Source organism: Paenibacillus sp. FSL H3-0286, assembly GCF_045040705.1.
In the GTDB taxonomy this organism is placed as follows: Bacteria; Bacillota; Bacilli; order Paenibacillales; family Paenibacillaceae; genus Paenibacillus_AQ; species Paenibacillus_AQ odorifer.
The window spans coordinates 4546659-5469404 of sequence record NZ_CP150285.1 but is presented as its reverse complement, the minus strand read 5'-3'; the positions used below and the strand labels follow the sequence as shown (position 1 = coordinate 5469404).

Genomic DNA, 922746 nt, shown 5'->3' with positions numbered 1-922746 from the left:
TCGGCATAAACAGGGTGGATATCGGGCGTTTTGAATCCAATAGTGACTATGGAGTCCGATAGCAAATCAAATGAGTGGAATTGATGCAAATAAGAGCGCTGGGGTCCGATACGAACCTCCAGAACTCCAGAACTCCAGAACTCCAGAACTCAGAACTCTAGAACTCCAGAACTCAGAACTCAGAACTCCAGAACTCAGAACTCTAGAACTCCAGAACTCAGAACTCTAAAACTCCAGAACTCAGAACTCAGAACTCCAGAATTCAGAACTCCAGAACTCCAGAACTCAGAACTCTAGAACTCCAGAACTCAGAACTCTAAAACTCCAGAACTCAGAACTCAGAACTCCAGAATTCAGAACTCCCGAACTCCCGAACTCCCGAACTCCCGAACTCTATGGTTATTTTGACGCCAGAATTAGATTAGTAGCTAGCAAACTGTAACAATGCGGAGCTTGGCTAATCTTCTGCGGGAAGATTGGAGTTAGTAACAAAATATCAATTGTAACCTCTGGCTGTAACTTCGCTGTGAAATCGGAGTTAATTGAGTGGTAGATGTGTTGAGTAACTAGAGGATAATTGGTGATGCGGAAAGCGAAATGTGGGAAATGGGACATATGACGTGCAAATTTGCTGAATGCGAAATGAGATGTGTAGAAATGCGAATGTGGAAATACGAAATAAGCTGTACAGAGGCGCTGAATAATGGCAATTCGAAATGTGAAGAGCAAAAATTGCTGAATGTGAAATGTGAAAATACGAAATGAGCTATGTAGTGCCACAAAAGTAAAAATACAAAAATGAGATTTGCAGAAATGCGTAAAGGTAATATTCTGCAAATACGCAAAAGTGAAAGCTCAAAAATCTGCTCACAAAAAACGGCTTCCCCGTCCAATAAAGGATGGAGAAGCCGTTTTATTTAGCCATTGTGGCTATTGATTACGAGCAGTTGTTCACGACCGAATGATGTTTTGATTTTGCTGCCATTGAACCAATGCTTTCTCTAGACGCTGGACAGCAACAGGAACTTGCTGTGGTGGCGTGTGTGTGAAGTTAAGGCGCATTTTGTTTTTGTGAGGCTCCGCTGAATAGAATACCTCTCCGGGTACGAACGCTACTCCGTTTTCCACTGCCAGCGGGAGTAATTCCTTAGTATTGATCTCTTCGGAAAGGGTAAGCCATAGGAACATGCCGCCTCTTGGCTCGAGGAAATGTGCTCCTTTCCAGTTATGTGATCTGAGTTCCGCGGACAGGAGCTTCATACGCGAATGATACTCTCTTGAGATGAGGCGGATATGCTGCTCAATATCAAAATGCAACAGCAGTTCATCTAAAGCACGCTGGTCGATGGTGCTGGAATGCAGATCAGCTGCTTGCTTTGCCTTGGCGATGGTCTTGATTAGTTCGGAATCGCCGATAATCCAGCCGGTGCGTAGGGCAGGGGCGACGATCTTGGAGAAGGTCCCTGTGTAGACTACACAATGATCCCCGCCGAAGCTTCTATCGATGGAGGCTAATGAGGGTGGATATAGAGTTTTATCTTCATCAAAGGTTATTTCTCCATAGGGATTGTCCTCTAGAATAAGAACACCGTAACGGCGGCAGATTTCAACCACCTTCTCGCGGCGTTCTTTACTCCATGTTGCTCCAGACGGATTGTTGAAGGTCGGAACTGCGTATAGCAGTTTTGGCCGATGTATCCGAATCTGCTCTTCCAACTGATCCGGCAGAATGCCATGTTCATCATTTGGTATCGAATGAATAGCAGCCCGGTAAGAACCGAGCACTTGTAGTGCTGCCAGATAGGTGGGCGCTTCCACAAAAACTGCATCGCCGGGATCCAGCAATATTTTGCATAACAGATCTATAGCTTGCTGTGAGCCTGTAGTCAATACCATCTCAGAGGCTGTAACCGGGATGCCTTGCCGGGTAAGCCTTTCAGCAATTTTGTCACGTAGTGGAGTAAAACCCTCGGTAAGCCCATATTGAAGCGCTGAGGTGTCGCTGGAGAGCACGCGATTATAGGCATCACGTACGGCCTCCAAGGGAAACAAATCCTCCCCAGGCAGCCCGCCTGCAAGTGAAATGATGTCATTGCCCTGTGTAACTTTTAGAATCTCCCGAACTGCTGATGATCCTAGATGATTGGCTGCCGTTGAGTATTTGATATCCATAAATTAGTTCTCCACCTTTCGATTTGATGCTATCATAATAGGAGTGCTGTATAACAGTAAAGCGTTGAATATAACAGTGGAGGTGAAGGGTTCATGCATATCGATTTGAATCGCAGCGGCAGTAAAACTCTGCCCCATCAAATCAGTGAAACCCTCAGTCAGCGGATCTCATCAGGACTGCTTCAGCAAGGTGTCCGGCTGCCCTCCGTTAGAAGTCTAGCTATAACATTGAACGTGAGTCAGGTTACAGTAAGCAAGGCTTACGATATGCTTGAGAAACGAGGACTTATATACTGCAGACAGGGCAAAGGCTGCTTTGTGGCCGATCCAACCCATAATAGACGTCAAGAAGAGGGTTGCTGGCAGGATTTATATGATGATTATTTGCCGAGGGCTCAGCTTTGGCGGAATTTTGATGTTTCAGAAGTGAAATATCCCTTTCATTTAGCCGCCATCCACAGTGAGCTGCTGCCACTTCAAGATATTGGTGACACCTACGCATCCTTGGTCAAAGAGCAACCGGAGCTTATGGCAACCTACGGGAATTTTCAGGGAGATCTTGAGCTGCGGAATGTCATGAGAGAACATTTGAAATCGCGTGGGATTTCGCTAACTTCTTCCGATTTGATGATAACCAGCGGGACCCAGCAAGGCATTGATCTGGTGGCTCGTACATTTGTTGGTCCTGGAGATACAGTCTATCTTGAGGCGCCTAGCTATACTGGTGCTATTGATGTTTTTGCGGGACGAGGTGCAGAGATGATTTTTGTGCCTACGGATAGTGAAGGGATGCGAGTGGATGTTCTTACAAAAATGTGTGATCAAAGACCTCCAAAGCTAATTTATACCATCCCTACTTTTCAAAATCCAAGCGGCGTAACTATGAGCATCACAAGAAGACAACGACTGCTGGAATTAGCGCGCAGCTACCGTTGCCTCATTGTTGAGGATGACCCATTTAGTGATTTATATTTCCATGCACCACCACCTAGGGCGATTAAATCAATGGATCCCGATGGACATGTAGTCTATATGAAAAGCTTTAGCAAAGTACTTGCACCTGGTTGCCGAATCGCCTGTGTGGCTGCAGAAGGAAATATTCTGTCCCGGCTGATCGCCGCTAAATCTGCGAGTGATCTAGGAAGTCCCTTGCTGACACAGAAGGCCGTATTACCCTTCATCGCTGAAAAATACGACGCCTACGCAGCACAGCTACGAATAACACTCCGTGGTCGTATGGAAAAGGCGGCGAAGCTTCTGAAGCTGTACGCTCCGCCTGGAGTGAACTATATTCTACCAGAGGGAGGACTTAATCTCTGGCTGGAGCTGCCCCCTTCTCCTGATATCGCAAGCCTGCATGACTTGGCGGAGCAGGAGAGCATTTCTTTTTTACCCGGTGATGTCTGTTACTCTGCGGAAACGCCTTCCCGCCACATCCGTCTTTGCTATTCGCAAATGAAGGAATCGGAAATGGAGGAAGGGTTACAGCGGTTTCTGCGCTTACTTGGCCGGTTTTTGCAATGACACGGTTATGGGGTGTTATTTGTTCTTTGTTTTAATTGATTCATTTGCTGGCGTACATGTTGAGGAAAAAGCTGCAATGGAACTTGATTGCCGCTTGCCGCTTGTAGCGTTTTATAAATATCGACCTGACCCCAGCCAAAGTATTTATCATGGCCGGAAGTTCCCAGATCAACAGCGTTTTTGGTCATAAGGTCCATAACTTCCTTATTCGTCAGATTAGGATTCAGTGAACGTACCAGACCCGCCAGCGCAGCGACATGGGGACTGGCCATCGACGTGCCGGATAAAGCGGCATACTGGCTGTCCGGATAGGTGCTTGCGATGCTTTCTCCGGGTGCAGCGACATCAATATAATCGCCGTAGTTGGAGAAGGAGGCTTTTTCCCCTGAAGCATTTGTAGCAGCCACTGCAATCACTTCGGGATAAGCTGCAGGGTATCCAGGCCGTTCTGTATTATCATTGCCTGCTGCAGACACAAGCACGATGTCCCGGTCATAGGCGTATTTAATCGCATCATGGAGGAACTGCGAGTCGGCATAATTCCCTAAACTTAAGTTAATAACCTTTGCGCCATTGTCAGCTGCCCATATGATACCTTCTGCTACGGAATAAGTCGTTCCGGCACCTGAGTTATCTAGCGCTTTTACAGGGAGGATCTTATTGTACCAGCTGATGCCAGCTACACCTTCCCCGTTGTTAACAAGTGCGCCAATGATTCCAGATACATGTGTACCGTGACCTACATCATCCTCGGGTGTGGAACCATTGGTAATGGCATTGTAACCAGTCAAAAGCTTACCTTGTAAATCAGGATGATTAATCTGTACTCCCGTATCGACTACGGCTACAACCACTTCTTTGCTGCCTTTGGAAAGATTCCAACCTAGCTCAGTTTCAATCGCCGGGAGGTTCCATTGGTAAGTGGAGAATAACATGTCGTTAGGTGTGACAGTTCCTTCAGCGTTTTTAGTGATGGTATCATTGGTTAAATACATATAGTGAGGTTCCGTATACTCGGGATGCCATTTGTTGGTGAAATAGGATTTCAGCTGATAATAGGTCATCTTCTCAGAGCGAAAGATATAGGCATATCCCAGCTTGCGTGGCTGCTTGCAGTGGATATCGGCGGTTATCGTCTGGAGCTGTCCCTGAGTCGGAGCATTTCCCTTAAAACGGACTACAATTTCATTCTCATAAAAATGGCTGGCATTTTCGTTATCATGGCCGGTCTTGACTGTAATGTCCTTTAAGTTATCGGTATGGACTGATTCCACATGGTATTTGCCTTCCTTAGGATACGGAATGAGACGCAGGTTCTTCAGCTGATGGTCTGCCACACGCCCAAGCACCTTTTGGTTAATAAGAGCAATAATCCCTACATTTTTCTCTTTGTTCCGCTGAGCGATAAAGTAATATTTTTCTTTACCGATTGTAAACGTTGGAGATTCATAGGATTGATGACCGTGGATTGCTGATTTTGCCGTATTGAGATATTTTAGAAGCTGTTTGTTCTCCTGTTCGGTTCCTTTTGGAAAAGACGACTTAAAGGTCTCAGTCTTTTGTGTGCGGAAATCGATCCACATCAGCATGGAGATAAACCCGTGGTCTTGCTGCAATCGTTTCGCATACACTGATTTATCATGAAGCGAAGACATCCCGTCTGTTTCAGACAGGAGTTTAGTTAAGTGTCTACTGACATCGACTCTATTCAGATGATCTGTCGCCTCCACATCCTGGCTTAAGGAGGTTTTCTTTAATGTTTTTTCCTGAGAGGGATTTGGAGGTGAATGCAAAGCTGAAGTTGGAGCCGGATTCTGAACAGCGACTTTTGCGACATCTCTGGTCGTCCCATTAGTGGCAGGGCGCAGGGCAAAGGTAAGTAACCCAACTGTAAAAGCTGCTGTAACCAAACCTGCAACTGTTAGATTTTTTCGTGACATGATTTCCGCTCCTCTATGCAATGTAATGTCTATAGGTTTAGAAGAGAGCGTATCTTTTATGCATCTTAGAAAAGGATACCTTCCTAACGTTTTTTATGATAATATCAGAGAGAATAAGTATCTCGAATTGTCTTCTTGATTTTGTAAGAGATACCTCATTAGATGTTGTTCTTAATAATTGTTCAGAAGGTTAGACTTCTCTGTGTTCACATCCTGATATTGCAAGAATAAAGAGATACGTCTTTAGGGCGGTTTCTTTCAGAGGATTAACTTTATTGACTACAAGAGCAGGGAATAATAAGGAGGAGCAACCGCTATGTCAGCAGCCAATGTGCAGAAATTATGTGAATCGACGAGAGATAAACTTAAAGTGGTAATCGACAAAATGGAAGTATTTCTAAATGAGCATGCATTGCCTCAGCTTGTAGTTGAGGGAGATGAGGAAACCGTACAATTTTACCAAGGTTTTCTGTCCGATCTTCGTCACCTATTAGTGTTCTCGGAAATGTCATATGAGAAATTAGGCGTTGCGCTGCGTCGTGCGACATTCGATGAATCTTTTGCACAGAAAGCGCTTTATAATGTATATCACTATGGTGTGAACAACTTCTTTTATCCGAAAAATGAAAGTTATTCTGAAGATGGCCGTTACGCCTATACAGGTCAGGATGCAATCCGTTTCCGCAAAAAGCCAGTACGTCCCGCACGTGATATCATCCTAGAAATCACCAAAACGTATGAAGATCTTCGCGATGATCTCATTTATTATGAGAACGACTATTTGACCGAGAAACGTATGCAAAATCAGGTTTAACTTCTAAATAGTGATCTAAAGGGATCAGCACTTTGTCATTTTTGTAATGACGATGAGCTGGTCCTTTTTTGCGTGGATTAAAAGCCTGTCTCGATACATCAACTGGAAACCACTCTGTCGAATAGCGGGTAAATGGAGCGGACATAATGAAGCCGAGGTGATAATTATGTCGAGTGAAAAACCACTAGTAAAATGTAGCGTGAGCAATTGTCATTATTGGGGCGAGCATAATTTATGCCGGGCTGAAGAAATTGTCATCGAGATCGATAAGCACGTAGGCAATGGTTATAAGGAAGAATATGCTGAAGAAATGACAAATGAAGGTCACTGCGATCATGCCAGTACATCATCTGCAACATGTTGTCTGACGTTTAAGCCGAACGCTTAGGAGGCCGCCAGAATGGACACAGAAAAGGATAATGAATCAAGCTCATCACGGGAACAATCCGGTCCGAGAAAAGTCATTCTTCGTCCGCGGAGAGTGGACTATCCTCGGCGGGACAGAGAGCATCGCGAAGAATACGCTGCTGAGGTAAATCCGGTTCCAATGCAGGTTCGGGATGCCCCGCGGATAGTGGAAGAACGCAAGGACAGTGAAGCGGAATATAGTGGAAGCCGGGTAATGGGGTATGTTGGACTGGGGATGGGGATCGCCTCATTGTTCATCTGGTCTTTTATTCTCGGACCCATCGCTGCCGTAGTTGGTTATTATTCCTATGTCAAAGAGCAAAAAACGCTTGGGGCATGGGCAATGGGCTTAGGGATTGTTGCGACACTAAGTTACTTCGTGATGATTCCCTTTGCGCGCTAAAAAGAACTGAATGGCTTTGATCTAAACAGGCTTTTAGACCTAAATATCAGGGTCTGAAGTCTGTTTTTTCATTCCAACATATAGCAATAATCTCAGATAAAATGTAAGATTAAGCCGTAATTCATCGAAATTTCAACGCGAAACCTTATATATGATTCGAGTAGGACAAAAAAGGAGTGCGCCAGCATGCAGATCAATCCCGCTGTAACCGACGGGTTAGGGCAGCTTAAATGGATCAACCTTAAGGCTACAACCGAAAAAACTAGCTCCGCGAATGGAAATGAACGGTCAACGGGAGTTTCAGCTTCTGGATTTGCGACAATGCTTCAGGCAATGTCAACGAGTAGTGAAAGTTCAAGCTATTTGACTTCTCTCCCGGATGCAACTTCAGTCAGCAGCTTGTTATGGCAGCAGATAGGCGGGACAACAGAAACCTTCAATAACATAATTTCCGGGGAAATAACGGGTTCCACACCTACGAGCTATGATGATCTCATCCAGAAGGCGAGTGCTAAATATGGCGTGCCGATTGATCTGATCAAAGCAGTGATTGATACTGAATCTTCGTTTAATCCTAATGTGGTCTCTTCGGCAGGGGCTAAAGGTTTAATGCAGCTTATGGATGGGACCGCGAGCGGTTTAGGGGTTACTGATTCGTTCGATCCGGCGCAAAACATTGATGGCGGCGTACGTTATTTATCTTATCAACTGAAACGCTTTGGCGGAGAGGAAAAGATGGCACTTGCAGCGTACAACGCAGGGCCGGGACGGGTAACAGATCTGGGAGTAACCAATGATCAGGAATTATTGGAGAAACTTAGCCTGCTTCCAAAAGAGACACAATCTTATATCTTTAAAATAGAACGCGCTCGCGCTCAATACGCGGTATAATAAAAAGGATCAAACGGGAAACACCGTTTGATCCTTTTTCGATAATAAGTTCACTCAACGAAGTAAAGGAGACATTTGACATATGCTTTACTGGGATTATGCCGCCGCTACACCGCCCTATGAAGAAGTGGTGCAGACGATGGAACAAATTATGAAGCTGCATTATGCGAACCCTTCCTCTTTGCACCGTGCGGGCAGTGAAGCGGGTAAGCTGATCAGACGGTCGCGTGAAGTATGCGCTGCTGCTTTATCTGTACAACCGCAGGAGATTCTATTTACTTCTGGTGCAACGGAAAGCAATAATTTGGCGATAAAAGGCGCTGCTCTGCAATATCAGACTAGAGGCCGCCATTTGGTAACTACAGAAATAGAGCATCCCTCTGTATATGAGAGTTTCCTGCAATTGCAGCGAATGGGCTGGGAGGTTACTTTTGTAGCACCCGATAGCACTGGGGTTGTTGATCCTGAGCGCGTAGCTGCTGCTGTCCGGCGCGATACAGTGCTTGTTAGTGTGATGCATGTCAATAACGAGATTGGAACGATACAACCGCTTAAAGAGATGGGGAAGCTGATTAAAGCTGTGAATCCGCGAACCTTATTTCATGTAGATGGTGTTCAGGGATATGGTAAGCTTGCAGTTGACTTAAAGGATTGGCAGGTGGATCTTTATAGCCTGTCTCCTCATAAGCTTCGAGGCCCACGTGGAGTGGGATTACTGTATATCAAAGAGGGAATTAAGCTATTCCCATTGCTTACAGGGGGCTCTCATGAAGAAGGACAACGCGCTGGAACTGAAAATGTACCTGCGATTGTCGCATCCTCCAAAGCTATCCGCATGAGTGGTGAGCAGCGCGAAACCTTCGTTGCCCAGTTGGTTCCACTCCGAGATCGATTATTACGCTTCTTGCGCACCGTTCCTGAATTTGTTATAAACAGCAGAGAGGATGGAGCTCCCCATATTGTGCATTTCTCTTACCCTGGCATGAAGGGAGAGGTATTCGCCCGCAAGCTAGAGGAACTGGGGATGGCTGTCTCCACCCGTTCGGCCTGCTCCTCACGACTGGCTGAGCCTAGTCGTGTATTATTGTCTATGGGTAAAGATGTCTCCAGTGCTTCAGGTGGGATTCGTATTAGCCTTGGCGACAGTCATACAGATGAGGGTGTCGCTGCGCTTGAGCAAGCATTAACCACTGCGGTACAAGCTTTAAAGATTGCTGAAGGAGGAATGAAGTAACAAATGAGCATGATGAACAAGGAATCTGCAGAAGGCAGAGCCCATAGTATAGAATACGCTGATATGCTGCTCCTGCGTTTTGGAGAGTTTACTTTAAAGGGCAAAAATCGTACCCGATTTGAAAAAACCGTACTGCGTCATGTGAAGGAATTGATTAAGCCTTATCCAAACGTAGTTCTGAGCAAGGAATTCGGAAGAATTTACGTGGAATTGAACGGGGAATCTGCGATTGAATTGGTACAAGCACTGAAGAATGTATTTGGCATTGCTTCAGTCAGTCCAGTGAAGGTTTCTAAGTCAGAGCTTGAGGATATTGTAGCGGTCAGCCGTCAATTTTTGGAGATAATCGCGCCTGCTCCGGGCACCAGATTTAAGGTTAATGCTCGGCGGGTATGGAAAGAGTTCCCTTACGGCTCCATTGAGATGAATAAACGGATCGCGACACCACTATTGCAAGGATATCCTGGCCTCACCGTAGACGTTAAATCGCCTGAATTAGAGCTGAGGGTCGAAATTCGTCAGGGACATACTTATATTTTCTGTGAAAATATTGCCGGTGTAGGTGGATTTCCATTAGGCACTAACGGAAAAGCGATGTTATTGCTGTCCGGTGGCATTGATAGTCCTGTAGCAGGCTGGTCATCCATGCGGCGCGGACTTGAAGTGGAGTGCGTGCACTTCTACAGTTATCCTTATACAAGCGAGCTTGCTAGACAAAAAGTTGTGGATCTTGCGCGGGTATTGTCACGTTATGCGGGTGTAATCAAGCTGCATCTGGTACCCTTTACTGAAGTGCAGACTTCCTTTACCGGCATCGGCCAGGATAATCTGATTATTACACTGATGCGGCGGGCAATGCTGAGAATTACTACCCAGCTTGCTGAGCGGGAAGGTGCATTGGCGATTGTAACCGGGGATAGTCTGGGACAAGTCGCTAGCCAGACCTTGCCAAGCATGAACGTGATTGGCCGTGCGACAACCCTCCCCCTTCTGCGTCCGCTGGTAATGATGGACAAAAGTGATATCGTGGACCTGTCGAAGAACATCGGTACCTATGATTTGTCTATCCTTCCTTATGAGGATTGCTGTACTTTATTTGTTCCAAAATCACCTACAACAAATCCGAATTTACGGATTGTGGATAAGATAGAGGCTACGCTTCCGGGATATTCTGAACTTCTGGAAGCGGCGATTGAAGCCACAGAGACCGTGTTAATCACTCCCTATGGAGATGAGAAGCCTAGTGATGTTGTAAGTGTCGAGGCTGGTTTACAGGAAGAATGGTTCTAAAGTAATAAACCAAAAAACTGCCTTGAAGCGTAGTGAAATCTACGTTCTGAGGCAGTTTTTTTGTGGTTTAGACGATTGTGCCCTCCTGAGGCTCTTCTGGTTTTGATTGGCGTTTCCAATGTCCCGCTGCCAAGATACCTATAATGATCACGATTATAAACAGATATTTGAGCAGCGGATGATGATTAAAAAATGGCGCAAGCTGATGTTCATCCGTAATCATACTTGAAGCAGTAAAACCTAAGACAGCAGAACCAATATAAATGATCCATGGATATTTGTTGATTAATTTAATAAAAAGGGTACTTCCCCACACAACGATGGGAACACTGATCAGCAGTCCTATGATAACCAGTGAGATATTATGCTTGGCAGCTCCGGCAATGGCGATCACATTATCAAGGCCCATGGCAGCATCAGCTAAAATGATTGTACCTACAGCGGACCACAAGCTTTGACCTGCCTTGATATCTGTTGAAGTGTTCTCACTGGTTAACAGCTTATAGGCAATCAGAATGAGTAAAATCCCTCCGGCAAGCAGTAACCAGGGGATTTTCAACAGCCATACGACCAGAATCGTTGCGAAGATCCGCAACACTACAGCACCTGCTGTTCCAAATACGATAGCCTTCTTTTGCGTGTCTGACGGTAAATTACGCGCCGCAAGACCGATCACAATGGCATTATCTCCCGCCAAAATAAGATCTAGAAAAATAATGTTGAGCAGCGATAATATAAACTCCCAGATGGATGTATTCAAAGCGAAGTCACTCCCAAGTTTGTTAGATTGAGCTTCAAAATATGCTTAGTTTTGTATACGCAAAAAAAGGAGCCAACATGCGTTCACGCTCAAAAAAAGTTGGACAGGAAGCATAGCTTGTCATTTCCGAACATACAAGTAGTTACATGTGACTCGGGGAGGTAAGTGCGAATGGATTCATTATTGCTCCTTGGTGAAATATTGATGATTAATCTGGTGCTGAGCGGAGATAATGCAATGGTTATCGCAATGGCCAGCAAGGATCTTTCGGCGAAGCACCGAAAGACTGCAGTATGGTGGGGCTCAGCAGGCGCAGTTGTTCTGCGGTGTTTGCTTACTTTTGTTGCGGTATTGCTATTAAAAATCCCTTATATTCAGGCTGGAGGGGGAATGCTGCTGCTATGGATAGCGTTCAAGCTGCTTTTGGAGGAAGAGGAGGATCTCAGAGTAAGGGAATCATCCTCAGTCTGGAAAGCAATCCGAACGATTCTTGTAGCAGACTTCATTATGAGCCTGGATAATGTACTAGCCATTGCAGGAGTAGCTAAAGGAGATTTGGCTTTAATTGTCATCGGGATTGCCCTTAGCATTCCGATAGTAGTGTGGGGAAGCGGCATTATTGTAGGCTGGCTGCACCGGTTTCCAGTGCTCGTATTTATCGGTGCTTATATATTGGCGTTTACAGCAGGGGATATGTTGCTTCAGGATGCAAAATTAGGGACGATGCTCTCCTTTTTGTTCCCTTCCTCACATTCCTATTTGCCCATTGCCTTAGGAATATTAGTTGTCGTTACGGGAGCAATAAAACGCAGAAAAACATCTGCAGGTTAATAAATTGCAATAAAAGGCAATACTAAACGGACATCTCCATAAATTGGAATTGTCCGTTTTTTTGCGTGATCAGAAGCGCTTATAGACACTGATTAATCACAGGGAGTGATGGCATTTTGTGTATGTTTGGGATAATATATGAGTAAGAATCCTGTCGCTTTCAGGCTATAAGGTGACGAGGAAATGAGGTAGACGTGAAATTGAAGGGATGGGTGAAGGATGTCTTCAAAGAAAGATATACAGCTAGGAATTTTTATTGTTGCTGCTGGCATCGTGATTTTATTAGGTAAGCTGGGCGTCTTCGGATTTTTGGGGCGCGCGCTTTGGCCTCTAGTGATTTTAATTCCAGGAATAGTACTACACATGTTATTTTTCAGCCGTCGTGCTTCGGCCTCGGTATTGGTTCCTGCCGGGATATTAACGGTGTATGGTTTGTTGTTTGGCCTCTGCAATATTTGGGGATGGGGGCTTATGAGAAACTTATGGCCTGTGCTGTTGCTTGGTCTTGCCGTGGGCTTGTATGAATACTCTATCTATGAACCAAGACGGACGGGTGGTCTGTCAGCAATTGCTGTAACATTAGGCTTACTAAGCCTTGCGCTTTGTATTTTCAGCCTTATGGGCACCGGCGCGATATACCTGATCGGGATTGTATTAATAGCTGTAGGAATTTGGCTGATTACCGGTCGAGGCAGAGCACGTGGCCGGAATAGATGGTATCGAAGCTAATTGCTGTAGGATCTTGTGAAAAAAAACGGAAATTGGTAACTGTTTTTTCATAAAAAGACTTGCTTTTCATGGTACTTTCACTATAATATTAATGTTATGTTGAAGCGTCGGCTTTCTGCCTGGCGCTTCTTTTGTGAGACTGCCGTGACATGCTATGAATTTTAACAGTTTTAATTTGATAAATGAGAGGATTTGGATACAAATCATGCATTCAAGAAAAGATATTCGCAACATTGCGATCATTGCCCACGTTGACCATGGCAAAACAACACTCGTCGATCAGCTCCTTCAACAATCGGGGATCTTCAGCGCCCATGAGCACTTGCAAGAACGTGCTATGGACTCTAATGATATCGAACGGGAACGTGGAATTACAATCCTAGCTAAAAATACAGCAATTACTTATAAAGAGTTTTTGATCAACATTGTGGATACACCTGGACATGCTGACTTTGGTGGCGAAGTAGAACGGATCATGAAAATGGTTGACGGTGTATTGCTGGTTGTTGATGCTTATGAAGGCTGCATGCCGCAAACGAAATTCGTTCTGCGTAAAGCATTGGAACAAAAACTTACACCGATCGTTGTCGTGAACAAGATTGACCGTCCAGCTGCTCGTCCTAAGGAAGTTATTGATGAAGTGCTCGATTTGTTCATCGAACTTGAAGCAAATGACGAACAATTGGAATTCCCTGTTGTTTATGCATCTGCTCTTAATGGTACATCAAGCATGGTTCCTGAGAAACAAGATGAAACGATGCTTTCGCTCTACGAAACCATTGTTGAACATATTCCAGCTCCAACCGAAAGTGTTGAAGAACCGCTTCAATTCCTCGTAACGTTGATGGATTATAACGAATACTTGGGTCGTATTGCAATTGGACGTGTTAACCGCGGTGTGATCAAACAAGGTCAATCTGTAACAGTTATTATGCGTGATGGTAAGAGCAAAACTGCACGTATCGAGAAATTGTTCGGCTTCCAAGGTTTGAAACGTATTGAAACAGAGCAAGCGGGCGCAGGGGATATCGTTGCTATTGCAGGGATCAAGGACATCAACATTGGTGAGACCATTGCTGATCCTGCAAACCCTGAAGCACTTCCGGTTCTGAAGATTGACGAGCCAACCATGCAAATGACATTCCTAGTGAATAACAGTCCTTTTGCTGGTAAAGAAGGTAAATGGGTAACTTCCCGTAAACTACGTGAGCGTCTATTTAAAGAACTTGAAACAGACGTGAGTTTGCGTGTGGAAGAAACTGATAGTCCTGATGCATTTATCGTTTCTGGACGCGGTGAGCTTCACCTTGGAATTCTGATCGAGAATATGCGTCGTGAAGGTTATGAAATGCAAGTTTCTAAACCACAAGTAATCATTAAAGAAATCGACGGTGTCAAAATGGAGCCGCTTGAGCGTCTAATGATTGATATTCCAGAAGAGAGCATGGGCTCTGTTATGGAGAGTCTGGGTACTCGTAAAGCCGAAATGGTCAATATGATTAACAACGGTACGGGTCAAGTACGTCTGGAGTTCCTGATTCCTGCACGTGGATTGATTGGTTACAACACTTACTTCTTGACTTTGACACGCGGTTACGGCGTTATGAACCATGCTTTTGACAGCTACGCTCCACTGGTTGCTGGTCAAGTTGGCGGACGTCATCAAGGTGTGCTTGTAGCAAGTGAGACTGGATCAACAACTCAATACGGAATCGTGGGTGTTGAGGATCGTGGTATTCTCTTCTTGGATGCAGGTACAGAAATTTATGAAGGTATGATCGTAGGCGAGCATACCCGTGATAACGATATTATCGTTAACATCTGTAAGGAAAAAGCACTTACCAACATGCGTACCTCAGGCAAAGATGATACTGTAAAAATGAAGACACCACGCACCTTCTCTTTGGAAGGCGCACTTGAATATTTGAACGATGATGAATATTGTGAAATTACACCTAAATCCATTCGTTTGCGTAAAAAGATTCTGAACAAAGGCGAACGCGAACGTGTAGAGAAACAACGTAAAACAGCACAAGCCAACGCGTAAACACATGCTTATGAATAAGACCGCCGGATTATTGCATCCGGCGGCTTTTTTTAATATAAGAAACAAAAAATTCCCCTACTGATGATATAATGTAAACGTATCTTAAATTTGGGAGGAGTGCGGTTATCTATGCAGGTGTGGTTCGCTGAGCATCCAATCGTCGCTTATATTGTTATCTTTATATTGCTTACTTTTGTTTATAATCAAGTCTTTCGTGTGAATCAAAAGTTATCGATTGGCAAGGAAATCATGCTCTACATAATGATGGCGGTTGGCTCTGGCATGCTCCTCATTTTCCAACATGATAAGCTTCCGATTATCCAATGTCTGTTGGTTGCTGTCGGATTAATGCTGATGGTACGGATACGTTATATAGTAGAAGCTCGACAGAAGAGAAAGGCTGCGGCAGCAGCGAAGAGATCGTAATCGCAACTTTTGTACCTTAAGGATCGTCTAATTAATGTAGCAATTCTAATTCTAAATGAAATGAAAAGGACTTTATTCTATTATGAGTACAAGAAACAGCGGTTTACCTCCAAGAGCAAACGGGCAACAACCTACTAATAGAAAACAGCCTGTGAAGGGTGCTTCTAAGAAAAAAACGAAAAAGAAAGTGAAAAAGAGAGGTTTTTTTGGCAGATTAGTTAGAGTATTGTTAACTTTGCTAATTATTGCGATCCTCGGCGTGCTGGGTTATGGCGGTTATCTGTATTGGAAGCTTGAGCATGGCGTATTTAATGCAGGGGTTGAGGGTACGGTTGCTCCAGGGCATTCCGCTTCAGAAAAACCACTGACAATGCTTATACTGGGAACGGATAACAGACCTAAACACGAGTCTTATTTGACTGACGTGATCATGGTTGCAGCACTTAATCCTAAGACTAAATCAGCGACTATTGTTTCACTTCCTCGTGATACCTATGTGGAGCTAAGCGGCTATAAGAAAACGAAAATTAATGAATTTTATGCTCGCTTCAAGGGTAAGGAGAAATCCTCTGGTCTACTGGCTGAAGATGAGATGAAGACGATGATGGGTAAGTATTTGGATATTGATGTAGATTATACAACGATTCTTGATTTTCAGGGCTTCCGTGATGTAGTGGACGAGCTTGGGGGAGTCGAAGTAAATATTAGTGAAAATATGTGTTATACAGACACTGTGGATGGCACGAATATCAATCTGAAAAAGGGTCCGGCAGAGCTGGATGGAAAAAATGCACTGGACTATGTGAGGTATCGTAAATCCAATTGCAAGCCTAAGACCAACGCATCAGATGATTTTGATCGCAACAAACGCCAGAACGAAGTTCTGAACAGTCTGGTGGATCAGATGCAATCGCTTGGTGGCGTATTAAAAATCGGCAAGGTGCTTGATGCAGTGGACAGTAACATGAAGACAGATATCGAAAATTCGCAAATCAAAGATATGATTGCGACGTATTGGAAGATTTCCAAAGAGAATATCGAATTCAAGCCGGTTACTGGAACGTGGCGAAGTCCATATGTATATATTAATGATGAGGAGTTTGAGGCCGCTAAGAAAAGCTTGCAGGATCGGATTGCAGGAATTTCCACGGGAGCTGATTCGACAGCTGCTGAGACGCCTTAAGGACCTTAATATCTTCCATAGCTAAAATTGAATGCAAGTTTCAGCCTGTGCTATAATATAATAAATCGAATGAATTAACGTCGCATAGGGGGCCAGTACTTATGTCCGAAGCCGTTGCTCAGCTGAATGAAACTTTGCTATCGATGCTGCAATCGGAAACCTTTGTTCTTCTAAACACAGTTGATGCGGAGACAGGCGGTCCTACATCCACAGCTATTTCGTGGCTTTATGCTGTTAGTCCTAGTACTGTGCGTTTGGCTATTGATCATCGTTCAAGACTTGTGAATAATATGAAGGTTAATCCATTAATAACTATAACTGTGTTTGGTGAAGGAACTGTCTATGCCATTAACGGTAGTGCTGCTGTAAGGCAGGACCCGCTAGAAGATGTTCCTTTTAAGATGTGCTGTTTTGATGTTGAAATTCAAGCGGTCCGCAACGCGCTTTTTTACGGCGCGCAGCTGGACTCCGCCCCAAGATATGCGAAAGTTTATGATGGACGTGCCGCTGAGAAGTTGGACGGACAAGTATTTGCTGCCATGAAAAAAGCCTAGTGAAAATATCACTGGGCTTTTTTTGAACTCAAAGAACATCTTTTGTTCTTAATCTCTACTGTGCATTTTTTTGCGGCTTGGTATCCTCTGGCAGCTGTGGCATGATTCGTCCGATAATATCGGCCAGCTCGGATGAGAATCCGGATATCGGATGTCCCTTGGAGATATGGCGGCTCATTTCCGCTAATCTGCTGGAGAGATCCATATCCGCAGTGACAAGCGCCCGTACACTTCTTGGGTCTTTGCGGATGGCTTCTGCTACAGAATATTTGATGCTTCCTACACGTGAACGGCCCAGAGAACCTTCTACATCAAGACCAACTATGGCAACTTTGTTCATGACTACACAGTGTGCGCCATTTACACCGGGAACTCTTTTGGCCAACTGTTCAAAATGATCCTTAAGTGCAATTTCACTTTCTCCATTAACATTGACGGCTTGACCAGCTTTTGAGGTGGCTTTAGGATTAGTCGCACCATCATTGGACAATTGCCGAACCTCATGGTTCCCCGTACCCTTTACAGCATTCGCAGATTGTTTATTCTGAGGAGAGGGTGATGTCTTTTTATTAGCGATACCGCAGCTTGTCAGTAGCAGCAGTACCAGCAACAGACATATTGATTTTCTCATATGTGATTACTCCTTTCAGCCAAAGAATCGTTTCTGTACCATATCTTTTCCCTTGGCGGAAAGAGTTATGTATGATCAATCAAACCAGGCGCTGTGGAGGGGATAATATGAACAAGATATTTGTGCTAGATACCAACGTGCTTTTGCACGACCCCAATTCAATTTTCTCTTTCAAGGAGCATGAGGTGGTTATTCCGGCTGTTGTGCTGGAAGAAATCGACTCCAAGAAGCGCAATGCTGACGAAATCGGTCGGAATGCCCGTACGGTATCCCGATTGCTTGATGGACTCCGGGAACTAGGTCATTTGCATAGTGGTGTGGAACTGGAGCATGGAGGCAAGCTGAAGGTAGAACTTAACCATCGCAGTTTTGTGAAGGTACAGGAAATGTTTGGTGAGGTGTCTAACGACAATCGGATTTTGGCTGTTGCTCTCAATTATTTAAATGAAGAGAATGAGAAGCCCGATCCGCGTCCCGTTGTGCTTGTGAGCAAGGATGTACTGGTTCGTATTAAAGCGGATGTACTGGGAATTACGCCAGAGGATTATTTGTCAGATCGTACTGGAGACTTAAATGAACTATACACTGGTTACCAATCTCTGCAGGTTCATCCCGCATTGATTGATGAATATTACAGTCACCGCTCTCTGACGGTAAAACAGCTTGCGTTGTCGTATCCGTTGTACCCTCATGAATTTGTGATTCTCAAGGATGAGATTGGCACTGGCAAATCAGCTCTTCTCAAAGTGAATAGTGATGCCACACGTCTGGAGCCACTCTATCTGGGCAATGATTCGGTTTGGGGGATTAGCGCCCGTAATGCTCAACAACGAATGGCACTGGAGCTGCTGCTAAATGATGAAATCCCACTCGTAACGATCACGGGTAAGGCTGGGACAGGGAAGACGTTATTGGCGCTTGCAGCCGGACTATTCAAAGTGGAGGATGAACATAAATACAAAAAATTGCTTATCGCCCGTCCGGTTGTTCCTATGGGTAAGGACATTGGTTACTTGCCCGGTGAGAAGGATGAGAAGCTTAGACCCTGGATGCAGCCTATTTATGATAATCTGGAATTCCTGTTCGATACCAAAAAAGCTGGCGATATCGATAAAATCTTAATGGGGTTAGGAAGTATACAGGTAGAAGCCTTAACCTATATTCGCGGCCGTTCAATCCCATCACAGTTCATTATTATTGATGAGGCGCAGAACCTTTCCCGTCATGAGGTGAAGACCATTGTCTCCAGAGCGGGAGAAGGAAGTAAAGTCATTCTAATGGGCGATCCGGAGCAAATCGATCATCCATATCTGGATGCTGCGAGCAACGGACTGAGCTATATCGTCGAGAAGTTTAAACAGCAAGGGATTAGCGGACATATTACTTTGGAAAAAGGTGAGCGTTCCCGCTTGGCGCAATTGGCCGCGGATCTACTCTAACGGTTCATCAATCCTATTTTCAGCCGGGAGAAGCAAACACTCCCGGCTTTTTCCTGCCCGCCCGGAAACGGCAGAGGAATTTAAAGTTGGTTGTGGTGATTAGAGCCATGGAAAGAAAGTCTGGAACTGTAGAAGCGAAGCGTTCGCCTTTATCCTCGGATTTTAACCGCATGATGCGGTAATTAGATCAGGAAATCTGAGGATAACAGCGATCGGAAGTCCAAAGCTTTCTTGTAATGGCGGTCAGATCACCTTCCTATTTTTAATGCCTCTGGCGTATCACCCATATAATAGAAAGAGAACGGTTTCACAAACTAAAGACAAGCACCGGAGGGTTTGGTAAAATAGGGGAGACCAATCAAAAGGGAAGGTGGGAAATCGTGCTGAAACGCAAAAATTATTGGCTGCTTTTTGCAATTTTACTACTATCGCTGACAAGCCTGTCGCCCAGTATGGAATTGAGTACCAGTAACGATCCACGTCCTATGAAAAGACCACAAAGTCAGTCGACCCATCCCTCTTCCGGAGATGAGGGAACTATAGATAGCTTACACATAAGAGTATCGTTAAATAGCGAAGAATTTAGTGAACTGGAGCTCCTTAGCAACCGTTATACCTTAGAAAGTGGAGTAAAGGTTATTTTAAGCAATGTGGATATGGAGGATGCCGATGAGGTATTGAAGCATGATTTAACGATCGGGGACAGCCCGGATATAGTCATGGCAGATGGACGAAGCATTCTGGACTGGGCCACACGTGGATATTTATTGCCGATGGATGTGTATCAGAGCGTTCCGGGGAGTGCACCGTTAACACAGTTGATCCCCTGGATGCAGTGGAATGGATATAATTGGGGAGTCCCGTTAGATATAGATCCTTACGTGCTTGTTTATTCCCCACAACGGCTGGCGGAGCTGGGTTTTAATGCATTACCCAAAAGCCTCGAAGAGTGGAATATCCTGCTTCAGAATGTGCTAAAAGAGCAAGGGAAATATTTACTTGCGATGGATACCCGCAATCCTTATGGATTGTCAGCGGTAATGGAGAGCATGAATAGCAGCTTGTTAGCAGATAACCAAGAGGTGTTGAATTGGATTCAGAATGCCCGCAGTTATTTTTATCTCACCAGCCGCTACAATAAAGATGTCTGGGATATGCTCCAAGGAGGTAGTGTCGCCGTTGCTTCATTACCGTTATCCGAGTGGCAGAAGCATGGAAATTCATCCCTTGCTGCTGTACCGGCCCTGACTGCTAATAATGGGGGTGGGTTTGAATCCTGTTACAGTCGATCTTTTGCCCTTCCAGCTCAATCTCAAAGTCCAAAGGAAGCTGTGAATTGGCTGACCTTTATCACCTCAGAGGATGCTCAGCTGGATTGGTTGGAGAATACGGGTAGCTTGCCGGCGCTTGATGTTCTTTATCGTTCGGAGCATGCTTTTAAATACAAGCTTCCTTTCGATGTTGAGCTATTGCTGACAGAAGAAACCGCCCCGGAGGATGAGTCACAGGGCGGCTGGAGTAAGGTTGTTGAAGCTGTATCGTTACTATTAACGGGGCAGATAGATGCGGAAGGCTACAAAGAATTTCTAAAAGAAGGCCTAAAATGAAATGGAAAGCTTAACATGCAAGACGCCCTCTTGGCTATCTACTGCCGTGGCACGAAGGAAAGATACTATTTTGCCTGGATAAAAGCCTAAGTCAAATTCTTCTTCCAACGTTTTTCTTGTTGTGTCAGGCAATTCAAGACCGTTAAATACAATATGATCGACTTGGAATATAAGGCCGTTGATCGGTTCTTCCTGAATGGTATAGTGACCGGTCAGTGAAAGGGCTAGCGCTCCGCTTTTTCCAGTGGCAGTAATCGATCCGTCATTGAAATGAAAGGCGAAGTCTTTAAACAGCGAATTCTGCGATTGCAAAAATTCATTCAGATCCTCTTCCTTCAGGTTTAGCTCATAAGTCATTCCTTTTCGAGTCAGTACACCCTCTCGATTCTGAACAAACTGTGGTAGTTTATTCATTGCGGAGGATAACGCCTTGAAATAAGTTTTTACCTCGTGCAGGCCGATATTCTCCCAATATAATGTGAATTCTTTAAGTAGAGTACTCATATTTTCAGGATCGCTGCTATTTTTAATCCCACCCTCAATATCCTTGTTGAGCGCGTTTACCCGAACTTGCTGTTCCTCCAGAGCCGTACGCAATCGGGCGAGCTCTTCCGAGTTTCGCTTCGCAGTCTGAAGGGTATCCTTCAAATCCTTATATTGTTCTTCATATTGTGAGAGAATATCGCGGTCATTTCCAATAATAATCTCATAATAATCGAACAGAGCCAGGAATCTGCTGATACTTTTTGCTGAAAAAAACGCGGCCAGAAGATTATCTCTATCCCCCATATAATAAGAACGCACAACTGCACCTGCCCGTTCCTGTTGGTCCGCAATGGCTGTTTTTTTCTGGGTAGCTTGTCTGTTCAGGCTTTCTACCTTTTGTTCAAGCGCTTTTTGTTCGGCTGTAATCTTGATGATTTCACGTTCAATTTCTGCAGAAGACAAGGTCTGTTCAAGTAGTTTACGGGTTTCTTCATTATCTGGTATAGCAGAGTTGAAAAAATCACCGCTAGGGTCGGCAGACAAGTACTTCACAGGTTGTAACGGAAACAAAGTACAGCAGAAGAGAATTAGTATGGTTGCAATCATGCGGCTTTGTAAATTGCGGGAGCGCACCACACCACCACCTTTTTTTTGAAATGATATATGTATGTACTAATAATATGTTTAACCCTTCTAAAATAGCATACAAACAAAAAAACGGAAGTGATCCTTATAAGATAAGGACCTCATCCGCTCCAAAAGAGTACTGCAATTTATAGTGGAAGACCCATTTGAAAGATCGTCCAATAACTAAATCCGGTGAAAGTCAGAATCATGTATGCCCAGAAGAGAAGAACATAAGTTTTTTCAGTAAATTTCATATAGCCAAGTATTACGAAAAATGCAGTTTGTAAAAAGAAAAGCAAGGCCATTTCTGTTAGACCTCCGGCGAAAGCCATCAATCCAATAGCTAATGTGAAAAAACCTAATACCCGAAACATGCGGTCCAAGAGAGAGTCCCCCTTCCAGTATGTATCTCACGAATATTCCTTCGATTTATTATACCCTCAACATAATTATGTGTAAACGAATTCATTGAAAAAAATGCACTAATCTTCAAAAAATGTGATTTTTATAATTGACCTGAGTGATTAGTGCTTTAAAAAAGAGAATTTATAGTTTTATGCGTATGATGTACGCAGATAATGGAAATACAAATTAGTATCAAATAGATTCTATGAACTCTATGAGAAGCATAGAAATGGAGTAAGCAGCTTTTATCCCTATTCACTACCCGGCAGAACTGCCGGTTATGGAGATGGTTATTTCATGACGTTGTTAGGAGGTTTGGCTTTATGACAGCCGTTAGACAGGACGCTTGGAGTGCAGAAGATGATCTAATATTGGCAGAAGTAACTTTGCGACACATTCGGGAGGGCAGCACACAGCTTGCCGCTTTTGAAGAGGTGGGTGAAAAAATCGGCAGAACTTCGGCCGCTTGCGGATTCCGCTGGAACAGTTGTGTTCGGAAAAGTTATGAAGGTGCAATCGGTATTGCTAAAGGGCAACGTCAAAAGCGTAGCTACCTGAAAAAGCAGCCGTCAGTAAGAGGAGCGCAAGTAGCTGGTCTCATTCTGGGTGATGTCGATGAGGAATTTGGGCGCGGTGAGGGATTAAGTGAAAACACATTATCCATTGATGCGGTCATTCGTTTCTTAAGACAATGGAAGGGTACGATCCAGGAAGCAGGACGTCAGCTGAAAATGCTGGAAAGAGACCTGCGCGAGAAGGAAGATGAATTAACAGAATTACGATCTGAGAATGAACGGTTGTCTAAAGAGGTTAATCTTGCTCAAAGCGACTACCGGGTAGTCAACGATGATTACAAAGCTTTAATTCAGATTATGGATCGTGCTCGCAGGCTTGCTTTCTTAAATGAAGAAGAAGAAGAAATGAAGACTCGTTTCAAAATGGATGGTAACGGAAATTTAGAACGCATTGAATAAACGATAGGTTAACTAACAATCCCGCAAGTGGTCTGCTTTTTAAGCACCACTTGCGGGGTTTTTGGTATACTTAGAAAAATTGTGCTTAAGATCAGCAGGAGGGTTATATGAAAATTGATATAATTGGTGCAGGTTCACTCGGTCTGCTGCTGGCAGGGAGACTGATCCAAGCCGGGAATGATGTGAGGCTGTGGTGCCGAGGGATAGAACAATGCCAACGATTAGGGCGTGATGGCTTAACGGTTACCTACGAGGATGAACGCGAGCCGATAACAATCTCGGAAGATCAGTTTGTATCCGCGCCAATAGGGGAGTTCGCTGGTGCTTATCTAGAAGAGCCGAGTGATTGGATCGTGGTGACGGTTAAACAGAATACTCTACATAATGATTTGCCTGAATTTCTATCCCTACTTAAGGAAGAGCGAGTACATATGATTTGTTTTCAGAATGGTACAGGACATATGGAGATGTTAGGAGGCATGTTGCCAAACGCCAATTTATATGTAGCTGTGACTACGGAGGCTGCGAAGCGCAAATCATTAACTGAAGTCATTCATGCAGGAGCAGGGGAGGTGTGGATAGGAAAATGGAGCTTAGGGGATGGACAAGCTCATAGCATACATAATGATTTAAAAGCGAATAATTTAATAGAAGTTCTCATAATGGCAGGATTCGCAGCCTTTTTGTCGAATGAAGTGGATACCATGATTTACCGGAAGCTCTTGATCAATGCCGTTATAAATCCACTCACGGCGATTTGGCGTATTCCAAATGGGGAGCTGTTGTCTTCAGAGCAACGCCTCCAATTAATGAAGGAAGTTTTTGAAGAAGCAATAATGGTGTATGATTTCTGTGAAATTACTTATGATAAGGATGCTTGGGATAACATCCTTCAGGTGTGCCGGTTAACGTCTGGCAATATTTCATCTATGCTGGCAGATGTACTTGCTTCAAGAACCACAGAAATTCGTTGGATCAATGGAAGTCTTGTAGAAATGGCAGAACGATCTGGAGTGTCGGCACCATTAAATCGCTGGCTCTGCCAATTAGTAGAAGGTATTGGGGTATGATCTCTGGGGAGAGGTGAAGCTATGGGACTGCTGATGGATTCGGTTATTACTTTAAGCGTTATTCCGATTGTGCCGTTTTTGATTGTTTTTTTCATTGGAAAGGGCTTAAAAAAAGATAAAAAGAAAACTTTTATGCTCGCTATGGACGTGACCACATTTTTTTTATTATTGTCGGTCTCCGCATTGTTTAATAACATCTTTAATTCCGGTTTTGGGTTTTACCTTATACTAATTATTGTATTAATATCCGCTGGACTGATTGGCGGAGCTCAAAATCGGATGAAAGGAAAGGTAGATGGGAAGCGGTTATTTCGGGCAGTTTGGAGACTTTCGTTCTTTTTTATGAGCTTCGGATATTTATTATTTATGTTTGTTGGGCTAATTACCTACATATCACAAGCGATGTAACGTTCCACTGCTTCGGTGAAGCGTCAACGTCACAAAAGTTTAAAGTTTTAAAAAAAAAATATTTTCTGAAAACATTGCACTAGATTTTTTTGACCACTGGTTGTATAATCATAAACCATATACCACATTCTATTTAGGGGGAACTGCTAGATGAAGAAGAGTAAAAGTCTATTGCTAATGATTGCATTAGTACTTGTTATCGGCACAGTGCTTGCTGGCTGCGGCGGAAACAATGCAAACAGCGGCAATAAAGGTAACAATGCTAACACTGGTAACACGGCAACTGGTAATGCAGCTACAGAAGAAAAATTGGCTGCTGACCAAACATTGAGAATTAACCTTAGTTCTGAGCCTCCAACATTTGACCCAGGATTGGCTCAAGATAGCCAAGCTCACACTGTCCTGACAACAATGTACGAAGGTCTGACTCGCATGAATGCTGAATCTGGTCAAGCTGAACCAGGTGTTGCTGAAAGCTGGGAAGTTTCCGCTGACGGTCTGGTATATACTTTCAAACTCCGTGATTCACAATGGAGTAATGGCGATCCTGTAACAACAGAAGACTTCGTTCGCGCTTGGAAACGCGTGCTCGATCCTGCTGCTGCATCCGCTGCACCTTACGCTTATCAATTGTACTACATCAAAAATGCTCAAAAGTTCTACAACAAGGAAATTACCGATTTCAGTCAAGTAGGTGTCAAAGCGGTTGATGAGAAAACTCTTGAAGTTACTCTTGAAGCCCCAACTCCTTACTTCCTTGGATTGCTTTCCTTCTACACTTATTACCCTGTACACAAATCCATTGAGAGTAATCCTAAATGGGCAACAAGCAAAGATACTATGATCGTTAACGGTGCTTTCACTCTTACTGAGTGGACTACAGGTCAAACACTTGTTGTAACTAAAAACGATAAATATTGGGATAAAGATTCCATTAAACTTAACAAAATCGACTTCTCCCTTGTAAACAGCGGTGCAACTGAGCTGCTCAGCTACAAGAACGGTGAATACGATCGTGCCGGTGGACCAACTGGTGAAATTCCATCAGAACAAATTCCAATCGTGCAAAAAGAACTTCCTAACGAATTCAGCCGTAAAGGTATTGCTTCCGTATACTACTACGAATTCAATATCACTGAAAAACCTTTCACAAACGCTAAAATCCGTAAGGCTCTTGCAATGTCCATTAACCGTCAAGCTTTGATTGACAATGTAGTACAAGGTGGACAATTCCCAGCATACGGTTATGTACCTCCGGGTATCGCTGGTGCTGATGGTGAATACCGTACAGCAGTTAAAGATAGCTACTTCACTGAAGATCTAGAACAAGCTAAAACATTGCTTGCTGAAGGTCTGAAAGAAGAAGGTATGGATAAACTGCCTACATTCTCCCTGACTTACAACACAAGTGAAGGTCACAAGAAAATCGCTTTGGCGATTGCTGATATGTGGAAAAACAATCTTGGTATCGACGTACAAACCGTTAACCAAGAGTGGGCTGTATTTATTGAAAACCGTCAAAACCTGAACTACCAAGTTGCTCGTGCTGGTTGGACTGCGGATTACAATGATCCAATGACTTTCCTTGATATGTGGGTAACAGGTGGCGGTAACAATGATACTGGTTACGCTAACCCTGAGTATGACAAATTGATCAGCGAAGCTAAAACAAGCACTGACTTGGCAGTACGTCAAGAAAAGTTTGCTGCAGCTGAGAAATTGCTCATTGAGCAAGATATGGTTCTGATTCCTTTGTACTACTACACTAACAACTCCCTGACTAAAGAGTACCTTAAAGGTGTTACTCTTGACTTTAGTGGTGCAATTGACTTGACTCGCGGATACTTGCTTGAGCACTAAGATATTGCTTTAGTAATTACAACAGAATAGTTAGTTGACTGAAGTTGCAGAATACTTCGGGATATATATGTGGAATTCCATATATATCCCTTTTTTTTGTATTCCTGTCTATTTGTTAATTAATGTTATTAATAACATATATAGAAAATAGACAAAAATCCGTTTTTTTCATAAAATCATTATTATGTGTATCAAAAATTGTCGGAGGAGGTGTGATGGGGATGGTTCGTTATGTCGCAAATAAGTTTTTCTATATGTTGGTTTCTCTATTTGTATTGATTTCAGCTACCTTTTTCTTGATGAAAGCTATTCCGGGGGATCCGTTTACTTCTGAAAAGAAGGTACCGCCAGAAATTAAAGCACGTCTGATGGAACAATATGGTCTGGACAAGCCGCTCTCTCATCAGTATTTTAAGTATTTAGGTGATATTATCCAAGGTGACCTAGGTGTCTCAATGAAACGCCTAAATCAAGATGTATCACATTTGATCAGTCAAACCTTTTCAGCGTCGCTGAAGCTGGGACTCGTCGCAATCGTTGTGGCGGTTATTGTCGGAGTATTTCTCGGCATGTTGGCGGCACTCTATCACAGAAAGTTTATTGACAGCGCAGCTATGGTGCTGGCAGTTCTGGGGATTGCGGTTCCGAGCTTTGTAGTCGCGTCATTACTGCAGTATGTATTTGCTTTCAAACTGGGTTGGGTACCGGTTTCAGGTTTTAAAGGGCCAATCTATTATTTCTTACCCGTGGCCGCGCTCTCGGCACAGCCGATCGCCTTTATCGCCCGCTTGACCCGTTCAAGTATGCTTGAAGTTTTGAATGCGGATTATATCAAAACGGCTAAAGCAAAGGGATTGAGCTGGATGGCTATTCTGAGCCGCCATGTACTTCGTAACGGAATTCTACCTGTTGTTACTTATATGGGTCCAATGACAGCTAACATCGTAACTGGTTCGGTTGTTATCGAGCAGATCTTTGGTGTTGGGGGTATTGGTAAACAGTTCGTGGAAGCGATTGGTGTCCGTGACTATACCGTTATTATGGGGATAACCATTTTCTATGGTGTATTACTCATGGTTGCCCGCTTTATTACGGATATTGCTTATGTATTAATTGACCCACGTATGAAATTAAGTGGAGGAAAGGAGGGCTAAATAGTGGCTACTGAAAATAACTTGCTAAATCTAAAACCGGAAGATTTTCAAAAAGTCGGTGTAGATGAAAAAGAAGCCGAAGTTATCCAGCGTGAGAGTCTCTCTGCTTGGAAAGACTCTTGGCAACGGTTGCGTCAAAATAAAATGGCGATGACTGCGCTCGGTATCCTGGGTTTGATTGTACTTGCAGCGATTTTTGCACCTTTTATCTCGAAATATAACTATTATTCTAATGATTTGATGAGCACCAATAAGCCCCCTTCCTCCGATCACTGGTTTGGAACGGATGATCTTGGTCGTGATATCTTTGTTCGTACTTGGTACGGTGCAAGGATTTCCTTGATCGTTGGTCTTGCTGCGGCAGCCATCGACTTGTTCATCGGTGTTATCTACGGAGGCATTATGGGCTTCTTCGGCGGCCGTGTAGATAATATTATGAATAAATTCTCTGAAATTTTGTATTCTATTCCTTATTTGCTGGTTGTAATCTTGCTCTTGGTCGTTCTTGAGCCGAGTCTTGGAACAATCATCCTAGCTCTAACCATTACAGGCTGGATTACGATGTCGTGGATTGTGCGTGGAGAAATTATGCAGCTCAAGAATCGTGAATTCGTATTGGCGTCCCGTTCCATGGGTGCTGGTTCTGCGAGACTGTTGTTCAAGCACCTTCTGCCGAATGCGGTTGGTCCGATTATCGTAACCATTACACTGTCTGTACCAAATGCTATCTTTGCTGAGGCCTTCCTAAGCTTCTTGGGTCTTGGTGTACAAGCTCCTGTTGCTTCACTTGGATCGATGATCAATGACTCACTCACCGGCTGGTTGTACTATCCATGGCGCTTCTTGTTCCCTGCGATCCTAATCAGCTTAACAATGCTTTCTTTCAACATTTTCGGTGATGGTCTTCGTGACGCGCTTGATCCTAAGCTGAAGAAATAGGAGGAATATGGATGGAACCTATTTTACAAGTCAAAGATTTGCATATTTCCTTTTTTGTTAAGGGCGGAGAAGTACAAGCTGTCCGTGGTATGAATTTTGAAATTGGCAAAGGCGAAACGGTTGCCATCGTCGGCGAGTCCGGCAGCGGTAAGAGTGTAACTGCTCAATCGATTATGCGGTTGATCCCTTCTCCACCTTCTAAAGTGAAAAAGGGAGAGATTATTTTTCAAGGACAGAATCTGCTAGACAAAAGCATGAAAGAAATGGAATCTATTCGCGGTAAAGATATTGGCATGATTTTTCAAGACCCGATGACTTCTCTGAACCCAACCATCAAAGTGGGCAAACAGATCACTGAAGTTTTGATTAAACATCAGAAAATGTCAGCGGCCGAAGCGAAAAAGCAAGGTATGGAGATGTTGAAATTAGTAGGCATCAAAAATGCGGAGGCTCGCTTTAACCAATATCCCCACGAATTCTCAGGCGGTATGCGCCAGCGTGTAATGATCGCAATCGCGTTAGCTTGCCGTCCGGCTTTGCTGATAGCAGATGAGCCTACAACAGCTCTAGATGTAACCATTCAGGCGCAGATCATGGAAGTTATGAGAGAGATGCAGCAAAAACTAGGTACCTCCATTATTCTGATTACACATGATCTGGGCGTAGTTGCTGGCATGTGTGATCGGGTGATTGTAATGTATGCAGGTGAGGTTGTGGAGACCGGAACAAGATGGGAAATCTTTAAAAATCCACAACATCCATACACCAAAGGTCTGCTGCGCTCAATGCCGCGTCTGGACCAAAAGAAAGGCGAGCCGCTTATTCCGATCATCGGCACACCGCCAGATCTGATCAAGCCGCCGATCGGCTGTCCGTTCACTGCTCGTTGTAATGAAGCGATGCATGTGTGCGAACAAATCGATCCCGGCGCCACAGAATTCAGCGAAACGCATATGGCGCGTTGCTGGAATCTGCATTCGATGGCCAAGGAGGTGCAGTACTCTTGAGTAAGAACCTAATAGAGGTAGAAGGTCTTAAGAAATATTTTAATGTAGGTAAAGGTAAGGTTCTTAAGGCTGTAGATAATATTAACTTCACGATCCGTGAGGGCGAGACACTTGGGATGGTAGGTGAGTCCGGTTGTGGTAAGACTACTGCTGGACGTACGATTCTTCGCTTGTATGAGCCTACTGCTGGAAGTGTGAAATATAATGGTACAGACATTTATAAATTGCCTGGAAATCAAATGAAGGCTATGCGCCGTGACATGCAAATGATTTTCCAAGATCCGTACGCATCGCTTAACCCGCGGTTTACGGTTTCTGATATCATCGGCGAGGCACTGGACATTCACGGAATGGCTGGCAGCCGTGCAGAACGTAAGAAACGGATTGAAGAACTGCTGGATATGGTTGGTCTTAACCATGACCATGCAACCCGTTATCCGCATGAATTCTCCGGTGGACAACGTCAACGTATCGGGATTGCCCGTTCGTTAGCGGTTAATCCTAAGTTCATCGTTTGTGATGAGCCGATTTCCGCACTTGACGTATCCATTCAAGCTCAGGTCGTTAACTTGCTTAAAGAATTGCAAGATCGTCTTGGATTGACTTATCTTTTCATCGCGCATGATCTGTCCATGGTTAAACATATCAGTGATCGCGTAGCAGTTATGTACTTGGGTAAAATGGTTGAGTTGGCGGAAAGTGAAGAGCTGTATGCAAATCCTATCCACCCTTATACTAAATCCCTATTGTCGGCTATTCCAGTTCCGGATCCGGAAATTGAAGTCAACAAAAAACGTATTCACTTGCATGATGAGCTTGGCAGCCCTATTTATTCTGCTAACGATAAGACCAATGACAGTGACTTTGAATTAGTAGAAGTATCTAAAGGCCACTTTGTCAGCAAAAAATTCGCATAATTTATACTTAGGTTTTCAAAGGCGGGAGCATTATGCTCTCGCCTCTTGTATGTATTTAGGATATTATTTAATGAATTTATAGTATAATTGAACAGTTGGCTGTACCTGTGTTGCTGATATCAAGACATGTTTTACTTTGACGCGGCTCCTGACTTTGGATACAATCATAGAGAGTTTTTACGAACTTGGATTTACATATAACTGCTTAGTAGAACTGGAGGCACTAGCAAATGAATATTGTAACGGAACCGCTCAAGGGTGGATCTGCACTCTCGCGCGACTATATAGATCATTTTGAAAAGGTTAGTCATTTGTACGGTGGGGATTTCCGCAATAAAGAAAGTAGAAGTAGAAGGGCAGAGTGGCTAGACGGCAGAGAAAGCCTTCGTGCCGACCGGACTCAGATTGCTGAGTGTCTACGTCAATATAATGAAAAGCATAACTCGCATGATGCGGTGATGGCTTCGCTGGCTCTCTTAGAGCAGCCGGGGACATTAGTGGTGACAGGTGGGCAGCAAAGCGGACTATTTACTGGACCCCTGTTAGTGGTATATAAAGCTGCAACTACCATTATGGCGGCAAAAGAAGCAGCTGAACAACTCGGCCGACCAGTAGTTCCTTTATTCTGGATTGCAGGTGAAGATCATGACTGGGATGAAGTGAATCATACGTATGTACTGAATCGTACGCAGGAGATTACTAAGATTAAGATAGAAAAGTCAGAAGAGAAACGCTCCTCAGTAAGTGATATTCGTGTAGAAGAGGAAAGCTGGCAGCAGGTAGTGGAACAGTTAGACGGTCTGCTTCAGGAAAGCGACTTTAAGCCGCAGATTATGGAATTCATTCGCACTTCTTCTTTTAGAGCAGATAGTATGACAGATGCATTTGCCAAGCTGATGGGTTCATTATTTGGTAAATTTGGTCTAATTCTGCTTGATTCTGCTGATCCCAACTTACGTAAGTTAGAACAGCCATTTTTCACTTCGCTAATTATGCAGAATGATGCACTGGAAACAGCGTATATGAATTCTGCTTCTGATATTGTGGGCGCCGGATATGAGCTTCAGGCTGATGTTACAGCTGGCAATGCCAACCTCTTTTATATTCATGAAGGTACACGGCTTCTGCTTCACAAGAAGGACGGAATCTTTACGGATCGCAAGGGTCAGGTATCCTTTTCCCGTGATGAATTACTTGAGGAGGTGCAGGCACATCCGGAACGCTTTAGCAATAATGTGCTGACACGTCCACTTATGCAGGATTATGTGTTGCCTGTTCTGGCAACGGTGCTGGGTCAAGGTGAGATTGCTTACTGGGCCATTCCGCGTCGTGCGTTTGAGACCATTGGGGGAGAAATGCCGTTAATTATCCCTAGAATGTCTTTTACTGTCGTAGAAGGTACGCTGCACAAGCATATGGATAAATATCAACTTAGCTTTGAGGATGTAAGACAAGGACTGGATCATAAAAGACATGAATGGCTGGCCGCACAGGATGAGCTGGGGATTGCACGTCGTTTTGAAGAAACCAAGACCTCATTCGCCGCCATGTACGAACCGCTTATTGAGCAGCTTGGAACGGTTCAGGCCGGTCTGCTTAAGCTGGGGAATAACAATAAAGAGAAGATTCTAGATCAAATTACTTTTTTACAGGCGAAAGCCCAAGATGCAATGGCAAAACAGAACGAAGCTGCAATCCGGCAATGGGAGCGAATCGAGCTGTCGTTAATGCCACTGGGTAAACTGCAGGAAAGAGTGTACAATATCATGTATTACTTGAACCGGTACGGACTTGCTTGGCTGGATGAGTTAATGACGGTTGAACCGGATTACAGTGGAACACATCGCATCATTTATATGTAATGGAAGTATCGCTTCATAAAACTAAGCTTATGCTTACGAAGTGAGTTTTGTACGAAGCAGATCACTGGAGTTATTTCCCACAAAACTTTTAGGAGGTTTCATAATGAGTTCATCTAAACAAAATAGTATCGTGGCTGATATGTCACTCGCACCGGAAGGGCATTTGAAAATCGACTGGGTTCGCCAGCATATGCCGGTACTGAACCGTATTCGTGAGCAGTTTGAAGCAGAACAGCCATTTAAAGGTCTGAAAGTATCGATCACATTGCATTTGGAAGCTAAAACCGCTTATTTGGCGAAGGTTGTCAAAGCTGGTGGTGCAGATGTAACCATTACAGGTTCGAATCCACTTTCTACACAGGATGATGTTTGTGCAGCGCTTGTGGAGGATGGAATCACAGTATTTGCTAAATACAATCCGTCTCCTGAAGAATTTAAAGCCCTTAATATCAAAGCACTGGAGAGCAAACCGGACTTGATTATTGATGACGGTGGGGATTTTGCTACATTGCTGCATTCGGAGCGTCCTGATCTGATGGAGAATATTCGCGGGGGTGCTGAAGAAACAACTACCGGGATTATTCGTCTAAAAGCTCTGCAAAAGCAAGGCGTATTGAAGTTCCCAATGGTCGCGGTTAATGATGCCTACTGCAAATATTTGTTTGATAACCGTTATGGCACTGGCCAATCGGCATGGGATGGAATTATTCGCACAACCAACCTTATCGTAGCGGGCAAAACAGTAGTTGTTGTCGGTTACGGCTGGTGTGGTAAAGGTGTTGCCATGCGCGCCAAAGGACTTGGAGCAAAAGTGGTTGTCACAGAAGTTGATGCGATTAAAGCCGTTGAAGCACATATGGACGGTTTTGAAGTAATGCCAATGCTGGAAGCAGCTAAGGTTGGTGATTTCTTCGTTACAGTAACTGGTAACCGTTATGTAATTCGCGGTGAACATTATGATGTGATGAAGGATGGAGCAATCATGTGCAACGCGGGCCATTTCGACGTTGAAGTGAATAAGCCTGAGCTGTCGGAAAGATCCGTATCCCAACGTACCGTTCGCAAAAATATCGAAGAGTACCAGCTTCGTGACGGACGTAAATTATATCTGCTTGCTGAAGGCAGACTTGTAAATCTGGGTGCTGCTGATGGTCACCCTGCTGAAATTATGGATACAACCTTTGCACTCCAGGCACTGTCGCTGAAATATGTAAATGATAATTATAAGAGCATTGGCGTAAAAGTTGAAAATGTTCCTTATGAGCTGGATGAGCAAGTAGCACGTTATAAGCTGGAAAGTCTGGGCATTAACATCGATAGCCTCACTCCGGCACAAGTGGATTATTTGGACAGCTGGAATTTGAACGATTAATAACTGAACGCATAACAATAAAGTGTATTAACCAGTGTACCTTGAACTGAAGCAACTTTTTTAACAAAGCCATGCAACGGACAAGATTCCGATTGTATGGCTTTTTTCTGTGGAGAAATGTTTTACGGGAAACGAGCTATCTGATTTAGGAAAAATTTCCTTGGCCAGAAAAAGGTTTTTGATTTTTAATGGCGAATCTATTATGCTTAAGTGGTGAAAAGTGGGGTAAAGTGGGGATTCGGGGATTAGGGGTGGGAAAAAGGATGTTCATGGGAGAGTATCAACACAGCATTGACGACAAAGGCCGAATCATTATTCCGGCTAAACTCCGTGAATTGCTCGGAACCTCCTTCGTGACGACCCGCGGCCTAGACTCCTGCCTGTTTGTTTATCCCATGGAAGAATGGGCAATCATGGAACAAAAGCTTAAAAGCCTTTCGCTGATGAAATCAGATGCCCGCGCATTTAGCCGCTTTTTTTTCTCAGGTGCAACTGAATGTGTTTGGGATAAGCAGGGAAGGGTAAATCTGCCGGCCAATTTACGGCAGTATGCCAAACTGGACAAAGACTGTGTCATTCTGGGCGTTTCGAACCGGGTGGAAATCTGGAACAAAGAGCTTTGGGAACAGTACTTCGAACAGTCCGAGGAATCGTTCAACGAAATCGCTGAGAAATTGGTGGATTTCAATTTTGATCTATAAAACACAATAACGAATACTGTCCTGGAGGGATGCAGCTTGTTTCACCACATCACGGTGCTTAAGGAAGAAGCGACAGAAGGGCTGCACATCAAAAAAGACGGAATCTATGTAGATTGCACTCTCGGTGGAGCGGGTCACAGCTCACTTATCGCTTCCAAACTTAGCGGCGAAGGCCGTTTAATCTGTTTGGATCAAGATGATTGGGCTTTGGAGAACGCCAAAGAAAGATTAGCGGAATACGGAGACAAGGTTGTGACTATTAAGACTAACTTCCGTGATCTGGAGAGTGTACTTAAGGATGTGCCCTTTGTGCCACAAACAGATGGTATTCCCCAAGTAGATGGAGTGCTCTTTGATCTTGGCGTATCCTCTCCCCAGTTTGACGAAGGGGAACGAGGCTTTAGTTACAATCATGATGCTCCGCTGGACATGCGCATGGATCAGTCAGCACTTTTGACGGCTGCTGAAATTGTGAATACATGGTCCGAGCAGGAGATTGCCCGTGTTCTTTTCCAATATGGAGAAGAGAAATTCTCGCGGAGAATCGCTAGAAAAATTGTAGACAGAAGAGAAGAAGCTCCTATTGAGACAACAGGAGAATTAGCAGAACTGATCAAGGAAGGTATCCCGGCAGCTGCTCGAAGAACAGGCGGGCATCCCGCTAAACGTAGCTTTCAAGGATTAAGGATTGCTGTGAATGACGAATTGGGTGCTTTTGAAGAAGGGCTACATAGTGCAGTACGTTGCCTTGCACCAGGAGGCAGAGTATCCGTCATCACCTTTCATTCGCTCGAAGACCGAATTTGCAAGCAAATTTTTAGCAGCTATTTAAGCAGATGTACATGCCCGCCTGACTTTCCATTTTGCGTATGCGGCGCGAAAGGCACGCTTAAGTTAATCAATCGTAAACCGCTTGTGCCTTCTGAAGAAGAGCTTGAGCTTAATACCCGAGCCCGCTCAGCTAAGCTGCGCATTGCAGAAAAATTGTAATTGACGATAAAGGAGAGTCAGAGATGGCCTATACCCGCGGCAATTTAGCAGTTCAGCCCAAAAGAAAAGAAGAGGTAAACCCCCTTTACCGCGAGAAGACAAAAGTAGTTACCAGACGAAGAGTACTTCCGCTGCAAGAGAAACTTTTGTATATGCTGACGCTAGGAGTATGCGTTCTGGTGGCGATCACCCTGATTTCACGTTACGTCCAAATTTATGATTTGAACTTGCAGGCTCAGAAATTAGATCAGGATATTGCAACAGCCAAGAAGCAGATTTCTACGTATCAGATGGAAAAGCAGAATCTAGAGCAGAAAGTCGCCCAAAAAGCACGGGATCTTGGTTATGTGTCCCCGGATGAGAATGCAACAATCTATATTCCGGCAAGCTCAGCAACGACTCCAGGTGATAATTAGTGAGCGATTGGCAAGATCGCAATAAAAAAAAGTTGTGAGGTTCGCTTATGCTGAAAAGAATAAAACTTCGCACGCTGTTTATAGGAGGGTGTATTACCCTCTTTTTTCTTGTTTTGATCGTTAGAGTATTCTGGATTCAAGTTATGCAAGGTGAGGAATGGCAGGAAAAGGCCGCCACACTTTGGGCGCATACCTCAACTATCAAAGCGGAGCGAGGTACGATTTCTGACCGTAACGGGAGTGTGCTTGCTAGCGATGTCCCTGCTTATACCGTGGTGGTGAATCCTGAAGTGATTCAACAACAAGGCATCGGGGAAGAGGTCATCACAGGATTACACGAATTGCTCGGCAAACCAGAGGATGAGCTGCGTAAGCTGGTTGAAGCCAAGGACGAAAAGACGGGTGCTTACCTCAAGAACCGTGAGATTCGTAATGAAGGCTGGAAGATTGATCAGGAGCTTGCCGATAAGGTGAAAGAATTTTATGTAGCCCTAGGTAAAGAACATAAAATTCAAGAGACCGGTATTGGGCTTGTTAGAGAGCAGAAACGATATTATCCAAAAGATGAATTAGCTGCACATATCTTAGGTTATACAGATAGGGACGGCAATGCTATCATGGGACTGGAAAAATACTTTGATACGGAGCTTAAGGGTGCCGATGGCAAGCTGCTTTATCAAAGTGACGGTCAAGGGGTAAAATTGCCGGATTCACAAGATACCTATAAGCCAGTAGTAAATGGAAGTAATTTCAAGCTTACAATCGATAGTACGATCCAGCATTATATAGAAGAGGCCATGCAAAAGGCGTATGCGCAATATAAGCCAAAAAGTATGAGTGTCATTGCTGCTGATCCGAACACGATGGAGATTTTGGGATTAGCCAATATGCCTACCTATAATCCAAATGAATTTTGGAAGACCGGGGCTGATGGGGCGGGATTCTATAATCATGCTATTAAATCTAAATACGAGCCTGGTTCCACTTTCAAAATTGTAACGCTTGCCGCCGCAGTAGAAGAAAAGCTTTTTGATCCTGTTGCGACATTTTTGTCCGGGTCCATCCGGATAAAGGGATATAGTAAGGCACTGCATGATATTAATCATGCTGGATGGGGGCAAATCAGTTTTCTTGAAGGTGTGAAACGTTCTAGTAACGTTCTATTCGTTAAGCTATATGAAATGCTCGGACAGGACAAGCTATTACAGTATATCAATGATTTTGGCTTCAATGAGAAAACGGGAATCGATCTGCCGGGAGAAGTAAGCGGGGTCGTTAACCCTAACCTTGGACGTCCTATAGAAATTGCGACACTCGCATATGGACACGGTAAAGTGCTAGTAACCCCACTTCAACAGCTAGTTGCCGTATCTGCTATAGCTAATGGGGGGAAGTTGATGACTCCGTATGTAGTTAAGGAGGTCACAAACCCTAACACTGGTGAGACAAAGGTTACTCAGCCTAGTGTAGTGCGTCAGGTGATTGATGAGGAAAGTGCCAAGAAAACGGGTGAATATTTGGAGCAGGTTGTTGCTGACCAAGTAAAAGGAACAGGCCGCAACGCTTATATTGACGGCTATCGCGTGGCAGGTAAGACAGGAACGGCTATCAAGGTTGAAGGTAAGGATTATGTGAAATCCAAAGTACTTGTCTCCTTTATTGGTTATGCTCCTGTTGATGATCCAAAGATCGCTGTTATTGTCATTATTGACGAACCGAACGTTGAGGTTGGCGGCGGTAAGGCAGCTGCTCCAGTATTTAAAGAGATTGTATCCCAGTCTCTGCAATACATGGGAGTACCTAAGCTGGCGTCTGAGGCTAGTGATAGCAGCAGTAAAAAGCCGGCTAAGACTGAAACAGTCGCACTTCGGACTACACCAGATCTAACAGACAAGACGATGAAGGAAGCAAGAGAAGCACTTTTGGATCAAGGCTTCGATTATGTAGTGGTCGGTGAAGGATCTACTGTAGAGAGTCAATATCCTGAGGCAGGTACTAAGCTTGCTACAGGGCAACGGATCTATTTATTAAGTCCGCAGGGGGCTCAGCCTACCATTCCAGATTTAAAAGGGGAATCCCTGCGTGATGCACTTGAAATTCTAACTCTACTAAAAGTAGAGATTGCGGTAGACGGTGAAGGTTACGTCTCAGAACAGATTGTAGGAACGCAAAATGGCAAGACCTTGGTCACTTTGAAAATGAAGCCATTAAATGATTATGGCGAAGATATTCCCGTGGCCCCGCCTGCTGATGAGGGGACAGATTCCGAGAGCGGAACATAGCTTGTTCTAACCCCTGTTTGTCCCGAATAGTCATGAAGATAAGAGCTCATGTCTATTGTTGAAAGTGGGGGAGAACGGAATGAAGGTTTCCAAAGTCGTAACACGGCGGAGAATGCTGTGGACATTGCTGGGACTGGCAGTGTTATTCGGTTCGCTGGTCGTGCGTCTTGCGTATGTGCAATTATCTCAAGGCGAGGAATTGACTGCGAAGGTAGAAGATTCCTTGCGCCGCAATATTCCTTTTACCGCTAAACGTGGTGAAATTATGGATCGTGAAGGTGTGCCGCTCGTTTCTAATATCACCACACCTACAGTGTATGCAGTACCGGTGCAGGTAAAAGAGAAGCAAAAGACAGCACAGCAATTAGCTCCACTGCTTGGGATGACTGAGGAGAAGCTGATGACATTGCTGTCCAAAAAAGAAATGTCGGTGAAACTTCAGCCCGGCGGCCGCAAAATTACGATGGATCTTGCCGCGAGCATCCGTGATTTGCAGCTGCCGGGCATCGTTGTCGCTGAGGATAGCAAAAGGTATTACCCTTACGGCGATTTAGCCGCGCATATTCTAGGCTTCACAGGTATAGATAACCAGGGCATTACAGGAGTAGAGAGTATATATGACAATCTGCTCAAAGGCATAGCCGGTAATATTTCTTATTTGTCTGATGCAGGTGGAAGACTTATGCCTGGCTCATCTGAGAAATATTCTGCCCCTCAAGACGGACTTAATCTGCAGCTGACGATTGATAAACAGATCCAGTCCATTATGGAACGTGAGCTTGATCAGGCTATGGTGAAATATCAGGCGCAGGGTGCTTGGGCTATAGCTATGAATCCGAAGAATGGTGAGATACTAGCCATGGCTAGCAGACCGGGGTATGAACCAGCATCATACAAGGAATATGATGCGCAGATTTACAACCGGAATCTGCCTATCTGGATGACCTATGAACCTGGTTCAACGTTCAAAATCATCACTCTGGCTGCTGCGCTGCAGGAAGGTAAAGTAGATCTTCAGAACGATCATTTCTATGATCCGGGTTTTATCGAGGTGGCGGGGGCAAAGCTGCGCTGCTGGAAAAAGGGCGGTCATGGTAGTCAAACCTTTCTACAGGTAGTTGAGAACTCTTGTAACCCTGGGTTTGTCGCCTTAGGGCAACGGCTGGGAAAAGAATCACTTTTCAAATATATTAGGGATTTTGGTTTTGGCAGCAAAACGGGAATTGATCTGAATGGGGAAGCTAATGGTATTCTGTTCAAGCTTAATCAAGTAGGTCCGGTAGAGCTTTCGACTACAGCCTTTGGTCAAGGGGTTTCGGTTACGCCTATTCAGCAGATTGCTGCGGTATCCGCGGCTATCAACGGCGGTAATCTCTATAAACCGCATGTAACAAAAGCATGGGTTAATCCGGTTACTGGAGAGACTGTATCAGAGGTGAAGCCAGAGCTTGTGCGGCAGGTCATTTCGGAGGAGACATCCAAGAAGGTGCGGGCAGCACTTGAGAGCGTGGTTGCCAAAGGCACAGGACGGCCGGCTTTTATTGACGGCTATCGTGTAGGTGGCAAGACGGGTACTGCACAGAAGGTTGTAAATGGACGTTATTCTCCAACAGAGCACATTGTTTCTTTTATTGGCTTTGCGCCAGCGGATGATCCTCAGATCGTTGTGTACACTGCCGTGGATAATCCGAAAGGGATTCAATTTGGGGGTGTGGTTGCAGCTCCAATCGTGCAAAATATTTTGGAAGACTCGCTGCACTATATGAAGGTTCCGGAGCGCAGTGATCAGCTTCCCAAAACTTATAAGTATGGCGAAACTCCGATAGTGACCGTACCTGATCTTACCGGAGCAACGGTGCAGGATATCTATGAGGATTTAAATATGAATTTTAATCTTGCACGTTCAGGCACAGGAAATACGGTCATCAATCAAGCTCCTAAGGCTGGGGCCAGAGTAGAACAGGGCTCAACCATCAGGATTTATATGGGAGCATCTAGTGAATAATGATTAAGGTATAAGGTTTCAGCTCGTATCCGAAAATGTAGAGTGAGGGATTACTATGAAAGTTAACGAATTATCTGCTTGTCTTGCTACTTCGCAACTATACGGGGATGGAGATGTGGAGATTACTGATCTTCAGACGGATTCCCGCCGTGTAGGCCCGGGAGATCTATTTATCTGTTTGCCTGGCCACACCGTGGACGGGCACAAATATGCGCCGCAAGCAGTAGCCTCCGGAGCGGCGGCTATTGTATGTGAGCACAAGCTGGAGCTTGATATCCCGCAGATTGTTGTAGATGACTGCCGGTTTGCGATGTCTGTCATGTCGAATGCATTCTTTGGCTCACCTAGCAGCCGGATGAGAATGATCGGGGTGACGGGCACAAACGGCAAAACAACAACGACTTATCTCATTGAGCGGATTATGCAGGATCAGAATATGAAGACAGGTCTGATTGGAACGATTCAAATGCGCTATGACGGCAAAAGCTACCCTATGTCAGGCACAACTCCAGAATCGCTAGATCTGCAGCGTTCCCTTCATGATATGGCTTCCAAAGGTGTGGAATGTTGCGTAATGGAAGTATCCTCTCACGCACTTCAGCAAGGACGTGTGAAGGGTGCGGACTTCCGTACGGCAATTTTTACGAACTTAACCCAAGATCATCTGGATTATCATCATACAATGGAGGAGTATCGGGCGGTTAAAGGGCTCTTTTTCTCCAGATTGGGAAATGTGATCTCTCCGTGGAAGGAAGAACGCAAATATGCGGTGTTGAACGCGGATGATGAAGCCAGTCAATATTTTGCAGCCCAAACTGCGGCGGAAGTGATTACATATGGCATTGATAACAACGCTAATGTCCGAGCTTCGCAAATATCGATCACTGCAAAAGGAACTTTTTTCCATGTAGATACGTTTAAGGGGAAGACGGACATTTCGCTCCGTATGGTTGGTAAGTTCAACGTCTACAATGCACTCGCGGCGATTACAGCTGCTTTATTGGAAGATGTCTCTCTGGCTGATATCAAGACTAGTCTTGAGGCAATCGATGGTGTAGCTGGACGGGTGGAGTCAGTGGACGAAGGTCAGGAATTTGCTGTTATCGTTGACTACGCACATACACCAGACGGGCTAGAGAATGTATTAAAAACGGTCTGCGAATTTGCTACCGGCAAAGTGCTTACAGTGTTTGGCTGTGGCGGTGACAGAGACCGGACGAAACGTCCATTAATGGGGAAGATCGCTGCACGATATAGCGACATGGTATTCGTAACTTCTGACAACCCCCGGACGGAGGACCCTCAACTAATCTTGAAGGATATAGAAGCAGGACTAGTAGAGGATGGAGTCACCTCTGACCGGTATCATATGATTGTTGATCGCCGAGAAGCTATCGGGAAGGCTATTGAAATGGCAAGCCCTGGCGATGTAGTATTGATTGCGGGGAAAGGTCATGAGACCTATCAACTGATTGGCGGAGTGGTTCATGATTTCGATGACCGCATCGTCGCTAAAGAAGTTATAAGGGGCCGAAACTATTGATTACAAGAACGCTTGAAAATATTGCTGCCATGTGCGCAGGGGAACCTGCTGCTGTCGAAGCTATGAATACAACCCTTACGGGAGTCGTTACCGACTCCCGTAAGATCACACCCGGCTGCCTGTTTGTGCCTCTATCTGGAGACAAATTCGATGGTCACCATTATGCTGCCGCAGCACTGGCTGCTGGTGCGGGTGCAACCTTGTGGCAACGCGATAAAGGACCGGTACCTGAAGGTGGCGGAGTTATTATTGTTGAAGATACGCTAGAGGCTCTTCAGAAGTTGTCCGCTGCTTATCTGAAGGAAGTGGCTCCGCAGGTTGTCGCTGTTACGGGCAGCAACGGGAAAACAACAACAAAAGATATCATTATGTCTCTGCTTGAAGTGCAGTTCAAAGTGCACAAAACAGCGGGGAATTTCAATAATCATATCGGTCTTCCGCTTACTATTTTATCCATGGCTGAGGATACAGAGATCGCTGTACTTGAAATGGGGATGAGCTCGCGGGGAGAAATTGCTCTGCTGGCTTCTTTGGCTGAACCAGACGTAGCGGTAATTACTAATGTAGGCGAGTCGCATTTACTGCAGCTGGGGTCACGTAAAGAAATAGCCCGCGCCAAGCTGGAGATTGCTGAAGGGCTGAAGCCGGGGGGATTGCTGATTTATAATGGTGACGAACCGCTGCTGACTGAGGTAATGCAAGAGTCCACTTTTAAGGCTCCAGAAGGGATGAGAACCTTCCGATTTGGTCTAAATGAGGATAATGATGATTATCCAACAGGGATGATGTCCCATACTGGTGGCATGACGTTCACGTCAAGCCGTCATAAGGAACATGCTTTTACATTACCGCTGCCAGGTCAGCATAACGTTGTTAACGCTCTGGCTGCACTAGCGGTTGCTCGTCATTTTGGGGTTACGGAGCAGAATATGAAGGACGGTCTGAGCAAGCTCAAGTTGACGGGCATGCGGATTGAAGTGATTCGGACTTCCTCCGGACTTACGCTTTTAAACGATGCTTATAATGCCAGCCCTACTTCTATGAAGGCGGCTATAGATGTCCTGCAATCTATGAAATGCAGTGGCAATAAAATCGCTGTGCTCGGGGACATGCTGGAACTTGGGCCGGAGGAAGTAGAATTTCATCAAGAAATAGGCTACTACCTTGACCCTTCCTTAACTGATTTTGTATGTACTTACGGACCATTGTCTGTTCATATTGCCAAAGCAGCAGAAGAGAAATTCGGCAAAGAGCGCGTCAAAGCTTTTACAGATAAAGCGGAACTAACCGCTGTCCTTCTAGAGAAATGCAGTGCTAAGGATATTGTTCTATTTAAAGGATCAAGAGGGATGAAGCTCGAGGAAGTGCTTCAGAGCCTAAATAAAGATATTCAACAGACCTAAATCATTGGAGGGGGTGTACCCATGGATTATCAACTATTGTTATTGACTATTGCTGTTTCCTTTATCCTTGCGGTCATTGCCGCTCCGCTCTTCATTCCGCTTCTGCGCAGGATGAAATTCGGACAGCAGGTGCGAGATGACGGACCGCAAACCCATTTGAAGAAAGCGGGAACGCCGACTATGGGCGGTATCGTGATTATCGTAGCTTTTACCTTGTCTTATCTGAAATTTTCTGTGGTGAATACAGATTTTTATGTACTGCTTGTAGCTACGCTTGGTTTTGGATTGATCGGATTTTTGGATGACTATATCAAAATTGTGTTTAAGCGTTCCTTAGGGCTCACAGCACGTCAAAAGTTATTTGGACAGCTGCTGGTTGGTGCTTTAATGTGCGGTCTTCTGATCTATGCCGGACACAGTACAAGTATCAGCGTTCCAGGTACTGATTTCAGCTTTGATTGGGGTGGCTGGTTCTATTATCCATTCATCATTATTATGATGATGGCAGTGACGAATGCCGTTAACTTTACAGATGGAGTCGATGGACTGTTGTCTGGGGTTAGCGCCATTGCTTTGGCAGCATACGCGGTGGTGGCAATGCAGGCTACGTCTATTGCGGCAGGTGTATGTGCTGCGGCAATGATTGGTGCTGTACTTGGCTTTCTTGTGTTTAATGCCCACCCTGCTAAAGTATTTATGGGGGATACGGGTTCGTTTGGTATTGGTGGCGCGATAGGTGCTATTGCTATTGTCACGAAGAGTGAGCTGCTGTTTCTCATCATTGGCGGTGTTTTTGTAATTGAAATGTTGTCCGTTGTGATTCAAGTCGTTTCATTTAAAACCCGTGGCAAACGTGTATTCAGAATGAGCCCGATTCACCATCATTTTGAGCTTGGTGGCTGGTCGGAGTGGCGTGTGGTAATTTCGTTCTGGGCGGTTAGCTTGGTGTTGGCTGCTGTGGGACTATTTATTAGCAAGGGGTTGTAGAGAATGAAACATCCAGATAAGTATCGTGGTGAAGAAGTTGTGGTTCTTGGGCTTGCTAAAAGCGGTGTCCAGGTGGCTAAAGTGCTGCATGAACGCGGCGCTGTAGTTACGGTGAACGATAAAAAGGAAAGAGATCAAAGTCCCGAAGCTTCCGAATTGGAATCTTTGGGAATTTGTGTTATATGCGGTGGGCATCCGGAAGGTCTTATTCATGAAGGTGTAAGTCTGGTAATCAAGAATCCAGGCATTCCTTATTCTGCGCCCCCTGTACAAAAGGCAATTGAGCTTGGAATTGAAGTGGTCACAGAGGTAGAGGTGGCTTATCGACTTTGTGCAGCGCCGGTGATCGGGATCACGGGTTCCAATGGTAAGACGACAACGACGACCTGGGTAGGCCATATGCTGGAAGCTGCGGGAATGAACCCTATAGTTGCGGGCAACATTGGTACGCCTCTCTGTCAGGCTGCACAAGAGGCTACAAAGGATGATTGGATGGTAGTTGAGCTTAGCAGCTTTCAACTTAAAGGTACGGAGACCTTCCGCCCTAAGATAGGCTGTCTGCTGAATATTGCAGAGACCCATCTGGATTATCATGGAAGCATGAAAGATTATGTGGATTCCAAAACCAAGCTGTTCGCTAATCAATTAGCTACGGATACAGCAGTGCTGAACTGGGATGATCCTGTCTGCCGGGAACTTGTACCCTATATGAAGGCTTCGATTCTTCCATTCTCCTTGTTTGAGGAGCTGCCTCATGGAGTATTTGTTAGCCCGTCCTACATTACGGGGCAAGATGATGAGCTGAAGCGCCACATTATCTATCGCGAATCTGCGGACAAGGAAACGATAATCGCGGATGTGGATTCCATCGCCCTTCCGGGTCGCTTTAATGTGGGGAATGCGCTGGCTGCCTGTGGAATTGCTATTGCCGCTGGAGCGGACCCCTCTCTATTAAGCGAAGTGCTTTCTTCTTTTCGCGGTGTGGAGCACCGCCTGGAGTATGTAGCTGATAAGGCTGGAGCCGCTTATTATAACAATTCCAAAGCAACGAACTCCAAAGCGACAATTACGGCTTTGACATCGTTTCAGCGGCCGGTGGTATTGATCGCTGGCGGATTAGACCGTGGCTCCGATTATATGGAGCTGCTGCCTGTCCTGAGCGGACGCGTCAAAGCTTTGGTGGCGTTAGGACAAACCAAGGACAAGCTAATAAATGTAGCACAGCTGGCAGGATTAAAGCAGATTATCTCCGTCGATAATGGGGAGAGCGCCGCCGCCGTGCTGCAAGCAGCTGTGCGGGAAGCTTCCGCTCTGGCGGAAGAAGGAGATATCGTTCTCCTGTCTCCTGCATGTGCTAGTTGGGATATGTTTACATCCTATGAAGAGCGCGGGTGTATTTTTAAAGAGGCGGTGCATAACCTTTAAGTAGGGGGGTGGATAAGCCCCTACTACGGATGCAAGAGGTGTGCTCCTGATGAACAAAACTCGTCATGCTCCCGATATTTGGTTGCTGATTCCCATTCTTTCTCTGCTGGTGATCGGCATGGTGATGGTATACAGCGCCGGATCTGTTTTAGGCTTCCGCAATTATGGAGATTCGTTTTACTTTGTAAAGAGGCAGCTTTTGTTTGCAGGACTGGGACTTGTTGCAATGTTTGTAACAGCGAATACAGACTACAAAGTGTTAAAAAAGCTGGCTAAGCCGGCACTGATTGTCTGCTTTATCCTGCTCGTTATGGTGCTTATTCCCGGCATTGGTGTAGTTCGCGGGGGAGCGCGCAGCTGGCTCGGAATCAGTTCCTTCGGGATTCAGCCCTCCGAGTTCATGAAGATGGGGATGATTCTATTTCTGGCGAATTGGCTGGGAAAAGAAGAGTATGATATCACCTCCTTCACTCGTGGCTTACTTCCACCGTTAGCGCTTATCGGGTCAGCTTTTGCACTGATTATGCTCCAGCCGGATCTGGGTACAGGTACCGTTATGTTTGGCGCAGCCTTGATGATGGTCTTTACAGCTGGGGCAAGAATGAAACATCTACTCTCACTAGGAGTAGCTGGGGTGGCTGGTTTTGTTGCTTTGGTTGCCGCAGCACCTTACCGGTTGCAGCGGATCACCGCTTTTCTTGATCCTTGGTCCGATCCCCTCGGTGCAGGCTACCAGATTATTCAGTCGCTATACGCGATTGGGCCTGGAGGGCTCGGGGGTCTCGGACTTGGAATGAGCCGGCAGAAGTACAGTTATGTACCTGAGCCGCAGACCGATTTTATTTTTTCTATATTGGCCGAGGAACTGGGGTTTATCGGTGGTTTGGCAGTGTTGATCCTGTTTCTTATTCTAATCTGGCGCGGAATGAAGGTGGCGATGAGTCTGCCTGACCGTTTTGGGAGCTATTTGGCCGTTGGCATCGTCTGTATGGTGGCTGTGCAAGTCATTATTAATATTGGTGTGGTCATTGGTCTGATGCCTGTAACAGGCATTACGCTTCCTCTGATTAGCTATGGAGGTTCTTCGCTTACACTGATGTTAACCTCCCTGGGCATTCTATTGAACTTATCCCGTTATGCGAGGTGAAAGACATGCGTATCGTATTAAGCGGCGGAGGCACGGGTGGTCATATCTATCCCGCAGTCGCTGTTGCTAGACAACTGGAATCAGAAGATAGTGAATCTACCTTCCTGTATATTGGTGGAACGCGTGGCTTAGAGAGCAAGCTTGTTCCCCAAGAGAATATCCCTTTCAAATCTATCGACATCACTGGCTTTCGGCGCAAGCTGTCCATGGACAACGTCAAGACGGTGATGCGTTTTTTAAAGGGTGTTAAGGCTTCCAAAGAAATGTTAAGAGAGTTTAAGCCTGATGTTGTAATTGGTACAGGCGGTTATGTATGTGGTCCAGTCGTTTACGCTGCATCCCGGCTGGGCATCCCAACCTTGATCCATGAGCAAAATGCTATCCCTGGTTTAACAAATCGTTTTCTAAGTCGTTACGCGAGTACAGTGGCCGTAAGCTTTGAAGGGACAGAATCTGCTTTTCCGGGGAGCAAGCACGTAATCTACACAGGTAATCCTCGGGCAACGACCGTTACTACGGCTAGTCCACAACGGGGGTTTGCCTCGCTGGGCATTCCGGATAACAGCATGGTTGTTTTGGTTGTTGGCGGCAGTCAAGGGGCTAAGGCTATTAATAAAGCCATGATTGAAATGGCCCCATTTGTGGGTAAGGGTAATGGTGTTCATTATGTTTACGTTACAGGTGAGCCTTATTTTGAGGATACCCGTGCTGAATTGCGTCAGAAGCTGGGTAGCACACCTAACTGGCTGCATGTCCTACCTTATGTTCACAATATGCCGGAGGTCTTGGCTTGTACCTCCTTAATCGTAAATCGGGCGGGGGCATCCTTTCTCGCTGAGATTACAGCGCTGGGCATTCCTTCTGTACTTATCCCTTCTCCTAATGTGACGAATAATCACCAAGAGGCGAATGCAAGACAGCTGGAACGCGAAGGGGCCGCTGTGGTGCTGCTTGAGAAGGATTTGAATGGTAAGGCGCTTTATGAAGCTGTGCAAGCAATCATTGGAACTGAAGCTGTACGCCAAAAAATGTCCGAGGCTTCCAAACGATTGGGCAAAAGGGATTCTGCTGCCATTGTCACTAACGAACTCCGAAGACTAGCCGGTAAACAGTCTTAAGCCATTAACCTTTGAGAGGTTTTTCCTTATTGGCAGCTCTCTGTCACACACTTGGAGGAACGAACATAGGATAATCCTATAATCGTGACAATCACCCAGGACACTTCCTAACCTGAAAGGTAGTGCAGGATAATCTTGTACATTTCATATGACCTTGTATCGGAAGTGTTTGTGGTGGGTGAGCGGTAATCTCGGAGGTGATACATTGGACAAATTGGTGATTGAGGGTGGAAGTCCCCTGTCAGGCACCATTCGTATCCATGGAGCAAAAAATGCGGCGCTGCCGATTCTAGCGGCAAGCCTGCTGGCCGAAGGAGTTCACTCACTGCATAATGTGCCGAAGCTGCTGGACATCGAGACTATGCTAGACATCTTGGATCGGCTGGGCTGCAGGTGCGTGCATCAAGAGGATACGGTGACGATAGATACGTCAGCCGTGGGGACATCTCATGTACCTGAGGATTTGATGCGGCAGATGAGATCTTCCATTTTTTTAATGGGACCGCTGTTATCCAGATTTGGTGAGGTAACGATCTATCAGCCTGGTGGCTGTGCGATCGGGGAGCGTAAAATCGATCTTCATTTGCAGGGTCTTAAAGCACTGGGGGCGGAGATCGAGGAAAGCAACGGACGAATATCCTGTCGGGGCTCAAAGCTTGTAGGGAGTGATATTCATCTCGACTATCCAAGTGTTGGAGCCACGGAGAATATTATGATGGCTGCCGCCAAGGCAGAGGGGACAACGACGATATCGGGAGCAGCAAGAGAGCCGGAAATACAGGATCTACAGCAATTTTTGAATAGTATGGGTGCTCAGATTATCGGTGCAGGCACGGATACCATTACGATCCAGGGTGTCAAAAACTTATATCCCTGTACGTACGAGGTAATCCCAGACCGGATAGTGGCTGGAACTGTAATGATTGCTGCGGCAGCTACACGTGGGAATGTGACCTTGACACATACGAACGCCGGGCATCTGACTTCGCTTATTCATGTGCTTAAGCGGGCTGGTGTTCAAATCACAGTATGCAATGATATAATTAATGTCAGTTGCATGGGGCGTCCGCGTGCGGTTGAGAGAATTGTAACCTCTCCTTATCCTTCTTTCCCGACGGATCTGCAATCTCAGGTCATGGTGCTGCTGTCGCTCGCCGATGGTTTTAGTGTGATCAAGGAGACGGTGTTTGAGGGACGGTTCAAACATGTGGAAGAAATGGCCCGGATGGGTGCTGACATTTCTATCGATTTGAATCGTGCGTTTATTCGCGGCGTTCAGAGATTGTATGGTGCTACTGTGGAAGCTACTGATTTGCGGGCGGGTGCAGCTCTGGTCATTGCCGGGCTTGCTGCACAAGGGACTACGGTCGTTGAGCAAGCGCATCACATTGACCGTGGTTATGATGGAATAGAGAAGCTGTTTCAGAAGCTTGGCGCGCGTATAAGCCGTAAGGTGCCTGTAACGGATCCACTTGATTTGGCCAATTAAAGCTCCCTGTCTCCTTCCAGATCTCCCAGAGAAGGAGACAGGGCCTTATTACGGAGAATATGAGAATGACTACAACCCGATTACCTCTTCTTAAAGAGGACAAGCCTAAGAAAAAAATGAGCCGTAAGATTACGGCGATCCTGCTGCTGCTGTTCACTGCGCTTCTTGCTGTGATTTTTTTTAGATCGTCTATTAGCCATATTACAGTGATAGATTTTCAAGGTAGTAAGTATTCTACTAGTGAAGAGCTACTCTCACAAAGTGGAATTAAAATAGGTGGGCAATTCTTTGCTGTATCAACGAAAGCTGTGGAAGAATCTCTGCTGAAGCTTAAGACGATTAAAGACGTCAGCGTGCAGAAGGATTTCCCCGGGGTGATCACAGTGAAGATTGAGGAATTTCCAGCGGTAGCCTATGAACTGGAACAGGGAGGCCTCTTGAAGGCAATTCTATCCAGTGGAGCTGCAGTCCCTGTTAATGAGACAGGAATTGCCGTTGAGAAACCCATATTAACGAACTGGGACCCGGAAGATCCGAATAAGGCTAAGCTATGTCAAGCATTAGCAAGCATTCCTAATGAATTGACAAGTGATATCTCTGAGATTGTTCCCTCGCCGACCTTGTCTTTTCCAGACCGGATCAAGCTCTATACTAGATCCCGTTTTGAGGTGATTACAGCCATCTCATTGCTAAAGAGCAAGGTGTCCTATTTGAATCAGATTATAGAGACTGAACAGCCTGGACTGATTAAAATGCTAGAAGCCGATTCATATGTTCCCTTTCAGGTTGTAAGCGATGAAGAAGATGTTGCGCAAGAGTAGTGTGGAGGTAAATAGTCCCTACTAATAGAGTTAAAAAAATGCTACAATCGGAGTTACGGGCAATAAGCTATATCCCTCTTTTTTCTTCGATTTTTTTGAGATATAGTACTATATTTGGTTGAAATGACCAATTAGGCCGATATTTCTTGTGATAATTGCTATTTTTACAATAACATATGAGTAACTATTCACATTTGGGGATGTTGGAATATTATTCCGTTCAAAAAATTTGTAGAAAAAAGAGGGAAAGGATTAGGTATGTTGAATATGTACAGAGAAGTTTCCCGGGACCGGGATAAGGTAATGCAATTAATTATGATTATAACAGGAGGTGCCATAGGACTTGAGCAACAATGACATCATTGTTAGTTTGGACATCGGTACATCCAAAGTTCGGGCAATAATTGGGGAAGTTACCAATGGAACCTTTAATATTATTGGCGTTGGATCTGCCGATTCGGAAGGAATACGTAAAGGCGCGATTGTAGATATCGACCAAACTGTGCAATCGATCAAAAGTGCTATAGATCATGCAGAGCAGATGGTGGGTATTCAAATATCAGAGGTTTATGTAGGCATTTCCGGTAATCATATTGGCCTGCAATCCAGCCACGGCGTTGTGGCCGTTCAGAATGAGGATCGTGAAATCGGCGATGATGATATCGATCGCGTAATTAAAGCTGCGGAAGTCATTGCTATGCCTCCGGAGCGTGAAGTGATTGATGTTGTTCCCAAACAATTTATCGTCGATGGTCTTGAAGGAATTCAAGACCCGCGCGGAATGATTGGTGTTCGTCTGGAAGTTGAGGCAACAATCATTACGGGTGCTAAGACGCCAATACATAATCTACTACGCTGTGTTGAGAAATCAGGGCTGAAGGTAAAGGATCTTGTGCTGATGTCTCTTGGAGCTGGTGGATTGGCGCTGTCCAAGGACGAGAAATCGATGGGATCTGTTCTGGTTGATATCGGTGCGGGCTCAACAACAATAGCCATATACGAAGAGGGTTCTCTTAGTGCAACCTCCACGATTCCGATCGGAGGAGAATTCGTAACCAATGATATTGCCTACGGACTTCGGACACTTACTGATCAAGCGGAGAAGGTAAAACTTAAATATGGTTGTGCTTGGATTGACGATGCAGCCTCAGACGTTGTCTTCAAGGTATTGCGCATTGGCAGTAACGTGGAGAAGGAATTTAACCAAGAGGATCTGGCGGCCATTATCGAGCCAAGGGTGCAAGAAATATTCCACCTGATTCGTCAAGAAGTTAAACGGCTTGGTTACAGTGAACTGCCTGGAGGTTATATACTAACAGGTGGGACTGTTTCGATGCCGGGTGTATTGAAGGCTGCTCAGACTGAGCTGGCTGCATCTGTACGCATCGCCGTGCCGGATTATATCGGTGTACGGGACCCTGGGTTTACCGGCGGTGTCGGTATTCTGCATAATGTTGTCCGTAGTTTCCGTGGAAGAAACAGTGGTGGAAGCAGCAACAAAAAGACGGTCAACCGGAGCAAGCAGAACGCCGCTCCGAGTCAGGAAACTGTTCAGAAGCCCGGATTTGTGGAGCGTCTAAAAAATATGTTTAGCGAGTTTATATAAGTGTAAGTCCAGATATACTTGGACCGGCCATCCAAGCACATTGAGGGGGAGATGGAACAATATGTTAGAATTTGATTTTGAAATGGAGAGCTTGGCGCAAATAAAAGTCATCGGCGTGGGCGGCGGAGGTAGTAATGCTGTCAACCGGATGATTGAAAACGGCGTTCAGGGTGTAGAATTTATTACGGTTAATACAGACGCCCAAGCGTTGCATATGGCCAAATCGGAGCACAAGCTGCAGATTGGGGACAAGCTGACCCGCGGTTTGGGTGCAGGCGCCAACCCAGAAGTCGGTAAGAAAGCAGCGGAGGAATCCCGTGATCTGATTTCGAATACCCTTAAAGGTGCAGATATGGTATTTGTTACTGCAGGAATGGGTGGCGGTACAGGTACAGGTGCGGCACCAGTTATAGCTGAAATTGCTAGAGAGTGTGGAGCCCTGACTGTGGGTGTAGTGACTCGCCCGTTCACTTTTGAAGGAAGAAAACGTTATAACCAGGCAATGCTTGGAATCGAAGCTTTGAAAGAAAAAGTCGACACGCTAATCGTCATTCCAAATGACCGTTTGCTTGAAATTGTTGATAAGAAAACACCGATGTTGGAAGCTTTCCGTGAAGCAGATAATGTTCTCCGGCAGGCTGTTCAAGGTATCTCTGACCTAATTAAGGTTCCTGGTCTGATTAACCTTGACTTTGCGGATGTAAAGACGATCATGACAGAGCGCGGTTCAGCCCTTATGGGTATTGGTATTGCAAATGGTGAGAACCGTGCGTCTGAAGCAGCACGTAAAGCCATCATGAGCCCACTCTTGGAAACGTCTATTGAAGGCGCCCGCGGCGTAATTATGAACATTACGGGAGGATCTAACCTCTCTCTATACGAAGTCAATGAAGCGGCTGAGATTGTTACATCCGCCTCTGATCCTGAAGTGAATATGATCTTTGGTGCGATAATTGATGAAGGCCTGAAGGATGATATCAAAGTAACAGTAATTGCTACTGGCTTTGAACATAAACCATCACCTGAAGCACCAGGACGCCGTCCGGTCTCGACGAATAACGAGCCAGCGGCAGCACCGGATAAGAACGCTGCTAATCTGCGTCCGTTCGGGAATCAGAATACGTCAGATCAATTAGATATTCCGACGTTCCTGCGTAACCGTAATCGTGGCAACAATGACTAATTAAATATTTTTATTAAAAGATATGAAGCACCGTATTCCCCAGCTAATAGAGCTAGGGCAATGCGGTGCTTTTTTTTATGTGAAATGTTGTTCAGTAGGAATAAAACCCTCCCGCGCTATAACTCGACAAAAAAACCTTAAGAATGCCCCCCAAGTTTAGACAGACTTTGAATGCGAGACTTTTTATACTAATCATATCGTCCAAAAAAACAGAGCCTGATCCATTTTGGCTACAGGATAGATTCCGCCATAGTAAGCAGGTGAATGCACTGGTTGTTTATATTGACTTGATATTCGCCGCCAATCTAGTGATCGACGGAATTCTTTTGTGGCTGACAGGCTGGATGGTCAAGCTGAGGATATCATGGTGGCGCTTAGTCCTCTCAGCTCTGGTTGGTGCGCTGTATGTGGTGATGATGTTTGTGCCGGAGTTGTCTTTCATGTATACCTTCCTCATTAAGTTTGGCTTGTCGGTGGTTATGCTATGGATTGCCTTTGGTTTTGGGAGTCTGCAAAGCTACCTTCGCACTATGGGAGCTTTTTATATTATCAATTTCGCAGCGGCTGGTGGGATTGTAGGTATTCACTATTTGCTGCAGAGCTCCGGTGATATTTGGAATGGTATTATGTTCACTGCTTCAGGAGGGCATGCTTACCGCCTAAAGATTGGCTTTTGGTTTGTAATTGCAGTATTTCCCCTGGTGTTAATCTGCTTCAAGGCAGTGCACTCCTCACGAATCAGAAGGGAGCAGCTTGAAACCTATATCGGTGAGGTGGTAGTAGAAATTGATGGAGTGACTGTTTCCTGTCCCGGCCTGCTAGACACAGGTAACCGGCTTTGTGATCCTTTGACCCGCATACCGGTGATGGTTATGGAATCTTCGCTCTGGGAGGGACATCTGCCTGAAACATGGAAAGGTAGACTCACTCAGGACGGAGCGGACAAACTTTTACTAGAAACGGACGGGCAGTCGTTTGCTTGGCAGGACAGGATGCGACTGGTGCCTTACAGGGGAGTTAACCGGGGGGCATCATTTATGCTCGCACTGAAGCCTGATCAGGTGACGATAAAGCTTGGTGAAGATATCTTTTATTGTAAAAGAGTCTTGATTGGGCTGGATGGTGGGACATTGTCGGGGGATGGAGCCTATCGGGCTGTAATACATCCTGATTTGACTCAAAAAGAGAGCGCTACTGTTGCAGCACTGCCTTCCTAATCTTTAAAGCTAGCTGAACCAAACTTCTGATGGCTGAAAGCGGGATTTGAAAGCTTCACACGCGAACCGTGCACTTCTTGGAGGAGGAACAAATAATGGTCAAATGGAAAATTGCTCTGCAGCTGCAATATTACCGCATGCTGTTTCTACTAGGGCTGAAGAGTCAGGAAATCTATTATATTGGCGGGAGTGAGGCACTTCCTCCACCGCTGACACGGGAAGAAGAAGAATATCTGCTTCAGCGGCTGTCTAGCGGCGATGCAGCTGTTCGTGCGATGTTGATTGAGCGCAATCTTCGCTTGGTAGTATATATCGCTCGTAAATTTGAGAATACCGGAATCAATATCGAGGATCTGGTTTCGATTGGCGCTATTGGCTTAATTAAGGCTGTGAACACTTTTGATCCTGAGAAAAAAATAAAACTGGCTACTTATGCATCCCGCTGCATAGAGAATGAAATCTTAATGTATCTGCGGCGGAACAGCAAGACACGGAGTGAGGTTTCTTTTGATGAGCCGCTTAATATTGATTGGGATGGCAATGAATTATTGCTTTCTGACGTATTAGGAACGGAAAATGATACCATTTATCGGAACATAGAAGAACAGGTTGATCGCAAGCTGCTGCAAAAGGCACTGGAAAAGCTGAGTGACCGGGAAAGACTCATTATGGAGCTGAGATTTGGCCTGCGCGGAGGCGAAGAAAAGACACAAAAAGATGTGGCTGATCTGCTCGGCATCTCCCAATCTTATATTTCGCGGCTGGAGAAAAGAATTATCAAGCGGCTGCGCAAGGAGTTTAACAAGATGGTGTAAGGTGAAATTAGCAAGGAATAAAATGGCGAGCCCGGGAGATAATGTACAGTAATGTTTCTCCTTGGGAGGTAAATCATCATGACCCGTAATAAAGTCGAGATTTGCGGTGTGGATACTGCTAAGCTGCCTGTTCTAACGAATGTGGAAATGCGGCAACTGTTCACTTCGCTGCAGCAGCAGGGCGAGCGATCCGCCAGAGAGAAATTGGTAAACGGTAATCTTAGACTTGTTCTAAGCGTTATCCAGAGGTTCAATAATAGGGGAGAATTTGTTGACGATTTGTTCCAGGTGGGTTGCATCGGTCTGATGAAAGCCATCGATAATTTCGATTTATCACAAAACGTTAAATTCTCCACATATGCAGTTCCGATGATTATCGGTGAGATTCGGCGTTACCTGCGTGATAACAACCCGATTCGGGTATCACGTTCTCTCAGAGATATCGCCTACAAGGCGCTCCAGGTACGTGATAGTCTGACCAATCAGAACTCGCGGGAACCGACGATATTTGAAATATCAGAAGCGCTGGGTGTGCCGAAGGAAGATGTTGTTTTTGCTCTTGATGCCATTCAGGATCCAGTGTCCTTATTCGAGCCGATCTATCATGACGGCGGCGATCCTATTTATGTAATGGACCAGATTAGCGACGATAAGAATAAGGATGTGTCGTGGATCGAAGAAATTGCATTACGTGAAGCGATGCGTAAGTTAGGACAAAGGGAGAAACGAATTTTATCCATGCGGTTTTTCGAAGGGAAAACACAGATGGAGGTCGCAGATGAGATTGGTATTTCACAGGCACAGGTCTCACGTCTGGAGAAATCTGCGATTCAGCAAATGCAAAAACACGTGAAATCTTAGAGCAGTAGCCATGAGGAGATATTCCAGAATCCGGGTTAAGGATTTTGGGTTGTCTCCTCTTTTTAATGCATGTTGACAAGCTTCCGGATCATATATTGGACTATAGGTCGGATTGTACAGGGGTGGTGAGATGAACGAGGATTATCAAGGGTCTGCCAAAAAAATGAAAATCTCTGATTTTCAGACGAAGGATGTTATCAACATTGTAGATGGCAAGCGGTTGGGGCAGATTAGTGATCTGGAGCTTGATTTGCGCCGTGGTGTCATTGATGCCATCGTTATACCCGGATACACTCGGTTTATGGGATTGTTCGGAGGCGGGACAGATCTGATTATTCCATGGCGGAATATAGTCAAGATCGGGTCCGATGTTGTGCTCGTGAAGATTGAAGAGTCGCGGATGTCTCCGGGACAGGAAGAGCGTGAAACGATGTATCTGGAACGGGGAGATCGCAGCGAACGGCGCACTTATTAATTAGGTGCGTTTTTTGTTTTTTTATTTAAGAATTTAGGCGATCTGGCTTAACCGTCACTTTGTACGGGTATTTACATGTGGTACACTAAGGCGGAGGTGAGGAAATGGAACCGTTTGTGCAGGGGAAAGAAATGCTTATGCTGCTCCATCTGGAGCCTTGGCGAGTGGAGCATAACGAAATTACAGCGGGGTTTACTGGTAGACAGGGAGGGGCTAGCAAGGCGCCCTATGACAGCCTGAATTGTGCGTTTCACGTTGGGGATGCTCCTGAAGATGTCCTGAGCAATCGGAGAGCGCTTGCCGAAGCTCTTGATTTCAAGCCGGAAGCATGGACCTGTGGAGAACAAACTCATGGGGCAGAGATAGCTGTAGTAAGGGAAGTAGACCGTGGGCGGGGACAACAGGACAGAGCATCGGCATTTCAAGCTACGGATGGTCTGCTGACGGATGTGCCTGGGGTTTTGTTGACTTCTTTTTATGCGGATTGTGTGCCCCTTTATTTTTATGATCCCGTGCGTAGAGTCGTCGGTCTTGCGCATGCAGGCTGGAAAGGAACGGTGGCTCAGATTGCCGCAGCTATGGTGAGTAAGCTGCAAACGGTATACGGCAGCCATCCACATGATATTGTGGCAGCGATCGGTCCATCCATTGGCGACTGCTGTTATGAGGTGGATGATTATGTGATGGAGCATGTTCGGCAGCTGGAGGGCAGCTTGAATGAGGGGATAGAAACTTTCGATGCTGTGGAGCTTTACAGAGCCTCAGAGACTGATCAGAGTAAATACTTGCTAAACTTGAAAGAAATGAATCGACGCATTATGATAAAAGCAGGAATATTGCCGACTCATATCGAATGTACAACATGGTGTACAAGCTGTAATCGTGATTTGTTTTTTTCTTATCGCAAAGAAAACGGTATTACAGGCAGAATGACGAGCTGGATCGGAATAAAGGAGAGTTGAAAGTTGTCTTTAACACTGCAGGAGAGAATTGCTGAGGTAGAGGAACGTGTAGCACGTGCCTGCGCGGCAAGCGGCCGGGATCGTAATGACGTCAAGGTAATTGCAGTGACGAAATATGTTTCTCTGGAAATGGTATCCTCCGTATTGGAGGCAGGCCTAGAGCATGTTGCTGAGAGTCGCTGGCAGGATGCTGAGCACAAATGGAAGGTTTTAGGGGACAAAGGGACATGGCATTTTATCGGGCATTTGCAAACCAATAAGGTTAAAGACGTTATTGGCAAATTTCAATATATACACTCTTTGGACCGGATGTCTCTGGCGCAAGAATTGCACAAAAAGGCGCTTGCCGCTGATCAGGAAGTGAATGTGTTTCTTCAAGTGAATATCTCTGGCGAAGATACGAAGTTTGGTCTGTCACCTGAGGCAGTACCTGGATTTTTACGTGAAATCGCTAGTTTGGACCGCGTTAAGGTAATTGGACTTATGACGATGGCACCTTTAGAAGGTGATCCGGAGCTTACCCGTCCTGTATTTCGCGGACTTCGTGAGCTGCGCGATGAGCTTAATCAACTTGCTTTGACACCTGAGCCGATTACGGAGCTGTCCATGGGAATGTCGAATGATTTTGAAGTGGCGATACAGGAAGGAGCCACCTGGGTACGCCTGGGTACGGTGTTAGTAGGCCATTAGGAGGGATCGTGATGAGCGTTATGAACCGATTTATGAGTTTTTTGGGCTTGCAGGAGGAAGAGGAAGTTGTGGAGCGGGAGCAAATCCACGAAGAGGATGAGTATGAGCCGGCCCCTGTAGAAACCCGCAAAAATCAGAGGGGCAACGTTGTCAGTATCCATTCGCAAAAAAATGTCAAGGTTGTATTATATGAACCACGTTCATATGATGAGGCACAGGAGATTGCTGATCATCTCCGTTCGCATCGGACGGTAGTAATTAACCTGCAGCGTGTTCGCAATGATCAAGCAATGCGAATTATTGATTTTCTCAGCGGAACTGTTTATGCCCTTGGGGGAGGAATCTCTAAAATTGGGGGCAATATATTTATGTGCACTCCAGATACTGTTGAAATTCAAGGCTCCATTACAGAAATCCTAGGTGACGATCAAGACTATAACAGAATGAGGTGAATGGGCTTTGCTTCAAATTGATTACATTATCGATATTTTGTTTAACATTTATTTTTACATGATTATTTTCTATGTGCTAATGTCCTGGTTACCCAACGTTCGTGATAACTTCATTGGAGAACTGCTAAGCAAACTCGTAGAGCCGTATTTAACACCTTTCAGACGGTTTATTCCACCGCTCTTCGGTACACTTGATATCTCTCCAATTATTGCATTACTTGTCTTGGAATTCGCTGCAGGCGGACTTAAATCTATCCTGCATTTGATTTTTTAGGCAATTGTGATGAAGAACGAAGTTTACGGGCATTTTCATCCCGATGAACGTCAATTTGTGGACAAGGCCTTCGAATGGGTTACCAACGCTGGAGAATATCATGAGACTAAATTAACTGAATTTCTCGATCCCCGCCAAGGTTTTATTTTGCAAACTTTAGTTAACCGCCATCCTGATGTGATTGTTAAATGGGAAGGTGGACATGCTGAGGCAGAGCGGAAGCGAGCGCTTGTCGCTCCTGATTATCGTGACCTGGATCAGGAAGACATGGAGCTGAAGGTGCTTGCAATAACCTCAGGGGAGCAGAAGTTTCTGGCTCTGGAGCATGGGGACTACATGGGTTCTATTCTGGGGCTGGGCGTTAAACGAGGCAAAATCGGTGATATTCATGTTCTGGACGATGGTTGTCATGTTGTAGTCGCTGCTGATATTGCAGATTATTTAGCTATGAATTTAACTGGAGTGCACCGGATACAGGTAAGTACGGAAGTATTACCCCTTTCCGCCTTGCGTAATAGTGAGGTTAAGCTGGAATTGATGGATTTGACTGTAGCATCCCTGCGATTGGATGGCATTGCCGCAGATGTAACACGGCTTAGCCGAAGCAAAATTCTTGCTCCCATCAAGGCTGGACGTGTTCGGGTAAACTGGAAAGTGGAGGAAGACCCATCCTGCGGTCTTAAGGATGGTGACATGGTATCTATTCAAGGCTTTGGTCGCTTCAAGGTTCTAGAGGTCGGCAGTTTGACGAAAAAGGGCCGATACCGTGTTCAGATTGGTAAATTTGTGTGAATCCCTTGCAGGAATACGGTCTTACTTGTCGAAATTGATTATTTCGAGGGAATCAAACATTTTTTAAGCTGGACGCCGATACTTTTAAGAAGAGGCGGACCATGAATGGCAGGCGGAACACAGGAACACCTTCTGCCTTTACTTGAAGTACAGTCTTTCTTCTTTGTCTGCCGCTTAGTTGCGATTTAGAGATAAAGAAGGTCCGAAATTTCTAGGAGGTGCACAGCATGCCATTAACACCGCTCGATATACATAACAAGGAGTTTTCTCGGAGACTTCGCGGTTATGATGAGGACGAGGTCAACGAATTTCTGGATCAAGTGATCAAGGATTACGAAAGCGTCATCCGTGAGAACAAGGAACTGCAGAATCAGCTTTTGTCTATTCAAGAGCGTCTGGATCATTTTGTGAATATTGAAGAAAGTTTATCGAAGACGATCTTAGTCGCTCAGGAAGCGGCGGATGATGTGAAGAACAACTCCAAGAAGGAATCCCAGCTCATTATCAAGGAAGCGGAGAAAAACGCCGATCGTATTATTAACGAAGCGTTATCCAAATCCCGTAAGGTTGCTATTGAGACTGAAGAATTGCGCAAGCAAGCTTCGATCTATCGCACTCGTTTCCGGACATTAGTGGAAGCTCAACTGGAGCTGTTATCACAGGATGACTGGAATGCCTTAGAGAGTCGTGAGGCGAGCGAGAACGTAGCTTTCAAGGATGATGTTCTTCATCGCATCTAAAGGTTTCAGACGATAATTGGCTAAATAGAGGGAGCTATTCCCTCTATTTTTATTTTCCGATAAAATAGACCATAATAAAGTGAACTCCATGCGCAAGTACGCTCATAATAGCTAGATTGGGTGAATGGTTGTTGACATTTAGATTCAAAAAGTCTATAAATAGAACATATCTGTATAATGTTTATATGTATTCGATGACGGGACAAGTACGACAAGGTAACGTTCTCCAGAGAGTCGGCGATTGCTGCGAGCCGATTGTTCGAACCCTGCCGGAAGATCTTCCCCTAGAAGTTAAGCTGAAGCGTTGATCGTGCGTAAGCCTAACCGTCTGCCGGACGTTACACCGGACCTGTGCACAAGATTTACGCGCAGGACTGAGATTGTGCTGAATACACTCCCCTTAAGGATGTGCTCATGCGCAGAATTAGGGTGGTATCGCGAGCGTCGTCTCGCCCCTTTGGGGGTGGGATGACGCTTATTTTGTTGTTCCGGGGCGGCCATCCCCCTAAATCCCCCTTTCTAAGGGGGACCCCAAGGGCTGCTGCCCTCTGGACACCCGCAAAGTAAAGCCTCGTGCAAACTAGGTACGGTGGTGGAAACGAACGGATTCATGTGGCTGAAGGAGCGGCCCTTCTTAGGCTCCCCTGGCGGGTTCGCCTGCGGGGCCTTTACGGCAAGAGCGGTGAGCGACCAGCTGCGCAAGGTCGCCCATTGGCGCCCCGAGCAATTGCTGCCCTACGGGATTGCGGCTCGGGAGCCAGGGCAAGAGCGGTGAGCGACCAGCTGCGCAAGGTCGCCCATTGGCCCCCCGAGCAATTGCTGCCCTGCGGGATCGCAGCTCGGGAGCCCGGGCAAGAGCGGTGAGCGACCAGCTGCGCAAGGTCGCGTATGGCGCCCCGAGCGATTGCTGCCCTGCGGGATCGCAGCTCGGGAGCCCGGGCAAGAGCGGTGAGCGACCAGCTGCGCAAGGTCGCGTATGGCGCCCCGAGCGATTGCTGCCCTGCGGGATCGCGGCTCGGGAGCCCGGGCAAGAGCGGTGAGCGCCCAGCTGCGCAAGGTCGCGTATGGCGCCCCGAGCGATTGCTGCCCTACGGGATCGCGGCTCGGGTGCCAGGGCAAGAGCGGTGCGACCAGCTGCGCAAGGTCGCGTATGGCGCCCCGAGCGATTGCTGCCCTGCGGGATCGCGGCTCGGGAGCCAGGGCAAGAGCGGTGAGCGACCAGCTGCGCAAGGATCGCCCAAAGATCGAAAAGAGCTTTATAGACTAATCCATGAAAGGATTGACCATCACATGCAAAAAGTAGATGTCAGAGAAAAGGCGCGGGCAAGAGATGTCCGCATATTAAAGAAATGGAGCGACGAAAATACGTTCCGCAAGTCCATGGAGAACCGTGAGGGACGTCCAAATTATGTATTCTATGAAGGTCCGCCTACAGCAAACGGTGCGCCGCATATCGGACACGTGCTGGGACGGGTAATCAAGGATTTCATCGGTCGTTACCAGACGATGAAAGGTTACCGCGTGGTACGTAAAGCGGGCTGGGATACACACGGTCTGCCAGTAGAACTAGGCGTACAAAAGAAGCTTGGCATCTCCGGCAAACAAGAGATCGAGGAATATGGCGTAGAAAAATTCATCCAGGAATGTAAAGACAGCGTCTTCGGTTATGAGAAGCAATGGCGTGAATTTACAGAAGCAATCGGATACTGGACAGATCTAGATAATCCTTACGTAACCTTGGATAACACCTATATCGAAAGTGTATGGAACATCTTGGCTACAGTGCATGAGAACGGGTTGCTTTACCGCGGACACCGCGTTAGCCCGTATTGCCCGAGCTGCCAGACTACATTAAGCTCGCATGAAGTTGCCCAAGGTTACAAAACCGTTAAGGATCTCAGTGCAACCGCGAAGTTCAAGCTGGATGACAGCGGAGACTACGTATTGGCTTGGACGACAACACCTTGGACCTTGCCAGCCCATATGGCGTTAGCTATGAACCCGGACATGGATTATGTACGTGTGCAACAAGAAGATGGTGTGTACATCGTTGCTAAAAACTTGGTCGAAGAAGTAATGAAAGGTGAGCACACAGTCCTTTCTACACATAAAGGTTCCGAGTTTATCGGTAAAACTTACGCACCTCCATTCGGATATATTAAGGCAGAGAAAAGCAATGTTATCGTAGGCGCTTCTTTCGTTACAGATTCCAGTGGTACAGGGATCGTACACATGGCACCAGCACATGGTGAGGATGACTACAAGACTTGCCGTGAGAATGGCATCAGCTTCGTAAATGTGGTTGATAATTCCGGTAAGTATACGGATGTAGTCTCTGATTTTGCGGGACGTTTTGTTAAGGATTGCGATCTGGATATCATTAAGGTTTTGTCTGAAAAAGGATTGCTTTACGGTAAAGAGAAATACGAGCACAGCTATCCGTTCTGCTGGCGTTGTGATACCCCACTTTTGTATTACGCAACAGACAGCTGGTTCATCAACACTACAGCGATCAAAGATCAGCTGATTGCTAACAACAACAGTGTAACTTGGTACCCTGAGCATGTACGAGAAGGCCGTTTCGGGAAGTTCTTGGATGAACTGGTTGACTGGAATATCAGCCGTAACCGTTATTGGGGTACACCCCTCAATGTCTGGGTATGTCAAGAAACGGGCAAAGAGTTTGCTCCACACAGCATTGAAGAGCTAAGAGCGATGGCGATTGGTGAGGTTCCTGAAGATATCGAACTGCATAAACCTTTCGTGGATAAGATCAAGCTGCGCAGTCCGTTTAGCGAAGGTGCAGAGATGGTTCGTACATCGGAAGTGATCGACGTATGGTTCGATAGTGGCTCGATGCCTTTTGCACAAAGCCATTATCCGTTTGAGAACGAGGATAAGCTGAATGATCAGTATCCGGCAGATATGATCTGTGAAGGGATCGACCAGACCCGTGGATGGTTCTACAGCTTGCTTGCAGTATCCACCTTGTTCAAGGGTAAAGCACCTTATAAAGCGGTAATTGCTACAGGTCATATCCTCGATGAGAATGGTCAAAAAATGTCCAAATCCAAGGGCAATGTTATTGATCCTTGGGAAATCATGAATGAGTATGGTACGGATGCTTTCCGTTGGGCTATTTTGTCCGACAGTGCACCTTGGAATAATAAACGTTTCTCGCGTGGTCTTGTAGGTGAGACGAAATCTAAAGTAGTGGATACGCTGGTAAATACACATGCTTTCTTGACGCTGTATGCGGGCATTGATGGTTACGATCCAGCCGATCATCCTTTTAAAGTATCAAAACATAAGCTGGACCGCTGGATTCTGTCCCGTCTGAACAGCTTGATTCTTTTGGTGGATAAAGGGCTTGCGGTAAATGACTTCGTGAATACGTCTAGAGCTATTGAGAACTTTGTGGATGAGTTGAGTAACTGGTATATCCGTCGTTCCCGTGACCGTTTCTGGGGGAGTGGCCTAGGTGAAGATAAACTGGATGCTTACCGTACGTTGACTCATGTGCTTTTGGCGACAGCAACTTTGATGGCTCCATTTACACCGATGTTGTCCGAAGATATCTTCACGAACCTTGGCGGCGGAGAAAGTGTGCATTTGGCAGACTACCCGGTTGCTGACGAGAACTTGATCGATAAAGAGCTGGAAGAGGATATGGAAAGTGCAAGACAGATCGTTGAGTTGGCGCGTAACGTACGTAACGAAACAGGCATTAAGAATCGTCAACCGCTGTCTGAACTGATCGTTTCGATGAACCGTGACTTCCATTTGGCTGAGTATGAAGAGATCATCAAAGATGAGATCAACATCAAGAACATCGTGCTGGAGAACAGTGACAGCGGATTTGTTGATTTCACACTCAAGCTGAATCTTAAGGTAGCCGGTAAAAAATACGGTAAAAATGTAGGCTTCCTGCAAGGTTTCCTGAAAAGCCTCGACAGTGATTCTACCCGCAAAGCGGTACAGGACGGTAAAATTACAATTGCGACACCTGAAGGTGAAGAGCTTGTAATCACTTCTGAAGAGCTGCTTGTTGAAAAACAAGCCAAAGCAGGTTTCGCCGCAGCTTCCGGATATGGAGTTACGGTTGCGCTCAATACCGAAATCACGCCTGAGCTTGAACAAGAAGGCTGGGTTCGTGAGATCATTCGTGCGGTTCAAGATTACCGTAAACGTCTGGATCTGCCGATCGAGAAACGGATCGCACTCACTTTGAAGTTAGACGATGAGCTAAAAGCAGCTGTTACAGCATTTGACAATGTATTGCGAGACAATGTTCTTGTGACTACGGTTGATTTTGATGGAGAACATGCTTTTGAGACGGTAGAAGTCGGTGACAAATCCATCGGTATCCATATCGAAGCATAATTCTGCATTACCTGTCCCAAAACAGCATATACTAGCGGCATAAGTGTAAACGGAGATCTTCCGTTTATGCGGGAAATATAGTCTTTATATTTCGGCGCAAAACTAACGAGTCCCGAGCTTAAGGAGATGAATTCTCTTTGGCCGGGCTCGTTTACTTTGTAGCGAAGGAAAGACATATGAGAGGAGCCGTAGCTGTGGAGGGAAATAAGAGGAGAATCTCCATTAAGACATCCGGCAATAAGAATAACCCAGACAAGGAAAAGGAGAATAAGGCTTTTCCTGAAGTTAATCCTGAGTATCTAACAGCAGATCCGCGTAATCCTGAGGATATTCCGCTGGAAGAAAAAATGAATACGATGTACCGTTTGACCTTTGAGTGGGCTCATATTTTGGAAAAATCCCGAATTTATCAATATACGGATCTGCTATATTCACCTTGGCGGTTGATTTGGAGAAATATTTTATTTGGAGCAGCTCGGGGAGTTGGGATTGCACTGGGTTTTACTTTTTTTGCGGCAACGATTATTTATATCCTTCAGGGACTAGGCGCGCTCAATCTACCGATCATTGGTGATTATATTGCGGATATTGTGCGGATCGTACAGCGTCAGCTAGAATTCAAATAGCCATCGAAACGTTAAGATTAAAAACAGCGAACCATTCCTCAAAACTGGAACAGTACGCTGTTTAAATGTTTTTGTGTTGGGGACATCTGTGTTTAGTCTTCGTCGAGAGGATCTAGGCTATGGGTTGCCTCGTCACTGTCCAAATAACGCTGGTAGCTCCGTCCCGGCACTACAATTAGAGTGTTGCCCGTGATATCAGTGGCGATAAAGTTCTCCCAAGGCTCTACGCAGCCTTCCAGCTCATCGGCTTCAATCTCCATATCATTATAAGAATCAATATTGTTGCCCTCCGCCATGGCGGGAGAATTCGAGGTACCCCAGCTTTCAACAATCTGCCAGGCATCCTCACCGTCAAAACCGTTTTGATCGTCGCGTTCATCCAGACTGGTTCGTCCAAAAGGTGGAGATAACAGCTCCTCTTCTACTGGTCGAGTGAAAGGTGCGTTTTGCCGCGGGTTGTGCTCTTTACAATAAAGTGTGGAAGGGATGGCAGATAAACGTTCAAAAGGGATCGGCTCACCACTAGCCTTGCATATCCCATAGGTGCCATTATCCATAGCGGATAAAGCAGCTTCAATATCGTCCAGCTCATGCTCGTCCCGCTCTAACAGTGAAATGTCCATGGAGCGATTATACAAATCGGTGGCTGCATCTCCTGGATGGTTGTCATTCTCGGAAAGTTCACCGGAGCCATCCCGCATGGATTCATCTAAGCCGTAATGTTCATTATTCTGAAGCCTGTGCTGAATCGTATCCCGATCTTTTTCCAATCGTGCGCGTAGCTCTGAGAGCTGCTGTACTGTCAGGTGCGTCATAATGAGAAAGCTCCTTTCTGTACCTTTTATAAGAATCATTCCGACTTGCCGGATAACACCGGATGGTTCTTCTGTTAGGTTGACCGGAGAGCAGGGATTTTAGCGCTGGAAAATAGTCCCCAAGATTGAACTTAGCGGATGTCCCGCAATAGACGATTCTTTAAGGGCTGTGCTACAATATACAAGTCTTTAAACAGTATTCGTACCGCATTTAGCGGGAAAAATAAGAACGGAGTGACAACTTCTGTGGTGTACTATTTGATTGCTCTTATTGTATTTTTGGTGGATCAAGGGACAAAGTATCTCATTGCTACACGTCTGGAGATCGGAGAACAGATTTCTGTTATCGGAGATTTTTTCCTGATTACCTCTCATCGCAATCGCGGGGCTGCTTTTGGGATTCTCGAAGGTCAGCAATGGTTCTTCTTTCTAGTTACGGTTGTAGTGGTTAGTGGTATCGTTTGGTATTTGAACAAGACTAGACACTCGCGGAAGCTGTTATCTGTTGCCCTAGGGCTTGTACTGGGTGGAGCTATCGGTAACTTCCTGGACCGGATAATCAATGGTGAGGTTGTTGATTTCCTTCTGTTCAATTTTGGGAGCTATAGCTTCCCGATTTTTAACGTGGCGGATTCTTGTATTGTCATTGGGGTTGGATTGATTCTTTTGGATTCTTTTCGTGACCTTAAGAATGGCGAAGAAATTACGGAAATAAAAGATGTGAAAGAAGCAAAGGAAGTAAGAGAAGGGAATGAATGATTTGAATAAAGACGTCAATCACCAAGCGGCATCTACGAGCGAAGAAGAGAGGGACGTCACGGAATGGACCGTTTCGGCAGAGAACGCGCGGGAGCGAATCGATAAATATATTACGGAATCATGGGAAGAAGAAATTTCCCGTTCTCAGGTGCAGCTGTGGATCAGCGGCGGTAACGTTACGGTTAATGGCAAGCCAGTGAAAGCCAACTATAAGTTATCGGAAGGCGACGTGGTTAGCGTTGTTGTCCCTGAAGCAGAAGTAACGGATTTGATCGCGGAGAACATTCCTCTTGAAGTTGTATATGAAGACAGCGATGTCATTGTGATTAATAAACCCCGGGGCATGGTTGTGCACCCAGCTGCGGGACATCCGTCAGGCACCTTAGTAAATGCGCTGATGTATCACTGTAAGGATCTGTCCGGCATTAACGGTGAGATTCGTCCAGGTATTGTACATCGGATCGATAAGGATACCTCTGGTCTTATCATGGTGGCTAAGAATGATGCCAGTCATGCCTCGCTTGCCGCACAGCTTAAAGAGCATAGTGTTACGCGCCGATATATTGCAGTCGTACACGGCAACTTGTCGCATGATAAGGGCACTGTTGACGCACCGATTGGCAGAGATCCACATGATCGCAAGCTATACACAGTAACCGAAAAGAACAGCAAGAAATCCGTAACCCATTTTACAGTAATGGAACGTTTCGGAGATTGTACACTGCTGGAGCTGCAGCTGGAGACTGGCCGCACGCATCAAATCAGGGTACATATGAAGTTCATTGGCCATCCACTTGTAGGTGATCCGATATATGGACGCAGCAAGGGCACTACGATGAATGGACAAGCGTTGCATGCGGCGGTGCTTGGATTTGTTCATCCTACCACAGGTGAATATAAAGAATTCAGCAGACCTATTCCAGAGGATATGGAAGAAGTGCTGTTCACACTACGCAGCAGATAAGTACAAATGAAGTGATAATTAGTCTATGGTATTGAACACTACTTTACGGCATATTTAAAAACATAAGGATAAAGAAAGGGTAATGCCTTATTCTTTATCCTTATTTTTATAATGAAACGGATATCTGGAAACATACGCCATCCAAGGGACGGCGAAGCCGTTTCTTTTAAAAGTAGAATAGATATTCAGGAGATGAGATGACAGTATGAGTATTGAACAATACCAAGATAGCTTCATTCAGACTAATTTTGCAGACCGCATCGGCGGTGCCAATTATGGCAAAGACACTTCGATTTATAAATTCGAGAAAATCAAACGTGCTAAAGCATCCGCAAAACAGGATTTTCCTAACATTGAACTAATTGATATGGGCGTAGGCGAGCCGGATGAGATGGCTGATGCGGGTATCGTAGCTAAGCTTGCTGAAGAAGCGGCGAAGGAAGAAAACCGCGGATATGCGGACAATGGAATTGCCGAATTCAAGACTGCTGCTGCTGAATATTTGCGGGAAGTTTTCCGGGTGGAAGGAATTGATCCAGACACGGAGGTAGTTCACTCCATCGGATCGAAGCCTGCGCTGGCTATGTTGCCATCTTGTTTCATCAATCCAGGTGATATCACGATTATGACCGTGCCGGGTTATCCAGTCTTGGGTACACATACTAAATATTTGGGTGGACAAGTATTTACAGTGGAGCTGAAGAAGGAGAACAAATTCCTTCCAGATCTGAATGAAATTCCGGAAGACATTGCTCGTAAAGCTAAGCTTCTTTATCTAAACTATCCAAACAATCCAACGGGCGCTAGTGCCACTCCTGAGTTTTTTGCTGAGGTCGTTGCATGGGCGAAAAAATACGATGTAGTGGTTATCCATGACGCACCATATGCTGCCTTGACCTATGACGGTTTGAAGCCACTTAGCTTCCTCTCCGTTCCAGGTGCAAAGGATGTGGGTGTAGAACTGCATTCTCTTTCTAAGTCTTACAATATGACGGGTTGGAGAATTGGTTTTGTGGCTGGTAATCCGCTAGTGGTTAAAGCCTTCAGCGATGTGAAGGATAATAACGATTCCGGCCAATTTATCGCGATTCAAAAAGCAGCGGCTTATGGTCTTGCTCATCCAGAGATTACTGAAGCGATTGCGGATAAATACTCCCGTCGTCACAACCTGCTGGTTGATGCACTGAACAGCCTCGGCTTTAAAGCTGAGAAGCCAAAAGGCTCCTTCTTCCTGTATGTCGCTGCACCTAAGGGAATCAAAGACGGCCGTCGCTTTGAATCCGGTGAAGATTTCTCCCAATTCCTCATTCGTGAGAAGCTGATCTCCACTGTGCCTTGGGACGATGCAGGTCCGTTTGTTCGTTTCTCCGTTACCTTTATTGCTAAAGGTGAAGAGGAAGAGAGACGTGTCATCTCTGAAATTCAAAGACGTCTTAGTGATGTGGAATTTGAGTTTTAAGCATTGTTATTGAATTAATGAGGCTGTCCCAAAAGTAGTGAATTCTACTTGGGGGCAGCTTCTTTTTTATGGAATAGGAAATGTTGTAGATGTTACTGTGCCCTATGACTATATGCCACGTGTTGTGTATTGTAGTGCATTTTAGTGTAGTGTTCTGTTATTCGGGTGGGTGGTGGTTGACTGCAATATTTGATTTTCGTACAGCTTGCAGTAGATGATTTGTGGTAGCTGTGACGGTGGAATTTGTGCAGTGGACTTTCTGCGGTGGGCTTGTGTGGTGAGCGATATGCGTTCTGTGTTTGTGCGAAGTAAAGAGTGGGTTATAAACTAATTAGGGAAAAAATCCCTGAAATTAGCCGATATTCGCTCTAAATGTACGAAATCAGGGAAAAACCCCCTAATAATTAGGTGGTTTTCTATATTAATCACTGAATCGGCCAACAATTAGGGAAGTTTTCCCTAATAACAAGTTTGATGAACAGAAATCACTGAATTTCAGGGAGAAATTCCTTAATTACTATATAAATACCTCACCGATTGCATCATTTTCAGCATTACTAGGTGCGCCTTTTGAATCATTTGGACATTAAGTAGTGTTAAGAACATAAACGAGGCTGTCCAAAAAGCGATGAAACGGCTATTTGGGACCAGCCTCGTTTTTTATGCAGATATACTGAGTACCGCCTCCCCCTTGTTGTTAATAGAAGTAAGGAAGAGAAGTGCAAAAGTTTAGGCAGAGAAAGTTGACATGAGGGGGTTGTTCTGTCATAATTCTTGTTAAATGAATAGCGCCTTTAATTCAGTCCTGTGAGGCTGGCAAGGTAACGTGAATCGAGGTTCGCGACTCTTAGAAAGGTATCCGTGTGTAAATACGGAACTGTCTTTTTATGCGCGCGGCCGTCATCTTCCTCATCTGCGGATTTCACTCCTTGCCTGTTATAGGCAAGGAGTTTTTTGATTTCCGGGAACTTGAATAGGCGAACAAGCTGGAGGGTGACAAGATTATGGTTACTGAGAAAAATGTCATTATGGATGAAACGGCGATCCGCCGGGCCTTATCCCGTATTGCTCATGAGATTTTGGAGAAGAACAAAGGTATCGAGAATTGTCTGCTGGTCGGCATTCGGACACGAGGTGTGTATCTGGCACAGCGTATCGCTGAGCGCATCAAGGAGATTGAAGGTGTCGAGATTCCATACGGTGAGCTGGATATCACACATTACCGGGATGACCGTGAAGTGGAAGGCAGTGAAGCAGTAGTGAAGAGCAACGTCGTTATTACTTCAGGAAGTGCTGGCATCCATGATCAGAAAGTCATTTTGTTCGATGATGTACTTTACACCGGACGCACCATCCGCGCGGCGATGGACGCTTTGATGGATTGCGGACGCCCACGAATGATTCAACTGGCAGTACTGGCTGACCGCGGACACCGCGAGCTGCCGATCCGGCCGGACTACATCGGTAAGAATGTACCTACCTCAAAGCACGAGCAGATTGAAGTGGCGCTGAAGGAATACGACGGCAAAGATGAGGTCTACATTATTTCAAACCGGGAGGAACGATAACATCATGACACTTACCAAGGTAAAGGAACGTAGTCTGCTGGGAATCAAAGAGCTTGACCGGTCGGAAATTATCCAACTGCTTGACAGAACAGCATTTTGGGACAATCAAAGTGAAAAGCTAACGCCCATCTTGAACTCCCATTTTATTTCTAACATGTTTTTTGAGAACAGCACACGCACACGCTTCTCTTTCGAGATGGCAGAGAAACGACTAGGTGCGCAAGTACTTAATTTTACGGCTGCAGCTTCTAGTGTAGAAAAAGGGGAGTCGATCTACGATACAGTGCGCACACTGGAATCGATGGGGATCGATGCCGGAGTTGTGCGTTTGAAGCCTGCAGGTGTGCTGCAGCAGTTAGCTGAGAAGGTGTCCATACCGCTTATCAATGCGGGCGACGGCAACAATGAACATCCTACGCAGGCGCTGCTTGATTTATACACCATGACCAAAACCTTTGGGGAACTAAAGGGTCTGACAGTCTCCATCATTGGGGACATTATGCATAGCCGCGTAGCGCGCTCTAATCTCTGGGGGCTTACGAAAATGGGAGCCAAGGTGCAGTTCTGCGCACCGGATAATATGAAGGCTCCTGAGCTTATGGAGTATGCGCCTTACGTAACTATGGAAGAAGCTCTTAAAGCGGATGTAGTAATGATGCTTCGAGTACAGCTTGAGCGCCATACTTCCGGCATTAAGCTGTCTGCTGAAGATTACCGTAGCCACTATGGTCTAACAGAAGAGCGGGCAGCTAAGCTGGCCAAAGACACAATCATTATGCATCCAGCTCCGGTTAACCGGAATCTAGAGATTGATGATGCAGTAGTTGAGTGCAGTCAATCGCGGATTTTCCCGCAAATGTCTAATGGCGTACCGGTCCGGATGGCGGTTCTCGAAAGAGCTTTACTATAAGCTTACAGAATGCTAACGTATAGAGACTAATAAATATACACAAATATGAATTTTTATTATATAATAACGAGAGGGCCCGCAGCTGTGATCTGAGGGTAAAGGTAGAATCATGACAGTGATTATTAGAAACGCCAGCGTATTGAATAAGGAAGGCTTGCTTGAGCGCAAACACATCGAACTTCAGGAGGGTGTGATCTCGGCTATAATCGACGGAAATGAAGCTATCGGAGAAGCCACGGAGATCATTGATGCTGAAGGTAAGCTGCTCATTCCGGGACTCATTGATATGCATGTGCACTTGCGTGAACCGGGATTTGAACACAAGGAAACAGTGGAAACCGGAAGTCGCTCAGCTGCTAAAGGCGGATTTACAACCATTGCATGTATGCCAAATACTCGTCCGGTGACAGATAGCCCGGAGATCGTGCAATTTGTGAAAGACAAGGCGCGTGAAGCAGGACTAGTTAAAGTGCTTCCTTATGCAGCCATTACGAAAAATGAGCTCGGACGTGAGTTGACGGATTTTGCGGCGCTCAAAGAAGCTGGAGCTATTGGTTATACAGACGACGGTGTGGGCGTACAAAGTGCTCAAATGATGAAAGATGCAATGAACATCGCAGCATCGCTCGATATGCCAGTCATTGCCCACTGCGAAGATAATTCGCTGGTTGAAGGCTGCTGTGTAGCTGAAGGTGAGTTCGCTAAGAAGCATGGCCTCAAAGGAATTCCGAATGAGTCAGAAGCGATCCATGTTGGACGCGATATTTTGCTGGCAGAAGCGACAGGCGTTCATTACCATGTATGCCATGTCAGTACTGAACAGTCGGTGCGGCTGATTCGCCAAGCAAAAGAGATCGGCATTAAAGTAACTGCTGAGATATGTCCGCATCACTTGCTTCTTGCTGAAGACGATATTCCAGGCCTGGATGCCAATTGGAAAATGAACCCGCCGCTGCGCTCCCGCCGCGATGTTGAGGCGTGTATCGAAGGGTTGCTTGATGGCACACTAGATATGATTGTTACAGATCATGCGCCACATAGTGAAGAAGAGAAGGCGAAGGGAATGCAGCTGGCACCTTTTGGTATCGTTGGATTCGAGACAGCTTTCCCACTCTTATACACAGCGTTTGTAGAAACAGGAAAATGGGATTTATCCTTACTAGTACAAAGAATGACTGCCGATCCTGCACGGGTATTCAGATTGAACACCGGGGTTATGGAGATCGGAGCTCCTGCAGATTTGACACTGATCGATCTGGAGCAGGAAAAAGAAGTAGATCCAAGTTCCTTCGCAAGCAAAGGACGTAACACTCCTTTTGGCGGCTGGAAGCTTAAGGGTTGGCCAGTAAAAACTTGGGTGGACGGCAAAGCCGTATGGACTGAGAAAAACTAGCGGACTGGTGAGGCGAAATTGCTGATCTTTACAGATCAGCAATTTGAGCGCGTACACTCCGGAAGGCATGCAAGGCATACGTATTAGACTACAGAACATGAAGGAGTGGAAGGGAATGCAGGCGAGATTGCTGCTTCAAGACGGAACTTTATTTACAGGTACCGCATTTGGCGCTGAAGGTGAAAAGACAGGCGAGGTTGTTTTTAACACAGGAATTACAGGATATCAAGAGGTGCTGTCTGACCCTTCATATTGCGGACAAATCGTTACCATGACGTACCCATTGATCGGGAACTACGGGATTACGCGGGATGATTTCGAATCTGTTCGACCTTTCGTACACGGTTTTGTAGTGCGTCGTCATGAAGAAGTTCCAAGTAACTGGCGCGCAGAATACAGTGTGGACGACCTGCTGAAAGAATATGATATTCCTGGAATCAGCGAGATTGATACCCGGATGTTGACGCGGATTATTCGCCACTACGGAACAATGAAGGCGATCCTGACTACCTCTAACAAACGTGTAGAGGAATTGATGGAAATGATGGGCGACACCTCAATTGAAGAATTGCGCAATCAGGTAGCTCGCACATCTACTCCAAGCATGTACAATAGCCCAGGAACTAAAGAACGCATCGTGCTTGTAGATTACGGTGCGAAGGCTGGTATCTTGCGCGAGTTGAACAATCGCGGTTGTGATGTTGTAGTTGTACCTCATGACGTAACCGCTGATGAGATTCGTCGCCTCAATCCAGATGGTATCCAGCTGTCCAACGGCCCTGGGGACCCGAAAGATGTTCCACACGCAGTGAAGACGATCTCGGAATTGCTTGGTGAATACCCAATCTTCGGCATCTGCTTAGGTCACCAGCTGTTTGCACTGGCTTGTGGCGCGGATACAGAGAAGCTGAAATTCGGGCACCGTGGCGGTAACCATCCGGTTAAAGAATTGGAGAGCGGACGTTGCTTCATTACTTCTCAGAACCATGGCTACACAGTGAATGAAGATTCTGTGAAGAGCACGGATCTAGAAGTTACTCACATTAATAATAATGATAAGACCGTTGAAGGACTTAAACATACCCGTTACCCTGCATTTTCAGTACAGTACCATCCAGAAGCAGCACCGGGACCTCATGACAGCAGCTATTTATTCGATCGTTTCTTACAGATGATCGCTGACCATAAAGCTAACACACCTGTAAGCTCGCGCCAGGCGCAGCTTGCGGCAAACGCCAGAATCACGGCGCCAAAACCTACAGTAAAACAGCTTGAAGCCGTGAAAGGAGCTCTATAACATGCCTAAGAATGAAAAGCTTAAAAAAATATTAGTAATTGGTTCTGGACCGATTGTTATCGGGCAAGCCGCAGAATTTGACTACGCCGGAACTCAGGCCTGTCAGGCCCTGAAAGAAGAAGGCGTGGAAGTTGTACTGATCAACAGTAACCCAGCGACTATCATGACTGACACCAATATGGCTGATAAAGTTTATATCGAACCGATTACCCTTGAATTCGTAACTGGCATCATCCGCCAGGAGCGCCCGGATGGCTTGTTGCCAACTTTGGGAGGACAGACAGGTCTTAATATGGCTGTAGAATTGGCTCGTGCAGGAGTACTAGAACAAGAGAATGTTAAGCTTCTAGGTACCCAGCTTGAATCCATTGAAAAAGCAGAGGATCGCGATTTGTTCCGCGATTTGATGCGCGAATTGGAACAGCCTGTACCAGAGAGCACTATTATTACCACAGTAGATGAAGCGATGAAATTCGCTGAGGAAATTGGTTTCCCACTGATTGTACGCCCAGCCTATACGCTTGGCGGCACCGGCGGCGGGATCTGCGACAACGAAGAAGAGCTGCTTGAGACTGTCAAAGCAGGTATTCGTTATAGTCCAATTGGACAATGTTTGGTGGAGAAAAGTATTGCCGGCATGAAGGAAGTTGAATACGAGGTTATGCGTGATGCGAATGACAACTGTATCGTTGTCTGCAACATGGAGAACTTTGACCCGGTAGGTGTGCATACGGGTGACAGTATCGTTGTGGCACCTAGCCAAACTTTATCCGACCGTGAATATCAAATGCTGCGCAGCGCTTCACTCAAAATCATTCGTGCGCTGAATATCGAGGGTGGCTGCAACGTGCAGTTCGCACTGGATCCGCAAAGCTATCAATATTATGTAATCGAAGTAAATCCACGTGTCAGCCGCTCTTCGGCTTTGGCTTCGAAAGCAACCGGTTATCCGATTGCCAAAATGGCTGCCAAAATCGCACTTGGTTACACACTCGATGAAATCGTCAATCCAGTTACTGGACAGACCTATGCTTGCTTCGAGCCTACACTTGACTATATCGTAAGCAAAATCCCACGCTGGCCGTTCGACAAGTTCATTCATGCGAACCGTAAGCTGGGCACACAAATGAAAGCAACTGGAGAAGTTATGGCCATCGGTCGTACCTTTGAAGAGTCCATTCATAAAGCAATTCGTTCCCTGGAAATCGGTGTACACCGTTTCCGTCTGCCGGGCGCTGAGGATCTGGAAGAAAGCGTCCTGCGTGAACGTCTGGCAAAACCTGATGATGAGCGGTTGTTCTTGATCGCTGAAGCTTTCCGCCGCGGATTTGGCTTGCAAGAGATTCAAGACATTACTAACGTAGACTGGTGGTTCCTGTCCAAAATCGAGGGACTGATCAACTTTGAAGAGGTCATCCGTGGGGATGAAAGCTTATCAGAAGAAACCTTGTATCAAGCTAAACGCAGAGGTTTTACAGACCGTGCGATTGCTGAGATACGTGCAGAAGGACAAGCGAACGGTAAATACACCAAAGAAGCTGATGTACGCGCGCTTCGTTTAGAGCGAGGATTAACGCCTGTATTCAAAATGGTAGATACCTGTGCAGCTGAGTTCGAAGCTTCTACACCTTACTACTACTCTACTTATGAGACTGAAAATGAGGTCATTCATTCCGATAAACAAAAGGTTATCGTGCTTGGATCGGGTCCAATCCGGATCGGCCAAGGGATTGAGTTCGATTACTCCACTGTGCATGCAGTGTGGGCGATTCAGAAGGCAGGTTATGAAGCAGTTATTATCAATAATAACCCTGAGACTGTATCTACGGATTTTAATACTTCGGACCGGTTGTATTTCGAACCGTTATTCTTTGAAGATGTAATGAACGTAATTGCGCAAGAGAATCCGATTGGGGTTATCGTACAGTTCGGAGGCCAAACAGCCATTAACCTTGCTGCACCACTAAGTGCGGCTGGCGTTAAGATTCTCGGAACTAGCCTAGACAGTATTGACGAAGCTGAAGACCGGAAGAAATTCGAAGCTTTGTTGGCTCGTCTGGATATTGCCCAACCAAAAGGGAAGACGGTTATCAACGTAGATCAAGCAGTAGAAACTGCACAATCGCTTGGATATCCGGTGCTGGTACGTCCTTCCTATGTACTAGGTGGACGCGCAATGGAAATTGTATATAATGATGCGGAATTGCTTAGCTACATGGTAGAAGCGGTTAAGGTAAATCCGGAGCATCCGGTATTGATTGACCGTTACATGTTAGGTAAAGAGGTTGAGGTAGACGCAATTTGTGACGGTGAGACGGTAGTTATTCCAGGGATCATGGAGCATGTTGAGCGTGCAGGCGTTCACTCCGGTGACTCCATCGCTGTATATCCTCCGCAATATCTAGATGAAGGTCTGAAAGCAAAAATTGCTGAGATCACAATCAAGATTGCTAAGGAATTGAAAACGATTGGTCTGGTCAACATCCAGTTCGTTATCTATCAGAATGAAGTGTACGTAATTGAAGTAAATCCACGTTCATCGCGTACGGTTCCATTCTTGAGTAAAGTAACTGGAATTCCAATGGCGCATCTGGCAACCAAAATCATTCTCGGCGGCAAGCTGAAAGATGACGGTTATACAGAAGGTCTATGGCCGGAAAGTGATTATGTATCGGTTAAAGTGCCGGTGTTCTCTTTTGCCAAGCTGCGTAGAGTAGAACCAACGCTCGGACCTGAAATGAAATCGACGGGTGAAGTTATGGGCCGCGATAAATTGTATGCAAAAGCTTTGTATAAAGGTCTAATCGGAGCAGGAATGAAAATTCCAGCAACCGGTGCTATCATCGTTACAGTGGCAGATAAAGATAAAGCAGAAGCTGTAGAGCTTATGAAAGGCTTCCACTCGCTGGGTTACAAGATCATTGCTACCGGAGGCACCGCTCAAGCGCTTGAAGAAGCAGGTCTCAACGTAATGAACGTAAACAAGCTGGATGAAGGTGCGCCGAACATTCTCGACTTGATTCGTGGTGGGCAAGCCAACTTCGTCTTTAATACACTGACTAAAGGGAAAACACCAGAGCGTGATGGATTCCGTATCCGTCGTGAAGCGGTTGAGAATGGCGTCGTATGTATGACATCACTCGATACAGTAACGGCACTGCTCAGAATGCTGCAGACGATCAACTTCTCGTCACAGTCCATGCCTGCTTTTGTCGGTCAATTAAACTAATCTCATAAAGATGTATAGGGCGGTTTGCGTTTACGCAGACCGTTCCGCTATGCCTAGGGGCTAATAAATGAAGAGTGTGGATTTAAGTCTGCACTGGATGGGAGAACGGTTATGGGACAGGGAGATGCAAAGTGGAATGAAATGGCGAATCGCTTGATGATCGCCTTAGATTACCCTGATGTTGCAGGGGCAAGAACCTTGATTGACAAGCTGGAAGGGATTCCTTGTTATATGAAAGTGGGAATGCAGCTTTTTTATGCAGCCGGACCGGAATTCATTAATGAACTGAAATCTCGGGGGTATTCTGTATTTGCAGATGTCAAAATGCATGATATTCCTAACACGGTAAAAGGCGGGGCAGAAAGCCTTACGAACCTCGGTGTGGATATGTTTAACGTACATGCCGCAGGAGGCTCAGCGATGATGGCTGCAGCCCGGGAAGGCGCTGCTTCAGTAGTTAATGCGAATGCTGCGCTTAAAATGCCTTTGATTATTGCAGTTACACAGCTGACCAGCACGAGCCAAGAAGTGATGAATAACGAAATTGGAATCGCAGGAGACGTAGCAGATACTGTAGTCAGATACGCTAAGCTGGCAGCCGCTGCAGGTCTGGATGGAGTGGTGGCTTCACCGCAAGAGTCTTCAGCGATCGCAGAGGCTTGTGGGCCCGCATTTTGTACAGTTACACCTGGTATCCGGCCAGCAGGTGCATCCCTAGGTGACCAGTCCCGGGTGATGACGCCGGGCAAAGCGATTCAGCAAGGCAGCCACTTTCTGGTGGTGGGCCGTCCTGTTACAACTGCGGCTGATCCACGTCAAGCAGCACTAAATATTATTGAGGAGATGACCCTAGCATGAGTACATTAAATAGAAGTGAACAAGTAGCAAGTTATCTGCTTACGATAGGAGCAGTGGCACTGCGTCCGCAGGAGCCTTTTACCTGGACCTCTGGTATTAAATCCCCGATCTATTGCGATAACCGTCTGACTATGGCTTACCCAGAGGTACGTAACTATATTGCTGATGCCTTCGCTGAGCTTATTAAAAGCCAGTATCCAGACGCAGAGGTGATCGCAGGTACAGCAACCGCAGGCATTCCTCACGCAGCTTGGGTAGCTGATAAACTTAATCTGCCAATGGCTTATATCCGCGATAAAGCTAAAGGTCACGGCAAGCAGAACCAGATCGAAGGACTGATTAAGCCGGTGCAAAAGGTAGTCGTTATCGAAGACCTGATCTCCACTGGCGGAAGCTCCATCAAAGCAGCTCAAGCTGTGCAAGAAGCAGGCGCAGAAGCGTTGGCTGTATTGGCAATCTTCAGCTACGAGCTGGACCGTGCGGTGGATGCTTTTGCCGCAGCTGAAATGCCATTACAAAGCTTATCCAACTACAGCACATTGATTGATGTGGCTCTTACACAAGGCAAGATCGCAGCTACAGATGTGGAACTGCTGAAATCTTGGAGAAAAGATCCTTCCGCATTTGGCGTTTAAACTAAATATCTGATTATAGTTTGGACGGGCCTCTCACTTTTTGGTGGGAGGCTTTTCTTTTTAACTACATTGAGTGTAATAAAAAGGAAAGCGTAAAGCGCACTCAGCTGTGTAGTTGCATGAAGTATGCTGCTATTTATTGCAAAAAGATGCAATGATCCAGCCGCGGCAGGTGTAAACTCTGGCATTCGGGATTCTGAAACTCTGCTGTTATGCGCTAACGCCCTATGCTCTGGCTCTGAACACTCTGATACTCTGCTGCTCTGCGCTAACGCTCTGCGCTCTGAACGCTCTGACACTCTGCTGCTATGCTGCTATGTGCTGTCGCTCTCCGCTCTGACACTCTGCTACTCTGCTGCTATGTGCTGTCGCTCTCCGCTCTGACACTCTGCTACTCTGCTGCTATGTGCTGTCGCTCTCCGCTCTGACACTCTGCTACTCTGCTGCTATGTGCTGTCGCTCTCCGCTCTGACACTCTGCTACTCTGCTGCTATGTGCTGTCGCTCTCCGCTCTGACACTCTGCTACTCTGCTGCTATGTGCTGTCGCTCTCCGCTCTGACACTCTGCTACTCTGCTGCTATGTGCTGTCGCTCTCCGCTCTGACACTCTGCTACTCTGCTGCTATGCGTTATCGCTCTCCGCTCTGAACGCTCTGACACTCTGGAATACTATACTCTGCCCCGGTGATTCCATCGCGCTGTCGTCTCAAACACCGAATAGTTGCAGTTTTTGCACTTAAACTAACCTTCCTTAAAGGATCTGGCGATATAGTTGCACTTTGTGCAATTACATCCACCAGATAATCGCCGAAAGCACCTAATAACGTTTTTTAACTGCACATAGTGCAATTAAAAGGAGAAGCACAACACACTCAGCTGTAATAGTTGCACAAAGTGCAATTATCCTGTCGCAGAAGGGGCAATTTGTGCCGGTCACATGAAATGTAGCAGGTTAGTCAGTAGGTTAGTTAGTATGGAAGGAAAATGCTGTATTGGTAAAAGGAAAAGTAGAGTGGAGAGTAGGGTTTTGGTGTTTGCATTCACATTTCACATCTACATTTACATTTATATTCACGTTCTGACACTTGGCTGACCTGTGCTCTGTCGCTCTGGTATATTGCGATCTGAAACTCGGGATTCTGAAACTCTGCTGCTATGCGCTGTCGCTCTATGCTCTGGCACTCTGCTACTCTGCTGTTATGCGCTGTCGCTCTACGCTCTGAACGCTCTGACACCCGGTGATTCCATTGCGCTGTCGTCTCAAACGCCGAATAGTTGCAGTTTGTGCACTTAAACTAACCTTCCTTAGAGGATCTGGCGATATAGTTGCACTTTGTGCAATTACATCCACCAGAGATCCGCCGAAAGCACCTAATAACGTTTTTTAACTGCACATAGTGCAATTAAAAGGAGAAGCACAACACACTCAGATGTAATAGTTGCACAAAGTGCAATTATCCTGTCGCAGAAGGGCATTTCTGTCTCCTCAGGAAACTCGCGGAACATTTTTTATAGAAATAATATGAAGAAATCGTAGCATAACTTTAAACAGCCTGTAACTTCCCCTCCTGAATAAAGCTATATACTGTTACTAGAATTATGGGTAATTATTCATAAGGTGGATGGATTGAGTATTTTATGGGAGGGTTCAAGAATGAATCATATAAATAATAATAGAAGGCTATGGCGGCGCTGGTTAAGCTTTGGAATATGTGCAGCACTCCTATTGCCTTTAATTTCTGAAAGCAGGCATACAGCTTGGGCGGAGGCTTCTAAGCCATCTGCAGAACAGCGCGTGTTACGTATTGGCAGCCTCTGGTCTGGAGAGGACGATTCTTCTTTTCGTCAGCAGTTTACAGATATGTATGAATTGCAGCATCCTGAAATCAAACTTGAGATTATTCCAGCCATTAATATGAATGAGCTTCGTTTTGACAGCACGTATCCAGAGGTTAACCCAGATAATCTGGAGAATATCCGAGCAATTATGGGCGGTGCACAGCCGGTTGATGTAATCGTCGGTGATAGTACATTGGTTAAGAGTTTGGTGGAACATAATCTGGTGCAATCGCTGGAGCCGCTTATCGTACGAGATCAATATGATTTAAGCAATATGGCGCCTACGATGCTAAGTGGAGTTCGTGAGCTGGGTGGAGGAAGTCTTTACGCGTTAGCGCCGACCTTTATGTCGAGTGCGTTATATTTTAACAAAGGTATTTTTGATGCTGCTGGTGTAGGTTATCCGACAGATGGAATGACTTGGGATGAAGTGTTCGCGCTGGCCGAAAAGGTGACCAAGAAATCGACAAATAAAGATAAGCGTATATATGGCTTTTCGATGAACCGTTATATGAGCGATCCTTTTTGGGATATGCAGACCTATGTCTCACCGCTGGAGCTTGCTATGTATGACAACAAGGGACATAAGATGGAGGTAAATCAAACACAGTGGAGTCAAGCTTGGACGACCTACAGCCAATTGGTGAAAAAGCAAATTACACCTGGGTTAAACGGTATGGATTTTATAGAAACAGAACGGAGCTCCTATAGTCCTGTCCAAGGGGATCTTTTCCTTACCGGAAAAGCTGCAATGGTAATTGGAGAATACGATTATCTTAATGAGCTTACAGGTGTGAGCCGCAATGCAGCAAAGATCAAAAATTATAATCCTGTCGATTGGGGTTTCGTTACCGTACCTACTTTTAAGGAGAAACCAGGAGTGGCTGTAGGTACTTGGGTAGGTAATATGATGGCTATCAACACTATGGCTGCTAATAAGGAAGATGCGTGGGATTTAATCAAGTTCGTCAACAGTAATGAAGTAGCCAAAATTAAAGCCCATACCCGCGGGGAACTAACTTCCCGTAAGGATTACATTACCACACAGGTACCTTCAGTAAATTTGGAGTCCTTCTATACGCTCAAACCATTACCAGCCAATGATCCTTTGATGAACGTCCTACAAACACAGAAGCCTGGAATTAGCCGTATTAACGATGTTGGGCGTCAACTGTTCACAGAAGTTTATCAGGGCAAGAGAACGGTCGAGAGTGCACTTAAAGCTTGGGAGAAGCAAGGGAATACGATGCTGGGTACGCTCGAAAAAGATCCCACATATTATTTTGACTCCATAGGGGATTGAGTTTTGGAATATGTAGCAGCCACCGGATTTCCGGTGGCTTATTTTGTGGAACTTGGGCATGATAAGTTCAGAGCAGCGTAAGATTAATTTGCGAAAAGGAGAAGAGGGCATCATGAATTGGATATACTTCGCGAAACTGTTCAGAACGAGATTTCAAGCAGGCTGTTTGGCAAAAAGACTGGAGCAAGATGGCTGGATTTATGGCTATCATGACCCAAGTTTTGTGGAGATTTATCGATCCCGCAAAGGAAGATATGGGGTTAGATTTTTGCCTTGAGAACTTTTACAAATTCATCCTTGACGTAGACCCAATTTGTACTGTATATTATTTAATGTCGCTGTTTGAATATTATTTCTGACGCGGGGTGGAGCAGCCCGGTAGCTCGTCGGGCTCATAACCCGAAGGTCGCAGGTTCAAATCCTGCCCCCGCAACCAATTTTATTACAACAGCAATTGTACATTCGGATATTTTTAGATCCGGGCCCTTAGCTCAGTTGGTTAGAGCGGTCGGCTCATAACCGATTGGTCGGGGGTTCGAGTCCCTCAGGGCCCACTTATCAAAAACCCTTACTTTGTAAGGGTTTTTTGCTGTCTGTAGGTTCCCTTGTAAGTAGAAGTGGAAGAGTTGGAAAAGCGACAAAATAGAAAATGATCACATTTTGGTCACGGCGTTATTAGATCCTCTGGTTTTATCACAGATCATCTGGAAAACGGTAAAAAGTATGTATTCTGTGGAATTGCCCTACTCTTGTAGAGGAAAGGGGACAGTCATGACATATAGACTATTAAGTAGCAAGCACCATACGCCGTAGATTTTGATTGAATTAAAAGCATGTCCAATACGCTGAAATTGATGATTTCTTTGAACAGGTTAATGCTGAATTTTGATAAGAAGCAATAGAGGATGCCGCATATTCGCTCGGCATCCTTTATTGAAGATGGAATACTAACTTAACAGCCTTTTAATTTATCATCAGAAGTTGATTAATAGCTTATTGATTATCCCCAAACCAGATGTTCTCAGTACCGGTCCGCGTGTCTGTCCATACGCTCACTAGACGGCCTGTTTGGGGGACGATGGCATTACCGATGTAGTCCCCAATTAGGGGGATGCCGGTGACGTCAAAGGAAGTTGTTGTTATCCGGGTGTTTGTATACGTCATACCGCCATCTCTAGAGGTTGCTAGATAAACATCAAGGTTGAGGGGGTTGACTCGATTAGTGTAATAGGTAACGAATATTGCACCATCCGCAGGGGATACGGTGATGGCTGGGAAAAAGTTTTGGGAGCCCACCGGACTACCTGTAATGGATATTGGTGCCCCCCAATCCACACCAAAATTGGTGGAAGTGGCAAGAAAAATATCGGAATAACCTTCTCGAAAATCTTGCCATACAGCATAGACATTCCCTCGCGTCGTCGGTGCATTAGAAATATCTGCTGCGAGGGAAGGGTATGTCAGACATCTAAATGTATATCCCGGCAATGGATCTGGTGGGACTACAACGCTGGCGACCATGGTTTCAGGAGTAAAAATGACCCCACCGTCTGAGGATGTGCGAATTTTAAGATCAGTATTACCGGGAGGCTGATTGATCCATCCCACGATAACAATCCCATTTAATGTAATTGCTATACCGGGGAATTCTTCGAATTCTTCGACCGAAGACAGCAGGGAGGGACTGGAATAGGTACTACCGTTATCTAGGGAACGATTGAAGAATATCGTATTTCCCGGTATGAATTGTGTGTTGTAATCATGCGTATAACCAGTATATACATTTCCAAAAAAGGGACTTGATCCAGCTTTGTCGGTGACAACGACCACCTGATCATCATTTACAAACTGCCCAAACCCTTGATTCACGATGACTGGAGGTCCGAATGAAGAGGCATTGTCGGCAGATGTATAGGAAACGATCGACCCGCTGAGACCGTCTGAATCGAAGGCGTGGGCTAATACTACGAAAGTGGTCGGGAAAATATAATCAATATGTGGTGCTTCGATGCCTGCAAATCCTGTCGGTAACGGCAATAACGTTGTTGTCCAAGTGGCACCTGCGTCAATAGATTTGTATAAACCTATATTAGGAGGGCCTAATCGAAGATCTACAGCTACGGCAACCATAACTGAAGGATTAAGCCAATTTACCGCGATGGTGGGCTCAAACTGAACGCTTGCGCTCGGCGAAATTTGAATATTAGCCATGCTAAGCTCCTTTCGTCAGAGAGTTTTCGGTACTTATGGGTTCAGCTGAGCTATGAAAGTAAGTTCGGATTGCAGCACTCTTTGATGGGGAATGACGTTTCCTGACGAATCCGTTCCGAATACCGTGATAATCGTGTCTGCCGGTGCGTTTCCAGTTACGAGAAATTGGACTTCATAAGCTGAATTGCCTGCGATATTAAAACCGAGAAACTGGCTGGTGTTAGCATTAACGTTTAATGAGTTGGAGTAGACTAAACCTTTACTAACCAAGGTATTCCATACGTAAACGTGATAGACTACGTTAGATGAAAAACTAAGGTTGTCATTATCGATATTAATGAGCACGTTGGATGCTGGGGTAGTCCCTGTGTTCGTAATGATGCCTGTTGTTGTTGCCATGAGCTTCACCTCTTTATTAGTTTGCTATATATATATGAATTGAGATTCATTGTGTTTGGACAAGGGAATCAGAAAAATCGCGGAAATGAATACTGAGAGGTCTAATTAGGTGGGGAAATACAAATAAATTTTCAGAAATCTGAAGATAACTTGATTATAAGTTGAACAGCAATTGACGATTTTTACGACTTCTCTGCCACTGCTGCTCTTGTAAGGCGCATGCAGGTAACTATTCGTTATCAGCGAGAATTTTAAGAATTTTAAATAGAAGGTCTGACATTCATTTTAAATAAATGTTATAATTATAATATCAGTGTGTAGAGATATTGGTCTTTTTTATTGGGCCAAAAATATATGTCTCATGATACGTCTGCCATCTGAAATATTATTCACGGAGATGACAAACATGCATGGAGACACAAGACTGCCCAGAAACGGAAAAGAAGGTATACTATTTTTACTCATTATTTCAATCATTTCAGTTAACACTATTGCCCCTATTATTGTGGGGTTGGAACGCGGCTTCAGTAAGGAAGTGTATATAGATACACTAAAGGTTATTCCGTTTATGTGGATGATCGTAGTTTTATCCGTAAGATTAGTTGCAGGACCGATTGTTGGAAAAGTGATGCCGAAATTCATGGGACAAACCGATGGATTTAATGCAAGGATTCTGTTGAATACTTTATTGAATGTCACAGTGTTATCTATTTTACTATCAATTATCGGCACATGGGTTGGGACGAAACAAATAAGCCTGGATCCACTTAAAAACTTCCTTCACATCTGGCCGAGAAACTTTGGAATAGCATTTTGGATTGAACTGTTGGTTGCGCAGCCGATCGCAAGATTTGCGATGAAAACATTACACGCAAGACAGGATCGTAAAACAGAAAGTGTAAATGCGTAACTAGCTAGAGTGTAGTAGACTAATAAGAAATTCAAGGAGCGTCCATGGTGGGCGTTCCTTTTTTGTAGCAATCGGAAGTGGAGAGAGACCCTGTGTTCTTTTGAAATTTGATTCGATAACAATTACGTGAACGATGCTTCTCCTGTCGGACACAGCTGACCCTTAAAGCGGTTTTTTTCCACATTTGCAATTCTAACGGACTCCATAGTCGCTATGGGCATAAAAAGTACCGCATGTGAGCCTCTTTCTAGGCATTAGCGTCCATGGAGTCCGAAACCATGCTCTTAAGGCTGAAAATCAGCAAATAGCGACATCTGGGTCCGATAGCTCGAGGTGGAGGAGGTTAGTTCGTTAATTCGTTAATTCGTTAGCTCGTTAGTGCCGTGCTCTTCATAGATTTAGTTGCAGAAATTACAATGAGAAGCAGCTTTTAAAGGAACAATCAGTAGTCTCACCTCTACAACCAGCATATCTAGTATGCGAGTTCATAAACCATTCAGTAAAGCATAAAACGGCACTGCTCCAAACCATGAAATGGTTTTGAAGCAGCGCCGTTTTTGTTAGCAGTCATCTAAATTGTCCAATGGAGAGCAGGGCGACCGAAACGAGGTTCTCAATTGCTTCCGATCGCAGCCCCAGTCGCAGTTCCGATCGCAGTCCCGATCGCAGTCCCGATCGCAGTTCTGATTGCAGTCCCGATCGAGTCCCGATCGCAGTCCCGATCGCAGTCCCGATCGCAGTCCCGATCGCAGTTCTGATTGCAGTCCCGATCGCAGTCCCGATCGCAGTCCCAACCGCTATCCCTGGGTTTCCACCAGCATTCCTAAAGTTTCATGCTGTTCCACAGCTGCTGGAATGCCCCGGATTCGACCTCGAAGAATACCGGTGCTTGACCGTAGCGTACAAGTCCTTGACCGAACAGCGTCAGCTCTACTCGGGCGTTGTCTTCCAGCTGTAAATAGATGATCTTGCGGTCTTCGCTGTCGTAGATGCCTTGCTCGATCAGCGGCTCTGCTGCCAGCGGTTTAGCCGCTTGGAGGGCTGTCAGGAAGCTATCAAGCGCCTCGCCATTGGCGAGTGGCGCCTGCTGCTGGAGGCCGTTGTTCCAACTGTTGAAGCTTTCCCATTGAGCTGAAGTAACTCGGCCTTCAAGATTCAGCTTGCCGAACAGGTCGGCGCCGCTGTTTATGGTGATGCCGTTCGTGTGCTCATACAGTTCGGCGAATACCTCGCCGTTGATTACCGAATAGGACATAATCAGAAAGCTGGAGTCATAGCCCTTCACGGAATAGAGATCCGTTTCGCCGATGTTCGAGGCTAACTCAATATATTCGTCGTTACCGCTCCATTCGTTGATGCCGCCTGTAGTGCGTCCCAACTTATCACCGCGCAGAGCAGCAGCATCGGCAGCGTCAATGCGAGTCGCTGACTGTGTATAAATATTATTTTTATACACGACCAAGGCGATCATATCTGCCTTCACGCCAGACTCCTTATCTGGCAGTTTCAGCTTGGGAATGACAATGCTGCCGGATGTAGCTGTGCCTGAATTGCCAGCATTGCTTGCTCCCGGAGTTACCTGGGCAACCTGCACTGGGGAGCTCTGACTGTTCAACTGCTGCCATATACTAGGCCCAGCCAGACCGATTCCTGCGGCGAGCACGACACTTGCTGCGATATAAACGGTTTTGCGCGGACGCTTCCGCTCCTGCCGCTGCTCTATTTTATTGAACAATTCTTTTTTCATCTCTTCACCTGGTTTCATCGAATCCACCGCTTTCTTATATGTTGTTCGAAACTGATCTTCCTTCACTGTGGTTCCGCTCCTTCCAGCTCCAGTTTTAACAGTTGCCGTCCCCGCTGAAGTCTCATCTTCACGGCAGACTGACTAATCTGCAGAATCTTGCTGATCTCCTGGATGGGATAGTCCTCGTAATAATAAAGATGGATTACGGTTTTATACTTCATGGGCATCGCCATAACTAACTGCAGCAGAGCCCAATCCTCGGGGCTGTCTGCCGCAATTGGCTCAGCGCTCTCCAGCTTAACCTCACGCTTGCGCCAGCCTCTGCCCAGTAGTGTTTTACAATGGTTGGTGATTACCCGGATCAGCCATGCCTTCTGATGTTCGGCATCTTTGAACTCCGGCGCTTTTTCTATTAGCTTGATGAAGGTATCCTGAGTGGCTTCTTCGGCATCTTGCCGGCTGCCTAGATGGACCAAAGCGATCCGGAAAAGCATATCTGCGTAGATTTCGTAACTCTTCATCACATGATTTCCCGGCCGGGTCATGGATCGCTGCATGATACTGTGCCCCCCTTTACCTATAACACCATTTAGGACGGCATTAGGTCACATTTTGTTCCTGAGAAAATTCCTTTGTGTTTGAGCGTAAAGAATGCCTATTCATAAATTATCTCCACAGGCTTACGGACTCAGAAGTCGTTATTTGCATATTTATAGGCTTTTGAGCAGGTTCGCGGACTCCAGTGACGCTATTCCTTAAAAAGGAGGTCTTATATGGTGTTTTTCATGCCAATAAAGGCTATGGGGTCCGCTACACTTTGAAATGGAGGGTTATACCGCGCATAAGATCAACTGTGTCCGATAGCTGCTAAGAACCACGCCAATGTTATCTGTAGTCAGTGGACCTAATGTATAAAAAGGGGCTTCGTTACAAGTTTCAAGTTGCTTATCCATATCCTCTTTAATCAAGTGCATCGGCGCATGTCCTGGACCCTCTACCATCACCTGTCTACGCAAACGATGTTTACCTATTTAGAGCAGGGAAGATCAAAAAAACGCGTTTGCCCAAGCAGCCATGATGCTGACTGCTGAACAAACGCGTCTTTTTAATAGGGCAACTCCTTCACGGGAGATTTTCCTCGATATGTTTATATGTATAGCTCGGATTATTACCTTTAACAGGAGCCCTGCTGTATTGAAAGATCCTTCCATTTTCTTTTCGATAAAAGTATCTTGCGTAGGGTTCGTCTGCAAAAATCACCGTGGTACTTACGAGGGGAGCTTTGGCAATCTGGGTGTATACTTTATCAAAATCTTCTTTCTTATAATTTCTCGTCTCTACTAGATAATGAATGACTTCTCTGTTCATATGATTTTGGAAGTAGTGGAAGGCTAAGGATGTTATTCCATAGATTAAAAGGATTAGAACGATGAAGATTAGTTTTGTTTTTTTCTTCATTAATTCCCTCCATATAAATAATTTGTATATAGTATAAGATAATATACTGAGACTGGTATGTCATTCATAGATATATGACGCAGGAGGAAGAGAAAATACTGGAGCTGGAGCAGCAAATTAAGATGCTGGAGGACCAGGCAAGTCCGAGGCTGCCGGGGGTGAAAATCTTTTAGTTTTTAATATGGGGTTTTGTAGGTGTATTCGTTATTCTAATTCTTATTGGTGTGATACAGTTTGTATTTGCATAACAGATTATACAAAAAGGCAGCAAATACTGATAGTAATCCAGGCGTAAGCGAAAGAAGAATTGCCGGGACATACTATATTTGCTGCCTTTTAACTTATGAAGAATAATGATTCTCTTTTAGTCCTCTTTGGGTTCTTGTAATAAAATGGAGAAGGTCCCCGTTTCGTGATCCACCTCAATCGTCTCAATGCCCACGAAATCCGGGATTTCGGGGTGTACTGCATCTACATTATAATCCGGATGAGTCAGTAATAATTCAATTACTTTAATGGCTTCCATGTCGTTCCCCCTCACGAGAAATTCCACCATAAATGAATATGCAGAGCACTATTGCAACCAAGCTTATTATCTCCGTGATCCGTTGCGAATATGTGTCAGTCGTTCTTCGTTTCTTCCCATCACGGCCAATAATTGCCCTTGGAACACACGTCTTTGGATCTGATCAATCCGCTGTAAGGCTAGCTCGGCAGGAACTTGAAATTCTGCTGCGAGATAGGAGATGGCATCCTCTCGTTGCTCAGGCAATGTCATGCGGGAGATCATGGAGTAAGGCATCGCCGCATACAAGATAAAACGCTCGGATTCATCCTCCTGTGCCCGCGTGAAATGCTCTGGCATCAAGGTCTGATTATCACTGCCATGGCGAAGGAGGTGACACAGTTCATGAAGAAACTCTAGCCGTTGAAGATTGGCTGGAAGGCGGTTGTCGATAAACAGGCTGTACATCCCTGCAGACGCTTCAATGCTCTTGCTTCTCACATCCAAATAATGAACCCAGATATTAAGCCGCTCTGCAATATACGATATTGAAATTTGTGAAGGCTGATGAAGATTTAATCGCTTGTATAAATCCTCCGTCCATTTCTCAAGCACAGTCATTTGATAATATGATTTCATGTTCTCCAACTTATTCACCTCGTTTAAAATCACTAATAAATCACTAATGGGATCGTATGTTCGCATAAATGCGCAAAAGAAAAGCCCGAAGGGCTATGTAGAGTAAAAAAAATGCTAAGGATACACAGGAACATTCGTTCTCATGTATCCTTAGCATAAAGCAATTACACACTAATATCAAGTGTTTTTCCCAAATTCGGAGCAACGCTTTTGCCCAGCATTTCCACCATGGTTTGGCTCTGGGTTTCAGCCTGATTCTTGGCAATATTCATGACCTGTATCCCAACATTTTGAGCTAAGGATGCTTGGCTCATTGCCATTGATAATGCAGCTATATCCATATTGCACCTCCTTTGTGTATATCCTGTTTATCGACTGTCCACCTTCAATTCATTAGGTGATTGGCATTTGTTTGCCAATTCGCCCAAACGGCTTATCTCCTTTTTACATATCTTGTGCTGTAGTCATTAATCATTAGGAGGAATTGAAAATGGGAATGGAACATGGTTGTGGTTGTAACGTAGGTCCGGTAGTAAGTCCAGCATCAGTAGGTCCGGTGTGTAGTCCTTGGACTTCAACAGGAGCAATTCTGGTACTTTTCATCTTGCTGGTTATCATCACTAAAGCTTGCTTATTCTAAGTTAGCTGATGTGCAGTGTAGCCCCATCTGGCGAATGCCAGGTGGGGCTATTCTGTTGCCTGGGGCTGGTCAGACAGACCGTTATTTAAACATAAATTCTACCCGGGTTCCGTCTGCATAATCCTCCAGCTGATTGCCAACCCAGCTTCCAGCCCCGCGGTTATCGCTTGGCGTTATGTATTCAATGTCGGCACCAACGCCGCCTTCCTTACACATAGCCATTGGCCATTCATCCCGGTCATACCCCTTTTTAGTGGGAATCCCTTTTAAGGACTCTTTACGGTTCTCTTCAGCCTGCTCTCGGTTAATCGTACATGTGGCGGATTCACCTTTCGCAATGGCATCCTGAATATGTTTGGCGGTCTCAGGATAGCGGTCTGATGGGAAGGTTAGCTGAACAACACTCGAATCGGATGGAGACGAGGGGTCTGTAGGCTCTCCGTTTTGTTCAAACCAGTAACTAGCCAAAGCAAGTAATGCAACAATGATGAGACTGGAGATCCATTTTCTTACTTTCAATTCTGCTCCTCCTTTTTTGGCACTTAAAATAGTATATCTTATATCATAATTCAGTGCGATTTAATATAATTAGGTAAAATAAAGGAGGACGGAACTGGATATGGAGTACATAATTACCATTGAGGATCAGACGCTTATTGCGGCTGCCGAAGATATAATTACCAGGCGTTATGAATGGGGACGGCACCATGTGGGTGCAGCGCTTCGTACTAAAACAGGAGAGATTTTTACAGCGGTACATGTGGAAGCCAGCATGGGGAGGATTACAGTCTGTGCAGAGGCGATGGTGATTGGCAAAGCGATATCCGAAGGTTATAAGGAATTTGATACGATTGTTGCGGTAAGGCATTCTGACCCAGACAGCGAGGAAAAAGAGATTAAAGTAGTCTCTCCCTGCGGCATGTGCCGAGAGTTAATTGCGGATTATGGAATAGACTGCAAGATAATTGTATCGGAGGATGACCGATTAGCTAAATATGAAATCACTGAACTATTGCCTTTAAGGTACACGAGATAAGAAAAAAAGTAATGAGGAGCCGCGGAGCTCCTTTTTTTGTTGAGCCGTGAATTTATTCAGCAGTTCCTTATATCGTCCCAACTTATTTTACAACTTCATGTCCATTCGCTGAGTTCATGTCATTATTGTCCCCATACTATAACTTAAAAAGATTTAAAAGGATGGTGAGAATAGATGGAGCAGCGGATTATTCGTCAGATGGTTGATTCAGCATCAAGGTTCGTGGGCGATGTGCAGTGGCAGATGGCTTTTCGCAGATTACAAATGGCTCCGGCGGATTCGGGGCTGTCGTCCTCGGCTCAGCTATTGCTGAATACCCTCTATTACTTGCAGGGAAAGGGTGTGATAAGCGGCCAACATGATTATTTGGAAAGTGCAGACGAGCTCATGGAGAAGCTTAAAAATACGAGTGGGCAATATGCTGCGCTTCATGGCTACGAGCTGGGCGCAATCAATAATCAGTCACAGGCTCTAATTGACAATCAACGGAATTGGGTCGTCAGCAGTGCGATACGCTGGTCTAGGGCCGGCGGGATCGTAACGATGTGTTATCACGCTGCATTACCGGGGACAGCGCCAACTTGGGGGAATGTAAATACGAGCCTAAGCAATGCTGATTTTGATAAATATATAACCCCAGGTACCACCCAGTATAATGCTCTGTTAGCTGATCTGGATAAGATAGCCTTGTCGCTGAAAAAGCTTAATGACGCAGGGGTTCCTGTACTTTGGCGGCCGTATCATGAAATGAATGGTGGATGGTTTTGGTGGGGGCAAAAGAGCAATTACGCTGCATTGTGGAGCCTTATGTTCGATCGTTTTACCAATTATCATAAGCTGCATAATTTATTGTGGGTTTGGAGTCCAAATGCAAAAAATCAGTGGTGTGATGAGCCGGCAGAATACTATCCGGGCAGTGATAAGGTAGATGTGCTGGCGCTCGACATTTATGACGCGGATTTCAAGATTAGTCATTATGATAATTTATGGGATCTGGGTCGTGGCAAGCTGATTGCGATTGGTGAGAATGGAGAGCTTCCGTCTGCTGAACTGTTGTCCAAAACACAGCCCAAATGGTCTTATCAGCTGACCTGGGGGAAACTCCTCTATGAGAAGAATACCGATGCTGTGATAAAAGCTTTTATGAACGATAAAATGGTATTCACACGAGAGGAGTATGCTGCTGAGGCCGCCGCTTTCGCTGCTATCGGGGATAGTGTGCTGGAGAGTGGATTATGTGGCCAATATTACAATAACATGACGCTCAGCGGCACGCCTGCACTGTTGCGTACGGATGCCAATATTAACTTTTCATGGAGACAAGGTTCGCCTGATCCTGCCATTCGTGTAGATGCGTTCTCTGTGCGGTGGAGTGGGAAGCTGACGGCTGCTTTTAGCGAGGTGTATACCATTTATTCCTACTCTGATGATGGGATACGGGTATGGATTGATGGCGGGCTAGTCATTGATAGTTGGGTGAATCAGAGCGGCCAGGAACGAAAAGGGAGTATAAACCTGATTGCAGGTAAGCCGTATGAAATAAAGGTGGAGTATTATGAGAATGCGGGCGACGCCCGGGTTGTTTTGCAGTGGGAGAGTCCGAGCCAGATCAAGGGGGTTATCCCAGCGGGGGCATTTTATCTTCCATAAAAAGAGTACTTCAAGTATGCAAGCGCAAGCAAAAAGCCCCGGTTTTCCGGGGCCTTTTTACGTATGAACGTCTTAAATTTGCTCGCGGTAGCTAATGTTGTTGGCGATCTTCTCGTCACGAACGGCTTTGCGCAGAACATCTTTGACGGTTTGGGCATCATGGATTTTTCGAAAAAGAAGCTGAGGCGCTGAGGCATCATCAGAAAATACAGTTAATGACCCAATGCCAAGCATCCGGTCCATGATAGACTGTTTTACGGATAAATCGCGTACGCGCAGCAATTCGATTTCTTCAACATTTTTACCGATAAGTCCGGTCTTTACCATAATACGCTGACTTGTAATGGTATATGAAGTTGTGTTAAGTCCTACGATTCCTTTGAGTCGATCCGAGATGCCGGCAGGTTTGCCTTTCCAGAGCACGACTTCTTGAATGACATGATTATCTACTGCGGGTCGATGAGCGGTTACTGGAGCAGTGCCGTCAAGGCTGGTTCCACATTCTCCACAAAATTTAGCGCCCTGCTTGTATTCCGCTCCACAGGTGGTGCAATAAGGCATAAATACTCTCCTTTCCTGATCACAATTAAAATAATTATAACATAACAGTCATTTTACATATATTTCATTTGCGCTTTACACAAACCGACATTATCCTGTTAAGTGGAGGGATAAATAATGAAAAAAGCTTTACTAATAGGAATGCTGATGATGACTGTCATCCTTAGCGCCTGCAGCAATAATTCAACTTCATCGGCACCTGCCACGGAGGAAGAAGTGCAGGAGACCGTGCAAAACTTCTACAATGAAATGTCTAAACTTGAAGAGTCAGGAAAAACTTCTTTAGCGGAGTTCAACGAAGCCATTGCTGGTTATTCAGCAGGAGAACTCACGGACAAGCAGTTGGAGAAGAAAATTAAGCAATTCCAGAGTACCGCAACTGATTTATCGAATCAAGCCGAGAAAGTAAAAATTTCCTCCAGCTTGCCTGAAGACATTCGTAAGTTGCTCGAAGAGTCTAAAGTTGCCTTTGAAAGTGCTTATTCTTTAAAAGAAGAGGCCTCTCAAGGCGCTGATTCCGCAAACGTTACGGCTGAGCAATTTAATGAATTGAATCAGAACGCTGATGTAGCGATGTTATTCGGTATTTCCAAGCTTAACGAGGCAAGAGAAGCAACAGGACTTATAGACTCCGAAGGTCAGGCTACCTCAGAGTCTGGGGACGTTGTTCAAGAATAAATCAAATCAGGCGCTGTGCAGTTTATCTGTCAGCGTCTTTTTGCTGCGAATTTTAGCTTGAATAGATATACATTAATATATATCTTTTGAATAAAGAGTGACCCTTAAAAAGGTATCTTTTTCCTGATTATTGATTAATATGCGAAGATGCGGATATAATACAAACATACGTTCGTGTTGAGAGGAATAGATATATAATTAAGGAGGGGTTACCATGGGCAAAAAGCTGGAGAAAAACGGGCTGTGGGAAAGCAGCCGCATGATGCTGCCGGAGCATAAGATACGAATTATAAGAGATGAACGGGAAACGCTGCGCCGCATCAAGCCTATTCTGGATGAGCAGAAGCTGGAGGAGATTGAATGTACACTGGCTTTGTCGTTGCGGAGTCATGTACGAGTGACAGTTGTTCTTTTTGACCCTTTTGAAAATACGATGTTAAGTGGTTTTGTGACTTCCATTCACACCCACTCGCGTGAGTTTAAGCTGCAGTGGGCGGAGGAATGGAAGTGGATCGATGTGGATGATATTGTCGAGGTCTACATCGTTTAATGCTGAGAACCGTTGCCTTCGCTTTTCTCATAAGCGATTAAGGTAACGGTAGGATTACCGGTCAGATGTGCAATGGAAGCTTCAGCATTCCGAATAATTTCCAGTGCTTCTTCCTGTTCACTAAGGGCTGCAACTTTATAGCTATCGCTATGAATATCCATATGTCTCCCACCTTTCGTTAAATATTTTGTCCTTTTTTGTGGAAATCATCCTAAAGGGGACAGGGGTACAGGCAAATAGGGCAGCGGCATCATTGAATATACCAAAGGGGTGATTCTATGCTGACTTTGGAGCAATTGAGGGAAAAATCCGCGGCGCGTCTGGTCGGGCTTCATCCTGTCTTGGCGGCAGGTGCGAATGTTTTGATTCAGCAAAGCCATGCGAGAGGAGTCCCTATCGTTATTACTCAGGGTCTACGGACCATTGCTGAGCAAAATGCTTTGTATGCGCAGGGTAGAAGCAAACCAGGACCGATAGTTACCAACGCTAAAGGCGGTACCAGCTATCATAATTATGGTCTTGCGTTTGATTTTGCGCTTTTGCTGCCGAATGGCACTAGCCTTTCTTGGGATATCAATCGTGATGGTGATAAGGATAAGACAGCGGATTGGCAAGAGGTTGTACAGGAGGCTAAGCGGCTTGGTTTAGAATGGGGCGGGGACTGGACCTCTTTTAAAGATTATTCACATCTGCAAATGACTTTCGGTTTAACTATAGATCAACTTCGGGCAGGTAAACGTCCAACGACGGACCAAGCCAAAGAGGCTTTAAAAAAGATTACCGGAGGGGATGATCAGGTGAACAAAGACGTTACAGTGACCATTAACCTAAACGGCCGCAAGCTTACCGATGGCGTTCTTGATACCGGAATAACCTATGTGCCCATACGTGCGCTGGCTGAGGCGCTTGGAGCAAAGGTTACTTATGATGCTGTGACTAAGACAGTTAATGTAGTAAAAGAGTAAAACCACCATGCATAGACAGTGCCGTCCAAGGGGAAATTATCAGTGATAACTAACCTTAAAGGGAGGCATAACACTGTGAACAAGCTGATAACAAGCCTTGCATGCGGTACTGTATTATCAATGAGTCTAATGGGAGCTAGCTATGCATCAAATGCCGTGGGATCAGCAGCATTGGGCGGTATCCCAGCCGCGAATACCGGGATGGATGGGACTGCGGAACACACTCGGATGATGAACACGGAAGGCAATCTAATGAACGGCACCACGGGAACGCTGAATCAGCATGAGAGCATTATGAAAGATAAGATCCGCATCGATGATAATTACAGACCTAACAACTACAACACCGATAACTACAATGACACCCGAAATAACTACAGAACCAACAGCACTGTCAACCCGGCAACCAACACCACACAGACCGGCAAATACCGTGCAACTAGTACAACAACGAATGCTGCAACTAACAAAGGATCTAACTGGGGCTGGCTCGGTCTGCTTGGACTTTTGGGTCTTGCCGGAATGAGAAGCAGAAGTGACGAGCGTAGATAATCCGCGTTTATAATAACCCGTATCGGTTCTGGCTGAACGGGTTATTTTTATTGTGAATAAATTTTTTTCGAAAAAGGATTGCGCGTTATCGATATTCATGATATTATATTTCTTGTCGCGTTATATGTGAACAACGTATGAAGCTTCAACACATAATATGCCGGGGTGGCGGAACAGGCAGACGCACAGGACTTAAAATCCTGCGGTACGTGAGTACCGTACGGGTTCGACCCCCGTCCTCGGCACTAGAAGAACAAGGGTTTCAGCTCATTAGAGCTGGAACCCTTGTTTGTTTTTAAGATGGTGTGCTAACATTTTGCTAACGGCGCCTCTTTTTTGGTGTAGATTCGAGGTTTCCGGTACGCTAGGAATGATGCTTGTATCAACTTCACGATGAGCAGTTCTTGTTCAAACTCTGCGTTCGAGAATTCTGTCACGTTCCATTCTCAGTCGCTGGATTTCTGCTCTAATGACTTCTTTACGACAAGATAAAGTATTCTTGTTGCTATGCTCCAAAGCAAGCTTTACGTGGAGTATGGCAATGTCCAGCAGCGCAGAATGGATTGCTGCATAATCTAATGCTCTCCAAGCTGTATGCTTCATTGAGCGGCTTCCTTTGCTTTTTTGGAGAATAGATCATTGATCTTTTGTGCTGTATCCTTTTTCGTTTCCATATCAATGTGAGTATAAGTATTGGCTGTAATGCTAATTGTAGAATGACCCAGCCATACCTGAATCTCTTTCAGACTTACGCCATTTTTAATCAAGTAGCTGGCTGTCGAGTGCCTGAGATCATGAAATCTGATGTGTGGCAATTCGTTCTTTGCGAGTATGTCCTTGAATTTGTGGTTCAGGTACTCTGTATTCAATGGGCTACCATCTGGCCAACAACATACAAGCCCGCTATCGATGTAATCTTTGCCGTACAGTAGTTTGTTTTTCTTCCACTGCATTTTTAGCCGCAATAAGTAATCCGCGATATCATCCATCAGAGGCAGAATGCGCTGGCTGCTCTCGCTTTTAGGTTTTTTTACAACAACTTCTTTGCCGTACTTCACGCGAACTTCTCTAATTGAGATTGTCTTTTCTTCGAAATTGATGCAATCCCACTTTAACCCAAGTACCTCGGAACGTCGAAGCCCATAATGAGCTGCGAGATATACTGCGGATTCTATCGGTGTACCCAAACATACGTCAAATAGCTTTTCGAGCTGTTCGACCGTATAATAACTGGCATTGAACTTTTCCTGCTTTGGAAGTACGATTCGATCAGCGGGATTAAATGGAATCAAGTTCATTCGCACTCCGAAATTCAATGCGCTTCTGATATTGGCGTGGTGTCTTCGTAATGTATTAGCGGATAACCCTTTTTTTTCAGTCAATTGATCATCTTTATACTTTGTCTCGTAATATTTTTGCAGATGCATGGGTTGTAATTCTTGTAGCAGTATATCATTCTTACTCATGAAGTATGGGATGATATGCTTTGTTACGATCATCTCATAACCTTCCCAAGTAGTTTCCTCAACCTCGCTTTTAATAACGTTATTAAGCCAATCCAGCATAAAATCAGTGAATTTGAGTTTTCGCTGTGGCTGAACAAAACTGTTGTTGTCCAACTTTGTAAGTGTTTCTCGCAGAAACTTTTCGGCATCTGATTTCTTCTCGCACTTGGTATTAATCCATTTTTGCTTCCGGTTCCCGGACTCGTCCTTTGTTTCAACAATGATGTACCAGTATTGATTTCGTTTACGTAAGCTGCCTTTCATGTGCTTCGACCTCCAATGATTTTTTGGAATATGAAAAAGACAGGAGCGTAATAGTCCCTGCCTGTAAACCGGGTATGAGTTGAATAGATTTGTGTTTAAAGGTCTCTTTCTCTGATTCTTTTTCAGCAATCTTTCTCTGTGAGAGACTTTTCGATGAATAGAATTAAATAGTTGTTAAGTGCGATGTTAAAAAGTACACAGGGAAAAATATGAAAATGCGATATAATACTGAATGCTATTCACATTTTCATATTATTTCGGAGGGGTTTATGAATAATACATATGAGATAACGCCAGAGTATCTATTATCCTTTTTTAATGAGATGTATGCCGATGATTTATTTTGTGTTGATGAATATGGAAATTTTAACGTGTTCACAAAAGGACAAATGACTCCTGCATACTATTTCATTTTGATTCCGGTTGAAAAAATAAATGTAGTAGACAAACAAGGGGGATTAATAGATACACTATACAAATTTTATGCTTTGAGAGAAGGAGCTGCACTTATCTTAGGGCCTAGAATCGTATCTGCTAAAAATCTTCACAATGAAACTTGGATTAAGCAATGGAATCCATTTGCTGTAATCGATCTGATAAGCAGAAAAACGTATCCGTGGATATTACAATTTTTAAGTCACATTGATCGGAAAATTCCCACAATCAACGAACTTGATCAAATTGGCTGGTATAAAGATGAGCTTGGTTGGTTTTTCTTGCATTCTGAGGGAAAGATCGGTGTCTCAAAGCAGGATTATAGAACAACATTTATAGACTTTAAGTTCCTGAAAGAAGATTCATTAAGCGAGGCACAGGCATTTAAAGAAACCATTGGAATGTTGAATATCTGTGATTACAGAGTTACGTATTCATTGTTAAGTTTAGTACTGCTATCACTTATAGTCACACCACTTATTGAAACCAAAGATTTGTCACCAAATTTCGCCATGTGGATTTATGGTAAGTCAGGATTGGGAAAAACAAGGTTATCAAGTTTGTTTACAAAAATTTACGATACTGAAAACATAGTACGTGTTGACGCCTATAAGAGGGATTTGAAATCAGCATACATCAAGTATAAAGACAGCGTTGTTGTAGTTGATGACTATGGAACTTCAAAGACTACGGAAAATGAATATCGTACAGACGAAAAAGTCGAAAATTTAATTCGATGGTTAGGAGATAGACAGCTTTCTTCAGTCTATGATGCTTTACCGACTGGAATGGCTCTATTCACTGGTGAGCGGTTCCTAAACAATAATGAGAAAAACAGTTCAACGATTGCTCGTACAATTAGAGTTGCAATGGATAATATTTTTAATCGTGATGAGCCTGATTTTGTTATAGAGAAGATGAAGAGATTTGAGAAGTATGAAAATTCTAATCCTTTGCCAACAAGTATTGTCTATTATCTGGAATGGTTATCTGGCAAGTTGAACTCACAAATGATTGATCACTATAGACGAGATTTCCAAAAACTTAGAATCAAATTTGAATCTAAACTTCATTCCAGAATAATAGATAGTGTCAGTCACTTATTCAACGCCTTTAACTTTTATATCTTATACGCCACAGAAAAAGAATTTATAACACCTCTGGAGTCTAAAGCAATGAGTCAAACAGCAATGGAAATCTTTATGAATCTGCTAGAAGATCAATCAAAACCAATCATAGATCCTAAAGTTACGCTCTTTTTGAATTTGCTCACTGAGGCAATTTCTGAAGGGACAATTAGAATTGCATTGAACGAAGACCTTTCCTATTCGAATGGGTTGATCAATCCTTCTAGTGGAACATTAGGAATCTATTATTCTAAGACAGAAGAATTAAAACTAATTTGGGAAAGTTCCTATGAAATTATTCGTGAAAAATCCCGCCTACAGAATGAGCCGCTTGCAGGAGTGAAAAAACTGGGGAAATTATTAGACGAGGCTAACTTGATAATTAAAGCTTCAAACGGAATCACATCACCTTTACAAACTTGGGGAGATCCTTATAGGTCAACAGCTTCTAGAGCCATCACGTTTGATGCTCGGAAAATAGGAAGCATCACGAAGTTAATAAAGGATATTAATGGAAAATTTAAACAAAATACAGCACTTCCTCCTGAAGAGCATGAACAAGAGATCGATGACTACGACAATGACTATGAAGAACATGAGGGCGAAGATCCTGATATTGATTTTATTGGGATGGATGATGACAATGAATAAATAGAAAGAAAGGATACTGTGTAGATACTGCACTGTATCCTTTTTAATTTGTCCATTAACAGTACTTTGACTTAAATAATAGTACCCCTCCGCCAATCATATGTCTTTGGCTAGGTATGATCGGTTGCTGGGGTAGCGGAGGTGCTGTTCAATGGTTGACATGCTGTACCTTAGTTATCGGATGACACGGTATGAATACAACATCGCTTTTAAAGATTTGCAATCATATCTGAAACAAAACTATTCAAAAAACCAACTACATAAAGACCAGAGAGACAGAAACTCCTACGTTACAAATGCCTTATCGAAGCACGGATTTCAGGAAATAAGGCTACGTAAACCTGCTTGGGGGTTCGGTTTCATAGAGATTAGATTTCGCCCTCAGTTAATTATAAATGAGTTGGGATATTACTCTTTGACGAACATATCAGAGTTTAAATCCATTAGCGAACAGTTCAATCGTGTTCTAAAGGACTTCCTTTCTCTGGACGTACCTGACTTTTTTGAATGGAAAGCTAAAAGAATTGAGGCTGCAATAGATCTAAGTATGAGTGAAGAGTTGATTCCTAAATACCTATTACTCTTTAAAAGAGGATACATTCCTGAATACTTTAGGGAGAATAAACAAACACAAAATTACTGGAGTTCTCACACAAACGTTTATTTAATGTCGAACAATAAAACGGTGAATTGGTATAACCGATATGAGACATTGTTAGACAAGCAAAGTAAATCAGAAAAGCAATATCAGGATTTTTCAGAAACCAGAGGCATTTTAAGATTTGAAACTCAAGTTAGAGATGGTAATGAACTTGTTGTTGATGTGTTAGATCAGGAACGTTTAAAAAAAGAGGTTATGAAATTTTATAAATTGATTGTAGGTAAAGGAGACTATTACACTTTGAATAAAGCCATGCTTTTGATTTCTCAAAATGAAAGTAATCAATATAAGCGTCAGGAGTTAGCCCATATGCTGAAACTTATAGATAGTTGTGGTGGAATAAATTCAGCTAAAATGATTTTCATCAAAGGGAGAGACAGCAAAAAAGCAGCTGACAAATTCGGGAAATTAATAAAAAAGTTAAGGGATTTGAATATAAATCCTGTTATTATTCCCGATGAATGGGGAATAGAGTCTCTTGAAAATCCTTATCACAGAATTAAAAAGGGCTTTGAACTCGATTAACCCGGTCATGACTCTTGAAAACTGGGGTATTGTTTTTATTGAAAACCCTTAATTTGAAGATTGAGTAAGAATTTGATAAAATGAAGCCCGCCATAAATTAACGGGCTTCAAGTAGCTAATTTTCGTTACTCTTCCTTATACTTATCGTACAAATCCTGTGCGGTTTCGACCATATCAAATTTATTCTCAATTGTTTGGCTTACTGCATCTACAGCAGACTCTACTACACGTTCCCAAAAATCACTCATCATTTTATTCCTCCAATAATTTTTGATTAATGTTTCCAAGCTTTAAGGCCGCTGATTGCTCCGTATCCAACACCAAATAAATAACCAATGGCTGTTCCTGCACCGGGGAATATTGCTGTGCCAAGTGCTGCTCCTGCTCCTCCTCCGATTAGTGTGCCCGCTGCGGTCAGCGCTGTCTTCCCGGCAGTTTCAATTACTTTATCCATGATTCTCACCTCCTCTCAGGGATTAACGCAAAATAAACGGGAAGAGCGCTGCTCTCCCCGTTGCATTGATGATTCTATTTTGTTTGCTGCTCAGTACTTGAGGGTGGATTAAACACTCGAATTAACTTAAAGAGATACCCGATTAAGTAAAACGGCGTTACTGCCCAGCCAACAAATACGGATAAGATGATTTTATAAACGATATAGTTAGAGAGCGTCGTAAATACGGTGACGTTACGTTGTAGCTTGCTTATGAATTTCCAACCAAATGGAATAGATAGCAGAACATAAAGTTCTATCATTTTGGCGTCCCCCTATAACAATTATGCACTAACCCTTATTCTTCTGTAGCATTGACTTGGATGTAACCGATCTTGTTGCCGCTTTCGACGCTCAAAACAACGGTTGTCGGGATTGCACCGCCATTATAGTTATAAGAATATTGAGTGGTATCTTGCACACCAGTAGATGTACTTATAGGCTCGCCAAACACTTGATTTGCTTTATCCAAGCTGTCAGAAGTTCGAATACCATGGATGTTGAAAATAGAATTTGAAGAAATAACAAGCTGTTTCACCAAATTATTTTCATCAACAAGTAATTCAAAGCCTTCTTCCAAGGCATACATTGTTTCTCCTTGAGAACTGCTTTTATCCTTAATTGTATAGAGTGACTTTAATTCGTCTTCAGTGGCCGTTAATCCAAGAAGACTTGAGAGGTCGAGTGAAAGAGACTCCATACTTGAATCATAAGCAGAATACTGAATGGTGCTGATCTTGTCAGCATCTGGTCTTGTGGAGAATACAAGCAGATAATCTTCTTCAGTCAGGTACATGACGCTTTTCTTGCCATCCTTTTCTTGAGTAAGATTTGGTTTACCCAAACGTGCAATATTATCAGCAAAGGACGAACCCAACGTTACATCGAAAATTTTGTATGTATCCTTTGAGCTTCCCTTAACAGCATCCTCTTGTAGTGTGATCTCGCTTGCCCCTTGCTTGTCACCACTAACCATAAACCCAGTATTATAAGCAATGGTATAACCGTCTGAATCATCTCGAATAACCTCATTTGGTTCTCCAAACTTCGTTATGATTTCTTCCTTAGTCATCGTTTGCATTTTTGATAACTCGTAAGCCGTTGATTCTCCTCCTGAAGAAAATATGCTAACAGCAATGATTACAACAAATAGAGCAAGAATCCAGAACCACCAACGCTTAAGAAGAGGCTTCTTCTTTGAATTCTTGATCTTGCCGGATTGTATAGCTTCAGTTGTAGACATGGTTAATTGCTCCCTTATTCTTCTTTTATATTCAGTGACTTTTGCTTATCGACAATCATGTTAGTATTGTCAATCAAAACTTCCAGCAAGCATTGCTTAATCTGTTCAGGGGTAAGAACCGCAGACGATTGACTGCAAAACGTTTTTGAACCTCCTCCCCTGGAATCCACCAGAAATAACAAGTCAATTAGAGCAATTCCCAATGCCCTAGATATTTTCTCCAAGGTTTTTATAGTAGGGTTCTTTTCTCCTCGCTCAATCTGACCGATGTAGGATGTGTTAACTCCTGCATTTAGTGCAAGTTGCTCCTGACTGAAACCATTTTTCAACCGTAAAATCCTTATGTTTTCCCCAATAGATTCGATGCTATTCATTTCCCTTCACCCCTAATCAAACGATAGAATTTTTTGGTAGGAGGCTCAACAGGATATAGTGCGGATTTCAATGCCTATAGTAGAGAATTGATACGCAGTGTGGTTAAACCGTGGATAAAAGCATTTAAGAGAAGGGTTTTTACATCTCATTATCTGAGGGACATACAAATAAAAGCTGTTTAGTGAAATTTAGAAATGACCATGCTCTTTCAAACTGTAGAAGCGATTGCCGCCAATGATTACATGATCAAGGACTTCTATTCCTATGATTTCCCCTGCGGCTATGAGTCGTTTTGTCAGATTCACATCCTCAATTGACGGCTCCGGGTCACCGCTCGGGTGGTTGTGAGCGCATATGAGTGAGGCGCTACAGCGTCTAATCGCTGCGTGGAATACTTCTCTGGGATGGACTATGGCGGCGTTTAGAGAGCCTACGGAGATGACTTCTTTGAAGATGAGACGGTTCTTGGTATTGAGGAAAAGGCAGATGAAGTGTTCTTTCTGTTCATAACGCAAGTCTGATTCAAGCAAGGTGAAAACGTCTTTGGGACTACGAATGATATGTTGATCCTGATCAGGTAAAGTCAGCACCTTTGCAAGTTTTAACATGGCTGTGATTTGCCGGGCTTTTCCTTTGCCGATTCCCTTGATAGATACTAACTGTTGCTCTGATACATCCATTAGCTCTGTAGCTGTAGGAAAGCGCTCGAAAAGCTCTTGGATTGTGTAGCTGTCATTGCTTTCCCTTAATGATTCCGATACTAATTGTTTCAAATCATTCTCTTTGATCTGTTGCATAATGTTTATCCTCCCAAGTGATTACTGATTATCATTTGTATAATATAGATTTCAGTCATGAGAAAAAACGGTAGTATTACTTTGAGATCAGACTGAACTTTGAAAAGGTATTGTAACTATTGGCGAATTATGTATATCGGATACAATACAATTATTGAGGGCAATAATGCAAATATCCCAAATTATACACAAGAATTTTAGAAATTTTGGTCCAAATGAAACAATAGTGGACTTTTCAAATATCACTACATTTTTAGGGAGCAATAGCGTGGGGGAATCTGCTTAAATTCAAGCTCTACAAAAATCGTTTGGCATGTCTCAAAGTGAACGTTCGATGAGAAAGGGGGATTTTCATACGCCAGTTATGAAGAAGTGCGTGAACAAAGAGAGCTTAAGATACTTCCACGTGTTGTTTGTATCATTGATGAGGAAGCGACTGTTATGGGACATAGTGACCCAAATATTCAGAAAACAAGTATTCAGAAACCAAGTATTCAGAAACCAAGTATTCAAAATACAGAGCTTTTACTATTACTACAGAAAGCCCGTGCATCAGGAATTCACATGATTCTAAGTACGCAACGTTCAGTTACTCTTTCTTTAGGCAGTACAGGAATAAGGGATAATATTACCGTGAAAATGTCCTCACACTTGAGTTCGCAAGCTTCAACGCTCATATATGGGGATGATCGTGCTAATCACCGTATTCCAGACCAAGAATATGCCGAAATTTTCATCGCCTCTGGTCTTGGTTCGGAGGCTGCATTCAGAGTGCCTTTTATAGAGGATAATGCTTTTTAAATTACTTGACAGCATGGCCCGATAATCCCGTATGCCAATTATCAGCTTGGTGGCAGTTTAATAAAACGAGAAGAGACAAATAATTCTGTTCAAACCAATTACAAAAGGGGTGGATATTTTCACATGCAATCCCAAATGGAGGAAAAATGTCGATTGAGATCGAATAGTGATATAAGTCTAAGGTATTAAGTATAGGGGGAGACATACATGTGGAAAGACAGTGAAACAGAGCTTGATTTCCTGGATTTCGATTATTTAATTCACATACTTAAAGATATTATTGCTGACGAGACATTGTTGCCGTCAAGTGTAGGAGTCTATGGCGATTGGGGTAGTGGAAAGTCTAGTTTAATTAAAATGAGTATGAAAAGTTTTGAAGGCGAAGAGGGTACTGTTTGTCTCGTATTTAATGGATGGCTTTTCGAAGGTTATGAAGATGCAAAGACTGCATTAATGGGAAGTATACTTGATGCTATTGAAAACCAAACAACACTTATCGGAAATGCTAAAAAGTGTATAGCTGGGTTATATAAAAGTGTTGATAAATTAAAGTTGTTGAAAAATGGTATTAAATACGGAGCGGATTTTATACTCACAGGTGGAATCGGAACGATTGCTGATATAACTATTAAAAGTTTAGTGTCAAAGGTTCAAGATAGAGTAGATGGTATCGAAGCTCCTGATGTTGTTACGGCAATACAAAATGAGTTAAGCAATAAAGAAATTAGGGAGGATATAAAGGAGTTTCAAAAGAATTTCTCTGAATTATTGGAAGAAACAGGTATAAAACGACTTGTGATTTTTATTGATGAACTAGACCGTTGTAGTCCTGACACAATTTTAGAGACTTTAGAGGCTATTAGACTGTTTCTATTTACAGGAAATTCAATTTTTATTATTGGGGCAGATGAAAGGCATATTTCTTATGCAGTTAAAAGAAAATTCGACAAGATAGAAGGACAACAAATTGATATTGGCAAGGAGTATCTCGAGAAAATCATTCAGTATCCGATAAGAATACCACGACTCAATTCAAAAGAAGTTGAGTTTTATATAACATGCCTCTTATTTGAGAAGGATCTGCGTGCTGATGAATTCAGGGATATGATGAGTTTTATAAATGAAGAAAGAAGTAAAAACATAATTAATTTCACATTAGATTATTCATTAATCCATGAAGACAAGCCCCATTTAGCTGAGAAAATCAAAGATAGTTTGATAATTGCAAAGCAACTTTCTTCTGTGTTGGCAATTGGACTAAATGGTAACCCAAGACACTGTAAGAGATTTTTAAACTCTTTAGTTATGAGAGAGAAAATGGCTGAATCTAAGTCTATTCAATTGGACAGAAAAATTCTGGCAAAAATAATGATGTTGGAGTATTTTAAAACACCTTTATTTAAAAAAATTGCACAGTTAGTCTCTGCTGAACAGGGGAAACCAAAGGAGCTAGAGTACTTAGAGACTAAACAACTACCTGACTTAAGTGAATTGAAATTGTGGAAAGATGATAAATGGCTACAAGATTGGTGTACAATTTCTCCATCTTTATCTAATGTGGATTTGAGGCCTTATTTTTATTTTTCAAGATCTGCTTTGGATGAAAGGTTTGATACTAGTGTTGTTAAGTTAAGTCCTACTGCTCAAAAAACACTTGAAAAATTATTAAGTAGGACAGCTGGGGGCTTAACAGAAGCGTTACAATCTGCATTAGAAATTAATGATTTTGAATCTAATGAAATTCTCCAATCTATTTTCAATAAAATTGTTTCTGATACCAATATTGATAACGACTTATTTAAGGCGTTTATATCTTGGGGACTGACAAAGGAGATTATGTATTCTAATGTTTTAAGTAATTTGTCTGGTTTGACAGGTGAGCGATTAAATCCTGTTTCGATGAGGCTTATAAAAGAATTTATGGATAAATCAAGTAAAAAAATAGAGGTATTAGACTTAGCAAAACGATGGTCTGAAGAGAACCCTTCTCTATCTGGCGTAATTCAAAGAATATTAGAAAGGTAGGGTGAAAAACATGGGAACGTCGAGCATATATGGTGGTCCAATTGATAAAAACCCACTTTTACCAGAAGGATTTGAAGACGAATATATAAATGATGATGCATTGGATACTGATAACCCTGATAATGAAACTGAGGAAAAGAAAGATAACGAGGAGGAGGAGGAAGGGGGGCGGAATATTCAGCCTCAAAATGGTTCTTGGCAAGAAACAAAAAGGGCCATGTCGCAATATATAACCGGAAATTCTAGTAACAAAGGAAGAGTTACTAGAAACTATGTTAAAGCTTCTGGTGGTTCTAGGGCTGCTTCTAATCAAGCTGTTTCAGGAAGAAGATCTACGGTTCAATTAGGGAATTTTCTTTCGAGTATTGCTCGTGTAGGTATTTATAAAACCCTTGAAAACTTACACATTGATTATATAGGTAAAAGTGTCGAAACATTATTATCTGAGATTGTAAATTTAATTTCACCTAACTCGAATACAAAAGAGGATGCGGTAGCAAGAAATGCAATAATTGAAGTTGAATGTAAAATGTACGAGTTTATCCTTGAAAATGGTATGGATATAGAATCATTAGATAATATAAATGAGGTAATATTTGATGAAATAATGAGCAGTTATGTAACGTCGTATATATTCGAACGAATGCTTAGTGATCTACAAAGTAGATTTGAAAAATATGCTAACAATGCTCAAGTTGCTTTGCAAAAAGAAAAAGAGTTTAGGGAGTTTATTCAAATCTCTGTTGAATTAAGGCTTAATGATGTCAAGCTAAGCAAACTAGACTATCAAGATAAAAGTATAGATGGGATTATTAGGGATTTGTACACTGAATGCTATAGAGTACTGGAGGCATATATATGAACATTATTTGTAAGTTAACTGAAGAAGATAATTTTGTTATTGATGCGGATTATACCGAGCATAATATAAATAGGAGTGATATTTTTACCTATACTTTTTGGAATAATGATTCAGTAAAAAAGTTTCTTAATTTGCCTAGTTTTTTTTCTTCAATAGGTTTAGACCTATTGTATATCTCATTGTTTGTTTTTGGTGCAGACAGAATCGCTTATAGAAACTTGGCTTATGATGCATGGACAAGAGACTTCACATTATACATTCCTGTACTGGACTTAGAAAAATGGAATAATAATAAACCCTTGCTTGAGAAAATGCTGAGTTATTTAAGTGGAGATAGATGGAACATAGAGTTCAGGAAGAGAGAGTTCACGAAAGCTGAACTAAAGACACAAGGTAAATTTAGTGCGAGAAGAAATCAAAATGGGTTAAGTGCCAAGAAAATTTGCATGTTCTCAGGTGGATTAGATTCTTTTATTGGAGCTATAGACGCTTTAGAAGATAAACAAGATGATGTGCTATTTATTAGTCATTACGGTGGAGGTAAGGGTGTTAAGGAATACCAAGACCAATTAAAGGGAAAACTATGTAAGGATTACAAAGTTAATGAAGATCAATTTTTCAGCTTCCATGCAGCGGCTAGAAATGGTTTAGAAGATACAACTAGAACCAGATCATTTATGTTTTTTTGTCATGCAGTGGCTATAGCTACTTGTATGAGTGAAAATGTTGAATTGCTAATTCCTGAAAATGGATTAATCTCTTTGAATATTCCCTTAACAAATTCAAGATTGGGTAGTAGTAGTACACGTACTACTCACCCGTTTTATTTGGAAATGTTCCAAACGCTTCTTCGAGATTTAGAGGTAGATATCAGTATTTTAAATCCATATCAGTTTAAAACCAAAGGTGAGATGATCTTATCTTGCAAAAATTTCGAATTTTTAAAGAAAAATATCTCTATTACAATGTCTTGTTCGCATCCTGACCAAGGGAGAATGATAGGGGAAACACAAACACGACACTGCGGGAATTGTTTTCCATGTGTAATAAGAAGGGCTTCCATAGTAAGAGCAGATATTACGGATTCTACTAGCTACAGAGATTCTGGGTTTGCTGACGGTGAGACAGCGAAAATAAATTACAAATCATATCTAATAGGTGCAAAAAAATTTGATGAGAAATATGCTTTTCTAAGCATACAAAAATCGGGACCTATAAAATCAGAAATAAATAAATATGCAGAACTTTATATAAGAGGCATGAAGGAATTGAGGAAGGTGTTAGAATAACCTAATGAACAATTTTAGATATGATACACATATGCATGTAGATTTGTATAAGAACATTAAACAAGTTATTGACTATATTGAAGAAAACAAATCTTATACAATTGCCGTGACAAATTTGCCTGTATTGTATGAAAAATACTCTAGAGAATATCAAAACTTGAAATATATTCGTTTTGCACTGGGCTTACATCCAGAACTTGCCTTCCAGTATAAGGAGCAGATTCCTCTAATGCTTGAATATATTAAGGCGGCCAAATATATTGGAGAAGTTGGATTGGATTATTGCACAACAAATATAGATAATCGAGAAACACAAAGGATTGCTTTTAGAGAATTGATAGAGCACTGTGACAAATATGGAGGTAAGATATTAAGTGTACACAGTAGAAGAGCGGCAAAAGACGTTCTTTCAATAATAGGGGATTCCTTTGACGGTAAGGTAATATTACACTGGTTTAGTGGAACCAAGAGAGAATTAATGATAGCTATCAAGCGGGGATGCTACTTCTCTATAAATTCTGACATGATTAACAGTAAAAATGGTATGGAATTAATAAGAAACATGCCATTGGATAGGATTTTACTTGAAAGTGATGCTCCGTTTACTAAAGATACCAAAGGCGCTTACAGTTTAGATTTCATATTAAAAGTTGAAGAAGGTCTTTCAAAAATTAAAGGTGTTAATACAGAGTCTGTAAATCAAATATTGAGAAAAAACTTTAAGTCACTTTTAGACGTTTAGATGGCGAAATTCATATTTTACTGGGGATTATTTTAAGAACAACTCGACCTTAAAAACTCAATTATTAGGGATTTTCGAATTTGATTAGTTAATATATAAAGGAATACAAGGGGAGAAGTAATTCATGGATTCTAAAAGTTTGTTTTCTCGTTTATTCAATAATAAAGATATATCGAAAAAAATAGTTATATTTGTAAATGAAATTAAAAATGAGTATTCATTAGAGGGCTCTGTTAATGTTTATCTTACTGAAAAATACTCAATTAAGAATGGTTTTTTTGAACCTAATGATAATGATTTTATAGTGAGGATAGGTACAAAAGAAAGCAGAGAACACAACAAACTTTCAAAAAGTGAATGGATAACATTAAAAAATACAATTGTTCATGAGCTAACCCATGTAAAAAATAGATTAGAGATGACACAAGATACGCGAGAAAAGTTAAATAATAATATGTACTCTCTAGCACATTTTGCGATGATGCTGGTTGATGAATATAACGCATATAAAACAGCGGATGATAGATTTAAGCAGTTTAGTATGGGATCAGAAGAATCGGAATTACAAATAACACTGCAACTATTTTGGGATAACAAACGATTTAAACAGGTCAACAAATTGGATGCTAATCGCCGATTTAACCATCTTTATGATGCTTGTACTGCAATTATTGTTCATAGTATTAGGAATAGAAAATTCCCATCTATTTCGGAAATGTATAGTGGGTATAATAATATGTGTGTAAGAATAATGGAGGTTCTTGGGCTTTATAATTCCAGGATGCCTTTAGATTATGCTACATATGAAGAAGTAGGTAAGGAATTGTGGATTGCGCTATTAATAATGGTACCACAAGATTCAATTAGAAATTTCAAAAAAAATGTAGGAATTAGATTATGATAGATGACATATTAATTGCTCGAGATTTCAGGGCAGTTAAGGTTTAGTCCAATGATTCTGGTGTTAAATATACCTTTTTAAGATTCAGGTTCTAGTGTATTTATACTGTAATTTTTACAGATGTGGTCACATTTTTTCATATCTATGCAGCACGGTGCATTCGAACCTAGATATGTAAGACTTTAAAATGACTTGCCCTCCAGACTTTACTTCGGTTTATCTCTAAATTACAAACCTCCTTCTTTCCACTGGTAGCAAAGAGTCCGCTTCCATACACAAAGGGCAATAATGTAATGCTCCTGCCCTTCATTCTGCTAACATTTTTGCTAACATGGCTGCATATCCAAATCTCTGAATGCAGAGAGTATGGAACCTCAAAAAGCACTCTTAACCCGCGTGGTTAAAGGATTTATGCTCGATCTTTCCGTGGCGTAGAAAATAGTCTACGAAGACCATTTCAGGACTTAAAATCCTGCGGTACGTGAGTACCGTACGGGTTCGACCCCCGTCCTCGGCATCACAGTGAAAACCTTGAGAAATCAAGGTTTTTTTTGTTTTTCTTGAGTAAAACTTCCGTCAAAAACTAAAGGTTCTGTGTGTCTTGGAATCACATCCGAGCTCACAGAATCAGGTTGATAACACTCCTTTTCAGTGCTTGTCTAATCGCAAGCTTTGGAGAGGAGTTTTTTTAATATGGAAGATTTCATGAACCGCCGTATATCAAACGGTACGCACAGTGGTATGAGAGATCCGAGCCCATTGATTACTGTCGAATAACATCTTAATTTGTTGTATTATTGATTAAGCTAGTTTTCAAGAACCAAGGAGGGTTAAAGTTTGCTTACACTAAGAAGAGCCGAGCCGCGTCAAAGTAAAAAGCTCAGTCTCACATCGCTGCTTACGGGCTTGGTCACGCTGGTGGTTCTACTAACCTCAAGTATTCTTCTGATTGGCTCTTACGAGTCCAAAAAACAGTCTTTGATGGAGACTACACTCCATCTGAATTACTACAACGCTGACCGAATGACCAAAACAATGGATTCCTTATTTCAGTCCATGCGCAGCAGTTTGGAATACAGTGCTGACACACTCTCCGATAACGAAACCTTAACGCCCAAGCAAGTGGATGATAATTTGGAACTGATGCGCAATAGTAGCAATTACTTCAATTCTATCGCCGTGCTCGATGCCGACGGGCTGATCCGCAATGTAGTACCGGCTAGTTTGGGGTCAGCAGGAAACCATATTACTTCTAAGGTCGGTTTGGAAGCTCTGGCGTTAAAAAAACCTTACATATCCTCCCCCTACATGACCCAAACCACAAAGAGACTAATCGTTTTTATGAGTCAGCCGATTTTTAGCAAGAATGGTACATATCGCGGTATTTTGAGCGGCACATTTTATCTGCAGGAGAACAATATTTTGTCTATGATTTTTGGCGACAATAACGTGGACGATTCTGGCTCCTATTATTATATTGTGGATTCAAGCGGGCATCTGTTGTACCACCCGGATAAGCAGCTCATTGGGGAGGATGTCAGCAATAACAAGGTTGTGCAGAAACTCATGAATGGGGAGAGTGGGGAACAGCAAGTGCGTAACACCCGTGACGTTGAAATGCTTGCCGGATACTCCAGCGTTCCAGCCAACGGATGGGGAATTGTGGTCGTTTCGCCGATTAGTGTCATCCATCATCAACTGATGGGGCACCTTCGGACCATTCTCTGGTATTCGTTGTTTCCGTTCATTATCCTCCTGATGGGCGTCATTCTCGTAGCACGCAAGCTGGCCCGGCCTTTTGTGTACCTGGCAAATCTGGTGAGCAGGATGGGCAAGGAAAAGATTGAATTGCCAGAAGCGAAGCCGCAATGGAGCCGAGAGGCAGATCTGCTGACCAAGGCTGTGTTGCTTGCCGTGACGGATATTCAGAAGCAGACGGATCAACTGACCCAAGAGGCTACGACGGATGCTCTGACCGGTTTAATGAACCGGAGATCGTTAGAGTATACGATGAGTCTGTGGATGGACTCAGGACAACCGTTTTCGCTCATTGTACTGGATGTAGACAAATTCAAACTCGTGAACGACACTTACGGTCATCTCATCGGCGACGAAGTGCTGAAACATGTAGCCAAAGTTATAGTTACCTCGGTTCGTCCAGACGATGTTTGCTACCGCTACGGCGGTGAAGAGTTCATCATCTTGCTAGCCCACACAAGACCTGAGGAAGCTTTCATCATAGCTGAAAGAGTCCGGCGGGCAATGGAACAAAGCAAGGGGCCAATCGAGACACAGGTTACAATCTCTCTAGGAATCGCCCATTATCCTTTTCATACATTGGAGCGGGAGGGGCTGCTGGAGAAGGCGGATCAGGCGTTATACTTGGCCAAGAGCAGGGGAAGAAACCAGACGATGGTCGCTGATGTTTGAAACAATGGCTACGCAGACCTGCCATATGTGGGCTGACCGAATGCTGCATATCAGCACGGGTGGCACGAAGTCAGCGGGCAGCAAAGGACGAAAGTGTAACCTTCCAAGCTGAACAAGGAAAATGTTATTCGCTATTATGAATGTTCGGAGCGGAAACAGTATTTCATCTTTGATGAAATACTGTTTTTTGTGCGGATGTTAATTATGTTCAACACGTTGCAATAATTCCTTTAAAGCTTTCATCTGCCGGCCTTGAAGTTCTCCCTCTACAATCGAATTCCGTATAGATTCTACATCCTGAGCCTTCACTTTACCCCCATGATGGAAACGATTGAATGCTTGATAATCTAGCGGCAGCATATCTTGTTCCATTTTGAGATGTATTTTTGCTGTCATGCGTGGCCCCATCACAAAACTCATAATCTTACCGATTAGACCATGCTTGGGTAGGGATGCTATTTCACCCTGAGCACGGCAAGCGAGCTGCCAAAGATCTTTATTTGCAATAACGGCTGAGAATTTAGGCCAACCTACGATATCACAAGCAGCGTATACAGGAAAACCTATACTTGAGTAAATATTGAACATCGCCGGACTTACTTGACCACAGCGTGAGACCCCAGAGTTATTGTACAGTGCGCTAAATTGTTTGGCAGCTGATTTATTATTGTTCTCGACCTGGAAACCGACCTTGTTCGCCGGATGTTTGTAACAGACAATGGCTTGGTTAATGAGTTTGGGGTCTGTTGGTGCATGCACAGGCAAATCAGCCTTGGATTGATGACTTAACGTACCCAGTATTCCTCTTAACAGCTGGTCTTCCGGAATTCTCATGTACTGAATGTAATGTTCACGAATCCCGCTTCCAAACGCACTCATAATCACCGTAGTTTTAGAATTACGAACGACATCTCCCAATTTGGATAACGTAGCTACGCCTTCTGGTGAACGGCTCACATTTCCGTCCAATGTAATAATAATAAATTGATACTGCTGAGGTTTTATTTCTTCTATATCTTCTATGACATTAAAGTTGCTAAAATCTTTCAATGTAGCATCGTCATAGCAATATAGTTTCTGAGGAGGAGCGAAGTCTGCTTTTCGTCCTTTTCGTACAAGAAAGGTAACATCGGTGCCTGATAAGTGTAGATGGTAACCTACAGAGAAACCTACTGCGCCTGCACCTACTATAAGAATGTTTGTTTTATCTGAAGTGATTGTCATTGTTAGTTCATCTCCTTGTATTATATAAAAATAGATTTTGGCTTATTAATTCCTCATTAAGTGGACATGTGTTGATTTAATGTCGTGTTGTCAGTATAATCTACACGTCTGAACAATCACAATAATCAATACCTTTGTAAATGTTATGAAGTAAACAGATTACATCTATTATGTTGAAAGGATAGAACAGGAGGAGCATATGGTTGGAACCAAGAATAATAGAAGAACTAAATATACGATTAATCTCATTAAAGAGAGCTTCCTGGTTTTATTAGAAACCAAAAAGTTACCTCAAATAACGGTCACTGAAATATGTAACTACGCTGATATCAACCGTGGCACCTTTTATTTGCACTACAAAGATCCTTTTGAATTATTTGAAGTGATGCAGAATGAATTTAATAAAGAATTGGTGGAAGCATTACAAGAAGGAGGCAGTCCTTGCACATCGGAAGAATCCATGGTCAAACTGTTAAACATTATTCAAGATAAGAAAACCATGTATCAGCTTCTAATTTCAGAGAGTGGAAAAAGTGAATTTTTAACACGAGTCTTACTTGAACAAAATTGGAACGAACCCTTTCTAAGGGACTATTCTTTCACTTACAAGGTTTATGGATCTATTGGAGTCATTAATCAGTGGCTCGAGTCCAATGGTGGAGAAAGTCCGCAAACCATTGCCAATATAATTTATTCTTTGGGTCATCAGAACAAATAGTTTGAAAAATACACACTAAGAGTGGCATTTTAGGAAGCTATATAATAATTACTGCAATAATGTACTATTTATCAACAACTTTAAGCTGTAATATTATCGTTACATTATCGGACCAGCATAAATCCTGTACAAAAAATGAGTATACGTAGAGGGGAATTATGTGATCTATAGGAGCGTGTTACTATTTCAAAATTCGTCGAAATTGGTTACCCAATTTATGAAGGAATGCCTATTTTTCCAGGATTACCAGAAGTGAAATTAGATCCTAGAGAGCGCTTGATTAAAGGAGATGAATGGAACGGAAGTGTGTTAAGCATTTATCTTCATGCTGGTACCCATGTCGATGCACCATGGCATCATTTGAATAACGGTAAGGGGATAGATGCTGTTCCTATAGAAGACTTCATCTACAGAAGCCCACTATTAATTGACTGCCCGCTTGGCCCAAACGGCTTTATCACAATCAACATGCTTGAGGAATATGAAGAACTTAATGAAGCGGATATTCTAATCTTCAACACGAGCTATTGGAAACACAGAGATACGGATTTCGAAAAATACGCCAATAATTTTCCTGCTGTCTCTTCGGAAGCTGCCGAATACATCCGGACGAAGCTCCCAAACTGCAAAGCAGTAGCTATTGATACCTTGAGCATTGAAAATTTGGCAGAAGCAAAAAGAAACGGCTATTTTGTCCATCATGCCTTTTTAGATCATGAGAAATATAAAGAGCCGACAATGCTCATTTATGAAGATATTAACCCAGCTCCATTAGTTGGCAAAAAACTCATTTCTGCCTTCGCAGCACCACTTCGTATTAAAGACCATGATGCTTCTATCATTAATGTAATCGTTGAAATAGAAGATTAAAGGCTATTCAGTAATAGTTGTTTCGCCTGTGATTATATCTGCAACATCATCTCGGACTGTTCCTGTACCGTAGGGGTTCTATCCCCGTCTTATCATCCTTGACCAGAAGATCGCATGACTCTCATGAAATATTGAGGTCATGCGATTTTTTTATTTTAAAAATCAGAGCATTACAGATCGTCGCTGCCGAAGATAATTTGGAGTTGAATTCTGAATAAATTAATAGTTGACAAGGAACCTATCATATCGTTCCTAAAATCAGTGAGCAAGGGGATTTGAGACAAGGATTTGCCCAAATTGCCAGTGCGCCGTTGGAGGGAATCATCAATGCTGCTGATGTCGTCGCCTTCGTCCTAATTGTAGGGGGAGCTTTTAGAATTATTCTGCAGACGGGGGCGATTGACCGGGCACTGATGGCTTTAGCCGGAAGACTCAAAAGTGATTCCGATAGCCATGGTGATTTTCAGCGGTATTCCAAAATGATATTCTAAACCGCCAACACTTCATCAAGGAGAACGATGGGATAGAAGTAAGTTTCTCGAATCGGGATAAATTAATTATTGGCGGCTTCATCTTTACTTTGGGGCTTATTGTCTGGGGAATACTGAGCAAAGGCTGGTATATGACTGAGATCGGAGCGCTTTTCTTTGCACTTGGTATTTTTTCGGGGATTGTAACCCGGGTGAGTCAAAAGGAAATTGCCGAGAATTTTGTTAAAGGTTGCGGAGAATTTATCTACGTGTGAGTTGTAATTCATCTTGTCAGCGTTTGTAACGATTTTTGGCACAAGTATCTTAGTCCTGATGGTCAAGAAACCCTTGATTTATCAGGGCTTTTTTAATGGTTTTCCTTGAGTATTATTAAAGATACTCTAAATGGCTAAAACTGATTTTAGGTTCAAAAGCTCGTGGATCAATTGTTGGCATAAATCGTAGTGTGGAGGTACAACTACGAAAAATACATAATCTTAATCAAACGGATTTTGCTAATAAAATCGGTGTTTCTCAAGGCAGCCTTAGTGATTTGGAATCTGGAAAAGGTAAGCCGGCAGTAGAGACGGTTTTCTCAATTTGCTCTGAGTTCGGTTGTTCTTATGAATGGCTTTTAACCGGGAAGGAGCATTCAACTATTGGTGAATTAAGTGGTACAGTAGTGGAGTTATTGCAGACTGTTAAGGGGCTTAACCCTAGAGAACAGCTAGAACTGTGACAGATCGCAAAAATTAAGCGTGATTTACTGTAAAGATGATCAAGCGGAAATAAAAACGTAAAATTGAAATTTTGACGTAGTTTTACATCTTCACATCCAGATGTCGAAGCAGCAAATGGAAGCAGTATATTGTTACCAGACCTATACATGGAATACCACATGAAGCAGACCAGATTGCCCGCCGCCATAATAAGTGAACACTGCGTTGCCGCCAGTATTCAGTTGGGGCAGGACTTCGCTCAACGTTCCCCCCATCTCTGTTTCATGCTTCATAGAATCGCCCTTGAAACCGTCAGTTTGGCTAATTGTATTATTTTTTACGTATGAGGCAACAAAATCAGTGAGCTCTGCTACTGTTGGATCGTTCAACATTTGCCGCAGAAAGGCATCAAACGGAATGGACTGACCGTCACAAGCATAATTACTCAATCGCGCAGCTTCCCGTCAACTTGAGCCATGATTAGTGAATCCGCACCATGTTATGCGGAGGGCCCCCTGCCTATTGATAATAAGGGACGGAATCCGCTAAATAATCATGCCCTGTCTTGACACCGGACTGGAGCAGCCATATGGTACAAGTGACAAGAACATACAAACATAGGGAGATACATGCTCAAGAAGGGGGAACTATGAATACATTCACAGCCTATGGCCGTAAGATCCGGCAGCAGATCGCCGGCAGGTATTACCGGATATCCATCAAACAGAGGATTCTGTTTTCGTTCATCGTGCTGATTACGCTGTCCATCGGTGCAATGGGCAGCTTTTCGTATTGGATTGCCGCGCAGGAGATCGAGGATAATGCCTACGCCGGCAGCCGGGAGACCGTAAGCAAGACGGCACAGCTGCTGGATTCCCGCCTGAATGATGTGGCGCTGTCTGTGCAGTCCCTGATGCTGAGCGATGCGTACCGCAAGATGATGCTCGATGTGTTCAGCCATGATGTGTCGAATTACTATGTCCATCTGTCGGATCTGCAATATGTGCTCTCCCAGGTAACGTTCAATCAGCCGATCATCGAAAACGTGCTGATCGTTACCCCGATTGGCGATTTCTATTCCACTACGCAGATCCGGGCGCAGGACAACTCGTTCTACGGCTCGGAATTATATGATCTGAGCAAGGAGCGGCCGGGCGGCTACTGGGCCAAAGGACATTATGACCGGTTGTTCACGGGCAGCCAGCGGGTGGTCTCCTTCGTAGTCCGGGGGATTTATGAATACCCTTACACGCCGATCAGCAATGTATTTATTGTGGTCAATATCAGGGAGAGCCGGATAGATGAGCTGCTGAATACAGGCGGAGAACAAGCAGGGAGAAATTATTATCTGGTGAGCGGGGAAGGAGAGGCGGTGGTGGAGTCCCGCTGGCCGTTCCGGGGCAGGTTCCCCTGGAAGCCGGTGCTTGCCGAAGCCGGGAAAGCGGCCGATCCGCAGGACCACTACTACAGCTATGGCGGCAAGGAGTATCTGGTTAATTATACAAGCTCAGCGGTATCACCCGACTGGATCATCTCCGGCATGCAGTCGCGGGACCAGCTGCTGGGCAAGCTGCAGCGGGTGCAGCGCATTACCCTCTATGTCATCGTTGTTTTCCTGCTGGCCACCTGGCTGATCTCCAACCAGCTGACATCTGTGCTGCTGAAGCCCCTGTTCAAGCTGCGGCGGCTGATGCGCAGAGTCGAAGAGAACCAGCTCAGCGTGGTGTATGAGAGCCGTTATGAGGACGAGGTTGCCCAGGTGGGCTTTCAGTTCAACCGGATGATGTCAGAGATTAAGACGCTGATCGCGGATGTGAAGGCCAAGGAGGAGGACAAGCGGCATGCAGAGATCCGCGCGCTTACGGCCCAGATGGAGCCGCACTTTCTGTACAATACACTCAATACCATCTATTGCAAATCGGTCATGGGGGAGAATGACGATGTAAATGAGATGATCCTGTCGTTGTCGCAGATGTTCCAGATCGGGCTCAGCGGCGGCAAGGATCTGATTACCCTTGCGGATGAGCTGTCCCACGTGCGGCAGTATTTCGCTATTCAGCAGAAATGCTATGAAGGTCTGTTCGAATACACGGTGACGGTAGAGGATGAGGCACTGCTTACCTGTCTGATGCCCAAGATTATCCTGCAGCCGGTGGTGGAGAACAGCATCCAGCATGGATTCAGCGACCGGACTATAGGAGGCAGGATAGACATCACGGTCAGCCGGGAGCAGGGGCTGCTGCATATTTGCATTACCGACAATGGACGGGGACTTGATGCTGTACGGGTCAAGCAGGGGATGCTCAGGGCTCCGCAGTCGAGGAAAGGTTATGCCCTGTTCAACATCAGGCACCGGCTGGCGCTGTATTACGGGGACGAAGCCCGTATGGATGTGGGCGGCGAACCAAGTAAGGGATCATGGACGGATCTGTGGATTCCCTCAGAAGAGGAGAGATGAAGGATGGACCGGAAGCTGGAGCTGGAAAAGTTCAAATTATGTGTAATCGACGATATTAAAAGTGTGGTGGAGATGGTCTCGAGCAAGCCGCCATGGCAGGAGCACGGTATTGAGGTAGTCGGTACAGCGCTGGACGGTGAAGCGGGGCTGCAGATTATCCGCGAGACCCGGCCGGACATTGTGCTGACTGATATCCGGATGCCAAGAATGGACGGTCTGCAGATGACCCGGGCGATTCTGGAGGAACTGCCGGACTGCAAGATTATTATCCTCAGCGCCTACTCGGAGTTTTCTTATGCCCAGGAAGCCATCCGACTAGGGGCGCTTGATTTCGTCAAGAAGCCCTTTTCCCTGGACGAGATTGTGCAGGCTGTGCTGAAGGCCAGGGAGTTGTGCCGGGAGGAGCGTCAGGAGACCACCAGACTTGCTGTGATGGAGGCCAAAATTAGAGAAAGTCTACCTATTCTCCGCCAGGAATATCTCATCTTCCTGCTGCACCACCAGACGACAGAATCGGATGCACGTTCTCGTTGGGCCTATCTCGATATCCCTCTGGACCAGCATGATTTCTTCGTATTTGTCGCCGAAATCGATCATTTCACGGAGAAGCTGAGCGGCCAGCCTGTGCAGGAGGTCGAGCTGCTGCGGTTCAGCCTGCATAATATTCTCGAAGAGACGATTTCCGCCTGGACCCGCGGCGTCATTATCCGGGAGGCGACAGACCGGTACGTCTGCATCATGAACGGCTCGGACCCGGATACGGCGGCGCTGGTTACGGAGACCTGCTGCACGAATGTAAGCCGATTCTCCAGGCATACGCTTTCCATTGGCGTGGGGCTGGGCGTAGCGGCGATCCAGGAGCTGGGTGTAGCGTACAGGCAGGCGATTAGCGCGCTGGGTTATCATTTCTACACCGGAGGAAACGGGGTCTACATTTACAGCAATATTGAGAATAAACCGCTCGCACTTCACAGCTACTCCGCCGCCGTCGAGCAGGAGCTGCTGTTCGCCCTGCGTTCCGGCAATTCTGCCAAAAGCCTGCAGATGCTCGATCAACTATTCGCGGAGCTGCTGGACAGCGGGCTTTTGCCTGAGCCGCGTTATGTGGAAAGCGTCGGCTATGAGCTGGGCTACAGGATCTGCCGGGTCCTGCTGGAGCAGTTCCCCTACGGGCAGGTGGAGCCGCTGGAGCGCAGGATTGCCGTCATGAAGAACCGGGTGCATCCTTCCCTGCAGGATATCCGGGACCTGCTGTCCGGGCTGTGCCGGGAGGCCTGTGCGCTGGTTACGGAGGTCCGTTCCCTGGAGTCCACACGGATTATCCGCCAGGCCGCCGCTTATATCGATAGCCATCTGGATACGGGGCTGTCGCTGGAGCAGGTGGCGAAGCAGATTAACCTCAGCCAGGGGTATTTCTCCAACCTGTTCAAGAAGGTGCAGGGGATTTCGTTTCAGCAGTATGTGATGCACGAGAAGATGGAGAAGGCTAAGGCGATGCTGATCAGCGGCCGGCAGGTTCAGGAGATCGCCCAGGATCTCGGGTATGAGCACAGGCGCTATTTCAGCGAGGTGTTCAAGAAATATACCGGAATGACCCCGTCCGAGTTCAAACTGCATTATCTTGGAAAAGAATAAAAATGCGCAGGGGAGGCATGTCCGCAGGGCGGAGGTGGCCTCCCTTCACTGTATAAAGCTCCTGCAGAAATCTGCCCTTAAAGTGGGCTTACCCGCCTTATCCGGATGCGCCAATCCGTCTATAATCAGGTTGTAAGCGAATACAACAGGGATATATAAGGGGGAACTACCAATGATGAAGCGTATGCTAATAACATCTCTGAGCCTGGTCCTGGCACTTGGCCTGACAGCCTGCGGCAACGGTAACGGTGGCAATACTGCAGAAGGTAAGGGAGACGGGAAGACAGGCGGCTCGGGGGACAAGACCAAAATCAGCTACTGGACCGGCGACCGTCATGATGCGGATTTCGTGAAGGACAAGGTAGCCGAGTTCAACGCAACCAATACTGACGGGATTGAGGTGGAGCTGGTCGTCAAGGGCGACGACTTCGATACCGCACTCGATCTGTCCTTCCAGACCTCCGATGCGCCGGATGTAATCCGGGTGAAGGAGAATACCATCCAGACCTTCTACAAAAAAGGCTTTCTCGCTCCCATTGACGAGTTTCTCACCGATGAGCTGAAGACGAAATTCCCGGTCATGCCGGATCTGAATGAATTTGACGGCAAGCGTTACAGTCTGCCGAATTATGGAACAACCATGCGTCTAGTATACAACAAGGATCTGTTCGCCAAAGCAGGCGTTGAGCATCCGCCAGCTACCCTGCAGGAGCTGGTGGATACCGCCAAAAAATTGACGGAAGCCGGTAAAGCGGACGGCGCTTACGGCTTCGCCCAGAACTTCAAAAGCCCCGGAAGCGCGTTTGCGCGTTCGGCGCGGGTGATTGCGGAGATGAGCGGCTACGGCGGTTTCGGGTATGATTTCAAGACGGCCCGCTACGATTTCAGCGGCTTCGAATCGATCATCAATGCCTTTAAGCAGATCCGGGACAACGGCAGCATGCTGCCGGGTGTGGAATCGCTGGATATTGATCCGCTGCGGGCGCAGTTTGCAGAGGGCAAAATCGGAATGTATATGTCCTACTCCTCGGAGCCGGGCGTCTACAAGAATCAGTTCCCGGCCAAGATTGACTGGGCAGCCGCTCCGGTTCCGACCATCGACGGCACCGTGAAGGGGGCTTCGGGCTTCCTCGGGGGCCAGTGGCTGGCGCTGAGTTCGAAGTCGGAGCACAAAGGAGCAGCCTGGAAGTTCATGGAGTTCATGTACGGCGATCAGGTGCTGACGGATTATCAGGAAAAAGGCTTTGGCATCTCCATGGTTCCATCCGTCAGCGCAGTAGCCAAGACACCGGATGTGAACGGCATTGAAGGCTTCCTGCCGAACAAGCACGATGGAGTGTGGCCGGTCTATCCGTCTGTAGCACCGGAAGGGATGAAATCGGATGACGCCTTCTTCAAGTATATGCTGAACGGCGGCGATCTGAAGGCAATTATCGCCGATCTGAACAAACGCTATAACACTGCACTGGACAGCGTGATTGCGAATGATGGCGTGAAGGCCGAGCCGGATGCCGGCTTTGACCCCGCCGCATTGGGCGGCAAGTTCGCCAAGTAGATGGAAGGTCAGGGATAGAGATATAGGCCAAAGCAGAGGGATGAGGAAGCAGCTTTCCCATCCCTCTGCTCTGGCCGCAAGGGAGAGGAGCCGGAAGAAACCAGATGAACAAAACAAAACAAGCCTTATTTTCATACAGCTTTATCTTTCCAAGTGCCTTGCTCACGTTGGTCCTCGGGATTTATCCGATTGCCTGGGCGTTCCGCTATATGTTCTATGATTACAAAGGGTTCGGAACGGCCCGGTTTACCGGGCTGGCCAATTTCAGCCGCATCCTGAAGGATACCCAGTTCTGGGATTCGGTGGTGAACACGTTTGTCTATGCAGGCGGCAAGCTGCTGATCACTATTCCGCTGGCTCTGCTGCTGGCCTCCATATTGAATCGGGGGCTGCGGGGCAGACAGCTGCTGCGGGGGATTTTCTTCATGCCGACCGTCATCAGTACCGCCGTAATGGCCGTAGTCTTCTTCACGATCTTTAACTCGTATAACGGGATTCTCAACCAGTTCCTGATCCGTTCGGGCCTTTCCGATTCCGGTGTGGACTGGCTGGGGCCGAAATATGCCATGCTCACCGTCATTTTGGTTGCGGCTTGGGGGGCGGTCGGCAATTACATGCTGCTCTTCCTCGCCGGTCTGCAGAATATCCCGGAGGATGTTTATGAAGCCTCTTCCCTGGACGGAGCAGGCAGACTCCAGCAGTTCCGCTATGTCACCCTGCCGATGCTCGGGCCTGTCATGCAGATGGTCATTATGCTGGCGATCATTACAGCTTTGAAGGGATACGAGAGCATTATGGTGCTGACCGAAGGCGGTCCTGTAGGCAAGACAGAGGTGATGTTCCTGTATTTGTACAAATTATTTTTCCCTGTCGGCGGAGGCAGCGCGGCGGTCCAGGTCCAAGAGTTCGGATACGGCAGTGCGGTCGCCTTCGTGTCTGCGGTCATCGTCGGGATCATATCGCTCATTTATTTCTACGCATCCAGACGTATGAATCAGACCGATTGAGGAGAGAGGCTATTATGAGAATAAGAACCATACTGGGCAATATCATCCTGTGGATTTTTTTGCTGGCATTTGCTTTTATCACCCTGATTCCGGTTGTTATCACCATTCTCGGCTCCTTCAAGACAAATGCCGAACTGACTGCGGGAGCCACCTTCCTGCCGGATAGCTGGCATTTCTCGAACTATGCCGAAGCCTGGGCACAGGCGAATTTCTCCAGATATACGCTGAACAGCCTGATTGTCTCTCTGGCGGCGGTGGTTGGCACGCTGCTGGTATCATCCATGGCGGCTTATGTGGTGGACCGGATGGATTTTGCAGGCAAGAAACTGTATATCGGCCTGCAATCCTTCACTATGTTCGTGGCAGTAGGGGCGGTCGTGCTGCGTCCGCAGTTTGATCTGATGGTCAAGCTTCATCTGCACAGCAGCCTGTGGGGGGTCATATTGATTCTGATCTCCGCCCATGCTTCGATCTTCTTCATTCTGTCCAGCTTCATGAAGGGGATTCCCCGTGAGCTGGATGAGGCGGCGCTGATGGACGGCAGCTCCCCCGGCCGCACCTTCTGGCGGATTATTCTGCCGCTGCTCGGACCTGGACTCGGCGTAGGTGCGCTGTTCACCTTCCGCGGCGCGTGGAATGAATATCTGCTGCCACTCGTGTTCACGATGACGAAGCCGGAGCTGCAGACGCTGACTGTCGGGCTGGCGAACCTGAAATACGGGATTTCGGCCGCTTCCCAGACCCACTATATGATGGCAGGCGCCTGCTTGTCCATTCTGCCGATTCTCGTAGCCTATCTGTTCGCCAACAAATCCTTCATGCAGATGACAGCCGGTTCCCTCAAAGGGTAGCGGTCCGGCCCTGCGCAACCCATATTCCATATTTGACATTCAAGGAGGTACACCCCATGACTCAACACGCTCCGGCAATTCTGCAATCTGCCCCGTTCATCCGGCGGTATCCGGGCAATCCTGTGCTGGATGCAACGAAGGTTCCTTACCCCACCGCACTGGTATTCAATGCCGGTGTAACGAAATTTAACGGCAAGTATGTGATGATCTTCCGTAATGATTACGGCTCACTGGTAGATCAGACGCTTGAGCCGCACCACACCACGGATCTCGGCATTGCTTACAGTGACGACGGGCTGAGCTGGACCGCCGGCCCGAAGCCAGTGTTCAAAATTCATGACGAGGAAATTATCCGCGCCTACGACCCGCGCCTGACCGTGATCGGCGGCCGTTGTTATATGTGTTTTGCCGTGGATACGCACCATGGCATCCGCGGCGGAATTGCCGTTACCGATGATCTGGAGCACTTCGAGGTGCTCAGCCTGTCTACACCGGACCTGCGCAATATGGTACTGTTTCCCGAGTTGATCGGCGGCAAGTATGTCCGGCTGGAGCGTCCCTTCACGGTATACAGCCGCGGCGGCCGGGACCGCTTCGATGCCTGGATCTCCGAGTCGCCGGACCTGAAGCATTGGGGCAACTCCAGCCTACTGCTCGCCGTCGAGCAGGTGCCGTTTGCCAATGACAAGGTTGGCCCGGCCGCACCTCCGGTCCGGACGGATAAGGGCTGGCTGACCACCTTCCATGCGGTGGATGTGGACCCGGCCAGAGGCAAGCAAGGTTGGGAGGACACCTGGAAGAAGCGCTATACCGCCGGAATTATGCTGCTGGATCTGGAGGACCCCCGCAGGGTGATCGGCATGAGCAGGCAGCCACTGCTGGCACCGGAGACAGACTATGAGATTGGCGGGGGCTTCCGCAATCATGTGATTTTTCCGGGAGGGATGATTCTGGAGGATGACGGCGAGGTCAAGATCTATTACGGCTCTGCGGATACGGTGGAATGTCTGGCAACGGCCCATGTGGACGATATGCTCCGGCTCTGTCTGGAGCCGGAGCATAGATAAGATTGGAAGCAGGCTGAGGGCGGAAATGCGGAGTAACAGTAGGGCCATATGCCATGATTGGAGCGGCTTGCGCGGAGATTGTGCATGAAGTGCAACAATGCTAAATCAATAGCAGCGACCGTGGGGAGATTGTGCATAAAATGCAACAATACAGCTCAGTAGTAGCGACCAACGCAGAAATTCTGCAAAAGGTGAACAAAACCGGGGCCGTATTTTAAAAGGAAACTTTGCTGATGCAGAAAAGGTTAGTATTACTCTGCCACTTCCGAAGCTGAACAGGAATATATCGACTTTATGAAAAGAGTAATAGAGCATCACTGGTGAAATCATTATTCACTGATGACAGAGTATTTTCTGAAGATATGAAAGAGGTGTTTATTTATGCTAAAAAGGTTAAAACTATTAAGTTTAATTGTTTGTATGCTCGCCAGTCTTTTAGCTGTCGTTCCTTTGACAGCAAGAGCGGCGGGCACAATTGTAAGCTATCCATTACCGTCGATCTATACCACGACCAGTCAATACACGGTAACAGCAGACTCTACAAATATACCGGTAATCGACACTTCGGCGGTATTTGTAAACTATAATTATTGTAATTTCTCTTTTTCAGGTACTACTACAATCACAATAACAGCAAGCGAGACAATCAATACCTATAATATTTCTCCCAAAGCTTTGGGAATCACTGCAACAAAGAGCGGAAATACACTTACATTTACACTTTCATCACCAACATATCTTATAGTTAAAATCAATAACCTGAAAGATCTGGTTATTGCGGCAGATGCTCTTGAAACCAATGTTCCGGCTTCATCCGGTACAGGTATATACAATGTTAAAACCGGGTACGGTGCCGACAGTACCGGTGCCGCTATGGCTACAACTGCAATACAAAACGCCATAAATGCGGCTAACGCAGCAGGTGGCGGTATAGTATACGTTCCAGCCGGTGTTTATAAGTGCGGAAACCTTGTTTTAAAAAGCAATGTTTCGGTTTATCTGGAGGGTGGTTCTGTTATAAGGGGTTCAGGAAATCCAAGCGATTACACTACCCATTTTCATAAGAATTCTCTGGGTAAGGATGGAACATGGTTTATTTATACTGAAACAAATGCAAACAATATTAAGATATACGGCAGGGGGACTATTGACGGCAATGGCCATTATATGAGAAATACAAACAATTATTTGAACAATATTCTTGTACCCTTGCAGTGCAGCAACTTCACGGTTGACGGCATAACAATAAGAGACAGCGGTGGCTGGGCTACAATAGTTACAAGATCTAATAACGTAACATTCCAGAATACAAAGCACTTCAACAACAATGAACTTGATTATGAAAATGATGCAATCGACATTCAAGAGAGCCAGAATGTACTCATAAAGCACACTGTAGCAGTATCGGAGGATGACACATACTCATTTAAGACATGGGATGTAGAAACTACGGATATAGCTGCAAACTGGCCTGGAAGTCCTGAAAGCCAGTCAAATGTAGTTGTGGATGATGCTTTGGCTTGGAGCAGATGTGGAGCATTTAAGGTTGGAGATGGAGTGAAACAGCTTCAGGATGGCATAGTTGTTAAAAACTCTTATGTATACCGGTGCTGGCGTGCTTTAGCAGTAGGTCATCTTTATGGAACTCCAGCAGCACAAAACATCATATTTGACAATATAGATGTAGAAGGCTTCTGGCCAAGATCCGGTGTTCACTCCAGATGGTTTGATCTTTCTGCGAAAACCGGTCCGATAAAAAATGTGGTCTATAATAATATAAATTTACGCGCTTTAGGTGAAGTTTCAATAATGAAGGGTTGGAGTGACACATCTACTGTCTCCGGAGTTACATTAAACAATGTTCGCGTCGGTGGAGTTGCGGCAACTACATTGGCAGAATTGAAAATAACAGATACTAACAGCTATGCTGCAGCTCCAAAATTCAACACATTGAAATTTGAAGCGGAAGGCTATAACCTTAGTTCAGGTGTTATTTCCTATGAGGCAAGCACTGATGGTGGGCTGGATGTTGGTGGAGGGAGTAATGGCGACTATATAGCATTTAAAAATGTAGATTTTGGTAGTACAGCTAAAACAAGTATTGATTTGAAGGTTGCATCCGCTAATTCCGGCGGAAGAATAGAATTCCACTTGGACAGTCCTACGGGCACTATGCTGGGTTATTGGACAGCAGAAAGCACAGGCGGATGGCAGACATGGTCAGTCAAGAATATCCCGCTTAATGCCGGGACCGCTGTAGGGACCCATACCGTATATGTAACTTTTGTTAAGTCAGATTCAACCACAGTTGCAAATTTAACCTGGTTCCAGTTCAAATAGAATGGAAACGGTTTGAGTTAATTGCAATAAGATGGATCTAGCTATTGTTGTGGCAGAATCGCCGAATTGAGGCCTTTTTAATGCCAAGATGAAATATAACTCACACTACGCTGCTGTGATCATCGGTTTGGCCCGGGGGATCCTCGTCGTTGCAGAGAACGGGATGATTATCGATACCATTTTGAATGGCCTGGCTACTATGCTTAAGGGTTTGCCGAATTACTTGTTCACCACCATCATGCTGGTCGTGCATAATATTATTACGTTCTTGGTTCCTTCTTCATCCGGAGAGGCGGCCTTGACGATGCCTGTGGAAGCGGTAGTAACCGCATACCAATTTGGAAATGGATTAACGAATCTCATTTCGCCAACAGGTGGTGTGCTGCTGGCAGGTTTGGCCATCGCCCGGATCAATTTTGGACAATGGTTAAAGGTAATACTCAAGCTGTTTCCGATTCTTTGGCTGGTGGCGGCAATCTTTGCTGCAGTTTCCTCAGCTGTGGGCATGTAGTGGATAACATATTGCAAAGCCATGCGGGATTTCCCGCAGAAGATAATCAAAATCCCAAGGTCATACTGACCTTGGGATTTTTGATTAGTAAAAGATACTTCTGGTTCCAACCTACATATTGATCCTATTCCCCTCACATCACACTCTCCTCGTTGTTGTATATTTCCTCCTGATTTGTGGCCACAAATAATGTATGCTAAGAATTTAATCCGTTATTTACCTATCCGTCAGTTTCTGCCGTTCCAAACAGCAGAATACAAACTGTTCAGAAGATAACGCTTCCACGTATGATGTATTCATAACCAGCTGAGTGCTTCATCCGATACTAGTATCACAAATGAGGGAATTTAAGGTGAGAGAATATACGATTGTTAATATTTTATATACCCGCAAGAGTCCTGTGCGCATGAGTGAGCTGATTGCCGAAGTGGGGTTGTCCGAACGGACTCTCCGTGACGTGATCCGTGCACTCGACAAAACAGGAGAGGCGAATGGTTTCGGTATCCGTATGATCCGCGGCCAGGGTTATCTACTGGAGATTGGCGATGAAGCCAAATTCAGTAGCTACCAGGAAAAAGGAATGCTGCAGCTGGATCAGGTGGATCTCGATAATAAGCAATCACGCCAGCAGTATTTACTATTCTATCTCTTGCAGAACGATAGCTATCAGTCTATGGATAACATGGCGGAAGAAATCGGCGTTAGCCGTTCTACTATTATTTCCGATCTGAAGGAAGTAGAGCAGCGACTTGCCGCTTTCCGGCTTAGCTTGAAACGTCGGGCTCATTATGGCATGAAAATCGAGGGGGAAGAGCAAGACTTCCGTAAAGCCTTTTCTTACTTTATCTTGCAATCGGGTCATACGCTGCAGCATACGGAGGATTTTCATGCTTTTAGTCAGGACTTCGATGCTGAGCAGCTTAAGGGATTTCTACTGCAAATCCTCAAGGAAAAAGAACTGAAGATCTCGGATGTGTTTCTGGATAATATCTTGACCCATCTGTTCATTCTTCTTTACCGGGTTTCCAAGCACAATTTCATTGTGGCTGGACAAGCCTTGCAGGGAACACCTGAGCCGCTGTATCAGGATATTGCCGGGAGTATTGCAGATTTCATCTCCTCTCAATACCAGATTAAGCTTCCGGCGGATGAGATTGATTATTTGGCGCTGCACATTTCTGGCAAGACCATTATGGAGCGGATGTCGGAAGAGACCAAATCGCATCTGCGGGAGGGAATCACGGCTATTCTGGAGCGCTTGGACCGCGAGTTCCTTACTGGATTCACGCAAGATCAAGAGCTGCGCGAAGCACTGCTATTGCATATGTTTCCGCTGCTAAACCGGTTGTATTACAATCTTCAGCTCGGCAACCCATTGGTGGAGGATGTTTACAGCCAGTATGCCAATGTGTTCGTCATTTCCTTCCGCTTCGCTGAGATTGTAGAGGAGCAGTACGGGTTTCGGATGTCGCGGGATGAGGCAGGGTATGTCGCGTTGCATTTTGCCACCCATCTGGAACGGATGCAGCAGCGCAATCTGGAGAAGTTCAAGCGGATTGCCGTGATCTGCTCGACAGGAGGGGGCAGTGCCCAGTTAATCCGGCTGAAGCTGGAAGCGGTATTCCCCAAAGCGTCGGTGATCACAGCCTCCATCACGGAGGTGGAGGAGATCAGCAGCAAGCCTGTGGATCTGATTCTCTCTACTGTACCGCTGGCAACAGAGATTAAGGAAAAACCGGTGATCCATATCAAACAGCTGCTGGATGATCAAGAGATTCAGCGGATCAAAGAGATATTGTCTTTGCAGATTAATCGCACAGAACCGTCCTACAAGCTGATGGATTTCAAGGATTTGTTCCGCAGGGAGCTGTTTCATCTGTCTGGTTCGGACGAAGATTACATGGAGCTGTTAAAGCAGCGCTGCCGGGAGATCGTGGGCAATCATTATGCAGCTGACGATTTTCCCGAACAAGTGCTGCTCAGAGAGCAGAAATTCACCACCATTTACAAAAATGGGGTGGCCGGCCCGCATCCGATGCGGATGAGCGCGATCCGCGACTGTATCAGTGTAACCGTGTTGAAGAAACCGCTGATCTATGAGGGGAAGCCGGTCCAATTGATTTTTCTGATCAATCTGGGTCCGGGGCAGTTGTTCCTGCACAAAGAGATCAGCAAGCTGCTACTGGTTCTAATGGAGAAGGAAGACAGTCGCAATCGGCTGCTAAACACGAATAGTTATGAGCAATTTATGAATGAGATAGAGAACCTACTATAAATAAAATGACGATACGGAGTGGAGAACCCATGGATTATGAACAAACGATTATGCAGATTATTGCCAGCAGCGGAGAGGCAAGAAGCCTTAGCTTAAAAGCGGTAAGAACCGCGCGCGCCGGAAACCTGGAAGAAGCGGGCGAGATGATTAAGAACGCCAAGACCAGCTTGACCAAAGCACATAAAGTACAAACGGGGCTGATCCAGGCTGAAGGCCGGGGCGAAAAGACAGAAATTACGCTGCTGATGATTCACGCGCAGGATCATTTGATGAATGCCCTGACGGTTAGAGAACTGGCTGTGGAACTGATCGAAGAAATCAAAGAACGCAAAGCGCTCGAACTAGAATTGAAAGGATCGGTGAACTAAGATGAAAAAAATATTGCTCGCCTGTGCAGGCGGATTCTCGACAAGTATGCTGGTGGAACGGATGAAAGAATCGGCACGGACACAAGGGGTTGAAGTGGTTATTGATGCGGTGGCGGAGAGTGACATCGCCGATCAAAAGCCTTTTGACATCATTATGCTTGGACCACAAATGGGACATGCCGAAGGCGATCTGGCCGCAGAATATCCGAACATTCCAGTAACTACGATCGATATGATGGACTATGGCATGATGGATGGGGACAAGGTGCTGGCTACAGCACTTGAACTGATGGAGAAGGGGGCTTAAGTCATGGCAGGCGGCGCAGAATGGAGAGCCAAGATCCAGAAAGTCAGCACGAAAATCCAAAAAAATACCTATATCAGCGCTATTTCCAACGGTCTGATGGCCTTGATGCCAATTTTGATTCTGGGCGCTATTTTTTCCCTGATTAATGCACTCAAGCTTGATCCTTATCAGAATTTCCTGGAAAGCACTGGACTCAAAACTTATACTTCGATTCCGGCAACTGTAACCACCGATTTGATCGCACTCTACGCGGTGTTCTCCATCGCTTACAATTTCGCTACCCAACATAAGCAGCAAGGCTTTTCGGCAGGGATTTTGGCGCTGATGAGTTTCTTGCTAGTTACACCAAAAGGACTGCTGGATGACGGTGTGACCAAAGCATTTGGTTACTCCTGGTTGGGCGCCAAAGGATTGTTCGTGGCAATCATCCTGGCACTGCTGGTAGGTAAGATCTATACCTTTGTATTGGAAAAGAAATTCTATATCAAAATGCCGAAGGGTGTTCCGCCCACGGTTGAGAAATCTTTTGCCGCGCTTACGCCTGGTTTTATCGTAGCGGTTCTGATGCTGGTGCTGACGGCGATTTTCGCCGCAACGAAATATGGCAATATGCACGAGTTTGTCTTCTCGATTATCCAGCTGCCACTGACTAGTCTGGGGGGTACCTGGTGGGCGATGCTGATCTGCATCTTCGTAATTCACCTGCTGTGGTTCTTTGGAGTTCACGGCACCTTGGTAGTCTATTCCGTTGTCGGCCCGATTTGGGTGGCTTTGGGACTTGAGAATCTGGACGCTTACCAAAGAGGTGTGGAAGGTACGCATATCATTGGTTCACCGTTCTTCCCGGTTTATGTACTGATCGGTGGTGCGGGGGCAACGTTAGGTCTCATTATTGCGATGTTGTTCGCCAAATCTACACGTTATAAGACACTTGGTAAACTGGCAATTATTCCAAGTCTGATCGGTGTCAATGAGCCGGTGATTTTCGGGATGCCATTGGTGCTGAATGTTCGGTTTATGATTCCGTTTATCCTGACTCCGCTGGTGAGTAGTGGTCTGGCGATTCTTCTGACGACGCTGGGTATCCTTCCTGTGCTGCACGGGATTCAGGTGCCGCTGGGCATTCCGGTGCTGGTTAATGGCTGGATGAACGGGGGCTGGCGCGTAAGTGCGTTCCAGCTGGTTATGATTGGTGCAAGCTTCATGATCTACTATCCATTCTTTAAAAAAGCCGATGCCGAAGCGCTGGAGCAAGAACAGCAGGCTGAAGCTAAGGCGGCAGCAACCGCTGCCACCCATTAATAAAAGGAGGCTCAACCGATGACTTATCCATTTCCGGAAAACTTCCTGTGGGGCGGTGCGGTAGCCGCCAATCAGGTCGAAGGCGCGTATAATGAGGGCGGCAAGGGTTTGTCCACTGCTGACGTAGTCAAATATTGTCCTCCTAAGGAACGGCAGAGCCTGGAACAGCTATTGTCCATGTCCGGTCCACAGCTAGAAGAGGCCATACAGGATGATAATCTGGGGAATTACCCCAAACGCAGAGGGATTGATTTCTACCACCGCTACAAAGAAGATATCGCCTTGTTCGCTGAGATGGGTTTTAAGGTATTCCGTATGTCCATCTCCTGGCCTCGTATTTATCCGAATGGCGATGAGCAGGTACCTAACGAGGCAGGACTGCGTTTCTACGACGATGTTTTTGATGAGTTGCGCAAATATAATATCGAGCCGCTGGTCACCATTTCCCATTATGAAATGCCGGTGCACCTAGTCACCAAATACAACGGCTGGGAATCCAGAGAACTGGTTGAACTGTTCGTCCGTTATGCGGAGACTGTGTTCACCCGTTACCGGGATAAGGTGAAGTATTGGCTGACTTTCAACGAAATCAACTGTACGCTCAAAGCGCCGTTTCTGGGCGCAGGGATTATTCTGGATGGCAAGTCAAATGAGAAGCAGATTGCTTTTCAGGCTTTGCATCACCAGTTCGTAGCCAGTGCGCTTGCGATTAAGCGGGGCCGGGAGATCAATCCGCAGTTCCAGATCGGCTGCATGCTGGCCCGCAAGCTGCTCTACCCATATTCCTGTCATCCCGGTGATGTGCTGAAAGCACAAGCTGAGAACCAAATGGCAATGTTCTGCTCCGATGTTCAGGTTAGAGGCTATTATCCTTCTTATATCCGCCGGCATTTGGAGCAGCATGGAGTGACAATAACCATGTTGCCGGGAGACGAAGCTTTGCTGCGGGACAATCTTGTGGATTTTCTTTCCTTTAGTTATTACATGTCCTCAGTAGTCAGTGTAGATGAGAATATCACGGCCACCACGGAAGGTAACCTGTCCTCAGGGCTGAAGAATCCCTTCCTGAAAACTTCCGATTGGGGCTGGCAGATCGATCCAAAGGGGCTGCGGTTTGTGCTCAAGGAGATGCATGACCGCTACCAGCTTCCTTTGTTCGTAGTAGAGAATGGTCTGGGTGCTGCAGATGTGCTCGAACTGGATGGCACGATCCGTGATCCATACCGGATAGAGTATCTGGCACAGCATATTGAGCAGATGGCGGAAGCCATTGCCGATGGCGTGGAGCTGATGGGCTACACCAGCTGGGGCTGTATTGATCTGATCTCGGCTTCCACCTCAGAGATGCGCAAGCGGTACGGCTTCATTTATGTTGATCAGGATGATGCAGGCAATGGAACGCTGCTGCGTCTGCGTAAGGACAGCTTTTACTGGTACAAAAAGGTCATAACCTCTAACGGTGCAGATTTAAGCTATTAGTGCGGGGTTATAGTTCTTGTTCATTTTTTACGAAAACCTTGAGAAATCAAGGTTTTTTTGTTTTTTTAATAGGGAATAGAGATCGTGTGTGCTTCTTCTTATAACGAAGTTTTATTAGGGAAGGCACTTAACTTATGGGCAAGCTGCCTTTTAGCTGACTATTTCTTTAAATATTCCGAGAAATTCTCCTGAAAATCCAGTGAATGAATATCTTCCCGGAGATGGTGGTGGATTAGCGGGCCGATTTTGGCGGTTTCTTTTTGCACCATAAGCTCAAGAATGGATTGGTGTTCGTTCCAGATTTCTTCCAGCTTGTCGGTCTTAAGCATGTGCAGTCTGCGGTACCTGAGGTAATGTACATTCGACTGCTGGATCAGAGTCCACAGATACTCACGTCCAGCAAGCCTGTACAAGGCCCGGTGAAACTCGTCGTCTAAATTAAGGAAAGAATCTACAGCATTCTCCTGCCCGATGACCTCTTTCTGTTTCTTAAGAATTTCTTTAAGCTCGTGCACTCCTGGTAGTAAAAGCTGTGCAGAAAGATCCTTGAGGATCTCCTTTTCCAGTGTGCAACGCAAGTATGTGATTTGTTCAACAGATTCAAGATCAATAAAGGAGACAATATTACCTTTTTTCGGATAGATATCGGTATAAGATTCCAGTGCAAGCTGTTTGAGAACATCACGCAACGGCGTACGTGAAATCTGAAACCGCTCAGACAAGGCTGTTTCACTCAGAATGGTGCCTGGCTTTAACGCCAGCGTGAGGATTTCTTGCTTCAGTGTGTTTAGAATTTCAGCTTTAATTGACATTTCTGTTCCTGCTTTCAATTGTTAATGACAGATACAGTACTAGTATACATGATAAGTTCGTTCATTAAAATCATTGGGATGAAAATAGGGTGGATATTCCTTGATTTCAGGATAAAATTCCTGATCAAATTGTGATTGACAAAGAATTGTTCTTATTCTATGATCAAGTAAATCTTGTATACAAGATAGTTGAAAACGAATTCACAGGAGGGTTTATCAATGAACATGACGTGGAGATGGTATGGCGAGGGCAATGACAATATCACGCTGGATCATATTCGGCAGATTCCGGGTGTTATGGGGATTGTCTGGTCTTTGCATGAGAAAGTAGCCGGAGAAGTGTGGGAAATGGAACGGATCCAAGAAGTGGCGGATCAAATCACCAGCAAGGGTTTCAGCACGGCTGTAGTAGAAAGCGTCAACGTTCATGATGATATCAAAATCGGCTTGCCGACCCGTGATAAATATATCGATATTTATATCGACACCATTCGTAAACTCGCCAAGGTTGGCGTTAAGGTGATCTGCTATAATTTTATGCCTGTTTTCGATTGGACCCGCACAGAGCTGTATAAAGAGTTGCCTGATGGCTCGAATGCTCTCTTTTATGAAAAGGCTGCCATTACCGATAATCCGCGTGAGATGGTGGACCGGATTCTGAAGGGAGCTGGAAAGTTCACGATGCCGGGCTGGGAGCCGGAGCGGCTGGCAAAGCTGGATGAGCTGTTTGCGGCTTATGCGGATGTGACGGAAGATAAACTGTTCGACAACCTCCAGTATTTCCTGGAACGCATTATTCCAGTATGTGAGGAAGTGGACATCAAGATGGCTATCCATCCCGATGATCCGGCTTGGCCGATCTTTGGACTGCCGCGTATTATCCGCAATCGGGATATGATCCGCCGCTTTCTGGATTTGGTGGACAGCCCGTACAACGGTTTGACGTTCTGCACAGGGTCACTCGGCACGAATCCGGATAACGATCTGCCAGCGATGATCCGCGAGTTCCATGATCGTATTCATTTTGCCCATATCCGCAATGTGAAGGTATTTGAGAACGGTGATTTCATTGAGGTGTCGCACCGTGGGCGTGACGGAAGTGTTGATGTGGCCGAGGTGGTCAAAGCCTATCATGAGAACGGATACATTGGTTATGTACGTCCGGATCACGGGCGGCATCTGTGGGGGGAAGAGAAGAACTGCAGACCGGGTTATGGCTTGTATGATAGAGCTATGGGCATCATGTATTTGCTTGGTGTTTGGGATAGCTTGGATAATGTCAAGGAGGCAAAATAAATGCTGCATCTGACCAGAGGCAGTATCCAAGGGGAAAAAGCAGCTTGGAAAGCTGCTGGTGTGGAGCTTCCACAGTTCGACTATGAGCAGGTAGCAAACAATACACAGCTTAAACCGGAATGGATTCATTTCGGTGCAGGTAATATTTTCAGGGGATTCGTGGCAAATGCTCATCAGAAGCTGCTGGATAGCAGGAAGTCGGATACAGGTATTATTGCGGTGGAAACCTTTGATTTCGAAATGATTGATAAAGTCTACAAGCCCTACGACAATCTGACCCTTTTAGTACTGATGAATGCTCGTGGTGATTTCCAAAAAAGAGTAGTCAGTAGTATTGTGGAGGGAATCGCAGCGGACAAAAACCGCGAAGCGGAGTACCGTCGATTGATCGAGGTGTTCGAGAATCCCAGCCTGCAAATGGCCAGCTTCACCATCACGGAGAAGGGATACTCGTTGACGGATCCGCACGATAAATATCTTGGCATTGTGGAAAAGGATATTGTGAGCGGACCGGAGCATCCTGTTCATGTCATGAGCATTGTAGCTTCGCTTGCTTATCGAAGATATCTGAAAGGCCAATATCCGATGACCTTTGTCAGCATGGACAACTGCTCACACAATGGCGACAAGCTGAAGAATGGTGTTGTGTCCATCGCTAAGGAATGGGCCCAAAGAGGACTTGTTATAGAAGACTTCGTGCGTTATCTGGAAGATGAACGAGTAATAACCTTTCCATTGTCCATGATCGATAAAATCACACCACGTCCTTCGGAGAGTGTACAGGCAGCGCTTCTGGAACAGGGAATTGGTGATATGGATGTGATCATTACCTCCAAAAACACATATACCGCTCCTTTCGTAAATGCTGAGATCAGCGAATATCTTGTAGTGGAGGATAACTTTACGAACGGACGTCCACCACTAGAGGAAGCCGGAATTATTTTTACGGACCGGGAGACAGTCAACAAGGTGGAGACGATGAAAGTAACGACCTGCCTTAATCCGCTGCATACGGCGCTTGCTGTTTCCGGTTGTCTGCTTGGCTACACCTTGATCGCGGATGAGATGAAGGACGATACTTTGCGGAGGTTTGTGGAGATAATCGGTTACAAAGAAGGCCTGCCCGTCGTAGTGGACCCGGGGATTCTCAGTCCAAAGCAGTTCCTGGACGAAGTCCTTACGGAGCGTTTTGCCAATCCATTTATCCCCGATACTCCGCAGCGGATTGCTACAGACACTTCGCAGAAGGTAGGTATACGGTTTGGTGAAACTATTAAATCCTATATTCGACGGGAGGATCTCGATCCAGCGCAGCTAACGGCGATTCCACTGGCTATTGCTGTATGGTGTCGTTACTTACTTGGAGTGAATGATGCTGGAGAGGTCTTCACATTGAGTTCAGATCCGTTACTAGAAACACTGCAAGGTTACCTGCAAGGAGTTTCACTTGGAGACCAAACCGCAAGTGTGCGCCCCATTCTTGAAGATGAGCGACTTTTTGGGGTTCCGTTGTACGAGATTGGTCTTGGCGATAAGATTGAGCTTATGTTCCGGGAAATGATGGCAGGTCCAGGAGCGGTACGGAGAACATTAGAGCACTATTTAAAGTGAAAGCTAGGCAATTAAGTAGATTTGAATTAATATAGAAGAAAATAAAGCGAAAAAAGTCCCGAGGCAATCAATCGGGGCTTTTTTTTGTATGATTTTAAAAAATCCAAACAAAGTGTGAAAAGAATCTTATGTAAAATGAGAAGGACGAAAGTTAAACTAAACACATGACGAATAACCGGTGTTCGTCAACTGAGCGACGAATTTTGAGGGGGTTCAACACCATGTTCAAAAGAAAAAAAAGCTGGGCACTTGTCATGGCTTCGGTCATGTTGGCTGGAGGCGTGTTAAGTGGTTGCGGAAGCAGTAACAATAACAACAACTCGTCGAATGCCAGTCCCCAGCCAAGCAGCTCGACTAGCGACAGTGGTACTGAAACGAAAGATTCCGGCAAGAAGACGACGCTTACGTTCTGGGCTGCGGCTACTACGCCGGACCGTGATGTATTCTGGCAAAAAGTTACGAAGGAGTTCATGGCTGAGCATCCGAATATTAAAATCGAATACTTGGGCGTGCCTGGAGATTTGAACGGTTATATACAAAAGCTGAATGTCGCTATTGCTGCTGGACAAGGGCCGGACCTGATCAATAACTTTACGTCCGACTTTATTGCACGCGATGTGCTTGAGCCAATCGATTCTTATTTCGATAGCTGGGAAGGAAAGGACAAGATCACAACGGGTTCGGTTACCTCAATGAGAGCAGCGGATCCGGTTGACAAGAAGTTATATGGATTGCCTTATGGCGTTCTGCCTTGGATGGAATGGATTCGTTCGGATTGGCTGAAGGAATCAAATCTACCGAATCCGGACACATGGGATCAATTCTTTGACAACGCACAGAAGTTGACTGACAAGTCCAAGGATCGTTACGGATACTCTATACGGGGTGGAGCCGGAAGTGCAACCTCGCTGGAATATCTTATGTATTCATACTCGGGAATTACGAACTATTTCACGCCAGAAGGCAAAGCCACGATCAACGATCCACTGAATGTAGAGTTTCTGGAGAAATATTTGAGCGGTTATAATGTCAATACACCTGAAGATGACTTGAACAAAGGTTGGACGGAATTGGCTGCTTCGTTCCAGTCCGGCAAGGTAGGTATGATTTTCCATAACCTTGGTTCCGCAAGCGCTCACAGTAAAGCATTCAATGACGATTTAACCAAGTTTACAGCTGTTCCATTCCCTATGGGTGCCAAAGGCTATCGCGTTCACCCCGGCGTTACACCATCGGTGATGATGATGACAAAGAACTCCGAGAATAAGGAAGCAGCATGGGAATTCATGACGTATTTCGTAACGCACAATGATAGTGAGTACGGAGAGCTCTATGGCGAAATTCCGACTTATCTTGATGCTTTGGATGCTGATTGGATTGTAAACGTGCCTTACGTGAAGACGGGCGCAGACCTGATGAGCTCACCGGACACGAAGTTTACCGATAATCCCGTTTATCTGCCGGGCTATAACAAGGTTCAGACGAATATGGAGCCTATGATCCAGAAGGTAATGGCCAAAAAGATGAGTGCCAAAGAACTATTGGATGAATGGGCAAAGCAGCTTGAAAAAGAAAAAGCAAGTTTTGACTCTTCGAAATAAAACAGTTAATATCCCCGAACAATAAATAATCTCAGCAGGCGGGCTCTTGACGATACTTGGGCCGCCTGTCTTTTGAATGACAACTCCCTAATGATTAATGCCACTAATTGACAGCGTTTTCATCACCTGCAAATGAACAGGAGGTAAGTTATGAAAAGAATTAAGAGTGTCCTTATTGCATTATGCGCTTTATTGCTCATCCCGATTGTACCTGAAATCGCCTTTGCCGGAGAAACCAACACGGCTTATGCCGCTGCGAACATTAATGATTCCTTATCGGCTAATATTTACTCCCCGACGGATTTACGAATGGCACCTGCCTCTAATACGGATACAACCGTAGTGTTAGCATGGGAGAAACCGCTATTTTATTCCAACATTACTAAGTACAATATTTATGACAGTGATGGAACCCGGGTTGGTTCGACGGACAAAACTTACTATAAGTTTTTAGGATTAACTCCAGAGAGGACATATACCTACACGGTACGAGCCCAGGATACATCTGGCAACGAATCTTTAGATAGCAATACGGTCCAAATCACAACTAAAAAGACGGGCATCAGGTTTAATGTTAAGGATTATGGAGCATCCGGAGATGGCAACACATTGGATACCGTGGCAATTCAAACCGCGATTGACGCGGTTACTCCAGGAGACACTTTATACTTTCCACCCGGGAAGTATGTGACTGGCGGATTGTTCCTGCACAGCAATATGACTGTATTTGTAGATGCAGGGGCTCAAGTGATGCCTAGTTCACACAAGGCTGACTTCTTGCCGTTCGTAACGGCCAGACACAGTATTGAGGAACCCGAGGCTTATCAAAGTTTATTTAACGCCGGAGTTATGGATCATGACAAGTACGATGATTATAGTGTAACTGATATTACATTCCTTGGACCCGGAACAATTGGTGACGAGGAGAGCGGCTTGAAGCTGCGTGAGGAATACGATAACGACAAGGTTGAAGTTGGAACAACCTACGGTGGTGGACATCTGCTATCTTTTAATAACGCACACAATGTCTATATCGATGGATTGAAAATCCGCAATGGAATGATGTGGACCGTAGTACCTGTATACAGCAAAGACATCACCGCCTATAACCTCGATATTAACACCACGCAACATAATGGAGACGGCTTTAATCCGAATTCTTCCGAGAGCGTTTACATTTTGAATTCTACCTTTCAAACCGGGGACGACGGCAGTGCAATTAAATCCGGGATCAATCAAGAAGGCCGGGATATCGGCAGACCCTCCAGATTTATTTATTATCGCGGAGATACCTTTAGTGGTGGACACGGCGGGGTCGTTATCGGAAGCGAGATGTCTGGCGGAATAAGCGATATCTACGTGGAAGACTGCAATCTGATTCCCCTCGACGTCAAGTCGAACACTGTGGCACCGGGCTTTAAGATCAAAACAAGCACATCCCGGGGCGGCTACATTCGGAACATTCAAGTGAGGGATTCGCTTATCAACAAGATTGATCTGAATTCCAACTATGACAAGCTTCCTGTTCCTGATATTTACCCACCGGACATGAGTAATTTCCGGTTTACCAACCTGCGGAACAACGATATCTCTGGAACGGATAACATTATTTCGTTGACAGGGGCAGCCTCCACTTCAACAGCTGATAACGCTTTGAAGAATTTGCAGTTCATTAATTGTGCTTTTGCTAAAGCTCAATTAGCCTACACGGAGAATATCTTTTTCACCAATAGCAGCTTGCCCAAAGGAATTAGCGCTACGAACAGTGCGAATATCGTTCAGGATGGTGTGGTCGTAGCTGATAAAGCCTTCCCGGTTCACGAGGATTTCACTGAATATAAAGCCGGGGATACGCCGGGCGGATATTGGAGTGCTTCGAGCTATGCCCCGGGTCTGATCACTATTGCGGCGGACGGAGATTTGAATCCGAACAGTATTTTCCTTAATGACCAGGATAGCGGTTATGTAAGTGTATCCCGTGGTTTTGGTTCGCAGACGGGAACCTTATCGGCAGAAGTGCATCTGAAGTTCCCGGCCCCTCCCAACTTAACGAACGGTGTGCCGAACGGTACTTATGCGAACAAACCTACCTCGAATAATCGGGTATTTCAGCTGCTCGGATCGAATGGTAAAGTAGCCGTCTGGTTAAACACTGAGAATTCGGGAGCATTAAGTTATGTCATCAACGGAAAAACATCTCCTATCATCATTCCTGCGATCCCGCTTGATAAGTGGTTTACAGTCAAGACTGTGGTAGATTTTCCAAACAAGCTTGTGGATGTTTATTACAACGGAACGAAGGTGTTAAGCAAACAGCCATTCTATGATTCAACCCTGGCGATGGCGGATATTAGCACCTTCAAATCCATAGGGCCTAATAATAATACGACAGTGGCATCTCAAGTTTACTTGGATAATCTGTACATTAGTGCTTCTGAGGAAGCTACCAGCGGTTATGGAATCCAGCTAACACACTCAGGTTCGACGAATTCAATCTCCGATAAAGGAGGGCGTTTAACCTTTAGTGCCACCAAAACTACGGGAGAAACTTCGCAGGTTACATGGGCTGTCTATAATAGTGATCTGACCCCTACAGATGTGGCTACAATCGACGAGAATGGAGTACTGACCGCTAATAGCAATGGTAAAGTCATCGTCGCAGCGACGATGAATGACGGAACAGCGATTATCGGATTGATGCCAATCACCATAACAGGACAAGAAACAGTTGTTGGCTATAAGTCCTTACAGGTAACGACCGCATTAGGCACGAAGCCTAATCTGCCGAATCAGATGCCGATTTTGAGAGAGGATGGAGCGGTAAGTTATGCTCCGGTAATCTGGGATTTAGTTCCGGCGTCTGAATATCAGCAGATAGGAGCATTCACTTTACAGGGTACAGTAACGGGATATTCAGCAAGAGCTGAAATTCAAGTGGAAGTGGTTTCGGCTGGCATGACCGGTTATCGGCCTGTCATCGCGACAACTGCGAAGGGCATCGCACCGAGTTTGCCAGATCACGTAACGGCGATCTTCAATGATCAAATGACCAAATCTCTGCCAGTGTCCTGGGAACCCATCTCTCCAGACTTGTATGCGGATACAAATATTGACGGGTTCAAGGTTATGGGTACGGTACAAGGGTCGGACCTACCGGTTACTGCGCATGTATATGTTCTGTCTGATATCGCTCCAGACGCGAAGGTTATCGTCGTTGCCGCAGATGGAAGCGGAGATTATAAAAGTATCCAAGCTGCTGTCGATGCAGTCCCGGACCAGAACCGCAATCGCATCATTATTTTTGTGAAAAACGGCTTGTATTATGAGAAAGTTCTTATTCCAGATACCAAGCCTTACATCTCTTTAATGGGTGAGAGCAAGGATGGAACGATTCTCACCTACGATGATAATCCGAAAAAAACGGCCCCGGATGGTACCTCGTTAGGTTTGGGCACTTATACGGATTATACGCTCATGATTAAAGGCCATGATTTCTATGCCAAGGATCTAACGGTCATTAATTCCTCGGGTTCCGGAGCAGGTCAATCCGTTGCCGTCGACGTATATGCGGATAAAGCTTTTTTCGAAAATTGCAACATCATCGGTTATCAGGATACACTGTTAACCCGCAATCTGACCGATAACGCGGATCCTAACAACTATGCCAATAATGCAACCATTCAATCCTATCGTTCCTACTTCAAGGATTGTTTCATCTCGGGTTCGGTAGACTTTATCTTTGGTCCGGGTATTGCTGTTTTTGATAACAGCGAGATTCATTCCAGATTGGCTGGGCATGTGACGGCAGCTTCCACTCCTGAGGGACAGGAGTATGGCTATGTATTCCTGAACAGCAAAGTGACCGGCGAAGCGTTGCTTTCGTCTATATCCGCTGTTGATTTGGGAAGACCATGGCGTCCATATGCGAAGACTGTATATCTGAACAGCTATATGGGAGATCACATTGCTCCAAGTGGCTGGAACAACTTCGGCAATTCAAAAAACGAAGCAACCGCATATTACGGTGAATATCAAAGCTTTGGTCCGGGAGCAAATCCGCAGGCTAGAATGAACTGGACCCATCAATTAACGGACATGGAAGCCGAAGCGTATACATTGCACAGTATTTTCAGCGCAACGAGTGCGATCAACGGGAAAGAGGATTGGGATCCTACCCAGCTCGCTTCCGACAATCCAATCGAATCGCTTCTGCCAGTTCATGTTGAGACACCAGTAGGTGTGGCTCCTATTTTGCCAACAGTTGTAGGCGCTGTTTATGCAGATGAAACAGTGAAGCAAGTGCCTGTCGTTTGGGAAGCTATCAACCCTGAGTTATATGCGGTAGAAGGGCGATTTACAGTTACGGGCGCTGTCTATGGCACGGAGTTAAAGGCCGAAGCCAAAGTTACTGTTCGATCGGGAAGTTTTTTAACCGGACCGGGCTCTGTGGAGAAGGGGCAGTCCTTTGAAGTCGTATATGGCATGTCTCGTGTTACAAGTGATGTATATGGCTTGGATTTGACGCTGAACTACGATCCTGAGCAAATTCAGTTCTTGGCAGCGGAATCCTTGCTGGATGGAATTCGTGTCATCGATTCCTTTGATAATGAGGGACAAACACGGATTCTCATGGCAAGCACAACCCCAGGGGTTGGCATGAGCGGCGATTTGCCGAGAATTCTTCAACTTCACTTCACTGCAAAAGATGTAACGGAAGCGACGGTTGCTTCATTAGAAGCGACCCGCATTATTATGAGCGATGGCGAAGGTAATGAATCTTCTGTGGAAGGCACTACTTATCAGGTTAACATTACTGTGACTGATACAGGTTCGGGAGATGTCATTAGAACAGCACTCCAGTCTATCCTTCACGAAGCCGCCAGCACTTTGGCGTCGGCATCGATGGGTACACTTTGGGGGCAATATTCGCAGTCAGCTATTGCTATCTTTAAGGATGCCATTGCGAACGCAACCGTTGTCTTAAACGACAGCGATGCTACACAAGAGGAAGTGAATCTAGCGGCTCAAGATTTGTCTACTGCACTTCAAAAGCTCGCTACAGCGATGAATCTCGAGGCCGGCATGGATGATCTTCTTCTTCTGAGCTCCAAATATGGCATCACTTCAAGTGATAACGGTTGGAGTGAGGTAAGTAGGTATGATCTGAATAAAGACCAGCAGATCGACATCGTCGATCTGGCTGGAATGGCCCGTAAAATCACTTCAAATTAAGTTTGCTAAATCTGGAGGGCGCTGACTCAACGGCAGCGGCGCTCTCTCCTATCTTGCTATTGAAAGGGTGGATGAATCGAAATGGCTAAACTCAGAATCGCGATGCTTATGCTCCTTGTCTTTTTTCTAGCGAGACCTGTGGTAACGCAGGCTAGTAGTGAACCCAACTTCCAAACTGTGTTATCAAAAGAAAGTCCTATCCTCAACAGTACCTTTACTGTTGAGATTGCAGCGAACCTAATGACGGATTTGTACGCGTACGAGTTGAATCTGACCTATGATCGCTCAAAGCTGGAGTTCGTGAGTTACACAGCAGGCGAGGGCGGCTTCAACATTGACGCCCTATTGACGAATAACGGCGTGCGGCTAGCGCATACAGAGCTTGAGAAGAAATCTGGCAAGAACGGAGATCTAAAACTGGCCACAGTTACTTTCAAAGCGCTTGAGAGTGGCGATGTCAAAATCGTTCTATCCCGTGTGAAGTTAGTAGATTCGCAACTGTCTGCGGTTAACTATACCCCTGATGCATCGGCGATCGCGCATATTGTTAGTATCGATGACAACAACGGAAACAACGGAAACAACGGAAACAACGGCAATAACGGTAATAATGGAAACAACAGTAACAACGGAGCGGAAGGAAACGGCAGTTCGATCCAGCCTACAACTCCGAGTAATGTCAACGGTTCTACGATCAAACCGGTGATTCGTTATGACGCAGCTGCACAATCGGTACAATCAACCGTGGATCTAGAATCACTGCAGAAAGCTCTTAACCAAACTACCGCCAACGACAAAGGAGTAAAAAAAGTAATCATTGAAGTCGAGTCGAAGCCCGGGGCAAAAGAGTACGTTCAGACGATTCCAACTTCGGCTATATCCAATGATGTCAAAAAGGCGGAAATTGAAATTGTAACACCACTGGCTAACCTCACTCTCCCTGATAATATGCTGCAAGCTGGGGTTACCTCCAATGAACAAATAAGTCTTCATATCACAAGTGTTGATCCTAAATCCTTGCAGCCGTCCGTGCAAAACCAAATCGGCAACCATCCCGTCATTCAATTAACTTTAACGTCGGGTGGCAAGATCATAACCTGGGATAATCGCCAAGCTCCGGTCACAGTCAGCATCCCCTACGTTCCTACTGCACAAGAGCTGCTTAATCCAGAGCATATAGTTGTGTGGTATGTAGACAGTCAAGGGAAACTTACTTCGGTTCCTAGTGGTAGATATGATGCGAAGTCCGGTCGCGTCAGCTTTAAGACTACACATTTCAGCATGTATGCAATTGGTTATACGAATAAATCCTTTAAGGATCTTGAGTCTGTGGCTTGGGCTAAAAATCCGATCGAGGTTATGGCTTCCAAGGGAATTATTAGTGGTGTGTCCGATACAGAATTCCGCCCATCTCAAGCTGTTACTAGAGCCGACTTTTTGGTATTGCTCGTTAGGACGCTAGAACTGAGCGGAAAAGCTGGAGATACCTTCGCGGACGTCCCATCCCAAGCTTATTATTACGAGGCCGTTGGCATTGCTCGGGCACTTGGCATTGCGGAAGGCTCAGGAGACAACTTGTTCAAACCGCTTGAGCCAATCACCCGTGAGGACATGATGGTCCTAACCGCCAGAGCCTTGAAGGCGTCAGGTCAACAGGTTACAGGTGGAGATACATCCGTGCTTCAACCGTTCAGCGATGTTGCGAAGATTTCTGCCTATGCGTCTGAATCTGTCGCAAGTCTAGTGAAAGCGGGTTTGATTCACGGGAATGGCCGCCAAATCGAGCCTAAGTCTACGACGACACGAGCGGAAGCAGCTGTGTTAATGTACAACATATATAACCTCTGATAGTATTCGTGCACTTCTATTCTAAGGAGGAAGAAGATATGAACAGGACCGCACCCTGGGGGCAAGAAGACACCATAAGCCGAAAAGTAACGGCTATAGCCATAATCGTGGCGATGATAATGAGTCTTTTATATGGTTATTCTCCGCGAACCGCTGCGGCCGCTGCTGCCAGCTGGCAGGCGAATACCACTTATACGATCAACGATTGGGTCATCTATAATGATCTGGAATATCAGTGTATACAAGCACACACCTCGGAGGAAGGGCTGAAACCTTCAATTGCGGTGGCGTATTGGGCGAAGAATGGCAAGCCGATTCCGGGCAAGCTTGAAGCCGAGAACTGGGACAGCATGCAAGGGGTTCAGAACGAGGCAACCACGGATACTGGAGCCGGTTTAGATGTGGGCAATATTGAAGCCGGAGATTGGCTGGAATACAAGGTAAATGTGGCTTCCGCAGGAATCTACACCGTAGATTTTCGTCTTGCTACGAAGTATTCAGATAAGGAGCTTCAATTGCAAGATAGCAGAGGAACTGTTCTGGCAGCGGTTTATGTGCCAAATACGACCGGTTGGCAAAAATGGACGACCGTAAGTGTGTCGGCAAATCTGAGTGCGGGTCCGCAAACCCTGCGCATCACGACGAATACCGGCAACTTCAATATTAACTGGATGATGTTCACTGATGTATTATCAGCCTCGATCCCGACAGGAGTAACCGGCAAGGCTGGTGATACACAAGCGATGCTTAATTGGCCGGCGGTTACCGGAGCGATTTCGTATAATGTGAAGCGTAGCGAAACAACTGGCGGGCCCTACGAGCTGATTAAGAACATGGATTCCAACCGGTATGTAGATAGCAAATTGATGAACGATAAAACCTATTATTATGTCGTCAGTGCAGTAACCGATTCCGGCGAAAGCCCAAATTCCATGGAAGTAGGCATCACGCCAATTCTGCTACCCGACATACCAGCTGCTCCGACAGGGTTGACGGGAATAGCAAGGGACAGCCAAGTGACCCTGAAATGGGAGTCTGTCGAAGGTGCGGAGCAATACCATTTGCTCAGAAGGGATGACGGAGGGGCTAAGTATTCGGTCATCGCGTCGGATTTGACGGCAACCCAATATAACGACGCCGGATTGACTGACGGAATGGTATATGAATACACCGTTCAAGCTCAAAATGCGGGTGGCTTAAGCGAAAATTCGGTCTCCGCTAAGATTTCTCCAGTTACCCCTTTAGCGAAACCAACTGGATTGATTGCTGTTCCTGGTGATGCCCGCGTGGATATAACATGGAACCCTGTGCCGGGAGCCTCCTCGTACTCAGTGAAGCGAAGTGTAATATCGGGGAGAACGTATTCGGTCGTGGCTAGCAACCTGACCGCTCCGGAATTTACTGATAGCACCGTACACAACGGAACGAATTATTATTATGTTGTATCTGCCTTAAGTGCTCAGACGGAAAGTATGAATTCCGATCAAGCACGCGTATCCCCGGTTCATTTCCAGCAGGGGGTACCTTCTTCGCCGAATGAAGTAACAGCACAAGCGGGAGTTAGCAAGGTTAACTTGCAGTGGACCGAGGTTGCTGAGGCTGATTCATACCTCGTTAAACGGGCGGCTTCGTTGGCGGGACCCTTTACAACGATCGCTAGCGTAACCCAAACAAACTATCTAGACAACAGCATAACAAACGGTCTGACCTATTATTATGTTGTATCTGCTGTTAATGCGAGGGGCTCGGGAGCAGATAGCCTGATCCAAATCGCCACTCCAGCTAAAGTAATTGTAGTTGCGAAGGATGGAACGGGAGATTATACGACCGTTACGGATGCTCTGAATTCGATTCCAACTGGGAATTCGACCCGGCGGGTGATCTATATCCAAGACGGTATCTATCATGAAAAGGTAGCCGTGCCGAATTCTAAGCCATTAGTTAGTTTAGTTGGTGAAAGCAGAGACGGAACGATTTTGACCTATGACGATTATGCTAATTCCGGAATAGGTACTGGAAACAGCCACACGTTGTTAGTTTCTGCCAGCGACTTTACGGCAGAAAATATGACGATTCGCAATACTTCGTTTGAGAGAGGAAATGTAGGTCCCGCAGTCGCACTTAACGTAACGGGCGACAGAGCAATTTTTACGAACGTTTATCTGGCAGGGTTCCAAGATACCTTGTACGCAAACGGCGGGCGACAGTACTTTAACCGATGCATAATTGAAGGGGACGTCGACTGGATCTTTGGGAATGCTGCGGCTTATTTCTACGATTCGGAGATTAAGTTCGTTGGTGGCTTTGGCGGTCATATGACGGCAGCCTCTACTGATGAGAAAGCTGAGTTTGGCTATGTTTTCATGAACTCGCGATTGACCCGCGGTACTTCTTCTTTGAAGGAATCGGTGACTCATGATCCTTGGAGACCGGAATGGGATATCGACACTAAGCTGGCTGCTACTAACGGTTCGCTAGATCTGGGTAGACCTTGGAGAGCTAACGCCAACGTGAAGTACATTAATACCTGGATGGATGCGCATATCAAAGCAGTAGGTTGGGATAATTGGGGAAATCCTTCTAACGAATCGACGGCGCGGTATGGTGAATACAACTCTTCGGGACCAGGTGCCAATGCGAAGGGCCGCTATCGCTGGTCGAGCCAATTGACATCTGACGAAGCCAATCAATACACCGTTCAGAATGTGCTGAAAGGAGCGGATGGGTGGGATCCTACGCTGTTCGGCACGCTTCCTGGGCATGAACAGAATGAACAGCAACCTGCTTCTCCAACCGGACTGAGTGTGACTTTCCCGAGCGGTGTTGATGCGACATTAGGCGATTCTCCCGTAGCTCTGTCGTGGAACACGGTTGAAGGAGCAAGTTCTTATCGTGTCTATCGCGGAAGCGAAGCGGGTGGTCCTTACTTGCCGATTGCATCCGATCTGATTCCGTCATCCACTTCCCCGCTGGCAACGATCCAAGGTGAGGATTGGACAGCGATGTACGGTGTCAAAACTCAGAATACGAGTGATGAAGGCGGAGGTCTAAATGTCAGTTATATCGATCCGGGAGATTGGATGGATTACGCGATACAGGTTCCTGCGGGTGGATTCTACACCTTGGATCTGCGCGTCTCTGCTCCGGACAGCGGTAAACAGCTTCAATTAAAGAGTGGGAATGGCAGCGTGCTGAGCACCGTAGATATTCCGCAAACCGGTGATTGGCAGAGCTGGACAACGGTCAGTGTGAATGTCAATCTTCCCGCTGGGAATCAAACTTTACGCCTTTATTCCGTAACGGGGAGCTACAACTTGAACTGGCTCCGCTTGACGGAGGGAGTGAAAGATAAGGTTCAATATTCGGATATGGTTGTGAACACAGGAGCTCCTTTTTATTATGTAGTAACTGCTGTGAATGCGAATGGAGAGAGCGTCTATTCAACTGAAGTATCTTTGTCTTCAGCTCCGGTGAAATTTGATCGTAATCATGTGAATCAAGCGAATCTGTCTGTATCCGTTAAACGCTCGGGAGACACAATGACGGGAATTATGCTCGGAACCCATGCACTGAATAAGGGGACCGATTACACTGCCAATGGAAGTATTTATACTCTTCGTGATGTCTTCTTGTCTCAGTTGCCGATTGGAAAAAATACACTAACTTTCACTTTCGCTTCCGGTACTAAAATTCTGTTAGCCATAGAAGTTGTGAATTCCACCATGCTGCCGGGACAGACCCTATCGAACATACCGGCACTGGAGCTTTATAGCCTTGAGGGGGTAGCTCCATTTTTGCCAAGCATCGTTCCCGTTCAATTTACGGATGGATCGGAGAAAGCATTGGCTGTCGTGTGGAGTTCAATCGATCCAGCTAAGTATGCATCTGTGGGGAACTTTACTGTGCAGGGAACTGTAACGGGCACCGATGTAAAGGCGACTGCGAAGGTTAGCGTCAAATCCGCGGATTCCGTGGGGGTTGTAACGGGCGGGGATGACTTGCAAACGTATCAAAAAGATCTGCCATTCGATATGCCAGCGATTACGCTTCCAACATTTCCAAACGTAGATTTTAATATTGAAGATTATGGCGCTGTTGGAGATGGTATAACCAAAAATACGGCGGCATTCGCAAAGGCAATTGAGGCGGCTACACTGGCAGGTGGAGGGCGTGTCGTCGTACCTGCTGGTGTATGGCTGACAGGAAGTATCCAAATGGCAAGTAATATTGATCTGCATGTAGAGGCTGGTGCACTCATTCAATTTAGTCCCGACTATGATGACTACAATTTGGTGAATGCAAAATATCAACCGATGCTGGCGGCATCGGGGCTCAGCAACATCGCGATCACAGGAAAAGGTGTTATCGATGGCAATGGGCAATATTGGCGTTATGTGAAGAAGGGCAAGGTCACAACCACGCAGTGGAATTATCTGTTGTCCTTGGGCGGAGTGTTGACCGATAACGGCAGTGTTTGGTATCCGTCTCAACAAGCTGTTGGGGTATATCGTCCTATCATGGTCGACATCTATAATAGCAGCAATGTGTTAGTTGATGGACCTACCTTTATGAATTCACCACAATTTGCGACTAGCTTTACGAAGATTCGGAATCTGGTGATCCGTAATTCAACGGTCAATAACGACGCTTGGTACCAGAACGGAGACGGTCTTGATGTCACTTCTTCGCAGAATGTTGTTTTATATCACAACACGGTGAATGCCGGAGATGATGGAATCGGGATGAAGGCCAGCTATGACCCGAGTCCGACAAACGCTTTGTCCGAAGTCGTAATTGCCGACAACATTGTTTTTCGTGGCCATGGCGGATTGTCTATCGGAAGTAACACATCCGGAGGCATTCATAACCTTGCGGTTCGCAACAATCAATATATCGGAACGGATAATGGGATCAATATTAAAAGCTTTGTTGGTGGTGGTGGTCCTATCGAGAATATCTATATCGATGGTCTCCATATGCAGAATATTGGTTATACGGCATTATCCATTAATGATTTCTATACGGGGCACAGCGAAGCAGTGGATAATGCGCAGCTGGGAGTCGATAACCGGGTTCCAGAGGTTAAAAATATCCAAATTCGTAACGTTACGGTGGACGGAGCTTCGGAAGCAGTGTCCATCGATGCACTGGCCAATGTGCCTTTGCGTAATGTGGAGTTGACCAATGTAAAAATGTCGACTCAAACTGGATTCGTGTCCAGTAATACGACTGATATTCATTTCAATCATGTTCAGATCGTTCCGGCGAACGGAACCCTCTATACCATGAACAATGCAGCCGATATTTTATTGAATGACGTTCTTTGTCCGCCTGGCACAAGCACCTTTATCCATTTGAAGGGATTCGCGAGTAATATCCTATTGCAGGATACGGATTTTTCGCAGGCGGGGATACCGTTTCACTTGGATTCAGGCATAAGTCCTTCAGTTATTACGGTCTCTAATCCGGGTTCCATTCAGATTCCTAAAGCACCCGCAAACGTAAGTGCAACTACGGGCAGGGCCGAAATCTTGCTACGCTGGGATGAGGTTGCCGGAGCTGATTATTATGCAGTGAAGCGAAGCGTAAATAGCTCAGAGGGGTATGTAACCATTGCCTCCAATGTCACGGACAGCACTTATTTGGACAATGCCGATCTTACTGCTGGTAATTATTATTATGTGATTACGGCAGTTAATGTTGGAGGTGAGAGCGATAACTCTAACGAGGTCAGCGCGGTTGTAAATGCTCCGTCCTTAAGTCTTCCCTATGCTACGGTTATGGGAGAAGGAACAACGTTTGCCGGCCAACAATTTGGTTTGGTTTATGGCTTAAATAATGATTACGTTACAGAAAGTGTCAGCACTGTTGTTTATGGTCAAGAGTTGACGTTTGAATATGACCCGGACCTAATTCTTTACGATTCGGTAGAATGCTTAGCGGATGAATGGGGAGTGGAATCCGTCGATAAGGATGAGGTGAATGGAAAAATCACAATCAAGCTCGCAAGCACTGGAGCTGGTATCCTTCCAAGCGGAGACATGCTCAAAATGCTCTGGCATTCATCAAACCTGAACTATGCCGGCGATAAGACGGCCTATCTTCATTTGCACCCCGTTTTGATTGCCGATGGGAGCCAAACGGTATCAAAGCTATCTAATACGATCTATGGCATGAAGATCATGATAGACAAAACGGTCCTGGCCAGCAGGGTTGATGTAGCGAAGAGCCTTACGGCAGATCAATACAATCCATCCACTTGGTTAATCTTGCAAACCTATCTAACCTCTGCGAAAGTGATTCTTGCTGGATCGCAAGCTACACAGAATCAGGTGAATGCAGCTGCCTCGAACTTGCAGTTGGCTATGGATGGGTTAGACGGCGCCTCGGACAAATCGGCTCTGGCATTAAAGATTGCTATAGCACAAGCAACATCCGATTACGCCACTATTGGCAGTAAATGGGGGCAATATACGAAGACGGTAGTGAATGAGCTTAATAATGCAATCGGTAAAGCTATGCAGGTCGTGAATAATCCGAACGCAACTAAGGTTTCTGTGGAGCAGGCAATCATTGATCTGGATGCGGCGCTGGCAACTTTCTTGAGCTCGGCCAATCCAGCAAGTATCGGTGATTTGGCTATTCTGTCCGCTCATTACGGTATAAGCTCCGCACATACGGATTGGATCCGATATCAGATTTATGATCTGAATAAAGATGGTCTTTTGGATATTGTGGATCTTGCGGCGTTAGCCCAGCTTATTCTACATCCATAAAGTAGCCAAAGACGAGTCCCAATCAGGGGCTCGTCTTTTTTTTGAGAAATTGAATAAAAACAAACAAGGTTTGATAAAAAACAAACCCATCTCTTCGAGCTAAGAGTTATTATAAGAGGAGAATCCGAAACGACTTCATTTGGGGGAAATACATGATCTCGTATCTTTCTAGAAGCCCAATCAAAATTAAGCTGCTTATCTATTTTTTGCCTATTCTTGTGTCATCCGTTGCGCTTACCGGTTTTTTTTCCTATTTCACTGCCGTTAAGCAGCTCGAACAAAACGCTTATTATTTGCTAAGCGATACGACCGAGCAAACGGGCTTTTTTCTTAACGACAAGCTTTATACGATCTTCGAACAGCTGGTGTCAATCGAGAACAATTCGGCTTTTCAATATATTTTATTAGATAATGGACAAGACGAAGGAGAACATCGCTACGATGATATCATCGATCTTCATAAACAGTTCGAGGAAGCCTACCGGAATCATTTGCAAGTCATCGATTCAATTTTTGTCACGTTTAATAATGGCCGGACCTTCAACATACAGAAGGACTTTATTCCCCGGCATGTCGGTGTGAATCTTAATGAATGGCTGGCCGAATACAACCAAAAGGATGCAGAAAGCAGTTATTACTGGTTGAATACGCATGAGGATCAAGTGTTTACTACTGTCACGAAACGTAATGTTGTAAGCGTATTTAAAATTATCGGAAATCTTGATTCCGAGGTCAGTGGCATGGCTCTCATTAATATGAAGGAATCCTATCTGCTCGACATTTTACAGAATGTCAATATTAGTCCCAATGGCTCGCTGGCTCTGATCAGTCCAGATGGGGTGATGTATTCCAAGCCGTTATCCAAAGAGTACGCTATCGGCGATGAGATCGTGAACGATATCCGTAATAACGCTAATCACCAGGGAGATTTAAGGGCGGCCAGCAAGTCGGACCAACGTATGATGATTCACTTTACAACGTTATCGCTGAACGGGTGGAAGCTCGCCGCCATCGTTCCTGAAAGCGATATCTTAGCCAAGGCAAGCCAGATTAAATCGATAACGCTTACAATCGTAGCTGTTATTCTCGTAGTTTTTATTATCATGGCAACCTATTTTGCCAGCAGCCTGACGAATCCCATCCGTTATTTGTCCAAACAAGTGAAGAGTTTTAGACAAGGGAACCTAAATGTTAACTTTCAGCTGAAAGAGCAAAATGAAATTGGTGTATTAGCCAGTGGGTTGGAGAATTTAGTCGATTCGGTTCGCCAATTGCTGGAGCAAGTTAAGGATGAACAGGAACAGAAGCGGCAAATGGAGTTATTAGCATTGCAGTCGCAAATTCAACCACATTTTCTATACAACACTCTCGGATCTATCAAACATATGATTGATTTGGGTGAGAAGGAAAAGGCATCGACTATGGTTAGTGCGCTGGCCCACTTTTTTCGGATCGGCATTAGCAGAGGGCGGGAGGTCATAACGCTTAGAGAAGAGATTGAGCATGTTCAAAGCTACTTGCAAATTCAAAATATCCGTTACCAGAAAGATTTTGAATTTGAGATTCAAGTTGAAGAGAGCATTATGCATCTTCCTATCATGAAACTGACCTTGCAGCCTATTGTCGAGAATGCCATCTATCATGGCATCAAAAACAAGAAGGGGAAAGGGATCATCAGAATAACAGGAAGGCCAAGCGGGGATGCAGCAATAATTGAAGTCTTCGACGATGGTGCAGGGATGGATGTAGAGAAGGTACAGGAGATGAATACTTCTATTCAAGCGCAGAATGTTCAAGAGGCTCCAGTGACATTCGGGCTGCGTAATGTTCACCGACGGCTGGCGCTGCAATTCGGCTACGGGTTCGGGATTCGGCTGGATAGTGAAGAAGGGGTTTATACCATAGTGACTGTAAGGATTCCATATACGAAAAATGAGGTGACGAATCGTGCATAAGCTGGTCATTGCAGACGATGATGAATGGATTAGGGAAGGGCTTCGCAGGAATATTCATTGGGATCAGGGAAACATTCAGGTGGCAGGAGTTGCAGTGGACGGGAAGGAAGCTTGGGAACTTATCCAAAGGGAGAAGCCGGATCTACTGCTCTCGGATATTCGCATGCCTTTTATGGATGGACTGAAGCTTGCCGCCCAAGTGAAGGAGAATGGCTTGGATTTGAAGATTGTCTTCTTAACGGGGTATGATGATTTTTCTTATGCTAAGGAGGCGCTACAGCTTCAAGCGTTTGATTACATATTAAAGTATGAAGATAACGATAAAATCCTGCGGACAATCATGAATGCGTCTGAGGCACTGGAGGAAGAGCGGAGAAAACGTGAGAAGGATATAAAAAGCCATGGTCTTATCGTGAACCAATTTTTTAGCGAGTTGATCTCTGGGTCGGGGAATGAGGAAGCGATTGATAGGGAGGCGAAGCTGCTCGATTTAACGTTTTGCGGCTCGGTGTTCGTGATGGCTGTTCTGAGCTTGGATGGTGTCGGAAGGTTTCTTAAACCCAATAAACCCGTCGATCTGGAGCTATTATTGTTCACTCTCAAAAACCTTTGCAATGAGGTGCTAGAATCTGCAATTTGCGACGGGGTTCAGGTGTATGCGATTCAATATAACCACCGGATCAATCTGTTGTTCAACTACCGAAACGAGGGTGTGGAGAAGCTGAAGCAGGATACCGAGCTTATTGCCCGCCGCTTAACAGTGATGATTGAGCAATATCTCAAAGTTCACGCCAAGATCGGTATAGGCAGTATTGGTGAAGGGTTTAAACATATTGGCGTCTCCTACGAGGAAGCATTGATTGCGACACAGATGAAGGATGTCCGGATGGATCAATCGATTATTTTCTATGATCAGGTCAAATATTCAAGCAATTCGCATCAAGCTATTCTTCGCACAATTATGGATTATATCGCAAATCATTATCAGAATGAGAATCTGGACTTAAAAGAAGTAGCGGAGACGGTCCACATTACACCATCGTACGTCAGTACTTTGTTTAAAAAGTATACGGATGTTAATTTTTGTGAGTATATTGTCCAAGTGCGAATAGATAAAGCTACTGAACTGCTTGTGCATACCGATTTAAAGGTATATGAGGTTGCTGAGAAAATTGGGTATGTGAATACCCAGTATTTTAGTGTTTTGTTCAAGCGGCATACAGGGTTTACCCCGATGGAGTATAGACAGCAGCATAGCTCGTAATAGTTGGAAAGCGTTCACAAACAGCCTTATTCCAGTCAATGATTGGGATGAGGTTGTTTTTTTGCTGCTATTTTTTATTTTCAAAAAAACAAACAAACTTTGCAAGATATATTATTTAGCTAGCTTTATGCATAGCCTATTATTCTTATTGAGGTGATTATTTCATGAAGGTGAAACAACAATTAGCAACAGGACAAGTGACGGGAACGTCCAAGAGAAAAAACAAGATGATCGGCAGCGACAGGATATTTCCTTACGTTCTGATCATCCCGACTGTCGTTCTCATGGCGGTCATTATGTTCTACCCTATTTTACAAGTCTTCCAACTAAGCTTTCAGAACTATGACTTGACTCGGCCGATGGATGACGGTTTTGCCGGGTGGAGTAACTTTAAGCAGATTTTATTCCATGACGATCTGTTCCCAAGCTCGCTATGGATAACCATCAAGTGGGTGGTTATTGAAGTCGTTCTTCAGCTCGTGTTCGGCTTAGGTGTGGCCCTGTTGCTTAATCAGGCCTTCCGGTTTAGAGGCGTTATACGTTCGCTCGTGCTGATTCCTTGGGCGGTATCAGGCGTTCTTACGACAATGCTGTGGTCGCTCATGTACAACCAGCATATCGGAGTCATTAACGATCTTTTGAAGAGGTTAGGGATTATTCACGAGAATATCGCTTGGCTGTCGAACACCCATACCGTATTCGGTTCGGTTGTACTGGCCGAGTTGTGGAGAGGGATCCCGTTCTTTGCAGTCGCACTGCTTGCTTCCTTGCAGTCTATTCCGAAAGAAGTCTACGAGTCCTGCGAAGTCGACGGTTGCGGAAAGGCAAGAAAGTTATTTTCCATTACCCTGCCTTATCTTAAGGAAAGTATTATTTTCACTACGATGCTAAGAGCCATCTGGGAGTTCAACTCTATCGATATGATCTTCACGATGACAAACGGCGGTCCAATGAATATGACAACCACTCTCCCGATTTATATGTTCCAGACGGCAATTTTGAACGGGAATTATGGCTATAGTTCGGCTATGGGGGTCCTTTCCTTCGCTGTTCTAATGATTTTCGTGGTCGTCTATATGAAATTAAGCAGAGGTGGCCAAAATGAGTAAGCTTAAACGTTTTTTAACCACTTTGTGTTTGTTCTATATTCCTATGACTGTTACGTTGTTGTTTGTCCTGCTGCCTTTTCTTTGGGACATCTCAACTTCCCTTAAACATGAGAATGATATTATCAGCTCCACGATTCGTTACCTTCCGCATCCAATTACGTTTGATAATTTCATAAAGGTGTGGAGTGTCAACAATTTTTCGAGATTTTTTGTAAACAGTCTTTTCATCTGTACGGTGTCGGTGATTTTTATTACATTGCTGTCGATTTTCAACGGCTATGCTTTGAGCAGATTTAAATTTGTTGGAAAAAATGCTTTTATGCTTATGATGCTGGGCACTCAGATGCTTCCGGTTATCTTATTCGTCATCCCGTTGTTCCTGATTTTTAAGAGCATGGGGATTATGAATACGCCTTTTGCGATCATATTGTTCTATATCGTTTCACAGGTTGCGTTCAACTCGCTGTTGATGCAAGGATTTGTATCTGGTATTCCGAAGGAAATTGACGAAGCGGCTATGGTCGACGGAGCAGGAAGATTCCGGGTCTTGTTCACGATCATTACGCCAGTGATTCTACCGGGGATCGTAGCGACTGCTCTGTTCGCCTTTATCGGCTGCTGGAATGAGTTCTTGGTTGCTTTCTCATTCCTGACAGATGCGTCCAAATTTACGATCCCAATCGGACTGAAGTATTTAATCGGCCAGTACAGTGTAGAGTATGGATCGCTCGCAGCAGGCAGCATTATTGGATTGATACCGCCTATTGTGCTCTTTATGTTTATTCAGCGTTATCTGATTCAAGGTCTGACAGGTGGTTCGGTCAAAGGATAAAAAGGAAAAGGACGTGGGGAGGATTACTACATGAATCTTGGAGAATACGCAGAGCCTTGGGTTTCAGATCAGGGAGACGGAACTTATATCAATCCAATCCTGCATGCGGACTATTCGGACCCGGACGTAATTCGCGTCGGTGATGACTTTTATATGACCGCTTCTAGCTTCGGGCACATTCCCGGATTGCCGATCCTGCATTCGAAGGACTTAGTCAATTGGGCAATCATCAATCATGCTGTGCTGGAGATGAACTTGGAGGGGTATGACCGTCCGCAGCATGGCAATGGCATCTGGGCACCTAGCCTAAGATTCCATGGCGGGAAGTTCTGGATCTTCTATGGCGATCCAGATGTCGGCATCATGATGACTTCGGCGGTGGACCCTGCCGGAGAATGGACGCCATTGCATCTGGTTCAGGCAGGCAAAGGCTTAATTGATGCTTGTCCCTTCTGGGATGAGGACGGACAGGCGTATTTGATTCATGCCTATGCGAAGAGCCGCAGCGGCATTAAGCACAAGCTGCGGCTGTGCCGAATGTCCGCTGACGGTAAAGGGCTGCTGGACAAAGGCCGGATTATTTATGATGGAACCGAAAATCATCCGACTCTGGAAGGACCAAAGTTATACCAGCGCAACGGATATTATTATATCCTTGCTCCGGCAGGGGGCGTGGCAACCGGATGGCAGACAGTGTTCCGTTCCCGAAACATCTGGGGTCCTTACGAGGACCGAATCGTTCTGCAACAAGGGCAGACCTCAGTAAACGGCCCGCATCAAGGCGGACTAGTGGAGCTGGATTCGGGCGAATCGTGGTTTATCCATTTCCAGGATAAAGGACCTTATGGCCGGGTCGTTCATTTGCAGCCGGTCAGCTGGGTAGATGACTGGCCTTTGATGGGAGAGCTTCAAGCAAGCGATGGAGCTGGAGTGCCAGTGATACGTTACCGAAAGCCTGAGGTCGGGAAGGCATACGCAGTGTCAGTGCCTGCAACTTCTGACGATTTCGAGTCTTCAACGCTTGGATTGCAGTGGCAGTGGCAGTCTAACCCCAAATCGTCTTGGTATAGTCTCGAGGCAAGAGAGAGCTATCTTCGGTTAAATGCTGAACATAAACCCGTAGACAACAAAGGGCTATACCATAGTCCGCAGCTCTTGCTGCAGAAATTCCCAGCACTTTCATTTACAGCAGCCTGCAAGGTTGACCCTTCGGGCTTGGGAATAGGGGAGTCCGGAGGTTTGATGATTTTTGGTTATCGTTATTGTTGCTTGGTGGTACGAAGATTAGAGGATCAAGAACTGAAGGGGACGCTAGCCCTATCGCTTATGCAAGGAGATGATACGGGAGAGACAGAAATGTGGTCATATCCTTTGATAGACACGGATAATCTCTTCTTGCGGGTCGAGGTATTAGAGGATGCGACTTGCCATTTCGGCTACAGCTTGGAGGGTACAGACTTCACTTCCGTACCTGTAGAGTCATTTCAAGCTATAGAAGGACATTGGGTGGGAGCTAAGACAGGTCTATTTGCCGTAGGTTCCGGCAATGGAGGATATCTTGATATCGATTGGTTCCGAATCACCAAGTAAGTGAATAACCAAGTAACCGAATAACCCCAAAACAAAGGAGAAGCTTATGCTAAATGTTTCGAAGCGAAATGAGCCTCTGGTAAAACATATTTACACTGCTGATCCGTCGGCTCATGTTTTTGAGGATAAACTATATATTTATGTGTCTCACGATCTTGAAATCAGCGTTCCCAACAACTTAGATGGAGATCATTATGCTATGGAGGATTACCATGTTCTAACTATGGATGATAGGTCAGCAGAATTCGTAGACGATGGTGAAATACTCCATATGAAGGATGTCCCGTGGGTATCCAAGCAAATGTGGGCTCCAGACGCTGGCTTCCGAAACGGCAAATATTATCTTTATTTTCCGGCGCGGGATCTCAGCGGGGTGTTTCGGATTGGTGTGGCGACAGCGGATTCACCGGCGGGACCTTTTACGCCGGAGGCGGATTACATGGAGGAAAGCTTCAGCATTGATCCGGCCGTATTCAACGACGATGACGACGAGGTTTATCTGATCTTAGGAGGGCTTCGCGGGGGGCAGCTGGAGAAGTGGAGTACGGATACCTACATGCCTGATGGCACAGGGCCGGCTCCACACGAACCTGCATTGGGACCTCGCGTGGCAAAGCTAAGCAAGGATATGTTGTCCTTTCAGGACAAATTAATGGAAATCTCCATCATTGATACTGAAGGACGTCCTATTCTGGCAGGCGATGAAGAAAGAAGATTTTTTGAAGGTCCTTGGATGCATAAATACGAGGGGAAATACTACCTCAGTTATTCTACAGGGAACACACATAAAATCGTCTACGCCATTGGAGACAATCCGCTGGGACCCTTTACGTTTCAAGGCACACTTCTGACCCCGGTGATCGGATGGACAACGCATCATTCCATCGTGAACTTTCGGGACAAATGGTATCTATTTTATCATGATAGTTCTTTGTCGGACGGTGTGAGCCATAAGCGCTGTGTGAAGGTTACTGAATTAAAGTATAATGCGGACGGAACGCTGCGAATGATCGATCCAAATTTAGTATAGATAGACTTGTATGGCAACAAGGAATGGTTTTGTAGGATTCCCCTCAGGTAGGCAGTGGAAACAGACCTCATGGTAGATGAGTCTAATCACAGTCAATCGGAGGGGATCTTTTTATATGATAATTGGATGCGCTTTCATTAAAGGGGGTGATCATTCAGGTAAGGTCGTTTCACTAAAATAAGTAGGAGGGATCGGATCAAATGATTAAAAAAGTGCTACGTAGTTTAATGCTGGGAAGTTTATTGGTGACTCTAACTTGTTCTAATCTAGCAGGCAAAGCAGAGGCGGCAGCGGTAAATACAATTCCTAACGCGTCTAAGGTTGAGCAGGGTTATGACAGCAGTTTTTTATCAGTTCCTGGTTTTGCATCATTAGGTGTAAAAGATAGAAGCAGTTATGCAGGTACCTCATATTATCGAACGGTCAGCAGTGGCCGAGAGTTTTTACAAGCAATCTTGGATGCAGGCAGTGGTGCTGTAAAAGTTATTGAAGTTACAGATAATCTAAACTTAGGGTGGACTGAATTAGCACTAAATTCTACTGAAATTTCAAAATATAGCTTTGTTACAAAATATCCTGATCCATCAAACGGATTCACGAACCCACTCTTAATAACCTCCGGTGTATCCAAATTAAGCATAGCCAATATTGATGGATTAACGATTTTTTCAGCTTCAGGTAAAACTATTAAACACGCAGAATTAAAATTGCAGAGCTCAGTGAACGATATTGTCATTAGAAATCTCAATTTTGATGAAATGTGGCAATGGGATGATACAGGTGAGCACAAAGAGGTAGGCTGGACTTTTATCAAGGTAAATGGCGCAAACAATGTATGGATAGACCACTGTAAGTTTTCGATAGCCGCGGATGGAATGATTGATATGGAAAATGGTTCAACGAATGTAACTTATTCTTGGAACGAATTTGGTCTAGCGGCAGCTCAAAATCTAGCGACTAGTAGCTCTATTTATAAGTCAATTGAATATATGGAGCAAAAATATGCAACAGGATCACTGAACTCCTCCACCAGCCTTTATTATAAAATGCGTAACGAAGGGGCTACCAAAAATCAAATTATGGCTTATGCCGCCTATCACTCCAAAGTTCATTTGGTAGGATCGGGTGACAAGGATTATACGAATTATGTGGGTTCTAACGGTGTGGAAATTAAAGATGGAAATCAAAGACTTCGCTTAACTTTAGCATACAATCGTTATACAAATGTTGGGTCGCGTCTGCCAATGATTCGTCAAGGAGTCGGGCATCTATTTAATAATTCTTTTGATAACTCTACACATCAGAATGTACTCGACAGCGTTACTGCAATCTCCAAATACGGCCATGATAAATTATCGCGTGGAATGAACGCCAGAAATGGAGCTTCTATAGCGGGGGACACCAATGTCTATAATGCTTTTAATGAACCGCTGATTGGTGCGGAGCGTCAAGGGGATGATACCGCCAATATGAATGCTCCTTTTGACGTATTGTTTAAGGATGCGATGAACCATAGTTTAATTGTAAATTCTACAGTAACAACTAGTAGCGGAACAACCTATACAGGCAGCAGTTGGGATAATAATGGCGTTAATGCCTTTACTAGCGGAATGAATTGGAATAACAAAGCAACCATTGGCCAGTGGGCTTGGTCATCATCAATAGTCGGAATTGAAAATATGAGTAAATCAAACCCGCCATCTACACCTTTTACATTCACTTATGGGTATAACGAGCAATTGCCTTATGCTTATAAAACAGTTCCTCTATCTGGCGTTGTCTCCACAGTAAATCAATATGCCGGGGTCTCAAAAGTTTCTTGGAACACTGCGGAGTGGTTAAAAACAAATTATTATGATGCCTATTCGACGATCGAAGCAGAACGTTATACCAGCATGTCTGGTGTGAAAAATGAAGCGAGTTCCGAAGGCGGTCAGAATGTCGGCTATATAGAGAATGGCGATTATATCGCGTTTAATAATGTTAACTTTGGAAGCGTCGGACCCACAAGTTTCGAAGCAAGAGTAGCGAGCGGTACATCGGGAGGAACTATCGAAATTAGACTGGACAGCTCAACTGGAACTCTGGTTGGAACTTGTCCGGTAGCGGGAACAGGCGGCTGGCAGACCTGGGTGACTAAAACATGTGCAATCAGCGGCGCCACCGGCACGCATAATGTATATCTAAAATTTACCGGTTCTAGCGGATATTTATTGAATCTTAATGGGTTCAAGTTTATTAAGTGATTTTATTAAGCGAGGTTCTGAGGGGGAGTGAAAAAACTTTATGCTGGGGCGGGCAGAGAGGTCTCGGCTGGAGCAGAAGCGGCGAAAAGGGAGCGGGAGTTATACCGTAGAATGTGGCGGATGGAGCGGAAGTGGCGAAAAGAGAGGCAAAAATGCCTTAGAATGAGGTGGATGGGGCGGATGTAGCGGAAAGAGAGGCAAAAATGCCTTAGAATGTGGCGGATCGAGCGGATGTGACGAAAAGAGAGGCAAAAATGCCTTAGAATGTGGGGGATGGAGTGGGAGTGGCGAAAAGAGAGGCAAAAATGCCTTAGAATGTGGCGGATCGAGCGGATGTGACGAAAAGAGAGGTAAAAATGCCTTAGAATGTGGCGGATGGAGTGGATGTGGTGAAAAAAGAGGCAAAAATGCCTTAGAATGAGGTGGGTGGAGCGGAAGTGGTGAAAAGAGAGGCATAAATGCCTTAGATTGTGGCGGATGGAGTGGATGTGGCGAAAAGAGAGGCATAAATGCCTTAGAATGTGGCGGATGGAGTGGAAGTGGTGAAAAGAGAGGCAAAAATGCCTTAGAATGTTGCGGATGGAGTGAATGCGGCGAAAAGAGAGGCATAAATGCCTTAGAATGTTGCGGATCGAGCGGAAGTGGTGAAAAGAGAGGCATAAATGCCTTAGATTGTGGCGGATGGAGCGGATGTGGCAAAAAGAGAGGCAAAAATGCCTTAGAATGTGGCGGATGGAGTGGATGTTACCGGATCGAGCAAAACGCGGAGAAATGAACGGTATAAATCCCGCAGAATGCAGCTGATCGAGCGAATGTGGCGAAAAGAACGGTATGAATCCCGCAGAATGCAGCTGATCGGGCGAATACGGAGAAATCTACGGTATAAATCCCGCAGAATGCGGCTGATCGGGCAAATGTGGTGAAATGAACGGTATAAATCCCGCAGAATGTAGCTGATCGGGCGAATACGGAGAAATCTACAGTATAAATCCCGCAGAATGTACCGGATCGAGTGAAGGTGGCGAAAAGAGAGGCATAAATGCCCTAGCATGTGGCGGATCGGGCGAATGTGGTGAAAAGAGAGGCATAAATACCTTAGAATGTGGCGGATCGAGCGAATGCAGGGAAAAGAGAGGCAAAAATGCCCTAGAATGTGGCGAATCGAGCGAATGTGGTGAAAAGAGAGGCAAAAATGCCCTAGAATGTGGCGAATCGAGCGAATGTGGGGAAAAGAGAGGCAAAAATGCCCTAGAATATGGCGGATCGAGCGAATGTCACCAGATCGAGCATATACGGTGAAATAAACGGTATAAATCCCGCAGAATGCAGCTGATCGAGCGAATGCGGTGAAATGAACGGTATAAATCCCGCAGAATGCAGCTGATCGAGCGTATGTGGCGAAATAAACGGTATAAATCCCGCAGAATGCAGCTGATCGGGCGGATGCGGGGAAATGAACGGTATAAATCCCGTAGAATGCAGTCGATCGGGCGAATACGGAGAAATGAACGGTATAAATCCCGCAGAATGCAGCTGATCGAGCGAATGTGGCGAAAGGAACGGGATAAATCCCGCAGAATGCACCGTATGGACCGGGACCAATACACCCTAAAGGAGTGATTCCCCCCATTAACCGGAGAACCACTCCTTTTTTATAACCAACTTTATAATCCGATCAACGACGACCTCCGTGATGCTTAACTGTGTATTTTGCTGAACTCGATTCGCGAGCTGAAGGACCTGGTAAACTCTTTTTCGATTATTGTTTTCATGATGTTGTGATGCACTTTGAGTTGTGATTGATCGGCGTGGTCTCTAAGGAGTTCAAAGAGCGCTGCTGATTTTTTGAAGCCTGTATCATCGTCTAGCTTGATGCTTAATAACAAGATTTCTAGAATAGTGTTGATTGTATCGTACATATTCTCTTGTTTATAGTAATACATCGCCAGCAAATAAATGTAATCCTCATGGTATTTGATATTCACAATAGTCTCATGTTCTCCTATGTCATCAACATTGATTTTGAATTCCTTCAGAATCCAATCAACGGAATAATCATGTATTATCGAAGATTCTAAGATTGTAATGAGTCCCGGCAATAATTCTTCATCATCACTTTTTCTAATAAACTCAACGTATTTATGTAGCACTCCCATTTTGCCTTCCAGCAGATCGATAACGTATGAATTGGCCTTTGCTATATTGCGGTAATATTCGACTTCATAAATGGCCTCTTCATCTAAACCTCCTATCCAGCCAAGGTCAGCATACTTCTGAATACATAGTTTTGCCTCGTCAAACTTACCGGACTTTTGTAGTGCTATACCTTTTGCGCATGAGCTATATCCAAAATAATAGGGGATACTCCGCTTCAGTTTAGGACCTCTTATGAGGTTACTATTGTTTTCATATATGATGGAAATTTGTTCGTGTAGCTTGTCTGCAATTTCAATCATGGCATCCCAATTCTCAAATGAAAATGATGCCTTAAGCATCTGAATCAAGGAATCCACATTCAACTCTTCCAAATCCAACTTCAATCCTATCTCCCTTTCTAGAGCATATCATGCATCGATTAAGATAATTGTATTTCATTTCTAAATTATTCATTTATTTTACATTAAATCATGTGATTTCCATCACGTTACATAAGGTCAAAAGGGTCTTTATTAATAATTTTCAAAATACATCCAGCTCACATTATCTTCCTTAAGTTTCTAGTGTTGGAGGAATAATGTTTGTTCCGTTGTTCATTTGTCCCCTTGTTTTTGGGTTATTTGTACGTAAAATGCGGAAATGTACCTATCGTGGAACTCGTTCTTCCTTTATGATCATCCCGTAAAGAAAGCGCTATCAAAGAAATTTTAACCACATTTCATGAGGGGGTAAGGATAATTTGAAGCGAATGGGAAAAAAGCTGGGAATGAGCCTGTTGGTATTTATAATTGCAGCAGCGCAGTTCGGTTTCACAGGAACGCAGGGCAATGTGGCACTAGCAGCTGAGAAAAGTATGGCGCAAAAGCCGTATATGGGCTGGAGCAGTTACAGCATGCAGGTGTACGACGGTGCAGGTAACTGGACTTCGGCCGAAAGCATTAAGAAACAATCGGATGTTATGCATGAGAAGTTGCAAGCCCATGGATATGAATACATCAATATTGATGCGGGCTGGAATGGCGACATGGATGAATACGGCAGACCGATTCCAAGTGAGACCTTATATCCTAACGGATTTCAAGAGGTCATCGACTATGTTCATAATAATGGACAGAAAATTGGAATCTATATGATTCCGGGGGTATCCATCGATGCCTATAATCGGAATCTTGAGATTTACGGGACTGGTGGCCAATGCCGCATACAGGACATTACAGCCAAGCCGCTTACCATTATGGATTATTGGAATTCCTACACTTATAAAATTGATTTCACGAATCCATGTGCCCAGAAGTATGTGGATTCTATTGCCGATATGATTGGCGAGTGGGGCATTGATTTCGTCAAATTTGACAGCGTGACTCCTGGCTCGGGGATTGATAACTTGAGCCGTGATGCGCGCGGCGATGTTGAGGCATGGTCTAAGGCTTTTGACAGAAATAACATCTGGTTTGAGCTGTCCTGGGCGCTCGATCACAATTACGTGGATTTCTGGAAAAAGTATGCCAACGGTTGGCGAATTGACTGGGATGTGGAAGCTTACGATGGCAGTGGGCTGACAGCCTGGCCGAGTATTTCCCGCTTGTTCCCCAAAGCAGCACTTTGGTGGAGGGATGCAGGTCCTGGGGGTTGGAATGATTTTGATTCGCTGAACGTTGGTAACGGATCTATGGATGGTCTGACCAAAGACGAGCGGAAATCCGCGATGACATTCTGGTCAATCTCTTCCGTACCACTGTATACAGGGAATGACATGACTAGGCTGGACAGCTATGGTCTAGAATTGCTTACCAATGATGAGGTAATTGCCGTAAATCAGGCAGGACGTCCAGGCCATCCGGTATCTATGGATACCCAGCAGCAGGTTTGGTATGCCAATAATGGAGATGGCACTTACAGCGTAGCTCTGTTCAATCTGGGCAGTCGGAGTGCGGAGGTGAAAGTCAAATGGAGTGATCTCGGCCTTGAAGGCCCGGCTTCCGTTCGCGATTTATGGAGTCACACTGAGCTGGGAGACTTTGAGAAGGAATTTAGCGGAGGGATACTTGAACCTCATGCGTCACGGATGCTTAAAGTTACAGCATTAGGTGGCACCTCTACAGTCAATGATGATGATACAGGTATGCGCTACAGCGGGGATTGGAAGCGTAATGGCGGCAAAGAGCTGCTAGAAGGAAAGCAAGATTTGAGCATTACGATCAAGGATTCCTCGTCTGCTCCGTCGATGGCTTCACAATCGGATGTTACGTACTATGGGACTGACCCGTCTGAGAATTCGTCTGCTGCGAACAAGGCAACGGTCACCAATGTAGTTTACATTAATGATAATGACAGCGGCATTAAATATAATGGCGCATGGCAGGTAAGCTCATCTCGAGGATTGGGTGATTATAGAGACGATGTGCATTATGCCGAGAAGAACGGGGATTCCTTTGAGTACACCTTTACGGGCACTGGCATTGACCTGCTGACCGAAAAGCATGAATCTCAGGGAGATATGATTATTACGCTGGACAATGAGGCTGCACAGACCGTTAGTGCTTATAAAACTGGATCAAGAGAGGTACAGCAAAATCTGTACAGTGTCTCAGGACTGGCTAACGGCTCTCACAGGCTTAAAGTGGTCAAAAGCTCAGGTGATTTTATGCTGCTTGACGCATTTAAGGTGACTACAGAAACTCCAGCAGGAGAACAGAATAGTACCATTACTCCGACATCTGCTCGATTCGACCAAGCAATAGAACAACAAGAGGATGTTACTGTCACTCTGAATTTGAATGGTAATACACTGAGCGGTATTGAAAATAATGGCGAGGCACTATCGGAAGACGATTTTACGGTGACGAATGATAAATTGACCATTCATAAGCAATACCTTGCGCAGCAGCCGGCAGGCACAACCGACTTGATTTTCATTTTTAACACTGGTGATCCACAGACCCTGTCGATACAAATTAGTGATTCTACAGGCATTCGTTATGTGATGATTAATAACGATGATTCAACAGTTAAGTACAATGGCACTTGGAACCGCAGCAGTGGCAGAGGATTGGGTGACTATAAAGACGATGTGCAATATACGGAGCAGAATGGTGATTCTTTTGAATATACCTTCAGAGGAACGGGGATTCAGCTGTTCACAGAGGTAGATGAGTCACAGGGTGATATGGATATATATGTTGACGATCAATTTAAGGAAACCGTCAGTGCCTATCATCATGGACAAATGTCACTTCAGAACCTTTACAGCATTTCTGGCTTACCGGATGGAATGCACACGCTCAAGGTTGTGAAGAAATCAGGCAGATTTATGCTCCTTGATATGCTTAAGGTAGAAATTCCGAATATGATTAATCCGATCGCTGCCAGCTTTGATAAAGCTGCTTCCGCTCAGGAAGATATTGAGGTGACATTGCTGCAGCAAGCGGAAAGCTTTGCCGGTATTACTAACGGATTATATGATCTGGTTCTCGGGACTGATTATTCAGTAGCAGGTAACCGTGTTACACTGAATAAATCTTATCTTGCTGCACAGCCAGTGGGGACGCTGAACCTTAAGTTTACTGTGGAGGGAGATTATCTTAACGATGTTCACTCCACATCAGTGGACGGTGATTTCTTTGAATATACCTTCAAGGGTACCGGAATCAGCCTGATCACACCTATGGGTCCAGAGCAAGGTGATATGGATATTTATGTGGATGGACAACGGGTCCAAACCGTGAATGCGTATAGTCAGAGCCGCCTGACCCGTCAGGGAATTTATAGTATTTCGGGATTGGAGGGCGGGATACACACGCTTAAAGCTGTGAAGAAATCTGGTGATTTCATGCTGACGGATCAATTGAAATTCACAGTTTCAACGAGTCCTGCTGTATCTCCGACACCAACGCCAAGTCCGACACCGACATCAACTTCTACACCGACACCAACACCAACATCAACGGATTCGGGTGGCTCATACATTCCAGCTCAGCCATCTTCTACACCTGCCCTGACTCCGACGCCAACTCCGGCAACTGGAAATGAGGATGGATCTGCAGGGAATGGCGGGCCTAATCCGATCCGTCATACCGCATATATCAAAGGTTATCCGGGTGGGTTCTTCCAGCCGGAGCACGAAATTACGCGTGCTGAGATGGCAACGATTCTTGCCAATGTTGCTGAGAAGGAGGCTACTGGAGCAGGGGTTGTGTTCAGTGATGTGCCTTCTGGTTACTGGGGTGCTGATGCCATAACCAAAGCAGCGAAGATGGGACTAATGAAGGGTTACAGCGATGGCACCTTTAAACCTAATCAACCATTGACGCGTGCAGAAATGGCCAGTCTGGTGACCCTGCTTAGAACGGATTCGACGCAGAAGGGCTCCGGTTTCTCTGACATCAATGGACATTGGGCACAGGCGGCGATTTTGCAAGCCCAAGGTACGGGCATTTTGACTGGTTATAATGACGGGACTTTCCGTCCTAATGCCAAGCTTACTCGTGCCGAAGCTGTTGTGGTTATGAATAGGGCTTTGGGCAGAGGTCCTCTAACCAATGTAACAAATCCACAGTGGGCAGATGTTCCGGCAACGCATTGGGCCTTCGGCGACATTGAAGAAGCTTCGACGGATCATGTCTTTACATCTGGATCAGAGGCCAGAGATCAGAAGAAGAACTAATTGTCTAGCCAAAGCATTGAAGAAGGGGGGCCGTTACTGGCCCCTTTTTTCTAAATGACAGGAGGGCCACGCACTATAGATAAAATATCGGAATTGCCGATAAAAGGCAGTGATAACGGCGTAGATCGCTGTTTTTTTCCATTTCTGAAGAGGTGCAGAAGGGTGAAGTGAGTTCAAACCCTTGACTATGAAGCAAAATGTTTTAATCTATGGTAATGATAGCGCTATCGAAATGTCATACTAAGGGAGGCTAACTACGCTGAAATATTCCAATATCTTTCGTAAATTTCTAATCTCTTATGTGGTCATTTTGGTCATACCCAGCATTGGCGGGTACATGTCCTATCTAACCTCGATCTCCGTGACACAGTCCATCTCGATTGAGAATGGAGTCACTCAGCTTCAGAAAAGTCAGGAGATATTGGAGCGCCGTATGGCGGAGGTTGAAGGCTTTACCAGGCAATTGGCGGTCAACCAGGAGCTAAATGTTCTTATGAATGAAAGTGAAAATGAGACGAATGTGTATGGGATTTGGAAAACGATGCGGAATGTTTTGACCTTCGGCCAGACTAATGATTTTTTGCAAAACTATTATATTTACCTAGCCAACTATAATCTTATCCTAACCCCAGGTTCGACCTATCGTCCGGAGCATTACTATTCTAATTTCAACTATAAGGATCTTTCGTTACAGGATTGGAGAAAAGAAGTGCTTGAGACAACCCACCGCAGCGAGATCAAGCCACTCAGTGATTTTGTCAGCAGGGGGATGCAAACCTCGGTCATTACCTATATGCAGTCACTCCCCTTGGATAGCTTTAATGATTCCTCGCCGGCTGTCGCAGTAGTGATTATTGATGAAAAAAATATTTCCAGCCTGCTTTCAGGCCTGACCGAGCGATATGGGGGTTGGGTGCATATTAGTGATGCTAAAGGGAATACGATTGTTCTGCAAGGAAGTGATGAGCAGAAAATGGTCAAAATGCTCGACGATCCAGCTTTTGATAAGAACAAGGTCAGTCAGTTTTATAAGGATGATCTGGTGATTACTACCCGTTCCGATTCCAATGGCTGGGTGTATCAGACCGGGATTCCTCAAGATATTTTGATGGAGAATGCTAACAAAATCAAGAGAATCTCCATACAAATTACGGGAGGCACTCTAATTATCGGTTTGATTGCCGGACTGATATTAGCTTACCGTAACAGCGCGCCAATCAACCGTATGCTCAGTGTCATGAAGGAGCAATTCGGCAAAGAAGAAGCCTCGGAGAGAAATGAATTTGACTTTTTGAGCGGCAATATAGCCGATATGATTACCAAAAATAAGCTGCTCGAGTCCGAGCTTAACCGCCAGCTTCCTCTGGTTCGAGATGCCTTCCTGAAACGGCTGATTGCCGGCGAATTCAAAACGCGGGATGAAATTATCTCTGCCGCCAAACAGGCGGATATCAGCATGAATCAGAATACTGGCTACGTAGGAATTGTTCAGATTAACGGTTATGCGGGTATGGACAGTGTTGAAATTCTGAACGAGCTGAGTGCTTCCCGGCTGCTGCTGAAACAGACCTTGGCTGATCTTGGCGTGGATGTCTTGATGACGGATATGGGCTCTGATAAAGTTGTAACGCTGTTCTTTTCTAGGGAAGACGGAGCTGACAAGGAACAGGAAGCAGCGAATATCACCCAGACGATGGAGGAGCTCGCTACAAATGTCTTTAATGAGTACCGCATTACCATTCTGGCGGGCTTCGGGGATCTATTCACAGAGGTAACAGAGGTTAGCCTTTCGTATGATCAAGCGAAGCAGGCACTGGAATATGCTGTTTATATGAATAAAAAAGGGATTATCTGGAGCAGTGAAGCTCAAATTGAGAATACAACTTATTATTATCCGCTGGATTCGGAGCAACGGTTAATCAGCACGATTCGAGCCGGAGAGCTTGAGGAAGCCAAACGGATTGTGCGTGCGATTATTGCTCAGAATATGGAGCAGCGAGAATTATCCATCGAAATGAAGCACCAGCTTGTCGGGGAAATGAAGGGGACTTTTCTCAAGCTATTGGATCAAAAGGCATTTACCGAATATTCAGATATCGAGAGTGTCAAACGGCGGGTCATAGACATTGGCTCATCAGAGTCGCTTGAGACGATCCAGAACGAATTTTTTGACATTATGGAAGAGCTGTGCGGACTCATTGCGAATAAAAAGAAAGATATTCATATTCAAATCATCAAGCAGATTAAGGACTACACAGCAAAAAACTATTCGGATACGGAACTAACCCTTTACCGGGTGGCGGAACAGGTGGAGCGGCCGGAAAAATACATTTCCCAGCTGTTTAAAGAGGTCACGGGTGTTAATTTCTCCGACCATTTGATAAAAGTCAGAATGGATCAGGCCATCATCCTGCTCAAAGAGAGCGGATTAACGGTGGATGAGATTGCCGTGCGGGTGGGCTACAACAGTTCACATTCCTTCAGACGCGCATTCAAAAGGTTGATGGGTGTCTCCCCGAGTGCCTATAGACAATCTGTGGATGAATAAAAAAATATGCCATAACATAAGGCTGCACTGTCCACTTTGGATGATGCAGTCTTTTTCTGATTTCAACCCGGCAATTCGGAAAAATGGCCGTTCTACTGCTATTTTGTGCTCCTCAGATAGGGCGATTTGTACGCTGAAGCACCCAAGTGTACCTTTCTTTTGGAGATAAAAGTCATCTATGATCAATCCGTAGAAAGCGCTATCACAAATCACAGACATCTGCTTAGGGGGAATTGTTCTGGAGAAAGAATTAGTACTACATCGCAAGTCGTTGCCGAAAAGCAAAGGCCCCGTATTCTTACAAAATGCTCGCAAAAGCATAAAAAAGCACTGGCAGTTACATCTGCTTGTGATTCCGCCTTTGCTGTTTTTTATCATCTTCAAGTATTATCCGATGCTGAACACTGTCCTAGCCTTTAAGGACTATAACGTCATAAAAGGGATATGGGGAAGTCCATGGGTCGGATTTAAAAACTTCCAGCTCTTCTTTGAGAATCCGCAGTTTTGGACACTGCTCAAGAATACTATTATGCTTAGTGGCTATCAGCTGCTGGCGGGTTTTCCAATCCCGATTATTCTTGCGCTCATGATTAATGAGGTACGGGGAGGAAGGTTTAAGAAATTCGTTCAGCTTGTATCGTTTGCCCCTTATTTCATCTCGACGGTTGTCATGGTGTCAATCGTTATGCTCTTTCTGGCCCCTCGGCTCGGTTTTGCCAACATTGCACTCAACTTCTTCGGACTGGATTCTATTAACTTCCTAGGTGAACCCGGCATGTTCCGTTCGATTTATGTGTGGTCTGATATTTGGCAGACAGCGGGCTACAGTGCAGTCGTATATTTGGCAGCGCTTGCAGGGATAGACCCAACACTTTATGAAGCTGCCAAAGTTGATGGAGCCTCGCGGTTTCAAAAAATCCGCCACGTCGATTTGCCAGGGATTGTGCCAACCATCGTTATCATTCTGATTCTGAATGTAGGGAATGTAATGGCGATTGGCTTTGAAAAAGTCTACCTGCTACAGAACCCGCTTAACCTCGTTAATTCTGAGATCATTGCCACGTATGTCTATCGGGTCGGCCTGTTGAATGCCAATTACAGCTTTGCAACTGCGGTGGGCCTGTTCAACTCCATCATCAACTTGGTTCTCTTATTTACAGTAAACGGTCTGGCGAAAAGAATCACTAAGAACAGCATCTGGTAGGAAAGGAGCTCATCTATGGCAGCAGCAGTTCAAAAAAAGATTAAAGAATCCGTCGGCGACAAAGCGTTCCTGATCACAATCTATATCGTGCTTACTCTTGTGGTAATCGCTGTACTTTATCCGCTTATTTTTATCATCAGCAGCTCAATCAGTAGTCCGGCAGCCGTGACCTCTGGTCGTGTCTGGCTCTGGCCTGTAGATATATCCTTCAAGGGTTTCAAAGTATTGCTGAATACGCCTGAGATTATCACTGGTTATGGAAACTCAATTTTCTACACCGCAGCGGGAACGCTGATTAGTATAACTTTAACGGTCATGATCGCTTACCCGCTGTCTCGAAAAGGTTTTTTCGGACGAAATACACTGATGATGATCATTACCTTCACCATGATCTTCAGTGGGGGGCTAATTCCCACCTATTTGGTAGTGAAGGAGATGCATCTGATCGACACTCGCTGGGCGCTGCTGATTCCGAACGCCATTTGGGTCTGGCAGGTCATTATTGCCCGCTCCTTCTTTCAATCCTCGATTCCGGAGGAGCTTTTGGAAGCTAGTGAAATCGACGGCTGTAGTGATATGAGATTCATCTGGAGCGTAGTGCTTCCCTTATCCAAGCCGATTCTCGCAGTGTTGGTGCTTATGTACGCGGTAGGTCAATGGAATGCCTATTTCGATGCGTTGATTTATCTGAAATCAGCAGATTTGTTCCCCTTACAGCTTGTCCTGCGAAGCATCATCATTCAGAACAACAGCGCTGGTGGGGCCATGGACGTGGGGAAACTGGTCGAGAAACAACAGCTTTCCGAGCTGCTGAAGTATTCCTTAATTGTGATTGCCACCTTGCCGGTACTTGTTATCTATCCTTTCGTACAGCGTTATTTTGTACAGGGGATGCTTGTTGGTTCCGTCAAGGGTTGATCTTAGGAGTCTCTTTTTTGGAAAGGAGGTATGCCCGGAGTACACACTTAAGGTATCATCGTATCACCTGCTAAATTACAAAAGGGAGTGATAATATTTGAAGAAGCAAAGCTTGATTACTTTACTAATTCTGGTCATGGCATTTACGGTTGTAATTAGCGGATGTGCAAATAAAAATACAGATAACGCATCCAGCACGCAGCAGGGTTCTGGTTCGGGTTCGTCTGGCAAGCCGGTTGAGATCAGCGTGTTCTCAGTTCAGGAATCCGGCATCGACCTTCCGACCAATAAATTCACAAAACATGTAGAAGAGAAATTTAATTTCAAATTCAACTGGCAGATCAACCCATCGGATGGTGCTCAGGAAAAACGCCAGATCTCACTGGCGAGTGGTGACTATCCGGATGCTTACCTGCTTACTCACTATATTGATCAATTCTCACAGGCCGATCTACTGAAATACGGTAAGCAAGGTGTACTCATTCCTCTAAATGATCTGATTGATAAATATGCTCCAAATATTAAAGCAGCCATGGAAAAGAACTCTGACCTAAGAACGCTTAATACTGCACCTGATGGCAACATTTACGGACTTGTAGCTTATACAGAATGTTTCCACTGTTCCTATCCTAGCAAAATGTGGCTGAATACTGAGTGGATGAAAAAGCTTAACTTGGAGATGCCGAAGACCACTGAGGATTTCAAAAATGTACTGAAAGCCTTTAAAACGCAAGACCCGAACGGCAATGGCAAAGCCGATGAAGTGCCGCTAAGCGGTTCCATCGAGGAGTTCGGCGTACGGATCGTACCTTTCTTGATGAACGCATTTGTTTATGATGATGATCGTAATTACCTGAACATGAAGGATGGAAAGGTGCAATCTGCTGCCATTACTCCGGAGTGGAAAGAAGGATTGACCTATATTAAATCCCTGTTTGACGAAGGGTTGATTGATCCGGGTGCCTTTACACAAAACGCGGAAGCTTTTAAGAAAATCGGTGAAAATGCTGATGCAGAAATTCTAGGTGCAGGTGCAGGTATGCACCCAGCGATCTTCGTAAACATCGACCCGGGGAATACCCGTTCAGCACATTACAACCCGCTGCCTCCGATTTCGGGACCTCAAGGAATTTCCTATGCGACTCATGATGGAGGCGGCGTAGTCCCGGGTGCAAAATTCGTGATCACAAACAAAGCAAGTGAAGAAGCACAAATTACACTGATCAAGATGGTGGATTATATGTTTACACCAGAAGGCCAAACGAATGGCGCAGCTGGCCTGAAGGGAACCGATTGGACAGATCCGGTTGAAGGCGATGTGGCGTTGGGTAAAGATGTTAAACCGATGATCAAACTAATTCCAGGTGAAGAAGGCGCAGCACCACGTAATGCAGGCTGGAGTGGTATGGCTCACTTCTATGAGCCTAAAGAATACCGTGATACTTACGTTCAAGGTACCGACATCTTTGCTTCTGATGGTTATGAACGTAGACTGTATGATGCGACTCTGCTATACGAAGGTCATGAGCCTAAAGAGTTATTCCCCATCTGGTCGATCTGGATTGATCCAAGTGAGATTGATGAAGCCAGCTTGCTGCAGACAAATTTGAAAAATTACATCGAACAAAATGAGCTGCAATTCATCACAGGCAACAAGGATCTGAACAAGGACTGGGACGCTTATGTAAAGGGATTGCAGAACTTGAAGCTTGACCGTTATCTCGAAATTTTACAAAAGGCTTATGATACTTCAAAAAAATAAATATTGAAATCAGAATCAGGTGCTGTATGATAGACCCCGCACCTGATTTCTTGATTTCAGGGGAAAATATGGGTTTTTGTGGATGGAGGTTGAGTTATGACAGACGAGAATCATTGCAATCATTCATTTGTAGTTCCGCGCCGTGGACTACCTCAAATTAACGGCAGGCTTACGGAAAAAGGGACTGTAACCGTTGCCTTTTTAGGCGGCTCAATTACGGAGGGGGCAGGTGCTTCCGAAGCAGACACATATAGCTGGAGAGCACTCACTGGTAAGTATCTTCAGGAGCGGTTTGCGGATCAGGAGTTCCGCTTCATCAACGCGGGAGTGGGGGGGACGAACTCAACTTTAGGTGCTCATCGATTACAGGAGCATGTCCTGCAGCAGGGCACAATTGATTTGTTATTCGTTGAATTTAGCGTCAATGACGGCAATGACCGGGAAGAATCCATTAGAGGGATGGAGGGCATTGTCCGCCAATGCAGGCGGTTGTCACCGGGCACTGATATTTGCTTTTTGTATACAGCAGCAGAGAAGAATCTCTCCGGGAGCAATCCCTTTAATATTGCTGTCCATGAAGAAGTAGCTGAACATTATCAGCTTCCCTCTGTTAATTTTGCAGCTAGAGTCTATGCGCAGCTAGAGGCGGAACAAATGGAGTGGACTAAGCTGGCACCGGATGGATATCATCCCAATGATGAAGGTCATGCGCTGTATGCCTCTTTTTTGCGAGAGTATCTGGAGACAGCGCTTGTTCCTAACAAGACGAATTTGAGTAGCGAAAGCTCTTTAGATATTCCACCTTTGGCGGAGCAAAATTATGAATACGGCAGCCTGCTTGATTTCCGTGCGGCTGATCTTGTGAACGGTTACGAACTTCGCGAACTGGCTGCAGGAGATCCGCTGATGAACTGGCGTTTTGGAACAGAGCATCTGTATACCCATAGCAAGGAGGCTGTTTTTTCTTTTACAGTGACCGGGCAAAGCGCAGGCTTGATGCTGCTCTACGGACCGGATAGCGGGATTTTTGAATATTCGCTAAATGGCAGTTCTTATAAAGCTGTGAACTTATTCGATGAATGGTGTCCGCTTGCCTTTCGGCCTATTATCGCCATGTTTCCGATCCAGGAACAACGTCAAGAATTGCATGTTTCAGTACGCATTACGGGGCTGAAGGATGAACAGAGTAAAGGCACCAGTCTGCGTATTCTGAAACTGCTGCACAATTGATTATTTTAAGCGGAGAGATTATACTGCCAAATATTAAGCGTTTACAAAAAAAGAAAGGCGGTGCCGATGATTACTTCTGCTGAGAATAACGCCTTAACTGCTCCTGCTGTAATCCGCCTGACGGATTATGGAGTGCTGCCGGATTCTGGTTTAGACGCGCAGCCAGCCATGGTTCGGGCTATACAGGCTGTCGCTGAAATTCCCGGTCCGGTACTACTGGATTGCCCGAAGGGCTGCTATCATTTCTATCCGGACGAGGCCATCCGCAAACCTTATTTTATCTCTAATACTGCCAGTGAAGAAGAGAACAGGGATGTCAATAAAACCATCGGTATTTTGCTGAAGGGACAATATAATTTAACGCTGGAGGGCAATGGTTCATTATTTATTTTTCACGGCAAGCAAACGATGCTCCTGCTGGATGGCTGCAAGAATGTGGAGATCCGTAATTTACATACCGACTATGCCCGGCCAACTGTGACGGAGATGACGATTACCGAAAGCGGTGACCATTCGTTCGATGTCCAAGTACATCCCGATTCACGTTATGAGATTAGGGAGGATAAGTTGGTCTGGATCGGTGAGGGCTGGAGCTTTTCTGAAGGCCCAATGCAGACTTATGATCCGCAGCGCAATACGACTTGGCGGATGGATAACTGGCTGGAGCAGGCAGACACTGTCGAGGAACTGGAGCCGATGAAGCTCCGTCTGCATTTTAATTTTCAGCCTGAGGTTATTCCGGGGCATGTTCTACAAAGCCGTGACGGCATCCGTGATCAGGTGGGCGTATTCATTACGGAAAGCTCGAACATCATCTTGAGCGATGTTGGGCTACATTTTCTGCATGGACTTGGCATCGTTGGCCAGTTCAGCGACAATCTCAGCTTCCGCCGTATGGATCTCTCATCGCGTCCGGAAACGGGACGAACGGTCACAGGCTTTGCGGACTTTATTCACATGTCTAGCTGCCGGGGAAAGGTGATCATTGCCGATAGTAATTTTTCCGGTTCACATGACGATCCCGTTAATGTCCATGGTACTTATCTGCGGATCGTAGAGCAGCCATCGGCGAATGTAGTAAAGGTCCGGTTCATGCATCATCAGACCTACGGATTCATGGCTTTCTATCCGGGGGACGAAATTGAATTTGTTCGCTCCGGTTCATTGACCACTTATGCGGCTAATGAAGTGGTCGAAGTGAAGCGGCTAAATCCACGCGAGCTTTTGTTGACGTTGGCTCATCCGGCTCCTGATGATATAGGCAGCCATGATGTTATAGAGAATGTTACCTGGACTCCAGAGGTTGAAGTCACTAATAATCACTTCGCGAGAGTACCCACCCGCGGTATTCTTGTGACAACCCGGCGCAAAGTGGAAATTAAGGGTAACATTTTTGAACGGATGCATATGAATGCCATTCTGATTGCAGTGGATGCTGAGTCCTGGTATGAATCCGGCAAGGTGGAGGATGTGATCATCAGCGGCAATCATTTTCTGGAATGTGGAAGTCAAAAGCATCCGGTTATCTTTATTTCGCCGGAGAATGTGGAGATAGATAAGCGTGCTCCCGTTCACCAGAGAATTGTCATCACGAATAACAAGTTTGAAAGTATTGATGTGTTGGCCCTTAGTGCCAAGAGCACCTGCGGACTGGTCTTTAAGTGCAATGGAATTCTGGCAGGCAGTGGTGAGGCGAGTCTTTCGAATCTTGATGATGCGATTGAATTAAATGCCTGCAGTGAGGTTGAAATTACTGATAATTTATTAAATGACAGATGGTGAGGAGAGCGCGTATGAAACTTCAATATGACAAGCCAGCAAATGTATGGACGGAAGGACTTCCAATTGGGAATGGACGTCTGGGCGGTATGATCTTCGGTGGTGTGGAACAGGAGAAAATTAGTCTAAACGAGGATACGCTTTGGTCAGGATACCCAAAAGAGGGTAACAATCCCGGTGCTAAGAACGTTCTGCCAAAGGTGCGACAGCTGATTCAAGAAGGCCGTTATGTTGAGGCGGACACGCTGACCAGAGAAATGATGGGGCCGTATACTCAATCTTATTTACCTTTTGGTGATCTATTGCTTCGTTTTGAACATGGCAACGTCTATCATTCTTATCATCGTACATTGGATGTGGAAAATGCGCTGCATCGCATTGAATATCAGATTGGCAATGTTACTTATACCCGTGAGATGTTCGCTTCTCATCCTGATCAGTTGCTTGTTCTTCGTTTGACCGCAAGTGTGCCAGGCGCATTGAATGTGCATGCCACGCTGGAAAGTCCACTCCGTCACAACCTTTATTCGCAAGGTGACAGCTATGTTCTATCGGGAACGGCACCGGAGCATGTAGATCCAAGCTATTTCGGGAGCGACAATCCCATCCGATACGGTGAATCAGGCAGCAGCAAGGGAATGGCTTTCGAAGGACAACTCTCCGTGACGGCGGATGACGGCCAAGTAACGGTTGATGGCAGTGGGATTCATTTGCTGGGTGCGACATCGGCAACCTTTTATTTCAGTGCGGCTACAGGTTTTAACGGGTATGACCTAATCCCGGGAATTGAAGGAAAAGATGCCTCCACCATTGCAGCCTCCTTCTTGGCAAGTGCTCAAGGCAAGTCTTACACCAGCCTGCTTCAAGCGCATATCACTGATTACCGGGCACTTTTCGATCGGGTGAAACTTCGGCTGGGCAAGCCGCTGGCACCGGAAGGAATGTCAACCGAGCAGCGGATTACGACTTACTCCGCGCAAGATCCGGGTCTAGTTGAGCTGCTGTTTCATTTCGGACGTTATTTGCTGATCGCAAGCTCGCGTCCCGGAACGCAGGCCGCCAATCTTCAGGGAATATGGAATGCCTCTACTCGTCCGCCTTGGAGCAGTAACTATACACTGAATATCAATACAGAAATGAACTATTGGCCCGCTGAGATTTGCAATCTGGCAGAGTGTCATGAGCCACTTTTGGATTTCGTCGGCAATCTGGCGAAGAGAGGGGCGGATACCGCTCGGACCAACTATGGCACCCGGGGCTGGGTAGCTCATCATAACTCGGATCTTTGGGCACACACTGCACCGGTAGGTGATTATGGCGATGGAGATCCAAGCTGGGCTTATTGGCCAATGGGCGGCATCTGGCTGACCCAGCATCTTTGGGAACATTTTGCTTTTGGCGGAGATACTGAATACTTGCGGACTTCGGCTTATCCTGTCATGAAGGAGGCGGCTCTGTTCGCATTGGATTGGCTGATTGACGACGGCAAGGGTAATCTTGTGACCTCCCCGTCCACTTCACCAGAGCATAAATTCCGGACAGCGGAGGGTGTGGCTGCGGTCAGCCCGGGTGCCACAATGGATATATCACTGATCTGGGAGTTGTTCACGAACTGTATCGAGGCATCAGTGATTCTTGGAACGGATGAGGCTTTGCGTGAAGAGCTGAAAAGTACCCGTGAGCGTCTATTGCCACTGCAGGTTGGCAAGTACGGGCAACTGCAGGAATGGTCCTCTGATTTTGAGGATGAGGACATGTACCACAGACATACCTCGCATCTGGTTGGAATTTATCCGGGCCGCCAGTTGTCAGAAGAAGAGACCCCTGAGCTATTTGCTGCGGCAAGAACCTCGCTGGAGCGGCGCGGGGATGAAAGCACAGGCTGGAGTCTGGGCTGGAGAGTCGCTTTATGGAGCCGCTTCCGGGATGGAAACCGTTCCTTGCGTCTGCTCTCCAACATGTTGCGGTTGGTGAAGGACGGGGAGTCGGAGCAATATAATCACGGCGGAGTTTATGCCAATCTGCTCGGCGCGCATCCGCCGTTCCAGATTGATGGCAACTTTGCAGCCTCCGCCGGGATTGCCGAAATGCTGCTACAATCTCACCGCGGCTATCTCGAACTACTGCCTGCATTGCCGAATGAATGGCAGGAGGGAAGAGTTGCAGGTTTACGTGCCCGCGGTGGCTTTGAAGTCAGCATTCAGTGGGACAACGGCAAGCTAGTGGAAGCGCAGATCACTTCCCTGCTGGGCACAGAATGTGTGATCCGCATGGATACCCCACTTAAGGTAACCTGTGGCAGTCAGGATATACAGTGTGAACGTTCCGCCGAAGGAAGGGTAAGTTTCGCTACAACCGCGGGACAATCCTACAAGCTTATCATTGGTGATCAGCAATAATCCGTTTTATAAGCGTATGAACAGCAGTAGGACCTGAACGTTTGGTCCTGCTGCTGTTTTTTGCATTTTCAGCATGAAGCTTCAGGACCAGCAGAGTTTAGGTAGGATGTGTTAGATCGCGGTATGGATCGGAAGATTGTTGTATAGAAAACGCTTTATCCGCTCTTTATAATGAGGTCATACTTGGGGGATACAGCTACTGAGACTGCGGCCTTCAAGGTCCAAAATGCAGCAACAAGGAGGCAAATTATGCTAACTGACAGTAATACAACCGTAAACGTGAATACAGACACAACGTCTCTTATCCGTGTAACCAATGGCCTGGTGAATCTGGAGATTGATCTCGGAACGGGTGAGTCATCCGTTGTCGGCGGGACTTCTGCACATGTAAAGGGGATTCGCAGCGCCTTTCGCTGGCAGGGCCGGGAATATAATACTGAACACTATCAGAGCCACGTGCTGAAGTTGCAGGAAGAGGTTGTTCGTGAAGGTTTTGGTAAAGGTGTCCATCTAGTGATTGTGCATGAAACATCCCTGCTGCCTCAGCTGGAGCAGCATTTTTATATTTATGAGTCCTCCTCATATGTGTTGATGCAAAGTGTGATCGCAAGCGATGAGGATATCAAAGCGAACCGCATGGCGGTCATTCAGAGCAAATCGGTATCCCTCGGCGGCGAGTCAGGTCAACCGGATGAACCAAGCATCCTGCGTGTGCCTTACGACAACGATAAATGGGTCAGATATACAGTGGTGAAGCCACCTATGGATACAGAGAGCTACGAGGTAACGGCAGTGTTCGCACCGGATAGCCGGCGAGGAATTATCATGGGTTCCATAACTCACAAGGTGTGGAAAACGGGTATTCGTATCAAAAGCGAGCGAAGCGGCCAGATCGAGGAGCTGGATCTTTACGGTGGGGCTGTGAGTGAATTAACCCGCGACTTTCAGCCGCACGGTTATGTAAAAGGCAAAAGAGTGGAGTCTCCGCTCGTATTCGTAGGTTTTTATGATGATTACAGAGAAGGTCTTGAAGCTTACGGCCGGGCCAATACATGGATTGAAGCTCCACTGGCTTGGGAGGGTGGCGTTCCTGTTGGCTGGAATAGCTGGTCTGCTGCAATGGCTGATCTGGATTATGATTTGTATACGTCGACCAGTGAGTTTTTGAAAAAAGAAGTGCAGCCGTTAGGATTCCAGAATGAGGATACGCTGTACATCAACTTTGACGCTTTTTGGGATAATTTCACAGCAGAAGAAATGAAAAATGCACTTGAGCTAGTGCGGAAGAATGGTCATAGACCGGGAACTTACTGGACCCCTTTCGCTTTCTGGGGAAGTCCTACTCAGTTTGGAGATGTCGTGGAAGGTACGAACGGTAAATACACCTATGGCGATATCCTGCTTCGGGACAGCGAAGGAGAGATTCTGCCGGATGTTGATGGAGGGCTAGCTATTGACCCCACACATCCGGGGAACCTGCAAAGAATAGATTGGTATACAAATAAATTCATCTCGGAAGGATTCGAGTATATCAAGCTGGATTTCCTGGCACATGGCGCACTGGAAGGGCAGCATCACAATCCGGAGATTACGACGGGCATTGCGGCGTATCACTATGGTATGTCCTACTTGCAGAACAAGCTGTCTCCAGAGGTAATTGGTCGACCGTTCTTTATTAATCTGTCCATCGCACCGTTGTTCCCTTATGCATTTGCACATAGCCGGCGTGTCTCTTGTGATGTTTTTGGCACGCTGCAGGATACAGAATATATGCTCAACTCTTTGACCCATGGCTGGTGGATGAGCGATTCATTGTACCGTTACAATGATCCCGACCATTCCGTACTGTACAAAAGCCATAACCAGGAAGCCACGGGCTGGCATGAAGGTCGCAGCCGGCTAACTGCTTCGGTGATCGCGGGAACGGTGCTGCTGCTAGGGGATGACTTCCGAAAAGAGGAAGCCGCCGCCCGGGCTAAAGCTTGGCTGAGCAATAAGGAAATTATGGATGTTGCTCGTCTTGGCAAAACCTTCAGACCGATAGAAGGGGACCTCGGCAAGCAATCCTGTGATACTTTTGTGCTCGAATCTTCAGAAGAAAATGCCTTTTATATAGCTGTCTTCAATTACGATGTCACGAAATCTGCTCCTAAATCCCTCTCATTAGAACGGGCAGGGCTGAATGCTCAAGCTGCTTACCAGCTGCTGGACCTATGGGAAGGTGTAGAAGGGGAAACCTCAGGAAAGCTGGAAGTTACGCTTGAACCCGCAGAATCTAAAATCTTCAAATTGACGGCAAAATAACAAAAGAATACGCGCCCTCTGCTTCTTGCGGATAGCGCGTATTCTTTTTTACAACCTATATTTGTTTTCGGCTTTGCGGATTAAGGCGGTATTGTGTGGGATTTATGCCGTAGCAGGCACTGAAATGTCTGGAAAAGGGATGGATCGAAGGATAGCCTAATTTCTCAGCAATGGCAGTAACACTTAGCTCGCTCTCCAGAAGCAGACCTGCCGCCCGCCGCATAACGAGATTATGATGATAAGCGCGCGGCGTCATTCCGGTTTCTCGCAGAAACAGCTCATGAAAATAGGTTCGCTTGAGTCCGCAGAGCTGTGCCCAGTCTTCGATAGATTTACCACGTTCGGGATGAGTGTTCAAATACTCCAACAGGCGCACAATCCGATAATCGCTTGGCTGATGCTGATGGAGGGCATTATACCAGCTTAATATCCAACCGTATAACAAGCTATGAACCGCTTCATTCCGGTAGAATATCGCTTCATTGTATATTTTGGCAATCATCACAAGACTATCGTATAGCTGTGGATATTTAGCTAGCGGGAAAACGCAGGGCAATTCTTTCAGCTCGGCACAGGGGACTTCGGTGGCCTTTTTCTCAAGCCTAAAGGGTTCAGGCGCATGGATAAAAGAAAGATTAGTAGACATAGGCGACTGCTTGTCCCACAAATCAAAATAGACATTGTAGGACGAGAGTGGATGAGAAGGGGAAATATGAAAGGCATGTGGCTGGCCGGGGCGCAGAAACACCAGTGTTCTACGCTCAATCGGATAACGAACTCCGTCGATTTCCATCTCACCGGGGCCATCGGTAAACAGATGAAAGGCGTAGGCATTGCCGACGCGCAGATGCTCATTGCTGCTTCCGTCGTACAGATAAGGCATGATTGCTCCAACATACGGTGTGATTTCAGATAGTTTGTTCATACTATACCCCTTTGCTAGCAGCATTTCTTAATTTTGGCCTGTAGTTAAATGTTTGGGATTACGGATAAATTGTCAAATGAATGAACGAGTCAACAAAGACTAGTAGTACTGATGATGTTACGATAAATGCGATAAATATACAATGTTAATAACAGAGAAAGCGGATTAATTAACAACAACTTTTGAAGGTCTATTACAGACAGGAGACGATCAAATGAGCGATTTTAAATTGTGGTATTCAACCCCTGCAACAAGCTGGTCGCAAGGGTTGCCGTTGGGTAACGGAAGAATAGGTGCTGTTGTAATGGCGGCGCCGCATCGTGAGGTGTGGAGCATGAGCGAGGTGACCTATTGGTCTGGGCAAACGGATCCCGACCCTGCTCCTGCCGGAGGTAGAACTGCGCTGGAAGAGATGCGAAGTCACTTTTTTGCCGGCGATTATGACAGCGGTGATCGTTTAGCCAAACAGTATTTACAGCCTAAAAAACAAAATTTCGGTACGAACCTGGGATTATGCGAGGTGGTTATTGATTTTGCCCAGGATGCGGATGTTAAATCAGGCGGTGTGTTTCGGCGGGAGCTGGAATTGACAAGTGCAGTGTCTGGGGCGGTCTATGAGAGCGGCGAAACAACAATCCGTCGAGAGGTCTTCGCTTCACATGCCGATGATCTGGTAGTTTCAAGAATTTGGAGCGATAGGCCTGGAGGTGTATCCTTTACGATTGCCATCGAAGGTGGGACAGAATCGTTTACGACTGAGGTTGTGGATGGCGACACTATTGAATTCAAGGGGCAAGCTACAGAAAAGGTGCACAGTAATGGTAAATGCGGGGTATGGGCAAAAGGGCAGCTCAAAATAAGTCTATCCGGCGGTACGATCTACAGGGGGGATGGCCGATTAAGAGTTTCCGGAGCTAATGAGGCCCGGATTTATTTTGGGGTCAGTACCGATTATCGCCGGAGCAATCAGGATTGGGAGACGGAGAGCTACAGCAACCTAAGGCAGGCATTAACCAAAGGTTATGCACAGTTAAAAGAAGATCATATTCAAGATTACCGTCAGGATTATGCAAAGGTGGATATTCAATTGGGTAGCTCCGGGAAAGAAGGTCTGCCTACCGATCAGCGGATTAGGTTACTGGCACAGGATCAGGCTGAGGACCCTCAGTTGTTCGCATTGTTCCTCCAGTATGGCCGCTACCTAACCATTGCCGGATCACGAGAAGATTCACCTCTTCCACTGCACTTGCAGGGAATCTGGAATGACGGTGAGGCTTGCCGTATGGGCTGGAGCTGCGACTATCATCTCGATATTAATACACAGATGAATTATTATCCGACAGAAGTCGTGAACCTTGCAGACAGCCACCTTCCATTGATGCGATATATTGAAGATTTATCTCAGGCGGGAAAATCAACTGCACGCGATTTATATGGCAGCAAAGGATGGGTAGCGCATGTATTCTCTAACGTCTGGGGGTTTACAGCTCCGGGCTGGGAAACCTCATGGGGGCTCAATGTCACAGGCGGATTATGGATTGCAACCCATCTGATGGAGCATTATGAATATAGTCAGGATCGTGTATTTCTAGAGCGCCAGGCATATCCTGTGCTAAAAGAAGCCGCAGAATTCTTCCTCGACTATATGACGATTCATCCGAAATATGGCTGGCTGGTGACGGGTCCTTCTAACTCGCCAGAGAACAGCTTCTATCCCGCAGATAGCAGCGAGGGTGCACAGCAGCTGTCTATGGGCTCGACCATGGATCAAGTGCTCGTGCAAGATCTTTTCGAGTTCTGCCTGAAGTCTGCGGTGTTGCTCGATACAGATTTGGAGCTTCAGCTGAAGCTAAAGGAAGCTATGGCTAAGTTACCCCCGCTACAGATTGGTAAAAGAGGTCAGCTGCAGGAGTGGCTTGAAGATTATGAAGAAGCGCAACCTGAGCATCGACACTTGGCTCATTTGTTCGCTTTGTATCCAAGCAACCAGATTACACCGGACAGAACACCGGAGTTAAGCGCGGCAGCAAGGGTAACGCTGGAGAACCGGATGGCTCAGGAAGAACTGGAGGATGTAGAGTTCACCGCCGCCTTATTCGGTCTTAGTTTTGCCAGACTATATGACGGGGAGAAGGCGTATAAGCATATCTCTCATTTAATTAGCGGACTGTGCTTCGATAATCTGTTCAGTTTCTCCAAATCAGGGATTGGTGGGGCAGAGTGCAATATCTTTGTCGTGGATGGCAACTTTGGCGGGACGGCTACCATTGCAGAGATGCTGCTGCAAAGCCACGCGGATGAAATTCATCTGTTGCCAGCGCTTCCGCAAGCCTGGAATACAGGATCGGTGTCTGGATTACGAGCCAAAGGAAAGGTAGAGGTAGACGTAGTTTGGGAGAAGGGGCAGTTGACGGAAGCTACGCTTCGCACCTACGCACCGGGAACGGTGACCCTTCGATGGGGAGATCAGAGAACTACCTTCCAAGCAGAAACAGGAGGAAGCTACTATTTCAACAGCCAATTGGAGCTGTTATAATGATTCGGCGGGGGCGATGAGCCTCCGTTTTCATTATGCGTCCGAATAATGATGAGTAGGTATCGAAGGGCTATCTGGTCTGCTTAAGACCCGATAGCCTTTTTACGAGCACGTTGGGATTAGATCTTACAAAGTAACGATTCATGCCTGAAAATGACTTACATTTATTTGGTCGATGATCGACTAAGGGGAAAAGAATATAATAGGAGCAAATACAGACAACAAGAAGGAGGGAACCTCAGGTGTATAGTATTTTTTTGGTAGATGATGAAGAAATGGGTCTTGAGATGATGAGAGATTATATCCGCTGGGAAGAGATGGGCATCTATGTAGTCGGAACAGCGAGCAATGGTAGAGAAGCTTTGGAGAAAATAGAGGCTTTTCAACCGGATATTATTCTTACAGATGTTCAGATGCCGATAATGAATGGAATTGAGTTGGCTAAAAAAATACATGAATGTTATGACCAGATGCAAATTATGTTCCTCACCGGACATGATGAATTCCACTATGTTAAATCGGCCCTTAATGTAGGAGCTGTTGGATATTTACTGAAGCCGCTAGATTTGACTGAAATTGAAAGCGTTATCGAAAAGGTTAAAGCACGCTGCGAAGAGGTTCAGATGAAACAACGTTCTATGGAGGCTGCTAAAACTAAGATTCTTAAGGAGCTTTCTTTTGAAAAAAATGCGGAGCAAGCCGCAGAGCTGGCAAATAACTTCAATAGGCTGACACGTCTCCCAGAGAGTAATCATTATACCATGGCACTGTTCAGCATCGATCCCAAAGAGGCGGAGGGTGAGCAGCAGAGTCTGGAAGAGTGTATGAGCCGGTTGATTTCTTATCTGGATCACTTTTTTAAGGCGAAAAATATAGAGGTTGTTTTTGTTCCTTACAAGGATGGCGAGACAGGTGTATTCATGGAAGCGACTCAACAGCCTGGCTATTATGCTTGGGAGGATTTAGCTGTGGCTATTCGTAGTGCGCTGGATTTTACGGTGACGGCAGCAGTCGGAGCGCAGGCCGCAGAATTAGCGCTGGTCCATAATCTGTATAAGCAGACGCGTGTGATTTTAAATGAACGTTTTTATAAAGGCACGGGCTTAATTATTCATGCCGCGGCTATTTCGAATCAGTTCGACAGTGAACATATGCCACCTTTTGAGAGAAAAGAGTGGTTTGAAGCTATCCATCAGCTGGACTTCGAGCAGGCCGCACAAAAGCTGCATCAATATTTCGTGGGATTGGCCACACTGAGAATCAAGAAAAAAATCATCTGTGATTGGGCGATTGATCTTGTTGATGAACTGCTAGAGCAGCTGCATCAGTCTGTTCCCGAGGGCTTTAAGCGGGCGGAGCTCTATCATTCCATCTATAATGCGCTGACTTTACATGAGATCGAGGATTTAATCCTGGGCACTGCGGGTGATGCCGTGAGCATGCTAGGTGAGCGACTTATGGATAAAAATACAAAGCTCGTCCACAAGGTTCGCACCGTGATTGAACAAAATTACGATCAGCCGATTACGATTAATAGTCTGTCTGATCAGGTTTATCTGTCACCGAACTACTTAAGATCTATTTTTAAGGATAAAACAGGCATCACGATCCACGATTATTTAACCCGTATTCGGCTTGATAAGGCCAAGGAGCTGCTCACAGACGGGTCACTGAAGATTCAAGATATTGCCCAGAGAGTGGGGTACGAAAGCACGTCTTATTTTATTTCTCTATTTCTGAAGAACCTTGGGGTCACACCTAACGAGTACAGGAAAAATATTTAACCTTCCGCACTTCTGCTTACTGAATAGAAAGAAAAGTCGCTTTCCTTTATGAATTGTAAACTTGCGATATGGAAAGATGCCCCTTTGCTTTTTACAATAAGCATGTATTACAACTCAGCACATGTGAGGGGCTTGATTCATTATTGCGATTAAAGGAAGCTTTTTTACACATCTAATTGCGATAGCGCTTTCAAGAAATCCAGACGGCAATAGTTGGATACAGCATTCTTGAGAGAGTAATCGGTACGGGCCGTACATTCCTTACATGACGTTACTTACAACAAGGAGAGGAGTTCTGAAGACGTTATTTGGAAAGAGGAACAACTGATGAATTGCAACCGGAAGGCTTTTCTTATATCAGAAAGTTAAATGGAGGGATTAAATGTTTGGACGTGTAATGAAAAGAGGGTTCTTGTTCTTTCTTATGATCAGCTTAGTGTTAGGCAGCGGTGGTCAGTTTGCCGGCAAGGTCTACGCCGAGGATATAAATAGCTATGAAGCTGAAGCGGATGGGAATATTCTGACGGGTAATGCGTCAATTTCTGACCACCCAGCGGCTTCCGGAGGGAAAAAAGTTGGCGGCATGTATCAAGGCAGCTCCTTGTTGTTCAATAATGTGACCGTAAGCGAGCCGGGGAATTATAAAATTACAGTGTATTATATTTCTGGCGATTCACGCCCGTTTAATATCAGTGCCAATGGCGGTGACAAGCAATTTGAAGAACCGTCCAAGACTGTGGACTGGGATACGGTAGGCACTTATGATGTGACGCTTCCGCTGAACGCGGGTGCTAATACCATCTTGATCGATGACAACAACTGGTATTCTCCGGACATCGATAAGATCGTAATCCGTGGATTGGACGACAGCGATCCAGGTGAAGGACCCGGAGGTGACTGGAAGGAGAAGCTGCATGGGGTGATCCTGGAAGCCGAGGCTACTGAGAATATGCTTACAGGCAACGCCAAAGTGGCGGGCAGCAGTGTGGGCTCTGGCGGTAAAATCGTAACGGATCTGAACAAAAACAGTTCCTTACAGTTCACAAATGTTGCAGTACCAGCAGCGGGAACGTATTTAATCCGCATCTCCTATATTTCCGGCGATCAACGTCCTGTCTATATGCAGGTTAACGATGGACTGGATGAAATGATTGACCTGCCAAAGACGGCAAGCTGGAGCACCGTGGGAACCTATGATGTGGAGGCCTCTTTGGTAGAGGGTTTGAATACTATCACCTTCTCAGATCATGATTGGTATTCTCCAGATTTCGACCGGATAGAAATTATTCCTTATACCCTCAGCTATGAAGCAGAATCTCCACTCAATGATTTGACAGGCGAGGCCCAAGTTTCCGCTAGCCCGAATGCTTCGGGTGGTCAGAAGGTAGGGTACTTGAATAACGGCAGTTCCATAACCTTCAACAAGATTACAGCCCCTATGACTGGTGATTACCGAATCACAGTCGCCTATATTTCAGGTGACCCACGCAGCTTCTACGTTAGTGCGAATGGTGGAGCAGAGCAGTATTATGAGCTGCCCAAGACACCGGACTGGGATACGGTTGGAATGTATGAACTTACACTGCCACTGAACGAAGGCGAGAATACAATCAAATTTACAGATGGCAACGGGTATGCGCCAGATCTGGACCGGATTATAGTTGAGCCAGCTATGGGTGTGGATCCTAATCCCCCAGTGGAGGAAGACGGTGATTTAGGAACACCGGGCGCTTCTAAGATCTACGGAGCTATCACAGTTACCGAATATACTTACGGACTGCTTGTATCAAATGGCCAATATGAAGTGTCCTATAATACCAAGTCCGGATATGTAAGCTATAACTGGGCTGACGGACAGAAGCTGCATGGGATCTATAGCAGTATCAAAATCGGCGATACGCTCGTTGAGACTACAAGCTATGAGAGTCATACAAGTGTTGGTGCTCCGGTAGACATTCAGGATGGTTTCGGCAAAGGCGTGGAGCTAACTTTTGTCCACACTTCCACAGGAAAACCGACGTTAAAGCAGGTCTACAAGTTTTATGACGATCAAAAGTATTTTCTGACCCGTTTGGATGTCGCCAGCGATACAGCAGTCAAGACCAACTATATGTCACCTATTACCGTAAAACGTACAGGTGGTGTGGATATCGGAGCTAGTGCGGATAATCGTGTGCTTACGGTTCCTTTTGACAACGATGCTTGGATTCGTTATAAATCTCAATCTATGAATCGTGCAGATACCAGCTATGAGATGACGACTGTGTTTAACAACTCGACACGCAGCGGCCTTGTGCTTGGCTCTGTAACTCATGATACCTGGAAGACAGGCATCGACTGGAAAGGTTCCTCCAATCGGCTGAATGAGCTGGTCGTATATGGGGGTGCAGCTAGTGATGTTACCCGGGATACCCAGCCTCATGGCAGCTTAAGTGGAACAAACTTGTCCTCACCTATGATCATGGTAGGGGCCTTCAGTGATTACCGTACAGGGCTTGAGGAGTATGGCAAAGCTAATGCGATCATTACACCTGCACTTGCGCTAAACCCCGAGCTGCCACATGGCGTACCGGTTGGTTTTAATAGCTGGGGAGCTTACGAGGGTACGCTTTCATATCAGGATGTAGTGGATGTCTCCAATTACTATAAAGAGAATCTGCAAAATTTCAATAATAACGGCAATGTATTTATTAACATGGATTCTTATTGGGATAATCTGAATGATAAGCAGCTGACTGACGCCGTATCGGTTATTAAAGGGAATGGCCAGCATGCGGGTATTTATTGGGCACCGTTTGTATACTGGGGCAACAATATGGACCAGATTGTAGAGGGAACTGACAATAAATATACTTACGGCGATATTGTCCTTAAGGATGCCGCGGGTCAACCGCTGCCGACTCTGGACGGGGCTTTTCCTTTGGATGTAACACATCCTGGTGCCCAATTACGCATGAACTATTTTTTGGACAAATTTAAAGCGCTGGGCTTCACCTTCATCAAATTGGATTTCTTAACGCATGGTTCGCTTGAGGGGCAACATTTCGATTCAACTATAACGACAGGAATCCAAGCTTATAATGAAGGAATGCGTTATGTGAAAGAACGTCTGGATGGAAAAATGTTCATTAGCGCATCAATTGCGCCAATTTTCCCGAGTCAATATGCGCATAGCCGGCGAATTTCCTGCGACACCTACGGCAAGATCAATGAAACCGAATATATGCTGAATTCATTAACCTATGGCTTTTGGCAAAATGGCACGATCTATACCTACACCGATCCTGATCATTTGGCATTGGCCCGTGCTACCAGCTTGACTGAAGCGCGTAGCCGTATGAACTCTGGCGTTATCGCTGGAACAGTACTGCTTGGCTCTGACAATGTTAACGATCCAAAAGCACAGGAGTACATGACCGCTTTGTTCAACAACAAAGATGTTCTCGATTTAGCTTTAAAAGGAAAAGTGTTCAAACCACTTGAAGGAAATACAAACGCCAATGCCGCCGATACTTTTGTTATGAAGGATGGCAATGATTATTATCTGGCTGTATTCAATTACAGTGCATCTGCTTCGGCAGATAAGCAAGTTGATCTTGGCCGCGCTGGACTGGATGCTGCAGAGATTTATACTACGCAAGATCTCTGGACAGGAGAAGTTTCCTCTGCCACAGGAACTATGAAATTGTCCTTGCAGCCGACAGAGTCGAAACTGGTAAAATTGACGGCTGCACCTAAGACAGTAACCGGTATAACACTGGATAAGACAGAGCTTTCGTTGACCGCTGGTGAAACCGGCAAGTTGACGGCTACAGTATCGCCGGATGATGCGACGGATAAAGCAGTACTTTGGACTTCGAGCGATACCTCTGTAGCTACCGTAGTGTACGGAACAGTAACCGCTGTAGAAGCTGGAAAGGCCACCATTACTGTGGAAACGGTAGACGGTGGCTTCAAAACATCGGCAGAAATCACAGTCAAAGAGGCCTCTACAGGAGAGCCGGGAAATCCAGGAGAACCGAGCGATCCGGGAAATCCGGGAGAGCCTAGTAATCCGGGAGAGCCGGGAAATCCGGGAGAGCCTAGTAATCCGGGAGAGCCGGGAAATCCGGGAAATCCGGGAGAGCCTAGTAATCCAGGAGAACCGGGAAATCCAGGAGAGCCTAGTAATCCTGGGAATCCAGGAAACAATAGCGGTACCTCTGACAGTACTTCGGGTCAAGAGAATGCTGCGGGCACTTTGATTCTCATGCCAGATATGCTGAAAGTGGACAGTGCTTCTGGTCAGGTAGTGGTTGAGATTAAAGGGGATATTCAGCAAGTTCAGTTATCCTCTGCTGTAGTCCGACAGTTGGCGAACCACACCCTAGTTTTGAATGCGGGTAAGCTCTCCTTGCAGGTACCAGCGGAGCTAATTCACCAGTTGCAAAACAAGCTGCCAGAGGGACAGCGGGAAGATAGCAAGATTGCCCTGAAGATGGTGAACCTCAGCAGCAAGGCCGATGAGTTAGTTGCTACAGTGGCTAGTTCTACTAATGCGGCTGTTGTACTCAAGGGAGACATCTATGAATTTAGTCTTTCTATTACCACCAAGTCAGGCATTACAGACACACTCGCTACATTTGATAAGCCAATAACACTCATCATGCCAGTGGCAGAAGGCTTCAATGCTAAACGAGGCGGTGTTTATTATATCGCGGACAATGGCAGTCTGGAATATATTCAAGCTGATTATGCTAACGGTGTATTAAAAGCTGAGGTCAGCCACTTCAGCAAATATGCTGTGCTGGAGTTGAACCGCATCTTTGTCGATGTTCCGGCCAATCACTGGGCTAACCCAGTAATCCAAGAGCTGGCGTCCAAGCTATATGTGCAGGGCACAAGCAAAGAAAAGTTTGAACCAAGCCGGGCAGTTACACGTGCCGAGTTCACCTCGATGCTTGTTCATGCCCTTGGACTGACCGCGACAGGAAAAGAAAGCTTTGCTGATGTTGCTCCATCCGCCTGGTATGCGAAGCCTATCTCAATCGCTTACAAGGCGGGAATCGTGAGTGGCAGAAGTGCGTCCAAGTTTGAGCCGGGCGCACAGATTACCCGTGAAGAAATCACGGTGATGCTAATGAAGGCTTACGAGCTGAACAACGGCGTAACAGCCAATGGTGCAACAACCAACGGTGCAACAACCATTGGTGCAACAACCAACGGCGTAACAACCATTGGTGCAACAACTAACGGCGCAACAATCAACGGTGCAACTGCCGCAGCGTTCACCGACATGAATCAGGTGTCTGCTTGGGCCGCTGCTTCTGTAAATGAAGCGGCCAGTCTAGGACTGATTCAAGGTCAAAGTCATGAACGGTTTGCACCAAAAGGAATCGCTTCGCGCGCAGAAGCGGCTCAAGTGATCTATAATTTGATTTTGAAGTAAGCTGAAATGACTACAAAAGAGCGACTCTCCATTAACCGGAGAGTCGCTCTTTTTGATAGATCAGTTAATGAAATTAGCTACTTTATCGAACTTTACTAATAGATACTACATTACTATTAGGTACATTGCTATTAGGTACATTACTGTTTGGCAGTTACTAATACCACACTTTACTATCTATCGGAACTTACTCCAGTAAAGTAGAATCCCGTGCAAAAGTCGAGCACACCCCAGCAAAGTAGAATCCCGTGTAAAAGTAGAACACACTCCAGCAAAGTAGAATCCCGTGTAAAAGTAGAACACACCCAGCAAAGTAGAATCCCGCGCAAAAGTAGAACACACCTCAGCAAAGCAGAATCCTGCCAAAAGTCGAACACACTACGGAAAAGTAGAATCCCGCGTAAAAGTAGAACACACTACGGCAAAGTAGATCATAGTTAGAACACATCGGACCGTATCGCAGCTATTTCGGCTATTTGAGCTATTCTACAAAGGTATCGGACTGTATAGCTCTTATTGCTATAAAAATGTCCAGAATTACTGTGCAAATGAGTCAATAGCTGCATCTGAGTCCGATAGCCGAGCAAAATGCCCTGATTCATCGAAATAGGGTCCCCTCGGTCCGATGCGTATGAGGAAGGAGTATAAGTAGAGCACACCTCAGCAAAGTAGAATCCCGCGCATAAGTTGAACACACCCCAGCAAAGTAGAATCCCGCACAAAAGTCGAACACACTACGGCAAAGTAGATCATAGTTAGAACACATCGGACCGTATCGCAGCTATTTTGGATATTTGAGTCATTTTACAAAGATTTCGGACTGTATAGCTCTTATTGCTATAAAAATGTCCAGAATTACTGTGCAAATGAGTCAATAGCTGCATCTGAGTCCGATAGCCGAGCAAAATGCCCTGATTCATCGAAATAGGGTCCCCTCGGTCCGATGCGTATGAGGAAGGAGTATAAGTAGAGCACACCTCAGCAAAGTAGAATCCCGCGCAAAAGTAGAGCATACCCAGCAAAGTAGAATCCCCCGCAAAAGTCGAACACACCCCGACAAAGTAGATCATAGTTAGAACACATCGGACCGTATCGCAGCTATTTCGGATATTTGAGCTATTCTACAAAGGCATCGGACTGTATAGCTCTTATTGCTATAAAAATGTCCAGAATTACTGTGCAAATGAGTCAATAGCTGCATCTGAGTCCGATAGCCGAGCAAAATGCCCTGATTCATCGAAATAGGGTCCCCTCGGTCCGATGCGTATGAGGAAGGAGTATAAGTAGAGCACACCTCAGCAAAGTAGAATCCCGCGCATAAGTTGAACACACCCCAGCAAAGTAGAATCCCGCACAAAAGTCGAACACACTACGGCAAAGTAGATCATAGTTAGAACACATCGGACCGTATCGCAGCTATTTTGGATATTTGAGTCATTTTACAAAGATTTCGGACTGTATAGCTCTTATTGCTATAAAAATGTCCAGAATTACTGTGCAAATGAGTCAATAGCTGCATCTGAGTCCGATAGTCGAGCAAAATGCCCCGAATCATCGAAATAAGGTCTCCTCGGTCCGATACGAATGAGCAGGGAGCAAATAGTACCGAGCGATCTAAACGATCCCATCGATCCCATCATATCCAAGGAGAAGCAAGCCAAACGATCCCCGCAATGGAGAATTCCCTCGTCACCGCTCCTACACCTCTTTTTGGGGTAAACGAATCTGCACAGTGGTGCCTATTCCTAGTCTGCTAAACACTTTAACGCCGTAGTGCTCACCAAATTTCAGTTTGATGCGGCGATCAACGTTAGTGATTCCGTACCCTCGTCCAGGCTTATCCTCAAGCAAAGAACTGAGCGTCTCGCGGCTCATCCCCATGCCATCATCGATTACTGACAAAATAATATCGTTCGCTTCCATGACACCTTTGATATGAATATTCAGCGGACTTTCTTGACTCCACACGGCATGCAGCACTGCATTCTCCACAAAAGGCTGTAAGGCAAGTTTGACTGTAGAGTAAGGCAGAATCGCTTCATCTACTTTGTAGGTAATGTTCAGTTGTCCTTTAAAGCGGATTAGCTGAATGGCGTTGTAGCTCTGGGTCAGCTTTAATTCCTCGTGGATGGTCAATATACTTTTCCCTTTATTCAGGGAGATTCGATAAAACTTGGCTAGATGAAGCACCAAATCTTGTATACGCGTATCTTGATGTTTTAGGGCAAGCGACGAGATGGAGCCCAGTGTGTTATACAGAAAATGAGGGTTGATCTGCGCTTGCAGCAGGTCAAGCTCGGCTTCCTTGCTCTGCAGCTCCTTCTGATACACCTCGGTAATGAGACTTTTGAGCCGGGTGGTCATTTGCTTGAAGGCAAAATGCAGCTGGCCAATCTCATCATTTCCCAAATGTTCTTCTGTACTATGATTGAAATCCCCCCGTTCCAGGCGGCGGATCATCCGGATTAAAGTACGGATACGCTTGCTGAATAGCGACGCCGTAATGTAAATCAGCAGGAGGGCCACGCCAATAAAGCCCAGTGAGATTTTGATAATCAGATCTGAGAGTGATTTAGCATCCTGAATAATGCTGTCATAAGGGAAGATGGACACGGTTTTCCATCCATTTTTGAGCGTGTTATAGACGGCGAAAGCCTTTACCCCTTTGTAAGTTGTGTCAAATCTGCCCGATGGCGATTCATCGAATTTCTGATCAAGCAATTCCGGCAGGCTCGTATTTAATAAGTGCTTGTCTGCTGCTGAGAGAATAAGCCCTTTGTCATTAATAATAAAAATATCTTTCCCGCCCGCTTCTTCCTCCATTAAAGAATAGATTACCGATTCGGAGATTCTGAATACCAGAATACCGTAGGGATATTGATTGCGGTTATTGTTCAAAAATCTTGCTAAGGTAAACATGGCCGGACTATCTTCGGTTTGCGGTGAGGACAGATGAATGATATTCCCGTGTGACTGCTGAAGCTGCTTGAACAGCTCGGTCTCTTTAACCTCAGCTGTTACCGGCTTGATATAATAATCATCTTTGGGAAGTGATTCATTGTCCGAATAAATGAAAACGTTATCAAAATCAGGATAGGCAGTCATTATCGTGTCCATGCGGTTGCCTATATATTGATAGACATCCAGATAAGAAGGATCATCCTGGTATTCACTCGTGAGGTAGCTGGCAAGTCTGTTATCCAGGTAGATGGAAGCTGAAATATGTTCATAGCTGTCCAGCTTGTTTTCCAAATTTTTATTAATCTGAGCTGTTGAATTCATCATATTGCTGTAAATCTGATCCGTTAATTTTGATTTTGTTAATTCGTAGGAAAGGTAGGCGAAAAGCATCATCGGAATAATGGTCACTAGCACAAATACGCTGAACAGCTTGGAACGAAAGCTCAAATCAATAAAAGGCATATAAATATATTTCCTATATATATGGCGCATAGAAGAAGTCCCTTCTTTACTGTAAATTCGCTGTTTGCCATGTTCATCATAGCAGACTAAATATCGAAATCCAATGCTCGAATCTGCCGAAACTCCTTTAAAAAGCGCTATCATTCGGAGGATTGAAGTATAGAAAGCCACCTGTTGCGGACTTAAGATGAATAGGAGAGAAGTTGAATCGAGATGTGGCTCGACATGCTGCACTAAATAAAAAGGGAGGGTATTTGATGCATAAAGCAAGCGCTATCAAAACAGTCAGAGGCAATAATCTGTGGTACAGATTAAAAGAGCAGAAATGGTTATTTTTGCTGATGCTGCCTGCCTTAATTGCGACATTGCTATTTTCTTATGGTCCTATGTTTGGGATGTATATGGCGTTTACGAATTATCAGCCGGGCGGAGGAACGTTTTTTCAACAATTTTTCCATGCAGAGTTTGTAGGCTTCAAGTGGTTTGAGTATTTCTTTACTACCGGAGATTTCTACCGTGTAATGCGTAATACGCTCGCTACAAGCTTGCTGACCTTGTTATTCGGATTTCCAGCGCCGATCATCCTCGCACTTGTACTGAATGAAGCTAGGCAGGGATTTTTCAAAAGATTTGTACAGACGGTTTCTTATCTGCCGCATTTTATCTCATGGGTTATCGCTGCAAACATCGTGATTACGCTGCTGGCTTCTGATGGGATGTTTAACAATTTACTGGTGACGTTGGGCATTGTTCAGGAACCGGTTGCTTTTCTACAAAATGGACCGCTATTCTGGTGGATTATCGCTTTGTCCAACATGTGGAAGGAAATGGGCTTCAGCGCCATTATGTATCTTGCTGCAATTTCCGCTATTAATCCAGAGCTCTACGAAGCAGCAAGAGTGGATGGAGCCAGTCGCTTCCGGCAAATGTGGCATATTACGTTGCCAGCCTTGCGTCCAACCATTGTTATTTTAGGGATTCTAGCCGTCGGAGGCATTTTGAATGCGGGCTTTGAACAACAATACCTGCTGCAAAATAATACCGTGCTTGAGTATTCAGAGGTTATCGATATTTATGCATATAAATACGGGCTACAAAACAGCATGTTCTCCTACGGAGCTGCCGTTGGGGTATTTAAATCCGTGATTGCCTTCATACTTGTTGTAATTGTGAATCGTATTTCTAGAAAAGTGAACGACCAAGCGTTGTTCTAAACACGAAAAAGAGAGGAGCGCTTGTGATGATTTCGAATAGATACGGGGATCATATTTTTAAATTTATAGTTTATTTCATTCTTATACTTGTGTTGCTAGTTACCTTTCTGCCTTTTTGGAATATTCTCGTTCTTTCATTAAATGCTGCTGAGGATACCGTACGTGGTGGCGTCTATTTATGGCCCAGAGTCCTCACCTTTGATAGCTACAGTCAAATCTTAAAAGATAGCGAGATTTTGAATGGCTTATGGGTTACTGTCAAACGTACCGTAATTGGAGCGCCGCTATCTGTCCTTGTCATTACGATGCTTGCTTATCCGCTAAGCCGCCGGAATTTGATGGGACGTAAAGGATGGAATCTATATTTTGTCTTCACGATGTATTTTGGAGGCGGACTGATTCCTTATTACATGGTGCTTAAAGCGCTGAATATGATTGACACGTTTTCCGTATTTATTTTGCCAGGGCTGATGAATGTCTTCTATATGATTATTGTCCGTACCTTTATGGAGGGGCTGCCTGGTGAGATCGAGGAGTCGGCGAAGGTAGACGGGGCGAATGACCTGACGATTTTCTTCCGGATTGTTCTACCTTTGACCACACCCGTGCTTGCGACTGTAGGACTTTTTCAGGCAATCTCACATTGGAATTCGTGGTTTGACTCCTATGCGTTTACCTATAGTTCTGACTTAAAGACCTTACAAGCCGTACTCGTAAAAATATTAAGCCAATTCCAAACCGGAGGCATGGTATCGCAATCGCAAATGCTAGCTAACTCGGCTAAGCGGAATGCGGTTTCAAGTGATACTATCCGGATGGCAGCGACGATGGTGGCAACATTGCCTATCGTACTGGTATACCCATTCCTGCAAAAGTACTTTGTTAAGGGTATGACTTTGGGAGCGGTTAAGAGTTAATATGATTAAATAAATGGCGGCCCTGAAGGGGGGTGAGCGGACAGACTTGCTTGGTTGCTTGATAGACTTATGAAGTAACTTACTTAATGGGAGGAATTAGGGTGTCTATGATAAAGAAAAACAAATGGTTGAACGTGAGTATTACTGCCGCATTAGCCGTTGGTGTATTAGCGGGTTGTGCTTCAAATGATGGAAAAAACAATACAAACCAAACGGCCGGAGACGATAAAAAACAAGAGCCGATTACATTGACCTGGTTTGATTCAAATACCAAGGGTGAGCCTTTCACTGATGCTATTGCGCAAGAAATCACCAAAAAAACGGGCATTTCGATCTCAATCCAGCAGCCAACGGGTAATCCTACGGAAAAGCTGAGCTTGATGCTAGCCAGCGGTGACTATCCAGATGTAGTTGTAATGAGCCGGGGTGATGCTTCTCTCGATAAATACATTACAAGTGGCGCATTTATAGCGCTCGATGATTTAATTGAGAAAAGTGGACCAGACATTAAAGAAATGTACGGCGACACATTGATCAAAACACGTTATAAAGATGGAAAAAACTATTACCTAGCTAACTGGTATGGCCTGGATAGTGATCCTGTCTTCGGTATGCTGATGAGAAAAAATCTGGTTGCTGACCTGGCTCCAGATAAGGCAGATGGCTCCACCCCACTCACAACGGATGAGTTTGAAGCACTTTTAAAGAATTTTAAAGAGAAAAACAAGACAATTGATGGAAAAGAAACTGTTCCAATGACGATGAACGGTGAAAATATGGGCGCCAACCTGGGTACATTTAAAGGGATGTGGGGTCTGAGAACCTACTACGATAATAATGGAACATTACAATATGATGTTAAGGATCCAAAGTATCGCGAGATGCTGCTTTATGTGAACAGTCTGTATAGAGAAGGTCTAATCGAAAAAGAATTTGCCATCAGCAAAACACAAACCTGGATTCAAAAGCTGGCTACCGGCACAGTGTTCTCCACACCAGGCGCATACTGGGACCCAGGTAACGCAAATGGTACTCTGAAGAAGGATGGCGGAGATGATAATCAGTTCTTCCCGTACAAGGTTGTAGCACCAGGCACAGAGACCTCCCAAACAACATTCGGACCAAGAAGCTCACTTGGATGGGATGCTATTGCCATTACGAAAAATAACAAACACCCTGAAGAAACTATTAAGCTGTTCAACTACCTAGCGAGTGACGAAGGACAACATTTGCTGCTATGGGGTAAGGAAGGCGAGCAGTACACCATGGTGGATGGAAAGAGACAACCAGACCCTGCATTCCTGCAAAGCTTCAAGGATAACTGGGACGATGCTGTGAAGAAGAGCGGTGTTCGTAAATGGTTGTGGTTTGTTAAAAATGGTCTGGATGCCAATGAACAGCCATACGATATGGCCGTTAAATACCAACGTAGTGAAATTGACGAAATGGCCATTAAGAGCCTTGGAGATTCCGTATGGGATACAGCAGAATTTGATAACTTAGGTCCTGACGGCGGAACGCCTGAAGCGCTGACCGCGCAAAAAGTAAAAGATATTATGGATCAAAGCATTACGAGAGTAATCATCGCTCCTTCTGAAGCCGAAGCCAATTCTACATTCGACAAGATGCTTGCGGATATGAAAAAAGCTGGGGATGAAAAAGTAGAAGAAATCTTCAATCAGAAGTATAGCGAACGTATGGAATTGTGGAACTCAAAATAATATATTTATCTATGTAAAAGCTTCCTCTCTGCATTTCAGCAGAGGGAAGCTTTTTGTTGTATAAAAAAGCTAAACCAGCCGATTAACATGTGCATTCCTGCGGAAATCAAGCGGGGCTTGATGATAGAATTTTTTGAATTGATGATAGAAATGACTGACATTCTCGAAGCCGGATTCCAAAGCGATATCGACCACACGCAGCTCGGTAGTGAGCAGTAGGTTGCGGGCTACATTGAGCTTTAGCTGGTTGATATATTCCGTAGGTGTCTGGTTCAAGTATTGCCGGAAGGCGCGGTTCACATGACCGGCGCTTCTCCCTGACAGCTCGTACAAGGCATGAAGTCCACGGTGCAAATTATCCTTTAAATGCATTTTGGTTATGGCATGCTCTAGCCAGAGCGGGAATTCTGGTTGAGCGACTGTCTCTGCGGAGAAAAAATGCTGGGTGAGTGTATCGACGAGCAGGCCTTTTAGAAAAATACGGGACTTAACCTTGTCTAGGGTTGATAGGATGCGAATGCGTTCCATAGAACGGACGAAACTAGCCATTTCCAGCTGAGATAACATGGCGATTCGAGGGAGGGGCGTGTTCAGCAAGCCGTGCAAAAACTCCTCTTCATTCAGATAAGCTAGAGCATCTTCAATGAGGCTTTTGCGGCAGGGAATGTTCAGGAAACGGCAATCGCTATCACCATCTGCTTCATATCTGTGGGTATCACTGGGCCGAATAAAGACAAGGCAGCCAGTCTGAAGCAGCTGCGCTGTCCCGTTAACAATATGCTGACATCTGCCTTCTGTGAGAATGAAAAATTCATAGAAATCATGCGTATGCTCTGGAGATACCTGACTTAAGGACTCCACCCAGAAAGGGTCTGCTAGTAGTTCAGGATTCATATGGCTTGCCTCGGTGTATTTGAGCATGTTCGTCCTCCAGGGTATTAGTGATGTTAAAATAGCACATGATTATCGAGAACACAACACAAGAAATATAAAGATATTATTGATAGACTTGATCTTTAAGAAGGCAAAATAGCACATTTTGGAGGCGGGAGAAAATGCATCTTGTAGATCTAAATGGAAAATGGAAAATGAGACGTCTGCATGAGCCGAGCTGGCTGGAGGCTAGTGTGCCAGGTTCTGTCTATCACGATTTATTGAATGCCGGAGAAATGCCGGATCCGTTCTATCGTGAGCAGGAATATGAGGTTCTGGAATTATCCAATGACGATTACGAATATCAGCGTTGCTTTCAAGTGGAAGCTGAAGTGTTACAGCATGACCGCGTATTTCTGCTGTGTGAGGGGCTGGATACATTATGCGAGCTTTTTGTGAATGGAACTAACATTCTGAACAGTGATAATATGCACCGGACGTATGAAGTGGACATTAAGTCAGTGTTGAAGCAAGGGGATAACACCATTCACGCGATTTTTCGTTCCCCAGTGGAATTTGCTCTGCGGAAGCAAGCGGAGCTGCCGCTTAGCAGTTGTGCTGATGCAGTGGAGGGAATATCCCATCTGCGCAAAGCACATTCCATGTTCGGCTGGGACTGGGGTCCGAAGCTGCCCGATCTTGGAATCTGGAGAAGTCTCTCCATTCAGGGGTATGACAGTGCCCGTGTTGACGATGTTTATATTACACAATTTCACGAGCCGGATATGGTTACTCTGGATGTTCGGGTAAGAATAGAGAGCTGGCAGGAGGTTGAACGGGAAATCGTAGTCAGAGTTCACACTCCAGCAGGTGTGGCCGTTGAACGTCGTGTGTTCGAAACTGCCGGAGAAGATCATCATATTACACTGGAAATTATCGAGCCAGAGCTGTGGTGGCCGAATAATCTGGGTGCACAACCCCTGTATAACGTCGAGGTTGTGCTGTTACAGAAGGGACAGGAGCTGGATCGTCGAGAACTGCGGATTGGATTAAGAACGATTTCTGTGAAGCAGGAAGAAGACCAGTGGGGACAATCATTCGCTTTTGAAGTCAACGGCGTGCTTATCTTTTCTACAGGTGCTGATTATATTCTGGAAGATAATCTTCTGCCTCGCGTGACTAAGGAGCGCACGGATCGCCTGCTCCAAAGCTGCGTGGCTGCTAACTTTAATACCATTCGCGTATGGGGTGGCGGTTATTATCCTGACGATTATTTTTATGATCTATGCGATGAATATGGGCTTATTGTCTGGCAGGATCATCTGTATGCCTGTGGAATCTATGCTCTGACAGAATCTTTTGAGGACAATATCACACATGAGACGATCGACAACATGAAGCGCCTGCGCCATCACGCATCGTTAGGCTTGTGGTGCGGCAACAACGAACAGGAGATGGCTTGGGTCGATTGGGATTGGGAGAATCATTATTCGCTCCAGCTAAAGGCCGACTATATCAAGCAATATGAAGTGCTTCTGCCGGCTATCGCTAAGGAAGTTGATCCCAATACCTTTTACTGGCGTGCCTCTCCTTCCTCTAAAGGAAGCTTTGATAAGCCGAATGACGAGAACTATGGAGACATGCATTACTGGGGAGTTTGGCATGGCAAGGAGCCTTTTACCGATTACCGGAAGCTCTATCCGCGTTATATGTCTGAGTTTGGCCTGCAATCCTTCCCAAGCTTAAAGACGATTGAATCCTTTACGCTGCCGGAGGATCGCAATATTTTCTCCTATGTCATGGAGTCCCACCAAAAGAACAATACCGGAAATGAGAAAATTCTCTATTATATCAGCGAGACCTACAAATATCCGAAGGATTTTGAATCTATTCTCTATGCGTCCCAGCTTATCCAAGCCGAAGGCATGCGCTGTGGCGTAGAGCATTGGCGTAGACATAGAGGGCGCTGCATGGGCGCATTGTATTGGCAGTTGAACGATTGTTGGCCGGTTGCTTCCTGGTCTAGCATCGATTATTATGGCCGGTGGAAAGCAATGCATTATACAGCTAGACGTTTTTTTGCTCCAGTTCTTGCTTCTGCACATGACGAAGGAACCGTAGTTTGCCTGCATGTCTCTAATGAGAGCCGAGAGAAAGTGAGCGGTGAATTAAGATGGAGACTGCTTACTCCGACATCAGAGGTTCTAATGGAAGGTGCGAAGTCGGTGAAGATTGAGGCTTTAAGCAGTGCCGAGTTCGATCGGCTTGATTTTGGTCATGTCTTGGATACAAAAGAGAAGAAACGTGAAGCCTATCTGGAATATGTATTTGAGGTAAAGGGGGAGACGATAAGCGGGGGAACCGTCTTGTTCGTTAAGCCGAAACACTTCAGCTTTGTTGATCCTGAGCTTGAAGCCGTAGTCACAGAGGAAGCAGAACAATTCGTTATTACTGTGAAGTCAAAAGCATATGCCCGTTTCGTTGGACTTGATTTCAAGGAAAGAGATGCGATCTTCAGTGATAACTATTTCGACCTGTCAGCTGGCATTTCAAGAATCGTTACGGTTGCCAAAAAAGATCTCGACAAACCAGCTACGGCTGAGGAACTGCGTGCCCAGCTTACTGTACGTTCCGTCTTTGATATTTAAGCAAAAGGTTATTTTCCTACTATATCCTAGGCTACCAATCTCCAAATGACAGTTTGATGATATATATTCTAGTGGTTTAGATCCTGTGTATAGATAGATCAATATTTTACTATAATAGGTATAGATATTAAGATTGTATACCCTTCCATTTCACTCTAAAATAGACTTCGAAGAAGCATTAACTACAAACAATAAACGTTCTATTGAGCTACCTTAAGGAGAGTGCAAACATATTATGGGTATTTATTATGACGACAACCGCAAGGTGTTTCATTTACAGTCAGAGAAATCCAGCTATATTATTGAAATGATCAAAGGTGTTATTCCAGCGCATGTCTACTGGGGCCCACAATTGGCAGGGAGAGAATTTCAACACCCGTTGAATTTGGTGGAACGTTGCTCTTTTAGCCCAACTTATTTGCAGGAGGATAAAAATATCTCCCTCGACACCTTGCCAAGCGAATTCCCTTCCTATGGAAACGGGGATTTCCGCGAACCGGCACTGGAGGTTCACCTAGTAGATGGCACGACCGTAACGGATTTCCGTTATAAGAGCTACACCATTAATAAAGGAAAACCTGCACTCAAAGGTCTGCCTGCTACTTATGTTGAAAGTGATGAAGAAGCAGAGACCTTGGAAATTATACTGCAAGATGATAAAACAGGATTGATCGCTGCCTTGAGCTATACCGTATTTAACGATCAGGATGTTATAACACGTTCCGTGCGGATTGAGAATCTGGGTAAGGACAATCTGGTTTTGAAAAGAGTATTAAGCGCGAATGTTGACTTCCATGATTCTGACTATGACATGCTGCAATTATCCGGTACTTGGACTAGAGAACGCCATATTCACAAAAGACCCCTCGTTCCTGGCATCCAGCGGATTGACAGCAAACGCGGCTCCAGCAGCCATCAGCAGAATCCTTTTATGGCCTTGCTTGCAAAAGATGCGACAGAGGACCATGGCGAAGTTTATGGATTCAGCCTTGTGTATAGCGGGAGTTTCCTCGCCCAAGCAGAAGTGGATCAATACGGAATTTCCAGAGTAGGGATCGGTATTCAACCTTTCAACTTTCAGTGGTTGCTTGAACCGGGCGAATCCTTTCAGGCACCTGAAGCAGTATTAGTAAGATCCAGTGAAGGGCTTGGCGGTTTATCGAGAACCTATCACCGTCTGTATCGGACCCGGTTATGCAGAGGTGAATTCCGCGATAGCAAGCGTCCTATTCTGATCAACAACTGGGAAGCGACTTATTTTAATTTTAATGCGGATAAAATCAAAGAAATTGCTAAAGCAGGAAAAGAGCTAGGCCTAGAGCTGTTTGTGCTGGATGACGGCTGGTTCGGCAAACGTGATAACGACGACAGCTCCCTGGGAGATTGGGTAGAGGATCGTCGCAAGCTGCCTGAAGGTCTTGGAAAGCTAGGCGAAGATATCACGGCAATGGGCATGGAATTCGGATTATGGTTCGAGCCAGAAATGGTATCGCCTGAAAGTGATCTTTACCGTGAACATCCAGACTGGTGTCTCCATGTACCTGGGCATAAAAGTTCATTAGCCCGCCAGCAGCTAGTGCTGGATTTATCCCGTAAGGATGTATGTGATTATATCGTCGAGTCAGTTAGCTCGGTATTATCATCCGCTCCGATTACTTATGTGAAATGGGATATGAACCGGAATATGACGGAGATTGGATCAGCGCTTCTTCCAGCCGAACGTCAACGTGAAACGGCACACCGTTATATCCTAGGACTTTATGATGTGCTGGAACGTATCGTTTCCCGTTTCCCTCATATTTTGTTCGAAAGCTGCTCCGGCGGGGGCGGACGATTTGACCCGGGAATGCTGTATTATATGCCACAGACCTGGACTAGCGATGATACGGATGCAGTGGAAAGATTGAAGATCCAATACGGAACAAGTATGGTGTATCCTGCGAGTTCAATGGGTGCCCATGTGTCGGCTGTTCCTAACCATCAGGTACATCGTATTACACCTTTGGAGACACGTGGTCATGTCGCGATGTCGGGTAATTTCGGCTACGAGCTGGATTTGACCAAGCTTACTGAAGCTGAGCGCGAGGATATCCGCAAGCAGGTTTCGGAGTACAAGGAACTGAGAATGCTGATTCAGTACGGTGATTTCTATCGACTGCTTAGTCCTTTTGAAGGAAACGAGACGGCATGGATGTTTGTTTCCGCTGATAAAAAAGAAGCCTTCGCCACCTACTTCCAAGTTCTGGCCGGGCCTAATCCACCGTTGCGCAGATTGCGTCTGAAAGGACTCGACCCTGCGAAATCGTATAAGCTTGAGTTTAACGGCGGAGTATACAGAGGGGATGAACTGATGCACTTCGGACTCACGCTTCCACAGCTCGAGGGCGATTTCAGAAGCCTACTTTTCGTGCTTAGAGAAGTTTAATCAAAAAAGGAGGGTGTCCCAAAAGCCATTGGCTGCTGGGCACCTTCCTTTTTTTCTCCTTTTTTGAGTTCTTTTGTGACTAGCTGCGCGCCCGAAGCTGTTATTGGATGGGGTGTTTAGCAGAATGTTTACCTAGCCTTAGCCGGGGATAGCGGGCTCGAATAAGGGTGTTTAGCAAGATGCTTTGCTAGCCAGGTGCTGCCGTACGCGAATTAGTGCACCTTGTAAGTAGCTTGACGCCACTGAAATTGAGTGTTTATAACTCGAAGTCGGCGGGCTCAAATTGGTGCACCATGTAAGTTGCTTCCCCAGCCAACACGGTGCTATCGGACTCAAATGCCGCTAATCGCAGTCTTTTCACACATTTGGAGTTTTATCGGACCGCATAGTCGCTATTGACTCTAAAAGTACCTAATATGCACCTCTTTCGGAGGAATAGCTGCACTGGAGTCCGAAACTGTGCTCAAAAGGCGGAAAATTGGCAAATAGCGTCATCTGAGTCCGAAAGCGGCGGGGGAAGGGGGACTCGGTGCTATAGGACTCAAATGCCGCTAACCGCAGTCTTTTCACACATTTGGAGTTTTATCGGACCGCATAGTCGCTATTGGCTCGAAAAGTACCTAATATGCACCTCTTTCGAAGGAATAGCTGCACTGGAGTCCGAAACTGTACTCAAAAGACGAAAAATTGGCAAATAGCGTCATCTGAGTCCGAAAGCGCGGTAGAGGGGGGTGACTCGGTGCTTTCGTATGCGAATTAAGGTGTTTAGCAGGATGTTTACCTAGGCGGGGGCTGCCGTACGCGAATTAGGGTGTTTAGCAAGTTTCTTCCCTAGCCGTGGGCTAGCGTACGCGAATTGGTGCACCATGTAAGTTGCTTCCCCAGCCAACACGGTGCTATCGGACTCAAATGCCGCTAATCGCTCGCTTTTCACACATTTGGAGTTTTATCGGACCGCATAGTCGCTATTGACTCTAAAAGTACCAAATATGCACCTCTTTCGAAGGAATAGCTGCACTGGAGTCCGAAACTGTACTCAAAAGACGAAAAATTGGCAAATAGCGTCATCTGAGTCCGAAAGCGGCGGTAGAGGGGGGTGACTCGGTGCTTTCGTATGCGAATTAAGGTGTTTAGCAGGATGTTTACCTAGGCGGGGGCTGCCGTACGCGAATTAGGGTGTTTAGCAAGTTGCTTCCTTAGCCGGGGACTGCTGGACGCGAATTAGTACGACATGCAAGTTGCTTACCCAGCCAACACGGTGCTATCGGACTCAAATGCCGCTAACCGCAGTCTTTTCACACATTTGGAGTTTTATCGGACCGCATAGTCGCTATTGGCTCGAAAAGTACCTAATATGCACCTCTTTCGGAGGAATAGCTGCACTGGAGTCCGAAACTGTGCTCAAAAGGCGAAAAATTGGCAAATAGCTTCATCTGGGTTCGAAAGCGGGGGAGGGTGCTTGTGAGTTGGCACCACCAGATCTGAATGGTTACTACTTGCATCCACCGGCCCCGAATTCGCCTGCCACGCCTGCCACTCAGCTCTATCGAAGCCGAATAGATATGCCTAGCAACATCAATTTTCAAAAAACACATGTTTGGACAGGAACTCTAGGTCCTGCTCGCGGTAAGTGGAGGGGCTAACTCCAAAGTAGGAACGAAAAACTTTGCCGAAATAGCTGGCATTGTCAAACCCGGTGTCCACAGCGATCTGGTAGATCGTCTGATCTGTTGTTTTCAGCATAGATGCTGCCAGCTCGATCCGTCTCCTTCTTAAATACTCAAAAGGCGAGAGATTGATGTTTTTTTGAAATAGCCTGCAAAGATGATGTTTAGAAATTCCAACATGTGCGGCGACATCGTCTAAGCTAAGGTTATTATTGTGCAGATCATTTTTCATGAATTGTATAGCGGCATGGAGTTTGTCATTTTTTATATAGGTGGTTAACAAACTTGGTTTCTTGAGGTATTTCTCCATGGACAATATCCACTGAAAGGCTTTCCCCGTTAGAAAATGCAAATCTCTTTCTTCATCAACCTGGATGTCCTTGAACATACTCCACAATAAATCCATCGGAACCGATTCCTGAGGGAGTTCTATAATAGGACCGCCATGTGCGATCAGCTGGTTCCAGAGTGAAATAGCTAGAGGTCCTCGTACATTCAGCCAAATGAATTCCCAGGGCTCTGTACCTTCCTCCGGATAATAATATCTGTGTATACTGGGGACAGTCACTAGGAAAGCTTTGCCCTTCGTTAATGGGTGAACAACCCCGTCTATTTCAATTCTACCCTCTCCAGATAAGGTGTACTGAAAAATAACACAACTTCTCTCCGTCCGGTTCTGGCCGTTGAATGAATATGCCGGAGTTTCGGCTTGTTCCCAGCCAATAGAATCAAACAGAAGCATAGAAGCTTGTTCTTCCGAGCGAATGGTGTAGGAGGAGCGCAACATTAGCAGGTTTCCTTTCCATGGTTCGTTACTTCATTCAAAGTGTAAACTTTTTTGTTGATCTGTTCAATTTTTGTTTCATTTAATCTGCTGTCTTCGATATTGATAAGGCGTAATGCCATACTGATCTTTGAACAGCTTAATGAAATATTGTGGCTTTTTGTAGCCGACTAGATGTGAAATATCGAGCACATGTAAGTTGGAATCGATTAATAACTTGGAGGCCTTTTCCAAGCGTTTAGAAGAAATGTAGCTCGATAAATTTTCACCCGTCTCCTGCTTATAAAATTTGGACAGGTAAACAGGATGTAGGTGAACAATTTTCCCTAAGTCCTCCAGGCTCAAGCAATCACTAATATGATTGGAGATATAGGCTTGAATGGTATGAACAATGTTTTGATTGGAAAATTTAGCGTTTCTATCTAATTGGGTGAGGCTCTGCAAGATGGATTGAAGAGCCGTATCTGGCTCTGATAATTGATTGAAAATCCAGTCTGCGACCTCAGCTGATTGGATTTTATCAGTTGTGGAATACAGCAAATTAATGAATTCGAGCAGGTAGAGGAGCTTTTGTTTTTTGACAGTGAGCTTGGCAAAGTTTTTTAAAATGTTTTTTCTGGTTTGTTCCCATTCTCCAAGCTCTAATTTAGGGAGAGCACTAGAGGCACTCAGCATAGTAAAGTCTCTGGCCCCAATATTTTCATTAAAAAAGAAATGATAAAAAATATCCCGAACAGCATGCTTTTGAGAAAATTCAAACGGCTCGGAAAAAGAAATGGAATCGACGCTGCTTGCCACAGTTTCGGTATTGGATTCTGGAATAATTCCAGTAATGGCTGATGGAGTGATCCAAATAAAGTCCCGTCCACCATTATGATCTTTTAACATCATTTCATCTTTCCCTCTAGCCTCTGAGGCGTGAAAAAAGCAAAAGTGCTCATTCCGTAAAGCAGTATCGAGTGTGCTGTGATCATAACGTAGTGGGGAAGGTCCGCTAATAACAGAAAGCAAGTAACCTAGCCCATCTATGTTTTTCTCTGCCACTGGGGTTTTTGGGGGTTTCTCAGCGATACTCTTAATAACTTGACTCATGGCTTTTTCCATATCCTCTTTATCAACCGGCTTGAGTAAATAATCGAGTGCACCCAGACGAATGGCTTGTTGTGCATAATCAAATTGAGAATAACCGGAAAGAAAAATCACCTTGGTTTTGAGCTTTTTTTCATGAACATGATGCAGTAAATCAATGCCGGATACCTCGGGCATACGAATATCTGTAATAAGGATATCTATATGATTCTGATTCAATAGCTCCTTGGCTTCAATAGAATTTGTTGTCGTCTCAATATGCTCAATTCCAAATTTGCTCCAATCCAGCAGGTGTTTTAAATATTCAACGATGTAATGCCCGTCATCAACTATCAATAATCGCATATTGTCCTCCTTCATCCAGCGAGAAATCTATGAATGCCAGCACGGATAAACCACCCCAGTCATTGATGAAGAACCGCAGTCCGCTTAATTCACCATACGCATTTTTGAGGCGATGATGAATGTTCCAAAGACCAATTCCTCTTGATCCTTCAGGTGGGGATTCATTCTCAAGTCTGGCCATTAGCTGGTGTATTTCCTCAGCAGTAAGCCCCTTACCGTCATCGGCAACAATAATTAATGCTCCAGTATCAAGTTCTTTTACATCTATAGTAACGCGATGAGCCCCTTGCTGTTCTTCAATCCCATGCTGAATTGCGTTCTCGACCATAGGCTGGATAATCAGTGGCATAATCAGATGCTCTCCCAGTTCAGGAGGCAGGTTGATTTCATAATTTATTTTTTTGGAAAGTGACATGATGGATAAAAAATGATCGGCAAGCTGCAATTCAGAAGCCAACGTAACATTATCTGAATTCATTTTTGTTAAATAACGATAGTACTCTGCTAAATGCTTGCTCATCTGCATTACGGCTTCCGGTGAAGTTTTTGCCACTGCCATAATAAAAAACAGATTATTGTAAAGAAAATGTGGATTGATCTGAGCCTGTAGCTGTTTCACTTCGGCGTTTCTGCGCAGCTCGGTTTCTATTTTTAATGAAGCGAATAAAGCCTGTATTTTGGCGACCATGTGGTTAAAGCTTTTAAATAGACTATAAAATTGATTGTCCGGGTTCTCACTAATTCTGGTGCTGTAATTCCCTTGTTCCACTTGGTAGAATTTCTTGTCGAGCAAATATACATTACGATAATAGTTTCGATAGAACATAAAAATCACGATAAGACCAATGATCAAGATCATTAAGATGCTGACAAAAAACACCTGTTTATTCCGGTTAAGCGGATTCAAAAAATCACTCATTCGCGTATAGGTAACTAGATACGTATCAATCGGCTCAATATACTTTGATAAAACATAATAATCGTCATCGTTGATATGATAGTCAAACTTTAGAATTTCATGTGCATTGGGTGTTATCGTCTCCTTGGCTTTTTCCTCGATTCGAATATCCACCGCTTTATTGCTAATCATTAAACTCTTGTTCACAAGTAAAAAGGCATTGGAGCTCTCGCCGCCACTCACTGCTTTTTCTAAAAGACTTGTTAAATACTCCTTTTTCAGCTTAACGCCCACGATGTACTGAATATTGGCAGGATTCTTAGGTTCATGAATATAAGGATAGATTGAAAAATAATACAAATTGTTATTAACAATCTGCCAGCCTCGCTGCGTGACTTTCTGAAAGGGCTGTTTGGCAAGCGAATCATGACCCGTAAAAATAAAAGTGCCGTCCGATTTCCAGTAGATACCGATAGATTCAATCGCCTGACTGGAAAGAAGTGGTGCTGATATGCGGTCATAGATATCGTTTTTTTTCATCTGGGCATCGTAATTGTTCATCTCTTGTATTTTGCTTTGATAGAAACGTACGGAGGTGTCGGCTGTATATTGGATGCCATACAAACTTGCCTCAGAGATGATGCCATCCAGAATGCTTTCCGTATAGGCTAGCTGATTTTTGGAGGAGTTAACCAAGCTCTCTTGAATGGTTTTGGAACCTAGGGAGTTCATTACGAAAAACAAACTTAAGGTAAGTAAAAGGAAAAAAACGAAAAAATATATGAATCGTTTCATATTTACTTTTTTAATCATAAGCATTACTCCTGTCGCTAGGACTCGTGTGAATTCATCATAAGCCATATATTCCAAAAGAAAAAGAGAAGAGCTCTCGCAAAATGAAAGCGTTTATAAAGATGTTTAGCGAGTGGTTATGATATTTAATTTGAGACATTTTCGAATGAAAGCGCTTTTGTTAACATTAAACCAGAAAGAAATTAGCAGCCAAGAATGTAAAAGGGGGTAAGCACAATAGCACAGATAATGAATACCCAGCTCAAATGGAGTGAGAAAGTCAACGTTAAAAAAAGCAGAAAGAATCCTTGGAAAAAGGAAATCAAAAAAAATTGGCCGTTGTATGTTTTATGTATCCCAGCTTTGGTATTCGTTCTAATTTTTGCCTACGGTCCTATGGTCGGATTAGTGATGGCCTTTCAGGATTACAAGCCCTGGCTTGGAATTACAGGTTCAACTTGGATTGGTTGGGATAACTTCGCAAGAATCTTTCAATATAAAGAGGCAACACAATCCATTATCAACACCCTTATTATTGCTGTAATCAAAATTATAGTCGGAATTATTGTTCCTATCTTTATGGCGATTCTGCTAAGCGAGATTAGAAACATGGGGATTAAAAAGAGTATTCAAACCTTGGTCTATTTACCGCATTTTCTCTCTTGGGTAACCGTTGCCGGAATCATGATTGATATCTTAGGTCTGGATGGGGGCATAAATCATTTTCTTACGAATTTCCTCGGACTGAAACCGATTTTCTTTTTGGGGGATCCTACGCTGTTCAGACCGACGATCATCATCAGTGATTTATGGAAAAACTTCGGATTTGGCATGATTGTCTACTTAGCGGTGATTACAGGGATCGATCCATCTTATTATGAGGCAGCTGAGATCGACGGCGCGTCACGCCGCCAACAAATAAGACATGTTACCTTACCGAGTATGATGCCGATGATCATCGTAATTGCAACGTTAAGCCTTGGAAATATCCTGGATGCAGGATTTGACCAAATCTTTAACTTATACAATCCACTCGTATATAGTACGGGGGATATCATCGATACTTATGTTTACCGGTCATCCTTATTGAATGGCCAATACGGTTTTGGTACCGCTGTTGGATTGTTTAAATCTGGCATCAGCTTCATATTAATCGTAATTTCCTATCGAATTGCTTACAAGGTAGCTAACTACAAAATATTTTAAGCCGAAGTTGTTAAGCTTACAAAACTGTTAGGAGGAATGGGAGTGTATTATAAATCCAAGGGTTATAGGATATTTTCGATTTTCAATCATATCCTCCTGATTCTAGTAGCCTTATCGTGTTTATTGCCTATGCTTCATTTGCTAGCACAATCATTTAGTAGTAAGACAGCGGTAAATGGGAATTTGGTATCCTTTTGGCCGGTGGACTTTAATATCGAAGCCTATGTGAAAACTTTTAAAAACACGAATTTTACAGGCTCCATGAGAATCTCAGTGGTCCGGACGGTACTGGGGACGTTAATCAGCATGTTCATTATTACAACGGCGGGGTATGCCTTGTCCAAAGATTTCCGAGGGCGTAATGCTTTAATGTGGATTTTTATATTCACGATGTTGTTTTCCGGTGGATTGATTCCTTCTTATATATTGGTTACGAAACTTGGGCTCAAGGACACGATCTGGTCGCTCGTGCTTCCCGGTGCCTTCGGAGCTTATAATTTGATTCTGATTATGAATTTCTTTAAAACAATCCCTAAGGCGCTTGAAGAGGCGGCATTTATCGATGGGGCTTCGTTCTTCGTCATTTTCCGGAAAATCTATCTTCCGCTTTCCCTTCCCGGTCTGGCAACCGTTGGTTTGTTTATCATGGTGGGGAGCTGGAACGCATGGTTTGATGGGATTTTGTATATGTCGAATACAACGGACTATCCGTTAGCTTCATTCTTACAGACTGTAGTGGTGCAAGGATCAGCGCAGAGTATGGCACTTAGTCAATCAGAAGCAGCCGCGTTGTCAGAACAGAGTATCAAAGCTGCGCAAATTTTTATTAGCACACTGCCCATTATCCTTGTGTACCCTTTTCTACAGAAGTATTTTGTCAAAGGCATCGTTCTGGGTGCTGTAAAAGAATAACGTGACCAACATATAAAACTTTAATTCAAAGGAGCTTATTGATGAAAAAAACAGGGGCCTTACTAACGACTACTGTATTGATGGCAGGATTGCTAGCGGGCTGCGGCTCAAACGGTAAAGAATCTACTGCGGCAGAAGCGGTTCTCAAAGACGGCAAATACGATCCTCCTATTACTATCAACATCGCCAAGCAACAAGATGAGAATGCCGGTAAATATATCAACGGGGAGAGCTTAAATGATAATGTGTTGACCCGCTGGGGTGTCGAGAATCTAGGGATTAACATCCAAACTACTCTTTTGGGCGGTGATGCCTCCCAATATAATACGAAACTTCGTTTAGCGCTCACTGGTTCCGAGAAGCTTCCGGATGTTTTGCCAGTGTATGATACCTCATTAGAAAATGATCTGATTCAATCTGGACTTGTAAAAGATATTGCGGAGGACATTAACAAATACATGCCTGAGCGTCTGAAAGAAATATATAAACAATATCCAACAACGTTCAACCCGGTTATCCAGGACGGCAAGGTTTATGGGATGGCGATCTCGCCCAATCTCACTGAAGGTGAGGTCATGCTTATCCGTCAAGATTGGTTAGATAAATTAAATTTAAAAGCGCCAACAAATATAGATGAATTTGAACAGGTAATCGCTGCTTTTACGAATGATGATCCGGATGGTAACGGAAAAAATGATACTTATGGATTTGATTTCTCGGGAAAAGATTCTTACAACACGGGCTGGGTAAGCGACTCTGTAATGATTTTTAGTGCTTATACAGGGAAGAGTCTCCCCGGCCAATGGTATAACGACAATGGAAAACTCACTTACGGTTCCGTCGCTGATGGGACAAAAGATGCGTTAGCTAAACTTCGCGATTGGTACTCCAAAGGGTATTTAAATAAGGAGTTGGCTACACAGGGTGCATGGGATGCACTGGCGGATTTCACTGAAGGTAAAGCAGGGATTATTATTGGCCGTCCTTGGCTGTACGGCAGTGTTAAAGATGTGGAAACTAACGTAAAAGGGGCTAAAATCAAAGCTTACCCAACAATTAACGGTGTAAGTGGGGATCGAACCTACCAATCCGGTCAACAGAACGATGGTGTCTTTATGTTTAATAAAGACTTTAACAATATGGAAGCTTTCTTCTTGTATTATGACAAGCTTTACGATGCAGCATTTGGTACCGGAGATTTCAAATATGGTTATGCTCAGGGATATGATTATGACATCGTTGGCGATGAAGTGGTATTCGATTCCAAGAAATTCAATACGCCTTTGGATGCCGCTCAAGGTGTAGGGAAAATGGCTTTTACCAAAAATACACCAAGTGTGGATGGCCCAGGTAAATCTTTTTATGATCTTTCCAAAGGTGCAAAAGCTGAGAATGGGGTCTTGATCAGATCGGCATCAAATGATGAAACAGCCAAAGAGGGATATGTGATTTCCTATGAGAATAGAGAGTCACTGCTTCCAAATGCATTTAACGGTCCACCTACCAAGACCATGCAGACAACTTGGGAGCAACTGAATACGATGGAAAAGGAAACCTTCACCAAAATTATTTACAGTAAAGAGCCGCTAACTGCGTACGATGACTTCGTGAAGCAATGGCATGACAAAGGCGGTACGAAAATTTCCGAAGAAATCAACGAATGGTATAACAATGCTAGCAAGGTGGATGTGATGTCTCAGATGGGATTGAAATAAGTTCGCAAGAACAGCAGGTTCAGTTAAGGTCATCCTTGGCCGGACCTGCTTTTTTGTCTAAAAATCTGATCCTCTGGAGGTTAATCATGGACGAAAATGCGAGTACAGTCACCCTACTAAATAGCGCTCCACTTCTGGATATGAGCGGAAATCCTGTACATGCACATGGTGGACATATGCTCTATACGGATGGATATTATTACTGGTTTGGTGAGAACCGGATGGATCGGCGGAGAGTGAGCTGCTACCGATCTGTGGATCTAGTGAATTGGGAATGGCGCAATGATGTGCTCACACTCGATTCACCGGTACAGCCGATTTATCATCGCACCACATTAGAGCTTGAACCCTTGGACAGGGAGGGGCGCCCAACGGGTGCGGTAATTGAGCGCCCAAAAGTACTCTACAACAAACTTACAGGGAGATTTGTTATGTGGATGCATTGGGAAAATGGACGCGACTACTCTGATGCGCGCTGCGCGATCGCTGATTGCGGGACGGTAGATGGGGATTATGTTTACCGGGGCAGCTTTAATCCGATAGGTAACATGTCTCGGGACTGCACCTTGTTCCAGGATGACGATGGGACGGCATATTTTATCTCCGCGGCAAGGGAAAATGCTGATCTTATTATGTATCGTCTGTCACCTGATTACCTCAGCATAGAAGAACAGGTCAAGACCTTGTGGCCCGGACAAGCGCGTGAAGCACCTGCATTAATGAAACGTCAGGGTGTATACTTCCTCATCTCGTCCGCCTGTACGGGCTGGTTGCCTAACCAAGGAACCTATGCCTGGTCCGAGGAATTATTTGGTCGTTGGTCACCCTTGCTGCCTTTGGGCGACATCACTACATACGACAGCCAGCCTGCTTTTATAGTTCCTATTGTAGGAACAGACAATGACCAGTGCTCTTACCTGTATGTTGGGGATCGCTGGGACCCTGCGGATTATTATGCCTCTTCCTATGTATTTCTGCCGCTCGGCTTTCCTTCTGACCGGGAAATGAAGCTTGACTGGGCAGAGCGAACGGTGATTGACCTAAGGAAGGGAATCGTAGCTGTGGAATGCGGCTCTGGTAGTGGTCTGTTCAGATTGAAAAGCTTAGGAATGGGGCTTTATCTGGCGGCGGGAAATCAATCCATTGAACATGAGGAGACCCTGAACGTCGAAGTCCGGACGCTTTCGTATGAAGATCAGCAGCAGAGATGGACGGTTGAATACGGGGAGAAGGGTAGGGCGAGAATTCGAAACAGTGAAAAGGCCTTATCTATTGGCCCGTTGAATTCCTTGCTGCTGGAGCCTATTCATGACAACGAAGATCAGTTTATATGGTTGCTTACAGAGACAGAAGCAGGTTCACTGACTATTGGGAGCAATGACGGAAGAGTTCTTACCGTAGCAGGAGAACAGCGTGGGGGCTGGGGTTGTGTGTTTCTTGAATCCAAACGCTGCCATGATCCCCGTCTAGGTGCAGACCCGCAGCTTTTTCAACTGATTTCAGTAAGGTAAACAGTTTAGAGAAAAGAGGTATACCGATGAGTTTATCAATCTCCTTCCCTATGGAATGGTTTAAAAGTGACCCCCATACACAACTTACTGCGACTTCCTCTGAGGCGTTTCAGTTCATCACTACACCAGAAGGTGGTGGATTTGAGCTTCAGTCAGGGCATCTGGAATCCGCCGCTTGGTGCGATTATGGTTTCGTTAATGCGGAGGTTTACCATGAAAGCCGTGACGTTCTGGTGCTGTTATTCAGTTTTTATGATCGGGATCATCGCGTCATTACTTATCATGTAGGAATTTTACCCGGTGTGCGCACGAAAATTTGTTTACCCTTGATTCATTTAAATGGTGAGAAGCTGTTCCTTCCCCGTTATCCGGGTGTGATGCAGACAGTACTGAGGGGAGATGCAGGCATCGATCGCAAGCATATCACCCGATTCTCTATCGCTACTCTCCCTTCAACAACAAGTAGAGCTGTGCAAATTAGTGGCTTGGCTCTAAGTCTAACTGAGCCCGTCTTTGAGTATGAACAGCAACCATATATAGATGATCTGGGCCAATTAAAGGGAAGGGATTGGCCAGGGAAAACGGTTGATGCAGAAGCGATGACGGATCGGCTGCGCACAGAGCGGAAACTTGCGGAACATGCTGATCACAATGGAGGTGACCTCAGCAGGTACGGAGGTTGGAAGGCGCTGAGATTCGCGGCAACTGGATATTTCCGCACGGAGTTTGACGGCAGCCGCTGGTGGTTCGTTGATCCAGAGGGTTATGCCCTGTTCAGTACGGGGATGGACTGTGTGGGTCCAGCTTGTTCTATGCATGTAACTGGCATGGAACACTTGATACCCTCATTGCCGGAGCGGGAAGGAATCTATCAAGAAGCTTGGTCACAGGATGGCGAGGAATTCAGCTTCGAGATTGCTAATCTGATCACTGCTTTTGGGGCGGAGTGGCGCTCTAACTGGGTGGCTATGACGGATTTTCGCTTACAACAATGGGGATTTAACACCATCGGCAACTGGTCTAATGATAGATTTATCAACGAATCCCAGCTTCCGTATGTTTATCCTCTAGTGGACTTTCCGCTGACGGAGCAAACTATTTTCCGGGATTTCCCGGATGTGTTTAGCCCGGAGTATGAGCGGAATGCCGGAAGCTTTGCGGAGCAGCTTCTTCCATTAAGGGAAGACCAGAGAATGGTCGGTTATTTCATGCGTAATGAGCCGCATTGGGCATTCGTGGATGGGTTGAATTTGACCGGGCAGATGCTGAAATCTCCGGTCCGTTATGCCAGTAAGAAGGAATTCATTCGCTGGCTTGCAGAAAAGTACAAAACAGTGGAACGATTAAACATGGCGTGGGATAGCGTTTTTGTAGAATTCGAGGATTTATACGATGTATCGAATGTGAATGTAACCGGGGATAATCTCACTTCTGCCCGAGAAGTGGATTATAACCAGTTTAACCGGATCATGATTCGACGGTATGTAGAAGTGCCAGCCCGTCTTTGCAAGCAGACGGATCCGAATCATCTGAATTTGGGAATGCGTTATGCCTGGGTTGGCAGTGATGAGGTGCTGGAGGGCTGCGAATGGTTTGATGTATTCTCTATGAACTGCTATCAGTTTAGTCCTGACAAGGAACAGATCGCCCAGATCAGCGGACGACTGAACAAACCAGTCATGATTGGGGAATATCATTTTGGTGCGGCTGAAGGCGGCATGTTGGCTTATGGGATCCGTGCGGTGGCAACCCAGAAGGAGCGCGGTGAGGCTTACCGTTATTATGTGGAGCAGGGGGCAGCCATCCCGCAGCTCATCGGAGTTCATTATTTTCAATGGAATGATCAGCCTGTGCTCGGACGTTATGACGGAGAAAACTATCAAATCGGTGTAGTGGATGTCTGCAACCGTCCATATGAACCTTTCGTGCACGCAGCGAGAAAGGCCCATGACCAGATGTATCAGGTGCGGACGGGTATGACAGCGCCCTATAATATTGTGCCAATGGAGATTCCGAAAACGGGATTCTGATTGCAAATCTTTACAACAAAAAGGCCCCCAGCCAATGGGGGGCCTTTTTTGTCCTCTCCTCTGCAATGTAGCCTCTTTACAAGCCAAGGCCGGAGGAGGGGAGTGAACCATCACGGGAATAGCGCTTGCGGTATTCGCCCGGAGTTATTCCGGCACAACGTTTGAACATACGGATGAAGGAATTTACGTTCTGATAACCGACCTGAAGCGCGATATCCTGAATCCGCAGTTCCAGATTCATTAGCAGCTCTTTGGCCCGCTCAATCCGCAGATTGTTCAGATATTCACTGAAGTTGATGTTTGTTTTCTCTTTAAAAATGCTGGACAGGTAACCTGGAGTTAAATTTAACTTGTCTGCTACTAGGTTGAGGTTGATGTCCTCGCCGTAATGTTTGTCTAAGTAATCCAGTACAAAGCTGATAATGGGGTCGCGCGACTCCGAGCGGCTACTGATGACCACGAGCACAGGACGAACCAGATCACGCAGCCATTCCTTGTATTGATCCATTGAGTGGAAAGCGTTAAATGGCTCTAGTCGCGGTGGTAAGAGACGCTCCGCTTCCGCTTGGGGCAGATTCAGCCTCGTCACCGTTTTGCTTGTCTGTTCCGCTGCTCCCAAGGCAAATGCCCGAAAATCCGCCGCCGCCGCGTCCTTGTGCTGCAGCTGCTCCAGCTGACGATCCAACCAAGCGAATACAGCCTCCTCATTGCCAGACTGCAGCAGATTGTGCAGCTCCTCTCCGTGTGTCACCTTTAAATGAAAGGATTTGGCGGATGAGGCTCTAGGTTCTACGATAATTTGTGTTTCCCCGTTCAATCTACGCTCATTTAACAACATCGATAGATTATTGTAGGCATCGGTAAATGAGGTTTCGCCTGAATATACCGGACTTACAGCAATAGTCAGATATAAGGATGTCTCCGAATCCAGCAGCTCCTTAAGGGTATCAAGAGCCTGCAGAAAACTGCTCTGCGGTCCGGGATTGAACAGGAGCAGCATGAGCTGATCATGTTCCGGCTGGAGTGCGACGCTTTCGCTTTCACCACCAGTGATCAAGTTTTGAACCAGCTTCCATAACATCAGTGTGTGTTTCTCCAATTCGTCCGGTAAGGTTTTGAAGCTGACCTTGAACAGAATGGAGGCATAGGGCTGTTCGGATTGCCTTACATCTTCAAGCTCCGCGAGGCTTTTACTCAGCGGGATATTTTTCACTTTATGAGTATAGGCATATTGGCGCACCAATGAGTTCTTATGATCAAGATCGGTCTGGATGAAGCGGTTACTCTCCAAAATGGAGCTCAGGCGGTCGCCGATAATGGCGAATTCCTTCACACTGCTCAATTTTTCAGGCCGGCTGCCTGCCTTACGGTCCAAGGCGGCAATCAGGCGCTGGAGCGGTTGGTTAAGCCGGTGGCTGAAGATTAGGGATGAGAGAACACTGATCAGTACTGCGGCAGAGAGTAATACAGCCAGCAATAGCTGCATCCCCCGCATTTCCGCAGCAATAGCCGCCACCTGGGTCACTCGGATATAGGTGAATCCAGTCTGTTTACCTTTTTCATAGAAGTAATATTGGTCTCCGACCCGCTCATGGGCATTGCCACTTTCCGGAAGCTGGCTTGTTTGCAGTTTACCCTCTGATGTAGAGAACAATAGATTCTTCTGCGCATCCAGGATATAGAACGGGGTATTGCCGGCATCTCCGTAGGCGGCCTGCATCAGCTGCGGATTCAGCATGACAATGCCGTACACTTCCTCATAAGGAATCGCTTTGACCAGCACTGGCATTAACCTTCCGAGCGTACGGGTGGAATGTATGGTTTTCTCGGTAAAGGTTACGGCGGGCATGACTTTTAAAAATTGATTGTCCATCGTTTGCCGGCTCCAGTACTCCGGAGGGTATTCTGCACTGAAGTAGTATTTACCGAACATATCTGCGGCGCTGCTTAGGCCCTCCCTCTCCAGTACATAATTTTCCTTTTTAAAATAAAGAATGAAATTTTCGATATGCAGAAAAGGATTAGCATACAGCGTTGAGAGATCCGATATCACTTCTGCCGGGATATCATATCGTCGGTTCTCTTTGAGGTGGCTTAGAATGCCTAGATTGGCAGTCCATGAATCGGATTGGGTGAGGGCAAGAATCATGTTCTGGGTCAACCGGAAATGATTTTCGTAGCCTTCGACCGTTTGTGCGAGGCCTAGCTCATTTTGCCGGATCATCTCCTTATAGATTTTGCCGCTTAAATACAGATGGGAGAACAGATTAAATGATGCCAAAATCAAGATGACACTGAGGAAGCTTAGCATCAGCTTAACGAACAGGGCATTCAGCGCAAATTTGCCTGTAACGGATCCCTTCATATGTATCCCCCTTTGGATGCACCCGTAAATGAATTGGATTAATTCTATCATAGCGGCAAAAAGCTAACACCAACAATATGCAATTTTGCTGATTTGTACGCTATTCTATGGAAATCCGCAGTTAAGGCGAAATGTTATATAACATGTAGATAGCGCTTTCCAAAGAAATGCAGCTATAATTCGGAGACAAATCCCAGGAAAAAGGGGGAAGTAATCTGACATCTATATGATTTATGATCATTTTAACAAGAGGAGACATGCATATGGCTCAAGCTAGCGTAGTGCAGGACAAAATGCGAAAGAAAGTGCACCGGCGACCCCAACGACCTCAACGCCACAAAGCGGGAATCCTTCGAACTTGGAATAAAAACAAGGCGCTCTGGCTGCTGTTCCTGCCGTGCCTGTTGTATTATTTGATCTTCCGCTATGCACCGATGTTTGGATTAGTTATCACTTTCAAGGATTACAATCTTTTTAAAGGGATTTGGGCCAGTGATTGGGTGGGACTCAAATATTACAGGATGTTTATAGAGAATCCCGATTTTTGGCCGCTGATGAAAAACACTTTTCTGCTTGGTTTATATAAGCTGTTTTTTGGCTTCCCGGCACCCATTCTACTGGCGATTCTGCTTAATGAGGTGCGCAAGGCTGCTTTCAAACGAGTTGTGCAGACCGTCAGCTATCTTCCACATTTTATCTCAAATGTCATTGTAGCCAGTATGGTGATCATGTTTTTATCCCCAACCGGAGGGCTGATTAATAATCTGCTTGGTGCCATAGGGATTGGACCGATCAATTTCATGAATGAACCTGGATTGTTCCGCGGTATTTATGTCCTGTCGGAGATCTGGCAGCATATCGGCTGGGAGACTATTATCTACTTGGCCGCGTTGACCGCTATCGACCCGCAGCTGTATGAAGCTGCTGATATGGACGGAGCCAGCCGCATGCGTAAAATATGGCATGTCACCTTGCCCGGCATTTCACCCGCCATCGTGATCACCTTGATTCTTAATATCGGTAAAGTACTCGAGATTGGCTTCGAGAAGGTGTTCCTGATGCAGAATCCGGCGATCTACGACACAGCGGATATTATCAGTACTTATGTCTATAGGGTGGGTATGGTGCAGGGGAACTTCAGCTATGGCGCTTCTATTGATCTTTTTATGGGCGTGATTAGCTTGATCTTCATCTATACAGCAAATTACATCAGCCGCCGTGTAAGCGAGACAAGTTTATGGTAGAAAAGAGGTGTGGTGATGAGATCACCCCGTTTATCCTGGTTTAATGTCGTGAGCACTTTTATCCTTCTCGTGGTTGTGGTGGTCACGCTTTATCCGTTCCTGCATATGCTCGCTGTCTCTCTCAGTAGTGATGTGCATGTCATGAAGAATACCGTTTCTTTTTGGCCTAAGGGATTTAACCTGAATATGTATAAGCTTGTACTCGGAGATTCGCAAATCTGGGTGGCTTACAAAAATACACTCATTTACACCGTGCTTGGCACCCTTATCTCGCTGGTGGTCACCTCCACGGGTGCCTATGCACTCTCACGCAGTGATATGGCGCTGCGCAAGAGCTTCACCCTGTTGATTGTGGTGACGATGTTTTTCAGCGGAGGAATGATTCCCACGTTCCTCGTGGTTCGCTCCCTGGATATGGTCGATACCGTTTGGGGCATGGTGCTGCCGGGTGCGGTCAGCACTTGGAATCTGATTCTGATGCGGACCTTTTTCGCCGGCATTCCTAAAGAGCTGGAGGAGTCTGGCCGCATCGACGGACTGAATGATATCGGCATATTTATCCGTATTATTGTTCCGCTTTCCAAGGCTTCCTTCGCCACCATAGCGCTCTTTTACGCGGTTGGCATGTGGAATAACTTTATTTACCCGCTGCTCTACCTGCGCTCACCGGATTTGTTCCCGCTGCAAGTACTGCTGCGCAATCTGGTGCTGGCTGGCAGTGCTAGCTCAGGGGATGTTACTAGCATTGGAGGTGACAACATGGTGATAGAAGAATCGCTGAAGTACGCGACGATTATGGTCTCGACGCTTCCGATTCTGATTGTGTATCCATTTGTACAGAAGTATTTCGTTAAGGGGGCCATGATTGGCGCGGTTAAGGGATAGGCGGGTGGAACCGTCAAAAATTCAGCATAAGGGAGAGATCGTAATGAATAAATGGAAATCTGTACTGCTGCCACTGATGATTGCAGCAACCGTAGTAACTGGCTGCAGCGGAGGGGGCAATGACACCTCGCCGCAGAGTAATACTCAGGGCAGCAGTACCGCTTCACCTGCTGATTCGTCCAAAACGGAAAAAACCTTCACTGCGCTCTTAGACAACAATGCTACGTTCCCTTATTCGAAAAGCTGGCCTATTTGGAGCTGGTTGAAGGAGAAAACCGGTGTCACACTCGAGGTACAGACCCCTTCCGGAAAGCTTGAAGAGAGCTTGAACCTGGCGATTGCCTCGAAGGCAATGCCGGATCTGATGTATATGCCTAACCGCAAAGAATCGAATAAATTCGGGCAACAGGGTGCGTTGGTGGATTTGATGGAGTATATGGACAAAATGCCGAATCTGACCGCCTGGGTAAAGCAGTATCCACAGGAAGCGAAGGCTGCACTGTCTGCTGATGGCAAAATGTATATGTTCCCGAATCAGGGCTTTGGCGAGACGAACCGCATGATCTGGTTATACCGTAAAGACATTTTTGACAAAGAAGGAATCCAGGCACCAGCCACATATGAGGAGCTGCATACAACTCTAAAAACCTTGAAGGCGAAATATCCGGACAGCTATCCGCTTTCGATCCGCTACGGACAAATTCCGGATGAAATGAATGCCAATATGACTGTGAATTACGGGACGGGTGAAGGGGCTTATTATGATTTTGATAAAAAAGAGTGGCTTTTTGGACCCACGGAAGATAGTTACAAGGAAATGGTTGGTATGTGGAAAATATTTTATGACGAAGGGCTGATTCCGCCCGACTTTCTATCTCTGCAAACTAAGCAATGGCAGGACATGGTATCCACGGGCAAATCGTTTGTGACCATTGATTACATCAGCCGGATCGATTTTTTTAACAATGCGATGCAGCAGGAAAATCCGGAGTTCAACATGCAGTTTATGGCTCCTCCAGCGGGCATTGCCGGCGGCAAGCAACTGAACCCGTATTTTCATTATATGGAAGGTGGCCTAACCGTGGCTTCAACCTCGAAGAACATCGATGATGTGATGAGTTATATGGACTTTTTCTATTCCGAAGAGGGACGTACGCTCAGCAGCTGGGGCGTGGAGGGTGAGACATATGTGAAGGAAGGCGACACGATCAAGTTCAAACCAGAGTACAACGATGTGATCGAAATGCGGAAGCAGACAGGACTTCAGACTAGCGGAACGTACACCTGGATCGACTTTGGTGCACATCTGTCGTTGTTCTCAGACAATTTGAAGTATGCCTTTGAAGAAGCGACGAAATATGATCCGTCCATGATGCAGCCGCGGCCTGCATTTACGGAGAAAGAGAATGAAATTATTGCGATAACCGGCCAGGCGATCCAAAAACACCGCGATGAAAGCTTTGCCAAGTTTGTTACCGGCTCCCGAAAGCTGGCCGACTGGGACAAATATGTGGAGGAGATGAACAATCTCGGCGTGGATAAGCTGCTGGCTACTTATAAGGAAGCTTACGACCGTGTTCAGAACATTCAGTTAAACGGGAATTAATCTGTCTGGTGCCAAGGACAATAGTTGCCCGGAAAGGATGAGCGGGATGAATGACATCATTAAGCCTTTAGAGACACACAGAGTGGAGCAGATGTCCGTTCAGGTTTATGAAGATCGTAACCTGATGGGCGCTGCGGCGGCATCGCAGGTTGCGCAGAAAATTAGAGCTTTGCTTCAAGATTCTGCGCGTCAGGTCCGAATTGTGTTTGCTGCCGCACCTTCGCAAAATGAACTGTACGAGGGGCTGGTGCGGGAGCAGGGGATGGATTGGTCCCGGGTCAATGCTTTTCATATGGATGAATACATCGGCCTTGCGGCTTCGGCTCCCCAGCGTTTCGGCCGTTTTTTGACAGATCGGCTATACAGTCGGGTTAACCCTGGCCGGGTAGAACTGCTGGATGGTCTCGCCGCTGATGTGGTGCAGGAATGCCAGAGATATTCGGCTTTGTTGAGCGAGGCGCCTATTGATATCGTTTGCCTCGGGATCGGGGAAAACGGGCATATCGCGTTTAATGATCCGCCAGTCGCTAATTTTACCGACCCGCAGCTGGTCAAAGCGGTCGAACTGGAGGAAGCCTGCCGCCGCCAGCAAGTGAATGACGGTTGTTTTACCTCGCTGGACGAGGTGCCAACCCATGCGCTGACGCTTACGGTACCAGCCTTGCTGGCTGGCCGTCACCTGTACGGAATTGTACCGGGAGTGTCCAAACGCAAGGCTTTACACGCGGCACTTCATGATTCGATCAGCACGGCATGTCCAGCTACTATTCTGCGTACCCATCCGGAGATCACGATGTTCACGGATCGGGCTGCCTTCGGCCTATGAACGCGCCAATTAAGGGAAAGCACTATAAAACTGGGCTGCCGGTTGAGGTAAGTGTCGAGCAGGGGCGAATCACTTCGGTCATCGAACTTGCGGAGAGTCCAGCCAGGGCCGATTGGCCCTGGCTGGCACCCGGGTTGGTGGATCTGCAAGTGAACGGGGGCTGGGGGCTGGATCTCAACACGCTGCCTTTACAGCCTGCCACGGTATTGGAACTGTCCCGACTTTTGCTAGGAAACGGGGTAACCAGCTATTGTCCAACTCTGATTACTAATGGCAAAGAAGCGCTGGCTCAAGCGGTCTCCGCCATTGCGGAAGCCGCTTCGCTGTATCCGGAAGATGCTGGGGGGATTGTAGGAATTCATTTGGAAGGCCCCTTTCTGTCACCAGAAGAGGGTCCGCGCGGCGCCCATCCAAGGGAACATATTGGTCCGCCGGATTGGGATATGTTATGCCGCTGGCAGGAAGCGGCTGAAGGGCTTATCCGTATCCTCACCGTCTCCCCGGAATGGCCAAACGCCGCTGCATTTATCGCCCGGTGCAGTGAATCAGGCATCCTTGTTTCTATAGGGCATACGGCAGCTTCCCCCGAGCAGATTAGGGAGGCGGTTGCCGCAGGAGCGGTGATGTCTACGCATCTCGGCAATGGCACACATCTGACGCTGCCCCGTCATCCCAACTATTTGTGGGAGCAGCTGGCGGCGGATGAACTATACGGCTGTATGATTGCAGATGGTCAACATTTACCACCCGCTCTGTTGAAAGTAATCCTACGGATGAAGCGCAGCCGCACCATCTTGGTCAGCGATGCTGTATCACTGAGCGGAATGCCGCCGGGAACTTATCACCTGCACATTGGTGGAGAGGTTGTATTAACAGCAGAAGGGCGGCTGCATCTGGCTGGCAATCAGCAGCTGCTTGCAGGTTCCGCCATGATGCTTCCAGATCAGGTGGCCTATCTTGCGGAGGCTGGATTAGCCCGGCTGGATGAAGCCTGGGATTGTGCTTCTGCTCATCCGGCCACACTGCTGGGGCTGGAACAGGCGGCAGGGCTTAGGGCTGGAGCGCCTGCCGATCTCGTGAGCTTCTGCTATGAAGACAGGACACTTACCGTGCTGGAATGCTGGAAAAAGGGTCATAGCAGGGCTTGCAGTAATTAATTACAGCAAAGATTAGGAGGAGAACGATGCAGAGCTTGATACCGCAACCGAAGCAGATCCAAGTGAAAGAGGGCGAAGCTTTTCAGTTCAGCGAAGATGTAAGCCTGAGCCTCTACATGGAGCGGCATGATCCGAGACTGGTGGTTCATTGCCGCCGCTCGTTTCCGGAGCTGGAATGTACACATGTTATCTCGGGAAAAGGATATTCACTTATTCTTCAGAGTCTCTCGCAGCCAGAAACGAAAGGAGCACAGCCAGATGAAGTGGATCTGAAATTGCTTAACGGCCGGGCGGAAGGGTACAGGCTGGAGGTGTCGGAGCGCCGGGTGGTAATCCGTGCACTGGATGCGCCGGGTCTGTTTTACGGGCTACAAACGTTACTACAACTGCGTAAGTCAGTAGGGGAAGTTCCTGCTGTGTCTATCACGGACTGGCCTGACACTACCTTGCGGGCGATGAACTTTGATCTTCGCCAGACATTTTCCAAGCCAGAGCTGCTGCTATCGTATTTGGCGGATTTTGCCCGGTATAAAACGAATGCAGTTCTGATTGAATACGAAGATAAATTTCCATTTCAAAAATTCCCGGAATTCGTGCATCCACAGCATTCGTTAAGCCTCACACAGCTAGAGGAGCTGAAACGCACAGCCCAAGAATATTTTATTCAGATCATTCCGCTGCAGCAGAGTTTTGGACATCTGGAGTATGTACTTCGCCACGACACCTGGCGGCACTTGCGCGAAACGGAGTTATCCCTCGGGGAGATCTGCCCGTCGCATCCGGAATCCTTCGAGCTGATTACCGATCTGTTACAGGAGATGATGGATGCCCATCCGGATTCCCGCTACATCCACCTCGGCTGTGACGAGGTATACAGCTTATGTGAATGCGAACGCTGTAAAACGTTGTTCGGAGGGGTACGGGAGCGGGCGTTTATCGCTTTTTTGAACACTTTGATTGAATTTACAGCCAGCCGTGGTAAAAAAGTGATTTTCTGGCATGACATGCTGGACAAATGCCCGCCGGAGGAACTGGCAAAGCTGGATAAGCGGAGTGCGGCGATGATCTGGATATACAACGGACGTAATATTGAAGCTGAGGTTTCTTCTCTAACGGATAAATTCAGGTCACTAGGCATCGAGGTTATGGGAGCCCCGGCGGTTCGCAGCTTTGACTGGGCTGAACATCAGAATTATCCGGTACTATTGAACCGGACGGATAATCTGCTCCAATGGGCGGAGACAGCGGATAAGCTGGACCTCGGGTGCATCGTCGCCACGAACTGGACAGGGCCGTTCAGCCTTGGTGTTCCTTATGGGATCTTTGAGACGACGTGGTATCCGATGCTGCTGCACGCCGATTTGGCCTGGAACCGTAAAGCGGACTCAGCAACATTTATCGATCGATTCATGGAGCAGTTCCATGGCATCGGTCCTAGAACAGGTCACGCACAGCTCGGGAATTATCAGCTGGAAGATTATTATGATGTTATCTGGAAGCTGTTGGACAAGGTGAAGGATCATAAGGATGAAGCAGAGCTGATTGCCATTATGCATGATTTTGAAGCGGCGACGGACCGTTCGCGGGCGATCCACAAATATGTCTACCGCTGGGAGCTCTATCCGGGAGACGAAGCGGAAAGGCACTCGCTGCTGAACAATTACATGCGAAATCGCCGCGGACGTGAGAACGTTTTGCCTCGCATGAAAGCGGCTTTGGAGCGTTACCAGCCATCCGATATGGCGGAGCATTTTGTGAAATCCCGCTTCTATCTTCACGATTATCTGGAGCGGACATTATACCGTGAGCTGGGGTTTGCTCAGGCTGAATAAGAGTTTTGAAAAGATCGTAGGGCTATCGTGTGAGCGGGTAGCAGTGCGGTCTTTTTTTAATTCATAGCTGGATGAAGCTACATATTACAACATATTCAGGAACAAAATCCCAGTTCGCTGCGTCTAACTTATAAAGTTCTAGCAAACTACATTGGAGGAGAATGAATATGAGAGCTACACCCATAAACCGGACTATAAGGAAGGTTACACTTACCGCATTATGTATTTTGCTTGTATTGCTGAGTGGCAGGGTAATGGCGGAGCCGTCTCCGGCACAAAAGACAACCGCGGTATTCACAGCGGAGATGCAGAGTGCCTTGGAAGGGGCACAGAATGTGCTGCTGACGATACAGCCATTCCCGGACGAAGCAGCCGTAGGTTTCTTCAAGAATGGGCGCAGTCTGCCCAAGGGATATCTGGAGCAGACTGCCGATAAGATTCTGGAACAGCGGGGCAAGTTCCCCAAGGTGGCAGAGCTAACTCGAACAGCGCTGGCTTACAGTGCTGCGGGGGGCAACATCAACAACATCGCTGGTATTGATCTTTATCCATTCCTGATGAATCATGCCGGAATTGATTCGGAAGGGGCAGCAGCGGTAGCAGCCGCCTATATTACCTCGAAGAATTCCATTTCAAATTCATTGGAGCGGACAAACCGTTACCCCGATTTGCTGTTTTATCAGTTGCTTGATATGCAGCTAGCGGATGGCAGCTGGCCGCTGGCCGGGCAGAAGCAAGGAGATCTGGTAGCTACTGCCTGGGTACTAACCGCACTTGCTTCGGAAGTGAGTTCAGAACAAACAGCGCAGCCGATCGAGAAGGCTTTGCAGTGGCTTAAGAGCAAGCAGCAGCTAGACGGAGGGTTCGATGGTAAAACTGCGACGACAGCGCAGGTGATTGTTGCTTTATCCTCGCAGGGGGTCGATGCAGCAGATTTCACCAAGGAAGGCGGAGCCTCGCTGCTGGACCATTTGCTGGCGCGGAAGCTTCCGGGTGGCGGCTTTACACAGACAGCAGGCGGAGGGAACGATAGTCCCGCAACTGTGCAAGCCTATCTTGCCCTGACTTCCTATAAGCTGCTGTCCAAGCAGGCTGGCATGCTGTATAGCGGACTGCATCATGCTGGACTTGACCGGGCAACGATTCAGGTCGAAGGACCCGGTGGCACCGTTGCCGGGGGGCATATTGTTGGCGGAGATGCTGTGAAGGCAGCGGCAGCTTTTTTACAGGCGAAGGGTCTGGCGTATAAGCTGAATGCGGATGCAGCTAAACCGGCCTTCACAGCTATCGAGGGGATTCAGAACGGGCGATACAATGGACGCGGAGAATGGAAGATTGCTGTATTCAGCGGGGGCAGTGCATGGATGTATCCTGAGAATAGCCCGTACAGACTGACGATAGGCAATGGGGATCAGCTGCTTGTTTACTACGCGGACGATACAGAACTGCTTGACCGGATGGAAGTGAAATGGAAAGATAAAAACGGCCAGGAAATGGGTGGATACGCAAGCGCCAATATGCCGTTTTCCCTCCATATCACCAAGTCAAACGGTCAGCTGGGCGGTCTTCCGGCTTTCGGCGCTACTGTGACACTTCAAGGAAAAAGCGTAGTGGCTGACAGCATGGGAAAGGTGTCATTTGCCGGCATGAAGCCCGGTGTCTATCCTGTGCAAGTCACCAAATACCGTAAAGATGCCGCTCCAGCACTTTCCAAACGGACGTTTGCGCTGCATGTCTCTTCCCCGGAATTGGCCAGCTTTACGGATGCCAATAAAGTCGCAGCTTGGGCACGTTTGGATATCGCAACAGCGCTCAGCAGCGGATATATTCAGGGCGTGAGTGCCAGCGGAAATGTGCTGGCTCCTAAGCAGAAGCTGACCCGGGCTGAATTTCTGACCCTGCTGCTGCGGCTATTGCATGAGTTCCCCGATGCCAAGGCCACTTCTAGCTTTAAGGATGTTCCGGCGGACAAATGGTACAGCCGTAACATCGCCAAGGCTGAGGAGCTGGGCATTATCAGCTCTCCAACCGGTAAGTTCGAGCCGGACCGCGGTATTACGCGGGAAGAAGCGGCGGTTATGGTAACCAAAGCCGCCCGGTTGTCTACGTACGGCAGCCCGGATCGTGTGAAGTTTGCCGATACTTCCAGTTTGTCAGAGGCGAGCCGCCAGGCGATTCAGGCCGTGAATGAACATGAAGTAATGACCGGCAGCGGGGGCCGTTTCGATCCTAAGCAGATTCTGGTGCGTGAGCAGGCAGCGGCAATTTTAGTCAGACTGCAGAAATTAATCCCGGAAGCCTTCTATTAATGGAATAAACGTCCAGGGATATGATAAGCTTCAGATAGAGTTATCACATCCAGTGCAGAGGAGGCAAATCTATGAGCCGCTTGATCACAGGCAACATATATTATGGATTTCAGGTCGTTAATGAGGAATTTATCCGGGAGATCGATTCCGCCGTATTCACGATGGAACATCTGAAGAGCGGCGCCAGGCTGCTTTTCGTGCAGAATCAGGATGACAACAAGGTATTCAGCGTAAGCTTCAGGACCCCGCCTGAAGATAGTACAGGGGTCTTTCATATTTTGGAGCATTCTGTATTATGTGGTTCGGAGAAATATCCGGTGAAGGAACCTTTTGTAGAATTGCTAAAGGGTTCGATGCAGACATTCCTGAATGCATTTACGTTTGGGGATAAGACGATGTATCCGGTGGCAAGCCGGAATGAGCAGGATTTCTCCAATCTGATGGAGGTCTACCTGGATAGTGTTTTTCAGCCGAATATTTATAAGCAAAAGGAGATTTTTGAGCAAGAGGGCTGGCATTACGAGCTTCAGCAAACAGAAGCTGAGCTGATCTATAAAGGCGTGGTTTACAACGAGATGAAGGGTTCCTATTCCTCGCCGTTTACGGTACTGATGGACAGGATCAAAAAGTCGTTGTATCCAGACACGATTTACCGTCATTCTTCAGGTGGAGATCCGCAGGAGATTCCTGCGCTTACGTATGAGCAATTCCTTGAGGCGCACAGCAATTATTATCATCCGTCCAACAGTTATTTTTATCTGTACGGAGACGTCTCTATTGAAGAGAAGCTGCAATTTATAGACCAGGAATACCTTAGCCGTTATGAAAAAAACAGCTTTGATACCTCCATTCCCCTACAACAGCCTACCGGAATGACGGAGCTGGTAGCGGATTATCCGATTCTGGAAGCAGAAACGGCCGACGACAAAACTTATTTGAGTCTGAACTATGTAATTGGAACCTCTACGGATCGGGAACTGAATCTGGCTTTTGATATTTTGAAAAGCATGCTGATGGACAGCAATGCAGCTCCGCTTAAGCAAGCCCTGCTGGAAAGCGGTCTGGGCAAAGATGCCTTTGCTTTTTATTCCGACAGTATGGTTCAGCCGCTGCTTGGCATTACTCTGACACATTCGAACGCTTCCGCCAAAGATGCCTTCGTGGAGCTGGTGAAGACCACATTAAGCAGCTTGGTTAAGAACGGGCTGGATGAGAAGCTGGTGCTGGCGGCGGTCAACAGCAAAGAATTTGAGCTGCGGGAAGCGGACTTTAGCCGATATCCAAAGGGACTTACTTACAATATCGAAGTGATGAAGTCCTGGCTCTATGACGGTCAGCCGTCTACTCATATGCTTTATGAAGAGGTATTCACTACCATTCGGGAAAAGATAACGGATCGTTATTTTGAGAAGCTGATTGAGGTCTACTTACTGAACAGTGATCATTGCAGTCTGGTGGTGCTGAACCCGTCCAAGACGATTGCAGCCGACAAGGAAGCGAGCACCCAGCGTCAATTAAGTGAATACAAATCATCACAGCAACCAGACCAGCTGGAGCAGCTTGTGCAGAGTACACAGCATCTTCTGGCGCGGCAAGGTCGTGCAGATGCAGCCGAGGATTTGCAGAAGCTGCCGAGTTTATCTCTACAGGACATTAACCGCAGTGCTGAACCTCAGGTGCCATCCCATGAATATAACCTTGAGGGTCTAAAGCTGATCCACCATGACGTATCTACTCAAAAGATTGCGTACTGCAAGTTTTATTGGGATACGAGTGTTGTGGCTCCTGAGCAAATTCCTTATCTTGTGCTGCTGGCAGAGGTATTGGGCCAAATGGAGACAGCTTCTTACAGCATTGAAGAGCTCACTAGTGAAATTGGGATCAAAACCGGAGGCATTCATTTCAAAAATGAGATCTTTGGCGCTGCAAAAGATACTGGGGCCAGTTATCAGCCTAAATTCACTGCGCAGGTTAAGGTGATGGCGGGGCATATTGGCGAATCGCTGGATCTGCTGCGTGAGATGCTCTATACCAGCGCGCTCGATAACTTGACGAAGCTACAGGAAATCGTCCGGCGGGAAGCCTCACAGATGGAATCCGTCCTGAATCAAAAAGGTAATGAAATCGCGGCCAGCCGCCTGATGTCTTATTTTTCGGACATGGGAGCGTATCAGGAACAACAGGGTGGCGTGGCCTATTACCGCTTTATCCGTGAGCTTGCCGAGAAGATCGATCAGCAGGGAGCTGAGGTGGCAGACACGCTGAAGGATATCTGTACGGTTTTATTCAATAAACAGAATTTAATCATCAGCGTGACGGGTACCCCTGATTTGTATGAAGAATTCGCCGCTAATGTAGCGAAGCTGGATATTCAGGATCGGCCAGTGGTGAATAAACCTAAGATTACGGCGCAGGGGCATGCGGATAATGAAGGTTTTATGTCTTCCAGCCAGGTGCAATATGTGGTTAAAGGCTACGACTTCAACAAGCTAGGATTTACGTATTCCGGCAAAATGCAGGTGCTCAAAAAAATCATGAGCCTCACCTATCTGTGGAATGCCGTGCGCGTGAAGGGCGGAGCTTATGGCGGCAGCCTGATGCTGCGCAGAGATGGGATATTGATGTTCACTTCCTACCGTGATCCCAATTTGCAGGAGACGCTGGAGGTTTATGATCAGGCGTACCGATTCACCGAAGGATATGAAGCGGATGCCGACGAGATGACCAAAGCAATTATCGGCACCCTGTCCATGTTGGACCAGCCGCTGAGCCCAAGCGCTCAGGGACGGCGGGCGGACCGGCATTATTTTGAACAGGTGACTGGGGCCGAGCTGCAGCAGGAACGGGATGAAATCTTGTCGACCACACCGGAAGACATCAGACAGTATGCCGATTTGCTTAAGGCTGTGACGGAACAAAATTATTTCACAGTTGTCGGCAATGAATCCAAGCTGAAATCAACAAAAGTCTTATTTGGAAACCTAGAAGAACTTGTGATGTAATTCTCTCTATAAACTCCTCTTCAGTACCTGTCTACTCGACAAGTGCTGGAGAGGAGTTTTTTGTATTTAGTTAGAACCTTGACAGTTAGAGTTCTATCTATTATGATAATGATGTTACTTAGAGTTCTAACTAATCCGCAAGAGGAGGAAATAACAATGAACAAACCCGTGGTAGACACACCATTTTCTAATTTAATACGAGAGATTGGGATAAAAATAAAAGGTACAGCTGACACCAGGTTAAATGAGTTAGGTCTGAACTCACAACAAGGCCGCATGATCGGCTATATTTTTGAGAATCAAGCAGAAGGGGTTATTCAGAAGGATTTAGCGGAGGTCTTTAACAGGAAGGGGGCGAGCATTACCAGTATGCTTCAGGGGTTGGAGAAGAAAGGGTATATCCAGCGTGTCACTCCTGAAAATGATGAACGTCAAAAGAGTATTTTTGTATTGGAAAAAGGTGCTCTTTTAGTGGAAGAGTTCAATGAGATTTTCTCTGAGGTAGAAGCAAGCATTACTAAGGCGCTTAGTCCGGAAGAAACTGCAACCCTAAAGTCTTTACTTCAAAAAGTTAGTTCAAGTTTATAAACGTTCGGAGGTTCACTTATGACAAATGAGTTCTCAAATCAATATTATTTAGAGTCGGCGCCCATGAAAAAAGCGATCGCTCATTTATCGATTCCCATGATGATTGGGATGTCTGTGGGTACTATTTATAATGTAATCAATGCTTACTTCATCGGCTTATTACACAATACCAGTATGCTGACCGCAATCACGCTGGGCCTGCCTATTTTTACCGTTTTAATGGCTTTTGGAAATGTGCTGGGGGTAGGCGGAGGAACATTTATAACTCGCTTGGCGGGGCAAAAAGAGACGGAAAAAGGGAAAAAGGTTGCCGGATATACTTTTTACGGGAGTATTGTAGTGGGGCTTCTTATCGCGCTCATCGCTTGGTTAGCTATAAATCCAATCACGCGAATGCTTGGTGCAGATGCTGCTACCTTAGACTTTACGAAGTCTTATGTGCTCACTCTTTTTGCAGGCGGATTTGCTGTTGTGCTTAATTTTGCTTTGGAACAACTGGTCCGTTCGGAAGGTGCCTCGAAGGAATCGATGTATGGTATTTTTATCAGTACGGCTTTAAGTTTGATTTTTGATCCTTTATTTATTCTCGTGCTGAATTGGCATGTTGCCGGAGCTGCTTTGGCTATGGTTTTAGCAAATTTGGGCTCTGCCATTTATTATATTTACTTTTTGGAAACGAAAAGTGAGCATTTAAGAGGATTTTTGAAGCATTTCAAGATATCTGTACGAGATCAGCTTGAGGTTTATAAAATAGGTACAGCCGAGCTATTGCAAGCCAGTTTTTTAATTGTCAGCACGCTTTTGTTAAATAACTATTCCATTCAATATGGGGAGAGTGTGGTCGCCGGATTTGGTGTGGCTTTAAGAATTGTGCAGATTCCAGAATTTTTATCGATGGGTTTATTTTTGGGATTGATTCCGTTATTTGCTTTTAACTTTGCTAGTAAAAATACGGAGAGACTTAAATCCAGCATCAAATACGCTTTTGCATATATAGGCAGCATTGCAGTTGTTTTTGTGAGTCTAGTATACGTGTTTAGAGGAACGATTCTTCATTGGTTCTCAGGCGATCCTTCTGTGTTAAGCATGGGAACTTATATTTTGGCAGCGATGCTGATCTCCGCTTTATTTAATGGATTTACCGGATTATTTATGAGCATTTTTCAAGCAACAGGGCAAGGCACACCCACTACTATTATGGCGATAAGCCAAGGTGTATTATTTATACCGATGATTATCGTATTGCATTCTATTTTTGGCCTGCATGGTGTGATTTGGTCGATGACTGTGACTGAGGTAATAACGAGTGTGATGGGTGTGGTTTTGTTTATGATTTTTCGGAAAAAGCTGAATAGTGCGGGCGTTGATGGAAAAGGTGCTGTAGAGGTTACGTCGGTATAACGCGATTGCTTTATGTAAAACTCAATATGGATTTTGTTTACTGCGGGAGCTTGGCTCGCGCTTTTTTTGCGTTGTGCAAAAGAATTCATAACTAAAGGATCGGTAAAATTCGTTCCAAAATGAACAATTCTAGTTCTTATGAAGACTGCTTACTTTTTCTACAATTATGGATAAGTAAAGGAGGAGAACTATGATACGCAAAAAAAGGTTTCATCTTAACATGGACACACGCGAAGCGATGGCGGGATATCTATTCGTTGCTCCGCTTATGCTTGGGCTGATCATCTTGACGTTGATCCCGGTGCTGGGCTCACTGCTGTTAAGCTTCACGGACTGGAACTTTGTGGCTGGGTTAGGGGGGATTAAGTTCGCGGGCGTGGATAATTTCATCAGGCTGTTTCATGATGATGCTTTTATGAAAAGCTTGCTGAACAATTTGCTCTTTATTATCACAGTACCGGTTACGATCATCGTTGCCCTGCTGCTGGCTATCCTGATTGATAAACAGGTTTTTCTGAAGGATTTGTTTAAAGTGATTTATTTCCTTCCGTACATTTCCAGTGTAGTTGCCATCGCTATGGTTTGGCAGGTTATGTTTCACCCTTCACTGGGACCCGTCAATCAATTCCTGATGTCACTGGGGTGGAACAACCCACCCAAATGGTTAGCGGATATCCATTATGCTCTGCCGTCACTGATGTTGATTCAAGTCTGGATTCAGCTCGGTTACAACATTATTATTTTTATTGCAGGTTTACAGAGTATTCCTAAGGATCTTTATGAAGCGGCTGATATTGATGGTGCCAACGTCTGGCGCAAATTCCGCAACATCACGGTTCCCTGCATTTCGCCAACTACCTTTTTCCTGCTGGTAACAGGGGTTATCGGCTCATTTAAAATCTTTGATCTGATACAAGTATTGACCCAGGGTGGGCCGGCTAACTCCACGACCGTTATCGTCTACGAGTTATATGATACAGCCTTCAATCAGCTGAAGACAGGTTACGCCTCTAGCATGGCACTCGTTCTGTTCCTTATTTGCCTGATCATTACAGCCTTGCAGATGTTGGCGCAAAAAAAATGGGTCAACTATTAAAGGCGGAAAGGAGAAATTACAGTGAAAAAAGAGCTTCTATCCAGAACCTTCTGGACCATCGCCATGGGACTGCTAGGTATCGCATTTCTTTTACCGTTCCTATGGATGTTATCCACTTCCTTTAAGCTGGAGAAAGATGTGTTTAACTTTCCGATTCAATGGTTGCCACAGCAGTGGAACCTCATTGAAAATTATAAACAGGTGTGGTCGGGTGACTTTGCTCGCTATTATGGAAATTCCATTTATATTACGCTGGCTACGACTATAATTAATGTGCTGATATGCGCACTTGCTGCTTATGGGTTCTCCAAGCTACGTTTTCCGGGCAGGGATGCGATGTTTATAGTTGTATTGGCACTTTATATGGTTCCTCCGCAGGCATCGTTGGTTCCACAGTTTCTACTGTTTAACTGGCTGAATTTGATTGACACACATTTGGGATTAATCCTGATTAACAGCTTTAGTATTATTGGAGCGTTTATGCTCAAGCAATTTTTTATGGGGGTAAACAACGAGTATCTTGAATCGGCGCGGATGGATGGAGCAGGGCATTTTCGCTCTTTTCTACAGATTGCCTTTCCGCTGATCCGTCCCGCTGTAGCTACTTATGCTATTTTGCGCTTTATTTGGACCTGGAACGACTATCAATATCCACTCATTTTTTTGAAATCCAAGGAGCTGTTTACGATTCAGCTGGGGATCCGGTTGTTCGGGGACCAATACGGGGATGTCTATTCACTCATGATGGCTGGTGCGGTATCTGCAATTCTGCCGTTGCTGATCATTTTTGCACTCGGACAGAAGCAGGTTATTGAGGGAATTGCCCTCGGAGGTGTGAAAGGATAATAAAAGTCAAAATAGTTTCTCTTCGGTAGAATATGAGAACTTTCCTCGTCAATCCTGCATGTTAGGATGTTCTTGTAAGCAGTTACATAGTCACTGGTTGTTAAGCAAGTGATGCCCAACACATTTATAGGAGGGTCTATATGAAAAAGAAATTATTATCTGCATTCATCATCACATCGATGGCGTTATCATTGGTCGCTTGCGGCGGAAATGCGAAAACCAATAATGCAGGAGCGACTAATGCACCCGATGCTGGTGGAAATTCAAAGCCTGCAGCAGAGAAGGTTACCCTGAAGCTGAGCACCTGGCAGACAGAAGCCAAAGCGAAATGGAGCACGATTATCGCGGAGTTTGAGAAGACGCATCCCGATATTCATGTGGAAGTAGATTTGCTGAACGAAAAAGGTGATTCGGTTGCCTCTATGCAGAAGCTGGATTTGATGGCGGCTGCGAGCGATCCGCTGGATATTGTCGAACTGCCTTATACCAACTATTCACAGCGTGCAGATATCGGTTTGTTGGAACCGATGGATGACTATATTCAGAAGGAAGGTTATAAACTCGCAGATGAATATCTGGTGGACACTACGGTCAATGGCAAAATCTATGCATTACCGTCTTCCATGCAGCGCTGGTTCGTGCTCCTTAACAAAGAAATGTTAGATGAGGCGGGCCTTCCGGTTCCGACCGACTGGACATGGGCGGATTTCGAAGAGTATGCCAAGAAATTGACCAAGGGTGAGGGCGCAACGAAACGTTTTGGTGCGTATCTGCATAATTGGCCGGATTATTTCCAGCTCCAGCTGATGAGCAAGTCTACGGATAATACTTTTCTAAAAGCTGATGGAACCTCCAATGCACTTGACCCGCAATTTAAGGCTAACCTGCAGATGATGAAGAAAATGATGTACGAAGATAAGAGTGCCACTCCTTATGAGGATATTATTTCGCAAAAACTAGCCTACCGGAATCAGTATTTTAACGGTTTAGCAGCGATGCTTCCGATGGGCGACTGGATGGTTGCGGAATCGGGTGGAACGGATGCCATTCCGGCAACCTTTGTTACCGCGTTTGCGCCGATCCCCCGTCTTGACAGTGAGAGCAAACATTACTCACCCGTACAGCCGACCTACATGGGAATAGCCGCTAAATCCAAGCATAAGGAGGCTGCCTATACCTTTGTGCGCTGGTATACCTCAGAAGGACTGGAAATCGGTGGACGCGTTTTCTCTGGCTGGGCCAAATCGGATACGAATAAATTAGTGGATACAATTGTGAGTGGTTCTAAGGATTCCTCTAAGATTGATGTAGATTCTCTGAAATATACTATGGAGAACTCGACACCTGGTGCAACGCAGGTTCCGGCTAAATATGCGGATGAAGCTAAGAACAACGTTATTCCAGAAGCGGAGATGTATCTCCTTGGCCAACAGGATCTGGATGTCACAGTTGCCAATATCGATAAAAAAATAACGGAAGTTGTTCAGAACAATAGCGGAAAGTAAGCGGAGGCTGATTGTACGCTTTTCAAAGGGGGCTTATAATGTGGGGGCAGGAAAGCATTTCTGTCTCCTGCTCCAAATTCAAACAGATGTGGGGCCTGTAATCCGTGTTTAGAAAGCATCAATCCCTCCGTAAGAAACTTGTCTGGTCATCGCTGATCTGCGTGCTGATCCCGCTTGTCTGCATTTACATGGTTACTGATTATTTGACCCGGGATCTCATTCTGGAGAAAGCGGTTGGTAGCGCAAGAGAATCTTTAAATGCAGCCAGCGCCAATATGAATGCCATATTTGAACAGACACTGGAACAGTCCAACTTTGTGCTCCAGAACAGCGAGATCAGGCAGATGATGTCTGCCGATTCAGAGTCGCTCCGTGCACCAAAGCAGATCATTCAGTATAACCGTATGTCGCGGATGCTGGATGATATGTTTGTTTTAACAGAATATTTGAAGGTGACGTTAATCGGAAAAAATGGTTTGATTTATACCAGCTATCCTTACAGTGACTTTAACCCGAAAAATTTCTACAACAAAAATTGGACATCGTTGCTGAAACAAATTCAACCCATTTCGACTTATTGGAGAGCGGAGCACGATACGTACTACAATTATTCTGATAAAGGCTCAGCTGATTGGGTAACCATTGCGAGGCCGATTCAATCGACCTCCAGCAGTACCATCGGATATTTAATTATTAATATCAATGAGCGTAAGCTCCGTCCTTATCTAAATAACGATAATGATAAAGAGATGATGCTTTTGGATGACAAGGGAACTGTAGTTTCCCATGCTGACAAGACCCGAATCGGAGAGACGATGACGTGGTTGAAAATGGATGGCGAGCTTGACACTGTGGAAATCGACGGAGAGAAGTTTTTATATGTTGATCAGGAGCTGAGCAGTAACAAATGGCGGATGGTCAGCATTATCCCGCTGAAGGCAGCCTTGTCGAAAAATAAGCAGATTTTATTTATCAGCCTGGCGGTGCAGATTCTTTTCTTTACCTTGTTTTCCGTTCTCTTAACCGTTCTAATCTCAAAGCTGACTCAGCCAATCGTAAAATTAAGCGCTTTTGTAAAGCGAATAGGTCGTGGTCAGTTGGATGAACGTTCGTTCATTCGAGGGAATAATGAGGCAGCACAGCTCGCCCGCACCATTGACCAGATGCTGGATCGGATCGAGTCTATGATTGAACAAATCACTTATGAACAGACGGGAAAAAGAAAAGCCGAACTAGAGATGCTGCAAGCGCAGATCAATCCACATTTTATGTTTAATCTGCTGAATTCGATTCGCTTAAATATCCTGATGCAAGGCGATCGGGAGAATGCTGAGTTGATTGGTTCGCTGTCGTCTTTGCTCCGGATGACCTTTAACAGGGACAATGAGTTTATCCCGCTTCGTGAGGAGACAGATACGATATCGCATTATGTCACTTTAATGAATTTCCGCCATGCCAATCAGGTCAGGCTGGAAATGAATTTAGCGGACGGTAGCGCTGAAGCACTGGTGCCTCGATTTATGATTCAACCCATGATCGAGAATGCCATCATCCATGGCTTCGAGCAGTTTGGTGGCGAGATTTTTATTGAAGCTCGTATTGTTGCAACTACGGGAAGCTTGGTTATCACCATTAAGGATAATGGGATCGGGATGTCGCCGGAAACTTTAACAAGACTTCGTGAAACCGCATACAGCAGCGAAAAAATTACAGAGGAGGACAGAAAAGGGTTCTCCGGCATAGGTTTACGCAATGTGGCCCAACGCCTCAGTATGATTTATGGCGCTTCTTTTAAGCTGAATATTCAAAGTGAACCTGATGTGGGCACAGAGATTTGTCTGGAGTTTCCTCTGGATTACGGAAAGGTGGGTGTGGAGAATGCTGACGGCAATATTGGTGGATGATGACTATCCGGTTATCCGTTATTTGTCGCAGGCCGTACCTTGGAGTGAGCTCGGTATTGAACTCATCGGATGTTATTATAGCGGTCTCGAGGCTTGGGAAAAAGCACAGCAGAGTCCACCAGATCTTATTATTACCGATATTGGCATGCCCAAGATGAACGGGCTGGAGATGCTGGAGCTATTCAGAGCTGTGCAGCCCGGAATCCGTGCGATTATTCTCTCCTGCCACAACGAATTCAAATACGCCCAGCAAGCGCTGAAATTAAACGTAGGAGAATATATTTTAAAAGAATCACTGGATATTGAGCAGTTACAGCAAGCGATTAGCACCCTTGTGGCGGAAGTGGGACTGAATAGGCAGCAGCATACAGAGATGCTGGTTTATAAGCAAAAGCAGTCTCAAAATCGCGCCGCGCTGAAGGAAAAGTTTCTAAAAGATACCTTGTATCAATCCTGGGATAAGGGGGCTTGGATCGAGCAGGCCCGATCAAACGGAATTATGATCCATGCCAAAAACTATATCCCGCTGGTTATTGTAATTGATCGTCCAGAGGAAGCTTCAAGGGTGCGCCGGATGAGTGAATATACGATTTCTTTTGCGGTTGAGAATATTATGCAGGAAGTGCTTGAGGCTGATCACAGTCTGTTTATTTCGAGATACAGCCATAAGGAGATCGTCATTCTCTTTTGCAGCGACCAGCCTTCTAAAGATCACCAGGCAATCTATCACTCCATTCAAAATGCAGCCTCTGCGGTTCAAAAATATCTTAAACTCTCTGTCTCTTGCTTATTTGGCGCTGAGGCGCGCAGTCCTGAGGAAATTCGCGGAACATTGCAGCGGATGCTGAGGGAGAAAATACAGCGCTTTTATCTCCCTGCGGCGGGAATCCACCGTTTTGAAGAAGTCTGCTTTTCCGGAGAAGATATTTATGCTGAATATGGAACCTTGTACGCTGTTATCAATGATGATATTGCCTTGAACAGGAACACGGAGCTTCGCGTTCATGTAAAGGAATGGAGGGAATGGGTGGCCTCGCAAAAATTCCATCCGAATGAAGTCAAGGAATGTGTGCTTCGCTTGCTGATGGACTTGCAGATGAAGACGAAACAGCTTCTGCAATCTCCATTGCCTATAACTGAAGAAAAGCTATTTAGCGTGGTTGGTGACATTGAAACTCTGGAGCATTTAGAACAATGGCTGGTGCAGTACTTGGAGGAATTAGCGCGGAAAATAAGTATGTTCTCCATCAAGTCTAAACGGAGTGAGGTCATCAAAGCCCAGCAGTTCGTGATTAGTCATGTGACGGAGAAAATAACGCTGGAGGACATGGCAGGCCGCCTTAACTTAAATGCCAGTTATTTCAGCCGCTTATTCAAACGGGAAACAAACCAGAACTTCATCGAATATGTAAATATGCTAAAGCTTCAGAAGGCAAAGGAGCTGCTTAACCAATCTGAAAAGACAGTGGAAGAGATCTCCGAGTATCTGGGATATGCCAACAAAAGTTATTTCATCAAGCTGTTTAAACGGGAAATGGGCATGAGGCCTAGTGAATATGCCGCTTGGCATTGAGTGTGGACAGGAGGAAACATTGCTGTGGGAATAAAGGGCACTAAAAATGAATTACAGATGTTCCTAAATGAACTATATACTCCACTGGAGCGCAGATTTACCTCTGGTTGTGCAGGAATTAATATGGGCGCTACAGGATCGATTTACAATGAAGCTACAGCGCTTATGGAAGCTTTCGCCCGTCCTCTATGGGGCCTTGTTCCCCATGCCAGCGGTGGAGGGGAAAGTGCACTCTGGCCGATGTTTCTGGAAGGGATCATCAACGGAACAGACCCGGAGCATGAAGAATATTGGGGGCAATTTACTACCAAAGATCAGCGTATGGTAGAGCAGGCCGTGTTGGGACTGGGGCTTGCTCTTGCACCACATAAAATGTGGGAGCCGCTGAGCGACACGCAGAAAATGAATGTATATAACTGGCTAAATCAGATTAATCATGTGGATCGTTCCAATCCGAATAACTGGCTGATGTTCACGGTTCTTGTGAATGTGGGCTTCAAGAAAGTCGGATTACCTTATGATCAGAGCATAATGGATGAATATCTAGCGCAGATCGATAATTACTATCTTGGTGACGGTTGGTATTCCGATGGATTGACCGATCAGAGGGACTATTATATTGCTTTTGCTATGCATTATTATACGCTGATATACGCTAAGCTGATGGCGGATGATGATCCTCAGAGAGCTGCTGTTTATCGGGAAAGATCCGCACGATTTGCCGAGGATTTCATTTATTGGTTCGCTGAGGACGGAAGCGCACTTCCTTTTGGTCGTAGCCTGACCTATCGTTTTGCACAGGTTTCATTCTGGAGTGCGCTGGTGTATGCAGATATGGTTCCTTTTTCATATGGCGTTCTTAAAGGAATCATTATGCGCCATTTTCGTTGGTGGTTTGAACAACCTATTATGGGATTAGACGGACTGCTTAGCATCGGATATGCTTATCCGAATCTAGTCATGACAGAGAACTACAACGCCCCCGGATCTCCGTATTGGGCCTTTAAAGCTATGCTTATTCTTGCCTTGCCAGATGATCATCCTTTTTGGCAGGCGGAGGAAGAGCCGTTGCCTATTTTGAAAGAGGTACGGGCTCTCCAAGAGGCGCGAATGCTTGTGAGTCGTCCGGAAGGAAACAGGCAGGTTATTGCCTATACCTCTGGCCAGATGGCTAACTTTGATATGGCCCATAGTGCAGCCAAATATTCTAAATTTGCATATTCCACTCTGTTTGGCTTTAGTGTCCCGAAAGCGGGTTACGGGTTGGTTCAAGGCGCTTACGATTCTACACTCGCACTATGCGAATGTGATGAACACTATCGGGTACGCAGATTCTGCGAGACCTGGGAAATCGGGGACAGCTATGTATATTCCCGCTGGCATCCCTGGAGTGATGTACATGTGGAGACATGGATTATTCCGGCAGGTCTATGGCATGTTCGTGTTCACAGCATTCATACTGCACGGCGGCTGGATGTAGCGGAGGGTGGATTTGCCATTGGCCAGTCAGCTGGCTTCTCGCACAGTGAACGGGAAATCATTAAGGTATCGAACACTGCTGTTTCGGTACAGCTGCCCTTGGGAATCAGTGCCATACATAGGCTAAGCGGCTTTGATCGGGGAGAGTGCGTATATCCCGAGCCAAATACCAATCTGCTGAAGCCGCGGACACTTCTTCCGAGCTTGTGCTCCAGACTGGAACCGGGAGATCAAGTATTGATATCTGCTGTCTTCGGAGCGACGAATACTCCGGAGAACCAGGCAAGTCTTGCTTCACCGCCGCTTATTCAATGGCACTCGGACGGAAGGGTTGCTGTATACGAACCTAGTAACGATACACTTTTGCATACTGTTGATTTAAGGGAAGGGAGAAACAAAGATGTGGAATAAGGCTATTGAGGATGCGATTCACAAAGTTGGGAGCAATATGGCTAACCATCCGGGCAAACTGCCTCATATCGCTGAGGGGCAACAGTACGAATGGGGAGACAACGGCGACTGGATAGAGGGTTTCTATGTTGGGATGATGTGGCTTGCTTATGAATATAGTAAGGATTCATGCTATAAGGAGGCGGCAGCCTCTTGGTTAGGGGACTTCAAGCATCGTCTGGATCAGCACATCGCCCTGGACCATCATGACATTGGTTTCTTGTATACACTGACCGCAGTAGCGGAGTGGAAAATAACGGGCAGCGAAGCGGCGCGAGCTGTCGGTCTGCAAGCTGCGGACACGCTGTGCAAGCGCTGGCGTGAACCAGCAGGGATTCTTCAGGCCTGGGGACTGGAGAGTGACCCGGAGAATGCGGGACGTATCATTATTGACTGCTTGATGAATTTACCTCTATTATTCTGGGCAGCTGAGGAAACAGGAGATAAGCGCTATTATGAAATAGCGCTCGAACATGCGTTTAAGAGCCGGAAATTTCTTGTGCGTGGGGATGCCTCCTCTTACCATACTTTTTATTTTGATCCGGCTACCGGAAATGCAATTCGTGGAGGAACACATCAAGGTTATGAGGACGGATCGACCTGGACACGTGGTCAAGCTTGGGGAATATACGGTTTTGCTCTGGCGTATCGCTATACGCAGAATGAGGATTTTCTTAAGACTTCTAAGAGCCTAGCGGATTATTTTATCAGCCATCTACCGGAGGATAGTGTGGCTTATTGGGATTTCGATGTGCCAGTGGGAGCGGAGACCCCTCGCGACAGCTCGGCTTCGGCGATTGCGGCAGCCGGTCTTTTGGAACTGCTCGATCACCTAGGCGTAGACGATCCGGACCGGGCCATTTATGAAGTTGCTTTACACCGTAGCATGAAATCTCTAGTGGAACATTATGCGACATCTGGAAATCCGGAAGCAGAGGGACTTCTAAAGCATGGTTCTTATCATGTGAGAGGTGGACGTGTGCCTGATGGTCATATGATTTGGGGAGATTATTATTATATGGAAGCGCTGATCCGCTTGCAGACCGGCATCCGAGGCTATTGGTAGTGGGATGTTAGGGTGGGGCAAGGTTTATTCTATAGAACAAGGAAACTGCTAAGACTAATCTCTTAGCGGTTTTTTTTGTGGACTACTATACAAGAGTTTTAAAACGTAGTTATTTACTTGGAATAGTATGAATAAAATCATATCACCACGCGTAAGGTTTAATGTAAGATTTTGATAATTATTAGAAATTAAGAAAAGGGGATCGGGTTACTCAGATATGAATTTAGACTGGGAGTTTATCTACGAGAGTTTGCCGCTTTATGGTGAGGCGATGTGGCTGACAGTGAAGCTAGCGTTGTTAGCTATTGTATTCTCACTCCTTATTGGATTACTGTTCAGTATCGTCTTGTACTATAAGGTCAAAATCGTCAGTGATGTTATTAAGATCTACATTGAGCTTTCACGGAACACCCCTTTACTTGTGCAGCTCTTTTTTCTTTACTATGGCTTACCTAAGATCGGAATTCACTTTAGTGAAATGACCTGTGCGATTGTAGGCATGACATTTTTGGGCGGGAGCTATATGACGGAGGCTTTTCGAAGTGGGTTCGAGGCAGTTAGCCAATCGCAGATTGAATCAGGTCAGAGCATTGGACTGTCTAAGCTGCAGCTGGTCAGATATGTTATTTTTCCCCAAGCCTTTGCGATAAGTATTCCTTCTTTAGGGGCAAATGCGATCTTTCTGCTGAAGGAGACCTCTATTGTAGGTGCCATTGCTTTAATGGATTTGATGAATGTGGCAAAAGACTTGATCGGCATGCATTACAAAACAGCGGAGTCTCTGCTCCTTCTGGTACTCGCCTATTTGGTGTTAGTCCTGCCCTTATCGCTTTTATTGACTTGGGTGGAAAGGAAGGTGAGATATGCAGAATTCGGGGATTGAGGTGCTTTTTGAAGGTTCTAATTTCGAACGATTATTAGGGGGCTTACTTGTAACGATTGAAATTTCATTTCTCTCTATTGGAATCGGTACGTTATTAGGGATCCTTATGGGATTGCTCCGGACGCTGGGATCGAGGCCATTAAGGTTTATATTACGTCTTTATTTGGAGACCTTTAGAATTATTCCGATTCTAGTGTGGCTGTATGTAGTACACTTCAGTTTCTCTCCATTACTTCATATCGATATCAGCGGGGAGGCTACCTCTATATTGGTGTTCAGCTTATGGGGAGCTGCGGAGATTGGCGATCTTGTTCGTGGAGCTTTGCAATCTATGCCAAAACATCAGGTGGAATCTGCCAGGGCGCTAGGTCTGAGCAGCAGTCAACTTTATCGGCATATTTTGATCCCGCAGGCTGTACGCAGAATGCTGCCGGGAATGATTAATCTTGCCACACGAATGATCAAGACAACATCACTGGTGGTGCTGATTGGAGTGATTGAGGTGGTAAAGATCGGGCAGCAGATCATTGAACTCGGCGTGATAAAAGCGCCCACCGCTTCATTCTGGGTATACGGCTTTATCTTTATATTATATTTTTCTGTATGTTTTCCGTTATCCAGACTTTCGAAAAAAGTTGAAAGCAGATGGCAAAATTAAGGCTTAGGAAGGAACGGTTGTAATGGCAGATTCCGGAGAACTCCTGCTGGAGGTTACACAATTACACAAATATTTTGGAGAGCGAAAGGTTCTGGACGGCATTGAATTGCAGGTGGAAAAAGGAGAAGTAATCGTTATTCTCGGTCCCTCTGGCTGTGGAAAAAGTACGTTCCTGCGTTGTCTTAACGGTTTGGAACCGGTTCAGGAAGGGGCGATGCAATATCGTGGGCAGAACCTCGCGGGGGCTGCTGTAGATTGGCGTGAAGTTAGGCAGCATATCGGAATGGTCTTTCAAAATTATGAGTTATTCCCGCATATGACGGTTATGGATAACATTCTTCTAGGCCCTCTGAAAGTACAAAAGAGAGAGCTTAAAGAAGCAACGCAGCAAGCGGAACAGCTCTTAGAGCGGGTAGGGCTGCTTGAGCGTAAACTGGACTATCCACGCCAGCTTTCCGGTGGACAAAAGCAGAGAATAGCTATAGTAAGAGCTTTATGTATGAATCCGGAGATTATGTTATTTGATGAAGTGACAGCATCCTTGGATCCGGAAATGGTTCGGGAAGTGCTTGATGTGATCTTAGGGCTTGCTCAGCAAGGAATGACGATGATCATCGTGACTCATGAAATGGGGTTTGCCAAATCGGTTGGGGATCGGATCGTGTTTATGGATCAAGGCAAGATATGTGAGATCGCTGCCCCGCAACAATTTTTTACCCACCCTGCGACAGAACGTGCCCAGCATTTTCTGGATATATTTCAGTACGAAAAATTATAGAAATAGGAGAGGAAGAGAAATGAAGAAAAGTTTGAAATGGCTAACGATGCTGGTAGGTGTAAGTATATTATTGATGGGATTGGCTGCTTGCGGAAATAGTTCGGATAACAACGGAAACTCAGCATCTTCTAAATTCACTTCTATTGAACAGCTAAAGAAGAAAGGGAAGATTAAGATCGGCGTATTTGCAGACAAACCACCTTTTGGTTATGTGGACGCTGAGGGTAAAAACCAAGGATTTGATGTGTATATTGCCAAACGCTTTGCCAAGGATCTGCTAGGGGATGACTCGAAGGTTGAATTTGTGTTAGTTGATGCTGCCAGCCGCGTGGCTTATCTTGAATCCGGTAAGGTTGATATCATTATGGCTAACTTTACGGTCACCGAGGAAAGAAAAGAAAAAGTGGATTTTGCTAATCCGTACATGAAATTATCCTTTGGGATCGTATCCCCAGACAGTGCTCCAATCACTTCCATTGATCAATTAAAAGGGAACAAGCAAAAGCTCATTGTAGCTAAAGGTACGACAGCGGAAACCTATTTTACCAAAGAATATCCGGATATTGAATTGCTCAAATTCGATCAGTACACCGAGATTTTTGCAGCGCTTAAAGATGGTCGGGGGGCGGCAATCGCTAACGATAATACAGAACTCATTGCTTGGGCTAAATCAAATCCTGGATTTACGGTCAGCATTCCTGCTTTCGGGGGTCAGGATACAATAGCTCCAGCAGTGGCAAAGGGGAATAAGGAATTGCTGGACTGGATTAATACAGAACTTGATACCCTTGGTAAAGAACAATTTATCCATCAAGCCTACAAAGAAACCTTAAATGAAATTTACGGTGAAGGATATACTGATGAGCTTGTCGTTGAAGGCGGGAAAATCCAGTAACGGATTGGGAATAACATTGGGGGGGCATCTGAGAAGATGCCTTTTCTACAGATAGACTATTGCAATTTCTATAATGCCGAGTATAATACTGGGTATACACAGAATAAGGAGTCGGTGAAAATGTCTGTCGATGATTATCTGGATCTTCTAAACTACGCCAAAGCAATTAACGATGGACAGTGGCAAGCTGACATCATAGACCGTTTGAATAAGCTGAGCAAGGCTTCTCATGCTGAGACAACAGAACAAAGTGTGAAAGAGCTGTGGATTCAATTCGACGATATAAATGCAATATTAATGGATTTATTTAATAAGCTGAGGGAAAGTGCGGATCCAGTAGAGCAGTACCGGTGGAAAGAGAAAGTCTGGGAGTTAAAGCAGGAACGGATTAATCTATCGAAGAAGATTCAGAGTAGATATATCAGGATATAATTTAAGCTCACATTGTAATAATAAATAGAAAATAAAAAAAGGCATGCAGTTAGTCTGCTCTGCCAAACTTACGATGGTCTATAGGCTACTTAGACATTTGCATTCCTTCGCGCATCATTGTCATACACATAGTCATCATTTCATCGCAGTCCTGCATTTTTTTCATCATCATATCCATGTTCATATCCATCATGCCCATTTCAGACATTTTTTCCATGCCCATCTTCATACAGTTCATCTTAGACATCATATCATCCATACACATGTTCATCATCATTTCCATACACATCTTGTCCATTTTTAATTCCTCCCTTCTTTTAAATTACCTTTCTTCCATAAAATACTATACAATTTAGGAACAATCAACGCTAGACTTGATATTTTACTAACTTATTTTTCTTATTTGTCTTAATTATGTATATCCTTACCATGCGGATGTTATTAATCAGAATACTTATTTGCGGATCGGTGACTATAGGCTAGATTGCCTCAGGTCAGCGTTTTTTTTTGCGTTCTACAGAGTGAGGAATTAATGAGCCGGATCATCACTCTGGGATAAACGAGAAGACACTGCCATAGGTCCCTGTAAATACGGGCTGACCAAATTTTTGTGTCCATTCCTTGAGTAGTTTATAGGAGACCTTTTTGCTCGTAATTACATAATCGGGCTGATCGTAATTAACGATCTCGGGAAGGTATTCAGAGAATCCGTGCATCGAGCGTTCAAAAGCAGTCCAACCCAATACGCCAAGAGAATCTTTTGTCACGAAGGGATCTTGTCTGCCATCACATAACACATCTCCCCCTCGAAACATGACATAGCCGGATGAACCGTAGTGTGCGAGAACTTTCGGACGTGTACCTTCAGATGTATGCTGCAGAATATAGTCCATTTCATCTATAGGATATTTTTTGGCGTCAATAACTGGTGGTACAAGGAATAGATAAGCAATGTTTAGCAGCAGGCCAACTGCCAGTAACCCTCGTAATGTACTTTGTCGGACTAGAATACCTGTTTTGGTGAACTCAGGAAGCGCATCAAAAAATACAGCCGCAAAATAGGGGATGAACAGCCACATAAATAGGTTTTGCTTGAAGTTTGATACACCGAGGTATAGAATCCCAAGCATAAGAAAAAAACGGAACGGTTTACGCTGGAGTGCAAAAGGAAGTGTGCAGGCAAAGAACAAAAGCAATAGTAAGATGGGCAAGTTCTCCAAGCTATTGAACCGAATCGGCTGCCATTCATTGATCAGCAGGTTAAAGTTCTTTTTCGTAACTGTCAAAATAAACAAGAGACTTTTTACGCCGCCTGGATTTAGAATGCCAACGAACCAGACGAGACTGAAGACTATGATTTTACGCCCATTCAGCGTTTTTTGGATCAAGGATTCAAGCAGAGCCATCCCTGTAAATACAGCAATTACAAGCCATACTCCTGCATGGAAATTGGCAATGGCAATAGAAAGAGCAATCATCGCAGCGGCATATTTCTTTTGAGAACTCATTTGATATTCACGTAAATATACGAAAAACCAGACAATCATAAACGAAGAGATCATCTGTGGACGGCCTTTGAAATAATTATAATAAATCCAGCAAGAAATTAGCAGCACAAAAGGGAGCAGGAGTACATGGTCTTCTTGAAGTCCCAGTTCTTTGCGTGAAACCTTACCCAGCCGAAGCAATCCGAGCACTAAAAAGAACAAGCATACAGCGGTCAAAATATACACACCCGGCCATCCAAAAGCTGCATAAAGCGGGGCAACGAGCAGTTGGAATCCGAATTCATGAGGGACGTAGGGCAGCTTATCTCCGTAAAAAGTATGTATGGCATGATGTAGAACTTGTCCGTGCCCGATCATATATTGTCCTAGCTCTATATGCCAGAAGGTATCGGGATCATTGTAAGAAAATTTAGGGAACATCAGCAAGATAGCGGCTATAACGAATATGCCATACAAAAATTTGTGTATATTGAATTTCATCATTATTTTGTTTTCCCCCCGTTTTTTGTTCAATTATAACGAGACTTTCTTAAGGAATAGTAAAATTTATGAAGCGGAGTGAACACTCATGCATCAACTATTTACGTGGATATCTGAATCCGCGCTTCACCTTGTTAATTCTATGGGTATTTGGGGCATATGGTTAGGGATGATTCTAGAGAGTGCCTGTATCCCCATTCCCAGTGAAGTGATTATGCTCAGCGGTGGCTGGCTGATTGCGCAAGGCTCGCTTACTTTTATGGAAGTTGCTGTCGCTGGGATATTCGGAAACCTACTGGGTTCCATCATTGCCTACTATATTGGTAAGGCAGGTGGACGCCGGTTATTAGAGAAATACGGAAAATATATTCTCTTGAATGAGCATCATTTGGAGCAATCGGAGCGTTGGTTCGAGCGTTATGGCGAGAGTACCGTATTTTTTACTCGTATGTTGCCCTTTATTCGTACTTTTATCTCATTGCCCGCAGGGGTTGCTGGAATGAAAGCTTGGAGATTCATAACATTTACAGCACTCGGCTGTATCCCGTGGAACTTAGCTTTGATCTATCTGGGATGCCGCTTAGGTGACAACTGGGGTATCGTTGAGCAATTTATTCGCCCAATCAGTTATACCATTTGCGGAATCGTGGTGCTTCTTGTGTTGAGGTGGTTAGTACGGAGATTTCGTAACCAGACTTAATGCCAGCTCTTCGGGTGTTTTCTGGTGTTTTCTGCTCGGTGAGCCTCCGCAGCTTAATATGGATAAATAAAGGTCAGGAACGTCGAGGCTAGAATTAACTGTTATATGTTGAATGCATTCTATATTCAAGGATAATCTACTTATGTCTGGGAGGTTTGAAATGAAGGTCAAACGAATCGTCGCCAATATAAACACGAAGGATCTCGCGGCAGCTAAATGCTTCTACGAGGATGTGCTCGGTCTTGATTTAATGATGGATCATGGTTGGATTAGAACTTATGGTTTAGACGAGGAGATGAGTATTCAGATTAGTTTTGCCTCACAGGGTGGCTCAGAAACGCCTACGCCTGATCTATCAATTGAAGTCGATGATGTCGATGCTACATTTGAAAGCATGAAGAAAGCTGGATTTCCGATAGAATATGGGCTTGTTGATGAGCCTTGGGGTGTTCGGCGATTCTATGTCCGCGACCCGTTTGGCAAACTTATCAACATCCTTGAGCATAGACATTAGAAGAGTGGTCACGGCGTGCAGAAATCTTGATTGTTAAACTATCGAATAGCGATAGCTAAATGATGACATAAGGCAGCCGATGAGTGGATCGGCTGTCTTTATTCAATTAACGGGCAGTTTTGCGTAAATACTAATTTTTCATTAATATATAAATATACCAATTTAGTGTTATATCTACCAAAACTCCGGAAGGGGAGTTCAAATGATGGAAAGTCGATGGATAATGCTAGCTGTGCTATGTCTGCTTCTGCTGTTAACCTCCTGCGACGACAACAAAGCGACAGAGACGCAGAACATAGCAATAGGACTGAATACGACTGAGGTGATCGAGTCAAGTGCTGCTCCGATAACCGTGTCAACGATTGAAGTGGACTCGCCTTCTTACGAAGCTGGGCTCACCTACGAATTAACCATGAAAGCTGCAAATGAGAAAGCCGATCTCCTTACGAAAGGTTACGATACTAACAGTGTACAGTACGCCCTTATCGATCATGGCAACATTGTTGTATCTGGCCAATCCGGCAGAAATGATGAGCAGGGACAGAAGACGCTCACGAAAGACACGATGTATGGGATCGCCTCGACGAGTAAAATGTTTACCACGGTTGCCGTTATGCAGTTGGTCGATCAAGGGAAAATCGATCTTGATACGCCGGTTGTCCATTATATCCCCGAGTTTACGATGAAGGATGCACGCTATAAGCAGATTACAGCGCGCATGCTGCTGAATCATTCTTCCGGTCTGAACGGATCATCGGTGATGAACGCCGATTTATTCGAAGATAACGACACCTATGCCCACGACACACTGCTGAAGCAACTGTCCGAGCAGACCTTGAAAGCAGACCCGGGCGCTTATTCGGTTTACTGCAATGACGGATTTACGCTGGCCGAGATTTTGGTCGAGCAGGTCAGCGGCATGGACTTTACCTCTTATATCCATCGATATATTACAGAACCTCTGGGTATGGCTAATACGGTGACGCCGCTCGATTCTCCGGACACGGCGAAGATGGCGGGACTCTATTATCATAACTATATAGGAGAACTTCCCAACCAGACGATTAACATGATAGGGACTGGAGGTATCTATTCCACGGCAGAGGATTTGGCTCGATTTTCAACGATTTTCACGGGGGAAGCGGAAGAAGTCTTATCAGGTAGATCGGTTGCGGCCATGGCGCAAAACGAGTACAAGATGCCTTTGTGGCCTGACGATGCGGACAACTCAATCGAATACGGTCTAGGCTGGGACAGCGTCAATCTGTATCCGTTCAGCGAATACGGAATAAAGGCATTGACCAAAGGCGGGGACGTCACTCTCTATCACGCGTCACTCGTTGTGCTTCCAGAGCAGGAGATGGCGGTAGCTGTTGTCTCTTCCGGTGGGAGCGGCACGTACGACCAGCTTTTGGCGAACGAAATCCTACTTCAGGCGCTGAAGGAGAAAGGTATAATTGCTGAAATCAAGCCTGAGAAGTCTTACGGCGTGCCGGTAAAGGCTGATATGCCAGAATCCATGCTGCAGTATTCGGGAATCTATGGTACGTATATAGGAACGTTTAACATCGATATTAACGAAGGCGGCGTCATGTCCATTACTTCGGAGCAGCCATCTGATAACCCGGTACAGATCTACGAGTATTCCGCGGACGGCACGTTTAAGAGTGCGGATGGGAAAGTGATGATCAGCTTTGTGACGAATAAGAATGGCCGCACTTACTTATGGATTCGTCAATACGTTTCGGTGCCAGCTCTTGGGCAGACGGCTCTGTCAGAGTACAACGCGGAAAAGCTCCAGCCTCAAGATCTTTCGACAAAGACAAAAAAAGCATGGATGCAGCGCGACGGCAAGAAGTATTATCTGCTGAATGGGAAGTATACGTCGATTTCTTATTTGACATCGGTAACCATCAACTTGAATGTGTCGAAACAGTTGCCTGGATACGTGTTTGATAAGCGAATAACCGGCCCGAATACGGCCATCTCCGAATTGCAAATACCGGGAATGAGCGGGCGAGATCTTTTAGGTCTTACGTTCTTTACACAAGACGGCGTTGAGTACCTAAAGATGGGTGAAATCCTCTTAGTGAACGAGGATGCCGTGAAGCCTTTTAACTTCACTAAGATGTCAACCGTTACAATTCTGCCTGACGGATACGCCCAATGGTATGCGATAAGCGAAAAGGACAGGGGGAAGATCGTTAAGGTGAGCATGTCCCCGAACACTTCCTTCGCTGTTTATAATGCCAGGGGAAAATGCATCTACTTCAGTGTCATCGGTGGCAAGGATCAGGTCGAACTGCCCGCGGGAGGATCTATTGTTTTCGCCGGAGATGCTGGTACGAAGTTCGAGATTACCACTCAGTAACTTCGCAGTAGGCATTTCATAACGAGTCAAGATATAGTCCTGCCTATATGAAAGTAGATTCCCTAAGAAAAGTTGGATAAACTAAAAAGATACATAAAAAGTGCCTTGATTCATTCTAATAGGAAACAATAGCTTAATCTAAAACGAAGGTAGCTGGCCTATATGAACGGCTACCTTCCTTGCGCTAAAGGACACATTTTCCCTTAATCTATATAGAATTAAAGATGAGATAGCAGGAAATCTTGCATCAGCTAGGGAATACCAAATTATGGATTTATAAATGTACATGAAAGGTTGATCCTAGTTTATGAATGACCATAATCTCATCTTCGTAGCAAAAGCGAAAATGATGCTTGTATACCCTTTGCTGCTTGCCCTGATCGTTATATTTGTGGTCAGTAGCCTTACTGCCTGCGATAATTCCACCGCAGGCAAGACAGCAAGTAAATCTGCGCAGCCGACTATAGTGACACCTGTGGTAGCGCAAGCATCGGGCAGCATTTATCTGTACGGTGAAGCACACGGCGTAGCCAAGATATTGGACAAGGAATATAAATTGTGGTCTCAATACTACCATAACGAGGGCATGAGGCACTTATTCGTCGAGCTGCCCTATTTTACCGCCGAATACTTGAATCTATGGATGCAGTCGGACAATGATGATATTTTAGAGGAGATTTATGATGATTGGGAACGGACACGTAGTCACAACCCTGATGTCAAAGAGTTCTACAAAAAAATAAAGAGCGAGTGTCCGGAGACGATTTTCCACGGCACAGACATGGGGCATCAATATGAAACTACCGGGAGCCGCTATTTATCTTATCTTGTGGCAAACGATCTGGGAGAATCGGAGAAGTATACTTTAACAATGGAAGCGATCCGGCAAGGCCGTGTTTTTTACAGCAAAGAAGACGGCGTATATCGGGAAGACACGATGACGGAAAACTTTATTCGCGAATTTGAGAAGTTGGGCAATGAGAGCGTTATGGGCATTTACGGCTCAGCGCATACCGGGCTTGATGAAATGGACTATAAGACCCAATCCATCCCTTGTATGGGCAATCAATTACAGGAGCATTATGGCGATAACATTTATTCTGAGAACCTAAGTTGGATTGCTAAAGATATTGAGCCATCCAGAGTAGATTACATCTCCTTACAGGGCAAGGAATATGCAGCATCTTATTTTGGTAAGCAGGATTTGAACGGGTTCAAGGATTACGCCTATCGAGAATTTTGGCGATTGGAGGACGCCTATGAAGATATCCAAGACCTTCCACTGGTGGACAATTATCTTCCTTACGATAACTATCTGATGCCGATAGAAGTAGGCCAGGTCTTTGTGGTCAAAAGCACCAAAACAGACGGTTCAGTGCAAAGAGATTACTATCTGTCTAGCGGCCAAGTTGTGGAGGGTGTGAACTCAACACAACAATTCACAGCAGAGTGACGATCAGTAATATGATGATTATCTCAAGTACAACACGCTTGCTCATGCATCGGGCGTTCATAAAAGCTAATTGGGAAAATTGTCACGTGCCGAAAATGAGTGCTCGGTTGATATAAGAGTGGCCCCAAAATTCACAGCTTCAACCAAAGCGGTGAACCGTAAGTAGGGGGAAGCTTTTTACTGATTGCATTACGCTAACGGGAGACGCTAGCTCAAATACGATTAGGCAGCCGTTAGTCAAAGCGATCAGCTGCCTTCATTCAACTACCGGGCAGTTTTGTACAAGAGAAAATGATGAAGTGGAATAAACACGTTCAGTACTGATGGATGAAAAAGGTGAATATATGGATTCAAATGAACTAAAACCTTTAATGAACAACACAAAATGGGAAGAAATAAGACAAGCAATGCTCAACTATGCCTTTCCAACCAAATGGAGGATTAAAGACATTGATACTGGCTATATCAGCCTTTGGGATGGAGATTGGTATTACCATTTTTCAGATGGTGGTTATAAATTTATTGAGTGGTTAGAAATTCATGCTGAAGATGACTCGATAAATGCTGATTTAATTCAAATCTTGAAAAAAATACATGTTCCAGGTGAAGTAACTACCGACTCCATCATAATTTATGGATATAACAAAACTAATGAATTCATTGATTATATATAATACGCTTCACCTCAATGCTTCCAAACACAAAGTACAGTTTGACCATTAAATGTATATCTGTATATAAAAGAAAAAACACTCCTGACAATGGAGTGTTTTATTATTATTCAAATTTATTTGAAGTCCATGTAGCAATTCCATTCATTGGACATGCAACAACTAGCCAGTTATCAGATTCTACTCCCACCTGCCAACATTCATACTTCTCATGAAAACCAATAACAAATAGTATGCTACCTGATTCAAAGCTTATAATTAAATGTGGAGTGCTGTCTCCCAATTGTATATCTATAATCTTTTCACGTCTCATCTTTATGATCTGACTGTATTTTTCTTCCTCAGAAACATCTGCAATTTGACTTTCATTACTAGGGTATTGAGAGGGAACTGAATCCAATATAGTCCACTTTGATTCAATGTTCAGGTACAGTTGACCAGCTAAATCATCGAAGCCTTCATACTTAGTTAAATAAACTTGAGTAGCACCACTTGATACTCCAAATCTAAGACCATCAATTTTTGCCCCAATACAAAGATGTTTAAGAACTCGTTCAGCGAAGTCCCTATTTTCTTTATTCATTCCGTTCCCCAGCTCTTTTCATCAACGTATAAGCCCGAATCATTACACCATATCTTGGATTTGTTGGTGTTGGCTTTTCGCTTCAAATTTCGCGTTTTGGCATTTTGCTCTCATCCATGTACAGCAGATTCCAGCGGTGACCGTCCAGGTCGGCAAATCCTGCGCCGTACATCCAGCCGTCAGTCTCACTTGGCTTGCCAAAGATGTTTCCTCCAGCAGCCTCTACTTTTTGGACAAAGGCATCTACTTCTTCTCTGCTTTCAGCACCAATGGAGAAGATTACTTCAGCGCTATGGGAAGTATCTGCGGTTTTTGAACCAGTAAATTTCTCAAACGCCGCATCCGGGAACAGCAGAATTGTTGTTTGACCTATAACAAGCTTAGCTCTCTCGTTACCAACACTCACCGCTTGGAATCCAATCTCATTGAAAAAGGCAGTTGACCTCTCAACATCTTTGACTGGCAGGTTAATCCAAATCTCCTGTGACATGGCTGTAGCCTCCTAATATATTTTCATTCCTACTATACTCTACTTCTGGCAGCAGAAGCGATCTCTTTCGCATCTCACCTTTAGTTGAAATACTCGATAGTTTTCTCAATAAATGCCTTGGCCGATTTTGTCAGAAAACGGTCGGACCGATGAATGATCTCAAAGTGACGATATGGCGGATCGTCTGTAATTCGGATGCAGCGTAGTGTTGGTTCATTCATTGCTTGGATCAAACGGTAAGGCAGCAATGTTCCTCCGACGTTGGCTTTCACCAAGCTAATAATGGAAGTTGCCGAACTGGTCTCCATGATCGTATTTAAGCTGAATCCATATTTTCGGCAATAGCCATCAACCAATTCTCTGCCTGTAAATCCTTCGGGGAACATCACAGTTTGGATATTACGCAGTTCCTGGATTACAATCGTGCTTCGTTCAGCCCAATCATGATTCTCAGAAACGACAAGTACATATTCTTCACTGCACAAGGGAATGCGTACAAGCCGATCATCTGGAGCAGAGGTGATCTCGATCCCGATGTCTACTTCATTATCCAGTACTTGATTCAAGACGTAGATCGAAGAGATAAGCTTCAGCTGCACCTTGGGGAATCGCGTATGAAAATTCACGAGCAATGGGGTGAGCCGATAGTCCAGATCGGAAGGGAGAACACCAATTACCAACCGACCTCGTTGATCATTGCGTAATTCAGCTAACGCATCCTGGGTATTCTGTAAATGCCGAATCATCTGTACACAGTGCTCCAAAAACAGATTTCCTGCTTGAGTCATCACAATCTTTTTGCCGACTCGGTCAAATAAGGGAACTCCGAGTTCATCCTCAAGCGCGCGTATTTGTTGACTCAACGTAGGCTGAGATATGCCAAGCTTCTCAGCTGCTCGTGTAAAATGAAGCTCCTCACACACAGCAATGAAGTTTTCCATCTGACGAATCTCCATATGAATGACCTCTAATCATTGGTTTTAGTAATCATTTTAATAGAAACAATAGTATTGTTCAATCATTCTAATGATTCTATACTTAATCGTGCACCGCCCAAAGATCTGTTATTAACAAAGGGTCATGGGAGAATGCAACGATACTACCATGAGGTGATTCATAATGAAACTTTTTTATATCGTCTTGGCGCTTATCCTGGCTTCACTGAATTTACGGCCACCCATTACATCCATTTCTCCTCTAATGAGCATCATTCAGAATGATCTGGGTATAAGCGGGATTACCGCCAGTTTGTTAACCACACTTCCGGTATTATGCATGGGCATATTTGCTCCGTTCTCCGTACGATTAAGCAGAAGGTGGGGAAATGAGGGCGCAATTGTTCTGGCTTTAATCCTCATTGGGTTAGGTACGGGATTACGATGGTTTGTTGGTACAACTCCTTTGATGATGTTCACTTCTTTTCTTTCCGGTGTAGGAATTGCATTGGCAGGGCCGCTGTTGTCCAGCTTCATTAAGCAGTATTTCCCTGACCGAGTGGCATCCATGGTGGGTATTTACTCTACAGCGATGGTGATGGGGGCCAGCATTAGTGTGGGACTATCGGTTCCGCTACAGTATACATTGGGTGGTTCGTGGAGAGGCTCGTTGGCTGTATGGGCATTACTGGCAGTCATTGCATTGCCGATTTGGTTGAGATTAGCCTGGTCTGCGCGCACAGATCGACAATCCGGTAAAATCTCGAGTGTACTTAATGCACCACTTCCGGTGAACAATAGACGTGCCTGGGTGCTGACATTATTCTTCGGGCTGATGGCAGCGATCTTCTATTCGTTGACCGCTTGGCTTGCGCCAGCAATCCAAAGCCAGGGGTATAGCCAAGAGACTGCCGGCAAAATCCAAACTTTATTTACCTTGATATCGCTGCCCTCTACTTTGTTCATTCCGATGCTTGTACATCGTTACCAAAGACGTGTATTCTGGCTTGTCGGGTGTGCAATATTAGAGTTGACGGGTGTCTTGATGCTGAACCTATCCGTTAGCCCCTGGCTCGCGGCGATTCCACTCGGTATTGGAGCGGGTGGGCTGTTCCCGATTGCACTGATGTTGCCCATTGATGAAACAAGTAATGCTCAAGAAGCTAGTAGCTGGTCCGCAATGACCCAATCTGGTGGCTACATTCTCGGAGCGCTTGGGCCGCTAGCGATTGGCTGGCTCCACGATGCAACAGGCAGCTTCGTTCAAGCATTCTATGGTTTGGCTGTAATCATCGTGCTTCAGATTATCGTTCAAATGGCTATAGGAAATAAAAAAAGTTCTCCATCCATTTCTCGTCTCCATTAAAGGTTTCGTGTGATACTTCATGTTGATCAATTAGTGAAGTTGTGCTTGCATGGACCTATGAACGTACGTGGTGTAATTCAACTAGCAGGCAGGATAATGGAAATGAACTGTAGAAAAAAACCTATAAATGAAAGTGACAAAAGTGGAGAATTCTACCGACAGTTGAATAAAGCGCCTATGAAAATTCAACCACCGCTTGATAGGATTGCGTTTGAGGAAATGCTATGCTGTTTTCGACAGTGCGCACTGTACATTTTGTTTTATTGGAGGTATACAATGCTCGACTTGCGTAAAATTGGAGCTTATATTTCGAAGCTTCGCAAAGACCAGGATTTGACCCAATTGGAACTTGCCGATCAACTGAATGTAAGTCATCAAGCGGTATCGAAATGGGAACGGGGCGACTCGCTACCGGATATCGGAACGCTTCCGCAGTTTGCGAGGTTATTCGGCAAAACGGTAGACGACATTTTAAATGCAGGAGACAACTCAGAAAATCGGGAGCACCAGCACCTAGGAACGATCGTTGAGGAGATCGCAGAGAACAGGCCGGACCAAGTTGCAGAGATGGTCAATACCGGTGAGATGAAGGTGGAAGAGCTTGTAGAAGTAGCACCGTTTGTAAAAGCAAGCGCTCTGCATAAGGTTACAGAACGATTAGACAGCAGCGTCCTTAAGTTAGACGTGATCATGCGGCTGGCTCCGTTCCTTGGAACAGATACATTGGATGAACTGGTTCGTCAGGCAGAAGAGGGCGAAATTATGTGGAATGCCATTACTGGACTCGCTCCGTTCGTCAGCAGCGACACATTAAGCCGACTGGTAGATAAATCGATTGACGGTTCCTTAGAAGTGCACAATCTTGTTGGAATTGCCCCGTTTCTTGAAAGAGAACATGTAGATCGGTTGGTTCAACAAGCAGAAGAGGGTAGCTTGAGCTGGCATTTCGTTCAAGGGCTGGCACCCTTTATTAGCAGAGAAACGTTAAGCCGCTTGGTAGACCGGGTTGCAGATGGCACTATTGATGCGAACCGGATCATAAGCCTCGCACCTTTTCTGGACAGGGAAAATCTCGAGAAGTTAATTAGTGGAGTCGAAGCTGAACATCTTAGCCCAGATCTGCTGGCAAGCCTTGCTCCTTTCGTCGATCAAGGGACATTGAGTAGAATGGTGACAAACTTATTAAATAAAGTAAAGTAGACACGTATATCGGAGATTGGTGATGCATAGGCAATGGCGTTAAGCTAACGGGAAACGCTAGTTCCATAAACACGATAAAGGCAGCCCGTCAGTAAATGTGATCGGCTGCCTTTATTCAACTAACGGGCAAGTTACCTTAATAAACTAAGTGGTGGATAAAATATAAATATAAGAGTTCTCTCCCGAACTATTAGAAAAAGTCATGGTACGATGTCCTTATTCGGCTGTTTCAGGGGGAGTGAGGAGTACATGTTAAATACTCATGATGTTGCAATAGAAGCATTAACTTGTTATTCGATTACTTATCAATCAATAGCTCATATTGGCCAAAATGCAAACGCCATCTATAAAGTGACAGATAAGGAAAGTAACTACTATAGTTTGCGGATACATCTATCAAAAAATGATTCGATGGAAAGTATTTGGTCTGAGGAAAAAGTCATTCATTCAGAAATGATTTGGCTGGAATCATTAATAAATGATACTGATCTGGTGTTACCGTCACCTATAAAAAATAACATTGGTGAATATGTTACTAAGATAGCTGACATGAACTGTACATTGGTAAAATGGGTAGAGGGTGAACAAAAACAATTTGTTCCAACAATCAATGATGCCGAGTGCGTAGGTGAATTGATCGGAAAGCTTCATAAACAATCATCTATTTGGAAGGTTCCGCAATCATTTACTAGACCATCCTTTGATAATACTAGAATTTCACAATCATTAGAAAAGCTCAAACAGCTTGCTGACGGTGGTGAGCTCAATAAAAATGATGTGGAAATTCTGCAATTGGCCGGTGAGCGTGCAATTTTAATGATGAACGATATAGAAAGAACACCTGGCAACTGGGGGATAATTCACGCAGACTTGATTCCAAGTAATTATGTGTTTCATAAACAAGAAGCTAGAGCCATTGATTTTGGAGCTTGCGGGTTCGGATATTATTTATTCGATTTAGGTTGGACACTTTCTTATATCCACCCAGCGTTCAGAAGCCAGTTGCTAGAATCATACGCCAAACAATTCGACCTGCCTCATAACTATGTTCAACAGTTAGAAGGCTTCTTTGTAGCTGCCCAACTCGAAACAATGAATTTTTGGCTTGGGTTGCCTGAATCTAATGAGTGGTTACCCAGTCACATTAGTAGATTAGCAAGTCGGGAATTTAAGTTATATGTAAATAAAAAAGAATTTCTTTTTAGTGGGACTCCTTACTGGGAATAGTTTGTTCTACTAACGGGAAACGTTGTCTCAAATCACGATCAGCCAGCTGCGCGATCAGCTGCCCTTTGCGCGATCTTGATCGTATCGGACCGTATTGCAGCTATTCCAGCATATGGGTTCATATTGCGAAGGTTTCGGACTGTATAGCTCTTATTGCCCTTGATTTGCGTAGAAAAGAAGTACATTTGAGCGAATAGCTGCAACTGAGTCCGATAGTGTGGCAAAACGAGCTGAATTGTGGAAATAAGAGCAACTGAGTCCGAACAGTTGGTGAAAAGAACGCCGCCTGCCAAATTTGCTCCTAAACGTGAACCCAGTGTTTAAACTAGCCGCCTATAGCTCAACCTAGCTACACCGTGCGCAGAATTAGCTACCTATAGCCCAACCTAGCTACTCCGTGCGCGGAATTAGCTACCTATAGCCCAACCTAGCTACTCCGTGCGCAGAATTTGTTACCTGTTGCTCAAACTAGCCGCCTATGTCTCGAAACTAGCTGCCTTTTGCGCGATCTTGATCGTATCGGACCGTATTGCAGCTATTTCAGCATATGGGTTCATATTGCGAAGGTTTCGGACTGTATAGCTCTTATTGCCCTTGATTTGCGTAGAAAAGAAGTACATTTGAGGGAATAGCTGCAACTGAGTCCGATAGTGTGGCAAAACGAGCTGAATTGTGGAAATAAGAGCAACTGAGTCCGAACAGTTGGTGAAAAGAACGCCGCCAGCCAAATTTGCTCCTAAACGTGCTACCAAGTGCTTAAACTAGCCGTCTATAGCTCAAGCTATCTACACCGTGCGCGGAATTAGCTACCTATAGCTCAAGCTATCTACACCGTGCGCGGAATTAGCTACCTTTAGCTCAAGCTATCTACACCGTGCGCGGAATTAGCTACCTATAGCCCAACCTAGCTACTCCGTGCGATAATTTAAGGATGGGCAAAGGTGAAAACGTTTATTGGCTTATAACGCACCAATTAAACCTTGGAAAGAAGCTTAATATAAATAAGAAGGCAGCCGATCAACACGATCAGCTGCTTTTGTTCATCTAAGAGTAATTTCTCAAATAAATAAAAGCATCCTTGACTTTCCCCTGCACGGGAAACTGTATACTCACCTTATGTTATAGATTGGAGATGATATTTTGTTCAAAATCAGTGCATTTTCTAGGCTAAGCAAGGTATCCTTAAAAACACTGCGTTATTACGACCAGATTGGCATACTTAGGCCGAAAAAAGTGGATCAGGATACGTGCTACCGTTACTATTCCGCAGATCAGCTCCTTGAGCTCAACCGAATTTTAATCTATAAGGAATTGGGTTTTACATTGCCTCAAATTAAACAGCTGCTTCAGGAAAATATTTCATTAGAAAATATTCAAGGCATGTTTAAGCTGAAAAGAAGCGAAATCCAGCATATCATCGATACGGAACAAGCTAAACTCGTCAGGATTGAGGAACGTATGCAGCTTATAGAAAAAGAGGGGCAATTCGAAACGGGTCAAGAAATCAGAGTCAAAGCAGAGGGTGCTCAATTGTTTCTTTATCAGAAAGCATGCGGGAAAGAAGAGGACATTCCGGATTTGCTTCGTCAATTTGATCAGTTTATAACGACGGAAAATCGTCAATTCATTCAAGGCCCTCAGGTTGTTTTGTGGAAAGAAGTCGAAGGAAAAGAGGATGAGTTTGAGTTTGAAGTCGGGTATTTTTTAACCTGTGAGCTGCGATCATTTCCAGAACCGTTTCAGCTACGGACTCTTCCTCCTGAACCGATGATGGCCACAATGGCTTTTCATTCAAATACTAGTTTTGATTGTGCGGCCTGTGTTCATTTAGCTAAATGGATTGAGAAAAACAACTATCAGATCAAGGAGAACGAACCGGGCAGGGAGTTATATTTACCGTTATCTCCAGAACGAGATGCACAATTCATAGAAATACAAATTCCCATTATAAATAGATAACAGAAGAAGTGGAGTGGGGGAAATTGAAAAATAAACGGATCATTTATATTCTGGCACTGGCTGTTTTTCTGATTGGAACCATTGAATATATTATTACAGGAGTTATTGAGATGATCGCTGTGGACTTGGGAGTATCTACTTCTGAAGTTGGATTATTGGTGACTGTGTTTGCCCTCTCTGCAGCCATTGTCGCTCCGGTTTTGATTGCATTAACGATCAATGCAGACCGCAAGAAACTACTAATGACCACCCTAGGTGTGTTTATTGCCAGCAACGGACTTATGTTTGTAGATCTTGCTTATGAAACAGTACTATGGATACGTATTATCCAAGGGGCTAGCGGAGGAATCGCTACCGTTGTAGCCATGGCAATAGCGACCCGACTCGTTGAAAAAGAAAAAAGGGGCAATGCCATCGGTATCATTTTGATGGGGCTTAGCAGTTCACTAGTGCTTGGTGTTCCTGTGGGAACATTTTTTAGTGAGCTGTTTGGATGGAGAGTGCTATTTGTTTTAATCGGATTATTAAGTATTTTTCCATTACTTATCATCTATAAAAAGGTACCGGCAATCAAAGAAGAGGAGAAGGTTACCCTCAGAATGCAGCTCTCTATTTTAAAAAATCCAACCATTCTGATGGCCTTGGTTATTACGTTATTTTATGTCGGCGGCTATTCTACACTGTTTACTTATATTACGCCTTTCTTGCAAGCCACGTCCTCTCTTTCCATGACCGAAATTAGCGGTGTTCTGTTCCTGGCGGGCATTTGCAGCTTTGTCGGATCAAGGCTGGGCGGACAACTGGCAGATGCAAAGGGATCGAAATTTACCATTTGTCTCGGGCTTCTGTTACAAGGAGCGACTCTGCTTTTATTTGCTCTAGCCGGAGTCAATTTGTTGGTTTTAATCTTGGTTTTAATGATTTTTATGTTAGCAACGTGGAGTATTTCCCCGGCCCAGCAACTATATCTGGTTACTCTGGCGCCTCGAAATCCGGACATTGCTCTTAGTGTAAATACTTCGTTCATCCAATTTGGCTTTGCACTGGGATCTGGATTAGGCGGGTTAGTCATCAGTCGTACCTCTGTCCTATATTTGAATTGGCTGGGTTTTGCCGCTGTATGCATAGCTTTACTTCTTGCCCTCTTACTATTTAAAAAAATGAGCAGTAGGACTAAAACTACTATGGTTATTAAATAAGAAATGGATTGGGAAACGACAAAGAGAACCTTTTCGCTGATTTTTGGTTTGACTGCGATAACCTCGAAGAATTTATTTTTGAAGTCGAATCACATGTCGATTCATTACCTGAACTTTAAGCTAGAGTGAACCGATATCTTAATAAAAACAAGAAGGCAGCCGATCAACACGATCGGCTGCTTTTGTTCATCTAAGAGTAATTTCTCGAATGAATAAAAGCATCATTGACGTTTCTCAGCACGGGAAACTGTATACTCACATTATGTTGTAGATAGGAGATGACACTGCGTTATTACGACCAGATTGGCATACTTAGGACGAGAAAAGTGGATCACGATACGTGCTATCGTTACTATTGGATAGTTCATGGCGAGAAGTTTGTCGGCCAAAAGTATTTTGGTGTTCTTGTCCGCGAGGGGTTCAAGGGTGCCCAGAGCGACTAGCTTGTAGTAAAAGTACCGGATTCTACATCGTGGAGTCAGGCTGTTGTCAGCTGCCAGCTAAGCTAAGTGTAACTCCATTTACGTTACCGATCCCTAGGAAAGTCCAGCGAGAGAAAGTCACTGCCGCCAACCCCCACCAATGTAGGCCCTGCCTTTATTTGCGGGGCGCTCCTGAAGACCGGCTATGATGACCGGATGTAATTCTGATTAAGGTCCATGCCAATGCATCCCAATACTGGAAAAACGGGAACCTGGCTGAGAAGGTGATGCAAATGTTCAAGCGGATCACCAACCGGGATTCATCTGTAGGTCTCATTTGCTGTGCAGCCGGAAGAAATAAATGTCACGCCTGAGGCTACTCAAGTGTTATATCTATAGAAACAGAAGAAATAGAAGAAAGGAGACCAACGTGGATTCTATGGAAGAGAAGATTAGGAGAATACAGGCCGGAGATGCCCGCCTGTTCTCAGATGTAATCAAGCTGTACCAGCAGCGGATATACCTCTACTGCTTCCGGATGCTGAACAGCAGGGAAGAGGCGGAGGATGCGGTGCAGGATGTCCTGATTAAGGCCTATCAGAATATCGGGCAATACAAGCCGCAGGCGGATTTCGTATCATGGCTCTACAAGATCGCGTACCACCATTGTCTGAATCAGTTGCGGCGGCAGAAATTTCAGTTTCAATTGCGCAAGCTGCTCTGGCAGGAGGTTGCGGTGAACAGTGCCGAACAAATGGTCGAGGACCGCCTGTTCAGCGAGCCAGTCTCGACCGCCCTGGGGAAGCTGAATGTGGAAGACCGGAATTTGTTGATTCTGCGTATTTATGAAGATAAATCGTTTGCGGAAATCGGCGAAATTCTGGGTGTCAGTACGGCTACCGTACGCAAAAGATATGAACGGACCAAAGGCAAGCTTAAAAAGGTGTTGGAGAGAAAGGAGAAACAACTATGGACAAGAGTGAATTAACCTCGGAGGAGCGGTTTCTGAAGCACGGAGACCGGTCCGCCAATTTCATCCCCGTTGATGTTCATGAACAGGTAATGACAGCGCTCGGGCTTGGCGGGATCTTACCTGCTGCAGAAGAGCAGACCCCTCTGCAGACACTTCCGTCAAACGAAGGGGCTCCTAACGTTATGCGCAGGCTAAAGACAGAAGCCGGAACGGGGCGGAGCCGGAGGAGAATCCTGCGGATTCCGGTGCAGGGCTGGGTGGCGGCACTACTTGTAATGGTCTTGTTGGGAGGCGGTTATACCCAGTATTCCGGTGAACTCCGGCAGGGGGCCCAAATTCAGTACAAGGTGCTGCCCTATAAGCCACTTCTGGCAACGAAATCAGGTGGAATGATAGAGAAGCCGAATGAACCCTTGATTCCCTGGCCGGCCAAAGCGCAGCTGAGCAAAGAGGATGAACTCTACAAGATGAAATATGCAAAGGGCTACAATGCCATTGAGAAGTTGCTGCTTCCTGGAGAGTATGCCACCTATGTTATCAAACGTGAAGACGGGAAAGAAGAATCTCATCTTGGGTTATACTGCCCGCCGATCATAGTCAAGGACTATTCCACTTATAAGACTAGTGTTGAGAAGCACCACGCTCCCGAAGTGAAGCAACCGGGATATATGCCGGACGGGTATACCTTGGACGAGGCGTTTATCAAGCCTTCTTTTATAAAGGTCGAAGATGACAAGCAGTTTAAAGGTGAAAGCGAGATAGACCTAGGAGACAACTTCCGGATGACTTGGAAACGGGAGAAGGCGGAGAATATTGCCTATGATTCTTCTACACTTGTGTACAAGAAGGGGAAGATTCAGGTGAGAATCAGTGCCTCACGTGTTGATGAAAAAGCTACACCGGTAGAAAGCCTGATGTGGACCAAAACGACAAAGGTGGAGAATATTGATATTGGCGGCAAGCAGCTCATTTATCTCGAACCTTCCAGCAACGAAAAGATTGACCTGGGGTATAAGTATAGACTAGTCTGGTCTGACCCGGAAGCGCAGATCATCTATAATGTGTCGGTTCGCCAGGAGAAATCTGAGTTGACCAAGGATGAGGTCATCCGTATTGCTGCAAGTATGATGAATTAAACGAACACAGATATTACGCTCAGGACTGTTTCGCTATCTATGATAGCGGGACAGCCCTCGAGCGTTTTTTGCATATGCGAAGCACTGCATATTCGTGAGATTTTATAAGAATTCTTGCATTGCTCTCATATGAACTTCCGATTCATATTATTAATGTAGCAATGTAGCAAGATATTGCAGATTATAGCCTCTCGGAATAAGGAGCAGCATGGAGGGGCTAAACCAGAGAAAGTGCATAATTAGAGCTGGAAAAGATGGATTATGAAAACCAGTTTCAAAAAAAGGGCAAACCTCAAGTGGGTACAGTGTGCTATACTGCTGCGCAATGTAACACTCGAAGTCTGCCCTCTATACATAAAGACCGTCTTCAGTGGTTCAAGTTTGTCCTCTATGTATAACGACAATCCCGCTGTTCTGTTTTCCAGTACAAGTGTAACACGACTGAAAATCAACGAGGAGGCTGAATAACGATGCGAGGCTGTATCAGCAAACGAAAGAATGGAACCTATGCGTACACGATTGAACTCGGGAAACATCCTGTTACACAAAGGAGACGGTAGCGCCTCAAAGCCGGTTTTGCTACATGGAAAGATACTGAACAAGCCCTAGTGCAGGCATTAGCTCATTTTGGACGGGGAAGTTACATAGCGTTCCACTGCCCCAGCAGCAAAATTCAAGTGCTTTATGAAATCAATGAAAAAAGTGGTTGGTTTGACTGCGATAAGCTCGAAGAATTTATTTTTGAAGTCGAATCACATGTCGATTCATTACCTTAACTTTACGTTAACGTGAAACGATAACTCAATAACGACACACAGGCAGTCGGTCAATGGATCGGCTGCCTATGTTCAACTAACGGGCAGGATACTTCCAATATGTGGTATTCTAAGGTATGGGATTTGAACAGGGGGGAGCCATGTTGACGGAAATAAAATATCCAGTTAAGAATCCATCCAGAATTGGAACTATTATAGGCATGATTGCTCTTATATCGAGTCAATCTATTCTTGGATTGAGATTATGGAATCAGAGGGGGGTATTCTACACTTCGTTAACTGTGGTTCTTTTGTGTTTAGTTTTATTGTTACTCGCATTGTACAGAACATTTTTTAAGAAACCAACGGAGTTATGCCTATCCAATGAGCAAATTATATTAAATAAAAATATTATTAATTCAAAGGATATTAAAGTGATAATGACCAGGGGGTACTTTAAACCTGTTATTGGGATATTACCTTACAGGAGGAAGATCGTCCCATTAGATATGGCATTTAGGTATTCAAAGGATGAAGATAAAGGTATCTCGGATTTAAAGAGTTGGGCAAAAATGAACAATGTTAAGATGGTCAATAAATCGTTTCAAACGTGGATATAAGTGTATTCAAAAGCACTATTCGGCAGTTAAATGCGGTATTATATAGTACGATTATCCATAAGAGATGAGGTGCCTTTATCAAGAAGAAATATGCTTTTCTAATCGTTTCCATATTATTATTTGTGATGGCTTATACAAAACCAAGTAGTCAATATTATGATAATTACCTCCATAAGGTTCACGGTCTTAAATGTGACAGTTCCGAAAGCTCAAATTGCTTTTATACTATTAATGACTTGAAATCATCAAGTCTCACACATCAGATTATTTTTATGACAGCAGAAACAAAAATTTTTGGAGAGGCAGATAACAAAATACGAGTAGTAGGTATTTTTAATCATTTTTTTGTGATAGAAAATCGTCTTCATCCTAAATCAGATAATAACAATAATATCGAAGTTCCGTTAAGCTAACGGGCAGGATTGTTTAGAAAGTCCCTGATTGTATTTACCTATGCTTACTGTTAATCTAAACGATAGAGATGCTAACAAAGGAGCATAAACCTTATCATGTGGAATACTCTGTAAAGATTAACAATTTGAAAGAATGCCTGAAATAGTGATTACACTATTTTATTAGGTGTGCTTTTCTTTAATCTTACAAGGTGTGCAGGGAAAGGTGTATCATATACCCATCCTGCGGATACCTGATGGTATCCGCTTTTATTTGTGGGAAACAGCATCTCTATTGATTCCTACCTGTTTATCCTTCTACTAGCGAGTGGAGGAAATTTATTATGCGATCGAAATTAGTCTTGATTGAGGGAATGCCAGGATCTGGTAAAACAACAACTGCTCAGCTCGTTCATGAAATTCTTACGGAAGTGAACATTACATCCCAGCTATTTTTAGAAGGTAATTTGGAACATCCTGCTGATTATGATGGAGTCGCTTTCTTTAAGAAAACTGAATGGGATGAATTATTGAATACCCATAAAAAGTTTAAAGATTTGTTGAGTAATCTAATGATTCAACAAGATAACGATTACTTCCTAGAATATCGGAAAATAAAAAGTGAAGTCTGGTCAAGTTTTCCAGATGAATTGCATCGCGCAGTTTTTAAACATGATATTTATGAATTGCCGCTAGATCAAAATAGGAAACTGATAACAGAACGATGGACGAAGTTTGCGGATCGTGTTTTGTATGGCGCAGACACCTTTGTTTTTGATTGTTGTTTTATACAAAACCCTGTAACTATAGGCATGATTAAACATGGTGCGGAGAAGGAAGACGTTATAAGTTATGTTATTGAACTGGCAACAATTGTAGAGCGGCTGAATCCATTGTTGATATACGTACAGCAGAATGATCTTGATCATTCTTTCAGAAAGGCTGTAAAGGAAAGACCTCAGGAATGGTCAGAGGGATTTATTGAATATTACACGAACCAGGGGTATGGAAAAACACAAAATTATAAAGGGTTAGATGGAACACTGCAGGTTCTTAAAGCAAGAAGGGAACTAGAAAAAGAGATTTTTACCAGATTAAACATTACCAAGATAAAAGTTGATAACTCTTCTTATAATAAAAACGATTATAAGCAAGTTTTAGAGGGCATTTTATCAGAATATTATAAATCAACAAACTAATGAGAGATTGGATTCTAGGGATTGCAGGCTGAAAAAGAGGCAATCTATAAAGCTTACGGGAAACGATAGCTGAGGTGCATTGCCATGGCAATGCTCCTTTTTTATTTGTTGAAGTAACGGGCAGGATTGCTTCATCCACTGTCGAATCCTTTGCTTGAATATTTCTATAAAGGAGGGGATGGAAATTAAGATACGAGAAGTTGTAGCAAATGATTACACTGAAGTGGTTTTTTTATGGAATGATGTACTTGGTGTTCGCAATGTTAATATTGAAAATTTTCGAGTTACTATGGAAAACATGAATAAGGCTGGAAATTATAAAACATTCGTTGCATTATTTGAAAATGAAGTGGTTGGTTTTGTCACTATAGTTCAGGCGTTATCCGTAGGGTCTTCGAATGGTTATCTACATATTCAAGGGCTTGCCGTTAAAAAGGAATTACAGCATAGTGGGATAGGTACAGAACTACTAAGACACACTGAGAATTATGCTAAAGAAATGGGAATATCAAGTATTATTTTATGTAGCGGATTTAAGCGAACCGACGCCCATGCTTTCTATGTGCATAATGGCTATGACAAAGATTCATACTGCTTTGATAAGATTATTAAACACTAATTTTGAATTAATTTACCGGGAAACGATAACTCAATAATGACATACAGGCAGGTCAGCGTGGGATTTATGTTGTTTATTCAGGAGGATTTTTGATTGTGGGTTATGAACAGGATTTTAAAAAAAGGGTACATGAAGTTATTAAACAGAAACAACTATGTTCAGTTATGAATGACACTAAGTGGGGAAACTTACAAAGTGATGTACTAAATAAACTACCTTTTACCCCTCCATATCAAGCTAAGTATGTCTTAGACGATATACTTTATCCAGAGAACTTCGAAAACGACGTCTGGTATTTAGGGGATTGGATAGAAGGACTTTCACCTTTTTTTTCTGTAGAATGGATACGGGTTAGACCAAGGTATCAGAAGCACAAGGGGAATCTGCTTCCTCCTGAATTAATTGACATAAGTAAAGAATTTCTTTCGATTTTACATGAATTAAGAATTCCGTATAGAGAAGAAAATAATACATTTTTCATTTATGGATATATATCAAATACAGACTCACTTTTCAAAGGTAATCAATTAAGCTAACAGGAAACGTTAATTTAATAAAAACATGTAAGCAGCCGCTCAAACAACCGGCTGCTTTTTCATTTAAACTTGGTTTGATTCCGGATAAATAAAAGTTGCAAAAAGGAAAAAGATTGCAATACTAAATTTAAACGTTATTTTAAATGTCATTTAAATTAAAGGAAATATACTTGGAGGTTGCGTATGGAGACAGACAAAAAGTTGGAAACAAAAGAGAAGATTATGCGTGCCACACTGGAGTTGACCAAACAAGAAGGCTTTGAAAGGATCACTATAAAAAAAATTGCAGAAGCCTCAAGCACGAATGTCGCTCTAGTTAACTATTACTTTGGGTCCAAAGAAAACTTGTTTAGCGAGTCCATCAAATTGATATTGAACAGCTTTCAGCATACCTTTGCCATACTTGACGATTTCTCTATATCCTCACGAGATAGATTGAGGCAATTTTTACTGGATTATTTGCAAGTGATCCTTCAATATCCCGAATTGCTCTCCAGAATCATCCTGATGGGCAAGACCGTTTTCTCCTCCCAGCATGAATATGGATCATTTTTGAATCTATTAGGGTTTCCTAAGATACAAAATACTTTAAGAGAGTTAACCGATGAACAGCAACCAGAACACCTGATGACCATGACGATGCAGATTTTTGGAGCGCTTTTTCTACCGGCACTTATGAGTCCTATTCTAGAAACAGGAGCTTCCGTGAAGATTGCACCTATAGAGGAACAGATTGACCTGCTCTTTGCAAGATACTTTCATTAATAAACTCAGATTGAGGTGATTAAATGAATTTTTTAAGAAAATATTGGCAGGATATAGGACTATTCATTGGCATTGTTATATGCATGTATCTTCTAATGAATTGGGAAACAATACCGCGGATAAACAGCATATTATGGTTAAGCTTTGTGGCGATCCTTCTTCATCAATTTGAGGAATACCGCTGGCCAGGGTACTTTCCAGGCATATTCAATATAGCCCTTTTTAAAAGTGAATCCCCTGACAACTATCCATTAAATAAACAGTCGGCAATGATTATTAATGTGGTCATCGCCTATGTGTTCTACTTGCTCCCTGTATTCTTCCCGTCAGTAGTATGGCTGGGGATGGCACCTGTTTTAATGGGCTTTTTCCAAATCATTTTCCATGGAGTCGTCATTAATATAAGAGCAAAAAGCATGTATAATCCAGGATTAGTCTCCGCAATTTTTGTGCATTTGCCGGTGGGGATCTGGTACATCAACTACTTATATGAGCATCATTTAATAACCCTCTCAGACTGGATTTGGAGCGCAATTTATTTTGCCATAGCTGTTTATATTTTAATAGTGAAAGGAAATACATGGATGAAAAACAAAAACTCCATTCACAAATTTTCGCAAAAGCAATTATGGTCTTTTCATAAGTAGCTCCTCATAACCCACCAGAAGGTTCAGTTGGCCTTTAACTAAACACAGAACATTAATCCTATCGTTACTGGAGGTTGATGCACTGTGTTTTTTTCTGCGGATTTCTTCGTTTGCTTCGCGCTATGAAAATGTTGAAGTTAATATTCTGTTGAGGATCTCATCACTATCTGTTTACGATTCAGAGTTAGAGTTAGAGAAGGCCAAGCGAAAAAGGAGCTTTCTCATGAACACAGATCCTAAAGTGCTTATTGTAACTTCGGTATTTGGAGACGGGCATCTCAAAGTAGCAGAAGCGATTGATCATTCTTTTAGACGTAGAGGGATCAGCCGGATTGTCACCTTGGATCTTTTCGCTGCAGTCTACCCTACTCTGAATGAGCTGTCCCGCAGATTCTACCTGAACAGCACAGGTTATACTCAAGAATTTTATGGATTAGTGTACAAGTTGACGAGCAAGATGAACCCAGACCAGTTCATGGGCAGATGGATTCATTCTATGGGCAAGCGGAAAGTGCAAAGGATCATCGACGAGATCGGACCGGATATTATCATTCATACCTTTCCTTATTTGGCCGCTGCAGAGCTTGCATCAACAAAGGGGAGACGGATCCCCCTTTTCACTGTCATGACGGATTATGTGGTTCATGGCAGATGGCTTCATCCACAAACCACAAAGTATTTTATCGCTACGGAAAGCATGAAAGAAGAACTGATGTCATTAGGTATTGCTGAAGAAAAGCTTGTGGTTAGCGGGATTCCGATTCGTGAAGCTTTTGAACAGACTCAGGAACGTGAAGCCCTTTTACGTAAGCACGGACTAGATGGAAATCGGCATTATCTATTACTTGCGGCAGGGGCTTACGGTGTGTTGAGTGATATTAACCATTTAATAATAAGGGCGCTGCAGCAATCAAACTTTGATGTAATGGTATTGTGCGGGAATAATCATAAGCTCCAGAAGGCTACGGAAGAGCTTTTTCAAGAGAATCCTCGGGTTCACATACGGGGTTATACAGAAGAAATGCAGGAGCTAATGTGCATATCCTCCTGTCTGTTGACCAAAGCAGGGGGGATTACCTTGACTGAGGCGATGGCTCTAGCACTTCCTGTAATTGTCTATCGTCCGCTCCCCGGTCAGGAGGCAGGCAATGCAGAATGGTTGTCTGAGCACAATTTAATAGAGATTGCCCGAGACGAGGAGCAGTTAGTAGAGCAGCTTCAGAGATTGGAACATCTTGGGTACAAGGATGAAAAGGTACAGGGTATGAAGAGTTTTTCCCGGAAATCAGCCGCGGATGCTATTGTTACTGAGGCTTTAGAGGTTATCAAGCTGCGGCAGCCGTCTGTTTCAGCCGTAAAATCTATGATTGTTGAAGGGCAGGCGAAGACGATTCATGGATATTATTAGCAAGGTAGAAAGACCACGCATTGTGGGTCCTCTAATTGGAGGCTGGCTCGGAAGCTCGGGGAATGAATTGCTGCCTTTTCAAGTAAGCACCTGTTTATTTGATTATAATTATTTATTACCAGATAAAGGGTCGATAAGATGTTATTATTTGTATGGGTGAATTTATTGGAAATGGTGCTTTATTGTCATTGGGGAGGTCAAAATGTACACGAATCAGAAGATAGAGGATATTTTGCATGAAATGCTAATCAAGTCCGTGGAAAATGAAAAGTTTCCGGGATTAGCGGCCGGAATCGTAAAGGACAACCAAGTTCTGTTTACTGGTGAATATGGGACGGCAAATTTATCGACGGGTGATCCTGTTGTTCGTGGCACTTTGTTTCACCAAGCCTCTGTCTCCAAAACCTTCGTAGCAACCGCCATTATGCAATTAGTTGAGCGTGGTAAGGTAGAATTGGATGCTCCCATCACTAAATACCTGTCATATTTTAAGTTAGAGGATGAGCGGTATCAAAATATAACAATAAGACAGCTTATGAATCATACCTCCGGTATGCCTGATGAGGAAGATTACGCGTGGGACCGCCCTGAATACGACGAGCAAAGTCTTGAACGATATGTAAAAGGGATAGGTCACCACAAGCTGTTAAGCCAACCGGGAGAGAAATTTGCCTATAGTAATATAGGATATGAGATCTTGGGAGATATGATAGCAAAAGTCAGCGATATGAGCTTCGAGCAGTATATGGAAAAAAATATTCTGAAACCGACAGGAATGCAGTCCAGTTCTTTTCTTAAACAGGAGGTTGAAGCTTATATTGCTGCACCTCATGTGCTTGGAGCTACCCATGAATGTGGTGGCTGCGTTAGTAGTGTTTTTCCATATAACAGGGCCCATGCACCTAGCTCCACTTTATATACCCATGCCGAAGATATGTGCCAATATCTGCTAATGCATCTAAACGGTGGAACAGCCGGGAACGGCAATGAAGTCCTCCAGCCAGGTAGCTATAATGAAATGTGGAAACCTCATGCACAAACGGGCTATGATCCGGAAAATGCACAGATAGGGTTAGGCTGGTTTCTAGGAGAATATAAGGGTTCTCGTATTCTCTCACATTCCGGCTGGGATACTGGATTCTTGAGTAATTTGTTCCTGCTTCCCGATAAAAAAATCGCTATTTCTGTTATGAGTAATTGTGACTATGTCAACATGGGCAGCGTATGCTTCCCAATTCTTGATCTGTTGCTTGGCTCCAATATTTAAAACGAGTCTGTAAATGATTTTACAACTTCATAACAAGGGGCTTCGTACTTTATAACATTCGTATCTTAAAGTACATGTAAGTCAAGCCCACTTACACTATGGAGGTTATGAGAAATGAAGAGTAAAAATGTGAAATCAGCCCTCGGGGTGATCGCGATTTCCGGTGGTCTGCTAGCCCTCACTGCTTTGGCAGTGCCCAAAATCGTCGCTTATACTACAGTGAACCAGAATATGTCTCAAGCGAACGTTTCCTACACGCAAGAACTCAACCAGAAGCCAGCTGTTCAACTGGCGAGCAGCCAGATCCCGGTACTTAAGGTTGCAACCAAAACACCGGTCTCGACGATCAAGTCGTATTTTGAGCGCACAGTCACTGCTGAAGAAATTAAGCAGATTAATGAGTATGCAGAGAAGGCCAGGCTCACTGGCAAGGATGAACAGCTTACGCGGCAATTTACGGACCAGGAGAATAAGCGGCGGATGTTATTGGATGATCAATACAAGTACGATGGCTTACGGCCCAAGCAGAAGCTACCTTTGAAATCAGGGAGTTCCGAATTTTATCTGGATCAAAGCAAATTTACCTATGTAATTCCTAAGCGCGAACTGACTGATGAAGAAATGCTGCAATTGATCGACTGGAATTATCGCTTTAATTATGTGGTAAGCCTCAATCTTGTCGTGGCACAGCCAGATAAGAAGGACATCAGTCAGGATGAAGCCCTACGCAGAGCAGAAGAGAGCGTAAGCCGTCTATTCGGTGTCGATCTCTCAAAGTTGCAGGCTCAGACCTCATATTATAAACCTTTTCCTGATTCGAAAGGGCAATGGTTCGTTAATTTTCTACCTTACCGTGCAGAGACACTGCGGGCTCAGGATAAGTCTTATTTCATGTATAATACGTTCGTGGATGCAAAGAGCGGGACCGTACTTGATACCACGATAGTGGACCTGTCCTATAAGAGAACGCCGATTACAGCAGCTATGAATAAACAGATTAGCCAGGATTCCAGCTGGCTTCAAGCCGCTAAATCCATTGTGGTGGACAAGCAGGGTGAGACCCGTGCGATAACCAGCTCATCTATCATTAAAGACAGTGCATATGACAAAAGCGGAGTAGTAGCGGTCTTGGTCAAACTGAAAGACGGTAGCTCCTACACGGTAGAGCTGCGCTATCCGGAGAAGACTCTGCGCTGCCTGATCTATACACCGGTTTTCAAGTAATGAAGTGAACCAGCGTTATAAACTACTTTAGTATTTACAACCTACAGCAAGCCCCACTCGGGGCTTGCTGCTCTGCATTTTGAGAGCTGGTGGATGACTATTGTGAGAGCAGGCATGGGTATAGGAATTTCTTTTTACAAGAAGGGATGGTTAGATGCTAGATATTAAATCCTTACAAGAATGCCCTCTTCGTCAAAATGAGCTTATTGAGTATGTCAAAAAACGGTGGCCAAAAGTACAACAAGCTGTGCTCCCCAATATACAAGAAAGTTTAATCTCAAAAGATGAGGAGTTCCCTTTTACATTTTTGCTGTTGAAACATGATGTAATCATCGGGTTTTATCAATTAATTGAGCAGGAATTTATAACTCGAAAAGATTTATCACCTTGGATTGCGCCATTGTTTATTGACGAAAGTGAGAGGGGCAAAGCACTGGGAGCCGTTTTGTTGGAGCATGCCAGAAAAATAGCTGGGCAACTAGGTTATGCAAAAGTCTACTTGGCGACGGATCATATTCTTTATTATGAGAAATATGGATTTAAGGAAATAGGTCTGGATAACTTCGAGTGGGGACGGCCCACCAAAATATATGAACATTACACTATTACATAAATGACCCAAATGACCCAAATGGAAAGCAGGAGTTATCATGGAACATATCTTCGAATTAACAAAAATAAAGAGTGAAGAAATAACGATACTCGAACTGCAGGATGCAATGGATAGAGGGGATGTTAGTTCTAGGGAACTTGTTATGTATTACATGTATCGGATAGCAACGTTTGACCAGAGTGGTCCCATGATAAACTCTATTATGGAAATGAATCCAGATGCGATTTATTTTGCCGAGGCATTAGATCAGGAAAGGAAATTAAGCGGAGCACGAAGTCTTCTACATGGTGTGCCTGTATTATTGAAAGGAAATATTGAAACGAATGATAAAATGCATACAACTGCGGGCGCATTAGCTTTGGAAAACCATGTTAGCTCGAACGATGCTTTTCTTGTCCAAAAACTAAGGGATGCTGGGGCCATTATACTTGCAAAAACAAATATGACGGAATGGGCAAATGGGATGTCATCATCCATGTGGGCTGGGTATAGCTCAATAGGAGGACAAACCAAAAATCCATACGGTGATCATTTTCCGGGAGGTTCCAGTACGGGTTCTGCCGCTTCCGTTGCAGCCAACTTTTCAACAGTAGCCGTGGGGACAGAGACGTCTGGCTCTATTTTAAGTCCAGCTGTGCAAAACGCAATAGTTGGTTTAAAGCCAACTGTAGGTCTAATAAGTAGATCAGGCATAATTCCATGGTCATATTCTCAGGATACAGCTGGACCTATGGCAAGGAATGTGACAGATGTTGCGATCTTATTAAATGCGCTTACGGGAAAAGATGAAAGTGATCCTGCTACTTGGAAAAATGAATATTCTACTATGGACTACACAGCATTTTTGGATAAAGACGGATTAAATAAAGCGACCATAGGCGTTTTTAGAAATGCTCTACCTAAGAATTATTGTGACATGGGTGAATATGATGAACATTTATTTAATGATGCTGTGGCTAAATTAAAAGGTTCTGGAGCCAACATAATAGAAGATATAGATATTCCATCGTTCCATAGAGAGTGGAAATATAACAAAATGAATCTTGAATTTAAGCATTCCGTTGAAAATTACTTATATAACCTTCCGGCTCAACTTCCTGTCCATAACCTAAATGAATTGATGGAATGGAACGAGCGGAATTCGGAAAAGGCTTTGAAATATGGACAAGATATGCTGAACTATCGATCACAGCTAGATAAACCGTTGAATCATTCGGAATATATAGTAGAGTCTATCTCTGACTTATATTATTCGCAAAATATGGGGATCGATCATGCTTTAGAAAAGTATGGATTGGATGCAATCCTGTTTCCTGCTTATGTCGGAGCTGATTTAAGTGCTAGAGCAGGTTATCCAACTATAGCAGTGCCCGCAGGCTTTCAAGAGAATGGAAGAGCCTTTGGGATCACATTTGCAGGAACGGCATTTAGTGAACCGACACTCATTCGGATTGCATTTGCATTCGAACAACAAACGAAACACAGGAAAATGCCGGCTCTAAAGAAATGAAAGATGAATTGAAAATTAGAAAAAGGTGCATTTACAAACGAACGTACGTTTGCTAATATGTTGATGTGGATAAAAATACCAAAGTGAAGAAAAAAGCGTTTGAGATTAGCAATCCATAAGAAACAACCCAAGTTGAATTCTGCTAAAATGTAGTTAATGTCTAATGTAGATATCCCTCATGAACAAAGGAGAACTGAAAATGAGAAAACTCGTTCTATTTCTTCACGCATCGCTTGACGGTTTTGTAGAAGGGCCGAATGGTGAAATGGACATTGGCTGGGTTTCCTACGATGCTGATTTGGAGAACCATGCGAAAGAAATTCTGAGTACTGCCGACACTGTCATTTGGGGACGTGGGACTTATCAGATGATGCACAGTTACTGGCCATCTGTCCCTTCGAACCCATCAGCTTCGCAGCATGAACGGAATCACGCCGAGTGGATCGAAAAGACAGCCAAAATTGTTTTTTCCACGACGCTGGAGAAAGTCGAATGGAATAATTCCAGACTCGTGAAAGAAGCTGTCGAGAAAGAGATCAATATCCTCAAACAGCAGCCCGGCAAGGATATGGTCATCCTCGGCAGTCCTAGATTCGCACACCACCTTATGCAGCTTGATTTAATTGATGAGTATAAAATTACGGTTTCTCCCGTCCTGATCGGTAAGGGATTGCCATTATTCCAAGGTCTCAAGGAGAAGAGAAATCTTAAGCTAATCGAAAACAAGACCTTTGATTCTGGAGCCATAGGTCTCGTTTACCAGACGGTAAGATAACCTTGTCACTTAAGGTGATTGCTCACGGGGAACGTTATTGGAACGACAACAGCGGCAGTCTAAGACTTTATTTATCAAGTCTTGGTCCGCCGCTGCTTCTTTTAATGGATCCAGTCTAATACTTTATTTTTACCAAACACTAATCAGATGTTGGTTCTTTCATAAACCATGAAATATGGGTGCATCGCTTACAAATAAGGATGGCAGCGTTTTTGTTCGCCCAGTCAAAGCCTAAAAATGATGCGCCGCTTGTGTTAAGCAGTTTATAATCCAGATCAAAAGTATCGTTTTGACAGCAAGGACAGATTATTGGTGCGCCTGCAGCACTGTATCTCATTTTAAAAACCTCCTGTGGATTTGTATAATACTTTAACGTATTTGAGGTTATTCAGGTTTCGTGCACTTGAACTTACTAGTTAATTTGGGGTGAAGTTATGTTTAGCTGGACAAAAGCTTTGTCAAAGGTATGTGAACTTTATTTTTCATCCAAAATGAATTCGAATTTAGAATGGATCTTGGTTGGCTCGGTCGGTTCGGTTCTTCAGGGCTGTGAAATGACCCCAGGAGACGTTGATATTTATACAAGGAATAAGGAAGGGCCTGACCAATTTGCAGAACTTCTTAAAGAATTTTCCCTTTTGGATAAATGTGAATTTCCTCATGGGGATAACTGGTTATCTTCTTTAGAAGAACCTACATTCACTCAAACCTTTTCTTCGGGATTTTCTTGGACAAAAGGGAGTTGGATAATCGATGGATTTAAGGTGGAGGTTGTTCATATTTCCAATTCAGCTGGAATTCCTGATTCTATGGATGGTGGGGGGATATGGGAAGGTGGACAATTCATTTGGAGCCATTTCAAAAACGTGGAGATCGGACCGTATACTATTCCTACGGTTCCGTTAGAAATACAGTTGGAATCTAATTTAAGACGAAAAAGATCAGATAGGACACAAGCGATTATCGCTGCATTACAAAAAAATGGCTATGATAAAGAACTAATCGATAAAGCCTTATCAAAGGAACACTTATCTTATTTTTATTCTCAAATTGGTTAGGCTGAGAAGGCGAGGGACTGATTTTGACCCATAATATTATTGAATACTGTTTAAAAAAGAACGGAGCAACAAAGGACTATCCTTTCGGATTCGATCCATTGGTGATTAAGATTGCCGGTAAAATGTTCGCGCTTATTTTTGAGAATAAGGGGAATTCTGCTTACATAAATCTAAAATGTGATCCGGTGATTGCAGGGAACTTGCGAGAGCAGCATGAGAGCGTTCGGCCAGGATACCACATGAACAAAAAACACTGGAATACGATTGTTTTGGATGGCTCCTTACCAGAGTCGGATATCTATTTAATGATTGATCATTCTTACGATAGGGTTGTCCAAAATCTTCCCAAGAGCCTCCGACAAACGATCTACTGAATATGGCATTAATTTGTCGTTTAAATGGTAATGAACTGGTATAATATGGTTTATAATCATGGAAAGGAGTTGTTTTTATGTCTGACTTTTTTAATTCAGGACCTAATCCCAATATGACGGACCCTGGAGGCCATAAAGCAAACCATGATGTAAATGCGCAAAAATATCATACTGAAGGCGTTCCTGGATTTTGGAGCGAGGTAACCAATCTGTTGATCGTTGTGGCTATAATTGCCGTCATTTTTTTAGTTATAAGGTTTGTTTTATGATTACCCTGGTTTAGAGTGAAGATATTGACTTTTAGGAGGCGGTTCCATTGGTAACTATCATTAGGTGGACAGAATTTAGAAGGATAACGCCTACTCGTCCATAAACTGCGTATTTCCTTCTTAATGAGGGTACTAGATGCAAGAATATAACATTAGTATAATGAAAGACTTTTCAAAGCATTACATTGACCAAATCCGGATATTAGAACAACTTTGCAAGACGTCCGACAGGTCAAGTTTGAGGGTGGGTATAGAAAGCCTTAAGGAGATAGACGGAGATGAGGCATTCTTGTGCCAGATCGATAACCAATTAGTTGGATTTCTCAGTTGGTATACTTCGGATGGCATCGAAGCTAATATTAACGGAATGGTTCACCCGGACTTTCGTCGCCAAGGGGTATTCCACGACTTACTGAAAAGTGCCGCAGCAGATATGCAAATACAAGGCATACAAACTTCCCGTTTTAGGATACCTTCTAATTCTGAATCAGGGATGGATTATATCCGGCATTTAGGGGCAAGTGCTGCACCGTCTGAATTCCTCATGGTTTTTAATCGGGCACAAATCGCTGGATCAAGCCACTCCGGTTTAGTTGTGCGATTGGAAGAAGATCAGGATTTAGAGTTCATGGTTAAATGTTCATCACAAGCCTTTGGTGATTCAGAGTCCTGGACTAGGAATTATTTAACTCGTACCAGAGAACCGGCACGGATTACTTACATTGCTGTGGACAACATGATTCCGGTTGGGATGATTAGAGTCAATGATTTAGATACAAATACTGCGGTTATACATGATTTTTGTGTGCTTCCTTCGTGTCAAGGTAGAGGATACGGTCGTGAAATTCTTTCAGAGGTAGTTAAAATCTTGCGAGATCAGAAGAATTCCCAGATTCGTCTTAGCGTGGTCACTCAAAATAGAAATGCATTATCCCTCTATCAGTCGGTTGGGTTCGAGGTGACTGCGGAGTTTAATTACTATGTAATTTCCGTCGATATGATTTGTTAAAGAAGAGGCGCTACTCATGCGCCTCTTTCTTTTTTGGCATGCCCTTCTAATTATCACGCTGAATCTAGCTATAGTTAATACTTATAACCTGCCATAGCGCATTGGTAGATCGGTATAGTCAGTCGGTTATGCTATATTAATTCTAATAATTTGTTTACGAGGAGATTAATATATGAGCATTCAGACCAAACCCCAAAAACGAACCGTTACTCCATTTCGATATGATATCGTGGGCAGCTTCCTGCGCCCCCAAGCGTTGAAAGAGGCTAGATTAAAATTCAAGAATGGTGAAATTACTGCCGAGCAGTTGAAGGAAGTAGAGAACGACGAAATCGTTAAGCTCGTGCAGAAACAAAAAGAGGTGGGTCTTCAAGCGGTAACCGATGGTGAATTCCGCCGCTCTTGGTGGCACCTCGACTTCTTCTGGGGACTTGACGGTGTAGAACGGACAATTATTGATCAAGGTTACCAATTTAACGGTGCAGAGTCCAGACCAGAAACAGCCCGACTGACCGGGAAAATAAGCTACAGCAGCCATCCTTTTGTTTCGCATTATGAATTTTTAAAAGATGCTGCTGGTGAGGACGTTGTTGCGCGTCAATCGATTCCTGCGGCTGCACAATTCCTGTTCGAGCTAGATCGGGCGGAAAACAAGGAGAGCACAAATGAATTATACCCGAATCGTGAAGAGCTTATCTCGGATATTGCCAAAGCATACAAAGCATCGATTCTTGCCTTCTATGCAGCGGGCTGCCGCAGTATTCAAATCGACGATTGTACGTGGGGAGCGCTTTGCGACGAACAGTTTATAGCGTTTATGAATCAGATTGGCGTGAACGTAGCTGAATATGCAAGCGAACTGGCAAAATTGAACGAGGAAGTTGTAACGGGTCTGCCGGAAGATCTTGTTGTAACGACCCATGTATGCCGGGGCAATTATGTTTCGACTTATGCTGGAGTAGGTGGAGGTTACGAGCCTATCGCGCAAACGCTTCTTAATATCAATAACTACTCGGGTTATTATCTGGAGTTTGATACCGAACGTGCAGGCGACTTCAAGCCATTGCGCTTCTTGAAAGACAATCAGCAGGTTGTGTTAGGTCTGTTCTCATCCAAATTTGGTGAGCTTGAAAGCAAAGAGGATATTCTGAAGCGTATTGAGGAAGCGAAGCAATACGTTGATCTAAACCGGATTTGCCTTAGCCCGCAATGTGGCTTTGCTTCCACGGAAGAAGGCAACCACCTGACTGAAGAGCAGCAATGGCGTAAGCTTGCTTATATTAAAGAAATTGCTGAAGAGATCTGGAACTAACTTTAATTAAAAATAGACAGAGATAAAGATAATGCACCTTTAGCCATTCGGATGTTTATCCGTATAGTTAAAGGTGTATTTTGTTCTACAGCGATTTTACCGATATACTTGGCTAGTTCTATCTATACCGTGACGGAGGATTAGGGAAAACCTCCCTAATAAAAGCCGATAATTGCTCTAAATGAATGAAATTAAGGAATAACTCCCTAAAAACAGAGCAATATCAAGATTTACCGCCAAATCAGCTAAATTTCAGGGAGGAATTCCCTGATTATTAGTCTGGTGACCAGAATCCTCAGAATATTAGGGAGGTTTTCCCTAATTATCTCCAGGGCGAGCATATGATTGAGCTTTACGGAGTTTTTGTGCCACGCTCAATATAAAAGAAATCACCTCCGTTAAATAAACGGGGGTGATTTAGCCTAAGAAGTAAGAGTGGCAGCTTTTAATTGTCTTTAGAGTGTCTTTCGCCAACCTGGAATTCATCGGCATGTTCAAACATATATTTCACGGTCAAAGGGTCTTGACCAGTAAGTTGTTTGAAGTCGTCCGTATAAACATCCATTTTTCCTTCACGAATAGCTTGTCCGAAAGTAACCATACCTTCTGAAGAAAAGGGGGCTTCGGAGCCTTCTTTAAATGCACCATCGGTGGTTCTAGGCACGCCCATTGCTTCGAATACGGCATAATTTTCTTCGTCCGTGTTTTCTTTGTAGGTGATATGATTGCCCGTTACTTCATTACCAATCTTAATGAAGTCGGTAATTGTCATCAATTCAAGCCCGTTGATATTTAGAATCGCTTCCTGATAGTTATTGGAGGCTAGGGCATACGCAACGGCTTTTGCGCAATCCTTCCGCGAGATATAAGCCATTTTACCGTCACCTTGATTGTTTGTTAATACCCCGTCACCCTTCACATACGTAAAGTAATTGGTTATCATGGCTTCCGCATATTGGGAATTGCGAAGGAAGATATAATCTAGCCCAACGCTTTGAATATAACGTTCGGTATACACATGGTCAATTTTTTCTACGCTTGGATTGCTTTCATCGGCTGCGTTGACCAAAGAAGTATAAATGATCTGTTTGACTCCAGCTTCTTTGGCAGCATCGACCACATTTTTTTGTGCATTTTGACGTTTCTCTCCAACAAAAGGCATGGAGATTAGAGCGAGTTTATCGGCATGAGCAAAAGCTTCGGCAAGGCCTTCCTTGTTATTAAAGTTGGTCACATGTGTTTCAATCCCTTGTTCCGCATATTCTTTCAAACATGCCGGATCGTAAGCGCAAAAAATGATTTGGTCTTTATCTACCAGCTCCAACAAGTATTCCGCAGCTTGCTTCCCTAGATTTCCATCGACACCAGTCAACAATAATTTACCCATGATCGTTGTCACTCCTTGTGGATATGATTTATACCCTTATAGTATGTGAAAAAAAGAACATAGTCTAACACATAAAACTTATGGTCGATTGCTAAATCCAATTTGGATTTGTTGCAGGAAGGAGGGCAAGGCCGGGTTTGTATTATTTTTGAGATAACCTGCTTCGATTGCAAAGGTATGGTGTGAATCATCTAAAGGAATTAGCCGGACTTCATCTTGAAGATAAGCGAGCTGATAGTTATCCGGGAAAAAGCCAATCAAATTCTCTGTGATGATATAAAACAATTCTGTCTCCACATCGTCTGCGGTTCGAAGAATGTTCGGCTGATAGCCGTCTTCAATTGCATGCTGGATCATTAGATGATAAGAGTTTCCAATAGCTGTTGGATTCAGCATGACTAGCGGATGTTCATATAACTCCTCTTTGGCGATCGATTTATGATGAAAGAGAGGATGGTGATGACTCACAGCTGCACAATAACGTCCCTTATATAAGGGATAGGTTACAATGTCCTCTTTTCCCTGAAACTCGGAATCAAAGGCAATAGCCATGTCGTAAATCCCTTTTAGCAAGTATTCTGCAATATCTTTTAGCAATACTTTATTCAGTTCCAGCTTAATATTCGGATGATGATCCTGAAACGAGGGAATCAATTTCAACAAACTTTGGATATCCGTCATCGCCGCATATTCGATACTCAGGGATTGCGTATTATACTTTTGAAAGTTTTCCATGCTCAGCTTCATATGATTATATTGCTTCCAGAGGATGAGGGCTTCGCCATAGAAAAGCCATCCGGCTTTGGTTGGCTCAATAGGGATCTGCTTTCTGTCAATCAATTGAATGTTGAATTCCTCTTCAAGCGCGGCGATTTGTTGACTAATGGTGGTCTGCGAAACATAGTTCTTTTTAGCTGTTTCCGTAAAATTTCTGCATTCCACGAGATCGATAAAATATTTAATCCTTCTTATGTTCATAGTATCCTCCGCCTGCCGCTGTTTGCTTTTATTATAACCCAGAAAGTAAAAAAGAGAGCCTCGTTTAGAGACTCCCTTTGTTGTACTACTCTTATTTTGTATAGTTATCGAAATAACCTTGGATATAAATCATTGGTGTTCCTTTATCGCCACTACCAGAAGTCAAATCAGATAATGATCCAATCAGGTCAGTTAATCTACGAGGTGTAGTCCCTTGGGCTTCCATCGCACCAACTAGATCATCATTTTTATTCTGGATGTATTTAGAAATGGCTTGTTTTAACTCTTCACCACGAAGATGAGAGAAGTTGTTATCGGCCAAGTATTTCAATTTTACTTCATTTGGTGTTCCATCAAGTCCGGCAGTGTAAGCAGGGGAGACAACTGGATCTGCGAGCTCCCAGATTTTTCCGACTGGATCTTTGAATGCTCCATCGCCATAAACCATAACTTCTACAGTTTTACCTGTAATTTCTTTGATTTTTGCTTGGATACCATCCACGATAGGCTGGCAGTTGTTTGGAAATAGCTTTACACTTTCTTCTGTAGCTTTGTTTGATCCTAGCAGACCATAAGCTTCGTTAAAGCCGCTGCCATCGATTGATTGTGTAAGAATATCATCCAAACCAAATACTTTTTCAGCACCGTTGTTTGTGAGAATGCGTTTGGTTCTGAAGCGAGTGTGAATATCGCAAGTTAATACATTTTTTGTATAGTTTAAAATGGTTTTTGGGTTGTTGGAGAAGATGACTTCACAAGCCACACCTTCAGCTTCAATTAAACCTTTATAATATTCAATATAGTCAACCCCTGTGAATGGGTGCTTAATATAGCCGAAAAACTCACGGAACTGAGCTTCTGTTAATACATCCGTCCATGGATTGATACCTTTAGCATCTAGTTCGTCGATGTCTACAAGGTGGTTGCCTACTTCATCAGCTGGATAGCTTAACATTAGGACTACTTTTTGTGCCCCTTTGGCAATACCGCGTAAGCAGTTAGCAAACCGGTTACGGCTAAGGATTGGAAAAATGACCCCTACAGTTTCTTCGCCGAATTTCCCCTTTATATCAGCAGCAATATTGTCAATCGTTGCATAGTTTCCTTGTGCCCGAGCAACAATGGATTCAGTTACGGTCACAATGTCACGATCTTCGATCGAAAAACCCTCGACTGTTGCTGCATTCAATACCGTCTGAACTACGATTTCTTCAATGTTATCCCCATTGTTAATGATAGGTCCGCGAAGTCCACGTACAACTGTTCCAACTACTCTTTCCAATATGATCTCTCCTCTAATAAGGGTATACTCTATATTATTAAAATGGTTTTAAAGCCTATATTACTATACCCTTTTAGAGCGATATAAGTAAAATTAATGTTTATAATATCTAATATAAAAATGATTTATAGTTAAGGAGGATTACAATTGGCGCGTGTGTTATTTATTAATGGTGGATCAGAGGGACATATTAATCCCACGATTGGCGTTGTGGAAGAGCTTATTTCTCGTGGCGAAGAGGTAGTGTATTTTTGTATAGAAGCTTATAGAGAACGTATGGAGATGACGGGGGCTACAGTACGAACATTTGACGATCAGAAATTTATACAAGCTTTTATCTCAGGTGGAAGAAATTATGTACTCGAAAGAATCAACGGTCTTTTACTTACGGCAGATATAGTTATTCCAAGCGTTCTTGAACAGATCAAAGGGGAGCATTTTGATTACATCATCCATGATTCTATGTTTGGTTGTGGACGTTTGTTAGCTCAAATTCTTAGGCTTCCGGCCATTAGCTCCTGTACTTCTTTTGCGCAGACAAAAGCAGCATTCGATGAAATGTTAGAACAATTTTATACTACAGTTCCTGCAGAAGTAACTAATCCTATAAAGGATAAATTCCAAAGCTTGACGCAAATGGTGAAGGGCAAATATGATGTGGACATCGAATCCCCTTATGAAGTGTTTTGTAATCCTGCCCCACTTACTATCGTTTATACAACTAGGGAGTTTCAACCTGAGGGAGAAGCTTTCGACCCGTCTTATATCTTTGTAGGACCCTCCATCTCTTCACGATTAGCTCCAGAAAACTTCGACCTCATGGCAATTAAGGGGAAAAGTCCAATTTACATTTCACTCGGCACAGTTTTTAACCAAGCCATTGAATTCTATAAACTTTGTATTGAAGCATTGGGGAACACGGAGCACACTATTGTGATGTCAATTGGAGATAAAGTCCAAATCACGGATTTAGGGGAAATTCCGCAAAACTTTTTCGTGAAAAATTATGTTCCACAAACGGATATCCTGCAATACACAAAGTTATTTATTACACATGGTGGAATGAACAGTATCAATGAAGGGCTTTATTACGGGGTTCCGCTAATTGTAATTCCACAAAGTGCGGATCAGCCAATAATTGCGGATCAAGTCGTCCATGTCGGAGCAGGCATTAAGTTACAAATGCAAAGTTTAACTGCAACTCAACTACGAGAAGCAGTAGATCATATATTAAGCGATTTATCTTATAAAAAAGCTGTCTCCAATATCAGTGAATCATTTCGGAACTCGGGTGGGTATCGACGAGCTGTTGATGAGATTGTTCGGGGAGGGGGAGTCGTATGAACAAAATGGACCGGTTGTTAGCTATAGTGCTTGAACTGCAGCGTAACAAAATGTTGCGGGCGGAGGATTTGGCTGCTACGTTTGAAACGAGCGTAAGAACGATCTATCGGGATATTCAGGCACTGAGTGAAGCGGGCGTTTCCATAATAGGAGCGCCAGGGCAGGGTTACTCCTTAATCGAGGGGTATTTCCTGCCACCCGTTAGTTTCACGCTGGACGAAGCAGTGACATTGCTTATCGGAACTGATTTTATCGAGCAGCGGTTTGATGCACACTATGGTAATAAGGCTAGAAGTTCTAAAGCAAAGATAGAAGCCATCCTGCCGGAAGCTATCCGCAGTGAAGCATCACAGATTCGCAAAAGTTTTCGTTTATTTGCATCCGCAGAAGATATAGCACCCATACAAGAGAAGGCATGTTTGGAAGCCATTCGTGGAGCGATATTGGAGGGAAGGAAAATAAGATTTCGTTATTCCAAAAGAATCGCCGAAGCCGATGGGAACCGTCAAAGTATTCGTACGGTTGCTCCTTATGGACTTGTGCTTCATCACGGGTCATGGGTACTCATCGCCTGGTGTGAATTGCGTCAAGACATCCGTCATTTCCGGTTATCCCGAATGAGGGAGCTTATTAATCTGGAAGATGAATTTATACTGCCAGCAGATTTTCATCTGGAGGTATACCAACCTCCTGATGATCGCAACGTTCATGTGCTTATCTTAGTCCAAGCTGACATAGCCGATAAGGTAAGGGAATCAAATAATTTCTATATGGAAACTATTGAGGAGCATGCGGAGGGGGTACTTGTTACTTTTCGCGTTCGCGAGCCAGGGGAATTGCTGCAATGGGTGCTTGGCTGGGGAGGCGGTATGGTTGTGCTGGAGCCCGAATCTTTCCGTGATCAGGTTAGAAATGAAATAGAAATAATGTTAAAACGCTACTGACATAACGCTGTCAGTAGCGTTTTTGTATACTTGGACCATCAATGACTACAGGAGCTGATATATGATGATTACAACAAAAGAAGTCTTACAACGATTTGAAGAAACTGCGACATACTATATTCAAGAATTGGAGCGATTCAATCTGGAGCAGTTGAAGCAAAAGCCGAGTGAAAACGCCTGGTCCATCGGACAGATGTTTCAGCATCTCATTAACTCGGCGCTGTATATGCAGCTTCGTAATATTGATCAATGCCTTGTGCTAGACCAAGATCCCTTAGTAGCTCATGTGGGGAAAACTGAGGATGGTGCGGCTATATTTGCGCAAGGAAGCTTTCCGCCCATTCGTATTCAGGTTCCGCCTTCCGCCCAATATACGCCGGAGCAGCCGGAGAGCAAAGAACAATTAATTCAAGGGTTACGTACAGTCATTCAAAGAATGAGAGAGATCGAACCCTCTCTTGAAAAAGCGTCCAAACAAAATACCGTATCTCACCCGCGATTTGGTGGACTATGCGCGGAGGAATGGTTCCTACTTATTGAAATGCACTATCGTCATCATCTACTGCAGCTGGAGCGGTTAAACAAAGAGTTGTTGTTTAATTCCATATTTGCACCTAAAGAAGGGTTCATCAATAACATTCAGGTTGTGAAAGGATCATAAAAAGAGTTTGAATGGTCTTAATTTTCTGAACCAAGCGTGGCCTGAACGTGATTCTTATATTCACTAGGATTAACACCAAAGTGTTTTTTGAATAACCGGGTGAAATAAAATTGATCGTGTATACCGATTTGCGTGGAAATTTCTTTAATGTATGGATTCCCTTTAAGTATTAATTCTGCAGCTTTTTCCATTTTCACAGTATTAATGTAGTGAATGATGCTTTGCCCCACTTCTTCTTTGAAGATTCTGGACAGATAGTTCTCACTTAAGTTGACATGCTTGGCAATCAGAGATAAGGTCAGCTTCTTCTGATAATGTGTGTTGATATAGTCAATCGCTTGTTTAACATCTCTATTGTGTGTAGTTACGATCTGTTGCTTTTGATGGGAGAATAGTTGGAACACAAGCTCCATTATAGATAGAACGTCAGTGGTACGTTTACTGCTGGCGATATTTTCTATATAGGTCTTCAAAAGCTTCGGATCCTCGACAATGAGATGAGCATCGCATAAGGGAAGATAATGCAGACAATTTACGATGAACTTTTTGGTTTCAGCAGGATTAATTTGCTTGGATTTACAGGTGTCGAGAAATTGCTGAGTTGCTTGATTAACGGCTTCAACCCCTGAAAGCTTCCAGTTCTGAATTAATTGCGTCGAGAAATCATGTACATCCTCGAAGTCCAGCGTATCCTTTAAATGGACATCCGTTGGATCTATAATCGTTATTTCGTTGTAAAATTGGATTTGCAAGGATTCTTTACATTGCTCTAGGGTTCGTTTTGCTTCAGCATATCCCCGTACAGGATCAGAAAAAACAATAGTAGGGGTGATAGAAATATACATTTTGATTAACCGAATGACCCTCTGGATAAAGTCTGTGCGGATAATTTGATGATCGTCTAAGGTATCACAGGAGATTAGAAGCAGCAGCCCATTAGATTCTAGCTGAATAATTTCTAACTGATCTACGGTCTCCAAGATATCCAAGATGATGTTTTCAATAAAGGATACGGAGATGTGATTTTGTCTTTCGTTTTGGGTCGCGTTATTCTGCTCAAAAGTAATGTAGAATAAATAACAGCTGCTTTCGCTGAAAGCGAAACTTATAGCATCATGCTGATCAAGCTGCTGCACATCGTAATAAGGATCGGTGAAATAATCTTTTAGCAGCGCATTTTTCACGCTTTTTAAATTGTGCTGCAATAACTGTGTTTGGGTCTCCTGCTGCTGCCTAGATTGAAGCTGCTCTTGAATTAGCTTCGTAGATTTCTCCAGCAAATGGATCAAATCCCCCGTTTTCATACTAATCTTCAGCATATAGTCTATAGCCCCAAGCACTAAGGCTTCACGAACTAACTCATACTCCCCGTGGTTGCTCGCCACCAGGATTTTTCCTGCAAACCCTCTGTTATTAAGTTCTTTTATCAGCTGCAGACCATCCATATTAGGCATTTTGAGATCTGTAATGATGATATGGGGATTAAACTTGTCTACAAGTGTTAAGGCTTCCACTCCGTCAGAGGCAGTAGCACAGATCATGTATCCAAGCTCTTCCCATGGAATCATGGTTCTGAGCGCGACTTTAACAATAGGTTCGTCATCCACTAGCATTACATTATACATAGGATACATAGTATCACCCCTTAAGTTCGTATGTTTGTTTAGGGATAATTAGGCGGCAGCAGGTTCCATGACCCATTGAGCTTGTGATGAACAGCCCGTAACTCTCACCGTATTGAAGTTTAATGCGATCGGCCACATTTGAAATTCCGATACCCGACAGATTGTCAGCTTTTTCAGATTTGGTGGTGTCAAACCCTTTTCCGTTATCGATGATCTCAATAATAAGGGTGTATTCATTTTTTGCGTATACCTTAATTTGGATTAGAACTTTTCCTCCTATATCTGTAACTCCATGAAGAATCGCGTTCTCTGCGATCGGCTGCAGGATGAGCTTGGGGATCATGCTCTGTAATAAAGACTCATCCAAGTCATATTCAATGTCAAACCTGTCGGCATAACGTATTTTTTGAATGGCAAAATAATGATCCAGATTGTTCAGCTCCTGCTTGATGGTGATTTGCTCATCTTGATCGATAATGGTACTACGCAGCAATTCAGCTAGTGAGGAGATGCCGTCGCTAAGGACGGGAACCTGGTTAATCATCGCCAGCCATCGTAAGGAGTTAAGTGTATTAAAAAGAAAGTGAGGATTAATCTGCGATTGCAGCATTTGCAATTCGAGCGAACGTCTTCTTTTCAGATCTTTCTTTTGATCCTTCATCAGCTGTTCCATTCTACTGACCATGCTGTTAATTCTATTGGCCAACACGCCCATTTCATCGTTGCTGTGATCTTCGATCCGGCTCGATAGATCACCATAAAAAATTTGATTGCAGAAGACGATGATTTGTTTGATTGGTTTCAGGATGCTTTTATACAATACGATAATAATTAGAATACACACGACTACAATGATGCTGACAACAATAAGTAGTCCAGTGGTGATTTTACTTGTCTCTGAATTGATATAAGAGAAGGGCACGGTAGAAATCATGTACCAGCCTAATTGATTATTGTTAATATAGGAGATTTGCTGCATTTTGCCATTGACCATGCCTTGGAAGGAATGGTTTTTCTTTGCCTCTTGTGTCTTGATTTGCTTAAAAAGTTCATCTTTATAATAGGGTTCTCCTAGCGGAGTATCCTTTTGATTCGAGGACATTACTTTTCCCTCCCTATTCATAATAAGGAGACTGGAACCTGTACCTAAATCCACACTGGAAAGAATGACTTTTGAAAATAACTCCCCACCAATAAAAACAAACACATGACCTAAGGGAACGCCAATGTCATCTTGATCAAAAATTTTCCGGCCCAGGACAATGGTATTGTAAGCGCGATAGCTTTTTGCGTAGTTAAGACTGTCATAAGGGGCATTGAGCTCTACTTGTTTCATAATTTCTTCATACTTAGGATTGGGGATGCCATCGTAGCCTAATTCATAAATAGGTTGGTTCTTGGCGTCGATGACCCGAACGTTCTGGACATATCCGGGGTAGATGGTTCTATATAAATTGTCCATGGCATGATTAATGGCAGCATTGCTAGGAGCGGGTTCATTTGGTGCTGCCGATAAACGCTCCTGAATAATACTATTGGTAGAAACAGAGCCTGCAAGATATTGATAGTTGTTAAGTTCACTTAACATCGTTCGATTAAGCAGTGTTAAAGCCTGAAATGTGGATTTACTTAATTTATTGTTAATAGATTTGGAGTAAATGGTGTAGGAGTAGAAACCTATAAAGATGATTGGGATCACGGATACGATTAAGAAAATGACGGTTAAGCGATTTTGAATTTTAACCTTGCGCATGATTTGCGGAGGATTAGGAAAATGCAGCTTCCCTTTGCGTCGACTCAGGTGGATGACCTCCCATTCACTATCTTTTACTTACAAGTTAACATAAAAAGAACTATGGAATATATATGCAGCGGCGAAAAGTGAGAATAATCTATGGAATGGATAATATTATCCATTCCGTTAACGGCTAAGTTTACAGGTTATGTGACCCTGATGAATAAGCTTGTACGAGCTCGCATTGGAAGATGGATAAGATAATACATAGGTAGGTTTGTATTGTAAATGTAAATATAGCGTAAATCCTTCTATACTTAGATTATTAAAAAAGCGTTTACAAGAATATCTTAAGGAGGGCGTTTATGAAAAAGACTATGAGTACATTATTAGCAGTAATGCTGCTAGGTGTGGGGTTGCTCGGCTGTGGGAACAGCAATAATAAACCTGCTGCCTCGAATGAATCTGATTCAACGAAAGCTGCGGGCACCGCGCAAGCTACAAGTACAACGAACGCCGGGAAGACTAAAGAAGAACCTGCTAAAGATTTTGATAACAAGGAACTTAGCATTGCTGTATTCCAAGGGGGATATGGTGCGGATTATTGGAATGAAATTGTCAGCAAATTCGAAAGTGCTTATCCAGGTGTGAAAGTGAACATGACGATTAATCCTAAAGTTGGTGAAGTAATCCGGCCGCAGATTGTTGCGGGTAATCCTCCCGACTTCCTATCCGTTACAGATACAGAGCAAAGTGGCATCGTGCTTTCACTGATTAAAGAAAAAGGACTGCTAGATATCAGCGATGTATTTGAAAGCAAAGCGCTTGATAAAGAGGAGACGCTTAAGGATATGATTCTACCGGGGATGCTGGACAGTACAAGATTTCAGCCCTATCAAGATGGAAAGACGTACCTCGCACCTTTTAATGCTGGACCGATGGGCTTGATTTACAATAAAACACTGTTCACAGAAAAAGGCTGGAGGGTTCCTGAGACTTGGGAGGAGTTCTTTGCTTTAGGGGATGAGCTGAACAAAGAGGAGAACTATCTGGTTAATGCAGATGGAACCAAAACGAAGCGGGCTTTATTCACTTACCAAGGCATCTATCCGGATTATTTGGAGGAAATTCTCTACCCGGCCATTGCGAGTGCGGGGGGAAAAGAAACGCTGGATAAAGTCTTTGCTTATGAGGAAGGTTCATTTAAGAACGACACGATCAAAAAAGTACTGGATATTTTCTATAAAATCTCTAAAGACGGTTATCTGATGGACGGCACGGTTGCCTTGAACCATACACAGTCGCAGACCGATATGATGATGGGTAAAGCTTTGTTTATCGTAAACGGCAACTGGATGGAAAATGAAATGAAGGATTCACCTAGAGAAAATGGGTTTGAATTTGGGATGACAACTGTACCTGTGTTCAATAAAGGCGATCAGAAGTATGTGCTTTCCAGCTACGAGCAATTCTCCATCCCTGCTAAGGCCAAGAATCCTGAGCTCGCTAAGGAATTCTTGAAGTTCCTGTATACCGATGAGTCTGTGAAACTATTCGCGGAAAAAGCGAATGGGGCGTATGCTCTTAACGATGCGAAGGAGCTGTCTAAGCCATTTTTGACTAAAGGTGTCTATGACATGTTCGAGGCTTATAATGGTTCCATTTCTATTTTACAGGGCTGGCAATCATTACCGAAGGGTTCCAAGGTTAGTGTAGTCACTGAAATGTTCAAGAATACGGTCACACCAGTGATGACAGGCCAAATGACCACAGATCAATGGATGGATAATGTGGAAAAAGCTTTTGCACAGATTCGTAAAGAGAAAGCGGCTAGTAAATAATCTATAGTATCTCATGCAAATGCATCCTGTTAAGAATGGATAAGGTTATCTATGAACGGGATGCATTTTGTATGAAGAGGAGTGAGAAAGATGTCTGAAATGCAGCTGGCAGAAGTAGCTCCTAGACAGAGGAAATCAAAGATTAGGACAGCGAAAACCAGAAATCCTAAGCTATTCATAGCGGTATGCACGATTCCAACGCTCCTGTTAACCCTCGTATTTATGATTATTCCAACCTTTCGGGCATTTTTTATGTCTTTTACGGATGCTACTGGGATGAGTGATGAGAACAAGTTTATCTTTTTGGATAACTATAAATATATGTTTCAAGATGAGATGTTCCTCAAAGCTCTGAGTAATACATTTAAACTGATGCTGGTCGTGCCAGTGATTACGTTGATTTTTGGGCTGGTGCTCGCTTTTCTATTAACGCAGACGAAGCTGAAGGAAAGAGGATTTTACCGAACCGTATTTTTCTTTCCTAGTATCATCTCTTTGACGGTAGTCGGAATTATCTGGTCCTTTGTGTTTCATCCCAATATGGGCATTTTGAATAATATTCTGGGGAGCATCGGATTAGATCAACTGAGCAGACCCTGGCTTGGAGATAGCCGAACAGCATTGTGGTGTGTAGCCGTTACACTGATCTGGCAAGCGGTTGGTTATTATATGGTCATGTATATCGCTGCGATTGATGGGATTTCTGCGGATGTGTTTGAATCGGCGACTATTGATGGTGCGGGATATTTCCGGAAGCTTACCAGTATTACGATCCCTCTGCTAAAAGATATTATTGGCATTACGTTTGTGTTGTCTCTGGCAGGTACGATCAATTTAAGTTTTATAGTTGTAACTGTAATGACTGGCGGTGGTCCGGCAGGTGGAACTACTGTTTTACTCCACTACATGTACACGCAGGCCTTCCAGAATGCGAACTTTGGTTATGCCATGGCTATAGCTATATTTACGCTGGTGTTCGCCTTTGTGCTTTCTTTTCTGTCCAGACTACTTACAAATCGAGCAGAAGGGTAGGGGAGAAGGATGACGAGCAATCAACAGAGTCTTCTAAAAATGAATATTGCCCACTGGATTACGCGGCTGTTTCTGATTGTAGCCACCATTGTTTTGTTATATCCGTTTGTATGGAATCTCTTAGCTTCATTTAAAAGCAATACGGAATTTCTGACCGACCCCTTCTCCTTTCCACAAGCCTTACACTTTGATAACTATGTACGTGCTTTTCAGAAATCCAAGATGGGGAGTTATTTCCTGAACTCTATCTTTCTTGTGGTGTTATCCACGGCGATTCTAGTTATTTTTGTGGTTCCTATGGCTTACGTCTTAACGAGATTTAAGTTTTGGGGCTCCAAACTAATCCTTAACCTTTATATGGCCTGTATCTTTCTGCAAGCCTCCTACATTATGGTTCCTTTATTTCTGCAGGTGAATTCGTTCGGGATGTTAGACAATCGCGGGATGCTCAGTTTAATCTATGCTGTTCTGCAGTTTCCCTTTGCCATCTTTGTATTAAGTGGATTTCTGAGGTCCGTCCCTAGAGATTATGAAGAGGCCGCTAAGATTGACGGTTGTGGCAACACAGGAGTGCTCGTCAGAATTGTTGCGCCGCTTGCTAAACCGGGCATTGTGACGGTCTGTATGCTGGCAGCGATGGGCTTTTGGAATGAGTATCCGCTGGCATTGGTCTTAATTCAAAGTGATAGCAAAAAAACATTGCCAGTAGGTTTAGCCAATCTTTTTGAGGTTCAACGTTATGCTACTGATTGGAGTGCACTTTTTGCCGCGCTGATCCTAGTGCTGATTCCAACGATTCTTTTATATGTGATTGGACAAAAGCAATTGCTCCAAGGAATAAGCGCAGGCGGAATTAAGGGCTGAACAACAAAGACATGGAGGGAAGTTACGTGGACAAAGGAAGATTTACACTGCCTGGTGAAACAGGGATGGAAGAGGTCATAGCCGATCTCGTCGAAAAATGGGGTGTAGATGCCGTACGTGACAGTGATGGCACGAATCTATCGCAGGACATTCTCGATATGGGTCTGCAAATTTATTCAACGCTTTGTCTTGTCCGTGAGGACAATGAGTGGGCGAAGCAGCATCCGCAATATAGACAGCAGATTTATCTGATGTCTGCTCCAGTAATAGTAACTTCAAAGGTGAAGACCATCGATATTATGGCTGATTATTTTGCCGAGCAATTTATTCCTAACACAGATGTGGATATAAAAAAATATTGGCAGGTTGTAAACCGGACTACAGGAGAAGTATTACCTTCTGAATGTTGGAGTTACGCAGAGGGAATTGTCACACTTGAACAGGCGGTACAATTTCACAAGTATACGGTCAGTTTCTTGGCCTACCAGAAATGGGAGCCGGTCTCCATGTACAACCACATCACGAATGATTGGGATGAGGAGCATCGTTTACCGTTGGATATTCGTTATGCCGAGGCTCAAGAGCATGTTTTGAAGGTGCTGGAGGATTGGCTGAAGAAACATCCCAAGACTGATATCGTACGTTTTACGACCTTCTTTTATAATTTTGATTTGATTTTTAACAAGGAAGGTAAGGAGAAACAGGTGAATTGGTTTGGCTATCTGAGTTGTGTAAGTCCACTTGCGTTAGAGCAATTCGAACAAGCTTATGGGTACCGATTGACTGCAGAAGATTTTGTGGATGAGGGGCGATATAACACACCATTTAAGAACCCGACCCAAAGATATATGGACTGGATGGACTTCAATCAGAAATTCATCGCAGGTTATGCTAAACAATGTGTAGAAATGGTGCATGATTTCGGGAAGAAAGCGATTATGTTTTTTGGGGATCACTGGGCTGGTACAGAGCCTTATGGAAAATATTTTCCGGAGATCGGGCTCGACGCAGTGGTAGGGGCAGCAGGAGATGGCGTTACAACCCGTATGATTGCGGATATACCTATTAAGGATACCGAGGCACGTTTCTATCCTTATTTCTTTCCTGATGTCTTTTTTGAAGGGGGAGACCCTGTCGGAGAGTCCATGCCGATCTGGATCAAATGCCGGCGTGCGCTCATGCGCAAACCAGTTGGCAGGATGGGGTATGGCGGATATTTAAGTCTAGCGCATCAATTTCCGGATTTTATAGATCATGTGACAGAGATTGCGACGCAGTTCAAAGGGATTCATGCCAATGCAGAAGGGACACAGCCTTTTAAAGCTCCTTTTAAAGTGGCGGTTCTGAATACTTGGGGCTCCCTTCGAAGCTGGCAGACACATCAAGTGGCTCATTCATTATGGAATCAAAGATGTTACTCCTACATAGGGGCATTAGAGTCATTGGCGGGCTTGCCGTTCGACATTGAGTTTATAAGCTTTGATGACATCAGGTTAAGTGGGATTGATCCTAGTATCGGTGTGATTATTAACGCGGGTGATGTACACACCTCTTGGAGCGGTGGAGATCAATGGAGCGATCCGCAAGTTGTGGCAACACTTCGTGAGTGGGTGGAGCAAGGGGGCGGTTTTATTGGGATTGGTGATCCATCAGCTTATGAACATCAAGGGGTTCTTTTTCAACTAGCGGATATTCTAGGTGTTCAGAAGGAAATTGGATTTACAGCAAGCATCAATAAGCCCAAGGTAACGCCTGTGCAGGGTCATTTCATAACGGAAGATCTGGAAGGTGAGATTAATTATGGTGAAGGGATGACCATGATTTATCAAGCGGAGGCCGGAGCAGAAATATTGGACGTGCACCAAGGCAGCTGCAATCTTGCCGTGAACACATTTGGTCAGGGGCGGGGCGTTTATATCGCGGGGCTTCCCTATAGTATTCAGAATACCAGACTACTCAGCCGAGCGATCTTTTGGGCCGCACATCAAGAGGAGCAATTGTATTCATGGTTCTCAGTGAATCCGAATGTTGAATGTCACGCGTATCCTGAGACGGGTCGATATTGTGCCGTAAATAACACTTCCGAGATCCAAAAGACGACGATCCTGATGGATAACGCCGTGATCCAAGAAATAGAGTTGGGTGGGATGGAAAGTGTGTGGTTTCAATTTAAGATCACACATTAAGAGTCAGCCGTAACTACGGCGAATAATTAGACTTCCGGCTGCTGTTATCTCCAACTTTCCTGAATTGTACTGCTTCGATAGAGTGATTGGGGAATTTCTCCCTGAAATTCCGGGATAACTGGTCATCAGACTAATAATCAGGGAAAACCTCCCCAAAGTTTAGCTGATTCGTTAGCAATTATAGTTATTCCTCTTATTATTAGGGAGGAATTCCCTGATTTCGTTCATTTAGAGCGAATATTGGCTGTTTTCAGGGAGTTTTTCCCTAATTAGTTTTAGAGCCGTCCCCGCATACTGCATTAACGCAGAAAACACGAACGTTCGCCGCCCCGCATATTGCACATCTCACCGTACAATGTATATTGTTTATCGGCCCCCACAGGTATCACACAAAGCAGATGACCCATCACCCTCAATGTTTTTGGGAGTTTTTCTTACTTGGATTGAGATATCTTGAGTTTTCCGTTTCTAGAGTATCCGGGACATTTTGCGATAAGCCCGCGGAGAAATTCCCTCATTCGCAGTAAATACCCTGCTGAAATAATGGATATCAGGATAACCAACCTTATCCCCGACCTGTTCAATCGGCCAATCCGTTTCACGCAGCAGCTTGCGTGCTTCTCGATGCCGGATGGAACGGAGATATTCACCAGGAGGCATGCCAGCTACCTCACGAAATAACTTAGAGAAATGGTCTTCATGCATATTCATGGCACCAGCCATGGATTTATTGCTCCAGCGGTCTGCTAGCTTTGAATCCATCTCATCGATTAAAGCTCTGATCCGCCCGGTATGAACGGAAGATTTAGCTGCATTCCGGGAGCTTTGTGTTCGGAGCAGCGAGGTTAGAACGCCGAGCAGTAACCCCCGACAGACCCATTCATAACCGGCAGGCCGCATCGTAAATTCATGCACGAGCTGTTCCATCGCATGGATACATTCGGGTGGCGGGGTATAAATGGGCTCCTGTGACAATGGCATGAAAGGAGCGGTCACAGCTTCCAAGGCAAACTTCTCGTCCATAACCTCCTCCTCATTGACCAGCATGTCTTCATCGCTTGTGATAATCGATTCCCCAAAAAAATCAAAATGGATCCCAATGAGTTTGGTTTCCGAATCTGAGACAATCGCATTCTGATGATATACCCCGGAAGAAAGAAATATCAGTTGTCCTGAGTTCAGGATATATTCCTCCGTATCCATCTTTGTTGATAATTTCCCCTGGCGAACGTATAGCAGCTCGAAATCATACAATCTTCTTCTTGGAAAGAGGCAAGGTGAGAGGGTTTGGAATTGTGCGTAGTGAATGCCAGGTGACCACTCCCGGGAGGGGACCTGTTTTCTCAGGGGATAACGGGGTTCTTTTTCAGCCACGAATAAACCTCCCATACAGTATAAAATGAATTTTTAAATAGACCGGAATCGTGCAACAAATCTCTTGTTCACCTAAATAAATTCAACTTACAATCTATTATAATATAAATAAATCAAGGATATAAGCGCATTTAGGGTAGAATCTTAAAAAACGGAAAATAACAAATTTGAGGAGGATTCGGATGAAAAAGGGAATAAACATTTGGTCGTTTCGCGAAGGTACGGAGATCGAAGAATGTGCACGTCTGGCTAAAGCGGCAGGTTTCGACGGAATTGAGTTATCTTTGAATGAATCGGGTGAACTTGGCCTGCAAACCACTGAGAAAGAAGCTATTAAGATCAAAAATTCCATTCAGGAGATGGGATTAGAAATTGCAGGACTGGCGACAGGACTATATTGGTCATATGCCATGACAAGTGAATCCGCGGCGAACCGGACGAAGGCTATCGATGTATGTAAAAAACAATTGGAGCTGGCAGCAACACTTGGCGTAGATACGATTCTTGTCATTCCTGGTGCGGTTGGTGTGGATTTTATTGAGGGCTGTGAAATAGTCGATTATGAAAAAGCTTATGATCGAGCCTTGAAGGCGATCAGTGATCTGGTTCAGGATGCAAAAATGGCGGGTGTTTCTATTGGGATTGAAAATGTGTGGAATAAATTCCTGTTGTCTCCGCTCGAATTACGTTCTTTTATAGATGCTGTAGGCTCCAATTATGTAGGTTCCTATCTGGATGTAGGGAATATCGTTCATTCTGGTTATCCAGAGCAGTGGATACGGATTCTAGGCCATAGAATCAAGAAGGTGCATTTCAAAGATTACCGCCGGGCAGCCGGAGGACTTCATGGATTTGTTGATCTACTTGCTGGGGATGTGGATTATCCTGCTGTTATGGAAGCACTGCAAGAGATCGGCTACAGCAATTATGTTACTGGAGAAATGATACCGCCATATACGCATTATTCGGAGCAAATCATTTTTAATACTTCTGCAGCGATGGATGCTATTTTAGGACGCACTAGTTACTAAGTTTAAGAGAGGTGAAGGCTGTGCTCAGAGTGGGGCTGGTGGGTTTTGGATTTATGGGCCGAATGAACTTTGATCAGTATGTTCAATTGCAGGAAGACGGCCATCCGATTTCTCTGGTTGCCATTTGTGACCCGCAGATTAAAGTCCTTAAACATACTAAATCCGCGGGGAATATGAACACAGCCCACGAGGTATATGATTTATCCCCTTACAACCTTTATGAGAATTTGGAGCATATGCTCGAAAAAGAAGAACTAGATGCTATTAGCCTTGCAGTACCTACGTACTTGCATGCTGAAATGGCTTGTTCGCTGCTGGAACGAGGGTATCATGTGTTCTGTGAAAAGCCGATGGCGAGACATTCCGCAGAAGCTTGGAAGATGGTAGCGGCGGCGCAAAGCAGCGGAAAAAAATTGCTGATTGGTCATTGTCTTCGCTTCTGGCCGGGATATGAATATTTGAAGGGGCTTATAGCTAGCGGTGAGTTCGGTGAAGTGACAGAGGCTTATTTTTACCGGGGTTCCGGTGCTCCTAAAGGGTGGTTGGTCAATGATGAGCTAAGTGGCGGCTGTATGCTGGATATGCATGTACACGATACGGACATCATCCATCACTTGTTTGGGAAACCGGATAAAGTATCAACGCTTGGGCGGAAGGTTTTACCGGGAAGTGGCTATGATATCGTCTCCACTCATTATTTTTATCAGGATGGAAAAGTGGTCAATGCCCAAGCGGACTGGACACTGGAAGGCGACTTTGGTTTTTACATGGGCTATCGGATTAATTTTGAACGGGGAAATGTAGTCTTCGATGGCGCGAAAGTTAAGGTGAATCCTAATCGTCAACTGGGGTTCATTGCGAAGCTTTCTTCGCATACCGGATATTACAGAGAGTTGGTATATTTCTTGAAAATCATCCAGAACGATGAGCCAGTGACCCTATGTATGCCCGAAAGTGCTGCCCAGTCCATAGAAATCATTGAGGCTGAAATCCAATCGGCTGATCAGGAAGGGGCCTGGATACGGATACGTTAAGTACCATACTTTTAGTAAAGGAGACTTCACGATGTTGAAAATAGGCTTGATCGGCTTTGGATTTATGGGCCGGATGCATTTTGATAATTATGTGCGCTTAACGAAAGAGGGGCAGCCCATTGCCCTTAAAGCCATCTGTGATTTGCGAATTGAGGAATTAAAGGATGGAAAAGCAGCCGGGAATATGAGCACTGCCCAGGAAGTCTATGATTTGTCAGCTTACAATCTATACGATGATCTGGAGAAAATGATAGCCAGTGAGGAACTGGATATGATCGACATTGCGGTTCCTACTTATCTGCATGCGGAAATGACTTGTTCGCTGCTGGAGCGTGGATATCATGTTTTTTGTGAGAAACCGATGGCCAGAACTTCCGTACAAGCGCTGGAAATGGTGGAAACGGCAGCCCGCTGTGGGAAAAAACTGATGATCGGACATTGTCTCCGTTTTTGGCCGGGGTATGAATATTTAAAAGAAGTGATAGAGAGCGGGCAGTTCGGTCAGGTCACGGAAGGGTATTTTTACAGGGGATCTGGTGCTCCTAAGGATTGGTTTCTTGATGAGACACTAAGCGGTGGAGGCATTATGGATATGCATATTCACGATACGGATATGATTAACTATCTGTTCGGCAGACCGGATAAAGTATCATCCTTAGGACGTAATGTCCTTCCGGGTAGCGGATATGATATCGCATCGACTCACTATTTTTATAAGGATGCAAAAGTAATTAATGCTCAGGTGGATTGGACGCTGGAAGGTGATTTTGGTTTTTACATGGGGTACCGGGTTAATTTTGAACGTGGAAATATAGTGTTTGATGGCAGCGAGGTCAAGGTCAATCCGAATGACGGGGCAGGCTATTTAGCGGAACTTTCACCGGATGTTGGCTACTATAGAGAGCTTGTATATTTTCTGGATGTTATTATCCAGGATAAGCCTATCATTATTTGTACGCCAGAGAGTACAGCGGAGTCTTTAAGAATCGTGGAAGCAGAAATGAAGTCAGCGGATGCTGAAGGCGAATGGATTGTGCTAGATTAGTTGTGTGTAGAGTGAATAAGGACGTGAGCTGGAAGAGGATCATTCACAATGACCTTTTCCAGTTCACGTCCTTTTGTCATCGCTGAAATTTGGTGTTGTCTCTTGCATAATGGGATACTGATCCGTCATATCTTCTCAGCCGTACTTGTTCGTCAGAGAACAGTTCAACAATTCCTGAAGCAACCTCTGAATACATTCCATCAGGATCAAGCTGTAGCGCAGAAATATAGGTTTGGGATAAGGCAGCTATAAAAAAATCAATATTTTTCACTAATGTTTGTGGCATGTTATTCCCTCCGGTGACATCTTGTACATGATGATATATTAAACCATAGGAGTTATTTTACCATGATTTATCGTTGAGTTTTAGGAAGAATTCTTTGGTAAAAGTCGAAAATATGAGAAATTTGGTTGAAATTGTATTTAAGATCGTCTTTAATGAAACGAAGAGGGTAATTTTACCACTCTAAATAAATTAAGGGGATTACATAATGAAAGACTATGAAGTGCTGGAAATTAACAAAAAGAGTTTTTTTAAAACAACTATCTATTTTATGATCATTCCTACACTGCTATTGTTTATAGTAGGTTTAGGGATGGTGGTGGTCGGGCTTATCATTAAAGAGACGTTTATCGTTGTTATGGGTATCCCTTATTTGATTATGCCGGTTATTTTGATACTCATTTATGGATTGGTGGGTATGCTGGTAGCGCTGGTATATAACAAGCTGGCGAAGAGATTCGGAGGACTAGAACTGAAAATAGTGGAGAAAACCCCTCCGGTTGAAGCAAACTATTTACCATAACCCAAAGTTATTAAAGGGCAGGTATTGCGATGATTTCGCTACCTGTCCTTTTTTATTTTTTATTTGAAAAGAAACCGGGGAATGGATATGATTTGGATAATGAAAGGATGATTGCCAGATGACAGAACCGACACAAAGAGCCAAGGAGCTGTACATTCAGTTTTTGGGTCATTTTTTAAATATGCATAAAGCAGGAGTACTTAAGGAGTACAAGAGTTTTGAAATTCCAAGAGAAGTGGAGCTGGAATGGCTGCAGGAATGGGCTACGGAGCACGTCAAGCAGTTGTCGATACGGGACTGGGATGCGATTACGATACTGGAATCCATCTCGCGGAATTATCAGGATAGCTGGATTGTGGAAAAAGTGGCTTCTTTTGCTTCGCGGAATATTATGAGCGCTGATAGTTTGGTTAGACTGATTTATGCGGAAAAAATGCTTGAAATCATTCGTTCTCATAACCAAGTGATCACAAAAGAACTGTTATTTCAAGGCTGTAAGGTTGCTGTGCAAATTCTCGAGGATGTAATCTCACAGCCGCTGGTCATTGATCCTGGACACGAACTTAAAGAACATAACCTTAAAGATAAGCGCGCGTTAAACAGTCGAGCCCGACAAGGGATTGAAGAGGTAAAGGTACTTATTAATTCTTAGCTGCCAAAGTTGACATACTGTTGTCAAATTGGGTGTGCTACGATTTCATGACAGAATCAAGTCTGCTGATCTAAAGAAGAAAATGAGGGATTATCGAATGGCTGAACCTTTAAAAGCAATGTACAATGAACAATTTCTGCGTGAGTTCGGCGAAAAGATTCGTGGCGTACATAATGTCTTCGAGACTGAGGCATTTGTAAGCTCAGCCATGACTGAACCGTGGGAAACGCTTGAGCTGAAGGCAAGAATGCGGCGGATCACCGAGACGTTGGGCAGCCACTTAAAGCTTCCTTATGAGGAAGCGCTGGCTATCCTATTCGCCATTGCTGACGATTGCGTGGGATTTCCTTATTTGATTTTTCCGGATTTTGTTGAGGTATATGGTCAGGGAGACGATCATTGGGAATTGTCTATGCAGGCGCTGGAAAGATTCACAGCGAAATCATCGGCTGAATTTGCAGTTAGGCCGTTTCTCTTACGGGAACCAGAGCGGATGATGGCTCAAATGCTGGTATGGGCGGAGCACCCTGATGAGCATGTACGTAGGCTGGCTAGTGAGGGCTGTCGGCCTCGTCTGCCTTGGGGACAGGCGCTTCCCATGTTCAAGCTTGACCCAGCTCCGGTATTACCTGTACTTGAGCAGCTTAAGGCGGATACATCCCTGTATGTACGTAAAAGTGTCGCTAATCATTTGAATGATATTGCAAAGGATCATCCGGAAGTGGTGCTCGATACCGCTCGGCGCTGGAAGGGAACACATCCCGATACAGACTGGATTGTGCGGCACGGCTGCCGTTCTTTGATTCGTAAAGCTGAGCCAGAGATTATGGCTTTATTCGGATACGCAGAGCAGACAGACGAAGCTGCTCCACTTATAATGAGTGCCTTCATTCTATTGGAACCTTCAATCCTGACCATTGGCGAAAGCTCCGAATTACAGTATAAGCTTCAAGTTCGTGAGGGAGCTCCAGCACGGATTCGGATTGAATACGGAATCTATTTCGTGAAAGCGGCAGGTCGAACCTCCCGTAAATCTTTTTTGTTATCGGATAAGACCGTACCTGGAGGTACAATTCTGTCAGGTAAACGGACACATCGTTGGGCTGATTTAACAACTCGGCGTCATTATCCAGGAGAGCACCGGATTGTGCTGCTGGTAAATGGGCGAGAAGTGGCGGAAGTGGCGTTAGAACTTAAAGGGGGTGCTAATATATGAAAAAAGAAGTTTTGATGTTTCTCTCCAATGGCTACGCTGATTGGGAAAGCGGATATATTAGTGCCGAACTAAATAAGCAGGAAAGTGAATATAAAGTAAGAACAGTTGCTCTAACTAGCGACAATGTCAAATCTATGGGTGGATTTACTGTTGTACCTGACTATACTTTAGACAGTTTACCTGCTCAGTATGAAATGTTGATTTTAATCGGGGGCACAGGCTGGAAAGATAATTCAGCTATTACTCCAGTGATTGAAAAATGTCTGCAGGAGAGTGTGCCTATAGCCGCTATATGTGACGCTACAACTTTTTTGGCTGAACATGGCTATTTAGACAACATACCGCATACCGGAAATTCATTGGATTATTTAAAACAAAATGCTCCTAATTATAAAGGAGAAGCAAATTATATAGAAAAACAGGCAGTTTCGAGTGAATATATTATTACAGCTAATGGCACAGCTTCTTTAGAATTTGCAAGGGAAGTTATGAAGAAGTTAGAGGGTTTCCCAATCGAAACCGTCGAGGGATGGTACAACTTTTTCAAAGATGGTTTTTATCAAGAATAAGGGTGTATATAAAAAAAGGTGGTCTCAGTCTTAACGACTTGAGATCACCTTTTTGGGGTTGAAGCTTATTTTTTCACTTCTGTAACACCAGTTACTTTTCCTTGATCGGATGAATTAAAGGTGGATTTATATTGATCGTTTGCGAAGTAGACATTGCCTTCAACGGTTGCGTTCACCAGGGTAAATCCATCCGCTTCTACGTATACATCTCCAATAAAAGTGCCGCCTTGGATGCGGGCGTTTTTACTCTTGATGGTCAATTTTGGAGCAGTCAGTTTAAAGGAGTTGGTGATGTTGTGATCCGCATCTTGTGTGTATAGAGCAATTTTTCTGGCGGGTTCCTCTTTATTCATGAATTCTCCATCCACCACGAGATCTTCGGTGAAGGTTAAGTCTTTAAGTGTAGCAGCAATCCAGGTTCCTTCTGGACTGATGGCGCGTTTGAAGGCTTCTTCATTATCTACTACGGAAGCTGAGGTTACAGCATCTGTGGTGTTATTTTGATTATTAGCCGTGCCTGTATTATTAGTGGTTCCCGCATTATTCGTGTTCTCAGGAGTGCTTGTTGCAGTAGCATTATTGGCATTGTTTGTTGCATTTCCACATCCGACCATTAACACAAAAGCAAATACCGCAGCAACACTTGCTATCTTTCTCATCTGTATAACCTCCCTAAGTAATTGTACTGATATCCTTCGAGCTTACTATAGAGTGATTAGTTAGTAATTTACCAATCAATCTACAAATGGTAATATAGGCCTGGACATCTCTGGCGTATAGTATGACCTGAAAAATGTGATTTATCCGATGAATTCACGAGCAATATGGATTACAATAAGTACAGGCAGTAGAAAAGGAGCATTATCCATGGCCAAACAGAAATATTATGTAGTCTGGGAAGGTAAACAACCGGGAGTCTATAGCACTTGGGCAGAATGCCAGGCACAGACAGATCATTATACCGGTGCAAAATATAAATCCTATGAATCTAAAGCAGCAGCTGATGCGGCATATAAAGCGGGCTGGAAGGGGAATTGGGGAACAGGGGCAGCTGGAGCAGCAAAGTCTAAGGGGACTAGTTCTTTTAAACGCAGTGCTACAGTAGAGACCTCTGAGGAGATTGATTACAACAGTATTTCAGTAGATGTGGGGACTCGTGGTAATCCGGGGCCTGTTGAATATAAGGGTGTAGATACACAAACGGGAGATATCATTTTCTCCTGTGGTCCGATCAAAAAGGGCACTAATAATTTAGGCGAATTTTTAGCGATTGTTCATGCCTTGGCGTTGTTGAAGAAAGAGGGAAGCGATAAAACGGTCTACAGTGATTCAGTAAATGCAATGAAGTGGGTGAAGCAGAAGAAGGTGGCAACAACCTTGCCGCGCGATTCTTCAACAGAGGAAATTTGGGTGCTTATTGATCGGGCAGAGCGTTGGTTGCAAACCAATACATATGACAATAAGGTGCTCAAGTGGCAGACCAAAGAGTGGGGCGAGATCAAAGCGGATTATGGTCGGAAATAAAAAAGCTATATCGCTATGGTTTCGGTTAAAGGAGGAGTTTGGGGATGTTTGGCAACGATTGGGATGAGGTATTGCAGGATGAAATGCAAAAGCCCTATTTTCTAAAATTAATGGACGCACTAACACAAGAATATAAGGAACATACCGTTTATCCGCCAAAAGAATTATTGTTCACAGCATTGAAATTAACGCCTTATAAGGAGACCCGTGTAGTTATTTTAGGTCAAGATCCTTATCATGGTCCCGGACAAGCGCACGGACTAAGCTTCTCTGTCAATCCGGGGGTACGTATCCCTCCGTCACTGCGCAATATTTATGCAGAGCTGAAAGAGGACGTCGGTGTGCCTGTTCCGAACCACGGCTCTTTACTGCACTTAGCAGAGCAGGGAGTGTTGTTGCTGAACACCGTGCTGACGGTACGTGAGGGTGAGGCTGGTTCGCATAAAGGTCTGGGCTGGGAGACATTCACAGACACTATTATGCAAAAGCTAAATGAAAGATCTACGCCCATGGTGTTTATATTATGGGGAAGTCATGCGCAGAAAAAAGGCGCCTTCATCGATCAAAGCCGGCATAAGGTGCTGCAATCGCCTCATCCAAGCCCACTTTCATCGCATCGTGGATTTTTTGGCAGTCGTCCGTTCTCAAAGGCCAACCAATTTTTAGAGTCGCAGGGGTTGGCAGGAATAGATTGGTTCATTCCGGACTTATAATTTATGGAGTGATGCGAAGGGGAGGTAGCTATGAAGCATTGGGTAGGTAAACCCGTTATAATGTACTGCGGGGAGAAACCTTATACCATTATGAAGGGAATCCTCCGCAAATGGGACCTTTCCGCATCGGTGGCGGTGATTGGCCATCAGGAAATTGCTGTGCCGTTTCGGGATATTGTTGTTATTAAGGCTCTGGCTCCAAAAGAAAGAGCGCTGCCTCCAGTTCTCCATTCCGTAGGTTATGTGATGAGGGATCGGCAGCAATTTGACAATGCAGTGTATTTTAAATCGGCGGTTAGCGTCTGGAAAGAAGATCAGCTTATTGCCTTTAATACGATTATTACCTCACATACGAAAGGTTCAGTTACTCTTCAGAACGGCCAAAACCTGATGAAGGGCAATCACATCTTTGTAGTTCGTTCTTTACGAGGATGATTTCAGGCACCTGTAAAGAATAAAAAAGGGTACGACTCCGAGTGATTGGAGACGTACCCTTTTTTATTTTATAGATAAGCTCCGCCCGTTCACGAAGTAGATTACAACCGTTATAGCTCCTCTTTTTTGATAGGCTCAGTTTCATCTATCCGGTCTGCAATAATAATCTCATACACGCGCAGGAAAACAATTTTTATAATCATATAAACAGGGAGCGCAATAAGAACTCCGATAATACCGTAGAAGTCTCCACCTATAAGGACAAGGATGACCGTAGTCAGTGGATGAACATCCAATGATTTTCCGTAAATAATCGGTGAGAGTACATTATCCTGGATCTGCTGGGCAATGAAGATTACAACCAGGGACCATATGGCCATCGTCGGTGATTCAATGAAACCCACTATAATTACCGGAATCGCTGCTAAGAATGATCCCACATATGGAATGAAGTTAAGGGGCACTGAAATTACGGCGAGCAACAGGGAGTAAGGCAGTCCGATGATAAGGAACCCTATATATAACATAATACCGAGTACGACATTTAGCACCACGCGTGTGACGATGAAGCTGCTTAAGGCGCTGTCGATATCTCCAAACATCTCTTGCCCTTCCTTACGATATTTTCTCGGAATTAAGCCTTGAAGTTTAGGCGATAGCTTATAGTCATCTTTTAGCATGTAGTACAGAATGATGGGCAAAGTTGCGATTAACACTACAATGCTGGATACAACGCCAATCAAATTGGACATGGAATTGGTAACCCAGGTAATAGTATCGCTAAGAAATTCTGATAAACGGGCTGCGACGTCGGAATCCCCTTTGAAAAAACGCGAAAGTGTCGGATTCTCCCTCAATGCATTGAACTGATCCTGCAAACCTTGCACGAGGTAAGGAGTGTTATCAATAAAGTTCTGAATTTGTTCTTGAAGTGTCGGCCAGACTAGAATCCAGAAGAGAACGAACAAGCCGGCAATCAGAAAATAAATGAGCAGGATGGAGAACGCCCGGTTTAATTTTCTTTTCTCAAGGATTCTTACTAACGGACGCAGCAGGTAGTACATGAACCCTGATAACATCATGGGAACAAGTAATAATTTGAAAATGGCACCCAGTGGGGCGAAGAGAAACATTACTTTGGAGCCTAAGTACAAAATCAGTAAAAAGGCGATAATAGCAAGGCTTGTCCGAAAATACTTCTGTTGTGGCAATAAAAACATCCCCCAAAATTCAAATTTATGTCTATGTAGTTTAATAACCCTAATTTACAAGTATTGATTCAAAAGCGGGCAATTCCTTTTAGGTAGTTCTTGGCATACCCATATAGAAGTTCTAGTTACAAAGGTTACGCCAAGTAAAAAGTTCGCAATTTAACAAGGGGATATAACTATTTCTCTGCTTTTTCACAGATTATCTTGACTTTCGTCTATGAGATTTTCTAGTGGATAAAGTGAAGATTTCAGGAACTACATCTTCGCCTCCGGTTTCTTTGGTAACTTGTCTTGCTTTAACAAGAGATAAAAAGGAAAAAATCTCACCTAAGGCTACAAGTCCAGCTGCGATGATCTCATAATCCTCAGCGCTAAGTTCTGCGGATTCCACTGGATTATTGTTATTGGTGGTCCCATTCTTATTAGCATTGCTGTTGCCTTTATTTCTCCCGCTGTTTCTTCCATTGGCCATTTCTGATCACCCGCTTTTCCCGGTATGTATTATTAATATGTTATAAATGCCGCATATGAGATAGGCAATTCGGATGTAATTTTGCACTGTCTCTTTTTAGCACTTTACACAGGATGAAAACGCTGTTAAAATCATAAACGAGCACAAACGATCAATAACGGTCATATATAATCGATTAACGGTCAATAAAATTCATAGATGAGCGCAAGGAATTGCACAGGTCGCGCTGTCACATAAAGGAGCGAGCCACGATGATGTTTGAGGAAGAGAGAAAACAAAAAATCGTGCTTTTTGTGGAAAAGAACTCCAGAGCTTCTGTACAGGAGCTAAGTCAGGAAATGGGCGTATCTGAGTCTACTGTGCGCCGTGATCTGAAGGAGCTGGAAGAAGCCAAGCTATTAAAGCGTACTCATGGCGGAGCGGTTTCCCTGCAGAGCGTCAATTTTGAAGCGGCTTATCCTGATAAGGAAGACCATTTATTGGATGAGAAGCAACGGATTGCCCGTAAGGCCGTGGAGATGATTCAGGAGGGGGACGCAATACTGCTTGATGCAGGAACAACAACACTGCAGATTGCCAGAGAGCTGAAGAACTTTTCGAATATCAAAGTCATTACGAACTCGATTATGGCGCTGAATGAGCTGCGGGATTGCCGCAATATCGAAGTCTCAATTACAGGCGGTATGCTTCGCCCGGATACGATGGCTTTTGTTGGACCGATGACAGAACGTTCCTTAGATATGGTGAGAGTAGATAAAACTTTTCTTGCCACTAATGGATTGGATTTGCGGGAAGGCATCACAACTCCGAACATGTTAGAGGCAGCTACAAAACGCAAAATGATCGCAGTCGCCAAGCAAGTTATTCTACTGGCAGATCACAGTAAGCTGGGGCAGATATCCTTTAGCAAGGTTGCAGATGTGACGGAAATGGATCATTGCATTATAGATTCAGGAGCGTCTGACAAATTCATCCGTGAGATCACGCAATTGGGTGTGGATTTCACGCTGGTATAAATTTTATATAGGATAAGCAATTATGAATTACCGTGTGATCGTTTGGAGAAATTACAGATGCCGTACTTGTGATCGGTAATCTATGGCTTAGAAAACCAACATAATTGAGGGATAATCATGATCTATACTGTAACGCTTAATCCTTCCATTGATTATATCGTGGAAGTGGAGGATTTGAGACTGGGTGACTTGAACCGGATGAAACGTGATTTGAAGCTTCCGGGAGGGAAGGGAATTAACGTATCCCGAGTGCTTAATCAGCTTGGGGTTCAGAATAAGGCTATGGGATTCCTTGGAGGCTTCACCGGCCGATATATTGAGGATTGGTTACACGAAGAGTCAATTTCAAGCGATTTCGTGTTTGTTTCTGATGATACGCGGATTAATATCAAGCTCAAGCATGGAGAGGAAACGGAGATTAACGGTGTTGGACCCGTCATTCATGATCCTGAAGCCGACGCACTATTGCAAAAGCTGGCTGCTCTGAACGCGGAGGATGTAGTGATTTTGTCGGGAAGCGTTCCCCCATCACTGGGTGCAGATTTCTATGACAAGCTTATAGCTGTGTGCAAACAGAGCGGAGCGGAATTCGTCATTGACACTACTGGTGCTGCACTTCAAAAAGCACTGGCGTATCAGCCATTGCTGGTTAAACCGAACCATCATGAGCTCGCAGAGCTGTTCGGCGTAACCATAGATACGAGGGAAGAGATTATTACTTATGGACGCAAGCTGCTGGATGCAGGAGCGAAAAATGTACTGGTTTCCATGGCGGGTGAAGGGGCTTTGTTCATTACGGAGCAAGGGGTATACCACGCCAACGCACCATCAGGTAAAGTGAAAAATTCTGTAGGTGCAGGAGATTCCATGATCGCTGGTTTTGTAGGGACACTGTCTTTGACAGGAGACTTGTTGGAGGCGTTCCGTGCAGGCGTTGCCTCGGGCAGTGCAACCGCATTCTCTGATGACTTAGCGGACAGAGAATTCATTGAACAGCTGAGACCGCTGATCCAAATCTCAGAAGTGTAAGCCGACAGCATTCAAAGTACTTAAGGGAGTTGAGCATGATGAGAATAACGGATTTAATGATAAAAGAAACGATGATCATGGATCTAAAAGCTACAACTAAGGAAGCTGCAATTGATGAATTGATTGCGAGTCTTGCTGCAAGTGGCCGAATTAATGATCCGATCCTTTTTAAAGAGATGATTCTGAAGCGCGAAGAGCAGTCCAGCACTGGGATTGGCGGCGGCATTGCAATGCCGCACGCTAAGACTAAAGCGGTAAATGAAGCGACGGTTGTATTTGCTAAGAGCGCAAGGGGAGTGGAGTTTGAATCCCTTGATGATGAGCCAGCACGTATCTTCTTTATGATTGCCGCTCCAGAAGGAGCAGGCAATATGCATCTTCGTACACTGGCCTCATTGTCCAGACTACTGATCGATAGCGAGTTCATTGAACAGCTTATGAATACTCAGACTCCTGACGAGGTATCAGCTTTGTTTGATGCCAAGCAGGCGGAAGGTGAAGCTAAGGAGAAAGAGAACGAAGCTGCTGAAACTGCCGCGAAGTCAGAGCCTGAACGTGTAATCGTGGGCAACCCGGATTCCCAAGCTTTTGTCGTAGCTGTAACTGCTTGTCCTACAGGCATTGCACACACTTTTATGGCTGAAGATGCCCTTAAGAAAAAAGCTCTGGAAATGGGAGTTAATATCCGTGTAGAGACGAATGGTTCAGAAGGGGCCAAAAACGTACTTACCCCTGATGAGATTCGGCGTGCAAGCGGTGTAATTGTTGCAGCTGATAAAAAGGTGGAAATGGCCCGTTTTGACGGTAAACCTGTACTGCAAAGACCTGTAAGTGATGGCATCCGTAAGCCGGAAGAGCTTATTCGTAAAGCTATGAATGGGGAAGCGCCGATTTATCACAATGAAGGTCGCGGTGGCAATGACGAAGGGTCTAAAGAGAAATCTGGCAGTATCGGCAGTAAAATATATAAGGACTTAATGAATGGGATCTCCCACATGCTCCCGTTTGTAGTCGGTGGCGGTATTCTGCTAGCAATCTCCTTCCTGATTGAACAAGTAGGTGGAGCAGATCATCCGCTGTTCCAGTTACTGCAGACAATTGGTGGTGGAGATGGTGCCTTCCATTTCCTAATTCCAGTCCTTGCTGGATTTATAGCGCTTAGCATTGGTGATCGTCCGGCTCTGATGCCAGGTATGGTTGGGGGTTACATGGCCTTGAATTCCAACGCTGGGTTCCTCGGCGGGCTGGCTGCTGGTTTCTTGGCGGGTTATGTAATTATCGGATTACGTAAAGTATTTGCAGGACTGCCTAAAACACTTGACGGACTGAAGCCGATCCTGTTATATCCGGTATTCGGGCTTCTAATTACCGGTGGATTGATGTATTACCTGTTCGATCCGGTCTTTAGCTGGATCAATGTAGGACTGATTGATTGGCTTAATGATCTTGGAACTGTTAATGCTGTTATTCTGGGTCTGGTTCTCGGTGGCATGATGGCCATAGATATGGGTGGACCTTTCAATAAAGCTGCTTATACTTTTGCCATCGGTGTATTCACTACCAGTGGCAATACCAACGGCTTCATGATGGCTGCTGTAATGGCGGGGGGGATGGTGCCTCCACTTGCAATAGCACTGGCTTCTACTTTCTTTAAGAATAAATTCACGGAAGAAGAACGTAAATCAGGCTTAACGAACTATGTGCTGGGCTTGTCGTTCATTACGGAAGGGGCCATTCCATTCGCCGCAGCCGATCCGCTTCGTGTCCTAACCTCTTGTATTCTTGGTTCGGCCGTTGCTGGAGGTCTTACACAGCTTTGGAATATCAACGTGCCGGCTCCGCATGGCGGGATCTTTGTAGCTGCCCTTTCAAGCCACGCGCTGTTGTTCCTGTTGGCTGTTCTGATCGGTTCGGTCATCTCCGGATTGATGCTCGGATTATGGAAGAAACCGCTTGAAGCAAAGTAACTTTATAAGTAAATTGAACTGCTGGGTGCCAGAATTGTTATTCTGGTGTCCAGCAGTTTTTGCATGGATTTTAATCACCCACCTCCTCGCCCATAGGTAGATTTATCTCCATAAATGAGGTTTAATTTTATATAATTGAAAATATATATAATCAGAAGGAAAAGGAGCGAGCGAGATGATATTACATAAGGGGGAAGTCTTGTTCCGCCAAGGAGACAGCTGTGATTTTTTATTTAAGGTAAAAAGCGGGCTGTTCAAGGTCACAAGACTTCATGAGAATGGGAACATGGTGTTATTCAACATCCTGTATCCCGGTGAGATGGTTCCCCATCATTCACTCATTTCGCCAAAGGAGGCGCATGGAACGGCAGTTGCGATGATGAAGAGCGAGGTGGAGGCAGTTCCATCAGCAGAATGGTATCAACAGTTGCGGGAGGATTCTGGTCAAGCGATGGAAATCGCCAGACTGCTTCAGGAGAAGGTACGGTTTATGCAGACACGGCTGGATCATCTTACTGTAGGTACGCCTGCAGAACGTATGGAATTGCTAACCCGCTGGTTTAATGACTACTCTCATGGCGCAGCGCTAACAGAGTTATTGACCCAGGAAGAAATAGGACAATTGATCGGTGTAAGACGTGAAACAATCAACCGTTTGCTGCGGAGTACAGAGTGATTCCTGCTTTTTTCTGGCAAACTGTTTAGAGTAGGGTGGCTCCGTGGTATAATGTAAACAGAACTTATCAAATTAGAGAAAGGATCAGGATACCATGTGTCCCCGAAGGACGATTCCCCAAAGGACGATTTGGAAACGTTATGATCTGTCTTATACTTAGCTTCCCTGTAGAAGGTGCGTAAACCGTTGTTACTTGACGAACCGCCTCTGCGAGGGGAAGGAGTATATATATGCGAAGGAGCAATACCTCCGGTTTTACCCGTCGTAGAGGTTGGTGGGACGTCTAGCCGCCATATACGATAAGGGGAGACCTGTATGAGGAACCACAATTACGGAGTGAATGTACTGCTCCGATTGACAGTCATTTTGTTTGGAACATTTTTGCTTGCATTTACTTATTATCACATCAATTTTCAGAATCATTTGTCAGAGGGCGGATTCGTAGGATTATCGCTGCTTGGCAAATACGTATTAGGAATTTCACCTTCGATTTCAACTCTGCTTCTAGACGTTCCAGTACTCTTGATAGCATGGATGTTCAAAGGGAAAGCGTTCGTGTGCAACACTTTTGTTTCTGTAGGAGCTTTTACAATCTTCTATGGTCTCATGGAACGTTATTCCGGTTTGGTCATCAACTTGCAGGACAATTTGGCATTAGCAGCTCTTTTGTCCGGCGTACTGACAGGTTTAGGAGCGGGAATTATCCTGCGGAGTGGCGGGGCTAGCGGTGGAGACGATATTTTGTCGCTGCTGGTTAGTGAATGGAAGGGAATCAAAGTAGGTACGGTATTCATCATGATGGATGTAATCGTTCTGGCACTATCACTCTTTTATATGCCTGTTAAAGAAACGATGTATACAGTGATGGCAGTAGTCGTAGCCGGCTATGTGATCACCTTTACAACCTCTTTAGGCAAACCAAAGCTAGTGAAGGCGCCAAAGATTCAATCTACACTACGTAAACCGCATGATGGTACGGTAATGTGAAAAAGGCTGGTATAAACAGCTTATTCGGGGATATACTACATTTAAGGTCAGCCAGAGTTTCTGGTTGACTTTTTTTTGCTGGATATGACGTAATTTAATAGGTGCAGTCCTTAGGAGCGTTGCTCGGACGTTTCGCTCATAACAAAAGGTGACGTACAGTGAAAATCCTGTACGCCACCTTTTAGTTAACTTAAGACTCACTAGTGCTCGTCTTTGAATCGTGTAGAAACATTTGCGGCCAGCTTGTCCTTTTATTTAGCCCACGGCATTCGTGATTGCTTCGCATTCGTCCGAGCAATGACCACTGTGCTGTGTTTCACAGTCCTCACAGCAAATATGCTGAAGATGACAAGCATCGTTAGCACAATTGATAAATTGGTCAGCTGGCTGACCGCAGTGATGGCAACGTCCGACAACGATATCCTCGTCGGTATGATTAATCTGTACGGAAATCCGCTCATCGAAGACATAACATTTTCCATCAAACAGTTGGCCCTGTACCTCAGGGTCTTTACCGTAAGTCACAATGCCGCCATCCAGCTGGTACACCTGTCCAAAACCTTCCTTCATCATAAACCCGCTTAATTTCTCGCAGCGGATCCCGCCTGTACAGTAGGTCAGGATTGGTTTATCCTTAAGGTCGCTCATATTCTCGCGAATCCAGTCCGGGAATTCTTTGAAGCTGTCTACTTCGGGGCGGATGGAGCCGCGGAAATGACCAAGATCGAATTCGTAACCGGTACGACCATCCAGAATCACCACATCGTCGCGCTGCATCATTTCATAGAAATCTTTAGGCGCCAGATGCTTTCCGGTAATCACGTTAGGGTCCAGTTCATCCTCGACCCGGAACGTCACGAGTTCTTTTTTATAACGAACGAAGATCTTTTTGAAGGCATGACCCTCAGCCTCATCGATCTTGAAGACGATATCGCTAAACAGAGGGTTTGCGCGCAAATCCTTCATATATTGCTCGGTTTGGGCAACCGTACCTGATAGTGTTCCGTTAATGCCTTCATCTGAGATGAGAATTCGTCCCTTTACATCAAGCTCTTTGCAGTAAGCCAAATGCTCCTGGGCGAATTGTTCTGCATCCGGCACTTTTACAAATTTATAGTATAGCAGAATTGCATATTCCGATTGTGGATTCATTCATTTCACCTTTATCATTAGAATTAGACTACTAAATAAACATTTAAGTATAAAAAGTATTGTAACATATTATCAAGTATTGACAAGAGATGTGGTACAGTAACCTGAAGAAAGCTGGAATAAATAACATTTTTCAGGGATACCGGATTAAGGTCAGCCAGAACCTCTGGTTGATTTTTTTGCTGAATATATGCGGTTTTCATGGATAGTTAGGATTTGCGAAACCGTGAATCGCAACGCACGTATATATTTTCATTCATAAGTCACATGTTGACTTTAATTATAAGGAGGAACTGCGGGATGAGTGCTCATGAGATTGATTATGCCATTATGGGTGAGGAAATACAGTGTGTAGAGGTGCAGCTTGACCCAGGAGAGAGTGTAATTGCCGAAGCCGGGAGCTTCATGATGATGGATCAGGAAATAACAATGGAGACGATATTTGGCGACGGCAGCGGAGGCTCGCGAGGAAGTGGCTTGATGGGGAAGCTGATGGGCGCGGGCAAACGTCTGTTGACAGGTGAAAGCTTGTTTATGACTGTCTTTACACACAGTGGTTCTTATGGACGTAAAAGTGTCACCTTTGCTGCTCCGTACCCAGGCAAAATCATCCCGCTCGACCTGCAGCAATACGGTGGAAAAATCATCTGTCAAAAGGATTCATTCCTTTGCGCGGCAAAGGGCGTTTCAATCGGTATTGAATTTCAGCGTAAGCTGGGTACCGGCTTTTTTGGTGGTGAAGGTTTTATTATGCAAAAGCTGGAGGGTGACGGACTTTCATTTGTACACTCTGGCGGTTATGTTATGGAACGCACACTTCAACCGGGAGAGACGCTTAAGCTGGACACTGGCTGTTTAGTCGCTATGACGTCTTCGGTGGATTATAATATTGAGTTTGTAAAAGGGGTCAAAACCGCGCTGTTCGGCGGCGAAGGCCTGTTCTTCGCAACGTTGCGCGGACCCGGCAAGGTGTGGGTACAGTCGCTGCCATTCAGCCGAATGGCCGATCGCATCCTGTCCGCTGCTGGCAACAGCGGTCGGAAAGAAGAAGGAAGCGTACTTGGCGGACTCGGCAATTTGCTGGATGGTAGATAAGTCTGCGTGAGCGCATTGCACAGCGTGGAAGTAGAGGATATATAGAATGTGGAGTGAGCGTGTGAAGTGCTGAGTAGATGAGGCAGAGAGCGTGCGTAATGTGGAGTGAGCGTGGAATTGCTGAGCATATGAGGCGATGAGCGTGCGAGATGTGGAGTGAGCGTGGAAATGCTGAGCATATGAAGCAAAGAGCATGCGAAATGTGGAGTGAGCGTGGAAATGCTGAGCATATGAAGCAAAGAGCGTGCGAAATATGGAGTGAGCGTGGCATTGCTGAGCATATGAGGCAAAGAGCGTGCGAGATGTGGAGTGAGCGTGGCATTGCTGAGCATATGAGGCAAAGAGCGTGCGAGATGTGGAGTGAGCATGGAAATGCTTAGTATATGAAGCAGAGAGCGTGCGAAATGTGGAACATACGAGGTATACAACATTACAAGAGGACGCGTCGTTTCAGCGGTGGCGCTATAGGGTGTGGTGAAACAAGGGCAGAAATGCCCTTGTTTTGCTGTAAAGGTTTAGTATCGCGTGAGACAAGGGCAAAAGTGCCCTTGATTTGCTCGAATGAGCTAGTATCGCGCGAAAGAAGGGCAATAATGCCTTTGATTTGCTCGAATGAGCTAGTGTGGCGCGAAAGAAGGGCAAAAGTGCCTTTGATTTACTCGACACTGTCAAATGTACGGTATAAATCCCGCAGATAGAGCCGATGGAGCACATATAGCCAAATGTACGGTATAAATCCCTTAGAATAGAGCCGATGGAGCACATATAGCCAAATGTACGGTATAAATCCCTTAGAATAGAGCCGATGGAGCACATATAGCCAAATGTACGGTATAAATCCCGCAGATAGAGCCGATGGAGCACATATAGCCAAATGTACGGTATAAATCCCTTAGAATAGAGCCGATGGAGCATATATAGCCAAATGTACGGTATAAATCCCGCAGATAGAGCCGATGGAGCACATATAGCCAAATGTACGGTATAAATCCCGTAGAATAGAGCCGATGGAGCACATATAGCCAAATGTACGGTATAAATCCCGTAGAATGGAGCCGATCGAGCGTATACGGTCAGATGTACGGTATAAATCCCGTAGAATGGAGCCGATCGAGCGTATACGGTCAGATGTACGGTATAAATCCCGTAGAATGGAGCCGATCGAGCGTATACGGTCAGATGTATGTGGACCGATCGAGCGTATAAATCCCCGTAGAATGGAGCCGATGGAGCATATATAGCCAAATGTACGGTATAAATCCCGTAGAATAGAGCCGATGGAGTACCTACAGTCAAATGAGCGGTATAAATCCCGTAGAATAGAGCCGATCGAGCGTATACGGTCAGATGTACGGTATAAATCCCGTAGAATGAAGCAGTGGGAGCAGTTGCGGTCAGATGTACGGTATAAATCCCGCAGATGAGCTACTCCAACAAGTAATAAGTTGCTTATGTTCGATAGGATATCACCGTTCGGTGTCTGCAATATCAACTTTAAATTGTCCTCCACTACCGCTATCGCTACCACCACCACTCCTGTATCTTTAAACCAATTTATAGTTTGTTAGAGCCGTAATGAGCTATGCTCATTTACGGTTTTTTATGTTTTTTAAGTAATGGTTGGCCGAAGTAGATGACCACTCAGGTACAATTGGGATAGTTTAATTGATAACTATATAATACCAGCTCATGAGTAGCTGGTTCAGGTATGATGTGTTCAACACTATTTCGTACTTTGGAGGAATGTATATTGGTAATGGACGTGGAATTTGGCAAGGAAATTGAGAGTGCTATTTGTTGGGCTAAGGAGCGGCTGGGGTCGCAGGAGTATCCGCTGCGTTGTCTTGCTTTTGTTGAAGATGCATATGAAAGAAGCAATGGAATCGAAATGTGGGGAGGCAGCGATGCACGCGAATCCGCAGGGCTGTACGATGCGCACAAGAATACCGGGGCTCCGCCAGCTGGCGCGTTTGTTTTTTATGCTTGCTCAGGGTTGGTGGACGGTGAGTTTAAGGATTGGGGGCATGTAGCTTTGGCCCTTGGGAATGGCGAGGCCATTCATGCCTGGGATAAAGTTAGGATAGATCACTACATGGAAATTTGCCATCTGCAAGCTGCTCCGGGCTGGAGCCAACCAGAACTTATCGGCTGGGCACCTGTAGAGAGAGTTCTTGCCGGGATTCAGAAGAAACAATGGGACTAGTTGATATCCTTAAACCTAACTTATCCAAGAACCTAGAAGGTGCCGTAAACAGGTGCTTCATGGGTTCTTTTTTCTTCCTTCCGATTTGACTAACCCTATGCACGGTGTATATATTATTTGGCAGACCCCCTTATATTGTTAAGGCTGGACCGGAGGCATGATATGTTCAAAATATTTATTATAGAAGATGACCGTGGACTTGTGGCTTTGCTACAGGATTATTTACATAAGTTTGGATATGAAACGCAGGCGGTGAGTGATTTTGAGCGGGTCCGCACTCAGTTTGAGGCGTTCACGCCACATCTGGTACTCCTTGATGTTAATTTGCCAAAATACGATGGTTATTACTGGTGCCGCCAGATTCGCGGAATTTCAACCTGCCCTATTCTTTTTATATCTGCCCGCGATGGCAAAATGGACCAAGTAATGGCGCTGGAAAATGGAGCCGACGATTATATCACTAAGCCTTTTGATTACGAAATCGCGATGGCCAAAATCAAAAGTCAGCTGCGGCGCGCCTACGGCACCTATGCCGGTGGGAATAATGAACGCACACTAAACGTTGCCGGAATGACGCTGGATGTAGAGCGGCTAATCCTTACCCGAGGCGAAGCTAAAGTGGACTTAAGCCACACGGAAGCCAAGATACTAGATGAGCTAATGCAAAAATCAGGTGCCATCGTTACCCGGGACAGGCTGCTCGAAAAAATCTGGGATGATCAAGCCTTCGTGGATGAAAATACCTTAAATGTATATGTTACACGTGTACGCAAAAAACTTGCCGCTCTCGCTATCACAGATGGACTACAAACCGTGCGCGGTCAAGGCTATCGTTTGATTCCGAATTGGGGGGATGAGGAATGAAGTTGTTATTACGGGAACAGTTCCCCCTGATCGTGGTCTATCTAGCCCAGCTAGTCCTGATCACATTAGTGTACCGGCTGGATGGAGGCAGCGGTCTGAATGTAAGTTTATATGCCGCGCTGCTCAGCACTTGTCTACTGATTGGCTACCTCGCTTACCGTTACGTCACCAATCGCACGTTCTATGAACGTTTGGAGACTACGCCCTCCTCTCTCGATGAGGCAGGTGGCCCTACACAGGATTCTCCGCTAGCCGTAAGCTTGCGAGGTTTACTGGGGTCGCAATTCCGCCTCTACAAAAATGATTTGCACAGCTACCGCCACAAATTAGAAGAGCATATTCACTTTATTAATCAATGGGTACATGGCATGAAGACGCCGTTGTCTGTCATTCATCTGATCATTCAGGATAAGGATGGCCCTCCTTTTACGGCAATTGGTGATGAACTGGATCGTCTGAAAAAAGGACTGGATACCGTGCTTTATACGGCCCGTCTGGATACTTTCGAGCACGATTTTTATGTGGAACGGCTGAATTTGGAGACCATCGTACGTGGTGTGACCTCTGAGCAGAAGCGTCTTTTTATTCGAAAAAGAGTATTTCCAGCTATACAAATAGATGAACAGATTACCGTAACCACGGATGAAAAATGGCTCACTTTTGTCCTTACGCAGCTGATTACGAACGCTGTACGTTATACGACAGAAGAGGGCAAACATGTTTATTTCCAAGGGATGGTCACGGAAGATAAGCAGACTGTGCTTGAGATCCGGGATGAAGGAGTAGGCATACCAGCAGGAGATCTACCGCGTGTGTTCGATGCTTATTTTACCGGGGTGAATGGACGAACCTTCCAGGAATCTACGGGGATGGGTTTATATCTCGTGAAGCAGATCTGCGGCAAACTTGGACATGAGGTGAGTATCCGTTCCGAAGAAGGAAGCGGGACCACCGTGCGGATTGTATTTAGGGAGCAGCATATAACAAACCTTACAAATGTGTAAGGGCATTGTAAGTTTCAGAAATAGCAGCCTATGTGTACACTTTGTATAATGAAGGCAATCCAGTCGAAAGAAGGAGAGGTAACACTTGCCCATTCTAGATGTTCATAATTTATCAAAAATATATGAGGGTAAAGTGTCCACTCAGGCGCTGAATCATATCCGCTTTTCTGTAGAAAAGGGGGAGTTTGTTGGCATAATGGGTCCATCCGGGAGCGGGAAAACAACGCTGCTCAACACGATTGCCACCATCGACCAACCGACCTCCGGTCAGATTCTGATCAACGGCCGAGATCCTAATCTGCTTAGCAGAAAAGAAAAGGCGCTTTTTCGCCGTCATGAGCTAGGCTTCGTCTTTCAGCATTTTAATCTACTGGATACGCTCACTGTAGAGGAAAACATCGTATTACCTTTGACGCTTGCAGGTGCTCGTGTCCCAGAGATGGAGAGCAGGCTGAAAGAGGTCACTACCTTGCTTGGCATCGAACATTTGCTGAAGAAGCGCACGTACGAGGTCTCAGGCGGACAAATGCAGCGGGCGGCTATCGCCCGGGCGATGATTCATCGTCCATCGTTAATTTTGGCGGATGAGCCCACAGGCAATCTGGACTCCAAAGCCTCAGGGGAAGTCATGAATATGTTGACAGAGGTGAATAAGGAAGAAGGAGCTACGGTGCTGATGGTCACACATGACGCAGTGGCTGCAAGCTTTTGCAACCGGGTCATCTTTATTAAAGACGGACGTTTCTATAGTGAAATGTACAAGGGCAGTAATAGAGGCGCTTTCTTCCAAAGTATTATTGATATGCTGTCTCTGCTTGGGGGAACCAGCCATGACCTTTCGGCAATTCGCTTATAGGAATGTAACACGTAATAAACGCAAATATGCAGCTTACTTTGTCGTCAGTGCTTTTTCGGTGATGATCTTTTTCGTGTGCGCTTTGTTTATTTACCATCCGGATATTTCAAAGAGCTTAATTTATAGTACGGCGGCTCATACGATGATGGTGGCAGAGGCAATTATTTATGTCTTTTGTTCTTTGTTCGTGCTCGTATCCGTTGGATCTTTCCTGCAGTCGCGCAAGATGGAGTTCGGAATTTTATTGATGCATGGAATGACGAAGAGACAGCTGAACACCATGGTTTTTCTGGAAAATATGATGATCGGCACCTCTGCCATCCTGACAGGTACCCTTCTCGGGTTACTTCTGGGCAAATTATTTTTGATGATCGGATCTACTTTTTTGGGAATTCCCCTGTTAACCTTTCATCTCCCATGGCAGGCACTTGTGCTTACGATTTGCAGCTTCGTGTTATTGTTTTTTCTGATATCGCTTTGCACCTTTGTTTTTATCGGCAATGAGTCACTGATGCGTCTGTTTCAGGGAGAGCGTAAGGCAGAAGAAGAACCCAAAGTATCCTTTGTATTATCTATTATTTCTGCTGTACTGCTGATCAGTGGTTATTATATGGCGGCTACTGCAAAAGCTGCTTCCGTAGAGAAAGTCATGTTTCCGGTCGTTGCGATTACGGTTATCGGGACGTATCTCTTTTATACCCAGCTAAGTATTTGTTTGGTTAAGCTGCTTAAGGACATTCGGCACTTGTATTGGCATCGTACGAATATCATCACTTTATCCGGTTTGTCCTACCGCTGGAAAGAGAATGGCCGAATGTTTTTTATGGTGACGATTGTATCCGCAGTCTCCTTCACTTCCGTAGGGGTATTTGCATCGATACATACACTTTCCAGAGAGCTGAAATTGGATTATCCCGCAGCAGTGGGTTATGTAGCCAAAGGAAATCAGGCGGATGTACCCTTTGATCAGCATCTGAACGAAATTAAGGAAGAGCTCAAGACGCACGAACTCCCTTATGAGGCGCTTAGTATCCCGATTAAATATGCTGAGGTTGAAGCTCAGACTGGACCCGATCGCACTTTACGCCTTCCCTTGATTGCTTTCAGTGATTATAATCTCGCCCTGCAACGTGCAGGGTTCCCAACAGATGAGCGTGCTCTGGTGGGTAACGAAGGTCTGGTGATGATTGGTTCACAGCGTGATCGCAGTTTAACAGAAGGCAGAGTAAAAGCGGTCTATTCCTTGCAGCAAGGACTTGCCATTAAAGAAATAGGTTATACCGAGCAAGTTCCCATCGCCGAATATTTATTGCCGGAGCTGGATGGTAGAGATGGCGGGGATTTTAGTGGTGTCGTGATCAGTGATGAGCTCTACAGCGCTATTGATCCCGTGCAGACGGATCTTTATACAGGTTTTTATGTAGAGGATTTTCCACAGACGGTAGGTATCGCTGCTGATCTTGCCCATAAAGGCAAACAGTCCTATGAAAGTGATTCTCCGTATGCGATTGTGATCAGCGGCACGCTGTTTGAGCTTCAGAAAACATTGTATAACACAATGCTTTTTGCTTCCTTGCTGGTGGGTACTGTCTTTTTTATCGCGGCAGGCAGCTTTCTTTACTTCCGGTTATATACCGATCTTGATCATGATCGCAATCAATATTCCACTTTGTCCAAGATGGGACTTACGGATAAAGAACTCAATCGAATAGTTACGATTCAGCTGTCTTTGTTGTTTTTTGTGCCGGTCGGAATAGCTATTTTACACAGTGTGTTTGCCTTTATTGCGCTTCAACGGTTGTTCTACTTATCTATCGCAACGGAGACAGGCGCGGTGTTACTCGGATATTTGGCTGTTCAAGGACTATACTTCTTTTTTATTCGCAGCCGCTATTTACGCAACCTGAAGAAGAACTTGATATGAGAAATGGGGGTAACAAGATGCAAGCATGGATTACAGATTTTATGGAGCAGTTTGGTTACTTCGGTATTTTTCTGATGCTGGCCTTTGAAAATATATTTCCACCAATTCCTTCAGAAGTGATCCTGCCCTTTGGAGGATTTATGACGACTACGACGAGCTTGACGATCCCTGGTGTAATCATTGCTGCCACGGCTGGTTCACTACTGGGTGCAGTAATTCTCTATTATATTGGCCGATTATTGGATGTGAGCCGGTTAGAGAAACTGGTTGAACGCTGGGGTAGCCTAATTAGGGTCAGTAAAAAAGATATCCACAAGGCTGACGCCTGGTTTGATAAATATGGCTACTGGACTGTATTGTTTTGTCGGATGGTTCCGCTGGTCCGCAGTCTGATTTCGATTCCGGCGGGAATGTCGGGCATGAAATTTGGAGTATTTATGATCTTCACAACGATTGGCACATTGGGATGGAATTTGCTGCTTGTGCTTATTGGCGCGGTATTGGGCGAATCCTGGGAAGACATTGCCGTGTACATGGATGTGTACTCCAATGTAGTCTATGTACTAATTGCTGGCGGATTAGTTATCCTTGGGTTTCTGTACTTCCGCAAACGCAGCCGGAGAATGAACACTGAGGGCTAAGCGGGTAGTGGACTGATAATAGAAATGACTATTAAAAAGGAGGGAAACAAATGGAGCTATTAACGATTATTAAAGCCATTATTTTGGGGCTTGTTGAAGGTTTAACCGAATTTGCTCCAGTATCCTCCACGGGTCATATGATTATTGTTGATGATATGTGGCTGAAATCACAGGAGTTATTTGGACAATATACAGCAAATACCTTCAAAGTAGTTATTCAACTGGGTTCAATATTAGCGGTTGTTGTGATCTTTAGAAATCGGTTCATTGATTTGTTAGGCTTAAAGCGTTTCAGCCGTAAGCAGTTGGATCCTGTAACAGAGGAGCTACCGCAGTTGGAGCAGGGCGGGCATCTCAAGCTGACTCAGGTTCTGGTAGGGTTAGTGCCTGCAGGTGTGTTAGGTGTTCTGTTTAATGATTATATTGATGAGCATTTATTCTCTACCTCAACAGTGTTAATTGGTCTAGTGATTGGGGCTATATTAATGATTATTGCCGATCTGTTTGGGCCGAAGAAGATCAGAACTGAGAGTGTAGATCAGATTACATACAAACAGGCACTTGGTGTAGGTCTTGTACAGTGTTTTTCGTTATGGCCTGGATTTTCACGCTCGGGCTCGACGATTTCTGGTGGAGTACTCCTCGGGATGAGCCATCGTGCCGCTGCTGATTTTACGTTTATTATGGCAGTACCCATCATGGCAGGTGCCAGTCTGTTGTCACTGATGAAAAACTGGCAATATTTCACCATGGACGCGTTGCCGTTTTTTATTGCAGGCTTTATTAGTGCCTTCCTATTTGCGCTGTTATCGATGCGTTTCTTCTTAAAACTGATCAATCGTATCAAGCTCTTACCGTTTGCTATATACCGTATAATTCTTGCTGCTGTAGTATATTTCGTATTTTTCTAAGTCCGTTATAAGGAATCGATATAACAGAAGCCCCAGTAATCTATTGCAGATTGCTGGGGCTTTCACGTATGATGACATCAGATTAAGACACTCAAATGATGAATGATATCGGAGACAGGTGCTGACCGGAAAATAGTAATTCGGTAGGCTTAATAGGGAAATTCGGTTCGAAGCCGATGCGGTCCCGCCACTGTAACGGAAGAATCTCGAGCAACAGAGGTCACTGGCAATTTACTACTGCTGGGAAGACTGCTCAAGATGTTGACGCCGCTAGCCAGGAGACCTGCCTGTTTCAACAGCACTGCTTCACCTACGGAAGATAGGGAGGTGTTAGACGTTAACCATGGGTATATCATGGGCGTCTTTCCCTTTGACTTTTTTAGGGAAGGGCGCTCTTTTTTATAGGAAAGCAAGTAGCTTTGGAGTTTGAAATAAGAGATGGAAGAGGGAGTGTATCGAGATGACGAATAAAGTAAAAGTAAGTAATCTTGGATATCCGAGAATCGGAAAGAACCGCGAGTGGAAAAAGACACTGGAAGCCTACTGGCAGGGGAAAATAAATGAAGAGCAATTCCGCTCCGAAATGGCAGCAATTCAGCTGCAGCATTTGAAGACCCAGCAAGAGGCAGGAATTGAGCTTATTCCGGTGAATGATTTTACTTTTTATGACCATGTGTTGGATACGGCTGTTATGTTTGGAATTGTACCTCCACGGTACACGTATGATGGCGGCGACATCGGGCTTGATCTTTATTTTGCAATGGCCCGTGGTAATACTGAGGCTACTGCCTGTGAGATGACCAAATGGTTCAATACGAACTATCACTATATCGTTCCAGAGATCGGCACACAAACACCACGCCTGACTGAAAATAAACCTCTAGCGGCTTATCGTTTTGCTAAATCGCAGGCAGGGATTGAAGGTAAACCGGTACTTTTAGGTCTGTATACCTTCCTTAAGCTGTCCAAAGGTTACGCAGCGGCAGATATCGCCAAGATTGCTGCACGTTTTGTTCCAGTCTATGTTCAACTGCTACAGGAACTGAAGCAAGAAGGGGTAAGCTGGGTACAAATCGATGAGCCAGCGATTGTTACAGGCATAAGTAAAGAAGAATTAACACTGCTTAACTCGATATACACAGAAATTGCCGGCTCCGTGCCGGGCTTGAATATTATTTTACAGACGTATTTCGAAGCTGCTGAACCGTTGGAGGCACTGCTAGAGTTGCCTGTTCAAGGCTTGGGTCTTGACTTTGTGCACGATGGTGGAGCGAATCTGGCTTCTATCGAACGTCTTGGCTGGCCGAAGGACAAATGGCTGGGTGCCGGAATTATTGATGGACGGAACATCTGGCGTTCCGATTTAGACGCTAAGCTGCAACTGGTAGAAAAGCTCAGCGTTCATGTGCCGCTTGATCGTCTTATTCTTCAGCCTTCTTGCAGTCTGCTGCATGTCCCAGTCACCGTTCAAGGTGAGGTGAAGCAGAAGGCGACAGTTAAGAATGCGTTAGCTTTTGCCGATGAGAAGCTTGCAGAGCTTAGTTTGCTCGGAGCAGCCCTCGCAGATAAAGGAGAAGCTTCTAAAGCAGCGCTGGCCGCTAGTCGTGAAGCTATTGCAGCATTCCGCGCACTACCTGAGCGTGGCCGTAAGGATGTGGCGGAGCAAGTGCTTGCACTTGCAGCTTTGCCGGACCAACGCAGTTTGCCTTTTGCTGAACGCTTAAAGGTGCAGCAAGAGAAATGGCAGCTTCCACTTCTGCCAACCACTACAATTGGTAGCTTCCCGCAGACAGTAGAAGTGCGTCAGGCGAGATTGAAATGGCGTAAAGGGGTCTGGAATCAGGAGCGTTATGATGGATTTGTTCGTGAGCAGATCGCGGATGCAATTACCTTCCAAGAAAAGCTAGGTCTGGATGTTCTGGTCCACGGTGAGTTCGAGCGTACAGATATGGTGGAGTTTTTCGGAGAAAAGCTGGATGGATACTTGTTTACTAGTAATGGCTGGGTTCAATCCTACGGTTCCCGTTGCGTTAAGCCACCGGTGATCTACGCGGATGTTGCATTTATACAGCCTATGACTGTTAAAGAAAGTGTCTATGCACAATCGTTGACGAAGCTTCCGGTTAAAGGAATGTTGACGGGTCCTGTAACTATCCTCAATTGGTCATTTGTACGTGATGATCTCAGCCGGGAAGAGGTAGCCAATCAAATTGCTCTTGCCCTTCGCCATGAAGTAAAAGCGTTGGAAGATGCAGGCATCGAAATGATTCAAGTGGATGAGCCGGCTATACGTGAAGGACTTCCGCTTAAGGCAGAAGACCGTGAGCATTACCTGAACTGGGCAGTGAAGTCGTTCCGCGTTGCTACGAACCATGTGAAGGCTACGACACAAATTCATACGCATATGTGCTATAGCGAATTCAATGACATGATCGATTCCATATCGGCTATGGATGCTGATGTAATCTCCATTGAGACTTCACGTAGCCATGGGGAGCTGATTATCAGCTTTGAGGAGCAGGCCTATGATAAAGGAATCGGTCTTGGAGTGTATGACATCCATAGCCCGCGGGTTCCGGCTGTAGAAGAAATGACGGCGAATATCGATCGTGCGCTGCGGGTGCTGGACCCTGAACAGTTCTGGATTAATCCGGATTGCGGTCTGAAAACACGTGGCTGGCAGGAGACAGAGGATGCACTACGTAACATGGTAAGCGCTGCTGCTATTGCGAGGGAAAAGTCAGGGGTTATTGCATCAAAATAGACATAAATAAATTAGAGCCAGGGTAATTTACCCTGGCTTTTTAGTTCACTTATTTTTTTATAATCAGCTACTTGATAATAATTCTCAATCTTGTTAGAATGAAAAAGAAAAAGAAGGAACCGTGGAGGGTCCCTTCAGGCATTTACTTATTTACTTTCGAAAGTTTTGCAATCTGTTTCTTCTGCGCGTTTTGGTTCTTGGGAGCTGTGGAAAGCTACGAAGATCGATTCAGCGCTGCATTTGTTCTCTTCTGCCCAGTGGGTGCAGGAGTTAACTTCACAAACTACGTCTTTTGCCATGAGGGTTCACCTCCCCTTATAGTAATTGATAGTATCATTCAATGAACGGCTCTGTTCAGCAAGGTGGAGCTTGTCTCAACAAAGCCGTGTCACGCCCTCATTCATTATGAATAGAGGGTATTTGGCTTTTTTTACTAGGTTAGACGTGGTAATTGTACCAAATAATGAGTTTGTAAGCAAATAAGTTCTTTAACTTTCGGGTCACCTTCCCACATCAAAAATATGTCCAATAAGAGCCGCAGAAATGCGGCTTTTTGTGTATTCAACAAGAAAAACCAAAAGAAATTTACCGAAATTCCATATTCCAGTGCAACCTTCCAAGTTTTGGGGCGTTATAGAAATGAGAGACGGAAGAGATCTGTACAGAACATGACATTCCGTAACGTTACAATGCTAGGGATAACCACTACACTTTTGGAGGAATGAGAATGCGCAAATGGGGTCTGCATTACTTATGTTTATTAATTCTTGCGGTGGTATTGGCAGGTTGTGGCTCGGGTGATAACAATTCGGCGGCAGACAAATTAGCTGGTGACGGCGGAAATACGAGTAATTCTGCTGCAGCAACCACTGAGCAATCTTCGAAAGCTACATTAGCGGATAAGAGCACCTCAGCAGAAGCTGAGACAGCAGCGGGAGGCAACGAAGCCCCAGTTGAAAAAGGTTTGACATCAGAGAACACGGATCAAGGGAACGCGGGATTCACGGGCAGTGATGTCGTGGAAGGATTGAACAAGAAGCTAATCTATCATGCCAATCTGACTATGGAAGTAGAAGATTACGGTAAAGCTCAGACTGAAATCCGCAACATGGTAACGATGGCTAAAGGATATATTATAGAGTTTAACGAAAACATGTCGCAATATGAGCAAGGAGGGACGTTTATCCTTAAGGTGCCTGCCTCCGGGTTCTCTCCTTTTCTGAATAATTTGGAAAAAGTAAAACACGAATCGCTACAACGCAGTATTCAAGGTCAGGATGTCTCGGAGGAGTATGTTGATCTGGAGTCGCGTCTAAAGGCAAAGCAGTTAATGGAAGCTCAATACACAGAGTTTATGAAAAAAGCAACGAAATCAAGTGATCTGGTCGCCTTTGCAAACGAGCTTGGTTCGATTCAAGAAACGATTGAGCAGATCAAAGGCAGAATGCGATATATAGATCAGAACGTATCTTTTTCAACGGTAGAGCTTAGAGTGTACCAGACGGATGAGAGCTTAGCCGTGAAGGAAAAGGCAGAGCAAGGTCCATTGCTAGAACGGGCATCGGATGCTTTAAAAGGAAGCCTGAACGCACTATCTGTTATGTTTCAGTGGATTTTTGTAATTCTTGCAGGTGCATTGCCGATTCTAATCGGTGCGGGCATTATTTTAGTCATCGTTTGGTTTGCCCGCAAAAATATCCGTGCACGACGGGAGCAGCAGACCCAGCGGATACGGCAGGAAAATCGGGAACTGAACAAGGCGGTACTCCCTGGACCAGCAGAGCCAAAGGTGACAACCTCAATAAAGGATAAGAAAGCTAACGAGGACGAGAATAAAGAATAAGCTCCTATGAATTAAAAAGCCTCCAATTCATGGTATACCGTGAATTGGAGGCTTTTCTTTTCTGTAAGACAGTACAGTATTTCGCTTTTATCGAAGATTAGGCAGGCTGGAAGATTACACGATACTCGCCATAGCCCTCTTTCTCCAGATCCTCTTTTGGTATAAAGCGCAGTGCTGCTGAATTAATGCAGTAGCGCAGGCCGTTTTCCCCTGGACCATCGTCGAAGACATGACCTAGATGGGAATCTGCTACTTTGCTGCGCACTTCTGTGCGAACCATCAAATGGCTGAGGTCCGTCTTTTCCTTCACGGCGTAATCGCGAATCGGACGTGTAAAGCTGGGCCAGCCACAACCGGAATCGTATTTATCCTGCGAACTGAATAATGCTTCACCAGATACGATATCTACATAAATGCCTTCTCCGTGGTGATCCCAAAAATCATTTCGGAAAGGTGACTCTGTAGCGCTATTCTGAGTGACTTCATATTGAAGTGGCGTCAGACGTTCTTTCAAGCTTAGTTTGTCTTCTTTATGTGTCCAGTGGGTTTCGATAAAATCCTCTCGTCCGGAACCCTTACGGTAACGTTTGTAGTGGCCCGGGTTCTTACGATGGTAGCCCTGATGATATTCTTCGGCAGGATAGAAGGTTGCTGCCGGGAGGATCGGGGTAACAATCGGGCTAGCGAATCGGCCGCTTTCTTGCAAAGCTGCCTTGGAAGCCTCTGCTTGTTGCTTCTGCTCTTCAGAATGGGTGAAGATAGCCGTTCCGTAAGAGGTGCCGCGATCATGGAATTGTCCACCCGCGTCGGTTGGGTCAATTTGCTGCCAGAATAACTCAAGCAGCTTGCTATAAGGGAAAATTTCTGGATTGAACGTAATTTGTACGGCTTCAACATGTCCTGTAGTTTCGGAGCATACCTCTTCATAGGTAGGATTCACTGTATGCCCGCCAGTATAGCCGGAGACGACACTAATAATGCCTGGCAATTCCTCGAACGGCGAGACCATGCACCAGAAGCATCCACCTGCAAAGGTTGCTTTTTCCGCCTTGGAATTTATATGGTTAGTCTGATGTTCACTCATTAATATCCCTCCATTCATGTAATGCAATTAAATAGATCACAATCTAATTATAAAGCAAATAACCACAGCCTGCCAGCTTCCGCCAAATAAGCTCTCTGTTACCTAGTGTTTTTTACTTCCTGTGAACTGTAACGAAAGCTTAGTCCGGCTATAATAAGCACAATGGCATAAACAATAATGGCTATAATCGCATTACCTGGGTTCTGGAACAGTTGATCCCCAAGGAAGGCATACAAGGCGATGCCTGGGATTTTTCCAATAGCTGAGGCAGCAAGATAACCCCAGAAGGGCAGTCCGGCTGCTCCGGCATAGATGTTAACTGCTGTCTGCGGGATAATCGGCAAGAGACGTGCTAAGACAATAGAAGCAAAGGGCCGCCGTTCTATGCCTTTTGTGAATTTTTCGAGTAGGGGAATAGAAGTCAGATAAGCTCTCGCTTGATCTTGAAATAAGAACTTCACTACGCCGAAAAGGAATGCGGCAGCAAGGGTTGTAGCTACCCAGCAAATTAAAGCACCTGCCAAACTTCCGTATGCATAACCAAAAAATCCGATGACCGCTTTGTACGGTACAACTGGAAAGAGAGCCAGTAAAGTTGCGATCCCTATAGAGCTGAAAAGATTATGATCCTCTTTCATCCAGCTAAGGATGTCATATCTGTAGATAAACGCAAGGATTGTGCCCGAAACATAAAGAATAATCGAGAACCATTTTCTCATAGCTAATATACCCTTTCTTCCACTCATTCATCTCATCATACGGGATAAAAAGTAAATATTGAAGTGAAGATCATTGTCGGCGAACGCCAAGCAGGTATAATAGCATTTATAGAGAACAAAGAGAGAGATAAATTCTTGAATTATAAAGAGGGGAGTTAGATCATTGATCGTTTCTGCACGCAAAAGAGTCGCCATCATCGGGATTGGAAATATCGCCCGCAAAGTATATTTGCCACTGCTCTCTCAGCATGGACAAGTTGAGGTAGTGGGGGTTCTCAGTTACTCATCCACAACAGTAGAGCAAGCTGTTAAAGCCTACCGTTTTCCTAAAAGTACGACAAATTTGGACGAGCTGTTGTCTTGGGATCTGGATGCAGTATTTGTGCATAGCCCAACGACGACCCATTATGATATAGTAACAAAATGTCTCGAGCATGGGATTTCGGTGTATGTAGATAAGCCGCTGTCCTATGATCTGGAAGAATCCAGAAGGATGGCAGAGCTGGCAGAAAATAAAGGGCTGCTACTAGGCGTGGGCTTTAATCGGCGTTTTGCCCCAATGTATGTCACTGCCAAGAGTTGGCTCGAGGAAGCCGGAGGCATTAGCCATTGCCACGCGATTAAACATCGCACGAAGCTGCAGTTAGGCAGCAGCCGTGAGACTGTGCATGACGACTTGATTCATATGCTTGATCTGCTGTTATGGTTATGTGGAGATCAGTATGAGCTGCTTCGCAGTAATCTTCAATCCAATGGAGAGGGGCGACTTGTGCAGGCATCTGGAATGCTGGGTTGGGAGCAAGGCTCAGTGGGGATGTATAGCATGCTTCGTGAGGCGGGTGTTGATTTGGAGAAGCTGGAGCTGCACGGTAATGGACGTTCGGTGGAAGTGGCAGATCTGGACCAAGCCATCCTATATGAAAAAAATGCTTTGCCACGGACCCAGAGCTTTGGAAGCTGGGATACGGTGCTGGATAGAAGAGGTTTTGGTGGAGTGGTAGATCATTTCCTGAACAATATAAATACACCAGAGTTATGCAGTATTGCTGCTTCAGCAGTTCTGCCTAGTCATAGATTGGCAGCTCAGCTTGCTGAATGAGGTCTCTAAGAAAGGAGTAAAATATGGAAGACAACCGTAAATTAGTGGAGGAACAAATCATCGAAAGCTATAAGCGTGAGGAAGAGATGATGATCCTTGTATTCGCCCAGTGGTGCGTGAATCAAGGGCTCGACCCGCACAGTTTATATTTACAGGCTTATCCACAGCAAGAAGGGAATGAAGCCTTGCGAAAAGCGCTTGCCCTAACGGTTTCTGCGGAGGAAGCAGGGGATATTTCTGATGACACAGTTCTGGGCGTACTCTCCTTATTCGGAAATGATGACTTGGCGCAAATCGTGACAGAAGCGATCTCTAAAAGGGAATCTAAAGCACATACAGGGGATTGACAACGAGGATATAATGATAATGTCAGATGAACTTTTTTTAGTAAACGATGTTCATCAGGGATAAAATGTGTTAATATTATATATACTAACTAATAGTAAGTTTCGCTAGTGAGAGGTGAGAACAATGGAAGAACATCAAATTTCGATGTGTCCCAGATTTGAGACAGCCTTCTCTTTCTTAGGCAAACGTTGGAATGGACTTATTATTCAGACATTGATGAGTGGACCGAAGCGGTTTAAAGATATTTCCGGCCTCATTCCTTCAATGAGCGATAAGATGCTGTCCGAGCGGATGAAGGATTTGGAAGGTGAGGGTATTCTGGTTAGACATGTATACCCGGAAACACCTGTGCGTATTGAATATGAACTAACAGACAAAGGCCGTGCGCTGGAGCCTGTTATGCAGCAGATTCAGTCTTGGGCTGAGAGCTGGGTAGAGTAGAAATCAAAGTCGTGTTGTGGCCCTTTTTCCTGAAGAACGGAGGAGGGCTTTTCAATTTTTAAATAAAAACCTTGCACAGATCGAAAAAATCTGTAATATAATAGAAAAAACGTTGTATGTTCCTTGCGTGGAAACGCTTGCAATATTGGTTTTTGCTCAAATCTACTCAGCTGGAGTACAGGCATAGCAAAACTATTAGGAGGCGAGGGAGATGAAGACCACCCTGTTTTCCCGGGAAATAACGTATGGAAAAAAGGATGTTGCTGAGCTGGAGAACGCTTCGATCAAAGTACAGCTCATCTATGACAAGACGTTGTTCATGCTGCATAGCCATCTTCCAGATTCCTTATGGGATGCGTGGATTGGCGTGCCTTACAGCATTATCTCTTCACTCTACAAAGGCAACAATGATAGCGGGACTATTTTTCAAAAATGGATTCAAAGTCCTTCTGGCTGGAAATGTATCGGCTGTGAACGGCATTGCCTGGAGTCGACGGAACCTCTTCAAGAAGTGAATGTGGCGAGTAATCAACGACAATATAAGTTCCATAATGGCATTCGCCAAAGCATGGTGCTACAAGCCCTAATTTGGTCCATGTACGAGAATACCGTATTATTCAAACCCTTTTTAGGGGATGAGCCCTTTTTTGATGAAGATGATTTGCATACGATATCCTCTTATTTCGTGCCAACTTACCTTAATGATCTACGTCTTCTGGAGCAGTCTAAGCCTTGTAAAGAGTACAAAGATCAGAATATACAGATTTATCAGGAATGGATATCCGCCCCTGACCTTGTCCTCAAATGGAACGGAGGCCTAACAGAAGGCAGATGGATGACTGGTGTTTATATGGATCACTCCCGCTTTGCTGGCTTAGGACCTTATTTGAAGGACGCAAAGGGGAAGCGAACGTATATGCAGGCTTATGTTCAATAGAAGATACAGATTTTAGTGTCAGGTCGATTGTGGAGATTTATCTCCATGATTGACCTGTTTTTGTTATCTGCTATTTTCAGGGCAGTAATTAGAATTAAAAAATTAAAAGAAAGGATTTAAAGTAAAATAATGGGAAGTTAAGCCGATATATAGGTTAGATATGCGCTCCTTTTACTTAAGTATTTAAAGATAAAATAGTACATAAAGATCTGGAATGATGAGTCGAAGAGTGTAGCACATTGGATGGTCTAAGTGTAAGAACTGGAGGTCATGAATGGCAAACTTCATATTGGGAGAGGGCATTCCTTTTTGGCAAATGGGGAGTCTGTTCAAGCGGCAGGAAAGCTAAAACTTAATAATCAGGGACAGGTCCGAAGCATATCTAACTTATCCGGTCACTATACTCCTTCAATTGAGCAAGCAAAATTATTCTCACAAGTTCTTGAGCAAATAGGGGTGAAAACTAAAAATGCATGGCTTGAAATATACACCATAGAAACAACTCCTTCAGGTTACGTTAATACAAATGAACTTGTTAAGATTTCTAGTATTCAGATAAAGTAGGTGATGAACGTGGAAGAGATAAAACAGATGAATAAAGATATTTTTAAAGGGAATTTATTAAAAACTATTGAGGAAATATCAAGAAAGAAAGGATTGATTTTTACCAATTGTAAATTTGTTATAGAGCCTGTGAAAGAAAAAGACAAGCCGCTAAACGGTGCAGATGATATGATGAGGCTAAACATTTTAAGTGAAGAAAACATTGGGAATAAGCAATTAACACTGGATAAAACTATAAATATACTTTGTGGATTAGAACCATTAGTACCAATATGGATAGATGTAATCTTCATTGAAATGAATGAAGACACGGCTATTTATAAGTTGCGGTGTAGTTTAAGGTTTAGAAAGCCGACTTTATTAAGAAATGCAGAAACTGGACACGCTCCTTTTAAGGCTGTAACAGAAGAAACTTTTTAAGTATTGCTCAAGTTTCTTCTTTTGGTGGGGCTACCCAGTGCCTAAGTAATCTATTATTCAGCCAATAACACATATAATACCTGTATAAAATTTCGTCATTTCGTTTGTACATACAATAATGCTTGGTAATTTTAACCTAAAGTACGCTAAAGCGTTATGTAAACAGGTTGATTGTGGTCAGAGATCACCATAATTGACCTTTTTCGTTCAACAAAGAGATACAATTTTCGTGAGTACAATCACAAGTCAAAACTCCTTTCAGGGTTAAGGTGAACAGGTGGAAAAGATTTTTTCAGAACCTGATCACATATCCTGAGGAGGAACTATTATGGAAACTAAACAACCTAATGATAGAATTTCGGATTTACAGCATAAGCAATCGGTGCAACCTGGATTTACTCCAGATGCCCTGGTAAAAGATATAGTGCTGCAATTCCCAAAAGCTGCGGATTATTTCAAGTCCAAACGGATTGATTTCTGCTGTGGAGGCGCCAAACCTCTTGCTGAAGCAGCGGTAGAGCGTGGACTAGATCAAGAGATGATCATTAGTGATCTCAACAAGCTGTTCGAGGAATATCCGGTACCTCAAGAAGAACTCGCATGGAATACAGCACCTTCTGCAGAGTTAATCGAGCATATCGTGAGTAAACATCACCATTACCTGCGGGAAGAGCTGCCCCTGATTAGCCAAAATGTAACTAAGGTATACCGGGTTCATGGCGGAGATTCCCCTCATTTAGAAGAGTTATATAGTTTGTTTAATGCACTCAAGGAAGATCTGCTTCAGCATACAGCTAAAGAAGAGGAAGACGAGTTTCCAAAATTATTAGCGTATGATGCCAATCCAAGTGAAGAAGGGCTGACCATACTTCGCGAGGCATTAATTGAACTCGAGAGTGAACATGACACAGCAGGCGATATATTGAGACAAATACGCAAAATAACAGCTGATTTCACCCCACCGGCTCATGCTTGTACAACCTATCGTTTGACTTATGCCCGGCTAGAGGAGCTGGAGAGCATGACTTTTGAACATGTTCATCTGGAGAATAATATATTGTTCCCTAGATTCCAGTAGAAAAAATGAGTTTTCATAGAGTCCCTTAGGGGACTTTTTTTATATTTGAGAACAAAGCTTATTTACGTTATTCTTAAATAGACAGTATGCATAACTTACTACAAGCCTGAGACGCTGTGTGGTCATTAGGCGGGACAAGGCGGTGTCACTATGCCCACGAAATATATGTGGAGGTTGTTACTAGGATTAGTCATCGTATTCATAATAGGTGGGTGTTCCACTCTTGCTGACATTAATAATGAAGGGAATAATGGCTTAGCAGGATCAGACGGGCCTACGCTTTCGCTTATCGTTGCGGGAAATGACTTGCTTACCAACCCTTTGGACAAGCAGCTTAGCGAGAGCTACAGAAAAGGGATAACGATCTTTGACCTACTGAAAGGTAGTGGGAAGGCCACCTTTTCTGAGGATAACACAAGCATTCTAACGGTAAATAATATTTCACTCGGTCCAGGAATGAATTGGGAGCTGCAAATGGATGGAGAGACCATTGGATCTGAGGATTGGGGGCGAACAGTCGGGCATGAATCAAAATTAGTAATTACGGCGATGTCTAAGGAACAAGAGGAACCCCTTCAAATTGTGTTGTTGACCGTGAATGGTGGAAGTGAGCAAGTGAATTTGAATCATTCATATGTTATGGGATTTACTGAAGATTTAACAGTGAGAGGTTTGTTGAAGAACAGCAGTGTGGTGCAGTTGACCGAAGACAACAAAAAGGTGTTATCCATTGGTGATTATACTCCTCTTAGCAATGAAGTTTGGAAGATGAAGGTGAATGGGAAGCAGCTGCTTGAGAATGGAATGGACATGAAGCTTAGAGTGCAGGATGAATTGGAGATTTTATTGGCTATACGTTAAAAAAAAGTACATAAATGCCAGATCTACGGTTGCTCAGAATCCGTGATCTGGCTTTTTTAATTGGAAGTTATAACCTAATAAAGTTGTCTTATTTTTATGTGAAAACATTCACATTTAATGTGACTGTAATCACAATCTCTCTTAAATTTTGAAATGTATAATTCCATTATGTAGAAGAGAAGTTGAAGCAAAGTTCAACAAGAACGGATAAGACTGAGGAGGCACCTAACCATGGCAGCGAAGAGAGAAAAATTAGTATTAGTCGGCAACGGTATGGCAGGCATAGGTACGCTAGAGCAGATATTGAAGCTAGGTGGAGCTTATGACATTACGGTCTTTGGAAGCGAACCTCATCCCAATTATAATCGGATCATGTTGTCCTATGTTCTCGAAGGCAGCAAAACCATCAACGATATCATCCTAAACGACTGGAATTGGTATGAAGATAACAACATTACCTTGCATACAGCAACAACAGTTACACGAATTGACGAGCATTCCAAGCAAGTAATTGCGGATAACGGCATGGCTGTTTCTTACGATAAAGTGATTATTGCAACGGGTTCGAATTCATTTATTTTACCTGTACCTGGTTGTGATAAGGAAGGCGTAGTGGGTTTCCGGGATATTGCAGATTGTGATGCGATGCTGGCTGCGGCTAAACGATACAACAAAGCGGCGGTAATCGGCGGGGGTTTACTTGGATTGGAAGCGGCAAAGGGTCTTGTGAACCTTGGCATGGACGTTACTGTAGTACATCTGATGGAAGATCTAATGGAGCGCCAGCTGGATCGTAATGCCTCTTCTATGTTGCAAGCTGAGCTAGAGCGTCAAGGCGTGAAATTTGCCATGGGCAAACAAACAGTAGAATTGACCGGGGAACAGAGAGTAAGTGGATTACAATTTAGTGATGGCACTTCACTTGCGGCTGATTTTGTAGTTATGGCTGTAGGCATCAAACCGAATATAACTGTGGCAAAAGAAAGCGGAATTGCTGTTAATCGTGGGATTGTAGTGGACGATTATCTGCAGACCTCTATGCAAAATGTATATTCCATTGGCGAATGTGCCGAACATCGCGGAGTTTGTTACGGATTAGTAGCGCCGCTCTTTGAGCAGGGGATGGTTCTAGCTAAACATCTCTGCGGAAGCGACACAAACCCATATGAAGGTTCTGTTGTCTCCACCAAATTAAAAATTTCCGGAGTGGATGTATTTTCTGCAGGTGAGTTTATGGATTCTCCTGAACATACTGTAATCTCAAGCAAAGATGAATGGAAGCGAACCTATAAGAAAATTCTGCTCAAAGACAATGTCATTGTTGGTGCAGTCCTATTCGGGGATGTGACAGAGTCGGCTAACCTGCAAAAGTTAGTAAAACAAGGCGCTGTAATGACCGATGAAATTTATACAGAGGTTATGGGGACGGGCTGCTGCGGAAGTGGATCCAAAAAGAGCACGTCCGTAGAAGCGATGGCGGACGAAGAAATCGTTTGTGGCTGTAACGGGGTTACGAAAAAAGCGATTGTGGATGCGGTCATAGAAAATGGTTTTACTACTGTGGACGAAATAAAAGCATGTACAGGAGCGACGCGCTCTTGCGGAGGTTGTAAACCGGTTGTAGAACAAATTTTACAATTTGTCCTGGGTGATAGTTTTGAGCAGTCTGCCAAGCAAGGAATTTGTAGCTGCACAACGCTTAGCCGGGATGAGATTGTTGCTGAGATTACAGCTAAAGGTCTTAGTACTACTAAAGAGGTTATGCATGTACTGGGTTGGAAACAAGAGGAAGGCTGCTCTAAATGCCGTCCGGCGATTAACTATTATCTGGGGATGATAAATCCGGATACACATCAAGACGAGAAGGAATCACGCTTTGTTAATGAACGTATGGGAGCCAATATTCAGAAAGACGGAACCTATACCGTTATTCCACGCATGTACGGCGGGGTAACGACACCGGAGGATTTGAAGAAAATCGCCGATGTCTCCCTTAAATATGATGTAAAAGTTGTGAAGGTGACGGGTGGGCAACGCCTGGATCTAATCGGGGTGAAAAAAGAGGATCTGCCGAAAGTATGGGAAGAGCTCGATATGCCATCAGGTTATGGTTATGCCAAGTCGCTACGTACCGTTAAGACTTGTGTGGGTTCACAGTTCTGCCGTTTCGGCACACAGGATTCGCTGGGAATGGGCGCGCTCATAGAACGTAAGTATGAACGTCTTGATTTTCCTGCCAAGTTTAAAATAGCTGTCAACGGCTGCCCGCGTAACTGTGCGGAATCCTGTACGAAGGATATTGGCATCGTCGGTAATGATGGCGGTTGGGAAGTGTTTATCGGTGGTAACGGTGGGATCAAGCCACGGATCGCTGACTCCTTCTGCAAAATAAAGACCGATGAAGAGTTGATCGAAGTGTGCTCCGCTGTGATGCAATATTACCGTGAGACCGGCAATTATTTGGAGAGAACCTCCGAGTGGGTTGAGCGTATGGGACTTGAGCAGATTCAAATGGTCATTTTGAATAATGAAGATAACCGCAAAGAGCTGGCCGCACGGATTGACTTTGCTCTGACTCAGGTTACGGATCCTTGGAAAAAAATGCTCAATGACAGCAGCACTCGTACTGCGCTTTTTGAAGAAACAAGAGTCTAACGGATATAACACACACAGAAGGGGAGAGACCAATGAATAAGACCACACAAACGTATGCAATAGGATCAGTACAGGATTTCCTGCTGCAAATTGGCCGCGTAGTGATTGCTGGAAATATTGAACTGGCTGTGTTCCGTGCCTCTGACGGAGCCATCTATGCAGTAGAGAATCGCAGTCCTCATCCTAAGGGGGGACCGCTTGCTGAAGGGATCGTGTCAGGTCACTATCTGTACGATCCACTGTACGATTGGAAAATCGATCTGCGCACGGGTGAGGTGCAGGCACCAGACCAAGGTAGTGTGGTGACTTATCCAGTCACACTGGACGGAGAGAAAGTTACAGTGAGCGTGTAGACACCGAAGCTTGTAGTAATAGATTTAATAGAAAACGGTGGGGTGGAGTATTATGTTTACGCAAAGTGTGGAGAGCATCGTAGAGACGGCAGTCAGTAAGCGGGACAAAATGAATGAAAGCATACCAAGATATTTTCTAGCAGCCCTATTGGCAGGTGCTTATGTAGGTATTGGGATTATCCTTATTTTCTCCCTAGGAGCACCGCTAGCGGCTGCCAAATCTCCTTTCCAACCGCTTATTATGGGCACATCCTTCGGCATCGCCCTGACGCTTGTAGTATTTGCAGGCTCAGAGCTGTTTACCGGGAATAATATGTTTTTTACTGTAAGTACACTGGCAGGCAGAACCAGTATCTGGGATACCGTTAAGAACTGGATTCTTGTATTCATCGGGAATGTGGTAGGTGCAGTGATTTTAGCACTTTTAATTCGTGGGACTGGGTTGTTCAGTGCTGCGCCGCCGGAGCATTTGATTTTTACAGCCGCTGCTAAAAAAATGAGTCTCCCGTTCTCCGAGCTGTTTTTTCGTGGAATCCTGTGTAACTGGCTGGTCTGTTTAGCGCTATGGATGTCCTCACGCGCTAAAAGTGAATCTGCTAAGCTAATTTTAATCTGGTGGTGTCTGTTCGCCTTTATCGCAAGCGGATATGAGCATAGTGTGGCTAATATGACTCTGCTTAGTGTTGCTGTGTTGCTTCCAAATCATCCGGAAACCATTACGATAGCTGGATGGCTGCATAATATGATCCCTGTAACTTTGGGGAATATCATTGGTGGAGGCGTATTCGTCGGTATGGCCTATTGGGTGATCTCACCAGTGCGTGGTGCTCGCAACAACCGTTAAGATCCATTTTTAATTAACTATATTAGAGCTGAACCGATCTTGGGTTTAGCTCTTTTTTTGTTGAATATAAAAAAAAGACACCTGCATTAGGCGCCTTGGACCACTCTATTTTATATTATGCAGAATAATTGGGTCATGTATGTTTCATTGAGGTGAATAGAGGGTATATTATAACGGAATTAGATCCGGCAGATTTCGTTCGGACACAATTCGCAGTGGCAAATTTCTTGCAGCATGCCAAGGTCCTTGATGACAATCATACCGTTCTCATACTCAACAGCATCTTTTTTACGCAGGTCGCTCAGCATCCGGTTAACACTTTCACGAGTGGCACCGATCATGTTGGACAAATCTGTATGCGTAATTTTTTTGTTGATAAGGATATTCTCACCATCGCTGCTCTTCTCACCGTAGGTGTTGCCAAGACGAATGAGCGTGGAGCAGAGTGCACCTGGTTTGCCGTACATCATTAGATCACGGAATTTAGTTTGGGTGAGACGGTGATGAATACCCATCCATTTCATAAAGTCGATAGCAAAGTCACAATGTTGGCAGATGAGAATTTCTAGATCCTTTTGTTCGATGACGCCAACTTCACTTTCTTCAATCACTTCGGCTGTAAAGCTATGCTTAGTGCTGAAGAATGGATCTGCTTGACCTACCATATCACCAGCTTGATACATATAAAGAATGAGTTCTTTACCTTCATCAGTAGATTTAGTTAATTTCACACGTCCACGTTTGATATAAAACAATTTATCCGAGTAGTCGCCTTCCCAGAATAGATGTGAACCCTCTGGAACTATGCGCTCTTTCATTGTAACTAGAAGTCTGTTGAAATTCTGTTCGGAGAAACAGTTTGTATTTCCGTGGGCTTCGATAACATTGTAATGTTCTTTTAGCATAATCGACATCCCCTTTATTCCCTCAGTTTTTCAGTAAATTTTAAATTAATTATACCTTGAAAATCCCTCGAATTGGTTATAAAAAATCGTTTAAAAGTGTCGAATTTTCAACATTGTGATAAATTTCACTTCTAAAGTGTTCGATGTAATATTCTTTTTAACTAAAAAAGAGTAAGTGATCTCACGTTTATGATATATGAACAGCGGCTATCCATTATTCTCAAATACTGGGTTAATCGCTGTTTTTTTGCGTCCCCGTTAGATTGTAACATATAACACAGTTGAAATTCATGTTCAAGAAATTAGTTTTATCTCAACTCCGTATAAATGCACACATCTTCATTACGGTCGGACATTGGCTCTACTGCTATGCAGCGATATCCTGAAATTGGAGCAAAAATCAGGAGAAGGAGAAATCATAAATGGCTAAAGTAGCAGACAAATATCTTAAGGTTGATCCGTGGGCAATTATTGAAGAGGGCTTTGATCCAGAGCGAAACCGGACTTCGGAATCTATTTTTTCATTGGGTAATGAATATATGGGTGTACGGGGATATGCAGAGGAAGGGTATTCAGGTGACACCCTGCAAGGAAGTTATTTTAATGGATTAAATGAACAATTGGATATTGGCAATCACTACAAAGGGATTATTCGCTCGCTGAGATATATGGTGAATGCGGTGGACTGGCTGTATACACGTCTATCTGTAGATGGTGAACAGCTTGATTTAGCAAAAAGTAACGTAACGGATTATGTGCGTAGGTTGGATCTTCGTAAGGGTACGTATCGGAGAGAGCTAGTCTGGCATCTAAACGATGGCAAGTCGCTAAAAGTAGTCTTTACACGTCTGGTCAGCATGACTATGTCTCATTTGGGGTTGCAGCGGGTGGAATTTGAACCCCTTAATTTCTCGGGGAGCGTGGACATTTGTGCAGGTCTTGATTTCGGCATTATTCATGAAGAACGCGGCGAATGTATGTGGAACAGTCTCCGCAGCGGAGTAAGTGGAGCGTCCTCTGCTATTATGGCGAGTACCGTGAATACTGGGAACAAGCTGTTCTCAAGCTTTACCTTACAATCCTCGCAGCCGTTGCAGCTTACTGCTGTCGAGAGTGATAAGTTTGTTGGTCAAAATTTCACCCTGGACCTTACGAAAGGAGAAGTCTCCTATTTTACCAAACTGGTTATGAACTATTCGGATAGTGATTCTGCCCATACAGCTGAAGAGCTGTGGAGCAAAGGTCTGTCTCTTGCTGAAACAGCAAGCCAATTGACGGATACTCAAATAATCGCTGATCAGACAGCTTATTGGAAGGGCATCTGGGAGACAAGTGATATCCGAATTGAGGGCGATCCTGAGAATCAACAGGGTATTCGTTTCTGTATCTTCCAGCTTTATCAGACCTATCATGGCGATCATCCCGGTTTTAATATTGGTGCCAAAGGGCTGACGGGGGAAGTATATCGTGGGTTGGCTTTTTGGGATACAGAATCCTATTGCTTACCGTTCTATATGTTCAATAATCCAAAAGCTGCCCGGAGCTTATTGGAATTCAGATATAAAACATTGCCACAGGCTATGCAGCGCGCTAAAGAAGTGGATTGTGAGGGAGCCTGCTATCCTATTGCTACTATAGATGGAACAGAAAGCTGTGATCTCTGGCAGCACTCTAATCTTCAGCTTCATGTAGGGACTGCTGTTTCTTATGGCATTTGGCATTATGTCAAAAATACCGGTGATAAAAGCTTCCTGCATAGTAAAGGGGCTGAGATGCTGATTCAGATCAGCAGATTCTATGCTACACGTGGTCAATGGGGGCAACGCAGCGGGGAATATGGTTATTTTGGCGTAATGGGTCCTGATGAGTTCCAATTGATGGTCAATAACAACTGTTACATTAATCTGATGGCTCAACAATCTTTTGAATACACCCTAGAGACTCTTCGGGAGATGAAAGAACAGGCTCCTGCTGCTTTTGCAGCTGTGGTAGAAAAAACTGGACTCCATGACGAGGAACTCACCGATTGGGAAAATAAGGCGCAGCATATGCGGATTCCGGTTGACGAAGTGACAGGAGTTTATGAAGAGCATGATGGGTTCTTCGATATGCCACATATTGATATTCATTCGATTCCGGTAACAGAATTCCCATTATATTCGAACTGGTCATATGATCGTTTGTATCGCTATGACATGATTAAGCAGCCGGATGTACTTATGTTTATGTTCTTGTACAGCGGACAATTCTCTAAAGAAGCGAAGCTGGCGAACTACGAATACTACGAGCCTAGATGTATTCATGAGTCTTCGCTGTCACCTTCGATCCACTCCATTTTGGCAAGTGAAATCGGCAAACCCGAGGAAGCATATTCGTTTTTTGAATTCGCTACTCGACTGGATTTAGACAACTATAACCGCAATACCCGTGAAGGGCTGCATACTACCTCAATTGCTGCTGCTTGGATGAATATTGTTTACGGCTTTGGCGGAATGCGATCGGATGGAGCGCGTCTGTCCTTTCAGCCAACCCTGCCAGAACGCTGGGATGAATATAGCTTCCAATTGTTGTATGAAGGAGTGCTTCTGAGAATTGTGGTCGACAAAAATTCAGTAACAATCACTGCGGTTAATGGTGGAAGTACCGAAATTATAGTGTACGGACAGTCGATTACAGTGGATGCTTCCGGAAAGACGCTTCCACTAGGTGAAGGGATGCTGGCAGGATGAACTGGATCGTCAGGGATAGTTGTTTTGATAAACAGCTTGTGACGACGAACGGTAACAAATATATGTTAGGCAACGGCTACATGGGATATCGCGGCACACTGGAGGAATCCAGTAAAACCGAGCTAGCAGCTGTCACCCTCGCAGGTCTATATGACAGAGCAGGAGACAAATGGAGAGAACCCGTTAATGCCCCTAATGGATTGTTGACCAAAATTTTCTGTAATGATCAGCTCTTAAGTGTGCTTGACCGTGAACCGGTCGCTCATACTCAGGAGCTAAATATCCGAAATGCCATTCATCATCGGAGCACTGAATTTGCTGTATCTGACGGAGGGACGTTGACGTTTACCGCAGATCGATTCGTAAGCCAGGATAATCTTCACTTGCTCGTTAGTAAATACTCTATTCGCAGCACACAAGACTGCCGAGTAGCCATTGAGACGGGAATTGACGTAGATGTGTGGGATATCAATGGACCTCATCTCTACGGACAAACGGTGCAATTGAAGGACGAGGTGCTGATCTCTTCATCGGTTAGCGGAGAATTGAAGATTCCGGTGGTTGTGGCGGAGAGGGCGGTATTCAGTTTTGGTGAGGAGCTACTGGAAGATGGGGCTGCTGTTCGCCGGATTTCTTTTGATGCCCGTGCGGGTGAGACGTATGAATGGTTTAAGTATGTAGCAGTCTATACTGGACTTGATGCTGATCAGCCGGAGACGGAAGCTGTTAAATCTGTCCATGCTGCTGAGGCGCTGGGTTATGAGGCGTTATTTAAGTCTCACCGTCTGATATGGGATGAGAGATGGTCACACAGTGATGTAATCATCGAAGGTGATGAAGCTGCCCAATTTGCCTTGAGATATAGTATCTATCAGCTGTTAATCATTGCGCCTACAGTTTCGGAGAAGGTGTCTATTCCAGCCCGGGGATTATCGGGTCAGGTATATAAGGGAGCTGTATTTTGGGATACGGAAATGTTTATGTTGCCGTTTTTCCTGCACAGTGATCCTAAGGTAGCGCGGAACTTGATGATGTACCGGATTCATACATTGGATGGTGCTCGCCGTAAGGCAGCGGAATATGGATTTTTGGGCGCATTTTATGCTTGGGAAAGTCAGGATACGGGAGACGATGCCTGTACTTTGTTTAATGTGAATGATGTATTTACAGGCCGGCCGATGCGCACCTATTTCCGCGATAAGCAGGTTCATATCAGTGGTGACGTTGTGCATGGGATCTGGAAATATGTTCAATTCACAGGCGATGAAAGTCTGCTTACTAGTGGAGGAGCAGAGGTCATTTGGGAATGCGCTCGCTTTTTCTACTCTTACGCTTACTATAATTCGGTTAAACAGCGGTTTGAGATTCTGGATGTTACAGGTCCGGATGAATATCATGAGCGTGTGAACAATAATGCTTTTACGAATGCACTGGTTAAAGAGACGCTTGAGATTGCCTTGCGTACGGCAGCTTTGCTGCAAGAGAAGTATCCTGAGGACTACAGTCAATTGTCCGCTCAGTTTAGCTCAGGGCCATTCCTGAAGGAGTTCAAAACGATGCTGGATAGCTTTTATGTTCCACAGCCTGATCCTGCCAGTCTTGTTATTGAACAATTCGACCGGTACCTCACCTTGGAGGATGTAGAACTAACAGAACTGAAATCACGTGTGCTTAATAAAAATGAGTATTTTGGCGGCGGCAATGGCTTAGCTACCACCACAACCATACTTAAACAAGCAGATGTTGTGTTGATGCTGAATTTGTTCAAGCACTCCTTTAGCAAGGAAGTGAAACAAGCGAACTGGGAATTTTACGAACCGCGTACGGAACACGGATCAAGCTTAAGCCCTTGTATCTACGCTTTGGTAGCTGCTGATATTGGTTCACCGGATTGGGGCTATCCGTATTTTATGCGTACGGCTACCGTCGATCTCACCGGCGAATCTAAGCAATATGTAGGGGATCTCTACATCGGAGGGACTCATCCGGCTGCGAATGGTGGTGCTTGGATGGCGGCGGTTCTTGGCTTCGCTGGGTTGGACTACGATGGAGGGGTTGTGCACATCAATCCATCTCTGCCGCAACATTGGCAGTCCGTTCAGCTTCCGGTTACCCTGCGCGGCGACACCATCCAACTGCGGATCAGTAAGGATGAAGTCACTGTGATCACAGCTGCTGATTACAGTGGAGACTTGGTATTCTCGGTGCAAGGCGGAGAAGGCAAGTCCTGCTCTGCAGGTGAGATCCTTCGACTGGCCTTTGACGAAACGGGATTATAAATATTAATACACAACGGAGAGGAAGCAAATCAATGTTGGAAAATATGAAAGGCGCCATCTTTGATCTGGATGGCGTGATCGTAGATACAGCCAAATATCATTATTTGGCGTGGGCGAGTCTTGCAGATGAGCTTGGCTTTAAATTCACGGAGGAGGATAACGAGCGGCTTAAAGGTGTGAGCCGGATGAGATCGCTTGATATCCTGCTGGAAGTGGGTGGCCTGGAATTTAAGGAAGCAGAGAAGCTGGCAATGGCGGAGAAGAAAAACCGCCTGTACGTAGAATACATTTCTCGGCTCGAGGAATCGGAGCTGCTGCCTGGAGTGAAAGAATACCTGACAGGAATGAGATCACGTGGGATTGGGATTGCGTTAGGTTCAGCCAGTAAGAACGCTGAGTTTATTTTGAATAAGCTGAACATTACAGACTTATTTGATGCAGTTGTTGACGGCAACAAAGTGTCACTAGCCAAACCGGACCCAGAGGTGTTCCTGATCGCGGCTCAGGAGATAGGCTTGCAGCCGGATGAATGTGTTGTGTTTGAAGATGCTGAGGCAGGCGTTCAAGCAGGTAAAGCTGCTGGGATGAAGGTTGTAGGTATCGGCAAACCTGAGGTGCTGAAGGAAGCAGATCTGGTCGTTAAAGGATTGTATGAGCTGCTGACAGACTAAAGCTCTAAATGAACATGGGACCGACTCCAAAGTAGCGGATGACTTTGGGGGCGGTCTTTTTTTGTGCAAAGTCTCTGTATTTAGCTGGCTCAGACTGTCTATCGGACCTCATAGTCGCTATTAGCCAAAATTACGCTCATTTGAGAAGATATCGGACTCCATAGTCGCTAATGGCTCGAAAAGCCCTCGTATCGCGCATGTTTGGAACGAATAACGCCTCTGGAGTCCGAACCTCCCCGTAAAAGCAGGAATTTGTTCAAATAGCTGCATCTGAGTCCGATAGCTTATCATGAAAATAGTGTGTGTTGGAATGCAAAACGTCGAATAAGTAGCTGAGCTGCACATTAAGTAATTCAGATAGTTAGTCTAAAGCTCAGACGGAGATCGGATCCCATAGTCGCTATTAGCCGTACATTAAGTAATTCAGAACGTTAGTCAAAAGCTCGGACAGTGTCTCGGACCGCATAGTCGCTATAAGTAATAATCCGGCTCATTTGTGAACCTATCGGACCCCATAGTCGCTAATGGCTCGAAAAGTCCTCGTATCGCGTATGTTTGGAACGAATAACGCCTCTGGAGTCCGAACCTCCCTGTAAAAGCCAAAAATCAGCCCAATAGCTGCATCTGAGTCCGATCGCTCAACGTGAAGAGGGTGTGTGGGAATGTAAACGCTGAATAAGTAGCTGAGCTGCACATTAAGTAATTCAGATAGTTAGTCTTAAGCTCAGACGGTGATCGGATCCCATAGTCGCTATTAGCTGCATATTAAGTAATTCAGAACGTTAGTCAAAAGTTCGGACAGTGTATCGGACCTCATAGTCTTTATAAGTAATAATCCGGCTCATTTGAGAACCTATCGGACTCCATAGCCGCTATTGACTCGAAAAGCCCGCGTATCGCGCATGTTTGGAACGAATAACGCCTCTGGAGTCCGAACCTCCCCGTAAAAGCCAAAAATCAGCCCAATAGCTGCATCTGAGTCCGATAACTCATCGTGAAGAGGGTGTGTGGGAATGTAAAACGCCGAATAAGTAGTAAGTCGCACATCAAGCAATCCAACGCACAGTAAGCACCACCATCGCACATCAAGCAATCCAACGCACAATAAGCACCACCATCGCACATCAAGCAATCCAGACGCCCAACAGACAAAGCACATTCATGTATTGAAGTACTTGAGTATTCAAGTGTTCAAGAACATACATCGCACTTCTTCCATTTAGAGTTCATTCCTCCTAGCCCCACGCAGTGTCCTTTACGTCGGCCTCCCACTTTTTCTGTTTGCGGTTTTTAAGAGTTCCGTTGATGGAGTTGCGAAGTGGAGGTTTGGAGCTGGAGAAACGCCAGTGGTCGCCTTTATCCTCGGATTTCTACCGCTCAGCGGTATAAAATCAGGAAATCTGAGGATAACAGCGATCGTAAGCCCAAACGCTCTACGTAGTGGCGAACATATCATCGTGCTCTTTTTATCCGCCCAACAGAAAAAACTACATACAAATGAACATAAAAAACTTTAAAATAAACATATGTAAGCGTTTATCACTTTGATATAGTTATTGAACCCGGAGGTGTATCTCGATGTTGTCTAGGCTGATTAGGCCGATTTTGAAGCTAAACGTCAAACAACAGCTTATCCTGCTGTTTCTGATTATGATCTCGCCGATTCTGTTTTTGAACATTTACGGGAATATGAAGGCTGAGCAAATTCTGAAGCGCCATGTGACGAATGCTTATGTAGAGCTGAACAAGCAAAACTTCACCATCATTAACCGAGATATCGATACCGTAAATAAAATTACTACCACTGTAATTCAAAATCCTCTGATTCAACAGATTAATATGACGGGTTCGGATACCATTCTGGAGCGGGTTAAACGTTATGAGACGATAGAGAAGCTGTTGGTCAGTTACTCGCAGGGAGCGGAGCGTGGGGACGGCATCTATTATTCCCTTTATATATACGATCCCGAGGATTATTATTTTTTTGCACCCAATTTCCCACAGGTTAAGAAGGCGGGGGTATATTTCTTTTCCAAAGCGGAAGAGCCCTATTGGTTCGAGGAGGTTGTCCAGAAAAAGGGTCGCGGATCTCTAAAATTTACAGGGAAGCTAAGTGCACAAGCGGAAAACTTGAAGACTCTTACCTATATGAGAGCTGTCAATAACATCTCCAGAAAAGCTGAGACCATTGGGGTTTTAGTCATTACCAAAATGGACGCAAAAATCGGAGAATCCCTTAAATCCATATCGTTGCCTGATGGTGATATTTACTTAACAGATCTGGATAATCGTGTACTCGCTTCTACTACGAATAATACTGGTGAGATCATTACGCTGCCGGAGACGGTCGTTGCTGAGGATTTGGAGGGAACCGTGGATGTTATTACCTCGGATTTTATTTATGTGGTCAATAATAACCATGCCTTAGGACAGAAGCTAGTCTACAAAATCGCCGTAAAAGCGCTGCTGCAGCAACAAAACGAAATGAAAAGTGTGATTCAATACATAACTGTGGCCTATGCTGTTTTTGGATTAATCATGATTACTTATTTCTGGCGTTCATTAATGACGCCTTTGCAAAAGTTAGCTTTTTTCGTCCGGAAGTTTGAGCCAGGCAATCGTGTCCCTGAGACGCCAAAAAGAGGGAGTAACGATGAGGTCAGTGTGCTGATTGGCTCTACCTATGACATGGCCCGCAGGCTAAATGGACTAATTACTTATAAATACCAGATGGAGCTAAAACAGAAGGAATCACAGCTTCAACTGCTCTATCAGCAGATCAATCCGCATTTGCTCTACAACACTTTGGAGAGTATTTACTGGAAAAGCTCGCTGGAAGGTAACGTTGAATCCGCCGAGATGATCAAGGAATTATCCAAGCTTATGAAGATTAGCCTCAGTCGGGGAAGGGAGCTGATTAGCCTTGAAGAAGAGCTGGAGCATGCAACGGCCTACATCAAGCTGCAGCAGCACCGGTATGATTATATATTTCGTGTAGTAATGGAGATTCATCCAGATACGAAAAGAAATCTAATTCCTAAAATTACCCTGCAGCCGTTAATTGAGAATGCTATTATTCATGGTGTCAAAAATATGGGCGAAGATGGGGAAATCATCATTAGTGCAGTTTGTGTGGACGATACCGTCGAGATCACTATTGAAGATAACGGCTATAAGACTGTTGATTATCAGGCCATCGAAGCTGTGCTGAATGACGACAGTCCAAATCCGGCCAGCGGTTACGGGATTCGCAACATTAACCAGCGTATTCATTTACACTTCGGCTCTGATTATGGCATCAGCTATACCCCTCGTAAAGAGGGCGGTACATTGGTGACGGTTAAGCTTCCGAAATCAGAGAATCAGGACTAAGGAAGGGGAGCATACAGATATGTTCAATATATTAGTTGTGGATGACGAACCCTTGATTTGTAAAGGGCTGAGCAATTTATTAGCTTCTTCGGGGTTAAACATAGACCATATTTATACAGCAAACAGTGGTTTTGAAGCGCTGGACTGCATTCGGATGGAGGAAATAGACCTGCTCGTTACTGATATTCAGATGGGCGCAATGAGCGGGATTGATCTAATGCAGCATGCAAAATTGGCCAAACCCTGGGTACAGACCATCGTGATTTCTGCACACGAGACGTTTCAATATGCGCAAATGGCCGTTAGGCTTGGAGCGAAGGATTATTTGATCAAACCTTTGAACAGTGAGCAATTTCTGGATTCGGTGCGAAATGTGCTGCTTAAGATGGGGAAACCATCACTAGAATTGGATATTTTCATGTCAGGAATTAACGAAAGCTTTCGGCTGGAAGAGCCGCTTCCGGAATACAGCAAGTTATTGAATGAGCTGCTCATTGAGCCTGAAGGTGTACTGTGTGATGCAGAACGCTTGCAAAAGCTGGATAACCTGAAGCTGCAAGGGCCGTATTTTTCCGTCTTAAAAATTAAGGTACCTCTGGCTGGAATGAATCAGGAGAAGCACTACACCCTGCGGGACAGACGGCTTCTTTGTTATGCCGCGCTGAATATCGCCAAAGAGCTGATGGATCAGGAGTGGAACTCGACAGCCTTTTACGCAGAGGATGAAGAGATTACGATCATTATTCAGTGGGATGAAAAAAGCTATGAAGATTCGTCTGCCAGCCAAATTAATAGGCTAGATATCCTTGGCCGTAGTCTTCATTTTAATATTCAAAAATATCTGCACTTAAATGCAGTTATCGGCATCAGCCAGATTCTCAAGGGTCTTTCTTTTATGGCTGTATTGAACCGTCAAGCCTCCAAAGCCATTCTCTGGAATAATGAACACAATGACCATTATGTGTTTTACTACGGGGATTTTAATTGGAACAGCTACACAACCGATCCTTCAGTAGAAGAGCTTCATACACGCAGCAATCTGATTGTAGAGAAAGCGAGAGAGTATATTGACGAGAACTATGCGCAAAAAGGATTAACCATCCATGAAGTGGCTAAGAAAAACCATGTCAGCCCCAATTATTTGAGCTATCTGTTTAAGAAAAATACAGGTTACAACCTGTGGGAATATGTAATTAAGCTGCGGATGGAAGAAAGCCGGGAGATGATTTTGAACACAGATCTTCGCAGATACGAAATCGCCGAGCGTGTAGGTTATGAATCACCGGAGCATTTTAGTAAAATTTTCAAAAAATATTATGGGATTAGCCCCAGTGAATTGAAGAAGTAAAAACACATACTACTTCGGTAGATTTAGACATGTTCAGTACAACCCTCATTTTCTACAATTTAAGGTAGGAAGCATTTTGCGAAAAATGCTGAAAGAAAAATGGAATGAGGGAGCCTGATGAATCAAACCGCAGTTGTATCCGAAAATCCGCCGGCGCTGAAGGGTACACCTTACAAGCAAAACCGCTGGAAGAAAAACTTTTGGGGATATATGTTCCTCGTACCTGCTGTGATTATTTTTGTAATGTTCTTGTGGGTGCCAATTTTTAAAGGCTTGTTGTACAGCTTCTACCATGTTGATTTTGTAAAAGGGAATAGCTTTGTTGGCTTTGAGAACTATGCTAGAGCCCTTAGTGATCCGGATGTTTTGACCGCGTTAAAAAATACAGGGTATTACATGCTTCTATGTCTTATTATCGGGTTCTGGGTTCCGATTGCTTTTGCTATTATGATCTCGGAGCTGAGAAGGTTCGGGGGCTTTGTGCGGGTAGCGGCTTACCTACCTTTTGTAATGCCTGGTGTGGTGCTATATGGACTCTGGAGATGGCTTTATGATCCTGTGGGCCCAATCAATGCAGTATTAAGCTCGCTTGGTGTGGACCAGGTTGCCTTCCTGACAGATACAAGGTGGTCTATGATTTCCCTTGTTTTTATGGAGACGTGGCAGCAGTTTGGATCAGGGATGTTAATATACTTGGCTGCTGTACTCAGCATTCCGCGGGATTGGTATGAAGCAGCTGAGATTGATGGGGCGGGTGTGTGGGCACGTATAAAGTACATCACATTGCCTTCGCTACGTAATTTGATCATTTTGATGTTTATATTACAGATTATCGGGACTTCACAAGGGTATCAGTCACAAATGGCGCTGCTTGATGGTGGACCGAATAATACTACGCTTACCTATGCGCTGCTGATCGTAAAATATGCTTTTACAAGACTCGATTATGGAACAGCGACTGCGCTTGGCATGCTAATGTTCATAGTCCTAGGTGGTTTGGGCATTTTACAGTTCAAGCTTAACAAGGAGGACAACTAAGATGAAGAGCGCAGATAGAGGGATTCTCTCAGAACATGATTTGAAAAAAACAAGCAATAAGATCGTTTATGGCTTGATGTGCGTGGTTATTTTGATTATGGTGTTTAGCATGCTGTATCCGATCTGTATGACGTTATTTAACGGACTGAAATCGAATCAAGAGGTGAACTCATTCCCACCGCATTTTTTCCCGCAGGAATGGCACTTCAGCAACCTTAAAGAAGCGATGAACTACATTGATCTGCTGATGTTCCTTAAGAACACTATTTATATTTTTGTGGGGAATATGGTCGTGACACTAGTCGTATTGGGAATGTCTGCTTTCAGCATTTCTCGTATGAATGTTCCTTACAGAAAGGCAATTTATTTCTTTTTCCTGATGACATTGTTTATTCCGGCGACCAGCTACATGATTCCCAACTTTGTCAATCTAAAAGAGCTTGGATTACTGAATCAGTACGCTGCCTTTTGGCTGCCGGCTGGTGCGAATACATTCTATTTTCTACTCTTAAAGAACTTTTTTGATGGGATACATCCTGAAATTTTTGAAGCAGCGCGGATTGACGGCTCCTCTGAGCCGAGAAGCTTTTTCTCCATTGCAGTGCCATTGTCGGTTCCGATATTTGCTACGCTGGCGATCTTTATCTTTTCTACTGCATGGAATGACTGGTTCTGGCCATCTCTGGTTATGCACAGTGAAGAGAAATATACGCTCGCGACAGCAATCTATAAATACGTTATTAATGTAAAGGCACTTAATACGAATATTAAATTCGCTATCCTATTTATCGTATCGTTGCCGCCGATCCTTGTCTTCCTGATCTTCCAAAAGTTCATTATGCGTGGCGTCGCATTATCAGCAGTTAAGGGATAAGCGCGGATCGACGAATTTAGTCACGGATCGTAAACATGCACATGAAAGGAATATAAATGCACCTCGTTTGTAAACGATTTCTCTTTTATGATCGATATGTAAGATAACTATGAATTGAAAAGGGGAGTTTCAATGCGTAAGTACTCTAGCGTGCTACTAAGCCTCCTTGTGGCCGGATCATTGTTAACCGCATGCGGCGGTAACAACAATAACGGAAACACAACAGGAAACAAGGAAGGGGAAGCGACTACTGCGCCAACGAATGCTGCAACAGATAATGCTGGCAGTGCTACAGCAGCGCCAACTGATGATATCACACAAAGAAAAGTGACCATCAAAATTCACTATCCAACCCCTGACCTAACCGAAGTTAGAGCACAGGAAGATGACAAGATCAAACGTTTCCAAGAGGAGTATCCGAATGTTGAAATCGTCAAAGACGATTGGCAGTACAATGTAAGTGAAATCGGCATCAAAATGGCAGCGAATGAAGCTCCAACCTTCTTTAACACTTACGCTACAGAAGCAAAATTCCTAGTTGAAAAAGGCTGGGTAGCTGACATTACGGATCTGTGGAATAAATACGAATTTAAGGATCAAATTAACCCGGTTCTCCAAAATCAATTTATCATTGACGGAAAAGTATTCGGCGTAACTCAAAAGGGTTATGTAACAACCACAATGATCAACAAAAAAATGCTGGATGAAAAAGGCGTTGCTGTTCCATCTATGGATTGGACTTGGGATGATATGCTGAATACCGCGAAAGGTGTAGCTGATACCAAAAAAGGGATTTCCGGTATTGCTCCAATGGGTAAAGGGAATGAAGCAGGCTGGAACTGGACCAACTTCCTGTTCGAGGCTGGCGGTGAAATTCAGAAGATTGAAGGCGGTAAGGTTGTAGCTACTTTTAATTCTGAGGCTGGGATTAAAGCGCTGGATTTCTACAAGAAACTTAGATGGGAAGCAAATGCGATTCCTCAGGACTGGGCACTGGGCTGGGGTGATGCTGTAGGCGCATTCCAACAAAGTCGTACAGCAATGGTAATGGCTGGATCTGACGGTGTTATTGAGCAAGCGTTGAATCAAGGCGGTCTGAAACCAGAAGATGTACTTACGTATCCAATGCCTGCGATGGAAAAAGGCGGAAAACACACTGGGGTACTTGGTGGTGACTACCTTGTAATCAATCCAAATGCAACGCCAGACGAGCAAGAAATGGCATTCCGTTATATTACATTTGATTACTTCTCCGATAAAGGTCTAGAAGCACTGGATGCGGTTCTGCAACAACGTACAACGGATGGCAAATACTTTATTCCGCCGCTCTTAGATTACTATTCTGCAGATTCTGACTTCGGCAAGAAAACAAAAGCTGTGTATGATAAATATACAAATGTATATCAATACAGCCCTGATATTTTAGGCTTGCTGGACGGTAAACCGGAAGCGCAATACAATACACAGGACTACTACGCAACCATGTCCAATGTAATACAAGAGCTGTTCTCCAAAAAAGGAACAGATTCCAAGACACAGCTTGAAGCTGCTGCCAAAACAGTGCAAGAGAAATTCTTCGATACAATTAAAGTAGAATAGGCAAGGAAGAACAGAACCGGCTCCTTTAGGAGTCGGTTTTTTTATGTTTATATTATTGATATTTTTATAAATCAACACGACAGATGGCTTCCGACTATTTTTTAGAGGGTCATGAGAAAAATAGAGTGTCAACAAAAATTAGATTTGCATTTTTAAAATATTTTTGCGAGCGGAAAGGTAGAAAATGGGTATCGGTTCTTGTCTTTTTAAACATAAACTTTAGATTTAAGGAATAATACAGCATAAATAATGGTAAAAAACCTATAATATGATCGAATGAAAGCGCTTTGAAAACAAATCAAAAAAACTTTATACTTTGTGAAAGATTTCACTATACAAGGTGGAAATGATGTGATAAGATAAATGTGTAGAGAAAAACAACCTAAAAATTGACAGGAGGACGAGGGAGATGGCAGTTAAGAACGAAGTCGCCGCCCAAGTTAAACAAACTACCGCTGAAGAGTATATTCAGACTTTGGTGGATAAAGCGAAAAAAGCACATGAGGCATTCATGGCGCTGGATCAAGAGCAAGTTGACACAATCGTTCATGCAATGGCGTTGGCTGGACTCGACAAACATATGTACCTCGCTAAATTGGCTGTAGAAGAAACTGGCCGCGGGGTTTACGAAGACAAAATTACTAAAAACATCTTCTCGACAGAATATATCTGGCACGGAATTAAATACGATAAAACAGTAGGCGTTATTGAAGACAATGCTTATGAAAGCTTCCAAAAAATTGCTGAGCCCGTCGGAATTGTAATGGGTATCACACCGGTAACCAACCCTACATCCACCACGATGTTTAAAGCGTTGATTTCGATTAAGACACGGAACCCTATTATATTCGGTTTCCACCCATCTGCGCAAGAGTGTAGTGCAGCAGCTGCTAGAATTCTTCATGATGCGGCTGTAAAAGCTGGCGCACCTGAGAATTGTATCCAATGGATTGAAATGCCAACGATGGACAAAACAAACGCTTTGATGAATAACCCTGACGTTGCACTTATTCTTGCAACTGGCGGTTCTGCAATGGTAAAAGCAGCTTATAGCTGTGGTAAACCAGCTCTTGGCGTAGGTCCTGGTAACGTACCTGCATTCATCGAAAAGAGCGCGGATATCGATCAAGCCGTAACGGACATCATTCTTTCCAAAACATTTGATAATGGTATGATCTGTGCTTCCGAGCAAGCTGTTATTATCGAAGAACCAATCTTCGATCAAGTGAAAAAGAAAATGATCGCTAATGGCTGCTACTTTGTTAACAAAGAAGAAGCTGCCAAACTGACTAGCGGCGCTATGAACGTTGATAAATGTGCAGTTAACCCAGCAATCGTAGGACAATCCGCAGTGAAAATTGCTGAAATGTGCGGCATTCAAGTTCCTGCCGGCACTAAGATTCTGGTAGCAGAACTTGAAGGTGTAGGCACTAAATATCCATTGTCCGCTGAAAAATTGAGTCCTGTGCTTGCTTGCTACAAAGTTAAAAACGCAGATCAAGGTATTGAACGCGCAGCACAAGTTGTTGAATTTGGTGGTATGGGCCATAGTTCGGCTATCCACTCCAACAACGAAGAAGTAATCATGAAGTTCTCCAACCGTCTGCAAACAGGACGTATTCTTGTTAACTCGCCTTCCACTCATGGTGCGATCGGCGATATCTATAACACTAACATCCCTTCGTTGACGCTGGGCTGCGGATCTTATGGTCGTAACTCCGTGTCGCAAAACGTTACAGCAATCAATTTGATCAACGTGAAAAGGGTGAATCGTCGTACCGTGAATATGCAATGGTTTAAAGTACCTGACAAGATCTATTTCGAAAAAGGCGCTACTCAGTACCTGACCAAAATGCCTGATATCACACGTGTCGCAATTATCACTGACCCAATGATGGTTAAGCTTGGATATGTGGAGAGAGTTGAACATTACCTGCGTCAACGCCAAACTCCTGTAGCGATCGAAGTGTTCTCGGAAGTTGAACCAGATCCATCGACAACTACAGTTGAAAAAGGTACAGCAATGATGAACAGATTCCAACCGGACTGCATCATCGCACTTGGCGGTGGTTCCCCAATGGATGCTGCAAAAGGAATGTGGTTATTCTATGAACATCCAGACGCAGACTTTAACGGTCTGAAACAAAAATTCATGGATATCCGTAAACGGGTTTACAAATTCCCTAAACTTGGAAACAAAGCTAAGTTTGTAGCGATTCCAACTACTTCGGGTACGGGTTCGGAAGTAACATCTTTCGCAGTTATTACCGATAAAACAACTGAACAACACACTAAATATCCTTTGGCTGACTACGAGCTAACTCCAGACGTAGCTATCATTGATCCAGAGTTCGTATATAGCTTGCCAAAAACTGCTGTAGCTGATACAGGTATGGACGTATTGACACATGCCATCGAAGCTTATGTATCTGTTATGGCGAGTGACTACACGGATGGTCTGGCAATTAAAGCAATCCAATTGGTATTCCAATACCTTGAAAAATCGGCTCTTGAAGGCGACAGAGTTGCCCGTGAAAAAATGCATAACGCATCAACACTTGCTGGTATGGCCTTTGCTAATGCTTTCCTGGGTATTAACCACAGCTTGGCGCATAAATGGGGCGGTCAATATCACACTGCTCATGGTCGTACTAATGCGATCCTTATGCCACACGTTATTCGTTACAATGCTAAGAAACCTACGAAGTTCGCTTCGTTCCCTAAATATTCACACTTCGTAGCTGACGAGCGTTATGCAGAAATCGCCCGTATTCTGGGATTGCCAGCTCGCACAACTGAAGAAGGTGTAACTAGCCTGATCAATGCTATTCGCGACATGAACAAAAAACTGGGTATCGAAGAATCCTTCCAACAATTGGGCTTTGATCCTAAGGATTTTGAATCCCATGTAGATTACTTGGCTGACCGTGCATTTGAAGATCAATGTACAACTGCCAATCCTAAGCTGCCACTGGTATCTGAACTTGCAGATGTATACCGTAATGCTTTCTACGGAAGATTTGATAATTAATATTTGGTTAAGTAGATAATAGGATGGTTGTGGATTAGATATAAGTGACAAATATCACCCGAAAGGTGATATTTGTCACAGTCTATTTATAGAAAATAAACTAAAATGTTTATATAAACAACGGTCCCATATATGGAACAATGATTGTGAATTTTCGAACAACCATGTTTTTCTTGGGATCACGAGACACGGGATCAACCTTCAAGCCCGCGATCTCTACAAATATAATATAAATATAGATGGAGGGATTTAGCATGTCGGTGATTGAAAAAGATGTACAAGAAGTGAAATCCGGTTGGAGAAGTTTTGCAAAAGGTAAATGGTCCAGAAAAGTTGACGTTAACAACTTTATCGCAAGCAACATTAAGCCTTATGAAGGAAACGAAGAATTCCTCGTAGGACCTACTAGTAACACAACTGAACTGTGGAAGATTATTTCCCAATTGAGCAAGGAAGAAAGAGAAAGAGGCGGCGTATGGGATGTTTCCCTAGATACTGTCTCCACAATCACTTCACATGCTCCAGGCTACATTGACAAGGACAAGGAACAAATTGTAGGCGTACAGACTGATGCTCCTTTCAAACGTTCCATCCAGCCATTCGGCGGGATCAAGATGATGGTTGATGCTACGAAGGCTTATGGCTTCGAGCTTCCACAAAACATCGTTGACATGTTTACGAACATTCGCAAAACGCATAACCAAGGCGTATTTGATGCATATACACCAGACATGAGAGCTGTGCGTAAATCCGGCGTAATTACAGGTCTTCCTGATGCTTACGGCCGCGGACGCATCATCGGCGACTACCGCCGCATTGCTCTGTACGGTATTGATTTCCTCATTAAAGACAAAAAACAACAACAAACTGAGCTTGAAGTAGATTCCATGACTGAAGATATCATTCGTTTGCGTGAAGAGCTGTCTGAGCAAATTCGTGCACTTGGCGAATTGAAAGAAATGGCAGCTGCTCATGGTATGGATATTTCCAGACCGGCGACCAACTTCAAAGAAGCTACTCAATGGGTATACTTCGGATATCTGGCAGCAGTTAAAGAGCAAAATGGTGCGGCGATGTCCCTGGGCCGTGTGTCCTCTTTCCTGGACATCTATGCAGAACGCGATATTGCTGAAGGTACTTTGACTGAAGAACAAGTACAAGAAATCGTCGATCATTTCGTAATGAAACTGCGTATCGTGAAATTCTTGCGTACACCTGACTATAATGATCTGTTCTCCGGCGACCCAACATGGGTAACTGAATCCATCGGTGGTATGGCTGAAGACGGAACAACTCGTGTTACTAAGAACAGCTTCCGTTTCTTGAACACCCTGTACAACTTGGGTCCAGCTCCGGAACCAAACTTAACTGTACTGTGGTCCGAAAAATTGCCTGAAGCCTTCAAAAAATATTGTGCTAAGGTTTCCATCGAAACTAGTGCAATTCAGTATGAAAATGACGATGTAATGCGTCCATACTGGGGTGAAGATTATGCGATTGCTTGCTGCGTATCTCCAATGCGTATCGGTAAACAAATGCAGTTCTTCGGCGCTCGTGCCAACCTGGCAAAAGCATTGCTGTATGCTATCAATGGTGGTATAGACGAAAAATCCGGAGCACAAGTTGGACCGGAATTCCCAGCGATCACTTCTGAATATCTGGATTATGACGAAGTAATGAAACGTTTCAAACCGATGATGGAGTGGTTGGCTAAGACTTATGTTAACACTTTGAACATCATTCACTATATGCATGACAAATATTCTTACGAACGTATCGAAATGGCGCTGCATGACCGTGACATTCTGCGTACGATGGCTTGTGGTATTGCTGGGCTGTCCGTTGCAGCTGACTCACTAAGCGCAATTAAATACGCCAAAGTAAAACCTATTCGTAACGAACAAGGTATTGCGATCGACTTCGAAACCGAAGGCGAATTCCCTTGCTACGGTAACAATGACGATGCTGTAGACAGCATCGCAGTAGAATTGGTTGAAACCTTCATGACTATGATCCGTAAAAACAAAACATATCGTGATTCTGTACCGACTCAATCGGTACTGACCATTACTTCGAATGTAGTGTACGGTAAGAAGACAGGTACTACACCTGACGGACGTAAGAAAGGTGAACCTTTCGCACCAGGTGCTAACCCAATGCACGGACGTGACAAGAAAGGCGCCTTGGCTTCCCTGAACTCTGTAGCTAAACTGCCTTACTCCGATGCACAAGATGGTATCTCTAATACGTTCTCCATCGTACCTAAGGCACTTGGTAAAGACGAGGATTCCCGTAAGTCTAACCTGGTACACATGATGGATGGATACTTCCATAACAACGCTCAGCATTTGAATGTTAACGTATTTAACCGTGAACAGCTGATGGACGCTATGGAGCACCCAGAGAACTATCCACAATTGACTATCCGTGTATCCGGTTATGCAGTTAACTTCATCAAGCTGACTCGTGAACAACAAATGGATGTAATCAACCGTACATTCCACGGTTCGATGTAATTTGTTCCTGTCATGAAGATCTTTGAATTAGTACTACTATTGAAATAATTGCAAGGAAGATACCGCCCTTGTCTCAAGGGCGGTAATATCTTGTTTGAGAATTGTTAAAATTTTAAATTTTATTGCCGCGATATAGGGATATGACAGTCTCAAGGACAGGGATCTTCATCGTTGAAAAAGGGACTGTTAGTCTGTCGTGGCGAAAGGATGACATCCTATGATTAAAGGTCGCATACACTCTTTGGAAACCTTTGGAACCGTTGATGGACCTGGTATTCGATTTGTCTTATTTATGCAAGGCTGCTTGCTGAAATGTCAGTATTGCCATAACCCTGATACCTGGGCTTTAGATGAAGGTAAAGAAATGACTCTAGAAGAAGTACTTTCGGAGATCGAGCCATATATAAACTACTATCGTTCATCCGGTGGCGGGTTAACTGTATCCGGTGGAGAACCAACCTTGCAGGCGCAATTTGTAAAGCAGTTATTCACGGAAGTGAAGAAGCGTTGGAATCTGCATACCACATTAGACAGTAATGGTTACAACGAAGGTGACAAGATTAATGACTTATTGGATGTAACAGATTTGGTTATGCTTGATCTGAAGCATATTGATGAAGAAGCGCATATCAAATTAACCGGTAAATCCAATGATCGAACTTTGAAGCTTGCACGCTGGCTCTCAGACCATAATCGTAAGATGTGGATCCGACATGTATATGTTCCTGGTATTCATGATCGTGAAGAGGATCTCATTAACTTAGGTCGTTATATTGGAACCTTAAATGGCGTCGAGAAATTCGAAATCTTACCTTATCATCAGATGGGTATCTATAAATGGGAAATGCTCGGCAAAGCTTATGAACTGGATGGAGTACCTTCTCCAACAGAAGAAGAAGTGCAACGGGCATATCGCTTGGTCGAAGAAGGTCGTAAGCAAACGGCATTGGTATAATAGATATTTATTTTTAAGAGAGACCGTACCCTCAGTGGTTGATCACTGAAGGTGCGGTTTTTTGTTATGAGGAAGTAAAAAGGGAGGGGTTAAAGCTCCTCTGAGGGGGAATTTTATATTATTCCTAATAAAGACATGCTATAGTTACACGTGGTTTATGGGGTAGATAATAAATAAATATGTCAGGTAATATGACTAATTTAATATTTTAATTAAATGTTTTAAAGAAAAACAAACTTTTGTGATGAGAAAAACAAATGAATAAAGCGATTTAACATTTTGATGTTATAAAATATAACTTATCATGTAGTTGATTCCGCTTACATTAGAGATTTTTATCCCTATAGTGGATGAATCTTAACCTTACGATAATGAAGTCTGTTTTCTATAATAAGAAGTGTAAAGCACATCAATATATAGGGAGGGTCACAAGAAATGAAAAAAAGTATGACTTTGCTATTGTCCCTGATTTTCGTATCATCAGCTTTACTGACTGGTTGCGGAGGCAACAACAATGCGTCTTCTAACAAAGGAGATGGAAACGCTACCGCGACTAACTCAGCCGCTACAAATGCTCCAGCAACAGAAGAACCGGTAAATAACGAGCCATTTGAAATGACGATTCGTCACACTCAAATCGGTGCAGACAAGCAGAAACGTCTGGCTATTCTCGAAGAAGTAGTTAACAAAGTACAAGAGGATGTACCGGGTCTGACCTTTAAACTCGATGGGGTAGATTCAGATGTAAACCGTAAAGAAAAATTGCGTGGTGAAATGGCTGCGGGTAATCCACCGGAAATCTTCGATCTGTTCGGCAGCCCTGACTCCAAGATCTATGCTAAAGAAGGTAAATTACTTGACCTGACTCCAATTCTTGAGGAACTTGGAATTAAGGATAAATTCTCAAATCTAGATCCTTTCACTTATGAAGGAAAAATCTATGGATTGCCTATCGGTGGTTCTGGTGAAGGTTTCTTCTATAACAAAGAATACTATACAAGCAAGGGCTGGAAGGCTCCAACAACATTTGCTGAATTGGAACAACAATTGGCTGATATCAAGGCTGATGGAAAAGTACCTTTGGCTGGTGCATCCAAAGCTGGTTGGGTACCACTTATGTTAGCTAACCACCTGTGGTCACGTTATGCAGGTCCGGATGTAACTGCTAAATTTGCAACAGGCGAAGCTAAATGGTCTGATCCAAATGTAGTAAAAGGATTTGCGAAATACAAAGAATGGGTTGATAAAGGCTACTTCAAAAAAGGCGAACTTGGCTTTGAATATGCTGAATACACAACACAATTCACTAGTGGTGAAGCGATCCTGCTGTATGATGGTACTTGGAAATCCTCCGTATTTAAAACGGGCCAATCTGGCGAAGGTTTGATTGGTAAAGTTGGATTCTTCAACATCCCAGCAGTTGAAGGCGGAGCGGGTGACCAAACTGCATTGATGCGCGATGTGAACAATGGTTATGGTTTCTCTGCATCTGCTGAGAAAGATCCACGTCAATTGGCTGCTGTGAAATCTTTTATTAAAAACTTATTTAATGAAGAAATGCAATTGCGCGGACTTGTTGAAGATGGTGTATTGCCAGCAATGAAGATTGACCAAAACGTATTGAATGAGAATATTACTGATGATCTGATGAGCGAAATCGTAGGTGTACTTAACAACTCACAATCTTCGTTCCCAGCATTTGACTCTCTTGTTCAAGCTGATGTAACTACAGAAATCAGTAACATTCAAATTCAAAAACTGATTGGCGATCAGACGACTCCTGAGAAAATGGGCGAAGCTTTGCAAAAGGTACAAGAAGAAGCAAACGCAGCAGTTGAATAAATAGCTGCAAACTGAATGTACCCTGGTGCTAAATCCAGGGTACATTTTTAAAATCAAAGAAAATATGTGTTTGCACTTGATCTGAAGCATTCACTATTCGCCAGATGTCAAAGCAACCGGAGGTAGTCATGAATAAAGCATTAAGAAATCCAGTGGTATTTTTCCTTTTCGTTCTTCCAGCATTGATATTGTTCACGATGTTTTTCATTTACCCCATTTTTAGTTCTATTTATTACAGCTTTACTAGTTGGAACGGTGTATCGGAGACGGTTAAATCAGCCGGATTAAGTAATTATGAGAAAGCACTAGGAGATGAACGATTCTGGATATCCGTTAAAAACAACGGTTGGTTTATTCTTTTCTCCGTATGTATACAGGTACCGTTGATCGTATTCTTCTCGTTATTAATTTCTAATGTGAAGAAGTTAAAGGGCTTATATAAGACAGCAGTCTTTATGCCTTCCATTATGTCTACAGCGGTTATCGGTATTCTCTGGGGGTTTATCTATGAGCCCAACATTGGACTTTTTAATAAGCTCCTTAGTCTAGTAGGAATTAATCCTATTTACTGGCTGTCAGATGAAAGATTTGCAATGCTTTCTATTTTGTTGACGAATGCTTGGCAGTGGACTGGATTTTATATCGTTATGGTCCTAGCGGCGATTCTAGCTATTCCTGGTGAATTGGATGAAGCTGCAGCCATTGACGGCGCAACTGGATTTCAACGCGCTACTCGTATCACGCTTCCACTAATCGTACCGATCATCTCGGTTGTAATTATGCTATCCATTGCTGGAGCAATGAAAGCTGCGGATATCGTCATCGTTATGACTAAGGGGGGACCTGCAGGTTCAACCGATGTAATGGCAACATACATGATTAAATATGCGATCACGAACTTTAAGTATGGATACGGAAATGCCATCGCTGTCCTGATCTTTGCGTTTACACTGGTGGTTACAGTCCTTTATCAGCTGCTGATTGCACGTCGTACAGAAAGGATTGAATACTGATGCCACGCGCCCTGAAAAAGAGTCTGCCACATATTGCCCTTTTATTCTATTTGTTAGTGATCCTGTTTCCTTTCCTATTCGTATTATTCTCTTCTGTGAAAAAGGATAACAATGAGATTGCGCTTAATCCTTTCGGTATTCCAAAGGAATTCGTCTTCAACAACTACGTGGAAGCTTGGGTAAATGCCAAGATCAGTACTTACTTTTTCAACAGTTTGTACATTTCGATCCTTGCCTCTGTAGTGTCCATTCTGCTTGCGTCTATGTTTGCTTTTGCGGTTACACGGATGCGTCAGGGGAAATGGAATACTATTTTGTTCTCACTGGTTTTAGTGGGAATGCTCATTCCGAATAATGCTTTAATGCTGCCGATTTATACGATTGTACGTAAGTTAGGAATACTGAACACCCACTGGGCGTTGATCATTCCTTATATCGCCAATGCGATTCCATTTACCATCATTATTTTAGCAGCATTTATGCGAAATTTACCTAGAGAAATAGAAGAAGCTGCGGTCATGGATGGCTTGAAGGCACCGGGTATCTTTGCTAGAATTATTGTACCTCTAACGGTTCCGGCTATGGTTACTGTATTCATTGTTAATTTCCTGGGAAATTGGAACGAGTTCTTGCTAGCTAACTACTTCCTGTCGAATGACGAGCTGCGAACGCTTCCAGTAGGTATGGTCCAATTCCGTGATCAATACCAGATGAACTATGCACAAATGTCAGCCGGTATCGTCTTCAGCGTCCTGCCGGTAATTATCATTTATGCTATTCTGCAGGAGAAGATTATTGAAGGTGTAACAGCGGGCGGCGTAAAAGGATAACTTTATTCTCAGTCAGGAGCACTAGCCGATGAATTTGCGCTATAAATTATTTACGGCATTTTTGGGCCTGATTATCATTCCTTTATTTATTCTAGGCATGCTTATGTTTTTTGTGACTTATAATTCTATTGAGAAAAAGTACAGTCAGCAGTCGGAATACTCACTTAAAGCGATTAGCTACAGTATTTCTAATGTATTAAAAGATATGGATAACGTTACAGACAACGGAATTGCTACCTCGGTATTTCATATGGCCCTTAGTGCAGATGATCCTAACAACCAGGATTTGACTGATGCTGAGCAACTGAATCTGAATGCGAGCCAGCGCAATTTCCGTAGTCTGTTGTTTAATCATCCATCGATCAGCTATGCATTTTTGTACAATTTTAACGGTAGAGGTAACTCTGAAATCGTGTCGCTTTTTAACAAGGAAAATTTCCGAACGCTACCCTATGATACATTCAAAAAAAGTGATCTGTACCAGGAAGTTATGGACTTGAATGGTGTGCCGAAATGGCTGGCTCCTCACGAGTATCCCGAGCTTACGGGTACTGAACCTGTGTTTACACAAATTCGGCTAGTGAAGGAATTGAGCTTCTTTCAAAACATAGGTATCCTAGTTGTGCAGATCAAGAATTGGGAGTTCGAATCCATATTTCGCAATCTAAAAATTGGGGATAGCAATCAGGATGTTTCCTTTATGCTTGTAAATGATGATGGAATGATTCTTTTTGACCCAGATCAAAAGCTGGATGGACAGGACTTCCAGTCTTTCGCGGATAAAGAGATTACCTTTAAAAAAGGGTTTCAGAGTTTCAAAACAGAGTACAACGGGGAGAAAAGCATTCTTTCCATGTATCACTTGAAGGACTATCCATGGAGTCTGGTATCTGTGACTTCTTGGAATACGTTGTCTCATGAAGTTACAGTATTTGCTCGCTGGTTCGTCGCTGTGATTTTCCTTTGCTTATTGGCAGCTGTGATCTTCAATTTATTTTTTATGAACCGGATTACCGGCGGCATCGCTGTCATTGTTCGTTTTATGCGCCGGGTTGAAGACGGAGATCTGACCACTAGGGTAGAAGTTAAAGGAAATGATGAGTTAACGCTGCTTGCTAAGGGTTTTAATGATCTTATGGATAAAATCAATGGGTTGTTTAACAGAATTCATGTGGAGCAGCGTCGCAAGAATCAAGCTGAGATGCGTGTTCTGCAGGCACAGATTAAACCACATTTTTTATTCAATACATTAGAATCAATCAATGTTCTCGCTATACAGAATGAAGGCAAAAAAGTTAGTGAGATGGTCTACAGGCTGGCCAGTATTTTGCGAATCAGCATTCAGGATCGGGAAGAGATTACACTGGATGAAGAAGTTAAACATTTACGCAATTATTTGGATATACAAAAATTCCGCTTTGAAGATTTGTTCGAATACGAGATCGATATTCCGAATGAATTGATGAGTTGCGGTATCCTTAAACTCACTTTACAACCGCTTGTAGAGAACAGCATTCAACATGGATTTGAGGGCATTGATTACAAAGGTCATGTTTCTGTGAAGGTTTGGGAGAAGCAGGGGGATTTGATTTTACGTATTGAAGATAATGGTATTGGTATTACACCTTCTCAGTTGGCTATTTTTCAATATATTGTGAATGATCCTGTGGAGCAAGAAGTTAAGGCTGAACGGGATAACCGGATGAATCTTGAACGCAGAGGTCTTGGTATTCGCAGTGTAGCAGATCGCATCCGCATTGAATACGGTGACAGGTACGGAATATTTATCTGTTCTAGTCCAGGTCATGGTACTATTATCCAATGTGTCATACCTAAATACGAGCAGGGGGAAGATCATTATGCTAAAAGTATTATTGGTTGATGACGAAGCCCCAATTCTGAATAATCTGAACAGGGTGTTGCCTTGGCAGGAGATGGGGATGGAGGTTGTCGGTATGGCGCGAAGCGGAATGGATGCTTTGCGTATTGCCGAGGAGAAACAGCCTGATCTTGTGTTATGTGACATCCGTATGCCAGTGATGGACGGGTTAACTTTTATCGGTAAGTTGCGGGAGATGGGATTGGATAGCGAGGTGCTGCTTCTTACCGGATATCAGGAGTTTGATTATGCACGGGAAGCGATTCGGCTAGGTGTTAAAGAGTATATTTGTAAGCCGATACATTATGAAGAGCTTGGCAATAAGGTACGGGAGATTGGGGCTAAGATCCGTAGTAAGCAGTTTAAGAATAAACTGTATAATAGCATTCCAATTTTTCAGGAAATCCCTGAAGGTGAAGATGATTCTGGCAAAAAAACACCGGATCAGCTGATGAACCAAGCAGCTAAGTACATCACAGAACATCTCCATTCTGATATTGGGATTGAGGAAGTGGCGAATAAGATCGGGATTAGTGGCAGTTATTTCTGTCTCTTGTTTAAGAATCGTTTTGCTATGACTTTCGTGGAATACGTGACCCTACAACGAATTGAAGCTGCTAAGTTTATGCTAACTAACAGCGATAAGAGTATTACGATGATTGGCTCGGGAGTTGGCTATCAGGAGCGGCGTTATTTTACCAAGGTATTTCAGAAGCAGACAGGGATGTCGCCTAAGGAGTATCGCGACCGATGCCGGACCGAAGTGCAGTGAGGTTAGCTGCTGAGTGGTGAGGTTAGCGTCGCTCCAAGGAATGTTTGGACTTCCGGTCGCTGTTATCCTCAGATTTCTTGATTAGATACCGCTATTAGCGGTTGAAATCCGAGGATAAAGGCGAACGCTACGCTCCTACAGTTCCAAACTTCCTCTCCGTTCCTTCTCCCTCCCCCCTCTTCGTAGTATAGGGGCCGTCCCACACCTACGGATGTGGGCCTCTCTGGGAACACAAGGACTGATTGCCTAGTTAATTTAAGGCAGGAATTATCAACCAGCCTTTGGCTGTGATAAATGCGATTAAGGTACATAAGCTATGATTAATTAAATTTTTTGCCTCTATATAGAGGCTGAAGAGATGGTTTTCCTCGATTTTCGAGGATAATCGTCTCTTTTTTTATAGAAATATAATATGTTCCCTATACTCCCATAAATTATCATATGTTTTAATTAGAGTGTAAGGAGGATACACAAAACGTTAGGCAAGCAAGAGTAATTGGGGCTTAAGAATGGGATGATGGAGAATGGGGGAACCAAAAATGAGTGTGACGAATCCTTCCGTCAGCTTGTCAGAAGTAAAGAAACCAGGCAGGGGAAGAACGCCGAATTTTCTTAGAGTAATGAAGAAATATTGGGTGTTCTATTTGATGATGTTACCTGCGATAGTGATTCTAATCATCAATAATTACATACCGATGTTAGGGACGGTAATTGCATTTAAGGATATCAATTACCAAAAAGGGATTCTGGGTAGTGATTGGGTCGGGTTAGCGAACTTTAAATATTTAATCTCGACGGAGACGGCCTGGATCATTACGAGGAATACGTTATTGTATAATACAGCGTTTATTATACTGACGCTATTTTTTTCGCTGGCTTTCGCAATTATGTTTAACGAAATGCGCAGCAGATGGCTATCGAAATTCCATCAAAGCGCTATGTTTCTCCCTTATTTTCTCTCTTGGGTCGTCGTAAGTTACTTAGTATACGGCTTTCTGAGTGCAGAGCATGGGTTCATGAACAAGACATTACTCCCGTTCTTTGGGGTAGATCCTATCGAATGGTATTCACAGTCCAAATATTGGCCTGGGATTCTAGTAATTGTGAAGATATGGAAAGAGATTGGGTATACAACGGTTATTTATATGGCCGCTATTATTGGAATAGATAATGAATATTATGAGGCTGCACTAATTGATGGAGCTTCTAAATGGAAGCAGATTCGAAAAATCACACTGCCGCTAATCAGCCCAGTTATTATAGTAATGACGCTGCTGCAGATAGGTAGGATTTTTAACGCAGACTTCGGATTATTCTTTCAGGTTACGAGAAATGCAGGAGCGTTATACTCGACGACGCAGGTTATCGACACATATGTATATCAAACCTTCCTCGCAATCGGTGATATAGGAATGTCTTCAGCCGCGGGTCTCGTTCAATCTGTTGTAGGATTTCTATTGATTTTCTTAGCGAATCTTGCAGTGCGGCGAATCAGTAAAGATGATGCTTTATTTTAAAGGGAGGTGGGAGTGTTGAGCCAGACAGAAACAGCATTAGGGTCGTCACGGCGTACAGGAAAGCGCACAAAACGGCAAAGACAACCCAATGAAATATCTAATATATCTAATTTGCTAATTAATATATTCTTTTGGATATACACAGCGATTTGTGTGGTGCCGCTGATCCTCGTAGTTATTGTATCGTTTTCGGACGAGAATTCCGTTATCCAGAACGGCTACAGCTTTTTTCCTAACAAGTGGGATATTTCTTCTTATGAATTTCTGTTAAAAGATTATTGGCAAATTATCGATGCAGCTTCCGTTTCGTTATTTGTGACTGTGGTGGGCACGATTCTGAGTCTTATCATTATGGCTATGTACGCTTACCCTATCTCACGTGGAGATTTTCCACATCGTAATTTCTTCTCATTTTTTATGTTTTTTACAATGTTGTTTAATGGGGGCCTTGTGCCTTGGTATCTGGTCTACACGCGCATGATGCATATGAAGGATACGTTATGGATTCTAATTATGCCGCTGCTGGTTTCTGCTTTCTTTGTTATCATCTTACGGACCTTTTTTGCCAATACCATACCGCCAGCTTTAATCGAATCTGCTAAGATCGATGGGGCACCAGAATTCCGGATCTTCGTTCAAATTATTTTGCCTTTGTCTATGCCAGTGTTAGCTACAGTAGGTTTGTTTCAGACCCTGGCCTATTGGAATGATTGGTACCTTAGTTTGATCTTTATCTCACCCGAAGGTCATGTCAATTTACAATACCTAATGTATAAGACGATGCTGAATGTTCAATTCCTGACAGCAAGTCCTCAGGCGATGGCTGCCTTGGCTGCACAGGGTGTAGAAATCAATATTCCAACAGAAACGGTAAGAATGGCGATGGCTGTTATTGGTATCGGACCTATCGTGTTTGTATATTCCTTCTTCCAGAAGTATTTTATTAAAGGGCTTACCGTGGGTGCTGTCAAAGGTTAAGGACGATTGTAATGGCTTAATTCGGCCGCTTTATGCTAAGGTGTGAACGGCCGATTCAGCATATATAAATATTTTGAGGGAGGTTATGGTGTATATGAAAGCTGTTAGAAAAAGCGCACTAATGACACTATTGCTAACGATGGTACTGAGTCTTAGTTTAGCAGGCTGCGGTGGGAATAACGGGAATAATGAAGCAGCTTCACCTGCTCCAAGCGAAAATGCAACCGCTACCAATGCTGCTGCTACGGATGAGCCAGCCGCGGATCCTACTGCCGAACCGGCAAAAGAATTGGAGCCTTATACCGTCAAGTTAATTTATGTCGGTGCCGTGCAAAAGGATGAAAAAGCTGTAGAAGATGAAATCAATAAGTTATTGGAACCTAAAATCAACGCCAAATTGGATATCGCACCGATCGATTGGGGTCCATGGGACAATGATGTCAATCTGAAAATTGCGAGTCAGGAAAAATTCGATATCATCTTTACAGCTCAATGGAAGAACTACGTAACGAATGCAGCTAAAGGCGCTTATCTCCCGATTAATGACGATAGCGGCAAATATGGTAATCTCCTAAATGAATACGGCCAAGGAATTCTAAAAAATCTGGATCCACAATTCTTAAAAGGTTCAGCGATCAATGGTGTGAATTATGCTGTTCCTACAAACAAGGAGCTGGCTGCACAAGGTGGGGTTGTCTATCGCTCCGATATTGCGGATGAACTGGGCATCGATATGTCAAATGTGAAATCCATCCAAGATCTGGATGCAGTTCTCAAAGTAGTGAAGGAGAAAAGACCTGACCTGACTCCATTGTATTTCAAACAAGGTGAGACCTTTAACTCACAGTACATGGCACAATACGATACACTTGGTGATGCTGCCATTCCTGGTGTTCTGCTTAAAGATTCCTCAGATACTAAGATTCAATCGATGATTGAGATGGATCGTTATAAAGAAATCATTAAACTTACTCGTGAGTATATGAAAAAAGGTTACATTAACAAAGACGCAGCTGTTGCTACAAATTCGACTCAGGATGCAATGAAGGCTGGCAATGTCTTTATGACAGTGCAATCGCTTAAACCAGGTAAAGATAGTGAGCTGGCGAATGCTACCGGCTTGATTGGCAAGCTGAAACAAATTGCATTCAATGATCCAACGATTTCTACAAGTGATGCTGCTGGATCTATGCTTGCGATCTCCGCTTCCTCTGGTGATCCGGCCCGGGCCATGATGGTGCTAGATATTCTGCACACAGATAAAGATATCAACAATCTGCTTGTTTTCGGTATAAAAGGTGTGCACTATGAAGTCGTAAGTGGTGATACGATCAAAGCTACAGATAAAACAGCTGATTATAATACGGCTGCAGCTTGGATGCTTGGAAGTCAATTCCTGAACCCCGTGTGGGAAAGTGAAGCTCCAGACAAATGGGAACAATTCAAAGCCTTTAACTCTAAAGGTAAAGCCTCTGTAGCGCTTGGTTTCAACTTCGATGCCTCCTCAATGAAGACTGAAATGGCTGCTTGTAAAGCTGTAATGGATGAATACGACATCAGCTTGGATACGGGTTCTGTTGATCCTGATACCGTACTGACTAAGTATGCTGATAAGCTGAAAAAGGCAGGGCTCGATAAGATTATTGCAGAGAAACAAAAACAGCTGGATGCTTTCCTGGCTGCGCAAAAATAAAGCGAAAATGAATTCAAAAAAGGCTCTCCCCGGCAGGCTGATTTAGCCGGGGAGAGCCTTTTTATGATAGTACTTAGCGGAAGGAGCTGTCTATTCGCTTTGCGGCTTGAACAGCAAGGGTCCAAGCCAGTTCAGGAGTTAGCTCGCCTTTTTCAGCTTTGGTCAAGTATTCGAGCATGCTTGTCTCCACGTCAGCGTGATGAGGGCCGTAGTAGGTCGGAATTACTGCTTTTGCTGCTGACGAAAGGGTCAGACCAAGCTCTGAATTAGGAAAATAGGGATCGTGCAGATCGTGGATCTCTGGGTCATCATAGATTTCGGGGGTGGAAGGGAAAGCCCCTTGTACCTTGAAAGAAACCAATTGCTGCGTTGGTTCGGTTAGCCATTTAATAAGAGCAAAGGATTCATCAGGATGATTACCTGTCTTTGGTAAGGTCAGAACGGAGCCTCCGCGATTAGCGCTGTTTTCTGGGATTTGTGTTACATTCCATAAACCGCTGGCAGTTGGAGCACTGCTCTTGATATGACCAATCATCCAAGCCGGACAGAGCATGACTGCAAAATCTCCGTTGAGCAGGCCTGCACCCCAGCGTTGGGTATCCACTGCAATACTGGCGGACAGATTTAGCTTAAGGGCTTGAATTGAGAAGTCCCAGGCTCGTTTGACCGCTGGATTATTGTCGAGGATCAATTCTTGTGTTGTGGGACTGTAATATTGAAGCTTGGACTGACGTAGAAGGGTGAGATAGAGGTTCTCCAAGTCATTTACAAAAGCTTTTCCTGTTCTCTCCTGTACTTTGGTGCCCGCTTCAAGGAATTGATCCCAAGTTTGGATTTCTTTAGCCACTTCTTCTGGTTTAGTAGGGAGGCCTGATAATGCGAATATATCCGTTCGATATAACATGGCATAGGGACCAATTTCCGTTGGTAATCCAAAAATAAAATCATTACCCAGCACCTCCTGCCACTTCCAATTCAGAAATTGGTCCTTCAGATTGTCAGCATCAAAAGTGTTTAGATTATAAAAATAATCAGGAAACTGTTTGAAGCGATCCAAATAGCTAATATCAATGGCAGCCACATCCGGCGAACTGTATCCAGCTGCGAATGAGGTCTGTAGCTTGGCTGGAAGCTGCGTGGAGGTGGAGGTCTGAATATGAATCTCTAGCTCGGGATGCTGGGATTGATACTGGTCAATGAGCGACTCAAGACCTGATCCAGCAGTGAGCCAGATGTTCAGCTGTATCGGGTCTTGTAAAGCGGTATCTTCCTTGGAAGGGGAGAGCTGACAACCACTTGTATTAAGTAACAAGCCAAATGTTAATAGGACAGTAATCAACTTACCATTTACATTCAAGAGAAACACACCTCTGCTTTATTTGTTGTGCTTCTGAAATTCCTGAGGAGTCATCCCCATGTATTTCTTAAAAATGAGGCTGAAATACGCAGGATCCTTAAAGCCTACTAATTCGCTAACCTCATATACCTTGAGAGTAACATTCTCTAATAATTCAGTAGCTTTTTGAATACGAAGTTTGGTAAGAAAGCTAGAGAATGGTTCCCCTACATCATCTTTAAACAATCGGCCGAGATAGGTAGGATTCATATACAGTTCGTCTGCGATCATCTTGAGGGAGAGATTTTCTTGGAGCCGGGAATTCATAACCTCAATCATCATAGAGATTACCCTGCGCGTTGCCTTTACTTGTAGTTGTTCAGTGAGCTGTGGAGAAGCCGAATGCATGGAGAGGTCTCTGAAAAAGATAACGGATGGCGTACTCTCTTTTTTGACCTGCTGACAAGCTTCCAGACTCTCATGATAGGCGGTTGCGAGTGCCCCCAATTGATAGTGAGGGTTAGAGACCCCTGCACAGAATGGCGATTTCAGAATGCCCGATAGCTTATGCAGCAGCTCTTGTGTCAATACCTCATCAACGCGGTTAGGCTGCTCAAGAGGATAGAATAATAGCATGATGGCTTCCTGCTCCTCTTGAATGCCAACAACGTTGGCATACAGCGCAAAACATTCTTCTAATATATTTATAACCGCTGCATACATGGCTTGTTCCGACCAGTTCTGTGGCATGCCCACTCCAAGATGGTTTACGGTTACGACTACAAAGGAATGAAAAGGAGGAATAAGTTGTTCTTCAAAATAGGGTAACGGGATGCCGTAAAGAAGATCAGATAAGCGTTTCTCCCGAAGGTTTTTTTCTCTTAGCTGCGTTAATTGCCTCTGCTGTTTCTTCAATTGAAGACGTTCATATACGCCTGTTGCGACTTCAAGAATATGTTCTACTGAATTTGGTTTAACCAAATATTCCTTTACACCATAACGGATGGCTTGACTGGCATAGGTGAAGTCCTGATAACCTGTGAGCAGCACGGTTTCAGTGTCTGGATAACATTCATGGATATGCTTTGCGAGTTCCAGCCCATCCATGCCGGGCATTCGGATATCGGATATCACCAGATCAACCATATGCTCTTTTAACAATTGCACAGCCTCTAAACCGTTCTCTGCCGAGCCAATAATGCTAAAGTTGTGATTCGCACTTCCCAGCATTTCTGACAGAGAACGGCGAACAAAACTTTCATCGTCCACGATTAACACATTCATCGTTGTGCCCCCTTAACTTTGATCATACTGTAATGGAACAGTGACCTTCACAAATAAGCCACCAAGCTCGCTTGTTGATAGCTGTAGACCAAATTCCTGTCCGTAGATCAGCTCTATGCGATGATTTAGATTGGATAGTCCAATTCCGGTATGAAGCAGCTTCTCCGGATTAACCTCACCGCCGACTAATGCGTCTGCCATACTTTCCTCGCTCATGCCGTCCCCGTTGTCTTCTACAGTTAACACCAGAGAGGTTCCTTCACTATAGGCGCGTATGCGAATTAGCCATACTTCCCGAAGTGTGGGTTCAAGTCCATGAGTAATGGCATTTTCGACAAGTGGCTGAAGGGTTAATTTCATAAGCTGGCCATTCATAACCTCAGGATTTACAAAAAGATCAATCTGCAATTTGTCCTCGTAGCGCAGCTTCTGGAGAAAAATGAATCGTTCTAATTGCTTTAAATCCTCCTCAACTGTAACGAATTCGGATCCGCGGTCAATACTATAGCGGAGCAGATCACTTAGAGCGAGTACCATTTGGGACTCTTCCTGCATGCGCTTGTTGGCGAGCGACCAATAGATTGTATTCAAAGTGTTATAAAGAAAATGCGGGCGGAATTGCGCTTTGAGTGCTACGATCTGAGCTTGCTTTTCACTAATTTGTTTGCTGGATAGGTCAGCTATAGTATGATCCAGGTTTTGGAGCATCGAATTATAGCTTGAATAAAGGATAGCCATTTCTTTGTTCATGGTTGTTTTTACAAAAGGTAAAGTAGTTCCCCGTTCGACATTGCTCAGCTTGGTTGCCAGATTACGAAGGGGCTTGGATAGGGTCCAAGAGAAAAAGAAAGTGAATAGTAGGGCAGCACCCATCCCCAGCAGGCCAATTAAAATAATATTCCGGCGGATCGTATTTAAATCTTTAACAGCGTCTTTAGAATCAATGTAAGCAAAAACGCTCCACTCGCTATAGTCGGAATAGGCATAGGATACGAACAGATTGCGTGAGTTTATTTTTTGTGGAACGATTCTGGCTTTATGATTGCTGAATTGTTTTAGAAGCCCGTCGTTCATATAGAGTCCAATTTCTTTTGGATCTGTGGAATAGACAATGGTATTAAATGAATCAACAACTTGGATTTTCTCGTTTTTGCCGAGGTGAAATTGGCTGACAGCGTTATGGATAACCTCGACAGGGAGGACAAGAAACAGGGTTCCTAACCGGTTTAGATCATTCCAATCATTAATTTGTCTGGCTCCCATCACCACAGGGATATTACCGTTCTGCCATACATCTACACCGAACCAGACCATTCGGCCTTTATTCTGTGCTATAGCCGGAAACCAATAAGCATCGCGGATTTCCTTTTCGCTGTCCCAGATGACCTTTAAGGAACTGCTGTTGGTATACACCTGATCATCGGACAGACCGAGCAGCTTGAACTGGATGTCAGAGTTTATGGAACGTGTCTGTTGATCTATGTAACGAGTAATTTCCATGGCGTCTGTACGAGGTGAACGTGACAACGCTAAGTCTCCCAAGGTTTCTTGAATCAAGGGACTGAACATGATCGTAGAAGAAAGCTTATCGTTATCCTGAAGAATTGCGTCCATTTTACCTTGAAGTTGCTTGACGGATTCCAGGATATATTGGTTGGAGCGGTTTAGAACAGCTTGAGAGGAAGAGCGGTAGGACAAAAAAATGGTGAATCCTACGATGGTGAAGATGATTAGAGAGAAGCCCATGATTAATTGAACGAGGATGGAGATTTTTTTGGACATGTTATCCCTCGCATGTAAAAGATATTCTTCCATACATTGTAACAAAAGCAAATGAAAGCGAATATAGTCAGACGAAAAATAAACATATTTATAGAAAAAATCTCATTTTTTTCAGGGGAAACAGCGTGGTTGTCCAACAATATTTAATACAGCGTTAATCTTTCTTTACTTAATAATGAAACTTTTTATGGTGGCATGCGTCTAATACTATGTTTGTTATGACGATCGTGGCAAAAGCTTTTTGCCGCCCTACCGTGGGTGGCAGCATTTTGCGGGGAATATAAGAGGAGTATGAAAAAGACAGAGACCTACTTATATTTACAAATAGGAGCAGAGGAGTTATATCATGGATTTGAAAAAGTTAACGTTAGTTGCTGTTTTGGCCGTATCTCAGGCCGCCGCGGCAGTGCCGGCTTTTGCTGAAGCTGTCAATAATACCCCAAGTAATACTACTGTAGTTGGGACAGTTGTTTCAGCTGCGCCGGAGGTAATGCCAGAATCTACTGATCCATTGCCGCCATTGCCGACGGAGACGCCAGGAGGAGTAGTGTCACCGACACCAACACCTACTCCAATTCCTGCAGAGACAGTTGATCCTACGGCTACTGTTGAACCTACAGCAACAATTGCACCTACTGCAACACCGCTTCCGACTGCAACACCTGGAGTTACTACAGAACCTACAACAACAGATGGTGCTCGTGCTGCGGCTAACAGTCAGCTTATTCTTATGATGAACAGCAACAAAATGTATCAGAACGGCCAGGAATATTTAGCTAATCAGCCTATGGCAGTGAAAAACGGCGTATCCTACGTTTCGATCCGGGCTATGGTAGAACGTGTAGGCGTGAAATACGTTTATGATTATAAAACGAAAGAAACCATTGTTACCAAGGGAAGCGACGTTATGCGCTTTAAGACCGACAGCAAGGTCTATACAGTTAATGGTGAGAAGAAGACGATGAAAGGTCCAGCTTACCAATACAAGGGGACTTTCATGGTTCCATTGACATCCATAACTGGAGCACTGGGCATTCCATATACCGTTGATAATGTGCAAAAACGAGTAATCCTTACATTAAACAACAAACCTAAAGCTTCCTTTACAGTGCCAACTGAAATTTACGCCGGTGAACCAGTGACCTTCGTAACCTCCAGCTCGTCACCAAATGGTGTAGCTATTGTGGATGAAAGCTGGGGAGGTAACAAGCAGGATATCTATGATCAACCAGGATATTATGTAGTAACCTATTCCGTAATGGATGCGAATCAACAGTGGAGTGATCCTTACACCATGACCATCACAGTGCTTAAACCTAATACACCTCCAGTTGCTAATTTCACTACAGACAAGGATTCATACAAGATGGGTGAAATGATTACTTATACCGATCTAAGTAGCGATCCTGATGGTGATGAAATTACCGTAACTTGGACGAACAAGGCCGAGGCTTTCTTTACTCCGGGTCCAGCGACAATTGCTGTCCAAGTAAAAGATTCACATGGCGCGATCAGCACGTTTGAGAAAACCGTTAATATTTCGGATGAAATCTTGTACAGTAAAGAAGATTTCAACAGATTATTTGCATCTCCGGGCAGTGTGTTTAGCATCGATGGATCAATGGTTCCGACTTGGCAGCAAGTAGCTTATAATCTTTCTTCCGAGCCTTATAAACTAATTCGCAGCAACAGCCCAGAAACGGTGTATACAGAAGGTGTTACTTACCGTGAGACTTCATTGGGTAAAACCCGCTTCTTGATTCACCACAAGAATAACCTGAATATTAAAGCTAAAGTGTATGTGATTGCTACGAATAACAATTTGTACCCAACGACGCTTACAACCGAATATGTGGGCTTTGCAGGACCAAGCACATATCCTGAAGGTACTGGTAAAATGTCTGTAGAACGTTATTGGAAATCTATGCTTACAAATGAGCATTATAAAACGATTGTTCTGCAACCAGGGGAAAGTGTCTCAATTCTGACTGATCTAAACCAAATTGCTATGAAACCAAGTGAAATTGTTTCACTTCAAGCGGACTTATTTAGTGATTATCCAATCGATTATAATGTCATGTTGATTGATGCGAATAAAGATCCACTGACTACACTTCCAACACTTCCAGTTCTGGATCGAGACGGAGTGCATAATCGGGGAACTTACGAAGATTCTACTCGTATTATCACGGTTACCGATGAGGTAGGAAAAACTCCTGCAAAACTTCTGCTAGGCGATAATTCCAGTGATAAGAACCTGGCTGGCGTAGACCCAATGGCAGGTACGGAAGCATCCAATGCCGGTAATTTCGGGGTATTATACAAGATCAGATTCGAAAATGTTGCACCAAACTCATTGATTACGTTTAATCCACGTGGCGGTAACTATATGGGGCCGGTTATGGTTAATAACCAAATCGTGCATATGCCAAGCGTGGGAAGTCTCTCGAACGCTGACATGAACAGTGTGGTTTATCGTAGTGGTGAGTATGGAGGTTCTGTGGAGATTTTGTTCACAGCAGCTTCAGGCAGTAACTTGCCGGTCAATTTCCTCATCACTCCACTTCCAGCAAAGAAATAACAAATAGGAATATCCCTATAAGCTCTATTGGGGAATTATCTACAATAAAGGCCCGGCTGAATATTCCGTAAGGGAATACGCAGCCGGGCTTTTGTTTAAATATAATAATTCAGAGGTTGCGTAGGGGCGCTTCATGGTGCTTCATTGACGGGGCATTTATTTTGGGGCATTATTAAGAGAGTGAAATATAAATGAACTGATCTTATGGGAGATGAGCGTATGCTGTCGACAGAACAAATATTAGAAGTCATGTCGGGGCAAGGACTGCGAATCACCGACCAACGCAAAACGCTTGCCCAGTTATTCGGCGAGAATAAGGGATATTTGTCAGCGAAGGATGTATATGAGCATATGGGCCGTAAGTATAGGGGACTTAGCTTTGATACGGTGTACCGCAATCTTCGTGTAATGGAAGAGCTTGGTGTGCTTGAACAGATTGTCTTTGAAGACGGAGTGAAGTTCAAGGGAAGCTGCAATCATCAGGATCATCACCATCATATGATCTGCCTTCAATGCCAAAAGACCTACCCGATTAATTTCTGCCCGATGAATTTAACGGATACACCCGATCAATTCCGGGTAGTCAAGCATAAATTTGAGGTGTTCGGTTATTGCAAAGAATGTGAAGAGAACCGGGAAGAAGAATTAGTTGCAGCATCAGATAAACAAAAGGGACTTTAGAAATGGTGACCCTACGCAGAACGATTCAGGCGCCTATTCGGGTGTACCGCAGGTACATTTCCCCTATTAAACCTGCAACCTGCCGCTTCTATCCAACCTGCTCTGCCTATGCCCTGGAAGCCATTGAAGTCCATGGTCCATTGAAAGGCTCATGGCTTGCAGCTAAGCGGATTGCCAGATGTCATCCCTTTCATCCTGGAGGACTTGATCCTGTGCCGCCTCTTCAAGATGAATCTGCTGAGAAGGATTCTGCCCCTGCGACTTGACATGGGGCCTTACCATTGGGTATATTCACAAGTAATAGTATGAATTCCGAAGAACGGATAAGTAAATCGTTACGTCCATTACAGAGAGCCGGAATATGCTGAAATCCGGTATGGAGCGTTAGATTGAATATGGTCCGGGAGGAACTGTGTTCGAGCGGGAACTGCAATTGTGGTTCACGTAAGATAACAGCGTGATCCAGCGTTAATGGACAGTTCCCGCGAGGGAACTGGCGAAGCCTGCGCTCTGTGAAGAGACAGGAAATTTGGGTGGTATCGCGTGAGTTATACTCTCGCCCCATTATGGGGGCGGGAGTTTTTTGTTTTTTAATAAGAAAGGATGATTACTGAATGAGTGAGAAAAAAACGTTTTACCTAACGACACCAATTTATTATCCAAGTGACAAGCTACATATCGGACATGCTTATTCAACCGTGGCAGGAGACGCAATGGCCCGTTACAAACGTCTGCGCGGCTACGAAGTGCGTTATCTAACCGGTACAGACGAACATGGACAAAAGATCGAGCGGAAGGCAGAGGAAGCAGGAAAGACCCCTCAGCAGTTCGTAGACGACATTGTTGTTGGTATTAAGGAGCTATGGCGTAAGCTGGACATTTCGAACGATGACTTCATCCGTACTACGGAAGAGCGGCATAAAAAAGTGGTACAGGATATTTTTGATCGGTTGCTGCAGCAAGGAGACATCTATAAAGGTGAATATGAAGGCTGGTATAGTATCCCAGATGAAACCTTTTACACAGAAACGCAATTAGTTGATATAGTGCGTGATGACAACGGTGTGATTACTGGTGCAAAAAGCCCAGATAGCGGCCACCCGGTTGAGCTGGTGAAGGAAGCAAGTTATTTCTTCCGGATGAGTAAATATGCGGATCGTTTGCTGCAATTTTACGAGGAGAATCCAGAGTTTATTTTGCCGGAATCCCGTAAGAACGAAATGATTAACAATTTCATCAAACCCGGACTGGAAGACCTTGCAGTTTCCCGTACAACCTTTGATTGGGGCGTAAAAGTTAAGGGCGACGAGAAGCATGTCGTGTACGTGTGGATTGATGCGTTGACTAACTATATTACAGCTCTGGGGTACGGTTCCGAGGATCGCAGCTTGTATGACAAGTTCTGGCCTGCGGATGTACACATCGTTGGTAAAGAAATCGTTCGTTTCCATACGATTTACTGGCCGATCATTCTGATGGCGCTTGGTGAACCCCTTCCGAAAAAGGTGTTTGCCCATGGCTGGTTGCTCATGAAAGATGGAAAAATGTCGAAATCTAAAGGTAACGTAGTTGATCCTGTGACACTGATTGATCGTTATGGCTTGGATGCATTGCGTTATTACCTGCTGCGCGAAGTACCGTTTGGTTCGGATGGCACGTTCACACCGGAAAGCTTTGTAGACCGGGTTAACTATGATCTTGCCAACGACCTTGGTAACCTGTTGAACCGTACAGGGGCTATGGTTGAAAAGTATTTTGCAGGCGAGATTCCGGCATATGAAGGAAATGTAACAGCATTTGATGGTGAGCTTCAAGCTGCGGCTGAGAATACTTATGCCAAAGTAGAAGAAGCTATGGAAAAAATGGAGTTCTCCGTGGCGTTGACAGCTATCGGAATATTCATTAGCCGCACCAACAAATATATCGATGAGACACAACCTTGGGTGCTTGCCAAAGATGAAAATAGAACCGCCGAGCTGGCTTCTGTGATGAGACATCTGGTGGAAGGTCTGCGTACCGCTTCAATCCTGCTGCAGCCGTTCTTGACACAGACACCAGCAAAGATCTGGGAACAGCTGGGTATTGAGCCTGGTGAGTTAACGACTTGGGATAGCGGTAAGACCTTTGGCCTGATTCCGGCAGGAACAAAGCTGGTGAAAGGCAATCCAATCTTCCCACGTCTAGATGTGGAGCAAGAGGTAGCTTATATTGCCGAGGCTATGGGCGCTGGTAAAGCTGCGGCTGAAGTGGCGGAAGCGGCTGCTCCTGTTGCTGCGGACTCCGAGCCAGTGGAAGAGCATAAAGAGGAAATCGGCATTGACGATTTCGCTAAAGCAGAGCTGCGGGTAGCTCAGGTTATTGCTGCAGAGCCAGTGAAAAAAGCTGACAAGCTGCTGAAGCTGCAACTGGATCTGGGTTATGAACAACGTCAAGTGGTTTCTGGTATCGCGAAATTCTATACACCGGAAGAGCTGGTGGGACGTAAAGTGATTTGTATCGTAAACCTTAAACCGGTGAAGCTGCGTGGGGAGTTGTCCCAAGGGATGATTTTGGCGGCTTCTAAAGATGACCAGCTAACGATCGCTACCGTGCCGGACAGTATGCCAAACGGAGCAGTAGTGAAATAAGACAATACTGTTGTAGAAATTTTTTAATGAGGTTGCTTGAACAAGGGAATGCTCCTTCAGCCGGGTTGGTTGTGGGAGCATTTCTTTTTTATAAAGGACGATACCGTCTTTCTTCTGAGTGAGGTTTCTTTGTTGACTTATCGTAACGATTACTATTATACTACTAATAGTAAAATTTACGATTTGAGGGGTAGATCAATATAATGGCGGCAATGAAATCACGTATAAGTTTGCTCGTCCTTGCACTGGTACTTGTATTTACACTAAGTGCATGCGGACCTAAGAGCAGTGGAAGTATAGTTGAAGGGAAAGTAAATGTAGTTACAACCTTTTATCCTATTTACGAGTTTGCTAAGGAGATTGGCGGGGAAGATATCAATGCTATTAACCTGCTTCCAGTGGGTGTGGAGCCACATGATTGGACACCGCGCAGTCAAGATATTATCAACACTTCTAAGGCACAGCTATTTCTATATAACGGTGCAGGCTTAGAAGGCTGGGTTCCTAACTTTTTAAAAGGCCTTGATAGCAGCAGTAAAGTTAAGGCGGTTGAAGTAAGTCAAGGTATTGATTATATCATGACCGATGAAGATGACGGGCATGATCATGGGGCAAGTGAGGAAGAGTCTCATCAAAATGAGGACACGGATCATAACAGTAATGCCTCAGGAGACAGCTTGCATACAGACCCGCATACTTGGGTAAGTCCAAAATCAGCCATTGTCATGGCTCAGAATATTAAAGAAAGCCTTCAGTCCGTGGATCCTGAGCATAAAGAAGGTTATGAAGAGCGTTACAATAAGCTTGCGGAACGTTTGCAGGCGTTAGACAGTAAATTCAAAGAGGAGCTTGCTAAGCTGCCCAACTATAAGATCGTAGTATCGCATCAGGCTTTTTCTTACCTTGCCCGTGACTATGGATTGGATCAGCATGCGATTATGGGACTTTCGCCAGACGCTGAGCCGCGCGGACAGGATTTAGTGAAGCTTGCGAAAATGGTAAAAGATGAAGGGATTAAGTATATCTTTTTTGAAGAGCTTGTCTCCGATAAACTGGCTAAGACTCTGGCCGCCGAAGCGGGCGTTTCCACTATGGTGCTTAATCCGGTAGAGGGACTTACTGCGGAGCAAGAGAAGAACGGCGATAATTACTTCACTCTGATGGAGAAAAATTTGCAAAATCTGATTATGGCCTTACAATAATAAGGAAAGTATAAGGGAAAGGCGGTACTTAAGCATGCAATCGGTATCCTTGGACTGCCATCAGCATATCATCGATATACAGGATCTTTCTTTTTCATATGGGGAACAGAAGGTGATATCGAATCTTAACTATAGTGTAAGAGAACGAGATTTCCTTGGTATCATTGGTTCTAATGGTGCTGGTAAAACAACATTGATGAAAATGATCGTCGGCTTGCTTCCAGCGAGCTCTGGTGAAATTAAATTATTCGGAACGCCTGTCCGCAAGTTTAAAGACTGGGAACGGATCGGATATGTTCCGCAAAAAAATGCCTTCAACCCATTGTTTCCAGCAACGGTGCGTGAAGTAGTTCTGTCAGGTCTATATAATAACAAGAATCTGATCCGCAGAGTATCTAAGGCTCAGCATCGTCAATGTGAGGATGCACTTGAAGTCATGCGGATACAAGATATTGCGGAGAAAAGAGTAGGCCAGCTGTCAGGCGGTCAGCAGCAGCGTGTTTTTCTGGCTCGGGCGCTGATTAACCATCCTGACCTGCTGATTTTGGACGAACCTACCGTGGGTATTGATGCCGAATCACAAGCGGGATTCTTTGAATTAATTACCCATATGCATGCTCATCATCATATGACCTTCCTGATGGTGTCGCATGATATCGACATGATCAAAAATTATTTAGGTCATGAGCCCGTGCAGACGAATGGTAAAATCAACTTTTACTCCCGCCACTCACATGATCTCCAGAATTGCACAGAAGAGAATCTGCAGCACACGCTCTCTTAAGTCATAATTAAACTCTGAATCGCAGCTTTCTCTGCGATTAGAGCTATACATAGTGTGTGAGTGTGGAAGTCGGGGACTCAATTCTAGTTGATCTTAATCTTTCTCGTATCTAAGCACCGCCAGTCTGCAAGCGTGTCCCTCTAGGGACGAAAGCGATCTTTCCCCAACCTAACTATGTTCAGTAACACTAACTCCTACGCTAGTTGCACTTAACGGGTGTCCAGAGGGCAGAGCCCTTGGGGCCCTCCCTTGGAAGGGAGGGTTTGGGAGGGATCGAAAAAGGTTTGAAAAAGGTTTTTAATGTTCGAATGGTTCGAAAAGGTTCCGAAAGAAGGAGAGTTTAAGTTGGAAATACTATTTAGCGATTTTTTTCAGCGGGCGCTTGCGGGCGGACTGCTGATTGGTATAACAGCGCCGCTTATAGGCGTTTTTCTTGTGCTTAGACGATTATCCATGATCGGAGATACGCTGGCTCATGTTACTATAGCGGGGGTGGCACTCGGTTTTCTAACAGGATTTTATCCGCTGGGCGCAGGCCTTATCTTTGCAGTGGTAGCGTCCTTCGCGATTGAAAAGCTTCGCAAGGCTTATAAGAGTTATGCGGAGCTGTCGATTGCCATTATAATGTCAGGCGGAGTGGCGTTGGCTTCACTCTTTTTCACCTTAGGAAAAGGGTATAATGCGGACGTAATGAGTTATTTGTTCGGCAGCATTTATACGCTCGATAATACCGATTTGATCGTTGTAGGCATAGTGACTATAGCTGTTGTAGTGGTAGTTTCGATGTTCTTTAAAGAGTTCTTTTTGCTTAGCTTTGAAGAGGATGCAGCAAGTGTAAGTGGGCTTCCGGTGAAACTGCTTAACATGCTGATCACCATTCTGACAGCACTTGTGATTAGCACAGCCATCAAGATCGTAGGCTCGCTGTTGGTATCTGCTTTGTTGACTATTCCGGTCGCAATCAGCTTATTGCTATCCCGTAGCTTTAAATCCTCGGTCATCCTGGCGGTTATTATTTCGGAGATTGCCGTTGTAGGCGGACTAGTGGTAGCTGGAGTCTGGAATTTGGCTCCCGGTGCAACTATTGTGCTTTTGCTCATATCATTATTGGTATTAACCTTGATCGGTAAAAAGGGATTGCCAGCATAAACAGCGAATTAAGTAATCGGTATCACATTAGGCAAGCATAAACGCCTTCGGTGTCCTTGTAAGGACGATAAGCGAAAAAAAGGAGCCATAAACAGCTCCATGAAGTGACTCGAATGCCGGAAGGAGAGCCGCTATTTTGTCTAATATCAATGCAGGAATTGCTTTAGCCGCAGGGGTGGCATCGTTTATATCGCCATGCTGTTTACCGCTGTACCCCTCTTATTTATCGTACATTACCGGGTTATCCGTTCAACAATTAAAATCAGGCAGCAACTCTAAAGAGGTTCGTGTACGCACCCTAACTCATACATTGGCATTTATATTAGGTTTTTCTGCAGTTTTTTACACACTTGGTTTTGGGGCTGGGTTATTCGGGCAATTCTTTAATGGCCAGCGTGATCTGATCCGGCAATTGTCGGCGATTCTAATTATTGTAATGGGTTTGTTTTTGCTTGGGATTTTTCAGCCGCAGTTTTTACTTCGTGAACGTAAGCTTGATTTAAAATGGAAACCGGCGGGTTATGTGGGCTCCTTTATTTTCGGAATTGGTTTTTCTGCGGGTTGGTCACCCTGTATCGGGCCGATTTTGACGGCAATTATTGCTCTTTCGGCAAGCGACCCAGGCACTTGGTTTACATTGATTACCGCGTATAGCATCGGATTTGCTTTGCCATTTTTTCTTTTAGCCTTTTTCCTAGGCGGAGTGAAGCGTATCCTCAAGTATTCGAATCTGCTGATGAAGATTGGCGGCGTCCTTATGGTATTTATGGGTATTTTGCTGTTCACGGATCAAATGTTCAGGATCACAGTGTGGCTACAAGGAATAACGCCGGATTGGCTGATTTTTTAGGTGAAGTAATCAATACCTGCTTCCGGAAAATGCTCGAAAATCCGCTCTGTGATAAATTCTCGCAGGGCGGTTTGCTGTTCATCCGGATAGACATATTTGTTCTGTCCCCAGCGGCCCCATTTCTTTTTGCGTTTCTCCATGTCCATTTCTAGTTTAGATTTCGGGTAACGTTTCTCAATTACAGTCTTGGCTGTTTTGGTGAATCGGTGCTGAATCATTTCAAAGGTTAGACCTTTTCCTATTTCTGGCGGAAGGGTCTTGGCTAATTTGGCCAGCAGCTCCGCATAGCCTTCCTGCCAGCCGTCATACCAAATAATTGGGGCAATGATGAAGCCCAGTGGATAGCCGGCGCGGGCAACCTTTCCAGCCGCTTCAATTCGCTCTTCAAACCGCGAGGTAGCAGGCTCGAAATTTTTGATCACATAGTCAGCATTCACGCTAAAACGAATTCTGGTATGTCCGTTATGCTGCAAATCGAGCAGAGGTTCAACATGTTGGTATTTGGTCACAAAGCGCAGGCGGCCAAGGGGCTCCGCTGCCATGAATGTGATGAGTTCTGACAGAGACCCGGTAATATGCTCCAGTCCTAACGGATCTGAGGTACAGGCTGCTTCAAAAGTCGTGATTTCAGGGCTGCGCTCCTCGATATATTTTTTGGCGGCGTCAATGATGTCTTCGGTGTTTACATATACACGAATGTAAGGCTTTGCACCTAAAGTAGTCTGCAAATAACAATAATGGCAGTGGCCCATGCAGCCAGTTGCGATCGGAATTGCATAATCTGCGGAGGGTTTGGATTGGTCAAACTTTAAGGTTTTGCGCAGGCCGACTACAAGTGTTCTTTTGGCAATTTTATATTGCTCGACCTCTGTGTCACCCGGGAAATTCATTATACGGTTATGCGATGTAGTCATGCGATAGGGAATATTGTTAGCCTTCACCCATTCCATGATTCGTTCACCTTTCGGGTAATTTAAAGCTTCCGGCTCGAAGAAAACAAGCTCGGGGACAAAAAGGGCTGTAGCTTTTCTGGTTCTCTTTACGGGAGGGGTCTCAGGTGTCACTATAGTCATGAATTCACGCTCCTTCTGAAAGATGAGTACGTTTATTATGCCTAACTGAGTCTCATTAGAAGCATGGCAATCATGGGTAACTCCTCCCCATGTTCTCTTGAAGGACTTGCCAAGGGGCGTTAGAAACATGTATCATTGTTAGAGCAAGGTTTGGCTCGGCGCCAGGTTCATTATAGAAAAGAGGTAAATTTTAATGCCAACACCCAGCATGGAGGATTATTTGGAGCGCATATATAAGCTCATTGATGAGAAAGGTTATGCGCGGGTCTCGGATATTGCCGAGGGACTGGAAGTACACCCCTCCTCTGTGACCAAGATGATCCAAAAACTGGATAAGGACGAATATCTCATCTATGAGAAATATCGTGGGCTTGTCCTAACCAACAAAGGGAAAAAAGTAGGGAAACGTCTTGTTGATCGTCATCAACTATTGGAAGAATTCCTCGGTTTGATCGGAGTACAGCAGGAATTTATCTATAATGATGTTGAAGGGATCGAGCACCACCTGAGTTGGGATTCGATTACACGTATCGAAACGTTGGTGGAATATTTCCGCCGCGATGAAGAACGTCTGCAGACTTTATATGCTATTCACAATGAACTGGCAAGCGATTCTTGAAATGTTTTTTCCCGAAACGGATACCGTCCTTAAAGTTATGCCCAGCAAGGCTTTGGTGAGCATAAACTACTTGATGGTATAGCCGTTTCTATTTTGTTTAGTGCAACCTTTCCCAGTTTTTAGCGTCAAAACGGATAAGTCCTTTTTCTGGCTGAGACTGATACCGCTCTTTTGAAGGGTGGAATCGGTACATCAACTTGGAGGATTGATCCGTTTTTTCTTTTTTTATAGGATACATATTATTTAGATTTGGGGAGGAATTATGAATTATCGTAAATGGATGTTGGGATTGCTAGTATTAGTATTGTTTCTGCCTTTATGGTCTCCTGGGGCACGTGCGGCAGCTGTGCAGATTACCATTGAACTGGATGGCGAGGCGCTGGCAAGCGATGTGCCGCCGTATATCACAGCTTCGAATGTAACGATGGTGCCAATTAGCGTCATTAGTAAAGGGTTGAATGCTGGAGTAGTTTGGAATCAAAGCAGTAAGACAGTAACAATCACGCAAGGAGATACAGAGATCAAGCTGACCAGTGGCCAGAAAAGTGCATTAGTTAATAATGCTTCTGTAGCCCTCGACACCTCAGTACAGATTAAGCAGGGACGGGTTATGGTGCCGCTTCGTTTTGTAAGTGAGCAATTGGGGTTACAGGTTATCTGGGATCAGGCTACCAAACATATTTCTTTGTACTCTAATACAGAGCCGCCGCAGGCTGCTGATCCGGAAACACCAGCAGTACCTACAGCGACTCCAGTCGTTACGCCGACCCCAACCCCTACAGCGACTCCAAAACCGACCTCGCCAACAGTTCCAAGTATTCCTGGTGCGTCGGCTAACAAGGAGATGAAGGGAGCCTGGATCTCTACAGTATTTAATCTGGACTGGCCTTCAGTAGCTTCTGCAGGTAACGAAGCGAAACAAAAACAAGAATTTGATAATCTGCTGGACAAGCTAAAAGCTGTTGGTTTTAATGCTGTTTTTGTACAGGTTAGAACCTCAGCAGACAGCCTGTACCCTTCTGTTCTAGTTCCTTGGTCTAAGGTGCTGACCGGCACACAAGGAAAAAATCCGGGTTATGACCCGTTGAGCTATATGGTCAGCGCTGCACATTCACGCGGTATGCAGTTCCATGCATGGTTCAACCCATTCCGCGCGACAACGGATGCTTCTACATCCGCATTAGCAAGTAATCATGTGGCTAAGTCAAATCCGGAATGGATTGTAGACGCAGGAGGTAAAAAATACATCAATCCAGGGATCCCAGCAGCCCGCCAGCACATTATCGATACAGTGTTGGAGGTCGTCAAAGGCTATGATGTAGATGGTGTCCATTTGGATGATTATTTCTATCCTTCAGGTGTATCTTTTGCCGATGATACTGCTTATAAGACTTATAACACGAAGAACCTGTCTTCTAAGGCGGATTGGCGCCGCGATAATATTAATGAATTCGTCCGTCAATTGGGAGAACAGATTCATAAGGTGAAACCGAAGGTTTCTTATGGAATTAGTCCGTTTGGTGTATGGCGTAATATCAAAAAAGACAGCACAGGTTCGGATACCACAGCTGGAGTTACCGCTTATGACGATATGTACGCCGATGTTCGGACATGGATCAAGCAAGGCTGGATTGACTATGTCGCACCGCAAATTTATTGGAGTCTGTCCTTTAGTACTGCCCGTTACGATAAGCTAGTAGATTGGTGGGTTAAAGAGGTAGAGAATACGAATGTTAAGCTCTATATTGGACAAGCTGCTTATAAGGTTGGAGCAAGTGACCAGAAAGCAGAATGGCAAAGTGGCGACCAAATCATCAACCAGCTTAAGTATAATGAGAAATATAAAGAGGTTGCAGGCAGTATTATGTTCAGAGCAAATGACATTGTTGTCCGCAATCCGTTTGGATTATCAAATTTGCTGACCTTTTATTTTCAGTCCAAATAAGATAACTGTTCTAGATAAGGAGTCATGAATGCTCCCCCGTGCTCATAGATAAGCAATAGAATCTATGGGAAACGGGGGATTTTTGTGTATGGAGATTAACGCTGTGTTTGAAGGAGGGGGAGTAAAAGGGATTTCTCTCGCTGGAGCAGTTGAAGCCACGGAAAGGGCGGGGCGAACCTTTAAAAAGGTCGCTGGAACCTCCTCAGGCGCAATTGTAGCGACTTTACTGGCTGCGGGTTATGAAGGTGAGGAAATGAGTCGGATGATCCAAGGAACTTCTTTTTCATCGTTTATGAAGCGAGCTCCCATCTATAATACGGCTTGGGTAGGTCCTGCACTGCGAGTGTTATTGAAGAAGGGATTGTATTCGGGTGAAGCCTTGGAATCGTGGATGAGATCGCTTTTGCTAAAAAAGGGAATTATCACTTTTCGTGATCTGCCTCCAGGCAAACTATCTATAATTGCTTCCGACATTACCAATGGCCGGATATTGGTCTTACCAGATGGGTTGGAACAGTATGGAATCTCTCCTGAACATTTTGAGGTGGCTAAGGCTGTGCGTATGAGCTGCAGTATTCCTTATTTTTTTGATCCAGTGATGCTCAGGTTAAATGGACAGTCTGCTAGAGGGAAGTCTTTTATTGAGCAATTTGTATACGTTGTGGACGGAGGATTATTAAGCAATTTTCCTTTATGGCTATTTGACGGGATGAATGAGAATAGTAAAGTGACGGGGAAAAGAATCCCTACGGTAGGGTATCAAACAGTAGGTAAAACCGACCCGCAGCCCCACAGGATTAGGGGACCGTTCAGTATGCTGCAAGCTATGGTAAGCACCATGCTGTCTGCTCATGATGAGAAATATATTGAAGATGATAAATATGTCCGCACAGTAACCATCCCAACGCTTGGTATCGGCACGACCCAATTTAATATTACGAAGATGCAAAGCGACGAATTGTATGCCGCCGGACTGAAGGCAGGGGAAGACTTCTTTAAGGAGTGGCGCCCCAGATAACAAGCAAGCTTTATAATATCAGAAAAAAGCATCCCGCACGTTATTTTGAAACGTGGAGATGCTTTTTGGTGTTTGTTTTTATTTAGTTAATGGTACTTCGGAAGCTGATCATCGTTTTTCCCTTTATTTCCTTCGATGACTTGGAAGGGATAACTTTTACGTTTGCCTGGTACCGCTTGAGTCTTGCGAATCCCAGCAACCTTGGTCATGGTTTTCTGCGAAGGTTTGACTTTGATTCTAGATCCATTACTGCTGCGAGCGTATTTCCCTGGTCCCATTTTGTAAGCATAATAGATAATCGCTAACAGTACTAAGGGGAGAATCAGCTTCGACAGCGTATAGAAAGGCTCAGTCAAGACTCCAATCACAAAACCGAATATTGCAAGAATTACTGAAATCCAAAAAATTAAAGCATGCCTGATCATAGGACACTCATCCTTTCGCAGGATCCAATATGCCGCCTGACACACTTGCCTCCGTATATCCTCTGGCTTCAATCTCTGCATCAAGCTCACGCATACGATTGAAAGAGGCGATGGATACTTCTACCTGATCATCCTTTGGTTCTTTGGTAGTGAGCAGCTGCAGCCATAGTCCAGGGTATCCCAAGTATTTGAGACCTGGAATTTCTCTTACTGCGTTGGTACCCTTCAGAACCTCAAACGAAACACCGATTACGACAGGCAGCAGAATAATCCGTTGGATCACACGTTCCCAAAGATTATCCCAGGGTACTACGGAGTAAATAATAACGCCGAGGATAATCGTCAGCATCATAAAACTGCTTCCGCAGCGGTAATGCAGACGGCTGTATTTCTGAACGTTCTGGACAGTCAGCTCTTCGCCTGCTTCAAAGGCGCTGATGACTTTGTGTTCCGCACCGTGATACTGGAATAGCCGCTTGATCACAGGTGTTTGCGAAATCGCCCATAAATAGACCAGCAAGAGAACCATTTTAATGCCGCCTTCTATGAGGTTGTGCAGTACATAGTTATCAAATGCATTCTTGAATAAAAAATCTTCGACAAATACTGGTACAAGCGTAAAAATGAGCTTTCCGAATAAGAAGGAGAGAATACCCATTACAGCAACGCCAAAAATCATTCCGAGGCTCCAGCCTTCGTCCTTTTTCTTCGGCTTAGCTTTCTCTTTCGCCAGTTCTTCGGGTTCCAATTCATCTTCGGCATAGGATTCAGCCGAATAGTTCAAGTGCTTAGAGCCTTTGGCGCTGGCATCTATAATACTGACAAGGCCGCGAAGCAGCGGAATCTTGCGCAGTTTAGTGACCCAGCTCTTATCGCTTCTTGGCACCTCCAAAAATGTAATCTCCTGATTCTTTCGTCGCACGGCTGTTACATTAATATGCTTGCCGCCGAACATGACGCCTTCAATGACGGCTTGGCCGCCATAGCTGGGAGTTTCCTGGGACAACCAATTCACCTTCCCGTAATTAATATGATTTATATAATACATTGTAACTAATTTTTGAAGACATTACTAGTTGGATCGCCTTTTGCTGCACATACTACCTTATATGGACAAGGAGAGACAAATCGGTATTAAAAATACGGAAAGAGAGGCAATTCTATGAGCAAATCACATCAACAACAATCAGATCATACTAATATTTGGTTTTTTGCGCTCGAATTAGGTTTTTTCGCAGGTTTGATTTGGGGAGGGCTGCACTGGTTAATCTACTGGTTCAGCTTTACCAAGGTTAGTCCTGGTTATTTAGCAGAGCCGTTTTTTAAACATACTTTTCTGACAACAATGTATGGACATCTCGTGGGTTATTTGTTTTTCATCTTATTTTCAGTGATAGCCTCACTGCTATACGTGCTTATTCTGCGCAAGCTGAAGGGACCTTGGCCAGGATTGGTTTATGGTGTTTTGTGGTGGGTAGTTATATTTATTCCCGGCTCGCAAATGTTTCTTATGCAGCCGCCTTTTAAGCTGCCGTGGAACACTGTGATTAGTGAGTTCTGCCTTTTTTTACTTTGGGGGATGTTCATTGGATACACAGCGGCGATTGAGTATACCGACGAACGAAAGCGTGAGCAAGCGACTGCACTTGCCTAACGGCTCGAAAAAACTTCTCAAGGGGATATCCCTATGTTAAAATACAATGTGGCTATTTCGAGAGGAGAATGAAAATGGGTAACGAGCGCGTCTCCAAGCTGCGTAAGGTTTTGCAGGATAAAGGATTGGAAGCAATGTTGATAACCAGCGGTTATAACCGCCGCTATTTAAGTGGATTTACCGGATCGTCCGGTTATGTATTGGTGACAAGTGATGATTGTTATCTGCTAACTGACTTCAGGTACATGACACAGGCTGCGGATCAAGCGGTAGGAGTTAAGGTTGTAGAGCATGGTCCTAAATTTATTGATACAGTACGCGAGTTGCTGCCAACAGGCAGTGAGGTACGTGTTGGTTTCGAACAGGATGATGTCTCATTCAGCGCTTATACCTCATATGCGGAAGCCCTTAAGCCGGCAGTGTTAGTTCCAGTTTCCAAAGCCGTGGAAGACCTCCGTATGTTCAAGGATGCTGAAGAGCTTGCTGTTATGCAACGTGCAGCTGATCTGGCTGATGCTACATTCAATCATATTCTGAATGTGATCAAACCAGGCATGACTGAAAGAGACGTCGATTTGGAAATGGAATTCTATATGCGTACCCACGGGGCAACTGCGTCATCGTTTGATACGATTGTTGCTTCAGGTGAACGTTCGTCCATGCCGCATGGCGTAGCAAGCAGCCGTGTAATTCAAGGTAATGAATTTATTACGCTTGATTTCGGCGCATTACTCGATGGATACTGCTCAGATGTGACTCGTACCATTGCACTCGGAGCTCCAGATCCGAAGCTGAAAGAAATCTATGATATTGTGCTGGAAGCTCAGCTACATACGTTGGCACATATCAAACCGGGTATGACTGGACGGGAATGTGATGCACTGGCACGTGATATCATCGCTAGCTACGGATATGGTGATCAATTTGGACATAGCACGGGTCATGGACTTGGAATGGAAGTTCATGAATGGCCGCGTTTGTCCAAGCTGAGTGACGATATCATGCAGCCGGGAATGGTCGTTACTGTAGAACCAGGTATCTATTTGCCGGGGATTGGCGGAGTACGTATTGAAGACGATATTGTGATCACCGAGAGCGGAATATCGCTGCTGACCCATTCGTCCAAAGAATATACAGTACTGTAAGTAAGAAAAGTAGTAGTTTAATTATCGAATTCAGGAGGGATTTTTAGTGATTTCAGTAAACGATTTTAAGACAGGCTTGACCGTAGAGGTGGACGGTGATATTTTTACCGTTCTTGATTTCCAGCACGTTAAACCAGGTAAAGGTGCTGCGTTCGTTCGCTCTAAGCTGAAAAACCTGCGCAATGGTAACACTGTTGAGCGTACTTTCCGTGCTGGTGAAACTATTGGCCGTGCTATTATTGAGAACCGTGGCGTGCAATATTTGTATGCAAGCGGATCGGAGCATGCTTTCATGGACAACGAAACTTATGACCAATTCGAATTGTCCAGCAAGCAGCTTGAATGGGAATTGAACTTCCTTAAAGAGAACATGACTGTAAACATCATCAGTTACCAAGGTGAAATCCTTGGGATTAACCTGCCTACCAGCGTAGAGCTGAAGGTTGTTGAAACTGAGCCAGGTGTGAAGGGAAATACTGCTCAAGGCGCTACTAAATCGGCCAAGCTTGAAACAGGTCATTCTGTACAAGTTCCTCTGTTCATCAATGAAGGAGATGTGCTGCTTATTGATACTCGCGAAGGTAAATATATCTCCCGCGCGTAGGAAGCATCATACTTGCCGAACTTATAACCAATCAGCCTCCCCCGTTATTACGGTGGGGGGTTTTTGGTATATAAACGAGGATGCATGAGGAACAGTATGGGTGTGGAATATTATACTTACGAATTAAAGGATTAGAAGGAGGCGCATATGAGAAAATTAATTATATCTGAGTTCATATCCCTTGATGGTGTTATGGAAAATCCACAATGGACCTTCTCATTCGGAAGTGAAGAACAGGAGCATTTCAAATTTGCTGAACTGAAAGCTGCTGACGCTCTAATGTTAGGACGGACAACCTACGAAGGTTTTGCAGAGGCTTGGCCAAATATGGTTGAGCAGACAGGTGAGTACGGTGAAATGATGAATGGATACGCCAAGTACGTAGTCTCCACAACTCTCGAAGAAACAACATGGAGCAATTCAAGCTTGCTCAAGGGCGATCTTGTTCAAGAGGTGTCCAAGCTGAAAGAACAGCCGGGGAGAGATATTCTCGTTTTTGGCAGTCGTACGCTTGCGCAGAGCCTGATGCAGCTTGGCCTTGTCGATGAATATCAGCTTCTGGTCTTCCCGATTCTGCTGGGTAGCGGTCAGCGCCTGTTCGATAACGTTGGTGAAGAGAAGACGTTGGAGCTAGTGGACTCCAAAAGATTCAGTTCTGGAGTGATGGCCTTGACTTATCGACCAGCTTCTCAATAAAAAACTGGAAGACGAGTGAAATGAGGTCAGCTAGTGTCTTGAAGCTGACCTTATCTTTTTGTTAGCTTCTGGAAAATCAATAATTTTTTAATGAAATCATTAACGCATTACGCTATTTTCGTATTATACTGGTTTAAAGCGGGAAACCGATTAGAAGCAACTACATAGACCGATATGGGGAGTGAGTGGGACTTTGTCACTTTATGTTATGAAATTCGGAGGCAGCTCCGTCGGCGACACAGAACGCATGCAACGTGTTGCCAAGCGCATCGCAGACAAGCAGGATGAGGGACATCGCTGCGTTGTAGTTGTATCTGCTATGGGGGATACAACAGATGATTTGATCGATACGGCGAAGCAATTAAACGGGCAGCCGCCTGCACGTGAAATGGATATGCTGATGACAACAGGAGAGCAGATTTCCGTTGCTCTTTTGTCCATAGCTCTTCATGGGATCGGGCGGAATGCAGTATCTTATACAGGATGGCAGGCCGGGTTCCGTACAGACGAAACCCACGGTAGAGCTCGTATCAATGATATTGATCCACACCGTGTAGTAGCGTCTTTGGAACGCGAACAGATCGTTATCGTTGCCGGTTTCCAAGGGATGACTTTGGATGGTGAGATCACTACCCTGGGCCGCGGAGGATCGGACACGACAGCTGTAGCCCTTGCGGCTGCTATTCAAGCAGATGTATGTGAGATTTATACCGACGTTGATGGTATCTATTCTACAGATCCACGCATTGTGAAAACAGCCCGCAAGCTGAACGAAATCTCATACGATGAGATGCTAGAGCTTGCCAATCTGGGAGCGGCGGTACTACATCCGCGTGCAGTGGAGTATGCTAAGCGTCATCAAGTTAAGCTGGTCGTTAGATCGAGCTTTAATCATAATGAAGGTACTGTTGTGAAGGAGGAAGCAAGCATGGAGCAAGGTGTCGTAGTTAGTGGGATTGCTTATGATAAGAATGTAGCGCGTGTCAGTATTCTAGGAGTACCTGATGTACCGGGTGTACTCGCTCAAGTCTTCGGCAAGCTGGCTGAAGAAGGCGTAAACGTAGATATCATTGTGCAAAGTGGTGTGCAGAATGAACAGGCTGACTTCTCATTTACAGTTTCACTTGATGAACTGGATCGTGCGAAGGAAGTCATTAAAGAAATCCATAAAACTTTACCTTACCGTGAAGTAACGTCCGAGGATAACCTTGTGAAGGTTTCTATTGTTGGTGCGGGTATGGTTAGCCATCCTGGTGTTGCAGCTCAAATGTTTGATGTACTCTCCCAAGAGGGCGTAAGCATTAAGATGGTCAGCACGTCAGAAATTAAGGTTTCTTGTGTAATCGAATCCGGTAATTTGCCATCGATCATTCAGGCGCTTCACACCGCTTATAATCTGGATACAACTGAGCAGGCCTTTGTTGGTGGTCCTAAGGATCGTCGTTAAGAGCCGTTCAATCAATAAAAAGGGAGATCCTACAGCTATTTAGCTACGGGGTCTCCTTTTTGGGCATCCCGCTATAAATGAAAAGGAACGCTGCAGGTTTGAATGCAGCGTTCCTTTTTACATCTATATGGGTATTTATCCTAAACGTCTAAATCGGCCTAGAATTTCAACAGTCTCGAGTACATTGACGAAAGAGCTTGGATCCGTCTCAAGGATAGTCTTACGCAGCTCTGAAAGCTCATAGCGGGTCGTTACGGTCATCAGCATTGTATTGCCCTCGTGACTGTAGCCGCCCTCTGCGTTGACTACTGTGATGCCATGAGGCAGCTCTCTAAGACGATTCAGCATTTTATCCCGTTCCTTGGTAACAATGAAGCAGGTTAGCTTAACATGACGAATATGAATCATATCAACCACTCTGCTTTTCACAAAAATACAGAGCATAGCGTATAAGGCTGAGTCCCAGCTTTTAAAGAAGCCTAAACTCAGAATAACGAGCCCATCCATTACGAAGAGTACATTCCCAATAGGAATATCCCGCTTACGTGTAATAATCGAGCCTAATATATCAAATCCTCCAGATGAACCCCCGGCACGGAGAGAAAATCCAACCCCGCCAGCAATAATTACGCCGCCAAAAATACTAGCCAAAATCGGGTCTTTGGTCACTTTCACCGCAGGAATAATTGTCATGAACCAGGTGGTAGCTAAAACGGAAAGCATGCTTAGTAAGATGTACTTTTTCCCCACTGCAATAAATCCCCAGATCAGAACAGGAAGGTTTATCGCAAAATAAATGATTGAGATGTACTTCGGATTAGTTACATACCCGATGACTGAAGCCACCCCTGCTACCCCGCCGCTTAGCAGTTGATGAGGAATTAAAAATAATCTCATCCCTGCGGCGACTAAAAAAGCTGAAAAAATAATGATTGCCGCTTCTCTTACTGGTCTGACTACGGACCGCATGCTGAGCGGTAGCCCGTAATTTCGTACGTGCATGACACAAATCCCCTCTTTTTCTTATGTCTTTTTAGTTTGCCTTTTTTTGAAAATATAAACTCACTATATTTCCAATTAAAAAGGATACCACAGATGAAGGCGTTCGTAAAAATTATTTTATCGTACTGATTATATTTATTTATGAACCCACTCACTATGAATTCTTTCACAGTCTGATCTGCAAATCTGTCATTTCTCATTGTCTAAAGTGAAAAAGCCACGCATATCCATGAATAATAGAAAGCTAAACAAGCCTCAGATCTCTTTTGGTATGAATGAATTAGTAAAAGGAGTGGAGTAGATTGGACAAGTATGTAAGCTGGATGGCGACTCTGCGGTTGTTCTCGGGCAGTGCAGAGATTATAGCTGCGCTGATAATGCTCAGATTAAATCAGGTCGATAAGGCGCTGGCTGTCAATTCTGGACTGGCTTTGGTAGGCCCGACCATATTGATATTGACGACAGCTATTGGTCTGACTGGGATGGCACAGCAGCTGTCATGGAGCAAATTAGGCTGGGTGGGCTGCGGTGTAGCCTTTCTCTTAATCGGGATTTTGAAAAAATGATAGATGATAGGCATATTGGGCGCGTACAAGCATAAATATGGAATAAAGCAATTAAGTAGAGGACAGCTTGGGGGTACTTTGTATGGCAGATGATTGGCTGCAATTGTTTCCTGAAAAAGTAAGAGCGCTGTTAAAGTGCCTTCCCCTTCCGCTGCTAGGAATGGTGGAGGAGATTCGTGTCCGTGAAGGTCGTCCGTTGGAAATTAACTACTCTGGTAAATATCACTTTCTAAGAGTGAATGGCAGTTTGACGCAGAGGCCTGAAGAAGCTTACAAGCCGGATCGGGAAGACACTCATCGACTGCTAGACCTGATCAGCAACCATTCGCTATATACGATGGAAGAAGAGCTGAGAAAAGGATTTATTACGATTCCCGGCGGTCATCGGATAGGACTTGCTGGCCGGACAGTACTGAGTGGCGGAGGTGTAGAGCATCTTCGTGATATCACTGGCTTTAATGTCCGTATTGCTCGAGAAGTACCTGGAATCGCAGATGGAGTGCTGCCTTATTTACTGGACAAGGGGCGGCAGCGAATGATGCACACCTTGATTCTCTCCCCTCCACAACATGGCAAGACTACCCTGCTCCGCGATCTTGCAAGACAAATCTCCTTAGGGGAATTGGGCAAGCGCGAAGGGATTAGACCGGGGCTAAAGGTGGGAATTGTTGACGAACGGTCTGAAATTGCTGGCAGCCGGCGTGGTGTTCCCGCTTTTGACGTGGGTCCGCGGACTGATGTTCTTGATGGCTGTCCCAAGGCAGAAGGCATGATGATGATGATCCGGTCGCTATCGCCAGATGTATTAATCGCGGATGAGATTGGGCGTCCTGAAGATGCCGAAGCAGTTACCGAGGCCCTGCATGCCGGAATATCTGTCATTGCTTCCGCTCACGGAAAAGATGTAACAGAGTTGGCTCGTAGGCCGGGTCTTGGAGGACTGCTGGAACAAAAGATGTTCGAGAGATATGTCATACTCCATCGTTCAGAAGCAGGCCTCACGTTTCGTATTCTGGATGGCCAGAAAAGAGGAATGCTGCTTATCTCTCCCGGGGATCGACTAGGTGGTGATTTGCATGCTTAAGCTGTTCGGTGCTGTGCTCATTGTGGTGGCTGGTACGCTTGCAGGTCTCCAGTTTGCTCGTCAATATGCAGACAGGCCCAGACATATCAGAGGTTTAATAGCAGCACTACAGCGGTTGGAAACAGAGATCATGTACGGCTTCACCCCACTGCCGGAAGCCATGCGGCGGATTGGGAATCAGTCGAAGGACCCGCTGAAATCGTTGTTTGTCAAAACAGCGGAGGAGATGAGTCCTCCCTATGACAGAAGCGCCCAGGATGCCATCCAGCGGGCGATGGAAGCATATTGGAAGTCTACCGCTATGAAGGGGACAGAAAGAGAGATTCTTCGCCAGCTCAGCTGTACTCTCGGCACAAGCGATAGGTCGAATCAGAGCACTCATATCGCATTAGCATTGCAGCAATTGAAGCAGGAGGAGTCGGTGGCCAGAGAGGATCAAGGCAAATATGAAAAGTTAAGTAAAAGCCTGGGTCTGCTGCTTGGAGTACTGATCGTCATTTTGATCTTTTAGCGAGGTGCCAGGAATGAATATTGAAGTCAATGCGATTTTTCAAATTGCCGGCATTGGCATAATTATCGCCATGATCCACACGGTGCTCAAACAGATGGGAAAAGAGGATTTCGCACATTGGGTCACCGTGATCGGGTTCGTAGTCGTGCTGTTCATGGTGATTCGGATGCTGGACGGGTTGCTGCAGGAAATAAAAACGATCTTTCTTTTTCAATAGGCGTGCTATGGAGATTATTCAAGTTGTTGGGATTGGGCTGATATCGACCATATTGATTCTCGTACTGAAGGAACAAAAACCGATGTTCGCCTTCCTTCTTGCTACTACAACAGGAATTCTAATTTTTATGTTTCTCATCGGCAAGATCGGAATGATCCTCTCTACACTGGAGCGGGTGGCTGAGTCATCGGGGATGGAAATGATTTATTTGAAGACTGTTTTCAAAATCATCGGCATTTCCTATATCGCGGAGTTCGGTGCACAGATTGTACGAGATGCCGGTCAGGAATCGATTGCTTCCAAAATAGAACTCGCCGGCAAAGTACTAATTATGGTACTAGCCGTACCCATCATCAGCATCATTATCGAAACCGTCATGAAACTACTGCCTGCTTAAAGCAATCGTAAAGAGAGCTGAGCAACGGATCGGGAGGAGAAATTATGCAAGAGCACAGTGTTTTCCGTCCTCCAAAACTAAAAATAATACTGCTGCTGCTTCCATTCTTTTTCATTCTATGGTTTGCAGGTACAGCTCAGAGTGTGCAAGCTTCCTCAACATCAGAATCCGGCAGTTCCTCCCCGGTAGACCAGTGGGTCAAGAGCCAGGTGAATAATTTACCCAAAGATAAAGTCGAGTCGTACTGGGATCAGCTGATGAAGGATTATGGTGGTTTTTTCCCGGACGGGGCCACACCCACGCTAATGGACATGCTGCTTCCAGGAGATAAGGGGCTCAGCTTGAAGGGTGTGTTATCTGGGCTTCTAGGCTTTATGTGGCATGAGGTGCTGTACAACGGAAAGCTGCTCGTGACGATTGTGATGATCAGTGTGCTCAGCATGATTCTGGAGACGCTGCAAACCGCTTTTGAGCGAAAAACGGTCAGTAAGGTCGCTTATACGCTCTGTTATATGGTGGTGCTGGTAATTGCCGTGAACAGCTTCAATATCGCTATTGGTTATGCAAAGGATGCTATCGATCGGATGATCGATTTCATGATGGCGATGATTCCACTGCTGTTCGCGCTGCTGGCTTCGATGGGGAATATCGTTACGGTCTCTGTCACCCATCCGTTAATTGTTTTTATGATTCATACGGTTGGCACCATGATCCACACCCTTGTTTTTCCGCTTCTTTTCTTCTCGGCAGTGCTGCATCTGGTCAGCGCATTGTCAGAGAAATATAAATTAACCCAGCTGGCTAACCTGCTGCGAAACATCGGTGCTGGACTGTTAGGTGTACTGCTAACTGTGTTCCTAGGTGTAATTTCCGTTCGAGGGATAACAAGCTCAGTAACCGATGGGGTCACCATTAGGGCCGCTAAATATATTACAGGGAATTTTGTTCCGGTCATCGGCAAAATGTTCGCGGATGCCACAGACACAGTAATCTCAGCTTCACTGCTGGTGAAGAATGCGATCGGGTTATCGGGTGTCATTATCATATTGTTCCTGTGTGCTTTTCCGGCAATCAAAATCCTGGTGCTTGCCCTTATCTACAACATAGCCGCCGCTGTGATGCAGCCGCTGGGAGAGACACCGATTGTAGTCTGTCTCCAGACGATTGGAAAAAGCATGGTGTACGTATTCGCTGCTTTGGCTGCTGTTTCCTTAATGTTTTTTATGGCGGTTACGATCATGCTGACTGCGGGCAATTTGACCGTAATGATGAGGTGAAGCAACAAAACCTTTAGGAGGGAAACCATGAGCTGGTTAGGCGGTTGGCTGCGGGAGATCATCCTGGTTGTGCTGTTGGCGTCATTTGTTGAATTGCTGCTCCCAAGCAAATCCATGGAGCGTTATGCAAGATTGGTGCTAAGTCTCCTAATCCTGCTCACGATGCTCAGCCCTATCGTCTCTCTCCTGAAAGGTGATGCAATCTCCGAACTGAGTGTCGCTATGGGACAGCAAGAGAAAGAGGGCGGTTTGTTCACTGGCGGAGGGAAGGGAGACCCATCCTTGGAACAGATTCTGGCAGATGGGCAAAAGCTTGCACAAGGCCGTCAGGAACAGAGTCTGCAGCTCGCTGCCGAAGAGGTGGCGGGTCAGATGAAAGAGCAGATTATCAGTGAGACCGGCAAACGCGGGGTTAATGTCACCGTAACGCTGGGCATGGGGAAGTCTGGCGGCACTGGTAACGAAGACGTTCCTGTCATTTCCAATGTAAGGGTCTCTATGCCTCAGACAACGGCTAACTCCCCTGGTACTTCCGGAGCTTCCAGCACAGCGACTACAGCACCCATTACAATCTCTCCTGTAGCACCTGTAGAAGTTAAAATTGGCGCTAATCCGGCAGATAACGTAGAGAGTGAAGCAACATCATCAGCTGAACCTAATAAAGCAGTGAACGGAACTGTAGCTGAAGACAGCGCGTCCTCGAGTGAAATGGAGTCCATTGTAAAGCTGCTGGAACTGAAGTGGGATTTGGATCCCAAAGTCATTCAGGTGGATGGCAGCGTGGCTAGTAACGTCAAATCATGAGCTTGATGTTTCTAAGAAACTATAATTTTTAGGAGGGATGGGAGTGAGCAATTGGCTGAAAAAGCTTGAGCAGTGGGCTGGGGGTGGGGCCGGCAGTCCGAAGAGAAGCCATACCTTTCGCTGGCTGATCATTCTGGGTCTGCTGGGCGCAGCGATCATGCTATTCAATTCCTTCGTCAATGTGAAGAGGATTGATAACGAGAATACAGGGCGTGAGCCGCCGGTGAATCAGTCCTCTCAAACGGCGCTGGTGCAGAGTGATCCAACCACAACGACCAATTCGTTCGACAGCATCGAACTAGCGATGGAGAACCGGATGAAGGAAATTTTGGAGAAAATCGTTGGCGTCGGTACAGTCGATATCATGGTTACAGTGGAGTCTACAGAAGAAATTGTCGTGGTGCGTAATATGAATGACTCCCAACAGCTTAGTGAAGAGACGGATGCCAGTGGGGGGAAACGTCATACGACACAATATACGAGGGATGGCGAAATCGTAACCTACTCGCAATCAGGGGACGAGACACCCATTGTGACGAAGCGGATCAAACCTCAGGTACGCGGCGTACTGGTAGTTGCCAAAGGGGCAGAGAACAAGGTGGTTCGTGGACTCGTCGAGCAGGCTATAGAAAAAGGCTTGAACGTCCCAATCCAGCGCATTTCAGTAGTACCACGCAAACAAGAGTAGCAGGAGAAAGTCAATAAGTGAGTGCTTCCGAAGCAGCCACTAGATTAAATTTTAGGAGGAATTAGGAATGAACGGCAAAAGACAAACGATATGGTTGGTTTCTATGCTCAGCTTGATGGTGGTCCTCTCTGCATATTATTTATTCACTGAAGACTCAGGTGCTTCGATTCCAAAAGACACGGCTGGCACAATGCAGGTTGATTCCCTGAAAGACACAGCAGGTGCAGCGTTGCCAACGGTTGGCGACAAAGGTGTTGTTGTGAACGAAGTTGTTAGTCAAGGCGATGTTGTTGCCGATGAAGGCGTTGTAGATAGCACTACTGGCGCCGCTACTACGGACGACAGCGCTACTGCCGCCAAAACGGATGACAGTGCTGCTACCGCTAAAACGGATGATAGCACTACTACTGCTAAAACGGACGACAGTACAACTACAGCTGCTAAGGACGATAGCAGTAAAGCTGCCGCAAATAGCAGTGACTCAGAGAAGGCAACAACCGACACTGCTGCTAAAGATGCCGCCAAAACAGATACATCTGCTAAAGATACAGCCGCAAATACAACAACCAAGACTCCAGCCAAAAATGACAAAGAAATTCTCGATGAAGTAGCTTCTCAAAGTGTATCGGCGAGCAGCATGTTCACTAACTACCTTTATGAACGTGAGCAAAAGAATCTTAAGAACCAACAAGACTTGCTTGCTTTGATTAATGACATGGACAAAACACCTGCTGATAACGCAGTCGCTCAAGAACAACTTCTAAATCTTGAAGAAAAAGAATCCAAAATTACCGGTATCGAAGAACAGCTTCAACAAAAATATGGCGAAGCGATTGTAAAGGAAGAAGCTGGAGACAGCTATAAAGTAGTCGTTCTCAGCGACAAACTGGATGTAAAGCAAGCGGTCAGCATCGTGGATCTCGTAATGAAGGAACTGAGTGTATCTCAAGATAAAATTAGTGTACAATACGTTTCTGAGCAATAATAAGCTGTATAATTAAAAGAAAAATGACGAAAGAGCTCGGGTTGCCCCGGGCTCTTTCCATTTTTACCGATTGTGATATAATACATAAAGTTATCTTGTCCGCTTAAGAAGTGGCTTCGAGAGAAAGCTGAAGGAGTGAACTGATATATGTTCAAGTTGAGCGAAATTAAGGAATTGATTAAATTGCTGGACCAGACCTCCTCTGTACATGAGTTGGAGATCGAAAGCGAAGGAATGAAGCTTGCAATTCGCAAACCGGATCGCCCTGAAGCTGATGGAACAGCAGTACAGGCGACTCCTTATGCTGCCTATCCCTTTACGCCTGCCCCGCAGCCGCAGAGCGTACCGCAAGTATCCTATCCGGTAGTAGGTGAAGTTCCTCCAGCGCAGCAGCCACAAGCAGCTGCAGAAGGCAAACTACATAAAATTGTGTCTCCAATGGTGGGGACCTTTTATAGTGCCGCTTCTCCGGAAACGCCTTCGTTTGTTAATGTTGGAGACCGTGTAAGTGAAAAATCAACGGTTTGCATTATTGAGGCGATGAAACTGATGAATGAGCTGGAAGCGGAGATCAAAGGTGAAATCGTGTCTGTGCTTGCTGAGAACGGTCAGCTTGTAGAATACGGTCAACCACTATTCTTGGTTAAACCGGAATAAATACCGCAGACTACTTAAGGAGCGGAAGCTTCGCAAAACTTTGGGAGGAAACGCATGAACATTCAAAAAGTGTTGATTGCCAACCGCGGCGAAATCGCGGTCCGCATTATTAGGGCCTGCCGTGAACTGGGCATTTCCACCGTCGCGGTCTATTCGGAACCCGACCGGGATTCACTGCATGTCCGGTTGGCTGATGAAGCTTACTGCATCGGTCCGATGCCGGCCAAGGACAGCTATCTGAACTTTACAAATATTATGAGTGTAGCCACCTTAACGGAATGTGATGCCATCCATCCTGGCTATGGATTTTTAGCTGAAAATGCGGATTTTGCAGAGATTTGTGAATCTTGCAATATTATCTTCATAGGACCTTCTCCAGATGCCATAAACCGTATGGGTGACAAGGCTGTGGCGAAGGAAACCATGAAACTGGCTGGAGTTCCGATTATCCCGGGCTCAGATGGTCTTGTAGGCGATGTAGAGGAAGCTGTCATGCTGGGCCGCGATATTGGTTACCCGATCATCGTTAAGGCTACTGCAGGTGGCGGAGGTAAGGGAATACGGATTGCTGAGGACGAGGAATCTTTGGTGAAGCAGATTACTGCTGCACAACAGGAAGCACAAAAGGCGTTTGGTAACGCTGGTGTATATCTGGAGAAATTCCTAACAGGCATGAAGCATGTGGAGATTCAGATTATTGCAGATAAACATGGCAATGTAGTGCATTTAGGTGAACGGGACTGCTCCGTGCAGCGTCGTCGCCAAAAGCTGATTGAAGAGGCACCTTGTTCAGTGCTCACACCGGAAATTCGGGAAGCAATGGGTAATGCAGCAGTTCGAGCAGCACTTGCCGTGAATTATTCGGGAGCCGGAACACTTGAATTCCTGCTTGGACCGGATGGACAGTTCTACTTCATGGAGATGAATACCCGTATTCAGGTTGAACATCCAGTAACAGAAATGGTTACAGGTGTGGATTTGATTAAGGAAATGATCTCTGTAGCAGAAGGCAATCCGCTGTCATTCACTCAGGAAGATATCGTGATTAATGGCTGGTCCATTGAATGCCGTATAAATGCTGAAGATCCTGAGCGTAATTTCATGCCTTCACCAGGAAAAATCGGCTTTTATTTGCCACCAGGAGGCCTTGGCGTTCGTGTAGATAGTGCGGCGTACCCAGGATATACGATTTCCCCTTTCTATGATTCTATGATTGCAAAACTGATTGTCTGGGCTCCTACACGTCAGGAAGCGGTTGCGAAGATGAAGCGCGCCTTGGCTGAATTCGCCGTGGAAGGCATTCATACCACCATCCCTTTCCATCAGAAACTGTTGGAGCATCCTGTATTTTTGGATGGTAACTTTGACATTAAGTTTCTTGAAGAGTATGAAATTTAGGACGACTTCGGTTTGTTTGTCATAAAGTTCGTCAAATGATATAGTATGTTTAATAAGAGACGTGCTTTACGCTTGAAATCATGAACAATCTTTCTTGAAAGGTGTGAAGTCTAAAATGAGTACATTGCCGACAGAATACGAACGGACGGAAATCGGTGAAATCCAGATTGCTCCTGAAGTAATCGAGGTTATTGCAGGTCTGGCGACCGTTGAGGTTAAAGGTGTAGCAGGTATGAGCGGCGGATTCGCCGGTGGTATTGTTGAACTTCTTGGACGTAAGAATCTGTCCAAAGGAGTTAAAGTAGAGGTTGGACAACGTGAAGCTGCGGTGGATGTTTCTGTAATTATTGAATATGGCAATCGCCTTCCTGAAGTGGCTGCTGAAATTCAACGTAATGTTAAGCGCTCCATCGAGACTATGACTGGTCTGACTGTTGTGGAAGTGAATGTGCATATTCATGATGTGCAATTCAAGAACAACAACACTGTAGACAAGAACGAAGAAACTGAAACGATTCTTCGTGTGAAATAGCAGTCATCGTTCTTCCATAAACCCCCGACAGCAAAGTCGAGGGTTTACTCTAATTTAAGGAGGTTATGAGACTCGTGGCAAAAATTTTGGACAGACTTTTGCTGTTTGTCTACAGCTTAAGTATCGGAATACTATCTGTTATTGCCATCCTCCTCTTAAGCGGTGCGATTCCTAGAACTTTGGAGATTGAGAATGGACCAGCAGCTTATATTACAGCAATAATAGTAGCAGTTGTCTTGTTCCTTCTGAGCATCCGATTTTTCTACATCTCTCTGCGCCGTGATCGCGCTTCATTGCCTTCGGTCGATCAGCGTACAGAGTATGGGGATATCCAGATTTCAATGGAAACTATTGAGAATCTGAGTCTTAAGGCTGCCGGTAAAGTGAAGGGAATCAGAGATCTCAAGTCACGTATTCGTGTCTCGCAGGCTGGCCTTGAAATTACAATTCGTGCAGTAGTCGACGGTGAGCATTCATTACCGCTGCTTACCACAGAAGTACAACGTCAGGTGCATGATTTCGTGCAGGAGACAACCGGCATTCCGGTTGCTGATGTGTCTGTATATATTGCTAACCTCACGCAGTCTCCAAGCTTCAAAAGTCGAGTGGAATAGAGGTGAGTTTCCCTTATGTCTTGGAAAGAAGTATGGGAAAGTCACGGGGGTAGAATCGCCGGAGTGACTTTCGGCATTGGTCTGGGTTTGATTTATTTAATTTGCGGTTTTTGGGATATGCTGTTCTTTGCACTGGTAGTGTTCATCGGATATACGCTCGGCAAAAGAAAGGATACCGCGCAAGCGCCCCTGTTTCAATGGCAGGAGTTGGTTTCGCGATTATCCGGACGCTGGCGTCCCTTTAAGTGAACCGCGATAGTCTTTTTCCCGGAGCAGGAAACCGTAAGTTTGTGTTGTCCGTTGCCCCCGGAAGAAAGGCTTTGCGGTTTTTTTGCGACAAGGGATCGGTATATTTGCGAGCTTCCTCTGAAGGTATCTTCGCTTTGTGCAATAATCCTCACAGGATTAGGGAAAGAATGAATAAGTGTGAAGCAATATTTGGGTTGTAGACGTTGTTGCAGTACAAGTGAATATTTTAATGCGATATAAGATTTTAGGAGGAACACATGAAAAGACGTATAGCTAGAGAGATTATTGTCCAAAGCCTGTATCAGATGGAAATGAACGATGTGGAAAGCGCGGAAGCCGTAGAAATGCTGCTCGAGGAAGCTTCAGAAGAGAATGAAACCGAACGTGTAATCACGGACGAGATTCAGCTTAAACACTATGTGGTAGAGCATGTGAATGGGGTATGGGAGCACAAGGTAGCGATCGACGATATACTTGAACATTACCTGAAGGGCTGGCAAATGAGCCGTCTGTCACGTGTGGATCGTCAGATTCTACGTTTAGCAGCGTATGAAATGGTGTTCGCCAATGATGTGCCTGCGAAGGTTGCGGTGAATGAAGCGATCGATTTGGCCAAGCATTTTGGAACGGATGATTCCGGGAAGTTTGTTAACGGAGTACTCGGCAAGATGATCCAAGAGATAGATACTATTAAAGCTGACCATTCTTAATTTATAAACCATAGTAAAGTATATAAAAGGGGAGAGACTAACATGACAGCAGCAATCATCAGTGGTAAACAAGTATCCGAGGAAATTCGTATTAGCATTGCCCAAGAGGTTGCTGAACTGGCGAAACGCGGCGTAAAGCCCGGTTTGGCTGTTATTCTAGTAGGTGAAGACCCGGGATCTCAGGTTTATGTTCGCAATAAGGAGAAATCTTGTATCAGCTTAGGATTCCATTCGGAAGTGCATAAATTGCATGAATCCACTTCTCAAGAAGAACTTCTGGCACTGGTAGCAGAGCTAAACGGACGCGATGATATCGACGGAATTCTGGTTCAACTCCCATTGCCTAAGCATATCGAGGAGAAGGCTGTTATTGATGCAATCTCTGTGGAAAAGGATGTAGACGGATTTCACCCTGTCAATGTAGGCAACCTGGTCATCGGTGCCGACAGTCTTCTTCCATGTACTCCTGCAGGAGTAATCGAACTGATCAAACGTACAGGAACAGGTATGGCAGGTAAACATGCCGTTGTAATTGGTCGTAGCAATATTGTAGGAAAGCCAGTTTCCCTCTTGTTGCAACGCGAAAATGCTACCGTAACTATGTGCCATTCCCGTACAGCTAATATGCAAGAGATTAGCCGTCAAGCGGATATTTTGGTTGTAGCGATCGGACGAGCTAATTTCATTGATGCTTCCTATGTGAAGCCGGGTGCTGTTGTCATCGATGTGGGCATGAACCGTCTGGATAACGGTAAACTCGCAGGTGATGTTGATTATGAAAGTGCAAAAGAAGTTGCCGGATACATCACGCCTGTTCCAGGCGGGGTTGGTCCGATGACTATTACAATGCTGATGAGCAACACGCTGATTGCGGCTAAACGCCGTCACGGCCTGGAATAGGGGTAAGATTCATGGCGGCAGAGCGGCAGGTTTATTCGATCAAAGAACTCAACCGTTATATCCGCATGAAGCTAGACTCGGATAATTTACTTTCGGATGTGTGGATTCGCGGAGAGATATCCAACTTTACACATCATGGCAGCGGGCATATGTATTTTACACTTAAGGACGAGAGCAGCCGCATTAAAGCGATTATGTTCGCTTCTCATAACCAGCGGCTACCCTTTATTCCGAAAGAAGGCGCTCGGGTAATTGCCAGAGGTAATGTGACCGTTTATGAACGGGATGGGCAATATCAGTTCTACGCCACACATATGCAGCCTGATGGGATTGGCAGTTTATATCTGGCCTATGAGCAGCTGAAGAGCAAGCTTGAAAAAGAAGGCCTTTTTGCAGAAGCTCGCAAGCGTTCGTTGCCGCGGTTTCCGAAGTGTATTGGTGTGATTACTTCCCCAACAGGAGCAGCTGTACGAGATATTGTGATTACGCTTCAGCGGCGGTTTCCGCAGGTAGCTATTGTAATCTATCCCGTACTGGTGCAAGGCAAAGGCGCTGCGCCTTCGATAGTGAAGGCGATTGGTGCGCTGAACGCCATGGGTGAAGCCGACGTGCTTATCGTCGGCCGCGGCGGCGGTTCGCTGGAGGAGCTGTGGGCGTTCAACGAGGAGGAAGTCGCGCGAGCGATATCGGCATCAAGGATTCCGGTCATCTCGGCCGTCGGCCACGAGACCGATTTCACGATTGCCGATTTCGCCGCCGACCTCCGCGCGGCTACGCCCACAGCGGCCGCTGAGCTGGCCGTGCCTCATGCCGGCGAGCTAGCTGCGCAGCTTCTCCAGCTGCAGCAGCGGCTGCGCCAGGCGCTGCAACAACGCGCCCAGCGTGGACGCGAGCGCCACTCGGTGCTGCAGCGCTCGCTGGCGCTGGCAGGGCCGCGCCGCACGCTGATTCAGCACACGCAGCGGCTGGACATGCTGCGTGAGCGGCTCCAGCGCTCGGCGGATGCACGGCTCAGCCGTTCCCGCGAGCGCAAGGCGGTGCTGCATCACAGTCTGCAGCGGTTCCATCCGCGCGACAGTGTTGCCGCAGCACGTCAGCGCACGGACAGTCTGCGCCGTGAGTTAATGGGCGCTATGCAGGCTCGTTTGCAGGAGAAGCGATCTCGCTATGTGGCAGAGATTCGTCACCTGGATGCGCTGAGCCCGCTAAAAGTTATGTCGCGAGGCTACAGCTTAGTGTATGACGAGGCGGAAGAACATTTAATCAAATCGCTGACCGAGGTGCAGCTTGGCGATCTTGTGGTGATAAAGATGAATGACGGACAGCTGAACTGCCAAGTATGGGGGATGAAGGAGGATGGCAAAGACGATGACGAAGGAAGCGGAACTTGATTTTGAAGGCGCTATGGACCGACTGGAGGAAATCGTTCGTGAGCTTGAACACGGCGACGTTCCTCTGGAGAAGGCCATCGATTTATTTCAGCAGGGCATGAAGCTATCGCAGCTTTGCGGCAGCAAGCTGGAACAAGTAGAGCGTAAGATCGAAATGATTACCCAAGAGGACGGAGAACTGCGCAAAAAGCCGTTTGGTGCACGTCTGGAAGGGGACGCCGATGAATCGCTTTGAGAATGATCTGGAGGGAAGCTCCGCAAGTGAAAGCATGCGGCAGCCGCTGGAGGATTACATCGCATCGATAAGTGATTTGCTCTCACATGAGCTTGAGACTATTCTTCCCGCAGCGTGGACGGTTCCAGAAAATTTACAGCAAGCGATGAAGTATTCGCTAATGGCAGGGGGCAAACGCCTCCGGCCGCTGCTTGTGATCGCTGCTTGTGAATCACTGGGAGGCAGCCGTGAAGCAGCCTTGCCTGTTGCAGCCGCGATTGAGATGGTACATACCTACTCGTTGATTCATGATGATCTGCCTGCCATGGATAATGATGATTATCGGCGCGGCAAGCTGACGAATCATAAAGTCTTTGGTGAAGCATCAGCTATTCTTGCGGGTGATGCGCTTTTGACCCATGCTTTTTATAGTGTGGTACAAGCCTCCCGTAAATTTGGCATTCCTGCTGATAATGTTTTATCCATAGTGGAGGATCTGGCGGAAATGGCAGGTCCACGCGGCATGGTCGGCGGTCAGATTGCAGATATGGAAGGCGAGCAAGGACTAACAGATCTTGCGCAGTTGAAGTATATTCATCTGCATAAAACCGGAGATTTAATTATCTTTTCGTTGTTAGCCGGCGGACGTATCGCAGGGGCAACAGAGAAGCAGCTTGAAGCTCTGCGTGATTTTGGTACAAGCATCGGACTAGCTTTTCAAATCCAGGATGATATTCTTGATTTGGTTGGTGATGAAGGAAAGCTTGGCAAAAAAACAGGCAGCGATATCAAGCAGCAGAAGGTAACCTACCCTTATTTTATTGGGTTGGAGGAATCTCGTGCTGAGGTGAAGCAGCTTACAGAAGCAGCCCGAAATGCTGTGCTGAATGGCGGTTTTTACGACAACCAGCGCCTGCTGGAAATTGCAGATTATTTAATGGCACGTGATCACTAAGTATGAACTTTCGAAGCGGCTGTATTTCGACAGCCGTTTCGTTTGTGTTATAATGGTTTTTATATATTTTACAACATCTAGGAAAGCGGGGAACTATTCGTGCTGCTTCCACAAATAAATGATCCACAACAACTGAAATCACTGTCAGTCGAAGAATTAACTACTCTAGCAGAGGAGATTCGACGATTTCTGATTGAGAAGCTTACAGCAACCGGCGGGCACCTCGGTTCTAATCTGGGGGTGGTGGAGCTCACGCTGGCCTTACATTATTGCTACAACAGTCCTCGTGACAAAATGATCTACGACGTTGGCCACCAAGCCTATGTCCACAAAATACTGACCGGCCGTCAAGATCGCTTTGATACCCTGCGCAAATATCAGGGATTGTGCGGCTTTGTTAAGCGCTCTGAAAGCGAACATGATGTGTGGGAGGCTGGACATAGCAGCACCTCTTTGTCGGCAGCGATGGGGATGGCTATGGCTCGTGATCTAAAAGGCGAAGACAACAAGGTGATTGCCGTGATTGGTGACGGTGCGCTTACCGGCGGGATGGCTTTTGAAGCGCTTAACCACATTGGCCATGAGAAGCGTAAGCTGATGGTTATTTTGAACGATAATGAAATGTCGATTGCTCCGAATGTAGGGGCGATGCACAATTATTTAAGCAAAATTCGTTCGGACCGTCATTATTTGCGTGCCAAAGACGAGGTTGAAGGGCTGCTTAAGAAGATTCCGGCCATCGGTGGACGATTAGCGAAAACCGCTGAACAATTAAAAAACAGTCTTAAATATATGATGGTTCCTGGAGTATTGTTTGAAGAACTTGGCTTTACGTATCTTGGGCCAGTGGATGGACATGATCTGGAGAAAATGATCGACACCTTCCATCAAGCAGATAACGTGGCGGGTCCTGTGCTTGTGCATGTGCTGACGACCAAAGGCAAGGGCTATAAACCGGCTGAGACTGATTTTTATAAATCGCATGCTATTTCCCCTTACAAAATTGAGTCAGGTCAGGCACTTAAAGCTGTAGGTCCTCCAATGTACACCGAAGTATTTGGTAGTACACTGATTGAGCTAGGACGTGAAGATTCGCGTCTGATTGCAGTTACCCCTGCGATGCCAGGCGGTTCAGGTTTGTTTCCTTTTGCGAAGGAATTCCCGGATCGTATGATTGACGTGGGGATTGCAGAGCAGCATGCAGCAACCTTGTGTGCAGCTTTGGCTATGGAAGGGATGAAGCCGGTATACGCCGTGTATTCTACCTTCATGCAGCGTGCCTATGATCAGATCGTCCATGATATTTGCCGCCATAATGCCAATGTTATGTTCGCCATTGACCGTGCTGGATTTGTGGGTGCGGATGGTGAGACTCATCAGGGTGTGTACGATGTTGCTTTTATGCGCCATATCCCTAATATGGTTATGATGATGCCAAAAGACGAAAATGAGCTGCGTCATATGATGAAGACGGCACTTGAATATAATGACGGTCCAATTGCTTACCGCTATCCGCGTATTAATGGAACAGGTGTGGCAATGGACGCTGAACTGCATACCCTTCCTATAGGATCATGGGAACGACTGCGTATAGGAGAAGGATATGCTGTAGTGGCATGTGGTCCTATGGTTCAAGTGGCTGAAGAAGCCGCTGATTTGCTGAAGCGGGAAGGGATTCAGGTGGGCGTTGTGAATGCGCGTTTCCTGAAGCCGCTTGATAATTCCATGCTTCTGGATTTGGCTCATGCTGGAACCAATATGGTTGTTATTGAAGAGGCTTGCCAAGCGGGAAGTCTCGGCAGTGCGGTATTGGAGTTCTACGCGGAGCATGAAATTTATGACGCTCGTGTACATCTGATGGGTGTGCCCGACATCTTCGTGGAGCATGGCTCCATTAAAGAACAACGTCAGCAAACAGGTCTTACCGTAGAAGCGTTATGTGCACGTATCAAGTCCATGATGGCTCTAAGTGCTTATAATTACAAAACGACTTCGTCTTCCTAAGTGGAAGCCGGAAATTAGTAACCCTTGAACGATCGGGAGATGACCATGGAACACCGTAAAGAACGGATTGATGTACTGCTTGTGGAGCAAGGTTTTTATGAAAGCCGGGAGAAAGCTAAAGCTGCTATTATGGCAGGGTTGGTGCTCGCGGATGAGGAACGTATTGAAAAAGCTGGCATGAAGGTCTCGCGGGAGTCTACCCTTAAGGTTAAAGGCTCTGTGCATCCGTATGTCAGTCGTGGAGGCCTAAAGCTGGAGAAGGCTCTTCGCCAATTTAATATTGATCTTACCGGTCGGAACATGCTGGACATTGGTGCTTCCACTGGCGGCTTCACAGATTGTGCGCTTCAGAATGGTGTAAGCCATGTGTACGCCATTGATGTTGGCTATAACCAGCTGGATTGGTCACTGCGGAATGATGAGCGAGTGAGCGTTATGGAGCGTACGAACTTCCGGTATATGACACCTACAGATTTGCAGGGTCCTGTTCCGGACTTTGCCAGCATTGATGTATCTTTTATATCCTTAAAAATAATTCTCCCACCCCTCAAAGCCTTGCTGCAACGTCCAGCAGATATCGCTGCACTCATCAAGCCGCAATTTGAGGCTGGACGTGAGAAGGTTGGAAAATCAGGTGTGATTCGTGATTCCGCTGTCCATAAAGAGGTTTTGATTAATGTACTGACTATGGCTGCAGAGTTAGGATTCGGTCTCCATGGATTGACTTTTTCGCCAATTACAGGCGGGGAAGGCAATATTGAGTTTCTTGCTCATTGGAGACTGACGCCAGAAGTGGCAGAAGGCGAAGAATCATCCGTACAGCCGGCAGCTGCTGTTGCAGCAGTCATTCCAGTGGAGGACTTTCCATCCCTTGCTGATGAAGTGATTAAGCAGGCTACGGGTACTTTTAATGTGAGTTTTACTCATGGAAACTCCGCGCGCCGTTAGAGCTTTATGAACACCCCGTCAACCTCAAATGGTCAGCGGGGTGTTTTTTTTGAGCGGGAAGTCTGAAGAGTTCAACCTTGAAAATTCCTCTTCATCTGTTAAGATTGAGGGAGCAGATTTGCTCAAAGGGATTGAATTTATTAAAATAAAGACCCGGTATAAAATCCGGGTCTTTATATTTTGAATCTTTTTTTGGATTTACTGTGCTCGTTTTAATTGTAAATTGCTGAATTAGCGAATAATATCAATTATGCGGAAAGCTTATAAAAAGATAGCTTAGAAGCAGGATTTACCAGGGCTTCACGCGAATAAATCACCGAGGTGATTGATAGTGGCGGGTAGCTCTGACAAGGTCGTTATGGCGTTTATTGGGGTAGCATTATCGATTTTTATAATATATCGGATATATGTATGGCTGCAGAGTTCTCCGCGTTCTTTTATGAAGGATCAAATTCCGTTCAATAAAGTGATTATTCCACATCCCTCTATTGATATACTTGAGGATGAAGGATATGAGGTCGTTGGAGGGAAATTAAAAATCCCCTTGTCTTTCAACGTAAATGGGGCGCAGATGTATAGCCGGTTATTTATAGATTATGTGGCGACAAAAGAGGAAGGATCTTTATATTTAGTTATCCTTTCCAGACCACGCAAGCCTTTGGATTTCACTGGCAGTGGCTTACGTGATACCTTGCTTCCCTACCTGCTGATCTATCCGGAATGCAGCGGCGTTCTATATGTTAATGTAGCAACAGCATCGATCCATGTCATTAAGCTTGGCAAAGACGACGGAGAATCAAACTGAGTCCATATTTTTTATATACCAGGAGGCAACAATGAAGGGACAACGACATATTAAGATTCGTGAAATTATTACACAAAAGGATATCGAGACACAGGACGAGCTTGTGGAAGCCTTGCGGGAATCAGGTTTTCAAGTTACTCAAGCCACAGTATCTCGAGATATAAAAGAGCTGTTGCTCATCAAGGTACCCATGGATGATGGAAGATATAAATATTCACTTCCAACGGATCAACGGTACAATCCCATTCAGAAGCTTAAGCGCGTTCTTGTGGATAATTTTGTGCAGATCGATTCCTCGGCTAATCTTGTGGTGATGAAATGTTTACCAGGTACGGCTAACTCTGTCGCTGCTTTAATTGATAATATTGACTGGCCGCAAATTATGGGAACCCTTTCTGGTGATGATACAATCCTTATCATTTGCCGTTTACCTGAGGACAGCAAGACCGTAATTTCACAAATCATGGGTTATATTTCTTAATTATAATTAATCAGATGCCTGTCATCTTCTCGGAGGTGCTCTATTAGTGTTAGAAACCTTGTCTATACGCAATCTTGCCGTCGTTGAGGCGGTAGATGTGCATTTTTATCCTGGCTTCCACGTGCTTACGGGGGAGACCGGGGCAGGTAAATCCATTATTATTGATGCGCTTGGATTGATTGTTGGAGGCCGCGGTTCTGCGGATTCCATTCGTTATGGTTGTGAAAAAGCGGAGATGGAGGCGCTCTTCAGTCTTCCCAGCGGTCATCCCGTTTGGGAGACTTTGGAGCGTCTTGGCATTGAGGCCCAGCGCGAGGAGCATCTTATTATACGACGCGAGCTTACCTCTCAAGGTAAAAGTACATCACGTGTAAATGGGCAGATGGTCAATCTTACCATGCTTCGCGAGATCGGCGAGCAGCTGGTTAATATACACGGCCAGCATGAGCACCAGAACTTGCTGAAGGCGGAACGGCATCTGGGACTGCTGGATACATACGGAGAACCGATTATTGGTCCGCTAAAGGCAGTTTTTCAGGAAAGGTATTCTGCCTTCGCGAAGGTGGAGAAAGAGCTGCGAGAGCTGCAGGAATCCAGCCAGAAGGCATACCAAATGCTTGACTTATATCGTTTTCAGCTTGAAGAAATTTCATCCGCCGGATTAAAACCGGGAGAAGATGAATTACTTACCGAAGAACGGGTCAAACTATCCCACAGTGAGAAAATGATGGATTCCGTATCGGGTGCATATGAGCTGCTTTACGACAGACAAGGCTTGGAATCGATCGGTAATGTTATTTCCAGACTTGAGGATGCAGTTCGTTACGATGAGAAGGGTCTGCGAACAGTGCTCGAACAGCTGCAGTCCTCATATTACCAGCTAGAGGATGCTGCTTTTCAGCTTCGTGATTACCGGGAAAATATCGAGTTCAATCCGATGCGACTTGAAGAAATCGAGAATCGTTTGGATTTGATCACTGGACTCCGACGTAAATATGGAGAAAGTGTAGAACAGATTTTGGCTTATTATGAACAAATTCACCGGGAAACTGATTTGCTTGAGAATAAAGATGAATATCTGGAGAAACTGACGGCGAAGCGCGATTCGTTGCTGTCTGTATTAATGGAAGCAGCTACGGAATTAAGTGAAGCACGAAAGCTTTGTGCTGCTGATCTGGCCACCCAAGTGGAGGGTGAGCTCAAAGACCTTCAAATGGAAAGAACCTCGTTGCAGGTCAAATTGGACAGGCTGGAGGACCCGCGTGGAGTCGAATACAATGGTCGGCGTATTCGCCTCACAAGACAAGGGATAGACAGCGCAGAATTTATGATATCCCCTAACCCGGGCGAACCCCTGAGACCGCTTGGCAAAATCGCCTCTGGTGGTGAGCTGTCGCGTATTATGCTGGCAATGAAAAGTATTTTTGCGCGCCATGATGCAATTCCAGTTCTGATTTTTGACGAAGTGGATACTGGTGTCAGCGGCAGAGCTGCTCAGTCCATCGCAGATAAGCTGTTTAAGCTGTCCTCTACCTGTCAGGTGTTCTCCATTACTCACTTGCCGCAGGTGGCTTGTATGGCTGACCATCAGTACTTAATCCGCAAAAAGGTTGAGGATGGAAGAACCATGACTGAAGTGGAATCCCTAACGAACGATGGACGTGTAATGGAGCTGGCCCGGATGCTGGGTGGCGTAGAAATTACCGAAAAAACATTGCATCACTCGCAGGAAATGCTTAATCTGGCCGAGGCAAGTAAGGCTGCAACAAGCTAAGCGGAGCAATGATTGACAGTAATAAAAGCCTGGGGGCAAGGTTATCTTATAGGTACGCAATTGGCGACCACCTTTTTCGTCAAGCGAAAGAAGCAAAAGGGAGCGTGACAGCCATTGAAGCCTAACCTCAGGAAGTTAATGCCAGGCCTTTTATTTGCCTTCTTTCTTAGTTTATCGGGCATAACGGGAACAAATCTAAGTTCTGCTGCACCACTGCAAGGTGAACCAGCCAAGGTGACTGCACAAGGAATTCATTCCGAGCTTAAGGTGATCCCGGGAGGTCAAACGATCGGTGTGAAAGTGAAATCAGCAGGTGTTTTGGTTGTTGGTCATCATCTGATTGAAGTATCCGAGAAAACTAAGCTTTCCCCAGGAGAGGTCAGCGGTTTAGTGCCGGGTGATCTGATGATCTCCATGAATGGTGAGAAATTGGACGAGTTGTCCAAGGTGGCCAAGCTGGTGGATCGTGCTGGTAAAGCGAATAACCCCTTGACTATTGTCTTCAAACGCGGAGGTAAAGAGCATACAGCTAAGTTAAAGCCCGCGTATGACATTCATGACAAAGTGTGGCGGTTAGGCCTGTACATTCGTGATTCAGCAGCGGGTGTCGGCACATTAACTTTTTATGCTCCCGAGCAAGGTGTATATGGAGCTTTGGGACATGTGATTACAGACATGAATACCGGTACTCCAATTGTTGTAGGCAGTGGTCATATCGTTCAGTCCAGTGTCACCTCCATATCCAAAAGCCAGGATGGCGATCCGGGCGAGAAACGAGCGCATTTTTTGAAAGAAAGCCAAGTGCTTGGAAATGTGGAGAGCAATACTGACTTCGGCATCTTCGGTAAAATGAGCTCCAATCCCGAGCACAGTCTTTACAAAGAACCGATCCCCGTGGCGATGAGCGATCAAGTCAAGGAAGGTCCTGCTGAGATCCTAACTGTAGTTGATGGTCAGCAGGTGGAGCGGTTTAAGGTTGAGATCATTCATGTAGCACATCAGCAAACGCCAGCCACTAAAGGAATGGTGCTGCGGATCACTGATCCACGCCTTATCGATAAGACAGGCGGTATCGTCCAAGGCATGAGCGGAAGTCCTATCGTACAGGATGGCCGCCTCATCGGAGCCGTAACTCATGTATTTGTAAATGATCCTAAGTCCGGTTATGGGTGCTTCATCGAATGGATGCTTCAAGATTCAGGTGTGACCAAACAGGAGAATAGGTATTCATTAAATCTTAAGGCGGTTTAGCCTTAAGATTTTTTGTCGAACGATTACGAAGAACCTCGAACATTGAGATAAAATATTTAATTATAATCCAACACAGAAAAAAAATAAAGAAAAATAATTTTCGACAGAAGGGAATTCGATCTCCATGTCGAAAACGTAAGAGACAAGAAAAAAATGTTATTTTCGAATAGCAGATATAATTAAGGAGGAAGCAGCCAGTGCAGAATATTGAAGTGTTGTTGGCCGATGATAACAGGGAATTTACGAATTTGCTTTCCGAGTACATTTCTGAGCAAGAAGATATGACCGTAACGGGTATCGCCTACAATGGTGAAGAAGTGCTTCAAATGCTTAGCGAAGCGCGTAAAATTCCCGATGTTCTTATTCTTGATATCATTATGCCGCATTTAGACGGCCTAGGTGTATTGGAACGTCTACGTGATATGGATCTGAATCCTCAACCGAAGATCATCATGCTGACTGCTTTTGGTCAGGAGAACATCACTCAAAGAGCTGTACAGCTTGGTGCATCCTATTATATTTTGAAACCGTTCGATATGGAGGTCCTGGCAAATCGTGTACGTCAGCTTGTCGGCTCTCAAGGCAGCATGAGCTCCTCCTCCAACATGTACAATTATTCGTCGACGTCCAGATCGAATGTAGTGCCGCTCTCTAAGGGCAAGAACCTCGACGCTAACATTACCTCGATCATCCATGAAATCGGTGTCCCAGCGCATATCAAGGGCTATCAGTACCTGCGTGAAGCGATCACCATGGTATATAACAATATCGAGATCCTTGGTGCGATTACGAAGACGCTCTACCCAGCAATCGCTGAGAAGTTCAAAACCACGCCTTCACGCGTAGAACGCGCGATCCGCCATGCGATTGAAGTCGCTTGGACCCGTGGCAACATTGACTCCATCAGCCATTTATTCGGCTACACGATTAATATCTCCAAATCTAAGCCTACTAACTCGGAATTTATTGCCATGGTAGCCGACAAGCTGCGGATTGAGCATAAGGTTAGTTGAAAGGGTTAGGGGCAGTGCGGGGTACAGTCAGTATAAAATCGATAAACTTGTTTTGAACCGATAAACTTTTTTAAATCTCGCCCGATAAACCTAAATGGTTTATTGGGTTTTGTTTTTATTTAAAGATTAGCCATCTTATAAATGGTGAAACTCAAGCAGGGGCTTAGAACAATCGGGCGAGCTGGTTAAATAAACCAATCTTCTATCAGATATAGGGAACTACATTTGTGAGTTAAGTCGGAGGAATCTTCATGAATTATTACGAATCAGGTGTTGAAAGAATTAAGAATATTAATGCGAATTTATACATTGGAATTTCAAAAAAAAGATACGAAGAAGTAAGATCTAGAGGTGAATATGAAGCAGATGCTAATTTGATTGCAGAGTATTACCGTAGAGTCGGCGTGTTTTTGCAGTTTATCTCTAAGGAAGCAGCAAGTATATACATAGGTATGGATATGTTATTAGGTTTTAAAATGGAGGAAAATGAGTGGGACATTTTCTTAGAAACGTGTCCGAATTTTAATAAAATTGATATTATGCTTATGAAATTAATAAGTATACATTATTTACGCTGGTGCTCTTTGCTTGATGCGCGCGACAATATCGCATTACAGTTTCCAGATATATATGAACCGATGATCAAATTATTTGAGAGAGGTGGGGGACGGATTAATACCCATCACCACGAACTGGTTGGTGGATTTGGAGCTTTTTCACGCTCTATTTATGCAAATAGAGGAGATATGACCCCTTTTGATATAAGCGATGTTGCTCTAGAAAATATAATTAAGGAAGTAGAACTAGCAGAAGGTTACTTAGCGGACTATAAGAACGGAAATTTATCAGAAAATAATTGTATCCGCTGTGGTAACAAATTATTGATCCTACCAAACTTATCGGATTATGGTTATCAATGGTATAAAATTAAATGCGAGACCAAAGACTGTTTTGATAAAAATTTCTCATGATACTTCATTATAGTTATATCAACCAGAGAGGTGAAGAGAAGTTTGGCAAAAAATGTGTTGGGAAAGATTTTTAATGATAAGTGAACCACTGTCCCGGCATGAGCTATCAATAAAATCAATGCAGTAAAAAGACACTGAGATCTATTCATCAGTGTCTTTAATGTGGATACTTTTCCACCAACATTTTATTTCATCGTTCTTGTAATCATTTCATTCAGAAGGTTGGAATTTAAAGTAACTTAATCAGCTCTTCTAGCTCGTCAACCATACCTTTTGCAAGTTCAAAATTATTGTCTTTTAAAGCTAATTCTATTTTCATTTCAACTGCTTTTTTATTTTGTTCATTTTCTAAATAATCTTTATCAAAATGACTGGCATAAATCATCTTTCTGAATTTTCGCATACTCATTTTTCTAATCGTCTTCTCGTCAATGATTAGTACATAATCCATACCATTTACTACAGAATAGAAATCATGAGAAATCATGAGAATTGCACCTTTATAATCTTCAATGGCTTTCTCCAGTGCGATTTGTGTATAGGTGTCTAAATGGCTTGTCGGTTCATCAAGAAGCAATAAGTTTGCTTTGCTAGCAGAAACTTTCGCCAATTGCAGTATATTTTTTTCGCCACCAGATAAAGATTCTATCTTTTGAGTAAGAATTTCTCCTTCAAAGCCATAGTTTGAAAGATGTGCTCTAATCTCGTCATAAGTTGCAAACCCAGCATCGATGAAGTCTTCTAGTATGGTATTAGAATCCTTTAGCACTTCGTCTTGAAGCTGAGAAAGATAAGCCACTTTAATATCAGCATTTATTTCAATTGAATCATGATTATTTTTAAAGATATCTCGGAGTAAAGTCGTTTTCCCGGTACCGTTTGGACCGATAAGGGCTACTTTATCTGTAGGTTTCATCTCAAAGTTAACATTTTCTAAAATCAACTCATCAAAGGAAACACTATAATTATTCACATTTAAAACAGTGATGTCTTCTTCAAATTCATTGTCCACACCAAAACTGATTTTTGGTTGCTTAATATCAACGAATGGCGCTTTAATTTTTCGCGCTTCCAATCTTTCTTGAAACTTAACCCTAGCTTTTAACGCTCTCCCTCTAGATGCTTCTGAATTATAGGTTGCGATCGCTCTAAGATTATCAATAATGTTATCGTATCTCTCTATTTCTTCTTGTTCAGCGACTGCGATTTCTTGTAACTCAATTTTCGTCTGAAGTAATGAGAAGTTATACTCAATATATCGCCCATCGAACTCTTGGATCTCCATGTTTTCAAGGTGTATAATTTTGTTAAAACAATGATTCAATAGATAACGGTTATGCGTAACAACTAGCAATATTCCTTTGTGAGCATTAATCAGATTTTTAAGTGCATTTAGGTTTTCAAAATCTAAAAATACATCGGGCTCATCCATAATCATTAAGTCTGGGCTAGTCAGCATTTCCTTCATCACTTGAATAAGCTTGAATTCTCCACCACTTAGGTCGGATACCCTAACATCTTTTAGCTTCAAGAGGTTGGCTAAATTTAGTTTCTTATTAATATTGCTTTCAAAATCATTTCCATCCATTAAATCAAAGGCATCTAGAGCTAATTGATACTTTTCGAGTAATGAATCAATATCTGATGATGTTTCCATTTCAGTGAGAATCGCTGTTATTTCATTTTGTATCTTAATAAATTCTTCTCCTATATATTCAAAAACGGTTGTTTCTTTAGATTTGTCTAGTTGCGAAAACTGACTTACATACCCGATTTTGCAGGTGGGGTCCATCTCTAGCGTGCCTTCGAACAAATATTTTTCTGGATCCATAAGGATATCGATCAATGTACTTTTACCACTGCCGCTTGTTCCTATAAAAGCGCAATGTTGTGCTTCTTCAAGCGTAAATGAAATGTTTTTATATAGTTCTTTTTGCGGGAATGCGAAGGATAAGTTATCAACTTTTATCATAGTGTTACCTTTCTTAACTAAAAATAGTGACTATTATAAGATGTATTGAAGAGTACAGATTTTGAGTTTACCGTTGATAGAGTAACACTGTTTACAAGCAACTTCAATCATTTCGCATTAAAGGTATCAAAATCATCTGATAATACAATCTTACAGACTAATAAATTATGGTCATAAAACCTATAAATACCTAATGGCTACAACTCGGAATTGATTGCCTTGGTAGAAGATAAGCTGCAGAAAATATTCCATTTAATGTTATAGTGGAGTTAGTAGGGTAAATCCTTTGTTATTTTAGATACGTACATGCTTGAATTTATTAAGGCTTGCCCTATATTTATATTTATCGTAGTGCTTCTGACTATACTAAATCTACGGCTATGATACGAGATGAGATAGCTATGGGTGGTTTAGAGAAAGGTTCAATTGGCCTTGTAATTAATAATACGCAAGTTTTAAAAGATGCTAAAACATTTTCAGTGGTGATTGACAGTAAGACTCGTGAGTATGAATATACAGGTGGAAAATATCTAATTATAAAAGATAGTAGGATTTGGAATCCGACTGCTCAATTAAAAATTATTTTCTCAAATGATAAAAACGAAACAATATTTGAATCAGATTATTAAAGAAGATTTATTGGTGTTTACTACTATTTACATATTCTTATTTTGCTGATTTTCTATTACATGAGTATCACTTGAAAATACATATAAGAACCTTCTTTGCGTATAACCTTCATGCGTAATCAACAAAGTAATTACGTAGATTATGATGATACTTATCTTCAAAGTTAAATTGGTAAACAAATAAGGAGAACTCTTTATGACAATCCCATCAGGAATAACACGTGAACACGTAATCAGTGGTAAAATATTCCTTGGCTATCTTTGTTTATGTTTATAAGAACAAGAGTCATATAAAGTGAATTTGAAAGTGGGAGAATAGTTTATGGATTTAAAGAAAATTAATTCTTTAACAAAGTACCCAAGCATTCTTACATATCATCAATTAGGTGAACGAGGTCGGTTAAATGATGTTTTAACGGAGTCAAGAGGCTTCGCAGAATTAGACGATGTTTTTGTTTACGAAAAAGTAGATGGTGAAAATTCAAGGATCATTTTATTAAAAAATGATGATAACGAAGTTGATTATCTAATTGGTTCCAGAGAAGAATTGTTATATGCAAAAGGAGATAGAATCGGTAATCCTTATGGGAACATTGCGGAATTTCTTAAGCCGTTAGCAGAAAAAGTAATTGCAGATATCCTTCTTGAGGGTGACTGGGCATTAACCGTAATTTATCAGGAATCTTATGGAGGGAAAACTAAAGCATCCAAGAACTATTCTGACAGAAAAACTCAAGGGTATCGTGTATTTGATGTGTTCTCCTTGAATAAGGATGAATTATATAGACTTCTTGAGTTATCGCAGGAGAAAATTGCGATGTGGCGTGATCACGGAAATCAACCATTTTATGATGAAATTGAGAAGAAGAGATTTATTGAAAGTATTGATTTGCAGTCTGCACCACTTCTTGAAACCATAAAGGGTTCCGAGTTTCCAACTTCTCTTGAGAGTACATATTCTTATTTAAAAAGATTCGAAAACACGCAAGTAGGCATCGACGCATCAGGCAAATCAGAAGGAATCATTGTTAGAACAACGGATCGTAAACAAATTAGAAAAATACGGTTTGAAGATTATGAAAGAACGCTTAGAAAGTAATAGCTGGAATTATTATCAATGCTGATATTTTCAGAATTTAGCATAAGGTTCCTTAAGAGATGGCAGTTGTGAACAGCCCTCAAAATACTGCTTATTCATTGGTCCAAAACCAATAAATATGCGGTATTTTTTTGTGCAGTTTTGATCCAATTAGATAAATCCCTATCGACTATAACTAATACCATGTCCTTGCCATTCGCAAAACCTCCCCACTTCACAAAACATACACCCATTTGGCAAATAATGTTTGACATGTGAGGAATGTCACTGATAAGATGATGTAAATTAAACCTAGTTGAATAATCGGATAAGGTTCTTCAGAGGATTTCATTATTTTTTTAATCTGAATACCTATTAAATACATAAGTATAGTTTAGTTTAAATTTATCGGAAAGGGTGAATGGAGTGTCGGAGGAAACACTGGTTATCGAACATTTGAATAAAGTATTCGCCGCGCCTGCAGGTGATGTTATCGCATTAAGCAATATTCAGCTGAAGGTGAAAAAAGGCGAGTTGATTACGATTATAGGTCCCAGCGGCTGCGGAAAAAGTACCTTGCTAAAAATTGTGGCAGGATTGGATACGAGCTATAGCGGCACGGTTCTACTGAATGGCAAACAGATCGACGGTCCGAGTATTGAGAAGGGATTTATTTTTCAAGAACCAAGACTTTTTCCGTGGTTGACGGTGGAGCATAATATTGCAGCAAATTTATCGCTTAAAAATCCAGAGGTTCGCAAAAAAGTAGATGAATTGATTGAACTTGTACGATTAAAGGGTTTTGAGAAATCCTATCCACGTGAGCTGTCAGGCGGGATGGCCCAACGAGTATCTATTGCTAGGGCGTTGCTCCGTAATCCGGATGTATTATTACTCGATGAACCTTTTGGCGCACTAGACGCTTTTACTAGATCACATCTGCAAGAGGTACTTCTTGATATTTGGCAGAGCAATAAGACGACTATGTTATTTGTGACTCATGATCTGGATGAAGCTGTATTCCTGGGTGAGCGGGTAGTCATTATGAATCCCCGACCTGGGCATATTCGCAATATTCTTCCCATCGATTTACCGTTTCCGCGAAAAAGATCCAGTACTTCATTCCAAGAGCTACGTCGACTGGTGCTGAGTGAGTTTGAGAAGGTTGAAGAACCGGCAATCGATGTTGGTGCTGGTATCTAGATAAAGAGAGTCCATTTTTTATAAAAAGGGGAGAAATGATCCATGAAATTATTTCGTAATTCACTACTTCTTATGTTTGTTTTGACTGTATTTGCAACAGGCTGCGCTTCGAATGAAAAGAGTGCGGGAAAGAACGACGCCAACAAATATGAAGGTGTGACCATTAAGATTGGCGTGCAGGGCAGCGGGGGGATGTTTGGTAAAGCCCGTGAGGAAAAATGGTATGAGCAAGAATTTGATAAGCTGGGCGTAAAAGTAGAATGGACGGAATTTCAAAGTGGACCCCCAATGACAGAGGCGATCGCTTCTAATAAGTTGGACATAGCGACTCTTGGTAACATGCCGGTGATCGCAGCCCAAGCTGCGGGTATTCCTATTAAGATTATCTCACAAGTATTAGAAGGTACGAATAACGTTGCTCTTCTTGTACCTGGTAGTAGTACTGCTCAGAAACTGGAGGATCTGAAAGGCAAGAAGATAGCTGTTACAAAAGGCAGCAATGCTTACAACTTCCTTTATCGCGGTATTGAGGAATCAGGTCTTAAAGAAGCAGATTTTGAGATTATCCAGCTACAGCCTGATGAAGCACAACCTGCATTTGAAACCGGTGGCGTTGATGCATGGGCTACATGGGATCCGTATATTACTCTTAACGCATTGACCGGTAAAGGGAAGGTTTTGACGGATGGTGAGCAATTGGGTGTCTTATCTCCTTCTTTTGTGATCTCCCGTTCAGCGTTCGCAGAGAAATATCCAGAACTAGTTACGCTTTATTTAAAAGTAACCAACAAAGCTATAGCTTGGGAGACAGATAATCGCGCTGAAGCGACTGAAAGATATGCAGCTGAGCGGAACATTCCGGCAGCGGTAATCGAAGGTACGTTTGAACGTTCCCAGATGATCAACATTCCAATTAGCGATGCTGTTGTTGAAGAATTGCAGAAGACAGCCGATTTTCAATTTAATATTAAGAACATCCGTAAAGAGATTGAAGTTTCTAAAATAACAGACAATCAATATATTGAAGCAGCACTGAAGGAACCTTTGAAGTAACGGATGAAACCACAGATGTAGAAAAGAGGTTGTTTACATGCAATTCAGTGCTGAAAAAGCTGTGATCTCGCCACTAATTCATAAGAAGAATCCAGTAAAGAAGCGCGGACTTTCCATCCAAACGACGAATGTATTGCTTGGACTTATCTTACCAATTGCTTTACTCCTGATTTGGGAGATAGCCGGAGCGATGGGAAAGTTAAATCCTATATTGCTGCCAAGGCCAAGTGAAATATGGCGGGAACTGGTTAGCTTGACCGCGTCCGGTGAGCTGGCGAAACATTTAGGCATATCTGCTTGGCGGGCACTGCTTGGTTTCTTAATAGGGGGAGGGCTTGGCTTAGCGGCGGGTTTGTGGGTAGGCTTTTCATACAAAACAGAACGTTTGCTGGATCCGTCGCTGCAAATGCTGCGCACGCTGCCCCATTTAGCAATCGCTCCACTTTTTATTTTGTGGTTCGGATTCGGTGAAACCTCAAAAATATTGTTGATTGCCAAAGGTTCATTTTTCCCATTATACGTGAACACATTTCTAGGAATCCGTTCGGTGGACAACAAGTTGTTTGATGTTGGGAGAGTACTGCAATTCAGTAAATGGCAGATGGTGAGTAAGTTAATTATTCCAGCCTCACTGCCCAACATCTTTTTAGGTATCCGTTTGTCTGTGGGCATAGCTTGGCTTGGACTTGTCGTAGCGGAGATGATGGGCTCTAGCTCAGGTGTTGGCTATCTAATCAATGACGCGCGATCGTTTTCTTTGACCACAGTGGTATTTGTTGGGATCATCGTGTTTGCTGTAGTAGGTAAACTGTCAGATTCATTAGTGAAGCTGTTGGAATCGAGATTGCTAAGATGGCAGGACAGTTATAGGGGAGATAAAGGATCATGAGCAATCACCTATCCAGTAATAAAATAGAGCGTCACGACGATGGTTTAAGCTGGATTCCAAAAAAACTGCATGGTTGGATTGTACCTCTAGCTCTAGTGGTGATTTGGGAAGTGGCAGCTGCGCTCCATCTAGTCTCTGCGACGACATTGCCTGCTCCATCTACCATTATTGCGCAGTTCTTTTCTTTAATAGCTAGCGGTGAGCTGTTTCGACATCTGGGGATTAGCGCCTATCGGGCAGGGCTTGGCTTTTTATTGGGATCTGCTACTGGACTGCTACTTGGCTTATCTACAGGACTTGGGAAGTTGGTAGAGCGTACACTGGATCCATCTTTACAGATGCTTCGGACGATTCCATTACTTGCCCTTATTCCGTTATTCATTTTGTGGTTTGGTGTAGGTGAATTTTCTAAAATACTAATGATTTCATTAGGTGCTTTTTTTCCAGTTTATCTGAACACTTTCCTAGGAATTCGTAATGTTGATATCAAGCTTGTTGAAGTATCCCGTATTTTCCAATATACAAGATGGCAGTTGCTTAGCAAAATGATTATTCCGGCTGCAATGCCTAATATTCTACTTGGTATTCGCTTATCACTTGGTGCATCGTGGCTTGTACTCGTCGTAGCGGAGATGATGGGAACAAGTGCGGGGATAGGCTATATGATTCAGGATGCCAGAGCTTATTCGCAAACAGATATAGTATTCGTTGGAATTTCAATCTTTGCAGTGATAGGAAAACTTTCGGATTCCGCAATTCGATTGCTGGAGAGAAGATGGCTGCATTGGCGTGATACATTCAAAGGTTAACGAACTCTAGAATTCGAAAGGCAGGGTCATTATGGGAACCAGAAAAGATCAGCTACATTTAGGTGCATTTATTTATTATTCAGGACATCATCATTATGGCTGGCGTCATCCGGAATCGGGAGCGGATAAGATCTTCAATTATAAATTTTATCGCGAATTGGCAAAAACCGCCGAGCGTGGGAAGTTCGATATGATGTTTTTGGCGGATTTGTTGTATGTGATGGGTGCGGATCAAGCAGCTTCGGGTATGCTGGACCCATTGACGCTGTTGTCAGCCCTTTCGACAGAAACAGAAAAACTCGGATTAACGGCTACCGTATCGACCACGTATAACGAACCTTATAATGTGGCTCGCAAATTTGCTTCTTTAGATCATATTAGTGAAGGCCGAGCGGGTTGGAATATTGTCACCTCCCAGCTTGATGTGGAAGCTTATAACTATGGGAAGCCGGAGCATCCAGAGCACGGACTTCGGTATAAAATGGCACGTGAATTTGTTGAGGTGGCAACGCTTCTCTGGGACAGCTGGGAGGATGACTCTTTAATCGTCAACCGCGAAGAGGGACAATTTGCTGACGCGAAGAAGATCAAAGAAGTGGAATACAAAGGGGAGTGGTATTCTACAAAAGGAACCCTCAATGTTCCTCGCTCACCTCAAGGGTATCCTGTACTTATTCAAGCCGGATCTTCTGGTCCAGGACAAGATTTTGCAGCTAGTTTTGGAGAGGTGATCTTTACGGCACAGCAGTCGCTTGAAGCGGCTAAGGCCTTCTATGAAAGCGTCAATTCCAAATTAGCAGATTATGGCCGTGAACGTGGTAGCTTAAAAATTATGCCGGGCTTGTCTCCGATCATTGGAGCGACCGAAGAGGAAGCCCAAAGTAAATATAAAGAACTGCAGGAGTTGATTCCTCCTGCCGCTGTTGTTGGTATGTTGTCTGGCATGTTGAGGTTTGACCTGTCCGAATACCCAGTAGATGGACAGCTGCCTGAGATTCCTGATCCAGTAGAAGCATCAAATGGAATGAAAAGCCGGGTTCAGCTGATTATGGATATGGCTCGTAAGGACAAATTATCGATATTAGAATTAGGCCGCCGTTTGCTTGGTGCACGCGGACATATGCAGTTTGTTGGAACCTATGAACAATTGGCAGATTTAATGCAATTGTGGTTCGAAGAGTACGGCTGCGATGGATTTAATATTATGCCACCAGTACTGCCGGGCAACTTGGATGAATTTGTGGATCATGTTGTGCCCATCTTGCAAGCACGCGGCTTGTTCCGCACTGAGTATACGGGGAGTACCCTTCGTGAACATCTAGGATTGGAGCGTCCGGATATTCGTCATTTTCAGAATCGTAGAGTGGCTGAAATAGGGGCTGGTAAATAAGGTGATCATCGGAGTGGCTTTATTCAGATTGTAACGAGTTGGCTATTGGGGTATCACTATAGTGAGCAAAATGCAAAGAAGCGATTCTTCGATAAATGAGGAATCGCTTCTTTTTTATCGCATTGTGAGAGCGTTCTTGTCTAATAAACAGCAAAGTCTTGGAGAGTTTGTATTCTTAGATCAAAAGGATGATAATTGGTAAATACGCAGGAATAATTACTTTACATAACTTTATACCAAAAAGCGAGGCGTAAGGAAATGAATGCAGCAGAGTTTCAACAGTATGTTAAGGAGTTCAGTGAAATCAAAGGGTTTGATACCAGCACCATTGAGCAGAGAATGCTGTACTTAATGACTGAGGTTGGGGAGTTGTCCAAAGAGGTTTTGTCGGTATCTTTTCATCCAGATGCGGAGCGGAAAGAAAACTTGGGATACGAGATGTACGATGTGGTGTGGAATATTTTTGATCTGGCCAATAAACTTGGTATTGATCTGGAGCAGGCGTTTAAACGTAAGCTGGAGATTAATGAACAGAGGACTTGGGAGTAGGGTGTATCTATTGAATACTTTTAAAAAAATCCAAGGACCTCCCTCGAGGGAAGCCTTGGATTTTTTTCACCCTAAACTTTATTTAAATGAAGCATAACCTTCATCAGCCATTACAACACTACCGTTAATTGCACTAGCTTCTGGTAAGGAGAGCAAGTATACAGTGTCTGCAACTTGTTCAGGTAATGTTAGTTTGTTACCCATTACTTTGCTCTTCATTTGGTCAACCATTCCTTGATCTTTATATCCTTGGATAATTGGCGTATCTACAGCGCCTGGAGCAACGGCAAGCACGCGGATGCCATGAACCGAAAGTTCAAGTGCTGCGGATTTAGTCATCATAATGACCGCACCTTTGGAAGCGTGATATGCGAATGTACCTGGGGAAGCTAGGAATCCAAATACAGAAGCTGTATTGATGATCACACCTTTGATGCCGAGCTCACGCATTTTTTTACCAGCAGCGATAATCCCATGGGCTACACCATGCTGATTGACATTAATGACACTGTGATAATCCTTAAGGTCTTGGTCTAGTACAGGAGTGACGCGGCCGATTCCGGCATTGTTGAACATAACGTCAATTCTTCCATAAGTATCTACAGTTTTTTGAACCAGCGCTTCGACATCTTCATATTTGGAAACATCTGTTTTGACGAAAATTGCTTCGCCACCCTCTTTAATAATTTGTGCTACCGTTTCTTCACCTAATTGTTGATTGAAATCGGCAACGACAACTTGATCACCTTTACTTGCAAATTTAATGGCGGTTTGTTTCCCGATTCCACTGGCTCCACCTGTTATTACGGCTACTCTTTTGTCTGTCATTTGAGTTTCCTCCTCAAGAAATATAGTTATACTAGAAATGAAAGTTGATATAGTAAAAATGGTTACTTACTAACTTATTTACATTGTAACACTTGTCTAAATTAATTAAAATTTAAGTAAATTTAATAGTTATTAAGTAAAGATTAACTTAAGGGGTGATTCAAATGAATTTGGAGCAATGCGAGAATATTGTAGAAGTCGCAAAGATTGGTTCTTTAACCAAAGCAGCTCAGAATCGTCATATCACTCTATCCGCAATGAGTCAGTCCATTACCATGCTGGAGGCTGAGCTGGGAGTTACTTTGTTCATCCGTTCGCGCGGGCAAAAGGCGGTTCCCACAGCAGAAGGAAATGCCATTATTAGCAAAGCAAATGAAGTCCTGATGAAAGTAAATGAATTAAAAGAAGAAGCACAGATTTACAGCGATACGTTAAGTGGTCATTTGAAAATTGCTACGATACCTGGACCCATGCATCTGATGGTGAAGGTAATCTCCAGTTTTAAGGCAGATTTTCCAAATGTGAAAATAGAGATTTTTGAAAAAGGACCCAAAGAAATTCTGGATAATGTACTTCAGGATGAAATGGACATTGGACTTATGGTCTCACCGGAGGGAATGCCTGACACATATAAGGGGGTTAAGTTTGAAAGGTTAATGGAAGGAAAGATTGTAGTGGGTGTACATCCACACTCACCGCTAGCCCTGAATTCAATCCTTACACCGGATCAGTTAGTGGGGCAGACGTTGGTTTTATACGATGATCCTTACATTAAGGACTATGTAGAGCGATATTTATCTGGCTATGGGCCGATCAATTTGCTTTTTGTAAGTAACAACACACGGGCGATTGAGAATGCAGTTGCAGAAGGACTGGCCATCACAATTGGTCTGGATTATTCGTTTCTTAAAATATCAGAGATTACTTCTGCCTTCATGAAAACCATCGAGTTACGATCACCAGATACCCGTGCGAAATATTCAGGAGCTATTGTCTCTGCTTCAAAACAGACCTCCCAGACCGCCCGAAGATTTATCAACAGGCTAAAGCATGAATTTGATGAAATGATTAGACGAAGTTAACAGTATGCCTTGGTAAATTTTATCTAACCTTTACGCTTCCTAGTTAATATTAACCCTATGATGTTGTCCAAGCTCAGATCGATATTAGGACAGCCAAGTGGGGAGGATGTCAACACAGTGAGAAGGTATCTAAGGCAAATTAATGTTGTTGTTATCTTTGTTTTGTTGATTTCGTTGTTACAACCGGGGGCAATTGTTCGCGCTTCCATCTCTGATTTACCAGCAACAGACTACGGAACCGTTATTGATGTTCGCCAAACAGAGCTTGCACCTGGGGCGATGTATACCTGGATGGATCTCCAGAATGAACGTGGTTTACAAAAGATACATGCAGTGGAGTTCAACCCGCAACAAGGAAATTTGGAGCTGCGGGCAGGTAAGAAGGATGGAAAGGTATACGGTATGAAGGGCATTACAGAAATGGCCACGTATGCGGATTCACCTGGAAACCGAGTGATCGCAGGGATTAACGGTGATTTTTATGAAATCTCCGGTTTTGCTACGGGTGTTCCTAATGGGTTATTTATGGATGAGGGTGTAATCCTGAACAGTTCGATTTCAGCTTTTACTTTCGGTTTAAAAGAAGATGGCAGCTCGATTTATGGGGTGCCGAAGCTGACCAAAAACGTAACGATTAATGGAAAAACAACCAATCTGACCAGCATCAACCGTTATCGAAATACGAATGAGCTGGTTCTTTATACGGAAGATTATAATACAACTACAAAGTCAACCAATGAGGGTGACGAGGTTGTTCTAGATATTGTCGAGGGAGAAGTGAAAAGCGGTCAGACCTTGAAGCTGAAGGTATCTGAAATCCGCAACAATCAAGGCAATACGCCGCTTTCCCAAGGAAAAGTGGTTTTATCTGCCCAGGGTACGTCCCGTGCTGTTCTGCAAGGGTTATCTGTTGGCAATAACGTTACTGCCAGCTTTGCGCTCAGCGGAGAATGGAATGATGTGAAGGTAGCTATTGGCGGCGAGGGGCCGCTGGTAAAAGACGGAGTAGTTCAACAAGGTGTAGGGCCTTTAGGCATTCATCCGCGGACAGCCATTGGGACAAAAGCGGATGGAAGTCTCGTTTTATTCGAAGTGGATGGAAGATCGCCAGGTTTTAGTGAGGGCGTAGATACCGATGAGCTTGGCAACATTCTGAAGGATATGGGCGTAGTGAACGCCATGAATCTGGATGGTGGCGGTTCTTCTACTTTTGTGGCCAGAATGCCGGGTACATCTGGTGTCCGAATGATGAATCAGGGCTCAGATGGTTACGAGCGTAAAACCGGTAACGGTTTATTGCTTGTCAATACAGCCCCTGAGCAACCTTCGGCTTCTAAGCTGGTTGTGCAGCCGAATACGGAACGTATTTTGCAAGGCTCCAGCTTTATATTCAAAGCGGCAGGAGTGGACGAGAACGGCCATCCGGCGCCTTATTCGGGTACGCTGAATTGGCAGGTGGACGCTAACCTTGGTACTGTCGATGCGAACGGAGTCTTCACCGGAGGAATCACTGCCGGCACAGGAACTGTAATTGTAGAGGCTGGGGCAGTCAAAGGCAGTGCTGAAATTGAGGTTGTAGATAAGCTTACAGAGCTTAGGTTTCCTGATGAGATCAAAACTTATTCTTCAGGTGCTGCTGCACAATTAACTGTGAAGGCGCTACGTAATGGACAAGTGATTCAAACTGACAACCCTAGCTTCGAATGGCGGGTTGAGGGCGAGATCGGAACCGTGGACGAGAAGGGTCTGTTTCAGGCGACGAGTGAGAACGGGAAAAACGGAAAGATTTATGCTAAATACAGGGACGTTGAGACCTCTTTTGAAGTAAATGTGGGGTTACCGCCTGTAATGCTGGAGGATTTTGAGAATGGCATTGATAAATATATAGCCTCTAGTGCAGCAGCTAACAGCGTGGCGATTCAGGAAGTGTCGGATCTGGATTTTGTCCGCAACGGGGACAAAGCCTTGAAGCTGGAATATGATTTTGTTAATAAAACAGGCACATCCGGTGCTTATTTAGCCGCAAGCTCAACCGCCAATCGGATTCAGATTCCGGGGTATCCTGAAAAGATCAGTATGTGGATCTACGGAGATGGCAAAAAGCACTGGCTGCGGGGACAGATTCGGGATGGCAATAATGCGGCAGTGCCTGTGGATTTTACTGATCAGGTAAATGGTGTGAACTGGACGGGGTGGAAATACGTCGAAGTATCCGTTCCTAAGGGGAAAACCACCCCGTTAACGATGGATATGCCTGTCCGCTATATGGAGACAAGCAATCTTAATAAGAGTGCGGGAGCTATTTACGTTGATGATATTCGTGCCATTTATGGCTCGCTAGAGGAGGACAGAACACCTCCTATTCTTAAAGATGCATATCCCGGCGTGAACGAAATTGTCAAAACAGCTACACCGACCCTTTCCGTCAATGGTGAGGATGATGGTTATGATCCAGTAGTGCATCCGGGAACGACCTTAATCGATCCTGACAAAACACGAGTATATGTGGACGATCAATTAGTGGAGCATGGCTTTTATCCTCCAAAGGGTCAGATTACTTATAAACCAAAGGTTCCACTGACAGAAGGCCGTCATAAAGTAAAAGTTGCCATTCGCGATTTAAGCGGTAACCAGACGATAAAAGAATGGTATTTTACAGTAAATTTGGGCTCTCCGTTCTATGTGTACCAAACACCAGAAGTAGTATATGCCGGCAACACTTACACTTTGGACGTAACGGCAGAGAAAGCGAGCAAGCTGCAGGAAGGAAATCTTACGTTTGCTTTTAATCCGGCTGCAGTTAAAGATTTGCAGGTAATTCGGGGGAATATGTTATCAGAAACACAAGTGGAGTCCATCATTGATCCGGTATTGGGCACTGTGCGTCTTAACTTAACGAATATCAATTCTTCCAATCTGGGAGATACGGATCTCATCGGGCAAATTCAATATACAGTTCGAAATGATTTTGTGGGTCCCTACACTCAGGAGCAGTTGGCTGGAGATATTAGCAAAGCTTTTGTAATTGAAAATACATCCGGATCGGTAACTTCTACAGAGGGTACTGGGGTTCCTATTTCTTTTATTGGAGCAGCTGTTGAATCTGTTGTGAAGACACAGTTGATGCTCACTTGGAACCATTATGATCTTGCGAAGGGCTTTGATGCATCTTTTGCGGTAAAAGATCTGAATGGAAGTGTCGTTGAAGGAGCAAAGCTGCTGTTCGATGGAGTGGAGGTACAAGGTGTTGCTTCAGGGGCAAGTGGAACACTAACTACTGACTTTGTCACTTCAGCAGAAGGAACTTTTAAATTGCAGGCGGTAAAAGGAAATACCTATAGTCCTGTAATGACATTCAAGGTTGCTCCATATGACGCTACTGCAGCTCCGCGTAATGTTAATGTTACGATGGGCCAAGATGCAGCAACTTCTCGCCAGTTCACTTGGCAGACAGAACCGTTGACCATGGATACTGTAGTAGAACTTGTGAAAAAAGCGGAGTTTACAAGCTTTCAAGCTGCGAATGTAATAAAAATTACCGGCAGCAGTTCAATTTACAACACCAACAATGACGGAACGATGCGAGTTCATAAAGCGGAGGCCACTGCGCTTACCCCCGGAACGGAATATGTATATCGTGTGGGTGATGGCGAGTCAAATGTAAGTGAGCAAGGAGCTTTTGTTACAAGTGGTGGTGAGGACACTTCTACAAAATTCCTGTTTATCGGAGATTCCCAAGCAGATTCTAAGGCTGGTTTTGGTCTTTGGGGAGATACGATTGAAGCGGCTTACGCGTATATGCCGGATGCGGAAATGCTGGTTCATGCTGGAGATATGGTGGATAAGGGCTTTGAACAAGAGCAGTGGAACTGGTGGTTTGATGCAGCTCAAAAGCAGCTGATGAATACCACACTTGTTCCGATTATCGGGAACCATGAAGTGATGGGAACCAATGGAGATGGGGATTATCTAGCGCAATTCAATAACCCGCAAAACGGTGCGGCGAGCGTAAAAGGTACGAATTATTCTTTTGATATTAAGGATACGCACTTTGTGGTTATGAATACAGAGCATTCAGGTAGTCCGTTTACTGAACAGGCCGAGTGGTTGGATCAGGATCTTTCCGCTACAGATAAAAAGTGGAAGGTGATTTTTTTCCATCAAGGACCGTACGGCAGCATCTATTCGAATGAGCAGGTACAAGCGAAGTGGGTTCCGGTCTTTGATAAGCACAACGTAGATTTGGTCATGAACGGTCATGATCATATCTATTTGCGAACTTTTCCGATGAAGGAGGGTAAACAGGTTGCAGAAGGCGAAGGCACTCGGTATGTTATCGGCGGTTCCTCGGGTCCTAAGTTCTATGCGCTGACACCACGTTTTTGGCAGGAAAAAATATATGACGAAGATGAGCAAATCTATACGGCTGTTGAGATTGAGAAGAACGAGATTACGGTTACCGCAAGAACAGTAGACGGGGTTGAGATTGACCGTTTAGTAATCGGCAAATTGGTTCCGGAATCCATTGCGCTGGATCAAACTGCTGTAGAGCTTGAGCCTGGGGCTAGCCTGCAATTGCAAGCTAAGGTGGGGCCGGATGAGGCTAATCATCTGACAAAGCTTTGGACCATCGTTCCTGATACGGCAGAATCAGTTGTTACTGTAAATGAATATGGCTTGGTTACAGCATTGAAGCCAGGGACAGCTAAGATAAGAGTCACAGTGGCAGGTTACCCGAATATTTTTGCCGAAAGTACGATAACTGTAGATGCGCTGCAAGCAATTAAGCTTCAGGGAAAGAGACAGCTTAAACCGGAAGAAGTCGACCAATCTGTAACAGAAGCTGTCTACGCATCTGGGAAACGTACCGCAATATCAGATGGACTTCATTATTCCAGCTTGAATGAACATATTGCTACGATCAATGATCAGGGTTTAGTTCAGGCTCATCAGGAAGGCTCCACTGTGATTTCAGTAACCTATAGGGAGTTCGCCTCGGAGTATAACCTTGTCGTAACAAATGATGAGACACCTATTCTTACAGAAATAACGATGAATGGGCCGGATTCGCTGGAACAAGGAAGTAAAGGCTCCGTTGTTGTTCAGGCGGTATACAGTGACGGCAGCAAGCAAGAATTGTTCGAGGGAGTAATCTTTGATACATCTGATCATTCCATTGCAATGATTAGTGAGGCTGGAGAACTTCATGCTTTGAGTGCTGGTACAACAAAAGTCAGCGCTGTTTATAACGGTTTGAGCACTGAATATATTCTGATAGTGACTGAGGGCTCGCCGGGTACGACACCAAGCCCAGAGCCAACACCAAGCGCAGAGCCGACACCAACACCGACACCAACACCAAGTCCAGAGCCAACATCAACGCCGGGTGCTTGGGTGCCGGGACCTGCGGTGACACCAACGCCAACCGCTACACCAACTCCGTCGGCATCAGCACAAACGGGCGTAGTCACCATAACGGCTTCTCAACTTTCAGAGAGCAAGAATGCTCAAGGTGAAGCTGTGGTTTCTGTTAATGGGGCGATTACGGAATTACTTTTGCCAGGCAATGCAGCAGAGCTGCTTGGACGCGCACCGCTTAGAGTGGTTATGCAGGATTTATCCGTTACGATTCCTGCTACAGTACTGGCAGAACTAAGTAAGCTAATCTCAGCTGAGGCTCTTGCCAAGAGTACGATTTCGCTACGGCTGAAACCTGTAGCTGATAATACAGCAGTGGATCTGTTGGCTCGTGCAAGTGCACTTGCGGGTGCACAATTGCGGGCGAAAAGTGATCTGCGGGAATGGTCGCTTAGCATATTCACACAAAATGATCAGTCCTTCTCGTTAAGACAGTTTGCAGAGCCGATTATGATTTCATATAAGGTCGGTGCAGATGTAGATCGAAGCTTATTAGGTATTTATTTTATCGAAGACGTGGGTAAATTAGAGTATATGAGCAGTACATGGACGAATGGTTATCTATCTGCTGCCGTCAGTCATTTTAGTAAATACGTTGTTTTAGAAGTTGATAAAACATTCAAAGATTTGAAGTCCGATCACTGGGCTTACCTTGCTGTGAAGCAGCTTGCGGTAAAACAGCTTGTACAGGGTGTAGCTGCGGACCGATTTGATCCGAACCGTGCGGTTACACGGGCGGAGTTCACAGCGATGTTAGTTCGTGCGCTTGGCTTGAAAGGTCAAGCGGAACCTGGTTTCGCTGATGTACCTGCAGATAAATGGTATGCAGAAGCAGTAGGGTTAGCCAAACAAGCAGGAGTGATTAACGGCCAGACTGCTTCACAGTTTGAACCGGAGGCGAAGATTTCCCGCCAGGAGATGGCTGCAATGCTGGCTCGTGCATATGCTTACGCGAAGAGTAATGTATCTGTAGCTAGCCGTAACATTTCGGCATTCAACGATATTGGTTATGCTCCACAGTGGGCTCAAGAGGCAATCAGCGAAGTGTACAGACTTGGTTTGATGCAAGGACGGGCTGAGGGACAATTTGCACCGAACCAAAACGGAACACGTGCTGAAAGTGCACAGACGATCCTCAACCTGCTGAGTGTTATGGAGTAATGATTGTGGCCAGTCTCAGGTTGATGGGGACTGGCTGTTTTTTTTGATAATTCGATTAGTTGGATATGTGCAGGGTACGCACGCATGTACACAGAGGGGGAAAGCGAATTAAAAGTAAAAACAGGTGGTGAGACACAAAGGATTGGAGAAGGGAAAATGGAGAACGGAAAGTTAAGGTAGGCTCGCTGAGGCAGGCTAAAGTACGCTCGCTGAGGAACGCTAAAGCTAAAGTACGCCAACAGCGATGCACACTTGGTAAGTTCGGCTCGGACGAGCTACTTTTATCAAGAAAGTTTGTTTTAACAGATAGCCTCGATGGTTTGGGATCGTAACGGACTGTATTGCCGCTATTTTAACTTTTTGGTCCATTTTTCCAAATTTTCGGACTCCATAGCTCTTATTGTCATACTTTTGCCCGGAATCGTAATATATTTTAATGAATAGCTGCATCTGAGTCCGATAGATGAGCAGAATGGCTGAAATCAGCTTAATAAGGTCTCCTCGGTCCGATGAGGTAGAATTGAGTGAGCTAGGTGAGTTAGTTGAGTCAGGTGAGCCAAGTGGAGCTAGGTGAGTCAGGTGAGCTAGGTGAGCTAGGTGAGCTAGGTGAGCTAGGTGAGCTAGGTAAGCAAGGTGAGCAAGGTGAGTAAGGTGAGTAAGGTGAGCAAGGTGAGTAAGGTGAGCTAGTTGAGTTAGGTGAGCTAGTTGAGCTAGTTGAGCCAAGTGTGCCAAGTGAGCCAGGTGAGTAAAGTGAGCAGAAAGCGGAAGGTAAGACCAAGAAGATGGATGGGGCTTAAGCAGAAAGTAAAACTGAGGCGAGTAACGAGCATATTCCAAATCCTTACAGACGAGCGCTGAGTCTTTTTCCGGTATTTTGTAAAGATAGGGTTATATTGGGTGTGGAATACTGGGAATTACTCTTCAGAGGCAAGTAAAAACAAGGAATAATTGTTATTAGCCAACACAAATTGTTATGTTGTGTTATGATAGTAGGGAGGTGACTCCCATGAATGATTTTGAGAACTATCCCGATGAGCTGGGTAATTTCATTCGGCACATCAGAAAGACGAGAGGGTTAACCTTAAGAGGACTGGAAGAAAAGAGCGGTATAAGTTACTCACAGCTTAGCAAAATCGAACGTGGAGAGAGCATTCCGCTTAAAGACAATCTGGACAAGATCATTGAAGCGCTTGGAACGGATCTGAAGAATCGGATGTACCATTTGGCAGATTATATGCCAGATATTGAATATATCAAGACCTTGAAGCAAGGATATGAGCTGCCACAGCTCAAACAGTCTCAAGATTACATCTACGAGACAGCCTTTAACAAGCTTAAGGAATTCAGAGCGAAGGAAGGGAAAGAAACATCGTACGTTTCCTTTGATTCGAATGAAGTTATAGTTTACGAAACGGAATATGGGGCAGGAATGGTAATAGAGAAGATTGAGAAATACAATCTGACCGATGTCCTGAACGATAAGTTTGAGGGTAACCTCGACTCCTTAAGAAAGAGCCCCCGTAAAGGGCGTCAAGCCTTTCTATTTGGCGAGTGGCTACGGGAGTGCGTTTATGAACTGAAGGAAGAGGAACAGGATCAGGTCATACAAGCACTTAAAGAATTTACTCAGTTTAAAGTACAACAAATAAAGGGTGCTTATAAATAATGTATGCCTTTTGCTAATGATCTCAAAAATGAATGAATGTTGCCCTTTCTTGCAGCCATCTATTCATCTTGATCCATAAACTAACAACTAAAAATGGTTTGACAGAAAAGGGGATATTAATAATGAAAATTAACATGAAGTTTACCAGCAAGGGCAAAGTCGCTATAGAGAATTTTAATAACGAGGAATTGCTGGAGATCTTCGCACGTTACATCAAGACATTATCCAAAAAGTATGACATCGAAGTTGATGTTCCTCTTGAAGCGAATCAAAACATTGTTGGTGATGGTGCGGTAATCGCAACTGCAAAAAATGTGAAATGTGATGTTGAAACTTTCTTTAAAGAATTGGGCAGAGATATTAAAGTTCCCTTGAAGAAAAGACTCGGCGGCAAATTGGAAAATGTTTTCAAAACAGAAATTACAGAATAGAGCATTATTTTTATCTCAGATTAACCATCATATGTGCATATAAAAAAGGTAGGGCCGCGGAGGCTCTACCTTTTTTATGTTAATGTAGTTGACTTAAGGCGACCTAAGGAGTTTATTGTTGGTTGAAGCTGAAGAAAAATGTGTACCATGCGTCAGTGTGAATTTAATGGGGAAGGGGATGTTATATACTTTCAGAATCTATGAGATTTCTACTTCTCATGATCTCTTTAATAATTTCAATGAAATCCGGTAACGCATGGGCATCAACCGCTAGCTCATAGATTCTTAGTAAATCCTCGTCAGATATAGATTCCAGAGATGAGGGCCGTGGAGAGGGATGAAAATAGTAATTCATTATGATCCTCCATCATTAATTGTTTTTATTATAGGTTTATCTATATGGTATCATTTGGAATAGGATCCGTCTCCTGTCATTCATCCTACGAATTTATCTTTACATTTGAGGATTATTATGGCATAATGTGCGATTTTGAGGAAATTGCTAAAAAGTTTCAATTTTTAATAAAATAATCCCGGCATGCGTGAACATGCCGGGATTATTAAAAAACTGAATTTTATTCTGACGGTTTTTTCTTTTGTGAAGCAAGATACTTCTTAAGGCGAGGTTCATTGGATTCCGAAACAGTAGTGAACTGCGTACCTTGATTAAAGCATACAATCTTCCGCCCGGGATCATAGCCTTCTATGTTGTTGATATTGACGACATTGCTGCGGTCAAGGCGTTCGAATCCCTTACCCTCATACGCTACGGAAAGATCGGAAAGCGTGGTGGGGAGAATAAATTCGCCTTCTTTCGTATGGACGAATATTGTATTCTTATAATTCGAGAAATACAATATATCTTCCTCTAGAATATCACTAGAGGAACCGTCTTTCTGTAAGACACGCATCGTTTCCCCATCCTTGTTTAATTACTTGCGCAGTTCTTTTGGAATCTCAGGGCTGTGAGCAAATGGTTTCAGAATTGTTGCAAAAACAGTAGCAGAAGTACCTAAAATGTTAGAAGCATAACGAGCTAAGTTTTTTTTCATCTGATTGTCCTCCTTTGTAATGGGATTATGACTGTAAAGGATTGAACTAAAAATGCCAATCCAATGACAGGCGAATGGAGCCGAAAATTTAAAAAAACCAGAATTATGGAAAGTAGCTTTAAACCCAAATACCATTCTTTGGGGATTTGGGCATTAGCATCAGGATTCGGAGCACATAAGATCATTACAAGTAAAGAAAAAAGATTAATCCAAATCAAATGGTTATGTATTAGATAAGTTATATGAGGGATCAGTGAACAGATAAAGATAGATACAATATTGCAGGCTCTTGCGGATTTTAAATGCACACCACCAGATGACATTCTTAGGAGCATGAAGCTGAATAAGGCTAAGAATGTTTCCTTTAGCTGTCCAGTGAGCCCGCCAATGCATAAAGAAGTCATAATAATGAATAAAGTATTCAGAATAATGCTAAGGGCATAATGCATCATTTCAATTGAATGCGATTGCTCTGGATTACTTTTCTTAATGACCTCAACAATTTTAAGTGCTAAATGACTCATAGTTATTTCTGTCCTTTTTGTATGAGAAATATAGATATCCCCATAATATTACCCCATAGAAAATTGGGATCAAGAAAAAGAAATTAGATTCAATAAAGTAGGTGAATAAAGTAACGACAATTACTGTAGGAAGATTAAGAGCGAATAATATTTTTTCACTAGTTGTTGGTTTGACTTTTACATCGGGTTTATCAGGTACAAAGTCAAATCCAATACGTTTATAGCCCACATACATACCAATGAGAATCGCGGCTAATGCTGATAAAATCTGCATTGTCATTATGTTTTTTGTAATCGGGTCCGAAGTATTTAGAGGCATGGAGATTACAGAGTTTAATAGATACACAATACTGGCTTGAATCACCGAGTAAGCTTGATAGGCCATCCCGGTTAATATTGAAGCGTAGAAGGGATGAATCCGGAATAACATCCACATAAAACAAAACATTAGTGCAAATTGTGAGAAAATATCTAATGGAAAAATCCCATAGTTGATCCTAATTGTATAAGAACAAAAGCCCATAATAAAACTAGCAAACACCATCTCTTTATGATATAGATCAATTTTGAAGATTTTGAAAGCCAGAAAAAACATTGCATAAGTCTCTAGTATTGAAAATATCATAAAAAGAATAAAATCTAGCATGCCGACACTCCCGATGACTTCTAGTTTAACCAACCCTATTATTGCAAGTATCGTATAAAATGAGCTAAAATACAACAACTACAGTATAATTTTCCTCCTATTTTTTCAAAAAAATTCAAAATGAGAGGGGTTTAGACATGGATCGACGTCCAGAAAGCAGTGAGTATCTCAAAGAATTATCAAAATATGTCGATTTAGTGCCAGCTGAAGGAGACATGATTACTATTTTTAGAGAGCAGACGGATGAGATTTGCACTTTTATTTCGAATCTTACGGAAGAACAAGGGGACTATCGTTACGCTCCGGAGAAATGGAGTATCAAGGAAATGGTCGGACATCTGGCTGATACCGGAAGAATCATGTCCTACCGTTTATTGTGCATCGCCAGAGGGGATACGACTCCACTACCGGGTTTTGAAGAGAAAGACTATGTACTTACCGCCAATTTCGAAGCGCACACTTTAAAAGCATTGCTGGCCCACTACAAGCTTGTTCGAGAATCGACATTACTCCTAATGGAAACTCTGCCGGAGGAAGCATGGATCCGGAAGGGAATAGTTAACGAGGCTACTCTTTCTGCGAGAGCTCAGGCCTGCATTATGATTGGACATGACCATCATCATTTGAATATTCTTAAAGAAAGATATTTAGGGTAATATCTTCTTAATCAAAAAAGCATTCCAATAGCCTTTATGGCTTTGGGATGCTTTTTATACACGGCTATAGCGGTGGATTCTTGTGACATTTGCGGCATACCGGATAGTAAGCTTCATTGCCACCAATCTGGATTTGCTTGCCGCTATATACGGGCTTGCCGTTTTCTACTCGTAGAGCCATAGTAGCTTTGCGCTCGCAGAACCAGCAGATCGTCTTCATTTCCTCAATTTTATCAGCGTAGATCAGCATATATTTGCTGCCTTCAAATAACTGATTCTGAAAATCATTTTTAAGTCCGAAGGCCATTACCGGAATGCCCAGCTCATCAACGATACGCACTAGCTGGAGAATACATTCCTTGCTTAGAAATTGACATTCATCAATAAGTACACAGTGTGGTTTAGGTTGGTTACTGCTGACGATATTATAAATATCTGTGTTCTCATCGATGGGGATTGCTTGTTTCCGAAGCCCAATACGAGAAGAAATAAAACCAACCTCGTCCCGGTCGTCTATGGATGGAGTGAAAATGAGCACCGATTTCCCCTGCTCTTCATAATTATGTGCAACCTTGAGTATCTCAATAGATTTACCACTGTTCATTGCTCCGTATTTGAAAAACAATTGTGCCACTTCCATCTATCCTTTCGTAAAAAACATTGATTATATCTTAAAAATGCGACCATATTAGAGTATCATATTCGGATCAGATGTATCCAGTGAAAACATTGCGATTGATTGGATGTGGTATGATAAGAGGTAATAAGAGATGGGAAAGGAAGTAATAAGTGTGACTGAAAGATTAGACGAATATAAGGAACGGTTAGCTCTTTTGCAGCAGAATGGAGATTTATCCAGTGACACTGAAAGCTTGCTGGAAGAAATGATGGCGGATTTGGTGGAATTGAATCGGAGTAATAAAGCACTGCGTCGAGCAATACTGAAAACTGGACAGGCTTCCACGATGTCAACTCGGTTAAGGGATGCACTGTACGAATAGAAAAAGAGGGTATGCGAATGGCTTTGATTTTCTCTTTTCTCAAAAAATATAAGGTAGCTGCAATAGCTGCCCTTGTAATGATGCTCATTGAATTGACGGTAGAATTATCACAGCCTTTGATCATTTCCAAAATCATTGACTTGGGGATCCGAGAAAAAGATACCTCTGTAGTATGGCTGTGGGGCAGTGTATTGATCGGCAGCGCGGTAGTTGCGTTTACAGCCGGGGTACTCAGTTCTTTTTTTGCTGCCCATGCAAGTCAGAGCTTTGCGTTCGATCTTAGGGACAAATTGTACGAAAAGGTACAGTCTTTTACGTATGAAGTATTTAATCGTTTTGCTACTTCGTCACTGATTACCCGTCTGACTGGCGATGTATCACAGCTGCAGGATACTATTTTTATGAGCTTGCGCTTTATGACACGGGTGCCACTTGTTGTGGTAGGCAGTGTGATTATGGCGTTAGTTGTTCATGTGAAGCTGGGATTACTGCTGACGGTGGCGTTACCTTTGTTGATTTTTTTCCTCTATTGGATTATGAGAAAAGCTTCCTTGTTATTTCGTACGGTCCAGCAGCGTTTAGACGGAGTTAATGGCGTGATTCAGGAGAACCTTACGGGTATTCGCTTGATCCGCGTATTTGTGCGTATGGGGTATGAGATTGAACGTTTCACGGTATTTAGCGGGAATTTGATGAGATCAACAGTGTCTGCCTTGCGTTTGACTGAGACGACGATGCCTTTTGTTATGCTTATTGTGAATGCGGCGATTTTGGCGATTTTATGGTTTGGACGGATAGCCATTTCCAGCGGGGATGCTACTTTGGGTCAGACTGTTGCTGTTATTAATTACTCCTTGCGAACAATTGGAGCGTTATCAGCTATCTCTGGTCTTGTTGTAACGTTTTCCCGCGCTCGTGCCTCCTCTCAACGTGTTTCAGAAGTTATGGAAGCGGGAGCTGGAGTTCGTGAAGGCGGGACTTTGCAAGGTGAGCCGATTCAGGGCCACGTTAAATTTGAAGGCGTTTGCTTTAAGTATCCTAATAGTGATATCTCTGTCCTGGAGGACATTCATTTTGAAGTAGCTGCTGGTGAGCGAGTAGCGATTATGGGGGCGACCGGATCAGGAAAATCCTCACTCGTGAGTTTGATTCCGCGCTTGTATGAAGAGACAGACGGCACCATTTGGATTGACGGTGAAAAAAGTGCTGATATCGATATTTCCAGACTGCGGAAATCGATAGGTTATGTGCCTCAGGAATTGCAGCTTTTCAGCGGATCAATTCGCGATAATATTGCATGGGGCAATGAACACGCCACACTGGAACAAATCCAACAAGCAGCGGGAGCTGCACAAATTCACGAGACGGTAAAAGGGTTGCCAGATGGTTATGACACGATGCTTGGTCAACGAGGGGTTAATCTCTCCGGCGGACAAAAGCAGCGGTTAACGATTGCCCGTGCACTTGTTAGAAAACCGGCTATGTTGATCCTTGATGACAGCACCAGTGCCCTTGATGCGGTTACGGAAGGGCTTTTGCTGGAGGCGCTAAAGGATATCTCCTGTACAACCTTTTTGATTACTCAGAAAATCAGTTCAACGGCATCAGCCGATTTGATCCTGTTGCTGGATGAGGGACGATTAATTGGCAAAGGCTCGCATAAGGAGCTTATGGCAAGCTCCGAGCTGTACCGCAAGATTTATGAATCACAGGTAGAGGAGGCGAAGCAGCATGTTCAAAGCATTAATTGAACCTTTTCGTCATCCTAAACCGAATTTTGAACTTGGCGTGGGACGAAGTCTAGGGACAGCATCTGGCGGCAAACCCAAAGCAAAGGCGAAGGATTGGTCAGGGACGCTGATCCGGATCTGGAGTTATCTAGCTGAGCGTAAAGCCAAGCTTATTCTTGTACTGATCATGGTTGTCTTCAGCTCAGCGCTAGCGCTGCTGGGGCCATACATGATTGGCAGAGCGGTGGATAATTATCTGGAAGGTACCGGCGGGCGATCATGGGTTGTTTTTCTGACAAGCCTTGCTTGTGTGTACATTTTTTATTCTCTGACTTCTTGGCTGCAAAACATATGGATGATCGAAATTGCTCAAGAAACTGTATTACGGATGCGCACGGAGCTATTCTCCCATTTACACCGTCTGCCTATTTCCTTTTTTAATCGGAGACAGCAGGGGGAAATTATGAGCCGTCTTACCAATGATATCGAGAACGTCAGCTCTACGTTGAATAGCTCGGCTATTCAGATATTTTCAAGTGTCTTAACCTTGCTAGGAACCGTAGGGGTTATGCTGTGGCTTAGTCCCTTGTTGACGCTGCTCACATTCCTCGTAGTGCCTTTGATGTTGTTAGGCATGCGCTGGATTACACGCCGTACAGGCCCACTATTTAAAGAACGTCAGCGCAATGTAGGGGAGCTTAACGGTTATATTGAGGAGACCTTATCCGGACAACGGATTATCAAGGCTTTTTCACAAGAGGAACGCGTCATCTCTGGTTTTCATGAACGCAACAAGCGAATTATGCTGTCAGGCTACTGGGCGCAGTCCATTTCTGGTTTCATCCCCAAGCTTATGAATGGTCTTAATAATCTCAGCTTCGCCATAGTTGCAGGAATTGGTGGTCTGCTTGCGATCCGTGGGTCGATTACAGTGGGTGTGATCATCGTATTCGTGGAATATACCCGCCAGTTTACTCGTCCGCTTAATGATTTAGCGAATCAGTGGAATACCTTGCTCTCAGCGGTGGCAGGGGCCGAGCGGGTGTTTGAAGTGCTGGACGAAGAGACCGAGGCTAAAGATGAAGGTGCAGCCAAATCACTTGAAACTGTACAGGGTGCGGTGAAGTTTGAAAATGTAGCCTTTTCTTATGATGGAGGTTCTAACACGCTGCAGGATATCAGCTTTGTAGCGAAGCCTGGCGAGATGATCGCTTTAGTTGGACCTACCGGTGCTGGCAAAACAACGCTAATTGGGCTGTTATCCCGTTTCTATGATCCTAATCAGGGGAAAATCACGCTGGATGGCTTAGATATCACTTCGATTCGGCGGGAAAGCTTGAGAAGTCATATGGCCTTTGTATTGCAGGATTCCTTTTTGTTCAAAGGGAGTATCCGCGATAACATCCGATACGGGAGGCTGGATGCGTCCGATGAAGAGGTTGAAGAGGCGGCTAAGCTGGCCAATGCCCATTCTTTTATTATGCGAATGCCCGAAGGTTATGAACGGATGCTCTCGGCGGATGGCAGCGGTATAAGCCAAGGGCAGAAGCAGCTGCTCTCCATTGCGAGAGCGATTCTTGCTAACCCCTCTATGCTTGTGCTTGATGAAGCAACCAGCAGTATTGATACAGTGACCGAGATCAAGATTCAGGAAGGGCTGCAGGCGCTGATGAAAGGGCGAACGAGCTTCGTCATTGCTCATAGACTTGGCACGATACGTGCAGCTGATCGAATTCTTGTGCTTCAGGGCGGCAGATTATTGCAGCAAGGCTCTCATGAAGAGCTGCTGAAGCAAGGCGGACTGTACAGTGAGTTGGTACAGGGGCGGCGGAAAGAGGCGCTTGATAAGGCGGGTATTTAAGAAAAAGGCGAGAATTTTCAGGGAGCGCAGATTGCGTCCATGAAGTTCTCGCCTTTATGTTATTTATGATAGATAACGAGCACCAGATCGGATGAGCTGGGAGGGTTTGAATGTGGGGAAATCTATTGTACAAATTACAATCAGCAGGGTAATAAGGCTTGATTGTGTGCGGTTCGTGATTCATATGATCAGGTGAATAAATGATGAGATGAAAAAGCTGATCCTAAGTTTAGCATAGCCTCTTAAGAGATCGTTTCCTGCGTTCCGGCTTGTTTCACCTTTTGCTTCTCCTTGAACCTTGGACCTACGTAATTCTTCTTACGGTCCCTAGCCAGAATCCAGCCACCAAGGAAAGTCATGCCAGCTGCGAAGAGCAGCAATCCACCACCGAAATGCAGCCAAGCAAAGTGGGGCACAACAGAATCATCACCATGCATGGATATGTAATCAAAAATATCATCCTTCATCATGAGGAAGCCCTTCATTGCTATTAAGCCCGGAAACACAAGAATAAGGATGGCAATGAAGCGTGAAATTAACAGTTTCATAAGTGTCTCCTACCCCTCTTAGCCCTTTAGATTCACCCATATGATAACGCTTTAGCAAGAAAAAGTCCATTTGCATATGACGTTTATAAGTTTTGTAATAGAGCAAAAAGAGAGTACAATATACTAAGTAAAATGAACTTACGTGTAATGACTGGAGGATACATATCATGACAATTTCATGTGACGTGGCCATACTTGGCGGAGGTACTGGAGGGTATGTGGCGGCTATTCGCGCTGCACAGCTTGGAAAGTCCGTTGTCGTCATCGAAATGGACAAACTGGGAGGAACCTGTCTGCATCGGGGCTGCATTCCTAGTAAATCGCTGCTCCGTAGTGCAGAGGTATATGCTGAAATCAATGAGAGCGAGAGCTATGGCATTGAGACAAGCGGTGTGCAGCTGGTATTCCCAAAGGTACAGAAACGCAAAGAAGCTGTAGTTGAGCAACTTCATCAAGGCGTACAATATTTGATGCGCAAAAATAAAATACAAGTTGTCAAAGGTAAAGGGCGCGTAACGGGTCCTTCTATTTTTTCTCCGCGCAGCGGTGCTGTAGCTGTGGAACTGGAAGATGGGGAGATGGAAACAGTAGTTTCCAGCCATCTTATTATCGCTACGGGCTCACGCCCCCGAGTATTGCCTGGTCTCGAACCAGACGGGAAAGTGATTCTTAGCAGTGATGAAGCTCTCACACTCGAAGAGCTCCCATCCTCTATCATTATTGTGGGCGGCGGTGTAATTGGGGTCGAATGGGCTTCAATGCTGGCTGATTTTGGAGTGCAGGTAACTGTGGTTGAAGCTGCAGGTCAGTTATTGCCTCAAGAGGATGAAGAGATAGCTAAGGAACTGCAACGGTTGTTGAAAAAGCGTGGGGTTAAGGTACTGACTGAAACTACAGTGGATGCTGCAACCTGCCAGGTAACGGAGGATGGAATTTCGATCGAAGCCCGTAAGGGAGAGCAAAGTCAAAGCCTAATGGCAGAAAAATTGCTTGTATCCGTAGGCAGAGTGGCCAACATCGAGAATATTGGTCTGGAAAACACAGACATTCGCTTTGACAAAGGGATTATTGCTGTAAACGCTAGTATGCAGACGGCAGAGCCGCATATTTATGCCATTGGCGACTGCATCGGTGGGCTTCAATTGGCTCATGCAGCCAGTCATGAAGGGATAATGGCGGTTAACCATCTATCTGGTGAGAAGCTACATCCTTATCATACACATTTAGTACCACGTTGTGTCTATACTCGGCCTGAGGTAGCAAGTGTGGGCTACACCGAGAAGGAAGCTAAAGAGCTTGGACATGATGTAGTGATTGGCAAGTTCCCATTCTCGGCCATTGGTAAGGCAATTGTATATGGCCAGAAGGATGGATTTGTCAAAGTTGTAGCGGATCGTAGCAGTGGAGATATTCTTGGTGTGCAGATGATTGGTCCTCATGTGACGGATCTAATTGGAGAAGCGGCCTTGGCACAGCTACTGGATGCAACACCTTGGGAGATTGGTGAAGCTATACATGCTCACCCTACCCTTTCGGAGATTATCGGAGAAGCAATGTTAGCTGTGGATGGAAGATCTATTGGATTTTAGTTTTTCTTAGCTTTTCTTTTTGGGTAGAAAGGGATTATAATATACTCAAGTCAAGTCTTAGTACCAGGTTTTAAGATCAGGGCACAATTGGTCTTAATTCCTGTAAGACTTCAGGCTTTATGAATAAGGAGGTATCTCTTTATGGAACCCCAAGGTACTGTAGAAACGATTAACAGACATAAGCAGCTTGGACTTAGTGACGGCCAGGTCATCGATATGTACAGATATATGTCGCTCGCTCGTAAATACGATGAGCGCAGTCTGCTGCTTCAGCGCGCTGGCAAGATCAACTTTCATGTCTCCGGTATAGGCCAGGAGGCGGGTCAGGTGGCGGCGGCGTTCGCGCTGGACCGGCAAAATGATTATTTTTTACCTTATTACCGCGATTATGCTTTCGTGCTCTCAGTGGGTATGACTACCCGCGAACTTATGTTGTCCGTATTCGCTAAGGCAGAAGATCCAAACAGTGGTGGGCGGCAAATGCCGGGTCACTTTGGCAGTAAACGTCTGCGTATTGTGACAGGATCAAGCCCTGTAACCACGCAGGTCCCTCATGCGGTTGGCTTTGCTCTGGCGGCCAAAATGCAGAAGAAGAAATTCGTCTCCTTTGTAACCTTCGGTGAAGGTTCCAGCAATCAGGGGGATTTTCATGAAGCTTGTAACTTTGCCGGAGTGAATAAGCTGCCGGTTATTATCATGTGCCAGAACAATCAGTATGCAATCTCTGTTCCTGTTCATAAACAGTTAGGCGGCAAGGTTAGCGACCGTGCACTGGGTTATGGATTTCCTGGTGTGCGTGTAGACGGAAACGATCCGCTTGAGGTTTATCGTGTCGTTAAGGAAGCGCGGGAAAGAGCCCTCGCGGGTGAAGGTCCTACGCTGATTGAAGCGATGATGTACCGTTTGTCTCCACACTCCACCTCAGATAATGATCTGGCTTACCGGACCAAAGAAGAGGTTGATGAGAACTGGAAGAAGGACGGCGTAGCAGGATTCCGTAATTACTTGATCGGTCTGGGATTGTGGAGTGACGAGCAAGAACAAGATCTTGCTGCTGAATGCAATCTTGAGCTTAAAGCGGCTATCGAGTATGCCGATAATGCTCCGTTCCCGAAACCGGAAGACACACTGCTGCATGTATACAGTGATTCCGACCTCAAAGGAGGGGCATAAACCATGGCTATAATGGAATATATCGATGCCATCAGGCTCGCGATGAAGGAAGAAATGGAGCGCGATGATTCCGTGTTCGTGCTTGGTGAGGACGTTGGTCTCAAAGGCGGCGTATTTACCACAACTAAAGGTCTACAGGAACAGTTTGGCGAAGAGCGGGTTATGGATACACCCCTCGCTGAATCAGCGATTGCTGGTGTAGCCATCGGAGCAGCTATGTACGGAATGAAACCAATAGCTGAAATGCAATACTCCGACTTTATGCTTCCGGCGACGAATCAAATTATCAGTGAAGCGGCTAAAATCCGCTATCGTTCAAATAACGATTGGAGTTGCCCGGTTGTCATTCGTGCTCCTATTGGCGGCGGGGTGTTCGGCGGTTTGTATCATTCACAGTGTCCAGAATCGATTTTCTTTGGTACACCTGGATTGAAGATTGTAGCGCCTTACTCCGCTTATGATGCTAAAGGATTGCTGAAGGCAGCTGTACGTGATCCTGATCCGGTGCTTTTCTTTGAGAACAAAAAGTGTTACAAGCTGATCAAGGAAGAAGTACCGGAAGGGGATTACACCGTTCCAATTGGCGAAGCTAATCTGCTGCGTGAGGGAACGGATATTACGGTGATTGGCTACAGTCTCCCGCTGCATTTTGCTATGCAGGCTGCGGAAGAATTGGAACGCGAGGAAGGAATTACAGCACATATTCTTGATCTGCGTACCTTGCAACCGCTGGATCGTGATGCGATTATTGCTGCTGCCCGTCAGACCGGTAAGGTATTGATTGTGCATGAAGATAATAAAACAGGCGGAATTGGCGGCGAAGTGGCGGCCATTATCGCTGAGCATTGTCTGTTCGAGCTGGATGCACCAATCTTCCGTCTTTGTGGTCCCGATGTTCCGGCGATGCCAATCAGCCCGCCAATGGAGAAGTTTTTCATGCTAAGTAAAGAAAAAGTGAAGGCGGAAATGCTCCGGCTGGCACAATATTAATTTGTTGAGTAGATGCGAAGCTTCCTAAAACTCAGGTGATGCTGACGAAGCTTCGTAAAACTTTAAGAATATGCTTACGAAGCAAGTTTTACTATGTAGTCTTTCTAAGAGTCAATGCTTCGTAAAACTTTTAAGGAGTGAAAAGATGTCTGACAACCAAAAGTTGACTGACGTGATCATGCCGCAGCTGGCGGAATCGCTAGTATCGGCGACGATCGGCAAATGGCTGAAGAAACCGGGCGATCCGGTAGAGCAATACGAACCAATATGTGAGCTTATTACAGATAAAGTAAATGCTGAATTACCTTCAACGATAGATGGAGTTATGGGTGAACTATTGGCGGAAGAAGGCCAGGTTGTCAATGTCGGCGAAGTCATTTGTCGTATAGCCGTGCCTGTGACTGCATCTGCTGCTGCAAACGTGACTAACACTAACACAGTTGCAGCTAATTCCTCTAATAATGCTGCAGGACAAAGTGCGACTTCAACTGCTGGCGATATGATGCGTGCACGCTATTCTCCTGCGGTACAGACTTTGGCTGCTGAACATAACATCGATCTGACTTTAGTTGCTGGTACTGGTATGGGTGGTCGGATTACCCGTAAGGATGTGCTGACCTTCCTCGAAAGCGGCGGAGCTAGATCTGCTGCTTCGATTTCTGCTAGCCAGCCTGCCCCAATGGCGTCACAACCGCCTGCTCCACAGTTCGTTCAAGCCCAAGAGAAGAAGGCAGAAGAGCCACTTCGCCATTCGGGTCTACACTTGAGCGAATCTCCTCGTATTCCAACAATTGAAGTTGAGGGTGGCAGAGGCAGCAGTTCTGAATACCTGATTGATGTAACGCCAATCCGGAATACAATTGCTACAAGAATGCGTCAAAGTGTCTCTGAGATTCCGCATGCTTGGACAATGATTGAGGTAGACGTGACTAATCTGGTCGCACTGCGCAATAAACATAAGGATGAGTTCAAGCGTAAAGAAGGTATCAATCTAACCTATCTGGCTTTCATGATGAAGGCTGTTGTGAGTGCGATTAAGGATTACCCGATTATGAACTCTGTCTGGGCTGTAGACAAAATTATTGTCAAACGTGATATCAATATCTCGTTAGCGGTAGGTACAGAAGATTCGGTTATCACTCCTGTGATTAAGAAGGCTGATCAGAAAAATGTCGCTGGGTTGGCTCGTGAGATTGATGAATTGGCACAAAAAACACGCGAAGGCAAACTGAGCCTGGAAGATTTGCAGGGAGGGACTTTCACTGTAAATAATACAGGCTCGTTTGGCTCCATTCTTTCTTATCCAATCATTAACTATCCACAGGCAGCGATTTTAACATTTGAATCGATTGTAAAAAGACCTGTGGTCATTAACGATATGATAGGTGTGCGATCAATGGCTAATATTTGTCTGTCGCTCGATCATCGGATTCTGGACGGAGTCATTTGTGGTCGTTTCTTGCAACGCGTCAAGGATAATATTGAAGGATATACCCCGGATACGAAACTTTACTAAAATAATAACGAGCCAAACTGTGCAGGCATGAGACTGAAAAAGGGGACCTGACGGTATGAATAATTCGGATATTCGTAAGCTGCAGATTTCATATGACCCTATTATGGAGTATGGGACGGCCTGGGAGCTGCAAAAAGAAAGTGTGCATGCCATTGATTCTGGCGAGCAGCCGGAGAGACTTATTCTTTTGCAGCATCCGCCTACCTATACTATTGGTTCACAAAATCATCCTGAACATCTTCTCTTGGATCATGAGCAGCTCGAAGAAAAAGGAATCGCGCTGTTTGAAATCGATCGCGGAGGAGATATTACATATCACGGACCCGGTCAGCTTGTAGGTTATCCGATCCTTAAGCTCGGAGAAGATGGCAAAGTGGATTTGCATGGGTACTTGCGCAGTCTGGAGGCTGTTATTATTGATTATTTGGCATCCTACGGTATTGTCGGAGATCGTAAACCGGAGTACACCGGAGTATGGGTTGGCGATGAGAAGATCTGTGCTATTGGTGTGAAGTTTAATAAGAGTAAATTTAGAAGAGGTTTTATTACCAGTCATGGTTTTGCTTTTAACATTTCTGAGGGGATTGCGGCGCGCGGGTTTCAAGGGATTATTCCATGCGGGATCACCGATTTTGGGATAACTTCTCTAGAGGAATGTGCAGGTCGTCGATTTGAGCTTCAAGAGGTGGCTAGAGAGCTGGTTCCATATTTCTTGAAACATTTTCCATATGAAGAGCTGATGGATACTTTCTGTGATATGGCAAAGGTTGATTAGGAACAAACGTGCAGGCCAAATAGCGGCAAGGAGTTCCTAGCCGCTATTATTAATGCTTCCTGAGCAATGTTTAACCTGCAAGGAACGGCTCGATAACCATAAAGAGCGTAGAGGCAATCATGGCAAACAACATGACGTAGATGAAGATCTTGAACCATTTATTACGTTGCATGGGTAACTCCTTTAGATTTAGTTTAAGTTATTAACATGAAGATGGTAATGCCGTACAACCATTGTACCGTATTCACGAAAGAGAGGGAAGTCCAGTGATTTCACAAGACCGATTGATTCAGGAGTTTATGGAACTTGTCCAAGTTGATAGTGAAACAAGAAATGAACGGCAGATTGCTGATGTTCTTAAGAGTAAGTTTAACGAACTGGGTTTAGAAGTGCTCGAAGACGATTCCCAGGAAAGAACCGGACATGGAGCAGGTAATCTATTCATTACCTGGCCAGCTGAGAATGGAGGAGCTGCTCCAAAGCTTCTGTTCACATGCCATATGGATACGGTTGTTCCCGGACAAAATATCAAGCCTACACTTGGTTCAGATGGATGGATTACAAGTGATGGCACTACGATTCTTGGAGCTGATGACAAAGCAGGGCTTGCGGCATTGTTCGAAGCCATTCGCGTGATCCAAGAGCAAAAGCTTCCGCATGGTCAGATTCAATTCGTGATTACAGCGGGTGAAGAATCTGGATTGCTGGGCGCACGTTCGATGGATCCAAGCAACTTGGATGCAGACTTCGGCTTTGCGCTTGATTCCAATGGTGAAGTTGGAGCGATTGCGGTGGCAGCACCGACACAGGCTAAAATCACGATGCAAATCTTTGGGAAATCGGCTCATGCTGGCGTGAACCCAGAGGACGGCATCAGCGCAATTCAAGTCGCTAGCAAAGCGATTGCAGCCATGAAGCTGGGTCGTATTGATAACGAAACCACAGCGAATATTGGAAAGTTCGCTGGCGGCGGCCCAACGAATGTAGTGTGCGATCACGTCCAGCTGGATGCAGAAGCACGCAGTATTGTGCAGGAGAAGGTTGGCGATCAAATCGCTTCGATGCGCGAAGCACTCGAGACAACTGTGCGGGAATACGGCGCAGAATGCGAATTCCGCAGTGAAATCATCTACCCTGCTTTTAGCTTTAATGAACATGATCCGGTAGTGCAGCTTGCACAGCGGGCCATTACTTCTATGGGGCTTACTCCACGTCTGTTCCACTCTGGCGGAGGTAGTGACGCTAACGTGTTCAACGGTCTAGATGTTCCGACTGTTAACCTTGCAGTGGGTTATGAACATATCCATACTACCAAGGAACGGATTAAAGCCGAAGATATCGTTAAAGTGGCTGAACTCGTTGTGAATATTGTAAAAGAGAGCGTAAAGGGCTAACCACCTTATAAAACAGCAGAGCAGCGATTCTACCGTAACGGAGGATTGCTGCTCTGTATTTTTTATGTCGAGTTAGTGTAGCTATATTTAGAGCAATCCAAAAAAGTCATGCGACCTCTAACGCTGCTTTTGGCGACACCCGTGCAGCTATTCCTTAAGAAGAGGAGCATATAGTGTGTTTTTCGTGCCGATAGCGATACTGGGGTCCGATAGAATCGTAAAAGTGGGGAAAAGGTGTGTTTAAGGGCAGCTGAGTCCGATAGCGCCAAGTCCGCCCCCTCTGTTGAGGCGAAAGGACCCAGATGACGCTAAAAGCAAAATTATCGCCATTTGAGCAGAGTTTCGGACACGAGCGCAGCTATTCCTTAATAAGAGGAGCATAAAGTGTGTTTTTCGTGCCGATAGCGTCACTGGGGTCCGATAGCATAGCAAAAGTGGGGAAAAGGTGTGTTTAAGTGCAGCTGTGTCCGATAGCGCGAGTCACACACAGCAAAGAGTCACATTCGATAACACAGAGACACATTACACAGCGCAGAGTCAGCAACGAGTCACATTCGATAGTACTGAGACACATCACATAGCACAGAGACACAACCGATAGCGCCAAGTCCGCTCCCTCTCTTGAGGCGAAAGGACCCAGATGACGCTATAAGCCAAATTATCGCCAATTGAGCAGAGTTTCGGACACGAGCGCAGCTATTCCTTAATAAGAGGAGCATATAGTGTGTTTTTCGTGCCGATAGCGTCACTGGGGTCCGATAGCATCGTAAAAGTGGGGAAAAGGTGTGTTTAAGTGCAACTGTGTCCGATAGCGCCAAGTCCGCCCCCTCTCTTGAGGCGAAAGGACCCAGATGACGCTATAAGCAAAATTATCGCCAATTGAGCAGAGTTTCGGACACCAGCGCATCTATTCCATAAGAAGAGGAGCATATAGTGTGTTTTTTGTACCGATAGCGTCACTGGGGTCCGATAGCATAGCAAAAGTGAGGAAAAGGTGTGTTTAAGGTCAACTGAGTCCGAAAGCGCGAGTCACTTCCAATGGGCAGAGAGCGACAGCACCAAGTCCGCCCCCTCTCTTGAGGCGAAAGGACCCAGATGACGCTAAAAGCAAAATTATCGCCATTTGAGAGGAGTTTCGGACACGAGCGCAGCTATTCCTTAAGAAGAGGAGCATATAGTGTGTTTTTCGTGCTGATAGCGTCACTGGGGTCCGATAGCATAGCAAAAGTGGGGAAAAGGTGTGTTTAAGGTCAACCGAGTCCGATAGCGTACAAAGGTAGGCGCAATAGCAACCTAATCAAACAACTTGTGCTAGATATCAGCATCGTGAGCGATCAACAAGTTATGTATGATGCCAGCATCGTAAGCCTATTAGTCGCTTAATCAAACAACCTGTGCCCAATACCTGCAGCGTAAGCACGATAGCCCCCCTAATCGGGGCGACGCAAAAAGACTGGGGTGCCCCAGCAGCCATTTCATGGCTTTTGAGACACCCCCTATAGTTGTGTGAACATGTATGGCTAAGTCCCAAAGGAGAGGATGAATTTATCCTGCCTTGGACGGAAGAATTGCGGATTGATCGTGCAGGGAAAGAATGTATGCCAAGGGCATATCGCGCCCATACTGCTGGATCCATCCAGCCAAGATGGCCTTTATTTCCTCCGGCTTACCTACCATCATCACTGCGGATGAGCTTGTACGGCTGAAGATTTCATTCATCTGAAATTCCTTCTTTCCCTTTAAGTTTGCTATAATACACCGTATGCACAATAGAGAAAAAGGAGACCAGAAACTTTATGGGAGAACAACATTTGCACAGCAAACCCGAGCTTGATGAAGTGACATTGTCTACACAGCCAGTTTTTGATGGGAAGATTATATCTTTGCAGGTGGACACAGTGAGACTGCCTGATGGAAATACTGCGACACGTGAAGTTGTGAAGCATCCCGGCGCCGTAGCGGTGCTTGCTTTAAACAACAACAAAATGCTTGTTGTAGAGCAATACCGTCAGCCCATGCAACGCACTGAGGTAGAAATTCCGGCTGGGAAGCTGGATAAAGGTGAAGATCCATTAGTTGCGGCTGGTCGTGAACTTCAGGAAGAGACTGGATTTCACAGTGGAGATCTGAAATTGCTTAAATCTTTCTATACTTCTCCCGGCTTCGCCGATGAGATTATTCATTTGTATGTGACTACTAACGCTCAACCAGGGGACATGTCACTGGACGAGGATGAATTTCTAGAGGTTTCGGAGCTTACCCTGGAGGAAGCGTATCAATATATGGCTGACGGGCGCATCGCGGATGCAAAAACGATGATGGCAGTGTACGCTTGGCATCTATACACGCTGACAGGCCAATGGAATTAACAACTGAACTGAAGAGTTTCTATTGCGATTTGCATGTTCATATTGGGCGAACGTCGGAAGGTCAGGCTGTCAAAATTAGCGGCAGCCGCGAGCTTACCTTTGCGGGCATTGCCAAAGAAGCTGCAGAGCGCAAGGGACTAGAAATGATCGGTATTATAGATAGTCATTCACCTGGCGTCCTGCGGGATATTCAGCGGTCTTTGGAATCTGGAGAGATGACATTAGCTGAAGGTGGAGGCATTGCTTACCGAGGGACTACGATCATTCTGGGAACAGAGATTGAAATCCGCGAGCCTGGGCGAAAAGAGTGCCATGTGCTCGCTTACATGCCGGACGTGGAACGCATGACTGACTTTAGTGCGTGGATGAGCCGCTATATGCGGAACGTGAATCTAAGTTCCCAACGCCTGTATGCTCCGGCTAGGGAGCTTCAGGATGAGATTTACGGGCGGGGAGGCATTCTTATCCCTGCACATATTTTCACGCCTCACAAGGGCTTGTACGGCTGTGCTGCCGAGCGTATGGCGGACATCTTTGATCTGGAACGCATAGCTGCGGTTGAACTTGGGCTGAGTGCAGATTCCGAAATGGCTGGATATCTCTCTGAACTGGATGATTTCACGTTTCTAACCAACTCAGATGCGCATTCACTAGGTAAGTTAGGGCGTGAGTATAATGTGATGGAGCTGGCACAGCCTTCGTTCGCTGAACTACGGCTTGCACTGGAACGTAAAGATGGGCGGAAGGTAAGTGCTAATTTCGGACTTAATCCGCGGCTTGGCAAATACCACCGGAGCTATTGCGGGGGCTGTGGCAGTATTATTGATGAGGCTTATGTCAACTCGGATCGTTGCCAGTATTGCGGCAGTCTTAAGCTGGTTAGAGGTGTATTTGACCGGATCCTAGATATTGCAGACCGCAATACGCCGCTGGTACCTGCTGACCGTCCACCCTATCATTATCAGGTTCCGCTTGAATTTATCCCGGGGTTAGGGAAGGCGAAGATGAACGCGTTACTGCAAGCGTTTGGAACTGAGATGAACATTTTACATGGTTGTGGTGAAGCGGAAATTGCCAGCGTTGTAGGTGCGGATCTGGCGTCGATGATCGTCCAGGCCCGCTCTGGAATTTTGGAGCTATCAGCAGGCGGTGGCGGGACGTACGGTAAAGTGGTTCAGCCCATAAAGTAGAGTCATTACCTGAAGGACAAGTCATATCGCGGGACGTTTTCTCATATGGTGTAACATGTAACCGGAAAGGGGAACGTCCCAAATGCGTAATTTACGGCTGATGATGAAGGAACAGACGCCTCTGTATATTTTTGTCGGCGTATTATTTCTGGTAGGTGTTGTATTTGGAGCTCTTATCGTTAGTGCGCTTACGATGGATCAGCAGCAGGAGCTGGGGGATTATCTGGGGAATTTCTTTGTTACGGTTGATCAGCAAGGTCTGCCAGCCGCACCTGATTCGTACTGGAGTATAGCGGCCTTGAATCTGAAATGGATCGGACTGATCTGGATTCTTGGGTTGTCGGTCATTGGGCTGCCGGGAATTTTGATTCTTGATTTTTTAAAAGGGGTACTGATTGGTTTTACGGTTGGCTGTCTGGTCAGTCAATATTCTTGGCATGGGATGTTGTTCGCGTTAGTCTCTGTGGCTCCACATAATCTGGTGCTGATCCCTGTGCTGCTGGTAAGCAGTGCAGCTGCGATAGCTTTTTCCTTGCAGATGATCCGCAGCCGGGTGATGGGACAGCGCCGGACGCCAGTGACTCGTCCTTTTACCATGTACACTATATTGTCATTTGTGATGGCGCTTTTGATCCTGGGTATTTCATGTTTTGAGACCTGGGTTACACCAACCATGATGCGTTGGGTCACGCCTTCACTTGTACAAGCGGTGACGACCTTGACTGTGCAGTAAAAGCGTTTGACTTCTGAAAGCGACACCCCCTATAATGGAAGAAGTGGTTTGAAGACCGGTGCGGTAATTATCCAAGGGGGAGGGAGACAGGTGGAAGCACGGATAGACAAGATTAAGCAACAGTTACAATCCCAAGGATACAAGCTTACACCCCAACGGGAAGCGACCTTAAGAGTGCTGCTGGAGAATGAGGAAGATCATCTTAGCGCGGAAGACGTATTTATGCTCGTGAAGGAGAAAGCTCCCGAGATCGGTCTTGCGACTGTGTATCGTACCCTCGAACTTCTCAGTGAGCTTCATGTCGTAGAAAAGATCAATTTCGGCGACGGTGTAGCCCGGTATGATTTGCGAACAGATACTGCGAAGCATCATCATCATCACTTAATTTGTGTGCAATGCGGCAGTATGGATGAGATTCGCGAGGATTGGCTCGGTCCGCTGGAAGAACGACTGGAGAAAGAGTTTAATTTCACAGTGCTTGATCATAGACTTGATTTCCATGGGATTTGCTACCGCTGTACTGATAAGAACAATACAGACGGAAATCCATCCTAAAGTTATCTTATATTAAGAATTAACTTCACAAGTCCTCCCCGGTTCCTATACCGGAGGGGGCTTTTTAAATGATTAGTCTATTAGAGCCATACATATCAGCCTTTTTTGGAGCATAAAATGAAGGACGAGCAGAATTCATTTATATGTAATAGGAGGCGTCCTTATGATTGTTTCTGTGCCCAAAACAGTGCGTAAGCTGTATTTTATGATCATGTTTGTGGCTCTGAGCTATTTACTCTACTATGCTATGAGCTGGTTAGGGGAATGGCTCAGTCCGATAGAGAACTATGGAATTCCTGAAGGCACCGCTGTTCGGGCATTTGATCACGCCGAGGTTGGTGATGATGGTCTGGATGCGCGGCAGCGCTTGCGTTTCTATTACTGGTTCGGAGAATGAAAGCTCCGCAGGAAGCAGGAACAAGCGAGAAGAATGTCGAAGAAAGCTAGGGTGGATTTATGCAGAGTAAGCGTTGTGTACACATCTGCTAAAGCCTCATGCTGAATGTGCTGCAGGAAGACACTAAGAGTAGCTGCGCCAGGACAGGAGCGTGAAATAATGAAGTCACACTTGCAGCCTTTTTTACATTATTTGTCCGGAGATAAAGGCTTGTCCCCGAATACACTGGAATCTTACGGTAGGGATGTATCGCAGTTTCTAGAGTTTGCTGAAGAGCGGGGGGTTGAGCAGCCTGAAGAAATCCGAAGATCTCATGTGATGTTATATCTTGGCTCCTTACGCGGAGCGGGAAGAGCCACTGCAACGCTCAACAGAAACGCGGTGTCCCTGCGGGCCTTTTTTCATTATTTGCTGAAGGAACGTTTAATTGAGCAGGATCCAACACTGGACATGGAAACTATGAAGCCCGATAAGAAGCCACCTATGGTGCTTGCGGTTTCGGAGGTTGAGCGGCTGCTAGCTGCTCCAGATGTGAGTACAGCACAAGGGATGCGCGATAAGGCTATGCTGGAATTGCTCTACGCAACGGGGATAAAGGTTTCTGAATTAATTTCTCTTAACGTAGACGATGTGCATACAGACATGAAGTTTGCGCGCTGTACAGGGACTTCGGGCAAGGAACGAGTGGTTCCCATCGGAACCATTGCTGCAGAGAGTGTAGCAGCTTACACTTCTCTTATGCGGGACAAGCTGCTTCGTGATCATCAGGAGGAGCCGGCCATGTTCCTGAATAGCCTAGGTGGGCGTTTAACCCGCCAGGGGTTCTGGAAAATCATAAAAAAATACGCACGGGAAGCAAACATTGAGCAGGATATTACACCGCATACGCTTAGGCATTCCTTCGCCGCCCATTTACTGGAAGGTGGAGCAGATTTGCGTTCCGTACAACAAATGCTGGGTCATGCTGATATTTCGACGACTCAGATTTATAACGGTATCGCGCGTAAGAATATGAAGGAAGTATATGAGAGCCATCATCCCAGAGCTCGCTGATCATGCTTCAAAGATGCTTTTTGTGAGTAAGATAGTTATGATGGAATCATACTTATAGGATAGACTGGGGAATGGGTAATTTTCCACAGGTTATCCTTTGGCAGAAACGGATACCTGACAGGCGATACATTGTATCGCTAGCTACGGAAGCGTCTGACTTCCGGGAGAAGGTACAGCCGTTTCTTCTTGTTGGTGCAAACGAATGAACGAACGATCTATATTAAAAAAGGAGTGAAGACAATATGTCCTCATTTAAACGAATTGGTTTTATTGTTTTGGATAGTGTAGGTATCGGAGAAGCTCCAGATGCTGCGAATTTTGGTGATGCAGGGTCGCATACGCTTGGCCATATTTTGAACCGTGTTCCCGGATTAAAACTGCCTAACCTTCAGCAGTTAGGATTAGCTAATATTGCTCCGCTGCCGCCGCTTGAACCTGTAGCTTCACCAACTGGATATTATGGCAAGATGCAGGAAGTATCTGTAGGTAAGGATACGATGACCGGGCACTGGGAGCTGATGGGGCTGAAAATTGAGGTTCCATTCAATACGTATCCGGATGGATTTCCGGCAGAATTGATTGAGAAATTCGAAGCAGCAACTGGCCGGAAAGTGATCGGTAATAAACCGGCTTCCGGTACGGAAATTTTAGTTGAATATGGCGAAGAGCAGATGAAGACCGGAGCTTGGATTGTGTACACCTCTGCGGACAGTGTATTCCAGCTTGCGGCACATGAAGATATCATTCCACTGGAAGAGCTATACAGCGCGTGTAAAATCGCCCGTGAGCTAACTATGGCTCCTGAATTCTCCGTAGGGCGCGTTATTGCTCGTCCATATGTTGGCGAACCAGGAAAGTTCGTACGGACCTCGAATCGCCATGATTATGCCGTGAAACCACCGGAACCAACGGTAATGAATTCGCTGGCTGATATCGGAAAAGATGTTATCGCGGTAGGAAAGATCAACGATATTTTCACAGGTGAAGGGGTTACAGCTTCTTACCCTACGAAGAGCAATGAACATGGTATCGAAGTTACCATTGAGCAGCTTCGCCAACCGTTCAACGGGTTGCTGTTCACGAATCTGGTGGATTTTGACTCTTTATATGGACACCGCCGCGATCCGGAAGGATACGGTCATGCACTGGAAGTATTCGATCAGGCGCTGCCTGAAATTCTATCCACGCTTGGTGAAGATGACCTGTTGATTATTTCAGCAGATCATGGGAATGATCCAATCCATAGTGGAACAGATCATACTCGTGAATATGTGCCGCTGCTTATTTACAGCCCACGCCTTAAGCATCCAGATAGCTTGGGTATTCGTGAGACCTTCTCAGATGTTGCTGCAACCATTGCTGATAATTTCGGTGCGAAGGCGCCGCAGTATGGGACAAGCTTTTTAGCGAAACTGCAATGAAAGAATGTGGGTTGCGCCACAACATTCATTAAGGAGGATCTTCCATAGCATGTTAACTCAAAAAGAAATTCAAGAAGCAGCCATTTATATAAAAGACAAATGTCCGGTGGCTCCGGAAATTGGATTGATCCTTGGTTCAGGACTCGGTGTGCTGGCAGACCTGATCACCGATGGAATCAGCATTCCATATGATGAGATTCCTCACTTCCCTGTGTCCACTGTAGAAGGGCATGAGGGAGAACTGCTGATCGGTATGATTGAAGGACGCCGTGTCGTGATGATGAAGGGCCGCTTTCATATGTATGAGGGTTATGGACCGGAGGTTACGGCATTCCCTGTTCGGGTTATGAAAGAACTTGGTATAGCCAGCCTATTAGTAACTAATGCTGCTGGTGGAGTGAACACAGATTTCACGCCGGGCGATCTTATGCTCCTTACGGATCATCTGAATATGACGGGACGGAACCCGTTAATAGGACCTAATGATCCTGCACTGGGCGTGCGCTTCCCGGATATGTCAACCGCTTATAGCCGCCGCCTGATCAAGGTAGCGAAGGAAACGGCAGCGCAGCAGAATTTCGAATTCAAAGAAGGTGTATATGCAGGTCTGCTGGGACCTTGCTACGAAACACCTGCTGAAATCGTAATGCTTCGTCATCTGGGGGCTGACGCTGTGGGCATGTCTACTGTGTCGGAAACCATTGTTGCCCGGCATGCAGGTATCGAGGTATTGGGTATCTCCTGTATTACTAACATGGCTGCGGGAATCCTGGATCAACCGCTCAACCATGAAGAGGTTATGGAAACTGCAGATCGTGTGCGTGAGCGTTTCCTGAAGCTGGTGTTGGGCTTTATTCCGAAAATGTAATTTCGGATACTGCATTTTGAATTTTTGGGAGGTCCAATCTATGACACAAGTGAATGAGCTTGAGCCATTGACGTTTGAACAGATAATGAAGGTAACTAATTTGACTAGACCAAAATTTATCGGACTTGCTCACGCAATTGTCCGTGAAGTGCAGGTGTAATATGAGAGCTGTAGATATTATTCAGAAAAAAAGAGATGGTGGAGAGCTGAGTCGTGAGGAAATTTCCTTTTTAATTCAGGGCTACAGTAAAGGTGAAGTGCCTGATTATCAGCTCTCTGCATGGGCAATGGCTGTTTATTTCCAAGGCATGAACGCGCGGGAAACCGGCGATCTAACGATGGAAATGGCGATGTCCGGCGATCAAGTAGATCTTAGCCCAATTGCAGGCATTAAGGTTGATAAACACTCCACAGGCGGAGTGGGCGATAAAACAACTGTAGTACTGGCACCCTTGGTAGCTTCTGCTGGAGTACCGGTAGCGAAGATGTCCGGCCGCGGACTTGGGCACACTGGAGGCACGCTCGATAAGCTGGAGTCCATCAGTGGTTTCTCTATCGAGATGGCTCGTGAGCGTTTCTTTGACCAAGTAGGGGAGATCGGGGCTGCCGTGATCGGCCAGTCGGGTAACATTACACCCGCAGACAAAAAGCTGTACGCCCTTCGGGATGTAACTGCAACAGTTGAATCCATCCCCCTTATTGCAAGCTCTGTGATGAGCAAAAAGATTGCAGCAGGTGCGGATGCGATCGTGTTGGATGTCAAAACAGGCAGCGGTGCTTTTATGAAGACGCTGGATGATTCTATAGCACTCGCTCAGGCGATGGTTGACATTGGAACGCATCTGGGTCGCAATACCGTTGCGATTATCAGTGATATGGACCAGCCGCTTGGTTACGGGATCGGAAATGCGTTGGAAATTAAGGAAGGAATCGAGACCTTGAAGGGTCACGGTCCGAAGGATCTGCAGGAGGTCTGTCTTATTCTGGGCAGCCAGATGCTTGTTCTTGGCGGCAAAGCCAAGGATGAAGCGGAGGCACGTTCGATTCTTATGACGCATATTGAAGATGGCAGTGCGCTAGAGAAGTTCAAACAAATCGTGAAGGCACAAGGTGGAGATGTATCGCAAATTGATTCTCCGGAGAAGCTCCCTACGGCTAAGCGATTCATTGAAGTGAAAGCAAAAACCAAAGGGTTCATAGAAGGGATTCAGGCCGAGGAAATTGGCGTTGCGGCTATGCTGCTTGGAGCTGGACGTGAAACTAAGGAATCCGTAATCGATCTGGCTGTGGGGATTCAACTTTCTAAAAAGGTTGGAGATGCTGTAGAGATCGGCGAGACGCTTGCAGTCTTGCATATCAATGATGCCAGTGAGAAGAAAGTAGAGGAAGCTGAAGGTAAGGTGTTAGAAGCCTACCGTATCACTTCTGAACCTGTTCCTGCCCAACCTTTGGTATTTGCACTTGTTACTAAAGATGGGGTAACACGGTACTAGCCTAGGCAATATAAATATTGTCATGGCTATGGCCTTAAACAAACAACAAAGCAGCGATCCTCCCATAACGGGAAGGTCGCTTCTTTGCGTTTTGCTCAATGGTGCAATATTTATAACTGATTATTAATCTTATTGAATATCAGCGAAGCCCCGCTGCTTGTATTACATAATACGACCACAGCCTCGCCACTAGCTGGATAGATAGCCGACCGGAAGGAAACACCGGGATCATAGCCCATAATGTGAAATTTGAACACTTTTTCTTCGCGGAGGGTAATCCATACACCATAACCATAATAGCCTTCGCCATCCACATGTACATGGGGAGTAAGCAATAATGAAGTGAGTACTGGACTCAATAATGTATGGTTCATTAACCCGCTCCAGAATAGCTGCATGTCGGGGGCAGCGACGAAAGCTCCACCGTCAGCGCCTCCCTTTACCGGGATTGAGTAGATGTTGGTTCTCCAGTTTCCGTTCTCTTCCTCTATGTATCCTAGTGCACAGTTGGCAGGTAAGGCATCTAACGTAAAGTAACCGGATTGCTCCATTCCGCAAGGCTTAAAGATGTGCTGCTCTACATAATCGGAAAAAGACATTCCACTCAGCTTCTCTACCAGAAGGCCTAGCACGATATAGCCGGCATTATTGTAGTGGAAACGTTCGCCAGGGGTCCACATCATGGGAAGAGTTCGGAACATCGGCACAAAATCCTCAAGCTGTCGCAAGGTGTACATAGGCCGTGCCTTCCACAGATCCTCGAAATCATCCATAATTGTTTCATCAAAATAATCCGGAATACCAGAGCTATGCGTTAGCAGCTGATGTATGGTGATGTCGGGACTAAAGAGAGGAAAATCTACTTTTTTAAGATAATCTATTAGTCTACTTTCAAAAGAAATCAATCCCTGATCAACCAGCTGGCAGACAGCGATCGCGGTAAATATTTTACACCCGGAAGCAATGCCGAACCGAGTATGAATATTGTTTTCGCGCTTATCCGACTTATTGGCATAACCGTAACAACTGCTGATGACTTTTTTATCAGGTTGTTGTACCAGCACTACACCAGAGAAATTGTTCTGTTTAGCTTCTGCTTCAATACAATCTGCAAGGTGGTTCATCTGTATATTCACTCCTCTATAAGCAGTTAAGTTCTTAAATACCATTCGTTAAAATATTACATTTTCCTTTAAAGGGGGGTTAAATGAGTACGGAAAAATTGGAAATACTTAAAATTTGAATTAACTTTTGATCTCCCCTATAATAAAAATGCTCTGCAACTGCTGCTGGGCTTTTTTTATTGACAACATCATTACTTCTTGGGATAAATTATTATAGTTATTTACTTGGAAATGGAATAATTTCCACCCTTTCTGACGAAACTGGAACACAGTACCTGTGATATGAAGGTTAACGTTCAGGAGGGGAACCATTGTGAGAAAAATGCGTTTTGCTGTGCTTGTGCTCTGTATCGTTGTGTCGGTTCTAGGACCGATGTCAGGTGCTTATGCTGAGGAAAAAAGCAAGAATTCTGGCAGTAATGCTGCCGCTGTAGATCTTGCGCCTGGTGCGCGTTCAGCGATTTTGATGGATGCAGGCACTGGCACTATTATTTATGAAAAGAACAGCCATGATAAGCTGCCTCCCGCAAGTATTACGAAGATTATGACGATGCTGCTTACGGTGGAAGCACTGGATGAAGGAAGACTGCAACTGACGGATAAGGTGCGCACGAGTGAATATGCCGCATCGATGGGCGGATCGCAAATTTTCCTGGAGCCTGGTGAAGAAATGTCGGTGGATGAGATGCTCAAAGGCATCGCTATGGCCTCCGGTAATGATGCATCTGTGGCAATGGCAGAGAAAATAGCGGGTTCGGAGAGCGCTTTTGTCGATCTGATGAATAAAAGAGCGGAAGAGCTGGGTCTGAAAGATACCCACTTTGCCAATTGCAACGGTCTTCCAGCTGCTAATCACTATTCCTCAGCCTACGATATTGCGGTAATTAGCCGGGAGCTTTTAAAGCATGATAGAATTATCAAATATACCGGTTCCTATCAGGATTATCTGCGTAAGGATTCCACCAAACCATTCTGGTTGGTAAACACGAACAAGCTTGTACGTTTCTATACAGGCGCTGATGGACTGAAAACAGGATATACCGCTGAAGCAAAATTCTGCTTATCCGCTACGGCTGCAAGAGACGGTCTGCGTGCTGTTGCTGTTGTGCTGGGTGAGCCGAACACGAAGACACGTAACAGTGAAGTGTCGGGCATGTTTGACTATCTCTTTTCGCAATATAAGATCCACACTATTCACAAAGAAGGGGACGCTATCGGTACCCTTAAGATTGAGAAGGGTGTGAAGTCCGAGCTTCCGATTACGGCGAAAGAGACGTATAGTGTTCTTTTGAAAAAAGGTGTGACGCAAGAAGGCATTCGTCACGAACTAGTACTTCCAGAAAGCGTGAAGGCACCAGTGGCTGAAGGCCAGTCCATAGGCAAGCTGGTTGTCTACCAAGGAACCCAAGTGATTAAAGAGTATGAACTTAAAGCAGGGGAAGCTGTGGCAAAAGCAGGCTGGTGGAAGCTCTTTAAACGTACAACAGGCTCGATGTTCGGCATGGATTAAAAAGAGCTTTTTTGTAGATTGCGCCCATGTGCTTTGTAGATTCATAGGGGTTTTCTTCTAGTTTTGTCGTGAGGCAGGATTCCTGATTTGCCACGTAGAAACCTTGTCCTTGAAGAGAATGGGTACTGTCTCTTAAGGCCAAGTTTTCAAAGCAACGAAGAGGAGAGTGGCAAGCATGAATTCTAATGTGGAAATGGAGCATCACAGGGGTGTGCTGATTGTCCGTTTATCTGGGGAACTCGATCATCATGCCGCCGATTTTGTAAGAATGGATATGGATGAAGCGATTATGCGGGGTCAGGTATCGCATTTGATCCTTAGTCTTAAGCATCTGCAGTTTATGGACAGTTCGGGTCTCGGCGTAATTCTGGGAAGGTATAAACTGATCCATAGTAAAGGCGGCAAAATGGTGGTGTGTGATGCAACGGCACCTGTGAAGCGACTTCTGGAAATGTCAGGCCTGTTCAAGATCATGCCCCTATATGACGACGAGAGCACTGCACTCTCGGATTTGGAGGTTGCGTTATGACAAATGGTAAGGCTGGTAACTTCATGAACGTGCAGTTCGCTGCACTCTCGGAGAACGAATCATTCGCGCGTGTAGTTGTAGCGGCGTTCGTTTCTAGGCTTGATCCTACAATGGACGAGCTGAATGATCTGAAGACAGTCGTGTCGGAGGCGGTCACCAATTGTATTATTCATGGGTATGATAGTGATCCGGAAGGTATTGTGACTATTTCAGCTTCGCTGGACAACGAAACGGTACATTTAACCATTGAGGATCAGGGACGGGGCATTGAGGATTTGGAGCTGGCACAACAGCCGCTATATACCTCAAAGCCAGAGCTGGAGCGGTCGGGCATGGGCTTTACCATTATGGAGAATTTCATGGATGAATTTGAAGTCACTAGTGAACCGGGACACGGCACTTCGATCTCAATGAAGAAAACCATCGTTTCGAAAAAAGCTTTATACAATTAGGGGTTGGAGCCATGGATGCAGAGTCAAAAAAAGCTCCGCCGACCTATTTGGACGATGCGGAGGTCAAACGTCTTATCGCGCTCAGTCAGGCCGGAGATAATCTTGCCCGAGACACACTAGTTAGCTGCAATATCCGGTTGGTCTGGTCGGTAGTGCAGCGGTTTATGAACCGCGGGTATGAACCTGACGATTTGTTCCAGATCGGTTGCATCGGGCTCTTGAAGTCCGTTGATAAGTTCGACCTCAGCTATGAGGTCAAATTCTCCACTTATGCCGTGCCGATGATCATTGGCGAGATTCAGCGTTTCCTTCGCGACGATGGAACCTTGAAAGTTAGCCGTTCTCTTAAGGAGATGGCTAATAAGGTCCGCAAGATGAAGGATGAAATGTCTAAGACGCTGGACCGTCTGCCTACCATCGGTGAAGTTGCTGAGGCACTGGGGGTTACCCCTGAAGAAGTGGTATTTGCTCAGGAAGCTAACAAGCCACCGACCTCGATTCATGAGACGGTGTTCGAGAATGATGGCGATCCGATCACACTGATTGATCAAATCGCTGACGAATCACAGGAACGCTGGTTTGATAAGCTGGCACTGAATGAGGCTATCGGAGGTCTCAGCGAGCGTGAACGGCTGATTGTTTATCTTCGATATTACCGTGACCAAACGCAGTCAGAGGTTGCCAGTCGCCTTGGGATTTCTCAAGTACAGGTATCCCGGCTGGAGAAGAAAATATTGCAAAATATCCGCGAGCAGATTGCTCAGTAGATAATGGCTAAAATGTAAAGACGCTTGCGAAATAGCGAATAGGAAGAAAAAGCCGCCCCGAAAAGGGGGGGCTTTTTATGTGGAGGGAATCTCAATATGCATTCACTTGGCGACAAGGATATGACCTCATGGTCTATTGACATGGAAGCGAATTTGCTGACAATGTCGAATGTTTTGGAGAAATGGGTGGACTGTTCAGATCATGCTTTAACGCATAACCCCAATTTTTTACGTGAATATGTGTACGGTGAGGATCTTGAACGGTTTGATGCTTATATAGATAAATTATACTCTGGTCACCTATGTAATCTTGAGTATCGTATGCAGTTACCTGCAAAAGCGCTGAAGTGGGTTCAAAGTATAGGCACGCCCGTTTTTAATCAAGAGCATAAGGTTTGTCGAATAGATGGCGTCATCATAGATATCACGGAACAAAAAAATGCTCAAGCCCAGTTAGAGAGTAGCTTTTCTCTGTATCAGCAGATGTTTGCTACGATCGATGTGGCGATTTGGTCTTACGATTACGTATCACGGAAAATGTTATTCATATCGGATGCGATTTTCAATATCACGGGATATTCACCAGAACAGGCGAAGGAAGATGACTTTTGGCTAAGAATTGCTCCTAAAGAAGAGCGGCCTTTAATTCAAGAGATTATAACTACAGTGGGGCAAGGAATAAGCAATCTCAGTGAATATCGGATCATCCATGCCAGCGGTGAACTCCGATGGGTCCAAGTCAGGATCATTCCCAGTATGGATGAGACAGGGGCAGTGGTACGGCTCAATGGGATCTTAATCGATCATACGGAAAAAAAGCAGATGCAAGAGGTTCTATTAAAAAGCGAGCAGCGCTACAAATCCCTGTTTGACCATAATCCAGATATCGTGTGTGAATTGGATATGCAGGGCAGCATTGTGGCTATCAATCCAGCGGCAGAGCAAATTACTGGAGAAGCTTTTAATAGATTCGGAGAGAACTTATCCATTGTGAATTTATTTGGCGCAGAGAATTCGCATATGATGTCTGATTATTTTGAAAAAACGGTTGGCGGAGTTCTGCAGCATTATACGGTTACTTCTGTCCGCGAGAATGGATTAGTTAACCATTGGTCGATGAAAAACATCCCTGTACATGAAAACAATCAAATTGTGGGTACCTTTGTTATCGCAAGAGATACCACTGCATCTGTGGAGGTAGAAAAGCGGCTGGCTCAGCGGGAGGCGGAGTACAGGCTTATTACAGAGAATATGGAGGATATGATTGGGGTTCTGGATCAGCAAGGGAACTTCATTATTGCTTCGTCCTCTTGTGAGAAAATTATTGGTCTTCCTGTAGGTTCAATAAAGAACACAACAATTTTGGAGTATATTCATCCTGATGAACAAGAAGTGTTGCGGGAACAGATCTTGGATATTTTTCGGACAAAAGTATGTAAGATGTTTTACAATCGGTTTATTCACATCAAAGGTCACATTATAGACCTGGAATGCTTGGGTACACCTGTTCTTGGTGAGGATGGAGAAGTAGTTAGTATTGTGATCGTAGCGAGAGACATTACAAAAAGGGTCCAGATGGAGAGTGAACTTAGAGAAAGCGAGGAACTCAATCGGCTGCTTATTGATATGTCACCTGAAGCGGTAGTACTCCATAGTGAATATAAATTCCTTTATGTGAATTTTTCCTGTTTAGGATTGTTTGGAGTTTGTAGTGAGGATCAATTGATTGGCACCTCTATTTTTAATTGGGCCCACCCGGACTATATAACGCTGGCTAGAGATCGGATGCGTGAAATCTATTATGGACCCAATCGGATATTAGCTCCTGTTGAACAAAAGGTCGTGCGGTCAGATGGATCTATTATCGATGTAGAAGTAACAGCTAGCTCAATTCTATACAAGGGTAAGGTTGCATGTATCTCTATCTTTAGGGATATCAGTGATCGGAAAAAAATTGAGGTGGAAAGACAGCTTACAGAGCAGATCATTCGGAACAGCGAGGAAAGGTATTTCAACTTACAGATGAGTCTTGATCAATTCTCGCAAGATTTGTTTGGTGCGATGAAGATCAGTCACATGGAACAACGATTACTGAAAGAAGTTAGAGAGGTCTTGCGGGTTACCAATATTTGTATGGTTGAAGTTGAAGATAACCATGATAAAATATGCGAGATTATTGAGACCGAGCGGGGCTATTCACTGAAGATCGGAGAGTTCCGAAGAAAAAGCTATATTCTATCCATTAATGAGAAGTCTATTTTATTAGAAATAAGTTCTGTTCGAGTGTGGCTGAAGACGATTACCCGTTATGTTAGTGTGTTATTTGATAATTTTTTGCTCATAGAAGATCTAACTAAGGACCTTGAGTTAGCGGCTTCCGAGCAAGCTCCGACATGGTTACTACGCTTTATGTTTAATTTATCCGAGAATGAACGCAAACGGCTTGCTCAAGATTTACATGATTCAGCACTTCAAGAACAGATCATCTGGTATCGTAAGCTTGATAATTTTTTAAGTGATAAATCCGTTACGGGGGAACTAAAGGAGCAGTTAGAACAGATCACAGAAGGTTTACTCGATGTTATCTATGAACTGCGGATGATCTGCAATGAGCTTAGACCACCAGCATTAATCAATGAGGGGCTTGCTTCCTCACTTGAGACATTGTTTGAATTTGCTCAGTTGCGGAACGACTATCAGATTTATTTTGAGTCAAACGCTTTCAGGCATAAGTTAAAAGACGAGATTCTAATAGGTCTGTACCGTATTGTGCAGGAACTTTTGGCTAATGCAGCTAAACATTCCTGTGCCACAGAAGTACGTATCTCCTTAGCTAGTGAAGGGCAACAGGTGCTTTTGGATTATGAAGATAACGGAATTGGAATGAGCCTTTTAGGAGAGGATTCTATTAAGAGTATGGGGATTTATGGGATGAAAGAAAGGGTTCGCAGTATGGATGGGACCATACGATTTCTTTCGCCAGAGAATAAGGGATTAGCTGTCTTTATATCCATACCTGCAGATTAATCATGGGGCATAATAAGGGGATAGGGGTGTATTAGGCATGATTCAAATTTTGTTAGTGGACGACCATCCCTCTGTCATGGAAGGGACTAAGATGATACTGGAACAAGAGGGAGATATGGAGGTTACCCTAGCCAATTCAGCCCATGAGGCGCTTAACATGGTGGGTAGCCATACGTTTGACGTAATGTTATTTGATCTTCATATCGCTGATGGAAATGGGATTGATTTGGCGAAGGAAGTCTTAAATATAAGCGCAGATGCGATTATCTTAATCTACACCGGATACGAAATTACTAACAAATTTAACTTGATGATCGAATCGGGTTTGTTTGGATTTATTTCAAAAACGACCAATAGAGAGCAGTTGGTTGCAGCAGTGCGTTGTGCTTTAAGGGGAGATGTCATTTTGCCTCATGCCCTAGTTAAACAGTTAAGAAAAGTATCACCTAAAGGAATGGAGATTAATGTTGACCAAGCAAATCCGAAGATCAGTAAAAAAGAGCATGAAATGCTGACAGAGATTGCAAAAGGAAAAAGCAACAAAGAAATAGCAGAGATTGTACTTATGAGTCAACGATCGCTGGAATACAGTTTAACGAGTCTGTTCCAAAAGCTAAATGTGAAATCGAGAATTGAAGCGGCAATAAAAGCTAAACGTCTGGGCATATTGAAGGAGTCCGATTTCAACAATTCACTATGAAAATTCGTAACAAACAAATAGATCAAAATCCCGTTCACGGTTCTGTGAGGCGGGATTTTTTGGTCTGCGCTTTTTTTGCGGGATGACGCAATATTTTTGCGTGGTCGCGCTATTTTTTTTCGGTTACCTTAATCTGCTTACCGTATATGATGAAATAGTTCCTAAGAATTACTAAAAAATGACTAACGCCAATGAGGGGCTGAGGAAAATGAAGTGGTTTTATAATTTAAGAACAGCAGTGAAGTTAATCTCCGCATTTCTGTTAGTATCCGCAATATTGTGCTTTGTAGGATTCTATGGAATTACGAATTTGAGTAAGATGGACCGCTCTATCGTGGACATGTACGAAAATCGCTTAACACCTATAGCTTATCTGGGAGAAGCGAATGAACTATTTTTAACAAATAGAATTAATATCCGTGATATAAACACGATGGCTAAAACAGCGGCAGAAAAGAAAGAATACGAAGATAAAATACATAAAAACGTTCAAAGTATTGAAGAGATCATGGGTAAATATAGCAAGACTGCGTTGAGAGCTGAAGAATTAGCCATAATGAAGGATTATCCTGAGATCTGGCAACGTTATATCACAAGTCTTGATGATACTATTGAAATTGATAAAACAAATATTAGTAATGAGAAATATACAAATTTTTTGCTTGTAAGTGATTTGCAAACAGCTACAACAGAGCTGACTGACTTTCTGCAAAATTTAATAGACATCAATATGAAGCAGGCTCAAGGTTCGATTGTTAATGCCAATGACCTTTATCAGTCCTCTCGTTTGATTACTTTTAGCGTTACTATTGTTGCGCTGCTCATCAGTATTGGTCTGGGTCTTTTAATATCGCAGATCATAGCACGGCCTCTAAATCAAGTAATGCGCCTGCTAGGTAAAGTGGCCAATGGTGATTTAAGCGAAACGTCGAACCTGGAATCTAAGGACGAGATTGGAATGCTAGCTTATTCTGTTAATGAAATGGTTCTGAACCTAAGACGCACTGTTAGCGGCATTTCCTCTTCTGCGGAAAGTGTCTCAGCTGCTGCACAGCAAATCTCAGCAAGTACAGAGGAAGTAGCTAGTGGAAGTATGAGTCAAGCTAGTGCAGCACAAACGATGAATGAGTTGTTCCGAGAATTATCTGCGGCGATTAATTCAGTAGCCCAGAGTGCTGAACAGGCCTCTGAGCTTTCAGATCAAACGATGCGTATCGCTCAAGATGGAGGGATCGTGGTTAAGAACTCCGTAGAAGGAATGGCAGTACTGGATACACAAATGTCTAGACTTGCGGAAGACTCCGATAAGATTGGTGAGATTATCGCGGTGATTGAAGATATTGCCCAACAGACAAATCTGCTTGCCCTAAACGCAGCGATTGAAGCGGCCCGCGCAGGTGAACAAGGTCGAGGTTTTGCCGTTGTTGCGAATGAAGTAAGAAAGTTAGCTGAGCGGAGCAGTGGGGCTACGAAACAAATCACGGGCATTATCAAAGAAATGCAGAAGAATACGCAGCACAGTGTAAATGCCGTATTAGAAGGAGTAGCTTTTTCACAAAAAAATGGAGAAGCCTTTGAACATATCCTTACGATGGTGAACGATACCGCTCATAAAGTAACAGAAATTGCGGCTGCCAGTGAAGAACAGGCTGCACAATCGTCTGAGGTGATGTTCTCAATTGAGAGCATATCCGCCGCAACTGAAGAAATGGCGGCAAGCAGCAGTGAAACGGCAACGACGGCCAATGCTTTGGCTCAGCTAGCAGAAGAGTTAAATAGTCTGGTATCTATTTTTAAAGTTAAATAAACAGTGTCAGGGGTATTATCATTGATAGGAGAGGAGAAGTAGTGCAAAAAATAAAGGTGCTCGTTGTAGCTGCTTCAGTAACCATGCGTAAACAGATCTCGAACCTAATTTCGGAGGATTCAACCCTCGAGGTCATTGGAGTAGCTCGAAATGCATCCGAAGCGATCAGCATGGTTCAAAGACTCAGGCCCGATGTCGTGGCTATAGATATAGAAATGCCGGAATTGAACGGTTTGGTAGCACTCACAAGCATAATGTCTCAGCGGCCAACACCTATACTTATCCTGAGCTCCGCTACAAAGGATGGAATAACAGCAACCATTACTGCTTTACAAAATGGTGCAGTGGATTTCATATCCAAGCCGGCTCAATCTTATGGACCTGGTCTATACAGCATAAAAGATGAGTTATTATTCAAAATTAAGAAAGCCGCTGAAATTCCTTTAAGAACTCTTATTCTTAACAATATAAACATCTCCAAAGTGAAAGCTCGACAAGAGAAACAAAACAACGTTAAGAGTGGATGTACAGAAGTTATTGAGCAGATCGTGGGAATTGGATGCGGAGTAGGGGGGCCGAAGGCATTAGAAATCTTAATTTCCTCGCTCCCGGCGAGCTTCCCGTATCCCCTTCTGGTTGTTCAACATATGCCACCTAAGTACACAAAAGCATTGGCGGAACGACTGAATCGGTTCTCAAGTGTACGGGTGGTGGAAGCCAAGGACAAGCAATCTGTGCTCGGGGGAACCGTCTATATCGCTCCAGGTAATTCTCATATGACCATTATTCAGGAGGGGCAGGATCTCAGAATAAAACTTATGAAAAAGCCTGCAGTGAATGGACACTGTCCTTCGGTCGATATCTTGTTTGAGTCTATATCTGCACTAACTGGTCTACAGCAGCATTTAATCCTAATGACCGGAATGGGAAGTGATGGCGCCAAAGGGATGCTGGCTGCCAAACACGCTGGCGCCCAATCAACGCTAGTAGAATCGCAAGAAACTTCTATTGAAAGTGAAATGCCTGAAGCAGCCGCGAAGCTGGGTTGTGTGGATTACGAGCTGCCCTCGCATTTGTTAGCCTCGAAGATTATGGAGGTTACGGGGGAGCTGAGATACCGGAGGGATGCATTTCCATCGGTTTGAACGGTCTTATTTTACTACTAAAAAAGCGTTGGCAGGATAAAATCCGCCAATGCTTTTTTGTGTTTCATGTTGACACTTTCAAGTGATAACAATTATCATTTACGAAGCAAGAGTAGAGATCATGTAACTCATCGTATACAAGGAGCGAAGAAGGAGAGGTTTGCGATGACTTTAAATATATTGAATATGGAAATTCATGATCTTTTTGATCAATTTACAGAACGGATAGAGGGGCATGTTGAACATAACCAATGGGAACAGCGGCTTACTATTCCTTCACATATTGGTAAGGGAAGCGTCACCCGTACACGGATTCGTCCAGGTATGGAGATTATGTATACGGACATAACTTACGAACAGGATATGAAGCTCCACATTCAAGAAGCTTGTCCGTTGTTTGAACTAAGCTATAATCTAAGCGGAGAAATCTATTGCGAATGGAACGGCAAGGAAAGTTACACGGATAAACAAATGGGCAATGTCCTTTTTCTAGAGGATGTTCAGGTGTATGAAGAGAAAAAAGCAGGTGTCCCCAATCAATTGCTGGAAATACGGTTTGCTCCTAGTGAACTGCTGAATTACGCCGGAGATTTATCGGAGACACAGCAAATGGAAACCTGGCTTAGACATCATCGTGGAAATATTGATCGTTATCCAGATACTGCGGCAATCCGAAAATGTGTCTCCGAAATGATCCACTGTACCTATCATGGAACATTGAGACGTTTATATATGGAGAGCAAAGCCCTTGAATTTATTGCTTTGTTTGGTGAGTCTGATGGTTACGGTTCTATTAGCGATAGTATGACGCTGCGGCATGATGATATTACTAATCTGAAGCGGGTACATGAATTGGTGCAAATCCATTTCGAACAACCGTTATCTATACGTGAGTTGGCTAAGCGGGTAGGTATCAACGAATTCAAGCTGAAAAAAGGCTTCCGCGAATTATTTGGCATGACGATCTTCGAGCTTGTACGTATAAAAAGGATGGAGAAAGCGCTCTGGTATATGGAGGTTGAAGGTTTGAATATAGGGAAAACAGCTGTTTCGGTCGGATATAGCAATGTCAGCAATTTCACGACGACCTTCCGTAAGCATTATGGCTGCAATCCAAGCGAATACTTAAAACGTATCGAACAACAGAGTTTGGAACGAAACAGGCTGTAGGAAGATTTGTAAATGCAGAAAGCTTAAAGCTTCAAGTGTTAGAACATAGGGTTCGGAATCGAACGTTATCTTCTGCATGCTTGAGGTTTTTTTGTGTTTGCTCCCTTATCAAGGAGTGAACCTCCCTTAACAGGTAGAGAAAAAGACCACTCTAAATGATAATAATTTCATAGATTGCAGATAAAAAGGTGGTCATACAATGGGACAACAACAAGTAGATTCACGCAGGTGGTATGCGCTGGGGGTTATTTTACTGCCAACATTACTTATTTCATTAAATACTTATATGATTCAAGTTGCGCTTCCATCTATGCAATATAGCTTGAACGCAAGCTTTTCGGAAGCACAGCTTATCGTTACCGGATTTTCGCTAGGATTAGCTGTGGCGTTGATTATTAGCGGAAAGCTTGGGGATATATACGGCAGAAAACGGATGTTGATGATCGGGGTGAGCGGGTTTACGGTCATGGCAGTGTTAGGCGGATTGACCTCAGATCCGGCACTTCTGATTGTTATTCGGATTGTGCAGGGATTGGCTGCGGCGCTTATTCAACCTCAGGTTCTATCTACGCTGCAGGTCAGCTTTCTGCCAAAGGAAAAAGGGTTTGTTTTCGGCATTTACGGCGCCATGATTGGCATTGGATTTGCATTCGGATTCATCCTCGGAGGTACTATTGTGAATTGGAATCCGTTCGATCTCGGTTGGCGGACAGTATTTTTTTTCAATGTGCCATTTGGACTTCTCGTCCTGCTGTTAATGCCGATTGTACCTGAAACACGGGCTGAGCAGGCGGGCAGTATTGATTGGACTGGAAGCTTCCTACTGCTGATCGGTTTGTTCCTGTTGATCTATCCGTTGTCAGAGGGACAAAAACAAGGGTGGCCGTTGTGGATTTTTGGCTGTCTAATGTTAGCTCTTTTCGTGTTGTTTACTTTTATCTGGGTTGAAAATCGAAAGGGAAAGCAGGGGACGTTACCGTTAGTCGATCTGTCTATTTTCAGAGATCGAACATTTAGCGCTGGTCTGGCAACCGCTCTTGTCCTTTATCTAAGTATGTTCTCTTTCTTTTTTATTTTGAGCTATTATATGCAATTTGGTTTGCACTATAGTGTTCAAGATACCAGTATGGTTTTCTTGCCTATAGGGATAGGCTTTTTTCTGACTTCCCTAATCTCGTCTCGAATGGTCAAAAGATGGGGGATGAGTGTACTTAAGATAGGAGCGCTGATGATGGGGAGCTGTATTCTGCTGCTTATGTTAGAGCTAAATGTGGACGTTACGCAGCTGCTAGACCCTCGTAATATCCTACTATTATTGATATATGGTTTCGGTCTCGGAATGGCTACTACACCTCTAGTCAGCGTTACGCTTAGTTCAGTACCCACAAAGATCACGGGCACGGGTTCAGGCTTGATCACTACCTTTATGTATTTTGCAAATTCGTTAGGAGTGGCGTTAATCGGTATTTTATTCTCCGCTTCGCTAAAGCATTCTCTTTTGGAAGCAGATCTAGCGGATTATGTAAGGGCGTTTTCCTTCTCATTAGCAGCAATCGGTGGACTTGCTTTTACTGGTTTTCTTTGCCTTTGTTTTTTTCGAGAGCGGAAATTATAGAGGAGGTATCCTGCTTTTTTTGCGCTGTGAGCAATCTAACAAACGAACGCCCTTCTTAGCTTTATAGTAATACCGAGTGATTGAATTCCATTTAATGTAACTCACTCCAAACCTATCAATGAGAAGGTGCCAGGATGTCCATACTGCAAGTAGAGAATCTCTCGAAAGAATATAAAGGCAAAACGAATCGGTTTCGAGCGCTGAACGGGATTAGTCTTAGTGTGGATAGCGGCGAGTTTGTGGCGATTATGGGACCCTCGGGGAGCGGGAAAACAACACTTTTAAATATACTAAGCGGAATAGACACGGAGTATAGTGGGGTTGTAAGAATTGCAGATACTAGTATAAGTGAGATGTCCAAGAACGAGCTTGCGATTTTTCGCCGGCAGCGTATGGGATTCGTTTTTCAGGATTACAATCTGCTGGATAGTCTGACCCTACGGGAAAATATCATGGTGCCCATGGTGCTGGATGATCAAGAGGTAGAAGATATCAATGCCAAGACAGATGAGATGTTATCGCTATTCGATCTGGATGAGGTGAAGGACAAATATCCTTATATGGTTTCAGGGGGGCAACAGCAGCGGGCGGCGATCAGCAGGGCGATTATAAATCATCCAGATGTGATTTTTGCGGACGAGCCGACGGGGAATTTGGATTCCAAATCCTCGAATACGGTGATGAAGACCTTCGCCAAGCTCAACACTCTAAAAGGAGCAACGATAGTGATGGTCACACATGATCCTTTTGCGGCCAGCTATTGTAATCGGGTGCTTTTTATCAAAGATGGGAAGGCTCTACTAGAGATTGCTAGAGAGAATAAAGAGCGCAGAGCATTTTTGGATCTGATTCTGGAGAACCTGGCCTTTATTGGAGGGGGAGAAGATGACCTTTAGGAGAATGGCATTTCAGATATTTAAGGCGAATCTTAGAAGATATTTGTTATTTTTCCTATGCAGCAGCTTTACGGTCATGATCTTTTTTACATTTTATTCGCTGTACAGTAATCCTGATTTTAATGACCCTTATCAAGTGAATGGGATGGTGTCAGGTAATTTATATGCTCCTTTTTTGGTGATAAGGGTGTTTGCTGTTCTGTTTATTGTATATGCTCAAATGGCCTTTTTAAAATTCAGAAAAAGCGACTTTGGGCTATTAATGGTACTTGGAATGACAAGCCACAATATCCGCAAAATCATTTTGTTCGAGAATAGCATGATCGCTTTAGCCTCGATTCTCACTGGTTTAGGTGCAGGGACAGTTTTCTCCGGTATTTTTTTCTTTATTGTTTCGCTGTTTGTAAATATTGGGGACAGTGCTTTTATACTGACGCCGGATAGTTATCTGTATACCATTAAATTCTTCGCGGTGATTTACATAGTGGTGATTGCAGTCAATTTGCTACTAACTTTGCGATACAGTATTTTACGTCTTTTAAAAGAGTCCAGAACCGCAGAACGCAACCTGATTCATGGGAAAATCACCGGGGTCATCGGAGTTTTACTCTTGGGAATCTCCGTTTATAATATGCTCACTCATTACAACCCTTCCGATGCTCGCATGATGTTAATAAATCTGGGAATTAGTATGTTAGGCGTTTATTTGCTGCTGTCAGGACTTGGGGACTGGTTGAAACTTTTTATATCGCGATCAAGCAGAGCATATCACAAGCACCTGCTGTTTAGTTCTAATTTGATCTATACCCTTGGTCGCTCCAAAATAGTGCTTTCTCTTATCACCTTCCTCGTCTTCATCACGATTTCTCTAAGCGGGATTATTTTTTATTTGACCTGGAATGCTGAGGATATTCCGGTTGCAAACAATCCATATGATATTGCCTATTCAGAAGTATTCGGAAAAAATAGCATCTCACCAAAAATACTAAGCGAGATCACGGATCATGGCGCCACGCCGCTGCTTTCACACCAAAAGCTGGAGTATATCGACTTGTTTAATTTCAAAATATTTCTGGACCAGAATATAAACGCATTAATCGGCACTGATTATCATGTGGAGAAAGATCACTTTCTAAATCTGGCCATAGTTGCACAAGGAGAAGAGTGGAAGAATCAAAGACCGGAAATGCCCACCTTTGATCTGATGCTTGCTTCCGGGAAGCATACGCTGTATTCACAAGGTATCCTATTTGACATGGTATTTAACCCTGTGCCGAATCTAATGAATGGTCTTCATATCATTGTAAACGAAGAGGATTATATGGCGCTGAAAGCGGAAAATAAAAAAGCGATCGGTAATCTTCAGCTCCTGAATTTTAAGGATTGGAAAAAAACTGCGGATATAGATGCTAAGTTAAATGCCGCTTTAGCCAAATATAACAAAGACAATACAGAGTCCTGGTATGGCAATGAGCGGCAAGAGGCCCTCGTATTCTCTACGAAGTCTAGAATAAGTGACTATCTACAGTTACAGGAGTCTGGCCGATTTGGAATCTTCGTAATTTCATTTGTTGGTTTAATATTTTTCGGCGCTTCTGGGATAGTGCTGCATTTCAGTATTCAGACCGATTTAGAGCGTGAGCGGATCAAATTCAGGAAGCTGAACAAGATTGGAATTACTTCTAAGGACGTGGCCCGCATTATAGGCGGCCCTTTAAAAGTGCTGTTTTTTCTCCCGTATGCATTAGGTATTGCATTGTCTTCTTTTTATGTTGTTAGTTCTTCCAGGGTTGAAATGTCTACAGCTCTGGAGCCGATGTGGTTTTGTTTGTTGGTAGGCGGAGCATATCTTTTATTTCAAGTCCTTTTTTATCGTATATACACCAAAATATACACTCGCAATATGCTGGCACATATTCAGCTACTCGATATTCCTTTAATAGAACAAAAGGGGATTTCAATTTAATCCCAAATATGATAATATTGGTGCACAAAACGTAGGGGGATTCCTTTTGAAAAAGATTTTATCCAGAATTGCAGTCGCATTAATGATCTTGACCCTTGTTGCGATAGTCACTTGCTTTTATATTGGTGAATTCACCTATGCGTATGGATTAATTTTGGTGCTGTTTTTCGTATTTGCGGGGATGGGGCAGCTCTATAAGCTTAAAAATGATGAGTATATGTACAAAAAACTAAATAACGCCGATGAGTATAATGAATATACTAGATGATATAAATTCAACAGAAACTTCTTATGTATAGCCAAACACCCCACTTTAGACAGTGCCTAAAGTGGGGTGTTTTTGTATGTGCCTATGTTTATTTCTTACCGTTGCGTTCAAGAATCATATCTACGAACAGATCAATCTGTGCGGTAATCGCAATCGGATCATAGCGGTAGTAGGTATCAAAATCATTGTAAAATAGATGATCGTTCTTCGCAGCATCAAGTCCGTTCCAAACTGGAGATTCCTTCAGTTCTTTCAGCTTATCCCCTTTTTTGTCAGGATCATAAGTGGTGAGGAACATGTAGTCAGCTGCATATTCTGGCAATAGCTCCATGGACAGCTGCAACGTTTGGTTGTCGTTGCTGTTCTTAGTAGGCATTTTTAGCTTAAGTGCGTTATAAAGGGCTTGTCCACCCCGGCCAGCATTATTTCCGAAGGTCCATAGCTCCCCTTTATCAGTCAGCTCATAGATTCCAAAAGTATCATTTTCATTTACGACACCTTTAAGCTTCTCGCGGCCTTCAGCAGCCTTTTTCTCAAAGTCAGCAATAAATTGTTCAGCTTTGTCAGGCACACCTACAATGTCACCGAACAGTTTAACAGTTTCATAGATATTTGTAGCGGTTCCGTATGGAATATGAATGGTTGGAGCAATTTTGGATAAAGCATCGTAGTTATCATCGTACATAACGACGATCAGGTCAGGTGTAAGTTCCAGAGCTTTCTCGGTGTTAACTGGAGCACCGACATCTTGTGTATTTGTGAGCAGGTCTTTCAAGAAGGGATTATCAAAGGTACTAGGTTCGACACCTACTACATTTGCTCCTACGGAGAGCAACTCCCCACCATAATAATCTGTAATAATCCGTTGTGGTTTTACAGGTATCTGTACAGTACCTTTAGTGGTTTCATAGCTACGCATTTCAGCAGCTGAAGCCTCAGGAGCAGCCGTTGGCTCAGTGCTTGGTGCTGTAGTTGCTTCTGTTGTTGCTGTTGGTTTATTAGATGAAGCATTGTTCGTTCCCCCGCAAGCTGTCACAAATACAGACAATAACATTATGAGTGCCAGGATGGGGAAGAGGGTCTTTCTTTTTAGCATGATAAACCTCCCTATATATATGTACCAATAAATAATAATGATAATCATTATCATTATTATTTTCAATTTGAACTTTATCAAATCCTAGATTTCCTGTCAATGCAATAAAATAAATGCCTCCTATTAAATCTATCTATTGCCAAACCTAGGAAGGCTCATTTACAATAGCATAGTGATAATGAGAATCAATTTCATAGAAATAAGGTGGCATTCATGAATCAACAGATATCTTCCAAGATTAGACCTAATAAAGGGTCAGCCATACAAGAGTTCCGTTCACGTCCTTGGGCTGCCACGTTAATCTTGGTTGGCGGTCTGGTACTATTAGCACTAGGTATCGCTGTTTCAGTCTCCTTCGGAGCGGCTGATATTAAACTTTCTGTGGTGTGGGCAGCCGTGTTTCACTTTAATCCGGAGATCATGGATCATCAGATTATTAGGGAATTACGATTACCCCGTGTACTTGGCGGGGCCATGATAGGGGCCAGCTTTGCAGTTGCGGGTGCCATTATGCAGGGGATGACCCGAAATCCACTCGCAGATTCAGGTTTGATGGGCATTAACTCAGGCGCAGGATTTGCGCTGGCGCTTTGTTTTGCATTTTTCCCGAACCTATCGTTTATGTATTTGATCCTATATTCCTTCGTTGGTGCCGGAGTAGGGGCTGGGGTTGTGTATGGGGTCGGTTCATTGGCCAAGGGAGGGCTGACTCCTGCACGTCTGGTGTTGGCGGGTGCTGCTTTTAGTGCACTGCTGTCAGCACTGAGTGAAGGGGTAGCTTTATATTTTCACATTGGGCAAGATTTGGCTTTCTGGTATGCGGGAGGCGTGGCTGGGACGAAATGGATTCAGCTTAAAGTCATGTTCCCTTGGATAGGAGCGGCGTTAATAGGAGCTATGGTATTATCCCGGTCGATTACAATGCTCAGCCTAGGTGACGATGTTGCTAAAGGGCTAGGCCAGCGCACAGGGCTTGTTAAGCTGGCAGGGACTTTAATTGTATTGATTCTGGCTGGATCATCAGTTGCCGTAGTAGGAGCCGTTGGGTTCATTGGACTAATTATTCCCCATTTGACCCGTTTTTTTGTAGGTGTGGATTACAGATGGATCATTCCATGTTCAGCTATTCTAGGCAGTCTGCTTGCAGTATTTGCAGATTTAACAGCGCGGATGATTAATCCCCCTAATGAAACGCCGCTGGGAGCCATTATTGCACTGATCGGTGTACCTTTCTTCCTTTATCTTGCACGTAAAGAAAGGAGGGAACTGTAATGATAGAGAAAACTTCATTCGATTCCTTCCAAGCCGCCAAAAATAAACGTGGCTTAGTTATAATGATTATTTTAGCTGTACTGATTGTTATTGCTTTTATTATTAGTATGAATACAGGATACATACGTTTGACACCTATGGAGCTGCTTAATACGTTATTCGGTAAAGGGACGGATAAGCAAGAGTTAATCTTGTTTCAATTTCGGTTACCGCGTATTGTGATCTCCGTTCTGATAGGCGCAGGTTTGGCTGTATCCGGAGCTGTGATGCAGGGCGTCTTTCGTAATGCTTTGGCCGACCCCGGCATCTTAGGGATTAACGCTGGCGCAGGAATTATGGTTATGCTGTTAATTTCTTTTTACCCAACGGCAACCGCGGCTCCGGTGTATCTGCTGCCTATGGTAGCGTTTGTTGGTGCGGCAATTACTGCTGCCTTGATTTATGTCTTAGCTTATAAACGGCATGAAGGAATAAAACCCATGCGCCTGTTGCTGACTGGTGTAGCGGTTGCAGCTGGAATGAGTGCAGCGATGATCGTGCTGACTCTTCGGCTGGATCCGGAGAAGTATCAGTTTGTGGCTACTTGGCTTGCCGGGAGTATTTGGGGCACAAGCTGGAAGTTTGTACTTTCTTTACTACCATGGATCGTAATTCTCGTGCCGTATGTCATCTATAAAGCAAGGGTAATGAACGTCCTTAATTTGGGTGAACAGACAGCCGTAGGACTTGGGGCTGCTGTAACCAAAGAACAATTCCGGCTTCTTGCCGCTGCGGTTGGTCTAGCTGCGGCAAGTGTTGCTGTGAGTGGCGGGATTGGCTTTGTCGGACTTGTCGGCCCCCATTTGGCGCGACGGCTAGTTGGACCCAAACATCAGCTCATGCTGCCAACCTCAGCGCTGCTCGGCTCACTGCTAGTCATTATAGCGGATACCATTGGACGCTGGATCTTACAGCCATCTGAGATCCCCACTGGAATCGTTGTTGCTGTAATTGGAGCGCCATACTTTTTGTATTTGCTAGCCCGTACTAAATCTTGATGAAAGAAGATGGTCACTCACCGGAAGGAGCGAATTTTTACAATGTTGCGTCGTTTTTTTGCTTACTATAGACCCTATAAGGGATTGTTTATTCTTGACTTCTCCTGTGCTATTGCTGCTGCACTGCTGGAACTAGTCTTCCCGTTGGCCGTTAACCGGGTAGTGGATGATATGCTGCCAAGTGGGAATTGGAAATGGATTCTCTATTCTTGCCTCGGTTTGATGGGGATCTATATCGTCAGCGCCTTTATGCATTTTGTCGTCACTTATTGGGGGCATAAGCTGGGGATTAATATCGAGTCGGATATGAGAAAAAAGCTGTTTGATCGTGTACAGAAGCTCTCTTTCAACTTCTTCGATAATAATAAAACAGGCCATTTGGTCTCACGGATGACAAATGATCTGATGGACATCGGTGAGATTGCCCACCATGGTCCTGAAGATTTATTCATAGCAGTGATGACGCTGCTGGGTGTATTCGGTATCATGCTTAGCATTAATTGGCAATTAGCGATTCTGACCTTTGTAATTGTCCCGCTGATGATTTATTTATCCATGTACTTCAGTCGTAAAATGTCCAAAGCGTTCCACATTATGTTCGCGGACATTGCTGACTATAACGCACGCGTAGAGAACAATGTAAGCGGGATCCGTGTTGTGCAAGCTTTTGCTAATGAGAATCATGAAATTTCCCGCTTTGCGGTTAATAACGAACGCTTCCGTATTACGAAGCTAATGACCTACCGAATTATGGCTTGGAATTCATCCTTTAGCTTTGTGCTCATGAAGCTGGTCTCGTTATTCGTTCTTGTGTGCGGAACCTATTTTGTAATCCAGAAGCAGATGACCTACGGTGAATTTATTGCCTTTGTGATGTTGTCTAATGTCTTCTTAGGACCTTTGCAACAGATTAATTCGGTCATTGAGACCTATCCTAAAGGGATCGCTGGTTTCAAACGTTATCTTGAACTGCTGGAGACGGAGCCGGATGTTGATGACGCAAAAGACGCTAAGCCAGTGTCTCATCTGTCAGGGAATATAACCTTCCAGGATGTAGCTTTTGCTTATAGTGATAAGGAAAAGGTGCTAACCAATGTGAACTTATCGATTTCAGCAGGAGAGACCGTTGCGCTTGTGGGTCCATCCGGTGCTGGTAAGACAACACTTTGCAGCTTGCTGCCACGCTTTTACGATGTAAGCGAAGGCAACATCTCTATTGATGGAATAGATATTCGCTCCATGACGTTAGAATCACTTCGTTCCCATATCGGGATTGTACAACAAGATGTATTCCTGTTTGACGGAACTATCCGTGAGAACATTGCTTACGGCAGATTGGGAGCTTCCGATGAAGAAATCTGGGAGGCTGCTGGGCGCGCTCAGCTGGAAGAACTGATTAAATCTCAGCCCGCCGGGCTGGATACAATGATCGGAGAGAGAGGCGTCAAGCTTTCTGGCGGCCAGAAGCAGAGGTTGTCCATCGCCCGGATGTTCTTGAAGAATCCGACGATTCTCATTCTGGACGAAGCTACATCTGCACTGGATACTGAAACGGAGTCCGCTATACAAGAGGCGCTCGCAGAGTTGTCTGAGGGACGCACAACACTTGTTATTGCTCATCGCCTTGCAACGATCAGAAATGCGGACCGGATTGTTGTCGTTGCGGAAGGTGGCATCGCAGAACAAGGTAAGCATGAGGAACTGCTGCAGACTGCCGGAATTTACAGCCGATTGCATGAAGCGCAGTTTGGAGCTTAAGTAGCTGAAGGGATCACTAGAATATAATTTTGGAGGGACACAATGAATAAACAACTGGAATTATACGATGTAACCATTATTGGTGGCGGACCTGCTGGGATGTATACAGCTTTTTATAGCGGAATGAGAGACTTGAAGACAAAGCTAATTGAAGCGAAGGATGAGCTCGGAGGAAGAATGCTTATCTATCCCGAAAAAATGATCTGGGATGTAGGAGGCGTAACCCCAACTCTTTGTCATCAACTAATCGGTCAGCTCAAGGAGCAGGCTCAAACCTTCGATCCGACTATTGTGTTGGGTCAGCAAATTATGAATCAAGAGAGACAAGAGGATGGAACGTACATCCTGACCTCTTCTACTGGGGAACAACATTGGACCCGCACAGTTATTTTGGCCATTGGTTACGGAATTCTGCAGATGGCAAAGCTTGAAATTGAAGGTGCAGATCGTTATGAGGTGACAAATCTTCATTATACCGTTCAAGAGCTGGAGCCGTTCCGCGGTAAAAGAGTGTTAATCTCCGGTGGAGGCAACTCCGCAGTAGATTGGGCGAATGAATTGGAGCCTATCGCTGCAAGTGTGACTATTGCACATCGTCGTGAACAGTTTGGCGGGCATGAGAAAAACATTGTACGGATGAAGGAATCCTCAGTCAATGTACGTGCGCCATATGCAGTAAGCCAATTACACAGCAGTAATGGTGAAACGATAGATCAGGTTACGATCAGTCATATAGAGACAGGTGAAACAGAGCAGTTTGAAGTGGATGCTGTCATTGTGAATCATGGTCTGAAAAGCGATTTTGGTCCGTTAAAAGAATGGGGCCTTGATATGGGCGAATGGTGTGCGAATGTAACTGATAAGCTAGAGACTAATCTTCCGGGTATATTCGCAGCAGGTGACTTTGTGGATTATGCAAGCAAGGTTCGTTTGATCGCAGGTACTTTCACTGATGCGGCTCTGGCGCTTAATAGCGCTAAGCTGTACATAGACCCAACCGCGGCCAAAGTCGCTTACGTATCTTCTCACAATGAACGGTTCAAAGAGAAGAATAAAGCGCTTGGAGTCGTTGACGACCACTAAGGATAGAGGCTTTTCAAACCATAAAATCTGAAGTTTTATATAAGGCGTATAGGGGATCTTATCCATTTCGAGCGGAGAGGAACCTTATACGCTTGCTTTATATTTTATGAGTTATTAAGTCTAGAAGTCTGGAAGGGAGCAGGAATGAAGCTATCTAATAATAACCCGGTTCATAGAATTTATCTGTTAAAAGAGGCAGGAAAACGCCAATGCGGCGGCGGTCACATTAGTAAACCCCAGATTGCCCAGTCCCCACTCTTCCTGACACCAATAGAAGCCATCGTTCAAATAACCATAGAAGGAGAGACAGTAGCTCTTAAAAATGGTGAAATTCTTTTTCTAAGCGCAGGTGCGACTTATCAAATTAATGCTCCATTAGAGACCGTTATCTCTGTTCTAGCAATCTCCTATGAGGTATATGGGCTAAGTAATAGCACTGAGCAAGAATTGGTCTATGGACTTTGCCGTGAAATTTTTCCGGTCAATGGGATTTTACCTATACGTACGACGAATAAAATAACCCGCTTCTTCAGCGAATTGGAAGACGTTGCTGCCAATGATTTAGAAACACAGGCAGATAGAATTCAATCCTTGCTGTATCAGCTACATCAACTGGTCGTAGAGGCTGACGCTGAAGCAGACATTACGGATAGTTCATATTTCAGAATGCTCTCTTATATCCACCAGAATTTCCAAAGGGAGATTACGCGGGAGATGATGTCTCGAATAATGGGCTTCAATCCTCGTTATTTCTCAGTATGGTTCCGCAAGCAGACGGGTTGGAGCTTCACCGAATATGTAGCGCATTTAAGAGTAAATAAAGCGAAAAAACATTTGATGTCCAGCAAAGCAACCATACAGGAAATTTCGCAAAAAGTAGGCTATACAGATGGACTATATCTGAGCCGCAAATTCAAGCAAGTCACCGGGATGACCCCAACAGAGTTCCGTTTGCGTCCCAAACCAAAGCGGATAGTAGCGTTGCAATTTTTAGGGGATTTACTTGCGCTGGGTGTGAAGCCTGTCGCGGTTGAAGAAGATGTGATGAATTACTCCTTGCTTTTGCTGCCGGAACTGGCGGGTGTACGATCATTTGAGTTGCAGGGATGTCCGGAGGAAGCGGAATGGCCTGGGCTGGAAGCCGATTTAGTTATTGCACCAACCTATCTGAGCCCCCGTCAGCTTAAATGCATGGAGAAGTTGGGTCCACTAGTTACGGTAGAGTGTGATAAAATGGACCGCCTGGAACAGATTCGTTTATTCGGCAGACTGCTGGGAGAAGAGGAGCGGGCAGAGGCATGGATAAGGCACTATCATTTGAAAATAGATTTGGCCAAGCAGCGCTTGTCCTCACTAATTGAATCTGGTGAAACGGTAGCGGTGTATGAGATCAGGCAAGATAACAGTATTTATATCTGGAATCATACAGCCCGCGGGGTGTACAATCTGTATCCAATGCTGGGGTTAACTCCACCGGACAAGGTAAGGTCAGATGTTCTGGAGCGGAATGATCATTTATGCATCTCACTGTCGGAATTGCCAATATACGCGGCTGACCATATGTTTGTGGTTGTATCAGGACAAGAGGACTGGATGTCGAGGACACGTAAACGGATTAGTAAAAGTGCGGTTTGGCGCAATCTTCCAGCATTCAGGAATGAACGCATATATTACCTGAAGCTTGAGGAATTTTGGGGCAGCGAAGGGCTTGCGCTCGAACGCCAATTGGAGATACAGACAGATTTGTTAACCGGCCATAATTTAAGCTGACAATCGTCCATAGCAAAATTGATGTATTAGCGTGTATATATGTTTTCCCGCGGAGACGGTATATTAAACAAAGATCTAAATGATATTGATTATCAATATCACAATAATATATAGTCTCAAGGGGGATTTACATTGTACAAAATAATATCATTAGGAAAAACAAGCATGATAGCCGTTATGCTTACGCTGGTGCTGCTGTTGAGCGCGTGCGGACAAGCAGCTAATCAGGGGGATGCTCCAGCTAGCACGTCGGCTGAAGTGGCTAAAAGCACTAATGATTCTGTAGTTGCCAGCTCGGAGCCGGCTGCTGATGCAGAGTACTGGACATACGAAAGCGATAAAGGCCCGGTGCAGATTCCACGCAATCCACAAAGAGTTGTGATTCCGGTACAAGACTTTATTGGTGATCTTCTGACGCTTGGCGTGACGCCCATTGCCGTTGCAGGGAATGACATCTTGAACCATCCATATTTCAAAGAGGCACTGACCGGTGTTGAAGTAGTAGGCGATGACATGACAGTGTCCCTGGAGAAAATAACGAGCCTCGAACCGGACTTGATTATCACTTATCAGGAAGATACCTATGAGCAAATCTCCAAGATTGCTCCAACGGTCTTTATTCCTTGGGGCAAATACGACTATAAGGAACGATTGATCGAGATCGGGAAAATCTTGAACAAGGAGCAGCAGGCTGTAAAGTGGGTGGCGGATTTCAATCAGAAGCTGGAAGCGAAGAAAGCGGAATTGGCTGATCTGATCGCAGCTGACAAAAAGGTGGCGATCTTTGAAATTGCCGGTAAAGAGCTGTATTTATATGGTTCGTCATATGGGCGTGGTGGAGAGATTATTTATAACGGATTGGGGCTGCATGCACCTGATCTTGTCCAAGAGGCAGCCTTTAAAGAAGGCTGGGCTTCCCTCTCACTCGAAGCGTTGCCCGAGTACTTAGGAGAAGCTGATTATATCTTCCAAGGCTTCAGCCGTGGTGTGGAGCAGGATAAGCTGGACATTCTGGACAGTGTCTTCTGGCAAAGCCTACCTGCTGTTAAGGCGGGTCATGTATTCACCTACGATCTTAAAACTTATTATCTCTCCGATGCTTATGCGCTGGACAAGCAGCTGGATGAGATAGTTACGTTGCTGAAGTCTCTTCAATAAGTTAATTTCAAAAGAGTATAAGGGGATGTTCGCGGAGCTATAGTAGCTCAAGGACATCCCTTTTGCGTATTCATTTTCCAAGCTAAGGCAGATTACAAATTCCATTAGTTGCATAAAAAAGCAATCAAGAACAAATAGTATGGGCAGGAGGTGTTGATTATGGAACCCTTGAACTCTACTATTTTGGACGATAATCTTAAAGAGCTTCAAGAAAGACTTGGCCATAGCCCTGATATTGTTATTCGTAGAATTAAATCCACCACCACACAGGTTGAGGTAGCTGCCGTATATATTGAGGGGTTAATAGAAAAATTGATGGTCAATGAGTTCGTGGAGCATGCGATGTCGTTCGATAAGCTAAGTGAAGAAAACCCAGTGATCACATCGGCTGAGGACATCTTTTTGTATATGAAAGAATTGGCGAGAGGGATCGGAGAAGAACAGACAGTTGGAGATTGGGATGTGCTTTTTGAGGCTTTATTCTCTGGAGATACCGTTCTTTGGATAAACGGGATAAGGGAAGCAATCAGAGGGAATACAAGCGGCGGTGAGGTTAGAACGGTATCGGACGCTACAACTCAAGTAGCCATTCGTGGCTCCAAGGAAGGCTTCACGGAATCTATTGGGACGAATATCTCTCTGGTGCGCAGGAAAATAAAAAGCCCTAATCTCTGGGTGGAGTCGATGAAGATAGGTGACGTAACCCAAACGAATGTATCTATTATGTATATCCATGGGATCGTCAATGATAATACCTTACATGAGCTTAGAACTAAGCTGCAAAGTATTGATATAGACGGGATTCTGGAATCTGGATACATTGAGCAATTTTTAGAAGACACTCCCTTTTCCCCATTCCCAACACTATACAATACTGAACGTCCTGACAGTGTGGCTGGAAATCTTTTAGAAGGACGAGTTGCTATTTTTGTGGATGGAACCCCGTTTGTGCTGATTGCACCCACTACCTTTTTTATGTTTTTACATGCAGTTGAAGATTACTACCAGCGTTATGATATTACGACTTTGATTCGAGTATTGAGATTTGTTTGCCTTATTATTTCGTTATTTGGCCCAGCACTCTTTATTGCGATTCTGAATTTTCATCAAGAAATGATCCCAACAGCCCTACTTATTAATTTCGCTTCGCAAAGGGAGGGGGTTCCATTTCCGGCCTTTATTGAGGCTATGCTGATGGAATTTACCTTTGAGATTATACGTGAAGCAGGAATTCGTATGCCATCCCCTATAGGTCAAACTGTATCGATTATCGGCGGCTTAGTGTTGGGTCAGGCAGCGGTGCAAGCGGGTATTGTCTCACCTGCAATGGTTATTGTAGTTTCACTTACAGGAATATCCAGCTTTGCTACTCCTGCTTTTAATATGGCTCTTTCCATACGCATCTTGCGTTTCATCATTATGTTTATTGCAGCCTTTATGGGGCTTTATGGAATAACGATCTTTACTTTTATTATGGTTGCTCATATGTGTAGCTTGAAATCGCTGGGATTTCCCTATATGTCTCCGTTTGGCCCTTTTATCGCTGAGAATCAGAAGGATTCCATCCTGCGCGTGCCTTTGAAATATATGAGAACTCGGCCGCGTCTTGTTAGCCAAAAGAATAATACTCGACTTAAGGTGAATGATGGAAAGCCGGGTAGTGGCAAATGAAGATCGGATGGATGATGCGTTCATTTATTTGTATATGCTGCTTAATGTTGCTGACAAGCTGCTGGAACAGTAGGGAATTAAACAATTTAGGCATTGTGACTGGTATAGGCGTGGATAAAGTACCGAATAAAGAGGAATATCATGTTACTTTTCAGATTGTGAATCCATCCTCAACAGCTACAAGTGCAGGAGCTAGCACCGGACAACCCACGGTCACTATTTATTCTTCTACGGACCGTACGATCTTTGGCGCTTTTCGCAAGACTTCAAAAAAGGCGGCAAGACAGATGTTTTTTGCACACACGCAGCTATTAGTTTTAGGCGAATCTACAGTGAAGAGCGGTATTGATGGGATTTTTGACATCTTTGAAAGGTCCCATGAGCTGCGGCTCAACACGAATGTTATTGTAGCCAGAGATACGGAAGCATCCTCTATTCTGAAACTATTACTTCCAGTAGAAAGCCTGCCTGCAATAGGGATTATTAAAAAGAGTAAAAATACCGCTAGAATATATGGAGAAAGCCGGGATATCAATGTTTTTGAGCTAATTAATGGTCTCAGTGGAGAAGGGTCAGTAGTGATATCCGGAGCCAGAATTCTTGGAGACGCTGAAGAAGGAGCTAAAAAATCCGGGATGGAGCAAACTAAAGTAAAAGCACTTGTCACAATGAGCGGGCTTAGCGTATTGAAAAAAGGGGTTCTTCAGGGATGGCTGGATGGACCTCTTGCCCGGGGGGCACTGTGGGTACAGAACGAGATTAATGAAACCAGTATTAATGTAGATTCAGATGAGGTTAAGGATTCGATAGCCGTGAATATTAATCATTCAAAAACAAAAATTAAGATTGAACTCCGCAATAAAGTACCCGTCATTCATGTAAATGTTGTGGAAGAGGGGACACTTAGTGAGGCTCAGAGTTATATTGAGCTAAGTAATAGAGAGGTAATCGTTCAATTGGAACAACAAGTGGCTCTTAAAACTAAACAGGAAATAACCCAAGCCTTACAGGCTGCTCAAACTATGAAATGCGATATTTTCAATTTCGGGAATGAACTGAAGCGTATAAACCCAAAAGCGTGGGAGACCGTTAAGGACAATTGGGAGTCAGTGTTCGCCGAAGCGGAAGTGGACGTTTCTGTGGAGGCATATATTCGCAGTGTAGGAATGAGGTTAGAGCCAAAATTGTTAAAGGGAAAATGACAGGGTTCAGTGAGAAAGGTGGGAGAAGGCCACTTTATGAAAAAAGAAACCATCAGCGCGAGTCAATTATTTGCTTTGATTTTTTTGTTTGAATTGGGAACGGCCCTTGTGGTACCGATTGGACTTGAAAGTGGCCATGCCGTCTGGATTGCTATTCTGTTAGCTTTGCCCGGTGGACTTCTTTTGTATTTAATTTATGTTTATTTATACCGGCAATATCCGGGCATGATTATTAGCGGGTATACAAGAAAGATACTGGGCAATGTTATAGGCTGGCCGTTAAGCTTAACATACATTCCAATCCTTCTCTTCAATGGCTCCCGAAATCTGCATGAATCAGGTGAGTTGTTAATAGCTGCTTCTTACGACAGAACACCCGTGTTCATCATTTATGCAATGATGGTTGTTGCGGTAATTTACATCTTAAATAAGGGGATTGAGGTGTTTGCGCGGGCGGCTGAGATTTATATGCTGATTATAATATTGTTGGGCTTGACCAGTTGCTTTTTGGTTATTGCCGCCGGACTTGTAAAACTAGATAACTTGTTTCCGTTACAGGCCTCGGATTGGAAGAATGCATTAAAATCAGCCTATCTGAATATATGGCTATTTCCGTTCGGGGAGATGGTATGTTTCACTACGATTTTACCTCATATCAAAAAAACCAAGGTAGCAAAAAGAACCGGAATCATCGCAATGACTTTATGCGGATTATTACTCAGTTTTACCCATGCCATCGAAATATCCGTTCTAGGAACAGAAATCTACAGTAGAGCCAATTTTCCGATGTTCACTACGATAACGTTAGTAAATCTGGCCAATTTCATTCAACGTTTGGACGCGCTTGTGCTCTTAACCTTAATCATTGGAGTATTTTTTAAAATGTCAGTATATTGCTATGCTGCAATGGTAGTCACTGCAGATCTATTCAAGGTGCAAGACAGCAGGAAGCTCGCTGTTCCCGTTGGTATTGTTGTTTTGTTCGGGGCTTTTATTAGTTCAGCGAATTATCCGATACATATGGACGAAGGAAGGATATTTCTGAAATATATTTTGCCGTATTTCTGTGCCGCTGTACCTATTCTCTTGTTTATCGTTCATTACATCCGCAGAAAATTAGGAAGCATAGGTTAGTTTATTTTATTTGATGGATTTATTGCTTCTATTTCGGATAGAGGATGTAATTGTATTAACAAAAGGTAAGGAGATAAAAACGAGCATAGTTATTGATTCCTGTATGCTTGTAGCTGCAAAGGAGTCATAGATCGTCCGCATTGAAGCGGTGAGGGTTTCTCCTGATAAAAGGTCGATGATTACTGCCATCAGCAACCCCATGAAAGCAAGCATGAAATATAGTGATAGTAATTTCATAATGATCAACTCCATTTGCTAGATTAACCTTAGGCTAAATGTATTATTACCTCTTGAGTGTTTTTGTAGTCAAAAGACATAACAAATCCCCTACTGCTCCAACGTTGTTGGAAGCAGTAGGGGATTCTAATTTAAGCGCATTTTATTGTGTAAGCCAAGCAGCCAGCTCTTCGGTCTGGGATAACACGGCAATTGGATCATAGTACCAGGAACGTTCTTCTTTCCATACATAGAGATGGCCATTTTTTACAGCGGGTAGGCTACTCCAGATTGGATCAGCTTTGTATTCAGCTTCTGTACGGTTATTGGAAGTTAAGATAATATAGTCTCCTGCGTATTTAGCGAGTGCCTCTGTAGAGATTTCCGCCCATTGCTTCTCCATAATTTCTGCGGCCACAGCTGTAGGGGGCTTGCGACCCAGCGCCTGATAGACAGGCTGTCCGCCTCGGCCAAAGTTATCGCCATAGGCCCAAATGGATTTGCCGCCGTCTTCCATGATGGAAAACGTTGCATCTGCAGGGAGTACTTTGTCTACTTTGGCTTTAGCTTCAGCTATCCGTTTGTCGTAATCTGCAAGCCAGCTTTTGGCTTCCTCTTCTTTACCAAGGAGTTCTCCAAAATAGGTTAATTCGGCATGAGCATCTTTCAGATCACCATATGGCACAACGATGGTTGGAGCAATTTTGCTTAGTGCTTCATAGCTTTCAGCTTGTCCAGAAATAATCAAATCAGGATTAAGTGCGATGATTTTTTCAGGTGACATTTTGCCGTAAGTTCCAGTGTCTGCAACTCCAGTAAGTGCCTCCTTAAAATACATATTCTCCAGTGTTAATCCGGGAGCACCAACAGGGATGGTATCTAGCGCAATCAGACTGCCCAGATATTCCTCAGCGACAATCCTTTTAGGTTGAACAGGGATTTCAATATCACCATTTATAGTAGTGACCTTTTTAAGAGCAGCCGTTTCCGTTGTTTCTGTTGGTTGACTAGTTTCGGTAGGTGCTGTAGTAGCCGATGATGTGTTGCTGGTGTTACTGCCTGTATTCCCCTCAGAGTTATTGGAATTCCCGCAAGCTGATATGACTAGAATTAATGCCAGCATGAGGGGAAAAAGAAGCCAATGGGATTGTTTGGTGCTATTTTTTCCTGGATTATGCAATTTGTTGTTCCTCCTATGTATATTGATTATCATTCTCAATAAGAACTTTACAAGCTTCACCGGGTATTTACTATGGACGGATATGATCTCAGCTTATGCAAATTTATGATGTCATTACCCGTAGCAATTCTTGAAGCTGTGCCTGTGAGGACAGTGGGTCAAATCCGTAGAACATATCACCTTGGTTCAGAATATATACCCGTCCGTTACGTACTGCATCTAATTGCTTCCAGGCTTTAGAATGTAGTAGGCGAGTAAAACGTTGTCTTCCCTCAGAAGATGAAGGGATGCTGGTGATAATAATATGGTCAGCAGGAAACGATACGATATCCTCAATAGATGCCTCTAAATATCCGGAATCGGTGATCCCTTTTTCAATAATTACGGAGGGGGGCTTGAAGCCAAGATCACCGTATAAAATTTGGCAACCTCTGCCGAAGCTGCTACTGAAACAGTAGGCGGATCGGGAGCTAACCTCCCACACGATAGCCGTACCTCTCTCCATTCCTATTGCATGGTTTAATAACCCGTTGGCAGTAAGACAAAGTCTGTCATAATGACTTAGCCACTGTTCAGCACGCTGTCGTCGATTCACAACCTCGGCAATCAGAGCAAATTGCTCTCGCCAACTCATTTGCATAAAGGGCAGCTCAATAACCGGAGCAACAGGAGTCAGAATCTTATTGTCGGGTAGACTGTAGCCGATAATGACATCTGGCTTTACCGCAGCTACTGAGTCATAGAGTAATGAAAATTTGCCCTCGCTCATTTGAAGCTGTTTGGAAGCGGGAACTTGTTCCAAGCTATGCTGCCATTCGGAATAAACCCCGAGTTGAGGCATGATTTCCAGTACTCGCAGGCTAGCGGTGTGATTATAGTTCAGGGCAACGACCCGTTTATTCTTATTCTGGTAGGCTGTAGGTGAAACGCCAACAAGCTGCTTGAATTTTCGGCTCAAATAAGTTCCCTCTTCGTAACCAACCTCATGTGCCAGTGTTGTCAGATTGGGGGAACTGGTCAGGATTCGTTGCTGGGCTTTACGGATTCTAAGGAGTGTAATATAAGCACTGAAGGATAGACCTATTGATTTGCGAAAGGCTCGCGAAAAGTGCTCAGGGCTCACTTCAGCTAAAGCAGCCATTTGATCCCGTGTGATATCTTCATTGTAATGAGCTTCTATATACTCCGTCACTTGCTCCATCCAACTGCTTGATCTTTCTTTACGGGATGTCAGTTCACTATGAAGCTCCACTAGGAACTGGGTGAATAGCTGCTGGACCCTAAACGGCTTTTGCTTATCAGCGTCTATCCAGGCACTGTAAAGCTCACCTGCCAAGGCTGTCAAACGTGTGGAGGCATGGTGGACAGGGGAGTTGTCATTTATAAAAATGTCCTCATCTTTACTCTGGGGTATACAGGAATACTCAATCCATATCCCCTTTAACTGTAATTCAGGTTCCATCTTCAATAAAGAAGAACTACTAAGGGCTATTAAGCTTCCGGCCATGACCTTGTGTAGCTTACCGTCTATTTCAAGAAAACCTTTCCCATCCCAGATTATCATAAGGCTGGAATTAGTAGAAGAAATGTTTGAGGCTGTGTAGTTGGTTATTCCCGATAAGCTGATGACCCGAAGGGGCATATAAAAAGGATGGGATGAATAAGGCATCCCGTCGGATTGGATCTGCATGTAGTAATCCCCTTCTTTTCATTGATAATCATTCTCATTTATAGTATAACAGTCTTTCTTACTATTGACTATAATGATGCTTATGATAGTGTTTAAAATAATCCACGAACGGAATAGGGTTAGCTGATAAGAAGGGGTTGAAGTCATCCATGACGACCTGGAATTTACAAGGAACTGTAAGTCACTTATTAATATGTAACGGTAGCAGCTGCAAGAAACACAAAGGTGAAGAGGTAGCTGAAGCGATAGAAGATGAGATTGAGAAGCAGGGCGCACAAAGTCTTATACATACGACTGTGACCCGTTGTAATGGAAGATGTTCAGATGCTTGTGTGGTGATCGCTTATCCCGAAGGTGTGTGGTACAAAGAGATTACACCTAAGCTGGCGAAATCATTAGTGCGGAAACATTTGCAGGGGGAGAAGCTTGAAGATCACGTGTTATACACCTATGATGGACAATTGATTGCTTCAAATGAAAAGGACGCTAAAGGGAAAAAGAAAAAATAGCAAGGCTTGGGAGTACCTTTTAGTTGCGGTTCTAACCCTGTACAGAGGAATATCTCGTGCAGGGTTATTTATTTATAAACAGGGGAGGATTATGATTGAATCGGATCATGACCAGACTCGTAATAGGACTGTGTGCTTAATTAAGGACATCAAATTTGACTTGCAGGGCTAACGTTGACTATGCTATTAAAAAGTGAATGAAATAACACAGTATATATGATGGTTTATAGGGGAGAGGGTACGATGGAGAGGCTGCAGGTGTGGCCAGAGAAGTTCAAAAAATTTTTTCTGAATAATAAATTTGTAGTAGTGCTGCTCATTATGCTGCTGGTTGGAATTAATATTCTGGTATTCTCCAAAATACCGTTTATTTTTAAGCCGATATCAGTATTGCTGCACACCGTGGCCGCACCATTATTACTGGCAGGTATAGCTTATTATTTGCTGAATCCGTTGGTAGATCGGATGGAGAAAAGATCCCGAATAAAACGTGTATATGCAATAATCATCCTATATTTGTTGATTGCTGGTATCATCACGCTGGTTTTGTTTATGGTCATTCCAATTATACGGACTCAGCTATCAGGATTGATCGACAATTTTCCAAGGTATAGTGAATTAATTCAAGAACGGTTTATGGATCTGACCGGAACGGAGTTCTTTGGGCAAGTTCAAGACAGTATCGGAACGAACCTTAGTGAGATAACATCTAAGATAACAGCGTGGGGCAGTTCTTTTCTGAATAATGCCTTGACGGGTGTTGGCAGCTTTGTAGGAGCCCTTACAGAGATTGTCTTGGCGGTTGTAACGACGCCATTTATTTTGTTCTACTTGCTTCGCGATGGAAAAAAATTGCCGGATTATATTCTGAAGTTTGTACCTACTTCTCTGCAGCCGCAGACTCGTATGGTCATGTCGGAGATGAACAGTCAGGTATCCTCTTACATACGCGGGCAAATTATTGTCAGCTGCTGTATTGGTCTGCTGCTCTATATTGGCTATTTAATCATTGGTTTGGAGTACTCTCTCGTTCTGGCTATTGCTGCTGCTTGTACAGCAGTTGTTCCTTATCTGGGCCCGGCAATCGCGATTACACCTGCCCTAATTGTGGCGATGGTCACTTCTCCATTTATGCTGCTGAAGATGATTATCGTGTGGACGGCTGTTCAGCTGATTGAAGGAAAATTCATCTCACCACAGATCATGGGCAAGACGTTGAAGATTCATCCGATAACCATTATTTTTGTAATTATATTCGCAGGTAAAATGTTTGGGATTCTGGGGATTATCCTTGCAGTTCCGGGTTATGCGGTACTTAAGGTGGTATTTACACATCTTTTTGAATGGTTCCGGTTTCGATCCGGCTTATATAAACAGATTGAAGAGAATAAGGAATAATGTGAAAGGGTGAAATGTAATGGGAGGACCAATAGCAGTAACCTCTTACGGTAAGCTTCAAGGAATACAGGAGGGGGACGTGAACATTTGGCGCGGGATCCCTTTTGCAGCCCCACCTGTTGGAGAACTTCGGTTTCGTGCACCACAGCCACCAGAGGCCTGGGATGGGATTAGAGATGCTTCTGAATTTGGTCCAGTTAGTCATCAGCCAGCGGATACGAGAGGTACTCGGTTCGGTGGCAAGACGCCGCTTCATTCCGAGGATTGTCTGTATTTAAATATTTGGGCGCCAGCAGTTCATGATGAGCCCCTGCCTGTTATGTTCTGGATTCACGGGGGGACGTTTGTGACCGGGGCTGGAAGTCAGCCGCAGTTTGACGGCACAAGCTTCGCTGAGCGAGGCAAAGTAATTTTAGTGACCATTAACTATCGGCTGGGTCCATTTGGATTCATGAATTTGTCTCCATTTGGCCATGGGCTTGCTTCTAATCAAGGATTATTGGATCAAATTGCTGCGCTGGAATGGGTAAAGCTGAATATTGCTGCTTTTGGCGGGGACCCGCAGCGGGTAACTGTATCCGGAGAGTCAGCAGGGAGTATGAGTATCGCAGCCCTTTTGGCTATGCCAGCAGCGAAGGGGTTGTTCGCTGGCGCGATTATGCAAAGTGGGGCTGCTCAGACGCTGCCTAACGAGCAAGGAAAGTACATTGCAGCTGCACTGCTAGCTGAATTAGGGATTGCCCCAGATGGAGATGCCAGTCTTCTGCAAACATTTTCTTCTGAACAAATTATCGATGCAGCCGCAAGAATGACTAAAAAGTTAACGGGTGGCTCAATTGGCATGTTATTTCAGCCTGTCATTGATGGGGATATACTTCCTGTAGAACCTGCACAGGCTGTGGCAGAAGGATCGGCACATGGTATTCCGCTATTGATCGGAACCAATCGTGATGAGGGCAACTTGTTCTTCAGAGAAGAATCACCTGAGGCAGACTTTGACGAATCACTCAAGGCGCTGGAGCAGATGATGGGTACTGGGAGTCTGAAGGAAATTGCTAACCATTATTCTTCCACCTGGGAGGGACAAGCTGAAATTCTAACGGATCTTTACTTCTGGGCAACCTCGGTGTCTCTGGCGGAAAACCAATTGAATTATGCACCAGTCTGGATGTACCGTTTTGACGGCACGATCCCAGGTCATCCTTTGTTAAATAAAGCTGTGCATAGTGCAGAAATCGTTTATGCCTTTAATAATCTATCTCATCTAACCCATCTTAGGGCAGAAATTAATCCAACGATGCAGAAGTTGGCTGAAGTTATGCATGACGCTTGGATTGCTTTCGCTCATCAAGGAAATCCGGCTACAGCAGAGAGGGTATGGCCGAAATACAATCTGGAGGAACGGGCTACCTTGATCTTTGATGAAGATACGCATGTAGCTTATGATCCTGAGTCAGAGAAACGCAAAAGAATTGTCACTATGCTGGCTTAAGAAGATTGAGAGGCTGAATAAAGATGCAGGTAGAAGGTTTTAACCATGTGACCGTAAATGTCAGTGATTTAGCAAATTCCCTGAATTTCTACACAGGAATTCTGGGCCTTCAGCTAGTTCATAGAGGTAAAACTGATGCTTATCTGGAATGGGGAAGTGCCTGGATATGTCTTCTTGAAAAGCCTGATTATATGGCGATTGCAGATAAAGGGGTTGGGGTAGATCACATCGCTTTTAGTATTGCAGAGGAACATTTTGAAGAAGCCGTCCAAGGATTGCAAACCCAGAATGTGCCCATAATTAGAGGGCCAATCAAACGGGGAATAGGCTGGACGGTCAATTTTCTAGATCCAGATGGTATACAGCTAGAGCTGCATACCTCGAATCTGCGGGAACGAATGAGTGTTTGGAACACCGCTACCGAATAAAAGATGGGTGTCCTATCAGCCTAAACGGCTAATGGGACACCCATTTTTTTAACGACCTAAATATTCTTTGATTCCTAAAACTACTGCTTCGGCTATTTTATTTTGGATGTCCGGGGTAAACAGCAATGCTTCATCCTTGGTATTGCTTAAGTAACCACATTCTAATAATATTGCTGGCATTTTGGTTTCTCTTGTTACATGATAGTTTGCTTGACGAACCCCTCGGTCCTGCAGTCCTGTAGCAACTGCAAGGTATTTGTGAACGGTTTGAGCGAATAATAAGCTATCATTGCGTGTGTAATAGGTCTCTGTGCCACTAGGGTTACTTTTACTGCCCGCCGGAATACTATTGGCATGAACAGAGATAAATAGATCGGCTTTTACATTATTGGCGAGGTTAGATCTGTCCTGTAGAGTTGGGTATGTATCGCCACTGCGCGTGAGTATAACCTCGATATTTGGTTCTTTCTTTAGTAATTCTGCAATTTTCAGTGCTGTCGGCAAGGTGAAATCTTTCTCTTTAAGCTTGTTAACACTTGAACTCCCTGGATCTTTCCCACCATGTCCTGCATCGATGACGATTATCTTCTTGTCTGTGTTGCCGGTAGAAGGTGGAGGAGTTATAACCGGTACTTCTGGTAAGGTGGTTTCAGGAAGCGTAACGCTAGTCCCATTAAGATCCACAATAATAAGTCCATCATTAGCATTTATCAGACTGTAGCTATTAGCGCTGTTTAGATCAATTACGATCCGAATGGTAGATGGGGAACTGCTGAACAATGAATAGCGAACGGCAGAGACATTAGGATAGTCAGTAACCGTTAACTGTCCGCTTTGGTTCTTTCCTACGGACAGATTCTGATGGAAGTCGGTTCCAAAGCCAGTATTCGGTAAATCCACGACAATTCGGTCTTTGTCTGTCATAGTGAACACGGTAGGTTTTATACTGCCGTTCACTGCAATAACCAGCTGGTTATCGATGAAGCTAAGATTGGTGACTGTAGCTACTGAGCTATTCCCTTCAGTTGCTGTATTCCCGTTTGATCCGTTGTCTGAAGGTGCTGTTGGAGTGGGTTCTGGAACCGTAATTTCCGGATCGCTTCCCCCAATCTCAGGTACTGGAGAGGTTAAATATACGGTTTTGGTTACATTGTCCCAACCGACAGTAGTTCCTGTCTGTTCCCCAACAAATCTTAAAGGAACAAGGGTTGTGCTGCCACTGAGAAACGGAGGATTGTCCAGTTTGACTTGTTTCCCTGAAGCTTCTGCCATCGTATTATCCACGATCAGCTTTAAAGTAGTTCCCTTTTGCTCAATGATCGCCGTCTTGGTCACATTATCCCATTTCACGGTATAACCAAGCTGTTCCGCAACAACACGAAGAGGAACCATTACACTGCCATTTACAATTTGTACCTGTGCTTCTTTTGAAATCTTAAGATCGTTGCCGTCTAGGTTGATGTGTGTTTCCGCAGAGCCGGCATAACCAGTTCCTGGATGAACCAGCACCAACAAAAGCAGCAGTAACGCCAAAAAACCAAACTTTTTCATCTGCAATCCCTACCATCCCCGTTTATTGGTCTCTAGCAATTCTTACTTTTTCTTCCTTTGATGCCGTTTAAGGCTCGTATAAAGTATAAACGACAATAGTTTCCAAAAGTTGCGCTCTACAACAGATAAAAAGGAAAATTTTCGGTATAAAAATAGAAAAAGAGCCTTCCCAAACATTTGGGATAGCTCTCATTTGCTAGAGAGATTTTATTTTAACGATGTATAACCTGTTTTCTCTACCAATTTCTGACCTTGAGCAGATTGAATCCAATCCAGAAAGGGCTGAATATTAGGGTTGTCGCTTCCCGCGGTCACTGCATAAAATTCTGTTGCCAAAGGGTACTGTCCACTACGAATACTTTCCTTGTCTGGTTGGATACCATCGATGGCCAGCAGGGCTATTTCCCCGTTTCGATTCATTTCTGAGGCGTAAAATAAGAAGCTGTAGCCCAGTGCATTTTTATAGTTACGATAGCTGGAGGTTTGTTGAATGATACCGCTCATAATATCCGCTACGTCTTCTTGAGGCGGCTTCATGAGTGGAGTGTCCTTCATAAACTTTTGCAACATCGTTTGGCTTCCGCTATCTTCAGGTCGTTGAAAAGCACGGATTCGGTTATTAGCTCCGCCTACATCTTTCCAATTTGTGACCTTGCCTGCGTAAATATCTTTAAGTTGAGCGGTGGAAAGTCCGGTTACGTCGTTTCGTTTGTTTACAAAAAATACGAAGGCCTCGCGGCCGATCGGCGTAAGCTTCAGTTCGACACCTTTTCTTTTAGCTTCTTTTTGTTGTGCAATTGACGGAGCCGCTACAAATATAATATCGGTTTCTCCTTCAATTAATCTCTTGTAAGCTTCAGGCGTGCTGCTGCAAATTACTTGACTTGCTTGAAAATCATACGGATTATAATAACCCTCAGGATAAGTAGATTGAACGAAAGCTGAATACAGTGGATAAAGTGCGGTTGCGCCGTCCAATCTTGGAAGATCGCTATCGATATGATAGGAAGAAGGCTCGTCCAGATTCACTGCTTTGGTCTTCTCAGCAAAGGGTTCATACTGTAGCAGATTAACCTCCCGATCATCGACAGTGGCAATTCTGTTGACGTACGCTTGCTTGATCTCATATCCTGCGGTCGCGAGCAGACTAAGTCCGAGGATAGATAACAATACAATATTGCTTGTTCTTCGGGACAACACATTAAATATGATGAGTACAACATAGATGGCTAATACGATCGCTAAGATCGCCACAAGTGGGGTATAAAACAGCAGTCCTCCGTAAAGCGCAGTAATTATAGCACCTATGAATCCTAAAAAAGCTATTCCTCCAACGGCAAAAATGGAGAACAATAATTTCGTCCAGAATGCTTCTTTCATAACAACCTCCTCGACATGATTACTAAACTATGGAAAAATCAACATAATTTCATTATACAGAAGTTTTTTGGATGAAGCAGTAGAACAATTACGAACAAACATGTAATAAAATGCTGCGAAACATGAAAGTAATGTGTACATTTTCATAAAGTACTGGACGAATGGCTTGAAGAGGTTTATTCTGAGATTGTGAAAAAAACAACGGAATACAAGATTCTCGGGGTAGGGTGAAATTCCCGACCGGCGGTAATGTTCAAAGCGAACTGAGCCCGCGACTCACTTGTTCTGCTTGCAGAGAAGTGACTGATCTGGTGTAAATCCAGAGCCGACGGTAAAGTCCGGATGGGAGAGGATCATAAGATAAAGACGCTAGGAGTCTATCCTTGTACGTCTTTATTGATAATGCCCCCGAGTTTACCTATTTGGTAATTCGGGGGTTTTTGGTCTCTTATCGAGGGTTTGTATCGACAAGGAGAAGGAAATTATGAGTAATGTTACAGCTTCATCATCAACTAAGGTTGGCAGTACATCAGCGCTACGCAGTGGATTTTGGCTCGTTGTGATTGGTGCAGCATTATGGGGCGTTGATCCGCTCTTTCGTATCATCCTGTTAAAATCCTTAACCTCATCGCAAATTGTTCTTCTGGAGCATGTGGTGCTTTTCTTGGCTGCTTCACCTGTTCTTTGGCGTCACCGGGCGGAGCTTAAAGGAATTGGATTTCGCCAGATTGGTGCTTTATTGATTGTTTCATGGGGAGGCTCTGCCGGGGCGACGATCCTATTTACGATGGCACTTTCCAGTGGGGATTTGAATGCAGTGCTGTTACTGCAAAAGCTTCAGCCAATATTCGCTATCGGTCTCGCTGCTTTAATTCTTAAAGAACGTTTGCCAAAAAATTTCGGACCACTCATTGTGTTGGCGCTGGTAGGAACCTATCTGCTGACCTTTGGCTGGAGTATCCCTTTCGGACATGTGAATAACTTTATTGGGGTTAGCAGTCTGATGGCCTTGGGAGCAGCTGCACTGTGGGGGGGATCGACAGTCATGGGACGTTATCTGCTCGGTTCTATGAAATATGAGACAGTGACTTCGCTGCGGTTTATCCTTGCGCTTCCTTTACTTTTCGTTATCACTACGCTAGAAGGTGCCCCGTGGCAGATTCATGGCGGGTTTGGTGCATCGGCAGCTATTGCGGTTAATCTATTGCTGCAAGCTTTGCTGCCAGGACTTCTTAGTATGTTGTTGTATTACAAAGGACTTAGCACGACCAAAGCTTCCTTCGCCACATTGGCTGAACTCAGCTTTCCTATGACGGGAGTAATCATCAACTGGATTGTGTTCCAACAGCTGGTCACTATCCCGCAGATTCTCGGATTTGCCTTGATCTGGGTCGCTTTATTCTTTTTATCTAATCAACAGTCCAAACCACAAACGCTCTGAGCAGATTGAAGTGGAATGGTTCTACCTATATAAAGATGATTCGAAGCCGTATGGCTTTCGGATCATCTTTTTTTTGTATGTGATTTTACTCCTTGCTTAGATCAAATCGACTGCAAAAACTGCTGAAATGTTTCTAACGTAACATATAGCAGAGTTAATAAAGCGTTTACAATTAGGAAGTGCACAAAATGACTGTGCTGCTGAGTACATAATCCATGATTAAATTATTTAGGAGGAAGCAGACATTGAAGAAATCATTTGTATTATTTATGATTCTGACCTTTCTTATTTCCCCTTTTACGTTTGGGCAGTCTGCTCAAGCGGCAGGAGATGAGAATATTGCCCTAGGAAAGCCTGCTATATCCGATAGTGAGCTTGCAGGATATGAAGCGGGTAACGCAGTAGATTCCGATGAATGGAACACACATTGGACGGCGAATGACGGGAGCTTTCCTCATTGGCTGGAAGTAGATCTGCAAGGTGCATATGATTTGTCAGGTGCAACCGTCATCTGGAATGCATGGAGTTACATTAATCAATATACGATTGAAGTATCACGTGATCATAAGGTATGGACAACAGTTGTGGACAAAAGTCAGAGCAGCAGTGTAGAGCAAACTCAGTACAATGCTTTTAAGCTGCGGAATGTTTCTTATGTAAGGGTCAACCTGACCGGCATCAACGGCGGAAAATGGGCAGCCATTAATGATCTGAAGGTCTGGGGTGTTTCCGCAGCCAGCGCGCCGCATGAGCCGGCACAGGGTGAAATACAAACTGTACTGCCAGTACGGTTGGACACGGAAATTGGGCAAGCCCCTGAGCTTCCAAGTGTTGTAACTGTGGTATATAGCAATTCTGACACGGAGGATGCTCAGGTTGCTTGGGATGTGATCCCTCCAGCAGAGTATTCCCGTCCCGGAACCTTTACAGTAAGCGGTTCTATCTCAGGTACTGTGCAGAAGGCAGTGGCGAAGGTAACAGTAGTAGGTGACAGCAGCACGCCTATTGTTGGATTTGAGAGTATAAATGTCAGCACAATTACGGATGTGCCTGCTTTATTGCCATCAGCGGTAACGGCTATATACGAAGATGGGTCAAGCAAACAGCTGCCTGTAACCTGGGATGACCTTACTGAAGCGGAGTACGCGGTTGAAGGAACTTACAGCGTAATGGGGAAAGTTGCAGGGACAGACCTACAACCCACAGCTGATATTCAGGTTACTCCGCTTGTGCTGCAATCCGGGTTCATAAAAGGTGCGGACATTTCCACACTGGAAGCGATTGAGGATGCCGGTGGAAAGTATTACGACAATGGAGTAGAAAAGGATTTGCTGGATATTCTTAAAAGCCGGGGTGTAAATTACATTCGGCTGCGTTTATGGAATGATCCTCAGGAAGCTGGCGGCTATAATGACCGTGAGCATGTTGTGGAAATGGCGCAGCGTGTCAAAGCCAAAGGCTTTAAGCTGTTGCTTGATTTCCACTACTCTGATTTCTGGGCTGATCCCGGAAAGCAAAACAAGCCGGGAGCATGGGCGGATTACTCCTATGATGAATTGAAGCAAGCGGTATATGACTATACCAAAGATGTTATGGATGAGCTAAAGGAAAAGGGAGCTTCACCCGATATGGTCCAAATCGGAAATGAGATTAATGGGGGCTTGTTATGGCCTGACGGCAAATCCTATGATCAAGAGAATGCTTTTGAGAAGGTTGTTCCGCTTCTGGAGAGCGGAGTGAAGGGAGTTAGAGACAGCGAGGGTGCAGGTCAGGATATCAAAATTATGATCCATCTTGCTGAAGGTGGCAAAAATGATATGTTTCGTTGGTTCTTTGACGAATTAACGCAGCGGAATCTTGATTATGATGTGATCGGCGCGTCCTTTTATCCGTATTGGAGCGGAACGATGGATAGCCTGCAGTTTAACTTGGACGATATCTCTAAACGATATGGTAAAGAAGTGATTGTGACGGAAACCGCGTATCCTTACACGCTGGAGGACGGCGACAATTTTGAGAATAACATCGCCCGCCAAGATCAGCTAGACGGCAGTGGCTTCCCAGCTACGGTTGCAGGTCAAATGGCTGAGGTCAAAACAGTAATGAATGTATTGTCCAAAGTACCCGATGGTAAAGGAACAGGCTTGTTCTATTGGGAACCAGCTTGGATTCCAGTGCAAGGTGTAGGCTGGAAGGTAGGCGAAGGAAATGCTTGGGAGAATCAGGCAATGTTCGATTTTGCAGGGAATGCACTCTCTTCATTAAATGTCTTCAAAACCCCGGTGGCCGGTGAGGGGGGCGAAGAGGAACCCGGAACGGGAGGGAATCCTGGCACTGGCGGGGAACCCGGAACGGGAGGGAATCCTGGCACTGGCGAGGAACCCGGAACGGGAGGGAATCCCGGCACTGGCGAGGAACCCGGAACGGGAGGAAATCCCGGCACTGGTGAAGAACCCGGAACGGGAGGAAATCCCGGCACTGGTGAGGAACCCGGAACGGGAGGGAATCCTGGCACTGGTGAAGAACCCGGAACAGGGGTTAATCCTGATCCTATCATCACCGTCAGAGATTCAAGCGTTGTAAATTCAGCAAATAAAGCAGTGGTCGAACATACAGCGGCAGGACAACTTCAGGTGAAGGCACAAGCAGGAATTTCCGGCATAGCTGAGATCACGCTAAGTATAGAGGATATCAATAAGGCGCTGTCGACGCTTCCGGCGGATGGAAAACTGGTTATTTCTGTTCTGCCATCGACGGGAGAGCTTAAGGGAGCAGTCGTTCATCTTCCGTTGAGTTCTATACTAGAGCAGGGCAAACATCCTCAAATAGTAATTGTATATGGGACGGCCTCTGTTACGGTTTCTACGGAAGCTAGTGCAGGAATTATTAAGACGGGAGCTAAGGAACTAACGCTCTCACTGGTTCAGGTAGCTACGCCAACCTTGCCTTCACCATTGGCAACTGGAGCAAAAGACTACCCGGCCTATAACATCCATGTGTCAGTAGACGGGACTTCTATCGATGTTTTCAAAAAAGGAGCAATATCGGTAGCCTTCCACTACAAGCTGAAGCTCGGGGAGCAGAGCCAGCGGATTGCTGTTTATTCGATACTTGCTGATGGAAAACACGAAGTTATCAAAGCTGTGCGGTACAACCCAACCGCGGAACAGATTGTGTTTAATCCAAGTCATTTCAGCATTTATGCTGCGGGGTACGCAGAGGTGGGGTACACAGATTTAAAAGCAGCAGATTGGGCCACGTTAGCGATTGAATCCTTGACGGCTAAAGGGATCGTGCAAGGAATAGGAAACGGGATCTTTAATCCGCAAGGGGAGGTTACACGTGCTGAATTTGTCAGCATGCTGCTGCCCGCGCTGGAGCTAAATGCAGAAAGAGGGACAGGTAGTTTTAAAGATGTGAACCTTGATGCGTGGTATAGCTCTGCTGTGAATACTGCTGGGAAATTGGGTGTTGTACAAGGACATGCGGATGGCACTTTTGGCCCGAATGATAAATTGTCCCGTGAAGAAATGGCAGCTATTTCATACCGTGCGCTTAAGTTGGCGGAGAAAGTGAACGGTCAGAAAGATGTGAACGTTATTTCTTTTAAAGATAAAGACCTGATCTCGTTGTATGCCAGTGAAGGGATAACAGCGCTTGCGCAGGCTGGGATTATCAATGGATTCGAAGATGGCAATTTCCGCCCGCAAGCCCATACAACACGCGCTGAAGCGGCTTACATCATACTCAATCTTTTGCAGCAATAATAGGCAGACAGGCAATAACTGTGCTCGAAAAGGCAGTTAGGGCCTGTCTTTACCACATTTTTTAGATATTTATCTTTTCGCAAGTAGGGATTGTTTGTACAATAGGGGCTATGACATTTGAGCCGGAGAGTGAAGGAACGTGTATAGATATAATTTATTTACCAAAATCGTGAGTATCATGGTCATTATGCTGATCCCGATAACCATCCTTTACTTCTATTCCAATAAAACGACCACGGATGTGCTGCGTACGGAGTTAAATACTTCGAATAATAATCAGCTTAGTTTTTTTCAGAATCAGGTAGAAAGTAATATGGAGTTATTATCCTCGTGGCCGATTCTGCTGATCCATGATCCTGATATCCTCAGCCTTAAGGATACTTATCTGGAAAAAGGGCGTTTGAATCTGGATACGATAAACCTGATCAAACGGATTCAGACCAAAATCAGCATTCAAGAAAGCTCCTCCAATTGGAAGAGTAAGCTGTATCTATACTCCCCGTCCATTCATCGTATGGTGTCCGAAAATGATGCGAAGTTATACGAAGATGAGGATCTGAAGCGGGAAATGAAGTCGGGCTGGCATGTGGAGAAAATCGAAGGGCAGGAGGGTGATCGCTTCGTATTCTCGTGGTTCTCCTTTACACCCTTTATGTCAGAATTCGCTCCGGAAAAAGTCAAAACGGTTATGAAGGTAGAGTTCGACAGCCGGAACATAGAAGATATGCTGGATAAATTCAAAAGTGATGGCAGAAGAGATCCTTTTTATTATAAGCAGGGAACAGGACTTATTTTTAACCGCAGTGCCGACAAGGTGTTAGCTAAAGAATTGGTAGACAGGCTGGAAGAGACCCAGCTGAAGCCTAGTGAGAATCGCACGGTCAAAATAGAAGGTGAATCCTACAGTGTAAATATCGTCTATTCGGACAAAATGGGCTGGTATTTGATCGACTATATGCCGCTGACTGAAATCCTACATCCGATCCTGACCTCTAATCGTTTATTTTATTTTGCGATCAGTGCTTTGTTGTTAATGAGCTGTCTCGTAGCCTATCTATTATATGTTCAAGTGCAGGTGCCTATAAGGTTATTGGTTGGAGGCTTTCAACGGTTGAAGCAAGGGGATTATTCTGCGCGAGTGGAGATTAAAGGGAAGAATGAATTCAGCTTCCTGTCCGGCCGGTTTAACAGTATGGTAGAACAGATTCAGATGCTGATCGAGAATGTGCTGATGGAGAAAATCCATGTTCGCGAAGCCCGCTTAAAGCAGCTTCAATCACAGATAAATCCACATTTTTTCTATAATTGCTTCTCTTTTATTACAAGTATGGCGAAGCTCGATAATATGGGGGCAGTCGTTGGGATGTCGCATAATTTGTCCCGATATTACAGATACACCACTCGTCAGGAACGTGATTTGGTTGCGCTGTCTGAAGAGGTGGAATTTGTGAATCATTATCTGGAGATCCAGAAGATGAGGATGAGCAGACTTCGTTATGAGATCAATATCCCACCGCAAATGCGCAAAAGAGAGCTTCCGCCGCTCGTGCTGCAGCCTTTGGTGGAGAATGCGGTTATACATGGAATTGAGCCCGTCGCCAAAGAGGGACTGGTGCGGATTACGGGTTCCTGTGCAGGCAGAGAAATGACGCTTACGGTTGAAGATGATGGTCAGGGCATGACGCCAGAGGAAATTATAGAACTGGAAAATAAACTAAGCAGGGCGATGGATGAAGAAATGGGCTGCGGTTTATGGAATGTGCATCAGAGAATGCGGCTGCGTTTTGGGGAGACGTCTGGCTTGCGCATCTCGCCTTCTCCGCTTGGAGGATTACAGGTGACACTGCAGTGGTTGCTGCCCTACACAGACAATGAAATGGAATGACATCTAGGAGGGGAAAGAATGATAGAGCTGTTGTTAGTTGATGATGAGCCCTATGTTACGGAAAGTTTAGCCCGTACTATTCCATGGGCTGAAATCGGGGTAAAGCAGGTGCATCAAGCGGCATCGGGTGCTGAAGCTCTGCAAATTATGGAACAGCAGGCTATAGATATTATGGTTACGGATATTTCAATGCCAGGAATGACTGGCCTGCAATTAATTGAAGCCGTGAGCGAGAAATGGCCAAATATTCGGTCCATTTTATTGACAGGTTATTCCGATTTTCAATATGCGAAAAAAGCTATTCAACTGCAGGCATTTGATTATATTTTGAAGCCGGTAAGTGATGATGAGTTTATCAAAAGCGTATCCAGTGCGATTGAATCTTTGAAAGACGAATGGGAAGCTCATGATAGATATCATTTGCTGCTGTATAATCGCAAAGCCGATTACAGTGTTTTGCGGGCTAATCTGATGCACGAATTGCTTCTCGGCAGGGTGCTGTCTGAGCGGACGCTAGCCATTAAGCTGAAGGAATATGAAATCTCCTTCCAGCCGGATGCTGAAGCGGCGATGCTGCTGATTCAGCTGGGTAAACATTATGCCGCAATGGATCATCATTCGGTCTCTCTTATGGAATATGCGATCGGCAACATTGCCGAGGAGCTTTTTAAGGAACAGTTCCATGTCTGGTTCTGCAAAGCGCCGCATGATTGCTTGATTCTGCTTGTTGAATTAAAGCCGGCAGTACAGCAGGAATTGGAGCAAATGGCTAACTATGAAGCTGCAAGGCAGCAAATCCTAAAAGCGGTGATCGCGAATTTCCGAATTAGTGTAAGCAATTACCTCAAGGGTGAGATTTCACTGATTGTAACGGAGTGGTTCACCTTTCCGGAGGGGATGACGGCTGCCTATAGAAGCGGTCTTAGCTCGATGTATTTGGCAGCACATGATGAATCCAGCTCCGTGCTGTTTTTGGATGACCGCCAGCATCAGGAGACGATCAGCATCAAATCGCTCGAATGTCTTTATCGTCCACCTACACTCATTCATCTGCTGGAATCTAAACAATGGGATACAGCAAGGCAAAAAATTGCTGACGTGTTCCGGGATATGGAGAATGCACGGTTTTCCAGTGAACATCTGTATGAGGTCTTTCTATCGATAACGAATGCATTTATGTATATAGCGCATAAGAGTGGTCAGTTCATCTCCAAGATCGACCAATACGCTTTAGATCCGTTGTTGACGCAGAGTATTATTGTTTCTTTTGATAAGCTTAAAGATTGGGCGTTTGATATGCTCGATAAGCTTCAGAAGGAGCTATCCGAAAGCGATCAGAATACGAAAAGTTATATTATCAAGCAGGTGCATGAGCTGGTAGGAAACCATTCGGGGCATGAGCTGTCCGTCAAAACCATTGCCGATCATGTATATTTGCATCCAGTTTACTTGTCCAAGATTTATAAAGCTGAGACTGGGGAAGGACTTGGGGACTATATTATTCGGATGCGGATGGAACGGGCACTTTATCTGCTTAAAAATACGAATAAAAAAATCTATGAAATTACCTCTGAGCTTGGATATCAGAATCCGCAATATTTCAGTAAGATGTTCAAAAAACACTACAATATGACACCAAATGAATTCCGGGACGGATAGAGGTTGAGAAAGGTGCAGAAACCTTGTTTAAATGACGTATTCGGGCTCAGCGTCGTTCCCTATAATTAAAATGTAACCAACACTTATGGAATCCAAGGGGGAACAAAATGAGCGCGATGAAGAGAAAAAGATGGCTGCCGCTCCTATGCATGAGCATGCTTTTGGCGGGTAGCCTTGCGGGCTGTTCAGGCAATAACGCTGCTAACAGTAAAGACACTGCTGGAGATAAAGCAGCTGGTGAAGCGACTGCAAATACAGCTTCCAATTCTGAAAACGCCTACAAGGATAAATACGATCCTGAGGTGACATTTACAACCGCATGGGGCGTGGACCCTGAGCTTAAATTCAAAAACGGTGAAAGCATTGAGAATAACGTGGCTACAAAATGGGCTAAAGAAAAATTCGGAATCAACATTAAGTCCCTTTGGTCCATCACAGATACGAACGGTGCATTTGGTACGAAGCTGCGTTTATCCATGTCTTCAGGTCAGGATATGCCTGATGTGGTAACCATCGGTACAGCCGACAACACGATTGCACAGGATTTGATCGATTCCGGCATGTATGCAGATGTAGGAACTTTGTTTGATAAATATGCTTCAGATACTTGGAAAGAAGCGATGGCACAGGATCCTAACGTTTGGAACCAATACAGCCGTGATGGCAAAAGAATGGGCCTGCCTGTTCTCGATTATGCATATAACCATGATTACATTCTGTGGATCCGCCAAGATTGGCTGGATAAGCTGAATATGCAAGCCCCTAAGACGATCGATGAGCTGGAAAAAGTGATGGATGCGTTCAAGAATCAGAACCCTGATGGTTTGGCACCAGACAAGGTAACTCCACTTAGTATCGGCTTCAAAACAACGATGAACACTTGGATGGGCGATCCATCTTGGATCTTTGGTGCTTACGGAACCTTGCCACAGCAATGGAATCTAGATGCTGATGGTAAACTAGAATACGGCTCGGTAAATGCTGGGATGAAGCAAGGGCTCGAAAAACTGAAGGAATGGTTGGCGAAAGGTTATATTCCTCAGGAAGCAGCTCTTTGGGATGAGAACAAAACTGCCGAACCAGCAGTTGCAGGTACAGCAGGTATTCTCCCGGGTCCTTACTGGATGAGCGGCTGGCCGCTTCAGGATACCGTGAAGAACTCTCCAGATGCAGTATGGGCTCCAATTGAAATTCCAGCGGGTCCAGATGGAAAGGTTATGCGTCATGGCACACAATTCACTAACGGTGTAACTTTGATCAGCACGAAAATGAAAAATCCAGAAGCCTTCTTTACTTATCAAAACTATCTGTTCGATAACTTTGCTAATCCAACGCCAGGCAGTGAACTGGATAACGGTCTTTTTGCAGGATATGACTATGAGCTAGACGCGAACGGCAAGATGATCGAAAATGATAAAATTGCTGGCGGTTATGTGAATAGTGTTCGTTATATGCTGGTTCGTGACGGTGCCCGGATCCCGGATGCCCAAATGAAAGCACTCCTTAACCTGGCAGATGGCGCAGAGCCAACAACCCGTCTGGAGAAGGACGTAGCTGTGAATTATGGTAAAGATACCCCTGCGGCTGCCAAAGTTCTGCTGGCGCAAGAGGATAAATCCTTTAAGAATATGTTCACAGGTCCTACGACCGAAACTATGAAATCGAAGATGGACTATCTGAACAAAATTGAGAACCAAACGTTTAATGAAATTATCTATGGCAACAAACCGCTGGATGCATTTGATTCCTTTGTAGCAACCTGGAAATCAGGTGGTGGCGATCAAATCACTAAAGAAGTTAACGAATGGTATGACAGCGTAAAATAAGGTTTGGATTTAGTTTGACTAGGTAAAAAGGAGTAAACGGGACCGTCTCTTCAGCCGTAGCATTAGGCTTTAGGGAGGGTCCCTGTTTGCGTTTGAAGTCCTCTTTTTTCAATGTGATAAAGAGATTGCTTTTGTACCATATATATTGGTTTTGCCCGCTATTTGAGGAATTCGGGCGTTGCTATAATTTGAGTATGGTTACAGAAGAACTTGACACGATATGGGGGACCAAGGATGAGAACACTAAAAAAAACATGGCCTTTTCACTTGATGTTATTGCCGGCGATGATATTCCTGATCATCTTCAGCTTTATTCCAATGGGCGGAATTGTGATGGCATTTCAGGATTATAAGCCATGGCTTAAAATTTCAGGCTCGGCATGGGTTGGATTGGACAATTTCCGTTATCTATTTGAACGTAATGACAGTATGCAGGTCATTTGGAATACATTGATTATTGCTGTTCTAAAAATGATTTTCAATCTGGCTGTACCGTTTGTATTCGCCATTTTGTTAAATGAGATTCGCAAGGTATACATACAGCGTACTATTCAGACACTGGTATACTTGCCTCACTTTTTATCTTGGGTTATTCTCGGCGGGATCTTGCTGGATTTGCTTGCTACAGATGGTTTTGTCAATCAGATCTTAGGCAGCATGGGCTTCAAACCAATCTTTTTCTTAGGGGATAACAACTGGTTCCGGTTCACAGTTATTCTCACAGATGTGTGGAAGGAATTTGGTTATAATACGATCGTTTTCTTAGCTGCTCTAGCAGGAATCAATCCATCATTATATGAAGCTGCTGAAATAGACGGCGCTAACCGCTGGAAGCAGACACGTTTTATCACAATGCCATCTCTATTGCCAATGGTTGTGGTGGTAGGTACCTTGGCTCTCGGAAATGTATTGAACGCAGGGTTTGACCAGATTTTTAACCTCTACAATCCACTGGTCTATCAGAAAGGCGATATTATTGATACCTTCGTGTACCGCACGGCTATTCTGAATGGTGAGATGGGCTTTGGTACGGCAATCGGACTGTTTAAGTCGGCCATTAGTATGATCCTAATTCTCGTCTCGTACAGTTTGGCTAAGAAGTGGGCAGGATATCGCATTTTCTAATCTACCAAAGGAAGAGGGAGACAACTTATGTATTACAAAACAAGAGGTTATCGTATATTCAACGTGTTTAATACTTGCTTTCTAATCCTGCTCGCACTGATGTGTATTGTACCTTTGATTCATGTGCTGGCTGTATCCTTTAGCGCGAAGTCGGCAGCGGATGCCAATTTGGTAGGGTTATGGCCAAAGCAATTCTCTCTGGAAGCTTATAAAAAGACAATAAACAATCCGATCTTTCTACACTCCATCTGGGTATCTGTACAAAGAACCATACTCGGGACTGGACTTACACTTTTAATTACTTTTTTGGCAGCCTATCCGTTGTCCAAAGAAAACTCAGCCTTCAAGGGCCGTAATGTTTACTCTTGGTTGTTCGTTTTCAGTATGGTGTTCAACGGTGGATTGATTCCATTTTACATTGTGATTCAAAAGATTGGTTTGATGGATTCCTTCTGGGTACTTGTTCTTCCAGGTGCGGTAAATACGTTCTTGGTGATTCTGATGCTGAACTTCTTCCGTGGTATTCCAAAAGATCTGGAGGAGGCTTCGCTAATAGACGGAGCCGGACATTTCCGTACGTTGTTCAGTATTTACTTGCCGATTTCTCTGCCGTCGATCGCTACGATTGCCTTGTTCAGCATGGTATTCCATTGGAACTCCTGGTTCGATGGACTATTGTATTTGAATAATTCCAAGCAATTTCCACTGGCGACATTCCTGCAGACGGTTATCATTCAACGGGATATGAGCTCCATGAGCATCAATCCAAAGGAAATGGAGCTGATCTCGCAGACGACGGTGAGAGCCGCGCAAATATTTATCGGAGCCGCTCCAATTTTGATCGTATATCCTTTCCTGCAAAAATATTTTGTTAAAGGGATGACACTTGGTTCTGTAAAGGAGTAGCAATGATGACAACCACATTTATCAATGGAATGGATATCTCGTTTCTGGATGAAATTGAGCAGGGTGGAGGAGCGTATTACAGCGGTGCTGTAGAGTCCGTTGAGAACGCTGAGGATTTGCTCTACATTCTGAAAGACAATGGCGTGAATGCCATCCGGCTGCGGATTTGGAATGATCCTCCGGGCGGCTTCTGCAATCTAGAACGTACGCTGATTATGGCTAAGCGAATTAAAGAAGCAGGGCTTAACTTTCTGCTGGATTTTCATTATTCGGATAAATGGGCAGATCCTGCTAATCAATCGAAGCCAAAAGCTTGGGAGAACCTTGATTTTACGGGTTTAACATCAGCCGTGTATGAGTATACTCGTGAGGTTCTTGAGCTTTTGCAATCTCAAGGCACTATGCCCGACATGGTGCAGATCGGTAATGAGATTACTCCAGGCATGTTATGGAATGAAGGCAAGGTGGATGGAGAGTGGGATACTACGGACCAATGGGAACAGTTCATTACACTGGTTCAAGCAGGAATAGCGGGCGCAAAAGCTGTTGCTTCTGATTTGTCCATCATGATCCATATTGACCGTGGTGCTGATCATCCAGCCAGCCGTAACTTTTATGATCGGTTTTTCGAGCATGGCGTAAATTTTGATGTGATCGGATTATCTTTTTATTCTTGGTGGCACGGCACGCTGGATGACTTGCGATCTAACCTGAATGAATTGGCGGTGCGGTACAATAAGGATATTATTGTTGTTGAAACAGCTTATCCTTGGACGCTGAATGCACCTGAAGGTTTCCCCTTAATAGTAAGTGAGGAAAAGCAGCTGCATGAAGGTTATCCGGCTACAGTAGAGGGACAGACTAAGTATATGAAAGATTTTATTAGTGTAATTGAGAATATACCTAACGATAAAGGTATCGGGTTTTATTATTGGGAGCCAGCCTGGGTTCCTTCGCAAAAGGAATGGTCCGTGGGACATGAGAATGGATGGTCCAATCTGACCCTGTTTGATTTTGCGGGAGGGAAATTGGATTCGCTCGAATTCTGACGTATTTAGGATTGAAACAAGAAGACAGCTTAAGGTAATTACCTTGAGCTGTCTTCTTTTTAATTTCCAGAAGAAGGGTTAGCCTTTCCTGATACCTATAAACAAGCAACATTTCAGTATTTCAAGAAATTGATTCAGAGCAGCAAGAGTAAAAATAAGGCTTTACTCCCATACTACCGTTATCTTGGACCTGAGCTTCACCATAACCTTTAGGAGGAATGCGGATGAAACAACATTCTGCTCCCACCATCTATATACAGCTTAAAAATCGGGTGATGGTTCCCAAAGGTAAAGGTGTCACGTTGGGTGATATTGCTTTTTTGATAGCGGAGCCTGAGCTGAAAGAGTCGTTGGAGACAATTCTCTTAATGAAGCCGGAGCAAAGTGACGGCAATCTGATTTTGATTGATCTGTTGATGGTTATCCCCCGGATATATGAACTTATACCGAATGCGGACATTGAACCGATCGGTGAAGGGAGGACGATTGTGCAGATTGAGAGTCAGGTGGAGCGACGGAAACCTTCGGTGGCGATGTTTGTTTTAGTGTGGCTGCTGCTTTTCTTTGGGTCTGCTCTGACGATTATGAACTTTCATGCTGATGTAAATATGCTGGAGGTACAAATTCGAATTGTGGAGATGCTAACGGGTCATCGGGATGAGCATCCCTATATATTTCAGATTGCTTATTCTCTGGGCATCGGGTTTGGGATGGTCATTTTTTTCAACCATTTATTTAAAAAGAAGTGGAATGAGGAGCCTACTCCGCTGGAAGTGGAAATGTATCTGTATCAGAAGAACATCGACCAATATGTCATCAATGAGGAATACAGCAAGATGAGGCGCCGCAGTGAAAACCAATCTGAGAATACGGAGGACTGAAGATGACGGCACCCATAGCACTGGGACTAAATTTGCTGCTGGGCATTGCGGGTGGTATTGCTGTAGGCGGTGGAGTGATCGCTCTATTTGTTGTGCTGGATATGGTGCCGCGTCTGGCGCAATTAACCTCTTCTTACGATAAAGTTCATTGGTATGAAGGCGCGATGGTAGGTGGATCTTTAGTAGGTACTGTTAGTGATTTTTGGAATTGGAAAATTACCTCAGGTCCTCTAGTTGAACTTGGTGTAGGACTATTTGATGGGATTTTTGTCGGGATGCTCGCTGCAGCATTGACCGAGGTATTAAATGTGCTGCCGATACTCGCTAAACGCTTAAATATGACACATTATCTATTCGGTCTGTTAATGGCGATGGTGAGTGGGAAGGTCGCGGGTTCTTTGTTCGACTGGTTTGTATACCGACAGTAAACAGGGGGTTAGGAAATGAGCAAGTTTATTCACAGCGGTGATTCTGCACCGGAAGATGACCATCTGGAAGATAATGCTGCAGCTGCTGCAGCAATGAAGACAACTGCAGAGGATCTAGTTGCAGATCACACAGAACCTGAGGGCGCTTCAGCTATCGGTGAAAGTGAAGATTCAGCGGAAAATTCTACAACATCTGAAACTAGCCAGGACCAGCAGGATGCAGAGGCATCAGCCGAATTAGGCACTGAGCAGCAGGATGCAGAAGTGACTGCGGAGCAGGGAACAGAACAGCAAGATGCAGAAGTGACTGCGGAGCAGGGAACAGAGCAGCAGGATGCACAAGCGACTGCGGAGCAGGGAACAGAGCAGCAGGATGCAGATGCCACTGCGGAGCAGGGAACAGGGCAGCAGGATGGGGAAGTGACTGCGGAGCAGGGAACAGAGCAGCAGGATGCAGAAGCATCGGATGAGCTCGGCAATCAGGAGCCAAATGAGCCGAGTAAAGGTTTTTTTGCCAGGTTATTTGGTATGGATTCAGAGGATTCAGAATCAGATGATGAGGCACAGGATCAGAATGCTCAGGCAGCAGGCGGAACAGGTAACGATGCTGGTACTGGGGAGGAGTCTCAAGCTCAACCGAAGCCTTCAAAGAAGCAGGCGCAGCAGCAGTCTCAGAACAAAAGTAAAGATAAGCTACAAAACAAACGCGATAGTGAGCATTCTAACTCATTAAAGGAATCCGTTATTTATTGGCAAGGCAATGATCATATCCCAGGTTCTCTACAAGAAACAAAAAACACGCTGACCGAAGTGATGGGGCTGGGAACAAGTTTTGATGTGACGTTTAGAGAAATGTCCTTTGGGGGACATAAGACAGCTTTACTCTGCTTAAGCGGATTCACCAACGAAGATGTGACGGATGAAATTCTGAAACGACTAACCTACCTTTCTTCAGAAAATTTGTCCGCAGGTGTATTAGGTAGCTTTATGAACGAATACATCCCTCATATTCAAGTTGAAGAGGGTAGTGTATTAAGCGAATGTTTCGATAAAGTATTAAAAGGAATGAGCGCACTATTTATTGAGGGTGAGAACAAAGTTATCCTAATGGATACTCGATCTTACCCCATGCGAAGTCCTGATGAACCCTCGATTGATCGGGTGGTGCGTGGTGCGCGCGATGGTTTTACAGAAACCCTGCTTAGTAATATTTCACTTGTAAGAAGACGGATACGTGATCCGGGGCTGAAGCTTGAAATGTTTCAAGTGGGACGGCGGACACGGACAGATGTCTGCGTGGCTTACATCGATGATATCGTTGATAAAACGCAAGTAACGTCAGTCATCGATAAAATCAACAGCATCGATATCGATGGTATTCCACTGGCGGATAAGCAATTGGAAGAAGCGATTATCGGCGGAGGGTGGAACCCTTATCCTATGGTGCGTTATTCTGAACGCCCTGACGTTGTAGCCTCCAATTTATTAGAGGGACGGGTCATATTATTCGTGGATACCTCGCCCATTGTAATTGTTCTTCCGACTACCTTTTTTGATCTTTGCCAGCATGCGGAGGAGAATCGCCAGACTCCTTTTATGGGGACATATCTGCGGTGGGTCCGTTTCATCGGCATCTTCGCTTCCATGTTCCTGCTCCCGTTATGGATGCTGCTTGTTATCCATCCTGAGTTAAAGCCTGCTATGCTGGATTTTATCGGGCCGCAAAAGACAGCGAGAATTCCTATTCTCGCTCAGTTTCTGATTGTAGAGCTTGGGGTTGATTTACTGCGGATGGCCGCCGTGCATACTCCAACACCTTTAGGCTCAGCGATGGGTCTGATTGCAGCCATATTGATTGGTGATATAGCGGTGCAGAGTGGTCTGTTTGTAAACGAAGTAGTACTGTATATGGCGGTAGCCTCAATCGGTATGTTCGCGACTCCGAGTTATGAGCTGGGTCTGGCGAACCGTATAGTCAGGCTTGTGTTATTAATTTCCGTAGCGGCGTTCCAGGTACCAGGCTTTATGATTGGCACGACGTTACTGACTATCTTCTTAACCACTCATCGGTCCTATAACTCCTCATATATGTGGCCGTTTATACCCTTTAATGCAAAGGCAATGAGTGAAATTCTATTGCGTAAACCGGTCTTAAGTTCGAAGGAAAGGCCGTCTTTTAACAAAACCAGAGACAATACCAGAATGCCGCCATCTCAAGAGAATGAGTAACAATCGTAGGAAAATACAAAACTACTGCAAATTAGTCCATTCAATGGAGTTCCCACTGTCTGTTATACTGAATACACTAAGACAGGGTGGAACCTTGATATTCCACAGAAATTGGAGGACTAAAGAATGTTTCTACACGGTACTAGCCGCATTAACGATGCTGGGCATTTGGAGATCGGCGGATGTGATGTAACTGAATTGAAAGCGGAATATGGAACCCCGCTATATATATTGGACGAGCAATTGGTTAGACAACGTTGCCGGGAATATATGGATGCTTTTAAAGCCTCCGGCCTTGGTTTCCAAGTAGCTTACGCAAGCAAGGCATTTTCAGTAATGGCAATGGTTCGTTTGGCTGATGAAGAAGGTTTGTCACTGGATGTTGTATCCGACGGCGAACTATATACAGCTTTGCAAGCTGGCTTCCCGGCAGAACGTATTCATTTTCATGGCAACAATAAGACATCTGAAGAGATCGAAATGGCGATTGATGCCAAAATCGGCTGCTTTGTAGTCGATAATTTGGTAGAGCTTAACCTTTTGCAGTCCATTGCTGCACGCAAAGAAGTTAATGTAAACATCTTATTGCGGGTGACACCAGGTGTAGAAGCGCATACTCATGAATATACCGCAACGGGCCAGACAGATTCCAAATTCGGCTTTGATATCGGTAATGGATCGGCCTATGAAGCAGTGAAAGCAGCAGTCAGCAAAAAGAATATCACGCTGCTTGGTGTGCATTCCCATATTGGTTCGCAGATCTTTGAAACCGATGGTTTCCAGCTAGCTGTTGAGCGTGTGGCAACTTTTGCCCGCAGTGTTAAAGAAGGCTTGGAAGTGGACTTCCGTGTAGTCAATCTTGGTGGAGGTTTCGGGATTCGTTATATCGAGGGAGATACCCCATTACATGTTTCTGAATATGTTGCAGCGATTACGGATGCAGTGAAGACTCATTTTGTTGGAATTTATAGTGCTTTGCCGGAAATTTGGGTGGAGCCGGGCCGTAGTATTGTTGGAGATGCAGGTACTACATTGTACACTGTAGGATCCAACAAGGACATTCCTGGCGTGCGTAAGTACGTTGCTGTTGATGGTGGAATGACCGACAATCCACGCCCTGCTTTGTATCAGTCTAAATACGAGGCATTGCTTGCTAACCGTGCTAACGAAGACGCAACTGAGACTGTCTCCATCGCTGGTAAATGCTGCGAGAGCGGAGATATGTTGATCTGGGATGTAGAGCTGCCGAAGGCTGAAAGCGGAGATTTGTTGGCTGTAGCCTGCACAGGTGCGTATAATTACTCCATGGCCAGCAACTATAACCGTCTTCGCCGTCCGGCTTTAGTATTCGTACAGAACGGACAAAGCGATCTTGTAGTGCGTCGTGAAAGCTATACGGATCTTATTGCCAACGATATTGTACCAGAGCGTATCGCCAAACAGACAGTTGTTGCTAAGTAATAGCCTGCTGCTGTAAGGTGGGTAAAGTTGAGCAGCATATAGAGCAAGCAGGAAAGTCTCCTGCTTGCTTTGCTTTGTGCGTGGTTTCATAGTAATATAATTGAGGTATTCTAAATTTGTTAATTTTGAAAGGGGTCATTTACATATGGCAAAGCAAGCGAAAATCACTCTAGAAAATGGCGGCGTAGTGCTGCTGGACTTGTTCGATCAAGATGCACCTAACACTGTAGCCAACTTTGAAAAGCTGGCAAAAGAAGGTTTCTACAACGGATTGACATTCCACCGTGTTATCCCTGGTTTCGTTGCTCAAGGCGGATGTCCTAACGGAACTGGCTCTGGCGGCCCAGGTTACACAATCAACTGCGAAATTAACCCAAACAAACATGAACGCGGAACACTTGCTATGGCACATGCAGGTAAGAACACAGGCGGAAGCCAGTTCTACATCTGCTACGCTCCACAACCACACTTGGATGGAGTACACACTGTGTTTGGTAAAGTAGTAGAAGGTATGGATCTTGTTGATGCTTTCAAAGGACGCGACAAAATGACTTCGGTAGAAATCATCGAAGCTTAAGATTTAATAGTTAAAAGCCAGTCTCCGAATGGGGCTGGCTTTTTTGTGTTGTTAAAGAATCCGCCTAACCTGTCTACGCCGTGAATTGCGCCGCTCTGGCAGCCAGAAGAATATCAAATACATAGCTAGAAACACAGTGAAGGCAAACAGCTCTTCAACAAGCAGGTAATAAGGATAAGGTCCAAAATAATCCAATACGGAATAGGTACTAGGTTTCTGGGATAGGAACATGTAGTTTGAGCCTAGGAAGTAATTAGCAGTCCAGATGCACGCAGCCACAATATTGAGGCCGAGCATGGTGATGAGTAAAGATCTCCAAGTCGGCTTGTAGCCCTCAATCCAGGTCATGTAAAGAGACGCCAGAATAATAGAACCATGAGCTATAAAAAACAGGAGAAAGCGGAAATGAGGGAACGGATAAACTAGGTTAGGGGTGAGCAACGCAATAAATGCTCCGCCGATCCCGGCAAAGTAGAGAAAGGAATAAAGGGTTCGACTGCGTGAAATTAACATGATAATAGACAGCAGTAGAGTGATTCCACAGAGCTCGAATGGTAATGAGGAGCTGGAGCGCCAGATGTTCTGAGCGATGTACCACATTTGCAGCCCGGCTTCTGAGACTACAAGTAGAATGATTAGCAGCAAACGCACGCTTTGCCGAAGTCTTGAATCTGTACGAATTTCAAACCGTAAACCATAGAGCAGTAGACAACTTAACGTAATGATAGACAGCGCAACCCAATGCGAAGAGGAGAACATGATGAAATCCTCCGCGTGCTGGCGATCAAAAAAAGATGAAAGCTGCATAGATGAACCTCCTTTGAACGTGAAAACATCCATCAAAAATAAAGTTTGAGAATTTTAATAATCTTGATTCTAGATATCCATAAAATGGGTATATATGTATATGTTCTGTCAACTCCACCGCATAAGGAAGACTTTTCATTATATTAACATAAGATGGGGCGTAGGGCGCGGAATTACATATGAAGCTTTTGAACATGCAGGGGTGGAAAACAATTAGAACAAGAAAATGGAGGCAACAGGAACATGTTTAAGAAAAAAATAAGTGTAATGGTCATTATTTTGATGCTTGTGGCCCAATATGCCTATGGCATCGGATTTGCTCCGCAAGTAAAAGCGGCTGCGATTGATGACGAAAGAAATATCATCACCAGTGTTTCAATGGCTGTTTACGGGCCAGATGGAATCACGGTCACGAACAGCGTATACGAACGAGATGCTAATGTTACCTTGGATTATAATTGGTCTCTTCCTAAAAATCATAATTACAAGCAAGGTGACACTTTTACTTTTCAGCTTCCAGAACAGTTCCAGCTATTTAATGATTTTAACGGACCCTTGGTCTCTGAAGATGGAGATGTAGGGAGCTTTGAAGTGAGGCAAATTTCACATGAAGTGATAATGACTTTTAATGACTACATAGAAACACATGATGACGTACAGGGAACGCTGCGGTTAAATACTAAATTCGATAAACAGAAAATCTCGGGCAGTACTATTCAGAATATTTTATTTCCCGTGAGCGGCGGTATTCAGACAGTGACAGTTAATTTTAAACCAAGTGTTGGATCGACTATAGAGAAGAGAGGTATTTCCGAAGGTTTCAATGCGAACCAAATATTTTGGACTGTTGATGTCAATAAGTCTTTGGAAGCCGTGGGGAATGCCATTGTGACGGACCCCATCCCTTCAGGCTTATCATTAAATACTCCAGTCACTGTGAGCGTGTATCAACTGAGCATTCAATTGGATGGTTCAGTAACGGAAGGAGCATTGCTCGATACAAGCAAATACTCTGCAGAGCTCTCCGGAGGGGCACTGATTGTCCGTTTTACGGAGCCTGTGATTAAAGAGGCTTACCGTATTGTATATTCCACTGGGATTACTAATGACCATCAGCTAAGCTTCACCAATACTGCAACTTTTTCAGGAGATGGGCAAGAGCCTGCCAGCTCCTCTGCCACAGTGAATGTAGAACGTGGAGGAAGCTTGAAAAAGTATTCCACAAGCTATGATGGGGGCAAGCAGATCATTTCCTGGGCAATTGAATATAACTACAATGAAAAGAACATCCCGCAAGGAAACGCTGTGTTAACAGATTTGTTCGATGATTCTCAAGAACTGGTAGCCGATTCGCTAAAAGTATATGCTGTGCAGCTGGATTCTTCCGGTGGTGCAACGTTAGGCAAGGTTTTGACAAAGGATGTTGACTACACGGTTGTTTCCACGTCAGACGTTCATAAGTCTGGGTTTGTATTGCAATTTGCACACGATGTTACTTCACCATATCGAATCGAATATAAGACAAAAGCGATAAAACGCGTGTTTGAGGATGCCACCATAACTAATACAGTATCTGATAGTACGTATAGTGATCAGGCTACCCGATTAATCCGGTCTTCCATTCTTTATAAGACTTTATCAACCGTAGATTATCAGAATAAAACATTAGGCTGGAAGGTCACATTGAATAGTGATAATTACCCGATGAGCCATGTTACAGTTACCGAATCCTTCCCATTTGGCGGCCTAAAGTTTATTCCAGAATCACTGGTGATTAGAAATCTGAATGGGAATGTTTTAAATCCAAATAACTATGATCTAGTGTACAACTCACCTGTCGAGCCTAATAAAGGCTTCAAGGTAGTGTTTAATTCACCGATATCTGGTCTTTATACGATTAGCTATACTACAGAATTTAACAAGGATTGGATTTGGGCTAAAACTGAAAATTTCAATAACAAAGTTCGGTTAGACTGGATGGACACTACTGAAGCCTTACGCACGATAGAAGCAGAAGGGTTATTCATTCCTAGACCTGAGGCGAAAAGCAATGGATTTAAAGCGGGAGCCTACGATGCTTCAACTAAAAAAATTACTTGGACGATAGGCGCCAATTATAACGGCAAAACCCTCGAAGCTCCGGCGCTTGTTGATATTTTAAAATCAGGCCAGACCTTGGTTCCTGGTTCACTAAAAGTTTACACTATGAATATTGCAAAGAATGGTGACCCTACCAAGGGTACAGAAGTGAATCCTAATAAATATAGCTATAGCGTAAATAGCGATAATGAATTAAACGTTATTTTTACAGATAAGATTAACTCCGCTTTCTACATTGAATTTAATACAAGTCTTGAAGGGCAAATAATAGGCACTACTGTTGATAATAAAGCTAATCTCTATGATGGAGCAAAAGTGGTTTCCAAAGATTTGACCGCCTCCGTAAAAATTCCTTTTGGAGAGGATTATGTGCTGAAGGACGGTACACAAAACGGGGATAAAATTGACTGGAGCCTGCAAATTAACCGGGGGCAGTCCACAATAAAGGATGCATTAATCAAAGATACTCCTAGTGCTAATCAAATTTTGCTGCAGAATTCATTCCATCTGTATCCTACGGCTGTAGCTGTGAACGGAGATATCACGAAAAGCGGTCCTGAACTGATTCAGGGTATTGATTATAGCGTTGTTATCACAACGGATGCCGATGGAAAACAATCTTTTGAGTTAAGCTTTGCCTATGAAATCAGCAGGGCTTACATTCTCGAATATCAATCCCTGATTGTGGCTAACACTGGAGACAAAGTAATAAATACTGTACATTTCAGTGGTTTTAACGGCAGCGAAATAAGTAAAGAAACCTCTAAAGAAATTATTGTCGGGGTCTCCAACGGTTCTGGCACAGGCAGCGGGGGAAGAGGCACTCTCAATATTAAGAAGTTAGATGCTGAAGATAATTTAAAGGCGCTTGGTGATGCGACTTTTGCATTGTATCGACTAAATGGCACGGAACGTGTACTGATTAACAGTCTAACTACAGATGCAGAGGGTACAGCTACATTTAATAAAATATGGCTGGGTAACTATGTATTGGTGGAGACAGCAGCTCCAAATGGTTACGTGCTCGATACATCCGAGCATCCAGTGGAGATTCGTTCCTCGTCAGCGATTCAACTGGTGATTACGAATCAAAAAGCAGTGGAGCCCACGCCTACGGTAACGCCAGAACCAACCGGTGCTCCAACAACAACACCAGAACCAATCGTAACACCTGCACCATCAACAACGCCAGCACCGACGGTTTCTCCATCACCAGAAGCGACTGCTGCACCTACACCCATCCCTACAAGCAGCACATCTGGAGGTTCGGTGGTACCCACGTCTACAAGCTCGCCCGTACCCGAAGTAATTATTAATGATCCAGCTGTTCCTGCTGGTCCTGGAAATGCGGCCGATCCAGGATCCCTGACATCAACCGATGAGGGAACTCCTGAGCAAGAGATTACCGAAGAAGAAATTCCATTAGGAGAAGTTGATATCGACGATGAAGAAGTACCAAAAGGTACGGTGAACAATAGCACTTCGGGTGCTCCTCAGCTGCCGAAGACAGGTGAGAACAGTCCTTTGCCTCTGTATCTGTCGGGAATAGGGTTGATAACCATAGGATTTGTTATGAACCGAGTATTTAGACGTAGAGGTAAGACAGAGTGATCGGAGATTAGTGTGATTTAAGATTTTTTTGCAAAAGCACCCAGCATGATAAATGCCGGGTGCTTTTATGCTTTTTTTTGAAAATTTTATGGCTGATTCTTAAGTGTACCGGCGTTATCTGAGGTGCTTAGGTTATACCGCAGCCATTCGCCTTCCTTTTCACTTGAGACATTCCAGCCGAGCTGTTCCGCAACAAAGGCTAGCGGGACCAAAACTTTTCCTCCTGCCAGTAGCGGCGCAGCATCAATGGTGAGAGCTTTCCCGTTCACGAGTGCTTTGACACTGCCCACTGTCATAGTAACGGTGTTCTCGGCGGAAGTAAGCGATACAGTTTTAGTGGCCGCATCCCACGTTATGGATGCACCCAGGGCTGTCCCGATATCTTTGGCGGGCAGCCATAATTCTTTATTTCCTTGCACTAAACGGATGTTAAGTGCTAGTGGTAATCCATTTACTTGTACACTGCTGCGATAAACTTTTCCGTTATTATCCATAACGGCGCTTTCCGCCTGTGATTCCAGCGAGCTATTAAGCGCCTTTATGTTGCTGGAAGTTACCCGATATTTGGAATTGTCCTGTCCGATAGCTTCTGCTATCCACGTGTTAACCTCACCATTATGATGGCTTAAATCCTTATAGAGGTCTAGATTGAATGTCCAATCCGCTTCGGCTTGGAAATCGTATAGCTTCACATTTGGAAACTGTTCAAATTGCTCGAATATCCATTGCCGCATGAAAAGCTGATTGTTAAAGCGAACGGGATTGCTGGCAGACCAAGCGACCTGACGCATAACGCTGTAGGGTGGGTAGTAGAAATAAAACTGGACATCGGGATATTCCTCCAGCAGAGGACGGATATACGTATTAAAATAGCCCTTTACTTGCTCAATGCTTTCCTCGTTAGTACCGTAATCCAGCTCCTTGTCACAAGCCATTAGGTAAGATTCTGCAACGTATTGCTTGCCAAACACTACTTTGTTATCCCAGTTGTATAAATATTCCAAATTCTGTTTAGCTTCACCACTCAGGTTGTTTTTGATGCTGCTTATAAATTGTTTATATACAGATGAATTGAACCAGTATTTGTAGTCGGTCCATAGTTTGCCGTCATATAGATAGTCAGGGAAATCTTCCTCATCTTCGGCTGTGGCGAGTTTCAAAGAGAAATAATCGAAACCCCAGAGCACTTGTTTTACTTTGCCTGTCTCCAAGGCAAGTTTGGCAATTTTATAATGCTCATCGACTGTGGATCCTTCCATAGATAACTTTAAGGTTGTCCCACCTAAGCTGGCATCTACTTGAGAGGGAAGAAAGTTCTCTGTCATAGACGTGCCGATGATAATATTGTCGTAGTCGTAATTTTTAGCTAAACCCGGATTCTGATAACGTTCTTCTTCTGACAAGAGTGGGGTATACCACGATGGACGGTGATAGAATTGTAATGGGTCGATAAAAGCAGTAATCAGCGCCGTTAGAAGCGCTAACAAGCTAAAACAAAGCAGGAAATAACCTATGAAACGTTTCGATTTAGTATGAATCCCGGGGGATTTACGTGGGTTGTTATTATTCTGAAGCCGTGATGCAAGCATCATCATTCCTCCTTACAGTTCTAGAAGTTAAAGTATAAAAAGGTTGTAATTCGGTTGAAGAATAACAGCGAGAACAAAATGATAAATGCCATCACAAATGCTGTTTTCCAGCTATACTGAAAATTACGTTTGTTCAACAGATGAAGGGGATTCCAGAGAATGATCGTCATTAAGATGAGAATCAGGATGATTGCCCATTTAAGCGATCCAATAGATTGCATAGATACCCCGTTAAGTCCACTCATCCCTTTCAACAAACGAAATGCCTGCGATATATGTTCTGCACGGAAAAATACCCATGTGATGTTCACAAATATGAAAGTCAGCAACCATGATAACCATTTGGGAAGGGAGAAGCCCCAGCGTCCCCAACATTTCTCTACAGCTTGTCCTACTCCATGCAAGAGCCCCCACAGGATGAACAGCCAACCCGCACCGTGCCAGAAACCACCGAGCAGAAAAGTAATAATGACATTTCGGATCGAAATCCAGAAGCTTTTCCGGTTGCCGCCAAGTGGAATGTAGATATAATCTCTAAGAAAATGGCTGAGCGTAATATGCCAGCGTCTCCAGAAATCGCGGATGCTTACGGCTCGGTAGGGTTCATTGAAATTTTGCGGCAGATGGATGTTGAACAGCAGTGCTATTCCAATCGCCATATCGGTATAGCCGCTGAAATCATAGTAGATTTGTAAGGTATAGAAAAGGATAGCCACCCATGAATCTACAAAATATGTTGCAGCTGCAAAACCGTTATCAGCATAACCAGCTAGGGTATCCGCTAGGATGACTTTTTTTCCTAATCCGATGCTGAAGAAGAGGGTCCCCTTCCGTATGTTGTTCCAATTCCAAACCTTATTTCGCAGTTTATCGAATTGGGGCATCATATCCTTGTGATGAAGGATGGGACCGGAGATCAGATGCGGGAAAAAAGTCACAAATAGCGTGTAATTCAAAAGATTGTACTCACGCGCTTGGTTCCGGTAAACATCAACGAGGTAGGCGATTTGTGTAAAGGTAAAGAAACTTATGCCTAAAGGCAATATAAGATGGTGCAGAGAAAGGTTGCTTGCGGTTACCTCATTCCAATTTTCTATAAAAAAATCCGTGTATTTGTAATAGCTGAGTAATAGAATATTTGTGCTTAAGCTAAAGATTAGCAGCGGCCGGCGAAGCTTAGCTGTTGTGGAATGAATGAAATGGCCCATAACATAGTTAAATAAGATGGATAACAAGATTAGAGGGACATATTTTATGTTCCAATACCCGTAAAAAACTAAAGAGGCGAGGGTAAGCCATACCTTAGCACAGAGTGTGAGACGAAGACGATTCAGAATAAAATATCCGGTCAGCACGATAGGCAGAAAACCAAACATAAAGGGATACGAATTAAATAGCATAACAACAATCCTCACTTATAGCAGATTTGGTATGAAATCACTATAAGCCAGAGATCTTAAGGCTTTATGTTATGAAATCTTATCATTTTCTTAATGGATGAGATTGTACAAAAAAATCCCTGCAAGCATCATTCGCTCACAGGGAAAGAGGTTTCAAATTCAGTTTGTTTGCGTGTGCTTTTGGCTGTAATGGTTCCGCCGTGAAGCTCTGCAATACTCTTGGCTATGGCGAGCCCTAAGCCACTTCCGCCTGTCTCTCGGGAGCGGGATTTATCGACACGATAAAAGCGTTTAAATAAGTGGGGGAGGTCGGATGCAGGGATAGGAGTACCGTAATTCGTACACAGAGCAACTATTCTATCGTCTTTTCTAACAACAGAAATGTCTAGAATTTTTCCTTCCTTACCGTATCTTATGGCATTGGTAAATAGGTTCTCATACAATCGCACCAGCTCGTCCGCATCTCCGTTGATAATCAGAGGAGCTGTATCCGTATGAATGCGGTAGCTCATATCTGCTTGTTCCAGCACGGGTGCAAATTCCTCAATCAGCTGTTCGAGCAGCTTCCCGAGATCTACAGGCTCAATATTTAGCGGTAATCCGCTGCTGCTGACGCGAGTGTATTCAAATAAATCATCGATTAGCTTTTTAAGAGTCAGAGATTTCTCATAGGCAATATTCACATAATAACGCAGCTCAACCTCATTTTTATAACGATCCTTCTCCACATATTCAAGGAATCCGAGAACAGAGGTTAGTGGGGTTCGGAGGTCATGGGACACACCTGTGATTAGGTCGTTTTTGGCTTTTGCAGCGGCTCGTTCTTCCTCTATAGCAGATTTTAGCTTGCCAGCCATAGTGTTCATATTTTCTGCGAGCTTTCCGAGTTCATCCGTACCTGTTACCGGCATCGTGAAAGATAAATTGCCATCCGCAATGGCCTGAACTCCGCTCGTAATGTTATGAAGATTCTTAGTTGTATTTCTGGACAGTTTTAGGATGAAAAAAATAAATAAAGGAATCCCTATAAGAATCACAACTGGCGTTGATCCAATGGTATTGATCACCCAGAGAATGAGTCTGACTCCCCAAAAGGAGCGTGAAGGATTTAACCACAGCAATAGTGAAGTGCCGTAATAGCCGCCCATTAAGATTAAAGCGGTGAGTGCTAGGCTCGTTAAGCTGAAGCCAACTATTTTCCAGGATAGGGTATCGAATCGTTTAAAGTTCAACTAGAAGGACCTCCTTTTTCCAGTTTGTAGCCAACGCCCCATACCGTTTTTAAGTATTGTGGTTTACGCGGATTTTCTTCTATTTTTTCTCTGATTTTACGAATATGCACCATAAGTGTATTGTTGCTTTCCAGGAATTGTTCTTTCCATACTTTGGCGTAGATCTGCTCCATGCTTAGGACTTGTCCCTTATTACGGGCGAGCAGCTCTAGAATCGCAAATTCTCGCGGGGTAAGCTTAACTGGGTGATCATCCACACTTACTTCATGCGTAACCGAATTAATAACCAGGCCATCAATGATGATTTCATCCTGTTTGGCGTTTAGATCTGCCATGTAATTTCGAGTTCTGCGCAGCTGGGATTTAACACGGGCAACTAACTCCAGCGGACTAAAAGGTTTCGTAACATAATCATCTGCACCTACGCTTAGTCCGGTGATTTTATCAAGTTCCTGCCCTTTAGCAGATAACATGATGATCGGAAATTTTTGCGTTTCACGAATTTTAATACAAGCCTCAATGCCGTCCATATTAGGCATCATGATATCAAGAACCATGAGGTCTATAGTCTCTCTATTGATAATTTCGAGTGCTTCCAGCCCGTCTCTGGCAGTTAACAGCCGGTAACCCTCGTTCTCCAGATAGATCTGCATTAGTTTAATAATCTCGGCTTCGTCGTCCACCAATAGCAGCGTTGCGTTGTGCATTTCTCAGCGTCCTTTCTTGCTTGTAAAGCGCAATTCTTGCTATAAGAAGTATACAACATTTTCTTGTTTGGAAGCCTCATTTGAAGACCAGTGAAGGCAAAGGTACTGTATAGCAGCTAATAAATTAGTGGAATAAAAGACCAAATCCCCCACAGCATTATGCCAGTTTGGTTTTTCCTTTTAGTTTGCTCTGATCGCTGTACCTCAATCCATGTGTTGATCTGTAGATAATACATTCTCAGCCATGGCTCTATCATGTAAGAAATAATTCTTAAACTTTATTTAACAGGAAACTTCTTAACAGCGGTGGCAGATAAAAGTAAAGGGAAACTTAATAGTTTCTTAACAAGTCTTAAGAAATAGGAAGCTACTATGCTATAATAATTTCAAATTATATATGTGGGGGTTATTTGGTATATGTGGAAAGAATTTAAAGCTTTTGCCTTAAAAGGAAATGTTCTTGATTTAGCGGTTGCGGTCATTATTGGAGCTGCATTCGGAAAGATTGTAACTTCATTAGTAAATGACATTATTATGCCAATTGCAGGTTTGCTTACGGGTGGTATAGATTTAAAGGACCGGGTGCTTGAAGTCACTACGGACCTGAAAATACCTTACGGACTATTTTTACAATCGGTTGTTGATTTCTTTATTATTTCCTTCTCTATCTTTCTGGTGATTAAGCTCGCCAATAAATTTCAGCGCAAAGAAGCCGTTAAAGTTGAAGTGGTAGAGACTCCAGCACCTGCAGAGGATATCGTGCTGCTTACGGAAATTCGTGATCTTTTGAAACAACAAGAACGTGGTTTGTAATCCTGAAATATAACCAAGAAGCGCCAGGAGTCCTTGTCCTGGCGCTTCTTGGTTTCCTTTTATAAACTCAGTACAATCTATAATCTAGTTACAAATTTTAAGTAAATATAATAAACGCACTTGCATTTCGCTGGTGTAAGTGATAATTTTGTTAGTAAGGAAAACTTGAATCTCAATTAAATAAAGGATCAATCCTTCAGGGCAGGAAGGCATTACATAAAAAACAGGAGCCATTAACCCATATAGAACAAGGGATGTTGGCTCCTGTTTTTAAAATATTATAAAAAAAGTAGGAAAACGGTAGGTTTTATTTATTCTTTTTCTGGTGAATATTCGTTCGTTTGACTCAATAAGTTTTCCATTGCTATTGCTGCATCTTCTTGCATGTTGGGCATCATATGACTATACATATCTAATGTTACTTTTATAGACGAGTGTCCCAACATTTCTTGTACAACTTTAGGGTGTACACCAGCACTAAACATAAGAGAAGCACACGTATGTCTTAAATCATGGAATCTGATTTTTCTTACGCCTGTTGCCTCAAGTTTTCTTGTCCAAAACTTATGGAAATTACTGGTACTAATTTGTTTTCCAAATTCATCACAAATTACATAATCATTATCAATATAGTTTTCATTATATTTATTCTTTTCCTCTAATACTTGCTTAAAATGATCAGTTAATGCCTTTATGACATATTTAGATATTGTTATCGATCTTTCTCCAGCATCGGTTTTTGCTTTTGCAATTCTGATTTGTCGTGTCTTAAAGTTAATATCTTTCCATTTGAGTGCAAGTATTTCCCCTCGACGCATCCCCGTATATATAGCTAGGATAAAAAGGATTTTTAGTCTGTGTTTTAAATTATTTAAAAAGCTGTTAACTTCCTCTACAGACCAATAGTCGTACTTTGGTTTACTTGCTTTGGGTTTAGATCCCTTATCTAGTTTATCTATAGGATTTCGCATTATAAGTTCTCGCTTTACAGCAGCTCTTAGTGAAGTTTGTACGAGATTGAAGACTTTTCTTATTGTACCGTCAGCAAGGCTATTGCCGTTTGGAAGAACTTTTTTCTGCATTTCTTGAATTAAATATTCAATATCTTCATAGGTCAATTTCTGTAAGGGAATATGTCCAAGGGCGGGGATAATATGATTTCTTATATGTCCCATGTTAGTATGACGGGTTTTTAATCCTATATCTTTTTTGTTTTTTAACCACTCCGTTATGTAATCCCCAAAACTTATTGATGATGGATTAATGTGGTTTCCTTTTTCCCATTCTGTACGCGCAAGTGCTTCAGCGATTTTACACTCCGTCTTTTTTGTAAATCCACTTTCTTTTATTGTTTTGCGCTTTCCTTTTGTATCTTTAACTTCAAAAGCAAACTTATAATGTAATTTTCCTTTTTTTATATATTCATAAATTGGCATAAAGGTAACTCCTTCCTTTTTAATTATTATATATTTATCAATGAAAAATAGTCAAGTTAAATATATTTATTAATAAAAAGCGAATGTGTTCTTGTATTACATTAATGCTTTGATTAATATTTTATGGTATGATTTTCCTATAAATCTCTGAAGGAGAAAAGATCCTATATGAAAAGACAAAAATCAAACCTCATCACAGGCGCTCTAGTAGTCCTATTTTTAGCTTATACTGGTTACACATTCAAATACAACAGTGCAGACTTTAGTGGCTTCACGGACGCTCTCACAACTTCTGTGAAGGGGATAGGGGATATTGTTTCACAACTCATGCCCGATTTCAGCAAAATGAACTGGTAGTAATTATTAATTCATATAGCTAGGAGTTGTAAAAGAAGATGAAACGAATTACCTGTTACCATGATGGAAGAGTTATCATATGGAATGTAAAAGAAGTAGAAGGAATTGGCCCAATGCAACCTTTTGAAACTACGGTCAATGTTATGAACGTGGGGGAAGGGAATGCATTAATCTTCTTTTTTAGCATTGAGGTAGAAGGAGAGGTAGAACCTAGAGAATTCACGGTTAATTTTAGTAAGATATATAATAATAAATCAATAACCGCAATTGCGAATGGAGGCACTATTTATTTTAGTTCTTTAGATGTGCCTAGGTTGGAGGACATGATTGATGCAGAACTTCAGCTTTACATGATCAAGGGTGGAGCCGCGTGTTTGTTGCCGAATGAGATAATACAAGACGCACTAAAAATATTTATGTGAAGACTTTAAGAAGCGACCTTATGAATTAGGGTCGCTTTTATATTTTTCTTTGACTATATCCTCAAGTTTTTTCACCATTTCAAGCATTTTTTCTTCCTCGTTTTGTGTATCACTCTTTATAACAAAGTCCTTACCTTTTAAAATCCAGTCAGTAGAAACATTAAACAAGTCTGAAAGTGCAATAATAAATCTTAGTGGAGGATCTGCTTCATCATTTTCGTATGCGTCAATTTGTTCAATAGTAAAGGATTCACGTTGGAGTGAATGCGAATTATAAAATGGTTTTAATAAATTCGTGAGATCAATTTGTGTGTAATTTTTGGTTTGACGTAATTCAATAATTCGATCTCCTAACGTTTCTTTTTCTAATTCTAATGATAACCTTACATTCCCGTGTTCATCAGTAATCTCACTAATCATTTGTCCAACTAGATCTGAAGTTTCAAGAAGAGAGTCAATGCCATAATCAGAATCAACATCACCCTCTAGCTCGGAAATTAAACCATTTCTGAAATTCGCTACTCCAGCTTTCATTGAGAGAATATTATAAGGAAAATCATAAGCAGCACTAAATTTTAACAATATTTCAGGTGTGATCATAATGGGTTTACCTGTTGATGAGTGAATTCCTTTTTCAAGCATTGAGATATAAGCAGCGCTAACACCGCTTTTTTCTGATGCTTGGCGCATAGTCCACCCTTTGGACTCACGTAATTCTTTTAATAATTCTCCGACTTGATTGTCGATTTTATTCATAGGTTATTTACTCCTGTAAACAATATTATGAGATTTGTTTACCACAGTTATTGACAATGGCATTTGAATATATTACATTGTTATTGTAAACGTGTTTACGAAAGTAATCAAGAAGATATGTAAATTTTATAAATCTTTATTTTTTAACAATGTCAAACCCAATACTTGTAATATTATCAATATGCCTATTATTAATAGGAGTTCATATAACAACAAAGATTACACTACAAATCTAACTTTGAACAAAATAATACATATTTCGACAATATTGAAGACATAAAACTACATTTCAACAATGTGGTGAAATGTAGAAAAATTAACCAAATTGGATAATACTAAATGGTATTGATAGTCATATTTTACTATATTAATAAAGCCAAATGACCTATTAAAAAGGAGCGATATATATGATCTATCTTAATAAAGCTATGTCCCAAGATTCAAATGCTATCAAATTGTTTGAAGGAATCATCCATCATAATCCTAATAGGGTGCTTCAAGATATTCCTCTAATAAAAACCTGCCAACTTCCTGAGATTACACTGTACTATGCTGCTGTTCCTAATGACCAACTTTCTGATAGCGGCACTCAGCTCAACAATGAATGCATATTCCAGACACTTGATGAAGCAGATGCTTCTGGCTTTAAATATCAAGTTGCATCATGGAACGATATTAATAATGCTGCTGACTATTACGATGAGTTTTACCCAGATCAGATAATTAGCACTCCACAAGGAAAATTTATCTGGACAGAGATTTTTGAGGAAGATAGGTACACCGAAGAAATCGAAATGACCAAGTGTGTTTACCGTCCGTATGGAGCACCTGTATCATTATGTGAAGAGATTGAAGATTATCTATCAAAGAATCATTGTTACAACGCTAATTTGTTAAATGTAGATAGTTGTTATATCGATGAAGTTGAGGTATTTAGTGCAACTATCTTCAGTGAGATTGATGGGATGTTTAGGATAAATTCACTTGGAGGATTTGAACATTTGTAGTTATTAAATTCTTCTAACAACGAAATATAAATAATAATACAGGTTGGTTGTAACTATCAAATGAATTGCCATTCTCTATAAAATCATATAATTAAAAAAGAGACGCATTAGTGAAAATGAAATCACTAGAATGCGTCTCTTTTATCGTCTACTTAGTCTGAGGTTAAACTCAAGTCGTTGCTCTAACGTTATGTCGTCAATAATATCTTCAGCAATCATTTCATTGCCAGGAACTTTTTTAAGTTGATCTATTAAATCATTTCTCAAACCGTCATGAATATTTAAGAAATATTTCAATAATTCTTCCTCAGAGTCAATCTGTCTTTGCAATATATCCTTGTAAACATCTTCTGATATCTTAGATTTTTCAGATCTGAATTTTTCTAATTCGTGTTTTGAAAGGTTGATTATTTTCAAGGTATCTTTAAATTCCTTGATCATTTGTTTAGAAGCTGAATCAATTTCAGTCACTCCAAGCAAGAAATCTGTACTTTCATTTAGAATATAAGGCAACTTAGATAAGTTTTCTAAATTGGGTTCACGTAGTCCATTCTCTATTTTTCCAAATCCTTGAGGTGACATACCAATATACTCAGCCAATTCTTTTTGAGAAAATCCCCTATTTTCTCTAGCCCACTTCAGTCTCCGTGAAAAAATATCCAAAACGACTCCTCCAATCGTTGACTTTTATCCTAAATGGATATATTATGAGGATGTTCTAAACTAAATGCTTATTAAATAGGATAAAAATCCCCAAATAGGATATTTGGATAATATCATATTCAGGGGTTCATAGCAAAATAATATTTAGTTGGTGAAAGGAGAGGTGAAATTATTAATTCTTAAGAAGTTCCATGTATTCTGAGAAGTCGAACAAATTCTTTTCCTTTTTCAGTTAGAAGAAATCTTCTATAGGGAGGAGCTTCATCTTTTCGTTCACTCAGAAAGTATATTTTTAATTGTCTTTCACATGAAAGTAGCAAATTTTCAGTTTTTGTATTTTCTTGATCGTATGCGGTTAATATTCCATTAATGAATAACTCCCGGTGCAAAACCAACAGCTTGGTGATGCTTGTTACTTCAAGTCCTTCAACATTGGTATTGAGAACAGCTTTACTTAAAATACCTCTTATCATTTCAAATTCTTCTCGGTTAATTAGATCACTATAAGTAACTGCGTTGTCTTTATAAAGGTCATTATAGTATTGAAAAATATCTTGAATTTGAAAGTATTTATTAATTCCTTTTGATTTTGCGATGCCGTTAAGAGCATCTAACAAATTTTCTAGGGTTTCTACTTCAATTCTCTTCGTATTTGCCTTCATAAGATCAGCAATTGTATTTGGTCTCACATCTGACAAAGCTGATAGTTTCGCCTGATTTATATCAATTAACTTCATAGCGTCCTCTAGGCTGAACATTAACATTACATTTCCTCCTTGTTTGAATCGGTAATCTTTAAATCGATTTTATCACAAGTATGTCCCGAATAAAAGAAAAATAACTCCGAAAAGAACAAAAATACTTGACTTGTTCTCTGACAGGAGTTACATTTTGGGTATAGAAGTTATTACATAAGAAAAAAATATTGAATTCAGGAGTTATGGATGTATGATTAGTTTTTGCAATCGTATCACTAAAGATGCCATAATGGGAAAATTTCAAAAAATCAATTAATAACCTCATCCCGATTTCATCCCAAAAATAGCTGTAATACCAACTTCAATTGACAAGATTGGAAGTACAATAAAAAATAAGCCAGCAAAGAAGAATAATGCAAAAAGTGCAGAAGTGCTAAAAAAGAAAGTGTTTGATTTTAGAAGTTATCTTTATTATTTTCATTTTTCCTAATAAGTTTGTTTTTAAGATATTCATCTTTAAAAACGATACGGCGTACAGCAACTGGTTTAATTTTGTCTTCAGCTACTGTGTAGTTTGTTTCTTCAGTAATCATGTCATCTGGGTAATATTCGATGATATCCGTCAATGAACAATCAAATACTTTACATAACTTATCTAACCATTCAACATCGATGCGCTTAATTTCCTCATTATAAAGCAGACCAATCGTATTCTGTCTGATTCCAGTTGCTTCTGCTAAGTCTTTACGAGACATTTTATGTTTTCCCAACATCTCAGCAATTTTAATCTTTATCATATAATATTATACCACCTTAATTCATCTCTATAGATATATAATACATTATTTCGGAATTTAATATCAATATCTTTTAAAAAATAACGCTAAGAGTTATTTACAAATATCTCTAAGAGATATATTATATTCTTAAGAGATAAATAATAACGTAAATCGGAAATCATAAGTTGATTGGGCAACTCTAAATCAGACCATTAAGCCCAAAGCGTTCCAGTATGGACGATAGTGTCCACATTGGAGGTTGGTACAATGCATTTGTAATACATATTATTTCGGGAGGGTTACTATGAATATTATCAAGCATGAAGAGTTGTGCAAGGGAATCCATATTTTCAATTTGACGGATGAAGTTGGACGAGTATGGCAAACAGTTGGAACCGATGAAAAAGATGCCAAGAAGACATGGGCTGAAGGCGAAGATGTTTGTACCTTTATCGTGAGAGATGTAAAACCGGACACACTTACTGTTGATTATCTGATCAAGTCTCTCAATATCAAGCGTAATGCAATCATAGTTATACAATTAATGCATGAGATTCTGAACACAGATGCAAAGAGAGAAGAGTTTTATGCTGAAACGTTGGGTTATAACGCTGCTGGTAAGATGGGTTGTAAGTTGATTAGTAAAGTGTTGTTCAGGATGAAGAAGGAGGCTGAAAGCATTAAAAGCCTTGTTCTAATCTAACTAAAAGGAGTGGTATTAGAGTGGATAAGCAATTATACAAATGGGCAGATGACTATGATCATTTGCCCAAGAAAGAGCGTAAACGTTGGAAGGTAAAGGATTACTTAACTATGCGCTATACACTTGTTAAATACTTTCCTGTTTATGACACAACGACATTACTTTATATCACCTATCTAGAACATGCAAAGGAGAGAAAGCCAGAATTACAAGTGATAATCGATTGCTTAGATGAGAACAAACCTAAATATACTCAAGAACAGAATTATTTAGAGAGTTTGAATATAGACATTTGGAATGTACTTATACCATTTAAAGAATCTGAATGACTAGAGATTTAATAAAAATAAATAAAAATATGTTTAAAAGAAAATCGAATTTTTGAGCCTTTATTATTCGTTGATTTCGTCAACTTCTTCAACTATAAAAAGTTCATCAACGGTGATACCGAGACCACGAGCGATTTTAAACAGTGTTACTGATTTATGTTGAACACTATCGTCAAATTTATTAATTGTCTTTTGGGGGACTCCTATTTCCTCTGCAAACGCTAATTGACTTTTATAACCTCTTTCAGCCAGTATAGCATTTAATCTAGGTGTGACTTTCAGCATCCATTGCACTCCCTTTCTATTAGAAGATATTGTAACAAAAAATAATAAGAAAATCTATAGCAACTAGTTGCAAGTCACTAGTAACTAGTGTATAATGAGGATATAAAGGCAAACAAGAGGGAGACGATGAAATGAAAAACAATAAAGCAATTATGGCAAGTGTGCTGGAAGCAGTTAAGGCACAATTCAATGTAAGAGTAAGAGGAATTATTGAAAATCGTCCAGATGGAGTTTTTATCAACATTCATGTTGCAGACGTTCCACAATCCATTCAAAAGAATATTGCTAACTGGGTAATGAAGCAAGAATTCGGATTACCAGTATACATAGATACATATATAACAGAAGCTTTTCAAGAAAGAATAAACGCCAAGTGTGCGGAGATGGATGCACAATACACAATTGAGAGTGACCGTAAGTTTCTTAGTGGTGTAGGATGCAAGCAAGTAATCACATATAACACTATAGACCAAAGACAGGCGGTAGAAGCGATTTGGGAAGAGGATCAAAAAGGAATCAAAGTTGTGATTGTTCCTGTGTTCAAGAACAGAATGAAGAAAGAGCTGCAATATGCTTAATAGAATGAAGACCATTACTGTATAACTGTGATGGTCTTTTTTTCTATATTCGACAAAATAAAACTAGCACATATGTTCCGTTATGTGGAAATATGCTACAATATAACTATGGAAATTATTCAATTAATATAAAAATTTAACTATTTAAAAGGATTGTTTTACAGGTTCCAATAATACAAGAGGACGAAGGAGGGAATATTGTCTATGGAAGTGAAAGTTAAGAAAAAACAAAGAAATCTATTGTTGAAAAGTGAGGTTACTAAAGATTATCCATGGTTAAACACATTGCTATTAGCTAATGAGAAATTTGGAGTTGAACTGGTTCCTGACGAACTGAAAGAAGAGTTTATCAATATAGTTCCTTTTATCATTAAACAGGGTAGTGAAGAATGGAAAGGAAATGAGGACGTTCTTCATCCGATAGAAGATATGGGACATGCTAGAAAGCGCTGTGCATTATGTGGTACAAAAAACAGATACATCCATTATATTAAAAATAGGCTTAACGGAAATACGCTGAATGTCGGTAAAGATTGTGTAGAAGAGTTTGCTGATATTGATTTCTTACAAAACGGAAAATCAAGAACTGAATTGTATAAAAATGCTCGTAGGATTAGAAAAATGTCCGAGATTAATAAAAAATTTAATGGTATTGATCTAATAATTGAATCATGGGCTAGGATTCCAGCAAGATATGATGTTATTATTCCAAATTCGATTGAACAACCTTATTTCGAATGTGGCAATCTTGCTAAAAAATATTATGATGGATATCTTGATGAAAAATATTCAGAGAGTATCTTTAAGAAAATAGATGTTCTTTTGAAACAATATTATTCTTTTATTCAGAAAATGGATGATTATCAAACAAGCATGATAAATGATAAATTTGTAGTTACTAAAGCTATGATGAGATGGTTAAGAGATAAGAACTTTACAGAGATTATTGAAAAAGTGAAAGATGAAGGCAAGATAACAACTTCTACTATCCAAAAGATGTATGAGTCTAGTTTTATTAAAAAGATTAGTAGGGACATTGTAGTAATATTAGAGAGACTTAAACTAGAGGTAATAAAAACTGATTTCGAAAATGAATACTTTGTAATTAAGCCTGAAATGTATAATGGACAAATTATAATCCGTTGTAATTTTGATAAGGTAGTTTACTTCTTTGGCGGTCTACTATTTAATGAAAAGTCATTCGCAAATTTGGACATGAAGAATTTGATTAGGATATCTGAACTTGATGACGATAAATCAATAGAGAATTTAGTTGAAGTGATGAATGATAAGAAATTCTCAAAAATAAGGATCAGCTTACATTTTGATTCGTTTGAGTTAAATGAGGTAGATATAACTAATATTACCAACGGCGAGGTTTCGGTTATTAGTTTGAAATTATTTGTTGAACAATCTAAAAGGTTTCTTTTACATGCTACAGAGTCGGAACGTATAAAGTTTGAAGAATACTTATTGAATCTTGATGTGAAGAAATACACTAAAGACGAATTAAGACAGGCAAGAGAGCAAATTGGATCAATCTCTAGTAGATTCGGTTCATTGAAAGATGAGGATTAGGGAAGGGAAAGTATACTGTAAATGTAAACGGAATAGGATTAGATGGCAAGCCTATACACCAATGTATGGGCTTTATCTATGCCTATCCATCATAACCATACACAAAGAAAGAAGCCCTATCTATAGGACTCCTTAGTCTTACTGTTTTTGTTTAGGGTTTGGTTGCTCTCTTAACAATAGCCAAGTTTTACCACGCTTAACAGCTATAACTTGCCCTAATGAACATAAAACTTTAATCCGATCCTGAGAAAGTCCCCAGATTGTAGAAGCCTCTTCTGTGGTCATAATCTGCGATATGATGGTATCAAGTTGCTGTCTGAGTTCATTATTATCATTCATCCATAAATCCTCCTTAACGTTTTGAATTGCGCTTAAAAGTCAGGTAAAGCCCAAATGCACTAATGATAATAGAAAGAGAAATAAAGATAATATTCAAAGCTGTTAGTTCCATACTAAGTGCGATTAAAATTGATGTTAGAATAAGCATAGAATAGATGATACGGTTTAACACACGACTCATTTTAAATCACTCCTTTTAAAAGGTTTGTTGCATATAACCAATGAATATGGTATATAATTTGTAAGGGCTAGAGGAATCCTTCGATTCCCCTAGGTGAAAACTAACGCTTTCGGTGTCTGTCCTTTCGCAGAGGATAGGCACCATTTTTAATTTGAGAAGATTTTAGTTGCAAGCGTTCATTGCTTTCCTTTCTTCTCTCTCTGCGTTCTCTCATGATAGCTAGTATTAAATTGGCTAGAGCAATTGCAGAAGTGATTAGTAAGGCAAGCAATGGAAGGTGTTTCTCTATTAGATTCAATGTTTTCACCCCCTCCCTTACAAGTAAAATTATACCATATACGATAACGGATGTACAGTAATTATTTATTGTTAATATTTTTATTTATAAAAAGTATTTTGGATTGTGCATATTGTATGCTATAATTGAACAGAATAGGGATAAGAGGAACCCTAGTGGATTCCCCTTATTTGTTGCATGACTTAGCGGTGTTTGGTTTTCCTTGGAGGGAGGGCTGATGCACCGCTTTGTTCTGTTTGAAGTTCTTTGAGGATCTTTTCCTTCTTTTCTGCCTTTTTGTCTAGTCTGCCTACTATGAAGACTGTTAGGGAGAGAAGGAAGGAGAGATAAGGTAAGATTTCTTTCATATGTATCACCTCTTTCTATATACTTATTGTACTATATCCGATATCGGTTGTCAATATGTTTACTCTTAAAACTACGTAATGTTGTATATATTTATTAATATCTAAGTATAGTTTAAGTTTCTCGTTGATAGATATTAATTATAGATAATTATAGAGTGATAGGTAATATTAATAGATGTTCTCCGCGACCTATATTAATGAAAAACGTGTTGATTCAAATAGGAATGAAGTGGTATAAGAAAACAATTTTTTAAAATATTTTAATTACATAAAATGTATATTATTGAATGCACTAATTGTTATTTTTGTCAATGGTCATATTCATCCTATATGGCATAGAAGACATATTCTATACCATTTAGAAAGGCTATGGGGGGTATTTTAAATCATAAAATATGTTAAAAATGGAAAATAATCCGCTATCTGTTCCACTCCGCGACTATGTTTTTTTGCTGATCAACCTCAATTTTCACTACATTCCACACGGTACTTCACACGGTAATCTCCTTATATATCAACGTTTTGTATCGCTCATTTATTCAATCTATACCCATTTTCTTCTCATCAGCGTTCAACTTCACCAAATTCCCCTTATTCTATCTATGTTTTCCCGTGTAACAGCACCCCGAAATTAATAGTTTCCTTATTATATATAGCTATTTTCAATTCTTGAGTGTTCCACCGTGTAGAATTTATTAATAAACATAAATACATATTGTATTTATGTTGTTGGTGATATATAATCAAATTATCAACTGAAGGAAGGGTGAAACCAATTGATTGTATTCTAGGTAGACTAAAAACGCACCGATTGGATAGAAGGAGAATGAAATAATGATGGAACTGTAAGTCATATGAATGCAATGCGATGTTAAAATATTTATAAGCTTTATAGAACACCCTATTCTAAAGGTAGAATAAATGGGAAAGGAGTATTTGGTTGACAATAGAAAATTTACACGTTGGGTTAGTGGCAAAGAGTTATAGGCACATGTGCAAAATTTTAGATGAGTCGATTAAGGAAGGTGGTGCTAAGGAGGCGCAGGTAAAAAGATGGGCTTGTTACTTTGAGCATGAGAAACAAGGTAATAAGTGGATTGTAACAAAGATATATGAGGTTCCAAAGCCATTACCTCAACGGGGTGGAGATAGGAACGTAATTACTTACATAGATACGATCAAAAAACTGCTTATGGAATTACTCCTAAACGCAAACACCGAATCAGTTAACTTCGGGAAAAATCGACTACTTAATGTACTTAACATGGTCAACTCAAACTATAGAAAGTGTAGCAGATATGTCCCTAGTTTAAGCCAGTACACAGGGATTGAGCAATTTGATATACATGATTTTTACAACAGTGCTAATTCGACCCTGAAAGGAAACTTGGAGAAAGCGCTGAATCAATTAAAGGCTAGTAAAAATATATATTATAGCCAATTGTTGATGGTAAGTAAGGATAATAAGGTTCGCCCAGCAGATGACAACGAATACAAAATCATACTTAAGGCACAGGGTGAGATATTGGATCAGATGGGACTCGAACATAGGGGTGTTGCTGTAATTCGTGGTCAATATGATAAATATACGCAGCTCGTCAACAACTTACTCATTGATAGAGCAGGAATTAAATATACATACGAGGCTTACGATATCAAGTTGAATAGGGAAAGATTGGAGCGAGAATACATTAAGATGAAAAAGGAGGAACGACTCGCATGCGAATCAGAGCTGAATAAATCAATTCAAGACAGGATAACAGTAAATATTAACAACAGACACACTAAAGCAATCAACAAAGATGACAATTGGTTTGAGGTAATGAATTTTAGAGAGGGGAGACGAATCACACCTGATTATGTGGAGAACCAGATGAGACTATTAGATATACTAATTGACTCTCATTATGAACATATATACGAGGATGTTAAAAAGATAAAGTGGGTAAATAAAGGAAATCTAAAAAGTTGAACGTTTGTGATTCATATATTTAAACCCTAAATATATATATAATAATATCAAATGTTCAACTTTTTACAATTTCCCAATTATATAAGCGTAAGCAATCTATAATGAAGACAGACAACGTAGTTGGATGGCTACGGAATACTACTTGCGTTCTTTGCAAGTTTTATGACGGTATTACTTGACCTTGTTCTTTATCACTTAGATTATATTCCTACTAAAATCAAATAGACAAGTTCAAGACAATCGTCACAAAAGCTGCGCTTATGTTCCGTAGTCGGTTCCCGCCTTCGTTAAGTTATAAATTCTCAATTTCAAATGCAAGAGAGAAAGTCAAAAGCTCTTAAACATGGATGAAGTGTATAACTAGTCAACTATTCCTCACACATCAATTATTAGTTTCATTTGCTTATAGTATTATGTATAAATCCCACTTAACTCATCACACCTGTCACATAGTTAGAGTAAGTATATGAATTCGTTTTTCTATTATTTTAATAAACAATAAAGGAGCAACTATGACAAAGAAGAAAAAAGAGAAACTATATAACGTTTTAAAAATAAAGATAAACAAAATTATAAATGATAATTTTAATGTTGAAATGACCAAGAGTGAAATCGCTGAGAACACAATCAAACAACAATTCATGACGATGTTTCAGCAAATAGAGTTAATCAGAAAGATTAAAACAATAGATATGACTGATTTGATTATTGTAGAAGCAAAAAAGAATAAGAAACATGAGCCTATGCTTACTAAATTAATCAAAGAAGGATTTACTTTTAATGGTGACAGATTTTTACGGTTTGGTAAGAGTTCATCACAAGCTAAGGATGGATACACTATTTTCATTAAAGCTGATATTTATGATGAAGCATTCGAGAGAACACAACTTGGAATACCAATTGATAGATGTGTAATTTCTAAATATGAAGCATATAGGAATTTAGTTTTTACAGCCTGTAAACCTGTTGATTTAGAAAAAATTCCATACATAGTTATTGTTGGTGAGTTTGAGAAAACACTATATGATCAACATGTACGATATGTCACAGAGGAAAAGGTTGAGTATTTCAATAAAAAAGAACAGAAGCATAAATTTCATAATAAACGGATCACCAAAGAAGGTAAACGTAATGTTAAAATATCCCCATTTGATGGTTTCGGTATTCATTCTGAAGAAATGAGCAAATACTTAGGCGTAGCAGGACAAGTCAGATATCCTAAGTTTAAAGGTGTGAGCGTAGAGGCACCCTTTAAAGAGTATTACGAATCAAAAGGAATCAAAACGATTCTTGATATTTATGGAAACAATCACAACATTCAAGATATTGATTGCATCTGGAACACTACAATGTTCAAAGGGCATAGCATTTTCTTAGAGCATTTTGGTAAAGATGCTTGGAATGAATACATTCGAAGAGTTACTAAATACGGATATAAACTTGGTATTAGCAAGTCAGTTAAAGACACTATTAAAACAAAGAAGTATTCGAGATTGAATTTTCAATATCTGCAATGCCTTGATCTATGGAATCCTCAATACATAGATAAGTACAAAAATAAAGACAATACATATGATATCCTATCCAGTAACGACAGCAAAATTGTTAATCTGGCAAGGTACACTACTGATCTATATGAGAAGATTATTTTGGGTGATAAATTCTATACATATAAGTATTTGGGAATTGAAGACACAGGGGGTTATACAAGTAGGAGTAATATCATGCAATCGATCCTTATCAATGATGATATGTTAAAAGATCCTGCTGTTAGAAGTACTATTAAGCGTAAACTGGATAAATCAATCCAAGAAGCTAAGATAGGAAAAATATATGTCGAGGGAATGTATCACATTGTGGTGGGTGATATTCTGGGGTACATGGAGTTTTGTGGCGGAGATAAGAATCCACAAGGTTGCTTGAAGGCAGGAGAATTCTATACTAAATCAATGCCACTGGGAAAATTAGCTTCATTTAGAAGCCCGTTAGTTGATCCGTCAGAAGTCAATATTGTAAATAACGTTGAAAATGCAATCACGAAAGAATTATTTCCTCACTTTGAGAATATTGATTTAGTTATGATTAATATGCACGATCTAACTTTACCACAGCAAGGCGGCATGGATGAAGATGGTGATGCAATATTGCTTTCTAGCAATAAAGTATTGATTGAATCAAAAATATATAAACCAATTGTTATTGACGAAACAGACAAACAAACAGTAACTCCTGTTGAGTACAACATTGATAACATTATAAAGTATGAACTGAACAGTCGTGACAATCGCATTGGTGAAATTACCAATGTTGCAACATCTATTCTTAATCGGCAATATACTAAAGACAAAATACATAAAGCTGAAGATGACGTTAGTTTACTGAGACTGTATCAAGGAAAAGAAATAGATTTTATTAAAACAGGGTACAGATGGAGTCTGTCTTTTGATCTTAAAGATAATCTTAAACGCCTTCCTTATTTTTTAGTATATAACTACCCAAAAAGAAAAGGAAAGTATAACCAAATTAACGAAATGAACAAAAGACAAGCTAAAGAGGACGAACATGAAGAGATTAAGCGAGAGCGAATTATTTCGAATATGTACCATTCGCCATCACCATTAAATGAATTATGTGATTATTTTGAAAATTGGGAAAGAAGAAAGATTAACTGGAACAGAGAAACTATTAATAATAAAGATATCTTAATTAATCACTCAATACCAACTAATAATTCAAATGTTAATAAACAAATTAGAAAAATTTATAACTTGTTCGACTTTGAGTTTAAAACTGCTTTAGAAGAAGAAAAGAGAGGACAAGAACTAGATTATCTTTTTAAGAAATACGAGAACTATTTATTTAAAATTATTGAAAAGGAACATATATCCAAAGATGAATTAATCAATCACTGCATTGCAATGGCGTATAAGAATCAAGCCGCAGACAAAACTTTATGTTGGTCATTGTTTGGAGAGGTTATGTTGAAGAATCTTAAAGTAAATTCCCCCAAGAGTAAGTTGACTGAAATAAAAGACTCAACTGCTGATCATGATGATGCTTGTGAATTTCTAGGTAATTATTATGTGCTAGTTGAGAAAGGAGGGAATTAATGATCTTTTTGAATGAACTCCTTGAAGATTACAGGGATTGTGAGAGCCATACAGAAAAGAAAGAAGTACTGCAAGAATTAATGAACCACCTATACGATTGCGAAATAAAGTTTGAAAGGCAAACTAAAGAATATAGCTTTAATATTGATTATGAAAAGCTAAAGGAATATCCAGAATTGATAAAAGTGTTTGAACCTTATCAATTGATTAAATATAAGGTTTGTAAAAGTTTCCGAAATAAAAAAACACTAAGCTCAATTAAGTTTCTGAAATTAAGCATTGAGAATATGTACGGTTTCTTTGTGGATAACGAAGTTTATCTAGGTAAAAAGTATTATCGTATGCTTAAAACTCCTATCAATGAATATTACAAAACTCTTAAACAAATTGATAAAGGAGAAAGAGAATACATTGACAGTAATCAAATCCTTGATAAAATCAAAAACAATCTAAAATGTGCAGAGGAACTGAAAGCGGAAAAGCTAAAGCTGAAAATTGACATCAATAAGAAACAGTACTATAAATTAATCGAACCATACATAGGAAGAACCATAGATAGGTATAGATCAATAGATCAATATGAAAAAGAAGTTGGTTGGATTAACATGGTTGATGTTCCATGGAACGAAGACAATGTAATCATTAAATACATTGTAACAAACTTACGTGGGTATCTTATGAACTATGTCAGGGATAGAAAGCCAAAAGAACAAGTACTAAAATTATGTAAAAGATGCGAGGAACAATATGAACCTACAGGAAGTAGGCAACAATATTGTTTGGAATGCTCGAAGATACGTAAAAGAGAGAGTTGGAAAAATAGTAAACGAAACAGAAAATATTATAATGATAAATATATGTAAATTCCACATCAAACATGGTGTTTATCACTATAGATGGAGATACGTGCATGTTTCCATCTAGTTCGAAGATATTTACATTAAATTTATTTCCCGTCTGAATCCTACCTCCTTAGTATGGATTCAGACAAATGTATTAAATCGTAGCGGATACGATAATTGCTTTATCCGTACTCATTAATCCGAACCTCCATTCCTCCATAATTTGAGGGGTTCGGGGATTTATTAATTAAATCAAGTATTGACCTAGCAAACTCGTTAGGTCTCTTTTTTATGTCCATATTTCTTTGCAGAGCTAATGTGAACATAAAAAAGCAATACCTAAAGGTGGTGTAATAATGGCAGTAAAGAAACAAGTAGAGCTAGAAAAAGGAAAATTGAAGTGCTTGATGTGTGAGAGATTACATACAGATAGCGTAAATAAATATTATAAACATAAAAATAAATTTGTGAAAAGTGAACGTTATCCCCTCTGTAAAGATTGCATTAATACCTATATAGGAGAAAAAGACTCGCCTGAATATATGGAAAGATCGATTGAAATTCTAAATGTCTTAAATCTCCCTTTTGATTATGAGACATGGGAAACAAGTGGATGTGAATTAAACGTTGGACAAACTTCATATATGCAAAAAATACTTTCATTAAGTCAGTATAAGAGTATGACATTTAAGGACAGTAGATTTGAAGAATTGAGAGAAGATAGTGTAAATCCAGTAAATACGCTCGTTGAAAAATGGGGCGGTGGATATGATGCCATTGAATACGAATCTTTTGAGAGAAAATACAACAACCTTAAAAACAATTATCAAGAAAAAACGGCTATGCATACCGAAGCATTGCTGACGTACATCCGATATCGTGTAAAAGAAGAGCTTGCCACTGCTCAGGGAGATTCTAAAGCAGCCAAAGAGTGGGGGAACTTAGCTAAAGATGCAGCAACAGCAGCAAAGATTAATCCATCACAGTTTACAAAAGCTGACTTAACCAATGGTATGGATAGCTTTGGAGAATTAGTTAGATCGGTTGAATCTACAGTTGATGTTATTGATATTTTGCCAAGGTTCAAACAAAGACCTAATGATAAAGTAGATTTTACTATTTGGTGTTACATAAATTATGTCAGAGATCTTCAAGGTATGCCACCTGTTGAATATGAAGAAATCTACAAGTTCCTTGAACAACGAACAAAGGAATTTGAAGACAATTTCTTGGACTTCGATGAAGGTGATCTGATTGAATAACGTACCATACTCTGAAGAAAGACTTAAAAAATATACTGATTTAGTTAGTTGGTGTCGTTGGAATCCTGATTTATGGTACGACCTAATTACTCCTGTACCTGGTGGCATAAAACTGGATCTGGATCAACGTGTCTTCTTAAGGTGTATCACGCGCTTTGTGTCTGTCTACGGAGTCTTCCCTCGTGGATGGGGGAAGACATTGGGCGAGTTATTGGGTATGGTACATACTGCTATTTTCTTTCCTGATATTGAGATAGCAATGACTGCTCAAACTCAAGAGCAAGCCGCAAAACTAGTTGATGAAAAATGGAGAGAAATATTAAAATTCTATCCATTAATTGAGCAAGAACTGGCTAGTAAGCCATCGATTACTACTGATAGCGTAGAAATAAAATTTAAGTCTGGCGGCATTATAACTATTCTAGCAAATTCTCAATCTTCAAAAGGTTCGAGAAGACACAGATTACAAATTGAAGAGTCAGCCCTCCTTAATAACTCCCTCTTTGAAGATGCTCTAGAACCAATTGTTGTTATTCCAAGACGCACAATAGGTCCAGACGCGCTTGTAGATCCCCAAGAAATGAACTCACAAATTAATTTCTTTACTACAGCAGGATACAGAGGTAGCGACGAGTACGAACGAAGTTTGCGCATGGTAAAAGAAATGCGAGACTTAAAGGGCAAAATAGTGATTGGAGCTGATTGGAAATTAGCTCTTAATTACAAGCGAGGTCAATCTAAAGCTGCAATATTGAATAAAAAAGAGAATGCGGCACCTACATTTTTCGCTCAAAACTATGAGAGTAAATGGACAGGAAGCACATCGGGAAGTTTAGTAGACATAAAAAAACTTCTTAAACTAAGGACGCTTGATGCACCAGAATTCTCACTTGAAAAGGGTTTTGAATATATCTTGTCAGTTGACGTAGCACGATCAACTAAAGATTCAAACAACCAATCATCAGTTGCAGTATTAAAAGCAATAAAAAATAAGAACGGAAAACTGAAAAATGTTCATCTAGTAAACCTCATTAATTTCAAAAATGGGCTGACATTCAGAGAGCAAGGAATTGAAGTAAAGAGATTAAGAAATAACTACAATGCTTCAATAGTAATTATTGATACAAATACAATCGGCTCTGGGTTAAGAGATGAATTATTGCAGGAAGTTATAGATCCAAAAACAAAGAAAAGCTTAGGTTGTTGGGATACTATTAACTCGGATAATAAACCAGAGATACCCAATTCCCCTAAGTACTTATATGAATTTATAGCGCAAGCTTCAAATCATGATGGAATAGTTGCATTTATGGATATGGTCGAAAGTGAAAAACTTCAATTGTTGATTAAAGATGTTAAAAACAATTTAGAAGATTTCAATTATGCAAACAAGGCGTACCCTCATATTCAGACAGATTTACTCATTGATGAAATACAAAATTTGAAAACTATTCTAACAAAGAGTGGAAAACTGAGTGTAGAACAACAAACTAAACGTGTTAATAAAGATAGATATTCAGCTTTGATGATGGGTTTATGGTATGTCAGCACTTTTATGAATAAAGTGACAGAAGAAAAAGAAATTAACATAAAAGGCTTCTCACTCACTAGAAAACCTAGCATATATGGAAATAGAAAGGGGGCAAGCTTTTGAGTCAGAATAGTTCCAAATCAGATGAACACTATCGAGCATTAAGTATTTTCAAAGAAATTGGTCTTATTAGTATTGGCAATAAAAATAAAGGGATTTCTGTGGTAGATACTTACACCAGCGATGATGTTAAGAAGTTTCTAAAAAATAGAAGCAATGTAGCTAGTCAAAAGAAACTTCGAACCATTAGTCGCTATTTGCTCAGTGCTTCAGGACATTATCAGAATTTAATACTATATTTCTCAACTTTACATACTATGGACTATACTTTACCTCCAATGACCACAGACATAGGAAGTATTAATCCAAAGAAGTTTAAAAAAGATTATGAAGAACATGCAAAAATAGCAGAGAAAATGGATATTTCATGTTCATTCCTAGAAGCAAGAATTACATCCTATGTTGATGGTGTGTTTTATGGATTTGCAAGACCAACTAAAAATGGTTTCTACCTTCAAAAACTAGATCCAGATTATTGTAAGATTACTTTCATTGACCCCGATACAGGTTTGCTGGGATACTCATTTGATTTTTCATATTTCAACAATAATATTGCTATGTTAAATTCATTCCCTGATTATTTTAGAGAAATTTATAATCGTATAAAAGACAATAAATCTTCTACGGAAAAGTGGGAAAGAATTGAATCTCCTTTATCTGTTTGCCTAACAACTTCCTTTGATTTTAATCCAGTACCAGCATTCTCAAGTGTTTTCGAAGGAATATTAGATATCGCCGATTTTAAAACGCTGGCTAAAACGAAAGAAGAACTCGACAATTTTATGCTTCTTTCGCAAAAAATTCCTATGGACAGTAAAGAGGCTAATAAGTTTTTAATTGATGAAGATTATGTAAAGACGTTTCATGAAAATCTATTAGATATCTCTCCTGAACAAGTTGGCGTTTCAACAGGCCCAATGGATATTACGGCAGTTAAGTTTGATAAAGATACATTTGATAAGAATAAAGTCGGACAAGCAACAACACAATTTTGGGATGAAACTGGAGTATCAAATCTACTTTTCAGCGCAAATGCAAGTACTAGCTCTGCCTTGAAATATTCCATTGGAACAGATGAATCTGATGCTTTTAGATTAATCAAGGTTATTGAGAAATGGTGCAATTCGTATATTCAAGCTACAGGAAATTATAGATATATGTTTAAGTTGAACATCTTGCCAGCAACTAAACTTAATCGTAACGAACTAATCGAGAGTGCATTGAAATTGGCGAACTCTGGGATGCCTGTTAAAAATGAAATCATGGCTTTGAGAGGATATAGTCCTAATGCAGCTTTGATGAACTCATATCTTGAAAATGAAATCCTTAAGCTACCAGATGTTCTTATTCCTTTATCATCTGCTCATACAGCGACACCTTCTGATCTTAACGGTAGACCAAAATCCAACGAAGAGGATTTATCGGATAAGGGTCTTCAGACTAGGGATAATGACAGTAATGAGGAGGAGTAAGGAGGTGATAATGACTTAATGAACAAAGTTATGCGATTTAGCGTAAAAATTGACAATGTTGAAAAGGTAGATTCGCGTTTCTCTAAATGTAAAATTAGAGTCTTATATGCTGGACTAAATAGAAACAATACCTACATATCCGAGAAAGCAATTAATGAAGCATCTACAAGTATTTTTAACATTCCGATTGTTGGAGAGTACAACAAAGATAGTCAGAATTTCCGTGGTCATGGAGGTAAGATTGATACTTCGGGCGACAAACCTGAGTATGTTGAAACTACTATGGCATATGGAGTTGTTCCAGAATCGGCTAATATTTATTGGGAAAGCGTTGAAGAAAATGATGGAACCGTTAATAAATATTACGTAGTGGATGGGGCATATCTGTGGACTGACAGATATGAAGAAGCAAATGATTTATTAGAACGCGAATACAATCAATCAATGGAAATCAAAAATATTGAGGGTAACTTTTCAACGATTGATGGAAAAAAAGTCTATGAAGTTAAAAAGTTTGTATTTTCAGGACTTTGTATTCTTGGAGTCAACAAGGAATCAGATCCAAATGGAAATGTAACTCCATGTTTTGAGAGTGCTTCTATTGTGGCATATTCTTTAATTGACAATAATTTTAAAAATGATTTTAGCAATATGGTTAGCGAATTAAAATTTTCTTTGCAAGGAGGCAGGGATTTGAAGAAGAAAAATTATAGTCTAACTGCATCTCAACTACTTTCTGAAGCAGAAAGAGAAGTTGCAGGGCTTGGAACATACACAGATGAATATTGGGGATTTGATATCCAGAACTTTTACCTTGTAGATATTGATACAGAAAACTCTAATGTAATTGCTTTCGATAATCAAAAGCATTATTTGGTGGGTGCTACTTTCAGTGTTGACGGTGACAAATTGAGCCTTGATAAAGAATCTCTAAAAAGATTCAAAGTCGATTACGCGCCAATGGATATTGAAACAGATACCAATTTTACTGTGAGTTCATTTAATAAGTTTGCAGAGACTGTTAAAGAAAAAACAGAGAAAAAAGTAAAATTTGAATATGAAGTACAGGTTGTTGATATTGAGAAAAAGTTCAACTCACTGCAACAAGAACTAGATGAAGTTAACTCTAAATACAGCGACAAAATTCAAGCTGAAAAAGAAGAAGCTGAGAGAACGTTATTTGAATCTTTTGCATCTGAGCTATCTGAAGAAGAAATGAAAAGCGTTAAAGATAATAAAAATACATACACTTTGTATGAGGTGGAAAATCAATTGTTTGCAATTTTGGGAAAGAAGAAAGCTAAATTTAGTCTTCAACCAAATAAGGAATCTTTGATTGATATCACTCAGAAGGAAAATAAACAAAAAAGTTCTGGGAAAGTTTATGACGATTTGTTCGACGAAGAATAATCCCATTTCTATAATAATCAGAAAAAACAAGGAGGACATTATAAATGTCAGTTAGATTGGATAAAATGCAAGCTACTTATAGCGGTAATATTGAAAGTGTGCTTTTGAATGTTGATTTGGAAAATGGAGCAATTACAACAATTGGTGGACTTGTTGATGGCAAGCGTGAAGTTGTACATGGTGCAACACCAGTGAATGTCTCTGCCGAAGAGGTTCTATTGGTCGCTTCTCCAGAAATTGTTTATGAGTCGGACAAGCATAACATTCTTGACTTTGTAAATAAAGCGGGAAAACCAGCACGAGCTTATCACTATGCCGTGGGTGACACGGTTACTATTACAGACAATATGATTACTGGAACTAGTGTTAAAAATCAATACTTGATTCCTGAAAATGGCTCTGCGAAATTGAAGGCCGTAGCAACTTTGACAGATACCACTCGTTTCGCTGCCCAAGTGCTTGAAAAAGTTAAGCTGTATGGTGAACCTGCAACACGTTATAAAGTTCTCAAACACTAAAATAAAAATAAATATATGATGGAGTGAACATAATTAATGCGTAATAATAAACTTATTCAACTTGGTATTGATCTTTCAAAAGGAACAACAGGAAACTATTCAACAGAAGAAGCAAATGATAAGTTGCGAGAATCTTTGAATAAACTGATGGGTTCTGAGGATGGTAGATTTAACGCCAAAGCATTTCGTAAGAACAAACTAGAAATTTTTGAAATTCTTGAGGAAGTTATTGATGCTAGAGTAGAAGAAGGACTAAAAGAACAATTTGAGGAATTCGTTGATTATCGATCTGTTAAATTTGGCGATAAACTCTCCTTTCTTCCTGAGACCGACGAATTGTTTGAAGTAGCTGAAATTGCTGGAGGCACTAACAACCTCAATCGTCAACGAATTACATATGGTCGTCCATATCAAATTTCAACCGGGTGGGAAGGCGTTAAAATTTATGAAGAACTTGAACGCTTCTTGGCTGGCTATATTGATTGGGTAAAGCTGGTTGATAAAGTAGAACGTTCGTTTAAAAGAGAAATTACAGAAAAAATCTTCACTGCGATTAAAGCAGCATACAATGCTCTCTCTGCTCCATATAGATATGGTGGTGCTTGGAACGCTGATCAGTTTGACACCCTTGTGGCGCACGTTGAGGCATTGAGTGGGCTGAAGCCAATGGTAATTGGTACGCGCAAAGCGGTTCGTAAAGCGATTCCTGAATTTATCTCAGAAAAAATGAAAGACGAACGTAATCAAGATGGATACTTTAAGACAATCGATGGCATTACATTTGGTATTATTCCTCAAGCTCATAAAATTGGAACAACTGAATTTGCTATTGATGACGATTTCTTGCTTGTGTTGCCGAACGGTGATGAAAAGATTGTGAAGTTCGTCATGGAGGGCGAAGCATTAATTGAAGATGGCGAAGGTAAAACTAATGCTGATGATTCTAAAGAATACAGCGTTCGTAAGAAATTTGGTATTGGTGTTGAGAAAACAGCAAAATATGGAGTATACATTTTAGAATAATTTTTCTGGTGAGGAAGGAGTCATCTTTCCTCACTATATCAAAATGAAAGGAATGATAATAAGATGGCAACACGAACCAATAAAACTAAACTGGAAGAAAACACTCTTGTTTATGTAGTCAGTAATTTTGATGGTGTGCTTACATATAAATGTCCTCGTTCGGGCGAGTCCTGGCTTTTTAAAAGTCATGGAGCTAGTGATACTATGACAGTTGGACAAATTAGAACCATGCTTTCTCAAAAGCCTAAGTATATCGAAAAAGGATGGATTAAGGTTGATAACGAAGAAGTAATTCAATTCTTAAATCTTAATAAGTATGTGAAGAATACATTAACTAAAGACGATTTTGAACGACTATTCGAAGAAGAACCAGAAAAAATTGAAGAAGTCCTGACTAGTCTGGAAAGTGATTATTCTAAAATTTCTGCATTTGATTTGGCAAGAGATAAATATGTTAATGGGAAACTTAGAGATCATTTTGTTATTAGGGCAATTGAGAAGAGTCTTGGTCAAAAATTAGACCCAAATTCATAAGGAGGGTCTGTATTGGCTACAAACTTTGAAGAAGTATATGATGCTTTTTTGAGTCAGATTAATGATGCTAAGTTTATCACTATTGATGAAGATAATTCGCTAAAATATAGATATCTTCTAAATAGTATTGCTAGGTTTCCTAAATGTAAAATCGATCTGAAAAAGCGTTCAGAGACAGGATTTGACGAAGATTTGACTGATCAAGATATTCTTATACTTAGTAACTTAATGGTTATTGAATATCTTTCTCCTAAAATTATCTCACTCAAGAATCTTGAACAAACAATGAGTACTAAAGATTTTTCTATGACTTCTCAAGCAGCGCATTTAAAACAATTGTCCGATATTAAGAAAGACAAGCAGAACGAAGTGAGTAATTTAATAATTGATTATACATATCTAAATAGTGATTTGAGAAAATTACGATGAGTTATTTAGATAAATATAAAAGAAATAATAATTCACTTGATGGAAGTATTAAAGGCGAAAGAGAAGAAGATTTTAAACTATCTGTTTCTTCTGCTTTTATGGATTCCCCATCATACTTTGAAGTTCTTATCAACAACAAAGATACTTTTGTCAAGTCTCATATAGTTGACGACAGTGAAACCAAGGAGCAAAAGATAATCGTTACCCTTGATCATCAGATTAAGAATGGTGATGTAGTCGATTGGCAACAAGATAAATATATAAATATTCTCACTGATAATATGGCTAATACATATTACAGAGGCACTCTTCGCCTTTGTTGTGGTCAACTTAAGTGGGTTGATGATGAAGGTGAAATAAACAAGCGTTATTTTACATTTAAAAGCGACCCTGCAACTAACTTTGGAACAGATAATGGGAATATTATTGTTTTGGGTAGTGAAAGAAGAACGTTACTGGTTAGTTTTGATGAAGATACAACTAGTTTTAGAAAAGATGACAGATTCATTTTTGATTCTAGAGCGTGGAAAATTACTGCACTTGATAATATATCAATTAAAGGTATCTCTATTGTCACAGTGCAAGAAGATCTGATAAATCCAGCAAAAGACAATCAAGAGCTTGAAATTGCTGATTACTATGACAACGTAGCAGATTACAAAATTCAAATTCTAAATGGTTCCTTTGTGACGATAAACGAAGATCAGACATTACAACTCAATGTGAATGTAACGAACAGAAGCATCCCCGTAACATCCCCCGTTATTGAGTACACATTAAGTTGTACAAATGTGGCAAGTGTTGATTCTAATGGACTAATAAAACCCATTAAAACAGGATCGGTATTTGTTACAGCCTCATTTAAAAGTGCGGTCGCACAAATTGAAATCAGTATCACTGAATCTACTTCATATTCTTATACTTGTGAGATTATCGGAGCTGATGACATTAAAGTTAGCAGAACACAAACTTACACAGCTAAGTTTTATCGTAATGGAATTGAATATCCAGATGAAAGTAAGTTTTCATTAACTGCTGATGATGGAGTATCTATTACTAATCTCGCAACAATTGGAACGCAAGATAACGTAAATAATAGCTGTAAAGTTGTAGCGTCTCAGACATTAGGATATGTTCGTCTGCATCTTAGTAATGCAAATGGATTATCTACTACAAATAAACGAATCAAAATTAGACCGCTGTTTTAGTGGAGTTGATTAAATGTCTTTTTTATCAGAAATAACAGATTATAAAAATACTATTATGAGTAGGGTTTTAGAGGATCAAGAATTATGCAAGGCGATTTTCTATACAGATCAAGGCTTTCTTGAAAAGGATAATATCTACGATACATCTGAACTCATTTATAAAAACATTTTCCCTCACAGATTTATTCCTGAAACAGCCTCAGAAGCACAAACCTACATAACCATTTCTTGTACAGATTATAGACCTACTGGTAGAAGTTTTAAAAATGGACAACTAGGAATATATATGTTCACCCATAGAGATCTGTTTAAAACTGATTATGGCTATACCCGTATAGATTATATCATGACTAAAGTTGAGGAATTGATGGATGGTAAAAGAGGAATTGGATTAGGAGAACTAGTCTTTGTTGGGTTAAATGAGTATGTAGTCAATGAGAAATTCCAAGGTTATGTACTCACATATAGACCTGTGGACTTTAAGTGATGATAAATATAGATGAAATGAATCTGAAATTATTATTATCTTTACCTATTGATATTGATGGTTTGAAAATATATTCACCTTCATTAAAAAGTGTTATAGCTATAGGATATGAAAATTATAATCGTATTCTATCTTCTTGGCTTTTTGATAAAAATAAAGTTCCAGATTTAGAAAAGATGGAACAATCGAATCTAAACTTCATAATTTATTTTTATGAGAAAGATCCTGATTTTCGTAATCATATTAATACAGGTTCTAAGTTGCTATTTAAAGAAGAAGTATCAGTAATTTTTGAGAATAATAGCCCTTCACTTTATATAGGTGATATTAGAATCTCAAGTGAATTATTGAATAGCGTTCAAGCAGCAATTAAGATTTCTAATAAGATTCCTGATAAGGTCATTGATGAGGAATTCAACCCAGCTAATTCAAAGGCTGAAGAATTCATTAAAAAGATCATGGGCGACAGAGCTAAAAAACCTCAGAAGAAACAGGTAAATAATTTACATAGTCTTATATCTGGTCTGTCATGGAAGTCAAATAATATTTCAATCCTAGATATAGGAGAACTATCTATTTATCAATTCTATGATGATTATTATAGATTGGAAAACATTGATCATTACAACAACATAATGACTGGCATTTATAACGGAAATATAGATTCAACAAAAATTAAAATCCAAGAAAATTCTTGGGCAAAAATAATAGATTAACTGGAGGCTTTTAATAATGGCAGTAACAAATCGGTGGGCAATTCGCGATGTAGCAACAGCATCCTTTTTTGATCAGGTAACAAAAAAACTCAAAGCGCGACTTGATAGTTTAAAACAATCTGGTCTCGAAAACTCTGCTGATACTGTATACAGTCAGGGTGGTAGTGGTAATCCAAAACTAGTTGGTTTTTCTGGTAATAAAGCCGCAAAGTTTACACTTCAGGATGCTTTATTCACAAATGATCTGATTGCTATGCTATTGGGTACAGAAGTTGTAACGGCAGCTACCCCAGTAACAGTTGATAATATCCTGACTGTTTCAAATAACTCTGTAACTCTAGATTACACACCAGTTAAAACAGGAGCACTTATTAGTGTTAGCAAGTATCTCCCAGATGGGACAATAGGAGAAAGCTATGAATTTAAATCTGCATCTCCTTCAACTGGCGAATATAGCGTTACAGATAAGACTGTAACATTTGCAACTAATGATCTTAAAGATGATGAGAAGGTTATCTTGTACTACAAAACAATGGCTGGTTCAGACACCAAACAACTTAAAGCTCAAACAGATAAGTTTGCTGGTAGCTTTGAGTTGATTTTGGATGTGCTTGTACGTGATGTACTAACTAAAAAGGATTATGCAGCACAAATCACCATTCCGTCAGTCAAACTTGAAGACAATTGGAGTATGGCAATGGCTCCTGATGGAGATCCTGCTGTTCAAGATATTGTCATGGAGGCACTAGCTGTACCGGGTTCTAAAGATTTGTATACAATGTACATCTTTGATGAGGCAGATTTAGCTTAATTAGTAAAAATACATTCAGCGCAATACTTTAATAGTATTGCGCTTTTCATAATCTAAGGCGGGAAGAAGAATGAGCGAAAACGAAGTAAGATTAAGATCTGAAAAAATTGAAAACAGAGCCAGAGAGAAATTTGGCTATAGAAAAACATATATTGATGGCGAACTATTTCGTTATCGTGAAAACTTTCGTGATAGTACTATTGATGAATTAGTAAAGGAATTCATAGAACTAAAGCCAATCATTGATAAAACTAAACCAAGATTCTTATTTATTAAAGAAGCACTAATCATTCGTCACTTTACATTGTATGGATTTGAAAACTTGAAGTTTGCAAGAAAGGCAGATATTGAACATTTGATATGTAATACAAATGATTTGTATGATACAACGCTTGAGAATGAAGAAGTTAAATATCTAGATAAAATTATGTCTCTGTTCGATTGCAGCGAGATTAAAAAAGTGGAAAAGAGACTTGATGAAATAGCAGTTTGATATAGAAAAATGAGGTAAGTTAATTATGAGATATGCTGATACTGATCACTTTTATGAACAACAAGGCTTACTTATATGTTGGATAAGAAATGAAATGAAAATAACGCTATCTGAATTGGCAAATCAAATTAAACGTGATTATAAAGAAATAGAGAATTTTGAGCAGGGTTACCAAACAGGAGTTAATTACAATGAGATGTATAATCTTTGTTTATGTGGCTTAATAAGTTTGTCGAACAGGGAATTTATCAGTGTATTAAGTAAAATATCAGAAACTAAATATATATAATCGAAGTTGCCATGAAATGGTAGCTTCTTAATGTTGTGTATTGATAAGAATGGAAGAAGCTACGATTTGAGGATGATTTTAAATAAAAATATAGGAGTGAATTAATTAATGGCAAAACTAACAATATCGAAAATTAATAAATTGAATAAAACACTAGATAAGAAACGAAAAATTTATATTCTTGAAGACAATGATGAAGTGAATATCTGTGTTGAATTTAAAGAATCGTTAATAGATAAAGTAGTAATGGATTATATCGCGATCCTTGAGCAACTAACTACATCTTCCACAATTAGTGCTGACTTAATGCGCGGAACTGCTGGCATTCTCCATCTCTTTATGATTAGGGAATTCTCAGATGTCCCGATGATTCCAAAAGATAACGGTGATATCCAAAAGCTTGTAGATGTAACTTATGCGCTTTACGATACCGGAATTATGGAAGCTGTGATAGAAGGATTTGATCATGAACAAGTGCAAAAGGTTTACTCTAAATTGGATGCATCAAGTAAACGTGCTGGTGAGTTAATGGGAGAATTAGCAATTAAACAAACTACGAAAACCCAAGAATAGTTTGACTAAAAATAATAAAACAAAAAAATTTAAAAAGGAGATTGCCTTAACAGGGTAAATCTCCTTTTTTTTACAAAACTAAAGAAAGTGGTGTACAATGGCAAACCCATTAGCAATACTCATATCTGCAAAATTAAATACGGGTATCAGTCTGAAATCAATTAATGAAAATATTAAAGCTTTAGGTAAGCATCCCTCTCTTCAAAAACTCGATTTAAAGCTAAATATAGATAAATCATTTATTTCCAATGTTTCATCTTTATCAAAAAATCTAAATAGTATCACTACACAGCTCCAACAACAGAGTATTGCAAATAATAATGTAAATAATGGTTTGAAACAAACAACACAGCAGATTGAAGAACAAACTAGAGCTACAAATGAAGCTATAAAAGCGGGTAACAAGTGGAGATTAGTTAGAGACCAAGTAAATAAAGCTGGTATGACCACGGCAAGATATGCAAATGGAAATCAAACTCAGATTGTTACGAAACTACCTGATGGTGGCATCAAGGACATTGTAAATACTACTGATTACGATAAAGAACGTAAAGCGATTGAGGCTATTGACCGCGCTCACTACAATGCACTTAAAGATAATAAAGCAAAAATTGAAACTATGGACAAACTCCATTATCTAGCGCTTCAAAAAAATCGTGAAATGGATTGGAAGAACCTTCAGGCTGCAAATAAGCAATCAGAGGCTTTAGATAAAGCACATTATCAAGCCTTAAAAGTGAATAACGATCTGAAAGCCAAGAATCAGAAACAAACTCAATCATTAATCAATTATGCTTATTCTGGTAAACAAAATACAAATAGTGCTTCTAGCGGCGTTGCTGAAGCGAAGGCTCTTGAAGTCCTAAATAGACAATATGATAAAGTCCTGAGTAAACTCAATGAAACTAAAAATAGTGGAAATCAATTAACCAACAGTGAGCTTGCTGGTATTAATCGAAGAATCGAAGCGTTGAATAATCTGGCCTCCAGACAAAAAACAGTTGAAAAAGATCGTGCCTCCCTCTCATCTACTCAACTCCGCGCTGAGACACAAGTTAATAACTTATTGTCAGGTAGATATAAGGAAAAGGTAGATTCTGCACAATTAACAGGTTTATTGTCACAACTAAAAAGTTTGGATACACAAACTGCTAATTTCAAAGGAAAAGCAAAAGAGATTACCGATCAGATCAATAGAATTAGTGCTGAGGCTAAAAATGCATCTCCTAGTGTTCAAGGATTAGGTGATACATTGAAAAGAACCTTTAGCAGTATGCTCATGTATGCTGGTATCGGCAGTTTGTTTTATGGGTCAGTTAATGCTTTAAAATCAGGAATACAACATATTTATGAATTAGATTCTGCCATGACAGATTTGAGAAAAGTAACTGATGAGACAAATGCAACCTACACTCACTTTCTATCAAACGCAAATGAAATCGCAAATTCCATTGGCGGTGTAACTATAGATGTAGTTAAATCGACTACTGAATGGGCAAGATTAGGTTACACTATTCAACAGGCTCAATCTCTAGCAAAACAAACACTGGTATATCAAAATGTTGGGGACATTAAAAGTGCTGAAGATGCATCCAAATCTCTCATCTCAACCATTAAAGGGTTTGGGATTGAAGTTGATAACGAAGGTAAAAATGTTACAAAAATAGTTGATATTTATAACGAAGTAGGAAATAAGTTTGCTATTTCTTCCGCTGGTATTGGTGAAGCTTTACGACGTTCTGCGGCAAGTTTATCTGAGGCTGGAAATACTATAGAAGAGTCTGTTGCTCTTGCAACTGCTGCGAATAGCACAATCCAAGACCCAGCAAGAGTGGGTCAGATGCTGAAAACCGTTAGTATGCGACTTAGAGGCATGAGTGAAGACGGTGAAGATCTATCGGGACTCATCCCATCTCTTGAGAAGAAATTTAATGGTTTGGGTTTGACTCTGAAAAAAGATGAAAACACGTTTAAGAGTACATATGAGATATTTCAGGATCTGGCAAGTGTTTGGGGAGATTTAACAGATTTCCAACGTGCTGATGTATTAGAAGGCGTAGCTGGTAAATTACAAGGTAATATTGCCGCATCTCTGATTACTAATTTCTCTGATGCTGAAAAATCATTACAAACGGCATTAAATTCTACAGGTTCAGCAGCAAGAGAAAATGAAAAATACATAAATTCAATGGCTGGAAGAGTTGCACTACTAAAGAATGCTACAAGTGAGTTTTGGACAAAAAGCTTTAATGTTGGTGTACTAAAAGGCATAATCGATGCAACGACTTGGTTTATTAAAAAGTTAGATAATCTTGGAAATGTTATGGTTATGGTTACGGCAATTTTTATGACGTTTAAGTCAAAGGCGATTGCTGATACCATAGTTGGGTTATTTAATACAGTACGAGCTTTGACGATGACTAAAGCCGCGCTATCGGCATCTTCTACCGAAGCTCTTAGAGCTGCTACAAGTATGACTATTTTTCAACGTTCATTGGGCGTTATTGGTCTTGCAGTCTCAGCATTTAGTATTTTATTCACTCTATTAAGAAGCAATAGCAATGTAATGGATGAACAAAATCAAAAAATTGAAGAAGCAAACAGAAAGTATGAAGACTTAGGCAGTACGTTACAAGAGACTGAAAATTATTACAAAGAAAATTATGCAGCAATCAATCAGAATTCAGAAGTAAAAGATAAGCTTTTTAAATTACAAAATCAGCTTATTGATTCATTTGGGCTCGAATCTAAAGGCTTAGATTTAGTTAATGGTAGATACGATGAACAACTAGATAAGCTTAAAAATTTAAATAAACAGAAGTTACAAAATGAAATCGATGATGCTAAGTTTCGAGTAAGTTCTGCCAAAGAAAAGAAATATGATACAAGTATAAAAGGCGCTTTTGGAAATTGGTACAATGGTCGTGAGTTTAATATTAAAGGAATGGATAATTTAGATCCAGAACAATATTATAAAGCTCTCCTTGCCATGAGAGATAAGATTCATGCAGAAGATAAGAGCATATTCGATGCACCTATGTTTGCTCCTAAAAATGCGAATGAATGGGATATCGTTCTTAGCGCCATCCAAACTAAACTCGAAGAAATTAAGCCAACTATTGATGATATTGGTAACACGGAATCAAAACAAAAAGAACTGCTTAAACTGAATACACTTGAACAATTTGAATCTCAAGTCAAACTTAATGATAAACAGAAAGAGTTTTTTGATTCGATTAATTCAGTTTCAATTACTCAACCATTAGAAGATTACAGTAAGAATATTGAAGATATCGTCAAACTTTCAGGTCAGTTAAAAGACGATGGTAGTAATTTTGTTGCGTTAATCAATCAAGTCAAAGAGTTTGAACAGTTTAAGGGTAATCCTGAACTGCTTAAAATGCTTGACGACTTCATCAAGAAGAGTCTTGATGCGATGTCATCAGTAGTCAATCTTGATACAGCTATGGCGAATATTAATACAAGTTACAAGGATAACTCTGATGGAGTTAAGGAACTTAATCAAATTTTAAGTGATCTTAATGAAGGAAATAAATTAAATTCTGAGACTGTTGGAGATCTAATTCAGAATTATCCCCAATTAGCTAAGTATGCTAAGAAAACTGCGGATGGTTGGACTATTGAAAAAAATGCCGTAACTACTTTGAGAGATGAAAAAGTAAAATTTTTCAAGAATGATCTTGAGAATGAGAAAAAGAACGCAGTTAGTGTAGTCAATGCTTCAATTCAAAAAATGACAGCATATGGACTTCAAGTTAAAACAGTTAATAATTTAGCAGAAGCTAAACAAGCACTACTTGATATCGATGATGAATTGAATAAACCGGTCGCTCCTTCCAGTCTTAGTGACTCTGGAACTAATTTGTTTGGTTCCTTTATGCCAAAGGGCTTTGCTGATGTTTTGTCAAAAGATTTACTTAAATCAGTTGATGATTATACAAACCTGACTATTAAAAAAACTAGTGAAGCGGCGTTAGCACAACGCGAACAAATTAAAAAGAATATTGAAGCAATTGAAAATTTAATTTCAACTGGTGAAGTTTATGCTAAGAGTTTGATAGATCCCACCTTGGGAGTTACTGCTGAGAAAAGCAATGAAAAGCTGAATAATTCTTACACTGATACTGTTGAAATTTTAACCGAACTTCAGAAAAGAATGGAAGCAATCGATAAACTTCGTGATGCTGAAATTAGAAAACGTAGTCGTTTAAGAAAAGATTCCAAGGAATACCAAGATTCTCTGAAAAAAGAGAATGATTTACTCAAGGAGAAAATTATTCTTGGCAATGAAGGAATTAAAGATCCTTCGAAATTGGTTGCAACAAAGGTTACTACAACAACTAAAACAAATGATAGTTCATCCTCTGCGTCCTCATCTACTACAGGCTCTGGCTCTTCTTCAATTGACAACATGCTCTCTAATGCTCTAGGACTTCAAGGTAAGTTCACTTACAAACAAGTATCGGGGAAATTTCAAGGAACATACGAAGAATTTGTTAAGGGAGCAACGTCAGACTGTTCCCAGTTTGTTCAAGAGATGTTTGATGAGTTTTTAAATATTAACCTTCCTCGTACCGCTGCGGAACAAGCGAAACAAGGTGTGGCAGTAGCTAAGGCAGACTTGCAAGCTGGAGATTTAGTGTTTTTCAATACAACTGGGAAAGACAATTCTCATGTGGGTATCTACACAGGCAATGGTAAGTTCGTTCAAATGGGCAACAGTGGATTAAAAGAACAGGATTTAAACAGTAAGACATGGACAGAAAAGTATACTTATAACGGTGCAAAACGTGTAGCTAGTTCTTCATCATCCACTTCTACTGGTAAGTTAACTACTAAAGATGGGAATACAACTGTTAAGACTGATTCTCCAACGCAAAAGGATATGGCTGATGCTGTTGAAGCTCAACTAAAGCAGAACAATGAAACTGATGATCAGATTTATCAAAATAATCTACTTATTTTAGAATCTATCAAAGAAGGTTTTGATAGAAAGATTCAAGAACAAGAAGACTTTATTTATTCCTCCAAGCGCACTCAGGAGAAACTTGACCCAAACTCGATAGAATGGCGCAAAGAAAATGAAAAACAAGTTAATGCCAAGGGGAATATTCAAGGCATTCAACATGAAGCTAAAACAACACTGCAAGCTGAAATGAAAAAGCTTGGAATTGAGTCTAATGAATGGGATGACATTCTCAAAAAGTTAAGTTCAGATTGGCTTGATGTTCAATCAGAAAAGTATGCTTTATTGATTGAGAACTTCAACAGTCAGATTGATTCAACGAAGCAAAGAATCTCAGACTTGGATAATCTGATTGAACAGTCTAAGAATCGTATGTCAAAGTTTGATATTGGTTCTCCTGAATACAATAAAGAGTTGAACATCCAGATTGAACTAACTAAGAAACAAAATAAAGAGAATGAAAATCTGAAGAAATCTCTTGAAACTTTAGCAAACAGTAAAAAGCTTGATCCTGCAACTAGAAAAAAGTTTAAGGAAATGCTTGATGATTTGAATCTAAAGGATTATACCTCTGATATCAAAGACCTCAACGCCGAACTCATTGCTTCGAAGTCGACCCCACTAACAAAAGAAATAGATGATCTTAACCACAAACTTGATGTATCTAAAGCTACTCTAAAGGGATTCAAAGAAGGAACAGAAGATTATAACGTTGAGCTTAAAAAGCAACTTACGATTATTGATGAATTAGTTATAGCTACTAAAAAGCTCAAGGACTATGCTGAAACCCAATCTAAGAACGAAGAACTTTCTGCATCTGTTAAAGAGGACTATAAGAAACAAGTTCAAGAATTAACCATGAGTCTTTATGACTACGCTGATTCTTTGAAATCCATTCGTGAAGAATATGCAGATAACGTAATTGAGAAGTATAAGAAGATGCTTCAGGAACAACAAAAATTACGTGATGCAGCATACGATAAGGAAAAAGAAGCAGAGGACGCAAGACATGAAGCCAGAATGTCTAATCTGGATGATGAGATGTCTAAGTTTGAGGAAGCTATTAATGCTCAGACTAAGAGTTTTGACAGAGAAGTTGCAGCAGAGGATTACACGGATCAACTTGCTAAACTTCAAAAGGAAAAGGCTGAATTAGATAGTAAATTTAGCTCGAAACTCTTAGACGATTCTCTTGAGGAAAAATTGGCTCGTGCTGATTTACAAAAAGAGATAGATGCAAAACAAGAGGAAATAACTAAACTCCAACGGGATAGAGAAATTACTATTCGTAAAGAGGGTTTATCTGATCAACTTGAAGACCGAAAGGCTGCTGTTGATAAGGAAAAGAAACTTGATGACGATAAGAATAAGTTGATTCTCAAGGGGATCGAAGAAGCAAAGAAGAAGAATGACGAATATTATGATGGACTCTTAAATGATGAACAGTATTTCTACAATATGAAGCAAAATCTCATGAGTGAAGATACTGTTAAAATTCAGAGCGAGTTGGATAAAATAAAGATCGCTTATGATGCGTTCTTTAATGAATTAGAAAAGAATTCTGCTGGGTATGCTGAGAAAATAAAAGCAAACCTAAAGTATTCCATTGGTCTAGATAAGGATTACTCGAACAACTTTCCAATAAACGATAAACCAAATACTTCTGGTGGAACAGGTAATGTAGCTGAACAGCCTAACAATACTACACCTGTAGAATCAATGAATCGGAATGCTGCTTGGAGTGAGTATCTCTCCAATAAACAAATGGCAGAACAATTGCTTATTGATATGAAGACGCTTATGAAGGATTCATCTGCTTATAAAAATAAGCAGATGCAATTTGAGAAACTAAATAGCACCAATGAAGGATATCGAACTAAGTATGGTTTTCAAGATGGCTCATATGCAGCTCTTAGTAAGATCACTAAATATCATAGTGGTGGTGAAGTAGGAGTAGAGGGTACGAACACTAAGAAATGGTGGGAAAACTTTGAAGTTCCAGCTTTACTCAAAAAAGGCGAAGTGGTTTTGGATCGTCCAAGAGATTTCTTTAGTGAAATTATCGGGAACATTAAAAACAATCTGAGCAATACCATGGCTCAAGTAACGAGTGGTATTGTAGGAAATAGAAAAAATCTGGATTCTCAGATAGCACCAGTAAATAATAAATATGAAATCAATATTGATAGAGTGATTGGTACAGAGAAAGATGCAAAGCTTGTTGCCACGACGATAAATGATGTTCTGACTCTTAAGCAAAAACAAGGAAGATAATCAAAATATATAAATGAGGCTGCTCAATTATTTGAGTGGTCTTATTTAATTTGGAGGAATTATGTTAGGAGAAATAGATTTTTCGAAAAAACTATATAAAACAAGTTACTTTTTAGCCAAGCCTAATAAAGAAATCATATCTAAATTAAGCGAAGCCTATAAAGACAACTTAAAAACGCCTGTAAACGAGACATATGAATTGACCTTAAGTATTCCTTATTACATTGACGATCATCATGTTCTTAAAAAGAATAAAAACATTGATTTGGTTAAAGAAGATTATTTAATCCAGATGAGATACGGAAAATTAAGCGAATGGTTTACCATCCATACTATTAATGAAGTGATGGAAGACGGTTCGGATTTCAAACAAATTAGTGCTTATAGCCTTAATTATGTCTTGGCGCAGCGTGACCTAAGTGGTTACAAGGCTGAGTCCAAAGGCGCAAGAACTGTATTAAATGAAATTTTAGACAAAACAACTTGGTCTGTCGGTGAAGTCGATATAGACTTTGAATTATCTAAAAGAAGTTTTGAATTTCTGGACAATAAAATACTTGGATCGATTTATGAAATTGCTGAGAAGTACAATGCAGTAGTTTCCTTTGACACTGATAAACAACTAGTTAACCTTACGAGGAAAGAGTTATTCGGTCAGAATAAAGGGTTAACTTTTTCATATGAGAGTTTGTTAAAAAGCTTTGATAAAAAGTCTGATTCAAATGAGATTGTTACTAGACTAAAGTTAGAAGGGAAAGATGGTCTCACTATCAATTCCATTTCCTCTACTGGTCAGAGCTATCTCGAAGATTACTCATACTATATGTATCCGTTCTGTAGAGACATGAATAATAAAGTGGTAGAACATAGTACATATATGTCAGACTCACTTTGTAATGCTATTTTGGATTATCAAGAACTCGTGAAGCAAAATAAAGACCAGTTTGGGTTACTGAAGACAGCTAGAGATAGTTATAGTGCTATTCTTTCGACCAAACAGTCTGAATTAGTAGATTTGCAAAATGAATTAAAAGTTATTTATAGTATTGTGGATAATTATCAATTGAATACAAGTAAAATCCCTACAATGTTCTTTGAGAATAATAATTATAACGGTATTACTCAAACAATTAACTTTAACGAACTTCAAGCAATGTATCCGTATGCAGTTATGGTTAAAACATCAAACATTAATGGAGTTCAGTTGTCCTTAAATGGAGTTTCTAAATTTGTTCTTTCCAACACTTGGACAGTTTTGGGGAAGTTGAATGAGCTTACAGCATCTAGTCTAATGATAGCTGGTAATGGATCTGCTACAGTCAATATTCAAGTTACGGCAATTAATCAGAGTGAATACGATACTCCAAATAATGATAGTGCAATCATTCAACGTTATTGTCCAAATAACAAACAGATTCAGATAGATAATAAGAATGCTGAGATTACAGAGCAAACAGGTTATTTAAACTCTATTCTTTCTCAGATAACATCTCTTCAATCTCTGCTATCAAGTGATAATAATTTTACTCATGAGCAATTGATTGAACTCCAAAGCTTCATTAAAGAACAAAAGTACAAAGACGACACTATTATTGATGCACAGGATTTATTGGATGCTGGAGAGAAAAAGTTTAAAGAGCTACAAGTTCCTCAATTCTCGATGGATATTGATATTGTCAATTTCCTTAGTGTAATAGAGGAACAATCGAAGTGGGATAAATTAGTTCTTGGTGATGAAATTACTGTCAGATATGAGCGCATGGGTATCAAGATTAAAGCGAAGATAATTGAGATTAATTATGACTTCGAGGGAGATAAGATTTCTCTTACTATAGCCAATGTAAGAAATGAGGGACAGGCAGAAGAACTTCTCAATTATTTGAATAAGTATGATAAAACCTCTTCAACAATTGACGCTAATAAAAGTGATTGGTTGAAATCAGTTACAGATGTTTCTGATATGAGTTTATTGTTTGAACAGTTTTGGGACAAGGTAACGAATCAGATTAATATGAGTATTAATGAAACGGTTGTTTCTGACAACCGAGGAATTACGATTTATGATTTAAATGACCCCTTGCGCTTCCTGAAATTAACTCACGGAGTCATCGGAATGACAAAATCGGGAGGTCAGCGGTTTGAGTTGGGAATCACTCCTGACGGGATTGTGGCACAGAGTCTCTACGGGAAAGTTGTACTTTCCCAAAGACTTGTTGTTGGAGACATTCATGGTGTATGGCTAATGGAGGGCCCGAAAACAACAATAACGGACAGACATGGTAGAGTTGCTATGAAATTAGGGTTATATGAAGAAGCACCTGATTTATATGGCATGGTCATTAATCGATATGACGGTTACGATATCAACTCCACTTTGATCAACAAGGTTATTGCCAATTCAGAAGATGGATTTAAAATTCAACGTTGGAATGGTTATTCGTTTGATGATGTTTTTTCTGTTGATACAAATGGCTACTTGTTTAGTGAGGACATGACTGCTAAGTCTTTGAAAATCATTGATAAAGATAATGGATTGTTATTGAATGGCTACACCAAAGAGATGAATATTGGTAAATTTGAAAATATTATTACTGATGGTAAATTGACTGCAATTGAGAAGCTTCAAGTTTTAGGCGAACGAGCACGGATTATTTCCGAGTATGGAAAGTTGTTGCAACAGGCGAATGACTATAAGACCACTACAAGAGACGACACTGTCAGAATTGATATTCCACCGTTTACTACTGCTTATAATGCTTTGATTGCATACCTTCAACCACTTCTGAGTAATATGACAGAGACTTCTAACATTGATCGCGATGAGTTTATATTGAAATTTAAATCTTATTTTGATTCTGTTGTTGCAATCGTGAATTCAATCAATGATTCAATTAGATATTCTTCTGTACAGCTTGGTTTGCTTTACAACGGAACCATCATAGACAGCCTGAATGGGATTACCGTAACCAGATCAGACACAATGTATCGCTCTTTGATGAATGCCACAAGAGGTTTTTATATTCAGAAAAATACTAATACTGCTGAAAATCCTATTTGGAAAGATCAGTTCTGGGCTGATACTCAAGGCATTGTCCATGCTGAAGGCATTAAGATCAATAGTTCTTTCTTCACAGACGGTGATATAACGGGCGGTAATATATATGGTTCATCTATTACTCTTCGTGATGCTATTGGTGGTGTAATGAAACTATTCCCCTCTACTGGGTTCTGGGCTGGGGCAGAAAATGCGGAAGATGCTCCGAGTTGGATTAAACCTGACGGAACATCTATTTTCAAAAAGTTGGTCGTAACCAATGGTAAAAATGAACTTATGATAGATAGCGAAAATAAATATATTGATTTCGGACTTTGGGATTTAAAAGGAATTGCCAGCTTAGATGCTCAACTAATCTCTGCCGTAATGGTGAGTGCCAATTTGGGCTATATTAGCGATATTATTGCCAATTCTTTATCCACAATGAATAGAACAGCGATTTCGGGTTGGTCAAACTTTATTGAAGTCAAAGATAAGACGGTACAATGGATCACTGGACATGTCACACAAGGCGAACATATTAATATAGATGGTAAGCCAATGTATTGGGTTAATTCCTCTCAAACTGGAACAATGACAAATGAAGCTACTGCTTGGCCTGTCTATACGTATTTGTCTGACGATTCTAATAAGAAAATTAAAATGGAAGCAGGATTTAAAGGTGAGGGTTCAGATGCAACACCTTATTTTAGAATGGGTGAAGGAGATAATGGTACAGAAAATAGTGGTATCTCAGAAATCAATAAATATAACGGTGGGGTTAAGTATGAGTATGGAAGCTCTAATTATGGGTTTGAACGTAGTATTGATCTTCGTGACGAAGGGGTATATGTTACAAACGAAAAAGGTAAATTTGTAGCAACTAGTAAAGACTTTGAGTTTCTGGCTCAAGAAGGTTCATTGAAAATGGGATTATCGAGTGGTTCTGTATTTGAGATGACTCCCTCCGGTGCGATATTGGATATTCAGGGAAACCTTGATATTAAAGCTACTGGAGCAGTTACAATCAACGGTCAAACTATTAAGCTGAACTAATTCAAAGTATCTAATCTACCGATATATATGGTATATACTGTAATCATAGATATGTCATATATAACTTCGGGAGGGTACATAGCAATGAAAAAAATTCCAACCTTTGCATTAGGGTTAATAGTAGGCGTAGTTTCAACAGCAGGAACGGCAGTAGGTGCAGCAACTTACCTAAAAGCAACTCCTAAAACAGTTAAAATTGTCGTGGGTAGTAATCAAAAATCAGTCGAAGCAATGAATGTTCAAAATAAGCTTTATGTTCCAGTACGTGATGCTGGTGACTCTTTTGGCTATTCAGTTAGTGGAGTTACTTCAACTACTGTAACGTTTGCTGAAGGGGTAACCAATACTACTAATTCAGCATCTACAGGAACTAATACAGGGAATACGAACGCTTCATCGACTAAATCAGGAGGGGAATATGTGCAAGGATTGCATGACAAATATAGTACAGATGGTAAGTTAGATGCTGAGAAAGTTAAGGCAGGAATAGCAGCAGGAGAAATATCGGTGAACTCCATTGACAAAGAAACGGGTAACTCAATTCTTCATTTTGTGATTTTGGAAAACAACTTTGCAGTATACAGTGTGATTAAGGTAAATGCATTGAATCCAAATATTGTTAATAGTGAGGGGCAAACGCCGCTACACGTGGCAGCGATAGCCGACATACCTTTTTATCTTGGTGAACTGACGAATTATTATAAATCCAACCCCAATATTAAAGATAATTCTGGAAAACAAGCTATTGATTATGTGACAAATTCTTCAACAAAAACTGGTCTTACATCTTACATGTTCTTCTATAAGGAGTGATCAACATCCCAAAAGCAGCAAATAGCAATTCAACAATTAACGATTCAACTAAATCAAGCCACGTAACGTATACTGAACGTTATCAATCTGGTTCGAATAGTAATGGTAACCCCACCTATAGCAATACAACTTGGAATTCTGATGCTAAGGTTACAGGGGAATTGAATTCATCTAGTAGTAATGTGTTTATTAACGGTTCTCCTGCTATAAAAGTAGGAGACTCTACACAAGAGCAATGGACAGCCGATCCTGAACCCTATCCACATTATGGGGGATATATTATTTCAATTAGTCCTGCAAGTTCAGGTAGTGGTTCAGGTTCGGTTACAATGGGAAGTAGTAACGTTTTTGTAAATGGTAAAGCATTAGCGTTTGAAGGTTCAACTGTTACAACACATCTAGGGAATACAACAACAATAGATGGTGGTAGTGAAAATGTGATTGTGAATTGATTTAAGCTAACTCTTAATAACTTCTGAGATGGTTATCTTAGCAATTGATGCAAAGGAAAGGAAATGTCAATTAACGCCACAGGATAGTGTAACTGGGGATTCACTGTTGCACTACGTAGTTTTGGAAAAACCTTGCTGTTTAATCTTTGATTAAGGTTAACGCTCTGAACGTGAATTCGATCAATAATGAGGGACAGATATGTAATAAATGCAAAAAAACTCTTCAAGTTATATTGATCTTGAAGCCTACATGCTCTAACATTTATAACCTAGTAAGTTAAATTGTTGGGAGATGCGATTAATGATTTGTAAACACTGCAAAGAAGAAATTCCGGACTCTTATAGATTTTGTTTTCATTGTGGAAACGAAATGCCCAGAAAAAGAGAAGAAATTATCATTACAGTAGTAACAGAAAATGATGCTATTGATTCTGAGGTTTCTTACGCTGATAAAATGTTAAAATTCAAAGAAGCTAAAAATATTAGAAATAAAGAAAGGTCAAAGGATATTGCAGTAGATAAATACGGTGGTAAAATAATCCCAATTATAGTAGTCGTTGCTCTATTTTTAATATTTATTAATTCTTATGAAACCTCAAGTTACAAATCTAAAGCAGTTAAAGATTGGTCGAATAAGGACTATAATGACTTTATGAATTATAAAGATAGCGAGTATCAAAAAAGAGTTGAGAATGAATCATTTTATAAATGAATAAATACATAGCACCAGCCAATACAATCCGTGTTGGCTTTTTTGATGTTCAAAAAGTGCATCCTATATTCAAATAGACATCTAAAAATTCCATAGTCTTAATTCTAATACATTCTTTTTAATTTATTATATACAATTACACATGGAAAAATATTACGATTAAGCGTAGTTACAATAGGGTAATTATGGTATACTTAAGTTAACGCCATCACCGCCCACAGCGGTGTTCGCGGAACATAGAACAATGCAAAAACAAAACATATTCTAGAATTTACATTCATATAATCTATCAAAATTGATAGAGGAAGTGATTGTGAATGACTAGAAAAAAAGGAGTGAGAAGGATGTCTCCAACTTCCATAACTCAACTATCTGAACATAGAAAAAGAAAACAAGAACGAGACTACACTCAAGTTATACCAATTAAAAAATTAACGAGAGAACAAATGATTTCCACTGCCAAAAAGAGACGAAGAGAGGAATAACATTGTCTGATAACACGAAATTTCTTGAAAAAGAGAATTGGGGATTAATCAAACGTGGTTGGATATTTGAAGCAGCTGTTCCCTATGTAGGAGAGAGACCTCTTGAGTTTTTTATTCCAGATAGAAAAAGTGCATATCGTGGAAAAAAGACTCCTGTACCTGGAACGGCTGTTTCTCTAAGTACAACTTTTCAAGAATCCGAAGTATATGAAGTTGTATTAAGATTGAAACAACGAAAAGTTGTTGTTTTATCTTCAGACGATTTGAACAGTGACTCAGAACATAAAGATGTTATTATTGCAAAAATTTATAGTATTGAAGAGTATGAAAAGGATGAACCGTGGTATGAAGCCACAAAAAGCGGGAGTCATCCTATGTTCGCATTTCTTCCCAAAACAGTAACTGGAAAAGAATGTTATGTTGATCTATCTAACACAACGACTATACATAAGAATATGTTATTGGATGATAAAAAGGATATTTCTATGTTTATGCCAATGATAGAAGATAAAATGGATTTCTGCTATCAGATGGGAATATATAAGAAAAATGGTGTGATTTCGGAAAAAGAAATAAGTTGACAATTAACCTTGAAATATTTCCAACACGGAGATATCTCGGGGTTATTTTTTTACTAAAAGGGATCAAAATAGATGAAAACAAGAGTTGGAGATTGTGAAAATAAGCATTAGTTTTACAAAATATTTCAATGATAAATATAAAAAAACTTGATTATAATTATACGGATGTGTATAATAACAGATATAAAGAATAAATCAAATTGAACAGAAACAATACTTAATAATGGAGAGTGGTACATATGAGTATGGTAATGGAGGCGACTGCCAATAAGATTGTTCGAAAAGATGAAATATGGCTTGCAGATTTAGGTGAAAGCAAGGGTTCTGTACAGGGAGGAGTTAGACCCATACTGATTGTTAGTAACGACATCGGAAATAAATTCTCTCCTGTAGTTAGTGCGGTTTCCATAACAAGCAGTACCACAAAAAAGAACATACCTACGCATGTAAAGATCGTTGCCAATGATCTGGGGTTTAAAAGAGATAGTGTAATTCTGTGTGAACAAGACCGTACAATAGGTAAAGATATGCTTATTCATAAAATTGCAGACTTACCTGAATCCTATTTTGAGTTAGTGGATGCTGCTGTTGAGATGGTACGGAAGAGGATAAAGAGATAGGAAATAGTAAAAAAGATTTCATAATAATAAATATAATAAAATTTATTGACAATATTATAATATGGCTATATATTTGCCTTAGCGAACTGAAATCAGCTATTTTAATATACAGGGAATAGAGGTTTATCATGGATATTAGGGATAACTTGGATAATTGGCAAGATCTTTATGATTGGACTGATGAAGAGATAGAAGAAGGAATGAGGATTGCTGAACTCAAAAAATCTGTGAGTCAAATGCCTAATGTTGGTTTATCTGAGATATTAATTAATAGTGCCTATGAAAATGAAGACGGAAAGAAGGAGTTGAGCGAAGTTCATTTGTGGTATAAAGAACTTGCGTATGAGTACCATTGTGTAAACAATTCGGATCTTATTAAACTACTTTTAAAAAGGGAAATGGATAAATTAGAAGAAGAAAGAATAGAGTTAATTAATAAGCACGGAAGACACCTAATGTTAGTTTAATAATAAATATATACAAAGTAATTGACTTGTGATTTGAATTACCGTATATTATGAATATGAAAGGAGGTGAAAAGAAAAAGAAATGAATGCTACTGATCTAGAGGAAGCTGTATATACAATAAACAAAGCGGCAAAGAGATTGAAATATATTAGACATAAAACAGGATATACTAAGAGTAAGTGTAGTGTAGAGAAGTTATTAAAAAAACAAGAATACTTATATGATTTAAAAAATCAGATTATTAATAAGGCTCTACTGGAAGGGGTGGCTAACGAAGAGGGAATACATAGAGTTAAAAAAAGTAACGGTGATGAAATAAGTTACGTTTATGTTCGTTTTACAAATAGATCATTTCATATACCTGTAGGATCTATTGAATGCAAGATTACAAATGATTTAGGTAACTTAAGCTATCGTACATATGTACCTTTTAAGGGTTCAAATGGATTTAATACAGGTAAAGCTAAGAATATTTTAAATAGTTATCTTTTTAATAGTGAATATAATTAAAAACATTTAAGGTTACGATTATCGAAAGGGAAATACAAAATGCAGAATGAAGTTAGAAAAAGTATTATTATTAGTGCGGATTATGAAGGATATAAAATAGAAACTTATAAAGGGCTGAAAGTAACGAAAGTTGTTAGTGTTGGGAAAGATTTAAGTACAAAAGTGATTGCTCAAATTGATTCTGGTACATTTCAAATGGATATGTTTCTTGTAGAAAACATGTTGAAGTGTTGTCATGATACGCCTGTTTTATATTCTAGTTCAGTTGATAACTATATCGCCGATGCTGGATTAATAGAGAAGTGTATGAAACTAGAATTTTATTAGAAAATGAAAAAGGTGATGGATATTAAGAGATTATTAGTTGATGGATATGTTTAAAGTTAAGATTGGAACAAGAGAGTTCTCTTCTGGAGTTTTAGAATATCTAAATAGAGAATACATAGAAGAACTTGAGCGAGCCGCATACGATAGAAGACTGGTATATACAGGAGGTATGAAAGGTACAGGAAAAACCACTGCATTGATCCAATTTGCTAAGAAACATGATTACAATGTAATTGTTCCAGATTTCTCACTTGTTAATAGTATGCGTGAAAAATTTGAGTACAAGAAGATTTATGTAAGGAAGTTTTATCGTCGACCACTGTCTGAAATATCAGTTATAGATGAGAACGTTAATTTCACTAATGACATTGATTTCCCATATCCCATTATCACAGGCTTTATTAATCATACTGGTTTTTCTGATAAGGGTAGACCTGACTGGTGGATTGAGGGGGATGCAGCTACAAATTTGAAGTGTACACATTTTTATGGACATAAATTAACATGAAATTAGGGTTTCATTATAGGGAGTGTTTGTCACTATGCATATGCATAAAGGCTTTATGATTGAAGTCTCTAAAATCAATGATAGAGAACATCCATACCTTGCTAGTTGCTACATTGGAAAAGAATTAGTCACTAACAAGGGAAATAATAGGGAGCAAGCAATATACCTTATTGAAGCAATTATAGATTTTACTCTATCGATGATTAAGACAAAAGGATTAAGGAACAATCAATAAAACAAATAAAAGGAGTAATGAAAATGAATAATAATATTGTTTTTTATGTAGAAACTGAAAGAACAGACAGAGGAAATGAATGTGTAGTTCATAAAATAGATTTGAATGAAGGTTATAACTTCATGCCTAAAAGATTCAAGGGGAATTTCCAAGAACTTTCAGCACATATAGATGATGAGGTATTCGTAAATAAACCTACCCAGATTGTTTTTGAAGGTTCTGGTGCAGGAATTGGACTAAAGGATACGTTCTTTGATCTAATCAAAAAAAATGATTTTTGTGTAATAAACGAAAAAGGGCGATTATATTATAGCTACTAAAATAGAGGATTTATAAACACAAGAATACATATATAAGGATGGATAAAATGAAAGAAAATTATGAAATTGGAATCGACAAATCTGCTGGAGATGTACGTTTTGCTGCCCGTATTACTAATACCAAAACCAACAAGAATGTAATTTTCAATTTAGTAGCAGAGCCTCATGAGAAAGAATTGGAGCGCTTGATCCAAGAAAGCATTTCCCAAGTGAAGTGAAATGAAATAAAACAAGTATTTCATAAAGACAAATTCGGATAAAATATTTTTTGTTACAAACACTATAAGTATTAACTCGTAGGAGGTTTGGAATGGATAATAAATTTAATATTTTGGATTTGTCAAAAGAAGATGAACATAAAACTTTAGAGTACTGGACACCAGAAAGAAGGGCGAAGGCTCAACCAATTCAGCCTCCACTAGTCAAAGAAGTAAGCAAGCACGAGTCTCAAATTATGTTTAAAGATCATGAGAATATCATTATCCCTGGAAAGGGACCCAAGGAAGCACAAAGTAAAACGTTTTTTGGTGAACCATTTGAACCCAATGTGAATGAACATCCATACCACTGTGGAGGGAAGCTGTTTTTCAAGGAAGTAAGGGATGATGGTACAACTCAGGATTACGTTGGATCAGCTCAGTTTGTAGGACATTGTAGTGTGATTCTTACAGCTGCCCATTGCGTGAGAAATTCAGAAAACGGAAAATATTATACAGACTTTGTCTTTAGTCGTGGACACATCGAAGGAAAACAAGGAGAGGATTTCACATTTTTACGTGTAGGTACTCATGATAAATTTGTGGGGAGTAGTGGAAATTACCGACGATCATTGGATTATGCTTTTGCTTTTACCAATAAACCATTTGATTTTTGGCTGGGGCTTCAAGCTGGAAACCCTCATAATGAGTTTCAGTCAATCGGATACCCTGAAAATTATGGCGAAAACAAAAAAATGTTTGCTGTTAATGGGCAAAAGGGAGTAGTTAAAGACAATGTAGTAGAGATGATAGGCAATCCTTTCAAACATGGCGATAGTGGAGGTGCATGGATTGTGAAAATTAACAAAGATGGGGGAGGTTTGAATAATTTAGCTGTTGGTTTAAATGGTGGATCAGATGATAAGAAAAATAAATACAGTCCGTTCTTTTATCATGTGGATACAATGGATCTATTTTACAGAATTATGGATAGACAAACATGCTGAGTTATTGATAGTGAACTTGAAAGGAGGTGAGATAATCTGGAAGTTGTACAGATGCTGATGCTTGTTTTTTATAATGAAGAGAATGAAGTTGTTGGTAATTTTGGTTCATTCGACAAGCATCCCAAGATTGAAAAAATTCAGGCAATTATTGATGATTTGGATGGCGAGGCGGTTAAAAAGGCTGCTTACTGCAAGGTGGAGGAAAGATTCTATTTGGTTAATAATAAAAATACATAAAGAAATGGAATGAATGTATGAATGGAAATGAAAACTTATAACACTGTAGATGATTTACTTAAAGATTATGGCATGTATGCAGGATTGATGAGCCTTGAATCTCTTGGAGATACACCAGAAAACAAGGAGAATTACATTGTCTATCCAGACGATTATATCAGTGAAGTACAAGAGTGGGCAGAACTACCAAGCAAAGAGATCGTTAAAGAGTTTTTTGATAAATTCTATGATGAAAAAAGTGCATATTTGTTGCTGGAGAATATCAACTGGGACAATTAAAAGTTTGTACACTGTGTACAGCTGGCTTACAAAGTTGGCTGTAAACTGAGGTTAATTTAAAGATGAAAGGTAAGTTTTATCAAGAGTACCCTCGTACGACAAAATTGTCGAGCGAGAAATTGAAAATAAAAAGAGCGGAAGAACCTATCCGCTCCAATCAAACTAAACCTCTATAGTTTTGAATTCAATGTTTGAAAATCCAAGATTTATGAATCCATTAAGCAATCTATTTAATCTGTTCTTATCATGACGAATAGGTATAGCCAAAACAACGATAGCTTTATGAGGACAACGATTCAAAACACGATATTGAGAAATTGAATGATCTTGTAGCAAACTATCGAGCGTTTCAACTTCAATAAATGTTTTGCCTGAACTATCATGTACTTCAATGTCTGGTACAACATGGCCAATTTTCTCAGGATTGCCACGATTCATCCAGTTAATGTGGGCTGCAAGAACATACTTATCTGCATTGTGATTAATAGCTGCGATTTTTTCAATGGCACGATCATGTTCACTTTGAGATATTATACTTCTTTTCTTAGGTAAAGCAGATAGCAACATTGGGGCATAAAGAGGATTTTGACGTACTGGAAGATTTGAATTTAACATTTGCACACCCGCCATTCATTGGATTATTAGCACTCGGTGTAAGTGAGTGCTAATAATCCAACTATACCACTATTAACCAATCCAAACAATAGAAATATAGTATGTTTTCAAAGAAAAAAGTTTAAAAACATACTATATGTTGTATTTCGATTATATTTGGCATGAAAAGTGGTGATATTAAGGTGAGCCAGTAATTACCAAATTGGTAGGTACTAAAAACAGGACATCAGTGTTAAGCCTTTCACAAGGTGGATTTTTTCATCAGTCAGGGAAGAAGTCAACGTTCTCCTTAAAAGGGAAGCGTACAATAAACAAAAGGGAGAGAATTAATGAATAAGAATTTCGAGATTATCCAAAAGTTAAATGAGCTTGATGAGTGTGTTGCAGGAATGATCAAAGCCTTCGTTGGACTGACAGAGGACGAGAAGTATAATGCAGCAGAGGAAGCATTAATCAAAACACTCAAGGATGTTAATGAACTACAGAATAAGAATAAATATGTGCCAAAAGCTAAGGTTACCAGTGGGATTATCTACATGAACATTATTGTTGAGAAAGTAAATACATATAGTCGCTTGTTTAGAAGAGAGTCAAGTAAAGCGCGCAGTATTTGTACATACATAAGAGATAATTTGAACGGTGTTACTGGACATATAAAAGTTGATTATGAAGATCAAAAAAACAAGATGCTTAGAATCGAAGAAACAATTAAAGAGAAAATAGACTCAATATATCCTGAGATTGGTATGTATGCATATTTCTTTGATGCATATCCGCTTAGTAAAAGTGATTTTCTGGGATTGTTTTCATTTAACCGTGACAAGGTGAGGGATGATTACAGTAGAGTGAATTACGAAGGAACAAAAGAAGCTATTGCAGATATTCCTGATATCATTGATGGAAATAGTTTCTTATATTTCGCGGCAGGAGATAGTATTTTATTGAATAACAAACATGTATCTATGTTTTTAATGAGAAAAAGTTTTGATGTCCTTGAAGAGAATGGCGTAGATATTAACAGGATGTTTTCGAGAAACCATTACAATCGTATTCAAGTACTGTCGATGAATTTGGGAACATCACTGACCTCACATTAAATAAACCAAAATTAAAATTAGTTTAAGAGGAATCTGGTTCCCCAATCTTGGGGAGTGAAAATCTCACAGTCCAGAATTGGACTGTCATCTGACTGCTGAAAGTTTAGCCGTGAAACGCCAAAGTTGGCGGTTGAGAATTCTTAATAAAAGACTAATTTGATGGTGACTAGTGAGGGAGATTTAAACTTAAATTAATAAACATAAATAAATACAAAAATAAAGAGTGGGTTAGTGTTTCGTATCATGATTACTTACACTGTGACACAAAATACTCTCTTGCTTTACAATGTAGAACTTTAGAACATTCAAAAAATTATTAATATTTTTCAAGAAATCTTAATTCAAGGAGAGAATTATGAACGATTATACGGTGTCAATTTCAGCGAATACACTAGCAAGATTTAAGAAGATGAATAGTGAAATTAAGGAGTATTTGAATATTGAAAATGGAATTATGACGATTGATACTGGGGATTTAGAAAATTTAGGATTGCCTTACTTATATTCGGAACCAATGTTTGAAGCTAAATCGAAAGAAATAGTACGAATTATATGTGACAACAATTTACAACTAAATGATACGTATAACTTGTTTAAACGATTGGTTTATTCTACTGGAGGTAAAGGGGCATATTTCCCAAACGAGAATACGTTAAACGGATATGCAGAGATTAGCACTAATGAAATTGTACTTGAATTTGTTTTGAAGAACTATAAAGTTGAGTCATTATTATCCAGCAGATAGTGTGCTTAGTTTAGTTCCTGATCCTTATTATAATTTCTGGGAGTTGCGTGATAAATCCATGATTAAAGAAGATTATTCTAAGAATACATAAAACACTAAATTTAAAAGGAGTAAAAATACATTTGGATTTTTATTGATTAAATTTCAAATGTGAGTAAATCAAGATAATGCAGATCTAGATCCAGAGGATGATTATGATTTGTTTAATCATGTTTTGAATGAGATAAGCGTTACAGAAAAGCAGAAAAAGTAGGGGGTAAGAAATGATGGAAAACAAATATAAACATATTGCAGGAATTAGTGTCAATAAGAATGAACACTTTGTTGCTTATTATCTAAAAGATTTAGAAATAGAATCGGTAGATAGAATAGTTGGCGATTACTTTGAGGCACATCCTTTTTTAACTGCTCAGGATAAATATAATTTAGTCTTTATCAATATAAATGATATCAAATCAATATAATGTAGCCATTTAGTTGCTGGATTCAAAAAAAATGAACAAGATAAAAAAAATAAAGGTGGTAAAAAATGATGAATGATCCTTATACAATGGTCACTGTATCAATTGGAAATGAGGATGATGCTGTAACAAAACTGCATGAGAATAGAGGTATTAATTTTCCTGTGGCTCCATCATTTCATTGTCAATTGGAATTATTCTATGATGCGATTTCTTATGAGTGGCGTTATGTACTATACGATAATTTAGAAGGGTATAACGAGTTATGTAGAGGGACATTAACGAATGAAAAATTTGAAGCGATTTTTAGCGAAATTCAATCCTATGGAGATATTACAACACAGGAAGAACGAGAACTTAATACCATTCTGGATAGGCTGACAGACGTTATACAGGACGATTACACAATGATTATTAAAGCTGAGAGTGCGATACATCAGTTAGTTCAAGAAGGTCTTATACAGGCAAGAACAGCAGATAGTTTAATTGGTGCGTTAGGAAGTAGAAAGGAATATTGATGGAGATAAAAGAAAAAGAAGTTATTGATAATGAAAATACATATGATGGAGAAATTATTAGAAGTTATAAAGACTATCCATCGATTCTGACCCCTGATGATATTAAAAAAATTCTTGGTATTGGTAGGAAACAGACATATGAATTTCTTAATAATCCACCATTTAATGTTGTCAGAGTAGGAAAATTGATCAAAGTGAGTAAAGCGGTTTTTATAAATTGGCTCGAAGGAAGATAACTTAATTGATTATAAAAAGTAAGCAAGTGTAGAAAATGCACTTGCTTTTTTACATTAGTAGTGGTAATTTTTAATTATCCTTTTGATATTTATTGAAGTTCTTACGCCTATAAGGAACTCCTTCCTTTTTACTTGTTTGGTAGGGAATTCGGTAGGAAATGAAGAATAACAAGGGATAATTTAAAGGAATGAACTTAACTCAGAGGAGTTAAGTAGCTATCCGAAAACCCTTGGTGTATATAGGATATATACATTGGGGATCACTAAAAGTAACAAAAGATAACACGTTCTAATCAATTAAATAAAGGATCAATCCTTCAGGGCAGGGTGTAATTCCCTACCGGCGGTGATGCTGTTGTAGAAATAACTTATTCAGTTTATCTACAGTGCTCAGTCCGCTACCCGGCTCGCGTTGTTGACGCGAACGGTGGACCTGGTGAAATTCCGGGACCGACAGTATAGTCTGGATGGAAGAAGGAGAGGTTAACCGCTTGTCTGCAATGGACTGGCGGACCGCAGTGTTTTCATATAATCATGTGCGATATTTCACAATGCCCGTCGATTGACGGCTATTTAAGCACACTTTTATTTGGACTGCCGATGAACTCTCGCATAACCCATCTTGAACTCCTCCTGGAGAATGAGATGGGTTTTTCTGTTTTTTTTAGCTTAAGAATTGACAGCAGTGGATAGGAGGAAGAGATGGACAACATGAATGATGAGTTTTATATGTCGCTAGCACTGGACATGGCCGAACGTGCCCAAGGACAGACGGGAATTAACCCTGTTGTTGGCTGCGTTGTGGTGAAGAATGGAGCAATGATTGGACTCGGAACTCATTTACAGCGAGGTACGGGGCATGCCGAGGTGCACGCCTTGAATATGGCAGCTGGGCAGGCACAGGGTAGTACGGCATATGTCACACTAGAACCGTGCAGCCATTATGGAAAAACTCCACCTTGCAGCCAAAGGCTGATCGATGAAGGGGTAGCTAGGGTTGTAGTTGCTTGTGAAGACCCCAACCCCCAGGTGGCAGGAAGAGGAATCCAAATGCTGCGTGACCAAGGGATTGAGGTCGAAGTAGGTTTGTTGCGTGATCGCGCGCTTCGATTGAATGAGCGTTTTATCAAATATATTTTGACAAAACAACCTTTTGTTACGCTGAAGAGTGCAAGTACACTTGATGGCAATCTAGCTACCAAATCTGGTGACAGTAAATGGATTTCGAATGGGGAAGCGCGGGAGATCGTACATACGCTGCGGCATCGGCATCAGGGCATCATGGTCGGTGTGAATACAGTGATTGCTGATAATCCCTCTCTGACAACAAGAACAGAAGTGCCTGGCATTAACCCGACGCGGATCATCATTGATTCCGGGCTACGTATTCCTCTGGATTCGGCAGTTGTATGTGATGGTCAAGCGCCTACACTTATTGTAACAACCGATGCTGCAGATCCTGCTAAAAAGGCTGCACTGCTGGAAGCAGGCGTTCAAATCGTTGTGTGCGGAGCAGGTCCAAGAGTGGATTTGAAGGCGGCCATGATATCCCTTGGCGAAATGGAGATAGGCTCTATTTTACTGGAAGGCGGGGGGACGCTGAATGGTGCGATGCTGGAGAGCGGGCTAGTGGATCGTGTGATTCTCTTCTTCGCTCCAAAAATTGTTGGCGGTGGCACAGAAGCGAAAGGGACTTTCGTATTTCCGGGTGTAGAGCTGATGAAGGATGCGATCTCACTTGAAGGATTGGAAGTAAAAGTGCTAGGAGATAATGTATGTATCAGCGGTACTCCGGTACGCTAACAAAAGCTATGCAAGAAGTGAATTTGAGGAAGTAATGCTTTTTAGGAGGGATATCATGTTCACCGGATTAATTGAAGAGGTTGGTGTTTTGCGCAGTGTCTCCGCCGGTGGGGAAATGATGGTGCTGAATATTGCCGCTTCGGTCATCATGGATGATCTAAAAATCGGTGACAGTGTGTCCGTCAATGGGGTTTGTCTCACGGCGACAACTTTGGGCGATCATTCCTTTACAGTGGATGTAATGCCGCAGACCTACCGGAATAGCAATCTGAAGGAGCTGAAGCCCGGCAGCCGGATGAATCTGGAACGAGCGATGGCAGCCGGCGGGCGTTTTGGAGGGCATATTGTCCAAGGACATGTTGATGGCACTGCCATTATTAAGAGTGTAAAACGTGATCAGAATGCTGTTGTATTCGAGATTGCACCGGATCGTAAATCACTATTTAAATATATTATCCCCAAGGGATCGATCACGATCGACGGCATTAGTTTAACTGTAGTGAAGACTACAGCCACATCGCTTGCAGTGTCCATTATTCCGCATACGTTAGGGGAAACAGTTCTGACGCACAAACGGGCCGGGGATAGTGTAAATATCGAGTGTGATGTACTTGGCAAATATGTAGATCATTTATTGCATTATGGCTCAGCCGCCCAAGATGAAGAAGGCGAGAGCCGCTCCGGGATTAGTCATGATTTTTTGGCGGCGAACGGGTTTGTTTAAATAAAGAGTTTGCTTACGAAGAAGGAAATAATCTTTCGTAAAGCTTTTAGGAGGATAGGATCATGAGCGAGCAATCGAAAAAGGAAAGTGTCTTGGATCCGATTGAAGAAGCAATATATGACTTAATGCGCGGTAAAGTCATCATTGTAGTGGATGATGAAGATCGTGAGAATGAAGGGGATTTTATAGCCCTTGCTGAACGTGCGACACCAGAGGTCATCAATTTTATGATTACTGAGGGACGTGGATTGGTTTGTATGCCTATTACCCAGGAGCGTGCGGCAGAACTTGAACTGCAAGCCATGGTAACCCACAATACCGATAATCACGGTACGGCTTTTACCGTATCTGTTGACCATAAAGATACAACCACTGGGATCTCTGCGGGGGAAAGATCTTTGACCGTTAAAGCCATGATCGATCCAAAAGCGAAACCTGCTGATTTCCGCAGACCGGGGCATATGTTCCCGCTGATTGCGAAAAAAGGTGGCGTTCTGCGCCGCTCCGGACATACGGAGGCTGCTGTTGATCTAGCGCGGATGTGTGGCGCTTATCCAGCCAGTGTCATTTGCGAGATTATCAAGGAAGATGGCTCAATGGCCCGCTTACCTGATCTAATCGAAATTGCCCGCAAGCATGATCTTAAGCTGATCAGTATCAAGGATCTTATTCATTATCGCAACGAAAAAGAACAACTCGTCACACGCGAAGTGTCTGTACGACTTCCTACCGATTTTGGAGATTTCCAGACCATTGCTTATACAAATGAAGTGGATGATAAAGAGCATGTAGCTTTGGTAAAAGGCGATATTTCCGGCGATGAGCCAGTGCTTGTACGTGTACATTCCGAATGCCTGACTGGTGATGTATTCCACTCCCATCGCTGTGATTGCGGCCCGCAATTTGAAGCTGCACTGCGGCAGATCGAAACTGCCGGTAGGGGCGTGTTACTCTATATGCGCCAAGAAGGCAGAGGCATTGGCCTTATCAATAAGCTTCGGGCTTACAAGCTGCAAGAGGAAGGTCTTGACACTGTAGATGCGAATCTAAAGCTTGGTTTTCCAGCAGATCTGCGTGACTATGGAATTGGAGCACAGATTCTGAAGGATCTGGGTGTGCGCCAAATCCGTCTGCTCACGAACAACCCGCGTAAGATCAAAGGGCTGGAGGGTTATGGGTTGGAAGTCGTTGAGCGCGTGCCGATACAAATGCCGGAGAACAAGGACAACACCAATTATCTCCACACGAAGCAAGCGAAGCTTGGACATATGCTGTCTTTTGACGATATTGAACAAAATGAGGATTCGAAAGCTTAAACATACATTATAAAAAACGAAGGGTAGATGATGGATATGCCGAAATATTTAGAAGGACACTTAGTTTCTGAGGGGTTAAAATACGGAGTTGTTGTAGGACGTTTTAATGAATTTATTACCAGCAAGCTTTTGTCAGGTGCACTTGATGCCTTTAAACGCCATGGTGTTGGTGATGATGAAGTGGATGTTGCTTGGGTTCCAGGGGTATTTGAAATTCCGTTGATCGCGCAAAAAATGGCTGAAAGCGGCAAATACGACGCTGTAATCACCTTAGGAACGGTTATCCGTGGTTCCACTACACACTATGATTATGTATGTAATGAAGTTGCCAAAGGAGTAGCCGCTATCAATCTTAAGACCGGCGTGCCGACCATTTTTGGCGTAGTCACTACTGAAAATATTGAACAGGCCATCGAGCGTTCAGGAACCAAAGCAGGCAATAAAGGCTGGGATGCTGCGACTGCTGCGATTGAAATGGCGAATCTTAACAAACTGTTTAAGTAAGTCAGCTATTGACGAATCAGTCGAATTCGTGCTTATTTATAGTATAAGAAGAAAGCATGGATTATAAGAGCCCTTTCTACTTGTGTAGCGTCCAGACGGGCGCTGCACTTTACTTTTTTTGGCGGGAGGATGCTTCGTGACTGTATTGTACAAGCTGGAGACGTTTGAAGGTCCGCTGGATCTGCTCTTGCATTTAATTGATAAGGCGGAAATCGACATCCAGGACATTCCGGTCGCCGAGATCACCGAACAGTATATGGAATACCTGCGTAGCATGCAGGAGCTTGAATTGGATATTACGAGTGAATTTCTCGTGATGGCCGCTACCCTTTTATCTATAAAGAGCAAGCTATTGCTGCCCAAACCACCGGTCATTGAGATCGATGATTTTGAATATTACGAAGAGGATGAATTTGATCCACGAGCTGAACTTGTTCAGCGACTGATTGAGTATCGTAAGTTCAAGAGTATTGCTGTACATTTAATGGATATGGAGAGCGAGCGGAGCTTGATTTTTACGAAGGAGCCTGAGGATTTGGGTCCATTCGTGCCAGAAGAGATTGATCAAACGCTAAAAGGACTACATACTTCAGACTTAATAGCCGCTTTTCGTAAAGCGCTAAGTAAGGCTGCCAGAAGGTCTTCTTACCAGCGGATCACCCGGGATGAAATATCGGTAAAAGATCGTATACGTGATGTATCAGATGCGCTGCAGCGCAGAGGAACAGGCGGTAAGCTGCATTTCTCGGCACTGCTTCACGATGAAATGGCACGGCATGAAATCGTAGTTACTTTTCTTGCGATTCTGGAACTGATGAAAATGAAGGCGATTTTTTGCTACCAAGAGAAATTGTTTGATGACATCGTAATGGAGTGGAGAGGAGGAGAACACTTCAATGGATTACAAAACGCTGAAATCGATTATTGAGGGTCTGCTGTTTCTATCAGGGGATGAAGGAATCTCTGTACGCCAAGTGGCTGAAATTACGGAACAGCGCCCAGAGCTTGCGGCCGGAGCCTTAGAGGAACTGAAAGAAGATTATGTAGCACAGGAGCGGGGCTTACAGGTAGTGCAAATTGCCGGGAACTATCGGCTGGCTACATTGCCTGATCATGCCCACTATTTTGAGCGTCTGGCCTATTCACCATCCAGATCAACCTTGTCTCAAGCTGCCTTAGAGACTCTGGCAATCGTGGCTTATCGCCAACCGATTACGCGGGTGGAGATTGAAGAAATCCGGGGTGTGAAGTCAGAACGCGCAATTCATACGCTGAATAACAAGGATTTGATTCATGAGGTTGGTCGTGCGGAAGCGGTAGGCCGGCCAATTCTGTACGGGACGACTAAATCCTTCTTGGAGAGCTTTGGTCTTGCTAGTCTAAAGGATCTGCCGGAACCAACAAACTTTGAGTCCACGGATAATTTGGAAGAAGAGACACAGCTTTTGTTCAATAAGCTGGATACTCAAATGACTTTTGAGGATGTCGAGCAGCCTTAGTTCGTACGAGAACGCTAATAATTGTATTGAAGGGACTGCCCTTAAACCATTTATGTGGTTTGGGACAGTCCCTATTTTATTTAAGCTCATATTTTTTATGCAAACCCCGAATTTTTTCCAGCTTAAATTGCCATACTAAACCAAAGGTTCCCATTATTAAGGTTTCTTGGAGGTAAATACGTGACGTTATGGCTTGCAATTCCCCTTGTTTTGCTTGTACTGGCACTGATCCTGGTCCTGTCTTCATCTATCGATTTCCGCATACGGTGTTATAAACATGGAAAAAATGACCTGCTCGAATTAGATGTTACCTCTCTTTTTGGTTTGATAAAGCTTCACTATGAACTTCCCCAATTGGTCTTTAAGGGATTGGAGCAGGGTGTGTGGGGAAAGTTTAAAGAGACAGGGACTGCGACGACAGGTGTAGATACCGTAAAAGAAGAGATATTTGATAAAGAAAGAGTAATGCACTGGCGCGCCAATGTTAACCAAGCTGTGAAATCTACACGCGGCTTGAAGGAATGGTTAAAAGAGACTGTAGCTCATGTCAAAATATCAAAGCTCGATTGGTCCACCGATTTCTCTCTTGGTGATGCAGCAGATACTGCGACCGCATCGGGAGCGGTTTGGGGCCTGAAGTGGAGTATTGTTGGTTTTATTTCGCAGTGGGTGAAATTGCAGCAGCACCCTCGAATTTTTGTTAAGCCTGTTTTTGAAGATGAGCTTTGTTTTGCAATGGAGTTTGTCTGTAAGGGGAAAATCTCAGTCGGCTATACTTTGTATGCCTTAATACGGCTATCTCGGCGTGTCTTGCGTGAAAAAGGCGGGATCGGCCATTGGAGAAATCTGCTGAAACAGATGCGTCAGGAGCCACACGGGAAAGTTTAAAATGAAAGTTACATACAAATGGGCGGATGTGGGGATGATATACGCTGTAGAAGAAAGAGAAATCGTACTCAATTAAAGGAGGAAACAATATGAGCGACCATCCTATTCAAGGCCTAATGCAAACAGCGATGGAAAATATCAAGGGCATGGTAGATGTGAATACCATTGTCGGAGATCCAGTACAAACCCCTGACGGCAGCATCATCCTGCCTATCAGTAAAGTTGCCTTTGGATTTGCTGCTGGTGGTAGTGATTATCGAGTAGAAGATTCTATAAGTGGTTCAAGCTCCCAAGGTGGAGTCAAAATGCTTCCATTTGGTGGAGGTAGCGGGGGAGGCGTCTCCATTCGACCGATCGCTTTTTTAGTGGTAGGTAAGGATGGAGTGAATATTGTCCCTCTGGACAATCAAACGCACCTATTCGAAAAAATCATCGATGCAACACCAGGGCTCATCGACAAAATTCAAACGATGTTCCAAACCGGCAATGCTGCAGCTCAAACGCCGCCAACACCTGCCACACCGGCAGCAGCACCTGTTAAAACCGATCCAAGTACATCTCAATCTTCAACTCATTAGGTACACATAATTCTACAAATAGCCTCGGGGATATCGCCATACACAGGCGGTGTCCCTTTTTTGACGTGTCAGAAAGTATATTTTGATCCCCAAATTTCCTGAGAATGTATCGAAGCAAAGCCTCACGTTGTGGGGATATTTTGTGTGGAACATCCCAAGGAGTGGACATACCCTAAGGCTGGTCCGCATACACTTGTACAACATAAACACTTTTACTTAAGATCCGATAAGAAGCCGGAGGATGAACATGAAGACAATAACCCGTAAATGGCCATTCGCCTTAATATTGTGCCTTTCGCTGCTGCTTCTGGCGCCGCTATCTTCAATTCAGGCCGAGAACAGCTCTATCTCTACACATGCAAGAGCAGCGGCACTGATTGATGTGGAATCTGGGCGTATTTTGTACAGCAGCCGTGGGGATGAGCCTATGCTTATTGCCAGCTTGACCAAAATTATGACCGCCCTCGTCGCCATTGAGAATGGTGATTTAGCCTCTAAAGTCAAAGTAGGAAAAAATGCCTATGCGAAAGAAGGCTCTTCTATTTACTTGCAGCAGGGAGAAGAGATGACGCTGGAAAATATGCTGTATGGCCTGATGCTGCGCTCAGGGAATGATGCAGCAACGGCGATCGCTGAGCATATCGGTGGTTCTGAGGAAGGTTTTGTATACCTTATGAACGCTAAGGCTGAGGAGCTAGGGCTAACCCATACTCATTTTGCTAATCCCCATGGTCTTGACGCTGAAGGGCATTATTCTAGTGCTAACGACTTGGCTGTTCTGACCGCTTATGCTCTTCATAATCCTGTATTTAAAGAAATTGTGAAGACGCAGGAGAAAACTGCAGACAATCCAAATGAGAAATGGGATTACAAATGGAGAAACAAAAATAAGATGCTGTATTTATACGAGGGAGCGGACGGTGTAAAGACAGGTTATACCAAAAAAGCACTGCGCTGCCTTGTCAGCTCTGCCACCAGAAACGGCCAGCAGCTTGTCGCAGTTACTATAAATGATGGCGATGACTGGAATGATCATGCTTCCCTGCTAAACTTCGGGTTTAATCACTATCCGCTCAAAACACTGATCGAACGTGGTGATGCCGTGACGGGCTATAACTTTGTAACCTCCAAAACCTTTGCTTATCCACTTGGACAAGGTGAACAAAATAGAGTGATCACGAAACTTGTTTTAAATCAGAAGGAAAGTGCTTCAGCCGAAGCTACACGAGCGAATTTTGGACTGCAAGGAGCGCTTGTGCTGGAGCTGGGCGGAAAAGAAATAGGTCGCGTGCCGGTGTATACTCCTGAGAACCTGCCTCCTGAGCAATCTGCTTATATGAAAAAGTACAGTCCAACACTAGCACAGGCTTACCCGGCAAATAATTGGTTCCAGGCGCTGGGCAGTGCACTGAAGGCTCTATTTGAAATGGGAGCGAGTTCGAAATAAGAAAATGGGCTGATGAATGAAGAAGGAGGCGTATCCATGATTAACGGGATTTGGCTAGGAATGATCATCATCGGTTTTCTGTTCGCCGCCGTTAACGGCAGAATGGATGAGTTTACAGCCGCCGTATTCGACGGAGCCAAGAGTGGGGTAACGGTAAGTTTTGGCTTAATCAGTGTGCTTGTGTTCTGGCTTGGGATTATGAAGATAGCAGAAGATGCAGGTTTGCTTAAAAAGATTGCCAAGGTGCTTGGCCCTGTCGTAGCTTTTTTATTCCCTGATGTGCCGAAAGGGCATCCTGCCATAGGATATATTCTCTCCAATATGAGTGCTAATCTGCTCGGACTAGGCAATGCCGCAACGCCAATGGGCATCAAGGCGATGCAGGAGCTGCAAAAGCTCAACCCTGATAAAGAGACCGCGACACCAGCCATGTGTACTCTTCTAGCGCTTAACACAGCAAGCATTACGCTTATCCCGGCCACACTGATTGCCATCCGGTTAAACTATGGTTCAGCCGATCCCGCAGGCATAGTTGGTACAACACTTGCAGCAACGGCCGTGGCTACACTTGCAGCGATTGCGGCAGACCGGTTTTTCCGAAGGTTGACTTTATTGCGCAAACCGCCGAAGCCCCCTTCAGCAAAGTCCGGGGTTCCTCCTTTGGCGAAGACAACACTCCCTAATTCCTCATTGAAAGGGTGAACGTGATTTGTACCAGTTTATCAGTCTCATATCGGCATGGGCGATTCCGGTCATGATCACGTTCATCCCGCTCTATGCTTTTACGCGCAAAGTGCCAGTCTACGAATCCTTTGTTGAAGGTGCGAAAGATGGGTTTGGCACGGCCATTGCGATTATTCCCCATCTTGTGGGGATGCTGGTTGCGATCAGCGTTTTTCGCGCTTCCGGTGCGCTGGACTTTTTTATGGGCTTCATATCCCCAGCCCTGCGGGGGCTTGGTGTTCCGGCAGAAGTATTGCCGCTTGGTCTTTTGCGGCCGCTTACGGGGACTGGGTCGCTTGCTTACACTACGGATCTAATCCGTGTGCATGGTCCGGATTCTTTAATTGGTATGATTGCTTCCACCATACAGGGGAGCACAGATACTACGCTTTATGTTTTGACCGTTTACTTTGGGGCTGTAGGCGTACGGAATGGCCGTTATGCGCTTAAGGTTGGCCTGTTCTCCGATGTTGTCGGCTTTGTCGCCGCGATCGCTGTGTGTTTGCTATTATTTGGATAGTCACCCCATTGCCCCCCTGAACATATGCTATTGCAGCAATGTGGAGGGGGGCATTCTGCAATGAACTATAAAGGCTTTATTCTGCATCATTCTAGCTGCACATCCATTAACGGTAAAGGTTTTGACTTCTGGGTAGGAGTGGATGGCGCGATTTATGCAGCACCGCTACTGACAGATCCGGAGTATATTCATATTTGTTTGGAAGGTGATTTTGGTAAGGAAGTGGGCGATCCTCCAATATCCGGAAGGCAGGAGCAGCTTTTTGCAACGGCTAAACTCGTTTTAGAATTAGTAGAACGCTACCAAATCTCCCCTTTAATCATCGAACCCCACAATAATTCCTGCCCAGGAGCATTTTTTCCTTGGAATGAACTTGTGATTTATCCCTCTGATGGTTATCATTGATCTGAGGTGACTAGTCGAATATGGAAAGATTACAGAAAATTTTGGCGCAGGCCGGTGTGGCGTCCAGACGTAAGTGTGAAGAAATGATTTTGGCCGGTAAAGTGGAAGTCAACGGGGAACTCGTAACTACGCTTGGCACGAAGGTGGACCCCGCAACAGATATTATTAAAGTTTCCGGTAGACTGATCCGGGGCGAGAACAAAATCTATATTATGTTCAACAAACCTAAGGGAGTAATCACAAGCGCTTCCGATCCAAAGGGTCGTAAGGTTGTAACTGACTACCTAAAAGGAATTACTGAACGGGTTTACCCTGTAGGCCGACTCGATTACGATACGGAAGGTTTGCTGCTGCTGACGAATGATGGGGACTTTGCTAACTTGCTGACTCATCCGAAGCATCATGTACCTAAGACGTATCATGCTACGGTCAAGGGTATACCGCATGGCACTGCATTGGACAAGCTGAAAGCTGGCATCAAGCTGGAAGATGGCATGACAGCGCCTGCGGAAGTAGAGTACAAGGATATTGATGAGGCAAATAAGGAAGCGGTTATCAGCATCACGATTCACGAGGGACGTAACCGTCAGGTACGACGCATGTTTGATGCGATTTCACACCCCGTACTCCGTCTGAAACGGATTTCATTCGGGGATATTATGCTGCAAAATCTCAAACGTGGCTCTTACCGTCATTTGACCAAGGATGAAATTAACCATCTGCAGCAAATTGCCAAAGCAGGATTGCTTAAAGAAAGAACTCCACGTAAAGAGTCATAAAGACACAGAATATTCACAATTAAACCCCCTAAAGCTGTGACGAAATTCGCTATAATGTTCATAGGATGTTCACACCTTACAACATAAGTATGAGTTGCGTCACAGAAGGGGGCTTTACGTGTGGGTAAAGCAAGAAAACCAATTCAAATCGTGATTCTGTTTCTAATTGTTATAGTGGGCGGTTATGCCATCGGTTCCTCTGTATTTGGGGGAAGCGGCAAACCAGAGGAAGGGAGCAAAGCACCTTCCTTTGATTTGCTTGGGCTTGACGGTCTGGCTCATACCCTAGACGAATATAAGGGCAAGACTATTGTGCTTAATTTCTGGGGCTCTTGGTGTGCACCTTGTGTCAAAGAAATGCCGGCTCTCCAAGCGCAATGGGAGAAATGGAAGGACAAAGACGTAGTGGTCTTAGGCATTAATGTGGGCGAAGACCGGATGACTGTCGAGAATTTTGTGAAGCAGGTAAACATCGATTTTCCGATTTTGATGGACACTGGACGTGATGCTGTACGAAGTTATGGTATTTCTCCGCTGCCAACTACCTTATTCATTAATTCCAAGGGTAAAATTGACAACATTCATATCGGCCAGCTTGATTTGAATTCACTTGATGATCAAATTGGGAAGCTGGTGGATTGATGAGTGAACGTGAGGCATTTATAACCAATACCAAATGTGAATGTGGTCACCAGAACCCTGTAGGTACTGTTTTATGCGAAGCATGCGGGAAGCCGTTGGGGAAGGAATCAGACTGGGGCGAGAATTTGGAAATGCGTTACGATGGCGTAGCTCGCCGATCTCAGCGCGTTAACCCGGGGATTATTGATCGGGTGTGGAACTTTTTCTCTTCCGTCAAAATAGCGATCTACCTGATCGTGTTGACACTTATAGGCTCTATGCTGGGGACGATTTTCCCGCAGGAGAGTACTTTTCTTAATATTGATGCCTCAGTTTATTACAAGCAAGAGTACGGAACAGCCGGATATATTTATCACAAACTTGGACTTTCACATACATACGAATCCTGGTGGTTTGTAACTCTACTCGTAATGATCGGCGCTTCACTTGTGATCTGTAGCTTGGATCGAGTACTTCCGCTCTATAAGGCCTTAACCAGACAGAAGATTCGGAAACATCGTCAGTTCTTAACTCGGCAAAAAGCTGTGTTAGTGACTGAAGTACAAGAGGAACCAGAAGCTTGGGTAGCCCGGGTAATTCAGCCTATGCGTAAAAAGGGCTATCGCGTGAAGACGGATGGAGGGGCTCTGCTGGCAGAGAAACATCGCTTCAGCCGCTGGGGACCTTATGTAATACATATTGGCTTAATTATTTTTTTACTTGCTGTATTAGCAAGAGGATTGCCGGGACTGAACATGGATCAGCATCTTGCTTTCCCGCAAGGGGAGATCACACAGATTCCGGACACCACCTATTATTTGAAAAATGAGAAATTTACCGTGGAGTTTTATACGGAGGAAGAGATGCCTGAGGAATTTCGCGGCAAAAAAATACTTCCAAAGCTATTCCAGACCCAAGCTGTGCTTTATGAATGCACCGCGGATTGTGGAGACCCTTCGAAGGAACCGCAGCTATCCGAGGTGACGAAACATGATATCCAAGTAAATTCACCTTTGGATTATAAAGGATTGAAAGCGTATCAGTTTGATTATGATCTGACCCCTGTGCTGCGTTCGGTACAGCCTGAGCTTAAGAATTCCACCACTGGCGAGGCGTACGGCAAATTTAAGCTGGACATGAAGAACCCTCAGCGGGCAATTCAGGCGGGTCCTTATACTTTAACTTTGAAAGAAAAGTATATGGATTTTGGTCTAAATGAGGATGGTCAGCCGATTTCCAAATCACCTTATCCGAATGCACCTGCTTTTTTGTTCCTGATACAAGGTCCGGATCTCCCGGCGGAAGGGCAGCAGTATTTCTATTTTCCTAAACAGGTGGATAAGGCGCAGTTTCAACAGGCTGCCATTAACGATAAGCTTGGCGGGAGCAATAGATTTCTTGAGCTTGAAGTGGACAACATGAGCGACGTTGATTTTTCGGAATCGACTACTTACTTGAATATACGTATTGATCGTGCAATGCCGTTTGTATGGCTAGGTGCAGCAATCGTGATGCTGGGTTTAGTGCTTGGCTTCTACTGGCAGCATAGACGTATCTGGCTTACCGTTGCTAACGGGGAGCTTATCCTCGGAGGACATACGAACAAGAACTGGTTCGGGTTCCGCCGTGAGATCGTTTCTATTTTAGAAAAAGTAGATCTGGTAGTCGATGAAAAATCATTAGATAATGGAGGAGGCCTTTCATGAGCTTGCTCGACATCAGCAGCGCTGTCTTTATTGCCGCATTTTTATTATACAGCGGTTCGTTTATGTTATTCACTATCGCCATCATGGGTCGCAAGTGGTCAGGCCGCAAGCCGGAGGAACATACAGCGCGTTGGGGCAAAATTGCTTTTATTTTCTCTTCAATAGGTCTTATCTTTCATCTTATTTATTTCTTTACACGCTGGGCGGGCTCAGGGCATATTCCGGTCAGCAACATGTATGAGTTCATGACTTTTTTATCGATGATGGTGATGGTTGCCTTTACTGTGATGTACGCTATTTATCGTAAGGTAATCTTGGGTCTTTTTGCAGTTCCAATCAGTATTATTGTGATGGCTTATGCCGCAGTATTTCCACAGGAAGTACAGCCGCTGATTCCATCTCTTCAATCGAACTACTTAAAGATCCACGTAACACTGGCTGCACTAGGTGAATCCTTCTTCGCAGTAGGGTTTGCGGCGGGACTGATGTATCTGCTGCGAACAGTCAATTTTTCCAGTAAAGAGAAGGCGGATCGCAAGCAACAGAGGCTGGTCGAATTTACTCTCTTTTCAATCATTGTTATAATTGGGTTTCTGGGTTCTGTTTTTGCATTCCGCGGAGCAGGCTATGAAACTGTTTTTGTCCGTCCGAACGTTACGATTGACAGCCCCGGGCAGGAAAATAGTACAATAGAGAAAGTGAGTTATCGAATGCCGCCGATTGTGGCACCTCACAATAGCGAAATTGAGAGCTTCCAGTCGTTTCTTGGCATAAAAGAACCACTCTTTGAGGCACCATCTTGGATGAATGGTGTAAATGCTGGACGGAAGTTTAATACTGTAATTTGGTCACTCCTTTCCGGATTAATCCTCTACGGAGTTCTTCGCTTGATCGTACGTAAACCGCTGGGCACTGCTTTACACCCAGTGATGGACGGAATTGATGAGGGCGATCTAGATGAGATTACGTATAGGGCGATAGCCATTGGCTTTCCTATTTTCACATTAGGCGCTTTGATCTTTGCAATGATATGGGCGCAAATCGCTTGGGGAAGATTCTGGGGATGGGATCCTAAGGAAGTATGGGCGCTTGTCACTTGGCTCTTCTATAGCGCTTATCTTCATTTACGTTTGGCTCGTGGATGGCAAGGAAGAAAATCTGCCTGGCTGGCTGTGCTTGGCTTCCTGGTCGTAATGTTTACTCTGGTTGGCGTTAATTTAGTCATCGCCGGACTTCATTCTTACGCGGGGACGGACTGAGCATAGTTTACCTGTTAACGTTGCACAATGGTTTAAAGGTTACGTTCTACTGTATTGATGAAGGGGTTGTAGTGAAATGGCAGATCATTTAAACAGAATTCTGGTAGTGGATGATGAGGAACGCATTCGCCGCCTGCTAAAGATGTATCTTGAAAAAGAAGGTTATGAAATCGATGAAGCGGAAGACGGAGAAATCGCTCTTCGTAAAGCAACAGCAAATGACTACGGTCTGATTTTGCTGGATGTTATGCTGCCTGGCATCGATGGGATGGAAGTGCTGACAAGACTCAGAGGAGTGAAGTCAACACCGGTCTTAATGCTTACAGCTAAAGGGGAAGAGATCAACCGTGTTCAAGGCTTTGAGATGGGCGCAGACGATTACGTTGTGAAGCCCTTCAGTCCACGTGAAGTCATTTACCGGGTGAAGGCTATTATGCGCCGTTCTTCGGCGACTGCTTTCTTGTCCAAGGAGAGCAATTCCAGCAATAACATTGTATTTACTCATCTTATTATTGAACATGATGCTCACCGTGTGACTGCTGGTGGTGAAGAAGTAAGTTTGACACCTAAAGAATATGAACTTCTGCATTATTTGGCTATTTCGCCTGATAAAGTATTTTCTCGTGAAGAACTGCTTAAGGATGTCTGGAATTATGAATTTTTCGGAGATTTGCGTACTGTAGATACTCACGTAAAACGTCTTCGTGAAAAACTGAATAAAGTATCACCGGAATCTGCAGCGATGATTACGACCGTATGGGGCGTAGGTTACAAACTAGAGGTACCTAAATAAGTGAACTTCTGGAGAAGTCTTGTCGGCAAACTGTGGGTTACGATCATCTGCCTGGTCGCTGTCGTGCTTATTACCTTGGGGTTATTTTTGCTTCCCTACATAGACAGTAACTTTGCCAATTCCGGAGATATCAAACGTTTATTTATGTATACTTGTATGATCGGATTTTCTTTGACGACATTTTTTGCGTTGTTTTTGTTTACCAAAATCACTCAGCCGATGCAGCGTGTCATTGAAGCTGCGAATAACATTCGACGGGGTGAATACGGAACAAGGCTTACGCTTGTCACAAGTGATGAAATTGGCCAGTTGGCGACTTCCTTTAACCATATGGCTGAGGAGCTTGAAGAGAATATCCGCAGTCTGCATCATGAGAAGGGGCATCTGTCTAGCGTACTGCGCAGTATGAGCGATGCTGTGATCACCTTTGACATTGAAGGGCAGATTATTTTGACCAATCCGCACGGCCAAGCTCTGCTAGAGAGCTGGAGCGATTTGCAGTGGGAACATGCGAGTGATGCTGAGCTTCATCCCGAAACGGCTGAGAGTAGTGTTCCACCTCCCCTGCGTCCTTTATTTTTAAGCACCTTGAAGCAAGGTGGCGATGACCGCTCCAATGTACATGTACGGCAGGGCGTCTGGTCTGTTCATATGGCACCGTTATATTCTGAAGGCAGCATTCGGGGAGTAGTTGCTGTACTGCGGGATGTGACGGAAGAGGTGCGTCTGGAAAAGATGCGCAGAGACTTCGTAGCTAATGTCTCCCATGAAATCCGTACTCCATTGTCGATGATGCAAGGGTACAGTGAGGCTTTATTGGACGGGATGGCTTCATCCCCCGAAGAAAGCAGTGAGCTGATCCAGGTCATTCATGACGAATCACTGCGTATGGGGCGTCTGGTTAAGGATTTGCTTGATCTTGCCCGAATGGAAGCCGGACATACGGATATGATGAAAGCTCAGGTGGACATGAATGAACTGCTGGAACGAGTCTACCGTAAATTTTCTGTACGTGCGAAAGAGCGCGATATCCATCTTCACTTACAGCAAGAGAGTGATATTGCGGTTCTAAAGGCAGCGGATGAGGATAAGCTGGAACAAGTCTTAACCAATTTACTTGATAATGCTTTTCGCCACACACAGGGTGGCAAAAAAATCACGGTTCATACAGGAACTTGTGTATTAGAAGGCCGTCGTTATCTTGAGATTAAAATTCAGGATGAAGGGGTTGGAATTCCACCAGAGGATCTGCCGTATATATTTGACCGCTTCTACAAAGCTGATAAGGCGCGTGTACGGGGAGAATCAGGTGGAACGGGACTTGGGCTTGCGATTGTTAAAAATATTGTAGAGTCGCATCACGGGACCATCTCAGCTTCAAGCAAACTAGGCGAAAGTACAACCTTTACGCTAAGACTTCCTGTCGAAAAACAGTAATTCCAAACACAATGTGTGATAGCGCCTCTGACAGCAGAGGTGCTTTTTGTTGAAACAAACACATTAATCTTGTTCATCGTGGAACATATCTTGTAGGTTTTGCTTGGGAGGGCATAGAATGATTTTATCTTTAGACCAAGGTACTACCAGCTCACGAGCCATATTGTTCGATACGGAGGCTAAATGGGTCTCACAAGGTCAATATGAAGTTAAACAATCCTTCCCCCATCCAGGCTGGGTAGAGCATGACCCTGAGCAAATCTGGGCGTCACAGCTCGCAGCGGCAAGAGATGCGATTGCGCGGGGTGGCATAGCAGTTGAGGAGATCTCTGCCATCGGAATAACCAATCAGAGAGAAACAGCTTTAATCTGGGATAAAATAACGGGCAAACCGATATACCCTGCGATTGTGTGGCAGGACAGGCGTACTGCAGAGCAATGTGAAGAACTTAAAAGTAAAGGGCTGGAGCAAGTTATAGCGAGCAAGACGGGCCTTGTTGTAGATGCTTATTTCTCAGCTACCAAAATCTCCTGGATACTGGATCATGTGGATGGCGCCCGAGAACGGGCGAATCGTGGGGAACTTCTAGCAGGGACGATCGACAGCTGGTTAATTTGGAGACTTACTTGCGGAGCCGTACATGTCACTGATGTTACCAATGCCTCACGTACGATGCTGTTTAATCTTCATGAACGGTGCTGGGATGAAGAGCTAATGGAAGAGCTTCGTATTCCGCGTGCCATTCTGCCAGAAGTAAGAATGTCTGGTGGCGAATTTGGAGTAGCAGACAAACAGTGGTTCGGGGCGGACATTCCAATTCGCTCTGTACTTGGAGATCAACAGGCCGCATTGTTTGGACATACTTGTCTAGAACCCGGCAGTGCCAAAAACACCTATGGTACAGGCTGCTTTATTCTAATGAACACAGGCACAGAAGCTGTAGCCTCCAGCCATGGCTTGTTGACCACTGTAGCTTGGGGTATGGGAGATGAACTCTATTATGCTCTCGAGGGCAGTGTGTTCGTGGCCGGAGCGGCCGTTCAGTGGCTGCAGGAGGGGCTTGGTCTTATAGAGGATCCAGCAGGCTCAGAAGATAAAGCACGGGAAGTAGAGGACAGTGAAGGGGTTATCGTTGTGCCTGCGTTTACCGGACTGGGGGCACCCTATTGGGATATGTATGCCCGTGGAGCCATATTTGGCCTTACTAGAGGCACTACCTCAGGACATCTGGTACGAGCTACATTGGAGTCCTTAGCCTTTCAATCTAGAGATGTAATAGGAGCTATGGAAAAAGACGCAGGCATGCCATTGACCGGCCTTCGTGTGGATGGCGGAGCTGTGCGTAACGATTTGCTGATGCAATTCCAGTCTGATATCCTGGGCAGTGAGGTTACTAGAACAACCTATGCGGAGACAACAGCTTTGGGTGCGGCGCTTCTGGCCGGGTTAACATCCGGAGTGTGGACACGTGCCCAGCTAGAGAGCTTCAACAAGGCTGAGAGGGTCTTCTCGCCTGAGATGGGTATAACTGAGCGGGAAGGTCGTTACAACGCCTGGAAGGACGCTGTAGCGCGTACCATGGGTTGGGAGAAGCATGAAGGATATCAGTGATAAAGGGGCTGTATATGTCTATGGTTAACGGAACCGAATCTGATCTGCCGGGCGGACTATCTAAGCCGGCGCTTCGAGCCCTGCATGGGGCTGGATATGTTCAGCTTCAACAATTCAGCAAGCTTACGGAGGCAGAGCTTCTGCAGCTACATGGATTGGGGCCAAAGGCGATCGTTCTACTGCGGAGTGCTCTCGCGGAAAAGGGGCTCACCTTTGCAAGTAAGTCCTGATGTTGCGTTCATATTTATATTAAAAAGCGGCAAGCTTAGGTGAATCCCTAGCTTGCCGCTTTTTGTTATACAGCTCCTAATATTCAATAACAAATGCTACATTTTGCCAACCGGCGCCCACTGTCCAGAACAGGACTTTATCACCACGTTCGATCTTTCCAGTAGTTACAGCTTTATGTAGAGCAATAAATGGGCTGCTGGTAGAGGTATATCCGAATTCATCCCCTATGTATACCGCTACATTGCGATCAATGCCGACTTTCTCACACATCTCTAAGATATTAGGCAATGAAAACTGTGAGAAGCAGGCTGCTTTAATGGCTTCAGGCGCGATATTGTTGTTAGACAGTAGAGTACGAATAGACTCAGAAGCAGCATCTATGCAAATGGAATCATCAAAAGGAATAAACTTCACATTAAACTCTCCAGCCGCTACACCTTGCTTACCCAGTTTAGCCAGGCCTGCGCACGGGAATTTGGAATTATCGCAAACACAAGGATCCGTTTGGTAGATAGAGTCAATGAAACCGACTACATCCTCAGCCTGTTCAAGAATGACAGCCGCCGCTGCATCACCGAAGTTAGCGTAGTAGACTGGATCATTCTTATCGGCATGAGGGGTTACATAATCGGAGCCGATGACCAACGCTCGTTTAATCCTAGGATTCGCTTGCATCTGACGGCTAACCTGTTCCACAGAAGCCGTCATACCCGCACAATTAGCATTGCTGTCAATGCAGATTGTATGGGATGCGCCTTTGATCAAACGGTGAATCATTAATGAGTTGGTAGGAAAGATATACTCAGGAGTTTGACTTGCATAGGCAATAAGGTCGATATCGGCACCTGTGAGACTACTTTTCTCCAGAACATTCCTGGCAGCCTCAAAAGCCATCGTAAGGGAATTCTCATCCGCATCCTTAATACTATACCGTGTAATACGACCTAATGCGGATAATAGACCTCGAATATCAATGCCTTTTTCGTCAAAATGCTTAATGAAAAAGTCGTTACCAACTATATTGCTGGGATGATAGATATCAATGCCTTTAATACGAATTCCGGTCATAATACGCCTCCAGGAAAGCAGTAAAATGTGGCCTACATATTAAGACTAAAAGATCTAGACTGTAACCGCAGAAATGATCTCGATGTTATCGAGTCCAGCTTTACGGCCAAGACGGGAAAGCTGCATTTTGAGGATCGGGTTATTTTCAAGCGTTAGATTTACTTTTACAAATCCATCATTCTTAAACATTACAAAGCAGCTTTCTAAAAGAGGTACAACATCTGGTGCAGTTACATTTAGCTTTCTGCAGTCGATTTTTAGTTCATAGTCAGCTGGAGTAATTGGATTGATAGTTTGTTGATAAGCTTGAATAGATTTTAGACCATCTTCTTCAGAAAATGTTCCATCTAACTCAATGTTAATAACCTTGTTTGTAGTGTCTGTCTTCAAAACGAAACTTCCCATGCCTAAATCTCTCCCATAGATTGAATTTGTCCAAAACAGTTCGACTGCAATATCCAGCCATGTATATCCATTTAGCTGTTTTATAAAAGTCAAAATTCGACACTATACAGCAAGTAATGGGATATTCCGACTCTATTATAGGCATATTTTTCAAGTATATGCAATAATAAAGTCGAATTTTGTATATTGTTGTCGAACTGTTGGGTTATTGGATTTCTTCTATGGTTGCAAGCAGGATATTAAAAGCTGTGATGATTCTAGGTGCCCCTATAACGGGTACTAAGTGTAATAGAATACCTTTAAGCTGTTCTACGGTAACTCCAACACGAAGGGCCATGACATAATGAACGCCCAACTGTTCGAATTGACCCATTGAAATTAAAGATGAAATGACTGCGATTTCCTTCCAGTCAGGGGCTATAGTATTACGTTGAAAAATATCGCCATAGGCATTCCCCATAATAAATTCAGCCAAGTCAGGGAAGTGGTCTTTAATTGGAGCTAGTGCTTTTGCGCCATAGTCTCCTGATAGATTCGTGAAGTGGTTGAGACCACTGTTGATATTTTCCTTCATGGTTAGCCTCCTAGTTTAGGTTCAAAGTACGGTGTGCAGTCGGAGGGACTTCATCACGGTCTGTTAGTAGTTCAATAACGGCAACATGGTTTAGAGCTACCGCATCTTTAATTGCAGCTGTGAATTCATCCGCAGTCTCACATTTGTAGCCTTTAGCACCTAGAGATTCAGCGAATTTCACGGCGTCCATTGGTACTTCATATAGAGTTCCATCGATACGACCTGTGGTTTTCTCCATACCCTTAAGAGCCATATCTAGTTGCTTATTATTGACCACGATAAAGATGACAGGGATATCTTTGCAGACAGCGGTGTTAATCTCAGCGCCGAGCATCATGAAACAACCATCACCTGTAATGCAGAGGACAGTTTCTTCAGGAGTTGCAACTTTTGCACCAATAGCCATGCCGATCGAATTACCCATGCAAGCAAAATACGCATCAAAAACAAAGCTGCCCGGTTTCTTAACCTTGTACCATTTTGCAGCGTGGAATCCATGACTTCCATCATCAACGAAAATTGAATTATTATAAGGGATCAAATCACTTAAAGTGCTCATTACGGAAGCAAGGGAAAGATTCTTGAGGGTTGGAAGCTCTTCTGAATAATCCGCATCGGCCAAAGCCTCACGTTTGGTGATTGTGCTTGGGTCAATATGATTTAGGCAGTGCACCAAATTATCGCGCAGGTCCCCAGTGACCGGTATCGTTTTGGACAATAGTATTTTTCCGACAAAGGTTGGATCAATATCAAATTGAATTAAAGTTGCTGGATGATTCTCCCGTTTAAGATTACAGATGGTCATATCACTTAAACGTGATCCAAGCACTATAAATAAATCGCTTTTATTCAATAAATCGTCCCCGTGGGTCGAACCGCCAACGCCAATAGGACCATGATAGAGTGGGTGATCCCAGACTATAGCCCCTTTTCCACCAGGAGATGTTACTACAGGAATATTAAAAGTTTCTGCGAGTTGAACAAGCTCTTTATGTGCTCCGGAGCGGTTAATTCCTTTACCCGCAATAATCAAAGGATTCTTAGCAGCTTGAATAGCTTCGATGACTCTATCGATATTAGCTTGACTAATTAGAGACTCTCTTTCTGGGATTACTATATTGCATTCTTCCAATACTTCAGTTTGTACATCAAAAGGAATACAAAGATGAACAGGACCCCGTTTGGTCAGGGCCACAGAAATCGCATGATTAAAAATAGTACCAAAGTGATCCCCACGTTCAACCAATTTACTGAACAAGGTGGCAGGTCTGAACATATCAGCTAAATCAGCCAGAAAAGAGGTGGAGTCCTGACATTGAGGAATTCCAAGCTCTGTAATGGATTGGTGGCCGGTAATAAATAGGACAGGTAGGTTGTTAGCTTTCGCATGTGCTGCTGCTGTAAGCAGGTTAGTTCCCCCAGGACCCGAAGTACCAAATGCTACGCCTAGGTTACCCGTTTTCAGCGCATACCCTGCTGCTTCGAATCCGGAGCTTGCTTCATGTCTGCCGGGAATAAATTCAATACCGTAATCCACCATCTTTAGAACAATTGGACAAATGGATTTGCCAATGATCCCAAAAGAATGGGTGACTCCAAGGTTACGTAGTGCTTCCGCCATGTAATCTGCGACTGTCTTCAAAAGAAACACCTCACAAGTTTTTTGATATATATTAGTTATTAATCTACCGAATAGATACGATAGATCAATATACTCAAAAAGTAAAAACCTGTGCTCTATAGTAAGCACAGGTTGGTGGCATAAGGCACCGCTAAGACTGAACAATAGTTCAGCCGTCCTGGTTCCTCTGCAACCTGGCAATCATGGCCTCAAAAGAAAAAATGAGGCTGTAGATCCATGGTTTTGCGTCATCCTCTTTCGAGGATTTTGCCAATATTAATTTATAGTTGATAAGAATAATTTTCCTTTACAATATATTCCTCATTAATTTTTGTCAACATAATCCGCTAAAAAAACTCGAAATTTGACGAAAGTCTTGTCCAAGAGATGAAGTTTTACCTCGCGAAAAAAACTGCCACCTAAGACTCAGCTTAGGTGGCAGTTGATAGTTTTGAACTAGAATTTAAAGATATGAATGGTTTTTTGCAGATTAAATACGGCCTGGGTCATTTTTTCCGTTTCTTCTGCAACAGACTGCAGGGCATTAATCTGTTCATTCATAGCCGCCGATACCTCTTCCGTGCCAGCAGCAGTTTCTTCGGTGATTGCTGAGATATTCTCAATTGCACTGGAAATTTTCAAGGCACTTTCTAGCATAAGATCACTCTCCGCAGAGAATGAAGAGATTTGCTCGGTAATGTACTGCACGCTTTGTACAATTTGTGCGAAAATATGGGCAGATTGAGTGATCATTTCATTCTGAACCTGCACAACCTCTTCATTGATGGCAATATTATCGATGGCTTGTTTAATATCTGACTCAATGCTGCGGACCAAGCCGAATACTTCTTTTGTGGATGCCGTAGATTCCTCAGCAAGCTTGCGAACCTCTTGAGCTACAACGGCAAAACCCCGACCATGCTCTCCGGCACGAGCAGCTTCGATGGAGGCATTCAGTGACAGCAGGTTGGTCTGCTCAGCGATCTCTGTGATGGTCTTGGTGATCATCGTAATCCCGCGGGCATTTTGTGAGAGAGCTTCAATAGTATCAGCCACTTTTTGTGTAGCCTCTATGTTTTTACGCATGCCTTCAGCCTGTGTATCTACGGATTGGCGCCCTTGCTCAACAAGTTCTAAGGTATGTATTGAACGTCTGTTCATTTCTTTGGTGGAGTTCGTATAATTGGATACTTTAGTTTCAATGTCTTTAATGGATTCTGTCATATCAGCGATATCCGTAGATATTTCATTTGCACCAAGAGCGAGCTCAGTAGAAGAAGAGGCTACTTGTGCCATGACAATTTTCAGGTTCTGGTTCTTATCTTCGATTCCGCGGCTTGCATCCATAACTTGACGGGTGATCTGCGATGCATCGGTCAAAATCTTCTTGAGCTTATCAATCATTGTGTTAAAGGAGCGGCTTACGTCACCCATTGAACCATTTTCGTCCGCTCTGCTAGTGAAATCACCCTTCGAAATACTGTGAGATACATTAGCAATATCATCAAAAGATGATGTAAGCGTTCTCTCCACGAAGCGAGCAACAGGTAAAGTCAGACCTGCAAGAACAACTACTAGTATAATTCCTACGAGAAATTGACCTAGAATCATTAACGTAACTAAGACAGGAATAGCAAACAGTGCGGCAACGAGGTAACATCCGGCAACAATTCTTTGTTTTAACGGAAGTTTGTGCATCCAGCTCATTGGTAAAATGTCCCCCTTATTAAATTTTATGTAATGGTGTTATTATAGGGGATTTATAGGTCATTGGTCTATAGAGAAGTGTCATAAATCTTCTTTAAGTAGTAGATATTTAGAATTCATGTCAAAATTCCTCATATATTGTGGAAATTGTTTTAATAGCAGACTTTACCATCCCTACTAGTTCGATAGGAGCTAAAACAATAACTGAAGGAGAGAAAGAGAGTACGATACGACAGGCAGATTCTATAGCATTAAACTCGGCCTCCACGTTCATCCACCCAGTATTAGCAGAGGGTTCTACTAAAGTTATAGTTACATATCTTTCACGTTGTAATTCTTTAAGAATAGACTCATTCACCTTTAAGTTCACTACATATTTTGGCAGTGCTGCTTTAAAAGCTAAAGTCGATTGTTCCCAGTAGCTTTTTAAATCAAAAGCCTCAGGTCTGACAAATGATTCATAAGTTGCGTCAGCTTGTATTAATCTCGACACGCGAAAAGTCCGCATTTCACCCTCGGTTCGTGCCACTACATACCAAACTCCACATTTTGCGACTAACCCGAGAGGTTCAATGAAACGCTCCTTCATCTCGTCATTCCGTGGGTAAGTGATCTTCACTTTACGGTCTTCCCAAACAGCTTCCTGCAGGACAGAAAGAAACGGGTACGTCTCGTCGGAAGGGTGCCAGCTGGCACCATCTATATGAATGCGCTGGCTCAGGTAACTGGCTGGATTATTCGGCCTGGATGGGGAAGCAGCCTCCAGCTTAAGCACGGCAGAAGAGAAGTCGTTTTGTATACCCAGATCTTTTAAGATTGAGGAGTCTGCGGACAGCAGCAGAGTAGCAATTTCTGAGGGCTTCATACCCGTTAAGGAGGTCCGGTATCCTTCTGTGAGCATCCAACCTCCTTCGCGTCCCCGTTCGGCAAGAATCGGTATTCCCGCTGTACATAAGGCTTCCATATCTCTAAACACAGTTCGTTCAGACACTTCTAAGGTCTGGGCTAGCTCACGGGACGTCATCTTTCCACGATTTTGCAGCAAAAGTAAGATGGATAACAAACGATCGGCTCTCATTAAGGGAACATTCCTCCTCCTAATAAATGTTAGTTCTTAATTAATTATTATATTATATATGTCAGTTGATGTCATATTAAAGAATTATACTATATAAGGTAAGGATTAAATACAGAACATTAGAGAAAAACAAGTGTAGAAAGGATTGAGAACATGACTTTAAAAGGAAAAGTAGCATTGGTCACCGGAGGCAGCAGAGGTGCTGGTAGAGGAATTGCATTGGAGCTGGCAAGGAAAGGTGCATTCGTTTATATTACGGGCAGAACGACAGAGGCTTCTGGCACAGAACAGAGCAAGCGGAGCATTGATAACGTACTTAGGGAAATAAAAGCGGAGGGAGGGTCCGGCAGCGCCATACGATGTGATCATACCAAAGATCAGGAGACAGAGGCGGTCATTCGCCAGATTGCTTCAGAGCATGGGCGGCTTGATATTTTAGTCAACAATGTATGGGGCGGCAACGATTTACCTATTGAGCAGAAGTCTTTCTGGGAGCTTCCTACAGCGCATTGGGATAATATGTTTAATGCGGGTGTGAGGGCACAGTTGATAACAAATTATTATGCAATACCATTAATGCGTGAGGCAAAAGCTGGCGGTCTAATCATCCACACAACCTTTTGGGATCATTACAAATATCTTGGAAACTTCTATTATGATCTTTCTAAAAACTCCCTAGTCCGCATGGCCTACGGGTTATCGAATGAGCTTAAAGAGGACAACATTGCTGTTATTCCGCTTACTCCGGGCTGGATGAGGACAGAGGCGGTGTTGGAGAGCATGAACACGGATGAGGAGCATTGGCATGAGGTTGAAGAATTGCAGATGACTGAATCCACAACCTATATCGGTAGAGCAGCCGCTGCTCTAGCAGCCGATCCTAAGGTCATGTCTATGACCGGACAACCGCAGCAGGTTGCTACGCTGGCTGAAAAGTATGGATTTACAGACATCGATGGTCGGACTGTTCCCGCATTCTTAGTCTAAACAGCAAACTTGATCTGTTTGATCCCATTTGTGCGTACGAAGCAGTATAGGACACAGCTGATCTTAAATGCAGCATTTTCGTATATTAAGAACGCTATCGGTCCCCATAGACGCTATTGATAGGCAAAACACCTGATTTAGCTCTCTTTTTGAGGAATAGTGGCACTAGAGTCCGAAACCCTGCTTCAAAGGCGAAATTATTGCATATAGGGTCATCTGGGTCCGTAACCTCAAGGGTGTCCGTAAGCCTCCACGAGGGAACTCGATTCGGTGTTGTAAATGAAGCCGAAATGGGTCGACGATCAACAACAAAAGCAGCGAAACTCCTATAAAGGGAGGATCGCTGCTCTGTTGTTTGATTTCTATCGTATTGCTTACAGAAGAATGATTTCTTCGGCAGTGTTGATTTCTGGCAGGCCAGCAAGCTTCACAAGCACATGAGTAGGTACAGCTTTATCAACGGTCAGCAGCATGATTGCTTCGCCACCAACGATTTTACGTCCCACTTGCATGGAGGCGATATTGACATCATTTTCGCCCAGCAATGTGCCCACAAGTCCGATAATCCCTGGTTTGTCGTTATGGGATACTACAATTTGATGTCCTTCAGGAGCGATATCAACCGGGAACTTGTTCACTTGAACAATTCTTTCTCCATAACCTTGCAGCAATGTTCCGGCTACGAGACGCTCTTGGTCGTGATCTGTTTTAAGGGTCACGGTAATCAGATTAGTGAAGCCTTTAGTTTTGGAAGCTTTAGTTATTACTACATTAACGTCGCGTGTTTTTGCCAAATGCATGGAGTTAACGATGTTAACATCCTCAGCGAAGTGACGGGAGAGCACGCCTTTCACAATATAGCGGGTAAGTGGTTGGGTATCGACATCTGACAGATCACCCGCATACTCAACATGGATTTCACGAATAGCACTATCTGTAATTTGGGTAACAAAGCTGCCCAGCTTCTCACCAAGTGTGAAGTAAGGCTGGAGTTTGTTCATTACGCTTGGAGCAACTGGAGGAATATTTACAGCATTGATGAACGGTTCATTACGCAGAATATGCAGTACTTGTTCCGATACATCGATCGCTACATTCTCCTGAGCTTCAATTGTAGAAGCGCCCAAGTGAGGAGTCACGATAATTTTTGGATGCGACAAGAATGGGTGATCTGCTTGTGGCGGTTCTTTTTCGAATACGTCAAATGCAGCGCCAGCAACAATACCGCTATCAATAGCTTCTACTAACGCCATTTCATCAATTACACCACCACGGGCACAGTTGATGATGCGCATTCCCTTTTTCATCACTTCAAATTGCGGGCGGGAAATCATATGGCGTGTTTCCGGAGTAAGTGGAGTGTGCACAGTAATGAAGTCTGCTCCGCGGACTACATCGTCAACGGAAGCTAATTTTACTTCCAGTTTCTCCGCACGCTCAGCAGTTAAGAAAGGATCAAAAGCAAGGATTTCCATGCCGAAAGCTTTGGCACGTTTTGCCACTTCGCTACCGATTCTGCCCATTCCCAGTACACCTAAAGTTTTGCCGCGAAGTTCTACACCCACGAAGGTTTTTCTATCCCAGGTTCCACCAATTGTTTTTGCATAAGCTTGTGGAATGTGACGGGCCAAAGCCATCATCATTGCAAAAGCATGCTCACAAGTTGTAATGGTATTTCCATCAGGAGCGTTGATAACAACAACCCCACGTTGAGTAGCAGCTTCCAGCTTGATATTATCTACACCCACACCTGCACGACCAATGACCTTTAAGTTTTTTCCAGCTTCGATAATTTTTTCAGTTACTGTAGTTTGACTGCGGACGAGTAGACCATCATATTCACCGATGATTGCAACGAGCTCATCTTCACTGAGACCTGTTTTTTTGTCTACAACTACATCTGTTGCGTCCATCAATTGCTGAATGCCCAAATCACTGATTGGATCCGATACTAATACTTTAAACATGGTTTCTTATCCCCCTTAAAGTTGAAAAGCTTTATATGTCGAGGACGCCCTGATGGGCAGTCCACAATACCAGAAGGTTCACGAACTAGTAGAGAAAAACATGTAATAATAGTAGATCAACGCGGTGTCGCACAAAAGAAACAGCGTGCAAGAGTACCGCGAAATCGGTAACTTTGGGCATAAGGTAGTATTTATGGGGGATTAGGGAATTAAAAAAACTCCCAACCCCATACTACTGCCGTAGTAAGGGACGAGAGTTATCTTCGTGGTACCACCCTAATTCACTGCAACTTGGAAGAAGCAGCCTCATTGGCCTGCATAGGCCACACTGTTAACGGAGTTGATCCGATTGTACCTACTTTAAGGTTCGATACAATATCTCAGGAGCGCTAAAGATAGCTGTTCGTCACCGGTTTGCACCAACCACCGGCTCTCTGAAGACTTCCAGGATCTTTGTTCCATCATCGGTTTTGAATGATTAATTTTTTCATAATGTAACACGGTATGCAAGTTGTGTCAATAGGCTTTGCAAGCAGCGTTTCTTGAAGTGAACTTCATTTTTCGTTATGATTCAATAACTGGTTCTATTCAAAAAAGAACGGAAGCTGTGGAAGTGTCTCCCTGTTATAATACTGTTCCCGCCATTTTACAAAATCCTGTTCCTGCACAGCACCTGTAGAAATCAACAAGGTTACTGAGGACTGGATATCCGAAAGATTTAATGAGCTTGCAGTGCCTGAGTAAATCATATCGTCTATTTTAGCAGTGATGTCCTGAGGATCATAACCTGCAAAAATTCCGCGATTCAGCATCATGTCAGCGATAGAAGCATTCTTCAAAAGAAGTGGCATTTTTTTCCACTGGATGAAAGACATCGTTTTTAGTTCGCCAGGTGCAGAAGGTATTTTCTGGTTTGTCTTAGAGCCCCATTTTAGCATAGAATCATAGAAGTTCTTTTGTGCTAACAGACCGTACTTCACGGCGCCGGTTGTAAATTCATCATTTTTCAATAACTTGGCTGTCTCTGCACCAGAGGCACTAGTAGAGACTTTGCCGGAGGCCTTAGAAAATAAAGTTAAGCTTTTGAGTACATTGACCTGTGACTGATGTAATAGAGGAGAGTTAGTGAAAATTGAATCTTGATTAACTCTTTCATATTGCTGGTCTGCTAGAATACTTAGATTCTTCATTACTGCCGCATTCATACGAGCATCTGTGCTGCGCGCTAACTTATCTACTTGAATGTTCCAATTCCGCTTGAATTCCCGATAGGGCAAAAATACGTTATGATAGAAAGTAACAAGATCCTGCTGTTGGTACGAGCCCGTGAATTCTACTAATCCATTCATGCTTGATTGATTGTCATATTTGGCTTCAGTTTTGTCTGCGCCAACCTTGACGCCAGTAAAAAATGCGGCGAAGGCGCAAACTAAGAAAAACAAAAAAACTAGCGTGTATAACATTTGATTGCGGGACTTACGTTTGCTCATAATAAATGCTCCTTTTTCTGGGGGGATTATCCTATGTATTATGTATTGATAGCAACACTATGGACGGTTTCTCTCTCGGAGCGGCCCGAAAAAAATAAAGAACAGGCAGGTCACGATGAAAAAATTCAAATTTGGCGAGATTAAGGTTAAAAAGGTAGAACCAGGCCAGTTGACAGACCGTCTTCTGCTACTCAATCTCTATATCACTCAGGGGCTCACATTAATTATCGGTTTGATATGGATATTATTTCAGAAAAGAAATCCTTTTCAGCTATTAATTATTCCAGAAAAAGTACATTTTGTGGCATGGGGCCTCGGTCTTGCTGCTGCAATGCTAATTGTTGACTATTTATTGACACATATTGTCCCTGAGGAAAGCATGGATGATGGTGGAATAAACGACCTTTTATTTCGAAATCGCCCTGTGTGGCATATTATCGTCATAGCAGCAATTGTATCGGTATGTGAGGAGCTCTTATTCCGCGGAGCCATCCAATATTCCATTGGCCCTTATTGGACGAGTATAGTATTTGCTCTTATTCATGTCCGTTATTTACGTCACTTTATACCTACCGGCTGGGTATTCTTAAGCAGTTATGGTCTTGGATATATTTACATTCAATCGGGCAGCCTCTGGGCCCCTATACTATGTCACTTCTTCATCGACCTGATCTCAGGTCTGGTGATCCGCTATAGGAGGGAATCATGAGTGAGGAATTAAGCCGGGTAAAGTCTCGACAAAAACAACATAAAAGTGAAAGCAAACATCCTGGCAAAAGTAAAAAAGAGAAGCGGACTTCGGAGGCTGTAAAAAAGGCTACTCCTGAAAAGAAGTCTACTCCTATAAAGAAAAATGCTACCGCTCGGGTTTCTACGGCAACTTTATCAAGAAAAGCTCGCCGCCCAGCAGGTTCTGCAAAGCGCTCTTCCACAGGAAGTAAAGAGAAGGACGAAGAATCTGTTCCTTCTCGTTCAGATACTTATTCTTCAGAAAAAGTTCGTTTAAGCAAGATGTTTGTAAATTCTTTGATTTTTACCTTTGTTATTTTGCTAATCGGGCTGCTTTGGTGGGGAATTGAAGGAGCGCCTCCGCTGAGTACATTATGGTGAGCACATGGGCATGGGGAATGGCTTTGGTCATTTTATTGATAGCTGCGGTCGTTGTCATAATCATGGTGATTAATGCTTTTAGAAACAGAATTATTACCGAGGAAATAATGCTAGATTCGCTACCTGAAAAGTTCGATGGATTTCGTATCTTGTTTATAACAGATATCCATCGCCGCCGCCTTCCTTCCGCGCTTCTGACACCATTAAAGGGTGGGGTAGATGTTGTTTTTCTGGGAGGAGATCTAACGGAAAAAGATAGTCCTTTAAATCGTCTTGTCGATAATATGACTCTAGTTACTTCTATTGCATCTACCTATGTAGTGCATGGAAATCATGATTATCGGGCTAATATTTCAAGGGTAGATGAGATTATTCAGGACAGTGGTGCAAAACTGTTAATGGATGAAAATGTGGCTTTTGAACGTGAGGGAGCTAAACTTTGGTTAACCGGAATTGATTTTCCGAAAAATGGGGGCAAAACTCCATACGGTCCTTTTCCGCAATTAACCACAACCCCTTCTGCTGAAGACACCTGTCGTATTATTCTTGTACATGATCCGCTTTGGTTATCCAAGCGCCAGAGTGTGCCAGCGGACCTGATTCTCGCAGGTCATACGCATGGGGGGCAGGTGATCCTTCCATTTGTGGGTCAAAGACATGTAGAGCATTTCTATCATAAATATGACGCTGGAAAGTTTAGTTGGCCAAGAGGGGACGGTTCCGCAAAAAATGCCCTGCTGCTGATCAGCAGAGGGTTTGGAACAGCACATCTGCCACTTCGCTGGGGCAGTCCTGCTGAAATGCATGTGCTGACACTGCGTAAATCAACCCAATAGGGCTTACTCTTTCCAGTAAGAAAAACTGGTAGCGTAAAAAGGGGGTTCCAAAGCCATGCAAATGGCTTTTGGAACCCCCTTCTATTTTTGTTTGATTCGAAAACAATTGCGCTGACGAAGCAACTATCGGACATGTAAAGATGAGAAGATCAACGCATTTTTAGCTCAATGCTGCGCGGATCAACAAAGCTGTAGCCTTTACCCTCAAGTGTAGTGAGCAAGGTATCCAGTCCCTCAACGGTCCATGGTAGCTCATGCATCAGGATATTACTGCCGGAATGCAGCTGATCGGTAACATTACTGATCAATTTTTCTGTCTTACCCGTTTCCTTTTCTTTCATTTCCCAGTCAAGTGAGCCTACAGACCAGGTCATGTATAACATTCCATTCTCAGCCGCGACCTTCTTGCCAACATCCCCGCCGGCACCATGTGGCGGACGGAAAAAGTGAGGAGCTTCTCCCAATGTTTCTTTGACAATATTTTGAACATCTTCGATTTGCTTTTTAACCTCAGTATAGGACTTGTCTTTCAATACAATATGATCCCAGCTGTGGTTGCCGATAATTCCACCGCGGTTATGTATTAACTCCAGAAGCTCAGGATGCTCCTTAACACGATAACCATTTACGAAAAAGATGGCTTTAGCTTGATGTTTGTCCAGAACATCCATCAAAGGGTTAATCATTGCAGCATCTTTAGGACCGTCGTCAAAAGTGAGCAGAACCACTTTTTTATTTGTAGCTTCCTCATTAGGAACGATGTCGTAATTTTTGTTCATATGGTACAGCAGTGGAATTTCAGCGGATGCTTCACCCTTACTGGCTGTACTATTTCCTGTAGTACCTCCATCTGCTGTTGCTTCAGGGGTAGGACTGGCTGTTGCTTCAGGTGCTGGCGCCGTAGTTTCTGCGCTTTGTGTAGCTGCCGCCGTGGGCGGATTGTTTGTGGTGTTTGTTTCCTTGGCTGTATTTCCATTTGCACCGCTGTTGCCACAGGCTGTAAGCAGCAAGGTAGCCAATAGGAGCACTGATGTCATTTTACCCACTTTTTTCAACTCGCTTTCTTGTTATTAGGTTGTATGAGCCGGAATCTTTCCGCGAACACTAAACATGATTTTACCATACAAGGAGGCTGGAAATATGAATACTTCGTCATTTTTATGCGGGGTGCTGATGGGCGCCGCAGCCAGTATGATTATGTCCAAAAAGCGGAATTCTTTAATGTCTTCGCTAGGGCAATCGGGTGGTTCCATGAGTGGGGCTGCAGATAAAGCAAAAGAAAAAATAATCGGTATGGCCACGACTGGTTTTGGTAACACTGCTGTTTCAAGCAGTAATGCTCAAAGTAACGGTTCAAGCAGCGCAACCTCTGAGCATAAGACTGAATCACCAGTGAAGTCGAAGGAATCCAATCTTAAATTGTTAAAGGAATTCATTCGCAGCAATCCTGAAGTAAAGAGCGAAGTAGAGCAGATTCTTAAAGAAACGCATACAACCATACCGGGATTGTAACCGTAAAGGACTCCATCAGAATCATTTTGGGGATGAAATATTCCGCAGAATGATTCTTTTTTATTATTCAGGGCCTTGAAAATGGTTTATTCAATAGAGAGGATTTTATATATTTATTTACGTGCATTTATCTCGGCAAAATGATAACATACTTACATAGTAACCATTTTTGGCTCATTACTCGGGACTCATCATACATTATAATAAATGAGCTTGCAAAAGGAGGATCCTGTCATGAGAATAGAGCGATTAAGTCAAGATAAGATACGGATTTTCCTCACTTTTGACGACCTGAGCGAGCGGGGCATCCAGAAGGAAGACATGTGGCAGGAAGTTCCTAAGGTTCATGACCTGTTTACGGAGATGATGGATCAAGCATATAGTGAACTAGGTTTTGATGCCACGGGTCCGCTTGCCGTAGAAGTTTTCGCATTGCCCGCGCAAGGCATGGTCGTTATAGTGACCCGAGGAAAATATGATCACCATCAGTACGGTGCGTCCGGGGAAGAAGAATTGCCAGAAGAGATTTATGAAATGGAAGTTACTCTTGAACAAAGCGACTCCATTGTATATGCATTCCGCGATTTCGAGGTTCTGGTTGAAGCGGCTCATGTGCTCATCGGTAATATTACTTCCCAGGGGAAACTGTATTCTTATAACAATAAATGGTATCTGTATTTCGATCCAAAGGAATTTGAAGAAACGGCGTTGTCAGGTCTTGTTGGCGTACTTGCTGAGTTTGGAGATTCCTCACCGGTCACAGAAGCTGTTCTCGATGAATACGGGAAAACAGTGATGCCGGAGAATGCGGTCCAGTTATTGTGCACTCATTTTAAGCGTCAGGAGTAATTAGGCAAGACTAGGGGCTGATGACCATTGTTTAGGCCGATCAGCCCTAGTCTTGTTGTTGGTGATATGTCGGTCATTCTTGTATCAAAGTTATCATCTACCTTGCTGTGTAACGGCAGTAATAGGGTTTAGGGGTGTAGGGAGGTTATTCGGTGCTCGTGTTATCGGTCATTACGTCGGCAGTAGCGCCGGGACTTGCTCTGTTGACCTTTTTTTATCTGAAAGACAAGTATGATCAAGAACCGCTTCATGTAGTCATTAAAGTATTCTTGCTCGGCCTTCTGATTGTGTTTCCAGTAATGATCATTCAGAGAGGGCTGATGCTGGGACTAAATGGTGGTCCCTACGTGGAGTCGTTTCTCATATCCGCTGGCGTGGAAGAATGTCTAAAGTGGTTTGTGCTGTACCATATGATTTACAATCATACCGAATTTGACGAGCCATATGATGGGATACTATACGCTGTGGCGATTTCGCTCGGCTTCGCAACAATAGAAAATGTAATGTACGCTTGGTATAGCAACGCTTCTATCGGATCAATGTTTCTAAGAGCACTTCTTCCGGTTTCTGGACACGCTATGTTTGGTGTGATCATGGGCTACCATATGGGAAGGGCGAAGTTCTCAAAAGGAGTTCATACCCGCAGAATTCTGGTGTTTTCTCTCCTGTTGCCATGGATGTGGCATGGGATATATGACTTTATTTTGAGTACGACAGCCAACTATTGGATATGGTTTATTGTGCCTCTGATGGCTATCCTATGGTATGGAGGTATGGGAAAGGTTGCTAGGGCCAACAGCCGTTCTCCTTTCCGCTTTCTGAAACGTGAAGAAGAGGTTAACCTATAATCGAGATGGACACACTTATATTCGAAGGGCAGTTCCTAGTAAGGAATTCCAGAGAGGAGAGAGGTGTCTTTTTTTGCGTATAAAAGTACGTATCGTTTGCAAACAGTGTGGTGAGACCTACATATTAAGAGGGATTAAAGAGCATGGTGTCATTCAAACCGGCTTTAAACAATGCCTTTGCAGTAATAGCAGTGGCTTTGAGATTGAAGAGAGAGCATGAACGGACGTTATAGTCACATTGTGTAGCAACTTCAGTGCATAAGACTCCTAGTTTATTGTCAAACTAACGCCAATAAGCTATCGAAAGGAGTCTTGTAGCCCTATGTACAAAAGATTAAGTGCTGTAATGTTCCCGCTGACCGCGCTGCTGCTGATTGGTGCGCTTGTGTGGGGTTATCAGGAGAATCAGGAGAAGAATTCAATACTAATTAAGGCGGAGAACCAATATCAACGCGCCTTTCATGATTTGTCCTATCATGTGGACCGTCTTCATGGTGAGCTTGGAAATACGCTTGCGGTTAACTCTGCTTCTAATGGGATGCACCGCAAAGGACTTGTGAATGTGTGGCGGATGACTAGTGAGGCCCAAAATGAGATTAACCAGCTGCCGTTGACCTTGCTGCCATTTAGCAAAACAGAGGAGTTTCTGTCCAAAATCTCCAACTTTTCTTATAAAGCCGGGATTCGTGACTTCACTAAAAAACCTCTGACAGATGGAGAGCTGAGCAATCTAAAAGCATTGTACAAGAACTCAGGAGAAATCTCTAAGGATTTGCAAGAGGTACAAAATAAAGTCATTGGCAATCGGCTGCGCTGGATGGATGTTGAAACGGCGTTGGCGACAGAAAATAAAGCGGAGGACAACACGATTATCGACGGCTTCAAAACAGTGGATAAACGTGTAGGGGCATACCCTGAGCTAGACTGGGGACCTTCAGTAGCAAGCATCTACGATAAACGTTCCGTCAAAATGCTCGGAGGTACCCCCGTGACTGCCGAAGACATCAAACGTAAGGCGTTGAAGTTCGCGGATGCGGGCTCCAATGCTAAAGTGGATGTTAAAGAAAATGGGAAGAACACTGAATGGCCATCCTATACAGCAACTGTTAGCGCTTCGAATAAGAAGCACACCATTAGTATGGATTTCACCAAAAATGGCGGGTTGCTGATCTCTTATTATGACAACCGTGAGGTTGGCCCTGCCAAAGTTTCTATTAAAGAAGCCGTTACCAAAGCAGAGCAGTTTCTTGAGAAAAAAGGATATCCCCATATGACTGCAGTCAGCGCTGATCGTTACGATAATATCGGGAATTTGACCTTTGTAACCAAACAGAATGATGTATTGATTTATCCTGAAAAGATGACCATTCGTATGGGGCTGGATACAGGTGATACCATCGGTTTTGAGGCCAGCGAATACGTCAATGAGCACAAGGACAACCGGAAGCTTCCAAAACCAAAGCTTACCCTTGCAGAGGCGAGAAAATTTCTGAATTCTGATTTCAAGGAACAATACAATCGCTTGTCCTGGATTAAAAATGATGATTCCGTCGAGGTCTTGACTTACGAGTTCGGTGGAGGGGTCAATGGCTCAAAGTATCGTATTTACATTAACGCCGAGGATGGCATTGAAGAGTCTGTGGAAGAAATCAGACCTTCTTCGGGGTCTGAGGCAAAATAAAGGGAGGGCGCATCCAGCAGTTGGGTGCGTCCCTTTTTTTTGCAATATCTATAAAATATATCTGACTGGCTGATATTCCCATGCTATAATCAGGGGTAGTGATAATTACTAAACTGATGTGGCGGTGACATCTTTGTATCCTAAAATTAACGAATATCTATACATACAGGTTGCTTCCAGTGACGCTGCTGAAGCAGAAGTTGAATATAGATCAAGAATTGCAGAGACGGAAGAAGACGCATTCCTGATTGAAATTCCTATGCAGGAGAGCAATGGTCGTCTAAAAAGGCTCTTTATGGGGGACGAGCTTTCGGTTTATTTTTTAACTGAGGGTGGCATCAAAAATTACTTTAATACTTATGTACTGGGCTTTAAAGAAGATGTAATTCGTATGGTCCGGATTCAAAAGCCGGAGACAGATTCGATTTTTAAGATCCAGAGAAGAAGCTTTTTCCGAGTGAATGCAGATCTAGAGCTTGCTGTGAAGGATAGCCTTGGCAAACGGTTCCTGGTTCGTACAGATGATATTGGTGGTGGAGGAATCTCCTTTTTGGTGGATAACCAGGTTAAGCTGGAGGTTGGTAATAAATTGTCCTGCTGGGTACTGGTACCTTATCGAAACGGAAGCACGGAGCATGTCAATTTTGAAGGTGAAGTAGTGCGCATTAAAAAGCTAGAGAATGGACGCCTTTTAGCGATGTTGAAATTTGTCGCTATTTCAGATTTGGAACGCCAGAAAATTATCCGTTATTGCTTCGAACGTCAGTTTGATTTCCGCAACAGATAAGCGTTTTTTACAGCTCTATTAAGCTGTCTGATTTTGCACTGAAGTATAAACTGTGGTATAATTTTATAAGTCGCAGGCAATGCCTGCTTTTTTCTTGATAATATCATCAAGCATAACAATTTATGTGTGCTCCTTGATATTGCAGGAATAGTTTTCGTAACGCTAGATGCTTTTTTTATGAAAGAGTGTTTGAGGAGGAATGCCCCGTTGGATAGGCAGGGTACACATACTTATGACAGAATAAACGTCGCCATCGACGGACCTGCCGGGGCAGGCAAGAGCACTGTAGCCCGATTGGTAGCCCAGAAGTTGTCTTATATCTATGTCGATACTGGTGCAATGTACCGGGCAATCACCTGGTATATGATCCAAGAAGGCATTGAACCGGAAGATCAGCATCGAGTGAACGAGAAGGTTCGCGACATGGTGATTGAACTTATTCCGGAACGAGACATTCAGAAGGTGCTGATTAATGGGGAAGACGTGACCCCACATATTCGGAGCCTTCAGGTTAGCGGCCTTGTGTCGCAGTATGCGAAAATCGAGGATGTAAGATCCAGACTGAGTCAATTGCAGCGTCAGATGGCGCTTCGCAAAGGCGTGGTAATGGATGGCCGCGATATCGGTACAACCGTGCTGCCGGATGCCGAGGTAAAGATTTTTATGACGGCAAGTGTGGAAGAACGAGCTCTCCGTCGTTATAAGGAACTGAGAGACGCGGAATCGGTGACGCTTCAGCAGCTTGAACACGATATTGCAAAGCGGGACCGTCTGGATGAAGGACGGGAGATTTCACCGCTGCGCCGTGCAGAAGATGCTATTCTTCTGGATACGACCTTAATGAATATCGATCAAGTTGTGGAGGCCATTGTATCCCACTGTAGATCTCATGTTGACGGGGAGAGAAATCATTTATGATTTATGCAATTTGTGTTGGATTGCTTCGCTTGATTTACGCAATCCTTTTCCCACTTAAGATTGTGGGGAAAGAAAATGTGCCAAAGGAGGGCGGGGTACTGCTCTGCGCTAACCACATTAGTCTGCTTGATCCAATGACTATTGGAATTAAGCTGGACCGTCAGGTAAAGTATATGGCTAAGGCTGAACTGTTTGAGGTTCCGGTGCTTGGCTGGCTCATTAATAAATTGGGTGCTTTTCCGGTGAAACGTGGCGGCGTAAGCAAAGAATCCATAAAAACGGCCCTTAACACACTTCGTAATGGTAATGTCATGGGTATCTTCCCGGAGGGTACGCGTAACTCTGATGCCGGAGTGGCCAAGAAGGGTGCTGCTAGCTTTGCACTTCGAAGTGGCGCAGCAGTTATTCCAGCGGCTATTATCGGCCAGTATAAACCCTTTCGACGCATGGTCGTTGTCTACGGTGCTCCTGTAGACCTTAGTCAATTTGCCGGTGCGGGGAGCGAATCTCTCGAGGCTGTTACCGATGTCATTATGGATCGCATCCGTGAGATGAAAGAGACAGGTAAACCAAGTGCTAGTTAAGGGATGAGCAGAACAACAAATTTTGCCCAATGTTTTGATTAAATAACGGCATAGCCGCTATTTTTTGGAACATACTATCATCAAGTGTAAGTGAAATATTATGCATTGCTTGTTTTGAACTCTGCTATACGCAGGTTTAAATAAATGGGGTTTTGAATCGAGGAGGCTAATCACATGTCTGAAGAAATTAAAAATCAGGAAGCTGCGGAAAAGAATGAATCCGTAGAAGCGGTGGATTCCGCTGTGACAGAAAATAACGGAGCTGTAGAAGAAGTTGCTGCCGTTAACGAAGAAGAAGTGACTAACCAAGCTGACTTGGAAATCATTTCTCTGAAAAAAGGCGATACCGTGAAAGGAACAATCGTCAAAATCGAAGATAACCAAGCTTATGTAAGCATTGGATATAAATACGACGGTGTGATTCCAATTCGCGAATTGTCCGCAGTACAACTGGACAACGCTGCTGCAGCAGTAGAAGTTGGACAGGAAGTAGAATGTAAAGTTGTCAGCATCAACGACAACAAGGAAAGCCTTGTTCTTTCCAAACGTGCTGTTGATAGTGAAAAATCATGGGAAGATCTTGAGAAATACTTCGCTTCCCAAGAAGCTTTCGAAGTTACTGTGGCTGACGTTGTTAAAGGCGGCCTCGTAGCTGATGTTGGAGCTCGCGGATTTATCCCAGCTTCCATGGTAGAGCGTCACTTCGTTGAAGATTTCAGCGATTACAAAGGCCGTACCTTGCGCGTTAAAGTGAAAGAACTTGACCGTGAGAACAGCAAAGTAATCTTGTCTGCTAAAGAAGTTCTTGAAGAAGAATTCGAAGCTAACAAGCTGAAAATTATGGCTGAACTATCTGAAGGCCAAATCATCGAAGGTACAGTACAACGTCTGACTCAATTCGGCGCATTTGTTGATGTGGGCGGAGTTGACGGTCTTGTACACGTATCTGAAATCGCTTGGAGTCACGTAGAGAAACCTTCTGATGTAGTATCTGAAGGTGATAAAGTACGTGTTAAAGTATTGAAGGTTGATCCTGAAAAAGGAAAAATCAGCCTGAGCATCAAAGCTGCTGCTCCAGGTCCTTGGGACTCTGCTGCTGGCGAAATCAACATCGGTGATGTTGTAACAGGCGTTGTAAAACGTCTTGTGAACTTCGGAGCATTCGTAGAATTGCTTCCGGGTGTGGAAGGTCTTGTGCATATCTCACAAATCTCCCACAAACACATCGCTACTCCACACGAAGTATTGAAAGAAGGACAAGAAGTTCAAGTGAAAGTTCTGGACTTCAATCCATCCGAGAAACGTGTTAGCCTGAGCATCAAAGAAACTGAAGAAGCTCCAGCTCCATCTGCTAGACCTGAACGCAACAATAGCAGAGACAGAGCTCCTAAAGAAGTTCTGAACAACCCTAACGTTTCCCTTAGCAACGAAGGCCTTAGCTTTACGCTTGCTGAACGTTTTGGTGACAAGCTGGACAAATTTAAGGGTAATAACTAATCCCTAAACGAGCTTTTGAATATACGGGTAAAGTAATCGGCGAGCCCTCGATACGGGGGTTCGCCGATTGTCTTTTTTTCGGAACTGGTCGGATTATTGAGAGTTAACATGATTGTTAGCCAATTTAAATGTTTTTTGCTATGATGAGTAACGTAAGGATGACAGGAGGAATGAATATGGCAAGACCCGTTGTGGCAATTGTTGGGAGGCCTAACGTCGGAAAATCGACGATATTTAATCGGCTGATTGGCGATAGATTAGCCATTGTAGAAGATAAGCCGGGGATTACACGTGACCGGATTTATGGTATTTCAGATTGGAACGGTAAGTCGTTCAGTGTGATTGATACCGGAGGTATTGAAATTGATGGAGAAGATACAATTCTGAAATCAATCCGTGTTCAAGCGGAGCTGGCGATTGAAGAAGCGGATGTTATTGTATTTATGTGTGAGGCGAAGAGTGGTGTGACGAATTCAGATGAAGAGGTAGCTCAGATTCTGTTCCGTTCAGGTAAACCGGTCGTTCTTGCCATCAACAAAGTGGATAATATGAAGCGTGCGGATGATATTTATGAGTTCTATAGCCTTGGTTTTGGCGATCCAATCGGAATTTCTGGTAGTCACGGAACCGGACTCGGCGATTTGCTAGATGCTGTAGTTGAACGCCTACCTGAGAAAATAGATGATGAATACGATGAGGATGTCATTCGTGTAGCTTTGATTGGCCGTCCGAATGTAGGTAAATCCTCTCTGGTTAACGCGATTTTGGGCGAAGAACGTGTTATCGTCAGCGATATTGCAGGGACTACAAGAGATGCTATCGATACTCCTTTTGAACGTGATGGGCAACGTTATGTGCTTATCGATACGGCAGGTATGCGTAAAAAAGGCAAGGTATACGAGAACATTGAAAAATACAGTGTTATGCGAGCTATGCGTGCGATTGAACGGGCTGATGTGGTCCTCGTTGTAATTAACGGCGAAGAGGGCATCATCGATCAGGACAAGCATATTGCTGGTTATGCACATGAAGCTGGTAAAGCATCTATTTTTGTTGTCAACAAATGGGATGCCATTGTGAAAGACGATAAGACTATGCAGAACTTCGAGACTAAGATTCGTGACCATTTCTTGTTTATGAGTTACGCACCGGTTGTCTTTTTGTCGGCTTTAACCAAACAGCGTTTGCAAAAACTGCTGCCTGTTGTACAGCATGTATCTCAACAGCACGCACTGCGCATTACTACACATTTGGTGAACGACGTTGTATCTGATGCAATCGCGATTAACCCTCCACCAACTGACAAAGGCCGTCGCTTGCGTATTAACTATGTAACGCAGGTTGCGGTTAAGCCGCCTACGATTGTGGTGTTCGTGAATGATCCGTCGCTGATGCACTTCTCCTATGAACGTTATCTGGAGAATAAAATTCGCGCAGCATTTAATTTCGAAGGAACACCAATCCGTCTCTTTACACGGCGCAAATCCGAAAACGAAGGTTAGGGGAGAAGAAGTGTGGCGCTTGAACTTCTGGTTATCGTTGTAAGCTATTTGCTTGGTTCTGTCAGCTTTAGTGTACTGCTTGCAAAGTTGCTAAAGGGAATTGATATCCGTCAATACGGAAGCGGAAATGCGGGGGCTACCAATACACTGCGTGTATTGGGTAAAGGTCCTGCAATACTAGTGCTGTTGCTGGATGTGCTGAAAGGGGTGGCCGCTGTATGGTTAGGAACCTGGGTCGGCGGTTGGGGAACCTGGGTTCCGGCTCTTTGTGGAATCGCGGCCATCATCGGACATAATTGGCCGCTCTATTTTCGTTTTCGTGGGGGGAAAGGCATTGCTACTACGATCGGTGTTATGGCTACGCTTTGTTTATGGCCAGCGCTGCTCGCCGGTATCATCGCCATCCTGTCTATCTTTATCACACGTTACGTGTCCCTTGGCTCATTAATTTTTGTAGCACTGACACCAGTGGCTTTATTGTTGACAGGATTTACACAACCTGTGCTCTGGACCAGTATTATTATTGCGGTCTTCGCCTTCTGGCGGCACCGGACGAATATTGTAAAGATTGTAGAAGGCCGTGAGAACAAGATAGGCTCAAAAGTTAAAGGAGGGAATCGTGTTGTCTGATAAAGTTACCGTACTTGTAGCGGGGAGCTGGGGAACTGCGCTGGCTAGTGTGCTGGCTGCAAACCACTCGGAAGTTTATCTGTGGACACGCAACTCTGATCAAGCTGCCGAGATCAATGGCTCTCATACGAATAATAAGTATCTGCCTGGCATCGCACTGCCAGCTAACATTATTGCAACTACGGATATGGAAACGGCAGTGTCCGGTTCTAAGGCGGTTGTAATTGTAGCTCCGTCTTCAGGAATGCGGCAGGTTGCTCGCAGTCTGAAGCCATTCTGGAAGGATGACATGTTATGTGTTCATGCTACGAAGGGCTTTGAGTCGGAAAGCAATAAGCGGATGTCCATCGTAATTGCAGAGGAACTAGGCTGTGACGAAGGGCAGATCGTCGTCCTCTCCGGTCCAAGTCATGCAGAGGAAGTTGTACGCCGGTGTCCTACAACCGTTGTAGTTGCTTCACCTGATGACAAACGTAGCGCCGAAGCGCAGGAATTGTTCATCAACAACGATTTCCGTGTATATACGAATCGTGATCAGGTAGGGGTAGAGCTTGCCGGAGCTCTTAAGAATATTATTGCCCTTGGTGCAGGTCTATCCGATGGCCTTGGATATGGGGACAATGCTAAAGCAGCCCTTTTGACCCGTGGACTCGCCGAGATATCTCGGGTGGGAGTTGAGCTTGGAGCCAATCCTTTGACCTTTGCCGGCCTTGCCGGAATTGGCGACCTTGTTGTGACGGCTACTAGTCAGCACAGCCGTAACTGGCGCGCTGGGTCCATGCTTGGTCAAGGCAAGCCGCTGGCCGAGGTGCTGGAATCCATGGGGATGGTAGTCGAAGGTATTCGTACTACCGAAGCAGCTTATGCAATTTCGCTCAAGCTGGGTGTGCAGATGCCGATTACGGATCAGATTTATCATGTGCTCTTTCAAGGAAGAAGCCCACGCAGTGCGGTTGAAGCCTTGATGGGGCGTGATCGTAAGCCTGAGCTTGAGTCGATCTCCCAGGAAACTTGGGAGCAGTGGCATTCCTGATCCTGTTCACCTTTTTCCACAAATTCTCATATGTTGTAATGGGGATTGACGGAGGAGGGATGAAAAGTGAGCAGAGATTTTTCCAAGGATGCATTGAACGCCATTAACAAAAAGGCGGGCAAGAACATTACGGAAAGTGCCGTCAAAAAGCTAGCCAGTACGGTAAAGCCAGGAACTACGCAGAATGAAGCCCAGCTCCGCCAGTTAATTAAGCAGGTGTCATCAATGGCGAAAGTGCCGGTCAGTGAAGCTACTGTGCAGGAGATTATCAATGCCGTTAAAAAAGGCGGCGCAGGTTCCAGCACAATGGAGTCTTTAATGAAAATGATGCTTAAAAAATAGCTTTATGTTGGGTGAGCAAAAGAAAACGGATCAATGAATGATTCCGTCGTCTTTTGCTTTTTTTTTTATATTCCTGATAATTTTCACGAAGCGTAATCTATTTAAAATAATACATAAAAAATGATGTTTTTTTACAGAAAAGGATAAGGTCATGATATAATAGTCCCTAATAAATTACAGGCGAATGGGGGCTTTGACCATGGATCCGATGACAAAAATGTGGTTATCCCTGATTGCGATGCTGATTATGGGATTATCAGTATTTCTTATAACTTTTGCTCGGAGCAAAACCAAGGGATTGCTTAAGGCTGTACTGTCTATACTTGCTTTTGTCATCATGTTAGTGGGCCTATTGGGCGGAGTTGTTTCAATTATGTAAGCAGTTACATAGTGTTGAGGAAGGAAGTAACATCATGAAATCACAAAAAGGAGTTACCGTTGTATTTCAACCAGAAGGTCGTAAAGCTGTTGTGAACCGTGGCATTTCGTTATTAGAGGCTGCTCGTAAAGCAGGAGTGCCAATAACAACTAGATGCGGAGGCAAAGCAGGCTGTCTGATGTGCAAGGTTACAGTCGCGAAGGAAGAGGCTGCTGCAGTAAGGCCTCCCGGTGATATTGAGCGGCGTAAGCTTGGATCGGCCTTAGAAGAAGGAACGCGTCTGGCCTGTCAGGCTGCCGTATGGAGCGACGTAACCGTTCAGGTGCCGGAAGATCCACTGAAGGCTGCGGTGCGCCGTAAGCTTGAAGCAGCGCGGCGTGGGGAAGAAGATGAGCTGTGGTAGCGTAAGAATGTCACCGTGGGAGGGACTCGGTTGGAGTTTAAAGGATATAAAATGAAACTGAAGGCAGGGGCCAAGCTTTTGCTAGGGATGGTATCGCTCGCGCTTACGCTTTCGGGCTGTCTATACCCAGGTGAAGAGAAGCGGGCTAGTGTTAATTATCGGGAAAGTGTTAAACGGATACAAGCAGCCGTTGATGATTATCAACAGGAGGAAGGGGTACTGCCCATTCTTAATGCGGATGAAACTACTCCAAGGTATGAGAAGTTTCGTATTGACCTGGGGAAGTTGAATAATAAGGGATATTTGGATGATATACCGGCTACCGCTTTTGAGCAGGGTGGAAGTGCTTATTTTCTTATTTTGAATGAGGAAATTGATCCTGTGGTGAAGGTGATGGACCTTGTTACGGTTCAAAAGGTGAATGACGTGCAACGACAGGTTAACCGCTATAAATCAGCTCATGGCGGCAACCTGCCTGTGCTTGATGAGCTATACCCCGGATTGTATACCATTGATCATAAGCAGGCGGGTACAAGCTCTATAACCTTAACTAGCGTCTATTCCGGTCAAGTTCTTGACTTTATCATGGATAAGGATGGAACTGTCTACGTAGATTATGTTTTTGATATCATGGCTGCCGTCGATAAGAAGGGTGGAGAGCACGACAAGAATCAGGACTTGCGACTGGATCTGGAGGAAGCTTCATATTACGTTCCCGTAAAGTCTTTGCCGTATCTATGGATTAATAATCAGCCGATCCCACAGCCTCCAAGTTAGAGTTATAGTTTAAAAGCGTCTAAGCTTCGGTTTTATCCGGGGCATTAGGCGTTTTTTGTTTATAACCTTTTAATCTCAGCATCCACTAAAAATAGTTCTATCAACGAATCCTACCTCATAAGATGGATGAGTAAGCTTCCGGGCGTCAGACGCCTTGCGGCGCGCAGACTTAACTTTTTTTGAAATTACATTGGGAAATGCGCGAATACGGGTCATAAATTCGTTCCGGATACATATGATGATACTAGTCCAAATGCATGTCCGAGCATTCGGAGTTTAGCGCGGGGCAAGTACGTCCCGGTCGAAAGCAGCTAGGCTTCGGGCGGGCATACGATAAGTCCGGTTGATGTCCTGCAAGGGTCAGATTACCGGCGGAACGCGAAGTCGATGCTCTTCAGGCATTTTTTCTTCGGAGTAATATGAGGAGGGGATCTCTTTTGGAAAAAGTGGATATTTTCAAGGACATTGCCGAGCGTACCGGCGGAGACATTTATCTTGGCGTCGTCGGCGCGGTTCGCACGGGGAAATCGACATTTATCAAGCGCTTCATGGAAACAATTGTCCTGCCAAACATCACGAATGAGGCTGATCGAGTAAGAGCTGTGGATGAGCTTCCGCAAAGCGCAGCAGGCAAAACGATTATGACGACAGAACCGAAGTTTGTGCCAAACAACGCAGTCCAAATCAAGGTTGCGGAAGGGCTTGAGGTTAATGTTCGTCTGGTAGACTGTGTAGGTTACGCTGTAGAGGGTGCAAAAGGTTACGAGGATGAAAATGGACCACGTATGATCTCTACACCTTGGTTTGAAGAGCCTATTCCTTTTCAGGAAGCGGCAGAAATCGGGACACGTAAGGTTATTCAGGAGCATTCAACGCTAGGTGTAGTGGTAACAACAGATGGTACGATTGCAGAAATTCCGCGGAACTCGTACGTGGACTCTGAAGAGCGCGTCATTGCAGAGCTGAAGGAAGTGGGTAAGCCGTTTGTGCTTGTCATTAACTCCACCCGGCCACGCAGTGAGGAAGCGCAGCAGCTCCGTAACGAGCTAGCCATCAAATACGATATCCCAGTTATGACGCTAAGCGCCGCAAACATGAGCGAAGATGACGTAACTGGTGTGCTGCGGGAAGTGCTTTATGAATTCCCAGTGCATGAAGTAAATGTAAATCTGCCAAGCTGGGTTATGGTGCTTGGAGAAAACCACTGGCTACGTAGTAGTTATGAGAACTCCGTTCGCGATACGGTAAAAGACATTCGCCGCCTGAGGGATGTTGACCGCCTCGTATCTCAGTTCACCGAATATGACTTTATTGATAAAGCTGGCCTAAGTGGTATGAACATGGGTCAGGGTGTAGCAGAGATCGACCTGTATGCTCCAGAAGAGCTGTACGATCAAGTTCTGATGGAAGTGGTTGGGGTTGAGATCCGCGGTAAGGATCATTTGCTCCAGCTTATGCAGGAGTTCTCACATGCGAAACGAGAATACGACCGATTCTCAGAAGCTTTGGAAATGGTCAAGACTACTGGCTATGGTATCGCGGCTCCATCTTTAGCCGAAATGGCACTCGACGAGCCAGAACTGATTCGTCAGGGCTCTCGCTTCGGGGTTCGCTTAAAGGCTACGGCACCATCCATTCATATGATTCGGGTGGATGTGGAGTCTGAATTCTCGCCAATCATCGGAACGGAAAAGCAAAGCGAAGAGCTGGTTCGTTATCTGATGCAGGACTTTGAGAATGATCCTATTAAGATTTGGGAATCCGATATTTTTGGCCGCTCCCTGCACTCCATTGTAAGAGAAGGAATTCAAGGCAAGATAGCTATGATGCCGGATAATGCGCGCTACAAACTGCAAGAAACGCTTGGTCGCATTATAAATGAGGGTTCCGGCGGACTTATTGCAATTATTCTCTAAGCTGAATATAAATAAATTCAAAGAGTGGGAGAAATCCTGCTCTTTTTATTTGTATCTATCCTAAAACTTGATTCCTAGTTCCTATAATAACGGTGAATCTGACTCAATTATTCTGATGAAATAAAGACCTTAAATGCTCCTATAGGTCTAACAAATTAGATTGAATTTAGATAAATATGCAAGGATAGATGATAATTTCTGCTCCTTTTTTGAGTAACAGCTTGAATTTATGGATGGGCTGTATTACTATAAGTTTGTTGCGCTTCAAGGTCTAAGGGCGCCAAAGTTATGTTTTAAACGGGATTATCACGTATATTTTACGTTGAAACGGAAACAGTGTATGATACCGGAGAATTTACTCAGGGAGGTGAGAAAACATGAATAAATCAGATTTGATCAATGTAGTTACAGAAGCAACTGAACTTCCCAAGAAGGATGCTACTAAAGCTGTAGATGCGGTTTTCGAAGCAATTACAGAAGCACTGCAAAGCGGTGATAAAGTACAACTGGTTGGATTCGGAAACTTTGAAGTGCGTGAGCGTTCTGCACGTAAAGGCCGTAACCCGCAAACTGGTGAAGAAATCGAAATTCCTGCAAGCAAGGTACCGGCATTCAAACCCGGTAAGGCGCTGAAAGACGGAATCAAATAAAGATTTCTACATACCTATCCCATAGTCTTTTTAAGAACAACTATGCCGCCCTCCAAGGCGGCATTTGTTTTTTGAAATACTATGAACTGTATAATAGGTTTAGAGGAGGATGAGTGATGATGGATAAAAATACGGGTACTACTCCGCTTCCAACGGGCAGCGACTATATTGTGGTTAAGGCTAAAGATAATGGCGTTCAGGTCATTGGGTTAACCAGAGGTACAGATACACGTTTTCATCATACAGAGAAGCTGGATAAGGGTGAGGTATTGATTGCCCAGTTTACTGATCATACCTCAGCGATGAAGATCCGCGGTAAGGCTGAAATATGGACAAAGCACGGACAATTGGAAAGTGAAAGCTGAAAAGCAGGCATAGCCTGCTTTTTTTCAAAATATAGTAAAGAGAAATGATCGTATTCCGCTAAGAGTGGGAATTATGGATAAGGGGGGCGTGTTCATGAACAAGGCCTGGTGGGTTGGAGCCGTATTACTCTTGACTGCAACCTCTGCTGTAATATTGCCCAAAGTGGCAGATATGGATTCAACCTTACAGCAGAGAAATGGTGCAGTGGAGACTTTTACTGGCGGCCATAACACGGTGCTAGACAACGATAATCTTGTTGATGTTCTTGGCGCACTTCCATTGACCTTATCCATTGATAGCGTAGGCTGGGAGGATCACGTTCTGTCTCTGGATTTAAAAGTGAGCGGAAATGATCATGAACCCCAGGAGCTTTATCGAAATATGGCACAGACTATTTCTTTTGCTTTTCAAGAAACCTTGAATGTGGATCAGCTTCTGCTGCGCATCGTGGTCATGGATAAATGGCTGGATAGCCGCCGGCTGCTGCTAGCAGGGGATATCAGACGCGCGGAGTGGTCCGTTGAACTCCAGAATGAACTTCAGTCTGCGGGTAATCTCCCCATATCCGAGCGTCTCAAGACAGGCTTCCGTATTAGTGAGACTGAGCTCTGGAAGAAGCAGTTCATTTATCCTTGAGAAGAATAAAAGAAACTCAGTTGTATCACAGTGCGTGACAAAAAAACATGTGATATAATAGACAAGATTGTGAACAAAGGAATTAATATAAATGTCAATGGCTTCGGAGGCTGAAATGAAACCGTACTGCATACCGCAACTGGCAAAACCCTACACCGACTACGACATGATTCAGAAGCATACGGATTTGCCGCCGTTTTCTGATGGCCGGGGTCATTTGTTATATATTTTTCTAAACCATGGATCTTCTGTAAAAGGAAGTACTGGTGAGTTGTATACGCTCGTAACCGCACTTATTCAACTTGGACTAGATACACATGAGGTAATTGACCGCTCGAATGATAGACGCGGTGGAGATCCTATGCGTTCCCGTCAATTAAAGGTATTGGCTGGTGATTATTTTAGTAGCTGGTTTTACCATCTGCTTGCAAAGAGTGATCAGATTGAGATGGTTGGAATCTTGAGTAAGGCGATTGCTGATTTCAATGTCTTGAAAGCGAACCTCTATGTGAAGATGAGAGGAATCCGTCTTTCGGCTGAACAATACTTGCGGCACATGGTACAGCTCAATATGCGGCTGTTCCTTTCTTTTACGCCCATGATCGAGAATTCCTTAGTGGAATTGTGGGAGAAGTTATTGACAGAGTTCAGTCAGTGCGAAACTGTTGCCATAGAGCTTCAGCGTTGTGATAACCTTGAGAATGCAAGCAATGGTTATTGCTACTGGAAGATGCTGGAGTCAGCGACAGAGGAAGAACGCAAACAGCTTCAAGACCAGAACCTTGATCAGAAGGACTGGAAGATGCTGAAGATGAAATATAAATGTGATTCTCTGCTGACGGACAAGCTCCATCAGTCGATTCAGTCGATTCAGGGACTATTACAAAGCGTTAAAGACGAAAGCCTGCTTAGAGAGCTTGAGATAGCGCTGGATCGTATTCTCCTGCAGATGAAAGTCTCAGGACAAGCAGCCGTGGAGGGTTAGTGGATGACTATGGACAAAACTACAACTGCTGTGGGTGATAACAGCAAGCCGAAGGAACAGTTTGTGCACTCGGTGTTTGAGAGTATTGCAGGTAAATATGATTTGATGAATGACATCTTAAGCTTTCGCCGCCATAAGGCTTGGCGTAAGTTCACGATGAAGAAGATGGGTATGAAGCGCGGGGATTCAGCTGTAGACTTATGCTGCGGCACTTGCGATTGGAGCATTGCCTTGGCCGAAGCCTCACAGACAGGGAATGTGATAGGGCTCGACTTCAGTGCAGGCATGCTTGAAGTGGGGCGCCGTAAGGTGGAGGAGCGCAAGCTTCAGGACCGGATCTCTCTCGTACAGGGCAACGCTATGGAGTTGCCTTTTGAAGACAACGCATTTGATTATGCAACGATTGGTTTTGGACTCCGCAACGTACCGGATCTTGTTCAAGTGCTGAACGAGATGAAACGGGTGGTGAAGCCCGGAGGAATGGTGGTCTGCCTGGAGCTTTCCAAGCCGATGAAACAACCGTTTAAAGGTATCTATTTCTTTTATTTTCAGCGTGTACTCCCATTGCTGGGCAAGTTATTCGCTAAAAGGTATGAGCAATACAAATGGTTGCCAGAATCGCTGGCGCTGTTCCCTGACCGGGAGCAATTAGCTGCTATTTTCCGTGAAACCGGACTGCAAAAAGTGGAATCCTTCCCCTTGACCGGAGGCATCGCGGCATTACATATTGGGCTCAAGGAGAACGGGAATGTTTAAGAAAATCGGTATCTTTTTACAAATGATCAAGTTTGAACATACGGTATTTGCTTTACCTTTTGCTTTTATGGGCGCTTTACTTGGTTCCGTTGTCATGTTTGGCACACTACCTACCTGGAGCCAGATTGGTTGGATCGTAGTGGCTATGTTTGGGGCACGGAGCGCTGCTATGGGTCTGAATCGACTGATTGACCGGATAAGTGATGCTAAGAATCCACGCACAGCGGGAAGAGCTATTCCTGCAGGATTATTGAAGATCGGTGAAGTCGTCATTTTTATCGGCATTTCGTTTTTCTTACTCTTTTGGGCAGCCTTTAAGCTGAATCCTTTGTCGGCCAAGCTCTTGCCAATCGCAGTTTTCCTTCTTGTCATTTATTCATTTACTAAGCGCTTTACATGGGCCTGCCATCTTATCCTCGGTCTGACCATTGCGCTTGCACCTTTAGGCGGTTGGGTAGCTGTAACTGGTAGTGTGAATTGGACTTCAATGGTATTTTATTTCACTATTGTGTTTTGGACTGCAGGTTTTGATGTAATTTATTCTTGTCAGGATGTTGAGTTTGATCTAAAAGAGGGCTTGAAGTCCATTCCGGTTCGGTTCGGGGTTCAAGGTGCACTCTTTATTGCCCGCGTATTTCACATTCTCACGGCGATTGGTTTCGTATCGTTGCTGTTTATGACGGATTTAAGCTGGTGGTATGTAGCAGGCATGATCATCGCATATATCATTCTCTTTTATGAGCACTACATTGTATCTCCGAGTGACCTGAGCCGTCTGCAGACTGCTTTTTTCACTATGAACGGCGTATTGAGCATCGTGGTGTTCTCTTTCACTTTGATTGACTTGGTGGTGCAGTTCTACTAATGACGCTTACTAAACCGAAAAACATCGTGGTTGGAATTACAGGAGCAAGCGGTGTGATATATGGTGTTCGTCTAACTGAAACCTTGCTGTCACTAGGCTACTCCGTGCATTTGGTAGTTAGCAATGCGGGCTGGCGCGTATTTAAAGAAGAACTTGGCTATATCGCATCAGACCGGGAGGGCTTTTTGAACGAAAGGTTCAAAGGCTATCCCGGTTCTCTGCTTTATCATCCTGTTGCGGATATCGGCGCATCCATTGCAAGTGGTTCGTTTCGTGTGGAAGGGATGATTATTATGCCTTGCTCTATGGGAACATTATCCGCGGTAGCGAATGGGACCTCTGATAATCTGATGACACGTGCTGCTGACGTTATGCTCAAGGAAGGCCGCCCACTGGTGCTTGTACCTCGTGAGACTCCACTGCATGCTATTCATCTAGAGAATATGTTGAAGCTGTCCCGTCTGGGAGTTCGGATGATTCCCGCAATGCCGGCTTTTTATTTTGGGCCGCAAAGTATGGATGATCTGATTAATTTCATGGTGGGCAAAGTGCTTGACAGCTTTAATATTGAACACAATTTATTTCGAAGATGGGGGGATTGAAAGGATGGACAATAACAGCCACACCATCATTGGCAAAATCAGCTATACCAACTCATGGCCGGTATTTCACAATTTTCATCCCTCTGCACTGAAATATCCTGCAGAGATGGTGAGTGAGGTACCTGCCATTCTTAATCAGGGGATGAGCCGTGGAACTATTCATGTAGGTGCTTTATCCTCTTTTGCTTATGCTGAGGCCAGTGACAAATTATTACTTCTACCTGATTTATCGGTTAGCGCGGACGGTCCTGTGAGATCAATATTCCTTTTTTCCAGGGTGCCATTTGCTCAGATTGGCAGCGGTAAGATCGCTGTTACGAATACTTCTGCAACCTCAGTAAATTTGCTGAAAATTTTAATGGAAAAAGCTTTTGGCAATAAACCGGAGTATATTAGCGCTAATCCTGATTTGGATGACATGATGCATGAAGCGGATGCCTGTTTATTAATTGGTGATAATGCTATTAAGGCCTCATGGCAGGATCAAGGTTATATCGTTACTGATCTAGCTGAGGTTTGGAAGGAATGGACGGGCTTAGGGATGACCTTTGCGGTCTGGGCAGTGAATCGAAAGGCTGCGGAGGACAAACCGGAAGCTATTTCTGAGATTGCAGAGGCTTTTGCCGAGAGTAAAATGCGGGGATTGAGAGATTTAGATCCTATTGTACAAGCAGCTTGTTCTAACATTGGAGGAACAAAGTCTTATTGGGAAGGGTACTTCCGCAATTTATGTTATGATTTTGGAGAAAGGCAGCAGCAAGGTTTGAACCTCTATTTCCGCTATGCCTATGAGATGGGCCTGCTGCCGCAGGAAGTGAAGATGGAGATTTGGAGCCATAAACTGTTGACACGGGTGAAAGAATGAAACGACTGCAAATATTCGGATTACTGAACAGAGATATGGATCAGATTGAAAAAGAGCTGTACCGCAGTGTACAGGGGGATGACGATCTGCTTACAGAAACCTCCCTGCATTTATTAAAGGCAGGCGGCAAAAGATTACGTCCCGTATTTGTCCTAATGGGCGGGAAATTCGGTAAGTATGATCTGGAAAAACTGAAACGGGTGGCGATACCGTTAGAGTTGATCCATAGCGCTTCACTGGTCCATGATGATGTGATCGACGATGCAGAATTGCGCCGTGGTGAACTCACCGTGAAAGCAAAATGGGGCGATAAAATTGCCATGTACACTGGTGACTACATATATGCAAAAGCGCTGGTTATGACTACGGAGCTGAAGAATCCACGAATTCATCAAATTCTGTCTAAGGCGATGATCGAAATGTCGATCGGAGAGATGGAGCAGATTCGTGACTTTTTCAACAGTGAGCAAAGTGTACGTCATTATCTACGGCGTATCCGCCGCAAAACAGCCCTGCTGATTGCAGTTAGCTGCCAACTCGGCGCTCTTGCTGCTGAGGCAGATCCAGAAGTAGCTCGTCTGCTTTATAATTATGGATATAACGTGGGTATGGCGTTCCAGATTCGTGATGATTTACTGGATCTCTCAGGCACAGAGAAACAGATCGGTAAACCTCCGGGCAGTGATATGCGGCAAGGAAACATTACACTTCCAGTGATTTATAGTCTTGAGGATGAGCGACTGCGCGAGTCATTGCTTGAGGAACTGAAGTCTATACGTGAGGGACATAGCACGGTAGGACATGCGATTGATCTCATTCTTTCCGGAGACGGAATCGCCCGTTCTGAGGAGCTCGCTTCACGTTATATCGACAAGGCGCTGGCGGCGCTGGAACAATTGCCTAACAATAAGACTAAGCGCAATCTGCGCGATATTGCGTATTTTATAACAGGTAGAAGTTATTGATCTTCTGGTGAGATTGAAATTAAACGTTTCCAGAAAGCAATGTTTCTGTTAAGATAGCGTCAAAACAACCCTTCAAATGGGAAAATGGAGAGTGCTTCTATGGAAAAGACGTATCTGATGGTCAAGCCTGATGGAGTTCAACGTGGATTAATAGGGCGTATTGTTGCCCGCTTTGAGGATAAGGGGTTTAAATTGGTCGCTGCTAAACTGATTACAGTTAGTGAGGATCAAGCGAAAAGACATTATGCTGAGCATGCAGGCAAAGACTTTTTTTCAGAGCTGGTCTCTTTCATCACTTCAGGTCCAGTGTTTGCAATGGTATGGGAAGGCGATGATGTCGTAACTTTATCCCGGACACTCATAGGCAAAACAAAAGTTGGAGAAGCTCTGCCAGGCACGATTCGTGGCGACTTTGCCAGCCATACACCACTTAATTTAATTCATGGATCAGACTCGCCTGAAAGTGCAGAACGGGAAATTGCTAATTTCTTTGCTCCAGATGAACTGAATCAGTATAACAAAGACATCGCAGTCTGGATGTAAGGTCCAGGTGGGAGGCAGGGGATTAACATGTCTGATCGTAATGTTGCAGCATTAACAACAGATCCAGATTATAGCGGATTTATTCACAACGTTAAACAAAGCACCGGAATTGATCTGGCTCAATATAAAGAAGCACAGATGAAGCGGCGTTTGACGACTCTTCGGATGAAGAATGGGTATCATACCTTCAGTGATTTTTTTGCGGCGATGATGAAAAATAAGGACTTATTTTATGAATTTTTAGATCGAATGACGATCAATGTCTCTGAGTTCTGGCGGAATCCGAATCGCTGGGAAGTTTTGCGGGATATTATCCTCCCTGACCTCCAGCAGTCGGGCCGCAAATTAAAGCTGTGGAGCGCGGCATGTTCCACAGGCGAAGAGCCTTACACGCTGGCTATGATTTTGTCGGACAAGAATATATTGGCGCAGACAGGTATTCTTGCCACTGACATTGATGATGGCGCTTTATCCAAAGCAAAGCAGGGTCTTTATTTGGAACGTTCTTTAAAGGATGTGCCGAAAGACGTGGCAGCACGTTATTTTACGCCGGAAGGCCCTGTCTTCAAGGTCAGCGATTCACTTAAGAAAAACATAGATTTCCGCAAACAAAATTTGCTCTTGGACAAGTTCGACGAAGGTTTCGATCTTATTATTTGTCGCAATGTTATGATCTATTTTACTGAAGAAGCGAAGAACAAGCTCTATCATAAGTTTTCGGCTAGCTTACGTCCGGGTGGTTATTTGTTTGTGGGCAGCACAGAGCAAATCTTTACACCGGCTCAATATGGCTTTGAATCGACGGAAACTTTTTTCTATCGTAAAAAATAAATACTTTTTGCTCCTTCGCCATTAACTTCAAAGGTATACTTTCGCAAAAGTTCAGTGATACTGGATAGTAGAATCTGTACGCTAAGTGAAAGGAAAGTTAAACCGATGGACAAAAGCAAGGTCATTGCCGCGTACAAACGAGGCTTTATCACCGTTCGTGAGTGCGGGCAAATTCTCGGTGTGGAAGAAATGCAATTGGAGCGCCTTCTGCAGCTGGAAGAGCGTAAGTCTACATTCCCTTCACCAAGCCAGCGGCTCGGCAGCTAACAAGCTGAGGACCGAGCCGAGGAGCGCCATTCATACTCTTAAGGGTATGGATGGCGCTTTTTATTTCGGTATACATACAGTGTTTCTAGGGAGATCCCTTTCTTGTCAAAGCGGATTCCCTATACTATAATGAGCAAAGATCATAGGATTTTAGCGGTTTACAGTTTAAAAGTATAAAAGGGGGAAGACATCATGAGTTTACGCTATTTAACAGCGGGGGAAACGCACGGCCCCCAGCTAACGGCTATTATTGAGGGATTGCCAAGTAATTTAACTTTGGATTTTGAAGAGCTTAACTTTCAATTGCATCGTCGACAAAAGGGATACGGACGTGGACGCCGCATGCAGATTGAAAAAGATACGGCACAAATTGTAGGTGGAGTACGTCACGGCTATACTACGGGTGCTCCGGTAGCCTTGGTAGTAGAGAACAAGGATTGGACTCACTGGAAGAACATTATGAATATTGAACCTATTCCAGGCAGTGATGAAGAAAAACGCCGGGTAAATCGGCCGCGTCCTGGACATGCAGATTTGAATGGTGGATTGAAGTACAATCATACGGATCTTCGCAACGTTCTGGAGCGCTCCAGTGCCCGCGAAACCGCAGCCAGAGTCGCATGTGGCGCTGTAGCCAGACAGCTGCTGGCAGCTTTTGGTGTGAAAGTAGCAGGTCAAGTCATTCGCATTGGTGAAATTGAGGCACCTGTAAATGATCTGCCTATCGATGAACTGATTGAACGGACAGAACAGTCTTCTGTCAGAGTTGTCGACAAAGAAACAGAACAGAAAATGGAGGCTTACATAGATCAGATCAAGGAAGAGGGAGACTCCATCGGTGGAATCGTTGAATGTATCGTCGAAGGACTGCCCATTGGACTTGGCAGCTATGTACAGTCAGACCGGAAGCTGGACGGGGCGATCGCTGGGGCAGTGATGTCGATTAATGCCTTCAAAGGCGTTGAAATCGGCATTGGATTTGAAGCAGGAAAATTGCGTGGATCGCAAGTCCATGATGAAATTATGTATGAAGCTTCTAAAGGATACTATCGCGCAAGCAATCGTTTAGGCGGTTTTGAAGGCGGGATGACGAATGGCATGCCGGTAGTGGTTCGTGGTGTTATGAAGCCTATTCCTACCTTGTATAAGCCACTTCAAAGTGTAGATATCGATACGAAAGAACCTTTTACAGCTCAAGTAGAACGTTCGGATGCATGTGCGGTTCCAGCGGCATGTGTGGTTTTGGAAAGCGTAGTGGCATGGGAAGTTGCCAAAGCATTTCTTGATAAATTCGGCGGGGATTCTCTCGAAGAAATTAAAGCGAACTATGAAAACTATCTTGCACAATTGGAGAGTTATTAATCATGCGTACAATCAATGTAGATTTGGGAGATCGTTCTTATCCAATCCACATCGGTAGTGGTCTGCTGCAGAACATTGGCCAGTACTGTGCTGAGGCTGGACTGTCCACTCGTAGCCCGCTACTGGTTGTGAGTGATAGTGAAGTAGCTCCACGGTATTTACCGGCGCTTGAAGAAGCTCTACGTCAGCAAGGTTATACCGTAGTAAGCCATATTATGCCGGCAGGGGAAGCATCCAAATCATTAACCGTGTATGAAGAGGTTATGACGACCGCGATTCAAGCGGGACTGGATCGCAACTCAGCGGTGTTGGCTTTAGGTGGCGGAGTTGTTGGTGATTTAGCTGGTTTTGTAGCAGCTACCTACATGCGCGGAATAGGATTTCTACAAATTCCAACGACGATTCTGGCCCATGACAGCAGCGTAGGCGGCAAAGTGGCTGTCAATCATCCACTAGCCAAAAATATGGTTGGTGCGTTCTATCAACCTTCGCTGGTGCTTTACGATTTGGATACCCTTCGCACGCTTCCGCCACGCCAAGTCTCTTCTGGCTTAGCTGAAGTAGTGAAGCATGGTCTGATTATGGACAAAGAATTTGCATATTGGTGCCGTGAACATGCTGATGAGCTGCTTGCTCTGAATGCTGAAGCCCTCGGTTATGCCCTTGAGCGCGGTTGTGCGATCAAAGCTCATGTCGTGGCGAACGATGAACGTGAGCATGGACTTCGGGCGATCCTGAATTTAGGCCATACGATCGGCCATGCTATTGAAGCGGTTGGCGGATATGGTGTGTTTTTGCACGGTGAAGCGATTGCGATTGGTATGGCGGGTTCGGCGCTGCTGGCTGTAAAGCTTGGACGTGACCGATCCATTTATGAGGATACAGTATCTATGTTATCTGCCCTTTCACTGCCTATACAGCTTCCTTCTGAATATGATGAAGAGGAGCTAATGGAAGCGATGATGCATGATAAGAAATTCAAAGAAGGCAGAATGACTTTTATTGTGCCTGATGCCATAGGAGCCGTTAGTATTGTAAACGATGTACAGGAATCGCTTGTGCGAGAGGTTCTCGCAGAGCTTAAAAAGGAGGGGAAACCGTGGTAAATCGAGGGATTCGCGGAGCAACTACCGTGATTAATAACGAAGAAACAGAGATTTTGCGTGAAACCGTTGTGCTGCTGCGGGAGATCGTTGAACGCAATAATGTTATAGCTGAGGATATTAGCAATGTATGGATTACGATGACCAATGATCTGGATGCTACTTTTCCGGCAAGAGCCATACGTGAGATTGAGGGCTGGGAAATGGTGCCGCTTATGTGTTCTACGGAGATCCCGGTCAAAGGCAGCCTGCCGATGTGTATCCGGTTAATGGTGCAGTTTAATACGGATAAATCACAGCGTGAGATCCGCCATGTGTATCTGAATGAAGCTCAGAAGCTTCGTCCGGATTTGTCGCAGAGTAAGTCTTAAATTTGAGTTGTGGGTTGTCAATGACCCTTGTCATCATGTATAGTGTAATTAGCCGAGTATAGAAGAGTTTAGTTGAGTTGAGATGAGTATAGTTGAGCAGAGTGCAAGAAATTTTTGCGAATATAAGAAAGTATAAGCTTTGTTCTATACATTCTTATATTTCACGCATATACGCTTACCGTCCTTATAAGGACGCTGAAGACGTTATGCCTGATTAGCAGTTTTTGTGTACGCAGAGTCTTTATTTTGATATGTACTGGAGTGTTATTTCACATCCGTGATGTATCTTATTTAGAGATAAGTCTGTAGGCACAACATAACGATGCTGATCATTGCTCAAAAACATATACTTACTTACACAAACCCTCTACTTTGGTAGAGGGTTTTTCTGTGTTTCGGAAAGATTTATATAACTAAGGGGGCATCTAAAAATGACGAATCCGAGTGTTCAAGAGGTGGTAAAGCTGTCGCAGGATTATAATCTGATTCCTGTTGTGAAGCGGCTGCTGGCTGATATGGAAACACCTATCCGGTTATTCCAACGTTTTGCTGAACGTGACCGCGCGTTCTTACTAGAAAGTGTAGAGGGTGGCAAACAATGGGCCCGGTATTCGTTCATCGGCAGCGATCCCTTTTTAATGATATCGGGAAAAAAGGGTGCGATTAACGTAGAGATCGACGGTAAGAAAAAACAGCTGCATGGAAAGCCGATTGAGGAGCTTAAGGCGCTGCTTCGTTCATACCGTAGCCCTAAGCTGGATGAGATGCCGCCATTTACTGGAGGAGCGATCGGATTTTTTGGATATGATCTGCTGCAATATTATGAGAAGCTGCCTGAGCATCCAGTAGATGATCTCCAAATGGATGATATCCGGTTTATGTTCTGTGATCGCATCATTGTTTTTGATCATGTGAAACAACAAATTCTCCTAGTTGGTAACCTGCATGTTAAAGACGGTGATACGGACTCAGATATCAAATCCAATTACGAAAGCTTAAGTCGTAAGCTTGAGGATATGGCCGAAGAGCTGCAGAAGGAAGGGCCTAAGGAAAATGTGAACCGCCGCAGTATTCCGCAGGATATTGAGCTGGGTGAGATTCATTCCAACCTGACTAAAGATCAATATATCAACAACGTAGAACAAGCGAAGGAATACATTCGGGCTGGCGATATTTTTCAAGTGGTGTTGTCGCAGCGCCTGCATATTGAAACGGAAGTTTCTCCACTGCATGTATACCGGATGCTCAGGACGCTTAACCCATCTCCATATATGTATTATTTGAAAATGGATGAAGAGATTATTGTTGGAACCTCACCGGAAGCGCTCGTAAAGGTAGATGGAAATCGTGTGGAGACACGGCCGATTGCCGGAACAAGACCAAGAGGTGAAAGTGAAGCTTCGGATCGTGCTTACGCCGCGGAGCTGCTGGAGGATGAAAAAGAACGTGCAGAGCATTTGATGCTAGTTGATCTAGGTCGTAATGATTTAGGAAGAGTGTCCAAATTCGGTTCTGTAAAATGTGATTCCTTTATGGAAATTGAAAGATACTCTCATGTCATGCATATGGTATCGAATGTGTCAGGCACGCTTAGCGAGGATAAAGATTTCTTTGATGCCTTTCTCTCCTGTCTGCCAGCCGGTACTGTCTCAGGAGCACCTAAGCTACGGGCAATGGAGATTATTGCTGAATTGGAGCGAGAAGCCCGTGGTGCTTATGCGGGGGCGATTGGATATTTGGGATTCTCGGGAAATATGGATTCATGTATCACCATCCGTACAATCATCTTCCGTAAGGGCAGAGCATATGTGCAGGCTGGGGCGGGTATCGTTTGGGACTCGGTTCCGGAGAAAGAGTATGAAGAGACGGTGAATAAAGCGAAGGGCATGCTAAAAGCTATTCGTATGGCAGAGGCTATGTTCCCACCCGAGATAAAAGAGAAACAAGTCATCAATCAAGATTACATGTACGCATATACCCCTGAACAGGTGGTTTGATTAATAAAAAAGATTACATTAAGGCTGGAGGATGAACATTATGGATGCAACAAAATTGATACAATCAGGAATCGCTGGACTAATCGAAGGCAAAAGTCTGACACGTGTAGAAGCACGGGATATAATGGGTGCAATCATGCTGGGAGAGGCTTCACAGGCGCAAATCGGATCACTGCTGACCGCTTTACGGATTAAGGGAGAGACCGTGGAGGAGATTACGGGGTTTGCGGAAGCCATGAGAGGTTTCGGCACACCTGTCCTTACTGAAAAAGCGCGTCTGCTAGATACATGTGGTACGGGCGGTTCCGGCATCCATAAGTTTAATATTTCTACCGCCTCAGCGATTATTTCATCAGCGGCTTCGGTACGAGTTGCCAAACATGGCAACCGCTCAGCTTCCGGTAGAGCAGGAAGTGCAGATGTACTTGAAGCTTTGGGCGTCAACATTCATCTGAATGCGGATCAGGCTCGGGAATGCTTGGATCGAATCGGCATTTGTTTTTTATTCGCGCAAATCTATCATCCTTCGATGCGGCATGCGGCGGCACCGCGTAAAGAGCTTGGAGTGCGGACGATTTTTAATATGCTTGGTCCGCTTACGAATCCCGCTGGTGCTGACCGTCAGCTGCTGGGGATTTATGATCGGAATAAGACAGAGACGGTGGCTAATGTACTGAAGGAGCTGGGGTCCAAGCGTGCGATGGTTGTTAGCAGCTTGGATGGTCTGGATGAAATCAGCATCTCGGCCCCTACATTAGTGTCTGAGCTAAAAGAGGGCATCGTAACCACGTATGAGGTAACGCCAGAGGCATTAGGTCTTAACAGACATCCACTGGAAGCTGTGCTGGGTGGAGATGCAGCTGAAAATGCGGCGATTATTACCTCGGTCCTTCAAGGGCAGATGAATCCTTATCGCGATATCGTTCTTGCTAACGCCGGAGCCTGTATATATGTTGCTGGTCTGGCAGATACCATGGCCGGAGGCGTAGAGAGAGCAAAAGATGTAGTGGATTCAGGCAAGGCACTATCCAAGCTTAATCAGCTTGTAGCTATGACGGAGGAACTTAATTATGTATCTTGATAAAATTGTCGCGACTAAGATTAAAGAGGTTGAACTGCTCAGTAAAAACTTTTCGCTGGCACAAGCAGAGCGTGATATTGCGCTTCTTCCGGCAACAAGAGGCTTTCGTAAGGCTCTGACCCAAGGGAAGAACAGAGATATGGGCTTGATCGCTGAGGTGAAGAAGGCTTCTCCTTCCAAAGGGTTGATCCGTGAAGATTTTGATCCTGTTTCCATTGCAAAAGGGTATGAAGCTGGAGGTGCAGATTGCTTATCTGTTCTGACGGACACAGAATATTTCCAGGGCAGCGCAGCTTATCTGCAGCAAGTGAAGGAAGCTGTAAATCTGCCGCTGCTTCGCAAAGATTTTATTATCGATGAGAAGCAGATCTACGAAGCACGTCTTCTCGGAGCGGATGCGGTGTTGTTGATCGTCGCTATTTTGACACCGGCACAACTGTCTCATTTTATAGATATAGCTTCAGAGCTTGGATTGGATATCTTGATTGAGGTGCATGACCAAAATGAACTGGCGGTTGTACTGAGCACAGAAAAGATAACCCAACCTAACGTTCTTCTTGGAATTAATAACCGTAATCTACGTACCTTTGAGACCTCTTTGGAGACAACAGCCGAGCTGGCAGCTCTTGTGCCGCAAGGTGTTCCAGTGATCAGCGAAAGCGGAATTTCCGGGTCAACAGACATCGGCTACCTAAGAACTACTGGTGCTCACGGAGTGCTCGTAGGGGAGTATCTAATGCGTCAAGCTAACGTAGAGGATGCGGTTAACGGTTTGCTCGGGGAGCTTCCTAACGGAAAGGACCGTGTCCGGCATGGCTGAGACATTAGTAAAAATCTGTGGACTTCAGGACGTTGAAGTGCTAAAATCTATGTTACACTTACCACTAGATTATATCGGATTTGTTTTTGCACCTAGCCGCCGGAAGGTGTCCATAGAGCGTGCTGCCGAACTGATTGCAGAGCTTCCAAATTGGAAGACTGGTCAAATCCCTAAGGCTGCCGGGGTTTTCGTTAATCCGAAGCTGGATGAGTTGAACGAATTGCTGTCTGTGGTGCATTTAGATGTAATTCAGCTTCATGGACAGGAGAGTCCAGCTTTTTGCCAGCAGGTTCGCCGAGCTTATCCACAGGTTCAGGTATGGAAGGCACTGTCCGTTGCGGATCAAGAGCGGGATAAAGCTGAAAATGAATATAGCTTGGAAGATTACGCAGCTGCAGTAGATGCGGTTTTATTAGATACTTATGATCCATTGCAGAGTGGCGGCTCCGGCCGAACGTTCGCTTGGAATAAATTACCTGCTTACCAAGAAATTGCAGTACAACATGACTTGCCCTTGTTTGTGGCTGGAGGGCTTCATTCAGATAATGTTGGTGAATTGCTTGATACCTATGCCCCGTATGGGGTAGACGTGTCGAGTGGAGTAGAGACTGACGGCATTAAGGATATTCAAAAAATGACAGCTTTTGTGGAAAGGGTGAAGCAATCATGATACAAGTACCGGACCAGCATGGACGTTTCGGTTCATTCGGAGGCCGCTTCGTGCCCGAGACTTTGATGAATGCATTGATTGAGTTGGAGGAGGCTTACCGTAAGTTTTCGGCAGATCCAGCTTTTCAGGAAGAAATAGATTATCTATTAAAGCAGTATTCCGGACGGGAGACCCCGCTGTATTATGCGGAGCGTCTGAGCAAACATCTGGGAGAAGCTAAAATATATCTGAAGCGTGAAGATTTGAATCATACAGGTGCCCATAAGATTAACAATGCGATTGGTCAAGGGATTCTGGCCAAAATGATGGGAAAAACGAAAGTAATCGCTGAGACGGGTGCGGGTCAACATGGTGTAGCCACAGCTACAGTTGCAGCTTTGCTAGGTATGGAATGTAAGGTGTTTATGGGGGAAGAGGATACACGTCGCCAGGCCCTTAACGTATTCCGGATGAAGCTGCTTGGTGCAGAAGTGATTCCCGTTACTTCCGGATCGCGTACTTTAAAAGATGCCGGCAACGAAGCGCTTCGCTACTGGGTTAGCAATGTAGATGATACCTTCTATATATTGGGTTCAGCTGTAGGACCGCATCCTTATCCGATGATGGTTCGTAACTTTCAGCGGGTTATTGGGGATGAAACACGGCGCCAGATTCTGGAGGCTGAAGGAAGGCTGCCGGATGTGCTCGTAGCTGCTGTAGGCGGTGGCAGTAATGCCATCGGTATGTTCTATCCATTTGTTGAGGATGAAAATGTCGGTATGATTGGTGTAGAGGCGGCTGGTAAAGGCATTGATACCCCTTTTCATGCGGCAACAATGAGTAAAGGAACTCATGGCGTATTCCAGGGATCGATGAGTTATCTCCTGCAGGATGAGCATGGACAAGTAACAGAAGCACATTCCATCTCCGCAGGCCTGGATTATCCTGGTGTAGGTCCTGAACACTCCTATCTAAAAGATATCGAACGCGCAAAATATGTCCCGATTACAGATGCAGAGGCGCTAGATGCACTGAAGCTGCTATGTGTAACGGAAGGCATTATTCCAGCGTTAGAATCGGCGCATGCGATAGCACATGTTGTAAAAATGGGTCCAACCCTTACTAAGGATGACATTGTTGTCATCTGCCTGTCAGGCCGGGGAGACAAAGACGTAGAATCCATTATGGCGTATACAGAAGGGAAGGGAACTGAATGACAACCCAAACTACAAACCGGATGGATTTGGTATTCCGGAAGCTAAAAGCTGAGAACCGGACCGCATTGATTCCTTTTCTGACTGTTGGAGATCCGGATTTGGAGACTACTCTTGCCATCATCACTGAACTGGAGACAGCAGGGGCAGATATTCTGGAGCTTGGAGTACCATACTCTGATCCGCTTGCAGATGGCCCTGTAATTCAGCGAGCATCTGCCCGGGCACTGCGGGGTGAAGTTCACCTGCGCACTTGCATGGAGACCGCGTTAAAGGCTCGTGAAGCCGGCAGCAGTTTGCCATTTATCTTGTTTTCTTATTACAATCCTATTCTGCAAATGGGTCTAGATACGTTTTTTGCTGATCTGAACAAACATGAAATTAGCGGACTTATTATCCCGGATCTTCCCGTTGAGGAATCAGCGGAGATGCGGCGCCGTAGTGATGAAGTTGGAGTCAACCTCATTCCTTTAGTTGCACCAACCTCAAGCGAACGTATTGCAAAGATTGTATCCGGTGCGAGCGGTTTTATCTATTGTGTATCTTCATTAGGGGTGACTGGAGAAAGATCCTCTTTCCATGCGGATGTAGAAGCCTTTATTGATTCCGTTCGTCAAGCTACGGATCTGCCAGTGGCTGTAGGATTTGGGATCTCTACTGGCGAACAGGTTGCCCGTTTTGCTCAGATTTGCGATGGTGTTGTAGTAGGGAGTGCCATTGTCCGCAAAATAGAAGAGGTAATTCCGTTGCTCGATCATCCTGCTACGCGGAATGAGGGACTGTTGCAAATTCGAGAATTTGTGGCACAATTAAAAAGACCATAACAGTGTCATTCTGACCTGTGTATAGTGGAGTAATCAACTATGGAGAGCGAGGACTATTGTATGAATCCAAAACCGAATATAGTTAATCTCCCTGTCTACAAACCAGGGAAACCTATAGACGAAGTCAAGAAGGAGCTTGGCTTAAGTGAGGTTATTAAGCTTGCATCCAATGAGAACCCGTATGGAGCTTCACCGAGTGCAAAAGAAGCAATTCTAGCAGAACTTGAGAATCTTTATCTTTATCCGGACGGCTCAGCCGTTGAATTGACTTCAGCACTTTCCAGCCGTCTTGGCGTGAATAACGACAATATTATTTTTGGCTGTGGCTCAGATGAGATTATTGCACTTATTGCTCGTGCCTTTTTCTTACCGGGTGATGAGACAATCATGGCGGACCAAACCTTCTCCGTGTATAAGAGTAACGCAGACATTGAAAGTGCGGTATCTATTGAGGTGCCGCTTGTAAAAGGTACACATGATCTGGATGGGATGCTGGCTCGTATAACGGACCGCACTAAGGTTATCTGGATCTGTAATCCGAATAACCCAACAGGTACGATTGTTCCAGAGGAAGCTTTGGTTTCTTTCCTGGATGCTGTGCCTTCCAATGTAATGGTTGTCCTTGATGAGGCATACTGTGAATATGTAACAGATCTTTCATACTCCAATGGTATCCAGTTACTGACTCGTTACAAGAATCTGGTTGTGCTTCGCACATTCTCCAAAATTTATGGCTTAGCTGCATTGCGTATTGGATACGGTGTTGCGAGTCCTGAGATCATTTCGTTGATCAACAAGGTACGTGAGCCTTTTAATACCTCACGACTTGCTCAAGCTGCAGCTCTTGCTGCTTTGAATGATCAAGATTACGTACAGGAATGCCGTCGTCTTAATAGCGCGGGTATTGTCCAATTGCAAGGTGAATTCAAACGTCTGGGTCTAGAATCCTTCCCGGCACACGGGAACTTCATCATGGTAGATGTTCGTAAGCCTGCTACAGAGGTCTTTGATGCTTTGATGCGTAAAGGAATCATCGTAAGAGCGGGTCATCAGGTTTATCCGACTTATATTCGGGTTACTGTGGGCTCGGCTGAGCAGAATACAGCTTTTATCACCGCGCTGGAACAAACTCTTTTAGAGAGTGGAGTACGCGCTTAGTAATAACAGCAAGTCAAGACTAAAGAAGGCAGGTAGTTCAAAGAACATGACGACAAAAATAGCAATATTCGGTGTCGGTCTGATCGGAGGCTCACTGGCCCTTTGCTTTAAAGGCAAGGAGGGCCTGACCGTCGTTGGCCATGCCCACCGTCCTGAATCCGCGAGTAAGTATATTAGCAGAGGTGTGGTCGATAGTGCCACATTGTCTGTGGAGGAAGCGGCAATCGATGCCGATTTCATTTTTTTATGTGTGCCGGTGGGTATGCTAGAGGATTATTTGCAGCAGTTAAGCAAATTGCCGCTCAAGCCCGGCTGCATCATTACAGATGTTGGAAGTACGAAAGCTAGTATTGCCGCATGCGCGGTCTCTTTGGATATTCCTGGAGTACATTTTATCGGCGGTCACCCTATGGCAGGATCAGAGCGTTCAGGTGTTGAGGCAGCTTCATCGCTGTTGTTTGAGAATGCCTATTACGTATTAACGCCTCCACCGGGAGTGCCAGACGAGGCTTATCATGCGTTGGAGTCCTTACTCCACCTTACTAGAGCGCAGATTGTACGCCTTAATCCAGAACGTCATGATGAGATTGTAGGCGCCATTAGTCATTTGCCACATATTATTGCCGTTGCGCTGGTAAATCAGATTAAAGCTTATGATGATACTGACTCCTTGTTTAGTACGTTAGCTGCAGGGGGCTTTCGGGATATTACAAGAATTGCGTCCAGTGATCCAATTATTTGGCGTGATATCTTGTTAAACAATCGTTCAGTGATGCTTCGTTTGTTGAAGGATTGGAACGAGGAAGTTTCTTCTTTTGTTCGTTTGCTGGAAAGTGAAGATGGTGTAGGGATTGAAGAGGCATTTCATGAAGCCAATGGCTTCCGTAGTCAGTTGCCTGAACGGCGTAAAGGTATGATAGCACCTTTATTTGACCTACATATTGATGTACCGGATCATCCGGGGATTATCGGTCGTATTGCTACAGAGCTGGGGGATCAAGGAATTAACCTTAGCAACGTACAAATTATCGAAAGCCGTGAAGATGTTCCGGGGATTATGCGTCTCTCTTTCCGTCAGGAGAACGATATGGAGCGGGCGAAGATCCTGTTGCAGCATCATGATTATACGGTATACGTGTAGTATTAAGGTTAGTTCGGGTTCATTTTTAAATCATAAAAAACAGTAAAATAGCGATTCTCATGTGAATAGAGAATCGCTATTTTTTTGTTTTTTGGGTTATTGGTTGCTTATTTCAACATGCCGTCAGTATCGTCATCGGCATCGGTACCACCATAAGTACCAGTATAAGTACCAGTATAAGTACCAGTATAAGTACCAGTATAAGTACCACCTAGTACTTACGGACCCTGTGGACCTCTGTCAAGAAAGTGGACAGTCACGCAACAGACATTCTAGTCAATTGCTCAGCAAAACGAACTGGAGAAAGATACCCCAGCGCGCCATGCATTCGCTTGCGGTTATAGTAAAACTCAATATATTGAAAAAGTGTCTGGTAGGCTTGCTCCTTAGTTTTGAATCGCGGATTACAATAAATGAGCTCCTTTTTCAAAATGCTGTGCCACGACTCGATACAGGCGTTATCATAACAGTTACCTCTGCGGCTCATGCTGGACTCCATGCCATACGCTTTCAACTGCTTCGTGTATTCATGAGAAGTATATTGAGAACCTCTATCGGAGTGATGTAATAGACCCTTTTCCGGTTGTTTAGCTTCGTAAGCATCTTGTAAAGCGCCCGAAATCAAGCTAGTTTCCATATGGTTCTCCAAGCGCCACCCCACGATTTCGCGCGTGCAAAGGTCCATCACACTTGCCAGGTACAAGCGCCCTCCCCGGCAAGGAATGTAAGTAATGTCGGTAACCCATACTGAATTGGGTTTGAGTATTTTAAATTGCTGGTTCAGCGTATTCGGGGCAATCGGATGGTCATGATTGGAGTCGGTGGTCTGTACGCGATACGTTTTGGAGACAATGGAGCGAAGCTTCATATGTCGCATGTACACACTCACCGTGCGTTCGGTAACGGTATAACCTTCTTGATGTAACAGGCGGGTGATCTTCGGACTCCCATACCGCTTTTGATGGTCTGCAAAATGATACTGAATTCGCTTCATTATCGCAGCCTTACGAAGCATATGCGTACTGGTTTTTTCTGTCCGCCACTTGTAGTACCCGCTCCGTGACACATGTAGGGTCATGCACATCTTCTCCAAGAGAAACTCGGAGCGATGTTTTTCAATAAACTGGAATCTCAGTTCCTTGGTTTGCTGAAGATGTGCACTGCTTTTTTTACGATCGCTAATTCCTCTTCCACATCGGCAATCTTGTTATCTTTTTCTTGAAGTTGCCGACGCATCTCCTTCAACTGTGCCTCGAGTTCCCGTACTCGATCCACGCTAGCTGCCGGTTCATTCTTTAGTTCTCGATACTGGCTCATCCATTGATGCAGGGTACTTTTTGGGATGTTGAGCTCTTCCGCCAAGTCGCCCACTGTCTTTGTTTGCTCTTGAATGAACTGCACTGTCTGTTTTTTAAATTCTTCGTTATACCGTTGTCGATGTTCTCCCATGTGAACACACCTCCGTGGACTCATTATCGCCAGTCTGTTAACTACTGTCCACTTTTTATTCTAGCTTCACTAATGACGTTATTTGCTCGTTTTTTGCCTTTGAAGCAGTCTTTCGGACTCCACAGACGCTATTTCACATAAAGAGGCTTATATTGGGTGTTTTTCGTGCCAATAGCTACTATGCGGTCCGTTAGCATCCCAAATGCGGATTAATGCTGCATTTAAGGTCAACTGTGTCCGATAGCGTCTTCGTACAAGCTAAATGTTTTTTGATCAACGAAGCAAAGAAAGGAGTGCCGCAAAATGCTTCCGGATTAATACCCGCAGACTCTAATTTAGGTTTGGTTTGTTGCAACTGTTCCCCAACTCGCTTTCTTCATTTCGATCAGTATTTCTTCCAAGAAATTCTCTGGTACTTGAGTTTGTTTCTTCGTAACTAGCTTGGCTACCTACAAAACGATTTCTTGCTGCTCCTAGACCGACAATAAAGAGTAAGACCGAAGCGCCAAGCAGTATGAATAGTGGCAGGTTCCAACTATTTGTGGTGTCATGCAGATATCCTATAAGGGCAGGACCGATTGCGGCAAGCAGATATCCGATCGATTGCGCCATACCAGACAGTTCCGCTGCTTGATGCGCATTTTTAGTACGCAAACCGAAAAACATCATGGACAAGCTAAAGGCACAGCCTCCACCAATTCCGAGTATGATGATCCACAACAGAATGATGTTGGAGCTTCCGTAAAGCAGTCCGAGCGTTCCCGTCAAAAGCAAAATGGTTGTAATGAACACTAACGAACGTTGATTTGACATTCGCCCTGCAATAACGGGGACAATAAAGGTAAATGGAAGCAGTGCTAACTGCATTATTGAGAGGTACCATCCTGATTGGCTTGAGTCAATGCCTTGCTGTTTTAAAATTTCAGGCAACCATGCGATCAGCACATAGAAAATCATAGACTGCATCCCCATAAACAAGGTTACTTGCCAGGCAAGAGGGGAACGCCAAACATTCACATCATTGCTGGTCATCTGTTGACTCGTCGAGGCTGTTTGCTTCGTACGCTTCCTTAATTGAGGCAACCAGCAGAGGATCGATACAAAGCTTAGGATCCCCCAAATTCCCAATGCACCCTGCCATTTTAAACCTGCGTTTGCAGCTAGCGGTACACTGATTCCCGAGGCGATCGCTCCAGATAAACTCATTGAAATTGCAAATACACCAGTCATGGCACCGATTTTATTAGGGAAATCACGTTTGATTAAACTTGGCATTAATACATTACAAACGGCAATTGCAAATCCAAGAATTGCAGTTCCAATATACAGATTTGCAGCCCCAGATAAAGAACGTATTACAATTCCAACAGTCAAAAAGATCAGGGCAAACAAAATTAAAAGTTCAACTCCATACCTACGTCCTAGTTTTGGTACTAGAGGCGATAATAAAGCAAAGGTAAGTAAAGGTACCGTTGTGATCAAGCCTGCTAAAGTATTGGAAATATGAACGTCATCCCTTATGAGACCCACTAAAGGACCGACCGAGGTTAAGGGAGCACGTAAATTTGCGGCAATAATAATAATGCCGAGTAGTAGCAGCCCTAAAGATGATGGTACGAATTTTTTATTCGGCATTCTTCATTTTCCCTCCCAGAATTAATGCGTACTAATATCCGCGCGGACAATGAAAGTATAGTATAGTATATTAAATTTAACAATAAGTATTTTAAAGTTTACTTTATTGAGATAGTTCTATAACTTGAAATGCTTATATTAGATAAAAAAATACAACTCAGAGTTTCCATTTAGAATGGAATACTGAGTTGCATGTAATAGGTGAAATTTTCGACTTTTAGAAACCATATTTTAAGGAGATATGGAGCACTGTTTCGCTATTCGTATGATTGGTATAAGAGTGAGGGCGATCTGCACGAAAACTGATCGTATCATATTGATTTAATGTGTACATTTCTCCATCGACTCGTATTTCAATGGAACCAGTCATTACTGTCGCAATTTCAGTTGTATTCACATGATGACCTTCAGGGTGATACGAACTATTTGGCTGTAAGTAAGCCCGACACATTTCAATATCGTTGCTTACATTTTTAAAGACGGGTTCTATGATCCAATTCTTTTGATCATTAGAAAACCGAAGACCTTCGCCTGCTCGATACAAACTAACAGGGTCTTCAGATTTGAACAAAGCTAATAGGGGCAAAGATATGCCTTTTGAAATTTTCCATATTATCGCCAAAGTTGGATTTGTCTCGCCACGTTCGATATTCCCCAGAGTAAGTTTACTTACGCCCGTTAATTCCGCTAAGTCGTCTAAGCTCATGTTTTTTTCTTTTCTGTACTTTTTCAAGGCACCGCCGATTTGTAGTACCAGTTGTTTTGATTCATCGATTTCATCCATTTCAAATTCACCTCAACAAATAACTTTATAGCTAGTATATTGTTTATCCTGACTCTTTTCCATACGATTAGGATTAGAGGGTGGATTACACACGCAGCTATGCAAATGACGTCTATGTAACGAACCTGCCCGTAGGCTTATCACCTTCCCCGGTTTAATCCTTTATTTTTGCAAAAGGAGGGATACCAATGGGGTGAGCGCAGAGGAGTCTATATTTGTAGGTGATCATCCAATGAATGACGTACAAGAGAGCCGTAACGCAGGGCTGCAAGACATTTGGAAATGTAATGAGCATATCCCTCTTCAAGTGGACGTAGACGGGGTAATAGATAATTGTGGGGATTTGTGGAAGCTAATTCGCTCGCTATAGTAAAATAATCTAATATAGATCATCTAAAAAAAGGTAGAGCGCTTTCAGGACAAAAAAAGACCGCTTACAAAGTAAGCGGCTACAGTTCACAATAAATTGGAACCGTTAAGTATTGGATAGGAGTGGAGAGAAACCATACTGTACTTTTATTATATGTATACGTTTACATTTTGTCAACAGTTTTTAAAAATTGATAAATGTGTTATTTTTAAAGCCGGATTCTAAGTCAGAAATCCAATGTCGGGTCTTGCTGGCGAGTCGACCTATCTAAAGTCTATTAATGTCATCCTATGAGAATATGTGGTACAATAGAGCAGGTATGTTTCTAGATTCGTTTCTATATTTATGTAAAATTAGAAGTATGCCTTATTTCTTTTTGTCTTCTTCATATACATCATGCCTTAATTATCGGGTAGTTGAATATACATAGGTGTATTTCATAAAAAAACTAAAAATTTGCAGTAACACCGCAACTTTTAAAGCCCAAACCGGTATAATAAGTACGGACCGGATGGGAAAAGACGTGCAAGGGCGAGGAGGGCCAATCTCACCATGACGGATTCCCAGTTGATCCAGCAAATCAAACAAGGAAACACGGAATTATATTCAGAATTAATGCGTCGTTATCAACGTAAAATACTAGCATTTGTATATCATATGCTTAGAAATTCACATATGGAGCTTATCGCAGAGGACCTTTGTTCGGAGACCTTCTACAAGGCATTTCGTAGCTTGCATTCCTTTCGAGAGGTAGATGCTTCATTCTCAACATGGCTGTACACTATCGCCCGCAACACTGTTCTAAGTGAGCTTCGCAAGAACCGTGCCGGTAATGTATCTCTGGAAGAGAGTGGATATACACCAGTAGCACCGTTTGAAGTTGCACCCGAGCAGGCTGCATTGCGCAATGAACGGATGAATTTGGTCCGTGAGGCGATAAATAATCTTCCCGAAAAACAACGCTCTGCACTTATCCTACGTGAATATGATCAAATGGACTATCAAGAAATCGCAGAAATTTTAGATCAGAGTGTAAGCTCAGTGAAATCATTATTGTTTCGTGCCAGGAGTAGTGTGAAGCTTCAACTCGAATCCTATTTCAATGAGCCTGAAGTTGAAGAGCAGGTTGAGAGGGTGTAAGGCGAATGAATTGCAGGGAAGCGCAAGAATGTATTCCGCTCTTGTGGGACGCTCCCCCCACACATCCTAGGCGGATTTTACTTGAAAGACATATTGAAACTTGTCCTTACTGCGCTGCAGAATGGGCTCTATGGCAAGAGAGCAGCCTGCTTATGCAAGATTTGAGGGAAGAGATCAGTGAAGAGCGTGCTGAAGCCATAAATGTTAAGGTCATGGAGCGGATTTATTTAGAGAGTCCATGGTTGATGCCCGGTGACGGGAAATCTGCTGGGACCTCTGCTATTGTTCGCCATCGGCTTAGCTTATGGATCGCATGCTTTCTGGCAATATTTCTGTCCAGCGTTCTTTATTTTACGATGTTCAGAACTCCAGGTGATGCAGTTGTTGCTCAGAGTGGAATTGTGGAGACAGGTGTCGCTGGATCCTCGATGGAATGGCAATCAACGTATCCAATTTTGGGCTCTGAAGGTGGGATCATTGAACCCCTTGTAGTAAGTATGGGACCCACTCATCCTCAATACTGGATGATGTTATCAATGTTAGGTGTAGGCTTTGCAGTATTTTCATTAACTAGGCTGAATCGTTATCGCCGATCATAGAGGGTTATTAGACGTATGTCTTTGCTTCCGTTGTTTATAATATTCAGAACATTGAATGAGTCCCTTTACTTAATGTAATGAGGGGCTTTTTGCATTGTAAAACTCATAAAAAGAAGACTTTTTATTTCATCCATGTTACATTAAGAGACAAATACTTTGCTGAAAAGGGGGAGGCAACATGCTAATCGGCTTGATACGCCATGGATTGACGGACTGGAACGCGGTAGGGAAAATACAGGGACAAAGTGATATTCCACTTAATGATGAAGGACGGATGCAAGCTGCAATGCTTGCTGACCGCTTATTACAGGAACCGTACAGCTGGGACTGCTGCGTTACTAGTAATCTTTCCCGCGCTGCTGAGACCGGTAAGATTATTGCTGACAAGTTAGGGATTCCGCTATTAGAACCTGATCAGCGTATCCGGGAACGTGCTTATGGGCAGGTAGAAGGGCTTACTGCCGTAGAACGTGAAGAGAAGTGGGGGAAGGAATGGAGCCAGCTCTCCCTCGGTCAAGAAACCGACGAACAGCTTCAGGCTCGGGCTCTTGCTTTTATGGAAGATATTTCTGCATTGCATCCCAATCGGAATATACTCGTCATATCCCATGGAGGATTTCTTGCTCAGCTGTATACTGCTCTTTACAAGGATAAGTATTCTGAACGAATTGGCAATCTATCCTTGACGATTCTGGAGAAGAAAGAGCGGGAATGGAACCCTATTTTATATAATTGTACTCGCCATATCCTGCAAAATCAGCATTAACCCGGGCTTCGGGTTATTTTTTTTGCAATAAAGGGAATAAAATAGGCAGTATTCCCCATAATGGTAGTAAAACGGTGAGGCGATAAAACATGAATCTGGCGGATATGCTTACTTATGCAGATATTGGACAGCTGACCGCCATAGCGGGCCGCTACCGGTGTGAATGCAAACAGAATTCCAAACACGACTTGATCCAAAGTATTTTGATTATGCTTGGAAGCAGAAGTTTTATGGAGTCTCATATCCGGGAATGCACTCCGGAGGATTTAAGGTTTTTGAATACATTGCTTTTTGATGAACGCACCTACTTTAGTCTTGAGGATTTGTTGGCTGTGGCAAGGCAAGCGTCTTTTGATGCACCTGAAGGAAAAACTGGAGGTTTCCGGGAGATGGTCTCTCGCTTCAAGAGTGGAGGCTGGCTCTTTAGTGGTTCCTCACAGCAGACCAGATATTTGTACCAGGTACCCAAAGATTTAAAAGAGCGTTTTCGGGAGACGATGAGTGCGCATATCAAAGAGAGCATCGCAACTAGCCCTGAACCTGTGATGTATCGCAGTGAAGGAGAATTAATGATCAGTGATCTGGTAATGCTGCTGAGATATATTAAGGACAATGAGCCAGAACTGAATCAGGAAGGGGCAATGTATAGGCGTTATCAGCAAGGTGTGATGAACGCGCTTCATATTCCGGAGGAGCTTCTTAGCAAAGGCGGTTGGAGGTTTGGTTATGGGAGAGCTTGTGAGCATTATCCTCCAAGATTTGCGCTTTTGTATGACTATATTCGTCACCGCCGCTGGATCTCTGAGGAAGGCTTCCGGCTAAGGCTTACTGCGACCGGTGAGGCTGTGTTAAACGATGGAAAATGTGATTCGTTGATGCAGATATTCTCTTTTTGGTTAAGACTATATAAAGGGGCTGTGCCAAATCTACCTTCACTTGTGTATTGGATAAGCATCAGCGCCGGTAATTGGGTGACAGTACCTTCTTTAGTGGATGGTGTGGGGTGGCTAATTAAACCGTTTTATTATGACAGTGCTGCTTCTATTCTAGAGCAACGTATAATACGGATGATGGTGCACCTAGGGATGCTTAAATTGGGCGAGACTTCTGGTGGACTCGCTGTGATGATGACGCCATGGGGGATAGAGACAGCCGTGCCTAAGTATCTTCGGTAGAGGTGCGTGTGCGAAATGCTTATGGGGATTACATACGCAGATGTAGGAATCCGTTATTGTTGCTGATGGGTACAATAGAGGAAGTATTGAGCGGAATGGGCAAATATGTAGAACGAAGACAGGATTGATGAATATGCTTTAGTAGGTGCCGATTCTCTTGAAACCGAAAACATAATCATCTTGATGGATATCAAAATATCAAATAACAAGAAAAAAGGATCTCTTAAACAGCGGAGGTGTATCGAATGGACAAAATGAAGGCTACGTATGAAGTGATGCTAGGACTTGCGGCAGAAATGGTGTGGGATGAAGCGCTGCGAAAGCGTCGCTCCGACATCTTGCACCGTGAGATTGACACGGCGCTGGCTACCGGAGATGAGATGGCTTTCCGAAATCTTACTGAGGAACTTAAAAGTTTGGCATAAAGAAATGCGCTAAGCGCATTTCTTTTTTTGCTTATAATCTACTCAATTTGCTTAATCGAACGAAAATATAAAATCTAAATCTGGACGTTCCTCCTCCTCCTTCAATATAATGGGTTCTATAACTTCAGGAAGCTTTGCGAAAGAACGGAAAAATTAACAATTATACATAGGGAGATGAATGGGAATGAAATTCAGCGATTTTGAAGTGGACACTTGGGAAGAAAATCAAAAATTCTATGATACATGTCTCATACCTTTTACAGGATTAAGTGGACTTGAGAGTCCTCCTGAGACCGTTCAGGCACTCGAAAGATTACGTAATTTCATGGATATGGTGGAAATACCGTTCAAAGGGCGGATCGTGACTTACCCAGCCATTCAGTACGCTGGAGAGGGCTATGTGAATTTAATTAATGAGATTTGCCAAAAAGTCAAATCCAGTGGTTTCCAGCATGTAGTGGTGTTGACAGCGGATGTACCTCTCCAAGAAGGCCAAATCTATGAAAGCGATTTAGTTCTCTCTCTGCCTATCATTGAGGCTTCTCAAGAAGGGAGGAATAACAGTGAAATTAGTATGAAAATTCAAGACATGTGGCGGGGATGAACTCCTTATAAATGTGACAGAAAATCAACAATTATAGGTTGAAACCGCTTTTTAGCCTGTCACAAATTAGACAATATTCTTGACGGGTTTTGGAGCCTAAGCTATTATTAGGTTGAATCCAAATGGTATGTGATGTATTTCATTGAAAAGATTTGAAAACGGATTATTTATATTGAGACATCTCTGATCGGACACCACAGATACTTTCTTATATCTTGAGAAGGGGGTTATATAACAGTATGAGCAGCCATAATGAACAACAGGAGACATGGCCTGAACAACCACCCAGCCGTAAAGAGATGTCGCGCAGGCAATTTTTGACCTACACGCTTGGTGGCGCCACTGCTTTTATGGGGGCGGGTACAATTCTCCCCATGGTCCGTTTTGTCGTGGATCCGATATTACATAAGAAGGGTGCTGGAGATTTTATCAAGGTTGCTGAGATAAGCAAAATCACCGAAGAGCCCCAGGAATTTACTTTTGAATTGAAACAGAAGGACGGATGGTACGACAGTACAGCGACACTCACTGCGTGGATCCGGAAAGACGCGAAGGGTGATATTTATGCGCTTTCACCGATTTGTAAACATTTGGGATGTACGGTCGGGTGGAACAACGATAAAGCTCATCCGGACGAATATCACTGCCCTTGCCATGGTGCACGTTATACAAAGCTTGGCAAAAATCTCGAAGTTGCTCCTAAGCCGCTTGACCAGTATAAAACGAAATTCGATAACGGGTGGGTGCTTTTGGGAGACATTGTGCCAAATACAGTAGCTCGTGAGGAGGCGTAGTTCTGATGTTTAAAAATGTCTATAACTGGATTGACGAACGTCTGGATGTTACGCCGATTTGGAGAGACGTGGCCGATCACGAGGTTCCTGAGCATGTTAATCCGGCCCATCATTTCTCTGCGTTCGTGTATTGCTTTGGCGGACTGACCTTTTTTATTACAGTCATACAGATTTTATCAGGTATGTTCTTAACGATGTATTATGTTCCGGACATTATTAATGCTTATGCTAGTGTTGAGTATTTGCAGACAAGTGTTGCATTTGGACAGATTGTCCGCGGGATGCATCACTGGGGCGCAAGTCTAGTAATTGTTATGATGTTCCTTCATACAATGCGTGTCTTCTTTACAGGCTCTTACAAAGCGCCGCGCGAGATGAACTGGGTAGTTGGAATGCTGATTTTCTTCGTAATGTTGGGACTTGGTTTAACAGGTTACTTGTTGCCTTGGGATAATAAAGCTTATTTCGCAACAAAGGTAACTCTTGAAATTGCCAATTCTGTTCCAGTGATGGGGCCGGTGCTGAAGGAACTGATGCAAGGTGGAACGATTGTTGGTGCCGAAACCTTAACTCGTTTTTTCGCACTACATGTATTCTTCCTCCCAGCGGTGCTTCTTAGTCTGCTCGTAGGACACTTTATTATGATCCGCAGACAAGGGATTTCCGGACCGTTGTAAGTTAATCTGAGAGAGGAGGAATACGGATGGCGCATGGAAACAATTCTAAGGAAAAGGTTGTATATGTCGGTGATTCCAGAGTTCGCAGAGGGAACGGATTTATCACACCTCCGGACTACACGGCTTACCCCGGCAAATCGGAAGCCTTTATCCCTAACTTTCTACTGAAGGAATGGATGGTCGGAGTCGTTGTACTTGTAGGAATATTAGTACTTACTATTTCAGAGCCAGCTCCGCTAGGGTTTCCAGCAAATGCTAGTGCTACGGTTATCCCGATTCCTGACTGGTATTTCTTGTTCCTCTATCAGTATTTGAAGCTCCCATATGCTTCGGGCGATTATATCGTTCTGGGTACACTAGGAGTTACTGGTGTAGCTTTTGGTTCACTTCTGTTGGCTCCTTTTCTGGATACGGGTAGAGAGCGTCGCTTTTACCGTAGGCCGATTGCTTCATCTTTAATGTTCTTGTCACTTGCAGCAATTGTTTATTTGACCAATACAGCCTGGACTGAATACAAACATGAAATGGCTGAAACGGATCAGATTCCTGAAGATGTTCAAAGGGAAGAAAAGGCGGCGGAGAACAGGGCTAAGGGTCTTCCGACCTCCAGTGCCGTTAAGCCAAAAGAAGTAGCGATTGTGGACAAGGATGATCCTGCTATGGGGCTCTTCAAGCAAGCCACTTGTATCTCCTGTCACGCAGCGGATTTGAAAGGGGCGGGCGGTCCTTCACTTCGTGGAGTTGGAGACACCCATGACAAAGAAGCAATCCTTACTATTATAAAAGAGGGTCAAGGGCAGATGCCAAAAATGTACGATACCGCTTTGGGAGCAGGTCTATCAGAAGCGGATATTGATACCTTGGCCGGCTGGCTTGCCAAACAAAAAAGCGAACAGTAAAATAATGATAACGCAACCTGATCGTGCATGCGGTCAGGTTTTTATATGTCTAAATGTAAAGTGCCATTACTTGGGGAGGTTAATAATCTGTATGCCAGTTCATTGGTTTAACAAACTGTTTAAGAACCGGGGAATTATTTGGTTGTTATTTATCGTAAATTTCCTGGGTACAATTTATGGTTACATATGGTATGGCAATCAACTGGAGTTCACTGCGGCTAATTATCCACACTGGCTGCTTCCATTTGTTCCGGATAGCCCAACCGCAAGTTTGTTTTTTACCTTGGCTCTGTTGCTGATGCTCTTCCCTCCAAAAAGCTACACAGGAAACAATGTAAGGGAACTTATTGAGGCTTTGGCGGTCGTTACGTCAGTGAAGTACGGGATATGGGCAGTGAGTATTATTTTTGCCGGGGGTTATCACGGTGATGTTTTGGTTTGGAAAGATTGGATGCTGGTAATCTCCCATACGGGGATGGCAGTTGAAGCATTGATTTATGCGAGGTTTTTTTCTTTCCGCAAAATGATTCCATTAGCCCTGCTTTGGACACTCGCCAACGATATGCTGGATTATTCTTACGGAATCTATCCGTGGTTACCTTCTGTTTTGAACGATTATGTTATACAGGTACAGTACTTTACAATGGTGCTTACGCTGCTTAGTGTTGCAGCTGCTTGGTTGTTTAGTAGAAGACAAAGACCGGTAGAGTCAATCTATCAGTTCAAGAATAGACGTTAGTAAGCAGTTCTATCCCTTGTCCCCCTGCCATACATTTAGAATTATAAGAAGTATAAGTTTTATACTATGCTTTATCCTTATAATTTTACGAGAAACGAATATCGTCTTTAAAAGACGACAACGTCGTTTCTTCTTAAGTAGGAGGGGGATGTCTCATGCTCCGCGGGAGATATTATGTAGTGGTTGTTCTAGTATTCTGCTGGCTGCTGTCCAGTATGGATGTTGTAAAGGCTTCAGCAGCGCTAGGGGATGCTGGTGAAGGGTCTGGCAAAGCTTCGAAGCAAAGCGCCGACATTAGTTCGGGCAACGGTTTGGCAGTAATGAGCGGAAAGACTGGAGCGCAGCAGCTGGAACAAGCTGCTGCGGCATTGTATGGGTATGTTTTGGAAGGAGATGTAATGAAGGTCCGACAGGAGACCGAAGCGATCTCCAAGATCTTTGTGTCCTCATCCTTTGAAGGAATGACCTCTGTGGAGGGTATTAATGCATTGTCAGGGGTCATTATGGACCTGAAGGCTACCGTGGCAGGCGCGAAAATAAATTCACAGCAATGGGAAGCGGCAGCCGCCAAGCTACGTCTAGCTGCCAACAGTCTTAATCATCCGCGCCAGCCTATTTGGCTTCAGTACTACAAGCTGATTCGTGAGGATCTAAATGCGATGGAGCAAAGTGCGGTTGCAAATGATTTGGCGGGCTGGAAAACAGCTCTGGAAAGACTGCAGGGCAGGTATGATAACATCCGGCCGGCAGTGATTGTCTCCCGCCAGCCTGAAGTTGTGAATGCTTTTGATTCCTGGCTCTCATATGCGGCCGGTATTCCTTCGTCCTCACAAAAGGTTGAACGTGCCCGCCTGCTTGAAATTGTATCTTATGGTCAGGATGCGGTAAGAGTAATGTTCGGAAAAGAGAAGGATGAACCTGCTTTGTCCTTGCCGCTGGCATCGCAAGAATTTGGGATTTGGGGAGGGTTAGCCGCAAGCTTCATTATAGCTGCGTTAGCCTATGTAGCCTATCGCAAGTATCGTGGTCAGAATCAGAATTGGAAGCCGATTCCGTAGGATGAAATTATAAACAGCAAAAAGGAGTGTGGGCTTGAAATGGCCTACACTCCTTTTTATTTAGGTTTCTCGAAAGCCTTCTCCATGTACGTCGTGTACATCACTAATAATTACGAAGGCGCGTGGATCAACGGATTTGACCAGCAGACTTAGCCGGCGGATTTCTTGCCTTGAGACTACACAGTACACCATATATTTGGCTTGCTTGGAATAAGCACCAATGGCAGGGATGAGGGTTACACCACGGTCCATTTCGGCTGTAATCAGATCGGCAATTTGTGGTGCTTCATCACTGATAATTGTAAATGCCTTGGCAGCATAGGCGCCTTCTTGGATAAAATCTATCACTCGTGATGAGATAAAAACTGCGACGAGTGTGTAAAGTATTTTTTCTTTAGGAATGTAGAGGATGGAAGAGCCAATAATAATAATGTCGATGGCCAAAATAATCTGCCCCATGCTCCAACCAAAATTCCGTCCCAGAATTCTTGCGACAATATCTACACCACCTGTTGTACCCCCAAAACGGAATACAAGCCCAAGCCCCGTTCCAAGCGTTACTCCTGCATACAGTGCCGCAAGAATAAAGTCGTGTTCGGTACTGAAGGGGATAATCCATCCCGCAGTAATCATTCGTTCGAAAACCCACAGGAAAAAGGTCAATGCCCCAATCCCTACACCTGTATACACAATTTGCCGCCCGCCTAGAACTTTCCAGCCTAGCAGAAACAAAGGAAGATTGATCAGCAGTGTGGATAAAAAGATGGGAATACTAAAGGCATAATTAAGGAGAAGTGTGATCCCGGTTACGCCGCCTTCCATCAACTGATTAGGAATGATGAAATACAGTAGCCCGAAGGCATATACTGCGGCTCCGAGCAAGATGGGAGCGACTGTCTTGCTGATTGTAATTACCTTTTTTGAATTCATGAAATCCCTCGTTAGGCCTTTTGTAGGCAGTTTTTCTTTTCCTATAATAAGTATACCTTTTCTTGCGTGTGTTAAAATATTCAAAAAAGATTGTCTTCAAAACGTCTTTACGATAACATAGGGGCAAACAGAAGGCAAGATATACAGAGGGGGAGAAGTTACATTTTATGGACAAAAGTCTTGGTGACATACAGCGTGAAGTAGACGCTTATATATCGCAGTTTAAGGAAGGGTACTTCAGTCCACTCTCTATGCTGGCCCGCATGTCCGAGGAAGTCGGAGAACTGGCTAGAGAGGTCAATCATGAGTTCGGCGAGAAGCCTAAGAAGTCTGATGAAGCTGAGAATTCCATTGAACTTGAACTGGGAGATATTCTGTTTATTACCGTTTGTTTTGCAAATTCTCTCGGGATAGACCTGACGGAAGCGCATAATAAGGTAATGCATAAATTTAATACCCGTGATGCGGGACGTTGGACGCCGAAAGACACCGATTAGGCCTCTATAACATATGCTGTACCAAACGAACGGGATTTAGCCGTGAGGATGGTGTGTATATGGATCATAAGGATTATGTAAGAGAGGCCTACCGCTCGATATTGCGCAGTGACTTTGCCGAAGCTATTGTTTGCTTCGAGTCTGCAATTGCAGCAAGCCCTGCTGATGCCGAGGTTAGATATCGTTGTTCCATAACGTATGCCCGCAGTGGTATGCTAGATAAAGCTTTAGTTCATGCTCAGGCTGCTGTAAAGCTGGACACCAGCAAACCTGAGTATAGTCTGCATCTGCAGCATTTGCAGGCTATGATGCATGTACAAGAAGCCAAACGGTTGATAGAAGATGAAGATAACAAAACTCGCAACCCTTATCATCCGATTACACTGCTCAAAGAGGCTATTACCCTTGATCCATTATATGGGGATGCTTATGTATGGCTTGCTATCGCGCATAGCCGAGTGAATGAACATTTACAAGCTATGACTGCCTTAAAAGAAGTGATTTCGTTACATCCGGATGATTCTGGCTTGCGGGAATTGATGAGAGACCTTCAGAAATCCATACAATCGTATATGCAATAACTATATAACTAGTGAGAGCGAGGATGGAAAAAATATGAATAACAAGATCAGGGTCGTTGTATCCGGCGCAGGCGGAAGAATGGGTAAAGAGGTTGTTAAACTTGTATTGCAGGACGAAGAGCTGGAGTTAGCATCAGCAGTAGATCGTTCTTCGGGCGATATTGATGCAGGGCGTCTGGTAGGTCTGGAAGACTCAGGCGTTATTGTAACTTCTGATCTTGAGGCCGCCCTCGCGGGAAGCAACGGAGATGTCCTTGTCGATTTCACTACACCGCAGTCAGCGTATACGAATACAGCGCTAGCTATTAAGTACGGAGTGCGTCCGGTTATCGGTACAACCGGATTCACACCGGAGCAGATGGTGGAACTGGACAAGCAGTGTCAAGAACAGGGGATTGGCGGACTTATTGCTCCGAATTTCTCCATTGGAGCTATTCTATTGATGAAATTTGCGGCACAAGCTTCAAAGTACTTCCCGCATCTGGAAATTATAGAGTATCATGGTGACCAGAAACTGGATGCTCCATCTGGAACTGCGGTCAAAACCGCAGAGATGATTTCGGAAGTTCGTGAGGAACTTCGTCAAGGTAATCCTAAAGAGGAAGAAACCATTGAAGGTGCCCGTGGTGGTTACTATAACGGATTCCGGATACATAGTGTCCGTCTTCCTGGTGTGTTTGCTCAAGAAGAAGTGATTTTTGGTGGATTCGGACAATCTTTGAAGATTCGCCATGATTCTTATGAGCGTGCAGGATATATGCCAGGCGTTAAGATGGGTATTGAAAAGGTAATGGGATATACAGGCTTGATCTATGGATTCGAGCACTTTATAGAATAGACAGGAGAGAACACCATGTTAAAGATCGCATTTATTGCCCACGATCGTAAAAAAGATGAAATCGTAAATTTTGTATTAGCTTATGAACATGTATTTGAAGGTCATGAACTATTTTCTACAGGGACTACTGGCCAACGGATTATGGATGTAACTAACTTAAAAATTCATCGTTACATGTCTGGTCCATTAGGTGGAGATCAGCAAATCGGTGCCATGGTAGCACAGGATGAACTGGATCTTATTATTTTCATGCGGGATCCATTAATGGCGCAGCCACATGAACCTGATATTTCAGCTCTGCTTCGTCTGTGTGACGTATACGGGATACCGGTAGCTACGAATATTGCCACAGCGGAGGTTCTTGTGAAGGCGATTGATCGTGGTGATTTTGCTTGGCGTGCACTGGTTCACAAATACAAACCGGGTGTTGATGAATGAAGCTGGACATTCTTGTATTTGGTGCGCATGCAGATGATGCGGAGATTGGTATGGCAGGAACAATTGCAAAACATACCGCTGCGGGACTTAAGGTGGGACTTTGCGATTTAACAGCCGCGGAAATGTCATCGAACGGTACAGTAGAACTTCGCAAGCAAGAAGCGCAGCAAGCTGCAGACCTTCTCGGAGCATCCGTGCGGACAAACCTGGGTCTGCCAGATAGAGGGCTTTTTATTACAGCAGAGCATGTGGCGGCTGTGACTGCTGAAATTCGCCGCTTTTCTCCTACGATAGTTTTTGCTCCTTATTGGGAGGATCGTCATCCCGATCATATCGCCTGTAGCAAGCTGGTGGAAGAGGCTGTTTTTAATGCCAAGCTACGTAAATATATGCCGGACAAGCCGGCAATTCCTGCTCCACAGCTGTACTTCTATTTTATCAATGATTTAGGACGTACCGATCTTATTGTTGATGTTACTGAACAATATGGCTTGAAGGAGCAGGCATTGTCCTGCTATCGCTCCCAGTTCACCAAACCTCCGGGTGCGGATACTGTATCCACACCGTTAACGGAAGGCTACATTGAACGAGTCCGTTCGAGAGATATGCTGCTTGGCCAGCGCAGACTGATTCCTTATGCAGAAGGGTTTGCAACCAAGGTACCTCATACGGTGGAATTGTTTACTTAAGAAACGGATATAACGAAGTTTGTATGATAATATAATAAGCTGATTATGATTGATCCAGGAGCGCTTGGAATGAATACGCCATTGCGCTCCTGAGAGCTTTTTTTGAACAGCTTAGAGAAATGAAGTCCTGTGTGATTTTGAAAGAAACGGTGTTCGCTTCGCTTTTTTGAAAGCGGCCGACAAACAATAGATGATTCATTACACGAATCAATACTGGAGAAGAAGGAGACAGGAAGATGGATCGTATACTAAAAATAGGAATTACCTGTTATCCGTCTCTTGGCGGTTCAGGCGTAGTTGCGACTGAATTAGGTAAACTCTTGGCCGAGAAGGGTCATGAAGTTCATTTTATTACACATAGTATCCCGTTCCGATTGGGAACGTTTCAGAAAAATATTTTTTACCATGAGGTAGAAGTAAACGATTATTATGTATTCCGCTATCCTCCGTACGATCTAGCGCTTGCTACGAAGATGGCTCAGGTTGCCAAAATGCAAAATCTGGATCTTCTCCATGTTCACTATGCAGTGCCACACGCAGTGTGTGCTTTCCTTGCAAAGCAAATGCTTGGGAACGATATGAAGGTTGTAACGACTTTGCATGGTACGGATATAACGGTGCTTGGTCAGGATGAATCGCTTAAAGATTTGATTCGTCTGGGGATTAATGAAAGTGATGCCGTTACAGCGGTCTCTCAGGATCTTATTAGAGAAACACGGGACGTACTCGATATTACCCGCGACATTGATCTCACTTATAACTTCGTGGATCATCGGGTCTATTATCCGCGTGATGTAACGGATCTGCGGGGAGATTTCGCAGCGCCTGATGAGAAGATTCTGATGCATATCAGTAATTTCCGTCCTGTAAAAAGAGTCAGCGATGTTGTTGACGTTTTTGCAAAAGTGAATCGTGAACTGCCTTCACGCCTGCTGCTTGTAGGTGAAGGTCCGGATCTTCCCAAAATTCAAGCCAAAATTAGCGAAATGGGTCTGGAAGATAAAGTTCGTTTTCTGGGAAGGCAGGATGAAATCGCTCAGGTGATCTCTTTAGCTGATCTGCTTCTGCTACCTTCCGAGAAGGAAAGCTTTGGTCTGGTTGCTCTGGAAGCAATGGCTTGCGGCGTACCGACGATTGGCTCGCAAACCGGAGGCATCCCTGAGCTTATAGAGCATGGAAAGACTGGATTCCTTGCACCGATTGGCGATACAACGGCTATGGCTAAATATGCAGTTAAGCTCCTGTCGGATGAACGTATGGTGCAACAGTTCAGAGAAGCTTGTCTACAAACAGCCTGCAAAGATTTCTGTAAGGATTCGATAACGAAACAATATGAAGATATTTATTACCGGGTGCTGGGGCGCAAGGTACTTGGACTGGACCCGGTTCGGGGGTAAGGAGTCATATATGGAATGGACAATGGCACCTTCTGCGATGGCAATTGCAGCGGAGATTGTAATTTCCGAGTTAACCCAAAATGGTCACGAGGCTTATTGGGTTGGAGGATGTATTCGCGATGAGCTGTTGGGTAGGCCAGTGCATGATATGGATATTACAACCTCAGCACTGCCGGAGGAAGTGATAGCTATCTTTGCGCGCAGTGTGCCAACAGGATTAGCTCATGGTACGGTCACCGTGATACAGGATGGTTGTGCGTTTGAAGTGACAACATACCGGACAGAAAGTGGTTATGTAGACCACCGTCGTCCAGAGCATGTTTTTTTCGTCAACGATGTGAAGGAGGATCTTCGTCGTCGTGATTTCACGATCAACGCGATTTGCTGTGGATTAAATGGGGAACTTATTGATCCTTTTGAGGGTGAGAAGGATCTACAGCTGCAGGTGATTCGCTGTGTAGGCGATGCGGAGGAGCGGTTTGACGAAGATGCGCTTCGCATGCTTCGCTGCATTCGTTTTGCATCGGTGCTTGATTTCTCCATCGCGAAGAACACGTGGAGGGGCCTGATGCGCCAGCGGGATAAGCTGGCGCATATTGCTGTGGAGCGTGTCCGCGCGGAGCTGGACCGCATCGTCGAGGGGCCGCATCCTCTGCGCGGCCTCGGCATGCTAGCGCGCTGCGAGCTGCTGGCGCGCGGCAAAGCCCCGTTCCCCTGGACCGGAACCGATATGGCGGCTGCTGCCGCCTTAACGGCCGGGATCGGGGAACTGGAGAGCGCCCGCCTGCGGTGGGCGCTTCTCCTCCATGCCCTGAAGCAATCGGCCCAAGAGGCCGATGTTCTGCTGCGGGCATGGACGTTCTCGGGGACGACGCGGAGCGCCGTCGTCCAGGTGCTGCGGGTCCACGAAGCTTGGACCGCTGCGATAGAGGCCATGCCGCCGGGTAAGGGCGGCATGGAAGGTCTGCGGCGGCAATGGATCGCCGCCGTGCTGGCCTTCGGCGTGGAAGCCGCCGAAGGGTGGCTCTCGCTGCTGGCGATCCTGCCAGCAGCTGCACCTGCACTTCCTACTGCGGCCTCTTCTGCCTTTTGCGTCGTGGAATCGACAGAGGCCTCAACAACACCTGCCCGTGTAAATGTACAAGCGGCAAGAGAATGGATCGCTCAAATGCCGCTAACCAGCCTTTCAGAGCTTGAGATTACAGGCAATGAGCTGGTGGAGGCTTTGGACAAACGTCCGGGACCATGGCTAGGCAAAATGTTAAATGGACTCCTGCAAGCGGTCGCTTCAGGTGATTTACCTAACGATAAACAATTATTACTGCTTGAAGCAAAAAGGATGGATGGACATGAGCGATGATAAAGCGCTGTCGCTAACTGAGCTGAAGCGAGAGACCTCCGCTTCGAATTGGGTAGGCGACATTCAGTTGCTGGAATCTGTGGTGTCCACTCAAGAAGAAGCTAAGTTTTTAGCGGAAAACGGCGCGCCGGAAGGGACAACTGTCATCGCGGAAGAACAGACGGGCGCCCGAGGCCGAATGGGAAGAAAGTGGTTTTCTCCCCGTGGCAAGGGCATTTGGATGAGTATTGTGTTACGGCCCCAATTACCCTTGTCGGAGACTCCGCAGCTGACATTGCTGGCTGGGGTTGCCGTCTGTAAGGCAATTCGACGGGTAACAGGTGTAGATGCCGGCATCAAATGGCCGAATGATCTGCTCGCAGGCGGTCGTAAGATTTGTGGGATTTTACTCGAATCTTCTCTAAGAGAAGGGGAGCTTCATTATTGCATTGCTGGAATTGGCATTTCCGCGAACATGACAGAGGAAGATTATCCTGATCATCTGCAGGAGGTCGCGACTTCACTTCGGATTGAGCGGGGGGGTGCTCCAGTTGACCGTTCTGAGCTGGTAAAAGCAGTTTTGGACGAGCTGGAGATGCATTACAATTTGTACATGAAGCAAGGTTTTAAACCCATCAAAGAACTATGGGAGTCCATGTCAGTGACTTTGGGCCGCCAGATCGCACTGAATAGCCCTCAGGGGCGTTCCGAAGGTGTGGTAGTAGGTTTGGATGAAATAGGTGGTCTGCTGCTTAAAAACAGCTTAGGAGAGATCTCTAACGTATGCTCAGGTGAAATTGAACTTTTATAATATTTTTTATATGACAAGGGTATCATCCCTTGTCATATTTTTTTCGTGTAATTCCGAGCTTTTTTTGTTATACTATGGGTCGGAGGCGGTATCGTTTAACGAACTGTACTCTTGAACTGAAGAACTTTTTTATATTTTTATTATTGGAAATACCTTCATAACTGCGTTTGACGGTTACGTTGGATTCTGCTCTGAGCCGTAAGGACCGAGACAGAAGGGACGATCGCAAGTGACTCTTTTTTGCCCTTCGGACCTTTTTAGCAAATGATTGCTAAAAGGTTTTTTTGTTGCGATTTTTACGGGCAGGTTACTTAAAAAAGGAGGACGAAAAGAGAAATGGCAAACAAACAAGCGCTAAATATTTTAAAAATGAAAAAAATGAAAGCAGAAGGTGTGCCACTGAGCATGCTGACCGCTTATGATTATCCGTCTGCAGTTCTTGCAGAAGAAGCAGGTATCGACCTTATTTTGGTTGGTGACTCTCTTGGGAATGTAGTCCTTGGATACGATACAACTTTACCGGTAACGATTGAAGATATGGTGTACCATACCCGCTCGGTAACTCGAGGAGCACAAAGCACCTTTATCGTGGCGGATATGCCATTTATGACTTATCACGGAAGTGTAGATGAAACTCTGCGGGGAGTGCGCAGATTAATGCAGGAAGGGCGGGCTCATGCCGTCAAAATGGAAGGTGGACTCGAGATTTGTGAGACTGTAGCTACGGTGGTAGCTGCGGGAGTCCCTGTACTGGGACATATCGGGCTTACTCCGCAATCCGTGAATATGATTGGTGGCTACCGGATTCAAGGCAAAGATGCCAAAGATGCGCAACGCCTGATGGATGAAGCTAAGGCGCTTGAGGCCGCAGGTGCTTTTGCAATCGTTCTGGAGCTGGTAACGGAAGAAGTAGCCCAAGCGATCTCTGAAGCGCTTAGCATCCCAACCATTGGGATCGGTGCAGGCCGTTACTGTGATGGACAGGTATTGGTTTTCCATGATTTGCTGCGGTATGCCTCACCTTACCGTGAGAAACGTTTTGTCAAAACCTATGCGGATGTGGGTAATGTAATCCGTGAGGGCATCAGCCAATATGTGAAGGAAGTGAAGGAACGTTCCTTCCCAGATGAAAGTCACGTTTTTAATGCAGATGAAACGGTTTTGGAATCTTTATATGGCGCTGCAAGAAAGGAAGGGAAATAAATGAGAGTCGTCAGAAGCATTGAGCAGCTGCGCGAAGCTTTGGAGTATATGAGACAAGGCGGGCACGCCCCGATTGGGTTCGTTCCTACGATGGGATACTTGCATGACGGACATGCCAGTCTGCTTCGCCGGGCTGGAGAAATGAGCAACACAGTGGTAATGAGCATTTTTGTGAATCCTTTGCAATTCGGGCCAAACGAGGATTATGATTCCTATCCGCGTGACGAGCGTCGTGATTTGGAACTCGCTGAACGTGAGGGAGTAGATATTGTATTTATCCCCAGTGTGGAAGAAATGTATCCGCAGCCTACTCGGACTACGGTCTCGGTATCGGAGCTTACTACCCGTCTTTGTGGGGCTTCCCGCCCTGGGCATTTTGATGGTGTAACCACAGTGGTTAATAAATTCTTCAATATCGTACAGCCGGATTATGCTTTCTTTGGGCTGAAGGATGCTCAACAAGTTGCTGTGCTTCGCCGAATGGTGTCCGATCTTAATATGAATGTCGAAATTATTCCTTGTCCGATCGTTCGTGAAGGGGATGGACTTGCACTCAGCTCACGTAACGTATTCTTGTCTCCAGAGGAGCGTAGTCAGGCATTGGTGTTATCTCGTTCCTTACGTGAAGCACGTCAGTCTATTGAAGAAGGAAAAGTAACAACCGTTGCTGAAGTGCGGGAATTGTTGACATCGGTTATTTCCAGCTCTCCTCTAGCGGTGATTGATTATGCGGAGATCCTAACATTCCCTGATCTTGAAGGATTAGAGGATGAAGCTCTTTTATCAGAAGTGGATGGGGAAATTATAATAGCGCTCGCCGTGAAGTTTGGCAGAACACGCTTAATTGATAATAATGTATTTATTCCAAAGGAGGTTGCTGCACTTGTTTAGACATATGATGAAATCCAAAATTCACCGCGCAACAGTAACGGAAGCGAATTTAAACTATGTGGGCAGTATTACCATTGATGAGAGCTTGATGGAAGCCGCAGACATTCTTGAGAATGAAAAAGTTCAAATTGTGGATAACAATAATGGTTCGCGACTGGAAACCTATGTAATCCCTGGACCGCGTGGAAGCGGAGTGATCTGTCTTAATGGTGCCGCAGCTCGTCTTGTTCAGCCGGGCGATACAGTAATTATCATTTCCTATGCGATGTTGTCCTCGGAAGAACTGGAGTCACATAAGCCAACGGTGGTATTCGTGGATGAGAATAACAAACCAGTGAAGCTGGCTGATCATGAATTGCATGCTACAATCGCTTAATGTATGGACTTACGCCATGTAATGAATGGCAGGGATGAAAGACCCCGATCTCGCAGAAAATGAAGTCAGGCAAGCTGAACTGATTTCATCTTCAGTAAGGGGGGATCGCCCATGTTTCAACATTTGTTTGCTGAAATGAACAAGGTGCTTCAGGAGATCGTAACAGATTACCCTACAGCGGAGGGTGCCCGCCGGAACGAGCTTTTATGCAATTATAATATGCTGCATAGACTGAGCGATAAAGTGATGGATGAATGGCTCGCTTTTGCTGAGAAGCTTAGTTCCTTTCGCGAAAGTGCTGATTTTACAGCAGAGGTCGAAGAGGAAGTGCCGGAACAGGAAGCACCAGAGCTGTGTATGGATTGCTTTGTAAGAGGTCAGGGGTATTATAAGCTGCTGATGTATGGAAAGTGTATTGATCAGTTTAAAGAAGTTATTGCGCAATACCCGGATAGCTTGGCTGCTCGATTATATTTAGCCATCTCTTATCTGCAGGAAGGTGACGGTGAGGCCGCTTGGAGTCATCTGAACCATATGCTGGGCTTGATACGGGAAACCAAGCTGAAAGCCATGGTTTATAATGCTTTAGGCTGCATACGAGCCTCACAGGAACGTTTCAATGAAGCGCAGGAATTGTTTGATCTTGCTTTGCAGCATGACCCTGCGCTTCCGGAACCAAACGTTAACTTAGAGGTATGCCGCCGTCGTGGAGGGAAGCTGCACTTTGGAAATCAGCTGGTTTCCCTTTTGTAAAAGAATAACGGTTTTGGAAATTTCCATTCAAGCGATGCATCCCCTGAACCAGTGGTGTGCATCGCCTTTTTTCGCAACTTCTGTTATGCTGATTAAGAGTCTCAATTGAAAGGGAATAGAATTATAATGAAATTTGCCGTGCTTGATTTTGAAACAACAGGAACCCAATCCGTGGGTGAAATTATCCAGGTTGGCCTTGCAATTATAGAAGAAGACCGGTCCATCTCCCGGGTATATGGTTCCTATGTCAAGCCCGGAACGCCGATTCCTCCTTTTATAACAGGTCTGACGGGGATTACCGATGATGATGTTAAGGATGCGCCTGAGCTGGATGAGATGATGATGGAGCTTGTTCCGCTCTTGGATGATGTTGTGCTTGTAGGGCATAATGTCGCTTTCGACTTCCATTTTTTACAAAATGCTTTAGATCGTTGTGGTTATTTGCCATTTCAAGGGCGGATTTTGGATACGATTGATTTTCTGAAAATTTGCTTTCCTTCGCTCACATCTTATCAACTAGGCTCTGTCAGTGCTCATTTTGGAGTGACACATGATCGTCCGCATCAGGCAGATAGTGATGCACTTGCGACTGCTTTAGTGCTGCTGAAATGTCTGGAGGAGCTCTACGAGCTGCCGCTGCTTACGATCCAGAGACTCTGTGAGCTGTTTACCGAAGAGGATAGTGATCTGGGCTGGTACTTTGATGGTCTGCTGCGAGAGCGGGAAGCGGAAACGCTACAGCCCGAAGGTGATCTGACTTTCTATCGTCAATTAGCGCTTGCAGTAGGAGATTGGACGGAGTTAGCGCCACCTAGAGATGAGCATGCTGAGAATCCGCTAGCGAATTTATCTTTTACTGATTATATGGACGAAGTAACCAAACGACTTAAAGACACATTACCGCAGTATGAAAGCCGGGAAGCTCAGGATATTATGATCAATGAGGTGATGACGGCACTTGCCGAAGACAAACACCTACTGATCGAAGCGGGCACAGGAACCGGTAAATCGCTCGGTTATTTGTTGCCTGCCATTTATCAAAGCGTTCGCACCAATGAAAAAGTCATGGTCAGCACTCATACCATTAATCTGCAGGACCAATTGCGCGAGCGGGATATCCCTTTGTTAACGCAGGTAGTTCCTTTTCCGTTTAAAGCTGCTATTTTTAAGGGAAGAGGGCATTATTTGTGTCTGCGTAAGTTTGAGCATAAAATTAATAAGAAGGACTTTATAAGCCCAAGGGAAGATGCGCTTACTGCAGCTCAGATGATTGTATGGCTCACTCAAAGTGAATCAGGGGATGATGAAGAGCTGAATTTAAGCGGCCGGGGCGGTGACTTCTGGGAGACGGTGGCAAGCGATACCGATTCCTGTCTGGGCCGTTCTTGTCCTTGGTTCCGCAAATGTTATTATCATAGGGCCAAGCATGAAGCTGGGATTGCTGATGTGGTTATTACGAACCACTCCAAGCTATTCGCAGATGTTAAGGCTGGGCACCAGCTGCTTCCGGCTTACGAGCATCTTGTCATTGATGAAGCACATCATTTAGAAGATGTGGCTGGTAAACATCTTGGCATGCATATGAAGCATTTCACGGTGGCACACACGTTATCGCGACTGTATAAAGATAGCCGAAACGGACAGCTCCCTGCTCTGCGTCAAATATTACAGTCGTCAGGCAGTGAAGAGGCTTCAGAATGGAGCGGAGTCATCGATCGGATCTACCCGGATCTGCTTACTGTCAAAGAAACCTGGGATGCACTCAGCGACAAGCTGTTCAGCCTATTGCCGGAACGCAGTGATGCAGGGGCAGGAGAAGCGGGACAACTGGTTATGCGGTTGCTTCCTGCCCGTAAGCCGAAGGATTGGGATGAATTGGTTGCGCTAGAGAACACTATGAATCTGACGTTAAGCGACATCATCCGTAAGGGTGATAAAATGCTTAACGAGATGCGTGACCAGGAAAGCCAATCCTCAGCAGACAGCCTTGTTACTGATATTAGCGGTTTATTTAAAGATTTGGCTTCCATACGTGAGCAAGTAAGATTCTTTATGGGGCTGAATGACGATAATGTAGTATATTGGCTGGAGGCAAATGGAAATTACCGCAGCAAATCCCTACAGCTGTATGCCGTCCCTGTGGATGTTAGCAACCAGCTTAAAGAGTTGTTCTTCGATAAGAAAAAAAGCATCGTGCTTACCTCGGCGACGCTATCTGTAGATAAATCTTTTCAATTTATGATTGATAATCTCGGACTTAACGAAGCTGCAGAAGAGGGACGTCTAATGACCTCACTCCTTCCATCTCCCTTTAAATATCGCGAGCAGGCACTGCTAGTTATACCGCGTGATTTTCCTAGTGTGAAGGGGAGTGTGGGCGATGCTCGATTTGTCGATACACTCGTACAGTCATTATCGGAAGCTGCTAAAACAACACGTGGGAGGATGCTGGTTCTGTTTACTTCTTATAAAATGCTGCGTCAGGTATATGATCCGCTTAAAGAGGCTTTGGCCTCACAAGAGATTACGGTGCTTGGTCAAGGCGTGGAAGGTGGCAGCCGGAGCAAGTTGATCCGCCGCTTTCAGGACAGTGCAGCATCCGTATTGCTGGGGACGAGCAGCTTCTGGGAAGGTGTAGATATTCCAGGTGAAGCACTGACTTGCCTGGCCATCGTGAGACTTCCGTTTCAACCGCCGAATCACCCGTTGGCGGAAGCGAAGTCGGAGTTATTGCAGGCCCAGAAGAAGAATCCGTTCATGAAATTATCTGTTCCTCAAGCGGTTATTCGTTTTAAGCAGGGATTCGGAAGACTGGTTCGCACGGCGCAGGATCGTGGAATAGTTATTGTTTATGATACAAGGGTTATTGAATCTCATTACGGGAAGTATTTCCTTTATTCATTGCCTGGTCCCAAAATGGAGCATATGCTTACTGATCAAATGGTCCCTCGCATAGCGGAATGGCTAGAGGATGGCGGCGCTTCTTAAAACGCTCGTCTTCAGTTTAGCTCCTCCTTATCCTTAAGGGCGGTGTGTTACAGTACCGTCCTTAATAAGGAGAGGTAGACGTTTGAATATGGATTTTCACAAGAACATTACTATTTTTAGGAGGAAAAATATGAAATCGGATAAAATATCAGAAGCCGTTGTTCGCAGACTGCCTGTGTACTTGCGTTTTTTGAATGATCTCCAGAATCGCGAAATATTAACAGTTTCCTCTCAGGAACTTGGACAAAAGCTTGATCTTAATCCCGCACAGATTCGTAAGGATTTAGCATATTTTGGTGACTTCGGCAGAAAAGGTATCGGCTATGATGTAACGTATCTTATTGAGAAAATCCGTCATATCCTGAAGCTGGATCAACAGCTTAATGTAGCTTTAGTTGGAGCAGGTAATCTCGGACATGCCTTGTCTAATTACAATGCATATCTTAAAGATACTATGAAAATCACGGCTATATTTGATTCGTACGCTCCTAAGGTTGGACGTAAGATCAACTCCCTTACTGTGCAGCCGATGGATGAACTAGGCAGCACAATTCGTGAGCAAGGTATTCGCATTGCCATTATTACCGTACCTGATTCAGAAGCTCAAAATGTAGCAGATATTCTCATTTCTTCTGGGATTGAAGCGATTTTGAACTTTGCCCCTGTGATTCTGAAGACACCACCGAATATCCGGGTGCATGCAGCTGATTTTACAACTGATCTGCAAAGTCTTGCTTATTACTTGCGGGATGGAAAGGAAGAAAGCGAACATGAACAACAATAAAACGATAATTAAGGGCGGGTATTTTCTGACTCCGGGAACGGATGAGCCGGTTCTGAGTGGATATATGACTATTGAAGATGATTTAATCACTTACATAGGAAAAGAAGAGCCTCAGATGGAAGCTGGAGTGCAAGTGGTTGATGGCAGCCGTCTGCTGTTCATGCCTGGACTTGTAAACACACATGGTCATGCGGCGATGTCTTTGCTGCGTGGATATGGAGATGATTTAGCGCTACAAGTGTGGCTTCAGGAGAAGATGTGGCCAATGGAGGAAAAGTTCACCGGTGATGATGTATACTGGGGAACCTCCTTATCTGTATTGGAAATGCTGAAGGGTGGAACTACGACCTTCCTCGATATGTATGATCATATGGACCGAGTAGCCGAGGTAGCTGAGTTATCAGGTATCCGTTCCGTATTGATGCGTGGTGTGATCGGGTTATGTCCAGAGGATGTACAGAATCACAAGCTTGCGGAAGCGATTTCTTTTGCCCGTAACTGGCATGGAAAGGCTGAAGGTAGAATTACTACTATGATCTCGCCGCACGCCCCTTATACTTGCCCTCCGGACTTCCTGGTTAAGTTCGTGCAGGCAGCGCATGATCTGGATTTACCGATGCATACGCATATGTCCGAAACGAAACGTGAAGTGGAACAAAATGTGGCGGATTACGGGTTGCGTCCTGTAGCTCACTTAGAGAAGCTTGGCATGTTCACACGTCCATCGATAGTTGCACATGGTGTTCATTTAAATGATGAAGAGATTGAGATCTTGGCTCGCCATAATGTGGGTGTATCTCATAATCCGGGCAGTAATTTGAAGCTGGCTAGCGGAGTGGCTCGGGTTACTGATCTTCTAAAAGCTGGTGTGAAGGTGTCTCTTGGCACGGATGGCGCGGCAAGCAACAATAACTTGGATATGTTTGAAGAGATGCGGCTTGCAGCTCTCATTCATAAGGGTGTCAGCGGTGATCCAACGGCTGTTCCAGCTCCAGAGGCTCTGCGTATGGCTACAGAATATGGCGCGCAGTCCATCTTTTTAAATAATGTAGGCAGACTTGCTGTAGGGATGAAAGCAGATTTCATTGCTATTGATATCGATCAGCCGCATTTGCTGCCACACACAGATCTGTTGTCTCATGCAGTTTACTCTGCTAGCGCTAAGGATGTTGAGCATGTGTGGGTGAATGGTAAACAGGTCATCAAGCATGGACAATGCTTAACCCTGGATGAGGAAGCTATCCGGCGTAAAGCGCAAGAAGCCTTCGAAGGTTTATTGAAGCGTTAAGTCTGGAGAATAACGAATAAATAATAGGCTGCGACTTTTTGCTTTTAGCAAAAGTTGCGGCCTTTTGTGTATTTTTAAGGCTGGGAAAGCTAGAAAATTATGAAATTTTGGATAAACGCGCGGGTGTGTTATATAATCAAAAAAGATATATTACTAGAAAGGGAGCTGTACCTTGAAGAAAAGGAAAAAATGGATCCTCCTGGGGTCAGTTCTGATTCTGCTCCTGGGGTTTGGACTTATCCAGTTCTATGCCTATATTATGAAAGATCAATGGAACGAGCGTGATATCGCTAAGGATGTTGCCAAAACCAGAGCGGGTCTAACAGAGGTAACCAAAGCACAAAAATCGGTTTGGGATGAAAATGCAGTGTACTGGGTATTAACAGGGAAAAATGAAGCCGGGACTGCTCTTATGGTCTGGGTCCGCTTTACGGTAGATGGAAAATTTGCTGAAGGCGACGACGCAGTGTTTGCTGAGGAACTAAGTAAAGGAACCTCGGAAGCCCAAATACGCGGCATTATCAAAGCTGATCTTCCGGACATAACGATTGAACGCTTGCTGCCGGGAGTATATAACGGAGAGTATGCTTGGCAGCTTTTTTATAAACAGAGCGGTCGGTATTATTATCAATTTTATCGCTTTTCGGATGGGTCCCGAATGGGCGAAGGTTACAGTTTACCTAAAAGTTAAGCTGAACATAAGGAAATTAAGGGTGGCATAGTAAACAAGCGAACTTATTATAAGTTCGCTTGTTTACATTTATTTGATGTACAAAAGTGATATACTAAGTGATATACTGAATGGGTGGTTATCACCGAATATTCTCTTATATTCACATACGAAAATAGGCCGATTGATTAAAAATCAAGGCCGATTTTGTCGAAAGTGAGGAATTTATTTGGTATTGATGGAAATATTTAAAAAATTAAATTTTAAATATATTCACATTTATTTTGAAATTAGTATATACACCTGTGATATACTACTACTTGTAATTAGAACAGCAATAAGAGACTTCAGTCTCTCTGATGAGCTCTCAAGTAGCTATAAATTATTATAATGAGCTTTATATTTTGTCATCTTTGAGAGGAGGACGTTTCTTGAAATTACGTCTTGTACCTGTGCTGATAACGTCTCTACTGTCGGCTACTCTATTGTTTGGTGGCTTCTTTTTGTATCGTCAGTTTGCAATGCAGGAACCACTTCAGAAGATTGTATCTCAATATGAGGGCGTCAATAATTCTCATATCAGTATTAACCGCAATGAGGTCACTTTGAAACTTGATCTCCAGCCAGGCACGAAATTACGTGAACTGGTTCAGTACGTCTCCCAAGAAGGAAAATCGATGATTGATGGACGTACACTAAAACTTGATGTAGAACAGAACTCCAGTGAACTGCTGGATGAATACTGGGATAAAGCGATGTTCTCTGTAGCCGAAGCCATGGAGAGCCGTAAATATACACTTATACCCACAGAACTTGATGGACTCAAAGCGCAATATCCGCAATATAAAAATGTGATAGCCTCAACAGAAATTGATGACAATAATGTCTATGTAAGCTTGAGTAATGGAAAAGAAAGCAAATTTATTATTTTGCCGCGTAAACCTGCGACATTGGGGGTATGGAATAATGCCTAAATACCTTAAAGAAATTCTAATCGGATTTATTCCTGTCTTGTTTATTTTTATGGCTTTTCTAGGCATTAATATATTCCCGATTGTAATTGCTGCTGGGATGCTCACGGCCTTACTTATCATTGCTCATTTAAGAGGCGGACTTGCGGTAAATGCAGGTGCCGGGAAGAAACGCAAGAAGGATGGACCTTCAAAGCTTACTTTTGAAGAAATTGGCGGGCAAGACAATGCAAAACAGGAGCTTCGTGAAGCGTTGGATTTTTTGATCCGGCATGAGGAAATCAGCAAATTCGGGATTCGGCCTTTGAAAGGGATTCTGCTTACAGGCCCTCCAGGAACAGGTAAGACCCTTATGGCTAGAGCAGCAGCACATTATACAAACTCTGTATTTGTGGCAGCATCAGGCAGTGAGTTTGTAGAAATGTACGTAGGTGTCGGTGCCGGCCGTATCCGCGATTTGTTTAAGGATGCCCGTACCCGCGCCCTTAAGGAAAACAAGCAAAGCGCTATTATTTTCATAGATGAAATTGACGTAATTGGCGGTAAGCGTGAGGGCGGACAGCAGCGAGAATATGATCAGACCTTGAATCAGCTGTTGACTGAGATGGACGGGATCTATAACAACGAAACACCACGCATTCTACTGGTAGCAGCCACTAACCGTAAAGAAATGCTTGATTCAGCATTGCTGCGTCCTGGCCGGTTTGACCGTCATATTCAAGTGGACATGCCTGATAAAAAAGGCCGCAGATCGATTCTCGAATTGCATGCCAAAAATAAGCCGCTTCATGCCAATGTGAACCTCGACAAAATTTCCGAAGAAGCCTATGGTTTTTCCGGTGCTCAGCTCGAAAGTGTTATGAATGAGGCAGCAATTTATATGATGCGTGAGGAATTGACAGAGGTTGAGCAGCGGCATCTGTCGATGGCGATTGACAAGGTTATGATGGGGGAAAAAACGGACAGAGAAACTAACCACGAAGAGAAAAAACGGGTGGCGATCCACGAATTGGGACATGCCATTATGGCAGAACTGCTTCGTCCGGGAAGTGTCAGTCAGGTTACGCTGACTCCGCGGGGGCAAGCCCTTGGTTATGTACGTCACAATCCTCAGCAAGAGCAGTATCTGTACACCAAAGATTATCTCGAAGATCAGATTATGATCGCACTTGGTGGAGCGGCTGCAGAAGAAATGTATTATGGCGGACGAAGCACAGGTTCACGTGGCGATTTTGATCAGGCCCTGAATATTGTCGAAACCATGATGAAATCCGGATTGACTTCGTTGGGTATTGCCAAACTGGAAATGGTTACCACTGAAGAGCTTATGAAGGAAAACAGTAAAATATTGGACGAGTTGATGGTACGTACTCACGACCACCTTGAAAAGCAACGAAATGTATTTGATTACTCCCTTGACATTTTAATGAAGGAAGAAGTGCTCTCTGGAGAGCAATTTCGATGTCAATTTCGTGACAGCGTGCGTTTACCAGCATAAATATTTATGCTGGTTATTTTTTTTTACTTTTCAGGCATGCTAAGATATCATTATATGTCGGGCTTTATAAATTTTTGCGACAGACAAGGTACAATACAAAAGTATAGATACCTGAAAGGATGGAGACTTTTTTATGAATTTCAAGAAAATTGGTGTCATCGGCGGTGGCACAATGGGACAAGGGATTGCCGAAATGCTGGCAGCCAAGGGCCTGGATGTATTGCTGGTGGAGAAAACCCCTGAGAAACTGGACTACTCCTACGAAATGATCGAGACAAGTCTAGATAAGCAACTGGAGAAATGGGCGATCACTCAAGCTGAGAAGAAGCTGATTCTTAGCCGCATTCAAAAAGTGACACATTTCGCAGAGCTGAGCTCTTGTGACATGGTTATCGAAACAATCGTTGAGGATTTAGAAGAAAAGAAAAAAATATTAAATCAACTGGATCAAGTATGTCCAAACCACATTATTCTTGCCAGCAATACGTCAACACTTAGCTTGACTGAACTTGCAAGTTCTACAATGTATCCGGAACGCGTGATCGGAATGCATTTCATATACCCTGTAGCTAAAGTGGATCTTGTTGAAATTGTACGCGGTCTGAAAACTTCAGATGCTACTTTTGAAGATACAAAATCCTTTGTTGATGAAATTGTTGAGAAAAAAGGTGTAATGATTTATGAATCCCCAGGATTTGTAACATCACGCCTCATTTGCTTGTTTATCAACGAAGCTATGCATGTACTGCAAGAGGGCGTTGCCTCCGCACAGGATATTGACGATGCTATGCGTATTGGTTATCAATTCCAATATGGACCGCTTGAAATGGCTGACAGATTTGGTCTGGATTCGGTTCTTGCTGCACTCGAAAATATGTTCCGTGAATATGGTGAGCTGAAATATCGTCCTTCCACGATCCTTAAGAAGATGGTGCGTGCAGGACAATTGGGTATGAAATCAGGCGAAGGCTTCTTCCAGTACGACAAGGATGGTGACCGTATATGAATATTCTAGTAATTAACTCCGGTAGTTCTTCTTTAAAATATCAATTGTACAATATGGCTGATGAATCCGTTTTGGCTAAAGGTTTGGTGGAACGTATCGGGATGGATTCCTCCATTCTGAACCATAAACCTACTGGTAAAGCTGAAGTAACAGAAGTAAGTGAAATTTTGGAGCATAACACAGCGATTCGTAAAGTTCTAGCTTGCCTAACGGATAAAGAGCATGGCGTTATTGAATCCATTAAAGAAATCAATGCTGTGGGTCACCGTGTAGTACATGGTGGTGAATTCTTCAAAGCTTCCGCACTTGTGGACGCTGATGCCAAGACTAAAATTCGTCAATTGTTTGACCTTGCACCCCTGCATAACCCAGCAGCAATGATGGGGATTACGGCTTCTGAAGTAAATATGCCGGGTGTACCGCAGGTTGTTGTATTCGATACTGCATTCCATCAAACAATGCCTGAAAAAGCTTATATGTACGCGATTCCTAGAGTACTGTACAATAAATATAAAGTTCGTCGTTATGGCGCACACGGTACATCACACGACTTCGTAAGCAAAGCTGCTGCGGAGTACTTGGAGCGTCCGTTGGAAGATCTGAAGATCATTACTTGTCATATCGGTAACGGAGGTAGTGTAACTGCAGTTCAAGATGGAGTGTCTGTGGATACTTCCATGGGTATGACTCCTCTGGAAGGTTTGATGATGGGTACTCGCAGTGGTGATCTTGATCCAGCAATTGTACCTTACGTGATGAACAAGGAAGAATTGTCCGTAGGCGAAGTTAACTCCATGTTGAACAAACATAGTGGACTTCTAGCAATTTCGGGCGTAAGCAGTGATATGCGTGATATTATTGAGGGTATGGAAAAAGGTGAGCCTAATTCCACGCTAGCTTTTGAAATGTATGAGTACCGCTTGCGCAAGTATATCGGTTCTTATGCGGCTGCTATGAACGGTGTAGATGCTGTCGTATTCACTGCTGGTGTTGGTGAAAATGCTTCATTGCTACGTGAGAAACTGCTAAATAACCTTACGTTCCTGGGTATTGAGTTGGATGTTGAAGCTAATAAAGTTCGCTCCGGCGACCCGCGTCGTATCTCTACGGTAGATTCCAAAGTGCAGGTGCTTGTAGTTCCGACTAACGAAGAACTTGTCATCGCACGTGATACAAACCGTATTGTGCAAGGAATTAACGGCTAAATTAGAGGAGAGATTGAAGGCATGGCTAACAAGAGTGTAATCAAGAACGTGAATGAACATGTTGGAGAAAGTGTTGTTATCGGTTGTTGGGTAAACAACAAGCGCTCCAGTGGTAAAATTCAGTTCCTGCAGCTTCGCGATGGTACAGGTTATATTCAGGGAGTTGTAGTGAAATCAGAAGTGCCTGAAGAGGTATGGGATGCAGCTAAGAGCCTCACACAGGAAAGCTCATTGTATGTGACCGGTATTATTCGTGAGGAGCCTCGCAGTCAATCCGGTTTTGAAATGACTGTTACCGGAATTGAAGTTCTGCACCTTACAGAGAATTATCCAATTACTCCGAAAGAGCATGGCGTTGATTTCTTGATGGATCACCGTCACCTCTGGCTCCGTGCCTCGAAGCAGCGGGCTGTTCTGGTTATTCGTGCGGAGATTATCCGGGCAATCCAACAGTTCTTCAACGAGAGCGGATTTACAAAGGTGGATCCTCCGATTCTGACGCCAACGTCAGCAGAGGGAACTACTAACTTGTTCCACACGAAATACTTCGATGAGGATGCTTACCTGACCCAAAGTGGACAATTGTACATGGAAGCTGCAGCTATGGCACTGGGCCGTGTATATTCCTTTGGACCAACCTTCCGTGCGGAGAAATCTAAGACTCGTCGCCACTTGATCGAGTTCTGGATGATCGAGCCGGAAATGGCCTTCACAGATCATGAAGAAAGCTTGAAGGTTCAGGAAGAGTTTATTAGCTTCGTAGTGCAATCCGTATTGAAGAATTGCCGTGCGGAGTTGGAAGCGGTAGGCCGCGATATTTCCAAGCTGGAGAATATCAAAGCACCATTCCCACGCATTACTTATGACGATGCGATCAAGTTCTTGAATGATAAAGGCTTTGAAGATATTGCTTGGGGTGATGATTTTGGTGCACCTCATGAAACAGCAATCGCTGAAGCATACGATAAACCTGTATTTATTACTCATTATCCTGCTTCATTCAAAGCGTTCTACATGAAGCCGGATCCAAATCGTCCTGAAGTCGTACTGTGTGCTGATATGATCGCTCCTGAAGGTTATGGAGAGATTATTGGGGGTTCACAGCGGATCGATGATCCTGCGCTGCTTGAAGAGCGTTATAAAGAGCACAATCTTTCGATGGACTCTTATAAATGGTACATGGATCTGCGTACTTACGGATCTGTACCTCACTCCGGTTTTGGACTTGGGCTTGAGCGTACTGTAGCTTGGATCTGTGGTCTTGACCATGTACGTGAGACTATTCCATTCCCACGTACACTGTACCGCCTCTACCCATAAGTTCTTAGGATTTGAACAAAGGGGGAAGCACATGGACGGCAAGACATGGAGTACCTGGAGCGAAGGCGTCTCCTTCGGTCTGGAGAACGGAATGGCCGTCATACCTTACGCTTTACTGAAGTATTACCGGAAGCTGAATTTAAGCGGAAGTGAAGCGATGCTGCTGATTCATCTGCTCTCCTTCAGGCAAGTGGAAGGGATTGAGTTCCCTTCTCTGGAGGAGCTTCAGGTCGTAACTGGTCGTAGCATTTCCGTTCTCGCCGGAGAATTGCAGAAGCTCATGAAGGAAGGTTTCATTAGCATCGATGGAGACAACGATGAGCTAAGAGATATCCATTATGAACGCTACAATTTCTCAGGGCTATATGGAAAGCTAGGTGCTTATCTTGCGACAGCTGTACAAGAAAATGAGCAAGATAAGGACAAAGGGGCATATGCAACATCAGCTCCCCGGGCTGCTGCGTCAGGTGGAGGATTCGGAACTCCCCCCACATCTCCTTCTTCACTTGGAGATAAAGAGGAGAGCCGGAATCTATTCAGTATTTTCGAGAAGGAATTCGGGCGCCCGCTGTCTCCAATGGAATGTGAGACGATTTCCAGCTGGGTGGATCAAGACCGATATCCTGAGGAGCTGATTCTGTTAGCACTCAAGGAATCCGTATTTGCGGGGAAGGTTCATTTTCGTTATATCGACCGGATATTGCTGGAATGGGCCCGTAACCGGGTCAAGAACGCTCAGGATGTTAAGACGTATACACAAAAATTCCGCAATGGTGGAAGATAGATCGTTTAGGAGAGAACCGTATTGCTTTAGCTATTGCTAGAGTCTGTACGGTTCTTTTTTTATTTTTTTAGATAAGTGCAGGGGTAGGCGAGGATCTCAGCGTCTATTGCTGTGGGAAGGAGGGGAGAGTCATTGAGGAAGAGCTATTAATCAAGCGGATTTGCCAAGGAGACGAAGATGCATTTCGCCAGTTTGTAAATACATACAGTCAGCACATATACAAAATCACCTATTCTGTATTACGTGAAGTCAAAGGGGCTGAAGACGCTGCTCAGGAAGCTTTTCTTCAGATGTATAGATCTCTCCCTGACTACCGTTATCAAGGCTTAAAATCATGGATTACGCGGATCGCCTTAAATAAGGCTATTGATGCCAAACGTAAACGTGATCGGCTACGAGAGTTACCTGGTGACTATGAGCTTGTGCTGAGCCAGACACCTTCTAATGAGGAGGATGTACTAGCTACTGTTGTCCGTCGTGACCGGATGAATCGTCTGTCGGGTGAGATCAACAATTTACCGGAGGGTCATCGGGAAATTATGGTGGCTTATTATCTGGAAAATAAAAAATATGAGCAAATTGCTGCTGAAAATGAAATTACTCTGAAGACGGTGGAGTCCAGACTATATAGGGCGAGACAATGGATGCGAAAACATTGGAAGGAGGACGAATGGCTATGATGAAGAGTGGAGAAAACCTAATTCGCCGCGAGCAGGCAAAAGCTTATCTTGAAGGGCAAGAAGATAGTATAGAGCGAGATGAATGGGAACAATTGCTGCTCAAGGATGAAGACACATTTGTTTCATACATGGAGATGCTGGATGAGCTAAAGGAGGATCTGCCTTCATTGGAGAATTCGTCTGCTTTTACAGAGAGAGTTATGGGAGATTGGGTGGCTACGGTGAGATCTTCAGTAGTCATAGAAGAAGTAGCGGGGCAAGAAGAAGGATCACGGCGTTATCGCTGGTATGATAAAACAATCTTTCATTATGCCGTTGCTGCTTCGTTAACGCTGTTGATTATGTCTTCCGGGATGTTTGATAAGTTACTCACGGGTGAAATGGAGCTTATTGTCCCTAAGAAAGATAATTCGCCATCTTATAGCGAACAATTCATGCAAGCCACCAGCGGATGGTTGAGCCGGATTATGGACGGAAGACAGAAATGAGAGGAGAAATGAACAATGCAACAGCAGCGTAATAAAATTAAGGGTCTTTTTCTTAATATGATTCCTGGAGCAGGTCATTATTATATGGGAAGACGCCCACAAGGGATTGTTTATTTTTTGCTAAGCTTTGGTGTGTTATTTATGTCATTCTTAATTGCTATGGCTGAAGGGGATGAGGGAATTCTGGCATTGGGAGTGATCGGATTCTTACTTCTATGGATTCTTTCGATGATTCATCTGGTGATTAAATTACTGCAAATGCCCACTCCAATTGTAGCGCCTGATGGATCAATGCTGGATTTTAGTTCTACTATGCCCGTAAAGACGGAGGATAATGAACGTGTGCATGTCATCTTATTGTCTTTCATTCCTGGATTGGGTCATTTTCATATGGGGCTGATGCAGCGTGGACTATCCTTTCTGATTTCTTTTTTCGGATTCATGACCGTTATGTTGTTCTTGGCCGGAATTACTTCGAGTGATGCATTTTTGCTGCTGTTTGGAGTATTGCCAGTAATTTGGCTGTATTGCATGTTTGATGCAGTTCAGTTGATCCATCGTAAACAAGCAGGAGAAATGCTTGTTGACCGCACATTATTCGAAGAGATGGAGGCTGGACGTGAGGAAGGACGACGCAGCAAAGTATTAGCGACATTACTATCCGCATTTCCTGGCGCTGGACAGATGTATCTGGGACTGCAAAAAAGAGGGCTCCAGCTCATGCTTCTTTTCTTAGGAAGTATCTATGTCATGGATCTATTGCGGTTAACATTGCTCTTTTTCCTTATCCCGGTCATTTGGTTCTATAGCTTATTCGATGGCTTACAGTTAGTTAGCCGATATGGACGTGAACCTTTGCAGGATAAGCCGGTTATCGAAGGTTTCTTAAATCATCAAGGCTGGCTCGGAGCAGTCCTGATGTGTCTCGGATTATACTTTATTGTTGTGAATGTCGCAGTTCCTGCCATCGATATCAGATTTCCAGAATGGCGGCTGGAATATCGCGTAAATGAATATTTTAAGACCATTGTCGTCTCCGTGTTATTGATTGGTGGTGGGGTGAAGCTGATGACTGGAAGTAAGAATAATAAAGGCAGAAAAGGGGCGGGGGGTCAATCTTGAATAATCCAGTAGAAGTAGAGCCGGGAGTCATGGTAACTAGCGAGTTTCCAGTGAACGAAGGGAAATCTAGAAGTTGGCGTGTAGGTACGTTGTCGATGGGACTGAGCCTTTTATTTCTCGGGGCATTAATAATGGTCTCGCAGTGGAAAGGAGCGGATGTGTTCGAGACAACACTTGCTTGGTGGCCGCTCATTTTTATCTTACTTGGTTTAGAAATTGTAATTTACACCTTATGGTTCCGTGGTAAAGGGAAAATGTACTATGATGTGCTAAGTGTTCTGTTCGTCGGATTTCTGGCAGTGTGCTGTTTAGTATTCGCAGGAGTCAGCTCTTTAGGATTAACACAAGAACTTCGACATGTGATCTCCTCTACGGAGGAGAATTATTCCTTGCCGGAATGGAAGGGGAATGTTCCACAGGGTGTAGGCACACTTATAATCCAGGCTGCCGAACCTTATGGAATTATGGTTGATCGAACGGCTGGGAACGAGTTGAATGTATTTGGGAGTTATTCCACGGTAGAAGGGCAACTCAAGCAAGAGCAAGAGAAGCGGCTGTTGCAAACTAAGCAAGTCGGAGACACATTTTACGTTATCTTAGGAGACATACCTAGACATCTAGTATTCGATAACTCCAGGAATGCGTTGAACGTGACCGTTGCGGCTCCTGTAAATCTAAAGGTAATCGTAAGAGATAATTATGGAAATGTTGTAACAAGGTAAAAAAAAGATCGCTTCCCACCCGATGAGGGGATGGGCTGCGATCTTTTTTTGATTAAGAACGAAGCTCTTTCTCTAGGGCAGCACCCATTTCACGTGAGCGCTCGGCACATCGGTTAACGGCAGCAATCACAGTTTCAAAGAATTCCCCTCGTTCAAGCACTTCTATAGCTGCTTGTGTTGAACCGTTAGGGGAAGTAACCTTCTTACGAAGTGCTGCGGGTTCTTCTCCCGTCTGTTGTACCATTCGGGCAGCTCCCAGCACAGTTTGAACAGTTAATTCGGTGCTTTGATCAAGTGGCAGCCCACCACGGATACCAGCGGCGATCATGGCTTCCATCATGTAATAGATATACGCAGGCCCGCTGCCTGAAATTCCGGTCAAGGTTTCCATACGTTCCTCATCAATGACTGTTGTAAGCCCGACAGCCTCAAAGATATTAAGAGCAAGGCGACGGCCTCTTTCGTCTACTTCTTTGGAGAAGGCTAGACCAGTGGCACCCAGACCGATGGAACTGGAGGTGTTAGGCATTGTGCGAACAATAGGCTGTGCTTTGCCAAGTAGACCTTGCATGGTTCGAATAGATAGACCTGCAATGACAGAAACTACAATCTGATCCGGAGAAAGAAGCGGGCCTAGTCCGCGTAAGGATTCTGCAGCATCTTTAGGTTTCATTGCCAGTACTATTACTGGTGCGTTACGTAGGTATTCTACTTTTTGTTCGGGATCATTTGTGCCTATTACACCATAACGGCTTTTTAATTCTGCCAGACGTTCACTGCTGCTGCGATTGAGCATGATGACATTATCGGGCTTTACGATATTGCGGCTAATCATCCCGCGAACGATGGCTTCTGCCATGGAGCCTGCGCCATAAAAAACAATATTATGATTCATGAGTGGAACTGAAGGTTGCTGACACATGGCTAAAATCCTCCTAAAAGTTGTGTGATAGAATACTTAAACGTGTATACTAACCCCGAATTTGTCCCGTTCCGTAGATCTTATATTTGGTTGAAGTTAGTGCAGGCAGACCCATCGGGCCACGAGCGTGGAGTTTCTGGGTACTAATACCAATCTCTGCACCGAATCCAAATTCAAAGCCATCCGTGAAGCGGGTTGAGGCATTGTGATAAACAGCGGCAGCATCCACTTCTTGTAAAAAGCGTGTGGCGTTCTCCTGATCTTCCGTTACGATACATTCCGAATGTTTCGTGCCATACTGGGCGATATGCTGCATAGCTTCTTCCATATCACTGACGATTCTAATATTAAGGATATAATCATTGTATTCTGTAGCATAGTCTTCTACGGTTGCAGGTAATACCCATGGGACAAGAGAGATGGTTTGTTGACAGCCACGAAGTTCTACATGAACCTCACGGAATGCTTCGGCTAAGGATAACAGATATTTGCTCGCGTAATCCTGATGAACGAGTAGTGTTTCCATAGAGTTACATACCGAAGGGCGCTGAGCTTTGGCATTTAAACTAATGTCCTGTGCCATTTCTGGCAAGGCAGTTGCGTCGAGATAAGTATGGCAGATGCCTGCTCCAGTTTCAATTACGGGAACGGTTGCGTTAAGGACTACATTTTGAATAAGAGAGCTGCCTCCGCGCGGGATAATCACATCTAAAAGTCCGTTCAGCTTTAGCATTTCATCTACTGAAGAACGATTTGGGTCTTCAATCAGCTGAAGCGCGTTAGGCGGCATTGAGGTTTCAGCAAGAGCATTGTGCAGAACCTCGACAATTTTACGGTTGGAGGACAGGGCAGAGGAGCCACCGCGCAGCACAACAGCGTTGCCGGTTTTAAGACATAGACCCGCAGCATCAACAGTCACATTGGGACGTGCTTCGTAGATGATGCCGATCACACCAAGCGGAACACGCAGCTTCTGGATGTTGAGGCCGTTAGGACGTTCAATGCTTTCTAGCGTGTCACCGATAGGGTCCGGTAATACAGCGATTTGTTGCAAGCCTTCGGCAATGCTGTTAATCCGGTCAACATCTAATGCCAGCCGGTCGAGCATGGATTCCGGAGTTCCATTAAGTCTTCCTCGTTCCAAATCCTCCGCATTGGCGGTGATAATGGCGGGAGCTTCGCGGCGAAGTGCATCGGCCATGCCCAGCAGTGCTTCATTCTTCTGGCCAGTTGTTAAGCTTGCTAGAACTCCTGTTGTCTCCTTGGCTAATTTACTCTTATTAATAACTTCACTCATGACGGTTCCTCCCTATATTTGAATTGAAAAAAATGCTTATCTCAGTGTAATCCATTCGTCACGGTGAATGACCTCAAGCCGGTGTACTTCTCCCAGCTTCGGTACAATTTCACGGCTTGGCAGACCTTGAATGCTGCGCAGCTGAGCATCATCGTAATTTACAATCCCACGTCCAAGCAATTTGGAGTCGGGTCCAAGGACTTCTACAACATCTCCTGCGTGAAAACTACCTTCTGTCTGTTTGACGCCTACAGGCAACAGGCTGTGTCCGCCATGTAGCAAAGCTTCTACAGCCCCTTCGTCCACGTATAGGGAGCCGAGAGGGGTAGACATAAAGCCTAGCCATTGTTTTTTGACGGGAAGAGAGGATAGCTTTGTTGCAAAATAAGTGCCCCTGCCTTCTCCCGTTGCAGCAAGCTGTAAATCACCAGGTTCGGTGGCTCTTCCGACAAAGACAGGAACACCACCCCGAGTAGCAATTTTGGCCGCATCGATTTTGGATCGCATACCGCCTGTTCCAACACTAGAGCCAGCTCCACCAGCAATAGCATATATCTCCGGTGTAATGTCATCTACGAACTGATAACGGACAGCATCCGGATGCTTGCGGGGATCTCCACTGTATAAACCATCCATGTCGGTTAAAACAAGCAGTCTAGAGGCTTTTAACAGGTTAGCTACGAGCGCAGAGAGGGTATCATTATCGCCAAATTTCAGTTCATCTACGGAGACAGTGTCATTCTCGTTAAATACGGGCACCGCTCCTTGGCGAAGTAGCTCTTCTACAGTCATCATAGCGTTATTCATGGCTCTGCGGCTGCAGAAATCGGTGCGAGTCAGCAATATTTGCGCGGTAGTAATTCCATGCTGGGCAAAAGCTTCCTGATAAGCCTGCATCAGCAGTACCTGACCCACAGCCGCAGCGGCCTGCTTCTCATGCAGCAGCTTCGGACGTGCTGGATAACCGATACTGCGGAAGCCTGCGGCTACCGCACCAGAGGTTACTAACAACACCTCACAGCCGTTTTTCTTCAACTCGGCAATCTCTGAGGCAAAAAAGGAGACTGCTTCACGATTCAAACCGCCCTCGGGTCCGGTCAGCGAGCTGCTGCCTATTTTGACCACGATTCGCGTCGTCATTTCTGTCCACATCCTCTTCGTTTATTAAGTCCTGAAAACAACAAAAAGCCCCCATCCTTAGACTTAGCAAAGGACGAAAGCTTATAAACTTCCGCGGTACCACCTTCATTGATGAGGGATCATCCGACTTCATTCTCATAACGGGAGGATCCGTCCTGTTAGACACAGGCCGCTCGGGGGTAGGATTCGGAACGAAAACCGCGGTAAATTCTTTCAGCCTGTCGGAATCTACTCTCTAGGCGCGGTTAGACTCATTCTTACTGGTCCCGTCTGCACGTTTCACTTATTTTCAATAGAATACCATGGAGCTGGTTGCATTGCAAAGGGAAAACGTAGGATATATTTCTTCATGCAGAAAGCTCTATATATTATGTTTAACGTCAAAGAGAAGGGGTAAAGAACTTATAATCTGTTACCAGGAGGTGGATTAAATTGACTAAAGACAACAATGCCGAGCAGGGACAGAATCAAGATTCAAACGAAGTAGCAGAGCTTCAGAATAGTGTGACTCGTGAATTTGTGGAAGAGCACACCGGGGCTCCAATTGATAAGGGATTGACTGATTCAAGTAAAGCACGTGTGTCGGATGATCAGAACCGCCTGATTACACAGCGTAATTTGCGTAAATAATCTAGTACTGTTAAAAGAGGTTTACCTGAAAAAGTGCCCCGGCAACCACGCGAATGGTTACTGGGGCACTTTATTTGTATATATTCTATTCTTCCGTTAATTCAGACACGGTTGATTTGAATGTTTCTACAAAAGCCTTTGCGGCCTTGGATAAATATCGTCCGCGTCGATATGCTACAACTAGCGTACGACTAGGCACCGGATCAGCGAGCGGTAAGTAGACTGGAACAAATTCACTCCGCGGTGCACGAGCGATAAAACGAGGAACAAGAGTCACGCCCATACCTGTTGCCACTAGGGATTGAACGGTTTCCATATTATTGCTCTCGAAAACGATTCGTGGCTCGAATCCGGCTTTCCGGCACAGCTCCACAGTCATTTTGCGGAAGCCCTGACCTTCCTTAAGTACGATGAAAGGTTCGTCCTTAAGCTCTTCAAGTGAGGTCCGTGTTCCATCTAAGATTCGTTTAGCGAGCGGATGTTCAGGAGGGACGGCAAGATCAATTCTTTCCTCTCCAAGCTCTTCATAAGCTAGAGCAGGAATTTCGAGGGGTAAGGAGAGCAGGCTTAAATCGGTCTGACCACTTGCCGTGAGCTTCTCTAGGTTCATCGACGAGTCTTCTAGCAGCGTAATTTCTACCTCAGGATAATTTTGTTTGAAAACTGGAAGCACATGCGGCAGAAGATGTGCACCTGTAATCGGCATACTGCCCACAACTACACGTCCAGTGCGCAGTTCTGATATGTCGGACATCTCTTGTCGCAGCAGCTCCACTGCGTCAATGATAATCTGGGCTTGTTCAACGAATTTAGAACCTGCGTAGGTCAGCTCAACTGAGCTGGTATTACGCTGAAAAAGCATTACGCCGAGCTCTTTTTCCAGTTTGGAAAGCTGCTGGCTGAGCGAGGGCTGGGCAATATGCAGCTTGTCCGCTGCACGTGAAAAGTTTTTTTCGGCTGCGATTTGCAGCACATACTGCAGTTGTCTCAGTTCCATATATGGACTCCTTAGGGAAATGATTTACTTATAAGTATATCCTATTGGATTATAGTTTTGTATAGGCAACCCGAAGGAGCATTCACTTCTTCACTCCCCAGAATTTGCGGGGCCTGTTTTCAAGAATTATCCCTACTACACTGATCGAAGTATCCGATACCCTCCCGCAGTATATTTATTGCGCCGGATCTTGAGAGTATCTATGAGATAACTGCATTCTGTGCAGCTATTTCGTATGCAAAAGGGATGATTTTGGTTTTAAGTGTATTCTATACAACTAAAAACCAGAGTTCCCAGCTATAGAGCGATAATTCAAGAAAATAGCTGCACAAAATACAGTTATATTCATTAACGAATGATTCACAGGAATATAGCTGTACAAAATACAACTAAACGCTCCTACACATCCCGCTTGCGCAACGCTCCTACATATCCCGCTTGCTCAACGCTCCTACACATCCAGCTTGCGCCTCGCTCCTACACATCCCGCTTGCGCAACGCTCCTACACATCCCGCTTGCTCAACGCTCCTACACATCCAGCTTGCGCAACGTTCCTACACATCCCGCTTGTGCATTGCACCTACATATTGTGCCTCAACATACTCTAACTCAGCTTATAGGTTCAGACTATCACTTTTATAGATATCATATCTTGGAATTATAAAGACAGGGGTGTTATATTTAGATCATTCAAGAGAGACTCCACGCTCTCTTCCAATGAACGATTCTATTAATGAGGTGAAATTATGAGCAACAAGACAATGTTTGAGAAGATTTGGGAGAATCACGTTATTCATCAAGAGGAAGGCAAACCTAGCATTATTTATATTGATCTGCATTTGGTTCATGAAGTTACTTCTCCGCAGGCTTTTGAAGGGCTTCGCCTCAGCAACCGGAAGGTTCGCCGTCCTGAGCTGACTTTCGCAACGATGGATCATAACGTACCAACTAAAGATCGTTTTAACATTAAAGATCCAATCTCCAAGCAGCAAATTGATACCCTTTCTAAGAACTGTGCTGATTTTGGTGTAAGACTGTTCGATCTGAACGATATTGATCAAGGCGTCGTACACGTAATGGGTCCTGAAATCGGGTTGACACATCCTGGTAAAACTATCGTTTGCGGCGACAGCCATACCTCCACGCATGGTGCATTCGGCGCGCTGGCATTCGGTATCGGAACTAGTGAAGTTGAACATGTAATGGCTACCCAATGTTTGCAGCAATCCAAAGCTAAGACTATGGAAGTACGCTTTACAGGCAAACGTAACCCTGGCGTAACAGCAAAAGATATGATCCTGGGTGTTATTGCTAAATACGGTACTGATTTTGCCACAGGTTATGTAATTGAGTATACAGGCGAAGCTATTCGTGAATTGTCGATGGAAGAACGTATGACTGTCTGCAATATGTCGATCGAAGGCGGAGCAAGAGCTGGCTTGATTGCCCCTGATGAAACTACTTTTAATTATCTGCGTGGACGTCAATACGTACCGCAAGGCGAAGCTTATGATGCTGCTGTAGAAGCATGGAAGAGTCTTGTAAGCGACGAGGGCGCCCAGTACGATACGGTTGTTGAATTTGATGTGGAAACATTGATTCCACAAGTGACCTGGGGGACTAGCCCGGGCATGGGAACTGACATCAACTCCAGCGTTCCGAATCCGGCGGACTTCACCACTGAAAATGAACGTAAAGCTGCTGAAAAGGCGCTTGAATATATGGATTTGACTCCTGGAACACCTATTTCTGAAATTCCGATCGATTATGTATTTATCGGTTCCTGCACTAACGGACGGATCGAAGATTTGAGAGCTGCAGCAGTGGTAGCTAAAGGTCATAAGGTGTCTGAAAAGGTTACTGCCATTGTTGTTCCAGGCTCGGGCCGTGTTAAGATGCAGGCTGAGAAAGAAGGACTTGATAAAGTCTTTACTGACGCTGGCTTTGAATGGCGTGAAGCGGGATGCAGCATGTGCTTGGCCATGAACCCGGATGTTCTGCAGCCTGGACAACGCTGTGCATCTACCTCGAACCGTAACTTTGAAGGACGCCAAGGACGCGGAGGACGTACGCATCTTGTATCTCCAGCTATGGCAGCCGCAGCTGCGATCAAAGGTCGTTTCACTGATGTACGTGATTGGAATTATAAGACGGAAGCCGTCAGCTCATAGAACTAGAGAGAACACGGGAGGATAAAACTATGGATGCTTTTAAAAAATTAACAGGAATTGTTGCACCAGTTGACCGGGTAAATGTAGATACGGATGCGATTATTCCAAAACAGTTTTTGAAACGGATTGAACGGACGGGATTTGGACAGTTTTTGTTCTATGAATGGCGTTTTGATGAAGAAGGTAACGATATTCCAGCCTTCGAAATGAATAAACCACGTTATCAAGGGGCTTCTGTTCTGATCTCACGCGCTAACTTTGGCTGTGGATCCTCTCGGGAGCATGCACCATGGGCGATTATGGATTACGGGTTCAGAGTTGTAATTGCACCTTCTTATGCGGATATCTTCTACAATAACTGCTTTAAGAACGGCATTCTGCCGATTAAGCTTTCGGAAGAGCAAGTGGATGAATTGTTCAAACGGACAGCTGAGCATGAGGACTACAAGCTGACAGTTGATCTTGAGAACAATGCTTTACAAGATGAATTCGGACTGAGCATCAGCTTTGATCTGGATGAGCACCGTCGTCAATTCCTGCTGCAAGGCTTGGATGATATCGGTTTGACCCTTCAACATGCAGATGAAATTGCTGCTTATGAAGAGCGTCATGCTGCAAAGCTATTCTCTTAAAAAGAGGATATAACTGGTCTGATTCTTAAACTTTACAAAAAATACGCAAAACTTCTATTTCCGGGTGTCGGAAATAGAAGTTTTTTTGCTATAATCGATATATTCATTGGTCATTAAGGAAACATTTGGTGATTTCTGTCGTCTAAATACTTATCTAGGATCTATTACTTGCAGAAGGAGCGGAAAATGAGAATGAGAAGAGCTGGGCTTCGTGTATTGCTGCTTTTGTTACTGCCTTTATTATTTTTAACATCCACCGGACAAGAAGCTGCCGCAGCTGGTAGCAGCACAGGCAGAATTATTATGGACAATCAGGAACTTGCTTTGCCAAAAGGAATTAAACTCGAAAATGTAAATGGTAGCGTTATGATTCCGGTCAGAGTGGTAGTAGAGAATCTTGGATTCGAGGTGTTATGGGAGCAGCAGACCCGGAAAGTAACCGTTCACCAGGATGGTAAAAGCATTGAGCTGGCGGTAGGACGGAAAACAGCTGATGCAGATGGGGTGACATTTGATTTAAATGCAGCTCCTAAGCAGAGTGGCGGCACAGTACTTGTTCCAATTCGTTTCGTAAGCGAGCAGTTCGGCTTAAAGGTGGGCTGGGATAATGTTGATAAAACCGTCTATTTGACAGGTGGACAAGTTAGCAATCCTGCAATGACACCTGAGGGGAATACTACCAATCCAACAGCAACTAATACACCTGCTCCAACTCCAAGTGCTACGCCGGGAAGTGACAACGGGACAACTGCTGGCAGTGTAGTAACTTCACCCAGCCCGACACCAGTTCCACAAACAACTACGGCACCGGGAAGCACAGCAGGAATTCCAACAGGCCCTCTAGTAAACGGGGCAGTATTCACTGAGAACCGACTTATTATCGCTGTGTCGGGGGCTACTAAGCCAAACGTTACAAAAATGAGCAACCCTGATCGAATCGTCGTAGATTTTCCGGGTGCTGCGTTCGATCCGAATTTCATTGGAAGTCTTACGGGTGTTACCACCACTGGCGGTCCACAGGGTAAGCTGGACGTTGCCGGCTACCCGCTCGTTTCTGAGATCCGTTATGCACTGTTCAGTGTGAGTCCGTCCACTGTCAGATTCGTAATTCAAACGGTTGGAAATCAACCGTACCAGCTTAGTACGGATGAAAGCACCGGGCTGGTTACGATTGATTTGAATGTAACTAACAGCGGAGGCAACACCACAGGGGCTAATGGAACGTTAGGTAAGCCAATTGTAGTTCTAGATGCGGGTCATGGCGGAACTCAATCAGGAGCTGTCAGTCTCACAGGTAAGCTGGAAAAAGACTTCAATCTGGCCGTCATCCGCAAAGTACAAACGCTGTTAACGCAGGAAGCATTAGTTGACGTGGTGTTTACTCGAACTGACGATGCTACATTGGGGCTTCAGGATCGCGTGAAAATTGCGGAGGCTGCTAAAGCGAATCTCTTTATTTCAGTGCACGCGAATTCGCTAGAGGTTGGATATCCAAATAGAGATAAAATAAATGGCAGTGAAACCTATTATTCTCGCAGTGATAGTCTGCCTCTTGCTCAGATTATGCATAAGCATTTATTAGCCGCTACTGGTTTTAAAGACAACGGGATTCGTACGAAAAGCCTTCATGTTACACGGGAAACCACAATGCCAGCAGTCTTGCTAGAGGTAGGATATCTTACAAATTCAGGAAATGAATCGGCGATGTATAGTGAGCAGCTTCAAGAGAAATTAGCGAGAGAAATTGTTGCCGGAATTAAGGAATATCTGGGGCTTTAACACTTGCGGTTGGTGAGATTTCTCAATTTTTATGGAATATATTCGCAACCTTTATAGATTACCAGCGTCTAATAGAGGTCTGAGGTTGACGGAGACAGGGGCACCACGATCGCCATTCACAGGCGAATACTAGATTCTTAGAGGTGAAGAATGAAGAAATTCAGTTTGATGTTGTTATTGTTGCTCTTTGTGTTGGTTTTGCCTGAGCATGGACATGCTGCTGCCGCGAATAGCAAGATTTATCTGGACGGCAAAGAGATTACTGCAGGGCAAAAAGTACCGGTTGAAAATGTGAATGATACTATCATGGTACCGTTGAGATTGATCTCCGAGAGTCTTGGTTATACCGTGGGCTGGGATCAAAAAAGCAAAACGGTGACGATTGAACAGCAAGGGAAGGTCATCAAACTTATTGTTAATCAAAAGACAGCTTCGGTTGATGACAAAACAGTACAGCTTACCACTGCGCCTGTCCTGCGGAGTGATACGACACTTGTACCTATACGGTTCATAAGTGAGCAGTTTGGTCTCACCGTCACTTGGGATAATGCGAAGAAGATCGTGTATCTTATTACCCCAGGATCCTCAAATGAAAACGGCAGTTCTGATGGGAACTCTGGAAATGGTGGATCTGAAGTTGTTGTTCCGCCGGTAGATCCTACTAAAAATTTAACCATGATAAATGGTTTGAGCTTTAGTGAGAATCGTTTAAGCATTGCGATGGAAGGTAATTCCGAGCCAAAAGTAAGTGTAATGACAGGGCCGGATCGGTTAGTTATTGATTTTCCTAATGCCACTTTCTCAGATTTGTTTGGTACGGGACAAGTTCTTGATCCTGATCTGAATGGTAAACTGGAAGTGAAGGATTATCCTGATGTATCAGGTGTCCGGTATTCGCTTTATAGCTCCAATCCTTATACTGTACGTTTTGTAATTGATTTGAATTATCCTAAGAATTATAACATCAGCGTATCTGGGACGGATTCTAAGTTGGTTATCATTGACCTGAATGCAGAAAGTACGGATGATACTTCAACACAGCCAGGTAATGATGGCAAGAAGCTCGTAGTACTGGATGCGGGGCACGGAGCCAAAGATTCTGGTGCAGTAGGAGTAACAGGAAAATACGAAAAGAATTTTAATTTAGCTATAGTACTTAAGACAGCAGCATTGCTGAAAAAAGAAAGTAATATCGATGTCGTACTGACACGCAGTGACGATACATTCTTGGAGCTCAAGGATAGAGCGGCTATGGCTAATAATTTAAAAGCAGATCTATTCATTTCTGTACATGCTAACAGTTCCGCATCTTCTGCGGCAAGCGGGACAGAAACGTATTATCAGCGGGAAGCCAGTAAGGCCTTAGCGAAAGTAATGCATAAGTATCTTGTTGAGGCTACAGGGCTTAGTGATCGCGGTGTACGATACGGAAATTTCCATGTCATTCGTGAAACGAAAATGCCTGCTGTTCTACTTGAAGTAGGATACCTTAGCAATAAGAAGGATGAGACATTGCTCTTTACGGAAGCATTACAAAATAAAGTTGCTGCTTCAATAGTGAGTGGGATCAAGGAATATTTGGGTATAAAATAACAGACCAGTGGCAGACGAGCGCCGCAAAGTCAGCTTTCTGCTTTTATCAATAAAAAGGCAAGAAGTGGTTTTGCGGTACCTGTCTGCCCGTATTCATCTAGAGGAGGCGTTTATTAATGTTTAAACAAAAATGGACTATGGTTGGGGTTGCTGCGCTACTTCTACTAGTGATAGCTGGCTGTGGAGATAAGCCTACTGCAGCTCCTGCTAATGGAGTGGAGCAAGATACTACAAACGTTGTAAGTGGTGCTGGAGAAAGTACCCCAGCTCCATCTGATGATCAGGAAACCGAAGTGGCTAGCACTCCGCAACCGACAGCAGATAATACTAATGCAGAAACTCAGCCATCTTCGAAGCCGGTAGAAAATGAGACACAAAAGCAAAGCCAGAGTATTGAAGTTTATTACACTGATTCGCAAATTATGGATTTAGTGCCTGCTAAGACTACGATTAACTACTCTGACGATGTTGAGAAATATACAGAGACGTTCAAAGCACTGCAAAGTAGTGAGAATACAGATCTTGTACCTTTGTGGGGGAAAATTGAACTGAAATCATTAAAATTCGTAGAGGGTCAAATCGTAATGGATATTCATAAACCAGATGAAGCTCAGCTTGGTGCGGGTGGAGAATCCTTTGCCATTACTTCACTTGCCAAAACTTATTTTCAATTTGCGGAAGTAAAGAGTATCGAAGTTTTAGTTGATGGTGAAAAGGTAGAAAGTCTAATGGGCCATGTGGATCTATTGCATCCTATGACTAGAGATAATTCTTAATTGGTTATGCAACAAAGGAATTAGGCATCTAGCTGACGAATTTTTAAACATACTATTTATTTGAGTCATAGAGAGGGGAATAATCTATTGTCCGCGCAAAAAAGGTCAAAACGTCCATTGAAGGCTTATTCTAATAAAGCAGTGTCGGCTGTTATGGCTGGCGTTATGGTTTTTGGTGGTGCAAGTGCAGTGTTTGCAGACACAGCTGCCACTACACCGACATCAACCACTACACAATCTGTAGGGATTTTTAGCGATGTAAAGACAGGCTTCTGGGCTGAAAAACATATTTATAAACTTGCTTCACAAGGAATTGTGGTTGGAAATAATGGATTGTTCCGTCCGGGTGATTCTGTAACTCAGCAGGAAGCAGTGCTTATGGCCCTGCGGTTTATGAAGCTGCAGGATAAAGTGGATGCTTCTTCTGCGGTAGCGTTGCCTACCGATTTTAAAGTTACGAATTATTACAAGGATTATGTTGTGTTAGCTTTTCAACAAGGATTACTCGATAAAGCAACCGAAATGGCTCCAGATAATCTGAAGACTTCTTGGGGAGAGCGTAAAGCATCCCGGGAATGGATTGCGGAGCTGTTAATCCGCTCCCTTGGAAAAAGCGCAGATGCAGCAGGGGCCGCTAGTGAGCCAACAGGCTTTGCGGATGATACCAAAGTGTCTGCCAACAAACGTGGTTACATCAACGTTGCCGTTGATTTAGGCCTAGCAAACGGACTTGATGGCAATCGTTTTGATCCGCAAGGTGCTGTAACACGTGCGCAATTGGCGACTTTTTTCAGTCGTGCTGAAGCTCACAATACGGTTGAATACGACAACACGGTATCAGGAACGATCAGTCAATTAGCTGATGGGAAACTATCCGTCTATAACAACGGAAAGACTTCTACATATACCCTGGGAGCAAGCACTGCTTATTACACAAGTGCCTCTGAAAGCAGAATCAATCTAAGTGATGTCCAACCCTACACTAAGGTTACTGTAATTGGTGCGACATATAACGCGGCTTATGTTGAAGTGACTGACCCTACACAACAAGTAGAGACTCTGTCAGGAAACTTCGCCATGGTAGCTCCAGGTAATAAGCTTTGGTTAAAGTCACCAACAGGGTTCACTGAATACTACTACGATGAGACTACTTCCTTTGTAGATGTAAATGGAGCTGGAATTGAACCTGCTTCGCTGGTAACAGACAGTGTAGTTTCACTGCAACGTGAAACGTACAGTGGTTCGCATAAAGTAGTGAAGGTTCAGGTGACTTCAGGGGTCATTAACAAAACAACAACAGGCACCATTCAAAGTGTAGATCTTACTGGCAAAAGCATTACTTTCAAAAATACCGCGGGTACAGTAGAAACTTTTAAATGGGAAGATGGGACTTCATTATTCAGCTCCCAAGCATCAGTGCTGAAACCTGCAGATTTGAAGACAGGTAATGCGGTGAAATATACGATTCAAGATAATGTGATCCGCACTGTAGAAGTGACGGAAGGTGTTGAACGGACAGTTGAGGGGGTACTTACCGAGCTGACTAGTTCCACAGTTGTTTACAAAAAAGCAGACGGAAATCGTGAGGTTAAACTGCTTGGCACTAAACCGACGATTGTTATTCCGAACATGAGTGGAGCAGTAGCTGATGATCTTATTGCTGATGCAGTAGGTGGGGACAAGATTCAGGTTACCTTAAACAGCAGCGATCAAGTCACCAAAATTGAAGTGTTAAGCCGCCAAATTGAGCAGTATAGTGGAGCAACAATTGTGGATTACAATAGCAAAACACAGCTCCTTACAGTTATGGACAGCAGCAAAAAAGCCCATGTGGTTCAGTTGGATGAGAAAACAAAGCTGATTTATGAAGGTGCATTGCCTAACTTAACTAATATGGGTGCGAAACTTATCGAGAACCGCAAAGTTAATCTGAAGGCAATAGGACAGCGGGCTTTGTCTTTGGAAATTGTCACAAAGTACGAAGGAACTTTAACAGCTGTTAATTCTACGTCGAAAACTCTTGTTTTGAAGCTTAATGATGGACAAAGTTTAACGATGCCTTATCCGCAACTTGTTGATCTCTTTGGTAAGACTAGTCCTTCCCTAAGTGATATTCCTATTGGAAGCAATGTAACGGCTTCACTGACTACAGGTCAGGATCTGATAGCGGTATTGAAAGTGAAGACTGTGCTGCAAGTTGAAGCGGCAACCGTGAATTCTGGAACCAACCGTTTGGGCATCAAATGGAATGGGGGAACCAGTGATATTAATACTTTGGCAATCCCATTGACCAATGAAGCTGGTGAGAGCATTAAGCTAACGGATTTAAAAGCGGGAGATTATCTTAATGTGACCTTTGATGGTAGCTCACCGCTGGCTATTCAAGCAGTTAAGCTCACAACAGGCCAGGTAAGTTCTGTAGATGCCGCTGGGAATAGCGTAGTCGTGAAGGATTATACTGGAGCTGCACAGACCTTAGCGGTAAGTGGAGGAGTCAAAATCATTCGTGACGGCTCGACAACGACTGCTCTTAGCAACTTGACGGCAGGGGACAGAGTAGAGATTCGCAAGGATCCGGATGGATCTACAACGATTCGTATTATGTCTCAGCTCAGTAGAACATTCTCACGTTATGAGAGTGCAACAAACTCATTGGTGACGAAGAGACCTAATTTGAACGATAAATATCAATTCTTTGTTCCTGCTAATGTTTATATTCATCAGGGAGATTCGACTTTATCCGTGCAATCTTTGAAAGAAAATGATAATATTATAATGTATTTCAATAATGATATTTTGGTTGAAATTGTGAAACAATAGTTGCAATGGTGGATTTCTGAGTGAATCACCGTCTTGACACAGGGGGCTTTACCTGCGTCAAGACGTTTTTTTTGAAATATAAGAAAGTATAAGTATTGCTCCTATACTGTATGTCTTATATTTCTCGCTTAAACGCTTACTGTTCTTATTAGGACAATCCAGGCGTTAATACTTGAAATATAATGCCAGTATCGTATGTGTTGAAATGTATGAATCCATACGTTATAATACATACTTTGCTTATATTTCTAACATTTGAGGTGAGACGCTCGATAGAATTTTCTGAGCGTTTTTGCTCCGTGGAGGGGACACTATGAAAGCTGCAGACGTCCGCCACATTTTGGATACGATTGGAGATTTGTTTCCGGATGCACATTGCGAGCTGAATCACAGTAACGCTTTTGAATTGACAATAGCGGTGCTGCTGTCAGCCCAATGTACGGATGCAACGGTGAACAAAGTGACCGAGGACCTGTTCCAAAAGTACAAAGCCCCCATCGATTATATTTCTGTGCCGCTGGAGGAATTGGAGGGGGATATCCGGCGCATCGGCTTATATCGTAACAAAGCTAAGCATATCCAAAGCCTGTGCTCTATACTCATAGAACAGTATGGCGGAGAAGTGCCTGAGGCACATGACTTGCTTGTAACGTTGCCAGGAGTAGGTCGTAAAACCGCTAATGTAGTAGTATCCAACGCATTTGGAGTTCCTGCCATTGCTGTGGACACTCATGTGGAGCGGGTTGCTAAACGACTTGCTTTGGCAGGCTGGAAAGATTCTGTGCTGGAAGTGGAGAAAAAGCTGATGAAGGCTGTGCCACGTGATGAATGGACGCTCACGCATCACCGGCTAATCTTTTTCGGACGATATCACTGTAAGGCTCAGAATCCAAAATGTCAGGTTTGTCCGCTCCTTGATGTATGTCGAGAGGGCAAAAAACGTATGAAAACGGCTGTCGTCAGGAAAGCTAAAGATCATACGCCAAAAAGTTAAAAGTTAGAGTTGAAGAAGAGGATGGGATAGAGATGAAATGCATTTCTGTATACACAGATAATTTTGAGGTATTCTCGGATATTTTTGACCGCGTAGTGGAAAGCCCGTTGGAAGAAAATGAAGAGCAAGAAGTAGAGGGCATTACGATCAGTCATTCCGGTGATGTGCCTGAGCACTATCTGGAGCGTATGTCTGTAAAACCAGAGGTTGTCGTAATGAGAGACAAATCTCGTGGATTGACTATTCTGCAGCACGGAAAAGTTTTTGAAATTCTGTTGCCTGTTTTGGAAACTGCATAATTGAGAAGTGACCTGAAATGGAGTCGGCCCTTGGGGCTGGCTCCTTTTTTTATTGAATATCCTTATATTTCTACGAGAAACGACTGTTGGCTTTACAGGACGACAACCACGTTTCTTTTTTGGTATCATTTCGTAGGAGATGATAGGTTATTTTGTAAGTAGTGTGTATTTAATTTGTGTCAAACTGGTGATAAACTGTAATTATTATTTATAAAAAATGTTCCGCGCTAAAGTTCAGAAATTGCACCTATATAAGTTTTTGCATAAAAAAGAGCTTAAATCAGTATTCATGAATGGATTAAGATCAGTGCATGATTAGAAGGTAACTGTGGAGGTGGAATGTCTGTGGGAGCGGAACAGGTTAGAATTCAGAGAGAAACATTAAGTGAAACAGCATCGCAGCTTTCCCGGCTGAAAGATTTAATGCGCCACTGGGGCGATGAGAGTGCTGAACGAATATATGAAGATTTACAAAATAAAGAGGGTGGGAATGAACTGACCCTTGCTTTTTGTGGGCATTTCTCGGCAGGGAAATCCAGCATGATTAATCTTTTATGCGGCAGCTCAGTGTTGCCTTCCGGACCTGTGCCGACTAGTGCCAATATTGTTTCTATTCGTAGCGGGGCTCCACGAGTGCTTATCTATCCAAGGGTTGAGGGAAGTGAAAATGAATCTACCCCTGTAGAGACAACACCAGAAAGATTACAGGAATATTGTCGAAATGGCGGAGAATATTCCGCGATTGAAGTCTGGAATGAGATTCCTCTTCTAGGGAAGCATGGTGTTCTATTGGATACGCCTGGCGTGGATTCGACGGATGATGGCCACCAGGCGGCCACTCGTTCCGCGCTGCATTTAGCTGATGTCGTCTTTTATGTTATGGATTATAACCATGTTCAGTCAGAGAATAATTTGGCTTTTGCCAAAAATCTCAGTGACTGGGGCAAACCGCTCTATCTTATTGTTAATCAGATAGACAAGCACAGAGAACAAGAAATTTCCATTGAAGAATATAAACGCCAGCTTGAAAATGCTTTTGAGCAGTGGGGGATTCATTGTGCGGGGATTCTGTTTACCTCACTCAAAATGAAAGAGCACCCACACAATCATTGGGATAATCTGCTGAACCTTATAACAGAGCTGTTGGAGCACAGAGAACAATTGCTTCAATATAGCTTGTCACGTTCCATTCATCATACAGCAGATTCTTCGCTAACCGCGTTCCGTGAAGATCAGCAGGAGGAACGGGAAACTCTTTTAGCTGAGCTAGAGGGTGCAGAGGTTACAGTTGTGATGGATGAGCTGAAATCGTTGGATGAAGAGAAGGCACTGCTTGAGGAGTTGCCTCAGCAATCACGAGCTAGCCTGCGAAGTGATCTTGATGCCTTACTCAATAATGCTAACTTAATGCCTGCGGATGTTAGAGAGGCGGCAGGGAGCTATGTGGAGAGTGTCAGCCCAGGCTTCCGCTTAGGTTTGTTCTCTACAGCCGGACGACGGGAGAAGGAGCAAGGCAAACGACTGGATGCCTGGCAAGGATTACTGGTCCGAGAGGTTTCCGCTCAGCTGGAATGGCATCTGATTCAGCTGGTACGTCAATGGGCGGAGAATCTCGGACTGTGGGCAGAGGAGGCAGAGACGACTCTGAAGCAAGGGTTCCCGGCGGTGAGCCAAGAATGGCTGGCGGCTGTAGTAAAGCCGGGAACGGGGTATAGCGGCGAGGCGCTGCTCAATTTCTGCCGCACACTTGCGGCAGAGCTGAAGAGCCAATTCCGCCGCGCTGCGCTGTTAGTTGGCGATGAGCTGCTGGCGAAGCTGCCATCGCTTATCGAGGAGCAGCGCGCGGAACTCCAGCGCCGCGAACAGGCCCTTACGCGGCAGGCGAGCGCTGCCCGCGCGCTAGCCGCCCTGGACCGCGCGGCTGACGCTCGCGCGCACGAGCTAGCGGCGCTGCTGCCGCCGCGCCGGACCCTCACCCCCGGCATCCTGCCGGAGGTGAGGGTCACCCCGCGTGCGGCTGCGCAGAGCGCCGCACCGCGGGCGACCCAGCCGCGCGAACGCGCCGCGGCTGGAAGTGCCGCCGCCGCAAGCTGGGCGGCGGGAACGGCTTCGCCGGCGGGCGGACGCCGCCGGCTCTCGGCAGCCGCTGACGCGCTGGCGGCTGCGGCAGAGCTGCTGCGCCGCGAGCCAGCGATGGCATCGGCGGCGCGCAGTCTGGCCGCACGGGCGGAGGATCTCGCCGGCGGCCGCTTTACCCTTGCGCTGTTCGGTGCGTTCAGCGCAGGCAAATCTTCCTTCGCCAACGCTTTGCTCGGCGAAGAAGTGCTGCCCGTGTCGCCACACCCTGCCACGGCCGCAGTTAACCGCATATTGGCGCCGGAAGGAGACTTCCGCCATGCCAGCGCGGTTGTAACGATGAAGAGCATGGCGGATTTCTGGGATGACATCTGCCATTCCTTCAGCGTGCTGCAGCTTGGAGAGCCGCAACAGGATACGTGGACAGCAGTACTTGCGAGCCTGCCAACACGGGGAATTCACCCCTCTGCGCTGCCGCATGCAGGATTTCTAAGAGCCGCAGCATCCGGTTGGGCTGAAGCAGAGCCGCTATTAGGAACGGTGCGGACGGTTGATTTGGATGAATATCGAAACCTAGTTGCGGAAGAGACCCGGGCTTGCTTCGTGCAAGGGATTGACCTATATTATGCCTGTCCTTTGACGGAGAGCGGGATTGTGCTCGTAGATACACCAGGAGCAGATTCACTGCATGCACGCCACACTGGCGTAACCTTTAGTTACATGAAAAATGCGGATGCGATCTGTTTTGTGACCTATTATAACCACGCCTTTTCGAAGGCGGATCGCGGCCTCTTGGCCCAGCTGGGCCGCATTAAAGACAGCTTTGCTCTCGATAAAATGTTCTTTATTATTAATGCCTCCGATCTCGCTTCAAGCGAAGAAGAACTAGATGAGGTTAAAGCACATGTCGTTCAAAATCTGCGTGCCGGAGGTTTGCGGTCTCCGAGAATCTATGCTTTGTCCAGCTTGCTTGCTCTAGAAGCTAAAACTCAACATAATCACGATCTTTATGAAACCTCCCGCTTCAATGAATTTGAGCAAGCATTATCCAGCTTTGCTGGTGATGAGCTTCCACAGCTTTCACTTAACGCAGCTGCTGAGAGCATCGCATCGGTTCGGCGCCGGGCTGAGGAATGGCAGAATCTGGCTTCCAAGGCGGCGAGCGAGCGTGAAGCCGGGTTAAAAGAACTGCAGGAACGGCGGCAGTTCGCCATGAAGCGGTTATCTCTTTTGGAGACTGAGGAACGTCCTAGCAGAGATCTTATTCATGAAAGTGAAGAACTGATCTATCATGTGTGCCAGCGGATTAGCTTCTCCTTCAACAGAAATTTTCAGGAATCTTTTCATCCCTCCTTACTGCGTGAGGATGCAGGGAATTTAAAAGCCATTTTCTCTGCCTGTGGTGCCGAACTAATACGTACTACTCAGCGCGAGCTTGAGCAAGAGCTATGGGCAACAACGCTGCGGCTAGAGAGCACGGGACGCAGGCTTGTACATGAAGCTGCTGAAGCGGCAGCTACAGAGCTACTCTTTTCCACGGAGGAATTTCATCTTATGGAGAATGAGGAGCAGGCTTGGCCATCTCCTAAGGATCTGGAATGCCAGCTTCAGCCTGTGCAGTGGTCCGCTTTATGGGGCCATTTCAAATCCCCGCGTTATTTCTTTGAGGGAACTGGGCGGGAATTAGTCAAAGGTGCGGCAGAGCCGCTTTTGAAAGAAGCGGTTAATCTTGCAGCGGCAGTGCAGAAGGAAAAATTAATTGCTCATTACGTCGAGAATATCAGCAGAGAATTAAAATCTGCTGCCGAAAGCCTGCAAGAAGGGCTTGCGGAGCAAGAGAAAGCGATGTTAGATCTCCTTAAAGGGGGTGAAACTGCAGATCATTGGGGCCAAATAAGCCACCAATTATCACGTCTAGAACAAACTTTCGTTGATAAAGTCGACAAAGTTCTGTGAAGTTTGTAGGAAAATGTCGAAGAACACTTGCAATCTGGCGTATGATGGATGAAAATAAAGAAGCCTGAAAATATACAATGAAACTGTTACGTTTTCTGAAATTCATAAAAACGAGACAGTCAATTTGCCGAAAGAGGTTGGAATCGACAATGTGGGGAGCTCCTTTTTCAGCTCAAAGCCGCAAGCTGTTGCTGCTGGGCAGCGGGGAACTGGGTAAGGAAGTCATAATTGAAGCTCAACGCCTTGGCGTAGAGACCGTAGCTGTAGACCGTTATACCGATGCACCGGCGATGGGTGTAGCTCATCGTTCACATGTAATTGATATGCTGGATGCAGAGGCGCTGAAAGCGCTGATTCGCTCTGAGAAACCGGATGTCATTGTTCCGGAGATTGAGGCAATTGCCACTCATGCTCTTCAAGAGCTTGAAGAAGAAGGCTTTTTCGTTGTTCCGACGGCGCGGGCGGCTCGGCTGACCATGGACAGAGAAGGGATTCGTCGTCTTGCGGCTGAAGACCTTGGACTGCCAACTGCTGATTACCGTTTTGCGGATAGTCTGGAAGAGCTGCAACAAGCTATAGCCGAGTTAGGCACTCCTTGTGTCATTAAGCCGATTATGAGTTCTTCTGGCAAGGGTCAGAGCGTATGCAAAAGACCTGAAGATGCAGAAAACTGCTGGAACACTGCTTTGGATGGAGCGAGAGCTAAAGGAACACGGGTTATCGTGGAGGCTTTTGTTACTTTTGAGAGCGAGATTACTCTTTTGACGGTGCGATCTGTGTCTGGTACGGTATTTTGTCCACCTATTGGACATATTCAGAAGGATGGAGATTACGTGGAATCCTGGCAGCCTCACTTTATGAAGCCAGAGCTGCTTGAAGAAGCGCAATCTATTGCAAAAGCAGTAACGGATCAGCTCGGAGGTTTCGGTATTTTTGGAGTGGAACTTTTTTTGACAGATCAAGGCGTATTGTTCAGTGAAGTGTCACCTAGACCCCATGATACGGGGATGGTCACGATGGCGACGCAGGATTTATCTCAATTTGCAGTGCATGTCAGAGCTATTCTTGGTTTTCCTGTCCAGTCAGTACAATTGCTGACACCTGGTGCCTCAGCTACGCTGAAGGCTGATGGAGAAGGACGAGCCTTTGCTGTGACCGGAATTGGTGAAGCTTTGGAACTGCCTAGGACTCAGGTTCGCGTATTTGGTAAACCGGAAGTTCGTCCTGGTCGGCGGATGGCAGTAGCGTTAAGTGCGGCGGAAGATGTGGAAATCGCGCGGACGATAGCCAAGCAGGCGGCGTCTATGCTAAAAGTGGAGGTATATGAGGATGAACAGTAGTACCATGGCACCTGTACTGGAAATTCGCAAATGCGGCTTGAATGATCTGGAGAGAGTTACAGCGCTTCTGCGGGAATTCGGCTATCCAACAACGCTAAGCGTGATGAAAGAGAGACTGGAAAGCATGGAGAACAGCAATCTCCAATGCACACTTGTAGCAGAGCTGAACAATGAAGTTGTGGGTATGATCGGCCTTAGACAGGTAAGCTCGTATTACAAACAGACAGATTGTATCACTGAGATTACTGCACTTATCGTATCAGAAGAACTCAGAGGAAACGGACTCGGTAAAAGACTTGTGGCCGCAGCAGAAGAATGGGCACGTGAGCAAGGTTGCTGTCAGCTTTTCCTTAGAAGTGGCAACCGCGTAGAACGCGCACCGGCACATGCTTTTTATCGTCATATCGGTTTCGAAAAGACAGCAGGCTATCGCTTTAACAAAGCGTTGCTATAATACTTATAGGTTACCGATCATCCCCATCCCAGCTACGGCGGGATGGTTTTTTTTTGCTCTGGAACTCTTTTTTTATATGTATTTAATATATTAATACCTAAAACTATTTAAATAACTTAACCATAGATGGATTGGTTTGAATCATATACAATAAAATTTATGACATCTAAAACGTTTCCAAAGAGGGATGAGACATGTATAAGCTAGTTCTTGCTGAAGATGAAGAAGACGTTAGGGAAGGCGTTATCGGGCAGATTGACTGGGAGCGTTACGGATTTGAGATTGTCGAGCAGGCGGAGAATGGACGGGAAGCTGCGGATGCCATAGACCGTTTGCTGCCGGATGTGGTAGTTACCGATATCCAAATGCCTTTTATGAATGGACTTCAGCTGGCTGAATGGATTCGTAGTCATCATCCTAACACTAAGATTATCATTTTGACTGGGTATGATGAATTTGAATATGCTCAGAAGGCGATAAAATTGCAAATTGATGAGTATATTTTGAAACCGTTCTCTTCACAGGAATTAATTGAAGTATTGCTTAAGGTTAGAGCCACTATCGAGGCTGAAATTGCAGAAAAAGAAAATGTATTTGTACTCAGTGAGCATTACCGGAAAAGTCTGCCTGTGTTAAGGGAGCAATTTTTATCGTCCCTTATTTCGCGTAGATTGCGTACGGATGAAATTACTGAGAAAAGCACTGAATATGGCATAAAATTAACGGGACGGTGGTTTCAGGCTTCGGTAATTAGTGTGGATTATATTCGTCCTGAGCGGGAATCTGCTGGGGTTACAACAGGCAGGCAAATTTCTTTACGAGACACTGGTGAAAAGAATTTACAGCTATTCGCTGTGCTGAATATTGCTGAAGAAATATGCTCGAAGCATGGTTTTGGAAGGGTGTTTATTCATCGTGATGAGGTCGTATTGCTCACAATCCATGAAGAAGGGGAAGAAACTGATATTACTGGAAAGACATTTGAGCTTCTTGAAGAAATCCGCCAGAACGTACAGCGTTTTCTGAAGCTGACGGTCACGGCAGGCTCCGGAACGGTCTGTTCATCGCCTGCTTTGTTATTTAATTCTTTTGGGGATGCCTTGCAGGCATTAGATTATCGGCTTATTCTCGGCAATAACCGGGTGATCTGGATTGAGGACGTTGAGTCACGTTCCAGCACACTGCTAACCTATGATGAACTAACCCAGCAATCCTTAATCCGGACGATTAAACTAGGTACGGTGCAAGAACTCAAAGAGGTTGTTGAGGATTTATTTGCCGGTCTTGACGCAGAGCAGGTGTCTACACAGGATTATCAGATTTTTTTGCTGGAGATTTTTACATCTATCCTGCGAGTGGCTAAAGAATCCGGCAGTGAGGCTGCAAAGTATATTGGTTCTGGCATTTCGTCGCTAACTGCCATCAATAAATTTAATAGTATGGCCGAAGCCAAGCAATGGATTATTGCAGTCTGTAGCGGTTTAATGGATACGATTGCATTAGAACGTCAATCCTCCTATAAGCTGCTTATTGATGAAGCTAAAGAATATATACGCAGCCACTATGTTGAATCTGATATTTCCATCGGCAAGGTTTGTCAGCATTTACATATAAGTACCGGCTATTTTAGCAGTATTTTTAAGAAGGAAATGAAAATGACGTTCGTTAGTTATCTTTTGCAAATTAGGTTAGAGGCAGCCAAGGAACTTTTGCGGTCCACGGAGCTGAAGGCCTTTGAAATTGCAGAAAAAATAGGTTTTGCCGATCCTAACTATTTCAGCTTTTGTTTCCGCAAAAAATATGGCCAATCTCCTAAAGAGTATAAAAACAGCTCCAGAGGAGGGTAAAGATGCTGAAGGATAAACCATATTCCTTTCCTCTAAGACCGCAGCATCCCAAAGGCGGAAAACGTCGGTTGTCCTCCAAGCTCCGAAGCATTCAAGTTACGATTACACTCACTTTTACATCTGTTGCCGTGCTGGTAGCTGTCGTTGTCAGTCTTATGCTGTACAATAAGTTTGCCAAGACCGCAGAAGAGAATGCCAATATGAATATGCAGCAGATCATTGAGCAAGTGAATTACAATCTGGGTCTTTATGTTAAGGGAATGCGCAATATTTTTGAGACAGCGGAGGAGCAGATTACGAATAGCCCTTCCGTGGATTCCGCTTTATTGACGGAAAGAATGGCTATGCTAATGGGGAGCAGAGAGGATCTGGTCTCGGCGGCTGTTTTTACACCACAGGGGAAATATGTCGTGGGTACACCCGGTCAGAAGCTGCGCAGCAACACACAGCTGGAGACTCAGAGCTGGTTTACGACGGCGCAAAGAACATCAGAGCTCTCCTATTCCGCACCTCATATTCAGAATTTGTTCAAAGGTCAATATATCTGGGTCGTGTCTATCAGCAAATTAATTCAATATAAGGAGAACGGAGTCTTAAAAACCGGCATCCTGCTGATGGATTTTAACTTTCGAACCATTGATGAGCTGAGCAAGCAGGTTAAGCTTGGCAAAAGAGGATACGCTTACATCCTCGATCAGCTAGGAAATATTGTGTACCATCCCCAGCAGCAGCTGATTTACGCGGGCTTAAAATATGAGAATGTGGAGCCAGTACTGGAATATGCTTTTCGTAGCTATTTGGATGAGTCTACGGGTGAAAAACGGTTTATCACCGTAAGAACACTGGAACAGACAGGCTGGAAGATCGTGGGCGTGGCTTATTATGATGAGATTGTAACCACCAAACGTGATCTAAACACTTTTTTATCCTGGTTTTTAGCGGTAGTCATTTTATGTGTAATTATTGTATCCGTCTTTTTGTCTGCACGTATTGCCCGCCCTATCCGCAAGCTGGAACGGACGCTTCAGCAGGTGGGCGAAGGGGATCTCAACACCCGAATAGATGTCAGCGGGGCGTATGAGGTGGAACAGCTGTCCAAACGGTTTAACCTTATGCTGCAACGTATCCGCCAACTGATGGATCAGATTATTTATGAACAGGAAACCAAACGTAAAGGTGAGCTTGAAGTACTGCAATCCCAGATCAATCCGCACTTTCTGTACAATACCCTGAATTCTGTGATCCGGCTCGCTGAACGCGGCAAGACTGAGGAGGTAGTCACGATGATTCAGTCCTTATCGAAGTTTTTCCGGATTAGCCTTAGTAAAGGGAATAATATGATTACCGTGCAGGAAGAGCTTGATCATGTTCGTCATTACCTTGTGATTCAGAGTTTTCGGTTCAAAAATAAGTTCCGCTACGAGATCGAGGCTCAGGATGAAGTGCTGCAGTGTCAGACGATTAAGCTAATTTTACAACCTATTGTGGAGAATGCCCTGTATCACGGGATTGAAATGATGCCTGATGAAGGTTTTATTTCGATCCAAGCGGAGCTGAAGGATGATCTTGTCATCATCCGCATTCGTGATAATGGACTGGGAATGTCCGAGGAGATTATGAAGGTTCTTTTGACTGGCGGCAGTAAGAGTATGCATGGCTCCGGGGTAGGCGTAAGAAATGTAAACGAGCGTATTGAGCTGTATTATGGGCGTGATTATGGTCTTTCTTTTGAAAGTGAAATTGAAGAAGGCACTACGGTTACTCTTATCTTCCCGGCACTCGCAGCAGGCGAGGGCAATCCTGGACATGAGGAGGATGAGACATCGGTATGAGAATCGTTCGTTTTTGGCTAACCCTGCTGGTATGTGTGGTGTTATGGACAACCATCACGTCTTGTTTCAATTCGGCACCTAATTATATCAACACGAACAAAACCCGAAATATTCATCTTATTGTAAAAATGAACAAAGGCGACTATTGGAATACAGTTAGACTGGGTGCAGAAGCCGCGGCACAGGAATTTAATGTGAAACTAACGTTCAAAGCTCCGAATGCTGAGAGTGATATTGCGGAACAGGTCAGAATGGTTGAGGACTCCATTAAAGAAAAAGCGGACGTTATTATTTTAGCTGCCAGCAGCTACATGGGACTTGCACAAGTGGTTGATCGGGCGGCATATTCCAAGATTCCCGTATTGTCTGTGGATGCAGAAGTCGGTTCGGCCAGAGTAAGAGCCTATGTGGGTTCAAACGGTTATGAAGCGGGACAAAAGTCTGCAGAAAGACTCATTCAGCTGCTAAATGGATACGGGGAGGTCGGCATCATTAACTTCACAAATTCATCTTTGGGGGCGGAGCAGGAGTCTTCAAACGGCATTGAATATGGTGCTAGGGACGCGGAGGAGCGGGAAAAGGGATTTTTAAATTACGCTGCCCGATATCCGAACATACAGGTAGTAGAGATTTCATATACCACTTCGAGTATTAGTGATGCTGAAGAGCTGACACGGTTAATGCTGCTGAAACATCCAAATCTTCGCGGGATCGCCAGCTTGAATGAGACAGCTTCACAGGGGGCGGCAAAAGCTATCCAGAGCCGAGGGCTGCATAATATTAAAATGGTTGCGTTCGACAGCTCCCCGTCAATGATGGAGTTGCTGCAGGAGGGTACGGTTCAAGCGACCGTAATCCAAAATCCTTTTAGTAACGGGTATTTAGCCGTAAAACATGCCGTTGAGGTAATCGAAGGAATGGATGTTCCTGAACGTGTCGATACGGGCACTAAACTCATTGATTTGGACAATATGCTGTGGCCTGAGAATCAGAAATTGTTATTTCCCTTCGTCAGATAGTGGACGGTTTATTTTTGAAAAGACGAATGCCATCCTTAAAATGGGAGGTATTCGTTTTTTGGGTTCAGTAGAATTTTTATAAAAGTGAGTAGGATTTTATATTCGAAACCGTTTTCACCTAAGGCATAATATGGATGTGCCCGAGAGAATTCAGGGTTAAACCAAAAAAAAGAAGTATAAACAGGAGGTCAATGAATAATGAAAAAAATCACTTCCGTTCTTTTAGCAAGCGCAATACTGGGTGCCGCCCTGGCAGGCTGTGGCAATAGCAACAATAATGCAGACAGTGGTAAAGCTACCAACGCTCCAAAAACTGAAAATGCGGGCTCTTCCACTGAAACGCCAAAAGTAGGGGTAGCCATTTACAAATTTGACGATACCTTCATGACAGGTGTTCGTAACGCAATCGACACTGCTGCCAAAGGCATTGCTACTGTAGATATCGTAGATAGCCAAAATTCTCAACCCACACAAAATGACAAAGTTGACTTGTTCATCACCAAAAAATATAAAGGCATGCTGATCAATCCGGTTGACCGTACTGCGGCTGGCGTTATTATCGAAAAAGCAAAAGCGGCAAATATTCCGGTGGTCTTCCTGAACCGCGAGCCGCTGCCAGAAGATATGAAGAAATGGGATAAGGTTTATTATGTAGGCGCTAAGGCAGAAGAATCCGGAACTATGTCCGGTCAACTGATCGTGGACTACTGGAAGGCACATCCTGAAGCGGATAAAAACGGCGACGGTGTCCTCCAATACGTAATGCTAAAAGGCGAACCGGGGCACCAAGACGCTGAACTTCGTACTACTTACTCCATCCAAGCAATTGAAGACGCCGGCATCAAGGTAGAAAAGCTGGCTGAAGATACTGCGATGTGGGACCGCGTAAAAGGGCAAGAAAAAATGGCAGCCTTCCTTGGCTCCCATGGCGACAAAATTGAAGCTGTGCTTGCGAACAACGACGATATGGCTCTCGGTGCCATCGAAGCTCTAAAAGCTTCAGGTTACTTCACGGGTGATAAATTCATGCCGGTAGTAGGTGTAGATGCTACTGCTCCTGCGATTCAAGCGCTACAAGATGGAACGATGCTTGGTACCGTGCTGAATGATGCGAACAACCAAGGTAAAGCTGCGATCACAGTTGCTGCTCTGCTTGCTAAAGGAGAAACACCTACAAAAGATAACGTAGGTTTTGATATCACAGACAACCAATACGTGTGGATTTCCTATAAAAAGATCACCAAAGACAATATCGATGACGCCAAATAATAACGCTCTAATCTAGATGAAATTCATGATCATATGGCAGCAACGGGGAGCGGATATTCGCTCCTCGGATTTCTTTCAGGCAGGGAACAGGATGAAACCGCTGTGCCTCTCATGAAAAAAGAAAAAAGCGTAGGGGGCGTAACAACATGGAAAAAGCTGAGTTTTTGCTAGAAATGAATGACATTACTAAAGAATTCCCCGGCGTCAAAGCGCTGGATGCAGTTAGTTTAAAGGTCAGACCAGGTTCGGTGCATGCCCTTATGGGCGAGAATGGTGCGGGTAAGTCCACTTTAATGAAATGTCTCTTTGGTATTTATTCACCGGATGCCGGTGAGATTTTTTTGGAGGGTGAGAAGACCTCTATTGGAAGCTCAAATGACGCTTTGAAAAATGGGATCTCCATGATTCACCAAGAGCTGCATCCCGTGCCGTTCCGAAGTGTGATGGAGAATATCTGGTTAGGACGTTTCCCAACCAAAGGGATTGGACCTTTTCAGTTTATTGACCATAAGAAAATGTACACTGACACGGAGAATTTGTTTAAAGATCTGGATATCGATCTGAATCCCGAGACATTAGTGGGTAAGCTCTCTGTATCCAAAATCCAATCCATTGAAATTGCGAAGGCTGTCTCTTTTCACTCCCGAGTTATTGTAATGGATGAACCTACTTCCTCCCTGACCAGTGTGGAGGTGGAGCATTTATTTCGGATCATACGGGACCTTAGGAGTAGAGGCGTAGCTATTATTTATATATCTCACAAAATGGAAGAGATTCTCGAGATTTCTGACGAAGTTACCATTATGCGGGACGGTAAAAAAATCGGAACCTGGCCAGCGGCGGAATTGACCACAGACCTTATCATTTCCAAAATGGTCGGCCGTGACTTGACCAATCGATTCCCAGAACGCTTTAACGTGCCTGGCGAAGTATATATGAAGGTGGAAGGATTAACCTCCCCTGAAGAAAGATCGTTTAAAGATGTTTCTTTTGAATTAAGACGAGGTGAGGTTTTAGGGATTGGTGGTCTGGTAGGCGCTCAGAGAACAGAGGTTATTGAAGCATTATTCGGCCTGAGGGCTATTAAATCGGGGACGATTTCTATCGATGGTAAGCGCATTCATATCCAATCTCCCAAGGATGCTAAGAAACACGGAATGGCTTTGCTTACGGAGGAACGGCGTGTCACCGGTATTTTTCCAGTCTTGTCTGTTCATGAGAATGGCGCAATCGCTAATCTGCATCGATACCAGAAACTACTACTTCTACTAGATGGAAAAAAGAAAAAAGAAGAAGTCGATAAAATGATTGAAAAATTACGGACCAAAACTCCAACAACCAAAACGCTAATCATGAATCTTTCTGGTGGGAATCAGCAAAAAGTGCTGCTCGCCAGATGGCTTCTAACCGAGCCCGAAATCCTGCTTCTGGACGAGCCGACTCGCGGTATCGACGTAGGGGCTAAATTCGAGATTTATTCGATTATTGCCGACTTGGCGCAGCAAGGGAAAAGCATCATTATGATCTCCTCAGAAATGCCGGAGCTGCTCGGAATGTCTGACCGTGTAATGGTCATGTCGGAGGGTAGGCTTACCGGAATACTAGAAGGCGAGCAAGCTACGGAAACCGAAGTTATGCGGCTCGCTGCACAGCATTAGGATAGGATTTCAATGATAGTTTTGCTGGGCGAAACTAGATTTGGTTTACGAAGAGAAGTACTCTTCGCGTAACTTTAAGGAGGAACACTACTAATGAACGCTAAACGAGCCCAATCTTTTATTACTCAAAATGCTATTTATATTGTCTTGGTAATTCTAATTATGGGTATTGCCTTATATGAGCCGGCCTTTATCTCTGTAAATACTTTACGGGACATTCTAATTCAGTCGTCAACACGGATTATCATCGCGCTTGGTGTTGCCTTCATCCTTATCACAGCTGGGACGGACTTGTCTGCTGGACGTGTGGTTGGTTTTACAGCGGTAATCTCTGCTTCGATGCTGCAAATTCCGGATTATTCCCGGCGCTTTTTTCCTGATCTGCCGCAGGTGCAAGTGTGGCTTCCGATCCTTATAGCTATTATCGCTGGCCTTCTCTGCGGACTAGTCAATGGTATTGTCGTCTCCAAGCTGAACGTCCCGCCGTTTATCGCAACACTGGGTACGATGGTTATCGTCTACGGCTTGAATTCCTTGTACTTTGACATGGACCCCAACCAATCACAGCCGATTGGCGGTCTGCGTCCAGATTTCACTACAATCGGTTCCGGGTTTATTGGCAAGGGGCAATATTCAATCCCGTATATCGTGCTGATAGCCTTGGGTGTCGCCGCCATCGTATGGGTGGTGTTCAATAAAACTAAGCTGGGCAAGAACATGTACGCTATCGGCGGTAACATGCAGGCAGCAAAAGTATCTGGCATCGATGTTTCCAAGAACTTGATCTACATCTATGCGATTGCTGGAGCCCTTTATGGTTTGGCGGGTGTGCTGGAGGCTGCCAGAACAGGTGGCGCAACCAATAACTATGGTAACATGTATGAGCTTGATGCGATTGCTGCTTGCGTCGTGGGCGGGGTGTCCACAACCGGTGGTATCGGAACAGTGCCAGGTGTTCTGGTCGGTGTTATTATCTTTACCTTAATCAACTACGGCCTGACCTTTATCGGCATCAGCCCTTACTATCAGTTGATTATCAAAGGTCTGATCATCATCGCCGCGGTCGCATTTGATATGCGGAAATATTCTTCGAAGAAGTAGTTGTGTGGGGGATGTGTGGTGATTATAGCGTTTGCTATTTATGGCAAACGCTTTTTGGTTTGTCCATTTTCGCTTGCGGATATAAGCAACTCGTAAGAATCAGTTCATAAGTACCAATTCATAAGTACCAATTCATAAGTACTGAACGTCGCCCCCTTGCTCCTCGCATAGGAAAACTACGCACGAGCACGAAAACTACCCACTAAAATGCCACCACGACCAAATAGTGTCACCACCACTAACACACAGATCATCAATGGCTACTACCAACATGAAACAAATACACCACTAAAACTACCCGCCAAAATGCCACCACGACTAAACAGCGCCAGCAACACTAACATCAACATTACTTACCACCATCAACTTCAATCAACATTGCCACCCCTGCTCCATCAAATCTAATATTGCACCAATAGGACTTACTCCACCCGATAGTTACACCATCACCGCCACGGAACATCTACAGCATCATTAACATCACAAATTAATGTCTTCAATACAAACACGGTTATCACAATCCTCTCAACATTATCAGCATGAACACGGCAATCACCGCCACAAATCAATATCAGCAGTAATAACACAACCATCGTCATCAGGAGCACCACGAAAACACATCATATTCATCATAGCTCACCAACAATATCAACAAACTAATATTAGTAACAGAACAGAATCACCATGAGGTAAAAGAACGGTATAAATCCCGCAGAATTGGCTGAAACGAGCTATGTGTGGCGAATGAACGGTATAAATCCCGTAGAACTAGCCGACCTGAGCCACGTGGGCCGAAAGAACGGTATAAATCCCGCAGAATTGGCTGAAACGAGCTACGTGGGGCGAAAGAACGGTATAAATCCCGTAGAATTGGCTGAAATGAGCCACGTGGGCCGAATGAACGGTATAAATCCCGCAGAATTGGCTGAAACGAGCTATGTGTGGCGAATGAACGGTATAAATCCCGTAGAATTGGCTGTAACGAGCTACGTGGGGCGAAAGAACGGTATAAATCCCGTAGAATTGGCTGAAACGAGCTACGTGGGGCGAAAGAACGGTATAAATCCCGCACAATTAGCTGAAACGAGCTAACGTGAAAGAAAGAGAGTCATTAATGCCCTAGAATACGCCAAATCGAGCCACGGAAGTGGAAAGAGAGGCAAAAGTATCCTAGAATACGCCTCCCCCTAACCCCAAAGATCAAAAAGCACATAAACCAACGTTCTTCCATATTCTATAGGCAAATGCCTTTGTTAAAGGGGAGCGACTGGATGTTAAGGATTAGGTTGAATGAGCTGGGGAAAGGGAATGACAATGGTCTGATACAGGCGGATGTATGGAAATGGGATGGCATTGGCTGGAACGAATATATTACTCAGCAGGATGAGGATTTCATACGCACGGAAGAGGAGTTATTCGTCACGATTCCGGCAGAAGCGGGATTATATCGTGTAGATTACTCTAATAAGCCTTTTGAGGCGCCATACTTATTGCCGGAGTGGGTGGGGGACGATCTGCGGACCACGGGTCTGCATCCGGCGCCGTTTAATCTCAAAGAGGGCACACTTTGGGGATATATTAATGACGAAGGCCGTGTTCAGATTGAACCCCGGTACGAATATGCTGAGGATTTTCAGAAGAACGGTCTTGCCGTAGTTCAGCGAAAAAATAGCAGCGGGCTCATTGACAGCACTGGAAGAGAACGAGTGAAGCCGATCTATTCATTTATTGCGCCTTTTTCGGAAGAGCGCGCCGTAGTGTCGGATGCCAAGGGGTACACTTTTATTGATGAAAAAGGCAAAGAAGTGACGTCGGCCCGGTATGATTATTTGAACTCATTACATGAGGGGCGTGCACTATTTTCAAAACAAAATACGACCGGCGGCCAATCGCAATATGGATATGTGGACGCGCAAGGCAAAGAGGTGCTGCCCGCGATTTATGTAGATGCCAATGATTTTATGAACGGCGTGGCTTTGGTTAAAATCAAAGAAGGAGAGTATGCGCTCATCGATCCGGATGGGAACATTCTGCATACTTATAACCATCCTTTCGTTGGAAGTCCGGGAGAAGGTTTACTAGCCTATCAAGCGACTGAAAACGGTAAATATGGCTATTTAAATACGGATGGTTCTGTAGCCATTCAACCGCAATTCACCTCTGCTTTACCTTTTTCAGAGGGACGCGCGGTGGTGAATACCGCTGAGAATTATGGCAACGCCTACGGACTGATTGATAAACAAGGAAAAAAGATCATCCCGGCAAAATATTATGAAGTATTGCAGCTAGGTGAAGGCAGAGTAGCCATAGGAACGCCTGTATTCCCCAGCCAGCCTTATCGCGGATCACGTTACGTAATTGCAGATGCGGAAACGGGAGCGGTCCTGAGCAATCACACCCTGCTTGGCGTGAACAATTACCAGGAGGGATTGGCGTCTGTATTTGATGCTAAAGATACCTATTTTATCGATAGAAGTGGAAAAAAGGCAGCCCAGCCCCCAGTTATTCCAGGGGCAGGAACACTCACCCTTAGCGGACGTTTGATAAGAGCAGATGTAGATCAACGCACATCTTATTATGATCGGCAGGGAAAGCAGGTTTGGCGCCAAAATGGAGTCATTCCGCTGAGACCTCCCTATTCCGTAGTGGAGAAGAAATACAAACCGAACAGGGATTATCTGGTGTATTATCCGGTCGTTGAGGGGATTGCAAGTGCGGAAGTTTCGCGAGAGGTTAACGATAAGCTGCGCAAGCTATCCCTTGCTGAAGACGTTGGGAGTGGAGGGGTTTCCCAGGACTTTAGTTATAATGGTGATTTTTCAGTCTCTTTCTTCCGTAAAAACCTGCTGGTGCTGGAGCTGACCGGGTATCGTTTTCCTTTTGGAGCAGCACATGGAATGCCTACCAAAATCTATCCGCATATTAATTTGCGCAGCGGCAGGTTCTATAAGCTGGGGGACTTGTTCAAGCCAGGCAGCAGATATGTGGAGAAGCTCAGTAAAATTGTGGGCAAACAGATCGAGAACGATCCACAATATTCATATGTTTTTCCGGATACGTATAAAGGAATTACCTCGGATCAGCCCTTCTTTGTAGATAATGAAGCGTTGTATCTATATTTCGCACCTTATGAGATCGCTCCGTATTCTGCAGGTTTTCCAACCTTCCGGATTCCTTATGCGGAAATCATGGGATTGATCTCTACGGAGGGCGAGTTCTGGCAATCGTTCCATTAATCGTCAGGTATCCATAGGTTTGCTGAAGTTGCCGTCCTTTCGGGGAGGGCGACTTTTTTTGCTTTTTCTCGCTTTTTTTCGCGAATAACAGGTAAAATGGTATTTTTAGGCAGGAAAACAGCGGAAGAAAGCGAATGTATCTAGGAATCGGAAATCTTACAGTCAAGACTATTATATGTAAAAAATTAGAAGCGCACATTTGAGAGATTTATGCTACAATGACTGAGGAACAAATTACAACTTTGTAACATTTGTAGATGGTCACTCTAGGCAGAAGCATATATTACACGCAAGAAAAAAGGAGATGGCAGATTGAAGAACAAGACATTAAAAGCAATCATCGGTGGTAGCGTGGCAGCTGTTATGGCACTTAGTATTTCTCTTCCATTGGAAGCAAATGCGGCATCGAATGAATCGACAGTAACAATAAAAGGCACAAGTTATGAGCAAATATTACAATATTTTAAACAAGCTAATCTTGAGGGATTCCCTTTTTCGAATAGCACAATCGTGGTAACTAAGCCGCAAACTGGAACAGTACCAAACAAAGACAACACGACCACAACTACAACTACAAAACCGGTTACAAAGCCAGCAGACACAACTACTGTAACTAAGCCAACAGATAATACAACTACAACAGGTGCTGTGAGCAATAAAGGAACCTATGTTCAGCAAATCGTAACGCTGGTAAACAAAGAACGTGCAGCAGCTGGTTTGTCACCTGTAGCTGGATTGGACAGCCTGCACAAAGTTGCCGCTACAAAAGCTACAGATATGCGTTCGAATAACTATTTCTCACATACTTCACCTACGTATGGTTCACCTTTTGATATGATGAAATCCTTTGGTATCACTTATAAAGCCGCAGGTGAGAACATCGCAATGGGACAAAAAACACCAGAAGAAGTAATGAAGGCATGGATGAATAGCCCAGGTCACCGCGCTAATATTTTGAATGCTAACTTCAATTATATCGGTGTCGGTTATGATAATAATTACTGGGTTCAAGAGTTTATTGGTAAATAATACGAGTAGATGCTTCAGGAAGAAATCGTTCTCCGATGTAAGTCGGGGAGCGGTTTTTTTTGTGTGGTGAAGATTAAAAATGCAACAAAAAAAGAAGCAAGGAACTTGTCCTTACTTCTTCTGTCTAGCTCTATGGGTTATGCAGGGGTCGAACCTGCGACCTGCCGATTAAGAGTCGGCTGCTCTACCAGCTAAGCTAATAACCCGTAATGTCTAAAGAGTCAACGGTGAATATTATATAATGGCATTAATTAAAAAGCCAGTATTTTTTTATTTTCAAAAAAAGTCCATACTCGTTCCTCGGCAAAAACACTGTAGCAGCGGGATTTTTTTCTTTGCTAGACATTTGCAAAACTTGTATGGAAGAATTATGTTTATGTAACATAGTTAAGATCTTTGTAAATTGTGGAACAATACATAATAGAACGGCATACGGAGGGATAGCTTTGAAGGATTCGAAATGGACATGGCGCAGCGTCAGCTTGATTTCCATAGTAACAACTATAGTTTTGATGGTTGGTTTAGTTTATGCGGTTAAAGATATTATCTATCCGGTCGGAGAGGTTACCGAGAGCAGCTTGCCTCAGCAAACAGCCGCACCGGTGACGGAGACTGTCAAGCTCCTCAAAATTGTTGCGCTCGGGGATTCGCTTACCAAGGGGACCGGTGATAACACCGGAGAAGGGTTTGTTAAGCGTACGGTTACTGGTTTATCTGCAAAAGGTGTCACAGTAGACTTTTTAGGCAATATGGGGATTAACGGGTTGACTACTGCGGGGCTGTTAAGCAAACTGAACGAAGATGGTGTGGAGTATGCCTTGCGCATGTCGAATGTTGTTTTGCTATCCGTCGGAGGAAATGATCTGTTTAAGGATTCGGATATTCTTGAGAATAATGGGGCGCAACAGGGCAACACAACTTCATCAACCTCGGGGCAGGAGCTGACTCCAGAGTCTTTATTAGCCGCTCTGCCAGAAGCAGCAGCTAGACTGGAGAAGATTCTCGATAAAATCTCACAGATCAATCCGAATGCGCAAGTTTACTATATGGGGCTGTATAATCCCTTTGGCGATATTCCAGAATTACTGGCACCAGGCAATCAAGCGGTAACGAAGTGGAATAATACGGCAATGGATATTATTAATGAGCATAGCAACATGACCTTGGTTCCTACGTTTGACTTGTTTAACAGACATTTGGACAAGTATCTATCCACCGATCATTTTCATCCTAATGGTGATGGCTATCAGCGAATCGGAGAACGGTTCATACAGGCTGTGCAGTAGTATATAGGTGAGTGTTAAATCTTGCAGTAAGATCATGTAGGTAAATGCCCTTTGAGCAAGTACAAACCGAGAAAATGACAGTCACAAGGAGCTAAATTAAATATGACAAAAGCGAACAGTGAAGACTCCGGCACAGTCGTCTTGTCTGTGGACGGGGTACGTAAAAAAATAGGACGAAAATGGATTATTGATGATGTCACTTTCGATGTGAGAGAAGGGGAAATCTTTGGCTTTCTCGGGCCTAATGGCGCTGGGAAGACGACCACGATCCGCATGCTTGTGGATTTGATTCGACCTACTGAGGGCAAGATTACAGTATGTGGGTACAATGTGAACCGAAATCCGGAAAAAGCATTGCAATATGTAGGATCTATCGTTGAGAATCCTGAGGTGTATACCTATTTGACCGGATGGGAGAATTTGCAGCATTTTGCCCGGATGCAGCCTGGCGTAGACAATGAACGTATTAGCGAAGTGGTCGATATTGTTCGATTAGATCAGAGGATACATGATAAGGTAAGTACATACTCGCTTGGGATGAGACAACGATTAGGCATTGCGCAGGCGCTGTTGGGACGTCCACGGCTGCTTATTTTGGACGAGCCGACGAATGGACTTGACCCTAAAGGCATTAAAGAGCTGCGAGAATTCATTCGCAAGCTGGCGGATGAAGGGCTGGCGGTGTTCGTATCCAGCCATCTGCTTAGTGAAATTCAGCTTCTTTGCGACCGTGTAGCGATTATTAGTAAAGGGCGTGTATTGGCAGTAGGTGCGGTAGATGAGCTGATCGCTCGTAATTCGCCGTATGTACTTTGGGAGCTGGAGCCTTTTGCTGAGGCCCGGGAAATGCTGGCTGATCGTTCAGATATTCAAATTCAGAAACTGGAAGACGTCACATTGGATGACTCAATTATTGCCGGGATGGGCCCCAATTCTTTAATAACGATCATGGATCAGGATCTGATCCCCGAGATTGTGGCCGTAATGGTTACTGCTGAAATTGAGGTGAGAGCTGTGCATAAAATTAATCCGACACTGGAACAGCTATTCTTGAAACTAACGGAGGGTGAGAATGTTGAGTAACTTGCTTCCGCTAATCCGTAATGAGTGCTTGAAGATTATAAAAAAGAAACGGTTTTATGTTATACTGCTGATTCTGATTGTACTGGTGCCTATGTTCACCTATGCACAGATGCGTTCAGCCGAACGGAGTCGGGAGAAATTTAATTCCGATTGGCGGCTTGAGATCCAGCAGCAGATTATCGATAATCAAAATTCACTGGGCAGTGACCGGATTCCAGAGGAATGGAAGACTTATCGGCGAATATTTGTACAACAGCTTCAGTATTATCTTCACCATGACGTTAATCCGAATGAACCTAGCGGGGTTACCTTTACCCGTGAATTTATGGATAATTCGGTTACATTATTTATTCCGTTGCTCATTATGGCGGTGGCCTCAGATTTGGTCTCGGCCGAAAGGACAACCGGAACTATCAAAATGCTGTTGACTAGGCCGGTCAAGCGTTGGAAGGTGCTTTTTAGCAAAATGACAGCACTGCTAATGTTTGTTTCGCTTATCGTACTTTCCACATTTGCAATCAGTTACTTTATCTCTGGTCTCGCCTTTGGTTTTAAGGGTTTTAACATTCCTGTTTTTACAGGCTTTAAAATCAGTGGTGATTCGCTAGATATGTCTACTGTACATGCAGTGCCCCAGTGGAAATATATGCTTATGCAAGGTGGTTTGATTTGGTTCGTCAGCGTAGTGGTTGCACTGCTCGCGTTCATGATCTCGGTGCTTGTTCGCAGTACTGCGGCGAGTATAGTAGTTATGATGGCAGCGCTGATTGCAGGTAGTATACTGACCAATATGGCCTCTGCCTGGACAACAGCAAAATATTTATTTATGGTAAATCTTGGACTGACCAGCTATTTGTCTGGTACTCCCGCCCCCATTGAAGGGATGTCCTTGTCATTTTCCATGGCTGTGCTGGCTGTATGGGGGGCCGCTTCGGTGATCATTTCATTCGCCGTCTTTACGAAAAGGGATATTTTGAATTAGAATGAACAAAGTGACCAAAACGTTTGTTTGCATTTCTTAGAAATATAGGAGAGTATAATTTCACGTTATATTCTATCCTTAGGTTTTTGGCAGTAACGGATACCGTTCTTAACATAAAGGACGGCCAAGCCGTTTCTTCTTAGTATAGAGAAAAGAAGGAGGAGCATGAATGCTCGAACAGATCGATATGTTTGCTGAAGTTTCTAATAACGGCGAGAATGGCCGTACTGGATACGATGCTGACGACATTCAAGTGCTCGAAGGTCTGGTTGCAGTACGCAAACGACCTGGCATGTATATCGGCAGTACGAGTTCTTCAGGACTACATCATTTAGTATGGGAAATCGTAGATAATGCCGTAGATGAGCATTTAGCCAAGTATTGTACAAAGATTGACATACTGCTTCGCAAGGATGGCTCGGTAACCGTTAGCGATAATGGACGGGGGATCCCAACTGGAATGCATAAGACAGGGGTACCTACCCCGCAAGTTGTATTTACAATTTTGCATGCGGGCGGTAAGTTCGGTGGATCGGGTTATAAAAAATCAGGCGGTTTGCATGGCGTAGGGGCTTCTGTCACAAACGCTTTGTCTGAATGGCTCGAAGTAGAGATTTATCGTGAGGGCAAAATCCATCGGCAGCGGTTTGAGTACTGGGTGGACAAGAAGGGCAAGGAGCATGTTGGCGAACCTGTAACTGGTCTTGAAGTTCTGGGTAACACCAATAAAACGGGTTCGAAAATTACTTTCAAGCCAGATATTCGTGTCTTCCCAAATGGAATTGCTCTGAATTATGACACGCTGGCAGAGCGGGTTCAGGAGATTGCTTTTCTGAATTCCGGTCTGCGTATTACACTGCAAGATGAGCGGAGCAACCGTCAGGATGAGTTCTTTTATGAAGGTGGAGCCAGTCAATTTGTGCAGTTTCTCAACGAAGGTAAGGATGTTCTCCATGATGTTATTCATTTCAGTGCAGAAAAGGATGATATCGAGGTAGAAGTAGCTCTGCAATACAACGGAGGCTACACAGAAACCTTGGCTTCCTTCGTAAACTCCATTCCAACTCGCAGCGGGGGCACACATGAGACCGGCTTTAAAACTGCGTACACTCGTGTATTAAATGAATATGCCCGCCGCACGCAATTGCTTAAAGAAAAAGATAAAAACCTGGAAGGTAATGATCTGCGGGAAGGCATGATGGCTGTTATCAGTGTAAAAATGTCCGAGGTTGAATTTGTTGGACAGACGAAGGATCAGCTTGGCAGTGCTTCCGCCCGTAGTGCAGTAGATTATATCGTTTCTGAAAATATGGCGCGTTTCTTGGAAGAAAATCCACAAGTTGCGCAGAGCCTTCTGAAGAAATCGATTCAAGCGTCGAAAGCGCGGGAAGCGGCACGTAAAGCCCGCGATGAGATCCGCACAGGCAAGAAACGCAGCGAAAGCTCGAATCTTGGCGGTAAGCTGTCTCCTGCACAATCAAAGGACGTTACACGTACAGAGCTGTTTATCGTGGAAGGTGATTCCGCCGGTGGTTCAGCTAAGCAAGGCCGTGACTCTAAGATTCAAGCGATATTGCCGCTAAAAGGTAAACCGATGAATCCGGAGAAAGCTAAGCTGCTGGACATCCTGAAGAACGACGAGTATAAAGCAATTATATCTACAATAGGTGCTGGAATTGGTCCGGATTTCACTGTCGAAGACAGCAATTATTCCAAAATTATCATTATGACCGATGCCGATACCGATGGAGCGCATATTCAGGTGCTGCTGCTGACATTTTTCTATCGTTATATGAAGCCTTTATTAGATGCAGGCAAGGTCTTTATCGCTCAGCCTCCACTTTATAAGTTGACCCGCAAAACGGGTAAGCTGGAGACTGTAAGGTATGCCTGGAGTGATGAAGAGCTGCAAAATTACTTAAAGGAATTCGGCAAAAACTTCGAGCTTCAGCGTTATAAAGGATTGGGCGAGATGAACCCCGATCAGCTGTGGGAGACCACGATGAATCCAGAGTCGCGTACGCTGCTTCAGGTACAGATTGAGGATGCTGCTAAGGCGGAGCGCCGTGTTTCAACACTTATGGGTGACAAAGTCGATCCACGTAAACGCTGGATTGTTGAAAATGTCGATTTCACCGAAATTGTAGAGTAATGTCAGTGCTGCAAGTGACGATAATCCCGATTTTCTAAGAGCTTGGTGTTTATGGGACCTAGGGGAATTTTGGAACAGTAGGAGCGATAGTGCCCAGAATTCCAAAAAGCTCTGAAGTACCTGAGAATCACCACACTATTTTAAAACGGGCAGTTTGAGGAACAGAAGGTGAGCAAAGTGAGTAGTTTATCAGAACAATTTTTGCCGGCATTTCTGGAAGAGGTCGTCGGTGACCGCTTTGGTCGGTATTCCAAATATATTATTCAGGACCGGGCAATCCCCGATGTCCGTGATGGACTTAAACCCGTGCAGCGCCGGATTCTTTATGCGATGTACGACTCCGGCAACACCCCTGACAAGCCATACCGCAAGTCAGCCAAAACTGTCGGAGATGTAATGGGTAATTACCATCCACATGGTGACTCCTCTATTTACGATGGTATGGTACGTATGGCACAGCCTTGGAAAATGGGGCATGTGCTAGTTGACGGTCACGGCAACTGGGGCTCCATGGACGATGACCCAGCAGCGGCAATGCGTTATACAGAGGCACGGCTGTCTCCCATTGCAATGGAGATGATGCGTGATATCGAGAAGCGGACGGTCTTGTTTAAAGATAACTTTGACAATACCGCCAAAGAGCCTGTTGTGGTTCCTTCCCGGTATCCGAATCTGCTCGTAAATGGCACGAGTGGGATTTCTGCTGGTTTTGCCACTGAAATTCCGCCACATAATCTGCGTGAAGTAATTGACGCTTGTATCGCAGTGATGCAGAAACCAAATATTGAGCTGGAAGAAATTATGACCTTCATGAAAGGTCCGGATTTCCCTACAGGCGGCACAATCATGGGCGGAGACGGCATCATGGATGCTTACCGCACAGGTAAAGGCCGTATTTACCTGCGCTCCAAAACAGAGATTGAGAATATGCGGGGCGGCAAGCAGCAAATCGTGATCACGGAAGTTCCATTCCAGATTGTAAAATCACGGTTGGTTACTTCCATGGAAAATATTCGGCTGGAGAAAAAGATCGATGGCATTGCCGAGGTTCGTGATGAGAGCGGTCGTGAGGGACTGCGGATTGTAGTCGAACTCAAAAAAGAGGCTGATGCTCAAGGCGTATTGGCGTATCTGCTCAAAAAAACCGATCTTCAAATCACCTATAACTTCAATATGGTTGCTATTGTTAACAAAGCACCTCAGCAGCTTGGTCTAAAAGCCATCCTGGAAGCTTATATCGCGCATCAGCGTGAAGTTGTGACTCATCGCACCCAGTTCGATCTGGAACGCGCTGAAGACCGTGCTCATGTCTTAGAGGGCTTAGTTAAAGCACTAAACATTCTGGATGAGGTTATCGCTGCGATCAAAGCGTCGAAAAATCGTCAGGATGCTCAGAACAATCTCGTATGGATGTTCGGCTTCAGTGAACGCCAAGCCGATTCGATCCTTACTTTGCAATTGTATCGTCTGACCAATCTGGAGATCACTTCACTCCAGAAAGAGTTAGATGAAATGATGGCAAAGATTACACATCTGCGCGGCATTTTGGATAGCGACAAAAAGCTAGTTGCTGTAATTCGTAAGGAACTGCTGGAGATTCGCGACAAATACGGCATTGATCGCCGTTCTCTGATCCAAGGCGAAGTCGAGGAGCTCAAGGTTAGCCTTGAAGCGCTGGTCAATGCGGAGGATGTGCTCGTTGCTCTTTCAGCAGATGGATATATTAAGCGGACTAGTATGCTTTCCTTCACCCGTTCTGGTGGGGAGCGTCATACCTCAGGCGTCAAAGAAGGCGATCATATCGTCAGGCTGCTGGATGTAAATACCCGTGACAGTCTGCTGGTATTTACCCGCAAGGGGCAATACTTCTTGCTTCCTGTGCACCAGATTCCGGAGTTTAAATGGAAAGAGCCTGGTACAGCGATTGTGAATGTTATTGGATTGTCTAAAGGAGATGGAATCGTTAGTGTGATTCCGGTGAATAATCTAGATGATCCGCAGCAGAGCCTTGTGTTTGTCACCCGCCGGGGTCAGGTGAAGCGTACAGAGCTCAAGGAATACTCTACAAGCCGTTCTGGAGCTGTAGCGGCCTGTAAGGTAGCCGAGGGTGATGAGATCATTACAGTGGCTTCTAGTACGAATGACAAGGACATTGTGCTGGTCACCCGTGAGGGAATGAGTATCCGATTCCATGAGAATGAGGTTAACCCTATGGGTCGCGTTGCATCCGGTGTAAGAGGAATTCAGCTGCGCGAGGGCGACGAGGTGATTTCCTGCTTCTGGGTCAGCGAAGATGAAGGCGAAATCCTTGCTATTTCTGATATTGGTTATGCGAAACGTTCATTACTTGTGGATTATCCATCACAAAGCCGTGGTGGCAAAGGAATGCCAACCTTCGAATTCAAGGAAGGCAAACGAATACGTCCAAATGGCAGCAGGTTAGCAGGGGCTTTCTATTGCAAGGAGCCATTAGAACTGAATGCCGTTACCCGTGAGAATGCCCACCATACGTTCTCCTCTGAATCAGCGCCGCTGGGCGAGCGTCGTTCTACAGGCAAACAGATTGTAGCTGTGGAGAAAAAGGATGAGATCATAAATCTTTTCCCATCAGTTCATTAAAACTAGCGATTAACAAGTGATTTTATAACGGCGTTTAGTCCGCTCTTTTGGAGGGTTGACTAAGCGTCGTTTTTTATTTTTTTATGCTGAAGGTCCGGCAGATTTATTTTTTCTTCGTTTGCAGGAAATGGAAGTTGTTTCGCGAAAATGTAGATATACCGGATAGAACCGCGAGGAAAGGAAGGAATAAGTGTGCATGCTTCTGAATTCAGTAAAATTTGGCATAAGATTTTAAAAGATTATAAATTACATATGGACAGTAATCTTGCTCCAACGCTGACGGATGCCCAACTTACTGTACTTGAACTGCTTCAGGAACGCGACGCCATGAAGCCTTCTGATCTGGCTCCACATTTGGCGACCAGTCCTGCAGCGGTTACGATGTTACTTGATCGGATGGAGAAACATGAGCTTATTGTGCGGGAAAGAGATGCTTCGGACCGGCGGATTGTATGGGTGAGTATAACGGAGACTGGAATGGAAGAAACTGCACGGGGTCTAAAGATCCGCAGTGATTTTTTTGCGGAAGCGCTTGATCCGATCTCCTCTCATAACCAACAGTTACTGCTCTACTTAATGGGCAAAATGGTTGTTACAACTACACCGGAGGGTTCTACACCTTGAAGCAAATAGCTTGGCTGTATCACTAGTGCATTTAGAGTATGTAGAAGCGTTTAGAGTATGTAGAAGCGTTTAGAGTGTTTTAGAGTGTTTTAGAGCAATTAGAGGCATCTAGATGTATTTAGTTGTATTTAGTTGTATTTTGTACAGCTATTGTTTGCTATTTACTCGAGTGATGAAATATAACTGTATTTTATACAACTATTTTCTTGATTTACTTCTCTTTTTGCAGTTTCCCTGATTTTTAATTGTAAAGAGTACACTTAAAATCCGATCTATTGCTTTTTTATTCGGAATAAGTGTATAGAGTGCAGTTATCTTACTTTCATTTCAGATTCCAACTAGGATCCACTGCTGATCCACTGCTGATCAACTACTGATCAACTGCTGATCCACCGCTAAACAGAGCGGTGGATCGTTAGCTAAGTTCAGGCTGGAAGGTGGAAGGAATGTTTAATCTCGAAGGGATTTTTAATCTCAAAGGGATATTCAATGCCCGGCTGGAATAATCGGACTAAGCATTCGTGCGGAGCTAGGAAGAACACTCCAACGTGGACCCTCTTCCCATATTCTGTTCATGTAGCAGACGCAGAAACAAAAACAAGGCAGTGATTCTCCACTAACCGGAGAGTCACTGCCTTGTTTTAAATAACAGGGTTTGTTTCATTGCCTAAAAAGGGCTGCTTCAGGACAGCCCTTCTTGTAGTGTTTCACGCGGCCACAGATCCCAAGGATGGGTTTGTGGGGGCAGAGAGATGAGTTCCACTTCTTCTTTTGTAACAGGGTGAGGGAATCCTACAAGTGCTGACCATAACGCAATTTGTTGCCCCGGTCTGTTCACTGAAGCCCCGTACTTCTGATCACCGTATAATGGACAGCCGATCGAACTCAGCTGCACCCGAATTTGGTGGGAACGCCCTGTAAGTAAATCAATCTTAAGCAGGCTGTATCCTTCTGCACTGTCAAGCACTGTGTAATCCAGAATTGCTTCCTTGCCGCCGGGAGTTCCTTTTCGAACCACGGTGACGGTGTTACTCTTTGCGTCTTTAAGCAGCGTATCTGTAAGACGGCCACGAGTGGCTGGCGGTTTACCATGCACGACTGTTAAATACACCTTATGAAAGCCGTGAGTACGGACACTCTCGGATAGTCTTGAAGCCGCTTTGGAAGTCTTGGCAAAAATCATTGCGCCCCCAACCGGTCGATCCAAACGGTGGACCAGACCTATATAGACGTTGCCGGGTTTGTTGAAACGTTCCTTCACATCTTCTTTCAGCAGGTTCAGCAGGTCAGGATCTCCTGTTGCATCCTCCTGAACAGGAATATTCACGGGTTTTACAATCCCCAGAAGATGGTTGTCTTCGTACAACACTTCAAAGCGTTGCGATCCGCCGCTTACAGCCTCATTGTTGCCGGAACTATGCTGTGTCATGGCTTACGCCTCCCAGCGACCCAGGATACCACATGGCAGGTTCATGCCGGAGGAGGTGATCGGAAGACCGATTTCGCCGGAGGTAAGTTTTCCGCCATAACGTTTGCCCATGGTCATAGACAACATGTTGCGCAGTACAGTTGGAGAAATTCCTGTGGTGTAGGAATTAATGAGCGTGAACAAAGGGTTGTCGCTCATAATCTCCATACAGCTCTCAAGGAAAGGATACAAGCTTGATTCAAGCTTCCACATTTCTCCACCAGGTCCTCTTCCGTAAGAAGGAGGGTCCATAATAATCGCATCATATTTGCTGCCGCGGCGTTGTTCACGTTGTACGAACTTGAATACATCATCCGTGATAAAGCGGACTGGACGTTCTCCAAGACCAGACAGCTGAACGTTTTCTTTCGCCCACTGCACCATACCTTTGGCTGCATCCACGTGAACGACAGACGCACCGGCACTCGCCGCTGCCACAGTAGCTCCACCTGTGTAAGCAAAAAGATTCAGCACTGAAATTGGACGGTTAGCCGCTGCAATCTTGTCCATCATCCAGCTCCAGTTGGCTGCTTGTTCCGGGAATAGTCCTGTATGCTTGAAGTTTGTAGGACGTAAGTGGAATTTTAATTTACCATAGCTAATCTTCCAATCGTCCGGAATGGTTTTTTTCATTTCCCATTGTCCGCCACCAGCGGAGGAACGGTGATAATGTCCGTGCACATCACGCCATTTAGCGGTCTCATTATTTAGAGGCCAAATAATCTGTGGATCAGGACGACGCAAGATAATATCGCCCCAGCGTTCGAGCTTCTCTCCACCGCCTGTATCAATTACTTCATAGTCTTTCCAATCGCTCGCTATATACATGATTTAATCCATCCTTCAAAAAAATTCATTTAGCCTTTATTGTACAACATTTCACCTGATTGCTACAAACAAATTACACCTCAACCAGCTTCACCAATAATTTTGTCCAATGCTAATGAAGTGTATAATATTCCCATGCTTATGCGGCTATTCAACTGGTGCTGCAAGACTTGATTGTGTATGATCAGATAGTAGAGTTCTTACCCTATTTACGATCGGAGAACTAAAGCTATGTTCAATCTCTCACCGCTGTATTTCCCTATAACTGCAAAACCCAACCACACTAGTGAGTTTCTGCCCAGCCATGCCTTGCAGCCGTTTATTCGCTGTTTTTGGGGTTCTGTAGATGTGGAGTCTATACAACAACCTGAGACGGAGACAATAATTCCGGACACCTGTATGGATATTATTTGGGATTTGGATAGAGAATCAGGCAATACAAACACTTTTTTCTCCGGCATTAATGACACTCCATTTGAAGTCTCTTCAGACAGAAAGCCAGGGGGGAGTTCAACCTTTGGTATCCGATTTCATTTCTGGGCGGTTCATTTTTTTGCAGATGATCATCTGCGGAATGTCTTGAATGCACATGTCGATGTAGAACAATATTTTGGCACTTTTAAAAAAGAGCTTGGTCATCTATTGGAGAAAGTAAACTCGATGGACGAAAGGATTGCAGCCGCTGAAGCCTATCTGCTTCGTCGTCTAGAGCGTAGAGGGCGGACTAACGATCGGATGATGAACGCAGTCTATACTATGGTTAAACAAAAAGGGATTGTGACCGCAGAGGATTTGGAGACCAGTTCTAATTTAAGCAGACGACAACTTGAACGGCTTTTTCAAGAATATATAGGTGTATCGCCCAAAAAAACAGCAGATCTCGTGCGGTTTCAGAATGTATGGCGTGAGATGTGTCATTTACCTGGGCAGACAAAGAATATGCAGGATCTTATTTTCGCGTATGGTTACAGTCACCAGTCCCATTTTATCAATAATTTCAAAAAATATGCAGGAAGAACCCCACTTGAAGCCTTGGTCTATGCAGGCCGAAGAATGTCGTAATTTTGCAATACAAAGCGTGTCAACCTTGTTAGACTAAACCCAAGTAAGAAATGAGACATATTATGAGAATGAGAGGGGACAAGTTATGATTTCGACTTTTGAAGGGACTAACATTTACACTAAAGATACTGCGGTGTCAGCTAAATTTTATACGGAGGTACTAGGAATTCCTATGCCTTTCGAAGGTTACGGTAATTTCGACGGGGCAAAGCTTGGTTTTGACAAGAAACAGCCGGGAATTATTATTTGGGATGCTGCAAAGTGGGAAAATCTTACGACAGGTTTTGTTAATTTAGTATTCGGCTGTGATAATCTGGATGAGACATACGAGCAGTTGAAAGCTAAGGGACTGGATTGTCAGCCACCTGTTACGATGGAATATGGCGGTAAAGAAATGAATTTTCGTGATCCTGATGGGAATCACATAACCTTGCTGGAAGGTGCTTATTAAGCTTCTTTTTAAGAAAAATGAGACGGAGCGCAAACCTCAACCGTGTGTAATAACGGGGAGTTTGCGTTTTTTTAACTTTATTTATTGACAATGATAATCATTATCAAATAGAATGAGGTGAAGCGTATATGATTTAAATTTAAGGTGTTAGTAGGGGAGGAACAGGAGTTTATGGCTAAAGTGCTTGTGGCATATGCTAGTTTAACTGGCAACACTGAGGAAATGGCTGAATTGATTGTAGAAGGAATACGCCAAGCAGGCGGTGAGGCTGTTTTGAAGTCGGTCACTGAATGTAATGCGATTGAGATAAAATCATATGAAGGCGTTCTGCTAGGGGCATACACTTGGGGAGACGGAGAGTTGCCGGATGAATCTCTTGATTTCTATGAGGAGATGGATGAACTTGATTTGACTGCTATGAAGTCAGCAGTTTTTGGTAGTGGAGATACAGGCTACGCCATTTATTGTGGGGCAGTGGATGTTATCGAGGAGAAGCTAAAGGAGCGTGGAGCAGTCATTTTGCAAGATAGCCTAAAGATTGAGTATGGCCCGAATGCTGCCGAAAAAGAAGCCTGCCGTCAATTCGGACGTCAATTCATCGAAGCCTGTATGGCGGTAACCTAAGATGGGTGGGCCAGTGGGAAGTTGGTTTAACAAACCAAGGGATGTACATACCCCTCCGTATAAACGGCTGCACGATTATCGCATGGAGCATATTATGCTGGGCGGGACTGAGAATTTAGCTAGCGGAGCGCCAGCGACGGGGCTCCCACGCTGGCGCCAGCAGGTTCAATATGCTGTGGGGCATACACTTAATGACTTCTATAGTCTGTTGCCGGAAGTGCGAAGAGAGACACCTATACAATTTCTGTTAGAGCGCCGGTGGCCTCCTAGGGGAGATGCTTTTCCCTCCCTTTTGCAATATTGGGATATCAAAACGAGTGTAGCTGATGAGCTTATGCGTATCGTTTCAAGCAATCATCTACAGGAGATTCCAGTGATGTTATATGAACAGTGGCATGTTCCAGTTCCAGCGCTGAATTTGGAGTTATCGATGATTACGCAGCTGGCTTGGAACTCTTCAAAAAGTGGCCGAAGCGTGAACATTCAGAAATTTATGGTTAATGGCAATGAGGATATCATCACTGGATTTATGCATATGGCCAATGTTTTTTGCCATCATGCTTATGGTGAGCCAGCGGAGACCGTGGAAGTTTTCTCGCTGCTGGATGGACGTAAATACTGCTTTGATGGAGAGGCAATCTCGATTATGGAGTCACTGGATTATGTGCGTCTGTTATCCGTATTTCTTGAGCGGGAAGTGTTAGCTGACGGTTCCTTAAGCTGCAGCGATCGTAGAAATGAGAGAGGCGAAGCGAATTATTTACTATAATAAATAGACCTCCTTATCTGCAGGTTAGAACACCAGCAAGTAAGGAGGTCTTATTGTGACTGCTTTATTAAAATCTCAAGAGTAGGTCTGGGGATTAGCCGATATATCGGTAATAATCCTGTTTATTCTGAATGACAAAGCCGCAGCTCTCATACAGCTTAAGTGCATTGGGATTATCCAGTGCGACCTCCAGATTTACACCATTATAATTTTTGCGCTCTCGTTCGATGGTCTGAAGAAGGGCGCTGCGGCCAATGCCAAGCCCACGTAGCTTTTTGTCGACTGTAAATCCATAGATCCAGGATTCATTATCTTCAGTCCACACTCGCATCTTCCCAACAGGCCTGCCGTCCATCTCGATCATAATATTCTCTTGCATACCTTCCTGTTTGTGCAACTCATACTGCTCTGCAGCATCTTCTGTCTTCATATCAAAACCTCCACAATCCAGTTCGACTAGAATGTGTGCCTCTTCTTCACGAGCTGGCCGTAAGACGACAGTCCCTGTTGCTGAGCTGACATCAGATGACACCATGGAATTGCCATCCCATTTCATTTGATATTCAGCGTGATTGAACTGCAGAGGCAAGGTTTGCAGGAAAGCAGTTCCGGATGAAGAAGCGGCGGGTGCATTTAGAAGAAGAGTAGAGACTTTATTGCGCTTGATTATGGTTTGTGCTCGGTTCCACAGAGAGGTGAAGATTCCGCGTCGACGGTAGCCTGGCCGAACCATGCCACAGACCTCCATATCGCTTCCAAAACCATAGAGTCCCAAGAAACCGACCAGTAATTCGTCCTCATAAGTCACGAGCCATTCCGTATCACCTGCGCTTGATGGCTGGCGGAGCATATCCCAATTCAGTTTTAATGAAATTCCTTCATATTGCTCACAGCGTTGTTGTAATTCCTCAATATTCTTAAAAGTGTCGGCAGTCGTCAAACCCGTTTCCCCCTAAAGTGTATTTGAACTATTATAAGTTCGCATAGTTACTAAAAAAGCTTCGCGGAAACGGGAGCAGGTTTAAGCTCTCCCGCCAGTATTCCCGCTCAGCACGTCTTTGTACTCCGGGTGCTTCTCGAATTGATGCGCAGCATAGGAGCATACGGGTACAATTTTTAAATTCTCATTCCGAGCCTTGTCCACAACAGCACGTACAAGCTCTTGTCCAGTACCTTGACCGCGCAGTTCTTCGGAGACACGAGTGTGGTCAATGACCAATTCCCCGGTTCCTTTATCCAAACTGTATGTGATTTCGGCAAGGTCCTTACCGTCATTAGCAACAAAAAAACGTCCGTTTTCATTTTGAATTTGCATCTTATGGCTTCACTCCTAATTAGTTATTGCCTATATTTTACTACCATGAATTGCAAAAAGCGAGGAGCGAACCAGATTGATTGTTCTTCGGGCTGATTGTTGTTTTCCTTGTTACCCGAGGATCGCTGCACTGCATTTTTGTTCATGTGGGCAACATGGCTATAGCAGAATATGAGCAAGTGAAAGTTAACTAACCTCGAGTATTTGTTTTGGTAAGTTGAAAACTGGGAACGCTGGGAATGCTGGGAATGCTGGGAACGCTGGGAACACTGGGAATGCTGGGAACGCTGGGAACGCTGGGAACGCTGGGAACGCTGGGAACGCTGGGAACGCTGGGATGCTGGGAATGCTGGGAACGCTAGGAACGCTGGAATCCCGGAACCCCGGAACCTCAGAACGCTGGAACCATGGAACCCCCGAACCCTTGGAACCTCGGAACCTCAGAACCTCAGAACGCTGGATCCATGGAACCCCGAACCCTTAACTCTCGCTTGTCCTAATCTCTGCGGAATCTAACGGACCCAATTGACGCTATTTGCACATTTTTAGTCATTTGTGCAAAGTTTCGGACCCCAGTGCAGCTATTCCTTTGGAATAGGCGCGAAATAGGCATTTTTAATGCCCATAGCGCCTATGGAGTCCGATAACATGCTGAAAATGGGATAATACTGCGAATACGGTCAACTGTGTCCGATAGCGTAGGATCCTAATCCGCCGCAGAAGCTTACGGACCAGAGTCCTAATCCCCCGCTGATGCTTACGGTCCAGAATCCTAATTCCCCACTGATGCTTAGGGACCCAGCAGACGCTATTTGCACATATTTAGCCTTTTGAGTAAAGTTTCGGACCCCAGTGCAGCTATTCCTTTGGAATAGGCACGAAATAGGCCTATTTTATGCCCATAGCGCCTATGGAGTCCGATAGCATGCTGAAAAGAGGATAATACTGCAAATAAGGTCAACTGTGTCCGATGGAAGAGTATCCTAATCTCCCGCAGGAGCTTACGGACCCAATAGACGTTATTTGCACAAGGTCAACTGACCGATGGAACAAAATCCTAAACCTCCGTAGAACCTCTCGGACCCAGCAGACGCTATTCGCACATATTTAGCCTTTTGAGTAAAGTTTCGGACCCCAGTGCAGCTATTCCTTTGGAATAGGCACGAAATAGGCATTTATAGTGTCAATAGCGCCTATGGAGTCCGATAGCACACAAAAAAGGGGATAATACTGCGAATAAGGTCCACTGTGTCCGATAGAGCAGAGTTTTGATCTCCCGCTGGAGATTACGGACCCAGCAGACGCTATTAGCACAAGGTCCACTGTGTCCGATAGAGCAGAGTCTTGATCTCCCGTTGGAGATTACGGACCCAGCAGACGCTATTAGCACAAGGTCAACTGTGTCCGATAGAGCTGAGTCTTGATCTCCCGCAGGAGATTACGGACCCAGCAGACGCTATTAGCATAAGGTCAACTGAGTCCGATAGCGCAGAGTCCTGATCTCGCGCTGAAGCCTACGGCAGACGCCATTAGCACAAGCTCAGTTGTGTCCGATAGCGTCCACGCTAACGGAAATGACAGCTAAACCAGCGTGCAATGCAGAGAATTCGGTGCTGAAATAGCAGCTAATGAATTTTTATGCACTCCCGTTTATAGAGTAGCTTGCGTATTCTCAGGATAATACAATAAGATTAAGAGAATATCTCACTACTGAAAAGAACCGCTAGCAGGAGGAATCATTGTGGAATACAAGGTTGAGGTTGAATTTGGATCGATTTATGAATTGTTGAACAGCTTACATACTTATCTCTGCAAAAAATCCTATAAGAAGATTGATTTAGGGGTAGCGTGGGCTAATGAAATTGAAAGCACGCTCAGTGAAGAGCTGTTATCCCGTTTGAAAGAAACCGAACTAAACAATGAGTGGAAAATGTTGAATCTGCTCATTTACTGTTGTCCATTTAAAGATGATGTAGACAGTGTGTTGAACTGGATTGAAGGGTTATCGGTTGGCGAGCTATATGAGACCTTATCAAAATATGTAAAGGTATTTCCAAGCCATATGGAGGATTACCGTAACCGCGTAGTATTTTTACTCTCCGAGTGGAACCGCCAGTACTTTAGCCAATGCAATCCTGCGATTTTGAGCAAACTGCAGCAGCATGCGGATTCCAAGAACATGGAGCTTAATGGACTGGACACTGCGGATTTCGTGAACAAGACGACCAACGGATTTTACTTCATGCCTACGGATGGGCTTAAGAAGCTCGTACTGATTCCACAGTATCATTTTCAGCCTGCTAATATTATCTATTGCTACGGTGAATTAACGATCTGCCATTATGCGGCGTGGATATCGATGGAGAATGAGGAACTCTCCCCTTTTATGTACAGAGCGATCCGTAGTCTGAGTGAAAAAAGCCGGCTAAAAATCCTCCAAGCCCTTAGTGGTGGCCGTAAGACGTTTACCGAAATTGTTAAGCATGCGGGGATCTCGAAGGGGATTGTGCATGATCATATTTTTAATCTTCGTTGTGCAGGTTTACTTCATGCCTATATTGAAGGGGAGAATGTCACCGGATACAGTCTGCGTCTTGAAGGCATTCATCGGATGAATGAGCAGCTATTCGAGTATTTGAAATAATGATTTTTAAAAAATATAACCGCCTGAAAGCCAGGACTTCTCTTATGCAGAGAGGGTTTTGGCTTTTTTTATTTATTTTAATTATCGCCTAATTCTGTTTATGGAGAATTTTTTTGAAGTTCTCTCTTTACAGAACTAAAAAACCTTTCTATAATGAACATCAGATGTTATTCATACTTAACGGGTAGGAATTATAGTTATTATTCTATTCAGAGAGAAAAGGGAGATAGGTACATGAGAAAAAATGCGATTGTAATCACTTCATTGCTGCTTACGGGGTCACTGTTACTTTCTGCTTGCGCTAACAACAGTAATAACGAATCCTCATCCGCAAACAATGCGGCTGCAGGCTCCAATTCAACCAATGTGGAAGCAACCACTGCACCAGAGATTGTTCCTGCGGGTGCTCTAAGCGAACCTTTTACTGCCACGGATTTATCCAAACTTCCAGCGGTGGCCCAAAAACGTACAGATACCATTATCGTCGGACTTACGGACCCAAGCGGAGCGTTCACTCCTTATTTTCAACAAAGTGGTTATGATGGCAATGTCTCTTCACTGCTATACGCTTCTCTCGTAACTGTTGATGACAAAGGCGTTCCAACGCCGGAGCTTGCGGAGAGCTGGGATGTTTCGGATGATCAGCTTACATACACTTTCCACTTGAGAAAAGATTTGAAATTCAGCGACGGTTCACCGTTAACAGCGGATGATGTGGCATTTACATGGACGATCCAATACGACAAATCGTATGACGGTAGCTCCCAGCTTCCATCGCTAAATGTTAAAGGCGGCAAAGCCTATAAGGAAGGTACATCCCCTACAGTTGAGGGCATTAAAGTAATTGATCCACAGACGATCTCAGCAACCCTTGAGCAACCAAACGCAACGGCGCTGGTACAGCTCGGCTCGAATGTACTGTCGAAAGCTTACTATGGCAAGGACTATAAAATTGGAAATCTTGAATACATTAAAAAGCTGCATGAGAAGCCACTTGGCGATGGACCTTACAAGCTGGAGAAATTTATTCCAGGTCAAGAAGTGCGTTTTGTAGCGAATGAGAATTATTTCAAAGGTAAACCAAAGACGGAGCATTTCATCTACAAAACTACGGAAGGCGACGTATGGCAGTTCGTAGAAACTGGTGAAGTGGACTACGCTTCCTTTAGTGCGACAGACGAGAATATCGAGAAGCTGAAAGCACTCGGTTTTGTGAATATTATTCCTTACACTCCAAGCACCTATGGTTACTTGCAAGTTAACCTGAAGCATGAGCAGCTCAAGGATAAGCTTGTACGTCAAGCTATTGTGTACGGTTTGGATCGTCAGAGTATTTATGTGGATGCAGCGCAAGGTGCAGGTTCTATTGCCAACATCCCGGCATCGCCGATTTCCTGGTCTTACACTGAGGAAGGCATTAATCCTTACAAATATGATCCGGAAAAAGCAAAACAATTACTCGATGAAGCTGGCTGGACGGTAGGCGCGGGGGGGATCCGTGAAAAAGATGGCAAACCGCTGTCCATCCATTACCTCGGTTCGAAGAGTAAAAACACAGATATTTTCATCGCTGTAGCTAAAGAGAATTTTGAAGCGCTGGGTATCGAATTCCAGCCTGAGGTTTTCGCAGACTTTAACTCACTGGTATCGAAAGTAGAAGGTGGGGACTACGATCTCGTATCCTTCTCCACAAGCATGTTGACTGATCCGTCTGACGGGTTCATGCAATTCTTCGATGGAGAAATCACGGATTATGACAATCCGAAATTCCTGGAGCTGTACAACAAAGCCTTGGCCACTACTGATATTGAGGCACGCAAAGCGGTATATAAAGAGCTGTATCAGCTTTTCAATGATGAACTGCCTATTATTTTCACAAGTTATAAAAAGACAGTATACGCCTATAACGGACGTATTGAGAATCTATCGGTCAGCCCGTTCATCGGTCTTGCTGGCAGTCTGCCAACTTGGAACCTGAAATAAATAAACCAGTGTCCCCTGCCCTGACTGGATTCAAAGGCAGGGGACGAATCATAAGGAGTCTGTCATGAGCGCTTATTTATCGAAAAGACTGTTGTACATGGTCATCATCTTATTTGCGGCATCATTATTGATCTTCTGTCTGTATGCTTCAACTCCCGGTGACTTCATAACCGGAAATATTAAATTGACCGCTGAACGCAAAGCTGAGCTGCGTGAAATCTACGGCTTAAACAAGCCTGTGCTTGAACGGTATGGGATCTGGATGAAGAATGCGCTGCATGGTGATTTCGGGTATTCCTTAGCCCAACAAAAGCCTGTGCTGCAGCTTTTTAATGATTATATTTGGAATTCCTTTCTGCTGGCTGCCGTATCTACGTTTCTGACGTGGGTGATTGCGGTCATTATTGGCGTCATCTCTGCCTATAAGCAGTATTCATGGTTCGATACACTCGTGATGATCGCTATATTCGCAGCCATGTCGCTGCCGTCATTTTTTATAGGCTTATTCCTGATCAAAATCCTGGCCGTCGATCTCAAGTGGCTGCCTCCAGGTGGAATAATCACCACGGGTAGTAATGCTACGGGTTTGGCTTACTTTAAGGAGATCGTAACGCACATGACCCTTCCGGTTGTGGTTATGACCCTTCTGGGATTAGGTTCGCTCACCCGTTATTTCCGCAGCAATATGATCGATGTCTTAAAACAGGATTATATCCGTACGGCACGCGCCAAAGGCCTAAAAGAACGCAAGGTGCTCTTTACACACGCCTTACGTAATGCCTTACTGCCCGCAATTACACTGGTTGGTTTTGAGCTTCCGGCACTATTTGGCGGATCACTTATTATTGAGAAAATATTCAATTGGCCTGGGATTGGCCAACTGTATATGCAGTCCTTCGGACTAAGGGATTATCCTTTGCTGATGGGCTTTACGATGTTTATTGCCATACTTACCGTCATAGGAACGTTGCTTTCGGATGTTTTGTACCGGATTGCCGATCCTAGGGTTCGGCTATAGAGAGGAGGAAGCTGACGTGGCAGTTCAAAGTAATGTAGCTGGGATTGCGAAGCCGCAGACCACCAAAGGAAAATCCTCTTTATTCCGGCAATCTATGCGGAGGTTGCTGAAGAACAAGCTGGCGGTATCCGGATTTGTGGTGGTGATCTTTATGTTTGCGCTTTGTTTTATTGGTCCGCTGTTCTCACCCTATACGGATAACAAAATTAATATGGCCATGATGAACAAGGCACCCAATATGAAGCATTGGCTGGGCACTGATGCATTGGGCAGAGATATTCTGACCCGGGTAATGCAGGCGGGGCGCATTTCACTGACTGTGGGACTAGCATCAATGGTTCTTTCGGTGTTTATCGGTGCTCTTCTGGGGGCTATTGCTGGGTATTACCGCGGTATTGCTGATCAAATCATAATGCGGATTGCGGATCTTCTGTTGACGGTTCCGAGTCTGCCACTGCTCTTTATTTTTGGTGCGTTATTATCGGAGTGGAAGATTCCAACGGATTATCGGATGTATATCGTTATGCTGATGCTTAGTATTGTTAGCTGGCCGGGTATGGCACGTATGGTACGGGGGCAAATGCTTAGTCTGCGTGAACGTGAGTTTATGCAGGCGGCGGTAGTATTAGGCCTCCGTGACCGGCGTGAATTGTTTAATCATTTGCTGCCGAATATCGTTCCGTTGCTGATTGTTATGGCTACCCTTAACATCGGTGGCGCTATATTGAGTGAATCGGTTCTCAGCTTTTTTGGGCTAGGTGTTATGCCGCCAACTCCAACCTGGGGCAATATGATTGATGCTGCGAATAATATGATCGACTTTCAGGATCGGCCGTGGCTGTGGATTCCACCAGGGTTATCGATTTTTGCGACAGTGATCGCGATCAATATCTTTGGGGACGGACTCCGGGACGTGCTTGATCCTAAACAGAAGAGGTAGGTGACCCTCAGATGAGTGATTTAATGAATATAGACGGTCTAAGTACATACTTCTTCACGGAAGAAGGAAAAGTGAAAGCCGTTGATGATGTAAGCTTCCGTGTTCGCGAGGGAGAGACGGTATGTATCGTTGGAGAATCAGGCTGCGGCAAAAGCGTGACCGCGATGTCCATCATGGGGCTTGTTGAGGAACCCGGGGGCAAGGTAGCCCAAGGGAAAATTGATTTTCAGGGTGAAGATTTGTTGAAAATGGACAAAAACACACTGCGGACCATCCGCGGGAATGAGATCGCGATGATCTTTCAGGAGCCCATGTCCTCCCTTAATCCTGTAATCAAGATCGGTGAGCAAATCATGGAGCCGCTGATTGTACATTTGAAGATGAACAAGAAACAGGCGCGCATCCGGGCGATTGAACTAATTAAGCAGGTAGGCATATCACGACCAGAGCAAATTGCTGATAGTTACCCGCATGAATTAAGTGGAGGTATGCTGCAGCGGATTATGATTGCTATTGCCATTGCCTGCAGTCCAAAGCTATTGATTGCTGATGAACCGACTACGGCGCTGGATGTAACGATTCAAGCGCAAATTCTGGATATGCTGCGTGAAATTAAAGATAGCTCGGGCATGTCCATTCTACTAATCACCCATGATCTTGGCGTAGTGGCAGAGATGGCCGATTATGTGATTGTTATGTATTCCGGAAAGATTGTGGAGGAGGGGGAAGTTGTTGAATTGTTCAACAACCCCAAACATCCCTATACAAAAGGGCTGCTCAAATCGAAGCCGGTAATCAATCAGCGACAGGATGAGCTGTATTCCATACCAGGTCAAGTGCCAAATCCGCTTGAGCTGGTGCCCTCTTGTTATTTTCATGACCGCTGTGAGCATTGCATGCCTGTATGTGTCAGCCAGCAGCCCCAGCTTAAAGAGGTGGCCAGCAGACAAAAGGTAGCTTGCTGGTTGTATGAGGAGGCGGTTGTTCATGCCTGAAGCACTGCTTGAGGTCAATCATTTAAAGAAATATTTTCCTGTTACTAAGGGGCTCCTTAACCGAACCGTTGGGCATGTAAAGGCTGTTGACGATATTAGCATCACACTTCAACCTGGGGAAACGTTTGGGCTTGTAGGGGAATCTGGGAGCGGCAAAAGTACAGTCGGACGGACGATTTTACGGCTAACGGATAAAACGGCAGGTGAGATCAAGTTCAAAGGGATAGACATTCACTCCCTGTCGCCCGCTGAATTGCGCAATATTAGACCCCAAATGCAGTTGATCTTCCAAGATCCTTATAGCTCACTTAACCCACGGGTTCGTATAGGTGATGCCATTGGTGAAGCTTTACTGGATCATGGTCTATGCTCAAGGTCCGAGGTGCGAGATCTGGTGCTTGAAGCGCTAGCGGCTTGCGGGTTATCTTCTTATCATATTGATCGCTTTCCGCATGAATTCTCCGGGGGGCAGCGGCAGCGGATTGGGATCGCCCGTGCGCTTGTTTTGAATCCTGAGCTGATCATTGCAGACGAACCAGTTTCAGCACTGGATGTTTCCATCCAAGCACAGATTATTAATTTATTCAGTAAGCTCCAGCAGAGTCGAGGGTTAACGTATTTGTTTATCTCCCATGACTTGAGTGTTGTGGAGCATTTGTGTTCAAGAATCGGTGTCATGTACCTGGGCTCTATGATGGAGACGGCTTCAAGAGATGAACTGTTTAAGAATCCGCTCCACCCGTATACCAAAGCGCTGCTGTCGGCTGTTCCGATTCCTATTCCAAAGCTGAAAAGGGAAAGAATTGTACTTAAGGGAGATATTCCGAGTCCGGTAAACCCGCCTTCTGGCTGTAAATTCCATACCCGTTGTCCCTTTGCGCAAGAGGTTTGTAGATCTGAAATCCCGGTATTTCGTGATGTTGGCAGTAACCATTTTGTAGCTTGTCATTTAGTTTAATAGTTGTCACAAATATAGCAATGATTTACTCCTAAGACATGAATAATTAATGTTGAATTGTATAATAATACAATTTGACCTTATTTTTGCCTGGGCTCAAAAGTCGTGAGAGGTTTCAAAGCCAGGTCAATGGGGTAATTAGAGAGTGGTTAGGTTAGGCGTACATATCTAATCGGTCTAGTATAAAATCCCTACTTAGGAGGAATCATCGTGAATACAACAGTACGTTTGACAGAAAGATCCGGCTCCACTTCTTCACAGCGCAGAAAAGGCTTTGTACCGGTAGTCGTGTACGGTGCAGGTTCAGATAGCCAGTCCTTTACAGCGGATGCTAAGACAATTTCAGGTATTTTAGCCAGCAACCCACGGGCTGTTCTTACTTTGGAATTGCCAGACTCGGGCAAAAAGAACGTGGTTATTCAAGAAATCCAACGTCAGCCAATTTCCAAACAACTGCTGCACATTGATTTTCAGCAGATTGATATGAAGGCCAAATTGGATACAAAAGTAGCGTTCCACTTTACAGGTGAACCAGTAGGTGTGAAGAGCGGCGGCGTGCAACAAATTGAATTGCATGAGCTGGATATTCGCACACTTCCAGATAAAATAGCTGCATCCTTTGAAGTGGATATCAGTGGACTAGATATTGGTGATCAATTGCTGGTATCTGATTTGCCGAAGCATGAAGGCTGGGAAGTATTGACGCCTGAGGACACATTGATTGTCCGTATTTCACCTCCAGCAGCGCAAGAGCCAACAGAAGAAGATACTGCTGAACCCGCTGTAGCTGAAACTGCTGGCGAAGATAAAGCAGAATAGTATAGAGATAAATAGTAAAGAGCAGATAGAATCCTTATAAAGGAGCTGTCTGCTCTTTTTGTTTTGTCTTCATAAATATGAATTCATAAAAATGATGCTGGTCTTTCGTATGATTTCTCAAATGGCAATTTTGGTTGTTTCGCCTCATTTAGTTAAAAATTTACATAAAATCGTTGACGAACGGGTTTCTAAGCCTGAAAATGAGGACAATTACCATGGTAAAATATTCAAAAGTCCCTGTTGTTGCTGTTTGAAAACGCTTTAGTTTTTATGCTTCAAAGAACTCTTATTGCCTAGTTCATCATGATTAAGAGGAGGAAAGTTATGAAGATGAGGAAGCTGTTTTCGATCTTAATTACAAGTTTGCTGGTGCTTGGGGTAGCTCTACCCTTTGGTGGAAAAGCGAATGCAGATGCTGCAAGTGACGCTTCAAATCGTGCTTTAATCTGGCTGAAGGCCCAGCAGGATGCAACAGCGGGGTATGCTTTTGAGGGACTGGTAGATAGCTTTGAAGATTTCTGGGGACCAAACAACCCCAAACAGATTGTATACACATATGATCAAGCGGTTGCAGCTATCGCCTTTATTGTAAAGGGTGAACGGACGCGGGCAGAGCAGGTTTTGAACAAAATGCGGGACATTCAAGATCCATCAGGCTTCTGGCTGAATTCTTATTGGTATAACAACGGCTTCGGAGAAGAAATCCGTAAACATGTGGGACCCGTTGTATGGATGGCAATGGCTGCTATGGCTTATGAGAAGCAATATAATGATTCACGGTATCGTCCAATGGCGCTCAAGGCACTAGATTGGAGTTTACAGTATAAAAAGGCTAATGGCAGTATCGCAGGGGGATGGAGTGGTTGGAGTAATTCCGATGAGCCTTGGAGCTCAACCGAGCACAATATCGATATTTACCGGGTATTGCAGTATTATGCTTCGGTGGATTCCTCAAAGGCAGCCACTTATAACAGTGCGGCTTCTGGAGTCAAAACCTTCCTGGATAATTATGTGTGGGATGACACAGTCAAACGTTTCAAGGGGGGCTGGAAAAACGATACAAATCTGATCGACCCCAAAATACCTTTAGACGTGAATCCTTGGGGAGTATTAGCTTTAGGCGTATCCGGAACACATAACTACGGCGCAAGCTTAACCTATGTGGAAAATGCCTCCGGCACCCCGGGAACACTTGCGAATCCGCGTTACAAGCAGACGCTTACTTACAATGATGCTGGGAATACGCTCACCGGATATGATTTTGACTGGACAGATGAAGTATTGCCAGCGTATGACGATAACGGAAATCAAATTGGCAATACGGGTGTTGACGTATGGTTTGAAGGAAGCGCATTCATGTCGCTCGCTTATTATCTGCAAGGCAATGCCTCGAAGGCAGACGCTATTAATACAGAGATTATTAAAAAACAAGGCACAAGCGGTGCTTCGCTTGGGGGTATTCCCTACTCGCTGAAAGGGTCCAGCAACAGTTATTGGGTGATGGCGCAGCAAAACTGTGTTTCCAGCACAGGTTGGTTAATAATGTCCCTGCACCGGTTTAATCCATTCACAGGTCAATATTTGACGGGTGGTGGTAATACTGGGGATACAACCGCGCCAACCGCTCCCGCTAATCTAGCGGTAACCAGTAAGACGGATACAGGAGTTAGCTTAAGCTGGTCCGCTTCTACCGATAATGTTGGCGTTACAGGTTATATTGTTTATCGCGGAACACAGCAGGTGTCCACTGTGGGGGGAACTACAGCTACTGTTAGTGGACTTACTCCAAGCACAGCCTATACGTTTACAGTAAAAGCTACAGATGCAGCAGGTAATTTATCCTCCGCTAGTAATACCGCAACAGTTACTACTAATCCCACTGGAGGCAGCGGAGGCGGTGATCATGTGACGGCTGACTTTACAGCAGGGGTAACGAGACTTTCTGCTACAGAGGCGAGTATCTATATCACACCTGTAACCAGTGCCCTTTATGTAGATGTGCATTACAAGATTAACGGGGGTTCCCAGCTTAATTACAGGATGACTAATAATTCAGGAACATGGAAGCAGACGGTGAGTGGATTAAGCGCTGGCAGCAGTATTGAGTACTGGTTCACTTATGAGAAATCCGGTCCGCAATATGATTCAGCACATTATACTTTTGTTCAGTAAGATTAGCAGATCGTAAAAATCATTCTAAGAGAAGGCTGTTCCATGCTGCCATTTATAGCGGCGGAGGCAGTCTTTTTTTGGGTGGAAAAATAGTGAATGACCGTTAAATCCTTCTCAAGACGGAGGTCTGCTCTTAAGGTATGCTTTAAAATCTTTGGGGGAGACGTTAGGACACGATGGTTGCTAGCGTAGGTAGGTATGAGGTGAGTTTAATTTATTGGTTTTACAACGTAACAGTGTTATGTTACGATGGCTTCAAGGAGTGATAAGCATGGAAGAGGATTTGATCTCAAAGAAGCAGCTATTGGATTTAACCGGTATATCTTATGGGCAATTGTACCGCTGGAAGCGGAAGCAGTTGATTCCAGAGGAATGGTTTATCCGTAAATCTACGTTTACTGGACAGGAGACTTTTTTTCCAAAAGACATGATTTTGTCCCGTATCGATAATATTGTGAATATGAAAGATGGACTTTCTTTGGATGAAATGGCTGATAAGCTATCAGATAAGGCTTCTTTTGACAGAGTAAGTGTATCTGCTGCGGAAATTATAGAACGTAACATTGTTTCGTCGATGACGCTGGCGAAATTTGGAGAGAGGCTCGGTGTCAAGAATGGATATAGCTTCGATCAACTCACTTATTTATTGGCTGTAGATCGCCTGCTTAGTGCAGGGGAGATGAGTATGGAGGAAGCAGAGCTGCTGTTTCGAACCTTAATGGATAAAGCCTCCAATCTTGAGAGTGGCAGCTGGGAGTTATTTTTTATCCGCAAAATGGGGGTGTCATCCTTTATTCTGGCTCAGGCACCAGCGGAGTTATGGTTCGATGAAGGGGTAAAGCTGGTCAGTAAAATACTAAGTGCAGATGTAATAGAACAATTGAAAGGTAAGCTTGCTTTTAAGCTTGTTGAATAGGGGGTTAGTGTAATGGACAAACGAGAGCTGCCGGATCTGATTATAAACGGAGTCAGCGGGGGGGCAGGAGGTACTTATAACAGCGTGCGAATCGATGGTGTAGGCAAAGTAACGGGACCCATCGTGACACGAATTTTTAAAGGAAACGGGCATATGAATTTGAAGAATGATCTCTCGGCGGAAGAAGCGGAATGCAATGGAACGATGAAAGTGCTGGGCCATTTGCGTTTTAACTCCCTAAAAGTGGACGGAATGATTACTGTCGGAGAGAGCATTCGGGGAGAAAGCTGCACTCTTCATGGAATGCTGAATATCAAGGGTGATTGTGAGCTTGAGGATTTTACGGGGGAAGGAAGCTTTAGTGTCGGAGGTTTACTTAGTGCAGGACATGTAGACTTCAAACTGCAAGGGCAGGGAAAGGCACATGAAATTGGTGTGGAGAGTCTAGTGATCCGGCAAACGAATAGTGGAGTCTGGAGCAAAATGTTAAGTGGAATCATCCCTAAATTAAGATCGGAGCTGCGGGCTCGGACTATTGAAGGAGATTTTATTGATTTGGAATATACAACGGCTGATGTTATCAGGGGCAATATTGTGATTGTAGGTCCAGGCTGTACTGTCGAACGGATAGAGTATCGTGATCAGATCACAGTACATCCTGAAGCAAAGGTTGGAAAGGTGGAGAAGATCGGTGACTGAAGAAACAATTCGGAGTAATTTGAAAATAATGGGCACAACGACCTCAGCGGGAGGCTTTTTTCGGGATATTAAGGTTACTGGGGAAGGTCATTTTGCAGGGGATGTAGATTGTGAGAAGCTGAGCCTGACTGGAAATGCCAGGGTAGATGGAAACCTGCTAATGACCAAAATGAAAATAACCGGTGAGATGACACTTATGGGTAATCTTGAAGGTGATTCCTTGCGGGGGCAGGGGGAAATTAAAGCAGCCTCCGTAAAAATCGACGATATTCATCTTAACGGTAATTTGGAGGTTAATGGTAATTGTGAAGGTGAACATCTGCGTATTTCAGGCGCTCTCAATGTGGCAGGACTGCTAAGTGCGGAGCAACTGGAGATCAATTTATATGGTCTAAGTAGAGCGAAAGAGGTTGGAGGCAGTGCTTTAACGATCAAAAAAAGCAAGACCGGAAAATTCCTGCATTTGATGAAGCAGAATCCTAAAGTGCTTTTTGAGGCTGGGCTCATTGAAGGCGATACGATAGAGCTGAATAATACAAAAGCAAATATTGTCAGAGGAGATCGGGTAATCATCGGTGTGGACTGTGAGATTGATACTGTGGAATACCGTAGTGCTTTGGAGATTCACAAGAATGCAATAGTGAGGCATCAAGTAAAGCTGTAACACATAGTTATAGATCTTTTGACAATGGGGAGTGGAATAAATGAGTGCTGCCAAAGCGCCCAATCTGGGCATTGTAATCGCAGGTCTGCTGTTGGGAATACTGATGGCCTCCATGGACAGCACCATCGTTGCTACAGCAATGGGCAATATTGTTGGGGAACTAGGCGGTATGGACAAATTTGTCTGGGTAACATCAGCTTATCTCGTAGCTGAGATGGCGGGGATGCCTATCTTTGGCAAGCTGTCTGATATGTATGGGCGTAAAAAGTTTTTTGTTTTTGGGATTATTGTATTTATGGCGGGTTCAGCGCTTTGCGGGACGGCAGATACGATTACTCAGCTGGCTGCTTATCGGGCGATTCAGGGAATTGGAGGCGGCGCGCTAGTGCCGATTGCTTTTGCCATAATGTTCGACGCCGTACCGCTGGAGACACGGGGCAAGCTGGGCGGTGCATTTGGTGCGGTATTTGGATTATCAAGTATTTTTGGTCCATTGCTAGGCGCGTATATCACCGATCATATTGCTTGGCAGTGGATATTTTATATTAACTTACCGCTTGGACTGTTGGCTTTTGTGATGGTCGTTTTCTTTTATAAAGAGTCACATGAGCATTCCAAACAACCTATTGATTGGCTGGGTGCGGGTACATTGCTGGGCTCTGTCATCTGCTTAATGTTTGCGTTGGAGCTGGGTGGAAAAGAATACGCTTGGGGCTCATCGATGATCCTCGGCTTATTTGCAGCTTTTGCTATATTGGCGGCAGTGTTCCTCTTTGTAGAGACGAGAGCGAAAGAGCCGATCATTTCCTTTGCGTTATTCAAAAAAAGACTGTACGCCGTCAGCATTCTGTGCGCGCTATTTAGTGGTGCTGCATTTATCGTGGCTTCCGTATATATCCCGATCTTTATCCAAGGTGTATTAGGGGGTTCGGCTACCAATTCAGGACTTGTCCTGCTGCCGATGATGGTCGGCTCAGTAATTACCGCCACAACGGGAGGATTCCTGATGGCAAAAACCAGTTACCGCAATCTGCTGATTCCTACGTTTGTACTTTTGGTGATCGGCACAGGACTGGTAGCAACGCTTACTCCGGAAGCTTCACGTCTCTTGGTTACCTTGTATATGATTTTAATCGGATTAGGCATTGGCGCTTCCTTCTCTGTGTTAAGCACGGCAGCCATTCATGGTCTGACTGCGCAGCAACGCGGCTCCGCCAGCGCAACACTGAATTTCATTCGTTCGCTTGGCATGACCATCGGAATAACCACATTTGGCATTATTCAAAGCCATTATTTCTCGGGCAGTCTAACTAAGTTGCTCACAGCAAATGGAGGAGGAGCTGCTTCTGCGGGGGCTGCTGGGGTTATGGATTTTAAAGATCCGCATTCCCTGCTGTCGCCTGAGACTAGAGCACTGATTCCACCGGAAATTTTGAGCAAAATTACAGAGGGACTTTCCTCTTCCATTGCGAACACCTTCGCTTGGGCGGTTATTCCTGCTGCGTTAGCTTTGCTGGCCTCCTTTTTTATGGGGCGCCAGAAAATGGATGCCTCCGCGGAGGGGAAAGATCAGGCGCCCGGGCATTAGGCAATGGCGGAAGGCGCGGGCATTCGAATGACGAGCGGAAAATAGTGCGCATTATGCGGAATGCATTGAATTGGTTGTAAACAAACTAGGGTTGTAAAGTGATGGAGCAGCTCCTCATTTGAGAGGCTGCTTTTTATGTGTGGTTGGGAGTACAAATGAGCATGAACCCTCGAAGTAAGGGAGCTGAGTTCGAAGGTTGAGTAAATGCGATGAATTCTGGAAATAAGAGCATCTGAGTCCGATAGGATGAGGGAATGTCATGGATTCAAGAATGAGTCAGACAGCATGAGGGAATGTCATGGATTCAAGAATGAGTCAGACAGCAGGTGGGAATGCGATGAATTCAAGAATGAGTCAGACAGCATGAGGGAATGCGATGGATTCTTGATAGAAGTGCGCCTAAGAATGATGCGTGGAGTGTTGCGGACCGTATAGTCGCTATTGCTGATTTTTTAGCTACTTTGCCGTAGTTTCGGACTGTATAGCTCTTATCGGCATGCATATGCTCGTATTTGGGCTATATTTGTGTGGATAGCTGCACCTGAGTCCGATAGCACGAGAAAATGTGTTGAAACCCGGAAATAAGCGCACCTGGGTCCGACAGGATGAGCAAATGTGATGGATTCTAGATAGAAGTGCGCCCAAGAATGATGGATGGAGTGTTGCGGACCGTATAGTCACTATTGCTGATTTTTGAGCTACTTAGCCGTAGTTTCGGACTGTATAGCTCTTATCGGCATGCATATGCTCGTATTTGGACTATATTTGAGTGAATAGCTGCACCTGAGTCCGATAGCACGAGAAAATGTGTTGAATTCCGGAAATAAGTGCATCTGAGTCCGATAGCATGAGCAAATGTGATGAATCCAAGAATGAGTCAGACAGTATGAGGGAATGCGATGTATTATCGTTAGAAGAGTTCCTGATTTAGCTGCATGAAGTGTGTTGCGGACCGTATAGTCACTATTGCTGATTTTTGAGCTACTTTGCCGTAGTTTCGGACTGTATAGCTCTTATTGCCACGGATTTGCTCGCAGTTGGACTATATTTGTGTGAATAGCTGCACCTGAGTCCGACAGCACGAGAAAAAGTGTTGAATTCCGGAAATAAGTGCACCTGAGTCCGATAGCGTGAGCAAATTTGATGGATTCTAGATAGAAGTGCGCCCAAGAATGATGGATGGAGTGTTGCGGACCGTATAGTCACTATTGCTGATTTTTGAGCTACTTAGCCGTAGTTTCGGACTGTATAGCTCTTATCGGCATGCATATGCTCGTATTTGGACTATATTTGTGTGAATAGGTGCATCTGAGTCCGATAGTACGAGGAAATGCGCTGAATTCCGGAAATAAGTGCATCTGGGTCCGATGCCAAAACTATGAAGTGTGAAAGACCATAACAAATGAAGAGGACAAAGCGCACCATAGTTGATGTAGCGGACGAAGAGGACAAAGCGCACCATAGTTGATGTAACAGACGAAGAGGACAAAGCGCACCATAGTTGATATAACGGACGAAGAGGACAAAGCGCACTATAGTTGATGTAGCAGACGAAGAGGACAAAGCGCACCACAGTTGATGTGGCAGACGAAGAGGACAAAGCGCACCATAGTTGATGTAGCAGACATAGCGACCCTTAACAAAGCATATCCATCAGCGGCAGGATGACGGGAATTTCCGTCATCCTGCCGCTTTTTATAAGCCCAAAGGCATGTAGGCTCTCCATCACTAGACTCACAGCGATTAGGTAGAAAATGGTCGAAATAGATGCGAATTTGGTTCACAAGCATCAGACGGTTCTCCAGTGAGGCCGTTCTGTGATCTATCTCGTCATACGTAAAGGTTCTGATACTATGAAAACGTAATCAAAATCTGGGTATAGGAGATTCCGACATGGGGGTACCTTCTGGTGAATTACTTCCCAGCGTCGATCCGGTTCATCGATCCCGCTGGAAGATGAAGAACAAACATAAATTGTTCTTCATGGCTTTTCCGTTTCTTGTTGTCACCTTTATTTTCTATTATCTGCCGATCAGCGGATGGATTTATGCATTTTATGATTTCATTCCCGGAATACCGTTGTCTGACACGCCATATGTCGGGTTGAAATGGTTCAAGACGATTGTATCCAATCCAACACAGACCGCAGAGGTTGTGCGCGTGCTGAAGAACACTCTTGCCATGAGTTCACTTGGACTAATCACCTCGATATTTCCAGTGATCTTTGCGATTTTCCTGACCGAAATTAAGTCAGGCTGGTATCGCAAGATGGTGCAGACGCTAACCACGATTCCGAACTTTATCAGCTGGATTCTGGTATATGCATTGGCCTTCTCGTTGTTTTCCGTTGATAACGGGGTCATCACACACATTTTAGTGCAGCTTGGAATCGTTGATGAGGGTTATAACTTTTTAGCCTCCAGCTCGAATATTTGGGTCACGATGATCATTTGGTATTGGTGGAAATCGTTAGGCTGGGGTGCCATTCTCTATCTTGCTGCAATCGCAGGCATTGATCAGGAGTTGTATGAAGCCGTAGAGGTGGATGGTGCAAGCCGGTTCCGTAAAATCTGGCATATTACCATTCCGGGTCTTATCCCAACCTTCTTTGTCCTACTGCTGCTCTCCATAGGTAACCTGGTCAATAACGGGATGGAGCAGTACTTTGCCTTTCAAAATGCGATGAATAAAGATTCCATAGAAGTGCTGGATCTTTATGTATACAATATTGCGTTCGCTAACAACTTTCCGTTTGCCACAGCTGTCAGTATGCTGAAGTCGGTTGTTAGTGTAATTCTACTGTTCGCGGCAAACACATTATCCAAGATGGTGCGTGACGAATCTATCATTTAAGGCAGGGGTGATCCCATTTGAGAAAGAAAAAACTAACTTCTGGAGAATTAATCTTTCAAATTATTATCTACACACTCTTTGGATTGTTCACCCTGTCATGCATTTATCCATTCTACTATTTGTTCATTAATACGATCAGTTCGAATGATCTTAGCGCAGCAGGGTATATCAAATTTTATCCAAGGCAGATCCATTTTGATAACTATAGTAAGGTTCTAAGAATCAGTGGTTTAGGCCATGCGGCGACAGTCTCTATTTATAGAACAGTTGTTGGTACTTTGCTCACCGTTGGATCTTCGGCATTTCTTGGGTACTTGTTCACCAAAAAGGAAATGTGGGGCCGGAGTATTTGGTACCGCAGTGTTGTAGTTACGATGTATTTCAGCGCAGGGCTGATCCCATGGTATATCACCATGCATAACTTGCATCTGACTAATAATTACCTGGCTTATATTTTGCCAACCATTATTACTCCTTTTAATATCATTTTGGTCAAAACCTTCGTCGAGGCTATTCCTCCCTCACTTGAGGAGTCGGCGTCAATGGATGGAGCAGGTTACTTCCGGGTGTTCTGGAGTATCATTGTTCCTCTTACGACACCTATCTTGGCTACGATTACGATTTTCTCAGCGGTGAATCAGTGGAATGCCTTTATTGATACGGCGTTTCTGATGACAGATACGAAATACTTTACGCTCCAGTTCTTATTATGGCGTTATTTGAACGAATCCAGCTCGCTCGCAGCCTTAATTCGTAATTCGCCAGATATGGCCGCTAGTGCAGCGAATATGCAGACTCCAACCTCTGTGCGGATGACTGTAACGATGATCGTCGTATTGCCGATTTTGATCGTGTATCCGTTCTTCCAACGCTTTTTCGTCAAAGGAATTATGATCGGTGCGGTTAAAGGCTGATGGGTGGCCGCTCTGGACCAGAACTGGGTTTTCCTCTGTTATAAGCAGAGTTGAACTATAAGTGAAGAGATGAAAGGGAGGGTATAAAGCAATGAGAATAAGAAGAGCATCGCTTGTCATGCTATCCGTAATCCTGGTCTTCGTTCTTGCAGCATGTGGCGGGGGGAATAATACGGCTAACTCGGGCAAAAACACGAGCACAGAGAAACCTACGTCGGCTGCCACGAATGCCCCGGCGGAAGAGACAGCAGCACCGGATGACGGAGCGCTTGATCATTCCAAGCCGCTGAAGCTGACTGTATTCTCAACAACCGCTAACTATGCCGGTCCACAGACCGGATGGTTTGCAAAAATTATCAAGGATAAGTTCAACATCGAAATGGACATTGTAGCTTCAAACCTGACTGGTGGAGATACCAAAATCTCTGCAATGATGGCTTCCGGAGATCTTGGAGATATCATCATTTTCGGTGACGACAAGAATCACTATCCAAATGCCATCAAAGGAAAGCTGCTCTTGGACTGGACACAGGACGGTCTTTTGGACAAATACGGAAAAGACATTTCCAGCACTTTTCCAAAAGCTATTGAGAAAGCAAAGGTAGCTTTTGGCGGTGGATCATCAGTCTTTGGTATGGGGAACAGCGTAGCTTCTAATCCATCCGGACCTTCTGAAGGAAAAGATATGACTTGGGGTCCAGACCTGCGCTTTGATCTTTACCAACAAATTGGAGCGCCAGAAATTACAAAGATTGAAGATTATCTGCCTGTGCTGAAAAAAATGCAAGAGCTCGAGCCTAAGAATGAACAAGGCAAAAAAACCTATGCTTTCTCGATGTGGTCTGATTGGGATGGCAACTATAAAATGACATTGGCTAAACAGTTCGCAAACATGATGGGCTATGACGAAATTCCTGATACTGCTGTGTATGTTAAGGCAGATGAAGAAAAGTATTATGACTTCTTATCCGAAGATAGCTGGTACATGAAATCACTCAAACTGTATTTTGAAGCTAACCAAATGGGTCTGGTTGATCCGGACTCTATGACGCAAAAATTTGACGATGTTGTAGCGAAATACAAAGATGGTCGTCTATTGTTCTCTTGGTTCCCATGGCTTGGAGCTGCTAACTACAATACACCAGAAAGAACAGCCGAAGGTAAAGGTTTTGCGCTGGTTCCGTTCAAAGATGAATTGATGTATTCCACAGGCTTCAATGTTTACGGTGGTAACGGTATTATTGCAATCGGCGCAAAAGCTAAGGAACCTGCTAGAATTATGGAATTCATTAACTGGATGTACACACCGGAAGGTGCAATGATTTCTGCAGGAAGTGGTACAGCAGTACCTAACGGACCTCAAGGTCTGACTTGGGATATTGATGCAAACGGCAAACCTGCAGTGACTGATTTTGGTTGGAAAGCTTATACTGATCAACAGAATACTCAAGTTCCTGCTGAATACGGCGGGGGTGACTACTACTATGGCTCCAATCAAATGAACTTCTCGTTTGTGGTTCCGGCGATGGTGAATCCAGAGAATAGTGAGCCATTCGATCATAATTTGTGGACAACAACCCTAGAGCGTAACCCTTCCAAGCTTGATAGTGACTGGAGAGCGAAAATGGGCGTTCTGACTCCTAAGGAGTATTTTGAGAAAAACAATCTATTGGCTGTAGCACCACAAGGCTTCACTGGCAAAGAACCATTAACCATGGATAAAACAGTGGAACAAAAGAATAAACAAATCGGCACGGTTATTCAACAGATTTCCTGGAAAATGGTCTTTGCTAAAGATCAAGCGGAATACGACAAGTTGAATAAAGAAATGCATGATAAGGTAAATGGTCTTGGGTATTCCGAAGTTATGGATTTCTCGATTAAAAAGGCTGAGGAATTGTTCGAGGCCCGTAAAAGCGTTAAATAAACACGGCTAGTAACTATAAAATAAGGCGGGGCGGCGTGGAGGCTGTTCTGCCTTATTCTATTCAATTAAGGATAAATGTGGTATTCTCACATTAATATAAAACGCTTTCAAATAGAAAGAAGAGGATAATCCAGATGGTAAGAGTACCCCTGCGGAGTCATACTCCAGCTGTCAAATCCTTACGCAATACCTTATTTATCTATCTAGTAATCGGAACATTACTTCCGCTTCTCTTAGTAGGATTCGTAACCTACACCTCTATTTACTCCATCCTTTCAGGTAAAATTGGCAACGGGATCAGCGCTAGTCTGAGACAGGAAGCCTCAAGCCTGGAGAATGCCATCGACAATATGGATTTTGCCTCCAAGCAGTTTGCTCTGGACGGTCAGATTGTGCAGGAGATGTCCTCATTTATTCAGGAAAAACAAATTTTTCGCAAATCGCAAATGATGAATTCCATCAACCAGAAGATCAATCTAGTCAATTTTACGAACCCTTATATTGGACTTACAGCCTACATTATGCCGGACAGCGATGATCCCGTTCTGTTCACCAACATGAGCGCACGCAGAAATTTTGATATCAGTACATTGCCGTCTTTTATGCGATATAACGGGGCTGACTATTATGGACCACATCCCACTATGTACGCTGTTGGTGATAATCTCGTATTCTCGGAGCAGCGGATTGTCCGTGTGCCGGGCCAGCATAAGCTTTATATTTATTTGGAGACGAATTATAGTTTGTTTCGCAAAATCTTCAATCAGGAGTCCTACGGGATGAAAGTAAATCATCTGCTGGTCAATCAGCAAGGTAATAGTACAAAAGTGATCGACGGCAAACTTCCGCTAAGTATTATTAAAGCTGCGGGAAGCAACTCCAATCTCACCCATGAAACGCTAAGCGGATATCATCTGTTTCGTTACGCGAGTCCTCAGGGCTGGAAACTTATTGCTGTTGTGAAAAAATCAGAATTCAACAGTGAAATTTATTCTTGGTTTTATAAAATGATCTTACTTGCCTTCTCCACTCTTCTTTTTGCCGGATTTCTGGCTTGGATCATCTGGAGGAAAATTTATGGTCCGTTGCGTAAGGTCAACCTTGAAATCAACCGAATGGCGGAAAATGTTACCGCTCCGGTAGCCTATACGAATGTGGAAGAATTTGATTTCGTGCTTACCAACTTTCAGCAGATGAAAAAACAGGTGAATGAGCTGATTGTTGCGGTTGCCCATAATGAGAAACAGAAAAGCCAATTTGAGATTGAGAAGTTGCTCAGCCAGATCAATCCTCATTTTTTGCATAATACCTTAAATACGGTACAGTGGATGGCCCGGTTAAACGGCCAGAAGGAGATCGACAAGCTGGTCACTCTTCTTGTAAAGGTGCTGCATTATAATCTGGGCAAGCAAAGCATCATTGTTACCATTGGCGAGGAAATTGAAGCGATTCGAAATTATATGGAGCTGCAGCGTATTCGTTATGATTATGAATTTGAATTTAACGTTGAAGCTGATGAGGATGTATTGTCTGTGGCTGTCCCGAGATTTTTGCTTCAGCCTCTGGTGGAGAACTCGATTTATCATGGATTAAGCGATAATGGCAAGGTAGATGTTGAGATAACGAAACATGGTGAAGGAGAGGTTCAGCTATGTGTGAGAGACAATGGCGCTGGGATGGATGCAGATACATTAGATCAGCTGTTGTCTGATGATGGAGCGAAAAAAAGGGGACTTGGAATTGGTTTTTCATATGTGAACCGGATGCTTAGAACCTATTATGGAGAACAAATGAAGCTAGAGATGTTCAGTAATCCAGGAGAAGGTACGGTTGTATCCATTGTGATTCCGAGGAAAGGTAAGGAGGACTTCGATGATTAAGGCTGTAGTTGTCGATGACGAGAGACTCGTGCGAAAAGGCTTCATATCCCTGATCGACTGGTCATCCTTAGGGATTGTTATAGTTGGGGAGGCAGGTGATGGTAAATCTGCTTTGGAGCTGCTTCAACAGCAGGAAGTAGATTTATTATTTGTGGATTTGACCATGCCAGGCATTTCAGGCTTCGAGCTCATTAAAATGGTTAGACAACGGTTCGCAGGCATTCGCTGTGTTGTCCTTACTTGTCATCATGAATTTGACTATGTTCAGGAGGCTATGCGTTTAGGAGCCGTTGACTATATTGTAAAAACACTGCTTGAGATGGAAAATGCGGATGAAACCATCAGACGTCTTGTCGATCGTATTAAATGGGAGGACAATACACGGGATGCGCTGGTTCGTGGGGAAAGTAAACGTATGGCTGCTGATAAGGCTCTGCTGTATTTGCCCCTATATCATCAGTGCAATGAAGAAGAATTATTTCAGCTGTCCAGCGTGAAAAATAATCCGCTCATTACTTTTCATGAGATGTGGATGTCGCCCTTATTACATCGTTTCTCAATAGATGAGAGCAAACGTGAGCTTAAGATCCAGCTATCCGGACGATGGCAGACCGCGCTGATCAGTGGATTGAGAGATCAACCCTTGCAGGAACTGGAGGAACAGCTCACTGCGAAATTACGCCGTATTCTATTTTATCATCCTGAACCTGAGGATTTGACCTCATTGAAATATGAAGACATAAAGAAGGAACCAGCGGCTCCCTACTCAAAACAAGAGGCGGATAATCTGCTGGAGCAAGCACAGAATTTGAAGTGGACAATTGATGGAAATGAGTGGGAGAAATTTGTAGCAAACATACTTCAGCAGAAACCCCGTTCTGATCAGTTTCTGGCGTTTGCACACTCTCTAATACAAAGCTGGAGTTCTTTACTTTTAAAGCCTGAAGATGCTGCTCAACTGGAAAGGGACATCTCCCATAATCTGAACTGGTGCCATTGGAAGAACTGGCTGCGGCGATTTTCTGATCATGTGGGACGAAGAATGCTGGAGCTTGGATTAACTAAAGAGGTTATGTCCTGTCTTATTCGTGCAGTTCGTTATATGCAGAGCCATGCAGGTGACAAAATCAATCAGAGCGACGTAGCAGCCGTCATTAATATGAGCCGTGGTTATTTCAGCCAATGTTTCGCTCGTTTTGCCGGAGAGACATTTGGTGAATGTTTACGGGGAATGCGGCTGGAGCTCGCCAAATCACTGCTGCTGGAGACTACTCTTCCCGTCTGTGAGATTGCTTCGCGGTCCGGTTTTGAGGATGATCGTTATTTCAGCAGATTGTTCAGAGAACGTATTGGTAAATTACCAAGTGAATTCCGTGCGGAGGGGAAAAACCAAATATGAAATTTTGGAAATCTATCCTCCTAGTGTTTATGGTCATTGGAATGACATCATGTCGTGACAATATTGGTATTGTAGATTCGGTTGCAAGCCCTCAGGCAGGGGATGAGGCTACTTCTATCGCTTATAGCAAATATGAGGATCCGATTGTGATCCGAGTAGGGTTTAAGGTTCCCGACTCGCGGCTTAATACAGGTGACAGTAACGATAACAATCCAATCACCCGTTATTTAGAGAGCATTACGAATATCAAAGTGGTTCACTCCTGGGAAGCGAAGGGTGAGGATGCTTTTACGCAAAAGGTACAGCTTGCCATTGATAGCAACGATTTGCCTGATGCCATGGTTGTGGATCGGGATCAACTGAAGAAATTAATTGATAATGATATGATTGAAGATTTGACAGAGACTTATAAAATATATGGATCTGAACTTATCAAGGATATGTACAATTCTACAAAGGGTGAGGCATTAGAGGACGCTTCCCGCGATGGTAAACTATATGGATTACCGAATGTAGCTATTGATGCTGACTCTCCCGTGCTGCTCTGGGTTCGTCAGGATTGGCTGGAGAAGCTGGAGCTGCGGCCTCCTCAAACTTTTGAAGACATCGAGAAAATTGCCAAAGCTTTTATTGAAAAAGACCCTGATGGAAATGGAAAAAGAGATACCGTCGGTCTAAGCGGCTACAAAAATATCGTATATGGAACTAAACCATTAGTTAATGGTCTGGATGCTGTGTTTAGTGCATTTCACGCTTTCCCCACGAATTGGATTAAGGATAACAACGGCAATATCGTGTATGGCTCCATTACACCAGAGACCAAACAAGCGCTTGCTAAACTTGCTGATTGGTATAAACGCGGGTTGCTGGATCCGGACTTTGCACTATATAAGGAAACTCAGGAGCCTATTATTACAGGTAAATCCGGGATGTTTTTTGGTCCTTGGTGGATGCCTTATTATCCTTTATCAGAGGCAGTGGCTTTGGATACGAAGGCAGAATGGAGAGCATATGCAGCTCCAGTTGACGATTCCGGTAAGTTTGTCGCTCATTTAGCGCCGGTAACAGATCGATATCTTGTTGTGCGTAAAGGGTTTGAACATCCTGAGGCTGTAATCAAGCAATTAAACGTGTTTACAAGACTCGAAAGAAGACAGGATCCTAATCAAGAGGAGGTAAAAAAGCTGGGTGATTTCTCTGCGCAGACAGGCATTCAGCTGCGTGCATATTATCCGTTCGATCTTCTGATAGATTATAGGGATGCGATTGAGAAACATTATGCTGATATCCAGCAGGCTTTGCACGGAAAGATAGACCCGGATACATTAAATTCTGATACCCGGCTCATTTATGATCAATGGGTAGCGGAAACAGAGCAGCCCAAAAAAGATCTTGAAGGCTGGAAAGCAGCGAATGCGTATAAATATGGAGTAGCTGTGTTAACCTCAACTGCTATAGAGGGAGTGCGTGGGGTCTTTTATGGGAACACCCGGCTTATGAAGACTAAATGGCCGGAACTGCAGAATCTGGAGAATGAGACGTTCTTAAATATCATTGTGGGTGATTCACCGCTTAGTGATTTTGATGCGTTTGTAGCTAAATGGAAGAGTATGGGCGGAGAAGAGATTACGGAAGAAGTTACTGAGCTCGTAAAGCAAAAGTAAACGTGGGATGTCTCAACAGCCTAATGGCTGTGGGACATCCTTTTTCTTATGTTCTATTCTTCGTTTTTGCTGATTTTTTGCAGCAGGAAATGTAGTTGCTCTACTTCTTCATCGGTTAAATGGCCAACAAGGCTTTTATTAAATTCATCTAAGATGGACTGTAAAACTGGGAAGAAATCAATGGCTTTTGGGGTAGGATATAGAAGGTGAGAGCGTCGATCATTAGGATCGTCTTTGCGCTCGATATATCCCGAATTCTCTAATTGCTTCACAGAACGTGCTGTAGTTGCTTTATCGAACTTCAATTCGGCAGTTAACTGATCCTGAGTAATGCCTGGCCGAGAAAGAATCAATTTAAGAAAGCTATGCTGTCCACCACTACCGATTCCATAGGGGACAAATTGCTTAACCAGTTTCTTTTGATTTTGACGGTGAAGATGGGAAATTAGCTTCCCGATAGGCTCTCTTGCCAATATAGACACCTCTTTGGGTTATATGTTCGCTCATTTGTTGCCTTGAAATAAAGTGTACAATAAAGTCGTTGCGCACGCAACTAAATTGTTGTACACTGGGTATGGCGAGTTTGGTTGCGTGCGCAACTAAACAGTGATTATTAATATTTAATGAGGTGTTAGTTATGAGTTCTGTAAGTGCAACCTATCAGGAGGATAAAGAAATTCAGAAGAAACGCTGGATGATCTTAATTGTTCTGAATATTTTTACGTTCATGTCCACCCTTGATGGTAGTATTGTCAATATTGCTCTGCCTGAGCTATCCAAACAACTGAAGCTGCCCATGGCGCAAATCGAATGGGTAACAACAGGATATTTAATGGCGATCTGTGCGGCGATCCTTTTCTTCGGCAAGCTTGGAGATATCGTAGGAAAGATTCGAATTTTTAAGATTGGCACGATTGTATTTGTTATTGGATCTATGCTGTGTGGGCTTAGTGTAAGCTTACCAGCCTTAATTGCTTCACGCGTTGTTCAAGCCTTAGGTGCTTCGATGACCATGGCGAACAGTCAGGGAATTGTTACGGATATCTTTCCTGCCACGGAGCGTGGCAAAGCCCTTGGTTTCATTGGTACATTCGTGTCTCTGGGAAGTATAGCTGGCCCAAGTTTAGGCGGGATTATGGTTTCCACCTTAGGCTGGGAGTATATCTTTTGGGTAAACGTCCCTATTGGCCTGATCGCTATATTTTTTGGCTGGAAGGTATTGCCTAAGGATTTAACGAGAGTGAAATCTTCGATTGATGTGCCGGGCAGTTTACTGTTCGCTGTCTTTATTATTACTTTGTTCGCAGGATTATTACTAGGTCAACAGCTTGGATATGGTAACAGCTTAATTGTTACATCAATAATTGTTGCTGTAGTCAGCTTCGTTGCTTTCATATGGATGGAGCTTCGCAGAAAAGAACCGCTGTTGCAGCTGTCATTATTTAAGAATCCGTTGTTTTCTTTAAGTATCTTATGTGGTTTTCTCGTATTTACAGCGAATTTCTGCTTCAATATTATCGCGCCGTTTTATGCACAGAACATGCTTAATTTATCGCCATTCTATGCAGGCTTTTTGTTAATGCTGCTGCCGATATGTATGGTAGTCGTGGCTCCAATGAGTGGAGCGCTATCGGATAAAATAGGCTCGGAATTTTTGACTTTTGCAGGGCTGGTGGTCATGGTTATTGCGCAGTTCGGATTAGCACAGCTTCATGTAGGAAGCTCTGTTGTGCTGGTAGGTGTGTGGATCGCTATGCTGGGGATAGGAAGTGGTCTATTTCAATCGCCGAACAATTCGCTTGTCATGTCTAAGGTACCAAGAACACAGCTTGGTTCTGCGGGTAGTGTCAATTCGTTAGTTCGTAATGTTGGTATGGTTGTCGGCATAACAATTGCTACTACAATACTTTTTCAAGTGATGAGCAGTAAAGCCGGCTATAGGGTGACAGGGCTAGTTCCTGGTCGGCCAGAGTTATTTATCGAGGGCATGCATGTAGTGTTTGTAACCTCGGCATCGATATGTCTAGTGGCTGCTTTATTAACTGGCTGGAGATTGGTGAGTGCAAGAAGTGCCAAAGTGCAGTCATCTGAAAGATAACATAAAATGAAAAAGATCCTTCTGGCGCTACGGCTAAGAAGGATCTTCTTTGTGATGAAACTGTAAGGCTTCCTTAACGGCTTGCAAGTATTGATATTGATAACGTACATCCGGTTCTAGGTAGGCCCCTTCAGCCCATTCATTCCAGGCGTTGATAAAAATATATTCACTTTTGAACATTTTTTTGGCGCGCTCAATTTGTCGTGAAAGGTATTGGCCGAATTTTTGAGGATTAGCGCCTAAGGTGCTTTGTCCGGCAGGGCCTTTACGTGGTGTGTTATCCCAGTTGACAAAGGCTCCCGGATATATGATTTCTCCGTCTCTATGGGGTGTCCGCTCCAACATGGATTCCCATAACTCATCATAATCAATTACGATATGCCTCTGATCCTCCACCTGCTTTGAGCTCCATAAATGCTTAACCCCGCCATGTGCGAATGTGTAATGCGGCTCAAATTCCAGACTGGCATCGAATCCTTGCTCTTTCTTTAGGGGGAAACCGCCCAGTGTCCGGACCAGATGAAGTCCTTTAAGTCCGTTCTGCAGAGCCAATTCGCGCCAATATTGAAGCATTTCTTCACAGTGCGGGATACTAGCAGACCGATAAATGATAAAGACAGGCTTATCCTCCACCCGGATATAACGATCATCTTTGAAGGCTTCCAGCAAAGCAAAAAAGTGCATTCGCCAATCCCGTTCTTCTCCGTATTCCTGTGGCATCAGGACATCCTCTTCGGTGCCATCCCAGCTACGTGTCCAGGGTTCGTTAGCCCAAGAAAGGCAAAAGGGGAAGTCAGGCTCTTTGCTCGCAAGAATCTGCTGAACCGGTTGTTCCAGTAGCCGCCTGCCATTAAACCAATAGTGATAATAACAAAAACCGTAAATGCCATGAGCCCTTGCGGTCTCTGCCTGCCATTGTTTCACTTTAGGATCCGTTAAATCATAGTAGTAATTATTTAATGGCTTCTTGGGCTGATCATGTTCAGGATAAAGGGCTGCAGCCTTCCTGACATTTGTCCATTCTGTAAAACCCTCACCCCACCAGGAATCGTTCTCTGAGATCTGATGAAACTGAGGCAATACAAAAGCAATGCATTTCAAGTCAGGTCACCCCCTATGGTTCCTTGAATATTTTTCTCAGCAGTAACTTTCCTTGCTGGATATAAGAATGGTTATATTTAAGTTCCTTTAGGGCACGAGAGGCAGAAATTCTTCTTTCTTCACTATGTGAAAAATAGTGCTTAAAGCTATCGGAGAGCTCTTTGAAGTTCTGGAAACGAATGAGATCTTCTTCTGCAATTCGGTAATTATGAAGATGGGGATGATCCTCCACTAACTGAAATACACCGCAAGCGGTGACCTCCATAATCTGCTGCACAGAACCAGTGCAATTGATGACGATTTTTGCTCCATTATAATAGCTGGACATATCTTTACTATGGGTGATATCAATGAAATTTCTGGGGGGTTCCCAACCACGCCCGTCGATCATTACCTTAAGGCCTTGAAGTAGGTCTGAATACGCCAACGTGTAAAGCACACTATCGATTTGAAAATCGCCCAGAATGAGTACATCACTCTTATAACAGTCCTCCACACGTCTTGGATAATAGAGATCCGTATCCGCAGCATATGGGAGATAGCTGGAGTGTTTGCCCCATAAACCCTGGTAATAGATCAGATTAGCTATGTTCTGTGTGAAAATATAATCGAACAACAATGCCAGATTACGTTCTGTTGGAGTAAGACAAGCGGCATCTGCCATCCATACCGCTTTGGGAACGTTGGAAGCTTTCAGAGCAGGGAGGTTCTCCTCCGGAAATAGGGTCTCCGATCCTAGAGCTAATATTAGATCAGGTTGAAAATGGGCTAAATATTCCTCCAGATTATGCTGGAATTTAATAGCAAGTACTTCTTTGACCAGATGCCTTAGTTGATCTTTAAAAAGTCGTACATTAGGCATTTTACCGCTTGCCTCTGTAGGAACCAGCAGCAATATTCTTAATTGTTTGAGTTCCCGTTGCAAAGGCTCTGCTCTATAAGAGTTCATCTCTAGGATGAGGTTATGGTGTTGCGATGGATTAACTTGGCTGATGGTGACTTCGTGACTTGAAGGCCTTTCAGGAGTGAGCCTATTAGCTGTCTTCTTCATAATTCCTCCTGTGTTCTGTGGAGCCAGTCGTCCGCTCTAGCACCGAGTCTTGCTAATCATTATATGTGTAGGGGGTTATTTTGACTTTAGGTATAAGACCATTAATCAGAGTCTCGAAGATAAAAAGCGGATTTAGTGAAAGCTGTATATCTATCTATGACAGGGCTGGCTTGTTTAACATAAGATATACTATAAAACCTGAAAGGGATGATCGCCTTGCCAACCTTCGATAGCGTTCTAGTTACAGGAAGTCAGACCATTCAAAATGATCTGCACGTTAATGGAAATGAGACTATCGATTCGAATCTGCATTTGAATGGTAGTCAGACTATAATGGGAAGCCTAAATGTGAACGGCAGTGAATCCATACTCGGTCATCTGGGGGTTACCGGTGAAATTAGCGGGGCAGGCACCATCAGAGCTGCAACCCGGTTGATCGCTACGAACCAAGCAACATTGCCACCAGGCGCTCCTACCAGCCTGCAACAGGTTCGATACTTTTCTGTAGGTGCTGTAGGTCAGACGGGTCTCGTGCTGAAGGGCACAGATGGAAATGATTATGTATTATTTATCGATTTGACTGGCGGAACGCCTAATATCGGCATTCAACGGGCTTAATCAAGATAAACTAATATTCTCAGCTTTAGAATATAAAAAAACAGCAAGTCTCCTAAGTACAAATAGGGACTTGCTGTTAGAGGTTTCTATTAATTCTTAAAGCTATGAATTGGTGCAGGGATTCGTCCGCCACGATTAACGAAATTCGCGCAGTTGAAGCCATTCACTGCCATAACTGGTGCATATCCGAGCAGGCCGCCAAATTCGACCATTTCACCAACGTCCTTGCCGATTACTGGAATCACGCGAACCGCAGTGGTTTTGTTATTCACCATGCCGATTGCAGCTTCATCAGCGATGATGCCGGAAATGGTCTCCTTGGTGGTGCTTCCGGGGATAGCGATCATATCCAGTCCCACGGAACACACACAGGTCATAGCTTCCAGCTTCTCTAGTGTAAGGGCACCCCGCTGAACCGCTTGAATCATGCCGTGATCTTCACTGACTGGAATAAAGGCTCCACTAAGTCCACCTACATAGGAGGAGGCCATCACGCCACCTTTTTTAACATTGTCATTTAGGATCGCCAGAGCAGCGGTTGTTCCCGGAGCCCCAGCTTCCTCCAGACCCATGACTTGAAAGATTTCGGCAATGGAATCTCCGATTTCTGGAGTAGGAGCTAAGGATAGATCGATAATCCCAAAAGGAACATTCATCCGTTTGGAAGCCTCTTGAGCAACTAGCTGACCGACACGTGTGACTTTGAAGGCTGTCCGTTTAATGGTTTCACATAAGGTTTCAAAATCCTGTCCTCGAACCTCTTCAAGCGCACGTTTGATGACACCAGGACCGCTGACGCCAACGTTGATGACACATTCCCGCTCTCCAACCCCGTGAAATGCTCCGGCCATAAAAGGGTTGTCCTCAACGGCATTACAGAAGACTACCAGCTTGGCGCAGCCGATGGAATCCCGATCCTTGGTGCGTTCCGCAGTTTGGATAATGATATCACCCATTAATTTCACAGCATCCATGTTGATTCCACTTCTGGAGGAACCGACATTGACCGAGGAGCAGACTCTTTCAGTGACTGCCAATGCTTCTGGAATACTGTCGATCAGAATACGATCGCCTTTGGTGCAGCCTTTTTGTACAAGTGCAGAGAAGCCGCCGATAAAGTTAACGCCTACCTCTTTTGCAGCCTTGTCCAGGATTTCAGCAACAGGTACATAGGTATCTGTCTTCACCGCACCAGCGGCAATAGCGATGGGTGTGACAGAAATCCGTTTGTTAACGATAGGAACCCCAAATTGTCTTTCCAGATCTTCACCCGTCTTTACGAGCTTTTCAGCGGATCTGGTGATTTTGTCATATACATTTTGATTAAAGGTGCGCATATCCGTGTGGGCACAATCCATGAGGCTGATCCCCATCGTTATGGTACGCACATCCAGATTCATTTCACGAATCATCTTATTCGTTTCTTGTACTTCCACTAGTGATATCATGGTCAGCCATCCTCCTAGATTCGGTGCATAATATTAAAAATATCCTCATGCTGAAGCTTGATTTCCACGCCAATCGATTCGCCAAGCAAATGTAATTCCTCTACAATATTCTCAAAAGCTTTAGTTGAGCTAGAAATGTCTACAATCATCATCATGTTAAAATAATCTTGAACAATCGTCTGCGAAATATCCAGAATGTTCAAATTGTGTTCGGCTAGATATGTACATACTTTAGCGATAATCCCTACTTTATCTTTTCCTAATACAGTAATAATCCCCTTCATGAATACAGCCTCCCTTTGTATTTGTTGATTTCACCGTGTATACGGAATGAACCATTCCAACTATTATTGCAAATGATGAAACAAGCTTCAACCAAAGGTTTTTTGTCAGTTTGATTAAATATTTGTTTTGGCAGCTGAAATTATAGAAAATTCATTTGACAGCCTATAAAAAATGTGATGAACTGAGAGTTTGATATGATAGTCTGAAGGAGTAAATATGACTACACAAAAATATAAAGACATGGTTGAGCAAAGAACGAAGATGACCCTCCAGGAATGGACGGAACAGGCGGAAGTGAAGGAAAAGGACATTTATCGTTTTTTGCATAATTTAAAAGGCACTGCTGGAACTGTCGGATTACCAGATGTCGAACAATTTGCCGAGGATACGCTGCCCTATTTCATGGAAAGCAGTCTTAAGAGTTGGTCAGTCGAGGAATGGGGGGATTATTTATATCCACTGATTCCATTGTTTAATGTCCATTCATTGGCAGCTTCAAGCTCTGTCAAAGCATTGGATAAAAAGGGACCTGCTGAGACGCTCACGCAGAATGATATTCTTCTTATCGACGATGATGTAGAGTTAGTTGCTTATCTGAAAGAGTCGTTGGAGAGGCAGAATTACTATGTAAGCATTGCCTTATCTGCTGAACGGGGACTCAAAATCTTTTATGAAACGAAACCAGATCTCATTCTGCTGGATATTCTTTTACCGGATAAAAGCGGGATTGAGGTGTTGAACCAAATTATCGGCAAGGCTAAAAAAGAACGAATTCCCATTATCATTATAAGTGGGGAGTACTCCAAAGCGACGCAAATGCAGGCGTATTCGCTGGGGGTGATGGATTTTTTACCGAAGCCTGTAGATATTGATTTATTTCTGGTATTGATCAAAAATCGCTTTCAGCTCAAAAGAGAATGGCAGGAGTCCATCATCGTGGATGATTTGACCGGCGCATTCAATCGCAAACACTTTAATCAAGTCATGAAGCAGCTGATTGGTGATTTTAAGCGGACCAACCGCGTATTTTCGTTAGCGCTGATTGATTTGGATTATTTTAAAAACGTTAATGATACATATGGTCACCTAATCGGAGACGAAGTTCTGCAGGGCTTTTCCGAGCTTGTGAAGAATTCCATCCGTCTGGAGGATACCTTTTGCCGTTATGGGGGAGAAGAGTTTGCAGTGTTCTTACCTCACACGGATGCGGAATCTGCAATGTTGGTTATACAGCGTATTCAAGAGCGGTTTGCGGCGACTGACTTTTTTGCGAAAAATGAAATCTTTCATGTGACTATCTCTAGCGGGATTTCTGAGGTAACAGATGCCGAGAATATAGCCGATAAATTGATTGAGGAAGCAGATCAGGCTCTTTATGCCAGTAAGCATGCTGGAAGGAATCAGACAACGCTTTATTCGGACCATTTATCCACTACTAAAAAGCATTCGCTTCTGAATGTGATTGTTGTGGATGACGATACGCTAATTCGGAGAATTGTGACCAGTCAGTTCGCCATTTGGGAGCCGGAGAATATTGCTGAGGTGAAGGTTAGCAGCTATGCGAATGGGCTTGATTTCCTGCAATCGGATTGGTATGCCGTGGATGAGAAATATATTATTTTGCTGGATGGTGTGATGCCTGATCTGGATGGAGTAGAAGTTCTGGAAAGAATCCGCAAAACGTATCCGGAAGTAAATATATTAGTGATCATGTTGACGGGAAGGAATAATCAGGCGGATATTGTACATGCCCTGCAGATGGGTGCCGATGATTATGTAGTCAAACCGGTCCATATGCCTGAGTTATTGTCGAGGATAGAGCGGTTGGCTCATAGATTTTTGTTCTAATTGGGTTCTGAATATGTTGTGAGCACCAGGAGAGATCTAAAGCGGAGGGAACTAGGCAGCTATGCAAAAGGTAATGGTAGTGGATGATGAAGAAGTATTACGAATGTTAATCGTAGACACCTTAGAAGATTTGGAAGACGTGGAGATCCACACTGCCGAGAACGGATTAGAGGCGCTTTCAAAATTGTCACAGGATCATTATGATTTGGTGATATTGGATTATATGATGCCTGAAATGACAGGGATTGAAGTCCTAGGTCAACTGGATGATGAGAAAAAGAAGGCTACAGCTATTTTAATGTTAACAGCCAAAGCCCAAGATGTAGATCGTCTTCGAGCGGTAGATGCAGGCGCACGTTATTTTATGCCAAAACCTTTTAGTCCGATGGAACTCTTGCAGATTGTGGAGGGGATCCTAAGTGACAAAGGGAAGCAGCTCTAATCACAGTATTAAAAATAGATATTTTCGTATCATTGCCTTGGTTTTTTCGTTAATCATTCTTATGGGATCTGTATTTTTGTTTTTCATAAACAATGAGCAGAACAAATTAAGTAGAGACCGTGAAGTTCTGCAAAATAAGGCGGACACGATTAACGAATTGGCGACTGCGTTAAATGAGGTTTTTTTCCGAGCGAGGGGATTCAGCGCACTTAAGAGTAACAATGAATTAGAGCTCTTAAACTTAGGACTTGTTAACTTTGATAAGATTCTGGATACCTATTCTAATCTCAGTTTATCTCCGGAAGAAGCTTTGTTTAGAGATGGTTTGAAGGCCTTTTATGTTCAGTACAAAACTAAAGTTTTGCCGGAAGCGATTCGGTTTGTCGAGGCAGACGATTATGTGTCTTTGAGAGCTCTATCCGCAGATGGCAACACGAAATCAGTAAATGATTTTTTAATGTATACAAAAGAGTACAAGCAACGATCCGATGCCGCATTAAATACTATGGCTATGGATTACATCAAACGTGCCAATGAGTTTACCTTTATCGCATTCTTTTTCAGCACGATTATTCTGCTAATCTTCACCTTTATGATCTGGCGGATTCTGAAGAACCTAATAGATCCTATTCTGAAGCTGGAAGGGGCAACCCATTCCCTGGCTGCAGGAGAAGAAATTCTTCTGGGCAAGCTTAAGAATCAAGATGAAATTGGCCGACTTTATGATGCTTTTCTAAATATGGCTAGAAGTATTCAAGATAAAGAAGAAGAATTGATGATGCAGAATGAAGAGCTGCATGCGCAGCAGGATGAACTTCAGGATCAGCAATATAGGCTGCAGCGCTCGCTTAGTGAAATTGAGAGTATGATGAAAGCCTTGGATCAATCGTGTGCGGTGGGGATCCTTACTGCTAAAGGTGTCTTTACCTACGCGAATGATAATTTAAGTGGATATACCCGCTATAAAAAGTCTGAGATTATCGGTTACACCTATAAGTTATTTGAACTTTATAATCTCTCTGATGAGGGTTATCAGAAAATCTTTAACAAATTAAATACAGGCGGAGTGTGGAACAATGAGCTGCAGATTCTAGCCAAAGACGGATTGCCCATCTGGCTGCATCTGACGATTGTGCCTTACCTGAATGAAGAGGGTGTGATTTATCAATACATCCTTATTGCGAACGATATCACCTCAATGAAAAGCGTGCAGCAGGAGCTAGCCGAAACGTTAAAAAACACAGAACAGACCAAGATGATGCTAGAGCTAAATAATCAGCTGAATCATGATATTACTTATACTTTGGATAAACATGAATTTGCCGATAAGTTTATTGAGTTTATGCATCGCCTGTATGCCTTTGATTCGAGTTTCTTCCTGCTTGTGAAAGATAATATCGCGGCTGTGAAAGGCATTCCACAGGAGAATGTGGAGCGTTATCTTGATCATGAGAATAATGAGATGTTATATCGCTTGCAAGCGGAAAAAACGTACCTAATCAAGCGCCTGGCCACACAATCAGAGCAAGGGATTTCTGCGAGTGAGGTCTATGTTTACGACTTCTACACTACTGTTGTGAACGCAGAGGATGAGATTCTTGCAGTGTTCTGTGGCAGCCGGATTGGTCATTCCTTCAGCAAAGAAGAGATTAATGAGGTTCAAGGGATGATGAACCGCGTAGCGCTGGCGATTGAACGTTTATTCATGTATGAAGAGATTGAACATGGACGAAAGCTGAATCGGGACATCGTAAATAATGTGAACGAGGGCATACAATTTGTGAATACAGAAGGTATGCTCCTGCAGATGAATAAAGCGTTGAGCAACATTTTTAATTATGAGTGGACAGAAGGAGCTTTGATTCCCCGTCAGAAATGGATGGATTATTTCATTGAGCACTCGAATGAGAATCATGAACTTCGGATGTTTTTTGAAAAAGCGATTGCTGAGGATGCTCTGGAATCGAGCAGCATGCAATACTCCATTGGAACTGAATCGATGAAGCATATTGATGTGTATGCGATCCCTGTATTCCGTCGCGAACTGCGTATTGGTACATTGTTTGTCTACAGAGATATCACTAGAGAATATGAGCTGGACCTTATGAAATCTGATCTTGTCAGTACGGTAAGTCATGAGCTAAGAACACCGCTATCGAGTGTACTTGGTTTCACAGAACTGTTATTATCTAAGACCATGAAGCCTGAGAAGCAGCTTAAATATCTGGAGACGATTCATAAAGAAGCTAAACGACTGACGGAGCTCATTAATGATTTTCTTGATTTGCAGAGAATGGAGTCAGGTAAGCAGCAATATATCACGGAGCATTTGAATCTCAGTGAAATTGTATTAGGCGTAATTGATCAATATAAACTGAGCAGTACCCATCATGTACTCCTAGTGGATGAGGCTTTGAATGCGGATGTTGACGTGGACAAGGATAAGATTGTCCAAGTTCTGACGAATCTGTTAAGTAATGCGATTAAATTCTCGCCTGATAACAATGAAGTTAAAGTACTGCTGCATAACGAGTCGGATAGAATTATTGTACGTATCCAGGATAATGGTCTTGGCATTCCTAAGGATCAAATAGGACAGCTATTCCAAAAATTCAGAAGAGTGGATAATAGCGCCTCTAAAAGAATTGGAGGAACAGGACTCGGGCTTGCCATCTGTAAGGAGATTATTGAGAAGCAAAAGGGAAATATCGGTATAGATTCCGTTGAAGGAGAGGGCACTACCGTCTGGTTTAGCCTCCCTATCCTCCATGCGGAAGCGAGCCGGCAACAGGATGAGCTTAATAAATGGAGCACCGATAAAGAGCTCAAGCCTAATGTGATGATCGTTGAAGATGATTACAGTCTATCGTTGCTTTTATCAGAAGAGCTTAAAGGGAAGGGCTTCCGTGTTACCCATCATTACCATCCACAGCAAGCTTTTGATCAGGCCTTGAAAACACCATTTGTGGCGATTGTGGTAGATTTGATGTTGGGTGAAGAGCTGGATGGCTGGGATTTGATCCGAATGCTTAAAGAAGATCCAAGAACTGAAAATATACCTATCGTTATTTCTTCTGCTCTGGATCAATCGGATAAGAATCAATTAAACGATGTAATTCAAAAATATTTAACTAAACCTTATCCACCCGGCGAGCTGTCGAATACGCTTGAGGAGATAGTGAAGATTAAGACGGGGAGCGGCGAGGTGTTATTTCCCGAAAGTAAGCAAAAATTATAGCTTTTATTTATCACAATATTTTATAAATAGTATCACTTTTTATAATGAAACCGATCAAAACAGGTTAAATCATACTGTTTTGATCGGTTTTTAAGTACTTTATAGATTATTTTTCAATAAAATACAATTATTAGGGTAAATCGACATCATTGATCGTTTACAATTATTGTGATAGCCTGATTTCATGAGGTACGGATCATCAGAAGATTTCATGTTTAGGAGAGGTGGATATTGTTGCAACTACAGGTAACGAACAGTCCTTTTAACGAGAGCCAAGTCGAGCTACTCAATCGTCTTCTACCATCCTTAACGGAGACACAGCAAATATGGCTTAGCGGTTATTTGTCAGCCATGGGCTTTACTACTGCACCATCGGCAGGTGCCGGGGTTCAAGCAGTACAATCAAATACGATAGGAAATGTGGAAGGTAGTGCCGTTAGTCAACCTGCAGCTTCACGTGAAGTGACCGTGTTGTTTGGGTCCCAGACAGGGAACTGCCAACGGCTGGCTGGGAGCTTGTCCCGCAAGCTGGAGGAGCAAGGATTTCAGGTCACACTCACTGCGATGAACAGCTTTAAGCCCAATGCGCTTAAGAAGGTTGAGAACCTCCTATTGCTGGTCAGTACACATGGTGAAGGCGAGCCGCCAGATAATGCACGGATGTTCCATGAATTTCTCTATAGCAAAAGAGCTCCTCAATTAGAGAATCTGAAGTTCTCAGTGCTGGCACTGGGGGATACCTCCTATGAATTCTTTTGTCAGACCGGCAAGGACTTCGATCAGCGGCTTGAGGAACTTGGCGGCAAGCGGTTAAGTCCACGTGTGGATTGTGATCTTGATTATGATGATTCGGTTACCGAGTGGTTTGAAGGCGTCATTAGTGCGTTAAATGCACATTTAAATGCTCCGGCCATTGCGGCAAAAGCGGTTCAAGCTGCGGAAGACGCAAATTCTCAGGAGCCTTTGTATACCCGTAACAATCCTTTTAAAGCGGAAGTATTAGAGAACCTTAATCTGAACGGACGTGGTTCTGACCGGGAGACCCGCCATTTGGAACTATCCCTAGAAGGCTCGAACATACAATTTGAACCAGGGGATGCGCTGGGTGTCTATCCGGAGAATCATCCTGAATTGGTAGACGCTATTATTCATACTATGGGCTGGAATTCTAATGATATTGTTCCATTTAATAAAAAAGGGGAAGACGGCACCTTACGTGAGGCCCTTCTTCACCACTATGAAATCACTGTATTGACCAAACCGTTACTTGAACAAGCGGCGAAGTTATCTTCTTCTAACCAACTAAGTGATCTATTGTCGCCAGAACGTGCGCAACAGCTTAAGGAATATATTCAAGGCCGCGATCTGCTCGATTTAGTTCAGGACTTCTCTCCATGGGAGGGTTCGGCCAGTAGCTTTGTGACTATTTTGCGCAAGCTTCCGGCACGACTCTATTCAATTGCCAGCAGCTATAAAGCTAATCCAGATGAGGTTCATTTAACGGTTAGAGCTGTACGTTATGAGGCACATGGCCGTGAGCGTTATGGGGTCTGCTCGGTACATTGTGCTGAAAGAGTCCAGCCGGGAGATACGTTGCCCATCTACATTCAACATAATCCGAACTTTAAGCTTCCGACGAATCCTGATGCACCGATCATTATGATTGGACCGGGCACAGGTGTTGCACCCTTCCGCTCTTTCCTGGAGGAACGTGGCGAGCTTGGGGCGGAAGGTAAATCATGGCTGTTCTACGGAGATCGGCATTTTGTGACGGACTTCCTCTATCAGACGGACTGGCAGAGAATGCTTAAAGACGGCTTGTTAACTAAGCTGGATGTTGCTTTCTCCCGTGATACCGAAGAGAAAGTATATGTTCAGCATCGCATTCTGGAAAAGAGCCGCGAGGTCTACGAATGGCTGCAAGCGGGAGCTCATATTTACATTTGCGGAGACGAGAAGCATATGGCACATGATGTTCATTCTGCTCTGATTACTGTCATCCAGCATGAGGGTGGTTTGAGTCCTGAAGAAGCGGCAGCTTATTTGGATAATATGCAGCAGGCGCAGCGCTACCAACGTGATGTTTACTAATGGATAGAGGAAAGTTATCGAATGACTTCGGGGGGAGATAACAACAATGGCAAACAATGAAAAGGTTAAGCCGATCGGCGGGCCTCCAAGCGATGTTGAGCACATTAAGCAAGAGAGTAACTATCTGCGGGGCGCGCTTGTTGAGACATTAAGCAATCCGATTACCGGAGGCTTGCCGGAAGATGATAATCGGCTGCTGAAATTTCACGGAAGCTATATGCAGGACGATCGGGATTTACGCAACGAGCGTGAACGGCAAAAGCTGGAGCCTGCATTCCAGTTCATGCTTCGTGTAGTTGCCCCAGGCGGGGTAGCGACACCAGAGCAGTGGCTAGTGATGGATGATCTGGCACAAAAATACGGCAATGGAACCTTACGTCTGACTACCAGACAGGCGTTTCAAATGCATGGGGTACTCAAATGGAATCTTAAGAAAACCATCCGCAGCATTAATGATACGCTGATGACGACGCTGGCAGCTTGCGGCGATGTTAACCGTAACGTAATGAGTAATCCGAATCCTTACCAGTCAGAGGTGCATGCAGAGGTCTACGAATGGGCGCGCAAAGTAAGTGATCACTTATCACCACGTACGCCTGCTTACCATGAAATCTGGTTGGACGGTGAGAAGGTAGTAGATAGCTTAGGCGAACGTGCGGAAGTAGAACCGATCTATGGACCGGTATATTTACCGCGTAAATTCAAGATTGGTCTAGCGGTGCCTCCTTCTAATGATGTGGATGTATTCTCGCAAGATCTGGGTTTTATCGCTATTCTGGAAAATGAGAAACTAGTCGGCTTCAACGTTTCTGTAGGCGGCGGTATGGGGATGACTCATGGCGATACCAGTACTTATCCTCAGTTGGGACGTATAATTGGTTTTTGCCGTCCGGAACAGTTGATTGATGTGGCAGAAAAGACCGTAACGATCCAGCGGGATTATGGTAATCGTTCTGTCCGCAAAAATGCACGGTTCAAATATACAATTGACCGCCATGGTCTGGATTGGTTCGTAGACGAACTGCATGAAAGACTCGGATGGCAGCTTGAAGCAGCACGTGATTATCATTTTGATCACAACGGAGACCGTTACGGCTGGGTGAAGGGGACCAACGGAAAATGGAATCTGACACTTTATATCCAAAGCGGACGGATTCATGACCAAGAAGGATACACCTTGATGAGTGGCTTGCGGGAGATTGCTAAGATTCATACTGGAGATTTCCGGCTAACGCCGAATCAGAATCTAACGATTGCCAACGTCACTACTGCCAAAAAACGCAAAGTAGCTGAGCTGGCTAAACAGCATGGACTAACAGATGGAGCACATCTTTCTGCATTGCGACGCAGCTCCATGTCCTGTGTAGCACTGCCAACCTGCGGACTTGCGATGGCTGAAGCGGAACGCTATCTGCCTTCGTTGATAGATAAGCTGGAGCTTGTTATAGATAAGGCTGGTTTGCGTGACGAGGAAATTGTGATCCGAATGACCGGCTGCCCTAATGGCTGTGCTAGACCGGCGCTGGGTGAAATCTCGTTTATCGGCAAGGCTCCTGGCAGATACAATATGTATTTAGGAGCAGGCTTTACGGGTGATCGCCTCAATAAAATGTATAAAGAAAACATAGATGAGAAGGAGATCCTAGAGACGCTTGAACCTATTCTTCACCGATATGCCAAAGAACGTCAACAAGGCGAGCATTTTGGAGATTTCGTGATCCGTGCAGATTATGTTAAAGCCGTTACCTCTGGACTTAATTTCCATGACTAAATGAAAGTAGATTTAAAAATGTCCCGGGGCCAGTTGATGGCTGCCGGGATTTTTGTGGTTTGGTCGTAGTTAGATGCGCGGGGTGTCGTGTCGTACACATAATGCTCCAGAGGTAAAGAACGGTAGGTGAGCGCAGACGAGCGCAGACGAATAGAAGATGAGTAGTAGATGAGGGGCAGATGAGTAGTAGATGAGTAGTAGATGAGGGGCAGATGAGGGGCAGTAGACTAACAAGGTGACGGACTCAGGAGCCCTTATTTCCTGAAATCTTGCCAATTTGCCGAGTGTTCGGACATCAGCGCCGTTATGGGGATGAAAAGAGACAGGAACAGGCCTTTTACAGAGGAATAGCGTCTCTCCAGTCCGAAAGTTGCTCAAAACGGCTTAAATCGCACAAATAGCGTCATCTGAGTCCGAAAATCACGACAAAGCGCTCCAAAGGTAAAGAACGGCAGATGAGCAGCAGATGAGTGCAGAAGAGAAGTAGAAGAGTAGTAGAAGAGTAGTTGATGAGCGATAGTAGAGCAGTTTATGAGCATAGACGAGCGGCAGTAGATTAACAAGGTGACGGACTCAGGAGCCCTTATTTCCTGAAATCTTGCCAATTTGCCGAGTGTTCGGACACCAGCGCCGTTATGGGGATGAAAAGAGACAGGAACAGGCCTTTTTCAGAAGAATAGCGCCTCTCCAGTCCGAAAGTTGCTCAAAACGGCTCAAATCGCACAAATAGCGTCATCTGAGTCCGAAAATCACGACAAAAGCGCTCCAAAGGTAAAGAAGGCAGATGAGCGCAGACGAGCGGCAGTAGACTAACATCAGAGTAGTAAAAGGGTCATATTAGATAGTGGGACAGAGTGATATTAGCGCAGTAGGAGCAATTGTAGAGTAATACGCAGAACAGCAGGAGCAATAGTGAAGTAACGCAGAACAGCCAAACAAAAGAGCAGTAACCGACTAGCGGCACAATAAACGAGCGGCAGTAGACTAACATCAGAGTGGTGAAAGGGTCGAATTAAATCGATAGTAAAATAACATTAGATGGTGAAATAGTAAAATTAGATTAGCTCAGCAGTAGCAATAGTGGAGTAGTACGCAGAACAGCCAAATAAAAGAGAAGTAACCGACTAGCGGAACAATAGACGATCGACAGTAGACTAACATCAAAGTAGTAACAGTCAGCGGTAGACTAACATCAGAGTAGTAACATTCCGGGAGCAGGCTAACAGCAGTAGATCACCGTTGACTGACAAATCTAGCAACAGCCTTCATTTGATCTACAATAATCTAGTAAGATCCCAACATCTGCGCTACAACAGATTCAATTTAAAAACCAGCAAGTCTCCAATTCCGGGAGGCTCGCTGGTTTATGTTTTTAAGGAGCGATGCCGGAGATCAGTACATCGTTTTGATACAGGGTTACTTTGTTCCAAGTGCTGAAGGAAACTTTGGTTGGATCGAACGAATAGTCATTTGCTTCATTGAAGTTAGACCAGTCGCTTTTGTGCACGCGTAATTGGATTTCTCCTGTTTGTCCACCGGCAGGTATGGAGCCCGCGCTAGCATTGAAAGTAAGCTCAACGTAAGAGTCGGCGTTCGTCCCACTTGTGGACCCGAGGGCAACCGATATATTAGAAGCACCGACCTGCGCCCAATCGATTACTCCATTGAGAGAGGCGCTTCCATCTTTAGTAAAGTAATAACGAATTTTCAGTCCATTTAAATTGACTGCCGTTGTTCCGTTGTTATAGATGTTGAAGTAGGGCTTGATTGAGTTATCAGTAGCATTGGTATCTGCTGCACGGTAGTAAAGTGCCAGATTACTGGATGGCGAGCCGGTAGGAGTGGCTGTAGGTGTAGGTGTTACTGTAGGTGTAGGTGTAGGTGTAGGTGTAGGTGTAGGTGTAGGTGTAGGTGTAGCTGTTGGTGTAGCTGTTGGTGTTGGTGTAGCTGTTGGTGTTGGTGTAGGTGTTGGTGTTGGTGTTGGTGTAGTGCCACCATCCGGCACAGGTTGGTAACCAGGTGTTGTGTAAATTTTATTAAGCACGGAGGTTGCTAAGGTTCCGTTTGCTCCATTAACGACTGTATTTCCCCAGTTGCTGAGTGTTCCTGCTGGACCGCTGGCTAGATCCAGATATTCAACGCCTCCGCCATTACCATACCAGGACCAGGCGAGCCAGCCTACCTTTTTTTCCTTCGTGTAGCTCATAATGGTGGCTTCATCGACATCTCCACCCGTGTGCTTGTCACCGAATTCGCCGATAATCACAGGGGCTCCAATAGCCAAGGCACTATCGATATTACTCTTGACTGTAGCAGCATTACCTCCAGCATATTCGTACATATGAATTGAGAAAATAGTGTTTTTTAAGGTATCTGAATTAAATACAGCCTGACCACTAGTGAAAATAGATTGTGGGTATTGACCCCATCCCGCTGCATCTACAACTAAAGTGTTCTTAATGCCCGCATTTCTTAACGCAGGAATTGCCGCTTGGTATCCACTGGCCCATGTTGCAGTGTTCCAAGAACCGTACCATTCATTAGCAATATTCACAATGACACGATCTTCTTTACCGATCAAAGCATCCTTGATGCTGATCCAATAGTTTACTGCAGCGTTAAGGTCAGAGGTGTTGTCTGAGCCCGTAGCATCATGCACTTCCAGCATGGCAATCATTTTATACTGATCACAAAGCTTTAGAATATTTTGGACATCAGCTAAAGTATCGAGAGACCACTTGCTGCCATTAGAAAGTACAATTCTGACGGTATTGGAGCCAGTCGCTGCGATGGCCGGTATTGCAGTAGCCAGATCGTTTTTGTACCAAGTGTGTGCATGATTAACCCCGCGCATTACAAAAGGACTGCCGGTGGCATCGTATAAAGTGGCACCGCTTACATAAAAACCTTTAACAGAAGTGTTTGCTGCCGCTGCCTGCTGTTGAGGTAAAGAAATAGAAAGAGTAAGGATACTAATTAATACTAACAAACTGATTTTCCGGAACGAAAAATGCTTTCTGAATTTCATCAACATTTCCTCCTTAATCAAATAGGGTTGCTTCTTTGATTATGCGTATCCTCCAGGTGGTTGCAGTAAATGCACTCAATTACAGGCATGTATCACCTCCTCAGTTATTTTGAATATAACATATAAAGGAATTTTTAGGAATAATAAATAATTTAACGATAACAATAACTTTATGTTTTATTAGAAAGATAAGAGAAAGCTGATAAGGCACTCGTCTTTCATCTAACATTCTCATAAGAAATGATGTTATTTTTAGATTCAGGAAGGAAAATATAATTTTTTTTGCCTAATGATTTGGATTTCTCGCGATTTTCTTTCATAATATAAAGGGTAAACTAAATACAAAAGAAGAACCGTTGCCCGAGAGCGATGTGTTCTGTACAGAAGAGGCGATATTATGATTATCATGAAAACGATGGAAGAGATCGAAAAAATGCGTGCGGCGGGAAAAATTCTCGCTGAATGTCATCGTCAAATTGCGCAAATTTTGCAGCCTGGTATTACGACCTGGGAAATTGATGAATTTGCAGAAAAATTTATATTGTCTCAAGGAGCTACTCCTGAGCAAAAAGGATATAATGGGTACCCGTACGCAACCTGTGCATCTGTAAATGATGTAATATGCCACGGATTCCCGAAAAAAGAGCCGCTAAAAGACGGGGATATCGTAACCATTGACATGGTTGTTAACTTAAACGGCTGGTTGGCAGATTCGGCCTGGTCTTACGGGATTGGCAATATTAGTGAACAGGCGACCAAACTTCTAGACACTACTAAGGAATCTTTATTCCGTGGAATCGAGCAGGCGGTTGCAGGCAACCGTATTGGCGATGTTGCGCATGCCATCCAAGTTTATGCAGAGTCTAACGGGTTTTCTGTAGTGCGTGATTTTATTGGCCACGGGATCGGTTCAGAAATGCATGAAGCTCCGGAAGTACCTCACTATGGTCCAGCAGGGAGAGGGCCTCGTCTTAAAGAGGGGATGGTATTTACCATTGAGCCCATGCTGAACACAGGCAGTTACAGAACAAAAATTGATGCGGATGGTTGGACTGCGCGTACCATTGACGGCGGATTGTCAGCACAATATGAGCATACTTTAGCGATTACCCCACAAGGAACGATTATCCTGACTGAACTGTAATTTTGATGAAAAATAAAATGACCAGTCTCCGTAATGGAGATTGGTCATTTTTTATTAATCTGTAATGTTGCGAGTGTAATATTCAATGATATCTTTTCTCCTAATAATTCCAACAAATACACCCTCATTATCAATCACAGGAACGAAATTCTGATCCGCAGCAAGCGTCAGCATATCCTCCATTTCTGCATTAATGAGAACACTTTCGTTATGAACATGCTTTTGGATGTCGCTTACTGGAATTTCCCCTATATTGTCAAAGGTTAAATCTGCTGTGTTTTTCAGCTTCCACAATAGATCACCCTCCGAAAGTGTTCCTACATATTTTCCTTCATTATCAATAATAGGGATAGCCGTGTAATGGTGCTGTTCTAATTGTTCTAAGGCTTCCAGCATGGATAGTGAGTTAGTGATATAGGCGACTTGATCTTTTGGCAACAAAAAAGAGGATATTTCCATCGGCATGAACTCCTTTGTATTATGTTATTTTTTGATTAGGCTACTTTTATTTAAACATACTTTTGGAATGGATAGAATTTTAAATTTTCATCCCTTGAATTATAGGTAATAAGTCCTATTGAATAGAGGTCGTATTTTGTCGATTAAAGATATATTATCCTAGAGTGGAGTTGTTCAGATGGCATTGTATCGAAGGCTTTCATTAACGTTTAAATTTGTTATGGTGGTAAGTTTAGTAATTATTGTGATCTTTTTCTTTAGTTTAGTCGCAAACCTGGCTAATCTGCGTAGTGTGAGCATATCCAACGGTGAACTTCAGGCAGAGGTCGCAGGAAAAAGTTATGCGGAGACCATTCAGAATAGAATGATAGACATTCAGTCGACGGGTGAAGCGCTCGCTGAAGTACTCCTTGAATCAAGAGAACGTCAAACCTTGGACCGTGAAGATGTTGTTTCTACAATGAAAACTATGCTTGAGCACAGACCAGAAATTTTTGGGATGAGCATATTATGGGAACCCAATGCTTTTGATCAGAACGATCAGGCTAATATAAATAAGATGCCATATGATGATGGTACGGGGCGTTTTATTCCTTATGTCTTTAGAAATCAAGGTGCAATAAAGGTTGAACCCTTAAAGAATTATGATGTAGAAGGTGCGGGTGATTATTACCTTTTACCAAAAAAAGAGAAAAAACCGGTATATATTGAACCCTACTCCTATGAGACGACTGGTGGAGCTATAGAGATGATTTCGGTCATGCTGCCAATTTTGGATAAAACGGGTGCATTTCTGGGGACTGTAGGGTTCGATGTTTCGTTAACCCAATTGCAGGAAGAAGCCGTTAACTATAAACCTCTGGGAGGTTATGTTTCTTTAATCACTGGTAATGGCAAATATGCAGCCAACCCAAATGATCCTCAAAGTGTACTCAAAGAATTCGGTGATACAGAAGATAAAACAGTACTGTGGAAGCGTGTGAAGAATGGGGAGGCCAAACTGGGATACACGATAAATTCCAAGGGAGAAGACGTGCTGCGGACTTTTGTTCCGATACCAATGCCTGGAAGTGACCAGGTCTGGTACACACAGACAGCGATCTCTAAGGATGTTATCATGGCTGATTATGAACAAGCTAAAACAGAATTTTTTATCATTATGATTATTGGGATTTTGATTTTAGCTGTTATTGTTGGTCTTCAACTATGGTTGATGGTAGTTAAACCGCTTCGTTTGTTATCTGAGAAATTGCAGCTGATGTCTCAGGGGGATTTGACTCAAACCCTGCAGGTTCGAAATGATGATGAATTCGGCAAAATGGCTACACATTTTAATCATATGACCCATAAGCTTCGAGAAATGTTTGGACTTGTCGCTGATCTATCAATGTCCGTGGGAGCTACCTCTGAAGAGCTGACAGCTAACGCTGAGCAGACTGGGAAAGCTGCTGAACAAATTGCTGTGGCAATTGGACGAGTAGCCGAAGGAGCGCAGTTGCAGAGTGATTATGCGGGTGATTCTTCAATGGCGATGAGCGAGCTGAATGTTGGAGTGCAACGGATTGCTGACTCTTCGTCATCGGTATCTGCATCTGCAGATGAAGTTACCGATCAGACGAAAAAGGGCAGTGCCCAGCTGCAAATGGCAGTGAATCAAATGTCGGAGTTAAAGCTGTCTGTAGATGAGACGAGTCTGGCGATTGAACGTTTAGGCGAACGATCTGCTCAGATCAGCGGGATTATCGGCTTGATTTCGAACATAAGTAAACAGACCAATCTGTTGGCACTAAATGCGGCTATTGAGGCGTCCAGAGTGGGTGAACATGGCCGAGGTTTTGCGGTGGTGGCCTCAGAAATTCGCATGCTGGCAGATCAGACTAAAAAAGCTGCCGAACAAGTTACTGCTTTGGTTGAAGATGTGGTGCAAGATACTAATCAAGCTTCACAAGCGATGGCTGTCGGCAATGAAAAAGTAATTCTTGGTGTGCAGAGTGTATCTGATAGTGATCTTTTATTTACGTCGATTCTGACAGAGATGACACAGGTAACCGATCAGATCCAAGAGGTGTCAGCAGCTGCACAGCAGATGACCGCGGGAACGGAGCAAATTTCAGTTACCGTTAAACAATTAGCCGATCTTGCTTCGGAAGCTTCCTCTGACTCCCAAAGTGTGGCAGCAGCCTCTGAGGAGCAGCTTGCTTCTATGGAAGAGATCTCAGCCTCGTCGGAGTCACTCAGCTCAATGGTGCAAGACCTGTTGGATAAATTATCTTACTTTAAAATTTAGATTCCCTTTTCAAATATAGAGAAGGGCTGGCACCTAAAACTATGAAAATGACTGCTGTGTCGAAAGCACATGCTTAGTCACTGGAATATACGCTTAGTAACCTGCTAACGGACACAGTGGTCCTTAAACGTACGATTATCCGATATTTGGAATGTTATCGGACTCCAGTGCAGCTATTGGCCTAAAAAATGCTTATTATGAGCCTCTTTCCAAGGAATAGCGTCACTGGAGTCCGAAATCTAGCGGTAAAGAATTAAAACATGTAAATAACGTCTACCGAGTCCGAAAGCCCCGTAGGATAATGAATGTGTAGTCGTAGCAGGCCGCGAATGACCAAAAAACGCTGAACAGCGATTCTTCGATAACAGAAGAATCGCTGTTTTGTTGATTTTAGGATTTTGAAAGTGAGGAGGTCAGTCTCCGCTCGTAGAATCACTTATGGCACAGCTCCTTCTTTCTTCCCATTTTCTTCATAATGCAGAAGAGTATCTATTTGGTGTTAGCTGTGTTATAATCAATCTATCGAAAGTATTTACCTGGCGAATTCACATAGCGTAGAGGGTTATTCTTTAGACGTTAATAACCTTGTACCATATGTGAATTTTTATTTTTTTAGAGATTTTGCAAGAGATTTTTTGAGGATAAGAATAACATGTAAATAAAAATAAGGTGGTAATTATATTATGCAAACAGGAACAGTGAAATGGTTTAACGCAGACAAAGGTTTTGGTTTTATCGAGGTTGAAGGTGGAGAAGATGTATTCGTACATTTCAGCGCTATTACTGGTGACGGATTCAAGTCCCTGGATGAAGGACAACGTGTAGAATTTAACGTAGTTCAAGGTAATCGTGGTCAACAAGCTGAGAATGTTGTAAAACTGTAAGTAGTAAAATGAATCCCCAAACGTATCGTTTGGGGATTTTTTTATAGAAAGGTGGCGGATGTAAATGCAGGTGTTTGAAGACTGGAATTTAAAAGTTAAGAAAACCTTTAACGCTACAAGTAACAAAGAAGTATTGACGGTGTCTGAAGCGGGAAGCTTGCTCGGGCTGTCTAAAGATCAAATGAAAAGTTATGTAGATCAGCATAAGTTGACTAAAGTTCCGATCATGAGAAGTGTCGTCAGATATCTTTTACTCAAGAGTGAGATCGATATGATTGTGAAAAAAACCTAAGATCATCATTAATAAATAGGGTAGACCAATCCTTGATAGGATATGGTCTTTTTTTGTCTCACAAATTTCTTATAAATAGAAACTTATCGACCCTAAGATCGTCTATAATAATGGGATATTTTAGGTAACAGTGTCATCCAGCAAAAAAATATCCTCACATACTGGTGGTTATCTATCAAAACATTACGTGAGATCTAAGGAGAAAATTATGAAACGACTAGAGCGTAAAGATTATTACAAAGCTATTGAGCCTTTAGGAAAAGTGAAAATAAATACGATGTTTGCTGAGTCCGTGGTTAAACAAGTCATACCTGGCAGCGTATATGTTGACGATATCGTTAACCCGCGTGCTTTTTACATTGCTCACCCTTGTGGAATGTCTTTATTAATTGGAGAGTCGGATAATGAAGAGTTTAAGCGCGATCTTTTTGATTACATAACCAATAAAAATATGATTCGGCATCATCAAGAGTTGCTGCAGGCTGATCCAGCGGGAGGCTGGCCGGAAGTTATCGCTCATTGGAGTGAACAGGAAATGCTCCATAGAAATACAAGGGTCAACTTCAGCTTTAACCGCGAGAAATATCTGAAACAGAAAGCTTCTTATCTTAACCAAGACCTTGAAGTGGTGCGAATGAACAAAGAACGGTTTTTGGCGGCAACAGGAGGTGTCAATCCTAAGGCGTTTTGGAGGAATGAAGAGCAATTTCTTGCTGAGGGGCTGGGCTTCAATATTCTTGACGCTGGGGAAATTGCCTCTACGGCATTTTCGGGTTTTGTTAATGAGCATCAACTGGAAATAGGCATAGAAACTTCAGAAGCACATCGGGGGAAGGGCTATGCCTACGCGGTCTGTTCAGCCTTAATAGAATACTGTCTAGAACATCAGCTTGAGCCGGTGTGGGCGTGTCGTCTGGATAACGAGGGTTCTTTCAACTTAGCGCATAGATTAGGCTTTGAGACAACCTACATGATTCCCTATTATCGGCTGGTAGAATCCGTCATCAGGAAGGGTTAAGGATCCGAATGAAAAATAAACAGACTACCCATTCAGCTTCTTCATTTTCTTTAAGTAGAATTGAGAAAAAAAAGGTGAAGAAGAAAACTAAGACCAGCAAGAAAAAAAAGATCTGGTTATTTACGCTTGCTATCGTACTTATTGCTGGGCTAGGATCTTATGTTTTTCGTAAAGAACTGCTGATTTTCGGATTTAATAATGTTGTGGCTCCGACTATTGAACACACGCTTGATGGATCATACGTTCCTTTGGAGAATAATGAAAACGCTGAAGCTCCCGGATTACAGCCAACGGCGGATAACAAGGATCGTCCATTTTCTATCCTCCTATTGGGTACTGATCAGCGGGGAAAAGAGAACGGGCTTTCTGATTCGATTATATATACTGTGATCCGGCCAGTTGATCATAAAGTATTGTTCGTGTCGATCCCTCGTGATTCCTATGCAGAAATTATCGGAGCGGAAAAGGTTAAAGGAGCTAGGAAAGAAACCAAGATTAATGCAGCTCATTCCTATGGCGGTCCTCAGATGAGCGTAGACACCGTTAAAAATTTATTAAACGCGCCTATCGAATATTACGCTACTATTAATTTTAACGGTCTTGTGGGCGTTACAGATGCTCTAGGGGGTGTTGAACTTCCGATTACCAAGGTGATTGAGAACAAGAGCCCGGATCATGAGAAATTAAGAATTGAACCGAACAAACCGATTTATTCTGGCGCTGAAGCATTAATGTATGTAAGATACCGCGAGGATTCTGATTTTAAACGAACGGAGCGGCAGCGGATCTTTTTGAAATCTGCGCTTGAACGGATGAAGAGAGTAGATAATATCCTTAATATACAGAAAATCATCGAAATAGCAGGCAGTAATTTCCAAACCAATATGAAGTCAGACTTTATTCTTGATTTGGCGAAAAGAGTAATTCTTGAAGGGGGTACTCCTGAGATCACAAGCCATATGTTGCAGGGTGAGGGCAGACGGAAGGATCAATGGTATTACATGCTTGACGAAAATGATGTGAAGCGTACCCATGAGTTGATTGAGATTTGGCTGAATCCTGACTCTACCGATACGGATCTGGCCGCAGCTTCTGCGGATGACGCAGCATAGATGTTGTGACTGAATTATTTTATTTTTCATGTGGAGGTTGATCTCTCTGGCTGCAAAAACAAATGAGCAAATGTTACTCGAATTTAAGTCCCTCATCCCGTTCGTTGAATCTTTAGGTGAAGTATCAGACAAACATTGGAATCAGCCTATTGCAGCTGGTAAATGGACTTTAAAGGATATCATCTGTCATCTCATGTTATGGGATAAATATTTTTATGAAGGTGCGATTAAGAAAATAATTCTCCGGGAACCGATCACAACCAAGCAGTTGGATTTTAACGAGTTTAATGCTAACGCTGTAGAATATGCTAAATTATTATCTGAACAAACATTAATTGAACAATTTGTACGTTATAGAACTAAAATCATAGATGTAGCTGCAGGGTTAACGGAAGAGGAATTCAATCAGGAATATAAGGATGAAGATCGCAAAAAATTCAGCGTTCGCAAGTACTTGAGAAGTTTTATCCCACATGATAAGCATCATAAAAAACAGATTGAGCAGTTCTTAAAACCTTAAAACTTGGCGCGATTTTGAACTAACTTCATGGATTGGCGTATGAGGATAGGACCAAACATGCTTCCGGCAGAGGCGGCAATTAAGGAATGGAAGGGGAATTTTATAGCAAAATAAAAGACCCATCCAGCAACAATATCAATAAGGATGAACTTCTTGATCTCGGATAATGGTATGGTCACGAAGACAATGGATTGTTTGTTTCTCACAGCAATGACCTCCTAATTTTAAGAAAACATCTTATAAATCCACTGTTCATTCTATTTTGGAACTAAGATGTCCCATTCCGTCTAAATCTACAATCGAATCGTAAAAAAAGGAAGTATGCCTTGCGTATCTTTTTCGCAAAGTGTACTTCCTTTTTTGTATGTGAGGATATTATCTGACTAATATTTGGCAGGGTATGGAAAGTCACAGAAGATATATTCAATCACTAGTACAATGTAAGCGTTGTCTTTCGTGAAAATATATCCTAAAGGAGCTAAGCTATGAGAGTGAAGAGACTATCTTTTAACCAGCTTGTGTTTATCTGTTTAGGTTTTCAATACTTGTTAATGCGTTTGTTCTCTGCCGGCGAGGCGATCGTTATCACATCGATAGAGCTAGTAATATATATTGTTTATACTGTCGCCACCCTTGCCGGATTGTTTCTCCGGAGCAGACGAATTGATAGTGAAGCTGTATCCGGGTTGTCGTCGTTATTTTTCAGCGTGTTATGGACGGTGTCTTTATTCTCACAATTTCGGAAAGAAAGTTATCCAAATGCTTTAACAATCATTAATTCGCTGGGGGTGTCTTCAGCGGTAATCGTGATGCTCACGCAATTTATAATTTTGGCCAAGGCTTAGGCCTTAGCTGAAAAAAGGCGGGTGCCAGTAGCTATTTTATGGCTATTGCGGCACTCGTTTGTTTTTTTTTATCCCCAGAAATGAAAGCTCACCCTGTTCATTCCGTTTAAATTCAAATTCACTGTCATGCTTGGTATGATGGAATCTTGTTTCTGAGATAGGATAGAACGGTGTAACCTCTTCATCATTCCAGACAAAATAATAGTCCTGGCCCCTACGCTCCACGCTCGCTTTGCAGCCAAATCCCTCATAGGTCCCCATATATTCAGCATACATGCTATCATCAAGTGGAAAGGCTCGCGGGAATATCGGCATTTCAGCAGGCTCACCGAATACTAATCCAGATAGAGATTCCGTTAACTTGGTAATGGGGACACAATCATAATTGGTCAACATGATGACGGTTGTCTGCTCTTCTGGATATCTGTGCATTTCACTTCGGAAGCCGCGATAAGCACCACCATGATACATTCTTTTGCGATCATAACGTTCGTCCAAAAACCAACCAAATCGATATTTAAGATTACTTGAATGAAAAGCCATCTCCAGAGTATCGTGAGACACTAATTGATCGGAGTATAACGCTTGATCCCACAGGAAAAGATCAGCAGCCGTCGAATACATGGCACCCGCTGACAGGATAGAGCTCATATGTATGTATTCACCCTGAGTATACTCTCCCCATGAGGAATGATAAGGTGAGGCTAATTTTGAAATGATTTGCTGATTGTTATAAACTCCTGTATTTACCATGCCAAGAGGCTGTAATATAAAAGTAGTGATATAATCTTCAAATGTCATGCCAGTAATCTTTTCAATGATCATTCCTAATAAATAATAACCCGAATTATTATAGGAAAACGATGTGCCGGGCATAAATGCAGGCGGTTGACTCACAAATAGCTGTAACATCTCCAAGGGAGTCAGCTTCAGTTTATTTAATTTTTGATTATATTCGGGTAGAGAAGTGTAGTTGGCTATACCCGAGGTATGTCCCAGCAGATGAAGGATGGTCATCCCCTCGAATGCATGCTGTTCAGGAAGATATTTTAAGATCGGATCTTCCAGTCGCAGACGTTTTTGTTCTTTTAGCATCAGAATCGCCATGCCAGTGAATGACTTGGTTAGCGACCAGATCCGGAATTTGGTATCTATAGCGTTCGGGACCTGATGTTCTAGATTCGCATACCCATATGCTTTTTGTAGCTTGATTTCTCCATGCTGAGCTATCAAGACTGTGCCGCTCAATGGCCAGCTTTGTTCGTATTTATCTAAAAATTGCTCCAGACGCTGGGATTGTTTATCCACAGGTAACCCCTCCTTAAAGGCATATTCTAACATAATACTAAATTCTGTTGAAGCGGAGAGAAATCCATGAGATATGATTGTTTAATTATTGATGATGAAACTGAACTTGCGGAGACCACCTGCGAATATTTTAATTTGTTCGATGTTCAAACCGCGTTTGTTACAAGCGCTGATGCCTGTCGAAGCTTTTTACGTGAGCATCAGGTCTCAATGTTACTGCTAGATATTAATTTAGGCGGTGAATCCGGCTTCCAGTTATGCAAAGAGCTGCGTCAGACGATGGGGATTCCCATCTTGTTTATTAGTGCCCGCTCCAGTGAAGATGATGTATTGATTGCTCTTGATATCGGAGGAGATGACTATATTCATAAGCCGTATACCCTGCGAGTGCTGCTCGCAAAGGTGAAGGCGGTGCTTAAACGCCACAATAACGAAGTTATAGCTGAGGCAGCTATCCTCCAAGCCGGCCCTATCCAGATAGACCCCGAACTTAGGAGGGCAAGCCTTAATGGCGTAGCTCTCAAGCTGAAAACGATGGAATATAAATTGCTCAGCTATTTGATTCAGCAGAAAAATAGGGTAATCCCCAAAGAGGAGTTATTTACTGAGGTATGGGGAGATGTTTTTGCGGGGGATGGCACCTTAAATGTACATATCCGTCATCTACGTGAGAAGATTGAGCAGAATCCTAATGATCCTCAGTACATCCGTACAGTATGGGGCATCGGTTATGCTTTTGAGGACAAATAGTTATGACAAAAAAACTGCTGTTGGCCCTTCTGCTTACTATATTTGCCGCAAGTTTAGCGCTCACCTTCCTAATTCTTAATTTGCAGGTGGAGACAGGAACAGATAGAGTGGCGATCAATACCATTGTGAAGCTCACGGAACAGAACTGGGACAAGCTTGATCCGAAGCTGTACAAGGAAAGTCCTTATGAATTTGCCATTATAGATACCACGGGAGTACTTAAATATCAGACGGGAAATGCGATTTCCGTTACTGTTAACGAAGCCATCAATAATCGGGATACTCTAGTGGACGTTTTTGTTCAGGATAAGATGGTGGGGAAGGTGATTATTAATAATGATTACCGTGCGATCTTTATACATATGAAAAAACAATTTATACAAGTTTCTATTGTGATGCTGCTTCTGCTTACGGTTCTAGGCGTTCTCTATATTTGGTTCCTGAATCGATCGGTTCTCCGTCCGTTCCGCAAAATGCAGCAATTCACGAAGCATATCGCGAGAGGTGATCTGGAAGTGCCGCTGGAGATGGATCGTAATCATCTGTTTGGTGCTTTTACCGAAAGCTTTGATATGATGCGGGAAGAGCTTGCAGCGGCTAGACACAGCGAATATTTGGCGAATAAAAGTAAAAAGGAACTGGTTGCTAGTCTCAGTCATGACATTAAAACACCCGTTGCTTCGTTAAAGGCGATCACGGAACTGATGTTATTAAGCGCAAGGGATGAGAAGACCGGCAGACAGCTTAACACTTTGTACTCCAAAGCAGATCAGATTGATCGTCTGGTGACTGATATGTTCCATTCGACCTTGGAGGAACTAAATGAACTTAAAGTCAGCTTAACGGAAGAGCAAAGCCACCTGCTGATCCAAATTATAAATAATGTAAATTTCTATGAACGGATTTCAGCAGCATCTGTGCCTGACTGTCTCATTACGGTGGACCCCTTGCGGTTGCAGCAGGTGATCGATAATGTTGTGAATAATTCCTACAAATATGCCTACACAGACACACCCATAGATATTAAGTTCGAGATCACGGATCATTATCTGGAGGTAGATATTCTGGACTATGGTCCCGGGGTTCCTGAAGAGGAGCTGCCTTTAGTATTCAATAAATTTTTTCGGGGCAGTCTGGCCGTGAGCCAGAATGGTGCAGGTCTAGGCCTGTACATTTCCCGTTATATGATGCAAAAAATGCAAGGCGATATTCTGTGCTCCAATCGGGAGGACGGATTTACAGTCAAACTGCTAATTCCTTTAGCAGGACAGAATTAAGAATTAGCTAAGGATTGCACAAAGACATGTTAAGAACATTTAACGTACGATAAGGTTGCAATTACGAATGAGCTTGTGATTGCAGCCATTATATTTCGCGTAGAGCTATGATTTTTTTTAGCGCAATTAATGAGCATGAATGTAAATGGAGTGTTCAACATGAGCGAAGTGAATAATAAAGTGCTGATGCAGACTAATAAGCTTGGAAAAACCTTCTCCCATGGAGGAACTCAGCAGCATGTTTTGAAAAATCTGGATCTGACCTTATATCATGGTGATTTTACGATTATCATGGGCAGCTCTGGTTCTGGTAAATCAACACTGCTGTATGCCATTTCGGGTATGGATAAGCCAACACTTGGAGAGGTTCTATTTGAAGGTCAGGATATTACAGCCATGAGTAATGATCAGCTTGCGATATTCCGGCGGAAGAATTGTGGGTTCGTGTTTCAGCAGATTCATCTGCTGGATACGATGAGTGTCCTCGACAATGTATTATCAAGTGCTTTTCTTGTACAAAAGGATAGAGCAGGCGCTGTAAAAAAAGCCAAAAAGCTACTCTCTGATGTAGGTCTGGATGACTCTGTCTGGGGCAAGTTTCCGGCGCAAATCTCAGGTGGCGAAGCTCAGCGGGCGGGGATTATCCGGGCATTGATTAACAGTCCAAAAGCGGTTTTCGCCGATGAGCCGACGGGTGCGTTAAATAGTTCAGCAGGAATAGGTGTACTGCGCGTCCTTACTGAGGTGAATAGACAAGGGCAAAGTATAATTATGGTTACTCATGATCTTAAAACCGCGTTGCGTGGAAATCGGATATTGTATTTGCGGGATGGAGTCATCGTGGGAGATTTGCGTCTTACCCTTTATAGCGAAGATAACGGACCTGAACGGCAGCAGCAATTACAGTCCTTTCTAACCGAATTGGGGTGGTAGGGATGAGCAGCCTAATAGGAAAATTAGCTTGGTCCAATATTCGTAAAAGAAAAAGTGCTACGGTTACGCTCTTCATTCTTATCATGATAGCTGTGCTGCTGCTGAACATTGGTCTTACGGTCATTTTGAAGCTCAATTCCTTCCAGCAAGAAAAAATGACTGAATTAAGGACTCCAGAAATAAGTGCATATTTTCCAAAAGATGATTATCTAGAAGAGTATGAGGAGCTTGTGGATAGTTATTCATATACAGAATCCTGGGAGAATGAAGCAGCAATTCTGTTAGCAGATGCTAAAATGAAGTACGGACAAACGGACACTACGGTAGCTTTTATAATTCTTAACATGGATACACCGCGGACCAAGGGACTGTTCAAGACAACGACTCCGCCAGGATCTAAGGATGCAAATATGATCTATTTGCCTTATTTGTTCCATGTTGGATCGGGGTATAACCTTGGGGATACCTTTACTTTTGTATACGATAATAACTCATTTTCTTATACCATAGGTGGCTTTATTGAGGAGCCGTTGCTAGGGACGTTAACTAATGGAGCTTTAAAAGTTTTTTTGACTGATGAAGGTTATAAACAGTTGGGGGAACGTCTTGGAACTGAAGCTCAGTACAGCTTTCTATCAGCAGATTTAACCGATCCTTCAAAGGATGTAAAGCTGGAGCAAATGCTTAGTGAGCGGATTTTTGCCTCAGGAAGTACGGATCAATTTCAAGTCATGCGGGCAGAGGTTGGGCTCCAAGGGAACCGTGTTTTTGTTAATCTTTTAGCAGCCATTTTAATCGTATTTGCACTGATTATGGTTCTAATCTCGCTTATTGTCATCAGGTTTCAAATATTGGGGCATATTGAAGACAATTTAACGAACATCGGTATTTTAAAAGCTAACGGTTATACTTCATGGCAGATTAAAAATGCGCTTCTGCTACAGTTCACCTCAGTTTCCATCATTGCAGCTATACCGGGAGGCGGGTTATCTGGGCTGGTTATGCCGTTGGTAGGGAATATGATTTCGTCTTCAATCGGACTTCTGTGGCCAATATCCTTTGAAGGGGTCAGTGCAGTGCTTAGTTTGGTTATTGTCTCTGGACTAGTGCTACTTGTTACCTATCTGTCGAGCCGGCGAATTCGGAACATTACTCCGATTACAGCTCTGCAGAGCGGAATCCTCACTCACAATTTCAAGCGGAACCCAATGCCACTCGAAACATCCCGGATGAATCTGCAATTCAGCTTAAGCCTTAAAGCTTTAGTAAGGCAGGCGAAACAGAATATGATGATCGTATTGATCGTTGCCGGATTAACCTTTTCTAGTATTTTTTGCTCTATATTGAATTTCAACTTTAAGGGAGATACCTCCGCCGTTATAGAACTGGTAGGTATAGAACGCAGCGACTTTTTGTTATTGCCGAAAAACGGTGACCTACAGCAGGGGAAGTTTACAGAATTAGAAGCCATGCCAGGGGTTGAAAAGTTGACTGTATTGGATAGCATGGTCGCTTCGATTAAAAACACCAGCTTTATGCTCCGGGTATCTGACGATTATAGCAAGCTGGAGACACAAACCATATACAAAGGGCGAGAGCCAATTTATGATAATGAAATTGTGATTTCCGGTGTTATTGCAAAGTTGGAAAATTCAGAAATAGGGAACGAGGTCCCGATCACTTTTAATGGTGTGACGGAGAATTATTTGGTTACTGGCTTAAGCCAGCAGATTAGCCAACTTGGAATGGTGGCGAGTATGACCGGTGATGGAATGAGAAGACTTCAACCGGAGTACACCCCTCTGTCCATCAATGTGTATCTGAAAGAGGGGGGAGATGCACAAGCTTTTGTGAAGGATCTGGAAGCACGCTTCCCTAAGCAATGGAACATTACTAACATTCGAGAAACGGTTGATAGTACGCTCAGTACATTCACTGCCGCAGTATCTTCTATGACAGCAGTCATCACTGTGGTGACGATTATAGTAGTCAGTCTGATTTTGTATTTAGTGATTAAGACTTTGATTCTGAAGCGGAAACGTGAGTTCGGCATTCTTAAAGGAATGGGTTATACCACTTTTAATCTGATGACGCAGATTACCTTTAGTCTGTTTCCGGTGATTGTGGTGGGAGTAGCTTTGGGGAGCATAGGGGGGTATTTTTTCTCAGACTCAGCGTTTGTACTATTGCTCTCGAGTTTAGGGATTTATAATGTCCAACTGGCGGTTAGTTTGCCTCAAGTATTGCTATTGTGTGCAGCCATTCTAGTAGTAGCTTATGCGGTGTCTATGCTTGTTGCCCGGCGAATTCGGAAGGTTAGTGTGTACGATTTGATTATGGACTAATTTAAGCGAAAAACAAAAAAACAACGAGCAGGAGGTTAGTTACTCCATGCCCGTTGTTTTTTTATTACATATTCATTCGTCCGTCATCATAATTGAATTGCCAGTCGATGCCGAATTTATCTTTTAGACTACCATAACAAGAGCTCCAGAAGGTTTCTTGCAATTCCATAACTACTTTACCGCCCTCTTGAAGCTTATCGAAATATTTCTTTATGTTATCTAAATCCTTACTAACTACGGAAAGACTAATATTGTTTCCTTCGATAAAAGGCATGCCTGGAAAAACATCAGAAAACATTACATTACTGCCTTCGATATTCAAGCGGGTGTGCATAACCAAATCTTTAGCTTCCTCAGGAAGAGTGAAATTGGGATCGGGTGGTGTTTCACCAAAGGTCATGATTTGTGGACGTTCAGTGCCAAACACCTCTGCGTAAAACTCTGCTGCGTCACGACAATTCCCATTGAAATTAAGATAAACATCGATGGACATTTTTTTCACTCCTTAAAGGTTTGTTAGCGTTACCTCGAAAATACTTAAAATTCAAAATACCTTGTCACTTCCACATTGTATCATTTACCAGTTTATAAACAAATATTCTTATAGTCTCATTATTAAACTTTTATTTCATCTACTATCTTCTAATTAAAAATAGGATATGGTAGTATTCAAGAAAAGGGATAATTTTCTATAAATTAAATAAAATTATATTTATGTTAAATAGTTAGGGTATTTAGGCTCTTGTTAGATCTTTAAAACGGAGAGGAGGTGATGATGAGTGCGGGTAAGGCATAGAGGAGGTGACCATTCTTTAAAGGAGTGAATACTGCAATTGTAGCATCGCGTGGCTATTAATAAATTATTTGCGAATTTATTTAATTGTCGAAAGGAGAATAATAAATGACAAAAGCACTAAGGAAGCAAATGTTGTTATTGCTTACGATCATGGCTTTAGTTATCACCGGATATGCTCCTTCTACCACGTATGCCAGTGAGGCACATGTTGACAATCCGTTTGTAGGAGCTACAGCATATGTTAATCCTGATTATGCCGCACTGATTGATACCTCTATTGCTCAGGTTACCGATAGTACTTTAGCTTCCAAGATGGAGACCATTAAAAAATATCCGACAGCCGTATGGCTGGATCGAATTGCTGCAATTTATGGCGGGACAGAAAACGGAGGCAGAAAAAGTCTTGAGGAAACATTAGATTCCGTACTCGCGCAAAAGCAACCAAACACGCCGATTACAGCCACATTCGTAATTTATGATATGCCTGGGCGGGATTGCCACGCTTTGGCCTCCAATGGCGAGCTGCCACTGACAGCAGCGGGTTTGACAACCTACAAATCAGATTATGTTGACGTAATCGCCAGTATTTTTGCAAAGCCCAAATATAGTGACATTCGTATAGTGACGATCGTAGAGCCGGACTCGCTTCCGAATCTAGTTACTAATCTCAGCACACCACAGTGTGCTCAAGCTAACTCCACGAATATTTACCGTGATGCTACACGTTACACTTTAAATGCTCTCCATGCCATTCCAAATGTGTATACTTACATGGATATTGGTCACTCTGGCTGGCTCGGATGGGATACTAACCGTGGCCCCGCTATCGACCTCTTTACTTCGGTTGTGTCAGGCACTACAGCTGGACTTGCTAGTGTCGATGGATTCATTACGAATACAGCCAATACCACTCCACTAGTAGAACCTAATCTTCCAGATCCGAATCTTACGATAGGCAGCCAGCAGCTTCGTTCTGCAAGTTATTATGAATGGAATCCGTATTTTGATGAAGCTGATTTCACAGCAGCTTTGTATTCAGGTTTTGTAGCAAAAGGTTGGCCTTCCACGATCGGCTTCCTTATTGATACTTCCCGTAACGGGTGGGGAGGACCTAATCGTCCGACTAGTGCAAGCGGAACAACCGTTAACGCTTATGCGGATTCCGGTCGGATTGATAAACGTCTCCATCGCGGCAATTGGTGTAATGCCAGCGGTGCCGGAATTGGAGAAGTTCCACAAGCAGCACCCGCAGGTTATGCAGCCTCACATTTGGATGCATTCGTCTGGGTGAAACCTCCGGGAGAATCTGACGGCTCCAGCAGTGCCATTCCAAATAATGAAGGCAAGGGCTTTGACAGAATGTGTGATCCAACTTATACCAGCTCAAGCGGCACACTGACCGGTGCATTACCTAATGCGCCTGTATCAGGCCACTGGTTCCATGATCAATTTGTTCAGCTGGTACAGAATGCTTACCCTGTAATTCCTCTGAGTAACGGAGGGGGCACTGTAGTTCCAGCGGCACCCACTAACTTGGTAGCGACAGCGGGAGATGCAAAAGTAAGCCTGAGCTGGACGGCATCCAGCAGTGCGACTAGTTTCACAGTAAAACGAGCGACCACAAGCGGAGGGCCGTACACCATTGTAGCAACCGGGCTAACGTCAACGAGCTACACCAACACCGCCCTAACGAACGGAACAACCTATCACTATGTTGTAAGCGCAACCAATAGTTTGGGAGAGAGTGTGAATTCGGGACAAGCGAGTGCGACCCCAGCAGCAGTGGCGACTGTTCCGACGGCACCCACTAACTTGGTAGCGACAGCGGGAGATGCAAAAGTAAGCCTGAGCTGGAGCGCATCCAATAGTGCGATTAGCTACACTGTGAAAAGTGCAACCACAAGCGGAGGCCCGTACACCACTGTAGCAGCAGGGCTAACGACCACGAGCTACACTAACACCGCCCTAACGAACGGAACGACTTATTACTATGTTGTAAGCGCAACCAATAGTGTGGGAGAGAGTGCGGATTCTACACAAGCGAGTGCGGCTCCAGCAGCAGTGGCGACTGTTCCCGCGGCGCCAACCAATTTGGTAGCGACAGCAGGAGATGCAAAAGTAAACCTGAGCTGGAGTGCATCCAGTGGTGCGACTAGTTACACTGTGAAAAGTGCAACCACAAGCGGAGGGCCGTACACCACTGTAGCAACAGGGCTAACGGCAACGAGCTACATCAACACGGGCTTAACGAACGGAACAACCTATTACTATGTTGTAAGCGCAACCAATAGTACAGGAGAGAGTGTGAATTCGGCACAAGCGAGTGCTGTTCCACAAGTTCCGGCAGCAACTAGTCTGACGTTGCAGTATCGGGCAGGAGATACTAATGCGACAGACAATCAGATCAAACCTTATTTTAATATTAAAAATAACGGCACAACCGCAGTGAACTTAAGCGATCTTAAAATCCGTTATTATTTCACTAAAGATAGTAATCAGACGTTAAATGGCACAATTGATTGGGCACAGATCGGCAATAATAATGTTCAAGTCGCCTTTGCAGACTACACTGGCACGAATGCAGACACTTACGTTGAACTTTCGTTTGCTTCTTCGGCTGGTTCCATTCCAGCTGGAGGCCAGTCCGGAGATATTCAACTCAGAATATATAAATCAGATTGGACTAATTTTAACGAAGCCAATGACTACTCCTTTGATGCTACTAAAACTGCTTATACTAACTGGGATAAAGTGACGCTTTATCAAAGTGATGCTCTCGTATGGGGAATTGCTCCGTAACGGAAGCAGGGGATATTTAAAAGAGCCGCTGGAGTGATCCTGGCGGCTCTTTCTGTATTATTTAATTCGTTTACCGAGTAGCACAAGCAGCCAGATGATTCCAGCCCCAACAATGGCGTGACCAAGACCCGCAATATGGGGCAGGAAGCTAATATCACTGCCGTTAATTTGCAGCATTCCGCGTGTAGCCATTGCACCAATCGTGATTAGAAGACCAATGTTATAGACAATGTACCATGCACCAAAAGATTTAGCCTCATGGATATTAAATAACTTGTCTAAGATCATAGCAATAATAAAGAAAAAGAATCCTAAGACTAGAATGTGAGTGTGAAGCGCAACTAATATAGTATCTCCTGTGAAATCATTCATTTTAGTAATTTCGCGATAGGCCACTCCGGCTATCAAACCAAGAATTGCATAGAAAAAAGACGTGTAATACAATTTTTTCATAAGAATATCTCCTTTGTAGGTATCGTTATGATTGAAGTGTATCAAGCAATTAAGAACGCAATATGAACAAATGATTACAAGGTGAAAAAAATCACTAGTTTATAAAATACATTATATCCTAAAGGAAGTTTCACTTTCCACGACGAACTGTACTACTAGAGAAATGAGAGGAGACTTAAGGAAAATATGATCGATAACGTTGAAGGATTTCCTGTGCTCGAAACAGACCGCTTTATTTTGAGAAGAATTACACTGGATGATGCTAAAGAAATATATAATTATTTTTCAAAAGATGAAGTGACCCAGTATTATGATCTGGATAGCTTTACCGATATACAGCAAGCGATCAACCTTATCGAAAGATGGGATGAACGTTTCAAAGGCAAACAAAGTATTCGCTGGGGAATAGCCAGGCGTGAGGATAATATAATGATGGGTTCATGCGGATATCATAACTGGGCGCACAGAAATTTCAAAGCAGAGATTGGGTATGAATTATCTCCACTTTATTGGCGGCAGGGTGTGATGACGGAAGTCCTGACAGCTATTATTGCGTATGGCTTTGAGCATATGAAGCTCCATCGAATTGAGGCGTTTTATGATCCGGCTAATATTGCCTCCAAGAAGTCTCTTTTGAAAGCGGGCTTTAAGTATGAGGGATTGTTGCGCGAATCTTTTTTTGAAAAAGGTAGATTTGTAGATGCGGAGATTTGCTCTTTGTTAGCTTCCGATACGAACTAAGAAGTATAAAATTAAAAAAATGCGAGTTAACCATAATGCGAGAGGACGTATTATGGTTTTTTGTTTGTGATACAATAAATAGATTATCGAATTTATCCTACGTGGTACTAATCCAACATACATATCATGATGAAAGAAGGTGAAGGTATGGAGTTTGAGTATTTGCTTCGTGTAATTGGCGCGGGAATTTGTGGCGTATTAGTTGGATATGAACGCAAAAGCCGGATGAAAGAAGCTGGAGTTAGAACACATTTTGTTGTGGCCTTAGGTGCTGCACTCATGATGGTCATCTCCAAATATGGGTTTCAGGATCAAGCGGATTGGCCTAATCTTTCTCTTGATCCCGCTCGGATAGCTGCTCAGGTAGTAAGCGGAGTAGGTTTTTTGGGCGCAGGAATGATTTTTATGCAAAGACACACAGTCAAAGGGCTCACTACTGCTGCAGGGATTTGGGCAACAGCCGGAGTGGGCATGGCTATAGGGTCTGGTCTTTATATTCTTGGCGTAGGAGCAACGATAATCATTTTACTTGGGCAAAAGATCTTACACAGTCGTAACAGCTGGCTGGCCGCACCAAAAACCCAACAGCTCGTTATAAGTCTAGCTAACACAGAAGGCGCTATGGGCCGAATTCAAGAGTTGCTTAAAGAACACAAAATCGCTGTTCTAAGTTTTCATGCTGAAAATAACAGTGTAGAATCCGAATTAAACGTAGAAATCGTTGTAAGATTGCCTGAATCATTTAATCCAGTACAATTGTTATCGATGATCCAAGAGGACGCAGCGGTTAAGACCGTTGAGTTTCAATGATTTTTTAGCACCTTCGATGTAACTAACTCACTTCGCATCAAAAGCTACCTCCTTTTTGAGAGTTTCCTTTTGATGCGAGTGTTACCTTCAATTTACCATCGATTCACACACCCTCACATTAATCCAAGCAAAATACCACTTTCAGTCTTTCTATTCCAATTATTAGGTTCAAGATTCAAATTAAATGCTAATTCATGGGCTTATATGTTATGTCTGTGTTATATATTGAGTGGTTTTTGTGTTGGTTATCTTTCGTTAACCGCTTACATTTATTTTTAAATAAAAAATATGTCATTTATATTGACACATAAACCATGACCCTTTATTATTAATCCCATCACTGGAGAAACTAAATTAAAATTTAAATCAAAGAATACATTATCAGCGCTTTATTTGCAAATATTTTCTTGTTTTTGTGGTTTATTAATCCAATTAATGCACTGGAGAAAATAATTAGGAGAATGCCCGTGAAAAAGCACGATCAGGATTTTATGAAGCGACAAAATCGTTTAACGGTTTTCGAAATTATAAAAAATCAACAACCGATTTCTCGCGCTTCTATTGCTAAACAGACTGGTATGAGTCCTACGACTGTAAGTCGAATTGTCGGAGAGTTGACGGAGGAAGGATATTTACTCGATTCAGAGCAGGTATCATCAGGATTAGGTCGGAAATCAACGTTAATAGGTATGATGGACGCTTCTGTATTATCGGTTGGCGTTGAACTGGATCGCAGTCTTATGTCTATTGGAATTGTGGACTTACAAGGACAGCTTATCTGCAGTAGTCAATTTCCCCGTACACCAGACGAAAGCCCGGATCGAACGCTGGAACGGATTCATGAAGCCATTGAGCAATTGTTCCAGCAGCATGTGATTGACAGAACACGCATCGTGGGTATTGGCGTTGGACTTCCTGGCATTGTGAATAACGAAGAAGGAATTGTTGTCTTCTCTGTTCAGCTAGGATGGAAAAATGTGCCGTTAGCCAAACGCTTGAAAGAGCTGACAGGTTTTGAAATCGCTTTGGACAATGAGCTGAAAGTAAGGGCTCTTGCTGAACATCTTAAAGGAGCTGCAGTCGGCTCCAGCCGTACGGCATTATTGGGTTTCGGTCAAGGCGTGGGCTCTGCGATGATTCTCGAGGGAGAGATTTATCGAGGGGTGATGAACAGTGCGGGTGAAATTGGGCATACGACAGTGGATCCTAACGGAATGATGTGTGAGTGCGGCAAAGCGGGCTGTTTACAGACCTATATAAATATCAGTTCTTTATTATCTGAAGCTAATCGGATTCGCCCGATCCGTACGATTGAGGAGTTATTCGCAGCAAAACATGCAGGAGAACAATGGGCGATTCACTTGATCGACCGTGCACTCATGTATATGGCCATCACCATTAATAATGTCGTATGCATGTATAACCCCGACAGCGTGATTTTAAGTGGAGAACTCGTGGACAAATTCCCGGATATATATGAAGAAGTTGAGCAGCTGTACCTCTCGCGCTTTACCTGGGAGCCGCTTCGTGGTTCCTTTACGATTCATCGCTCGTTGCTAAATGAGAAGGGTGTAATTATTGGATCGGGACTTTTATCGCAGAATCGATTTTTTGCCTTAGATTAAATTAACTACTGCTGGGGAGGTTGTACAGATGGGATTTACAACATTGGTAGAAGAATATCGTGGTGGCCTGCTGGAGAATGTGCATTATGGTGCAGTTAGTGTAGTTGATGAGAAGGGCAACATTTTGTACAAAGCAGGCGATCCGGAGCATATGACTTATCTTCGCTCTGCTGCTAAGCCATTCCAAGCTTTGCCGGTAATGAAACGCCGGATCGATGAAGTATATGGTTTGACAAGTAAAGAAGCTTCGCTGTTTACCGCTTCACACCGGGGAGAAGCCTTCCATATTGAAGCGCTTGAAGCTCTTTTTCAGAAAATGGGATTAAAAGAAGAGTCACTACATTGCTGCTCTACATACCCGCTGAATGAAGAAGCCAAAGCAGAACGTCACCGGGCAAATGAACCCACTCGTAAAATCTTTCATAACTGCTCAGGCAAACATGCAGGGTTAATGGGCCTTAGCAAATATATGGGTTGGGATATAAACACTTATTACGATCCTAACCATCCTGTACAACAGGAGATTCTTGAGATGATGGCTTATATCGCTGAAGTTCCCAAAGCGTCCATCCCGCAAGGTATTGATGGCTGTGGACTTCCTATCTTCGCACTTCCGCTTCATAAAATCGCTTATTCCTATCTAAAGCTAGCGTGTCCCGATTTGATTGAGGATACGGATATACGTAACGCAGCCGCTGTCATTGCAAAACTTATGAACGATAACCCGGTTATGATTGCTGACACGAAATTTGTATGCTCAGAGCTCCTGAAGGATGACAATCTGACGGCTAAGGGTGGAGCAAAAGGGGTATACGGTATCGGACTCCGTAAGGAACGAATGGGTATATCACTGAAAGTATCCGACGGATCAGAACAAGTCTGGCCATGTATTATCGCATCGATTCTAGAACGTATTGGTTACAGCAATCAAGACACAATTGATCGCCTATATGCACTCGTGCCTAACACGATTGTTAATGATGGCGGTACTGTAGTCGGCGAACGCCGTGCTGTATTTCAATGGGAGATCTAGAGCATAAGGTCAAGAATAATCTTCAAGTTTGGTGATTAATCGGACTAGAAGCTTTTCTAATACATCGTTTGAATAGGGGAGTGTAAAAAATGAAAGCAAAAGGAAAAGTATGGTCAATGTTCATGCTGCTGCTTATTACAGTAGTAGTGACTGCAGGGTGCGGCAACAAAGCGAGCAACGAGGGACAAAACGGCAATACTGCTGGTGGAACTGAAACTAGCACCCCAACTACAAAGAATGATAAAGACATTGTAATTGCCATCAATTCTAACTTTATTACGCTGGACCCTCATAACGCAAGCGATACGCATTCAATCAGCGCTGCCAGAACGATGTACGAAGGTCTGATGGGTTTTGACGAGAATATGAACGTGGTTCCTGTTCTTGCCGCAAGCCATTCCATAAGTGAAGACGGGTTGGTCTACACGTTCACGCTGCAAGAGAATGTTAAATTCCAAGACGGTACTGACTTTAATGCTGAAGCGGTTAAAGTAAACATCGCCCGTATTCAAGATGAGAAGAACAATCTGAGACTGCGCAAAAGCTTCGCAAAGGTAGCGAAAGTGGAGACTCCTGATGCTAAAACCGTGGTTATTACACTCAGTGAGCCGTACAACGCATTTTTAAATAAAGTAGCTATGGCACCTATTATTAGTCCGAAAGCTTTAGAAGAAAATGGCACCGATATTTCGAAAAATCCTGTAGGGACGGGACCATTTAAGTTCAAAGAATGGGTGCAAGGCGACCGCTTGGTTGTCGTTAAGAACCCTGATTACTGGCAAGCGGGCTTGCCAAAAGTGGATAGTGTGACCTTTAGACCTGTACCAGAGAATGGATCACGGATAGCCATGCTGAAAACCGGCGAGGCAGATTTTATTTATCCAATGCCAACGGAGCAAGTATCTGAGGTTGAAGGTCTTGAAGGAATTACTGTAGATACCATCGATTCGACAATCGTCCGTTATGTAACGTTAAATACGATGAAAAAACCTTTTGATGATGTGAAGGTACGTCAAGCCATTAACTATGCTATCAATAAAGAAGCTTATATCAAAGTTGTGAAATCGGGTCTTGGTGCTAAGCTTGATTCCACGATGTCTTCCAAAACACAATACTATTCCCCGCAAACAGGTTATGACTATGACATTGAAAAAGCTAAACAATTGCTTGCTGAAGCAGGTTATCCTGATGGATTCGAAACCGAAATTTGGGGTGAAAATGAATCCGAAACTATGAAGGGTATGCAATTTATTCAGCAACAGCTAGCACTTGTAGGGATTAAGGTAGACGTGAAATCCATGGAAGGCGGCACATTGTCCGACCAAATTAACTCTGCTAAGACACCTGAAGAAGCAAAAATTCAAATGTGGTATGTCAGCTGGTCTCCGTCTTCAGGAGATGCAGATGGTGCAACCAGAGGGTTGTTCAGTAGTGAAATGTTCCCGCCTGCTGGCTCAAATACAGCCTATTACAAAAATGAAAATGTAGACAAATGGATCGCTGAGGCGAATAAATCTGTTGATCCAGAAGCAGCTAAATCCATCTATGGCAATATTCAAAAAACAATTTGGGAAGATGCTCCATGGGCATTCATGGGCGTCGACCAAATCATCTCAGGCAAAAGATCGTATCTGGAAGGAGTTAAGGTCTTCCCGGATGGTTCCATTAATGTCCTGAATGCAGAAGTGAAATAATGCTAAACAAACGTTAGGTTTAATATCCCAAGAAATGAACGAGGCCGCTTCTGTAGTATGGTGGGAAGCGGCCTCACTAAATCATTTGTCGATACTGAAGGGGGCTTATGAGTTGGGTAGATATGCTTTACAAAGACTCCTCGGGGTTATTCCGCTGTTGTTCATTGTATCGGTGCTTGTCTTTTTGTTTATTCACTTAATCCCAGGCGATCCAGCCCGACTTATTGCCGGTAAAGATGCCACGCTTGAAGAGATTCGTGGAATTCAGGAGCAGCTGGGTCTCAATCTGCCTTTGTGGAAGCAATACATAAACTACATGGGTGATCTGCTAAGTGGGAATCTGGGCAATTCGATCCGTTCAGGGATCCCGGTTACTGACATGCTGGAAAGCAGAGTAATGCCTACGTTGTGGCTGACTTTTCTTAGTATGGCCTGGGCTCTAATTATTGGTCTTCTAATTGGCGTGGTTTCAGCCGTTTATCGCAATCGGTGGCCGGATCATTTAGGGACGTTGACAGCCATTTCAGGGATGTCTATTCCTGGATTTTGGTTAGGCTTGGTACTCATTCAAATTTTCTCGGTAGAGCTTGGTTGGTTTCCAACGGGTGGTGTTGATTCCTGGAAGTCCTATATTCTTCCTTCCATTACACTCGGGATGGGGATTATGTCTATGTTGGCCCGTTATTCTAGGTCATCTATGCTGGAGACTCTTCGGGAGGATTATATCCGTACAGGACGTGCAAAAGGCTTACGCGAGTATGTTGTTATCGGCAGGCATGCGCTGCGCAACTCTTTGATTCAGGTGGTTACCGTAGCTGGACTTCAGTTTGGGTTCCTGCTCGGCGGCTCTGTAATGGTTGAGACGGTATTCAGTATTCCGGGTCTTGGCAGGCTGCTAGTAGACTCCATTTTGTTCCGGGATTATACAGTCATTCAAGCCTTACTGCTTCTGTTTGCTACACAATTTATTCTTATCAATCTATTAGTAGATTTATTGTATGGCGTACTTAATCCGAAAATAAGGTTTTCTCAGTAGCTAATGCGACTAAGAAGCAGAATTTCAATAGATTTATAGGGTGAATTTAGGATCAGGAGGGATATCATGAGTGACAATTCGGCGGTGATGGGAGCAAAATCTCCATTACCCGGAGAGGTACTGGCCCCGGAGAAAACAAAAGGCCGTATGGGTGTTTTTTTACGTAAGTTCAGTAAACAAAAGATGCCCCTTGTGGCCGCATTTTTTATTATATTGCTATTCCTAATTGCAATTTTCGGGCCATTTCTGACCCCGTATAATCCTGATGAACCAAACTACGATGCTCTTATGGCAGGTCCTTCTGCTGCACATTGGGCCGGGACAGACGAATATGGCCGTGATATTCTAAGCCGTTTGATTGATGGTACTCGCTTAACCTTAGCGGTCAGTCTCAGTTCCGTCTTAATCGCAGGTGTACTTGGAACTATCCTAGGTCTGTTAAGCGGATATTATGGCGGTTGGCTAGATCGGATAATTATGCGTGGCAGTGATGTACTATTTTCTTTTCCTGACTTGCTGCTTGCCATTGGGATCGTCGCCATTCTCGGTCCGGGTCTATCCAACGTTGTTATCGCAGTTGCAGTTTTTGGTACTCCATCGTTCGCCCGAATTATTCGGAGCGTAACGCTATCTGCGAAAGAAACATTGTTTGTGGAAGCGGCTCGTTCCATGGGAGCGAAGCATCGCCGGATTATTTGGCGGCATATTTTTCCTGAGACCGTGCCCAGCATTATCGTTAATCTATCCATGAAGATTGGCGGAGCGATCTTGGCCGCTGCTTCATTGAGCTTTCTCGGAATGGGTGCAAAAACAACAGAGCCCGATTGGGGCGCAATGTTAAGTATGGGACGTGATTATTTAAGTATTGCTCCACATATCGTTTATTTTCCGGGGATAGCCATCTTTTTAACAGTACTTGCATTTAACCTGGTCGGGGACGGACTGCGTGATGCTCTTGATCCCAAAATGAAAAACTAAGGAGGGACAAGACATGACTCAACATTTGTTGGATGTACAAGGGCTGAAAACGGAGTTCAAACGCGGCGATGGAAGTATAACTGCGGTTGCGGGGGTAGACTTTGCTATTAAAAAAGGCGAAGTGTTAGGCCTGGTTGGTGAATCTGGTTGTGGCAAAAGTGTAACCTCATTATCGATCATGCGGTTGCTTAAAGATACGCCGGGCAGAATTTCTGAAGGTTCTGTGCGTTTTGAAGGAAAGGATTTGACGAAGATTTCTGAGAAGGAGATGCGCCAAATCCGGGGAAATGATCTGGCAATGATTTTTCAGGAGCCGATGACCTCTCTTAATCCAGTGCTGCGGATTGGGCTGCAATTAACAGAGCCGATTAGACTGCATTTGGGTTATGGACGCAAGAAGGCTCGTGAGCATGCGATTCATATGTTGCGGCTTGTAGGTATCCCTCGCGCAGAGGAATTAATCGATGAATATCCGCATCAACTATCCGGCGGGATGAGACAGCGGGTTATGATTGCAATGGCCATGTCTTGTCATCCAAAGCTGTTGATTGCCGATGAACCCACGACCGCACTCGATGTAACGATTCAAGCGCAAATTCTTGATCTGATGAAGCAGTTGAAAGATGAACAGGATATGGGAATGCTGCTCATTACCCATGATCTTGGAGTAGTTGCCGAATTATGTGACCGGGTAGTTGTTATGTATGCAGGTCGTGTGGTGGAAGAAGCCTCTGTTCAGGAGCTGTTCGCCAGACCGCAACATCCGTATACCAGGGGATTGATTCAATCGGTACCTAAGCTGCGCCAGAATGTACATCGCTTGGAGTCTATAAAAGGGAATGTGCCAGACCTTTCACAAATGCCTGCCGGCTGTAAGTTTGCGCCACGCTGCGAATTTGCCATGGAGCGTTGTCTGTCGCAAGAACCTGAGCTACTTCCGATTGAGGGGCTAGAGCGCAAAAGCCGTTGTTGGCTTACACAGCAGGAGGACACGGAAGGAGCGGGATGTTTATGAAAGAGACTCCATTAATTGAGGTTAAGGGTTTGAAGAAGTTGTTTTCTGTGAAGAAGGGCTTCTTCGGAACGACTAAATATTTACACGCCGTTGATGGGATTTCATTCGCCATTCGTAAGGGAGAAACGTTCAGCCTTGTAGGTGAAAGTGGCTGTGGGAAATCGACTACGGGCAGGCTGGTGACCCGCTTACTGGAACCCAATCATGGAGAAGTATGGTTTAAGGGACAAAATATTAGCCATATCTCAGACAACCAGATGCGGCCTCTGCGCAAAGATATGCAGATGGTGTTTCAAGACCCTTATGCTTCACTTAATCCCCGCATGAAGGTGAAGGATCTTGTCGCCGAACCCCTGCTTATTCATACAAAGCTGTCCTCTAAAGAACGGGATAAACTAGCTTGCGAACTGCTAGAGACCGTTGGATTGAACAGTTTCCACGCCGAGCGATTCGCGTTTGAGTTCAGCGGTGGACAGCGGCAACGGATTGGGATTGCCCGGGCTCTGTCCGTTCGCCCAAGTCTAATTGTGGCGGATGAACCCGTGTCAGCGCTGGATGTATCGATTCAGTCCCAAGTGTTGAATCTGTTACAGGACTTGCAGGAGGAATATGGCCTGACGTATTTATTCATCTCTCATGATCTCAGTGTGGTCGAGCATATTAGTGATCGAATTGGGGTTATGTATCTGGGTTCTCTTGTGGAGACGGCTGATAAGGATACATTGTATGACCGTCCCTTGCATCCTTACACCCAAGCGCTGCTATCTTCAGTTCCCGTGCCCGATCCAAGCTTGAAGAAGGAACGCATTATTCTAAAAGGGGATCTTCCAAGTCCCGTTGATCCGCCGACGGGCTGTCGTTTTCATACAAGATGCCCTTCCTGTATGGAAATCTGTAAGCAACATGCGCCTGTATTCCGGGAAGTTGAACCAGGTCATGAGCTCGCTTGTCATCTCTTTGATGAAGAAATGTTGAAACTAGAACGATAATTTAAAATGTGAGTACACTTTACGGAAAAGAAGGGACAGCTATGAATATCTTGTTCGATTCCGCTAATGGGGCGGATACGCTTATCTACTTAGCCTATGAAGAGGAGACTTTTCCTCTTCGGCTGGGAGAAGCTCACAAACAGAGTGGCAGTGTGACATGGTTATATGCTCGCTCTGAGGAAGAGTCCGATGTGATAGCTATTGGAATGGGAAAACGCCGGGCTCTTACGCTTGAGAAAGTTCGCCGAGCAGCGGGATCTGCCGCCCGTACAGCCCTAAGAGAAGGAAGAAATTCAGCTTCATTTGTTCGTAGGACAGCAGAAAGTAATATTTCCGCTGCGGATGAGCTTCAAGCATGGATTGAAGGCTGGCTTCTCGGATTATATCGTTTTCAAACCTATCGTGGTGTTACTAAAATAGACATTTCAGTTGATTTGCTGCTCCAGACAGCTGATTGGCCTGAACTGACTAAGCTTGAACTGGAAGTTGTACTAAGTACTGGCCGCATGCGCGCTGAAGGAGCAGTGGTTGCTCGCGATCTGGTGAATGAGGTGCCCGGGACTCTAAATCCGGATCGGTTCGCAGAATGGATGGTCGAATATTTCGAGCGTGATAACGCAGCAGTGAAAGTTCATGTCTACCGGGGGCAGGAGCTGGTTGACCTACAGATGAATGGGTTGCTGGCGGTTGGAGCAGGCAGTAAACACTCCCCAGCCCTCGTTGAAATTCGCTATGAGAGTAACCCTGAATTGCCAATGCTGGCATTGGTGGGTAAAGGTGTTACCTTCGATTTGGGTGGGATGAATGTTAAGACCGCAAGTGATATTAGCGATGCACGTATGGATATGGGTGGGGCAGCAGCTGTTATTGGGGCGCTGGATATTTTAGTAAGGAATCAAGCTCATGTAAATGTGACCGCGTTGATCCCAGTTGTTGATAACGTACCAGATGCTGAAGCAATGCTGCCATCGTCTGTTATACGCTATCCTAATGGGCTGACGGTTCAGGTTGCAAATACGGATGGCGAGGGGCGGCTTATTATCGCGGATACTCTTATTCATGCAGCAAATATCGGGGCAACTAAGGTCATTGATATTGCAACGCTTACTGGAAATGTTGGCGCAGCGTTAGGATTAGGTATCGCCGGCATATGGGGTGATGGAGAGATGACGCAGAGCCTCGTCGAAATCGGTGAGCGCAATGGAGAACGACTGTGGCCCATGCCGCTTATGGATGAATACGAAGTCGATCTTCGAAGCAATTACGCTGATCTACGCAACGTTAGTACTTCACCTTTTGCAGGTGCGATTACAGCAGCGCTTTTTATACGGCGTTTTGTAGCGGAATCGCTGAGCTGGGTTCATATTGATATGGCTGGGACGGTTCAGTACAAACAGGATGTGGGGTATTCAGAAGCTGGAGCAACGGGCTATGGTGCTCGACTGCTCGCTGATTATGTCATGAAACAGGCACAACAATAACAACCGGAAGAGTGGAGGAAAGTTATGAGATTGGAAGTCATCGCTACCTGTATGGACGATGCCCTTACAGCAGAAGCGAACGGGGCTGACCGCCTGGAGCTCATTACTGCGATTACGGAAGGCGGATTAACACCAGGGATAGGATTGGTGCAACAAGTTGCCAAATCGGTTAACATTCCTGCGTTTGTTATGGTTCGCCCGCACAGCCGTTCTTTTTGCTATTCAAAGTATGACATTTTGACCATGGCAGCAGAGATAAAGCAAATTGCAGCCAGCGGTGCGGCGGGGATTGTGCTTGGTGCGTTAACCCCGGAAGGGACTATCGACGAGCGAGCGCTTGAAACGTTATTGCCGTTGACCGAGGGATTGCAAGTTACCTTCCACCGTGCTTTTGATGAGTTGAAGGATCAAATAGAAGGTTATCGAACGCTTTGTAAGTATCCGCAAATTACGCGTGTACTCACTTCTGCCGGGCCAGGTCCGGCACCTGAAGCTATTCCTGCTATGCGGAAGCTAGTCGAGGAATCAAGGGGTAAAACGGTAAGTATACTGGCTGGAAGCGGTCTGAAGCCGGAAGGTATTACTTCATTTATACATCAGACTGGAGTAACAGAAGTGCATTTTGGGTCGGCTGTTCGTTATGATAAAGACGCTTTGTCGCCAATCGATCCAGCAGCCTTACGGGCGTTAGCGGAGAGTATTCATTCTAACGGCTAATAATAGATAGTGAAAAGGTGAATGGGTTATGCAGAAGGTTGAGAGCTACGTAGTTGGAATCGATTTAGGAGGCACAAAAATTGCCGCAGCATTGTTCGATTCAAAGGGGACCGTGTTGAAACGGGAATTGATGGAAACGGCTGGGGCACGTACCGCTAAAGAAGTGGTGCAGCGAATGATCGATATGATCCGCTCCGTATCCGAAGGGCGACCACTCACAGGAGTGGGTCTGGCTTCTCCCGGAGCTGTAAATAGCCAGGACGGGATCGTTATTCACGGCACCAATCTTCCGGAGTGGGATAATGTCCCACTGAAGCACTGGATGGAGTTGGAGCTAGGCGTTGAAGTAAAGGTAGTGAATGATGCGAACGCTGCGGCTTGGGGCGAGTATGTCCGAGGTGCTGGCAAAGGTGCGGACAACATGGTTTATGTTACCTTTAGCACTGGAATTGGAGCAGGTATCGTCATTGACGGCAAGCTGCTTCTTGGCAAAAATTCATTTGCTGGTGAACTAGGTCATAATATTATTGACCCGAACGGAACGGAATGTAGCTGTGGAAGATTCGGCTGCTGGGAAGTTTTCGCTTCGGGCACAGCGATTCGGGATATGGCGCTGCGAAGTATGGAGAGCAGACCGTCGATGATTACGGAACTGGCTAATATAAATGGAGAAAAAATTACTTCGCGGCACGTATTTGAAGCCATGGCACTTAACGATCCCGTGGCCGTTGAGGTTATTGACCGGAGTATTCATTATATGGCACTAGGTCTAGCCAATGCAGTACATACGTTCAATCCTGATCGGATCGTAATCGGTGGAGGCGTGAGTAAGGCTGGAGATTTGTTATTCCCTGCACTGGTGGAGAAGACGGAGCTATTTGTCATGGATCCTTATAAGGGTACTTTTACAATTGAACCTGCCGCTCTCAAAGACGATGTAGGCCTAATTGGAGCAGCTGCATTATTTCATACCGCTTAGGTGGAGTGAATGATTGATCACAGCTTTCATTAACGGAGGAGTTGGAGAGATGGGTACAAGAGAAGAAAGAACGAAATGGTTCTTACAGGATAGGTTCGGGATGTTTATCCATTGGGGATTATATTCAATTCCTGCTAGAGGGGAATGGATACGCGGCAACGAGCGGATGAGTAGAGAGCATTACATGACGTATTTCGATGAATTTGACGCCTCTCGATATGACCCGAAGAAATGGGCAAGTGCAGCCAAAGCTGCGGGTCAGAAATATGCTGTGCTTACGACCAAACATCATGACGGGTTCTGTCTGTTCGATAGTAAGCTGACTGATTTCAAAGCGACTAATACGCCCGCTGGGCGTGATCTAGTGCGGGAATATGTAGACGCTTTCCGTGCTGAAGGTATTGCAGTTGGTCTATATTACTCTATCATAGACTGGCACCATGAGGATTATCCCGGTTATGGAGATAAGGCACATCCTGATCGGGATAACGAAGCGGTCAAAGATAAGCCGATTGATTTCGATAGATACTTGGAGTATATGCATGGGCAAGTAAAGGAACTGCTCACCAATTACGGTAAAATCGACATTATGTGGTTTGACTTCTCCTACGATAATATGACAGGGGAGAAGTGGAAGGCGACGGAGCTTATCCGGATGATTCGTTCCATACAACCTGATATTATTATCGACAATCGATTAGGTGGCAATATTCGTGCGGCAGAACCTGAGGAGTATGCTGGAGATTTCTTCTCCCCCGAGCAGATCATTCCGCCTGGCGGCATTGTTGACGTAAACGGCCAATCCATCCCTTGGGAAGCCTGCATTACCCTGAATGACAACTGGGGTTATCATTCCGAGGATAAGAATTATAAATCGACCAAGCAAGTCATTCGTACGATGGTCGAATGTATCAGTAAGAATGGTAACCTGCTCCTCAATGTTGGACCAGATGCTAAAGGTGAAATGACACGGGAATCCCTGGTTATCCTTGACGAAGTTGGGGAGTGGATGCGCCTTAATGAAGATAGTATTTATGGATGCGGGAAGTCTTCGCTACCTAAGCCAGAGTGGGGACGTTATACGCAAAAGGGCAATAAATTGTATGCGCATGTCTACGACCGTGGAATTGGCCCGATCTATTTCCAAGGCTTGAAAGGGAAGATTAATAAGGCTAGATTACTACGTGATGGTACCGAGCTAAAGGTGGAGGTGCCGTGGATGGCTGAGGAATATTCGGATGTTGACGGTGGAGCTTTTATTACATTAAAAGGCGCGATGTTACCTGATGAGATGGATACGGTTATCGAGCTTGAACTATTTAATTAAATCAGAAGGAGTTGTCCCATATGCCCTGAATGGCTGCTGAGACAACTCCTTTTTTTCGTATTCTTCGCCAACATTTGCACATACGAAACACCTATCGGACACAGATGACTCTAAACCCAGAAATATCGCACTTTTGGGATGCCAACGGACCGCATAGCCGCTATTGCCTTGAAACACCCGCGATATGGAGCTGATTCTAGGGAATAGCGTCATTGGAGTCCGAAGCCCTGTTCCAAAGGCAGAAAATGTGCAAATAACGTCATCTGGGTCCGCAACTCTCAGAGGAGGCTGACAATGTTGAAGTTGTTGAAGCATTTGAAGCAGGCATTCAACGAGTCAGAAAACAAAGCGGCGATTCTCCAAATAACAGGAGAATCGCCGTTCTGTGAATACTAAAGGCGAGCCTTGCGGAAGCCTTCATATATATTGAGGATCGCAACTAAAATCAAGACTGCTATACCTCCACCTACTAGCCCCGTTTCAAATTGGTTAGCTGTAGTGGTTAATAAATTAGACATGTAGTTAATGAATTCTTGGTTAAATACATTCGGATTTATAAGAATAACAGCGAATACAATAAGGACAATGAGCTCAAGGGCCGTATTACATAATGCTAATTTTCTAGTCCATTGTCTCTTGATTAATTTATATATAGTTAACGCGACTTCTAATCCGATCACAATAAGAATAATAGGCCAATAATCAAGTAATACATGCTGATTAAAAGCTGGGGCCACGAAGTTAAGTGCGCCTTCACCGCCTCTATAGACTCTGATCAGGTGTTCAGCATTAAAATAAACAGTAGCCCAAATGGCAGTCCACAGTAAACTTCCGAACACTTCGAAGCTTGTAATTGCTTTTTTCTTATGGACAAGCGCGATATCCTTCAAATCATCAGGAGTCCATTTCCTTAATTTTGTAGTAAGTGGGTGACCTTCCTTTCCTTTATCCGCCCGTTCAATAATAGCGAACACAACAGTTATCCAAAAAAAGACTTGGATTCCTACTTCAAGAAAGGTTCCAATTCCTGTACTTATAACTGCAGTAACAATATCCGCAACTGTTTTATCGCCGCTATAGCCAATCAAGTAATCAGCAACCAGAGCGATTAAAGAAACAACTACAGCGATGGGTATAATCATTTTTAATAATGTAACATATAAATCGAAATAGCGTGGGCCGATGAGATACATGGGCTGATCGCGGTACTCACTAGCTAAAATAGCTGGATTGCCCAATTTTTCAAGGACGGCTTTTACCTCTTTTTCGTCATAATCATCCGGTAACATATCCTCGATGGTTGATCGTAATTCTAATGCGATGTCTTCCCGATTTTGTTCTGGTAACCTCCGAGTAACTTCATGAATGTAAATCTCAATCAGCTTCATGGTCATCCTCCCCTTGTAATAGGCCGTAGAGTTCTTTCGAATTCTTAAGCCATTCTTCCTTTAGCTGTAAAAAAATCTCTACGCCATAGTCACTTAGAACATAATACTTACGGGGTCTGCTCTCGGATGTGTCCCAGCTGCTTGTCACTAATTCCTGTTTCTCTAATCGGCGAAGTAATGGATATAGGGTGCTTTGATCGATGATGATGCTGGATTCCTCCAACAATTGAACGAGCGAATATCCATACTGGGGCGTTCGTAATTGACTTAAAACGGCTAGCGTTAACGTACCTCTTCTAAGCTCTGTGATTAAAGAATTTAATAAAGTACTCATTCACCCACCTCATTATTTAAAATATAAGGATTTATAATCTCTTATAAATTGTTCTTATATTTTTGGTTTAAACGCTTGCTGTCCTTAAGAGGACGTCGAAGTCGTTTATACTTACTATGTGTCATACAGTATTCGATCTATACTATGCATCATACACTATTATTGTTCCAACATCAATTGAATAAAATAATCTTCTGAGAAATAAATAAGAAAATTTTTCTATTTTGTGAAGCAGTTTGATTAAAAGGAGGTCGTGAAATGATTCCATTTTTTAGTGACATTCCGAATGCTTCTACATGGGAGGTAGTTGAACCGGTTCATAAGGGCTGAGAGTTATTGTTGAGAACGGCGGAGATTTCCTATTATGATCTGAAAAAACGGGAGTATGATCATTACGAAGTCGAGGAACTTGGAATTGTTGATTTTAATAGATTTGATTATGGTGATCCATTGGTATTTTAATCATGATGTTCCAGATGTATTCTTTAGGCTTTATATACCGAAGTGGTATTGGCAAGTTATACTGAGTGAAAAGACTCAGCTATTTGAGAATAGTTAGGGGAATTAAGCGATGAATATACTGATTGCTGAAGATGAAACTGATATAAGAAAACTAGTGAAAATACATTTAGAAGATCGATCCTATCGAGTATTCGAAGCCAAGGATGGCATTGAGGCTTTAGAGGTTGTTAATCAACATGAAATAAATCTTGCCATTCTGGATATTGTAATGCCCAGGCTTGATGGGCTTAATCTGCTGCGACGGATAAGAGAGAAAAGCCATATTCCGGTTATCTTGTTAACTGCCCGCGGTGAAGAAATTGATAAGATAGTGGGCTTAGGCCTTGGAGCAGACGATTATATGGTGAAGCCATTTAGTGCTTCAGAGCTTGTGGCTAGGGTTGAGGCGCAGCTGAGACGAAGAAATGTATACGATCTTAGCCAATCGATAACTGAAGAAACAATCCAACATAGAGAATTGAAGCTGAATTTAAAGGAATGTATGTTGTACATAAATGAAAGTCCAGTTCTTCTAAATGCCAAGGAATATAAGGTGTTACAATGTCTGATGCAGAGTCCTAATCAAATTTTTACGCCCAAAAAGTTATATGCAGCGGCGTGGGAAGAAGATTTCTATAGTGATAATAATACGATTATGGTTACCATCAGCCGTCTAAGGAATAAGATCGAACGGGACCCACACCATCCCGAATATATCGTTACAGTGCGTGGACTAGGTTACAAATTCTACAACCCAGGTAAATAAGATGAGAAAACAAAATATATCCTATCAATTGTTAAAAAACTATATCGCGATCTTTCTTATAACAACGGTTATAACGATATTGGTGATTGTTGCTTTGTTTTGCATGAACAGGCTGGGATCTAAGGACATTATTTATAATCAGTTAACGGCTGCTAAGCTTATGCAAAATGACTATCAAAGAATTGACACTAGTGTTGTTAATGATGTTGGGGGCAGTTTACAGGTTGTGAATTCCAATTACGAAGTCATACATTCCATTGGCAACAATCCATTTACGTCCAAGCAGATTAGTGTCAAAGAATTTACGGATTTTCTAATGAATACTGGCGCTAACAAAGATATGATCACTGTTGAATATAATGAGCAGGAACAATTTTGGCTGATCGTCTCTTTACCTATACAACTGAAAATGACAGGCAGTTTCCATTGGAATTCAGATTCACCTATGCAGGATCATACCCTTCAAATGCTTGGGTTTATTGGGTTAGGTTATTTGTTGATTCTGATTCTAAGCACGATGATTTATGCGAGAATTACGGCGGTTAGTTTCATTAAACCCTTAGACCAGTTGTCCGCTGCTGTTAAAAAGGTTAAGAATGGGGATTATTCAGCAAGAGTGCAGGTAGGCGGGAATAGGGAGTTTAGTCAACTGGAGCAGGCTTTTAATCATATGGCAGAAGTGATTCAGATCCAGACCTCGTTAAAAGAACAGAGTGAAAACAATCGAAAAAATCTAATATTGGATATATCCCATGATTTAAAAAATCCATTAACAAGTATTATGGGTTACGCAGAGCTTGAACTAAAAGAACAGGGGAGCGGTCGGATAGAACATTTGGAATTTGCCAAAATAATATACGAAAATAGTATCCGTGCCAATGTATTGATTCAGGATTTGTTTGAATTATCGAGAATGGAAAGTCCCGAATTCCGCTTGGATGTTACAACAGATGATTTCTCAGAATATTTGAGAGAAGAAATGATACATATGTTGCCCGAGCTTGAGGCTGCGGGTCTGATCCCTGATTTTGTAATCGAGCCAGAAGAAATAATTCTACAGTTTGATAAAAAAAGAATGAATCGAGTATTCTCAAACCTGCTTTATAATGCCATCGCTTATCAGGAGCAAGGTTCTACGTTTCAAGTTGTGCTGGAAAAGGTGAATGATGGAGCCAAGCTTACTTTTATTAATTACGGCCAACCATCAGCCTTGAACCCGGCAGGTTCTGGATTAGGGCTACTCATTGTTCAAAAAATAATAGCTGCTCATGGAGGGACTGTTCAGCTGAATACGCAAGATAACCAGTTTGAAATTATAATTGAGCTGAACCGGCAAATTTAAGGTCTATGTAAGATTACATTAAGTCGTATGAAATTTCCCAATGCTAAAATGGTTGATATTCAGTCTATTAACAATTTTACTTGGGGGAATAGATTATAATGATTGATGAAAAATCAAGTAAAAGGCAATTGATCTTGGGCATTATATTAGCAGTAATGTACTTTTTAGGATTGTTCTCCAATCTCTTGATCAGGCCGGTTATGGGGATTCTTAACCATGTTTTTATTTGGCAGCCAGAACAACAAAATCGAATGGCCTTACTGTTGAATAGTCTGATCTACATAGGAGTGATTATAGGTTTTAGGGGATTCTATAAACAAGCTATTCATGATTTCAGACAATACTGGGTCCGTAATATGTTATGGATGGTTTGGGGACTTTGTTTGATTATTATCATCGGAAGTATGTTGATTCCCACACTAATTTCCATTTTTCATCCTATTACAAAGTCTGTTAATGAGGTGGATTTACGGGCAATGTTGTCCTCGTATCCATTTATTTTTACAGTGAACGTGGTATGGATTGGCCCCGTGATTGAAGAATTAGTATATCGGGTTACCATTTTTAGAACGATCCGCAGGAAGAGTCGTCTTCTGGCTTATCTGATATCCTCCTTTTTATTTGGCTTCCAGCATGTCTATAGAGCCGTGGTGTTCCAGAGCAACTATAATGAAATGTGGAATATCTTCTCCTATATGGCTGCTGGATTAATCTTTGCCTACCTATATGAGAAGAGAAAAAATATATTAGTGCCTATAGGCGCGCACATGTTTAGTAATGGTTTATCTGTGCTTCTCTATTTCTTAAGTTAATACGAAATTTGACTTCACATCAGATTACTAGTAAACTGATAATCAAATAGATCCAATTCCAAAGCAATGGATGTGGTATAATGCGAGACAATGGATTCACTGAAGACAACAAACTAAGCTTATTGATCTGGCTGCGGCTGGTAAGAGTTTATGACAATAGTAACGATCTTTCCAATGAGTTCTTGAAGCAGTTTGATTTAACGGTTAGCCAGTTTGATGCGTTAGTACAAATACTATTACATCAGCCTGTGACACAGATGGAAATGGCCGAGCATTTAACCATTACTAAAGGTGGAGTATCACATATGCTTGGCAGATTAGAAAAAGAAGGATGGATTGAACGCAAGCAGGATTGGAAGGTGAAGTATATTTCTTTAACTGAAAAGGGCCAGGCGCTTATCGAGAAGGTGCTTCCTTTGCAATCGGATTTCCAAGCTTCGTTATTCGATCCACTGACGGACGACGAGAAGAAAGTATTTTACAGCATGCTTAAGAAGATTCACCGCCATAGCCTGAATGAGAATCGAATTCCACGAGGAGTTCAGTAGTATTGTAAAAGCTTTATTCTGAATAAAGCTTCCTTTTTTCAGCATCAGTTTACTAGTAAACCATAATCATATTAGGAGGAAATTAAAATGAGCCAACCACAAATAACCGGACAACATCATGTATCAATGATTACTAAAGACGCTAAACAAAACCTATGGTTTTATACAGAAGTACTGGGACTAAGACTTGTCAAAAAAACCGTAAATCAGGACGATCCAACCATGTACCATTTATTCTATGGCAACTCTAATGGCGCTCCAGGCACCGAGGTATCCTTTTTTGAAATGCCGAATGCAGGCCAGACCCGGAAAGGAACGAACAGTATTTCTGCAATCTCTCTTCTCGTTCCTAGCGATGAGGCTTTAGTATATTGGGCTAGCAGATTAGATACATTTGAAGTCGCTCATGAAGCTATCGTAAGTATAGAGGAGCGCAATTCGCTTACTTTTCAGGATAGTGATGAATTAACGGTTCATCTGGTTTCCGCAGAAAAAGATAATGTGACTCAGCTGGTAGAACCTTGGATTACTGATGATATTCCACCACAATATGCCATTGTTGGATTGGGTCCCGTTGAATTGACTGTCCGTGAGGCTAGCCGTACAAAGGCTGTTTTGGAGGATATTTTAGGCTATACACAAGTTCGTAGAGTTCCATCCATGGGTGATTCGAAGGTTATGGTGGATATTTATGAAACAGCTAAAGGCGGCTTGTACACTGAACTTCAGCTCAAAGAAGTTAATGATCAAGACCGGGAAAGACCGGGAAGAGGGAGTGTCCATCATGTGGCTATAAGAGTGAAGGATCTGGAAGAATTAACCGCATGGGCTGCTAAAATCACAGCTGCAGGGTTCAAGAACACAGGGGTCATTGATCGTTATTACTTCCATTCCTTGTATTTCCGTGATCCGAACCATATTCTTTTCGAGCTTGCTACAGATGGTCCAGGGTTTGAGATTGATGAATCTTTTGACACATTGGGCGAGAATTTGACCTTGCCTTCTTTTCTGGAAGAACGCCGGGAAGAGATTGCATCGAAGCTTCATCCTATCCAATAATACAGCTAAGAAAGTAGGACATCATCATGATGGAACAATATAGAATCGACGAGAATAAGGGTTTAGAAATAGGTTTATATACTTTAGGTGATCATGTTGCAGATGCCTTAACAGGTAAACCAATCAGTGAACGACAACGGATTCAAGAGATCATTGCTGCCGCCAAATTAGCAGAGGATGCTGGATTAGATGTATTTGGAGTGGGGGAGAGTCATCAGGCGAAATTTATTACTTCAGCAGCATCGGTCGTACTTGGAGCTATAGCAAACGCAACGGAACGAATCAAGCTTATCAGTTCAGCGACTGTATTGAGCACAGCGGATCCTGTACGTGTACATGAAGAATTTTCGACATTGGATTTGTTATCCGGAGGCAGAGCAGAGATTGTTGCTGGACGTGGATCACGATTAGGAGCTTATGAACTGTTCGGATATGACGTGAGGGATTATGAAGAATTGTTCGAAGAGAAGATTGAATTGCTTATGAAAATAAATAACGAAAAAAGAATTACCTGGGAAGGGCAATTCCGTCCTGCTCTGAATGATATGGAGATTTTTCCGAAGCCACTGAGTGGTAAACTGCCCATCTGGAGAGCGGTTGGAGGACCTCCGGCAAGTGCAGTTAAGGCAGGAAGAATGGGCATCCCGATGATGCTGGCTGTTCTAGGTGGACCTGCTTCAGCGTTCAAGACCTCTGTGAATATGTATCGCCAGGTTGCCGCACAATCAGGTTTTAATCCGGCGGAGCTGCCGGTGGGTACAACCACCCTTTTATATATCGATAAAGATTCACAGCAAGCGTTCCGTAACTATTACCCTTATTTAAATCACATGATGAAAGAGCTTCGTGGATCAGCGTACCCTAAAGACCAATTTGCTGAAGCCATGAGTGTGAGAAATGCGCTGCTCGTAGGCAGTCCACAACAGGTTATTGAAAAAATCCTTTATCAACATGAGCTGTACGGACACAATCGTTTTCTGGCTCAGATTGATATTGGTGGTTTACCTTATGCTCAGGTTGAGCAAATCATTGATTTGTTGGGATCGGTAGTCGCACCAGCCGTAAGACGGGCCACAGCTAAGAAATAAGAAAAACTATGAGATTGGAAAAAATTATATTAAAATTATTCCAATAAGGTTAAACGATGGTTTGAGAAGGATCACTTAAGGAGGCAAAGTGTGACGAATAAAATGATAGCTGCGCAACGTTTATATAACCAGAAGATCGTTGATTCCAAGCTAATCAAGCCCGAACAGGTCGTTAAAGAATTAGGGGCAGTACAGGCGCAGGATTACATGCAGGCGATGTGGGCGATCGGGTTACGTATTCCATCTTCGAGTTTAGCTGATATAGAGCGTGCTATCGCTGATCGCAAGATGATTCTGAATTGGACGCTGCGAGGTACGCTTCATTTTGTCCCACCGGAAGATGTAAAGTGGATGCATCAGCTATCTGTGCCGCGTTTAGCGGGACAAACAAAGCGGCGGAATGCAGAGCTTGGGCTAGATGATCAGACACTAGAACGTTGTAGACATATTATAGTTAATGCTTTACAAGGTGGAAAGCAGCTAGATCGTGCACTTCTACTTCAGCTTATAGAAGAAGAAGGTATTCACACAGGGAACCAGCGTGGTTATCATATGTTGTGGAATGTTGCGTACCAAGGGTTGATTTGTTTCGGACCGATGAATGGTAAGCAGCAAACGATTGTTTTGTTAGAGGAATGGGTGCCACAGTTTCGAGAACTTTCTTACGATGAATCATTGTATGAACTCGCTCGGAGATATTTCACTGGACATGGTTTTGCAACTGTTCAGGATTTTGCTTGGTGGGCAGGCATAACCCTTACCGATGCTAGAAGAGGTCTGGAAGCGGCCAAAAGTCAACTGCAATCAGAGGTTATTGATGGCAGTGAGTATTGGATGTCTGCTCATCGGCTAGAGCCAGCTGCTGAGGACTCGGGCGTTCATCTGCTTCCGGGTTTTGATGAGTACATTCTGGGTTATAAAGACCGAAGTGCCGTTCTAGAGCCCGACGTTGCTCCTTTAATAGTTCCGGGGAATAATGGTGTTTTTCTTCCGATGATTGTTGTGGAGGGTCAGGTTGTGGGTACATGGAAAAGAACCCTAAAGACCAAGGGGATTGAGATTATGATCCATCCTTTTGCCGATCTGGGCGATACGGAAAAGTTGGTACTTAAAGAAGCTGAGCGATATGCCGCATTTATTGGGCTGCCGATACTCAAAATGAATGTGAGTGGTTCATTGAGATGAGTATTTCACTATTCTCACCAATCTCATCATTCTCGACATTCTCACCATTTTCATCTTTCTTACCATACTTTTGTGCGCATCTCTCTCGCTAACGGACACCGTTGCACTTATTAGCACCTAAATCCTGATTTGCTGAGCTTTTCGGACTCCACTGCAGTTATTCCCGTCGCAGCACCTCTTTTGACCCCTATTTTTGCGGAATAGCGGCATCTGGGTCCGATAGATTCGTAAAAAGGCTATTTTTAGCTCAATAGCGTCTCCTGAGTCCGAACGGCATAATGGGTGAAGGGTGAAGGGTGAAGGGTGAAGGGTGAAGGGTGAAGGGTGAAGGGTGAAGGGTGAAGGGTTAAATGGATACCGATTACCGAATAACATTTCACGAATGCACTCTGAGTAAAAAATAACCCGGCAGGGCGGACCTGCCGGGTTATTTTCATGAAGCATATAGTTAGCTTAATTAGATTCGTCTAGCTAATTCAGCGCCTTCCCAAATCGCATTCAGCGCTCTACGCGCTTGCACCGCATCGCCAATTACATGATAAGGGATGGAGCTTTCCTCCAAGAAATCCTGAAGGATTTGTTTGTTGAGGGCGCGTGAACCTACAGCAATTACTACATAATCAGCAGGTAGGCTGTGACGTTCGCCGTCTTTTTCAACAATTACGCTATCCCCTTGAATCGCCATACATTTGCTGTTGGTCATTAATTCAACGCCATGTCCATATAGACTTTCCATGACACAGATTTTACGCAGAAGCCCTAGATCATTAGCAACATCAGCTTGCATTTCAACTACAGTGATTTGATGTCCGCGCTCTACAAGCAGTTCTGCGACCTCAAGCCCCACTAAACCACCGCCGATAATAACGACTCTTCCTTCTGGATGAACCGTTCCCCATAACACATCATGTGAATTGACCACATGTGAACTGTCGATGCCTTCCACAGGCGGAATAATAGGAGAAGATCCGATTGCAAGAATGACCTCATCTGGAGCAATTTCTTGGATTAATTCAGGTGTAACCTCTGTATTCATTCGAATGTCTACACCTTCACGTTTAGCGGTTTCTCCCATATTCAGAGCGGCTGCAGCCATTTCCTCTTTACGTGGTGCGGCACCGGCAATATAAAGCTGTCCGCCCAGAATGTCATTTTTTTCGCATAATATTGGATGATGCCCACGTCGTTTCAGGGTGACAGCTGCTTCTAATCCGCCAGGGCCACCACCAGCAATAAGTACTTTTTTGGGGATACCCGTTTGCTGCAATTCATATTCACTTTCACGACCGGTTGCAGGATTAAACACACAGCTGATAAATGGAACATTAGGATTCACGAATCCATCGAAGCAGCCTTGGTCGCAACCAACACATTTAACGATCGTGTCTGCACGTCCGGCTAAAGCTTTATTGCAGAATTCCGGATCTGCCAGCTGCGCACGCCCAATGGCTACAAAATCAGCCAAACCCTCCGCAATAATCCGGTCTGCAATTGCTGGATCATTAATACGGCCTACGGCAATAACAGGGATGTTAACCACAGATTTAATTTGTGCTGCGTTATCTACATTGAAGCCTACAGGTAAATCGATCGGCGGTACTTCATATTTAATTGCAGCGCCAGCAGGGACCCCACGAGATACATTAATAGCATCAATTCCAGCTTCTTCAGCGAGCTTTGAGAAGAGCTTCATATCTTCCAGTGTAAGTCCGCCCGGTAGATCCTCAATCGCAGAGATTCTCATCAAGATAGGGAACCCAGGTCCAACCGCTTTCCGGATAGCCCGGATACAAGACAGCGGGAAGCGGCAGCGATTCTCCCAAGAACCGCCGTACTCATCCTGACGAAAATTCATTGCAGGACTTAGAAATTGTTGGGGCAAATAACCATGGCCGGCATGGAATTCCACACTGTCAAATCCGGCTTTCTTCGCACGTAATGCTGTATCTGCGTAAGCTTGAACCATCTCACCGACTTCATGATGCGCTAGTTCACGTGGTATATGAGTCACGCCTTCAAACGGAACAGGTGAAGAGGAGACCTGAATTAGGTTGGGAGTTACTTTACCTCCATGCCATAACTGTAGACAGCTTTTGCCTCCTGCCTCTCGAATAGCTAATGCTAATTGAGCCATACCTGGAATGAATTTATCATCATAAAGGGCAGGAGCATCATCGGAGGCCGCCGTTGGGTGAATGGTTGTTACTTCTACAGTATTTAAGCCGTTGCCGCCTTTAGCTCGTGCTACATGGTAATCAATCAGACGATCACTGACGTATCCACCCGGCGCGTTCATTTTCGTGCCCATCGCTGGTAAAATGACCCGGTTCTTAAGCTCCATATTTCCGATTGTGCCCTTGCTAAATAGATGTGTGAATTCCATACGATAACTTCCTCTCTACATATAGGTTAAAAATAAATAGGTTATTTTAACCTATATTAGCGAAAGAGCAGGGTGGAAGTATGTGCAAAAAATCACGAGTGATTTGGCAGGAATGTAGTAATTGAGGTAATATAAGAAAATGATGAACCGGATACGTATTCCGGAAGCCCGGAGGATGATTATGGATATTGAAGTTTTGATTCTGGCCCAATTAATGAAAGGGGCCAAACATGGTTATGAAATTAAAAAAAACATTATTTTTGTAATGGGCAATGATAAAATCGTAAACAATAACTCGCTTTATCCAAAGCTGAAATTATTTGAAAAGCGAAAATGGGTAATCAAAAAAACGGAAATTCAGGAACGCCGGCCTAAACGTTATGTATATTCTATAACTACTGAGGGTGAGGAGCGGTTTAACACCTGCTTAACAGAATTTACGCTGGAGACTATTCGAATTGATAATGAATGGTCTATTCGTCTTGCTTATTATGAGCTTTTGGATCAGGAGACACGTAGAAGATTGCTTGATTACAGAGAGACTTATATGAACGAAAAGCTGGACCATTTACAGCAGTTATCCAAAGTAGTTGGCAATAGTGAGGATATGGATTACTCTGAGGAGCTCTATTTTTACACCCGAAGTATGGTTTTACGAGAGATCGAGTTAATTAAGGAGCTGTCACGTAAATTAGAAGCATAAGGAAACCGTTGGATTAGCTATAAAAATAGAATTTTATAAACACACCTCGCTGTAATCGTTAATTAACGGTATATTTGTAAAATCGATTCATAGTTTAGCTTTAGGTTTTCCGCTTGTGATTGGTATCATCATCTTTATTTTGGGTTTGATCATATTGGGAATCGAATATTTCACATCAGATTAGTTGAACAATGGGAAGAAGGGGTGTCTTCTTGAAAAGAATATACATCGCAGTCCTAAGTTTTGTACTTCTGCTTGTATTAACCATTTGTGATCGTGAGGAAGTCAGCAGCACGGCGATGCCAGAGATAACCATTCATATGGATGGAAAAGTGATTCAATCTCAGACCCTCTCCAGAGAGGTGGGCATAGAACTGGATGATGAGAGTGCGCTTTTTCAAGCACAAATGAAGGATTCTGCGGCTTCTATTCCCTATGTAAAGCTTGGTGAAACCATCCACATCGACTTTGATGATAAAGCACCGGACACCTATGAAGTAAAGGATTATATCTTAGATGACGAGGGTAGACTCAAATATGACGAGAGAATGGCAAAGCCTTTAAATATTGAATTCGCAGATCGAAAAGCAACGTTTAAACTTGAGTCTAATCTGGCAGCCTTTTTGAGTTCAAATAGTAAAGATTATGAGCCTGGAGCAACGATCAGAGGATTTCATCTGACAGGTAAATGGGCTGATCAGACTAAGGATATCCTTTTTGTTGTGCGAACAGATGCTAAGTAAATACTGTATTTTAAAATAAAAAAGACTACCCAGAAAAAAATCTGGCTAGTCTTTTTTTACTCGCTTTTATTTATTGGCTTTAAAACCTGATGCTTGCATAAGCTTGGTGAATACTTCGGTGTTTTCGTAGATTCCAGTAAATAATTGTGCATTTTTGCCCATAGCTGTAATTGGAATATCAACCGCAGTATGGCCTGAGGTCGTCCAGTCCACTACAAAATTGTGTTTGGAATTGGCGATGGCGAAAGGACCGTCTTCTTTGGATATGCCGTCACCGGACTCATCATCTGCGTCAACTGCTTCAATAGAAAATCCGCCGGTCTCATGGTCGGCAAGAACAAGAACCAGTGTATCTGGATTCTTTTTGGCGAAGTCTTTGGCTACTTGCACGGATTTGTCCAGTTCTTGACCTGATTTAATCGTCATTTTAGCGTTGTTTTGGTGTGCAAATTCGTCAGTGCCTTCTTCTTCCACCATAAGGAAAAATCCCTTTTTATTTGTTGCTAGCGTATCTATAGCTTTCTTAGTCATCTCGGGCAGCGATACCACCGGATTATAAATATCTCCTTCACCCTCAGGCTTTTGCTGGAACATTTCCTCGTTTGCGAATATTCCAAGCAGCTTGCCGTCTTTTGCTTTTTGCATATCCGCTTTGTTCGTTACATAGGTGTAGCCCAATTGTTTAGCTTTATCCACAAGGTTTCCTTGCGTTCCTTTGCTTTTTTCTGAAGGATCTTCAGCGGGTTCATCTGGGAATTTGCCGGGATTGCCTGCCGGGTACCAGAAATCCTCACCCCCACCGAGCAGAACATCAACCTTGCTCTTTGTCAGAAGCTGAAGAGCGATATCACTTTGCTTTGAGCGGTCTTCAACGTGAGCACCAAATGCGGCGCCAGTCGCGTCTGTAATCTGACTAGTGGTAACGACACCAGTTGATTTCCCGGCATCTTTAGCATATTCCATAATGGTCTTAACACTTTTTTTATCGGCATCCATTCCGATAGCACCATTATAAGTCTTCACACCGCTGGCATAAGCAGAAGCAGAAGCAGCCGAATCTGTAACAGGGACAGTGGAGCTTGTATGAATTAATCCAACGTATGGCATGGAATCCATTGCTAGATTTCCTTTTTCACCTACGGTGGCAAGCCGGATGGCATCACGCTGAGCAGCACCCATTCCGTCTCCAATAAACAGAATTACATTTCTTGTGTTCGAAGATGCTGCGTCTGCTTGATTAGGTGCATTTGTAGTGACTATGCTGGATACAAAAAGAGCAGTTGCCGCTGTCGCTACAATTGCTGTTCTGACGCCATACTTTTTCGGTGATTTCATAATTTCCCTCCTAATGTATGTTTACAGTCTCATATTATAGTAGTTACATTAAGAGAATGTTTTCTGGACTTGTAAAAAATGTAAAATGATATAGTGAGTATAAATTATCGGAGCTTGATAAAAGATTTTAAAATAAAAAATATCTGGGTGTATTATTGGCATATTGGATATATTCATCTCCGAATACGGACATTAAATGTTGCTCTTCTTGAAGAATTAGTAAATGAATCGCGGCAATGTTAAGAATGAATATTAGGAGTGTTAATAGATTGGGGTACATCAGATACAATCCCAAAAACATGAGATCAAACCCGACAAATGCAGCGTTTCTACTATATTTATAAATACCGTGTGTGATGAGTTTGGTTACAGTAGTCTTATCAATCCCAACTCTCCATGAAGTGCGCATAGCAATCATAGCTTGAATGAAAATGGAACACCCGAGGGCAGCTACACCCACACCGCTAAAGTGAATTACAGGAATATCAAACGTTTTGTTTACAAGTGTAACCATAAAGGACTCTGCTACGGAAAAAACAAACCATGCTGCGCCCCATAAAAAAGTAGAGGTTTTTACCAATAGCTCGGTATAATGGATCTTAGATAGTTTAGCGCCTTTAGCCAGAACGTTTCCTTTAATGTGGTTTTTCTTGTAAAGTATAAGGAGCTTTAATAGATAAGAAATTAGGAAGATGCAGAAAAGAAGTAGAGATAGGATATTTTTAAGATCGCTCATTTTAATTTCCTCCTCACTAATACATATGAATGATTGCTCATATGTTTGTTTATATCTTATTTCCTAATATTGTACATGTCAACTAATTATTGATTTAGGGGGATATCGTGAAAATAAGAGTATACAAAAAACGGTGGCTATGGGTGTTGGTTATCGCGGTTATTGTACTTGCAGGTACTGTAATCGGTATGCTGGTTACGCAAACTGGGCTTGCAACCTTTACTTCCAATGCTTATGGAGTCTCTTTGAAGTATCCAACGGAATGGGTCGTAGATTCAGCAGATGATAAGAAGGGTCAGGGGGAGGATGGTTTTTTTCAATTATCCGCTATGTCTGGAGAGGGACAATCAATAGATGAAGTTGCTGAAATCGTTGCCTCCCATCAGCTGAAGCCTTATGGCTCCAATCCGCAAATTACTGAACTGACATTAGAGAGGTTGAAAGAGGAAGAGAAGGCAAAGTTGATTATGCCTTCTGCTGACCAAGGGGAGGAATGGAATCATCAAGCGGCGCTTATAATTAAATATCCCGAAGCGGTGAAAATAGGAGATGATGTATACTATTATTTTATTTTGCAGGGCGATAAGGAACATGTGGAGGAGATAGGTCAGACCGTAAGATTTACGGGTAAACCGTAAAGTGCTTGCGCACGAAGGTAGTCTACGGGTTTATTTGCAGGGATATCCAAGAAATATTCCGACTGCCATGTTTGCGTTTTTTGAGCTTGGCGACTCGTGGGAATGTCCCAAGGCGGGTAGACTCGAAAAGCTCTTTTTCCACCTTCACCTTTATCAGATAGAATATCTTGTTCTCTTAGGACAGCTTTTGGAAAAATAAATTGGCCAAAGTGATTCCCATTTCGTGTACTTATAACGAAGAGATCAGCAGGATCTGAGATGTCATAGGGTTGGATGGGATGATCTCCAATTCGCTCCCATAGTGTCACAAATTGCCCGACTTTAGTGGGTGTGATTTTAGCCACCCGGAATCTAATGGCCAGCGCATTTAAGGTAAAGATATATGCTCCGTATTCCGCATTTTGCGGTTCAAGAATTGGTTCGGAGCAATCAAACCTGCAAGGATTATATACTTCTTCCATGGTAGCAAGTAAGTCACTATGTAGGGTATCTAAAAAGCTCAGCTTCTTATCATTCATCTGTTATTCTCCCATTTGAGTTCGTAATGTTCACTATCTTAATGCAAGTGAACCGAGTTCACAAGTGTAGGAATAATAGAGAAATTGAAGTTGGATTTATTTTATTGATATGGTTTTCCAAAGAAAAATAGTTTGTGATTTTTGGGGGAGTAGAAATTTTGGATATGATGAACATACTGGTTGAAGAACGCCATTGTCCTTTATGTAAAGAATTGAATCGTTGTGGCGCTGAAGGCGGTGACTGTTGGTGTTTCCATACAGAAATTCCACTCGAATTGCAAGAACAGATCCCGGAAGAACTGAGAGGGAAAGCTTGTATCTGCCAAAAATGCGTAGAAGCATTTAATAAACATTAACCGGGATTTTAATTAACTCTCGACGAAAACCGTAATTTCATTGTATATAATTAAAGTGTAATCTAAAAAAATAATGGAGGCGCAGATGAGGAAGCCAATAATTGCAGTAGATATGGATGATACAATTTGCCATCTAGTGAAGCGAGCCATATACCATAATAATAATGATTTTCCCACGCATCTGCTGCGGTATGAGGAAATGCTTGATTGGAATACGGATCATTTACGTCATCCGGATTGTACACAAGAGATTTTCTATGGGCGGCCCGGTCTGTATGAAGAGCTTGAACTGTTTGACGAACATGTCGTAGGAGAAATGGAGAAGCTGCATAACGCTTATGATGTAATTATAGTTACGGCAGCCCAACCCCAGTCGGTAGTGGAAAAATGGAACTGGCTGCAGAAGCATATGCCGTTTATTCCGATTGAAAATTTCTTTACCTGTAAGCGAAAAAATCTTATTAACTACGATCTATTGATCGATGACGGGGTGCATAACCTGGTTCCGGCATTGCAGGAGGGAAGAAAAGTGCTTTGTATTCCGCATCCATGGAATTTGCGGGCCCGTGAACAATATGCTTTTCCATTATTGACCTCATGGGAAGGTGCAAAAGAGAAGATAGATCAGATGTTAGGACGTCCAGAGAACGAATGAGACTGTTTTTTATAGATGATGTACAGAAAAATATTCTACGCCAAAAAATGAAGGTATCCCATTAGCCATTGTGGCTTTTGAGATACCTTTTTTATGTCTATTTGCAGAAGCGCAATTTCATTATTATGCTCTGGATGTAAATATGTTGAATTAGTGACATTTCGATTCTTGGACTCTTTTCTTTGTATATTATTGTATATAAAAGGAGTGGAGATAGTAGTGAGAACAATCGGAATTGATTTAGGAACGACCTATAGTCTTGCTGCTTATTGGGACGGCAGTCAGGCTGTAATTATTCCCAATGTACTCGGGGAGCATGTAACACCCTCGATTGTTAGTGTAGATGCAGGGGGAGAAGTATTGGTTGGAAGAATCGCACAGGAAAGACTGATTACACATCCACAGTTAACCGCCTCGACTTTTAAGCGCTTTATGGGATCAGCAAAGAAATACAAACTAGGTACGATGACTTTTACTCCTGAAGAGTTATCTTCTTTTGTTCTGCGGTCACTGAAAGAGGATGCGGAAAATCATCTAGGTGAGTCCGTAACGAAAGCTATAATCAGTGTTCCGGCTTATTTCAATGATGTTCAGCGGAAAGCAACTAAGAAAGCAGCTGAGCTGGCTGGTTTACAAGTAGAGCGGCTTATTAGTGAACCTACGGCGGCAGCACTCGCTTATGGCCTGCATCAGAATCAGGAGACTTCATTTCTTGTTTTTGATTTGGGTGGAGGAACCTTTGATGTGTCTATCCTGGAGCTTTTCGAAGGGGTAATGGATGTTAAGTCGATTGCCGGAGATAACTATCTTGGCGGGGAAGATTTCACAGAGATACTAGTGGCCTATTTTATCCAAAAGAATAAGCTGGACGCTGAATCGTTAACACCAATAACGAGGTCGATGTTGTATAAGCAGGCTGAGCAGAGTAAACGAATTCTTGGTACAGAGTCTGCTGCGACTATGCGGATAGTTATTAAAGAGGAAGAATACGTGCTGACTATAGAACGCTCAGAGCTTGAGCAATTGGTACAACCATTACTAATACGTCTAAGACAGCCGATAGAAAGAGCATTGCGGGATGCTTCTCTGCAGCCTTCCGATCTGGATGGGATTGTGATGATTGGGGGTGCGACTAAAATGCCTCTAATTAAGCAAATTATCAGCCGTATGTTCGGGAAAATGCCTTATGCGAATATCAGCCCAGATGAGACCGTCGCACTGGGAGCTGCGGTTCAGGTGGCGCTGAAGCAGCGTGATCAAGCGCTGGATGAAATGATTTTGACGGACGTTTGCCCCTATACATTAGGAACCAGTATTCTGCGAAGAGGTTCAAGCGGACAAACGTCATCTGGACATTACTTTCCGATCATTGAACGTAACACTCCGATTCCTGTTAGCCGGGTAGAACGTCTATATACAGCCGCAGATAATCAAAAGATCATAAGTGTGGATGTGTATCAGGGGGAGAGTCCTCGCGTTGAAAATAATCTTTTCCTGGGAGAAATGGAGTTTCAGATTCCGCAAGCACCTCGGGGAGAAGAAAGTATAGATGTCAGATATACATATGATGTGAATGGGATTCTTGAGGTGGAGGTTACAACCGTTTCAACAGGTCAGAAGCATCAGATGATCATTGAGCAAAATGCTGGTGGAATGACGAAAAAGCAAATTGAAGCTCGTTTACTGGAACTGCGGAGTATCAAAATTCATCCGCGTGAGCGTACCGAGAACAGGCTTCTGCTTGCTAGAGGTGAGCGTTTATATGAAGAGGTGCTTGGGGACCAACGGAAATTTATCGCACAGTGTCTGAAAGTATTCGAAGATGCTTTATATACTCAGAACGAGAAAGTGATTGAAAAAGCGGCACAAGCTTTCAATGAGCAATTGGCGGAAATTGAAGGGTGGTCATACTTCACATGACGATCTGGAGTATTTTGGAGATTGAACCCACAGATGAACTAGCTATCATCAAAAAGGCCTATGCCAAAAAACTGAAATCGCATCACCCCGAAGATGACCCTGAAGGATACCAGCAGCTTAGAGAAGCTTATGATACAGCCGTGAAATGGGCCCGCTCCGGGCAGCGTATAGCAAGCACTGTCCCTTCATTGGTAGGTGAGGATAAGAAAGAAATAGCAGAAGCAATATCAAAAGAAATAGAAAAAATGGTGATACAAGCAGAAAAAGTAATACGAGTAGATGAAGTTGAGGAGGAAGAAAGCGAGGAGGAAGAACAAGAAGTTGCGGAGGAAGACACCGAGGAAGAAGTAGAAGGGGCTACTACTATACCGCATGAAAACGAGTGGGCGCTGTTTCGCCCACTTCCCATTCAACTTGATGCTGATCTTCAAGAACAGCCAGCAGATATTTTTGACAGACAAATTAGGGAACTGTATGCGGACTTCTCGCGCCGAATTCAACAAGCTTCGTGGCATTCACTTTTGAATGAAGATTTCATGTGGAGTATAGAGCATCGTGATCGGCTAAGGGATAAGCTTATGTTGTTCCTTGATCAGCATCGGAATTTGCCTCATGCCGTATGGGAAGCGTTGGATTCATTTTTTCATTTACGTGAGGACAAGGAAATATTTCTTCAACGTTATGATAATAAGTTAGTCGAGTACATACTAGGGCAGGTCGACGGAAGCATGGAGATGCGTTATGAGTGTTTCCTTTTGCAGGAGTCTCTTGAGTTTGACATAGAACACTATCTAAATCTGAGGCAATCCGCTCAATTCATGCTGATGGAGGATAAACATACTGAAGCGGGTCAACTGCTCGACGAAGCAAATAAGCTGTTTCAGTATGATCCTGATCTGCAATTATTGCGAGCTAAGTATTGTCTGGATACTGCTGATTATATGGAAGCGCTGGTGTGTTTGGACCAAGTAACCGCTATGTGGCCTAACGAAAGAGACGGTTACTTATTAAGAGGCCGGCTTCTCTACTATTTGCAGCGTTATGAGGAAGCGATGAAGGATTGTGAATATTTGCTGCAAGAGGATGCTGGAAATAGAGATGTGCAATGTTTAATTCTGGAATGTAAGATTGCATGTTCTCAAATTGAGGAAGCTCTTACACAAACGGAGACTAATGAGCCTAAAAAGGACGAGTTCATTCATTTTCGTTACCTTGCGAATAAGTTCATGTTGAAGAACAAAAAACTGTATCCACAACGTCTTCGTATCTCTTCGCTCGTAAGCATTGGAAAGAGCATTATAGGGTCTATATTATTCTATCTATTGGTTTTCCTGAAATTAAGCTGGTTCTATATTTTGGTATATACCATATATTATTTTTCAGTATCTGAGCTTCCCCCGCTTGTCAATGCGGTGTTCATTCTTATTTTTCTATGGAAAATCAGGAAGATTTGCAAAACAGCATACCTATTCACGAACTAATATCAGGAGGCTCTATATGCTGAAGGAATACAATGTTAAGCAAAGAAAACGATTGGAAATGTATTTCCGCTGTCTTTCCTCTACCTGCATACGTGGTCTCTTAGGGAGATACTATGTGGTTTATGAGTTTGATTTCAGTAATGTCTTCTTCAAAAGAGGTTTAATCAAAAATGCTTGTGAAAGATGGAATATCGAGGATGCTAACTCCTTTCATCGCCAGATTCGCTGGCTTCTAGAAGATGGCAACCGTGCAGAATATAGATCTTTACATGCTCGTTTAGCCACACTTTCCGAAACCTCACGCAGTAAATATCTTGAGGCACATAAGGATCATGAGGATTTTGTTAATCTGAAGGTTGTTGCACAAGGTATACATCAGTTGCCTTCTGGTGACATTTCTGCTTTTGGATTAGCTTGGGTAATTTATCTGAGCCGGATTGGTTATGTTGAGGATTATTTGAAGAAGGAAGAAGCCTGGGAATACAAAATAGAAGCCGCAAGGCAGCTACAAGAACGCTATAGCAGTTGGGCGGATTATTATATAGCCTATTCCTTGGGCAGCAAATTTTCATTAGTACAATCCGGCGGATTAGATAATCTATTTGAGACGGGATTGCAGAAGCTTATGCGAAATAGCAGCATTCTATACAGGGAAGCCGTTTGGGGGCAAAATCTGCAGCCGGAAGCCACTTAGTCCGAACTTAGGTAATTAATACCTATTGAATACCTATTGATTACCTATTGAATCCCTATCCCGTGTTGCTTAAGGACCCAGAGGACGCTATTTGCAAATTTATAGCCCTTTGAGCCGGTTTTCGGACTCCAGTGCAGCTATTCCTTGAGGAAGGGGTCTTTTGTGGCGTTTTTCATGCCAATAGTGGCTATGCGGTCCGTTAGGATCCCAAATGGGGGATAATGCAGCGTATAAGGTCAGCTGTGTCCGATATGCTGCGTCTTAAGTGTAAATGTGATCTAAGCAAACGAAGTTTAGTGTTACAACGCGAGCAAAGGTTTCGCTCAACGGATCAGATCAAAGAGCAAGCTAAAAGTAAAACGCAGCAGTAAGACCAAACAGTAAACAATAAGACTAAAACCCAGCAGTAAGACCAAACAGTAAAACTCAAAAGTATATCCCAAAACGAGGGAGTTCCAGATGCTATAACGTAGCTTTTGGAATTCTCTCTTTTTTGTGATGCCGGGTTAATCTTGACACGATCTAATATTTGTATATAATTGGAATAGACCGACGGTCGGTCGATAGAATGGAGGACGTTGCAGATGAGAATTTCCAAAGAAGCGGAAGAACGTAGAAATGAAATATTGGATACAGCAGAAATGCTGTTTTTTACGAAAGGGTATACCAAAACGACAGTGAATGATGTCTTGCAGGCTATAGGTATCGCGAAGGGAACCTTCTACTATTATTTTAAATCGAAGGAAGAGGTCATGGATGCTGTTGTGCTGCGATTTATTGATGCTGGTGTAGCAGCTGCTAAGCAAATTGCTGCAGATCCTAAGCTGACCGTTCATGAAAAGCTGCTGCAAATCATTATGGCGCAAAAGCCGGATACGGACAGAAAAAGCCAAATGATTGAGCAGTTCCATCAGGCTGATAATGCACAGCTGCACCAGAAAAGCTTGGTGGAAACCATTTTGCGGCTAACTCCTGTTTTGACGGAGGTCATTGAGCAGGGCATAGAGGAGGGACTGTTTCACAATCCGTATCCCCCGGAGACGATGGAATTTCTATTGATTACCTCTCAATTTCTTTTTGATGAAGGGATATTCAAGTGGCAGCCTGAGGAAATCATCCAGAAGATTAGAGCTTTTATCTATACGATGGAAATTACGCTGGGGGCGGAGAAGGGCAGCTTCGACTATGTGTTTCAAATGTTTGAATAGGGGAGAGGGAATATGCTGAACAACAAATCCTTCGGAAATTTTATGATCATTTGGATGGGGGAGTGGATATCCAGTATTGGCAGCGGGTTGACGGCTTTCACCTTAGGGGTCTATGTGTTCCAGATGACGCAGACCGCCTCTAGTGTGGCACTTTTAACCTTATGTGCTTTTCTCCCTTCCATTGTGCTCAGTCCTTTTGGCGGCGTGTTAGCGGATCGGTTTGATCGGCGATTGATGATGATAGCAGGGGATTTGTTATCTGCTTTTGGACTTATATATGTTCTCATTATCATGCTGCTGGGTGAACCTCATTTATGGCAGATTTGTCTGGGCGTGACGTTTAGTTCGATTTTTGTATCCTTGCTTGAACCTGCCTACAAAGCTACCATTACAGATTTATTAACAGAGGAGCAATTTGCCAAGGCTAGTGGTTTAGTTCAGCTTGCTGCGTCCTCAAAATATCTTCTTTCCCCTATCCTTGCCGGGATTTTGCTTAGCTTTATGGATATAAAAACTATCCTGCTTATAGATATCTCAACCTTTCTAGTTACAGTTCTTGCAGTGATGGCTGTTCGCAGGAATCTACAGACTGAACACAGAGTTCCAACGAATCAGTCGTTTGTAAAAGATTTGAAGGAGGGCTGGGATGCTCTTATTTACACGAAAGGTGTACTGCAGCTTACGATCATTTTGTCTGTCGTTACTTTTTATGTGGGTTTTCTCCAAACCTTATATACGCCTATGCTTCTACCCTTTACGGATACGAAAACTCTAGGCACGGTATTATCTGTAAGTGCTATAGGGATGTTGCTCGGCAGTCTGATTATTGGAGTTTTTAGCATCGATCGTAAATATATCAAAGTATTAGCGCTCGGCCTAGGATTCGCCGGACTGTTTTTTTCTTTGGTGGGTCTGACCACGAATGTTGCTTTTATTACAGCTGCTGGCTTTTTATTTTTTGCAACGTTGCCTTTTGTTAATACCAGTGCTGACGTTATGATTCGCAACCATATCCCAAATGACACACAGGGGCGGGCATGGGGGATCATTGGCATTTTATCACAACTCGGTTATGTGGCTGCGTATGCTTTTGCTGGCATATTGGCTGATCAAGTGTTTAATCCTCTTTTACGAGAGGGAGGTCTACTTGCTTCATCAGTAGGTAAGGTGATAGGCACTGGGGAAGGACGGGGAATCGGTTTATTATTTATCATCTCTGGTTTGCTCATCATTATTATGGCATTTGTGATCCCCAGAATGAAATCAATTCGCTGCCTTGAACGTGAATAATTGAATTCCGTATTAGAGAGGAGAAGGCCCGTCAATGCTGCTACGAATTGTAAAAAGAGACCTTCAACGCAATAAAATCATTACCTTCGGATTATTTGTGTTTATCATGTTATCGGCTTTGCTTGTTGCTTCAGCGTCGCAAGTGATTATAGAATTGTCGGGGTCCTTGAATCAGCTATTGATTAAATCCAGAGCCCCTCATTTCGTGCAGATGCACGCAGGACAAATCGACAGCTCAGCAATCGAGAGCTTTACAGCCGCTAATCCACTGGTGAAAGATCAACAAACCGTAGAGATGCTTAACTTGGATGGATCTAACGTTTATCTAGGCAGTAACCAAGGCTCGGAAGCAAACAGCGTGATGGATATCGGCTTTGTAGAGCAGAACCCTTCGTTTGATTTGCTGCTGAATTTAGAGAACAAGGTGATTGAGGTATCGGCAGGAGAAATCGCTGTCCCCATTTATTATATGAAGCAAAAGAATCTGAAAATCGGCGACGTAGTTAGCGTTCTAGGTGAACAGTTCGATAAAAAGTTTGTGATTACTGATTTTGTAAGGGATGTCCAAATGAATCCAGCCATGGTCAGCTCCAAACGTTTTGTCGTAAATGCTGCTGACTTTACAGCACTTAAACAACAGCTCGGCGAACCTGAATACCTGATTGAATTTCAGCTTACAGATCTATCTAAGCTCAATGATTTCCGCAATGAGTATCAATCCTCAAATCTGCCCAATAAAGGCCCCTCCATTGACTATCCTTTATTTAAAACGCTGAATGCACTGACGGACGGGATTATCGCAGTTGTTATTATTTTGGTAAGTGTTCTGCTGATGCTGATTGCTATTTTATGTCTCAGATTTACGATGATCGCTACCTTGGAAGAGGATTACAGAGAGATAGGTGTCATGAAAGCGATTGGGATCACGCAGCAAGATATTCGCAGCATTTATTTAGCAAAATATATCGTGATGGCAGCAGTCTCCTCTGTATGTGGATATTTACTGTCTTTAGGTGTGGTGCGTTTGTTTACAGCCAATATTACTTTGTATTTGGGCGTTGCTCCTGCCAGTATCCTTCAATATTTTGTTCCTGTCCTGGCGGTAGGTTTAATCTTTGGAGTTGTTGTATTCTTTTGCCGGATGATTCTTAGACGCTTTAATCGCATCACGGTTGTAGAAGCTTTACGGTCAGGTACGAGGGGTGAAGCAAGGATGAACACAAGCGGATTTTCACTTAGCAAGCGTAAATTTGTTAACGTGAATGCTTTTCTCGGGGTAAAAGATGTTTACGGGCGCTTCACCATGTACGGATTATTGTTCTTCGTATTTGTGATCAGTTTGTTTATCGTTCTAGTGCCAGTGAATATATTGAATACCCTTCAGTCTCCCCGGTTTGTTTCTTATATGGGCGTCGGTCAGAGCGATATTCGCATTGATTTGCAGCAATCGAGCCAAATAGAGAAGCGTTTTAATGAGATGATAACCAAGCTTGAAAATGACCCGGACATCTCTAAATTTTCTCCACTGATTACTTCTAGATTTAAGGTATTAGGTAGTGATGGTGTATGGGAATCGCTAAATGTTGAAACCGGTGACTTTACTATTTTTCCGCTCTCGTATGTTCATGGAGGAACTCCTAGAAGTGCAAGTGAGATCGCTCTTTCTGACCTGAACGCCAAGGAACTGAATAAAAAGGTGGGGGATATCGTTCATTTAGAGGTTGCTGGGGTGGCAATAAAATTGACCGTTAGCGGGATCTATCAGGATATAACTAATGGTGGCCGAACCGCAAAAGCGCAATTGCCATATGATTCGAAGACGGTTCTCTGGTATGTAGTAGCTTTGGATGTGAATCCGGGAATTTCCGTCCAGGCAAAAATGGATCAGTACACCAAATTATTTTATCCAGCAAAAATCACTCATCTGCAAAGCTATTTAGCTCAGACATTAGGAAATACAATTCGCCAATTGAAGCTGGTTACAGGCTTATCCATCGTTATCGCATTTTCGATTTCGATATTGATTACCTCTTTATTTCTGAAAATGCTGCTTGCCAAGGATTCTTCGCAAACCGCTATTTTGAGAAGTGTTGGCTTTACGTTAGGAGATATTCGTAGGCAATACCTGGTAAGGATGCTGATAATATCAGGGCTGGGCGTCATTCTTGGTACTTTTGCGGCTAACACTCTTGGGCAAAAAATTGCTCAAATGCTAGGCTCTTTCATGGGGGCTTCTAAGATACAGTTTGTAGTCAATCCGGCGGTAGCCTATCTTATTCTTCCTCTACTTTTCATGCTGATTGTAGCGCTCACCACCGTAACAAGCACGATCTCAATCAGAAAATCCAGTATAGCCAAACTAATTGCCGAATGATAGGAGGTGGCAGAATGTTCATATTAGAGACGAAAGGGTTAAAAAAAAGTTATTCAACAGGGCAAGGAACTCCGCAGTCGATATTAAAGGATGTTCAGCTTCAGGTGTCTCAGGGGGAATTCATAGCTGTCATGGGACCTTCTGGTTCAGGAAAATCAACATTGCTGTATACGATCAGCGGGATGGATAAGTTGACAGAGGGAAGTGTTATTTTTAAAGGGCAGGAGATCAGCGGAGTTTCAGAGAACGAATTAGCCGGTCTGCGCTTAAAGCATATGGGCTTTATTTTTCAGCAAATGCATCTGTTAAAAAACTTGAATATCCGCGACAATATCATCCTGTCTGCTTATCGGGCGAGAACCAGCAGCCGTAGAACTATCAATAAAAGAGCAGCTGAGTTAATGAACAAAACAGGAATATCTGCGCTGGCTGAACGTGATATTACACAGGTGTCAGGAGGACAATTACAAAGAGCAGCAATCTGCAGAGCACTCATTAATCAGCCAGATATATTATTTGGCGATGAGCCAACCGGGGCGCTTAACTCAAAAGCAGCTAGTGAAATCATGGACATATTAGCAGATATTAATCAATCAGGAACAACGCTTATAATCGCCACACATGATGCTAAAGTCGCTGCTCAAGCTGAGCGTGTCTTGTATATGCTAGATGGCAGCATTGCAGCTGAGCAACGGCTTGGAAAATATAATCGCGTAGATGGGGAATTGAAAAGGCGGGAGGAGAAGCTTGCGGCCTGGCTATTAAAGCTGGGGTTCTGATTGGGGATCTAGCGCTGTACGAATGTCAAACAACGTTTTGCAGTTTAATATCTGCCCAGCACTAAAACCTATCCTATATGCAATAATAACCACTCAATGCGAAGGCATTAAACAATTAAAAAAACTATTAACGCACCTCGATCATTGCTGATGCTGGTATAAACCGAACAAAAAAGCAGTTGCCCCGGCACATCCGGATAACAGCAATTGCTTTTTTGTTCACTTACTGATTCTTTAGAAAGCTTACGGCACTACGTATATATTGGGTTTAGACACAGTGGCCATACCGTTGCCTAGGAAAAATCCTGTGTGCGGAGGTTGATTGTAAGCTGTATTCTGCCAGGCAATGCTTAACCGATATACTGGATCATGCATTAAGGTATATATTTTATTGGTGGTGATGTTCGTAGTTGTATAGATTCGTAGAGCCGAGTTATCGGACTTTCTCCAGATAGCCTCTTCGCGCCAGTCTCCAAGCAGGTCGGCCTGTAGGCTTGGCGTTGCTTTGGTACTATTGTTGGATGCTACGCTCGCTCCGGTTAATAAATTGGTAACGGAGTTGCTTGCAGGGTTCCATTTATCAATCTTGACACCATCCAGCAGTTCGCGGGACAAGTCGCCATCCCACCAGATCCCAAAATTCACAGAAGGCATTGAGCTGCTTATTTTGGTGCCTGTAATGGAGTATAGGCCAACGCCGTGAGCCCATACCTCTTCCCCGGGATAATTGGGATCAATATCGGCAGCCATCCCCCGGCCGGTATCTTTTCCCGTGTATACACCCCATAAGACCGTCCCGTTTGCGGCATCCCATACCGCAGCGCCATAGGGAGAACTAGTGTTTTCCATGACTTTAAAAACTTCGAGACCGGGGCGGTTCGGATTTAAATCGCCTACATGCAGCGCGTCTCCATGACCCAGCCCTGTATTGTATAAGGTCGCACCGTTATTATCAATGGTTAAGGCACCATAAATGATCTCATCCTTACCATCGTTATCCACATCGGCTACACTTAAGCTATGATTACCTTGACCGGCGGTTCCAGCATTGGTGGAGCTATTGCTATCAAAGGTCCATTTACGGGTCAAAGCACTGCCATTCCAGTCAAAAGCTACAACGACTGTGCGCGTATAATAACCACGTGCCATAATGATGCTTGGATGTACTCCATCCAGATAGGCTACACCTGCTAAAAAGCGGTCTACTCGATTGCCGTAATTGTCACCCCAACTGGATACGGTTCCTCTGGCAGGAACATAATCAATCGTGGTTAAGGCTTTCCCCGTTTGTCCGGAAAATACACTCAGATATTCAGGCCCGGTCAGGATATATCCACTGGAGTTGCGATAATCTGCACTTGTGTTTCCAAGGGTTACGCCAACTCCGTCAACCGTACCGTCTGCTGTTTTGCAGACTACTTCGGCTTTACCATCACCATTGAAATCATAGACTAGAAATTGAGTATAATGTGCGCCAGCCCGAATATTTTTACCCAGATCAATTCGCCATAGCCGAGTTCCATTCAGCTTATAGGCATCCAGATAGACGTTGCCTGTATAGCCACTTTGCGAGTTGTCTTTGGAATTGGAAGGATCCCACTTCAACACGATTTCATATTCCCCGTCACCGTCTAAGTCGCCCACGCTGGCATCATTGGCACTATAGGCATAACTTACGCCATCTGGCGTAGTGCCGCCAGCCGGAATTTGAATTGGAACGTCCAAATAATTGTTGGCCCATACATTTGCTGCTGGGGAATCAGATTGCTCAATACCGCCGACGATTGCTCGAACTGTATAGCTAGACGAAGTTATGCCAGCGTTATCCTGATAATTCGTGCTGTCCGTGATTGGGGTAACGTTTACTTTTGTACCATTGCGGTATAAATTAAAAGAAACCGACAGTTCTTCTGTTCCGAGTAGCCGCCAGCTCACAAATACACCACTGGATACCTTCACTGCTACTAGTCCCCGATTTAGCTTTTCCGCTTGCCGGGCAGATGCTGCCGACACAGAGGAAAGAGAGCCAAAAGCTGCCGTCCCTAAGGTAAAGACTAAAAACCAAATGATTACAAGATACCCTGATTGATGTAACCGCTTACTCATTAACGAAGCCTCCTTTTCATTTTTGGTTCACGAGGGTTACACAGGATGTCATAGTGAACAGTACATAATATTTCATAAAGATAAAAATATGTTTTAAATTTACTTGAACCATTTTAAATGAGTACGACTTTACTCACACAGAAAGGAATACATAACATGGAAAATATAAGCTATAATTTAAAATTCGCTACACTTTGTGCTAAATATAATCTGGGTCTGTTGATGAATGAACCTGAACCGATAACAGGCGGACTCTTGCACAGAATGTATCGCCTGCAAACGGATAAAGCGCAATACGCAGTAAAGGCCTTAAATCCTCAAATTATGCAACGAGATACAGCAATGTCCAATTATATTTTTTCTGAAATGGTTGCGAATCTGGCTTATCAAAAGGGGATCCATGCTGTTCCGGCAATTGTATCTAATGGCAGTAGTATGCACGAGGTTGAAGGGCAATTTTATTTATTGTTTCCATGGGTTCAGGGGAAGGCATTACCTTTAGATGAAATAGATTTAGATTGTTGTAAAAAGATTGGGGCAATTCTTGCGCAGCTCCACATCATCGATTTCTCACAGGGAACGGATGATCATCACTTTGAAACGCTTAAAGCGTCTAATGCTGCAGTTGCCAATTGGAAGGAGCTTGCTATCAAAGGAGAGCAGCAGGGTGCAGAATGGTCAAGCTTGCTAGCAGATCACCTGCATAAGATAGAGAATTGGGAGTCATTGATTCATTCTTCAGCGAGTCTATTGACGAATCATTATGTTATCAGCCATCGGGATTTAGACCCCAAAAATGTCTTGTGGGATGAGCAGAAAGTTCCGATAATAATCGATTGGGAAGCAGCAGGACCTATTCATCCTACGTTAGAGCTGATAGATGTAGCTTTATATTGGTCAGGTTCTGAATCGGGAGATTTAAGCAAAAAGGCATTCTCAAATTTGATTAACAGCTATCTGGAGCATGGCGGAGAGATTTATGCGGATTGGCAGGTTGTGCTCAACTATGGCTTTTTGGGAAAATTAGAATGGTTAGCTTACAATATCAGACGTTCACTAGGACTGGAGAGCTCGGATGATGCAGAACGGGAGCTGGGTACTCGTGAGGTAATCCGTACGATTAATGCATTACACGACTACGCTGATTTTATTCCACAATGTTTATTATGGTTGGGAGATTTAGAGGAAGGAAGTGCCTAATCTATTAAAGGAGAACTTATTTATGAATGTTGTTAACGCTACGATGGCAGATATAAATGGATGAGTGTGTTCCGATGGACTGGAAGGGGGTTCACGCCAAAAGTTTAAACTGACTGTACGTTAAAAAGGAGGACTTATGAAGAAGTTTATAGTTATATCTGGCGTCTCGCTATTTTTGTTGGCGATTTCTTTTAACCCATTGTTCAACTATATACGTGAGTACATAATCTCTGATCAAATTAATCAGCGTTATGAGATAAAGCATGCTGAAAAAGAATATAACCCAATAAACGTACAAGAGATAACGGTTGATGATAAGAATATTAAAATCAGGGAAGAAAAAACAGGCAGGAAAGCAGATTTGACCCCATGGGATGAAGAGGAGAAGGTCCCGCCTGGTGATATTGTCAAAGTTCAGTTCTTATTAAATGATCAAAAAATCTCCACCCCTGATGAAATATGGCTATCCAATCGGGACAGAGGCAGCCGGTATTTTTCGTGGATAGATATTCTCACAGTAAAGGACCGAAAGACTGGTGAGAAACAAATAAGTATAGTCCAAAGACTGACCGATGATAGTCAACCCATGGAAACAAGAAAATGGAAAATCATTACGATTGCCCAAGACGGAGAAGTAGACGAAGAGGTTCTCAGCTATGCGCAAAGAAGCAACAATCATTTAGGCGTCAGGCTAATCGAGTTCTCCGGTACCTCCCTTATGGGTATGGGCTATTATTCAGATGTTACTAAGGCCTATCCTAGTATTTTCTTCCCACTCCTTTTTCCGTTTCTAACTGGAATAGCGGGTCTCCTGTTATTGATTTTTCTGGTTGTTTTATTACTGTTTGAGCTTCATCTTAGACGCGTTATTAGAAAAAGAGGGCGATAAAGAACACAGGATACGTTCTGGAATTACTTGTAGTTTCGAATTACCTTTAATTTAGTGATAGTTGATAAGGCAAACAGCAGCAGTAAGACCCCGATTGAACCCATGACAGGACCAGGGCTGAAGAGATCAGACAAGGATGAGACAGCAGTAAGACCAATGGATGGGGCTACACTCATGATAGAACCTAATACACCGAACACCCTACCCTGGATGTCTTCTGAAACTTCCAGCCTAAGGATTGTATTAATCAGCAAAGTGCAGAATGAGAACATGAAGCCAATCACAAGAATGATAGGAATGGCAATCGCAGCGGAAGTGACGAATGATAACAGGAGGTACAGGGGACCGAGACATAGCAGTCCAGTCATAATAAGGAAACCTCTGTTTTTCAATTTGGAGCCGAGCAGTAAGATCAGACCGGATCCGATCATATAACCAAGTGGAATACAGGCTTCAATAAGTCCAAACTGAAAGGGAGTGGAATCCCACACGTTGACAGCCATAACCTGGGTCAACATCAGGGAGGGGACAAAAAATAAGGTTAAGGTAGGAAGCATAATCATAACGGCGCGTGCAAAAGGGTACCTCCAAATATAGCGAATTCCATCGATCAAATCCTGTGTGAATTTCCGTTCTTTCTTGGGCACGTTATTTAATTGAGTTGGCAAAGGAAGGGAGCGGACCGCTAACACGAGCAGAAAGGAGAGGAAGAATGTAGCTCCATCAAATAAAATAGCGTCGGCTGCTCCAAAACTCGCTACGAAAATCCCACCGGCGGAATAACCAATAGTCCGGCAGATGTTTTCAGACAAGTTCAACAGTCCTACCGCTTTTTGTAGATGTTCTTTACCAACAACAGTAGTGATAGAAGCTTGGTATGCCGGGGACTGGAATAAAGCTGAAATGGTCGTAAGACCCGTCAGTATGGCGACGATAATGAACGAAGTAGAGGGCAGGGAAATGGCTAAAGCTAGCGTCACTACGAGTCCGCAACTTATCAGATCTGTGATCAGCATGAGGGTTCGACGATTGACCCTATCCGCAAAAGTTCCCCCTATCGATCCGAGCAAAGAACTAAGCAATAAATTGATTATCGTGATGATGGCAATCATTTTGGCGCTGCCGGTCGTTTGCAGTACCCATAAACTTAAAGCAATACTATGAAAAGTGTTACCGAACAAGGAAATGGAGTACGAACTGAGTAGCAGCAGGAATCTCCGATTTCCCCAAAGAGAGGGATGAGCTTGAACAGCAGAGGGAACTTGTTTCACTAATACAGGACCAGGCATAAGTTATGCTCCTTTCAACTTAAACGCTTAAGTGAATAGCCGAAAAATTATTCTACAAAATAACAATTATTTTCTTGTGCGGAGTAGTCAGAATGATGCAATAATTTGTCCATGAGTTCAAATGCAGTAGCCGCTTTATCCCCTGTGAAAATGAATTTATGAACGTCATCTCCTAATATTTCCGGACAATTGCAGGTGCAAAGAACAGAGAGTTGTTCGAACCTCCCGTTTTTTTCAACGTAACTTCCAATAAACTCATTAATGACAATGGCCTCTTTATAGCCCCCCTCCTGTAAGAATGTATTTAATTCCTCCAAATTGACAACGGTGAATATCGCTTCGTGAGGTAATGGAAGACTGTCCTGAATAAAGCGGGTGAGGAAAGAGTTATTGAAGCTCTCCATAATTAAACATACCTGTGAAAGGTCCTGTGGTTTTACCTTTTGCAGAGCTGCTCGATAGTTGAAAAGGACCTGCTTAAAGAGTTTATCTTCAATCATGCTGTCGATCAGAATCAAAGGAATTCCTTCTACAAAATGCTTGGAGATCGAATAAAAGGCTTCCTCGCGCACATCGATCAGAAATACAGCCTCCAGCTTTCTTTCTACGATAATATCCAAAGAAGGCTGGTCAACATCAAGTGAATATAGCAGCGTATGGTAATCAGCATTTGTTAACCGTTGTTCCAAGGCATGTATAAATGAGAACTGGGCATGGAGCTTCCAGTGTGGGGTATGGGCTGATGTGTTAACAAGCACACCGACCAATCTTGTTTTCTGATTCGCAAGTGAACGTGCTGCCAGATTCGGTATGTAATGCAGTTCCTCGGCAAGCTGAAGAATCTGCTGGCGCGTTTTCTCAGGAATGGTTTGGTTGCCGACACGATTCAGAACATAGCTCACTGTTGCGACGGAGACATTGGCACGAAGTGCGATGTCCTTCATGGTTGTCTTTTTCACCAGTAAATAGCTCCCTTATCCTTGTGATATTTTCTAAAGATTAACATTCTGATTCTAAAGCGTCAATGGGGGGTGAGTGAGCAGTCAGATGACCCTGTTAAGTAGCTAGAAATGGAAGAATGTAGCCCTTGAGATTCAACTCTGGGAAGATCTGCTTGATAATCGTCTTAAGCTAAATTATACGAAACAAGCTTTATGCAAAAACTGGAAAAATGCTTATTGACCCAATGGTCATCCTTCCGCTGTATTATTTTTATGCTGGAGTTTTGCATAAACCTAACATTAAAAAAGTAAGCGTAGAGTATGATGGTTCCATATCTTTTTCAAGAGGGTATTTAATCTAAAAAATTATAGTAATAAAGACTATGAGGATACTTCCGCAGTTGTTGGGAGTGTCCTTTTTGTGTGGAATTAATCACCTTTGTGACCTTTCTTAAAATTTGGGTAAATAAGTATTAAGATCTATGAACTTAAAACGGGCAGCGAGATGAGGTGTTACTTATGGATACGATTCCGGATGGAGATTAGTGATCTTTGTGAAACCGCTTCAGATAACGACACAATATTGTGAAATTTTTCACCTGTTTATTAAAAATTTTAATATATAATTAATTTATAATCAAAAACAAGGGGGATTTCAAATGAAGTTATTTAAAATGATGTTAGTAGCAGGCGTCTCGGTTGCAGTCTTGTCTGGTTGTGGTGCGAATAATAATAATGCGACTAATTCGGCGGCTACTACGGCTCCAACTACAGAGCAAACGGATGCAGTTACTACAGCTTCAATCGTAAATCAAGCAGATGCGTTTACCAAGGCTGTAAGTAAAGATGGAAACTGGATTATTGCCATTCTAAATGATGTGACTATTGCCCAAGATGTTGTTGTTGAAGGCGAATTCCATGATAAAGGGGCCGCAGACGGCGACATCTACCGTAAGATTGCTCTTTATGCCCAAGACGCTGATCACAAAGTTACTGCCAATTACACACTCACTGTACCTAAGTTAACTGTACAAAGTGAAAATTTACGAGTTCAAGGCGGAACCATTAAAGGTGATGTTTATGTAGAAGCGAACGGATTTAATCTGCATGAAACCTCGACTATTGATGGAAATCTTTACTTCGCAAACGAAGATGTGAAAGCAACTGCAGGGATTGAAGGTAAAGTAACTGGGGCAACTGAAGTTAAATAAGTTAGTGATGTTTTCGATTAGTTAGATGTAGGAGTTGAAGGACTAAATAGATAGAATTATCCGGATAGGTTCAGGAAAAAGGAATCAGTATGAATGGGCAAACTCATAATGGACTACACCCCATCTAGTTACCATATGAGAGCCGACGGAAGCTTTGAAGTAACAAGTAATGGAGTATTGAAGTGTACAGTAGATGGTTTTAACTGTATTTTGTACAACTAAAATGCTCAAAATGCCCGGCCAATGAAAATAGCTGTATTTAGTACATCTATTTTCTTGATTTAATACTCTACAGGCTATTTCTCTAGTTTTTAATTGTATAGAATACACTTAAAGTTAGAATTAGCCCTTGTGGATATGGAATAAGTGTATAGAATGCAGTTATCTTACAAATTTCAACAAGATAGTGCGTTACAACGGAGTGGGTATCCGAAAGCTACGAATGATTAAGCTTAGCTCGTAACCTACTCAAGCAAACCACCGCAGACCCAAAACACCAGGCAGTGAACCTCCAACGGAGAATCGCTGCCTGGTTGTTTTTTGTGGATGAATATATGAACTATTGTTGATTTTCTTCATATTGACTTATAATATTACTACCACTACTAGGAGGAACACATATGTCTAAGGAGTATTCGCGCACATATATTGAGAGCGTAAAGCTTGAAATGTTAAATAGGTTGGGATTAAAGCAGGTGTTCTTCAAGGAGCAAATAGGGGATAGCCTAATTTTTGAAGCTGTGGGCTTTGATAAAGGGGCAAAACATCGCTTTTGCGTTAGACCAAAGACGAAAACGATTGATGAATTCATTTCAGGCAAATGGATGAAGGTCCGCAGTTTTATAATCAAAAGTGTGGATATTTAATGTTGAACCCTATAAAGGTAGCCCCGTTAATCGGAGTTACCTTTTTATTTTTTGACCCATAGTCATTGATAATGTGAAGTATCTCCATACAGATCGATGGTTGTATTGTTATCAGTTAGGGTTACTTTACATAATGCTGTAGAGAGAATATCCGGTAACTCCCCAATTTCCTGCAATGATTTATTGAGAAAATAAGCCATAATGACTTTTAAAGTCATCCGATGCGTGACGATGAGCACTTCTAGCCCTACGTTATCGTTTATGATGCGCTCCATTGTCGGCACTACTCTTTGTTCAAGCTGCTTGTAAGTTTCACCTGAGGTTAGAGGAATATATAGATCGGGTCTGGTGAAAAAATGGGAATATTGTAAAGGGGATTCTAGTTGTATCTGATCCGTATTCATTCCTTCCCAGCTCCCCATGTTAATTTCCATTAAAGAAACTTGCTGATGAATAGGTAAACTCCGCTTTCCCCGTAAAATCTGCGCAGTATGCAATGCTCTTGGACTAGTACTAGAATAAATTGCGCCTAAGTTTTCTACTTCCAAACGATCTCTTAACCATTCCGCCTGCTGTTCGCCCAAGGCTGTAAGCGCAGAATTTTGATGCCCTTGCATTCGTTTTTGTAAATTCCATTCTGTTTGCCCGTGGCGGGTTAAGTATAATACTGTTTTTGTCATTAACGAGACCTCCCTTATGAATAGTTGTAAGTATAAGATAAATAAATATAAATAAACAATATATAATAGTTAACATCCATAATGTATAGTTATAGTAAAATGGCTGAGGATAAGCGGCGAATACAGATATTATTTTATGAAGTGAGGAAGAGATCACGATGAACTATCATGTATTAAAATTGTTTTATTACGTTGCGATCACAGGTAGTGTGACCAAAGCCTCTGAACGTTTGCATATCAGTCAACCCGCTATATCAGCGCAAATCCGTAAGTTTGAACGGGAGAATCATATTTTATTATTTGAAATTAAAGGAAAGAGGATGGTGCTCACCCCTTTAGGAAAAAGGTTAATCGAACCTCTTGAGAAGTTTTTTGCCATGGGTGATCAAGTCCAGCAAATCATTGAAGACTATCACAAATTTCCTGAGGGGAATCTGCGGATTGCAGGTAATTATTTGGCGACAAGCATCCTCATTCCCCGGTGGGCGTCATTATTCAAACAATCTTTTCCGGAAGTTAACATTCAGATCACTACTACTAATTCTCATGGTGTCATGGAAAAATTAAATAATTTTGAAGCAGACGTGGCGATTTACAGTGATATGGAGTTTCCTTCGCATAATACAGGAGTGTTCGAACATCGGGAGTTATATAGGGACGAGTATGTATTCGTGGTTTCTTCCCATCACCCTATTGCCAATCAGCAGGCTAGCTTTGAAGAAGTAATGTCTGAAGCATTTATTATGAGGGAAGAGGGCAGTGCAGCCAGAGAGCGGCTTGTCCGGTTGTGTGAAGAAAGAAGTGTACAGCAGCCAACGATTGGGCTTCAATTTAATGGAGTGAATGAAGTTATTCAAGCTGTCATTGCCGGTTATGGAATTAGTTATGTATCCGCTTTGTTGGCGAAACCTTATCTTGATCAGGGAACATTAGCTAAAATAGCAGTAGAAAATCTAGTCTCCAAGCATTCGATATGGATGGGCTACAGAAAGAAGGAACTTCAAGAAAGTTATATGCAGTCGTTTATTACGCTCGTTATGAAACAATTAAGTATAAAATAATTTTAGGAAATTAAAGATAATCTCATGGTAAACTATGGATGAAAATATTAGGAGGGGTCATAATGGATCAAATTGTATTCAAACAAATTAAGTTTGTGCGAAGTGTTACTGTGCGTGCTGTCGAGGGACTATCTGAGGGAACTTTGAATAGCATTCCAGAAGGGTTTAATAACAATATCCGATGGAATTTGGGACATATTTATTTGGTGCAAGAGAAGTTTGCCTTTCATTCTGCTCGGGAGCTTATGCAATTGCCGGCAAGCTTTGAACGCTTATTTGCGAAAGGGACTAAACCAGCCGAGTGGAATGAGGAACCGCCAACGCTTGAAGTTTTACTTGAGATGCTTACGGAGCAACCCAAACGGATCCAGGAAGCTTTTCACAATCGCTTAAGTGAGCAAGTAACCCCTCTTACAACAGGAAGTGGATTAACCTTAAATTCAATCGGTGAATTCATAAATTTCACACTTTACCATGAAGGTATGCATTTCAATACAATAAAATTATTAAATCGCTTTGCAGATAAATAAATTCAAATAACAAAAGATATCGATATATAGTTGGTATCTTTTGTTAGCTTTATGATCGAAAAAAAGATTTGTAAATGAAAAGGTTATGTGATAATCTAATTTATGTAATACATGTAACCGGTTACACATTGGGGGAGGAATGAAAGAATGATGACGATCAAAGATGTCGCAAAAATAGCTGGAGTTTCGGTAGCAACAGTCTCACGGGTTATAAATGAATCTGGATATGTGAATATCGATACTCGCAAAAAGGTTGAGGCAGCGATCAAAGAAATGAATTATACCCCTAATGAGGTTGCAAGATCATTATACAAGCGGAAATCTAAATTAATCGGGCTGCTCTTGCCTGATATTACTAACCCGTTCTTCCCGCAGTTAGCGCGGGGGATAGAGGATCGGATGCAGGAGCAAGGTTATCGGATCATCTTTGGCAATAGTGATGAGAACGAGGACAAAGAGATGGATTATATTCAAACCTTTATCCAAAACAATGTCATTGGCATGATATCGTCAACCAATTTCCCTGAGAGTGACGTTTATTCTAACTTGAAGATTCCGGTTGTATTTCTGGACCGTACTTCTAATGATAGCCCTTCCGTATACGCAGATGGCAAAAAGGGCGGACGTCTTGCAGCACAGGAGATTATCGCACGGGGAAGCAAAAAAATTACAGTGATACAAGGACCGGCGCATATCAAACCTGCACAAGATCGATTTCTTGGGGCGATTGAAGTCCTTAATGAAATGGGAATCAGCTATAATGTGATCGAAACTTCATCCTTCTCCCATACAGTAGCAGAACAATGGGCTGTGGAGTTATTTGATAAATATATAGATACGGATGGCGTAATTGCCAGTAATGATATTGTGGCGACGGCAGTCATTCATGAAGCACATCGTTTAGGTAAAAGAGTGCCGCAGGATCTGCAAATCATCGGATTTGATGATATTCCGCTCAGCAGCTTGTTGTCACCTGCTTTATCCACCATTCGCCAGCCGGCACATGATATGGGTAGAGAAGCAGCGGGTTTACTTATTAAGCTAATTGAGCAAGATAAGGTGGAAGAGAAGATTATTCAACTACCCGTTAGCTTTGTGGAGCGGGAAACTACAAGAAGTAAAGAATAGATGACAACATGAGAAAGGTTGATGAATATGGCTAAGATATGTGTAATTGGCAGCTGTTCAATGGATTTAGTAGTGACTTCGAATAAGCGGCCTCACGCGGGTGAGACTGTGCTTGGAGAACAATTCTCCACCGTTCCGGGCGGTAAGGGTGCGAACCAAGCCGTCGCTGCTGCCCGTCTAGGAGCAGAAGTTACGATGGTTGGTTGTGTAGGTGATGATTTCTATGGTACCGCTATCATGGATAATCTGAAAAAGAATCGCGTTTTTACCGCCAATGTGGAACCGGTTACACATGTCGAAAGTGGGACAGCTCACATCATTTTAGCGGAAGGCGATAACAGCATTATCGTTGTAAAAGGAGCCAATGATTTAGTTACTCCTGCATTGGTTGAACGGGCACTTGAGAATATTAAAGGCTCTGACATGGTATTAATCCAACAAGAAATTCCGGAAGAGACGGTGTCTTATGTAAGTGAGATTTGCTATAAATTCAATGTGCCTATGTTGCTTAACCCAGCACCTGCTCGGCCTATCAGTGAAACGATTATAAACAATGCCACCTATTTAACTCCCAATGAACATGAATGTGCAATATTATTTCCTGAGATGAGTACTGCTGAAGCTTTACGCAAATATCCCAATAAGTTATTTATAACCGAGGGCAGCAATGGTGTGCGTTATTACGATGGTAAACAGGAAGTTTTAGTTCCCACCTATAAAGTGAATGCTATAGATACCACTGGAGCAGGAGATACTTTTAATGCGGCATTTGCTGTTGCTCTAGCTGAAGGCAAGTCTATTCGAACTAGTGTAAAGTTTGCCAATCGCGCCGCTTCTTTATCCGTCACAAAATTTGGTGCCCAAGGTGGCATGCCAACAAGAGTAGAGGTGGAGGTGAGTCTTTAATTATGAAAAAACAAGGAATCTTAAACAGTCATATTTCCAAAGTGCTTACTGACTTAGGCCACACCGATACGATTGTCATTGCTGATATTGGATTACCCGTTCCATCTGGTGTTCCAAAGATTGATTTAGCGCTTAAATTGGGAGTTCCCAGCTTTCAAGAGATTGTCGAAATCATATCAGAGGATATGGTCATAGAGAAAGTTATCGTGGCAGAGGAATTAGCAGCAAAAAATAAAGACACTTCTGAATACTTGAATGACAAATTTAAGGAAATACCTATAGAGGCGATTTCACATGAACAATTTAAATTGTTAACCCAGCATGCGAAGGTCATCATTCGTACGGGGGAAGCTAAGCCGTATGCAAACTGTATTTTACAAGCCGGGGTCTATTTTTGATAAAAAGGGGGTTCAAAGCATATGCACATTACGATGAAGGATATTTATAAATCTTTTGGGGCTAACCGTGTGTTGACGGGTGTGGATTTTGAGCTGAAGGATGGTGAAGTTCATGCCCTAATGGGAGAGAATGGTGCAGGAAAGTCTACTCTGATGAACATTTTGATTGGACTGCATCAGCGTGATCAAGGAACCATTAGTATAGATGGTCAGGAAACATACTTTAACAATCCCAAAGAGGCTGAACGTTATGGGATCGCTTTTATCCATCAGGAGTTGAATGTGTGGCCGGATATGACAGTTCTAGATAATCTGTTTATTGGTAAGGAACGAACCTCCAAACTAGGGATCTTAAATATGAAAGAAATGAAAGCGTTAGCAAATGAACAGTTTCGTAAGCTCTCCGTAACGATTCCCTTAAATCAAGAGGCGGGGGAATGTTCGGTAGGGGAGAAACAGATGATTGAGATTGCAAAAGCGCTTATGACTCATGCAAAAGTTATCGTCATGGACGAACCGACAGCGGCATTAACCGAACGGGAAATCCAGAAATTGTTCGAAGTCATAACTTCCCTTAAAAAGGAAGGCGTCTCCATCGTGTATATTTCGCACCGGATGGAAGAGATTTTTACGATATGTGACCGAATAACGGTCATGCGAGATGGGAAAACAGTAGACACGAAGCCCATTCCAGAGACTAACTTCGATGATGTAGTTCGGAAGATGGTAGGGCGTGAATTAACCGACCGGTTTCCTGAGCGTACCTCCAAACCCGGAGAGGTTGTTCTTGAAGTTAAAAATGCCACGAAAAAAGGGCAATTTAAAGATGTTAATTTCTCCGTTCGTTCGGGTGAGATCTTAGGTTTCTCAGGATTAATGGGATCTGGACGAACAGAAATGATGAGAACCTTATTCGGATTGGAATCGTTAGACCGTGGTGAGATTATGGTGCGGGGAGAAAAGGTCACGATTCGAAATCCCAATGATGCGATGAAGGCGGGGATAGGATTCGTTACGGAGGACCGTAAAGATGAAGGGTTAGTGCTTGATTTCTCTATTCGAGACAATATGGTGCTTACAAATTTATATAGCTTCGCTCCTAAGGGTGTAATCATTGATAAAAAAGAACAAGAATTTGTAGACATACTTATCAAGCGGCTGCACATCAAGACACAGTCTTCCTCCACTTTAGTCCGGAATTTATCCGGGGGGAATCAACAAAAGGTGGTCATCGCCAAATGGATTGGGATCGGCTTAAGTGTGCTTATCCTCGATGAACCTACCCGTGGAGTGGACGTAGGAGCTAAACGGGAGATCTATCAGCTCATGAACGAATTAACGGAACGTGGAGTCGCCATAATCATGGTATCGTCAGAGCTTCCTGAAGTCTTAGGAATGAGCGACCGGATCGTAGTGGTTCATGAAGGGGAAATTAGTGGAGAGCTATCACAACAAGAAGCTACGCAAGAAAAAATCATGACGTTAGCTACAGGGGGGCAATAGTAATGACAACTATCAAAGGTGAGAGAGAAAATAAAGGTTTTCAAATCGGGCAAATTACACAGAAGCTAGGTCCATTACTAGGGCTGATTATTCTAATTGTTATCGTTACGGTGTTGAACCCAAGCTTTATGGAGCCCCTTAATATCCTGAACTTGCTTAGACAAGTTGCCATAAATGCGCTTATCGCTTTTGGGATGACCTTTGTTATTCTAACGGGTGGTATCGATTTATCGGTGGGTTCTATTCTAGCCCTATCCAGTGCCTTCACCGCTAACCTGATGTTGTCTGGTTGGGATCCTGTCTTAGCCATTATTGTAGGTTGTTTAGCGGGTGGCGTGATGGGGATGGTTAACGGACTGATGATTACAAAAGGTAAAATGGCGCCATTTATCGCTACGTTGGCGACCATGACGATTTTCCGGGGATTAACACTTGTATACACAGACGGAAATCCGATCACAGGTCTCGGAGACAGCATGACCTTCCAATTGTTTGGCCGTGGATATTTACTGGGAATACCTGTACCTGCTATAACAATGATCATCGTCTTCGCAGTCTTATGGGTTGTATTGCACAAAACTCCATTTGGTCGTAAAACCTATGCCATTGGTGGTAATGAAAAAGCATCTATTATTTCAGGGATTAAAGTCGACCGCATTAAAATAATGATCTATTCATTGACCGGTATGTTGTCCGCATTGGCAGGAGCGATCCTGACTTCCAGATTGAACTCAGCGCAACCCACAGCAGGCACATCTTATGAGTTGGATGCTATCGCAGCTGTAGTATTAGGCGGTACGAGCTTAACTGGTGGTCGTGGACGTATCGTGGGCACATTGATTGGTGCATTGATTATCGGGATTTTGAACAATGGATTGAACTTGCTCGGCGTATCCTCTTTTTACCAAATGGTGGTCAAAGGGATCGTTATTGCTATTGCCGTACTCATAGACCGTAAGAAAGCCGTATAAGGGGGATTCCAACATGAAAAAGTTAACTTTGATTCTTACTTCCTTACTATTAATTCTCATGACAGGTTGTTCCTTGGAGCCTCCAGAGTGGGCTAAGCCTCGCAGTGGTGGAAGCATGGAGAATATGAAGATTGGATTATCCATATCTACTTTAAATAACCCCTTCTTTGTATCCGTTAAAGATGGTGTTTTGGCCGAGGCTAAGAAGCAAGGCTTGGAAGTCCTTGTCATTGATGCCCAAAATGATTCTGCTAAACAAAGTAATGACGTCGAAGATTTGATGCAAAAAGGTGTGAATGCGTTATTGATCAATCCAGTGGATTCATCAGCGATCTCGACAGTAGTGCAAACAGCTAACAGTTTAAATATTCCCGTCGTTACGTTGGACCGTTCCGCAGATCAAGGGGATATCAAAGCTCTTGTTGCCTCTGATAATGTAAAGGGTGGCTCTATGGCGGCACAATATATTGTAGAGCAGCTTGGGAAAGGTGCAAAGGTCATCGAGCTAGAAGGATCCCCAGGAGCTTCAGCGACTCGGGAACGCGGTAAGGGATTCCATGAGATTGCGGACAGCCAGCTAGAGGTCATTGCTAAGCAAACAGCTGATTTCGACCGCACGAAAGGCCTGACCGTTATGGAGAACCTTCTACAAGGAAATCCTGGCGTACAAGCAGTTTTCGCTCATAATGATGAAATGGCGCTAGGTGCTATTGAAGCCATTCAAAGTTCAGGCAAGAATATCCCTGTGATTGGTTTTGATGGAAATGAAGATGCACTTAAATCCATCGAAGCTGGTAAATTAACAGGAACCGTTGCGCAGCAGCCTGAATTAATTGGCCAACTAGCCATTCAAGCCGCTAAGGATGTATTAGAAGGCAAAACCGTAGAGAAGCTGATTGCGGCACCGCTTAAACTAGTTGTTAAAGAGTCAAAATAATAACCATTATAGAAAAAGACTGCGCTCACCGATTTGGTGAGCACAGTCTTTTTTGCTATACATTGCAGCTTATTCTTCAATAACTCTATCCGGTAGCTGTGTAACATAGCTGTCTGACAAATGGAGCAGCTGTAAGGCACGCTCGAATTCGTCTTCTGTGGATTGCAGAGGTTGGTTGCCGTTACCAGATAAAGTATAATGCTGGCCATCCTCGAAGCCACTGCCGGATAAGAAGAGCTCTTCGTTATTTACGAAAGATCCTGTAGGCAAGTAATACCGTTGTGGTAGTAAGTTATAAGTTGATTGATTCAAGAGATCTTGTCCGAAATGAATATGATCTGCAAGAGAGACACCCAATAAATTAGATACGGTAGGTAAAATATCCACTTGCCCGCCTAGTTGTTCTTTTACACTAGGAGTTGTAATCCCTGTCGCTGACATGATCAACGGAATATTAATCAATTCACGTTCCGAATATTCATGGCCGAGAATCTCTTCCAGTAGGAGATGATCATCCTCTTTTAGAGAGAAGATAGGCAGTCCACGATGATCCCCGTACAATACGATCAAGCTGTTATCCCACACACCGTTTTGTTTGAGCTCATCGATAAAAAGTCCCAGCGCATAATCAGCATAATTCTGAGCCCGAATATAATCGCCAACAAGCGTTCCTTCGAATCGCTCTGGAAGTGTCATTTTGTATTTATCCTCTGGGATGGAGAACGGATTATGAGATGACATCGAAATTACATGGGAGTAGAAAGGTTGCTCATTCTGATCCATTCTTGCCAGCTCTGCAGCTGTTTTTTCATACAAAACTTCATCAGAAGCGCCATAGAATACAGTGTCTTCTTCCCCGAAGTAAGTTTTATCATAATAACGATTGAATCCCAAAGCACTATAAAGCTCACCACGGTTCCAAAAGTCGACTTCGTTCGTATGGAATGTTGCCGTATCGTAACCTTGTGCTTGCAACAGCTTGGGTAAGCTTGGTAGCTCTTTAGGAGCGTACATTTGGGTAGCTGGACCATCAGGGGGTACATAAAAAGAAGTGTTCACAATAAACTCTGCATCTGAAGTGTTGCCTTGTCCAACCTGCTGGTAGAAACGCGGGAAGTAGAAGCTGCTGGCGGCAAGCTTGTTCATATTTGGTGTGATTTCTTGTCCATCAATCTTTAGATTGATTAAGAAGTTCTGGAAAGACTCCATTTGCAGAATGATTAGATTTTTTCCTTTGGCGGCTCCAAATAAAACCGGATTAGAGCTAGCTTGAATTCCTTTAGTTTTATCAATAGTGGATTGCGTAATCTCAGAAACGTCAATTTGTTCTTCCTCTTGATCAGCTAGCAGAGAGTAGGCTTCATAATTAAGAATGCCCATTTGTTCCGCTTTAATCGTTTCGTTCATACTGGCACGGTTTGGAAAAATATTCATTGCACAAATGATGATGGAAATACAGAACAGGACTGCCACCGCTTTACGGTTACTTTTGCGCGACATAGCTTTTTTCCAATCCAGCGCTTTCTGTTTTCTAAACATCACCAAGCTGATGACAATGATATCCACAAAGATAAGCATATATTGAGGACGAAGGACCGAAAATATACTTTTCTTTACGGCTCCCACTTGTTTGACCTGATCTAATACTTGCGAAGTAGCAATGATGCCAAAATGATTATGATATACAATTAATGAGAAAAATAGAGTAGTAATCAATACATTGACAAGCATGTAAATTGCAATTTTTCGTTTCGTAGCGAACCATTCAATCAAGCAAAAGACTAGAAGTACAAAAGGGATTTCTTTAAGCCAAGTGGTCCAAGTAGGGCCATCTTCAAATAGAAAGTACCAGGCAAAATAGCTTTTTACAAGCATAATGAGAGAGAAGAATAGCAGAGATCTTTTACTAAGTGTACGAGGTTCTTTAAACGGCATTGCTTATGCCCATCCTTTTCTTTTTAGATTAGTTCATTCTATTACATTGAAGCGTTTAAAATCAACTAGATTTGGGTATGTCTGAGTGAAATTTTCCTGAATATTACAGTTTAGGTGGATTGAATAGTTCACGATATATAAAAATTTTTTATGAAGATGAACTTTTTACAGTGCTCCTGACTCATATAGGGGAGAGAGGTGAAGGCATGGATGTTGTTCGATTGGTGAAAAAAGCTAAAAAGGGAAATAAAGAAGTTTTGCTGCAATTAATCATGTATGAAAAAGATATTTTTTATAGGCTTGCGTACAGCTATATGGGAAATGCGCATGATGCTATGGATGCCATGGAGGAAATGATAGTTACGTTATACGAGAAGATTGACCGACTTAAGAAAGAGGAGTCTTTTTACAGCTGGAGTAAGACGATTTTGGTAAACGGCTGTAAAAGGCAACTTCATAAGCGAAGCAAGCTGGTGTTATTAGAGGACTGGAGCATCACTGACGAGAAGGAAAAAGCCGATGTTACATCAGGCGATCCTTATCATAAAAGTGAACAGCAAATGGATATGCAGGCGTTATTGTTACATGTGAACGAGCAGCAAAGAGAAGCAATTCAATTGAAATATTTTCATGATCTCGATTATCAAACGATAGCTGAGATCACACAGGTCTCGATCGGAACTGTTAAATCAAGGATCTACAATGGATTACAAACGCTGAAAAATCATTACAGAGGTGATGTTGATGAACAATAACGTCGAACAACGATTAGTGGATGAGAAGAGGAACTTAGAGTCCATAACTGCACCTGAGGGTTTAGAAATGAGATTAAGAAATGCTTTAGACTCGGCACCTCCAAAAAGAATAAAAAGAAAAAGCTCGCCCCTCTGGAAGATTGCAGCCGTCATTATATTAGTGATAGTAGTTTCTGGAAACAGCTATAATGCCTTCGCTTATTATGGAAAAAAGTTATTTGGTTTTGATGAGGTGTTAGAGGGAACTTTACAACAACTCAATGAACAAGGAATGGGACAAAGCATAGACAAAAAGACGACGTTAGCAGATGGAACAGAACTTACGATTAACGGAATTATGGCAGATGCCAATCAATTTATTGTGTATTACACGTTAAACAATCCTAAGGGACTAGAGGAGACGGGAGATCATTTTAGTCCTTCAAAAATAGAAGGGTTTCTCACGAATTCCAACATAAGAAGCGGCGTATCTTTAATCAACGACGAACATACAGAAATAAAAGGCACGATGACATTTGATAGCGTAAGCCCATTCTCGAAAAAACTAACACTTCATTACTGGGGACCTCCACAGAAAGGGCAGATGAGTGAAGGGAGCATAACGTTTTCTTATAATCCAAATCAAGCGATGGTGACTCAGATCAAACAGTCGATTAATAAAAAGGTCAAAGCCGACAAAGGATCAATTACCTTCAAGTCGATCACGGCCACACCCACCATGACTGTGATTAAAGGGAGTATGAATGTCGAGAATTTCGATCGAATAAGATTAGGGTTAGAAGGCATTCAATTAATTGCCAATGGAAAGCCTGTAGAAATATTAGGTAGTAGCAATAAAACCTCGCTGGGTGGGAGATCATTTGATATTCGTTATGACACCTTGCCAAAAGAATTACATTCATTGCAGCTGGTTGTTAAAGAGTTTGTTGGATATCAGAAGCTGGAAGAGAAGTATCCTCTAAATGCTGATAGTAATGAGCCGATTCTACTGGGGGATAAAGAATTATGGATTAAAGATGTGACCAAGACCGCTCAAGGGATTGAAGTAACTATTGCTACAGATGAGGATGTAATGCTGGATGGTGTGTCTATAGAAAATGCTAACGAAAACACGGCTTTAAAAACAACAATTAATCAAAAAGAGTCAGAACAAACGAACGGTAAACTCATGAAGGAACGCACCTTATTATTTGATACACAAACGAAACCTGAAAGTATTCTGATAGAAGGAATACATTATATGAAGGAATATAACAAGGTCATTGAGATTCCTGTGGATTAAAAAGAAGTGCCATATCCATAATTTATGAAATATAGTAAGCTATAATAGTCTGAGAAAGTGAGGGGGTTATGGAAAATATAGGTGCTTATAAGGTGAGTCGTCCGTCGTTAATGTCGCTTCTGTTTTCTATGATTTTTTCAAGTGGCATACTATTGTTAAATACCAGAAATAATACGGAGTTTAAAGTATTACTTTATTTTGGTTATATATGGTCGACCTTCTGTCTGATTGTTGTAATCATATTGCTCTATAGGATCATTACGATTAGAAAGTTCATTGAGGTTCGGATTCTTCCGGACTCTATAATAGTAGAAAACAAAGAAATTCAAGCGAATCAAATTGAGAATATTTATGTAAAGGGCTATTTCATACCCGTAATAGGCATTAAACCTGTAGATCACAAATTTCCTCCCTATAGATTATGTTTTAGTTTTCTTGACGAAGAATACAAGGGAATGAAAGAACTAACCGCATGGGCCGAAAGTAATCAGATTAAACTATCTAAAAAAAGATTTATGAGATGGCTTTAACTGGGCTCTTACCAGTCCACCATACCGCGCTATATGCGCATTGGGAAAGGATGGGTGTCCCAAAAGCCGAAAATGGCTGCTGGGGCACCTCATTTTTTGCTCCATCATCGTCCCCCAAACGTCGCTCGTTTCCTCCATCCGCGAATCCTGAAACTTCGTTTGCTTCCTCCATCATCAAGAACCCTCTACTTTTGTCACCTCCGCTATCCCCCAAAAAAAACTACACTTTCTTCGATCACATTTGCACATCCGTAAGCATCTATCGGACTCAGATGACCCTTAGACGCGTCATATCCCACTTTTGGAATTCTAACGGACCGCATAGTCGCTATTGGCCTGAAAAACACCCCGAAAGCAGCCTTTTCAGGGGAATAACTGCACTGGAGTCCGAAACCTTGCTCCAAAGCCGAAATGTTCGCAAATAACGTCATCTGGGTCCGAAAGTAGCCATCTTCCATCATCGAATCCCCAAACCTCGTTCGCTTCCTCTATCCACGAATCCTCATACTTCGTTTGCTACTGCTATCACTGATTTCCAAATCCCGCTGACTTTCTCCATCGTAGACCCGCAAATCTCGCCGATCTATTCTCCATCACCGATTTCTCAAAGTTGGCTCACTTCCACTATCATCACCTTTAAGCCACGCTTTCTTGGATCGAATTTGCGCGCCCGGAAGCATAAATCGGACTCAGATGACCCTTAGACGCGTCATATCTCACTTTTTGAATCCTAACGGACCGCATAGCCGTTATTGGCCTGAAAAACACCCCGAAAGCAGCCTTTTCGGGGGAATAACTGCACTGGAGTCCGAAACCTTGCTCCAAAGCCGAAATCTTCGCAAATAACGTCATCTGGGTCCGAAAAGTAACCGTCATCCATCATCGAACTCCAAACCTCGCTCCCTCTATCCCCGAATCCTCAAACTTCGTTTGCTACCGCTATCACCGATTTCTCAAAGTTGGCTTACTTCCGCTATCATCACCTTTAAGCCACACTTTCTTCGATCACGTTTGCGCGCCCGGAAGCATCTATCGGACTCAGATGACCCTTAGACGCGTCATATCTCACTTTTGGAACCCTAACGGACCGTATAGTCGCTATTGGCCTGAAAAACACCCCGAAAGCAGCCTTTTCGGGGGAATAACTGCACTGGAGTCCCAAACTTTGCTCCAAAGCCGAAATCTTCGCAAATAACGTCAACTGGGTCCGAAAGTAACCGTCATCCATCATCGAATCCCCAAAACCTCGTTCGCTTCCCCTTTTGGAGTTCTGACTGCCGCATAGAGACTGATTACGCCAATACGCGAATAGGTAGAATGAATGGTAAATCCTTAGTTTTTTTGTTGCAAATACAACAATTATGTTATACTATTTTCCTGTCACATCTGCATAACACCATATAATTAGAGCTCGAAATAAGAGTTTATTTGTAAATTGATATTTTAAAAGGAGAAAACAATATGGCTATCAATATAAAAAAGTGCACGGTCGAAGATCTAGGTTCACTTCAAGGAATTAGTGTTGAAACATTTAATGAGACATTTAGTAATCAAAATTCACCTGAAAATATGAAGGCCTACCTGGATAGAGCATTTAACTTAAAACAATTAGAAAAAGAATTGTCGGATAGCTCATCAGAATTCTATTTTATTTATTTTAATGAAGAAATCGCTGGGTATTTAAAGGTAAACACCGAGGATGCTCAATCTGAAGTAATGGGTAATGATTCACTTGAAGTCGAGAGGATCTATATTAGAAAAAAATTTCATAAACAGGGGCTTGGGAAATATCTAATAAATAAAGCTATAGAAATAGCGGTACAATGTAATAAAGAGAAGATTTGGTTAGGGGTTTGGGAAAAAAATAAAAACGCTATTAGCTTTTATGAAAAAATGAGGTTTGTTCATACAGGAACTCATTCTTTTTATATGGGTGAAGAAGAACAAATAGATTTTATTATGACAAAACAACTATAACATTTGTCTAAAATGATGTTAACTAAGAGGAACGATAGGAGGCTTAGAATGAAGCAACTTTATATAAAACAAAAGGTATTCAGTCTAAGTGGTAAATTCACGGTAAAGAATCAGCAGGAGCAAGATGTCTATTACGTAGAGGGCAGTTTTATGCAAATTCCCAAGACATTCTCCATCATGAATACAACAAGAGATGAAGTCGCACTTATTACGAAAAAAGTGTTCAGTTTTTTACCAAAGTTTTTTGTAGAAGTAGATGGTCGAGAGGTATTGACGATTAAGAAGGAGTTTTCTTTCTTTAAAGCACGTTATACGATTGATGCGGCTGACATTGAGGTACATGGTAATTGGTGGGACATGGATTTTCAGGTTTTACAGCATGGTGTAGTCATCGGTAAAGTGGACAAGGAATGGTTCACTTGGGGGGATAGCTATAAGGTTCAAATATTGAAGGATGAGATGGAGACGCTCATGATTGCATTCGTTGTCGCTATTGATTGTGTGAAGGCTGACCAGGCATCTACATCACATCAGTGAAGATTCCATATTAAAGTTAAGAACTTAGTAAAGTGATGTGGACGGAATAAATTCTGCAGGTAAAGCTGAGTGTAATTGGTCAGTTTATCTATGATGCGCTGAACGTACCATAAGTAGAGGCAAGTTAGGTTTCCGATAGTGCCTATGTTAGATCTTATTGTTGATTTTCATTTTTTGAAAAAACGCCTATTGCGCCCAAACGCTCTCTCCGCGAATGCATATGATGATTATGCCTACTCATGAAAGGAGCGATCACATATGGGATTTTTTCCAACACCGGGTGCCGGCGGGGGATTTCCAGGATTCCCAGGCGGACCTGGCGGACCTGGCGGACCTGGCATGCCGGGAGGACCAGGAGGACCAGGAGGACCAGGGGGACCAGGGTTTCCGGGTGGAACCCCCGGACAATTTCCGGGGGGTGCACCGGGAGGCGTTCAAGCGCCGACGGCTCCTCCACCGCAATTCGTGCCACAAATGTCGTCTACCACATTTGCCATTGATCCCGGCGGGATCAGACGCTGCCTGTTCCGCAACACATACATTTGGCTGAACAACGGCGAGCAATTCTGGTTCTTTCCGGTATTCGTCGGACGTAATTCTATTGCAGGGTTCAGATGGAATGGTTTTTTCTGGTCGTACTTCGGCATTGATTTGAATCGGATTAGCTCGTTCACGTGCTTCTAAGGCAGACAGCGATAGAGAACAGCCAGCAGGCTGTTCTCTATGTTGTGCAAATTATCGTGTCCCGGGAGTTGTGAATTTCTCAAAAGATACATAGTGAAGAATCGTTTCCCCTGACGCTAACGTTAATGCTGGATCAAAAAAGGGACTACTCTGCGAAGGATAGCCTTAAAGCTTGCCGTTACAGACAGCGCGTTGAGCCATCTCATAAATCACGGTAATGCGGAGGGATGGGCACGTTGGTGATCCATTGTGTTATGAATTCAATTAGTTTTTTTGCCGCTGGAGAGGCATTTTTAATGGAGGCAGCTGCAATACCAATAGAACGACAATACTCGCCTTCCAATGGGCGATAACATACATTGTCGGGGAGATGTGACAAAATCATTTCGGGGAGAATACTTAATCCTAAACCATTTTGTACCATGGCGATTATGGCATGATCATCTTCTAATTCATATTTGATCGTGGGTGTGAGTTTATTTTGCGAGAAAATTCGCTTTACATCGGTGTCACAACCCGCAATGGGCATGATAAAAGGTTCATCAATCAATTGCTCAAGGCGGATGGTTGATTGGCGTTCGAGAGGGTGATTTTGCCACATAATGCAGACCATCCTATCTTTTTGAAGAGGGACCACATGAAAAGCATCTCGAGTAGGCAGATTAACAAATCCCAAGTCAGCGGTTCCATCGGCAATCCATTCTTCTATTTCAGAGTAGTTACCATCAAGTAGTTTTATTTCAATATGTGGAAACTGATTTTGAAATTGTTTAATGATTTGAGGCATCCATTGGATCGATACACTAGAGAAAGTACCTATTTTCACAGTTCCGATTTCGACACCCTTTAATGCAGCTACTTCTTGATTGAGTTTTTCATTAAGGTGGAGGATTTCTCTGATATGTGGGATTAAACGTTCGCCATCGTTGGTTAACCGGATACCCGATCTGTTTCTTATGAGAAGACACAGTCCGAATTCAGCTTCTAAGCTAGAAAGCGCATGACTGATGGCTGATTGTGTTAAATTTAATATCTCTCCTGTTTTGGTAATGCTGCCGATCTCAACTACCTTACTGAAAATTTGATATTTTAAAAGATTCATAATGATTTCTCTCCTCAATAATGTATGAAAAAAATTCATTAAACTAACGATTAATATTCATTATTTTTATCTTAATTATAATAGTATAATCTGTTTTATATAAAAACATCTAGGATTAAAGGGGAGTTTGAGCGGAATGGTTCATGAATCAAACGGATCTTATTATGCAGTCATATTTTCAAGTCAACGTACGGAGGGGGATAACGGATATAACCTTATGGCTGAAAAAATGGAGCAGCTTGCGTCCGGGCAACCTGGGTTTTTAGGAGTGGAAAGTGTCAAGGATTCTTCAGGAGCGGGTATTACGATTTCTTATTGGGAGAGCTTAGAGGCGATTAGTAACTGGAAACAACATCAATCTCACAAAGTTGCTCAGGAGAAAGGTAAGAAAGAATGGTACCAAAATTACAAAGTGAAAATTTGTAAAGTTGAAAGAGAGTATTCTTGAGTGGTAAAATATTACTGCAAAGTAATTGGGAAACAATCCATTGAAGCGTACAACAACAATCATTTTATTTCAAAAGGATGCGAAGAAACTTATCCGAGAAAATAGAAGAGTCCGTTACTAATTAGATAAAATATAGATATGGGATGGTTTTTAGATGAACTATCAAATTAAAAGGGCGACCCTTGAAGAAAAAGAAATCCTCAACAACCTAATGCAATTTTATATGTATGATTTCTCCGAGTATATGGATTTGCACCTTGAAGAAAACGGAAAATTTAATGATTATCCTCTCAACGATTACTGGACAGAAGAATCGAATTTCCCATATCTGTTAACTCTGAATGGGAAAAATGCTGGATTCGTTTTAGTCAAAATAAAAAATAGAGATGATGATTTATACTTTTCCATTGCAGAGTTTTTTATTATAAAAAAGTATCGGAGAGTAGGATTAGGTAGACTAGTTGCAAAAGATATTTTTAATATACATAAGGGGCAATGGGAAGTTTACCAAATAGATAATAACGAGCCCGCACAACGCTTTTGGAAAAAGGTGATAGAGGAATACACTGGCGGAAAATTCACTGAACGAATTGAAGCAGGGAGAAAGACACAGGTGTTTGTTAATTGAGTTGAATCTTAAGCTAGGGTACAATAGATCAATAAAAAGCGGCAGTCGTGGACTTTATTTACTAGTCCAGGACTGCCGTTGTTTTTTTAGGGTCTACAGAAGTGATGTTATAGGTCAGTTGTCCGGGTATTTTTGAGTAGTATAAAATCACTTCTAATGTTAAAATTACCCAAAAAGTATTTTAGGAGGCTAAGACGGGAATTATGCTAAATATACAGCAGATTGTAGAACTTATTCCTCATCGGTATCCGTTTATTTTAGTGGACAGAATTATAGAGCTGGAGGAGAACAAAAGAGCAGTAGGTATTAAAAATGTATCCATTAATGAACCGTTTTTTAGCGGCCATTTTCCTGAGCATCCTGTTATGCCGGGTGTTTTAATTGTGGAGGCATTAGCCCAGGTAGGCGGAATCACAATGTGCAAAAACGAGAAGCTGATGGGCAAGATAGGGTTATTAGTTGGCATTGATAATGCCCGTTTTAAGCACCAAGTAACGCCTGGGGATCAGCTTCTTCTCGAATTCGAAGTCAATCGGATGAAAGGTGAAATTGTAAAAGGCAAAGGCACCGCAACAGTAAATAGTGAGCTTGTATGTGAAGCTGAGATTTCTTTTGCATTTGTGCAAAAAGGAGGTTCAAAATGAAAAGGATGCCCTTTGTACGACCAACCGAACATTACGATCTGCAAATTAAGGATATTGACGAGCAAATATGTGCATTGATCAAGCAACGAAAGAAAATCTCGAATAATAATCCAGGATTCCCACCGTTTGAATCTATCTCTAAATGGGCAGAAAATTATGAGCTCTATGAGGATTTTTTGAAAGCGGTATTTGGGACGTTGCTAAGTGAAGATCATTTTAAACCGATGGTTGAGCCAATTGATTTTAGAAAACATATTGCAGTTCTTAAATCAATTGAGAAAGATGGATTTTTTTATACACTGACCTCTATACGCCAATATAGTAATGCTAGTGTGGTCACCCTTAATATAGATTGGGACATAACAACTGAGCTTCCAACAAATTCTCATATCCATAGCTTTTTCGAGCTGTTTATAGGAGAAGAATATGATAGTCGAATGATGAATGGCGGAAGTTCAACCGGACAAGCTTCTTATAATTACGTAATTTCTCCACCGCTTTCTGACGATCCTTCAGGTGTTATATTAGAGTTCAGGGAACATGGTAAACCCTTCAAGAACAATGAGACAGGAAATCAAATTGTTTTTAGGCTGTAGTACTTATTTCTTCTCCGGAAAATATTGCTTATAGCTGTCTCCATTGCTATTATCAAAAGTGGAGATCCGAGCGAAGTTAGTTTGACTCCGCTCTATATCACAGTTAACGGATTTTTAGTGAAATAAAAACTGGCCATCCTGAGGGGATGGCTGTTTTCTGTGAAAGACAACTTAATGATTCATTTCCGAATGCGTTCCTTCCTCAGGAGATTTGCCTTCTGGTGGGATCCAAACGGGACGAATCGCAAAGGATAAAAGCAAAAGTAATGTTAATATAGAGGCTACGATTAAACCGAGTTTTCTAATCCTCGTAGGTGAAACTAATACTATAACAAAAATGACAAGGACAAACCCAACCGACGTTACAATTTCGATTACGGTTATGGGATGCAATGAAATCCTCTCCTTCTCTCAGATACAGAAAGGTGGCAGCTCTAGAATTATGAGCCCTTAAAAACTACGAAGGTACAGTTTACAATTTAGATATTCAGGAATACGAAAATTGATGACCCCAAACAGATTTCAGATGTCTGTATTTTTTTGCTAATTGTGGTTCTATAGTATGATTTTTTGGGATTATTTGAAAAATGGTTGAGAAATACATAGTGTATAGTCAATACTGTGACTTATAATGTTAGCTTAGGTAATGATCTAAAACTCTTAATATAACCTTGAATATATTCATTTACGCAGCAAAAGGCTGAAAGGAAGTCATCTCTTGTTTGAAACCCTACTTTTAAATTTTTTGTTTTTGCTTTTTCCAGTATTAACATTTCTAATATTCTTTGAGAATCGGGCCTATTCCTACAATAGATTGATTCTCGTTTTTATGTCTGCAGTGACCATGAGTCTCTGTATTGCAAAACCTATCAGACTTGAAATTGGCTATATTTTTGATTTAAGGTACATTCCGTTTATTATTGTGGCACTGTTTGGAGGATATAGGAACGTTCTTCCTCTATATATTATTTTGAATGCTTACAGATTCTATGTGGGTGGAGGTGGAGTATTTTATTCGTTTCTATTTGCGACAGCGATTCTGATTTTGGTGCCGTTATATAAAAATAGATTTTTAAAATTACCATCGAAGGGCCGTGTGATTGCGGCAAGTCTGATTGCTTTGCTAATTATGGGGGTTTATCTGTTAATTTTAGGTTTTGTTCAGGATTCCTTAGACAGGCAATTTTGGATTCTTTCATTAAATGCGTTGACAACTCATGTTGGGGTGATGAGTGTCATTATGATTTTGATTGAGAAGATTATCTCCAATATTAAAAATCGGGAACGGATTGTTCAATCGGAAAGATTAAATGTCGTCAGCGAGCTAGCGGCAAGCGTATCCCATGAAATCAGAAATCCACTTACAGTGACTAGTGGTTTTTTGCAGCTATTAAATAAATCTAAAACGATGACGCCAGAGGAAAAGGGCTTTGTAGAGTTATCTCTACAAGAGCTACAGCGAGCAGAAAAAATTGTAAGTGATTATCTCTCCTTTGCCAAGCCACAATCTGAAAACATGGTTTACTCCAATATGAAGGCAGAATCAGAATATACTAAAAATATCATAATGCCTTATGCCACTATGCACAAAGTAGATGTCCAATTTAGTTTTAATAATTCGTTAAATAAAAACTATGACCGAAACCAGATTCAGCAGTGTCTAATTAATTTATATAAAAATGGTATAGAAGCGATGAAGGAAACCGATGGCGGTACGCTATTTATCGATATATTTGAAAAAAAACAAAATATTATGATCAGTATCAAAGATAACGGAGTCGGCATGACTAAAGATGAAATATCGCGACTCGGTAAGCCGTATTATTCGACTAAAGCAGAAGGAACGGGGCTGGGTATGCTTATGGTCTACAGTACCGTCGATAAAGTGAAAGGAACTATTGAAGTCGATAGTGAAAAAGGCAAAGGGACAACGTTCCTTATAACTATCCCAACATAGGCAAGTTGCAGAGAGTATCTTTTGCTGTTTATACCCCACTAGGAGTGTGTAATACCTCTCATGAATGGATTTCGTGTAAAAAGGGTAACGAGCCTGTGCGAGTCCCATCTGGAGGTGCAGCAATGGAGATATTTGTATCTATAGGCGTCAAATTGGTCATCAGCTTTTTTGGTTTGTGGATCATTACCTTTATTACCGGCCGCAAGACGCTTAGTCAATTGACACCACTCGATTTTCTGTCTTCATTGATTTTAAGTGAAATTGTCGGCAATACGATATATGATGATGAGGTGAAGATCTGGCATCTGCTGTTTGCTCTTTTTATTTGGACCGCATTATCTTATCTGTTCGAAAAGGTGACCACCCATTTTGTGAAATTCGGGAACATGGCGGAAGGCCGGACAGTGCTGCTAATTGACGATGGCAAAGTGAATCAGGATTTGTTGGAGAAATACGATATTGAGTATACCCAACTGCTGTTCATGCTGAGGCAACAAAATATCTTCTCCCTAAGTGAAGTACGGTATGCTCTGCTTGAAACGAACGGCTCTCTATCGGTTATGCGCAAGTCTGAAGCTGAGCAGTCTTCTGCTTTTTCCATAACAGTTATTGATAAAGGCAGGGTACTGGAAGAGTCCATGCGGGGCAGATCGATGAACAAGGAGCAGATTCAGGAACGCGTCAGAGAGCAGGGTTATAATTGCATTGAGGATATTGCCTATGCTGAATATAAAGAAGACGGAACGCTCTATATCCTTCCCAAAAACAAACCATAAATCAACATGATAAGACGCTGGAGCCGAGTGGCTCAAGTGTCTTTATTTGAAATCAGGAGTGCCTAGTGAATAATAAATTTTAATGGAGGTAAGGATGATTAGTTTAGGATTATGGATCTTAACCGCTCTAATTGTGCTAGTTGTTGTAATGTTTCACGCAGGAGCATTATTAGATTTTATCCGGCCTAGTGTCCTACAAACTCAAATTTTTGGTCTTCACATTACATTGTTTGGAGTAGTTGTGATATTGGCCTATGAGGGTGGTCGCGGGATAGGCGTTTTTGTTGGATTAATTGGACTGTTTACGGGGATCTTGGGCTCTTTTAGAGATTCCTCTAAACCGGAGGATAAAAAGAATATCTGACAGCTTATATATTTACTAACTTTCGGAGGGGTATAACTTTATGGAGATTTCTTTATGTAAAGCAGACGCGAGCGACGCAGAGTTTATTCATGAAATGCAAGTCAAAGCCTTTATGCCATTGCTGGAGAAATATAAAGATTATGAAACCAGCCCAGCCAATGAATCTGTGGAACAAATCAGGGATCGAATTAATCAGTCTTTTGCAGATTATTATATGATTAAGTATTTTGATATTGCTGTGGGCGGTGTCCGTATCGTTAAAAAGGATAATAAAACTTATCGGGTCAGCATCATCTTTATCTTGCCAGAACATCATGGGAAGGGGATTGCCCAGCAGGTTTTTGCAATCATTGAACAGAGATATAAAGATGCAAAGAAATGGGAGCTGGATAGTATTATACAGGAGCAAAGAAATTGCTATTTATATGAAAAGTTAGGGTATAGAAGCACGGGGGAAACCAAAAAAATAAATGACAACTTAACATTAGTTTTTTATGAAAAACATATGAGTTAAAGCCTTAGGGTTATACTTAAAAAAAAGACAGCGGGCAGTTCATGTCCACTGTCTTTTTCACATACAAATCAATACACTCGAATACGCTTCACAAATAACGATATAATCAATCCAATACCTGCAATTGCTGCGATAAATAAGTAAGCATGTGTAATTCCAGCGGTTAATATTTCAGGCTGTGCAGCGGTTGGATGTGTGTTTGCGAATCGTGTTTGTCCGCTAGACATTAGCGTAACAGCGAACGTTGTACCAAGAGCACCTGCAATTTGCTGAAGTGTACTCATAACAGCAGCCCCATCCGGATAGTATTTCACGGGTAATTGATTTAACCCATTGGTTTGAGCGGGCATAATGACCATAGCTAATCCGATAAACATTGCGCAGTGTATTAAAATAAAGGTTAGGCTACTGGTTTCAGTAGAGTTTCTTGTAAATAGAAAACCAGCAATGGTTGCGATAAAAAATCCAAGCGGCAGCAATAATTTCGGACCGTATTTATCGAATACTCTACCCGTAACTGGAGCCATAGCCCCGTTAATAACACTGCCTGGAAGAAGTAGAGTACCAGCCATTGTGGCCGATAACAATAAACCTCCTTTTAAATATAAAGGTAATAAAATTGCAGAAGATAAAATGATCATCATTCCTAAAAAGAGCATTATAAGACCTATCGTAAACATGGGATATTTAAATACCCGTAAATTCAGCATTGGGGTTTCCAATTTAAATTGCCGTAATACAAACAAGATTAAGCTGATGAAACCAACAATAAGAGGCAGCAAAACAATGATTTCACTCAAAGAATGATCAGCAAAGTTACTAAAACCAAAGACGATTCCACCAAATCCAAAAGTAGAAAGCAAGATGGATAAAATATCTATTTTAGGTTTTGTGATGTTGGCTACATTTTTAATGAATGTTAATCCGAAACCTAATGTAAATAACAATAAAGGTAAGCTTATCCAAAAGATATACTCCCACCCAAAATGATCTACAATTAAACCAGATAGAGTAGGCCCAAGTGCCGGTGCACACATAATAACGAGCCCCATCATTCCCATGACAGTTCCGCGTTTATGTGCAGGAAAAATAATAAGAATAATATTGGTCATTAATGGAAGCAATAAGCCTGTCCCTAAGGCTTGCACTAATCTTGCAATTAATAATGAGGTGAAATTAGGCGAGAGGGCAGCAATTAATGTACCGACGATAGATAATAGCAAGGAAGCTGTGAATAATTGTCTAGTGGTAAACCATTGCATTAATAGGGCGGATATTGGAACGAGGATACCTAATACAAGTAAATATCCTGTGGTTAGCCACTGAACCGTTGAGGCGTTGATTGAAAATTCATCCATTAAATTTGTAAAAGCCATGTTTAAGGCGGTTTCACTAAATAGCCCGACGAATGCACCTAACATAAGCGAGAAGGCCATGAGGGCTGGACGTTTAACTTGAACAGTTGATGATGATTCCATAATAATGATGAACCTCTTTTCAGAATTTTGATTCGTATTATTTTTGCATGATAGATGATATATCAACTATAAGGGGGAGAGAAATGCTTTAAGCACTTCTTACATTATTCAGCACATGTGTTAGCAAAGTCTTTAACGTTGAGTAATCTGAAGCAGATAATCCTGACTCGATAATTTCGTTTAAATTGACCGTCACCTCATTTATAGTATTCTCTAATTTCCGTCCTTCTTCTGTTACATATACATTTACCGCTCGGCGATCTTGCGCACTTGTTACTTTGTGTATGTAACCTTTGCTCTCTAAGCTGGCGATCATTCGGGCAACACTGGCTTTGTCCTTACCAAGATTAGCAGCAATCTCGTTCTGAGATAGACCTTCTTTCTCAAGCATCAGAGCCATAAGTAGATGCTGTTCAGGTGCAAGTCGAAAAGGAGCAAGTAACTTTGTTAAATAATTTGCTATTTCTAAATGCAAATCTCGAATGACCAAACCTAAAGGTTCTCTTGAATCCATATGATCTCTCCTAATTGAAGAATAGATGATATATCAACGTTATTGATTTGTCTATATTAGCATAAAGTTATGTATGCTTGTCAAGTTAAAGAAAATGAATAGAGTCATAGGCTTAGATACAAGCGACAAAGTTATTTAATGCCCAATCACTTGATGATACATAGTCATATGCTGTTGTGAAATTGAAATTAAAAAAAGTAATTAGGGAGGGATTAAAATGGGATATAATTGTGTTGGGGGCGTTCAAGAACAAAAAAAGGCTCCAGTTTGTATTAATCCTTGGACATCAACGGGTACAATTCTTGTGCTTTACATTCTTCTCGTCATTATCCTTAAAACTTGTTGGATCTAGAATATATGCAAATTGACGCCCCAAAGTTTTTTTCTTCGGGGCGTTTCTTTGTTTTCTTTAGTTAGCTAATAGACAACGTTAAGGATTTTGGATAGACTTAACGGGAATAATCGGGTTGTGTCATAGAAATAGGCTGAGGATTGGCAAGTACCCATCGCACCGCCAGCTCGCATAATCTGGCCGGTTGCTCATTGCCAGCGATGTTGCGGAACCGTTTGGCGAGTGATGTTGCTTCTTGAAGAAGGACGGGCTCTAAAGGCGTTCCCGTGCTAAAATGCCGTATCAGTGCATCCAGCATTTTACGGTAATCGGCATCCCAGTTTCCTCCGCCATTATTAAGGATTTCATGAGACACCCGCCCTGTGATGCGGATAACCTCACCCTGCACCGTTGTCGCGTGTCCTGAAGCAGGGACGAGAAAATCCCACAGCTCTTGGTGCTGTGCGGGCCATGCGGTTGCCGTTACCTCGATAGGAGAGATTCCATCATGTCTCTGCAGTTTCGCTATAGGCTCGACATCAAATTGCCGGTACAGCTCCAGGAGAGCATTTGCAGTTTCATCCAGTCGATCTTTATTGTAATTTGTTCTGACGAATTCAAAATCCTTGCCGATACGCCGCACGGATTCCTTCATCTCCGGCGTGATTACTGCTCCTGCATCCAGCATAATTCGCGAGATTTCTGCCATGTGAACTATATCGATATTCCGGCATTGTAATAATCCTTTGGCGAGAGGTGTGTTTTTTCGGTTATTTTCTGCATGGACATTTGCGCCGCGTACCACCAGATCACGCACTACTTTTGTTTTGTAAGAAGCAGCTGCTGAGTGCAGCGGTGTCTCATTGTGGTAATCCAGAGCTTCCATATCTGCACCTAGTTCAAGGAGTAAGGGGACATTTCCGGACCAGGTTGCAGCCTGAGCATGAAGAGGGGTACGCTTATAGTTGTCGGCAGCGTTGATGTCAGCACCCTGCTCCACAAGCCAGGAAACCATCTCATCCGGTATTTGCCGGAAGCTGAGGGCGGTACCTTTGCTGTAACCCCCACGGGCATCCCATTCGCATAGCTCAAATACCTCTTTTAAGGCAGATATATCATTCGTTTTAACCAGCTCGGCAAAATTGGCGGGTAATGTTTTTTTCTTTTTGCCCATCTCATTTTTCCGCTCCTTTATTAATAGATAAATAGCAGATAACTTCTTGCAAGTTTATCATATAGGAGAATTGAACACTAATTCATGCAGGACGAAAAGGTTGAAGATATAAACGTAACTTTATTGGAAAAGAGTGGGATATGGTTTATATGGCGATCCCGAAATCATAGACTATTAGAAAATGAAAACATTAAGCTTGTGTCTTGGAAATATATTCGAGATTCACGTAGGACATCGAAATTACGCTAACACAAGGCAATCAGACAAAGTGATCGACTCTGCCTTTTTTGATTTTTTAAGTTCGTTCATTTCTAATTTTTCTGAATTCCTTAGGAGTTATGTTTAAGTGTTTTTTAAAAGACTGGATAAAGTGATTTGCGTTATTGAAACCAACTCGCTGTGCGATTTCAGTTATCGTGTAGTCAGTTGCTATTAACAAATCACAGCTTTTATTAATGCGATATTTAATTAAGTAGAAATACGGAGTCATATGGATACTTTTCTTAAAACCTCGAGTGCACTCCGATACACTTAGATGTGCTGTATCTGCTATTTCCTTCAATGTCAAATTATTAGAATAGTTTTTGTGAATAAAACTAAGCATTAATTGTAGTCTCTCTTGCTGGACTCTGTTATATTTAGACGATTCCTCAGAGGATAGAGAAAAATTTGATATAAGGATTAACCATAACTGGACTGTTTTGATAGAAACTTCGTACTCCCATCCCCATTTTTTTTTCGATTCAAATTCTTTTTTCATATCCCAAAGAATTTGTAGGATTTGATTATGCCAGTCCTTATCTCCTTTGATTTCTAAACTTAACAAGAATGAATTGGTATACGGAAGTACATACTTTTTTTCCATTGCACTATCAGAATAAAAAGCAAGTAACTTCTCTGGGAAGTTAAAACTAACATATTCACCCTCTTGGTTAAGGTATGTAACAATATGAAGTACGCTCTTATTAATAAAGATGGCCTGACCTGCTTCTAAATCATAATTGATTCCGTTGACTTGTATGGTTAGTTTCCCTTTGGTCACTAAAGTAATTTGTAGTTCTTGGTGCCAATGTAGATCGTTAACCCCTCTGCCATTAGGAATAGATTCATAATTGGTATGAGTGTACATGATGTATGGAAATGCATCATCAGGAAATTGAATGGATTCGTGCAATTGCTTTTTCAAAGTGCTTATTCTCCTTATTTGACGATATTTCTATATAAATTAAAGATATAGTTGCACAATATAGACCCTGACGGTGATATTATTATATCCAGCCTAGACTTATTATACAATTCTGTGCACAGGGATTGTCACACATTTTTGGAGGAACTATGGTTAGTTCAAATAAACCGTCTATACTATTTCATCCGTTTATTCTGTTATTTATCAGTATCTTGTCCGTTTCTATCTCTTCAATCATGATTAAACTTTCAGATACACCTACTTCAGTGGCCGGGATGTATAGATTGTTTATTTCTGTAATCATCATGCTCTGTTTTACATCTGGGAAAATGGCTCGTTCTACTGAGATGAATAAAAAAGATTGGGTCATCGTTATTTTATCCGGCCTATTTCTAGGGTTACACTTTTTATTCTGGATGGAATCATTGGTCTATACTTCAGTTGCAAGCTCCATGGTGATCTTATCGTTACAGCCGCTATTTGTTATGATGGGGTCTTACTTTTTATTCAAAGAACATGTTAACCTGCTAACCGTTTTTTGCCTGATTGTTGCTCTTTTAGGTTCGATTGTTATTGCATGGGGAGACATATGGGTTTCGAAAGATGCACTAATCGGCGATGCTTTATCGTTAATTGGCACATTCTTCGCTTCAGTCTATCTGTTGGCCGGGCAAAAAGTAAGCGGCAAAATCAATGCAAGTCTATACAGCATTTTCGTTTTTTTTATTGGTGGTACTGTTATGCTCGTGTACAATTTGATAAATAATGTCTCATTAATTAATTATGCTTCATCAGATTGGATTTATTTTTTGCTTCTTGCAATAATTCCAACTATTTTTGGTCAATACATCTTTAACCTTTTGTTAAAGTCGATTGGAGCAACTACTGTCTCGGTTGGGATTATTGGTGAGCCTGTTCTTGCTATAGTCCTTGCATATCTATTATTAGGGGAAACTATATCGTTATTCCAGTTTATAGGTGGCATAATAACCTTATTCGGTATGGGAATGTATTTTTGGGCGAAATCTTTAAAGTACAACATTCAAAATAAGTAAATAAGTAGTCGGAAAATATTTTAGCTAAATAGGGGGCTGGCAAATGGTAACTATTGATGATTTTTTAAAACTTGATGTTCGTGTTGGAACAATTATTAATGCGGAGTTTTTTGCAAAAGCAAAAATACCTGCGATTAAACTCCAAATTGATTTTGGACCAGATATCGGATGCAAAACATCAAGTGCACAGATTACTAAACGATATAAGGCCGAAGAGATTGTAGGGCAACAAATCATTGGGGTAGTTAACTTTCCTGCTCGAAATATTGCGGGTTTCCAATCAGAAGTATTAGTTCTTGGAGGAATACCGGATAAAGGGGATGTGGTTCTCTTGAAGCCAGATATTAAATTACCTAATGGGACACCTATTGGGTAATATAGAGTAATTGTAGTATACAAAAATTGATAGTAATCGGAGAGAAGACAATGGAAGAATTAACAAGCTTAGCATCTGAAAGTATTGAGGCAAGTAAAACGGCGCTAGTCGTGATCGACTTGCAGCAAGGAATTGTCCACAGTCCAAAGCAGGGGCCGCATACAAGTACTCAGGTGGTTGAGAATGCCAGCAAATTAGCCCAATCCTTTACCGAGAAAGGAGGATTTGTTGTTCTGGTGAGGGTGTCATGGCTAGATGGGCAAGATATGCTTAAACCTAAAACTGATTTGAAAATGAATTCCGTGACCTATCCAGAAGGTTGGGACGACATCGTACCAGAATTAGCGAATATCAAAAATGCACATCTGATTACCAAACGGCAGTGGGGGGCATTTTTCGGTACAGATCTTGATTTGCAGTTACGACGCCGCGGAATAGACACGATCGTATTATGTGGTATTTCTACCTCGATTGGTGTGGATACTACTGCTAGAGAAGCTTATCAGCTTGGTTATCATCAAGTTTTTGTAGAAGATGCTATGACCGCGATGGCTAAAGAAGAGCATGATTATGTATGCAAAACTATCTTCCCTCGCATAGGTAAGATCCGGTCGAGCGATGAAGTAATATCCATGTTGAAATAATATAAAAAAACCTCATGCTCTCTCTGTGATCTCAGAGATTGTCATGAGGTTTTTTAATTGAAGTTATGTCTTACATAAAGATGAGGAGAAGTATCCCAGCTAAGAAGCAGTAATAAGAGAAATACTTCAAATTACCTTTAGCCATAATCCCCATAAACCAACGCATGGAGAAATAAGTGACGATAAGTGTAGTAATAAATGCAATCAAGTATGGAATGGCTAGCTGCGAGCGGTTAGGATCGTGGGCAATATCAGATGCGCCCATAACAAGTCCGCCCAAACTGACAGGAATATAAAGCATAAAAGAAAAGCGTAAGGCAGTTTCTTGCTTCATTCCCACAGCGATGGAAGAGATGACAGTTGCACCAGAGCGGCTTATCCCAGGAATAAGGGCGACTGCTTGGGCAAGTCCGACTATAACTGCATCCTTCGCTTTTAAGTCACCATCTTGTTTACGTCCGCGAAGGTTACGGATCAACCATAAAGCTACCCCTGTAACCAGCAAGGCGATGGATACGGTATGAACCGACGAGAAGATATCCTCAATCTGATCCTTGAAGAGTAAGGCAACAATTACCGCAGGCAAGGTACCGATGATGATGTACAAAGAGAAGAGGAAATCCGACTTATATTCCTCTTTGCGGGTCAGAATAAATTGAACGAATCCAGTGATCAATCTTCCGATATCTTTGCGGAAAATAAAACAAATCGCAATTAGTGAAGCCGTATTTGTTAAGATTTCAAATGATAGCCCATTTTGTTTTAAGCCTAGCAATTTCTGTGCGATGATCAAATGGCCGCTCGAAGAGACGGGGATTGGCTCAGTTGCCCCTTGAACAAACCCTAGAAACAAGTATTTAAGCCACAGTATAATATCTTCCATTTTACCTCCCAGTATTTTTGTAATCTTTTCAATCATATCGTATTCAATAAAGAAATGACAATAGAACCATCGTGCCATATTCAATTGAACGAGTTATACTAATTCGTAAGACTATTAAATGAGGTGGAACTATTTGTAGTACATTACTAAAAATTCAGCAGCATGATATTCCAAGAGCAGCCAGTGTTCTGGCCGAAGCATTTGCCAAAAATGATCCGTTATATCAGCATATCTTGCCTGATGAATCAACCCGATTACGCGTGTTGAATATTTTTTTTCATCGTTACATTGAGATGTTGTATCCATATTCGGATTTACTAACGACTTCTACTAACTTTGAAGCAGTGGCTTTAGTGTTCCATTCGGAGCGTCAGACAGGGACAGTGATTTCGAACGTCAGGTATATGAAACAGATTGTCTTTGCGATAATTAAGTCATTACCGATTTGCCGAATCATTGGGGTGCGAGGATTTATACGTGGTTTATCTATTTTGCGTAGTATGAGTTCCTTGTGGTTATCAATGTTTGGGGATCAGAAGTATAAACATTTGGATATGCTTGCAGTGCAGGATCAATATCGAGGTCAAGGATATGTATCAAAAATCATGACACCGCTACTCGCGGAATGTCGTATGAGCAATACGTTATGTACGTTAGAGACACAGACACCGAGCAATTTGCCCATTTATGAGCATTATCAGTTCCGTACGGTTAAGGTCATTCCTCTACCTAATAGCAGACTTGAGCAGTATTGTATGGCGTTTATGCCAGGAGTTGCCGAGTAGTTAATAAAAAAGGGCGGTCCCATTCAGCCATTTCATGGTTTTTGGGGCAGTCTTTTTTTTGCGGAGTCTATAAGGGTTAATGAAGTTTCAACAGAAAAATCAGGGAATTTCTCCCTGTAATTCTGCGATCTTTTGTCATCCGGCTAATAATTAGGGAAAACCTCCCTATTATTTAGCTGATTTGGTGGAAAATGAAGAGATTTCCCTGATTTTTAGGGAGCAATTCCCTAATTCAGATCATTTAGAGCGAATATCGACTGTTTTCAGGGAGTTTTTCCCTAATTATGTTCTAGCGATACCTAACACTGTAAATAGTCTATGTGTTAAAGTGAAAATCCGTAGTATAACCTCTTTTTTGATAGGAAAGTGTAAACAATAGAATCTATTATTTTGTTTAACAAAAATAGCATAACCTTTGAAGGATTGTTATAATAGAAACATATATTCCCGTGCTTCAGAACCCTATACAGGATGTATAGGGGTTTTATTTCTTTTAGTGAGGGTGATGAATTGAGAGTAATTATAATTAATTTGTTGGAGAACAAGTACGGAACTGTGCGTACAGGGAGAAGAAAAATAAATCTTGACAGCATTGAACAAGAAGTCATTAGTTCTGCTTATAAAACACAGGAAGAATATCTATGGGCCGGAGGATTTCGTGTTTTGGCGGATAGTATAAACGAGCTTGTTGCTGAAGGTTTCTTAGAACCGGTGAAGTCCAGTCCGATGAGTTCTAAACAGCCTTATATGTATACATATTTTTGGTTAAATAAGAGTGTTTCAACTCAAGTGGGGTGGGATCCTTCAGCCGTGTTAAGCGTACAGAATCTACTGGATCTTCATTATTACTTGATTCGTCCTGAAACTCAGACACAAGAGGTTTGGGATCAGATTGTGCAGGTATCTAATTTTTTGCGTACGGCGAAGGATCGCGAAATCATTACAACAGAAGAAAGGTCACTGGAACTGTTTGGTAAGGAGAAGTGGCTCTCCGAAACTGAAGGTAAACAATTTCTTACTAGACTTAAACTTACGCTGGAAAGTTTAAAAAGTGTAAACGCAAGGGAGCCATTTATTTACTTCAGTTCATTAGTTCCCGTTCGGAATATTCTTATTGTGGAGAATAAGTCATTTTTCCATTCAGCCAAACGATTAATGCTTAGTGAAAAGAAGATCTGTGGTCTGTTTCCAGACATGCTAATTTACGGTGAAGGTTGGAAGATTGATAGTAGCCTACTCTTTCTTGAAGAATTGGATATTGACCCCCTTCAAACCACCTTGTTATATGTCGGGGATATGGATAAAGCAGGTTTGGACATATACGGTAAACTAAAGGTTAGTTATCCGGATTTAAACCTTGGACTGGCGCTCCCTATTTATGAGCAGATGATGAAACTGACTGAGGAACCGTATATGTATAATGTTCCCCAGAGTTGTAACCCAGATCATCTACACAATGTACTTCAAGAATTCTCTAATTATCCCGAACTAAAGTCATATATGGAACGATTGCTGGAAGAGGACCGGAGAGTTCCGCAGGAAATTTTAAATTATGAAGTGATGGCGAGGTTAGCAGAAAGATGAATTGGTCGGATTTTGGCGAACGAAACAAACGATTGAATCCCCTGTGGAATTTGGGGGCTGGCATGAACCTTGGCGAAATCCAACCTTACAAAGAAATGGTATCTTTAAGCGTTCTGCTGCAAGTCTATTATCTGGAGCTAGAATCGAATGAGAGAAGATCCAAAGAGGATATTATTGAGCTTACTTGGACTGCGCTGGAACGTTTTAATATCGCCAATCTTGGGACTACCGAATCCGTAGAGCGTCTCGTGGACGGTTTATTGTGGAGCGGGAATGGTGGGGATTTCGAATCCTTTTTCTATGATGATGTGACCCGGCAAATGTCCGTGCAGAAATATAAGTATTTCACGGTGGACGAGGATGCGACTCGCAGCAGTTGGGAAGAGAACGGCAGAACCATCTATCGTCTCTCTGAATATGCAATGGAGCTCATTTTTATGAGCCATGAGATTATTGATGAATTTCAGATCAGCATCAAACTGCTCGAAATTCAAATGCATATTAAGCATGGGCGCGTAACTCGGGCTCTTCAGGATGTTAATGAACTGATCTCCCGTGTCCGTAAGATGACTCAGCAACAGCAAGAATACCGCAATGCGTTACGCCGCAATCCGAAGCATATTTTTAGTGAATTCGGAGTGGCTCGGCATCAGCGACTCGAAGAGATTCATCATCAGTTCGAGGAGGAACGCAAACATTTTGACAGTATTCACCGTTCTCTGGCCCGGCTGGCCAATGATGAGAAAGACGTGATCGACTTCAATGAGATCCGTATTCTCTCTGAACGAGTCGAGCTTTCTAGGCGTGTACACGATGAGCTGGCTGAGGTAGTGTTGAATATTTTTGAGATGGAGACCAATTTAAGATTGAACTTCCCTGAATTATTCTGGGGAGCAGCCGGGTTTAACTTTCGTACTCACGTATGGGAGGAATGGGTGAATGAAGAGGGTCTGCCAAGCGGTGACAGTCTTGAACTGCTGCTCAGCGGATTATTCGCTCCGAATCAGGACTTCGTTTATCCGCTTCCTTGGGCTTGGGAGGAACAAGAGGTAGGGTTTATCCCCGACTTAATGATGGATGATTTCGAAGATGAGGTGGACACTGAGCCTGTTCAATATATTCCTAAAGGTATTCCATGGAGAAAAGTAGTGGAGCTGTGGATGCCGGTTTTTGCTGCCTTGGCTGAGCAGGGAAGCTTTACCTTTACTGCAGACGCTTTTTCCGCCGAAGAACTAACAGGGTGGGCTAACACACCGGATGCTGTTGATCTGTGGGTGCAGTTTTTTCATACAGATATTTTAGTGCAGGAACAGGCACCAGAAGGTGGTAGTGGCGTTTCTGATGAATGCCAACAGCTAATTCAATATGTGCTTGCGGAAGATCTTCTGTTGGAGAGTTTACGCGGCAAAACGCTGCGGACGAGCATTGCTCCAGAACCAGCCTCAAGGGTACGGTGTCCTGGTCTGGATATGAGTCCATATATGATTACGATCGTGGAGAGGTGAGAAGTTACTAACATGAGTTATACATTAGAACAGGTACAGCAAGCTTCGCGGCTATTTTTTGAATTGCTCCGTAAAAAAGTAATTCCTCTCGATGACCCTGCAGCGGCTGAATGCCTTCAGGATGCAGGAACTTATGATGCACTTCAGTACGTTGCTAAAGAAGGGGGCTGTCGGGTGATGAATTCCGGGCACCGTCTCCATCTGCTAGTTAATCCGCTGGGATCAGTGTTTGCAACCAACTTCACCCAGTTGAAGAACAAATATTCACGTGTTGAGCGTAAAACACACTTACATATTATCAATATTATTATCCTGGTTTTTCTGGCCGAAATGGATCAGGATGAGACTCATTTTAAGTCGGGGCAGGACAGTATGTCCTATATTCAAATTGCTGATCAGGTGTCCTCGCTCTTTCAGGCGTGGATTCAGATGGATGAGGATGGGCGATTTAGCCAGCAGTGGCAGCTTGATATCCAAGCGATGTTTAAGGTATGGACCAGTCTCTATATGCAGACTAAAAGTCAGGAAGAAAGCGATCTTCTGACCAGAGGCGCAGGCTCACGAATTGGGCTGATTCATGAAGGCATGAAACTTCTGGAGGAGGAGAAGCTCGTATTCATCTCTGAGACAGAGAAGCGTATCTTTCCTCGGGAAGAGCTTTATGAGAGAATGCGTTATTTATATCATGATGTCGATCGATACCAGGAATTAAAGAGCCTCATTGGAAGAACTTTAGCTGAGAAAGACGGTGCTACCTATGCCGCGGATTGAACGCATACGAATTACAGGACTTAAATACGAGAAGATGCTCAAGAAATACGACGACATGATTCTGGACCTCTGTAACGAAGAGGGACCCGCTAATACGCTTATTACGCTCATGAATGGCGGTGGAAAGGGCGTACTGCTGCAATCAATTTTCCAGCTATTAATGCCCAAAACACCATGGGGCAAAGACAGTGAGAACCAGGTTGAGGCATTCTTTCATAATCATAAAAAACAACTTAAACCGTACACTTTTCACGTAGCTATCGAATGGCATCTCGACAACAATGAGCGCAATGAGTATATGACCACGGGAATCGCTATGACGGCACATAATTCGCTTGATCAGCAGGATATCAAAGTGGATTACTTGCTGTACGCACTTACAGATTACGGTGAAGCGGCTGAACTTACGCTATCAACGTTGCCGTTATTTGACGAGGTGACTGCTGAACCTACGAGTTTTGAAACGATCCAGAAATTTGTGCGCGATCGGCGGGGAGAGATTGTACCTTTTGGCAGCCATAGCTCGGATTTGAAAAGATATTATGACTTCCTGGCTACCCGGGATATCCATATCGCCGAGTGGCGTAATATGCGGCGGATCAATGGTGAAGAGGGCGGTATCAAAGGTTATTTTAAAAAGAATGATGCCTTCACCAATCATAACTTGTTCGAAAAGCTGATTATTCCTGAAATCGGATCTAGTCTGAATGAAGGATTAAAGGAAGACGACAATACGCTGCAGCGGATGTTTATCGATACAGCAACAGTGGCTCAGCGCTTGCCGATGCTTGAACAGCGGGAGCAGGTCTATACAGAGTTTCTTAGTATGGCTGCACCACTTTATGAGCTGGTAAAACTAGGCGTGGAAGCAGAAAACGTAGTTCAAGAAACGGAATTACGTGGACGCCAAATCTATACGGTTATCTATGAAGAGCAGAGAAATGCAGAAGCTGAGCGAAGTAAGATTGCTGATGAACTGGCTGGACGTTATCAGGATGCGAAGCAATTGCGCTTTGAGACAGACAATCTTAAATACTTACGCAGTAAGGAAGAAACGGAACTGAAGCAAGAAGAGCTTAAGAAGCTCAGTGATGATCAGAGCCGTGCGCGTGATCGGCTGGAGGATTCCAAAGCGCAAGAGAAGAAGCTTGAAGTAGCTTATTTTCTGGCTAAACGGTTGCTCCATACCCGGCAAATTGAGCAGTGGCAAAAAGAAATTCAAGCTATCGAAGGTTCTCTGGAGATGAAAGAACGGCAAGAGGTCATTCAGGCAGCCAAGGAACAGCTGCGGAAACAGTGGAATGTGGTATTTAATCTCTGGCAGCAAACGATCAGAGAGTTTGGGACAGCACAGCAAGACCTAACGGCGGAAGAGAGAAGATTGCGCAAGGAAAGGGAAAGTTTCTTGGTAGAGCTGGCCGGGCTGGATAATCAGATCAATGATTTGACCTTATCTATTCGGCAATACACGGAAGAACTCGGAGCATTCGCAGCCCAATATGGGCAGGATGCCGCCCATTCTCCGGCAGCTACCCTGCAGCGTACGATCTCAGCGGCCAAAACGATTCTTGAAGACATTGGAGACTTGGAAGAACAGCACAAGCAGGAAGAGATTCGGAAGCTGGCACTGCATAAGAGTCATGCTGAGCTGAGTGAGAAACGGCGTTCTTATGAGCGTGAAGCGGACGAGCTTGGGGTTCTGCTTGAGTCACAGACTCAGAAAGAATCCCAATTATGGTCACAGCTCGTTGTACTGCTGGAAATGTATGAAGAGCATAATCGTTTAGGAGCTACTGGCCTTTTTGAAGAACAAGATGTTATCCCGGCACGTTTTATCCGAAAAATAGATGAAGTAGAGCAACAGACTAAACGTTCCAGAAGGGATTACTATAATCAGCTCATGGATGTGGAACTTCAGAACCAATCCTACTGGCTACCCAATTCAGATATTCTGACGGTCAAAGATACACTCGATTCGTTAAAGATTCAATCAACACTAGGTAGTTCCTACTTAAATGACCGTCCGTATCTTGAACGTGAGGAAGAACTGGAGCAATATCCGTTACTTCCATATAGTTTGATTATGACCCGGCGCGAAGCTGATAAAATTCAGCCGGAACTGATGAAGGACACCTTGCTTAAATCAGCGGTGCCGATCTTTATCCGTGAAGAGATGGCAGCTCCGCATCAAGCATCCTTCATGCTTTTTGCGAATCAAGGGCCGCAAATGGTCTTGCAGCCGGATCGTTTCCAGGATTGGAAGAGCAGTATTCAGGGGAAGCTCAAAGAACAGGAGCAGATCCTTCAGGACTCTGAAGCTTATTTATCTAAGTTAAAATCGGTGCGTCAAGAATATGAACGTTTATTCCAAACTGAGAATACCATGACGCTTACAGCCAAGCAGGATGCCCTTATTAAACTGCAGGCTGAACTTCAGCAGAGCATTAACAATCTGAGCCATGAGATGGATGAGAACGAAGGGACGCTTACCCGGATCGGACGGGAGCTCGCTGAGAACAAAGTTCTAAGTGTGGAGCATGAGCAGAGAGCGGGGGTTCTGCAAGCTTGGATTGAACGGACGAAGAAACAGGAACAAGATTATAAGGAAAAACAAAAAATAATCGAACGAAAGAATATGGTGAGCAAAGAGTTAGCAGGTAAAGATCAGCAGCTTGAACACCTAAAGGTGCAAATAGAAAGCTTGAGTGGACAACGCAATAAATGGACGAGAGAAACCGAATATGCGATGTTCCCTAGACTGCAACGATGGTTTCCTGAGATTGTTTTCCCAACAGATCCCCAGCTTTCTGATGAAGGAGAAGTCATACCTGTAGATCCTGTAGAGCAGAATCTTCTATTGCAGCAGCTTAGTACCGTGGAAAGTCTACAGCAATCATTAACTGAAAATGAACTGGAAGTTCGGACAAGAGCTGCACAGATTAAAGCAGCAAGCGAGAATCTGGCTGAGCTTGAATCCAGCCTGAATCAAGTGGATGTGAATTGGCGGAAGGCGACCGAACCTACGGAAACGTCCGAGACCATTATGGCTGCAAGAAATCGCCAAAAGACGGATACTACTTCGTTGGAGGAAGACTATCAGATTGTTCACGACGGTTACATCCGCTGCCAGACTGAATTGGAGAACTTGCAGAAAGAGTTGCGCAAAGTAGAGAAGGGGATCAAAGAGAAACATGAACGTGCCGTGGAGCTTTGGAATGAGGCGCTAGGGGATAAGGAGACAGAAATTCAGGAGCGCTGCCAAGCGAATGAGCTTATGCTTAATCAGTGTAAAAGATCCTTGGACCGAATCGATGTCCTCCTTCAGACTTTATCCAATCAAATCAAAATAATGAACGCGCATATTGAGGATCGCGTCAACCTACGGAGTGTGCCAGAAGAAATAACGCTGAGGGTTAGAGAAAGCTGCGAGCCTCTAGTAGCCGACTGGCTTCTCCGCATTAAGGATAGCCGGATTAGACAGGATGAGATCTCCAAAAAGGTGAAGGAAGAGAAAAATTCCTTAACCGAAAAACTTGCGAAAAATGAACGGAATTCCGAACTGGAGACCAAGATTCTAGATCGATTGAATACGGTCCATTGGGATAATTTCGCCATTGCACTGCAAGTCCTAGATTCCATGCTACGCAGTTCGCGCGATCAGATCGAGAGCATTCAAAGCGATAAGGAAGGCATGGATCTCTCCCGCAAGATGTGGGTTGGCCGGGCATCTCTACGAGTGGTACAAATCATTGATATTATGAAGCGAATGGAACGCCGGATGATTATTCATAACGAGAATAATTATGCCTTCCCGCTGGTACGTCTGAATTACAAGAATATCAATGTGCCAAGAACAAGCGATGAGGTAGAGCCGATGGTGAGTGACTACTTCAATCAATGCATCAATGAATTGCTCAAAAAGTATCCCAAGATAGAACAAGTGCCGGCGCTGGTAATCAAAGAGGTTATTAATGACGGACGAATTGTCTATGCGGCGCTGCAGAACCGCTTTCCGATACTTCAAGTGTATAAACCGGTAACGGAGAATTATTTCCTCTACGCCGCACCGGAAGATTATCATTATTCGGACTGGGAGATTATTAATCGCGGCGCACTGGATGAAGCAGTCGGCAGTGGTGGGCAACGTCAATCTGTACAGCTGCTGGTCGCAATGATGATCATGACGCATAAACGGGTGAATCGTGAGAATAAAGGCTGGACGGTCTTTTTATATGACAATCCTTTCGGAGAAATGGTCTCCAATAACGTGCTTGACCCCGTCTTCGAAATTTCCAAGGCGCTCAAATTCCAATGGCTGATTGTTACGCCGCCGGAGCTGGTGAAGAATGATGTCAGCGTGCGTTTTGGCGTGTATTGGCAGCTTTATTTTGGAGGCGTCAAAGGGGACATGCTGGAATCGACCCTGATCAAGGGCGGAAGAAAGCTTATTCCTGTCTCGTTGTTCTGAGTATGGAATGAAACTTAAAGAAGCTCCAGTATGCATCACGCTGCTGGGGCTTCTTTTTATTAAATGTTAAAGATGGTGTGGTTATTTAGGTTTGCGTTCGGAAATATATGAACCGGTGAGCGTTAAAAAAGTTCCCGTCAGGATTGCCCAGGTGATCTTTTCATTCAGAACAAGGGCAGAAGCTGCTACTGTAATTACAGGCACAATATAGATGTATACACTTGTTTTTACAGCCCCCAGAATCCCTACAGCTTTATTCCAAGTCAAAAAACACAGTGCCGAGGCACCCAGACCTAAGAAAAGCAGGTGAGCTACATTTGAAATCTCTTTGAATCTACTCAGACCCAGCTGGAAATCAAACAGAAACAGAGGAGGCAGCATAAACAGCAGACCATAGAAAAATACTCTGCGGGTAGCCCCTATAGTATGAACCTTTAGTAGGCTTATTTTTCGCATCAACACTGAATATATTGCCCAAACCACAGGTGCCAGCAATGCCAGCAAGTCGCCGATGGGGTTCAGTGGCAGAAGATAACTCCCGTTCAGCCCAATTAATATAATTCCTGCCAAGGCTATCAAAAATCCTATAAAAAACTGCCTATGAAATTTCTCTTCTTCTAAAAAGAAGTGAGCGATAACCGCCGTGAAAAATGGAGCGATGGAGACAATCACACCTACATTGGATGCAAGGGTATAGACTAGGGCAATATTTTCTATAAGAAAATATAACGTGACTCCACAAAGACCTGCTGAGATAAAGAGTAATTCCTCTTTAAAGGATGTAGTTCGGATTGGACGTGAATAGATCAGTAACAGTACAAAGTACCCAATAAGAAAACGGAAGAACAGAATTTCCACAGGCGTAAAGTCTTTTAACAGTATTTTTGTGGAGATAAAGGTGGTTCCCCAGATTAAAATCGTAAGTAATGCCAGCAGATGTCCTGTGTTAATCTTACGTTGATCTATCATTTCGTAAGTTCCATTGATGACTTTACTCCCGTTTGTTGAACAAATATACGCATATATTGCTTAGGGGTTAAGCCTATGAGTCTTTTAAAAAAATTTGTGAAATGGCTCTGATCACTGAATCCGGTTAGAGAGGCCACTTCTATTGGCAATATTCCTTGTTCTAAAAGCCTTTTGGCGTGGTTGATGCGAATAGTTTCCAAGTAACGGTAAGGTGATATTCCTTTCTGTCTGGTAAATAAACGCAGCAAGTGATATTTACTTAAGCCGCTCAATTCACTTAGCTGGTTCAGCGTAATGTTCTGCGCATAATGTAACTCTATGTATTCGCAAATGATTTTAATTTCAGAAGTAGGCTCTTGAGCGGGACAGAGGGTTTCTGTCTCCGTGTATTCTCTCAGAAGCTGCTCCAAGAGAAATAGAAACAACTCTTCTTTTTGAAAATCGGATTGATCCTCTAATATCATTTGGTGCAGATCGTGTAAAGGGCTCGACAGTTCACTTTGGTAGAGGACATTGTGTGTGAACCGCGGTAAGTAGTCTATGCCGGTAATTTCTAGCACATACTCACGCATGACTTCCGGCTGAATATTGATGCAGCGATAGTCAAGCGTTCTCCCGTCTATCTGTTCACAGGCATGGGGATCCGCCGGATTAAAGATGACCACATCTCCGCTGTTAAGAATATGCTCTTCTTGGTTACATAGCAGATGTCTCTTTCCTTGTTCAATAAAACCTATGACATAATAGTCATGAAAATGGTTGGGAAACTTCTGCATAATACCTTCGAATCGATAGGCCTCAAATTTTAAGTCACGATCGAAAACTACTGTTCGAACTTCACGAGTCATTGCTGCACCTTCTTTTCAAATTATGTACAACCATTATAATGTGAAAATTAGGGGCATTCTTGCATGATGTTGCGATACCTCTTCTACATGATAGATTCCTCAGGTGTAATGATCGTTGGAATACTCACAGTAAAAGTTGTTCCTTGCTCCAGAATACTTTCTACAGAGATCGCTCCGCCATGATTATGTATAATATTTTGTGTGATCATATAACCTAAGCCTGTTCCTGTTTCTTTGGTCGTATAAAATGGTTTGCCGAGGGCATTGATCTGTTCCTCTGTCATCCCACAGCCTTCATCCTGCACACTGATTCGGGCTTCTCTGTCATAGGTTTGCACATGAATATAGATGTTTCCCCCATGATTCATTGCTTCCATCGCATTTTTAAGTAAGTTAATAAATACCTGCTTAAGCTGATAAGCCTCACCATTGATCCAAATGGAATGATCAGTACAGACAGGGAGGATCTTGAGATTTTTTAGGGCAGCTTGTCCATTCATTAGTGTGGTGACTTGTTCCAGCAAAGACAATAAATCCACTGGTTTACTAATATGAGTGGTTTGGGGTTTAGATAAGACAAGCAGTTCGTTGACGATGAACTCGATGCGTTTCAATTCTGACTCAATAATGGAAATATATTTATCATTCATCCGCTCGGAAGAGCGCAGTAGCTTCATAAAACCATTAATGGCTGTAAGAGGATTCCGTATTTCATGAGCGATTCCAGCTGCTAACTGTCCTGCTGTGGATAATTTCTCGGACTGAATCAGTCGTTCATCTTCCAATACTTGCTCGGATATATCTTTAAATATGCCAATGTACGCTTCGTTTCCATCAAAGATAATCGGCAATGTAATTCCATCCACATATTTCTGCTGGTTATTTAAACAATTAATCAGGTAGCAGACAGAACCTGTTGTTCTATCAGTGTTGAATTTCTTTCTTCGTTCTGAGAGAATTTCATAATTAGAGTAGTCGACAATATCCATAGTCGATAGACCAAGCACTTGATCTAGGCTTTCTGCATGGATTAATTGTAAACCTGCCGAATTTGCATACAGAACGATCCCTTCCCTAGTGATAAGCACGGGCTGAGGAAGTTCCTCCAGCAGCTGTAGAAAAGAGCTCTCTTTTTCAAGTAGATGGGTCTTCACAACCTGAAGCTGAGTCTCCATTTCCCTGATCAGGGTCTTATTCTCGAATTGAGTAAAATAAAATATGGGTTTACCAATGTCATCCGAAAGGATAGATATGGAGACTTTTAAAGATAACCGGTATCCGGTGGGATGGAAATAATCTACTTCGAGTCTCTGCGGATCAGTACTCGTAGATGGAAGAGAGCTTCCTAGTGAAATGAATTTATGAATCTGATCTAGAAGGGTACGGACGGTTGGAGAGGGTGTAGTTAATTCGGTTTCATCATACCCCAAGAGGTCGCATAATGCTGAATTCAGTTTTAGGAACGTTCCATCAAGCGAAATAAGGGCCATACCCATCACGGCTTGAGTAAAAACAAAGTCAAAACCTTGAAAATCATTTGTCCGCACAGCAGGTTACCTCTCTTCTTTATGGGGGAGTGAGTGTTATTTCAAAATGCAATATGTCTAACAGTCATAGTATAAAACATATAACTCAATAAAACATATAAAATTTCTGGGTTATTAGATATTCATACAACAGTTAAATAAAATCAGGTAGAATAGGAAGATACGTTGCATTTTAAGACAAGTGGAGGCGTTGTATTATGTTATCAGTTGTTGGTGAAATTCAAGGAATTAATCGTTACCCGGTCAAGTCATTTGCGGGTGAAAAATTAGAAAGCTGTATGATTGAACCCTATGGAATGCTTGGTGACCGTTTTTGCTCCTTTTACGATGAGTCAAAAGAGGGCTGGCGAAGATATATCACCGCTAGAAATATACCGAATATGCTTACCTATCAAGCGCAATTTATAGATGGACAAATCCATGTAACGGCATCAGACGGGCGAACCTTTGGATGGGATGATAATCTATTGGAAGAAATCCAAAGCCAAACCAAAACTCCAATCACTATGTCTGGTCTAAAAGCTGCACATCCACAGCCAGAACATCCGCAGCTCCTATCCGTGGATGGCGCTAGTATTCTACTCATTACGGATGCCAGCTTAAAAAAACTGGAGGCAACCTGGGGGCATTCCTTGGATCAACGGCGTTTTCGCGGGAATTTTGTTATCGCGCTGAATGATGATTCTCTTTTTGAAGGAGATTGGATTGGACGCCGGCTCAACATTGGGGATGTACAGCTACAGGTAGATAGTTTTTGTGAGAGATGTGTTGTGATTACGATGGACCCGGATAGTCTTCAGAAGGACCCAGTGCTTTTGAAAAAATTACATAAAGAGTTTGATTTGCATTTCGGAGTCTATGCCTCAGTAATCAAAACAGGGGAAATTCGAATCGGAGATAGAGTAGAAATAGTAGATTAGATATATAATCCCAATAGTATAAACTTCCTTTACATTACTCCATGGATAAATTATCCTTTAAAGGATGACGATTTCATATCGGGAGGTTATGTATGAAGAAAAATTTGGCATCCTTATTAGTTACATTGCTTCTATTGGTGTATGTCCCTACTAGTGTTTTAGCAGCGGATAGCAGCAAAGGGCAAACGTATGTGAACACTCAGAAAGTGGCAGCAGAGAAGGCGGCGTTCTTAACGGAGAAGCTGGGGACGACTAGTCTCCAATATGCTCTTATTGATGGCGATAATATCGTTGTGAGCGGTCAATCTGGATTTAGCCATGTGGAGAGTAAGACAGCACCAAGCGTCACAACGATGTATGGTATTGGCTCGACGAGTAAAATGTATACAACAGCTTCTATTATGAAGCTTGTTGAGCAAGGAAAAGTAGATTTGGACGGTTCAGTCGTATCTTATTTGAATAATTTTACGATGGAAGATTCTCGTTATAAGCAAATCACTGTACGGATGCTGTTGAATCATTCATCAGGTCTTGCTGGCTCGAACTTATCCAATTCTTTCTTATTTAATGATTCCGATCCTATTGCAAAAGATAGTTTGCTAGAGACTTTGTCAACACAACGTCTGAAGGCCGATCCAGGCGCCTACTCAGTATATTGTAATGATGGATTTACGTTGGCTGAGTTGATTGTTGAAAAGGTCAGTGGCACGGACTTTACCACATTCATTCATCAAAATTTCACAGAACCTCTAGGGCTTGAACATACGAAAACGCCTGTAGATTCTGTAGCTTCTTCTCAGCTGGCTAGTGTCTATAATGCTACCTACTCAGCAGCTTTACCCAAAGAAACCATTAACGTGATTGGAACAGGTGGTATCTATTCCACTGCTGAGGATTTGGTGCGTTTTGCAACTATTTTTACAGGCCAATCGACTGGCATTTTGTCAGAAAAGTCTGTAAAAGCGATGGAACAAGAGGAATATAAGCGTGGAATATGGCCTAAAGGAACCGATAATTCGTTAGCTTATGGATTAGGCTGGGACAGTGTGAACTTATATCCATTTAACCAGTACGAAATCAAGGCTTTGACAAAGGGTGGAGATACAGGTCTGTATCATACCTCATTAGTTGTATTGCCCGAGCAGCAGATGGCAGCAGCAGTAATATCTTCTGGCGGATCAAGTACAACGGACCAGATGCTTGCCAACGAAATTTTACTCAGCGCTTTACAGGAAAAGGGAGTTATTAAGGAACTCAAAGCTACACCTACATTTAAAACTTCGAACAAAGAGGATATGCCGCAAGAATTGCTAAACAATGCGGGTGTCTATGGTGATTCTACGCAACTGATGAAGATAGAGGTTAGTAAAGCTGGGGAATTGAGTATTTCTTCGATTATAGCTCCTACAATGCCTGCGCAGAAATTTTCCTATAATTCGAACGGTGAATTCTTAGATGCAGAGGGTACAAGTAAAGTTAGCTTTGTGAAGGAGAGCAATGGCCGTATCTATCTTTGGAGTCAAGGGTATGGGGTGATTCCAGGACTTGGTGAAACTGCCGTTACCCAATATGCAGCTGAGAAGCTTGAACCCAATGCCCTATCTCAAGAGGTCACTACTGCGTGGCAGCAGCGTCAAGGGAAATTGTATTTTGATGTCAGCGAGAAGTACAGCTCCCAATATTACATGAGTATGCCGGTAGCTGGAATCGCTATGTTCCCTGACGCACCTGGTTATATGGGCTCGAATAAAATAACTGGGCCTAATAAAGCAGAAATGACCGTGCAAATCCCAACCATCGCTGGGCGCGATCTTGCGGATCTTATTTTTGAAGAGAAAAATGGTGTGGAGTATTTAAAGATTGGCAATCAATTGTTTATACATCAAGATGCGGTTAAACCTATTTATGCAGGCCCGCAATCTATGGTAACTATCCAATCAGATGGATATGCTAGATGGTATGGAGTTCCTGAAACGGCAACAGGTAAGATAATGACAGTAGAGCTGCCAACCAAAAGTTCCTTTGCCGTCTATGATGAGAATGGTGTATGTGTGAATTACTTCACCATTAGCGGTCTTAAACAAGTCAAACTTCCTAGCAACGGTAAAATTGTATTTGTTGGTGATGTCGGTGCGAAGTTTGAAGTGACCCTCAAGGCGCAATAAACGTATATAAAAAAAGAATCCTGTTATCAAGATTTTCGTCTTGGTAACAGGATTTTTTATTTGAAATTTTGTGAGAATTCTCTTATTTTATCTACCAAAATCCCTTTTAGCTGATCAGTACCTTCCTTTGGAGCCTTATAGGCCTTATAACCTCCAAAAGATTCAATACAAATCGCAGCTTCTTTCAGATCATCAGGGAAATTTTTCTCTATTAATTCTTCGGTTTTCTTAGGTTTCTCGTTGCAAATGTAGTAGCCCATCTTCTTAGTCAGTAACTCATCTTTATTTTTTTTGATAAAGTCACGAATGGCTTTATATATTTTTTCATCTCTTACTCCTGCGCCTAAAATAATGCTATCAAATGCCTCGATATCTGGCTTTTCTAGTTCGATATTGCAAATTTTGCTCTGAGGTAGCTCTTCTGATAATACTTTTGCACATTGTTCTGTTGCTCCAGATTTTGTAGCGTATAGAATAAGTACTGCCATTGTGTTCCCTCTTTTCAGTTAAGATTAATCGCGTTCCCGCATAGAAAAAAAGTCTCGCATATCAATTATCTCGATTATCAAGATATAGTATATTTTATCGAATATACTGATCATTTGTCAAGCCAACGGCAAGCTCCTGAGTGTTAATTAGATATCCTTATTATGGTATCATGGGAATAATATTAATCTAATGCTAACTATATCTTTAATGAAATATACAAAAATAAGAGGAGTGAACGTGAATTGGGGATCATCGTAATGCTAATCATCTATTTGTTGCTTGGAATATTCGTGATTAAAGTAGGCATCGATAACTCTAGAAGTACACAACTATCAAAAGAAATATTAAATGAGTTAAGAGAAATCAAAGAACTAATGATCAGAAATAAATACGAATGAATTCTATATAAGAGTGGAGGTGAACGAAAGTGAAAATTGGACTTATACTTATAATCCTTGCTTTTTCTAACCTATTTCTAAGGATATGGATTGTTGGCCCGGATAAAGAAAAACTTCCTGAGGACGGTTATGAGCTTAATATAAAAGGGAAGCTTATACTTGCACTTGTGGGATTAATTACGGGGATTGTGATAATAATTGCCGATGGCCCAGAGGGTACGGTTATGAAGTGGTTTTGGATTGTAGTTATAATAGTAGCAATAGGATTTCAGTCGTTTATCGACTGGAAATTTCTAAAACATACGAAACAGCACATAGTTTCACTTATTCTGTTAGTCCTGGGTGTGGTATTAGTTTATTTTATATTCTGATCTAGTTTCATTCGTACCGGTATCGGACCCAGATGATGTTAATTGCTAAATAATCGCCTTTTGGGCAGCGTTTCGGACTCCAGTGCAGCTATTCGTTAGAAAGTGACTTATATTACGGGTTTTTATGCCAATAGTGGCCATGGGGTCCGATGGAATTCTTAAAGTGGAAATATACTGCTGTTAGTGTCGATGGAGTCCGTTAGTGACTTTGTAACTGCTGATGGCATCGAATCATACGAAGAAAAGAGGTGTTCCGGCAGCCAGCATATGGCTTGTTGGGCACCTCCTTTTTGTGTTTACATTATACTTCTGCTTTCGTAGCCACGAGTGGACAGAATCCAGGGTTCGTTATACATAATTCTTGAGCGAATTCCGGTTGGAGCTTGGAGAGCTCGGCGAAATAGCTGCTGATTACGTGATTACCACTTGTAGATCCATTCTGGAAAGACAGTGAGTTAAAAGTATGGACATGATTGTAATAATACTTTTTTTCCCGTTTGGGGAGCTTATAGACATGTGGAGGTGCGTAGGTTACAACATCAAAAAGATTGGCATACCGGTAACTCTTCCGCACATATTGTTTGAAAATATTAACGAAGTCCGGATCGCCTACCCGTGGGGAACCATAAGTATATAGGTTAGGTGAGGTGTAAGAGGTATTTGCCGCAATATCTGAGGTACATAAGGTGGCGAGCGCTCCACCGAGGCTGTGGCCCGTAATGTATAAGGTCTTGTCAGGAGATAGCTTGGAGAGCGCAGAGAAGATGCCGTCCCGAGCTGAAGAATAAATGTTGGTGAAGCCACGATGGGTGAGAGAGTCTTCTTTAAGATATTTGAACCGTTCCTGTGAAGCGAGGACGTTGGATATCCAATTGGTCGTCGTACTGGTTCCCCGAAAGGCAATAATAATCTCTTGTGGAGACTCCAAAATAAAGCCGAAACGTTCCCATACATTATTGAAGGATTGTGCTTCAATGGGATGACATAGCTGATAATCTAATGGAATGACGAAAACTCCATCTATATTTGAAAATTGTGTATAGGTTTGCCCGCAGACTGCAGCTAGAAAGATCGCCCTTTGCTCTTGCTCATCCCTCTTACTCACGTACATCCCGCCTTTCTTTCCTACACTATATTAGGGGGATGAAGGAGTGATTCCTAAGAAAAAGGATTCCCTGAAACTTCTCTCTGAGTTACTATATATAAATAAGTCCAACAGCGAGAGAAAAGGGGGAAATGCATACATGAGCAACTTATTGGAAATTTTACACAAGGAAGTCGTGCCGGCAGAAGGCTGTACGGAGCCGATTGCAGTTGCGTATGCCGTCTCCTTGGCGGCAGAGCTTCTCGAGGAAGAAATTACGGGGATTCAGCTGCATCTCAGCGGTAATATTATCAAAAATGCAATGGGAGTGGGCATTCCCGGGACAGGCCAGACAGGCCTGCCCATCGCAGCAGCCCTTGGAGCGGTGGTCGGCCGTTCTCACAAGGAGCTGGAAATTCTGTCAGGTCTGACGCAGGCGGAGTTGAAGATGGCAAATGACCTGCTGGATAGAAAGCTGCTAAAAGTGGAGATAAAGGACACTCCTGAGAAATTATATATTGAAGCCCAGTTGTTTACGCAGAACCATACGGCGACTGCCATTATTGCCAGAGAGCACACCCATATAGAATATTTGGCTCTGGACGGGGAGAAAATAACACCCCGGAATTCAAAAGCCGACTGTGGCAAGCCTGGTCTTTCCGACACGGAAGAGTATGCGGGCTCAGTTGACCAGATATTCGAGTTTATCTGTACCGCTCCTTTTTCAGACCTTAGCTTTCTCTTGGAAGGGGCGCGGATGAACAAAGCGATCTCTGATGAGGGATTGCGAGGCGATTATGGCTTGCAAGTAGGTAAGAAAATGAATCAGCAATCTGCGGTGAATCTGTTCGGCAATGATGTAGCGAACAGAATTATCGCGGCTACCGCAGCGGCTTCAGATGCTCGAATGGATGGCAGTGCAATGCCTGTGATGACAACTGCGGGCAGTGGCAATCAAGGCATCGCCTGTACGCTTCCCGTTATAGCTCTGGCGGAATTGCTGGACAAAGATGAAGAAATGCTAGCTCGGGCGCTTGCACTGAGCAATCTGGTCACTGTGCACATCAAACATTATATCGGGCGTTTGTCCCCATTATGTGGTTCAGGGATTGCAGGGGGAGTAGGAGCAAATAGCGGGATCATTTATCTCATGGGCGGCAGTCTTGAGCAGATCAAGCATGGGATACAGAATACGATAGCTTCTTTGTCAGGCATGATCTGTGACGGTGCGAATTCTACCTGTGCGCTGAAGATTTCCACCTCCACTAATACGGCGATCCAGGCAGCCACACTGGCTATGAACAACATTGCTCCTACAACCAAGGATGGTGTAATTTTCGAAGAGGTGGAAGATACCATCCGCAACATGGAGCGTTTGGTTCAGGAAGGGCTGGCGGATACTGACAAGACCATTCTCAATATTATGCTCTCCAAAGGCGGAGCGAATTAGCTTCCAAATAAGTTGAAAACAAGATAGAACATCATAATTAAGACCGCCCGGTTCCCTGCATAAAATGGCAGGAAGCCGGGCGGTCTTTGTAACACTTCGGCAAAAACATAGGTCTGCGAGAAGATTTGCATTAAATTTTAACATAACTTATTCTGAGTTAATAAAGGCATAGAGACTGAGGGTATAAAAAGGAGATAATATGACAGAGAAAATAGATATAGGCTGGAATTTTGCGAACAGTTATACTCATCTGCCGGAATCAATGTTTACAAGGATTAAGCCAACGCCTGTGCGTAAACCGGAACTGATTATTTTTAATGAACCATTGGCTGCTACTCTTGGGCTGAATAGCACAGCACTACAGAGTAAGGAGGGTCTTGGGATTCTTGCCGGCAACGAAGTTCCTGAAGGTACCCTGTCGCTTGCACAAGCTTATGCTGGACATCAATTCGGACATTTTACCATGTTGGGAGACGGTCGAGCAGTGCTGCTGGGCGAACAGATCACCCCTCAAGGTGATCGTGTAGATATTCAATTGAAGGGTGCGGGAAGAACCCCATACTCTCGTGGTGGCGATGGCCGGGCAGCGCTTGGACCGATGTTACGCGAATATATCATCAGTGAAGCTATGCATGGACTTGGGATTCCTACGACTCGCAGCTTGGCGGTGGTAGCTACAGGGGAGCCGCTAATTCGGGAAACGGAACAGCCGGGGGCGGTTCTGACCCGGATTGCTGCCAGTCATTTGCGTGTTGGAACCTTCCAATATGTTGCTGCATGGGGGACTGTGGAGGATCTGCGTATTCTGGCTGATTACACGTTGCAAAGACATTATCCAGAAGCTCCTGTGGAAGATAATCCATATCTTGTTCTGCTTCGGGAAGTAATGGAACGTCAAGCAGCGCTAATTGCCAAATGGCAGCTTGTAGGTTTTATTCACGGAGTGATGAATACTGATAATATGGCCCTTAGCGGAGAAACGATTGATTATGGTCCATGTGCCTTCATGGATGTGTATAATCCTGTGACAGTATTTAGTTCCATAGACCAGCAGGGTCGTTATGCTTACCACAATCAGCCCGGGATTGGCGCATGGAATCTCGCCAGATTTGCCGAGACTCTCTTGCCATTGCTGGCTGACGATCAGGCACAGGCGATTAAGCTGGCTGAGGAGGCAATTTCAGATTTTTCGGAGCGGTCCTATCAATATTGGCTAACGGGAATGAGAGCGAAGCTGGGAATCTTTAACGAAGAGTTAGAGGATGTTGCTCTGATTGATACCCTCCTTGAACTGATGCAAAAATATCGGGCTGACTACACTAATACATTTCGGTCCTTAACTCTAGGCGTAATGGAAGATGCTGCTCTGTTTGACACCCCTGAATTTAAAGAATGGAATGAGCTGTGGCAGGCGCGACTTAGCAGGCAGCAGGAATCACAATCCTCTTCGCTGAAGCTGATGCACAGCAGCAATCCTGCGATTATTCCACGGAACCATCGTGTAGAAGAAGCGCTTGAGGCAGCGGTAGAGCGGAAAGATTACGATGTGATGGAGAGGTTACTTCAAGCTTTGACTAACCCATACGCCTACTCCTCTGAACAAGAGGAATACTCGGCACTTCCTGAGGAATCCGCATGTCCATATCGTACATTCTGCGGTACTTGATTTGCATATAATTTATCTGGAAAATGGGGGAAGGAAGAATGTTTCATGCTTATGATGTTCTAGCCAATCAGTTGCTGGCCAATGCGAATGATCCGAGTTGGTATGTGCCCCTTGAAGTGGCGGTTAAAGACTTAAGTGAAGAAGAAGCTTTTTGGAAGGTAACGGAAGAAAGCAATAGTATTGCTGAGATTGTGCAGCATCTGCTTTACTGGAATGAAACTTGGCAAACAAGGTATAAAGAAGCCAGTGTTCAGGCGGTTCCTCCAGTGGATAGTAATAATAATACCTTTGTCGTTGCAGAAGGGAAAACGTTCCAAGCGCTGCAAAAACAACTTTTAGAGGTTCTTTTACACTGGCAGGAATTGATTAAGAAAGAACAATTGGAAGCTGATGTTCAAGGATTTCCAGACAGTAAATGGTGGGAAGTCCTCGGAAATGTAACAACCCATAATGCTTATCATGTGGGCCAAATTGTTTATATTCGAAAGATACAGAAGAGCTGGAACCGCGATGTGAAGTGACATTGTGAAGTGAATCCTAAAGAATAGACATTTTAAAGGCGTTAGCGGATGCACATTCATCTGGCTTTCGTCTTTTTTTCGCATTAATACTTATATATACTTAATTATTAACTTATAGATGCTTGTAAATACTTATAAAATGACTTATGATGACTTTAGGAGGTGAATTTCATTATGTATCAAGAGGAACGATTATTAAAAATACTCGAATATTTGAAACAACACCAATCGATGAGTGTTCAAGATATCTGTACGCAATTTGAAGTCTCAAGAGATACTGCCCGACGGGATATTGTTAGGTTAGTACAAGAGGGCGTCGTTGTTCGGACGCATGGCGGTCTAGCGTTACCTGAATTGCAAAAAGAATTATTATCTTATCAAGATCGTTTGATCGATGAATCCGAGAGTAAGCAGAGAATAGGGAAGATCGCGGCCGGACTTATCCAAGATCGTGAGACTGTAATTTTAGACGTATCGACCACTGTACAGTTTGTTGCAGAACAAATTAGTGCGCAGGATATTACGGTTGTCACGCACTCGATAGATAATGTAGGGATTTTATCCCATCGCGAGGATCTGCTAATTTATGTACTTGGTGGTTACTTGAATGTGAAAAACCGCTTGTTATATGGTTCTTCCATTATCGATAAACTTAGTGAAATTCGTGCGGATAAAGCCTTTATTGGAGCATCGGCGATCTGTGCTGATGGACTCTATTATCCTTATGAAGAAGATGCGCGGGTAAAAAGAGAAATGGCTCGAAGATCTGATCAAGTGATTTTAGTAGCGGATCACACCAAATTTAATGCTAAATCCTTTTATCGGCTAGACTTTGATTTCGTTGATATTTTAGTTACAAATCGAGAGCTTCCAATCGAGATCAGAGAAGTTCTAGATCAGAAGAACATCACAGTTATTGAGTGCCTAGATGAAGCTGAAGAGGTTCGAAATCAAGAGTGATAACGACTGGAGGAGAATGTTTATGACTTATATTTTGCAAAATGTACAAGTAGTGCTTCAGAATAGTATAGTTTCAGCGGCCAATGTATGGATTTCTGAAGGAAAAGTGATGAGGATAGACTCAGGAGATATTTCTATCCCAGAGGGTGAGTATGAACGGATTGATGGCGGAGGGCATTTGTTAGTGCCCGGAATGATAGATGTGCATATTCATGGCGCTAACGGGTTTGATATGATGGACGGTACTGAAGAGAGTATTCAAGAAGTATCGAAGGCTTGTGCAGCTTCTGGTTGCACCTCATTTCTGGCTACCTCTGTGAGTTCTACGATGGAGGATCTTTTAGAGATGATTCGTAGTGTCAAACGTGTAATTGGGTATGAAGTGGGAGCAAAGATCGCAGGCATTCACTTAGAGGGACCTTATCTAAACCCCAAGAGAAAAGGAATGCAAAATGAAAAGTATCTGCGGCATCCTAACTTAGAGGAAATGAAGCTCATTTTCCAAGAAGCTGGATCACTCATAAAAATGGTTACGATTGCTCCTGAGCTGCCGGGAGGCATGGAGCTTCTTTCCTTTTTGAAAGAACAGGGAGTGGTGATAGCGATTGCTCATTCGGATGCCACATATGAGGAAGCCAAACAAGCTTTTGCCGCTGGGGCAAGTCATGTTACGCATTGTTTTAATGGCATGCGGCCGATCCATCATCGAGATCCGGGGATTGTGGTTGCCGCTTTCGAAGAGAAGCATGTGAGCCTGCAAGCTATTGTGGATAATGTCCATCTGCATCCTGCAATTATCCGCTTGATGCATACCATGAAAGGACCGGAAGGAATGGTCTTGATCACAGATGCCTTACAGGCAATGGGGTTAGGGGATGGGAATTATATATTTGGAGGACATCAGGTTACGGTTTCTGGTGGCATAGCGCGATTGGAAGATGGCACGCTGGCCTCCAGTACAGTTACCATGAATGAAGCCTTACGTTATACTGTCGAAACTGGAATTTCGCTCACAGATGCGGTGCAAATGGCTTCAACTACACCGGCCAATATTCTTGAACTTCAACAAAAGGGGACGATCACCTCTGGCTTGGATGCTGACCTGGTTCTCTTGGATGATGAATTCAAAGTGCTCTGGACAATGGTAGGCGGGCAGATCTTACAGCTGTGACCGGTATTCATGTGCGGTTATTCCGAACACGCTTTTAAAATGCCTGTTCAGATGAGTTAGATCCACAAATCCGCAATCTACAACAGCTGCATAGATATCCTTGGTTCTCTCTATGGACTGCTTGGCACGCTCTACCTTGCAATTTAAGAAAAATTGATAGGGTGATATTCCTGTATGTGTCT

The 922746-nt window shown here is 43.7% G+C and carries 811 protein-coding genes, 4 tRNA genes, 3 pseudogenes, 4 riboswitches and 3 other annotated features (1 of these 825 cut by a window edge); of the genes and pseudogenes, 661 read left to right on the top strand and 157 right to left on the bottom strand.

Features of this window, described 5'->3' with window-relative positions:
* Positions 1 to 951: 951 nt before the first annotated feature.
* Positions 952 to 2172, bottom strand: coding sequence for a PLP-dependent aminotransferase family protein (locus MHB37_RS24535; protein WP_076129013.1), 1221 nt, complete (start codon positions 2170 to 2172; stop codon positions 952 to 954).
* Between the two features lie 93 nt (positions 2173 to 2265).
* Between MHB37_RS24535 and MHB37_RS24530 the strand changes: the two genes are divergently transcribed.
* Positions 2266 to 3696: a PLP-dependent aminotransferase family protein gene (locus MHB37_RS24530; protein ID WP_248549389.1), complete on the top strand. Its 1431-nt coding sequence runs from the start codon at positions 2266 to 2268 to the stop codon at positions 3694 to 3696.
* A gap of 5 nt (positions 3697 to 3701) precedes the next feature.
* On the opposite strand, the gene MHB37_RS24525 is transcribed toward MHB37_RS24530, so the two are convergent.
* A complete protein-coding gene (locus MHB37_RS24525) occupies positions 3702 to 5636 on the bottom strand; it encodes a S8 family peptidase (protein WP_076306390.1) in 1935 nt (644 codons plus the stop codon).
* 316 nt (positions 5637 to 5952) lie between these two features.
* Here MHB37_RS24525 and MHB37_RS24520 point away from each other — a divergent pair, with 316 nt between their 5' ends.
* The 6 genes from MHB37_RS24520 (at position 5953) to thiI (ending at position 10676) form a co-directional block, all read left to right on the top strand.
* Positions 5953 to 6450 carry a YpuI family protein gene (locus MHB37_RS24520; protein WP_036683764.1) on the top strand — a complete coding sequence of 166 codons (498 nt, stop codon included), beginning with the start codon at positions 5953 to 5955 and terminating at the stop codon, positions 6448 to 6450.
* A gap of 46 nt (positions 6451 to 6496) precedes the next feature.
* Complete coding sequence (locus tag MHB37_RS24515; protein WP_405168628.1) at positions 6497 to 6838, top strand: DUF1540 domain-containing protein; 342 nt, start codon at positions 6497 to 6499, stop codon at positions 6836 to 6838.
* 12 nt (positions 6839 to 6850) lie between these two features.
* Entirely contained in the window at positions 6851 to 7261 is a 411-nt protein-coding gene (locus MHB37_RS24510) for a hypothetical protein (protein WP_038572882.1), read from the top strand.
* A gap of 186 nt (positions 7262 to 7447) precedes the next feature.
* Complete coding sequence (locus MHB37_RS24505) at positions 7448 to 8152, top strand: lytic transglycosylase domain-containing protein (protein WP_038572880.1); 705 nt, start codon at positions 7448 to 7450, stop codon at positions 8150 to 8152.
* An 82-nt stretch (positions 8153 to 8234) separates the two neighbouring features.
* Positions 8235 to 9386, top strand: coding sequence for a cysteine desulfurase family protein (locus MHB37_RS24500; protein ID WP_076308219.1), 1152 nt, complete (start codon positions 8235 to 8237; stop codon positions 9384 to 9386).
* 3 nt (positions 9387 to 9389) lie between these two features.
* On the top strand, positions 9390 to 10676 hold the full coding sequence (thiI, locus tag MHB37_RS24495; RefSeq protein WP_081386858.1) for a tRNA uracil 4-sulfurtransferase ThiI: 1287 nt from the start codon (positions 9390 to 9392) through the stop codon (positions 10674 to 10676).
* 67 nt (positions 10677 to 10743) lie between these two features.
* Here thiI and MHB37_RS24490 read toward each other — a convergent pair whose 3' ends face one another.
* Positions 10744 to 11436 carry a TerC family protein gene (locus MHB37_RS24490; RefSeq protein ID WP_076141834.1) on the bottom strand — a complete coding sequence of 231 codons (693 nt, stop codon included), beginning with the start codon at positions 11434 to 11436 and terminating at the stop codon, positions 10744 to 10746.
* A 171-nt stretch (positions 11437 to 11607) separates the two neighbouring features.
* On the opposite strand from MHB37_RS24490, the gene MHB37_RS24485 reads away from it, so the two are divergent.
* The 6 genes from MHB37_RS24485 to MHB37_RS24460 all read left to right on the top strand — a co-directional run bounded on the left by MHB37_RS24485 (position 11608) and on the right by MHB37_RS24460 (position 17206).
* On the top strand, positions 11608 to 12267 hold the full coding sequence (locus MHB37_RS24485; RefSeq protein ID WP_076136549.1) for a TerC family protein: 660 nt from the start codon (positions 11608 to 11610) through the stop codon (positions 12265 to 12267).
* A 219-nt stretch (positions 12268 to 12486) separates the two neighbouring features.
* Positions 12487 to 12996 (top strand): hypothetical protein, encoded by a 510-nt coding sequence (locus MHB37_RS24480; RefSeq protein WP_076129027.1) that lies wholly within the window; start codon positions 12487 to 12489, stop codon positions 12994 to 12996.
* Positions 12997 to 13201: 205 nt separating this feature from the next.
* Positions 13202 to 15043 (top strand): translational GTPase TypA, encoded by a 1842-nt coding sequence (typA, locus tag MHB37_RS24475; RefSeq protein WP_076129029.1) that lies wholly within the window; start codon positions 13202 to 13204, stop codon positions 15041 to 15043.
* Between the two features lie 129 nt (positions 15044 to 15172).
* Positions 15173 to 15469: a YlaH-like family protein gene (locus MHB37_RS24470; RefSeq protein WP_076179286.1), complete on the top strand. Its 297-nt coding sequence runs from the start codon at positions 15173 to 15175 to the stop codon at positions 15467 to 15469.
* An 82-nt stretch (positions 15470 to 15551) separates the two neighbouring features.
* Positions 15552 to 16652, top strand: a complete 1101-nt coding sequence (locus MHB37_RS24465; RefSeq protein WP_076129031.1) for an LCP family protein — start codon at positions 15552 to 15554, stop codon at positions 16650 to 16652.
* Between the two features lie 101 nt (positions 16653 to 16753).
* A complete protein-coding gene (locus tag MHB37_RS24460) occupies positions 16754 to 17206 on the top strand; it encodes a pyridoxamine 5'-phosphate oxidase family protein (RefSeq protein WP_076129033.1) in 453 nt (150 codons plus the stop codon).
* 55 nt (positions 17207 to 17261) lie between these two features.
* Here the strand turns inward: MHB37_RS24460 and MHB37_RS24455 are convergent, their stop codons facing one another.
* The gene (locus MHB37_RS24455) at positions 17262 to 17837 is read right to left on the bottom strand and encodes a YhcN/YlaJ family sporulation lipoprotein (RefSeq protein ID WP_076129034.1); all 576 of its coding nucleotides are present in this window, start codon (positions 17835 to 17837) and stop codon (positions 17262 to 17264) included.
* Between the two features lie 107 nt (positions 17838 to 17944).
* On the opposite strand from MHB37_RS24455, the gene MHB37_RS24450 reads away from it, so the two are divergent.
* Together MHB37_RS24450 and MHB37_RS24445 are read left to right on the top strand one after the other, a co-directional pair.
* A complete protein-coding gene (locus tag MHB37_RS24450) occupies positions 17945 to 19276 on the top strand; it encodes a PhoH family protein (RefSeq protein WP_036683710.1) in 1332 nt (443 codons plus the stop codon).
* Positions 19277 to 19656: 380 nt separating this feature from the next.
* On the top strand, positions 19657 to 20883 hold the full coding sequence (locus MHB37_RS24445) for an extracellular solute-binding protein (RefSeq protein WP_076185253.1): 1227 nt from the start codon (positions 19657 to 19659) through the stop codon (positions 20881 to 20883).
* Here the strand turns inward: MHB37_RS24445 and MHB37_RS24440 are convergent.
* Both MHB37_RS24440 and MHB37_RS24435 read right to left on the bottom strand, forming a co-directional pair.
* On the bottom strand, positions 20875 to 22002 hold the full coding sequence (locus MHB37_RS24440; protein ID WP_254857085.1) for a hypothetical protein: 1128 nt from the start codon (positions 22000 to 22002) through the stop codon (positions 20875 to 20877). The genes MHB37_RS24445 and MHB37_RS24440 overlap by 9 nt on opposite strands.
* A gap of 140 nt (positions 22003 to 22142) precedes the next feature.
* On the bottom strand, positions 22143 to 22379 hold the full coding sequence (locus tag MHB37_RS24435; protein ID WP_036683705.1) for a DUF2626 family protein: 237 nt from the start codon (positions 22377 to 22379) through the stop codon (positions 22143 to 22145).
* A gap of 345 nt (positions 22380 to 22724) precedes the next feature.
* Here MHB37_RS24435 and MHB37_RS24430 point away from each other — a divergent pair, with 345 nt between their 5' ends.
* The 37 genes from MHB37_RS24430 (at position 22725) to MHB37_RS24250 (ending at position 65367) form a co-directional block, all read left to right on the top strand.
* The gene (locus tag MHB37_RS24430) at positions 22725 to 23375 is read left to right on the top strand and encodes an RsfA family transcriptional regulator (RefSeq protein ID WP_036683702.1); all 651 of its coding nucleotides are present in this window, start codon (positions 22725 to 22727) and stop codon (positions 23373 to 23375) included.
* Positions 23376 to 23482: 107 nt separating this feature from the next.
* A complete protein-coding gene (locus tag MHB37_RS24425) occupies positions 23483 to 24445 on the top strand; it encodes a ketopantoate reductase family protein (protein WP_405168627.1) in 963 nt (320 codons plus the stop codon).
* 21 nt (positions 24446 to 24466) lie between these two features.
* A complete protein-coding gene (locus MHB37_RS24420) occupies positions 24467 to 24853 on the top strand; it encodes a DUF3397 domain-containing protein (RefSeq protein ID WP_076129040.1) in 387 nt (128 codons plus the stop codon).
* A 150-nt stretch (positions 24854 to 25003) separates the two neighbouring features.
* The gene (locus MHB37_RS24415) at positions 25004 to 26713 is read left to right on the top strand and encodes a peptide ABC transporter substrate-binding protein (RefSeq protein ID WP_076129042.1); all 1710 of its coding nucleotides are present in this window, start codon (positions 25004 to 25006) and stop codon (positions 26711 to 26713) included.
* 221 nt (positions 26714 to 26934) lie between these two features.
* Positions 26935 to 27867 carry an ABC transporter permease gene (locus MHB37_RS24410; protein ID WP_036683691.1) on the top strand — a complete coding sequence of 311 codons (933 nt, stop codon included), beginning with the start codon at positions 26935 to 26937 and terminating at the stop codon, positions 27865 to 27867.
* Positions 27868 to 27870: 3 nt separating this feature from the next.
* Positions 27871 to 28806, top strand: coding sequence for an ABC transporter permease (locus MHB37_RS24405; RefSeq protein WP_036683689.1), 936 nt, complete (start codon positions 27871 to 27873; stop codon positions 28804 to 28806).
* 11 nt (positions 28807 to 28817) lie between these two features.
* A complete protein-coding gene (locus tag MHB37_RS24400; RefSeq protein WP_036683686.1) occupies positions 28818 to 29813 on the top strand; it encodes an ABC transporter ATP-binding protein in 996 nt (331 codons plus the stop codon).
* On the top strand, positions 29810 to 30730 hold the full coding sequence (locus MHB37_RS24395) for an ABC transporter ATP-binding protein (protein ID WP_036683682.1): 921 nt from the start codon (positions 29810 to 29812) through the stop codon (positions 30728 to 30730). Before MHB37_RS24400 ends, MHB37_RS24395 begins: the two co-directional genes overlap by 4 nt.
* A 230-nt stretch (positions 30731 to 30960) precedes the next feature.
* Positions 30961 to 32592, top strand: coding sequence for a bacillithiol biosynthesis cysteine-adding enzyme BshC (gene bshC / locus MHB37_RS24390; RefSeq protein WP_405168626.1), 1632 nt, complete (start codon positions 30961 to 30963; stop codon positions 32590 to 32592).
* Positions 32593 to 32692: 100 nt separating this feature from the next.
* Entirely contained in the window at positions 32693 to 33964 is a 1272-nt protein-coding gene (locus MHB37_RS24385; protein ID WP_170914265.1) for an adenosylhomocysteinase, read from the top strand.
* Between the two features lie 263 nt (positions 33965 to 34227).
* Entirely contained in the window at positions 34228 to 34665 is a 438-nt protein-coding gene (gene mraZ, locus MHB37_RS24380) for a division/cell wall cluster transcriptional repressor MraZ (RefSeq protein ID WP_036683674.1), read from the top strand.
* Positions 34666 to 34701: 36 nt separating this feature from the next.
* On the top strand, positions 34702 to 35655 hold the full coding sequence (gene rsmH / locus MHB37_RS24375; protein WP_036683671.1) for a 16S rRNA (cytosine(1402)-N(4))-methyltransferase RsmH: 954 nt from the start codon (positions 34702 to 34704) through the stop codon (positions 35653 to 35655).
* Positions 35656 to 35678: 23 nt separating this feature from the next.
* Complete coding sequence (locus tag MHB37_RS24370; RefSeq protein ID WP_036683668.1) at positions 35679 to 36071, top strand: septum formation initiator family protein; 393 nt, start codon at positions 35679 to 35681, stop codon at positions 36069 to 36071.
* Positions 36072 to 36118: 47 nt separating this feature from the next.
* Complete coding sequence (locus MHB37_RS24365; protein ID WP_076217859.1) at positions 36119 to 38353, top strand: penicillin-binding transpeptidase domain-containing protein; 2235 nt, start codon at positions 36119 to 36121, stop codon at positions 38351 to 38353.
* A 79-nt stretch (positions 38354 to 38432) separates the two neighbouring features.
* Positions 38433 to 40358, top strand: a complete 1926-nt coding sequence (locus tag MHB37_RS24360) for a stage V sporulation protein D (RefSeq protein ID WP_076129053.1) — start codon at positions 38433 to 38435, stop codon at positions 40356 to 40358.
* A gap of 55 nt (positions 40359 to 40413) precedes the next feature.
* Positions 40414 to 41901: a UDP-N-acetylmuramoyl-L-alanyl-D-glutamate--2,6-diaminopimelate ligase gene (locus tag MHB37_RS24355; protein WP_038572864.1), complete on the top strand. Its 1488-nt coding sequence runs from the start codon at positions 40414 to 40416 to the stop codon at positions 41899 to 41901.
* Complete coding sequence (murF, locus tag MHB37_RS24350; RefSeq protein WP_036683655.1) at positions 41898 to 43304, top strand: UDP-N-acetylmuramoyl-tripeptide--D-alanyl-D-alanine ligase; 1407 nt, start codon at positions 41898 to 41900, stop codon at positions 43302 to 43304. The genes MHB37_RS24355 and murF overlap by 4 nt, the downstream gene beginning before the upstream one ends.
* Before the next feature lie 21 nt (positions 43305 to 43325).
* Positions 43326 to 44291, top strand: a complete 966-nt coding sequence (mraY, locus tag MHB37_RS24345; protein WP_036683653.1) for a phospho-N-acetylmuramoyl-pentapeptide-transferase — start codon at positions 43326 to 43328, stop codon at positions 44289 to 44291.
* 3 nt (positions 44292 to 44294) lie between these two features.
* Positions 44295 to 45716: a UDP-N-acetylmuramoyl-L-alanine--D-glutamate ligase gene (murD, locus tag MHB37_RS24340; RefSeq protein ID WP_076129056.1), complete on the top strand. Its 1422-nt coding sequence runs from the start codon at positions 44295 to 44297 to the stop codon at positions 45714 to 45716.
* A 49-nt stretch (positions 45717 to 45765) separates the two neighbouring features.
* Positions 45766 to 46863: a stage V sporulation protein E gene (gene spoVE, locus MHB37_RS24335; RefSeq protein WP_036683647.1), complete on the top strand. Its 1098-nt coding sequence runs from the start codon at positions 45766 to 45768 to the stop codon at positions 46861 to 46863.
* A gap of 5 nt (positions 46864 to 46868) precedes the next feature.
* Positions 46869 to 47981 carry an undecaprenyldiphospho-muramoylpentapeptide beta-N-acetylglucosaminyltransferase gene (gene murG / locus MHB37_RS24330; RefSeq protein ID WP_076129058.1) on the top strand — a complete coding sequence of 371 codons (1113 nt, stop codon included), beginning with the start codon at positions 46869 to 46871 and terminating at the stop codon, positions 47979 to 47981.
* A 205-nt stretch (positions 47982 to 48186) separates the two neighbouring features.
* Positions 48187 to 49470: a UDP-N-acetylglucosamine 1-carboxyvinyltransferase gene (gene murA, locus MHB37_RS24325; RefSeq protein WP_036683642.1), complete on the top strand. Its 1284-nt coding sequence runs from the start codon at positions 48187 to 48189 to the stop codon at positions 49468 to 49470.
* Positions 49471 to 49535: 65 nt separating this feature from the next.
* The gene (locus tag MHB37_RS24320) at positions 49536 to 50291 is read left to right on the top strand and encodes a cell division protein FtsQ/DivIB (protein ID WP_076129061.1); all 756 of its coding nucleotides are present in this window, start codon (positions 49536 to 49538) and stop codon (positions 50289 to 50291) included.
* 343 nt (positions 50292 to 50634) lie between these two features.
* Positions 50635 to 51897 (top strand): cell division protein FtsA, encoded by a 1263-nt coding sequence (gene ftsA / locus MHB37_RS24315; protein WP_076129063.1) that lies wholly within the window; start codon positions 50635 to 50637, stop codon positions 51895 to 51897.
* A gap of 61 nt (positions 51898 to 51958) precedes the next feature.
* Positions 51959 to 53080, top strand: coding sequence for a cell division protein FtsZ (gene ftsZ / locus MHB37_RS24310; RefSeq protein ID WP_076129065.1), 1122 nt, complete (start codon positions 51959 to 51961; stop codon positions 53078 to 53080).
* A gap of 269 nt (positions 53081 to 53349) precedes the next feature.
* Entirely contained in the window at positions 53350 to 54297 is a 948-nt protein-coding gene (gene spoIIGA / locus MHB37_RS24305; protein ID WP_076129086.1) for a sigma-E processing peptidase SpoIIGA, read from the top strand.
* Positions 54298 to 54389: 92 nt separating this feature from the next.
* Positions 54390 to 55112, top strand: coding sequence for an RNA polymerase sporulation sigma factor SigE (gene sigE / locus MHB37_RS24300; protein WP_036683937.1), 723 nt, complete (start codon positions 54390 to 54392; stop codon positions 55110 to 55112).
* A 78-nt stretch (positions 55113 to 55190) separates the two neighbouring features.
* Positions 55191 to 55973, top strand: a complete 783-nt coding sequence (gene sigG, locus MHB37_RS24295; RefSeq protein WP_036683631.1) for an RNA polymerase sporulation sigma factor SigG — start codon at positions 55191 to 55193, stop codon at positions 55971 to 55973.
* Between the two features lie 130 nt (positions 55974 to 56103).
* Entirely contained in the window at positions 56104 to 56448 is a 345-nt protein-coding gene (locus tag MHB37_RS24290; RefSeq protein ID WP_036683628.1) for a YlmC/YmxH family sporulation protein, read from the top strand.
* A gap of 104 nt (positions 56449 to 56552) precedes the next feature.
* Positions 56553 to 57410 carry a peptidoglycan editing factor PgeF gene (pgeF, locus tag MHB37_RS24285; protein WP_036683625.1) on the top strand — a complete coding sequence of 286 codons (858 nt, stop codon included), beginning with the start codon at positions 56553 to 56555 and terminating at the stop codon, positions 57408 to 57410.
* Between the two features lie 3 nt (positions 57411 to 57413).
* Positions 57414 to 58100 (top strand): YggS family pyridoxal phosphate-dependent enzyme, encoded by a 687-nt coding sequence (locus MHB37_RS24280; RefSeq protein WP_036683622.1) that lies wholly within the window; start codon positions 57414 to 57416, stop codon positions 58098 to 58100.
* Positions 58101 to 58111: 11 nt separating this feature from the next.
* On the top strand, positions 58112 to 58552 hold the full coding sequence (locus tag MHB37_RS24275; RefSeq protein WP_036683619.1) for a cell division protein SepF: 441 nt from the start codon (positions 58112 to 58114) through the stop codon (positions 58550 to 58552).
* A 7-nt stretch (positions 58553 to 58559) separates the two neighbouring features.
* Positions 58560 to 58826 (top strand): YggT family protein, encoded by a 267-nt coding sequence (locus MHB37_RS24270; protein WP_036683616.1) that lies wholly within the window; start codon positions 58560 to 58562, stop codon positions 58824 to 58826.
* 9 nt (positions 58827 to 58835) lie between these two features.
* Positions 58836 to 59618, top strand: a complete 783-nt coding sequence (locus MHB37_RS24265; RefSeq protein ID WP_036683613.1) for an RNA-binding protein — start codon at positions 58836 to 58838, stop codon at positions 59616 to 59618.
* Between the two features lie 227 nt (positions 59619 to 59845).
* Positions 59846 to 60358, top strand: a complete 513-nt coding sequence (locus MHB37_RS24260) for a DivIVA domain-containing protein (protein ID WP_051491297.1) — start codon at positions 59846 to 59848, stop codon at positions 60356 to 60358.
* Positions 60359 to 60543: 185 nt separating this feature from the next.
* Positions 60544 to 60818: a binding site (T-box leader), on the top strand.
* Positions 60819 to 61648: 830 nt separating this feature from the next.
* On the top strand, positions 61649 to 64741 hold the full coding sequence (gene ileS / locus MHB37_RS24255; protein ID WP_405169620.1) for an isoleucine--tRNA ligase: 3093 nt from the start codon (positions 61649 to 61651) through the stop codon (positions 64739 to 64741).
* A gap of 335 nt (positions 64742 to 65076) precedes the next feature.
* On the top strand, positions 65077 to 65367 hold the full coding sequence (locus MHB37_RS24250; RefSeq protein ID WP_282579970.1) for a DUF5665 domain-containing protein: 291 nt from the start codon (positions 65077 to 65079) through the stop codon (positions 65365 to 65367).
* Positions 65368 to 65459: 92 nt separating this feature from the next.
* Here the strand turns inward: MHB37_RS24250 and MHB37_RS24245 are convergent, their stop codons facing one another.
* Positions 65460 to 66182 (bottom strand): TraR/DksA C4-type zinc finger protein, encoded by a 723-nt coding sequence (locus MHB37_RS24245; protein WP_405168625.1) that lies wholly within the window; start codon positions 66180 to 66182, stop codon positions 65460 to 65462.
* A 246-nt stretch (positions 66183 to 66428) separates the two neighbouring features.
* Between MHB37_RS24245 and lspA the strand changes: the two genes are divergently transcribed.
* The 14 genes from lspA (at position 66429) to MHB37_RS24175 (ending at position 82950) form a co-directional block, all read left to right on the top strand.
* On the top strand, positions 66429 to 66941 hold the full coding sequence (lspA, locus tag MHB37_RS24240) for a signal peptidase II (RefSeq protein WP_076222906.1): 513 nt from the start codon (positions 66429 to 66431) through the stop codon (positions 66939 to 66941).
* Complete coding sequence (locus MHB37_RS24235) at positions 66934 to 67905, top strand: RluA family pseudouridine synthase (RefSeq protein ID WP_076192046.1); 972 nt, start codon at positions 66934 to 66936, stop codon at positions 67903 to 67905. The genes lspA and MHB37_RS24235 overlap by 8 nt, the downstream gene beginning before the upstream one ends.
* A 205-nt stretch (positions 67906 to 68110) precedes the next feature.
* Entirely contained in the window at positions 68111 to 69364 is a 1254-nt protein-coding gene (locus MHB37_RS24230) for an LL-diaminopimelate aminotransferase (protein WP_076098555.1), read from the top strand.
* A 1004-nt stretch (positions 69365 to 70368) separates the two neighbouring features.
* Positions 70369 to 70932, top strand: coding sequence for a bifunctional pyr operon transcriptional regulator/uracil phosphoribosyltransferase PyrR (gene pyrR, locus MHB37_RS24225; RefSeq protein ID WP_036683379.1), 564 nt, complete (start codon positions 70369 to 70371; stop codon positions 70930 to 70932).
* A 4-nt stretch (positions 70933 to 70936) separates the two neighbouring features.
* On the top strand, positions 70937 to 71842 hold the full coding sequence (locus MHB37_RS24220) for an aspartate carbamoyltransferase catalytic subunit (protein ID WP_036683376.1): 906 nt from the start codon (positions 70937 to 70939) through the stop codon (positions 71840 to 71842).
* A 109-nt stretch (positions 71843 to 71951) separates the two neighbouring features.
* A complete protein-coding gene (locus MHB37_RS24215; protein WP_405168624.1) occupies positions 71952 to 73235 on the top strand; it encodes a dihydroorotase in 1284 nt (427 codons plus the stop codon).
* A 115-nt stretch (positions 73236 to 73350) separates the two neighbouring features.
* Positions 73351 to 74532, top strand: a complete 1182-nt coding sequence (gene carA / locus MHB37_RS24210; RefSeq protein WP_051491286.1) for a glutamine-hydrolyzing carbamoyl-phosphate synthase small subunit — start codon at positions 73351 to 73353, stop codon at positions 74530 to 74532.
* Between the two features lies 1 nt (position 74533).
* On the top strand, positions 74534 to 77761 hold the full coding sequence (carB, locus tag MHB37_RS24205; RefSeq protein ID WP_076185242.1) for a carbamoyl-phosphate synthase large subunit: 3228 nt from the start codon (positions 74534 to 74536) through the stop codon (positions 77759 to 77761).
* Positions 77762 to 77872: 111 nt separating this feature from the next.
* Positions 77873 to 78619 (top strand): orotidine-5'-phosphate decarboxylase, encoded by a 747-nt coding sequence (gene pyrF, locus MHB37_RS24200; RefSeq protein WP_076146022.1) that lies wholly within the window; start codon positions 77873 to 77875, stop codon positions 78617 to 78619.
* A complete protein-coding gene (gene pyrE / locus MHB37_RS24195) occupies positions 78616 to 79254 on the top strand; it encodes an orotate phosphoribosyltransferase (protein WP_405168623.1) in 639 nt (212 codons plus the stop codon). Before pyrF ends, pyrE begins: the two co-directional genes overlap by 4 nt.
* 1654 nt (positions 79255 to 80908) lie before the next feature.
* Positions 80909 to 82396 (top strand): ABC transporter substrate-binding protein, encoded by a 1488-nt coding sequence (locus MHB37_RS24190; RefSeq protein WP_405168622.1) that lies wholly within the window; start codon positions 80909 to 80911, stop codon positions 82394 to 82396.
* Between the two features lie 112 nt (positions 82397 to 82508).
* On the top strand, positions 82509 to 82673 hold the full coding sequence (locus MHB37_RS24185; protein ID WP_167347621.1) for a hypothetical protein: 165 nt from the start codon (positions 82509 to 82511) through the stop codon (positions 82671 to 82673).
* Positions 82674 to 82755: 82 nt separating this feature from the next.
* A tRNA-Met gene (locus MHB37_RS24180) sits at positions 82756 to 82832 on the top strand.
* Between the two features lie 44 nt (positions 82833 to 82876).
* Positions 82877 to 82950 (top strand) — tRNA-Ile (locus tag MHB37_RS24175).
* A gap of 439 nt (positions 82951 to 83389) precedes the next feature.
* Here MHB37_RS24175 and MHB37_RS24170 read toward each other — a convergent pair.
* Positions 83390 to 84607 carry a sialidase family protein gene (locus MHB37_RS24170; protein ID WP_076128840.1) on the bottom strand — a complete coding sequence of 406 codons (1218 nt, stop codon included), beginning with the start codon at positions 84605 to 84607 and terminating at the stop codon, positions 83390 to 83392.
* Positions 84608 to 84640: 33 nt separating this feature from the next.
* A complete protein-coding gene (locus MHB37_RS24165; RefSeq protein WP_076128842.1) occupies positions 84641 to 85006 on the bottom strand; it encodes a hypothetical protein in 366 nt (121 codons plus the stop codon).
* A 406-nt stretch (positions 85007 to 85412) separates the two neighbouring features.
* Here MHB37_RS24165 and MHB37_RS24160 point away from each other — a divergent pair, with 406 nt between their 5' ends.
* Positions 85413 to 85916, top strand: a complete 504-nt coding sequence (locus tag MHB37_RS24160) for a hypothetical protein (protein WP_076128844.1) — start codon at positions 85413 to 85415, stop codon at positions 85914 to 85916.
* A gap of 823 nt (positions 85917 to 86739) precedes the next feature.
* On the opposite strand, the gene MHB37_RS24155 is transcribed toward MHB37_RS24160, so the two are convergent.
* The 7 genes and pseudogenes from MHB37_RS24155 to MHB37_RS24125 form a co-directional block, all read right to left on the bottom strand.
* Entirely contained in the window at positions 86740 to 87729 is a 990-nt protein-coding gene (locus MHB37_RS24155) for a hypothetical protein (RefSeq protein WP_405168621.1), read from the bottom strand.
* Entirely contained in the window at positions 87726 to 88220 is a 495-nt protein-coding gene (locus MHB37_RS24150; protein ID WP_076220021.1) for an RNA polymerase sigma factor, read from the bottom strand. The genes MHB37_RS24155 and MHB37_RS24150 overlap by 4 nt, the downstream gene beginning before the upstream one ends.
* 330 nt (positions 88221 to 88550) lie before the next feature.
* A pseudogene (locus tag MHB37_RS24145) lies at positions 88551 to 88670 on the bottom strand (phosphomethylpyrimidine synthase ThiC); the annotation flags it as partial.
* A 115-nt stretch (positions 88671 to 88785) separates the two neighbouring features.
* Positions 88786 to 89121 (bottom strand): DUF3139 domain-containing protein, encoded by a 336-nt coding sequence (locus MHB37_RS24140; protein WP_076302540.1) that lies wholly within the window; start codon positions 89119 to 89121, stop codon positions 88786 to 88788.
* Between the two features lie 364 nt (positions 89122 to 89485).
* Positions 89486 to 89647, bottom strand: coding sequence for a hypothetical protein (locus tag MHB37_RS24135; protein WP_155288176.1), 162 nt, complete (start codon positions 89645 to 89647; stop codon positions 89486 to 89488).
* A 66-nt stretch (positions 89648 to 89713) separates the two neighbouring features.
* On the bottom strand, positions 89714 to 90265 hold the full coding sequence (locus MHB37_RS24130) for an ImmA/IrrE family metallo-endopeptidase (RefSeq protein WP_036683410.1): 552 nt from the start codon (positions 90263 to 90265) through the stop codon (positions 89714 to 89716).
* Positions 90266 to 90429: 164 nt separating this feature from the next.
* Positions 90430 to 90606 (bottom strand): YjfB family protein, encoded by a 177-nt coding sequence (locus MHB37_RS24125; RefSeq protein WP_076098563.1) that lies wholly within the window; start codon positions 90604 to 90606, stop codon positions 90430 to 90432.
* 149 nt (positions 90607 to 90755) lie between these two features.
* Here MHB37_RS24125 and MHB37_RS24120 point away from each other — a divergent pair, with 149 nt between their 5' ends.
* Positions 90756 to 90905: a hypothetical protein gene (locus MHB37_RS24120; RefSeq protein WP_155288175.1), complete on the top strand. Its 150-nt coding sequence runs from the start codon at positions 90756 to 90758 to the stop codon at positions 90903 to 90905.
* Between the two features lie 81 nt (positions 90906 to 90986).
* On the opposite strand, the gene MHB37_RS24115 is transcribed toward MHB37_RS24120, so the two are convergent.
* The gene (locus tag MHB37_RS24115) at positions 90987 to 91424 is read right to left on the bottom strand and encodes a DNA-entry nuclease (RefSeq protein ID WP_405168620.1); all 438 of its coding nucleotides are present in this window, start codon (positions 91422 to 91424) and stop codon (positions 90987 to 90989) included.
* A gap of 100 nt (positions 91425 to 91524) precedes the next feature.
* Here MHB37_RS24115 and MHB37_RS24110 point away from each other — a divergent pair, with 100 nt between their 5' ends.
* Together MHB37_RS24110 and MHB37_RS24105 are read left to right on the top strand one after the other, a co-directional pair.
* A complete protein-coding gene (locus MHB37_RS24110; RefSeq protein WP_076103796.1) occupies positions 91525 to 91941 on the top strand; it encodes a cytidine deaminase in 417 nt (138 codons plus the stop codon).
* Between the two features lie 174 nt (positions 91942 to 92115).
* Positions 92116 to 93591, top strand: a complete 1476-nt coding sequence (locus MHB37_RS24105; RefSeq protein ID WP_076279279.1) for a glycosyl hydrolase — start codon at positions 92116 to 92118, stop codon at positions 93589 to 93591.
* A 72-nt stretch (positions 93592 to 93663) separates the two neighbouring features.
* On the opposite strand, the gene MHB37_RS24100 is transcribed toward MHB37_RS24105, so the two are convergent.
* On the bottom strand, positions 93664 to 94152 hold the full coding sequence (locus tag MHB37_RS24100) for a PH domain-containing protein (RefSeq protein ID WP_076128858.1): 489 nt from the start codon (positions 94150 to 94152) through the stop codon (positions 93664 to 93666).
* Between the two features lie 117 nt (positions 94153 to 94269).
* On the opposite strand from MHB37_RS24100, the gene MHB37_RS24095 reads away from it, so the two are divergent.
* The gene (locus tag MHB37_RS24095) at positions 94270 to 94830 is read left to right on the top strand and encodes a hypothetical protein (RefSeq protein WP_076128860.1); all 561 of its coding nucleotides are present in this window, start codon (positions 94270 to 94272) and stop codon (positions 94828 to 94830) included.
* A gap of 214 nt (positions 94831 to 95044) precedes the next feature.
* On the top strand, positions 95045 to 95380 hold the full coding sequence (locus tag MHB37_RS24090; RefSeq protein ID WP_076128863.1) for a YolD-like family protein: 336 nt from the start codon (positions 95045 to 95047) through the stop codon (positions 95378 to 95380).
* Here the strand turns inward: MHB37_RS24090 and MHB37_RS24085 are convergent.
* Positions 95377 to 95541: a hypothetical protein gene (locus MHB37_RS24085; protein WP_169744799.1), complete on the bottom strand. Its 165-nt coding sequence runs from the start codon at positions 95539 to 95541 to the stop codon at positions 95377 to 95379. The two genes, MHB37_RS24090 and MHB37_RS24085, sit on opposite strands and share 4 nt — an antisense overlap.
* Before the next feature lie 117 nt (positions 95542 to 95658).
* On the opposite strand from MHB37_RS24085, the gene MHB37_RS24080 reads away from it, so the two are divergent.
* The 3 genes from MHB37_RS24080 (at position 95659) to MHB37_RS24070 (ending at position 97142) form a co-directional block, all read left to right on the top strand.
* Positions 95659 to 96345 carry a M15 family metallopeptidase gene (locus MHB37_RS24080; protein WP_036683338.1) on the top strand — a complete coding sequence of 229 codons (687 nt, stop codon included), beginning with the start codon at positions 95659 to 95661 and terminating at the stop codon, positions 96343 to 96345.
* A 75-nt stretch (positions 96346 to 96420) separates the two neighbouring features.
* Positions 96421 to 96897, top strand: a complete 477-nt coding sequence (locus MHB37_RS24075) for a WGxxGxxG-CTERM domain-containing protein (RefSeq protein ID WP_405168619.1) — start codon at positions 96421 to 96423, stop codon at positions 96895 to 96897.
* Between the two features lie 159 nt (positions 96898 to 97056).
* A tRNA-Leu gene (locus MHB37_RS24070) sits at positions 97057 to 97142 on the top strand.
* A 163-nt stretch (positions 97143 to 97305) separates the two neighbouring features.
* Here the strand turns inward: MHB37_RS24070 and MHB37_RS24065 are convergent.
* Positions 97306 to 97500 carry a hypothetical protein gene (locus MHB37_RS24065; RefSeq protein ID WP_405168618.1) on the bottom strand — a complete coding sequence of 65 codons (195 nt, stop codon included), beginning with the start codon at positions 97498 to 97500 and terminating at the stop codon, positions 97306 to 97308.
* Complete coding sequence (locus MHB37_RS24060) at positions 97497 to 98666, bottom strand: tyrosine-type recombinase/integrase (protein WP_405168617.1); 1170 nt, start codon at positions 98664 to 98666, stop codon at positions 97497 to 97499. The genes MHB37_RS24065 and MHB37_RS24060 overlap by 4 nt, the downstream gene beginning before the upstream one ends.
* Positions 98667 to 98935: 269 nt before the next feature.
* Here MHB37_RS24060 and MHB37_RS24055 point away from each other — a divergent pair, with 269 nt between their 5' ends.
* Both MHB37_RS24055 and MHB37_RS24050 read left to right on the top strand, forming a co-directional pair.
* A complete protein-coding gene (locus MHB37_RS24055; protein WP_405168616.1) occupies positions 98936 to 100879 on the top strand; it encodes a hypothetical protein in 1944 nt (647 codons plus the stop codon).
* Between the two features lie 151 nt (positions 100880 to 101030).
* Positions 101031 to 102065, top strand: a complete 1035-nt coding sequence (locus MHB37_RS24050) for a hypothetical protein (RefSeq protein ID WP_405168615.1) — start codon at positions 101031 to 101033, stop codon at positions 102063 to 102065.
* Positions 102066 to 102190: 125 nt separating this feature from the next.
* On the opposite strand, the gene MHB37_RS24045 is transcribed toward MHB37_RS24050, so the two are convergent.
* The 6 genes from MHB37_RS24045 to radC all read right to left on the bottom strand — a co-directional run bounded on the left by MHB37_RS24045 (position 102191) and on the right by radC (position 104973).
* Complete coding sequence (locus MHB37_RS24045) at positions 102191 to 102316, bottom strand: hypothetical protein (protein WP_405168614.1); 126 nt, start codon at positions 102314 to 102316, stop codon at positions 102191 to 102193.
* Between the two features lie 23 nt (positions 102317 to 102339).
* Complete coding sequence (locus MHB37_RS24040) at positions 102340 to 102519, bottom strand: hypothetical protein (protein ID WP_405168613.1); 180 nt, start codon at positions 102517 to 102519, stop codon at positions 102340 to 102342.
* Positions 102520 to 102593: 74 nt separating this feature from the next.
* Positions 102594 to 102821, bottom strand: coding sequence for a hypothetical protein (locus MHB37_RS24035; RefSeq protein ID WP_405168612.1), 228 nt, complete (start codon positions 102819 to 102821; stop codon positions 102594 to 102596).
* Between the two features lie 35 nt (positions 102822 to 102856).
* Positions 102857 to 103801: a hypothetical protein gene (locus tag MHB37_RS24030; RefSeq protein WP_405168611.1), complete on the bottom strand. Its 945-nt coding sequence runs from the start codon at positions 103799 to 103801 to the stop codon at positions 102857 to 102859.
* 14 nt (positions 103802 to 103815) lie between these two features.
* The gene (locus tag MHB37_RS24025; protein WP_405168610.1) at positions 103816 to 104175 is read right to left on the bottom strand and encodes a helix-turn-helix domain-containing protein; all 360 of its coding nucleotides are present in this window, start codon (positions 104173 to 104175) and stop codon (positions 103816 to 103818) included.
* A 189-nt stretch (positions 104176 to 104364) separates the two neighbouring features.
* Positions 104365 to 104973, bottom strand: a complete 609-nt coding sequence (gene radC, locus MHB37_RS24020; protein WP_405168609.1) for a DNA repair protein RadC — start codon at positions 104971 to 104973, stop codon at positions 104365 to 104367.
* A gap of 441 nt (positions 104974 to 105414) precedes the next feature.
* Here radC and MHB37_RS24015 point away from each other — a divergent pair, with 441 nt between their 5' ends.
* From MHB37_RS24015 to MHB37_RS23985, 7 genes are all read left to right on the top strand, one after another.
* Entirely contained in the window at positions 105415 to 105774 is a 360-nt protein-coding gene (locus MHB37_RS24015) for a hypothetical protein (protein WP_405168608.1), read from the top strand.
* A gap of 207 nt (positions 105775 to 105981) precedes the next feature.
* Positions 105982 to 107799 carry a P-loop NTPase fold protein gene (locus MHB37_RS24010; RefSeq protein WP_405168607.1) on the top strand — a complete coding sequence of 606 codons (1818 nt, stop codon included), beginning with the start codon at positions 105982 to 105984 and terminating at the stop codon, positions 107797 to 107799.
* A 10-nt stretch (positions 107800 to 107809) separates the two neighbouring features.
* Positions 107810 to 108661 (top strand): Qat anti-phage system associated protein QatB, encoded by an 852-nt coding sequence (qatB, locus tag MHB37_RS24005; protein WP_405168606.1) that lies wholly within the window; start codon positions 107810 to 107812, stop codon positions 108659 to 108661.
* On the top strand, positions 108658 to 109950 hold the full coding sequence (gene qatC, locus MHB37_RS24000) for a Qat anti-phage system QueC-like protein QatC (RefSeq protein WP_405168605.1): 1293 nt from the start codon (positions 108658 to 108660) through the stop codon (positions 109948 to 109950). Before qatB ends, qatC begins: the two co-directional genes overlap by 4 nt.
* Positions 109951 to 109954: 4 nt before the next feature.
* A complete protein-coding gene (gene qatD / locus MHB37_RS23995; RefSeq protein ID WP_405168604.1) occupies positions 109955 to 110692 on the top strand; it encodes a Qat anti-phage system TatD family nuclease QatD in 738 nt (245 codons plus the stop codon).
* A 124-nt stretch (positions 110693 to 110816) separates the two neighbouring features.
* Positions 110817 to 111593 (top strand): hypothetical protein, encoded by a 777-nt coding sequence (locus MHB37_RS23990; RefSeq protein ID WP_405168603.1) that lies wholly within the window; start codon positions 110817 to 110819, stop codon positions 111591 to 111593.
* Positions 111594 to 112430: 837 nt separating this feature from the next.
* Positions 112431 to 114023 (top strand): diguanylate cyclase, encoded by a 1593-nt coding sequence (locus MHB37_RS23985; RefSeq protein ID WP_405168602.1) that lies wholly within the window; start codon positions 112431 to 112433, stop codon positions 114021 to 114023.
* Positions 114024 to 114221: 198 nt separating this feature from the next.
* On the opposite strand, the gene MHB37_RS23980 is transcribed toward MHB37_RS23985, so the two are convergent.
* Positions 114222 to 115247, bottom strand: a complete 1026-nt coding sequence (locus MHB37_RS23980) for a ketopantoate reductase family protein (protein WP_405168601.1) — start codon at positions 115245 to 115247, stop codon at positions 114222 to 114224.
* Positions 115248 to 115446: 199 nt separating this feature from the next.
* On the opposite strand from MHB37_RS23980, the gene MHB37_RS23975 reads away from it, so the two are divergent.
* From MHB37_RS23975 to MHB37_RS23955, 5 genes are all read left to right on the top strand, one after another.
* Positions 115447 to 115965 (top strand): TetR/AcrR family transcriptional regulator, encoded by a 519-nt coding sequence (locus tag MHB37_RS23975; protein ID WP_076128868.1) that lies wholly within the window; start codon positions 115447 to 115449, stop codon positions 115963 to 115965.
* Between the two features lie 183 nt (positions 115966 to 116148).
* Positions 116149 to 116835 (top strand): cyclase family protein, encoded by a 687-nt coding sequence (locus MHB37_RS23970; RefSeq protein WP_076218835.1) that lies wholly within the window; start codon positions 116149 to 116151, stop codon positions 116833 to 116835.
* 275 nt (positions 116836 to 117110) lie between these two features.
* Positions 117111 to 117326 carry a hypothetical protein gene (locus tag MHB37_RS23965; RefSeq protein WP_076128872.1) on the top strand — a complete coding sequence of 72 codons (216 nt, stop codon included), beginning with the start codon at positions 117111 to 117113 and terminating at the stop codon, positions 117324 to 117326.
* Entirely contained in the window at positions 117320 to 117580 is a 261-nt protein-coding gene (locus MHB37_RS23960) for a hypothetical protein (RefSeq protein ID WP_305954154.1), read from the top strand. Before MHB37_RS23965 ends, MHB37_RS23960 begins: the two co-directional genes overlap by 7 nt.
* Before the next feature lie 191 nt (positions 117581 to 117771).
* Positions 117772 to 118044 (top strand): helix-turn-helix transcriptional regulator, encoded by a 273-nt coding sequence (locus MHB37_RS23955; protein WP_076128874.1) that lies wholly within the window; start codon positions 117772 to 117774, stop codon positions 118042 to 118044.
* Between the two features lie 141 nt (positions 118045 to 118185).
* Here the strand turns inward: MHB37_RS23955 and MHB37_RS23950 are convergent, their stop codons facing one another.
* Positions 118186 to 118473 carry a hypothetical protein gene (locus MHB37_RS23950; protein ID WP_036683320.1) on the bottom strand — a complete coding sequence of 96 codons (288 nt, stop codon included), beginning with the start codon at positions 118471 to 118473 and terminating at the stop codon, positions 118186 to 118188.
* A gap of 200 nt (positions 118474 to 118673) precedes the next feature.
* Here MHB37_RS23950 and MHB37_RS23945 point away from each other — a divergent pair, with 200 nt between their 5' ends.
* The 13 genes from MHB37_RS23945 (at position 118674) to MHB37_RS23885 (ending at position 135179) form a co-directional block, all read left to right on the top strand.
* A complete protein-coding gene (locus MHB37_RS23945; protein WP_076128876.1) occupies positions 118674 to 120482 on the top strand; it encodes a sensor histidine kinase in 1809 nt (602 codons plus the stop codon).
* A gap of 3 nt (positions 120483 to 120485) precedes the next feature.
* Entirely contained in the window at positions 120486 to 122117 is a 1632-nt protein-coding gene (locus tag MHB37_RS23940) for a response regulator (RefSeq protein WP_076128878.1), read from the top strand.
* A gap of 172 nt (positions 122118 to 122289) precedes the next feature.
* Positions 122290 to 123672 (top strand): ABC transporter substrate-binding protein, encoded by a 1383-nt coding sequence (locus MHB37_RS23935; protein ID WP_076128879.1) that lies wholly within the window; start codon positions 122290 to 122292, stop codon positions 123670 to 123672.
* 104 nt (positions 123673 to 123776) lie between these two features.
* The gene (locus MHB37_RS23930) at positions 123777 to 124679 is read left to right on the top strand and encodes a carbohydrate ABC transporter permease (protein ID WP_036683309.1); all 903 of its coding nucleotides are present in this window, start codon (positions 123777 to 123779) and stop codon (positions 124677 to 124679) included.
* A gap of 14 nt (positions 124680 to 124693) precedes the next feature.
* A complete protein-coding gene (locus tag MHB37_RS23925) occupies positions 124694 to 125530 on the top strand; it encodes a carbohydrate ABC transporter permease (protein ID WP_036683306.1) in 837 nt (278 codons plus the stop codon).
* Between the two features lie 56 nt (positions 125531 to 125586).
* A complete protein-coding gene (locus MHB37_RS23920; RefSeq protein ID WP_139332055.1) occupies positions 125587 to 126597 on the top strand; it encodes a glycoside hydrolase family 130 protein in 1011 nt (336 codons plus the stop codon).
* Positions 126598 to 126978: 381 nt separating this feature from the next.
* The gene (locus MHB37_RS23915; RefSeq protein WP_076279257.1) at positions 126979 to 128937 is read left to right on the top strand and encodes a carbohydrate-binding protein; all 1959 of its coding nucleotides are present in this window, start codon (positions 126979 to 126981) and stop codon (positions 128935 to 128937) included.
* Between the two features lie 88 nt (positions 128938 to 129025).
* Positions 129026 to 129448 carry a hypothetical protein gene (locus tag MHB37_RS23910; protein WP_256716532.1) on the top strand — a complete coding sequence of 141 codons (423 nt, stop codon included), beginning with the start codon at positions 129026 to 129028 and terminating at the stop codon, positions 129446 to 129448.
* A 352-nt stretch (positions 129449 to 129800) separates the two neighbouring features.
* Entirely contained in the window at positions 129801 to 131723 is a 1923-nt protein-coding gene (locus tag MHB37_RS23905; protein ID WP_076191835.1) for a BglG family transcription antiterminator, read from the top strand.
* Between the two features lie 29 nt (positions 131724 to 131752).
* A complete protein-coding gene (locus MHB37_RS23900; RefSeq protein ID WP_038572728.1) occupies positions 131753 to 132091 on the top strand; it encodes a PTS lactose/cellobiose transporter subunit IIA in 339 nt (112 codons plus the stop codon).
* A 1-nt stretch (position 132092) separates the two neighbouring features.
* Positions 132093 to 132398, top strand: a complete 306-nt coding sequence (locus MHB37_RS23895; RefSeq protein ID WP_036683292.1) for a PTS sugar transporter subunit IIB — start codon at positions 132093 to 132095, stop codon at positions 132396 to 132398.
* 3 nt (positions 132399 to 132401) lie between these two features.
* Positions 132402 to 133700, top strand: a complete 1299-nt coding sequence (locus MHB37_RS23890; protein ID WP_076128887.1) for a PTS sugar transporter subunit IIC — start codon at positions 132402 to 132404, stop codon at positions 133698 to 133700.
* 18 nt (positions 133701 to 133718) lie between these two features.
* Positions 133719 to 135179: a glycoside hydrolase family 1 protein gene (locus MHB37_RS23885; RefSeq protein ID WP_076128889.1), complete on the top strand. Its 1461-nt coding sequence runs from the start codon at positions 133719 to 133721 to the stop codon at positions 135177 to 135179.
* Positions 135180 to 135337: 158 nt separating this feature from the next.
* On the opposite strand, the gene MHB37_RS23880 is transcribed toward MHB37_RS23885, so the two are convergent.
* The gene (locus tag MHB37_RS23880) at positions 135338 to 135991 is read right to left on the bottom strand and encodes a GntR family transcriptional regulator (protein WP_076128891.1); all 654 of its coding nucleotides are present in this window, start codon (positions 135989 to 135991) and stop codon (positions 135338 to 135340) included.
* 219 nt (positions 135992 to 136210) lie between these two features.
* On the opposite strand from MHB37_RS23880, the gene uxuA reads away from it, so the two are divergent.
* The 14 genes from uxuA to MHB37_RS23810 all read left to right on the top strand — a co-directional run bounded on the left by uxuA (position 136211) and on the right by MHB37_RS23810 (position 166001).
* Positions 136211 to 137287, top strand: a complete 1077-nt coding sequence (uxuA, locus tag MHB37_RS23875) for a mannonate dehydratase (protein ID WP_076128893.1) — start codon at positions 136211 to 136213, stop codon at positions 137285 to 137287.
* On the top strand, positions 137288 to 138898 hold the full coding sequence (locus tag MHB37_RS23870; protein ID WP_405168600.1) for a mannitol dehydrogenase family protein: 1611 nt from the start codon (positions 137288 to 137290) through the stop codon (positions 138896 to 138898).
* Positions 138899 to 139119: 221 nt separating this feature from the next.
* On the top strand, positions 139120 to 140499 hold the full coding sequence (locus tag MHB37_RS23865; protein WP_076128897.1) for a sugar ABC transporter substrate-binding protein: 1380 nt from the start codon (positions 139120 to 139122) through the stop codon (positions 140497 to 140499).
* 150 nt (positions 140500 to 140649) lie between these two features.
* A complete protein-coding gene (locus MHB37_RS23860) occupies positions 140650 to 145731 on the top strand; it encodes a pectinesterase family protein (RefSeq protein WP_076128898.1) in 5082 nt (1693 codons plus the stop codon).
* Positions 145732 to 145812: 81 nt separating this feature from the next.
* The gene (locus MHB37_RS23855) at positions 145813 to 147579 is read left to right on the top strand and encodes an S-layer homology domain-containing protein (protein WP_405168599.1); all 1767 of its coding nucleotides are present in this window, start codon (positions 145813 to 145815) and stop codon (positions 147577 to 147579) included.
* Between the two features lie 38 nt (positions 147580 to 147617).
* Entirely contained in the window at positions 147618 to 154355 is a 6738-nt protein-coding gene (locus MHB37_RS23850; protein ID WP_405168598.1) for a pectinesterase family protein, read from the top strand.
* Between the two features lie 152 nt (positions 154356 to 154507).
* A complete protein-coding gene (locus MHB37_RS23845; RefSeq protein ID WP_076128903.1) occupies positions 154508 to 156310 on the top strand; it encodes a sensor histidine kinase in 1803 nt (600 codons plus the stop codon).
* Positions 156303 to 157574 carry a response regulator gene (locus tag MHB37_RS23840; RefSeq protein WP_076128906.1) on the top strand — a complete coding sequence of 424 codons (1272 nt, stop codon included), beginning with the start codon at positions 156303 to 156305 and terminating at the stop codon, positions 157572 to 157574. Before MHB37_RS23845 ends, MHB37_RS23840 begins: the two co-directional genes overlap by 8 nt.
* Before the next feature lie 164 nt (positions 157575 to 157738).
* On the top strand, positions 157739 to 158683 hold the full coding sequence (locus MHB37_RS23835) for a carbohydrate ABC transporter permease (RefSeq protein ID WP_076128908.1): 945 nt from the start codon (positions 157739 to 157741) through the stop codon (positions 158681 to 158683).
* Positions 158676 to 159515, top strand: a complete 840-nt coding sequence (locus MHB37_RS23830) for a carbohydrate ABC transporter permease (RefSeq protein WP_076128910.1) — start codon at positions 158676 to 158678, stop codon at positions 159513 to 159515. Before MHB37_RS23835 ends, MHB37_RS23830 begins: the two co-directional genes overlap by 8 nt.
* Before the next feature lie 30 nt (positions 159516 to 159545).
* Positions 159546 to 161105 (top strand): glycoside hydrolase 43 family protein, encoded by a 1560-nt coding sequence (locus MHB37_RS23825; protein ID WP_341164209.1) that lies wholly within the window; start codon positions 159546 to 159548, stop codon positions 161103 to 161105.
* 46 nt (positions 161106 to 161151) lie between these two features.
* Entirely contained in the window at positions 161152 to 162135 is a 984-nt protein-coding gene (locus MHB37_RS23820) for a glycoside hydrolase family 43 protein (protein ID WP_076219248.1), read from the top strand.
* A gap of 200 nt (positions 162136 to 162335) precedes the next feature.
* Positions 162336 to 164381: a carbohydrate-binding protein gene (locus MHB37_RS23815; protein ID WP_405168597.1), complete on the top strand. Its 2046-nt coding sequence runs from the start codon at positions 162336 to 162338 to the stop codon at positions 164379 to 164381.
* Between the two features lie 1392 nt (positions 164382 to 165773).
* A complete protein-coding gene (locus tag MHB37_RS23810) occupies positions 165774 to 166001 on the top strand; it encodes a hypothetical protein (protein WP_405168596.1) in 228 nt (75 codons plus the stop codon).
* A gap of 77 nt (positions 166002 to 166078) precedes the next feature.
* Here the strand turns inward: MHB37_RS23810 and MHB37_RS23805 are convergent, their stop codons facing one another.
* Complete coding sequence (locus tag MHB37_RS23805) at positions 166079 to 166921, bottom strand: hypothetical protein (RefSeq protein WP_076191803.1); 843 nt, start codon at positions 166919 to 166921, stop codon at positions 166079 to 166081.
* A 365-nt stretch (positions 166922 to 167286) separates the two neighbouring features.
* Here MHB37_RS23805 and MHB37_RS23800 point away from each other — a divergent pair, with 365 nt between their 5' ends.
* From MHB37_RS23800 to MHB37_RS23760, 9 genes are all read left to right on the top strand, one after another.
* Positions 167287 to 171201, top strand: coding sequence for a X2-like carbohydrate binding domain-containing protein (locus MHB37_RS23800; protein ID WP_256715820.1), 3915 nt, complete (start codon positions 167287 to 167289; stop codon positions 171199 to 171201).
* A gap of 337 nt (positions 171202 to 171538) precedes the next feature.
* Positions 171539 to 173749, top strand: a complete 2211-nt coding sequence (locus MHB37_RS23795; RefSeq protein ID WP_081387824.1) for a helix-turn-helix domain-containing protein — start codon at positions 171539 to 171541, stop codon at positions 173747 to 173749.
* Between the two features lie 349 nt (positions 173750 to 174098).
* Positions 174099 to 174953: a sugar ABC transporter permease gene (locus MHB37_RS23790; protein WP_038574727.1), complete on the top strand. Its 855-nt coding sequence runs from the start codon at positions 174099 to 174101 to the stop codon at positions 174951 to 174953.
* A gap of 15 nt (positions 174954 to 174968) precedes the next feature.
* The gene (locus tag MHB37_RS23785; RefSeq protein WP_036683268.1) at positions 174969 to 175871 is read left to right on the top strand and encodes a carbohydrate ABC transporter permease; all 903 of its coding nucleotides are present in this window, start codon (positions 174969 to 174971) and stop codon (positions 175869 to 175871) included.
* 136 nt (positions 175872 to 176007) lie between these two features.
* Complete coding sequence (locus MHB37_RS23780; RefSeq protein WP_076128949.1) at positions 176008 to 177633, top strand: extracellular solute-binding protein; 1626 nt, start codon at positions 176008 to 176010, stop codon at positions 177631 to 177633.
* Between the two features lie 96 nt (positions 177634 to 177729).
* Positions 177730 to 178863, top strand: a complete 1134-nt coding sequence (locus tag MHB37_RS23775) for an SGNH/GDSL hydrolase family protein (RefSeq protein WP_076128927.1) — start codon at positions 177730 to 177732, stop codon at positions 178861 to 178863.
* 66 nt (positions 178864 to 178929) lie between these two features.
* Positions 178930 to 180645 carry a right-handed parallel beta-helix repeat-containing protein gene (locus MHB37_RS23770; RefSeq protein WP_081393648.1) on the top strand — a complete coding sequence of 572 codons (1716 nt, stop codon included), beginning with the start codon at positions 178930 to 178932 and terminating at the stop codon, positions 180643 to 180645.
* 11 nt (positions 180646 to 180656) lie between these two features.
* The gene (locus MHB37_RS23765; RefSeq protein WP_405168595.1) at positions 180657 to 183041 is read left to right on the top strand and encodes a glycosyl hydrolase family 95 catalytic domain-containing protein; all 2385 of its coding nucleotides are present in this window, start codon (positions 180657 to 180659) and stop codon (positions 183039 to 183041) included.
* Positions 183042 to 183290: 249 nt separating this feature from the next.
* Positions 183291 to 185345, top strand: a complete 2055-nt coding sequence (locus MHB37_RS23760) for an alpha-galactosidase (protein WP_076128931.1) — start codon at positions 183291 to 183293, stop codon at positions 185343 to 185345.
* Positions 185346 to 185400: 55 nt separating this feature from the next.
* Here MHB37_RS23760 and MHB37_RS23755 read toward each other — a convergent pair whose 3' ends face one another.
* Positions 185401 to 186270: an AraC family transcriptional regulator gene (locus tag MHB37_RS23755; protein ID WP_076128933.1), complete on the bottom strand. Its 870-nt coding sequence runs from the start codon at positions 186268 to 186270 to the stop codon at positions 185401 to 185403.
* 214 nt (positions 186271 to 186484) lie between these two features.
* Between MHB37_RS23755 and MHB37_RS23750 the strand changes: the two genes are divergently transcribed.
* The 3 genes from MHB37_RS23750 to MHB37_RS23740 all read left to right on the top strand — a co-directional run bounded on the left by MHB37_RS23750 (position 186485) and on the right by MHB37_RS23740 (position 196018).
* The gene (locus MHB37_RS23750; RefSeq protein ID WP_076128935.1) at positions 186485 to 188806 is read left to right on the top strand and encodes a glycosyl hydrolase family 95 catalytic domain-containing protein; all 2322 of its coding nucleotides are present in this window, start codon (positions 186485 to 186487) and stop codon (positions 188804 to 188806) included.
* A gap of 242 nt (positions 188807 to 189048) precedes the next feature.
* On the top strand, positions 189049 to 190590 hold the full coding sequence (locus tag MHB37_RS23745; protein ID WP_076128937.1) for a response regulator: 1542 nt from the start codon (positions 189049 to 189051) through the stop codon (positions 190588 to 190590).
* 382 nt (positions 190591 to 190972) lie between these two features.
* Positions 190973 to 196018, top strand: a complete 5046-nt coding sequence (locus tag MHB37_RS23740) for an S-layer homology domain-containing protein (RefSeq protein ID WP_405168594.1) — start codon at positions 190973 to 190975, stop codon at positions 196016 to 196018.
* Between the two features lie 1698 nt (positions 196019 to 197716).
* Here the strand turns inward: MHB37_RS23740 and MHB37_RS23735 are convergent.
* Positions 197717 to 199441 (bottom strand): sensor histidine kinase, encoded by a 1725-nt coding sequence (locus MHB37_RS23735; protein ID WP_405132518.1) that lies wholly within the window; start codon positions 199439 to 199441, stop codon positions 197717 to 197719.
* Positions 199442 to 199698: 257 nt separating this feature from the next.
* On the opposite strand from MHB37_RS23735, the gene MHB37_RS23730 reads away from it, so the two are divergent.
* From MHB37_RS23730 to MHB37_RS23720, 3 genes are all read left to right on the top strand, one after another.
* A complete protein-coding gene (locus tag MHB37_RS23730) occupies positions 199699 to 200655 on the top strand; it encodes a sugar ABC transporter permease (RefSeq protein ID WP_051491272.1) in 957 nt (318 codons plus the stop codon).
* A gap of 26 nt (positions 200656 to 200681) precedes the next feature.
* Positions 200682 to 201572, top strand: coding sequence for a carbohydrate ABC transporter permease (locus MHB37_RS23725; protein ID WP_036683186.1), 891 nt, complete (start codon positions 200682 to 200684; stop codon positions 201570 to 201572).
* A 107-nt stretch (positions 201573 to 201679) separates the two neighbouring features.
* Complete coding sequence (locus MHB37_RS23720) at positions 201680 to 203293, top strand: extracellular solute-binding protein (RefSeq protein ID WP_076194808.1); 1614 nt, start codon at positions 201680 to 201682, stop codon at positions 203291 to 203293.
* Positions 203294 to 203362: 69 nt separating this feature from the next.
* On the opposite strand, the gene MHB37_RS23715 is transcribed toward MHB37_RS23720, so the two are convergent.
* Positions 203363 to 204214, bottom strand: a complete 852-nt coding sequence (locus MHB37_RS23715) for a helix-turn-helix domain-containing protein (protein WP_076194798.1) — start codon at positions 204212 to 204214, stop codon at positions 203363 to 203365.
* A 134-nt stretch (positions 204215 to 204348) separates the two neighbouring features.
* On the opposite strand from MHB37_RS23715, the gene MHB37_RS23710 reads away from it, so the two are divergent.
* Both MHB37_RS23710 and MHB37_RS23705 read left to right on the top strand, forming a co-directional pair.
* Entirely contained in the window at positions 204349 to 206814 is a 2466-nt protein-coding gene (locus tag MHB37_RS23710; protein ID WP_076194796.1) for a glycosyl hydrolase 2 galactose-binding domain-containing protein, read from the top strand.
* 235 nt (positions 206815 to 207049) lie between these two features.
* Positions 207050 to 209239, top strand: a complete 2190-nt coding sequence (locus MHB37_RS23705; RefSeq protein ID WP_076194794.1) for an alpha-galactosidase — start codon at positions 207050 to 207052, stop codon at positions 209237 to 209239.
* Positions 209240 to 210814: 1575 nt separating this feature from the next.
* Here the strand turns inward: MHB37_RS23705 and MHB37_RS23700 are convergent.
* The 3 genes from MHB37_RS23700 to MHB37_RS23690 all read right to left on the bottom strand — a co-directional run bounded on the left by MHB37_RS23700 (position 210815) and on the right by MHB37_RS23690 (position 214835).
* On the bottom strand, positions 210815 to 211693 hold the full coding sequence (locus MHB37_RS23700; protein WP_076130289.1) for an AraC family transcriptional regulator: 879 nt from the start codon (positions 211691 to 211693) through the stop codon (positions 210815 to 210817).
* A gap of 75 nt (positions 211694 to 211768) precedes the next feature.
* The gene (locus tag MHB37_RS23695) at positions 211769 to 213124 is read right to left on the bottom strand and encodes a response regulator (protein ID WP_076194791.1); all 1356 of its coding nucleotides are present in this window, start codon (positions 213122 to 213124) and stop codon (positions 211769 to 211771) included.
* Positions 213105 to 214835, bottom strand: a complete 1731-nt coding sequence (locus tag MHB37_RS23690; protein ID WP_076130287.1) for a sensor histidine kinase — start codon at positions 214833 to 214835, stop codon at positions 213105 to 213107. Before MHB37_RS23690 ends, MHB37_RS23695 begins: the two co-directional genes overlap by 20 nt.
* A gap of 228 nt (positions 214836 to 215063) precedes the next feature.
* On the opposite strand from MHB37_RS23690, the gene MHB37_RS23685 reads away from it, so the two are divergent.
* The 5 genes from MHB37_RS23685 to MHB37_RS23665 all read left to right on the top strand — a co-directional run bounded on the left by MHB37_RS23685 (position 215064) and on the right by MHB37_RS23665 (position 222188).
* Positions 215064 to 216020, top strand: a complete 957-nt coding sequence (locus MHB37_RS23685; protein WP_081387975.1) for a sugar ABC transporter permease — start codon at positions 215064 to 215066, stop codon at positions 216018 to 216020.
* Between the two features lie 42 nt (positions 216021 to 216062).
* A complete protein-coding gene (locus MHB37_RS23680; protein ID WP_081383383.1) occupies positions 216063 to 216932 on the top strand; it encodes a carbohydrate ABC transporter permease in 870 nt (289 codons plus the stop codon).
* A gap of 41 nt (positions 216933 to 216973) precedes the next feature.
* Positions 216974 to 218647: a hypothetical protein gene (locus tag MHB37_RS23675; protein ID WP_076186948.1), complete on the top strand. Its 1674-nt coding sequence runs from the start codon at positions 216974 to 216976 to the stop codon at positions 218645 to 218647.
* An 86-nt stretch (positions 218648 to 218733) separates the two neighbouring features.
* Complete coding sequence (locus MHB37_RS23670) at positions 218734 to 220158, top strand: family 43 glycosylhydrolase (RefSeq protein WP_405168593.1); 1425 nt, start codon at positions 218734 to 218736, stop codon at positions 220156 to 220158.
* 26 nt (positions 220159 to 220184) lie between these two features.
* Positions 220185 to 222188 carry a beta-galactosidase gene (locus MHB37_RS23665; RefSeq protein WP_405168592.1) on the top strand — a complete coding sequence of 668 codons (2004 nt, stop codon included), beginning with the start codon at positions 220185 to 220187 and terminating at the stop codon, positions 222186 to 222188.
* 76 nt (positions 222189 to 222264) lie between these two features.
* Here MHB37_RS23665 and MHB37_RS23660 read toward each other — a convergent pair whose 3' ends face one another.
* Complete coding sequence (locus MHB37_RS23660; protein ID WP_340394421.1) at positions 222265 to 224553, bottom strand: AraC family transcriptional regulator; 2289 nt, start codon at positions 224551 to 224553, stop codon at positions 222265 to 222267.
* Positions 224554 to 224816: 263 nt separating this feature from the next.
* On the opposite strand from MHB37_RS23660, the gene MHB37_RS23655 reads away from it, so the two are divergent.
* The 22 genes from MHB37_RS23655 (at position 224817) to MHB37_RS23550 (ending at position 252968) form a co-directional block, all read left to right on the top strand.
* Positions 224817 to 225797, top strand: a complete 981-nt coding sequence (locus MHB37_RS23655) for a sugar ABC transporter permease (protein WP_081386549.1) — start codon at positions 224817 to 224819, stop codon at positions 225795 to 225797.
* Between the two features lie 15 nt (positions 225798 to 225812).
* A complete protein-coding gene (locus MHB37_RS23650) occupies positions 225813 to 226682 on the top strand; it encodes a carbohydrate ABC transporter permease (protein ID WP_405168591.1) in 870 nt (289 codons plus the stop codon).
* Between the two features lie 43 nt (positions 226683 to 226725).
* A complete protein-coding gene (locus tag MHB37_RS23645) occupies positions 226726 to 228288 on the top strand; it encodes an extracellular solute-binding protein (RefSeq protein ID WP_339244407.1) in 1563 nt (520 codons plus the stop codon).
* A 46-nt stretch (positions 228289 to 228334) separates the two neighbouring features.
* On the top strand, positions 228335 to 229114 hold the full coding sequence (locus MHB37_RS23640; protein WP_076279229.1) for a glucosamine-6-phosphate deaminase: 780 nt from the start codon (positions 228335 to 228337) through the stop codon (positions 229112 to 229114).
* Entirely contained in the window at positions 229111 to 230271 is a 1161-nt protein-coding gene (locus MHB37_RS23635; protein ID WP_076302663.1) for an N-acetylglucosamine-6-phosphate deacetylase, read from the top strand. Before MHB37_RS23640 ends, MHB37_RS23635 begins: the two co-directional genes overlap by 4 nt.
* Before the next feature lie 26 nt (positions 230272 to 230297).
* Positions 230298 to 232103: a DUF4838 domain-containing protein gene (locus MHB37_RS23630; RefSeq protein ID WP_405168590.1), complete on the top strand. Its 1806-nt coding sequence runs from the start codon at positions 230298 to 230300 to the stop codon at positions 232101 to 232103.
* Positions 232104 to 232270: 167 nt separating this feature from the next.
* Complete coding sequence (locus MHB37_RS23625; RefSeq protein WP_340392540.1) at positions 232271 to 234412, top strand: S-layer homology domain-containing protein; 2142 nt, start codon at positions 232271 to 232273, stop codon at positions 234410 to 234412.
* Positions 234413 to 234483: 71 nt separating this feature from the next.
* Entirely contained in the window at positions 234484 to 237414 is a 2931-nt protein-coding gene (locus MHB37_RS23620) for an insulinase family protein (protein WP_076304639.1), read from the top strand.
* 156 nt (positions 237415 to 237570) lie between these two features.
* The gene (locus MHB37_RS23615) at positions 237571 to 238002 is read left to right on the top strand and encodes a MarR family winged helix-turn-helix transcriptional regulator (protein ID WP_036683144.1); all 432 of its coding nucleotides are present in this window, start codon (positions 237571 to 237573) and stop codon (positions 238000 to 238002) included.
* An 18-nt stretch (positions 238003 to 238020) separates the two neighbouring features.
* Entirely contained in the window at positions 238021 to 239403 is a 1383-nt protein-coding gene (locus tag MHB37_RS23610; RefSeq protein WP_076281334.1) for an MATE family efflux transporter, read from the top strand.
* A gap of 190 nt (positions 239404 to 239593) precedes the next feature.
* Entirely contained in the window at positions 239594 to 240499 is a 906-nt protein-coding gene (locus MHB37_RS23605; RefSeq protein WP_036683142.1) for a carbohydrate ABC transporter permease, read from the top strand.
* Positions 240500 to 240562: 63 nt separating this feature from the next.
* Positions 240563 to 241345 (top strand): carbohydrate ABC transporter permease, encoded by a 783-nt coding sequence (locus MHB37_RS23600; RefSeq protein ID WP_052097522.1) that lies wholly within the window; start codon positions 240563 to 240565, stop codon positions 241343 to 241345.
* A gap of 140 nt (positions 241346 to 241485) precedes the next feature.
* Positions 241486 to 242850 carry an ABC transporter substrate-binding protein gene (locus tag MHB37_RS23595; protein ID WP_076194773.1) on the top strand — a complete coding sequence of 455 codons (1365 nt, stop codon included), beginning with the start codon at positions 241486 to 241488 and terminating at the stop codon, positions 242848 to 242850.
* A gap of 104 nt (positions 242851 to 242954) precedes the next feature.
* Entirely contained in the window at positions 242955 to 244754 is a 1800-nt protein-coding gene (locus MHB37_RS23590; RefSeq protein ID WP_339188046.1) for a sensor histidine kinase, read from the top strand.
* Positions 244729 to 246327: a helix-turn-helix domain-containing protein gene (locus MHB37_RS23585; RefSeq protein WP_076194771.1), complete on the top strand. Its 1599-nt coding sequence runs from the start codon at positions 244729 to 244731 to the stop codon at positions 246325 to 246327. Before MHB37_RS23590 ends, MHB37_RS23585 begins: the two co-directional genes overlap by 26 nt.
* Before the next feature lie 24 nt (positions 246328 to 246351).
* Entirely contained in the window at positions 246352 to 248217 is a 1866-nt protein-coding gene (locus MHB37_RS23580) for a DUF2264 domain-containing protein (protein WP_405168589.1), read from the top strand.
* A complete protein-coding gene (locus tag MHB37_RS23575; protein WP_405168588.1) occupies positions 248207 to 249322 on the top strand; it encodes a glycoside hydrolase family 88 protein in 1116 nt (371 codons plus the stop codon). Before MHB37_RS23580 ends, MHB37_RS23575 begins: the two co-directional genes overlap by 11 nt.
* A 217-nt stretch (positions 249323 to 249539) precedes the next feature.
* Positions 249540 to 250205 (top strand): amino acid ABC transporter permease, encoded by a 666-nt coding sequence (locus MHB37_RS23570; protein WP_076186917.1) that lies wholly within the window; start codon positions 249540 to 249542, stop codon positions 250203 to 250205.
* Positions 250186 to 250863, top strand: coding sequence for an amino acid ABC transporter permease (locus tag MHB37_RS23565; RefSeq protein WP_036683130.1), 678 nt, complete (start codon positions 250186 to 250188; stop codon positions 250861 to 250863). Before MHB37_RS23570 ends, MHB37_RS23565 begins: the two co-directional genes overlap by 20 nt.
* 22 nt (positions 250864 to 250885) lie before the next feature.
* A complete protein-coding gene (locus MHB37_RS23560) occupies positions 250886 to 251641 on the top strand; it encodes an amino acid ABC transporter ATP-binding protein (protein WP_405168587.1) in 756 nt (251 codons plus the stop codon).
* A 19-nt stretch (positions 251642 to 251660) separates the two neighbouring features.
* Positions 251661 to 252536, top strand: a complete 876-nt coding sequence (locus MHB37_RS23555; RefSeq protein WP_076130267.1) for a cysteine ABC transporter substrate-binding protein — start codon at positions 251661 to 251663, stop codon at positions 252534 to 252536.
* Positions 252537 to 252656: 120 nt separating this feature from the next.
* Entirely contained in the window at positions 252657 to 252968 is a 312-nt protein-coding gene (locus MHB37_RS23550; protein ID WP_076281529.1) for a hypothetical protein, read from the top strand.
* A gap of 85 nt (positions 252969 to 253053) precedes the next feature.
* On the opposite strand, the gene MHB37_RS23545 is transcribed toward MHB37_RS23550, so the two are convergent.
* Both MHB37_RS23545 and MHB37_RS23540 read right to left on the bottom strand, forming a co-directional pair.
* Positions 253054 to 253266, bottom strand: coding sequence for a hypothetical protein (locus tag MHB37_RS23545; protein WP_038572647.1), 213 nt, complete (start codon positions 253264 to 253266; stop codon positions 253054 to 253056).
* 247 nt (positions 253267 to 253513) lie between these two features.
* Positions 253514 to 254959: a hypothetical protein gene (locus MHB37_RS23540; RefSeq protein ID WP_076218438.1), complete on the bottom strand. Its 1446-nt coding sequence runs from the start codon at positions 254957 to 254959 to the stop codon at positions 253514 to 253516.
* A gap of 85 nt (positions 254960 to 255044) precedes the next feature.
* On the opposite strand from MHB37_RS23540, the gene MHB37_RS23535 reads away from it, so the two are divergent.
* From MHB37_RS23535 to MHB37_RS23515, 5 genes are all read left to right on the top strand, one after another.
* The gene (locus MHB37_RS23535) at positions 255045 to 255656 is read left to right on the top strand and encodes a DedA family protein (protein WP_405168586.1); all 612 of its coding nucleotides are present in this window, start codon (positions 255045 to 255047) and stop codon (positions 255654 to 255656) included.
* Positions 255657 to 255816: 160 nt separating this feature from the next.
* Positions 255817 to 256170 (top strand): VOC family protein, encoded by a 354-nt coding sequence (locus tag MHB37_RS23530; protein WP_405168585.1) that lies wholly within the window; start codon positions 255817 to 255819, stop codon positions 256168 to 256170.
* Positions 256171 to 256372: 202 nt separating this feature from the next.
* Complete coding sequence (locus MHB37_RS23525; RefSeq protein WP_081387570.1) at positions 256373 to 258541, top strand: serine hydrolase domain-containing protein; 2169 nt, start codon at positions 256373 to 256375, stop codon at positions 258539 to 258541.
* Between the two features lie 307 nt (positions 258542 to 258848).
* On the top strand, positions 258849 to 259994 hold the full coding sequence (locus MHB37_RS23520; RefSeq protein WP_405168584.1) for a hypothetical protein: 1146 nt from the start codon (positions 258849 to 258851) through the stop codon (positions 259992 to 259994).
* 344 nt (positions 259995 to 260338) lie between these two features.
* Complete coding sequence (locus MHB37_RS23515) at positions 260339 to 260668, top strand: DUF6678 family protein (protein ID WP_218640442.1); 330 nt, start codon at positions 260339 to 260341, stop codon at positions 260666 to 260668.
* A gap of 103 nt (positions 260669 to 260771) precedes the next feature.
* Here the strand turns inward: MHB37_RS23515 and MHB37_RS23510 are convergent, their stop codons facing one another.
* The 3 genes from MHB37_RS23510 to MHB37_RS23500 form a co-directional block, all read right to left on the bottom strand.
* Positions 260772 to 261248, bottom strand: a complete 477-nt coding sequence (locus tag MHB37_RS23510) for a hypothetical protein (RefSeq protein ID WP_076194765.1) — start codon at positions 261246 to 261248, stop codon at positions 260772 to 260774.
* A gap of 82 nt (positions 261249 to 261330) precedes the next feature.
* Complete coding sequence (locus tag MHB37_RS23505; protein WP_076130260.1) at positions 261331 to 261738, bottom strand: VOC family protein; 408 nt, start codon at positions 261736 to 261738, stop codon at positions 261331 to 261333.
* Positions 261739 to 261818: 80 nt separating this feature from the next.
* Positions 261819 to 262679 carry a LysR family transcriptional regulator gene (locus MHB37_RS23500; protein ID WP_248548368.1) on the bottom strand — a complete coding sequence of 287 codons (861 nt, stop codon included), beginning with the start codon at positions 262677 to 262679 and terminating at the stop codon, positions 261819 to 261821.
* Positions 262680 to 262857: 178 nt separating this feature from the next.
* Here MHB37_RS23500 and MHB37_RS23495 point away from each other — a divergent pair, with 178 nt between their 5' ends.
* The 20 genes and pseudogenes from MHB37_RS23495 (at position 262858) to MHB37_RS23400 (ending at position 284485) form a co-directional block, all read left to right on the top strand.
* Positions 262858 to 264039: a CynX/NimT family MFS transporter gene (locus MHB37_RS23495; protein WP_076277410.1), complete on the top strand. Its 1182-nt coding sequence runs from the start codon at positions 262858 to 262860 to the stop codon at positions 264037 to 264039.
* 276 nt (positions 264040 to 264315) lie between these two features.
* A complete protein-coding gene (locus MHB37_RS23490; protein WP_076130257.1) occupies positions 264316 to 265239 on the top strand; it encodes a helix-turn-helix transcriptional regulator in 924 nt (307 codons plus the stop codon).
* A gap of 249 nt (positions 265240 to 265488) precedes the next feature.
* Positions 265489 to 266466, top strand: coding sequence for a phosphotransferase (locus MHB37_RS23485; protein WP_339244382.1), 978 nt, complete (start codon positions 265489 to 265491; stop codon positions 266464 to 266466).
* Between the two features lie 1140 nt (positions 266467 to 267606).
* A complete protein-coding gene (locus MHB37_RS23480; protein ID WP_076194965.1) occupies positions 267607 to 268425 on the top strand; it encodes a MerR family transcriptional regulator in 819 nt (272 codons plus the stop codon).
* A 23-nt stretch (positions 268426 to 268448) separates the two neighbouring features.
* Positions 268449 to 269624 carry an MFS transporter gene (locus MHB37_RS23475; protein WP_076184230.1) on the top strand — a complete coding sequence of 392 codons (1176 nt, stop codon included), beginning with the start codon at positions 268449 to 268451 and terminating at the stop codon, positions 269622 to 269624.
* Positions 269625 to 269902: 278 nt separating this feature from the next.
* Positions 269903 to 269980: pseudogene (locus MHB37_RS23470) on the top strand (transcriptional regulator); the annotation flags it as partial.
* 505 nt (positions 269981 to 270485) lie between these two features.
* Positions 270486 to 271034 (top strand): RNA polymerase sigma factor, encoded by a 549-nt coding sequence (locus MHB37_RS23465; RefSeq protein WP_076279283.1) that lies wholly within the window; start codon positions 270486 to 270488, stop codon positions 271032 to 271034.
* Positions 271016 to 272155, top strand: coding sequence for a DUF4367 domain-containing protein (locus MHB37_RS23460; protein WP_339188026.1), 1140 nt, complete (start codon positions 271016 to 271018; stop codon positions 272153 to 272155). Before MHB37_RS23465 ends, MHB37_RS23460 begins: the two co-directional genes overlap by 19 nt.
* 916 nt (positions 272156 to 273071) lie before the next feature.
* On the top strand, positions 273072 to 273530 hold the full coding sequence (locus tag MHB37_RS23455; protein WP_341143396.1) for a hypothetical protein: 459 nt from the start codon (positions 273072 to 273074) through the stop codon (positions 273528 to 273530).
* A 736-nt stretch (positions 273531 to 274266) separates the two neighbouring features.
* Positions 274267 to 275121: a hypothetical protein gene (locus MHB37_RS23450; RefSeq protein ID WP_076279212.1), complete on the top strand. Its 855-nt coding sequence runs from the start codon at positions 274267 to 274269 to the stop codon at positions 275119 to 275121.
* Positions 275122 to 275299: 178 nt separating this feature from the next.
* The gene (locus MHB37_RS23445; protein WP_405168583.1) at positions 275300 to 275740 is read left to right on the top strand and encodes a GNAT family N-acetyltransferase; all 441 of its coding nucleotides are present in this window, start codon (positions 275300 to 275302) and stop codon (positions 275738 to 275740) included.
* A gap of 95 nt (positions 275741 to 275835) precedes the next feature.
* Positions 275836 to 276276 (top strand): DUF6678 family protein, encoded by a 441-nt coding sequence (locus MHB37_RS23440; RefSeq protein ID WP_081386470.1) that lies wholly within the window; start codon positions 275836 to 275838, stop codon positions 276274 to 276276.
* 183 nt (positions 276277 to 276459) lie between these two features.
* Positions 276460 to 277041: a TetR/AcrR family transcriptional regulator gene (locus tag MHB37_RS23435; RefSeq protein WP_076184227.1), complete on the top strand. Its 582-nt coding sequence runs from the start codon at positions 276460 to 276462 to the stop codon at positions 277039 to 277041.
* 23 nt (positions 277042 to 277064) lie between these two features.
* Positions 277065 to 277688 carry an HXXEE domain-containing protein gene (locus MHB37_RS23430; RefSeq protein WP_076194975.1) on the top strand — a complete coding sequence of 208 codons (624 nt, stop codon included), beginning with the start codon at positions 277065 to 277067 and terminating at the stop codon, positions 277686 to 277688.
* 223 nt (positions 277689 to 277911) lie between these two features.
* A complete protein-coding gene (locus tag MHB37_RS23425; protein WP_405168582.1) occupies positions 277912 to 279096 on the top strand; it encodes an MGDG synthase family glycosyltransferase in 1185 nt (394 codons plus the stop codon).
* A gap of 202 nt (positions 279097 to 279298) precedes the next feature.
* Complete coding sequence (locus MHB37_RS23420) at positions 279299 to 280363, top strand: serine hydrolase (RefSeq protein ID WP_076184224.1); 1065 nt, start codon at positions 279299 to 279301, stop codon at positions 280361 to 280363.
* A gap of 114 nt (positions 280364 to 280477) precedes the next feature.
* Positions 280478 to 281587, top strand: a complete 1110-nt coding sequence (locus tag MHB37_RS23415) for a hypothetical protein (protein WP_405168581.1) — start codon at positions 280478 to 280480, stop codon at positions 281585 to 281587.
* 154 nt (positions 281588 to 281741) lie between these two features.
* Positions 281742 to 282200, top strand: a complete 459-nt coding sequence (locus MHB37_RS23410; RefSeq protein ID WP_341143390.1) for a GNAT family N-acetyltransferase — start codon at positions 281742 to 281744, stop codon at positions 282198 to 282200.
* Positions 282201 to 282237: 37 nt separating this feature from the next.
* The gene (locus tag MHB37_RS23405; protein ID WP_341143389.1) at positions 282238 to 283710 is read left to right on the top strand and encodes an amidase family protein; all 1473 of its coding nucleotides are present in this window, start codon (positions 282238 to 282240) and stop codon (positions 283708 to 283710) included.
* Positions 283711 to 283909: 199 nt separating this feature from the next.
* The gene (locus MHB37_RS23400) at positions 283910 to 284485 is read left to right on the top strand and encodes a dihydrofolate reductase family protein (RefSeq protein ID WP_076307288.1); all 576 of its coding nucleotides are present in this window, start codon (positions 283910 to 283912) and stop codon (positions 284483 to 284485) included.
* A gap of 139 nt (positions 284486 to 284624) precedes the next feature.
* On the opposite strand, the gene MHB37_RS23395 is transcribed toward MHB37_RS23400, so the two are convergent.
* Complete coding sequence (locus tag MHB37_RS23395; RefSeq protein WP_076130220.1) at positions 284625 to 284822, bottom strand: hypothetical protein; 198 nt, start codon at positions 284820 to 284822, stop codon at positions 284625 to 284627.
* 97 nt (positions 284823 to 284919) lie between these two features.
* On the opposite strand from MHB37_RS23395, the gene MHB37_RS23390 reads away from it, so the two are divergent.
* The 5 genes from MHB37_RS23390 (at position 284920) to MHB37_RS23370 (ending at position 288507) form a co-directional block, all read left to right on the top strand.
* Positions 284920 to 285543, top strand: a complete 624-nt coding sequence (locus MHB37_RS23390; RefSeq protein WP_341143388.1) for a hypothetical protein — start codon at positions 284920 to 284922, stop codon at positions 285541 to 285543.
* A gap of 23 nt (positions 285544 to 285566) precedes the next feature.
* Positions 285567 to 285917, top strand: a complete 351-nt coding sequence (locus MHB37_RS23385; RefSeq protein ID WP_076217962.1) for an MmcQ/YjbR family DNA-binding protein — start codon at positions 285567 to 285569, stop codon at positions 285915 to 285917.
* 77 nt (positions 285918 to 285994) lie between these two features.
* Positions 285995 to 286186 (top strand): hypothetical protein, encoded by a 192-nt coding sequence (locus tag MHB37_RS23380; protein WP_076130223.1) that lies wholly within the window; start codon positions 285995 to 285997, stop codon positions 286184 to 286186.
* Positions 286187 to 286430: 244 nt separating this feature from the next.
* Entirely contained in the window at positions 286431 to 287195 is a 765-nt protein-coding gene (locus tag MHB37_RS23375) for a GNAT family N-acetyltransferase (RefSeq protein ID WP_405168580.1), read from the top strand.
* Between the two features lie 172 nt (positions 287196 to 287367).
* On the top strand, positions 287368 to 288507 hold the full coding sequence (locus MHB37_RS23370; RefSeq protein WP_076104344.1) for a 5-methyltetrahydropteroyltriglutamate--homocysteine S-methyltransferase: 1140 nt from the start codon (positions 287368 to 287370) through the stop codon (positions 288505 to 288507).
* Between the two features lie 445 nt (positions 288508 to 288952).
* Here the strand turns inward: MHB37_RS23370 and MHB37_RS23365 are convergent, their stop codons facing one another.
* The 3 genes from MHB37_RS23365 to MHB37_RS23355 all read right to left on the bottom strand — a co-directional run bounded on the left by MHB37_RS23365 (position 288953) and on the right by MHB37_RS23355 (position 292154).
* A complete protein-coding gene (locus tag MHB37_RS23365; protein WP_076217959.1) occupies positions 288953 to 289894 on the bottom strand; it encodes an NAD(P)H-binding protein in 942 nt (313 codons plus the stop codon).
* 78 nt (positions 289895 to 289972) lie between these two features.
* The gene (locus tag MHB37_RS23360) at positions 289973 to 290872 is read right to left on the bottom strand and encodes a LysR family transcriptional regulator (protein ID WP_340976602.1); all 900 of its coding nucleotides are present in this window, start codon (positions 290870 to 290872) and stop codon (positions 289973 to 289975) included.
* A 91-nt stretch (positions 290873 to 290963) separates the two neighbouring features.
* Positions 290964 to 292154: a coenzyme F420-0:L-glutamate ligase gene (locus MHB37_RS23355; protein WP_076130227.1), complete on the bottom strand. Its 1191-nt coding sequence runs from the start codon at positions 292152 to 292154 to the stop codon at positions 290964 to 290966.
* A gap of 147 nt (positions 292155 to 292301) precedes the next feature.
* Between MHB37_RS23355 and MHB37_RS23350 the strand changes: the two genes are divergently transcribed.
* The 3 genes from MHB37_RS23350 to MHB37_RS23340 all read left to right on the top strand — a co-directional run bounded on the left by MHB37_RS23350 (position 292302) and on the right by MHB37_RS23340 (position 295103).
* Positions 292302 to 293498 carry a macrolide family glycosyltransferase gene (locus MHB37_RS23350; protein WP_341143385.1) on the top strand — a complete coding sequence of 399 codons (1197 nt, stop codon included), beginning with the start codon at positions 292302 to 292304 and terminating at the stop codon, positions 293496 to 293498.
* A complete protein-coding gene (locus MHB37_RS23345; protein WP_076130229.1) occupies positions 293495 to 294442 on the top strand; it encodes a YafY family protein in 948 nt (315 codons plus the stop codon). Before MHB37_RS23350 ends, MHB37_RS23345 begins: the two co-directional genes overlap by 4 nt.
* Before the next feature lie 67 nt (positions 294443 to 294509).
* The gene (locus MHB37_RS23340; RefSeq protein ID WP_076130254.1) at positions 294510 to 295103 is read left to right on the top strand and encodes a DinB family protein; all 594 of its coding nucleotides are present in this window, start codon (positions 294510 to 294512) and stop codon (positions 295101 to 295103) included.
* A 17-nt stretch (positions 295104 to 295120) separates the two neighbouring features.
* Here the strand turns inward: MHB37_RS23340 and MHB37_RS23335 are convergent, their stop codons facing one another.
* Positions 295121 to 296737, bottom strand: a complete 1617-nt coding sequence (locus MHB37_RS23335; protein ID WP_076130230.1) for a response regulator — start codon at positions 296735 to 296737, stop codon at positions 295121 to 295123.
* 4 nt (positions 296738 to 296741) lie between these two features.
* A complete protein-coding gene (locus MHB37_RS23330) occupies positions 296742 to 298481 on the bottom strand; it encodes a sensor histidine kinase (protein ID WP_076130231.1) in 1740 nt (579 codons plus the stop codon).
* A 347-nt stretch (positions 298482 to 298828) separates the two neighbouring features.
* On the opposite strand from MHB37_RS23330, the gene MHB37_RS23325 reads away from it, so the two are divergent.
* The 4 genes from MHB37_RS23325 to gnpA all read left to right on the top strand — a co-directional run bounded on the left by MHB37_RS23325 (position 298829) and on the right by gnpA (position 304386).
* Complete coding sequence (locus MHB37_RS23325; protein WP_076130232.1) at positions 298829 to 300304, top strand: carbohydrate ABC transporter substrate-binding protein; 1476 nt, start codon at positions 298829 to 298831, stop codon at positions 300302 to 300304.
* A gap of 90 nt (positions 300305 to 300394) precedes the next feature.
* Positions 300395 to 301336, top strand: a complete 942-nt coding sequence (locus MHB37_RS23320) for a carbohydrate ABC transporter permease (protein ID WP_244886367.1) — start codon at positions 300395 to 300397, stop codon at positions 301334 to 301336.
* A 9-nt stretch (positions 301337 to 301345) separates the two neighbouring features.
* Positions 301346 to 302200 (top strand): carbohydrate ABC transporter permease, encoded by an 855-nt coding sequence (locus MHB37_RS23315; protein ID WP_076279197.1) that lies wholly within the window; start codon positions 301346 to 301348, stop codon positions 302198 to 302200.
* A gap of 26 nt (positions 302201 to 302226) precedes the next feature.
* Positions 302227 to 304386 (top strand): 1,3-beta-galactosyl-N-acetylhexosamine phosphorylase, encoded by a 2160-nt coding sequence (gnpA, locus tag MHB37_RS23310; protein WP_405168579.1) that lies wholly within the window; start codon positions 302227 to 302229, stop codon positions 304384 to 304386.
* A gap of 468 nt (positions 304387 to 304854) precedes the next feature.
* On the opposite strand, the gene MHB37_RS23305 is transcribed toward gnpA, so the two are convergent.
* Positions 304855 to 305760, bottom strand: coding sequence for an AraC family transcriptional regulator (locus MHB37_RS23305; protein WP_076281361.1), 906 nt, complete (start codon positions 305758 to 305760; stop codon positions 304855 to 304857).
* A 182-nt stretch (positions 305761 to 305942) separates the two neighbouring features.
* Between MHB37_RS23305 and MHB37_RS23300 the strand changes: the two genes are divergently transcribed.
* Genes MHB37_RS23300 through MHB37_RS23290 form a run of 3 tightly spaced genes read left to right on the top strand, consistent with a single transcriptional unit; the run spans position 305943 to position 308870 of the window.
* Positions 305943 to 306791 carry a sugar phosphate isomerase/epimerase family protein gene (locus MHB37_RS23300; protein WP_405168578.1) on the top strand — a complete coding sequence of 283 codons (849 nt, stop codon included), beginning with the start codon at positions 305943 to 305945 and terminating at the stop codon, positions 306789 to 306791.
* A gap of 20 nt (positions 306792 to 306811) precedes the next feature.
* The gene (locus MHB37_RS23295; RefSeq protein WP_405168577.1) at positions 306812 to 307825 is read left to right on the top strand and encodes a Gfo/Idh/MocA family protein; all 1014 of its coding nucleotides are present in this window, start codon (positions 306812 to 306814) and stop codon (positions 307823 to 307825) included.
* A 31-nt stretch (positions 307826 to 307856) separates the two neighbouring features.
* A complete protein-coding gene (locus MHB37_RS23290; protein WP_076302700.1) occupies positions 307857 to 308870 on the top strand; it encodes a Gfo/Idh/MocA family protein in 1014 nt (337 codons plus the stop codon).
* A 76-nt stretch (positions 308871 to 308946) separates the two neighbouring features.
* Here the strand turns inward: MHB37_RS23290 and MHB37_RS23285 are convergent, their stop codons facing one another.
* Positions 308947 to 309156, bottom strand: a complete 210-nt coding sequence (locus tag MHB37_RS23285; RefSeq protein WP_036683023.1) for a hypothetical protein — start codon at positions 309154 to 309156, stop codon at positions 308947 to 308949.
* A 205-nt stretch (positions 309157 to 309361) separates the two neighbouring features.
* Here MHB37_RS23285 and MHB37_RS23280 point away from each other — a divergent pair, with 205 nt between their 5' ends.
* The 4 genes from MHB37_RS23280 (at position 309362) to MHB37_RS23265 (ending at position 312113) form a co-directional block, all read left to right on the top strand.
* On the top strand, positions 309362 to 309676 hold the full coding sequence (locus MHB37_RS23280) for a hypothetical protein (protein ID WP_076130239.1): 315 nt from the start codon (positions 309362 to 309364) through the stop codon (positions 309674 to 309676).
* Between the two features lie 118 nt (positions 309677 to 309794).
* Complete coding sequence (locus MHB37_RS23275; RefSeq protein WP_076217945.1) at positions 309795 to 310328, top strand: hypothetical protein; 534 nt, start codon at positions 309795 to 309797, stop codon at positions 310326 to 310328.
* Positions 310329 to 310425: 97 nt separating this feature from the next.
* Positions 310426 to 311544 (top strand): hypothetical protein, encoded by a 1119-nt coding sequence (locus tag MHB37_RS23270; protein ID WP_405168576.1) that lies wholly within the window; start codon positions 310426 to 310428, stop codon positions 311542 to 311544.
* Positions 311541 to 312113, top strand: coding sequence for a type 1 glutamine amidotransferase family protein (locus MHB37_RS23265; RefSeq protein ID WP_076184206.1), 573 nt, complete (start codon positions 311541 to 311543; stop codon positions 312111 to 312113). The genes MHB37_RS23270 and MHB37_RS23265 overlap by 4 nt, the downstream gene beginning before the upstream one ends.
* A gap of 65 nt (positions 312114 to 312178) precedes the next feature.
* Here MHB37_RS23265 and MHB37_RS23260 read toward each other — a convergent pair whose 3' ends face one another.
* Entirely contained in the window at positions 312179 to 312772 is a 594-nt protein-coding gene (locus MHB37_RS23260) for a hypothetical protein (RefSeq protein ID WP_076130242.1), read from the bottom strand.
* 208 nt (positions 312773 to 312980) lie between these two features.
* Between MHB37_RS23260 and rnhA the strand changes: the two genes are divergently transcribed.
* The 3 genes from rnhA to MHB37_RS23245 are packed head-to-tail and all read left to right on the top strand — an operon-like array spanning position 312981 to position 314785.
* The gene (rnhA, locus tag MHB37_RS23255; RefSeq protein WP_076184205.1) at positions 312981 to 313637 is read left to right on the top strand and encodes a ribonuclease H; all 657 of its coding nucleotides are present in this window, start codon (positions 312981 to 312983) and stop codon (positions 313635 to 313637) included.
* 44 nt (positions 313638 to 313681) lie between these two features.
* Complete coding sequence (ung, locus tag MHB37_RS23250) at positions 313682 to 314350, top strand: uracil-DNA glycosylase (RefSeq protein WP_341003422.1); 669 nt, start codon at positions 313682 to 313684, stop codon at positions 314348 to 314350.
* Between the two features lie 30 nt (positions 314351 to 314380).
* The gene (locus tag MHB37_RS23245; protein WP_036683006.1) at positions 314381 to 314785 is read left to right on the top strand and encodes a hypothetical protein; all 405 of its coding nucleotides are present in this window, start codon (positions 314381 to 314383) and stop codon (positions 314783 to 314785) included.
* Positions 314786 to 314895: 110 nt separating this feature from the next.
* On the opposite strand, the gene MHB37_RS23240 is transcribed toward MHB37_RS23245, so the two are convergent.
* Both MHB37_RS23240 and MHB37_RS23235 read right to left on the bottom strand, forming a co-directional pair.
* Positions 314896 to 316005 (bottom strand): AI-2E family transporter, encoded by a 1110-nt coding sequence (locus MHB37_RS23240; RefSeq protein ID WP_076130245.1) that lies wholly within the window; start codon positions 316003 to 316005, stop codon positions 314896 to 314898.
* A gap of 190 nt (positions 316006 to 316195) precedes the next feature.
* The gene (locus MHB37_RS23235; RefSeq protein ID WP_076130246.1) at positions 316196 to 316468 is read right to left on the bottom strand and encodes a hypothetical protein; all 273 of its coding nucleotides are present in this window, start codon (positions 316466 to 316468) and stop codon (positions 316196 to 316198) included.
* 251 nt (positions 316469 to 316719) lie between these two features.
* Here MHB37_RS23235 and MHB37_RS23230 point away from each other — a divergent pair, with 251 nt between their 5' ends.
* The 5 genes from MHB37_RS23230 to MHB37_RS23210 all read left to right on the top strand — a co-directional run bounded on the left by MHB37_RS23230 (position 316720) and on the right by MHB37_RS23210 (position 322143).
* A complete protein-coding gene (locus tag MHB37_RS23230; RefSeq protein WP_339244350.1) occupies positions 316720 to 317484 on the top strand; it encodes a DeoR/GlpR family DNA-binding transcription regulator in 765 nt (254 codons plus the stop codon).
* Positions 317485 to 317601: 117 nt separating this feature from the next.
* The gene (pfkB, locus tag MHB37_RS23225; RefSeq protein ID WP_076279191.1) at positions 317602 to 318513 is read left to right on the top strand and encodes a 1-phosphofructokinase; all 912 of its coding nucleotides are present in this window, start codon (positions 317602 to 317604) and stop codon (positions 318511 to 318513) included.
* A 38-nt stretch (positions 318514 to 318551) separates the two neighbouring features.
* Positions 318552 to 320480 carry a fructose-specific PTS transporter subunit EIIC gene (locus MHB37_RS23220; RefSeq protein WP_248548397.1) on the top strand — a complete coding sequence of 643 codons (1929 nt, stop codon included), beginning with the start codon at positions 318552 to 318554 and terminating at the stop codon, positions 320478 to 320480.
* Positions 320481 to 320655: 175 nt separating this feature from the next.
* A complete protein-coding gene (locus MHB37_RS23215) occupies positions 320656 to 321156 on the top strand; it encodes a Crp/Fnr family transcriptional regulator (RefSeq protein ID WP_076217941.1) in 501 nt (166 codons plus the stop codon).
* A gap of 315 nt (positions 321157 to 321471) precedes the next feature.
* Complete coding sequence (locus tag MHB37_RS23210) at positions 321472 to 322143, top strand: YitT family protein (protein WP_076130250.1); 672 nt, start codon at positions 321472 to 321474, stop codon at positions 322141 to 322143.
* 255 nt (positions 322144 to 322398) lie between these two features.
* Here MHB37_RS23210 and MHB37_RS23205 read toward each other — a convergent pair whose 3' ends face one another.
* On the bottom strand, positions 322399 to 323295 hold the full coding sequence (locus MHB37_RS23205) for a rhodanese-related sulfurtransferase (protein WP_076302702.1): 897 nt from the start codon (positions 323293 to 323295) through the stop codon (positions 322399 to 322401).
* A 300-nt stretch (positions 323296 to 323595) separates the two neighbouring features.
* Here MHB37_RS23205 and MHB37_RS23200 point away from each other — a divergent pair, with 300 nt between their 5' ends.
* Complete coding sequence (locus MHB37_RS23200; RefSeq protein WP_038572584.1) at positions 323596 to 324390, top strand: TIGR00266 family protein; 795 nt, start codon at positions 323596 to 323598, stop codon at positions 324388 to 324390.
* Positions 324391 to 325282: 892 nt separating this feature from the next.
* Here the strand turns inward: MHB37_RS23200 and MHB37_RS23195 are convergent.
* The gene (locus MHB37_RS23195) at positions 325283 to 325918 is read right to left on the bottom strand and encodes a hypothetical protein (RefSeq protein ID WP_405168575.1); all 636 of its coding nucleotides are present in this window, start codon (positions 325916 to 325918) and stop codon (positions 325283 to 325285) included.
* A 228-nt stretch (positions 325919 to 326146) separates the two neighbouring features.
* On the opposite strand from MHB37_RS23195, the gene MHB37_RS23190 reads away from it, so the two are divergent.
* The 8 genes from MHB37_RS23190 to metE all read left to right on the top strand — a co-directional run bounded on the left by MHB37_RS23190 (position 326147) and on the right by metE (position 335557).
* On the top strand, positions 326147 to 326593 hold the full coding sequence (locus MHB37_RS23190) for an NlpC/P60 family protein (RefSeq protein WP_341164510.1): 447 nt from the start codon (positions 326147 to 326149) through the stop codon (positions 326591 to 326593).
* 162 nt (positions 326594 to 326755) lie between these two features.
* Entirely contained in the window at positions 326756 to 327457 is a 702-nt protein-coding gene (locus MHB37_RS23185; RefSeq protein WP_076280510.1) for a response regulator transcription factor, read from the top strand.
* The gene (locus MHB37_RS23180) at positions 327454 to 328461 is read left to right on the top strand and encodes a sensor histidine kinase (RefSeq protein ID WP_076130702.1); all 1008 of its coding nucleotides are present in this window, start codon (positions 327454 to 327456) and stop codon (positions 328459 to 328461) included. The genes MHB37_RS23185 and MHB37_RS23180 overlap by 4 nt, the downstream gene beginning before the upstream one ends.
* Before the next feature lie 85 nt (positions 328462 to 328546).
* Positions 328547 to 329317 carry an ABC transporter ATP-binding protein gene (locus MHB37_RS23175; RefSeq protein WP_076184196.1) on the top strand — a complete coding sequence of 257 codons (771 nt, stop codon included), beginning with the start codon at positions 328547 to 328549 and terminating at the stop codon, positions 329315 to 329317.
* Complete coding sequence (locus MHB37_RS23170; protein WP_405168574.1) at positions 329292 to 331241, top strand: FtsX-like permease family protein; 1950 nt, start codon at positions 329292 to 329294, stop codon at positions 331239 to 331241. Before MHB37_RS23175 ends, MHB37_RS23170 begins: the two co-directional genes overlap by 26 nt.
* A 17-nt stretch (positions 331242 to 331258) precedes the next feature.
* Positions 331259 to 331882, top strand: coding sequence for a DedA family protein (locus MHB37_RS23165; RefSeq protein ID WP_076281532.1), 624 nt, complete (start codon positions 331259 to 331261; stop codon positions 331880 to 331882).
* 50 nt (positions 331883 to 331932) lie between these two features.
* Positions 331933 to 332793: an undecaprenyl-diphosphate phosphatase gene (locus MHB37_RS23160; protein WP_076130699.1), complete on the top strand. Its 861-nt coding sequence runs from the start codon at positions 331933 to 331935 to the stop codon at positions 332791 to 332793.
* A gap of 99 nt (positions 332794 to 332892) precedes the next feature.
* A riboswitch (cobalamin riboswitch) is annotated at positions 332893 to 333099 on the top strand.
* A gap of 154 nt (positions 333100 to 333253) precedes the next feature.
* Positions 333254 to 335557, top strand: coding sequence for a 5-methyltetrahydropteroyltriglutamate--homocysteine S-methyltransferase (gene metE / locus MHB37_RS23155; RefSeq protein WP_076130698.1), 2304 nt, complete (start codon positions 333254 to 333256; stop codon positions 335555 to 335557).
* Positions 335558 to 335703: 146 nt separating this feature from the next.
* Here metE and MHB37_RS23150 read toward each other — a convergent pair whose 3' ends face one another.
* A complete protein-coding gene (locus MHB37_RS23150; RefSeq protein ID WP_076098619.1) occupies positions 335704 to 335856 on the bottom strand; it encodes a DUF1540 domain-containing protein in 153 nt (50 codons plus the stop codon).
* A gap of 428 nt (positions 335857 to 336284) precedes the next feature.
* Here MHB37_RS23150 and MHB37_RS23145 point away from each other — a divergent pair, with 428 nt between their 5' ends.
* Positions 336285 to 337400 carry a DUF4349 domain-containing protein gene (locus MHB37_RS23145; protein WP_175620038.1) on the top strand — a complete coding sequence of 372 codons (1116 nt, stop codon included), beginning with the start codon at positions 336285 to 336287 and terminating at the stop codon, positions 337398 to 337400.
* A gap of 97 nt (positions 337401 to 337497) precedes the next feature.
* On the opposite strand, the gene msrA is transcribed toward MHB37_RS23145, so the two are convergent.
* Positions 337498 to 338484, bottom strand: a complete 987-nt coding sequence (msrA, locus tag MHB37_RS23140) for a peptide-methionine (S)-S-oxide reductase MsrA (protein ID WP_076280505.1) — start codon at positions 338482 to 338484, stop codon at positions 337498 to 337500.
* Positions 338485 to 338582: 98 nt separating this feature from the next.
* Positions 338583 to 339203 carry a TVP38/TMEM64 family protein gene (locus tag MHB37_RS23135; RefSeq protein WP_076193058.1) on the bottom strand — a complete coding sequence of 207 codons (621 nt, stop codon included), beginning with the start codon at positions 339201 to 339203 and terminating at the stop codon, positions 338583 to 338585.
* Between the two features lie 163 nt (positions 339204 to 339366).
* Here MHB37_RS23135 and MHB37_RS23130 point away from each other — a divergent pair, with 163 nt between their 5' ends.
* The 11 genes from MHB37_RS23130 to MHB37_RS23080 all read left to right on the top strand — a co-directional run bounded on the left by MHB37_RS23130 (position 339367) and on the right by MHB37_RS23080 (position 348803).
* Positions 339367 to 340302 carry a Gfo/Idh/MocA family protein gene (locus MHB37_RS23130; RefSeq protein WP_076280504.1) on the top strand — a complete coding sequence of 312 codons (936 nt, stop codon included), beginning with the start codon at positions 339367 to 339369 and terminating at the stop codon, positions 340300 to 340302.
* A 23-nt stretch (positions 340303 to 340325) separates the two neighbouring features.
* Positions 340326 to 340649: a hypothetical protein gene (locus MHB37_RS23125; RefSeq protein ID WP_076184188.1), complete on the top strand. Its 324-nt coding sequence runs from the start codon at positions 340326 to 340328 to the stop codon at positions 340647 to 340649.
* A gap of 124 nt (positions 340650 to 340773) precedes the next feature.
* A complete protein-coding gene (locus MHB37_RS23120) occupies positions 340774 to 341091 on the top strand; it encodes a helix-turn-helix domain-containing protein (RefSeq protein WP_036682958.1) in 318 nt (105 codons plus the stop codon).
* A 211-nt stretch (positions 341092 to 341302) separates the two neighbouring features.
* Positions 341303 to 342028 (top strand): hypothetical protein, encoded by a 726-nt coding sequence (locus MHB37_RS23115; protein ID WP_076130692.1) that lies wholly within the window; start codon positions 341303 to 341305, stop codon positions 342026 to 342028.
* A 270-nt stretch (positions 342029 to 342298) separates the two neighbouring features.
* Positions 342299 to 342592, top strand: a complete 294-nt coding sequence (locus MHB37_RS23110; RefSeq protein WP_076218895.1) for a hypothetical protein — start codon at positions 342299 to 342301, stop codon at positions 342590 to 342592.
* A 27-nt stretch (positions 342593 to 342619) separates the two neighbouring features.
* Positions 342620 to 343012: a hypothetical protein gene (locus tag MHB37_RS23105; RefSeq protein WP_341164175.1), complete on the top strand. Its 393-nt coding sequence runs from the start codon at positions 342620 to 342622 to the stop codon at positions 343010 to 343012.
* A 382-nt stretch (positions 343013 to 343394) separates the two neighbouring features.
* A complete protein-coding gene (gene ric / locus MHB37_RS23100) occupies positions 343395 to 344090 on the top strand; it encodes an iron-sulfur cluster repair di-iron protein (RefSeq protein ID WP_076218902.1) in 696 nt (231 codons plus the stop codon).
* A gap of 150 nt (positions 344091 to 344240) precedes the next feature.
* Complete coding sequence (locus tag MHB37_RS23095; RefSeq protein WP_076310104.1) at positions 344241 to 344951, top strand: hypothetical protein; 711 nt, start codon at positions 344241 to 344243, stop codon at positions 344949 to 344951.
* 231 nt (positions 344952 to 345182) lie between these two features.
* Positions 345183 to 347606 carry a nitrite reductase large subunit NirB gene (nirB, locus tag MHB37_RS23090; protein WP_312150459.1) on the top strand — a complete coding sequence of 808 codons (2424 nt, stop codon included), beginning with the start codon at positions 345183 to 345185 and terminating at the stop codon, positions 347604 to 347606.
* A gap of 32 nt (positions 347607 to 347638) precedes the next feature.
* Positions 347639 to 347959 (top strand): nitrite reductase small subunit NirD, encoded by a 321-nt coding sequence (nirD, locus tag MHB37_RS23085; protein ID WP_076193069.1) that lies wholly within the window; start codon positions 347639 to 347641, stop codon positions 347957 to 347959.
* A gap of 52 nt (positions 347960 to 348011) precedes the next feature.
* The gene (locus tag MHB37_RS23080) at positions 348012 to 348803 is read left to right on the top strand and encodes a formate/nitrite transporter family protein (RefSeq protein ID WP_076280502.1); all 792 of its coding nucleotides are present in this window, start codon (positions 348012 to 348014) and stop codon (positions 348801 to 348803) included.
* 179 nt (positions 348804 to 348982) lie between these two features.
* Here MHB37_RS23080 and MHB37_RS23075 read toward each other — a convergent pair whose 3' ends face one another.
* Positions 348983 to 349708 (bottom strand): Crp/Fnr family transcriptional regulator, encoded by a 726-nt coding sequence (locus MHB37_RS23075; protein ID WP_036682945.1) that lies wholly within the window; start codon positions 349706 to 349708, stop codon positions 348983 to 348985.
* A gap of 422 nt (positions 349709 to 350130) precedes the next feature.
* On the opposite strand from MHB37_RS23075, the gene MHB37_RS23070 reads away from it, so the two are divergent.
* From MHB37_RS23070 to MHB37_RS22980, 19 genes are all read left to right on the top strand, one after another.
* Entirely contained in the window at positions 350131 to 352437 is a 2307-nt protein-coding gene (locus MHB37_RS23070) for a glycosyl hydrolase family 65 protein (protein WP_341164174.1), read from the top strand.
* Complete coding sequence (locus MHB37_RS23065; protein ID WP_405168573.1) at positions 352434 to 354716, top strand: glycosyl hydrolase family 65 protein; 2283 nt, start codon at positions 352434 to 352436, stop codon at positions 354714 to 354716. Before MHB37_RS23070 ends, MHB37_RS23065 begins: the two co-directional genes overlap by 4 nt.
* Before the next feature lie 32 nt (positions 354717 to 354748).
* On the top strand, positions 354749 to 355387 hold the full coding sequence (gene pgmB, locus MHB37_RS23060) for a beta-phosphoglucomutase (RefSeq protein WP_076130680.1): 639 nt from the start codon (positions 354749 to 354751) through the stop codon (positions 355385 to 355387).
* Positions 355388 to 356965: 1578 nt separating this feature from the next.
* A complete protein-coding gene (locus tag MHB37_RS23055; protein ID WP_076193077.1) occupies positions 356966 to 358759 on the top strand; it encodes a sensor histidine kinase in 1794 nt (597 codons plus the stop codon).
* 19 nt (positions 358760 to 358778) lie between these two features.
* Positions 358779 to 360107 carry a response regulator gene (locus MHB37_RS23050; protein ID WP_405168572.1) on the top strand — a complete coding sequence of 443 codons (1329 nt, stop codon included), beginning with the start codon at positions 358779 to 358781 and terminating at the stop codon, positions 360105 to 360107.
* 210 nt (positions 360108 to 360317) lie between these two features.
* Entirely contained in the window at positions 360318 to 361145 is an 828-nt protein-coding gene (locus tag MHB37_RS23045) for a carbohydrate ABC transporter permease (RefSeq protein WP_370510708.1), read from the top strand.
* A 1-nt stretch (position 361146) separates the two neighbouring features.
* A complete protein-coding gene (locus MHB37_RS23040; protein ID WP_036682930.1) occupies positions 361147 to 362019 on the top strand; it encodes a carbohydrate ABC transporter permease in 873 nt (290 codons plus the stop codon).
* Positions 362020 to 362151: 132 nt separating this feature from the next.
* Positions 362152 to 363618: an ABC transporter substrate-binding protein gene (locus MHB37_RS23035; RefSeq protein WP_076129626.1), complete on the top strand. Its 1467-nt coding sequence runs from the start codon at positions 362152 to 362154 to the stop codon at positions 363616 to 363618.
* A 409-nt stretch (positions 363619 to 364027) separates the two neighbouring features.
* Positions 364028 to 366649, top strand: coding sequence for a bifunctional acetaldehyde-CoA/alcohol dehydrogenase (gene adhE, locus MHB37_RS23030; protein WP_036682925.1), 2622 nt, complete (start codon positions 364028 to 364030; stop codon positions 366647 to 366649).
* 254 nt (positions 366650 to 366903) lie between these two features.
* Positions 366904 to 369165, top strand: coding sequence for a formate C-acetyltransferase (pflB, locus tag MHB37_RS23025; protein ID WP_248548410.1), 2262 nt, complete (start codon positions 366904 to 366906; stop codon positions 369163 to 369165).
* Positions 369166 to 369382: 217 nt separating this feature from the next.
* Positions 369383 to 370120: a pyruvate formate-lyase-activating protein gene (gene pflA, locus MHB37_RS23020; protein WP_036682920.1), complete on the top strand. Its 738-nt coding sequence runs from the start codon at positions 369383 to 369385 to the stop codon at positions 370118 to 370120.
* Positions 370121 to 370555: 435 nt separating this feature from the next.
* The gene (locus tag MHB37_RS23015) at positions 370556 to 371962 is read left to right on the top strand and encodes an extracellular solute-binding protein (protein WP_076129628.1); all 1407 of its coding nucleotides are present in this window, start codon (positions 370556 to 370558) and stop codon (positions 371960 to 371962) included.
* A 128-nt stretch (positions 371963 to 372090) separates the two neighbouring features.
* Positions 372091 to 372975 (top strand): carbohydrate ABC transporter permease, encoded by an 885-nt coding sequence (locus tag MHB37_RS23010; RefSeq protein ID WP_036682917.1) that lies wholly within the window; start codon positions 372091 to 372093, stop codon positions 372973 to 372975.
* Positions 372975 to 373805 (top strand): carbohydrate ABC transporter permease, encoded by an 831-nt coding sequence (locus MHB37_RS23005; protein WP_036682912.1) that lies wholly within the window; start codon positions 372975 to 372977, stop codon positions 373803 to 373805. Before MHB37_RS23010 ends, MHB37_RS23005 begins: the two co-directional genes overlap by 1 nt.
* 28 nt (positions 373806 to 373833) lie before the next feature.
* Positions 373834 to 375687, top strand: a complete 1854-nt coding sequence (locus MHB37_RS23000) for a sensor histidine kinase (RefSeq protein ID WP_405168571.1) — start codon at positions 373834 to 373836, stop codon at positions 375685 to 375687.
* The gene (locus tag MHB37_RS22995; RefSeq protein WP_036682908.1) at positions 375665 to 376456 is read left to right on the top strand and encodes a response regulator; all 792 of its coding nucleotides are present in this window, start codon (positions 375665 to 375667) and stop codon (positions 376454 to 376456) included. The genes MHB37_RS23000 and MHB37_RS22995 overlap by 23 nt, the downstream gene beginning before the upstream one ends.
* A 539-nt stretch (positions 376457 to 376995) precedes the next feature.
* Entirely contained in the window at positions 376996 to 377973 is a 978-nt protein-coding gene (locus MHB37_RS22990) for a sugar ABC transporter permease (protein WP_235219484.1), read from the top strand.
* 15 nt (positions 377974 to 377988) lie between these two features.
* Complete coding sequence (locus tag MHB37_RS22985) at positions 377989 to 378951, top strand: carbohydrate ABC transporter permease (RefSeq protein WP_081387086.1); 963 nt, start codon at positions 377989 to 377991, stop codon at positions 378949 to 378951.
* A gap of 94 nt (positions 378952 to 379045) precedes the next feature.
* Positions 379046 to 380644, top strand: coding sequence for an ABC transporter substrate-binding protein (locus tag MHB37_RS22980; RefSeq protein WP_076184178.1), 1599 nt, complete (start codon positions 379046 to 379048; stop codon positions 380642 to 380644).
* Positions 380645 to 380717: 73 nt separating this feature from the next.
* Here the strand turns inward: MHB37_RS22980 and MHB37_RS22975 are convergent, their stop codons facing one another.
* The 3 genes from MHB37_RS22975 to MHB37_RS22965 are packed head-to-tail and all read right to left on the bottom strand — an operon-like array spanning position 380718 to position 385046.
* On the bottom strand, positions 380718 to 382001 hold the full coding sequence (locus MHB37_RS22975; RefSeq protein WP_076193082.1) for an ABC transporter substrate-binding protein: 1284 nt from the start codon (positions 381999 to 382001) through the stop codon (positions 380718 to 380720).
* An 18-nt stretch (positions 382002 to 382019) separates the two neighbouring features.
* On the bottom strand, positions 382020 to 383264 hold the full coding sequence (locus tag MHB37_RS22970) for a response regulator (RefSeq protein WP_076193084.1): 1245 nt from the start codon (positions 383262 to 383264) through the stop codon (positions 382020 to 382022).
* A gap of 12 nt (positions 383265 to 383276) precedes the next feature.
* Complete coding sequence (locus MHB37_RS22965) at positions 383277 to 385046, bottom strand: sensor histidine kinase (protein ID WP_076134511.1); 1770 nt, start codon at positions 385044 to 385046, stop codon at positions 383277 to 383279.
* 346 nt (positions 385047 to 385392) lie between these two features.
* On the opposite strand from MHB37_RS22965, the gene MHB37_RS22960 reads away from it, so the two are divergent.
* The 8 genes from MHB37_RS22960 to MHB37_RS22925 all read left to right on the top strand — a co-directional run bounded on the left by MHB37_RS22960 (position 385393) and on the right by MHB37_RS22925 (position 394920).
* Positions 385393 to 387627, top strand: coding sequence for a copper amine oxidase N-terminal domain-containing protein (locus MHB37_RS22960; protein WP_076281382.1), 2235 nt, complete (start codon positions 385393 to 385395; stop codon positions 387625 to 387627).
* Between the two features lie 219 nt (positions 387628 to 387846).
* On the top strand, positions 387847 to 388308 hold the full coding sequence (locus tag MHB37_RS22955; protein ID WP_405168570.1) for a Fur family transcriptional regulator: 462 nt from the start codon (positions 387847 to 387849) through the stop codon (positions 388306 to 388308).
* Positions 388309 to 388310: 2 nt separating this feature from the next.
* Positions 388311 to 388574 (top strand): membrane protein insertion efficiency factor YidD, encoded by a 264-nt coding sequence (gene yidD / locus MHB37_RS22950; protein WP_036682893.1) that lies wholly within the window; start codon positions 388311 to 388313, stop codon positions 388572 to 388574.
* Between the two features lie 40 nt (positions 388575 to 388614).
* Positions 388615 to 388875, top strand: a binding site (T-box leader).
* Positions 388876 to 388922: 47 nt separating this feature from the next.
* Entirely contained in the window at positions 388923 to 390935 is a 2013-nt protein-coding gene (gene metG / locus MHB37_RS22945; RefSeq protein ID WP_076129635.1) for a methionine--tRNA ligase, read from the top strand.
* Positions 390936 to 391138: 203 nt separating this feature from the next.
* Positions 391139 to 392137 carry a metal ABC transporter solute-binding protein, Zn/Mn family gene (locus MHB37_RS22940; RefSeq protein WP_076193093.1) on the top strand — a complete coding sequence of 333 codons (999 nt, stop codon included), beginning with the start codon at positions 391139 to 391141 and terminating at the stop codon, positions 392135 to 392137.
* Between the two features lie 34 nt (positions 392138 to 392171).
* Positions 392172 to 392921, top strand: a complete 750-nt coding sequence (locus MHB37_RS22935) for a metal ABC transporter ATP-binding protein (RefSeq protein ID WP_036682888.1) — start codon at positions 392172 to 392174, stop codon at positions 392919 to 392921.
* Positions 392922 to 393266: 345 nt separating this feature from the next.
* Positions 393267 to 394070 (top strand): metal ABC transporter permease, encoded by an 804-nt coding sequence (locus MHB37_RS22930; protein WP_036682884.1) that lies wholly within the window; start codon positions 393267 to 393269, stop codon positions 394068 to 394070.
* 136 nt (positions 394071 to 394206) lie between these two features.
* The gene (locus tag MHB37_RS22925; protein WP_076129637.1) at positions 394207 to 394920 is read left to right on the top strand and encodes a cytochrome c biogenesis CcdA family protein; all 714 of its coding nucleotides are present in this window, start codon (positions 394207 to 394209) and stop codon (positions 394918 to 394920) included.
* Here MHB37_RS22925 and splB read toward each other — a convergent pair.
* Positions 394917 to 395993, bottom strand: a complete 1077-nt coding sequence (gene splB / locus MHB37_RS22920) for a spore photoproduct lyase (protein ID WP_076129638.1) — start codon at positions 395991 to 395993, stop codon at positions 394917 to 394919. The two genes, MHB37_RS22925 and splB, sit on opposite strands and share 4 nt — an antisense overlap.
* Before the next feature lie 193 nt (positions 395994 to 396186).
* On the opposite strand from splB, the gene mntR reads away from it, so the two are divergent.
* From mntR to MHB37_RS22905, 3 genes are all read left to right on the top strand, one after another.
* A complete protein-coding gene (gene mntR / locus MHB37_RS22915; protein ID WP_036682880.1) occupies positions 396187 to 396612 on the top strand; it encodes a transcriptional regulator MntR in 426 nt (141 codons plus the stop codon).
* Between the two features lie 262 nt (positions 396613 to 396874).
* A complete protein-coding gene (locus MHB37_RS22910) occupies positions 396875 to 398557 on the top strand; it encodes a family 10 glycosylhydrolase (RefSeq protein ID WP_076193095.1) in 1683 nt (560 codons plus the stop codon).
* 88 nt (positions 398558 to 398645) lie between these two features.
* The gene (locus tag MHB37_RS22905) at positions 398646 to 399575 is read left to right on the top strand and encodes a patatin-like phospholipase family protein (RefSeq protein WP_076129640.1); all 930 of its coding nucleotides are present in this window, start codon (positions 398646 to 398648) and stop codon (positions 399573 to 399575) included.
* Positions 399576 to 399661: 86 nt separating this feature from the next.
* On the opposite strand, the gene MHB37_RS22900 is transcribed toward MHB37_RS22905, so the two are convergent.
* Positions 399662 to 400000, bottom strand: coding sequence for a hypothetical protein (locus tag MHB37_RS22900; protein ID WP_076129641.1), 339 nt, complete (start codon positions 399998 to 400000; stop codon positions 399662 to 399664).
* Positions 400001 to 400007: 7 nt separating this feature from the next.
* The gene (locus MHB37_RS22895) at positions 400008 to 400955 is read right to left on the bottom strand and encodes a DUF1385 domain-containing protein (RefSeq protein WP_094901946.1); all 948 of its coding nucleotides are present in this window, start codon (positions 400953 to 400955) and stop codon (positions 400008 to 400010) included.
* 207 nt (positions 400956 to 401162) lie between these two features.
* On the opposite strand from MHB37_RS22895, the gene MHB37_RS22890 reads away from it, so the two are divergent.
* From MHB37_RS22890 to MHB37_RS22870, 5 genes are all read left to right on the top strand, one after another.
* Positions 401163 to 401654 (top strand): YqhR family membrane protein, encoded by a 492-nt coding sequence (locus tag MHB37_RS22890; protein ID WP_036682865.1) that lies wholly within the window; start codon positions 401163 to 401165, stop codon positions 401652 to 401654.
* A gap of 74 nt (positions 401655 to 401728) precedes the next feature.
* On the top strand, positions 401729 to 402799 hold the full coding sequence (locus tag MHB37_RS22885) for a Xaa-Pro peptidase family protein (protein ID WP_036682862.1): 1071 nt from the start codon (positions 401729 to 401731) through the stop codon (positions 402797 to 402799).
* A 46-nt stretch (positions 402800 to 402845) separates the two neighbouring features.
* Complete coding sequence (gene efp, locus MHB37_RS22880; protein ID WP_038572538.1) at positions 402846 to 403403, top strand: elongation factor P; 558 nt, start codon at positions 402846 to 402848, stop codon at positions 403401 to 403403.
* Between the two features lie 147 nt (positions 403404 to 403550).
* The gene (locus tag MHB37_RS22875; protein ID WP_339169020.1) at positions 403551 to 404099 is read left to right on the top strand and encodes a dihydrofolate reductase family protein; all 549 of its coding nucleotides are present in this window, start codon (positions 403551 to 403553) and stop codon (positions 404097 to 404099) included.
* Positions 404100 to 404292: 193 nt separating this feature from the next.
* Positions 404293 to 405546, top strand: a complete 1254-nt coding sequence (locus tag MHB37_RS22870) for an aspartate kinase (RefSeq protein WP_036682855.1) — start codon at positions 404293 to 404295, stop codon at positions 405544 to 405546.
* A gap of 135 nt (positions 405547 to 405681) precedes the next feature.
* Here the strand turns inward: MHB37_RS22870 and MHB37_RS22865 are convergent, their stop codons facing one another.
* The gene (locus MHB37_RS22865; RefSeq protein WP_081387084.1) at positions 405682 to 406548 is read right to left on the bottom strand and encodes a YitT family protein; all 867 of its coding nucleotides are present in this window, start codon (positions 406546 to 406548) and stop codon (positions 405682 to 405684) included.
* Between the two features lie 302 nt (positions 406549 to 406850).
* Between MHB37_RS22865 and MHB37_RS22860 the strand changes: the two genes are divergently transcribed.
* From MHB37_RS22860 to MHB37_RS22730, 27 genes are all read left to right on the top strand, one after another.
* Positions 406851 to 407114 (top strand): YqhV family protein, encoded by a 264-nt coding sequence (locus MHB37_RS22860; RefSeq protein WP_371915730.1) that lies wholly within the window; start codon positions 406851 to 406853, stop codon positions 407112 to 407114.
* Between the two features lie 82 nt (positions 407115 to 407196).
* The gene (gene spoIIIAA / locus MHB37_RS22855) at positions 407197 to 408198 is read left to right on the top strand and encodes a stage III sporulation protein AA (RefSeq protein WP_076129644.1); all 1002 of its coding nucleotides are present in this window, start codon (positions 407197 to 407199) and stop codon (positions 408196 to 408198) included.
* Positions 408191 to 408709, top strand: a complete 519-nt coding sequence (spoIIIAB, locus tag MHB37_RS22850) for a stage III sporulation protein SpoIIIAB (RefSeq protein WP_076104383.1) — start codon at positions 408191 to 408193, stop codon at positions 408707 to 408709. The genes spoIIIAA and spoIIIAB overlap by 8 nt, the downstream gene beginning before the upstream one ends.
* Before the next feature lie 13 nt (positions 408710 to 408722).
* Complete coding sequence (spoIIIAC, locus tag MHB37_RS22845) at positions 408723 to 408926, top strand: stage III sporulation protein AC (RefSeq protein WP_036682849.1); 204 nt, start codon at positions 408723 to 408725, stop codon at positions 408924 to 408926.
* A 7-nt stretch (positions 408927 to 408933) separates the two neighbouring features.
* Positions 408934 to 409323, top strand: coding sequence for a stage III sporulation protein AD (gene spoIIIAD, locus MHB37_RS22840; protein WP_036682847.1), 390 nt, complete (start codon positions 408934 to 408936; stop codon positions 409321 to 409323).
* A gap of 44 nt (positions 409324 to 409367) precedes the next feature.
* Positions 409368 to 410600, top strand: coding sequence for a stage III sporulation protein AE (spoIIIAE, locus tag MHB37_RS22835; protein WP_341164167.1), 1233 nt, complete (start codon positions 409368 to 409370; stop codon positions 410598 to 410600).
* 27 nt (positions 410601 to 410627) lie between these two features.
* Complete coding sequence (gene spoIIIAF, locus MHB37_RS22830; protein ID WP_339169013.1) at positions 410628 to 411404, top strand: stage III sporulation protein AF; 777 nt, start codon at positions 410628 to 410630, stop codon at positions 411402 to 411404.
* A gap of 43 nt (positions 411405 to 411447) precedes the next feature.
* Positions 411448 to 412092: a stage III sporulation protein AG gene (spoIIIAG, locus tag MHB37_RS22825; protein WP_175617305.1), complete on the top strand. Its 645-nt coding sequence runs from the start codon at positions 411448 to 411450 to the stop codon at positions 412090 to 412092.
* A gap of 67 nt (positions 412093 to 412159) precedes the next feature.
* Positions 412160 to 413077 carry a SpoIIIAH-like family protein gene (locus MHB37_RS22820; protein WP_036682837.1) on the top strand — a complete coding sequence of 306 codons (918 nt, stop codon included), beginning with the start codon at positions 412160 to 412162 and terminating at the stop codon, positions 413075 to 413077.
* Positions 413078 to 413224: 147 nt separating this feature from the next.
* A complete protein-coding gene (gene accB / locus MHB37_RS22815) occupies positions 413225 to 413734 on the top strand; it encodes an acetyl-CoA carboxylase biotin carboxyl carrier protein (protein WP_076098642.1) in 510 nt (169 codons plus the stop codon).
* 54 nt (positions 413735 to 413788) lie between these two features.
* Positions 413789 to 415132 carry an acetyl-CoA carboxylase biotin carboxylase subunit gene (accC, locus tag MHB37_RS22810; protein WP_076129648.1) on the top strand — a complete coding sequence of 448 codons (1344 nt, stop codon included), beginning with the start codon at positions 413789 to 413791 and terminating at the stop codon, positions 415130 to 415132.
* 115 nt (positions 415133 to 415247) lie between these two features.
* Positions 415248 to 415664 carry an Asp23/Gls24 family envelope stress response protein gene (locus tag MHB37_RS22805; protein ID WP_076129649.1) on the top strand — a complete coding sequence of 139 codons (417 nt, stop codon included), beginning with the start codon at positions 415248 to 415250 and terminating at the stop codon, positions 415662 to 415664.
* A 74-nt stretch (positions 415665 to 415738) separates the two neighbouring features.
* Positions 415739 to 416278 carry an alkaline shock response membrane anchor protein AmaP gene (gene amaP / locus MHB37_RS22800; RefSeq protein WP_036682827.1) on the top strand — a complete coding sequence of 180 codons (540 nt, stop codon included), beginning with the start codon at positions 415739 to 415741 and terminating at the stop codon, positions 416276 to 416278.
* Positions 416279 to 416293: 15 nt separating this feature from the next.
* On the top strand, positions 416294 to 416527 hold the full coding sequence (locus MHB37_RS22795; protein WP_036682825.1) for a DUF2273 domain-containing protein: 234 nt from the start codon (positions 416294 to 416296) through the stop codon (positions 416525 to 416527).
* A gap of 257 nt (positions 416528 to 416784) precedes the next feature.
* The gene (gene nusB, locus MHB37_RS22790; RefSeq protein ID WP_036682824.1) at positions 416785 to 417237 is read left to right on the top strand and encodes a transcription antitermination factor NusB; all 453 of its coding nucleotides are present in this window, start codon (positions 416785 to 416787) and stop codon (positions 417235 to 417237) included.
* 42 nt (positions 417238 to 417279) lie between these two features.
* Positions 417280 to 418137 (top strand): bifunctional methylenetetrahydrofolate dehydrogenase/methenyltetrahydrofolate cyclohydrolase FolD, encoded by an 858-nt coding sequence (gene folD / locus MHB37_RS22785; protein WP_341164166.1) that lies wholly within the window; start codon positions 417280 to 417282, stop codon positions 418135 to 418137.
* 11 nt (positions 418138 to 418148) lie between these two features.
* Positions 418149 to 419528, top strand: a complete 1380-nt coding sequence (gene xseA, locus MHB37_RS22780) for an exodeoxyribonuclease VII large subunit (protein WP_405168569.1) — start codon at positions 418149 to 418151, stop codon at positions 419526 to 419528.
* A complete protein-coding gene (gene xseB / locus MHB37_RS22775; protein WP_036682818.1) occupies positions 419506 to 419763 on the top strand; it encodes an exodeoxyribonuclease VII small subunit in 258 nt (85 codons plus the stop codon). Before xseA ends, xseB begins: the two co-directional genes overlap by 23 nt.
* Complete coding sequence (locus MHB37_RS22770) at positions 419750 to 420697, top strand: polyprenyl synthetase family protein (RefSeq protein ID WP_076129651.1); 948 nt, start codon at positions 419750 to 419752, stop codon at positions 420695 to 420697. The genes xseB and MHB37_RS22770 overlap by 14 nt, the downstream gene beginning before the upstream one ends.
* Before the next feature lie 99 nt (positions 420698 to 420796).
* Positions 420797 to 422701, top strand: coding sequence for a 1-deoxy-D-xylulose-5-phosphate synthase (gene dxs, locus MHB37_RS22765; RefSeq protein ID WP_405168568.1), 1905 nt, complete (start codon positions 420797 to 420799; stop codon positions 422699 to 422701).
* A 45-nt stretch (positions 422702 to 422746) separates the two neighbouring features.
* Positions 422747 to 423649, top strand: coding sequence for a TlyA family RNA methyltransferase (locus MHB37_RS22760; RefSeq protein WP_341164164.1), 903 nt, complete (start codon positions 422747 to 422749; stop codon positions 423647 to 423649).
* A 331-nt stretch (positions 423650 to 423980) separates the two neighbouring features.
* Positions 423981 to 424454: a hypothetical protein gene (locus MHB37_RS22755; protein WP_232061423.1), complete on the top strand. Its 474-nt coding sequence runs from the start codon at positions 423981 to 423983 to the stop codon at positions 424452 to 424454.
* 31 nt (positions 424455 to 424485) lie between these two features.
* A complete protein-coding gene (gene ahrC, locus MHB37_RS22750; protein WP_036682813.1) occupies positions 424486 to 424935 on the top strand; it encodes a transcriptional regulator AhrC/ArgR in 450 nt (149 codons plus the stop codon).
* 46 nt (positions 424936 to 424981) lie between these two features.
* A complete protein-coding gene (gene recN / locus MHB37_RS22745; RefSeq protein WP_076129654.1) occupies positions 424982 to 426709 on the top strand; it encodes a DNA repair protein RecN in 1728 nt (575 codons plus the stop codon).
* A gap of 138 nt (positions 426710 to 426847) precedes the next feature.
* The gene (gene spoIVB, locus MHB37_RS22740) at positions 426848 to 427960 is read left to right on the top strand and encodes a SpoIVB peptidase (protein WP_081383394.1); all 1113 of its coding nucleotides are present in this window, start codon (positions 426848 to 426850) and stop codon (positions 427958 to 427960) included.
* Positions 427961 to 428157: 197 nt separating this feature from the next.
* On the top strand, positions 428158 to 428973 hold the full coding sequence (gene spo0A, locus MHB37_RS22735) for a sporulation transcription factor Spo0A (protein ID WP_036682806.1): 816 nt from the start codon (positions 428158 to 428160) through the stop codon (positions 428971 to 428973).
* A gap of 251 nt (positions 428974 to 429224) precedes the next feature.
* The gene (locus MHB37_RS22730; RefSeq protein WP_076129467.1) at positions 429225 to 429944 is read left to right on the top strand and encodes a hypothetical protein; all 720 of its coding nucleotides are present in this window, start codon (positions 429225 to 429227) and stop codon (positions 429942 to 429944) included.
* Between the two features lie 229 nt (positions 429945 to 430173).
* Here MHB37_RS22730 and MHB37_RS22725 read toward each other — a convergent pair whose 3' ends face one another.
* On the bottom strand, positions 430174 to 431916 hold the full coding sequence (locus MHB37_RS22725; protein ID WP_341164162.1) for an ATP-binding cassette domain-containing protein: 1743 nt from the start codon (positions 431914 to 431916) through the stop codon (positions 430174 to 430176).
* A gap of 401 nt (positions 431917 to 432317) precedes the next feature.
* Between MHB37_RS22725 and MHB37_RS22720 the strand changes: the two genes are divergently transcribed.
* The 8 genes from MHB37_RS22720 to MHB37_RS22685 all read left to right on the top strand — a co-directional run bounded on the left by MHB37_RS22720 (position 432318) and on the right by MHB37_RS22685 (position 439516).
* Positions 432318 to 432545: a hypothetical protein gene (locus tag MHB37_RS22720; protein WP_405168567.1), complete on the top strand. Its 228-nt coding sequence runs from the start codon at positions 432318 to 432320 to the stop codon at positions 432543 to 432545.
* A 322-nt stretch (positions 432546 to 432867) separates the two neighbouring features.
* On the top strand, positions 432868 to 433644 hold the full coding sequence (locus MHB37_RS22715) for an RNA ligase family protein (RefSeq protein ID WP_076129470.1): 777 nt from the start codon (positions 432868 to 432870) through the stop codon (positions 433642 to 433644).
* A 405-nt stretch (positions 433645 to 434049) separates the two neighbouring features.
* On the top strand, positions 434050 to 434826 hold the full coding sequence (locus MHB37_RS22710; protein ID WP_076129471.1) for an ABC transporter ATP-binding protein: 777 nt from the start codon (positions 434050 to 434052) through the stop codon (positions 434824 to 434826).
* A gap of 42 nt (positions 434827 to 434868) precedes the next feature.
* A complete protein-coding gene (locus MHB37_RS22705; RefSeq protein WP_076129472.1) occupies positions 434869 to 435879 on the top strand; it encodes an aliphatic sulfonate ABC transporter substrate-binding protein in 1011 nt (336 codons plus the stop codon).
* Between the two features lie 37 nt (positions 435880 to 435916).
* Positions 435917 to 436768, top strand: a complete 852-nt coding sequence (locus tag MHB37_RS22700) for an ABC transporter permease (RefSeq protein ID WP_076129473.1) — start codon at positions 435917 to 435919, stop codon at positions 436766 to 436768.
* On the top strand, positions 436765 to 437577 hold the full coding sequence (locus MHB37_RS22695; RefSeq protein ID WP_076129474.1) for an ABC transporter permease: 813 nt from the start codon (positions 436765 to 436767) through the stop codon (positions 437575 to 437577). The genes MHB37_RS22700 and MHB37_RS22695 overlap by 4 nt, the downstream gene beginning before the upstream one ends.
* A 31-nt stretch (positions 437578 to 437608) precedes the next feature.
* Entirely contained in the window at positions 437609 to 438967 is a 1359-nt protein-coding gene (locus tag MHB37_RS22690) for an LLM class flavin-dependent oxidoreductase (RefSeq protein ID WP_076098651.1), read from the top strand.
* Between the two features lie 258 nt (positions 438968 to 439225).
* Entirely contained in the window at positions 439226 to 439516 is a 291-nt protein-coding gene (locus MHB37_RS22685) for a MazG nucleotide pyrophosphohydrolase domain-containing protein (RefSeq protein ID WP_036676004.1), read from the top strand.
* Positions 439517 to 439594: 78 nt separating this feature from the next.
* On the opposite strand, the gene MHB37_RS22680 is transcribed toward MHB37_RS22685, so the two are convergent.
* On the bottom strand, positions 439595 to 440344 hold the full coding sequence (locus tag MHB37_RS22680) for an SDR family NAD(P)-dependent oxidoreductase (protein ID WP_076129478.1): 750 nt from the start codon (positions 440342 to 440344) through the stop codon (positions 439595 to 439597).
* 164 nt (positions 440345 to 440508) lie between these two features.
* On the opposite strand from MHB37_RS22680, the gene MHB37_RS22675 reads away from it, so the two are divergent.
* The 4 genes from MHB37_RS22675 to MHB37_RS22660 all read left to right on the top strand — a co-directional run bounded on the left by MHB37_RS22675 (position 440509) and on the right by MHB37_RS22660 (position 450102).
* On the top strand, positions 440509 to 441426 hold the full coding sequence (locus MHB37_RS22675) for a LysR family transcriptional regulator (protein WP_341122059.1): 918 nt from the start codon (positions 440509 to 440511) through the stop codon (positions 441424 to 441426).
* A 117-nt stretch (positions 441427 to 441543) separates the two neighbouring features.
* A complete protein-coding gene (locus MHB37_RS22670; RefSeq protein WP_405168566.1) occupies positions 441544 to 448005 on the top strand; it encodes a phosphodiester glycosidase family protein in 6462 nt (2153 codons plus the stop codon).
* A 1006-nt stretch (positions 448006 to 449011) separates the two neighbouring features.
* Positions 449012 to 449671, top strand: coding sequence for a helix-turn-helix domain-containing protein (locus MHB37_RS22665; protein WP_036676012.1), 660 nt, complete (start codon positions 449012 to 449014; stop codon positions 449669 to 449671).
* A 122-nt stretch (positions 449672 to 449793) separates the two neighbouring features.
* On the top strand, positions 449794 to 450102 hold the full coding sequence (locus tag MHB37_RS22660) for a hypothetical protein (RefSeq protein WP_036676014.1): 309 nt from the start codon (positions 449794 to 449796) through the stop codon (positions 450100 to 450102).
* 181 nt (positions 450103 to 450283) lie between these two features.
* Here MHB37_RS22660 and sda read toward each other — a convergent pair whose 3' ends face one another.
* The 5 genes from sda to MHB37_RS22635 all read right to left on the bottom strand — a co-directional run bounded on the left by sda (position 450284) and on the right by MHB37_RS22635 (position 452324).
* The gene (gene sda / locus MHB37_RS22655) at positions 450284 to 450457 is read right to left on the bottom strand and encodes a sporulation histidine kinase inhibitor Sda (RefSeq protein ID WP_081393959.1); all 174 of its coding nucleotides are present in this window, start codon (positions 450455 to 450457) and stop codon (positions 450284 to 450286) included.
* A gap of 220 nt (positions 450458 to 450677) precedes the next feature.
* Positions 450678 to 451013 carry a LytTR family DNA-binding domain-containing protein gene (locus tag MHB37_RS22650; RefSeq protein WP_036676016.1) on the bottom strand — a complete coding sequence of 112 codons (336 nt, stop codon included), beginning with the start codon at positions 451011 to 451013 and terminating at the stop codon, positions 450678 to 450680.
* Positions 451014 to 451034: 21 nt separating this feature from the next.
* On the bottom strand, positions 451035 to 451154 hold the full coding sequence (locus MHB37_RS22645) for a cyclic lactone autoinducer peptide (RefSeq protein WP_139330034.1): 120 nt from the start codon (positions 451152 to 451154) through the stop codon (positions 451035 to 451037).
* Positions 451151 to 451678 carry an accessory gene regulator ArgB-like protein gene (locus MHB37_RS22640; RefSeq protein ID WP_405168565.1) on the bottom strand — a complete coding sequence of 176 codons (528 nt, stop codon included), beginning with the start codon at positions 451676 to 451678 and terminating at the stop codon, positions 451151 to 451153. The genes MHB37_RS22645 and MHB37_RS22640 overlap by 4 nt, the downstream gene beginning before the upstream one ends.
* A complete protein-coding gene (locus tag MHB37_RS22635) occupies positions 451659 to 452324 on the bottom strand; it encodes a hypothetical protein (protein WP_248548450.1) in 666 nt (221 codons plus the stop codon). Before MHB37_RS22635 ends, MHB37_RS22640 begins: the two co-directional genes overlap by 20 nt.
* A 137-nt stretch (positions 452325 to 452461) precedes the next feature.
* On the opposite strand from MHB37_RS22635, the gene MHB37_RS22630 reads away from it, so the two are divergent.
* Complete coding sequence (locus tag MHB37_RS22630) at positions 452462 to 452980, top strand: DinB family protein (RefSeq protein WP_076184145.1); 519 nt, start codon at positions 452462 to 452464, stop codon at positions 452978 to 452980.
* A gap of 64 nt (positions 452981 to 453044) precedes the next feature.
* Here the strand turns inward: MHB37_RS22630 and MHB37_RS22625 are convergent, their stop codons facing one another.
* Complete coding sequence (locus tag MHB37_RS22625; RefSeq protein WP_036676019.1) at positions 453045 to 453614, bottom strand: thymidine kinase; 570 nt, start codon at positions 453612 to 453614, stop codon at positions 453045 to 453047.
* A 136-nt stretch (positions 453615 to 453750) separates the two neighbouring features.
* Here MHB37_RS22625 and MHB37_RS22620 point away from each other — a divergent pair, with 136 nt between their 5' ends.
* The 3 genes from MHB37_RS22620 to MHB37_RS22610 are packed head-to-tail and all read left to right on the top strand — an operon-like array spanning position 453751 to position 457572.
* Entirely contained in the window at positions 453751 to 453981 is a 231-nt protein-coding gene (locus MHB37_RS22620) for a hypothetical protein (protein WP_036676022.1), read from the top strand.
* 17 nt (positions 453982 to 453998) lie between these two features.
* A complete protein-coding gene (locus tag MHB37_RS22615) occupies positions 453999 to 455732 on the top strand; it encodes an ABC transporter ATP-binding protein (protein ID WP_076184143.1) in 1734 nt (577 codons plus the stop codon).
* The gene (locus MHB37_RS22610) at positions 455713 to 457572 is read left to right on the top strand and encodes an ABC transporter ATP-binding protein (protein WP_076184140.1); all 1860 of its coding nucleotides are present in this window, start codon (positions 455713 to 455715) and stop codon (positions 457570 to 457572) included. Before MHB37_RS22615 ends, MHB37_RS22610 begins: the two co-directional genes overlap by 20 nt.
* A gap of 242 nt (positions 457573 to 457814) precedes the next feature.
* Here MHB37_RS22610 and MHB37_RS22605 read toward each other — a convergent pair whose 3' ends face one another.
* Positions 457815 to 458120 (bottom strand): DUF2627 domain-containing protein, encoded by a 306-nt coding sequence (locus MHB37_RS22605; RefSeq protein ID WP_076184138.1) that lies wholly within the window; start codon positions 458118 to 458120, stop codon positions 457815 to 457817.
* A 167-nt stretch (positions 458121 to 458287) separates the two neighbouring features.
* Here MHB37_RS22605 and lpdA point away from each other — a divergent pair, with 167 nt between their 5' ends.
* The 5 genes from lpdA to lipB all read left to right on the top strand — a co-directional run bounded on the left by lpdA (position 458288) and on the right by lipB (position 464163).
* Entirely contained in the window at positions 458288 to 459709 is a 1422-nt protein-coding gene (gene lpdA, locus MHB37_RS22600) for a dihydrolipoyl dehydrogenase (RefSeq protein ID WP_076184136.1), read from the top strand.
* 141 nt (positions 459710 to 459850) lie between these two features.
* Entirely contained in the window at positions 459851 to 460882 is a 1032-nt protein-coding gene (locus MHB37_RS22595; RefSeq protein WP_076184133.1) for a thiamine pyrophosphate-dependent dehydrogenase E1 component subunit alpha, read from the top strand.
* A gap of 3 nt (positions 460883 to 460885) precedes the next feature.
* Positions 460886 to 461872 (top strand): alpha-ketoacid dehydrogenase subunit beta, encoded by a 987-nt coding sequence (locus tag MHB37_RS22590; protein ID WP_036676034.1) that lies wholly within the window; start codon positions 460886 to 460888, stop codon positions 461870 to 461872.
* A gap of 145 nt (positions 461873 to 462017) precedes the next feature.
* Complete coding sequence (locus tag MHB37_RS22585; protein ID WP_076184130.1) at positions 462018 to 463388, top strand: dihydrolipoamide acetyltransferase family protein; 1371 nt, start codon at positions 462018 to 462020, stop codon at positions 463386 to 463388.
* A gap of 55 nt (positions 463389 to 463443) precedes the next feature.
* On the top strand, positions 463444 to 464163 hold the full coding sequence (gene lipB / locus MHB37_RS22580; protein WP_339244282.1) for a lipoyl(octanoyl) transferase LipB: 720 nt from the start codon (positions 463444 to 463446) through the stop codon (positions 464161 to 464163).
* 70 nt (positions 464164 to 464233) lie between these two features.
* Here lipB and prli42 read toward each other — a convergent pair whose 3' ends face one another.
* The gene (gene prli42, locus MHB37_RS22575; RefSeq protein ID WP_094872112.1) at positions 464234 to 464335 is read right to left on the bottom strand and encodes a stressosome-associated protein Prli42; all 102 of its coding nucleotides are present in this window, start codon (positions 464333 to 464335) and stop codon (positions 464234 to 464236) included.
* Between the two features lie 94 nt (positions 464336 to 464429).
* Between prli42 and MHB37_RS22570 the strand changes: the two genes are divergently transcribed.
* A complete protein-coding gene (locus tag MHB37_RS22570; RefSeq protein WP_076129490.1) occupies positions 464430 to 465557 on the top strand; it encodes a tripeptidase T in 1128 nt (375 codons plus the stop codon).
* 1545 nt (positions 465558 to 467102) lie between these two features.
* Here the strand turns inward: MHB37_RS22570 and MHB37_RS22565 are convergent.
* Positions 467103 to 467276: a hypothetical protein gene (locus MHB37_RS22565; RefSeq protein WP_162636775.1), complete on the bottom strand. Its 174-nt coding sequence runs from the start codon at positions 467274 to 467276 to the stop codon at positions 467103 to 467105.
* Positions 467277 to 467353: 77 nt separating this feature from the next.
* Between MHB37_RS22565 and MHB37_RS22560 the strand changes: the two genes are divergently transcribed.
* From MHB37_RS22560 to MHB37_RS22520, 9 genes are all read left to right on the top strand, one after another.
* On the top strand, positions 467354 to 467926 hold the full coding sequence (locus tag MHB37_RS22560; protein WP_036676048.1) for an NUDIX hydrolase: 573 nt from the start codon (positions 467354 to 467356) through the stop codon (positions 467924 to 467926).
* Positions 467917 to 469116, top strand: coding sequence for an endonuclease Q family protein (locus MHB37_RS22555; protein ID WP_405168564.1), 1200 nt, complete (start codon positions 467917 to 467919; stop codon positions 469114 to 469116). The genes MHB37_RS22560 and MHB37_RS22555 overlap by 10 nt, the downstream gene beginning before the upstream one ends.
* An 82-nt stretch (positions 469117 to 469198) precedes the next feature.
* Positions 469199 to 469849, top strand: a complete 651-nt coding sequence (spoIIM, locus tag MHB37_RS22550) for a stage II sporulation protein M (protein WP_036676050.1) — start codon at positions 469199 to 469201, stop codon at positions 469847 to 469849.
* A 90-nt stretch (positions 469850 to 469939) separates the two neighbouring features.
* Positions 469940 to 470404 (top strand): Fur family transcriptional regulator, encoded by a 465-nt coding sequence (locus MHB37_RS22545; protein ID WP_036676051.1) that lies wholly within the window; start codon positions 469940 to 469942, stop codon positions 470402 to 470404.
* Between the two features lie 163 nt (positions 470405 to 470567).
* Positions 470568 to 470801, top strand: a complete 234-nt coding sequence (locus MHB37_RS22540) for a DUF4227 family protein (RefSeq protein ID WP_036676052.1) — start codon at positions 470568 to 470570, stop codon at positions 470799 to 470801.
* Positions 470802 to 470960: 159 nt separating this feature from the next.
* The gene (gene xerD, locus MHB37_RS22535) at positions 470961 to 471854 is read left to right on the top strand and encodes a site-specific tyrosine recombinase XerD (RefSeq protein WP_076184121.1); all 894 of its coding nucleotides are present in this window, start codon (positions 470961 to 470963) and stop codon (positions 471852 to 471854) included.
* Between the two features lie 242 nt (positions 471855 to 472096).
* On the top strand, positions 472097 to 473275 hold the full coding sequence (deoB, locus tag MHB37_RS22530) for a phosphopentomutase (RefSeq protein WP_076129494.1): 1179 nt from the start codon (positions 472097 to 472099) through the stop codon (positions 473273 to 473275).
* A 49-nt stretch (positions 473276 to 473324) separates the two neighbouring features.
* Entirely contained in the window at positions 473325 to 474143 is an 819-nt protein-coding gene (locus MHB37_RS22525) for a purine-nucleoside phosphorylase (RefSeq protein WP_036676055.1), read from the top strand.
* Between the two features lie 161 nt (positions 474144 to 474304).
* Positions 474305 to 475636: a pyrimidine-nucleoside phosphorylase gene (locus MHB37_RS22520; protein WP_036676056.1), complete on the top strand. Its 1332-nt coding sequence runs from the start codon at positions 474305 to 474307 to the stop codon at positions 475634 to 475636.
* A gap of 110 nt (positions 475637 to 475746) precedes the next feature.
* On the opposite strand, the gene MHB37_RS22515 is transcribed toward MHB37_RS22520, so the two are convergent.
* Positions 475747 to 476760, bottom strand: coding sequence for a serine hydrolase domain-containing protein (locus tag MHB37_RS22515; protein WP_405168563.1), 1014 nt, complete (start codon positions 476758 to 476760; stop codon positions 475747 to 475749).
* A gap of 373 nt (positions 476761 to 477133) precedes the next feature.
* Between MHB37_RS22515 and MHB37_RS22510 the strand changes: the two genes are divergently transcribed.
* The 13 genes from MHB37_RS22510 (at position 477134) to MHB37_RS22450 (ending at position 492612) form a co-directional block, all read left to right on the top strand.
* The gene (locus MHB37_RS22510; RefSeq protein WP_256715834.1) at positions 477134 to 478270 is read left to right on the top strand and encodes a D-alanyl-D-alanine carboxypeptidase family protein; all 1137 of its coding nucleotides are present in this window, start codon (positions 477134 to 477136) and stop codon (positions 478268 to 478270) included.
* Positions 478271 to 478445: 175 nt separating this feature from the next.
* Complete coding sequence (gene spoIIAA, locus MHB37_RS22505) at positions 478446 to 478799, top strand: anti-sigma F factor antagonist (protein ID WP_036676057.1); 354 nt, start codon at positions 478446 to 478448, stop codon at positions 478797 to 478799.
* Entirely contained in the window at positions 478796 to 479251 is a 456-nt protein-coding gene (gene spoIIAB / locus MHB37_RS22500) for an anti-sigma F factor (protein ID WP_036676058.1), read from the top strand. The genes spoIIAA and spoIIAB overlap by 4 nt, the downstream gene beginning before the upstream one ends.
* 11 nt (positions 479252 to 479262) lie before the next feature.
* The gene (gene sigF, locus MHB37_RS22495; protein ID WP_036676059.1) at positions 479263 to 480018 is read left to right on the top strand and encodes an RNA polymerase sporulation sigma factor SigF; all 756 of its coding nucleotides are present in this window, start codon (positions 479263 to 479265) and stop codon (positions 480016 to 480018) included.
* Positions 480019 to 480114: 96 nt separating this feature from the next.
* A complete protein-coding gene (locus MHB37_RS22490) occupies positions 480115 to 483045 on the top strand; it encodes a PAS domain S-box protein (protein WP_405168562.1) in 2931 nt (976 codons plus the stop codon).
* Between the two features lie 37 nt (positions 483046 to 483082).
* On the top strand, positions 483083 to 483745 hold the full coding sequence (locus MHB37_RS22485; protein WP_076104408.1) for a response regulator transcription factor: 663 nt from the start codon (positions 483083 to 483085) through the stop codon (positions 483743 to 483745).
* Between the two features lie 208 nt (positions 483746 to 483953).
* Positions 483954 to 485552: a methyl-accepting chemotaxis protein gene (locus tag MHB37_RS22480; RefSeq protein ID WP_076278373.1), complete on the top strand. Its 1599-nt coding sequence runs from the start codon at positions 483954 to 483956 to the stop codon at positions 485550 to 485552.
* A 41-nt stretch (positions 485553 to 485593) separates the two neighbouring features.
* Positions 485594 to 486697 carry a chemotaxis-specific protein-glutamate methyltransferase CheB gene (cheB, locus tag MHB37_RS22475; protein WP_405168561.1) on the top strand — a complete coding sequence of 368 codons (1104 nt, stop codon included), beginning with the start codon at positions 485594 to 485596 and terminating at the stop codon, positions 486695 to 486697.
* 165 nt (positions 486698 to 486862) lie between these two features.
* Positions 486863 to 487867, top strand: a complete 1005-nt coding sequence (locus tag MHB37_RS22470) for a helix-turn-helix domain-containing protein (RefSeq protein ID WP_076129500.1) — start codon at positions 486863 to 486865, stop codon at positions 487865 to 487867.
* A gap of 199 nt (positions 487868 to 488066) precedes the next feature.
* On the top strand, positions 488067 to 489482 hold the full coding sequence (locus MHB37_RS22465; protein WP_405168560.1) for an MFS transporter: 1416 nt from the start codon (positions 488067 to 488069) through the stop codon (positions 489480 to 489482).
* Between the two features lie 134 nt (positions 489483 to 489616).
* Positions 489617 to 490378: an ABC transporter ATP-binding protein gene (locus MHB37_RS22460; RefSeq protein ID WP_405168559.1), complete on the top strand. Its 762-nt coding sequence runs from the start codon at positions 489617 to 489619 to the stop codon at positions 490376 to 490378.
* Positions 490368 to 492344, top strand: a complete 1977-nt coding sequence (locus MHB37_RS22455) for an ABC transporter permease (RefSeq protein ID WP_341143361.1) — start codon at positions 490368 to 490370, stop codon at positions 492342 to 492344. The genes MHB37_RS22460 and MHB37_RS22455 overlap by 11 nt, the downstream gene beginning before the upstream one ends.
* Before the next feature lie 46 nt (positions 492345 to 492390).
* On the top strand, positions 492391 to 492612 hold the full coding sequence (locus tag MHB37_RS22450) for a hypothetical protein (protein ID WP_341143360.1): 222 nt from the start codon (positions 492391 to 492393) through the stop codon (positions 492610 to 492612).
* 88 nt (positions 492613 to 492700) lie between these two features.
* On the opposite strand, the gene MHB37_RS22445 is transcribed toward MHB37_RS22450, so the two are convergent.
* On the bottom strand, positions 492701 to 493708 hold the full coding sequence (locus MHB37_RS22445) for an ABC transporter substrate-binding protein (protein WP_341143359.1): 1008 nt from the start codon (positions 493706 to 493708) through the stop codon (positions 492701 to 492703).
* A 213-nt stretch (positions 493709 to 493921) separates the two neighbouring features.
* On the opposite strand from MHB37_RS22445, the gene MHB37_RS22440 reads away from it, so the two are divergent.
* The 9 genes from MHB37_RS22440 (at position 493922) to MHB37_RS22400 (ending at position 505793) form a co-directional block, all read left to right on the top strand.
* The gene (locus MHB37_RS22440) at positions 493922 to 494980 is read left to right on the top strand and encodes an iron ABC transporter permease (protein WP_076129506.1); all 1059 of its coding nucleotides are present in this window, start codon (positions 493922 to 493924) and stop codon (positions 494978 to 494980) included.
* 62 nt (positions 494981 to 495042) lie between these two features.
* Positions 495043 to 496017, top strand: coding sequence for a FecCD family ABC transporter permease (locus MHB37_RS22435; RefSeq protein ID WP_370510750.1), 975 nt, complete (start codon positions 495043 to 495045; stop codon positions 496015 to 496017).
* Between the two features lie 42 nt (positions 496018 to 496059).
* Positions 496060 to 497775: an ABC transporter ATP-binding protein gene (locus MHB37_RS22430; RefSeq protein ID WP_341143358.1), complete on the top strand. Its 1716-nt coding sequence runs from the start codon at positions 496060 to 496062 to the stop codon at positions 497773 to 497775.
* A gap of 42 nt (positions 497776 to 497817) precedes the next feature.
* Positions 497818 to 498858, top strand: a complete 1041-nt coding sequence (locus MHB37_RS22425) for an NAD(P)/FAD-dependent oxidoreductase (RefSeq protein ID WP_076129508.1) — start codon at positions 497818 to 497820, stop codon at positions 498856 to 498858.
* Positions 498859 to 499002: 144 nt separating this feature from the next.
* Positions 499003 to 500628, top strand: coding sequence for a helix-turn-helix domain-containing protein (locus MHB37_RS22420; RefSeq protein ID WP_405168558.1), 1626 nt, complete (start codon positions 499003 to 499005; stop codon positions 500626 to 500628).
* A 132-nt stretch (positions 500629 to 500760) separates the two neighbouring features.
* On the top strand, positions 500761 to 501786 hold the full coding sequence (locus MHB37_RS22415; RefSeq protein ID WP_405168557.1) for an iron-hydroxamate ABC transporter substrate-binding protein: 1026 nt from the start codon (positions 500761 to 500763) through the stop codon (positions 501784 to 501786).
* A 159-nt stretch (positions 501787 to 501945) separates the two neighbouring features.
* Positions 501946 to 503457, top strand: coding sequence for a spore germination protein (locus MHB37_RS22410; protein WP_405168556.1), 1512 nt, complete (start codon positions 501946 to 501948; stop codon positions 503455 to 503457).
* On the top strand, positions 503454 to 504659 hold the full coding sequence (locus MHB37_RS22405; protein WP_405168555.1) for a Ger(x)C family spore germination protein: 1206 nt from the start codon (positions 503454 to 503456) through the stop codon (positions 504657 to 504659). The genes MHB37_RS22410 and MHB37_RS22405 overlap by 4 nt, the downstream gene beginning before the upstream one ends.
* A gap of 36 nt (positions 504660 to 504695) precedes the next feature.
* On the top strand, positions 504696 to 505793 hold the full coding sequence (locus MHB37_RS22400; RefSeq protein ID WP_076127405.1) for a GerAB/ArcD/ProY family transporter: 1098 nt from the start codon (positions 504696 to 504698) through the stop codon (positions 505791 to 505793).
* A gap of 6 nt (positions 505794 to 505799) precedes the next feature.
* On the opposite strand, the gene MHB37_RS22395 is transcribed toward MHB37_RS22400, so the two are convergent.
* The 3 genes from MHB37_RS22395 to MHB37_RS22385 form a co-directional block, all read right to left on the bottom strand.
* Positions 505800 to 506030, bottom strand: a complete 231-nt coding sequence (locus MHB37_RS22395; protein WP_076127617.1) for a hypothetical protein — start codon at positions 506028 to 506030, stop codon at positions 505800 to 505802.
* 142 nt (positions 506031 to 506172) lie between these two features.
* Complete coding sequence (locus MHB37_RS22390; protein ID WP_256717201.1) at positions 506173 to 507132, bottom strand: ABC transporter substrate-binding protein; 960 nt, start codon at positions 507130 to 507132, stop codon at positions 506173 to 506175.
* 160 nt (positions 507133 to 507292) lie between these two features.
* Positions 507293 to 508879: an AraC family transcriptional regulator gene (locus MHB37_RS22385; protein ID WP_076192273.1), complete on the bottom strand. Its 1587-nt coding sequence runs from the start codon at positions 508877 to 508879 to the stop codon at positions 507293 to 507295.
* Between the two features lie 149 nt (positions 508880 to 509028).
* On the opposite strand from MHB37_RS22385, the gene MHB37_RS22380 reads away from it, so the two are divergent.
* From MHB37_RS22380 to MHB37_RS22365, 4 genes are all read left to right on the top strand, one after another.
* Positions 509029 to 509388: a ferredoxin gene (locus tag MHB37_RS22380; protein ID WP_076184074.1), complete on the top strand. Its 360-nt coding sequence runs from the start codon at positions 509029 to 509031 to the stop codon at positions 509386 to 509388.
* Positions 509389 to 509631: 243 nt separating this feature from the next.
* Entirely contained in the window at positions 509632 to 510786 is a 1155-nt protein-coding gene (locus MHB37_RS22375; RefSeq protein ID WP_076127413.1) for an AI-2E family transporter, read from the top strand.
* Between the two features lie 19 nt (positions 510787 to 510805).
* Entirely contained in the window at positions 510806 to 512278 is a 1473-nt protein-coding gene (locus tag MHB37_RS22370; RefSeq protein ID WP_405168554.1) for a carboxylesterase/lipase family protein, read from the top strand.
* A 23-nt stretch (positions 512279 to 512301) separates the two neighbouring features.
* Positions 512302 to 512706 carry a VOC family protein gene (locus MHB37_RS22365; RefSeq protein ID WP_248548467.1) on the top strand — a complete coding sequence of 135 codons (405 nt, stop codon included), beginning with the start codon at positions 512302 to 512304 and terminating at the stop codon, positions 512704 to 512706.
* Between the two features lie 48 nt (positions 512707 to 512754).
* Here MHB37_RS22365 and MHB37_RS22360 read toward each other — a convergent pair whose 3' ends face one another.
* Positions 512755 to 514257 carry an N-acetylmuramoyl-L-alanine amidase gene (locus tag MHB37_RS22360; RefSeq protein WP_405169619.1) on the bottom strand — a complete coding sequence of 501 codons (1503 nt, stop codon included), beginning with the start codon at positions 514255 to 514257 and terminating at the stop codon, positions 512755 to 512757.
* Between the two features lie 207 nt (positions 514258 to 514464).
* Positions 514465 to 515637, bottom strand: coding sequence for a substrate-binding domain-containing protein (locus MHB37_RS22355; protein ID WP_076192262.1), 1173 nt, complete (start codon positions 515635 to 515637; stop codon positions 514465 to 514467).
* Positions 515638 to 515846: 209 nt separating this feature from the next.
* Positions 515847 to 515995: riboswitch (FMN riboswitch) on the top strand.
* Positions 515996 to 516121: 126 nt separating this feature from the next.
* On the opposite strand from MHB37_RS22355, the gene MHB37_RS22350 reads away from it, so the two are divergent.
* The 13 genes from MHB37_RS22350 to MHB37_RS22290 all read left to right on the top strand — a co-directional run bounded on the left by MHB37_RS22350 (position 516122) and on the right by MHB37_RS22290 (position 534871).
* On the top strand, positions 516122 to 517078 hold the full coding sequence (locus MHB37_RS22350) for a DMT family transporter (protein WP_076104422.1): 957 nt from the start codon (positions 516122 to 516124) through the stop codon (positions 517076 to 517078).
* Between the two features lie 245 nt (positions 517079 to 517323).
* Positions 517324 to 520845 (top strand): glycosyl hydrolase 53 family protein, encoded by a 3522-nt coding sequence (locus MHB37_RS22345; protein ID WP_405168553.1) that lies wholly within the window; start codon positions 517324 to 517326, stop codon positions 520843 to 520845.
* A 139-nt stretch (positions 520846 to 520984) separates the two neighbouring features.
* A complete protein-coding gene (locus MHB37_RS22340; protein ID WP_312148610.1) occupies positions 520985 to 522730 on the top strand; it encodes a histidine kinase in 1746 nt (581 codons plus the stop codon).
* A gap of 18 nt (positions 522731 to 522748) precedes the next feature.
* Entirely contained in the window at positions 522749 to 524389 is a 1641-nt protein-coding gene (locus MHB37_RS22335) for a response regulator (RefSeq protein ID WP_076127424.1), read from the top strand.
* Positions 524390 to 524496: 107 nt separating this feature from the next.
* Positions 524497 to 526215, top strand: a complete 1719-nt coding sequence (locus MHB37_RS22330; protein WP_076127426.1) for an extracellular solute-binding protein — start codon at positions 524497 to 524499, stop codon at positions 526213 to 526215.
* 234 nt (positions 526216 to 526449) lie between these two features.
* On the top strand, positions 526450 to 527340 hold the full coding sequence (locus MHB37_RS22325; protein WP_036676126.1) for a sugar ABC transporter permease: 891 nt from the start codon (positions 526450 to 526452) through the stop codon (positions 527338 to 527340).
* Between the two features lie 27 nt (positions 527341 to 527367).
* Positions 527368 to 528246: a carbohydrate ABC transporter permease gene (locus tag MHB37_RS22320; RefSeq protein WP_036676128.1), complete on the top strand. Its 879-nt coding sequence runs from the start codon at positions 527368 to 527370 to the stop codon at positions 528244 to 528246.
* Positions 528247 to 528248: 2 nt separating this feature from the next.
* Positions 528249 to 529295: an arabinogalactan endo-beta-1,4-galactanase gene (locus MHB37_RS22315; RefSeq protein WP_405168552.1), complete on the top strand. Its 1047-nt coding sequence runs from the start codon at positions 528249 to 528251 to the stop codon at positions 529293 to 529295.
* A gap of 224 nt (positions 529296 to 529519) precedes the next feature.
* Positions 529520 to 530176 (top strand): stage V sporulation protein AA, encoded by a 657-nt coding sequence (locus MHB37_RS22310; protein WP_036676129.1) that lies wholly within the window; start codon positions 529520 to 529522, stop codon positions 530174 to 530176.
* Between the two features lie 2 nt (positions 530177 to 530178).
* Positions 530179 to 530604, top strand: a complete 426-nt coding sequence (locus tag MHB37_RS22305; RefSeq protein WP_036676132.1) for a stage V sporulation protein AB — start codon at positions 530179 to 530181, stop codon at positions 530602 to 530604.
* Positions 530605 to 531132: 528 nt separating this feature from the next.
* Complete coding sequence (locus tag MHB37_RS22300; protein WP_076302799.1) at positions 531133 to 532833, top strand: spore germination protein; 1701 nt, start codon at positions 531133 to 531135, stop codon at positions 532831 to 532833.
* 126 nt (positions 532834 to 532959) lie between these two features.
* Positions 532960 to 534294 (top strand): diaminopimelate decarboxylase, encoded by a 1335-nt coding sequence (gene lysA, locus MHB37_RS22295; protein ID WP_340394241.1) that lies wholly within the window; start codon positions 532960 to 532962, stop codon positions 534292 to 534294.
* Between the two features lie 145 nt (positions 534295 to 534439).
* On the top strand, positions 534440 to 534871 hold the full coding sequence (locus MHB37_RS22290) for a peptidylprolyl isomerase (RefSeq protein ID WP_036676135.1): 432 nt from the start codon (positions 534440 to 534442) through the stop codon (positions 534869 to 534871).
* 51 nt (positions 534872 to 534922) lie between these two features.
* Here the strand turns inward: MHB37_RS22290 and MHB37_RS22285 are convergent, their stop codons facing one another.
* On the bottom strand, positions 534923 to 535678 hold the full coding sequence (locus tag MHB37_RS22285; RefSeq protein ID WP_076192242.1) for a TIGR02206 family membrane protein: 756 nt from the start codon (positions 535676 to 535678) through the stop codon (positions 534923 to 534925).
* A 243-nt stretch (positions 535679 to 535921) separates the two neighbouring features.
* Between MHB37_RS22285 and MHB37_RS22280 the strand changes: the two genes are divergently transcribed.
* A complete protein-coding gene (locus MHB37_RS22280) occupies positions 535922 to 539389 on the top strand; it encodes a collagen binding domain-containing protein (protein WP_405168551.1) in 3468 nt (1155 codons plus the stop codon).
* A gap of 86 nt (positions 539390 to 539475) precedes the next feature.
* Here MHB37_RS22280 and MHB37_RS22275 read toward each other — a convergent pair whose 3' ends face one another.
* From MHB37_RS22275 to MHB37_RS22260, 4 genes are all read right to left on the bottom strand, one after another.
* Positions 539476 to 540984 carry a stalk domain-containing protein gene (locus MHB37_RS22275; protein ID WP_405168550.1) on the bottom strand — a complete coding sequence of 503 codons (1509 nt, stop codon included), beginning with the start codon at positions 540982 to 540984 and terminating at the stop codon, positions 539476 to 539478.
* Between the two features lie 14 nt (positions 540985 to 540998).
* Positions 540999 to 542378, bottom strand: coding sequence for an MBOAT family O-acyltransferase (locus tag MHB37_RS22270; RefSeq protein ID WP_405168549.1), 1380 nt, complete (start codon positions 542376 to 542378; stop codon positions 540999 to 541001).
* A gap of 128 nt (positions 542379 to 542506) precedes the next feature.
* Positions 542507 to 543610 carry a sensor histidine kinase gene (locus tag MHB37_RS22265; RefSeq protein ID WP_405168548.1) on the bottom strand — a complete coding sequence of 368 codons (1104 nt, stop codon included), beginning with the start codon at positions 543608 to 543610 and terminating at the stop codon, positions 542507 to 542509.
* Positions 543607 to 544317 (bottom strand): response regulator transcription factor, encoded by a 711-nt coding sequence (locus MHB37_RS22260; RefSeq protein WP_076302771.1) that lies wholly within the window; start codon positions 544315 to 544317, stop codon positions 543607 to 543609. The genes MHB37_RS22265 and MHB37_RS22260 overlap by 4 nt, the downstream gene beginning before the upstream one ends.
* Positions 544318 to 544734: 417 nt before the next feature.
* Here MHB37_RS22260 and mscL point away from each other — a divergent pair, with 417 nt between their 5' ends.
* Positions 544735 to 545130, top strand: coding sequence for a large-conductance mechanosensitive channel protein MscL (gene mscL, locus MHB37_RS22255; protein WP_076127447.1), 396 nt, complete (start codon positions 544735 to 544737; stop codon positions 545128 to 545130).
* A 311-nt stretch (positions 545131 to 545441) separates the two neighbouring features.
* Here the strand turns inward: mscL and MHB37_RS22250 are convergent, their stop codons facing one another.
* Entirely contained in the window at positions 545442 to 546566 is a 1125-nt protein-coding gene (locus MHB37_RS22250) for a tyrosine-type recombinase/integrase (protein WP_405168547.1), read from the bottom strand.
* Between the two features lie 168 nt (positions 546567 to 546734).
* On the opposite strand from MHB37_RS22250, the gene MHB37_RS22245 reads away from it, so the two are divergent.
* Positions 546735 to 546923 (top strand): hypothetical protein, encoded by a 189-nt coding sequence (locus MHB37_RS22245; protein WP_405168546.1) that lies wholly within the window; start codon positions 546735 to 546737, stop codon positions 546921 to 546923.
* Between the two features lie 38 nt (positions 546924 to 546961).
* On the top strand, positions 546962 to 547345 hold the full coding sequence (locus MHB37_RS22240; protein WP_405168545.1) for a hypothetical protein: 384 nt from the start codon (positions 546962 to 546964) through the stop codon (positions 547343 to 547345).
* Between the two features lie 18 nt (positions 547346 to 547363).
* Here the strand turns inward: MHB37_RS22240 and MHB37_RS22235 are convergent, their stop codons facing one another.
* On the bottom strand, positions 547364 to 548101 hold the full coding sequence (locus MHB37_RS22235) for a helix-turn-helix domain-containing protein (RefSeq protein WP_405168544.1): 738 nt from the start codon (positions 548099 to 548101) through the stop codon (positions 547364 to 547366).
* Positions 548102 to 548508: 407 nt separating this feature from the next.
* Here MHB37_RS22235 and MHB37_RS22230 point away from each other — a divergent pair, with 407 nt between their 5' ends.
* The gene (locus tag MHB37_RS22230; RefSeq protein WP_405168543.1) at positions 548509 to 549108 is read left to right on the top strand and encodes a hypothetical protein; all 600 of its coding nucleotides are present in this window, start codon (positions 548509 to 548511) and stop codon (positions 549106 to 549108) included.
* 141 nt (positions 549109 to 549249) lie between these two features.
* Here MHB37_RS22230 and MHB37_RS22225 read toward each other — a convergent pair whose 3' ends face one another.
* The 3 genes from MHB37_RS22225 to MHB37_RS22215 all read right to left on the bottom strand — a co-directional run bounded on the left by MHB37_RS22225 (position 549250) and on the right by MHB37_RS22215 (position 551266).
* Positions 549250 to 549771: a helix-turn-helix domain-containing protein gene (locus tag MHB37_RS22225; RefSeq protein WP_405168542.1), complete on the bottom strand. Its 522-nt coding sequence runs from the start codon at positions 549769 to 549771 to the stop codon at positions 549250 to 549252.
* A 179-nt stretch (positions 549772 to 549950) separates the two neighbouring features.
* On the bottom strand, positions 549951 to 550535 hold the full coding sequence (locus MHB37_RS22220) for a hypothetical protein (protein WP_405168541.1): 585 nt from the start codon (positions 550533 to 550535) through the stop codon (positions 549951 to 549953).
* Between the two features lie 389 nt (positions 550536 to 550924).
* Positions 550925 to 551266, bottom strand: coding sequence for a helix-turn-helix domain-containing protein (locus MHB37_RS22215; protein ID WP_405168540.1), 342 nt, complete (start codon positions 551264 to 551266; stop codon positions 550925 to 550927).
* Between the two features lie 286 nt (positions 551267 to 551552).
* Here MHB37_RS22215 and MHB37_RS22210 point away from each other — a divergent pair, with 286 nt between their 5' ends.
* Together MHB37_RS22210 and MHB37_RS22205 are read left to right on the top strand one after the other, a co-directional pair.
* The gene (locus tag MHB37_RS22210; RefSeq protein WP_405168539.1) at positions 551553 to 551951 is read left to right on the top strand and encodes a hypothetical protein; all 399 of its coding nucleotides are present in this window, start codon (positions 551553 to 551555) and stop codon (positions 551949 to 551951) included.
* A 20-nt stretch (positions 551952 to 551971) separates the two neighbouring features.
* Positions 551972 to 552280, top strand: coding sequence for a hypothetical protein (locus tag MHB37_RS22205; protein WP_405168538.1), 309 nt, complete (start codon positions 551972 to 551974; stop codon positions 552278 to 552280).
* Positions 552281 to 552343: 63 nt separating this feature from the next.
* Here the strand turns inward: MHB37_RS22205 and MHB37_RS22200 are convergent, their stop codons facing one another.
* Positions 552344 to 552565, bottom strand: a complete 222-nt coding sequence (locus MHB37_RS22200; RefSeq protein ID WP_405168537.1) for a helix-turn-helix transcriptional regulator — start codon at positions 552563 to 552565, stop codon at positions 552344 to 552346.
* Between the two features lie 131 nt (positions 552566 to 552696).
* On the opposite strand from MHB37_RS22200, the gene MHB37_RS22195 reads away from it, so the two are divergent.
* Together MHB37_RS22195 and MHB37_RS22190 are read left to right on the top strand one after the other, a co-directional pair.
* Complete coding sequence (locus MHB37_RS22195) at positions 552697 to 553143, top strand: hypothetical protein (RefSeq protein ID WP_405168536.1); 447 nt, start codon at positions 552697 to 552699, stop codon at positions 553141 to 553143.
* A gap of 204 nt (positions 553144 to 553347) precedes the next feature.
* Positions 553348 to 554721, top strand: coding sequence for a hypothetical protein (locus MHB37_RS22190; protein ID WP_405168535.1), 1374 nt, complete (start codon positions 553348 to 553350; stop codon positions 554719 to 554721).
* Positions 554722 to 554859: 138 nt separating this feature from the next.
* Here MHB37_RS22190 and MHB37_RS22185 read toward each other — a convergent pair whose 3' ends face one another.
* A complete protein-coding gene (locus tag MHB37_RS22185) occupies positions 554860 to 555060 on the bottom strand; it encodes a hypothetical protein (RefSeq protein WP_405168534.1) in 201 nt (66 codons plus the stop codon).
* A 661-nt stretch (positions 555061 to 555721) separates the two neighbouring features.
* Positions 555722 to 555886 (bottom strand): hypothetical protein, encoded by a 165-nt coding sequence (locus MHB37_RS22180; RefSeq protein WP_405168533.1) that lies wholly within the window; start codon positions 555884 to 555886, stop codon positions 555722 to 555724.
* A 940-nt stretch (positions 555887 to 556826) separates the two neighbouring features.
* Between MHB37_RS22180 and MHB37_RS22175 the strand changes: the two genes are divergently transcribed.
* The 35 genes from MHB37_RS22175 (at position 556827) to MHB37_RS22005 (ending at position 593788) form a co-directional block, all read left to right on the top strand.
* Positions 556827 to 557858, top strand: a complete 1032-nt coding sequence (locus MHB37_RS22175) for a hypothetical protein (protein ID WP_405168532.1) — start codon at positions 556827 to 556829, stop codon at positions 557856 to 557858.
* Positions 557859 to 558370: 512 nt separating this feature from the next.
* Positions 558371 to 560968 carry a hypothetical protein gene (locus MHB37_RS22170; protein ID WP_405168531.1) on the top strand — a complete coding sequence of 866 codons (2598 nt, stop codon included), beginning with the start codon at positions 558371 to 558373 and terminating at the stop codon, positions 560966 to 560968.
* Entirely contained in the window at positions 560968 to 561831 is an 864-nt protein-coding gene (locus MHB37_RS22165) for a hypothetical protein (protein ID WP_405168530.1), read from the top strand. The genes MHB37_RS22170 and MHB37_RS22165 overlap by 1 nt, the downstream gene beginning before the upstream one ends.
* 335 nt (positions 561832 to 562166) lie before the next feature.
* Positions 562167 to 563072, top strand: coding sequence for a hypothetical protein (locus MHB37_RS22160; protein WP_405168529.1), 906 nt, complete (start codon positions 562167 to 562169; stop codon positions 563070 to 563072).
* On the top strand, positions 563065 to 564726 hold the full coding sequence (locus MHB37_RS22155; protein WP_405168528.1) for a hypothetical protein: 1662 nt from the start codon (positions 563065 to 563067) through the stop codon (positions 564724 to 564726). Before MHB37_RS22160 ends, MHB37_RS22155 begins: the two co-directional genes overlap by 8 nt.
* Positions 564723 to 566195, top strand: coding sequence for a hypothetical protein (locus tag MHB37_RS22150; protein WP_405168527.1), 1473 nt, complete (start codon positions 564723 to 564725; stop codon positions 566193 to 566195). Before MHB37_RS22155 ends, MHB37_RS22150 begins: the two co-directional genes overlap by 4 nt.
* Positions 566196 to 566213: 18 nt before the next feature.
* Complete coding sequence (locus tag MHB37_RS22145; RefSeq protein ID WP_405168526.1) at positions 566214 to 567605, top strand: hypothetical protein; 1392 nt, start codon at positions 566214 to 566216, stop codon at positions 567603 to 567605.
* Between the two features lie 44 nt (positions 567606 to 567649).
* Positions 567650 to 568123 (top strand): hypothetical protein, encoded by a 474-nt coding sequence (locus MHB37_RS22140; RefSeq protein ID WP_405168525.1) that lies wholly within the window; start codon positions 567650 to 567652, stop codon positions 568121 to 568123.
* Between the two features lie 36 nt (positions 568124 to 568159).
* Entirely contained in the window at positions 568160 to 569146 is a 987-nt protein-coding gene (locus MHB37_RS22135; protein WP_405168524.1) for a hypothetical protein, read from the top strand.
* A gap of 63 nt (positions 569147 to 569209) precedes the next feature.
* Positions 569210 to 569680, top strand: a complete 471-nt coding sequence (locus MHB37_RS22130; RefSeq protein WP_405168523.1) for a hypothetical protein — start codon at positions 569210 to 569212, stop codon at positions 569678 to 569680.
* Between the two features lie 12 nt (positions 569681 to 569692).
* Positions 569693 to 570109: a hypothetical protein gene (locus tag MHB37_RS22125; protein ID WP_405168522.1), complete on the top strand. Its 417-nt coding sequence runs from the start codon at positions 569693 to 569695 to the stop codon at positions 570107 to 570109.
* On the top strand, positions 570106 to 571317 hold the full coding sequence (locus MHB37_RS22120) for a hypothetical protein (protein WP_405168521.1): 1212 nt from the start codon (positions 570106 to 570108) through the stop codon (positions 571315 to 571317). The genes MHB37_RS22125 and MHB37_RS22120 overlap by 4 nt, the downstream gene beginning before the upstream one ends.
* 13 nt (positions 571318 to 571330) lie before the next feature.
* Positions 571331 to 571804: a hypothetical protein gene (locus tag MHB37_RS22115; RefSeq protein WP_405168520.1), complete on the top strand. Its 474-nt coding sequence runs from the start codon at positions 571331 to 571333 to the stop codon at positions 571802 to 571804.
* Entirely contained in the window at positions 571804 to 572520 is a 717-nt protein-coding gene (locus tag MHB37_RS22110; RefSeq protein WP_405168519.1) for a hypothetical protein, read from the top strand. Before MHB37_RS22115 ends, MHB37_RS22110 begins: the two co-directional genes overlap by 1 nt.
* Positions 572521 to 572536: 16 nt before the next feature.
* A complete protein-coding gene (locus tag MHB37_RS22105) occupies positions 572537 to 573331 on the top strand; it encodes a hypothetical protein (protein WP_405168518.1) in 795 nt (264 codons plus the stop codon).
* 70 nt (positions 573332 to 573401) lie between these two features.
* Positions 573402 to 573824, top strand: a complete 423-nt coding sequence (locus MHB37_RS22100; RefSeq protein WP_405168517.1) for a hypothetical protein — start codon at positions 573402 to 573404, stop codon at positions 573822 to 573824.
* Between the two features lie 25 nt (positions 573825 to 573849).
* Complete coding sequence (locus tag MHB37_RS22095; RefSeq protein ID WP_405168516.1) at positions 573850 to 574113, top strand: hypothetical protein; 264 nt, start codon at positions 573850 to 573852, stop codon at positions 574111 to 574113.
* Positions 574114 to 574221: 108 nt separating this feature from the next.
* A complete protein-coding gene (locus tag MHB37_RS22090) occupies positions 574222 to 574686 on the top strand; it encodes a hypothetical protein (protein ID WP_405168515.1) in 465 nt (154 codons plus the stop codon).
* Between the two features lie 97 nt (positions 574687 to 574783).
* The gene (locus MHB37_RS22085) at positions 574784 to 581947 is read left to right on the top strand and encodes a phage tail tape measure protein (protein ID WP_405168514.1); all 7164 of its coding nucleotides are present in this window, start codon (positions 574784 to 574786) and stop codon (positions 581945 to 581947) included.
* A gap of 61 nt (positions 581948 to 582008) precedes the next feature.
* On the top strand, positions 582009 to 586037 hold the full coding sequence (locus tag MHB37_RS22080; protein WP_405168513.1) for a phage tail protein: 4029 nt from the start codon (positions 582009 to 582011) through the stop codon (positions 586035 to 586037).
* Positions 586038 to 586121: 84 nt separating this feature from the next.
* Positions 586122 to 586850 (top strand): hypothetical protein, encoded by a 729-nt coding sequence (locus MHB37_RS22075; protein ID WP_405168512.1) that lies wholly within the window; start codon positions 586122 to 586124, stop codon positions 586848 to 586850.
* The gene (locus MHB37_RS22070) at positions 586847 to 587302 is read left to right on the top strand and encodes a hypothetical protein (RefSeq protein ID WP_405168511.1); all 456 of its coding nucleotides are present in this window, start codon (positions 586847 to 586849) and stop codon (positions 587300 to 587302) included. Before MHB37_RS22075 ends, MHB37_RS22070 begins: the two co-directional genes overlap by 4 nt.
* Positions 587303 to 587603: 301 nt before the next feature.
* On the top strand, positions 587604 to 588014 hold the full coding sequence (locus tag MHB37_RS22065; RefSeq protein WP_405168510.1) for a zinc ribbon domain-containing protein: 411 nt from the start codon (positions 587604 to 587606) through the stop codon (positions 588012 to 588014).
* A 487-nt stretch (positions 588015 to 588501) separates the two neighbouring features.
* Positions 588502 to 589080 carry a hypothetical protein gene (locus tag MHB37_RS22060; protein WP_405168509.1) on the top strand — a complete coding sequence of 193 codons (579 nt, stop codon included), beginning with the start codon at positions 588502 to 588504 and terminating at the stop codon, positions 589078 to 589080.
* A gap of 239 nt (positions 589081 to 589319) precedes the next feature.
* Positions 589320 to 589700 carry a type II toxin-antitoxin system PemK/MazF family toxin gene (locus MHB37_RS22055; protein ID WP_405168508.1) on the top strand — a complete coding sequence of 127 codons (381 nt, stop codon included), beginning with the start codon at positions 589320 to 589322 and terminating at the stop codon, positions 589698 to 589700.
* Between the two features lie 128 nt (positions 589701 to 589828).
* Entirely contained in the window at positions 589829 to 590167 is a 339-nt protein-coding gene (locus tag MHB37_RS22050) for a hypothetical protein (RefSeq protein ID WP_405168507.1), read from the top strand.
* An 82-nt stretch (positions 590168 to 590249) separates the two neighbouring features.
* Positions 590250 to 590678, top strand: coding sequence for a YkyB family protein (locus MHB37_RS22045; RefSeq protein WP_405168506.1), 429 nt, complete (start codon positions 590250 to 590252; stop codon positions 590676 to 590678).
* 39 nt (positions 590679 to 590717) lie between these two features.
* On the top strand, positions 590718 to 591005 hold the full coding sequence (locus tag MHB37_RS22040) for a hypothetical protein (protein ID WP_405168505.1): 288 nt from the start codon (positions 590718 to 590720) through the stop codon (positions 591003 to 591005).
* Positions 591006 to 591045: 40 nt separating this feature from the next.
* Positions 591046 to 591513, top strand: coding sequence for a hypothetical protein (locus tag MHB37_RS22035; protein ID WP_405168504.1), 468 nt, complete (start codon positions 591046 to 591048; stop codon positions 591511 to 591513).
* 34 nt (positions 591514 to 591547) lie between these two features.
* Entirely contained in the window at positions 591548 to 591748 is a 201-nt protein-coding gene (locus MHB37_RS22030) for a hypothetical protein (protein ID WP_405168503.1), read from the top strand.
* 23 nt (positions 591749 to 591771) lie between these two features.
* On the top strand, positions 591772 to 592068 hold the full coding sequence (locus MHB37_RS22025) for a hypothetical protein (RefSeq protein WP_076129106.1): 297 nt from the start codon (positions 591772 to 591774) through the stop codon (positions 592066 to 592068).
* Between the two features lie 47 nt (positions 592069 to 592115).
* Positions 592116 to 592286, top strand: coding sequence for a hypothetical protein (locus tag MHB37_RS22020; protein ID WP_405168502.1), 171 nt, complete (start codon positions 592116 to 592118; stop codon positions 592284 to 592286).
* 92 nt (positions 592287 to 592378) lie between these two features.
* The gene (locus MHB37_RS22015; protein ID WP_405168501.1) at positions 592379 to 593272 is read left to right on the top strand and encodes a trypsin-like serine peptidase; all 894 of its coding nucleotides are present in this window, start codon (positions 592379 to 592381) and stop codon (positions 593270 to 593272) included.
* Between the two features lie 51 nt (positions 593273 to 593323).
* Positions 593324 to 593509 carry a hypothetical protein gene (locus MHB37_RS22010; protein ID WP_405168500.1) on the top strand — a complete coding sequence of 62 codons (186 nt, stop codon included), beginning with the start codon at positions 593324 to 593326 and terminating at the stop codon, positions 593507 to 593509.
* Between the two features lie 21 nt (positions 593510 to 593530).
* Positions 593531 to 593788: a hypothetical protein gene (locus MHB37_RS22005; RefSeq protein WP_405168499.1), complete on the top strand. Its 258-nt coding sequence runs from the start codon at positions 593531 to 593533 to the stop codon at positions 593786 to 593788.
* 162 nt (positions 593789 to 593950) lie between these two features.
* Here the strand turns inward: MHB37_RS22005 and MHB37_RS22000 are convergent, their stop codons facing one another.
* Positions 593951 to 594403 (bottom strand): hypothetical protein, encoded by a 453-nt coding sequence (locus tag MHB37_RS22000; protein WP_405168498.1) that lies wholly within the window; start codon positions 594401 to 594403, stop codon positions 593951 to 593953.
* Positions 594404 to 594732: 329 nt separating this feature from the next.
* Between MHB37_RS22000 and MHB37_RS21995 the strand changes: the two genes are divergently transcribed.
* The 25 genes from MHB37_RS21995 to MHB37_RS21875 all read left to right on the top strand — a co-directional run bounded on the left by MHB37_RS21995 (position 594733) and on the right by MHB37_RS21875 (position 616304).
* Positions 594733 to 595500, top strand: coding sequence for a hypothetical protein (locus MHB37_RS21995; RefSeq protein ID WP_405168497.1), 768 nt, complete (start codon positions 594733 to 594735; stop codon positions 595498 to 595500).
* A 355-nt stretch (positions 595501 to 595855) separates the two neighbouring features.
* The gene (locus MHB37_RS21990; RefSeq protein ID WP_405168496.1) at positions 595856 to 596245 is read left to right on the top strand and encodes a hypothetical protein; all 390 of its coding nucleotides are present in this window, start codon (positions 595856 to 595858) and stop codon (positions 596243 to 596245) included.
* 263 nt (positions 596246 to 596508) lie between these two features.
* The gene (locus MHB37_RS21985) at positions 596509 to 596709 is read left to right on the top strand and encodes a hypothetical protein (RefSeq protein ID WP_405168495.1); all 201 of its coding nucleotides are present in this window, start codon (positions 596509 to 596511) and stop codon (positions 596707 to 596709) included.
* A gap of 65 nt (positions 596710 to 596774) precedes the next feature.
* Positions 596775 to 597224 carry a hypothetical protein gene (locus MHB37_RS21980; protein ID WP_405168494.1) on the top strand — a complete coding sequence of 150 codons (450 nt, stop codon included), beginning with the start codon at positions 596775 to 596777 and terminating at the stop codon, positions 597222 to 597224.
* Positions 597224 to 597460, top strand: coding sequence for a DNA-binding protein (locus MHB37_RS21975; RefSeq protein WP_405168493.1), 237 nt, complete (start codon positions 597224 to 597226; stop codon positions 597458 to 597460). The genes MHB37_RS21980 and MHB37_RS21975 overlap by 1 nt, the downstream gene beginning before the upstream one ends.
* Positions 597461 to 597769: 309 nt before the next feature.
* Positions 597770 to 597943: riboswitch (FMN riboswitch) on the top strand.
* Positions 597944 to 598162: 219 nt separating this feature from the next.
* Positions 598163 to 599263: a bifunctional diaminohydroxyphosphoribosylaminopyrimidine deaminase/5-amino-6-(5-phosphoribosylamino)uracil reductase RibD gene (gene ribD / locus MHB37_RS21970; RefSeq protein WP_076127449.1), complete on the top strand. Its 1101-nt coding sequence runs from the start codon at positions 598163 to 598165 to the stop codon at positions 599261 to 599263.
* 55 nt (positions 599264 to 599318) lie between these two features.
* On the top strand, positions 599319 to 599987 hold the full coding sequence (gene ribE, locus MHB37_RS21965; RefSeq protein ID WP_076127451.1) for a riboflavin synthase: 669 nt from the start codon (positions 599319 to 599321) through the stop codon (positions 599985 to 599987).
* A gap of 62 nt (positions 599988 to 600049) precedes the next feature.
* Positions 600050 to 601303, top strand: a complete 1254-nt coding sequence (locus MHB37_RS21960) for a bifunctional 3,4-dihydroxy-2-butanone-4-phosphate synthase/GTP cyclohydrolase II (RefSeq protein ID WP_076127453.1) — start codon at positions 600050 to 600052, stop codon at positions 601301 to 601303.
* 36 nt (positions 601304 to 601339) lie between these two features.
* A complete protein-coding gene (gene ribE / locus MHB37_RS21955; protein WP_036676377.1) occupies positions 601340 to 601807 on the top strand; it encodes a 6,7-dimethyl-8-ribityllumazine synthase in 468 nt (155 codons plus the stop codon).
* Positions 601808 to 601943: 136 nt separating this feature from the next.
* Positions 601944 to 602735: a ScpA family protein gene (locus tag MHB37_RS21950; protein WP_036676147.1), complete on the top strand. Its 792-nt coding sequence runs from the start codon at positions 601944 to 601946 to the stop codon at positions 602733 to 602735.
* Positions 602704 to 603306 (top strand): SMC-Scp complex subunit ScpB, encoded by a 603-nt coding sequence (scpB, locus tag MHB37_RS21945; protein WP_076310293.1) that lies wholly within the window; start codon positions 602704 to 602706, stop codon positions 603304 to 603306. The genes MHB37_RS21950 and scpB overlap by 32 nt, the downstream gene beginning before the upstream one ends.
* Positions 603307 to 603486: 180 nt before the next feature.
* On the top strand, positions 603487 to 604194 hold the full coding sequence (locus tag MHB37_RS21940; RefSeq protein WP_405168492.1) for a DUF2953 domain-containing protein: 708 nt from the start codon (positions 603487 to 603489) through the stop codon (positions 604192 to 604194).
* Between the two features lie 89 nt (positions 604195 to 604283).
* A complete protein-coding gene (gene ytfJ, locus MHB37_RS21935; RefSeq protein ID WP_076127461.1) occupies positions 604284 to 604772 on the top strand; it encodes a GerW family sporulation protein in 489 nt (162 codons plus the stop codon).
* Positions 604773 to 605013: 241 nt separating this feature from the next.
* Positions 605014 to 606219, top strand: coding sequence for a D-alanyl-D-alanine carboxypeptidase family protein (locus MHB37_RS21930; protein ID WP_076192224.1), 1206 nt, complete (start codon positions 605014 to 605016; stop codon positions 606217 to 606219).
* Positions 606220 to 606255: 36 nt separating this feature from the next.
* A complete protein-coding gene (locus MHB37_RS21925; protein WP_076127464.1) occupies positions 606256 to 606921 on the top strand; it encodes a nucleoside recognition domain-containing protein in 666 nt (221 codons plus the stop codon).
* Positions 606922 to 606928: 7 nt separating this feature from the next.
* Entirely contained in the window at positions 606929 to 607462 is a 534-nt protein-coding gene (locus MHB37_RS21920) for a spore maturation protein (RefSeq protein ID WP_036676158.1), read from the top strand.
* 60 nt (positions 607463 to 607522) lie between these two features.
* Positions 607523 to 607867 carry an N-acetylmuramoyl-L-alanine amidase gene (locus MHB37_RS21915; RefSeq protein ID WP_038572446.1) on the top strand — a complete coding sequence of 115 codons (345 nt, stop codon included), beginning with the start codon at positions 607523 to 607525 and terminating at the stop codon, positions 607865 to 607867.
* A gap of 20 nt (positions 607868 to 607887) precedes the next feature.
* On the top strand, positions 607888 to 608646 hold the full coding sequence (locus tag MHB37_RS21910; RefSeq protein ID WP_036676166.1) for a pseudouridine synthase: 759 nt from the start codon (positions 607888 to 607890) through the stop codon (positions 608644 to 608646).
* 120 nt (positions 608647 to 608766) lie between these two features.
* The gene (locus MHB37_RS21905; RefSeq protein WP_038572444.1) at positions 608767 to 609288 is read left to right on the top strand and encodes a redoxin domain-containing protein; all 522 of its coding nucleotides are present in this window, start codon (positions 608767 to 608769) and stop codon (positions 609286 to 609288) included.
* Positions 609288 to 610973 (top strand): cytochrome c biogenesis protein ResB, encoded by a 1686-nt coding sequence (locus tag MHB37_RS21900; protein ID WP_405168491.1) that lies wholly within the window; start codon positions 609288 to 609290, stop codon positions 610971 to 610973. The genes MHB37_RS21905 and MHB37_RS21900 overlap by 1 nt, the downstream gene beginning before the upstream one ends.
* Positions 610970 to 612232, top strand: a complete 1263-nt coding sequence (gene ccsA, locus MHB37_RS21895) for a cytochrome c biogenesis protein CcsA (RefSeq protein WP_036676173.1) — start codon at positions 610970 to 610972, stop codon at positions 612230 to 612232. Before MHB37_RS21900 ends, ccsA begins: the two co-directional genes overlap by 4 nt.
* 76 nt (positions 612233 to 612308) lie before the next feature.
* Positions 612309 to 613025 (top strand): response regulator transcription factor, encoded by a 717-nt coding sequence (locus tag MHB37_RS21890; protein WP_036676174.1) that lies wholly within the window; start codon positions 612309 to 612311, stop codon positions 613023 to 613025.
* On the top strand, positions 613026 to 614462 hold the full coding sequence (locus MHB37_RS21885) for an ATP-binding protein (RefSeq protein ID WP_076127471.1): 1437 nt from the start codon (positions 613026 to 613028) through the stop codon (positions 614460 to 614462).
* Between the two features lie 118 nt (positions 614463 to 614580).
* A complete protein-coding gene (gene glpK / locus MHB37_RS21880) occupies positions 614581 to 616074 on the top strand; it encodes a glycerol kinase GlpK (RefSeq protein ID WP_076184033.1) in 1494 nt (497 codons plus the stop codon).
* Positions 616075 to 616088: 14 nt separating this feature from the next.
* Positions 616089 to 616304, top strand: coding sequence for a DNA-binding protein (locus MHB37_RS21875; RefSeq protein ID WP_076184031.1), 216 nt, complete (start codon positions 616089 to 616091; stop codon positions 616302 to 616304).
* Between the two features lie 76 nt (positions 616305 to 616380).
* Here the strand turns inward: MHB37_RS21875 and MHB37_RS21870 are convergent, their stop codons facing one another.
* The 6 genes from MHB37_RS21870 to MHB37_RS21845 form a co-directional block, all read right to left on the bottom strand.
* Positions 616381 to 617373 carry a ketoacyl-ACP synthase III gene (locus MHB37_RS21870; protein ID WP_076184028.1) on the bottom strand — a complete coding sequence of 331 codons (993 nt, stop codon included), beginning with the start codon at positions 617371 to 617373 and terminating at the stop codon, positions 616381 to 616383.
* A 54-nt stretch (positions 617374 to 617427) separates the two neighbouring features.
* Positions 617428 to 617778 (bottom strand): hypothetical protein, encoded by a 351-nt coding sequence (locus MHB37_RS21865; RefSeq protein WP_076127478.1) that lies wholly within the window; start codon positions 617776 to 617778, stop codon positions 617428 to 617430.
* Between the two features lie 205 nt (positions 617779 to 617983).
* Positions 617984 to 618352, bottom strand: coding sequence for a carboxymuconolactone decarboxylase family protein (locus MHB37_RS21860; protein WP_036676184.1), 369 nt, complete (start codon positions 618350 to 618352; stop codon positions 617984 to 617986).
* A 10-nt stretch (positions 618353 to 618362) separates the two neighbouring features.
* Positions 618363 to 620003 carry a thiamine pyrophosphate-binding protein gene (locus tag MHB37_RS21855; protein ID WP_405169618.1) on the bottom strand — a complete coding sequence of 547 codons (1641 nt, stop codon included), beginning with the start codon at positions 620001 to 620003 and terminating at the stop codon, positions 618363 to 618365.
* 155 nt (positions 620004 to 620158) lie between these two features.
* Positions 620159 to 620255, bottom strand: a riboswitch (cyclic di-GMP riboswitch).
* A 174-nt stretch (positions 620256 to 620429) separates the two neighbouring features.
* Entirely contained in the window at positions 620430 to 621680 is a 1251-nt protein-coding gene (locus tag MHB37_RS21850) for a methyl-accepting chemotaxis protein (RefSeq protein ID WP_036676188.1), read from the bottom strand.
* Between the two features lie 121 nt (positions 621681 to 621801).
* Positions 621802 to 622758: a helix-turn-helix transcriptional regulator gene (locus MHB37_RS21845; protein WP_405168490.1), complete on the bottom strand. Its 957-nt coding sequence runs from the start codon at positions 622756 to 622758 to the stop codon at positions 621802 to 621804.
* A 153-nt stretch (positions 622759 to 622911) separates the two neighbouring features.
* Between MHB37_RS21845 and MHB37_RS21840 the strand changes: the two genes are divergently transcribed.
* Entirely contained in the window at positions 622912 to 623745 is an 834-nt protein-coding gene (locus tag MHB37_RS21840) for an SDR family NAD(P)-dependent oxidoreductase (RefSeq protein WP_405168489.1), read from the top strand.
* A 374-nt stretch (positions 623746 to 624119) separates the two neighbouring features.
* Here the strand turns inward: MHB37_RS21840 and serA are convergent, their stop codons facing one another.
* Both serA and MHB37_RS21830 read right to left on the bottom strand, forming a co-directional pair.
* On the bottom strand, positions 624120 to 625712 hold the full coding sequence (gene serA, locus MHB37_RS21835) for a phosphoglycerate dehydrogenase (RefSeq protein WP_036676193.1): 1593 nt from the start codon (positions 625710 to 625712) through the stop codon (positions 624120 to 624122).
* 243 nt (positions 625713 to 625955) lie between these two features.
* Positions 625956 to 626186: a binding site (T-box leader), on the bottom strand.
* A gap of 110 nt (positions 626187 to 626296) precedes the next feature.
* Positions 626297 to 627202 (bottom strand): hypothetical protein, encoded by a 906-nt coding sequence (locus tag MHB37_RS21830; RefSeq protein WP_076127483.1) that lies wholly within the window; start codon positions 627200 to 627202, stop codon positions 626297 to 626299.
* A gap of 115 nt (positions 627203 to 627317) precedes the next feature.
* On the opposite strand from MHB37_RS21830, the gene MHB37_RS21825 reads away from it, so the two are divergent.
* From MHB37_RS21825 to MHB37_RS21815, 3 genes are read left to right on the top strand one after another with little or no spacing between them, the layout of a single operon-like run.
* Positions 627318 to 627911 (top strand): CPBP family intramembrane glutamic endopeptidase, encoded by a 594-nt coding sequence (locus MHB37_RS21825; RefSeq protein WP_405168488.1) that lies wholly within the window; start codon positions 627318 to 627320, stop codon positions 627909 to 627911.
* The gene (locus MHB37_RS21820) at positions 627908 to 628312 is read left to right on the top strand and encodes a hypothetical protein (protein WP_076184021.1); all 405 of its coding nucleotides are present in this window, start codon (positions 627908 to 627910) and stop codon (positions 628310 to 628312) included. Before MHB37_RS21825 ends, MHB37_RS21820 begins: the two co-directional genes overlap by 4 nt.
* 17 nt (positions 628313 to 628329) lie before the next feature.
* Positions 628330 to 629148 carry a metallophosphoesterase gene (locus MHB37_RS21815; protein ID WP_405168487.1) on the top strand — a complete coding sequence of 273 codons (819 nt, stop codon included), beginning with the start codon at positions 628330 to 628332 and terminating at the stop codon, positions 629146 to 629148.
* 149 nt (positions 629149 to 629297) lie between these two features.
* Here MHB37_RS21815 and MHB37_RS21810 read toward each other — a convergent pair whose 3' ends face one another.
* Positions 629298 to 630185, bottom strand: coding sequence for a polysaccharide deacetylase family protein (locus tag MHB37_RS21810; protein WP_282579788.1), 888 nt, complete (start codon positions 630183 to 630185; stop codon positions 629298 to 629300).
* 103 nt (positions 630186 to 630288) lie between these two features.
* Between MHB37_RS21810 and MHB37_RS21805 the strand changes: the two genes are divergently transcribed.
* From MHB37_RS21805 to MHB37_RS21615, 39 genes are all read left to right on the top strand, one after another.
* Entirely contained in the window at positions 630289 to 630660 is a 372-nt protein-coding gene (locus tag MHB37_RS21805; RefSeq protein WP_076141316.1) for a hypothetical protein, read from the top strand.
* Between the two features lie 234 nt (positions 630661 to 630894).
* Positions 630895 to 631509: a genetic competence negative regulator gene (locus MHB37_RS21800; protein WP_036676203.1), complete on the top strand. Its 615-nt coding sequence runs from the start codon at positions 630895 to 630897 to the stop codon at positions 631507 to 631509.
* Positions 631510 to 631661: 152 nt separating this feature from the next.
* Positions 631662 to 632357, top strand: a complete 696-nt coding sequence (prsW, locus tag MHB37_RS21795) for a glutamic-type intramembrane protease PrsW (protein WP_076134692.1) — start codon at positions 631662 to 631664, stop codon at positions 632355 to 632357.
* A 322-nt stretch (positions 632358 to 632679) separates the two neighbouring features.
* Positions 632680 to 634038, top strand: coding sequence for a germination protein YpeB (gene ypeB / locus MHB37_RS21790; RefSeq protein WP_076127490.1), 1359 nt, complete (start codon positions 632680 to 632682; stop codon positions 634036 to 634038).
* 133 nt (positions 634039 to 634171) lie between these two features.
* Positions 634172 to 634825: a flagellar brake protein gene (locus MHB37_RS21785; RefSeq protein ID WP_036676209.1), complete on the top strand. Its 654-nt coding sequence runs from the start codon at positions 634172 to 634174 to the stop codon at positions 634823 to 634825.
* Between the two features lie 207 nt (positions 634826 to 635032).
* Complete coding sequence (gene cmk, locus MHB37_RS21780; RefSeq protein WP_254848699.1) at positions 635033 to 635743, top strand: (d)CMP kinase; 711 nt, start codon at positions 635033 to 635035, stop codon at positions 635741 to 635743.
* Complete coding sequence (locus tag MHB37_RS21775; protein WP_036676211.1) at positions 635740 to 636327, top strand: 1-acyl-sn-glycerol-3-phosphate acyltransferase; 588 nt, start codon at positions 635740 to 635742, stop codon at positions 636325 to 636327. Before cmk ends, MHB37_RS21775 begins: the two co-directional genes overlap by 4 nt.
* Before the next feature lie 174 nt (positions 636328 to 636501).
* The gene (gene rpsA, locus MHB37_RS21770; protein WP_280753028.1) at positions 636502 to 637824 is read left to right on the top strand and encodes a 30S ribosomal protein S1; all 1323 of its coding nucleotides are present in this window, start codon (positions 636502 to 636504) and stop codon (positions 637822 to 637824) included.
* 176 nt (positions 637825 to 638000) lie between these two features.
* The gene (der, locus tag MHB37_RS21765; RefSeq protein WP_036676212.1) at positions 638001 to 639326 is read left to right on the top strand and encodes a ribosome biogenesis GTPase Der; all 1326 of its coding nucleotides are present in this window, start codon (positions 638001 to 638003) and stop codon (positions 639324 to 639326) included.
* A gap of 12 nt (positions 639327 to 639338) precedes the next feature.
* Positions 639339 to 639956 carry a glycerol-3-phosphate 1-O-acyltransferase PlsY gene (gene plsY / locus MHB37_RS21760; RefSeq protein ID WP_036676213.1) on the top strand — a complete coding sequence of 206 codons (618 nt, stop codon included), beginning with the start codon at positions 639339 to 639341 and terminating at the stop codon, positions 639954 to 639956.
* Complete coding sequence (locus tag MHB37_RS21755) at positions 639949 to 640989, top strand: NAD(P)H-dependent glycerol-3-phosphate dehydrogenase (protein WP_076127494.1); 1041 nt, start codon at positions 639949 to 639951, stop codon at positions 640987 to 640989. Before plsY ends, MHB37_RS21755 begins: the two co-directional genes overlap by 8 nt.
* A gap of 66 nt (positions 640990 to 641055) precedes the next feature.
* Positions 641056 to 641331 carry a stage VI sporulation protein F gene (locus tag MHB37_RS21750; protein WP_038572437.1) on the top strand — a complete coding sequence of 92 codons (276 nt, stop codon included), beginning with the start codon at positions 641056 to 641058 and terminating at the stop codon, positions 641329 to 641331.
* A 199-nt stretch (positions 641332 to 641530) separates the two neighbouring features.
* The gene (locus MHB37_RS21745; RefSeq protein WP_036676218.1) at positions 641531 to 641710 is read left to right on the top strand and encodes a DUF2768 family protein; all 180 of its coding nucleotides are present in this window, start codon (positions 641531 to 641533) and stop codon (positions 641708 to 641710) included.
* A 34-nt stretch (positions 641711 to 641744) separates the two neighbouring features.
* Positions 641745 to 642113 (top strand): 2Fe-2S iron-sulfur cluster-binding protein, encoded by a 369-nt coding sequence (locus MHB37_RS21740; protein ID WP_036676220.1) that lies wholly within the window; start codon positions 641745 to 641747, stop codon positions 642111 to 642113.
* A gap of 30 nt (positions 642114 to 642143) precedes the next feature.
* Positions 642144 to 642890 carry a hypothetical protein gene (locus tag MHB37_RS21735; protein WP_280753029.1) on the top strand — a complete coding sequence of 249 codons (747 nt, stop codon included), beginning with the start codon at positions 642144 to 642146 and terminating at the stop codon, positions 642888 to 642890.
* Positions 642891 to 643327: 437 nt separating this feature from the next.
* Positions 643328 to 644806: a stage IV sporulation protein A gene (spoIVA, locus tag MHB37_RS21730; protein ID WP_036676222.1), complete on the top strand. Its 1479-nt coding sequence runs from the start codon at positions 643328 to 643330 to the stop codon at positions 644804 to 644806.
* 377 nt (positions 644807 to 645183) lie between these two features.
* Positions 645184 to 645456, top strand: a complete 273-nt coding sequence (locus MHB37_RS21725) for an HU family DNA-binding protein (RefSeq protein ID WP_036676223.1) — start codon at positions 645184 to 645186, stop codon at positions 645454 to 645456.
* A gap of 116 nt (positions 645457 to 645572) precedes the next feature.
* Entirely contained in the window at positions 645573 to 645821 is a 249-nt protein-coding gene (gene mtrB, locus MHB37_RS21720) for a trp RNA-binding attenuation protein MtrB (RefSeq protein ID WP_051490908.1), read from the top strand.
* 94 nt (positions 645822 to 645915) lie between these two features.
* On the top strand, positions 645916 to 646458 hold the full coding sequence (locus tag MHB37_RS21715; protein ID WP_280753030.1) for a hypothetical protein: 543 nt from the start codon (positions 645916 to 645918) through the stop codon (positions 646456 to 646458).
* A gap of 115 nt (positions 646459 to 646573) precedes the next feature.
* Positions 646574 to 647443: a heptaprenyl diphosphate synthase component 1 gene (locus tag MHB37_RS21710; protein ID WP_076127631.1), complete on the top strand. Its 870-nt coding sequence runs from the start codon at positions 646574 to 646576 to the stop codon at positions 647441 to 647443.
* Between the two features lie 9 nt (positions 647444 to 647452).
* The gene (locus MHB37_RS21705; protein WP_076127632.1) at positions 647453 to 648199 is read left to right on the top strand and encodes a demethylmenaquinone methyltransferase; all 747 of its coding nucleotides are present in this window, start codon (positions 647453 to 647455) and stop codon (positions 648197 to 648199) included.
* Positions 648192 to 649064 (top strand): UbiA-like polyprenyltransferase, encoded by an 873-nt coding sequence (locus tag MHB37_RS21700; protein WP_076127498.1) that lies wholly within the window; start codon positions 648192 to 648194, stop codon positions 649062 to 649064. Before MHB37_RS21705 ends, MHB37_RS21700 begins: the two co-directional genes overlap by 8 nt.
* The gene (locus MHB37_RS21695; RefSeq protein ID WP_405168486.1) at positions 649064 to 649666 is read left to right on the top strand and encodes a UbiX family flavin prenyltransferase; all 603 of its coding nucleotides are present in this window, start codon (positions 649064 to 649066) and stop codon (positions 649664 to 649666) included. Before MHB37_RS21700 ends, MHB37_RS21695 begins: the two co-directional genes overlap by 1 nt.
* 4 nt (positions 649667 to 649670) lie before the next feature.
* Positions 649671 to 650531: a menaquinone biosynthetic enzyme MqnA/MqnD family protein gene (locus tag MHB37_RS21690; protein WP_076127500.1), complete on the top strand. Its 861-nt coding sequence runs from the start codon at positions 649671 to 649673 to the stop codon at positions 650529 to 650531.
* Positions 650528 to 651496 carry a polyprenyl synthetase family protein gene (locus tag MHB37_RS21685; RefSeq protein WP_076127501.1) on the top strand — a complete coding sequence of 323 codons (969 nt, stop codon included), beginning with the start codon at positions 650528 to 650530 and terminating at the stop codon, positions 651494 to 651496. The genes MHB37_RS21690 and MHB37_RS21685 overlap by 4 nt, the downstream gene beginning before the upstream one ends.
* A gap of 99 nt (positions 651497 to 651595) precedes the next feature.
* Complete coding sequence (gene ndk / locus MHB37_RS21680; RefSeq protein ID WP_076127503.1) at positions 651596 to 652039, top strand: nucleoside-diphosphate kinase; 444 nt, start codon at positions 651596 to 651598, stop codon at positions 652037 to 652039.
* Positions 652040 to 652066: 27 nt separating this feature from the next.
* Positions 652067 to 652870 carry a protein-glutamate O-methyltransferase CheR gene (locus MHB37_RS21675; RefSeq protein WP_036676236.1) on the top strand — a complete coding sequence of 268 codons (804 nt, stop codon included), beginning with the start codon at positions 652067 to 652069 and terminating at the stop codon, positions 652868 to 652870.
* 105 nt (positions 652871 to 652975) lie between these two features.
* Positions 652976 to 653137 carry a hypothetical protein gene (locus MHB37_RS21670; protein WP_179088774.1) on the top strand — a complete coding sequence of 54 codons (162 nt, stop codon included), beginning with the start codon at positions 652976 to 652978 and terminating at the stop codon, positions 653135 to 653137.
* A 192-nt stretch (positions 653138 to 653329) separates the two neighbouring features.
* The gene (gene aroC / locus MHB37_RS21665; protein ID WP_076302762.1) at positions 653330 to 654499 is read left to right on the top strand and encodes a chorismate synthase; all 1170 of its coding nucleotides are present in this window, start codon (positions 653330 to 653332) and stop codon (positions 654497 to 654499) included.
* A 2-nt stretch (positions 654500 to 654501) separates the two neighbouring features.
* Positions 654502 to 655605 (top strand): 3-dehydroquinate synthase, encoded by a 1104-nt coding sequence (gene aroB / locus MHB37_RS21660; RefSeq protein ID WP_076302761.1) that lies wholly within the window; start codon positions 654502 to 654504, stop codon positions 655603 to 655605.
* Positions 655599 to 655973, top strand: coding sequence for a chorismate mutase (gene aroH / locus MHB37_RS21655; RefSeq protein WP_076127508.1), 375 nt, complete (start codon positions 655599 to 655601; stop codon positions 655971 to 655973). The genes aroB and aroH overlap by 7 nt, the downstream gene beginning before the upstream one ends.
* A 431-nt stretch (positions 655974 to 656404) precedes the next feature.
* A complete protein-coding gene (gene trpE, locus MHB37_RS21650; RefSeq protein WP_076192203.1) occupies positions 656405 to 657970 on the top strand; it encodes an anthranilate synthase component I in 1566 nt (521 codons plus the stop codon).
* 40 nt (positions 657971 to 658010) lie between these two features.
* Positions 658011 to 659051: an anthranilate phosphoribosyltransferase gene (gene trpD / locus MHB37_RS21645; RefSeq protein ID WP_175617300.1), complete on the top strand. Its 1041-nt coding sequence runs from the start codon at positions 658011 to 658013 to the stop codon at positions 659049 to 659051.
* The gene (trpC, locus tag MHB37_RS21640) at positions 659041 to 659871 is read left to right on the top strand and encodes an indole-3-glycerol phosphate synthase TrpC (protein WP_405168485.1); all 831 of its coding nucleotides are present in this window, start codon (positions 659041 to 659043) and stop codon (positions 659869 to 659871) included. Before trpD ends, trpC begins: the two co-directional genes overlap by 11 nt.
* Entirely contained in the window at positions 659864 to 660541 is a 678-nt protein-coding gene (locus MHB37_RS21635) for a phosphoribosylanthranilate isomerase (protein WP_076127514.1), read from the top strand. Before trpC ends, MHB37_RS21635 begins: the two co-directional genes overlap by 8 nt.
* Positions 660538 to 661737 (top strand): tryptophan synthase subunit beta, encoded by a 1200-nt coding sequence (gene trpB, locus MHB37_RS21630; RefSeq protein WP_076127515.1) that lies wholly within the window; start codon positions 660538 to 660540, stop codon positions 661735 to 661737. The genes MHB37_RS21635 and trpB overlap by 4 nt, the downstream gene beginning before the upstream one ends.
* Positions 661734 to 662558: a tryptophan synthase subunit alpha gene (trpA, locus tag MHB37_RS21625; protein ID WP_076127517.1), complete on the top strand. Its 825-nt coding sequence runs from the start codon at positions 661734 to 661736 to the stop codon at positions 662556 to 662558. The genes trpB and trpA overlap by 4 nt, the downstream gene beginning before the upstream one ends.
* Positions 662559 to 662618: 60 nt before the next feature.
* The gene (gene hisC / locus MHB37_RS21620) at positions 662619 to 663716 is read left to right on the top strand and encodes a histidinol-phosphate transaminase (protein ID WP_076192316.1); all 1098 of its coding nucleotides are present in this window, start codon (positions 662619 to 662621) and stop codon (positions 663714 to 663716) included.
* Positions 663717 to 663762: 46 nt separating this feature from the next.
* Entirely contained in the window at positions 663763 to 664857 is a 1095-nt protein-coding gene (locus tag MHB37_RS21615; protein WP_076302757.1) for a prephenate dehydrogenase, read from the top strand.
* 256 nt (positions 664858 to 665113) lie between these two features.
* On the opposite strand, the gene MHB37_RS21610 is transcribed toward MHB37_RS21615, so the two are convergent.
* The 4 genes from MHB37_RS21610 to MHB37_RS21595 form a co-directional block, all read right to left on the bottom strand.
* A complete protein-coding gene (locus MHB37_RS21610; RefSeq protein ID WP_256715073.1) occupies positions 665114 to 665977 on the bottom strand; it encodes an IS3 family transposase in 864 nt (287 codons plus the stop codon).
* Positions 665978 to 665988: 11 nt separating this feature from the next.
* On the bottom strand, positions 665989 to 666306 hold the full coding sequence (locus tag MHB37_RS21605) for a transposase (protein ID WP_076305695.1): 318 nt from the start codon (positions 666304 to 666306) through the stop codon (positions 665989 to 665991).
* Between the two features lie 330 nt (positions 666307 to 666636).
* Complete coding sequence (locus MHB37_RS21600) at positions 666637 to 667941, bottom strand: CynX/NimT family MFS transporter (protein WP_405168484.1); 1305 nt, start codon at positions 667939 to 667941, stop codon at positions 666637 to 666639.
* A 217-nt stretch (positions 667942 to 668158) separates the two neighbouring features.
* On the bottom strand, positions 668159 to 668725 hold the full coding sequence (locus MHB37_RS21595; protein WP_038572428.1) for a helix-turn-helix domain-containing protein: 567 nt from the start codon (positions 668723 to 668725) through the stop codon (positions 668159 to 668161).
* Between the two features lie 193 nt (positions 668726 to 668918).
* On the opposite strand from MHB37_RS21595, the gene MHB37_RS21590 reads away from it, so the two are divergent.
* The 12 genes from MHB37_RS21590 to MHB37_RS21535 all read left to right on the top strand — a co-directional run bounded on the left by MHB37_RS21590 (position 668919) and on the right by MHB37_RS21535 (position 677971).
* Positions 668919 to 669095 carry a hypothetical protein gene (locus MHB37_RS21590; protein WP_405168483.1) on the top strand — a complete coding sequence of 59 codons (177 nt, stop codon included), beginning with the start codon at positions 668919 to 668921 and terminating at the stop codon, positions 669093 to 669095.
* A gap of 552 nt (positions 669096 to 669647) precedes the next feature.
* Entirely contained in the window at positions 669648 to 670235 is a 588-nt protein-coding gene (locus MHB37_RS21585; protein WP_036676255.1) for an RNA polymerase sigma factor, read from the top strand.
* A 152-nt stretch (positions 670236 to 670387) separates the two neighbouring features.
* Positions 670388 to 670834 (top strand): hypothetical protein, encoded by a 447-nt coding sequence (locus MHB37_RS21580; protein WP_051490909.1) that lies wholly within the window; start codon positions 670388 to 670390, stop codon positions 670832 to 670834.
* 178 nt (positions 670835 to 671012) lie between these two features.
* Entirely contained in the window at positions 671013 to 671600 is a 588-nt protein-coding gene (locus MHB37_RS21575) for a histidine phosphatase family protein (protein WP_340951619.1), read from the top strand.
* 89 nt (positions 671601 to 671689) lie between these two features.
* Entirely contained in the window at positions 671690 to 672775 is a 1086-nt protein-coding gene (locus tag MHB37_RS21570; RefSeq protein WP_076127522.1) for a hypothetical protein, read from the top strand.
* A 245-nt stretch (positions 672776 to 673020) separates the two neighbouring features.
* Entirely contained in the window at positions 673021 to 673200 is a 180-nt protein-coding gene (locus tag MHB37_RS21565) for an IDEAL domain-containing protein (protein WP_036676261.1), read from the top strand.
* 184 nt (positions 673201 to 673384) lie between these two features.
* Positions 673385 to 673804 carry a DUF2487 family protein gene (locus tag MHB37_RS21560; RefSeq protein WP_405168482.1) on the top strand — a complete coding sequence of 140 codons (420 nt, stop codon included), beginning with the start codon at positions 673385 to 673387 and terminating at the stop codon, positions 673802 to 673804.
* Between the two features lie 239 nt (positions 673805 to 674043).
* Positions 674044 to 674598, top strand: coding sequence for a ubiquinol-cytochrome c reductase iron-sulfur subunit (locus MHB37_RS21555; RefSeq protein WP_076127525.1), 555 nt, complete (start codon positions 674044 to 674046; stop codon positions 674596 to 674598).
* Positions 674599 to 674603: 5 nt separating this feature from the next.
* Positions 674604 to 675275 (top strand): menaquinol-cytochrome c reductase cytochrome b subunit, encoded by a 672-nt coding sequence (gene qcrB / locus MHB37_RS21550; RefSeq protein WP_036676266.1) that lies wholly within the window; start codon positions 674604 to 674606, stop codon positions 675273 to 675275.
* A 26-nt stretch (positions 675276 to 675301) separates the two neighbouring features.
* Entirely contained in the window at positions 675302 to 676174 is an 873-nt protein-coding gene (locus MHB37_RS21545) for a menaquinol-cytochrome c reductase cytochrome b/c subunit (RefSeq protein ID WP_076127526.1), read from the top strand.
* A 91-nt stretch (positions 676175 to 676265) separates the two neighbouring features.
* Positions 676266 to 676913, top strand: a complete 648-nt coding sequence (locus MHB37_RS21540; protein ID WP_076127528.1) for a DUF1405 domain-containing protein — start codon at positions 676266 to 676268, stop codon at positions 676911 to 676913.
* Between the two features lie 155 nt (positions 676914 to 677068).
* Complete coding sequence (locus MHB37_RS21535) at positions 677069 to 677971, top strand: sporulation protein YpjB (protein WP_405168481.1); 903 nt, start codon at positions 677069 to 677071, stop codon at positions 677969 to 677971.
* A 60-nt stretch (positions 677972 to 678031) separates the two neighbouring features.
* Here the strand turns inward: MHB37_RS21535 and MHB37_RS21530 are convergent, their stop codons facing one another.
* Complete coding sequence (locus MHB37_RS21530; RefSeq protein ID WP_076127532.1) at positions 678032 to 678901, bottom strand: YitT family protein; 870 nt, start codon at positions 678899 to 678901, stop codon at positions 678032 to 678034.
* 167 nt (positions 678902 to 679068) lie between these two features.
* Here MHB37_RS21530 and MHB37_RS21525 point away from each other — a divergent pair, with 167 nt between their 5' ends.
* From MHB37_RS21525 to MHB37_RS21400, 26 genes are all read left to right on the top strand, one after another.
* Positions 679069 to 679398: a nucleotide pyrophosphohydrolase gene (locus tag MHB37_RS21525; protein ID WP_036676271.1), complete on the top strand. Its 330-nt coding sequence runs from the start codon at positions 679069 to 679071 to the stop codon at positions 679396 to 679398.
* Between the two features lie 59 nt (positions 679399 to 679457).
* Complete coding sequence (locus MHB37_RS21520; RefSeq protein WP_036676272.1) at positions 679458 to 679979, top strand: tetratricopeptide repeat protein; 522 nt, start codon at positions 679458 to 679460, stop codon at positions 679977 to 679979.
* Positions 679980 to 680013: 34 nt separating this feature from the next.
* Positions 680014 to 680817: a 4-hydroxy-tetrahydrodipicolinate reductase gene (gene dapB / locus MHB37_RS21515; RefSeq protein WP_405168480.1), complete on the top strand. Its 804-nt coding sequence runs from the start codon at positions 680014 to 680016 to the stop codon at positions 680815 to 680817.
* A gap of 15 nt (positions 680818 to 680832) precedes the next feature.
* On the top strand, positions 680833 to 681255 hold the full coding sequence (mgsA, locus tag MHB37_RS21510; RefSeq protein ID WP_036676275.1) for a methylglyoxal synthase: 423 nt from the start codon (positions 680833 to 680835) through the stop codon (positions 681253 to 681255).
* Positions 681252 to 681944, top strand: a complete 693-nt coding sequence (gene bshB1 / locus MHB37_RS21505) for a bacillithiol biosynthesis deacetylase BshB1 (RefSeq protein ID WP_076127533.1) — start codon at positions 681252 to 681254, stop codon at positions 681942 to 681944. Before mgsA ends, bshB1 begins: the two co-directional genes overlap by 4 nt.
* A 236-nt stretch (positions 681945 to 682180) precedes the next feature.
* On the top strand, positions 682181 to 683341 hold the full coding sequence (bshA, locus tag MHB37_RS21500) for an N-acetyl-alpha-D-glucosaminyl L-malate synthase BshA (protein ID WP_405168479.1): 1161 nt from the start codon (positions 682181 to 682183) through the stop codon (positions 683339 to 683341).
* A 10-nt stretch (positions 683342 to 683351) separates the two neighbouring features.
* Entirely contained in the window at positions 683352 to 684701 is a 1350-nt protein-coding gene (locus tag MHB37_RS21495; protein ID WP_405168478.1) for a CCA tRNA nucleotidyltransferase, read from the top strand.
* Positions 684691 to 685491 (top strand): biotin--[acetyl-CoA-carboxylase] ligase, encoded by an 801-nt coding sequence (locus tag MHB37_RS21490; protein ID WP_076310298.1) that lies wholly within the window; start codon positions 684691 to 684693, stop codon positions 685489 to 685491. Before MHB37_RS21495 ends, MHB37_RS21490 begins: the two co-directional genes overlap by 11 nt.
* Positions 685492 to 685827: 336 nt before the next feature.
* Complete coding sequence (gene panB, locus MHB37_RS21485; protein WP_405168477.1) at positions 685828 to 686694, top strand: 3-methyl-2-oxobutanoate hydroxymethyltransferase; 867 nt, start codon at positions 685828 to 685830, stop codon at positions 686692 to 686694.
* Positions 686695 to 687585 carry a pantoate--beta-alanine ligase gene (gene panC / locus MHB37_RS21480; protein WP_036676286.1) on the top strand — a complete coding sequence of 297 codons (891 nt, stop codon included), beginning with the start codon at positions 686695 to 686697 and terminating at the stop codon, positions 687583 to 687585.
* Positions 687578 to 687961 (top strand): aspartate 1-decarboxylase, encoded by a 384-nt coding sequence (panD, locus tag MHB37_RS21475; protein ID WP_036676288.1) that lies wholly within the window; start codon positions 687578 to 687580, stop codon positions 687959 to 687961. Before panC ends, panD begins: the two co-directional genes overlap by 8 nt.
* Positions 687962 to 688072: 111 nt before the next feature.
* A complete protein-coding gene (locus MHB37_RS21470) occupies positions 688073 to 688714 on the top strand; it encodes a M48 family metallopeptidase (protein WP_076183993.1) in 642 nt (213 codons plus the stop codon).
* Positions 688715 to 688840: 126 nt separating this feature from the next.
* Positions 688841 to 691702, top strand: coding sequence for an ATP-dependent DNA helicase DinG (gene dinG / locus MHB37_RS21465; protein WP_405168476.1), 2862 nt, complete (start codon positions 688841 to 688843; stop codon positions 691700 to 691702).
* A 130-nt stretch (positions 691703 to 691832) separates the two neighbouring features.
* A complete protein-coding gene (locus tag MHB37_RS21460; protein ID WP_036676294.1) occupies positions 691833 to 692486 on the top strand; it encodes a redox-sensing transcriptional repressor Rex in 654 nt (217 codons plus the stop codon).
* Positions 692473 to 693774 carry an amidohydrolase gene (locus tag MHB37_RS21455; RefSeq protein ID WP_076183988.1) on the top strand — a complete coding sequence of 434 codons (1302 nt, stop codon included), beginning with the start codon at positions 692473 to 692475 and terminating at the stop codon, positions 693772 to 693774. The genes MHB37_RS21460 and MHB37_RS21455 overlap by 14 nt, the downstream gene beginning before the upstream one ends.
* 172 nt (positions 693775 to 693946) lie before the next feature.
* Positions 693947 to 694465: a DUF5590 domain-containing protein gene (locus MHB37_RS21450; protein WP_036676299.1), complete on the top strand. Its 519-nt coding sequence runs from the start codon at positions 693947 to 693949 to the stop codon at positions 694463 to 694465.
* A 410-nt stretch (positions 694466 to 694875) separates the two neighbouring features.
* Complete coding sequence (locus tag MHB37_RS21445) at positions 694876 to 695418, top strand: hypothetical protein (protein ID WP_076127549.1); 543 nt, start codon at positions 694876 to 694878, stop codon at positions 695416 to 695418.
* Positions 695411 to 696913 (top strand): AAA family ATPase, encoded by a 1503-nt coding sequence (locus MHB37_RS21440; RefSeq protein ID WP_076127550.1) that lies wholly within the window; start codon positions 695411 to 695413, stop codon positions 696911 to 696913. The genes MHB37_RS21445 and MHB37_RS21440 overlap by 8 nt, the downstream gene beginning before the upstream one ends.
* Before the next feature lie 133 nt (positions 696914 to 697046).
* Entirely contained in the window at positions 697047 to 697919 is an 873-nt protein-coding gene (locus tag MHB37_RS21435; RefSeq protein WP_036676304.1) for a 3-hydroxyacyl-CoA dehydrogenase family protein, read from the top strand.
* Positions 697916 to 699124 (top strand): acetate/propionate family kinase, encoded by a 1209-nt coding sequence (locus tag MHB37_RS21430; protein ID WP_405168475.1) that lies wholly within the window; start codon positions 697916 to 697918, stop codon positions 699122 to 699124. Before MHB37_RS21435 ends, MHB37_RS21430 begins: the two co-directional genes overlap by 4 nt.
* A 21-nt stretch (positions 699125 to 699145) precedes the next feature.
* On the top strand, positions 699146 to 700444 hold the full coding sequence (gene asnS / locus MHB37_RS21425; RefSeq protein ID WP_036676308.1) for an asparagine--tRNA ligase: 1299 nt from the start codon (positions 699146 to 699148) through the stop codon (positions 700442 to 700444).
* 31 nt (positions 700445 to 700475) lie between these two features.
* A complete protein-coding gene (locus MHB37_RS21420; RefSeq protein ID WP_076302747.1) occupies positions 700476 to 701228 on the top strand; it encodes a DnaD domain-containing protein in 753 nt (250 codons plus the stop codon).
* Positions 701229 to 701299: 71 nt separating this feature from the next.
* The gene (locus MHB37_RS21415; RefSeq protein WP_339174566.1) at positions 701300 to 701908 is read left to right on the top strand and encodes a sigma-70 family RNA polymerase sigma factor; all 609 of its coding nucleotides are present in this window, start codon (positions 701300 to 701302) and stop codon (positions 701906 to 701908) included.
* On the top strand, positions 701899 to 702396 hold the full coding sequence (locus MHB37_RS21410; protein ID WP_339809758.1) for a hypothetical protein: 498 nt from the start codon (positions 701899 to 701901) through the stop codon (positions 702394 to 702396). Before MHB37_RS21415 ends, MHB37_RS21410 begins: the two co-directional genes overlap by 10 nt.
* 15 nt (positions 702397 to 702411) lie before the next feature.
* Positions 702412 to 703518: a hypothetical protein gene (locus MHB37_RS21405; protein WP_076127557.1), complete on the top strand. Its 1107-nt coding sequence runs from the start codon at positions 702412 to 702414 to the stop codon at positions 703516 to 703518.
* Positions 703515 to 704240, top strand: coding sequence for a hypothetical protein (locus MHB37_RS21400; RefSeq protein WP_405168474.1), 726 nt, complete (start codon positions 703515 to 703517; stop codon positions 704238 to 704240). Before MHB37_RS21405 ends, MHB37_RS21400 begins: the two co-directional genes overlap by 4 nt.
* 52 nt (positions 704241 to 704292) lie before the next feature.
* Here MHB37_RS21400 and proC read toward each other — a convergent pair whose 3' ends face one another.
* Genes proC through proB form a run of 3 tightly spaced genes read right to left on the bottom strand, consistent with a single transcriptional unit; the run spans position 704293 to position 707599 of the window.
* Positions 704293 to 705162, bottom strand: a complete 870-nt coding sequence (gene proC / locus MHB37_RS21395; protein ID WP_076127559.1) for a pyrroline-5-carboxylate reductase — start codon at positions 705160 to 705162, stop codon at positions 704293 to 704295.
* A gap of 49 nt (positions 705163 to 705211) precedes the next feature.
* Positions 705212 to 706459, bottom strand: a complete 1248-nt coding sequence (locus tag MHB37_RS21390) for a glutamate-5-semialdehyde dehydrogenase (protein WP_340010713.1) — start codon at positions 706457 to 706459, stop codon at positions 705212 to 705214.
* A gap of 36 nt (positions 706460 to 706495) precedes the next feature.
* Positions 706496 to 707599, bottom strand: a complete 1104-nt coding sequence (gene proB / locus MHB37_RS21385; RefSeq protein WP_076101454.1) for a glutamate 5-kinase — start codon at positions 707597 to 707599, stop codon at positions 706496 to 706498.
* Between the two features lie 432 nt (positions 707600 to 708031).
* Here proB and MHB37_RS21380 point away from each other — a divergent pair, with 432 nt between their 5' ends.
* A complete protein-coding gene (locus tag MHB37_RS21380; protein WP_405168473.1) occupies positions 708032 to 708229 on the top strand; it encodes a hypothetical protein in 198 nt (65 codons plus the stop codon).
* An 85-nt stretch (positions 708230 to 708314) separates the two neighbouring features.
* Here the strand turns inward: MHB37_RS21380 and MHB37_RS21375 are convergent, their stop codons facing one another.
* On the bottom strand, positions 708315 to 709226 hold the full coding sequence (locus MHB37_RS21375) for a LysR family transcriptional regulator (RefSeq protein WP_076101451.1): 912 nt from the start codon (positions 709224 to 709226) through the stop codon (positions 708315 to 708317).
* Positions 709227 to 709973: 747 nt separating this feature from the next.
* Here MHB37_RS21375 and leuC point away from each other — a divergent pair.
* From leuC to MHB37_RS21275, 20 genes are all read left to right on the top strand, one after another.
* The gene (gene leuC, locus MHB37_RS21370; protein ID WP_076127568.1) at positions 709974 to 711398 is read left to right on the top strand and encodes a 3-isopropylmalate dehydratase large subunit; all 1425 of its coding nucleotides are present in this window, start codon (positions 709974 to 709976) and stop codon (positions 711396 to 711398) included.
* A gap of 29 nt (positions 711399 to 711427) precedes the next feature.
* Entirely contained in the window at positions 711428 to 712030 is a 603-nt protein-coding gene (gene leuD, locus MHB37_RS21365) for a 3-isopropylmalate dehydratase small subunit (RefSeq protein ID WP_405168472.1), read from the top strand.
* Positions 712031 to 712216: 186 nt separating this feature from the next.
* Complete coding sequence (locus MHB37_RS21360) at positions 712217 to 713809, top strand: N-acetylmuramoyl-L-alanine amidase family protein (protein ID WP_081391820.1); 1593 nt, start codon at positions 712217 to 712219, stop codon at positions 713807 to 713809.
* A gap of 150 nt (positions 713810 to 713959) precedes the next feature.
* The gene (locus tag MHB37_RS21355; protein WP_076127574.1) at positions 713960 to 715402 is read left to right on the top strand and encodes an N-acetylmuramoyl-L-alanine amidase family protein; all 1443 of its coding nucleotides are present in this window, start codon (positions 713960 to 713962) and stop codon (positions 715400 to 715402) included.
* A gap of 116 nt (positions 715403 to 715518) precedes the next feature.
* Positions 715519 to 716178: a GerMN domain-containing protein gene (locus MHB37_RS21350; protein WP_076281440.1), complete on the top strand. Its 660-nt coding sequence runs from the start codon at positions 715519 to 715521 to the stop codon at positions 716176 to 716178.
* Between the two features lie 87 nt (positions 716179 to 716265).
* Positions 716266 to 718998, top strand: coding sequence for an S-layer homology domain-containing protein (locus MHB37_RS21345; protein ID WP_081393953.1), 2733 nt, complete (start codon positions 716266 to 716268; stop codon positions 718996 to 718998).
* A 313-nt stretch (positions 718999 to 719311) separates the two neighbouring features.
* On the top strand, positions 719312 to 719992 hold the full coding sequence (gene nth / locus MHB37_RS21340) for an endonuclease III (protein ID WP_036676333.1): 681 nt from the start codon (positions 719312 to 719314) through the stop codon (positions 719990 to 719992).
* Between the two features lie 32 nt (positions 719993 to 720024).
* The gene (locus MHB37_RS21335; RefSeq protein WP_036676334.1) at positions 720025 to 720291 is read left to right on the top strand and encodes a hypothetical protein; all 267 of its coding nucleotides are present in this window, start codon (positions 720025 to 720027) and stop codon (positions 720289 to 720291) included.
* Positions 720292 to 720630: 339 nt separating this feature from the next.
* Positions 720631 to 724323, top strand: coding sequence for a dynamin family protein (locus MHB37_RS21330; protein ID WP_405168471.1), 3693 nt, complete (start codon positions 720631 to 720633; stop codon positions 724321 to 724323).
* Between the two features lie 149 nt (positions 724324 to 724472).
* Entirely contained in the window at positions 724473 to 725663 is a 1191-nt protein-coding gene (gene purT / locus MHB37_RS21325; protein ID WP_339174565.1) for a formate-dependent phosphoribosylglycinamide formyltransferase, read from the top strand.
* Positions 725653 to 726117, top strand: coding sequence for a GNAT family N-acetyltransferase (locus MHB37_RS21320; protein WP_232061416.1), 465 nt, complete (start codon positions 725653 to 725655; stop codon positions 726115 to 726117). The genes purT and MHB37_RS21320 overlap by 11 nt, the downstream gene beginning before the upstream one ends.
* A gap of 194 nt (positions 726118 to 726311) precedes the next feature.
* The gene (locus MHB37_RS21315) at positions 726312 to 727964 is read left to right on the top strand and encodes a response regulator (protein WP_339168811.1); all 1653 of its coding nucleotides are present in this window, start codon (positions 726312 to 726314) and stop codon (positions 727962 to 727964) included.
* Between the two features lie 2 nt (positions 727965 to 727966).
* Entirely contained in the window at positions 727967 to 729796 is a 1830-nt protein-coding gene (locus tag MHB37_RS21310; RefSeq protein ID WP_081386264.1) for a sensor histidine kinase, read from the top strand.
* Positions 729793 to 730815, top strand: coding sequence for a substrate-binding domain-containing protein (locus MHB37_RS21305; RefSeq protein ID WP_036685687.1), 1023 nt, complete (start codon positions 729793 to 729795; stop codon positions 730813 to 730815). Before MHB37_RS21310 ends, MHB37_RS21305 begins: the two co-directional genes overlap by 4 nt.
* 198 nt (positions 730816 to 731013) lie before the next feature.
* Complete coding sequence (locus MHB37_RS21300) at positions 731014 to 732084, top strand: galactose ABC transporter substrate-binding protein (RefSeq protein ID WP_094903385.1); 1071 nt, start codon at positions 731014 to 731016, stop codon at positions 732082 to 732084.
* Between the two features lie 146 nt (positions 732085 to 732230).
* The gene (locus tag MHB37_RS21295; RefSeq protein WP_076101437.1) at positions 732231 to 733742 is read left to right on the top strand and encodes a sugar ABC transporter ATP-binding protein; all 1512 of its coding nucleotides are present in this window, start codon (positions 732231 to 732233) and stop codon (positions 733740 to 733742) included.
* Positions 733743 to 733835: 93 nt separating this feature from the next.
* Positions 733836 to 734843, top strand: a complete 1008-nt coding sequence (mglC, locus tag MHB37_RS21290; RefSeq protein ID WP_076127586.1) for a galactose/methyl galactoside ABC transporter permease MglC — start codon at positions 733836 to 733838, stop codon at positions 734841 to 734843.
* Positions 734844 to 735587: 744 nt separating this feature from the next.
* Positions 735588 to 735935 carry a hypothetical protein gene (locus MHB37_RS21285; protein WP_405168470.1) on the top strand — a complete coding sequence of 116 codons (348 nt, stop codon included), beginning with the start codon at positions 735588 to 735590 and terminating at the stop codon, positions 735933 to 735935.
* Between the two features lie 179 nt (positions 735936 to 736114).
* Positions 736115 to 738079, top strand: coding sequence for a WG repeat-containing protein (locus MHB37_RS21280; RefSeq protein WP_405168469.1), 1965 nt, complete (start codon positions 736115 to 736117; stop codon positions 738077 to 738079).
* Positions 738080 to 738391: 312 nt separating this feature from the next.
* On the top strand, positions 738392 to 739108 hold the full coding sequence (locus MHB37_RS21275; RefSeq protein WP_036685704.1) for a CAP domain-containing protein: 717 nt from the start codon (positions 738392 to 738394) through the stop codon (positions 739106 to 739108).
* Between the two features lie 133 nt (positions 739109 to 739241).
* Here the strand turns inward: MHB37_RS21275 and MHB37_RS21270 are convergent.
* Positions 739242 to 739314: transfer RNA gene (locus MHB37_RS21270), tRNA-Lys, on the bottom strand.
* Positions 739315 to 739554: 240 nt separating this feature from the next.
* On the opposite strand from MHB37_RS21270, the gene MHB37_RS21265 reads away from it, so the two are divergent.
* The 6 genes from MHB37_RS21265 (at position 739555) to MHB37_RS21240 (ending at position 747854) form a co-directional block, all read left to right on the top strand.
* The gene (locus MHB37_RS21265) at positions 739555 to 740394 is read left to right on the top strand and encodes a GDSL-type esterase/lipase family protein (RefSeq protein WP_076127595.1); all 840 of its coding nucleotides are present in this window, start codon (positions 739555 to 739557) and stop codon (positions 740392 to 740394) included.
* A 102-nt stretch (positions 740395 to 740496) separates the two neighbouring features.
* Positions 740497 to 741477 carry an ABC transporter ATP-binding protein gene (locus MHB37_RS21260; RefSeq protein WP_076183951.1) on the top strand — a complete coding sequence of 327 codons (981 nt, stop codon included), beginning with the start codon at positions 740497 to 740499 and terminating at the stop codon, positions 741475 to 741477.
* On the top strand, positions 741470 to 742459 hold the full coding sequence (locus tag MHB37_RS21255) for an ABC transporter permease (protein WP_036685819.1): 990 nt from the start codon (positions 741470 to 741472) through the stop codon (positions 742457 to 742459). Before MHB37_RS21260 ends, MHB37_RS21255 begins: the two co-directional genes overlap by 8 nt.
* Positions 742460 to 742628: 169 nt before the next feature.
* Entirely contained in the window at positions 742629 to 744611 is a 1983-nt protein-coding gene (gene parE / locus MHB37_RS21250; RefSeq protein ID WP_076127597.1) for a DNA topoisomerase IV subunit B, read from the top strand.
* Between the two features lie 177 nt (positions 744612 to 744788).
* Positions 744789 to 747230, top strand: a complete 2442-nt coding sequence (gyrA, locus tag MHB37_RS21245; protein WP_076127599.1) for a DNA gyrase subunit A — start codon at positions 744789 to 744791, stop codon at positions 747228 to 747230.
* 192 nt (positions 747231 to 747422) lie between these two features.
* Positions 747423 to 747854 (top strand): MarR family winged helix-turn-helix transcriptional regulator, encoded by a 432-nt coding sequence (locus MHB37_RS21240; RefSeq protein ID WP_076127601.1) that lies wholly within the window; start codon positions 747423 to 747425, stop codon positions 747852 to 747854.
* Between the two features lie 682 nt (positions 747855 to 748536).
* Here MHB37_RS21240 and MHB37_RS21235 read toward each other — a convergent pair.
* The gene (locus tag MHB37_RS21235; protein ID WP_076219226.1) at positions 748537 to 749283 is read right to left on the bottom strand and encodes an RluA family pseudouridine synthase; all 747 of its coding nucleotides are present in this window, start codon (positions 749281 to 749283) and stop codon (positions 748537 to 748539) included.
* Positions 749284 to 749286: 3 nt separating this feature from the next.
* On the bottom strand, positions 749287 to 750150 hold the full coding sequence (locus tag MHB37_RS21230; RefSeq protein WP_076219227.1) for a class I SAM-dependent methyltransferase: 864 nt from the start codon (positions 750148 to 750150) through the stop codon (positions 749287 to 749289).
* Positions 750151 to 750381: 231 nt separating this feature from the next.
* On the opposite strand from MHB37_RS21230, the gene MHB37_RS21225 reads away from it, so the two are divergent.
* The 4 genes from MHB37_RS21225 to MHB37_RS21210 all read left to right on the top strand — a co-directional run bounded on the left by MHB37_RS21225 (position 750382) and on the right by MHB37_RS21210 (position 753056).
* Positions 750382 to 751212: a helix-turn-helix domain-containing protein gene (locus MHB37_RS21225; RefSeq protein ID WP_076278319.1), complete on the top strand. Its 831-nt coding sequence runs from the start codon at positions 750382 to 750384 to the stop codon at positions 751210 to 751212.
* Positions 751213 to 751297: 85 nt separating this feature from the next.
* Positions 751298 to 751663, top strand: a complete 366-nt coding sequence (locus tag MHB37_RS21220) for a VOC family protein (protein WP_405168468.1) — start codon at positions 751298 to 751300, stop codon at positions 751661 to 751663.
* A 171-nt stretch (positions 751664 to 751834) separates the two neighbouring features.
* Entirely contained in the window at positions 751835 to 752287 is a 453-nt protein-coding gene (locus MHB37_RS21215) for a flavodoxin (RefSeq protein WP_076127609.1), read from the top strand.
* Position 752288: 1 nt separating this feature from the next.
* Positions 752289 to 753056: a hypothetical protein gene (locus tag MHB37_RS21210; protein ID WP_280753036.1), complete on the top strand. Its 768-nt coding sequence runs from the start codon at positions 752289 to 752291 to the stop codon at positions 753054 to 753056.
* Positions 753057 to 753150: 94 nt separating this feature from the next.
* Here the strand turns inward: MHB37_RS21210 and MHB37_RS21205 are convergent, their stop codons facing one another.
* Positions 753151 to 753996 carry a GNAT family N-acetyltransferase gene (locus MHB37_RS21205; RefSeq protein ID WP_076127613.1) on the bottom strand — a complete coding sequence of 282 codons (846 nt, stop codon included), beginning with the start codon at positions 753994 to 753996 and terminating at the stop codon, positions 753151 to 753153.
* A gap of 81 nt (positions 753997 to 754077) precedes the next feature.
* Positions 754078 to 754371 (bottom strand): GNAT family N-acetyltransferase, encoded by a 294-nt coding sequence (locus tag MHB37_RS21200; protein WP_076308376.1) that lies wholly within the window; start codon positions 754369 to 754371, stop codon positions 754078 to 754080.
* A gap of 239 nt (positions 754372 to 754610) precedes the next feature.
* On the opposite strand from MHB37_RS21200, the gene MHB37_RS21195 reads away from it, so the two are divergent.
* Both MHB37_RS21195 and MHB37_RS21190 read left to right on the top strand, forming a co-directional pair.
* Complete coding sequence (locus MHB37_RS21195; protein ID WP_405168467.1) at positions 754611 to 754733, top strand: hypothetical protein; 123 nt, start codon at positions 754611 to 754613, stop codon at positions 754731 to 754733.
* 1379 nt (positions 754734 to 756112) lie between these two features.
* Entirely contained in the window at positions 756113 to 757015 is a 903-nt protein-coding gene (locus MHB37_RS21190; RefSeq protein ID WP_280753037.1) for a helix-turn-helix transcriptional regulator, read from the top strand.
* Between the two features lie 511 nt (positions 757016 to 757526).
* On the opposite strand, the gene MHB37_RS21185 is transcribed toward MHB37_RS21190, so the two are convergent.
* Entirely contained in the window at positions 757527 to 757619 is a 93-nt protein-coding gene (locus MHB37_RS21185) for a hypothetical protein (protein WP_367946831.1), read from the bottom strand.
* 8 nt (positions 757620 to 757627) lie between these two features.
* Between MHB37_RS21185 and MHB37_RS21180 the strand changes: the two are divergent.
* The 17 genes and pseudogenes from MHB37_RS21180 to MHB37_RS21100 form a co-directional block, all read left to right on the top strand.
* Positions 757628 to 758998 (top strand): annotated as a pseudogene (locus MHB37_RS21180) (ABC transporter substrate-binding protein); the annotation flags it as partial.
* A 64-nt stretch (positions 758999 to 759062) separates the two neighbouring features.
* A complete protein-coding gene (locus tag MHB37_RS21175; RefSeq protein ID WP_076130810.1) occupies positions 759063 to 760016 on the top strand; it encodes an ABC transporter permease in 954 nt (317 codons plus the stop codon).
* A gap of 16 nt (positions 760017 to 760032) precedes the next feature.
* Complete coding sequence (gene opp4C, locus MHB37_RS21170) at positions 760033 to 760956, top strand: oligopeptide ABC transporter permease (RefSeq protein ID WP_405168466.1); 924 nt, start codon at positions 760033 to 760035, stop codon at positions 760954 to 760956.
* 11 nt (positions 760957 to 760967) lie between these two features.
* Positions 760968 to 761951, top strand: a complete 984-nt coding sequence (locus MHB37_RS21165) for an ABC transporter ATP-binding protein (protein WP_076130798.1) — start codon at positions 760968 to 760970, stop codon at positions 761949 to 761951.
* On the top strand, positions 761944 to 762909 hold the full coding sequence (locus MHB37_RS21160) for an ABC transporter ATP-binding protein (RefSeq protein WP_036685744.1): 966 nt from the start codon (positions 761944 to 761946) through the stop codon (positions 762907 to 762909). The genes MHB37_RS21165 and MHB37_RS21160 overlap by 8 nt, the downstream gene beginning before the upstream one ends.
* Positions 762910 to 763119: 210 nt before the next feature.
* On the top strand, positions 763120 to 763728 hold the full coding sequence (locus MHB37_RS21155) for a 50S ribosomal protein L25 (RefSeq protein ID WP_076130800.1): 609 nt from the start codon (positions 763120 to 763122) through the stop codon (positions 763726 to 763728).
* 324 nt (positions 763729 to 764052) lie between these two features.
* On the top strand, positions 764053 to 765900 hold the full coding sequence (locus MHB37_RS21150) for a fibronectin type III domain-containing protein (RefSeq protein WP_405168465.1): 1848 nt from the start codon (positions 764053 to 764055) through the stop codon (positions 765898 to 765900).
* 271 nt (positions 765901 to 766171) lie between these two features.
* Complete coding sequence (locus MHB37_RS21145) at positions 766172 to 766816, top strand: YhbD family protein (RefSeq protein WP_076301777.1); 645 nt, start codon at positions 766172 to 766174, stop codon at positions 766814 to 766816.
* A 12-nt stretch (positions 766817 to 766828) separates the two neighbouring features.
* Positions 766829 to 767515, top strand: coding sequence for a hypothetical protein (locus MHB37_RS21140; protein ID WP_076305540.1), 687 nt, complete (start codon positions 766829 to 766831; stop codon positions 767513 to 767515).
* Entirely contained in the window at positions 767508 to 768179 is a 672-nt protein-coding gene (locus MHB37_RS21135; protein WP_076305541.1) for a hypothetical protein, read from the top strand. Before MHB37_RS21140 ends, MHB37_RS21135 begins: the two co-directional genes overlap by 8 nt.
* A 40-nt stretch (positions 768180 to 768219) precedes the next feature.
* Entirely contained in the window at positions 768220 to 769767 is a 1548-nt protein-coding gene (locus tag MHB37_RS21130; protein ID WP_076301775.1) for an MDR family MFS transporter, read from the top strand.
* 1893 nt (positions 769768 to 771660) lie between these two features.
* The gene (locus MHB37_RS21125; RefSeq protein WP_076130774.1) at positions 771661 to 772620 is read left to right on the top strand and encodes a sugar ABC transporter permease; all 960 of its coding nucleotides are present in this window, start codon (positions 771661 to 771663) and stop codon (positions 772618 to 772620) included.
* Between the two features lie 17 nt (positions 772621 to 772637).
* The gene (locus MHB37_RS21120) at positions 772638 to 773534 is read left to right on the top strand and encodes a carbohydrate ABC transporter permease (RefSeq protein ID WP_036685756.1); all 897 of its coding nucleotides are present in this window, start codon (positions 772638 to 772640) and stop codon (positions 773532 to 773534) included.
* A gap of 91 nt (positions 773535 to 773625) precedes the next feature.
* Entirely contained in the window at positions 773626 to 775461 is a 1836-nt protein-coding gene (locus MHB37_RS21115) for an ABC transporter substrate-binding protein (RefSeq protein ID WP_076301774.1), read from the top strand.
* Positions 775462 to 775595: 134 nt separating this feature from the next.
* Complete coding sequence (locus tag MHB37_RS21110) at positions 775596 to 777341, top strand: sensor histidine kinase (RefSeq protein WP_076215698.1); 1746 nt, start codon at positions 775596 to 775598, stop codon at positions 777339 to 777341.
* Positions 777334 to 778740, top strand: coding sequence for a response regulator (locus MHB37_RS21105; RefSeq protein WP_405168464.1), 1407 nt, complete (start codon positions 777334 to 777336; stop codon positions 778738 to 778740). The genes MHB37_RS21110 and MHB37_RS21105 overlap by 8 nt, the downstream gene beginning before the upstream one ends.
* Complete coding sequence (locus tag MHB37_RS21100) at positions 778737 to 780404, top strand: extracellular solute-binding protein (protein WP_076130770.1); 1668 nt, start codon at positions 778737 to 778739, stop codon at positions 780402 to 780404. Before MHB37_RS21105 ends, MHB37_RS21100 begins: the two co-directional genes overlap by 4 nt.
* Before the next feature lie 53 nt (positions 780405 to 780457).
* On the opposite strand, the gene MHB37_RS21095 is transcribed toward MHB37_RS21100, so the two are convergent.
* Complete coding sequence (locus MHB37_RS21095; protein ID WP_076130769.1) at positions 780458 to 780877, bottom strand: MarR family winged helix-turn-helix transcriptional regulator; 420 nt, start codon at positions 780875 to 780877, stop codon at positions 780458 to 780460.
* A gap of 164 nt (positions 780878 to 781041) precedes the next feature.
* On the opposite strand from MHB37_RS21095, the gene MHB37_RS21090 reads away from it, so the two are divergent.
* Entirely contained in the window at positions 781042 to 782502 is a 1461-nt protein-coding gene (locus tag MHB37_RS21090; RefSeq protein ID WP_076190510.1) for an MFS transporter, read from the top strand.
* Between the two features lie 33 nt (positions 782503 to 782535).
* Here MHB37_RS21090 and MHB37_RS21085 read toward each other — a convergent pair whose 3' ends face one another.
* Entirely contained in the window at positions 782536 to 783603 is a 1068-nt protein-coding gene (locus MHB37_RS21085; protein WP_405168463.1) for a glycoside hydrolase family 99-like domain-containing protein, read from the bottom strand.
* A 13-nt stretch (positions 783604 to 783616) separates the two neighbouring features.
* Positions 783617 to 784654: a glycosyltransferase gene (locus MHB37_RS21080; RefSeq protein ID WP_312151270.1), complete on the bottom strand. Its 1038-nt coding sequence runs from the start codon at positions 784652 to 784654 to the stop codon at positions 783617 to 783619.
* A gap of 207 nt (positions 784655 to 784861) precedes the next feature.
* On the opposite strand from MHB37_RS21080, the gene MHB37_RS21075 reads away from it, so the two are divergent.
* Positions 784862 to 785272: a hypothetical protein gene (locus MHB37_RS21075; RefSeq protein ID WP_248548519.1), complete on the top strand. Its 411-nt coding sequence runs from the start codon at positions 784862 to 784864 to the stop codon at positions 785270 to 785272.
* A gap of 89 nt (positions 785273 to 785361) precedes the next feature.
* Here MHB37_RS21075 and MHB37_RS21070 read toward each other — a convergent pair whose 3' ends face one another.
* Together MHB37_RS21070 and MHB37_RS21065 are read right to left on the bottom strand one after the other, a co-directional pair.
* Positions 785362 to 786720, bottom strand: coding sequence for a PFL family protein (locus MHB37_RS21070; protein ID WP_036685774.1), 1359 nt, complete (start codon positions 786718 to 786720; stop codon positions 785362 to 785364).
* Positions 786721 to 786734: 14 nt separating this feature from the next.
* Positions 786735 to 787004 carry an ACT domain-containing protein gene (locus MHB37_RS21065; RefSeq protein ID WP_036685776.1) on the bottom strand — a complete coding sequence of 90 codons (270 nt, stop codon included), beginning with the start codon at positions 787002 to 787004 and terminating at the stop codon, positions 786735 to 786737.
* 217 nt (positions 787005 to 787221) lie between these two features.
* Between MHB37_RS21065 and MHB37_RS21060 the strand changes: the two genes are divergently transcribed.
* The 5 genes from MHB37_RS21060 (at position 787222) to cysI (ending at position 796395) form a co-directional block, all read left to right on the top strand.
* Positions 787222 to 788853 (top strand): diguanylate cyclase, encoded by a 1632-nt coding sequence (locus MHB37_RS21060; RefSeq protein WP_405168462.1) that lies wholly within the window; start codon positions 787222 to 787224, stop codon positions 788851 to 788853.
* Positions 788854 to 788914: 61 nt separating this feature from the next.
* On the top strand, positions 788915 to 789295 hold the full coding sequence (locus tag MHB37_RS21055) for a response regulator (RefSeq protein WP_036685780.1): 381 nt from the start codon (positions 788915 to 788917) through the stop codon (positions 789293 to 789295).
* On the top strand, positions 789273 to 792533 hold the full coding sequence (locus tag MHB37_RS21050) for an ATP-binding protein (RefSeq protein ID WP_405168461.1): 3261 nt from the start codon (positions 789273 to 789275) through the stop codon (positions 792531 to 792533). The genes MHB37_RS21055 and MHB37_RS21050 overlap by 23 nt, the downstream gene beginning before the upstream one ends.
* Positions 792534 to 792767: 234 nt before the next feature.
* Complete coding sequence (locus MHB37_RS21045; protein ID WP_339248792.1) at positions 792768 to 794624, top strand: assimilatory sulfite reductase (NADPH) flavoprotein subunit; 1857 nt, start codon at positions 792768 to 792770, stop codon at positions 794622 to 794624.
* 46 nt (positions 794625 to 794670) lie between these two features.
* A complete protein-coding gene (cysI, locus tag MHB37_RS21040; protein ID WP_076281461.1) occupies positions 794671 to 796395 on the top strand; it encodes an assimilatory sulfite reductase (NADPH) hemoprotein subunit in 1725 nt (574 codons plus the stop codon).
* Positions 796396 to 797767: 1372 nt separating this feature from the next.
* Here cysI and MHB37_RS21035 read toward each other — a convergent pair.
* Complete coding sequence (locus MHB37_RS21035; protein WP_405168460.1) at positions 797768 to 799423, bottom strand: cellulase family glycosylhydrolase; 1656 nt, start codon at positions 799421 to 799423, stop codon at positions 797768 to 797770.
* Between the two features lie 397 nt (positions 799424 to 799820).
* On the opposite strand from MHB37_RS21035, the gene map reads away from it, so the two are divergent.
* Positions 799821 to 800567: a type I methionyl aminopeptidase gene (gene map, locus MHB37_RS21030; RefSeq protein ID WP_036685786.1), complete on the top strand. Its 747-nt coding sequence runs from the start codon at positions 799821 to 799823 to the stop codon at positions 800565 to 800567.
* 54 nt (positions 800568 to 800621) lie between these two features.
* Here the strand turns inward: map and MHB37_RS21025 are convergent, their stop codons facing one another.
* Positions 800622 to 801026, bottom strand: coding sequence for a CBS domain-containing protein (locus MHB37_RS21025; protein WP_076281463.1), 405 nt, complete (start codon positions 801024 to 801026; stop codon positions 800622 to 800624).
* A 178-nt stretch (positions 801027 to 801204) separates the two neighbouring features.
* Between MHB37_RS21025 and MHB37_RS21020 the strand changes: the two genes are divergently transcribed.
* The 6 genes from MHB37_RS21020 (at position 801205) to MHB37_RS20995 (ending at position 807139) form a co-directional block, all read left to right on the top strand.
* Entirely contained in the window at positions 801205 to 803313 is a 2109-nt protein-coding gene (locus MHB37_RS21020; protein WP_076218469.1) for a methyl-accepting chemotaxis protein, read from the top strand.
* Positions 803314 to 803996: 683 nt separating this feature from the next.
* Complete coding sequence (locus MHB37_RS21015; RefSeq protein ID WP_036685790.1) at positions 803997 to 804197, top strand: cold-shock protein; 201 nt, start codon at positions 803997 to 803999, stop codon at positions 804195 to 804197.
* Positions 804198 to 804261: 64 nt separating this feature from the next.
* Complete coding sequence (locus MHB37_RS21010) at positions 804262 to 804489, top strand: hypothetical protein (RefSeq protein ID WP_038572358.1); 228 nt, start codon at positions 804262 to 804264, stop codon at positions 804487 to 804489.
* Between the two features lie 208 nt (positions 804490 to 804697).
* On the top strand, positions 804698 to 805507 hold the full coding sequence (locus MHB37_RS21005) for a GNAT family N-acetyltransferase (RefSeq protein WP_076129907.1): 810 nt from the start codon (positions 804698 to 804700) through the stop codon (positions 805505 to 805507).
* Positions 805508 to 805515: 8 nt separating this feature from the next.
* Entirely contained in the window at positions 805516 to 806619 is a 1104-nt protein-coding gene (locus MHB37_RS21000) for an LCP family protein (RefSeq protein WP_081387120.1), read from the top strand.
* A 37-nt stretch (positions 806620 to 806656) separates the two neighbouring features.
* A complete protein-coding gene (locus MHB37_RS20995; RefSeq protein ID WP_405168459.1) occupies positions 806657 to 807139 on the top strand; it encodes a DinB family protein in 483 nt (160 codons plus the stop codon).
* Here the strand turns inward: MHB37_RS20995 and MHB37_RS20990 are convergent.
* Entirely contained in the window at positions 807136 to 807345 is a 210-nt protein-coding gene (locus tag MHB37_RS20990) for a hypothetical protein (protein WP_076100132.1), read from the bottom strand. The genes MHB37_RS20995 and MHB37_RS20990 overlap by 4 nt on opposite strands.
* A 279-nt stretch (positions 807346 to 807624) precedes the next feature.
* Here MHB37_RS20990 and MHB37_RS20985 point away from each other — a divergent pair, with 279 nt between their 5' ends.
* On the top strand, positions 807625 to 807984 hold the full coding sequence (locus tag MHB37_RS20985) for a hypothetical protein (protein WP_036685802.1): 360 nt from the start codon (positions 807625 to 807627) through the stop codon (positions 807982 to 807984).
* Between the two features lie 42 nt (positions 807985 to 808026).
* On the opposite strand, the gene MHB37_RS20980 is transcribed toward MHB37_RS20985, so the two are convergent.
* Complete coding sequence (locus MHB37_RS20980; protein WP_076129904.1) at positions 808027 to 809292, bottom strand: serine hydrolase; 1266 nt, start codon at positions 809290 to 809292, stop codon at positions 808027 to 808029.
* Between the two features lie 66 nt (positions 809293 to 809358).
* On the opposite strand from MHB37_RS20980, the gene MHB37_RS20975 reads away from it, so the two are divergent.
* The 4 genes from MHB37_RS20975 to MHB37_RS20960 all read left to right on the top strand — a co-directional run bounded on the left by MHB37_RS20975 (position 809359) and on the right by MHB37_RS20960 (position 814597).
* On the top strand, positions 809359 to 810042 hold the full coding sequence (locus MHB37_RS20975; protein ID WP_076129903.1) for a response regulator transcription factor: 684 nt from the start codon (positions 809359 to 809361) through the stop codon (positions 810040 to 810042).
* A gap of 2 nt (positions 810043 to 810044) precedes the next feature.
* On the top strand, positions 810045 to 811319 hold the full coding sequence (locus MHB37_RS20970; protein ID WP_405168458.1) for an ATP-binding protein: 1275 nt from the start codon (positions 810045 to 810047) through the stop codon (positions 811317 to 811319).
* Between the two features lie 159 nt (positions 811320 to 811478).
* A complete protein-coding gene (locus tag MHB37_RS20965; RefSeq protein ID WP_076129901.1) occupies positions 811479 to 812252 on the top strand; it encodes an ABC transporter ATP-binding protein in 774 nt (257 codons plus the stop codon).
* Between the two features lie 2 nt (positions 812253 to 812254).
* Complete coding sequence (locus MHB37_RS20960; protein ID WP_405168457.1) at positions 812255 to 814597, top strand: ABC transporter permease; 2343 nt, start codon at positions 812255 to 812257, stop codon at positions 814595 to 814597.
* A 64-nt stretch (positions 814598 to 814661) separates the two neighbouring features.
* Here MHB37_RS20960 and MHB37_RS20955 read toward each other — a convergent pair whose 3' ends face one another.
* Positions 814662 to 815090, bottom strand: a complete 429-nt coding sequence (locus MHB37_RS20955; RefSeq protein WP_076307627.1) for a VOC family protein — start codon at positions 815088 to 815090, stop codon at positions 814662 to 814664.
* Between the two features lie 408 nt (positions 815091 to 815498).
* Here MHB37_RS20955 and MHB37_RS20950 point away from each other — a divergent pair, with 408 nt between their 5' ends.
* Entirely contained in the window at positions 815499 to 818192 is a 2694-nt protein-coding gene (locus MHB37_RS20950; protein ID WP_405168456.1) for a glycoside hydrolase family 6 protein, read from the top strand.
* A gap of 57 nt (positions 818193 to 818249) precedes the next feature.
* Here the strand turns inward: MHB37_RS20950 and MHB37_RS20945 are convergent, their stop codons facing one another.
* Entirely contained in the window at positions 818250 to 818645 is a 396-nt protein-coding gene (locus MHB37_RS20945; protein ID WP_076129897.1) for a DUF2871 domain-containing protein, read from the bottom strand.
* Positions 818646 to 818831: 186 nt separating this feature from the next.
* On the opposite strand from MHB37_RS20945, the gene MHB37_RS20940 reads away from it, so the two are divergent.
* From MHB37_RS20940 to MHB37_RS20880, 13 genes are all read left to right on the top strand, one after another.
* Positions 818832 to 819386, top strand: a complete 555-nt coding sequence (locus MHB37_RS20940; protein WP_081387118.1) for a GNAT family N-acetyltransferase — start codon at positions 818832 to 818834, stop codon at positions 819384 to 819386.
* Positions 819387 to 819533: 147 nt separating this feature from the next.
* Positions 819534 to 820196, top strand: a complete 663-nt coding sequence (locus MHB37_RS20935) for an MgtC/SapB family protein (RefSeq protein ID WP_094903188.1) — start codon at positions 819534 to 819536, stop codon at positions 820194 to 820196.
* Positions 820197 to 820663: 467 nt separating this feature from the next.
* On the top strand, positions 820664 to 821821 hold the full coding sequence (locus tag MHB37_RS20930; RefSeq protein ID WP_405168455.1) for an ROK family transcriptional regulator: 1158 nt from the start codon (positions 820664 to 820666) through the stop codon (positions 821819 to 821821).
* Between the two features lie 28 nt (positions 821822 to 821849).
* Complete coding sequence (locus tag MHB37_RS20925; protein WP_076190548.1) at positions 821850 to 822854, top strand: asparaginase; 1005 nt, start codon at positions 821850 to 821852, stop codon at positions 822852 to 822854.
* 89 nt (positions 822855 to 822943) lie between these two features.
* The gene (locus MHB37_RS20920; protein ID WP_076141089.1) at positions 822944 to 824548 is read left to right on the top strand and encodes a glutathione ABC transporter substrate-binding protein; all 1605 of its coding nucleotides are present in this window, start codon (positions 822944 to 822946) and stop codon (positions 824546 to 824548) included.
* A 112-nt stretch (positions 824549 to 824660) separates the two neighbouring features.
* A complete protein-coding gene (locus MHB37_RS20915) occupies positions 824661 to 825584 on the top strand; it encodes an ABC transporter permease subunit (RefSeq protein ID WP_036689023.1) in 924 nt (307 codons plus the stop codon).
* Between the two features lie 147 nt (positions 825585 to 825731).
* A complete protein-coding gene (locus MHB37_RS20910) occupies positions 825732 to 826562 on the top strand; it encodes an ABC transporter permease (RefSeq protein ID WP_370510612.1) in 831 nt (276 codons plus the stop codon).
* 13 nt (positions 826563 to 826575) lie between these two features.
* On the top strand, positions 826576 to 827577 hold the full coding sequence (locus tag MHB37_RS20905) for an ABC transporter ATP-binding protein (RefSeq protein ID WP_076278748.1): 1002 nt from the start codon (positions 826576 to 826578) through the stop codon (positions 827575 to 827577).
* A complete protein-coding gene (locus MHB37_RS20900) occupies positions 827574 to 828566 on the top strand; it encodes a dipeptide ABC transporter ATP-binding protein (protein ID WP_339168682.1) in 993 nt (330 codons plus the stop codon). The genes MHB37_RS20905 and MHB37_RS20900 overlap by 4 nt, the downstream gene beginning before the upstream one ends.
* A gap of 41 nt (positions 828567 to 828607) precedes the next feature.
* Positions 828608 to 830047 carry a leucyl aminopeptidase family protein gene (locus MHB37_RS20895; protein WP_339168680.1) on the top strand — a complete coding sequence of 480 codons (1440 nt, stop codon included), beginning with the start codon at positions 828608 to 828610 and terminating at the stop codon, positions 830045 to 830047.
* 24 nt (positions 830048 to 830071) lie between these two features.
* On the top strand, positions 830072 to 830764 hold the full coding sequence (locus MHB37_RS20890; protein ID WP_076183112.1) for a copper homeostasis protein CutC: 693 nt from the start codon (positions 830072 to 830074) through the stop codon (positions 830762 to 830764).
* 28 nt (positions 830765 to 830792) lie between these two features.
* A complete protein-coding gene (locus MHB37_RS20885) occupies positions 830793 to 831743 on the top strand; it encodes an ROK family protein (protein WP_341138460.1) in 951 nt (316 codons plus the stop codon).
* 49 nt (positions 831744 to 831792) lie between these two features.
* Positions 831793 to 833070: an alpha-L-fucosidase gene (locus MHB37_RS20880; RefSeq protein WP_405168454.1), complete on the top strand. Its 1278-nt coding sequence runs from the start codon at positions 831793 to 831795 to the stop codon at positions 833068 to 833070.
* A gap of 392 nt (positions 833071 to 833462) precedes the next feature.
* On the opposite strand, the gene MHB37_RS20875 is transcribed toward MHB37_RS20880, so the two are convergent.
* Both MHB37_RS20875 and MHB37_RS20870 read right to left on the bottom strand, forming a co-directional pair.
* Complete coding sequence (locus MHB37_RS20875; protein ID WP_405168453.1) at positions 833463 to 834458, bottom strand: HAAS signaling domain-containing protein; 996 nt, start codon at positions 834456 to 834458, stop codon at positions 833463 to 833465.
* Positions 834445 to 834792 carry a PadR family transcriptional regulator gene (locus tag MHB37_RS20870; RefSeq protein WP_076129886.1) on the bottom strand — a complete coding sequence of 116 codons (348 nt, stop codon included), beginning with the start codon at positions 834790 to 834792 and terminating at the stop codon, positions 834445 to 834447. Before MHB37_RS20870 ends, MHB37_RS20875 begins: the two co-directional genes overlap by 14 nt.
* A gap of 336 nt (positions 834793 to 835128) precedes the next feature.
* Here MHB37_RS20870 and MHB37_RS20865 point away from each other — a divergent pair, with 336 nt between their 5' ends.
* From MHB37_RS20865 to MHB37_RS20830, 8 genes are all read left to right on the top strand, one after another.
* Positions 835129 to 835254: a hypothetical protein gene (locus MHB37_RS20865; protein WP_405168452.1), complete on the top strand. Its 126-nt coding sequence runs from the start codon at positions 835129 to 835131 to the stop codon at positions 835252 to 835254.
* A gap of 109 nt (positions 835255 to 835363) precedes the next feature.
* Positions 835364 to 836059, top strand: coding sequence for a response regulator transcription factor (locus MHB37_RS20860; RefSeq protein ID WP_076281473.1), 696 nt, complete (start codon positions 835364 to 835366; stop codon positions 836057 to 836059).
* Position 836060: 1 nt separating this feature from the next.
* The gene (locus MHB37_RS20855) at positions 836061 to 837401 is read left to right on the top strand and encodes a HAMP domain-containing sensor histidine kinase (protein ID WP_076190563.1); all 1341 of its coding nucleotides are present in this window, start codon (positions 836061 to 836063) and stop codon (positions 837399 to 837401) included.
* Positions 837402 to 837499: 98 nt separating this feature from the next.
* On the top strand, positions 837500 to 838213 hold the full coding sequence (locus MHB37_RS20850) for a CPBP family intramembrane glutamic endopeptidase (RefSeq protein WP_076190565.1): 714 nt from the start codon (positions 837500 to 837502) through the stop codon (positions 838211 to 838213).
* A gap of 80 nt (positions 838214 to 838293) precedes the next feature.
* Positions 838294 to 838761: a MarR family winged helix-turn-helix transcriptional regulator gene (locus MHB37_RS20845; protein ID WP_076190567.1), complete on the top strand. Its 468-nt coding sequence runs from the start codon at positions 838294 to 838296 to the stop codon at positions 838759 to 838761.
* Positions 838762 to 838848: 87 nt separating this feature from the next.
* Positions 838849 to 839820 carry a ring-cleaving dioxygenase gene (locus MHB37_RS20840; protein WP_405168451.1) on the top strand — a complete coding sequence of 324 codons (972 nt, stop codon included), beginning with the start codon at positions 838849 to 838851 and terminating at the stop codon, positions 839818 to 839820.
* Between the two features lie 26 nt (positions 839821 to 839846).
* Entirely contained in the window at positions 839847 to 840908 is a 1062-nt protein-coding gene (locus tag MHB37_RS20835; RefSeq protein WP_405168450.1) for an LLM class flavin-dependent oxidoreductase, read from the top strand.
* A 90-nt stretch (positions 840909 to 840998) separates the two neighbouring features.
* The gene (locus MHB37_RS20830) at positions 840999 to 842093 is read left to right on the top strand and encodes a winged helix DNA-binding domain-containing protein (RefSeq protein WP_405168449.1); all 1095 of its coding nucleotides are present in this window, start codon (positions 840999 to 841001) and stop codon (positions 842091 to 842093) included.
* Positions 842094 to 842550: 457 nt separating this feature from the next.
* On the opposite strand, the gene MHB37_RS20825 is transcribed toward MHB37_RS20830, so the two are convergent.
* On the bottom strand, positions 842551 to 844476 hold the full coding sequence (locus MHB37_RS20825) for an FAD-dependent oxidoreductase (protein WP_076276085.1): 1926 nt from the start codon (positions 844474 to 844476) through the stop codon (positions 842551 to 842553).
* A gap of 181 nt (positions 844477 to 844657) precedes the next feature.
* Here MHB37_RS20825 and MHB37_RS20820 point away from each other — a divergent pair, with 181 nt between their 5' ends.
* A complete protein-coding gene (locus MHB37_RS20820; RefSeq protein ID WP_036688994.1) occupies positions 844658 to 845179 on the top strand; it encodes a PadR family transcriptional regulator in 522 nt (173 codons plus the stop codon).
* Between the two features lie 212 nt (positions 845180 to 845391).
* Positions 845392 to 845922 carry a hypothetical protein gene (locus tag MHB37_RS20815; protein ID WP_405168448.1) on the top strand — a complete coding sequence of 177 codons (531 nt, stop codon included), beginning with the start codon at positions 845392 to 845394 and terminating at the stop codon, positions 845920 to 845922.
* A gap of 66 nt (positions 845923 to 845988) precedes the next feature.
* Here the strand turns inward: MHB37_RS20815 and MHB37_RS20810 are convergent, their stop codons facing one another.
* Positions 845989 to 847257, bottom strand: a complete 1269-nt coding sequence (locus MHB37_RS20810) for an alkaline phosphatase (protein WP_076219598.1) — start codon at positions 847255 to 847257, stop codon at positions 845989 to 845991.
* 127 nt (positions 847258 to 847384) lie between these two features.
* Positions 847385 to 847993, bottom strand: a complete 609-nt coding sequence (locus MHB37_RS20805; protein ID WP_076304859.1) for an isoprenylcysteine carboxylmethyltransferase family protein — start codon at positions 847991 to 847993, stop codon at positions 847385 to 847387.
* A gap of 107 nt (positions 847994 to 848100) precedes the next feature.
* On the opposite strand from MHB37_RS20805, the gene MHB37_RS20800 reads away from it, so the two are divergent.
* Positions 848101 to 848631: a hypothetical protein gene (locus MHB37_RS20800; RefSeq protein ID WP_076129876.1), complete on the top strand. Its 531-nt coding sequence runs from the start codon at positions 848101 to 848103 to the stop codon at positions 848629 to 848631.
* On the opposite strand, the gene MHB37_RS20795 is transcribed toward MHB37_RS20800, so the two are convergent.
* Positions 848601 to 849149 (bottom strand): MepB family protein, encoded by a 549-nt coding sequence (locus tag MHB37_RS20795; RefSeq protein WP_076301747.1) that lies wholly within the window; start codon positions 849147 to 849149, stop codon positions 848601 to 848603. The two genes, MHB37_RS20800 and MHB37_RS20795, sit on opposite strands and share 31 nt — an antisense overlap.
* A gap of 164 nt (positions 849150 to 849313) precedes the next feature.
* Here MHB37_RS20795 and MHB37_RS20790 point away from each other — a divergent pair, with 164 nt between their 5' ends.
* The 9 genes from MHB37_RS20790 to MHB37_RS20750 all read left to right on the top strand — a co-directional run bounded on the left by MHB37_RS20790 (position 849314) and on the right by MHB37_RS20750 (position 859906).
* Complete coding sequence (locus tag MHB37_RS20790) at positions 849314 to 849505, top strand: cysteine-rich CWC family protein (RefSeq protein WP_076129911.1); 192 nt, start codon at positions 849314 to 849316, stop codon at positions 849503 to 849505.
* Positions 849506 to 849590: 85 nt separating this feature from the next.
* A complete protein-coding gene (locus tag MHB37_RS20785) occupies positions 849591 to 850160 on the top strand; it encodes a 5' nucleotidase, NT5C type (protein ID WP_076129874.1) in 570 nt (189 codons plus the stop codon).
* Positions 850161 to 850379: 219 nt separating this feature from the next.
* A complete protein-coding gene (locus MHB37_RS20780) occupies positions 850380 to 852080 on the top strand; it encodes a molecular chaperone HscC (protein ID WP_405168447.1) in 1701 nt (566 codons plus the stop codon).
* The gene (locus tag MHB37_RS20775) at positions 852077 to 853561 is read left to right on the top strand and encodes a hypothetical protein (RefSeq protein WP_405168446.1); all 1485 of its coding nucleotides are present in this window, start codon (positions 852077 to 852079) and stop codon (positions 853559 to 853561) included. The genes MHB37_RS20780 and MHB37_RS20775 overlap by 4 nt, the downstream gene beginning before the upstream one ends.
* A gap of 16 nt (positions 853562 to 853577) precedes the next feature.
* Positions 853578 to 854255, top strand: coding sequence for a DUF1266 domain-containing protein (locus MHB37_RS20770; RefSeq protein WP_051491590.1), 678 nt, complete (start codon positions 853578 to 853580; stop codon positions 854253 to 854255).
* Between the two features lie 584 nt (positions 854256 to 854839).
* Positions 854840 to 855463, top strand: coding sequence for a TetR/AcrR family transcriptional regulator (locus MHB37_RS20765; RefSeq protein WP_076278735.1), 624 nt, complete (start codon positions 854840 to 854842; stop codon positions 855461 to 855463).
* A gap of 12 nt (positions 855464 to 855475) precedes the next feature.
* Positions 855476 to 856753: an MFS transporter gene (locus tag MHB37_RS20760; RefSeq protein ID WP_175619928.1), complete on the top strand. Its 1278-nt coding sequence runs from the start codon at positions 855476 to 855478 to the stop codon at positions 856751 to 856753.
* Between the two features lie 34 nt (positions 856754 to 856787).
* The gene (locus tag MHB37_RS20755; RefSeq protein WP_405168445.1) at positions 856788 to 859127 is read left to right on the top strand and encodes an ABC transporter permease; all 2340 of its coding nucleotides are present in this window, start codon (positions 856788 to 856790) and stop codon (positions 859125 to 859127) included.
* 14 nt (positions 859128 to 859141) lie between these two features.
* Positions 859142 to 859906 carry an ABC transporter ATP-binding protein gene (locus tag MHB37_RS20750; RefSeq protein WP_076129868.1) on the top strand — a complete coding sequence of 255 codons (765 nt, stop codon included), beginning with the start codon at positions 859142 to 859144 and terminating at the stop codon, positions 859904 to 859906.
* Between the two features lie 243 nt (positions 859907 to 860149).
* Here MHB37_RS20750 and MHB37_RS20745 read toward each other — a convergent pair whose 3' ends face one another.
* On the bottom strand, positions 860150 to 862012 hold the full coding sequence (locus MHB37_RS20745) for a rhamnogalacturonan lyase (RefSeq protein WP_405168444.1): 1863 nt from the start codon (positions 862010 to 862012) through the stop codon (positions 860150 to 860152).
* Between the two features lie 156 nt (positions 862013 to 862168).
* On the opposite strand from MHB37_RS20745, the gene MHB37_RS20740 reads away from it, so the two are divergent.
* The gene (locus tag MHB37_RS20740) at positions 862169 to 863212 is read left to right on the top strand and encodes a phosphotransferase (RefSeq protein ID WP_076129867.1); all 1044 of its coding nucleotides are present in this window, start codon (positions 862169 to 862171) and stop codon (positions 863210 to 863212) included.
* Positions 863213 to 863348: 136 nt separating this feature from the next.
* Positions 863349 to 864101, top strand: coding sequence for a hypothetical protein (locus tag MHB37_RS20735; RefSeq protein ID WP_076129866.1), 753 nt, complete (start codon positions 863349 to 863351; stop codon positions 864099 to 864101).
* Between the two features lie 23 nt (positions 864102 to 864124).
* Here the strand turns inward: MHB37_RS20735 and MHB37_RS20730 are convergent, their stop codons facing one another.
* Together MHB37_RS20730 and MHB37_RS20725 are read right to left on the bottom strand one after the other, a co-directional pair.
* Positions 864125 to 865390: an MFS transporter gene (locus MHB37_RS20730; protein WP_076218184.1), complete on the bottom strand. Its 1266-nt coding sequence runs from the start codon at positions 865388 to 865390 to the stop codon at positions 864125 to 864127.
* Between the two features lie 47 nt (positions 865391 to 865437).
* Positions 865438 to 866349: a LacI family DNA-binding transcriptional regulator gene (locus MHB37_RS20725; protein ID WP_405168443.1), complete on the bottom strand. Its 912-nt coding sequence runs from the start codon at positions 866347 to 866349 to the stop codon at positions 865438 to 865440.
* Positions 866350 to 866990: 641 nt separating this feature from the next.
* On the opposite strand from MHB37_RS20725, the gene MHB37_RS20720 reads away from it, so the two are divergent.
* Entirely contained in the window at positions 866991 to 867542 is a 552-nt protein-coding gene (locus tag MHB37_RS20720) for a polymer-forming cytoskeletal protein (protein ID WP_076183054.1), read from the top strand.
* Positions 867543 to 868162: 620 nt separating this feature from the next.
* The gene (locus tag MHB37_RS20715; protein WP_036688955.1) at positions 868163 to 868408 is read left to right on the top strand and encodes a hypothetical protein; all 246 of its coding nucleotides are present in this window, start codon (positions 868163 to 868165) and stop codon (positions 868406 to 868408) included.
* A gap of 62 nt (positions 868409 to 868470) precedes the next feature.
* Here MHB37_RS20715 and MHB37_RS20710 read toward each other — a convergent pair whose 3' ends face one another.
* Positions 868471 to 869088 (bottom strand): histidine phosphatase family protein, encoded by a 618-nt coding sequence (locus MHB37_RS20710; protein WP_076190600.1) that lies wholly within the window; start codon positions 869086 to 869088, stop codon positions 868471 to 868473.
* Between the two features lie 158 nt (positions 869089 to 869246).
* Here MHB37_RS20710 and MHB37_RS20705 point away from each other — a divergent pair, with 158 nt between their 5' ends.
* The 8 genes from MHB37_RS20705 to rbsB all read left to right on the top strand — a co-directional run bounded on the left by MHB37_RS20705 (position 869247) and on the right by rbsB (position 876522).
* Entirely contained in the window at positions 869247 to 870149 is a 903-nt protein-coding gene (locus MHB37_RS20705) for a LysR family transcriptional regulator (protein WP_405168442.1), read from the top strand.
* Between the two features lie 62 nt (positions 870150 to 870211).
* Positions 870212 to 870679: a DinB family protein gene (locus tag MHB37_RS20700; RefSeq protein WP_076127369.1), complete on the top strand. Its 468-nt coding sequence runs from the start codon at positions 870212 to 870214 to the stop codon at positions 870677 to 870679.
* Positions 870680 to 870826: 147 nt separating this feature from the next.
* Complete coding sequence (locus tag MHB37_RS20695; RefSeq protein WP_076127368.1) at positions 870827 to 871807, top strand: LacI family DNA-binding transcriptional regulator; 981 nt, start codon at positions 870827 to 870829, stop codon at positions 871805 to 871807.
* Between the two features lie 27 nt (positions 871808 to 871834).
* On the top strand, positions 871835 to 872713 hold the full coding sequence (rbsK, locus tag MHB37_RS20690) for a ribokinase (RefSeq protein ID WP_076201458.1): 879 nt from the start codon (positions 871835 to 871837) through the stop codon (positions 872711 to 872713).
* Between the two features lie 2 nt (positions 872714 to 872715).
* Positions 872716 to 873111 (top strand): D-ribose pyranase, encoded by a 396-nt coding sequence (rbsD, locus tag MHB37_RS20685; protein ID WP_076304873.1) that lies wholly within the window; start codon positions 872716 to 872718, stop codon positions 873109 to 873111.
* A 21-nt stretch (positions 873112 to 873132) separates the two neighbouring features.
* Positions 873133 to 874614 (top strand): sugar ABC transporter ATP-binding protein, encoded by a 1482-nt coding sequence (locus MHB37_RS20680; RefSeq protein ID WP_076218180.1) that lies wholly within the window; start codon positions 873133 to 873135, stop codon positions 874612 to 874614.
* Between the two features lie 2 nt (positions 874615 to 874616).
* Positions 874617 to 875585 carry an ABC transporter permease subunit gene (locus tag MHB37_RS20675; protein ID WP_076127362.1) on the top strand — a complete coding sequence of 323 codons (969 nt, stop codon included), beginning with the start codon at positions 874617 to 874619 and terminating at the stop codon, positions 875583 to 875585.
* 13 nt (positions 875586 to 875598) lie between these two features.
* Complete coding sequence (gene rbsB / locus MHB37_RS20670) at positions 875599 to 876522, top strand: ribose ABC transporter substrate-binding protein RbsB (RefSeq protein WP_076304874.1); 924 nt, start codon at positions 875599 to 875601, stop codon at positions 876520 to 876522.
* Between the two features lie 69 nt (positions 876523 to 876591).
* Here the strand turns inward: rbsB and MHB37_RS20665 are convergent, their stop codons facing one another.
* Positions 876592 to 878457 (bottom strand): LTA synthase family protein, encoded by a 1866-nt coding sequence (locus MHB37_RS20665; protein WP_076218177.1) that lies wholly within the window; start codon positions 878455 to 878457, stop codon positions 876592 to 876594.
* A 206-nt stretch (positions 878458 to 878663) separates the two neighbouring features.
* Between MHB37_RS20665 and MHB37_RS20660 the strand changes: the two genes are divergently transcribed.
* From MHB37_RS20660 to MHB37_RS20635, 6 genes are all read left to right on the top strand, one after another.
* Positions 878664 to 879212 carry a sigma-70 family RNA polymerase sigma factor gene (locus MHB37_RS20660; protein ID WP_076307649.1) on the top strand — a complete coding sequence of 183 codons (549 nt, stop codon included), beginning with the start codon at positions 878664 to 878666 and terminating at the stop codon, positions 879210 to 879212.
* Positions 879202 to 880494: a DUF4179 domain-containing protein gene (locus MHB37_RS20655; protein WP_340392330.1), complete on the top strand. Its 1293-nt coding sequence runs from the start codon at positions 879202 to 879204 to the stop codon at positions 880492 to 880494. The genes MHB37_RS20660 and MHB37_RS20655 overlap by 11 nt, the downstream gene beginning before the upstream one ends.
* A gap of 68 nt (positions 880495 to 880562) precedes the next feature.
* A complete protein-coding gene (locus MHB37_RS20650) occupies positions 880563 to 881024 on the top strand; it encodes a hypothetical protein (protein WP_405168441.1) in 462 nt (153 codons plus the stop codon).
* A 1461-nt stretch (positions 881025 to 882485) separates the two neighbouring features.
* Positions 882486 to 883001 carry a GNAT family N-acetyltransferase gene (locus MHB37_RS20645; protein ID WP_340033299.1) on the top strand — a complete coding sequence of 172 codons (516 nt, stop codon included), beginning with the start codon at positions 882486 to 882488 and terminating at the stop codon, positions 882999 to 883001.
* A 48-nt stretch (positions 883002 to 883049) separates the two neighbouring features.
* A complete protein-coding gene (locus tag MHB37_RS20640; protein WP_341143283.1) occupies positions 883050 to 883538 on the top strand; it encodes an LURP-one-related family protein in 489 nt (162 codons plus the stop codon).
* Positions 883539 to 883796: 258 nt separating this feature from the next.
* The gene (locus tag MHB37_RS20635; protein ID WP_340976449.1) at positions 883797 to 884222 is read left to right on the top strand and encodes a collagen-like protein; all 426 of its coding nucleotides are present in this window, start codon (positions 883797 to 883799) and stop codon (positions 884220 to 884222) included.
* A 202-nt stretch (positions 884223 to 884424) separates the two neighbouring features.
* Here MHB37_RS20635 and MHB37_RS20630 read toward each other — a convergent pair whose 3' ends face one another.
* Complete coding sequence (locus MHB37_RS20630) at positions 884425 to 885324, bottom strand: LysR substrate-binding domain-containing protein (RefSeq protein WP_341143282.1); 900 nt, start codon at positions 885322 to 885324, stop codon at positions 884425 to 884427.
* A gap of 136 nt (positions 885325 to 885460) precedes the next feature.
* On the opposite strand from MHB37_RS20630, the gene MHB37_RS20625 reads away from it, so the two are divergent.
* The 8 genes from MHB37_RS20625 (at position 885461) to MHB37_RS20590 (ending at position 891251) form a co-directional block, all read left to right on the top strand.
* Positions 885461 to 885772: an antibiotic biosynthesis monooxygenase family protein gene (locus tag MHB37_RS20625; RefSeq protein WP_405169617.1), complete on the top strand. Its 312-nt coding sequence runs from the start codon at positions 885461 to 885463 to the stop codon at positions 885770 to 885772.
* A gap of 154 nt (positions 885773 to 885926) precedes the next feature.
* On the top strand, positions 885927 to 886400 hold the full coding sequence (locus tag MHB37_RS20620) for a GNAT family N-acetyltransferase (protein WP_340392324.1): 474 nt from the start codon (positions 885927 to 885929) through the stop codon (positions 886398 to 886400).
* Between the two features lie 203 nt (positions 886401 to 886603).
* Positions 886604 to 887044, top strand: a complete 441-nt coding sequence (gene fabZ / locus MHB37_RS20615; protein WP_405168440.1) for a 3-hydroxyacyl-ACP dehydratase FabZ — start codon at positions 886604 to 886606, stop codon at positions 887042 to 887044.
* Positions 887041 to 887640: a hypothetical protein gene (locus MHB37_RS20610; RefSeq protein ID WP_405168439.1), complete on the top strand. Its 600-nt coding sequence runs from the start codon at positions 887041 to 887043 to the stop codon at positions 887638 to 887640. The genes fabZ and MHB37_RS20610 overlap by 4 nt, the downstream gene beginning before the upstream one ends.
* 718 nt (positions 887641 to 888358) lie before the next feature.
* Positions 888359 to 889597, top strand: a complete 1239-nt coding sequence (locus MHB37_RS20605; RefSeq protein WP_076127331.1) for an ATP-binding protein — start codon at positions 888359 to 888361, stop codon at positions 889595 to 889597.
* Positions 889598 to 889719: 122 nt separating this feature from the next.
* Positions 889720 to 890373 (top strand): DUF421 domain-containing protein, encoded by a 654-nt coding sequence (locus MHB37_RS20600; RefSeq protein WP_076304880.1) that lies wholly within the window; start codon positions 889720 to 889722, stop codon positions 890371 to 890373.
* 94 nt (positions 890374 to 890467) lie between these two features.
* On the top strand, positions 890468 to 890737 hold the full coding sequence (locus MHB37_RS20595) for a hypothetical protein (protein WP_248548548.1): 270 nt from the start codon (positions 890468 to 890470) through the stop codon (positions 890735 to 890737).
* Positions 890738 to 890777: 40 nt separating this feature from the next.
* Positions 890778 to 891251: a GNAT family N-acetyltransferase gene (locus tag MHB37_RS20590; protein WP_076301726.1), complete on the top strand. Its 474-nt coding sequence runs from the start codon at positions 890778 to 890780 to the stop codon at positions 891249 to 891251.
* 68 nt (positions 891252 to 891319) lie between these two features.
* On the opposite strand, the gene MHB37_RS20585 is transcribed toward MHB37_RS20590, so the two are convergent.
* Positions 891320 to 892738, bottom strand: a complete 1419-nt coding sequence (locus MHB37_RS20585) for an MDR family MFS transporter (RefSeq protein ID WP_370510795.1) — start codon at positions 892736 to 892738, stop codon at positions 891320 to 891322.
* A gap of 79 nt (positions 892739 to 892817) precedes the next feature.
* Positions 892818 to 893243, bottom strand: coding sequence for a MarR family winged helix-turn-helix transcriptional regulator (locus tag MHB37_RS20580; RefSeq protein ID WP_076183004.1), 426 nt, complete (start codon positions 893241 to 893243; stop codon positions 892818 to 892820).
* A gap of 271 nt (positions 893244 to 893514) precedes the next feature.
* On the opposite strand from MHB37_RS20580, the gene MHB37_RS20575 reads away from it, so the two are divergent.
* Positions 893515 to 893595, top strand: a complete 81-nt coding sequence (locus tag MHB37_RS20575; RefSeq protein ID WP_232061537.1) for a YjcZ family sporulation protein — start codon at positions 893515 to 893517, stop codon at positions 893593 to 893595.
* A gap of 97 nt (positions 893596 to 893692) precedes the next feature.
* Here the strand turns inward: MHB37_RS20575 and MHB37_RS20570 are convergent, their stop codons facing one another.
* Together MHB37_RS20570 and MHB37_RS20565 are read right to left on the bottom strand one after the other, a co-directional pair.
* Positions 893693 to 894748, bottom strand: a complete 1056-nt coding sequence (locus MHB37_RS20570) for an ankyrin repeat domain-containing protein (RefSeq protein ID WP_405168438.1) — start codon at positions 894746 to 894748, stop codon at positions 893693 to 893695.
* 295 nt (positions 894749 to 895043) lie between these two features.
* Positions 895044 to 895934: a helix-turn-helix domain-containing protein gene (locus MHB37_RS20565; RefSeq protein ID WP_405168437.1), complete on the bottom strand. Its 891-nt coding sequence runs from the start codon at positions 895932 to 895934 to the stop codon at positions 895044 to 895046.
* A gap of 149 nt (positions 895935 to 896083) precedes the next feature.
* On the opposite strand from MHB37_RS20565, the gene MHB37_RS20560 reads away from it, so the two are divergent.
* From MHB37_RS20560 to MHB37_RS20550, 3 genes are read left to right on the top strand one after another with little or no spacing between them, the layout of a single operon-like run.
* Positions 896084 to 896989, top strand: a complete 906-nt coding sequence (locus MHB37_RS20560; RefSeq protein WP_248548551.1) for a DMT family transporter — start codon at positions 896084 to 896086, stop codon at positions 896987 to 896989.
* A gap of 43 nt (positions 896990 to 897032) precedes the next feature.
* Positions 897033 to 897365 carry a chaperone CsaA gene (gene csaA, locus MHB37_RS20555; RefSeq protein ID WP_248548552.1) on the top strand — a complete coding sequence of 111 codons (333 nt, stop codon included), beginning with the start codon at positions 897033 to 897035 and terminating at the stop codon, positions 897363 to 897365.
* A 50-nt stretch (positions 897366 to 897415) separates the two neighbouring features.
* A complete protein-coding gene (locus MHB37_RS20550) occupies positions 897416 to 898009 on the top strand; it encodes a hydrolase (protein WP_248548553.1) in 594 nt (197 codons plus the stop codon).
* A gap of 70 nt (positions 898010 to 898079) precedes the next feature.
* Here the strand turns inward: MHB37_RS20550 and MHB37_RS20545 are convergent, their stop codons facing one another.
* Complete coding sequence (locus MHB37_RS20545) at positions 898080 to 898892, bottom strand: undecaprenyl-diphosphate phosphatase (protein ID WP_036688882.1); 813 nt, start codon at positions 898890 to 898892, stop codon at positions 898080 to 898082.
* Positions 898893 to 899296: 404 nt separating this feature from the next.
* Here MHB37_RS20545 and MHB37_RS20540 point away from each other — a divergent pair, with 404 nt between their 5' ends.
* From MHB37_RS20540 to MHB37_RS20520, 5 genes are all read left to right on the top strand, one after another.
* Positions 899297 to 899677 carry a GNAT family N-acetyltransferase gene (locus tag MHB37_RS20540; protein ID WP_405168436.1) on the top strand — a complete coding sequence of 127 codons (381 nt, stop codon included), beginning with the start codon at positions 899297 to 899299 and terminating at the stop codon, positions 899675 to 899677.
* 510 nt (positions 899678 to 900187) lie between these two features.
* A complete protein-coding gene (locus MHB37_RS20535) occupies positions 900188 to 901261 on the top strand; it encodes a Wadjet anti-phage system protein JetD domain-containing protein (protein ID WP_076304886.1) in 1074 nt (357 codons plus the stop codon).
* Complete coding sequence (locus MHB37_RS20530) at positions 901258 to 902766, top strand: hypothetical protein (protein WP_405168435.1); 1509 nt, start codon at positions 901258 to 901260, stop codon at positions 902764 to 902766. Before MHB37_RS20535 ends, MHB37_RS20530 begins: the two co-directional genes overlap by 4 nt.
* A gap of 12 nt (positions 902767 to 902778) precedes the next feature.
* Positions 902779 to 903537 carry a DUF6063 family protein gene (locus MHB37_RS20525; protein ID WP_076182984.1) on the top strand — a complete coding sequence of 253 codons (759 nt, stop codon included), beginning with the start codon at positions 902779 to 902781 and terminating at the stop codon, positions 903535 to 903537.
* Positions 903524 to 908005 carry a hypothetical protein gene (locus MHB37_RS20520; protein ID WP_405168434.1) on the top strand — a complete coding sequence of 1494 codons (4482 nt, stop codon included), beginning with the start codon at positions 903524 to 903526 and terminating at the stop codon, positions 908003 to 908005. Before MHB37_RS20525 ends, MHB37_RS20520 begins: the two co-directional genes overlap by 14 nt.
* A gap of 81 nt (positions 908006 to 908086) precedes the next feature.
* Here the strand turns inward: MHB37_RS20520 and MHB37_RS20515 are convergent, their stop codons facing one another.
* From MHB37_RS20515 to MHB37_RS20505, 3 genes are all read right to left on the bottom strand, one after another.
* Entirely contained in the window at positions 908087 to 908971 is an 885-nt protein-coding gene (locus tag MHB37_RS20515; RefSeq protein WP_405169616.1) for a DMT family transporter, read from the bottom strand.
* On the bottom strand, positions 908971 to 909822 hold the full coding sequence (locus MHB37_RS20510) for an AraC family transcriptional regulator (RefSeq protein ID WP_076190650.1): 852 nt from the start codon (positions 909820 to 909822) through the stop codon (positions 908971 to 908973). The genes MHB37_RS20515 and MHB37_RS20510 overlap by 1 nt, the downstream gene beginning before the upstream one ends.
* 83 nt (positions 909823 to 909905) lie before the next feature.
* On the bottom strand, positions 909906 to 911369 hold the full coding sequence (locus tag MHB37_RS20505; protein WP_405168433.1) for an ATP-binding protein: 1464 nt from the start codon (positions 911367 to 911369) through the stop codon (positions 909906 to 909908).
* Between the two features lie 197 nt (positions 911370 to 911566).
* On the opposite strand from MHB37_RS20505, the gene MHB37_RS20500 reads away from it, so the two are divergent.
* Together MHB37_RS20500 and MHB37_RS20495 are read left to right on the top strand one after the other, a co-directional pair.
* The gene (locus tag MHB37_RS20500; protein WP_076127299.1) at positions 911567 to 912289 is read left to right on the top strand and encodes an MOSC domain-containing protein; all 723 of its coding nucleotides are present in this window, start codon (positions 911567 to 911569) and stop codon (positions 912287 to 912289) included.
* Between the two features lie 92 nt (positions 912290 to 912381).
* Positions 912382 to 914454 carry a serine hydrolase domain-containing protein gene (locus tag MHB37_RS20495; RefSeq protein ID WP_405168432.1) on the top strand — a complete coding sequence of 691 codons (2073 nt, stop codon included), beginning with the start codon at positions 912382 to 912384 and terminating at the stop codon, positions 914452 to 914454.
* A gap of 56 nt (positions 914455 to 914510) precedes the next feature.
* Here MHB37_RS20495 and MHB37_RS20490 read toward each other — a convergent pair whose 3' ends face one another.
* Entirely contained in the window at positions 914511 to 914942 is a 432-nt protein-coding gene (locus MHB37_RS20490; protein WP_076182970.1) for a flavodoxin domain-containing protein, read from the bottom strand.
* A gap of 428 nt (positions 914943 to 915370) precedes the next feature.
* On the opposite strand from MHB37_RS20490, the gene MHB37_RS20485 reads away from it, so the two are divergent.
* Positions 915371 to 915712 carry a DUF4181 domain-containing protein gene (locus MHB37_RS20485; RefSeq protein ID WP_076127294.1) on the top strand — a complete coding sequence of 114 codons (342 nt, stop codon included), beginning with the start codon at positions 915371 to 915373 and terminating at the stop codon, positions 915710 to 915712.
* Positions 915713 to 916013: 301 nt separating this feature from the next.
* On the opposite strand, the gene MHB37_RS20480 is transcribed toward MHB37_RS20485, so the two are convergent.
* Positions 916014 to 916823 carry a lipase family protein gene (locus tag MHB37_RS20480; protein ID WP_405168431.1) on the bottom strand — a complete coding sequence of 270 codons (810 nt, stop codon included), beginning with the start codon at positions 916821 to 916823 and terminating at the stop codon, positions 916014 to 916016.
* 133 nt (positions 916824 to 916956) lie between these two features.
* Here MHB37_RS20480 and MHB37_RS20475 point away from each other — a divergent pair, with 133 nt between their 5' ends.
* From MHB37_RS20475 to nagA, 5 genes are all read left to right on the top strand, one after another.
* Positions 916957 to 918246, top strand: coding sequence for a serine dehydratase subunit alpha family protein (locus MHB37_RS20475; protein ID WP_076218429.1), 1290 nt, complete (start codon positions 916957 to 916959; stop codon positions 918244 to 918246).
* A gap of 199 nt (positions 918247 to 918445) precedes the next feature.
* Positions 918446 to 919912 carry a protein adenylyltransferase SelO gene (locus tag MHB37_RS20470; protein WP_405168430.1) on the top strand — a complete coding sequence of 489 codons (1467 nt, stop codon included), beginning with the start codon at positions 918446 to 918448 and terminating at the stop codon, positions 919910 to 919912.
* 38 nt (positions 919913 to 919950) lie between these two features.
* Positions 919951 to 920433 carry a DinB family protein gene (locus tag MHB37_RS20465; protein ID WP_076301716.1) on the top strand — a complete coding sequence of 161 codons (483 nt, stop codon included), beginning with the start codon at positions 919951 to 919953 and terminating at the stop codon, positions 920431 to 920433.
* Positions 920434 to 920607: 174 nt separating this feature from the next.
* Complete coding sequence (locus MHB37_RS20460) at positions 920608 to 921393, top strand: DeoR/GlpR family DNA-binding transcription regulator (RefSeq protein WP_076182961.1); 786 nt, start codon at positions 920608 to 920610, stop codon at positions 921391 to 921393.
* A 22-nt stretch (positions 921394 to 921415) separates the two neighbouring features.
* Positions 921416 to 922564 carry an N-acetylglucosamine-6-phosphate deacetylase gene (nagA, locus tag MHB37_RS20455; protein WP_076127285.1) on the top strand — a complete coding sequence of 383 codons (1149 nt, stop codon included), beginning with the start codon at positions 921416 to 921418 and terminating at the stop codon, positions 922562 to 922564.
* On the opposite strand, the gene MHB37_RS20450 is transcribed toward nagA, so the two are convergent.
* Positions 922553 to 922746, bottom strand: the 3' portion of a protein-coding gene (locus tag MHB37_RS20450) for an AraC family transcriptional regulator (protein WP_076127284.1). The gene runs 577 nt beyond the window's last position; only the last 194 of its 771 coding nucleotides appear in the window; the start codon falls outside the window, past its right edge; its stop codon occupies positions 922553 to 922555. The genes nagA and MHB37_RS20450 overlap by 12 nt on opposite strands.

What these genes read in the sequence shown, in the direction of transcription:
- MHB37_RS23770 (WP_081393648.1), top strand. Translation starts at nt 178,930, where the DNA reads ATGATTACTTCTGCTGAGAATAACGCCTTAACTGCTCCTGCTGTAATC.
- MHB37_RS23495 (WP_076277410.1), top strand. Translation starts at nt 262,858, where the DNA reads ATGAAACTTTTTTATATCGTCTTGGCGCTTATCCTGGCTTCACTGAAT.
- adhE (WP_036682925.1), top strand. Translation starts at nt 364,028, where the DNA reads ATGGCAGTTAAGAACGAAGTCGCCGCCCAAGTTAAACAAACTACCGCT.
- MHB37_RS23945 (WP_076128876.1), top strand. Translation starts at nt 118,674, where the DNA reads ATGAATACATTCACAGCCTATGGCCGTAAGATCCGGCAGCAGATCGCC.
- MHB37_RS22645 (WP_139330034.1), bottom strand. Translation starts at nt 451,154, where the DNA reads ATGAAAAAAAACTTAGCTCGTTATGCTTCTAACATTTTAGGTACTTCT.
- ypeB (WP_076127490.1), top strand. Translation starts at nt 632,680, where the DNA reads ATGTACAAAAGATTAAGTGCTGTAATGTTCCCGCTGACCGCGCTGCTG.
- MHB37_RS22890 (WP_036682865.1), top strand. Translation starts at nt 401,163, where the DNA reads ATGAGCAAATCACATCAACAACAATCAGATCATACTAATATTTGGTTT.
- MHB37_RS22140 (WP_405168525.1), top strand. Translation starts at nt 567,650, where the DNA reads ATGTCAGTTAGATTGGATAAAATGCAAGCTACTTATAGCGGTAATATT.
- MHB37_RS23405 (WP_341143389.1), top strand. Translation starts at nt 282,238, where the DNA reads ATGGAACATATCTTCGAATTAACAAAAATAAAGAGTGAAGAAATAACG.
- MHB37_RS22145 (WP_405168526.1), top strand. Translation starts at nt 566,214, where the DNA reads ATGAACAAAGTTATGCGATTTAGCGTAAAAATTGACAATGTTGAAAAG.
- MHB37_RS23280 (WP_076130239.1), top strand. Translation starts at nt 309,362, where the DNA reads ATGAAAGACTATGAAGTGCTGGAAATTAACAAAAAGAGTTTTTTTAAA.
- murG (WP_076129058.1), top strand. Translation starts at nt 46,869, where the DNA reads ATGCGTATCGTATTAAGCGGCGGAGGCACGGGTGGTCATATCTATCCC.
- MHB37_RS23640 (WP_076279229.1), top strand. Translation starts at nt 228,335, where the DNA reads ATGAATGACATCATTAAGCCTTTAGAGACACACAGAGTGGAGCAGATG.
- MHB37_RS21110 (WP_076215698.1), top strand. Translation starts at nt 775,596, where the DNA reads ATGGTAAGAGTACCCCTGCGGAGTCATACTCCAGCTGTCAAATCCTTA.
- MHB37_RS22280 (WP_405168551.1), top strand. Translation starts at nt 535,922, where the DNA reads ATGTTTAAGAAAAAAATAAGTGTAATGGTCATTATTTTGATGCTTGTG.
- nusB (WP_036682824.1), top strand. Translation starts at nt 416,785, where the DNA reads ATGAAAAGACGTATAGCTAGAGAGATTATTGTCCAAAGCCTGTATCAG.
- MHB37_RS22560 (WP_036676048.1), top strand. Translation starts at nt 467,354, where the DNA reads ATGGGAGAACAACATTTGCACAGCAAACCCGAGCTTGATGAAGTGACA.
- MHB37_RS23290 (WP_076302700.1), top strand. Translation starts at nt 307,857, where the DNA reads ATGTTGAAAATAGGCTTGATCGGCTTTGGATTTATGGGCCGGATGCAT.
- trpD (WP_175617300.1), top strand. Translation starts at nt 658,011, where the DNA reads ATGGATGCAACAAAATTGATACAATCAGGAATCGCTGGACTAATCGAA.
- nth (WP_036676333.1), top strand. Translation starts at nt 719,312, where the DNA reads ATGAAAGCTGCAGACGTCCGCCACATTTTGGATACGATTGGAGATTTG.
- MHB37_RS20635 (WP_340976449.1), top strand. Translation starts at nt 883,797, where the DNA reads ATGGGATTTTTTCCAACACCGGGTGCCGGCGGGGGATTTCCAGGATTC.
- aroB (WP_076302761.1), top strand. Translation starts at nt 654,502, where the DNA reads ATGCGTACAATCAATGTAGATTTGGGAGATCGTTCTTATCCAATCCAC.
- qcrB (WP_036676266.1), top strand. Translation starts at nt 674,604, where the DNA reads ATGTTTAAAAATGTCTATAACTGGATTGACGAACGTCTGGATGTTACG.
- MHB37_RS20925 (WP_076190548.1), top strand. Translation starts at nt 821,850, where the DNA reads ATGGGATTTACAACATTGGTAGAAGAATATCGTGGTGGCCTGCTGGAG.
- MHB37_RS20745 (WP_405168444.1), bottom strand. Translation starts at nt 862,012, where the DNA reads ATGAGTAAGCGGTTACATCAATCAGGGTATCTTGTAATCATTTGGTTT.
- MHB37_RS23120 (WP_036682958.1), top strand. Translation starts at nt 340,774, where the DNA reads ATGGAAGAACATCAAATTTCGATGTGTCCCAGATTTGAGACAGCCTTC.
- MHB37_RS22565 (WP_162636775.1), bottom strand. Translation starts at nt 467,276, where the DNA reads ATGAATGAAATCTTCAGCCGTACAAGCTCATCCGCAGTGATGATGGTA.
- MHB37_RS22050 (WP_405168507.1), top strand. Translation starts at nt 589,829, where the DNA reads ATGGATATTAGGGATAACTTGGATAATTGGCAAGATCTTTATGATTGG.
- MHB37_RS23710 (WP_076194796.1), top strand. Translation starts at nt 204,349, where the DNA reads ATGCATCTTGTAGATCTAAATGGAAAATGGAAAATGAGACGTCTGCAT.
- MHB37_RS23070 (WP_341164174.1), top strand. Translation starts at nt 350,131, where the DNA reads ATGGCTAAAGTAGCAGACAAATATCTTAAGGTTGATCCGTGGGCAATT.
- MHB37_RS21455 (WP_076183988.1), top strand. Translation starts at nt 692,473, where the DNA reads ATGAACAACAATAAAACGATAATTAAGGGCGGGTATTTTCTGACTCCG.
- rbsB (WP_076304874.1), top strand. Translation starts at nt 875,599, where the DNA reads ATGAAAAAGTTAACTTTGATTCTTACTTCCTTACTATTAATTCTCATG.
- MHB37_RS21560 (WP_405168482.1), top strand. Translation starts at nt 673,385, where the DNA reads ATGAAATTCAGCGATTTTGAAGTGGACACTTGGGAAGAAAATCAAAAA.
- MHB37_RS23125 (WP_076184188.1), top strand. Translation starts at nt 340,326, where the DNA reads ATGGAAGACAACCGTAAATTAGTGGAGGAACAAATCATCGAAAGCTAT.
- MHB37_RS20705 (WP_405168442.1), top strand. Translation starts at nt 869,247, where the DNA reads ATGAACTATCATGTATTAAAATTGTTTTATTACGTTGCGATCACAGGT.
- MHB37_RS20645 (WP_340033299.1), top strand. Translation starts at nt 882,486, where the DNA reads ATGGCTATCAATATAAAAAAGTGCACGGTCGAAGATCTAGGTTCACTT.
- MHB37_RS22690 (WP_076098651.1), top strand. Translation starts at nt 437,609, where the DNA reads ATGGGAACCAGAAAAGATCAGCTACATTTAGGTGCATTTATTTATTAT.
- MHB37_RS22610 (WP_076184140.1), top strand. Translation starts at nt 455,713, where the DNA reads ATGTTCAAAGCATTAATTGAACCTTTTCGTCATCCTAAACCGAATTTT.
- MHB37_RS20480 (WP_405168431.1), bottom strand. Translation starts at nt 916,823, where the DNA reads ATGTACGTGAGTAAGAGGGATGAGCAAGAGCAAAGGGCGATCTTTCTA.
- MHB37_RS23610 (WP_076281334.1), top strand. Translation starts at nt 238,021, where the DNA reads ATGACAAATGAGTTCTCAAATCAATATTATTTAGAGTCGGCGCCCATG.
- MHB37_RS23200 (WP_038572584.1), top strand. Translation starts at nt 323,596, where the DNA reads ATGAGTGCTCATGAGATTGATTATGCCATTATGGGTGAGGAAATACAG.
- MHB37_RS21420 (WP_076302747.1), top strand. Translation starts at nt 700,476, where the DNA reads ATGGACGGCAAGACATGGAGTACCTGGAGCGAAGGCGTCTCCTTCGGT.
- lpdA (WP_076184136.1), top strand. Translation starts at nt 458,288, where the DNA reads ATGACAATTTCATGTGACGTGGCCATACTTGGCGGAGGTACTGGAGGG.
- MHB37_RS24030 (WP_405168611.1), bottom strand. Translation starts at nt 103,801, where the DNA reads ATGTCTACAACTGAAGCTATACAATCCGGCAAGATCAAGAATTCAAAG.
- xseA (WP_405168569.1), top strand. Translation starts at nt 418,149, where the DNA reads ATGGCGGCAGAGCGGCAGGTTTATTCGATCAAAGAACTCAACCGTTAT.
- pfkB (WP_076279191.1), top strand. Translation starts at nt 317,602, where the DNA reads ATGATCTATACTGTAACGCTTAATCCTTCCATTGATTATATCGTGGAA.
- MHB37_RS24010 (WP_405168607.1), top strand. Translation starts at nt 105,982, where the DNA reads ATGTGGAAAGACAGTGAAACAGAGCTTGATTTCCTGGATTTCGATTAT.
- trpC (WP_405168485.1), top strand. Translation starts at nt 659,041, where the DNA reads ATGTATCTTGATAAAATTGTCGCGACTAAGATTAAAGAGGTTGAACTG.
- prli42 (WP_094872112.1), bottom strand. Translation starts at nt 464,335, where the DNA reads ATGCAACGTAATAAATGGTTCAAGATCTTCATCTACGTCATGTTGTTT.
- MHB37_RS22250 (WP_405168547.1), bottom strand. Translation starts at nt 546,566, where the DNA reads ATGCCAATTTATGAATATATAAAAAAAGGAAAATTACATTATAAGTTT.
- MHB37_RS22270 (WP_405168549.1), bottom strand. Translation starts at nt 542,378, where the DNA reads ATGCTATTTAATTCGTATCCCTTTATGTTTGGTTTTCTGCCTATCGTG.
- MHB37_RS23005 (WP_036682912.1), top strand. Translation starts at nt 372,975, where the DNA reads ATGCCACGCGCCCTGAAAAAGAGTCTGCCACATATTGCCCTTTTATTC.
- MHB37_RS24150 (WP_076220021.1), bottom strand. Translation starts at nt 88,220, where the DNA reads ATGCAGCGATCCATGACCCGGCCGGGAAATCATGTGATGAAGAGTTAC.
- glpK (WP_076184033.1), top strand. Translation starts at nt 614,581, where the DNA reads ATGATTTTATCTTTAGACCAAGGTACTACCAGCTCACGAGCCATATTG.
- MHB37_RS20920 (WP_076141089.1), top strand. Translation starts at nt 822,944, where the DNA reads ATGAAAGCAAAAGGAAAAGTATGGTCAATGTTCATGCTGCTGCTTATT.
- MHB37_RS22900 (WP_076129641.1), bottom strand. Translation starts at nt 400,000, where the DNA reads ATGATCAGGCATGCTTTAATTTTTTGGATTTCAGTAATTCTTGCAATA.
- MHB37_RS22215 (WP_405168540.1), bottom strand. Translation starts at nt 551,266, where the DNA reads ATGATAAAGATTAAAATTGCTGAGATGTTGGGAAAACATAAAATGTCT.
- MHB37_RS22025 (WP_076129106.1), top strand. Translation starts at nt 591,772, where the DNA reads ATGAATAATAATATTGTTTTTTATGTAGAAACTGAAAGAACAGACAGA.
- MHB37_RS23390 (WP_341143388.1), top strand. Translation starts at nt 284,920, where the DNA reads ATGTTTAGCTGGACAAAAGCTTTGTCAAAGGTATGTGAACTTTATTTT.
- MHB37_RS23265 (WP_076184206.1), top strand. Translation starts at nt 311,541, where the DNA reads ATGAAAAAAGAAGTTTTGATGTTTCTCTCCAATGGCTACGCTGATTGG.
- MHB37_RS21570 (WP_076127522.1), top strand. Translation starts at nt 671,690, where the DNA reads ATGAATCTGGCGGATATGCTTACTTATGCAGATATTGGACAGCTGACC.
- MHB37_RS20650 (WP_405168441.1), top strand. Translation starts at nt 880,563, where the DNA reads ATGGAAAATATAGGTGCTTATAAGGTGAGTCGTCCGTCGTTAATGTCG.
- MHB37_RS24410 (WP_036683691.1), top strand. Translation starts at nt 26,935, where the DNA reads ATGGTTCGTTATGTCGCAAATAAGTTTTTCTATATGTTGGTTTCTCTA.
- MHB37_RS21820 (WP_076184021.1), top strand. Translation starts at nt 627,908, where the DNA reads ATGAGTGAGGAATTAAGCCGGGTAAAGTCTCGACAAAAACAACATAAA.
- trpA (WP_076127517.1), top strand. Translation starts at nt 661,734, where the DNA reads ATGACAACCCAAACTACAAACCGGATGGATTTGGTATTCCGGAAGCTA.
- MHB37_RS20965 (WP_076129901.1), top strand. Translation starts at nt 811,479, where the DNA reads ATGAGCGAAGTGAATAATAAAGTGCTGATGCAGACTAATAAGCTTGGA.
- MHB37_RS23575 (WP_405168588.1), top strand. Translation starts at nt 248,207, where the DNA reads ATGTGGAATAAGGCTATTGAGGATGCGATTCACAAAGTTGGGAGCAAT.
- MHB37_RS20710 (WP_076190600.1), bottom strand. Translation starts at nt 869,088, where the DNA reads ATGACAAAAACAGTATTATACTTAACCCGCCACGGGCAAACAGAATGG.
- MHB37_RS20715 (WP_036688955.1), top strand. Translation starts at nt 868,163, where the DNA reads ATGTCTAAGGAGTATTCGCGCACATATATTGAGAGCGTAAAGCTTGAA.
- MHB37_RS22095 (WP_405168516.1), top strand. Translation starts at nt 573,850, where the DNA reads ATGAGATATGCTGATACTGATCACTTTTATGAACAACAAGGCTTACTT.
- MHB37_RS22320 (WP_036676128.1), top strand. Translation starts at nt 527,368, where the DNA reads ATGTATTACAAAACAAGAGGTTATCGTATATTCAACGTGTTTAATACT.
- MHB37_RS20785 (WP_076129874.1), top strand. Translation starts at nt 849,591, where the DNA reads ATGAGGAAGCCAATAATTGCAGTAGATATGGATGATACAATTTGCCAT.
- MHB37_RS22130 (WP_405168523.1), top strand. Translation starts at nt 569,210, where the DNA reads ATGGCAACACGAACCAATAAAACTAAACTGGAAGAAAACACTCTTGTT.
- MHB37_RS24105 (WP_076279279.1), top strand. Translation starts at nt 92,116, where the DNA reads ATGGAGCAGCGGATTATTCGTCAGATGGTTGATTCAGCATCAAGGTTC.
- leuC (WP_076127568.1), top strand. Translation starts at nt 709,974, where the DNA reads ATGAGCAACAAGACAATGTTTGAGAAGATTTGGGAGAATCACGTTATT.
- MHB37_RS21490 (WP_076310298.1), top strand. Translation starts at nt 684,691, where the DNA reads ATGAGCGATGATAAAGCGCTGTCGCTAACTGAGCTGAAGCGAGAGACC.
- MHB37_RS22160 (WP_405168529.1), top strand. Translation starts at nt 562,167, where the DNA reads ATGGCAGTAAAGAAACAAGTAGAGCTAGAAAAAGGAAAATTGAAGTGC.
- MHB37_RS21285 (WP_405168470.1), top strand. Translation starts at nt 735,588, where the DNA reads ATGAACGGTATAAATCCCGTAGAACTAGCCGACCTGAGCCACGTGGGC.
- spoIIIAE (WP_341164167.1), top strand. Translation starts at nt 409,368, where the DNA reads ATGCAAGAGCACAGTGTTTTCCGTCCTCCAAAACTAAAAATAATACTG.
- MHB37_RS22865 (WP_081387084.1), bottom strand. Translation starts at nt 406,548, where the DNA reads ATGCACGTACGAAATTACGGGCTACCGCTCAGCATGCGGTCCGTAGTC.
- MHB37_RS21115 (WP_076301774.1), top strand. Translation starts at nt 773,626, where the DNA reads ATGAGAATAAGAAGAGCATCGCTTGTCATGCTATCCGTAATCCTGGTC.
- MHB37_RS21925 (WP_076127464.1), top strand. Translation starts at nt 606,256, where the DNA reads ATGATTAACGGGATTTGGCTAGGAATGATCATCATCGGTTTTCTGTTC.
- MHB37_RS20750 (WP_076129868.1), top strand. Translation starts at nt 859,142, where the DNA reads ATGTTCATATTAGAGACGAAAGGGTTAAAAAAAAGTTATTCAACAGGG.
- MHB37_RS23270 (WP_405168576.1), top strand. Translation starts at nt 310,426, where the DNA reads ATGGCTGAACCTTTAAAAGCAATGTACAATGAACAATTTCTGCGTGAG.
- MHB37_RS24165 (WP_076128842.1), bottom strand. Translation starts at nt 85,006, where the DNA reads ATGGCAACAACAACAGGCATCATTACGAACACAGGGACTACCCCAGCA.
- MHB37_RS24530 (WP_248549389.1), top strand. Translation starts at nt 2,266, where the DNA reads ATGCATATCGATTTGAATCGCAGCGGCAGTAAAACTCTGCCCCATCAA.
- MHB37_RS24515 (WP_405168628.1), top strand. Translation starts at nt 6,497, where the DNA reads ATGACGATGAGCTGGTCCTTTTTTGCGTGGATTAAAAGCCTGTCTCGA.
- MHB37_RS20775 (WP_405168446.1), top strand. Translation starts at nt 852,077, where the DNA reads ATGACGATCTGGAGTATTTTGGAGATTGAACCCACAGATGAACTAGCT.
- metE (WP_076130698.1), top strand. Translation starts at nt 333,254, where the DNA reads ATGACGAATAAAGTAAAAGTAAGTAATCTTGGATATCCGAGAATCGGA.
- MHB37_RS21260 (WP_076183951.1), top strand. Translation starts at nt 740,497, where the DNA reads ATGACAAAAGCGAACAGTGAAGACTCCGGCACAGTCGTCTTGTCTGTG.
- MHB37_RS23935 (WP_076128879.1), top strand. Translation starts at nt 122,290, where the DNA reads ATGATGAAGCGTATGCTAATAACATCTCTGAGCCTGGTCCTGGCACTT.
- MHB37_RS22660 (WP_036676014.1), top strand. Translation starts at nt 449,794, where the DNA reads ATGAAAATTAACATGAAGTTTACCAGCAAGGGCAAAGTCGCTATAGAG.
- MHB37_RS21390 (WP_340010713.1), bottom strand. Translation starts at nt 706,459, where the DNA reads ATGAGTGAAGTTATTAATAAGAGTAAATTAGCCAAGGAGACAACAGGA.
- MHB37_RS21010 (WP_038572358.1), top strand. Translation starts at nt 804,262, where the DNA reads ATGCAGGTGTTTGAAGACTGGAATTTAAAAGTTAAGAAAACCTTTAAC.
- MHB37_RS22460 (WP_405168559.1), top strand. Translation starts at nt 489,617, where the DNA reads ATGTCCATACTGCAAGTAGAGAATCTCTCGAAAGAATATAAAGGCAAA.
- MHB37_RS23695 (WP_076194791.1), bottom strand. Translation starts at nt 213,124, where the DNA reads ATGCGATTATTGATAGTTGATGACGGGCATTACATCGTTGAATATTTA.
- MHB37_RS21745 (WP_036676218.1), top strand. Translation starts at nt 641,531, where the DNA reads ATGGATCCGATGACAAAAATGTGGTTATCCCTGATTGCGATGCTGATT.
- MHB37_RS22285 (WP_076192242.1), bottom strand. Translation starts at nt 535,678, where the DNA reads ATGCAGCTTTCATCTTTTTTTGATCGCCAGCACGCGGAGGATTTCATC.
- MHB37_RS21615 (WP_076302757.1), top strand. Translation starts at nt 663,763, where the DNA reads ATGACGACAAAAATAGCAATATTCGGTGTCGGTCTGATCGGAGGCTCA.
- der (WP_036676212.1), top strand. Translation starts at nt 638,001, where the DNA reads ATGGCAAGACCCGTTGTGGCAATTGTTGGGAGGCCTAACGTCGGAAAA.
- MHB37_RS23135 (WP_076193058.1), bottom strand. Translation starts at nt 339,203, where the DNA reads ATGAGAAAATGGTTCTCGATTATTCTTTATGTTTCGGGCACAATCCTT.
- MHB37_RS23570 (WP_076186917.1), top strand. Translation starts at nt 249,540, where the DNA reads ATGAATTTAGACTGGGAGTTTATCTACGAGAGTTTGCCGCTTTATGGT.
- MHB37_RS20985 (WP_036685802.1), top strand. Translation starts at nt 807,625, where the DNA reads ATGAGAGTGAAGAGACTATCTTTTAACCAGCTTGTGTTTATCTGTTTA.
- MHB37_RS23455 (WP_341143396.1), top strand. Translation starts at nt 273,072, where the DNA reads ATGTTGACGGAAATAAAATATCCAGTTAAGAATCCATCCAGAATTGGA.
- MHB37_RS21695 (WP_405168486.1), top strand. Translation starts at nt 649,064, where the DNA reads ATGACGCTTACTAAACCGAAAAACATCGTGGTTGGAATTACAGGAGCA.
- MHB37_RS20495 (WP_405168432.1), top strand. Translation starts at nt 912,382, where the DNA reads ATGAAGAAAAATTTGGCATCCTTATTAGTTACATTGCTTCTATTGGTG.
- MHB37_RS23510 (WP_076194765.1), bottom strand. Translation starts at nt 261,248, where the DNA reads ATGAATAAAGAAAATAGGGACTTCGCTGAACGAGTTCTTAAACATCTT.
- spoIIIAF (WP_339169013.1), top strand. Translation starts at nt 410,628, where the DNA reads ATGAGCTGGTTAGGCGGTTGGCTGCGGGAGATCATCCTGGTTGTGCTG.
- MHB37_RS21910 (WP_036676166.1), top strand. Translation starts at nt 607,888, where the DNA reads ATGGAAAGATTACAGAAAATTTTGGCGCAGGCCGGTGTGGCGTCCAGA.
- MHB37_RS23990 (WP_405168603.1), top strand. Translation starts at nt 110,817, where the DNA reads ATGGATTCTAAAAGTTTGTTTTCTCGTTTATTCAATAATAAAGATATA.
- MHB37_RS24230 (WP_076098555.1), top strand. Translation starts at nt 68,111, where the DNA reads ATGAGTATTGAACAATACCAAGATAGCTTCATTCAGACTAATTTTGCA.
- MHB37_RS21670 (WP_179088774.1), top strand. Translation starts at nt 652,976, where the DNA reads ATGGACAAAAGCAAGGTCATTGCCGCGTACAAACGAGGCTTTATCACC.
- MHB37_RS21575 (WP_340951619.1), top strand. Translation starts at nt 671,013, where the DNA reads ATGCTAATCGGCTTGATACGCCATGGATTGACGGACTGGAACGCGGTA.
- MHB37_RS20760 (WP_175619928.1), top strand. Translation starts at nt 855,476, where the DNA reads ATGCTGAACAACAAATCCTTCGGAAATTTTATGATCATTTGGATGGGG.
- MHB37_RS23105 (WP_341164175.1), top strand. Translation starts at nt 342,620, where the DNA reads ATGAATAAAGATATTTTTAAAGGGAATTTATTAAAAACTATTGAGGAA.
- MHB37_RS20500 (WP_076127299.1), top strand. Translation starts at nt 911,567, where the DNA reads ATGTTATCAGTTGTTGGTGAAATTCAAGGAATTAATCGTTACCCGGTC.
- MHB37_RS23425 (WP_405168582.1), top strand. Translation starts at nt 277,912, where the DNA reads ATGAACACAGATCCTAAAGTGCTTATTGTAACTTCGGTATTTGGAGAC.
- MHB37_RS24425 (WP_405168627.1), top strand. Translation starts at nt 23,483, where the DNA reads ATGAAAATTGATATAATTGGTGCAGGTTCACTCGGTCTGCTGCTGGCA.
- MHB37_RS22540 (WP_036676052.1), top strand. Translation starts at nt 470,568, where the DNA reads ATGATTGTTTCTGTGCCCAAAACAGTGCGTAAGCTGTATTTTATGATC.
- MHB37_RS22015 (WP_405168501.1), top strand. Translation starts at nt 592,379, where the DNA reads ATGGATAATAAATTTAATATTTTGGATTTGTCAAAAGAAGATGAACAT.
- MHB37_RS24040 (WP_405168613.1), bottom strand. Translation starts at nt 102,519, where the DNA reads ATGGATAAAGTAATTGAAACTGCCGGGAAGACAGCGCTGACCGCAGCG.
- MHB37_RS21000 (WP_081387120.1), top strand. Translation starts at nt 805,516, where the DNA reads ATGAAAAATAAACAGACTACCCATTCAGCTTCTTCATTTTCTTTAAGT.
- MHB37_RS23925 (WP_036683306.1), top strand. Translation starts at nt 124,694, where the DNA reads ATGAGAATAAGAACCATACTGGGCAATATCATCCTGTGGATTTTTTTG.
- MHB37_RS22350 (WP_076104422.1), top strand. Translation starts at nt 516,122, where the DNA reads ATGAGTAATGTTACAGCTTCATCATCAACTAAGGTTGGCAGTACATCA.
- MHB37_RS21915 (WP_038572446.1), top strand. Translation starts at nt 607,523, where the DNA reads ATGAACTATAAAGGCTTTATTCTGCATCATTCTAGCTGCACATCCATT.
- MHB37_RS23145 (WP_175620038.1), top strand. Translation starts at nt 336,285, where the DNA reads ATGCGCAAATGGGGTCTGCATTACTTATGTTTATTAATTCTTGCGGTG.
- MHB37_RS21470 (WP_076183993.1), top strand. Translation starts at nt 688,073, where the DNA reads ATGTTTCAACATTTGTTTGCTGAAATGAACAAGGTGCTTCAGGAGATC.
- MHB37_RS23185 (WP_076280510.1), top strand. Translation starts at nt 326,756, where the DNA reads ATGTTCAAAATATTTATTATAGAAGATGACCGTGGACTTGTGGCTTTG.
- MHB37_RS20805 (WP_076304859.1), bottom strand. Translation starts at nt 847,993, where the DNA reads ATGAGCGATCTTAAAAATATCCTATCTCTACTTCTTTTCTGCATCTTC.
- MHB37_RS20720 (WP_076183054.1), top strand. Translation starts at nt 866,991, where the DNA reads ATGAAGTTATTTAAAATGATGTTAGTAGCAGGCGTCTCGGTTGCAGTC.
- MHB37_RS22210 (WP_405168539.1), top strand. Translation starts at nt 551,553, where the DNA reads ATGAATATTATCAAGCATGAAGAGTTGTGCAAGGGAATCCATATTTTC.
- pflA (WP_036682920.1), top strand. Translation starts at nt 369,383, where the DNA reads ATGATTAAAGGTCGCATACACTCTTTGGAAACCTTTGGAACCGTTGAT.
- MHB37_RS21410 (WP_339809758.1), top strand. Translation starts at nt 701,899, where the DNA reads ATGGCTATGATGAAGAGTGGAGAAAACCTAATTCGCCGCGAGCAGGCA.
- MHB37_RS24215 (WP_405168624.1), top strand. Translation starts at nt 71,952, where the DNA reads ATGACAGTGATTATTAGAAACGCCAGCGTATTGAATAAGGAAGGCTTG.
- MHB37_RS23685 (WP_081387975.1), top strand. Translation starts at nt 215,064, where the DNA reads ATGAATACCCAGCTCAAATGGAGTGAGAAAGTCAACGTTAAAAAAAGC.
- MHB37_RS22430 (WP_341143358.1), top strand. Translation starts at nt 496,060, where the DNA reads ATGTTGCGTCGTTTTTTTGCTTACTATAGACCCTATAAGGGATTGTTT.
- MHB37_RS22650 (WP_036676016.1), bottom strand. Translation starts at nt 451,013, where the DNA reads ATGCGTGTCTTACAGAAAGACGGTTCCTCTAGTGATATTCTAGAGGAA.
- MHB37_RS23940 (WP_076128878.1), top strand. Translation starts at nt 120,486, where the DNA reads ATGGACCGGAAGCTGGAGCTGGAAAAGTTCAAATTATGTGTAATCGAC.
- MHB37_RS21520 (WP_036676272.1), top strand. Translation starts at nt 679,458, where the DNA reads ATGGATCATAAGGATTATGTAAGAGAGGCCTACCGCTCGATATTGCGC.
- MHB37_RS22630 (WP_076184145.1), top strand. Translation starts at nt 452,462, where the DNA reads ATGGATCGACGTCCAGAAAGCAGTGAGTATCTCAAAGAATTATCAAAA.
- MHB37_RS21995 (WP_405168497.1), top strand. Translation starts at nt 594,733, where the DNA reads ATGAATAAGAATTTCGAGATTATCCAAAAGTTAAATGAGCTTGATGAG.
- MHB37_RS22965 (WP_076134511.1), bottom strand. Translation starts at nt 385,046, where the DNA reads ATGTCCAAAAAAATCTCCATCCTCGTTCAATTAATCATGGGCTTCTCT.
- MHB37_RS21495 (WP_405168478.1), top strand. Translation starts at nt 683,352, where the DNA reads ATGGAATGGACAATGGCACCTTCTGCGATGGCAATTGCAGCGGAGATT.
- MHB37_RS23045 (WP_370510708.1), top strand. Translation starts at nt 360,318, where the DNA reads ATGTTCCTCGTACCTGCTGTGATTATTTTTGTAATGTTCTTGTGGGTG.
- MHB37_RS20560 (WP_248548551.1), top strand. Translation starts at nt 896,084, where the DNA reads ATGGTTAGTTCAAATAAACCGTCTATACTATTTCATCCGTTTATTCTG.
- MHB37_RS21160 (WP_036685744.1), top strand. Translation starts at nt 761,944, where the DNA reads ATGCCTGAAGCACTGCTTGAGGTCAATCATTTAAAGAAATATTTTCCT.
- MHB37_RS21375 (WP_076101451.1), bottom strand. Translation starts at nt 709,226, where the DNA reads ATGGAACTGAGACAACTGCAGTATGTGCTGCAAATCGCAGCCGAAAAA.
- MHB37_RS23730 (WP_051491272.1), top strand. Translation starts at nt 199,699, where the DNA reads ATGCATAAAGCAAGCGCTATCAAAACAGTCAGAGGCAATAATCTGTGG.
- ytfJ (WP_076127461.1), top strand. Translation starts at nt 604,284, where the DNA reads ATGAGCGACCATCCTATTCAAGGCCTAATGCAAACAGCGATGGAAAAT.
- MHB37_RS23565 (WP_036683130.1), top strand. Translation starts at nt 250,186, where the DNA reads ATGCAGAATTCGGGGATTGAGGTGCTTTTTGAAGGTTCTAATTTCGAA.
- MHB37_RS23180 (WP_076130702.1), top strand. Translation starts at nt 327,454, where the DNA reads ATGAAGTTGTTATTACGGGAACAGTTCCCCCTGATCGTGGTCTATCTA.
- MHB37_RS22525 (WP_036676055.1), top strand. Translation starts at nt 473,325, where the DNA reads ATGTTAACTCAAAAAGAAATTCAAGAAGCAGCCATTTATATAAAAGAC.
- MHB37_RS21065 (WP_036685776.1), bottom strand. Translation starts at nt 787,004, where the DNA reads ATGAAGGGGATTATTACTGTATTAGGAAAAGATAAAGTAGGGATTATC.
- MHB37_RS20595 (WP_248548548.1), top strand. Translation starts at nt 890,468, where the DNA reads ATGATTAGTTTAGGATTATGGATCTTAACCGCTCTAATTGTGCTAGTT.
- qatC (WP_405168605.1), top strand. Translation starts at nt 108,658, where the DNA reads ATGAACATTATTTGTAAGTTAACTGAAGAAGATAATTTTGTTATTGAT.
- MHB37_RS22770 (WP_076129651.1), top strand. Translation starts at nt 419,750, where the DNA reads ATGAATCGCTTTGAGAATGATCTGGAGGGAAGCTCCGCAAGTGAAAGC.
- MHB37_RS23000 (WP_405168571.1), top strand. Translation starts at nt 373,834, where the DNA reads ATGAATTTGCGCTATAAATTATTTACGGCATTTTTGGGCCTGATTATC.
- mntR (WP_036682880.1), top strand. Translation starts at nt 396,187, where the DNA reads ATGCCAACACCCAGCATGGAGGATTATTTGGAGCGCATATATAAGCTC.
- MHB37_RS22955 (WP_405168570.1), top strand. Translation starts at nt 387,847, where the DNA reads ATGCTGTCGACAGAACAAATATTAGAAGTCATGTCGGGGCAAGGACTG.
- MHB37_RS20525 (WP_076182984.1), top strand. Translation starts at nt 902,779, where the DNA reads ATGAGTTATACATTAGAACAGGTACAGCAAGCTTCGCGGCTATTTTTT.
- MHB37_RS20835 (WP_405168450.1), top strand. Translation starts at nt 839,847, where the DNA reads ATGATGGAACAATATAGAATCGACGAGAATAAGGGTTTAGAAATAGGT.
- MHB37_RS20810 (WP_076219598.1), bottom strand. Translation starts at nt 847,257, where the DNA reads ATGAAATCACCGAAAAAGTATGGCGTCAGAACAGCAATTGTAGCGACA.
- MHB37_RS23615 (WP_036683144.1), top strand. Translation starts at nt 237,571, where the DNA reads ATGAACAAACCCGTGGTAGACACACCATTTTCTAATTTAATACGAGAG.
- MHB37_RS23885 (WP_076128889.1), top strand. Translation starts at nt 133,719, where the DNA reads ATGACTTATCCATTTCCGGAAAACTTCCTGTGGGGCGGTGCGGTAGCC.
- MHB37_RS22820 (WP_036682837.1), top strand. Translation starts at nt 412,160, where the DNA reads ATGAACGGCAAAAGACAAACGATATGGTTGGTTTCTATGCTCAGCTTG.
- MHB37_RS22935 (WP_036682888.1), top strand. Translation starts at nt 392,172, where the DNA reads ATGCAATCGGTATCCTTGGACTGCCATCAGCATATCATCGATATACAG.
- MHB37_RS22305 (WP_036676132.1), top strand. Translation starts at nt 530,179, where the DNA reads ATGACGGCACCCATAGCACTGGGACTAAATTTGCTGCTGGGCATTGCG.
- MHB37_RS22275 (WP_405168550.1), bottom strand. Translation starts at nt 540,984, where the DNA reads ATGATGATGCTTGCATCACGGCTTCAGAATAATAACAACCCACGTAAA.
- MHB37_RS21440 (WP_076127550.1), top strand. Translation starts at nt 695,411, where the DNA reads ATGCCTAAATACCTTAAAGAAATTCTAATCGGATTTATTCCTGTCTTG.
- MHB37_RS23670 (WP_405168593.1), top strand. Translation starts at nt 218,734, where the DNA reads ATGGACGAAAATGCGAGTACAGTCACCCTACTAAATAGCGCTCCACTT.
- MHB37_RS23080 (WP_076280502.1), top strand. Translation starts at nt 348,012, where the DNA reads ATGTTTACGCAAAGTGTGGAGAGCATCGTAGAGACGGCAGTCAGTAAG.
- MHB37_RS20880 (WP_405168454.1), top strand. Translation starts at nt 831,793, where the DNA reads ATGGGTACAAGAGAAGAAAGAACGAAATGGTTCTTACAGGATAGGTTC.
- MHB37_RS23645 (WP_339244407.1), top strand. Translation starts at nt 226,726, where the DNA reads ATGAATAAATGGAAATCTGTACTGCTGCCACTGATGATTGCAGCAACC.
- MHB37_RS22260 (WP_076302771.1), bottom strand. Translation starts at nt 544,317, where the DNA reads ATGCACAACGCAACGCTGCTATTGGTGGACGACGAAGCCGAGATTATT.
- MHB37_RS21140 (WP_076305540.1), top strand. Translation starts at nt 766,829, where the DNA reads ATGGACAAACGAGAGCTGCCGGATCTGATTATAAACGGAGTCAGCGGG.
- MHB37_RS23725 (WP_036683186.1), top strand. Translation starts at nt 200,682, where the DNA reads ATGATTTCGAATAGATACGGGGATCATATTTTTAAATTTATAGTTTAT.
- MHB37_RS20790 (WP_076129911.1), top strand. Translation starts at nt 849,314, where the DNA reads ATGATGAACATACTGGTTGAAGAACGCCATTGTCCTTTATGTAAAGAA.
- MHB37_RS23525 (WP_081387570.1), top strand. Translation starts at nt 256,373, where the DNA reads ATGATGGAAAGTCGATGGATAATGCTAGCTGTGCTATGTCTGCTTCTG.
- MHB37_RS21090 (WP_076190510.1), top strand. Translation starts at nt 781,042, where the DNA reads ATGAGTTCTGTAAGTGCAACCTATCAGGAGGATAAAGAAATTCAGAAG.
- MHB37_RS21150 (WP_405168465.1), top strand. Translation starts at nt 764,053, where the DNA reads ATGAAGATGAGGAAGCTGTTTTCGATCTTAATTACAAGTTTGCTGGTG.
- radC (WP_405168609.1), bottom strand. Translation starts at nt 104,973, where the DNA reads ATGCAACAGATCAAAGAGAATGATTTGAAACAATTAGTATCGGAATCA.
- MHB37_RS21075 (WP_248548519.1), top strand. Translation starts at nt 784,862, where the DNA reads ATGATCGCCTTGCCAACCTTCGATAGCGTTCTAGTTACAGGAAGTCAG.
- mscL (WP_076127447.1), top strand. Translation starts at nt 544,735, where the DNA reads ATGTGGAAAGAATTTAAAGCTTTTGCCTTAAAAGGAAATGTTCTTGAT.
- MHB37_RS22440 (WP_076129506.1), top strand. Translation starts at nt 493,922, where the DNA reads ATGAATCAACAGATATCTTCCAAGATTAGACCTAATAAAGGGTCAGCC.
- MHB37_RS21195 (WP_405168467.1), top strand. Translation starts at nt 754,611, where the DNA reads ATGCTGGGAATGCTGGGAACGCTGGGAACACTGGGAATGCTGGGAACG.
- MHB37_RS22595 (WP_076184133.1), top strand. Translation starts at nt 459,851, where the DNA reads ATGGAACCCCAAGGTACTGTAGAAACGATTAACAGACATAAGCAGCTT.
- MHB37_RS24480 (WP_076129027.1), top strand. Translation starts at nt 12,487, where the DNA reads ATGTCTTCAAAGAAAGATATACAGCTAGGAATTTTTATTGTTGCTGCT.
- thiI (WP_081386858.1), top strand. Translation starts at nt 9,390, where the DNA reads ATGAGCATGATGAACAAGGAATCTGCAGAAGGCAGAGCCCATAGTATA.
- MHB37_RS21005 (WP_076129907.1), top strand. Translation starts at nt 804,698, where the DNA reads ATGAAACGACTAGAGCGTAAAGATTATTACAAAGCTATTGAGCCTTTA.
- MHB37_RS22455 (WP_341143361.1), top strand. Translation starts at nt 490,368, where the DNA reads ATGACCTTTAGGAGAATGGCATTTCAGATATTTAAGGCGAATCTTAGA.
- MHB37_RS20825 (WP_076276085.1), bottom strand. Translation starts at nt 844,476, where the DNA reads ATGGAATTCACACATCTATTTAGCAAGGGCACAATCGGAAATATGGAG.
- MHB37_RS22310 (WP_036676129.1), top strand. Translation starts at nt 529,520, where the DNA reads ATGAAACAACATTCTGCTCCCACCATCTATATACAGCTTAAAAATCGG.
- MHB37_RS22895 (WP_094901946.1), bottom strand. Translation starts at nt 400,955, where the DNA reads ATGTTCGGCGGCAAGCATATTAATGTAACAGCCGTGCGACGAAAGAAT.
- bshC (WP_405168626.1), top strand. Translation starts at nt 30,961, where the DNA reads ATGAATATTGTAACGGAACCGCTCAAGGGTGGATCTGCACTCTCGCGC.
- MHB37_RS24500 (WP_076308219.1), top strand. Translation starts at nt 8,235, where the DNA reads ATGCTTTACTGGGATTATGCCGCCGCTACACCGCCCTATGAAGAAGTG.
- MHB37_RS20860 (WP_076281473.1), top strand. Translation starts at nt 835,364, where the DNA reads ATGAATATACTGATTGCTGAAGATGAAACTGATATAAGAAAACTAGTG.
- MHB37_RS24510 (WP_038572882.1), top strand. Translation starts at nt 6,851, where the DNA reads ATGGACACAGAAAAGGATAATGAATCAAGCTCATCACGGGAACAATCC.
- MHB37_RS23435 (WP_076184227.1), top strand. Translation starts at nt 276,460, where the DNA reads ATGGAGACAGACAAAAAGTTGGAAACAAAAGAGAAGATTATGCGTGCC.
- MHB37_RS24465 (WP_076129031.1), top strand. Translation starts at nt 15,552, where the DNA reads ATGAGTACAAGAAACAGCGGTTTACCTCCAAGAGCAAACGGGCAACAA.
- MHB37_RS24485 (WP_076136549.1), top strand. Translation starts at nt 11,608, where the DNA reads ATGGATTCATTATTGCTCCTTGGTGAAATATTGATGATTAATCTGGTG.
- MHB37_RS22325 (WP_036676126.1), top strand. Translation starts at nt 526,450, where the DNA reads ATGAGAACACTAAAAAAAACATGGCCTTTTCACTTGATGTTATTGCCG.
- MHB37_RS20660 (WP_076307649.1), top strand. Translation starts at nt 878,664, where the DNA reads ATGGATGTTGTTCGATTGGTGAAAAAAGCTAAAAAGGGAAATAAAGAA.
- carA (WP_051491286.1), top strand. Translation starts at nt 73,351, where the DNA reads ATGCAGGCGAGATTGCTGCTTCAAGACGGAACTTTATTTACAGGTACC.
- MHB37_RS22960 (WP_076281382.1), top strand. Translation starts at nt 385,393, where the DNA reads ATGGATTTGAAAAAGTTAACGTTAGTTGCTGTTTTGGCCGTATCTCAG.
- MHB37_RS23400 (WP_076307288.1), top strand. Translation starts at nt 283,910, where the DNA reads ATGAGAAAACTCGTTCTATTTCTTCACGCATCGCTTGACGGTTTTGTA.
- sigG (WP_036683631.1), top strand. Translation starts at nt 55,191, where the DNA reads ATGACCCGTAATAAAGTCGAGATTTGCGGTGTGGATACTGCTAAGCTG.
- MHB37_RS20625 (WP_405169617.1), top strand. Translation starts at nt 885,461, where the DNA reads ATGGTTCATGAATCAAACGGATCTTATTATGCAGTCATATTTTCAAGT.
- MHB37_RS21035 (WP_405168460.1), bottom strand. Translation starts at nt 799,423, where the DNA reads ATGAAATTCAGAAAGCATTTTTCGTTCCGGAAAATCAGTTTGTTAGTA.
- spoVE (WP_036683647.1), top strand. Translation starts at nt 45,766, where the DNA reads ATGAACAAAACTCGTCATGCTCCCGATATTTGGTTGCTGATTCCCATT.
- mgsA (WP_036676275.1), top strand. Translation starts at nt 680,833, where the DNA reads ATGTTAAAGATCGCATTTATTGCCCACGATCGTAAAAAAGATGAAATC.
- MHB37_RS21990 (WP_405168496.1), top strand. Translation starts at nt 595,856, where the DNA reads ATGAACGATTATACGGTGTCAATTTCAGCGAATACACTAGCAAGATTT.
- MHB37_RS21435 (WP_036676304.1), top strand. Translation starts at nt 697,047, where the DNA reads ATGAATTTCAAGAAAATTGGTGTCATCGGCGGTGGCACAATGGGACAA.
- MHB37_RS24460 (WP_076129033.1), top strand. Translation starts at nt 16,754, where the DNA reads ATGTCCGAAGCCGTTGCTCAGCTGAATGAAACTTTGCTATCGATGCTG.
- ccsA (WP_036676173.1), top strand. Translation starts at nt 610,970, where the DNA reads ATGAGCTTGCTCGACATCAGCAGCGCTGTCTTTATTGCCGCATTTTTA.
- MHB37_RS24120 (WP_155288175.1), top strand. Translation starts at nt 90,756, where the DNA reads ATGGGAATGGAACATGGTTGTGGTTGTAACGTAGGTCCGGTAGTAAGT.
- MHB37_RS21975 (WP_405168493.1), top strand. Translation starts at nt 597,224, where the DNA reads ATGGAGATAAAAGAAAAAGAAGTTATTGATAATGAAAATACATATGAT.
- MHB37_RS24045 (WP_405168614.1), bottom strand. Translation starts at nt 102,316, where the DNA reads ATGATGAGTGATTTTTGGGAACGTGTAGTAGAGTCTGCTGTAGATGCA.
- MHB37_RS23465 (WP_076279283.1), top strand. Translation starts at nt 270,486, where the DNA reads ATGGAAGAGAAGATTAGGAGAATACAGGCCGGAGATGCCCGCCTGTTC.
- proC (WP_076127559.1), bottom strand. Translation starts at nt 705,162, where the DNA reads ATGTGTCAGCAACCTTCAGTTCCACTCATGAATCATAATATTGTTTTT.
- MHB37_RS23275 (WP_076217945.1), top strand. Translation starts at nt 309,795, where the DNA reads ATGACAGAACCGACACAAAGAGCCAAGGAGCTGTACATTCAGTTTTTG.
- MHB37_RS21840 (WP_405168489.1), top strand. Translation starts at nt 622,912, where the DNA reads ATGACTTTAAAAGGAAAAGTAGCATTGGTCACCGGAGGCAGCAGAGGT.
- MHB37_RS24170 (WP_076128840.1), bottom strand. Translation starts at nt 84,607, where the DNA reads ATGGCTAATATTCAAATTTCGCCGAGCGCAAGCGTTCAGTTTGAGCCC.
- MHB37_RS21315 (WP_339168811.1), top strand. Translation starts at nt 726,312, where the DNA reads ATGTATAAGCTAGTTCTTGCTGAAGATGAAGAAGACGTTAGGGAAGGC.
- bshB1 (WP_076127533.1), top strand. Translation starts at nt 681,252, where the DNA reads ATGAAGCTGGACATTCTTGTATTTGGTGCGCATGCAGATGATGCGGAG.
- MHB37_RS24430 (WP_036683702.1), top strand. Translation starts at nt 22,725, where the DNA reads ATGACAGCCGTTAGACAGGACGCTTGGAGTGCAGAAGATGATCTAATA.
- ahrC (WP_036682813.1), top strand. Translation starts at nt 424,486, where the DNA reads ATGAAGGGACAACGACATATTAAGATTCGTGAAATTATTACACAAAAG.
- folD (WP_341164166.1), top strand. Translation starts at nt 417,280, where the DNA reads ATGACAGCAGCAATCATCAGTGGTAAACAAGTATCCGAGGAAATTCGT.
- MHB37_RS23015 (WP_076129628.1), top strand. Translation starts at nt 370,556, where the DNA reads ATGAAAAAAAGTATGACTTTGCTATTGTCCCTGATTTTCGTATCATCA.
- MHB37_RS23700 (WP_076130289.1), bottom strand. Translation starts at nt 211,693, where the DNA reads ATGTTGCGCTCCTCCTACACCATTCGCTCGGAAGAACAAGCTTCTATG.
- MHB37_RS23690 (WP_076130287.1), bottom strand. Translation starts at nt 214,835, where the DNA reads ATGATTAAAAAAGTAAATATGAAACGATTCATATATTTTTTCGTTTTT.
- MHB37_RS22110 (WP_405168519.1), top strand. Translation starts at nt 571,804, where the DNA reads ATGATAAATATAGATGAAATGAATCTGAAATTATTATTATCTTTACCT.
- MHB37_RS22365 (WP_248548467.1), top strand. Translation starts at nt 512,302, where the DNA reads ATGCAGGTAGAAGGTTTTAACCATGTGACCGTAAATGTCAGTGATTTA.
- MHB37_RS21055 (WP_036685780.1), top strand. Translation starts at nt 788,915, where the DNA reads ATGCAAAAGGTAATGGTAGTGGATGATGAAGAAGTATTACGAATGTTA.
- MHB37_RS22980 (WP_076184178.1), top strand. Translation starts at nt 379,046, where the DNA reads ATGAAAGCTGTTAGAAAAAGCGCACTAATGACACTATTGCTAACGATG.
- MHB37_RS23110 (WP_076218895.1), top strand. Translation starts at nt 342,299, where the DNA reads ATGAATGGCAAACTTCATATTGGGAGAGGGCATTCCTTTTTGGCAAAT.
- qatB (WP_405168606.1), top strand. Translation starts at nt 107,810, where the DNA reads ATGGGAACGTCGAGCATATATGGTGGTCCAATTGATAAAAACCCACTT.
- pflB (WP_248548410.1), top strand. Translation starts at nt 366,904, where the DNA reads ATGTCGGTGATTGAAAAAGATGTACAAGAAGTGAAATCCGGTTGGAGA.
- MHB37_RS24415 (WP_076129042.1), top strand. Translation starts at nt 25,004, where the DNA reads ATGAAGAAGAGTAAAAGTCTATTGCTAATGATTGCATTAGTACTTGTT.
- MHB37_RS20960 (WP_405168457.1), top strand. Translation starts at nt 812,255, where the DNA reads ATGAGCAGCCTAATAGGAAAATTAGCTTGGTCCAATATTCGTAAAAGA.
- MHB37_RS21280 (WP_405168469.1), top strand. Translation starts at nt 736,115, where the DNA reads ATGTTAAGGATTAGGTTGAATGAGCTGGGGAAAGGGAATGACAATGGT.
- xseB (WP_036682818.1), top strand. Translation starts at nt 419,506, where the DNA reads ATGACGAAGGAAGCGGAACTTGATTTTGAAGGCGCTATGGACCGACTG.
- MHB37_RS20740 (WP_076129867.1), top strand. Translation starts at nt 862,169, where the DNA reads ATGGAAAATATAAGCTATAATTTAAAATTCGCTACACTTTGTGCTAAA.
- sda (WP_081393959.1), bottom strand. Translation starts at nt 450,457, where the DNA reads ATGAATTACTATTTTCATCCCTCTCCACGGCCCTCATCTCTGGAATCT.
- MHB37_RS24235 (WP_076192046.1), top strand. Translation starts at nt 66,934, where the DNA reads ATGAATGATTTGAATAAAGACGTCAATCACCAAGCGGCATCTACGAGC.
- MHB37_RS23800 (WP_256715820.1), top strand. Translation starts at nt 167,287, where the DNA reads ATGGGAAAAAAGCTGGGAATGAGCCTGTTGGTATTTATAATTGCAGCA.
- ileS (WP_405169620.1), top strand. Translation starts at nt 61,649, where the DNA reads ATGCAAAAAGTAGATGTCAGAGAAAAGGCGCGGGCAAGAGATGTCCGC.
- MHB37_RS21900 (WP_405168491.1), top strand. Translation starts at nt 609,288, where the DNA reads ATGAGTGAACGTGAGGCATTTATAACCAATACCAAATGTGAATGTGGT.
- MHB37_RS24160 (WP_076128844.1), top strand. Translation starts at nt 85,413, where the DNA reads ATGCATGGAGACACAAGACTGCCCAGAAACGGAAAAGAAGGTATACTA.
- MHB37_RS22910 (WP_076193095.1), top strand. Translation starts at nt 396,875, where the DNA reads ATGAATTATCGTAAATGGATGTTGGGATTGCTAGTATTAGTATTGTTT.
- MHB37_RS22680 (WP_076129478.1), bottom strand. Translation starts at nt 440,344, where the DNA reads ATGACAGACAAAAGAGTAGCCGTAATAACAGGTGGAGCCAGTGGAATC.
- MHB37_RS22805 (WP_076129649.1), top strand. Translation starts at nt 415,248, where the DNA reads ATGAGTACATTGCCGACAGAATACGAACGGACGGAAATCGGTGAAATC.
- MHB37_RS22245 (WP_405168546.1), top strand. Translation starts at nt 546,735, where the DNA reads ATGAAAAGACAAAAATCAAACCTCATCACAGGCGCTCTAGTAGTCCTA.
- MHB37_RS22585 (WP_076184130.1), top strand. Translation starts at nt 462,018, where the DNA reads ATGTCTGACAACCAAAAGTTGACTGACGTGATCATGCCGCAGCTGGCG.
- MHB37_RS22410 (WP_405168556.1), top strand. Translation starts at nt 501,946, where the DNA reads ATGGAACCCTTGAACTCTACTATTTTGGACGATAATCTTAAAGAGCTT.
- MHB37_RS24470 (WP_076179286.1), top strand. Translation starts at nt 15,173, where the DNA reads ATGCAGGTGTGGTTCGCTGAGCATCCAATCGTCGCTTATATTGTTATC.
- MHB37_RS23845 (WP_076128903.1), top strand. Translation starts at nt 154,508, where the DNA reads ATGATCTCGTATCTTTCTAGAAGCCCAATCAAAATTAAGCTGCTTATC.
- MHB37_RS23360 (WP_340976602.1), bottom strand. Translation starts at nt 290,872, where the DNA reads ATGAACATAAGAAGGATTAAATATTTTATCGATCTCGTGGAATGCAGA.
- MHB37_RS23325 (WP_076130232.1), top strand. Translation starts at nt 298,829, where the DNA reads ATGAAAAAGACTATGAGTACATTATTAGCAGTAATGCTGCTAGGTGTG.
- MHB37_RS23545 (WP_038572647.1), bottom strand. Translation starts at nt 253,266, where the DNA reads ATGGACAAGATGTGTATGGAAATGATGATGAACATGTGTATGGATGAT.
- MHB37_RS22330 (WP_076127426.1), top strand. Translation starts at nt 524,497, where the DNA reads ATGAGCGCGATGAAGAGAAAAAGATGGCTGCCGCTCCTATGCATGAGC.
- MHB37_RS22465 (WP_405168560.1), top strand. Translation starts at nt 488,067, where the DNA reads ATGGGACAACAACAAGTAGATTCACGCAGGTGGTATGCGCTGGGGGTT.
- parE (WP_076127597.1), top strand. Translation starts at nt 742,629, where the DNA reads ATGCTCGAACAGATCGATATGTTTGCTGAAGTTTCTAATAACGGCGAG.
- MHB37_RS20870 (WP_076129886.1), bottom strand. Translation starts at nt 834,792, where the DNA reads ATGAGTACTTTATTAAATTCTTTAATCACAGAGCTTAGAAGAGGTACG.
- MHB37_RS23900 (WP_038572728.1), top strand. Translation starts at nt 131,753, where the DNA reads ATGGATTATGAACAAACGATTATGCAGATTATTGCCAGCAGCGGAGAG.
- MHB37_RS23420 (WP_076184224.1), top strand. Translation starts at nt 279,299, where the DNA reads ATGTACACGAATCAGAAGATAGAGGATATTTTGCATGAAATGCTAATC.
- MHB37_RS21815 (WP_405168487.1), top strand. Translation starts at nt 628,330, where the DNA reads ATGGCTTTGGTCATTTTATTGATAGCTGCGGTCGTTGTCATAATCATG.
- MHB37_RS22240 (WP_405168545.1), top strand. Translation starts at nt 546,962, where the DNA reads ATGAAACGAATTACCTGTTACCATGATGGAAGAGTTATCATATGGAAT.
- MHB37_RS23535 (WP_405168586.1), top strand. Translation starts at nt 255,045, where the DNA reads ATGCATCAACTATTTACGTGGATATCTGAATCCGCGCTTCACCTTGTT.
- pyrE (WP_405168623.1), top strand. Translation starts at nt 78,616, where the DNA reads ATGAGTACATTAAATAGAAGTGAACAAGTAGCAAGTTATCTGCTTACG.
- MHB37_RS23165 (WP_076281532.1), top strand. Translation starts at nt 331,259, where the DNA reads ATGCAAGCATGGATTACAGATTTTATGGAGCAGTTTGGTTACTTCGGT.
- MHB37_RS22195 (WP_405168536.1), top strand. Translation starts at nt 552,697, where the DNA reads ATGAAAAACAATAAAGCAATTATGGCAAGTGTGCTGGAAGCAGTTAAG.
- MHB37_RS23820 (WP_076219248.1), top strand. Translation starts at nt 161,152, where the DNA reads ATGCTAAATGTTTCGAAGCGAAATGAGCCTCTGGTAAAACATATTTAC.
- MHB37_RS21100 (WP_076130770.1), top strand. Translation starts at nt 778,737, where the DNA reads ATGAAATTTTGGAAATCTATCCTCCTAGTGTTTATGGTCATTGGAATG.
- pyrF (WP_076146022.1), top strand. Translation starts at nt 77,873, where the DNA reads ATGGGACAGGGAGATGCAAAGTGGAATGAAATGGCGAATCGCTTGATG.
- MHB37_RS23315 (WP_076279197.1), top strand. Translation starts at nt 301,346, where the DNA reads ATGACGAGCAATCAACAGAGTCTTCTAAAAATGAATATTGCCCACTGG.
- MHB37_RS23150 (WP_076098619.1), bottom strand. Translation starts at nt 335,856, where the DNA reads ATGGCAAAAGACGTAGTTTGTGAAGTTAACTCCTGCACCCACTGGGCA.
- spoIVB (WP_081383394.1), top strand. Translation starts at nt 426,848, where the DNA reads ATGCCAGGCCTTTTATTTGCCTTCTTTCTTAGTTTATCGGGCATAACG.
- MHB37_RS22480 (WP_076278373.1), top strand. Translation starts at nt 483,954, where the DNA reads ATGAAGTGGTTTTATAATTTAAGAACAGCAGTGAAGTTAATCTCCGCA.
- MHB37_RS22760 (WP_341164164.1), top strand. Translation starts at nt 422,747, where the DNA reads ATGGAACACCGTAAAGAACGGATTGATGTACTGCTTGTGGAGCAAGGT.
- MHB37_RS23630 (WP_405168590.1), top strand. Translation starts at nt 230,298, where the DNA reads ATGCAGAGCTTGATACCGCAACCGAAGCAGATCCAAGTGAAAGAGGGC.
- MHB37_RS22695 (WP_076129474.1), top strand. Translation starts at nt 436,765, where the DNA reads ATGAGCAATCACCTATCCAGTAATAAAATAGAGCGTCACGACGATGGT.
- dapB (WP_405168480.1), top strand. Translation starts at nt 680,014, where the DNA reads ATGAATAACAAGATCAGGGTCGTTGTATCCGGCGCAGGCGGAAGAATG.
- MHB37_RS23365 (WP_076217959.1), bottom strand. Translation starts at nt 289,894, where the DNA reads ATGGGTAAATTATTGTTGACTGGTGTCGATGGAAATCTAGGGAAGCAA.
- MHB37_RS23040 (WP_036682930.1), top strand. Translation starts at nt 361,147, where the DNA reads ATGAAGAGCGCAGATAGAGGGATTCTCTCAGAACATGATTTGAAAAAA.
- MHB37_RS23330 (WP_076130231.1), bottom strand. Translation starts at nt 298,481, where the DNA reads ATGCGCAAGGTTAAAATTCAAAATCGCTTAACCGTCATTTTCTTAATC.
- MHB37_RS21460 (WP_036676294.1), top strand. Translation starts at nt 691,833, where the DNA reads ATGAAATCGGATAAAATATCAGAAGCCGTTGTTCGCAGACTGCCTGTG.
- spoIIAB (WP_036676058.1), top strand. Translation starts at nt 478,796, where the DNA reads ATGACAAATGGTAAGGCTGGTAACTTCATGAACGTGCAGTTCGCTGCA.
- MHB37_RS23380 (WP_076130223.1), top strand. Translation starts at nt 285,995, where the DNA reads ATGTCTGACTTTTTTAATTCAGGACCTAATCCCAATATGACGGACCCT.
- MHB37_RS22045 (WP_405168506.1), top strand. Translation starts at nt 590,250, where the DNA reads ATGAATGCTACTGATCTAGAGGAAGCTGTATATACAATAAACAAAGCG.
- MHB37_RS23370 (WP_076104344.1), top strand. Translation starts at nt 287,368, where the DNA reads ATGAGCATTCAGACCAAACCCCAAAAACGAACCGTTACTCCATTTCGA.
- MHB37_RS22180 (WP_405168533.1), bottom strand. Translation starts at nt 555,886, where the DNA reads ATGAAAGAAATCTTACCTTATCTCTCCTTCCTTCTCTCCCTAACAGTC.
- MHB37_RS20940 (WP_081387118.1), top strand. Translation starts at nt 818,832, where the DNA reads ATGATCGATAACGTTGAAGGATTTCCTGTGCTCGAAACAGACCGCTTT.
- panB (WP_405168477.1), top strand. Translation starts at nt 685,828, where the DNA reads ATGGCAAACAAACAAGCGCTAAATATTTTAAAAATGAAAAAAATGAAA.
- scpB (WP_076310293.1), top strand. Translation starts at nt 602,704, where the DNA reads ATGGATTACAAAACGCTGAAATCGATTATTGAGGGTCTGCTGTTTCTA.
- MHB37_RS22120 (WP_405168521.1), top strand. Translation starts at nt 570,106, where the DNA reads ATGAGTTATTTAGATAAATATAAAAGAAATAATAATTCACTTGATGGA.
- MHB37_RS22390 (WP_256717201.1), bottom strand. Translation starts at nt 507,132, where the DNA reads ATGCTGGCATTAATTCTAGTCATATCAGCTTGCGGGAATTCCAATAAC.
- MHB37_RS20975 (WP_076129903.1), top strand. Translation starts at nt 809,359, where the DNA reads ATGAGATATGATTGTTTAATTATTGATGATGAAACTGAACTTGCGGAG.
- MHB37_RS23810 (WP_405168596.1), top strand. Translation starts at nt 165,774, where the DNA reads ATGTGGCGAAATAAACGGTATAAATCCCGCAGAATGCAGCTGATCGGG.
- MHB37_RS22315 (WP_405168552.1), top strand. Translation starts at nt 528,249, where the DNA reads ATGATGACAACCACATTTATCAATGGAATGGATATCTCGTTTCTGGAT.
- MHB37_RS22000 (WP_405168498.1), bottom strand. Translation starts at nt 594,403, where the DNA reads ATGTTAAATTCAAATCTTCCAGTACGTCAAAATCCTCTTTATGCCCCA.
- deoB (WP_076129494.1), top strand. Translation starts at nt 472,097, where the DNA reads ATGTCCTCATTTAAACGAATTGGTTTTATTGTTTTGGATAGTGTAGGT.
- MHB37_RS22555 (WP_405168564.1), top strand. Translation starts at nt 467,917, where the DNA reads ATGGAATTAACAACTGAACTGAAGAGTTTCTATTGCGATTTGCATGTT.
- MHB37_RS20895 (WP_339168680.1), top strand. Translation starts at nt 828,608, where the DNA reads ATGAATATCTTGTTCGATTCCGCTAATGGGGCGGATACGCTTATCTAC.
- MHB37_RS23485 (WP_339244382.1), top strand. Translation starts at nt 265,489, where the DNA reads ATGTTAAATACTCATGATGTTGCAATAGAAGCATTAACTTGTTATTCG.
- MHB37_RS23115 (WP_076130692.1), top strand. Translation starts at nt 341,303, where the DNA reads ATGAAGACCACCCTGTTTTCCCGGGAAATAACGTATGGAAAAAAGGAT.
- MHB37_RS23895 (WP_036683292.1), top strand. Translation starts at nt 132,093, where the DNA reads ATGAAAAAAATATTGCTCGCCTGTGCAGGCGGATTCTCGACAAGTATG.
- MHB37_RS22420 (WP_405168558.1), top strand. Translation starts at nt 499,003, where the DNA reads ATGAAGCTATCTAATAATAACCCGGTTCATAGAATTTATCTGTTAAAA.
- MHB37_RS23780 (WP_076128949.1), top strand. Translation starts at nt 176,008, where the DNA reads ATGGCATTTACGGTTGTAATTAGCGGATGTGCAAATAAAAATACAGAT.
- MHB37_RS22700 (WP_076129473.1), top strand. Translation starts at nt 435,917, where the DNA reads ATGCAATTCAGTGCTGAAAAAGCTGTGATCTCGCCACTAATTCATAAG.
- MHB37_RS23600 (WP_052097522.1), top strand. Translation starts at nt 240,563, where the DNA reads ATGGGACTGCTAGGTATCGCATTTCTTTTACCGTTCCTATGGATGTTA.
- MHB37_RS22640 (WP_405168565.1), bottom strand. Translation starts at nt 451,678, where the DNA reads ATGAGTCATTTAGCACTTAAAATTGTTGAGGTCATTAAGAAAAGTAAT.
- serA (WP_036676193.1), bottom strand. Translation starts at nt 625,712, where the DNA reads ATGTTTAAAGTATTAGTATCGGATCCAATCAGTGATTTGGGCATTCAG.
- MHB37_RS22360 (WP_405169619.1), bottom strand. Translation starts at nt 514,257, where the DNA reads ATGAAAAAGTTTGGTTTTTTGGCGTTACTGCTGCTTTTGTTGGTGCTG.
- MHB37_RS22385 (WP_076192273.1), bottom strand. Translation starts at nt 508,879, where the DNA reads ATGCAGATCCAATCCGACGGGATGCCTTATTCATCCCATCCTTTTTAT.
- MHB37_RS23540 (WP_076218438.1), bottom strand. Translation starts at nt 254,959, where the DNA reads ATGATGAAATTCAATATACACAAATTTTTGTATGGCATATTCGTTATA.
- xerD (WP_076184121.1), top strand. Translation starts at nt 470,961, where the DNA reads ATGAAGTCACACTTGCAGCCTTTTTTACATTATTTGTCCGGAGATAAA.
- spoIIIAB (WP_076104383.1), top strand. Translation starts at nt 408,191, where the DNA reads ATGCTTAAGCTGTTCGGTGCTGTGCTCATTGTGGTGGCTGGTACGCTT.
- MHB37_RS24525 (WP_076306390.1), bottom strand. Translation starts at nt 5,636, where the DNA reads ATGTCACGAAAAAATCTAACAGTTGCAGGTTTGGTTACAGCAGCTTTT.
- MHB37_RS21930 (WP_076192224.1), top strand. Translation starts at nt 605,014, where the DNA reads ATGAACATGAAGACAATAACCCGTAAATGGCCATTCGCCTTAATATTG.
- MHB37_RS24055 (WP_405168616.1), top strand. Translation starts at nt 98,936, where the DNA reads ATGAATAATACATATGAGATAACGCCAGAGTATCTATTATCCTTTTTT.
- MHB37_RS20875 (WP_405168453.1), bottom strand. Translation starts at nt 834,458, where the DNA reads ATGAAGCTGATTGAGATTTACATTCATGAAGTTACTCGGAGGTTACCA.
- MHB37_RS23055 (WP_076193077.1), top strand. Translation starts at nt 356,966, where the DNA reads ATGTTGTCTAGGCTGATTAGGCCGATTTTGAAGCTAAACGTCAAACAA.
- MHB37_RS24140 (WP_076302540.1), bottom strand. Translation starts at nt 89,121, where the DNA reads ATGAAGAAAAAAACAAAACTAATCTTCATCGTTCTAATCCTTTTAATC.
- MHB37_RS21225 (WP_076278319.1), top strand. Translation starts at nt 750,382, where the DNA reads ATGTTCAATCTCTCACCGCTGTATTTCCCTATAACTGCAAAACCCAAC.
- leuD (WP_405168472.1), top strand. Translation starts at nt 711,428, where the DNA reads ATGGATGCTTTTAAAAAATTAACAGGAATTGTTGCACCAGTTGACCGG.
- MHB37_RS23170 (WP_405168574.1), top strand. Translation starts at nt 329,292, where the DNA reads ATGACCTTTCGGCAATTCGCTTATAGGAATGTAACACGTAATAAACGC.
- MHB37_RS22335 (WP_076127424.1), top strand. Translation starts at nt 522,749, where the DNA reads ATGATAGAGCTGTTGTTAGTTGATGATGAGCCCTATGTTACGGAAAGT.
- MHB37_RS20600 (WP_076304880.1), top strand. Translation starts at nt 889,720, where the DNA reads ATGGAGATATTTGTATCTATAGGCGTCAAATTGGTCATCAGCTTTTTT.
- MHB37_RS20770 (WP_051491590.1), top strand. Translation starts at nt 853,578, where the DNA reads ATGCTGAAGGAATACAATGTTAAGCAAAGAAAACGATTGGAAATGTAT.
- MHB37_RS23740 (WP_405168594.1), top strand. Translation starts at nt 190,973, where the DNA reads ATGTTTGGACGTGTAATGAAAAGAGGGTTCTTGTTCTTTCTTATGATC.
- MHB37_RS21175 (WP_076130810.1), top strand. Translation starts at nt 759,063, where the DNA reads ATGAGCGCTTATTTATCGAAAAGACTGTTGTACATGGTCATCATCTTA.
- MHB37_RS20570 (WP_405168438.1), bottom strand. Translation starts at nt 894,748, where the DNA reads ATGGGCAAAAAGAAAAAAACATTACCCGCCAATTTTGCCGAGCTGGTT.
- MHB37_RS22220 (WP_405168541.1), bottom strand. Translation starts at nt 550,535, where the DNA reads ATGTTAATGTTCAGCCTAGAGGACGCTATGAAGTTAATTGATATAAAT.
- MHB37_RS23750 (WP_076128935.1), top strand. Translation starts at nt 186,485, where the DNA reads ATGAGCGATTTTAAATTGTGGTATTCAACCCCTGCAACAAGCTGGTCG.
- MHB37_RS21525 (WP_036676271.1), top strand. Translation starts at nt 679,069, where the DNA reads ATGGACAAAAGTCTTGGTGACATACAGCGTGAAGTAGACGCTTATATA.
- MHB37_RS22470 (WP_076129500.1), top strand. Translation starts at nt 486,863, where the DNA reads ATGACTTTAAATATATTGAATATGGAAATTCATGATCTTTTTGATCAA.
- mtrB (WP_051490908.1), top strand. Translation starts at nt 645,573, where the DNA reads ATGATGGATAAAAATACGGGTACTACTCCGCTTCCAACGGGCAGCGAC.
- MHB37_RS23235 (WP_076130246.1), bottom strand. Translation starts at nt 316,468, where the DNA reads ATGGCCAATGGAAGAAACAGCGGGAGAAATAAAGGCAACAGCAATGCT.
- MHB37_RS24050 (WP_405168615.1), top strand. Translation starts at nt 101,031, where the DNA reads ATGGTTGACATGCTGTACCTTAGTTATCGGATGACACGGTATGAATAC.
- MHB37_RS22725 (WP_341164162.1), bottom strand. Translation starts at nt 431,916, where the DNA reads ATGATAAAAGTTGATAACTTATCCTTCGCATTCCCGCAAAAAGAACTA.
- MHB37_RS23585 (WP_076194771.1), top strand. Translation starts at nt 244,729, where the DNA reads ATGCTGACGGCAATATTGGTGGATGATGACTATCCGGTTATCCGTTAT.
- MHB37_RS21685 (WP_076127501.1), top strand. Translation starts at nt 650,528, where the DNA reads ATGAAACGACTGCAAATATTCGGATTACTGAACAGAGATATGGATCAG.
- MHB37_RS21220 (WP_405168468.1), top strand. Translation starts at nt 751,298, where the DNA reads ATGATTTCGACTTTTGAAGGGACTAACATTTACACTAAAGATACTGCG.
- MHB37_RS23795 (WP_081387824.1), top strand. Translation starts at nt 171,539, where the DNA reads ATGTCCTATCTAACCTCGATCTCCGTGACACAGTCCATCTCGATTGAG.
- accB (WP_076098642.1), top strand. Translation starts at nt 413,225, where the DNA reads ATGTTCAAGTTGAGCGAAATTAAGGAATTGATTAAATTGCTGGACCAG.
- nirB (WP_312150459.1), top strand. Translation starts at nt 345,183, where the DNA reads ATGGCAGCGAAGAGAGAAAAATTAGTATTAGTCGGCAACGGTATGGCA.
- MHB37_RS21580 (WP_051490909.1), top strand. Translation starts at nt 670,388, where the DNA reads ATGCAAGATTTGAGGGAAGAGATCAGTGAAGAGCGTGCTGAAGCCATA.
- MHB37_RS21860 (WP_036676184.1), bottom strand. Translation starts at nt 618,352, where the DNA reads ATGAAGGAAAATATCAACAGTGGTCTCAACCACTTCACGAATCTATCA.
- MHB37_RS23910 (WP_256716532.1), top strand. Translation starts at nt 129,026, where the DNA reads ATGAAATATAACTCACACTACGCTGCTGTGATCATCGGTTTGGCCCGG.
- MHB37_RS20460 (WP_076182961.1), top strand. Translation starts at nt 920,608, where the DNA reads ATGTATCAAGAGGAACGATTATTAAAAATACTCGAATATTTGAAACAA.
- MHB37_RS23075 (WP_036682945.1), bottom strand. Translation starts at nt 349,708, where the DNA reads ATGCTAAAAGAACATTACAATGTTATCGAAGCCCACGGAAATACAAAC.
- MHB37_RS23765 (WP_405168595.1), top strand. Translation starts at nt 180,657, where the DNA reads ATGAAACTTCAATATGACAAGCCAGCAAATGTATGGACGGAAGGACTT.
- typA (WP_076129029.1), top strand. Translation starts at nt 13,202, where the DNA reads ATGCATTCAAGAAAAGATATTCGCAACATTGCGATCATTGCCCACGTT.
- MHB37_RS22665 (WP_036676012.1), top strand. Translation starts at nt 449,012, where the DNA reads ATGAATGATTTTGAGAACTATCCCGATGAGCTGGGTAATTTCATTCGG.
- MHB37_RS20855 (WP_076190563.1), top strand. Translation starts at nt 836,061, where the DNA reads ATGAGAAAACAAAATATATCCTATCAATTGTTAAAAAACTATATCGCG.
- MHB37_RS23865 (WP_076128897.1), top strand. Translation starts at nt 139,120, where the DNA reads ATGTTCAAAAGAAAAAAAAGCTGGGCACTTGTCATGGCTTCGGTCATG.
- MHB37_RS24125 (WP_076098563.1), bottom strand. Translation starts at nt 90,606, where the DNA reads ATGGATATAGCTGCATTATCAATGGCAATGAGCCAAGCATCCTTAGCT.
- MHB37_RS21165 (WP_076130798.1), top strand. Translation starts at nt 760,968, where the DNA reads ATGAGTGATTTAATGAATATAGACGGTCTAAGTACATACTTCTTCACG.
- MHB37_RS22370 (WP_405168554.1), top strand. Translation starts at nt 510,806, where the DNA reads ATGGGAGGACCAATAGCAGTAACCTCTTACGGTAAGCTTCAAGGAATA.
- MHB37_RS20890 (WP_076183112.1), top strand. Translation starts at nt 830,072, where the DNA reads ATGAGATTGGAAGTCATCGCTACCTGTATGGACGATGCCCTTACAGCA.
- MHB37_RS20700 (WP_076127369.1), top strand. Translation starts at nt 870,212, where the DNA reads ATGGATCAAATTGTATTCAAACAAATTAAGTTTGTGCGAAGTGTTACT.
- MHB37_RS22940 (WP_076193093.1), top strand. Translation starts at nt 391,139, where the DNA reads ATGGCGGCAATGAAATCACGTATAAGTTTGCTCGTCCTTGCACTGGTA.
- MHB37_RS23445 (WP_405168583.1), top strand. Translation starts at nt 275,300, where the DNA reads ATGGAAATTAAGATACGAGAAGTTGTAGCAAATGATTACACTGAAGTG.
- MHB37_RS21810 (WP_282579788.1), bottom strand. Translation starts at nt 630,185, where the DNA reads ATGACATCAGTGCTCCTATTGGCTACCTTGCTGCTTACAGCCTGTGGC.
- MHB37_RS24360 (WP_076129053.1), top strand. Translation starts at nt 38,433, where the DNA reads ATGAAGGTTTCCAAAGTCGTAACACGGCGGAGAATGCTGTGGACATTG.
- MHB37_RS21825 (WP_405168488.1), top strand. Translation starts at nt 627,318, where the DNA reads ATGAAAAAATTCAAATTTGGCGAGATTAAGGTTAAAAAGGTAGAACCA.
- MHB37_RS23920 (WP_139332055.1), top strand. Translation starts at nt 125,587, where the DNA reads ATGACTCAACACGCTCCGGCAATTCTGCAATCTGCCCCGTTCATCCGG.
- MHB37_RS22445 (WP_341143359.1), bottom strand. Translation starts at nt 493,708, where the DNA reads ATGCTAAAAAGAAAGACCCTCTTCCCCATCCTGGCACTCATAATGTTA.
- MHB37_RS20900 (WP_339168682.1), top strand. Translation starts at nt 827,574, where the DNA reads ATGAAAGAGACTCCATTAATTGAGGTTAAGGGTTTGAAGAAGTTGTTT.
- MHB37_RS24185 (WP_167347621.1), top strand. Translation starts at nt 82,509, where the DNA reads ATGAATTGGATATACTTCGCGAAACTGTTCAGAACGAGATTTCAAGCA.
- MHB37_RS22085 (WP_405168514.1), top strand. Translation starts at nt 574,784, where the DNA reads ATGGCAAACCCATTAGCAATACTCATATCTGCAAAATTAAATACGGGT.
- MHB37_RS21300 (WP_094903385.1), top strand. Translation starts at nt 731,014, where the DNA reads ATGAAAAAAATCACTTCCGTTCTTTTAGCAAGCGCAATACTGGGTGCC.
- MHB37_RS24260 (WP_051491297.1), top strand. Translation starts at nt 59,846, where the DNA reads ATGCCATTAACACCGCTCGATATACATAACAAGGAGTTTTCTCGGAGA.
- MHB37_RS21145 (WP_076301777.1), top strand. Translation starts at nt 766,172, where the DNA reads ATGGAAGAGGATTTGATCTCAAAGAAGCAGCTATTGGATTTAACCGGT.
- MHB37_RS22105 (WP_405168518.1), top strand. Translation starts at nt 572,537, where the DNA reads ATGGCAGTAACAAATCGGTGGGCAATTCGCGATGTAGCAACAGCATCC.
- MHB37_RS22590 (WP_036676034.1), top strand. Translation starts at nt 460,886, where the DNA reads ATGGCTATAATGGAATATATCGATGCCATCAGGCTCGCGATGAAGGAA.
- MHB37_RS21740 (WP_036676220.1), top strand. Translation starts at nt 641,745, where the DNA reads ATGAAATCACAAAAAGGAGTTACCGTTGTATTTCAACCAGAAGGTCGT.
- MHB37_RS24090 (WP_076128863.1), top strand. Translation starts at nt 95,045, where the DNA reads ATGGGCAAAAAGCTGGAGAAAAACGGGCTGTGGGAAAGCAGCCGCATG.
- MHB37_RS24110 (WP_076103796.1), top strand. Translation starts at nt 91,525, where the DNA reads ATGGAGTACATAATTACCATTGAGGATCAGACGCTTATTGCGGCTGCC.
- MHB37_RS24400 (WP_036683686.1), top strand. Translation starts at nt 28,818, where the DNA reads ATGGAACCTATTTTACAAGTCAAAGATTTGCATATTTCCTTTTTTGTT.
- rbsD (WP_076304873.1), top strand. Translation starts at nt 872,716, where the DNA reads ATGAAAAAACAAGGAATCTTAAACAGTCATATTTCCAAAGTGCTTACT.
- MHB37_RS24455 (WP_076129034.1), bottom strand. Translation starts at nt 17,837, where the DNA reads ATGAGAAAATCAATATGTCTGTTGCTGGTACTGCTGCTACTGACAAGC.
- MHB37_RS23625 (WP_340392540.1), top strand. Translation starts at nt 232,271, where the DNA reads ATGAGAGCTACACCCATAAACCGGACTATAAGGAAGGTTACACTTACC.
- MHB37_RS22020 (WP_405168502.1), top strand. Translation starts at nt 592,116, where the DNA reads ATGAAAGAAAATTATGAAATTGGAATCGACAAATCTGCTGGAGATGTA.
- spoIIIAD (WP_036682847.1), top strand. Translation starts at nt 408,934, where the DNA reads ATGGAGATTATTCAAGTTGTTGGGATTGGGCTGATATCGACCATATTG.
- mraZ (WP_036683674.1), top strand. Translation starts at nt 34,228, where the DNA reads ATGTTCATGGGAGAGTATCAACACAGCATTGACGACAAAGGCCGAATC.
- MHB37_RS23775 (WP_076128927.1), top strand. Translation starts at nt 177,730, where the DNA reads ATGACAGACGAGAATCATTGCAATCATTCATTTGTAGTTCCGCGCCGT.
- MHB37_RS20580 (WP_076183004.1), bottom strand. Translation starts at nt 893,243, where the DNA reads ATGGATTCAAGAGAACCTTTAGGTTTGGTCATTCGAGATTTGCATTTA.
- MHB37_RS21890 (WP_036676174.1), top strand. Translation starts at nt 612,309, where the DNA reads ATGGCAGATCATTTAAACAGAATTCTGGTAGTGGATGATGAGGAACGC.
- MHB37_RS23010 (WP_036682917.1), top strand. Translation starts at nt 372,091, where the DNA reads ATGAATAAAGCATTAAGAAATCCAGTGGTATTTTTCCTTTTCGTTCTT.
- MHB37_RS20885 (WP_341138460.1), top strand. Translation starts at nt 830,793, where the DNA reads ATGCAGAAGGTTGAGAGCTACGTAGTTGGAATCGATTTAGGAGGCACA.
- MHB37_RS23230 (WP_339244350.1), top strand. Translation starts at nt 316,720, where the DNA reads ATGATGTTTGAGGAAGAGAGAAAACAAAAAATCGTGCTTTTTGTGGAA.
- aroC (WP_076302762.1), top strand. Translation starts at nt 653,330, where the DNA reads ATGAGTTTACGCTATTTAACAGCGGGGGAAACGCACGGCCCCCAGCTA.
- MHB37_RS22100 (WP_405168517.1), top strand. Translation starts at nt 573,402, where the DNA reads ATGAGCGAAAACGAAGTAAGATTAAGATCTGAAAAAATTGAAAACAGA.
- MHB37_RS23560 (WP_405168587.1), top strand. Translation starts at nt 250,886, where the DNA reads ATGGCAGATTCCGGAGAACTCCTGCTGGAGGTTACACAATTACACAAA.
- map (WP_036685786.1), top strand. Translation starts at nt 799,821, where the DNA reads ATGATTATCATGAAAACGATGGAAGAGATCGAAAAAATGCGTGCGGCG.
- MHB37_RS23210 (WP_076130250.1), top strand. Translation starts at nt 321,472, where the DNA reads ATGAGGAACCACAATTACGGAGTGAATGTACTGCTCCGATTGACAGTC.
- MHB37_RS23835 (WP_076128908.1), top strand. Translation starts at nt 157,739, where the DNA reads ATGAAGGTGAAACAACAATTAGCAACAGGACAAGTGACGGGAACGTCC.
- MHB37_RS24130 (WP_036683410.1), bottom strand. Translation starts at nt 90,265, where the DNA reads ATGAAATCATATTATCAAATGACTGTGCTTGAGAAATGGACGGAGGAT.
- MHB37_RS22300 (WP_076302799.1), top strand. Translation starts at nt 531,133, where the DNA reads ATGGATTCAGAGGATTCAGAATCAGATGATGAGGCACAGGATCAGAAT.
- MHB37_RS20545 (WP_036688882.1), bottom strand. Translation starts at nt 898,892, where the DNA reads ATGGAAGATATTATACTGTGGCTTAAATACTTGTTTCTAGGGTTTGTT.
- MHB37_RS22395 (WP_076127617.1), bottom strand. Translation starts at nt 506,030, where the DNA reads ATGAAATTACTATCACTATATTTCATGCTTGCTTTCATGGGGTTGCTG.
- MHB37_RS21535 (WP_405168481.1), top strand. Translation starts at nt 677,069, where the DNA reads ATGCTCCGCGGGAGATATTATGTAGTGGTTGTTCTAGTATTCTGCTGG.
- MHB37_RS21130 (WP_076301775.1), top strand. Translation starts at nt 768,220, where the DNA reads ATGAGTGCTGCCAAAGCGCCCAATCTGGGCATTGTAATCGCAGGTCTG.
- qatD (WP_405168604.1), top strand. Translation starts at nt 109,955, where the DNA reads ATGAACAATTTTAGATATGATACACATATGCATGTAGATTTGTATAAG.
- MHB37_RS24355 (WP_038572864.1), top strand. Translation starts at nt 40,414, where the DNA reads ATGAAAGTTAACGAATTATCTGCTTGTCTTGCTACTTCGCAACTATAC.
- MHB37_RS20465 (WP_076301716.1), top strand. Translation starts at nt 919,951, where the DNA reads ATGTTTCATGCTTATGATGTTCTAGCCAATCAGTTGCTGGCCAATGCG.
- MHB37_RS21230 (WP_076219227.1), bottom strand. Translation starts at nt 750,150, where the DNA reads ATGTATATAGCGAGCGATTGGAAAGACTATGAAGTAATTGATACAGGC.
- MHB37_RS23975 (WP_076128868.1), top strand. Translation starts at nt 115,447, where the DNA reads ATGGTTGGAACCAAGAATAATAGAAGAACTAAATATACGATTAATCTC.
- MHB37_RS21700 (WP_076127498.1), top strand. Translation starts at nt 648,192, where the DNA reads ATGTTTAAGAAAATCGGTATCTTTTTACAAATGATCAAGTTTGAACAT.
- MHB37_RS22730 (WP_076129467.1), top strand. Translation starts at nt 429,225, where the DNA reads ATGAATTATTACGAATCAGGTGTTGAAAGAATTAAGAATATTAATGCG.
- MHB37_RS23515 (WP_218640442.1), top strand. Translation starts at nt 260,339, where the DNA reads ATGGATTCAAATGAACTAAAACCTTTAATGAACAACACAAAATGGGAA.
- MHB37_RS21200 (WP_076308376.1), bottom strand. Translation starts at nt 754,371, where the DNA reads ATGCAAATTCAAAATGAAAACGGACGTTTTTTTGTTGCTAATGACGGT.
- MHB37_RS21540 (WP_076127528.1), top strand. Translation starts at nt 676,266, where the DNA reads ATGCCAGTTCATTGGTTTAACAAACTGTTTAAGAACCGGGGAATTATT.
- MHB37_RS20820 (WP_036688994.1), top strand. Translation starts at nt 844,658, where the DNA reads ATGGATATTGAAGTTTTGATTCTGGCCCAATTAATGAAAGGGGCCAAA.
- panC (WP_036676286.1), top strand. Translation starts at nt 686,695, where the DNA reads ATGAGAGTCGTCAGAAGCATTGAGCAGCTGCGCGAAGCTTTGGAGTAT.
- MHB37_RS23190 (WP_341164510.1), top strand. Translation starts at nt 326,147, where the DNA reads ATGGACGTGGAATTTGGCAAGGAAATTGAGAGTGCTATTTGTTGGGCT.
- MHB37_RS22435 (WP_370510750.1), top strand. Translation starts at nt 495,043, where the DNA reads ATGATTATTTTAGCTGTACTGATTGTTATTGCTTTTATTATTAGTATG.
- MHB37_RS23320 (WP_244886367.1), top strand. Translation starts at nt 300,395, where the DNA reads ATGTCTGAAATGCAGCTGGCAGAAGTAGCTCCTAGACAGAGGAAATCA.
- MHB37_RS20955 (WP_076307627.1), bottom strand. Translation starts at nt 815,090, where the DNA reads ATGTCCATCGATGTTTATCTTAATTTCAATGGGAATTGTCGTGACGCA.
- MHB37_RS22080 (WP_405168513.1), top strand. Translation starts at nt 582,009, where the DNA reads ATGTTAGGAGAAATAGATTTTTCGAAAAAACTATATAAAACAAGTTAC.
- MHB37_RS22230 (WP_405168543.1), top strand. Translation starts at nt 548,509, where the DNA reads ATGATCTATCTTAATAAAGCTATGTCCCAAGATTCAAATGCTATCAAA.
- nirD (WP_076193069.1), top strand. Translation starts at nt 347,639, where the DNA reads ATGAATAAGACCACACAAACGTATGCAATAGGATCAGTACAGGATTTC.
- MHB37_RS22010 (WP_405168500.1), top strand. Translation starts at nt 593,324, where the DNA reads ATGCTGATGCTTGTTTTTTATAATGAAGAGAATGAAGTTGTTGGTAAT.
- MHB37_RS21865 (WP_076127478.1), bottom strand. Translation starts at nt 617,778, where the DNA reads ATGGGAAGTTTCGTTTTGAAGACAGACACTACAAACAAGGTTATTAAC.
- ung (WP_341003422.1), top strand. Translation starts at nt 313,682, where the DNA reads ATGTTTGGCAACGATTGGGATGAGGTATTGCAGGATGAAATGCAAAAG.
- MHB37_RS23715 (WP_076194798.1), bottom strand. Translation starts at nt 204,214, where the DNA reads ATGCTCAAATACACCGAGGCAAGCCATATGAATCCTGAACTACTAGCA.
- MHB37_RS23980 (WP_405168601.1), bottom strand. Translation starts at nt 115,247, where the DNA reads ATGACAATCACTTCAGATAAAACAAACATTCTTATAGTAGGTGCAGGC.
- MHB37_RS23735 (WP_405132518.1), bottom strand. Translation starts at nt 199,441, where the DNA reads ATGCCTTTTATTGATTTGAGCTTTCGTTCCAAGCTGTTCAGCGTATTT.
- MHB37_RS23830 (WP_076128910.1), top strand. Translation starts at nt 158,676, where the DNA reads ATGAGTAAGCTTAAACGTTTTTTAACCACTTTGTGTTTGTTCTATATT.
- MHB37_RS22165 (WP_405168530.1), top strand. Translation starts at nt 560,968, where the DNA reads ATGATCTTTTTGAATGAACTCCTTGAAGATTACAGGGATTGTGAGAGC.
- MHB37_RS22675 (WP_341122059.1), top strand. Translation starts at nt 440,509, where the DNA reads ATGAATTTGGAGCAATGCGAGAATATTGTAGAAGTCGCAAAGATTGGT.
- MHB37_RS24320 (WP_076129061.1), top strand. Translation starts at nt 49,536, where the DNA reads ATGACTACAACCCGATTACCTCTTCTTAAAGAGGACAAGCCTAAGAAA.
- MHB37_RS23050 (WP_405168572.1), top strand. Translation starts at nt 358,779, where the DNA reads ATGTTCAATATATTAGTTGTGGATGACGAACCCTTGATTTGTAAAGGG.
- MHB37_RS23410 (WP_341143390.1), top strand. Translation starts at nt 281,742, where the DNA reads ATGCTAGATATTAAATCCTTACAAGAATGCCCTCTTCGTCAAAATGAG.
- rpsA (WP_280753028.1), top strand. Translation starts at nt 636,502, where the DNA reads ATGTCTGAAGAAATTAAAAATCAGGAAGCTGCGGAAAAGAATGAATCC.
- MHB37_RS21320 (WP_232061416.1), top strand. Translation starts at nt 725,653, where the DNA reads ATGAACAGTAGTACCATGGCACCTGTACTGGAAATTCGCAAATGCGGC.
- MHB37_RS21845 (WP_405168490.1), bottom strand. Translation starts at nt 622,758, where the DNA reads ATGAGAGCCGATCGTTTGTTATCCATCTTACTTTTGCTGCAAAATCGT.
- carB (WP_076185242.1), top strand. Translation starts at nt 74,534, where the DNA reads ATGCCTAAGAATGAAAAGCTTAAAAAAATATTAGTAATTGGTTCTGGA.
- MHB37_RS22405 (WP_405168555.1), top strand. Translation starts at nt 503,454, where the DNA reads ATGAAGATCGGATGGATGATGCGTTCATTTATTTGTATATGCTGCTTA.
- msrA (WP_076280505.1), bottom strand. Translation starts at nt 338,484, where the DNA reads ATGAGTGAACATCAGACTAACCATATAAATTCCAAGGCGGAAAAAGCA.
- MHB37_RS21105 (WP_405168464.1), top strand. Translation starts at nt 777,334, where the DNA reads ATGATTAAGGCTGTAGTTGTCGATGACGAGAGACTCGTGCGAAAAGGC.
- MHB37_RS20520 (WP_405168434.1), top strand. Translation starts at nt 903,524, where the DNA reads ATGCCGCGGATTGAACGCATACGAATTACAGGACTTAAATACGAGAAG.
- MHB37_RS20630 (WP_341143282.1), bottom strand. Translation starts at nt 885,324, where the DNA reads ATGAATCTTTTAAAATATCAAATTTTCAGTAAGGTAGTTGAGATCGGC.
- ribE (WP_036676377.1), top strand. Translation starts at nt 601,340, where the DNA reads ATGCCGAAATATTTAGAAGGACACTTAGTTTCTGAGGGGTTAAAATAC.
- MHB37_RS21600 (WP_405168484.1), bottom strand. Translation starts at nt 667,941, where the DNA reads ATGCCGAATAAAAAATTCGTACCATCATCTTTAGGGCTGCTACTACTC.
- ftsZ (WP_076129065.1), top strand. Translation starts at nt 51,959, where the DNA reads ATGTTAGAATTTGATTTTGAAATGGAGAGCTTGGCGCAAATAAAAGTC.
- MHB37_RS22030 (WP_405168503.1), top strand. Translation starts at nt 591,548, where the DNA reads ATGCATATGCATAAAGGCTTTATGATTGAAGTCTCTAAAATCAATGAT.
- MHB37_RS23870 (WP_405168600.1), top strand. Translation starts at nt 137,288, where the DNA reads ATGCTGCATCTGACCAGAGGCAGTATCCAAGGGGAAAAAGCAGCTTGG.
- MHB37_RS23605 (WP_036683142.1), top strand. Translation starts at nt 239,594, where the DNA reads ATGATACGCAAAAAAAGGTTTCATCTTAACATGGACACACGCGAAGCG.
- lysA (WP_340394241.1), top strand. Translation starts at nt 532,960, where the DNA reads ATGTTTCTACACGGTACTAGCCGCATTAACGATGCTGGGCATTTGGAG.
- MHB37_RS23245 (WP_036683006.1), top strand. Translation starts at nt 314,381, where the DNA reads ATGAAGCATTGGGTAGGTAAACCCGTTATAATGTACTGCGGGGAGAAA.
- MHB37_RS22990 (WP_235219484.1), top strand. Translation starts at nt 376,996, where the DNA reads ATGAGTGTGACGAATCCTTCCGTCAGCTTGTCAGAAGTAAAGAAACCA.
- MHB37_RS24100 (WP_076128858.1), bottom strand. Translation starts at nt 94,152, where the DNA reads ATGCCTTATTGCACCACCTGTGGAGCGGAATACAAGCAGGGCGCTAAA.
- rnhA (WP_076184205.1), top strand. Translation starts at nt 312,981, where the DNA reads ATGGCCAAACAGAAATATTATGTAGTCTGGGAAGGTAAACAACCGGGA.
- MHB37_RS23220 (WP_248548397.1), top strand. Translation starts at nt 318,552, where the DNA reads ATGAGAATAACGGATTTAATGATAAAAGAAACGATGATCATGGATCTA.
- MHB37_RS23915 (WP_076279257.1), top strand. Translation starts at nt 126,979, where the DNA reads ATGCTAAAAAGGTTAAAACTATTAAGTTTAATTGTTTGTATGCTCGCC.
- MHB37_RS21595 (WP_038572428.1), bottom strand. Translation starts at nt 668,725, where the DNA reads ATGGATGAAATCGATGAATCAAAACAACTGGTACTACAAATCGGCGGT.
- MHB37_RS21675 (WP_036676236.1), top strand. Translation starts at nt 652,067, where the DNA reads ATGTCTGATCGTAATGTTGCAGCATTAACAACAGATCCAGATTATAGC.
- MHB37_RS21080 (WP_312151270.1), bottom strand. Translation starts at nt 784,654, where the DNA reads ATGAAGAAGACAGCTAATAGGCTCACTCCTGAAAGGCCTTCAAGTCAC.
- MHB37_RS24035 (WP_405168612.1), bottom strand. Translation starts at nt 102,821, where the DNA reads ATGATAGAACTTTATGTTCTGCTATCTATTCCATTTGGTTGGAAATTC.
- spoIIAA (WP_036676057.1), top strand. Translation starts at nt 478,446, where the DNA reads ATGAATTCTAATGTGGAAATGGAGCATCACAGGGGTGTGCTGATTGTC.
- MHB37_RS22170 (WP_405168531.1), top strand. Translation starts at nt 558,371, where the DNA reads ATGACAAAGAAGAAAAAAGAGAAACTATATAACGTTTTAAAAATAAAG.
- MHB37_RS23395 (WP_076130220.1), bottom strand. Translation starts at nt 284,822, where the DNA reads ATGAGATACAGTGCTGCAGGCGCACCAATAATCTGTCCTTGCTGTCAA.
- MHB37_RS22620 (WP_036676022.1), top strand. Translation starts at nt 453,751, where the DNA reads ATGGGAAAGGAAGTAATAAGTGTGACTGAAAGATTAGACGAATATAAG.
- MHB37_RS23705 (WP_076194794.1), top strand. Translation starts at nt 207,050, where the DNA reads ATGGGTATTTATTATGACGACAACCGCAAGGTGTTTCATTTACAGTCA.
- MHB37_RS21565 (WP_036676261.1), top strand. Translation starts at nt 673,021, where the DNA reads ATGGACAAAATGAAGGCTACGTATGAAGTGATGCTAGGACTTGCGGCA.
- MHB37_RS22995 (WP_036682908.1), top strand. Translation starts at nt 375,665, where the DNA reads ATGCTAAAAGTATTATTGGTTGATGACGAAGCCCCAATTCTGAATAAT.
- MHB37_RS20970 (WP_405168458.1), top strand. Translation starts at nt 810,045, where the DNA reads ATGACAAAAAAACTGCTGTTGGCCCTTCTGCTTACTATATTTGCCGCA.
- MHB37_RS24420 (WP_076129040.1), top strand. Translation starts at nt 24,467, where the DNA reads ATGGGACTGCTGATGGATTCGGTTATTACTTTAAGCGTTATTCCGATT.
- MHB37_RS24220 (WP_036683376.1), top strand. Translation starts at nt 70,937, where the DNA reads ATGACACTTACCAAGGTAAAGGAACGTAGTCTGCTGGGAATCAAAGAG.
- MHB37_RS21335 (WP_036676334.1), top strand. Translation starts at nt 720,025, where the DNA reads ATGAAATGCATTTCTGTATACACAGATAATTTTGAGGTATTCTCGGAT.
- MHB37_RS22055 (WP_405168508.1), top strand. Translation starts at nt 589,320, where the DNA reads ATGAGTATGGTAATGGAGGCGACTGCCAATAAGATTGTTCGAAAAGAT.
- MHB37_RS20590 (WP_076301726.1), top strand. Translation starts at nt 890,778, where the DNA reads ATGGAGATTTCTTTATGTAAAGCAGACGCGAGCGACGCAGAGTTTATT.
- MHB37_RS23205 (WP_076302702.1), bottom strand. Translation starts at nt 323,295, where the DNA reads ATGAATCCACAATCGGAATATGCAATTCTGCTATACTATAAATTTGTA.
- MHB37_RS21530 (WP_076127532.1), bottom strand. Translation starts at nt 678,901, where the DNA reads ATGAATTCAAAAAAGGTAATTACAATCAGCAAGACAGTCGCTCCCATC.
- metG (WP_076129635.1), top strand. Translation starts at nt 388,923, where the DNA reads ATGAGTGAGAAAAAAACGTTTTACCTAACGACACCAATTTATTATCCA.
- MHB37_RS22635 (WP_248548450.1), bottom strand. Translation starts at nt 452,324, where the DNA reads ATGCTAGATTTTATTCTTTTTATGATATTTTCAATACTAGAGACTTAT.
- proB (WP_076101454.1), bottom strand. Translation starts at nt 707,599, where the DNA reads ATGACGACGCGAATCGTGGTCAAAATAGGCAGCAGCTCGCTGACCGGA.
- MHB37_RS20845 (WP_076190567.1), top strand. Translation starts at nt 838,294, where the DNA reads ATGCGAGACAATGGATTCACTGAAGACAACAAACTAAGCTTATTGATC.
- MHB37_RS20735 (WP_076129866.1), top strand. Translation starts at nt 863,349, where the DNA reads ATGAAGAAGTTTATAGTTATATCTGGCGTCTCGCTATTTTTGTTGGCG.
- MHB37_RS23855 (WP_405168599.1), top strand. Translation starts at nt 145,813, where the DNA reads ATGGCTAAACTCAGAATCGCGATGCTTATGCTCCTTGTCTTTTTTCTA.
- spoIIIAA (WP_076129644.1), top strand. Translation starts at nt 407,197, where the DNA reads ATGGCAGATGATTGGCTGCAATTGTTTCCTGAAAAAGTAAGAGCGCTG.
- MHB37_RS21350 (WP_076281440.1), top strand. Translation starts at nt 715,519, where the DNA reads ATGTTTAAACAAAAATGGACTATGGTTGGGGTTGCTGCGCTACTTCTA.
- MHB37_RS20840 (WP_405168451.1), top strand. Translation starts at nt 838,849, where the DNA reads ATGAGCCAACCACAAATAACCGGACAACATCATGTATCAATGATTACT.
- MHB37_RS22520 (WP_036676056.1), top strand. Translation starts at nt 474,305, where the DNA reads ATGAGAGCTGTAGATATTATTCAGAAAAAAAGAGATGGTGGAGAGCTG.
- MHB37_RS23720 (WP_076194808.1), top strand. Translation starts at nt 201,680, where the DNA reads ATGATAAAGAAAAACAAATGGTTGAACGTGAGTATTACTGCCGCATTA.
- MHB37_RS23430 (WP_076194975.1), top strand. Translation starts at nt 277,065, where the DNA reads ATGAATTTTTTAAGAAAATATTGGCAGGATATAGGACTATTCATTGGC.
- MHB37_RS20620 (WP_340392324.1), top strand. Translation starts at nt 885,927, where the DNA reads ATGAACTATCAAATTAAAAGGGCGACCCTTGAAGAAAAAGAAATCCTC.
- MHB37_RS22185 (WP_405168534.1), bottom strand. Translation starts at nt 555,060, where the DNA reads ATGAATGATAATAATGAACTCAGACAGCAACTTGATACCATCATATCG.
- MHB37_RS21025 (WP_076281463.1), bottom strand. Translation starts at nt 801,026, where the DNA reads ATGGAAATATCCTCTTTTTTGTTGCCAAAAGATCAAGTCGCCTATATC.
- MHB37_RS21960 (WP_076127453.1), top strand. Translation starts at nt 600,050, where the DNA reads ATGAGCGAGCAATCGAAAAAGGAAAGTGTCTTGGATCCGATTGAAGAA.
- MHB37_RS22005 (WP_405168499.1), top strand. Translation starts at nt 593,531, where the DNA reads ATGGAAATGAAAACTTATAACACTGTAGATGATTTACTTAAAGATTAT.
- MHB37_RS23595 (WP_076194773.1), top strand. Translation starts at nt 241,486, where the DNA reads ATGAAAAAGAAATTATTATCTGCATTCATCATCACATCGATGGCGTTA.
- MHB37_RS24015 (WP_405168608.1), top strand. Translation starts at nt 105,415, where the DNA reads ATGGGACATAGTGACCCAAATATTCAGAAAACAAGTATTCAGAAACCA.
- MHB37_RS22715 (WP_076129470.1), top strand. Translation starts at nt 432,868, where the DNA reads ATGGATTTAAAGAAAATTAATTCTTTAACAAAGTACCCAAGCATTCTT.
- MHB37_RS23530 (WP_405168585.1), top strand. Translation starts at nt 255,817, where the DNA reads ATGAAGGTCAAACGAATCGTCGCCAATATAAACACGAAGGATCTCGCG.
- MHB37_RS20475 (WP_076218429.1), top strand. Translation starts at nt 916,957, where the DNA reads ATGAGCAACTTATTGGAAATTTTACACAAGGAAGTCGTGCCGGCAGAA.
- MHB37_RS23260 (WP_076130242.1), bottom strand. Translation starts at nt 312,772, where the DNA reads ATGAGAAAGATAGCAAGTGTTGCTGCGGTATTTGCTTTTGTGTTAATG.
- MHB37_RS21725 (WP_036676223.1), top strand. Translation starts at nt 645,184, where the DNA reads ATGAATAAATCAGATTTGATCAATGTAGTTACAGAAGCAACTGAACTT.
- MHB37_RS21555 (WP_076127525.1), top strand. Translation starts at nt 674,044, where the DNA reads ATGAGCAGCCATAATGAACAACAGGAGACATGGCCTGAACAACCACCC.
- MHB37_RS21310 (WP_081386264.1), top strand. Translation starts at nt 727,967, where the DNA reads ATGCTGAAGGATAAACCATATTCCTTTCCTCTAAGACCGCAGCATCCC.
- MHB37_RS20510 (WP_076190650.1), bottom strand. Translation starts at nt 909,822, where the DNA reads ATGACTCGTGAAGTTCGAACAGTAGTTTTCGATCGTGACTTAAAATTT.
- fabZ (WP_405168440.1), top strand. Translation starts at nt 886,604, where the DNA reads ATGCTAAATATACAGCAGATTGTAGAACTTATTCCTCATCGGTATCCG.
- rbsK (WP_076201458.1), top strand. Translation starts at nt 871,835, where the DNA reads ATGGCTAAGATATGTGTAATTGGCAGCTGTTCAATGGATTTAGTAGTG.
- yidD (WP_036682893.1), top strand. Translation starts at nt 388,311, where the DNA reads ATGGTGACCCTACGCAGAACGATTCAGGCGCCTATTCGGGTGTACCGC.
- MHB37_RS24265 (WP_036683613.1), top strand. Translation starts at nt 58,836, where the DNA reads ATGAAGAACGAAGTTTACGGGCATTTTCATCCCGATGAACGTCAATTT.
- ribD (WP_076127449.1), top strand. Translation starts at nt 598,163, where the DNA reads ATGGACAACATGAATGATGAGTTTTATATGTCGCTAGCACTGGACATG.
- ribE (WP_076127451.1), top strand. Translation starts at nt 599,319, where the DNA reads ATGTTCACCGGATTAATTGAAGAGGTTGGTGTTTTGCGCAGTGTCTCC.
- MHB37_RS23785 (WP_036683268.1), top strand. Translation starts at nt 174,969, where the DNA reads ATGGCAGCAGCAGTTCAAAAAAAGATTAAAGAATCCGTCGGCGACAAA.
- MHB37_RS22510 (WP_256715834.1), top strand. Translation starts at nt 477,134, where the DNA reads ATGTCAGGTGCTTATGCTGAGGAAAAAAGCAAGAATTCTGGCAGTAAT.
- MHB37_RS20755 (WP_405168445.1), top strand. Translation starts at nt 856,788, where the DNA reads ATGCTGCTACGAATTGTAAAAAGAGACCTTCAACGCAATAAAATCATT.
- MHB37_RS23490 (WP_076130257.1), top strand. Translation starts at nt 264,316, where the DNA reads ATGCTCGACTTGCGTAAAATTGGAGCTTATATTTCGAAGCTTCGCAAA.
- MHB37_RS23285 (WP_036683023.1), bottom strand. Translation starts at nt 309,156, where the DNA reads ATGCCACAAACATTAGTGAAAAATATTGATTTTTTTATAGCTGCCTTA.
- MHB37_RS22035 (WP_405168504.1), top strand. Translation starts at nt 591,046, where the DNA reads ATGGATATGTTTAAAGTTAAGATTGGAACAAGAGAGTTCTCTTCTGGA.
- MHB37_RS23550 (WP_076281529.1), top strand. Translation starts at nt 252,657, where the DNA reads ATGTCTGTCGATGATTATCTGGATCTTCTAAACTACGCCAAAGCAATT.
- MHB37_RS23635 (WP_076302663.1), top strand. Translation starts at nt 229,111, where the DNA reads ATGAACGCGCCAATTAAGGGAAAGCACTATAAAACTGGGCTGCCGGTT.
- MHB37_RS23300 (WP_405168578.1), top strand. Translation starts at nt 305,943, where the DNA reads ATGAAAAAGGGAATAAACATTTGGTCGTTTCGCGAAGGTACGGAGATC.
- MHB37_RS23520 (WP_405168584.1), top strand. Translation starts at nt 258,849, where the DNA reads ATGAATGACCATAATCTCATCTTCGTAGCAAAAGCGAAAATGATGCTT.
- MHB37_RS22235 (WP_405168544.1), bottom strand. Translation starts at nt 548,101, where the DNA reads ATGAATAAAATCGACAATCAAGTCGGAGAATTATTAAAAGAATTACGT.
- MHB37_RS23555 (WP_076130267.1), top strand. Translation starts at nt 251,661, where the DNA reads ATGAAGAAAAGTTTGAAATGGCTAACGATGCTGGTAGGTGTAAGTATA.
- MHB37_RS21405 (WP_076127557.1), top strand. Translation starts at nt 702,412, where the DNA reads ATGCAACAGCAGCGTAATAAAATTAAGGGTCTTTTTCTTAATATGATT.
- lipB (WP_339244282.1), top strand. Translation starts at nt 463,444, where the DNA reads ATGAATAATTCGGATATTCGTAAGCTGCAGATTTCATATGACCCTATT.
- MHB37_RS24025 (WP_405168610.1), bottom strand. Translation starts at nt 104,175, where the DNA reads ATGAATAGCATCGAATCTATTGGGGAAAACATAAGGATTTTACGGTTG.
- pyrR (WP_036683379.1), top strand. Translation starts at nt 70,369, where the DNA reads ATGGTTACTGAGAAAAATGTCATTATGGATGAAACGGCGATCCGCCGG.
- MHB37_RS23620 (WP_076304639.1), top strand. Translation starts at nt 234,484, where the DNA reads ATGAGCCGCTTGATCACAGGCAACATATATTATGGATTTCAGGTCGTT.
- MHB37_RS23035 (WP_076129626.1), top strand. Translation starts at nt 362,152, where the DNA reads ATGCGTAAGTACTCTAGCGTGCTACTAAGCCTCCTTGTGGCCGGATCA.
- MHB37_RS21875 (WP_076184031.1), top strand. Translation starts at nt 616,089, where the DNA reads ATGTCTATGGTTAACGGAACCGAATCTGATCTGCCGGGCGGACTATCT.
- MHB37_RS21305 (WP_036685687.1), top strand. Translation starts at nt 729,793, where the DNA reads ATGAGAATCGTTCGTTTTTGGCTAACCCTGCTGGTATGTGTGGTGTTA.
- MHB37_RS21775 (WP_036676211.1), top strand. Translation starts at nt 635,740, where the DNA reads ATGATTTATGCAATTTGTGTTGGATTGCTTCGCTTGATTTACGCAATC.
- MHB37_RS20850 (WP_076190565.1), top strand. Translation starts at nt 837,500, where the DNA reads ATGATTGATGAAAAATCAAGTAAAAGGCAATTGATCTTGGGCATTATA.
- MHB37_RS21215 (WP_076127609.1), top strand. Translation starts at nt 751,835, where the DNA reads ATGGCTAAAGTGCTTGTGGCATATGCTAGTTTAACTGGCAACACTGAG.
- MHB37_RS24450 (WP_036683710.1), top strand. Translation starts at nt 17,945, where the DNA reads ATGAACAAGATATTTGTGCTAGATACCAACGTGCTTTTGCACGACCCC.
- MHB37_RS22135 (WP_405168524.1), top strand. Translation starts at nt 568,160, where the DNA reads ATGCGTAATAATAAACTTATTCAACTTGGTATTGATCTTTCAAAAGGA.
- MHB37_RS22885 (WP_036682862.1), top strand. Translation starts at nt 401,729, where the DNA reads ATGGGTAACGAGCGCGTCTCCAAGCTGCGTAAGGTTTTGCAGGATAAA.
- MHB37_RS22190 (WP_405168535.1), top strand. Translation starts at nt 553,348, where the DNA reads ATGGAAGTGAAAGTTAAGAAAAAACAAAGAAATCTATTGTTGAAAAGT.
- MHB37_RS22515 (WP_405168563.1), bottom strand. Translation starts at nt 476,760, where the DNA reads ATGAACCACCTTGCAGATTGTATTGAAGCAGAAGCTAAACAGAACAAT.
- MHB37_RS20655 (WP_340392330.1), top strand. Translation starts at nt 879,202, where the DNA reads ATGAACAATAACGTCGAACAACGATTAGTGGATGAGAAGAGGAACTTA.
- hisC (WP_076192316.1), top strand. Translation starts at nt 662,619, where the DNA reads ATGAATCCAAAACCGAATATAGTTAATCTCCCTGTCTACAAACCAGGG.
- MHB37_RS21705 (WP_076127632.1), top strand. Translation starts at nt 647,453, where the DNA reads ATGGACAAAACTACAACTGCTGTGGGTGATAACAGCAAGCCGAAGGAA.
- MHB37_RS21635 (WP_076127514.1), top strand. Translation starts at nt 659,864, where the DNA reads ATGGCTGAGACATTAGTAAAAATCTGTGGACTTCAGGACGTTGAAGTG.
- csaA (WP_248548552.1), top strand. Translation starts at nt 897,033, where the DNA reads ATGGTAACTATTGATGATTTTTTAAAACTTGATGTTCGTGTTGGAACA.
- MHB37_RS21235 (WP_076219226.1), bottom strand. Translation starts at nt 749,283, where the DNA reads ATGACACAGCATAGTTCCGGCAACAATGAGGCTGTAAGCGGCGGATCG.
- mraY (WP_036683653.1), top strand. Translation starts at nt 43,326, where the DNA reads ATGGATTATCAACTATTGTTATTGACTATTGCTGTTTCCTTTATCCTT.
- MHB37_RS22795 (WP_036682825.1), top strand. Translation starts at nt 416,294, where the DNA reads ATGTCTTGGAAAGAAGTATGGGAAAGTCACGGGGGTAGAATCGCCGGA.
- MHB37_RS23065 (WP_405168573.1), top strand. Translation starts at nt 352,434, where the DNA reads ATGAACTGGATCGTCAGGGATAGTTGTTTTGATAAACAGCTTGTGACG.
- MHB37_RS22705 (WP_076129472.1), top strand. Translation starts at nt 434,869, where the DNA reads ATGAAATTATTTCGTAATTCACTACTTCTTATGTTTGTTTTGACTGTA.
- nagA (WP_076127285.1), top strand. Translation starts at nt 921,416, where the DNA reads ATGACTTATATTTTGCAAAATGTACAAGTAGTGCTTCAGAATAGTATA.
- spoIIM (WP_036676050.1), top strand. Translation starts at nt 469,199, where the DNA reads ATGCGTAATTTACGGCTGATGATGAAGGAACAGACGCCTCTGTATATT.
- MHB37_RS22970 (WP_076193084.1), bottom strand. Translation starts at nt 383,264, where the DNA reads ATGAATGTGTTAATCGTGGACGATGAAAGTTTTGTTCGCCGTTCTCTG.
- murD (WP_076129056.1), top strand. Translation starts at nt 44,295, where the DNA reads ATGAAACATCCAGATAAGTATCGTGGTGAAGAAGTTGTGGTTCTTGGG.
- MHB37_RS21850 (WP_036676188.1), bottom strand. Translation starts at nt 621,680, where the DNA reads ATGAGCTGGATGCACAAACTTCCGTTAAAACAAAGAATTGTTGCCGGA.
- accC (WP_076129648.1), top strand. Translation starts at nt 413,789, where the DNA reads ATGAACATTCAAAAAGTGTTGATTGCCAACCGCGGCGAAATCGCGGTC.
- mglC (WP_076127586.1), top strand. Translation starts at nt 733,836, where the DNA reads ATGAACGCTAAACGAGCCCAATCTTTTATTACTCAAAATGCTATTTAT.
- MHB37_RS21985 (WP_405168495.1), top strand. Translation starts at nt 596,509, where the DNA reads ATGATGGAAAACAAATATAAACATATTGCAGGAATTAGTGTCAATAAG.
- MHB37_RS24365 (WP_076217859.1), top strand. Translation starts at nt 36,119, where the DNA reads ATGCTGAAAAGAATAAAACTTCGCACGCTGTTTATAGGAGGGTGTATT.
- MHB37_RS21125 (WP_076130774.1), top strand. Translation starts at nt 771,661, where the DNA reads ATGGGGGTACCTTCTGGTGAATTACTTCCCAGCGTCGATCCGGTTCAT.
- MHB37_RS21830 (WP_076127483.1), bottom strand. Translation starts at nt 627,202, where the DNA reads ATGAGCAAACGTAAGTCCCGCAATCAAATGTTATACACGCTAGTTTTT.
- MHB37_RS20640 (WP_341143283.1), top strand. Translation starts at nt 883,050, where the DNA reads ATGAAGCAACTTTATATAAAACAAAAGGTATTCAGTCTAAGTGGTAAA.
- MHB37_RS23240 (WP_076130245.1), bottom strand. Translation starts at nt 316,005, where the DNA reads ATGTTTTTATTGCCACAACAGAAGTATTTTCGGACAAGCCTTGCTATT.
- MHB37_RS20795 (WP_076301747.1), bottom strand. Translation starts at nt 849,149, where the DNA reads ATGAATGATAAGAAGCTGAGCTTTTTAGATACCCTACATAGTGACTTA.
- MHB37_RS23460 (WP_339188026.1), top strand. Translation starts at nt 271,016, where the DNA reads ATGGACAAGAGTGAATTAACCTCGGAGGAGCGGTTTCTGAAGCACGGA.
- MHB37_RS22685 (WP_036676004.1), top strand. Translation starts at nt 439,226, where the DNA reads ATGAATGCAGCAGAGTTTCAACAGTATGTTAAGGAGTTCAGTGAAATC.
- MHB37_RS23095 (WP_076310104.1), top strand. Translation starts at nt 344,241, where the DNA reads ATGCCCACGAAATATATGTGGAGGTTGTTACTAGGATTAGTCATCGTA.
- pgeF (WP_036683625.1), top strand. Translation starts at nt 56,553, where the DNA reads ATGGAACCGTTTGTGCAGGGGAAAGAAATGCTTATGCTGCTCCATCTG.
- MHB37_RS21295 (WP_076101437.1), top strand. Translation starts at nt 732,231, where the DNA reads ATGGAAAAAGCTGAGTTTTTGCTAGAAATGAATGACATTACTAAAGAA.
- MHB37_RS21690 (WP_076127500.1), top strand. Translation starts at nt 649,671, where the DNA reads ATGGACAATAACAGCCACACCATCATTGGCAAAATCAGCTATACCAAC.
- MHB37_RS21870 (WP_076184028.1), bottom strand. Translation starts at nt 617,373, where the DNA reads ATGACCGGAATTCGTATTAAAGGCATTGATATCTATCATCCCAGCAAT.
- MHB37_RS23500 (WP_248548368.1), bottom strand. Translation starts at nt 262,679, where the DNA reads ATGGAAAACTTCATTGCTGTGTGTGAGGAGCTTCATTTTACACGAGCA.
- MHB37_RS21545 (WP_076127526.1), top strand. Translation starts at nt 675,302, where the DNA reads ATGGCGCATGGAAACAATTCTAAGGAAAAGGTTGTATATGTCGGTGAT.
- MHB37_RS22425 (WP_076129508.1), top strand. Translation starts at nt 497,818, where the DNA reads ATGAATAAACAACTGGAATTATACGATGTAACCATTATTGGTGGCGGA.
- MHB37_RS20950 (WP_405168456.1), top strand. Translation starts at nt 815,499, where the DNA reads ATGACAAAAGCACTAAGGAAGCAAATGTTGTTATTGCTTACGATCATG.
- MHB37_RS24065 (WP_405168618.1), bottom strand. Translation starts at nt 97,500, where the DNA reads ATGAAGCATACAGCTTGGAGAGCATTAGATTATGCAGCAATCCATTCT.
- MHB37_RS23850 (WP_405168598.1), top strand. Translation starts at nt 147,618, where the DNA reads ATGAACAGGACCGCACCCTGGGGGCAAGAAGACACCATAAGCCGAAAA.
- MHB37_RS22355 (WP_076192262.1), bottom strand. Translation starts at nt 515,637, where the DNA reads ATGAAAGAAGCATTCTGGACGAAATTATTGTTCTCCATTTTTGCCGTT.
- MHB37_RS20665 (WP_076218177.1), bottom strand. Translation starts at nt 878,457, where the DNA reads ATGCCGTTTAAAGAACCTCGTACACTTAGTAAAAGATCTCTGCTATTC.
- MHB37_RS21330 (WP_405168471.1), top strand. Translation starts at nt 720,631, where the DNA reads ATGTCTGTGGGAGCGGAACAGGTTAGAATTCAGAGAGAAACATTAAGT.
- MHB37_RS21605 (WP_076305695.1), bottom strand. Translation starts at nt 666,306, where the DNA reads ATGGGAGAACATCGACAACGGTATAACGAAGAATTTAAAAAACAGACA.
- MHB37_RS21585 (WP_036676255.1), top strand. Translation starts at nt 669,648, where the DNA reads ATGACGGATTCCCAGTTGATCCAGCAAATCAAACAAGGAAACACGGAA.
- MHB37_RS20470 (WP_405168430.1), top strand. Translation starts at nt 918,446, where the DNA reads ATGACAGAGAAAATAGATATAGGCTGGAATTTTGCGAACAGTTATACT.
- MHB37_RS22400 (WP_076127405.1), top strand. Translation starts at nt 504,696, where the DNA reads ATGAAAAAAGAAACCATCAGCGCGAGTCAATTATTTGCTTTGATTTTT.
- MHB37_RS21070 (WP_036685774.1), bottom strand. Translation starts at nt 786,720, where the DNA reads ATGATATCACTAGTGGAAGTACAAGAAACGAATAAGATGATTCGTGAA.
- MHB37_RS24505 (WP_038572880.1), top strand. Translation starts at nt 7,448, where the DNA reads ATGCAGATCAATCCCGCTGTAACCGACGGGTTAGGGCAGCTTAAATGG.
- MHB37_RS23650 (WP_405168591.1), top strand. Translation starts at nt 225,813, where the DNA reads ATGAGATCACCCCGTTTATCCTGGTTTAATGTCGTGAGCACTTTTATC.
- MHB37_RS24080 (WP_036683338.1), top strand. Translation starts at nt 95,659, where the DNA reads ATGCTGACTTTGGAGCAATTGAGGGAAAAATCCGCGGCGCGTCTGGTC.
- MHB37_RS21015 (WP_036685790.1), top strand. Translation starts at nt 803,997, where the DNA reads ATGCAAACAGGAACAGTGAAATGGTTTAACGCAGACAAAGGTTTTGGT.
- bshA (WP_405168479.1), top strand. Translation starts at nt 682,181, where the DNA reads ATGGATCGTATACTAAAAATAGGAATTACCTGTTATCCGTCTCTTGGC.
- ndk (WP_076127503.1), top strand. Translation starts at nt 651,596, where the DNA reads ATGGAAAAGACGTATCTGATGGTCAAGCCTGATGGAGTTCAACGTGGA.
- MHB37_RS22115 (WP_405168520.1), top strand. Translation starts at nt 571,331, where the DNA reads ATGTCTTTTTTATCAGAAATAACAGATTATAAAAATACTATTATGAGT.
- MHB37_RS22065 (WP_405168510.1), top strand. Translation starts at nt 587,604, where the DNA reads ATGATTTGTAAACACTGCAAAGAAGAAATTCCGGACTCTTATAGATTT.
- MHB37_RS21715 (WP_280753030.1), top strand. Translation starts at nt 645,916, where the DNA reads ATGAACAAGGCCTGGTGGGTTGGAGCCGTATTACTCTTGACTGCAACC.
- MHB37_RS23825 (WP_341164209.1), top strand. Translation starts at nt 159,546, where the DNA reads ATGAATCTTGGAGAATACGCAGAGCCTTGGGTTTCAGATCAGGGAGAC.
- purT (WP_339174565.1), top strand. Translation starts at nt 724,473, where the DNA reads ATGTGGGGAGCTCCTTTTTCAGCTCAAAGCCGCAAGCTGTTGCTGCTG.
- asnS (WP_036676308.1), top strand. Translation starts at nt 699,146, where the DNA reads ATGGCTAACAAGAGTGTAATCAAGAACGTGAATGAACATGTTGGAGAA.
- MHB37_RS20695 (WP_076127368.1), top strand. Translation starts at nt 870,827, where the DNA reads ATGATGACGATCAAAGATGTCGCAAAAATAGCTGGAGTTTCGGTAGCA.
- MHB37_RS23450 (WP_076279212.1), top strand. Translation starts at nt 274,267, where the DNA reads ATGCGATCGAAATTAGTCTTGATTGAGGGAATGCCAGGATCTGGTAAA.
- MHB37_RS23815 (WP_405168597.1), top strand. Translation starts at nt 162,336, where the DNA reads ATGATTAAAAAAGTGCTACGTAGTTTAATGCTGGGAAGTTTATTGGTG.
- MHB37_RS24535 (WP_076129013.1), bottom strand. Translation starts at nt 2,172, where the DNA reads ATGGATATCAAATACTCAACGGCAGCCAATCATCTAGGATCATCAGCA.
- MHB37_RS23665 (WP_405168592.1), top strand. Translation starts at nt 220,185, where the DNA reads ATGAGTTTATCAATCTCCTTCCCTATGGAATGGTTTAAAAGTGACCCC.
- MHB37_RS21710 (WP_076127631.1), top strand. Translation starts at nt 646,574, where the DNA reads ATGAAACCGTACTGCATACCGCAACTGGCAAAACCCTACACCGACTAC.
- MHB37_RS24095 (WP_076128860.1), top strand. Translation starts at nt 94,270, where the DNA reads ATGAAAAAAGCTTTACTAATAGGAATGCTGATGATGACTGTCATCCTT.
- MHB37_RS24060 (WP_405168617.1), bottom strand. Translation starts at nt 98,666, where the DNA reads ATGAAAGGCAGCTTACGTAAACGAAATCAATACTGGTACATCATTGTT.
- MHB37_RS23755 (WP_076128933.1), bottom strand. Translation starts at nt 186,270, where the DNA reads ATGAACAAACTATCTGAAATCACACCGTATGTTGGAGCAATCATGCCT.
- MHB37_RS20935 (WP_094903188.1), top strand. Translation starts at nt 819,534, where the DNA reads ATGGAGTTTGAGTATTTGCTTCGTGTAATTGGCGCGGGAATTTGTGGC.
- MHB37_RS20730 (WP_076218184.1), bottom strand. Translation starts at nt 865,390, where the DNA reads ATGCCTGGTCCTGTATTAGTGAAACAAGTTCCCTCTGCTGTTCAAGCT.
- MHB37_RS22040 (WP_405168505.1), top strand. Translation starts at nt 590,718, where the DNA reads ATGCAGAATGAAGTTAGAAAAAGTATTATTATTAGTGCGGATTATGAA.
- MHB37_RS23415 (WP_405168581.1), top strand. Translation starts at nt 280,478, where the DNA reads ATGAAGAGTAAAAATGTGAAATCAGCCCTCGGGGTGATCGCGATTTCC.
- trpB (WP_076127515.1), top strand. Translation starts at nt 660,538, where the DNA reads ATGATACAAGTACCGGACCAGCATGGACGTTTCGGTTCATTCGGAGGC.
- MHB37_RS20540 (WP_405168436.1), top strand. Translation starts at nt 899,297, where the DNA reads ATGAAACAGATTGTCTTTGCGATAATTAAGTCATTACCGATTTGCCGA.
- MHB37_RS22490 (WP_405168562.1), top strand. Translation starts at nt 480,115, where the DNA reads ATGCATTCACTTGGCGACAAGGATATGACCTCATGGTCTATTGACATG.
- MHB37_RS22090 (WP_405168515.1), top strand. Translation starts at nt 574,222, where the DNA reads ATGGCAAAACTAACAATATCGAAAATTAATAAATTGAATAAAACACTA.
- MHB37_RS24370 (WP_036683668.1), top strand. Translation starts at nt 35,679, where the DNA reads ATGGCCTATACCCGCGGCAATTTAGCAGTTCAGCCCAAAAGAAAAGAA.
- MHB37_RS24245 (WP_405168625.1), bottom strand. Translation starts at nt 66,182, where the DNA reads ATGACGCACCTGACAGTACAGCAGCTCTCAGAGCTACGCGCACGATTG.
- MHB37_RS23655 (WP_081386549.1), top strand. Translation starts at nt 224,817, where the DNA reads ATGGCTCAAGCTAGCGTAGTGCAGGACAAAATGCGAAAGAAAGTGCAC.
- MHB37_RS22605 (WP_076184138.1), bottom strand. Translation starts at nt 458,120, where the DNA reads ATGAAACTGTTAATTTCACGCTTCATTGCCATCCTTATTCTTGTGTTT.
- MHB37_RS24290 (WP_036683628.1), top strand. Translation starts at nt 56,104, where the DNA reads ATGAACGAGGATTATCAAGGGTCTGCCAAAAAAATGAAAATCTCTGAT.
- MHB37_RS20550 (WP_248548553.1), top strand. Translation starts at nt 897,416, where the DNA reads ATGGAAGAATTAACAAGCTTAGCATCTGAAAGTATTGAGGCAAGTAAA.
- MHB37_RS21355 (WP_076127574.1), top strand. Translation starts at nt 713,960, where the DNA reads ATGAAGAAATTCAGTTTGATGTTGTTATTGTTGCTCTTTGTGTTGGTT.
- MHB37_RS20910 (WP_370510612.1), top strand. Translation starts at nt 825,732, where the DNA reads ATGGGTGTTTTTTTACGTAAGTTCAGTAAACAAAAGATGCCCCTTGTG.
- spoIIIAC (WP_036682849.1), top strand. Translation starts at nt 408,723, where the DNA reads ATGAATATTGAAGTCAATGCGATTTTTCAAATTGCCGGCATTGGCATA.
- trpE (WP_076192203.1), top strand. Translation starts at nt 656,405, where the DNA reads ATGACGAATCCGAGTGTTCAAGAGGTGGTAAAGCTGTCGCAGGATTAT.
- MHB37_RS23160 (WP_076130699.1), top strand. Translation starts at nt 331,933, where the DNA reads ATGGAGCTATTAACGATTATTAAAGCCATTATTTTGGGGCTTGTTGAA.
- MHB37_RS22375 (WP_076127413.1), top strand. Translation starts at nt 509,632, where the DNA reads ATGGAGAGGCTGCAGGTGTGGCCAGAGAAGTTCAAAAAATTTTTTCTG.
- MHB37_RS21060 (WP_405168462.1), top strand. Translation starts at nt 787,222, where the DNA reads ATGACTACACAAAAATATAAAGACATGGTTGAGCAAAGAACGAAGATG.
- pgmB (WP_076130680.1), top strand. Translation starts at nt 354,749, where the DNA reads ATGTTGGAAAATATGAAAGGCGCCATCTTTGATCTGGATGGCGTGATC.
- MHB37_RS20680 (WP_076218180.1), top strand. Translation starts at nt 873,133, where the DNA reads ATGCACATTACGATGAAGGATATTTATAAATCTTTTGGGGCTAACCGT.
- MHB37_RS23930 (WP_036683309.1), top strand. Translation starts at nt 123,777, where the DNA reads ATGAACAAAACAAAACAAGCCTTATTTTCATACAGCTTTATCTTTCCA.
- MHB37_RS24275 (WP_036683619.1), top strand. Translation starts at nt 58,112, where the DNA reads ATGAGCGTTATGAACCGATTTATGAGTTTTTTGGGCTTGCAGGAGGAA.
- MHB37_RS23215 (WP_076217941.1), top strand. Translation starts at nt 320,656, where the DNA reads ATGATATTACATAAGGGGGAAGTCTTGTTCCGCCAAGGAGACAGCTGT.
- MHB37_RS22615 (WP_076184143.1), top strand. Translation starts at nt 453,999, where the DNA reads ATGGCTTTGATTTTCTCTTTTCTCAAAAAATATAAGGTAGCTGCAATA.
- MHB37_RS20675 (WP_076127362.1), top strand. Translation starts at nt 874,617, where the DNA reads ATGACAACTATCAAAGGTGAGAGAGAAAATAAAGGTTTTCAAATCGGG.
- MHB37_RS21980 (WP_405168494.1), top strand. Translation starts at nt 596,775, where the DNA reads ATGATGAATGATCCTTATACAATGGTCACTGTATCAATTGGAAATGAG.
- MHB37_RS21800 (WP_036676203.1), top strand. Translation starts at nt 630,895, where the DNA reads ATGAGAATAGAGCGATTAAGTCAAGATAAGATACGGATTTTCCTCACT.
- MHB37_RS24085 (WP_169744799.1), bottom strand. Translation starts at nt 95,541, where the DNA reads ATGGATATTCATAGCGATAGCTATAAAGTTGCAGCCCTTAGTGAACAG.
- MHB37_RS22905 (WP_076129640.1), top strand. Translation starts at nt 398,646, where the DNA reads ATGGAGATTAACGCTGTGTTTGAAGGAGGGGGAGTAAAAGGGATTTCT.
- MHB37_RS21805 (WP_076141316.1), top strand. Translation starts at nt 630,289, where the DNA reads ATGAATACTTCGTCATTTTTATGCGGGGTGCTGATGGGCGCCGCAGCC.
- MHB37_RS22290 (WP_036676135.1), top strand. Translation starts at nt 534,440, where the DNA reads ATGGCAAAGCAAGCGAAAATCACTCTAGAAAATGGCGGCGTAGTGCTG.
- MHB37_RS22200 (WP_405168537.1), bottom strand. Translation starts at nt 552,565, where the DNA reads ATGCTGAAAGTCACACCTAGATTAAATGCTATACTGGCTGAAAGAGGT.
- MHB37_RS20490 (WP_076182970.1), bottom strand. Translation starts at nt 914,942, where the DNA reads ATGGCAGTACTTATTCTATACGCTACAAAATCTGGAGCAACAGAACAA.
- cysI (WP_076281461.1), top strand. Translation starts at nt 794,671, where the DNA reads ATGGCAAACAATGAAAAGGTTAAGCCGATCGGCGGGCCTCCAAGCGAT.
- MHB37_RS23860 (WP_076128898.1), top strand. Translation starts at nt 140,650, where the DNA reads ATGAAAAGAATTAAGAGTGTCCTTATTGCATTATGCGCTTTATTGCTC.
- MHB37_RS23890 (WP_076128887.1), top strand. Translation starts at nt 132,402, where the DNA reads ATGGCAGGCGGCGCAGAATGGAGAGCCAAGATCCAGAAAGTCAGCACG.
- MHB37_RS21360 (WP_081391820.1), top strand. Translation starts at nt 712,217, where the DNA reads ATGAGAATGAGAAGAGCTGGGCTTCGTGTATTGCTGCTTTTGTTACTG.
- MHB37_RS23880 (WP_076128891.1), bottom strand. Translation starts at nt 135,991, where the DNA reads ATGTCAATTAAAGCTGAAATTCTAAACACACTGAAGCAAGAAATCCTC.
- MHB37_RS22875 (WP_339169020.1), top strand. Translation starts at nt 403,551, where the DNA reads ATGAGAAAATTAATTATATCTGAGTTCATATCCCTTGATGGTGTTATG.
- MHB37_RS21430 (WP_405168475.1), top strand. Translation starts at nt 697,916, where the DNA reads ATGAATATTCTAGTAATTAACTCCGGTAGTTCTTCTTTAAAATATCAA.
- MHB37_RS23345 (WP_076130229.1), top strand. Translation starts at nt 293,495, where the DNA reads ATGAACAAAATGGACCGGTTGTTAGCTATAGTGCTTGAACTGCAGCGT.
- MHB37_RS21210 (WP_280753036.1), top strand. Translation starts at nt 752,289, where the DNA reads ATGGGTGGGCCAGTGGGAAGTTGGTTTAACAAACCAAGGGATGTACAT.
- MHB37_RS20530 (WP_405168435.1), top strand. Translation starts at nt 901,258, where the DNA reads ATGAATTGGTCGGATTTTGGCGAACGAAACAAACGATTGAATCCCCTG.
- uxuA (WP_076128893.1), top strand. Translation starts at nt 136,211, where the DNA reads ATGAACATGACGTGGAGATGGTATGGCGAGGGCAATGACAATATCACG.
- MHB37_RS23335 (WP_076130230.1), bottom strand. Translation starts at nt 296,737, where the DNA reads ATGTATCCTATGTATAATGTAATGCTAGTGGATGACGAACCTATTGTT.
- sigF (WP_036676059.1), top strand. Translation starts at nt 479,263, where the DNA reads ATGGATGCAGAGTCAAAAAAAGCTCCGCCGACCTATTTGGACGATGCG.
- MHB37_RS22380 (WP_076184074.1), top strand. Translation starts at nt 509,029, where the DNA reads ATGACGACCTGGAATTTACAAGGAACTGTAAGTCACTTATTAATATGT.
- MHB37_RS23660 (WP_340394421.1), bottom strand. Translation starts at nt 224,553, where the DNA reads ATGAAGGGATCCGTTACAGGCAAATTTGCGCTGAATGCCCTGTTCGTT.
- MHB37_RS20765 (WP_076278735.1), top strand. Translation starts at nt 854,840, where the DNA reads ATGAGAATTTCCAAAGAAGCGGAAGAACGTAGAAATGAAATATTGGAT.
- MHB37_RS24135 (WP_155288176.1), bottom strand. Translation starts at nt 89,647, where the DNA reads ATGGAAGCCATTAAAGTAATTGAATTATTACTGACTCATCCGGATTAT.
- MHB37_RS24190 (WP_405168622.1), top strand. Translation starts at nt 80,909, where the DNA reads ATGAATCATATAAATAATAATAGAAGGCTATGGCGGCGCTGGTTAAGC.
- MHB37_RS23760 (WP_076128931.1), top strand. Translation starts at nt 183,291, where the DNA reads ATGCTAACTGACAGTAATACAACCGTAAACGTGAATACAGACACAACG.
- MHB37_RS22485 (WP_076104408.1), top strand. Translation starts at nt 483,083, where the DNA reads ATGATTCAAATTTTGTTAGTGGACGACCATCCCTCTGTCATGGAAGGG.
- MHB37_RS24520 (WP_036683764.1), top strand. Translation starts at nt 5,953, where the DNA reads ATGTCAGCAGCCAATGTGCAGAAATTATGTGAATCGACGAGAGATAAA.
- MHB37_RS22720 (WP_405168567.1), top strand. Translation starts at nt 432,318, where the DNA reads ATGGGTGGTTTAGAGAAAGGTTCAATTGGCCTTGTAATTAATAATACG.
- dinG (WP_405168476.1), top strand. Translation starts at nt 688,841, where the DNA reads ATGAAATTTGCCGTGCTTGATTTTGAAACAACAGGAACCCAATCCGTG.
- MHB37_RS20905 (WP_076278748.1), top strand. Translation starts at nt 826,576, where the DNA reads ATGACTCAACATTTGTTGGATGTACAAGGGCTGAAAACGGAGTTCAAA.
- MHB37_RS21020 (WP_076218469.1), top strand. Translation starts at nt 801,205, where the DNA reads ATGGCATTGTATCGAAGGCTTTCATTAACGTTTAAATTTGTTATGGTG.
- MHB37_RS22075 (WP_405168512.1), top strand. Translation starts at nt 586,122, where the DNA reads ATGAAAAAAATTCCAACCTTTGCATTAGGGTTAATAGTAGGCGTAGTT.
- MHB37_RS23505 (WP_076130260.1), bottom strand. Translation starts at nt 261,738, where the DNA reads ATGTCACAGGAGATTTGGATTAACCTGCCAGTCAAAGATGTTGAGAGG.
- MHB37_RS20610 (WP_405168439.1), top strand. Translation starts at nt 887,041, where the DNA reads ATGAAAAGGATGCCCTTTGTACGACCAACCGAACATTACGATCTGCAA.
- MHB37_RS23675 (WP_076186948.1), top strand. Translation starts at nt 216,974, where the DNA reads ATGAAAAAAACAGGGGCCTTACTAACGACTACTGTATTGATGGCAGGA.
- MHB37_RS20945 (WP_076129897.1), bottom strand. Translation starts at nt 818,645, where the DNA reads ATGAAAAAATTGTATTACACGTCTTTTTTCTATGCAATTCTTGGTTTG.
- splB (WP_076129638.1), bottom strand. Translation starts at nt 395,993, where the DNA reads ATGACTATAGTGACACCTGAGACCCCTCCCGTAAAGAGAACCAGAAAA.